We start from the raw sequence: 784,872 nt of genomic DNA on the forward strand, positions 1-784,872 counted from the left end.
CGATGGTAGTGTGGGGTTTCCCCATGTGAGAGTAGGTCATCGTCAAGATTCAATTCCGAAACCCCTATCTGCGTGAGCAGGTAGGGGTTTTGTCTTTTCCGGCGTGGTATTCCACGCCTGGCTGTCGGGTAGCCCTCGACTTAACGGGGACGATACCCCATGGCATGGGCAATGCCATTCCAGTACTGCTCGGTAAGGGTCATGAAGTCGTAGAAGCCATCTGCCAACGCAGCAAATTCATCGTCGTTGCGGCATTCGAGTGTGGCTGCGTGAATGGCCTGGATCTTGTGGTCCTTTTCGGCATTACCGATATGGACGTAAAAGTACTCGCAGTGTTCGTGGAACTCGTCGTTTGAAGCGTAGAGGTGCTGGTAGTGCCGCACGCCTTCGTACAAACGCGTGAGCATGGAGAACGCCAACCACTCCTGTGCCAACAGGGTACCCAGGATGCGCTGGCAGCCTCGTTCAGCAGGGTGACGGGTATACAGGGTTTGCTGTTCTTCGATGAATTGACGAGTACTGGGCAGGATCAACTCATCACTCAGCTTGGTCACTGGCTTGTAGACAACGGCCACTCGGCTGAGTAGATCGGTTAGAAAGTTCTCCAGCAAATGGATGTGTGCTTTCTGAGGCTGGCCGTAGCCATACTCCGAGTACAAGTTCTTGGCGATTTCGACGCGTGCGCACAGGTTGTCGGTGTGCAGCAGCGACAACGCGATCATCGTCGGCGTTTGCGAAGTTCTTACCAGATAATTCTTGGCAAACAGGGCCAGTTCGTCGAAGGACAGGGGTGCTGCCATCCAGCGCTCATAGAATGCATTGTTCAGAGCCCCATGCTGATGCACGGAGGTCGCAAGTTTAGTGATCTCTTCATAATAACCTGACATGCGCAGCTCCTTATTTGTAACCTAGTGCTTCGAAGTTGCCGTTTGGTTTTTGGTATCAGCTTGGCATTGGCAGTAGAATCCACGGGCAAGGGGACTCGCACAACCAACAAAAAATGAATCAGTGATTCACTCGAGGTGTATATGGATATTTCGCAATTGCGCATGCTCACCGCTATCTACAAAGCGGGAAGCATCGTCAAAGCCGCCAAGTCCGTACACTGCGTACCATCGAATGTCACTGCGCGCATGAAGGCTTTGGAAGCCGAAGTTGGATGTTGCCTGTTGAATAGAGGCGACAAGGGCGTGGAACTAAGTGCTGCGGGTAAACACCTGCTTATGCATGCAGAGAAAGTACTGCAGGCCTTTGGCGAGGCACAGTCTTGTTTCAACGACAGTAAAACATTTGGCGGGACTTTGAAGATAGGGGGTATAGATTCCTTCGTCAGTACGCGGCTTGCGGGCATCGCTGCAGCATTCGAGCGGGACTATCCGCAGGTTATTCTGGAGATCGTTACCGATACCTGGCCAGAACTCGTAGAACACGTTCTGGACGGGAAGCTGGATGTAGCAGTGGTGGCGATGGACACGGTCAACCCGAGACTTGTCAGCCGCAGATTACCCGGTGATCGACCGGTGCTGGTTTATCCGCAGACGTGGTTGCAACACGGACCCTTGAATCTGAACAATAGAAAAGTCCTGGCGTGGCCTGAAGGTTGTCCGTTTCACGCTGTTGCGCAGGCTTGGTGCGAGGAGTCATTGCAAGGGGTGGAATGGGTGGTATGTGGAAGTTGGGGGGGCATTCTGACGTGCGTTGCGCAAGGCATAGGCATGGCGGTGGTTCCCAGGGGCGTCTACTGCAACCACCGCGCCCTCGAAGGACTGGCTGTCTGTGACGCACTCGAGTTCGACAGCGTGGACAACTTTCTGCTGACCCACAAGCGCACTGATGGGCATCCGGTCAGGGAAGGGTTCGTACAGATGCTGTGCGCATCCGTACATTCGAATTGAATGCACGGACGTCCCGCTGGGCTGCGATCGAGTTATTTACCCAAGGCAGCAGACGTGCCCACAGTCAGCTGGCGAAATCGACCGCTGCGGTTTCCTGCGCCTGGATGCGTACACCGAAGCTTTTGATGCTCGGCAGCGTGGCGGTATGGTGAGCGATGATCTGCGCCGCATCGGCATGCGCCTTGGACTGGGTGGTATGGGCGTCGCTCACCAATGTGATTTCGTAACCCAAGCCTGCGCCACGACGGACCGTCGTGTCCACGCAGAACTCGGTCGCATAGCCGCACACTACCAGGTGTGAAATATCGGCTTGCTGCAATAGCGGCTGAAGATCGGTCCTGAGGAAAGAGTCCGGCGTGGTCTTGTTGACGTAGTGATCGGTGTCGGCTGTCACAAGCCGATGGTCGACTTTCCAGCTGTCACTGCCGCGCACCAAAAACTCGCCATTGGTAAGTTCGTGCTGAACGAAGATCACCGGAACGTTTTCAGCTCTGGCACATGCCGTCAGTGTGTTGATGCGCGCTATCACTTCAGCGGCGAAGGCGGGAGCTGGGTCTGCCTGGAACAGGCCTTGTTGTACATCGATGACGATTAGCGCTTTCACGGATTTCAAGTCCTTTGAATGAGATGAGAAGCATCGAACCTGGCCCGGCCAATGCACTGGGACGGGTACGAGTCAGCCTAAGCGGTTGTACCTGATGGGTCCATATGCAAATCGTTGACTGTGAAAAACTTCATCCATGCGCAACTTGATCCAAACGGTGCTAGGAACTCCGTAGCTCGATTACCACTTCCCCCTTTGCGCGGCCGCTTTGAACATGGGCGAGGGCATCTGCAGTGGCCTCGAAGGGATAGACCTTCTCGACCACGGGCGTGATGACACCGGCTTCAATGAGTGAAGCTATCTCCCCGAGCTGACCTCCGTCCGCACGCATGAACACGAAATCATAGGACATGCCCCGCTGCCTCACCTGGCTGCGAATGCGCGAACTCAACACGCGCAGGACTTGCGTCAAGGTCCAGCCGAGTCCCTGCCTGGTAGCGAATTCCGCAGTCGGTGGGCCTGAGATCGAGATCAGTCGGCCGCCCCGCTTCAAGACCTCCACTGACTTGCCCAGTACGTCTGGACCCAAGCTATTGAGCACAATGTCGTAATCGTGCAACTGCTCGACGAAGTGCTGAGTCGTGTAGTCGATCACCTGGTCAGCGCCGAGGGCCTTCACCCACTCGACATTGGCCGTACTGGTGGAAGCGGCGACATAAGCACCCAGGTGTTTGGCGAGCTGTATCGCCACAGTGCCCACACCGCCGGATCCTGCGTGAATCAGAACCTTCTGGCCGGGTGTGAGTTTTGCGGTTTCAACCAGTACTTGCCAGGCAGTCAATGCCACCAGGGGCAGCGATGCCGCCTGGACCATGGTCAGGTTGACGGGTTTGTTGGCCACACAGGATTGATCAATGGCAATGCGTTCGGCGAACGTGCCAATACGCGCTTGATGGACCCGGGCGAACACATCGTCGCCCGGTTTGAAGCGGGTGACGTTCTTACCCACTTCGAGCACCGTGCCTGCCATATCATTGCCCAGTATCAGCGGCAGGGTGTAGGGCAGGATGAGCCTGAACTCGCCGTTGCGAATCTTGACGTCCAGCGCATTGACGCTCGCCGCGTGTACCTGCACCAGGACATCGTCGGCCGCCAAGGTGGGCTCTGGCATGTCAGCTATCCGGCCGATGACACGTTTGCCGTAACGATCAATGAGAAAGGCTTTCATGGGTTACTGCCCGACAGGGGCAGAAGCCAGGTAGCGCTCGGCTGGACTTGCCTGGCGTAGATCCGAAAGCAGAAGGCGACGGGCACCTTCCAACGCTTCCCAACGCTCGGCCACGTGCAGCGGTGGGATGGTCACAAGCTCGCGACGGTCGTAGCCCACCAAGGCGGCGTTTACCAGATCATCCACCTCCATGATTTCCGGCAAGGTTGCAATATCGATCCCGGAGTGCTGCCAGATCTCGGTGCGGGTGGTTGCGGGCAGTACGGCTTGCACGTAGACGCCCTTGGGGCCCAGTTCCGCCTGCAGGCCCTGGGACAGGAACAATACGAAGGCTTTGGTGGCGCCGTAGACGGTCATTTGCATTTCCGGGGCGAGCCCTACGACCGAGCCGACGTTGACGATACTTCCAGCGCCCGCTTGAATCAGGCGCGGAGCGATGGCTGCCGCCAAGCGGGTCACTGCGGTGACGTTCAGTGCCAGCAGGCTGTCGAGAGCAGTGACGCGCTGTTGCAAAAAGCCGCCTGACTGGCCTACGCCGGCATTGTTGATCAAGACCCCAATGCTGGCATCTTCGGTCAAGCGTCGTTCTACTTGCGCAAGGTCTTCAGCGCGGGTGAGGTCAGCCTGGATGACATCGACGTTCACGCCGCTTTCTTCGCGTAACTGTGCAGCCAGGACGTCCAGGCGTTCGCGATTGCGCGCTACCAGCACCAGCGCGTGGCCACGACTGGCGAAGCGTCGTGCGTAGGTAGCGCCGATGCCGCTGGAGGCGCCGGTGATCAGTACTGTAGGGAGATTGCTCATGGGGATGCATTCCTGGGAGAGACGCGGGGCAAGGATGGGCAGTGACGGTTTTATGATGATGATCGAAATCTAAACGGTCAAGCATTTTGATGTTGATCAACATCAATGTATGCTTGTCCCTGGTTCTATTTCACAGGCACCGGCATGAAAGTCTCCAAGGCACAGGCGCAGGCCAACCGTGCGCACATCGTTGAAACCGCCTCCACCTTGTTTCGCGAACGGGGTTACGACGGCGTGAGCGTGGCTGATCTGATGGCAGCCGCTGGCTTTACCCACGGTGGTTTCTACAAGCATTTTCGCTCCAAGGCAGACCTCATGAGCGAGGCGGCGGCGTGTGGTTTCGCACAGATGGAAGCCAGTACCGGTGAGGCGGAACGTGCAACGCTGATCGAGCGCTACCTGTCGCGCGAGCACCGCGACGCGCCCGGTGATGGCTGCACCCTTGCCGCATTGTCGGCCGATGCCGCACGGCAGCCCGAAGAGATCAAAGCGGTATTCGCGCAGGGAATGGAACGGCTGTTGGCCAACGCGACGCCCGTTGACCCCGATGCAGACAAGCTCACGCAGCAGAGCGCCCGGGCCGAACGAATCAACGCACTGGCGCATCTGGTCGGTGCATTGATGCTTTCCAGAGCCTGTCCGGATGACTCCGCGCTGGCTGACGAGATCCTGGAAACCTGCCGGGCACAGGCGTTGGCGCGGGTGGAGAGTTGAGGGGACTGTCTTAACTTTGCGTCTGATGTTCCGTATGGGGAACCTGCTGAGAGGCTCCGTGCTACGCGTATGCCCGATGGCAACCCGAATCTACTTACGTGAGTGTTCACCATGACTTACCCAAACCCCACCACACTGTTCGTAGGCTGGGACGTAGGCGGGTGGAATTGCGATCGAAACCCGGCGAGCCGTGATGCCTTGGTGGTGTTGGACGCCGAGCGCCGACTCGTGGGCAAGCCGTGGCGGGGTAATCTGCGGCGGACGATCAACCAAGCAAGTTCGACCGAGCAATTCGTTGATGGGCTGTTGAGATTGTGTGAAATAGATCCAGCACTTCACCAGGCGCCGCGCATGCTCATGGGCATCGACACTCCGCTCGGCTTCTCCAGGCCTTTCATAGACCTCATTACCCGTGGCATCGCTGTGCCCACCGTTGGCGAATCATCCAGCAATCCCTACCTGCACCGCCGCACCGAGCATTTCCTGTTCGAACGCGGGCTTTATCCGCTGTCGCCGATCAAGGACATGATCGGAAGCCAGGCGACCAAGGGCATGCATGTACTGGGGCGATTCGCGCCCATTCGTGAAGCCTGTGGCGTATGGACGGACGGGCAGATGCTGCGGGCGATCGAAGCCTATCCCTCGGCATGCAAACGCTCGGCGTGTATCGAGGCCTTGCGGGTGCCTTTCCATGTCGAGGAGGCGAGTGTGCCGCGAAGTTTCGTGCCGGGGTTCGAACATGTCGATGCACAGGATGCGCTGACCTGCGCGCTGTTGGCGTGGGCGTTCGAGCACAGGCCGCAGTGGCTGGCTCAACCGATGGCGGATATCGATCCGGTGGAGGGGTGGATATTCGTGCCGGAGGATGGGTTGCGGGCGTAGGCGGTACCGAATCAGGGGTACGGGTCCGTCCGATAACACCGGCAGGCATCTTTGCCTATCGGGCCAATAGGCTCTTCCAATTTAGCCACGCTGTTGGCTGCCGTTACCCTCAAGGTTTCTTCATAACATAAGAAGCGTGAGGGATTCACTATGAAAATCAGAACCTTATCAGGGTGCGCGGTCACGGCATTGGCCATCGGCATATTTTCGTCATCCGCTTTTGCGGACACCTTGACCCGCGACAACGGTGCCGCGGTTGGTGACAATCAGAATTCCCAGACGGCCGGACCCAACGGGCCGGCGCTGCTTCAAGACGTTCAGCTGTTGCAGAAACTGCAGCGCTTCGACCGCGAACGCATTCCGGAGCGCGTAGTGCATGCCCGTGGCACCGGCGTATATGGCGAGTTCGTCGCGTCCAGCAACATCAGTGAGTTGACCAAGGCCAAGGTGTTCACGCCAGGAACCCACACACCGGTGTTCGTGCGCTTCTCGTCGGTCGTCCACGGCAACCACTCGCCGGAAACGCTGCGCGACCCACGTGGTTTCGCGACCAAGTTCTATACGGCGGACGGCAACTGGGATCTGGTCGGCAATAACTTCCCGACCTTCTTCATTCGTGACGCGATCAAGTTTCCAGACATGGTGCACGCGTTCAAACCCGATCCGCGCACCAACCTCGACGACGACTCCCGTCGTTTCGATTTCTTCTCCCATGTGCCGGAAGCGACGCGTACCCTCACGCTGCTGTATTCCAATGAAGGCACGCCTGCGGGTTATCGCTTCATGGACGGCAATGGCGTGCACGCCTACAAGTTCGTCAACGACAAGGGCGAAGTGCACTACGTGAAGTTTCACTGGAAGAGCCTGCAAGGTCTGAAGAATCTGGACCCGGATCAGGTTGTGCAAACCCAGGGCAAAGACTACGCGCACATGACCCATGACTTGGTCAGCGCAATCAACAAGGGCGATTTCCCCAAGTGGGACTTGTACATCCAGGTGCTCAAGCCTGAAGACCTGGCCAAGTTTGCGTTCGACCCGCTGGACGCGACCAAGATCTGGCCAGACGTGCCGGAGCAGAAGATCGGGCAGATGGTGCTGAACAAGAACGTCGACAACTTCTTCCAGGAAACCGAGCAGGTTGCCATGGCACCGTCCAACGTGGTGCCGGGTATCGAACCGTCGGAAGACCGTCTGCTGCAAGGCCGTGTGTTCTCGTATGCCGATACCCAGATGTACCGCCTGGGCGCCAACGGCATGAGCCTGCCGATCAACCGTCCTCGCGTGGCCGTCAACAACGGTAACCAGGATGGCGCCTTGAACAGCGGCCATACCACCGGCGGGGTGAACTACGAGCCGAGCCGCCTTGCGCCGCGCCCAAGTGACGACAGTGCGCGTTATAGCCAAACGGCTTTGAGCGGTACTACCCAACAGGCGAAGATTCAGCGCGAGCAGAATTTCAAACAAGCGGGCGACTTGTACCGCTCCTATTCGCCCAAGGAGCAGCAGGACCTGATCAACAGCTTCGGCGGTTCCCTGGCTGACACTGATACCGAGAGCAAGAACATCATGCTGTCGTATCTGTACAAAGCCGATCCGGCCTATGGCACAGGCGTGACCAAAGTTGCCAAAGGCGACTTGGAGAAGGTCAAGCAGTTGGCCGCCAAGCTGCAGGACTGATGTATCGATCACCGACCGTGCAACAACGGTCGGTGATCTTCAGGAGCAAAACCTAATGCGCTATTTCATTCCCTGGATCTGCTCGGCGATGATGGTTGCAACGGTCGCCTTGGCCGATGACACACCGCCTGCCGATACCCGGCAGCAACTTCGAGCACTGTACTTTGAAGCCGCACGCACGGGCAGTACCGACCGTTTGGGCGCGTTCATCGACGCTCATTATGATCTGGACACCCGCGATGAAAGCGGCTACACCGCACTGATTCTGGCGGCCTATCACGGCCATAAAGATGCCGTGGAACAGTTGCTCGCAGCGGGCGCCAACCCGTGTAGCCAGGATAAGCGCGGGAACACTGCGCTGATGGGGGCGATCTTCAAAGGCGAAGTCAGCATCGCCCATCGGCTACTCGGCGCAGACTGTGCGCCGGATGAGCGTAATAACTCAGGGCAGACGGCGGCGATGTATGCGGCGCTGTTTCAGCGCAAGGATATTCTCGAGGCGCTGGCGGCGAAGGGCGCGGATTTGGATGCGCGGGATGATAGGGGGAATGATGCGCGATCGTTGGGGGAGGGGCGGTTTAGTTCGGCGCCTCTGCGTTGAGCTGTGGCGCTGGAGTAAGTTGGGTATGTCATTAGCCCAGCGGGGACTGTCAGATTTTTTGTGTGCGGGGCGTTAACGGCCTGCCGCCAGGCAGGCCGTGCTTTTACCAGGTCGGCCTGATAAATCGATCTCCGTACAGAATCGCGAATTGATTCATCGCACTCTTCCAATCATGGGCCGCTGAGCCCCAGTTTGCCGTGATGTTGCGTAGCCCAAGCCAGATCAGTTTCGTCGCCGCATCATCGGTCGGGAAGTGGCCGCGGGTCTTGATGATCTTGCGCAGCTGAGCGTTGATGCTCTCGATGGCGTTGGTCGTGTAGATCACTTTTCGGATCGCTGGCGGGAAAACAAAGAACGGAATCACTCGATCCCAAGCCCGACGCCAAGCCGCCACACTGTTGGATACTGCTTGCCCCATGGCCCGTTTTCAAACGCATCGAGGGCTTGCTCAGCCGCTTCGGCGGTGACCGCCTGATAGATCGGTTTGAGCGCCTTCGCCAGTTCGCGACGTTTATCCCAAGCCGCGTAATCAAGGCTGTTGCGGATCAGATGAACGATACAGGTCTGCAATGTCGTATCCGGGAACACGGCTCCAAGGGCTTCTGGCATGCCTTTGAGGCCATCGGTGACGGCAATTAGTACGTCTTCGACGCCGCGTGTCTTGAGGTCGTTAAAAACCTTCATCCAGAACTTCGCGCCTTCGGTATTTTCTATCCAGATGCCGAGGATATCGCGCGTTCCGTCGGGCAAAACGCCTAAGGCCAAGTAGATCGCCTTGTTGCGAACTAGCCCTTCTTCACGGATCTTGACCCGCAGGGCATCGAAGAAAATCACCGGATACATCGGCTCTAGAGGCCGCTGCTGCCATGCGCCGATCTCGGCCATGACCTCGTCGGTTACCGAGCTAATGAAGTCGGGCGAAACGTCCGTACCGTACTGCTCGGAGAGGAATGCACGGATTTCTCTGACCGTCATTCCACGGGCATACATGGCGATGATCTTGTCGTCAAAACCGGTATAACGGCGCTCGTGTTTGGGGATCAGGATGGGCGCGAAACTGCCGTCCCGGTCGCGCGGAATATCCAGTCGGATGGGGCCATCTCCGGTCAGAACCGTCTTGCCACTTTTGCCATTGCGCTGGTTGGTCTCATCCTCGGGGCGCTGCGCGCCCGGCGGATAGCCCAGGTGATGGCCGAGTTCGGCACCCAGAGCTCGCTCGATCAAAGCCTTCTTGAACGCCGCAGAGGCGTCCTCGATGGCTTCCGCGGTCATCATCCCTTCGCTGAACTGCTCAAGCAGTTCTTTTGGGATTTTCGGTAGCTTCCGTAACTCGGGTTTCTTTTTGGTTGGCATACATGCACCTCTTACTCATGTTATGCCCGAACACAAAATTTCTGACACCCCCGCCCAGCGTACTGCCTCTCAAGCAAACTCATGCACCACCTCAATCAATGCCCGCAGCCCACCCGGCACATGTCGATGCCCTGGGTAATACAAAAACAACCCCGGCACCCGTGGGCTCCAATCCTCCAGCACCTGCACCAGCTGCCCATCCCGCAGATACCGCCCCGCCGTATGCTCGGGCAAATACGCAATCCCCAGCCCGCGTGCTGCCGCGTCCGCCATGATCTCCAAACTATCCAACGTAAGATTGCCCGACACCTCCAGCGTCATCGGCTGCCCATGCTGCTCGAACTCCCAGCGATATGGCGTGCCGCTGGGCATGCGAATGCAGATGCACTGATGCTCGCGCAGATCATCCGGCGTGACCGGCGCTGTGTGCCGAGCCAGATAGCCCGGCGATGCCACGGTCATGAAACAGGTATCCGGCGCCAGCCGCACCGCAATCATGTCCTGCGGCACCGACTCGCCAAGGCGAATGCCGGCATCGAAACCCTCGGCGACGATATCGATCAGCCGGCCATCGGTCTTCAGATCGATCGCCATGTTCGGGTAACGCTCCAGAAACGCTGGCACCACGCGCTCCATCAGCACCCTGGCCGCCGGCGCGCTAGCACTGATGCGCAGCACACCACTGGGCGAATCACGGAACTCGTTGACCTCCTCCAGCGCCAGCGCGAAGCCGCGCATCAACGGCGTGAGACGCGCCACCAGCCGCTCACCCACCGCCGTAGGCGCGACACTGCGCGTAGTGCGGTTAAGCAGCCGTACGCCCAGATTCGCCTCCAGCGTGCGCATCATGTGGCTCAAGGTCGACGCCGACAGCCCCAACTCACTCGCCGCCTTGCGAAAGCTGCGATGGGACACGATCAGCGCCAAAGCGTTGAGCTCGGCCAGAGACGGCGACGGTTTATTCATGGGGATATTTCACCAGCGCATCCGAGATTCACCGGATAGTAACAGCAGTGCTCGAAGGCTAGGGTGGACGTTCTGATAGCCAACATGAGAGGACACGAACATGAGCATCACATGGCTGATAACCGGCAGTTCATCAGGCATAGGCCGCGCGCTCGTCGAGCAGTTGCTCGCACGCGGTGATCGAGTTGCGGCCACCTTGCGGCGCCCGGACGTACTGAGCGAGCTGCAAACCCAATACGGCGAACAACTGTGGCTGGGCGCACTGGACGTCAACGACCCCGCCGCCATTCGCGACGTAGTCCAGCAAGCGTTCAACGACCTCGGCCATATCGACGTAGTAGTCAGCAGCGCTGGCTACGCCCTGTTTGGCGCCGCCGAGGAAGTCAGCGACGAACAGATCGAACAGCAACTGCAAACCAACCTGATCGGCTCCATCCAACTGATACGCGCCTGCCTGCCACACCTACGGGAGCAGGGCGGTGGACGGATCCTGCAAGTGTCATCCGAGGGCGGACAGTTGGCGTATCCGAACTTCAGCCTGTACCACGCGAGCAAATGGGGCATCGAAGGCTTCGTCGAAGCCGTTGCCCAGGAAGTCGCGCCATTCGGTATCCAGTTCACTCTGGTCGAGCCAGGCCCGACCCGCACCAACTTCGGCGCTGCACTGGTCAGGCCATCGCCCATGGCAGTGTATGAGCAGACTCCAGCCGGGGACGTCCGCCGAGCGGTAGCCAGTGGTGCATTTGCGCTGAAAGGCGACCCCGAGAAAATGGCGCGCGAGATGATCCTCGTAGCCGCCTCAACCCCAGCGCCTAAACGCCTGTTGCTCGGCAGCGACGCCTACGACCGTGTTCACAGCGCCCTCACCGAAAGGCTAACCACCTTGGAACAACAACAAACTCAAGCTCGCAGCACCGAACTCGACAGCTGACACACGAGGCTGCATGACGCTGAGTGGTACGCATGAATATGTGCCCTTTCGAGACGATGCGGGCATGTCATGTCGCTATTTTTGCATTTCAACGACATGATCATGGCGCCATGTGAGGGTTTCGTCGCAGGGCAGAGTTGGATCTCATCACTCTCCAACACCACCGACAAATCCCGCATCCAACTCTCGCTTTGCCAGTGCAACACACTCAACCGTAACCCCGGCCGCTGCATCACACTCAAACTCGTCACCGAATCACTCACTGGCAGCACTCCATCACGAGTCACCGCGATCACCTCATGGCTGAGCCAGCGTCGGAGGCTGCGGTTGTCCGGTTTGCTGTATTCTCCGCTCGCTGGAGCGCGTCGGTACTCACCGATTCATCTCAAAGCGCTTGAACTCTTCCGGTGATATTGGTTTGAGAGCGTTTTCACCTAGGCTCAATACCACTGTCCCGACAGCAGGTCGATACAGCGCTATCCACTGGTCCGACACCATAACCACGTAGCCAGCGTCTTGAATTACATTGTCATGCACTAGCGCTTTGCAGTAACGAGTGACGTCGGTTTCGTTTTCGCACCCTACGTACACCTGATTCTTCAGTTTCAATTCTGCTCCCCACTCCCCCAGCTTTTTCGGCACGCTGAGTATAGGAAAGGCGATAATCGGTACGAGTACAACCAGGGTTGTGAGACAAAAACTTACCAGAGCGATCATGCAGCCAACCACAATCCAAGGCTTCTTCAGTCGCCTGTTAAGCGCCGCGCTGATCTTTCCTTTCCTGTCAAATGCCACAAGGGTTGCGACTTCTAGTCCAAACAGCAGAAGCGCCCAGAAAACAACACCTATGACACTGGGCCTACTAATGAACGGCCACCAGTTGCCTGAAATGTCCAGGAGCGCCTGATAGGCATAAACGAATAAGTATGATGTGTCTTGGTCAAGCAGCCCCTGCGGAATGCCATAGTGCTTTAACAGAGCTTGATGGTATGCAAGCCCAGTCATATATGGGGCGTAGTAGCCAACGAAGCTGAAAATAGGTATTAAAAGCACAGTCAGGCTTGTTTTGGAGATCAGCTGAAACGGTTTCTCGATTGACGAACTATTTGATTCCACTTCCATGCGCTATGTTTCCAATCCAATGCAATGAGGGCTGGGGCTGACCCGTTGCGCTTAGTCTGCCGGCCTTTACCGATACTGGCAATCTGGATACTGTGGAGCGAATTTTCCTACAAGGACGTTCCACAATGCCTGCGCTCAACCAGATTTTCTTCGGACCACCCGGCACCGGAAAAACCTATGCGACCATTGCGGCGGCTTTGGAAATCCTAGACCCCACGTTCCTCAAAGGCAACGCCACGAACCGTCAAGCTCTGAAGCAGCGCTTCGACGCTTTCGTTACTGCTGGCGACGTGCGCTTCGTCACCTTCCACCAAAGCTTCAGCTATGAGGATTTTGTGGAGGGTTTACGCGCGGATACCGATGAAAACGGCCACCTGCAGTACACCGTCGTTCCCGGCGTCCTCAAAAGTCTATGTCGCCAGATAGCGGCAGGCTACAGGGCATTCAAGGTCGGTGACCAATTCGGCAAATATCGTGTTAGCTACGCCTCCTCAGACGTCGTTGAGATAGAGAAACCGAACGGCAAAAAAGTTGAGTTCGGCATGAATGTTCTCAATGGTCTCGCTGGTCACGTCGTGGCGGGTGATATTGCGATTCAGGACATTCGCGACAAATCATGGGACTCAAAACTTGAAGGTTCAGTGTTCGACCCGTTCACAGTCAATGGGTACCAGAACCTGATACCTGCGATGGTCGAGCATATGATCGGACAAACCCCTCTGAGCCTTTTCGCGGCTGATAAGCATGCGGCTCAAGACGCGCCTACCGTGTTGATCATTGATGAAATCAATCGAGGAAATATCTCTCGAATCTTTGGTGAGCTCATCACGCTCATCGAGCCCTCCAAGCGTGCAGGCGCAGCAGAGGCACTAGAAGTCATCCTGCCGTATTCCAAAGAAAGATTCAGCGTCCCCGCCACCGTACACATCATCGGAACGATGAACACCGCCGACCGCTCGCTTGCCTCGATGGATATTGCTTTACGCCGCCGCTTCACCTTTATCGAAGTGCCGCCTAACCCTCAGTTACTAGAAGAAGTAGAAGTCGAAGGTATAGCTATTGATGAATTACTTAGCGTGATGAATGAGCGGATTGCGCTTTTGCTGGATCGTGATCATTGCCTGGGACACGCGTACTTTATGCCGCTCCAGCATGACCGGTCATTGGAGCGGCTAGAGAGTATCTTCAAGCAGCAGATACTCCCCCTGTTGCAGGAGTACTTCTTCGATGATTGGCAGCGGATTCAATGGGTCTTGAATGATCAACGCAAGGCGCCTGGAAATCATTTTCTCTTCCAGCCGACGCAGGACTTCAACGCGCTATTCGGTGATGGGGTGAATGCCGGTCAGAGCAAAGAACGTTGGGAGTTGAATCCTGCAGCGTTCAAGCGTGTGGATGCATACCTCGGCATTATTGACCACTCGCAGTCGTCTCACGCTCCGAACAAATACGATGCGAAACAGGTGCAATGGGGCGACGTGACGTTTAGCCAGTCCCAATCAGGTACCATCGTCGCAATGCGCAATGGCGAATCGATCACACCTGTGAAGCCTTTACTACGCGAGGCAGCAACTGAATGCGGTGTAGCTCTGGTCACCGCTACGGGAAATGAGTTCAATACCCGACGCCTCGGTCGTAAAGTCATACAAGCGTTAGTCGAGCAGCAAGCGTGACAACCACGATTACGGTGCGTGAGTACGCTCGGCTGACCACCAGTAGGATCGAACAACCGACCCTCGATACAGCGCAGGTTTCGCCGTCTGCATTTGACTGGCTGTGCGACCTCAATTCCAGATTTACCCAAGCTGGCGCAGCCATCGTGCAGGTGCAGGACCGCCGTTGGCTTAAGCTTGATAACTACGTTGGAGTTGTGGAAACCCCCTGCGGTACGCGGATCGAAATACTGCCCAAGCATTTCGAGGATGGCGACTGCATTGCAGATAGCCGTGCGCTGCTCCAATGTATGATTCAAAAGTCGCTAAATCTCCCCACTCGTAAAGTCGGCTTCACTGGGCTTCAGCGTTTCGATACGCCGTTGACCGAATGGTTGATGAGCCGATTCCTCGACGCTCTGGATCATCTGATCAAGCTAGGCTTGCGATTCGACTACCAGCGCTTAGAGGAAGAGCAGCGGTTTCTCAAGGGCCAACTTAACGCGTCCAGCCAAATGCGTCAGCCTGCGAGCCGACAACATCGATTTCAAATTCGGCATGATGTGTTCCTGCCTGATCGTCCTGAGAACCGTTTGCTCAGGACTGCGCTGGATGTCGTTTGTAAGACGACCCAGGAGCCGACTAACTGGCGGCTAGCGCATAAGCTGCGGACAATGCTCCTTGAACTTCCTAGAAGCCGTGATACGGGTAGAGATTTTGAGCAGTGGCGAGAGGATCGGCTGATGGCTCATTACCAACCGATCAAGCCTTGGTGCAAGTTAATCATTCAGCACCTGACGCCGGTGGCGGTGGCAGGGGATTGGCGTGGGTTGAGTTTGTTGTTCCCGATGGAACGATTGTTTGAGAGCTATGTGGCGGGGTGTTTGCGCGATTCGCTCGCTCCAGAATCAGCGCTGCGTACTCAAATTACCGGTAAGTATCTCTGTACGCAGGGGGAGAGAGGGCTGTTTCGGCTGAGGCCTGATTTGATAATTGAGCTTGCTGGGAAGCAATGGATTTTAGATGCGAAGTGGAAGCACTTAGACAGCGAGACGACTGGTAAAAACTATGGTTTGGTTCAGTCAGATCTCTATCAGATGTTTGCTTACGGTCATAAATATCTGGAGGCCGCTGGGGATTTGGTGTTGATCTATCCCAAGACCTCAATATTCCTGAAGGCATTGGAAGTCTTCGAGTACGGCCCTGGATTGGCGCTGTGGGTGGTACCTTTCGACCTGGAGAAAGGCCGGCTGGTTACCGCAGACGGTGCCCCGTTCGGCCAGCCGTCTCCGCTCCTAAGTCAGCCCAATGAAATGGAGGCCAGCGAGCAAAATGTCCCGGCTGACATGTGAATCATAAACACCATGCAGTGGTCCATCGTAAGCGCGATATGACGTTATCCCTCGATGAACTGAAGAGCATCTTGCGCGGCCGATGGGTCAAAACCCCCTGAATTCCCGGCACAAAAAAAGGCCGCCCAAAGGCGGCCTCTTCCTAGTAGTGCTAAGCGGGATCCACCATCAATCCCAGCTCAAAGCCCCACCTGTCTGATATTCAATAACCCGAGTCTCAAAGAAGTTCTTCTCCTTCTTCAAGTCCATGATCTCGCTCATCCAAGGGAATGGATTAGTAGTCCCTGGATACTCTTCCTTCAACCCAATCTGCGACAACCGACGGTTAGCGATGAACTTCAGATAGTCCTCCATCATCGCCGCGTTCATGCCCAGCACGCCGCGGGGCATGGTGTCGCGGGCGTATTCGATTTCCAGCTGGGTGCCTTGCAGAATCATCTGCGAAGCTTCTTCCTTGAGTTCGGCGTCCCACAGGTGTGGGTTCTCGATCTTGATCTGGTTGATCACGTCGATGCCGAAGTTCAGGTGCATGGATTCGTCGCGCAGGATGTATTGGAACTGCTCGGCGACGCCGGTCATCTTGTTGCGGCGGCCCATGGAGAGGATCTGGGTGAAGCCGCAGTAGAAGAAGATGCCTTCGAGTACGCAGTAGTAGCCGATCAGGTTGCGCAGCAGTTCTTTGTCGGTTTCGACGGTGCCGGTGTTGAATTCCGGGTCGGAGATGGCGCGGGTGTACTTGAGGCCCCAGGCGGCTTTTTTCGCGACCGATGGGATCTCGTGGTACATGTTGAAGATTTCGCCTTCGTCCATGCCCAGGGATTCGATGCAGTACTGGTAGGCGTGGGTGTGGATCGCTTCTTCGAAGGCCTGGCGCAGGATGTACTGGCGGCACTCCGGGTTGGTGATCAGGCGGTACACGGCCAGGGCCAGGTTGTTGGCGACCAGGGAGTCGGCGGTGCTGAAGAAGCCCAGGTTGCGCATGACGATGCGGCGTTCGTCGTCGGTCAGGCCTTCCGGGTTTTTCCAGAGGGCGATGTCGGCGTTCATGTTGACTTCTTGCGGCATCCAGTGGTTTGCGCAACCGTCCAGGTACTTCTGCCAGGCCCAGTCGTACTTGAAGGGTACGAGTTGGTTGAGGTCGGCGCGGCAGTTGATCATGCGCTTTTCGTCGACGGCGACGCGGGCGGCGGAGCCTTCGAGCTCGGCCAGGCCTTCGGCGATGTCGAGTTTGTTCAAGGCGGCCTTGGCGCGGGCTACGGCAGCGGAGTCGCTGGCGCTGGCGGCGCGGGCTTCTTGGGCGGCGGCGCCGCCGGCGCTGTCGAGCTTGTCCATCGCAGCTTCGCTGGCGTGGCCGGCGTTGGCGCCTTTGGCGGGTTCGGCTGCGTCTTCTTTGTCGAATTCGTCCCAGCTCAGCATGGGGGAGGCTCCTGCTCGAGGCCGCTGTGGGCGGCTGATGAATTTAGAAATGTGGTTTTGCCGATGGTGCGCTGCACAGCATCAGGCGACGGTTCTGGTGAGGGAGCGAACCCTCGGATCTTGTGGAATTTTGGGGTGTTTCAGGTATTGCATGGGCTTGACTGACAACGGCCGGCCTTGATGTGGGCTTTGGCAATGGCGGCACAGGTCGTCATGGTGCGTGTCCTTCGTGGGCCGAGAATTATACGGAGTTTTGCTTGGCACGTATCAGTTCAAGGGAAAAACTGTTGCTGTATTTACGTTGGTTGGCAGAGTCAGGAAGCTACTGGGCAGCGGCTTTGTAGGTAAGCACGAAAATCATTGGAAATCGCCTATGTAGTGTCCTCTGTGCTCAGGAGGCACACGATATAGCTTTTGGAGAATCCTGTGAAGGCAAAAAACGGATACAGTTTTGCCATGGATCCTAGCTAGTAGGTTTGGTGGCGCAGGGACGGGGGCTGCAGGAATGGGGCGGGGGCGAGGGACTGACGAATGGTGGGTTTGAGGTGAGCCAGTTGGGGTTGTTGGGTCCCGACGCGGCTTGCGCCGCTGCTACAGGACCCTGTGTCGACGCTATTTTTTCGCGGTAATCACCGCGCGCATCGGCGCCGGCAAGCCTTCGACCGTTTTGCTGTGGTCGTCGGGGTCGAGGAAGTCGCTCAGTGACTGGAACTTCATCCATTCGGTGCCGCGTTGTTCGGCCACGGTGGTGATGCTCACGTCCACGCATTTCACGTCGGTGAAGCCGGCGCGGCGCACCCACTTTTCCAAGGCTGGGACGGAAGGCAGGAACCAGACGTTGCGCATCTGCGCGTAGCGGTCTTCGGGGACCAGCACTTGGTGCTCGTCGCCGGGCACTACCAGTGTTTCCAGGACCAGTTCGCCGCCTTTGACCAGGCAATCCTTGAGCGCCAACAAGTGCTCGATCGGAGAACGGCGGTGGTAGAACACGCCCATGGAGAACACGGTGTCGAAGCCTTCCAGCCCGGCGGGCAGGTCTTCCAGGGCGAAGGGCAGGTGCCAGGCGGGGAGGTCGGGCAGGTAGCGTTGCACGGCCTGGAACTGGCAGAAGAACAGCCAGTTGGGGTCGACGCCGATGACGCTGTCGGCACCGGCGCCGAGCATGCGCCACTGGTAGTAGCCGTTGCCGCAGCCGACGTCGAGCACGCGTTTGCCGCGCAGGTCGAGGTGGGGGGCGACGCGGTCCCATTTCCAGTCCGAGCGCCATTCGGTGTCGACGTGGACGCCGAACAGGTCGAAGGGTCCTTTGCGCCACGGGGACAGACCCATCAGAGCGGCGCGCATCTGGTCGTAGGTGGCGGGGTTGTCTTCGCAGTCCAGACGCAAGCCGTTGACCAAGTCTATGTTGCAGGCGGTTACCGGGGGCAGGGCGTCGAGGGAGCTCTGCCAGCGCTGGAGGTCGCCGTGGCCTTTTTCCATCTTGGTGTCGAGCTGGGCTTGCAGGCCGTTGGCCCAGTTGGCCAGCGGGGTATTGGCCAGGCGGCGGACGAGCGGGGACAGGTCAATCATGGCAGGGCGATCATCGAGGCGAAGTTGAGGCATTGGAACCAGGGCACGACCTTGCTGAAGCCGGCGGCGAGCAGGCGGTCGCGGTTTTCTTCGAGGCTGTCGGGCTTCATGACGTTTTCAATGGCGCTGCGTTTCTGCGCTATTTCCAGGTCGCTGTAGCCGTTGGCGCGTTTGAAGGCGATGTGCAGGTCGGTGAGCAGGTCGTGTTGTTGGTCGTCTTCGAAGCGCAATTTTTCTGAAAGGATCAATGCGCCGCCGGGGACCAGGGCCTGATGGATGCGGGTGAGCAGTTCCAGGCGCTGGGCGGGGGGGATGAACTGCAGGGTGAAGTTGAGCGCGATGACCGACGCGGGCTTGAAGTCCAGGGCCAGGATGTCGCCCTCGATGACGTCGACCGGTAGCAGTTCCTGAAACATGGAGTTCTGCGCGTTGAGGTATTCGCGGCAGCGCTCGACCATCGCCTGGGAGTTGTCGATGGCGATCACCTGGCAGCCTTCGGCGCGCACGTGGCGGCGCAAGGCTTGGGTGACGGCGCCCAGGGAGCTGCCCAGGTCGTAGAGTGTGGTGTTGGGCTGGGCGAATTGCGCCGCGAGCACGCCGATGTTTTCGACGATGGTGGGGTAGCCGGGGACCGAGCGTTTGATCATGTCCGGGAACACGCGCACCACGTCTTCGTTGAAGGCGAAGTCGGGGACCTGGCTCAGGGGCTGGGCGAATAGGCGGTCGGGCTCTTTGCTCACGGGGCGATCCAGGCGGGTTGCGGGAAATCGGGGCGGCATTTTAGCGGATGTAGGGCGGGGGTGCATTTTTTGTGGGATGTGCGGTGTGGTAGTGGAACCGCGGTGCCCGTTTCGCGGCCGATGACCGCTCCTACGGGGGGATGACGATTCCTGTAGGAGCGGTCTGTGGCCGCGAAGGGACCCCGCGGTGTAGCAGTTGAACCGCGGTGCCCGTTTCGCGGCCGATGACCGCTCCTACGGGGGATGACGATTGCTGTAGGAGCGGTCTGTGGCCGCGAAGGGTTTGTGCGGTGTGTCAGGTGAACCGCGGTGCCCATTTCGCGGCCGATGACCGCTCCTACGGATTATTTTACGGTGATGTCGCAGCTGAAGGTTTGGGCTGGGGGGATTTCCGGGGCCCAAGGTTGCTGCAGCACGAGCATCAGATGACCCTTGCCTGGGGTGCGCGCCTGGAAGCGCCAGGTGGATTGCCCGGCAGCCCCGACCACGCCGGCCTCTTCGGGATGGCTGTAGACCTCTGGCCCGAGGCTGCGCAAAACGCTCGCGCCCGGATTCTGCACCAGCCAGCGGTAGCCGGTGCTGGGGTTGGTCGGCAATTGCAGGGTGACGGTCTGGTCGACGTTGAGGAAAACCGGGCATTGGCTCTGACTTTCCAGCACGACGCTGTGAAGCGGTTGCTGGGCGCAGGCTGTAAGCGCGGCAAGGCTGGCGGGAAGGATCAGGCGGACGACGGACATGGTGGCTCCGAACGGACGAGGATCTGGAAAGCATAACCCAGTTCGTCGAATGTGCAGGAGTGAGGCGTATGAACCGCGTTTGGGAAGATTGTGGTGAGTCTGGTGGGGCGGTGGTGGGGCCGGACGCGGCTCGCGCCGCTGCTACAGGGGATCGTGTCGTTTCGGGGCGTTGTAGCCACCGCCCGAGCCACGTCAGGGCGCAAGGGGTATGGCGGCTGAGGCCGTTGTAGCAGCGGCGCGAGCCACGTCAGCGCGCAACGGTGTGGCGGATGGGGCCGTCGTAGCAGCGGCGCGAGCCGCGTCAGCGCGCAACGGTGTGGCGGATGGGGCCGTCGTAGCAGCGGCGCGAGCCGCGTCAGGGCGCAAGGGGTGTGGCGGATCAGGCCGTTGTAGCAGCGGCGCGAGCCGCGTCAGGGCGCAAGGGGTGTGGCGGATGGGGGCCGTTGTAGCAGCGGCGCGAGCCGCGTCGGCGGTACATGAGGTGTGTCCGACCGGACGCGGTGCCCCCTGACGCAATGCCCCCCTGACGCGGCTTGCGCCGCCGCTACAGGGGGTGGATGGGTCAGAAGAGGATCTTGGCGACGTCGGCGAAACGTTTGGCGAAGTGCACGGTGATGCCCTGCTTGAGGTAATCCGGCAGCTCTTCGAAATTGCCACGGTTTGGCTCGGGCAGGATCAATTCCATGATCTTCTGCCGCCGTGCGGCGATGACTTTTTCGCGCACGCCACCGATCGGCAGCACGTGCCCGGTCAGGGTCAGTTCGCCGGTCATGGCCACGCCTTTCTTCGGTGCCTGATCGCGGGCCAGGGACAGCAGCGCGCTGGCCATGGTCACACCCGCGCTCGGGCCGTCCTTGGGCGTAGCGCCTTCGGGTACGTGCAGGTGCACGAAGGCCTCGTCGAAGAACTTGGAGTCCGCGCCGAACTGCGCCAGATTGGAGCTGACGTAGCTGTAGGCAATTTCCGCCGACTCCTTCATCACCTCGCCCAATTGCCCGGTCAGCTTGAAGCCACGGTTCAGTGTATGGATACGTGTCGCTTCGATCGGCAAGGTGGCGCCGCCCATGCTGGTCCAGGCCAGGCCGGTGATCACGCCCTTGCCCGACAGCACCTGCTCGCTGCGGAACACCGGCATCCCCAGGGAAGCTTCGAGGTCCTTGGGCACTAGTTTGATCGGTACATCAGGCTTGTCGATCAACTGCACCACCGCTTTGCGCACCAGTTTGCCCAGCTGTTTTTCCAGCTGGCGCACGCCGGCCTCGCGGGCATAGCCTTCGATCACCGTGCGCAGCGCACTGTCGCTGATGGTCAGGCGATTCTTGTCGACACCGGCCTTGGCCAGTTGCTTGGGCCACAGATGGCGCTTGGCGATGGCCATTTTCTCTTCGGTGATGTACCCGGACAGGCGGATCACTTCCATGCGGTCGAGCAGCGGGCCGGGGATGGAGTCCAAGGTGTTGGCGGTGCACACGAACAGCACCTTGGACAGGTCCAGACGCAGATCCAGATAATGATCGAGGAAGTCGACGTTCTGTTCCGGGTCCAACGTCTCCAGCAGCGCCGACGCCGGGTCGCCCTGGAAGCTCTGGCCCATCTTGTCGATCTCGTCGAGCATGATCACCGGGTTCATCACCTCGACGTCCTTGAGCGCCTGCACCAGCTTGCCCGGCTGGGCACCGATGTAAGTGCGGCGATGGCCCTTGATCTCGGCTTCGTCACGCATGCCGCCGACGCTGAAGCGATAGAACGGACGACCCAGGGATTCGGCGATGGACTTGCCGACGCTGGTCTTGCCCACGCCCGGCGGGCCCACCAGCAGCACGATGGAGCCACTGATCTCGCCTTTGTAGGCGCCCACCGCGAGAAATTCGATGATGCGTGTCTTGATGTCGTCGAGGCCGGCGTGGTGCTGGTCGAGCACCTTGCGCGCATGCTTCAGATCGAGCTTGTCCTTGCCGTACACACCCCACGGCAGGGCCGTGGCCCAGTCCAGATAGTTGCGCGTGACAGCGTATTCCGGCGAGCCGGTTTCCAGGATCGACAGCTTCTGCATTTCCTCGTCGATGCGCTTCTGCGCGGCGGGCGGCAAGGTCTTGTCCTGCAGACGCTGCTGGAACTGCTCGACGTCGGCGCTGCGATCGTCCTTGGTCAGGCCCAGCTCCTGCTGGATGACCTTGAGCTGTTCCTTGAGGAAGAACTCACGCTGGTGCTCGCCGATCTTCTTGTTCACTTCGGCGGAAATTTCTTTCTGCAGCCGTGCGACTTCGACTTCCTTGCGCAGCATCGGCAGGACTTTTTCCATGCGCCGCAGCATCGGCACGCAGTCGAGCACGCCCTGCAGCTCGTTGCCCGTGGCCGAGGTGAGCGCGGCGGCGAAGTCGGTCAGTGGGGACGGGTCGTTGGGGCTGAAACGGTTGAGGTAATTCTTCAGCTCTTCGCTGTACAGCGGATTGAGCGGCAGCAGCTCCTTGATGGCGTTGATCAGCGCCATGCCGTAGGCCTTCACCTCGTCGGTGGGCTCGATGGGCTGCTGCGGGTATTCGACTTCTACCAGATACGGCGGGCGATGGTGCTTGAGCCAGGTGCGGATACGCACGCGCGACAGCCCCTGCGCGACGAATTGCAGCTTGCCGTTTTCGCGGCTGGCGTGGTGGATCTTCACCAGCGTGCCGTACAGCGGCAGGCTGGAAGTGTCGAAATGGCGATGATCGTCGGGCGGGGTGTCCATGAAGAACAGCGCCAGCGAGTGGTGCTCGGTGTTGGAGACCAGGTCCAGGGTTTCCGCCCAGGGCTCTTCGTTGACGATGACCGGCAGCACCTGCGCGGGGAAGAACGGGCGGTTGTGGATCGGGATGACGTAGACCTTGTCCGGCAGGTTCTGCCCAGGCAGGGCCAGCTCGGTGCTGGAGTGGGTCGAGTGCTCGATGTGCTCGTTGTCCAGATCTTCGGACGGATTCTCGTTGGATTCCTGCTGGTCGCTCATGGGGCACCTGCGTCAATGACTATGCTGCTTAGATGGGGCAGGGTGCGACTGGTTTCAATGGTTGCACTGAAGCTTTGCGGCCGGCTGCCGATAAGGTTGTAACCGGGCTTGTGGCCCAAGTGGGCCGCGGCAGGCGACACTTTCATCCGTCAGGTAAATTTTCATGATCAGGTTTGGCGCCTTGCTCGGCAGTCTCGTCCTCAGTACGTGGGTCAGCGCGGCCTCCTTCGAGGCACGTATCACCCAGGCCGACGGCAAGCCTCTGGCCGACGCAGTGTTCAGCCTGTCCGGAGGGCCGGCGGCCGCCGGATCCAGGCAGGCCACGGCGATCATGGACCAGCGCGCGCAGAAGTACCTGCCGCACGTGCTGGCCGTTGCCACCGGTACCTCGGTTTCATTTCCCAACAGCGATAATATCCGCCATCAGGTGTATTCCTTTTCGCCCGCCAAGCGCTTCGAGCTGCGGCTCTATGAGGGCACGCCGAGCAAGCCGGAGCTGTTCGACAAGCCTGGTGTGGTAGTCCTGGGTTGCAATATTCACGACTGGATGCTTGGCTATATCTATGTCACCGATGATCCCTGGTTCGCCGTCAGCGACGAGCAAGGGCGCGTGCGTTTCGATCAATTACCCGCAGGCCGCTACCACGTGAGCCTGTGGCATCCGCGCAGCGTGGATGCGCAAGTACAGCCAGGAGGCGAGATCGACATGACGGCGACGGCCATGACGCAGAACTACACCCTGAAGGTCGAGGCAACAGCAGACGACGCTGCCCAGGAGCCGGCGACCGGCGCGTTCAGCGATGCATTCAAAAAGGCTGCCGGTGAAGCTGCGCAATAGTTTCCAGGCGCGCATCGCCTGCGTACTCATTCTGCTGCTGTCGGTGGTAGTGGGGGCCTTGACCGTGGCCGTGAAAGTGGCCACCAACGATGCCGTGCGCGCCCAGGCCCGCGAGCAGCTGCAAGTGGGCACGCGAGTGTTCGAGCGTCTGCTGGATGTGCGCGGTCGGCGCCTGCGCGACGGCGTGCAGTTGCTGGCTGCCGACTTCGGTTTCCGCGATGCGGTGTCCAGCGGCGACTCGCCGACCATCCGTTCGGCGCTGCAGAACCAGGGCGCGCGCATCGGCGCCACCGACATGTTCGTGTTGGGCATGGACGGTCGTGTCCTGGCCAGTACCGTGGACCAGGTCCCCACCGGCAGCGTGTTTCCCTATGACACGGCGCTGCGCGAAGCCCGCCGAACCAGCCAGTCGATGCTGTTCGTGCCGCTGCAGGGGCTGCCGCACTTGCTGGTGGAAGCGCCAGTGCTGGCACCGCTGCCGATCGCGCGGGTGGTGATGGGTTTCAGCATGGATGTGACCCTTGCCCAGGAATTGCACTCGCTGACCAACTTGCAGGTGTCCTTCCTGACTACCGAGGCCGGCAAGGTCGGCACGCTGGTGAGCACCCAGCCGACCGAATTATCCGCCAGCATCAGTCAATGGATGCAGGTCAATGAATCGGCGGCGCAGCACATTTCCCTTTCCGAACACAACGATCGCACGTACCTCAGCCAGCCCTTGCTGCTGGCCAGCAGCAGTGGCCCGGAGGGCGGAAAGGTCATGGCACTGCTGCAGAGCCCGCTGGATGAAGCGATGCGCGCGTTCGTCGCCCTGGATCGCAATATCTTCGGCATTGCCTTTGCCGCATTGCTGGCCTCCCTGGTGGGTGCCTTGCTGCTGGCGCGCAGTGTCTCGCTGCCGGTGCAGAGCCTGGCGCGGGCCGCTGGGCGCATCGGCCATGGCGACTACCAGACCGACGTGCCGCTGGACCGCACCGACGAACTGGGCGTGCTGGCCAAGGCCATCAGTCGCATGCAGGCCGGGATCGCCGAGCGCGAGCTGCAGCTGGCTCACAATGCCTTGCACGACGCGTTGACTGGCTTGCCCAACCGCACGCTGGCGATGGAGCGCCTGGGCAGCGCCATTGCCGCCGACCGACCGATCGCACTGCTGTACATCGGTATCGATAACCTGCGCGAACTCAGTGAAAGCGGTGGACCGACCTTCGTCGACAAACTGCTCCAGCAAGTCGCGCAAACCCTGCTGGAGCTGGTGCGACCCGGCGACACGGTGGCGCACCTGATCACCGACGAATTCCTCCTGCTGCTGGAAAACCTCGACAGCGACAGCGCCGTGGCGGTGGCCGACAAACTGCAACAGGTGCTGCTGCAACCCCACCGTTTCGGTGGCCACGACGTTGCCATCGACTGCCGGATCGGCATCGCGGCCTTTCCCTCCGATGGCCTGAGCGCCGAGGAGTTGCTGGCGCGTTCGGCAATCGCGATGAAAGACGCCGCCGACATGCCGGGTCGCCTGCAGGTGTATCAGCACGGTCGCGACCTTGCGCACCAGCGTCAGGTGCGGCTGATCCGCGACCTGCGTCGGGCCGCCGCGAACAACGAGTTGTCCCTGCACTACCAGCCCAAGCTGGACCTGCGCGACAAGCAGGTACGCCAGGCCGAAGCCTTGCTGCGTTGGCAGCATCCACAGTTGGGCAATGTCTCGCCCGGTGAATTCATCGAGCTGGCCGAGCGCACCGGCAGTATCCAGACGCTGACCCGGTGGGTGATCGAGGAAGGCATTCGACAGTTGAGCGAATGGAGCACGCGCGGCCTGGTCGTGCAGTTGTCGCTGAACATCTCGGCGGATGACCTGCTGGGGTCCGACCTGCCTGAGCGGGTCGTGCGCCTGCTCGGCCTGCATCAGGTGCCGGCCGAGCAGTTGATTTTCGAGATCACCGAAAGCGCGATCATGCGCGAGCCCGAGAAGGCGCTGAAGGTGCTCAACAGCCTGCGCGACTGCGGTATCAGCTTGTCTGTCGACGACTTCGGCACCGGTTATTCGTCGCTGGCCCACCTCAAGCGCCTGCCGGTGCAGGAGCTCAAGATCGACCAGTCGTTCGTGCGCAACCTCGACGAAACCAGCGAGGATGCGGTGATCGTACGTTCCACCATCGAAATGAGCCACAACCTGGGCCTCAAAGTGGTGGCCGAGGGCGTCGAATACGAACACAGCCTGCGCTTGCTCGAACGCTGGAACTGCGACACCGCCCAGGGCTATCTGATCAGCCGGCCGCTGACCGCTGTCGCCTTCGAAGCCTGGATGCAGCAGTCCTCGCCCATTTCAATTGCTGTGGTTCACTGATGTCATGATGCGAAAAGCCATGTTGTTGTGCTCGCTGGCCTTGTGCTGGCAACCGTCGCTCCACGCCAACGAGGGCCGTTTGTTGGCCACCGGCGGTGCCAGCAGTATCGACGGCGCCGCCGGTGGGGGGATCACGCCCTGGGCCGTGCTTTCCGGCTATGGCGAGCAGGGCGAGTGGGGCGCCACGGCATTTGCCACCCGCGTGGACCTGCCGGACTACCGGCTCGACGTGGCAGGCATGGCCGCCAGCTACGACAATCGCATCGAATTCTCCTACGCCCGACAACGCTTCGACCTGGGGTCGCTGGTGCACAAGCTGGGACTGCCCGAAGACAGCCTCAGCCAGGACGTTTTCGGGGTGAAGGTGCGCCTGTTCGGTGACCTGATCTACGACCAACTGCCGCAGGTGGCGCTGGGCCTGGCTTACAAGCGGCAGAAGGATTTCCTCATTCCCAGCCTGGTCGGCGCCAAGCGTGACGAAGATGTCGAGGGTTACCTGACGGCCAGTCGCCTGTTCATGGGCGCAGCGTTTGGCTACAACCTGCTGGTCAATGGCGGAGTGCGCTACAGCCGCGCCAACGAACTGGGCCTGTTGGGCTTCGGCGGTGATTGCCGCGACAGCCGCAGCCTGCTCAAGGAGGGTTCGCTGGCCGTGCTGTTCAACCCGCGCTGGGCGTTGGGCGTGGAGTACCGAGAGAAGCCGGACAACCTGTCGTTCGCCGGCGAAAGCGACTGGGCGGATGTGTTCCTGGGGTATTTCCCCAACAAGCATCTGGCGATCGTGCTGGCCTACGCGAAACTGGGCGAGATCGCCACGCTGGACAACCAGAACGGCACCTACCTGTCCGTGCAAGGGAGTTTTTGACATGCGCATGTGTGTGCTGGGCATGGCCCTGCTGTTGGGTGCCTGCACGGGTCACCAGCAGCCGGCCAAGGACGACAGCCTGTACCAGGCGCTGGGTGGCAAACCGGGGATCAGCCGGATCGTGGAGGGGATGTTGCTGAACGTGGCTCGGGATGAGCGGATCGTGGCGCACTTTCGCAACGTCAACATCGAGTTGCTGCGTGTGCAGTTGATCGACAAGTTCTGTGTCGAGGCGGGCGGGCCGTGCGAGTACACCGGGGATGACATGGTCGAAGCGCACAAGGGCCAGCAGATCAGCCGCAGCGAGTTCAACGCGCTGGTGGAGGATCTGATCAAGGCCATGGAAGCCCAGGGTGTTCCGGTGCCGGCGCAGAATCGGCTGCTGGCCCGGTTGGCGGCGCAGCGGGGAGAGGTGATCGAGAAGTAGCGGGGTGAATGGTCGTCACTGACACACTCAAAAAAACGGCTCCCGAGGGAGCCGTTTTTCATTACATCGACATCACTTGTTTTCAGGCAGTGCAAACGCCATCACGTAGTCACCCTGCTTGGTACCCAGCGAGCCATGCCCGCCAGCGACCACCAGTACATACTGACGGCCATCCTTGCCGGTGTAGGTCATCGGCGTGGTCTGTGCGCCTGCAGGCAGGCGACCTTCCCACAGCTGCTTGCCGTTGCGGATATCGTAGGCACGCAGGTACTGGTCAAGCGTACCGCTGAGGAACGACACGCCGCTGGCCGTGGTGAAAGCGCCACCCAGGCTCGGCACGCCCATGCTCAACGGGATTGGCACAGGCGAGCTGTCGCGCACGGTACCGTTCTTGTGTTTCCAGATGGTCTGGTGAGTGGTCAAGTCGACCGCAGCCACGTAGCCCCAGGCAGGCGCCTGGCAAGGCAGGCCCATCGGCGACAGCAGCGCCTCCAGGATTACCCCGTACGGCGCGCCCTTGTTGGGCTGCACACCCTCGGTTTCGCTCTTGCGACCAGGGCCGCCGGCCACTTCTGCAGCAGGTACCAGCTTGGAGCGGAAAGCCATGTAGCTTGGGTTGACGAACGCCACCTGACGCACCGGGTCGACCGACAGGCCACCCCAGTCAAACACGCCGAAGTTGCCTGGGTACACCAAGGTGCCCTGCAGCGAAGGTGGCGTGAACGGACCTTCATAGCGCAGCGACTTGAAGTCGATCCGGCACAGCATCTGGTCGAATGGCGTCACACCCCACATGTCGCTCTCTTGCATGACCGGTGGCATGAAGTTGAGGTCGGATTTTGGTTGAGTGGGCGAGGTGTGGTCGCCTTCCACCGCGCCCTGGGGCACCGGCACTTCGTGGATCGGCACGATCGGCTCGCCGGTCAAGCGGTTCAGCACGTAGATGCTGCCCTGCTTGGTCGAGGCCAGCACGGCCGGCTTAACGCCATCGGCGGTCTTGAGGTCCATCAGGGTAGGCTGGCCGCCTACGTCCATGTCCCACAGGTCGTGATGGGTGAACTGGTAGGTCCACTTCACATGGCCGGTGTCGATGTCCAGCGCGGTCAGGCCAGCGCTGTACTTCTCCGACTCGGGAGTGCGGTTGCCGCCCCACTGGTCGGGCATCTGGTTGCCCATGGGCAGGTACAGCATGCCGTTCTTTTCATCGACGCTGAACATGGACCACATGTTCGGCGAGTTGCGGGTATAGGTCTGGCCCGCAGCGATCGGCGTAGTGTCGTCGGGGTTGCCGCTGTCCCAGTTCCATACCAGGTGACCGTCGTGCACGTCATAGGCGCGGATCACGCCCGAAGGCTCGTCCACCGAAACGTTGTCGGTCACGTGGCCGCCGATCACGACCAGGTTCTTGGTCACGGCCGGTGGCGAAGTGGAGTAGTAACCACCCGCAGCGAACTCGCCGATGTTGGCGCGCAGGTCGATCTGGCCCTTGTCGCCGAAGTCTTCGCACATCTTGCCAGTGTCGGCATTCAGAGCGATCAGACGGGTGTCGGCAGTCGGCACGAAGATGCGCTTCGGGCAGGCAGTCGGCGCAGCCACAGGTGCGGTGGCGTCGGTGGCCGGGCTGGCGGCGGCGTAGGCAGCGTCATCGTGATACGACACGCCACGGCAGGTCATGTGGGCCCAGCCCTTGAAGTTCGGCGCGTTCTGCGTGCTGATCTTCGGGTCGAAACGCCAGATTTCCTTGCCGGTGTCCGGGTCCAGGGCGATGACCTGGCTGTGTGGCGTGCATACGTAGAGCATGCCGTTGACCTTGAGCGGGGTGTTCTCCGCAGTAGTCTCGCCCGGATCGTTCGGGCCAGGGATGTCGCCGGTGCGGTAGGTCCAGGCCGGGGTCAGCTTGCTGACGTTTTCCGGGGTGATCTGCGCCAGTGGCGAGTAGCGATCGCCGTGGGCACTGCGACCGTAGGAGTTCCAGTCACCGTCGGGCATCGCCGGTGCGGTGTTGGGCATGTTGGCGGTTTCGCGGTCCAGCTCGCCTTTGATTTCACCAGGGTTGGTGAACTGGCTGGCCAGTGCGCAGAGGCCCGCCAGAACCACGGCGATGCTCAGCGCAGCCGTGGCCTTGGGTGCAGGCTGGCGCAGCAGTGGCTTGCGGAACCAGGGCAGCAGCAGGACCACGCCCAAGGCAAACCAGAGGGCCAGGCGCGGCACCAGTTGCCACCAGTCCAGACCCACTTCGTACAACGACCAGACGGTGCTGGCGAACAATACCGCTGCATACAGGCCGATGGCCGAGCGACGACCCTGCAGCAGCAGCACGCCGGTGAAGCCTACGCCGATACCGGCGATCAAGTAGTACAGCGAGCCACCCAGGGTGGCCAGTTTGATACCGCCGGCCAGCAAGGCCAGACCCATCAGCAGCATCACGATACCCAGAAGTTTGGGCAGCAGGCGCGACCGACGCAAAGCACCGTCAGTGCTCATAGTGAGTTTTCTCCGTCATGTTCAAATGGTTCAGCAGAGTTCAAGTTTTTCTGAGCTCGTGTGTGTAAGGGTATTTCAGCGCCGTTTAGTTTCAGAACGATGCTTGAATCTTCAAGCCGCCAATCAATGCGTCGTCGATGTGGCTGACGCCGCCCGGGTGGCGGATGTACTGCAGGTTCGGTCGCAGCACCAGCCAGTTGGCCATGTGAACCCCATAATAGAGCTCGGCGCTGTACTCGGTGTCCTGGATCGGCAGGTACGCGGCATCGTTGTAATCGCTGAGCGCGAGGGTACGGTTGTGCCACTCGGCGTTCTTGCGATACGCCGGGTTGACGTGGACCCTGGCCACGGCGAAACCGATGTCGTCGCGCGCACGCGCATCGAACAGACCCTTGTAGACGACGCCGGCCTGAACGTAGTTGTCGATGGCGTTGGTTTTCTTGTCATGCAAGGTGGCGTTGGCGAACACGCTCAGGCCCCGCGAGTTGTCGCTGGCGACACGGGTCAGCTGTTGCTGGGCACCCAGCCAGAAACCGTGGCGGCTGGAAGCACTGCGGTAGTCCTGGCCGGTGATGGCAGCAGGCTGACCGCTGCGGTCCTTGTAGACGTCGTCGGCGTCTGCGGTGCTGTAGTAGTAGCCGGCACGGTACTCGCCCGGCAGCCCGCCGAACGTCGGCTTCCAGAGCAGCTCGACCGGCAGCATGGCGCCTTCGGTACCGCTGCCGCTGAGCTTGAAGCCGTTGTCGTTCTCCAGGTTCGAGGGGTTCTGCTCGAAAATGCCGACCTGGGCATACAACTGCGGCGTGATGTTGTACTTGATGCGCAACGCCCACTGGCTCACCGGCCAGTTGTACCAGACGCTGCCGACCCAGTTGCCCACCTGTGAGCCACAGAACGCCAGGTTCTGGAAGTCGCACGGGAAGCTGTTGAATTCTTCGCCTTCACCGAAGCGACCGGCCTTGATGTCCAGGCGCTGGTCGAAGAACTTCTGCTGGTACCACAGCTGGGTGATCCGCGTGATGTTGCCGCGACCCCAGACTTCCTGCGCCGATGTAAAACCGCCGACACGCGGATCGTTGATCCGGTCGTTGCTGATGTTGTCGCCGTTACGGTCGGTCAGGGTGAGCTGGAACTCGGCGTCGTGCCAACCGAGGATCTTCTCCAGGTCCATGTGCACACCCAATGCAAACTGGTCGCTGTAGCGCGTGGCATGGTCGTGGTTGTAACCGCCGTGCAGGTTGCTGCCGACTTCGCCGGTGTAGTCGAGCTTGAAATCGTAACCCTTGGCGGAAAGATCGCCGCGGGTGCCGTTCCAGTCGCCGAACATGAACGGAGACTGCGAATCGAAAGCGGGCAGGGCAACAGCGCTTTGGCTGGTGCCCATGGCACTCAGCGCAAGTAGCGCGGTGAACGGCAAAAACGCCATGGGGCGTGAGGGGGCAGTAAGAGGCATTGGCAGAGAGTTCTTCTGGTGGGTCCGAAGCTGTTCGAGAGGCGCTTCGTTATTTTTCAAAAGTGAAACGTTTCAGTTTGTTGCGGCGAAAGGATATAGCTCGAGGCCATGCTTTTAAAGCCGGGTTTGAAAGAGGGTCAGTTGCTGAAACTGCAACAGTGCGGCGGCTTGCCGCAGGCGGCGCGCACACACGGCGCGGTCCGGCGCCTGCCCCAATGGGCATTGCGGCCGATGGTGGGCGCCCAATAAAAGCTTTGCGCCGCCGTGCCCGTTGGTTAAGGTGCGCACCTTCTGCCCCGCCGTTTCTGGAGCCTGGCATGCATGAGCCTACACACAACCCCCTGCACGGCGTAACGCTGGAGCAGATCCTTATTGCGCTCGTGGCGCATTACCAATGGGAAGGGCTGGCGCAGCGGATCGACATCCGCTGCTTCAAGAGTGACCCGAGCATCAAGTCGAGCCTGACCTTCCTGCGCAAGACGCCCTGGGCGCGGGAAAAAGTCGAACGGCTCTATGTGCAACTGCAGCGCGGCAAGCGTTGATCCCCGGTGAACGCCGGTTGGTTGCGCTGGCGGCGGCCGCCACCTGGTTTGCTCTGGCCCTGCAGCTGTACCTGGTGCTGTGGTCGCGCTGGCAGATCGAAGCGAGCCTGCTGGGTGGGCTGGTGCATTTCTTCAGCTTTTTCACCATTCTCACCAATACGGCAGTGGCTGGCGTGTTGACTGCTCACGTGTCGACGTGCGATTCGAAGTGGCGGCGTATCTGCCTGCGGCCCGCGGTGAGCAGTGGGGTCATGGTCAGTATCGTTGTGGTCGGCGTGGCCTACAGCCTGTTGCTGCGCAACCTGTGGCAGCCCCAGGGTTGGCAATGGCTGGCCAACGAGTTGCTGCACGATGTGCTGCCGATCGCTTTCGTGCTGTATTGGGCACTCTGCGTGCCCAAAGGTACGTTGCGCCTGTGGCACGTACTGGCGTGGGCGATCTATCCACTGGTGTATTTCGCCTACCTGTTGCTGCGTGGACAGAGCATCGGCGTCTACCCGTATCCGTTCCTGGACGTTTCGAAGCTGGGCATGGGGCAGGTCTGGTTGAATGCACTGGGCGTATTGATGGCCTTCCTTGGCTGCTCGGTGCTGGTGTTGGCCGTAGACCGCTGGTGGGGGCGTCGGGGCGCGCGCTAGGCGACCCCGTGCACCGACCAGGCGCCAGCATCACTCGCCGTCGTCCCCTTCGAGCCGCCAGTAGCCGGCGGCCTTGATCTGCTCTTCGCTCAGCCCATGCTGGTCGAGCAACACGCGCCGCAACTTGCGCGAGAGCCCCGCCTCGGTCGCGATCCAGCCATAGACCACGCCTTCGGGCAGGCGCAGGTCGCTGACCGTCTGCAGCAGGTCGCCCTGGTGCCGGTCGACCCAGATCACCTCGAATGCCGCAGCGCTGTCGAACGGCTGCTGCTCGTCGGCGTTCTCCACCTCGACCACCAGCAGCGCACGACGGTTGGCCGACAGTTCTTCCAGACGGCGCGCCATGGCCGGGATCGCCGTCTCGTCGCCGATCAGCAGGTAGGCGTCGAACACATCCGGTACATGCATCGAGCTGCGTGGGCCGCCGATGTGCAGGAATTGACCCGGCTCGGCCTGGGCCGCCCAGATTGCGGCGGGGCCGTCGCCGTGCAGGACGAAGTCGATGTCCAGCTCGCCGGCTGCAAGGTCGATGCGCCGTGGAGTGTAGTCGCGCATGTCGGGCTTGGCACCTTCGGGCGTCGGCGCCCCCAGCACCATGGTGTCGAGCGCCGCTTGCTGCTCCGGGGTGGTGGCGAGCATCAGCTTGATGTGGTCATCGCAGCCTTCGCTCACGAAACCGGCCAGCTCGGGGCCGCCGAGGGTGATGCGGCGCATGCGTGGGGTGAGCTGCACAACACGCAACACCTGCAGGCGGCGACGTTTGATCTCGTGCATGACACGATGAATACCGAATGGGTTGTCTGCCTTCATTGCGGGACTCCTGGTCCGATAGGGAGCTATCGATATAGCTTATTACGCGGCCCCACGCGAGTCGATGAATTCGCAGTCCCGTTCAACGCGCCGCCTGCAAGGGCGCATTGCACTGGGTATGCGCACCCGGCTGCAGGTAGGGAGTGAGAATCGGAGCCATGCCCTTGAGCACCTGAACCGGAAGCGCCGAAGTGAAGCGAAAGCCCTCCGCTGCCTTGCCCGGCACGAACGCGGTCAAGGTACCGAAGTGGTTTTCACCGATGAAGAACACGAACGTGGCGGTACGGTTGATGGCCTTCGAGCTGATGACCCGGCCACCGGCGCCGAAGCTGGAAATGCGGTTGTCACCGGTGCCGGTCTTGCCGCCCATCACCAGCGCCGTGCCGTCATCGGTCTTGAAGCTGCCCGATACCCGCCGCGCGGTGCCGGCGTCCACCACCTGCGACAGCGCCTCGCGCATGGCCGCCGCGACCTCGGCGGGCAGAACTCGCTTGCCGCGGTCCGGATCGCTGATCACCCGCGTGTCGTAGGGGGTGTCGGCAGCAAAATGCAGGGTGTCGATGCGCACGGTAGGCAGCTTGATGCCATCGTTCTGGATGATGCCGATCAGCTCGGCCAAGGCCGCAGGGCGGTCACCCGAGCTGCCGATGGCGGTCGCCAGCGACGGCACCAGGTGATCGAACGGATAACCCACGCGCTGCCAGCGCTGATGGATATCGGTAAACGCTTCGATCTCGAGCATGGTGCGAATACGGTTGTCGCGGGCGCGCTTGTGGCGACTGTTGAACAACCAGCTGTAAACCTCCTGCCGTTCGAACCGGCTGGCCGCGCCCGCCTCGCCGAACTTGGCGTCCGGATGATTGAGCAGGTAGCCCAGCAGCCACAGGTCCAGCGGGTGGACGCGCGCGATGTAGCCCTGATCCGGCAAGTTGTAGCGGCCCGGGCCATAGCCGGTGTACATCTCGTTCAGGCGCTTGTCGGTGACGTTGTCGCTTTTGCTGTGCTCGCGCACGAAACGATCGAATTGCGCCTGGGGCGCATTGGGGTACAGGTAGCGATGCACGGCCGCCAGCCGCTGCGGGGTAGGGCGCATGCCGTCGAGGAAGGTTTCCAGGCGCTGCTCGGTGGTCTTGCGCTGGTACTTCTTCCAGAAGCGCTGGAGGAACTCCGTGCCTTCGCGATCGGCGAAGCGTGCCAGGTATTCCTGGCGACGCGGATCGTCGTCGTCCCTGAGCAACTGCCCGCTGTTGCTTGGCGCGGAGTAGGTGCTGTAGCGCACCAGGTCGCGCATCAGGCGGATGAAGGGCAGGTTGATGGATTCCTGCAGCGCTTCCTTGAGCGTGGGAATGCGGCCGTTGTCCTCGCGGCGAAAGTTGCCGAAAGTGTGGATCCCGCCGCCGGTGAAGAAACTCTCGGCAGGGCTTGCCGAGTACTTGCGCTCCAGGGCGGCGCCGAGCAATGCCCGCGCATCCGCGCCGGGATTCTGGATCATGTAGTCGAGCACCCAGCGCGACAGCCGATCGGCTTCTTCGATCTTCACCTGGCGCAGTTGCGCGGGCGTCTGCCCGGCATAGCGCTCATGCAGTTCGTGAATGATCTCGAGGTAAGTGGTGAGCACGCGCATCTTGGCCGTCGACCCCAGCTCCAGCTTGCTGCCTTCGTTGATGTCGAAGGGCTGGTCGGTGTTGTCGGTCTGCACTCGTACCCGCGAGCCGTCGGCCGTCCGTTCGAACAGGGTGAAGCTGTAGCTGACCTCTCGGGTGCTGGCCGAGGTCAGCAGGCGCTCGCCGATCAGGCCGATCTGCTGGGCGAAGGCCGGGTCGGCGAGGTGGCGCAGGTAGTCGCTGGCCTGTTTCTGCAGATCGGCATGCAGGGTGGTGGTGGCCGAGAGGTCCAGCCGGTCCAGGTCGTACAACGGTCGGTCGAGCATGGACGAGAGGCGGTTGCGCGCCACGCTGATGCCCTTGTTCGACTCGTTGGGTTGCCAGGTAGGCTCCTGCACCCAGTCGCGGTACATGACCTGGCTGGCCAGGGCTGCGGTGGCCAGGGTCGGGTCAACGATACCGTTGGCGGCCAGCAGGCGAATATGGCTGTCGGTCAGCTCGGCGAGGTCGTCATGGCCCTTGTTGAGGAAGTACGAAGGACGGCGCTGGGCGATCATCAGCGACAGTACCTGGCGCAGGGCGAGCCCACGCGCGGCTTCGCTGGTGGGGTCGGTGGTGGTGCTGGCGAGGGCGCGGTTGACCTGCTCGAAATCGGCGCCATACCAGACCCGCAAGCCTTCGGCCATGCCGTGCACTTCACCATGGCCGGGCACGGCCGACAGCGGTACGCTGTTGAGGTAGTCGCGCACGACGCGCTGGCGTGCCTCCAGGGTCTGCGGACCGTCCTGATAGGCACGCACGCTGGCCGAGATCATCTGGCGAATCTTCTCCGGCCCGGAACCGGTCAGGCCGTCGGGCGAGTGTCGATACTTCTCCAATTGCGTGGCCAGGGTGCTGCCACCGGCCGACTGCCCGGGGAGGGCGAACATCTTGGCTACCTGCGACCAGGCCGCCTTGGCAAAACGCGGCCAATCCACGGCAGGGTTGAGCAGGGGTTCGGGGCTGTCGAGCAGGCCGCGGTTCTCGACGAACAGCAGGCTGTTGACCATGACTGGCGGAATCTGGGCGAACTCGGTGTAGAGCTGCTGGGGGTAGCGATACAGGTACAACGGGTCGCCCCGGCAATCGGTGATCACCAGCCCGGCCTGGGGTTTTTCCTGATAGGGCACGAACAGGTCGTGCCCGGCGTAACGCATCAGCGCCGGCGAGAAATGGGTCTGTCGTTCGACCACGTAATTGCGCTTGAGCAGGCGTGGAATGAAATCCCCCAAGGCGCTGTAGCCCAGGCGCTTGTCGAACGGGCCCTCGCCTGGATAGACGATAGCTTCGCTTGGCCCCGGCTGCAGCTCGTAGGTCAGCGACGCCGCCCAACGGCTGAATTCGCGCGCCTGCAGTCGCGACGTCCGCATTTCCGCGTACATCGCATACGCCAGCGCCGCGACAGTGATCACCACCAGCAACCAGAACAGACGCCACCACAGATGACGTTGACGTGGGCTATCTGGCAATGGAGACGGGTCAGGACTGACAGCGGGGGTTGCAGTCTTGTCAGGTTCGGTTTGCCACAAAACGCCCATAGATATTCACACCGGTCACGGAAAATTCATCGCACCTGGAGCAAGTCTAGACGCTAGAGCAGTTGCGTGAAAAAAATGTGAAAATCAATGTGTCTGTTACGTCGGTTCATTCCGATCGACCGTGCGGGTCCGATTCGGCCCGCCGCGGCCTCAGCGCAGCATTTCCTTGACCAGCCGATCCTGCTCGATCAACTCGCGTTGCCGTGCATCGATTCGCGAGGCGAGCTGGAAGTTGTCGGCGGCCCGGCGCTTGGCCAGATCGAGTTGCTGGATGGCCTGGTCGAACTCGCCGACCAGGGCGAAGAACTCGGCACGTGCCTGATGCAGCCCAACGATGTTGCCATTCTGTCCGCGCGTTTCGGCCACCAGGTACCACACGTCCGGGTCGTCCGAGCGGCTCTTGAGCAGGTTTTCCAGGCCTTTTTCGGCATCCGCCATGCGGTTCTGCTTGAGCAGCACGTCGACCCGCTTCTGGTTGATCGGGTAGTTGCCGGGATACTGCGTCACCAGCCGATCGATGCGCTGCTGGGCATCGGGAATGCGGTTGTTGGTGATGTCCAGATCGACCTGCGCCAGGTTGAAGGTGATGTCGTCCGGCTGTTTGCCGAGCAGCTGCTTGAGATTCTCCCGCGCTTCGTTGAGTTGGCCAGCCTTGACCTGAGCCAGCGCCAAGCCATAGCGCGCGGGGAGCGCATTGGGGTTTTCATCCAGTTGCGCGCGGAAGCGCTTGGCTGCCAGCCCTGGGGTTTCCTCGTAGTACAGCTGAACGCGCGCGCGCATCAGTTGGTACCACAGGCTGTCTTCCTTGCCCCCTTTGGCCGCTTGTTCGGCGCGGTTGCGCGTGTCGGCGATACGCGATTCGCTGACCGGGTGAGTCAGGAGGAATTCCGGCGGCCGTGCATCGAAACGGTACTGGCGCATCAGGCGTTCGAACATGGTCGGCATGTTGCGCGGGTCGTAGCCGGCCTTTTCCATGTTGATGATGCCGATGCGGTCCGCCTCCTGCTCGTTCTGCCGGGAGAAGCGTCGCTGTTCCTGGATCGCCGCAGCCTGGCTGCCGGCGATTGCCGCAATGCCGGCGTCACCGGCACCGGACGCGGCGATCACGATGCCGGCCAGCAGCGCCGCCATCATCGGCAGTTGCATGCGCTGCTGCGCCTCGACCCCGCGCGCGAAGTGGCGTTGCGACAAGTGCGCCAGTTCGTGGGCCAGCACACCGATGTACTCACCCTCGGTTTCGGCATTGAAGAACAACCCGCCATTGACCCCGACGATGCCCCCTGGCGCAGCGAAGGCATTGAGCTCTTTGCTGTCGATCAGGATGAACTCCAGGCGCCGGTCGTTCAACTGGCTGGTTTCAGAGAGCCGATACACGCTGGTTTCAACGAAATCCTTGAGCTGTGGGTCATTGAGCTGTTTGACCTGACCGCGCAGCAGGCTCAGCCAGGCACGACCCAACTGATGCTCCTGCTGGGGCGAGACGATCGCGGAACTGGCGTCGCCAAGTGACGGCAGATCGCTGGCGTGGCCCGGCAGCGCCAGCAGGCAGGCAAGTGTCAGCAGGGTAGGGCGCAGAAAGGGCATGCACTGAGCTCGGCAGATGAAAGGCCCTACTGTAGCCGCCCCATCCGACGACCACCAGAGGCGCCGGCCTTGGGTTATCCTGTCCCGTCGCTGGCTGCCGCGATCGAGGCAGCATCACGGCTTTCTTTGGTTGGAGAAGATATCGATGAGCGATGCGCCCGAATGTGACGCCGAGCTGGACACCAGCGGTCTTAATTGCCCGTTGCCACTGCTCAAGGCCAAGCTGGAACTGAACCGGATGGCCAGTGGCACGGTATTGAAGGTGATCGCCACGGACGCCGGCTCGCAGCGCGACTTCCGCTCGTTCGCCACGTTGGCAGGTCACGCGCTGTTACATGAACAGGCGCTGGACGGGGTCTACTCGTATTGGTTGCGCAAGGCTTGAGCCACCACCTTCGGTAGCTGGGCCATTCAAGGGAATTTCAATGTTCAAAGTGTTACGCAACTGGATCCAGCGGTACTTCTCCGACGAAGAGGCCGTCGTCCTGGCGGTGCTGCTGGTGCTGGCGTTCACCGCCGTACTGACCCTGGGCGGCATGCTGGCGCCGGTGCTGGCAGGGATGGTGCTGGCGTTTCTCATGCAGGGCCTGGTCAATTTCCTGGAACGCTTGCGGGTGCCTTCGGGCGTGGCCGTGGGAGCGGTGTTCGCGCTGTTCATGGGTGCGCTGGCGCTGTTCATGCTGGTGCTCGTGCCGCTGCTCTGGCACCAGTTGATCACGCTGTTCAACGAGTTGCCCGGGATGCTGGGCAAGTGGCAGTCACTGCTGTTGCTGCTGCCCGAGCGCTATCCGCACCTGGTCAGCGACGAACAGGTGCTGCAGGCCATCGAAGCGGCGCGCGGCGAGATCGGCAAGTTCGGCCAGTGGGCACTGACCTTTTCCCTGTCCAGCCTGCCACTGCTGGTGAACATCATGATCTATTTCGTGCTGGTGCCGATCCTGGTGTTCTTCTTTCTCAAGGACCGGGTGATGATCGGTCGCTGGGTCAGCGGTTACCTGCCGCGCGAGCGGGCGCTGCTGACCCGGGTGGCGCAGGAGATGAACCGGCAGATCGCCAATTACATCCGTGGCAAGGTCATCGAAATCTTCATCTGCGGTGTGGTGACCTACATCGCGTTCGTCGCGCTGGGCTTGAACTACGCGGCGCTGTTGGCCCTGCTGGTAGGTGTGTCGGTAGTGGTGCCCTATGTGGGCGCCGTGGTGGTGACCGTACCGGTGACTTTGATCGCGCTGTTCCAGTGGGGTTGGGGCGACCAGTTCATCTACCTGATGGTGGTGTACGGCATCATCCAGACCCTGGACGGCAACGTGCTGGTGCCGCTGCTGTTCTCCGAGGCGGTGAACCTGCACCCGGTGGCGATCATCTGCGCGGTGTTGCTGTTCGGCGGGCTGTGGGGGTTCTGGGGGATCTTCTTCGCCATCCCCCTGGCGACCTTGTTCAAGGCCGTGCTCGATGCCTGGCCGCGCCAGGAGCCCACCGTGGCGCCGATGCTCTGAAACCGCGGCGCGGCCTTCGCGGCCGCTGACCGCTCCTACACACGATCGTCGCAGGAGCGGTCAGTAGCCGCGAAAAATCCAACCCCCTCTCAACCCTTGCTCAACGCCTGTGCCGCCTCCAGCACGCTCTGCACATGCCCCGGCACCTTCACGCCACGCCATTCCTGGCGCAACACACCGTCCCGGTCGATCAGGAAGGTGCTGCGATCCACGCCCAGGTATTCCTTGCCATACAGCTTCTTCAACTTGATCACGTCGAACAGCTGGCACAACGCCTCGTCCTGATCGCTGATCAGCTCGAAGGTGAAGCCCTGCTTGGCCTTGAAATTCTCGTGGGACTTGAGCCCGTCGCGCGACACCCCGAACACCTCGGTGTCGGCGGCCTTGAACTGCTCGAGCAGGTCACGGAAATCCTGACCCTGGGTGGTGCAGCCCGGCGTGCTGTCCTTGGGATAGAAGTAGACCACCACCTGGCGGCCCTTGAGCTCGCTCAGGTGGACGGTCTGGCCGCCGGTGGCCTGGGCTTGGAAATCGGCTACAGGTTCGTTGAGAGCGACAGCCATCGGTCAGTCCTTACATGGGGTTCTGTGGGCGCCAGGGTTCGATCAGCGCATCCAGGTTCAAGGCATCGGCGAAGTCCAGGAACTGGTCGCGCAACCAGCTGATCTGCACGCCGGCGGGCAGTGTCACGGTAAACGTGGCATTGAGCATGGTGCCACCGGTCTGCGGCGCCTGATAGGTGTCGCAGGTCAGGTTCTCCAGCTCGACGTTGTGGTCGATGAAGAACTGGCACAGCTCGTTGATGATGTCCGAGCGGTACGCCGAACTGACGTAGGCCACGTACGGCAGCGCTTGCGGGCGGCTGTCGAGGGTGGCGCTGCGCACCAGGCTGACCGTGAAGTCGTGTTTCTTGGCCAGCGAAGCCAGGCTGGTTTCCAGGCGCGCCAGGGCGTCCCAGTTGCCTGCCACCTGCAGCACCAGGGCGCTGTATTCGCCGTGGCGGGTCAGGCGCGAGGTGGACACCGAGCAGCGGGCGTCGTGGGCCGCGCGGCACAGTACATTGGTCAGTTCCATGGGATTGCGGCCCAGGGCGCTGATGACGAGGAATTGTTCGCGAACTGTGGGGGTGGACATGCAGCATTCCTAAAGCGATGAGCGGTCGGCGGCGTCAAGGGGCCGGATGACTGGTTCAAGGCCTGCGCCGTACCTCGTGCGTACCCCTGCCAACCGCCCGGCAACGCCCGCAAATACGGGGCAAAGCCAGGTGGCAAGGCTCAGGGACGGGGTTCGAAGCGCCGTTACGGCAGGCGATGACCAGGCAAGAAAGGCAACCCCTGCCGATCAAAGTCTGAAAGGGTATAGAAAACCGGCGCCAAGGGGAATGCTCGCGGCGTGGTACTTCGCTTGTGCAAGGTGGATAGCGCCAGTACCATTACCGCTCTCTTTTTCCGGCAGGAGCGGTTGCATGATTGCGGGCAGTATGGTGGCACTGGTCACACCCATGGACGCCCAAGGGCGTCTGGACTGGGACAGCCTGAGCAAACTGGTGGACTTCCATCTGCAGGAGGGCACCCATGCCATCGTCGCGGTCGGCACCACCGGCGAATCGGCGACGCTCGACTACGAAGAGCACATCAAGGTCATCGAGCACGTGGTCAAGCAGGTGAACGGGCGTATCCCGGTCATCGCCGGCACCGGCGCCAATTCCACCCGCGAGGCCGTCGAGCTGACCCGCAATGCCAAGAAGGCCGGCGCCGATGCCTGCCTGCTGGTCACGCCGTACTACAACAAGCCGACCCAGGAAGGCCTGTACCAGCACTTCAAGCACATCGCCGAAGCCGTCGACATTCCGCAGATCCTCTACAACGTTCCCGGCCGCACTGCCTGCGACATGCTGGCCGACACCGTCGTGCGCCTTTCCAGCGTGCCGAACATCATCGGCATCAAGGAAGCCACCGGCGACCTGGCCCGTGCCAAGGACATCATCAGCCGTGTCGACAGCGACTTCCTCGTGCTGTCCGGCGATGATCCCACTGCCGTCGAGCTCATCCTGCTGGGTGGCAAGGGCAATATTTCGGTCACCGCCAACGTCGCCCCGCGCGCCATGGCCGACCTGTGCAATGCGGCGTTGAAGGGCGAGGCCGAACTGGCCCGCGCCATCAACGACAAGCTGATGCCGCTGCACAAGAACCTGTTCCTGGAAGCCAACCCGATTCCGGTCAAATGGGCGTTGCATGAAATGGGCTTGATGCCCGAAGGCATTCGCCTGCCGCTCACCTGGTTGAGCGCCACCTGTCATGAACCGCTGCGGCAGGCCCTGCGCCAGTCCGGCGTCCTGGTTTAATTGAGGAAGTAAGACGCATGAAGCGATTGGCTGGCCTTTCTGCCCTTGCCTTGGTCATTTCGAGCACCAGCGGTTGCGGGTGGCTCTGGGGCGAAAACGGTTACTTCCGCGATCGTGGCAATGATTACCTCGAGGCGACCCAAACCGCCCCGATGCAACTGCCGCCCGGCGTGCAAACCGACAAGCGTCTGGATCCGCTGCTGCCGATCCCGCGCAACGTCGCCGACGATAACGCCAAGGCTTCCGAATTCGAAGTGCCGCGCCCACTGCCCTTGCAGGTAGCTGCGCAGGCCAGTGATTTCTCGCTGCAGCGCAGCGGTGAAAACCGCTGGATCATGGCCCAGCGTGCGCCTGCCGAAGTCTGGCCGATTGCTCACCAGTTCTTCGAGGACAACGGTTTCCGCATCGCCGAAGACCGTCCGCAAACCGGTGAATTCACCACCACCTGGCAGCGCTTCGACGAGCTCTCCGCCTCTATGGCACAGCGCCTGAGCGGTGCTACCACCTCCAGTGCAAGCGAAACCCGTGTGCGCGTGCGCATCGAACCCGGCGTGCAGCGCAACAGCAGCGAAATCTACGTGGTCAGCGTCGAGCGCCCGGCCGGCAGCAGCACCGAGCCCGATTTCCCGGCGCGCTCGGTGAACACCGGCCTGGACTCGATCCTGGTCGACCAGATGCTCGCCAGCATGACCCGCGACTCGGAACGCGGTGGCTCGGTGTCCCTGGTAGCCGCACGTGATTTCGACGCGCCCAGCCGTGTGGCCATGAGCGAAGACGGCAGCGGCAACCCGGTGCTCAACGTCGGCGCCGACCTGGACCGTGCCTGGTCCAGCGTGGGCCGTGCCCTGGAGCAGGGCCAGTGGCGCATCGAAGACATCAACCGCAGCCTGGGCCTGTACTACATCAACGTTGCCGAATCCGCCCAGCGCGCCGACGACAAGCCGGGCTTCTTCAGCCGCGTGTTCGGCAATGCGCCGAGCAAGGAAGAACTCGAAGCCCGCGCCGAGCGTTACCAGGTGCGCCTGAGCAAGGTGGGCGACAGCGTCCAGGTCACCGTCGAGAAGAACATCAACACCGTGGCCCCGGCAGATGTTGCCCGCCGTGTGTTGGGTGTGATTCAAGACAACCTGGGTTAAGCGATGCGTTTTGCCGTTCTCGGCAGCGGTAGCCAAGGGAATGGCACGCTGATCAGCAGCGAAGACACCCATGTGCTGGTCGATTGCGGTTTCTCCCTGCGCGAAACCGAACGTCGGCTGGCCCGCCTGGGCCTGAGCGCCGCGCAATTAAGCGCCGTGCTGGTGACCCACGAACATGCCGACCACGTGCATGGCGTGGAGCTGCTGGCGCGCCGCCATGGCGTGCCTGTCTACATGAGCCTCGGCACCGAGCGCGGGCTGCGCAAGCCTGTACCGGTACGCACCCATGTGCGCTGCGGCGACGTGCTGGAAATCGGTGCGTTGCGTATCGAAGTGGTTGCCGTGGCCCATGACGCCCTGGAGCCTACCCAGTACGTGTTCAGCGACGGCAAGCGACGCTTCGGCCTGCTGACCGACCTGGGCTCCCACTGCGCCAGGGTGCGTGACCACTACCAGGGCCTGGATGCCCTGATGATCGAAAGCAACCACTGCCGCGACATGCTTGCCCGTGGGCACTACCCTTATTTTCTCAAGCAGCGCGTCGGCGGTGATTGGGGCCATTTGAACAATCATCAGGCTGCCGGCCTGGTGGCTCAGTTGGGCTGGCAGAACCTGCAACACCTGGTGCTGGCCCACCTGAGCAGCAAGAACAACCTGCCGCAGCTGGCCCGGCAATGCTTCGTCGACACCCTGGGGTGCGATGCGGACTGGCTGCAACTGGCCGACCAAGATTCAGGGCTCGACTGGCGCCACATCGCCTAGCGTCCCAAAGGGGCGCCTAGCCCATACTTTTAGCAAGCGGAGCCCATCATGGAAAAACGTGAAGAACTCTACCGCGGCAAAGCCAAGTCGGTGTACAAGACCGACGACGCCGACCGCTTGATCCTGCTGTTTCGCAACGACACCTCGGCGTTCGACGGCAAGCGCATCGAACAGCTCGACCGCAAGGGCATGGTGAACAACAAGTTCAACGCCTTCATCATGCAGAAACTGGAAGCCGCTGGCATCCCGACCCAATTCGACAAGCTGCTGGCCGACAACGAAGTGCTGGTCAAGAAGCTCGACATGATTCCGGTCGAATGCGTGGTGCGCAACTACGCTGCCGGTAGCCTGGTCAAGCGCCTGGGCGTCGAAGAAGGCATGAAGCTGAACCCGTACACCTTCGAGCTGTTCCTCAAGGACGACGCCAAGGGTGACCCCTTCATCAACGAATCCCACGTAGTGGCATTCGGCTGGGGCACCGCCGAGCAACTGGCGAAAATGAAAGAGCTGTCGCTCAAGGTCAACGACGTACTGACCAAGCTGTTCGACGACGCCGGCCTGCTGCTGGTGGACTTCAAGCTCGAGTTCGGCGTGTTCAGCGACGGCTCCATCGTCCTGGGCGACGAATTCAGCCCCGACGGCTGCCGCCTGTGGGACAAGGACACCCGCAAGAAAATGGACAAGGACCGCTTCCGTCAAGGCCTGGGCGACGTGATCGAAGCCTACGAAGAAGTGGCCAATCGTCTGGGCGTGCCGCTGTAACACCGCTGCAGACGCGCAAGCGCCTGAATTCGCAAATTATTTTGCATCAGGGGCTTCGCGTTTGGCGCAGACGCTGGTATGATTCGCGCCGTTGGAGAGATGCCAGAGTGGCCGAATGGGACGGATTCGAAATCCGTTGTACCTTCACCGGTACCTAGGGTTCGAATCCCTATCTCTCCGCCATTATTTGAAAAGCCCCGAGTGCTTATAGCCTCGGGGCTTTTTTGTGTCAGGGATTTAAGTAGTGGGTGCCTGTGCGTCTGCAGCCGGCCAGCCCTTGACGCTTCAGTCCATGGCTTTCAGCGCAATGCTGGCCTCTGCGAATCCTGTTTGGCGCCCACAATATCGACACAGCAGCTTTCAAAAAATCAGACGCGTTTCACATCGGACCGAGTAAAGTTCCAGCGGTCAAACGAAAACCCAACGGCAGGGTCGCCTACTATTCAAAGGAAGGAACAAATGTGCTCGTTCAGAATGATTGTAATAACTGCATGCTGTTTTTTTATGATGGGCTGCGAAAAACGGCAGATCGAACCATGCCCCCAGGCAGGGAGAGACTTTCTGGAGAGATCGGTGCGGGCCTACTTTGATAGGTTCAAGCCGAATCAAGGGGGTAGTTTCGTCCAGATATTTCATGATGAAGAATATAGCCCCTCGACCAAAGGCTGGATAGTTTCGGTAGACAGCCCTGGCAAAGAGTACTTCGCGCTTGTGTCGTGCGCGGGCAGTGTGGAGCTGTCGGTTAGGGAACTAGGTGGGGTGGCTCCGAAAAAATCCCTATAGGGGTTTTTTCCAGGGTTTCCAGCAGGGAATGATTTTGCCCATGTGATGCAGGCTTTATGGGATAAATAAAGAAGCTTTCAGTAAATCTAGATCGCTATAGATCAGTGCTGGATTACGTGCAGTACGATTATGTAACTGTTTGTTATGGGTGGCAAATCTACATACGCTGAATTGAGAAATATGTCGAAAGAACTTAGCAATTAATAGGGTTGTTATAATTTTCCGGTTCTTTGTAAGATTTGGTCGAGCCTCCGGAAGCACGCGTGTATGTCTTCTGCGTTAGATTTCGAGGGGTCAAACTAAAATTTCTTAAAAGGACTTTGTCATGGCAGCTCTAGTTTTGCCACCCAGCCACGTTGGCGCGAACTCTCCCTATTTTAACGACATGGGTATACACCTATCGGGCGCGGGCGACATGATTGCCTACTCATCTGCGTACTGGCTGTTTGCACAGCAGGCGGCAGACGAGCTATTCAGGGAGGATATGTATAAAAAGGGTGACTGGAAAAGCGCTTTGAACTCGGCACTTGTTTGGGGCAAGGATGAAGCGATGATGGCGTTTGAGAAAGCATCAGTAGCTGACTACTTGGTAGCCAAAGGCGCAAGTACTATCGATAACGCCATCAGTGTTAACTGGGGGTACGGCGTTTTTGCAGACGTTATGCGACATTATGATGGTGAGCTTTCAGGAAGCGTGTACTCCCCGGCGGCCGCACTGTTTCATTCGGTGGCGGCATCAGGAACGCCTATGTGGGCTAATATAAACAATCTTGGTTTGCACTTTGAAATTGGTGAGTTTGGTAAAGTGCATAGTGCAATGATGTCTGCCGATCAGGGCGTTAGTCATTTGTATATTGATAAGCTGGCGTATTCAACGTCTAATGACTCACTAGTGACTGGCGCGTTTCTGGGTGACATAACGCTGAAAATTGAGGGTGACATAAATAAGACTGGAGAAACTGTTTCTTTTTCAGGCTCGGTTAAGGCGTGGGACGATACGTATGATGCGAACCTCTCTAGCCACAGGTCCGAGTTTGGGGAGGCTTCTACCAAAGTTTTAAATTTCATTCAAACCTATAGCCCCGCGCAACCTTTCGAAATAAAACTAATTGGCGAGTTGCCCATTAGCTTTGAAATTAATGGGGAGTAACCTTTTTAGCTTTAGGCGTTCTTGAGTAACTCGGTCATATATTCTTTTTCAAATTTCTGATGGAGAGACGTTACGGTGCGATGGGTGATGAATGAGTGTAAGGCTACTCGTCCGGTCGCTAAGGGTTCATGGCCCATCGCAGCCCCGAATTTTGTCCTGATACATTTTAATAATCGGTGTGAGAGTTAGGTGTCGAGGGTTCCGTTAGCGGCAGATGACTGGGAAAACAAGATTGATCAATTTGCGATTATGCCGTGAGATATGAATCAAGTTAACTTGTTAAAAGTACGGTCCGTACACAAATGATCTAAGAGTCACGCATCAAGCCTCGTTTCGGTGTCTACATAGCCCTGATAATCTCCGGCGCCTACCACTTTTATCTGAACGCCCAGGCCGATAACGACCTTTCAGTCAAACCCCAACCATATGTCGTCACCCATCCAGTGGAACTTCCCCACCCCAATTCCCTTCAATACCCATGAACCTGTCGCGGCGTCTGTTCCTATCGGTACCTGAGCAGGTTTTTTTTCGGTTGATCCTGAAACCGGTTTCAGGATCAACCCTATACCAGTCCATCTCATCCCGAAGGAGCCTGGAACGGATGAACAGAAACCTATTGAAGCGAACCTCAATCCCCGTCCTGGCGGCCGCAACATTGGCGCTGGCAGTGAACGCAGCCCATGCCGAGACCATCGATCGCAGCCTGGTTCCCATCGGTTCGATCCAAGAGGTGGCGGCGTTCAACGGCCCAGGCCCGTCAGGTATCGTGGTGACCCCGGAAGGGCGCACGTTTGTTGGCTTTCCGCGTCATGCCGAGGATCACGCGGGCATGACGCTGGGCGAGTTGGTCAACGGCAAGCTGGTTCCCTATCCCTCCGCCGCCGTCAGCCTGCCGTCTGAACTATCCGACGCCAAGCGGATTGTTTCCCTGCATGGCATGACCCTGGACAAGCGTGGGCGCCTCTGGTTGATCGACGATGGCAAACGCGCAGGCAAGCAGGGCATTCCGGCGGGTGCAGCGAAGGTGGTGGGTATCGACCTGAGCAGCAACAGCATCGCGACCTCCATCGAGCTCAAGGATGCCTTGCGTCAAGACAGCCACATGAATGACCTGCGCATCGATCTCACCCACGGCAGCCAAGGCACCGCTTATGTCGCCGATTCATCCTTCGGCGACGACCCGGCCTTGGTGGTGGTGGATCTGGCCACCGGCAAGCAGCGTCGTGTGCTCGCCGGTCACCCCTCCATCGTTGCGCAAAAAGATTTCGTCACCCAGCTCGACGGTGTGCCCATGCGCTACGACGGCAAGAACAGCGCATTTCCTCATGGTGGCGTCGATGGTCTGGCGCTGACGCCCGACAGCTCGCGTTTGTTCTACTCGCCGCTCACCAGTCGACACCTGTGGAGCCTGCCGACCGCGGCTCTTGCTGACTTCAGTCTCGATGATCGACAACTGGCTGAGCAGATCAAGGATGAAGGGGAGAAAGTGATGGTCGACGGGATGGACATGGATGCTCAGGGCCGCTTGTACATGACCGATGCCGAGCATCATCAGGTGCTGCGTCGCTGGCCGGATGGCCGCCTCGACGTGGTCGTGCGTGACCCGCGACTGGTGTGGCCGGACGGGGTATTCGTGACCGCCGGTTCGGTGTACGTGACGCTGGGGCAGTGGAGCCGGATGGGCAAGGGATTCGACACCCGGCAGCCGCCTTATCTGTTGGTCAGGGCGCCTATCGAGGCAACCCCGCAGTTCGACGCTGCACAATGACTGGAGCGGGGGCACAATCGTGCTCCCGCTGACCGCGCAATCCCTCCGGACAGGTCCGAGTACCCAGACGACTTCAATCGTAGAAACCCCTTTGCTATCCATGCCCCCCCAGCCTCATCCGCCACCAGTAAAAACCACGGCACACATATTGCTCTGCTAACAATAAATTTATAGATAGCTAGCAAAGCCGGGGCCCCCAAATCATGATCGCTACCTCCTCTCGTGCGGTGATCTGCACGCCTCACGCCCAGGCCAGTGCCGCTGGGATGCAGATCCTTGAAGCCGGTGGCACTGCCATTGATGCCATGTTGGCAGCCAGCGCCATGCTCGCCGTGGTTTTCCCGCACATGACCGGCCTGGGCGGGGATGCCCTGTGGATGATCCACGACACTCAGGTGCGCACCATCGTGGGGATCGGGCAGGCTGGGCAGCGTTTGCCTGAGGGTGGAATCATCGGTTTGAGGGGGCCGTCGTCGGTCGCCACCACGGCGGGTGCGCTGGCGAGTTGGCAGACGGCGGCGACGATCAGCCGACATGAGTGGGGTTCCCATCTTGGGTGGGCCGACCTGTTGCAGGACGCCGCCAGTGTGGCGGAGGCGGGCACGCCGGTTTCACAGTCGCAGCTGTTTTGGCAGACATTGCGGCAGCCACTCATCGAGCAGTTGCCGGACCTGCACGGTGTCTGCAAAACCGATGGGCGTTGGCTACGCGCAGGCGATACGCTGCGCCAGCCGGCGCTGGCCAATACCTTGCGGCATCTGGCCAGGCACGGTGTCGAGGACTTCTATCAGGGCGAGTTGGCCCACGCCTTCGGTGCGGCGTTCGATCGGCTCGGTTGTGGCTTGACCCAGGCCGACCTGGCGGCTACGCGTGCACCGCTGGTGGCCCCGATCTCGGTACGTTACCGCCAGGGCCATCTCTATAACGTTGCACCGCCGTGCCAGGGGCTTTATACGTTGCAAGCCATGGCCGCGCTGCAGCATAAGCCACTCGCGCGGGTCGGCAACGGCGGCGCGCTTTACTACCACTACCTGGTCGAAGCCATCAAGCAAGGCCTGCTGCGCCGAAACGCGCAGTTGTGCGACCCCCTGAACACGCCTTGGGATTTTGCCGCCAGTCTCGATGAACGGCACATCCAAGGGTATGCCGATGCCATCGACGACCAGCGTGCAGCGCCGTGGAACGAGCCGGGACGTCCGGCCGATACGGTGTGGATGGCGGCGACCGATGCCCAGGGCCGCACGGCCTGCCTCATCCAGAGTTTGTTTCACGACTTCGGCTCTGGCTGTATTCTGGGTGACACCGGGGTGCTATGGCAGAACCGTGCTGCGGGTTTCAACGCCAACCCCGAGCACGTCAATGGCTGGGCTCCCGGCAAGCGTCCCGCGCACACGCTCAACCCGTCCTGTTACCTGGCGGACGATGGCCAGCGCTGGTTCTTCGGCACGCAGGGGGGCGATGGCCAACCGCAGACGCAGATGGTTCTGGCGACTCAGCTCATCGACTATCGGCAGCCCATCGATCAGGCGCTGGCGACTCCGCGCTTTCTGTTGGGCCGCAGTTTTTTCGACAGCACCGACAACCTCAAGCTCGAGGGCGATATGCCTGCCGCGACCATCGAAGGCCTGGCGGCGCTCGGCCATGAGGTGGAAATCATAGCTGCGCAGAGCCCGATGACGGGCCATGCCGGTATCATTGCCATTGATGCCCAGGGTCGGCGCAGCGCCATGCATGATCCGCGAGGTGAGGGTACGGCCCTTGGCCAGGTAGACTGAGGGCCGAACCGGGCATTTGCCGGATACGGGGCATCTCGTGTATAGGCATGAGGCCTTCCAGACAACAGAGGAAACGATGGGGTTGAGTACCGTCACTGCCAAACAGCTCGAGGTGCAGCGTATCGTCGATGCGTTGTTCAAGGCCATTGCCCAACATCGCCTGCCGCCCGGCACCCGGTTGGTCGAAGCCCACATCGTCGAAACCTTGCAGGCCAACCGCAATCATGTGCAGGTCGCGCTACAGCGCCTGGCGATGCAGAAAGTCGTGACCATCGAAGCCAATCGCGGCGCCATGGTTGCCCAGCCGACGGCGAAGGAAGCGCGGGACATCTTCAGCGCCCGTCGTGCCATCGAGCGGGCCATTGTCGAGGCCATTACCCCGGCCGTGATGCGCAAACAGCGGCAACGCATTGCCAGCCATATGAGTAACGAACGCAAAGCCACCAGCGATACCGATCGCCGCGCCATCGTTCGCGAGCTGAGCGAATTTCACCTGCTGCTCGGCGAGATCAGCGGCAATACCGTGCTCAGCGATATCCTGGGCAACCTGATGGTGCGCAGCTCGTTGATCGTGGCGCTGTACCAGCGTAACGACGTGCCGTCGTGCGCGTCGGATGAGCATCAGGAAATCATTACCGCGCTGGAGCAAGGCGATAATGCACGGGCCGTGGCGGTCATGCTCGAACACCTGGACGAACTGGAAGGGCAGCTGGCGCTGGAAGAGCGAGCGCTGGAGGAGTTCAACCTCAAGCAAGCGCTGCGTGGCTGATGCGCAGGCGTTGCCTGTTCGATCACGGCCTCAGCAACTTCCCCGCCGGTCTGCTGAAGGTTTGCCTGCCACCCTTGAAACCCATCACCGGGGCGCTGATCTCGGCGATCACCGCAGCGGGTGAGGGCGCGTCGAAGACGATGAAGTCGGCGCGGCAGCCTGGTAGCAGGCCGTAATTTTTCAGCCTGAGCAGGCGTGCCGACTCGCTGGAGACCCAAGCCAGGCATTGCAGCAGCTGCCCTACAGTACCCATCTGACAGACGTTGGCGAACAGATTGGCCTGACGCACCAGCGAGGCATCGCCATAGGGCGTAAACGGATTGCCGACATTGTTGGTAGACACCGAACACGTCACGCCACAGGCGTGCAGATACGCCAGCGGCGCCAGCCCCCGAGGTTTGTTGTGGAACACCTCGCGACCCATCAGGAACAGGTCGGTGCTGGGCAGGCAGGTCACCTGTACGCCCGCTTCGGCCAGCTCGAGGGCGATTACCGTCAATGATTCCCTGGGCAGGGCGGACAGCTTGGTCACATGGCCGATGGTCACGCGTCCGCCCCAGCCATGCAGCCGCGTACAGCGTGCGACTTCCATGACGGTCAGGCCTTCGGGGTTCAAATCGAAATCCAGATGCAGGTCAAGGTCGCAGTCGTAACGCGTAGCCAATTCGAACAAGCGCTGGATCTGTCCCAGCGGGTCGCTGTCCATGTACGGACACCCGCCCAGGACTGTTGCGCCACTTTCCAGTGCCTCGCACAACAGTGCTTCGGTGCCCGGGTTGTTCAGCAGCCCTTCCTGCGGGAACACACACAGCTCCAGGCTGATCGCCCAGGCATAGTCAGCCTGCAAGCGGCGAATGGCATGGAAGCCGGTCAAGCCGATCTGCGGGTCCAACTCGACATGGGTGCGCATGTGTGTCGTGCCTTGCACGATGGCTTTGTCCAGCACCTGAGCGCCGCGCCGATACACATCGTCTTCGGTAAACCCCGCTTTCGCCGCTCGGGTCTGGGCCACCGCTTCGGCCAGCGTGCCTTCCTGCAGGTGGCAGCGCTGCATGATGCAGGCCTTGTCCAGATGAATGTGGGTTTCGATCAGGCCGGGCATGATGAGCTGCCCCTGCAGATCAAGGGTGTCCCACTGGTGTGTGTCGGCACTCCAGGCGTCGACGAAATAGCCGTTCTCTACCTGCAGCTGGGTCAGGTGGTTACCGTCGCCAAGCCGCGCATTGATGATCTGCAAAGCGTTCATGCGCTGACTCCTTCGCCCAGGTAGGCCGCGGCCAGATCTTTGTCGTCGCGCAATTGCGCGGCGTTGCCAGACTTCACAATGGTTCCGGTTTCCAGCACATACGCGCGGTCAGCCACTTGCAGCGCGAGGTTGGCCATCTGGTCTACCAGCAGAATGGTCACACCCTCGTCGCGCAGCGCAGCCAGCGCGTCGTAAAGCTCGCCGATCATGGCAGGTGAAAGGCCCAGCGACGGTTCATCGAGCAGAAGGATTTTCGGCTTTGCCATCAGGCCGCGACCCACCGCGACCATCTGTTGCTCGCCACCGGACAGCAGACCGGCCGGGTTGTCGATGCGATCGCGCAGACGAGGGAAGCGCTTGAGGATGGCCTCGATTTCAGCGTCGGTATCGAAGGCTTCGCGACGTGAGTAACCACCCAGTAACAAATTGTCGCGCACGCTCAGGTAAGGAAAGACCTGACGACCTTCGGGTACCAACGCCAGGCCCTGCGCGGCGATCAGGCTGGCACTGGTTTGTTCGATATTTTCGTTGTCGAGCAGGATGCTGCCGCTGCTGGCGCGATGCAGGCCGGCCAGGCATTGCAGGATGCTGGATTTACCCGCGCCGTTCGCGCCGAGGATGGCCACCAGTTCGCCGGGATTCACCAGCAGATTGACCTTGTTGACCACGGCGGACGCGCCGTAATCAATGACCAGATCCTTGACGTACAAACGCGCGTCGCGGCTACCCGCCCAGGGTTGCGCGCGCGGGGTGGCTTGGTAGTCGGTGCCGCCCAGATACGCGGCGATCACTTGCGGGTTCTGGCGGATTTCGGAGGGTGGCCCCGACGCAATCGGCTTGCCCGCGTCGAGCACCAGTAAATGCTCGGACACCGACATCACCAGTGCCATGTCGTGCTCGACCAGAATCACTGTGAGGCCAAAATCCGCCAGCTTGCGCAGCAGTACCGCCAGGTCGTCGGTGTCGCGACGGCTGAGGCCTGCCGCTGGCTCGTCCAGCAATAGCACGGTCGGTGCAGTCGCCAGCGCCCGGGCTATTTCCACCAGGCGGCGGTCTACGTGGGGCAAATCCTCGGCGGCAATATTCACTTCGCCGCGATAGCCCACCAACGCCAGCAACTCCAGCGCCAGGCTGCGTTGCGTTTCCAGGGCACGGCTGAACGGCAGGCCCAGGCGCCCCTTCTGCATCGCCACGAGCAGGTTGTCGAGCACGGACAGTTCGCCGAACAACAAGGTGGTCTGGTACGTACGGGCAATGCCGGCCCGGGCCGTCTTCCAGGCAGGCAGCCCAGCCAGCGGTTGTTGCAATTCGATCTGGCCGCTGTCCGGTGCGTAAAACCCGCTGATCATGTTCAGAACCGTGGTTTTGCCCGCGCCGTTTGGGCCGATGATGCTGGTGATACTGCCGGCGGGTGCCTGCAGACTGACGTGTTGCGCAGCCTGTACGCCGCCGAAGCGGATGCCGATATCGGTAACCCGCAGCCCTGAGGACGGGCCGCGGCTGCGCAGATGAGCGGCGACGCGTGCGTGATCGATGCACGTCGGCGGCACCAGGCGAGCGGGTTTGATCACGCGCCGGGCGAGGGCACCGAGCAAGCCGTTGGGCGCGATCCACAGTACGATCAGCAGCAGTATGGAGAAGATCAGCAACCGGTATTCGGCGAAATCCGACAGCAGTTCCGGCACCAGCACGATCAACACGGCACCGATCAGCGGCCCGAACAGCATACCGCTGCCGCCCACGATCACGGCCAGAACGAACAGGATGGATTGGGAGAAGGGGAAGGACTCCGGGTTGATGAACATCAGCAAGGGCGCAAGCAAACCACCTGCCAGCCCGGTCAAGGCCGCCGACAATGCGAATGCCAGGGTTTTACTTATCACCGGGTTGAAGCCCAGCGAGCGCGCGGCGATTTCCGAGGTTTTCACCGCCAGCATGGCCTTGCCCCAGCCGCTCTTGCTCAGGCGCCGATAGAACAACAGCGCGCCGATCATCAGCGTGGCGGCGAGCAGCGCGAGCAGGATCGCCGGATCAAGGCCGGCGAACTCCGGCAACGGGATACCCATCAGGCCATTTGAGCCTCCTGTTACATCCCGCCATTCGATCAAGCCGTGGTGCACCACGAACGAGAAGGCGATGGTGATCATCGCCAGATACGGGCCGCTGACCCGAAGCGCGGGGATCGCCAACAGCGCGCCGATCAGACCCGCCACGGCACCGGCCATCGGCAGGGCCAGCCACAACGACCATCCCGCCATGCTCAGCAGGGCCGATACATAAGCGCCAATCGCGTAGAACGCGATATGTCCGAAGGAAATTTGCCCGCTCAGGCCAATCAGGATGTTCAGGCCCACACCGACCACTGCCGCCAGCGCACAGAGGGTGAAAACCAACAGCGAGTAGCTGTCGAGGGTGAATGCCAGGACGCCAGACAGCACAGCGAGCAAGGCGATGAACGCCGGAGCGACCAGGGTTTTGAGGTTGTTCATACTTTCACCAATGCCCGGCTGCCAAACAGACCGTTGGGACGAATCGCCAGCGCCAGAATGACCAGCGCGAAGGTAAATATCTGGGTGAATGCCGAGCCGAAGTACAAGGTGATCAATGCTTCGGTCAGGCCGAACAGCAATCCGGCGGCAAAGACCCCGCCGGCGCTGCCGATGCCGCCCAGAATCGCTACCGCAAAGGCTTTCAGGCCGAACAACATGCCCATTTCCGCGTTGACGCTGAACAGCGGCGCAATCAGCAGGCCCGCCACCCCCGCGAAGACGGTCGACAACGCAAAGGCGATGGCCACCACACGATTGACGTTGATGCCCATCAACATCGCGGCGCGCGGATTCTGCACGCAGGCTTCAAGTACCTTGCCCAACCGGGTGTAACGCCGCACCAGATGCAGCGCCAAGGCGACGGCAGCGCCCGCTAGCGGAATCAGCAATTGCAGGGCACTGATGTGGCTGCCGAACAGCTCGACATTCAGGTTCACCAAGGCGCTTTCGAACTGTCGAGGCTCCTTGCCGAAGGTGAACAGCGCAAGGTTGTCCACCAGGATTCCGCCCGCCACCGTTGCCATCAGCCAGGCCTGCGAGCCGCGGCTGTGGAAAGGTCGTACCAGGTAGCGCTCGATCGCCAGGCCATACAGCGCACAGAGGATCAGTGTCAGCGGCACGCCCAGCCACAGTGGCCAGCCCCAGTTGATGCAAAACGTGTAGCCGAGCACCGCACCGACCATCATGGCGCTGCCCTGGGCAAAGTTGACGGTGCGCGATACGACGTAGGTCAGGTGAAAACCCAACGCCAGCAACGCATACATGCTGCCCAGGCCAAGCCCGGTGATAATGGCGGCGGTGAACATCGCTTACTCCTGCGGCTTGAGCGGTACGATCTGGTCGTTGACGAAGTGGCTGAAGATATAGTCGTCAGGCCCCAGGGCGTCATGCTTGGGTGGGCTGAACGGCTGCTTGTAGTGCTTGATCAAGCCGTCATAGTCGGTGATGGCGTAGAAACCATCGCGCACGGCCGGGCCGTCCGTTTTGCCGGCCTTTTCGATGGCTTGAGCAGCGAGATGCAGCGCGTCGTACGCATTGGCAATCCCGACTGCCGGGGTCACGTCGGCCACGGTCTTGATCTGCGGGTAGGCTGTTTTCAATGCGGCCAGCAATGCATCGCCCTTGGCGCCGTTGTGTTCGGTGAACACGTAGGTCTGGATGAAATGCACCTTGGACGCATTGGGGCCTGCCAGTTCGCCGAAGCGACCACCGGCCGGCCCCCAGTGGGAAACCACCGGGACGTCCCAGCCCATGCGGTCCAGAGACTTCACGACCTGCGCCGATGGACCCACATTGCCGACCATCAGCAATGTGTCCGCACCGGCGTTTTTCAGGCGCGTCAACTGCGGAACTACATCCAGATCGCTGTCCTGGATGCGCTCGACACCGGCATTGGCCAGGCTGCGTTTTTCCAGGGCACGTTTGAAACCTGCCTCGTTGGATTCGCCCCATGGGTTATTGATAAGGATCATGCCCGGCTTTTTCATGCCGTTGGCGACGCCGTATTGCACCAGCGCCTCGTCCACCAGCTCGTCGACGGCAGAGACGCGGAACACATAGTTATCTGCCGCGCCGTTCTCGGTGATCTTCGTACCTGCCGCCCAGATGCCCATGAACGGCACTTTCAGTTGATTGGCCAGCGGTACGATTGCCAGAGAAACCGGCGTGTCCAAGCCGCCGAACAGCACAGTGACCTTCTCGCGCTGGACCAGTTCGCGGGCGGCGAGCATACCTTTGGACGGGTTGCTTTCGTCGTCACGGCGCACCAACTCCAACTGACGGCCAAGCACGCCGCCACGGGCGTTGACCTCATTGATGGCCATGCTCAGGCCGCGGGTCAAGGCTTCGCCCGACTTGGCCGACTGACCCGAGAGGGCGGCTACCAGACCGACTTTGATCGGCGGTTCGGCCGCGTGCGCGCCCAGAACCATTGCCAGGTTGAGAGTGGCTGCCGCAGCCACGGGGAACAGCAGACGTTGCAGGTTTGGAAGCCAGGTGGCCATGGTTTACTCTCCTGATTGCTAGCATTTGCATATTTATTGCTAGCAAGTAGGGTGCCAGTCGTTACATCCTTGAAAACGGCTTAACTAGCCATCCGAGCGCCTGTTTACGCGCCAAAATAAAGCGTTCCGCACCAGGCAGAGGCATCCTTGGTTGCCGGGTTTCCCTTGATTCAGGAGTTATGGCAATGATCGATATGAACGAAGACGTACAGATTGTTAGCAGTTTCCTCGAAGCTTCGATGGCGCCGGATCCGGTCCGCGCTGCGACGTTCATGAGTGAGGATGTGCAGATCACCTTTACCGGCGGGCGGGTGATGCCCGATCCCCAGGCAATCACTGCGTTCAACGGTTCACGTTACGCTTGGGTCAAAAAGGCCTTGGGTAACTTCGACTGGATGGATCGTGGCGATCACACCGTGGTGTATTCGAACGGCACGCTGTTCGGCGAGTGGGCTGATGGCCGCAGTTTCTCGGGTAATCGTTATCTGGATCGGTTCGAGGTACGCAATGGCAAGATAGTGCGCATGGACGTCTGGAATGACAGTGCCGAATGGCTGCTGGCGCCAGAGATTGCCAAGGCCTGAAAAGCGGTCTCGCGAAATTTTTTTCCATGGGGCCAGCAGCCCCTACCTGCGTCCAGGGTGAGCCGGTTACCGGCTCGCTCCCTGGTCTCTTGCATACATAGGCTGCGCTGAAGAAACCCTGTAGGACAAATCTGAAAATCCCCCCTTTGCCTATCGTCCCACCCCACCCCCTGCCAACCTTCGGCTTTCCCTTACCAAACGCTTGAGCCGGAGAGCTGCATGGACGTCGCCTTGTGCACCATCAACAACACCGTTTACGACATCGCCGGATTCGAGGCGCTGAGCCCCAATTGCGTGGCTGTCATGCGGCGCAATCTGTTGTGCCCGCGTTGCCTGGGGCCGGGGTTCTATCGCAAGGCGGCGCGCAGTGGCCAGGCGTCGTGTTTCGGTGCGCGGCCGCATGCCGACTTCTGCGACATGGGCGGCCCGCAAAGTGAGTCGTATCGGGGTGATACGCTGGAGCAGGATGATGTGGTCAATCGTGGCGAGCGCATCGAGGTGGACTTTGCCTTCGGTGCGCCGCTGCGTCACTACGGGGTAGAGGAGGGTACCGAGCCGGTCTACGGGGTGGGCCGGCACAGTGGCGGGCATGCCGCCCAGGGGGCGCAGACGCGTCAGCGTCGGTTGAGCACGCTGTTGAAGAACTTGATCCTGAGTGAGGACTTCCGTCGCTCCGAGCAGTTGATTTCGGTGGAAAGCGGGCTGTTCAAGGTGCGCGATTTCTTCGTGCCGTTCGCCCGCGCCGAGTTCGATGAGCTGGAACGCATGCGCGGTTACTGGGGCTTGGTGTCCGACGCGGCGCAGTCGGGCGATCAGCCGCCGAGCCTGTGGCTCAACACCGGCGGGCGGCAGGACTTGAGCGTGGTGGTCGACGGTTCGCTGGTCGACGATTTCACCCAGCGTTTCCCCATCCATGAGCTGGAAGACCTGGCCGGCGCCTACGTGCTGGTGTTTGGTTGCATGCGTGTGTCGAAGAATGCCAAGAAGTACATCGCGGTGAATGATATCTCGCGTATAACGCTCAACAAGACGCTTTGACGTTGCGCCGGGCTTTCATGCCTGGCGCCGCCTGTTCGATTTTGAAGGAGTGATGCATGTTGTTGGAATACGGTGCTATCACCGTGATGTTTCCAATTGCGCTGGTGATTGCCGGTTGGTTGTGGTTGGCCGGTTCACGCGCGGCTTGTACGGTGTGGTTGCTGACGGTGCTGTGCGCCTATGGCCTGGTGGGTGCCAGCAAAATTTTGTTCAAGGGATGGGGCATCGGCCTGCCGTCGTTGAACATTGCCGTGTTCAGCGGTCATGCGATGAATGCCTGCCTGATGGTGCCGGTGCTGGCGAGCGTTCTGGCGCGGCAGGTTCACCCATACCTGCGATGGCCAGCAGCCCTGGCGGGTATCGGCTTTGGAGTATGGTTTGCGGCGACACTGGTGGGCAATGTGATCCACCCGATGGCGGAGGCCATCATGGGCGCGCTGATTGGGGGGAGTGCCGCTTTTGGATTCTTGCTGGTACTGGAGCGTTGGAGCCTGCAGCGCCTGGGGCCGGCTACGTTGCTGCCTGGCCTGATGCTGATCACGCTCGCCGGGGCTGCGCCAAAATTCACTGCCGAGCACTGGCTCGATCAAGTGGCCACATCGCTGTCCGGGGCGACAAAGCCCTTTCGCCATGCAGACCTGAAGCGCGAATCGTCGACGTTGTGAAGCGTGCAGGATCGGTGCGGCGGGAGGCGGCGCGCATGCGCCGCTGCGATGGGTAGGGTCAGCCCAGATGCTGAACGATCTTGTCCTTGATCAGCAGGCGTTTTTCCTTGAGCTTCTTGACCTCGTCGTCCGGCGCGGCGCGGTCTTCGGCCTTGACCACGTCGGCATCGCTGACATGGTATTGGGTCAGTAGCTGGCTAAGCCGATCGTCGCTCTTGGCGCGGGTTTCGACTTCTTCCTTGCTCTGTTTCAGATCAGCGAACAGGTTGTGTTTTACCGGCATCTCGACACCTCTGGGTGGGGTGGACAGAATGGTGGGCCATGGAAAATGACCCGATGCCTAGGTTCGACCCCCCGTTGGGGGCAGATCGTTCAATGCATGTGCCCGCAACGGGCGCTCGCCGGATTAACGACCGCAGGCACGCATGGATGTCCCCGTGGAAGCAGGGCCGATATATACTGCGCGCCATTATTCGTGGGAGAGCCTTGTGGCCATCGATATTCACTGGATTCGCGACGATGCCAGCCTGGCTGAGCATTGCGCCCACTGGCAGAGCTTGCCGTACGTTGCCCTCGACACCGAATTCATGCGGGTCGACACCTTCTACCCCATCGCAGGGCTGTTGCAGATCGGCGATGGCGCCAGCGCCTTCCTCATCGATCCGTTGTCGATTACCCAGTGGCAGCCACTGACCCAACTGCTGGAAAATCCGGCGGTGATCAAGGTGCTGCACGCCTGCAGCGAAGACCTGGAAGTGCTGCTGCGCCTGACCGGCAGCCTGCCGGCGCCGCTGTTCGACACGCAGCTGGCCGCTGCCTACCTCAATCTTGGTTTCTCCATGGGCTATTCGCGCCTGGTCCAGGAAGTGCTGGGCATCGAGTTGCCCAAGGGCGAGACGCGTTCGGATTGGCTGCAGCGGCCGTTGTCCGACACCCAGGTCAGCTACGCTGCCGAGGATGCCGTGCACTTGGCCGAAGTGTTCGAGAAGCTGCGCCCGCAGCTGTCCGAGGACAAGTACGCCTGGGTCCTCGAAGACGGCGCCGAATTGGTGGCACAGCTGCGCCGCGAAGTGAACCCCGACGAGTTGTACCGTGACGCCAAGCTGGCCTGGAAACTGTCACGCGCGCAACTGGCGGTACTGCGCGAACTGTGCGCGTGGCGCGAACGGGAAGCCCGTGCGCGCGACCTGCCGCGCAACCGCATCGTGCGCGAGCAGTCGCTGTGGCCGCTGGCCAAGCTGCAACCGGATAACCTGCAGACGCTGGCCAAGATCGAAGACATGCATCCGCGCACCGTCCGCCAGGATGGCGAGCAGATTCTGGCGTTGATCAAGGCTGCGGCCAGCGTTGCGCCCGAGCAGTGGCCATCGGTGCTGCCCGAGCCGCTGCCGATCGAAGCGTCGGCCGTGCTCAAGCAGTTGCGTGCGATTGGCCAGCGTGAAGCCGAGCGTCTGAACATGGCGCCCGAGCTGATGCTGCGCAAGAAGACCCTCGAGGCGTTGCTCAAGACAGGCTACCCCGACGGCCCCTATCACTTGCCCGATTCGCTGCGTGGATGGCGACGCGAGCGCATGGGGCAGGCCCTGCTCGATAGCCTGGCCACCGCTGGAGACCAGCCATGAAACGTATCTGTTCGATCTACCGTAGCCCGTGCAAGAACGGAATGTACCTCTATGTGCTCAAGAGCGATGCGCTCGAGCGCGTTCCCGAAGGCCTGTTGAGCGTGTTCGGCAAACCGGTGCACGCCTTCGATCTGGTGCTCAGCCCGGAACGTGCCCTGGCGCGCGAAGACATCAACCTGGTGCTCGAACACTTGGAAACACAGGGTTACCACCTGCAGATGCCGCCTGCCGAAGACGAGTACATCGAGCATCTTCCCGAAGAGCTGCTGCGCCGCAACGACCCTATCTGACTCTCCTTATCTGATTAACCCTGCCTGCTGCCGCCCTGCCGATACGGGGTCGCGCAGCTGTCTTGACCAAGGCCTCGCAATGACCCGCGTTCTGATCGCCGAACACGATTATGCCGTTTACGCCAAGTTGCTCGGCGCAGCTGCTCCCCATTTGAATGTACACACCAGCGGCGACCCTGCCGAGCTGGCGCGGCTGGCGGCGGACTGCCCGGTCTGGCTCGGCCAGCCGGACCTGTTCGTCAACCTGCTGCGCACCGGCGCGACCCCGCAATGGGCGCAGTCGACGTGGGCGGGCATCACCCCGCTATTGGGCGAAGGCCTGCCGCGTGCCTATCGCCTGACCCGCGCCGTCGGCATCTTTGGCCAAGTGATGGCCGAGTACATGCTGACCTATATGCTAGGCCATGAGCGCGAAGTGCTGGCGCGGCTGGTCAGCCAGGTCGAGCGCAAGTGGGATCCACGTCCCGGTTGCAGCCTGGCCGGGCGTCGCGTGCTGATCGTCGGCATCGGCGAGATCGGCCAGGCCGTGGCGAAGTTCCTGCAACCCTTCGGCGTCACGCTGATAGGTGTGGCCAGCACTGCAAGGGAGTTGTCACCGTTCGTCGAGGTGGCGCCGCTCGCTGAGCTCGGGCGTCTGGTGGAAGAGGCCGACTACGTGATCAACTTGCTGCCCGACACCGTGCAGACCCACGATCTGTTCGACGCCGCGCTGTTCAAGCGCTTCAAGCCGCAGGCGCTGTTCATCAATGCCGGGCGCGGCGTGGCGGTGGTGGATGCCGATCTGGTGGAAGCGCTCAAGGAAGGGCACCTGGCTGGGGCTGTGATCGACGTTTGTCGTCAGGAGCCGCTGCCGGTCAAGCACCCGTTCTGGACGGCCTGGGGCTTGCTGCTCACCGGCCACAGCGCAGCGCCAACCTCGCCACCGGCCATGGTCGAGCTCTTCGTCGAGAACCTGCAGGCGTGGCAGGACGGCAAGGCGCTGCGCGGCGAAGTGGATTTCGCTCGCGGGTATTGAATGGGCCAGGGGCGGCGGCGCAGAGTCTGCCGCCCCATCGGTCTACGGGTTGGCTTACAGCGTGAAATCGCCTTCGGCCACCAGCTGGCTCAACGGCAGGCGTGGGCTGGGCAGTTCGCGACCTTGCAGGTACTCGGCCAGGGTGGCCTTGTCACCCAGCTTGCCGATGGCCACGGCCGCATGCACGGCATATTCAGCCGGGATCTTCAGCTCTTCACGGGTTTTATCCTGATCGAAGCCGGCCATGCCATGGGTGTGCCAGCCGCTGATGCTGGCTTGCAGCGCAAGGTGCGCCCAGGCCGAGCCGGTGTCGAAGGTGTGCCACAACGCCGGCGATTCTTCGGTGGCGCCGGGGGCGGTGAAGGTGGTCTTCGAGGCGATGATCACGATGGCGGAAGAGTGCTGCGCCCAGGAACGGTTGAATTCATTGAGCAGGCCCAGGTAGCGCTCCCAGTTCGGCGTACCGCGGCGCGCGTAGAGAAAGCGCCAGGGTTGCGAGTTGTAGGCCGAGGCGGCCCAGCGGGCGGCTTCGAAGAAGCTCAGCAGGGTGTCCTGTTCGATCTCGACCGGCTCGAACGCGCGCGGCGACCAGCGATTGATGAATTGCTCGTGGATGGCATAGTCGGCGATGCGGGGATTGGCGCTCATGGCATTCCTGATTGAAGGGTGATGGAGGGCAGGGGGTAAAAACTACTGCGAATCGATCGCGCCTGACAAGTGAAGCTTACCGGCAGTCGCCAGAGCTTGGCCCGCGCTGCAGGGCGCACTAGACTGGCGGCCCTTTCAGGTACCGCCCACGCCTGAGCCGTCAATTTCGTACAGGACACTCGGTCACATGGCTGCCATCGTCGAACCCTTCTGGATGCGCAAGACGCTCGAGCAACTCGACCCGCTCGAGTGGGAGTCCCTGTGCGACGGCTGTGGCCTGTGCTGTCTGCAGAAGCTCGAGGACGAAGACGACGAGAGCGTCTACTACACCCGTGTGGCCTGCAAGATGCTCGACCTCAAGACCTGTCAGTGCAGCGACTATCCGCGGCGCAAGTCTTTCGTGCCGGACTGCATCCAGCTGACGCCGGGCCAGGCCGACCAATTCAAATGGCTACCACCGACCTGCGGTTATCGCCTGGTCAGCCAGGGGCAGGACCTGCCGCTTTGGCATCATCTGGTCTGCGGTGACCGCGAACAGGTGCACAAACAGCGTATTTCGCAGTCCGGCAAAATGGTCAGCGAGAAGGATGTCGACGAAGACGATTGGGAAGACTATCTGATCTTTCGCGCGGGTTGATTCGTCGCGCTGGTCGCTCGGCAGATAAAGCTGCGCCCCGCTGCAGCATGACATGCAGAGGGGCGCGGTTGACGCTCGAGGCACTCAGATCTTTGGCGTCACAGCCGGGTCTTCGCCAGTCACGGTAGCGGTGTCGGTCGCCGAATCGGCATTTTTCTTCAGGTTCAGCAGATCTTCGCCAGCGCGTTCGATCTTGTTGCGGATCTCTTCCAGATCGCTGCGGCCTTTCTCGGCCAGCGACTTGGCTGCACAGTGACCGCTCCAGCCGCGGGCCAGGGCTGCGCCACCAATGGCCACCTGGATCAGACCGAAGATCCCGCCGCGGCGCAGACCCTTGCCGATCGAGACGACGCCTACCAGCAACGAGCCGGCGCGTTCCCAACCCTTGACGTTATGGTAGTCGGGCTGGGTAACGGATTTGATGACGTCCACGGTTTTGCTGTCGCTCATGGTGAATCTCCTGATAGGGCAGTGATAACAAGCTGACTGCCAAATCTTCACGCTGTTCCATTGGCTTATTTGAATTTGGGCCCGGAGCGCGTGTTGTTGCCTTTGGCCAAGCGGTCGTAAAGCACGACGTTGACCGTGGCGGCCAGGTTCATGCAGCCGGTGGTGGGGATGTAGATGGTGTCTTCGCACCAGTCGCGCACGCTTTGGTCGAGGCTGCCGTCCTCGGGGCCGAAGATGTAGATGGCGCGATCCGGATGGGTGTATTCGGGCAGCGGACGTGCGCCATCGACCAGCTCGACGGCCACGGGGGTGCAGCCCAGCGGAATGATTTTCTGCAAATCGTCGATGCCGATGAGCGGAATGTCGTAGTGAACCCGCTTGGTGTCGGTGACGAAATCACGTGCACGCTCGTAGCGCTTGCCCGTATAGAACACCGAGTTGACCCCGTAGCAACCGGCGGCGCGCATGACCGAGCCGACGTTTTCCGGGGATTTGGGGTTGAACAACCCGATGCAGCTGTACCGTTTGTTGGCCACGTGCTCGCTCAGTCTTTTTTCATCAATCCGGCCAGGGCCGCGAAGGGGTTGTGGGTCGCCTTGGCGATGGTCGGGCTGCTGGTGGAGCCTTCGGCGTAGTACTGCTGGTCGGTGTAGCGCGAGTGCTCGTTGTCGTGGCAGTACAGGCACAGCAGTTCCCAGTTGGAACCGTCCTGGGGGTTGTTGTCGTGGTTGTGGTCGCGGTGGTGCACGGTCAACTCGCTCAGGCGCTTGCCGGCGAACTCGCGGGCGCAGCGGCCGCACACGTGCGGGTACATGCGCAGGGCCTTGTCGCGGTAGCCGCTTTCGCGCTCGCGCTGGGCATCGGCGAGAATGCGATCGAGCTTGGCGGTATGGGGTGTGGACGAACTCATGGGGTTCACCTCGGATAATGACGGTCAGGCGCTATATTAACGTTTTCCCTCGCGTAGGAGCGGTCCGTGGCCGCGAAAAGGGCGCTGCGGTGCCTCAGGCAGACTGCGGCGCGCCTTTCGCGGCCGATGACCGCTCCTACGGTGGGAATGGTGCAGCGTTCGTCCGTAGGAGCGGTCCGTGGCCGCGAAAAGGCGCTGCGGTGTTTCAGGCAGACCGCGGTACGCCCTTCGCGGCCGATGACCGCTCCTACGGTGGGCATGGTGCAGCGTTCGTCCGTAGGAGTGGTCCGTGGCCGCGAAAAGGCGCTGCGGTGCTTCAGGCAGACCGAGGTGCGCCCTTCGCGGCCGATGACCGCTCCTACGGTGGGCATGGTGCAGCGTTCGTCCGTAGGAGCGGTCCGTGGCCGCGAAAAGGCGCTGCGGTGCTTCAGGCAGACCGCGGTGCGCCTTTCGCGGCCGATGACCGCTCCTACGGTGGGCATGGTGCAGCGTTCGTCCGTAGGAGCGGTCCGTGGCCGCGAAAAGGGCGGTGCGTGTATCAGGCGAACCGCGGGGCGCCCTTCGCGGCCGATGACCGCTCCTACATTGGGCGGTGGTGTATACTGCGCGCCGGTTTTTTGAGGTGCCGTGTGATGAGTACAGAAGATCCCCGTTTCGCCGGCATTGCCCGCCTTTATGGCCTGGAGGGCATGCAGCGCCTGCGTGATGCGCACGTCGCCATCGTCGGTGTGGGTGGCGTCGGCTCGTGGGCGGCGGAAGCGATCGCCCGCACCGGGGTGGGGGAGATTTCGCTGTTCGACCTGGACGACGTCTGCGTCAGCAATGCCAACCGGCAGTTGCATGCGCTGGACAGCACCGTGGGCAAGCCCAAGGTCGAGGTGATGGCCGAGCGGCTGCGCGGTATCAATCCCGACTGCACGGTGCACGCGGTGGCGGACTTCGTCACTCGCGACACCATGGCCGAATACATCACGCCAAACATCGACTGCGTGATCGACTGCATCGACAGCGTGAATGCCAAGGCCGCGCTGATCGCCTGGTGCAAGCGACGCAAGATCCAGATCATCACCACCGGGGGCGCCGGCGGACAGATCGACCCGACCTTGATCCAGGTCTGCGACCTGAACCGTACGTTCAACGATCCACTGGCCTCCAAGGTGCGTTCGACACTGCGTCGCGACTATGGGTTTTCACGCACGGTCACGCGCCATTACAGCGTGCCCTGCGTGTTCTCCACCGAACAGCTGCGGTACCCCAAGCCCGATGGCAGCATTTGCCTGCAGAAGAGTTTCGTCGGTGACGGGGTGAAGCTGGACTGCGCCGGGGGGTTCGGGGCGGTGATGATGGTGACGGCGACCTTTGGCATGGTGGCGGCGACCAAGGCGGTCGACAAGATCGTGGCCGGGGTGCGGCGTCCGGCGGATAGGGTCAAGGCGGAAGTCTGAGGGAGAGGTAGCCATAACGCCGCGGCGGCTTCTTCGCGGGCAGAGGGCTGCCCACCGGACCTACAAGGTTCACACCAGCTCGGCCATCCGCTTCAACACCGCGTTCAGCCCATTGCTGCGCGAAGGCGACAGCTGGCGGCCCAAGCCCAGTTGTTCGAACCAATCGCCCAGGTTCAGCTCGCGCAGCGCCTGCGAATCCAGGCCCTCGACCCGCACCAGCAGCAGCGCCAGCAAGCCACGGATCATCCGTGCATCACTGGCGGCCTTGAAGTGCCAGCGCTCATCCTGCCGCTCAGCCACCAACCACACCACGCTTTCACACCCGTGCACACGATTGGCGTCCACTTTCTGCCCTTCGCCCAGCGGCTCCAGGCGTTCGCCCCACTGCATCAACAGCCGCGCCCGTTGTTCCCAACCGGCGGCCTGCTTGAAAGCCTGAAGTGCGTCTTCAGCCTGTGGATTCAAGGTCATGTGAGTATCTCCAACGCCTTGTCCAGTGCCTCGAACAACCGTTGCAGGTCGGCTGAGTCGTTGTATAGGCCCAAGGACACACGAATGGCGCCGGACAGGCCAAGGTGCTTCATCAATGGCATGGCGCAGTGATGCCCGGCGCGTACGGCGATACCTTGATCGGTCAGCAAGTGCGCCAGATCGGCGTTGTGTACGCCGTCCACGACGAAACTGGCCAGCGCAATCTGCGGCGTGCCGAGCAAGCGCACGCCGCTGCGCGCGTGCAGCCCCGCCAGCAATTGCGCATGCAGGCACGCTTCGTGTGCGGCCACGGCCTGGGCGTCCAGACCGCTGAGGTAATCCAGGGTCGCGCCCAGTCCTATCACTCCGGCAATGGCCGGAGTGCCCGCTTCATGGCCCAAGGGCGCCGGGTGAAAGCTCGCACTCTGGTAATCGGCCTGGTGCACCATTTCGCCGCCGAACTGCCAGTGCGCAAGCTTCTGCAAGGCCTCGCGCCGGCCATACAGCACGCCGACACCGTCCGGGCCATACAGCTTGTGGCTGGAAAACACATAGAAATCGCACTGCAGGCGCTCGACATCATGGCGTCCGTGGACGACGCCCTGAGCGCCATCCACCACCGTGATCGCCCCTTGTGCACGCGCCAGCGCCAGCAGTTCCGGCAGCGGTTGCCACGCGCCGAAGACGTTGGACAGTTGGGTCACTGCCAGCAGCCGGGTGCGTGGCCCGATGATCTGCGCAGCCGCCTGCAGGTCGACCACGCCACTGGCATCCAGCGGCAGCACCCGCAGTGGCAGGCCACGACGTTTGGCCAGCTGTTGCCACGGCAGCAGGTTGGCATGGTGTTCGGCGGCGCTGATCACCAGTTCGTCCCCGGGCTGCAGTTGCTCGGCCAGGCCATAGGCGAGCAGATTCAGCGCACTGGTCGCGCCGTGGGTGAAGATGATCTGCTCGGAACTGCCTGCATTCAGCCATCGCGCGACCTTCTCGCGGCTGGCTTCGAATGCACGGGTCGCCAAGGATCCCGGCAGATGCTGGGCGCGATGTACGTTGGCCGCGCCGTGGCCATAGTAGTGGCCGATGGCGTCGATCAGGGCTTGCGGTTTCTGGGTGGTTGCAGCGCTGTCCAGGTAGGTCTGCTGCTGCTGGTGCAAGGCGGCGATGGCTGGAAAGTCAGAGCGCCAGGGGGAGGCGTGGAACATGGTCGAAGACCCCAGGCAAAAGGCCCGGCAGGGATGCCGGGCCCGATATCGCCACTTAGTTGTGAGCGTGCAGCGCTTCGTTGAGTTCGATGGCCGACTTGTGGCTCTTGCACTCCACGGCACCGGTGACCGAATTGCGACGGAACAGCAGGTCGGGCTGGCCAGCCAGGTCCCGTGCCTTCAAGGTCTTGACCAGTTGGTTCTGTTCATCGAGCAGCGCCACCTTGGTGCCTGCCGTGATGTACAGACCGGCTTCGACGGTGTTGCGGTCGCCCAATGGAATGCCGATACCGGCATTGGCGCCGATCAGGCAGCCTTCGCCTACCTTGATGACGATGTTGCCGCCACCGGACAGGGTGCCCATGGTCGAGCAGCCGCCGCCCAGGTCCGAGCCCTTGCCGACGAACACGCCCGCCGAGACACGGCCTTCGATCATGCCTGGGCCTTGGGTGCCGGCGTTGAAGTTGACGAAGCCCTCGTGCATGACGGTGGTGCCTTCGCCGATGTAGGCGCCCAGGCGCACGCGCGCGCTGTCGGCGATACGCACGCCGGCCGGTACCACGTAGTCGGTCATCTTGGGGAACTTGTCCACCGAGAACACTTCCAGCAGTTCGCCCTTCAGGCGTGCTTCCAGCTGACGCTCACCCAGTTCGGCCAGGTCGACCGCGCCCTGGCTGGTCCAGGCGACATTGGGCAGCAGCGGGAAGATGCCGGCCAGGTTCAGGCCGTGTGGCTGGGCCAGACGGTGCGACAGCAGATGCAGCTTCAGGTACGCCTCGGGCGTGGAGGTCAGCGCGGCGTCTTCGGCCAGCAGCGTCGCGACCAGCGGCTTGTGGCTTTCGGCCAGGCGGGTCAACAGGGCCGCTTGCGCCGGGTCGACGTGCTTGAGCGCCTCGGCCAGCTGCGAGGCCTGGGTGTTGCTGAAGGCAACGGCCTGGTTGCCACCGGTGTAACCCAGCAGCGGAGCGATGGCATCGACCAGTGCAGTGGACGGGTTGGTCAACGGCTGTGCATAGAACACTTCCAGCCAGGTGCCTTGACGGTTTTGCGTGCCGACACCGAAGGCCAGGCTGAACAGGGAATTGGACATGGAATTACCTCGTGCAGAATAAGTGCGGGCCCGCGTCAGGCAAGGGCCGCTGCGTAGATATCAGGCTTGAAGCCGATCACGGTCTTGTCGCCAAGCTGCAACACCGGGCGCTTGATCATCGACGGCTGGGCGAGCATCAGCTCGATGGCCCTGGCCTGGTCGATGTCGGCCTTCTGCTCGTCGCTAAGCTTGCGGAAGGTGGTACCGGCCTTGTTGAGCACCATTTGCCAGCCGTGCTCGTCGCACCAGCGGGACAGGTGCTCGCGGTCGATACCGGCGCTCTTGTAGTCATGAAAGGCGTACTCCACCTGGTGCTCGTCGAGCCAGGTACGGGCCTTTTTCATGGTGTCGCAGGCTTTGATGCCGTAGAGAATATGAGCCATTGATCTAGGAGGGGCTGCGAATGCGCCCCACTGCCTCCCGAAAACGAATCGGGGAATTATGCGGCATCGACTGTGACAGCGCCATGCTTGCGTGGCGAGGAGGGAAGGCGGTGCGCGTGATTCGGCCACGCGGTCGCTGTGCAGACAGGGCGCGGGGGTGCAAATGCCCCCCCGGCTTCGAACCTAGCCAACCGACTTCAAAGGGATCGGCCCCTGAAGGCGATCGAGCAGGGTATTGCAGTACCAGTCATCGAACTGGCAAACGCCGGTTTCAGCCGTTTCGGAAAACGGGCCCGGTTCGAACGACGGGGAAGTGACCCCACGCTGAGTGCCCTCTACCAGCGTCCTGTCCTGGTCGTTGGTGGCAATCCAGACTTTGGTGAGGCGATCCAGATCGTAGTCCACACCTTCCATGGCGGTGTTGTGCACCAGCCACTTGGTGGTCACCAGGGTTTCAGTGGCGCTGATGGGCAGCACGCGGAAGCTCAACGCGTGGTCGCCCAGAAAGTGGTTCCAGGTCGACGGATAGTTGAAGTACAGCAAGGCGCCGATGTCGGGCTCGCCGGACTTGTCCAGGCGACCGTTGACGGCAGGCTTGCCGTCCATGGTGTAGCTGACAGCGCCCGCCGACAGCGGTATCCGGGTCATGCGGAAACGGCCATGGATATCCATGACCAGGCGACTGGGCAGGCCGGCCTTTTCACACTTGTTCCAGTATGCCGCCAGTTCCGGATCGTCTTCCCCGCTGGTGCCACCCACTGAAAGATTATCCACGAACGAGTTCAAGAGTTCAGGGTGCGAGCCGTCGCAGTGGTAGCACTCGCGATTGTTCTCGAACACCAGTTTCCAGTTGCCTTTCTCGATGATGTTCGACTCGAAGGCAACTTTGCATTCTTCAAGGTTGTGCGGTGCCACGAACGGATCCACAGCCTTTCGGAACGATTCGAAGTCAGGTTTGACTACACCTACGCACACGTAGATGTAAGTGTTCACCACTTCGCAGTGCACCGGTTTGAGGTTGTATTGGCTCTTGTCGAAGTCCTGGCCCATGTTGCCGGCGAACAGCAGCTTGCCATCGAGCTCGAACGTCCACTTGTGGTACGGGCAGACCAGCTTGGCGACCTTGCCCTGCGCGGCTTCGCACACCTTGGCCCCACGGTGGCGGCAGGCGTTGTGGAACGCTCTGACTTCGCCGTCCTTGCTGCGCACGATGACCACGGGGTAATCGCCTACTTGAAGCGTCATGTACTGACCAGGTTTGGCGACTTCGAAAGTATGGCCTGCAAAGATCCAGTCCTTGTGCCAGATCTGCTCGAGGTCCTGGCGATAGACTTCATCACTGCTATAGAGCGCGCCCGGTAGCGAGTGGTTGGGCTTGCGTTGGGAAACCAGATCAAAAACGGTTTTCTTGAAATCCATATTTCCTCCAGGATGCAGACCTTGGGGGCCAGGTTAGATGCAGCTCGGCATTGCCGACTGGCTATTGATCGCAGCCTATACCCGCCAATCGAGGCGGATCAAACGACATTTAAGGCGTGCAATCAATGCGGGCAGGTTATGAATGGATCGCGTCCTCGTGCCCTTCTTCGAGCCGTCTGCAACGCACTTCAGGCGGGTTGGCCCAGGTGTTCGGGCGGCGGCTGAAAGATCCCCGAGAGTGCCTCCACCGCCGATGACGATGAAGCCAGATTCTTGACCGCTGCCTTGATCGCTTCACGGGTTTTTTCATCCAGCGATACCGAAGCGAACATGTCGTACTTGCTCTCGAGTTCCGCGATGGTCATCGCGGTTTCCGGGTCACCTTTGGCAGCGGTGGTCTGGCTACGCAGCACGTCACCGTTGTCCAGGGTAACGATGACCCGCGACAGGATCTCTTCGGGGAAGCGCGCCGAAAGATCCGGCGCTTCCACGATCTCGATCCTGGCGCTCATGGCGAGAATGTCCGGGGCGCAGATCGATGCGCCCGTGACTTCTTCGGGCCCGACCTTACCCCGGACGATAAGCGCGGCCAGAGGGAATGCAAGGGCGTATTGCGCCTCGTCGGCGTTGGCAGGGGTGTGCCCCTGCAGGCAGACCGATTCGAAGAACGTCTCGACGCGAATCTTCTCGATCCGATTGACCTCGATGCCGCCCGATACCTGCTGCAGTGCCACCATTGCCGTAAGCGCAGGCTGCGCCCAACGGCAGACGGGCCATGGCTTGAAGTATTGGCTGTCGATTTCCCAGCGATGGCCCAGATCCTGCCAGAACGCCGCGACGGATTCGTCCTCTATGGTTTCCGCCGGTGCCCCCGTCATGCCTTCGCGTGCCATCAGCAATGCGTTCAGCCCCGCGAATGCGCCGGCACCGTGACCGTCGCGCAGCATGGTCGGTGACTGCACCACGCGCATCATCGGGCAGCGTGCACTGAAGTATTCGGCGATGCCCAGCGCGTGCCGGAATGTCGATTCGTCGAAGCCCAGCATCCTCGCCCCGGCACACACCACACCAATGCCCGAGAAGCCGCCAGAGGCATGGTAGGTCGGCGAGGTGGCCATCAATGCGACGCCTGCGCGCAGGGCGGTTTCGTAGCCGATACACAGCGCCGTCAACAGTTCACGACCGCTCACTGGCTTGCCTTGGTGGGCCAGCGCATCTGCCAGGGCGAGCAGGGCGGGCACCACAGTGGCGCCTGCGTGGCCCTTGGAGGTGAAGTGACCCTCGTGAGCGTCGAGGCTGTCGGCAGTGAATCCACCCGCCCAGCCGGCACCGAGCACATTGACCCGCTGGCCGTCGAAGATCATGCGGCTGGTGAACTCGCCCCCAGGGTAATGCGCTCGGGCGTATCGCCGGACAGCTTTGCTGGTGTCGTTGCCCGTCGCTCCCGCCATGACCCCGAGAATATCGAGCAGGCTGTTCATGAGGATCTGTCGGGTCTTGGCAGGTGCCTGTTGAAAATCGAAATCTCGGCAGAACAGGAAAAGCGACATCCAGCGGCTCCTTCGAATGATCCTGCAGGTCAGTGCTGACCGACGTGATTCAACGATGAGCGCATCGCCGCCAAGGCGCGAGCAACTTTTTCGCAGGGCTATGCATAACGTCCAGTAATGCTGAACGGCGCTTGAATGTCACCGTCTGGGAAATTTGCCGAGCATCCATTCACGAAATCTGCGCAACGCATCTTCGTTGTCCGAGTTTTCCTTGCACGCCAGGTAGTGGCAGCTATTGCGCAACTGCACTTGATCCGCAATCGGCCTGACCAGCAGGCCTTTGCCGATGAGTCCACTGACCAGATGGTTCCAGCCCAATGCGATGCCCTGATGGGTGAGCACCATACTGATGATCAAGTTGTAGTCATTGGCATTGAAAATGGCCGGGCTGGCGGCGGGGCGATCGTCCAGGTCAATGGCCTGGAAGGCGAACCATACCCCCCAGTCGACATGCTCCGCGACCTGGGAACGGCCATAGGGACTCAGGTTGAGCAACGCCGAGTCGCGAATACCGTCCAGGGAGGTGATCTCCGGATGCTGCTGCAGATACGCCGGCGTGCACACCGGATAGATCAGGTCGTGGCACAGGTGGTAGTTCTTGTAGCCGTCGCGTATGCGCGCAATCTTGGTGATGAACGCGTCCGGCTGGACGCCGGGCTCCATGGTCAGGAAATTCTGCGTGGTAATCAGGTTGAGCTCGATGCCTTCGCTCTGGGCAAAGAATTCCGGCAGGTTGCTCGACAGCCATAGCGCGGAAAACGCCGGTGAGCAACAGATGGTCAGCACCCGCTTTTCGGATTGCGCGCTACGAATACGCTCGGCGGCCTGGGCAATATTGACGAACGACAGGTGGGCCGCGTCGAAAAACAGCGTCCCTGCCGGGGTCAGTTCCACCGCGCGACCTACACGGGTGAACAGTGCCGCGCCCAGGTGAACTTCGAGTTCCTTGATCTGGCGACTGATCGCTGCCTGGGATACACACAGCGCCTCTGCAGCCCGTGTGAAGCTTTCGTACTTGGCGGCGGCCACGAAGGCCTTGACTGCACGCAGCGAAGGCATCTTGAGCAGAATCGTATCCGGGTCAACGTGCTTCGACATGCTCAACCTCCTGTCAGTACCGCTGTGCTCGGTCGGCGGCGAGGGTATAGCACCCTGGCTTCGCCGTGTCGGTTCGGTGTCGTTTTCGATGCGCCTCGGTCGCTTGCTGGCATGCCCGAGGCCTGCTGCACAACCCATGCAGAACCTATAACCCAACGTTATCGAATAAGGGCTGTAAATGTTGTTGGATCTGAATACACATTGGGCATAGATTGAAAAAACACCCTAATTCCTGGGGGTAAGAATAAAAAACAAGGAAATCGTTGCGATGAACAATTACCCGTACCACTGCCCCTTACAACATGTTTCGCGTTGCCATGATTTGCCTACTGCAATGAGTGTTGCCGCGAAGGAGGCAAGGTATGAATAACGCCGACGATATAATATCCGTACACAATGTATACAAGGTCTTCGGGGCACAACCCAAAGTGGCCATGAATATGTTGCGCGAGGGCGCTTCCAAGGCCGAAGTGTTCGAAAAGACGGGCCAGGTCATCGGTGTGTTCGATGCGAACTTTTCCGTGAAGCGTGGCGAGATCTTCGTGATCATGGGGCTTTCCGGTTCGGGCAAATCCACCATGGTGCGCCTCTTCAACCGGCTGATAGAGCCCACTTCCGGCTCGATATTCCTCAATGGCAAGGAAATCACCGGCCTGGCCGACAAAGATCTGCTGCAAGTGCGCCGCAAGGACATGGGCATGGTCTTCCAGTCGTTTGCCCTAATGCCCCACATGAGCGTGATCGATAACGTCAGCTTCGGCCTCGAGATCAGCGGCGTCAGCGAAAAGGAACGCTACAGCCGTTCAGTGGTGGCCTTGCGGCAGGTGGGGCTGGCCGGGCAAGAACACAGCTACCCGCATCAATTGTCCGGCGGCATGCAGCAGCGCGTCGGGCTGGCACGGGCGCTGGCCAACGACCCGGCCATCCTGCTGATGGACGAAGCGTTCTCGGCACTCGACCCGATGATTCGCAGCGAAATGCAGGGCGAACTGCTCAAGCTACAGGCCGAGCAGAACCGCACCATCATCTTCATTTCCCACGACATTGAAGAAGCCGTTCGGATCGGGCATCGCATTGCGATCATGGAGGGCGGCCGGGTGGTACAGATCGGAACCCCGCGCGAACTGCTCTGCAATCCAGCCAACACGTACGTCAAGGACTTCTTCGAAGGGTTCGATACCAGCCGCATCCTGCGCGCGGGCGATATCGCCCAGCTGGACGCCCGCATCGTCTACGAGCCCGGTCGACACACGCCTATCGATGCGGATGCGCTGCTGCGCGAAATCGTTCCGCTCGTTGCCGCCTCGCACACGCCCATGCCTGTCGTGGACCGTGGGGGTTTGTACAAGGGGACCATCTCGCAAGGTCACCTGCTGAACTGCTTGAGCAGCCGATAAATCCACGATCAGCTTTCGGGTCGTCTCTGAGGTGGGCTATGTCCGACTTTAATCTTCTGGATCCTTTCAAAACCATAAACGTACCGCTCGGGACATGGGTCGAGGGCGTTCTCAAGTATCTCGTTCATAACTTCCGCGATGTATTCCGTTCGATTCGCTGGCCGGTGGATCAGGTACTCGATGGCATCCAGGCAGGCTTGCTTTCAGCGCCGCCTACCGTGTTCATCATCATTGCCGCGCTGATCAGCTGGCAGATCGGCGGCAAGCGAATCGCCTTGTTCACCCTGGCCACCCTCACCGCGCTGGGGCTGATCGGTGTGTGGGAGGACGCCATGGTCACCCTCGCGCTGGTGCTCACATCGCTGGTCTTCTGTGCCGTCATCGGCATTCCACTGGGGATATTGAGCGCGCGCAGCGATCGGCTCGAGATGATCATTCGCCCGGTACTGGACGCCATGCAGACGCTGCCGGCATTCGTCTACCTGGTGCCGGTGGTCATGCTGTTCGGCATCGGCAACGTGCCCGGAGTGATCGTCACCATCATCTTCTCGGTGGCGCCGTTGGTACGCCTGACCAATCTGGGCATCCGTCAGGTGCCCGAAGACAAGGTCGAGGCCGCCAGGGCGTTCGGTTGCACGGCGACGCAAATGCTCTTGAAGGTCCAACTGCCGCTGGCCGCGCCGACCATGATGGCCGGCCTCAATCAAACGCTCATGCTGTCGCTTTCGATGGTGGTGGTGGCGTCCATGATTTCCGTAGGTGGCCTGGGCCTGATGGTGCTCAGCGGTATCGGCAGGCTGGACATGGGCCTGGCCAGTGTCGGTGGCGCCGGGCTGGTGCTGCTTGCCGTGTTCCTCGATCGACTCACCCAGGCCATGGGCGAGCGCAGCAAGGATCTGGCAACGGGCCAGCGCTGGTACGAAACCGGCCCTGTAGGTCTGCTGATGAAGTTGAAAAAGAAGAAGCCAGTCGAAACTGCGATCACTCATTGACGTGCCTGCTCACCCTATCTAACCCTTGAACGTGGTGACTCATGAACCCTGCAACCCTCCAGAAATCCGCGCTTGCCAGCCTCGCTGCGGCAGTCCTAGGCACCGTTCTGAGCTTCGGGGCGTTCGCCGCCGATGCCAACAAGCCTGGGGACGGCAAGTCGATCACCCCCATCTTTCCATCCATCGCCGAAGAGCGCTTCAGGGGGGAGGTGGCCATAGCCGGCCTGAAAGACCTGGGCTACAACGTCAAGCCACCCAAGGAGGTCGATTACCCGGCGATGTTCCTGGCACTGTCGTACGGTGACGCAGACTTCACCGTGCATGAGTGGGGCGCCTTGCATGAAGGCTTCTACAACAAGGCTGGCGGCGATGAGTCGATGGTCAAGGTCGGCGAAGTGATGAAGGGAGTACTGCAGGGGTACATGATCGACAAGAAAACTGCAGACGCCTACAACATCAAGGACCTGTCGGATCTGAAGAAGCCGGAAATCGCCAAGCTGTTCGACAGCAATGGCGATGGCAAGGCCGACCTGACCGGATGCAACCCGGGGTGGGGGTGCGAAGTCATGGTCGAGTACCACATGAAAGCCTATGGTCTGGAGCCTACGGTGGTTGACAACCGCGGCTCGTACTTCGCCCTCATGGCCGACACCATTGCGCGCTTCGAACAAGGCAAGCCCATCCTGTTCTTCACCTGGGTGCCGCAGTGGATCGCCGGCGTACTGGTGGAGGGCCGCGACGTGGTCTGGCTGCCGGTGCCCTTCACCTCGCTGCCCGATGGCAAGGAATCCAAGGACACTTTCTATAACGGGAAAAACCTGGGCTTCCCGGTAGACACCGTCTACGCGGTGATGAACAAGGAATTCTCGGAAGAGAATCCGGTGGCCGCCAAGTTCCTGTCCGAAGTGCGTATTACCACGGCCGATGAAAGTGCGCAGAACTTGCGCATGCAGAAAGGTGAAAAGTCCTTGGCCGATATCAAGCGGCATGCCGCCGAATGGATCAAGGCGCACCAGGCCGAATACGACGGCTGGCTGGCGGACGCCCGCGCCGCGGCGAAGAAATAGACGCATGACACAGGGGCCGGCTGCCGCGCCGGGCCCTGTGCCTGCCCGCACCCGGCGGCGCCTGACGATGATTGCCGTCAGGGCCGCTACACCCTGTCACCGCACTGCCTTGCCGATACGTACGTATCAACGGACCGCGTCCGGCTGCGCGCGTACTTCTCATTGGCGCTGTTACCTGTCCGTGAACTCATGCTGGCGGCAGGCAAACTCAACTATCGATGGTCACGATCATGAAAGTTACTTCGCTGCCTGCGGACGACAAGACCTGTGGTTGGTTTCATCTGAGCTACCCACGCACGCCGATGCCCACTCATTCGGGGCACAGGACTGCGCGTTGGGTCGTGGTAGGCGCAGGATTCACCGGTCTGGCGGCTGCACGGCAGTTGGCGCTGCGCTTTCCCGACGAAGAGATCGTGTTGGTGGAGGCCCAGGAAGTCGGGCTCGGCCCCTCGGGCAGGAATGCCGGTTTCGCCATCGACCTGCCCCACGATATTGCCGCTGAAGATTACATCGGCGATATCGAACTGGCCAAGATCAGCCTCAGGTTGAACCTGGCTGGGCAATTGTCGTTGAAGGAGTTGGTCAGCCAGCACGCGATCGATTGCCAGCTCAAGGCCTGCGGCAAGTATCAGGCGGCAGTCGAGGAGCGCGGCATCGCCGTACTTGAAGCGTATCGCCGGGGACTGGACAAGCTCGACCAGCCCTACCAGATGATCGGCGCCGATGAACTGCCCGATCACCTCGGAACGCATTTCTACCGAAAGGCCCTGTACACCCCAGGCGCGGTGCTGATCCAACCGTCTGCCTTGGTCAAAGGCCTGGCTGACAGCCTGCCTGCGAACGTCACGCTCTACGAGCGCACGCCGATCACCGATGTCGAGTATGGCGCCAAGACGGTCCTCAGGCATGCCCATGGCAGCATCACCGCCGACAAGCTGGTGTTGGCCAACAACTCGTTCGGCATGCGTTTCGGTTTTCTTCAGGGGCGAATGTTGCCGATCTACACCTACGGCAGCATTACCCGTCAGCTGACCGAGGAAGAACAAGCGGCGCTGGGTGGCAAGCCGTTCTGGGGCGCCATTCCGGCGGATCCCTTCGGCACCACGGTCAGGCGTACCCCGGACAACCGGCTGCTCATTCGCAACAGCTTCAGCTTCAATCCCGATGGACGCAGCAATCAGAAATTCAACGACCGCTTCGTGCGTCGTCACAAGGCGTCATTCGATGTGCGCTTTCCCATGTTGCCGCACGTGAACTTCGAATACACCTGGGGCGGCGCCCTGGCGATGTCGCGCAACCACAATGGCTTCTTCGGTGAGCTGGCCCGCAACGTCTACGGTGCCCTGGGTTGCAATGGCCTGGGCGTCACGCGGGGCACCATCACCGGGAAGCTTCTCGCCGACTGGCTGGCCGGCGAACACGACCCCCTGATCGACTACCTGCTCAATGCGCCGCGGCCCAATACCAACCCGCCGCAACCGTTCCTGTCAGCGGGGGTGAACATGAATTTGAAGTGGGGACAGTACCGCGCCGGACGCGAGAGCTGACGTGTTTCGAAGTGTTCGAGATTCAGACATTCAACTACTGGAGGCTACACCATGAACTTTGACGGCATCTTCACGCCCGCCATCACGCCACTGAAGGCGGACGGCAGTATCGACCCTGTCGCGTTTGCCGAAGTGCTCGAATACCTGATCGATTCGAAAGTGCATGGCGTGATCATCGGCGGCTCTACCGGCGAGTACTACGCGCATTCGCCGCAAGAGCGCATCGAGTTGGCCAAAAAGGCCAGGGACGTCATCGGCTCGCGCTTGCCCCTGGTGATCGGCACCGGTGCGATCCGCACCGAAGACTCGGTGCAGTTCGCCGAACAGGCTCGGCACATCAAGGCCGATGCCATCCTGGTGGGGTCGCCGCCCTATGCACTGCCGACCCAGCATGAAATCGCCGCCCATGTGCTGGCCGTCGACCAGGCCGCCGGGCTGCCCATCATGCTCTACAACTATCCCGCACGGATGGGTGTGGCCATGGGCAACGAGTTCTTCGAGGCCGTGGCGCATTGCCCGAATATCGTTGCGATCAAGGAGAGCTCCGGGGAAATGGCGCGGCTGCACCGGCTGGCTACCGCTCACCCAGCCATCCAGATTTCCTGCGGGTGGGACGACCAGGCGCTCGAGTTCTTCGCCTGGGGCGCGCGCAGCTGGGTCTGCGCCGGTTCCAACTTCATTCCCCGCGAACACGTTGCGCTCTATGAAGCCTGTGTGATCGACAAGGACTTCGACAAGGGACGGCGCATCATGGCCGCGATGTTGCCGCTGATGGACTTTCTGGAAACCGGCAAGTTCGTCCAGTCCATCAAGTACGGCAGCGAGCTCAGTGGTCTTCGCGCAGGCGGTGTGCGCGCCCCCCTCAAGGGCTTGGAAGAAGCCGAAAAGGCCGAGCTTGCCGCCGTCGTGAGTACCCTCAAGCAGAACGTTGCCCACATCACTGGGGAGGCATGAAATGACCGAGTTGCTGAGCAAAGAAGGCTATCTGGGACTGGCCGGCCGGCTTGAATACCGTACCCAGGCGTTCGTGGATGGCACATTCCACCCCGCACGGTCGGGCAGGACATTCGCCACCCGCAACCCGGCAACCGGTGCGCATCTTGCCGATGTGGCTGCCTGCGATAGCCAGGATGTCGACCTGGCAGTCGCCAGCGCCAAGGCCGCCTTCGAAGATGGCCGCTGGAGCGCGCTGTCTCCCGCCGCGCGTAAGGCCGTACTGCTCGGCTTCGCCCAGTTGCTGGAAGACAACGCCCACGAATTGGCCGTTCTGGAAAGCCTGGACAGCGGCAAGCCTGTCCGTGAATGCCAAGGCATCGACATTCCCGAAACCATCAACACCATTCGCTGGCACGCCGAGCTGGCCGACAAGATCTACGACGCCACTGCGCCCGTCGGTTCCGGCGCCGTGACCATGGTCGTGCGCGAGCCCATAGGTGTCGTCGGCCTGGTCCTGCCGTGGAATTTCCCGCTGCTCATGCTGGCATGGAAAATCGGTCCTGCACTGGCTGCGGGCTGCTCGGTGGTGGTCAAGCCGGCCGAGGAAACCACGCTGAGCGCGCTGCGAGTGGCTGAGCTTGCGTATCGGGCCGGCATTCCTGCTGGCGTCTTCAACGTCGTTCCGGGCAGTGGCCAGGAGGCAGGCGAACCGATTGGCCGCCATCCGGACGTGGCCATGATCAGCTTCACCGGTTCGACGAATACGGGTCGTCGTTTCCTCAAGTACTCCAGCGAATCCAACCTGAAGCGGGTCGTGCTGGAATGCGGTGGCAAGAATCCAGCGGTGGTGATGGACGATGTGGAAGACGTGGATCAGGTCGCCCAGCACGTGGTCAACGGCGCCTTCTGGAACATGGGCGAAAACTGCTCGGCGTCTTCGCGGCTGATCGTGCACAAGGACATCAAGGAAGCACTCATCAAACGCGTGGTCGTGCACCTGCGCGACTGGCAGATGGGCGACCCACTCGACCCAGAGAACCGTTTGGGGTCGATGATCAGCAAGGCTCACTTCGACAAGGTACGCTCCTACATCGACCAGGCCTCTGACGAAAAACTCGAGTTTCTGGTCGGCGGAGGTGAAGGCGCGCCCATGTTCGTCGAGCCGACGATCATCGATGGCGTCGGGCGCGACAGTCGTCTTTTTCAGGAAGAAATCTTCGGCCCGGTGTTGACCGTGACCACCTTCGACACCGTCGAGCAGGCGATCGAGTTGGCCAACGACACCGCCTACGGCCTGGCCGCGTCGGCCTACACCGGTAATCTGCGCAATGCGCTGAAACTCTCCCGAGGCATCCGCGCCGGCATCGTCACCGTGAACTGCTTCGGCGAGGGTGATGCCTCGACGCCATTCGGCGGGTACAAGGAATCCGGTTTCGGCGGGCGTGATAAATCGATCTGGGCCCATGATCAGTACACCGAGATCAAGACCATCTGGATCGACGCGTCGTAACCCTGCCAGTGAGCGCCCTCTTGACCCTATCCCAGGGTCGGGGGTAGCCCGCACCGGGGTAGGCTACAGACGGCGTCACACTTCATAGCGCTGTTCCCTGGAAGGCGGATAGCCGAAGAAGCTTCGATAGCACTTGCTGAAGTGAGGGCCGGAAACGAAACCGCACGCGATCGCCACTTCGGTGATCGGCATGCTCGAGTTCTGAATGAGCCGGCGTGCTTCGGTGATGCGCAGGCGCAAGTAGTAGCGCTGCGGTGTGGTGGACAGTTGCTCGCGGAACAGGCGCTGCACCTGTCGCCTGGACAAGTGGACACAAGCGGCCAGCTGTTCCGGATCCAACGATTCTTCCAGGTTGGTCTGCATCAGCTGGATGATCTCGCGCAGTGGCCGGCTCAGATGCTGCTGCCGACCCAGATCGACCTTGCGTGAGCGGGGCTGGTCGTAGTTGAGCAGGTCGGCGATCGCCTCGGCCAATGCCTGCCCGCACTGTTTCTTGAGCCAGTTCACCATGACGTGATAGGCGCCAGTGGGGGTGGCGGCCGTGAGCCTGTCACGGTCGATGACGGCCACCTCCGTAGTCACGCTGGCGTAGGGCGAGCGTTCGGACAGCGCAGTGCGTTGCTCCGGGTGAATGGCGCAGCGATACCCATCCAGCAGGCCGGCTTTTCCCAGGTACCAGGCGCCGTTCCAGAGCCCGCCGAGCGCCACCGGTGTCCTCGCCAGTTTCTTCAACAACACCGTCAGCCAAGGAGGAGCGATTCGGGTGGTGCGCAGACCGCCACACACGATCAACACATCCAGTTCCGCCATTCGCACGTCGGTAAGGGGTGTGTCCGGTCGGATCGGTATGCCCAGGTCACTGACCACCTCGGTGCCGTTGCCCGAGAAGGTGCGCGTCTTCACCGCGCCTGGCCTGATCATGTTGGCGGTCGACAGAACCGCCAGTGCCTGGGTAAAGCAGGGCAGGGAGAAACCGTCGAGCAGCAGAAAGCCAATGACGCAGACCTTGTGATTCGCCCATTGCAGCACTGGCGCGGGCGGATCGGGAAACGTTGCCGTCGATGAGTGTGCGGTGTCTGGCAACATGGCTGCTTGATCCTGACGGGTGTGTCCAGTCTACGGACAAGCCCATGGCGCAAGAATCTACATTTTCGCCGGGCTTAGGATGATCCAGGGTTATCAGCGCCGGGCCACTCGACTGACATTGCCGACCCGCTCCACGGACGAGTCGCGTTGTGTCATGTCATGCGCCAACCGTGCGCAAGCCGGTACCATGGCCACTGTCTGTCGATTCAAAGGAAATCCTGCCCCATGCAAACCGCCTACACCGTGCTGATCCTGCTCATGCTGGTCGGCGTTTCGCGGTTGGTCGCCCGCGTCATTCCCTTGCCATTGCCACTTTTGCAGATCGCCGCCGGGGCGATTCTCGCCTGGCCGACCCTGGGCCTGCACGTGGCACTTGAGCCTGAACTGTTCCTGTTTCTGTTCCTGCCGCCGCTGCTGTTCTCCGATGGTTGGCGCATCCCCAAGCGTGACCTGTGGCATTACCGCGGCCCTGTGCTGATGCTGGCGGTGGGTCTGGTGCTGTTCACGGTGCTGGGCGCCGGGTACTTCATCCATTGGCTGCTGCCCGATATCCCCCTGCCGGTGGCCTTCGCCCTGGCCGCCGTGCTGTCACCCACCGATGCGGTGGCAGTATCGGCGATCGCCCAGGACCGTTTGCCGACGCCCCTGATGCGTATCCTGCAAGGCGAGGCATTGATGAACGATGCATCGGGCCTGGTGACCTTCAAGTTTGCCCTGGCCGCGGCGATCACCGGGGTGTTCTCCTTGGCGGATGCCAGCGTGACGTTCGTTCTGGTCGCGGTCGGTGGCCTGGCATTGGGCGTGCTGCTGAGCTGGGTGGTAGGGCGCCTGCGCGTGTGGATGATCGCCCGTGGCTGGGACGATCCGGCCACGCACGTGGTGTTCATGCTGCTGCTGCCGTTCGCCGCCTATGTGCTGGCCGAGCGCCTGGGAGCTTCGGGTATCCTCAGCGCAGTGGCCGCCGGCATGATGCAGAGCTGGCTCGATCTGCTGCCTCGGCAGACGCGCACGCGCATCCTCAACCGCAGCGTCTGGGCCTTGCTGGAGTTCGCCTTCAACGGTCTGATCTTCTTGCTGCTGGGTCTGCAGTTGCCGGACATCGTCAAGGCGGTGATCAGCCACGAACCCACGCTGTGGCCAGCCTTGTCGTGGCGCTGCCTGGAAGTGCTGGCGATCTTCGGCATCCTGCTGTTGCTGCGCTTCGTCTGGGTCCAGAGCACCTGGCGGGCGATATCGTGGGTACGTCGCCTGCGCGGCAAGACCACCATCACCCGCCTGCCCGACGCACGCTCCTGCGCCTTGCTGACCCTGGGCGGCGTGCGTGGCGCGGTGACCTTGGCCGGCGTCATGTCGGTGCCCTTGCTGATGGCGCCCGGCCAGGCCTTTCCCCAGCGTGACCTGCTGATCTTCATCGCCGCCGGTGTCATCCTGCTCTCGCTGGTAGTGGCCTGCATCGCTTTGCCGCTGTTGTTGCGCGGAGTCGCCGCCAGCGATGACCAGAGTGCGCGCCAGGAAGTGCGCGATGCCTGGCGCTACACCGCCGAATCGGCCATTCGTTCGCTGGAAGAGGAAGACCAGGCGCAGAAGGCTACCGAACAGGACGCCAGCCAGGCCGCACTGGCAACCGAACTTAAGGCGCGCATCATGTCCGAGTACCGGCAGCAGTTGGCGGTGTTCGAAGACTCCGCCGAAGCCCAGGCGCTGGCCCGGCAGATGGACCAACTGGAACGCCACCTGCGTATCAAGGCCCTGCGTGCGCAACGCCTGGCGTTGTATGAAATGCGTCGACAACGCAAGATCGGCGACGACGTCGTGCGCGAAGTGCTGGCCGAACTGGACATGAACGAGGCGAATCTGGGCCGTGGGCGCTGAGCGATGGCCGCAGGGTCGAGCCACTGCTGCGGTGTAACCTCGAAGCCCGGGCCTGGCCATCGACAGAACCCGGCGCGATGTCACCCAGCAGACAACTCAATCTCGCTGTATTGCAAGGAACCCGCCCGACCATGCTCAGTGCAGAACTCAAGGCTTTCTACACCGTCGCGCTTTTAGGGAGCGTCACCCAGGCCGCCAAGAAGCTTGGCTTGAGCCAGCCGACGGTCACCACGCAGATTCGGCAACTGGAAAGCCGCTACGCCGTGGAATTGTTCTATCGGGGAGGGCGTCGTTTGACTGTCAGCGACGAGGGTGCCCGGCTGTTGCCCAAGGTCAAGGCGCTGTTGCAGCATGAGGCAGATATCGAGTTTCATTTGCGAAACTGCGGCCAGGCCCTTGGCGCATTGAGGATCGGAGCGACGGCGCCTTACTATATCCTCGATCTCATCAAGTCATTTCGCGAGCGGCTGCCACACATCGATGTGTCGGTGCAGATCGGCAACTCCCAGGATGTACTCGAGGCGCTCGAAGACTACCGGGTCGACCTGGCGGCCTCCTCGCAATGGCTCGACGACCCTCGCTTGATGCACCTGGTGCTGGGCACCGATCCCTTGGTACTGGCCGTTCACAAGCAGCACCCGCTGGCTGTGCAAAAATGTGTACCGCCCAGCGCGTTGGCGGGCCAATGCCTGTTGATGCGCGAACATGGCTCGACCACCAGAACCTTGACCGAGCAGTTTTTGAACACCCATCAGGTTCGCCCAGGCATCGAGCTGGAAATCGGCAGCCGGGAATCCATCCGCGAAGCCGTTCTGCGCAATATCGGCGTGAGCCTGATCGCGCGCCAGGAAGTGCCCGTCAACCCGGATCTGCGGATCATTGCGATAGAAGGCGCGCCGCAGATCGCCGAGTATCTGTATTGCCTCAAGGACCGCAGGCAGGCCCGTTTGCCGGCGGCTTTTCTCGACGTCGCTCGCGACAGCATCGCGCGTCAGCTGTAGCCGTTCTGAAGACTGGGCAAATTCACCAATAGGACTATCGCCAGCTTTTGGCTATCTGCCACATCGTCGTCGCAATAACGCCCTAGCATTGCCTCATCGACACGCATGCCGCACTCCACAGGCGGTGCGTGCTCCACTTGATGAGGTGCCCCATGCTGCGTTCCAGCCCTAATGATGAAGCCTCTCCAGGCGTGACGATACGGATCGCCGGTCTGCGCAAGAACTTTGGCGCGTTCAAGGCGCTGGACGACGTATCCCTGGAGATCTCGCCGGGCGAACTGGTGTGCCTGCTCGGCCCGTCGGGGTGCGGCAAGACCACGTTGTTGCGCTGCATCGCAGGGCTGGAACAGCAGAATCGCGGGGCCATCTACATGGGGTCCAGGGATGTCTCCAACCTGCCGCCCCAGGCCAGGGACTATGGCATCGTGTTCCAGTCGTACGCGTTGTTCCCCAATCTCACCCTCGAGCAAAACATCGGCTACGGCCTCGCCGGCAGCGCGCGCGATATCGTTCGTCAGCGGGTCGCTGCCATGCTCGAGCTGGTAGGGCTGACCGGCAGCGAGAAAAAGTATCCGGGCCAGCTCTCCGGTGGTCAGCAACAGCGCGTCGCCTTGGCCCGTGCGCTGGCTCCCGCGCCGTCCTTGCTGTTGCTGGACGAACCGATGTCTGCGCTCGACGCCCAGGTGCGCGAACACCTGTGCACCGAGCTGCGCACGCTGCAGCAGCGGCTTGGCATTACCACCTTGATGGTTACGCATAACCAGGAAGAAGCCATGCTGATGGCTGATCGGATTGCGGTGATGAACCAGGGGCGCATCGAGCAATACGCCAGCCCGCAATCAATCTATGAAAGTCCCGAGACGCCGTTTGTGGCCAACTTCGTGGGGCAGGGCAACTGGTTGGCTTTCGAAGGCAATGGCAATGGTCATGCGCAAGTGGGCCCACTTCAGTTGCGACTGGCCGATGCCGTCGCCCCCCGCTGCGTCGGGCGCCTGTTCTGCCGTCCCGAGTCGATCTGCGTGAACCCTCGGCACTCGGAGGAAAACCTGTTCGCGGCGCAGATGCAGGACGTGACCTTCCTCGGCAACCGGTGCCGAATGAGCTTCGAATTCGACGAACTGCCGGGCCAGTTGCTGACCGCCGAAATCAGCGCGCGTCAGCTGCCCCCTTCGGGCACACGGCATATCCAGGTGGCATTGCCGCCACACAGCTTGCAGGTGTTTGCCTGAGATGCTTACCGCCAAGCTGTCAGTGAGCGGCAAAGGTCATGCACGCCGGGCTCAGCGCGCCGACCGGGACGACCAGGTATTCGTCGTCGGTGGCAAAGTGCTGTTCTTGCTGCTCCTGGTGATGGCGCTGCTGTTGCCGTTGCTGGCGATCTTCTGGCGCGGTTTCAGCGACGATGCAGGGCAGGGCGGTGGGCTGATCGCAGCGCGGGAGCTGCTGGGCAGCGACAACTTTCACTGGTTGCTGGGTAACAGCCTGCGCGTCTCGGTCAGCGTTGCGCTCATCGTCGTCCCCCTGGCCTACCTGTTTGCCTACGCGCTGCAACGCACCCTGATTCCTGCCAAGGGCCTGTGGCGCGGAATATCCCTGCTGCCACTACTGGCGCCATCGATGCTGCCCGCCATCGCGCTGATCTACCTTTTCGGTAACCAGGGACTGCTGCGCGGCCTGTTCACCGACAACATCTACGGGTTCTGGGGCATCGTCATCGGCGAGGTTATCTACACGTTTCCCCACGCCCTGATGATTCTGCTCTCTGCGCTCTCATTGAGCGATGCACGCCTGTTCGACGCGGCCTCAAGCATGGGCGCCAGCACCTGGCGGTCATTCCACAGCATCACCTGGCCCGCGACGCGACAAGCAGTGTTCGCCGCGTTCTGCCTGGTGTTCACCCTGACCATCACTGACTTCGGCGTGCCCGTGATCGTCGGCGGTGACTATCAGGTCCTGGCCATCGAAGCCTACAAGGCAGTGGTGGGTCAGCAACAGTTCGGCCGTGGGGCGCTGATCGGCATGGTGCTCCTGGTGCCCGCACTGATCAGCTTTTCGATGGATGCCTGGTTGCGCCGCCGCCAACGTTCCTCCATGAGTGGCCGGGCGCAGGTACTCACGCCCCAGCCCTCGCGAGGGCGGGACGGTTGCTACCTGTTGATCGTGGTGCTCATCTGCGGCTGCCTGCTGGCGGTGCTGGGCATGGCGGTGTTTTCTTCCCTGGTGAAGTTCTGGCCCTACAACCTTTCGTTGTCGTTCAAGCACTACCTGTTCAGTGAAACCGCAGGCGGGGGATGGCTGGCCTATCGCAACAGCCTGGTGCTGGCGAGCTGCAGCGCGGTGGTGGGGAGCGCGCTGATCTTCACCGGGGCCTATCTGATGGAGAAAACCCATGGGCAACCCGCCCTCAACCTGGCCCTGCGCATACTCACCTTCATACCCATGGCCGTGCCGGGCCTGGTGCTTGGCCTGGGCTACGTCTTCTTTTTCAACCTGCCGGACAACCCATTGCACAGCCTCTATGGAAGCATGGCGCTGCTGGTGATCTGCACCATCGCTCATTACCTGACCACCGCGCACATGACGGCAACTACCGCTCTGCGCCAATTGGACAGCGAATTCGAGGCGGCCGCGCGATCGCTCAAGGCTCCCCTGTATCGGCACTACCTGCGCGTCACATTGCCGATTTGCCTGCCCGCGCTGCTGGACATCATTCGCTACTTGTTCGTCTCGGCAATGACCACCGTTTCCGCTGCCATCTTTTTGTACTCGCCAGACAGCATCCTCGCGGCGGTGGCCGTACTGAACATGGACGACGCGGGCAATGTCGGCGGGGCCGCTGCCATGTCGACACTGATCCTGTTCACCTCGGCAGCCGTTTCCCTTTTGCTCGCCTGGGTTTCACGCGGCTTGCTGCGACGTTCACAAGCCTGGCGCCAGAGCACGCCTACCTGCTGATTTTTCGGAGAACACCATGCACTATCAAGCCCCTGCCCAACTGCAAGCGGCCATTCTCGACTGGGCCGGCACCGTCGTCGATTTCGGCTCTTTCGCGCCCACCCGAATCTTCGTCGAAGCCTTTGCCACGTTCGATATCGAACTGAGCCTGGATGAAGCTCGTGGCCCCATGGGCATGGGCAAGTGGGACCACATTCGCAGCCTGTGCGACCAGCCGCAGATCGCTGCGCGCTTCGAGCAGCGTTTTGCCAGGCCACCGAGCGACGCGGACGTGACGGCCATCTACGAGCGCTTCATGCCGCTGCAGATTGCCAATGTCGGCAAGCACAGCGCGCTCATCCCCGGTGCGCTGCCGGCCATCGAGCACATGCGTCAGGCCGGGCTCAAGATCGGCACCACCTCCGGATACCCTCGGCAGGTCATGGACCACGTCGTGGCACTGGCCGCAGTGGCGGGCTATCAGCCTGATCATGTGGTGGCTGCCGACGATCTGCCAACCGGCCGCCCCGGCCCCGCCCAGGCGTTGGCCAACGTCATCGCCCTGAGCATCGGTGACGTCGCTGCCTGCGTGAAGGTCGACGACACCTTGCCGGGCATTCTCGAAGGCCGCAGCGCAGGGATGTGGACGGTCGGGCTGCGCTTTTCCGGCAATTTTCTCGGCCTGGACCACCCGGCCTTCCAGGCGCTCACGCCCTCCGAGCTCGATCGGCACAGGCTGCGCATCGATGCCCTGTTCGCCCCGGTACAGCCCGATTACCTGGCCGACACCATTGCCGATCTGCCAGCGATCATCGATCGGATCAACGCACGCATGGCTCGTGGTGAAACCCCCGGCAGCCATTGATAGAACCTGTTCGGCCAACCGATACCGCCTTGTCCACTTCACTCAGGATCAAACCATGTTCAAGCCCCTTGCCTTCGCTGCAGTGTTCGCAGGCTTCAGCCTTCACGCCAGTGCCGCCACCGAGCTCACCGTGTACACCGCACTGGAAGCCGAGCAGCTGCAGACCTATGAAAAAGCGTTCGAGAAAGCCAACCCGGATATCGACATCAAATGGGTGAGGGATTCGACCGGCATCATCACGGCCAAACTGCTGGCCGAAAAAGCTCGCCCGCAAGCCGACGCAGTGTGGGGTCTGGCCGCCTCGAGCCTGGCAATCCTCGATCAGCAAGGCATGCTCGAAGCCTATGCCCCCAAGGATCTGCCCAAGATCGGCGCCAAGTACCGCGACCCGGCCAATCCGCCGGCCTGGGTTGGCATGGATGTCTGGGCCGCCACCATCTGCTTCAACACCATCGAAGCCGAGAAGCAGAACCTGCCGCGCCCGGTGAGCTGGCAAGATCTGACCAACCCGGTCTATCACGGCAAGATCGTGATGCCAAACCCTGCCTCGTCCGGTACGGGCTTCCTGGACGTCAGCGCCTGGCTGCAAACCTTTGGCGAGGCACAAGGCTGGACCTACATGGACGCGTTGCACCAGAACATCGGGCAGTACGTCCACTCCGGTTCGAAGCCCTGCAAGATGGCCGCAGCGGGTGAGTTCCCTATCGGCATTTCATTCGAATACCCGGCGGTACAGCTCAAACGCCAGGGTGCGCCACTGGACATCATCCTGCCAAAGGAAGGCCTTGGCTGGGAGATCGAGGCCACTGCCGTGATCAAGGGCACCGCCCATCCCGAGGCCGCCAAGCGCCTGGCTGATTTCTCCGCCAGCGCGGCGGGCATGGAACTGTACAAGCAAAACTTCGCGGTGCTGGCCCAGGAAGGCTTGGCCAAGCCTCCCACCGAGCTGCCTGCCGACTACGAGCAGCGCCTGATCAAGAATGACTTCGCCTGGGCCTCGAAAGAGCGCGACAACATTCTGGCCGAATGGCGCAAACGCTATGACGGCAAATCGGCCAAGCCGTAGGGAGTGGGTTGAAATGAATCGGTATGAAAGTGATTTGCTGGTGGTGGGTGCGGGTATTCTCGGGCTTTCCCACGCCTATGCGGCGGCCAGGCGTGGCTTGAAAGTGCGGGTGTTCGAGCGTTCGGCGAGTCCGATCGGCGCGTCGGTACGCAACTTCGGTCAAGCCCTGGTGACCGGTCAGCCACCGGGCATCATGCTCGACCTGGCCAAAGCCAGCCGCGGTATCTGGGCGAACTGGAGCGCTCGAGCGGGCTTCGAGCTCAAGCGTAACGGCTCGCTGTTGTTCGCCCGTACCGAAGCAGAGGAGAACATGTTAGCCGCCTTCAGTACAGGACGCGCCACGGAGCACGGCTACCGGGTCGAGCTGTTGCGCGGCAAGCCGCTGGACGACTTGTACGGCGGCCGATTCAGCCACCACCGAGCGGCCTTGCACGGCATCGACGACCAGCAGCTCTATTCGCGCGAAGCCGTACCCAAGCTGGTTGACTATCTGCAGCGCGAGCTGGGCGTGGAGTTTCACTTCTCGACGTTGGTCAATGGCGTCGAGCCCGGAAAGCTGCAGAGCACCGCCGGCCCCTTTCGCGGCCAGCAGGTCGTGGTGTGCTCCGGTCACGATTACCTCACGCTGCTCGCCGAACCCATGGCTGCGCTGAAGCCCCAGGTGTGCCGTCTGCAGATGCTCCGCGCTCGACCCGTGTCGAACCTGAACCTGCAGCACTCGGTACTTACCGGTTTGAGTTGCGTTCACTACGGGGCTTTCGCCGATCTGCCCGAAGCGGCTGCCATCCGTCGGGAGATCGAGCGCGACAGTCCGCACCTCGAAACGCACGGCATTCACTTGCTGATCAGTCCGACACCCTACGGTGACCTGATCATCGGCGATTCCCATGAATACGGTGTGGACGCTTCGCCGTTCAATGCCGAGCAGGTCGACCAGTGGATGCTGGAGCTGGCACAGGACACCCTGGGCTGCAACATTCAGGTAATGGAGCGCTGGCAAGGTGTCTATGGTGCCAAGGGGCCCCAGCCGTTTTCCCGCTTGAACATCGCGCCAGGCTTGAGTGCGACGCTGATGCACAGCGGAGTGGGCATGAGCGTCGGACCGGCCCTGGGCGAGCAGGCGGTGGCGGACATGTTTGGGGCGTTCGCCTGATCTGATGCAGGCGTTGGACGGGTTATCGATGCGCTTTCAGGGATTGAACACGCGGCCGGTTCTGTGTACTGTATATGCATACAGTAACTCATGCGAGGTCACATCCCATGCGCCGATTATCCAAACTGTGGACTGCCGTTGGTAGCGCTGTACCCGTGGTCGTTGGCTCGGTGCTGGGCGGGCTGGGCCTGGTTGACTTCAATACCCTGCTGGCTATCGCGCTGGTACCGCAGGTGGTTTTTCTGGTGATTGGCGAGTGGCCCGATTTCCAGCGCACCGGCCACCAGCAGGCGTGGGCGCAAGAGGAGTTCGCGCATCTACCGCGTTATACGGTGCGTCCGGTAGTGCGTCGACACCGGCTGATGGACAGTGCGGCCATGAATGAGGCGCTGGCCGAGTTCGACATCAACCAAGCCAGCCTCGGCCACGCACGCTAGGCCACGACCTTGGGGTAGACACGCCGAGCGAACATCCGGTCGCGGCGGCTCAAGGTATGGTTGATCCCCACTTCCCAGTCGCCCACCGTCTGCTCCTGCAGCACCGAGTAATGCATGATCGACGCGCGATCATAGGCCGTGCCCTTGGCCAGCGCCTTGTCGGTCTTGTCCAGCAGGTTGATGTCGACGGTCTGTTGATCAACGCCCTTGGCGGCGAAGTACGCATACAGCTTGGGGATGTCCCAAGGGATGTTTGCCTTGGGGTGCTGATGCTCGTGCAGCAGCCCCAGCACGTGGCCGAACTCGTGCAACACGGTACGCCCGAACAACGGATCGTCCGGTTTGACGCCCAGGGCCATGGTTGCATCCATTGGGCTGGCCAGCAGCGCATCGGTGCCGACCTGACTGTAGTTGTCGTCGCCGTCGGTATAGATGCGGATATCGGCAAACATGCCGTCGACGAAATCGAACTTCAGGTTGGCCGACCGCAGCCACTGCCGCGCCACTTTCTCGATGGCTGCCTTGTGCGCAATAGGGGTGTCGTTGAAGAAACCAATGGTCAGCGTGCGGCCGGGCGCCCAGAATTTCGAGAACTGGCCCAGGGCGCGCTTTGAGCGTCCGTTCGCCGAGGCACTCAGCGCATTGGTCGGGCGTTCGGCCATGGCGACGCGGCGTGATGCCTCGGCATCCAGTTCAGGAAGGGTCTTGCAGAACAGGGGATTGCACATCATCGATGACTCCTTGAAAAGAGCCACCGATGATGTCGTTCAAACGCCATGCAAAAGCGTAGCTATGTGTTATCGACGCTCGAGAAAGCGACGAATGCGCTGGGCGGCTTCGACACACTCACCCAGCGGTGCGACCAGCGCCATGCGCACGCGTCCGGCGCCTGGGTTGAGCCCATCGACGTCGCGCGACAGGTAGGAGCCGGGCACCACGGTGACGTGCTCCTGCTCGAACAGCTCGCGGCAGAACTGCGCGTCGTCCATGGGCACCTTGGCCCACAGGTAGAAGCTGCCGTCGGGGCGCTTGACGTCCATTACCGGGGTAAGGATATCCAGCACGGCATCGAATTTCTCCCGGTACAGGTCGCGGTTGGCCAGTACGTGGGCTTCGTCTTCCCAGGCGGCGATGCTGGCCAGTTGGGTCTGCACGGGCATCGCACAGCCGTGATAGGTGCGGTACAGCAGGAAGGCCTTGAGAATGTCGGCGTCGCCGGCCACGAAGCCCGAGCGCAAGCCCGGCAGGTTGGAGCGCTTGGACAGGCTGTGGAACACCACGCAACGCTTGAAATCGCTGCGCCCCAGCTCGGCACAGGCGGTCAGCAGGCCGGGCGGTGGCGCGTCTTCGTCGAAGTACAACTCGCTGTAGCACTCGTCCGCAGCGATCACGAAGTCATGCTCGTCGGCCAGGGCGATGAGTTTCTTCAAGGTCGGCATCGGCACCAGGGCACCGGTTGGATTGCCGGGCGAGCACAGGAACAGGATCTGGCAGCGCTGCCAGACCTCGGCCGGTACCGCGTCGAAATCCGGGTTGAAGCCGTTCTGGTCCAGGCAAGGCAGGTAGTGCGGTGTGGTACCGGCGAGCAGGGCGGCGCCTTCGTAGATCTGGTAGAACGGGTTGGGGCTGACCACCAGCCCGTCGACGTCACGCTGTGCAACGGTCTGGGTGAAGGCAAACAGCGCTTCGCGGGTGCCGTTGACCGGCAATACGTGGCGCGCCGGATCCAGCCAGCCCGCCGGGACCTGGAAGCGTCGTTCGCACCACGCGGCGATGGCTTCGCGCAGTGCTGGAATGCCCTGGGTGGTCGGGTAGACCGCCATCTGGTCGAGGTTGTCGGCCAGTGCCTGCTTCACGAAGGCTGGCGAGGCGTGCTTGGGTTCGCCAATGGACAGGGCGATCGGACGTTTGTCCGCAGCGGCCGTGACGCCCGCCAGCAAGGCGCGCAATTTCTCGAAAGGGTAGGGCTGCAGCTGGTTCAACGCGTGGTTCATATCAAATGCTCAAACGGGACAGCTCGACGCCGGGCGCCTGGCTGACACTGAGTTGGTCGATGATGGTGGCCTGCAGCCGACTGCACAGTTGCGGGTCGGACAGGGGCAGATTGTTCGCATCGGTAATGAAGAACACGTCTTCCACGCGTTCACCCAGCGTGGAAACCTTGGCGTTCTGCAACGACAGGTCGAACTCCAGGAAGATCTTGCCGATGCGTGCCAGCAGGCCGGGCCTGTCGGGCGCGCTCAGCTCCAGGATGGTGACCGGACGCTGGGCATCGTTCTGGATGGTGACCTGCGGGGGGAACGCGAAATGCTTGAGCTGACGCGGCACGCGGCGATGAATGATGTTGGGGTAGTCATCGGGGTTGCGCAGCGCATCGCTGAGGCCTTGGCGAATCTGCGCGATGCGGCGCGGGTCGTTGCCGATCGAGCCGCCGTCGTTGTCCAGCACGATGTAGGTATCGAGCGTGAACTGGCTGCTGGAGGTGATGATGCGGGCGTCGTGGATGTTCAGGTTGAGCTGGTCCATGGCCGCCACCGTCACCGCGAAGAAATCGTGCTGGTCGGGCGCGTAGATGAAGATCTGCGTGCCGCCCTCGAAGTCGCGCTGGGTGGTTTCCTTGATCAGCACCAGCGGATCGCCATTGGCGGGCTGCTGCAGGATGGCATCGGTATGCCAGGCCACGTCGCCGGCGTTGTGGCGCAGAAAATAGTCGTCGCCCAGCTGCGACCAGAGCTGCTCGATGTCGTCCTGATCGGTGCCGCCGCGTACCAGTATCTCCAGCGCCGCGCTCTGCGTGCGGCGGATCTGCTCTTCGCGATCCAGCGGGTTCTCCAGGCCGCGACGCAATGCGCGCTTGGTTTCGGTGTACAACTGGCGCAGCAAGCTGGCACGCCAGGAGTTCCACAGGCTGGGATTGGTCGCGTTGATGTCGGCCACGGTGAGCACGTAGAGGTAGTCCAGGTGCACCTCGTCGCCCACCTGCTGGGCGAAGTCATGGATGACCTGCGGGTCGGACAGGTCCTTGCGCTGCGCGGTGGTCGACATCACCAGATGGTTCTGCACCAGCCAGACGATCAGGCGGCTGTCCCAGGCGGGCAACTGGTGGCGCTGGCAGAACTGCGCGGCATCCACTGCGCCGAGCTCGGAATGGTCGCCGTTGCGGCCTTTGCCGATGTCATGGTACAGCCCGGCGAGGTAGATCAGCTCCGGCTTGGGCAGGCGCTCCATGACCTTGCTGGCCAGCGGGAATTTCTCCGAAACCTGGGTGTACTGCAGCTTGCGCAGGTGCTTGATCAGGTTGAGCGTGTGCGCATCCACTGTATAGATGTGGAACAGGTCGTGTTGCATCTGGCCGATGATATCGCCGAACTCGGGCAGGTAGCGGCCCAGGATGCCGTAGCGATTCATGCGGCGCAGGTTGCGGTGAATCCCGACTTCGCACTTGAACAGCTCGATGAACAGGCTGGTGTTGCGGATATCGTTGCGGAAGCTGTCGTCGATCAGGTGGCGATGCTCGCGCAGCAGGCGGATGGTGTCCGCGCGCACGCCCTTGATCTCCGGGTTCTGCGCCATCAGCACGAAGATTTCCAGCATGGCGAACGGTGTGCGCTTGAAGACCTGGGTGTGGGTGGCCTCGATGTAGCCATCGTGCAGCTGGAAGCGCGAATTGATCGGCACCGTGGAGCCGGCTTCGGGGTCGCCGAGAATCACTTCCTCGAAATGCTGGATGATCAGGTCGCTGAGTTCGGCGATGCTCATCACCACGCGGTAGTACTTCTGCATGAACCGCTCGATGGCCAGTTTCGCATCGCTGTCCTTGTAGCCCAGCAAGCCGGCGATGGAGCGTTGGTGATCGAACAGCAGGCGATCTTCCGCACGCCCGGCAAGCATGTGCAGGGCGTAGCGCACTTTCCAGAGGAATTCCTGGGAAGAGGCCAGCAGGTTGTTCTCGCTCTCTACCAGGAAGCCTTCCCCGGCCAGTGCGTGCAGGTTCAGCGTGCCGAACTGGCGGCGCGCCACCCACAGCAGGGTCTGGATGTCGCGCAGGCCACCGGGCGAGCCCTTGACGTTGGGTTCCAGGTTGTACTCGGTGTCGTTGTACTTGTGGTGGCGGGCGTTCTGCTCGGCGCGCTTGGCCAGGAAGAACTCGCGGCTGGGCCACATCCGCTCGGTGCTGGTGACCTCGAGCATGCGCTTGCGCAGCCGTTCCGGGCCGGCGATGGTGCGGCTTTCCATCAGGTTGGTGATGACCGTGATGTCGGCGCGCGCCTGCTCGGCGCATTCATCTATGGAGCGCACGCTCTGGCCCACTTCCAGGCCGATGTCCCACAGCAGCGTGAGAAAGCGCTCGATCGAATCGCGGAACACCTCGTAGTCGGCGCTCTCGAGCAGGATCATCAGGTCGATGTCGGAGTAGGGGTGCAGTTCGCCGCGACCGTAGCCGCCCACGGCGACCAGGGCGATGTCGGCATCCTCGTCCCAGTCGAACTGGCTCCACGCCCGCTCCAGGATATTGTCGACGAACCAGGCACGGTCTTCGATCAGCCGGCGAATGTCACGGCCGTTGCGAAAACGCTCGTCGAGCACATCGTGTGCCTGGCGAATCGCCTTCTTGAAGGCTGCGATAGGGCTGGCCTTGAGCGCCAGTTCGGCCTGGAACTGGCCGCGATCGAACAACTCCGGATCCACCTGCGGCATGTCGTATTCCTGAAGAGATTAGTGGCCTGAACGGGTTGCCCGCACGCGTGGCTTCACGCCGAGACGCGGGGAATGGTGTCGTCGCTGCGCAAGGTGAAGATTTCGTAGCCGCTGGCGGTCACCACCAGGGTGTGCTCCCACTGCGCGGACAGCTTGCGGTCCTTGGTAATGGCCGTCCAGCCATCGCCCAGCACCTTGGTGTCGGCCTTGCCCTGGTTGATCATCGGCTCGATGGTGAAGGTCATGCCTTCCTTGAGCTCCATGCCAGTGCCGGCACGCCCGTAGTGCAGCACCTGCGGTTCTTCGTGAAACACCTTGCCGATGCCGTGGCCGCAGAATTCGCGTACCACGGAAAAACCGTTCTTCTCGGCGTGCTTCTGGATGACTTCGCCGATGTCGCCCAGGCGGCATCCGGGCTTGACCAGCTCGATGGCCTTGTACAGGCATTCCTGGGTCACCTGCGACAGGCGCTCGGCCCACACCGGCACGCTGCCGACGTGGAACATGCGGCTGGTGTCGCCGTGGTAGCCGTCCTTGATCACGGTGACGTCGATGTTCAGCACGTCGCCATTCTTCAGCGGCTTGTCATTGGGAATGCCGTGGCAGACCACATGGTTGATCGAGGTGCAGATCGACTTGGGGTAACCCTTGTAGTTGAGCGGGGCAGGGATGGCCTGTTGCTCGTTGACGATGTAGTCATGGCACAGGCGGTCGAGCTCTTCGGTAGTGACACCGGGCTTGACGTGAGGCGCGATCATCTCCAGCACATCGGCCGCCAGGCGGCCGGCAATTCGCATCTTCTCGATGTCTTCGGGGGTCTTGATGGTAACGGTCATTCGGGGCTCTCTGAGCGCTTGCGCGCGTTCGCAGGCTGGAAATCGAGGCGATTCTACCAGAGCCGCCGCGGACTGCCGCGCGGCGCTGGCGGCGCCTCTATATAAGAGGTGATGGCGTGCATTGTCGCGCGAATCAGGCAGCGGCGCAAAAGCCGTTGTGCATCGACGCTATTTCAGGTTTCTATATCGGGGCGGCTATGGTATAAAATGCGCCGCTTTCCGGGGATGCCCTGGAAGCAACCAAACCCACACACGTGTCGACACGATGACCTGGGTGCCGGAGGTTATGCCGCCGGTTGGTCATTGGGATACGTGGAGGCTTAACCCGACTTATCAAGGAACTATCATGTCCCAAGTCAACATGCGCGATATGCTGAAGGCCGGTGTGCACTTCGGTCACCAAACCCGTTACTGGAATCCGAAAATGGGTAAGTACATTTTCGGCGCGCGTAACAAGATCCACATCATCAACCTCGAAAAAACCCTGCCGATGTTCAACGAAGCACTGACCTTCGTAGAGCGCCTGGCCCAGGGCAAGAACAAGATCCTGTTCGTCGGCACCAAGCGTTCCGCCGGCAAGATCGTGGCCGAGGAAGCAGCACGTTGCGGCTCGCCGTACGTCGACCATCGCTGGTTGGGCGGCATGCTGACCAACTTCAAGACCATCCGCGCTTCGATCAAGCGTCTGCGTGACCTGGAAACCCAGGCCGAAGATGGCACGTTCACCAAGCTGACCAAGAAAGAAGCGCTGATGCGCACCCGTGATCTGGAAAAACTGGATCGCAGCCTGGGTGGTATCAAGGACATGGGCGGCCTGCCTGACGCACTGTTCGTCATCGACGTCGACCACGAGCGCATCGCGATCACCGAAGCCAACAAGCTGGGTATCCCGGTCATCGGCGTCGTCGACACCAACAGCAGCCCTGAAGGCGTCGACTACATCATCCCAGGCAACGATGACGCCATTCGCGCCATCCAGCTGTACATGGGTTCGATGGCCGACGCGGTCATCCGTGGTCGCAACCACGTGGCTGGCGGTACTGAAGAATACGTTCAGGACGCACCTGCCGCAGCGGTAGAAGGCTGAGTCTAGACGCCCAGCGTTTACTCGGTACGCAAAAAGGGGGCTAGGCCCCCTTTTTGCCACCTCGAGAACCATTGCCGGCATCGTCATCGCTCCAATTGTAAAGAGCCGCTGGCAAGGTCAAGAATTGAGCGCCCGTTAACGGGTGGAATGGTTAGACACCTATCCAAGAGGAATTTGAAATGGCAGAGATTACTGCAGCGTTGGTCAAAGAACTGCGCGAGCGTACCGGCGAAGGCATGATGGATTGCAAAAAGGCCTTGACCAAGGCCGGCGGCGACATCGAAAAAGCCATCGACGACATGCGTGCTTCCGGCGCCATCAAGGCCGCCAAGAAAGCAGGCAACGTTGCTGCCGAAGGCGCCATCGCCGTCAAGGTTGCTGCCGACAACAAGTCCGCAGTCATCCTGGAAGTCAACTCGCAGACCGACTTCCTGGCTCTGCAGGACGACTTCAAGAACTTCGTCGCCGCCAGCGTGGAAAAGGCTTTCGCCGACCAGCTGACCGACGCCGCTCCACTGATCGCCGCTCAAGAGCCAGCGCGTGAAGCCCTGGTCGGCAAGGTTGGCGAAAACGTCAACATCCGCCGCCTGGTGCGTGTGGAAGGCGACGTTGTCGATGCCTACCTGCACGGCAACAAGATCGGTGTCATCGTTGCCCTGAACGGCGGCAACGCCGAACTGGCTCGCGACATCGCCATGCACGTTGCAGCCAGCAACCCGGAATTCCTGCTGCCATCGCAGGTTTCGGCCGAGGCCATCGAGCGCGAGAAGGGCGTCTTCATGAGCCTCAACGAAGACAAGATCAAGGGCAAGCCAGCCGAGATCGTCGAGAAGATGGTTGCCGGTCGCATCAGCAAGTTCCTTGCCGAAGCCAGCCTGGTCGAGCAGGCGTTCGTCAAGAACCCTGAAGTCAAGGTCGGTGACCTGGCCAAGAAAGCCGGTGCCGAAATCGTTTCGTTCACCTACTTCAAGGTAGGCGAAGGCATCGAGAAGCCTGTCGACAACTTCGCTGACGAAGTTGCCGCACAAGTGGCCGCTGCCAGCAAGCAATAAGACGGATTCGTCCTGTTGCCCCAAAGAGGCTGCCCGCTTACGCGCGCAGCCTCTTTTTCAAAGTTGGCACCCGGATTTAGCCGCTTACAAGGCGCAGGTCCGGTGGTACTGTCGCAGTGCCGCAAGCTAGAGTTAGGCGCGCCGTACACCGGCCCGTCCAGAATTTATTAAACGCCGCAGGAGAGACACGCAATGGCTCAGCAGGTGAGTGGTCGTCAACCTCGCTATAAACGCATTTTGCTCAAACTTAGCGGCGAGGCCCTGATGGGGTCCGAAGATTTCGGGATCGACCCGAAAGTGCTGGACCGCATGGCCCTCGAAGTGGGCCAGTTGGTAGGCATCGGCGTCCAGGTGGGTCTGGTCATCGGCGGTGGCAATCTGTTCCGCGGTGCCGCCCTGAGCGCAGCCGGCATGGACCGTGTCACCGGCGACCACATGGGCATGCTGGCGACCGTGATGAACGCCCTGGCCATGCGCGATGCGCTGGAACGCTCCAACATCGCCGCCATCGTCATGTCGGCCATCTCGATGGTCGGCGTGACCGATCATTACGATCGCCGCAAGGGTATTCGTCACCTCAATTCCGGCGATGTGGTAATTTTCGCCGCCGGCACCGGCAACCCGTTCTTCACCACCGACTCCGCAGCCTGCCTGCGCGCCATCGAGATCGATGCCGACGTGGTGCTCAAGGCGACCAAGGTCGACGGTGTCTACACGGCCGATCCGTTCAAGGATCCCCATGCTGAGAAATTCGACCGCCTGACGTACGATGAAGTACTGGATCGCAAGCTGGGCGTGATGGACCTGACCGCCATCTGCCTGTGCCGCGATCACAAGATGCCGTTGCGGGTATTCAACATGAACAAGCCTGGCGCTCTGCTGAACATCGTAGTGGGCGGCGCCGAAGGAACTCTGATCGAGGAAGGCGAAGTATGATCAACGAAATCAAGAAAGATGCGCAGGCGCGCATGCAGAAATCCCTGGAGTCGCTGCAGCACGCGTTCGGTCGTATCCGTACCGGCAAGGCGCACCCCAGCATTCTGGAAGGCGTTCAGGTCCCTTACTACGGTGCCGACACCCCTATCAACCAGGTCGCCAGCATCAGCGTGAAAGATTCGCGCACCCTGCAGGTTGTCGCGTTCGAGCGCAACATGCTCGGCGCGGTCGACAAGGCCATCGGTGCCGCCGGTCTCAACCTCAACCCGACCAACCTGGGCGAGCTGCTGCTGATCTCCATGCCTGCGCTGACCGAAGAAACCCGCAAGGGCTTCACCAAGCAGGCGCGTGACGCTGCCGAAGACGCCCGCGTGGCCGTGCGCAACATTCGCCGTGACGCACTGAGCCAGTACAAGGATCTGGTCAAGGAAAAGGAAATCAGCGAAGACGAAGAACGTCGCGCCGCCGATGACATCCAGAAGTTGACCGACAAGTTCGTCGCGGACATCGAAACGGCCGTGAAGCAGAAAGAAGCGGACCTGATGGCCGTTTAAGGAATTAGTCCGTCTCATGGAAAAGACCAAGTTGGCTGTACCTTCCACGGTACCGCGGCATGTTGCGATCATCATGGATGGCAACAATCGCTGGGCCAAGAAACGTTTGCTGCCCGGTGTCGCTGGGCACAAGGCCGGTGTGGATGCTGTGCGCGCGGTCATCGAGGTGTGTGCCGAGGCCAAGGTCGAGGTACTGACCTTGTTCGCCTTTTCCAGCGAGAACTGGCAGCGCCCGGCCGACGAGGTCGGGGCATTGATGGAGCTGTTCTTCAGTGCACTGCGCCGCGAGGCACGGCGGTTGAACGACAACCGCATCAGCCTGCGGATCATCGGTGATCGCTCGCGGTTCCACCCCGACCTGCAGGCCGCCATGCGCGAAGCCGAAGCGGCCACCGCCGGTAACGACCGCTTTGTGCTGCAAATCGCCGCCAACTACGGTGGCCAGTGGGACATTGCCCAGGCGGCGCAGCGTCTTGCCCGGGAAGTCCAGGCCGGTCACCTCAAGCCGGAGGAGATCACTCCCGATCTGCTGCAGACCTGCCTGGCCACCGGTGACCTGCCTTTGCCGGATCTGTGCATCCGAACCGGCGGCGAGCATCGCATCAGCAACTTCCTGCTGTGGCAACTGGCCTACGCCGAGCTGTATTTTTCCGACCTGTTCTGGCCGGATTTCAAACACGAGGCCATGCGCACGGCGCTGGCCGATTTCGCTTCGCGCCAGCGCAGGTTCGGTAAAACGAGCGAGCAGGTCGAAGCCGGAGCCCGTGCTTAATGCTTAAACAACGCATCATCACTGCGCTGATCCTCCTGCCGATTGCCCTGTGCGGCTTCTTCCTGCTCGAAGGCGCAGGGTTCGCCCTGTTCATCGGCCTGGTGGTTACCTTGGGCGCGTGGGAGTGGGCGCGGCTGGCCGGGTTCGAAAAACAGTCGGCGCGCATTGCCTTCGCCGCTGTGGTAGCGGGTCTGTTGTTCTTCCTCTACCTGACGCCGGGCCTGGCGCCGTTCGTGCTCGGCGCGGCGGTGCTGTGGTGGTGCCTGGCCACGTTCCTGGTGCTGACCTACCCGCGCACCAGCGAACATTGGGCCAGCCTTGCCTGCAAGCTGCTCATTGGCCTGCTGATCCTGCTGCCGGCCTGGCAAGGGCTGGTGCTGCTCAAGGGCTGGCCGCTGGGCAACTGGCTGATCATGACCGTCATGGTGCTGGTATGGGGTGCCGACATCGGCGCCTACTTCACCGGCAAGGCCCTGGGCAAGCGCAAGCTGGCGCCCCAGGTCAGCCCCGGTAAGAGCTGGGAAGGTTTCTACGGCGGGCTGGTGACCAGCCTGCTGATCACCCTGGCGATCGGCCTGGTGCGCGACTGGGGAATCGGCCAGATGCTCGCGGGCCTGATCGGCGCGGCGATCGTGGTGGCCCTCTCGGTCGTCGGTGACCTGACCGAAAGCATGTTCAAGCGTCGCTCCGGCATCAAGGACAGCAGCAATCTGTTGCCGGGCCATGGCGGTGTGCTCGATCGCATCGACAGTCTGACCGCGGCGGTACCGGTGTTTGCCGTGCTGCTGTGGGCTGCCGGCTGGGGCGTGATGTGAGCGGCGTGCAGCGCATTACCGTGCTGGGCGCGACCGGCTCCATCGGCCTGAGCACACTCGACGTCATCGCCCGGCATCCGGACCGCTACAGCGCATTTGCCCTGAGCGGCTTCTCGCGCATGGACGAGCTGTTGGCACTGTGCCTTGTGCATCGCCCGGTGTTTGCCGTGGTGCCCAGTCAGGAACGTGCCAGCGCCTTGCAGCAGGCATTGCGCCAGGCCGGCTCGCGCACCGAAGTGCTGGTGGGTGAAGAAGGGCTGTGCCAGGTGGCCGCTGCGCCGGAAGTGGATGCGGTGATGGCGGCCATCGTCGGCGCAGCCGGGCTGCGCCCGACCTTGGCCGCGGTCCATGCCGGCAAGAAAGTGCTGCTCGCCAACAAGGAAGCGCTGGTCATGTCCGGGGCACTGTTCATGCAGGCCGTACGCGACAGCGGGGCCGTGGTGCTGCCTATCGACAGCGAACACAACGCGATTTTCCAGTGCATGCCCGGTGATTTCGAGCGCGGCCTGGGCAATGTCGGCGTGCGGCGCATCTTGCTGACTGCATCGGGTGGTCCGTTTCGGCAGACACCGCTGGAAGAATTGGAACAGGTCACGCCGGAGCAGGCGTGCGCTCATCCCAACTGGTCGATGGGGCGCAAGATTTCCGTCGACTCGGCCAGCATGATGAACAAGGGCCTGGAGCTGATCGAGGCGTGCTGGCTGTTCGACGCGCGACCCGCGCAGATCGAAGTGGTCGTGCATCCGCAGAGCGTGATCCATTCCCTGGTCGACTATGTCGACGGCTCGGTGCTGGCTCAGCTGGGCAACCCTGATATGCGCACGCCGATCGCCCATGCCATGGCCTGGCCGCAGCGTGTCGATTCGGGTGTGGCACCCCTGGACCTGTTCGCCATTGCGCGGCTCGATTTCGAAGCGCCCGATGAACAACGCTTTCCTTGCCTGCGCCTGGCTCGGCAGGCCGCGGAGGCGGGCGACAGCGCCCCGGCCATGCTCAACGCGGCGAACGAAATCGCGGTAGCGGCGTTCCTCGAGCGTCGCATACGCTACCCGCAGATCCCGCGTATGATCGAGGACGTCCTCAATCGGGAACCGGTGGTGGCGCTGGATACGCTCGACACGGTCTTCGCCGCGGATGCTCGCGCGCGGGACCTGGCCCAGCAATGGTTGAACCAGCACGGGTGCTGACCCCTGCATGGCCGTAGTTCGGAGAGAGTTATGAGTGCGCTCTACATGATTATCGGCACCCTGGTGGCATTGGGTGTGCTGGTTACCTTTCACGAGTTCGGCCATTTCTGGGTCGCACGGCGTTGTGGCGTCAAGGTGCTGCGTTTTTCCGTGGGCTTCGGCACGCCCCTGTTGCGCTGGCATGACCGCCAGGGCACCGAGTTCGTGGTGGCGGCGATTCCGCTGGGTGGCTACGTCAAGATGCTCGACGAGCGCGAGGGCGACGTGCCGGCCGATCAGGTCGAGCAGTCGTTCAATCGCAAGAGTGTGCGTCAGCGCATCGCCATCGTCGCCGCCGGGCCTGCGGCCAACTTTCTGCTCGCCCTGGTGTTCTTCTGGCTGCTGGCGATGCTCGGCACCCAGCAGCTCAAGCCGGTGGTCGGTTCGGTCGAGCCGGGCAGCATCGCGGCAACCGCCGGTCTGATGGCAGGTGAGGAAATCGTTGCGGTGGATGGCGAAAGCACCGCCGGTTGGGCTGCGGTGAACCTGCAAATGGTACGGCGCCTGGGCGAAACCGGTGCCTTGCAGTTGACCGTGCGCGAACCTGGCTCCAGCAATGAAGCCACTCGCTCGCTGGCCCTTAACCAGTGGTTGCAAGGTTCCGACGAGCCTGATCCGATTCGCTCGCTGGGCATTCGGCCGTGGCGTCCGGCGCTGGCGCCGATACTCGCCGAGCTTGATCCCAACGGCCCGGCGCAGGCCGCCGGTTTGCGTACCGGGGACCGTCTGCTGGCGCTGGACGGCCAGCCCCTGGGCGATTGGCAGCAGGTCGTGGACCTGGTCCGCGAGCGTCCCGACAGCCGAATCGTGCTGCGCGTGGAGCGCGACAACGCGCCACTGGATGTCCCGGTCAACCTGGTTTCCAAAGGTGAAGGCAAGGCCGCCGGGTACCTCGGCGCCGGGGTGAAACCGGTCGAGTGGCCACCGCAGATGCTGCGCAAAGTCAGCTACGGACCGCTCGATGCCGTGGTCGAGGGCGCCAGGCGTACCTGGACCATGAGCGTGCTGACCCTTGATTCCCTGAAGAAAATGCTGTTCGGCGAGCTCTCGGTAAAAAACTTGAGTGGACCGATAACCATTGCTAAAGTGGCGGGCGCTTCGGCCCAGTCGGGTTTTGGGGATTTCCTGAATTTCCTCGCCTACCTGAGCATAAGCCTCGGAGTTCTCAATTTGCTGCCCATTCCAGTACTGGATGGGGGGCATCTGTTGTTCTACCTGATCGAGTGGGTGCGTGGTCGCCCAGTCTCCGATCGGGTACAGGGTTGGGGAATCCAGATCGGCATCAGTCTGGTGGTTGGGGTCATGCTGCTTGCCCTGATAAACGATCTGGGTCGACTGTAACGCTTCGCTCGTTTGCGAACCTGCCGCTTCTGCGGCAGTTTGTTTATTGCCAGTTGGAATAAGAAAGGACTTCATGAAACGTCTGCTGCTAACTGCGGTTCTTGCCGTACTGATGATCGCTGAAGTTCACGCCGCGTCCTTCACCATCTCCGATATCCGTGTCAACGGGCTGCAGCGGGTTTCCGCCGGCAGCGTGTTTGGCGCGTTGCCGTTGAACGTAGGTGACCAGGCCGACGACGGTCGCCTGGTGGAATCGACCCGTGCACTCTTTAAAACCGGGTTCTTCCAGGATATCCAGCTGGGCCGGGACGGTAACGTCCTGGTGATCACCGTGGTCGAACGACCCTCGGTGGCCAGTATCGACATCGAAGGCAACAAGGCCATCTCCACCGAAGACCTGATGAAGGGCCTCAAGCAGTCCGGCCTGGCCGAAGGCGAGATCTTCCAGCGTGCCACCCTCGAAGGCGTGCGCAACGAACTGCAGCGCCAGTACGTGGCTCAGGGTCGCTATTCGGCGTCGGTCGACACCGAAGTGGTCACCCAGCCGCGCAACCGCGTGGCCCTGAAGATCAACATCAACGAAGGTACGGTTGCGGCCATCCAGCACATCAACGTGGTGGGCAACTCGGTATTCCCCGAAGAAGACCTGACGGACCTGTTCGAACTCAAGACGTCCAACTGGCTGTCGTTCTTCCGCAACGATGACAAGTACGCACGGGAAAAGCTGTCCGGTGACCTGGAGCGTCTGCGTTCCTACTACCTGGACCGCGGTTACATCAACATGGACATCGCGTCCACCCAGGTGTCGATCACCCCGGACAAGAAGCACGTCTACATCACCGTCAACGTCAACGAAGGCGAAAAGTACACGGTTCGCGACGTCAAGCTCAGCGGCGACTTGAAGGTGCCCGAAGATCAGGTCCAGCAGCTGATGCTGGTGAAGAAGGGCCAGGTGTTCTCGCGCAAGGTCATGACCTCCACGTCCGAGCTGATCACCCGCCGCCTGGGTAACGACGGCTACACCTTTGCCAACGTCAACGGCGTGCCTCAGCCGCACGACGAGGACCACACGGTCGATATCACCTTCGTGGTCGATCCGGGCAAGCGTGCCTACGTCAACCGCATCAACTTCCGCGGCAACACCAAGTCGGAAGACGAAGTGCTGCGTCGCGAAATGCGCCAGATGGAAGGCGGCTGGGCGTCGACCTACCTGATCGATCAATCCAAGACCCGCCTCGAGCGCCTTGGCTTCTTCAAGGAAGTGAACGTCGAGACGCCGGCCGTGCCAGGCACCGACGACCAGGTCGACGTCAACTACGCCGTGGAAGAGCAAGCCTCCGGTTCGATCACCGCCAGCGTTGGCTTCGCCCAGAGCGCCGGCCTGATCCTCGGTGGTTCGATCAGCCAGAACAACTTCCTGGGTACCGGTAACCGTGTGTCCATCGGCCTGACCCGCAGTGAATACCAGAGCCGTTACAACTTCAGCTACACCGATCCGTACTACACGCCGGACGGCGTCAGCCTGGGCTACAACGCGTTCTACCGCACCACCGACTACGACGACCTCGACGTCGACGTGGCCAGCTACGCCGTGGACAGCCTCGGCGCCGGCATGAACTTCGGCTACCCGATCAGCGAGACCTCGCGCCTGACCTTCGGCTTGAGCGTTCAGCAGGACGAAATCAAGACGGGTAACTACACCGTCGAGGAGATCTTCGATTTCACCGAGAAGGAAGGCGACAAGTTCCTCAACTTCAAGGCATCGGCCGGCTGGTCGTCGTCCACTTTGAACAAGGGCGTACTGCCAACCCGCGGTGCTTCGCAAAGCTTGACCGGTGAAGTGACCATTCCTGGCAGCGACCTGTCGTTCTTCAAGATCGACTACCGCAACCAGGCGTTCGTGCCGATCACCGAAAACTACACCATGCGCTTCCACACCGAACTGGGCTACGGCGATGGCTACGGTTCCACCGACGGCCTGCCGTTCTACGAGAACTACTATGCCGGTGGCTTCAACTCGGTCCGTGGTTTCAAGGACAGCACGTTGGGCCCGCGCAGTACCCCGAGTCAGCGTAACGACGCGCGCGGCACGCTCGAAGACCCGGATCAGGACCCCCTGGCCTTCGGCGGCAACGTACAGATCACCGGTGGTGCCGAAATCCTCTTCCCGCTGCCGTTCGTCAAGGATCAGCGCTCGCTGCGAACCTCGCTGTTCGTCGACGTGGGTAACGTGTTCGACACCAACTGCAATGACAGCAAGACGTCGACAGGCGAAACGGTGCGTTGCAACGACATCGACATTGCCAACATGGCCGTCTCCGCCGGCTTGGGTGTGACCTGGATCACCGCCCTCGGCCCACTGAGCTTCAGCCTGGCGATGCCGGTCAAGAAGCCTGACAATGCCGAAACCCAGGTCTTCCAATTCTCTCTGGGCCAGACCTTCTAAGGTCTGCTCCTTGGCAACAACAACGGATTTTGTAGGAGTTTATTGTGCGCAAGTTGACTCAAATGGTTGTTCTGGCCGCGACCCTCGCCGCCTCGTTGGGTGCCACTCCGGCTTTCGCCGACATGAAAATCGCCGTTCTGAACTATCAGATGGCCTTGCTCGAGTCCGACGCCGCGAAGAAATACGCGGTCGACGCGGAGAAGAAATTCGGCCCGCAGCTGAGCAAGCTGAAAACCCTGGAAAGCAGCGCCAAGAGCATTCAGGACCGTCTGGTTGCCGGTGGCGACAAGATGGCCCAGCCCGAGCGCGAGCGTCTGGAGCTTGAATTCAAGCAGAAAGCCCGCGACTTCCAGTTCCAGTCCAAGGAACTGAACGAAGCCAAGGCCGTTGCCGACCGCGAAATGCTCAAGCAACTCAAGCCCAAGCTCGACGGCGCCGTTGAAGAAGTCATCAAGAAGGGCGCCTTCGACCTGGTTCTGGAGCGCGGTGCGGTGATTGATGTCAAGCCTCAGTTCGACATCACGCGCCAGGTCATCGAGCGCATGAATCAGTCGCGCTGATATGACAGCGACCATGAAGCTCGGCCAATTGGCCGAGTTCCTGGGGGCCACGGTCAGTGGCGACCCGGAGAAGATCATCACTGGGCTGGCCACCTTGCAGGAGGCCGGCCCAGCTCAGCTGAGCTTTCTGGCCAACCCGCAGTACCGCAAGTTCCTCCCCGACAGCCATGCCGGCGCCGTACTGCTCAAGGCCGCCGATGCCGAAGGCTTTCAAGGCGATGCATTGATCGTTCCCGATCCCTACCTTGCCTATGCGCGGATCTCCCACCTGTTCGATCCCAAGCCCCGCGCCAGCGCCGGTGTTCATCCGACGGCCGTCATTGCAGACGACGCACAGGTCGATGCCGCCGCCAGTGTCGGGCCGTTTGCCGTGATCGAAAGCGGTGCCAGGATCGCTGCCGGGGTGACCGTCGGCGCGCATTGCTTCATCGGTGCGCGCTGCGAGATCGGTGAAGGTGGCTGGTTGGCGCCGCGCGTGACCCTCTATCACGACGTGCGCATCGGCAAGCGCGTGGTCATACAGTCCGGTGCGGTGCTGGGTGGCGAGGGCTTTGGTTTCGCCAACGAGAAGGGCGTCTGGCAGAAGATCGCCCAGATCGGCGGGGTCAGCATCGGTGACGACTGCGAGATTGGCGTGAACACTGCCGTGGACCGCGGCGCGTTGGCCGATACCCTGATCGGCAACGGTGTGAAGCTTGACAACCAGATCCAGATTGCCCACAACGTGCAGATTGGCGACAACACCGCCATGGCCGCCTGTGTCGGCATTTCGGGAAGCAGCAAGATCGGCAAGAATTGCATGCTCGCAGGCGGTGTAGGCCTGGTCGGGCACATCGAGATCTGCGATGGGGTATTCATCACCGGCATGACCATGGTGACCCATTCGATCACCGAACCCGGTGCCTATTCCTCGGGTACGGCGATGCAGCCAGCGGCCGAGTGGCGCAAGAGCGCCGCGCGACTGCGGCAGTTGGACGACATGGCGCGCCGCCTCAAGCAGGTGGAAAAGCGTGTCGAGGCAGTGACCCAAGGCGGTAAAGCGTCATCTGATGGCTGATACCCTTTCCATATCAAGTGTGCCCAGCCGCTAGACTGCCCCTTGATTTGCAATAGGAGTGTCGCGCGTCAGCCGCGCGCTCCCTATCTTTACTACAGGCTTCCCCCCGAAATGATGGACATCAACGAGATTCGCGAATACCTGCCGCACCGCTATCCCTTTCTGCTGGTGGATCGCGTAGTGGAGCTGGACGTCGAAAGCCAGAGCATTCGCGCCTACAAGAATGTCAGCATCAACGAGCCGTTCTTCAATGGTCACTTTCCCGCGCACCCGATCATGCCGGGCGTGTTGATCATCGAAGCCATGGCCCAGGCCGCCGGCATCCTTGGTTTCAAGATGCTCGATGTCAAACCGGCCGACGGTACGCTCTACTACTTCGTGGGTTCGGACAAGCTGCGTTTCCGCCAGCCCGTGCTGCCCGGCGACCAACTGATCCTGGAAGCCAAGTTCATCAGCTGCAAGCGGCAGATCTGGAAGTTCGACTGCAAGGCTTCGGTCGACGGCAAGCCGGTCTGCTCGGCCGAGATCATCTGTGCGGAACGCAAGCTATGAGTTTGATTGACCCTCGCGCCATCATCGACCCGTCCGCCGTTCTGGCAGATGGCGTCGAAGTCGGCCCTTGGTCGATCGTTGGTGCGGGCGTGGAAATCGGCGAGGGCACCGTGATCGGTCCCCATGTCATCCTCAAGGGGCCGACCCGCATCGGCAGGCACAACCGCATCTACCAGTTTTCCTCCATCGGGGAAGACACGCCGGACCTCAAGTACAAGGGCGAAGAAACCCGTCTGGTCATCGGTGACCACAACGTCATCCGCGAAGGCGTGACCATTCACCGTGGCACCGTGCAGGACCGCGCCGAAACCACGCTGGGCGATCACAACCTGATCATGGCTTACGCCCACATCGGGCACGACAGCGTGATCGGCAACCACTGCATCCTGGTCAACAACACGGCACTGGCCGGCCATGTGCACGTGCACGATTGGGCGATCCTTTCCGGCTTTACCCTGGTGCACCAGTATTGCCACATCGGTGCCCACAGCTTTTCGGGCATGGGCACGGCCATCGGCAAGGACGTGCCGGCCTATGTCACGGTGTTCGGCAACCCGGCCGAAGCCCGCAGCATGAATTTCGAAGGCATGCGCCGCCGCGGCTTCAGCGACGACGCCATCCACGCCCTGCGCCGTGCCTACAAGACGGTCTATCGCCGAGGCTTGACCGTCGAGCAGGCATTGCTCGATCTGGCCGAGCCAGCGCGTCTGTACCCCGAGGTCGACGTCTTCCTCAAGTCGATCCAGTCCTCGACCCGCGGCATCACCCGTTGATGTCTCACCCCGCAGCGCTGACCGTGGCATTGGTGGCAGGTGAAGCCAGCGGCGATATCCTGGGTTCGGGGCTGATGCGCGCGCTCAAGGCACGCCATCCGCACATCCAGTTCATCGGCGTCGGGGGTCCGCTGATGGAAGCCCAAGGGCTGGTCAGTCGCTTCCCCATGGAGCGTCTGTCGGTCATGGGCCTGGTCGAGGTGCTGGGTCGCCTGCGCGAACTGCTGGCCCGGCGCAAGCAGCTGGTTGCCGAGCTGATCGCGTGCAAGCCGGACGTGTTCATCGGCATCGACGCTCCTGACTTTACCCTCAACATCGAGCTCAAGCTGCGCCAGGCCGGTATCAAGACCGTGCACTACGTCAGCCCTTCGGTGTGGGCGTGGCGGCAGAAGCGGGTGCTGAAGATTCGCCAGGGCTGCGACCTGATGCTGACGCTGCTGCCCTTCGAGGCCAGGTTCTACGAGGAGCAGGGCGTGCCGGTGCGCTTCGTTGGCCATCCCTTGGCCGACACCATTGCGCTGCACGCCGATCGCGGTCAGGCCCGCGCACAGCTGGGCCTGGCGGGTGATTTTCCGGTCGTGGCGCTGATGCCGGGCAGCCGCGGCGGCGAAGTCGGTCGCCTGGGCGAGTTGTTCCTCGACAGCGCCCAGTTGCTGTTGCAGGCGCACCCGCAGATGCGTTTCGTCATCCCATGCGCCAACCCACAGCGCCGCGCGCAACTGGAGCAGATGCTCGTCGGGCGGACGTTGCCGGTGACCTTGCTCGACGGTGACTCGCACACCGCGCTGGCCGCCTGTGATGCGGTGCTGATCGCCTCCGGCACGGCCACCCTCGAAGCCTTGTTGTACAAGCGCCCGATGGTGGTCGCCTACCGGCTGGCGCCCCTGACGTACTGGATTCTCAAGCGCATGGTCAAAAGCCCCTACGTGTCGTTGCCCAACCTGCTGGCCCAGCGCATGCTGGTACCCGAGCTGCTGCAGGATGAGGCCACGCCCCAGGCCCTGGCCGACCGGCTGCTGCTCCTGCTGGCGAGCGGCGAAGAACAGACCAGCGGCTTCGATGCGATTCACCGCACGCTGCGCCGTGATGCGTCCAACCAGGCGGCCGAAGCCGTGTTGCAACTGATAGGCAGGAACGATGGCTAAGCCTCCACAGACAAGCAGGCAACTGCAGATGGGGCTGGATTTCGATCTGGTCGAAGAACTGGTTGCCGGTGTCGACGAAGTCGGCCGCGGGCCGCTGTGCGGCGCGGTGGTGACTGCAGCGGTGATTCTCGATCCGCGGCGGCCGATCCTCGGGCTCAACGATTCGAAAAAGCTCACCGAAGCGCGTCGTGAACTGCTTTACGAAGAGATCTGCGAGAAAGCCCTGGCCTGGTGCATCGCTCGCGCCGAAGTCGAAGAGATCGACCGCCTGAACATTCTGCACGCAACCATGCTCGCCATGCAGCGGGCGGTGCAGGGCCTGAGCATCACGCCAAGGCTTGCACTGATCGACGGCAACCGCTGCCCGCAGCTGGACGTGCCCAGCGCTCCGGTGATCCAGGGTGATGCCAAGGTCCCGGCGATCGCCGCCGCTTCGATCCTGGCCAAGGTCAGCCGCGACCGGGAAATGTCTGCATTCGAATTGATCTACCCCGGCTATGGCATGGGCGGGCACAAGGGCTACCCTACACCGGTGCACCTGGAAGCCTTGGCCCGGCTGGGCCCGACGCCCATTCACCGGCGATCGTTCGCACCGGTTCGTGCCGCATGGCAGGCGCGCGAAAGCAGCGATCAAGCGCCCGCCTGGGTCTAGCAGGCTGATGTTTTGATCAAGGCCCGGTACAATCCGGGCCTTGTCGTTCTACCGCAACCCATAGGATCAACATGTCGGTTTCCTTCGTTCATCTTCGCCTGCACACCGAATACTCGCTGGTCGACGGCCTGGTGCGGATCAAGCCGCTGGTCAAGGCGCTGGCCGGCATGAACATGCCGGCGGTAGCGGTGACCGACCAGAACAACATGTGTTCGCTGGTGAAGTTCTACAAGGCAGCCATGGGCGCCGGCATCAAGCCGATCTGCGGTGCCGACCTGTGGCTGGCCAACCGCGACCCCGATGGCCAGTTGAGCCGCATCAGCCTGCTGGCGATGAACGCAGTCGGCTATCGCAACATTACCGAACTGATTTCCCGTGGCTTCATCGAGGGCCAGCGCAATGGCCAGGTGATCGTCGAACGGCAGTGGGTGGCCGAAGCCAGTGAAGGGGTGATCTGCCTGTCGGCGGGCAAGGAGGGCGAGATCGGCATGGCGCTGCTGGGCGGTTACCCGGGCGATGCCGACAACCTGTTGCGCGAATGGATGGCGATTTTCCCCGAGCGGTTCTATGTCGAGGTGCAGCGGACCAATCGCACCAACGACGAAGAATACCTGCACGCGGCCGTGGCCCTGGCCGACCGTCTGGGCGCGCCACTGGTGGCCACCAACGACGTGCGCTTCATCAAGCAGGAAGACTTCGAAGCCCACGAAACCCGCGTGTGCATCGGTGAAGGCCGGGCGCTCGACGACCCGCGCCGCAACAAGAACTACAGCGACCAGCAGTACCTCAAGAGCGCCGAGGAAATGGCCGAGCTGTTCAGCGACTTGCCCGAGGCGCTGGAAAACACGGTCGAGATCGCCAGGCGTTGCAACATCGACGTCAAGCTGGGCAAGCACTTCCTGCCCGACTATCCGATTCCCGATGGCATGACCATTGACGAATATTTCCGCAAGGTCTCGTTCGACGGCCTGGAAGAACGCCTTGCCGTGCTGTTGCCCAGGGACACCACCGAGGATTACGAGGCGCGCCGCCAGGTCTATGTCGACCGGCTGAATTTCGAGCTCGACATCATCATCCAGATGGGCTTTCCCGGCTACTTCCTGATCGTGATGGACTTCATCCAGTGGGCCAAGAGCAACGGCGTGCCGGTCGGTCCGGGCCGCGGTTCGGGCGCAGGTTCGCTGGTGGCCTACGTGCAGAAGATCACCGACCTCGATCCGCTGGAGTACGACCTTCTGTTCGAGCGCTTTCTCAACCCCGAGCGGGTCTCCATGCCCGACTTCGACGTCGACTTCTGCATGGATGGCCGCGACCGGGTCATCGACTACGTGGCCGACAAATATGGCCGCAATGCGGTGAGCCAGATCATCACCTTCGGTTCCATGGCGGCCAAGGCGGTGGTGCGCGACGTGGCGCGTGTGCAGGGCAAGTCCTATGGCCTGGCCGACCGGCTGTCCAAGATGATTCCGTTCGAAGTCGGCATGACCTTGGAAAAAGCCTACGAACAGGAAGAAAATCTCCGCGATTTCATCAAGGTCGACGAAGAAGCCGCGGAAATCTGGGACATGGCGCGCAAGCTCGAGGGCGTGGTGCGTAACGTCGGCAAGCACGCCGGTGGTGTGGTGATCGCGCCGACCAAACTGACCGACTTCGCGCCGATCTACTGCGACGAGGCCGGCGACGGCCTGGTGACCCAGTTCGACAAGGATGACGTGGAAGCCGCCGGCCTGGTCAAGTTCGACTTCCTCGGCCTGCGCACCCTGACCATCATCGACTGGGCGTTGAAGACCATCAACCGCGACCGTGCCAAGGTCAACGAAGCGCCGCTGGACATCGCGTTCATTCCGCTCGACGACAAACCGACCTACCAGCTGCTGCAGAAGGCCGAGACCACGGCGGTGTTCCAGCTCGAGTCGCGCGGCATGAAAGAGCTGATCAAGAAGCTCAAGCCCGACTGCCTGGAAGACCTCATCGCCCTGGTGGCCCTGTTTCGACCGGGGCCGCTGCAGTCGGGCATGGTGGACGACTTCATCAACCGCAAGCACGGCCGCGCCGAGCTGGCCTATCCGCATTCGGATTACCAGTACGAGGGCCTGAAGCCGGTGCTGGCGCCGACCTACGGCATCATCCTGTATCAAGAGCAGGTGATGCAGATCGCCCAGGTCATGGCGGGCTACACCCTCGGTGGCGCCGACATGCTGCGCCGCGCCATGGGCAAGAAGAAGCCCGAGGAGATGGCCAAGCAGCGCGGTGGCTTCATCGAAGGCTGCGCGAGCAACAATATCGACCCGGACCTGGCCGGGAACATTTTTGACCTGGTGGAAAAATTCGCCGGCTACGGTTTCAACAAGTCCCACTCTGCCGCCTATGGGTTGGTGTCCTACCAGACCGCCTGGCTCAAGACCCACTACCCGGCGCCGTTCATGGCTGCGGTGCTCTCGGCAGACATGCACAACACCGACAAGGTCGTGACCCTGATCGAAGAAGTGCGCACCATGAAGCTGCGCCTGGACGCGCCGGACGTGAACAATTCCGAGTTCAAGTTCACGGTCAACGACGACGGTCGCATCGTCTATGGGCTGGGCGCGATCAAGGGTGTCGGCGAAGGCCCGGTGGAGGCGATCATCGAGGCGCGTCAGGCCGGCCCGTTCAAGGACCTGTTCGATTTCTGCGAGCGCGTCGACCTCAAGCGCATCAACAAGCGCACCCTCGACGGCCTGATCCGCAGTGGCGCAATCGACCGGCTGGGCCCGCATTTCCATGATGAAACCAAGGCCTACCAGGCCAACATCGATCGCAACCGCGCAGTCTTGCTGTCAGCCATGGAAGGGGCGATCAAGGCGGCGGAACAGACTGCACGCACCCACGACAGCGGCCACGACGACCTGTTTGGCGGGGTGTTCGTCGAAGCCGACGCCGATGTCTATGCCAGCCACCGCAAGGCCAAGGAACTCACGCTCAAGGAGCGGCTGCGCGGCGAGAAGGAAACCCTGGGGCTGTACCTGACCGGGCACCCGATCGACGAATACGAAGGCGAGATCCGCCGCTTCGCACGCCAGCGCATCATCGACCTCAAGCCTTCGCGCGAAACCCAGACGGTGGCGGGCATGGTCATCGCCCTGCGGGTGATGAAGAACAAGAAGGGCGACAAGATGGGTTTCATTACCCTCGACGACCGTTCGGCACGTATCGAGGCGTCGTTGTTCGCCGATGCCTTCATGTCCGCTCAGTCGCTGCTGCAGACCGATGCGATGGTGGTGGTGGAAGGGGAGGTCAGCAACGACGATTTCTCCGGGGGGCTGCGCCTGCGCGTCAAGCGCGTGATGAGCATGGAGGATGCGCGCACCAACCTGGCCGAAAGCCTGCGCCTCAAGGTACACGCCGATGGGCTGGGCGGCGACCGGCTGGGCTGGCTCGGCGAATTGTGTCGCCAGCACCGTGGCGCTTGCCCGATCACCATGGAATACACCAGCAGCGATGCCAAGGCCACGCTGCAGTTTGGCGAAGGCTGGCGGATCGACCCGGCCGACAGCTTGATTCAAGCGCTGCGTGACCAGTTCGGCCGCGAGAACGTCTTTCTGCAATATCGTTGAACTGGCCCTGCGGGGCGGGTTCGACCACAATTAATAAACTCGACCTGAACGCGCCGTTTCCTTTAAGGTATGGCGCCAAACGGATCAACCGGCCGGCCGCTTGGCCGTCGACCCAAGACGGATGCCTATGAACCCGAATTTTCTTGATTTCGAACAGCCGATCGCTGACCTGCAAGCCAAGATCGAAGAGCTGCGCCTGGTAGGCAACGACAATTCGTTGAACATCGGCGACGAGATCTCTCGTCTGCAAGACAAAAGCCGCACGCTGACCGAAAGCATCTTCGGCAACCTGACCAGTTGGCAGATTGCCCGGCTCGCGCGTCACCCGCGCCGCCCGTACACCCTGGACTACATCCAGCACATCTTTACCGAATTCGATGAACTGCACGGTGATCGGCATTTCTCCGACGACGCCGCCATCGTCGGTGGTGTCGCCCGCCTCGACGACCAGCCGGTGATGATCATTGGCCACCAGAAAGGCCGTGAAGTGCGCGAGAAGGTCCGTCGCAACTTCGGCATGCCGCGCCCTGAAGGCTATCGCAAGGCCTGCCGCCTGATGGAAATGGCCGAGCGCTTCAAGATGCCGATCCTCACCTTCATCGACACACCGGGCGCCTATCCGGGCATCGATGCCGAAGAGCGCAACCAGAGCGAAGCGATCGCCTGGAACCTGCGGGTGATGGCGCGGCTGAAGACGCCGATCATCGCCACCGTCATCGGCGAAGGGGGTTCCGGTGGTGCGCTGGCCATCGGCGTCTGCGATCAGCTGAACATGTTGCAGTATTCGACCTATGCGGTGATCTCGCCCGAAGGTTGCGCGTCGATTCTGTGGAAGACTGCCGAGAAGGCGCCGGACGCTGCGGAAGCCATGGGCATCACCGCCGAACGCTTGAATCACCTGGGCATCGTCGACAAGGTGATCGATGAGCCCCTGGGTGGCGCCCATCGCGATCCGGCCGCTGCCTCGGCCCTTATTCGCGCCGAGCTGACCAGCCAGCTGGACATGCTCAAGGGTTTCGACACCGAGACCTTGCTCGGCCGCCGCTATGACCGGTTGATGAGCTACGGGTTGTAAGGGTTCAGACCGCAGCGCGCCCTTCGCGGGCTGAGCCCTCTGCCCGCGAAGAGCGCACCGCCGATCCCGAACCATGGACTGAAAAGGGGTCGCCCCATGCGTGAACCCTCCGCCCTGGCCCAGCGCCTGAGCAACAGGCTGCAGCCTTATCTGCAATCCCCCGCCTGGCACCTCGCCCTCTCCGGTGGCCTTGATTCCACCGTCCTGCTGCACCTGTTGGCCAGCGTGCCCAACCGTCCAGCGCTGGCCGCCATTCATATCCATCACGGCCTGCAAGCGGTTGCCGACACCTGGCCTGCCCACTGCCAGGCACTCTGCGATCAGCTCGATGTGCCCCTGCAAGTGATCAAGGTTCGAGTGCAGGACGGTGCCAGCCTGGAGCAAGCCGCACGCCAGGCGCGCTATCGCGCTTTCGATGCGCTGCTCGGCGCCGCTGATGTGCTGTTCGCAGCCCAGCATCAGGACGATCAGGCCGAAACCGTACTGTTTCGTCTGCTGCGCGGCGCCGGTGTGCGAGGGCTTGCGGCAATGCCCAGGCAGCGACCGCAAGGGCAGGGGATACTGGTGAGGCCGTTGCTCGACGAGCCTCGCGCCGAGTTGCTTGCCTACGCTCGCAACCATGGCCTGCAGTGGATCGAAGACCCCTCGAACGCCGACACGCGTTTCTCTCGCAACTATCTGCGTGGCGAGGTCCTGCCCGTGATCACGGCGCGCTGGCCCCAGGCTGCCGGCAGTATCGCCAGGGCCGCCGCGCACCTGAGCGAGGCGGCGCAGCTGCTGGATGAACTGGCCGCCGCGGACCTTGCGCCTGCGCACGCAGCTGGCGAACCTTCCTGGCTGGCATGGCCCAGCCTGACCCTGGCGCCGCTTCGTACCCTGTCCGAAAGCCGTCAGCGCAATGCCCTGCAATACTGGCTTGCGCCTCTGACGCGCTTGCCCGATACCCAGCACTGGGTTGGCTGGACGTCCCTGCGCGACGCGGATCCCGCCGCTACGCCCGTCTGGCGCCTGGCCGACGGCGAGCTGCACAGGGCCCACGGGCGGATCTGGTGGGTCAGTGGCCAATGGTCGCAGGCCCAGCCCCCGTCTCAGGATTGGCCAGACACCCGACAAGCCTTGCAGTTGGTCGGCAACGGCGAGGTGCATTGGCAGGGCGGCCCGTTGCCGGGGCACGCGCAGATCCGCTACCGCCAGGGCGGCGAGCGCCTGCGCCTGCCCGTTCGCGGCGAGCGTGACCTCAAGCGCTTGCTCAATGAAAGCCGGCTGCCAGGGTTCGTGCGCGATCGTTTGCCGCTGCTGTTCATCCACGACCGCTTGGTTGCCGTGGCCAACCTGCCGCTGTCTGCCATCGAAGGACGACTGCTCTGGTCGCCGACAACCGGCGAGCAGAGTTTGAGATGAAAGGGGGAATCCGGTAGACTACGCTCCCTTCTTGATACAACTTCTGTGAACCCACCGGATTCACGGACGTTGCCGATTGCCAAACCGTTTTTGGCCGTCGGGGGCTTCGGCCTTCCTTCGCTTTCCCCGGCGGCTTCTGCCGCTTTAACGCAGACTTCTAGGGTTTTTCATGACGCGCTACATCTTCGTCACGGGCGGTGTTGTTTCTTCATTGGGGAAAGGCATTGCCTCGGCTTCATTGGCGGCCATCCTGGAGGCGCGGGGGCTCAAAGTCACCATGCTCAAGCTGGACCCGTACATCAACGTCGACCCGGGCACCATGAGCCCGTTCCAGCACGGTGAAGTGTTCGTCACCCACGACGGCGCCGAGACCGACCTGGACCTGGGGCACTACGAGCGGTTCATCCGCACGACCATGACCCAGAACAATAACTTCACCACCGGCCGGGTGTACGAGCACGTGCTGCGCAAGGAGCGCCGTGGTGATTACCTGGGCGCGACCATCCAGGTCATCCCGCACATCACCGACGAGATCAAGCGGCGCATCATCAAGGGCGCCGGCGATGCCGACGTGGCCATGGTCGAAATCGGCGGCACCGTTGGCGACATCGAATCCCAGCCGTTCCTGGAAGCGATCCGCCAGCTGCGTTTCGAGGTCGGTGCCAAGCGCGCCATGCTGATGCACCTGACGCTGGTCCCCTACATCGCCACCGCGGGTGAGACCAAGACCAAGCCGACCCAGCATTCGGTCAAGGAACTGCGCTCCATCGGCTTGCAGCCTGACGTGCTGGTGTGCCGTTCCGATCACCCGATCGACACGTCGTCGCGCCGCAAGATCGCTCAGTTCACCAACGTCGAAGAGCGTGCGGTGATTGCCCTGGAAGACGCCGACACCATCTACAAGATCCCGGGCATCCTGCACTCCCAGGGGCTGGACGATTTCGTCGTCGAGCGCTTCGGTCTGCAGTGCGGCGGCGCCGACCTGTCCGAATGGGAAGCGGTGGTCGATGCCAAGCTGAACCCCGAACACGAAGTGACCATCGCCATGGTCGGCAAGTACATGGAGCTGCTCGATGCCTACAAGTCGCTGATCGAAGCGATGAGCCATGCCGGCATCAGCAACCGCACCAAGGTCAACCTGCGCTACATCGATTCCGAAGACATCGAGAACCAGGGCACCGCCCTGCTCGAAGGCGTCGACGCCATTCTGGTCCCCGGCGGCTTTGGCCTGCGTGGCGTGGAAGGCAAGATCACCGCCGTGCAGTACGCTCGCGAGAACAAGGTGCCGTACCTGGGTATCTGCCTGGGCATGCAGGTGGCGGTCATCGAGTTCGCCCGTAACGTCATGGGCTGGAAAGACGCCAACTCCACCGAATTCGATCGCGCCAGCGGCCATCCGGTCGTCGGTCTGATCACCGAGTGGGAAGACGCCACCGGCGCCGTGGAAACCCGCACCGAAGCCTCCGACCTGGGCGGCACCATGCGTCTTGGCGCGCAGGACTGCCAGCTGGTCGGCGGCTCCAAGGTCCACGACTGCTACGCCCGCGACGTGATCGTCGAGCGTCATCGTCATCGCTACGAAGTGAACAACAACCTGCTGCCGCAACTGGTCGAAGCCGGGCTGGTCGTCTCCGGGCGCTCGGGTGACGGCGCGCTGGTCGAAGTGGTCGAGTCCAAGGACCATCCATGGTTCGTGGCCTGCCAGTTCCACCCCGAGTTCACCTCGACGCCGCGTGACGGTCATCCGTTGTTCACCGGCTTCGTCAAGGCCGCATTGGCTCAACATCAGAAGAAGGCCTGATCACCATGGCGCAGAAGATCATCCGCGTTGGCGATATTGAGATCGCCAACGACAAGCCGTTCGTGTTGTTCGGTGGCATGAACGTGCTGGAATCACGCGACATGGCCCTCAAGGTCTGTGAAGAATACGTGCGTGTGACCGACAAGCTCGGCATCCCCTACGTGTTCAAGGCCAGCTTCGACAAGGCCAACCGTTCTTCGGTGACCTCCTACCGCGGCCCCGGCCTGGAGGAGGGCATGCGCATCTTCGAAGAGATCAAGAAGACCTTCAACGTGCCGCTGATCACCGACGTGCACGAGCCTGAACAGGCCGCCGTGGTTGCCAAAGTCTGCGACATCATTCAGCTGCCCGCCTTCCTGTCGCGCCAGACCGACCTGGTGGTGGCCATGGCCAAGACCGGCGCGGTCATCAACATCAAGAAAGCCCAGTTCCTCGCGCCGCAGGAAATGAAACACATCCTGACCAAGTGCGAGGAAGCCGGTAACGACCAGTTGATCCTCTGCGAGCGCGGTTCGAGCTTCGGCTACAACAACCTGGTGGTGGACATGCTTGGCTTCGGCATCATGAAGTCGTTCGAGTACCCGGTGTTCTTCGACGTGACCCACGCCCTGCAGATGCCGGGCGGTCGCAGCGACTCGGCCGGTGGCCGTCGCGCCCAGGTCACCGACCTGGCCAAGGCTGGCCTGAGCCAGGGCCTGGCCGGTCTGTTCCTGGAAGCCCACCCGGACCCGGACAACGCCAAGTGCGATGGCCCGTGCGCGCTGCGCCTGGACAAGCTGGAACCGTTTCTTGCCCAGCTCAAGGCGCTGGATGAATTGGTCAAAGGTTTCCCGGCGATCGAAACGGCCTGATTGCGGTAAAGTAGTGCCCGATTTGTTGCGGTGACCCTTTCGCGGGCAGAGACCCGCTCCCACATCGAGCCCGGTGGGAGCGGGTCTATGCCCGCGAGGGGATCGCTAAAGCCCAAGCTGCGTCGTCTCGTCTACTTTGGAGTGTTCATAACAATGGCAAAAATCGTCGACATCAAAGGTCGTGAAGTTCTCGACTCCCGTGGCAACCCTACCGTAGAAGCCGACGTGCTTCTGGAAAACGGCATCATCGGCAGCGCCTGTGCACCGTCGGGCGCTTCCACCGGCTCGCGCGAAGCGCTGGAGCTGCGTGACGGCGACAAGAGCCGCTATATGGGCAAGGGTGTTCTGAAGGCGGTGGCCAACATCAATGGCCCGATTCGCGATGCGCTGCTGGGCAAGGATCCGGTCGACCAGAAGGGTCTGGATCACGCCATGATTGCCCTGGACGGTACCGAGAACAAGGCTTCGCTGGGCGCCAACGCCATCCTCGCCGTGTCCCTGGCCGCTGCCAAGGCCGCCGCGCAGGATCAGGACCTGCCGCTGTACGCGCACATCGCCAACCTCAACGGCACGCCGGGCGTCTACTCCATGCCCGTGCCGATGATGAACATCATCAACGGTGGCGAGCACGCCGACAACAACGTCGACATTCAGGAATTCATGGTCCAGCCGGTTGGCGCCAAGACCTTTTCCGACGCCCTGCGCATGGGCACCGAGATCTTCCACCACCTCAAGGCGGTATTGAAGGCTCGCGGTCTGAGCACTGCCGTCGGTGACGAAGGTGGTTTCGCGCCGGACCTGGCGTCCAATGAAGACGCCTTGAGCGCCATTGCCGAAGCCGTCGAGAAAGCCGGCTACAAGCTGGGCACCGACGTGACCCTGGCGCTGGACTGCGCCGCCAGCGAATTCTTCGACAACGGCACCTATGATCTGGCCGGCGAAGGCCACAAGTTTGACGCCGAAGGTTTCGCCGAATACCTCAAGGGCCTGACCGAGCGCTATCCGATCATCTCGATCGAAGACGGCCTGGACGAATCCGACTGGGCTGGCTGGAAGATTCTCACCGACAAGATCGGCGAAAAAGTCCAGCTGGTGGGTGACGACCTGTTCGTGACCAATACCAAGATCCTCAAGGAAGGCATCGACAAGAAGATCGCCAACTCGATCCTGATCAAGTTCAACCAGATCGGTACCTTGACCGAAACCCTGGAAGCCATCCAGATGGCCAAGGCTGCCGGCTACACCGCGGTGATCTCGCACCGTTCCGGTGAAACCGAAGATTCGACCATTGCCGACCTGGCCGTGGGCACCGCTGCGGGCCAGATCAAGACCGGCTCGCTGTGCCGCTCGGACCGTGTTTCCAAGTACAACCAACTGCTGCGTATCGAAGAGCAGTTGGGTTCCAAGGCGATCTATCGTGGTCGCGACGAGTTTCGCGGCTAAGCAATAGATGGTAGAAAGACGACATGCGGAGCCTGGCGGATGCCAGGCTTCGTGCTATCTGGTCGCAGAGTTGAAGTTTTTTACCACTGGGTAACGTGATGCGCAGTCCTTATTGGTTGTTTCTTGTCTTGCTTCTGCTCCTGGGTGGTTTGCAGTATCGCCTGTGGGTCGGAAACGGAAGTCTCAAGCAGGTAGCCGAGCTGAAACAGCAGATCGCCGAACAGCATGCCGAGAACGAACGGCTGCTGGAGCGCAATCGCGTGATGGACGCCGAAGTACTCGAATTGAAAAAGGGCATGGAGACCGTCGAAGAACGCGCTCGCCATGAACTGGGCATGGTCAAGGAGGGTGAAACCCTCTACCAGTTGGCCCAATGAATACCTCGCTGCCAGCCTTCTGGGCAGTGATTCCCGCTGCGGGCGTAGGTGCGCGCATGGCAGCGGACCGCCCCAAGCAGTACCTGACCTTGGGCGGTCGCACGATCCTGGAACACAGCATCGACTGTTTCCTCGGCCATCCACAGCTCAAGGGCGTGCTCGTCAGCATCGCCGCCGATGACCCGTTCTGGCCAGACCTGCCCAGTGCCAGCAACGAGCTGATCCAGCGCGTTGCCGGTGGTCGCGAGCGTGCCGACTCGGTGCTCAACGCCTTGCTGCATTTACACGCCCAGGGCGCCGACGGCAGTGATTGGGTGCTGGTGCACGATGCGGCGCGGCCCAACCTTTCTCGCACCGACCTCGACAAACTGCTTGCCGAGCTGGCTGATGACAGCGTCGGCGGTCTGTTGGCCGTGCCCGCGCGCGACACGCTCAAGCGTGCCGATGCGACTGGGCGGGTTCAGCATACGGTGGATCGCAGCACGATCTGGCAAGCGTTCACGCCACAGATGTTTCGTCTGGGCGCCCTGCATCGGGCTCTGGCCGATAGCCTGGTGGCCGGAGTGGCGATTACCGACGAGGCCTCGGCCATCGAGTGGGCCGGTTTCGCGCCGAAGCTGGTGGAGGGCCGGGCGGACAACCTCAAGGTGACCCGGCCTGAAGATCTGGAGTGGCTGCGCCAGCGTTGGGCGATGCGTGGCTGAGGGGGGACGGTGGCGTCGTTCGCGGCCGATGACCGCTCCTACAGATACTCTGGCCTCTCGGCCAACCCTTCTCTGAGATAATCGACCAGCTTCCTGATCTTCGGCGACAAGTGCCGCTGTTGCGGATAAAGCCCCCACACCGCCGTGTTGGGTGGCTGGTGGGCCTCCAGCAGCGACACCAGTGCGCCGCTGCGCAAGTGTTCCAGCACGTAGTAATCAGGCAGCTGACACAGTCCGACGCCCTGCAACGCCGCGTCCAGGACCGCCTGGCCACTGTTGCAGCGCCAGTTGCCTTGCACGCGTTGCGCCTGTTCCTTGCCATCGACCTGCAGCGGCCAGATATCCGAACTGCCCACCAGGCAGTTGTGCCGCGTCAATTCCGACACACTGTGGGGCCGGCCATAGCGCGCCAGGTAGTGCGGTGAAGCGCACAGGAACATTCGCCGCGGCGCCAGCCTGGTTGCCACCAGTCGCGAGTCCTGCAGGCGTCCCAGGCGGATGGCCAGGTCCAGACCTTCGTGAAGCAGATCGAGGGTGCGGTTGCTCAGCTCGATCTCCACGCGCAGTTGCGGGTACAGCCCCATGAAGCGCGTGACCAGCGGCACGATGAAGCGCTCGCCATAGGCCACGGCGCAGGTCAGGCGCAGCAGTCCCTTGGGTTCACCGGTCAGGTCGCTCATGGCGCGCCAGGCTTCGTCGCGACCGTCCTGCAGGCGTTGGCAATGCTGGAGGAATGTCTGCCCTGCCTCGGTCAGCGCTACCCGTCGCGTGCTGCGATAGAGCAGGCGGGTCTGCAGGCGTTCTTCCAATCGAGCGATCTGGCGACTGACGTGGGACGACGACACGCCCAGCCGCTGCGCTGCGGCCGTGAAGTGCGCGCACTCGGCGACTGCGACGAACTCGTCGATACCCTCCCAGCGGTTTTCATTCACTCGATTATCCCTGTACGGCATCAATGTTTTGCGCAAGGGGCGATTATTCCGCATCCGCCCATGAATTACACTGTTGGCAGTCCCGTTCATTTCAGGAGCAAGCATTGATGATCAAGTCCCGCGCTGCGGTTGCATTCGAAGCCAACAAGCCATTGGAAATCGTCGAGATCGACGTGGCCATGCCCAAGGCAGGCGAAGTCCTGTTGCGCGTGGTCGCTTCCGGGGTCTGCCATACCGATGCCTACACCCTGTCGGGTGCGGACCCTGAAGGCATCTTCCCGTCGGTACTGGGCCACGAAGGTGGCGCCATCGTCGAAGCGGTAGGCGAAGGGGTCACTTCGGTTGCGGTGGGCGATCACGTCATTCCGCTGTACACGCCCGAGTGCCGCCAGTGCAAGTTCTGCAAATCGGGCAAGACCAACCTGTGCCAGGCCATTCGCGCCACTCAGGGCAAGGGCTTGATGCCGGACGGCACCACGCGGTTCTCTTACAACGGCAAGGAACTGTTCCATTACATGGGCACCTCGACGTTCTCCGAGTACACCGTGTTGCCGGAGATCTCGGTAGCGAAGATCGACAAGCAGGCGCCGCTGGAAAAGGTCTGCCTGTTGGGTTGTGGCGTCACCACCGGTATCGGCGCGGTGCTCAACACGGCCAAGGTCAAGCCGGGCGATACCGTGGCCGTGTTCGGCCTGGGCGGTATCGGTCTGTCGGCCATCATCGGTGCGGTCAAGGCCAAGGCCGGTCGCATCATCGCCGTCGACATCAACCCAAGCAAATTCGAGATCGCCCGCCAGCTGGGTGCAACCGACTGCATCAATCCCAAGGAATATGACCGGCCGATCCAGGAAGTCATCGTCGACCTTACCGATGGCGGCGTGGACTTCTCGTTCGAGTGCATCGGCAATGTGCAACTGATGCGTGCGGCGCTCGAATGCTGCCACAAGGGCTGGGGTGAGTCGGTGATCATCGGCGTGGCCGGCGCTGGCCAGGAAATCGCCACGCGCCCGTTCCAGCTGGTCACCGGACGGGTCTGGCGCGGTTCGGCATTCGGTGGCGTGCGCGGGCGTACCGAGTTGCCCAGCTACGTCGAAATGGCCGAGAGCGGGGAGATTCCGCTGGATACCTTCATCACCCACACCATGGGCCTGGAAGACATCAACAAAGCGTTCGACCTGATGCATGAAGGCAAGAGCATTCGTTCGGTCATCCACTTCTGAGGTCTGCCATGAGCCTGGAAAACCTGTCCTGCCAGAAGAGCTTCGGCGGCTGGCACAAACGCTACAAGCACCGCTCCAAGGAGCTGGGTTGCGACATGACCTTCGCCGTGTACCTGCCGCCGCAAGCGGAGCAGGGCGGCAAGTTGCCGGTGCTGTACTGGCTGTCGGGGCTGACCTGTACCGACGAGAACTTCATGCAGAAGGCCGGCGGCCTGGAGCTGGCCGCCGAGTTGGGCTTGATCATCGTTGCGCCCGACACCAGCCCACGCGGGGCGGGAGTGCCGGATGATCCGGACCAGGCATGGGATTTCGGTCTGGGTGCCGGGTTTTATCTGAACGCCACCGAGCAGCCGTGGGCGCAGCATTACCGCATGCATGACTATGTGGTGCATGAATTGCCAGCCATCGTGGAGGCGCATTTCCCCGCGTCGGACAAGCGCTCCATCAGCGGCCATTCCATGGGTGGCCACGGAGCGCTGGTCTGCGCGCTGCGCAATCCGGGGCGGTATCGGTCGATCTCGGCGTTCTCGCCCATCAGCAATCCGATGGATTGCCCCTGGGGCCAGAAAGCGTTTTCCCATTACCTGGGCGAGGAGCGCTCGCGTTGGCGCGAATGGGATGCCAGCGTGCTGATCGCCGATGCGGCGGAACATCTGCCGCTGCTGGTGGATCAAGGCGATCGCGATGATTTCCTCGAGAGCCAGCTCAAGCCCCAGGCTCTGAGTCAGGCGGCCAAGTCGGCCGGCTATGAACTGACGCTGCGCATGCAACCGGGCTATGACCACAGCTACTACTTCATCGCCAGCTTCATCGATGACCATTTGCGCCATCATGCAAAGGCCTTGAAGTGACTGCAGTGGGCTTTCGCGAGCCCTCTGCCCGCGAAAGGGCTAGCACCGTCATCCCCAGGTGTTTTGATCCGCCCAACCTGAGCCAAAGCAGGTAGAATCACGCCCTGACTCAATCGGGGCGTTTTTTTCTATGCGTATTGGCCACGGCTACGACGTGCACCGTTTCGCCGAGGGTGACTTCATTACCCTGGGCGGCGTGCGAATCCCTCACAAGTTCGGCCTGCTGGCTCATTCCGACGGCGATGTCGTGCTGCACGCCTTGAGCGATGCCTTGCTCGGCGCGGCTGCCTTGGGCGACATCGGCAAGCATTTTCCCGACACCGATCCGCAGTTCAAGGGCGCGGACAGCCGCGTACTGTTGCGTCACGTGCTCGCGGTAGTGGCGGGCAAAGGCTGGAAAGTCGGCAACGTCGACGCCACCATCGTCGCGCAGGCGCCGAAAATGGCCCCCCACATAGAAACCATGCGGGAACGGATCGCCGCCGATCTGGGCGTGGAACTCGATCAGGTCAACGTCAAGGCCACCACCACCGAAAAGCTCGGGTTCGCCGGGCGCGAGGAAGGTATCGCCGTGCATGCGGTCGCCTTGTTGCTGCGCGCATGACCGAATTCGAATTGCTGGGTCCGCGGGCCACGGGCGACAGCCTGGGCAGCGCCGTACTCAAAGCCAGCGCCGAAGACTTTCAGGTCGACGAAGTGCTGGACATCCCCTTGGCCGGCCAGGGCGAACACCTGTGGCTCTGGGTCGAGAAACGCAACCTCAATACCGAAGAAGCTGCCCGACGCCTGGCCAAGGCCGCTGGCGTGCCGTTGCGCACGGTCAGCTACGCGGGCCTCAAGGATCGCCAGGCGCTTACCCGGCAGTGGTTCAGTCTGCATCTGCCAGGCAAGGCTGATCCGGATCTGAGCGCAGCGCAAAGCGACACCCTGGCCATCCTCAAACAGGCTCGGCACTCGCGCAAACTGCAACGCGGTGCGCACTCGGCCAACGGCTTCACCGTGCGCCTGACCGCGCTCAAGGCCGACCGGGCCGCGCTCGATGCGCGCCTTGGAGAAATCCAGCAGACCGGCGTACCGAATTATTTCGGCACCCAGCGCTTCGGTTTCCAGGGCGGCAATGTGTTCGACGCTCAGCAGTATGCCGAACGCCAGGCGCTGCCCGAGCAGCGCAATGTGCGTTCGCGGCTGCTCTCCACGGCGCGCAGTTTCCTGTTCAACCAGATACTTGCCGCGCGCGTCGCCGACGGTACCTGGAACCGCGCCCGGATCGGTGATCTGCTGGCGTTCACCGACAGCCGCAGCTTCTTTCCCGCCGGTGAAGCCGAATGCAGTGATCCACGCCTGGACATCCTCGACCTGCACCCTACCGGAGCGCTGTGGGGCGAGGGCGCATCGGTCGCCGCCGGTCGCTGCGCCGAGCTGGAAAATGCCATCGGCGACCAGCACCCGGCGCTGTGTGCCTGGCTTGCAAAAGCGGGCCTGGCACAGGAGCGACGCATCCTGCGGCTGCCCATCGGCGAGCTGACGTGGCATTATCCCGAGCCTGACATCCTGCAGTTGCACTTCGTCCTGCCGGCCGGTTGCTTCGCCACTGTCGTGGTGCGCGAACTCGTCGATCTGGTGCCGACAGGGCAGACGGAAAGTCCATGCGTATTCTGATTTCCAACGATGATGGGGTCACCGCCCCCGGCCTGGCCGCGCTTCACGACGTGTTGCAGGACTATGCCCAGTGCACGGTGATCGCCCCCGATCAGGACCGTAGCGGCGCCAGCAGTTCGCTCACGCTGGACCGGCCGCTGCATCCGCAGACCTTGCCCAACGGCTTCATCAGCGTCAACGGCACACCCACCGACTGCGTGCACCTGGGCCTGAACGGCCTGCTGCCTTTCGAGCCCGACCTGGTGGTTTCAGGTATCAACCTGGGGGCCAACCTGGGCGACGACGTGCTGTATTCGGGCACGGTGGCTGCTGCCCTCGAGGGGCGTTTTCTGGGGCATACCTCGTTTGCGTTCTCGTTGTTGTCTCGCCAGCCTGAGCACCTGCCGACGGCAGCCTACTACGCGCGCAAGCTGATCGAGGCCCGAGACCGGTTGAACCTGCCGCCTCGTACCGTGCTCAACGTGAACATCCCCAACCTGCCGATCGAGCGTATCCGCGGCATGGTGCTGACTCGCCTGGGCCATCGGGCACGGGCTGCGGCGCCGATCCGCATGGTCGACCCGCGGGGCAAGCCGGGCTACTGGATCGCCGTGGCCGGCGACGCCGAAGATGGCGGCCCGGGCACCGATTTCCATGCCGTCATGCAGGGCTACGTGTCGGTCACGCCACTGCAACTGGATCGCACCTTCAACGAGGCCTTCGGCCACGTTCAAGGTTGGCTGGAGGAGCTTGGCTGATGCGCCAGAGAGACAATCAGCACCATGGCATCGGCATGACTTCGCAGCGCACGCGCGAACGCTTGATTCAGCGCCTGTGCGACGAAGGCCTGGCCAATACCCAGGTGCTCGAGGTACTGCGTCGCACACCGCGCCATCTGTTCGTCGACGAAGCACTGGCGCACCGCGCCTACGAAGACACCGCACTGCCGATCGGCCACAACCAGACCATTTCCCAACCCTACATGGTCGCGCGCATGAGCGAGCTGTTGCTGGCGGCGGGCCCATTGGACAAGGTCATGGAGATCGGCACCGGCTCGGGCTATCAGACCGCCGTGCTGTCGCAACTGGTCGAGCGGGTGTTCTCGGTCGAACGGATCAAGGTCCTGCAGGATCGCGCCAAGGAGCGCCTGCAGACGCTTGATCGACGCAACGTAGTCTTTCGCTGGGGCGATGGCTGGGAAGGCTGGCCGGCCCTGGCACCGTACAACGGCATCATCGTTACCGCAGTGGCGACCGATGTGCCCCAGGCCCTGCTCGATCAGCTCGCGCCCGGTGGCCGGCTGGTGATCCCGGTAGGCTCCGGCGACGTTCAGCAACTGATGTTGATCGTACGCGAAGAGCACGGGTTCTCCCGGCATGTTCTGGAAGCCGTGCGGTTCGTGCCGTTGCTCAATGGTCCGCTGGCGTGACCGGCCCGGGCTCCTGCAGTGAATTCTGCGCGGCGCCGTCTGTCTGACAGCGGGTCATGGCGCAGGCATGGCCACAGCTTGCACCCATGCGCCTTGTAGTCGAGTAGTGAAGTTGGATATTTTCTTGTCACCACAACAAAGGAGCGGCGGGTGAGCCTCACAATCATTGGGCAGCGTGCAGGTAGTTCGAGCGTCAAGCTCCTGATGCTCGGGGTTGCGGTCGCAGCCTTTCTGTCCGGCTGTTCCAGCACCTCCAGCCAGGTCAGCGTGGTCGATCGCAACAACGCGGCCAAAGCGGCGCAGCGACAGCCCGTGACCACAGGCCAATACGCAGTCAGGCGAGGCGATACGCTGTTTTCCATCGCCTTTCGCTACGGCTGGGACTACAAGGCCTTGGCTGCGCGCAATAACATTCCCGTGCCCTATACCATCCGCCCAGGCCAGGTGATCCGCTTCGACGGCAACTCGGGCGCGCCAGCCACCACCGTGGTGACTACCCAGAGCGGCGCGTCTGCGTCTTCCTCGAGCCGCACCACAGTCACCCGCCGTCCGCTCACCCCGGCACCGACCGCCACCAGCAGCGTCGCCATTCCCGTCCCTTCGCCTACCCCGGTACCCGCGGGCGAGCGCACCCAAGGCGGCTGGGCATGGCCGGCAAACGGTGTTTTGATCGGGAAATTCGCTTCAAACGGCAGTTTGAATAAAGGAATTGATATCGCCGGTGATTTGGGACAGCCTGTTTTTGCTGCGTCTGATGGTGCGGTGGTCTACGCCGGGAGTGGTTTGAGGGGCTACGGCGAATTGGTCATCATCAAACACAGCGATACCTACGTCAGTGCCTACGGTCATAACCGCAGGTTGTTGGTTCGGGAGGGTCAGCAGGTCAAGGTCGGTCAGACAATTGCCGAAATGGGTTCAACGGGGACGGACCGGGTGAAGCTGCACTTCGAGATTCGCCGTCAAGGCAAGCCCGTAGATCCGCTGCAATTCCTGCCACGTCGTTGATTTGCACTACCAGCCTGTTCCTCCACGTAGTGGGGACGGGCTCACGCGCTGCCATGGAGATTGGCGCCGCTGGAGCTTGAGGTCGAACTCAGCAAAGGACTATAACAATGGCTCTCAGCAAAGAAGCGCCGGAGTTTGACATCGACGATGAGGTGCTCCTTATGGAACCCGGCGTCGTATTGGATGTGATGTCGAACGAAGAACCTGCTGCACCTGCGGTTCGCACCAAGGCACGCAATTCCACATCGCTCAAACAGCACAAATACATCGACTACACGCGGGCGCTCGATGCGACCCAGCTGTATTTGAATGAAATCGGTTTTTCGCCTCTGCTTTCTCCCGAAGAAGAGGTGCACTTCGCACGACTTTCCCAGAGCGGCTGCCCGGCCGGTCGCAAACGCATGATCGAGAGCAACCTGCGCCTGGTGGTCAAGATCGCCCGCCGGTATGTCAATCGCGGCCTGTCTTTGCTCGACCTCATCGAGGAGGGCAACCTGGGGCTGATTCGTGCGGTCGAGAAATTCGATCCCGAGCGCGGTTTCCGGTTCTCAACCTATGCCACCTGGTGGATCCGACAGACCATCGAACGGGCGATCATGAATCAGACCCGGACCATTCGCCTGCCCATTCACGTGGTCAAGGAGCTCAACGTCTACCTGCGCGCCGCGCGCGAACTGACCCAAAAGCTCGATCACGAACCGTCCCCAGAAGAAATCGCCAATCTGCTCGAGAAGCCCGTGGGCGAGGTCAAGCGCATGCTTGGGCTCAACGAGCGGGTATCCTCGGTGGATGTCTCGCTCGGGCCGGATTCGGACAAGACCTTGCTCGACACTCTGACCGATGACCGGCCCACCGACCCCTTGCAGCTGCTGCAGGACGACGACCTCTCGCAGAGCATAGACCAGTGGCTGTCCGAGCTGACCGACAAGCAGCGCGAGGTGGTGGTACGCCGTTTTGGCCTGCGGGGCCACGAGAGCAGCACGCTGGAAGACGTTGGCCTGGAAATCGGCTTGACCCGCGAGCGCGTGCGACAGATCCAGGTGGAAGGCCTCAAGCGACTACGCGAGATACTCGAAAAGAATGGGCTGTCCAGCGAGTCATTGTTTCAATAGCCGCCGTTACCGCACGACTTGAACGCCCCTTTTTCAAGGGGCGTTTTTATTGTTGGCCTAGTCGCAGTGCGATGTTGTCAGTGTTCACTGTGACCTTGTGTAAGCCTTTGGCTACTTATCCAGTCAAAGTTTTGTAAGTTGGAACTCTTGTCTATCTAACTGCACGTTCTTGAACACATTATCGAATAAGCTGACACCCAAGTCAGATTATGATGGGGATTATTCACGGTTGTCCTACGCACCGGATGCGTTAATATCAAGGCGTGTTCAGGGACGACACAGGTGCTCAGGATCGAGCGCCCAAAAGGGATATCGCAGTGACGCGATTCATCAGGACGATGACAGGGATAAAAGGGACAGGGAAAGGTGGGCGGCTCATTACCGCCCCTTTTTTTGACTTTTTTTTGAGGTCGAGAGCGAGTGGCCAGCCGCGCCGTCCGGTGTCACGCACGCCTGCGCGGCAGGCGTGGCGGTCGCTATCAGCTGGCACGAGGCAACGAGCGTGCCCTAGCGCTCCAGGTCCTTGATCTTGCCTTTCACGCCGTCGAACGCTTCAGCCTCGGGCAGCGCATCCTTCTTCTCGGTAATGTTCGGCCAGACTTCGGCCAAGTCCACGTTCAGCTGGATGAATTCCTGCATGTCCTCGGGCACTTCATCTTCGGAGAAGATGGCTTGGGCCGGGCATTCAGGCTCGCACAGTGCGCAGTCGATGCACTCATCCGGGTGAATCACCAGGAAGTTCGGGCCTTCGTAGAAGCAGTCCACCGGACAGACTTCCACGCAGTCGGTGTATTTGCACTTGATGCAGTTGTCGGTGACGACGAAGGTCATTTCTATTTCTCTCCTCAGGCGGCGGCAGCGAAGCCCTTCACAGGGCCGCTTGGTTTGGGCAGGTCAGCCGCAGACCAGGCTAAAAGCCATTGGCATTCCCAAACCGCGCGGGATTCTATCAGCTTGTAGGAATAAGCGTTAGACCCGGTTCTTCAGTGCATAGAGCAATTCGATCGCTTGCCGCGGGGTCAGTCCATCGATGTCGGTCTTGGCAATCTGTTCCAGCACCGGGTGCGGCAGGCTGGCAAACAGGTCAGCCTGATGGGGCTTCGCTGTCTTGCCGGGCATGGACGTTGGGGTTTCATGGGGCAGGCTTGTGGTTTCCAGACGGCTCAGGTGTTCCTTGGCGCGCAGGATGACTGCGGCCGGTACCCCGGCCAATTGCGCGACCGCCAACCCGTAGCTCTGGCTGGCAGGGCCAGCCAGCACATGGTGTAGAAAAACGATGCGCTCGTTGTGTTCGGTGGCGCTCAGGTGCACGTTGGCCACCAGTGGCTGGCTTTCCGGCAGCACGGTCAGCTCGAAGTAGTGAGTGGCGAACAAGGTATAGGCGCGCAGTCCGGCCAGGCATTCGGCGGCAGCCCAGGCCAGCGACAAGCCATCGAACGTGCTGGTGCCGCGGCCCACTTCGTCCATCAGCACCAGGCTGCGCTCGGTGGCATTGTGCAGGATGTTCGCGGTTTCGCTCATCTCCACCATGAACGTCGAGCGGCCGCCAGCCAGGTCATCACTGGAGCCGATTCGGGTGAAAATACGGTCCACCAGCGACAACTCGCAACTGGCCGCTGGCACGAAACTGCCGATGTGCGCCAGCAACACGATCAAGGCAGTCTGGCGCATGTAGGTGGATTTACCGCCCATGTTCGGACCGGTGATCACCAGCATGCGGGTGCTGTCGTCCAGGCTCAGGTCGTTGGCCACGAAGGGTGTGGTGAGCACTTGTTCCACGACCGGGTGGCGACCCTGGTTGATACGCAGGCACGGCTCGTCGACGAAGCGGGGGCAATTGAGGTCCAGGTTCAGCGCTCGCTCGGCGAGGTTGCTCAGCACGTCCAGTTCAGCCAGCGCCGCGGCGGTGTCCTGCAGTGGCGGCAGATGGCCGATGAGGTTTTCCAGCAACGCTTCGTACAGCGATTTCTCACGGGCCAGGGCACGGCTCTTGGCCGACAGCGCCTTGTCTTCGAAGGCCTTGAGTTCAGGGGTGATGAAGCGCTCGGCACCTTTGAGCGTCTGCCGCCGGATGTAGTCCGCCGGGGCTTGTTCGGCCTGCTTGCTGGGCAGTTCGATGAAGTAGCCGTGGACGCGGTTGTAACCCACTTTCAAGTGGGACAGGCCCGTACGGGCTTTTTCCCGGGCTTCCAGGTCGATCAGGAACTGGCCGGCGTTCTCGCTCAGCGACAGCAATTCGTCCAGCTCGCTGTCGTAGCCGGTTTTCAGTACGCCGCCGTCGCGGATGACGGCGGGCGGATTGTCGACGATGGCCTTGGCCAGCAGATCGGCCAGTTCCGGGTAGGTCCCGGCAATGGCCGCCAGCTGCGCCAGGTGCGGCGCTTCGAGTTCGGCCATTGCCACCTGCAGTTCGGGCAGGGCGGCCAGCGCATCGCGCAGTCGCGCCAGGTCCCGCGGTCGGGCGTTGCGCAGGCCGATTCGCGCGAGAATTCGCTCGATGTCGCCGATTTCCTTGAGCTGCGGTTGCAGGCTTTCGAAGCGGTAGCCCTCGAGCAGGCAGCCGATGGAGCCCTGACGCGCCTGCAACACCTTGAGGTCACGCAGTGGTCGATTGAGCCAGCGGGTCAGCAGGCGGCTGCCCATGGCAGTCTGGCAGCGGTCGATGACCGATTGCAGGGTGTTGTCGCGTCCGCCGGCAAGGTTGGTGTCCAGCTCCAGGTTGCGGCGACTGGCGCCGTCCAGCACCACCGTGTCGTCCAGCCGTTCGTGACGCAGGCTGCGCAGATGGGGCAGGGCAGTGCGCTGGGTTTCCTTGGCGTAGCCGAGCAGGCAGCCGGCGGCGCCGATGGCCAGCGTCAGCTTCTCGCAGCCGAAGCCCTTGAGATCCTGGGTTGCGAACTGCTGGCACAGGCTCTTGTGCGCAGTGTCCCGTTCGAAGTCCCAGGGCGCCCGGCGGCGCGAGCCCTTGCGCTTTTCCGCCGGCAACCCTTGCGGCCAGTCATCGGGAATCAGCAGTTCGACCGGGTTGATCCGCTCGAGCTCCGCCAGCAGGTTTTCCCATCCCGCCAACTCCATGACCATGAAGCTGCCGCTGGTGATGTCCAGCACCGCCAGGCCAAACAGGCGCTCGTCGCCCAGCACGGCCGCGATCAGGTTGTCGCGGCGCTCGTCGAGCAGTGCTTCGTCACTGACCGTGCCGGGCGTGATGATCCGTACCACTTGCCGATCGACCGGCCCCTTGCTGGTGGCCGGGTCGCCGATCTGCTCGCAGATCACCACCGACTCGCCCAGCTTGACCAGTTTGGCCAGGTAGCCCTCGGCGGCATGGTAGGGAATACCGCACATGGGGATCGACTGCCCCGCCGACTGTCCACGGGCGGTCAGGGTGATGTCGAGCAATTTGGCAGCCTTCTTCGCATCCTCGTAGAAGATTTCGTAGAAGTCGCCCATGCGGTAGAACATCAACTGGTCGGGATGCTGATTCTTCAGCTTCCAGTACTGCTGCATCATCGGGGTGTGGTTAGAAAAATCGGACATTCAAGGACTTAGCTCGCGGGTGTCTTGGGGACGTAAGGCAGGCGCCAATAGTACAGGGATTTTTTTCACCATGTAGGACGTTGGCACCGGTTACGCGGTGGCACGATTGCCCTTCGGGCCGGTCATACGCAGGCACGTCATGGCGACTTTTGACCTGCATGGCAGGAGGGCGTAGCCTCATCGGCCGCCTGATCAAGGAGCTGTTATGGACGCCTCGACCTCACTCTCTGCCGAACTCGGCCAGCGCCTGCTTGCCCTGGGCGCCCAAGCCACCACGGCGGAGTCCTGCACGGGAGGCGGTATCGCCGAGGCGATCACTCGCATCGCCGGCAGTTCGGCCTGGTTCGAGGCCGGCTACGTCACTTATTCCAATGCGCAGAAAACCGCTCAGCTGCAGGTTCCGAGCGAGCTGTTCGAGCAGGTCGGGGCGGTCAGCCGCGAAGTGGTCGAAGCCATGGTGCGCGGTGCTCAGGGCCACAGCAAAGCGCGCTTTGCGGTGGCGGTCAGCGGCGTTGCCGGCCCCGGCGGCGGCTCCGCTGAAAAGCCTGTCGGCACGGTATGGCTGGCCTGGGCTGACGGTGCGCAGACGTTTTGTCGACGCGAGCAGTTTGCCGGCGACCGCGAGGCCGTGCGCCGGCAAACCGTCGTGGCAGCCCTGCAGGGTTTGTTACACCTTGCCACTGGAGAAAAACCATTTCAGGGGTAGGCGAGGGGCATGGTGTGTGGAATAATACTGGCTACTTATACAGGTGTTATGGCCGTCAGGCCTTATTGATTACGTGAGGACTTCAATGGACGACAACAAGAAGCGTGCCTTGGCTGCGGCCCTGGGTCAGATCGAACGTCAATTCGGTAAAGGCGCTGTCATGCGCATGGGTGACCACGAGCGCCAAGCGATCCCGGCCATCTCTACCGGTTCGCTCGGCCTGGATATCGCGCTGGGTATCGGTGGTCTGCCAAAAGGCCGGATCGTCGAGATCTATGGCCCGGAATCGTCGGGTAAAACCACGTTGACGCTGTCGGTCATCGCCCAGGCCCAGAAGGCCGGTGCAACCTGCGCCTTCGTCGACGCCGAGCACGCGCTGGATCCCGAGTACGCCGGCAAGTTGGGCGTCAATGTCGATGACCTGCTGGTATCCCAGCCGGACACCGGTGAGCAGGCGCTGGAAATCACCGACATGCTGGTGCGCTCCAATGCGGTTGACGTCATCATCGTCGACTCCGTCGCTGCACTGGTACCCAAGGCCGAGATCGAAGGCGAGATGGGCGACATGCACGTCGGTCTGCAGGCACGCCTGATGTCGCAGGCACTGCGCAAGATCACCGGTAACATCAAGAACGCCAACTGCCTGGTCATCTTCATCAACCAGATCCGCATGAAGATCGGTGTGATGTTCGGCAGCCCGGAAACCACCACCGGTGGTAACGCGCTGAAGTTCTACGCATCGGTTCGTCTGGACATTCGCCGGACCGGCGCGGTCAAGGAAGGCGACGAAGTGGTGGGCAGCGAAACCCGCGTCAAGGTCGTCAAGAACAAGGTGGCACCGCCATTCCGTCAGGCTGAATTCCAGATCCTGTACGGCAAGGGCATCTACCTCAACGGTGAAATCGTCGACCTGGGTGTGGCCAACGGCCTGTTGGAGAAATCGGGCGCCTGGTACAGCTATCAAGGTAGCAAGATCGGTCAGGGCAAGGCCAACTCGGCCAAGTTCCTGCAAGACAACCCCGAGATCAAGGCCACCCTGGAAAAGCAGATCCGCGACAAGCTGCTGACCGGCGGTACCGACAAGGCTGCAGCCGACAAGGCTTCCGCGACTGCACCGGCAGCCGATACGGCTGAAGCTGAAGCCGATTTCTGATCAGCCTCATGCCACCTGTCGTATTGGATACACCCATCGCCGTGCGACGGTCTGCCATGGACCTGCTCGCACGTCGCGAGCATGGTCGAGTCGAGCTGACGCGCAAATTGCGTCAGCGCGGCGCCCCTCCCGAAATGATCGATACCGAGCTTGATCGTCTGACCGACGAAGGCTTGTTGTCGGAAGCACGCTACCTGGAAAGCTTCATTCGCTATCGGGCCAACTCCGGCTACGGGCCCGCACGAATACGCGAAGACCTGACCCAGCGCGGTTTGCAGCGCGCCGATGTCGAGCAGGCACTTCGTCAAAGCGGATTCGATTGGGCGGTGCAGCTACGCGAGCTCTGGGAGCGCAAATTCGCTGCCAGGCTTCCCGTTGAACTCAAGGAGCGCGCCCAGCAGACGCGTTTTCTGGCCTATCGGGGCTACCCGATGGAGCTGATTTCTCGTCTGCTCAACGGCAAGGATCTGGACTGATCTCTTCTGCCGGTGAGGCAGCGGTGTTCGTCGAGTAGCACCGCTACATTTCCTGGAGTATTACTTGCCGCAGTCCTTGGCAGTGTAGGACTGGCTGCCGATGGCGCGATTGGTCTTGTATTCGGTGAAGTCATAGCGCATCACGGCGCCCTGTGCCATCAGATCACGAAAACCCTTGTTGCGACATACGCTTGCGCCCAGTTGCAGGTAAACGGTTTTGGGGTCGCGGCGCATCTCGTAGGCCTGGCTTTCGCGAACGCTCAGGTGATTGACCAGTTGGTTGCCTTCGACGGTGAAACCCTGATCGAGGATGTCTTCATTGATTGCGCGCGGTGTACCCACACTGCTTTGCTGAGCCACTTTCTGCAGGTTTTTCGACAGCTCCAGTTCCTTCAGCGATGCAGCGTGGGCGGCCAGCGGCAAGGCAAGCAGCAAGGCGAGGGACGGGGCGATAAAGCGCAGCATGAAACACTCCTGGGCAAAAAGCCGGGCAAGACAAGTGGGCGTAAGACCCGCCAATGGCGCAGGCGTTCACCCACCTCTGAGGGTAGCCGATTATACGGCGCGGCACGTCGGCTCACCATCGACATCGTTCCGGAGCCAGCTCTGTTAGAATCCGCGCCCCCAGACTCTACCGTGATCCGCAATGAGCCATGCCGTTTCCCGTCTGCGCGCCGAGCGCCTGGCGCGCAGTACCCAGCCATTTACCGCACGGGGTTCGCGCGCGCCTCGATGCCCGCGTTGCCGAGTCATTCCGCAGTACTGCCTGTGCGCGTGGCGTCCCAATGTCAACGCACGGTCGGCCATGTGCCTGCTGATGCATGACGTGGAACCCATGAAGCCGAGCAACACCGGCTGGCTGATTGCCGACGTGATCGCCGACACCCACGCCTTCATGTGGTCGCGCGTAGCCGTCGACCCGCGGTTGCTTGCACTTTTGGAGGATCCACAGTGGCAGCCCTATCTGGTCTTTCCCGGAGAGTTCGTCGAGTCGCAGCGGGTAACCAGCAGCGTGGCGCCGCAACTCGGTCGACGGCCTTTGTTCATACTGTTGGACGCTACCTGGACCGAAGCGCGAAAGATGTTCCGCAAGAGTCCGTACCTGGCCTCGCTGCCGGTGTTGAGCCTGGCGCCCGAACAACTGTCGCGCTACACCTTGCGCCGCTCCAAGCGCGACGATCACTTCTGCACCGCCGAGGTGGCGGCGCTGTGTCTGGAGCTGGCCGGCGACGAGCAGGCGGCGCGCGTACTGGATGCCTACCTCGATGTGTTCAGTGCGCATTACCTGGCAGCGAAATTCCAGGAGCCAGTGGACGAGACCGATGCGGCGCATCGGTTTCTGGCCGACTATCTATAATCCTGGCGGCGACGCGGGCTCTGGCCATGGAGTCGCTTGACCACCATGGCCGGGGTCGGCATTCTTGGCGCCGAATCGGGCGGATACTGTCCGAACGGCTTCATTTCCTGGAATCCTGTGATCGATGGCCACTTACGAAATCCTGATCGCCGACGACCATCCGCTGTTTCGCAGCGCGCTGCATCAAGCCTTGACCATGGGTCTGGGCGCAGAAGTGCGTCTGGTAGAGGTGGCGAGCATTGCCGAGCTCGAAGGGCGCCTGGACGAAAAGGCCGACTGGGACCTGGTGCTGCTGGACCTGAATATGCCCGGCGCCTACGGTTTTTCCGGGTTGGTATTGCTGCGCGGCCAGTATCCGCACATACCCGTGGTGATGGTTTCGGCTCAGGAAGACGCCTGGGTCATGGTGCGCTCGCGTGAATTCGGCGCCAGTGGCTTCATTCCCAAGTCCAGTTCGCTCGAAACCATTCAAGCGGCCGTACGCGAGGTGCTGGATGGGGAAGTCTGGTGGCCGCCGCAGGCATTCGAGGCGGTCAGCGTTTCGGCGGAAGCCAAGGCCGCCAGCGAGGGGCTTGCCAGCCTGACGCCCCAACAGTTCAGGGTACTGACCATGGTGTGCGAAGGTTTGTTGAACAAGCAGATCGCCTACGAGTTGAGCGTGTCGGAAGCCACCATCAAGGCCCATGTAACAGCGATCTTTCGCAAGCTCGGCGTGCGTACTCGCACCCAGGCTGCCCTGCTGTTGCAACAATTGGAGTCAACCTCCGCCAACTGAGCTGCACTGTCACGCCTTTTTCACGCCGAACGTTTCATCGTCGGCCGTCTTCCTTTCCTGGATCGTCGCGCATGTCACCTTTCAAGGGCCAGACCGGCCTCAAACGTATTCTCAATGCTACGGGTTACTCCTTCGATGGTCTGCGTGCAGCCTTCACTGGCGAAGCGGCGTTTCGCCAGTTGGTGTTGCTCAACGTCGTGCTGGTGCCGCTGAGCTTTTTGTTGCAGGTCAGCCGCGTGGAGCGCGCGGTGCTCATCGCGGTGTGCCTGCTGGCGTTGATCGTTGAATTGCTCAACTCGGCGATCGAGGCGGCTATCGATCGCATCTCGCTGGAGCGTCACCCATTGTCGAAGAATGCCAAGGACATGGGCAGCGCAGCTCAGTTCGTTGCCTTGAGCATGATCGTGCTGGTGTGGGCGGTGATTCTGCTTTGACCGATGCCTGGCTCAGGCGATGTCGGGCAGGACGATCTCGTCACTGCGCTGCGCGCCGGCGGTGAAGGCGCGGCACAGGTCGAGAAACTCGCGCATGGCCGAGGTCTGGTACTTGCGTTTGTGCCAAATGAAATAGAACTGCCGCGCCAGATCCAGCTCGGGCGTGTGCACCGGCACCAGGCTGCCGCGCCGAAAGGCATCACGCAGTGCCAGCCGGGAAATGCACCCGATGCCCAGCCCGGACTCCACGGCGCGCTTGATCGCTTCGGTGTGTTCCAGTTCCAGACGGATGTTGAGTGCCAGGCGATGGTGACGCATGGCCTGGTCGAATGTCAGGCGCGTGCCCGAGCCCTGTTCGCGCAGAATCCACGCCTCCTGGGTCAGCAAGGCCAGGCTGGCGCTGGGCACCGAAGCCAATGGATGCCGTGGCGCACAGAACACCACCAACTCGTCTTCGACCCAGGGTTGCACCTCGATGTCTGGATGGCTGCAGTCACCCTCGATCAGCCCCAGGTCGATTTCATAGTGCGCCACCTGCTGAACGATGTTCGCAGTGTTCTGGACATGCAGCTTGACCTGGCTTTCCGGGTGCACCTGCATGAAACGGCCGATCAGCAGAGTGGCCAGATAGTTGCCGATGGTCAAAGTCGCGCCCACCGCCAACGAACCGAATCCTGACTTGCCGTTGAGCAGGTCTTCGATTTCCTTGGCCTGGTCGAGCAGGGCCACGGCCTGGGGCAGCAGTTGATGACCCAAGGCGTTGAGACTCAGGCGCTTGCCGGCGCGGTCGAACAACTGACAGCTCGATTGCCGTTCGAGCTCGGTGATCGAGGTGCTGGTCGCCGACTGCGACAGCGACAGCAGGTTGGCGGCGCGTGACACGCTTTCCTGCTGGGCCACGGCGACGAATACCTGCAATTGACGAAGTGTGAATCGCATATCTATATAACCGATTACCCATATCTTAATAATCCATTTAACAGATATTGTTGAGCCCCGTAAACTATTGCGCAATCGCGCCCCTGTCAGGCGTACGCTTTTTCTAGGAGCCCCGTACATGAGCAACATGAACCACGAACGTGTACTCAGTGTTCATCACTGGAATGACACCCTGTTCAGCTTCAAGTGCACCCGCGATCCGGGCCTGCGCTTCGAGAACGGGCAGTTCGTGATGATCGGCCTGCAACAACCCACTGGCCGCCCGCTTATGCGCGCCTATTCGATCGCCAGCCCGAACTGGGAAGAGCATCTGGAGTTCTTCAGCATCAAGGTGCCCGATGGCCCGCTGACCTCGCAGCTGCAGCACCTGAAGGAAGGCGACGAGATCATCATCAGCAAGAAGCCCACCGGCACGCTGGTTCTCGATGACCTCAAGCCGGGCAAGCACCTGTATCTACTGAGCACCGGCACCGGCCTGGCGCCGTTCATGAGCGTCATCCAGGACCCGGAAACCTACGAGCGTTTCGAAAAGGTCATTCTTTGCCATGGCGTGCGCTACGTGAACGAGGTCGCCTACCGCGAGTTCATTACCGAGCACCTGCCGCAGAACGAATTCTTCGGCGAGGCACTGCGCGACAAGCTGATCTACTACCCCACCGTGACGCGCGAGCCGTTCGAGAACGAAGGCCGCCTGACCGATCTGATGCGCAGTGGCAAGCTGTTCAGCGACATCGGCCTGCCGCCGATCAACCCGCAGGACGACCGTGCCATGCTGTGCGGCAGCCCGAGCATGCTCGACGAAACCAGCGAAGTGCTCAACAGCTTCGGCCTGACCGTCTCGCCGCGCATGCGCGAGCCGGGTGACTACCTGATCGAGCGCGCCTTCGTCGAGAAGTAAGCGGCTGGCCAGCACCATGAAAAAACCGCCCTCGGGCGGTTTTTTTGTGGGCGATGCGCAGGCTCAGGAGAGCACCACTTCCAGCACGCAGATGCAGTCGGGGCGCGGGTAATGCCAGCGCACGTCCACATCCCAGAACCGGGCACCGTATTCGCGCTCGGGGGCAGGCTTCTGGTAGGCCGGGCGCGGATCCTGGGCCAAGCATTGCTCGATCAACGCCACCAACGGCTCACCCAGGCGCATGGCATGCGTCCTGGCTTGCGCCAGTCCCGCGTCCAGCCACTGCACGGCAATGGGCTCGGGCGCGGCGCTGGCGATGGCGTTGACGGCAGCAGGCACGTTGTCGGCATAGGGCACGTAGGGTTTGATGTCCAGCACCGGCGTGCCGTCGAGCAAATCGATGCCGGAGAGGTGCAGGCGCGCGCCTTCGACCTTGTCCAGGCGGACCACCGATTGACCGATGCCATTGGGCCGATGGGTGGCCCGCGTGGCGAAAACGCCGATCGACTTGTTGCCGCCCAGGCGCGGCGGACGGACCTTCAAACGCGGCTTGTCTTCCAGGGCCTCATGGAACAGGAACAGCAGCCATACATGGCTGACCTGTTCCAGGCCCTGCACGGCCTCACCCTGATCGAACGGTGGCAGCAGCTCCAGCACGCCGCGCGCGGCCGGCGCCAGTTGCGGCTGGCGCGGAATGGCGAATTTTTCCTTGAAGCAGGAGCGGATAAAACCGATGGGTTCGACGCTATAGGCCATGGGGCTCAGCCGCGGACTCGCAGAGTCAGGCCCTTGAGGAAGTTGCGCAGCAACTGGTCGCCGCACGCACGGTAGTTGTTGTGGCCGAACTTGCGAAACAAGGCGCTCAGTTCAGGTTTGGACACCGGAAAGTCGACCGACTTGAGCACGGCGTGCATGTCGTCTTCCTTGAGTTCGAAGGCCACGCGCAGTTTTTTCAAGACGATGTTGTTGGTGACCGGCAGCTCGACCGCCTGGGCGGGGCGGGTCTCGTCGCGACCGCGGCGATAGATCACCAGGCCATCGAGAAAATGCGCCAGGACAGCGTCCGGACAATGCACGAAGCCTTCTTCTTCGTCCTTCTTGGTGTAGCTGATGACGTCGGCCTTGCTGATTTCCAGTCCGCCCAAAGCGGTGATGTCGGCAACCTTGCCGTCGCTGATGTCGAGCATGTAGCGCACGCTGCGCAGTACATCGTTGTGGATCATGGTGTGTATCCTGGTTGAACGACGCTGCCCAGGCAGCGCCGGAAAAAGAGAGGGTTCAGAATTTTTCCTTGGTCGTCAGGTAGCGCCACTGGCCCAGGGGCAGCTTGCCCATCGACACACCGCCCACGCGAATGCGGCGGATCGAGACGATCGTCAGACCGACACTGGCGCACAGTTGCTGCAGCACCCCGGGTGCCGGGTTCTTCAAGGCGAAGCGCAGGCGTGTCTCGTTCTGCCAGCTGGCTTTCACCGCCGGCAGCGCCTTGCCCTTGTACATCGCGCCATGATTGAGGCGGTTGAGGCCGTGGGGGCTGATCTCGCCGGTGATTTCCACCACGTATTCCTGTTCGATCTTGGCCGCATCGGCGGTCAGCTTGCGCAGGGTCTTCCAGTCCTGGGTGAAGATCTGCAGGCCGCTGGCATTGGCAGGCAGCTCGGCCGCGCAGCTCAGGCGCAGGAAGTGCCCCTTGAGCGGACGCTTGCCGAAGCCGTGCTCGCTGGACAGGGTCTGGGCGTTGAGCGTAGCCAGCGCGTCTTCGGCACTCTGTCCCGGTGCCTGGTGCAGCAACAGGGTCACCGGCTCCGGTGCTTCGGCCTTGGCCTGAGGATCGAGCTCGACCTTCTGTGCGTCCACCTTGAACTGCGGTTCGTCGACCACCACGCCGTCAACGGACACCCAGCCGCCTTCGATGAAGAGTTCGGCCTCGCGGCGGGAACACCCGACCAGTTCGATGAGGCGTTTGGAAAGACGAGTGGGTTCAGACATGACTGCGGCCGTAGCAAGGAAAGGGCGCTAGTGTAACTGCCTGGAGGCGGTTAAGCCCGCGCAGATTGCCCGGCGTCTGGCGCCTGCGGCTGGCGTGGCGGCGAACCGGGCCGGTCGCCGCCGTCTTGCCTGTCGAGCCAGGGCAGCTCGAATCAGGCCAGTTCGGCCCACAGATCGTATTCGTCGGCATCGACGATGGTGCACCAGACCTTGTCGCCCGGTTTGAGGTGGGTGGCATCGTCGATGAACACGTTGCCGTCGATTTCCGGGGCGTCGAAGAAGCAACGGCCCACCGCACCCTGTTCCTCGACTTCATCGATCAGCACTTCCACGCGCTTGCCGATGCGCATCTGCAGGCGTGCGGCACTGATGGCCTGCTGGTGCGCCATGAAGCGGTCCCAACGGTCCTGCTTCACGTCGTCGGGGACGATGGCAGCGTCCAGCAGGTTGGCAGGCGCGCCCTCGACCGGCGAATACTGGAAGCAGCCAACGCGGTCCAGTTGCGCCTCGCTCAGCCAGTCCAGCAGGTACTGGAAGTCTTCTTCGGTCTCGCCGGGGAAGCCGACGATGAAGGTCGAACGGATGATCAGGTCCGGGCACTGCTCGCGCCACTTCTTGATCCGCGCCAGGGTCTTGTCTTCGAAGGCCGGGCGTTTCATGGCCTTGAGCACTTTCGGGCTGGCGTGCTGGAAGGGGATGTCCAGGTACGGCAGGATCTTGCCGGCGGCCATCAGCGGGATGATGTCGTCGACGTTGGGGTAGGGGTACACGTAGTGCAGGCGCACCCAGACGCCCAGGGTGCTCAGGGCTTCGCACAATTCGAGCATGCGTGTCTTGACCGGGCGACCGTTCCAGAAGTCGGTCTTGTACTTCACGTCCACCCCATAGGCACTGGTGTCCTGGGAGATGACCAGCACTTCCTTGACCCCGGCCTTGACCAGGCGCTCGGCCTCGCTCAGCACATCGCCCACCGGACGGCTGACCAGCTTGCCGCGCATCGAGGGGATGATGCAGAAGCTGCAGCTGTGGTTGCAGCCTTCTGAAATTTTCAGGTAGGCGTAGTGACGCGGCGTCAGCTTGATGCCCTGTGGCGGTACCAGGTCGATCAGCGGGTTGTGGTCATGCCGAGGCGGCACCACCTGGTGCACCGCGTTGACCACCTGCTCGTACTGCTGCGGGCCGGTGACCGACAGCACGCTGGGGTGCACCTTGCGAATGGCATTCTCTTCCACGCCCATGCAGCCGGTGACGATGACCTTGCCGTTCTCCTTGAGCGCTTCGCCGATCACTTCCAGGGACTCGGCCTTGGCGGTATCGATGAAACCACAGGTGTTGACGACCACCACGTCGGCGTCCTCGTAGGTGGACACCACCTGGTAACCTTCCATGCGCAACTGAGTCAGGATTCGCTCGGAATCGACCAGGGCCTTGGGGCAACCCAGCGAGACGAAGCCGACCTTTGGAGCGGCCGACGAAGGAGTGGTGGACATGGCTAACCTCGGTATCGATAGGGCCTCGTGGGCCACACAGGTGGGCGCTGGGTACGCCTCTGATCAAAAAGTGCGCAATTCTAGCGATGGCTGGGTCGCTTGACCAGCATTATGCGAGGAATTGCGACGAGTGCTGCGCTATGCTTCGCCGCATCTCGCCACATGGCGTTACAAATCACGGGTGCGGGAGTGGTCGATGGTTCAGGCAAGCAGTAACGGCAATGGCGGACATTCGGCGGCCCGACCGATCGGCATGCTGGTGGCAGCGGTCGGTGTCGTTTATGGCGACATCGGCACCAGCCCGTTGTACACGCTCAAGGAAGTCTTTTCCGGGGGCTATGGCGTGCCCATTTCCCACGACGGGGTGCTGGGCATCCTCTCGCTGATTTTCTGGTCGCTGATCTGGGTCGTCTCGATCAAGTACATGCTGTTCGTGTTGCGCGCCGACAACCAGGGCGAAGGCGGCATCATGGCCCTGACGGCGTTGGCGACGCGTGCCACCGCCTCGCTGCCCAGGCTGCGTGCCTTGATGGTGGTGTGCGGGCTGGCCGGTGCCGCGCTGTTCTACGGCGACAGCATGATCACCCCGGCGGTGTCGGTGCTTTCGGCCATCGAGGGCATGGAACTGGCGTTCGATGGCCTGGAGCGCTGGGTGGTGCCGATGGCGCTGGTGGTACTGGTGGCGCTGTTCTTGATCCAGAAGCACGGTACACAACGCATCGGCAAGCTGTTCGGGCCGGTGATGGTGGTGTGGTTCCTGGTGCTGGGGCTGCTGGGTGCCTACGGGGTATACCAGCACCCCGAAGTGCTCAAGGCGTTCAATCCGGTCTGGGCAGTGCGCTTCTTCATCGTTCACCCCGGCATGGGTGTGGCGATCCTCGGCGCCGTGGTGCTCGCGCTGACCGGCGCCGAGGCGTTGTATGCCGACATGGGGCATTTTGGCCGCAAACCGATTGCCCGTGCCTGGTTCATTCTGGTGCTGCCTGCCCTGGTGCTGAACTACTTCGGCCAGGGTGGCCTGCTGCTGGAAAACCCCGAAGCGGCGCGCAATCCGTTCTTCCTGCTGGCGCCAGGCTGGGCCCTGGTGCCGCTGGTGGCACTGTCCACCCTGGCCACCGTGATCGCATCGCAGGCGGTGATCTCCGGCGCGTTCTCCCTGACCCAGCAGGCCATCCAGCTGGGCTACATCCCGCGCATGCACATCCAGCACACGTCGAGCAGCGAGCAGGGGCAGATCTATATCGGCGCTGTGAACTGGGCGTTGATGGTTGGCGTGGTGCTGCTGGTGATCGGTTTCGAATCCTCCGGTGCGCTGGCCTCGGCCTATGGCGTCGCCGTCACCGGGACCATGTTGATGACCACCATCCTGGTGTCGGCCGTGATGCTGCTGCTGTGGAAGTGGCCACCGGTGCTGGCCGTCCCGGTTCTGCTGGGTTGCCTTCTGGTCGATGGCCTGTTCTTCGCCGCCAACGTGCCGAAGATCATTCAGGGCGGTGCGTTTCCAGTGCTGGCGGGAACCGTGTTGTTCATCCTCATGACCACCTGGAAGCGCGGCAAGCAACTGCTGGTCGAACGGATCGACGAAGGCGGGTTGCCGCTGCCGATCTTCATCGGCAGCATCAGCGTACAGCCGCCGCATCGCGTCCAGGGCACGGCGGTGTTCCTTACTGCACGTTCCGATGCCGTGCCCCACGCGTTGTTGCACAACCTGCTGCACAACCAGGTGTTGCATGAGCAGGTGGTGCTGTTGACGGTGGTCAACGAAGACACACCGAGGGTGCCCATTGCACGTCGGTTCGAGGTGCAGAGCTATGGCGAAGGGTTCTTCCGGGTCATTCTGCATTACGGCTTCATGGACGAACCGGACGTGCCCGGCGCCCTGGCCCTGTGCGATCTGCCGGAGCTGGACTTCAGCCCGATGCGCACCACCTATTTCCTCAGCCGCGAGACGGTGATCGCCTCCAAGTTGGCCGGCATGGCGCGCTGGCGCGAGCAGTTGTTCGCCTTCATGCTGAAGAATGCCAATGGCAACCTGCGCTTCTTCAAACTGCCGGTGAACCGGGTGATCGAACTCGGTACGCAGGTGGAGATGTAGGTTCGGTGTAGGCCGCACAAAAAAAAGCCCCGGTACCTGCGCAGGTCCGGGGCTTTGCTTTTACAGCCCGATCAGTTCGAGCCGGTACGCTTGTCGATCTGCAGCACCAGGCGCTTGGCCAGCGCCGGGTAATTCTCGTCGAAATGGTGGCCACCCGGCAGCTTGAGCTTCTCGCCTACTGCAGTCGGCTCGGTACAGCCGCTTTCGTCGGCCTCTTCTTCGCCATACACGCAAACAACCTTGGCGGCCGGCAGCTTGGCCATTTCCGGCCCGGTGGGGGCCTCCTTGCCAGCGTTGCCGAGCCAACCCTCGACTTCGATCTCGAAGCTGCCACTGCGGGCGAACGCCAACAGGATGATAGCGCTGACGCTGTCCTGTGCCTCGGCGGGCAGGCGGTTATAGATGGCCGGGAGCACGTCGGCACCGAACGAATAACCGGTCAGCACGAAGCGTTTTGCGCCCCACTTCTGCCGGTAGAAGTGCATCAGCTCGACCAGGTCGTCGGCACTCTGCTCGGGCGTCTTGTGTTCCCAGTAGTAGCGCAGGGTGTCGATACCCACGGTCGGGTAGCCCATCGTCGCCATGTCGCCGGCAACCGCCTTGTCGAGGTCGCGCCAGCCGCCGTCGCCCGACAGGAACAGGCTGACGGTCTCGTTGCTCTGCGCGGCGGGCACTTCGACTACCGGGATGGCCAGATGGGTGCCCTCGGTGCCGACCAGGATGGCGGTGATCTGGTTCTTCAGCACCTGCGGCAGCTTCACGTCGTAGTCGCTGATGACAGTCTGCGCATTGGGCTGGTCACGCACGAACGCTGCACTGGCATCGTCGGGGTTGTCATTCCAGGCAACCATCCACTGGCCATGCTCGGCCTTCTTCGGCAGTTCCGGCAGACAGCCGTCCGGTTTCTCCACGCTCAGGTCCACCGACACTGCCTGAGCCTTGTCATTGTCCTGGGTGGCCAACCAGCGCCAGGCCAGCGACGCACCCGGACCTATGCCAGCCACCAGGTCCGGTGCGCCGTCGAGACGCTTGATGGCAGCGTCCAGGGCGGCCTGCTGCAGGCCGCAGTCGGTTTCCGGCAGGATCACCTGGACGATGTGCGCCGAGGCATCCCGGCTCAGGTCCAGCAACTGCTTGTCGGTCAAGGCTTCGGCAGCAGGCAGTGCAATCGCCACTCGCGACTTGGTCCGAGTGCCGGGGACGACTTCGCGGGCATCGCTGCCGTTGTTCAGGCGTTGGGCGCTGAGCTGCGCCGCAGGGACAGGGCGGGTGGCCAACCAGTAATAACCGGCTACCGCCAGTAGCAGTACCACGATCAAGGCGAACAACTTGCGCCAGTTACGTCGAATCATCAGCGTTTCACCAATCCTGTCAGGCCACCTGCAATGAGGGCGGCGGTATCGGCCAGTGCGACCAGCGGGTCAAGGCCTGCCGGCACGGCCATGTAACGAGGCTCCCAGGTCGGCTGGAACTTGTCCTTGAAGCGACGCAAGCCCTGGAAGTTGTACAACTGCTCGCCACGGTTGAAGACCATCGAACCCAGGCGCTGGGTCAGGGGTGCGCCGCGCCGAGGCTGCAGGCCCGACAGCGGCACCATGCCCAGGCTGAAGCGAGCGTAACCGTGTTTCTTGTAGTGCTGGATCAAGCCTACCATCATGAATTCCATGGTCAATTTGGGCGCCTGGGGATGCGCGCGCATCAGGTCCAGGCTGGCCAGCTCCCTGCTGTCGGTTTCCAGCAGGTTGGCGAACGCCACCGGCTTGCCCTCGAAATGGACGATCGCGATACGAAAATGGTTCAGGTATTCCGGGCTGAAGCGGCCCAGCGAAAACCCCTTCTCGCGCACGTTCTTGCCACTGAGCCAGGCGTCGGAAATGACCTTGAGCTCGTCCAGCGGTGCCTGGCCGGGCTCGTAGATCTCCAGGGACAGGCCGTCGCGGCCGCCGCGGTTCCAGGTGTAGCGCAGATCCTTCATCTCCTTGCCCTTGGCTTCCAGATCGAAAGCGTGCAAGTCGACCCGAGCCTCTTCACCCAGCTTGATCGCGGTCAGGCCAATGTCCATGTAGAACGGCAGGTTCTCTGCCCTGACCTGATAGAACACCGGGCGGGCGTGGTGAAAGTCGCACAGGTCGCGAAACTGCCAGATCATTTCGGCACGCGGCTGGGTCGGGCCGATGGGGTCGTACAGGGCCACCAGGCTGCGCCCGCGGCGGGCGTACATCAGAAACGCCTCGTCCTTGGGGTGGAACAGCAACGCCTTGTCGCCGGTCAGGGCCAGGCCACCATCGGGCTGGTGCGACGCCTTGAGGATGGTTGCAGCGCGCTGCAGTTCATCGGGTGTGGGCAGGTGGATCACCGGGCGTGCGGTGCGCAGCAGCCAGGTCAGGGCGACCACGATCAACAGTACCGCGCTGCCCAGGGCCGAGCGAAGGCCGCGGGGGGCATCGGCATCCAGTGCGAACTGCCACCACAGCTTGGTGCTGTAGGGCACATCCTGGTAGGCGAAGAACAGCAACCAGATCGACGCGCCCACCACGCACACGCTGGCGATCAGGTACAGCGGCGAAAACGGCACCTCCAGCAGGCGACTGGGTCGGTAGAACGAGCGCTTGAACACCGCGAGCAGCAGTGCGGTCATGCACAGCAACGACGCTTCTTCCCAGTCGAAGCCCTTGAGCAGCGACAGCACGGCGCCCGCCAGCAGCAGCACCATGGTCAATACCCAGGCCGCCGACAGGCGTCGGCGCAACCCTTGGGCCAGCAGCAGGCACAGCACGCCCACCAGGCTTGCGCCCAGGTGCGAGGCGTCGATGAGGCGATGGGGAATGAGGAAGCCCAGGTCCTGCAGGCGGGTGTCGATCTCAGGCGTGGCACCGGAAAACAGCAGCACCACGCCGGAGAGGAACACCAGCACCGCCAATATCGGCGCGGCCAGCCCGGAAGCCACGCGAATCGCCTGCTGAGCGAAAAACAGGCGGCGTGCTTCGTTGGCCAGCAGCACCACGCACGCCACCAGCATCGGCAACACCACATAGATCAGGCGGTACAGCAGCAGGGCCGCGGCGAGCGGCGCGGCGCCCAGGGTATCGGCGAACGCCGCCAGCAGGATCGCTTCGAACACGCCGACTCCGCCAGGCACGTGGCTGAGTACGCCTGCGGCAAGCGCCAGCAGGTAGATCAGCACGAAAGCGCCGAACGGCGGCGCTTCGGGCAGCAACAGATACAGCACGGTGGCTGCGGCCACCACGTCCAGCGCGGTGATGACCAGTTGCAGCAGTGTCAGGCGTGCGCTGGGCAGTCGCAGCGTGCGACTTCCCGCTCGCACCAACAGATTGTGAGGCAGCGGCTGCTCGGCCAGGCGCCGTCGATAGACGCCCAGTACCAGCAGCGCGGTCAGTACCAGCACGACTGCGGCAATCATCCCCAGCAGCCCCTGTGACAGCCCCAGGGCCATGGAAGCGGCGGGCAGGCTGCTGAGGGTGGCCACCGCAGCGAGCGGCGGCAGGGCGCAACCCAGCGAAAGGCTGGCGAACAGGGTCATGCGCGCAACTTCGCCGGCGCCCACGCCCAATCGCGAGTACAGCCGATAACGCACCGAACCGCCGGACAGCATCGACAGGCCAATGGCATTGCCGATGGCGAACGAGGTGAACCCCCCCAGGGCCAGGGTGCGTGCGGGGAGGGTGACGTTGGCATAGCGGCTGGCCGACCATTCGTAGCCCAGCAGGATGATGAACCCGCAGACCATGGCCAGCAGCGCCCCGCCCAAAGCGGCAGGCGGAGTGGCCAGGACCGAGTCGTGCAAGGCGTAGATGTCCAGCTCGCTGAGCAGGTGCCGACAGGCCAATAGCGCGATGGCGAACAGCAACAAGGTAACGGCCAGCCCCACCGGTTGCCGGTAGCGGCTCAGCAGATCGAGCCAGCGGGCACGCGCAGGCTTGATCGGACTGGCAGCGGCAGCGGCGGGGGGGAGTTCCACAGCGGTTGAATCGGGCAAGTCAGAGCGCATCAATCACCTCTTGGATTGTGCGCAACAGGATGCCGGGATCCCGTCAAAGTACCAATCCCTGTGGAAAAAATAATTCGCGCCATTCTAGCGCCTGCGCACGACCGGTGACCGACGCGTGGCGAACTGTAAAGCAACTTTCACATTGCAGGTGTGCAGGGCGTGTTGCCGTGGCGGAGGGCTTTATCGAGCGCATACGAAAAAGGCCACCCGTTTATAGAGTGGCCCTTCCGATGTTTGGTTGCGGGAGCCGGATTTGAACCGACGACCTTCGGGTTATGAGCCCGACGAGCTACCAGACTGCTCCATCCCGCGTCTGTGGAGGCGCATTCTACAGATAGTTGAAAGGCTGTCAACGCTTAAAATGCGTTAAGGTTCGAATCAGGCCGAATTCCTGCACCAACGGCAAGAAAAAGCCCCCGGCGCTTGCACGACGGGGGCTGATTCACACGGGCTGATTACACCAGTGGCTTGGGCTCGTCCTGGGTATCTTGCGCGACAGCGGCGCTGGATACCTCAGTGTCGGGCTTCGAGGCAGCGACTTTCGCCGCTTCCTCGGCTTCGCGCTTGCGACGACGCACTTCACGTGGGTCGTTGGGTGCACGACCATTGCTTGGCAGGGCCGGCGCCGGTTCGACTTCCTGAGCAGGCTCGGGCTCCACGACTGTTGCAGGCTCGCTTGCCTGCACCGGCTCGACGACCGGCAGGACAGCAGCCGGTTCGACCACTACAGGCTCGGCGGCTACTGGTTCCGCGCCAGCCGGTTCGCTGATGTGGTGCAAGGCAGGCTCGGCAGGCAACCACGGTGCGTCTGCGGCAGGCTCGGCAGCGCGAGGCTGAGGCGTCGGCTCGCTGACCTGTGCAGGATCGACCACCACCGGTGCGTCCACTTCGACGTCGGCGCCAGGTTGGCTGACCGGCGTTGGCGTGGCGTCGAACGGAGGCGTTAGTTCCACCGGCTCAGCGACGTACTCCTGCGCAGGCTCGACGGCTTCGACGGCCTCGGCAGGCTTGGCTGCTTCGGTGACGGGCTGCTGCTCGACTACCGGTGCGGCGCTTTCGTTGGCAGGCGCAGCCCAGCTGTCGGGCGCCGAGACCGTGGCAGGCCGTTCGACTTCGGGCTCGCTGTGGGCCTGGGCCGGAGCAATTGCTGCAGTGTCTACCGGCACTTCAACAGCCGCTTCGGCGGTCGGCGCGGTGGCGACGATCTCCGGTGCAGCCAGGCTTTCGCTTTCGACGGCGGTGCCTTCGCCGGTGGCAGGCTGCACGCTGCGATTGGCCTGTTCGGCCTGCTCGTGGGCCTGGGCTTCGGCGGAAGCACTGATGGCGCTTTCCGCAACCGCTGCGGTGACGGCAACGCCGGCGGCCAGGGCTGCACCGTTCGACTCGCCTTCGATGGTCGATTCGTTCGACTCTTCCGAGCCCTCGATCACGTCGCCGTTGGCATCGCGTTGACGTTCGCGGCGGTTGCTGCGACGACGCTGACCACGGGAGCGGCGACGCGGACGATCGCCGTCGTTGCTGTCCTGGTTGTCGTCCTGCAGCAGTTCCTCGTTGGTCAGTGCCTCTTCGGCATTGTCGACTTCGGTCTCCGCCGGGTTTTCCGGATGATCGACACGCTCCTCGCGCGCAGCGCGGGGCTGGCGTTCTTCACGGGCCGGACGCTCTTCGCGCGGTGCACGTTCTTCGCGGGCCGGACGCTCTTCGCGGGGCGCACGTTCTTCGCGCGGAGCACGTTCCTCGCGGACGACACGTTCTTCACGTGGCGCGCGCTCTTCGCGGGCCGGGCGTTCTTCGCGTGCGGCTGGAGCGTCCAGCGGCTCACGCAGTTCACGGACGCGTGGAGCGTCGTCGCCACCATTGCGTGGGCGACGGTCTTCACGTGGTGCGCGCGGCTGGCGTTCCTCACGCGGTGCGCGGGCAGGGCGCTCTTCACGGGCGGCAGGTGCGTCTTCACGGGCAGCGCGATCTTCACGCGGTGCGCGATCCTCGCGTGGCTTGCGTTCTTCGTCGCGGCGACCGCTGCTGCGGTTGCGGCTCTGCTGGCGACCGTTGCGACGCTCTTCGCGCGCCGGGCGCTCGGTGGTGGTGGCAGCGGGTTTCTCGACGACCACAGGTGCAGCAGGCGCTTCCTTGGTGGCGAAGAGGCTTACCAGCGACTTGACCAAGCCCTTGAACAGGCTGGGTTCGGCGATCTGCGGAGCAGGAGTGGGGGCAGGCGCTGCCGCAGCCACGGGGGCAGCTTCTTCGGCTACGACCGGCGCGGCGGCGCGGGTCGGCGCGGTTTTCACTGCGGCTTCCTGGCGGACCAGGGTGCGCGTGGCGGCAACCGGCAGCACTTCTTCCACTTCGGCAGCGGCGATTTCGTAGCTGGATTGGCTGTTCTGCGCTTCCGGGCTGTCGTCACGCAGACGCTGAACTTCGAAGTGCGGCGTTTCCAGGTGATCGTTCGGCAGGATCACGATGCGCGCACGAGTGCGCAGTTCGATCTTGGTGATGGAGTTGCGTTTTTCGTTGAGCAGGAACGCTGCGACCGGAATCGGCACCTGGGCGCGGACTTCGGCAGTGCGGTCCTTCAGGGCTTCTTCTTCGATCAGGCGCAGGATGGCCAGCGATAGCGATTCGACGTCGCGAATGATGCCGGTGCCGCTGCAGCGCGGGCAGACGATGCCGCTGCTCTCGCCCAGCGAGGGACGCAGGCGCTGACGGGACATTTCCAGCAGGCCGAAGCGGGAAATGCGGCCCACTTGTACACGAGCGCGGTCAGCTTCCAGCGACTCGCGGACCTTGTCTTCCACGGCGCGCTGGTTCTTGGCCGGCGTCATGTCGATGAAGTCGATGACGATCAGGCCGCCGATGTCGCGCAGGCGCAACTGGCGAGCGATCTCTTCAGCGGCTTCGAGGTTGGTCTGCAGGGCCGTTTCTTCGATGTCGCTGCCTTTGGTGGCGCGCGCCGAGTTGATGTCGATGGACACCAGTGCCTCGGTCGGATCGATGACGATCGAACCGCCGGAAGGCAACTCGACCACACGCTGGAAAGCGGTTTCGATCTGGCTCTCGATCTGGAAACGGTTGAACAGCGGCACGCTGTCTTCGTACAGCTTGATCTTGCTGGCGTACTGCGGCATCACCTGGCGGATGAAGGTCAGGGCTTCGTCCTGGGCTTCGACGCTGTCGATCAGCACTTCGCCGATGTCCTGGCGCAGGTAGTCGCGGATCGCGCGGATGATGACGTTGCTTTCCTGGTAGATCAGGAAAGGTGCGGAGCGGTCCAGCGAGGCTTCCTTGATCGCGGTCCACAGCTGCAGCAGGTAGTCCAGGTCCCACTGCATCTCTTCGCTGCTGCGGCCAAGGCCGGCCGTGCGAACGATCAGGCCCATGTCGGCAGGAGCGACCAGGCCATTGAGTGCTTCGCGCAGTTCGTTGCGCTCTTCACCCTCGATGCGACGGGAAATGCCACCGGCGCGCGGATTGTTGGGCATCAGTACCAGGTAGCGACCGGCAAGGCTGATGAACGTGGTCAGGGCAGCGCCCTTGTTGCCGCGCTCTTCCTTCTCGACCTGGACGATGACTTCCTGGCCTTCGCTCAGGACTTCCTTGATGTTGACGCGGCCTTCGGGGTTTTTCTTGAAGTACTCGCGGGAGATTTCCTTGAGGGGCAGGAAGCCGTGGCGTTCCGAGCCGAAGTCGACGAAGGCGGCTTCAAGGCTGGGTTCGATGCGAGTGATGCGGCCTTTATAGATGTTGGCCTTCTTCTGCTCGCGGGCGCCTGACTCGATGTCCAGGTCGTAGAGGCGCTGGCCGTCTACAAGGGCAACACGCAACTCTTCGGGTTGAGTTGCGTTGATCAGCATTCTTTTCATGTAGTACCGTCGGTTTCCGGGCTGCCGGAAACGGCGTTCGGCACACACGACTTCTCACGGTCGGTGTCAGGTGCGTCAACAGGGCCTAGGCCACTGCAGTGTCCAGCGATTTCTGCCCAACAGGGGCGGAACCGCGACGACGCGTCCTGCTTGCTGTGGTGTCAAAAGCACTCAGTCAGGAGGAGGAATCAATCGTCTGGCGTGGACGCCCTTGAGCGTCTTGTTCAAGACCGGCATGGCAGAAGTGCCTGAGGCTGCTTCCTGCCGTGACGCGGTACTACACGGTCCGACGGTTGTGCATCTCCACCCTACACGTATCCCTGATAATTCGGGTGCTGCCGCGCGCTGAATCCGCAACGGGTTGGCAATATCGCGAACTTCAATTCGTAAAGTTCGCCCTGTATGACTAAGGCATTGGGTTTCCGAAGCTTGTACCTGAACTGGGTAAGGACGACTGCAAAGCGTAAGTGGCGTCGAACAAAAGGCAGGAAGGTGTCCGGTATGCCGGGGTTCCTGGGCTTTCATCGGTTTTCTCGCACCTGCGCGGCGTTGCCCTCAAACACTCCGTAACTGGCAAAAGCCCCGTAGGACGGCCTCGCGTCCTCGAGAATTGCGTTGGTCAGGGCCGGTTCATAACCGCTTGTCCGCTGCCCAGCCGCTTATGGCGGCGTTCGCGACTATAGCAGCAATCATTAAGTGCTTCAAATCCATAAAAAATTGTTATGATCGCGGCCATGACGACTACTACTCCCCCAACCTCCGGCGTTCAGCTGATCGAGGTTGCGCCGGAACTTGCCGGCCAACGCATAGACAACTTTCTCATCACGGCGCTCAAGGGCGTGCCGAAAACCTTGATCTATCGCATCCTGCGCAAGGGCGAAGTGCGGGTGAACAAGGGGCGCATCAAGCCGGAATACAAGCTGCAGGCCGGCGACATCGTACGCGTGCCGCCGGTGCGCCTGCCCGAGCGCGACGCGCCCGTGCCGGTTGCGCAAGGGCTGCTGCAGCGGCTCGAAGATGCCATAGTCTACGAAGACAAGGCCTTGATCGTGCTGAACAAGCCGGCGGGCATTGCCGTGCATGGCGGCAGCGGCCTGAGCTTCGGCGTGATCGAAGCGTTTCGCCAGTTGCGCCCTGACACCAAGGAGCTCGAACTGGTGCATCGCCTGGATCGCGACACGTCCGGGCTGCTGATGATCGCCAAGAAACGCTCCATGCTGCGCCACCTGCACGCGGCGCTGCGTGGCGACGGTGTCGACAAGCGCTACATGGCGTTGGTGCGTGGGCATTGGGCGACCGCCAAGAAGCAGGTCAATGCGCCCCTGCTCAAGAGCAACCTGCGTTCGGGCGAGCGCATGGTCGAGATCAACGAAGAAGGCAAGGAAGCGCTGACCCTGTTCAAGGTGCTGCGCCGCTTCGGCGACTTCGCGACCATCGTCGAGGCGCGCCCGATCACCGGGCGCACCCATCAGATCCGCGTACACGCCCTGCATGCCGGGCACGAGATTGCCGGCGACACCAAGTACGGCGACGAAAACTTCTCCAAAGAGATTCGCGAGCTGGGTGGCAAGCGTCTGTTCCTGCACGCCTATGCCTTGACGGTGCCGCTGCCAGATGGCGGTGAGTTGAAAGTCGAGGCGCCGGTCGACGAAGTCTGGGCCCGGACCGTGGAGCGCCTGAGTGCAAGCTGATTACTCGCTGTTGATCTTCGATTGGGACGGCACCCTGTGCGACTCCATAGGCCGGATCGTCGAGGCCATGCACGCCGCCGCAGCACTGTCCGGCTACCCGCCGTGCAGTGACGAAGCGGTCAAGGGCATCATCGGCCTGGCCCTGTCCGAAGCCATCGGCGTGCTGTATCCCCAGCTTGACGAGGCGCAGGTGTTGGCCATGCGCGCGCATTACGCCGATGCCTACATGGCCCTGGACGCCACGCCCTCTGCGCTGTTTCCCGGTGTGCGCGAAGCCTTGCTCGGGTTTCGCGAGCAGGGCTATCGCCTTGCCGTGGCAACCGGCAAGGCGCGCCGCGGGCTGGATAGAGTGCTCAAGGCGCACGGCTGGGAAGACTTTTTCGACATCACCCGTGCTGCCGATGAAACCCGTGGCAAGCCCCATCCTCTGATGCTCGAGCAGATCATGAGCCACTGCGAGGCGGTGCCTGAGCGCTCGCTGATGGTCGGCGATGCCTCGTTCGATCTATTGATGGCGCGCAATGCCGGCATGCACAGCGTGGCCGTCGGTTACGGCGCCCTGCCGCTGCATGTGCTGCGCCAATACGAACCGCAGGTGTGCATCGAATCGTTCGACCAATTGCCCGCGTGGCTCGACAGTCGTCGCGTATCAGCCTGAACAAGAGGTAGAGAATGTCCGATCAATGGAAAGCTCCACGCAGTGAAGAAGACAGCGCGCCCATAGGTGATGAAAAAAGCTGGCGACTGCTCGAAAAAACCCTGCTGGCCAGTGTGCAGGAACAGCGCCGCGCTCGCCGCTGGGGCATCTTCTTCAAGCTGCTGACGTTCATCTATCTGTTCGGCGCGATCTTTCTCTTCTCGCCGCTGCTGGATATGGAAAAGGCCACGAGCAGCAGTGCGTCCGGCTATACCGCGGTGATCGACGTGCGCGGTGTGATTGCCGACAAGGAAGCCGCGAGCGCAGACAATATCGTCGGCAGCCTGCGCAGTGCATTCGAAGACACCAAGGTCAAGGGCGTGATCTTGCGCATCAACAGCCCTGGCGGCAGTCCGGTGCAGTCCGGCTACGTCTTCGACGAGATCCGTCGCTTGCGCGGTGAGCACCCGGACATCAAGGTTTACGCTGTCATTGCCGACCTGGGCGCGTCCGGGGCCTATTACATCGCCAGCGCCGCGGATGAGATCTACGCCGACAAATCCAGCCTGGTCGGTTCCATTGGCGTGACGGCGGCCGGCTACGGCTTCGTCGGCACCATGGAAAAGCTGGGCGTCGAGCGCCGTGCCTATACCTCGGGCGAGCACAAGGCATTCCTGGATCCGTTCCAGCCGCAGCGTGCCGATGAGACCGAGTTCTGGAAGGGCGTGCTGGCGACCACCCACCGGCAGTTCATCGACAGCGTCAAGGCCGGCCGTGGTGACCGACTCAAAGACAAAGAGCATCCCGAATTGTTTTCCGGCCTGATCTGGTCGGGCGAACAGGCACTGCAACTGGGTTTGGTCGACGCGCTGGGCAGCAGCAGCATGGTTGCCCGCGACGTGATCGGCGCCAAGGACATGGTCGACTTCACCGTGAAGGAATCGCCGCTCGACCGCTTCTCGAAGAAGTTCGGTGCCAGCGTTGCCGATCAGATCGCGATGTGGATGGGATTCCAGGGGCCGAGCCTGCGCTGAGTCGTTGTAGCGCTGTCGATGGCCCTTTCGCGGGCAGAGCCCGCTCCCACAGAAGGCTGCTCCTGCGCTTGTGGGGGGCGGGCTCTGCCCGCGAAAGCGGCAGTAATCACCCCCGCAAGGCTCAAGGCAGTTGCACACCCTCTGCAAGCAGCATGTCCACCAGGCGAATCAGCGGCAGGCCCACCAGGCTGGTGGCATCCGCACCTTCGGTGCTCTGGAACAGGGTCACACCCAGCCCTTCGGCCTTGAAGCTGCCGGCGCAGTCATAAGGCTGCTCTGCCAACAGGTAGCGTTCGATGGCAGCGGCCGATAGCGGGCGCATGTGCACCGTGAACGGCACCACATCGACCTGGCACTCGCCGCTTACGACATTCAATAGCGCCAGCCCGGTCAGAAACGTGACGGACCGGCCGCTGGCAGCCAGCAATTGCTCGCGCGCCTGTGCGAAGCCGCCAGGCTTGCCCAGAACCCTGTCTGCGAGCACTGCAACCTGGTCCGAACCAATGATCAAATGCCCGGGATGCAGCGCGGCCAGCGCCCGGGCTTTCTGCTCGGCGAGGCGTTTGACCAGGGCGCAGGCCGGCTCGTCTGGCAGGTGACTTTCGTCGATGTCGGGCGATGCGCAGGTGAACGGCAGGCGAAGCCGCGCCAGCAGTTCGCGGCGGTAGGGGGAGCTGGAAGCGAGTAGCAAAGCAGGCATGGCAGGCTCCTGTGGATGAACGGCCACTCTATCATGCACTTGGGCCTGAATTTCCTTTGACAGGTGAGGGGGTCGTCCCTAGAATGCTGCGCCTATGTTGAATGACCCGATTCCACCTCACGTTGACCCGCGCAAATTGGCAGATCGTGGCGTAACCCTAGAAGGTTCGCTGCTCTTGGCCGATTTGGAGAGACTCTGCGACCCGCTTTCCGACACCGTCGGTACGGTGCAGGCCAAATTCATTTTCGAGCGAGACGAACGCAAGGCCGTGGTCATCCACAGCTGCCTGGACGTCGAAGTCAAGATGGTTTGCCAGCGTTGTCTTGAGCTGGTAACCCTGCCGATCCACAGCGAATGCAGTTATGCCGTGGTGAAGGAGGGTGCGAACACCCAGTCGTTACCGAAAGGTTATGACGTGCTGGAACTGGGCGAAGATCCATTGGATCTGCAGGCGCTGGTCGAGGAGGAGCTGTTGCTCGCCTTGCCTATCGTGCCTGCTCATCATCCGGAAGAATGCCAGCAGCCGGCGGGAGCAGATGATCCCGATCCGAGCGAGGACGAGGTAACGCGGTCCAACCCGTTCAGTGTATTGGCGCAGTTAAAGCGTGACCCAAACGTTTAGGAGTTAATCAATTATGGCTGTTCAGCAGAACAAAAAATCCCGCTCTGCCCGTGACATGCGCCGTTCGCACGACGCACTCGAGGCAAGCACCCTGTCGGTCGAAAAGACCACCGGTGAAGTGCACCTGCGTCACCACGTATCGCCAGAAGGCGTATACCGTGGCCGTAAAGTGATCGACAAGGGCGCTGACGAGTAAATCTTGTCCGCTCAGTCCATCGCGATTGATGCAATGGGCGGGGACTTCGGTCCCCGCAGCATTGTTCAGGCCAGCCTTGCCTGCCTGTCAGCTACGCCCTCGCTGCACCTGACCCTCGTCGGTCACCCTCAACTCCTCGAAGAACTGATTGCCAGCCAGCCGGCAATGGATCGCTCACGCCTGCACATCGCTGCCGCCGGTGAAGTGGTCGGCATGGACGAGCGCCCGTCCCAGGCGTTGCGCGGCAAGCCGGATTCGTCGATGCGTGTGGCGCTCGAGCTGCTGCGTGACGAGCAGGTTCAGGCGGTGGTCAGCGCCGGCAACACCGGGGCTCTGATGGCCTTGTCCAGGCACTTGCTGAAGACCCTGCCGGGCATCGACCGCCCGGCCATGATGGCCGCGATCCCGACACGGGGAGGGTACTGCCAGCTGCTGGACCTGGGCGCCAATGTCGACTGCAGTGCCGAGCACCTGTATCAGTTCGCCGTGATGGGCTCGGTCGCGGCCCAGGCACTGGGCGTCGAGCGGCCGCGGGTTGCGCTGCTCAACGTGGGCACCGAGGACATCAAGGGCAACCAGCAGGTCAAGCTTGCCGCCAGTCTGTTGCGCAAGGCGCAGGGCCTGAACTATACCGGCTACATCGAAGGCGACGGCGTGTTTCGAGGCGAGGCCGATGTGGTGGTGTGCGACGGCTTCGTCGGCAATATCCTGCTCAAATCCAACGAAGGCCTGGCCGGCATGTTCGCCGAGCGCGTGCAGGCGCTGTTTCGCAGCAGCCTGATGGCGCGCGCCGCGGGCGTGCTGGCCCTGCCGTTGCTCAAGCGACTGCAGGCCGACCTGGCGCCTGCGCGCTACAACGGCGCAAGTCTGCTCGGCCTGCAGGGCATCGTGGTCAAGAGCCATGGCGCCGCTGGCGTGGAAGGGCTGCAGTGTGCGATAGACCGGGCGCGCGACGAGATTCGCGAAAACCTGCCGCGACGCCTGCATGGGCAGCTGGCGCAGAGGCTGCTTTAGGCGTGCGCGGCCAGAGGTGCTTAAATGTGACCACTGGCAGGTGTACGTTATCCAACTGTCAGTTCAGTGCGCCGGACACGCTTCCGGCGTCGAATTTTCTGGCAACAAGATCATACAAGGGCTTGTTCAATGTCTGCATCCCTCGCATTCGTTTTCCCGGGGCAAGGCTCCCAGTCGCTCGGCATGCTGGCCGAGCTGGGTGCGCAGTACCCCTTGGTCATGGACACCTTCAAGGAGGCGTCCGACGCCTTGGGCTATGACCTCTGGGCGCTGGTTCAACAGGGCCCGGTCGAAAGCCTCAACCAGACCGACAAGACGCAACCCGCCATTCTTGCCGCTTCCATCGCGCTTTGGCGCCTGTGGTTGGCCGAGGGCGGCGAGCGTCCGGCCTATGTCGCCGGCCACAGCCTGGGCGAATACAGTGCGCTGGTGGCCGCAGGCTGCCTGTCACTGGCCGATGCGGTCAAGCTGGTGGAGCGTCGCGGCCAGTTGATGCAGGAAGCGGTTCCCGCCGGGCAGGGGGCCATGGCGGCCATTCTTGGCCTGGAAGACGCCGATGTGCTGGCAGCCTGCGCCGAAGCGGCCCAGGGCGACGTGGTCAGCGCGGTCAATTTCAACTCTCCGGGCCAGGTGGTGATTGCCGGTTCGGCGCAAGCCGTTGCCCGTGCCATCGAACTGTGCAAGGCCAAGGGCGCCAAGCGCGCCATGCCGTTGCCGGTCAGCGTGCCGTCGCACTGTGCCTTGATGAAACCGGCTGCCGAGCGTTTCGCCGAGTCGGTCAATGCCATCGACTGGCAGTCGCCGCAAATTCCGGTCGTGCAGAATGTCAGCGCCGCTGTGCCGGCCGATCTCGACACCCTCAAGCGCGACCTGCTCGAGCAGTTGTACAAGCCGGTGCGCTGGGTTGAAACCGTGCAATACCTGGCCGCCCAGGGCGCACCGCGTCTCGTGGAATGCGGACCGGGCAAGGTCCTGGCCGGCCTCAACAAGCGCTGCGCCGAGGGCGTGAGCACCGACAACCTGAACACCCCCGAAGCCTTCGCCGCCACCCGCGCGGCGCAAGCCTGATCAAGGAGAACTTGCATGAGCCTGCAAGGTAAAGTTGCACTGGTCACTGGCGCAAGCCGTGGCATTGGCCAGGCGATTGCCCTGGAACTGGGTCGCATGGGCGCCACCGTCATCGGCACCGCTACCTCCGAAAGCGGCGCCGCACGCATTGCTGCCACGCTCAAGGAGCACGGCATCGAAGGCACCGGCCTGGAGCTGAACGTGTGCAGTGACGAGTCGGTGGCTGCCACCCTGGCCAAGATCCAGGAGCAGTTCGGCGCCCCGGCGATTCTGGTCAACAACGCCGGCATCACCCGCGACAACCTGATGCTGCGCATGAAAGACGACGAATGGCACGATGTGGTCGATACCAACCTCAACAGCCTGTTCCGCCTGTCCAAGGCCGTATTGCGTGGCATGACCAAAGCGCGATGGGGCCGGATCATCAGCATTGGTTCGGTTGTAGGTGCAATGGGCAACGTCGGCCAAGTAAACTACGCCGCGGCCAAGGCCGGTCTCGAGGGTTTCAGTCGTGCCCTGGCACGTGAAGTCGGCTCGCGCGCAATCACCGTGAACTCGGTGGCGCCCGGTTTCATCGACACCGACATGACCCGCGAACTGCCCGAAGTACAGCGCGAAGCGCTGCAGGGCCAGATTCCGCTGGGTCGCCTGGGTCAGGCCGACGAAATCGCCAAAGTGGTCGGTTTTCTGGCTTCCGACGGTGCAGCCTACGTCACAGGGGCTACAATCCCGGTGAACGGCGGCATGTACATGTAAATGAAAATGTGACGGATTGCTTCAAAAAAATGTCTTACCCGGCATCCAAAATCCGTTATAAAGCTGCATCCGAATTCTAGGTGGCGGGCTTACGTGGGGTCGCAGTGACGCTTTCAGTTTGAAAAGCCGAGCTTCTTCTATAAACTTACGTACCGGCCAGCCGCCTGACATATGTCCATTAGGAGTGAAAACAAGGTATGAGCACCATCGAAGAACGCGTCAAGAAGATCGTCGCCGAGCAACTGGGCGTCAAAGCGGAGGAGGTCAACAACACTTCTTCCTTCGTTGAAGATCTGGGTGCCGATTCCCTGGACACCGTTGAGCTGGTGATGGCTCTGGAAGAGGAATTCGAAACCGAGATTCCTGACGAAGAAGCCGAGAAAATCACCACTGTTCAAGCTGCCATCGATTACGTCACCGCCCACCAGGCGTAACGTTTTGTAATCGCCGTTGCTTGTCATGGAAAACCGCACTGCCTTCGTTGGCGTGCGGTTTTTTCTTTAGACGGCCGCGCGGTGATGTTTCCAGAATAAGGAGAGTGCTGTGTCGCGTAGACGCGTCGTGGTCACAGGTATGGGCATGCTGTCACCGCTGGGCACCGACGTGCCGAGCAGCTGGCAGGGCATCCTGGCCGGCCGCAGTGGCATAGGTCCCATCGAACATACGGATCTGTCGGCCTATTCGACCCGTTTCGGCGGCTCGGTGAAGGGGTTCGATGTCGAGCAATACCTCTCGGTCAAGGAGGCACGCAAGCTCGACTTGTTCATTCAGTATGGGCTGGCCGCGGGTTTCCAGGCAGTACGCAACGCGGGCCTTGAAGTCACCGACGCCAATCGCGAGCGCATCGGCGTGGCCATGGGCTCGGGCATCGGTGGCCTGACCAATATCGAAGAAACCTGCCGCATCCTGCACGACAGCGGGCCACGGCGGATATCGCCGTTCTTCGTGCCTGGCTCCATCATCAACATGATTTCCGGTTTCCTGTCGATTCACCTCGGTGCGCAGGGGCCCAACTACGCAATCGCCACCGCCTGCACCACCGGCACCCATTGCATTGGCATGGCCGCGCGCAACATTGTCTATGGCGAGGCTGACGTGATGATCGCCGGTGGTGCGGAAATGGCCGCCTGCGGGCTGGGCATGGGCGGCTTCGGCGCGGCGCGTGCCTTGTCCACGCGCAATGACGAGCCGACCCGGGCCAGCCGTCCGTGGGACAAGGGCCGCGACGGTTTCGTCCTGTCCGATGGCGCAGGCGCGCTGGTGCTCGAAGAACTCGAGCACGCCCAGGCGCGTGGTGCGACCATCTATGCCGAGCTGATCGGTTTCGGCACCAGCGGCGATGCGTTCCACATGACTTCGCCGCCTGAAGATGGCGCCGGTGCGGCACGCTGCATGACCAATGCGCTGCGCGATGCCGGCATCACGCCCGACCAGGTGCAGTACATCAATGCCCATGGCACCTCGACCTCGGCGGGCGATCTGGCCGAAGTCAGCGCCATCAAGACCGTGTTCGGCGACCATGCTTACAAGCTGGCGGTAAGCTCGACCAAGTCGATGACCGGTCACCTGCTGGGTGCCGCCGGTGCCGTCGAAGCCATCTTCAGTGTGCTGGCCATCAACAGCCAGATGGCGCCGCCGACCATCAACCTGGACGAGCCGGACGAGGGCTGCGACCTGGACTTCGTGCCGCACACCGCGCGCAGCATGCCGATCGACGTGGTGCTGAGCAACTCGTTCGGTTTCGGTGGAACCAACGGTTCCCTGGTGTTCCGGCGCTTTCCCGGTTGATGCAGGCCTGGCTCGACGGGCAGCCAGGCGATGCGCTGGGCCTGAAGAGTCGGGGCCTGGCCTACGGTGATGGTGTGTTCGAAACCATTGCCGTACGCAATGGCCACGCGGTGCTGCTGGACCGTCACCTGACGCGCGTTGCGCTGGGCTGCCAGCGTCTGGCGATCGTGGCCGAACTGGCGGTGTTGCGCGACGAGGTCGTGCGCTATGCGGCGGCACTGGGTCAGGGCGTGCTCAAGTTGATCGTCACTCGCGGTGACAGTGCGCGCGGTTATGCCGCTGATCCGCAGGCCGCGGCGCGGCGCATTCTGCAAGGTTCTCCCAGCCCTGCCTATCCGCAGACGCACCGTGCGCAGGGTGTGGAACTCTACCCGTGCAGCACGCGGCTCGCCGAGCAACCTTTGCTGGCCGGACTCAAGCACCTCAATCGCCTGGAGCAGGTACTGGCCCGCGCCGAATGGAGCGACCCGACTTTTGCCGAAGGTTTGATGCTGGACGTGTCCGGGCGCCTCGTCGAAGGGGTCTACAGCAATCTGTTCCTGGTGGTCGACGGGGAGTTGCACACGCCCGCGCTGCATCGCTGCGGCGTGGCCGGAGTGATGCGCGCCGAACTGCTGGAGCAAGCCGCGACGCTGGGTCTGCAGGTGTCCGTGGGTGAGCTGTGGCCAGCCGACCTGGCACGGGCCGACGAAGTATTCGTCTGCAACAGTGTCTACGGCGTGTGGCCGGTGCGCGCTTTCACGTCGCTGAGGTGGTCGCCGGGACCGCTCACCCGTAAACTGCAAGGCATTGCCCACGCGCTATTGGATGCCTGATTTGTGAAGCGTAAATTTCTGCTGTTGCTGGAAACGCTCATCGTTGTTGCCGCACTGGCGACGGGCGTGGCGGCCTGGAAAGTCGACAGTGCCTTGAACCAGCCGCTGGCCGTGGCTCAAGAACAGCTGCTCGACGTGCCCAACCGCGCAACCCCCGGCGGCACGATCCTGCGCATGCAGGCGGCGGGCACCCTGCGCGATGCATTCTGGTTGCGCCTGTACTGGCGCTTCAACCGTGCCGGACAGCCTCTGCACACCGGCGAATACCGCATGACGCCCGGCATGACCGTCAACGACCTGTTCAACGTCTGGCAGCGCGGCGAGGTGGTGCAGTACAGCCTGACCCTGGTCGAAGGCTGGAATTTCCGTCAGGTGCGCGCGGCACTGGCGCGTCAGGACAAGCTCGAGCAGACCCTGGGCGGGCTCAGCGACAGTGAGGTCATGGCGCGCATCGGCCACCCCAAGGCGTTCCCCGAAGGTCGATTCTTCCCTGACACCTACAAGTACGTGCGTGGCATGAGCGATGTCGAGCTGCTGCAGCAGGCCTACGCCCGTCTTGAAGAAGTGCTGGCCAGCGAATGGAGCGAGCGCGCCGCCAGCGCGCCCTACAGCGAGCCTTACCAGGCGCTGATCATGGCCTCGCTGGTGGAAAAGGAAACCGGTGTGCCCCAGGAGCGCGGCGAGATCGCCGGGGTCTTCGTACGTCGTCTCAAGACGGGCATGTTGTTGCAGACCGACCCGACCGTCATCTATGGCATGGGCGAGCGCTACAACGGCAAGCTGACCCGCGCCGACCTGCGCGAGCCGACGGCCTACAACACCTACGTGATCGCCGGAATGCCGCCCACGCCCATTGCCATGGTGGGCCGCGAGGCGATTCATGCGGCGCTCAACCCGGTCCTCGGCAGCAGCCTGTATTTCGTCGCGCGCGGCGACGGCAGCCATGTCTTTTCCGACGATCTGGATGCCCACAACAACGCCGTGCGCGAGTACCAACTCAAACGCCGCGCCGATTATCGCTCGAGCCCCGCGCCTGCCGCGGCGCCGACAGAGACCGGTACGCGCGAGCCACAAGAGAAGCCGGACGCCGTCGAGGCACCTGCTCCATGACTTTGCAAGGACACCCTGTGACCGGTTTATTCATCACTCTGGAAGGGCCGGAAGGCGCGGGCAAGAGTACCAATCGCGAGTACCTGGCCGAGCGTCTGCGCGCCAGCGGACTGGACGTGGTGCTGACCCGCGAGCCGGGCGGCACGCCCCTGGCCGAACGTATCCGCGAACTGCTGCTGGCACCCAGCGATGAAACCATGTGCGTGGATACCGAACTGCTGCTGATGTTCGCCGCGCGCGCGCAACACCTGGCCCAGGTGATTCGCCCGGCGCTGGCGCGTGGCGCGGTGGTGTTGTGCGATCGGTTCACCAATAATTTGTTTTGGAAGGGGGAAGAACGTAAACCGACGGGACATTGCGCTTAGCTCGCCCCGTGTTCGCTAAACCCTAGGAAAAACAGGGCTTGTAGAGTGGGGCGAGTCGCTAGTGATTTTATCTTAGCACCAAAACGCTGCTTTACGTAAACCACCGCTCGTCAGCAAAAAATTTGGTGCGAATGTAAACACGTTTTCGCACACTACAGAGATTTGTGCTCCACTTGTGCTCTTTCACCCAATCCGTAAATCCACAAATCCAATAAACTCGGGCACTTAGCGGTTTACATTCCTATCTTAAGCCGTCTCGTCGTATCACCAAGCCTAGCTTTCTCGGTGCCATAGTCGGCGAAGCGTGCTCTCCGGTATCCCCAGCTCCTTCGCTGCCTGAGCTTGGGTAAATCCTCTCTTCTTCAAATCATGAACCGCTTCCAACTTCTTTCTGGCGCTATCCGTCCCATGGCGTGGCAATGCCTCTGGCTTCGTTGGCAGGCTCGCGTCAGCCAGTTCCAGGGCATCTAGCTCCGCAAGCGCAGCCAGCAGCATCTCCCGAGCTGTTACGTGTTTGTGGGAGGCAACGGTTAGCGCGAGGAGGGTGATCGGCTCCACATTTAGTGCGGCTGCTAGCTGATAGCTCGAGTCGAGGGTCACCGCACTTTTTCCGAGCTCTAGGTTGCTTACATGAGGTTGGGACACCGAACCGCCTACATTGGCGATGTCCTCTTGGAACAGCCCTTTACGAGTGCGTAGCAACTGAAGGGATGCTGCAAAGGAATAACGCAGCGACATCGCAAATTCCCCATAAACGAGTGGTATGCCGCGTTTGCCTGCCGCCAAGCAAAGAGATATAGTTATACGGATGGCGGTTTGGATCTGGATCGTCAATTTATGTGAAATTATTGGCGGGGACGCAGCAGATGGAAAGAGGGCTCGAAGATGGGCTGCTGGGCGAAAGTGGGGTTGCCTTGGTTGGCTCTGAACTGTCCCTTGAAGATGTGCTCCTCGCTGCTCGAGAACATTACAAACACCTGCCCCTATGCGCCGTTCAAGAATGGATCATTCTGGACGCCATCGTCACCGACGACGAGCGAGCCAACGTGATCGCTGCTGGTTGCCAACCCATGTTTCTGTTTGCCCACAAAGTCTTGCACGACGAGCAGAGAAGATTCGAGCCAGGTGATTGGGTGCGTTCAAGTATGGGCACCACGTTCAAAGAAGGCTTCATTTTCGCCACGCGGAACACGATTTACGTTTTGGTTGGGCCAGGTCAACGCAAACCTGCTTCTATCGAAGCGATATTTTCGATCTGCTAAGCATCACTCATTGGCTAAATGCTGGGCCAATTTATGGGCCTAGAGAATTGGGGCAACACATGTTCAGAACACAAGACGCTGACCTGATCGGGATACCCGGAATGTTCGGTGAAGGCGTTTCCCAATGGCACTCCGTGTCGCGACTGCTTAAAACGCACTGGTACCACCTCACCGTACGTGCCGTGGAAAATGGCCGTAGCACTGAGATCGCATTCATGGTCGAGGGGGAGCAAAAACTCCAGCGCATGCTGGTGGCCCAAGACGAGCAGGCCTTCATCACTGACATCCAGGTGGTTACGCCGTCACACATGAACGCCAAGGGTATTTGGAGCATGGAACCGCTGGCGAAGGTCACCGTTGGCATGGACAGTACCGGATGCGAAGCCTGCCTGCTCGAGGTCGAGAGTGGAACGGTTTATCACAACTCACACAACCCAGATTTCCGGCCTGATTTGCTAACAAACCTTCGTCGCATTTTCCAATCGAGCATGATCAAAGCTGCCTAGGGAATACCAAAAAATGCGCATGAAATCAGCAGACATGGTTGCGTGGCAGATTCCTGGTAAAAGCCTTTACGACGGACGCAGAACCCATGAAGACTCAGACGAACAACAATATTGACCTCATGTTTTACAGTAAGCGCCACACCTGCTTCGACCTCAGACGCCTAGTCAAGGCGAAGGAACAGGCATTCTCTGCTCCCGTCACGGCCTACCTCTGCGGGTTTTCATTACCTCGCGTACTGGCGTTGGCATTGTTTTCGATCACGTACGTCGAAAAGCGAACGGCTTATTCGAAGATGGCCACTTGATCCGGACATCCGACGTAGTGTCAGTGGAGAAAGAAGGGCGATTCTGGGTTATGACTACCGAGAACTCTCGCTATGTGATTGCTACATTTCAGCGCGAAAATGGCCTGTGCCAAGGACAGCGGGCTGGATACCAGTACGCCTATCGACAATACGGGCCACATAGAACGGGACACAGACAAACGCTTTGCAGAGCGCAAAGAAAATGGAGCAGGCATAGCACGCACTTCCTGATCATCAAGAAACTTCAAGGGCGTTCAGCAACCGTTGCAGATCGCTGAAAGAATTTAAAGCGAGCAACACCGCACGCAGTGGGCGGTGTCGTGATCAGGCAAAAGGGGAGGCGCGTGGACTCAGGCTGGGCCAGCGGATTCTTGGGTGCAGCGTTGGCAGTTCAGGATCTTCAAGGACAACGCCGGGTGTGTACTGCGGCAAGAAATGGCGGTAGTAATCCGAGGGCAGGGCTGCCAGCCCGGCATGGCCGCAACAGCAGTCCGCATGGTGCATGGCGTGTTCGGGTTCGGATTGAGGTATCTGAAGCGCCTCGATCGCCTGGCGAAACTCAGCTGAGACGACGCTCGAGTTTCCCCCGGAACAAAATCCGCCCCACAGCATGAGATTTACATCGGGCGCTTGCATCGCACGGCTGAGCGGCATGGCCAGAATGTTCAGCAAGATCGCCAGGCAGGCAATCCAGGGTCGGATACGTCTCAACGAACTCATGAATGAAATCGCTGCAAAGGGGAGGCTATTTAGCGCTCTTTAACACGCGATGTACATTTTACAAGGGTGCGCCATTTCGCCGCAGGTACATTGAGCAGGAGCAGAAGGGGTTTCATCCAAACACCACGCATGTCCAGACTGGTAAGCTCGCCCATCAATTCGATGGATGAATGGCTATGTCGCTACGCGCACTTCGAACACTGCTCGCTATTTCCCAGCACGGCTCTTTCGTCAGAGCAGCGGATGCCGTGCACCTCACCCAGTCAGCAGTCAGCCTTCATGTTCGGGCGTTGGAGGAGGATTTCAACGCACTTCTGTTTGATCGTTCAAGGCGGCTGGCGGTGCTCACGGATGCAGGTCATATCGCAGTAGAGCGCGCACGAGAAATCCTATCCCTATACGACGGCATCTCATCCGAGATTGGTGGCGACAGTGAGCTGCGCGGCAGGCTTAGAATCGGCGCCATTCAGACAGCGCTGGCCGGCGTCCTGCCCCATGCGCTATCAGCACTGCGTACCGATCATCCCCACCTGCGAATCACGGTTGCTTCGGGCATGTCCGCAGAGCTGGCTACGCGCGTTGAAGCGGGCGAGCTTGACGTTGCGATCACAACGGAGCCGGTCAAACCGCACCCATATGGTCTGACGAGCACGGCGCTTTACGAGGAGGGATTCTGGATTATCGCGCCGGTGTCACTTGCTCTTCAAGACCTGCAGTTGCTGCTCAAAAGCCAGCCGTTCATTAGGTTCGACCGCCGCGCCTGGGCAGGTCGAACCATTGAGCGCGAGCTACGCGCTATGAAGCTGCGCGTGCAGACTAGCATGGAGCTAGATAGTCAAGATGCAATAATAAAGATGGTTTCGAATGGACTTGGCATCTCCATTATTCCGCTTGCTCAGCATCAAGTCGAAAGCCTAACGACACTGACCATCGCGCCGTTCGGCACGCCGCAAAAAACCAGGCGCGTCGTGTTGCTGGAGCGTGAAGACCGTCCACTTGGACGGTTGGCTTCAGCACTGGCGAACGCCGTGAAGGCGCATCTGCCAAAAACTGACCTATGAGAAAAACTTGTTGATTTCTGAATTTTAAGTCGTTTTTATTTTAGAGTCGAACTTCTTATCGTGGTGCCTATCTTGATGATTCGCTGAGGGGCACCATGATCATTTCATCTACCGACACCACTTCGTTGCGGTCTCCTATCTTAATCATGGCTGAGCGCGCCGCGCTGATACGCGCTCAGGGCAGGGATGTCATCGACCTGACATTGGGAGAGCCGGATTTCAACGCGCCGCCCCACGTGCTTGAGGCTGCGCACGCCGCGCTTGAAGGTCGCCTTACTTACTCACCTTCGAACGGTATCGAACCGCTTCGTTACGCGATCCGTATGCGCATGAAAGCCATTCGAAACCTGGATTACTCAGACGATCAGGTGGCAGTCGGCTGTGGCGCGAAGCAGATCATTTACAACGCTTTCCAAGCGACATTAAAACAGGGGGATGAGGTCATCGTTCCTGCGCCCTATTGGGCAAGCTATCCCACCATGATCAAAATGTGTGGCGCGCGACCTTTGATGGTGCCTACTACCCTAGAAGCCGGTTATTGCCTCACCGCAGAGGCTTTGGATGCAGCGCTTCGTGTGGCAAGGTCGCCCAAATGGGTCATCTTGAACGCGCCCGGTAATCCTTCAGGATCGCTCTACTCAAGCCAGCAACTGTCAGACATCGCTGAAGTCCTGCGCCGATACCCAGGAGTGATGGTGCTTTCAGATGACATCTATTCAGAAATTCGTTACACGGATGATGTATATCAGACCTTGGCGGCGGTGGCACCTGATTTGACTCACCGTATTTTGATCGTAGATGGCGTGTCCAAAGTCTACGCAATGACCGGCTGGCGGGTAGGATGGGGATGTGGGCCAACGCCATTGATCACGGCCATCAATTCGGTTCAGTCACAGAACTGTACTCAGACCAGCACTCTGAGCCAAGTGGCGGCGGTGGCTGCGTTGACTGGGCCTCAGACACTGGTGAAAGAGCGAAATGCTATTTATCGCCAGCGGCGTGATGCTGCTCTGAATGTCTTCGAGGCCTGCGAAGCGATTGATGTCGCGTGTCCGGAGGGTGCGTTTTACCTGCTACCTCGGATCAGAACGATCAAAGATGATCAGGCTTTCGCACTAACCCTACTCGAAGTAGGCGTAGCTACCGTTCCAGGTAGCGCATTCGGTATGCCGGGGCATCTCAGGCTTTCATTCGCCCTTGATGAGTCAGTTCTGATTGAGGGCTGTGAACGGCTGGTTCAGAAAATCAAGGCAAGCGCATGACGCTCTCTTTGCTGACAGCTTTGTTGCCTATCGCATTATTGATCGTGTTAGGCGCATGGCTCAAACGTAGTCAATTCTTGGCAGATAACTTTTGGGCGCAGGCAGAGCGCTTGGCATATTACGTACTGCTTCCCTCTCTTTTTTTTCACGGGCTGGCTACAGCTAAGCTTGATGGGGTGCCCTTTCAAGGCATGGTCTCTGTGCTCATCGTATCGACTGTTGTGGTATCGCTGATGTTAGTAAGCGCGCGAGCGCTCATCACCACAAACGATGCGGCATTCACCTCCATATTCCAGGGTGGTATACGTTTCAACAATTACGTGGGCGTGTCGATAGCGGCGGGATTATTCGGTGTTCAGGGCATTGCCCTGGCAGCCGTTGCGAACGCGGCGATAGTGCCCACAGTGAATATCCTGTGCGTGTTGGTCTTTGCGAAGTACGGGGCGGGTGGCAGGATGCCATTGAGCAAAGTCCTTAAGCAATTGGCTCTGAATCCGCTGTTGCTGTCGTGCTTGGCTGGTGGGTTGATCCAAGTGACAGGTTTGGGACTGCCCATCGGTGTTGAGCCAGTGCTCAAAGCGTTGGGCCAAGCGTCACTCCCTCTAGGTTTACTCTGCGTGGGCGCCGCGCTGGAGTTCGGGAGCATGAGGCAGTGGCTGCGCCCAGTTGGCTATTCGTCACTGGTGAAGTTTTTAGTCATGCCACTGGTCACGCTTGGAGCTTGCCATTTGTTCGGGCTGGAAGGAAAAGCTGCCATCGCAGCACTGCTGTTTCAGGCGCTCCCCACTGCTTCATCGTCCTACATCATGGCGCGGCAGCTAGGTGGAGATGCACCGCTTATGGCCGGAATCATTGCTTGTCAGACCCTGCTGGCGGGAGTGGCCCTTCCCATCGTTATCCTTGCGGTGACCCAGTGGGTTTGAGCCTCATATTGTAGTGGTCAACAATTCCCGGACACTAAATTGAGTTTTTCCTCAGCGACCGCAGGCGCTAGCCCTTCGTTGAACTGATGCGGTCGCCGCCAGTTGTATCGCTCCATCAGGAACCGGCCGATGTCCTGTTGCGCTAGCGCAGCGCTCATGTAGCCCACCGTCGGTATCCATTCAGTTTTCAGGCTGCGAAATAGCCGCTCCATCGGCGCGTTATCGTGGCAGTTGCCGCGCCGACTCATGCTCTGTGTGAAGCGGTATCGCCATAGTCTTTGGCGGAAACTCCTGCTGCCATACTGGCTGCCCTGATCGCTATGAAACATTACGTTTTGCGGCCTGCCACGCTGCTCGTAAGCCATGTCCAACGCCTTGATCACCAAGTCGGCGTCGGGCTTGGATGAGAACGCCCAACCCACAACACGGCGGGCACAAAGGTCGATGACAGCCGCCAGGTAGTGCCATCGACCCTCAGCCCAAACGTACGTAATGTCACCGCACCAGACCTTGTTCGGGGATGTAACGTTGAAGCCCCGATCAAGCACGTTCGGAATATCAGGCCGCTCCACAGTAGCCTTTTTGTAGGCATGTGAGCCCGGCTGTTTGCTGATCAAGTTCATCTCGCGCATCAACCTACGTACCTTGAATCGCCCGATCTGCATGCCGTCCTCTTTCATCATCAGCATGATGCTTCGGCTGCCCGCAGCGCTTCGGCTTTGCGTGAACAGCTCGTTCACGCGACTACGCAAAACCACCCGTTCGGCATCCGGATACCGACGTTTTCGGCAGTACGCGTAGTAGTAAGATCGGGTTACTTCAAATACCGAGCACAACAGATCAATCGGCTCTTGAGCCCGCAGTTGATCGATTAACGCGAACGCTCGTGTTCCTCGGCCATCAAGAGCGCGGTGGCCTTTTTTAAGATCGATTTTTCCCGTTCTAGCCGATTGATACGGGCTTCGAGTTCCTGGATTTTTTGCTGCTCAGGCGTCAGGGCTTTGCTGGTCGGAGTAACACCGCCACGCTCCTGCTGGAGCTGGTTCACCCAACGACGCAGAGCCGACTCAACCAGCCCAAGCGAACGGGCTGCTTCGGTATGGCTGTAGCCTTGATCGAGCACCAGGCACGCCGCCTCGCGCTTGAACTCAGGGGTAAAGGTACGACGTTGCTTGGTCATCAGACACCTCTCTGTGGCGAGCATTCTCGCCTAAATGGGTGTCCGGTTTCATTAGACCACTACAAACATCGTCTTTCTCGAGTGATGCAGGCCCGCCTAGCGCGCCTGCGATTAACATAAGCCAAATATTGTCTTTAGCGAGGCCCTCATCTCGCGCCCTTCGCCTACCAGCACGTAAACGGTGTTCCGCGTCTCAAACAGGCAAACACCGTCGAAAGATTTGCACAGAGTTGAGCGCACCCATCCTCCTGGGGGAAATCGGCCTTGTTGGTCATGGATCACGCAATGTGCGTACATGAACATCGGTTGCAGGCCTGTGGCTCGTACCTTCGCGAGCGACTCGGGAGACTCGTCGACGTGAAAAATGAGCCAATCCTCGACGAGGCAATACGACTTGCGACCGAAGCGATCCTCCACCAACGCTTCGATTTCGGCCGTGGGTAGCTGAGTTCCGAAAGAGGAAATCTCCCCCTCCCGAAGCAGTCCAGGATCTGAAGAATTACCCATAAATTGCAGCTCCTAAAAACAGCGGAGAGAAATGGAGCTTCCACCGGGCGCTAATCAGCCAGCGATTACGGCTAAAAGACCATCGCCATGACTATATACATTTGTTTGGCCTCAATCAAACCCGGCATACCGTCCTCTTTTTGGGAGGGAATTGTCTGATGTCATTGCGCAAGGCTTACGCGGCGACGTTGCAGTGGCTGAGGGTGAGGCGTGGTTTATCGCAGGCTGATTTTCAGGATAAAGCTGATCAAGGTCACATCAGTCGGCTGGAAGCCTCGTCGGTCTCAGCCAGCGTCGATCTCAGTGCAGATCTAGCTCAGGCTCTTGATCTTCGGCCTTTGTCGTTTCTGACGCTTGTGGCTGCGGCGGATGAAGGTAAAACAGCGCGCTCCGCCCTGGAAGAAGTCCTGGCCGAATTGCACCAGCTCGGTGTATTGGACGAGTTTCTGCCACGTGAGCCTCAAACGCTTACCCCTCCTCAAACAGCGGCGGTGGAAGGAAAACTGAGACAGGTACAGGAACTGAAGCGCGCAGGGCTTTCGCAAACTGAAATCAGCGTGCAGCTAGGAATGCCCAGAACCACCGTTCGGCGACTGTGGCATGCTCAAAATTGATTGCTGCGAACTGATCGCATAGCTCCTATGGGGTCACTACTCCGACCATTACATTTGTCATGATCCCAGCACGGTATCAACGCCGCTGATTCTGTGGTGAGCTAATGATTTAGCCACGAGGCAGGCGGTAACTGCCGATTACCAGCCCCGCGTCGCGAGGCGGTGAGTTCCATCGAGTGACCTACATCGCCCGAAGGAACAGGTGGTCTCACAATAGTGAGTACCTGCTAGCGAAACCTCAGACCCCCGCGTTTCGCGGTGTAGTACGGCAGAGAATCTTCTCTCCGCGATTGCGATCCCGCCCCACGCAAAACTGATATTGGCTTCAGGCGCACCTGTCAAAACAGGGCGCGCGAATCAGCAAGACGTTTGACAGCTACCCCCCCCTGCACATTTTTTTCAAAACTTTCAGAAGTTCCTACTCCGCCCGGAGGAGACTGGAAATCTAGACGGACGCATTGATACCCTACCAACTGAATGGTAGCCTTTCAGCGGGCGGCCTATACTGACGGTCAAAGCCTTTTACGCCTCGGACGCATTAGTCATGCGGCGGTTCAGCCTGAGAGCGGAGGCCTACGTGCTAAGGAAGACTCCCTATGAAAAAGCAAAAGATCACGTTCCAAAACCCCCAAGGCATCAGTCTATCTGGCCTGCTTGAAGCCCCCGATGCGCCTAGCGCATACGCTTTGTTCGCCCATTGCTTTACGTGCGGAAAGGATATCAAAGCCGCAGCGAGGATTTCGAAAGCTCTGGTCGACAATAACGTGGCAGTGCTTCGCTTCGACTTTACTGGCCTAGGTGGTAGTGATGGTGACTTTTCGAATAGTAACTTTTCATCCAATGTAGCCGACCTAGTCGCGGCGGCTGATTTCTTGCGTACGACGTACCAGGCTCCCTCCATATTGATTGGTCATAGTCTGGGCGGTGCGGCGGTCATCTCTGCGGCTAAGCACATCCTGGAAGCAAAGGGAGTTGTCACCATTGGGGCACCCGCAGAAGCTGCCCATGTAATGAAACAATTCAGGAGAGACGTTGACGCGATTAGGGATATTGGTGAATTCAAAGTTACGCTCGCAGGACGAGAGTTCACGATAAAGAAGCAGTTCCTTGACGACATCGAATCGCAGCAGCAGGATCAAAACATCGCCAACCTGCAGCGCGCATTGCTTATTTTCCACTCACCAGTAGACAACGTTGTATCGATAGAGCAAGCGCAGAAGATCTATCTCAAAGCTAAGCATCCAAAAAGTTTCATCTCATTGGACTCAGCAGACCACCTGCTTACCAACAGCAAAGACGCAAGCTATGTAGCGTCATGCATTACAGCGTGGAGTTCGAGATACTTGTAGGACGCATTTTATTACCTTAAATCCTATAGAGGTTAATTCTATTCGGTATTGCTCAATACTGGCTCTGAAAGCAGCTAGAGAAAGAGAGAAAAAACAACCGTTTTGTTGTGACAGTGAGTTCGCGCACCGCCAACAGGGCAGTGATGACAGCAACCTTTGGCCGAATATTTTTCTGTCGATTGTAGTCGTCTCGCTTACTGCAGCGTTAATAGCCGATCTATGGAAGCAGTAGCGCGGTTTTAAAATTAATTTAGTTGACCTTTAAATCAGCCAGCACCACTTGTCATACAGACTGTGAAATGGTGCCAACCCATTCGGAGATTATCTATGTCTTACGACTTTGATCTATATGTAATCGGCGCAGGTTCTGGTGGCGTGCGTGCTGCTCGCTTTTCTGCCGGATTTGGCGCGAGGGTGGCAGTGGCCGAAAGTCGTTACTTAGGCGGTACGTGTGTGAACGTTGGTTGCGTGCCGAAAAAGCTACTGGTTTACGGCGCACATTTCGCCGAAGACTTCGAGCAGTCGCAGGGCTTTGGCTGGACTCCTGGTGACGCGAAATTTGATTGGGCGACGCTGATCGCCAACAAAGATCGTGAGATCAATCGTCTGAACAATATCTATCGCGATCTGCTGGTCAGCAGCGGCGTCACCCTCCATGAGGGACACGCGAAAATCGTTGATCCGCATACCGTCGAGGTCAATGGCGAGCGCTTCACGGCTAACAACATCCTGATTACTACCGGTGGCTGGCCAAAGATCCCCGAAATCCCCGGTCACGAGTACGCGATCAGCTCCAATCAAGCATTCTTTCTCAAAGGTCTGCCCAAGCGCGTTCTTGTAGTCGGTGGCGGCTACATTGCCGTTGAGTTTGCCGGGATCTTCCATGGCTTAGGTGCCAGCACCACGCTGATGTATCGCGGTGATCTGTTCCTGCGCGGCTTCGACGGTACGGTACGCAAGCATTTGCAGGAAGAGTTGACCAAGCGTGGGATGGATCTGCAATTCAATTCCGACATTGTGCGTATCGACAAGCAACCTGACGGCAGCCTGAAAGTAACCCTAAAGGATGGTCGGCAGCTTGAGACAGATTGTGTCCTCTTCGCTACGGGTAGACGCCCGATGCTCGACAACCTGGGCTTGGAAAATACGGGTGTAAAACTAGACGAAAGAGGTTTTGTTGAGGTTGATGAGCTATATCAAACTGCTGAGCCGTCAATCCTAGCTTTGGGAGACGTGATAGGGAGAGTCCAGCTTACGCCTGTCGCACTGGCCGAGGGTATGTCAGTGGCACGTCGCTTATTCAAGCCTGAGCAATACCGTCCGGTTGACTACCAGATGATCCCGACGGCAGTCTTCAGCCAGCCTAATATCGGAACTGTCGGGTTGACCGAAGAGGAGGCACGTGAGGCAGGGCACGAGGTAGTAATCTTTGAAACCCGCTTCCGCCCTATGAAACTGTCGTTGACCGAGTGCCAGGAGCGCACGTTGATGAAGCTCGTGGTGGATGCCAAGTCCGATAAGGTTTTGGGCTGTCATATGGTAGGCCCTGATGCCGGAGAGCTTGTGCAGGGGTTAGCGATTGCGCTGAAGTCGGGGGCGACCAAACGCATTTTCGACGAGACCATCGCTGTGCATCCGACATCCGCTGAAGAATTTGTCACCATGCGCACCCCGGTTGGAGGCTGATCGGTTTCAGGCAGTTTTTATGCACTCAGCTCTGTCGCAATGGCAGCAGCTGGGTGTAAACGTTTGCCGCGCCGTCTCGCCGTGGACGACACGCACCTGAGCATGGTTGTCCCCAGCTCCGTACAAAGAATCTCAACCTTGATACGGCAAGCTTTATCCCCCAAGCATTCGGCACATGCATCCATTCGAGCGGGCGCGCTGCTTTTTCCAACCAAATAAGATTCTCATCCTTAGAAAGGCTACCTATAGGTAGGCAGTTTTATTTGGAAGAATCTTCCAACCAATCCTAGAAAATCCCGTACCGAAATTGTCACCAATATCTTGTCGAGTGACATGATTTTCTAATGATCTGTTGAAAGCCTACCAACTAGATGGTAGCGTATATCCAGATTCAGAAATCACCCACGAACCTGCAGGGCGTTGAACGCCCACGTGAGAGCCCCCATGCAAGATTGGAAGCAAACCCGCAAAGACATCAACACTCGTCTGGTAGAGCTGAACGGCCTTTCCCCTGAAACCATGAAGGGCATGGCTGCTCTCGGTGCTGCCGGCAGCAAGACAAATCACCTGGATGCGAAAACTCGCGAACTGATCTCCCTCGCAGTAGCTGTGACAACCCGGTGTGATGGCTGTATTGCATTCCACGCAGCGGAAGCCAAAAAGCTCGGTGTTACCAGCGAAGAAGTGGCCGAAGCACTGGGCGTAGCCATCAACATGAACGCCGGTGCCGCTCTTGTCTACAGCACCCATGTACTCGACGCTTTCGATAAGTCCTAAGCATTACGCAGACTTTCCTCTTAGACGATTTCGAGAGCAATCATGAATGAGCTGTTCACCCCTTACGATTTGGCCGGTATCCCGCTAAAAAACCGCGTTGTCATGGCGCCCATGACCCGCACCCGAACGTTGAACAACATTCCAAATGAATCGAACGCGCTGTACTACGCGCAACGTGCTTCTGCTGGCTTGCTGATCACCGAAGGCCTGCCCATCTCCGATGAGGCTCGTGGCTATCTGTACACCCCTGGTATCTACGAGGATGTGCATCTGCCGGGTTGGCGGAACGTGACTGACGCGGTGCACGCCAAAGGCGGGAAGATTTTTGCACAGCTCTGGCACGTTGGCCGCATGTCCCACGTGTCTGTACATGGCATGGCGCCCGTGTCTTCGGGCACGGTGTCTGCGGTGGATACCACGGTGTATGCCTGGATCGAGCCCGGCAAATCTGGCCCTGTACAGCCTAGTGCGCCACGCGCCCTAGAAACCGAAGAAGTAAAACGCGTCATCGCGGACTTTGTTAAGTCTGCGCGTATGGCGATGGATGCCGGTTTTGACGGTATCGAAATCATGGCAGCCAACGGCTTCCTGTTCGACCAATTCCTGAGCAGCGCCTTGAACACTCGTACTGATCAGTACGGTGGCTCCATTGCGAACCGTCAGCGCTTCCTCCTGGAAACGATTGACGCGATTGCAGCTGAAATCGGTGGATCGAAAATTGGCGTGCGTTTCTCTCCGTTCGGTCGACTGTACGACTTCGGTGTGTACGAAGGCGAAGAAGAAACCTGGATGAGCATGGCGGCTGCCCTCAACGAACGAGAGCTGGCATTTGTTCACCTGAACTACCAGCCGACCATCCTGGCCGCGCAAACACCACCAGGTTTCGGCGCTGCGTTCCGTGAAGCTTACAAAGGCACCTTGATGGCTGCTGGCGGCTTCACCAAAGAGATCGCAGAGTCTGAGCTGGCCAAAGGCGAACTCGACCTGATCGCTTTCGGCACCGCCTACATCGCCAACCCGGATCTGGTAGAGCGCATGCAGAACGATTGGCCGCTGGCCGAGGGTGATCGCGAGACCTACTACGGGGTTAGCGATTCCATTGATAAGGGTTACACCGACTACCCGGAATACTCAGCTGCGAAAGCCTAATACTCCCGTTCAAGACCTTAGGAGAACACCATGCCACTCGTGACTATCAAAGGCATCGAAGGCGTTTTTACCGACGAGCAAAAAGCAGAGGTCATTCGCAAGGTAACCGACGCTATGGTGTCGGTGGAGGGCGAAAACATGCGTGCCCTGACCTGGGTCATTTTCGAAGAGGTTAAGAGCGGAGACTGGGGCATCGCTGGCAACCCCGTGACTGCACAGGATGTTTTGAAGCTGCAAGCAGGTCAATAAGGCTTCATCGCTTAACTACTAGCTCCCTGATTGCTGAGTGCATCTACGCTCAACGGTCAGGGGGCTTTTTCCGTTCTAAAAGAACGCCCAGCTTGTGGGGGATCACGCCGTGATTCTGATCATTTACGCCCATCCTTACCCTGAGAAATCCAACGTAAACGAGCTGATGCTCAGGTTCACAGCAACTAATCCTAATGTTGTAATCCGCTCCCTGTACGACCTTTACCCCGATTTCAATATCGACGTTGAAGCCGAGCAAAAGGCCGTGGAGCAAGCAGACCTGTTGGTTCTCCAACACCCTCTATATTGGTATAGCTACCCGCCACTTTTGAAGCTGTGGATCGATAAGGTCTTCACGCAGGGCTGGGCCTACGGTGCGGGCGCTACTGCGTTGAAAAACAAGAGTCTGCTGTGGGCCGTAACCACGGGCGGAGAGCACGATCATTTCAAGGCGGCGACCACCCAGGCTTCGCGGTGTTGTCCCAACCCCTTCAGGCGACCGCGAACTACTGCGCGATGAACTGGTTGAGTCCTGTAGCAATTCACGGCGCATACAGAGCAGATCAAACTGCACTACTCAAGCAAATTCGTCGTTACGGCGAGCGCCTGGCCTCATGGAAGGAAGACTGAATGGAAACCCACAGCCTGATTGAAATGCTCATCTACCTAGGCTCGGCTGCTTTGATAGTCCCGATTGCCGTCCGGTTGGGATTGGGGCCTGTTCTGGGCTACCTGATAGCCGGCTGCGTGATCGGCCCCTGGGGCTTGAAGCTCGTGACTGACGTCGAGTCCATCCTGCACTTCGCCGAAATTGGCGTGGTCTTGATGCTGTTCATCATTGGTCTGGAACTCGACCCCAAGCGTCTTTGGGCAATGCGCCGTATGGTCTTCGGGGGCGGCGCGTTACAGATGCTGGCGTGCGGTATTGCCATCGCAATATTTTGCGCAGCCCTAGGCTTGAACTGGACGGCTGCATAGCTGGTCGGCCTGACGCTGAGCCTGTCGTCGACTGCTATCGCCATGCAGGCCATGAGCGAGCGAAACATGAACTCCACCGCTGTAGGTCGTAGCAGCTTTGCGGTGTTGTTATTCCAGGACATCGCAGCGATTCCCTTGGTGGCAATGATTCCACTGCTGGCCGCAGATGGTGGTACGCCCTCAGGGGCAGCGCTGGCCCTGTCTATCGCCAAAATCGTCGGTGCAATTGTCGCAGTGGTTCTCTTGGGTCAGTACGTCTCTCGGCCCGTCCTTCGCTTCGTAGCGCGCTCTGGCCTGAGAGAAATCTTTAGCGCCGTCGCACTGTTCTTGGTGTTCGGGTTTGGCCTCTTGTTGGAAGAGGCGGGCTTATCCATGGCCATGGGCGCTTTCCTAGCCGGCGTCCTGTTGGCCAGCTCGGAGTATCGTCATGCACTGGAGAGCGATATCGAACCTTTCAAAGGGCTGTTGCTGGGTTTGTTCTTCATCGGCGTGGGTATGTCGATTGACTTCGGAACGCTGATCGACGCCCCTCTGAAAGTCATCACCCTGACGTTGGGCTTCATCCTGATCAAGCTACTCGTGATCAAGCTTTTGGGTCGATTCCTGAATGTCCCAAATGACCAGCGTTCATGGCAGGCGGTATTTCTCGGTCAAGGCAGTGAGTTTGCCTTTGTCGTATTTAGTGCCGCCACGGTCGCCGGAATCCTAGTCGACCCTTGGGGTAAAAGCTTGACGCTGGCGGTGGCGCTGTCCATGGGTGTAACGCCTTTATTGATCCTCTTGCTCAATCACCTGGAGTCAGCGAACAAACAGGGCAGCAAGGAAGCGGACACCATTGACCAAAGTAATCCTCGAGTGATCATCGCCGGCTTCGGAAGATTTGGTCAGATCGCGGGACGTCTGCTGATGTCCTGTGGTTTCGAGGTAGTGGTCTTGGATCACGACCCAGACCACATCGAGACACTTCGCAAGTTTGGGGTGAAGGTATTCTACGGGGATGCCACTCGTCTCGATTTACTGCACGCTGCGGGTGCCGCACAGGCCGTGGTGCTTATCAATGCCATCGACAATCAGGAAGATAACCTGGCACTGACCAAGCTGGCCCAAGAGCATTTTCCATCCTTGAAGCTGGTCGTGCGCGCTCGTGATATGGGACACATCATCACGCTGCGTCAGATGGGTATTGAAGACGTAGAGCGAGAGACCTTTGAAAGCGCACTTTCTCTCGGGCGCAGAGCTTTGGAGCAACTAGGGATAGGACGCTACGAGGCCCGTGAGCGTGCGGATCGGTTCCGCCGTCTGAACCTGGAAATGCTGGAGGAGATGGCCGCTCAACCCGATGAGGATACCGACTTCAGATACGACGCTTACAAGCGAGCGAACGCTTTACTAACTGAGATCTTCAATGAGGATCGCGCTCATCCAATTGACGCTGGCCCAGGTAAAAACGAGTCTTCGACATCACCAGGTGCATAGGCGACCAGACTGATGAGCATGGAGGACGCCCGATTAGCTGGCGTCTTCCAGCTCAGCGATGATCGCTTTCTTCAAGGCTGAGACCGATTTAGACCCTGCGAAGACTTTCAACAACCGGCCTTCGTTAAACACGGCCAAGGACGGCACAGAGCGGATGCCGTACATCTGCGCAATCGTCGGAGACACAGCGATATCAATCTTCCCAAAAGATGCTATCGAATGGAGTTTTGCTTCGAGCTCAAGAAAGACCGGCCTCATTTCTTTACAGGGTTTGCACCAAGAGGCGGAGAACATAACGACACTGCTGCCTTTGGCTACGAAGCGAGCAAATTGGGGAGCACTCAACTCAACGATACGGCTCATCTGGGTCTCTCGTTCTGTGTCAGGGAAAAGCGGCACCTTGAGAGTGCCGCCATCCAATGCCAGTCAAATTTCGCAGCCATCGATCCCGCAGACCTGGCCCATTGATGCGCTATCCAGGGATTTCGCCTCAGCTGCCATCTGATTCAACGCCTGAAGGAAGGAGGCGTCTGTCTGTGCGCCTGATACCGAGACCGCATTATTGAAGACGAACAGCGGTACGCCGGAACCCAATTGGGCGGCAAACTGTTCATCCGCTTTCATCTCAGCGCGCAGCTCTGCAGATGACCAAGCCAGTTGGATGGACTCATCCGACACACCTGCGCCTTTAGCAATCGCCGCCAAGCTGGCGCGATCAAAAAGGGACTTACCGTGGCTGGTACTCTGCTCGTACAGCGCTTCCACAAGACGCTTTTTTACCTCCGAGTCTTCAACAGCTTTTACCAGCACATGAGCATCCGCAGTATCGCCAAACATCATGGTGTCAAAGCGGTAATCCAGCCCGTCGGCCTCGCCATATTTACTGACAGTACTCATCATCGATAAAGCGGAGTTTGCGTTACCGAGCTTACGCTTCAAGGCCGGAATCATCGGCTCCGGAGCATGGTTGGCAGCCAGCCGATAGGCCCGAACGTTGACCTGTACCTCGTCCTTCTCTGGGAAGCATTCAAGTGCTTTCTCAAAGCGGCGCTTGGCAATCCAGCACCAAGGACACACATAATCAGACCAGATATCGACAACGTATTTTTTCGAAGGAGTTTTCATGATTTATCCTGCACGAAGAAATGAAGACTGAATTGCCACCATTTCAAGCAAATGGTTAAAACCAGCCAAAGGGTCGGTTGATCGACCGAGTGTCCAATCAATGAGGCTGGCTCCCTCCAACATGCTCAGCAGCATGAAGGCGAAGTTTTCAGCGGTTGTTCCCAGTGACCAGTTGTGCTGCCGGACGGCGTCCTCGAGGGTGCTTTGAAGCCAGGCGAGCTGCGAATTGAAGAAATCCCTGGTAAGCCCTTGGAGCGATAAAGGCAACGCAGCCATTTCCGCTGCCAAGGCGCCGCATAACGGCAGCAGCCCCTCATTCGCGCTGATCACGAAAAGTCGGGAAAAAGCCTGTAAGCGCTGCAGTGGCTCGGAATGCATGCTCTCGATTGAGAGCAACGTCTCATTGAATCGAGCGATGTAGTCGTTGATCAGCTCCGCGCCCAGGCACTCCTTGGTAGGAAAGTGATGGTGAATGCTGGCTTTTTTGATACCGATCTTCGCGGCGAGATCAGCGTAACTAAATGCTGAATAACCCTTGGAACGCATCTGGGTTTCCGCATAACTCATAAGCGCAGCTTTTGTCGTGATAGACATTCAGAACTCCTACAGCCAGCACCCTTTCCACCGAAGCAGTGCATTGGAAAAGCGCCTAGCTGGAAGGCGCTACACGCAGTGCTTGCTACGGTATTAGGCGCGTACCGCCATCACCCCTGCGTCCACATCCCAGATAGCGCCGGTCACCCAGGACGTTTTATCGGAGAGCAAAAAGAGGATGGTGTTGGCGACGTCTTCGGGAACACCCACTCGACCCAACGGGTGGAAATCATTCAGCGACTTCATCGCATCCGGGATTGCATCCTTGTCCATGAAGCCTTCATAGATCGAGGTGTGAACAATGCCAGGTGAAACGGCATTGACCCGGATACCTGAGTGAGCCAATTCAACTGCGAGGTTTCGGGTAACTGCATGCAGACCCGCCTTGGCCATCGAATAAGCAGTCGCAGGAGAGCCTGCCAGGGCGGCTTGGGCACCAATCGAACCAACGTTGACAATGGAACCTTCGCGTTTGGCGGCAAGCATGTTCTTGACCACAGCCTGAGTGATGAAGAATGTGGCGCGGTTCAGATCCAGGTACATGTCGTAGTCAGCCTCATCGTGCTCGATGAAAGGCTTGGGAATGAATATGCCTGCAGAGTTCACCATGAAACCAATGTCGCTATGGTTGGCATTGATCTCGTTGCGTACATGATTCATCCCTTCCTCCGTCATGAGGTTGGCAACGATCACGGATACGTTCCCCAGCGGACTCAGCTCGGCACGCACAGTCTCGGCTTTATCCTGTTTGCTGCCGGTGATAACCACGCTCCCGCCCGACTTCAAGAACTGGCGAGCTGTTTCCAAGCCCATGCCACTCGTGCCGCCGACGACCAACAGTTTTTTGCCTTTAAAAAAATCGTTCATTGCAGACTCCGTTTATCCAGATTTCATTGAGGGTGGCACCGGCAAGCAAACTGCCGGTGCACGCCTGGCTCGGATGTGACAAGGCTTGGGATCAGCCCTCACGCACTTCGAGGGTTGGCACCATGCGAATGGCTCTGGAGAAGTTTGCGTAGTTGACCGATGTCTTGAGCACCAAGTTGTGCAGCTCTTCCACACGCTCACGCGAGGCGTCGGTGTGCAGGCGAATGACAACACTGACTTCGTCGTAGCCTGGGTTAACGCTTTCGTCGATGCCCAGGAAGCCGCGCAGGTCGAGGGTGCCGTCAGTCTCGATCTCCAGGCTGTGAATTTTGATGCCCATCATCGCGGCATTGGCGGCATAGCCGACCGACATGCAGGCGTTGAGAGCAGCCATCAGCAGCTCCTGAGGGTTCGGCGCAGTGTTTTCACCCAGCAATTCATTTGGCTCGTCGGCAACGATTTCGAAATCACGCGAGTAGGTTTCACCGGCGAGGCTGTAGCGGCTTACTTTGGCCACGGAGCGGGTCTGGCCTTTCCACGCGGTCTTAACGTTGAAGCTGGCGTGGCGCTTGTTCGCATTCTCAGCAACACCTTGAGCAAACTGTTGCAGGGCAGCTACGTCAATACCGTTCAGGTTGTTAGTCATTTGGTAAATCCTTTAGGTTACGTAAGGTCGCTTGAATGAATCGCTGACCAAACAACCCTACCAACTAGATGGTTTGCTTGCAAGGAGTTTAGCCAAAATTCTTAAGCAGGTAGCTGTAGAGACCAGCATATTGGAGTGCGCATCGAGGCCTCTCCCCGCGAGTAAATCCAGGCTAATCAATGGGATAGGGCGATGACTGGTCAAGAATCAGAGAGATAGCGCGGGAGGAAATCAGCGGCTTCCACATCCGCTGAGCGGCTGTGTGAAAGGGAAATAACGATTAGAAAATGCTGACAGGGATGTGCTCTGTTCTTGCCCGAGCCGTGCAGTGCCAAGCCATACGCTGTCTTGGCACTGCACGATTTCAGTGGGTCTGCCCCGCGTGCAAATTTCTACCTACAGTAGCTTGAAAGTCTTTACGCGGTATCAGTGCTGCAGGAATGCCCTTCAACAAGAGAACAGCTCCGCATGCAAGTACAGCTGAGAAAATGCATAGGCCGTAGTTTATGGATCCGGTAGTGATCTTGATCCAACCGATCACAGCTGGACTGGTGAAACCGCCCAGCAAGCCAATGGAATTAATTGCGGCGATTCCACCTGCTGCCGCAGAACCGGACATGTAGGAGGTTGGAATTGTCCAGAAAACGGGCATCGCAGTGAGTATGCACGTAGCTGCTAGCGTGATCGCGCCCAAAGAAACCACCAAGCTTTGGCCGAACCACACAACCATTAAAAGCCCGATGCAACCACCGAACATACACACAGCCAAATGCCAACGGCGCTCCTGTTTCTTGTCAGAGTGTTTGCAAATCAAGATCATTCCAATTACGCCTACGATATAGGGTATTGCAGTCAGCAGGCCTATATTTACTGCGTCGGAAATTCCGTGCTCTCGAATCAGAGACGGCAACCAAAAGCTTATAATGTACAAGCTAGCCGAGATAGAGAAGTAAACAGCGCCGAGAATATAAAGTCGATAATCCTTCAGTGCTGCACCAAAATGATGAGTCTTCCCTTTATCACTTGAGTTCTCTTCCGCCAAGGCGTCAACAACAATGCTCTTCTCGCTGTTACTGAGCCAGCTGGCTTCGTTAGGACTATTCGAGAGCACAAAGAATACAGAGATACCCAATATAAGAGTGGGGATTGCCTCAATCACGAACATCCACTGCCAGCCCCGGTAGCCGAGCACACCATCCATGTGGGCTAGCAGCCAACCCGAAACGGGCCCGCCGATGATTCCTGCAACTGCGATTGCGGACATGAACATCGCAATGATTTTTCCCCTCATTGCAGACGGATACCAGAATGTCAGGTAAAGGACGATTCCTGGGAAGAACCCAGCCTCAAACGCACCTAGAAGAAATCGTGCAATATAGAATTGCATTGGTGTCTGGATAAACGCAAAGCTGCCCGAGATTAGTCCCCAAACAATCATGATGCGCATTAGCGTAAGCCGGGCGCCAATTTTCTCCAGAATCAGATTGCTAGGTATTTCGAACAGAAAATAGCCTAGGAAGAAAATTCCAGCACCCAACCCGTATACAGCGTCTGAAAAATTCAAATCCTGTTTTATATGAATGGCCGCAAATCCGATGTTCACACGATCAAGATAGGCGAAGACGTAACATATAAAAAGAAACGGAATTAGGCGGAGCGTGATTTTTCTGTAGATATCGGGCGCCTGCACGCAGCCATCCGCGTTACATTTCTCTTGGCCGCTCACAGCATTTGATTTATTCATGATGATGCCCACCTGAACCGAAAGGCATCAAAGAAGAGTGCGGTTTTGAGTTCGTAGGCTTGAAGATTCTTGTCGCTGTAAATTGAGAGGTTGTCATTTTTATTCTCCCGTTAGTTTGATTGCGAGGAGTGATCCCCCTCGCTTTAATTAGCTGTTACAAGCCTAGGTATCCTTTAAAAGCTCGAGCAGGGCGGGCTCGCATCATGTCTTCGATTGGATCACATCCCCAACCTGGAGTGTCAGGCACAACCATTGCGCCATTTTTGATCTCCGGTATATAACTAAAAAGATCCTTGTCCCACGCCAAGCGATCAATATCATGCTCCATGATCCTGAGGTTCGGAACCGCAGCCGCGAAGTGCACGTTCATCATTGTTGCTTGATGGCTATAAAAATTATGAGGCGCGACATTTACGTCTAGTGCATCGGCCACATGCGCAATCTTCATGGATTGCCACACTCCATTCCAAACTGCATCAATGATCGCAACGTCAACGGCTTGAGCTTGTAGATACGGTAGGAACTGACGTATGCCGAACAGCGTTTCGCAGGCTGCGACTGGTGCGTGGCTTTGCGAGCGTATGTATGCGAGGGCTTGGGGATTATAACTGTCCAGTTCTATCCAAAAAAAATCATAGTCACGCAGCGCTTTGATGATCTTCACGAACCCTTCAGTTTTGAAGTTGAAGTTTAAGTCGATCAAGAGCTCCGTGTCTGGGCCCGCACCTGCTATCAAGGCATCAAGGTGGGAGCGCACACTCGTGACCAGCTTCTTATCCAGGTTCAGGGAAGGCTCGTACGGGGCCGCGAATCCTGGCATCCACTGCCGAATACCGCGCTCGTCATGGACGAACAAATTTGTCTTAACCGCCGGGACTCCCAGCTCGCGTGCGTCCACGCCAGCCTGCGTAACCCCACTCAGATCGGTGATGACCGGACTGTAAAATTTTGGATGGTTGATGCGCCAGGTAGCGCAATGCGACCAGTACACAGGGATGCTATCTCTGTGCTTTCCGCCCAGAAGCTCGTAGCACGGTACTCCCAGCGCCTTCCCTTTGAGATCAAGAAGCGCATTCTCGAAAGCCCCGAGAGCTTCTGCCGCCAGTCCGTGGGGAGCTGGTCTCAAGGTCGCAGCAAGTGGGCCAATCACCGCTTCGTGACCCAAAACTGACTGCCCTATAAGTCTGGGCGCAATTTTTTCGATCACGCCAGTGAGGCCAGCGGGCCCGAATGCTTCATCGTACTCGGCCCACCCTACAGTCCCATCGTCAGCAACGATCTTGAGGTAATGGTAATTCCGCCAACCTGCGTCACAAGCAATAGTTTCGATCTGTTCAATACGCATTTTTATTGTTCTCCAAGGCCATATCGTCCAACAGTTAATTGTTAACAATCGACGAAATCGATCCTAGGCCCAAAGCTTTGGCTCGTCAACACCCTCTCGATGATCCCCATTCCCAGCGGGGACGGATGCTAGAAAAGCGAATTGTTAACTGTTGACAGCCACCACCTCGGTTGCCACTATCGTGGCATGAACCAGAAAAATGCCCTGTCCATTTCCGGCGAAAATATCGACCGCCGCAGCCTCGACCGTAAAGCAGCAGACTGCATCCGGGATGCCATAATTTCTGGACAGCTTCCCCTTGGGTCTCGTCTTACCGAGATCGGCTTGGCGACACAGGTCGGCCTATCCCGCTCGACGATACGAGCGGCTTTGCACCGGTTAAGCGGAGAAGGATTGGTGGTTCAGCACGCGTATACGGGGTGGGAGGTGTTTTCGCTCTCATCTCACGATGCGCGCGAACTGTACACCCTGCGGAGCTGCCTCGAAGGTCTGGCTGCCAGGCTTGCTGCGGAAACTATCGATGCGGTCGGTAAGACCACCTTGCTGGCAGCACTCAAGACTCTTGAGGTCGCAATTGAAGTCAAAGACTGGCGCGGGATTGCTGAGGCAGATCTGGCGGTGCACAAGCTGATCGTATCGATTGCCGGCCATCGTCGGCTTCTCGAACAGTACGCGCTGATCATTGATACAGTGTTACTCTATATCCTCCACACCAACAGGATGGTCGAGAGTGCAGAGTCGATCTACCCAGAACACAGGGCTTTAGTAGACGCAATTGTGTCTGGTGACAGCATTTTGGCTGAGCGCTTAGCGGCAGACCACGTCACTTCCCACGGACAAAGGCTTGCGAAATCCTTGGAGGCTACCGGGCATTGAGCTTGCCCTGCGTAGCTCTGAAGATCGAAATGTAACTGTGGCTTCTGGCCCTCTAACCGGTTTCATGCTGCGAGCGGAACTCACTGTCACCATAGACCGACCATCAGACTAAAAGCGCCAGCAGATCTCCGTTCAGGATTGCGTAACCAGCAACGCCTTATTGGATTGGCATCGAATCACGTGTAAAAGCTCACGGCCCCCTAGGCGAATCCTCGACTTCCTCTAGCCACCCCATCGTAATTTCAGATCGATCCTCCGCTCCCTCATTCCCTGACATCGAGTCAGGAATACCCGAGTTCATATCCAGTTCCGCCGTGTGGGCTACGTTCATCACGAACCAACCTGCCCAATCCGCCGAAGCATGCTCCACATCACCGCGTGCCCACCAACCCATCGCCGAAGCGCTGCCGAGGATGAACTTAGTCAAAAGGCGCTAAAAGACTACCTAATGGTAGACATTTAAAAAATGTAGATTAGTATGCGAAGGAAGCGATAGGAATCTCAGCCGACACTCACCCACAATCGTGGTCATCCGGAAGCTCGTATGAATACCTACAAGAATGCATCAACCCTTTTGGCCCACGCGTCAATTGACCCGGAGCAGCATCACGGTTTTGTGAATACACCTGTCTACCGAGGCTCCACCGTCGCGTTTCCCACATGTGAATCGATGCGTGAAGGGCGTCAGAAATACGCCTACGGACGCTGGAACAATCCCTCTACCGAGGCTCTCACCCAAGCCATCCAGCTTTTGGAAGGGGCAGAAGGCACTGTTCTATGCCCTTCAGGGCTCTCGGCTTGTACAACTGCCATACTTTCAGTAGTGGGAATGGGTGATCATATTTTGATCGCTGACAACGTGTATGCTCCTATCAGAGCCTTTTGTAAGCAGGTGGGTGAGCGTATGGGGATCGAAGTGTCGTTTTACGACCCCACGATAGGGTCAGGCATCAATGATCTCCTTCGATTCAATACCAGAGCCATCTACCTTGAATCGCCAGGCTCACTGACGTTAGAAATACAGGATATCCCAGCGATAGCCAAAGTTGCTCATGACAATGACATTCTCGTCATTGCAGATAATACATGGGGCACGCCGCTTTACTGCCAATCGTTAGAGCTTGGCGTAGACCTATCAATCATGGCAGCAACCAAATACATCGTTGGCCACTCAGACGCAGTTCTTGGCACCGTGTCCGCATCCAAACGTGCATGGGAGAGTCTTAAGCAATACCATTTCAGCATGGGTTTATTTGCTAGCCCTGACGATGTGACGCTAGCTCTTCGGGGAATGAGGACGCTTGATGTGCGACTGGAGCGACACTATATAAATGCAACAATAGTAGCCAAGTGGCTGGAGAGCCGAGAGGAAGTAACCGGGGTCTATTATCCTGCATTGGAGTCTCATCCCCAACACGAATTGTGGAAGCGAGATTTTAAAGGGGCATCTGGTTTGCTGTCGTTTACGACAACGCCTTCTTCGCAGTTAGCTGCTGACGCTATCCTGGACAGCCTATCGCTGTTTTCAATTGGTTACTCCTGGGGTGGCTTTGAAAGCTTGGCAATGATGGCAGATCCAAAGCCTGTCAGAAGCGCTACACGCTGGGAAATTGATGGTCATTTGATCCGACTCCACATTGGTCTTGAGGATCCATACGACCTTATCGCGGATCTTGAGAATGGCTTTGCGCAATTTAACAAGTTGCGTAATCAGTAGTAGCTGATATTTCTTGAAAAGTGCATCAGGCACAGTTTCAACCGGACTGCGCTCCAAGACAGGTAATACCGTATTCGTTCAGTTAGGAGCGTTTGGTGCCGCAGCAAACAATTAAGAAGTTTTCTTTCAATGGCACCAGAAAAGTAATTCCCCTTACGATTCTGGCCATGCTAGCCTTTGCAGCCAACTCGCTACTATGCCGACTTGCACTCCGTCACACTGAAATAGATCCTACATCTTTTACACTGATACGGTTATTAAGCGGGGCTGTTATGCTCTGGGTCATTGTAGCAATTAAAGGTGTTCGCGCCCGCCGCTCTGGAACTTGGCTTGGTGCCTTCACATTATTTGTCTACGCTTTCGCTTTTTCATACGCGTACGTACATTTGGAAACTGGAGCAGGCGCACTCCTGCTGTTCGGTGCAGTACAACTCACCATGCTAGGATACGGGTACTACAAAGGCGAAAGGATGCAAGCCGTAGCGATTCTGGGCCTCGTACTCGCCATAGGAGGGCTGGTTGCCTTACTGCTCCCAGGAGCGACATCGCCTGCACCGGCTAGTGCTGCACTAATGGCGCTTTCAGGTGTTGCATGGGCCATCTACTCCTTAATTGGCAGGCAATCGAATGACCCGCTCGCTTCAAGCGCATGGAACTTCCTGAGATCCATCCCCTTCATGCTTTTGGCCTCAACACCTTTCCTAGGTCACCTGTCCATCGATCTTACAGGTGTTCTTTGTGCGATTGGTTCAGGCGCGATTGCTTCGGGACTAGGTTATGCGATTTGGTACGCAGCCTTGCGTACGCTTTCCTCATTCCAGGCCGCCTCCATCCAGCTGAGCGTTCCTGTATTAGCATCGCTGGCGGGAGCTCTAGTTTTAAACGAAAGCCTCACCTCTCGTTTAGTGATCACATCACTTGCCGTACTGGGAGGCATCGGTCTAATACTGAGCGGTAAACGTTCAGCGGAATCACGCCGGTGAAGAGCCTGCCAATAAGGCTCTCAATGCTTAGATTGAGGAGCTAAAAGCCCGGCCAGAATCAAATCAAACCCAGAAGACTTCTGATAATCATCGTTCATGGCCCACGAGACAAAGCTTGCACCCTCAAGAGTGTTCAGCATGAACCTCGACACCTTCGTAACATCCAGATCGGCTTTGAACTCACCCAACGCTTGGCCATGAGCAAGGTTCCCTTGGAGCCAGGTGAGATGGATTTCAAAAAAATCCTTGGTCAATGTCCGTAGACTTTCCGGCAGGGCCAAAAGCTCTGCGGCCAAAGCACCACAGAGGGGAAGCATTCCATTCTCACTGCTATTCGAGAACATCAAGGCAAAGGCTTTAAGTCGGTCGACGACGCAGGTATTTTCGTCATTGATAGCGTCTAGCTGATTTTTGAAACGAAACAGGTAGCTTTCGACGATGGCAACCGCCATGCCTTCCTTGGTAGGAAAGTGGTGGTGAATACTTGCCTTCTTGATACCGATGTCTTCTGCCAGATCGGCATAGCTGAAGGCCGCATAGCCCTTTGTGCGCAACAGGATTTCAGCGCTGGTCAAAAGGTCTGAACGTGTACTCATGATGCGGCATCCGAATTTGTCATCCGGACATCATAAATTAGTCACTCCTCATAAGACAGCTTTCGCAATGAGCAGCACCGCGCTACCTGATGTGTGAAGCGCTCTGAAATGCCAGCCACAACAGGTTAGCGGCTGTGAGCGTTCATTGCTGGCCGAGATCATCAAGCGATGTCGGTCGCCCAAGCTCCGCTTTGAAGAGACTGCTCGCTGCCCCCAGCGTCCTCACATGACTTTTGCGTCTCCAGGCACACGCGTAAAAGCTTGGAGTGCTGGGTAAAAATCGCTGAAGTCTGCGCTCAGCAGCTCATAGTTACCTTCTAGATGTTCGAACAACCCCATCAAGGCCCTCTGGTCTGGAGAGGCGCTTCGAGATTACGCCCAGGCCATATCCAATCATTTCAATGTCTCTGTAGGCGCACAGCCAGTCCTCCGAGATCATCAAGGGCTCGACCTGCGCCAGTGACGAAGGAAGGTTAGGCTCTGCCTCCAAGATCCCGTAGATCTGCTGCGCGAAGTCATCCAGCGGGACGTTAGAGTATTGCTCCCAATCGCGCGCGAGGCAGTGGTCAAAAAACATATCGAGAGCGATCCCGGCATAGCGCCTTTTCTCGCTGGGAAATCGTGACAGCGCTCGCTTGACGACCCGGTGGGCGTCAGTGAATGCATCAATCGTGCGATGCAGCTGAATCGCCGCCTCAATTTTAGGAGAAAAGCGCCCTGCGAGTGGGCCTTTAACAAAGTCCCCGTAAAGGCTACCCAGGAGCTCGTCAGACGACTGCCCCCCAAGGTGCAGATGAGCCAAATAATTCATCCAATGCCCCTCCATGCAGGTAGCGGTCGACAGTCAAGATAGCAGACTCGCAAATGTCCTATCTACTAGATGGGTACGTCCCAGGGCTTTATCAACTTTGAACGTATTTTGAAGCTCATCCCCCTAAAGCTCTGCACATCGCCGCTAGCTCAGCTGAATCTGAGCTGCTCACTCACGAAGGTATTGAAATCATGAAAAGCGAACAGGTTGAAGGCGTTATAGAGAAGGTTGCCGGCAAAGCTCAAAGCGCAGTGGGAAAACTACTGGGTGATTCGAAGATTGAAGCCGAAGGTGCGGGACGCCAAGCTGCTGGCCAGCTGACTCAAACCTATGGCGATGCGCTTGATAGCGTGTCCAAATTCGCGAAAGAAAAACCAGTGGCTGCAATCGCGATTGGTGCAGTAGCCCTGCTGGTACTTAACCGGCTCCTGCGCCGCTGATCCAGGTTGATTCAGGCAGAAAGGACTCTCCAATAGAGAGCTGCCTCCTGCGCTCATCCTCCCGCCCGTTGATCCTGCCCATCGGTCGGCAACGGGGGCGGTTGTACCGATCCAAAGCCAATACCCCGTGATCGGCAGGGAAGTTTATCGTGACGTTACAGCATGATCTATTGGGCGCTCTGCCAACGGGTCTGCGAAATCACTGATCTTCGTGAAGACCGTCATCAGATAATGGCTCAAACGCCGTAGCGTTTGTTTCCTCCCGACGTTATGCAGTACCGACCACCGCGAGGCCCGATGCACACGTTGCCCGATGAACAAGGACAGGACGAGCCGTACGCGGGAATCTTTTGGCGAGAAGGCTGTACTGGCTGAGTCACTGGTTTGGGTTTCGAAACTACGTAGCAGCCCGACCCGCTGCAAAGGCTTTTCAACGAAAGCCATTGGGAAGACTGACTATCAGTGCTGATGCGCGCCCATTCATTCCGGGTCTCGAAGACCTGAACCTTTTCCCCACGCTTCAGCTTCGAGACGACCTTACCGCCTGGTTGATCCCGGACATTGAGATTATCAGCACTTACAAAGTGCTCAGTCGCAGAGGCAAGAGCCGGCGCAGAGGACTGAGCTGGCGAAATTGACGTTAGCGTATTTGGCGTGCTTGGGACGCTCGGTTGTACCGGCGCAGGAGGGGCGTCTTTCTTCCCCATTCCCCACAGAACCGCAAAAAGAATCAGAAGCGGGACAAACCATGGTTGGGACTTCTTGCGCATATCCATTGCTCTCATTCAGCACGTGTTACACAGCTGTCTTCCTGACCAACCTGACGTCATCAGCTATTGCGAGCTTAGCCAAGCTTCCACTTTTTGCAGCCTGTCCAGTTCCGAAAGCTTGGGCTTGCCAAGATCCAGTAATTCAAGTAGCCGACTTCTCGCCTCAAGGGATGGAAACCATTCGACGACCTCCACGTTGCAGTGCCTTGAATCACTGATCGCCCATTTCACTACCATGTCTGCTGCGGCTCTGTAGTGGTCAGCCATGAAGAGTCTTCTGTCCTCGACGAGCCAGCCACGCTCCTTCAGTTGTTCGGTCACGTCAGTGATGCCCGTGTCGCCAAAAAACGCATCGGTGTCTGGATAGTGAATCCCTGCAAGCGACACCTTTGCAACGCCCGAATCTCGGTCGAAGTAAGACAGGAAATGCCATCCACCAGTGGTGCACCCTGAGTGAGGGAAATTGATAGCGGCCTTACCAGTTATGTAGTGCAGGCGAGAAACGCGTCTGAAGCCAAAATCGAAGAGTGGCTGGGTCATGAGTAGGCTCGCTTCCTTCGTTTAGAGACCTACCGTAGGCCGCTACTCGCCAGCCGTAAAGAGGCGATAGGTACGTTCAGCATGATCTGGCTCTTCACTATCTCCGTGCTCAGGCCGGCAGCAGGGAGTATGCGATTCCAGGTCGTATAGTTCAGTAAATCGATTGCACGCTGAACAAGCAAGGGGCCTCCATAGGAATCATGTCGACCAGCTAGGAGCAGGCGATACTCTGATCGCTCTGTCCGTGATTGGGCGCTTCTACGGTATCCTCAAGACTTGATCCAAGACGGCTGTGTCACGCTCGGCAGGATGGACGAGCTGAAAGCACTGAGCTATGTTCGCTTGCAAGAGAAACGCGAGACCCCGCGATGACTCAGGAAAGGAATCGACGCGATGATTTATCAATGCAATGGATGCAGCAGGACTACTTTCGAGACGGCATGTCCATGGTGCATGGGCTCCCAGGTTTCTCCATCATCAGAGCTCACTCTGCGACACCTCACACCGCTGGATCCTTCGTTCTACCCTGATTTTCAGTACAGATCTAAAGGTTTGATTCAGGACTTCTTTGGTAAGAAGAAAGAGCAAGCCCAGCTCAACGACCTCTTGAACAATGTCTTGAGAAAATACGCGGAGCTGAAGCATCCATATTTCACAAACTTCATCCACACGACCCGCGAGAGTGCAGGTAGCGGTGATGACGCCGGCGTGCCTGGCCCACGCTTGGATGGTGTCTATAGCGAAAGAGAACTGTTCAGGGAGGTTTTAATTCGCAAAGGCTTTGATGAGCTCGAAGGCCTTCCATCTCTCATGGACAAGCTGTTGCAAACAACCGCCTTCAACTCAGTCTACCTGGGTTTTTCGAGAGAACTCACGCGCCACATCCGTGCAGACCTGGCCGACACCTTACGCTCTTGGATTGAAGAGGCTGGGACGACGTTTAGGTCTGATCTGGCTCTGTTCTATTACTACCTGTGGGAAAATGACATTACATTCCCAAATGTCCAATGCAATCCCCAAGCGGCTTCGACATCTGGTGTGCCACTTCTCCCGCTACAGGTATTTAGGACTGGCCTGAGCCTCTGCGAGGAGATCTATTTCGACATTCTCGTGGAGCGGCTAGGGTCTCGGCTGGAGCATTTCAACCCTAATCAGTTCATCACTATGTACCTGGTAGATGCCATGGATGGGTTTCAGTTTGAAGCCTTCCTGGTTGAGATCTTCCAGACCATTGGCTATGACGTTAAAGAGACGAAGAAAACTGCTGACCAGGGCGCCGATCTTTTCGTTACCCGGTTCGGTAAAAACATGGTGATCCAGGCAAAAAACTATTCGGGCTCTGTAAACAACGCAGCAGTGCAGCAAGCAATCTCTGCTAAAGCCTTCTACGGATGTGACGAAGCGATGGTCGTCACTAACTCCTATTACACGAAATCAGCGAAGGAGTTGGCCAGCACTGCGGGCGTGCGACTAATCGACCGCGATGGGCTCCAGAGCTATCTTGATGACTACAACCAGAAGCTTATTGAGGTCTTCCAGGCTGAAGAAGGAGCATAACCTCAACTTAATCCAATACATCAACCAAAAACAACGCAACGGAGATGCGCTATGACAGCAGATGCTTTTTGGAAGCCATTTGAAGTAGAGATAAAGGACTTCGACGGCCTGGTGCAGGTTATTAATCAGGTGATGGACAAAGCAGTAGAGAAAAACATAAATTTCGCTTGGCGCGGGCAAGTCGACGCTAGTTGGGCACTACATAGTTCTCTGTACCGCAGAATGAATATTACTCGAGATAGGGTTCTTCCAGAAGATGATATTGAAAGGGCTGAAGGGGAAATACTCGTTGAATTACATCGGTGGGGTCTCCATTCATCCAATCATGGTGGCAGGCTATCAGTGCTAAAGCAACTCGCTATGCTGCAGCACTATGGTGCGCCTACGAGGTTAATTGACATTACGTTCAATGCTTGGGTTGGTGTATGGTTTGCAGTAGAGGAAAAATGGAGTAACGGAGTTCTGAATGAAGACGTGGACTCCAGGCTTTTTGCATTCGATATTACAGACAGACTGATCAATGAGAAGGCAGAGTTTAGGCCTTGGGAAGACTCCTATCATCGACCATGGAAGAGTGGTGCCATCGACGATCTAGATAGAAAGGAGTGGACTACGTCAGTTTACGCCTGGAAGCCTTCGAGTTTGGATGCACGAATTGCAGCTCAAAATGGAGGCTTCCTTTTTGGAGGTGTTCCTGCAAGTAGTAAGCCGGATAATAAAAAGTTTCAGTTCCCCAAATCCCCCAATTGTAACGATGGATGGTGGTCGATTGAGGAGGGGCGAAAAGCCTGTTGTATTGCTGCCAGGCCTCATGTTTTTGAATCGATTAAAGGTAAACGTCCTGGGCCGGGTGCACTTTACACTTTTAGGATTAGGGCAGCTGCTAAGGCGGACATAAGGCAGCGACTGGAAAAACTATTTGGGTATAAGCACGCGACTATATATCCTGATTTTTCTGGTTTTGCCTCATTTGCTGCCCCCCACATAAAAAGCTATTAGTTTTTCAATCATAATGCGTCTGCTTTTAGTTTGTTGGGCTTGGTAAGTATGAAAAATTATAATTCGACTCACCCTAGCTTTAGCAGCCGGCGCGCAGGCCACTATGGTCAAACCCAAACCCAAACCCAAACCCAAACCCAAACACGGGCGACGTTGCCAAGTTCAGCATCCGAACAGGGCTTCAGTCAGTGCGATGCAATGTCACCACGCTGTTTAATAATGCTCCTTGGGGCTAATGATGTGATGCTTATGTCTCCATGCGGGTTTTATCGCTCAAGGTAAGGATGGGATATGTCAGGGATACGGCAGCACTTCATTCCAAAGTTTTTGCAGAAGGGGTTCAGATCTACATGTAATGGCAAGATAGTCCGGTGTTGGGTATACGAAAAGAATAAGCCCCCCAGATCCGCGAATATTCAGGACGTGGGACTTGAGAGGTATTTCTATGCCGTTGACGGTGAGCCAGATCTTGACGATAAGATTACAGACGCGGAACAGGACGTATACGCACCTTTGGTAGACCACCTACGTGCCGGCAACCTCAACGCTGCCGTGATCGAGAACATTCCAGGATTGTTGGCTCACTTAGAAATCAGAAGCCGCCACGTCCGCCTGAATATGCAAAACATGGTCGATGAGTGCGCCACCCGCGTCCTTGATCATCTCTCCGATCCTGTAAACATCGGCGCGTTGAGCAGAAAGCATTTCAGACCAGACTCAGCCATCTTTGACAAGGCTTTGGCCGAGCAAGGCATCAGTCAGCAGCAGATTCAGGCTTTGCTCGCCATGGATGAATCAGCGCTTGAACGGATATTCGAACCCCTCGTAGATAATTTTGCATCTCTGATTCCAGCCCATTTGAGTCGTATCAAGTCCGCGATTCCCAACATGATAAAAGGTAGCCATGTCCGCATGCTTAACGAGTCTATCTCGCCAGCCGCGCGCGCCTATCGCTTCAGCTCGCTTCACTATGCATTTCACAAATTTGAGCCTGGCGATCTTCCTTTGGGGGACTCTGTCCTTCTGTTTCATGTTAGCGGTGAACGATCCTTCAAGCCATTTTTGGACAAGGATGATGAGCTTGTTCACGTGGTGCTGCCACTTGCGTCAGACAGATACCTTCTGGGGGCAAAAGATGCGGCTCGTTCATTGCCTCCCCACAAATTGCCACTGGAAATAGCTAGGTGCTCAATGCGGTATTTCATCTGCGCACATCAGAACGATCAAGCTGCCGATCTTCAAGCGGAGATAGGGAGCAATGCCAGCTGGCTTTCACCGAGAGAGATGAGCACGTTACTGGGCGAAGTGCTCCTAGGGTTTACGGCTGCGCAAAGGACGCCAAACCGCTGACCTGTACAGGAAACGCTGCAGTTGGATTACCAGCCTCCCGCAACGCGCAAGAGAGTGGCAGAGTAAGTAGCTGGACGTGGGGTACAAATATTCTCTAAGGCATCAGGACGCCATAGCCTCCCGTCACCAAGCCCTAGCGACCGTGGATTTTGATAAGAAGAGCTCGGCGGCAGTTTCGCGCTGAGTGAGACCTCTAGCTTTGCATGCCTGAATGGCAGCAGTCCGGTCGTCCCTGGCGGCGTTCTTGGCTTGCTGTCCTCCCAGTTCAAGCTGTCGAGCCAATTCTGCATGCCCGCCGAGACGACCAAACTCGTTCAAATCAGATTTGATCCTTTCCAGGATGGAATCCGTCGACGCCTCTTGGTCAGCAGACTGCAGCAGAACCATGAGCGTGGACGGTTCCACCTTCAGCGTTTCAGCCAACAGGACGAGCATCTCTAGACTGATATTTGAAAAGCCGGCTTCGAGCTTGTAGAGGTGCTTTCGATCAGCGGGCAATTCCGCCTGGCTTACACCCTTCAGCGTTCTAAGAGCGCGGATCACAGCCGCGAGTGCGGAGCGGGGTAGCATAAGACAGCTCCAAGAAATGGAGCATGAAGTCAGATTGCCACGCCCCATTCGACGGTCTATAGTACCCATTGTGGGGCAGGCGCCGGTGCGCAGGACGTCTGGAACGATACTTCCAGCTTGGCTGATCAACCTAGTGCGGCTGCTTCAAATTTTACGAATGGCTAAATTCATAGGATATGTAGTGATTAAATTCGACTGCGCTAAAGTCTCTGGGAAGCTTGATTATGTCAAAGTGACTAATCGCATGAACAAAGGGATTAAAGCGACCGTGAGTCTTGATGGTCAGAAAATACCCAACATCCAGATGGAGACAGAGTTCTTCGAGGAATTGAATGAGGGTGACAACGTCACGCTGTACACCATCGTCAAAAACTCTAAAAGTAAAGAAAAGAATTTTGGCGTTTTATACGGCTTTGAGAACGGTAGCGGTGTGAAAAATTTCGCTACCAAGTATCGCTTGCAGGTACCATTTTTACTTCTTATCTATGCATTCATAGCTTTCGCAGTAGTGTTCGTTGTTGGATGGCCGATTTCACTTTACTTACTCCTGTTTCTACATTTGGCAGAGCCGGGCAGCGGTCTCACCCAAATCACGACTTGGGCTTTTGTAGAAGCCTGCTTGGCTGCAGCATTTTTCCTGCACGCTGCTTGGCGAATGCTTAATGCCACATCTGATCCTAAATCTTGGACGGCCATGGATCCTGCAACGCTGTCCAGTCGTTTTAGCAAACTCCATAAGTGAGGGAGTCGGGCGGATTTCATCAACGCCCTTAAGCACTTCCATTTGTTACTACCCATCGCAAGCGGAGCGCGCAGGCGTGCAGGATGAGCGCCCGGAGGGCCGAGACACGGCTTGCTATGGCTCGGTTCACGCCACCCATCCGCCGTTAGGCGGCACGCCGTTGTCGCTACTCGGCTTTGAACCACCTCAGAGGAGCCTGCAATGGCCAGTAAGGAGCTCAGCGAGCTTGAGAGAGCAAGACGAAGGACTCTCTGGGCACTTGCCAGCCTCCATCCAGGTGATTCAATGGCACTTGATGTCTTAGCCATCCTTGACGATGTCGACGGCCAGGAGCGAAGCAGCTCAGCCTGCACCCATTGGCCACTTAAGCTGAACGAGGTTCGTGACGTTGTCCGTATAAAAAGCCATCCCTCCGGCATCGATATTGTCTTGGAATTAGAAATCCCGCAGCCCTGGAGAGAGCGCTTTCTGCAGGCCAGCGTTGGATCAACGCGACTCCCCGAAGGCCCATATGCGCACGACTGGCAGAAATTTCTGGTTGAGTGTAACCGTCCGGCCAAGTCATCTACCCAGCCCTGCAAAGCGAAGACATGGTGTGCACTTAAATTAAGTGGACACCAGTTCTAGCCTTTCAAGCGGGTATTTCATGCAGCCAACACGCCGTTCCTATTCCAAATCCTTTAAAGCCCAGATCATTCAAGAGTGCGCCCAACCGGGCGCTTCGATTGCCAGCGTCGCGCTCGGTCATAGCCTCAACGCAAACCTCGTCCACAAATGGATTCGGCTGCAAGCGCAGAAAATCCCGGCGCCGCCACCTGCATTTATTCCGTTAGCCATGCCGCTGGCCGGGGCGAACTCCCATCCAGCATCATCGAATATCTGCGTTGAAATACAGCACCCACGCGGCATCATCAAAGTGAACTGGCCCACTGAAAGTGCTGCCGCCTGCGCGACTTTTCTTCGAGATATTCTGCGATGATTCGCATCGACTCTATCTGGCTCGCCACCGAACCGATGGACATGCGCGCAGGCACCGAAACGGCGCTAGCCAAGGTGATCGCGGTGTTCGGTGCGGCGCAGCCGCACTGCGCTTATCTGTTCGCCAACAGCCGCGCCAATCGCATGAAAGTGCTGGTGCATGACGGCTTCGGAATATGGCTGGCGGCGCGCCGGTTAAACCAAGGCAAGTTCCACTGGCCTGGCATTCGCCATGGTTCTGAGATGGAACTGGATGCCGAGCAACTTCAAGCATTGGTGCTGGGGCTGCCATGGCAACGCGCAGGTTCTGGAGGCTTGATCATACTGCTTTAACGGCTGCCATTAGCCTATCGGTCTATCGTCGCGAAAAGCCTGCTCTGGCAAAGTCCGGCGTATGACTTCTTCGCCCAATCTCGACCAACTATCTCCCACTCAACTGCGCGTCCTCGCAGCGCAGTTGCTCTCGCAAGTCGACACTATGGGCAAGAAAATCAACCGTGATCAAACAGTCATTGAGAAACTGACCCATGAGATCGCCCAGCTCAAGCGTTTGAAGTTTGCCAAGCGCAGCGAGCAGATGAATCCTGAACAGGCCAGCCTGCTAGATGACCTGATCGATACTGATATCGCGGCGATTGAGGCCGAGCTTCAGGCGTTGCAAATAGCACCAACGGCGACCGAGGAAAAGCAAAAGCCCAAGCGCACGGCATTGCCGGCAGAATTTCCGCGAACGTTGATCCATCACGAACCGGACAACACTCACTGCCCATGCGGCTGCGCCCTCAAGCGCATCGGTGAGGACGTTAGCGAGAAGCTGGACTACACGCCCGGCGTGTTCACCGTCGAGCGCCATGTCCGTGGCAAGTGGGTCTGCGATAACTGCGAAACGCTGATCCAGGCACCGGTTCCGGCGCAGGTCATTGATAAGGGCATCCCGACTTCGGGCCTGCTCGCACAGGTCATGATCGCCAAGTTTGCTGACCATCTGCCGCTTTACCGTCAGGAATCGATCTTCGGTCGAGCGGGCCTGGCGATTCCACGTTCAACCTTGGCTCAGTGGGTTGGCGTGACCGGAGTTCAGTTGCAGCCGCTGGTCGATGCGCTGCGCGAAGTAGTGCTTGGGCAACAAGTCATCCACGCAGATGAAACACCGGTGCAGATGCTCATGCCGGGAACAAAGAAAACCCATCGCTCCTATGTGTGGGCCTACGCTACCAGCCAGTTCTCGGATGTGGCAGCGGTGGTTTATGACTTCAGCTCCAGTCGCGCCGGAGAGCATGCTCGCAACTTCCTTCAGGACTGGAAGGGCAAGTTGGTCTGCGACGATTTTGGCGGCTACAAGGCCAGCTTTGAACTCGGCGTGACAGAGATCGGCTGCATGGCCCATACACGGCGCAAGTTCTTCGAACTGCACGCTACGAATAAAAGCACGCTCGCCGAGCAAGCCCTGCGCTATATCCAGTTGTTGTACGAAATCGAAAGAGAAGTCAGAGACCTGGAGCCGGATTTACGGCGCCGAATACGGCAAGAAAAAGCCGTACCGGTGATGGACAGGCTGCATGCCTGGATGATCGCGCAGCGTGATCTTGTGCCCGAAGGTTCGGCCATCAGCAGAGCACTCGATTACAGCTTTAAACGCTGGGCAGCGCTGTCGCGCTACCTCAATGACGGGGCGGTTCCCATTGATAATAATTGGGCGGAGAACCAGATCCGGCCATGGGCTCTTGGGCGCAAGAACTGGCTCTTCGCCGGGTCGCTGCGCAGCGGAAAACGGGCTGCGGCGATCATGAGCCTGATCCAGTCAGCGCGGCTGAATGGCCATGATCCGTACGCCTATCTAAAGGATGTTCTCATGCGCCTGCCGACGCAGCGCGCGAGTGAGATTAACAAGCTGCTGCCGCACATGTGGGCGCCTGTTTAATCGCGCAGGGTGTCTGCCCTGGCATCTACATTTTGCGCCACACCAAAGCAGGAATTGCTCGGATGTAAATTAGTTCGCTGACCAACTCAATCAGCGTTTGAGTAATGACTGCTGCCGCAGCGAGCCCTCTGATTTCCTCGGGCAAGGCCAATGCCAATGGCAGAACCACTAATGAGTTTCGTGTCGAGCTGCTGAAAGCGACTGATCTTGCCGTGCTGGCCGGTAACTTAAACGCCCGAGCCACCAGCGCACCTACCACTGGTGCCAAGAGCATGAAACCAATGTAGGCGGGAATAACAGGCAGCAGCTTGTCCATGTCTCTGACCACCGTTGAAATCTGAGAGCCGATCACTACGACCAATACAGCCGCCATAGCCGGTACAGGCATCCAGGCCCATGCGTTGTTCCAGCTTTCAACGATGCGTGATCTCTTTGCCCCGGCAGCTGTTGCTACCGCTAAGACCAAAGGCAAAGCGATCAGCATCACAAAGGCCTCAACAAATGGGCCTATAGAAATGACCACTGCTGAGTCGTTACCCAGCATGAAGGTCAGGTACACCGGCAGCAGCACAAGCTGCATCAAAAGAAGCAATGGGGTGGCCGCCAGAGTGAGTTTGGAGTCGCCTTTACCGATGTGGGTAAAAACCACCACATAGTCGATACAAGGCGTCAGCAAGACCAACAGGGCACCCACCAAAATCGCCGGGTGATTGGTTATCCCCATCGTCAATGCCCAAACCAGCAAGGGGATTGCCACGAAGTTGGCTGTGAGCAGCGCCGCCATGAAACGCTTATTTGCGAGGCCATTACGGAGATCCAAGAACGGGATCTGTAGAAACATGGCGTACATCAGCACTGCGATGGTGGGTGTCACCGTCAACCCTAATGCTTCAGACGCATTGGGGGCGAGCAGGCCTCCGAGGGCCGCGACAATGACCGCGATGAAGTAAATGGGAATCTGGTTCGTCTCTAGCTGTTCTCTGTCCACAAAATGCCCTTCAAGCGCGTGAAGTTATTTTCTGAAGACAGGTTAATATCTGTAGCTACTACAGGTTCAAGAAAATGCTTGGAGAATTTGCATGTCAGGAATCGGGGCGCTGTCGAAATCAACGGGTTGCCACATTGAAACGATTCGCTACTACGAGAAAATAGGCCTTCTACCTCCCGCCCTGCGGTCGGCTGGGCGGCATCGAATCTATACTGAAAAGCATCGATCAAGACTCGTCTTCATCCGGCAGAATCGTGAATTGGGTTTCCCGCTCGAAGATATCCGAGAACTCATCGCGCTCGCAGCAGATGCTGATCGTCCGTGCGCTGACGCGCTTTCTGTGGTCAAAAAGCACCTAGCGGAAGTAGAGTCGAAGGTAGCAAAGCTTCAGCAAATCCGGGTAGAGCTGCTCTCAATGGCAAGTATGTGTGAGTCAACATGCCTAGGTTCAAACACTCCAGACTGCACGATTGTTGAGTCACTTTTTGAACCTGCTGCTGGGGTTCGCTCTGGTTGCTGCTCCTAGACGAGTCAAGAGCATAGGGGGAGCAAGCTGCCATCGAAACTGAATAGCGCGATAGCCTCGACAGGGTGTTTCGAGCGTCTGTCTACACCAAACGGGCTGGTACGAGATGTGTTCGGCAGACGCTTACGTAGCTGCCATGACAACTCACCAGTGGAGCTGCTGGTTCGCAGCCTGAAGACTGAATGGATACCGACAGTGGGTTACATGAGCGCTGCGTTAGCGCAATAGGATATCGGCTAATTTCTGAAGGCGTGGTACAACTGGCGGCACCCGTATCAGTTCAACGAAGGCTTAGGGCCTGCCGTTGCTCAGGAAAAACTTAACGCAGTGTCCGGGATTAGTTGACCACTACAACCTCGATTCAAGCATCGGCAGAAGACGACGCAGAACCAGACACTACAGACATATCTAAGAATGTGGCGAAGATCGTGATGCGGGCCGCCTGATGCCCAATGAGGGGGGAGGGGGCAAGCAAAAGTCCCCGAAGGACACCTCATGGAATTGTCACGATGTCTGAGCGATATCCTCCTCCAACTCCCGCACCGCTTTGCTGACTTTGATTTCAAATCGGCGCTCCACCTCAGCTTCACTCAGCTTAAGAGCGTCATCGCCAAGCCACATGGCAAGCATCTCGCGCTTCTGGCTGACCTTGAGCGCATCGAGGTTCGGGATGTAGCCGTTGTTGGCTTTCATGCCTCTCCGCAGCTCGTAGAAGGTCTTGATCAGAGACTTTGGATGGATCTCACCGCTGGGGCAAAAGCGGTTTGTCAGCTTTCTCACCGTGTGATTGATGGCACGCAGTTGGGAAGTCGTGGTGATCTGGCAGAAGTAGGCAGCCCATCCGAGGCGTTTGCCTTTGAAGATGCACCCAGTGATCCTCAAATTGAGCTTCCACTGGCAGTAGGCCAGGGCGCGCTCCTTGTCGGCGGGACGTCGGGCCGTTACCAGTTTGTGCCGGTAAGCCGTGAAGATTTTGGCGATCGAAGACTCGAATCTGATAATGCTCTCGTGGCGGATCAACACCTGGCCGCCCTCGATCTGGTACCCCAGAAAACTAAAGGGGTCGGTCAAGCTCTCTACCTTGGACTTTGATCCTGGTTCAAAGTCATGCGGATTGAGCTTCAAAGCCTTCAATTCTGCGATGAGCTCCTGGGCCGTCGAGCGGGCCACGCCTTCCGGCCCTAAGATCAGGATGTCGTCAACGTAACGCTTGTACCAAATCCCCGTCCGAGCCTCGAAAAGGCTATCAATGCTCTGCAGCGAAATCTCGGCAAGCACATTCGAAATCGCGAGTCCTTGCGGTACGCCCACTGTAGGACGCTCGGCTCCTTTACTCCCCTTGGACTCTGAAACCGTGGGGGTTGTGAGCGCGTCGGTGATCAACTGTCTGAACTCGGGTTTCCGGATTTTCTTCTGTGTTGCTGCGGTTACCAGTTCATGGGGAATGGACGGGTAAAAGCTCTTAAGATCGATCTTGGCGTATTCGGCATACGCACCGGAATTCAGCGCAGTTTTCAGGGAGTCGATGACAGTCTGGGGAAGTGTGAGTTTGGCCGTGGGGAAAACGTCTGATAGGCAGTTGCACAACGCGCGCAGGACGATTCTGTCCCTGGCGGTGGGAATTGATAATTGCCGAGGCGGTGACGATGCGCCTTTTAGAATCAATTTTTCCTTGTAGGCCGTGAAACGATACTCCCCCCGGTGAACCTTCTCGACGATGTGATCAAGCTCAGCGGTCAAGTGCTTATCGAGGTTAGCCGGGCGCACTCGGTCGAGGCCAATGGCCCCGGAGTTTTTGATCCTGTCGGTGTAGATTTCTTGTAAACGCTTTTGGGTAAAGATTTTTTTGAAGCTTTTCGCCGCGCTCATGGCCGGTTCCAGAAAGCATAGAGGCCTGCCAACACGGGAAGAGCGTAAAGCAGCGTCGTGATCAGAAATCGCATGGTCAGCCAGAGCGCGGCAGAAAAATACTCAAAGCCTGTGAGGGGGCGAGTGGTGGCCCCGGTCGCAAAAACACGCGCGATTCGATCATCGATTTCCCGATGATTTTCCGATTCAGCCAGCAGTTCGTCATATCTGCTGATCTGTTCGGGCGTTGGTGGAGGGGGTGGGGAGGTCGGCGAGCCTTCGGGCAATCCCCGATGGAGCTTCTGCAGCGCAAGATAGTTGGTGCGCATCAGCATTGCGCGGCCCCGAAAGTCGCGGTTCGCAACCGCAAGCGAAATGCCGAGCAGCGCAACCGAAAGGATCGTCGCCATGACATCGGTATCTGGGCCAAGGATGGTGCTATGTCTGATGGTCAGCACCCCCAGCGCCGTGCTGAGGATCGCGTACCATACCAACAAGAGCTGCGAGTGAAAGTCCAGCCACTCCAGGCGCTTATGAGCCTGAATACGTGCCTTGTAAGTGAACCAGACGCTATCCTTTTTCACGCACATCTCTCCATAGAAATTGGTGAAGGAGCGGGGGGATTTGAGTACCGTTGAACATCCCGTAGGGATCAGTGGGCCGAAACCCAACAGCCGAAGCTGTTAATTATCAGAACCGCCCTCGTTCGCACGAGAGGAAATACCCACCCCTTCATGGCTGATTCTACAGTGCCATCATGAATCGTGGAAGCTACCTACATACTCGACCGCCCCCTTCCGCTGGCCTTTGAAGACCTGCTTCGCCCCCGAGGCTTCGCTGTGCCCATCCCGCGCAGCGTTGGGATTGAGTGCCTTGCCAACTATTGTTTTGCGAGCCCACCTAAACCCTACCGTTGGATGAGGGCTCACTCAGGTCGGCCTCGCTTACTTCGAATGATCCCAAAACGTATGATTCATGTCGTTTTCAATGTCCCGGATCTTTTTAACGAGCTCCTTGGCTTCATCCTTATCCACCAGTTTCTTACTAACCAGGCGCTGGATGTCGTTGACTTGCTCCCTGCGCTCCTCAAAGCGCTTTCGATTCAATTTGAGCCCTTCGATCATCAGCCGTGATGCGACCTTCATTAGTTGGGGATACTTCATGCAGAAGTCGACCGCTGGTCTCACCTGCTCAGTAACATCGTCCCATTCAAAGTGATTGTCGGCCAAAGCATCAAACCGCCCTGGGCTTAGAACACTGTCATTAGGAATTCCAATGCTCGTGATGCCCGTGTGCAGGTAAACCTTGCGTACGAGCTCGGAGCAATAGGCTGCCGCTTTCATCGGCTTTTTTGACAGGCGGATTTTGTAGGGTTGAGCCAGGTAGAACGCGCAGGCGCGGTAGACGGAATCGGTGTGCTCAGAAGCCAGCTTTTTACAGCGGATCACCCTCCAGTCTGCTTTCACATCATTCAAGACTTCGGATATCAACCGATTAGTTACACCGGCGCTTGGCATAGCATCAATGCAAACATAGTCCGCATGAACAAGCGCAACATGGCTTGAGCGGGCGCGTTCGTAAGAGTATTTTTGTCCTTTCGTGATGATTTTTGCGCCAAACGTGGCACCCGTACACAGGATAACGTCCCCCGCATGCAGGAGACCGTCGACGCTGGTTGCCTCTTGGATGAAGGAGTTGTCCTCACCTCGGATCATGGCACGATAGATGTGCATATGCTCGGCGGGTATGCCTTCGATGCGGGCGGTGAAATCAATCTGCGCATCGCTCTGCGCTCGAATTTGCGCGAGAACCTGCTCACTTTTTTCCTCCGACGACATGGTCGCAAAAATATCAGCGGCAGCAGCGTGCCGAGCATTCTGCTGCATTTTATCTAGATCTATCTTGAAGCCCATGTCGTCTTATACCTAATATCTTCATCCGCCCAGCGAGGGGGATTGGAGTTCTGGAGCCTGTTCTTGCAATCCACACGCATGACGTAGCCCCAACGTTTCTAGGCCGCAGGTTTCTTTGGCCAACAGATGCGATAAACGGGGGCAGGATTTCAAGTAATGGCGCGAGCGCCCAACATTGGCCGTTCGCCAAGCAGCAGATTTGAATCATCTACCCCGACTGAAGGGGAGCACTACACCACTGTCCTCAGACTTAACCAGCGAATCGCCGCTAACCATGGACTTAAGCTTCGCCAGATGGAAAACGGAAGCTTTCCCCGACAGATAACGCTCAGGCAAGCCCGCCAGTTTTTCCACATCGTTTGCAGCCAAACCGATATAGCTCGATACCGACTCAATCGGCATGACCCCAGAAGAGGACAACAACTCGATCGTACGCTTGAGAAGGCGAGGTTGTTCAGGGGCGCGCGCATCATCACCTGGCTCAGATTTAGCTCCCCACCTGGCTGACCTGCGTTTGAACAGAACCAGCTTCGCATCAGCGTCGATGATCTTGAGCGCTTCAAGACGCATGATCATGGCGGCGACCGAGACGCCCCAGCGCTGTTTCAGCAACAGGAGGCTGTCCAGTGTGACCGGAGTCCTGACATCAGCAGCAAACGTTTCTGCCGGCAGCAAGAAAGCTCCCGCGAACCGGTGAGCCTGCGATTCCATCAACTTGTAGCGCTCGGGGTCGGTGGAGCGGTCAATACCTTTGTGCAGAATGAGGTGACCGAGTTCATGCGCAAGGTCGAATCGACTGCGAAAGCCATTGCCCTTGTCGGCGGAAAGCAGGATCAGCGGCCTTTGAAGCTCGTGGCTCCAGGCTGAAAGTCCTTCGATCGGTGCGATACCGGTTTCTTCGCGAACCACGATAACGCCAGCTCCCTCCACAGCCAGTGCCAAATCAGGAATTGCGCGACGGCCGAGACTCCAGAGGTCTCTGCACTCGCTGGCCGCTTCCTCGATATCGGAATTGGCAATTTGCTGAGGATCCGTGAACGACCTTACGGGTAGGTTAACGTCCGGGAAATCGACAAATTCGGTCATCGCCAGGACGATGTCCTGCGTCCATTCAAGCCGAGCTTCCAGCATCGCTCTTGCGGAGACATGCGCGGACGCGTTGCTTCTGAAAAGAGGCAGCGATCCTTTCGTGGGAAGAGGGCGAGTGAACCATTCAGGGCTGACATTGATGACCTTTGAGAGGCTGTCCAGTGCCTCCGCTTCGGGTGACTGCTGACCCGATTTCCACTTGCTGATCGTGGCGGGCGACACGCCGACCATGGCAGCAAGCTGTACCTGAGAAAGAGCGCGGGCAGCCAACGCTTGAATCAATCGACCTGGCTGGAAATCTGGAATACCCCGGCTCATGTTTCTTCCTGTCCTCCGAGCTCGATGAGGCCCGATTTGAGTTTTACTTTTGCATTGTCGGCCTGTTTAGGAGCCGCTTCATAGCGATCTAGGAACTGGCTTAAAGGTTCACGAAACAGCCAGCCATCCATTTTCGGATTGGGCACCGCGATATAGACCTGCAGCGGCGTCTCGGGATGATGATGCAGTGAACCGCTGAAACGTGCGACGAAGAAGAACGCCCCGGAGTTCATAGCCTGAGGCCCAAAAAGGGATGGCTGCACCAGTTGGCTCATAGCCTCATTCGCTTCGGCCAGCTCACGTCGGACGATGCTACGAGTGGGTCGATTCCAGTTCGTCGTGCTCATGTTCAAGCGCGCGAATTTGAACACTCCTGCCTGGCCCACGATCACCCGGTTGCCTTGGGGGGGGATCAATTCAGCGTTAGATGCCTCCAGCAAGTCGCTGAAGCGCTCGTTCATCAGGATGTGCCGCATGTGCCCCAGAGCAGTTTTGCGCTGCTTACTCACCTCCTTTGTCACCCCGTAAGCCTGTAGCGCACCGGCAGCAAAGGCGTCTTCGACACCCATCACGAGGTCACGAGAGACATTGGCGATTAGCAAAGCGGCAATAGCTTCGGAGGTTAGGTTCATTAAGTCATGCTCTGGTTTCGTATATCGAGATTATATGGCGTTAAAATTTCGTGTAAAGAGGTAACGTAGGTGAATTCGCATCGCTGAGCCGCAAGTGTGAGGATGGATGCCTGGACGGCCGAGACGCAGGCAGCGCCAAGGCTCGGTTTACGACAGCCGGCTCCAGCAGGGCACACGTAAATGACAGCCATTTAGACTCTCAACGCATGAAAGCGGAGATTCGGACAGCTATTCGAGCCTGCCCCAATCAGATTTCGAACGCGGGATAAAGGCTCGTAGTACGCAAGTCACGGGAGTCTACGGTATGGGCCCCACAGATTGATCAGTGCAAAACTCGTCTATGAATTTCACATTCCCATCCTCGCTGAGCTGATATTCAAACGTCCAACGGCCAGCTCTCAACATGAGCTCGTAGCCCGCGCAATTCGCCAATGGCTGCTCCACATCAAGCTTGCGGAACCGACGCATTAGCTCAGGCTTTCCACCCGTCTCTCCATGCTTGATAAACCAGGCCACAGCTCTTATGAACTGGCCGTGGCTGAAAGCCAAAATCTGATTTGCTTCAGCCGCCGCTAGACGATCAAGCATGACCTTCGCGCGCTGTAGCAACTCTATGAAAGACCCCGCGCCAGGGCCATCGATAAGCTCCATGTCTCCGGTCTGCCAGTAACCATCAGCCAAAGGCTTTCGATCTGCCTGGGTCGTTCCAGCTAAACGCCCAGGGCTAAGGTATGTGAACTCCTCAACGGCCCAGATTTCGAAAGGGGTATCAGGAAACCGCTTAGCCGTAGGTAAAGCCGTATGGATGGCGCGCTCGAACGGAGAGGCGATTATCAGGTCGGGCTCGGACTTAATGCTGCCGGCGAGTGTGTGGGCCTGAGAATGGCCGAGTTCGGTCAGAGGGATCGAGTCTGGGGAGGTGGTGGCCAGGCCGGCGTTCGCAGCGCTCTGAGCATGCCTGACTAGCCGTACGACTTTGGTGGGGTCGGCCTGAGTGCTATTTGTCATCGCAGGATCACCCGCCGCTGCCAAGGGTAGAGCATTATGATCTACGCACTAGGTGCCTGTACTCTTCGCGTGCAGCGATGATCTGATCACGAATCTCTTCGGGGTCTATCGACATGCCGCCGCGTTCAGTAACCCTCAATGTTTTGAGCTGGTTAGCCGCGTGGATGAATTCCTTCTCACGCCGGATCTCCCATTCCGGCCTTGTGTCCCTAAAGAGCCGTTCAAGCAGTGCATTTAGCCAGCGCATGTTGCACCTCCGATGAGCCCGCTCAAAATCCGATTGATGCTTTCCGTTACCAGGAGCTTACTCGCTGGCACCGTTGAGAGAAATCCTCGGATCGCGTCATCGGCAGAAGATCTTGCACTGCTCTGTAACGCCTGAGCTGACACATGGGTTGGTCAGGCCGCGCCACTCGTGATCTCGGTGCAGTGGGCTGGGCAAGCGGAGCGCGCAGGCATGAGGATGGAAGCCCAGCGGGCCAAGACGATGCGATAGCAGAGGCTTGGTTCACGACAGCCGGCTCCGGAGGAGCATGCCAAAACAAGCATCAACGAAGAAAACAGCAGATGGCCCTGCAGCCTCTACCTTGTTGGAGCAAGAAAACCGTTTGCTACGAAAAACCTCACAATCACATCAAGATTGAATTTCCAATTTTGCCTTTGCTCGCTACGGAGTAGCCAGCCCATTCCATCTGCTGATCAGAGTGATGCTTGGCATCTGAAACGAATCGTTTACTTGCCTTGGCACCCAAGCGCAGTTCACTGAGTACAATCCGAGGATTTTGATGCACAAGTCCCTGGAGCAGTCCTTGGATTAGGCCAGCATCCACCGTTGCTTGATACGCGCTCAAGCCGCCGAAGTAGGTGACGAGTAGTGGCCTGAGGTGATCTTGAGATTGCTCACTCAAATCTAGGTGGATCGTGGCTAGGTTGAAATGCACTCCAACGCCAGGATCCGACGTCGCATACCATGATCGGTAGTGCTCCAGCGCTGCTGCAGATGGCTTACAGGCGCGGTAGCTCTCTTCGCACTGAGTCGTGGTGGCATTCATGATGCAGACCACGTCATCATCATCCAATGCGCCTATGTTCCTAAAAAAGCTGCAAGTAGCCCGCAGGGTGCTCGTTGCCTGCACTGAATCCTGCTGGAGCTCAATCGCTAAGAATCCTTTGAATGCCTGGAAAGCAGTGACGCTGCATGCATAGCCCTCAACCGCCCCAATGATCACCAAGAACGCGTCGTAGAGGGCCAGGCAGTCGAGGCTGTCATGACCTCCACACTGGCCCTTGGCGGCCCCAGGGGTGAGCATTTCCTCCAGGGCCGCACGGTCGAAGTAGCACATCCCCTTAAGCTTGATTTGTTCCACTGTCAGCATGTTGATGTCCGCATGTGATTCGGCTGACGTAGCTACGACAGTACGCCGAAATTAGTCGGAGACGTCCCTGGTAGGATCAGGTCTCGGGATCGATCTGAAATTTGAACGGGCCGCATGTGAGGTACCGACCTTGTGACTATTCGGACTTGGAGGAGGGGGCTGCGAGTCCGGAATGAACGCACACACCTAATGTAGGAAAGAACGGCCAGTCGTCATCGTTAGCCTCGATGCCATGATCAAACACAGGCGGTTCATAGTCGGCGATACCCAGCGAGTTCGACTCCAAAATTTCCTTCACAACCCCCCAATATGGATAGTCCGAACGGGCTGAATAAACGTCAGCCTCGCTGGAAAAACTGACGTGATAAAACCGAATAGGATCAATCGCCACGAACTTTTCCCACATCGCCTCAAGGGCAGGAATCGTGTCGCTCGTGGTGGCGCTGTCGAGAAAGACGCTGAGGCAGTCGTCGTGGAACGCAATCAGTTTCACCGGGGAGATGGCGCCGCGAATGTGCATGTGCTCCAGGGCTGTGAGGAGGCGCTCATCCAGATAGTCGCCATACAGCAAACAGAAAGTCTGCTTGGCGGCTTGCGGTAGCGCCTCGAGATTCGGGCCCTTCCACTGCAGACAGCTGCAGATGATGTGACTGGGAGCGTCATTGGGTGACGCAGGATCGCACTCGGGATGGAACAGAGCTGGCATAAGCATTTCTCCTCTATGATGGGGAAATGAAGCCGTCGGCAGGGGTTTGGTCAAGCTGATGAGCCGCGAAAAATAATTTTTCCGACGGAATATCAGTATCTTAGGAGCATACCGATAAGATCCTTGGCTAGATTTTGCCGCAGTACTTTGCGTGAAAAGTCGACCACGTTGTGAGTTGCATCAGAACAGGAATGTCGAGCGGCTGGGCTTCGATGAACGAAGCCCAGCGCTCAAGCAAGCATGTCAGGCCTTGGGCGTTCTATCGATCCCGCGAATGTATTGCGACAACAGCCCAGGCCAAGGATGGCCCATTGCAGCAGCCAGCGCGTCGCGGGTTGGGACTGAACGATGTGCGATGGCACACATGATGAACGCCTCTCGTAGTGCCCGAATGGACACGCTCTGAGGATCGATTTGAGCTTCCAGCCACCAGGCCCGCAAAATCCGTTTGAGCTCAAATTGAGTCATAGGATGATTCGGGTTCTTGTGGGAGGTAAACAGGTAGTCCCCGTCCGAAAGCCCACTTTCTTCTACGTACTGAGACAGCACTGCTGTACTCAATGCGGGCAGCCTGTACGTCATTCGCTTGGGTATGGAAATCGAAGCCTTAAAACCATCGAAAACCAAACCATCACCTTGAATGTATCCTGCTTTGAGATGTAAGAGTTCCACTTGCCGAATTCCTGACAGCGCGGCGACACACAATGCACGATCGCGAAGACTGGTAATACGATCTACTGCCTCTGCGAGGGCTTTGAGGTCTTCTTGGCTCAAGGGCGTGATCAGCAAGGAGCGGTTCGGGGCGCGCGAGACCTCGAAATCAAGGAGGTCTGGCTGGCTACGCGCGGGCGCTGAACTCGCACTTGATTCCTGCTTCATGCGAAAGCTCTTGAAGGCCAAAAGCTCGTGCAGTGGCAATGCCATCACCAACGAGTTTATTGCCCCATCATCAATCTCAGCAATTTCGTGAAGTTTCGCGTGCAGGTAGATCGCCGTACTGACGGAATCCCGCACCTCTGCCAATGAGGGAACGGGAGCATCGGGCAGGCAGGTTTTTGATGACTTCAATAGGTCGTGAAAGTCACGATACCCAAGCCCTGAAGCGAGGACTTCGTGGGCCACCATGAGGCTGAGACCATCAATGATAGGCCAGTTGGAACGTAGGGTATTGGCAATACGTTTGAAGCGGCGATTCCGCTCGAGATCGAACGGATAGATAGGAACGCGCACGGCATTTCTCCAGGGTCAGGATGTCGGCTGCTCTCTGACTCTTGTCGAAAGCCTGCGTGGTGAGGAATGACAACCTGAGGCCCATGGCCTTTTGCGAACCGACCGCTCGATCCAGTGAACCGATGGCTCTTAAATTAGCATACCTGCCGCTGTTGTCTAGTTGCCCTCATTCGTACTCTTGGACGTGGAGACACTTGCTGTCGGTGGCAATCCAAAGCGCGGCGCTGTACACCACAACTCACCACTACATCCGCCTACGATGATCTCGAGTCGGTTCCGAGAGCCGAGCGGAGTGCGCAGCCCGATTGGCTGACGGCTTGAGCATGAAAGCCCGCAGGTCAAGACGAAGGCTTAATTCACGACTGCCGTTCCGAGAGGTGATGCTTAGAAAACAATACTCCTAGCTGGATGCGATGATTGGTATGGATAGACGAGCTTCAGCCTAACTGCTCAACTAGATCGACCCGAAGCATAGGGTCGAGGTCGCTTGTAGTCGCACCTGGGGTGGCAGAAAGGTCTTGACCCGGCAGACCTCCGGTATATGACCTGCTTTGGATTAGTAAAGGAGGAGGATGTTGAATAAGCGGATGCAAGATCGAGCTTTTGAGAATTGGTGAAAAGGGCTCCCTCGATTCCAAGCTTCTTCCCAGGCGGAAGGTCTGTTGGGCTGATGAGGAGTTGTCTGAAAAAAAACTCTCATATGGACTGTCAGGAGTACTCAGCGATAGCGTCATATATATTGATGGTCTTCTCATGTATATGCTCATGAGTGATACCCTTTCTGGCCATAACGAGAAATCGTCCCAAAACAAGGTAGTGCTGATAGGTCGTTGTTGGATTTTCATGGCCAAGCTGATTTATGATTACCTCGGTGATCGCGAGATCCATGACCTCTGCGTTTTTCTCAAGAATACCGTCTCCGTTGTGATGCTGAATCATCATAAGGGTCGGCCACCATTTCCTAGTATGATAAAACTTATTGCTCATCTGGAAATCAGGATCTTTTTTGAATGCTAGCTTTTTTGCATAGTTGGTCGCTTGGGCTATCATAGTTTGAGTAACGGGAACGCCCTCCGATGTCAAGAAGAGTATTGACAGCGGGCATTTTTTTCCAAAGCGTTCCTTATAAAGCTTGGCGCGAGCTTGGTATTCAGTTTTGATGTATTCAGAATCAAGCATTTTCAAGGCGTATGCCGGAATGATGATCTTTCTGAATTTATTCCCCTTGCCAATGAGAGAGTATTTAAAAGTCTTATCAGCTTTGCTCATCTCGCTGTACGGAAGAATGTGGCGGTTTTTTCCATTTCCCATGTACGGAAATTTTACCAGCTCCATAGGGCGCATTGCTGTTGCAAGGGCAAATTTGAAAAGCGTTTTGTATACCATGTCGGGGTAGCAAGATAGAAGAGTATGAATATCATTATTGGATATTAGGCGAATAGCTCTTTTTTGTCTGGACTCTTTATCAAGCACGCGAATAGAGTCGGCGTCCAGTACCTGCTTTGCTTTCGTCTCAATGTAACTCAGAAGTCGTCTGTCTTTAAAATTGGCGATCCAGGTTTTGAGATGAATGGTTACGTTAATAGGGATGTGGCGTTCGTGTAGCCACTTAAAAAAATATAATACGACACAGGCATCATTGTAAATGGTTTCAGAGCTCGGATGAGCACTACCGTTTTTAACGCGGTTTATCTGCCGATATACTTGCCATTTTTTTAAATCAGCGTTTATGACGTGGAAATGATAGTCGCCGGGGCTTACAGAGTTAAATCTTGGAAGTTTCGATAAGAATTTATAAAATTTAGTGATTAAGGTAGCATACCTTTTTGATGTTTCTTTAGATGAGCGAGTTTTTTCATATAGGTATAAGTTTGGTATGCTCAGTAAGAGTTTCTTTTTTCTAAAACCTGCAATGATAACTTGATGTTTGACCTCTAGATTGAGGTCGATGCTATGGTAGCTAATTTCTTTGAATTCAAAATCTGGCATCATTCGCCCTGCCGAACTCTGAAAAATATAACTTGTTCAAAGCCCCATGTGATAGATGGAGGCTTCGCGTTATCCGCATCTTTCAACTCTTCTGGAGGGATATCGCGATTGCCAAACCTGCGATTTGCCGATGTTGTTGTTTCCGACGCGGTGAAAGGCACATGTATTGAGATGCTAGATATCTGCTGAAGATCTTTAAGTATAAATTGTAGCTCTTCTCGACTGTAAATTGGAAGACGTACAACAATGGTGGTGCGATTTTGATAGGGTGCAATCTTAGTGCAGAAAGCATCAAAGTCTGAAATATATTTATCCTGAAAGAGTACGATATCAATGTTTTCCGGATTGGGCAGTTTTATCAAATTCTTCGTGATATTCGTGATTGCTGCTTCTTTAGCGTCCTCATATGCATCGAAGTCGCTTGAGGTTGCATATGATTTTTTAGCTGACGAAAGATCCAGATCAAATATAATAAAGTTTTTGTCAGATTTCACCGCATAACTGGAGCTGGTGGCGTGGGCGGAAGTCACGGCCTCCATCGTAAGCTTCGCATTTTTTACTTCAAGCTCGGTTACCCGTTTATTAAGGTAGGCATTGTGATTGCTCTGGCCCGTGAGAGTTGCTGTAAGTTGTCCGGCCTCGAACGCCATAATATCGTTGTTCATCAGTGTTGAAATGTGATTCGAGATTGCAGCTTCAAGTTCGGCTTTATGTGCAGCTTTGGTTGCTGCAAGTTCCTGCTCCAGCCGCAGAATCATAGATTCTTTGTTCTCGATCATCTCGCCGAGTGATTCGTTGTCATTGGCAAATAACTTAGCAACGGATTCTTTGCCAATTGAGTAGTTCTTTAAATCACCATAATAGCGGTTGAAAGCCTGGCGGCTAATGCCCGCCAGGTCAGCAAGTTTAGCTATAGGAAGTTTAGATTGGCCGTGGTTGAGTTGGTGCTCTTTGATGATGCCAATTAGTTTGTCGCGTGTGGCTTGGCTACTCATACGCTGATACCCACTGAAGGAATAACTTTGTAAGCGTGATTATTATTCAATGCTTCGAGGTGCTTGGTGTTTTCCAATACCTTTAGTCGCAGCATCGCTTTCGAGGTCTCCGATAAAGTGTCGCTTGCCTTGTCCAGCATCTGTTGATAGAAGTTCGTGTTGTCCTTCAATGCCTGTGCCGCCTTACCGACGATCAATGCGTGTGGGCATGCCGTATCGCAATGGAGTGGTTCCGGAAGGGCATCCTTAACCGTAGTTCGGTGATGGGCCAGGCATGGCGGAAGATCGGGAGACGAGTACACTTCCGTACTTACGCAGTAAGTGCCTACGGCCGTACGGTGAATGAACAGAGGTTCGCCGGACGAAAGCAAATGGGTGACGTAGGTGAAAATTGTAACCTTGAGGCTTTGTCCAGAGAACGACTCTGGACGAGCAGCAATTTTTTCGACGAGACGTTGTGCATTGATGCCAGACGAGCTTGAGCTTTTTACCGATGTGATGATATCGGTGAACTCTTGGATATAGTTCTCCTCAATCGCCTTGGCAACACTCTGAACAATGTAAGGATTACGGCCAATGTACCTTAGAGTCATCGCATAGCTGGCATGACCAAACAACAGGCGGATGATGTCTACATTCCGTTCACTGCGGTTGATAAGAATTTCGGCAATGGTTTTCCTGAAGCGATGAGTATGGACGCGGTCGATACCTAGCTGTTGTTGAAGACGCTTCGTAATTTGCTCTGTCTTTATAGACGCTTCTCGCACGACTTTTTTCGTACCGAGCATAGATTGAAAAATATAGCCTTCCCTTTTTTGGTCAAGTTCGTATCTTAAGTGTTCGAAATCCTTTACCTTTCTTCCGATAAATTTTGGAAGTGGGATGAAAGACGTATCCCCTTTGTAATTGGGGTCTTGGCTAGTTTTATATCGGGTGACTTGTAGCTTGAATTTTCCGTTCTTTGTTTCAACGACGTGATCAAATTTAAGCGCTTCAAGTTCACTCACTCGCAGCCCTGTAACCAGTGCCAGCAATATGTAGAGTGCGTCCCGTATGTGGGTGAGCGAATGTTGAAAGCTGCGAGTCCATGAATACTGCCAGAAAGGGGCCTGGTTATTGTATTCACGCTTAGTCTTTTGAAGTTTTAGAATCTGCTTACTAGCAACTACTACATTCAGTTTTTTTTCTAAATCAAAATCTTCCGCACTTCGAGTGATCGTTTTCGACCAGGTGACTTCGAATTCTCGGGACTTGATATAATCAGAAGCTTCTTTAACACGCGGCATCGCCTTCTCAGTCCAGAATAAGGCGTGCTCAACGAGCTTTTTCAGATCGCTTTCGGTGTAGGGAGCCCAGCTTGCAATGGATCCCGTAAAATTCCGAATAACGTCTTTCCTGCGCTCAGGTGTGTCTACGGTAGTTGGCGATACTGATAAACGATTTTCCTCCGGAATCAATTTTTGTACGCTGAGAGAAATCCAGAAGCGGATGTGCAGAAACAGATAATGGTAATGAGTGAATTGAGGGGCTAGTTTTGACCTGTCAAGTGCGTCGTTCAGAAGCCTTGGCGTAATGAAAGATAATGAGTCAGCATCTTCTGTGAGATTATTATCTACGAGAACATAGTTGTAGACGCGCCGAAAGTTCTGAGCGTGGTTCAGTGTAGTTAAATACGACCGGATACCCGCAAATGGTGCGAAATCAGGAATTAAATGATATACGATTGATTTTTTGATGGATACGCCATGTTCTGACATGGCGTCAAAGTTGATGCGAGTAACTTCGCCATCTGGCCCTTTAAATATTATCCAGCTGTCATCGCAATACATCGAGTATTCGGATACGGGGAAATTTCCGGCAGGATACAACGCCAGCTTTTGTAAGAGGGTGCTTTGCGTTTGACGGTAGTCGCCGCCGGTCTCCTTCAGGAGATCTTCGATTTCTTTCTCTGCAGCGTCCAAGATGTCTTCAGAGAAGTCGATATCCAGCTGCTCAGCGAGATCATCTGGTAATTCCTCTACGATATCAGTAGTCTTATTTTTCATTTTGTCTGTCCTCTTCTTCAAGGATTACTTGGAGGAAATTCATGTCTCGTGGCAGCAAAGGCGTATTCCGCCGCTGGTAACGAGATGCCTCTCTGACTGCCTGCTCGTCTTCCCAGTTTTCAAGGATGGAGTCTATTTTGATCAACTCGACTTCCCAGTCGTTGCTATATTCAGAAGCAGACTCTGGCTGATCATCGATGATCTCAACCACATGGATGCGGCGCTCAATCAAGTAAGGAAGGGAGTCTTCAAAAATGATGCATTGAGAGCAGAACATGCATTTGCTCACCACGTAGCATCTCTGTCCCAATGGCACATTGCGGGCTGCGCCAATCCAAGTGGGCTTGCGCTGGTTAGCGCACCCCCAGAGCGGCCTTTCCATCCCAGGGATATGAAAAATCTTCAGTGGAAGCTGAATGGCCGCCTCTTTGGGAGGCGTGCCCAGCATTCCTTCGAATTTTCCTGACCGCATCAACCGGAGGACTGCTTCGAGTTCGGACTCGAGTCGGTCGTAACGCTCCTGTTGGGCCGGAGGTGAATTGTCGTAGTGCACGTCTGTGGTGACCGTACTCGCGTGCCCCAGAAGCATTGCCAGCATGCCGTGGGAACTGGAGCTGTCTGAGATTTGCTTTCGACGCTTCACCCACGTCGGGCGCAGCCGCCACGTTAGGTCTATACCGCTCATCAACCTTTCACCATCCTCATCGAAGATGGGAAATTCTTTGAGAAGCTGCTTAATGCCTTGCTGAAAAGCTTTTTCGTTGGAAGCAGAGGTATGACGTCCACCTTTCTTCGTCCAGTCCGCAAAGAAACGCAGGCACAAAAATGTTGTGTTGTAGTCTGCTGAAGTCATGCCATGGCGGACATAATCGAATTCGTACTTAGCAAGGGGCTCAGAAAGCTTTATCGCGAGCAAAATCAAATTCCGAGCCGAGTACATGTCGGTGGTTGTGCTCGCGGCGATTATTTCTTTCGGGGCATAGTAAGGTTTGGCGATCCCTTGGCTACGGTTTTTTTCCGTCTGAATCATCACATGCTTTTCATTCATTGCCCCAGTAAGCGCGTGCTCAAAATTATTAGGATCGAGCGCCAAGACCGCCTCTTTGTTCCAGTTAGTCTGAAGCATGATGAACTGTACGATGCAAGACATGTCCTGCATTGATGGATAGTACAGGTTGAGCAGGTCGTCCCACTTGATCGGATTACTGAAGCCAGGCGGCGTTACGGGCTTGCTCCATCTGTGCATAATCAGTTGGATTACATCACTGCACTTTTCAAATGCGTTGACTTTGATAGCCGAATATTTTTCGATGATTTCATCCAGTTCTACTTCGAACGGATAGCCGTTCTCGATGAACGTTCTGATCACTCGCGCGGGATCCGGATTAAAATTGAGAATCTTTCGGAACTGAAATGGGTTTTCTGGATTCTCAAATTGGAATTCTTCGCTTCTATTTTTGTAGGCCGAGTAAATCACTCCCCGCCAGTTGGGAAGTGAAGCGATTTCGCGTAATTCCGGATTGCTTGAAAGTTTCAGCTTAGCATGTAGTGCACTCCAATTGAGCTCAAAGCCACTATCAAACCTATGTTGAAGCCACTGGAAGATCGTTTCTTTCGAGTAAGTGACTTTTGAAATAATTTCTGTGAAGGTATAGGGTGTGGCTTGGGAAACTAACTTGCGAAACTCAAGGATTTCGTAGAGCCGATCAATACTCGAGGTGAAAGCATTTGCAAGCGAATTCTCAGTTTCATCGCTAAAGGGTACTCTAGCCTGAGTGCTTGCTCTTTTCGCAAATGGAAGTAACAAGTCTGGAATCGCATCTGTCATGGATGACGCATTTTTGAGTGCGGTCTTCAGTCGGGCAGCAAGAGCCAGGCTTTCATCACTTTTCAGGAGATGGTTTTCGAACTGCTTGTATACTTCCGCGCTCAGGTCGGTAATCTTCAGAATCCATAGCTGGGCTGGATTGCGGGCATTGTAGGCTTCAATGAAGTCAAAAAATATCCATATTGACCGTCTTAGTGAGCTGTTTGTAGCTCTGCTTCTCGTTGGGCAGTACTTGATAAAAGTTAAGTGAAGTGCCAGGCAGATAGCTTTTGCCTTGTCATAAAAAGAATGGCCTTGATAGTGGCATTCCATCTCATGATTGTCAGCGCTCATGACGACATCATGAACGGCGTCTTTCGGCTTATAGAGATGATCCATCTTACCCTCTATCGGCTGAATCTGAAATTAGGGATGCCCACGTCTCGTTTAAACGAGTGCCTAACTCTTCAAGTGATCCATTGTTATGGATGACGATATCTTCGTCTTCGACCGTAATTCCAAATTCCGATGAATGCATATTTACAGGTTGGGCATCCTCTCTCACAATATGCCAGATGCTACCCCCTATACTCCGAATGTACGCAGCCTCATTCTCGAAGCGAATGTCCTTGATGATAATTGTGTCTTTTCCGTTGCTGTCGAGATTCGGTTTTTGAATATAGGCGGTATTATTGACCTCCTGAGGAGGCATCGCGCTTCGCTTCTCTGTGAAGTCCGGGAAGTCTTGAAGCGCTCTCATTTTGACTAGATTAACCATTTCAACTGGTGCCATCTGCCAAAATGAATCAATCTTATTGAAGGCGGCAGCGCACCAACATTGGTCATCGCTTAGGTTGAAAAATGCTTTCGCAGCTAAGATAAAAGGGGTTTCTGGATGATTGGTCTGTTCAGAAGAGAGTGGGTGTATGGCAATGGGTTTATAGATCTCGCGATCAGCCCGCATCAACCAGTGATTGGCGTTGTGGCTCCTCATCCATTCAGTGCCTATGCGCTGAAAGAATGCACGCGGTGACAGTCCCCATGCCCCAACCTCAACCTCCTTTACGCTATCATCCCAGGCTTGGGCATCTGAGAGATTGAAGAGAATTTGGCATCCCCGTTTGAGTGGATCTGCGAGGGCGAACGCGGTTACACAGGCATGCTGAAGCAATATCGCTGCTGCTGTGTCCTTGCCTGATCTAGCCTTCGCTGCCAGCCCTATGATTCTCTTCATCCGTGCTAAGCCCCTGATTTTAAACAATTTTAAGTTTGTTTACATTTTTTCATAGCCTGAGTATATCTTCTTGTTTCCAATTCTGTCCATTCCAAAACAAGATGCCACTTACGCCTATCAGGGCGGCGGCCGTGGTTTATCCCAGGAACGCATCGCCCAGCTCGAAACCTTCGTCCAGGGCACGTTGCGCCCGGACCTGACGCTGGTGTTCGACCTGCCCGTGGAAGTCGGCTTGGCGCGGGCCAGCGCGCGGGGTCGCCTCGATCGTTTCGAACAGGAAGGCCGGGCGTTCTTCGAGGCCGTGCGTGGCGCCTACCTGGCGCGCGCCGCTGCAGCGCCTGCGCGCTATCGGGTGGTCGATGCCGGGCAGAGCCTGGCGCAGGTCCAGCAGGCGCTGGATGCGTTGCTGCCCGAGCTGCGAGGTTTGCCGCGTGGCTGACGCCTACCCCTGGCAGGATGACCTCTGGCAGAAGCTGGCCGGGCGCACCCAGCATGCTCACGCCTACCTGCTGCACGGGCCGCAGGGCATCGGCAAGCGTGCCCTGGCCGAGCGCCTGATGGCACTGTTGCTGTGCCAGCGTCCGGCCGCGCAGCACGCCTGTGGGGCCTGCAAGTCGTGTCTGTTGCTGCAGGCCGGCAGCCATCCGGACAATTTCATCCTCGAACCTGAGGAAGCGGACAAGGCGATCAAGGTCGACCAGGTGCGCGAGCTGGTCGCCTTCGTGGTGCAGACCGCGCAAATGGGCGGGCGCAAGGTCGTGCTGATCGAGCCTGCCGAAGCGATGAACGTCAATGCGGCCAACGCATTGTTGAAAAGTCTCGAGGAGCCTTCGGGCAATACCGTCTTGCTGTTGGTCAGTCATCAGCCCAGTCGACTGCTGCCCACGGTCAAGAGCCGTTGCGTGCAGCAGGCGTGCCCGTTGCCTACTCAGGCCGTCAGCCTGCAGTGGCTGGCCACGGCGCTGCCGGAAGTGGACGGGGCTGCGCGCACCGATCTGCTCGCGTTGGCCGCAGGCTCGCCGCTGGCAGCGGTGAGGTTGCAGGCTGCCGGTATCGTCGAGCAGCGGGCGCTGGTGGTCGAAGGGGTGAAGAAGCTGCTGAAAGGGCAGCAGACGCCCAGCCAGTTGGCCGAAGCCTGGAGCGCTGTGCCATTGCTGCTGCTGTTCGACTGGTTCTGTGAGTGGTCGAACCTGTTGCTGCGCTATCGCCTGACGACGGACGAGCAGGGACTGGGCTTGAGCGACATGCGCAAGGTGCTGCAATATCTGGCTGACAAGAGTACCCAGAGCAAGGTGCTGGCCATTCAGGATTGGGTGTTGATGCAGCGCCAGAAAGTGCTGGCCAAGGCCAACCTGAACCGGGTATTGCTCATCGAGGCGCTGCTGGTGTCCTGGATGGCCTTGCCGGGGCAGACGTGATGGGTGCATTGTGATCGAACGCTGCCGATGTTGGTTGCGGTTTGTCTGATGTACCGTGGTGATACCGGACGCGGCTCGCGCCGCTGCTACAGGGATGCGCCGGTTGTAGCAGCGGCGCAAGCCGCGTCGACGGCGGACGTGGTTTGGTCGGTGCGACGCGGTGACGCCGGATGCGGCGGACGCGGTTTGACTGCTGCGAAAATTCACTATCAGTAACGGAGCACGAATGAATCAACCCGTCAGTCCCGGACCGCGCAACGGTATTCTGTCCCTGACCATCAAGGACAAAGCCGTCCTGTACGCGGCTTACATGCCGTTCATCAAAAACGGCGGCTTGTTCATTCCGACCAGCAAGAGCTACAAGCTGGGCGATGAGCTGTTCATGCTGCTCAACCTGATGGATGAGCCGGAGAAGATTCCCGTGGCCGGTCGCGTCGCCTGGATCACCCCCAAGGGCGCCCAGGGTAACCGCGCTGCGGGCGTGGGCGTGCAGTTCAACGACGGCGACAATACTGCGCGCAACAAGATCGAAACCTATCTGGCCGGCGCCCTGAAGTCCGACCGTCCCACTCACACGATGTAGTCCCCATACCCCCATGCTCGTAGATTCCCACTGTCACCTCGACCGCCTCGACCTTGCCGAACACGACGGCTGCCTGGACACCGCCTTGGAGGCCGCGCGTGCCTGCGGTGTAGGGCATTTCCTGTGCATCGGCGTCAGCGCCGAGAACGCCGCCACGGTCAAGGCCCTGGCCGGCCGTTACGACGACGTCGATTGCTCGGTCGGCATTCATCCCCTCGACCTCGCTCCCGGCAAGCCGCCCGCGCTGGACTGGCTGATGGCCGAGCTCGACGCACCACGCGTGGTGGCGATCGGTGAAACCGGCCTGGACTACCACTACGAACCCGAGGCGGCGCAGCTGCAGCAGGAGTCGTTTCGACTGCACCTGCAGGCGGCCAATCTGACCGGTAAGCCGGTGATCGTGCATACCCGCGGCGCGCGCGCCGATACCCTGGATTTGTTGCGCGAGGCGCAATTGCCCCAGGCCGGCGTGCTGCATTGCTTCACCGAAGACTGGGCGATGGCCAAGGCCGCCCTCGACCTGGGGTTCTACATTTCGCTGTCGGGCATCGTGACCTTCCGCAATGCCGATGCCCTGCGTGAAGTCGCGCGGCAGGTGCCGGCCGATCGCTTGCTGGTCGAAACCGACTCGCCCTATCTGGCGCCCATTCCCTACCGTGGCAAGTCCAATCTGCCGCAGTACGTTCGCGAAGTGGCACAGTGCATCGCCACGGTCCGCGGCGAGACGTTCGACAGCCTGGCCGAGCGCACCACCGACAATTTCTGCCGGCTGTTCCCCCTGGCGCGTGTTCGTCGCCAGGCTTGAGCCTGCACGGGCAAAAAAAACCCGGGCTCTGGGGGGAGAATCCCGGGTCAAGACCATTAGGAGTCACAACAGGCGCGTGGTCCATCGACGCCTTGCCGCCGCATCACTTGGGGGAGTATGGCGCGACGACAGTTCAAGTATTGTCGAATGGGTCAGGGGCGCCAGTGCCTTGCAGGGTTTTCTTAAACGTATTTGGAATACGCCCGCTGCTGCTCAGTACAGATTGCAGGGGTGCGTGGCATATGCGCCATAAAGCCAGAGATTTGGGATGATCCGTGCATTTTGACCTCATACAGGCATAATGACTGCCTCCGCTTTCGATCCAGTCCTTCCTATGCAAAAAGAACCTCGTAAGGTCCGTGAATTTCGCCGCCGCGAGCAGGAAATCCTCGACACCGCACTGGCGCTGTTTCTCGAGCAAGGCGAAGACAGCGTTACAGTCGAGCTGATTGCCGACACCGTGGGTATCGGCAAAGGCACCATCTACAAACACTTCAAGTCCAAGGCCGAGATCTACCTGCGCCTGATGCTCGACTACGAGCGCGACCTGAACGCTCTGCTGCATTCGGCCGACATCGATCGAGACAAGGAAGCCCTGTCCCGCGCCTATTTCGAGTTCCGCATGCGCGATCCGCAGCGCTATCGGCTGTTCGACCGGCTTGAAGAGAAGGTGGTCAAAGGCAACCAGGTGCCCGAGCTCGTCGAGCAGCTGCACAAGATCCGCGCGTCGAATTTCGAACGCCTGACGTTCCTCATCGAGGGGCGAATCAGCGAGGGCAAGCTGGAAGACGTTCCGCCGTACTTCCACTATTGCGCTGCCTGGGCGCTGGTACACGGCGCGGTGGCGCTGTACCACTCGCCGTTCTGGAGCAACGTACTGGAAGATCAGGAAGGCTTTTTCCAGTTCCTCATGGACATCGGCGTGCGCATGGGCAACAAGCGCAAACGCGATCCGGAAATACCCGGCCCCAAAGAAGCCTGACCCCCGAGCCATCCCGAGCCCTGCAAACTGGCGCAGAAGCTGCATCATGTGGCTGATCGCCGGGATCTTGTCGCCGGCTCTGGAGGATGCATGCGTAACCTGGTCGTGCTGCTGGCGCTGTTGGCGTTGGGCGGTTGCATGAAGGTCAGTGATCTGGGCGAAGGCGCCCGCTATCACCTGAGCGATGCGGGTGTGTTGAATCACAGTGAAACTCGCCGGTTCAACAACTTGCGCGTGCAGCCTGACTCGTTCATCTATATTGGTCAGGGCGCGTTCGTGCCTCCCGGCGGCGCCTACCCGCGGCCCAACGTTGTGGCTGAACAGGCGTTCGAAGCGTTCGTCGAGTACTTTCCCCTGGTACGCCGCGCCCCGGCACCGCTGGGCCTGGAACAGGCCTTGGGCGAGGCGCGCAATGCCGGCGCGCATTACCTGCTCTACACCCGTTTTGCACGCGCCGACGACCGCATCGGCAATGCTGACGAATGGGCCGACCAGGAAGCTCTGGACCGGCTCGGCGTCGACAGCAGCGTGATTCAGATCATGCTCATCGAAACCAGCACCCGCTATCTCATCGACACCGCGACCATCCGCAGCCGTGGCGGGCTGTTGACGATGCGCGACAACAAACCGGAAGATTTGCTTGGCCCACCCCTTGAGGACTACGCTCGCAGCTTGTTGGGCGTAAGCCGCTGAGGAGACGAGCATGACGGGCAAGGCCGACGATTTGCTGGCGCACATTCCCACTGCCAAGAAGGGCTTGCCGCCCGTGCATCTGTGGAATCCCGATTTCTGCGGGCACATCGACATGCGTATTGCCCGCGACGGTGCCTGGTTCTACCAGGGCACGCCGATCGGCAGACCGGCGATGGTCAAGTTGTTCGCCGGGATCCTGCGCCGCGATGGCGACGAGTACGTATTGGTGACGCCGGTGGAAAAAGTCGGCATCGTCGTCGATGACGCGCCGTTCGTGGCCATCGACATGCAGGTGTCGGGGGAAGGCGAGCAGCAGTCGCTGCGCTTCACCAGCAATGTCGAGGACTGCGTCGACGCCGACGCGCAGCACCCGCTGCGGGTAGACATCGACCCCTGTACCCAGGAGCCTTCACCCTATGTGCTGGTGCGCAACAACCTGGAAGCACGCATTCACCGCAACGTGTTCTATCGGCTGGTCGAGCTGGCCGTGGTGCGTGACGGTTGGCTGGGGGTGTGGAGTGGCGGGGTGTTTTTCCCGATAGGGCAGGATCCAGCGCAGTGATCAAGCCCCCGTTTCGAGTAACGGGGGCTCTCTTGCGTTTTCAGCGGCGAATTCACACGGTCATTTCTGCGGCGTCAACGTCAGTCGCTTGGTCCCGTAGGCCTTGTCGAAATGCTGCGGCTGCATCGGGAAGCTGACGTATTGACCCTTGAGCCACGCGTCGATGCCGTCGGTGTAGTTGGCACTGGCTGGATTACCCGACTGCCCGCTGCTGCTAAGGCCGATCATCGGCTCGGCCTGGGCGAAGTCGACGACGATGCGCAGCGCCGGTATCGACGCGGTGTCGAAGCTGTCGCCCCAGCGGTAGGGCGCAGCGTTCAAGGTGGTGTGATCGCCACCGGTGGCAACCGGGCCGCGTAGCACGGGTGCGCCGGCACCGGGCCCGCCCGTGTCGGTCCAGGTGGTGCGATGCAGACGCCCCCACTGCCAAGTGCTTCGATCACTGCCCAGCTGCGCCTCGCCGGCGCTGACCGCGGCGGCCAGGCTGCGCGCCAGGATGGCCGGCTTGTCCTCCTTCTGCGCGGTGCTCAGATCGTCCCAGAACGGGCTGTCGTCACGCCCCAGCAGATGATCGGCCTGGGCCGAGTAGGAAGTCATGCCCTGGGCCACGAAGGCCTTCCAGCTGGCGCTGTCGAGCGGGCCCAGCTCGTCGAGGAAGGTCCGCTGCGCGCTTTGCTGCAGGAACAGCTCGTACAGCGCGGCATCGGCGGATTGCGCGGCAAGGCGGCCATCGAAGGCCATGAGGCGAGTGTAGGCTTCGCGGGCCTTGGTCCGCTCGCCCTCGGGCAGCGCATCGATGGCACTTTTCAGCGGTTGTGCCATGCCGGGCGCAAGAAACATCTTTTTCAGTTTGGCGGCGAAGGGGGTGATCTGATCGGACTGCATGGCAATCATGCTGCGTGTGTCGTGCTTGCCGGCACCGGCCAGCTCGGCCAGGCGCTCGCTGCGCTCCGGGTAGTACCAGGCGTTGGACAGCTGGATGCCATAGCCGGGCGGGACGATGCGCTGGTTGGCGGTACCCAGCCAACCCTGCGGCGGGTCCTGGTCGTAGGGGTGAAGCATGGGGTCGGCGAGGCCATCCCAGTCATGTCGACCGTCCCAGCCGGGCGAGGGCAGCATGCCTTTGCCTTCGAGACGGTTGGGAAAGCGGCCGGTGACCTGCCAGCCAATGCTGCTGGCATCGGCAAACAGCAGATTGGTCGCCACCGCGCGTATCTGCCGGCTGGCATCCGAAGCCTTCTCGACATTGCTGGCGCGCGACAGATCGAACAGCGCATCCAGGCTCTTGTCGTCGGTCAAGTCCGGCAGTTGCAGGGCCAGGCCGTAGCCGCCGCTTGCCGGCATGCCGCTGACGTCGTTGAGCAGCGGGCCGTGACCGGTTTCGTAGACGGCTTCGCGCAGCGGACGCTGCCCCTTGGCCAGGTAGGTCTCCTGACGCACGCGGGCCGGCTGCCATTTGCCGTTGGACTGATACACCACGCGGCCGCCTTCGCTGCGGACCTTCTCCAGAAAAACATCCTGATTGTCGCCCATCACTGCCGCCATGCCCCAGGCGACTTGACCATTGAAGCCGGCCAGCACGCCCGGCAAACCGGCCAGGGCGACACCTGCCGCCTGAAAGCGCGGCGCGCGCAGCTGCACGAAGCTCCACGCCGACGGAACGCTCGTCGATGCGTGGGTATCGTTGGCGAACAGGCTTTTTCCGGCCCGCGTGCGTTGCGGGGCGATGGCCCAGTTGCTGGAGCTTGGCGCGCCAAGCCGCTCGAGTTCGCGATTCATCGTGGCCAGGCCCGCCAGGCTGGTCAGCGAGTTGCCCAGCGACACGCCCTTGAGCTTGTCGGCCTCGGTGAAAGGCAGGCTCTCATCCGGATAGACCGGCAGCAGCCAGGCCAGTCTGTCGGTGCCCACTTTCTGCGCCAGTACCAGCGAACCCAACTCTTCCTGCAGGTTGAGCGATTGGCTGAACGACCACAACGCGAACATCAGCGCCGAGTCTTCGGCCTTCCAGTATTCGGGGGTGTAGCCTGCCAATTGCGCGGGCAGCTTGCCGCGGTAGCGAAACAGGTAGGCGTTGACGCCCCGTGCATAGACATCGAAGAAACGCTTCAATCGGGGTGAAGCGGCGGCATACAACTGGTCGGCGCTTTTCTTGAGGTTGACCCTGCGCAGCAGGCGGTCGCCGTCCAGCGCTTCGACGCCGTCCAGTTCGGCCAGGCGTCCCTGGGCCAGCAGCCGCAGACGGACCATCTGGGTGATGCGGTCGCTGGCGGCCACATAGCCTTGGGCAAACAGGGCATCGTGGAAGGTATTGCTTTCGATCAACGGCATGCCCAGCCCGTTACGCCTGACCGAGACGTTCTGCGCCAGGCCCTTGAGCGGCTGTACACCCACGCTTGGCGGCAGGTTTTGCTCGGCGGAGCCGCCCAGCCATTGTTGGCAGCCGGTCAGGGTGAGCATGCCGGTGACCACGGCGGCGCAGCCGAACGTGGGCGTGAAGAAAAAACGGGCGGGCGAGGCCATGGCGAAGCTCCTGCAGGGGCTGGCGTAAAAGGCGCTACGTTAGAGAGGGCGGGGGCGACGCGCAAGCGTCAGGCGGGGGATATTTTCTTCGTGCCCAAGCCGCTCGCGGACACAGCGCACAGCGGTGGGATTGGGGTCAAGGGAGGGGCTGCCAGCACGCAGCACCCTCGGGCATCGTTTCGGCTCAGGCGCCGTGGCACTTCTTGAATTTCTTGTCGCTGCCGCAGGGGCACGGATCGTTGCGGCCTACATCTTTGAGGGCGTTGCGCACCGGTTCCTGTGGGGCGTGGTTGCAGTGCGGGCCATGCACGTGACCGTGGTCGTGCTCATGAGGGTGATCGTGGTCATGGTCGTGATTGCAGTCGGGGCCGTGCACATGGGGTTGCTGGGACATCGAGAATACTCCGCAGGTGAAATTGGCCGGAATTATCTCACCCTGGGTTCGGAATAGCAGCGCTGCGGGAAAAATCTTTGCGACGTCTCAGCGATCGGACAAGCCGCGTGCGTCGATTACGCCGGTGTGGTTGAGCACCACGTCGTGGCCGAACAGCACCCCGGTGCGCAATTCGCCGCGCAGCTCGTAGCGGATCGCTCGCTCGGGGTGCTTGAGCAGGCGTGACAGCTCGCGCGCGTGTTGCCAGAGATTGGTGCGCACCGGCAGCTCATAGTATTCGCCACTGTTGGCGGCCACGCTGAACCAGTCGCTGGCGTCGCCTTCGGTCAGCAGCATGTCTTCCAGGCGCACGCTGTAGCTCATGCCGCGCACCGGCAGGCTGCGGCCGTTGGGGTTGTCGATGCGAAAACGCAGGATCAGGCGCTGTTGCAGCATGTTGGCCTTGACCACTTCGACCTTGACCAGATGCACCTGAGGATCCTGGTAGTTGCCGGTGAACCAGGTGGCGCAGCCCGTGAGTCCCAGCAGTGAAAGCAAGCCGATGCTGCGCAGAACGAGAGTGCAAGCGGACATGGCAGGGACCTCCGGATTTGTCTTGAGTCTAACAAGGCGCACGGGCATGACAAGGGCGTGCTTGTTGCGCCGAAACATCGTGGTCCATAATCACCGTCACGGTGCTGGCTTTTCGGCATCTGTGCGGACGCCCAGCGCCCGCAACGATGCCATGCCAGGAGAGTTGCCATGCGTTTCTACGAGATCGTCTTCAGCGGCCAATGCGTGCCCGGCGCGGCGCTGGACCAGGTCAAGAGCAACCTGGCAAAACTGTTCCAGGCCGACGCCCAGCGAATCGAGCTGCTGTTTTCCGGACGCCGATTGGTCCTCAAGAACAACCTCGACGCCCAAGCGGCGGAAAAATACCGCGCGGCGCTGGCACGCGCAGGGGCGGTGGCCAGCATCGACGAAATGGCTCAGGACATCGAAGAAATCATCATGACCGCGCCAGCGGCGGCAGGCGACTTCGGCCAGAAACCCATGGCAGTGGCCCGCCGCGCCGAGGTCGTGCCGCGTGATGCGTACATGGCAGCGTTCGTGGCTGTGGATGCGCCGGCCTTCGCCATCGCCGAGGTGGGCGCCGATCTGCAGGATGAAAGGCCCGCACAGCGCTCGGCGCAGCTGAACCTGCAGCAGTTCAGCCTGGCGCCTGCCGGCAGCGACATGGGCCAGTTGCGGCACGAGGAAACCGTTCAAGTGCCGGACATTTCCCATCTGAAAATCATTGGCTGATGTAGCCTGCGCAACACTTCTTGAATTTCTGCCCACTGGCACAGGGGCAGCTGTCGTTGCGGCTGGCCTTGAGCGGGACGGTCGGGTCGATGAAATACCAGCGGCCGTCGTGCTGCACGAACGCCGACCGCTCGCGGTGGCAGTGCTCGCCCGTGCTGTCGTGCCAGCGCGCAGTGAAGGTCACGAACGCGTGTTCCGGCTGGCCGCCGAAGACTTCCGCCGCGACCACCTCCAGGCCCAGCCAGGTGCTCTGCGAACTCCACTGGGCAATGGCCTGGCGGTCGAGGCCGGCCTGCTGGGCGTGCAGGGTGGTGTTCACCAGATAGTCCACCAGGCCCAGCACGTAGGCACTGTAGCGCGAGCGCATCAGGCTCTGCGCATCGGGCGCCGGCTGGCCCTCGTGATAGCGACCACAACAGGCCGGCAGCAGATTGCCACTTGCGCACGGACAGATCGAAACGCTCATATCACCACCAATACTTGCCGAAGTTTTCCGGGTTGGCCCAGAACCTGGAGTTGAGCCAGTCCGGGACTTGTTTGTATTCGCGCACATCATAGGTGTACAGCTTGAGCACCTGCTGGTCGCGGGCGAAGCGTTCGCTGGCCTGCAGGGCCAGGGCGTAGAAGTCGGTGTCGCTCCAGCCGCTGGCGACCGGGTCGGCCAGCACGGCGATGCAGCTCGCATTGAGGTTGCGGATACCGGCCAGCAGGCGCGTGCCTTCGGCCTTGTTCAGATGCTCCAGGCAATCCACCGCCAGCGCCAGGTCGAAACGCTGGCCGGCCAGGTCTGAGGGAAGGGGGCCGGGCGCGGCTCTGGATATAAGGGTTTCGGGGTGCGCTGCCTCGAACGCGGCCAGGGCGGGGAATGCACTCGCGCCGATCAGCAGCAGGCGCTGCGGCGCGTGACGTTCGAGCAAGGCCGCCAGAGCCTGTTGCGGGGTACGGGAAGATACTGCGTCGGTCATTGGAGCTCCTCGGTCGTGGCCCTCACATTATAGGGCCCCGACCCGATGGCCCAGCATTGATTGGATGGCGCGCCCTATGGCTTATTGCTGGCGCATATGCCAACCACGGTCTTTACTCCCAGAACGTCGGCCCCTGCTGCCGATTCCCTGAGGAGAAACTAGATGAGCATAGTTCGGACGGCACTACCCTTGATATTGGTCGGCAGCGTGTTGACGGGTTGCGCAGGCTTGCAGAAAACCGACTGGCCGATGTGCGCGGCCGTGGGCGGTGTGACCGGTGCGGCGCTGGGTGCAATCGAAAGCGGGTCGCTGGCAGCCGGTGTTGGCGCGGCGGCGGCCGGTGTCGGCGCGGCCTATTGCTGGGTGCATGGCGATGGCGACGAAGACGGTGATGGCGTACCGGACAGCCGCGACAAGTGCCCCGGCACTCCCAAGGGCACGCCGGTAGACGCCAATGGTTGCCCGCCGCCTGTCCCGGCGCCGATGCCAGTCGCTGCCGAGCCGGCACCGATGCCCAAGGAGGAGACGATCGTCATCCGCAACGTGCATTTCGAATTCGACAAGGCCACCCTCACCGCCGCCGACCGGGCGCAGCTCGATACCGTCGCCACCCGCCTGAAGACCGAAGCGACCACGGCGCGCTTGAGCGTCAGCGGTCATACCGACAGTGTCGGCAAGGACGCCTACAACCAACGGTTGTCCGAGCAGCGCGCCAAGGCAGTGACTGACTACCTGGTCAGTAGCGGCGTACCGCGGGCCAGCGTGGTATCGGTCAAGGGCGTGGGCGAGGCCCAGCCGGTTGCCGACAACAACACGGCCGACGGTCGCGCCATGAACCGTCGTACCGAGATTCTCATCCAGCGTTGAACCTTTAGCGCCAACCGCCAGTCCCCTTGTACAACGACCGGCGGCACGCTTTACTTCTCAGTTGCCGGCGCCCGCCGGCGACTCAGGAGCCTTGAATGAAGCTGAAAGATCTATCGCGGACCGTATTTCCCGCTCTGCTGGTCGCCGGTGTGCTGAGCGGCTGTACCACCTCCCCTGAAGGGGCGTCCCCACTCAACTCGCGTACCTGGCCTGTCTGCAGCGTGCTGGGCGGCCTCGCCGGTGGCGGGCTGGGTGCCATTGAAAGTGGTGCTTGGGCCGCTGGCGGTGGCTTGGCCGGTGCGGTGGTGAGCGGTCTGGTCTGCTATGCCCAGGATGGCGACAAGGACGAAGACGGCGTATTCGATCGACGCGATCGTTGCCCCGATACCCCGGCCAATACGCCAGTCAAGCACAACGGCTGCCCATTGCCGGTCTACCCCGCCGTGACCAAGGCGCCCGAGCCGCCAGTGGCCGATATCCCCGAAGTGGTCACCTTGAGCGATGCGGGCGACGTACCGTTCGAATTCGGCAGCGCCGAACTGACCTCAAGTGCCCGTACCGAACTGACATCGCTGGCAGCGCGGATGAAGACGGCCCAGGTGGCCACGGTCAAGATCGTCGGTCATACCGACAGCGTCGGCAGCGATGCCTTCAATCAGAAGCTGTCAGAGCAACGTGCCGCCAGTGTCGTCTCCTTCCTTCTGGGCCAAGACGTTGCGGCAGACAAGCTGAGCAGCGAGGGTCGCGGTGAGAGCGAGCCTGTCGACAGCAACGACACCGACGCCGGACGCGCCAAGAACCGTCGCGTGGAAATCCATCTGAGCCATTGATCGATGTGGGTCGGCAGGTTTTTCCTGCCGGCCTCTGGTCACCGTCACGTCTCAGCCGTTAATGTGCGCCTAGCCAATGCCGTGGGGGGCACATGAAAGGATTTCTGATTCTGGGTAAATGTCTGACCTTGCTGTTCTGGTGGGTGGTACTGCTCAACCTGTTCATGCCGATGGTCAAACCGTTTCATGCACTGATCAACCTGGCCGGCGGCACGTTGCTGTTCCTGCACCTGATCGAAGCGATCGCCTTCAACAAGCGCCTGCGCGGGCGCAGCCATCCGTGGCTTGACCGAGTCCAGATCCTGCTGGCCGGGATCTTTCACATCCAATCCATTCCCGCACCGTCCGATACCGAGGCTAGCCATGCGTAAGCTGGGTTTGTTGGCAGTACTGTTTGCGCCGCTGGCATTGGCCGAGTCGGTCAGTGTCGAACCTCATTCGCTGTTGCGCCTGCCGGCCAGCTCCAGCGTGCTGCAGTTGCAGCGCCTGGAGGTAGCGGATTACGGCACGTTGCTGATTCCCGCCAACCTGACCGAACTCAGTGTCGAGCAATTGCGCCTGGGGCATGAGGCGCGGATTGCGATAGTGCCGGGCGAGCAGGAGTTGCGCCTGCGCGCGCAGCATGCAGAGCTTGGCAGCGGCAGCCAGATCCTCGCCCGTGGCGCGCCCGGTACCCATCAGAAGGCGGCTCGCGCAGGGCGCAATCTTGACGTGCAGTTGCAATCGCTGGACGCCCTGGAGGTGAACATCGACGCGCGCGGCGGCGCGGGTGCCGATGGCTATGCGGGTCTGGACGGTGGCAATGGCCAGGCGCCTGGTTGTACCTGGGGCTCGGCGGGACGCGGTGGCAACGGTGACAATGGCGGCGACGGCCTGCCTGGTGCGCCTGGCGCCAATGTCCGCCTGCGCCTGCCGGCGACCTTCGCCAGCGAAGCGATCCAGGTGCGCACCGACGGCGGCCAGGGCGGCGCTGCCGGTGTTCCCGGACGTCCGGGCGCCGGAGGCAAATCCAGGGGCTGCGTGGTGTACCGCGCCGAAGGCGGCAAGTCGGGTCGCGAGGGCTTGCCGGGGAGAGCAGGCGAGGCGGGCACCGAAGGCACGTTGAGCATCCAGCGCTTCTGACCAGGTTGGTTCAGAACTGCCTGGCCATACCCAGCACCACGGTCGCCAGGCCCAGCAGCAGGCCACCCACCGCCAGGCGACGCAGCTGCTTCATGGCGATCGCGCCGTCCGTCCACGCCTGGGCCGCCACGGCCTTGCGCAGCGCGGGCAGTTGCAGGCCCTGCATGCGCAGGAACAAGGCCACCATGACCACGTACAGGCCCATCATGATCTGTACGTCGCGTGGCGCCGTCTCGAAGCCGGTGAAGCGCAGGCGCAGCAGGGCGACGCCGCTGATCGGAAGAATCAGCACGGCGGCCCAGACCCCGCCGAACAGCCGTGGGAAAATATCCACCAGACGCTGCAGGCGCTGAACCCGCGAAGGCACAGCCAGCCCGGCCGGGCGCAGGATCGTCCATGTCGCGAGCATGCCGCCCAGCCACATCAGCACAGCGAGCCCATGCAGGGTTTGAAAGACGCTGTCGGCGCTCATGGGTATCTCCAGCCAGCACATCGAAGTCGAGCAGGGTATGATAGCGACCCGATGAGAACCACTGAAAATATATCCAGCCTTTCGCCATGACCAGCCGATGATCAGTAACGAACTCAAAACCACGATCCAGGGCGCCTACACGCGTTTTCTCGAAGCCAAGAGCCTCAAGCCGCGCTATGGCCAGCGCCTGATGATCGCCGAAATCGCCAAGGTATTGGGCGACATCGCGTGCGATGACGAAGGCCGGCGTACGGGCGATCCGGCGGTGGTGGCGGTGGAAGCGGGCACCGGCACCGGCAAGACGGTTGCCTACAGCCTGGCCGCGATTCCGGTGGCCAAGGCGGCCGGCAAGCGCCTGGTGATTGCCACGGCCACGGTCGCGCTGCAGGAACAGATCGTGTTCAAGGATCTGCCCGACCTGATGCGCAACAGCGGGCTGAACTTCACCTTCTCGCTGGCCAAGGGCCGCGGACGCTACCTGTGCCTGTCCAAACTCGACGTGCTGCTGCAGGAAGGACACGCGCAGAGCGCGACCGCGCAGCTGTTCGAAGAGGAAGGTTTCAAGATCGAGGTCGACGAGGCGAGCCAGAAACTGTTCACCAGCATGATCGAGAAACTGGCCGGCAACAAATGGGACGGTGACCGCGACAGCTGGCCGGTGGCCCTGGAAGATCAGCAATGGTCGCGCCTGACCACCGACCACAGCCAGTGCACCGGCCGCCATTGCCCTAACTTTGCCCAGTGCACCTTCTACAAGGCACGCGAAGGCATGGGCAAGGTCGATGTGATCGTCACCAACCATGACATGGTACTGGCCGACCTGGCGTTGGGCGGCGGGGCAGTGCTGCCCGACCCGCGCGACACGTTGTACGTATTCGACGAAGGCCATCACCTGCCTGACAAGGCGATCGGCCATTTCGCTCACTACAGCCGATTGCGCTCCACAGCCGACTGGCTGGAAACCACGGCCAAGAACCTGACCAAGCTGCTCGCCCAGCACCCGCTGCCGGGTGACCTGGGGCGCTTGATCGAGCAGGTGCCGGAGCTGGCCCGTGAGATCAAGACCCAGCAGCAGTTCATGTTCAGCGCCTGCGAGCAACTGGCGGACTTCAAGCCCGGCGAAGACATGGAAGGCCGTGAGCGCCCACGCCATCGCTTCGTCGGCGGGGTGGTGCCCGAGCATATGCGGGAAATGGGCATCGAGCTGAAGAAGGGCTTTTCCAAACTGACCGACCTGTTCACTCGCTTGAGCGAGTTGCTCAAGGAAGGCATGGACGGCGAAAAGAACGTGGGCATTGCCAGCCATCAGGCCGAGGAATGGTACCCGCTGTTCGGCAGCCTGCTCGCTCGCGCTCAGGGCAGTTGGGAATTGTGGACGGCCTTCACCGCCGAAGACCCCGAAGACAGTCCGCCCATGGCGCGCTGGCTGACCCTGGCCGATGGCGGTGCGCTGTACGATATCGAAGTCAATGCCAGCCCGATCCTGGCGGCTGAGATGCTGCGCCGCAACCTGTGGAACGTCGCCTACGGTGCCTTGGTGACATCGGCTACCCTGACCGCATTGGGCAAGTTCGACCGTTTCCGCATGCGCGCCGGGATTCCCAAGGCCTCGGTGACCGCCATCGTGCCCAGCCCCTTTCACCATGAACAGGCCGGGGTGCTGCGCGTCCCCGACCTGCGAGCCGACCCCCGCGATGCGGCGGCGCATACCGCTGCGATCATCCGCGACCTGCCGGACCTGGTCGAAGGCTATCGTGGAACCCTGGTGCTGTTCTCCTCGCGCAAACAGATGCAGGACGTGTTCGACGGCCTGGACCGCGACTGGCGCAAGCAGGTGTTCATCCAGGGCAACCTGTCCAAGCAGGAAACCCTCAACAAGCACAAGGCGCGTGTCGATGGCGGGGACTCCAGCGTGCTGTTCGGTCTCGCCAGCTTCGCCGAAGGCGTCGACTTGCCCGGTGCCTATTGCGAGCATGTGATCATCGCCAAGATCCCCTTCGCAGTGCCTGACGATCCGGTGGAGGCGGCGCTGGCCGAATGGATCGAGGCGCGCGGTGGCAACCCGTTCATGGAAATCGCCGTGCCCGATGCCTCGCTGCGCCTGATCCAGGCCTGCGGGCGATTGCTGCGTACCGAGCAGGATCGCGGCACCATCACGCTACTCGATCGACGCCTGGTCACCCAGCGCTATGGGAAGGCCATTCTCAACGCTTTGCCACCGTTCCGTCGGGAGATTTCCTGACGGCCCGCACGGCCCTGGTGCGACGATAATCGAGGGCAGGGCGGTTCACAAAGCGCTGAATCGCTGAAACAATGCGCTTCATTTTTCGCGGCGTGGTCGATGGGAGTCAGGGTGCAGATACAAGGTCACTTCGAGTTGCAGTTCGAAGCCGTGCGTGAAGCGTTCGCGGCATTGTTCGACAACCCTCAGGAGCGCGGCGCCGCGCTGTGCATCCAGGTGGGTGGCGAGACGGTCGTCGATCTCTGGGCCGGTACTGCCGACAAGGATGGCGCCCAAGCCTGGCACAGCGACACCATCCTCAACCTGTTTTCCTGCACCAAGACCTTCACCGCGGTGACTGCCCTGCAGTTGGTGGCCGAGGGCAAGCTGGCGCTGGACGCTCCGGTGGCCCGCTACTGGCCGGAATTCGCCGCCGCCGGCAAACAGTCGATCACCTTGCGCCATCTGCTCTGCCATCAGGCCGGCCTGCCGGCCTTGCGTGACATGCTGCCGCCCGAGGCGCTCTACGACTGGCCACGGATGACTGCCGCGCTGGCGGCGGAAACGCCATGGTGGCAACCGGGTGCTGGGCATGGCTATGCGGCCATCACCTACGGCTGGCTGGTCGGCGAACTGCTGCGGCGGGCCGATAACCGCGGGCCGGGCGAATCTATCGTGGCGCGGGTGGCCAAACCCCTGGGGCTGGATTTCCACGTCGGGCTGGCGGATGAGGAGTTCCACCGCGTCGCGCACATCGCCCGCGGCAAGGGCAATGTCGGCGACGAAGCGGCCCAGCGTCTGTTGCAGGTGACCATGCGCGAACCCGCGGCCATGGCCACGCGCGCCTTCACCAATCCGCCATCGGTGCTGACCAGTACCAACAAGCCAGAGTGGCGACGCATGCAACAGCCTGCGGCGAACGGCCATGGCAATGCCCGCAGCCTGGCTGGTTTCTACGCTGGTTTGCTCGATGGCAGCCTGCTCGAATCCGACATGCTTGCCGAGCTTACCCGGGAGCACAGCCTGGGCATGGACAAGACGCTCATGACGCCCACGCGATTCGGCCTGGGCTGCATGCTCGACCAGCCACAAGTGGCCAACGCCACCTTCGGCCTGGGTGCGGGCGCCTTCGGTCACCCCGGGGCAGGGGGGTCGGTCGGCTTCGCCGATCCGGAACATGATGTTGCCTTTGGTTTTGCCGTGAACACCCTGGGCCCCTATATACTGATGGACCCGCGGGCACAGCACCTGGTGCGCGTTCTGCGCAGTTGTCTCTGAAGCGATTGATCACAAATCGACCAGCGGTCGCCCATTGGGCTATGACTGCTCTACTCTATCAATCAATAATTTAGGCCGGTTTGTTAAACCGGTTTGTATTTACCAACACCTTGTGGAATGCACCATGTCACCGAATAAATCCATCGCGTTTGCCTTGTGCCTGGCCGCTACCGGTTGTGCTCAAACTCCCCAGGATTCCTCGGCCCAGGGCGGGCATGCCTGGTGGCCATTTGGCCGTGACGCAGTCGCCAGCAAGGCGGCTGACAAGGAAGTCGAGCAGGCCATCACCGACAAGGTGGCCAAGGCCGATTCCAAGTCCGACAGCGAAAGCCGTTGGTGGTGGCCGTTCGGCGCCAGCAGCACCCCTGCCCAGGCCAAGGTTGCCGACGTGCCGAAGGTCGACCCCAAGGTCACCCAGGCCTGGCTCGACGCCTACGAGCCGAAGCTGCGCGAAGCCATCAAGGACAGCAAGTTCGAACTCGAGCGTCGCGAAGACCTGCTGGTGATCACCGCACCGGTCGACTCCTCGTTCAACCCGGACCGGCCTTCGATGCTGCTGCCGATCAGCCTCGGCCCGATCACCCGCGTGGCCAAGGCCATCGACGCCGATCACAAGACAGCTGTGCTGGTCCTGGGCCATGCCGACACCAGCGGCCCCGGGCCGTTGAACCAGAAACTGAGCCAGGAGCGTGCGCAGTCGATCGCCTCGATCTTCCGCCTCAGCGGTCTGCAGCGTGACCGCCTGATGCTGCGTGGCATGGGTTCGGTCATGCCCCGTGCCGCCAACGACAGTGTCGAAGGTCGTTCGCTCAATCGTCGCGTGGAAATTCTCCTGACCCCGCAGAACACCATGCTGGCCCTGCTGGCCAAGTACAACCAGCCGACCTTCACTGCCGCTGAAATGCTTGCCACCCAGGACGTCAAGGCCGTGCCTGCACCGGTTGCCAAACCTGCCGCCAAGGCGCCGGCCAAAGCTGCAACCGCGAAGAAAACCGCAGCCAAGCCAGCCGTGGCCAAGAAAGCCGCCCCGGCTGCCAAGAAAACCGAGGCCAAGAAAGCCGTCGCCAAGAAAGCCGTGAGCAACGACCAGGCCAAGGCGCACTGATGCAAGGATTGCTGCCATGACGCAAGCCCTGGCCGACATGCGCCGTAGTTACACCCGTGATGGGCTGGACGAGGCGCAGGCACCGTCCGAGCCCTTCGCGCTGTTTCGCCAGTGGTTCGGCGAGGCAGTCCAGACCGAGCAGGCGCCGGTGGAAGCCAACGCGATGACGCTGGCTACCGTCGATGCCGAAGGTCGTCCCCATTGTCGCGTGTTGCTGCTCAAGGGCCTGGATGATCAGGGTTTCACCTTCTTCAGCAACTACGACAGTGCCAAGGGCCAGCAGTTGGCAGATCGGCCGTTTGCGGCCATGACCTTCTTCTGGCCTACCCTCGAGCGACAAGTGCGAATAGAAGGGCGGGTGAGCAAGGTCAGCGCGGCCGAGTCCGATGCCTACTATCGGGTCCGTCCCCTTGGCAGTCGCCTGGGTGCCTGGGCCTCGCCGCAGAGCCAGGTCATTGCCGATCGCAGCGAGCTGCAAGCGCTGCTGCAGGCAACCGAGCAGCGCTTCAGCGCTGCCGAGCCCGAGTGCCCCGCGCACTGGGGTGGTTATCGCTTGGTGGCTGATCGAATCGAGTTCTGGCAGGGGCGTCCCAGTCGCCTGCACGACCGCCTCAACTATCGCTTGCAAGCCGGTTCGTGGGTTCGCGAACGTCTGGCTCCCTGACCCTGCCTTGACCTTTTGCCACTGCCCGTTGTCCAGACGTTCAGTGGCTCGTCGAGCATCCAGGCCCGCGTCCGCGCCCTTTGACGCACCTTTGACGTAAATTTTTATAGACCGTGTCGTGACAGCCGTTGGCCTGCGGCGTCTAATGCACACATGTCCCATGGAGTCCTGCCAAAATGCGCAAGTCAGTTCTGCTAGTTGCCTGCTTCACCACGATGTCCCTGCTGCTGGGCGGATGTGCCTCCAACCTGTCGGGCGACTCCTACTCGCGCGACGAGGCGCGCCGTGTGCAAACCGTGCGCATGGGCACCATCGAGTCGCTGCGTCCGGTCAAGATCGAAGGCACCAAGACACCGATCGGCGGTGGCGCGGGTGCCGTGGTCGGTGGTGTTGCCGGCAGTGCAGTCGGTGGCGGTCGCGGCAGCATCGTCGCTGCCGTGATCGGCGCCGTGGCTGGCGGTCTGCTGGGCTCGGCCACCGAAGAAGGATTCACCCGCACCCAGGGCGTGGAAATCACCGTGCGTGAGGACGACGGCAGCATGCGTGCCTACGTTCAGGCCGTACAGGAGAACGAAGTGTTCCGTGTCGGCGAGCGTGTACGCATCATGACGGTAGACGGCACCAGCCGCGTTTCGCACTAAGCGAACTCGTCGACGAAAAAACCGGCCTAGGCCGGTTTTTTTGCGCCCGCTTGAGGCGTGAGCGGCATGCGTTTTCCAGGCAATGGCAATACGCAGTGGCGAAGGGTCAGTGCAGACCCAGAATATCCCGCGCTACGGCTTCGGCGATACGTACGCCGTCCACGCCGGCGGAGAGGATCCCGCCCGCATAGCCAGCACCTTCACCGGCCGGGAACAGACCCTTGAGGTTCAGGCTCTGGTAGTCGGCACCACGGGTGATGCGCAGGGGCGAGGACGTGCGTGTCTCGATGCCGGTCAGCACGGCGTCATGCATCGAGAAGCCTTTGATCTGGCGTTCGAATGCCGGCAGGGCCTCGCGGATCGCTTCGATGGCGAAAGCCGGCAGCGACAGTGCCAGGTCGCCCAGCGTGACCCCCGGTTTGTACGAAGGCTCGACGCTGCCCAGTGCTGTGGAAGGCTTGCCGGCAACGAAGTCGCCCAGCAATTGCGCCGGCGCCTGATAGTTGCTGCCACCCAGCAGGTAAGCCGTGGACTCGAGCTGTTCCTGCAGTTCGATGCCGGCCAGCGGGCCGCCGGGATAGTCCTGTTCCGGGGTAATGCCGACGACGATGCCTGAGTTGGCATTGCGCTCGTTGCGCGAATACTGGCTCATGCCGTTGGTGACCACGCGACCCGGTTCGGACGTGGCCGCGACCACGGTACCGCCGGGGCACATGCAGAAGCTGTACACCGAGCGGCCATTCTTGGCGTGGTGGACCAGTTTGTAGTCAGCGGCACCCAGCTTCGGGTGGCCGGCGTACTTGCCCAGCCGGGCGCGGTCGATGATGCCCTGCGGGTGCTCCACGCGAAAACCGATGGAGAAGGGCTTGGCTTCCATGAACACATTGCGCGCGTGCAGCATGCGAAAGGTATCCCGGGCGCTGTGTCCCAGGGCCATGACCACATGGTTGGAGAGCAACTGCTCGCCGCTTTCCAGAACCACTCCCTGCAGCCGCTCGCCATCGACCAGCAGGTCGGTGACTTTCTGCTCGAAGCGGATCTCGCCGCCCAGCGCGATGATCTGCTGGCGCATGTTCTCGACCATGCCGGTCAGGCGGAACGTGCCGATGTGTGGCTTGCTGACGTAGAGGATTTCCTCGGGCGCTCCAGCCTTGACGAACTCGTGCAGAACCTTGCGCCCATGGTGCTGTGGGTCCTTGATCTGGCTGTAGAGCTTGCCATCGGAAAAGGTGCCGGCACCGCCCTCGCCGAATTGCACGTTGGACTCGGCGTTCAGCACGTTCTTGCGCCACAGGCCCCAGGTGTCCTTGGTGCGCTGGCGCACCTCCTTGCCACGCTCGAGCACGATGGGCTTGAAGCCCATCTGCGCCAGCAGCAGGGCGGCGAAGATCCCGCAGGGGCCGAAACCCACGACCAGAGGGCGCTGGGCATAGTCCCCTGGCGCATGCCCGACTACCTTGTAGCTGACATCCGGGGCCACGTTGACGTTGTGGTCATCGGCGAAACGCTCGAGCACCGCGGCTTCGTCGCGCACTTGCAGATCGACTGTGTAGATGAACTGCAGTTCGCTGTTCTTCTTGCGCGCATCGTAGCTGCGTTTGAATAGAGTGAAGTCGAGCAGGTCGGCGTCGGCGATGCCCAGGCGCTGCACGATGGCAGGTTGCAGGGCGTCGTCGGAGTGGTCCAGGGGCAACTTGAGTTCGGTGATTCGTAGCATGACAGGTCCAAAAATCCGGGCGCGCCCCGGGGGCATAACAGAACCCGGCATTATAAACGCGATGCGCTGCCCGTCGTCAGGTAAAAAACGCTGGACGGTGCAGCTTACTGATTGCGTGCGCCGCCGAAGGTCGCGCAGCCACGCTGCACGTCGCCGTTGACGCGCAGTTCGGCAGCGAGAAACTGCACGCCCTGATTGCGCGTATCGACGCAGCGTTGCGGTGCCACCCACAGCTCGATGCGCTGGCCGTTGGCCTCGGTGGACAGGTTGAAGCGGCCATCGCCGACCTGTTCCTCGACATAGGGCAAGGCCAAGGGAGCCTGACTTTCGCGATCCACGATCATGCCCTGGCCGGTCACCCTGACCTGCCAGCGCGGGGACTCGCCAGCGGCGCTCAGGCTGGACAGCTTGAAGTCCGGGTCCTTGCACGCGGCCAGCGAGCGATCGAGTCGATACAGCTGCTGCAGGCGCAGTTGGCCATCGGTGCTGCCGTTGGTGCTGGCGTCGAAACGTCCGCGCAGGTCGGCATACACCACAGGGCGATTGCCGGCCAGTTGCGAGGCCTCCTGCAACACCCCGGTGCCATTGCTGTCGGTTACCGCATAGCGGCGCGGGTCACCACAGGGCTGAAAGAACAGCCGGCCGTTGTCGCCCTGCAGGGCGCCTTGCATGCGGGTCAGGCCTGCAGTGGAAGGGGCATCCGCAGCGCGGTTGAAGATGGACTGGCAGCTGGCGAGCAGTGGCAGCAGGGCGAGCATGGCGAGGGAGCGGGGCAGGTGCATCGTGGGTCTCCTGAACGATGAGGAGCACGGTAGCACAGGGCCCGTGAAAAACGTGTTCGCAGGGACGACGGGACTACGTCGTCCGCTCCGCCTCACGGTCTGCCGTAGGAGCGGTCCGCGGCCGCGAAGGACTTACCGCGGTCTGTCAGTCGAGCCGCGGTGATGCCTTCGCGGCCGCGGACCGCTCCTACAGGTAGCGGGGCGCACAAGCCTGGCGGCGCACTCAACCGCCCAGGTAGGCCTCGCGCACCTTGGGGTCGGTGAGCAGGGTTTCGCCGCTGCCTTGCATGACCACCCGGCCGTTTTCCAGCACGTAGGCACGGTCGGCGATCTTCAGGGCCTGGTTGGCGTTCTGCTCGACCAGGAACACCGTGACCCCATCACGGCGCAACTGCTCGATGATGTCGAAGATCTGCTGGATGATGATCGGTGCCAGCCCCAGGGAGGGTTCATCGAGCAACAGCAGCGTGGGTTTGCTCATCAGCGCGCGGCCGATGGCGAGCATCTGCTGTTCACCGCCCGACATGGTGCCCCCGCGCTGGCTGAAGCGTTCCTTGAGCCGCGGGAACAAGGCCAGGACCTTGTCCATCTGCTCCTCGTAGTCGCCCTTGTCGGTGAAGAACCCGCCCATGGCCAGGTTTTCCTCGACAGTCAGGCGCGCGAACACGCGACGCCCTTCGGGCACCACGGCGATGCTCTTGCGCATGATCTCCGCTGACTCCTTGCCCACCAGCTCCTCGCCCATGTAGCGAATGCTCCCCGAGTGCGCCCGCGGCGCGCCGCACAGGGTCATCAGCAGGGTTGACTTGCCCGCGCCGTTGGCACCGATCAGGGTGACGATCTCGCCCTGGCGAACCTCCACATTGACCCCGTGCAGCGCCTGGATCTTGCCGTAGAAGGTAGAAACGTTTTCGAACTGCAGCATTTACGCTTCCCCCAGGTAGGCTTTGATGACGTCAGGATTGTCGCGGATCTGCTCCGGCGTACCATCGGCCAGGGGCGTGCCCTGGTTGATCACGACGATGTGGTCGGAAATGCTCATGACCAGTTTCATGTCGTGTTCGATCAGCAGCACGGTTGCGTTGTGCTCTTCACGCAGCACCCCGATCAGCGCCTTGAGGTCGTCGGTTTCACGCGGGTTGAGACCGGCTGCAGGCTCGTCGAGCATCAGCATGCGCGGGCGGGTCATCATGCAGCGGGCAATCTCCAGGCGGCGCTGCTGCCCGTAGGCGAGCGTCCCTGCGGTGCGGTTGGCGAACTCCTTGAGGTTGACCTTTTCCAGCCAGTACTCGGCGTACTCCATGGCATCCCTTTCGCTCTTGCGAAAGTTGGGCGTCTTGAACAGGCCGGCGAAAAAATTGGTGTTCAAGTGCCGATGCTGGGCGATCAGCAGGTTTTCCAGTGCGGTCATTTCCTTGAACAGCCGCACGTTCTGGAAGGTGCGCACCACGCCCTTGCGAGCGATCTGATGGCCGGGCAGTCCCTGGATCGGCTGGCCATCGAGCAGGATGGTCCCGCCGCTGGGCTTGTAGAAGCCGGTCAGGCAATTGAACACCGTGGTCTTGCCGGCGCCGTTGGGGCCGATGAGGGCGACCACCTGCTTTTCCTTCACGCTCAGGGCCACACCGTTGACCGCCAGCAGGCCGCCGAAGCGCATGCTCAGGTCGGTGACTTGCAGAATGTTCTGGCTCATTTGCGCAGCTCCAGGTGGGGACGCTGCATCGGAAGCAAGCCTTGCGGACGCCAGATCATCATCAGCACCATCAAGGCGCCGAACATCAACATGCGGTAGTCACTGAACTCACGCATCAATTCAGGCAGCAGGATCATCACGATGGCGGCAAGGATCACCCCCAGTTGCGAGCCCATGCCACCCAGCACGACGATGGCCAGAATGATCGCCGACTCGATGAAGGTGAACGACTCCGGTGTGACCAGGCCTTGCCGTGCTGCGAAGAAACTGCCGGCGAAGCCTGCGAATGCCGCGCCCAGGGTGAACGCGGAGAGCTTGATCACGGTCGGGTTGAGGCCCAGCGCGCGGCAGGCGATCTCGTCCTCGCGCAGCGCTTCCCAGGCTCGTCCGATGGGCATGCGCAGCAAGCGGTTGATGACGAACAGCGCCGCCAGGGCCATCAGCAGGGCAATCAGGTAGAGAAAGATGACCTTGCCGATCGGGCTGTATTCCAGGCCGAAGAATTGGTAGAAGGTCTGGCTGCCTTCGGCGGCGCGACGCTCGAACGACAGGCCGAAAAAAGTCGGCTTCTCGATGTTGCTGATGCCGTTCGGGCCGCCGGTGATGTCGGTAAGGTTGCGCAGGAATATCCGGATGATTTCCCCGAAGCCCAAGGTCACGATGGCCAGGTAATCACCCCGCAGGCGCAGCACCGGGAAGCCCAGGAGGAAACCGAACGTGGCCGCCAGCAGACCGGCCAGTGGCAGGCATTCCCAGAAGCTCAGGCCGAAATAATGCGAGAGCAGGGCATAGCCGTAGGCCCCGACCGCATAGAAACCCACGTAACCCAGGTCGAGCAGGCCAGCCAGGCCGACCACGATGTTCAGGCCCAGGCCGAGCATGACGTAGATCAGGATCAGGGTTGCGATGTCGACCGCGCCACGCGAACCGAAGAACGGCCAGATGAACGCCAGCACCACCAGGGCCAGGATGAACCAGCGCTGAGTGCTGGGCAGGGTCAGGAAGTTCGAGGCCTTGGCCGGTATCAGCGGCCTGCTCGAATCGCGGCGCAGGCCACCGATGCGCTCGGCGAACAGCACCCGCAGGAACATCAGCAGCGAACAGCCGGCAATGGTCAGCAGGGTGCCGGTGCTGGCGTTCTGCACCACCAGGGTAACGCCGGAGAAGGCCAGTTTCAGGCCCAGTACCGGATAGGCCACGGCCCACACCAGTGCCGCGCTGAACAGCGCGGATCTAAGAGACTTGCTCATACTTTCTCAACCTCCGGACGGCCCAGGATGCCGGTCGGACGGAACAATAGAACCAGGACCAGCAGGCCGAACGACACAACGTCCTTGTACTGGTCACCAAAGATATCCGCGCCGAACGCTTCGGCTACGCCCAGCACCAGGCCGCCCAGCATGGCGCCTGGAATGCTGCCGATACCGCCCAGCACCGCTGCGGTGAAGGCCTTGAGCCCGACCAGGAAGCCGGCGCTGGGGTTGATCACGCCATATTGCATGCTCAACAGCACGGCCGCGACTGCGGCCAGTGCCGCGCCGATCACGAAGGTGAGGGCGATGATCGCGTTGGTGTTGATGCCCAGCAGGTTGGCCATTTTCATGTCCTCGGCGCAGGCGCGGCAGGCGCGACCCATGCGTGAGCGGGAAATGAACAGCGTCAGGCCGTACATCGCTCCCAGCGTGACCAGGAATACCAGAATCTGCATGTAGGAAATCTGTACTTCCTCGGCACCACCGGGGCCGAAGGTCAGGCTGCCGGGGAGCAGATTGGGAATGGCGAAGTTGCCGGAACCCTGGGACAGCTGCACCGAATTCTGCAGGAAGATCGACATGCCGATCGCCGAGATCAACGGGATCAACCGGTTGCTGTTGCGCAGCGGTCGATAGGCGACACGTTCGATGCTGTAGCCATAGGCACTGGTGACCAGGATGGCGGCGGCGAAGCCGGCGATCATCAGTACCGGAAGACTGTGGATGCCCAGCATGGCCAGGCCAGCCAGAACGATGAAGGTGACATACGAACCGATCATGTACACCTCGCCATGGGCGAAGTTGATCATGCCGATGATGCCGTACACCATCGTGTAGCCGATGGCGATCAATGCATAGGTGCTGCCGATGGTCAGGCCATTCACCAACTGCTGCATGTAATGGAATAATTCAGGCATTTACCGCGCTCCTAAAAACCTGTTCGCATTTCTCCGGCCATGTCCCGAGCGCTCTCCTTGGCGCAGTGTTGCCGGGCAGGGCAGGTGAACCGCTGGTCACGGTTTCAAGATTTTCAGGGGGCCGGCCGGTGGTTCGCACCGGCCGTACCCGTCACTCGTAAAACAAAGCCCACTGCAATGCAGTGGGCTTTGTGGGGGTGTCGCCGGGCTTACTGGGCGGCTTCGGTCTTGGGTTTGCCGAAATGCCATTCGTAGACCACGAACTGGAAGTTCTTCAGGTCGCCCTTGGCGTCATAGCTCAGATCGCCCATGGGCGTCTTGAAGGTACCGGCGTGGATGGCCTCGGCCACTTTGTCGGTGTCTTCGCTCTTGGCGGCGGTGATGCCGTCGGCAATCACTTGCACGGCCGAGTACGACGGGTAAACGAACGGACCGCTCGGGTCTTGCTTCTTGTCCTGGAATGCCTTGGTCAGCGCGATGTTTTCAGGATCCTTGTCGAAAGACTTGGGCAAGGTCACCAGCAGGCCTTCGGAGGCTTCGCCTGCGATCTGCGAGATGGAATCGTTGCCCACGCCTTCAGGGCCCATGAACTTGGCGTTCAGGCCTTTCTCCTTGGACTGGCGCAGGATCTGGCCCAGCTCGGGGTGGTAGCCGCCGTAGTAGACGAAGTCGACGTTGGCCTGCTTGAGCTTGGCAATCAGCGATGAAAAATCCTTGTCGCCGGCGTTGATGCCTTCGAACACGGCGACTTTCACGCCCTTGCCTTCAAGCGTGGTCTTGACCGCCGTGGCAATGCCTTCGCCGTACTGCTGCTTGTCATGGACGACGGCAACGATCTTGGGTTTGACCACATCGGCGATGTAGTTGCCGGCGGCAGGGCCCTGGGCGCTGTCCAGGCCGATAGTACGGAATACCAGCTTTTTGCCCTTGGCGGTGATATCGGGGCTGGTGGCCGCCGGGGTCACCATGATGATGCCTTCGTCTTCGTAGACATCGGATGCCGGCTGGGCGGAACTGGAGCACAGGTGACCAACGACGAACTTGACGCCGTCATTGACCACCTTGTTGGCCACCGCAACGGCCTGCTTGGGATCGCAGGCGTCGTCGTATTCGACGGCTACGAGCTGCTTGCCGTCAACGCCGCCCTTGGCGTTGATCTGCTCGATAGCCATCTTCGCGCCGTTGAACTGCATGACGCCGTATTCGGCAACCGGGCCGGTCTTGGGCCCGGCAATGCCGATCTTGATGGTGTCGGCTGCCATCGAATGGCTGGCGACGCCGGCCAGAACCAGAGCGGCAAACAGTTTGGAAATCTGCTTATTCATTAGTGCTCCATTTTTGCGTTGTAGTTTTTATAGTCCTGGCCGAACAGGCGGCGGACCGAATCTTGGCCACACTCACCGCTTTACCCCCTCGGCGAGCCATGGCAGACGACATCCGAATCTGCACCCGACAACTGTACCGGTACAGTGTAGAGCGCCGGTTTGCCGGTTGGAAAGCTGGCGTTTGCAGCGAAAGCGATCGGTTGTCGCTAAATCGACATAAAGTTATAGATTCAAGTACATGCTGGCGTCCGGCCAGACAAATAAAGCCGGTTTGTCGGGGCAAAACTCGAACCTATATATTGCAACCGGGTTTTTCCAGACAACTCGGACCGCTATCATGGCGCCGATTTTTTCCTGACGATGAAACCCATGACTGAAGACGCTAGCACCCTCTATGCCAAATTGCTTGGCGAGACCGCAATTATCGAATGGCAGGCATTGCAGCCCTTCTTTGCCAAGGGTGCCCTGTTGTGGGTCGAGCCTGGCCTGGATTTGATCACCGTAGGGCAGGCGCTGGCCGAAGACAAGCACGCTGAGGTCGCCCAATGGCTGGCCGATGGAAAGGTCGAGAAGCTGTCTGCGCCGCGGGCCTTGGATTTTTGCGAACGCGATCCGGTGCTCTGGGCGGTGGTGGTGTCACCGTGGGTGGTGATCCAGGAAGGGGCAGGGGAATAATACATGCACCACAGCGGTGCGTGGTCGAGGTCAAACGCGCCGGTCTTCGCAACTGCTGATCGTGGTCATCGGCAACCACCAGCGTGCCAGCGAGCGCCGGCGACACGGCCAGTAACAGTCAGGGTGATTCCGTAACGCCCTCCCGCGCAGGCTCAGGCCCGCGCGGGAGAGCAGCGGTCAGCCTGCTACCAGCACGCGTATGGCTTCCAGGCGCAGGGCAGCCTTGTCGAGCATGGCCAGGCCGTCTTCACGCTGTTTGCGCAGGGCAACCAGTTCGCTGTCCCGCACGGTCGGATTGACCGCCTGCAACGCCGTCAAGCGTGCCAGTTCCTCTTCCGTTTCGGCAGCCAGGCGGTGCTGCGCCTGTGCGACGCGTTCGGCATGCCGCGGCGCGATCTTGCTTTCGCCGGCGGTGATGCGCGGTGCGAGCACATCGCGCTGCGCCTGGATGAACTTGTTGGCGCTGGCCTTGGGGACACTTTCGAGCTGATCGTTGAGGGTTTCGAACGACACTCGCGATGCCAGGTCGTTGCCATTGGTGTCGAGCAGGCAGCGCAGCGCCGCAGGCGGCAAGTAGCGGCCCAGCTGCAGCGAACGCGGCGCGACCACTTCGCTGACGTAGAGCAGCTCCAGCAGCACGGTGCCGGGCTTGAGCGCCTTGTTCTTGATCAGCGCCACGGCGGTGTTGCCCATCGAGCCCGCCAGTACCAGATCCATGCCGCCCTGCACCATGGGGTGCTCCCAGGTAATGAACTGCATGTCCTCGCGTGACAAGGCCTGCTCGCGGTCATAGGTAATGGTCACGCCTTCGTCGTCGCCGAGCGGAAAGCTGGCATCGAGCATCTTTTCGCTGGGGCGCAGGATCAGCGCATTGTCGGAATGGTCTTCGCTGTCGATGCCGAAGGCGTCGAAGAGGGTTTCCATGTAGATCGGCAGGGCGAATTGATCGTCCTGCTCTTCGATGGCAGCCACCAGAGCCTGGCCTTCGCCGTCGCCGCCGGAGTTGAGCTCCAGCAGCCGGTCACGCCCGGTATGCAGCTCGCTTTCCAGTGACTCGCGGCGGCTGCGTGCCTCATCGATCAGCGCTTGCCACTCGCCGTCGTCGGCGTTTTCCAGCATCGGCAGCAGGCGCGGACCGAACTGGTGCTGCAGCGCGTTACCCGTAGGACAGGTGTTGAGAAAGGCGTTGAGCGCGCTGTGGTACCACTGGAACAGGCGTTCCTGCGGGCTGTTTTCCAGGTACGGCACATGCAGCTCGATGATGTGTTTCTGGCCGATTCGGTCGAGACGGCCGATGCGCTGCTCGAGCAGGTCGGGGTGCGCAGGCAGGTCGAACAGCACCAGATGGTGGGCGAACTGGAAGTTGCGGCCCTCGCTGCCGATTTCCGAACAGATCAGCACCTGCGCGCCAAATTCTTCATCGGCGAAGTAGGCCGCGGCGCGGTCCCGCTCCAGAATGCTCATGCCTTCGTGGAACACCGTGGCCAGGGTGCCGGAGCGCACGCGCAGGGCGTCTTCCAGGTCCATCGCGGTTTCGGCGTGGGCGCAGATGACCAGCACCTTGGTGCGCTTGAGCATCTTGAGCGTGTCGATCAGCCATTCCACCCGCGGATCGAAGCGCCACCAGCGTTCGGCGTCGCTGTCCTCGGCCTGGGCCTGGAAGCCGACTTCCGGGTACAGCTCGGCGTGTTCGCCCAGCGGCAGCTCCAGGTAGGCGTCCGGGCACGGCAGTGGGTAGGGGTGCAGCTTGCGTTCGGGGAAGCCCTGCACGGCGGCGCGGGTGTTGCGGAACAATACGCGCCCGGTGCCGTGGCGATCGAGCAGTTCGCGGATCAGCCGTGGGCCGGCTTCCTCGTCGCCCGCATTGACCGCGGCGACCAGTGTGTCGCCCTGGGCGCCAAGCAGCCCATGGATGGTCTGTTGCGCGGTGCTCGACAAGCTGCCCTTGTCGAGCAGTTCCTGCACGGCTTCGGCGACCGGACGATAGTTTTCGCTTTCGGCACGAAAGGCCGCCAGGTCATGGAAGCGGTTCGGATCGAGCAGGCGCAGGCGTGCGAAGTGGCTGTCCTGGCCCAGTTGCTCCGGGGTGGCGGTGAGCAGCAGAACGCCGGGGATGACTTCGGCCAGTTGCTCGACCAGCGAGTACTGCGGGCTGGCCTTTTCCTCGTGCCAGACCAGGTGATGGGCCTCGTCGACCACCAGCAGGTCCCAGCCGGCGGCGAACAACGCATCCTGGGCCTTTTCATCTTCGGTCAGCCATTCCAGCGAGACCAGCGCCAGTTGCGCGTCCTCGAAGGGGTTGCTGGCATCGCTTTCGATGAAGCGCTCGGCATCGAACAGGGCCACCTGCAGGTTGAAGCGCCGGCGCATTTCCACCAGCCATTGGTGCTGCAGGTTTTCCGGGACCAGGATCAGCACGCGGCTGGCTCGCCCAGACAGCAGCTGGCGATGGATCACCAGGCCGGCTTCGATGGTCTTGCCCAGGCCCACTTCGTCGGCCAGCAATACGCGCGGGGCGATGCGGTCGGCGACTTCGCGGGCAATGTGCAGCTGGTGCGCGATGGGTTGCGCACGCACGCCGCCCAGGCCCCAGAGCGAGGACTGCAACTGCTTGCTGGTGTGTTCCAGGGTGTTGTAGCGCAGCGAAAACCACGGCAGCGGGTCGATCTGGCCGGCGAACAGGCGGTCGCTGGCCAGGCGGAACTGAATGAAATTGGACAGCTGGGTTTCAGGCAGTGTGCGTTGCTCGTTCTGCGCATTGAGGCCGTGGTAGACCAGCAGGCCGTCGGCATCGTCGACCTCGCGGACGGTCAGTTTCCAGCCTTCGAAGTGGGTGATCACATCGCCTGGAGAAAAGCGCACGCGCGTCAACGGAGCATTGCGCAATGCGTACTGGCGGGTTTCGCCGGTGGCCGGGTAGAGCACGGTGAGCAAGCGACCGTCCTGGGCCAGGACGGTGCCCAGGCCGAGTTCCGCTTCGCTGTCGCTGATCCAGCGTTGCCCCGGTTGATACTGCTGCGCCATGCTGCCTGTCTCCCGCTTTTGAAAAGGCGCTGATTCTAACGGATTGGGGGGCGCAGGGCCAAAGGTATGCTGAATAATCTGGGCGCCGCGCGCCGATGCAGCAGACTGGCTCCGGCGGGCGCGCAAATCCAATCTGCCGGTGTCCGGGCAGACGCGTTAGGATAGCCGCCTGTTTTGCTCAGTCTTTGATCGGGAGTAGCCATGAGCACCGTGAATCGCGCAGCGGTGGAAGCCGTCCTTCGCCAGTACACCGACCCCTATATGAACCAGGACCCGGTCAGTGCCGGGTGCGTGCAGGCCATCGATATCGATGGCGCGCAGGTGCAGGTGCGCTTGCAGCTGGGGTATGCCGCCGGCCTGTTCAAGAATGGCTGGGCCCAGGTACTGCAGACGGCCATCGAAAACCTGGACGGGGTCGACCGCGCTCGCGTGCAGATCGATTGCGTGGTGCAGGCGCACAAGGCGCAGGCGCAGATTCCCGGGCTGGCCAACGTCAAGAACGTGGTGGCCGTGGCATCGGGCAAGGGTGGAGTCGGCAAGTCGACCACGGCCGCCAACCTGGCCCTGGCCCTGGCCCGCGAAGGCGCCCGGGTGGGCATTCTCGATGCCGACATCTATGGCCCCAGCCAAGGCGTGATGTTCGGCATCGCCGAGGGCACTCGGCCCAAGGTCAAGGACCAGAAATGGTTCGTGCCCATCCAGGCGCATGGCGTGGAGGTGATGTCGATGGCCTTCCTCACCGACGACAACACCCCGATGGTCTGGCGTGGTCCGATGGTGTCGGGCGCGCTGTTGCAATTGGTCACCCAGACTGCCTGGGACGACCTCGATTACCTGGTCATCGACATGCCGCCGGGTACTGGTGACATTCAGCTGACCCTGGCGCAGAAGGTGCCGGTGGCGGGTGCGGTGATCGTCACCACGCCTCAGGACCTGGCGCTGCTGGACGCCCGCAAGGGTGTCGAGATGTTCCGCAAGGTGCACATTCCCGTGCTCGGTGTGGTCGAGAACATGGCCGTGCACATCTGCTCCAACTGCGGTCATGCCGAACATCTCTTCGGCGAAGGCGGCGGCGAGAAGCTGGCATTGCAGTATGGCGTGGAGCTGCTGGCGTCGCTGCCGTTGTCGATGCTGATCCGCGAACAGGCCGATGGTGGCAAGCCAACGGCGGCGGCCGAGCCAGAGAGCCAGATTGCCATGGTCTACCAGGAACTGGCGCGGCATGTCGGTGCGCGGATCGTGTTGCAGGAAGCCAGTGCGCAGGCGATGCCCAGCATTATTATCAGCGACGACTGAACGGTCTGGGAAGGCGAGAGGCGGTGCGCATGGCGCCCGCCGTTACCTGCACCTGAAAAGGTCAAACGGCAGGCATAAAAAAACCCCGCCGGTGAGGGCGGGGTTCTTCAGAAGCTGTTCAGCTCAAGTTATACGACTTGAACTTCTTCAGCTTGCATGCCTTTCTGACCGCGGGTAGCGATGAAAGAGACCTGCTGGCCTTCTTTCAGGCTTTTGAAGCCGTCAGCCTGGATGGCTTTGAAGTGTACGAACAGGTCGTCACCGGATTGTGGAGTGATGAAGCCGAAGCCTTTTTCATCGTTGAACCACTTGACGGTACCGGTTTGGCGATTGGACATGGTGTATCTCCTTGAACAAAGTTAACTGCGGTTCGGGAAAAGCCCTGGCCGAGACTGAGTGCAAAGAGCAGGAAAATTCATGAAGATGTTGGACATCGGGTAGAGATTCTCAGTGACACAAGCAACACAGTGGCGCCACCTTAACCCTTTTTCAGGAACGTGCCAATGGTCTTTGCAGGGTTTCTTGTAAATAGTGCCCGGCGGCCATGCGCAGCCTGGTGGCAGGTTCGCCGCGCCATGGGCGAGGCAGTCTTTGAACCGCAGCGCGAGGCCCGGTAAGATGCGCTTCGGACTTTATTCACCTCGTTATTCAGGACACCCGCCATGAGCATCAAATCGGACAAGTGGATTCGCCGCATGGCGCAGGAACACGGCATGATCGAACCCTACGTCGAGCGTCAGGTGCGCGGCGAAGGCGCCCAGCGGGTGATTTCCTTCGGGGTGTCCAGCTACGGCTACGACGTGCGCTGCGCCGACGAATTCAAGGTGTTCACCAACATCAACTCGGCTACGGTAGATCCGAAGAACTTCGACGAAAAGAGCTTCGTCGACATCAAGAGCGACGTCTGCATCATCCCACCCAACTCCTTTGCCCTGGCGCGCACGGTCGAGTACTTCCGCATTCCACGCAACGTGCTGACCATCTGCCTGGGCAAGAGCACCTACGCGCGCTGCGGCATCATCGTCAACGTCACGCCGCTGGAACCGGAATGGGAAGGGCATGTGACCCTGGAGTTCTCCAATACCACCACGCTGCCGGCCAAGATCTATGCGAACGAAGGGGTGGCGCAGATGCTGTTCCTGGAGTCCGACGAAGAATGCGAGGTGTCCTACAAGGATCGTGGCGGGAAATATCAGGGCCAGCGCGGCGTGACCCTGCCACGCACCTGATTCCGGCAGACAGGTGGGCAGACAGGTGAAAGCCATCGAGGCGAACTAGTTATCGTTTTACCACTCCATATGAGTGACTTGCCCGGTTTACCCACCGTATTCCGGGCCATTGCTCAGGAGTGTCTATGAAAATCGACCCGACTATCAGTGCTCAACTGGCTCAGCTGCAGCCCAACCAGATTGGCCTACTCGCCTGGTCGCTTCTGGCCGATTCCTACGGCCATATGGCTGGCGGCGTACCTGGCCAACCCGATTCTGATACCCCGCAACCACCGGAGCCAGGCAGCCCGACCATTCCGGACGAGCCGCCCCCCGCACCGGTGGTCTGACGTTCAAGCGACCCGCCAGACGCCGCCGTCGCCGACCACGTACACACGCTGGTCGGCGGCGCTGTCCATGTTGTAGCCACCGGTGAAAGCGCCAAATGCCGGCAGCAGGCTGACCTTGCCTCTGAGCAGGTAGCACGGCAGGCGCAGGCTTTGGCGGCCACGTCCGTGCAGCCGATAGACCGGGTGAATGTGTCCAGCCAGGACATGCAGCTCTGGATGTGGATCGGGTTCGTGCTGCAATGCGAACGGGCCCATTTCCAGAGGCTCGGTGACCACTTCGAAACGCAGTTCCGCCGGCGGGTCGCCCGCGCGCTTGTCATGGTTGCCTCGAATCAGGGTGATGCGCAAATCTGCGACATCCGTTCGCCACGCTGCCAAGGCATCCAGCGTTCCGGCCGAATGCGATCCCGGTGCATGTAGAAAGTCGCCGAGGAATATCAGGTGTTCGGTGGGATACTTCTCCAGGATTCGGTCAATCACTTGAAGGTTGCTGGCCGTGGTGCCATGAGGCACGGGCTGGCCCAGCTTGCGGTAGGCCGCTGCCTTGCCGAAGTGGGCATCGGCTATCAACAGGGCCTTGTGCTCGGGCCAGTAGACCGCTTTCTCGGCCAGCAGCCATAGCTCGGCGCCTGCCAGTTGTACGTTGCAATACTCACTCATCCTGCGGCTTTCTCCAGGTCGCCGACCATGCGACGTATGCGGTCGGCGAGCTTCTCCGAACTCAGGCTTTCACGGAAACGCTCGACCAGCAGCGGAAAGCCCAGCGGCGTCGGACGCTTGACCGCGTGCATATCCAGACGCCGACTGGCGATCTGTTGCAGTACATGCTCCAGCCGCTGCACTTCCAGCTCCTGCTTCAAGACTTCTTGCTGCGCCTGGGTCAGCAGCAGGTTGCCGGAGTCGTATTGCTTGAATACCTGAAAGAACAGGCCGCTGGAAGCCTGAACCTGGCGGGTGCTTTTCTGCGAGCCGGGGTAACCGCCGAACACCAGGCCGGAGATCCGCGCAATCTCGCGAAAGCGCCGCAGCGCCAGTTCGCCAGCGTTCAGGCTGGCCAGTACATCGCTCAACAGGTTGTGCGCGCTGAGCAGTGCGGGGTCCAGTTGGGCGGCCCAGTCCACCTCGGTGGCACTGAGCAGTTCCAGCCCATAGTCGTTCACCGCGATGGAGAATGTCAGGGGCTGGCGCTGCGCCAGGCGCCAGGCCAGCAGGCTGCCCAGTCCCAGATGCACCTGGCGACCGCCGAAGGGGTAGATGAACAGGTGCCAGCCTTCGCGCGACTTCAGCGTTTCCGCCAGTAACGTGGTTTCGCTGGGTAGCGCCGACCACTGTTGCTGTACTTCCAGCAGCGGGCGCACGGCACGCATCTCGGGGCTGTCGTACTCACCGCGGGCGGCGGCGCCCAGCTTCGCCACCAGGGCGTCGGCCAGCTCGCCGGACAGCGGCATGCGCCCGCCATTCCAGCGCGGCACGGCGGCTTTCTTGGCGGTGCTGCGCTTGACGTAGGCGGTCATGTCCTCGACCCGCACCAGCTCCAGCTGGCGCCCGGCGAACAGAAAGCCGTCACCCGGTTTGAGACGGGCGATGAACCCCTCTTCGACACTGCCCAGCGAGCGACCGCCACCGCCCTTGCTCCAGTACTTCAACTGCAGGCTGGCATCGCTGACAATGGTGCCGATGCCCATGCGATGACGACGCGCCAGGCGTGCGTCGGGGACGCGCCACAGGCCATGCTCGTCAGGCTCGACTCGACGGTAATCGGGGTAGGCAGTGAGGGAGTGGCCGCCATAGCGCACGAACGCCAGGGCCCACTGCCATTCATCCTCGGTCAGGTTGCGGTAAGCCCAGGTGGTACGCACTTCAGCCAGCAATGCGTCGGGCAGGAAACCGCCGCCCAGCGCCATGCTCACCAGGTGCTGGACCAACACATCCAATGGCTTGTCGGGTGACTCGCGTGGCTCGATGCGTCGCTGCGCGACGGCATCGTGGGCCGCCGCCGCTTCGACCAGTTCCATGCTGTGGGTCGGTACCAGGGTGACCCGCGATGCCCGACCCGGTGCATGGCCGGAGCGACCGGCACGCTGCATCAAGCGCGCGATACCCTTCGCCGAGCCGATTTGCAGCACCCGTTCCACCGGCAGGAAGTCCACCCCCAAATCCAGGCTCGACGTACACACCACCGCCTTGAGCTGGCCTTGCTTGAGGGCCCGTTCGACCCACTCGCGCACCTCCCGCGACAGCGAGCTGTGATGCAGGGCGATGATGCCCGCCCAGTCCGGGCGCGCATCGAGGATGGCCTGGAACCAGATTTCGGACTGTGCACGGGTGTTGGTGAATATCAGGCAACTGTTGCTGCTTTCGACCTCGGCGACCACCTGGTCGAGCATGCGCAGGCCCATGTGCCCACCCCAGGGAAACCGTTCGATGGCCGCCGGCAACAGCGTGTCGACCTCGATCGTCTTGGCCTGCGCGCCTTGCACGCTGACACTCGGCTGGCCGGGTAGCAGCACTTCCTGTGCATGCGCCTGGTTACCCAGGGTGGCGGAGATGCCCCAGACGATGAGCTGCGGGTTCCACTGCCGCAATCGCGCCAATGCCAGCTGCAACTGCACGCCGCGTTTGTTGCCGATCAGCTCGTGCCACTCATCGACGACGACCATGGCGACGCTGCTCAACTCCTCGCAAGCCTTGTCGCGGGCCAGCAGCAGCGTCAGGCTTTCCGGGGTGGTTACCAGCGCCGAGGGCAGGCGGCGCGTTTGCTTGGCGCGATCACTGCTGCTGGTGTCGCCAGTGCGCAGGCCCAGGCTCCAGCCGATCTGCAACTCATCCACCGGTACCTGCAGGGCGCGCAGGGTATCGGCGGCCAGCGCGCGCATGGGCGTGATCCATAGCACGGTCAGCGGCGCCATGACCGGCTTGCGCTTGCCCTTGGGAATGACGGGCGCGGCCTTGGCGAAGCGTTGCAGGGCGGCGAACCAGACGGCGTAGGTCTTGCCCGCGCCAGTGCTCGCGTGGAGCATGCCCGATTCGCCGCGTTTGACGGCGGCCCAGACATCCTTCTGGAACGCGAAGGGCTTCCATTGACGGCTGGCGAACCAGTGTTTGGCAAAAGCGCTGGAGGTCGGCATGCCGTGACGGAGCGTCCTTGGGTATTTCTAAAAGGACCGCGACGACCCAGGTTGGTTTGATATTTGTACAAAAACGCGTGCGTGTATCAGTATCCGGTCATTTCCAGATAGCCCTCGCCAGCGTGGCTGCCCGCCACGGTCACCGGGCCTTCCCAGTAGGGCGTGCCCACCGCCATCCAGGCGTTCGGGTTCAACGCGGTGGTTTGCACATGCAGGCCGTGGCTGGGGATGTCGATGGCCCAGCGCGTGGGTACCTGCCGACCGGCCACGCGGGTGTCCTGCAACGGGCGCAGGGTGATGCTGCCCGGGGCCAGCGGTGTGCTGCGCCCCTGGGCGTCGATCCAGTTACCGCTGAGAAAGTCTTGCCCGCCGGCGCCGCGCAGGCGAAACACCATCAACTGCTGGCCGTCGTCCAGGTGCAGCGAAAACCAGTCCCAGCCGGCCTGATCGGCTGCCAGTGGCTGGCTGCTCCATTCCCGGTCAAGCCACGCGCGGCCCTTGACCTTATAGCGCTTGCCGTCGATCTGCAGCTGGCCGGCTGCGCTGAAGAACGGCTGGCTGTAATAATACGAGGCCTGTCCCGCATCGGACTTGCGGCTATAGCCTTGCTCGCCCTGCAGTACCAGAGGGCGCTCGCTGGTCAGGGCCAGTTGGTAGGCAAACCGTTCGCCAGTGGCCTGTACGTCCATTGCGGCGAGCGTGTGCTCGACGCCAGGCTGGCTGCGCAGGTGCCAGTCATCGATCCAGGCGTTGAACGGCATGATGCTCACACCGGCCTGGCCGATGCCTCCGCGGGCCAGGGTCTGTGCGCTGTAGTGGTCCGTTGCGGAAGTGAGTCCGGCGTGGCCGATCCACAGGTTGCGGTTACCCCAGCCCGGTTCGGTGCTGCCTGGTGCCAGGGCGCTGCGGAACAGGGTCCACTGCACGCCGAAGCGTTGCCCCTGGTCGTCTTCGAGGTTGGCGGTCAGGTACCACCACTCGATGCGGAAGTCGGGGTGAGCGCCATGGTCGGCGGGAAACTGGAAGACCTTGCCGGGGGTGACCTGGGCGAAGTCACCGGCCTGGCCGCCAAGCCCGGCAAAACCGGCAGGGGGTGGGGTTGGCTCGCAGCCGCTGGCTGCCAGCAGCAGGGCCAGCACCAGGATTCGGATCAACTTAACGCTCACTGGCCATCACTCGCAGCAGGTCGGTGGGTTGGCTGCGTTGCAGGCGCAGCATGGGCCAGGCCGAGGCCAGCATCGCCGCAATCAGCGCCAGGCCGCACAGCTGCAGGATCTGCCATGGGAACACCTGCAGGGGCAGGCGCCAGCCGAACGCCTGCACGTTGATCACCGCCACCAGGCACCACGCCAGCAGAATCCCCAGCGGGACCGCCAGCACCAGGGTCAGCAGAGCCAGGATCAAGGTCTGCGCCACACTGAGCAGGATCAGTTGGCGCCGTTGCACGCCCATTGCCCACAGCGGCGCGAGCTGACCCAGGCGACTCTGGCTCTGGGTCAGCAGGCCGATGAACAGGGCCACGCCGGCCACCCCCAGGGTCAGTGCATTCAGGGCAGCCGTGGCACTGAACGTGCGTTCGAAAACCTGCGAGGCCCAGCGCTTGAGTTGCCGTTGTTCCACCACATGGCTGTCGTCCAGGCCAAACGCTTGCTGCACTCGGCTTTTCAGGGCAGCGGTGTCGGCCTCGGCCATGCGCAGGGCAAAGCGGGCAGGTGGGGTGCCGGGCCAGTGTTGCTGGAACTGCGCGGCGCTGACCAGAATATGGCCCTTGGGGTTGCCGTAGTCGGCATAGATGCCCACCACGGTCGGGTTCCAGCGCCCTTGGGCGGCGGGCAATGCAAGGCGCGCCCCGATGCCTACGCCCAGGCGCCGCGCCAGTTGCTCGCTGAGCATCAGGCTGTCACTGGAAAACAAGGTGTCCCATGGATTGCCGGCGGCCTGTTCGAGCAGCGGCCAATGCTCGCGGTACAGCGGCGCGTCGATCACGGCAGTCAGTTCGGTTGGCCAGCCCTGTTGACGAATCTGCATCTCCCAGCCGGGCAGCACCTGCTCGATCCCGTTCTGGCCTTGCAACCATCGTTGCAGCGCCTGGGCCTGCTCGGCGTGCTGCGGTCGCAGGTACAGCTCGGCGCTCAAGCGCTGCTCGAGCCAGCCACTGAAGGTCTGTCGAAAACCCTCGGTCATGCTCGCAGCGCCGATGTTGGCGGCCAATGCCAGCAGCAACGCCATGAGGGCCAGGCTCAGTCCCGGCAATTGCTGGCGGCAGTCGGCCAGGAACCACTGGCCCAGCACGCCCCAGCGGCGCCGGGCGAGCAGGGCGAGGACACTGCTGAGCAGCACCGGCAAGGCCAACGCTGCCGCCAGCAACAGGCTGCCCATCAGCGCAAAGCCCGTGGCCAGGCCGTTGCCCCATACTGCCAACAGCACGGCCAGCGCGGCTGCACAGGCCGCCACCACGCCTTGTCGCCGCAGCCATTGGCGGTGGGCCTGATGCCAGGCTTCGCCACCGGACAATGCCAGCAGTGGCAGGCGTGCAGCACGCCATAGACTGTCGCCGCCGGCCAGCAACACGCCGCCCAGGCTCAGTGCCAGGCCGCCCAGCCACCAGGCCGGGCTCAGGTTCAGCTGCCCGGCGACTTCTGCGCCGTACAGGCCACGCAGGCTGGCCGCCACATCGGGCAGCAGCAGACTGGCCAGCCAGTAGCCGCTGACGATACCGGCCAGGCCGCCGAGCAGCGCCAGCAGGCCCAGCTCCAAGGCCAGGGCCAGCACCAGCAGGGCGGCACTCACGCCGCAGGCACGCAAGGTGCGCAGCAAGGCACGTCGCTGCTCCAGTGCCAGGCCAATGGCAGCGTGGACGATGAACAGGCCGACCACGAACGCCAGCAGGCCCAGCGCGGTCAGGTTCAGGTGAAAGCTGTCGGTCAGCCGCGCGAGGTCGCCGTCGGCATCGCTGCGGTTGATTTGCAGACGATCGGTGTATGCGTCGGGCAGAACGCCTTCGAACGTTCGTGGCAGCAGCAGGCGGGTCAGTCGTTCAGGCGTCTGCAGCACCGTCTGGGCCGCGCCGATATCCATCAGCAGCACACCGGGTGCCATCTGTGCCCGGGCCTGCAGGGGAGGAAGGGTTGCGCCAGTGCCGGCGGGCAACCGCGCACCTTCCTCCACGCCAAGCTCGCGCAAGGTCTGGGGCGCCACCCAGGTACGGCCGGGTGCGCCGATGAACGTGCTCAGGTCATCGCTGCTCGGCACCTCGCCGGCCACGGGGCTGCCTGCCGGCAGAGTCAACGGCTCGATACCCATCACTTGCAGGCGCAGTTGCGGATGCGAGGGGAGGGTGATCCGGCCCTCGAGCACCGGAGAGACTGGCCAGCCCTGCAGGCGCAGTGCGATGAAGGTCGACTGCGCAAGGTCGGCGCCGTCACGGGCAACGATGCTGGCCTGGGCCTGACCACCGACCATCTGGCTGGCCAGGGCATAGCTCTGTCGTGCCTGGCTGTTCAAGGCGAGTACGCCGGTGAACAACGCGGTGGCCAGCCACAGGCCAGTGATCAGCGCCACGCCCTGTACCGGATGCCGGCGCCAATGGCTGAGCAGGCTGCGCAGGGTCCAGTACAGCACCGCCACGTCAGCGATCCGTCCCGGCAACGATGCGACCGGCCTGCAGCACCACGCGTCGCTCCAGGCGGGCTGCCACCAGCGGGCTGTGAGTGACCATCAGTAGCGTGCTGCCACTGGCCCGCAGCAACTCGAGCATCAGGTCCAGCGCATGCTCGCTGGTGGCTTCGTCGAGGTTGCCGGTAGGTTCGTCTGCCAGCAGCAGGGGCGGCCGCGAGGCCAATGCACGGCCCAGGGCCACGCGCTGTTGTTGCCCGCCGGACAGTTGCTCCGGATACCGCTGCAGGAGTGCCGACAAGCCCAGGCGTTCAGCCAGTTCGCGCTGCCAGGCTGGGTCCAGGCGGCCGGCCAGGCGGGCCTGAAAGGCCAGGTTGTCGGCCACGCTGAGACTGCTGATCAGGTTGAACTGCTGGAAGATCAAGCCGATGTCGCAGCGCCGCCAGCGCGCCAGCTGGCGCTCGTTCATCTGTGTGAGCACCTGCCCGGCCGCTTCGATACGACCGCTGTCGGCCATGTCCAGCCCCGCGACCAGATGCAGCAGGGTGCTCTTGCCACTGCCCGATTCACCCATCAGCGCCAGGCTGGCTCCACGCTCCAGTTGCAGGTCGATGCCCTGCAGCACCGGCAGTGGGCCTTGCGGTGTGGCGTAGGTCTTGTGCAGACCCTGGATATGCAACATGGGCAGGTTCTTCATGACGGTGATGCTGCGGCCCTCGGGCCGCGGCAACGGCGAGGGGCTGTGACTGTGAGTCCGGCCCCCCATGCAGGTTCAAGCTTTGTTGCGTATCAGCCGCCGCAGCGCGAAGCGATTCGGATGGCAGGCCCAGGCCACTTCCCGAGGCAGCGGCAGCGGTTCATCGTCCAGCCAGGCGGCAATCAGTTCACCCGACAGCGGCGCGGTGATCAGCCCGCGCGAGCCATGGCCGCTGTTGACGTACAGCCCCGGCAGCCAGGGGCAGGGCTGTTCAGGCACCTGGCGGGCATCTTTGGCCAGGATCGCAAAGCGCTCGGCGAATGCCTGCGCGTCGGCGACCGGCCCGATGATCGGCAGGTAGTCCGGGCTGGTGCAGCGAAATCCGGCCCGGCCCTGCAAGTGTTCGGCGGGCAGCAGTGCGGCGCCCAGACGCACGGCAAGGTCAGGGGAAATCGCTTCGAGCAGGGCCAGGTTGTCGAGGTTGTCCGCCTGGCTGGGCGTGAGGTCTTCACTGTGGAAGTCGAAACTGGCGCCCAACGTGTGTTCGCCCGAGCGGGCGGGGGCGATGTAGCCCTCGGCGCAGACCACCGTCGACAGCGCAGCACTGCGCGGTGTCTCCGACAGGCGAGTGATTTGCCCGCGGATGCGCTTGAGTGGCAGGGCGCAGGTCTGGGCGAAGGCATTGGCCTGGGCGGCGCACGCCAGCACGGCTACTGGGGCGCAGGCCAGAAGGGTGTCGTCGGCGAACGCGTGCCATTGGCCGTCGAGGTGGCGCAGGTCTGCCACGTGGTGATGGCGCAGCAGGGTGATGCGTGGGTGACGCGCCAGGTGCTGGCACAGGGCAGGCGGGTGGACCCAGCCACCGTCGGGGTAGAACAGGCCGCCGCTGGGCAAGTCGACGCTTGCCTGCGCCTGGGCCGCTGAACGGTCCAGCAGGTGCAGCAGTTCGGGTTGGAATGCGTCGGCCAGTTGCCCCTGGCGCTGCGCTTCCTTGTCATCGAAGGCGAGTTGCAGAACGCCACAGGCGTCCCAGTCGCGACCGCGCTGCAGCTGCGCAAGCAGCCTGCGCGTGTGGCCGAAGCCCGCCAGAATCAACTGCGAAAGGGCCGTACCGTGGGCCGAAAGTTTCAGGTACAGCACGCCCTGCGGATTTCCCGAGGCTTCCCGAGCCACTTCGGCATGACGCTCGAGCAGCGACACCCGCCAACCGCGCGCGGCCAGGCTGGCAGCGGTGGCGCATCCTGCCAGGCCGGCACCGATGACCAGCGCGTGGCGTTCGCCGGTTACCGGCTCGGGGCGGGCGAACCAGGGCCTGACGGCGGGTGTTGCCACGGCGGCGTCGGCCACGAACACGCCTCTGGATACATGCCATTTGTTGCCGATGCCCGGCACTCGTTTCATCTTGAAGCCGACGGCCGCCAGGCCACGACGAACCCAGCCGGTGCTGGTGAACGTGGCCAGCGTTGCGCCGGGCGCCGCCAGCCGCGCCAGTTCGGCGAACAGCTGGGGTGTCCACATGGCCGGGTTGCACGCCGGAGCGAACCCGTCGAGGAACCAGGCATCGACCTTCCCGTCCAGGCACGGCAGCTGTTCCAGCGCATCGCCTATGAGCAACGTCAAGGTCACCCGGCCGCCGTCGAACACCAGGCGCTGGAAGCCTTCATGCACCGCCACGTACTGCGCCAGCAGCGCCTCGCTGCAGGCCGAAAGCTCTGGCCACAGCGCCAGGGCTCGGGTCAGGTCCGCAGCGCTCAGCGGGTACTTTTCCACGCTGATGAAGTGCAGGCGCGCAGTCGGTGCAGCCGAGGCGGCGAAGCACTGCCACGCACAGAGAAAATTCAGCCCGGTGCCGAAGCCGGTTTCGCCGATCACCAGGCGTTCGCCGTCGGCGAGGGCGGCGAAGCGTTCTGCCAAGCGATTCTGCTCGATGAACACATGGCGGCTTTCGGCCAGGCCGTCGGCGGCGAAATAGACGTCGCCGAAGGCGCGCGATCGAGGATGACCGGTGTCGGTCCAGTCCAGCTGGGCGAGGATGCTCGGGGTTTTCATGACGGCTTCGGCAATAGGCGAGCAGGCATTGTAGCGCGCAGGCTCTGCTTCGCCAGCGCCAGGCCGCTGCGACGGCTGCGACGGCTGCGCAGCGGCGGCCACTGCGGTCTGCAGGTGGTTATTAATGCAGCCTCTGGCGGCTGTGGCGCGGGCTACCGTGCGCGCTCCCCTTTCGGCAAGGAGCCGATCATGCACGCGATCTACCCCCCAATGAGCCAGGGCGGCACCGCCCGGGACCGCCGCCATGCGCGCATCGTCGCGCAGCGGTTGCCGACCTGGCTGAGCCAGGCCAGCCCGGCGATGCGCCAGGCGTTGAGCGCCAGTCAGAATGAAAGCCACGCCGCCAAGCGCGCCCTCGCCCCTGTACTGGCCGGGCTGCGCGACGTCACCGAGTTCTGTGCCGACCTGGTCGGGCAGGAGATCCGCAGGCAGTTCCAGCTCGACATCGATCCGCGGAGCTATGTGCTGGTGCGCGCCATGCACAACGTCGGCATGGGCTTCAGTCATCGCTGGGCGATTGAACAGAACCTGCTGGTTGCCGCCATGCAGAATTTCGAAGCGAACCTGAGCTTTGCGCCGGGTTCGATGGTGCTGCCAAGCGGCGGTGTCGAATACTTCACTGCCGGCAAAGACATCGACTTTCGCGCCCGCCAGGAAAAACCGGCAATCGCCCTCGACCCCCAGCGATTCGCCACTGCCTGCCGGCGCCTGGACCTGGGCCAGCGCTACCAGGCTCACCTGGACACAGTGTTCAAGCCCGACGGCCAACCCGAGCGGGTGGCGGCGCTGTTCAAACGCAATGACCAGGCCCATCTCGCAGTGCTGGCCCATATTGCCCGCTTGCGCGGCGATGTCGAGGAAGACGGCTATCGTCTGTTGCTGCAGGTTGCCCAAGCGGCTCCCCCGACCTGGGCGGGCAGCGCGGTGCGCTATCACTGGCTGCGCCTGCTGGGCAGCGCCGATTTCGCTGCCGTGGCGTTGTATGGCGTGCAACTGATCGAATCGACCGTCGACGGTCGCTGTATGGTGCTGATGCCCGGCGAACCCGACCACCCGATCAAGCAATACCCTTCGTTCCAGGCCTTCGCCGAACGCCTGGGAGAAAAACTCCAGCGGCCCGATTTCCAGCGATATGTCTGCTCGATGGTGGGCGAGAAGTTCGCTGCGCCGTTCGACCAGCGTCTGCAGCAGCGGATTGCCGGCTCCGGTGGCGCTTGGCTGAAGCGATTGAACCTGGAAAAGCGTGCGGTGGTCGGTGACCTGTTCGACCTGCAACATAATGATCGCGTGCTCAAGACCTACCAGGATGCTCGAGTGATGGCGGTGCCGACCGCCGACGAAGACGCCATCATCCGGGAGCGTGAACGCCGGCGTTATCTGGACGCCGGAACGACCCTGCTCAATATCGCCGGCCTGCTGGTCCCGGCGTTGGGTGCGGCCATGCTGACCTGCGCTGCGGCCCAGCTGTTGCAGGAAGTGTTCAGTGGCGTCGACGATTGGCGCCAGGGCGATGATCATGCCGCCTTCGGCCATGCCATGAGCGTGGTCGAAAATCTGGCGACCATGGCGGTGTTCGCCGGCGCGGTGCAGGCGGGCCGCAGCTGGGTCGCGCCCAGAGTGCCTGCCGTTGCCGCCGATACCCAGCTGGCGGAACTGCTCCCGGTGACGCTCGCCGATGGCCGCGAGCACCTGTGGCGTCCCAACCTCGACGACTACGTTGCTGCCCAGGGCCTGCCTGCCGACCTGCTGCCCGATACCGATCGGCTCTATCACGACGAAGCACGTGACAGCGTGGTCATCGACGGGCGCGTGCATGACCTTCGCTTCGACGATCGGTACCAGCGGTGGCGCATTACCCATCCGCGCGACGCGAATGCCTACCTGCCACTGATCGAGGAAACGGGTGCCGGTTGGCGGCTGGCCGCCGAGCAGCAACCCGAGGTGTCCGGCACCACCCTGCGTGACCGCCTGGGCTGGCGGCTGTCGGGCATGGAGTCACAGGATATCCATCGGGCGCTGGCCAGCACCGGGTTGCCGCCCACCTTTCTGGACGCGGTCTATGCCCAGGCCGACAAACCCACTGCCTTGCTGGTCGATGCCCTGCAACGTTTTGCCCTGCACCGCCAGGTGCAACGCGCCGGGCTTGCGGACACTGCCGCGCAGGTACGTTTCGAACAGCTCTACGACGCCACGCATTTTGGCAGCGGTCCGGCCACCCAGCTCATTTGCAGGGATTTTCCCGCCTTGAGCGTCGCCGCAGCCGAGGAGGTATTGCTCGGCGTGGCGCCTGGCGAACAGGCGCGAATGCTGGTCAATCGACGCATTCCCCTGAAGTCGAGTGAGCGCGCGCGTGCCTATCAGCAGTGCCAACGGCTCAATCGCGCCTTCGAAGGCCTGTGCTTCGGCACCGCGCAGTCGCTGGACAGCCTCGAGCTGGAACGGGCCATCAAGCAGGTGCTGGGCGACACCGCGTCGGCCGATGCGGTGCGTGACTACGCCTTCGCTCACCGCGATGCCTGTGCACGCTGGCTGGGCCAGACCCCTTTGCCGGAAAGCTTCAGGGCACCGATGCGCGACGGCTACGGGCGCGTGGGTTACCCCATGAGCGGAAGGCGAGAGGTGGTCCTGTCGCGACGGGTGCTGGTGGCACGCATTCGCGGCCTCTATCCGGGCACCAGCGAGCCCGCTGCCCGCGAACTGCTGGGACTGTACGAACAAGCCGGCATGAGCCGCGCCGACATCATGCTGGGGCTGGACAACCTGGCCTCCGAGCGTTCGCAGATGCACGCTCAGCTGCAAGCGTGGGCGCACCGACCGGCCCCGGCCAACCTGCCGGCCCGCTACAACGCCAGCAGAGGCGACCTGATGCATTACCGTGCCGACGTCACGGCGCGTCTGGACATCGCCTGGCGCCGTCAGCTGCCTTCCGAACGTGCGGCCAACGGACACCACTATCATCTGAACCTGACCTACGCGCCGCTGCTGGATTTTCCCGGCCTGAACGCCGATCTGCGCTTCGTCACGCACCTGAACCTGACCGGCAGCACGGTGGACGCGCCGGCACTGACCAACTTGCTGGCCAGCTTTTCGCAGCTGCGCAGCCTGACCCTGCGTGAGTGCAACCTGGGCCAGTTGCCCGAAGCGGTCGATCGTCTGACACAGCTGACCGAACTGGACCTGACGCTCTGCAACCTGACCCTGGACCAGGCGCTGCTCGACCGCCTGGGACGTCTGCCGGACCTGACCCTGTTGAGCCTGAGCGGCAATCTTCCAGGGCCGATAGCCACTTCCAGCGGTTTCTCCAGGCTGCAGCAACTCAATCTCGCCGGTCTGGTGCTGCCCAGCTGGCCACAGTGGGCTTCGCGGCTGCCCGCGCTGCGGACCCTGAACCTGTACCGCACCCGGCTGCGCCATATTCCCGACTCGGTGTTCACCGAGATGAGCCAAGGGCAGGGTGTGGACGTTTTCATGGATCGCAACAGGCTGGATGACTTCAGCTTGAGGCAGCTGGATAGCCCCAGGCCGCACCGGCGTTTTCAGTTCTTCGCCCATCGGACCAACGATGTGCACCCGGCAAGGGCCGGCCGCCCGCTGGTCGATGTGTGGCTGCAGGGTGCCAGCGAGGTGGAGCGACGCCATCGCGCACAGTTGTGGCAGGGGCTGGTCGATGAAGACGGCTCCGAGGCCTTCACCCGCTTGATCGACAATCTGCGTCACACACCGGATTACACCCGCAGTCCAACCGAACTGACCCGGCGCGTCTGGAATGTCGTTGCCGGTGCATCGGCCAATCGCCAGTTGCGTCAACGCCTGTACACCATGGCCCACGGGTTGGACACCTGCGTGGATGGAGAGCGGTTGATGTTCAGTGATATGGAAGTGCATGTGCTCCAGCATTACGCCTTGCAGGGCGCAACCTGGGCCCAGCGTGGCGAACGCCTGTACGAGCTGGCCCGTGGACTGTTCCGGCTCGACCGGCTGGAGGTCATTGCCCGGCGCATCATTGCCGAGCGTCGGCGCCTGGGTGTGAGCGTCGACGAGGCAGAAGTGCGCATGGCGCTGCGGACCTATCTGGCCCGTCGCCTGGCCTTGCCCGGCCAGCCGCAGAGCATGGCCTATGCCGCCACGGCCGGTATCGGCGTCGACATCTACGACGCCGCACAGGCCGAGGTGCTGCAGGCCGAAGCCGCACCGGACTTCGCCGCGTTCATGATCCGCCAGGCATTCTGGACCGACTACCTGCGTGAACGCCATGCGAGCACACTGGAACGAGGTCTGGCGTCGTTCGCCGAGGAATTGAGCGTCCTCGACGAACGCCAGGAACCCGGCAGCAGCGGCGATTACCTGCGGCGCGCCAATGACATCGCCCGACGTCGCCAGGGTGCCGAGAACGCCTTGCTGGCCGAACTAACCCTGCTCGAGCGGGTCGGCTTCAGTAGCGATACGCAAAGCACCACCTCGCCCAGCGAGGCTCGCTCAAGCTAACCGAAGAGGAATGCCTGCCCCATGTTCGAATCCGCCGAAATTGGTCACGCCATCGACAAGGACACTTACGAGGCGCGTCTGCCTGCCCTGCGCGAAGCGCTGCTGGAAGCCCAGTACGAGCTCAAGGAGCAAGCGCGTTTTCCGGTGATCGTGTTGATCAACGGCGTCGAAGGGGCGGGCAAGGGCGAGACGGTCAAGTTGCTCAACGAGTGGATGGACCCGCGCCTGATCGAGGTGCGCACCTTCGATGAAAAGACCGACGAGGAACTGGCGCGACCACCAGCCTGGCGCTACTGGCGCCAATTGCCGGCCAAGGGCCGCATGGGGGTGTTCTTCGGCAACTGGTACAGCCAGATGATTCAGGATCGGGTGCATGGCGACATCAAGGATGGCCGTCTGGAGCAGGCCATCAACGGCGCGCAGCGTTTGGAGCGCATGCTCTGCGACGAAGGTGCGCTGATCTTCAAGTTCTGGTTTCACCTGTCCAAGCAGCAGATGAAGGCGCGGCTCAAGTCATTGCGTGACGATCCGTTGCACAGCTGGCGGATCAGCCCGCTGGACTGGCAGCAGTCCAGGACCTATGACCGCTTCGTGCGCTTCGGCGAACGCGTGGTGCGGCGCACCAGTCGCGACTACGCGCCGTGGCACGTGATCGAAGGTGTGGATGCCAACTACCGCAGCCTGGCGGTCGGGCAGATTCTGCTCGAAGGGTTGCAGGCAGCGCTGAAGGCGCCCACCGAGCCAGTGCGCAAAGTCGTGGCGAGCATCAGTGAAAGCATCGACAAACGCAGCCTGATCGGCAGCCTGGATTTGAGCCGGCATCTGGAAAAGGACGATTACGAACGCCAGTTGATTGCCGAGCAGGCTCGCCTGGCAGGCCTGATGCGCGACAAGCGCATGCGCCGCCACGCCCTGGTGGCGGTGTTCGAAGGCAACGATGCGGCGGGCAAGGGAGGAGCGATCAAGCGTGTCGCCGCTGCGCTCGACCCGCGTCAATACCACATCGTGCCGATTGCCGCGCCGACCCAGGACGAACTCGCCCAGCCCTATCTGTGGCGCTTTTGGCGGCAATTGCCGGCGCGGGGCAAGTTCACCGTGTTCGACCGCTCCTGGTACGGTCGCGTGTTGGTCGAGCGGATCGAAGGCTTTTGCAGTCCGGCCGACTGGATGCGCGCCTATGGCGAGATCAACGACTTCGAAGAGCAACTGACCGATGCCGGTGTGGTGCTGGTCAAGTTCTGGCTGGCGATCAATGAGCAGACCCAGTTGAAACGGTTCAAAGAGCGCGAGCAGATTCCGTTCAAGCGTTTCAAGATCACCGAAGACGACTGGCGCAACCGCGAAAAGTGGGGTGCCTATCGCGACGCCGTGGGCGACATGGTCGATCGCACCAGCAGCGAAGTGGCACCGTGGACCTTGGTCGAGGCCAACGACAAGCGCTGGGCGCGAGTCAAGGTACTGCGCACCATCAACGATGCGCTGGAAGCCGCCTTCAAGAAGGACAAGAAGGACTGAGCCATCGCGGCCGCTTCCTTCGCGGCCGATGACCGCTCCTACGCAGGTTACGAGGTTGTCCGTAGGAGCGGTCTGTGGCCGCGAAGGGCGCGCCGCGGTGGGTCAGGGGCACCGCGGCGCCTGTTTCGCGGCCGATGACCGCTCCTACGCAGGTTACGAGGTTGTCCGTAGGAGCGGTCCGTGGCCGCGAAGGGCGCACGGCGGTGGGTCAGGGGCACCGCGGCGCCTGTTTCGCGGCCGATGACCGCTCCTGCGCAGGTTACGAGGTTGTCCGTAGGAGCGGTCCGTGGCCGCGAAGGGCGCACCGCGGTGGGTCAGGGGCACCGCGGCGCCTGTTTCGCGGCCGATGACCGCTCCTGCGCAGGTTGCGAGGTTGTCCGTAGGAGCGGTCCGTGGCCGCGAAGGGCGCACGGCGGTGGGTCAGGGGCACCGCGGCGCCTGTCTGCTGCGAGGACAGCGCGGCCGATAACCGATAAAGTGCGCGCCTTGTTCATTTCCCAAGGACCCTGCCCATGCCCAAGACTTTCGACATCGCCGTGATCGGCGCCACCGGGACGGTTGGCGAAACCCTCGTGCAGGTTCTCGAAGAGCGCGATTTCCCGGTGGGTGCGCTGCACCTGTTGGCAAGCAGCGAATCGGCCGGTGCGTCGGTGGCCTTTCGCGGCAAGAACGTGCGGGTGCGTGAAGTCGATCAGTTCGATTTCAGTCTGGTCAAGCTGGTGTTCTTCGCCGCCGGCCCTGCGGTGACGCGCAGCTTGGCGCCGCGTGCTACGGCGGCCGGTTGCACGGTCATCGATCTGTCGGCCGGCCTGCCGGCGTCCCAGGCTCCCAATGTGGTCCCGGAAGCCAATGCCGCCGTGCTGAGCGATCTGCCGCTGCCCGTGCAAGTCGCCAGCCCCAGCGCTGCCGCCACTGCGCTGGCCGTGATCCTGGCACCCTTGCGCGCCGTGCTGGATCTGCAGCAGGTGCACGTGACCGCCTGCCTGGCCGTGTCGGCCCTGGGCCGCGAGGCTGTCAGCGAACTGGCCCGGCAAACGGCCGAGCTGCTCAATGTGCGTCCGCTGGAACCGCAGTTCTTCGACCGCCAGATCGCCTTCAACCTGCTGGCGCAGGTCGGTACGCCCGATGCGCAGGGCCATGTGCCGCTGGAGCGGCGGCTGGTCGACGAACTGCGCGAGCTGCTTGGCATGCCTGCGCTGAAAATTTCGGTGACCTGCGTGCAGGCGCCGGTGTTCTTCGGCGACAGCTACAGCATCGCGCTGCAGACCGGCTCGACGCTGGACCTTGCGGCCATCAACCAGGCCCTGGCCATGGCGCCCGGGATCGAAACGGTGGAAGACGACTACCCTACAGCAGTGGGCGATGCGGTAGGCCAGGACGTGGTGTACGTGGGTCGTGTACGCACCGGTATCGACGATCCCCAGGCGCTGAGCCTGTGGGCCACGGTGGACAACGTGCGCAAGGGCGCCGCCTTGAATGCGGTACAAGTGGCCGAGTTGTTGATTAAAGGTCATGGCTAAAAGATACTTGCCGACAATTTGCAGACAGTTCGCCCGTTTTGCCCAGCTGTTCGCATGCGACAGCGCAAGCTTCTTCTCGCTTGCCGAGGAATGTTCAGACAAGGATTAGGCCATGGTTCAAGTTCGCAAACTGGTGTTAGCAATGGCTGCCGCTTCGGCGCTGTCCTCCGGTATCGCCAACGCCCTGGAGCTGGGTGAGTTGACCCTCAGGTCCGCGGTGAACCAGCCCCTGCTCGCCGAGATAGAACTGCTCGATGTGCGCGGCCTCACTGCCGCCGAGGTGCAGCCAGTGCTGGCCCCGGCCGAGGAATTCAGCAAGGCGGGCGTCGAGCGCCAGGCTTTCCTCGACAGCCTGCGCTTCACGCCGGTGATCAACGCCAGTGGCCGCAGCGTCATCCGCGTGACCTCGACGCAACCCTTGTCGGCGCCCTTGGTGAAATTCCTGGTCCAGGTCAATTTCCCCAGCGGCCGTCTGCTGCGCGACTACAGCATGCTGCTCGATCCCGCGCAGTTTGCCCCGCAGGCGGCCCAGGCGGCGCAGAATGCACCGCAGCCGGCGCTGAGCGCTCCCGCCGCCAGTGCCAACCAGGCGTCCTACACCACGGGTTCGCGTGACACCCTGTGGGAGATCGCTGCGCGCAATCGTCAGGGCAGCTCGGTCCAGCAAGCCATGCTGGCCATCCAGGCGCTCAACCCCGACGCGTTTCTCGACGGCAACATCAACCGTCTCAAGACCGGCCAGGTCCTGCGCATGCCGGACGCCCAGCAGACCGCGGCCACCGCGCCGGGCCCAGCCGTGGCTGAAGTCGCGCGGCAGAATGCTGCCTGGCGCGAAGGCCGTCGCCTCGGTCCGCGGGCGCAGCAGGTCGATGCCACGCGCCGCGGCAACGGTGCTCCGGCGCCGGCCGCCGCGCCGCCGCAAGATAACCTCAGCCTGGTGTCAGGCGCCAGCGAGGCCAACGGCCCGGCGGGCGATGCCAGGGCCCTCGACCAGAAACTCGCGGTGACTCAGGAAGCCCTGGACTCCACGCGCCGTGACAACGAAGAATTGCGCAGCCGTAACGCCGACCTGCAGAGCCAGCTCGACAAGTTGCAGAAACTGATTCAGCTCAAGAACGACCAACTGGCCAAGATGCAGGCAGCGGGCGCCGATGTACCGGTGCCGGCCGAAGCGTTGGCGCCGGCGCAGGCGCTGGCCCCTGCGGAAGCCGACGGCGAGCCTGCCGAGGGCGATTCCGACGCCCCGGTCAACGCCGCGCTGGTTCCGGCACCGGCGGTACCCGGTGCCACCGAGCAGGTCAATCCCGACGCTGCCGCCAGTACGCCGGCCTTGCCTCAGGGCGAGCCGCTGGATGCGACCACCGACCCCGCCGACGACGCGGTTGCCGAGCAGCCCAGCGACAATTCGACCCTGCTGATGGTGGTGGGTGCCAGTGCCCTTGCAGCGCTTCTCTTGCTGCTGTTGCTGCTGGCCCGCCGCCGCAAGGCGCAGCAGGAGGCCGAGAAGCACATGCGCATGGCCCGCGCGCTGGCCGAAGAGCCCGATCACGGCCCGGATCTCGACTTACCGCCCAACAGCTTCGAAGGACTGGAGCGCCCGGCGGCGACCGTGCACCTGACCCCGGCCATGGTGGCCGCCTCGGTAGCGGGCGCCAGGGCCAGTGCCGCACCGGCTACCTTCGCCGAGGCGCCCGCGCCGACCGTGCTGCCCACGCCGCCGCTGCGCCCCAGCATCGACACCGATGAAGGGCTGTTCGCCGAAGTGGAGCAGAGCATTGCTCGCGGCCGCCTCAATCATGCTGCCGAACTGCTGGAAGCGGCAACCGAGCGCGAGCCCAAGCGCAGCGATCTGCGCCTGAAATTGATGGAAGTGTATGGCCTGCAAGGTGATCGTGATGGCTTCGTCGGCCAGGAGCGGCAGTTGATTGCCACCGGCCAGAACCATGCCGACGTCGAGCGTCTGAAAGCGCGCTTCCCTGCCATGCTGGGCGTTGCCGCCGCCGCTGCCGGTGCAGCCGCCGCGGCAGCGCAGATGGACGCCGAGTACGTCAAGCAGTTGCTGCACGACGAGCCGGGGTCCGCCGACTCGCTGGACGGCACCTTCGATACCGATTTCGACCTCAACCTGGACGACACCCCGGACCCCGCGCCGACGGCAGGCGCGGACATCGACTTCGACACCTTGCTGGCCGAGCAGAAAGCTGCGGCGGGCAATTCGACCGACGAACCCGAGACGACGTTGCCGGAAGATTTCGATCTGTCGTTGGCCGATGACGCCGAGGAGCCACAGGCACCCGAATCGCGCCTGAACGAGATCAATGCCGAACTGGAAAAACTCTCCGACGGTTTTGCCCGCACACCCATGGCCGAGCCGTTCGCCGTGCCCCCCAAGCCTGAAGACCTCCCGCCGATCGAAGGCGAAGACGATTTCGACTACCTCGACGGGGGGGACGAGGCTGGCACCAAGCTTGACCTGGCCCGTGCCTACATCGAGATGGGTGACAACGACGGCGCCCGCGACATTCTCGGTGAAGTGCTCAAGGAAGGCAGCACCGGGCAGCAGGATGAGGCGCGCGAGATGCTTGGGCGCATCAGTCGGTAACGCGGTGCAGCGGTCGCCGTCCGACCCCCAAACCTGCTCCCACATCTGTACATCGAGGCCCTTTTTGTGGGAGCGGGCTCTGCCCGCGAAGGCAGCGCCGCAATTCCATGATCCGGTATAATCGCCGCCATCGCTCAACCAACAGGCTGCAACTTCGTGCAAAACATCGACAACGCGGTCGCCGAATCGGCGGCCGACGGCTTCTATCGCATTGCCTTGGGCGTTGAATACAAAGGTTCGCGCTACCGCGGCTGGCAACGCCAGGCCTCCGGCGTGCGCACCGTACAGGAAACCCTCGAAGACGCCCTGGGCAAGGTTGCCGCTTCGCCCGTCTCGCTGATGTGCGCCGGTCGTACGGACGCGGGTGTCCACGCCTGCGGCCAGGTGGTGCATTTCGATACCCAGGCCGAGCGCAGCATGAAAGCCTGGGTCATGGGTGCCAACATCAATCTGCCCCATGATGTCAGTGTCACCTGGGCGAAGATCATGCCGCCCACCTTTCATGCGCGTTTCAAGGCCATCGCCCGCCGCTACCGCTACGTCATCTACAACGACCAGATCCGACCCGCCCATCTGGGCGAGGAAATCACCTGGAATCACCGTCCGCTGGATGTCACCCGCATGGCCGCCGCCGCCCAGGCGCTGGTCGGTACCCATGACTTCAGTGCCTTCCGCGCCGGCCAGTGCCAGGCCAAGTCGCCGATCAAGCAACTGCATCACCTGCGGGTCACCCAGCACGGCAAGATGATCGTCATCGACGTGCGCGCCAATGCCTTCCTGCACCACATGGTGCGCAACATCGCCGGTGTGCTGATGACCATCGGCACGGGCGAGCGCCCTGTGGAATGGGCCGCCGAAGTGTTGCAAAGCCGGGTACGCCGAACCGGCGGGGTCACGGCCCATCCTTTCGGGCTGTACCTGGTGCAAGTCGAGTACCGCGATGAGTTCCCACTGCCCGAGCGCTATATCGGTCCGCACTTCCTGACCGGGTTCGACACACTGGCTGACGTCGCCGACAGCATTTGCTAACATCCGCCGTTCCCCAGCCAAGTCGAGGTACTCGCCGACATGTCAGCCGTTCGCAGCAAAATCTGCGGTATTACCCGCATAGAGGATGCTCTGGCCGCTGCGCACGCGGGTGCCGATGCGATTGGGTTGGTGTTCTATGCCAAAAGCCCCCGGGCGGTGAACGTGCAACAGGCACGCGCGATCATCGCCGCGCTGCCGCCGTTCGTGACCACCACCGGCCTGTTCGTCAATGCCAGTCGGTGCGAACTGGGTGAAATCCTCGACGCCGTGCCGCTGGACCTGCTGCAATTCCATGGCGACGAAACGCCGGAAGAATGCGAGGGCTACCACCGTCCCTACATCAAGGCATTGCGCGTGCGCGCCGGCGATGATCTGCAGGCGGCCTGCCGGGCCTATCGCAACGCCAGCGGCATTCTGCTCGACACCTACGTGGCCGGCGTGCCGGGCGGCACCGGTGAAGCCTTCGACTGGTCGCTGGTGCCCGCGGACCTGGACAAGCCCATCGTGCTGGCAGGTGGGCTTCACGCCGGCAACGTCGCCCAGGCCGTCGCTCAGGTCAAACCCTGGGCGGTGGATGTGAGTGGCGGGGTGGAGTCGAGCAAGGGCATCAAGGACCATCGCAAAATCGACGCTTTCCTCAAAGCGGTGCGTGGGAGCAGCATGTGACGGCAGGCAGCTCGGCACCGTCCATACGTTTCGCGAAACGCGCGGCACGCAGGTGTGCAGCCTGCGCCACGCTCGCCCACGTATTCGTTTCATATCTGAACACGCTCAAGAGCATGCACGGGACCTGGCCAGGCCAGCAGTCCCCGGTACTGGAGAAATAAAGCATGAGCAACTGGTTGGTAGACAAGCTGATCCCTTCGATCATGCGATCGGAAGTGAAGAAAAGCTCGGTGCCCGAAGGCCTGTGGCACAAGTGTCCGTCCTGCGAAGCAGTGCTGTACCGTCCGGAGCTGGAGAAGACCCTCGACGTCTGTCCCAAGTGCAACCACCACATGCGCATCGGTGCACGTGCGCGTCTGAACATCTTCCTCGACGAAGATGGCCGCGCCGAGCTGGGTGCCGATCTGGAACCGGTCGATCGCCTGAAGTTTCGTGATGGCAAGAAGTACAAGGATCGCCTGACTGCAGCGCAGAAGCAGACGGGCGAAAAGGATGCGCTGATCTCCATGAGCGGCACCTTGCTGGGCATGCCCGTGGTGGCCAGCGCCTTCGAATTCTCGTTCATGGGTGGCTCCATGGGTGCCATCGTCGGCGAGCGCTTCGTGCGTGCCGCCAACTACGCCCTGGAAAACCGTTGCCCGATGATCTGCTTTGCCGCCTCCGGTGGTGCGCGCATGCAGGAAGCGCTGATTTCGCTGATGCAGATGGCCAAGACCTCAGCAGTCCTGGCGCGTTTGCGCGAAGAAGGCATTCCGTTCATCTCGGTGCTGACCGATCCGGTCTACGGCGGCGTTTCCGCCAGCCTGGCGATGCTCGGTGACGTGATCGTCGCCGAGCCCAAGGCGCTGATCGGTTTTGCCGGCCCGCGGGTGATCGAGCAGACCGTGCGCGAAAAACTTCCGGAAGGCTTCCAGCGCAGCGAATTCCTCATCGAGCACGGTGCGATCGACATGATCATTTCGCGCCAGGAACTGCGCCCGCGCCTGGGCAGCCTGCTGGCCCAGTTCATGGGCCTGCCGACGCCCACCTACGTGGCCGCCCCGATCGAGCCCATTGTGGTTCCACCGGCGCCCGCCAACGTATGACCGAGCGCAGCCTGAGCCAGTGGCTCGCCTATCTGGAGCAGCTGCACCCTTCGGGCATCGACATGGGCCTGGACCGTTGCCGCGAAGTCGCGCAGCGCCTGGGCCTGGGCAAGCCAGCCGAGCGTGTGGTCACGGTGACCGGGACCAACGGCAAGGGGTCGACCTGCGCGTTCATCGCGGCGCTGATGCAGGATCGCGATCTGAAAGTGGGGGTCTACGCCTCGCCGCATCTGCTGCGCTACAACGAACGAGTGCTGATCGACGGCCAGCAGGCCACCGATGCCCAGTTGTGCCAGGCGTTCACCGCCGTGGAAGCGGCGCGCGGCGCCACTACCCTGACCTATTTCGAGATGGGCACTCTGGCCGCGCTCTGGCTGTTCCAGCGCGCCGAGCTCGATGCCGTGGTGCTGGAAGTGGGCCTGGGCGGTCGGCTCGATGCGGTCAACCTGGTGGATGCCGATGTGGCCGTGGTCACCAGCATCGGTCTGGACCATGCCGAGTACCTGGGGGATACCCGCGAGTCGGTGGCGTTCGAAAAGGCCGGCATCCTGCGCGCTGGCGTGCCGGCACTGTGTGGCGATATCGACCCTCCGCAGCCATTGCTCGAGCAGGTTGCCACGTTGGGTTGCCCGTTCTATCTGCGCGGCCGCGACTACGACTTCACCGCGCAAGGCGATCACTGGTCGTGGCGCGGGGTGGATGTCGAAGGCTACCCGGTCGAGCTGCTGTCGTTGCCATTGCCCAGCCTGCCGCTGGAAAACGCCGCGCTGGCCCTGCAGGCCTACGTGGCACTCGATCTGCCGCGTGACGCTGCACGTATGGGTTGGGCGCTGGCGCACACCCGCGTGGCCGGCCGCCTGGACCGTCACCGGGTGAGTTACGCCGGCAAGCCGGTCGAAATTCTTCTCGACGTGGGCCACAACCCGCACGCCGCTCGCTTTCTGGCCGAGCGTCTGGCGCGTCAGCCTCTTGCGGGCCGGCGTCTGGCCGTGTTCGGCCTGCTCGCCGACAAGGATCTGGTCGGGGTGATCGAGCCGCTGACAGCGGTCATCGCGCACTGGGCAGTCGCACCACTGAAAACACCGCGCAGTCGTCCGGCCGCCGAACTCGACGCCGCGCTCCTGAACCTTGGCGCTGCCACGACGTCTCATGGCAGCCTCGCCGATGCGCTCGAAGCGCAGTGCGAAGCCGCAGGCGAGGGTGACGAGATTCTGGTGTTCGGCTCGTTCCACTGTGTCGCCCAGGCCCTGAAATGGATGTATGGCAACGTAGAACGGGAGAACGTGGATGGCATTGCCCAATAAGGTGTTCAAGCAGCGCATGATCGGCGCCCTGGTGCTGATCGCGCTGGCGGTGATTTTCCTGCCGATGCTGTTTTCGCGCGAGGATCAAACCGTGCGCCAGGTTCAGGTGCAAGCCCCGGCAGCGCCGCAGGCCCCGGCCGCGCCTCAGGTGCAGGTCGAGCCGGTTGCCGTGCCTGAGCCACAGATCATCGAGACGGAGCCGGTTCCAGCGCAGGCCGCGACGCAGGCTGCCCCGCCTAGCCAGCCGATCCAGTCGGTGCCTGCCGCGCCTGCCACACCTGCCAAGAAGCCGGTGGAATCGGTGCAGCCTTCCGCGCCCATCGCTGCGGCCAAGGTGCCACCGGTCGCCAAGACGGACACCGGCAGCAAGATCGACCCCAATGGGCTGCCGGTCAGCTGGTCGGTGCAATTGGCCAGCCTGTCCAACCGCGCCGGTGCCGACACCTTGCAGAAGAGCCTGCGTGCGCAGGGTTACAACGCCTACGTGCGTACGGCCGATGGCAAGAACCGGGTGTTCGTCGGTCCACTGGTCGAGCGCGCCGAGGCCGAGCGCCTGCGTGACGTGATCAACCGCCAGCAGAAGCTGCAGGGGTTCGTGGTCCGTTTCGAGCCCGAGCGCGGCTGAGTCTTCGTCAGGCGTGGAACCGTGGCGCTCCCTTCGCGGCCGCTGACCGCTCCTACGGGAAGCTGTAGGAGCGGTCAGCGGCCGCGAAGGGGCGCGCTGCGGTGCAGGCGACAATCGCCGCTTACTCCCGCGCCCGCGCTCTGCTAAAATGCGCCGCCTTATCCGTATGCAGGCCGCACCGTGGCATTTACCTGGGTCGACTGGGCGATCATCGCGATCATCGCCATCTCCGCACTGATCAGCTTGACACGCGGCTTCGTCAAGGAAGCCCTGTCGCTGGTCACGTGGATAGTCGCAGGTGGCGTGGCCTGGCTGTTCGGTGGTTCCCTCGCCGGTTATTTCGAAAACTACATCCAGACCCCATCCGCGCGTGTCATTGCCGGGTGTGCCGTACTGTTCGTGGCCACCCTGCTGGTCGGCGCCATGGTCAACTACCTGATCGGCGAACTCATTCGCGTCACCGGGCTGTCGGGCACCGACCGCTTCCTGGGCATGGTCTTCGGCGCCGCGCGCGGTGGCCTGCTGGTGGTGGTGGCCGCCGGGCTGATGAGCCTGGGGCCCGTTCAACAGGATTCGTGGTGGCAGGAATCACGGCTCCTGCCGCAATTTCTTTTGGTTGCTGACTGGTCGAAAAACCTCATTCTGGGGATGTCCAGCCAGTGGCTCGCCAGCGGAATCAGCGCACCGGCTGACATTCCGTTCAAGGAACACCTCTTGCCGGCCAACAAGGCGCAGTGAGTGGTGCTCAGTTCAGATTCATTAAGTAGGGGTTGCGTCGCATGTGTGGCATCGTCGGTATCGTCGGTAAGTCGAACGTCAATCAAGCGCTGTATGACGCGCTAACGGTCCTCCAACACCGCGGCCAGGATGCTGCCGGTATCGTTACCAGTAGCGATGGCAAGTTGTTCCTGCGCAAGGACAACGGGCTGGTACGGGACGTTTTCCAGCAGCGCCATATGCAGCGGCTGGTCGGGCACATGGGCATTGGCCATGTGCGCTATCCCACGGCGGGCAGCTCGACCTCGGCCGAGGCCCAGCCGTTCTACGTCAACTCGCCCTATGGCATCACCCTGGCGCACAACGGCAACCTGACCAACGTCGAGCAGCTGGCCAAGGAAATCTACGAATCGGACCTGCGTCACGTCAACACCAGCTCGGACTCCGAGGTGCTGCTCAACGTGTTCGCCCACGAACTGGCCGTGCGCGGCAAGCTGCAGCCTACCGAGGAAGACGTGTTCGCCGCCGTCACCGACGTGCACAAGCGCTGCACCGGTGGCTACGCAGTGGTGGCCATGATCACCGGCTACGGCATCGTCGGTTTCCGTGACCCGCACGCGATCCGTCCGATCGTGTTCGGCCAGCGCCACACCGACGAAGGCGTGGAATACATGATCGCCTCCGAAAGCGTGTCCCTGGACGTGCTCGGCTTCACCCTGATCCGCGACCTGGCGCCGGGCGAGGCGGTGTACATCACCGAAGACGGCAAACTGCACACTCGCCAGTGCGCACCCAACCCCCAGTACGCACCTTGCATCTTCGAGCACGTGTACCTGGCCCGCCCTGACTCGATCATCGACGGTATCTCGGTGTACAAGGCACGCCTGCGCATGGGCGAGAAGCTGGCCGACAAGATTTTGCGCGAACGCCCGGAACACGACATCGACGTGGTCATCCCGATTCCGGACACCAGCCGCACCGCGGCCCTGGAGCTGGCCAACCACCTGGGCGTGAAGTTTCGCGAAGGCTTCGTCAAGAATCGCTACATCGGTCGTACCTTCATCATGCCCGGCCAGGCCGCGCGCAAGAAATCGGTACGTCAGAAGCTCAATGCCATCGAGCTGGAGTTCCGCGGCAAGAACGTGATGCTGGTGGACGATTCGATCGTGCGCGGCACGACGTGCAAGCAGATCATCCAGATGGCCCGCGAAGCCGGCGCCAAGAACGTCTATTTCTGCTCGGCTGCTCCAGCCGTGCGCTACCCGAACGTCTACGGCATCGACATGCCGAGTGCGCATGAGTTGATCGCGCACAACCGCAGCACCCAGGAAGTGGCCGATCTGATTGGTGCCGACTGGCTGATCTACCAGGACCTGCCCGACCTGATCGATGCGGTCGGTGGTGGCAAGGTCAAGATCGAGAACTTCGACTGCGCGGTGTTCGACGGCAAGTACGTCACCGGCGATATCGACGCGTTCTATCTGAACAAGATCGAGCAGGCGCGCAACGACTCCAACAAGAGCAAGTCGCATGCGGTCAGCGCGATCATAGACCTCTACAACAACTGAATGGGAGCAACGGCATGACACAGGAATGGGATGCCGGGCGACTGGATAGCGATCTCGAAGGGGTGTCGTTCGACACCCTGGCGGTTCGCGCCGGCCAGCACCGCACGCCGGAAGGCGAACACAGTGATCCGCTGTTCTTCACTTCCAGCTATGTTTTCCGTACTGCGGCCGATGCCGCGGCGCGTTTTGCCGGCGAAGTGCCGGGCAATGTCTACTCGCGCTACACCAACCCCACCGTGCGCTCCTTCGAAGAGCGCCTGGCCGCCCTGGAAGGCGCCGAACAGGCGGTCGGCTTCGCCACGGGCATGGCGGCGATCACTGCCGTGGTCATGAGCCTGTGCAGCGCGGGCGACCACGTGCTGGTGTCGCAGAGCGTGTTCGGCTCGACCATCAGCCTGTTCGAGAAGTACTTCAAGCGCTTCGGCATCGAAGTGGACTACGTGCCGTTGGCCGACGTCAGCGGCTGGGAACGGGCCATCAAGGCCAATACCAGGCTGCTGTTCGTCGAGTCGCCATCCAACCCGTTGGCCGAGTTGGTCGACATCACGGCCTTGAGCGCCGTGGCCCAGGCCAAGGGCGCCATGCTGGTGGTCGACAACTGCTTCAGCACGCCGGCGCTGCAGCAGCCGCTGGCGTTGGGTGCCGACATCGTCGTGCACTCGGCGACCAAGTTCATCGACGGTCAGGGTCGTTGCATGGGCGGCGCCGTGTGCGGTAGCAGCAAGGAAATGAACGAGGTGCTGGGTTACCTGCGCACCGCTGGCTCTACCTTGAGCCCGTTCAACGCCTGGATATTTCTCAAGGGTCTGGAAACCCTGAACCTGCGCATGCGTGCCCATTGCGCGAGCGCGCAGGTGCTGGCCGAGTGGCTGGAAGCGCAGGAGGGCATCGAGAAGGTGCATTACTCGGGCCTGCCGAGCCACCCCCAGCATGAACTGGCCAAGCGTCAGACCAAAGGCTTCGGCGCCGTGGTCAGTTTCGAGGTCAAGGGAGGCAAGGAGGGCGCCTGGCGCTTCATCGATGCAACCCGCCTGATCTCGATCACCGCCAACCTGGGTGACAGCAAGACCACCATCACCCACCCGGCGACCACGTCGCACGGGCGCCTGTCGCCCGCCGAACGCGAAGCGGCAGGGATTCGCGACAGCTTGATCCGGGTGGCGGTAGGCCTGGAAGACGTTGGCGACCTGCAGGCCGATCTGGCGCGCGGGCTGGCTGCGTTGTAAGCGCTGAAGGCCTCTTCGCGGGCAGAGGGCTCGCCGCCCGCCTCGCTCCCACACAAACCCAGTTCATCTGAGGATCCTGTGGGAGCGGGCTCTGCCCGCGAAGAGGCCCGCAAGGTTTCACAAGCTCTGACATCTAACACCTTTTTCAAAAAAACTTCATACAGGGTATTGACTTAGGTTCGCTACCTGCGTAAATTTCGCGGCCTCAGCGAAGCAAAGGGTGATTAGCTCAGCCGGGAGAGCATCTGCCTTACAAGCAGAGGGTCGGCGGTTCGATCCCGTCATCACCCACCATTTCGTTAGAATGCAGCTGAGAACGCAACGAAGAGCAACACGTGCTGAAACAAGAGAGCACACACTGCGCAGCGGTAGTTCAGTCGGTTAGAATACCGGCCTGTCACGCCGGGGGTCGCGGGTTCGAGTCCCGTCCGCTGCGCCATTTTATACACTGATTCGGTTCACCGGGTCAGCGATCGAGAACCTCGAAGTTCTGGGTCAACAGGTTTCAAACGGACGCAAGTCCGAGCGATACGCAGCGGTAGTTCAGTCGGTTAGAATACCGGCCTGTCACGCCGGGGGTCGCGGGTTCGAGTCCCGTCCGCTGCGCCATACAAAGCTTCGAGGCCCTTGAACTCCTTGAGGCAAACAAAGGAAGCGACCTTCGGGTCGCTTTTTTTGTGGGCGCGATTTGGCTGGGCTGTTGTCCAAACGTTTCGGCCATCCTCGAGTACCGTTATTCATGAGCAGCAAGAACCCCTGTATCAGCGTCTGCAAGTTCACTGACGAGACGTGTATTGCCTGTGGCCGCACCAAGCCTGAGTGCAAGGCCTGGAAGAAGATGGACAAGGACGAGCGGCGCGACGTGAACGCGCAGGCAGTGCAGCGTCTGAAAGACATGAAAGGCACCGCCAAGCGGAAAAAGAAGAAAGCCTGAAAAAATCGGCTAGCCTTTGATGCGCAGGCGCCGTGTTGCGCGTATCATTCGCGGCCCTCCGGCGCGCCTGCGCCGAGCAGCATTCAATTCGACCCACCGGGAGGTGCTTACGATGAAAGATCTCGATCAGCAAGACGGCAGCCAGGAAATCGGCCCTGCCGGCGAAAAACTGCAGAAAGTATTGGCCCGTATCGGCGTGGGTTCGCGCCGAGACGTCGAGGCGTGGATCAGCGAAGGCCGAATCAAGGTCAACGCCAAGGTCGCGACCCTCGGCCAGCGCGTCGACCTGCACGACGCCATCACCGTCGATGGCAAGGTGATCAAGCGCGAGGAAGCCTCGGAAACCGTGCGCCGCGTGATCATCTACAACAAGCCCGACGGCGAAATCTGCACCCGCGACGACCCCGAAGGCCGCCCGACCGTATTCGACCGCCTGCCGCGCCCGCGCGAAGGCCGCTGGATCAACGTCGGCCGCCTGGACATCAACACCACCGGGCTGCTGATGTTCACCACCGACGGCGAGTTGGCCAACCGCCTGATGCATCCCTCGTTCGAAATGGACCGTGAGTACGCGGTGCGCGTACGCGGCGAAGTCGACGACGACATGCTGCTGCGCCTCAAGAACGGCGTCATCCTGGAAGACGGGCCCGCTCGCTTCACCGATATCCAGCAGGCACCGGGTGGCGAAGGCTTCAACCACTGGTACCACTGCGTGGTGATGGAAGGCCGCAACCGCGAAGTGCGTCGCCTGTGGGAATCCCAGGGGTTGGTGGTCAGCCGCCTGAAGCGCGTGCGCTTCGGTCCGGTATTCCTCAACTCCGACCTGCCGATGGGTCGTTGGCGCGAGCTGACCCAGGGTGAAGTCGATACCCTGAGCGCCGAAGTCGGCCTGACCGCCGTGGCCATGCCGTCGATGACCACCAAGACCAAGGACAAGCTGGAGCGCATGCAGCGCAAATCCTCGCGCCCGATGGGCCGCGGCGAGCGCGTGCGCACCTTGCGTCCTGCCCAGGACGGCGCGCCGTCCACCGACCAACGCCCGGCTCGCCAGCCGCGCGGCGATTCGGCGCCGTCCGGCGAGCAGCGTCCAGCCCGTCAGCCCCGCGGTGATTCGGCTCCGGCTGCGCGCAAGGACAGCGGTCGTGGCAGTGCCGTGGCCGAGCGTCCGGCGGACATGAACAAGCGTCCAGCCAGGCCTGCCGGCAAGCCGGGCGCCAAGCCCGCTGCAAAGCGTCCGGGCATCAAGCTGGTGGACGACGCGCCGTCGGGCAACCGTCGCGGCCCGGCCGCTGGCACCGGTCAGCGCCCAGGCTTTGGCCGTCGCAAGCCCAAGCCTGAGTAAGGACAACTGATGTCCACGTGCGCCAACCTTCCAGGGTTGGCGTTTTTTTATGGGGTGTCGGTGGGGGCCTCTTCGCGGGCAGAGACCCGCTCCCACAAGGTTTGCCTGCGGCGGACCATTGCACTCTTGATACCTCGAACGTCGAAGAAGTGACTGCTCCCTGATGACTGAACAAAACCAGCTCAAGCGTGGGCTGAAGAATCGCCACATCCAACTGATCGCTCTGGGCGGTGCCATCGGTACCGGGCTGTTCCTGGGTTCGGCAGGCGTGCTCAAGTCCGCCGGCCCGTCGATGATCCTGGGCTATGCCATCTGCGGCTTCATTGCCTTCCTGATCATGCGTCAGCTGGGCGAAATGATCGTCGAGGAACCGGTTGCCGGTTCTTTCAGTCACTTCGCCCACAGCTACTGGGGCCGGTTTCCCGGTTTTCTGTCCGGCTGGAACTGCTGGGTGCTGTACATCCTGGTAGGCATGTCCGAACTCACTGCCGTCGGTAAGTACGTGCACTACTGGTGGCCGGAAATACCTACTTGGGTGTCCGCCGCAGTGTTCTTCCTGATGATCAATGCCATCAACCTGACCAACGTCAAGGTGTTCGGCGAAACCGAGTTCTGGTTCGCCATCATCAAGGTCGCGGCGATCGTCGGCATGATTGCCCTGGGCAGCTATCTGCTGGTCAGCGGTGACGGCGGTCCTCAGGCCAGTGTCAGCAACCTCTGGGCCCACGGTGGTTTCTTTCCCAACGGTGTAGGCGGGTTGGTCATGGCCCTGGCGATCATCATGTTCTCCTTCGGTGGCCTGGAAATGCTCGGCTTTACGGCGGCCGAGGCCGACAGCCCGAAGACGGTGATTCCCAAGGCCATCAATCAGGTGATCTACCGCATTCTGATCTTCTACATCGGCGCGCTGGTGGTGCTGTTGTCGCTGACGCCGTGGGACGGTCTGCTGGCCAGCCTGAATGCCTCGGGCGATGCCTACAGCGGCAGCCCGTTCGTGCAGGTGTTCTCGATGCTGGGCAGCGACACGGCTGCCCACGTGCTCAACTTCGTGGTACTGACCGCAGCCTTGTCGGTGTACAACAGCGGCACCTACTGCAACAGCCGCATGCTGCTGGGCATGGCCGAGCAGGGCGACGCGCCGCGTGCACTGGCCAAGGTGGATGGCCGTGGCGTGCCGGTTCGGGCGCTGCTGGTGTCGGCGGCGATCACGCTGGTGGCCGTGGCATTGAACTACTTCGTGCCGCAGCAGGCGCTCGAGCTGTTGATGTCGTTGGTGGTGGCGACCCTGGTGATCAACTGGGCGATGATCAGCTACTCGCACCTCAAGTTTCGCCAGCACTTGCAGCGCCAGGGCCAGGTGCCGCTGTTCAAGGCGTTGTGGTATCCGTACGGCAACTACCTGTGCCTGGCGTTCGTGGCGTTCATCCTGATCATCATGCTGATGATTCCCGGCATCCGCGTGTCGGTGTATGCCATTCCTCTGTGGATCGGCGGGATGTACCTGTGTTATCGCCTCAAGTCGAACCCCTCGTCCTGACCGGAGCGCTGCATGCTGGAAATCTCCAACGCCGTCCATCTGCCCGACGCTGAAATCGAACTCAGCGCCATCCGCGCGCAAGGCGCGGGTGGGCAGAACGTCAACAAGGTTTCCAGCGCGGTGCACCTGCGCTTCGACATCGGCGCTTCGTCGCTGCCGCCGTTCTACAAGGAGCGCCTGTTGGCGCTGCGCGACAGCCGGATCACCGGCGATGGCGTGATCGTCATCAAGGCGCAGCAGTTTCGCACCCAGGAGCAAAACCGCGCCGACGCCCTGCAGCGCCTGCGCGAGCTGATTCTGCTGGCCACCAAGGTGGAGAAGAAGCGCCGGCCGACCAAGCCCACGCTGGGCTCCAAGACTCGCCGCCTGGAAGGCAAGACCAAGCGCGGGGCGATCAAGGCCGGGCGTGGCAGGATCGATTTCTAGATCATGCCGTTCTAGACCAGCTTGTCTTGCGCTGGTGGCAGGCTTGCCGCTCGCCTGTATAGATAGAAGGTCAGGCCCAGGCCGGCGCACGCAGCCACGGCGGCGAACAGGAAGATCGCGCTGAAGCCGTAGCCTGCGGCGATGGCGCCTGCCACCGGTCCGGTGATGCCCAGCGACATGTCGATGAACAGCGAGTAGGCCCCCACGGCCGCACCGCGGCTGGACGCCGGCACCAGATTGACCGCTTCGACGCCGAGCGCTGGAAATACCAGGGAAAATCCGAACCCGGTCAACGCCGCGCCAGCCATGGCCAGCTCCTGGCTGGGCGCAAGCCACAGCAGCAACAAGCCCAGGGTTTCCACGCTGAGGCATACGATCGCCACCCGAAAACCGCCGATGCGGTTGATCAGGTTGCCGAACAGCAGCCGGGCGAGGATAAAGCTGGCACCGAACAGGCTCAGGCACAGTGCCGCGTTGTCCCAGGCATTGCTGGCGTAGTACAGGGTGATGAAGGTGGCGATGGTGCCGAAGCCGATACCGCCCAGGGCCAGCCCGGTGCCATGGGGCAGCACGCGGCCCAGCACGTGCAGGAACGGTAGCCGCTCGCCGGCCACCACGGGTGCGGGAAGCTTGTTCCAGGCCAGGGCGATGCCCACGCCAGCCAGCACGATGATGCTCGCACCCATGCTCCACAGGCCCAGATGCTTGACCATCAGCACGCCCAGCGGCGCACCGATGGCCAGGGCGCCGTAGCTGGCAATGCCGTTCCAGGAGATGACCTTGGCGGTGTTGGCTGCGCCGACGCGGCCAATCCCCCAGCCAATGGACCCCGAGCCCACCAGGCTCTCCGCCGACCCCAGCAGTATCCGACCCGCCAGCAGGCTGGTCAGGCTCAGCGCCGGCCAGCTTTGCAACCAGCCGGCCAGCAGCATGAACAGCCCGCTGATGCCGCAGCCGACCAGGCCGTAGATGACTGCTTTCTTGCTGCCCAGGTTGTCGATGATCTTGCTCGCCTGCGGGCGGCTGAGCAGGGTGGCCAGGTACTGCACGCTGATCACCAGCCCGGCAATGACCGCGCCGTAGCCCAGGTCGCTGTGGACGAAGCCTGGCAATACCGCCAGCGGGATGCCGATGCTCAGGTAGCCGATGAAGGTGAACAGGACGATGGAGACGACTTGCAGCGTGACCGTCATGGGGCGCTGTGAGTGGGGCATAGGTAGATCCGTCGCGGAAGCAGGTGATGGGCGCAGGTGCGGGCAGGCTGGCTGGGTGTCCGGCGCACACGAGAAATGAAGACAGGCTTACGTGACGCTCATGATAGAGGCACGAGGCACAAAAAGAGAGACGGCGATGGGTGGCGCTTCATGCAGATGCTGCTGGCGGGGTTGCTCTGGTGCAGGCCAGCAGCGGGGCCGCAGCCCCGACGCTGGGAGGTGTTCAGCTGTTCGAACAGCCGTTGCCCATGACCTGATATTCCATGATGTGGCGCTTGCCCTGCGAATCTTCGTAAGTCAGGCGTGCCGGGACCACGGCGCAGACGTTGGGAATCGCTGAAGTCGAGATGACGTGAGCAATATCGGGGTGCTGCGAATACTCATAAGGTTCCACCGTGGTTTTTTCGGTGGCAGCCGTGGTGGTTTCATCGGCCAGGGCCATGCCGCTCGCGCCAATCAGCGCCAGAATCAAAAAAGCTTTCATGTCGATTTTCCTGTTTTGCAGTCGTCAGGGTGCACGCAGCCCTTGTGAGGTCACGTGTGAAACTTGAGAGTGGGAAAGTTGCGATCGACAGGCCTTCGTGGGGAGATGCAGTCTTCGTCGATCGCGGTGCCGTTGCTGGCGAAATCGATTCTAGGCGTGCACGGTGGAGGTAAACAGAGCCGGTTCGGATAAACAGTTTTATTCGAATCTGCACTAATCCCGCGGGTCTGGGCGTGCATCGGTGCAAGCAGCGGTACTACCATCGTCGAATGGCTGCACGGGCCAGATACCCTTAAAACAGGTGTATAAAACAACAACTACTCAACCGAGGTATGAAAGATGAGTGCGGCTTCCCTGTATCCCGTTCGTCCAGAGGTGGCGGCGTCCACGCTGACCGATGAGGCGACCTACAAGGCCATGTACCAGCAGTCCGTGGTCAACCCGGACGGTTTCTGGCGCGAACAGGCGCAGCGCCTCGATTGGATAAAGCCCTTCACCAAGGTCAAGCAGACCTCGTTCGACGATCACCATGTCGACATCAAATGGTTCGCCGACGGCACCCTCAACGTCTCCTACAACTGCCTGGACCGCCACCTGGCCGAACGCGGCGATCAGGTCGCGATCATCTGGGAAGGCGACGACCCTTCCGAAAGCCGTCACATCACCTACCGGGAGCTGCACGCCGAGGTGTGCAAGTTCGCCAACGCCCTGCGCGGCCAGGATGTGCACCGCGGCGACGTGGTGACCCTGTACATGCCGATGATTCCCGAGGCGGTGGTGGCGATGCTCGCCTGTACCCGCATCGGCGCGGTGCATTCGGTGGTGTTCGGTGGCTTCTCGCCCGAGGCGCTCGCGGGGCGCATCATCGACTGCCAGTCCAAGGTGGTGATCACCGCCGACGAAGGCCTGCGGGGCGGCAGGAAAACGGCGCTCAAGGCCAACGTCGACCGCGCCCTGACCAACCCCGAAACCAGCAGCGTGCAGAAGGTCATCGTGTGCAAGCGCACCGGTGGCGAGATCGAGTGGAACCGTCATCGCGACATCTGGTACCACTCGCTGCTGGAGGTGGCATCGAGCACCTGCGCGCCGAAGGAAATGGGCGCCGAGGAAGCGCTGTTCATCCTCTATACCTCCGGCTCGACCGGCAAGCCCAAGGGCGTGCTGCACACCACCGGCGGTTACCTGGTGTACGCCGCGCTGACCCATGAGCGAGTGTTCGACTACAAGCCGGGCGATGTCTACTGGTGCACGGCGGACGTCGGCTGGATCACCGGCCACAGCTACATCGTCTATGGTCCGCTGGCCAACGGTGCCACCACCTTGCTGTTCGAAGGTGTGCCCAACTACCCGGACATTACCCGCGTCTCGAAAATTATCGACAAGCACAAGGTCAATATCCTCTACACCGCGCCCACCGCTATCCGCGCGATGATGGCCGAGGGCACCAAGGCAGTCGAGGGCGCCGATGGCTCGAGCCTGCGCTTGCTGGGTTCGGTGGGCGAACCGATCAACCCCGAGGCCTGGAACTGGTACTACAACACGGTCGGCAAGCAGAACTGCCCGATCGTCGACACCTGGTGGCAGACCGAAACCGGCGGCATCCTGATCAGCCCGCTGCCGGGTGCGATCGGCCTCAAGCCCGGTTCGGCGACCAAACCGTTCTTCGGCGTGGTGCCGGCGCTGGTGGACAACCTGGGCAACCTGATCGACGGCGCTGCCGAGGGCAACCTGGTGATTCTCGATTCGTGGCCGGGCCAGTCGCGTACCCTCTACGGCGACCATGATCGTTTCGTCGATACCTATTTCAAGACCTTTCGCGGCATGTACTTCACCGGCGACGGCGCGCGTCGCGACGAAGATGGCTACTACTGGATCACCGGCCGAGTCGATGACGTGCTCAACGTTTCCGGGCACCGCATGGGCACGGCCGAGATCGAAAGCGCGATGGTGGCCCATCCCAAGGTGGCCGAGGCCGCTGTGGTGGGCGTTCCCCATGAGCTGAAAGGGCAGGGCATCTATGTCTATGTCACGCTCAATGGTGGCGAGCAGACCAGCGAGGAACTGCGCCTGGAGCTCAAGAACTGGGTGCGCAAGGAGATCGGCCCCATCGCCTCGCCGGATGTGATCCAGTGGGCGCCGGGGCTGCCCAAGACGCGCTCGGGCAAGATCATGCGGCGCATCCTGCGCAAGATCGCCACGGCCGAGTACGACTCGCTGGGTGACATCTCTACCTTGGCCGATCCGGGGGTGGTGCAACAGCTCATCGACACCCACAAGGAAATGCATCGCGCTTCGGCGTGAGTTGACGCGACCTCGGGGGCCTCTGCCCGCGAAGGGGCCCGCAAGGCTGTTCAGGCAGCGCTGGCGTTACTGCGGTAACGCCATTGCCGCGCCGGGTGCCACCCAAGGCCCCATCGCCTGTCACATGCAACATCTCCCACAACCCCAAGCTTGCCGTCTGCCAAGGCTTTGCCAATAATGGGCGCGCTAATTGCTTGATGGACAGGTTGCGCGTCTTTTTGCTCAGCCACAATCGGCATGGGCTGTCAATCCCTTGGTCTGGGTGTCTCGGTGCTTCTGTAACTACTTGTCGCATTGAAGAAATATCGACTGGCACAGTGCCGTTAAAATGCGCTCACTCGCCGGACCTCGTGGCGTCGCCCGTTCAGCCTCATTTTTCGCATTCTGGGCCTGCGCTCACTTTGCCCATACTGCCCATTTTCGCTGGAGCTCACCCAATGAAGAAACTTGCACTGTTTGGCGCATTGGCACTGTCCGTGCTGTCGGCGACAGCGTTCGCCGATGAAAAGCCGCTGAAGATCGGTATCGAAGCCGCTTACCCACCGTTCGCGTCCAAGGCGCCGGATGGCAGCATCGTCGGTTTCGACTACGACATCGGCAACGCGCTGTGCGCTGAGATGAAGGTCAAGTGCACCTGGGTCGAGCAGGAATTCGACGGTCTCATTCCCGCCCTCAAGGTCCGCAAGATCGACGCCATTCTGTCGTCGATGTCGATTACCGACGACCGCAAGAAGTCCGTTGATTTCACCAACAAGTACTACGCCACTCCGGCGCGTCTGGTCATGAAGTCCGGCACCCAGGTGAGCGACTCCATGGCCGAGCTCAAAGGCAAGAAGATCGGCGTGCAGCGCGGCACCATCCATGACCGGTATGCCACCGAGGTGCTCAAGCCGCTGGGCGTCGAAGTGATGCCGTACGGCTCGCAGAACGAGATCTACCTGGACGTGGCCGCCGGTCGACTGGACGGCACGCTGGCCGATGCCACCCTGTTGCAGGACGGTTTCCTCAACACCGACGCCGGCAAGGGCTACGCATTCGTCGGTCCGTCGGTCAACGACCCGAAATACTTCGGTGACGGCATCGGTATCGCCGTGCGCAAGGGCGACAAGGCCAACGTGGATCGCATCAACGCGGCCATCGAAGGCATTCGCGCCAACGGCGAGTACAAGAAGATCCAGGACAAGTACTTCGATTTCGACATCTACGGCAAATAAGCCGGCAGGCGTCACCTGACTGATGGTGCAAACGGCGGGAAACCGCGGTCTGCACCATTTTTCATTCTTCGGGCGAGGATCTCTACATGTTGAAAGGCTACGGGGCCGTCATTCTCGATGGCGCTTGGCTGACGCTGCAGCTCGCCTTGTCGTCCATGGCACTGGCCATCGTGCTGGGTCTGTTCGGCGTGGCCCTGCGCCTGTCGCCGGTACGCTGGCTGGCCTGGCTGGGTGACCTGTACGCCACGGTGATTCGTGGCATACCCGATCTGGTGTTGATCCTGCTGATCTTCTACGGTGGCCAGGACATCCTCAATCGCGTGGCGCCGTTGGTGGGTTACGACGACTACATCGACCTCAATCCGCTGCTGGCCGGTATCTTCACCCTGGGTTTCATCTTCGGTGCCTACCTGTCGGAAACCTTTCGCGGGGCCTTCATGGCCATTCCCAAGGGCCAGGCCGAAGCCGGCATGGCCTATGGCATGAGCAGCCTGCAGGTGTTCTTCCGGGTGCTGGTGCCGCAGATGATTCGCCTGGCGATTCCCGGCGTCACCAACAACTGGCTGGTGTTGACCAAGGCCACGGCATTGATTTCGGTGGTCGGCCTGCAGGACATGATGTTCAAGGCCAAGCAGGCGGCGGATGCCACCCGCGAACCGTTCACCTTCTTCCTCGCGGTGGCGGCGATGTACCTGGTCATCACCAGTGTGTCGCTGCTGTTGCTGCGCGCCATCGAAAAACGCTACTCGGTGGGCATCAAGGCGGCTGAGCTATGATCTTCGATTACAACGTCGTCTGGGACAGCCTGCCGCTGTACATGAGCGGTATGCTGGAAACCTTGAAGCTGCTGGCGATTTCGCTGTTCTTCGGTCTGCTGGTGGCGCTGCCGCTGGGTTTGATGCGGGTGTCCCGGCAGCCGCTGGTCAACGGCATCGCGTGGCTCTACACCTACGTGATCCGTGGCACGCCCATGCTGGTGCAGCTGTTTCTGATCTATTACGGTCTGGCCCAGTTCGAGGCCGTGCGCAACAGCGTGCTCTGGCCCTGGTTGTCGAGCGCCACGTTCTGCGCCTGCCTGGCCTTCGCCATCAATACCAGTGCCTACACCGCCGAAATCATCGCCGGCAGCCTGCGGGCCACGCCACCGGGCGAGATCGAAGCGGCCAAGGCCATGGGCATGTCCAGGGCCGGGATGTACCGGCGTATCCTGCTGCCCTCGGCACTGCGCCGAGCGCTGCCACAGTACAGCAACGAAGTGATCATGATGCTGCAGACCACGAGCCTGGCCTCGATCGTTACCCTGATCGACATCACCGGCGCAGCGCGTACGGTGAACGCCCAGTATTACCTGCCGTTCGAAGCCTACATCACGGCGGGTGTGTGCTACCTGTGCCTGACGTTCATTCTGGTGCGCCTGTTCAAGCTGGCCGAGCGCCGCTGGCTGGCCTACCTGGCACCGCGCAGGCACTGAACGCGTGCAGCAAAAACCTTTTCGCCACGGGCCGCTGGCCCGTGACTGACCGATTTGCGAGACCCCCGATCATGTACAAACTCCAAGTTCAGGACCTGCACAAGCGCTATGGCTCGCACGAGGTGCTCAAGGGTGTCTCGCTGGCGGCGAAGGCGGGCGATGTGATCAGCATCATCGGCTCCAGCGGATCGGGCAAGAGCACGTTCCTGCGTTGCATCAACCTGCTCGAACAGCCCCACGCGGGCAAGATCCTGCTCAACGACGAAGAACTCAAACTGGTTGCCGGCAAGGATGGGGCGCTCAGGGCGGCCGACCCCAGGCAGCTGCAACGCTTGCGTTCGCGCCTGTCGATGGTGTTCCAGCATTTCAACCTGTGGTCGCACATGACCGCGCTGGAAAACGTCATCGAAGCGCCCGTGCATGTGTTGGGCGTATCGAAAAAGCAAGCGCTGGAAAAAGCCGAGTATTATCTGGCCAAGGTAGGGGTTTCGCACCGCAAGGATGCCTATCCGGGGCACATGTCCGGTGGCGAGCAGCAGCGTGTCGCCATTGCCCGTGCATTGGCGGTGGAACCCGAGGTGATGTTGTTCGACGAACCGACTTCGGCGCTCGACCCGGAACTGGTGGGTGACGTGCTCAAGGTGATGCAGGCCCTGGCTCAGGAAGGGCGGACGATGGTCGTCGTGACCCACGAGATGGGTTTCGCCCGTGAGGTGTCGAACCAACTGGTGTTTCTGCACAAGGGCCTGGTCGAAGAAACCGGCGACCCGCGCGAGGTGCTGGCCAATCCGCGTTCCGAGCGGTTGCAGCAGTTCTTGTCCGGCAGCCTCAAGTGATCGCCGCTTGAAACATCTGCCGGGTGTTTTCCTGCGAGCAGGTCGAGCATGCCTGGCGCAGTGCCATTTCCCATTCGGTTTTTGATACTTAAGGTTTCGGTCCGCATCAGATGACAGCCCAACGAATCGGTTTCCTCTATTGGCCCAGCACGCGAGCCCTGACCCTGGCGCTGGCCGAAGAGGCCCTGCGAGTGGCGCAGAAGGTGCACCCGGAAGTGACCTACGAGTTGCTTTTCCTGCAGGCCGAACCACCTGTTCCAGGCGGCTGGCAGCTGCCCGGTGAGGCGTGGAACGGTCGCCTGGAGGGTTGCCAGAAGCTTTTTCTGCTGGCTGACGAGCCACCGTCGGCGCTGGCGCCGGCACTGGCCACTGCGCTCAAGCAGACGGTCCGGGCCGGATGCCTGGTGGGCGGGCTGTCGGCGGGGGTCTACCCGCTGGCGCAGCTGGGGCTGCTCGATGGCTACCGCGCGGCCGTGCACTGGCGCTGGCAGGATGATTTCGCCGAGCGCTTTCCCAAGGTCATCGCCACCAGCCACCTGTTCGATTGGGACCGCGACCGCATGACGGCTTGCGGGGGCTTGTCGGTGCTCGACCTGCTGCTGGCGGTACTGGCCCGCGATCACGGCGCCGAACTGGCCGGGGCGGTGTCCGAAGAGCTGGTGGTGGAGCGTATCCGCGAGGGCGGCGAGCGCCAGCGCATTCCGTTGCAGAATCGTCTGGGGTCCAGCCATCCGAAGCTGACCCAGGCGGTGTTGTTGATGGAAGCCAATATCGAAGAGCCGCTGACCACCGACGAGATCGCCCAGCATGTGTGTGTTTCGCGGCGCCAGCTGGAGCGCATCTTCAAGCAGTACCTGAACCGCGTGCCCAGCCAGTACTACCTCGAGTTGCGCCTGAACAAGGCGCGGCAGATGTTGATGCAGACCAGCAAGTCGATCATCCAGATCGGCCTGTCGTGCGGGTTTTCCTCGGGCCCGCATTTTTCCAGCGCCTACCGCAATTTTTTCGGCGCCACCCCCCGCGAGGATCGCAACCAGCGTCGCAGCAGCAGCCCGTTCGAATTGTCTTCGGTCCCCGCCGAGCGAGGTTGACCCTCGCTCCGGGATGCGCTGTGCCAGGTGAAGCGCGGTGTGACTTTCGCGGCCACGGACCGCTCCTACGGGAGTGCGCGCAGAACCCTTGTAGGAGCGGTCATCGGCCGCGAATGGGTGGTGCGGTCGATCTGACACAACACGCTAGTCAGCGCCTTTCTATCCCTATATGTCGCATTCGCGACAACCCCCGTAGAATGGCGGTTTGGCGCTGTAACAAGTTGTCGCATGGCGGCAATGCCGCGCGTGCACCAGTCCTTACAATCCCCTATCGCTCGCCCATTCTGCGCTGAGCGTTCCTTGACAGGAGACTCCGATGTCCGTTGAGCAAGCCCCCGTGCAACGTGCCGATTTCGACCAGGTAATGGTGCCCAACTATGCACCGGCCGCTTTCATTCCCGTGCGCGGTGCAGGTTCCCGGGTGTGGGATCAGGCTGGTCGCGAGCTCATCGATTTCTCCGGTGGCATCGCCGTCAACGTGCTGGGGCATGCGCACCCGGCATTGGTAGGCGCGCTGACCGAACAGGCCAACAAGCTGTGGCACGTGTCCAACGTCTTCACCAACGAGCCCACCCTGCGCCTGGCCCGGAAGCTGGTCGATGCCACCTTTGCCGACCGGGTGTTCTTCTGCAACTCCGGCGCGGAAGCCAACGAGGCCGCCTTCAAGCTGGCCCGGCGTGTGGCGCACGACAACTTCGGTCCCGAGAAATACGAGATCGTTTCGGCCCTCAACAGCTTCCACGGCCGCACGCTATTCACCGTCAGCGTGGGTGGCCAGCCGAAGTACTCCGACGGTTTCGGCCCGAAGATCACCGGCATTCGTCACGTCCCCTACAACGACCTCGAAGCGCTGAAAGCGGCGGTGTCCGACAAGACCTGCGCCGTGGTGCTGGAGCCGGTCCAGGGCGAAGGCGGCGTGGTGCCGGCCGATCCGGCCTACCTGCAAGGCGCTCGCGCGCTGTGCGACCAGTTCAATGCCCTGCTGGTGTTCGACGAGGTGCAAAGCGGCATGGGGCGCAGTGGTGAGCTGTTCAGCTACATGAACTACGGCGTCACCCCGGACATCCTCTCCAGCGCCAAGAGCCTGGGGGGCGGCTTTCCGATCGGTGCGATGCTGACCACCGATGCCCTGGCCAAACACTTCGCGGTCGGCGTGCACGGCACCACCTATGGCGGCAACCCTCTGGCCTGCGCCGTGGCCGAGGCGGTGCTCGATGTGGTCAACACGCCCGAAGTGCGAGCCGGGGTCAAGGCACGGCACCAGCACTTCAAGACGCGCCTGGAGCAGATCGGCCAGCGCTACGGCGTGTTCAGCGAAGTCCGTGGCCTGGGCCTGCTGATCGGTTGCGCCTTGAGCGACGCCTGGAAAGGCCGCGCCAAGGACTTCTTCAATGCGGCCGAACGGCACGACCTGATGATTCTGCAGGCCGGCCCGGACGTGGTGCGTTTCGCCCCGAGCCTGGTCATCGACGAGGCCGACATCGACGAAGGCCTGGACCGCTTCGAACGCGCCGTGGCGCACCTGACCCAGGCCTGATCGGCCCGTTCGTGGCGTTGGCTCAAAACCAGCGCCACCTCTGCAATCGACCCGCTGCAATCGACAAGGAGTGGCACCATGCTGGTAATGCGCCCTGCGCAAATGGCTGACCTGGCCGAGGTTCAGCGCCTGGCTGCCGACAGCCCCATCGGTGTCACTTCGCTGCCCGACGACGCAGGCCGGTTAAGTGACAAGATCGCCAAGTCCGAGGCGTCCTTTGCCGCCGAAGTCAGCTTCAACGGTGAGGAGAGCTATTTCTTCGTTCTTGAAGACCTGGGCACCCAGCGCCTGGTCGGCTGTTCGGCGATCGTCGCCTCCGCCGGCTACTCCGAACCCTTCTACAGCTTTCGCAACGAGACCTTCGTGCACGCCTCGCGCGAGCTGAAGATCCACAACAAGATTCACGTGCTTTCGCAGTGTCATGACCTGACCGGCAACAGCCTGTTGACCAGCTTCTACGTGGTGCCCGAACTGGTCGGCAGTATCTGGGCCGAGCTCAACTCGCGGGCACGCCTGCTGTTCATGGCCAACCACCCGGAGCGCTTTGCCGATTCGGTGGTGACCGAGATCGTTGGCTACAGCGACGAACACGGCGACTCACCTTTCTGGGACGCGATCGGACGCAATTTCTTCGATCTCAACTATGCCGAGGCCGAACGCCTGTGCGGCATCAAGAGCCGCACGTTTCTCGCCGAACTGATGCCGCACTACCCGATCTACGTGCCCTTGCTGCCCGACCAGGCGCAAGAGGCCATGGGCCAGGTACACCCGCGTGCGCAGGTGACGTTCGACATTCTGATGCGCGAAGGCTTCGAAACCGATCACTACATCGACATCTTCGACGGAGGGCCCACCCTGCATGCACGGGTATCGGGCATTCGCTCGATCGCCCACAGCCGCGTGGTGCCGGTCAAGCTTGTCGCGGCGTCGGACGAGCGCGGCGGCCCTGGCCGTCCCTACCTGGTTTCCAACGGTCTGCTGCAGGATTACCGCGCGGTGCTGCTGGAGCTCGACTGGGTGCCCGGCAAGCCGGTCGGGCTGGACCTGGCCACCGCCGAGGCGCTGGGTGTGGGCGAGGGCGCCAGCGTGCGTCTGGTTGCAGTTTGATACCTGGTTGAACAGGCCGAGTTCTGCAGGTACCACGCGGTGCCTGCTCGAGGAGAAAGCATGATCGTTCGTCCCGTACGCAGCAGTGACCTGCCGGCGCTGATCGAGTTGGCCCGCAGCACCGGCCCCGGCCTGACCACCTTGCCAGCCAACGAAGAACGGTTGGCGCACCGGGTCGGCTGGGCCGAGAAGACCTTTCGCGGCGAAGCCGGGCGCGGCGATGCCGATTACCTGTTCGTGCTCGAAGACGATGACGGCACGGTCGTGGGCATTTCAGCCATTGCCGGTGCCGTGGGCCAGCGCGAGCCCTGGTACAACTACCGGGTGGGCCTGACCGTGAGCGCCTCGCAGGAGCTGAACATCTATCGCGAGATTCCCACGCTGTTCCTCGCCAACGACCTGACCGGCAATTCGGAACTGTGCTCGCTGTTCCTGCGCGAAGGTCACCGCAAGGGCCTGAACGGGCGCTTGCTGGCCAAGGCGCGGCTGCTGTTCATCGCTCAGTTTCCGCACCTGTTCGGGCGCAAGGTGATCGCCGAGATGCGCGGCATTTCCGATGCCGACGGCCGCTCGCCATTCTGGGAAAGCCTGGGCCGGCATTTCTTCAAGATGGAATTCAGCCAGGCCGATTACCTGACCGGCGTCGGCAACCGCGCCTTCATCGCTGAATTGATGCCCAAGTTCCCGCTCTACAGCTGCTTCCTGTCCCCGGCTGCGCGCGAGGTCATCGGCAAGGTCCACCCCGACACCGAGCCCGCCCTGGCCATGCTCAAGGCCGAAGGCTTCAGCTACCAGGGCTACGTCGACATCTTCGACGCCGGGCCGGCGGTGGAATGCGAGACCAGCAAGATTCGCGCGGTCCACGACAGCAAGAGTCTGGTTCTGGCAATCGGCACCCCCGGCGACGATGCCCCACCGTTTCTGATCTACAACCGCGAACGCGAAGAGTGCCGCATCACGGCGGCGCCGGCGCGCTTCGCTTCCGGCACGCTGGTGGTCGATCCCCTGACCGCACGCCGCCTGCAGCTGAGCGCGGGTGACCAGGTGCGCGCGGTACCCATGACTCCGCCCGTTCGGGAGGTGCTTTGATGAATACTTTGTTTATCGACGGCCAATGGCTGCCTGGTGAAGGCGAGTTGCTGACGTCGCTCAATCCAGTGGGCCAGGCTGTGGTCTGGCAGGGGCGCAGTGCCAGTGCCGACCAGGTGGCCCTGGCCGTTCAGGCCGCGCGGCATGCCTTCGTCGGCTGGGCGAGCCAGCCGTTGTCGGCGCGCATTGCCGTATTGCAGGCGTTCGCCGAGCGACTGAAGGCCTGTACCGATGAGCTGGCGCAGTGCATCGGCGAGGAAACCGGAAAGCCCTTGTGGGAAGCGGCCACGGAAGTGACCAGCATGGTCAACAAGGTGGCGATTTCGATCCAGAGCCATGCCGAACGCACCGGCGAGAAGAGCGCGCCGCTGGCCGACGCCACGGCGGCCCTGCGGCACAAACCCCATGGCGTGGTAGCGGTGTTCGGTCCCTACAACTTTCCCGGGCACCTACCCAACGGCCATATCGTGCCAGCATTGCTGGCAGGCAACTGCGTGCTGTTCAAGCCCAGCGAGCTGACGCCCAAGGTGGCTGAACTGACCACGCGCTGCTGGGCCGAAGCCGGGTTGCCGGCCGGCGTGCTCAACCTGCTGCAGGGCGGCCGCGACACTGGCATGGCGCTGGCCGCCAATGCCGGGCTCGACGGGTTGTTCTTCACCGGTTCCAGCGCTACTGGCAACCTGCTGCACCAGCAATACGGCGGCCAGCCGGGCAAGATCCTGGCGCTGGAGATGGGCGGCAACAACCCCCTGGTGGTCGAGCAGGTGCAGGACCTGGATGCTGCGGTCTATACCATCATTCAGTCAGCGTTCATTTCTGCCGGTCAACGCTGCACCTGCGCGCGGCGCCTGCTGGTACCCGTCGGCGAGTGGGGGGACCGGCTGCTCGAGCGTCTGGTGCAGGTATGTGCCACCCTCGAGGTCGGCGAATACGACCGCACCCCAGCGCCTTTCATGGGCTCGGTGATCTCCCTGCCTGCGGCGCAGGCGCTGCTCCAGGCCCAGCAACAGCTGCTGGACAACGGTGCCGTCAGCCTGTTGAGCATGACCCAGCCCAGGGCGGATGCTGCCTTGCTCACGCCGGGCATTCTCGACGTCACCGGCGCCCACGGGCGTCGCGACGAGGAGCTGTTCGGCCCATTGCTGCAAGTGGTGCGCTACGTCGACTTCGACGCGGCCATCGCCGAGGCCAATGCCACTCAGTACGGCCTGGCTGCCGGACTGCTGTCGGACTCGGAGGCGCGTTACCGCGAATTCTGGTTGCGCAGCCGAGCCGGCATCGTCAACTGGAACAAGCAACTGACCGGCGCTGCCAGCAGTGCACCGTTCGGCGGCGTCGGCGCGTCCGGCAACCACCGCGCCAGTGCCTACTACGCCGCCGACTATTGCGCCTACCCGGTGGCCTCGCTGGAAACCCCCACACTCGGTTTGCCCTCGACCCTGAGTCCGGGCATCACGCTGTAGGCGGTCGTTGCACCCTTGCGTACAAGAACAGATCCACGGAGCCGAACCGATGAAACCCTGTGAAGTGAATTTCGATGGCCTGGTGGGGCCTACCCACAACTACGGTGGGTTGTCCTACGGCAACGTGGCGTCGCAGAGCAACAGTCAGCAAGGCTCGAATCCGCGCGAAGCGGCGCGTCAGGGCCTGGCCAAGATGAAAGCGCTGATGGAACTGGGCTTCACCCAGGGCGTTCTGGCGCCGCAGGAGCGCCCGGACGTGGCAGCATTGCGCCGCCTGGGCTTCGCCGGCAGCGATGCCGAGGTGATCGCCCAGGCCGCGCGTGATGCCATGCCGTTGCTGGTGGCCAGCTGTTCGGCCTCGAGCATGTGGGTGGCCAACGCTGCCACTGTCAGCCCCAGCGCCGACACGGCCGATGGGCGGGTGCATTTCACCGCGGCGAACCTCAACTGCAAGTTCCACCGCAGCATCGAACACCCCACCACCAGCCGGGTGCTGCAGGCGATGTTTGCCGACCCCTCGCACTTCGCCCACCATGAAGCGCTGCCTGCCGTCGCCCAGTTCGGCGACGAGGGCGCCGCCAACCATACCCGGCTGTGCCGGGACTATGGCGAGGCTGGCGTGGAGTTTTTCGTCTACGGCCGCAGCGCCTTCGACGCACGAGTGCCCGCGCCGCAGAAATATCCGGCGCGTCAGACCCTGGAAGCGTCCCAGGCCGTGGCTCGGCTGCATGGGTTGAGCGAGCAGGGCGTGGTGTTCGCCCAGCAGAATCCGGCGGTCATCGACCAGGGGGTGTTCCATAACGACGTGATCGCGGTCGGCAACGGCGAGCTGTTGTTCCATCATCAGGACGCCTTCCTCGACAGCGACCGCGTGCTGGCCGAACTGCAAACCAAGCTCGCCGCGCGCGGTGGTCGGCTGCAGGCGATCAGCGTGCCGCGCGCCGACGTTTGCGTGGACGACGCCGTGCGCACCTACCTGTTCAACAGCCAGTTGCTCACCCGCGCCGATGGCAGCATGCTGCTGGTGGTCCCGGAAGAGTGCCGCGCCAACCCGCGGGTCTGGAGCTACCTGGAGCAGCTGACCGGGCAGGGCACAGGCATTGCCGAGGTCAAGGTATTCGACCTCAAGCAAAGCATGCGCAACGGCGGCGGCCCGGCATGTCTGCGCCTGCGCGTGGCGCTCAAGCCCGAGGAGCTGGCGGCGGTCAACCCAGGCGTGATCCTCACACCCGCGCTGCACGACACCCTGAACGACTGGGTCGAACGTCACTATCGCGACCGTCTGGTCGAAGCCGATATGGCCGACCCGCAACTGCTGATCGAATGCCGCGAGGCATTGGACGAGCTGACCCGGATCCTTCGGTTGGGTTCGGTCTATCCTTTCCAGCTCTGATTCAACGAGCTTTGATTTTTTCCAACTCTAAACAGCATCGAGGTACACCTATGTCCGACGCCCTGCGCTTGATTCTCGAAGACACCGACGGCACCCAGCTGGAAACCTCCTGCACGCGCTTCTGCGTGGTCTGGCAGGGCAAGGAAGTCTGGATCCAGCATGACGGCCGCGGCCAGTTGCTGATCGGTGTGGACGTCGAGGAAGGCGACGCCGAATACGCCAACCTGTTGCTGCGCCCGCTGGCGACCAACCTGGTCAGCCTGCAGCTGGAAATGGAGCCGGCCGACGCCGGTGCCGAGGACGAAGACGGCCACGTTCACGGTCCCGACTGCAACCACTAAAATCTCATCCTTCAGGGACGCCGCCCCATGCTCGCTCTTGGCAAACTGCTCGAACTGACCTTGGCCGGCCACGAGCCGACGCAGAAGATCCAGCTGACCACCGGCGGCGTCTGCCTGCGCTGGCTGGGAGAAGGCGCCCTGGAGGTGCGGCCACCTGCCGCCACCGACAGCGGCCTGGACCTGCTGCTGTCGGCCGGTGTGCACGGCAATGAAACCGCGCCCATCGAGCTGCTCGACAGCCTGCTGCAGGCCATCGCCCGGGGCCAGCTGATTCCTCGCGCGCGCATTCTGTTCCTGTTCGGCAACCCCGAAGCCATGCGCCGGGGTGCGCGCTACATCGAGCGCGACGTCAACCGGCTGTTCAACGGCCGGCATGCCGCTGCCAGTGGCAATGAAGCCTTGCGCGCCTGCGAACTGGAACGCCTGGCCACGACCTTCTTCAGCCTGCCGCAACGCACGCGCCTGCATTACGACCTGCACACGGCCATTCGTGGCTCACGGATCGAGCAGTTCGCGCTGTACCCCTGGAAGCAGGGGCGCGAGCACTCCCGCAAAGAGCTGGTACGCCTGCAGGCGGCAGGCATGCGCGCGGTGTTGCTGCAGAACAAGTCCTCCATTACGTTCAGCGCATTCACCTACGAGCAGCTGGACGCCGAGGCGTTCACCCTGGAACTGGGCAAGGCGAGGCCGTTCGGGCAGAACGCCGAGGTCGATCTGACGCGTCTGGACGCCAGCCTGCGCGAGCTGATCGAAGGCCGCGAGGCGGACCTCGATCAACCGCTGGTGCAGCTGGAGCTGTTTTCAGTGTCGCGCGAGGTCATCAAGCACACGGACGCCTTCCGCCTGCACCTGGATGACGACATCGAGAATTTCACCGAGCTGGCGCCAGGCTATCTGCTGGCCGAGGACGGCGCCGGTCAGCGCTGGGTGGTAGAAGAGCAGGGCGCACGGATTATTTTCCCCAACCCCAAGGTTGCCACTGGCCTGCGCGCCGGCATTCTCATCGTGCCGACTCCGCAGGCCTGAGGCTCAGGCGCTTTTCTGCTGCTGCTGCAGGCGACGCAGGGCGCGTACTTTCTGCACGGTATCGGCCACGGTGCGTGCAGCTTCCGCGCCTTTGTGCAGGAAGTGATTGAAGAAGTAGGTGTGGTGCTGTTCGCCGTCATGGAAGTGATGCGGGGTCAGTACCACCGAGAATACCGGCACTTCGGTTTCCAGCTGAACCTGCATCAGCGCGCTGACCACCGTCTGGGCGACGAATTCGTGACGGTAGATACCGCCGTCTACCACCAGGGCAGCGCCGACCACGGCGGCATAGCGCCCGCTCTTGGCCAGCAGTTTGGCGTGCAGCGGAATTTCGAAGGCGCCGCCGACCTCGTAGAAATCGATGTCGGCTTCCTGATAGCCCAGCACGCGCATTTCCTCGACGAAGCCTTTGCGGCTCTGATCGACAATATCCTTGTGCCAGCAAGCCTGGACGAAAGCGATCCGTTCGTGGGTGTGGCTTTTGCTGTCAATTGCAGTGGGTTGCATCGGTTCACTCCTGTTCAAGAAAAAAACAGGGCATGTGGATCGAAGGGGATCTATGGGTACATGCGCATGGCACGGCCCTGCGTTGGCCTTTTGAAGGTGTCGCAATCCCGTTCTCTCTTCATCCGGACTATGACCGTCGGCCCCGGGATCACACCGGGTCTGCTGACCTTGCACGCCGTTGCCGGCTTGCAAGCGCTCGCGGGCTCGGCGCATTGCGCGCCATTACCGCCGGTGGGGAGTTGCACCCCGCCCTGAGAACGTTTGCCACCCCAGTGGGTGGCGCAACTTTTGTAACATATTTGCGGGCGAGCTGAACAGCGCGTGAGCAAATGTTTCGACAAGGCTTGATTCATGGCCCTGCAATCCGCAGTAATAGAAGCTGACACGAACCCGAGGCCATCATGTCCATCATCGACCTGCGCAGCGATACCGTTACCCAGCCTACTCCCGCCATGCTGGCGGCCATGCACGCGGCGCCCACCGGCGATGATGTCTATGGCGAAGACCCGACCGTCAACCGCCTCGAAGCCGAACTGGCAAAACGCCTGGGGTTCGCTGCGGGGCTGTTCGTGCCCAGTGGCACCATGAGCAACCTGCTCGGCCTGATGGCGCACTGCGAGCGTGGCGAGGAATACATCGTCGGCCAGCAGGCCCATACCTACAAGTACGAGGGCGGCGGTGCCGCCGTGCTGGGTTCGATCCAGCCACAACCGCTGGAGTTCCAGGCCGACGGCACGCTGGACCTGGATCAGGTCAGGGCGGCGATCAAGCCCGATGATTTCCACTTTGCCCGCACCCGACTGCTGGCGTTGGAAAACACCATGCAAGGCAAGGTGCTGCCGTTGAGTTACCTGGCCCAGGCCCGCGACTTCACTCGCGAGCATGGGCTGCAACTGCACCTCGATGGCGCCCGGCTGTACAACGCGGCGGTCAAGCTTGGAGTCGAGGCCGAGCAGATCACCCGCTATTTCGATTCGGTTTCGGTCTGCCTGTCCAAGGGGCTCGGCGCGCCGGTCGGTTCGGTGCTGTGCGGCAGCCTGGACTTCATCGCCAAGGCACGACGATTGCGCAAGATGGTCGGCGGCGGCATGCGCCAGGCCGGAATCCTCGCCGCCGCCGGCCTGTATGCGCTGGATCATCAGGTGCAGCGCCTGGCCGAGGATCACGCCCACGCCGCGCGTCTGGCCGAGGGCCTGCTGGCGCTGGGTTACACCGTCGAGGCAGTGCAGACCAACATGGTCTATGTACACCTGGATGGCCGCGCCGGCGCGTTCAAGGACTTCGCGGCCACCCGCGGTGTCACCGTGAGTGCCGCGCCACGCCTGCGCATGGTCACCCATCTGGACGTGGATGCGGCGCAGATCGAGCAGGTCATCGACGTATTCGCCGATTTCGCCCGCACCTGAGCGTCCTGCTGTCCAATTGAGTGGGCCAATCGTATAAACACGCTGTACCCCGGCCGCAGGGCCTATATAATGCGGCCCTTTGCCGTCGCACCGCCTGCCGGGCGTGCGCACTGGCCTCTGGCCGCAGCCTGTCGTGGAAGAACCTATGAAAAGCGCAGAAATCCGTGAAGCCTTCCTTCGCTTCTTCGAGGAGCAAGGCCATACCCGAGTCGCCTCCAGCTCCCTGATCCCGGGCAACGACCCGACCCTGCTGTTCACCAACGCGGGGATGAACCAGTTCAAGGACTGCTTCCTGGGCCAGGAAAAGCGGCTCTACACCCGTGCCGTAAGCAGCCAGAAGTGCGTGCGTGCCGGTGGCAAGCACAACGACCTGGAAAACGTCGGCTACACCGCCCGCCACCACACCTTTTTCGAGATGCTCGGCAACTTCAGCTTCGGCGACTATTTCAAGCGCGACGCGATCACCTACGCCTGGACCTTCCTGACCTCCGAGCTGTGGCTGAACCTGCCCAAGGAAAAACTCTGGGTCACGGTCTACGCCAGCGATGACGAAGCCTACGATATCTGGACCAAAGAGATCGGCGTGCCGGCCGAGCGCATGGTCCGCATCGGCGACAACAAGGGCGCGCCCTATGCGTCCGACAACTTCTGGACCATGGGCGACACCGGCCCGTGCGGCCCCTGCACCGAGATCTTCTACGATCACGGTGCCGATATCTGGGGTGGCCCACCCGGCTCGCCCGAGGAAGACGGCGACCGCTACATCGAGATCTGGAACAACGTGTTCATGCAGTTCAACCGCACCGCCGATGGGGTATTGCATCCCTTGCCGGCGCCGTCGGTGGACACCGGCATGGGCCTGGAACGGGTCAGCGCGGTGCTGCAGCATGTCAATTCCAACTATGAAATCGACCTGTTCCAGAGCCTGCTCGACGCATCGGCCAGCGCCATCGGTTGTGCCAACCGGGGCCAGGCCTCGCTCAAGGTCGTGGCCGACCACATCCGTTCCTGCGGCTTCCTGATCGCCGACGGCGTACTGCCGTCCAACGAAGGCCGTGGCTACGTGCTGCGCCGCATCATTCGCCGCGCCTGCCGTCACGGCAACAAGCTGGGTGCCCAGGGCAGCTTCTTCTACCAGATCGTCGCTGCACTGGTCGCCGAGATGGGCGATGCCTTCCCCGAACTCAAGGGCCAGCAGGCGCACATCGAACGCGTGCTCAAGGCCGAGGAAGAGCAGTTCGCCAAGACGTTGGAGCAGGGCCTGAAGATTCTCGAGCAGGATCTGGCCGAGCTCAAGGGCAGCGTCGTTCCAGGTGATGTGGTGTTCAAGCTGTACGACACCTACGGCTTCCCGATGGACCTGACCGGCGATATCGCCCGCGAGCGCGAGCTCACCCTGGACGAGGCCGGCTTCGAGCGCGAGATGAACGCCCAGCGCGAACGCGCCCGTTCCGCCAGCTCGTTCGGCATGGACTACAACAGCCTGATCAAGGTCGACGTTCCGACCGTGTTCCTGGGTTACGACGCCACCCACGGCAACGGCAAGGTGGTTGCGCTGTACAAGGACGGTGTCGCCGTCGACGTGCTCAAGGAAGGCGAGGAGGGCGTGGTGATCCTCGACCAGACGCCGTTCTACGGCGAGTCCGGTGGCCAGGTCGGTGACCGTGGCTACCTGCTGGCCGGCGGTTCGCGCTTCGATGTGCGCGATACCACCAAGACCAGCGGCGCCTTCCTGCACCATGGCGTGGCCGTATTGAGCGATCTGGCGGTCGGTGCCGAGGTCAGTGCCGTGGTCGACCAGACCCTGCAACAGGCCACCGGCCTGAACCACTCCGCCACCCACTTGCTGCACGCCGCCCTGCGCCAGGTGCTGGGCGATCACGTGCAGCAGAAAGGCTCGCTGGTCGACAGTCAACGCCTGCGCTTCGATTTCAGCCACTTCGAGTCGATCAAGCCCGAACAGATCAAGGCCCTGGAAGACATCGTCAACGCCGAGATTCGCAAGAACACCCCGGTGCAGACCGAAGAGATGCCGATCGACGAGGCGCGCAAGAAGGGCGCCATGGCCCTGTTCGGCGAGAAGTACGGCGACACCGTGCGCGTGCTGACCATGGGTGGCGACTTCTCGGTGGAGCTGTGCGGGGGCATCCATGCCAAGCGCACCGGTGACATCGGCCTGCTGAAAATCACCAGCGAAGGTGGCGTCGCCTCGGGCGTGCGCCGCATCGAAGCGGTGACCGGCGCGACCGCCTTGAACTACCTGAACCAGGCCGAAGAGCAGCTCAAGGAAGCCGCGCAACTGGTCAAGGGCAGCCGCGACAACCTGATCGACAAGCTGGCGGCCGTGATCGAACGCAACCGCGCCCTGGAAAAGCAGCTGGAGCAGTTGCAGGCCAAGGCCGCCAGCGCCGCTGGCGACGACCTTTCTTCCTCGGCGGTCGAGGTCAAGGGCGTGAAGGTGCTGGCCGCGCGCATCGACGGTCAGGACGGCAAGGCGCTGCTGGCGCTGGTCGACCAGTTGAAGAACAAGCTGGGCCAGGCCGTCATCCTGCTTGGCGGCGTGCACGACGACAAGGTCGTGCTGGTGTCCGGGGTGACCAAGGAGCTGACGGCCCGGCTCAAGGCCGGCGACCTGATGAAACAGGCCGCGACGGCCGTCGGTGGCAAGGGCGGTGGTCGCCCGGACATGGCTCAGGGTGGCGGCGTCGATGCCAGTGCCCTGGACGCTGCGCTGGCCCTGGCCGTGCCTTTCGTCGAACACGCGATCTGATTCAACCCTCGCAGGGCTCGTGCTGTGCACGGCGAGCCCGGTGTTGTATTTAATGGGCGCCCTTCACGGGCTGAGGCGGCTTTGAAATGGCTTTGATCGTACAGAAATTTGGCGGCACCTCGGTTGGCACTGTCGAACGTATCGAACAGGTTGCCGACAAGGTGAAGAAATTCCACGATGCCGGCGATGACCTGGTGGTCGTGCTTTCGGCCATGAGTGGCGAGACCAATCGCCTGATTTCGCTGGCCAAGCAGATCAGCGACCAGCCGGTACCTCGCGAACTGGACGTGATCGTCTCGACCGGCGAGCAGGTGACCATCGCGCTGTTGGCCATGGCGCTGATCAAGCGCGGCGTGGATGCAGTGTCGTACACCGGCAACCAGGTGCGCATTCTGACCGACAGCGCGCACAACAAGGCGCGCATCCTGCAGATCGACGACCAGAAGATCCGCGCCGACCTCAAGGCCGGCCGGGTGGTGGTGGTGGCAGGTTTTCAGGGGGTCGACGAAAGCGGCAACATCACCACCCTGGGTCGTGGTGGTTCGGACACCACCGGCGTCGCCCTGGCGGCCGCGCTGAAGGCCGACGAGTGCCAGATCTACACCGACGTCGATGGTGTCTACACCACCGACCCTCGCGTGGTTGCCCAGGCCCGGCGCCTGGACAAGATCACCTTCGAGGAAATGCTCGAAATGGCCAGTCTCGGTTCCAAGGTGCTGCAGATCCGTGCGGTGGAATTCGCCGGCAAGTACAACGTCCCGCTGCGCGTCCTGCACAGCTTCCAGGAGGGTCCGGGTACCCTCATTACCATTGATGAAGAGGAATCCATGGAACAGCCGATCATTTCCGGCATCGCCTTCAACCGCGATGAGGCCAAGCTGACCATCCGTGGCGTGCCAGACACCCCCGGCGTGGCCTTCAAGATCCTCGGCCCGATCAGCGCGGCCAACATCGAAGTCGACATGATCGTGCAGAATGTTTCTCACGATAACACCACCGACTTCACCTTCACCGTGCACCGCAACGACTATCAGGCGGCCCTGGCCGTGCTGGAACAGACCGCCAGCGAGATCGGTGCGCGGCAGGTGGTCGGCGATGCCAAGATCGCCAAGGTGTCGATCGTCGGTGTCGGCATGCGCTCGCACGCCGGCGTCGCCAGCCGCATGTTCGAAGCCCTGGCCAAGGAAAGCATCAACATCCAGATGATCTCCACTTCCGAGATCAAGGTCTCTGTGGTCATCGAGGAAAAGTACCTGGAGCTGGCCGTGCGCGCGCTGCACACGGCCTTCGAACTCGATGCCGCCCGACAGGGTGAGTAACAGGCAGTGAGAGAAGGGCGCGGCTAACCGCGCCCTTCTTTGTTTTCGGGCTATGTCCATGGCTTTCCCACCATGGGTTCGTGCCCTTGTTTGCAGACTGTGTTGTCCCTGAAATGAAAGCGTAAGGAGAAAGGTATGCTGATTCTGACTCGCCGGTGCGCGGAAAGCCTGATCATTGGCGACGGCGAAATCACCATCACGGTGCTTGGAGTGAAAGGTGGCCAGGTACGAATCGGGGTGAATGCACCCAAGGAAGTGGCCGTGCACCGTGAGGAAATCTACCTGCGGATCAAGAAAGAGAAGGACGACGAACCAAGCCATTAATTTTTATCGTTTTTTATGTTTGCAAACGGGGAAGAAGGTGGTTAATATACGCCCCGTGTTGCGGAGAGCTGGCCGAGTGGCCGAAGGCGCTCCCCTGCTAAGGGAGTACACCTCAAAAGGGTGTCGGGGGTTCGAATCCCCCGTTCTCCGCCATTATTTGCGTAGTACGTTGAACCTGGCTTTTTTCGTAAGTTGTTGAAATTACTGAAAAAAGTGCTTTACAAAAGAATTCGACGGCCTATAATGCGCGGCAACAAATGCACTCGTAGCTCAGCTGGATAGAGTACTCGGCTACGAACCGAGCGGTCACAGGTTCGAATCCTGTCGAGTGCACCAATCAAGAAGTTGTTTTCAGCAATGTCTGCAGCTTCTGTTTCAACCAGTGGTAGCCTGGTCCAACAAAATACCACCTGCACTCGTAGCTCAGCTGGATAGAGTACTCGGCTACGAACCGAGCGGTCACAGGTTCGAATCCTGTCGAGTGCACCATACAAGTGAAAAGCCCGCATTTATTGCGGGCTTTTTGCTTTCCGCGTTTTGCGTTTTTTGGACGGTGGCGTCTGCTCCCCGGCCAGATACCTGGGCTTTCGCTTTTTCTTCGAACGGCTGGCTTTTTTCGTTGCCGACTCCGGCGCTGCGGCTGGCGCAGCCAGGGGCGTGCGCGTTCCGTCTTCGACGATGGTCACCGACAGAGGGCGGGGCGCAGCCTTGCGCGCCATGGGTTTTCTTCCGGACGAGGGATTCAGCGCGCGCTGATAGGCCCAGGGCTGGGTTTCGGGGCAGTTCGAGTGGGTGAACGTGATGTGGCCCTGAGGGCCTTCGCAGCGTTGCACCACGGCAGCGTTGGCCGAGTGATGGGCCGCCAAGACCAGCAGCAGAAGAATGGAGGAGGGTATGCGCACCGGTGTTCGTCCTTGGTTGCGGTTCATGTCGTCCTGCAGCCTAGCCACGACTGTCGTTGCACGCATTGTGCTTTGTTTACCGAATGCGTCGTCCCACCCCCGTACTGCGCGAACATCGAGCGCCGCACGCAAGCAGTTGTTTCACCCAGTTTTTTTCACTATGAATCCGTACAAGTTGTGTATGATTGCGCCCGTCAGCCCCGCCGGGGCTTTGGAAAATTTCCATGGACTTACCCAGTAGTTACTCGCTGAAGCTGTATACCAATCAAGAATCGACTGATTGATTCTCCCGGCGTGCCCACTGCTGGGAGTGGAGTTCGCCTATGTCTGAAGTAGAAGCAAAGAAAACGCAAGAAAGCCTGCAGGATCGCCTGGCCCAGGTCGTCGACCTGTTGCAGCGCCAGCGTATCGTCGAAAGTCTGGCTCACCGCCAGGAAGGCCAGCACAACGAGCTGGTCGAGAATCTGGTTCACCGGCAGAACCTGGTCGAGTTGCAGCGCAAGCTCGATGATCTTCACTCCGCCGACGTCGCCTACATACTCGAAGCCTTGCCCCTGGAAGAACGTCTGACGGTCTGGCAGTTGGTCAAGGCCGAGCGTGATGGCGATATTCTTCTGGAAGTGTCCGACTCGGTGCGCGAGACGCTGCTCGCGGACATGGATGACCATGAGATTCTCGCTGCGGCCAAGGAAATGGACGCCGACGAGCTCGCCGACCTGGCCTCCGAACTGCCGCGCGACGTGGTTCACGAGCTCATGGAAACCCTCGACGCACAGCAGCGCGAGCGCGTTCGTTCGGCCCTCAGCTACGAGGACGAGCAGGTCGGTGCGCTGATGGACTTCGAGATGGTCACCATCCGCGAAGACGTCAGCCTGGAAGTGGTGCTGCGCTACCTGCGCCGTCTCAAGGAGCTGCCGGGCCACACCGACAAACTGTTCGTGGTCGACTCCGACGGCATTCTCAAGGGCGTACTGCCGATCAAGCGCCTGCTGGTCAACGACCCGGACAAGCAAGTGGCCGATATCATGGCCAGCGACACCGTGAGTTTCCATCCCGATGAAGACGGCTACGAAGCGGCGCAGGCGTTCGAGCGTTACGACCTGATCTCTGCGCCGGTGGTGGACAAGCACGGCAAGCTCATCGGCCGCTTGACCATCGACGTGATGGTCGACCTGATTCGTGAAGAAAGCGAAAGCGAAGCGCTGCGCACCGCCGGTCTGCGCGAGGAAGAGGATATCTTTGCCTCGGTATGGCGTTCGCTGCGCAACCGCTGGTCATGGCTGGCGATCAACCTGATCACGGCGTTCATGGCGTCGCGGGTGATCGGCCTGTTCGAGGGCTCGATCGAGAAGCTGGTGGCCCTGGCCGCGCTGATGCCGATCGTGGCCGGTATCGGCGGCAACTCTGGCAACCAGACCATTACCATGATCGTGCGGGCCATGGCCCTCGACCAGGTCAGCCATGGCAACGGCAACACCAAGCGGCTGATGCGCAAGGAGCTGGGCGTGGCGCTGGTCAACGGCGTGGTCTGGGGCGGTGTGATCGGGGTGGTGGCGTATCTGCTGTATGGCAGCTGGTCGCTGGGCGTGGTGATGACCGCGGCGATGACCCTGAACCTGCTGCTTGCCGCGTTCATGGGGGTGTCTATTCCGATGGCCCTGGCCAGGTTCGGGCGCGATCCGGCGATGGGCGCCAGCGTGATGATCACCGCTGTCACCGACAGCGGCGGGTTCTTCATCTTCCTTGGCCTGGCCACTGTGTTCCTGATGTAGCGAGCTGCAGCGACGTGCCTCGACAGCCGGTTTTCATTCGCCGGCGAGGGCGTCGCGCAGCGGTTCATGGCAGGCGGTTCACGCCTGCAATCCCCCGAAGAGTTTCACCGCCAGCGGCTTGCCGATGGGCCCGCGCCAGATGCGCTGTGCATCGCTGCCGTGGGCCTCTTGCCAGCGCAAGCCGAGCGTGCGTTGCTCGGCGCGCTTGATGTGCGCCTTGTCGAAGTGCTCGAAGGCAGCCCGTTCCCGACGATAGTGAAAGTGCGCGTACCACAGGGGCACGGGCGGCTGGACGCCGATGTCGCGGATGACGTACTCCTGCAGGAAATCAGCCTCATCCCTCGCGCTCGCGATGTCGCGGCGCGTCCCCACCTGCACGATATCGACCTGGCGCTGTTCGACCAGATAGTCCAGATAACCCTCGGTCGGCGTTTGGCTGTTCATGGCCTGACGAATCCGCAATGCCCGGCCCTTGGCTCGGAGCTCTCTGGCGCGGGCGCGCAGGCGTTGAGCAAGTTCGTGCGCCGGCGCCTGCTGTTCGATCGCGTGGGCACGCAGTTCCAGCTGCCGGCCCTGATTGACCATGAGGTCTTCCAGATTCGCGGGCGCCTCCCCTGGCAGCGCATAACGCTGCACCCGCCGTTCATGGGCGGGGGTGGCGTCGAGCCAGGCCTGGCCCTCGGCGATCAGCGCGGGCAGGGGGCGCGATGGAGTATGCGCCGAACCGTCTGACGGGGCATCTTGCAGGCGCCACTGGCCCGCCACGCGCCGATAGGTTTCGAGCCTGCCGCCCGCACCGGTCAGGGTGAAAATCTGCTCGCCGTCTGCCGCCTGGCCAGCGTCACCGATGAAGAAATCATGTTCGTGGGTTTCGAACACTCGTCGCGTGGCGCGACTCGCGGGTTTCGCCCGCTGCGCCCCACTGCTCAGTTGCGGCATCGTCCGGTCGGCATGTTCGATCAAGCGATTCAGGGACTGGATCATGCCTTCGAACGGAGCAAGCTCGAAGCGATCCGGACGGTTGCGTACCCACGTGTTCAGCTGGTTGCGGTACTCGACGTAGATCTGCCGTGAACTGCGCAGCACGTTCTGCCTATCCCGCAGCCCGGCGGCGGTTTCCAGCAACTGGAAATGGCTTTCCAAGCCATGGTGGAAGCGGTTTCTCATGGCGTGGGTGTCGAGCAGGTGGAACATCTGCGCAATATCACTGGCGTTGGCGGTCTTGTGCGCCAGTTGGGTCAGGTTGGAGGCCCGGGCAATCTCCAGGTCGACTTCGGCCGTGCCCTCGAGCACCTCACGCAGGGGCGCGCGTTGGCTGCGCTGGGTCACGCGTTCGGCCCAGCTGCGCGCCTGCTGCAGGCGCTGCTCCATGAGGCCGAATTGCTCGTCCAGGGCCAGGCGGCTGCGGCGCTGTTCGAGCATCTGCCGTTGTGGTAGATCGAACAGTTCGCCGGCAGGACGGGTTTGATTGAGGGTGTCGGTCAGTTCGGTGATCCAGCGCCTGGCCAGGTTCGCATGGTTGATCCTGCGCCCGGCAACGATATAGGCCACCTCGCTCTGGAACTGCCGGTTGCGCTTGAGAAAGTCGCGCGACACGTAGCCTTCATGCTCCTGCAGCAGTCGGTACAGCGCCTCGCCCCGGACGATGTCACTGGCGCAGGCGGCTTCGGCACTGGCCCGTTGGCGCGGGTCGGCCGCGTGTTCCATGATCAGCGCTTCGTTGCGGTTCAGTTGCTCGCGCAGCAGCTTGTTGTGGTGATCGATGCTGCTGGACAGTTCGAAGTGGCGACGGTACTGGCGATCCACCAGCCAGCGTGGCAGGCGTTCGCGGATGGCGGCGGGCCAGAGCGGTTGCAGGCCATCCGCCGCGCGGTGGCCCAGGTAGCCGAGCACGCCACCGCCGCCGGCCAGACCGTTCTCCACCAGTGTGCCGTACAGCGCTCCGTGGGTTTGCCAGTGCCCGGTCGGGTCCAGTGCAATGGGCTGTCGGTAGGTCTTGCCCGTGGTGCCGTGCAGCCGCCAGGTCTGGGGGCTGACGTGCAGCGTGACCTGGTAGGGCAGGCCGTCGCGCAGGATGAAATCGCCTTTGGCGTGGCGATAGATGCCCCGGTAGAGGCCATGGCTGGCGGGCTGCAAGCCACTGAGGTCAAGCGGGAGGGTGTACTGATAGCCGGCGAATGGATTGGGCAGGCCGGTCGGGGCGTGCTGGGTCGGGCCGGGTGCGCCTGCACTCCGCGCCAGCATCGACCAGTGGCGATTGCGCGCGAGCATGCGGCCGCCACCAGGTACCGAAACGGCGCCCGGCAGGACGTCCATGGCCGCGTCGATCAGGGCGCAGAGCAAGGCCTCCAGCTGGTTGAGCGCTTCGCCGAACTCGCCGCCACGCAGCGCACCGACCGCTGCATTGGCGGCCGTCCAGGCGTCGAACAAGGCCACGGCAGTGCCTACGAACGGCAGCACGCCGATGGCCATTTTCATGTAGTTGAAGACATTGCCATCGGCCAGCGCCGCTTGCTGCAAATACAAGGCGTCGTTGCTGCGCCCACGTCGGCGCTGGGCTTCGACCAGCCGGCCCATGTGCGCGTCGAGCAGATGGCTGGCGAGCGAAGTCGTTGCCGGCCAGGGGCGACCGATGCCGATCAAGCGGTCGAAGCCGCGCAGGCCTGCCTGTTCGATCCGCGCCTTGTGGCTGGCGGCGTTGCCGACGATGGCCCGATCGGCCAGATAGTCGGCCATCTTGCCGTCGAACGTCAGGGCGAACAGGCGCAGACGCGCTTCTTCCAGGCTTGCGAACTCGCGCAGGCAGCGCTGGTCGGGGGCGTCGGGCAAGTACAGCAGGGTTTGGCCACCCTTGCGATCATGAATGAAAATGACCCCGGACAACGTGGTGGGGGAATCGTCGGTATCGCTGCCGCCGGCCATCAGCCGAGCCGGCAGCAGTTGCACGTCACGGCCACCTGCCTGATAGGCCAGGGCGCTGCCGGCGTCGGTGGCAAGCAATGCCAGGGCACTGCCGCTGCGGCTGATACTGCCTTGATGGCGCGCGTACTCGCTTTGCATGTGCAGCATCAGCCGCACCGGTTCGAGCAGGCACTCACGTTGATGGGCCAAGGCGTACGGGGCCTGGTCCGTGCGGCCGAGAAACGCTTGGCGGATCTTGTCTTCGCACGCTTGCGCCACATTCAGGTCGGTGATCGTTCGTCGCAGGTAGTTCAGGTCGATACCTGCCGCCACTCGCACGCATTGTTCGTTATCGGCACCGGTCACCTGCACGCGCATGAAGCCCAGGCGCTGCAACATGTCGGCATCGATATTGTGCTGCGCCAGACGGCCGAGCGGCCACGGTGTGCGCTTGGCATCGGGTGTGGGCACGCTGTGCTGGGGTGTGCCGGGCGCCCCGGAGCCGGCCACCGGGTGCCTGCGATGGACTACCCGGTCAGGGATATAGATCACCACCGCGACGTTCTCGGTCAGGTTGAAATCGCTGCGCAGTCGCTGCTGCAGCAGCGCGTCGGCGTACTGGTCCAGGTCCGGCAGATCACGTTCCAATTGACGATTCGACGCGCGTGCGGCGCCGATGTAATCGCTGATCAGCGACTTGAGGCGCAGCCGATCATCGGCCTCCAGGGTTTTCAGCCAAGTGGGCAGGCCGCTTTCCAGGCGGTCACTGAAACCCTCCTGGGTCAGTTGAACATAGGCCCGGTCCCGCGCGGCGTGAGTGGGTACCAGCAGTTGCTCGCCGGTGTGTGTGGTGAGTCGTTGCAAGGCTTCCAGGCGCTGCGCCGAGTGGGTCGCGGCGGGCAGCTTTTCGATGAACTCGCTGGCCTGCGCCTCGCAGGCGTGCAATTGACCTTGCAGGCCGTAGTCGAAGATATCGCCCGCGACCGGGGACAGCTCCAAGGTGATGGCGTCTGCGCTGCTGTCCAGGCGCAACAGCGAACGCTTGAGCTGGGCCAGCGATTGGAAGGCCTGCAGCCCGCCGCCCAGCCCCGGCCAGTACAGCATTACAAAGCCTGTGCCTTCCAGGGCCTGCGGGTGCATGAATGCCGCCACGCCGTGCAGTTCATGGACATGGGTGGTGGTGCCGCTGCCCGTCACGTTCGACATGGACAGGGTCAGGGCGCAGGCAATACCGGCCTCGGCGCCGCGCTTGCTGGCTTGCGGATGCGACACCACGGCGCGCATCAGTTGTACCTGAGCCGTGGTCAACAGACCCAGCGCCTGTTGCACGGCCACTTCGGCGCGCAGACCGTCCAGACGGGCCTGGTAAAGCGCCGAATAGTGAACGTTGGGCAAGTAGCGCAGACGATAGAGGTCCTCCAGCCTTGCAGACTCGAGCAACCCTGCAGCGGCCTGGGCTGCGCGCTGCTGGGTGCCGGTCAGGCTCGTCAGCAATGCTTTCAAGCGCACCCACCCGGGACTGTCTGCGCCCGCGCGAAGCTCATCGCCGAGCAGGTCCAGCATTGCCTGGTGCTGGCGCTTGACCTCGGCCCATCGCTGGCTCTGGGGAATGTCCGGACTCAGGCTGCCGAAGGCTGCAAAATCGTCGCTCGGCTGCGCCGGTTCGGGTGCGTCGAACGAGGCCAGGCGGGCGAATGGCGGTTCGCTGGCCGACAGCATCGCGGCTTCGCCGGGGCTTGCGCTCGAGTTCCGTTCACGGGCGGCGAGGAAGGTGCGCGCTTCTTCCACATAGCGCCTACCGCAGTCGTCCAGCCATTGCTCGCAGGCGCTGGCCAATTGTGCTGGCGGATAGCTCAGCTCGATCGCGGCATCGGTCTGCTCCGTTGCCCGAGTCCATATCTGCGAGCGGTGTTTCAGCAGATAGGTGTGCAACGCGGGCCGATCAGCGAATGCGATCAGCGCCGGATCGCCGCAGGGCAGATAGAGCAGCTGCGCCGCAGGCCCGTCGCCGACCTGGGTCAGCAGCAGTGCGCCAGGCGCTTGCAGTCTTGCGCCCTCGGCCCTGTGCAGTGCAAGGGTGTGCACATGGATCGACGCTGTTGCGGCGGTGTTGGCGCCTTCCAGCAAGGTCAGCAGTGGCAGCAGTTGCGCGTGGCTCAACTGTCCGTGGTAGTAGGCCAGGCGTGCGGCTGCCTGCAGATGGTCGAGGAAGGCCTGCTCGGCTGCAGCGCGGCGCGAGATGGCAGTATGCGCAGCGCGGCCGTTCCAGTAGTCGCGCCAGCGCTGCTGCAGTGCCTGCTCCCGCGCAGGCGCCGCGTTAGGCATCGAGCGGGCATCGCGGGCGCGCGGGGCGCTGCGCAAGAGTGCTTGCAAGCGTGCGCGCGCGCGTTCCCAAAGCAGGGAGCCTTCCTGCAACAGGTGGTCGTGGCGCATCGGATAGGTGCGGTATGCGAGCGGGCGAGTAGTGAAGGTGTGATTGGCATCGCGCATGTAACCCGGTTCCTGAGGTCGAGGTGATGACCGGTGCGGTCATCGCGCTCGACATTACGAACCTTGCGCGCCAGGCCAGGGCGCTACTTAGATAGTCCATTGAGGGGATAGTCCACTGAGGGAATGGCCCGCTGAGGGCGTTTCCAGCAGCAGGCGATCAGCGTACCGCGCTGACGCCGTCCAGGGTCGAGAACGAGGTGTCCTTGGCGGTCAGGAGAAAGTCGCGCATGTACGGAGCGTCGAGCATATCGGTACGCACGGCGGCGTACAGCGTGGCGAACAGGCCTTTGTCGCCCAGGCGCTTGGCCTTCACATAGCCCCGTGAACTGTATTCGTGCAACGCCCAGTGCGGCATGCCACACACGCCTCGGCCGCTGGCTACCAACTGCATCATCATCACCGTCAGTTCCGAGGTGCGCACTTGCGCCGGCTCGATATCGGCCGGCTCCAGGAAGCGGGTGAAGATGTCCAGTCGATCGCGCTCCACCGGGTAGGTGATGAGTGTTTCACTGGCCAGGTCTTCCGGCACGATGAAGGGCTTGCCCGCCAGCGCGTGCTGGTTGGCCACCGCCAGCATGGCTTCGTAGGTGAACAGCGGCACATAGGTAATGCCGGGCAGTTCCAGCGGGTCCGAGGTGACCACCAGGTCGAGGTCGCCGCGGGCCAGGGCTGGCAGTGGCGCGAAGGCGAAGCCGGAGGCCAGGTCCAGTTCCACTTCCGGCCAGGCATCGCGGAACTGGTCGATGGTCGGCATCAGCCATTGGAAGCAGCTGTGGCATTCGATGGCCATGTGCAGCCGACCCGCCGTGCCACCGGCCAGCCGGGCGATGTCGCGCTCGGCACCCCGTAGCAGTGGCAGCGTGGCATCGGCCAATTGCAGAAGGCGCAGCCCGGCGCTGGTGAAGCGGATCGGCTTGGTCTTGCGCACGAAGAGCTGCAGGCCCAGGCGCTCTTCCAGTTCCTTGAATTGATGGGAGAGTGCCGATTGGGTCAGGTGCAGACGCTCGGCGGCTTCCACCAGGCTATCGGCCTCGCGCAGGGCATGCAGGGTTTTCAGGTGACGGATTTCGAGCACCGGGGTCTCCATGAGCAGAACTTGTGAGCAACACGAAAAGATTGAGTTTGTCTCATGTTGCCCAGGTTGTCGACAATGGCGCCATCATTTACAAGGAGCTGCACCCATGGCACTAGCCCACACCCTCGGCTTTCCTCGCATCGGCGCCGACCGCGAACTGAAGAAGGCGCTCGAAGCGTATTGGAAAGGCGACATCGACCAGGCTGGGCTGCGCTTTGCAGGGCGCGAGCTGCGTGCCCGTCACTGGCAGCTGCAGGCGCAGGCCGGTGTCGAGTTGCTGCCGGTGGGCGACTTTGCCTGGTATGACCAGATGCTCGCCCATTCGCTGGCCTTCGGCGCGGTGCCCAGTCGATTCGCCAAGGCCCTGGGCAGCGACGGCCGGCCCACGCTCGATACCCTGTTCGCCATGGCCCGCGGTGCCCACACCTGCTGCAACGGCGAAGCAGGCCAGGCGCAGCACGCACTGGAGCTGACCAAGTGGTTCGATACCAACTATCACTACTTGGTGCCCGAGTTCAGCGCCGACCAGCGCTTCCTGCTCAGCTGGGAGCAATTGTTCGAGGAAGTCGACGAGGCCATCGCCCTGGGGCACAAGGTCAAGCCGGTGCTGATCGGGCCGCTCACCTACCTGTGGCTGGGCAAGACCAAGGGCCAGCCCTTCGACAAGCTCGATCTGCTCGAACGACTGCTGCCGGTGTACGGTGAAATCCTCTCGCGCCTGGCCAGGCAGGGCGTCGAGTGGGTGCAGATCGACGAACCGATCTTGTGTCTGGATCTGCCCCAGGAATGGAAGAACGCGTTCGAGCGCGCTTATCACATCCTTCAGTATTCGCCGCTCAAGAAGCTGCTGGCGACCTACTTTGGCGGCCTCGACGATAACCTTGGCCTGGCGGTGGGCCTGCCGGTGGACGGCCTGCACGTCGACCTGGTGCGTGCACCCGAACAGCTGCCTGCCGTGCTCGACCGTCTGCCGTCCTACAAGGTGCTGTCGCTCGGAGTGGTCAACGGTCGCAACGTCTGGCGCTGCGATCTGGCGCAGGCACTGGTGTCGCTGCACCAGGCCCGCGAGCGCTTTGGTGCCAACCTGTGGGTCGCAAGCTCGTGCTCGCTGCTGCACAGCCCAGTCGATGTGCGCCGCGAGGACCGGCTCGATGCCGAACTCAAGGGCTGGCTGGCCTTCGCCGTGCAGAAGTGCGAGGAGATCGCCGTACTTGGCCAGGCGCTGAACACGCCCGATGCTGCGCAGGTACGCCAGGCCCTGGCACAGAGCCAGGCGGTTCAGGCCAGCCGGCTGCAGTCGCCGCGCATTCACAAGCCTGCCGTGCAAGCGCGTCTGGCTGCGGTCACGGCCGCCGACTGTCGGCGGCCGTCGGCCTTCGCCGCGCGCATCGAAGTCCAGCGCGCGCAATTGCGCCTGCCGACGTTTCCCACCACCACCATCGGTTCCTTCCCGCAAACCGCGTCGATTCGTCTGGCCCGCCAGGCCTACAGGGCCGGCAAGCTCTCGGCCAACGACTACACCGATGCCATGCATTGCGAGATTCGTCATGCGATCCAGGTCCAGGAGCGCCTGGGCCTGGATGTGCTGGTGCACGGCGAGGCCGAGCGCAACGACATGGTGGAATACTTCGCCGAGCAACTGGACGGCTATCTGCTGACGCGGTTCGGCTGGGTGCAGAGCTATGGCTCGCGCTGCGTCAAGCCTGCGGTCATCTACGGCGACATCAGCCGCGACCACGCCATGACCGTGGACTGGATCACTTACGCCCAGCGGCAGACGGCCAAGTGGGTCAAGGGCATGCTGACCGGCCCGGTGACCTTGCTGGCATGGTCGTTCGCGCGCGAAGACCTGCCCCGGGAAGTCCAGGCGCGGCAGTTGGCCCTCGCGGTTCGCGACGAAGTGCAGGACCTGGAGCGCGCGGGGGTACGCATCATCCAGATCGACGAAGCGGCATTTCGCGAGGGCCTGCCGCTGCGCCGAGCGCAGTGGCCTGTCTATCTGGAGTGGGCCGTGCAGGCGTTCCGCCTGTGCTCCAGTGGCGTGGCCGATGCCACGCAGATTCATACGCACATGTGCTACAGCGAGTTCAACGAAGTGATCCAGGCCATCGCGGCCATGGATGCCGATGTGATTACCATCGAGACATCGCGCTCGGACATGGAGCTGCTGGAGGCGTTCGAGGCCTTCGACTATCCCAACGACATGGGTCCGGGGGTATACGACATCCATTCACCGCACGTGCCTGACACCGAGCAGATGCTGCGCCTGTTGACCCGGGCCGCGGCGCGGATCCCGGCCGAACGGCTGTGGGTCAACCCTGATTGCGGGTTGAAGACCCGTGCCTGGCCCGAAACCGAAGCGGCGCTGATCAACATGGTGGCGGCGGCGCGCCAGGCCCGTCAGCGGCTGGCCTGAGATCGGACGGAAGACCGTATGGCGGAGTTCATCAAACGGTCACAGAACTGTGGCAGCGCGCTGCATGAAAAGTCATCAGACTTGCGCCTCAATGGGGTTCTGCGTTCTGGTGTAAGTCATGCGTCTATTGGTGTTCCTGGCCGCGCTGCTGTGCGGGCAGTGGGTTTTTGCAGCTGCGCGCTGCGATGTCGATGTTCCGCTTCAACACGCTCCGCTGGCTCAGGTCAGCCTGGCCTATCAAAGTATCGGACGTGCGCAGGACCCTGCGCTGTTGCTGGTAATGGGGCTGGGTGGACAGTTGATCGATTGGCCCGACGAGGTGGTCAGCGCCCTCTGTGAGCAGGGCTTTCGAGTGATTCGCTTCGATAATCGCGATGTCGGCCTGTCCACCTGGTCACAGGCGCCGCCGTCGGCCAACCTCACATTCGAGGTGCTGCGCTACAAGCTGGGCTTGGCGGTGTCGGCCCCGTACAGCCTGACCGACATGGCCGACGACGCACTGGGGCTGATGGACGCCCTGCAGGTGCAGCGTTTCCACGTGCTGGGCGCCAGCATGGGTGGAATGATCGCTCAGCGTCTGGCCGATCGTGCGCCGCAGCGGGTGCAGAGCCTGACCTTGATCATGTCCAGCTCGGGTGCGCCGGGCCTGCCCGAGCCGCGCCCGGCGTTGCTGCAATTGCTGGCCAAGCGCAGCGCGCCGAACCGTGAACTGGCACTGGAGCAGCAGGCCGATTTGCTCGCGGCGCTGGGCAGCCCGCAGGTCGCCGACGACCGCGCCGAATTGCTGCATCAGGCACAGCTGTCATACGATCGGGCGTTCAATCCGCAAGGGGTGCAGCGGCAGATCCTGGCAATCCTTGCCGAGCCCAGCCGCGTGGCGCTGCTCAATCGCCTGCGGGTGCCGACACTGGTGGTGCACGGCACGGCCGATCCGTTGTTGCCGGTCATGCACGGGGTGCATCTGGCGGCGCATATCCAAGGCAGTCAGTTACGGCTCATACCGGGGTTGGCGCATCGTTTCCAGGAAGCCTTCAAGGCGCCGCTGCTGGGTGCGGTGCTGCCTTACCTGGCGCAGCAGCGCCAGCGCGAGGGGGTGTTGGCGGGGTTGTAGCTGACTGGGTGTCGGGGAGGGCCTCTTCGCGGGCAGAGCCCGCTCCCACAGGGGCTCCGTTTAGCCCAAACTCTTGTGGGAGAGTGCAGCGCCCGCGAAGAGGCCCGCAAGCCAATCACCCATCTCAGTTCAACCCGTACTTCTTGACCTTATCGAACAGGGTGGTCTTGGCCATGCCCAGCTCCAGGCTGGCCTGGCTCAGATTGCCTGCCGTGCGCTGCAGAGCCTCGGTCAGCAGGTTGCGCTCGAACGCTTCCACCGCTTCGGAAAAGCCCAGGCTGACCACGGTGGCTGCACCGTTTTTCTTGAAGGCCGGCAAACCCAGTGCGTAGCGCTCGGCCACGTTGCGCAGTTCACGGACGTTGCCGGGCCAGTCATGGCTCATCAGGCGCGACAAGGTTGGTGCATCGAGCTCGGGCGGCTCGCGGTCGAAGCGCAGGGCGGCCATTTGCAGGAAATGCTCGAACAGCTCGAGAATGTCTTCACGGCGTTCGCGCAGCGGCGGCAGTTCTAGCGTCACCACGTTGAGGCGGTAATACAGGTCGCTGCGGAACTGGTTCTGTCGGCTCAACGCGTCCAGGTCGGCCTTGGTGGCGGCGATCAGGCGACAGTCGACGGCAATGCTCTGGTTCGACCCCAGGCGTTCCAGTGTGCGCTCCTGCAGTACCCGCAGCAGCTTGATCTGCAGCGGTATCGGCATGCTTTCCACTTCGTCGAGAAACAGCGTGCCCTGGTCGGCATGCTCGATCTTGCCGATGCGGCGCTTGCCGGCGCCGGTGAAGGCATTGGCCTCATGGCCGAATATCTCGCTTTCGAACAGCTGTTCCGGCAGGCCGCCGCAATTGAGCGCCACGAATGGCTGTGGCTGGCGCCGGCTGAAATCGTGCAGGCAGCGGGCGACCAGTTCCTTGCCGGTCCCGGTTTCACCCTCGATCAACACGTTGGCCGAGGTGTCGGCGACGTTGGCGATCAGCTCGCGCAGATTGTGCATGGCGGGCGAGCGGCCAATGATGCGGCCTTCCAGCGAACTGCGTTCGGCCAATTGCCGGCGCAGCGAACTGACCTCGCGCGCCAGCCCGCGTCGCTCCAGCGCGCGGCGCACCACGTCCACCAGACGCTCGGGCGAGAAGGGCTTCTCCATGAAGTCATAGGCGCCGCTGCGCATGGCCCCCACGGCCATGGAAATATCGCCGTGGCCGGTGATCAGCACCACGGGCAGGCTGGGGTCACGCGCCTTCAGCTGGCTCAGCAGTTCCAGGCCGTCCATGCCGGGCAGGCGGATATCGCTGACCACGATGCCGGCAAAGTCGTCGCCGATGCAGGCCAGCGCGGCCTCGGCGCTGGCCACGCCCTGGCTGGGAATGTCTTCCAGCGCCAGGGCCTGCTGGCAGCCGAGCAGTACGTGGGGGTCGTCTTCGACGATCAGGACGGTCAGGGCGTTCATGGCGACTCGCTGGGCGACGCTGCCGCAAGCGGCAGGCTGAGAATGAAGGTGGTGCCACCGTCGGCGGGGTGCTCGACGGCCAGGTTGCCACCGGCGGCCGCCGCCAGGCTGGCCGACAGGGTCAGCCCCAGCCCCAGCCCGTGCTCGCCGGGCTTGGTGGTGAAAAAGGGCTCGAACAGATGCTTGCGTGTCTCGACGTCGATGCCGTGGCCGTTGTCGCGCACCTGCACGGCGTAGCGCTCACCCTCCATGCGGCCGTCCAGCCAGAGCGTGGGCTGCGGCTGGCCGGCAGTGGCATCCAGGGCGTTGCCGATCAGGTTGACCAGAATCTGTTCCAGGCGGGTCTGGTCGATAGCCAGCTGCATTTCGCTGCAGTTGCGCTGCACGTTCAGGCCACTGGCCTCGATGCGACTGGCGAGCACCTGCAGCGCACCGTCCAGCGCCTTGCCCAGGCTGGCCTGGCCCTTGTCGTCGCCCCGGCGGGCGAAAGAGCGCAGGCTGGCGGTGATGCGCCCCATGCGGTCGATCAGTTCATTCATGGTGCTCAGGTTGGTGCTGGCCGTGTCCAGCGCACCGCGTTCCAGAAAGCGCACGGTATTGCCCGACAGCGTGCGCAAGGCTGCCAGCGGTTGATTGAGTTCGTGGGCGATACTGGTGGACATCTGGCCGATGGCGGCCAGCTTGCCTGCCTGCACCAGCTCGTCCTGGGCCTTGCGCAGGGTTTCCTCGGCCTGGCGGCGTTCGCGAATCTGGCCCTTGAGGCGTTCGTTGCTGGCGCGCAGGTCCTGGGTACGTTCGGCGATGCGCCGCTCCAGATGGCTGTTGGCCTGTTCCAGCGCTTCACGGGCGGCAAGGCGGGTGGCCAGCACCTTGCGTCGCTCGTTCCAGGCAATCAGCAAGAACGCTAGCAGGGCAAAGGCCACGGCCACGAGCACGCCCTGCACAATGGCTTCGTGCCGCAGGTCCTGCATGGAGGTCAGCAGAGTGAACCGCCAGGGCGTGTCGGCCAGGCGCCGCGACTGCGACAGGTAGGTGACGTCGATGTCCTTGCCTGGCTTGTCGGTGTGGGTGGTGAAGGTGAGCAACTCCACCCCATCGGCCAGACGCTGGCGAGCGAGCGGTTCGAGCTCGTTGAGCGGCCACCAGTAGTACTGCAGGCTGCGCGCCAGGCGTTCCTTGATTTCCGGAGTCAACGGACGCACCGACTTCAGGCGCCGCGCCGGATCGCTGGAAAGAATGATGATGCCGTTCTCGTCGCTGACGAAGGCCTCCAGGCGAGCCTTCTGCCAGCGCTCTTCCAGTGCTTCCAGGCGCACCTTGATCACGGCCACGCCGATCAGCTTGCCGTGCTCCTCCAGGCCGTGGGCGAGGAAGTAGCCGGGCTCGCCGGTGGTGCTGCCGATGCCGTAGAAACGCCCGGGCTGGCCGCGAATGGCGGCCTGGAAATAACCGCGGAATGACAGGTCCTCACCGAGAAAACTGTCGGCATCGCGCCAGTTGCTGGTGGCCTGCACACGGCCGGTGGTGTCGAGCACGTAGATGGCGCGGCTGCGGCTGCGCCGATTGAGGCCTTCGAGGTAATCGTTGACCGCCTGGCGGTGCTCGCCGTCGGGCTCGTTGAGCAGGGTCGAGACACTGTCTTCGAGTTCCAGCAGGCTGGGCAGGTAGGTGTACTTGGTGATTTCGCTTTCGACGGCGCGCGCGTGCAGTTCAAGCTGCCGTTCGCCGTTTTCGCTCAGGGCGCGAATGCTGTTGTGCTCGCTGACCAGAAAACCCACGTAGCCCAGGCCCAGCGTCAACAGCAGGATCAGCGGCGGCAGGAACAATTGTCGAATCAGGCGGGGCTTCACGATCAGGTCAGGCTTTGTGGCGGGCAGGCATTTCATCACAGTCGCCTTCAAGCAGCCAGCGTCCTGCGCCCGGCAGAGCGGGCGCAGGACGGCCGGTCATCAGTGCTGCAAGATCTTGGCGAGGAACTGCTGGGCGCGATCGGACCGCGCGCTGACATCGCCGAAGAATTCTTCCTTGGGGCAGTCTTCGACGATCTGTCCCTGGTCCATGAAGATCACCCGGTTGGCCACCTTGCGGGCAAAGCCCATTTCATGGGTCACGCACATCATGGTCATGCCTTCGTGGGCCAGTTGCACCATCACGTCGAGCACTTCGTTGACCATTTCCGGGTCGAGCGCCGAAGTCGGTTCGTCGAACAGCATGACTACCGGGTCCATGGCCAGGGCGCGGGCAATCGCCACGCGCTGCTGCTGGCCGCCGGACAGCTGGCCGGGGTGCTTGTGGGCGTGGGCGGAGAGGCCGACGCGTTCGAGCAGCTGCAGGCCCTTTTTGGTGGCTTCTTCCTTGCTGCGGCCCAGCACCTTGATCTGCGCGATGGTCAGGTTTTCGGTGATGGTCAGGTGCGGAAACAGCTCGAAGTGCTGGAACACCATGCCCACGCGCGAACGCAGCTTGGGCAGATTGGTCTTGGGATCGGCGATGGACGTGCCGTCGACCACGATGTCGCCTTTCTGGAAAGGCTCCAGCGCATTCACGCACTTGATCAGGGTCGACTTGCCCGAACCCGAAGGCCCGCACACCACGACCACTTCACCTTTCTTGACGTCGGTGCTGCAATCGGTGAGCACCTGGAAGTCGCCATACCACTTGTTGATATTCTTGATGGAGATCATACGGCTAACCTTTTTTGCAGACGCTTGACCAGAAGGGAGGCGCTGAAGCTGATGAGGAAATACACCACGCCGGCGAAGATCAGGAATTCATTGGCCCGGCCAATGATGTCGCCGCTGGCGCGCGCCGAGTTGAGAAAGTCCACCAGGCCCACGGTGTAAACCAGCGAAGTGTCCTGGAACAGGATGATGCTCTGCTGCAGCAGCAGCGGGGTCATCTTGCGGAACGCCTGGGGCAGGATGATCAGGCGCATGGTCTGACCGTAGTTCATGCCCAGCGCTTGCGCGGCACCCATCTGGCCCTTGGAGATGGACTGCACGCCGGCGCGCACGATTTCACAGAAGTACGCGGCCTCGAACATCATGAACGCCACGAGGCACGAGGTGAAGGCACCGACCGGGGTGTCTTCGCCAGTGATCCAGCGCAGCACGAAAGGCACCGCCAGGTAGAACCAGGTGATGACCAGCAGCAACGGAATGGAGCGGAAGTAGTTGACGTAGGCACCGGCGAAGCGCGACAGCAGCTTGTTCGATGACAGGCGCATCAAGGCCAGTACCGTGCCCAGGGCAATGCCGCCGATGACGCCCAGCACCATCAGCTGCAAGGTCATGACCATGCCGTTCCACATGCCCGGCAGCGCCGGAATGATTCCACTGAAGTCCATCATTTACCTCCCAGGGAGATCAGCCCAGGCACGGCGAGTCTGCGCTCGAATACGCGCATCAACAGCATCAGGCTCATGTTCAGGGTGAAGTAGATCAGCGTGGCCAGGGTGAAGGCCTCGAACAGGTTGGCCGAGAACTCCGCGGTCTGCTTGGTTTGCGCCAGCAATTCCATCAGGCCGATCAACGATGCCACCGACGAGTTCTTGAACACGTTGAGGAATTCGGAGGTAAGCGGTGGAATGATGATGCGGTAGGCCTGCGGCAGCAGCACGTTCCAATAGATCTGCGGCAGGCGGAAGCCCATTGCCCTGGCGGCCGATTCCTGACCGTGGGGCAGCGCCTGAATACCGGTACGCACCTGCTCGCAGACACGCGCCGCGGTGAACAGGCCCAGGCACACCACTACGCTGAGGAATGCCGAGGTGGTCGGGTTGAGGTCCTGCTTGTACCACTCCTGCATGCCTTCGGGCAGCAGGTCGGGGACCAGGAAATACCAGATGAACAGCTGCACCAGCAACGGCACGTTGCGGAACAGTTCGACGTAGCAGGTCGCGATGCCCGAGACCCAGCGGCTCGGTACGGTGCGCATGACACCCAGCACGGAGCCCAGCAGCAGGGCGATGATCCAGGCGACCACGGCAATGGCGATGGTCCAGCCCAGGCCGGAGATGTACCAATCCAGGTAGATCTCGCTGCCGACGCCAGTGGACTTGAAGAAGACGCTCCAGTCCCAGTTGTAATTCATGGGGAATACCCCTCGGAAATTGATTCACGGGCACAGGCGTTCACTCGAACGCCGGGCGGCGCTCGAGTGAAGGCAGGGTGGTGCTTACGACTTCTTGTCGGGAGCCGGCTTGTCGTTGGGGTTGGCGATCAGCGCCTTGAGCTCGTCGCTCATGGGGAAGCCCAGGTTCAGGCCCTTTGGCGGGATCGGCTGGCTGAACCACTTGTCGTAGATGCCGTTGATGTCGCCGGAAGCGAAGGTGGCCTTGATCGCGTCGTCGACCGCTTTCTTGAACGGCTCGTCACCCTTGCGCACCATGCAGCCGTAGATCTCATAGGACTGCGGCGTGCCGGTGACTTCCCAGTCGGTGGGCTTCTTGGCCTTGGCCATTTCGCCGGCGAGCAGGGCGTCGTCCATCATGAAGGCGACGGCGCGGCCCGATTCGAGCATCTGGAAGGACTCGCCATGGTCTTTTGCCGAGACGATGTTCATGCCCATCTGCTTGTCGGCGTTCATGGACTTGAGGATGCGCTCGGAGGTGGTGCCGGCGGTGGTGACGACGTTCTTGCCTTTCAGATCGTCGAAATCCTTGTAGGAGGAATCTTTCTTGCTCAGCAGACGGGTGCCGATCTCGAAAATGCCTACGGAGAAATCGACCTGCTGGGCGCGTTCGGCGTTGTTGGTGGTGGAACCGCATTCCAGGTCGATGGTGCCGTTCTGGACCAGCGGGATACGGGTCTGCGACGTCACCAGGTTGTACTTGACCTTCAGGTCGGGCATGTCGAGGTCCTTTTTCAGGGCCTCGACTACCTTGAGCTGGATGTCGTGCGAGTAGCCGACCGGCTTGCCGGACGCATCGGCGATGTACGAGAAGGGGATGGATGCGTCGCGGTGACCGAGGGTGATGGTGCCCGAATCCTTGATTTTCTTCAGAGTGCCGGTGAGTTCGGCAGCCAATGCTGGAGTACTGATCAGCGCGGCGGCAATGGCGGCGCTCAGGAGTTTTGGAACGATACGCATCAATGAATCCTCGACTTTGTTTTTTTTATCGAGCCCGCAGGCCCTCGGGGTACGGCGAAATCCGGCGGCTGGGTAGTTACCGGCTTCGTTGAAGAGTGTAGAGCATGAGTCGTGCCAAAGGCGGGGATGTGGCTCGCAGCCAAGCCGGCTGGGGAGGTTGGGCATGTAGCAGGGGATGAGGAGCGAAAGCTTCGTTCGGAAAACCGAATATCCTTGGGTGCCATGGACGGATTTCCGAGTCGCTGCAGGCATTGGCGGGCGGCGAGCCATCTGCCCGCGAAGAGGCCTCTAGATCAAACCGGGACCCATCAAAACCGTGGCTTCACCGCTTTCCAGTCTGGCTTGTACCTGGCCATCTGCCGCACGTCGTCGCGAGAACGAATCCCGCAGCGCAGAAACTGCTCATGCAGCATGCCCAGCTGGTCGCGATCCAGTTCCAGCCCCAGCCCCGGTGTCTTGTTGATCTTCACGCACCCGTCGACGATGGGCAGCTTGCCGCCCTTGATCACTTCTTCATCCGGCTCCTGCCACGGATAGTGCGTGTCACAGGCGTAATCCAGGTTCGGCACCGACGCCGCCACATGGGCCATGGCCATCAAGCTGATGCCCAGGTGAGAGTTCGAGTGCATGGACACGCCCAGGCCCCAGGTGTGACACATGCTCGCCAGCACTTGGGTATCGCGCAAGCCACCCCAGTAGTGATGGTCGGCGAGCACGATCTGCACACTGTTGCGCTCGACGCTGCGGCGGAACTCGGCGAAGTCGGTCACCACCATGTTGGTCGCCAGGGGCAGCCCGGTACGCTTGTGCAACTCGGCCATGTCGTCCAGCCCGGGGCAGGGGTCCTCATAGTATTGCAGGCTGTCGCCAAGCAGCTCGGCCATGCGGATCGAGGTCTCCAGTGACCAGTTGCCGTTGGGGTCGATGCGCAGCGGGTGGTCGGGGAAGGCTTTCTTCAGGGCCAGAATGCACGCCACTTCACGCTCGGGTTCAAGGGTGCCGGCCTTGAGCTTGATGCTCTTGAAACCATACTGCTCGATCATGCGCCTGGCCTGGGCGACGATCTGCTCCTCGTTCAAGGCCTCGCCCCAATTGTCCGCAGGGTAGGGCGAGTCGACGTGCTCGGCATACTTGAAAAACAGGTAGGCACTGAACGGCACTTCGTCACGCACCGCGCCACCGAGCAGATCCACCAGCGGGCGGTTCAGCGAACGCGCCTGCAGGTCAAGCAACGCCACCTCGAATGCCGAATAGGCATTGGTGACCGCCTTGCTGGCATGGGAGCCCGGTGCCAACTCGGCGCCGCTCACGCTGGCCGGCTTGTGCCGGGCCACCGTGCTGGCGACGATCTGGCGCAGACCGTTGAGGTTGAACGGGTCCAGGCCCGGCAGTTGGTCCTTGATGGCCATCTGAATGGCCAGCGCCGGTGCGTCGCCGTAGCTTTCGCCCAGCCCCACATAGCCATTGTCGCTCTCCACCTCGATGATCGAGCGCAAGGCATAAGGTTCGTGGATGCCGCTGGCATTGAGCAGCGGCGGGTCGCGGAAAGCGATCGGGGTAACGGTTACGCGTTTGATCTTCACAGGCATTCTCCTCGGGATGCAGGCCCCGCCTGGCGGGGCGTTCCTTGTCAGTGCGCAGCGGCAGGTTGCAGCGGCTTGTCATCGGGCTTCTGCCCGCGGGGTCGGGTGCGGGCGAAAAACACCACGATCGCGGCCAGCACGGAGGTGGCGGCCAAACCATACAAGCCGCCCTGGATCGACCCGGTCTTCTCTTCCAGAAAACCGAACACGGTCGGGGCGACGAAGCCGCCCAGGTTGCCCACCGAGTTGATCAGGGCCAGCACGGCGGCAGCGATGCGTGCGTCCAGATAGGCTTGCGGGATCGGCCAGAACAACGCCGAGGCGGCCTTGAAACCTACCGCTGCAAAACAGATGGCAACGAAGGCGAACACCGGGCCGCCGTAGGTCGACATGAACATGCCTGCGGCTGCGATCAGCAAGGTCGTTGCCACCCACGCCTGCTGATGCTTGAAGCGCGCAGCCAGGGCCGCGAAGCCGTACATGGCGGCAATCGAAATGATCCAGGGAATGGAGTTGAACAGGCCCACTTCGAAGTCGGACACGTTACCCATCTTCTTGATCATGCTGGGCAGCCAGAACGTGGCGCCGTAGATGGTCAGGGCCACCGAAAAGAAGATGAAGCAGAACACCAGGATCTGGGTGTCGGCGAGCAACTTGAAGATCGAGGGCTTGACCACGTGCTCGGCTTCACGGGCACGTTGCTCGTCGCCAATGACGCGGCTCAGGGTCGTCTGCTCGGTGGCGGTGAGCCACTTGGCTTCGTGGATGTGCGACTGCAACCAGTAGTAGACGAACCCGCACAGCGCCACCGAAGCGCCGCCCTCGATCAGAAACATCCACTGCCAGCCATGCAGGCCCAGCCCGGTCACGCTCAACAGGGCGCCGGTGATGGGTCCGGAGATGATCGAGGCGATGGCCGAACCACTGAGGAAGATCGCCATGGCCTTGCCGCGCTCGCTGGCCGGCAGCCATTGGGTGAAGTAGTAGAGCACGCCGGGATAGAAGCCCGCTTCGGTGACGCCGAGCAAAAAGCGCATGACGTAGAAGCTGGTTTCGCCCTGGACGAAGGCCATGCCCATGGCCACCAGGCCCCAGGTGAACATGATCCGCGTAAGCCAGGCGCGGGCACCGAAGCGTTGCAGGAGCATGTTGGAGGGCACTTCGAACAGTGCGTAGCCAACGAAGAACAGACCTGCACCCAGGCCATAGGCGGCGGCACCGATACCCAGATCGGTTTCCATGTGGGTGCGGACGAAACCGATGTTCACCCGGTCAATGTAATTGACGATGAACATTACGACGAACAGTGGCAGCACATGCCGCTTGACCTTGGCCACCGCGCTGGCGAGCACGCTGGGGTCGATGGCACCGGATTGAACGTTCAAGGGCGACTCCGATGGTTATTTTTTTTGGAGGGCTCGATCATGAACTTGGGGTATTGTTTCAGTCCAATTCAAGTTGGCACTTGATTGATACCGAGGTTGAATCAATGTTCGAACTCAGCCAGCTCCGTTGCTTCACCACGGTGGCCACGGAACTCAATTTCCGCCGCGCCGCCGAACGTCTCAACATGACCCAACCGCCCTTGAGTCGGCAGATCCAACTGCTGGAGCATCACCTGGGCGTGGAACTGTTCACCCGCAGCACGCGCAGCGTGGCACTCACCGCGGCCGGCCGGGCTTTTTTCGTCGAGGCGCAAAACCTGCTGGAGCGAGCGCAGCAAGCGGCGGTGTCGGCCAGGCGTTTTGCCGAAGGCGATATCGGCTCGGTGAATATCGCCTTCGTCGGCAGCGCAGTGTACGAATTCCTGCCCAAGGTCATCGCCGAGGCGCGGCTCAAGCAGCCGCAAGTGAAGATCGACCTGTCGGAAATGAACACCTACCAGCAACACGAAGCCTTGCGTGCCCGGCGTATCGATCTGGGCATCGCGCGCGCACCGTTGCTCGACAGCGGCTACCTGACCGAATGCCTGGTGCGTGAGCCGTTCGTCCTGGCAACCCCGGCCGGGCATCCGCTGGCCGACGCCGGCGTGGTGCGCGTGCAGGATCTGGATGGCCAGCCGTTCCTGATGTACTCGCACTCGGCCTATCCGCCGTTCAACGAGCTGCTCACCGGAATGCTGCGTTCGGCTCAGGTGACCCCGCAATACGTGCAGTGGCTGGGTTCATCGCTGACCATTCTGGCGCTGGTCAATGCCGGCATGGGCGTTGCGCTGGTGCCGCGTTGCGCCACCAGCGTGGTGTTCAAGAACGTGGTGTTTCGCGATATCGATCTGGGCGAGGGCGTGCAGAGCGAGCTGCACCTGATCTGGCGCGAGAACAACGACAATCCGGCGTTCGCCATGCTGCTCGAGGCCATCAGGAGTGCGGCGCGTAATGGGTGGGGCGGCGATATTCACTGATCATAAATTGATCAAGGCCGGCAAAGCCTTGCGGTACGTGGCCTGCGGCCTGTTCTCCCAAGCTTATCCACAGGCAGGTGCACGACGAATGTGCATAAACCCTTGAAACAGCTCGCTTTTTGAGCAAGCCGTGAAGACGCTTGCGGGCCGTGGCCTGCAGGGCATTGCACCCAGGTTATGCACAGGCTCATGCATGTTTTCAGGGGATAAGCTTCGGCCTGCCGACAGAGCGTCCCAAGTGCCGGCGCACTCGGGACTTCACGCGTCTGTCAGCGGTTGCGTGCGTCCTTCGCATCCATTTCGGCGTTGCGTTCGTGCACTTTCTTGAGCTGCTCATCGGTCAATGGCAGCTTCTGGGCACTTTGCTTGAGCACCATCAAGCCACCGACGATCGAGCCGATGGCCACCAACAATATCAACCAGGCATACCAGGGCATGGGACACTCCTTGCGCGGTGCGCCGAGAATGCGCGGCGCTTGTGAAGGTTGGAGCGACAGTGGGTCGCAGTGGTTCCATCATAGCCCTTGGCGATCGCGCCGGGGCGTTGCTTCGAGCCGGTGGTGGTGGCTGTGCAGGGCGCCCGCGACCGGGCAAAATCCGCTACAATGCGCGCCGATTTCGACCTGCCTCCGAGAACCCGCCATGTCCGTCTGCCAGACTCCCATCATCGTCGCCCTGGATTACCCGACCCGCGAAGCGGCCCTGAAGCTGGCCGATCAACTGGATCCCAAGCTGTGCAGGGTCAAGGTGGGCAAGGAGCTGTTCACCAGCAGCGCCTCGGGCATCGTCGAAACCTTGAACGCCAAGGGCTTCGAGGTGTTCCTGGACTTGAAATTCCACGATATCCCGAACACCACCGCCATGGCCGTCAAGGCTGCTGCTGAAATGGGCGTGTGGATGGTCAACGTACACTGTTCCGGTGGCCTGCGCATGATGACGGCTTGCCGCGAGGTGCTGGAACAGCGCTCTGGCGCCAAGCCATTGCTGATCGGCGTCACCGTGTTGACCAGCATGGAGCGCGAAGACCTTGCCGCCATTGGCCTGGACATCGAGCCGCAGGAGCAGGTATTGCGCCTGGCGGCGCTGGCGCAAAAAGCCGGCATGGATGGTCTGGTCTGTTCGGCGCTGGAAGCCCAGGCCTTGAAGGCAGCCCACCCGACCCTGCAGCTGGTAACCCCAGGCATTCGCCCGGCCGGCAGTGCCCAGGATGACCAGCGGCGCATCCTCACACCTCGCCAGGCGCTGGATGCGGGTTCCGATTACCTGGTGATCGGGCGTCCGATCAGCCAGGCTGTCGATCCAGCACAGGCGTTGGCCGATGTGGTTGCGCAGATCAACGGCTGAGCTTGCCCGCGTTGAGAATCAGCAACGTCAGTACGCCGGCAATGATCCCCCAGAACGCCGAGCCTACCGAAAACAGCGTCAGGCCCGAGGCGGTGACCATGAATGTCACCAAAGCGGCCTCGCGCTCCTTCGGCTCGCTCATGGCCTGAGTCAGGCCATTGATGATGGAGCCGAACAACGCCAGTGCGGCGATCGACAGCACCAGCTCTTTGGGCAGGGCGGCGAACAGCGCTGCCAGGGTGGCGCCGAACGTGCCGGCAATTGCATAGAACACGCCGCACCAGACCGCCGCGGTATAGCGTTTGGCAGGGTCTTCGTGGGCATGCGGGCCCGTGCAGATGGCCGCGCTGATGGCCGCCAGGTTGACCCCATGGGAGCCGAACGGCGCCATCAGCAACGAGGCGATACCCGTCACCGAGATCAATGGCGAGGCCGCTACCTGATAGCCATCGGCGCGCAGTACGGCAATACCCGGCATGTTCTGCGAGGTCATGGCCACCACGAACAGGGGGATGCCGATGCTGATGGTCGCGGCCAGGGAAAAGGACGGCGTGGTCCACTGCGGCACGGCGACCTGCAGGCTGAAATGGCTGAAATCGAGCAGGCCGAGCGCGCCGGAAACCAGCGTGCCGATGACCAGCGCCGCCAGCACCGCATAGCGCGGCGACAGCCGTTTCACCATCAGGTAGGTGAAGAACATGCACAGCACCAGGGCTGTGCGATGCTGCGCGGCGACGAATATCTCGCTGCCGATCTTGAACAGGATACCGGCCAGCAGCGCTGCGGCCAGCGAAGCTGGCAGGCGCTTGAGCAGGCGGTCGAAACTGCCGGTCAGGCCGCAGATCGTGACCAGCGCCGCGCAGGTGATGAACGCGCCGATGGCTTCGGGGTAACTCACGCCGCCCAGGCTGGTGATCAGCAGGGCCGCGCCCGGTGTCGACCAGGCGACCGTGATGGGGGTACGGTAGCGCAGCGACAGACCGATGCTGCACACCGCCATGCCGATCGACAGTGCCCAGATCCACGAGGATATCTGCGCGGTGGTCAGGCCGGCGGCCTGGCCGGCCTGGAACATCAGGACCAGCGAGCTGGTGTAGCCGGTCATCATGGCGATGAAACCGGCCACCACGGCAGATGGCGCCGTATCGGCCAGCGGACGCAGCGGGGCGACGGTGGTGGGGTTGGGCATGGCGGTCCGATCCTTGTCCTGAGCAGCGTCGGTCAAGGGTAAGCCAAGGTGTACAGGCGCATGCGGTACAGCGGCGCGATCAATCGGCGATACAGCTGGGCGACAGCACTCAGGCTGCCGCGAAGCGGGTGTTCAGGTAATCGATGATCACTTTGGAATCGTACATCCAGGTGACCTTGCCGGCCTCCTCGATACGCAGGCAGGGCACCTTGATCTTGCCACCCTCGGCCAGCAGGGTATCGCGCGCAACCGGGTCGTTCTTCGCGTCGCGCAGGGGTACCGGCACATTGAGCTTGTGCAGGGTGCGGCGGGTCTTCACGCAGAACGGGCAGGCGTGGAACTGATAGAGCGTCAGCCCGCTGGCGGCGCGGTCGACCTCGGCCTGCGCTTCGGGGCTGCGCTTGCGACGCGGTGGGCGGGTGAGCAGGTCGCCCGCCACGATCACCTGGCCCAGTCCGATACGCAACGCTTTCATCAACATGTGGCAGCCCTCGAGGTTGGGGTACGGCTTACTTGATCAGGCTGAGAAATTCGCTGCGGGTCGCCGCGTTGTCGCGGAACTCGCCCAGCATCACCGACGTGATCATCGAAGAATTCTGCTTCTCGACGCCACGCATCATCATGCACATGTGCTTGGCTTCGATGACCACGGCGACACCCAGTGCACCAGTGACCTGCTGCACCGCATCGGCGATCTGCCGGCCCAGGTTTTCCTGGATCTGCAGGCGGCGAGCGTACATGTCGACGATACGCGCCACCTTGGACAGCCCGAGCACCTTGCCGCTGGGAATGTAGGCAACGTGAGCACGGCCAATGAACGGCAGCAGATGATGCTCGCACAACGAATAGAGTTCGATATCCCTGACCAGGACCATTTCGCTCGCGTCGGAGCTGAACAGCGCACCGTTGGTGACTTCATCGAGAGTCTGCTCGTAGCCGCGGCACAAGTACTTCATGGCTTTGGCGGCGCGTTTGGGCGTGTCGAGCAGGCCTTCGCGGTTAACGTCCTCGCCGAGTTGGCCAAGGATCTCGGTGTAGTTCTGTTCCAGGGACATGATCAAACCTGTGGGGAATATTTCGCAGACGCGAAGGGTACGGCTCCGCTCGCACGGGTGCAAGCGAAGCGTTATTCGTCGCGGCCTTCGAGCATGGTGCGCTTGAGCATCACGTACACCGCGCCGGCGCCGCCATGGCGTGGCTGGCAGGAGGTGAAACCCAGCACCTGCGTGTGCTGACGCAGCCAGGTGTTGACGTGGCTCTTGATCATCGGCCGCTTGCCGTCCAGGCGCACCGCCTTGCCATGGGTCACGCGCACGCAGCGGATTTCGAAACGGGTGGCTTCGGCGAGGAATGCCCAGAGCGTTTCGCGGGCTTTCTCCACCGTCATGCCGTGCAGGTCGAGGCTGCCTTCGAAGGGAATCTGGCCGACCTTGAGCTTGCGCATCTGGCTTTCCTGGACGCCGTCGCGCGCCCAGTGCAGGTCGTCCTCGGGGCCGACGTCGATGACGAACTGATCGGACAGCCCGTCGACCGTCGTGCCCTGGGTGCCCACCGTGGCTGCCTGGCGCAGTGCCTGCAGCTTGAGCTTGTCGGCTTTCGGCCTGCCGGTGTCGGCGCGATCGTGCTGGATGCGCCGCACGCCGCGCATCTGGTCCTTGAACAGGGAAAATTCGTCGTCTTGCATGAAGGTCTCCACCACGGGAGCGCTAGTCTACGCGACTCAATCGTGCTTTTTCATCAGGTGCGGGGCCAGGCCGAGTTCACGGCTGCGGCGCATTCCACGGCGGCTGCGGCGCCAAAGCCACAGGCCAAGATAAAGCACCAGCAGCCCCATGCCAGCGAGTGTGGCCGCGCCGCTGGTGGTGGTGTCCAGCCCGATTATCTGCGGCGGATGCCCCAGCAGGGTGGCGACGCCGGCCATCGCCAACAACAAGCCAAGGGTCAGCAGCACGGCGCCCAGCCCCGCGCCCAGCCGATAACGCCAGCCACCGGGAGCACGTTTCCTGAGTCTGCGCGCATTGAAACCATGGGATGACTTCATTGATTCCTCGGTGGCGATCGGGCCGGCTGGGGGTCAGAGCAAGTCGCCGGTCATGGCAACCGCGGCGAAGTTGTCACGCATGATGGCCATTTCAGCTTCCTGCACCTTGGCCGCGGCAAGCACGCCATCGCCCTGGGGCAGGTCGCGGGTCGCGCAGGCGTCGGCCACCAGGGTGCAGCGATAACCGTAGTCCTTGGATGCACGCACGGTGGTGCTGACGCTGGAGTGGCTCATGAATCCGCAGACGATCAGGTCCAGGTGGCCATAGCTCTGCAGCAGCTCGTGCAGCCCGGTGTTGTTGAAGGCATTGGGCATGCGCTTCTCGACCACGGCTTCGTCGCCCTGCGGTTCGAAACCCTCGATGAACTCGCCGCGCCGGCCCTGGGGGTCAAACAGCCCGCCAACGGTGCCCAGATGGCGGATGTGCACCACCGGCCGCTTGGCCGCACGCGCCGCAGCTACCAGGCTGGCGATGTTGGCCAGCGCATCGTCCATGCCCGACAGGGCCAGGTCGCCACTGAGGTATTCCTTCTGCGCATCGATGATGATCAGGCTGGCGTTGGCGATCCGGGTGGGCGGGAAACCGCGGCCACTGAGTTGGAACATCGTCTTTGGAACGGACATCTGGGGCTCCTTTGGCTAGGGCTTTTGCCGCATTGTCCTCTGCTCGAGCCGTTCTGTGAATCGGATTGAGCGAACATCGCGAAAATCACCCACGGGCCTCTGTTAATATTCCGGCTTGATTCGACCGAGGAGCTTTTGTGATCACTTCCCGCTTGCGCACCGTGCGCGACCACATCCGTTGGGCCGTCAGCCGTTTTCATGGCGAAGAGCTGTTCTTCGGCCACGGTACCGACAACGCCTGGGACGAAGCCCGTCTGTTGGTGCTGGGGGCGTTGAACCTGCCCTATGAAATCGCCGACAGCTACCTGGATTGCCGCCTGGAAGACGACGAGATCGTGCGTGTGCAGCACCTGCTCAAGCGGCGCATGGAAGAGCGCGTGCCGGCCGCCTACCTGATCGGTGAGGCCTGGTTCTGCGGCATGTCTTTCATTGTCGATGCGCAGGTGCTGGTGCCACGTTCACCGATCGGCGAGCTGATCGAGAACAGCTTCGAGCCTTGGCTGAGCCAGCCGCCGGCGCGCATCCTCGACCTGTGTACCGGTTCGGGCTGCATCGGCATCGCCTGCGCCGACGTTTTTCAGGACGCCGAAGTAGTGCTGGCCGACCTGTCGTTCGAGGCGCTCGAGGTGGCCAACCAGAACATCGAACGGCATGGCCAGGAAGAGCGTGTCTATACGGTGCAGGGCGATGGTTTCGAAGGCCTGCCGGGGCAGTGTTTCGACTTGATCGTGTGCAACCCGCCCTATGTCGATGCCGAGGACTTCGCCGACATGCCCGCCGAGTACCAGCACGAACCCGAACTGGGCCTGGCCTGTGGCGACGACGGCCTGAACCTGGTGCGGCGCATGCTGGCCGAGGCGGCTGATCACCTCAACGACAAAGGCCTGTTGATCATTGAGGTCGGCAACAGCCAGGTGCACGTCGAGGCGCTCTATCCGGAAGTGGACTTCAACTGGCTGGAGTTCCAGCGCGGCGGGCATGGCGTGTTCATGCTCAGCGCGGCCCAGTGCCGTGAGCATCAGGCGTTGTTCGCTTCGCGTATCTGAGAACGCATGACATGAACTGTAGAGCGGGTTGCGCTCGCGAACGTCTGCAGCGGTTTGGCTCGATACCGCAGTGACGCCTTCGCGGGCAGAGCCCGCTCCCACACAGTTTTTGCGAGTGCCGCTGTCAGCGGTGGGTGGCGATCCAGATCAGCAGCGCGGCCTGGAACACGGCGAAGGCAATCAGGCAGGCGATGGTGAAGCGCAGGCCGCTTTCCTCGCGCGCGAATTTCCCGATACGTTCCTGCTGCCCATGCAGCTTGAGTTCCATCTCCTGCAACTGCTGCTCGGCCATCTGCAGCATCTCGCTGGCCGCCAGCACCTCGACCACCTGCACTTTCTCCGCGTTCCAGGTGCTCAGCAACTGGCTGACGGCAATCGGGTGATACTGGCCCTTGAGGCGTTGCACGTCTGCGTATTCGACGTTCAAGCCTTGGGTGCGCAGTGCGTGATCACGACGATCCAGGCCCGCCGGTTGCAGCGCCTCCTTGCTCGACAGCGCCGCGCCTTGCAGCGTGTAGTGCGGCCAATGACGCTGCAGCCAGGCGGCAGCGTGGGCCATGACGAAGCGACCCAGGCCGCGGTTGACCGGTTCCAGTTGCAGGCCTGCGTCACTGCCCAGGCTGACTTGCCGTAGCTGATGATCGACCCAGACATCCAACCGGTTCTGCTCGCTGCGGACGCGCTGGCCGGGCAACTGGATGTCCAGGCGCAACAGGCTCAGGGCAGGGTCGTGGCGCTCGGCCATGCCGAACTGCACGAAACGCAGGGGGCGCGGCCCACTGGCCCGGTCGGCGGGCAGGGGCGCCAGGCGCAGCATCCTGAACTGCTCGGGGGTCACCTCGGCCCACGGCCGCGGCGGCGCTGCAGGTTCTTCGACGATGGCTTCTGGCGGGGCTTGTTCGGTCATGGCGCGATCCTCTTCACGGACCTTGTATCGGCCATGCCTGCCCACTCTTGAACGCTGCCATGGGTCCCCTGGCGCGTTGGGTCAAAGTCCGTCGATGAATTTCACCACTGCCTGACCCAGTCCCGCCGCCAGCGGACGTTTGTGGTCACGATACGACTTGAGTTGCGAAGGCAGGTCCATCGGTACGATACGCAGCACGTGGTTCATGCCGGGAATCAGCGCCAGCTGCGCATCGGGCTTGGCGCGTTGCAGTGCCTGCGCATCGCCAATCCCGACCTGGATGTCGTTGCTGCCCTGCACGATGAGGGCGGGGATCTTCAAGGCGGCGAAGGCCTGCGCAGGGTCCTGGCGCAACAGCGAAATCAGGTAAGGCTGCACGCTGGGGCGAAACAATACCTGCAGGGCCTTGGGCACGTCCGGGTCATACTGCCCGGCTTCCAGCCGCTCGATCAGTTGGTAGCTGCGCGGTTGCAGTTCGGCTGGCAGGCGTTCGCCGATCTGCTCGCGCAACACTTCGCCCAGGGGACGACCGCTGCCCGACAGCGAAATCACCGCATCGGCATTGGCGCGCGGCGCTGCCAGGGTGGCGATCAGCGCACCTTCGCTGTGGCCCAGGATGATCAGCGGGCCGAAACGCGGGTCGCGCTTGAGCTGCGCGCTCCAGGCCACGGCATCGTCGACGTAGCCTGCCACGCTCAGATCACGCTCGTCGGGGGTGGCCTTGCGCCCGGTGGCCACGCCGCGTTTGTCATAGCGCACGCTGGCAATGTTGTTCTGCGCCAGTAGCAAGGCGAGCTTCTTCAGGCTGTCGTTGCGACCTGCCTCGGGATTGTTGCCGTCCCGGTCGGTCGGACCGGAGCCGGAAATCATCAGCACCACCGGCACCGGCCGATCCGCGCGGGGCACCAGCTGCGAGCCGTACAGCTTGCCCTGAGCGGTCTGCAGCTCGACCGGGCGCCTGGCAATATCAGGGGTGGCGGCCAGCGCAGCGGTGCTGCTGACGAACAGTATCAAGGCCACCAATCGGAACGTCATCTGCAACATCATCGAGCCACTATCGAGGGAAGTGCGCTTTGGACTGGGGCGTCCGGCTAAGGTTCAGGGATGAACTGGCCGTCGACCCTGCGTATACTGGCGCTCTGTCTGATTCGGTTGATTTCGCGGAGCGCCCTGCATGTCCGGCAATACCTTCGGCAAGCTGTTCACTGTCACCACCGCTGGCGAAAGCCATGGCCCGGCGCTGGTCGCCATCGTCGACGGCTGTCCGCCAGGGCTCGCAATTTCCGTGGACGACCTGCAGCGCGACCTCGATCGACGCAAGCCGGGCACCAGCCGGCACACGACCCAGCGTCAGGAGCCCGATGAAGTCGAGATTCTTTCCGGGGTGTTCGAAGGGCGTACCACCGGTACCTCCATCGGCCTGCTGATTCGCAATACCGATCAGAAATCCAAGGACTACTCGGCGATCAAGGATCTGTTTCGCCCGGCCCACGCGGACTACACCTACCATCACAAGTACGGCGAGCGTGACTACCGTGGCGGTGGCCGCAGCTCGGCGCGCGAAACGGCCATGCGCGTGGCCGCAGGCGCGATCGCCAAGAAGTACCTGGCCACCCAGGGTATCCAGGTCCGCGGCTACATGAGCCAGCTGGGCCCGATCCCGATTGCTTTCAAAAGCTGGGACGGCGTGGAAGACAACGCCTTCTTCAGCCCCGATCCGGACAAGGTCCCGGAGCTGGAGGCCTACATGGACCAGCTGCGCCGCGACCAGGATTCGGTCGGCGCCAAGATCACCGTAGTGGCCGAAGGCGTCATGCCGGGGCTGGGCGAGCCGATCTTCGATCGCCTGGACGCCGAGCTGGCCCATGCCTTGATGAGCATCAACGCCGTCAAGGGCGTGGAAATCGGCGCCGGTTTTGCCTGCGTCGCCCAGCGCGGCACCGAGCACCGCGACGAGATGACGCCCGAAGGGTTCCTCAGCAACCATGCGGGGGGTGTGCTGGGTGGTATCTCCTCGGGCCAGCCGATCGTTGCCCACCTGGCCCTCAAGCCAACGTCCAGCATCACCACGCCGGGTCGCTCGATCGACGTCCACGGCCAGCCGGCGGACGTCATCACCAAGGGCCGCCATGACCCGTGCGTGGGCATCCGCGCCACGCCCATCGCCGAAGCCATGATGGCCATCGTGTTGATGGACCACCTGCTGCGCCATCGCGGGCAGAATGCCGAGGTCAAGGTCGACACTCCGGTACTGGGCCAGCTTTGAGCGCGGTGCCGCCGCCGGCGGGGCATTCGGTCCCGTATTGGCGGCTGTCCACTTTCTACCTGTTCTACTTCGCCCTGCTCGGGTCGACGGCGCCGTTCCTGGCGCTGTACTTCCACCATCTGGGCTTCGACAGCGCGCGCATCGGCGAGCTGGTGGCGATTCCCATGCTCATGCGCTGCGTGGCGCCCAACCTGTGGGGCTGGCTGGGCGACCGCACCGGTCGACGCCTGGCCATCGTGCGCATCGGTGCGGTCTGCACGCTGGCCAGTTTTTCCCTGATCCTGGTGGACACCGGCTACGCCTGGCTGGCAATGGTCATGGCCCTGCATGCCTTTTTCTGGCACGCGGTACTGCCACAATTCGAAACCCTGACGCTGGCGCACCTGCAGGGGCAAACCGCACGTTACAGCCAGGTCCGCCTGTGGGGCTCGATCGGCTTCATTCTGGCGGTGGTGGGCCTGGGCCGGGTATTCGAGAGCCTGAGCCTGGACACCTATCCCTATGCGTTGCTGTTGATCATGGCCGGTATCGTCGCGGCCAGTGCGTGGGTGCCGGATGTGCCTGCCGGCGAGGGCCCGCGCCGCACGACGGGGGAGGGCTTCATGAAACAGCTGGTGCGCCCCGGCGTATTGGCGTTCTATGGGTGTGTGGGCCTGATGCAGCTCAGCCACGGCCCGTACTACACGTTTCTCACCCTGCACCTGGAGCAGTTAGGCTACAGCCGTGCAGTGATCGGCATGCTGTGGGCCGTCGGAGTCGTGGCCGAGGTCTTGATGTTCCTGGCCATGAGCCGGATTCTGGCGCGCTTTTCCCTGCGTCATGTGCTCATCGCCAGCTTCCTTCTGGCGGCCGTGCGCTGGCTGCTGCTGGGCAGTTTCGCCGAACACCTGTGGCTGCTGGTGCTGGCGCAGCTGATGCACGCCGCCACCTTCGGCAGCTTCCACGCGGCGGCGATCCATTTCGTGCAGCGCAGTTTCGGCGCCCATCAGCAGGGTCAGGGGCAGGCCCTGTATGCCGCACTGGCTGGCGTCGGTGGCGCCTTGGGTGCGCTGTACTCCGGCTACCTGTGGCAATCACTGGGCGCCACCGGCACCTTTGCCCTGGCCAGCCTCGCCGCGTTCGCTGCCGCGTTGATCATGCTCAGACGCACACCCCATGATCTGCCACCTGTGGCCAGTCACTGAAACCATTCGAGGAATTTGCATGAGCCGCCTGAGCGTCTATCACCACAGCACTGCGGACATCCCCAACAAGGTGCTGAGCCATGCCGAAGACATTGCGGCCACTTTGGCGGAGCTTGGTGTGCGCTTCGAGCGCGCCGGGTCGACGCTGCCCGTGTCGTTCGAGGCGGAGCCCGAAGAGGTTGTCGCAACCTGTCGCGCCGAGGTCGACACCTGGATGGCCCAGGGTGGCTACATGAGCGTGGACGTGCTCAGGCTCGACGAGAACGACGCGCAGCACACCCCGACGCAGGCCGAACTGCTGCGCGAGCATCGTCTGGCAGGGGAGTGGGTGCTGTGCGTGCTGGCCGGCCGCGCGCTGTTGAACCTGCACGTCGGGGGATACCTGTACGCACTGTTGTGCGAGCGTGATGATCGCGTCGTGGTTCCAGCGGGCATGGCCCACTGGCTGGACATGGGCGAGCGGGGGCGATTGATTGCGTTGCGTGTGTTCACCGATTCACACGGCTGGTGCCCAGATTACGTGGTGCAGCCAGCGAACGATCTGTTTCCGAGGCTGGACGACTGATCCGGCTTTTATCGAGGCGAAAAAAAACCCGATACCAGGATGCGCCAGGTATCGGGCTTTAGAAGAAACAGAGGTCAAGCAACAGCGTTCAATCAAACAGCAGGAGTCAAACGAACAGCGGTTCAGCGAATACGTGCCAAGCAACGCTTGCCAGGCAGATCAGCTCGCGCTGATCAGGCCGAGTGGTAGGTCGGCAGGGCGAAGCGGTTCTGGCTTTGCAGCATGTTGATCGCTGGCAGCTGGCTGGCTTCGCCGGCCAGGTCGCGACGAATCGCGCTGATGACCCAAGTCAGTTGCTCAGGAGTGTGCAACTGAGCGTAGGAAATCGAGCGTTTGATCTGTTTGCCATCGGTATCACGCAGGGTCAGCAGGACAGCACCATCCGGACGCGGCTGGGTGGTCACTTCGTACTCGGAGAAAACGGAAACGAATTTTTCGTGGAGGAAGTTCATGTGCAGCTCCTAGCAAGTTGGCAGGCATGTCTAGGTAGTTGCAGCGAGTGTGCCAAGTTTCGTTAAATATAAAATCCCTGTAAATCAACAGCTTGTGAATATCGCAAAATTCGGGCTCCGTGCAATTTGCATGAATGGTCGTCGGGCATGCTGCATTTTGCGCGGCGTGGTGGGTCTGACGGTAAGTCGCCCGGAGGGAATGGCAGGCGCAGCACGGATTTTTTCCCGCGTCACTACTGTCTATGACCACAAATCGCCAATAAATTCCCGCTTCCAGGGGCGATAGCCAGGCTCTGTTGCAGGCTTGAAGCCCAGCGGGAACACTGCCTACCGTGAACCATTTGCCAGGAGGTTTTGCCATGACCCAACCCGACGCTCGCCAGATGAACGACGAAGAAGCGGCCGAGTTCGCTGAACAAGTGTTCGACGTCGCTCGCAACGGTGATGCACAGATGCTCGAGCGCCTGCTGGAGAAGGGCCTGCCGCCCAATCTGCGCAACCACAATGGCGATACCTTGTTGATGCTGGCGACCTATCACGGCCACCTCGATGCGGCACGCGCGCTGCTGCAATACAAGGCCGACCCGCTGATTGCCAACGACAAGAACCAACTGCCCATGGCTGGCGCCGCCTTCAAGGGCAACCTGCCAATGGTGCAGTTGCTGATCGAGCAGGGGGCCCCGGTCGATGGTGCATCGGCCGATGGCCGGACCGCGCTGATGATGGCCGCGATGTTCAATCGCACGGAAATGGTCGAATACCTGCTGGCGCAAGGCGCCAACCCGAACGCGGTGGACGCCCAAGGCATCGATGCGCTGGGCGCCGCGCGTGCCATGGGGGCCACGCTGACCATCGAACAGCTGCAGAAGCTGGCGGCCTGATACCCGCCTGGCTGAATTGCGGCTATCCTTGCGGCCTTTTTCCAGCGCCGCAGGGGTTGCCTCATGAAACAGTCACTTGTCGAACTCATCGGTAAAATCGGTTCGGGCTGCATGCGCGATGAAGACATCGAACGCATTGCCGATGAGGCCGCCCAGGCCTACGCCGATCCCCAGGCCTTCCTGGCCGCCAACCCCGACATCAACTACGACGACAGCTTTGCCATCCCGCTGGGCGAATGGGTCGTGGTGGGCAGCCTGCCCGACACGGTCATTTTCCAGGCCGACACCTACCCCGAGCTGCTGCAGCAGATCATCGACTCGTTCGGGCCCGACGTGACCTTCAATATCAAGCCCAAGCAGCTGAGCAAGGTCGAGGCGCTGACCGCACTCAATCGTATCCAGGTGCAACTGGGAGCCATGAGCAAGGAAGAGGGCGGCTATGTGCTGTTCAACTTCAGCCAGCCACTGGACGATGAACTGCAGATGGTGCTGGTGTACGGCAAGGACGTGGATCGGGTGGTGGCGCTGGGCGCCGAATTGCACATCGTGGCGGTACCTGCCCTGGAGGCATTGCGCGTCGCACTGCACGTCTGAACGCCAGTTCCAGCTTTCGCTCGGTTGCCACGGAACCCCTGCGACACGCCGCTATCCTAGTTGATGCATGCCATCCACAAGGAGTATCACATGGGTTCCACTTTCAATAGCCTGATCGGCCTGATCATCCTCGCGCTGGACATCTGGGCGGTCATCAACGTCATCAAGAGTGGTGCCTCGACCGGGGCCAAGGTCCTGTGGGTACTGCTGATCATCCTGCTGCCGGTATTGGGCCTGATCATCTGGGCCATCGCTGGTCCACGCGGCAACGTACGGGTCTGAATACAACAGGTCGAACCTGCAACGGGTTCGACCTGCCAGCCCTGCCGACGTATCATCCTCGGCCCGACCGCCGTTTCGCGGCCGCAGCAAAGAATCTGAACGGAATTTTCACCTGTCTTCACGGACAATCCGCGCCCAGATTTCACCTTCGCGTCACCCATAGACCCTAACCGACAGACCTCAACGGACCTTTCCCACACATGGCTACTCCGGACGCCTTGAGTCAAAAGCAGGCCGCGCGCGGCACCCTGCAACCGACCGTCAAATCGCACCTGGCTTATACCCTGCTCAGCGGCCTGGCAATCATGCTGATGCTCAGCGGATTGCGCCTGGCCTTGCTGATGTACAACCGCGAGATGATCGGTGATACGCCTGCCAGCACCTTCGTCGAAGCTTTCCTCAATGGCTTGCGCTTCGACCTGCGCCTGGTGGTGTACCTGCTGATTCCACTGCTGCTGGCGGTACTCAGCGCTCGCGCCATGCGCTGGCGCGGGCTGTTCCGCGCCTGGCTGACGGTAGTGTCCAGCGTGGTGCTGCTGTGCGGCCTGATGGAGATGGACTTCTACCGCGAGTTTCACCAGCGCCTCAACGGGCTGGTGTTCCAGTACGTGAAGGAAGACCCCAAGACCGTGCTGAGCATGATCTGGTATGGCTATCCCGTGGTGCGCTATCTGCTGGCGTGGGTCTTCGTGACCTGGCTGCTGAGCCTGGTGTTCAAGGGCTTCGACCGCCTGACCCGTCCGCGTATCGCCACGGCGGCCAGCGTCGGCAAGCCGGTGGCGCCGTGGTATGCACGCGTCGGTGTGTTCGTGGTCATCCTGCTGATTGCCGTGGTGGCCGCACGCGGCACCTTGCGCCAGGGTCCGCCGCTGCGCTGGGGCGACGCCTACACCACCGATTCGAACTTCGCCAACCAGCTGGGCCTCAACGGCTCGCTGACGCTGATCGCCGCAGCGAAAAGCCGCATGTCCGAAGACCGCGACAATATCTGGAAGGCGACCCTGCCGCAGGACGAAGCGCAGAGCGCCGTCCGTGAAATGCTGTTGACGCCCCACGACACCCTGGTGGACAGCGACACCGCCGCGGTGCGCCGCAACTTCCAGCCGCCTCAGGCCAACACCCTGCCGATCAAGAACGTGGTGGTGATCCTGATGGAGAGCTTTGCCGGTCATTCGGTGGGAGCGTTGGGCGCCGAGGGTGGCATCACGCCGTACTTCGACAAGCTGGCCCAGGAAGGCCTGCTGTTCGATCGCTTCTTCTCCAGCGGTACCCATACCCATCAGGGCATGTTCGCTACCATGGGCTGTTTCCCCAACCTGCCGGGCTTCGAATACCTGATGCAGACTCCCGAGGGCAGCCACAAGCTCTCCGGCCTGCCGGAGATGCTCAGCGCCGCGCGTGGTTACGACGACGTGTATGTCTATAACGGCGACTTCGCCTGGGACAACCAGTCCGGGTTCTTCAGCAACCAGGGCATGACCACGTTCATCGGCCGCAACGACTTCGTCAATCCAGTGTTCTCCGATCCGACCTGGGGCGTGTCCGACCAGGACATGTTCGACCGCGGCAACGAAGAACTGGCCAAGCGCGGCGCCGCCGGCAAGCCGTTCTACGCACTGCTGCAGACCCTGTCCAACCACGTGCCCTACGCTCTGCCGGCGAATCTGCCAGTGGACAAGGTCACCGGGCGCGGCAGCCTGGACCTGCACTTGACCGCCATGCGCTACTCGGACTGGGCCCTGGGCCAGTTCTTCGAGAAGGCGCGCAAGGAGCCGTACTTCAAGGAAACCCTGTTCATCGTGCTGGGCGACCATGGCTTCGGTAACCAGAAGCAGATCACCGAGATGGATCTGGGCCGCTTCAACGTACCGCTGCTGCTGGTCGGGCCGGGCATCCAGGACAAATTCGGCAAGGTCAACCACACCGTCGGCTCGCAGCCCGATGTGGTACCGACCATCATGGGCCGCCTGGGCGGCGCCAGCCAGCACCAGTGCTGGGGACGCGACCTGCTCAACCTGCCTGCCGGCGACCCCGGCTTCGCCGTGATCAAGCCTTCGGGCAGCGAGCAGACCGTGGCGATCATCAAGGGCGACCGCATTCTGGTCGAGCCCCGTGACATGGACACGCGGCTGTATCGCTATCAGCTGGGCCGTGAATTCGACGCCCAGCTGATCCCTGATGCCGACGATGTGCCGCAATTGCGGGCCAAGCTGGACTCGTTCATCCAGACCGCGACCAAGAGCCTGCTGGACAACACCGCAGGTGCGGTGGAAAGCAAGCAGGAGTAAGCACCTGGTGTACTGTAAAAGGCCCTTCGGGGCCTTTTTTCATGGGCGTGTCGGCGCTGGATTGGCACACGTCCGGCAATCCACCGTCTGGAACGAATCCCCGCCGCTGCGAGTCAACGTTGTGTGAGCGTATCAAGCAGATTCCTGCCTGAATTCCGTCGAGGAGATGTACACCGATGAAAGAGTGGAAAATCAGCTTCGTCAACAAGGATGGCGTGCTGGACAGCATGGCTATCCGTGCTGACACCTGCCCGTCGATCGAAGAGGCGGCAACGCTCGTTCGCTCCAAGCTGTACCCCGTCGCAGCCGGACTGGATGAAGTCAATCTTCCCGACAACGTTGCCTCGCCGGTTGCCAAGACCCTCAAGTCGCAGCACAGCGTGGAAATCACGGCCATCACCGAAGTCGCTTGAATTTCATCTGATCCGGGCCATTGGCACGGGCCCGGCCTTCGCGCTACTCTGCTGGCAGGGTCCCCACGGATCCTGCTGCTCGTTTTCGTACCATGCTTCTTGCAACAGGCTCGATTCCAGGCGCCGCGTCCTCGACGCTGCACCGCACCCATTCCTTGTTCCGAGGAGGTTCTGGAAGTACTGAAAGTCTATCCGTCGTTATTGCTGAGGGAGACGATTCATGAGCACAACCTATCAAGAAGACATCAGCAGCAATGTATTGCGCCGCATGAAAGAGGGCGGTTTCGATTTCGCACGCATTCATCCTATCGAGTTCTATGCGGTCTTTCCCGATGAAGACCGGGCGCGGACGGCTGCCGGCAAGTTTCGCGGCGAGTCGCTCAATGCCCAGATAAGCGAGCGCGACGACGGTGCCTGGCACCTGGAGTTGAGCAAGCTGATGTACGCGACCTACGGCGGCATCGGTGAATTCGAGCAGGATTTCGAAGCCGTGGTCGAGCCTCTGGGAGGCGAAATCGAGGGGTGGGGCGTGAAGCACGAGGTCCAACGCCCGCAGGCCTGAAACCAGGTGGACCACGGCAGCGCCGTGGTTCACCCGCTCAGCGAATTGCAGGCAAAAAAAAGCCGCTCACAAGGTGGCGGCGAAAGGGAATTCGGTGACTCGCAATGGGGCGCCAAGCTTTTGCCGGTGCCGATGAATTAAATATGCACTAACGCTGCAAGCTATTGAATTCAACTCTGTCTATGCTGGTCATAGCCTCAAGCCGCTTGAAATATCCGCTTCGCAATGAAGCGTATGTCAGCGGCGTTCGGACGTTGCCGCACAATAACGGTGCACGGTTCCCGGCTGGGAATTCCAAGCGCTTGATTTAATGGCACATATGCCGATGGCACGGGCCTTGCGAAGGCTCTTGGGTCCGGGTGACAAGGAGTACGGCATGAGCCGCACCTATTATGATGAGATGTACGATGCCGATGGCCAAGTTCGCCCGCATTACCGGGAGTTCGCCCGTTGGTTGGCCGATACGCCGCAGGAACTGCTTGCCCAGCGTCGACGCGAGGCCGATTTATTGTTTCATCGAGCCGGCATCACCTTCACCTTGTATGGCGACGAGCAGGGTACCGAACGGCTGATTCCCTTCGACACCATTCCACGCAGTATTCCTGCCAGCGAATGGCGCATCGTGGAGCGTGGCTGTATCCAGCGCGTCAAGGCGCTGAACATGTTCCTCGCCGACCTGTATCACGACCAGCGCATCATCAAGGCCGGGATCATCCCTGCCGAACAGGTGCTGGCCAACGAGCAGTATCAACTGGCGATGCAAGGACTGGACTTGCACCGCGATATCTATTCGCACATTTCCGGGGTCGACCTGGTGCGCGACGGTGACGGTTCCTACTACGTGCTGGAAGACAACCTGCGCACGCCCAGTGGCGTGAGCTATATGCTCGAAGACCGCAAGATGATGATGCGGCTGTTTCCCGAGCTGTTCGCCGCGCAGCGCATCGCTCCCGTGGATCACTACCCCAATCTGCTGCTCGATACCTTGAAAAGCTCCAGCGCGATCGACAATCCCAGCGTCGTGGTACTGACGCCGGGCCGGTTCAACAGTGCGTTCTTCGAACACGCCTTCCTGGCGCGCGAAATGGGCGTTGAGCTAGTGGAAGGGGCGGACCTGTTCGTGCGTGACGATAAAGTGTTCATGCGCACCACCGACGGACCCAAGCCGGTGGACGTGATCTATCGACGCCTGGACGACGCATTTCTCGATCCATTGGCCTTCAACCCCGACTCCATGCTCGGCGTTCCCGGCCTGCTGGCCGCGTATCGCTCCGGAAACGTGGTATTGGCCAATGCCATCGGCACCGGCGTGGCCGACGACAAGTCGGTCTACCCCTTCGTCACCGACATGATCCGCTTCTACCTGGATGAAGAACCCATCCTCAAGAACGTGCCGACCTGGCAGTGCCGCAAGCCTTCGGAGCTGTCCCATGTGCTGGCCAACCTGCCCGATCTGGTGGTCAAGGAAACCCAGGGCTCGGGTGGCTACGGCATGCTGGTAGGCCCTTGCGCGAGTGCCGCCGAGATCGAAAACTTCCGGGCGCGCCTCAAGGCCCGACCCCATGCCTACATCGCCCAACCCACGTTGTCGCTGTCGACCTGCCCGACGTTCGTCGAGAACGGCATCGCACCGCGCCACATCGACCTTCGCCCCTTCGTTCTGGCCGGCCGTGAAACCCGCGTGGTGCCAGGCGGCCTGACCCGTGTGGCGTTGCGTGAAGGCTCGCTGGTGGTGAATTCGTCGCAGGGCGGCGGGACCAAAGACACCTGGGTGGTCGAGGATTAAGGATGCCTGCCAATGCTAAGTAGAACTGCCTCTGATCTGTATTGGATGTCGCGCTATCTGGAGCGCGTCGAAAACCTCGCGCGCATGCTCGATGTCAGCTATTCGCTGTCGTTGATGCCGCAGGATGGCCGCGGTGACGGCCTCGACGAAATCGCCATGCCGCTGTTGATCACCGGCACCCTGGAAGACTACCTGGAACGTCACGGCCAGCTACATGCCGAGCGCCTGCTGCATTTTTTCGCCCTGGATCCGGCCAATCCGGCCAGCATCTACAGCTGCCTGGGTGCGGCACGGGCCAGCGCCCATGCGGTACGCGGGCGGATCACCGCCGACATGTGGGAGAACATCAACTCCACCTGGCTGGAGATCCGCGGGATTGCCGAGCAGGGCGTGGGTCGCTATGGCATGAGTCGGTTCTGCGACTGGGTCAAGGAGCGCGCCCACCTGTTTCGTGGAGCGACCTATGGCACGCTGATGCGCAACGATGCGTTCCGCTTCATTCGCCTGGGCACCTTCATCGAGCGCGCCGACAATACCCTGCGCCTGCTCGACGCGCGTTACGAGATGCTCGGCGACGATGCCTATTCGGTCGACGACAGCTCGGCCCGTGGTTACTACCAGTGGAGTGCGCTGCTGCGCGCGCTGTCGAGCTTCGAGGCTTACACCGAAATCTATCGCGATGCACCGGCCGCCAAGCCGGTGGCCGAACTGTTGCTGCTGCGCGCCGACGTGCCCCGTTCGCTGCGCGCGTGTACCGAGGAGATCAACCAGATTCTCGCCGACCTGCCCGGCGCCAATGGTCGCCCGGCGCAGCGCCTGGCCGCCGAACTGGATGCACGCCTGCGCTACACCGGTATCGACGAGATCCTCGACGAAGGCCTGCACGAGTGGTTGAACGAACAGATCCCGCTGGTGCGCCAGTTGGGCAATGCGATCCACAGTGCCTATCTGGAGGCTGTATGAGGCTTAACATCAGTCACGAAACCGCCTATCACTACGATGACGAGGTGCGCGCCAGCATCCAGTACCTGCGCCTTACGCCGCATGACAGCGAGCGCCAGCGCATTCTCAGCTGGCAGCTTGACCTGCCGCGCCCGGTGCGCGCTCAGCTCGATCCGTTTGGCAACATTCTGCATGTGCTGACCCTGGACGACCCGCACGACGCGATCATCATCGGCGCGCGCGGCCAGGTCGAGATCGACGAGACCCGCGAGGCCGAACACGAGACACAGTCACCGTTGCCGTTCCTGCGCTTTACCCGGCTGACCGAGGCCGACGACGCCTTGCGTGCCTTTGCCGCCGAACAGTGCCACACGCGGCGCGACCGCAATGGCCTGATCGACCTGATGCAGGGCCTGCACCAGCACATCACCTATACCAGCGGTGCGACGGCCGTGGATACCTGTGCCGCGCAAGCTTTCGCCAGCGGCGCCGGGGTCTGTCAGGACCACACCCATGCCTTTCTTGCCTGTGCCCGCAGCCTGGGCGTCCCGGCACGCTATGTCTCTGGCTACCTGTTCACCGAGGACACCGAGCACATGGCCAGCCATGCCTGGGCCGAAGCCTGGCTCGACGATGCCTGGTACAGCTTCGATGTGACCAACCAATTGGCGCGTCCGGAACGCCACTTGAAACTGGCGATAGGCCTGGACTACCTGGATGCCTGCCCGGTGCGCGGCATGCGTCGCGGTGGCGGTTTCGAGCAGATGCACGCCAAGGTACTGGTCGCGCCGAGCGCACCTGTGGTCAGCGTGGCCACTGCGCCGCAGTCCCAGAGTCAGACTCAAGGCTAGATTTCGGACGTGCGCCTGCACAGGCGCCGGTGCGGCGGGAGCGCCCTGAGGTTTGACCGCGAAACGTCAGCTGAACAGCCTGCCCAGATTGGGCAGGATCAGCACCAGCGTCATGGTGAACACGATGAGTCCGGCCTGGCGGATCTTTGGATGTTTGAACATGGCAGACTGCCTATGAGTTATGTTCTTCCTGGCGCCAACCCATGCTGCAACCTTGGTTGAGCTTGGCGAAAAGGTGCACCCCCCACGACTCGATGTGCCCATACGGCCGCATCAATAGTCACGCTTTTACCTTAGAACCCTTGATTGACGGGGCTTAGAACGCTTTGCCACGGTAGGCAGGGTCGTTTCGATCAAACTCGACTAAGGAACTCTTTTGCCGATTTTGAACATGCCGTGCTAGACGCCCAAGAAGGCGAATGCAAGCTCGGGGGTGTGAATTACCGTTCATCGGGCAAATCCGGCGCAGCTTCACTTGCCAGCCAGCGCCGATAACGGGCAGGCTTGCTACCTGCGTTCCCTCTCCATCGAGTGACCTATGACCCTCAACATCTGCATCCTGGAAACCGACGTGCTGCGGCCCGAACTGGTCGAGCAATACCATGGCTACGGCCGCATGTTCGAAACGTTGTTCGCCAGCCAGCCCATTCCTGCCAAGTTCACCGTGTTCAACGTAATGAACGGCGAATACCCACCGGCCGATGCCCACTACGATGCGTATCTGGTCACCGGTAGCAAGGCTGACTCCTTTGCCACCGACCCGTGGATCGAAACGCTCAAGACGTTTCTGCTGGAGCGCTACCAGCGCGGCGACAAGCTGCTCGGCATCTGCTTTGGCCATCAGTTGCTGGCGCTGCTGCTGGGCGGCAAGGCAGAGCGCGCGACCCAAGGCTGGGGCGTGGGCACCCATGAATACAGCCTGGCCAACCGTGCGTCCTGGATGAGTCCGGAAGTCGAAACGTTGACCCTGCTGATCAGCCATCAAGACCAGGTGACGTCGCTGCCGCAGAACGCATCGGTCGTGGCGTCGAGCGAATTCTGCCCATTCGCGGCCTATCAGATCGGTGATCAGGTCCTGTGTTTCCAGGGGCATCCGGAATTCATCCATGACTATTCCAGAGCGCTGCTCGACATTCGTCAGCAGCATCTGGGCGAGCCGGTGTATCAGAAAGCCATTGCCAGCCTGGACCGTGATCACCACGGCATCACCGTGGCTGAATGGATGATGCGTTTCGTCGCGCAGGGCACCCCGCCCGCGGCGTGACGCTCGTGCCCTGGCAGGGTCGGACAGCGCGCGGCTACAGCCAGCCAGCGCGCTTGAAGCCGGCGAACAGGCCGGTGCAGCCGGACGCGATGACCCCTAGCACGATGTAGTAGCCGTAGTGCCAGGTCAGCTCCGGCATGTTTTCGAAGTTCATCCCGTAGATACCGGCGACGGCCGTGGGAAAGGCCAGGATCGCTGCCCACGCGGCAAACTTGCGCTGGGTCAGGCTTTGCCGCGACGACTCCAGCAGCAGGCCGATCTCGATGGTCTGCGTGGCGATGTCACTCATGGTCGCCAGGTCCTCCATCTGCCGGTTCACATGAATCTGCACGTCGCGGAAATAGGGGCGCATGTTCTTGTCGATGAACGGGAAGTCCAGCCGCTGCAGCTCTTCACTGATCTCGACCATGGGCGCTACGTAGCGGCGCATGCGCAGCAGCTCGCGGCGCAGCCCGTGCAGGTGCTGGATATCGGCTTCGTTGAGCGAGCCACCGAGCACGCGGCGCTCCAGCGATTCGATTTCGCAGTGAATGGTCTCGCTTACCGGCTGGTAATTCTCGGTGACGAAATCGAGCAGAGCGTAGAGCACGAAATCTTCGCCGTGATCGAGCAGCAATGGTCGCGCTTCGCAACGCTTGCGCACCGAGGCGTAGGAGGCCGAGTGGCCGTTGCGGCAAGTGATGATGTAGCCGCGTCCGGCGAAGATATGGGTCTCGACGAACTCGACTTTGCGGTCTCGACGGATCGGCGAATAGGTCACGATGAACAGCGCATCGCCGAAGGTTTCGAGCTTGGGTCGACTGTGCACTTCGAGGGCGTCTTCGATGGCCAGCTCATGCAGGTCGAACTGTTTCTGCAGTTGACTCATCTGTTCGGCGTCGGGCTGTTCCAGGCCGATCCATACGAAATGCCCCGGACGCCGCGCCCACTGCGCGCCGTCGTCGAGGCTGATGTCGGTAATCTTCTTGCCCGCGCTGTATACCGCGGCGGCGACCACTCGGCCCATGATGCTCACTTCTTCGATTGGCAGGGCGACCCGGTATGGGCCTGCTGTGGATAGGAGTGTTCCGGCGCGGCGCAGTTCGCGGTTCAGTTCATGGATCGCGCATTGCACTGCGCAGCGGCCTGCTCACGCCCGCCACAGTGAAGACCTAACGTGTAGGCAGTATTCCCTACCGCTCGTACTGGCGCGCCTTAGAAGCCTTGCTCTTGGTCAATCCGGATGGCTTCGTCCAAGGTCTCCAGGAACGCTTTACGTGCCTTGAGTTTGGTCCTGGCGTGGGCCTTCATGTTGAGCTTCTGCAAGCGTTGCGCCGCAGCGAGGGCGGCGGCCTGCAGCTGCTCGGGCGGCACCACCTCATCGAGAAAACCGGCCTGCAGCGCCCCGGCAGGATCGAACATTTCCGCACCGATCACCGAGCGCTGGAAGGCTGAACGGCGCAGGCGATCCCTGGCCAGTTCGATGCCGGCGTGGTGCATGGTCATGCCGATCTGCACCTCGTTCAAACCGATATGGAACGGGCCTTCCACGCCGATCCGGTAATCGGCCGACAGCAGCAGGAACGCACCCTTGGCCACGGCGTGTCCTGGGCAGGCCACGATGACCGGGAACGGATGGCTCAACAGCCGACGGGCGAGGGTAGAGCCCTGGGTGACCAGACTGATCGCATTCTCCGGGCTCGAGGTCATGACCTTGAGGTCGTAGCCTGCCGAAAGGATGCCGGGTTGACCGGTGATGACTACCACGGCGCGCGCCTCTACGGCCTGATCCAGAGCCTCGTTGAACGCCGCGATGACGGCAGGCGAGATGGCGTTCACCTTGCCGTTGTTCAGGGTCAGGGTGACGATGCCGCCCTCGAGTTGGTAATCGATCAGCTCACTCATACCGGTATTCCTTGTCGTGTTGTGGCGCCGACGTTACCCAGCCTTGCCGGCCGGGTAAAGCGCCGTGACTGACTGGCCGGTCACGCTGACAGGCCCGAGGGAATTTGGCGCTGGGCTTAAGCGCATGAAAAACTTGCAGAAAAGCTTTGCCATCACGAACGCTATCGACTACATTAGCGCGCCTCGACACACCGAACAGGTGCGCCGAGAAACGGTGAAGTGTCCGAGTGGCTGAAGGAGCACGCCTGGAAAGTGTGTATACAGGAAACTGTATCAAGGGTTCGAATCCCTTCTTCACCGCCATATTGTACCTAGAGAGCCCCGCTATGCGGGGCTTTCTGCATTCTGAGGTTCGTTGTTCCCCCATCCGGTCCCCCACTTCAATGTCGCGTCTCCCCGAACCTCTATCCGCCTACAGCGCTGCAGACGAGCGAAGGTCCTCACAGGTTTCAGGTGGCGTGGACAGAGCGTTGATAAAGCTGCAGAGCAACGCGATCAGCATTGCGCAGCACATCACTGCGAGTGCTAGGTTGATCTTCACCGCTACGACTAGGGTCGCCGAGTACAGTGCGACTGCAAGCGTGAGCAGTGCGCATACGATTTTGAGTTTGTGCATTCTGGTTCTCACGTAATTGAGCTGATGTTCAGTTGCAGCAGCCACATAAAGCCCGCCACATGGCGAGCAGGTATCGGTTGGTGGTCTGCTCTTGCTACGCCGCTAAGCTTAATGCGCTGTGAAGGGCTCTTTGCTTGAGGGCAGCGCCCTGGCCGAACCAGGCGGAGTCCATCCGGTAGTCGGCGGATCGAGCTCGTTTTTCGTGATCAACGAACTCGGTCACCGCATTCAGCAGCCCCCATGCGGTGCCTTTGGCTGATGTCAGGTCTGAGCCTTTGCCTTTACCCTCGAATAAACTGTTTGCTTTCGCAATGGCGTGGCGGTTGTTGTGTTGGCCCTGTGGAGAAGCGCTGGTGCCGGCGACGCTGAGTACCTGATTGAAGAACGCGTCGGCTTCCTTGCGCGAGACTTTTCGCTCACTGAGGATCCGCATCTCGTACATGAATTGCTCCCAGCGTGATACTGCAATACCTAACTGCTTCTTGACGAGGTCAGGGTTGAAACTTGTGCTGTGGGGGACTTTGATAGCGGTCGTACTGCCATTGAGCGATAATGCCAAAGTATTATTGCACACCACGCGGACAGTCGTAGGCGTTGCCGTAGTGGCAAGGGTGCCGTCACAGGAGGTAGCAAGCAACAGATAACCTCCGACATGGTCACCTCCCTTGAGCGCTACCGACTGGCCCGTTCGTGCTAGCGCCCAGAACTTCCGGCCGCCTTTCAATACGCCTGCTGTCTCCAGCTCATACCCCGAGACCTCTGTGAGGTCTCGGTAGAACTCGAGCACTTCGTTTGGCTGAACGACCTGGTAGCGTTGCGACACTACCGAGAGCGGCTCTTGTGTGTCGGAGCGGTACAGAACCTTCTGATCAGGGAAGGTATGGATCGGAGCCAGTAGCCCTGATCCAGTGGATTTGAAATGAACGGCGCTGGATTCAATCCGCCAGTCCATGCCTGCCTCACGCTGCCAGATCTCAAGCGATTGATTCGGCGAGAGACGATTCCCTAAGCCATGCCAAGGTGTTTCGCCGATATACGCCATTTGGTGTACTTCATGAGCCATGATTAATTTCCTTGGGCAGGGTTTGATTGGTTGTGGTTATCGGGACGCTGGGCGGACTGGCTGACTGGATCGAACATGCATCCGCAGCCTAGGCAAACATGCGTATGGAGATCACCGTCTGGTATGTTTCGCAGCTTGAGTTGCACTGATCTAGCGAGTGCTTCAACCAAGTTCTGAGAAAGTTTCTCCAGTGTGTGATAGGCAGCGGACTGTGGTATGGCGGGATAGCACGCTTTCAAACGGCTGAGGATGAGTACATTCACCGCTTCAGCACACAGTGCGAGACGTTGTGTGGCTTTGATTGAAGCAGTCTTTCTTGATTGGCATTGCGGGCATATAGCGGGCATGGCGATTCCAGGATGGTTGGTCGCCTTGGTGATATAGGTTTCAAAAATCATGCAATCGCCAGTTCTTAGTTAAATGGTAGGCGACGGGCCTCTCTATGGTAAGAGAACTGATCTTCTCACGCTGTGAGAAAAGGGAGGTGATCCAGTGGGTTCAATTCGAGAGGAGCGCTAGTTCTCGTCGGGAACATATTGAAAACCTGCTAATCGGACACGAATTAGCAGGTTTACAGCTAAGCGCCGACATCGCGACGAGCGTGAAATATTCGATCTCATACTTGGGCTATTTTCGGCAAAAAAATGCTGCAGGCCAGACGTGGCATGGCTTAGGGAGTTTCTACTGGAAGCAGAAGCGAGCCTGGGTTCGCGGGTACAGGTAGCTTAAGACTCGTTCTGACCCAGCCCTTGAGGTGATTTATGAATGATAGTCGAGTGAAGTCAGTGCTGTCGCTTCAGCAACTGGTGAAAATTTTGCAGATTAGCCGATCCACGGTATACGGTCGGCTTGATAAAAAATCTTGTCAGTATGACTCCACATTTCCAAGACCGATAAAGCTATATTCTTCCGTTACGAGTAACGGTCGTATTGGGTTTATAGAGGAGGAGGTGATGCACTGGGTGTTCCAGAAAGCGCAGCAGAGGGATGAAACTGTATGAGTATTCAGGGTGCCCTTGGGGGTAATTATCCTAAGTTAGATTTTCCTTACTTGCAATCTCTAGAACTCTTAGAGTTTAGAGATCTAATAAGCGAACTGCATATATCAACTCAAGCTCCTGTTGGAATTGTAGCCGCGTCGCTCATTTCCGCGCTTTCAACAGTTTTTCAAGGGTTGGTGGATGTAAGAAAGCCACCAGGGCAGGTAAGTCCTGTTTCAATATTAACGCTGACTATTGCCAATGCAGGGGAGAGAAAAGGGACTGTGGAAAAACTTTGCTTTGAACCAGTTATAAAATTTCAGGAAAAACTGCGGAAAGAATATCGAGAAAAAATCTCTGACTGGGAAATCTCTCTCGAATTATGGAAAGGAAAAATAAAAAAAGCCCAACAGAGTAATTTTAAATCAAAATTGAAAATGGAGGATGAATTCGATGAACAGATTGCACACTTAATGAGCGTGAAGCCTATCCAGCCCCGAGAGCCCCAGATAGTCTACAACGAGTCGACTCCTATTGCGCTATTTGAGGGAATGAGCAAAAAGACGGAAAATGCCGTACTTCTGTCTAGCGAAGGTAGCAGTATGTTGAATGGACGGGCATTTTCGGATATGACGAAATTCAACAGCGCATGGGATGGTGATGAGATTCCTATAAACAGGATCAGGGGGAGCTTTATTTGGAAAGGAAGGTTATCCGTCGCAATCCAAGTCCAACCAGGACCTTTTATTCGGTTTCTTGAAAAGCGGGGCGTTGAAGCGAGAGACTCGGGTCTGCTAGCTCGATTTCTGGTGTCATATCCGAGAACTACCCAAGGATCGCGTTTTACCACAAATACTGGTTCATTAGGGGATAACTATCAACGGTATCTGTTAGCTATGGCATCGCACTTGGAGTTAGTTAAAGAAAAAGCTGAAGTTTTTAGCGGGCGTGACATAATTGGGTTCGATGCCAAAGCTGTTGAGCTGTGGAATCAGACCTTCAATAACGTTGAGTCTTTAATGCAGGTTGGGGGGTTATTATACGAATCTAAGGATATCGCTAATAGATTGATGGATAATACCAGTAGGTTGGCCGCACTATTCCACTGCTACAGCAGCGGCATTGACGGAAGCATTTCGGTAGAGGTGTTGCGCGATGCAATTAGTGTTGTTAATTGGTATTTGGCCGAAACTATGGATATATTACATCAGCCATCGCAGCAGCAGATTGATGCAGTTGCGTTAGATGGCAAGCTGAATGAGTATCGTCACGCTAATCACCGTTATGTTCGTAAATCAGTTGTAATGCGAGTGGCTCCAGGGGCTGAACTGAGGCGGAAAGACAGATTCAATCGAGCATTGGACGCGCTCATTGACGACAATCGAATTAGAGTTGTTCCTTATCTAGACCATCTGGTGATAGACCTAATTCCATGGTATCCCGATGATCAGGCTGCTTTGAACAATGTAATACTACAATTTAGAAATAGAAATAATTAGTAGAAAATCACTGCTTTAGTGTTTTTCCCGGATTGACAATATTTCTCAACTTTTCATTTGAATTGATCATTTCTGAAAGCTGGTCATAGCATTTCATGGCGCTAGATGAAAGATTTAAACTTTTACTTATTTTACGAGATACGACTACCTCAGCAATCATTGAGGCTGCTTGTGCTTCGCTCGACCATCCGGCAGGAGGTGATTCTTCTTCTAAAAGGCTTGCGATGGCTTCAATTCGTGCTGTGTATTTATCCGATTTGGTTTTGCCTCCTTTGCTGGCGCGAGAAAGCTTAACCGTTGTCATAGGGCCTGAAGTAGAATACTCCATCCCCTCAACTAAGCCAGCGTGATACCAGAAATGTTGCAGTGCCTGGTGGGCTTTGTCAGAATCGAGTTCATTAAAATATATGGCATACGAAAGATGCCATATACCCCTTAGGATTTCGTCCCTAATTGCATTTTGCTTGGTGTTTTTTTTGGGTGTCTCAGCTTTGAGGTATCCTAATTCGTTGAGGAGTTGATCGATTTCAGGTAGCTCTGCCGGGTTGGTTTCGATAAATTTTTCCAATTGTTTTATCGCGGAATCTTTCAACTGGACATGAACTAGGGTACCAAGTTGTTCTATAGCAACCAGTAAAGACCAAGTGACCGATTTTGAGGCGCGATATTTGATGTATAATTCCAGATGAGTCAGGTCTTCATCGCCGGAATAAAATTCTCTTCCTTGTTTGTCTTTCATACGGAAACTCCTTGGTTGTGCGCACCTTGTCAAGGTTAGGGTATGATTTTCGCCCCGTATGTGCAAGCAGTATGCATTCCAGCACGCCGCTAGCGTCAAATTTTTAATCGCTGCATGCCTGGAAGTCGTTATAGCGCAAAGTACTTTGCAGGGTTCTAGAACCGTGATTATGAAGGCGTTAACTACTGTTGGCGCCTGCTGCTGCGTGGGTTTCAGTAGTTTATAAATATGGATCTTTTCATATACCGTCTTAATGCCGCCTAGATTTATTTGTTGAGGTGTAAAAGTTTAGTGTGTGGGGCGTGGATGTGTTCAATTCTTTTTCATGTATTCCGGGGTATTGTTTATGTCTACTGTCAGTGTTAGCTGCGTGCGTCCTGATCCGCTCGCATCTTCAATTAAAGTGCTAAGTGATGCTGCATTATTGTTCGTGAAGCAAAGCATGCCTGAGGTAAAACCTGGAGTAGTGGAGCTCGATGAGGAATATGATGCGAGAAGCTGGTTGGCTTTTAGGTTGTTGCCTTTGTTGCAAGATCTAGTTGCGACCAAGCATCAGTTGTATTCAGTCGGCCATGCTAAAAATGGTGAAGCTAGAATCACCTTTCATTCGTTGGGGCGTAGGTTTATTAACTGCATCAAAAGAGATATTCGAATCTCATTTGAGATGTTTCCAAGTGCTCAATTCAATCCTTACTTTGAAGTATTCTACAACGCGGTATTAAAGCATCACTTGGTGCCATCGGAAACTTCGTTCTCTGGAACCAAAGGGGAACACGTGAATGAAGCAGTCCATAGGTTGAATGCCTGCATCTCTGAATTTCGTGCTGAGGTCAGTACCGTAGAGTTTCGAAGTAGGCTTAAAGCTTTTAGGAGGCCCATTAAAAGGCAATACGATACGCTCATGAGATACACGGCTGAGCTCTTTGCAAGACATTCGAGAATGTTGATCTTGAGGGTTGATTTATCCTACTTACAAAAATACCGATTGGCCAAACATATCACTGGCACAGATGCGTGTAGACATCGAGATATGCTACTGAAAGATCTGCAAAATGGCGCATTTGGGCCAATGCTAGGTTACGCATGCAAGCTAGAGTTGGGGCGATACAAAGGCTATCACATTCATGGCTTGTTCTTCTTTGATAGCTCAGCAATGTGTAAGGATGTAATTTTGGGGAAGCGTATTGGCCAGCATTGGGATAAAGTTATTACTGGAGGGATGGGCAGTCATTATAATTGCAACGCGCGCAAGGAGCGCTATAAAAAATGCTTTCTGGGCTTGGCACATTGCACAGACCCAATAGCGCGAGAGGGCTTTGAACTATATGCAGCCTATGCGACAAAGCCTGATGAACTATTGCGGCTTGCGTTACCAGGTATACAGGCGTTCATCAGAGGTCGGCTGGCTCCTCGGAAGGAAGGCCCGAGGAGGGGGAGGCCTCGGGCAGCCGAGAAGGGTAGGGATCAATGGCCTGAGTCACTTAGATAACTGCTGTCCAGGTAGCTAATAGGCTTCGTCGAACACGTTGGGCCGGGCCGGGTTTGGTAAGCAAATTCTCAGTACTGGCAGCTCGACCGGTAAGCTCGGGGCAAATAGCGCCAAGGTTGGTCCATTGAGATCAGATCTCTTTTGCTCCGGGAGCGACTGTCTGCGCTCTTCAGGGGAGGTCCTTTAGCGCAACGGGACATCGGTCGGTATCTGATGCAGCAGTACAACTGTCGGCGACCGCATCAGTTCAATGGCGGGTTCGCGCCTGCGGTCGCTGAGGAAAAACTTAATTCAGTGTCCGGAATCAGTTGACCACTACAGGCATGCTCAGCGGTGACACCAACGCAGTAGCCAATGCAGCACGCAATGCTGAAAAGCTTAACGATGCCTATGCGACTCTTGCTGCGCAGGACGCAAAATTTAGCACCCAACTGGCAACGACAGACCGAGTTCAGACGTTGCGTACCGCTAGTGTGCAGCTGGTTGAACGCGCCAAAGCAGGCGAAGCACCTTTGGTGATCTTTTCCGCGTGGAACGACCAGTTAACCGACCTAATGAATTTCGTTTACTACATTACGGCCACTTCCGGCATGATTTTGGACGAAGATGCAGGTTCGTTGTACCTCATCGATCTAAGCTCTATACGTCTGCCTCGGCAAATAAATCTGGTCGGACAGATTCGCGGTCTGGCCAGCGGTTTTAGCGCTGACCGTCCTCTGGACGACACCACTCGTATTTTTGCCCAGACTTTGTTGAAACAGGAGCTGCTAATGCGTCAAGAGTTGCAGCAGAGCCTTTCCCTGCTTCGCCGAGAAGAGCCGAAATTATCTGGTGTAGTTCAGCCGTCTGTAACAACAGCCATTACCGACCTGGAAAATCTGCGTAAAGACCTGGTGGACTACCTTGATCCGAGCAAGCGCTCAAACGTGAATGCCAACACCTTGGGCGAGCGTGGAAACGCCGTCGTTGCTCAGTTTTACAAAGCTCAGGATCAGATGCAGGAATCGCTGCGAATTCGAATTGATGAGCGTCTGAATACACTGAGTAATGAGCGTACTTTCGGCACTGAGCTATTTATCGCCATTGCGATACTGCTGCTCTATGCGTTCGTCGGCATCTACAAGGCTCTGCGGATTGGGGTTGATGAGCTCCTAGCTGTGACGGCACGTATTGCTCAAGGCGATCTGAGCGCGCGCGTCCGAATCAACAGCCACGATGAAATCGGTGATGTAGGCGAGGGACTTAACCGCATGGTAACGGCCTTCTCTGGCTCACTGAGCCAGGTGGAGCGTAGCTCGCATTCAGTCTCAGATGCGGCAAAGCGACTAGAAATCTCCATAGGCCAAGCCAAAGCCTCAATGAACTCACAACAGGCTGAAACCGAGCAGGTTGCTACTGCCATCAACGAAATGACCGCGAGCGTTGCCGACGTGGCCCAGAATACCGAGGGCGCAGCACGTGCCGCTGAATCTGCAAGCAGTGCGTCTAACGACGGCTTGAAAGTTATGATTGAAACAAGTGCCGCTATTGAGGCGTTGGCCAACGAAGTGGAGCTCAGTGCAAGCAAAGTCGAAGCGTTAGCGACACACAGCAAAGAAATCGGTGGTGTCATCGAGGTCATCAGTACCATCGCGGATCAGACTAACCTGCTGGCCCTTAACGCGGCCATCGAGGCGGCGCGAGCTGGCGAGCAAGGCCGTGGTTTCGCGGTCGTGGCTGACGAAGTGCGGACTCTGGCCTCGCGCACACAAAACTCCACAGAAGAAATTCGACGGATCATCCAACAGTTGCAAGGCGCTACTGATGCCGCTGTTCAACAGATGAAAGCTGGGCAAACCCGAGCTAGGGAATGCATTCAGGCAGCGAGCCAAGCGTCTGGCAGCCTGAACCAGATCAATGAAGCGGTAGACGGAATTGTGGGCATGAACACTCAGATTGCAAGTGCGGCGGTGCAGCAACATTCGGTCTCAGAGGATATCAATCGCAACGTCATCGGCATTCGAAACAGCAGCTTAATCGTCATGGAAGGCGTAGAGGATAATGCCGTAACGGCTGACGAGCTTTCATTGCTCGCTAAGGAACTTCGCAGCGTAGTCGGCAAGTTTAAGTTATCCAGCAACGCTTGAAAGGAATCTCAAGCGTTTCAATTGTTGATAGCACGAGAAAGTGCTTTGATCGGGTCTGACTGGGGTGATGATGCCCGGCAGTCCCTGATCGACATTGAGGGCTGAGCTTCATCGTTGCGCAATCTCGTAAAACAATAGAGCCAGCTACGCTAGATGACTTGCCCGGACGGTTACCTTGGATCTCCGGGATGGGCTGGCCAATAAGCGCTTCATGGCGGCGCTGCTGACCGCGAATTTCCTAGCCATTCCCTTGTTGGTCTGGGCGTTGACTACGGGACTAAGCAATCATCCCGCGATTTTGGTAGGTGCTTTGCTGGTTCTGCTGACGCCTTGTATCGATTATGTGGTGGTGTTTACCCATATCGGGAAGGGCGATTCCAAACTGATCCTTGCAGCCACTCCATTGCTACTTTTGCTCCAGCTTGTGCTACTGCCGCTGTACCTTGCCTTCATGCTGGGCGACGACTCTGCAGTAGTCATATCCATCGGACCATTCATTGAGGCCTTTGTGGTGCTGATCGCCCTGCCTTTGGTTTTGGCGATAGCAACGGCTGCCGGGGCGAAGCGGTCGCGCTTTGTTGACGGCTGGAATAGCGCATGGGCTTGGATGCCTGTGCCGGCTATGGCTGCTGTGCTAGTGGTAGTGATTGGCTCGCAGATTTCGGCAGTGGTCAGAGATATAGATAAGCTGCTACCTGTGATTCCTGTCTACATCGGCTTCATGCTCCTGGCTCCACTGGTGGGTGCGCTGGTTGCGCGAGCATTCAAATTGCCAGCTATCACTGCCAGATCAGTTGCATTCAGTAGCTCGACACGCAATTCATTAGTCGTTTTACCTCTAGCGTTGGCTTTACCCGAAGAAATCAGAGGGCTAGCTGCAGCTGCGGTCATTACTCAAACGTTGATTGAGTTGATAAGCGAGCTGATCTATATCCGAGCCATTCCTGCGTTGGTGTGGCGCAAAATTTAGGAGCCGATGACTCATCCTCCCACGCCGTAGCTGCTCGTTGGCCCTGTTAGCGCAATGCGCTAACAGGCTTGTAAGCTCAAGGTTAACTAAATAGACCGCTGGTTCACCCGTTTGGAAAGGGCCTCGGCGTCCTCCTTGCGCTCCGAATAGCGGTCTACCAGGTAACTCTCTCGACCTCGTACCAACAACGTGAATTTCACCAGTTCCTCCATCACGTCCACTACCCGATCGTAGTAGGCAGACGGCTTCATGCGCCCGGCTTCGTCAAATTCAAGGAAGGCTTTGGGTACCGAGGATTGATTCGGGATCGTGACCATGCGCATCCAGCGGCCCAGGATACGAAGCTGATTGACCGTATTGAATGACTGGGATCCGCCGCATACCTGCATCACGGCCAACGTCTTGCCTTGCGAGGGCCGTACCGCGCCCATGGCCAAGGGTATCCAATCGATCTGCGCCTTGAACACGGCCGACATCGACCCATGCCGTTCCGGCGCACACCACACCTGACCCTCAGACCACAGCACCAGGTCGCGCAGTTCCTGGACTTTTGGATGTTCCACGGGTGCATCATCAGGTAACGGCAGACCTGAAGGGTCGAAGATGGCCGTCTCTGCGCCCATGAGATTCAGGAGTTGCGCTGCCTCTTGAGTCAGCAACCGACTGAACGAGCGCTCACGGGTGGATCCATAGAGCAACAGGATGCGAGGCTTGTGATCGGGCTGCATACCCTGGCCAAGCTTCTCAGGCGTAGGCACATCGAGCAGGGTTAGGTCCAGGCTGGGGAAGTCTTCCGGATATTCGGATGTAGGCTCGATCATTACAGCGCTCCAATCCTGTCCAACGCATGCTTAAGCTCTGTTGAACTGAGCGCATCCAAATCCAAAGCAAAGAAGGCCGTAAATCGGTTCTGGATAGTTGCCACGGTACCCTCAAAGGCTGCCTGCTTTTCCTCATCGCTACCAACGACATCCGAGGGATCAGACAACCCCCAATGACTCTTGATAGCAGGGCCAAAATAGACGGGGCAGGGCTCGCCTCCAGCCTTGTCACAGACGGTGATCACAACGTCAGGCGGATTGCCCTGGAAGCTCTCCGAGCCCTTGCTATGTAGCCCTGACGTATCGATGCCGAGCGCTTGGAGGGTACTGACCGCCTGTGCATTGAGTCGTCCGCTCGGAAAGCTGCCGGAGCTCACTGCTGTGACGCCTTCAGGGGCCAAGTGGTTGAACAGCGCTTCAGAAAGCACACTCCGACAGCTATTGGCGGTACACATGAAAAGGATTTTCATCGGTGGCTCCTAGGCTTGGATGCTGAGCCGCAGGGCGAGTGCGGCCAGGGTAATAAGCAGCACAGGGATGGTCAGCAGGCTGCCGACCTTGAAGTAGTACCCCCACGTGATGCGGATGTTTTTTTGAGCCAGTACATGGAGCCACAGCAACGTGGCCAGGCTACCGATCGGGGTGATCTTGGGCCCCAAGTCGCAGCCGATGATATTGGCGTACACCATGGCCTGATGGACCACGCCTGTGGCCTGACTGGCCTGTATCGAAAGCGCACCGATAAGCACGCTGGGCATGTTGTTCATCACTGAGGACAGCAATGCAGCCACCACGCCGGTACCCATAGTTGCGGTCCACAGGCCCTGTTCAGCGAAGACATTAAGCAGAGACGTGAGAGCGTCCGTGAGCCCTGCGTTGCGCAGCCCATAGACCACCAGGTACATCCCTAGCGAAAACACCACAACCTGCCACGGTGCATTTTTGATAACCGTACGGGTAGAAATAACGCAGCCTTTGCCGGCGATCACCAGAAGGATGAGTGCGCAGCTGGCTGCTACTGCACTGATAGGACCCCCCAACGGCTCTAGTGCAAACAGACCGACAAGCAGCAGCGCCAAGACCCACCAGCCTGCGACAAAGGTAGCCTTGTCACGGATGACAGTCCCAGGCGCATGAAGCTGCTGTGGATCATAGGTAGTGGGTATGTCGCGCCGATAGCACAGCCATAGCATGAACAAGGTCGCCACTACGCTGATCACGTTCACAGGCCACATGACCGCGGCATATTCAGCAAAGCCAATCTGGAAGAAATCAGCCGACACGATATTGACCAGGTTGGACACCACCATGGGCAGGCTTGCGGTATCGGCGATGAAGCCTGCAGCCATGACAAAGGCCAGAGTAGACGCCGGGCTAAAGCGCAAGGCTGTGAGCATGGCAATGACGATGGGGGTCAGGATCAACGCAGCGCCATCGTTTGCAAACAGGGCCGAAACAGCGGCGCCCAGCAGGATCATCAGGATGAACAACCGGATGCCTTTGCCTTGGCCCAACCGGGCCATGTGCAAGGCAGCCCACTCAAAGAATCCGGCCTCATCCAGTAACAAGCTAATGATGATGACGGCGATAAAGGTGGCCGTTGCATTCCACACGATGGCCCATACCGTGGGTACGTCGCCTAAACCAACCACACCCGTAAGCAAAGCCAGTACTGCGCCGCCGGCGGCGCTCCAGCCTACGCCTAAGCCCTTCGGCTGCCAGATGACCAACATAAGTGTCAAAGCGAATATTGTGATTGCAGCAACCATATGGAGACGCTCCAGCGAAATCAGCAGCACGCGGCCTGACGGACCGGACGACCTTCCATTGATGCAAGACGGCTTACGTCTTGATCAATCCAGGACTGATTAGCACTGCGTGTTATCTGGAGCACTTGCATAACCCATTCGGGCAACTGTGGATGCAAGCGGTAATAAATCCACTGTCCCTGACGGCGGTCCGCTAATAACCCGCAATTACGAAGTTGGGCTAAATGCCGAGAGATTTTCGGCTGGCTATCATCCAGCGCCCAAATCAGCTCGCAAACACAGAGCTCGTCTTGGTCAGCGAGCATGAGCATGATGCGTGTGCGCGTTTCGTCGCCAAGACATTTGAAGACGGTCGCCGGTAGCAGATCCATGAGCACTCCTAGTGGATATGTATATTCACATATACAAATATACACATTCTTTAAGGATTCTGCATGATTCAGGAACGACTCTTTTTTTGCCTGCTTGTCAATACTGAAACAGCAAATCAGGTTGACTTATGACTTTTGAGGCATGCGAAGGCTTTCGGTCAATTACTGGTGATAAAATAGGTTATCACCAATTATTGCCGCTTATCCGTTTCAGATACACCAGAAGCATATCCAGTTGCTTTTGTGACTGAACCGGTCGTCGGTGATCTCCTACGAGCCTATGAAGAGAACCATATGCAGGAACTGACGAAAGGCCATCAGAACGATCAGCGTCGGCTCACATCGGTCGAATTTCAGACGCTGGCCCAAGTTCCGGCCGCGGTCGAGTGGTTTGCCAACCTGGACAACCCTCGAACACGCCGTGCCTACCAAAATGACCTGGAAGACTTCTGTGGTTTTGTTGGATTGGCTTCGGCCGATGAGTTTCGCGTGGTGACCCGATCACATGTTTTGGCCTGGCGTGCCCAGCTCGAGCATCGCGGTTTAGCGGGCGCCACGATCCGGCGCAAGTTGGCGGCACTGGCCAGCCTGTTTGATCACCTACTGGAGAGCAATGCAATTGCCGGGGGCAATCCTGTGCACGGTGTAAAACGACCGAAGATAGAAAGCAACGAAGGCAAGACGCCGGCATTGGGCGATCACCAGGCCAAAGCGCTGCTCGAAGCCCCGGATGAAACAACCCTCAAAGGGCTGCGCGACCGGGCGCTATTGGCTGTTCTGCTTTATCACGGGCTGCGCCGCGAAGAAGCGGCGCTGCTGCAGGTGAGCGACATCCAGGATCGCCGCGGAATTCAGCACCTCAAAGTGCACGGCAAAGGCGGCAAGGTACGGTACCTGCCACTGCACCCAGTAGCGGCCGGGCGTATTCACCAGTACCTGGAAAGCTCAGAGCATCATTTGACGGACAGGAAGGTGCCCCTATTCATACCATTGCGCGGCAAGCTGACCGGTGCCGGCATTACGGCCAACGGCATCTACACCGTGGTGGCGGCCTACGCAAAGATGGCTGGGATTGAGGTTGCCGGTTTGGGGGTGCATGGACTCAGGGCTACTGCGGCGACCAATGCCCTGGAGTATGAGGCCGATATCGCCAAGGTTCAGGCCTGGCTAGGACATGCCAATATCAGTACCACCAAGATCTACGACCGGCGAGAGAACCGGCCGGAGGATTCACCGACCTATAAGGTGAAGTATTAACCACCATTTGGCGGCTTAGTTAATGCTCAACCTGACTTTTTTGTAACCCTCAACTCAGCCAACTGAAAGCCTCTACTCGTTACCTTGGGCCCAGCGGCATGTGCCGCCTTCCCTATACAAGGTGACTCGTTATGAACCTTTCCAAAGCCGTACTCCTTACCCTCGCATTCAGTATTTCCTCGGTCGCCTTTGCTGAAGGTGGTGCCGACCGTGTGTTCGCTCGGATGATGGATGCGCAACAGACAACCCTAAGCAAAAAAGCTGAGGCGCAACTGGCTTCTGCAGATACTAAAAAAACTCAAAGCTCTAAGGCATGTTGCTAACCAACGCGGGTTTTCAAGCTTACAGAAATGTAATCGCGCCGCTTACGATGCTGTGACATCGTCCACTCCAGTACCTTAAACCCAGTACACGGCTTAAATGCCGTCCTTGCCTACCTGGACCCGCGCGTATGGAATCAAGAACTTCTCGACGTATTTTCGTCAAAGGCCTCGCGGCTGCCGGCGTGCTAGGTGGGCTAGGCTTGTGGCGTTCGCCCAGCTGGGCGGCGTCCGGCTCGCCGGCGCTCAGCGTGTTGAGCGGTACGGAGTTCGACCTGTCTATTGGCGAGATGCCGGTAAACATCACCGGCAGGCGTCGCACAGCGATGGCGATCAATGGCGGGCTGCCGGGCCCCCTGCTGCGCTGGAAAGAGGGTGACACTGTCACGCTCCGGGTACGCAACCGGCTCGACGCTGCAACCTCCATACACTGGCACGGCATTATCCTGCCGCCGAACATGGACGGCGTTCCAGGACTGAGCTTCGCGGGCATCGAGCCGGGTGGCGTGTACGTCTACCAGTTCAAGGTCCAACAGAACGGGACGTACTGGTACCACAGCCACTCCGGATTTCAGGAGCAGGTGGGGGTGTATGGCCCGCTCGTCATCGAGGCGAAAGAGCCCGAGCCTTTCAAGTACGACAGTGAACATGTGGTGATGCTGACCGACTGGACGGATGAAGATCCCGTCTCGCTGATGCGTACCCTCAAAAAGCAGTCCGATTACTACAACTTCCACAAGCGCACAGTCGGTGACTTCGTCAACGATGTGGCTGATAAGGGCTGGGCCGCAACCGTCGCGGATCGCAAGATGTGGGCCGAGATGAAGATGAACCCCACGGACCTTGCGGACGTGAGCGGGGCCACCTACACGTACCTGCTCAATGGTCAGGCCCCCAATATGAACTGGACCGGCTTGTTCCGTCCTGGCGAAAAGCTGCGCCTGCGGTTCATCAACGGCTCGGCTATGACGTACTTCGACATCCGTATTCCAGGCCTGAAAATGACCGTGGTAGCTTCGGATGGCCAGTTCGTGAACCCGGTTGAGGTCGATGAATTACGCATTGCCGTGGCCGAAACCTTCGATGTGATCGTTGAGCCCACTGCCGAGGCGTACACGGTCTTTGCTCAATCCATGGATCGCACGGGCTACGCCCGCGGCACCCTAGCCGTGCGGGAAGGCTTGGTAGCCCAGGTCCCCCCCCTTGATCCTCGTCCGCTGGTCACGATGGACGATATGGGCATGGGTGGTATGGACCATGGCAGCATGGATGGCATGAGCGGCATGGATTCGGGTGCCGACGACGGCATGCAGACCATGAGCAGCATGGGGGGCGACTCCATGCCCGCCATGGACCATAGCAAAATGTCTACCATGCAGGGTATGGAACATGGCGCTATGTCGGGCATGGACCATGGTGCGATGGGCGGCATGGGCGGCATGGTGATGCAGAGCCACCCTGCCAGCGAGAACGACAACCCGCTGGTGGACATGCAGGCCATGAGCCCTACCGCCAAGCTGAACGATCCTGGCTTGGGCCTGCGTAATAACGGGCGCAAGGTGCTCACCTATGCCGACCTTAAAAGCACCTTCGAAGACCCTGACGGGCGTGAGCCGAGCCGGACCATTGAGCTGCACCTGACCGGGCACATGGAAAAATTTGCATGGTCGTTTGACGGCATCAAATTCGCGGACGCCCAACCTCTGATACTCAAATACGGCGAACGGGTAAGAATCGTGCTGGTGAATGACACGATGATGACTCACCCGATCCATCTGCATGGGATGTGGAGTGACTTGGAGGACGAGGACGGAAACTTCAGGGTGCGCAAGCACACCATTGATATGCCGCCAGGCTCCAAGCGCAGCTACCGTGTCACCGCTGATGCCCTGGGGCGCTGGGCCTATCACTGTCACCTGCTCTACCACATGGAGATGGGTATGTTCCGCGAAGTTCGGGTAGAGGAGTGAGGCCAATGACTGTTTTGAATAGACTCCACGTTTGTTCACTGCTCGCGGTCAGCAGCCTGGGAATGCTCCCAGTGGGCGTGTTTGCGGCAGAGGCCGCTATGCCGGGCGTGGACCACAGCCAGATGCAAGGCATGGATCATTCCAAAATGCAGGGTATGGACCACAGCCAGATGCAGGGCATGGATCATTCCAAAATGCAGGGTATGGACCATAGCCAGATGCAGGGCATGGACTCGGACATGACGACCATGGCCCCCAGCAAGCCTGCGGCACCGACACAAAGCCGCACGCCTATTGCGCCTGTCACCGATGCCAATCGGGCTGCGGTCTACCGAAGTGCCAAAGGCCACACTGTCCATGACGAAGCAGCTAATTATTTCCTGCTCTTCGATCAACTCGAATGGCAGGACGCCGACAACGGCAGCGTCCTTAATTGGGACGTTAACGGCTGGGTGGGTGGTGACATCGACCGGCTCTGGATTCGCTCCGAGGGCGAACGTACCAACGGCAAGACCGAATCGGCCGAGCTGCAAGCGCTGTGGGGCCATGCGATCAGTCCTTGGTGGGACCTGGTCGGCGGCGTCCGGCAGGACTTCAAGCCAGGCTCGCCGCAAACCTGGGCTGCATTTGGCCTCCAGGGCCTCGCTTTATACAACTTCGAAGCCGAAGCGACTGCGTTTCTTGGTGAAGGCGGCCAAACCGGGTTAAGGCTGGAAGGCGACTACGACATTTTGCTGACTAACCGGCTGATTTTACAGCCCACGGCTGAGGTTAATTTCTACGGTCAGAGCGATCCTCAGCGCGGCATCGGCTCTGGCCTGTCTGAAACCGAAGTCGGCGTACGACTGCGCTACGAAATCCGCCGCGAGTTTGCCCCGTACATTGGCGTCACCTGGAACCGCTCCTACGGCAATACAGCCGACTTTGCCCGCGAGGAAGGCGAGGACCGCAGCGAGGCCCGCTTAGTCCTGGGCGTGCGCATGTGGTTCTGAGCCGTTCTAGTCTGAAAATCTGATCCCCCACGAACGGCCTTTTTGGGCTGTAAGGAGTTCGCATGTTGTTGAACCGCACAAGTTTCGTCACGCTCTTTGCCGCTGGGATGCTGGTCAGCGCATTGGCCCAAGCCCACCCCAAGCTGGTGTCTTCGACTCCGGCTGAAGGTAGTGAAGGCGCGGCCCCTGCCAAGATCGAGCTGCATTTCTCCGAAAACCTGGTTACCCAATTTTCCGGCGCGAAGCTGGTCATGACGGCGATGCCAGGCATGGAACACTCACCGATGGCAGTCAAAGCCGCGGTATCGGGCGGGGGTGACCCCAAGACCATGGTGATTACCCCGGCCTCACCTCTGACGGCAGGCACCTACAAGGTCGATTGGCGGGCAGTGTCTTCCGATACCCACCCGATTACCGGTAGCGTGACGTTTAAGGTCAAGTAAACATGGAAGATCCGCTCAGCATCGCAGTTCGTTTCGCGCTGTATACCGATTTGATGATGCTGTTCGGGCTGGCCCTCTTTGGCCTTTACAGCCTACGCGGCGCAGAACGCCGTTCGGGCGCTGTATTGCCTTTCAGGCCCCTTCTGAGCGCGACCGCTTTGATCGGCCTGTTGTTGTCGGTTGTCTCCATTGTGCTCATGGCCAAAGCCATGAGCGGTGCGTCTGAATGGCTAGAGGCTGTGCCTCACGCCGAGATGATGGTGACGCAGACGGAGCTTGGCACTGCCTGGCTCATCCGCATGGCCGCACTGGTGGGGGCTGCTGTGACCATCGCCTTCAACCTTCGGGTGCCCATGGCAAGCCTGCTGATGGTTTCGCTGCTGGGAGGCGTGGCCCTGGCGACCTTGGCCTGGACGGGCCACGGGGCCATGGACGAAGGCTCCCGGCGCTTTTGGCACTTCAGCGCGGACATCCTTCATCTGTGGTCCTCGGGCGGCTGGTTCGGCGCGCTGGTGGCGTTTGCACTGATGCTGCGGCCCAACAAGGTCGAAACCCTACAGTCAGTCCAGGTGCTGTCGCGCACGCTCAGCGGTTTCGAACGGGCCGGCGCGGTGATCGTGGCGTTGATCGTCCTCTCGGGCGTGGTGAACTATCTGTTCATCGTCGGCCCCCAGGTCAGTGGTGTGGTGGAAAGCACCTACGGGGTGTTGCTGCTGGGCAAGCTGGCACTGTTTGGCCTTATGGTCGGATTGGCCTCAGCTAACCGCTTTGTCCTGAGCCCGGCGTTTGAACGGGCGGTCCACCGGGGCGAGTACGCGCGAGCGGCCCGCTCGATCCGCTACAGCATGGCCCTGGAACTGGGCGCCGCCGTCTTGGTGTTGGGCCTGATTGCCTGGCTTGGCACACTGTCCCCTGAGATGGAAGCGGGGATGTGAGTGTGCCTGACCCTGTTTTACCGTCACACTGGGCCGGTGCCGTGGAGGGTCGAACATGAAACTGCTGGTAGCCGAAGACGAACCTAAAACTGGAATCTATCTGCAGCAAGGCCTGCGGGAGGCCGGCTTCAACGTGGACCGCGTGGTCACAGGCACAGATGCCGTTGACCAGGCGCTCAATGAAGCCTATGACCTGTTGATTCTCGACGTGATGATGCCAGGCCTTGATGGCTGGGAAGTCATCAGATGCCTTCGCACCGCTGGCCAGTCCGTACCGGTGCTGTTTCTGACCGCACGGGACGGGGTAGACGACCGGGTCAAGGGCCTGGAGCTGGGCGCCGATGATTATCTGGTCAAGCCGTTTGCCTTTTCAGAACTGCTGGCACGGGTGCGAACGCTGTTACGGCGCGGCAGCAGCAGCCTGCAGGTTCAAACGAGCCTGCAAATCGGAGACCTTCAGGTGGATTTGCTCAAGCGTCGGGCGACTCGGGGCGGCAAGCGAATCGAGCTTACGGCCAAAGAGTTTGCACTGCTGGAACTGCTGATGCGCCGGCAGGGTGAAGTGCTGTCCAAATCGCTGATCGCCTCCCAGGTCTGGGACATGAATTTTGATAGCGACACAAATGTTATCGAGGTGGCGATACGACGGTTGAGGGCCAAGATTGACGATGACTTCGAGGTAAAACTGCTGCATACCTGCCGGGGAATGGGTTACATGCTAGAGGCGCAGGACGAAGGATGAAGCCTGGCTCACTCACCCTGCGCTTGAGCCTTCTGTTTGTGGTCGCGGTCGCCGCCGTCCTAATCATTGTAGGGGTTGCCTTCAACGAGCTGAGCCGTCACCACTTTCGCGCCCTGGATGCGCAGGCGCTGGGAGAAAAGCTGGAAGCGATTACCCAGATTGCCAAGGAATCAGGCGCAAACCCGGAACTGCTCAAGGCGCGCTGGCACACCCTCCTGGGGGCACATCCCGATCTCAGTGCTGTATTTCTGAAGACCGATGGAACGCCTTTTTTTGCAGAACCTCCCCAATCAGCGGTGCCGTCGCTCGCGCAGGCCACCCAGCGCGATGGCGTCTGGGAGTGGGAAAAAGAAGGCCGCATGTTCAGGGCCCTGACCGCCTCGGTATCGTTGCCCACTGCCAGCCCGCCGCTGACCGCGTGGCTTGTCCTGGACGTCACCACGCATATGCACTTCTTTGCCATGCTTGAACGCTGGTTCTGGGGCGTCCTATTGGCTAGTACCGTGTTAAGCGCGGCCCTGGGGTGGCTGGTCGCCAAGAACGGGCTACGCCCGGTAGCCAGGGTGACCCAGACCGCCGCCTCGATGTCCGCGGGCTCGCTAAAGGAACGCATACCCTTGGAGCCAGTGCCGGATGAGTTGCGCGCGCTCATCACCGCGTTCAATTCCATGCTCGGTCGCCTGGATGATTCCTTCATGCGCCTATCGAATTTCTCCGCTGACATCGCGCATGAGCTTCGCACCCCGATCAGCAACCTGCGCACCCACACCGAGGTGATCCTGGCCAAAAAGCGTGCGCCCGAGGTGTACGAAGAGAACTTGAGCTCCAACCTGGAAGAGCTCAACCGTCTTTCGGGAATCATCGACGGCATGCTGTTCCTGGCCAAGTCCGACAACGGGCTAATTGTGCCTGAGGCTGTTGAACTGGATCTGAGAACAGTCATCAGCAAGCTGTTCGGCTATTACGAATTTCTGGCCGAGGACAAGGGGATTCAGCTACAAGCATCAGGCAACGCCTCGATCTTCGCGGACAGCGTGATGATCGACCGTGTCGTGTCGAACCTGCTGTCCAATGCCCTGCGCTATACGTCGTCCGGAGAGACGATCAAGGTCAGCATCCACGATCACGGAGGAAGGGTAGAGCTTCGATTGGAAAATCCTGGCCCTGAAATAGTACCGCAGCACCTAGACCGCATCTTTGACCGGTTCTACCGGGTGGATCCGGCGCGGCGCGAAGGCGCCGGGAATGCGGGGCTGGGGCTAGCGATTGCCCGGTCCTTGATGCAAGCGCATGGCGGCACTATCTCGTGTACATCCCACGAGGGCCGAACGACCTTCATCCTCACCTTCATGCGATCGCCTGCCCCACGAACCTGACATGCCGGCCTGACAGCCTGGGCACCGCTAAGCCAGGCCATACCAGGCTTGGCGAACATGAAACCGGTTGTCACTGCGCCGGGTAGTCAGCCACCACCTCCTGCTCGCCGGTCTTTTTCAGTCCGATGACCTGATAGGCGCTTTTATGCCCTGTTTCCATGCCCGGTGAGCCCATTGGCATGCCAGGTGCCGCCACGCCGATCAGGTCGGTCCGGCGTTCAAGCTCAGCGATCTGTTGGACCGGGACATGCCCCTCGATGAACTTGCCGTTCACCACACCGGTGTGACACGACATCAATTTCTCAGGCACACCCAGCTTGGCCTTCACCGGGCTCATGTTTTCTTCCAGATGGTCATTAACCGTGAAGCCATTGTCCCGCAGGTAAGCAATCCACTTGGAACAGCATCCGCAATTGGGGTCCCGGTACACGTCGATCACATGCGCAGGAGCGGCTTGCGCCACTGACGCTACAGCTAGTGCCATGGCCGCGACAGTGCGCCGTCCAGCGTCAGTAAGGCTTATGAATTTCATGTGCGGCCATCCTATAAACTGAGTGATTTGCAGCTTACCTTGCATCAATGAGATTTTGGACTGCTCAAGCGTTTGCACCAGTACCCCAACGTCATCCCACATGGTATTTGGACAGGGTTGAATCAACGCACTATGCATCGCTCGCTGCTTAATCAGTGTAAGAAATACGTTATCACCACTTATTGCCGTTTATCGGTTTTAGCAACGGCGGACTGATATAGCGATGATTTTGTGACCGAAAGCTTTGAGAGCGATTGCAGGATAGCCAATGATGAGAACGATATGCAGGAACTGACGAAAAACCATACGAATGATCAGCGTCGGCTCACGGCGGTCGAATTTCAGACGCTGGCCAAGGTTCCAGCCGCGGTCGAGTGGTTTGCCAACCTGGACAACCCTCGAACACGACGTGCTTACCAAAACGACCTGGAAGACTTCTGTAGTTTTATCGGCTTGGCTTCGGCCGATGAATTTCGGGTCGTGACCCGATCGCATGTTTTAGCCTGGCGAGCCCACCTCGAGCATCGCGGTTTGGCCGGAGCCACGATCCGGCGCAAATTGGCCGCGCTGGCCAGCCTCTTTGATCACCTCCTGGAGAACAATGCGATCGCCGGCGGCAATCCAGTGCATGGGGTAAAACGTCCCAGGATAGAAAGCAATGAAGGCAAGACGCCGGCGTTGGGTGACCACCAGGCGAAGGCGCTGCTCGAGGCGCCGGATGAAACAACACTTAAAGGGCAGCGCGACCGGGCGCTATTGGCTGTTCTTCTCTATCACGGACTGCGCCGTGAAGAAGCGGCGCTGCTGCAGGTGAGCGACATTCAGGAGCGCCGCGGTATTCAGCATCTGAAGGTTCACGGCAAGGGCGGCAAGGTGCGATACCTCCCGTTGCACCCGATCGCAGCCGGGCGTATTCATCAGTACCTGGAAAACTCAGAGCATCATCTGGCCGAACGGAAGGTGCCACTGTTCATGCCGCTGCGAGGTAAATTGACCGGCGCCGGTATCACGGCAAACGGCATCTATGCCGTCGTCACGGCCTACGCGAAAAAGGCCGGGATTGAGGTCGACGGCCTTGGGGTTCATGGACTCCGAGCAACGGCAGCCACCAACGCCTTGGAGCATGAAGCCGATATCGCCAAGGTCCAGGCCTGGCTGGGTCATGCCAACATCAGCACGACCAAGATCTACGATCGGCGGGAGAACCGGCCGGAGGATTCACCCACCTATAAAGTGAAGTATTAATTGAAGTGATCGAGGCCTAAGCGGCAGCTCACCCACGCGCACTGCCAAGGATGTGGTGCAACGCTGCCCATGGATGATGACCTTCCACATCGCTGGCTGGACAGGTGTCGGCATGTAGAAAGGGGCTTTCGCAGTCTTCCAGCGCTTGGCTTTCCATGCAGCCAGTGCATACAGCACGTCCGGCAACGATCGACCATCGACCGTTCCGTTCCTCAACACCTCGTTCAGTCTCCACTGTTTCGACTCCTCAGCGTACGTTTGTTAGATGCTGAAGGTAGCGCTGTGCGGGCCGATTTGATACGCCCAAAACCATACCCTTGTTTGAGTTGTAAGCCATGCGCACCAACCAACAAAGCGACGCCTGTTGGTCGGCTTATTAACGGCAGCTTTCGGCCATAAGCAGACCTTCGCCCGCATATTTACGATGCCCTACCGTTCTAATTGGCGTTGCCTCAGAATATCGGTCCACTAGCGGCTGGATGGAACCACCATGCGCATCGTCACAGACTCCCGGCCAAACGAAATCCTCAGGCTGGCGTTACGGGAATACGTCCAAGGTGTACCGTACCTCGGCCCCATTTTTCGTTGAAATGATCCATCAAAGATTTATGAGGCGCGGCGGCTGTATGTTGGCGAAAATATCAGGTGTGTATTCTTCTGGTTTGCGCCACTGACAAAGCCAGTGGCGTAAGCCAGCCTATTAATTATTTGACGTTACGGCTTGGCAACGTGCCAGACTTGGTTGACGCCGTCACCGGTTGTATCCCCTGGCTTGGTATCTTTGACCCAGCTGTAAAGTGGCATGCCTTTGTATGCCCATTGTTTTGTGCCATCGTCTCGAGTGATGACAGAGTAATCATGACCCGCTTTCGCGTCTGCGGATACCGGTAGAGGTGGCCAGTTTGAAGCGCATGGCCCATTGCAGACCGACTTGCCCGAGGTGTCCTTACCGAAGGTATAAAGAGTCATACCTTTTGCGTCTACGAGTACTTTTCCCTTGTCCGTTTCAGCAAGCTTGACTGGCGCATCGGCGAGCGCCAAACCCGACATGCAGCTGGCGGCAACAGCGACGGTGAGAATCATCTTTTTGAACATATGTATTTCCTTTGGTCATTTTTAATTTTTAGAAGACCCACCTGCCTCTGAAACGGCAAGCGATCAGACAATAGACGAGCCACAAACAGGTTAATTCGACTCCATAGAAAAAACGTCCCGATATCATTTTTTGCTGGAATGCTGGGCTCTCCCCCCCCCCGGACCCTGTGCCTTCCTCAATTGAGCAAAGCGACGCTCACGGTCAAGCATCATTGGCTCATCTCAATGAGCGACGGCGATCCATCATCCAGGACTCATCATTTTCACTCATTATTATTCACTTGGTCGTGGAGTATCAGCAGGCCCCCATGAAGGCCTGCGCTGTTCAATCAGTCGGCCTTGAGCGTCGACACCACCTTGTTGCTGGCGAGATCGACTGTGGAGATACTCAAGTCCTCATTGAGGACATACGCCTTCGACTTGTCTTTGGTGAAGACAATGGCCTGGCGGGGTGCCTTCAAACCGGTCACAGTGGTGGTCACTTTCAGCGTTTTGGTGTCGATCACTGAAAGGCTGTTGTCACCGAGGTTACCCGAGTAGACGTGCAGCCCGTCTGGAGTGAGGGCTGCGCCGTAGGGGTCTTTGCCAACAATGACGGTGGTTGTGATGGCGCGTTTTTGAGTGTCGACAACTGCGATGCTGTTACTGCCGCTGTTAGCCGCGTACAGCGTATTGCCGTCCGCCGATATGGAGATGGCGCGCAACTTGTTGAAGCCAGTGATCTCACCTTCAATCGTATTGGTCTTGCTGTCGACCAAGGTAATTTTGTCCCCAAGAAAGTTGGTGACATAGACGGTTTTGCCGTCAGGACTTACTCGGATGCCCTGGCGCGGTTGGGAGAAGCCAGGTACCACAGCTACTGGCCGCTGGTGATCAAGGTCAATGACCGACAGCGTGCTGGCCGCTTCATTGTTGACGTAGAGCAGGCTTCCGTCCTTGCTGAGTGTGGTACCAAAAGCACCTGCGCCCAACGGAATATCTGCGATCACTTTTAAAGTCTTGGTGTCAATCTTGCGCACGACCCCCAAACTGCTGTCGGAGAGGTAGAACACATCGCCATTTGGCGAAAACACAATATTTCGCGGCGTGACGTAGCCGGTGAGAACCTGGCGAACCTTACCGGTTTTCAAATCATAAACCACTACATCTGGACGCTGACTGTAAGAGACCACCGCCGTCGTTTCATCAGGGCTGACGGCCAGCGAGTTGTTGTGAATATCGCCGTCAAACGTCCAGCGATCTTGCGCGGCCCACGCGCTCATCGATGCGGCCAACGCAACACCCAACGTCAGGGCTGTGACGGTTTTCTTTATCACATTCATCAGAATTTCCTCATAGGGTAAGCAAGGCACCCAGTCGCGCCTTGGCATATACAACTCGTTCATCGCTGCAGGGCAATGAGTTGACTTTATGCGTCGTTGATAAATTCCGGAAACAACTTGTTTTGGTAGCTCTTACCTGTTTTATAAATAGGTCTAGCTACTCCTGGCTCACGAATTGACTGCATTTTTCCCAGAATCGCTCAAGCCCAGGCGAGATGTATTTGTCCCGGTGACGGATCAGAAAAAAACGTCGGGTCAGTGCAGGCAACGCGTGCGGCAGTTCAACCAAGACTTCAGAGGCCAGTAGATCCCGAACGACCCAGCGGGACAGGCAACTGATGCCGATGCCTTGTGCGAGGGTATGCTTGATGGCCTCTGAACTGCCGATCTGGCGCGTTTCGGCGAGATCGTGCAAATGACGCAGCAGCAATTGTTCGACTTCTTCACGGGTACCAGAACCTGGCTCGCGCAGTAGCCATTCAGCGGTACGAAGATCATCAAGTGTGACCTGCTGCTTTAGTGCCAAGGGGTGCCGTTGGCCTGCGGCAATAAGCAACTCATCAATTAGCCAAGGCTCGGCACTGAGTTCGGGCAGGTGGCAAGGCCCCTCGATCAGGCCCATATCAATCTCGAAATCAGCGACTCTTCTTGCGATAGCCATGCTGTTGGCCATGTCGACATCGACCCTCAAATGTGGTGTTGATTGACGTAGCTCACCGAGAATCAATGGCAGAACATAATTGCCTATCGTGGTACTGCATCCTACCCGCAAGCGTGTCTTCAGCCCGGCATGGCCGGGTAAGAAACTGGCCTCTATCTGTTGTGCATTCTCAAGCATCCTTCTGGCTTGAGGCAGTAAGGCATGGCCGTTATCGTTCAGCACTAAACGCTTGCCTACACGGTCGAACAGCCTGGTATCCAAGGCGCTTTCCAACTCGTTCAGTGCGGCGCTGGTTGCAGATTGGGACAGTGACACCGAAATGGCGGCGCTGGTGGTGCTACCGTGCTGCGCGACGGCGCAGAAAATTTGTAGCTGGCGTAGGCTTAGCTTCATGTAATCTACCTTCTTTATAGGTCATATAAACCTATACTATCCGTTTTTACCGCTATTCCCATCAAGCTATACTTCAACCATGTCATATCGAAGGCACACTGAAGCGGGAGCGCGAAAATGAGTGAGACACGACTCGCAGCTATAATGGGCGGCAGCCATCCACTGGCGGCTTTGTCCAATCCACGAGAAGCGATCCGGCAGTTCACACCCAACTGGTTCGCCGCCACGATGGGCACCGGGATTCTGGCGCTGGCTCTGGGCCAACTGCCCTTTGTTGCGCAGTGGCCCAAAGCGTTAGGGGAAGCCTTGTGGTTTTTTAATATCGTGCTGTTTTGCCTGTTTACGCTGATGTACGCGAGCCGTTGGGTATTGTTCTTCGATGAGGCCAAACAGATCTTCGGCCACTCCACTGTATCGATGTTTTTTGGAACTATCCCCATGGGATTGGCGACCATCATCAACGGTTTTCTCCTTTATGGTTTGCCACGCTGGGGGGGTGGGGTAGTCGCTTTAGCCGAAGTGTTGTGGTGGATCGATGTCACCATGGCATTGGCCTGCGGGGTGCTGATCCCGTATATGATGTTTACTCGCCAGCAGCACAGCATTGATCAGATGACAGCGGTATGGCTGCTGCCAGTAGTTGCGGCTGAGGTGGCTGCCGCCAGTGGCGGTCTATTGGCTCCGCACCTCGCTGATGCGAGCGCACAGTTCACCATGCTCATCACCAGCTACGTGCTGTGGGCCTACTCGGTGCCCGTCGCCTTGAGCATACTGGTGATCCTGTTACTGCGCATGGCTCTGCACAAACTACCTCATGAAAGCATGGCAGCATCGAGCTGGCTGTCTTTAGGGCCGATCGGTACCGGGGCTTTGGGGATGTTGCTGCTGGGCAACGATGCTCCAGCAATCTTTGCTGCCCATGGAATGGCAAGCATCGGCGGCGTAGCCGAGGGCATTGGCTTGATCGGTGGTGTGCTGTTCTGGGGGCTGGGATTGTGGTGGATGGTATTGGCGCTGCTAATTACCGGGCGCTACTTCAGGGAGGGCATTCCCTTCAACCTCGGCTGGTGGGGCTTCACCTTTCCGCTGGGAGTGTACGCCGTAACAACCCTCAAATTGGGCTCTATGCTGCACCTCACGTTCTTTAGCTTCTTTGGCGTGGTGCTGGTGTTGATGCTGACTGTCATGTGGATGATCGTCGCGGCTAAAACCCTGGCTGGTGCCTATCGCGGCAACTTGTTCGTCTCGCCGTGTATCCACTCGCTGAGCAAGGCGAGCAAAACCTGAGCCTTTGGCTACTTGATCGACTGTTTGGCGTGACGCAGTGTGGACAAAATGCGCTGCCTAACATTCGGGTGAGTGCAAACGGAAAGGGGGCTTGGGTGTGGCATTTCCAGCAATGAAAAATTAGGGAAGGCGAGCCGAACACGCGGTATGGCTTTCTGGGCAACACGTCCGGCAAACACGATAGTGACGAGATCAGGGAAAAGCGTCAGTAGCGTGATCAGCATCTCGATACCTTCCTCAATTTGCGCTCTGCGGAGCGGACCCTTGGGCTTATCGAGATCTGGTAACCAAGGGTACAAATTCCAAAGGACGGTTTTGTGACGTGCCAGTCCAACCTGCTCAATGAAACCTTTCAGGTTGCGTTGTGCAGGCCCCGGATTGTCTCTTGAGACATACCGTGGAAGACTGACCGTTCGAGCGGGCGATTCCAACAAGATCAATACCCTTGCGAAGACGCCGCCATCCAGTGGATCGAAATACGGTAATGTTCTTTCGCCCGTGGACTGGGCCATTACCCAGCGCGTCAATTCAGCAGTTTTCGGCAGCAGCAAAAAGTCTTCTCTTACCTTAAGAGAAATTTCCTGCTCTGCGCTTTTCTGATTGAGTAACACTACTTGGAAGCGTCCTTCTTCAGGTTATAGGCCGCTACCGATTTACGAATATCTTCCCGCGCTTCGTCTGCGCTCCCCCAGCGGCCCATTTTCACCCACTTACCCGGCTCTAACGCTTTGTAGTTTTCGAAGAAGTGCTGAATCTGTGCGAGGAGTAACGCAGGGAGGTCAGAGCATTCCTTTACATTGCTGTACATAGAGCTGAGTTTTTCATGAGGCACTGCGATTACCTTGGCATCCGCACCAGCTTCGTCCGTCATGTACATCACACCTACTGGGCGACTGCGGATGACAACGCCAGGTGATACCGGGTAAGGGCAAATCACGAGGACGTCCAAAGGATCGCCGTCATCGCTCAAGGTATTTGGAATGAACCCGTAGTTAGCCGGGTAGAACATCGGCGTGCTGAGGAAGCGATCAACGAAGATCTGTCCACTTGGCTTGTCCACCTCGTACTTGATCGGCGAGTGGTTTGCAGGAATCTCGATAACGGTGAAGAAGTCATCGGGGATCGCGTTACCAGCTGGAATATCCGTGTAGCTCATGCTCATATCTCCAAGCGTCTAGGAAAGGCCAATGCCACTGACGTTTTTGCCAACAGCTATACGTGGTTCGTTTTTTTACGGTAACCAGTCCAACAGGTTTACCGGCGATAGGCCGTCAGCGCACGAATGCATCATGTCCTGCATAAAACGCACGGCTGCCAAGATCCTCTTCTATTCGCAGAAACTGATTGTATTTCTCGACCCGCTCCCCCCGGCATGGAGCTCCTGTCTTGAGATGGCCAGTCCCCATCGCGACAGTCAGATCAGCGATGGAGCTGTCCACCGTCTCCCCGCTACGATGAGAAACCATCGCCCCCCAATTTGCCCCATAGGCCATTTCGATGGCGGCTTTGGTCTCAGTCAGCGTTCCGATTTGATTAGGTTTGATCAATACGGCATTGGCGACGTTTTCTGTGATGCCTCGCTGAATCCGTTCGACATTGGTGACAAATAGGTCATCTCCAACCAACTCGATCCGGTCACCCAGAGCTGCATTCAATAGCTTCCAGCCTGACCAATCGTCTTCCGCGAGTCCATCTTCCAGTACCGCAATCGGATACTTGTCGACCCAGGAGGAATAGAGATTAATCAGCTCTTGAGCATCGACCTTACGACCCTCAGAGCGCAGATGGTAAAGGCCGTTTTCATAGAAGCCGCTGGATGCTGGATCGATAGCGATCTCGATCTGAGATCCAGGGGTGTAACCAGCCCTCTCGATTGCCTTGATGATCAGCTCAATGGCGTCTGAGTTTTTCTTGAGTGCCGGCGCAAAGCCGCCCTCATCTCCGACCGCTGTTGAATAGCCGGCGTCCTTAAGCACCGCTTTCAGCTCGTGGTACACCTCGGAGCCCCATCGCAAGGCTTCCTTGAAACTGCCAGCCCCTGTAGGTGCAATCATGAATTCCTGAAAGTCAGGGCCTTGCCAGTTGGCGTGAACACCGCCATTGAGAATATTGAACATCGGGACGGGCATTCTTGCTGCTTGCTCGCCGCCCAGATATTGGAACAAGGGCAAGTTCAGCGCAGAAGCCGCCGCTCTGGCAACGGCGAGGCTCACGCCCAAGATCGCGTTTCCTCCAAGCCTGGATTTATCAGAGGTTCCATCCAGCTTAATCATCAAATGATCAATTTGTTCCTGGTCAATCGCATTCATGCCCCTCAGAGACTCAAGTATTTCGGTATTCACATTGCTAACGGCCTTTAACACTCCCTTGCCGGAGTACCGCTGTGTATCTTTGTCACGCAACTCAACTGCTTCGTGAGCGCCTGTAGAGGCACCGGACGGTACTGAAGCCCGGCCCATGGCGCCGCACTCCAAGGTGACGTCGACTTCAACGGTAGGGTTACCGCGTGAATCGAGAATTTCACGTGCATGAATGGCCTGGATTTGCGTTTTCATTGATCTTCTCCAAGTAACGATTCGGGAGCGTCATTAACCATTTGAATCCGTTGAGAGGCCTCTATGTCGGACGTCAGCTCTCCATGAGTATCCTGAACAGCTGCACTGCCGACACCGCAATTGCGGGAACCAAGAAGCCTCCAATAATTAGTTCAGGAATCTCTCCCACCAAGGGCATGAACTGCCCTCTTTTTGCCATCTGGAAAAGCTCCATCATTTGGTTTGAAGCAACCATTACAGAGCAGCAATACGCCGTCTGGGCTTGTAGCCTGACGCGCCTTTGATTTAGCAGATGAAAGGTCAGCAAGGACACTCCAACGCTTACGATGAAAAGCGCGGCGAACTCATAGACGGATCCTGTGAAAAACCTGCCCATCACAAGCCCGAATACGATGCTCAGCGTCACTGCGCTCATGTGGTCTCCCAATTCTCTAAAATGATTTTGATGAGCCGACGTCGGTGAGCTCCATTTCGCGATCTCATCTTTGGATTGCCAACCGCCATCGCGCTCAATGTTGCTGTGCTCTCAGCTCGTAGCCCGGTACGCAGGTCTGGGCTACGTCGGCCTTGCAGGACTTTTCACTGGGCATACGCATCGTGACTAATGCGCCTTCGAGCGGGGTGACGACGTACCACCCCTCGCTCGAAATCTTTTGATTGTCTGCGATGCCCGCCAGAAAAAGCGACCAAAAAACCAGTCCTACGAGGAGCTGCCTGTTGTCATGAGCCCAGTTAGCGGGGGCTGGCTGTGGACGTAGGTTATAAACTCGGTACATGGCGTTTATCCTTTTTATCGGTTGTCCAACAAGGTGCGTTTTTTAGTTTTTCGCCTGGCCCACTCGACCGTATTCGATGGGCAATTTGATATAGCTCAGTGAAAACGACTCCTTGGCCAATGCCTCCAGCAACCTGTCGCACCCAATTTCATCAGTGGATATAGTCACCGTGACGGGATGGTCGGCACCGCCGAGGAAATGCGCCGTATGCAAATGCCCCAAATGATCTAGCCCCTCTGTACCGCTCACCAACGTCGCACCCAACGCGCCCTCTCGCTTGGCGAACTCGACCAACCACTCTCCCAGTGGAAGGTGCTGGTAGTTGGTACTCTGTTCGGTGAAAAACGTCAGTTGAAAGCCGTTCATAGCTACATCCTCTAATGTCGCGAGTGACCGACGCTTCGGTCGGCCTTACCTCTTCATTTCCGAGCTGTTTTCAAACTGAATTACGACGCGTCAGTGAGCGGTAACTCACATAAGAGAAGAACTGCTCGCACCTTGCGTAACTCGTCAGCGTGGTCGCGCAGGTATGCGCGCAGCTTGTCCTCTGTATCTAGCAATTCCAGACACTGGGATGACGCATATCGCCAAGCTCCGGGTGATGATGGGAGATGCGATGGCCTGGCAAATAACCTGCAGAAATCGTCTTGAGCATGACCTGCTCAATTCTTGCTTTTTGAGCAACTTTAAGGAGGTGCTGGGCTAGTGCAGGTGCGCTTAGGTGGTGCCAGAAGCTGGTCACGCGAGCCCGGCTAGCGCCAGGAAAATAGAGTTGCAAAGCTGTCAGGCGATCTTGGTGATGTTCAATCATTTCTCTTCCCCCGCAAGAGTCACTTTCCGCTCGCTGGCGGATTCACTTTGAGCATGAAATTGCTTGATATCAGAGAGCCGGATTTCCTCCGGAAGAGGACGGTGATGCTTGCTGTGGCCGACGCGCTGGGCGTGATAGATCCCGGTGTGTCCGGATACGAGGTAACTTGCGATACAGGCAATGGCTGCAAGCGGAGCAATTTCGGGCCCGAAGAGCTCCATGGCCATAACGATGGTTGCCAGTGGCGTATTAGCTGCACCGGCAAAGACGGCGACAAAGCCGATACCAGCCAGCATGCCGAAGGGAAGGTGCAAGAGGGGAGCCAGCGCATTCCCCAAGGTGGCACCGATGTAAAACAGCGGTGTGACTTCGCCGCCCTTGAATCCAGTCCCCAGGGAGACAACGGTGAACACCATCTTTCCAAGCCAGTCCCAAGGGGCCATTGGCATTTGAAAGGATTGGACGATGCTCGGAATGCCTAGCCCGATGTACTTATCAACGTCGATGTAATGGTTACTACCGAGCGCCCACACTGCGACTGCGATCAGCAGGCCGCCGGCGAAGGGTCTTAATGGTGAATAGGTGATAAGCCGCTTAACGAAGGCTCCGAGCTTGTGGGTCGCAGTCGCGAATAGCAGGCCGGTAAGGCCAAAGACAATCCCAGCTGCCACCACAGCCATGACGCTCCACAGCTGCACCGGAACCACTTCGCCAATGACGTAATGCGTGTGAACCACGCCCCAGGCTTGCCCCACCTGGTCAGCAACGATTGCCGCAACCACGCAAGGGAAAAGCGCGTCGTAACGCATACGTCCAATGGCCAATACTTCAAGTCCGAATAAAGCCCCGGCAAGAGGGGTGCCGAAGACGGACGCAAAGCCAGCACTGATACCGGCCATGAGAATCACCCGACGGTCTTCGCGGCGCAGACGGAAGACATGCGTCAGTTGATCGGCAAGGGCACCGCCCATTTGCACCGCCGTCCCCTCACGTCCCACAGATGCACCAAAAAGGTGGGAAACCACGGTTCCGATCAGCACCATCGGCACCATGCGCAAAGGCACGATCTTCTTAGGATCATGGATCTCATCGATGATCAGGTTGTTTCCGGCATCAACGGGTTTGCCTATCAAGTGATATGCAAGTCCCACAGCAAAGCCGGCCACTGGCAGGAGCCAGATTACCCAGGGATGGGTTTCTCGCCACTGGGTGGCATGATCCAAAGAAAGCAGGAATAACGCAGAAGCAGAGCCTGCCAAAAGAGCTACAAGACCAGCAAGCGCAAGCCATTTCGCTATATAGGGCAGTAAGTCGAGTTGTTCAGGTCGTCGAAATTTAGACATTTGGCCAGCCACAAAAAATAAGTGGGCCTGACCAAAGAAGGGATTCTAAGCGCGAACGCCTACAGACCTGGTTTGATCAGGTTTCTGTAGGCATCATCAGCTGCTACGGGCGCAGCGGTTTGTTAATGGAGGAATGCCATCTCCAATGCGCCGATCTTAGCTAGGTCTGTCCAAAATGTAAAATCGTGTTTCGGAGTACGAGGCAAGCGAAGGCGTCTTCGAGTCACCGCTTACGAAAGAGGGCCAAACTAGGTGACCTCTGTTCCGACGAAGCCCAGCTCAACTGGGGTTTTTATGTAAAACAACGAGATATCTTCAAGCTCCAATCGCTTGAATAACTGTTCAGATTCGTCCTCGGTAATGGCCATACGAATTTCGGTAGGCTGATCCGCTAGTTCAAAAAAATGCGAGGAATGCAGCCGGCCGGTATGCCCAAAGCCTTCGATACCTGTGGACAGAGTCGCACCCCGCAGTCCCATTTCTTTCGCCAAATCAACGACCCAGTCGCCGAGCATCTTTCCCTGATAGCGACGATTCTGTTGAGTAAAGAAGGTCACCAGAAAAGCTTTCATGTTCCTCTCCTCAGCGCGTGTTGATTATTTGATAGGACAGAAGCCCGGCAGCCGTCATTACCAGCGAGCCCACGACGTGTAGTGAAACTGAGCCTAGCGCCCAGGGCAGCCTACCCATCACGACCAATACAGCCGCCATAGCCGGTACAGGCATCCAGGCCCATGCGTTGTTCCAGCTTTCAACGATGCGTGATCTCTTTGCCCCGGCAGCTGTTGCTACCGCTAAGACCAAAGGCAAAGCGATCAGCATCACAAAGGCCTCAACAAATGGGCCTATAGAAATGACCACTGTTGAGTCGTTACCCAGCATGAAGGTCAGGTACACCGGCAGCAGTACAAGCTGCATCAAAAGAAGCAATGGGGTGGCCGCCAGAGTGAGTTTGGAGTCGCCTTTACCGATATGGGTAAAAACCACCACATAGTCGATACAAGGCGTCAGCAAGACCAACAGGGCACCCACCAAAATCGCCGGGTGATTGGTTATCCCCATCGTCAATGCCCAAACCAGCAAGGGGATTGCCACGAAGTTGGCTGTGAGCAGCGCCGCCATGAAACGCTTATTTGCGAGGCCATTACGGAGATCCAAGAACGGGATCTGTAGAAACATGGCGTACATCAGCACTGCGATGGTGGGTGTCACCGTCGACCCTAATGCTTCAGACGCATTGGGGGCGAGCAGGCCTCCGAGGGCCGCGACAATGACCGCGACGAAGTAAATGGGAATCTGGTTAGTCTCTAGCTGTTCTCTGTCCACAAAATGCCCTTCAAGCGCGTGAAATTATTTTCTGAAGACAGGTTAATATCTGTAGCTGCTACAGGTTCAAGAAAATGCTTGGGGAGTTTGCATGTCAGGAATCGGGGCGCTGTCGAAATCAACGGGTTGCCACATTGAAACGATTCGCTACTACGAGAAAATAGGCCTTTTACCTCCCGCCCTGCGGTCGACTGGGCGTCATCGAATCTATACTGAAAAGCATCGATCAAGACTCGTCTTCATCCGGCAGAATCGTGAATTGGGTTTCCCGCTCGAAGATATCCGAGAACTCATCGCGCTCGCAGCAGATGCTGATCGTCCGTGCGCTGACGCGCTTTCGGTGGTCAAGAAGCACCTAGCGGAAGTAGAGTCGAAGGTAGCAAAGCTTCAGCAAATCCGGGTAGAGCTGCTCTCAATGGCAGGTATGTGTGAGTCAACATGCTTAGGTTCGAACACTCCAGACTGCACGATTGTTGAGTCACTTTTTGAACCTGCTGCTGGGGTTCGCTCTGGTTGCTGCTCCTAGACGAGTCAAGAGCATAGGGGGAGCAAGCTGCCATCGAAACCGAATAGCGCGATAGCCTCGACAGGGTGTTTCGAGCGTCCGTCTACACCAAACGGGCTGGTACAAGATGTGTTCGGCAGACGCTTACGACCTGATCAATTCCTGGTGGAATGAAAGGCGTGACGCTGGCCCGGGAAGCCAAGCGCTTTTACCCCACTCCAAAGGTGTCGCTGAAAACTGGTTATTCCGAAAACTCGCTAGAGCCTACGGATGCGGGGGGATTTTGATGTTATCCAAATCTTACGTGCCCATCGATCTGGCTAAGAAGGTGAGGCAAGTGCTGGAGGGGCCCAACGGGGTCAGATGACTATTCGTTCTTGTTCAGTGCAGCCGTCAAAGCCCGCCAGCTTGCTCTAATGGTGCATTGATACACCATGCGAGACTGAGCTGACTACTAAGCGTGCGACCACTGCACCTGGACAATACCGTGCCGCTTGGCGAGTGGCTTGCTAACGATCTGGACCCTGTCTCGGCGATATTTCGGGATCTGCGCTACCCCCGAATCCACTGCAGCCCAGTGCCAGGCCTCAGCATTGCTCATGATTTCCGCGCTGACGTAAAAGCTCTTGTCGGCACCATTGTGCACGTACTCGATTCGATAATGAGCGGAGTGTGGCATGGGCAATTCCTTTCCCGGAATGTGACGAAGTTCCCTTATTCGGAAAATCCCCAAGTTCCTAAGTTCCGTCTCTTTGAATCACCTCACCAGCTCCGGCAATGGCGGCATAGTGTTTAGTCCACACTGAGGCCTAAAGGCAAGTGGCGAATCCCCGATCTGTTATCAACCAATCTTCAGGCCATGAAGCTCAATTGCTGTGGAGTCACTCAGATTGCTGACCGGGTGGAGCGACTGGCTCATACCCATGGCAAGACGTGGCACACCTGGCACACCGATCAAGACAAAACACTTCCCCTAGGTGTTCCACAACTGATGATGGGGTTCACAGCTGACGGCCAGGCTGATCCCGCAATGCAGCAACAACGCAACCAACGCTTGGGAATCGTCAAGTCGGCAATCAAAGCTCAACGAGCCGATATTCAGATCCCCAAAGCAGATCCAGGTGCGGATGGATGGCAGCATGGGAAGACAATTCAGATCAACGATCCTACGGGACATCTTCACGGGCCCGCAACGTCACCCACCCCACAAAACACAAACAGCCGATCAACCCAATAGCCAATAGACTGTGCAATCCCTGCAGGCTCACGCTCAGGGAGGACGGTATATCGCCAAGGCACAGTCGACAGTCTAGGTCCGATATCCAAGGACATCGGACGAGTCCGCTGACGTACGTGAATACCTTAAACCTTGAAACGATTGACCAGCTGATTCAGACTAACCGCAAGCTTCGACATCTCGTTGCAAGCGCTTGCAGTCTGGCTTGCACCTGCAGAACTTTGGGAGGCCAGCTCGCGAATGCTAACCAGATTGCGATCGACTTCCCGGGCGACGTGCGCCTGTTCTTCCGAAGCGGTGGCGATGAGAATGTTACGCTCGTTGATGCCCGTAATAGCTGTCGCGATCTGGTCAAGCGAACTGCTGGCATCGCCTGCGACGCTTAGGGATTCTGCAGCCAGTTCTCTGCTGGTGGCCATCGCCTTCACGGCCTGGTCAGAATCGTTCTGAATGGCCTGAATCATCTGCTCAATTTCTTGCGTAGACACTTGCGTGCGGTGAGCGAGGGCTCGAACTTCGTCAGCAACGACTGCGAAGCCTCGGCCTTGTTCACCCGCCCTAGCGGCCTCGATCGCGGCATTGAGCGCAAGCAGATTGGTCTGCTCAGCAATGGCTCTGATCACCTCAACCACTTTGGAAATGTTCTGTGCACGATTGGACAAGCCAGTGATCTGCTCGCTGGTGTCGCGCACGTTGCTCGACAGCTTTTCGATGGACTTAAGCGTCTGCGATACACGCTCCAAACCAACCTCCGTATAGCCCTGACCTTTCCTGGACTCTTCGGAAGCTGATTCGGCATTGCGTGCTACCTCGTCCACTGCAGCGCTCATCTCGGTGACAGCAGTTGCAGCCTGATTTACTTCATCATTCTGCGACACCAGGCCAAGGCTGGATTGCTCAGTCACCGCGGTCATTTCTTCCGAGGCGGCAGCCAGTTGGGATGAGGAGTCAGCGATCTGCATGATCGTGCTTCGAAGGTTCTGCTGCATCGTGGCCAACGCGCTCAAAAGCCTGCCTGCCTCGTCGGTACCGCTTACCTCAACCTCCTTCGTCAGATCGCTTGAGGCAATGCGTTCGGCGACGCTAAGGGCGCTCCCGATGGGCGACGTAATCGTTTTGGTTAGAAGAGTTGCCAAACAAAGAGTCAGGAGCGCGACGAAGATAATCAGGCCGATGACGATGTAAAGACCTGAATCATAAACTTGCGTCGCTTGAACACCGGCAAGCGCAGCGCCTTTGTTATTGAATTGTGTTAATTCCTCGACCTGAGTTTCCATTTGGTTCGTGAGGGGACGTATACCGGTAGCGACGAGTTTGACAATCGAAGCGGTGTCGCCTGCCTTCAACAAAGGTTCCAGCAGATCCAGTTGGCTTGCGTAATCGTCGTAGGACTTTTTCACGGCCAAGAACAACTGTCGCTCCTGGTCACTCGCAATGAGGGTCTCATAGTTATAGACCGCATCCTTCATGGCTTTCCGGTAGGCAGGAAATTTGACGATGGTCTGCTGAACGGTTTGAGGATCGGCAACGGCCCGCTGGGTCTCCAACCGGACGCGAAGGACGGTGGAGTTCATCATCGCGGTTTGCCGAATACTGGGTAGCCAATTCAGTTCGACATCCTTTTCCGTATCGCGAAGCTTGCCCATCTGCAGTATGGCGATGACGCCCAAGACCACGACCAGCAAAATGATGGCCGAAAAAAACAAGGTGGCGCGTGGAGCGAGGTTTATATTTCTGAGCCGCATAGGACTTCCCACTGCAAGATGGCCAGAGGCCTGGTCTTGAAGCTATCGGCTAGAAATCGTGAAGGATTATGGCTGTTCGTCAGCTCGTTGACACCACGTCCCCCGGCGGCGCATGCGTACCATTGTCGGTTATGGCCGTTACTTACCAATGTAAGAAATACGTTATCACCAATTATTACCGTTTGTCGGTTTCGGAAACAGCGGGAGCATCTGGCGTTGCTTTCGTGACTGAAAGCACGGCAGATGATCGAAGGCGATCCAACAATGAGAAGCTCATGCAGGAACTGACAAAATCCCAGCAGAATGATCAACTCCGACTCACGTCGGTCGAATTCCAGACGCTGGCGCAAGTTCCGGCCGCGGTCGAGTGGTTTGCCAACCTCGACAACCCTCGCACACGGCGCGCTTAAGCGTCTGCTTTTGGCCGATAGAAGCTTGTCGCTAATGACTGCACTGATTCGGCCGCTTGTCGGGCAGCCTATACCTCTCGAAAGGGCTTGGATCAAGACAAAAAAAGAAAGCAGATCTCTAGGCCTATGGCCCGGAGGTCTGCGTCTTGTCTGCCTTTATCGAACATCCGTATTCCGCCCATTCCTCCATCATTGCACGACGCTTCTCAAAAAGATCGGTTCTGAAGTACGCCGCTTCCGCCTTGTCCTGCCGATTATGCGCCAATGCCTGCTCACAGACCTCGCGAGGATAACTCGTCGCCTCCGCTGACCAGTCCCTGAACGTCGAGCGGAATCCATGGATAGTGAGGTCTCCACGTTCCAGATACCGTAGCCCCATCAGCATAGCCATATTCGAGAGATGCTTCCCTTTCTGGGTACTGGGGAATACGTAAGGGTTGTCTTTGATCTTTATCAAGCTGCGCAACACGTCACATGCCGCCTGACTCAAGGGAATCCGGTGCTCCTTGCCAGCCTTCATGCGATGAGCTGGAATTTTCCAAACCGCATTCTTCAGATCAATTTCATCCCACGTTGCTGCTAAGCACTCATTTGTTCGGCAAGCCGTCAAAATGGTCAGCAACATCGCTCTGTAGCTGGGCTCGTTCCTATCCTTGATGCGGCTGATGAAGCCTGGCAGTTCGCGCCATGGCAAAGCAGGATGATGTACTACCGCTTTCACCTTTGAACGAGGCGGAAGAAGCTTGTCCAAATGCCCGCGCCAGCGTGCTGGATTTTCGCCGTCTCGGAGTCGTCTTGCCTTCGCTGCATCAAGCACCATCTCCATTCGGTTACGAACCCTTGACGCAGTTTCAGGCTTGGTGTGCCAGATAGGGGTAAGGATCCTCAAGATTTGCTCAGTTGTGACCTCTTCCGTTGGCGTATCCCCGATCACCGGAAAGGCATAGGTGGTCAGCGTATTCAGCCATTGCTGAATGTGCTTTGCATTCTTCCATCCCGCTTTATGTGCCGCTATATAGTCTTCCGCTACCGTTCTGAAGCTGATAGCGCGTGCCTGCCGAGCTTCCTCGGCAAGTCGCGATGCTTTGCGTTCTGCATCCCTGCTGACCAGCGGATCGATCTCTTGGCTAAGCATTTTCCGATGTTCGGCCGCAGCTTCTCGCGCTTTCTTCAGCGTGATCGTAGGAAAACCGCCTAGGCCCATTTCCCGTCGTTTACCAGCGAGTTGGTACCTCAGGACCCAGTATTTCTTCCCGGTCGGTTTGACGACCATTCTGAGACCTTCGCCATCTTCGTAGGTCCCCGAGGTCGTCAGGTTTTCGATTTGCTTCGGGTTGAGTTTACCCATGACGTTGTACCCACACTCCTACAGGCCGGGGGATCGTTCCCCCATTTGTTCCCACATTTCTAGATGGATGCAGCAATATCTTACGGGACGTCTTCGGACGGTATGATAGGCTGAGAGGCCCGATTTACCTAGCCTCCTCGGACGTTTTGGGACGAAATAGGATGAGCCGATGGCGGACTTCTTCACCGCCATATTCGATACGTCAAAACCCCCGGAGCGTCCAGCGCTTCGGGGGTTTTTGGTTTCTGGACAAGTAGTCATCCGTTGGGCTGTACACTGCTTTCAATCAAATTCAGGATTCGTTGGTTGGCAACGGTACGTCGTTGTCCGCTCATCCAACACCTCTAGGTAGCGATCATTTTCGCTGAAAAGGTGGCCGGTCTGGTAGACCACTACATAGAGTCCGATACCGTCATCGCGAGCTCATAGCGGCGCGCCGTCTGTAGGATGGTTTCCACCTAGTCCGTGGTCGCCGTAGCGCGGTCGCGGATTTCTGGTGGGATGAGGCCGGCATCCATCTGCTGCTCGATTCGCGCGCAGACTGCTATGCCTTCAGCCCCGGTGTCGGATGATATGGAAAATGGGCGGTCGAGCATCTTTTTGCGCTCGATGGTGAATTTCCATCGGTCATCGCGTATGCGCTTGTTAACAATGCTGAATGCATTGGGTGATTGATATCTTTTTATACCCTAGCAGCCCTCAGCGACCTAAAACAGCCTTTTGGTGAAGTGATCGGCCGGGATGCTCGTGGCGCGGCTGGCGAGGAGTATTGCAGTGTGCTGAGCGTCACTCAGCGGGCCGTCGTCCATGTCGTACTTGTGCAAATACCGGTCGGCCATCTGTCGCAGGGCCAGGTGAATAACTCCTGTCCTGCTAAGGCCGGTAAGCTTGGAGAGCAGATCCAGCGTGTAGCCACTCACGCCTGCTCGTGTGTCCTGCTTGAGTAGCGGCACCGCGATACTGTCCACGCTTTTTGGCTGTTCGGTCATGGGATTACTCCGCTCGGGCGATGGGCTTGAATCAAGGGGCATGCTGCACGTTATTAACGCATAAAAAGAATCAGATTCTTTGATTCTCAGAAGCTGGCTGCACTGGCGAATACACCAAAGGTGGTACTTCATATTCGGTGTATTCGATCTTGAACTCGTCTTTACTAATTCGAGCTTCATAAAAAGTTGCATTAGGGTTGTGTTGTATAGTTGCGGCTATTATTAATACCCTTCGATACTTAGGCATCTTTTCGCCGAACGTAACACACTTAATTGAATCTGGCATTATCCGCACCTTACCTTGACTGCCGGTCCTGATTCTCACTTCACGCTCATTTGCCCATAATGTAGCTTTGGTATTGAACATAGTCAGGCTTTGTATATGATTCCATCTCTCCTTCCAGTAGCCTTTTCGTCTGCGAACTTCATAGATTGCATCGATTGGCTCCGGATGGTCCTGATATGTAACAAGTGCAGTACTGATATTTTGCATTTGCTTTAGTTTTAGTGGGTCGTAGGTTATCCTGATACCTCGCAAGCCATCCCCATAATGACTCCAAAGGCTTATGTCCTCTTGGTTCCTACGAACCTGATTAAGCCTTTGTTGGTCAGTATTAATAGTAATGTCATTAGCCACTTCATCGATCTTAGGAGCACTTAGAGCGCAGAAATAACCGTAGTTCTTTGTGTTATCTACAACTGAGCGCTCAAAACTTTTTTTGTGTTCTTCTCTTTTTCTGTCTATATAATCAGTGGGGTTTTTCTGATATTCCTTGAGTTCTGCTTGTATCGCTGTATGCTCACAATCTATATTTGTATCATCAGTACAAAAAGCAAACTCCGAATACAATATTTGATCTAGGGTTAGCCCTGGATCATACTTATAACTTAAACCCCCTTCGAACGGATCATTCAGGCTACGAAGCGATGCAAACCACAAATAGCTTTCTGCAATCATTTCCAGAGTGCTATCACTGTAAGGCTTGAATTTGTGTATTAGATCCAAATTATCTAGCACAGAGTTATCTGCGTCATGAAATCCTATATTTGTATCCATCTAAACCTCTATGGTTTTAATCAATTGGCTCAATGTCATTTTGTAGCGGATCAACTGATCCCGGACACTGCGTTAAGTTTTTTCTCGACAACGGCAGATGCCAAGCCCTCATTGAACTGATGCGGTCGTCGCCAGTTGTACCGTTTCATCAGGAAACGACAGATATCTTGTTTAGCCAACGCAGCGCTCATGTAGCCCACCGTCGATATCCATTCGCTTTTTAGACTGTGAAATACCCGCTCCATCGGCGCATTATCATGGCAGTTGCCGCGCCGACTCACGCTCTGTGTCCAGCGGTATCACCCTATGGGCCGGCCCAGCAGGCGCACCATCCCCGCACTCAATGCTGCAAGATCTTCGACAGAAAGCTGCGAGCACGATCGGAGCGGGGCGCGCTGAAGAACTCTTCGGATTTCACGTCCTCGATGATTTCGCCGCCGTCCATGAACACGATGCGGTCGGCGACCTTGCGGGCGAACCCCATCTCGTGGGTAACGCACATCATGGTCATGCCTTCGCCTGCCAGCTCCACCATCACATCCAGCACTTCGTTGACCATTTCCGGGTCCAGCGCCGAGGTGGGTTCATCGAACAACATGGCGATGGGGTCCATGGCCAGGGCGCGGGCAATGGCGACTCGTTGCTGTTGGCCACCGGACAGCTGAATGGGGTACTTGTGCGCATGGGCCTTGAGGCCCACGCGCTCCAGAAGTGCCGTGCTCTTGCTGGTGGCGGTGGTGACATCGCGCTTGAGCACCTTGATCTGCGCCAGGTTGAGGTTCTCCACGATAGTCAGGTGCGGGAATAGCTCGAAATGCTGGAAGACCATGCCCACTCGGGCACGCAGTTTCGGCAGGTCGACACCGCGGCCGGTGACCGGTTGGCCGTCAATCGAGATCTGTCCTTCCTGCACCGGCTCCAAACCGTTCACGCACTTGATCAGGGTGCTCTTGCCCGAGCCGGACGGCCCGCACACCACCATCACCTCGCCGCGCGACAGCTGGGTCGTGCAGTCTTTCAGGACCTGAAAGTCGCCGTACCACTTGCTCAGGTTTTTCATCTGGATCATGCGGTTCTCTCCGTGCTTCTTTTCAGGCGTTTACTGAGCCGCGACAGCAGGTAGCAGATCACCAGGTACACCAGGGCCACGAACAGGTACAACTCCACCAGGCGTCCGTCGCGCTGGGCGAATTTGCTGGCGGCGCCGGTGAAGTCCGCGATGGACAGCACGTACACCAGCGAGGTGTCCTGAAACAGGATGATGGTCTGGGTCAGCAGCAACGGCAGCATGCGCCGCAGTGCTTGCGGCAGGATCACGTAAAGCATCGCTTGCGACGGGCGCAGGCCCAGGGCCTGGGCTGCTTGCTTCTGGCCGCCGGAGATACTCTGGATGCCGCCGCGGATGATTTCGCTGTAGTAGGCCGCCTCGAACATGCAGAACGTCACGAAGGCAGTCACCACCGGGCCTATCTGCACGGGGCGTTCGGTGTGGAAGGTCATCTGCAGCAGCAGCGGCATCAGAAAGTAGAACCAGAAGATCACCAGCACCAGCGGAATGCTGCGCATGACCGTGACGTAGCCCAGGGCGAAGCCGCGCATCACGCGGTTGCCGGATAAGCGCATCAGTGCCAGCAGGGTGCCGACCACGATGCCCACCGACATCGCCACAAGCGTCAGCAACAAGGTGAACTTCAGGCCGTTCCACAGTGCGGGCATGGCTCGCACGATGACACTGGGGTCTAGATCGAACATGACTTACCTCGTCGCGCCGCGAACGGCCAGGGAGCTTTCGATACGACCCATGACGAACGTCATCAGCAGTGAAATGGCCACGTAGATCACCGTTGCCGCGGTAAAGGCTTCAAAGGTATTGAACGAGTATTCGCTGACGTTACGCGCCTGCGCGGTCAGCTCCATCAAGCCGATGGTCAGCGCTACCGAAGAGTTTTTCAGGGTGTTGAGTGCCTCGGACGTCAGCGGCGGGAACACCACGCGGATCGCCTGCGGCAGCAGTACGTTCAGGTACATCTGGGTGGGCCGCAAGCCGAGGGCCAGGGCTGCGCCGCGCTGGCCGTAGGCAACCGACTCGATGCCCGCCTTGAACAGCTCGGAAAGCTTGGCCGAGGTGAACAGGGTCAGGGCCACGACGGCACTGAAGAAAGACGGGTAGGGCAGGTCTTGCTTGAGGTAGTCGCCCCAGGAGAGGGGTAGCAGTTCGGGGACCACGAAGAAGCAGATGAACATCTGCACCAGCAGCGGGATGTTGCGAAACACCTCGGTATACAGGTTGCCCAGCCATACCAGCGGGCGCACCGTACTGGTACGCAGGGTACCGACCGTGCCGCCAATCAGAAACGCCAGGGTGAACGCGAGGAGGGTGGTCGCCAGGGTCCAGCTCGTGCCGGTGACCAACCAATGCAAATACGAGGCGGATTCTCCGGGAGCAAAATCCCAGAACACGCTCCAGTTCCAGTTGTAATCCATGCCAACACCAACGTTCAGGGAGAAGCACTGCATGCAGCCAGGCGCGCAGCGGCGCGGCGTATGTGCGCCGCGTCACTGCCTGGCGTGAAGGGGGCGGGTCAGACGCCGGTGTCGTTCGGGTTGGCGATGGCTTGCTTCAATGCATCGCTCATTGGCAGGTTGATCGTGGCGTTTTTCGGCGGGATCGGCTGCTGGAACCAGGTCGGGTACAGCGTATCGATCACACCGGTGCTGTACAGGTTGCGCAGCACATCGTCGGCGAAGGTCTTGAATTGAGGGTCGTTCTTGCGGATGCCGATGGCGTAGGGTTCGGCCGACATCGGCTCAGGCAGCAAGGCGTAGGCGTCCGGACTGCGGCTTTGCGCGATGGTTGCCATCAGTTGCACGTCGTCGTTGATATAGGCCACGGCGCGGCCGGTTTCCAGCATCAGGAAGGCTTCGCCGCCGTCCTTGGCGTTGAGGATTTTCAAGCCCAGCTGTTTTTCGCGGTCCAGGTTCTTCGTGATCCACTCGCCGCTGCCACCGGTGATCACGACCACCGACTTACCTTTCAGATCGGCCACGCTGTTGATGCCAGCGGTTTTCTTCACGGCGTATTTGGCGCTGGCGATGTAGCTGGTCAGCAGGAAACCGATCTGCTTCTGACGCTCGACGGTGTTGGTGGTAACGCCGCACTCCATGTCGATGGTGCCATTGATCAGCAGCGGGGTACGGGTGGCCGCAACGACCGATACGTACTCGGTCTTGAGGTTGGGCTCACCAACCTTGACCTTGATCTGGTCGACGATTTTCTTGCACAGCTCGATGCTGTAGCCGATAGGCTGCTGGGCGTCGTTGAGATAGGAGAAAGGCAGCGACGCATCGCGGTAGCCCAGCGTGACAGTGCCCACTTCCTTGATTTTTTTCAGTGTACCGGTCAGTTCTTCAGCCTGCGCAGCGCTGGCGCCCAGGCAAACCGCGATAACCAAGGCAAGCAGCTGTTTCTTTTGATCGAGCATGTAGATCTCCGATGTTGTTATGGCAGCTTTGGCACAACGAAAAGCGATAGCGTCAGCGCAGGGCTGAAAGCGCTTCGCGAATGGCAACGACAGCTTTGGTTATCTGTTCGCGTGAAGTGGCAAATGACAGTCGGAAGTACCCTGGCATGCCAAACGCCGCGCCCGGCACGACCGCGACACCGGCGTGATCGAGCAGGTAGGCCGACAGTGCTACGTCGTCCTCGAGCACCTGGCCTTGCGCCGTGGTGCGGCCGAACAACTGGCTGCATTCCGGAAAAGCGTAGAACGCACCGGCCGGCGCGCTCAGGCGCAGGCCCGGGCATTGGCTCAGGCCGTCTACCAGCAGCTTGCCGCGCTGGGCGTATTCCCTGGCGCAACTGCTGACGAAATCCTGCGGGCCTTCGAGCGCTGCGCGGGACGCTTCCTGACTGATGGCGCTCGCGCCAGACGTGCTTTGTGACTGGATCTTGCTGATGGCGGCGATCAGACCTTTGGGCCCTGCGCCGTAGCCGATACGCCAGCCCGTCATGGCGTAGGCCTTGGCCACGCCGTTGATCAGCAGGGTGCGTTCGCGCAGGTGCGGGCAGGCGCTGGCGAATGACACGAAAGGCTGGTCGGCGAGCAGCACGTGCTCGTAGATTTCATCGGACATCACCAGCACATTGGGGAAGTCCTCCAGCACCTTGCCCAGTGCCTGCAACTCGGCTTCAGAGTAGATCGCCCCGCAGGGGTTGGACGGCGAGTTGAGAATCAGCCAGCGACTCTTGTCGTTCAACGCACTTTGCAGGGCCTGCGGCGTGAGCTTGAAGCCCGCATCGATGCCACAGGGAATGACCCGCACCACGCCGCCGTTCAAGGTGACGATGTCTGAGTACGACACCCAATAGGGCGCGGGTATGACCACTTCGTCGCCGGGTTCCAGGGTTGCAACGAAGGTGTTGTAGATCACCTGCTTGGCGCCGTTGCCGACGGTGATTTCGTCAACGCTATAAGCCAGGCCGTTGTCGCGCTGAAACTTGGCGACGATGGCCTTGCGCAAGGGCAGGGTGCCCTGCGGTGCGGTATAGCGAGTGTGCCCGTCGAGCATCGCCTGATGCGCGGCCTCGATGATATGCGCAGGGGTGTCGAAGTCGGGTTCGCCCAGGCTCATGTCGACGATGTCGCGACCTTCGCTGGACAACTGCTTGGCACGCATGGAGATGACCATGCTGGGGGACGAGGAGATTTGGCGGACGCGTTCGCTTTCAAAATTCATGAAAAACAGCCTTCCTTTGGTCGTGCGCCAGGGCCTTAAAGACATCCTGTCGTTCTAGTTGTAGGACGTAGTATGACACGGGCGGCGCCCTCTGCAATCGCTCAAATACCTAAAAGTTCAGTGCGTTGAAAAGGGCGTTGCGAACGTCACGCGAAGCTCTCGAACGTTTAACTTGCGCGGTCTATTCATCAGTGTGCTTGATTCTTCTCGCCGCTCATTTGACCAACGCGTGCTCCGCGCGCACCGAGTTCATGAACGCCTGCATCGCTGACGATTGGATGCGATGGCGTCGGGTGATGAGCCCGAACGGTGGCAGGCGTGCTTCGAACTTGATTGGCAACACCGCCAGCAGATGTCGTCCGGGATAGTCCTCGACCACCGACACCGGGGTGACGCCGAGCATGTCGGTCTGCTGTACCAAGGACAGCAAGGTCATGATCGAGGTGGTTTCGACGATGCTGCTGGGGATGTCCACGCGCGCGTTGTGAAACACCTGATTGATGATCGAGCGCATCGGGCTGGGGTGTTGTTGCAACACCCAGGTCATGTTCTGCAACTCGGCCCAACTCAGCTGTTTCTCCTTGGACAAAGGATGTTGTGCGCCGGCGATCACGCACAGGGCTTCCTCACCCAGGCTGTCGAACAACAGTTCTTCGGCCCTGGCGCCGGCCGGAATCCGCCCCAGCACGATGTCCAGTTGATCCTGCAACAGCGCCTGCACCAGCACGTCGCTGGTGTCGACCTGAATGCTCATCGACAGGCGAGGGTGGCTTTGTTTCAAGGTGGCGATGGTGCGGGTCAACAAGCCCGAGGCCAGTGCCGGAATCGCACCCACGGCAACCCGGCCGAGGTTGCCGGATTCCAGCGCCACCAGTTCCTCGCGCATGCCGCTCAATTCAGCGAAGACCATGCGCGCGTAGTAAGTGACGGTTTCGCCGAACGGCGTAGGGCGCATGCCGCGTGGCAGGCGCTCGAAGAGTTCGACACCGAGCAGATCCTCGGCCTCGTGCAGCATCTTGGTCGCGGCGGGTTGGGTCATGCCGATATGATCGGCGGCGCGGCGCAATGAACCGAATTCCTGCAGCGTCAGCATCAACCGCAGTTGGCGCAGGCGCAGGCGGCCGTGGATCACGTTGGCATCAGGAATTCGGGTCATGGGCCGGGCTCGCGAAAATGAACTGCGGCAAGCCTGACAACAAATGCCAGGCGTTGCCAGCATGGCGTGTCACAGCACTGATTTTGCCTTCGGCAATTGGGATTTGCGCAGGCCCAGCACGGTTTGCAGCGCTTTGGAGATCAGCGGCCAGAACAGCATCAGCAGAGCCGCCGTGGTCAAGCCGCCCACCAACGGGTTGGACCAGAAGATGCCGATGTGACCGTCCGAGAACAGCATCGACTGCCGGAACGCATCTTCCGCCTTGTCGCCCAACACCGCTGCCAGCACCAGCGGCGCAATCGGGTAGCCCAGCTTCTTGAACAGGTAACCCAGGGCGCCGAAGCCCAGCATCAACACCACGTCGAAGAACGAGTTGTGCACCGAGTACGCGCCGATGGCGCAGACCATGATGATGATCGGCGCGATGATCGAGAACGGAATGCGCAGGATCGAAGCGAACAGCGGCACGGTGGCCAGCACCACGATCAGACTCACCACGTTGCCCAGGTACATGCTCGCAATCAGCCCCCAGACAAAGTCATGCTGCTCGACGAACAATGTCGGCCCGGGGTGCAGGCCCCAGATCATCAGGCCACCGAGCATCACTGCCGCGGTTGCCGAGCCGGGAATGCCCAGGGTCAGCATCGGCAGCAGCGCGCTGGTGCCTGCCGCGTGGTCGGCGGTTTCCGGGGCGATCACGCCTTCGAGTTCACCCTTGCCGAAGTTCTCGCGGTTTTTCGAGAAGCGCCGCGCCAGGCTGTAGCTCATGAACGAGGCCGCCGTCGGCCCGCCCGGGGTGATGCCCATCCAGCAACCTACCAGGGTGCTGCGCACGATCGTCCACCAGTACCGCGGCAGCTTGGCCCAGGTGCGCAGGATGACCATCGGTGTGATACGCGCATGCTCACCGCGAAACACCAGGCCTTCCTCGACGGTGCAGAGAATCTCGCCGATGCCGAACAGGCCGATCACCGCCACTTCGAAACTGATCCCGGTCATCAGGATCGGTTGGTCGAACGTCAGGCGCAGGTTGCCGGACACCGTGTCCATGCCGACGGCTGCCATGGCGAAGCCGATCATCATGGCGACCACGGTTTTCAGGGGTGGATTCTTGCTCATGCCGATGAACGTGCAGAACGCCAGCAGATACACCGCAAAGAACTCCGGCGAACTGAAGGACATGGCGAACTCGGCGATGCGTGTCGACAGGAACGTCAGCAGCAGGACACCGGCAAGGGCACCGATCAGCGCCGAGCTGAAGGCGGCGGTCAATGCTTCTGCCGCACGGCCTTCGCGGGCCATCGGGTAGCCGTCGAAGGTGGTCGCCACCGATGACGGCTCGCCGGGTATGTTGAACAGAATCGAGGTGATCGAGCCGCCGAACAGCGCACCCCAGTACATGCACGACAGCAGAATGATCGCCGACACCGGCGACATGGTGAATGTCAGCGGCAACAACAACGCCACGCCGTTGGGCGCGCCGAGACCGGGCAACACCCCCACCAGAATACCCAGCAGCACGCCGATCACCATCAGGCCGATGTGGCCCGGGGTCAGGATCAGGTTCATGCCCTGCAACAAGGAATCGAATTCGCTCATTTGAAATATCTCACGGTCTGGGCAATCCATTCGCCCAATGGACCGCCATCCAGCGGGACCTTGAACCACAGCGCAAAGATCAGGTAGCTGGCAAGCACTGCGCCGAGGGAGATGCCTGCGATCTTCCATTTGCTGTAGGGCGTGGCGCGTGCCTTGTCACTCCACATGAACCAGGCAATGAAGCAGGCCGATGACACATAGATGCCCACCAGCGGCATCGCGCCGACGAACAGGGCAATCGGGATGAACACCGACAACACCTGGCCAAAGGCGCTGCGGCTGACGAACGCAATGCTCAGCGCTTTCCAGCGCACCAGGGTCAACACGCCGTTGCCCAGGCTGGCGGCGCTGAGCAGCAGGCCAATGTAGAAAGGGAAGTAACCCGGCTCGGGGCCGGAGTCGCCCCAGCCGATACCCTGTTCGACGCTGCCGAACATCACCACCACGCCTATCAGCGTGGTGAAGAGAGTCAGGCCAAGTTCGACCCAGCGGGTGCCGACCAGCGCAGGTGAATCCGAAGAATGGGACATGAAACACCTCCAGCAGATGACGGCCGTCCTTAGGCGGACGGCCGCAGGCGACTCAGTTTTTCAGCCAGCCGGCTTCCTTGAACACCGGTGTCACGCGGGCGGTGTCTTTTTCGATGTAGGCGGTCAGCGGCTCGCCTTCGAGGAAGGTCGGTACCAATGCGTTCTGCTTGACGTAGGCCTTGAACTCCGGCGTCTCGGTGACCTTGCGCATCAGTTCGACATAGAACGCGCGCTGTTCGGCAGTGACGTCGCCTGGCATGAACACGGTGCGCGGGAAGCGATATTGATCGATGCCCAGGCCTTGTTCGTAACAGGTCGGCACGTCGGCCCAGGATTTGTCGCCGGCCACTTTGTCGGTGTAGGTCATGCGCTCTTTACTGAACACGCACAGCGGCTCGATCTGGTCGCCGCGCCATTGGCTGATGCTTTCGCTGGGGTTGTTGACGTTGGCGGCGATATGCTTGCCGGCCAGTTGGGTCGCGGCTTCGCTGCCACTCTTGAAAGGGATGTAGACCAGCTTGCTGTTGTTGGTCTGGTTGAGCAGCAAGGTCAATGTCTGGTCGACATCCTTGGATTGACTGCCGCCCATGCGCATTTTCGCAGGGTCGGCCTGGGCCGCCTGGTAGAAGCCTTTCGCGTCTTTCCATGGCGCGTCCTTGTAGCTCCACAGAATGAAGTCATCCTCGGCGACGGCCGCCACGGGCGTCAGTTCCTGCCATTGGTAACCGAGCTTGGCCACCAGCGGCAGCAGGTAGATGTTGTTGGTGCCGATCACCAGTTTTTCCGGATCGCCCTTGTTCATCTTCAGGTCGAGAAACGCTTCGGCGCCATTGCCGCCACCCTTGTTGAGGACGATGGTGTTGACGTCGAGCAGCTTGTGCGTGGAGATGATCGACTGAATCAGGCGGCCCAACTGGTCGGTGCCGCCCCCGGGCCCACCCGCGACGACGATTTCGACATTCTTGTCCGGTTGCCAGGCCGCCGTGGCGAGCGCCGGAAGAGCGCCGGCAGCAACCAGGGAGCAGCCGAGAATGAGAAGGGATGTACGACGGACGAATGCATTTCGCATGGAAAGAGCCTCGTTTTCTTGTAGTTGTTATAAGTGACTTGTCTGAGCGGTCGAACCGCAAGCCTGGAGTGAGTGTGGGAAGGTGCAAGCTCCGCGTCTAGTCAAAACAATACATACACCGATAACCAGGGGTTATAGCTAGCTTGGTTCAAAGCCGCACAGCAGGGTGTAAATGCCGGTCCAGAGCCATTTCATAAGAAAGTCCAGTTCGCTGCAACTCATCCGCAGACACGCGAAAACCCCGTTGAGATAACTCCAGGCTATCGCTCTATTCCAAGTTTTGATTGGACGGTTATCGGGGAGCCTTCGATAGTGCTCGCCAATGCCGTGTTTTGCGGTGGGCTGCACCCAGAAGAACGATCAATCAGAAGAACAATAAATCACCAATGAGGTGCGCCATGGCCGAGCTGTGGAACGGTCCGATCATCGATGCCCATCATCATTTCTGGGATCCTTCGATCAATCCCCATCCGTGGCTGGCAGCCGATGCCAGTGTCGCGTTCCGCTATGGCGATTACAGCGCGATCAAACGCAGCTACCTGCCCGACGATTACCTCGCCGATACCGGTACTCACCAGGTCGTGCAGACGGTGTACATCGAATCGGAATGGGACCCGCAGGACCCGGTGGGCGAAACCCGCTTCGTCGAACAACTCGCCCGCCGCTACGGTTTGCCCAATGCAATCGTCGCGCAAGCCTGGCTGGATCATCCCGAGGCCGCCGCCGTACTGGCCGAGCAAGCCTCCTACAAATGCGTGCGCAGCGTGCGCCACAAGCCTGGAGGCCCGACCACAAGGGCGCAGGTCGGGCACGTCCGCAGCCTGATGAGCGACGAGCGCTGGCGGCGCAGTTATGCCGTGCTGCAAGGGCTGGGCTTGCATTTCGACCTGCAGACACCGTGGTGGAATCTGCATGAGGCGGAATGGCTGGCGCGGGATTTTCCGGGCACCACGCTGATTCTCAACCATGCCGGCTTGCCCAATGATCGCAGCGCCGAAGGCCTCGCCGCCTGGCGGCTGGCCATGGCGCGGCTGGCCGAGTGGCCGAACGTGCAGGTGAAGGTGTCAGGCCTCGGCCAGCTGCGCCAGGCATGGCGGGCCAAGGACAACGCCTGGATCGTGCGCGAGGTGATCGCGATGTTCGGCACCCACCGCGTGATGTTCGCCAGCAATTTTCCGGTGGACAGCCTCTGTGGCTCGTTCGATGTCATCTACAACGGATTCAAATCCATCGTTGCCGATCTGCCATTGGCCGATCAGGAACGTTTGTTCTACAGCAATGCGCAGCGCGTCTATCGCTGCGAGCCGGGCACCCTAGACCGGACACGGCCTGAACCCTTGAGGAGTGAAGCATGAACAAGACATCCATCGCCATGGTCCTTGGCGACCCGGCGGGCATCGGCCCGGAACTGATCGCACGGCTGCTCGCCGAGCCCTCGGTGCGCAGCCAGGCCAACGTGATCCTGATCGCCGACGAAGCGGAAATGCAGCGCGGCATGCGCATCGCCGGAATGGAGTTTCCCTACCGCCGCGTGGAGTCGCTGGAGCAGTTGTCGTTCGCCGATGACACGCCGCTGTTGTATGACTTTCGCGGCGACACCGTGGGCGAATTTGCCCGCAGTGAAGCCAGTGTCATCGGCGGTCGCTACAGCCTCGACACCCTTGAACAGGCGTTGCGCTTGACCGAAGCCGGCACTACCAATGCCGTGCTGTTCGGCCCGTTGAACAAGACCTCGCTGCACATGGCCGGCATGGCCCACAGCGATGAGCTGCATTGGTTCGCCGAGTTGCTGGGCTTCGATGGGCCGTTCTGCGAATTCAACGTGCTCGACAACCTGTGGACCTCGCGCGTGACCTCGCACGTTGCCCTGGCCGACGTGCCGGGCCTGCTCTCGCAGACCAGGGTGATCGAAGCGATTCAGCTGATCGACACCGCGCTCAAGCGCAGTGGCCTGGCAAAACCGCGCATCGGCGTCTGTGGGCTGAACCCACACAACGGCGACAACGGCTCGTTTGGCCGCGAGGAGCTGGACATCATCGGCCCGGCAGTGCGTTCGGCGCAGGCCATGGGTATTGCCGCGGAAGGCCCGTATCCGGGCGATACGATTTTCCTCAAGGTCCAGGGCGATGCCAGTGCCTTCGACGCAGTGGTCACGATGTACCACGACCAAGGGCAGATCGCGATCAAGCTGATGGGCTTCTCCCGCGGCGTAACGGTGCAGGGCGGCTTGCCGATCCCGATCACCACCCCGGCCCACGGCACCGCGTTCGATATTGCCGGGCAGGGCAAAGCCAATGTCGGCGCCATTCGCCAAGCGTTCGAAATTGCCTGCCGGATGGGCGGGCAACAGCTACTGAACACGACTCGACAATTACAAGAAACCGGCAGCGCAAGGAACCTGAATCCATGAAAATCAAAGCCATCCGTACCCGCGTTTTCGAGTGGAAAGGCAAAGTCGTTCCGCCCCAGGCGCACTTCTGCACCAACGCCAGTGACATTCTGTTCGAGCGCGGCGACGCCATGGGCTCGTTCCGTTTCCACGGCTGGCTGGTGGTGGAAGTGGAGACCGACACCGGTCTGGTCGGCATCGGTAACTGCGCCCTGGCGCCACGTGTGGCCAAGGAAATCATCGACACCTATCTGGCGCCGATCGCCATAGGTGAAGACCCGTTCGACAACGAGTACATCTGGCAGAAAATGTACCGCCAGAGCCACGCCTGGGGCCGCAAGGGCATCGGCATGGCGGCGATCTCGGCAATCGACATCGCGATCTGGGACATCATGGGCAAGGCGGTCAACAAACCGGTGTTCAAACTGCTGGGTGGCCGTACCAAGGAAAAGATCTGGACCTACGCCTCCAAGCTCTACGCCAATGACAACCTCGACCTGTTTCTCGAAGAGGCTCAGGGCTATTTGAACCAGGGCTTCACCGCGCTGAAAATGCGTTTCGGCTATGGCCCGAAAGACGGCCCGGCCGGCATGCGCAAGAACATCGAACAAGTGCGCGCCCTGCGTGAGCTGGCCGGCCCCGACGTCGACATCATGCTCGAGTGCTACATGGGCTGGACCCTGGAATACGCCCGTCGCATGCTGCCCAAGCTCGCCGAGTTCGAACCGCGCTGGCTCGAAGAGCCGGTCATTGCCGACGACATCGAAGGCTACATCGAGCTGAAGAAGATGGGCATCATGCCGATCTCCGGCGGTGAGCACGAATTCACTTCCTACGGTTTCAAGGACTTGCTCGAACGCCGTGCGATCGACGTGATCCAGTACGACACCAACCGTGTCGGTGGCATCACCGCTGCCCGCAAGATCAACGCCATGGCCGAAGCCTGGTCGGTGCCCGTCATCCCGCACGCCGGGCAAATGCACAACTATCACCTGACCATGTCGACCACGGCGTCGCCGATGGCCGAGTTCTTCCCGGTGTTCGATGTCGAGGTCGGCAATGAACTCTTCTATTACGTGTTCAAGGGCGAGCCACAACCGGTCAACGGCTACATTCAGCTCGACGACAATACCCCGGGTCTGGGCCTGGAAATCTCCGATGAATACCTGAGCGACTTCAACATCATCGAGTGACCCTTTGGCGCCGCTTGCGGGCGGCGCCAACCATGACGTTCCGGAGGCCACACATGCGTCTGATTCAATTCGAAAACACCGACGGGGGACGCCAGGTTGGCGTTGTCGAGGGCGCCCACGTCCAGGTGGTCAATGATACCCGCACGACCCGCGAGCTCGCTCTTGCGGCCATTCGCGGTCACCACGGCCTGGCCGATGAAGTGGCCGCCCGTGGCACGCGACCGGGTCCGGACTATGCGCAGTTGTTGCAAGAGCGCCGCTTATTGCCGCCGCTCGATCACGAAGACCCTGCGCATTGCCTGATCAGCGGCACCGGCCTGACTCACCTGGGCAGCGCTTCGGCGCGCGACAAGATGCACCAGCACGAGGGCGCCGTCGAAGCCGGCATGACCGACACCATGCGCATCTTCAAATGGGGCCTGGAAGGCGGCAAACCGGCACAGGGCCAAGCCGGCGCGCAACCGGAATGGTTCTACAAGGGTGACGGCAGCATCGTCGTGCGGCCGGGGGCCGATTTCCCTGTTCCACCCTTCGCCGAAGATGCCGGCGAAGAACCGGAACTTACCGGGCTGTATTTGATTGGTGAGGATGGCCAGCCGTACCGCGTCGGCTATGCCCTGGGCAACGAGTTCTCCGACCATGTCATGGAGCGGCGCAACTACCTCTACCTTGCCCATTCCAAATTACGCTTCTGCGCCTACGGTCCGGAACTGCGCGTCGGTGCGTTGCCACTGCATCTGGCCGGTACCAGCCGCATCATTCGCAATGGCGAAACGCTCTGGGAAAAGGAGTTTCTCAGCGGCGAAGACAACATGTGCCACAGTCTCGCCAACCTTGAATTCCATCACTTCAAATACGCGCAGTTCCTGCGCCCGGGCGATGTCCACGTGCATTACTTCGGCACCGCGACACTGTCATTCGCCGACGGCGTGAAAACCCAGCCGGGTGATCGCTTCCAGATCAGCCTCGATGCGTTTGGCGCACCCCTGGAAAACGGCATCGGCGAAAGCGCCGAGCCACTGGCGATCGGTCAGGTGAACGCGCTCTGATCGCACTGTATAAGCATGCCGTGCACGCCCCTGATTAACCGAGATTTTCGCGTTTTATCAGGGCTTGCACTCATGCGACAAAGTTCCGCGCCGATAAGGTTATACAAGATCAATAACTCCACACCTTGCGGATGCGCCCCTCATGCTGCACACCATTCAAACTCGCTATACCGCTACTTTCGTAGGCTTCGTTCTGCTCGTCGCGGTGCTGACGGCGATAGGGGTCAATTACTTCATCACGCCCAGCCTCACAAGCACCGATGAACGCAAGTTGGTCACTGAGGCAGGGGAGATCAGTGCCGTCATCAAGCGCGAGTTGGCACGGGTGCAGGCGCAGCAGCGGGTGATTACCGAGACGGTTGCGCAACTGGACAGCGACAGTATCGACCGCCTGCTGCCCAGCATGGTCAACCAGTACGGCGAGTCGAAGGTATTCGGCGGAGGTATCTGGCCGCTTCCCGACAAACGTACCGTGGGCCGGGCCAAGCACAGTACGTTCTATCACCGCGATGCCAGCGGCAAGTTGATAGTCAACACGCACTGGAACTCGCCTGAATCGAAAAACTACTTCGAGCAGTCCTGGTACCTCGGTGGGCTCAAGGCCCCTGCGGGGCAGTGCAACTGGGCCTCGGCCTACCAGGACGATGCCAGCCCGGAGCCGCGCACCAACTGCGCGATGGCCATTACCAAGGACGGCGCGGCCTATGGCGTCGCGACCATCGATGTGACATTGGGCTTCTTCAATGAGCTGATCGCGCAGAAAGAGCGCGAGATCAACGCGCAACTGATGATCGTCGAAAGCGACGGCAAAGTCCTGAGCAACCAGCCGGAGATTCCAGGCAACAACGTACTGAAGAATCTCGGCGACCTGGCTGGCCAATACCCCTTTGCGGCAGCACTGCAGGGTTTGCTGAAAAGCCCCGGTGCCACGCGTTCGACGTTTGTCGGCAGCGATGGCAAGGAATACACCTTGTTCCTGATGCCCGTCGAAGGCACGCCGTGGCAGATGGCGGTAGCCCAACCCACTGAAGTACTGACGGCGCAAAGCAGCCATGTGCTCAAGACCCTGGCGATGCTGCAGATCCCGATGGTGGTCATCATGCTGCTGGTCATCGTGTTCGCCCTCAGGCAACTGATGAACCGTCTGGCGGTGCTCAAGACCAACATCGATACGTTGTCGGCCGGTGATGCCGACCTGACCAAGCGCATCGTCATTCGTGCCGAGGACGAAGTCGGCGCAGTGGGTCACTCGATCAACCGCTTCATCGTCTATCTGCAGAAAATGATCAGTGAAGTGTCCGACTCGTCTTCTTTGATTGCCGAGGGTATCGAGCAGCTACGCGGACAGTCGCGGGGCACCAACAGCATTCTGACTCGCCACGCCAATGAAACCGATCAAGCGGTGACGGCCATCACCGAAATGAGCTCTACCGCCGATGACGTCGCCCGCAATGCCGCTCAAACGGCGAGCATGACCCAGGTGGCGAGCGAGAAGGCCCGGCATTCCAAAGTGGTGGTCGAAGATGCCTCGAGCAGTGTCCGCGAACTGATCTCGGAAGTGGAAGACGCCACTACCAAGGTCAGGGCTATGGAACACGATGCCCAGCGTATCAATTCTGTACTGGGGGTGATTGGTGACATTGCCGGGCAGACCAATCTGCTCGCGCTCAACGCTGCGATCGAGGCCGCGCGCGCAGGCGAACAAGGCCGCGGTTTTGCAGTGGTTGCAGATGAAGTGAGGGCCTTGGCAGGGCGTACCCAATCCAGCACCTCGGAAATCAATGAAATGCTCACCCGTCTGCAGCAGGGTGTCAGTGCTGCCGTGGTGGCGATGGAGAGCACCAAGGCGCGCTGTCAGGCCACGGTCGACAAGACATCCAGGGTCAACGAAGGCTTGGATGCGATGACCGAATCGGTTGTGTGCATCAACGACCTCAGCACGCAGATAGCCACCGCAGCTGAAGAGCAGAGCGCCGTCAGTGAAGAGGTCAACCGCAACATGGTAGCGGTGCGGCAGATAGTCGAGGACCTGGTGGCAGGAGGCGCGCAGACCGAGAAGAGCACGTCTGCGCTCGCCGCATCCAATGCCAATCTGATCGCTGTGGTACGACGCTTCAAGGTGTGAGGACGGGCTGGGGCTGCGGTGACGGACGGCAGCCCTCGCTCGGGATAATCCAGGGCAGCTGCCCTAAGTCACCAGGCTGCTAACGTATGAACCGGTTGCTTGCGCACCAGGCAGCTCGTTCGCCTCGACACGGTTTCGGCCTCGGTTTTTGGCGCGATACAGAAGCCTGTCCGCCTCCTTCAGGGCCGCGGTATAGGCGTCGTGTTTGGGTGCGTTGATTGCCACCACGCCCAAGCTGACAGTGACGTTACCCAACGCACTGGCTGAATGCTCGATGCCGGCATTGAAAATGGACAGCCTGACCTTTTCGGCAACGCTGAGCGCGCCGGCAAGATCCGTTTCCGGTAGCAGAATCACGAACTCCTCGCCACCATAACGCGCCGCCAGATCCCCGGCTCGGTGCACCGCACTGCCTATGAGGCTGGCGACTTCCATGAGGCAGTCATCGCCTCGGACATGCCCGTACTGGTCGTTGTATTGCTTGAACCAATCGATGTCCAACAGGATGATCGCCAGGGTCGAGCGATTGCGGCTGGCTCGTGCCCATTCCTGGCGCACGGCAAAGTCGAAGCGACGTCGGTTGGGCAACTGCGTCAGGCTGTCGGTTTGCGCGATGGTTTCCAGTTCGTTCTGGGCGCCTTGCAGCTCGCTTTCCGCCGTTATCAGTTGCTGGATTTGCTTGTACAGCAAGACGCTCAGCCCTATCAAGGCAAGGCAGATCAGGGCAATCAGCCCGGCCGACCGATAGGCATACGCCCACCAGGAGGCGAATACGTGTTGGGAGGAGACACCCGCGGCCGCGACAATCGGCAGGCCGGTGACCCGGCGGTAGGCATAGATCCTTTCCACGCCGTCCACCAAAGACCTGGTCACGGCAATACCGCTGTCGCTCTCGGGCAGATAGCGCGAGAAAATATCGCCCTTGGCAAGGTTGGTGGTCATCAGCGCGGTCAAGGTGGGGCGCCGGGCCAGCAGGTCACCGTTGTTCAGGGCCAGGAAAATAACGCCCTGGTCGTCTACATCCATTCGTTCGAAGAACGTCTGGAAATAGGCAACGGGCACCGTGGCCAATGCCACACCGGCAAAAGTGCCATCAGCGCCATTGATACGTCGGCTGATCGGGATGACCATATCCCCGGTGATGCGACTTTTCACGATGGAGCCGATTCGCGTGGCGGTATCACTGTGATCACGGTGATAGATGAAATAAGGACGATCACCGTTATCGTGGGTTTGAATCTCGGAGAACGAGTTGACGATCCAGTTGCCCTGGGCGTCGAAGATGAAGAGCCCCTGGACAGCCTCGACGTTCGACACGTTTGCCGCCATCAGCTTCGCCAACCGCGCTCGCGCGTCGATCGCAAGCCCGTCGTGCTCTACGCGTTCCACAAGATCACGCAAGGTATTGTCAGCTTGTCGCACCGTATCTTGAGCTTGCTGTTCGGCGGCACGGACGATATTGGAAACTGCAACTTTGGCGGCCGCCAGACGTTCTTCCCGGGACAAACTCATTTGCCACGCAGTTGCCAGACCCAAGGATAGACACACCAATGCAATGAAGCCTATCAGGGCTTTGCTCAGCAACGACGGCGATAGTCTGGCTGGGGTAAAGTCGCTTGGTTTCATAAAAGGCGTCATTGGCTTGGCGGCAAAGCGAGATCAATGCAGTTTCCGTACCGCACTGGAAGCTCGTATTCATTCTATGTCTTCATACGGCAACCCGACGTAGTTCTCGGCGATGGTCTGGCGGCCGGCAGGCGAACCCACGAAGTAGTCCAGTTCGGTCTGCTGCATACGCTGTCCGAAGGCATCGGTATCGGGGAAACGGTGCAACATCGAGGTCATCCACCAAGAGAACCGTTCGGCTTTCCAGACGCGGCGCAGGCAGATGTGCGAGTACTTCTGCAGCAGGTCGGTACGCCCTTCGCGATAGACCTTGAGCAGGATGCGATACAGGGTGCTGACATCGCTGGCCGCCAGGTTCAGGCCTTTGGCTCCCGTGGGCGGGACGATGTGGGCGGCATCGCCGAGTAGAAACAGACGGCCGTATTGCATCGGCTCCACCACGAAACTGCGTAACGGCGCGATACTCTTTTCAATGGACGGGCCGGTCACCAGCCGCTCTGCGACAGGCGCGGGCAGGCGCAGTTTGAGTTCGTCCCAGAAGCGCTGATCGGACCAGTCCTCGACCTTTTCCTCTGCTCCTACCTGCAGGTAGTAACGGGTGCGCGTTGCCGAACGCATGCTGCACAAGGCGAAGCCACGCTCATGGTTGGCGTAGATCAATTCGTGGTTGACCGGCGGTGTGTCGGCCAGGATACCCAGCCATCCGAAGGGGTAGGTGCGTTCGAAGAAGCTCAGGGCCTCTGCCGGGATCGCTTGCCGCGACACGCCATGAAAGCCATCGCAGCCGGCGATGTACTCGCAGTCCAGGCGAACCGTCTCGCCGTTGTGCTGGAAGGTCAGGTACGGGCTGTCGCTGTTCATGTCATGGGGCTGAACCTGGTCGGCCTCGTAGACCGTCAGCGCGCCGGCGGCGGCCCGGGCCTGCATCAGGTCGCGGGTGACTTCGGTCTGGCCGTAGACCATCACCGTTTTGCCGCCGGTCAGTGCGCTGAGGTCGATGCGTTCACTGCGTCCATCGAACGCCAGTTCGAACCCATCGTGCACCAGACCCTCGGCGTCCATACGCGCGCTGACCGAGGCTTCGCGCAGCAGGTCGACGGTGCCTTGCTCGAGCACACCGGCACGAATCCGCGAGAGGATGTAGTCGGGGTCCTTGCGTTCGACGATGACGTTGTCGATACCCGCACGATGCAACAGTTGGCCGAGCAGAAGGCCGGACGGACCGGCACCGATAATAGCGACTTGAGTTTTCATGTGAGCAGCCTTGTGAGGTGCGACTGCGGGCGTGACCCCTTGCAGTGCATTTTTATTGTTGTCCCCTGTATTTTTGATGAGCAGACTTGAGATAAGAAGGCAATATCCGGCATATTTCATGGACTTTCGGCGGATCGTTGCAGTGGGGAAGACACAATGTCGAAATCGCTCGCCGCGCCCGTTCCGGTGTTCAAGCTGTACGGCGAAACCGGGGCCTGGCCGACGCCAGACCTGATCCATTGCGAGTCGATTCCCGAGCGGAGCAAGCTGCATGGCTGGGAAATAAAACCCCATCGGCACAGCGATCTGGTGCAACTGTTGTACGTGCAGGCAGGGCAGGCCACGTTGAAGGTCGAGGACGAGATCAATCTCGTCGATTCTGCTTCGCTGCAGGTCGTGCCAGCGCTGAGCGTGCATACGTTCAAGTTTTCCGCCGATACCCAGGGCCACGTGCTCAGCCTGGCGCTGCCCTTGGCCCATCAGCTCGGCGCCTTGCTCGGCAGCCCGGTGCTGACCACGGCTGTGTGTTATCCGGTCGGTGCCGAGCGTGCATATCTGGACACGCTGTTTTCAGCCCTTGCCCAGGAGTACAACCAACAGCGATCGGGCCGCGATGCAATGCTGCAATCCTTGATCACGATACTGTCGATCTGGCTCAGTCGGCGCAAACAGGCACTGTCCTCATCGGACACCTTGCAAGTGGATCGTGGGCGCGACTATCTGCAGGTCTTCATCAAGACACTGGAACTGCGGTTTCGTGAACACCTGCCTATCGATCACTATGCCGCGACGCTCGGCATCAGCAATGCCCATCTCAACGCGCTGTGTCGGCGCCTCGCGGGGCAGTCTGCATTGCAGATGATCAACCAGCGATTGCTGCTGGAGGCCAAGCGCGACCTGGTCTACACCAGCATGACCATCGCCGAAGTGTCCGACAACCTCGGGTTCTCCGACCCGGCCTACTTCTCGCGCTTTTTCAAACGCTGCACGGGGCAATCACCGAAACAGTTTCGCGTGCAGCGATAATGGATGTGGGCCCTGAAGGCTACTGACGGGGGGGCAGGGGCCCGTAAGCCTGATAGGCCTCGATCAGCGTATCGAACAGCGAGATGTCCGAGCGGCTTCTGGCAACCAGTTGAGCGCCGGCCACTGCCGAAAAGATAGCCCGCGCACGTACCTCGCTTGCAGCCGGTTCGCACACGTGCGCCTCGACCAGCAGCCGGCTCAACCAGGCAATGTTCACCTGCGCGAAAGCCTGGATTTCCTCGGCCATGGCCGGGGGAAGGTTATCGGTTTCAGCGCCCACGAAGCTGCCCAGGCAAAGCCGGTTGTCAGCCTCCAGCGAGCGCCGAAAGATCTCGGGGAAGCGCTGCAGCGCTTCGACAGGGTTGGGGGTCTGCTCGGAAATGGTTTCCAGCGCAGCCGCACCGTCTTCCCAATAGCGCCGTGCAACGGCAACGCCGAGGTTGGCCTTGCTCGGAAAGTGGTAGTAGATACTGGCCGGCTTGATCCCGACTTCATTCGCCAGGTCACGAAAATTCAGCCCGTTGTAGCCTTGTGACTGGGCGATGTTTCGGGCAGCCAGGAGTATGGCCTCGCGGGCGTTGCTGCTCATTGGGGTGCCTTTCGTACGTCGGACGAGTTCTCGGGGAAGCGCGGCATCTTAAAGCAAAAGGGCTCGGCATGACGCGTACCGAGGCCGCCAGGGGATGGCGGCCTCGGCCATTGCTACCCGTTGCGACCAATCACGCGGTAGGCGAATCCAGCTCTGGTATGCCGCTGCTGCGGTCAGCGTAGGCCGCCTGAAAGGCTGGCCGTTGCTGCCAGCGCTGCCAGTAGCTGTCCAGATGCTCGAAACGCTCGTCCAGCGGCGTGGCGTTGACCGGGAACTTGGAGAAGGCGATGGCGGTTGCCAAAGTAATGTCGGCGAACGTCGGCTCGGCACCGCCCAGCAGCCATTCACGGCCGTCAGCCAGATGGCGATTGACCAGGGCGGCATGCATCAGCGCCTCCTTGCGGCAGTGCTCACCCCACGCTTCGTTCTTGGTCAGTTCAAGCTTGAAGCCCAGGCCGGTGTGCAGCACGTGGAACGCGGTGACGATGCGATAGAGGATATGCACCCAGATGCGGTTGTCCCACATGGTATCCAGGCCCTGTTCCAGCGCGCTTTCGCCCATGATCTTGCGGCCCGGATAGGACTGGTCGAGGTAACGCGCGATGGCCGCCGTTTCCGCCAGGTAGCTGCCATCGGCCAACTGCAAGGTCGGCGTTTCACCCCACGGATTCATGTTCAGATGGCGCCAACCGCGCTGCTGCCCACCCGGCGCCATGTCGTAGATGGTTTCATCGAACTGATCGGCAATGCCCTTTTCGTGCATGAACAACCGCAGGCGCTGCGGGTTGGGGAAAGCCGAGGGGGAGGTGAAGAGTTGCAGTTTGGAAGTCATGGGTGGGTCCTGGAGAGTTGAGCAGTCCGGCCTAACGCTTGTTAGGTAGACAGACCATAGGCGCCTCTTGGGAGCGCGTCAATAGGCTACCTAACGTTTGTTAGGTATAACGGTTCGCCTTTTTACGAGTGATGCGCCACGGTTTCAAGGTGCTCCCGCATTCTGCTGACGGCCAGGCGGTTACCTGCATCGCCCCGACGTCGCTCAACGATGGAATAGGCGATCTCCGGCAGTGGCGGCAGCGCTGTGCCCGCCATCGCCGGTCGGCAGAAGCCCGCTTCGGTGCGGCAGGTAATCCCCAGTCCTGCTTCGACCGCCGCACGTACGCCATCGAGGCTCGGCGTGGTCAGCACCATGCGCCACGGACGCCCGGCGGCGTCCAGCACCCGCTGCGCGGCCAGCAGAAACGGGCAGGGCAGGATAATGCCCACCAGCGGGACCACGTCACCGAGCAGCAGATCCGGGTTGCCGAACCACTCCATGGGAAGCCGGGTGACCACGCTGCCGCCAAACGGCTCACCCGCACACAAGGCGGCGTCGATGCGGTCCTCGCCTATGGCCTGCAGCAGTTCTGCCGTGCTGGCCACGACAATTGAAAAAGCGGCATCAGGGGTCGCGGCGAGGACGTCCGCAAGCGTGGGGCGCAATACCCCTGCCACGAAATCCTGCACGACACCGAGTCGAACCGGCGCCGCGGTGTCCGGCGCAAGCTCCGCACGTGCGGCGTCTATACGACCCAGGATCGAGCGCGCATGGCCCAGCAAAAGCCCCCCGGCCGTGTTGAGCCGCAAGGCCCGGCCATCCCTGTCGAACAGCGGCTGGCGCACGATGCCTTCAAGACGGGCGATCTGCAGGCTGAGTGCCGACTCACTGCGCGCGATGCGCGTGGCCGCCGCGGCCAGCGAGCCACCATCGACCACCGCCACGAAGGTACGAAGCAAAGGGGAGGGAATGTCCGCAATCATGAGGAAAACTCAAACCTGGGGTCTGGAAAGTCTCGAGTATAGTTTCGTTTTCCTCAAATAGACTTCGATCTCCATCACCGCCAGGAGAACGAAAATGCCTTTTGCCAGACTTACGCTGTCGCACGAGCCGTCTCTCGACCAGGGCCGCCAGCTGTGCACCGAATTGACTGACCTGATCGCCAACGCCCTGGGCAAACGCCGGGACCTCACTTCGGTGCTGATCGAAGTGCCGGGGGCACATCGCTGGACAGTCGGCGCTGATGAACAGCCGGCGGCGGCGCATCTTGAGGTCAGCGTGACCGCCGGGACGAACTCGGAAGAGGAAAAAACCGCGTTTATCGCAAGTGCCATGTCGTTGCTCCGACGGGCCCTGCCGGACCTTCACCCGGCGACCTACATCGTTGTAAAGGAGCATCCGGCAACCGATTGGGGGTATGACGGGCGGACACAGGCCGATCGGGCGAAGGGCCGCGGGTAGGCTGGTTTTTGAGTGCTGGCGTGCAGTGTTTGCGGTTAATCTCCAAGCATTGAAAGCCAGGCAGAGAAGGCATCGAATGAAGGCCGCGATCCACTATATAAGGGCACTGCTCGTCGCCGCGCTGGCGACGGGTGCCATTGCCAGTATCGTGCAGACTCAGCTCAACCTTGCCGAACTGATTCGCCTCGGTGCACCGGTGACCTTGTCGGTTCGACTCTGGACCACGCTCGAAGACCTTGCGCGGTTTGCTCCAGTCATGGCCGGCATAGCCTTTTTGGCGCTGTCTTTCGCGGTGTTGGCAGGCCATTGGGTGCTGCGTTTCACCCCAGCTTCCTGGCGCAGGCTCGTTTTCATCACGGCCAGCGTGTGTGGGCTGGGTTTCGTCTTTTGGCTGATGCGCTCGGTGATTCCGATGCCGGCATTGCCGGGCACCCGCACGGCCCTTGGCCATGTGCTGATGTCGCTGACGGGAATCGTCGGCGGGTGGCTTTATGCGCGTCTGAACGCGCCTTCCGTCGTGACTGCTCATTCGTCGAGCCGAGGAGGGCAGTGGCGTGAGGTGGGTGTGGTGGCGGTTCTCATCGCTGCGCCCGCCATGTTGTTTTTCGCCATGGCCCCTGGTACCGGCGATACGCCAGCGAGGGTAGATTCCGCCAGCTACAAGGTTCAGACCGTCGCGACAGGCCTGAACCGCCCATGGTCGGTGGCGTTTCTTCCGGACGGCCGCGTCCTGGTCACAGAGATGCAAGGGCGACTCCTGGCCATCGCTGCCGATGGCGCGTCTTCGCAGATCAAGCTCGACGGGCTGCCGCCCATCTTCCAGCAGGGCGGTACCGCGGGATTGATGGAGGTCGCGCTGGATCCGCAGTTCGAACACAACGGTTGGCTTTACCTGACCATGGCTTATGGCGAAGCCGGTGCGAACGGCACGCGCCTTGTGCGTGCCACGTTGGCGAATGATCGGATCGACGACGTCCGCGTACTGTTCAGCTCCACGCTCAAACCTCGCGCCGGCAACAACGGCGGGCGCATTGCCTTTCTTGGCGACCAGACCCTGGTGCTCGCGCTAGGCGACGGCAGCGAGCGGCGAGAAGAAGCGCAGAATCCTGCGAACGATCTGGGCACCTTGGTCAGAATCGACCGCGAGGGCCGCCCGCCGGCGGATAACCCTTTCATCGGCCAAGCTGGCGTCGCCCCGGAAATCTACAGCCTTGGCCACCGCAATGTGCAGGGCATCGCCGTCGATCCCACCACAGGCGATTTGCTGATCACCGAGCATGGCGCGCGCGGCGGCGACGAGGTCAACCGCATCGTGCCGGGAGGCAACTACGGCTGGCCCATCGTCACGGGCGGTATCGACTATCCGTTCGCGAAAATAACGCCATTCACCCGGTTGCCTGGCTACCAGAACGCAATCCTGGAGTGGACGCCGTCGATTGCACCCGCTGGCTTGGCCATCTACGACGGTCCGCTGTTTCCCCAATGGCAAGGCGACTTGCTGGTCCCGGCACTCAAGGAGCGTGCCGTGCGCCGCGTTGTGCGTAACGGCCAGCAGATCGTCGGTCAGCAACTGCTGCTGGGCGAACTGGACGAGCGCATGCGCGACGTTAAGGTAGCTCCCGATGGGTCGATCTATGTGCTGACCGATGGAGTCGACGGCAAGCTGTTGCGGGTGACGCCATAGCGAGACTTTCGTCTACCGCGCACCAAGACCAGAACCCTCAGGGCTTGCCTGCGTTTGAACCGCTTGTGGATTGTGTGTCGGCAGCAGTTGCGCGATGGCAAAAGCCACTTCGAAAACCGTGAAGCCCAGAATCAGAAAACTGGCGCCGTGAGCTACTGCAAACAGCTGCCAGGCAGCGAACAGCACTCTCGCCAGTGCGTCATACAAACCAACGCTGCGGCTCGGTTGCACCAGCCGCCATATCGACCAGATCACCACGATGCTGCCCAGCAGGTTGGCGAACAGCATTGCGGTAGTGTCCAGCGTGGGGACCGCTCGGTCCAATGCCAGCACAGCGGACAGCGCTGCGAATCCTTCAAAAACCAGCAATGCCGTCCAAGGCGTCATGAAGCCTGCAGTGACCACAAGATCGTAAACAGCACTGGCCCGAACGATCTGTAGATTTCTATTTACGCTGATCATATTCACCCCTCACAGTTGGAGCCCGCAGGCTAAAGCCTGGAGTTAGGTCCAGAGTCAAACGGAGAATTGACGGGTGAAGATCGGAGAAGTGGCAGCGAAGGCAGGCGTGTCAGTCGATACCCTGAGGTTCTATGAAGAGAAAGGCTTGATCAAGCCGGGTCGTGCTACCAACGGCTATCGGTTTTATGCCGAGCAGACGCTGCAACTGGTTGGGTATATCAAGCTGGCGCAGCAGCTGGGATTTTCACTGCGGGAGATCGGTGAAAATCTACCGTTGCTATGGACTGGCGAAGAAGCTTCCACCGATCTGCTGGCGAAATTATTTGCTGAGAAAATCGCTTTGTTGGACGAGCGCATTGGACAAATGCACGCTCTACGCAACCTATTGGCCGAGCGAGCCGTGCAGGTATGTCCGCTGATGGGGGCTGGTCAGATTGCTGTGTCTTGAATGACGTTTTGCTGGTGCCGGGGTTCAAGGAGGGTGGCGTGGGCGGGGTTTCACAACGCCAGGTTGCCAAGGCGACATCCATACCCGCCACCGCGCCTAGGCTCTGCTCCGAATCGAAGTTGTCCGGATGGCTGAAGTCGCTGTGCTCATCGATATGCACAAGTGGGACAGGGCCTGCTTCACGAGCGCCCGCCAATGCGCGGAGAAGGATCGAAGAGTGCCCTTCGATGGGCGGATACTCGAAATGAGAGGTTTCTGAGGGGAGCAGCTGTCGTTTGGAACAAGGCTGCGGATGGTGTAAATCACTTTCGGTCGATGACTGCGTACTGAAAGGGGCGCTATCGGCTAGAAGTCGCCTGTTGAGAATGGCAGGTAACGACCCCGAACAGCCGTTCGCCGAGGGCAGAGGTTGGCTTCGAGCGGACCTTTGATGGCCGATATCGCGGTCAGTGGCTTTGCTAACGCGCCTGGCGGGTTCTGATGCACGCTGTCTTGTAATTTGAAAGCAGAGTTCGGCCTTCCCCTATCGGTGGAAGGCTCAGAAAGGCTATGCTAATACTAATCAGGACTTGCATGGAGCAGGAAGTGCACGAAAATACGTATACTACATTAGCGACGCCGACGCTTGAAGCAGGCACGATAATAAGCTCACAAAAAAGAAGCAAGTCTTACTGGGATTCTGTTTTTATTGGTCATACTCTGAAGTTGACGCCGCATGGCTGGGACTTCACCAACAACAAAGGACCTAGCCAGCTTTATTTCAACTCTTCAGACTTGCTTGGTTATATAAAGGAAAATTTGTTACGTAGATTTAACTGCAAAGCAATTAGTTTTGATGAGTGCGATTTTAATGGCGAGTTCACGAGTGAGATCTCTAAGCATGAAATTTCATTTGGAAAATGTAAATTTACCAAGTGTGATTTCGGCGGGAGCGTTTGGAAAGGGGTGAAGTTTAGCGAGTGCAAATTTGAACGATGCTCATTTACAATGGCTGAGTTCCAAGATTGTATTTTCTATGAGTGTAAATGGAGCGATATTACGCTGTCAGGCACTGAAACAAAAATGCCGAACACTCTGGTCTCCAATCCGGCCAAATTCATAGGCGCCGCTTACACTAATCTCGATAAAAGCCTTCTGCAACGTAATAGTACTACGCCACGTTATCAAAAAATGAGGTTGGAGGGAACCAAAGCAAAATTTTCTAGAATTTTGTTGAAGAATGCCGAAAGCCACGGTGACGATGATGCTTATTATGGAGCTGTTCAAACATACTTAAATCAGTCACTAAAAAGCAAAATTCAAAAATCCATATACGAGTTTATCCATGGAAAAGGGTTCTTCGGACATGGTATGAATTTTTTTGCTGCATACTTCGAGTTATTGCTACTAAATATCTCTGGATTTGTTAACTGCTGGGGAAAAAGCATAGCTAGGCCAGCGATAATTGGAATTTTAATGACTTTTGTCTTTGGTATAGTATACGGGTTTATATCTAAGGACTATCAAAGAGGACTAGTGCAAGGATTTGATATCACCTTTCTGGTAGGTTACACAAAATATGCGGGCACGTTAAATCAAAATCCAATTCACATTGAATTGCTATACGGAATCAACGCTTTTTTTGGGCTTTGGTGGTACGCAGTGTTAGTTCCTACGTTGATCAATAGAATCAGTAGGATCAATTAATGGCTATTCTTTCACTAGTCGTATATGGAAGTCGTGCTCGCGAAGATCACTCTGTCGATTCAGATACAGATTTGTTTGCGATTACTGATGATCAGCGATATGAAATGATAGTTGAAGGGACTACCAATATTGCCTGCTATCCTTTGGGTCAAGCCATCTCAAGGGCTGAAGGCGGAGACTTGTTTTTTATGCACATCGCTTTAGAGGCTAAAGCGATATACGATCCAAGTGGAGTTTTCGACCAAGTTAGAAGGAGCTTTTTAAAAAAGGAAAACTACTCTTCAGAAATTTCAAATGCAAGCGAGCTAGGGTTTGCACTTGTAAAGCACATTGAGAATATTCAAGATTATTACCTTCTAAACAAAAGGCTTGCTTGGTGTCTGAGGACAATTTTGATCGCTAGATCTGCGGAGCGAGGGCGCCCAACTTTTTCTAAAAAAGGGCTTGCAGAGGTTTTCAAAGATCGTGATCTAGCTGACCTTATCGCTTTAAAAGACTGTGAGGTCTTTAGCGCCAAAGCCTATCCTAGATTTTATTCTGCCTTCATTAAGTACGGTTGCAGTCCGAACGCCCAAATGCCTTCGGATCTTAACGATTTGACGGATTATTTCCTAGAGCATGACAATATGATGGGATTGAAGACTGCTCGCCTTCTAAATGCTGGAATGGAGTTTGAGGGATACAGCTGGGGCTGACTGTTAAATAGTCCAGGCCTAACGAAATTACGCGGTGGCATTCGTTCGGCTCATACTTGTGAATGACTCCTTTTACGGAGGTAGCTGGCTTTCGCGAAGGCTGCTATGGATCGAAAACGTTCGGTCGAGAACGACCGCTTTCGCCCCAAAGAAACCCTTCGCGCAGGGCTGCAACCGGAGACTTCAAGTAAAATGGCGGTTCGCAATTCAACGAGCAACTAGCTTATGTGTTATGGTGGCCTATAGCTTTTTTTATTTTGGTGTAAGCGTTATGATGCTCTCTCATAGATTTATTTTTTAATTGCGACAAGTAACGACGAAAAGGATGGATGAAAATGGACTTTCAGGTATTGCGGCCTAGAACCTCGCCCAATTATGATTCCACAGCGCTGTTTGCGCTAATTCAACACACCTGGAATGACTACAGTTTCGAAACCCAATATAGTTTGGTTTATTTGGGCCCCGAGGAGCAGCGTTCACATAACTTGATCGGCACTGTTAAGATCTTAAAGCGAGGGCAGCGTGCTGTCGATGGGTTGCAAATTGTTAACGATTTTGATGTTTTGGGGGAGGATTATATTTCTGTGGGTCAGTCGCTGGACTATTATCAGCGCTTATCCGCATTAGAAGACACCCTAAGGAAAAAGCTACTAATAGCGCTTAAAGATTTTATATATAGTCCTGGACGAGCGGAGTCGTTTCGACTTGAAGACGGTTGGAATACGTCATTATTTAGATATTTCGGCGAAAATGATGCTTTTCTTCAAACGGCTAGGTCTTTACTTGTAAAAAATTTTGATAGCTTACTAGCTCAGGATTTAAAGTTTTCTTTCGCTGTGCCTGGCTGGCAAAAGATAGTCACGTTCGATTACTCTCTTCCAGAATATGCTGAAATAGTCGGCAATAGAAAAGCTCCGCTTCCAAATCGGATATTTTCGGTCATCGGGAGAAATGGTTCGGGCAAAAGTACACTTTTAGCACGCATTGCTCGTGTGGCTTATGGCAGCCTAAAGGATCGTCACGATGAAAGCCTATCATCGCTAGGAAAGATTTTGCCTGATGAAGTTAGCTTTCCTAGAATAATCACGGTGTCTTATAGCGCGTTCGACAGCTTTCGCTTGCCCGCGCTTAGACCAACCGCAGAGGGTGAAGCGGATGAACGTGTGCAAGTGGTTAAAGATATTCGGATGGGTGTCGGACGATTCGTATTTTGCGGCCTGCGTGACGTTGCGGCAGAGTTAGAAGCTGACATTGAAGGTGAAGGCTTCTTTGGGCCATTCGCTGCCCATTCCGATAAATTAGGAAAAACATTGCTTAAGTCCATTGAGCAGTTGGCGAGGGAGTTTGAGGAGACATTACAGCTGGTCCAAGAAACAGAAGCGCAAGCCTTACTGGATCAGTCGTTAGCCTATCTTTCGACAGATTCATCTTTCTCTACCGACTCAAAAAACCTCAACAGTGATTTTCTTCTTCGTAATGGGCCGCGCGAGATATTTTTGCAATGGAGTACTGGGCATAAAATCGTGATGCATATCATATGCAAGCTCGCGGCCCACACCACTCAGTCATCCCTGATATTAATAGATGAACCTGAAACACATTTGCATCCACCTCTCTTAGCTGCGTTGATGCACGCCATTAGAAATATATTGAATGTAAGGAAAGCGTTTGCAATCGTCGCTACGCATTCACCTGTGGTTTTACAGGAAACGATTGCCAAGCACACCTTAATTATTAGGCGAGAAGATAATATTACAGTTACGAAGAGCCCGTCAAAAGAGACATTTGGAGAGAATGTCGGGACGTTAACTGGTGATATTTTCGGACTCAGTACGCGCGAAACCGACTACCACAAAGTTTTAAATGATCTCATCGAAAAACACCAAAATCTCGATGTTATAGAATACTTCTTTCAGCCTCACGGGCTTAGCATGCAGGCACGAGCATATGTCATTGCGGAGCTTGCGAAGAGAGGACTGATTTAATGTGGCGCTTAGCAGTCCCTGACTTTGAAAATGTAAGAGAAAATCTGCTAGCCGCATTAACCTTCGTGGACGGCACGGTAGTTCATCTACTGAGCGAGATAGATCACTCTGCAATTCTCGACATCTATGCGGCATATGATGATAACTTTGGACAGCCTACCGTTCACTTAGAAGGCGATCATCTGAGCGAGGAGTTGCGGCAGGCGCTTTATAATGCCTACAGTCAGGTTCAGATCGGTGGGCGACTTGCGAATTATAGGAATCAATTGAAGTTGTTGGCAGAATTATGCCCGTATTGTGGATATGGTTCGGTCACAGACTTAGATCATCATCTGCCTCGCTCAAAATACAGAGCGCACGCACTATATGCCAAGAACCTTATCCCTAGTTGCCATCCTTGCAATAATCTAAAAAGGGCAAAAGGTGGTGATTCTGCCAGTGCTCAGTTTTCCCATGTATATTTAGGTGCCTACCCGACAGAGCAATTTCTGTTTGCATCTATTACGATTTTGCAGAAGGGGATCGGTGTAGTGTATAGTGTTGAGCCTGTGGCAAGTCTTAGTGCCGATGAGTACGAAAGGCTAAAGTTTCAATTTGAGACGCTCCAACTGAATGATAGGTATGGGCCACAAATCAATATTTTCCTCGGTGGACTTCGCACTAGTGTTGAAGAGTGCGGCGCTTTCGGCGCGCCACCTTTGAAGACCTATCTAGCGAAAGCCCATAGCAGCCATTGTGAGAGCTTTGGGGCGAATCATTGGCAAAGTGTTCTTCTTATGGCTCTTTCAAAATCGGATGAATTTTGTTCCGGTGGTTACAAAACCAGCTTCGGCCAACACCGAGTGGTGGTTTAAGTTGTTGCCCGAAAAGGCTCGTCTTCAACTACGAACGATGTCAAAGATTAATCAAGTGTAAAGAGGCGATAGGTCACTACTGGTTTTATCGAGAGCGAGTGACTACTTTTGACCGGAAGTAGTCATTCAACCATCCTTCGTCCATCCCACTCAATCAGTAACTCCCCCCCAACCTTGCCATCCCCCACCACCTCCGCTAACCTCTCACCCGTCGCTGCCAATTCAGCGACCGGGTTTAGCAGCTCGAACAATTCGTCAGGCGCGCAGCGCCTCCATACCCATTGTCGGCGTTTTTTTTCGCCTACAGTGTCGATCTATGGCGGCTGTGCGTGGGGCACCTTCGGGTGCGCCGGGTGCCTGACGGTCCGGTCTGCTAACCCGCGTACAGCTGCCACCCTTTTCGTTTAGCAGCGGAAGGTGGCGGTTCAATCGAGCCGTCAGGAGTTGCATCATGGTCAAGCCGACCCCCGATTCACCCGTTGTCGATCTTCCTTCCGATCACCCGTTGTTTCATTTCGCAACAGACTTTTCTGAGACCGATGGCCGTGTGCTGGCCGAGCGTTTCCAGCGGCAGCGTGCGTTGATGGAGCAAGCGCGGAGAAATGCGCAGCGCGAGAGTCAGCCGCCGCGGCGCTTTTGGCAGTTCTGGCGGACATAGACCGCGGCGCGGCATTCGCGGGCAGAGCCCGCTCCCACAGGTGACTGCCTATGGGCAGGGCCTGCTCCCACAGGTGACTGCCTATGGGCAGGGCCTGCTCCCACAGGTGACTGCCTATGGGCAGGGCCTGCTCCCATAGGTGCCTGCCCTTGGGTAGGACTGTTGGCGTGTTCATCGTAGATAAGGAGATTGACCATGATCGAAATCACGGAAACCAACGTCTTGCCGTTCGGCCGCCATGGCTCGGACCAGCAGCCGATATTCAGCGTCAACTCGGGTGTTGCCTTGGAAGATGCCTTGACGCAATTGTCCCATCTGCTGACATGCGCCCATGCTTCGGCATCTGAAATGTGCGATGCCCGGGTGGTGGATCCAGGACTGGTTGGCGCCACGGTGCATTGCATCGAGGGGGCGAAGGCATTGGTAGATGCGTTGTTGATTCGCGGTGAGTGACTTGGAAGGAGATTGGCGCGATTCATTCTGTTGATCGCGCCAAACACAAGTCTCGCAACGCAGCCAAAGCAGCCACACGGCATGCCCACCGTAGGGATATTCTGGCATCAAGTGATGGCTCATCTCGGTATGTTGGAAAGGTCTACCTGGAGGCGGAATGCAATCTGTCTCAGCAACGATACAATGCCCGCTTCACAGGGCGCTTGGACTGCTACTGAACATGCAATGGAATCATCTGGTCATCAACGGTGTTACCAAGAGTATGGCGCATTTGCAGCCGTTCGAGATGACCTTCGAGGTGGCTGGTAACCAGCTGACCGTCCGTTTCGAATTCGGCTTTCATTGCTTCACGGACGATAAAGGCAACGGTGAGCCGCTGCGGCACAAGCATGAACATAGATATTTCTGCCCTTCGCGGTACCACTGCAGCACCCAGCTGCGTGACTACATAGAGCGCCGCTTCTATACCGGAATGGTAGTGCCGCATAACAGCAAGAACAGTGGCCAGAGGTACTTTTGTCTGGATCTACATGATTGCGCGATTTTCTTTTCCATCACCAACCCCGCCGAAACGACGAATCTACTGCGAATGCACGTCATCAGCGCTTATGAGGTTGATACCTGGGGTCGCCACTCGCTGCCCAAAGGGAAAGCATTCAACACGCGTTACGTACTGGAGATGCGCAATAAAGGAAAGTCGGTGTGACAGGAAGCAAAAAGCCCCTGTGCTTGCGCACAGGGGCTTTTTGCGTGTCTCAATATCGGCCTGTTCTTTCGGCTTGCGCCTTATCCCGCACACTGGCTGGGAGAGCTTTCACTCCGAAATCAACACCCCTTCAAGCGAAGGTTCCGGTCTGTGCTGACGAGGCTATGATATCAAACAAGCTGTCACTTGTGCCAACCTTTAAACGCCTGGTCTGGAATCGCGTAGCCACTGGGACGCTTGATTCGTACCTCGAGACTGCCATGGTCCGCACCGAGCCGGTACTCGCCTGAGCCGATAAACGCGTGGGCTGGGTACTATCGACCCAGACCCTAGCCTATCCAGACCAACACCCCAACACAGCCCATTCCTGTAAAGAATACCCCCATGAAAATCATTGATTTCCCTCTCTCCGCCTAATCTCGTAGCGTGGAGTCTTCTGTATAAGGAGATCAGTCCATGAGCCGTTTGCACTTGTACGTCGATTCGCAGTTCACCAGCCCCTATGCCCTGTCGGTGTTTGTTGCACTGCGCGAGAAAGGCATCGATTTTGCGATGAGCGCAGTCGACCTGCAGAAACTTGAACACCAGGCAGATGCCTACGCTGTTCTCTCGCAAACCCAGAGGGTCCCCACGCTGGTGGATGGAGATTTTGCCTTGTCGGAGTCTTCAGCGATCACGGAGTATCTCGAAAGCGTTTACCCCGAAGTGCCGATTTATCCAAAAGACGTTCGGCTGCTGGCAAAAGCTCGGCAGGTTCAGGCCTGGATCCGCAGCGATCTGCTGCCCATCAGGCAGGAGCGCTCCACCGCTGGGGTGTTCTATGGTCAGCAGTATGACCCTTTGTCGTCGACGGCTCGTGAGTCAGCGGACAAGTTGTTCTATACAGCGCAAGCGCTGCTTAAAGACGGCGCAGAAAATCTTTTCGGTCAATGGTCGATAGTGGATGTCGATCTGGCGCTCATGCTCAACCGGCTGATACTCAATGGCGATACTGTGCCTTCAGCGTTGGTGGACTACGCGCAACGTCAATGGCAGCGTCCTAGCGTGCAGGCCTGGGTCGCCCTTGAGCGTCCGCCGCTTTAGATCATAGGCTGGCCGGTGATGGGGCATCAGTAGTCCTTCAAACCGGCTGGCTTCAGTGCCCGTCTTTGCACGGCGGTGACTGAGCGAGGTACAGCGCCAGGCTGTCATGGCCATCCACGACCAGCCGGGTGATCAGCGCTTCAAAGTGGGCAGTCATTTCTGCATCGCGGACGTCGAAGCTCGCACGCCATTCAATGACACACTGAAGCTCTCCACTGACCTTGATCACCCTGACGTCTGCTCGATAGTTGTCGAGCGGTAGAGGTGATTCTTCGAATTTGTATGTTAAGCGCATCTGGGGGTCATCCAGTACGAGAAGGCGTTCGCGAAGAACGCCTCCGTCTGCCAGATCAAGCCGTCTGACTGCGCCAATCGTGCTTTCTGATTGCCCATCTTCGAGACTGCTTTCATTGATTGCCGGGTGCCATTGGGCTATTTCCGCAAAGTTTCTTAGCACTTTCCAGGCGTGTTCTGCGGTGGTTGCCATAACGGCGCTGTATTCAACAGTTGCCATACATCAAACTCCAAAAACCTTCAAAGTCATGTCTTTTAAAATTATCGTTGGCTGAGCGTGCTTGCAGCCAAATCAATCGACGCGCTGCCGATGCAGTGGGGCTACGTCGTGACCGTTACTGACAAGGCGTTTGCCGACTTTACCGGCGGCGCCAATGACAAAATTCTGGACATGGGTTGCTCCTGCTGTGGGGAAACGCCGGCGCGGCTCGCGCCGGCACAGAACTGCGCAGTCAGCCTTCGAATTGGTGGTAAACCTTGGCAATGACTTTCCAGGCACCATCGATTTTGATCAACGTCAGGTAGTCGTTGTAGTCAGCGCCGATCGCGTCTTTTTCCATATCGACGCGTACGACAGCGGTGGTCGGAGTGATAGCCAGCACGTCCAGACGAGTGCTGATGTCTGGCGCCGTGCCGTTGGTTTCGACGAACGTATACAGGTTGCTGATCGGCCCGCCCAACAGTTGACCGTTGGTGAAGCCGTACATCACGGCGTCTTTATGAAACGCTTCCGCGATGATGGCAACGCTGCCTGCACGCAAGCCTTCGACATAGTTGCTGGCGGTTTCGATGACGGCGTTGTAATCGCTGGTTGGCACGGCTTTGATGTTGTTGCTCATGGGGTGTTTCTCCTGAAGATGGATTCGACGGATCACGGGGTTACATCGACGTGCATAATCCGATCACCAGTCCTGACGCGTCGGCGAAATGATCAGATCGTTCACAGTTACGTTGGCTGGTTGATTGAGTGCGTAGATCACCGCGCGACTGATGTCCTCGGGCGCGATAGCGATTTCATTCAGCGCCTTGGCGGCTTTGCGACCTTCGGGATCGGTCACTTTGTCGGCCCAGCCGGTATTGATCACGCCTGGACTTACGGTGTTGACGCGGATGCCGTGGTGCACACCCAACTCCTTGCGCATGGATTCGGTCACAGCCTGAACGAAGAATTTGGTAGCGCTGTAGACACCGGCCGCTGGGCCGACCTGATGCCCTGCCACTGAGTCCATGTTCAAGATCTGGCCGGACTTCTGCTGAATCATGAATGGGAGAACGGCCGCGATGGCGTTCAGGTAGCCCTTGATATTCACATCAATCATGGCGTTCCAATCGCGGGTGGCGAGGTCGACCCAGTTGGAAAACAGCATCAGGCCGGCGTTGTTCACCAAGATATCCACTGAGCCGTAGGTGTCCTTGGCGAACTGGGCCATCGCCAGTGTTTGCTCTGGGCAGGTAACGTCCGTTACGTAGCTCACCGCTTCATAACCGGCGGCACGTAGCTCGCTGACCAGAACGACGAGGCCCGCTTCTTCGTGGGCCGCGGCGATGACGTTGGCGCCATGGGCCGCCAGCGCTCTAGCCGTGGCGGCTCCAATGCCAGAAGAGGCGCCAGTGACGATGGCGGTTTTCTTGTCCAGGTAATTCATGTCGTGTTCCTTTGTGGCGGTGTTCCCGCTTAGGTGGCGCGTACTAACCGTTGGGGAGTGCCAGATGAACCGGGCAGGGGAGTAGGTAAGTGCTGGTCTTAGTAATTACCCAATGGCCAGTCGGTGTAGCCCTTGGCGCCGCCGCCGTAGTACGACTCACGAGGCGCAATGGTCAGCTCGGCACCGTGGCGCAGGCGCGCGACCAGGTCTGGGTTGGAAATGAACAGGCGGCCGAATGCCACAGCGTCGATCTTGCCCGCTGCGCGCCGCTCGACCGCCATCTCCAGGTCGTAGTTGTTGTTGCCAATGAACCGACCATTGAACTGGGCACTCAATGCGTCCATGTCGACACCTTCCGGCACTTCTCGGGAGGTGGCCGTGGCCCCTTCGACAAAATGCAGGTAGGCCAGATCCAGCGCGTTGAGCTGTTGGATAAGGTAGCCGTGAAGGCCCATGACATTGCTGTCCGGTGGCGTGTTTCCCGCATCCGGTGTCACCGGTGACAGGCGAATGCCTACGCGGTCATTGCCCCAGACATCGACGATTGCTCGGGTCACTTCAAGGGTCAGACGCGCGCGATTCTCGATGGATCCGCCGTACTGGTCTGTACGCTGGTTGGTGGAATCGCGGAGGAATTGGTCCAGCAGGTAGCTGTTGGCCGAATGCACTTCTACCCCGTCGAAACCCGCTCGCTTGGCATTCTTGGCCGCGTGTTGGTACTGCTCGATGATGCCGGGAATCTCGTCGGTTTCGAGCGCTCGCGGCATGGACACAGGCACAAAACCATCGGCTGTGTAGGTATTACCCTCTGCCTGGATAGCGGAAGGTGCTACCGGCGCCTCGCCATTGGGTTGCAGGTCGACGCTTGAAAAGCGCCCTACATGCCAGAGCTGACTGACAATCTTGCCACCTGCAGCGTGCACCGCATCGGTGACCTTTTTCCATCCCGCTACCTGCTCCTCGCTCCAGATGCCAGGGGTCGCCGCGTAGCCGCGGCCTTGAGCCGAGATGTTGGTCGCCTCAGCCACGATCAATCCAGCGGTGGCCCGCTGAGCGTAATAAGTGGCGTGCAACTCAGTGGGGATACCTGCTTCGCCGTAACGACTACGGGTGACGGGGGCCATGACAATGCGGTTAGCCAGTTCGATGGCACCCATGCGTACGGGAGAAAACAGGTCAGTGGTGCTGCTGATGTCTTTCATGTTCTAAGCCTTTGTAGTGGACCGGTCGTCTACTAAATTGGGTAAATAAAAAGCGCGTACTAGTGCAGCAAGCGCTTGGTCATGATCAAAGCTTTGGAAAAGGACGCCGTGGATCTGTTCACCTTGACCAGCAGGGAGGCGCCCAACCATAGCTGGTAGAGTGATTCAGCAAAGGCTGCAGGGTCACCTTCTGGATGAATGCTGCCGTCGGCTACGCCCATGTCCACGCATGCTGTGATGCGCTGAATGATCTTCGCCGTACCGACTTCGAGCACAGCGCGCATGTCTTCAGACAAATCGCAGACCTCTGCGCCTAACTTGACCACCAGGCATTTGCCCTCGGGCAGGTCAGTGCCTTGGGTTTCAGTCCAGTAGTTGAAATAGGCCAGCAAGCGTTCGGCGCCGCTTCCAGGCTTTGCCATGAGCGCGTCCACGCGGCCCAGGTACTCGGAGAAATATTCTTCCAGCAAAGCCTGGCCGAATTCTTCCTTCGACTTGAAGTAGTAATAGAACGACCCTTTGGGCACACCCGCCGTGCTCAGCACTTCGGCCAAGCCAACGGCCGTATAGCCTTTGTTGGTCATCAGCGAACGAGCCACATCGATGATGTGCTGCCGCATGTCTTGAGCTGGTTTCTTCATGATGGGCGGCATGGTAAACACATACCGACCGGTCGTCTACAGAATTTTTCTGTGCATTGGTATGGCCGTGCTTGCGCGCAGGTAATCCGCAATGGCCTTTGTCGCGACATCAAGTGTGGGGTTTTACACCAGGCTAAAAATACCCGCTTCGCCAGTCTCCATGTCATACGCAATCAATGCTTCCTGATCTGTACCAGCACTGCAGAGGCTTTCACCTCGACTGTTCCAGATCGAAGAACCACCCGCCGCCACGAAGTCGTCGGCGGTGCCTACGTCCGATGTTCATTCAGTCAGGCGGCGATACTGCTGAACAACGAACGTCGCTACTACCATGAGGCAGGCGATCCAGGCGCAAACTACCTGCCAGTGTCCTATGGCCGTCACGTCGCCCATGAAGAAACCAGCGGAGACGAGAAAAAGCAGCAGTGACAGGCCCGCCAGCAGCACTCGCGGAATGGCCATTGCGAGGCGCCACCAGACGCCCGGCGCGAACCGTCGGGCGACCCAGCGATTGAGTGCTGTCATTCCTGCAAGGACCATGGCGAATATCGTCAGCAGCAGCGGTATCAGAATAAGCGCCATGGCAGGCTCAGCTTCACCACCATCTTCGCCTGGCGGGTAATGGGCTGCATGCCACATATCTGCGCAGAGAGCCGAAAGCGCGAAAATCACCACGATGGGAGCAATGGGGAATATCAACGTGCTCACTAGCGCATGGTTGTCGTGATTCTTCATCTCGCATTTCCTTATCGAGGATATTGGCCATCGAAGCATCTCCGATGCCTCATCACCCGATACTGTAGGGATCAATGCCGAGCAGAGGGGCCAGCAGCCTGCCGCTATTCAACCGCTGCAAAAAAGCCGCAGTTTTCCGGACACCCAAGAGATCATCATTGCAGGAATGGAAAGGAGAGCGACATAGATGACCCCCGCAGCCAGCAAGGGCGAAACGCCGGTAGACACTACGACCACCGGGAGTTGGGCAAACATGACTATCGCGCCTGCTATCAGGCTGAGGCGTAGAAACATTGCCCCCACAACGGCTGACAGCACCAGCGCCGCTGGATAGACAGTGGTCCAGTAACCCGCTGCGTCCCACGGCTCCGCATTGCCTGAGAGCCATGACACGGCGGTCCAGAAGATGATGCACACAATGCTGATCAGAATCACGCTCACGGCTCGGGATCCATACCTGAATAGTGTGCACAGTCTAACTGCATACTGTCGCGATAGAGGGCTTGGCACCACGGTGCGTGACGTGCAGCCGAGTAAACGTCTCGCCAGGACCAAAGCCAGCGGGGCGCACTGGCTTCAGCGACACTGGTTACGAGGGGTCACTTGTTGTTCGACGCGAAACCGGCAAAACGCTTGTTGAACCCGGCAATACGGCCTTCCGCCTGAGTCTTGCGGACCTGGCCGGTGTAGACAGGGTGTGAAGCACTCGAGACGTCGAGGGCGACATACGGGTACACGTTGCCATCCGTATGGGTCTGGCTTCGATCCGTTTCCACCGTCGAACCGATCAGGAAATAGACGTCCGCAGCCGTGTCGTGGAACAGAACAGTGCGGTAGTCAGGGTGGATTCCAGGTTTCATAGTCATCGCCTCATGTGAGCAGTAATATGTTATACCATAACATATCGGTGGCTGGTTTTTCCAGTACCCACTTGTTGATCTCTTTTAGGGTAGCGCCAAGGGCGTGCTTGTAACGCCGCAGCAATGAGTGCGCCGGCTTAGCATCGCTACTCCTTCATTGCCCTCACGACGGCAGTTGGCCGAGAGCGGACCCTCGGTATAAGCTCAGGATCAAGCACAATCGTACCCAACGGCAACGCTGCCCCTTTCTGCATGCGAGCCCCTCGGGATGGAAGTACCTATGTCTCACTACTGGCGTCATCCTGCGCTCGCACACCTGGAAATCCGCAACGTCGAGGACGGTCGCACGTTCAGCCACGCGCGCCACTCTCATTCGACGTTCTCCATTGGCGCGATCATGCAGGGGCAGAGCACTTGTTTGAACGGCGACAGTAGCCGCCTGATCAGTGCCGGCAGCGTGGTGCTCATGAACCCTGGTGTGGTGCATGCGTGCAACCCCATACATGAACAGCCTTGGGCGTACCGCATGTTCTACGTGGATGCCCAGTGGCTCGCGACGCTGCAACAGCCGGGTTCCGGTACGCAAAAAGACTTCGTGCCTTTTGCGCAGACCTATAGCGCCGACGTCAGTCTGTTTGACGAGCTGGACGATCTGTACCGCACGCTCACGGCCAGCGACTGCCCGCCAAATATCATGCAGGGTGCAACGCTGGGGTTCTTCCAGCGATTGGTCAAGCGGTTGCAGCCGGTCAGCAATGACGCCAAAAGTGAACCGCACAAGATGGCCCAGGCAGCGGAATTCATCCGTGAGCATTGCGCTGATGCACTGCGGCTGGAGGATATAGCGTCGGCCGTACAGCTTTCACCTTCCTATCTGATCCGCGCGTTTAAAGCGTGCCATGGGCTTACGCCTCATGGGTACTTGATTGATTGCCGCCTCAAGTTGGCCCGCGATGGCCTGCGCCAGGGGGAGGACATCGCCCAGGTCGCGGCGCGCGTTGGTTTTGCGGATCAAGCGCACTTGCAGCGGCTGTTCAAGCGCGCCTTGGCGACGACGCCAGGGCACTATCGCGGTGTGCCTACTCAAGCAATAGATACACCGCGCAGCCCCCGAGCAGCGCGGCCATGACGCGATTGAACCCGCGCAGTCTGGCAGTGTTGTTCAGGTAGTCGCGCAACGAGGCACCGGCCCAGGCCCAACTGGCCAGTGATAGCCAGCACACCACCAGATAGATCAGTGCGAACATCCACACCATTCGCACATTGCCGTCGGCGACGAAAGCGCCCATGCCCGCAAGGCACGCGAGCCACGCTTTCGGATTGAGCCATTGCATCAGCGCGCCGGTGAAGGCGGAGGGTCGGGTCTGCACGTGCGCCGTGTTCACTCGTCCGTCACTGCTTGCCAGCCTGTAGGCCAGGTACAGCAGGAATATCACGCCGGCCATGCGAATCAGCTGGGTCAACCACGGCCAGCGGTTCAGCACTTCATGCAGTCCCAGACCCATTAGCACGAGCAGTAGGATGAACCCCAGAGTCGCCCCCGTGACGTGGGGCAGGGCGGCCCGCAGTCCGTGGTGTGCACCGCAACTCAAAGAGACCAGGTTGACCGGGCCGGGGCTTATGGAAGAGGCCAACGCAAACACGGCCATGGAAACGACGATACTCATCAGGCACCTTCAATACGGGTGAGGGAGCACTGACGGTAGAGATCATGGGAGGGGCTGTATTGAAGGAAATTGCTCCCGGACACTGTCGTTGCCGGTGTTGGTTTCCTGCAACGTCCAAGACAGTTGGCGCGATTCTGCAGATCGCGCCATAAATCGCGCCAGAAATTGGCGCGATTCTCGAAATCGCGCCACAATTGCGCCACTGGCAGAAAACCTGCTGCCCAACCCTGCCGATGAAGGGCGGATTCGTCAGCATGCGGTAGATATCAGCAAAAGCGTGTACCGGCCGCTGTCTGCGCCCGGGCTCATTGAGCCGTTACTGGACGAAGTGCTGAGCAAGGCCAATCGGATTACCGATCCGTTGCTTAAGTCAGCTTTATCAGAGTGCCGAGCATCGGGAGTGCGTCCGTCTCAATGAAGACAGCAGATTGCTGCATACAGGACGTTTGTTTCTGGCCGAATCGATGGGTGCTTACTCAGTGAATCCGTTCTTTTCATGCCCTCGTCAGTCAAGCGATTCAATTGTTTCGAGCAGAAGCGAACGTATCCACTCATGGCCTGCATCGCGGTGCGTCCTTTCATGCCAGACCAGCGTCTTGCTGAAGCCGGGAATCTCGACCGGGGGTTTCATTAGACACAGGCCATTTTGATGCAGCACCAAGCGCCGGGGGACCACGGCAATCAGGTCGCTCTGCATCAGCAGTTCCGGGAGAATCAAGAAGCTGGTCACCGATGAGATGACTCGACGTGTCCGGCCAATGCGTTCGAGGGCAATGTCTGTCACGCCTCGAAATCCTCCACCGGAGGGCGAAACCAATACGTGATTCACGGCGCAAAAACGATCCAGTGAGATCGTGCCGTTCAGCGCATCAGGGTGGTCAGTTCTCATGACGCAGACGTATTGCTCATCGAACAACGGGGCAGCATGTAGCCCTGCGGGTGTTGTGTCGTGTGTGACCAGCGCCACGTCGATATCACCCTGGTCCATCTGGGAGGCAAGCTGCTGATCATCAGCGGGTTGAACCGCAACCCGGATGTTCGGAGCCCGTTCCCTCAGCGCACGCAAGAACGGCACGACGACTGCGCGCAACGCATAGTCAGTCGACGCCAGACGAAGGGTCAGGTTGGCATTGAGCGGATCGAACCCCTGGGGTTGTAGCAAGGCTTCGACATCAGCCAGCAGTTGCTTGACCGGTGCCGCCAATTGCTCGGCTCGCAACGTCGGTACGATGCCACGCTGGGCGCGCACGAAAAGCGGATCGTCGAAGCTTTCCCGCAGTCGGTTGAGCATGCCACTGACGGCGGGTTGGGTCAGTGCCAGCCTTTCGGCTGCACGGGTGACGCTGCGCTCATCTAGCAGCGCATCGAGGGCCTTGAGCAGGTTCAGGTCCAGGTTTCTGATATCAGTATTCATGATGTGCTGGATAAAAAATCGCGATTGGCGTTATTCCAAGCTTACACCGATCATGGCGCTATTCCATCCATCACCTACCGAGTCGTCCATGAACGAAATCATTTGGCCCGAGGGCTTTTTGCCCGGTTTCACTGAAAACTTCGTTTCCAACGAAGTGATCGTTGCGGGTTTGAGCCCTGCACAAGTGTGGCCGCTATTGAGTCAGGCCCAGCGGTGGCCTTCGTACTACGCGAACTCTGCAAACGTGCGCTTTCACGATCCCGTTGGGCCGGATCTGGCCAAGGGCGTGCGCTTCTATTTCGAGACTTTCGGGTTTCCCGTCGAGGCGCTGTGCACCGAGCATGTGCCGCCCACCTCGACCGAACCTGGCCGGATTGCCTGGCATGGCTGGGCGGGTGAAGGCGAGACACGTCTGGATGTTCATCATGCCTGGCTGATCGAGGATCTGCCCCATGGACGGGTGCGCATCCTTACCCAGGAGACCCAGAAGGGCAAACCTGCGCAGGATCTAGCCAAAGCCAAACCAAATCCGATGATCAATGGCCATCAGGACTGGCTGGATGGCTTGGTCAACGCTGCGAAGTCCATCGGTCAGTGATTGAATTCGCTTGGCCGTCAGTTCGGCAGATCAGCACATCCGTTGCCCATGTTCACGAGCGGGTTTGATCAGCTTGCAAGTGTAGGAGGAGCACGATGACAATTCAGACACCAGACAACCCCGGCGACCAGCAACGCAATGGCCGCTATCTCGTACGTATCGGGTAACCGATGCTCCCATAGAAATCCAAAAGCCAACGCTGCCAGCGTCTCGATCACCAGCACTTGCCCGCTAAGTGCCAACGGCAGAAGCCGACTTGCCTGATTCCAGCACGCGCCCCCAATAACCGAAGAAAGAAGGGCTACACCACAGGCCACCAGAAAAAAATGCAGCCATTCTGAACTGCCATGGGCATCTGCCTGAAAAACCAGCACAGGCACCGCCAGGAGCAACGACTGAGCGCCCGTCATGATGCCGGTCAGCAGTGCCCAGTCATTGGAGGAAATGCTGGTGAGCTGAATCAGCCGCCGAGCATTGCGGACGGCGAACCAAGTCCACGCAACCAACGCACCTGTGGCGCAGAGAATACCCGCAATGGCTGTCGATGTTTCAGGCGTGTCGCCATTGATCAGTGCATGCCAACTGATAAGTACAACGCCGGCCATTGCGCAGCACAGCGAGGGGGCGAGTCTGCGCAGGGAGACGGCATTGGTGTCGTGCCTACCTGCCAAGGTCAGCAACACGGGGATGAGCCCGACAATCAGTGACGTCGTCGCAATTCCCACCAGTTGCACCCCGGTACCTACCAGCGCGTAGTAAACGAGATTCCCGATCAGGCTGAGCCAGAAGAGTGACTTCCAATCGGCTCGAGTAAGGTTTGCGCACAACTGCCGCCACCGGGACATAAGCAGAACAGCTGAAATCGCACCGTAAAAAAGAAATCGAAGCACTGCGAATTGCAGGCCGCTCAAGCCTTGCGTGAGCTGTGGCCCAAGAAAAATCACTCCCCAGCACAGTCCCGCGCAAACACCATAAACAATACCCTTCAACAGCGACTGATCAGTAAACATTCCACCCGTGCTCCGTAGCTTGAACGGGGAAAGTCTGAAGCGCCGAACCAGGAGAGTATTGTCGGTAACTACGGGATTTTTATCCCAGAATGCTTTTGCGCTTTGCGATAGACCGCCGGAGTGACGGCGCTTACACGTTGCATGGTTCGAGTCAGCGATGCCTGATCGGAAAACCCTGTACGCAAGGCAATCTCGGCGATCGGCAAGGAAGTGCCACGCAGCCATCTCTGAGCTTCCTGGATGCGTAACCCCGTCAACCAGGCCTGAGGACTCATTCCAAACATTTGCCGAAATCGCTGGTGCATTTGACTCATGCTCATGTTTGCAGCCTGGGCCATGACCTCGTTGCTCCAGTTTGCCCCCGGGTTAGCCCGCAAGCGAGCGACCAGTTGCTCGATGGCGGATGGGGAACTGTAGGTGTCAGGGCCGAGAGATGAGAGAAGCAGCGAGCTCAACTGTGGAGCGTCCAAGGCTAGTCGCTTGTTGCCGATGAGCTCGGCGAACTCGATGAGCCGTCGTGTCGCAGGGGAGATAGGTACGTACGTCTTTCGAGCCAGATGCTCCATCTGAAGTGTCTCCAGCAGAGCCGGCGCGCAGTCCAGCACCAGAAAACAGCTGTCTGCGCGGCTGAGCTGAGAGTGCACCGAGCCTGGCCTCACCACGGCGGCCAATGACTGATCGATGCTCCCGCCGCGACCGTCTACATCGATTTCCATCTGGCCACGAACCGGCAGGACCAATTGAGCATGATCGTGGGAGTGATGAGGGTTTTCACACTCATAGCTGCGGATTTCGAGATTCAGGAGCATGAGTGCATCACTCGGGCGGAGTCCAGGGACGAGGGATTTTAGCACCCGAGCCGGGCGATAGATCGCGCGAGAAGGGGGCGTTGACACCACTGCCGCATCATATTCCGATGGCGGGTACCGGTGTTAGTATTGAGGTCGTGGGAGCCACAGCCTGATCGGGAAATGGTAGATCGGTGTTCTGCCCAGTTTTGCTAATGCGGGGCTTCATATGATCCTTGTTCTTATTATTGGGATGCTTGCTTTTTGCTCCGGCTATTTGGTTTCCCTCGAAGATAGATTACAGAGGGACCGTACATTTCATCCTTTCGATGTATTCAACAATTTTCGGGCGTCGCCAAGGTGCCGAAAAAAAATGGCTTATGTGGGCATGTTGATTTTTGTCTTGGCAGGCGTGGTTTACCTTCTTGAGCCAGAGGTCATCTACTCATCCAGAGACAAGATCAAAGCATTGGGCGCGGTCATGCTTCTCTGGTCGTTCATGTTTTATGGCTACTGCCGCGAACTGGAGTTCAAGAAGTCAGGAAGCTCGCCTGCGTCGCTGCAGTGCATGGACTGTGTTGAAGGAACAGAGTGGTATTCTTTGGCCCTTAAAGGGTTTTTGGCAACTTTCAAGATCCTGGCTGTTTTTGCTTTTATGTACGCAATCAAACGTGTTTGATGGCCACATGTCCAAACTCACCTCATATCGCATTCGGCGGTCGAGTAGACGACGTGGTGTCTCGTTTTCTTACCTGGGTGAACTGGGATCAGATATACGCCCCCACCACCCGCTTTACGGTGCCCAGCGCCTCACCCAGGGCGTCCATGCTCACCGACCCAAGCGCCAGCCGTAGTGCATGAGGGACATGAACCGAGATCGAAAACGGCTCGGCCGTCGAGACCGACACATGCTCGCGCATCAGTTCCAGAGCGATTTGATCCGCCCTTGCATCCTCCGCCAACGGCAGCCATAGAAAGTACGAAGAGGGATGACGCACCACCGGCAACCCTGACAACAACGTGTCAGCCAACGCCTGCCGGGCCTGCGCGTCCGCGCTCTTTTGCGTCTCCAGCGCGTCGACCGTGCCATCGTCGAGCCAGGCGCAGGTGATGGCGGTCATGACGCCGGGTGTGTTCCAGGTTGTGGCCTTGACCGTGCGCTTCAACGCGTCCACTCGATGCACAGGGGCTGCGACGAAGCCGACGCGCAAGCCGGTGGCGATGTTCTTGGAAAACCCTGACACGTAAAACGTTCTTTCAGGCGCCAACTCAATAATCGGTAGCGGCGGATCTTGCGCCAGAAACGCGTAGGCTGCGTCTTCAATGATCGTCAGGTCATGCTCGCGAGCGATCGCCACCAAGCGCTCGCGCTGATCGGCGGGCAGCACCCAACCCAACGGATTGTGCAGCGTAGGCATCGTGTAGACGGCGCGCACCGAACGACGGCGGCAGAGCGAGGCGAGGGCATCGAGATCCGGCCCTTGTGCGGTGGCGGGAATGGGCACCACTTCAAGGTGCAATGTCTTGGCCAGCAACTTGAAGCCAGGATAGGTCAACGCATCTGCCGCGATCACGTCCCCAGGTTTCAGCAATGCCATCAGGCTTATCGCCAAACCATGTTGGGCGCCGCTGACGATCAGAATCTGCTCGGGATCCACCGTGACGCCACGGTGGATCAGATGACGGGCGATTGAAGCCCGTTCATGCAGGCGACCCGCATGTGGCTGATAGCGTAAATGCGCTTCCAAGTCGCCGGACAAGGCCAGTTGGCGTAAGGCACTGCGCAACAGGTCGGCCTGACCTGGCATGGCCGGATAGTTGAAGTTGAGGTCGATCACACCCGCAGCAACGTCCGGCTGATCGATACCTTGGCCGGGCGGCAGTGAGGTTTCCCGCACGAACGTCCCGCGCCCGGTCTCGCCGCTGACCAGTCCCATGGCTTCTAACTCCGCATACACCCGGCTGGCGGTGACCAAGGCCAATCCATGGGTAGCCGCAAGTTGGCGGTGTGTCGGCAAGCGCGCGCCGGGAGGCAGACGCCCGGCGCGGATGTCGGCTGCAAAGGTATCTACCAGTGACTTGTACCGGGAGCGAGCCATCTTGAAGTGTATCCATGACAATTTTTTGATTGTCACGATAGTCGGTCATACGATGCGCTACATGCAACCCGACATGGAGTGGACACTCAATGGAACGCGCCTCTGACGTGCACAGCCAGGCCACAGTGAAACCTGCGAGCGGGGTGGTCAATGGCCTCATCGGTGTCGTGATCTTCAGCGGTTCACTGCCCGCCACTCGCATCGCTGTGCTGGAATTCGACCCGGTATTTCTGACCGTCGCACGGGCAGCCATCGCCGGCGTGCTCGCGCTGTGCCTGCTCTTGCTGTTCAAGGAACGGCGACCGGCACGTCAGCAGTTATTGCCTTTGATCATCGTAGCAATGGGCGTTGTGATCGGTTTTCCGCTGCTGACTGCACTGGCGTTGCAGCACGTGACGTCGGCCCATTCCATTGTGTTCGTTGGCCTGTTGCCACTGGCGACTGCTGCCTTCGGCGTGGTGCGGGGTGGCGAGCGCCCTGGGGCGGTGTTCTGGGTTTTCTCGGTGCTGGGCAGTCTGATAGTCGTCGGGTTTGCCGTCACCCAAGGGCTGACCGCCTCACCGACCGGCGACATTCTGATGCTCTTGGCCATTCTTGCCTGCGGCTTCGGCTACGCCGAAGGGGCAAAAATTTCCAAAACGTTGGGTGGTTGGCAGGTGATCTGCTGGGCGCTGGTGTTGGCGCTGCCGGTCGTGATGCCACTGACAGCATGGTTGGCGCCCGCTTCGTTTTCCGGGATCAGCACGCCGGCGTGGTTGAGCTTGGCTTACGTGTCGCTGTTCAGCATGCTGATCGGCTTCGTGTTCTGGTACCGCGGCCTGGTGCAGGGCGGCACCGCTGCTGTCGGCCAGCTACAACTGCTTCAACCATTTTTTGGTTTGGCACTGGCCGCGGTACTGCTGCACGAACAGGTCAGCCTTGGCATGTTCGGCGTCACCGTGGCGGTGATCCTCTGTGTCGCCGGGGCGCGGCGTTACGGCAGGATCAATCCTCTTCCTTCACGGTAGCCACTTCGTCTGCCTTGACCCTTACCTGCTTGCCCGAAACATCTTCGAACTCATAGAAGCCGTCTTTCGTTTTGGCGTCAGGTACATCCTTGGTGATGTACTGCGTCCCGTCCTGCAACGTAACGACCGTGTTGGTGGAGCAACCAGCCAACGTAGCCGCGCACAGGAAAGCAGTGCAATAGTAAAAAGCTTTCAGTTTCATGAGGTGACCTTCTTCGATCGATTCGCTGGGTTGCGGATGCTCTTCTTAGGTGAGCTGCGGTGTTGTGAGTCGAGCGTTTTATCCGCGTTGTGAGCATACCATCGACCTATTCACTCCGACTCTTCTGCTTGCACAACTGCATGGCGAGGCTGTCGAACTCTCGGTCGAAACTGGCTTTTTCCGCTGCGCTCAAGAAGCCCTGCTGATGTACGAATTGGTCGGTTTGATGACGGACGACTTCGACACGTTCGATCATACGGTCGGCTTGAGCTTGGCTGATCTTGCGGGCTTTTCGCGTGGTGCCGATGTCCGCGCTGAGAATGTTGGCTCGTACCGAGATGTGGGCCTGTCGAGGGTCGGTGATCTTGCCACCTATTTCGCCCACCAGCTCGCGCTGGGCTTTGATGTCGCAACTAGGTAGATCAAGACTCTGTTGAGCGGCCGATGCGTTCAGGCTCAAAGCCAATAGCGAAGCCAGGATGCTGTATTTCATGGGTCTTTCCAGTGTGGGCCGGTGGGTGTCGCTGCCGATAGTGCAGCGTATTTTCCAATGGATTCTTCCGCGAGGGCCGGCGCTGGTATTGTTTTCCTTACTCGATCAACACCTGAATGCGGGCCAGTACGTCGTCCATCACCACCTCGGGGACCGTCTCTACGCGTTTGCCTCCACGAGCCTCAAGGTCAACGGTGCGCAGTTGATTGCACAACACCACGCCTTGCGTCTCCGTGCCGGAACCGCTTAGTGGCACGGCAAAACCGGCATGGCGGGCAAAATCCCCGCCTTGGGTGATGGGTGCGATCAGCACCAAGCCCGATACGTTGAAGGCCGCAGGCGAAATGATCAGCGCTGGACGAAAATCGCCTTGCTGCTCACGGCCGGCGGTGGGGTTCAGGTTCAGGCGCACAATGTCGCCACGGTTGAATTTGGCCCGTCTCACGCTTCACGCCCAACGGCTGACATGGCATCCCACGCTGCCATGTCGGCAGGTTCCGGCGCGCTCAAGTCACACTGCGCCATCAGCTCGGCCAGCGAGTAACGCGGCTTGGCCTTCGCAGGCTTGAGGGTCATAACCTCGGCGGACACATCGAGTTTCAGCACATCGCCACTGACCAGATTCATCATCTTGAGCACAGTTGCTGGCAGGCGAATCGCCGCGCTATTGCCCCACTGCTGCACTTTGACTTCCATAGCAACCTCCTGAAAAGTGTACACATTGTAGATACATGGCGAGCCAGTTACAAGCGTTTTGTATAAACATAGTATCTACAATGCTAGCTCAAAAGCGCGTTGTAAAACCGTCGCCTACATTGCATATCCCAAGACTGGGCCATCAGGGAATAGCCCAATACATCGCCTGAACGCTAATACGCGGATGACTTTCCAACACCTCACACCGGCGCCGGGCTCTGCAGCAACGGATACAACGACAGCACCAGCAACCCCGCCATGCCCCAGTTGAACAAGCGCAACCAGCGCGGCACGCGCAGCACGTTGCGCAACACACTGCCGAAACCTGCCCAGACGCACACGCTCGGCAGGTTGACCAGTGCAAACACTGCAGCGATGACCATCACGTTATAGACGTAACCCTGCGCCGGCACATAGGTGGTGATGGCGCCAACCGCCATTACCCAGGCTTTAGGGTTGACCCATTGAAAGGCGGCGGCGCCGAGGAAGGTCATGGGTGTGCTGTTCTGTTCTCCCGCCTCGCTCATGCTCCCAGAGGTGGCGATGCACCATGCCAGGTAAAGCAGGTAGGCCGCGCCTATCCAGCGCAGGGCGGTGTAGGTCCAGGGCACGGCAGTGAATATTTCACCCAGGCCCAATCCTACCGCCAGCACCAATAGCATGAACCCCAGGCTGATGCCCAAGGCATGGGGAATGGTGCGCAGGAAACCGAAGTTCACCCCCGAGGCCAGCAGCATGGTGTTGTTCGGGCCTGGGGTGATGGACGACACCAGAGCGAAGAGGGCGAAGGCAGGCAGGAGGTCGATGAGCATGTCCGTATGGTCTCTGGGTTGTTGTAGCAGTGAAACTACCTGACGAATTGGCAAGTAATACCGTACAGCCAGTGGTGATTTAACCAGTACACACCAGGCTTTTCAGCAGCCCGATATTCGAAAGCAGCAGCTGACTTCCGGATCAGTCACGACAGGGATTGCTCAAGCAGCTTCCAATCGGTAGTGTGTACGTTGCGCGTAAACGTATACATCGTAAACAAACGTCCCAGGAGTACTGCCATGGGTTCGCCCGTTCTTTCTTTCCGTGTGGAAGCCGAGCTGATCAATCAGCTTGATCAGCTCGCCGAAGCCACCGATCGAGATCGTCAATACCATTTGAAACGTGCTTTGGCTCGCTATGTGGAATCCGAGTCGTGGCATTTCCGTGCTGTAGCCGAAGGCATCGCAGATGCAGAGGCAGGCAATCTGGTCGATTTGGATGCCGTAAAGGCTAAGTGGGTGGCGCGTGCCGAAAGTCGCATTAACCAGCAAGGCGGCGAGTGATCTCGACGGTATTCATGAGCACTACGAAGCGCTCAGAGGACCTGAAAAAGCAGAAGAAACCATTTTTCAGATGTTGGATGGTTTGAGCCAGCTGGAGGCGTTTCCTCAACTGGGCAAGGCGTCGGGCATCCCCGATTGCCGTGAGTTGATCTTTGCGAAGTATCCCTACCGTGCGATCTACACCCTGAAAGGCAATGCCATTCTGGTGTATCGAATCTTGCACCAACACGCAGAGCGCAGTGAGGATTGGTAGCGGAACGTTCCACTTCGGCAGGGCTGGCCATTCCAGTGGCCGCCCGTGTAGCTCACGCTTGCTGCTTTACGTGAACAAATAACTGTCCATCGCCAACACCCCATACTCCACGCCGCCCTCGATCACCCGCGTTTCATACTGCTCACCCGCCGCGCCGAGTGCGATGAACAACGGCATGAAGTGCTCGTCCGTGGGGTGCGCGCGTTCTGCCGAGGGGGCGTATTGCCGGTAGTCCAGCAGCGCGTGCAGATCACCCGAGGCCAGGCTCTTCGCCGTCCAGGCGGCGAAATCCTTGACGTATTGCGCGCCGTGGGGCGTGGCGCCACGGAATTCGTAGAGGTTGTGCGTCAGGCTGCCGGACGCCACGATCAGTACGTTCATGTCGCGCAGTGGTTTGAGCGCCTGGCCGAGCTTCCAGGCCTGATGAGTATCGAGCGCAGCGGGCATGGAAACCTGGATGACCGGTATGTCCGCGTCCGGCGCCAGATACAGCAGCGGTACCCAGGCCCCGTGGTCCAGGCCCCGCTCGGCATCCAGGCGGGATTGCCAGCCGCCGGCCTGCAGCATGTCGACGATCCGCGCGGCCAGGGCCGGTGCGCCCGGTGCTGGGTATTGAATCCGATACAGGGCGTCGGGGAAGCCGCCGAAATCGTGAATCGTCGGCGGGGCTGCATTGGCGGTCACGCGGATGTCACTGCGGGTCATCCAATGCGGGGAAAGAATGACGATGGCTTCGGGCCGCGTCAGCTCACGACCCAGCTCGGCCAGGTGCTTGCCAGCCAGGCCGGGCTCGACCGCGAACATGGGGGAACCATGTGACACGAACAGTACGGGCGATCGAATAGTCATCAGCGGACTCCACATCAAGACGTTGCGGTTTGAGGACTCCAGCTTTCGCCAAGCCGGCATTTGACCCAATACTCGAAGCTGGCGCACAGCCAGATGCCATATGCCAGCAACTCCACACCTTCTTCGGCCGTGGTTTTCGCCAGGCGCTGGTAGCCGTCACCCATGACCTGGTGCCAGAACGCACCCATGCCGAAGATCCTGGAAAAGATCAGCACCGCGAAGCCCGTGGCCAGCGCGGCGAACGTTGGCGTGCGCAGGAAAGCGCCCAGGGACTGCAGGGTTTGCAGTCTGTGCCTGGCACTTGCCGCCTTGCCTATGGCGACTGCAGCGATAGCCAGGAAAGGCCACAGCCACGCACTGTGGCTGATGGGGTCGAACAGACCGTCCAGCTCTCGGGTCAGCAGGCAGGCGAAAAATCCTGCGGCGAGGTATTCGAAGCCGCCTTTGCGGGCCGGTCCCGGTGCGCTCCAGAACAACAGGGCGCACAGCGCGAGCATGAGCTCCTGGGTGATCTAGGTAAACGATATTTCAAGGATATCGGTATGAAAGATTGCGATGTCCAACCACACCATGGCAAACGACAAGCCAGCAATCGAACATTTGGCCAAAGCGAACAGAAGCGAGTATTTCAAATCAGGGCGGGCGTACACGTGAAGCTCCAAAGCGAGACAGTTGCTATAAGTCGCGCATATAAACGTCTGGCACAGCGAAAAGAAAGCGGACTTTCACGATAGTAAACATTGATGGAGTTGATGCGATGGGTTGCTCGCAGGCAGACAGCCCCTTGGTATGGGGCTGTCTGCCGTGCAGCACGGGAGGCGCGGTGTTCGGCCGCGACCTAGAACGCCGCGGTATAGATCGCCAGTGCATCGGCCTCGCTGACTTCGCGCGGGTTGTTGACCAGCAGGCGCTGTTGCAGCATTGCGCTGCGAGCCAGTTCCGGCAGGCTCTCGCGGGTCACTCCGGCATCACCCAGGCGCAGCGGCAGGCCGGTGGCCATATGAAGCCTGAGCAGTTCGTCGATGAACTGCTGCGCCGCATCGCCCGGTTGCAGGCGATCGCCCAGCACCAAGGGCGCCAGCTGGGCGTACAGGTCTTGGGCGGCCGGCAGGTTGAAGCGCAGCACTTGCTGCAGTACCAGCGCATTGGACAGGCCGTGGGGCAGGTGGAAGCTGACGCCCAGTGGGTAGGCCAGGGCGTGCACGGCCGCGACGGGTGCGTTGGCGAAGGCCTGGCCGGCCAGGCAGGCACCCAGCAACATCGCCTGGCGGGCTTCCAGGTCCTGCGGTTTATTGACCGCGCGTTCCAGGTTCGCCGCCAACAGGCGCAAGGCTTCGCGCGCCAGCAGGTCGGAGAGCGGGTTCTTGCGGTGCTTGCTGGTGTAGGCCTCGATGGCATGCACCATGGCGTCGATGCCGGTGGCAGCGGTGACCGGGGCGGGCAGGCCGATGGTCAATTGCGCGTCGAGAATTGCCAGGTCCGGCAACAGCTGGTTCGCCACCACGCCGGACTTGCCGGTGGCCGTGGTGACGATGGAGATGGGCGTGACTTCCGAACCCGTGCCCGCGGTGGTGGGTACCTGAATCAATGGCAAACGCGGGCCGGTGGCCTGGTTCACGCCGTAGATGTCGCTCAGGCTCTGCCGCTGCCCAGGGTGTGCCAGGTAGGCGACCAGTTTGGCGGTGTCCATGGAGCTGCCGCCGCCGAAGCCGACGATCAGGTCGGCGTTCATGCCCCGGGCCTGCTCGGTGGCTGCCAGCACCAACGCTTCCGCCGGGTCGGCGAGCACGTCGCTGTACACCGCCAGTTCGATGCCCGCAGTGGCGAAGCCCGGCAGCACGCTGTCGAGCAGGCCGTGCTTGAGGATACCGGCGTCGGTGACCAGCAATACTCGGCGGGCGCCACGATTGGCGCACTGTTCGGCCAGGGCGGCGGCGCTGCCGGTGGCGCAGATGAGGTGGGCAGTGCTGCTGAAGGTGAATCCTTGCATGGGGTGACCTCGTATTCTTGTGGTTGGGGGCGCTGTTTCAGCGCAGGGCTAGGGCAGCGGCTGTTCGGGTTCGGCAGGTTGATCGGCATCGATGATCTGCTGGGCGATGGCCTCCATGCTGGTGCGGCGGGTCATGGCTTCGCGTTGCAGGCGCCGATGGGCATCGTTCTCGCCCAGGCGATGGCGCGCCATCAACAGCGCCTTGGCCATGGAGATTTTCGACACGGCCGGTTGCCGGCTTTGCAGCTTGCGCAACTCGGCGAGCATGTCGATGCGCGCCCGCCAGGCGGCCCGCGCCATCAGCAACTGGGTCAGCAGGCCGAAGGGCCGCAGGGGCCGCTCGATGACCGCCGCCGGTTGCGTCTCCAGCACCAGTTGCAGCATCGACGGGTTCTCGTAACCGACCACGGCGATGATTGGCGGCGCCTGCTCGCTCAGGCCTTCCACCAAAGTTTGCGTGTTCAACCGCTGGCTCAGTTCCACGGCCAGCAGCACCACGTCGACCGCTTCGGGCAGTGTGGTGGGCACCGGCCAGCGTTGTTCGACGATGCAGCCGATGCGCTGCAGTTGGTCGAGCACGATGCGTGCCTCACCGTCCTGTGGGTGAATCACCAGTACGCGCAGGCCCTTGAGTTCGCGCAGCAGGGACGGCGCGCTGGTCATCTCGGCCTCCGGCAGGTCATGGCTGCACGTCCATCTGGTAGTCGACCATATAGGGGCTCGGCTGCACGGCTTCGGCGCTCTCCAGCACCAGCTGGAATCGCCGTCGCTGGTCGAGCCGGGCGATGCGCGGCCACAGCCAGGTGTGCTGGGTCTGGGCGTCGATCTGCACGGTGCCTTGAGGCGCCTCGAAGCGTGCCCCGGCCAGTGCTTCGCGCAGGGCCTGCACTGAGTCGTCGCACGCGCGGCGCGCGGCTTGCGCGAACAGGTGAACCTGAAAGTAGGCCGCTTCGGCACCCGAGGTAATCGCGGCGTGTTCGCCGAAGCGCGCACGGTAGCCTGCCACGAAGGCCTGGCTGGCCGGCGTCTGCAAGGTCGAGAACCAGGGCGCGGCGGAGATGTGGCCTTCGGCTTCCTCGTCGCTCATGGCTTGCACGTCGACCTCGTTGGTGGCCAGGCTGACGATGGGCACGACCGCAGGATCGAACCCCGCCTGGCGATAGGCGCGGTGCAGCGACGGAATGTCGCTGCCGACGATGGTCGAGTAGATGGCGTCGGGAGCGGTTTCGCGCACCCGCTGCATGACCCGGTCGAAATCTTCGGCGGTGGCGTGGAAAGGCAGGTAGATCTCGTCGACGACCTCGCCGCCGGCCTGTTCGAACAGCTCGCGCATGATGCGGTTCGATTCGTAGGGGTAGACATACGAGCCCCCGACGAACAGCACCCGCCCGCCATGGGTTTCCAGCACGTAGCGGGCCAGCTGCAGCGAGTTCTGGTTGGGTGCCGAGCCGGTATAGAAGCAGTACGGCGAGTATTCGAAACCTTCGTACAGGGTTGGGTAGAACAGCAATCGACGACGGCTTTCGACCACCGGCAGAACGACCTTGCGCGTGCTCGACATGTGCGTGCCGAACAGCACCTGCACCTGATGCTGGTCGCACAGCTGCAGCGCACTGTCGCGGTAGTCGTTCGGATCGGCGCCGGGGTCGCCGTCGATGGCCAGCAGGCGCCGGCCGTCGAGGCCGCCGCTGTCATTGATTTCGGCGATGGCCAAGTGCGTGGCGTTGGCCTGGGCGGTTTCCGACGCCGCCGTCAGGCTGGCCCGGGAAAACAGCAGGCCTACCTTGTAGTCTTCGCCGCTCATGAGGTCAGGCTTTCCCAATCGATATGCTGTTCGAAGTGATGCGCAGCCTGGTAAAGGGTCGCCTCATGGTAATCGCGGGCGATCAGCATCAAACCCACCGGCAACCCTTGCGCCAGCCCGCAGGGAATCGACATGGCCGGATGGCCGGTCACATCGAACGGTGCGGTGTTGGCGTTCATTTCCAGGGCACGGGTAACCCAGGTTGCGGGCGTGGCATCGGCTGCGGGAAGCTTGGGCGCCTTGAGCGGCACGGTCGGCATCAGCAGCAGATCGTAGCGGGCCAACTGCTCGTCGTAGGCGGCGCGCAGCTGGCGTGCGGCGTTCTGCGCCTTGGCATAGTACTGGCCGGCGAATCGCTGATGGGCATAGTGGCCTGCCAGCAGGCAGGTTTTCAGATCGTGAGGGAAGGCGTCGGCCTGCTGTTGCCAGTCTTGTTGCGCGCGCATCAGGCTCTCCACGTACAAGCCCTTCCAATTGGAACCGTAATTGTAGCCGCGCAGCAGCTGCGTGGTGCCCTCCACGGCAATCGGTGTCCAGATGGCATGGCCCACTGCATGCAGGGGGATGGAAACCTCTTCCACCAGGGCGCCCCATTCGGCGAACAGACCGGCGGCGCGGCGCACGGCGGCGTCGACATCGGCTTCGGAATTGGCGTGGCCGAAGCCCTCGCTGACTACGCCGATGCGCAGGCCCGCAACACCTGCTCCCAAGGCCTGGGTATAGGCCTGTACTGGCATCTGCCGATCCTGGCGCGGATCCAGGCCGTCGGCGCCGGCCAGCACCTCGAGCATCAGTGCGTTGTCGGCCACCGTGGCGCTCATGACGCCAGCGTGGTCCAGGGTCATTTCGATGGGCATGATGCCGGTGTAGGGCACCAATCCGTGGGTCGGCTTCATGCCGTAGATGCCCGAGTAGGCTGCTGGAATGCGCACCGAGCCGCCTTGATCGGTGCCGATGGCCAGGTCCACTTCACCGGCGACGATCAGCGCGGCGCACCCCGACGACGACCCCCCGGTCGAATGCCCTGGGTTGCGCGGGTTGTGCACTGCGCCGGTGGCGTTGGTGTGGCTGCTGCCCGAGACGCAGAAAAACTCGCAATGGGCCTTGCCCAGAATGCTGCCGCCGGCGTCCAGCACGCGCGTGGCCACGGTGGCGTCGACATCGGGCACGTAACCCTGCAGGGTCGACGAACCATTCATCATGGGCACACCGGCCAGGCAGATGTTGTCCTTGAGGGCAATGCGCTTGCCGCTCAGGGTGCCTTCGGCAGCGCCGTGCAGGTCGGTACGCACGTACCAGGCGTTGTAGGGGTTCTGCGCCGGCGCGGGAATCTGCCCGGCATTCCTGGGATACCGCTGCGGCAGGCTGACCGGTTGCAGCTGATCCAGACGGTCATAGTCCTGCCAGACCGCTTCGAGAATGTCGGCATACTGCGCCAGTAACGGCGCTGGCAGATGCAGGCCCAGTTGGTTGCCGGTTTCGGCAAGCTCGACCTGGGTTGGACGTTGAATGGACATGACGATGAATCCTTAAGAATGAAAGCCCATGAAACGCTCGGCAAGCGCTTCGGTGGTGGTGCTGGCAGGGTCGACTTCATCGACCAGTCGACCGTTCTCGATGATCAGGATGCGGTCGGCCAGCGCCGTCAGGAAGTCGATGTCCTGCTCCACCAGAATGATCCCCAGGCCCTGTTCGCGACGCAGGCGCTGCAGGGTTTCGATGATCTCGTCGCAGATGGAGGGCTGGATGCCCTCGGTCGGTTCATCGAGCAGAATCAACTTCGGGTTGCCGCACAGGCAGCGAGCCAGGGCCAGCAGCTGTTGTTCGCCGCCGGACAACGCGCCACCCGGCTGCTCCAGCAGCCGTTGCAGACGCGGAAAATACGCCAGGATCCGTTCGATGGTGGCGCTGGCCTCGGTGAAATTCTTCACGCAGCCCATGCGCAGGTTTTCGCCAACAGTAAGAAAGGGGAAAATCTGCCGGCCCTGGGGCACGTAGCCGATACCGGCCCGTGCCCGCTGGCTGGCGTCGGCGCGGCTCAGGTCCTGGCCGGCGAACCGCACGCTGCCTGACAGCGCCGGCAATTCGCCGATCAGCGCGCGCAGCAGGGTGGTCTTGCCCATGCCGTTGCGGCCGAGCACGCCGATGCAGCTGTCGGTGGCGCTGCGCAGACCGATGTCGCGCAACACAGGCACGCGCCCGTAGCCGGAACACAATCCGTTGACTTCAAGCATGTTTGATCTCCTGTTTGCCCAGATAGGCTTCGCGCACCAACGGGTCTTGGGTCACCTTGGCAAAGCTGCCCTGGGCGAGAATTGCCCCCTGGTTGAACACGGTGACCGTGCCGGCGATCAGGCGAATGAACTCCATGTCGTGCTCGACCACCACCACGGTGCTGTGCGCATTGATCTCCTTGATCAGCTCGGCGGTCTTGCGCACTTCCTGATAGGTCATGCCGGCGGCCGGCTCGTCCAGCAGCACCAACGTCGGCCGCGAGGCCAGAATCATGCCCAGCTCGACCCATTGACGCTGACCGTGGGCCAGGTCGCCGACCAGACGATGACGGTGCTCGGCCAGGTCGATGCGCTGCAGGGTGTGTTCGGCGCTTTGCCGGGCCTGATCGGCGCTCTGCGTACGGCTGGCGGCCAGCCGCAGGTTCTCGAATACATCCAGACCGTCGAACACGCTGGGCGTCTGGGTCTTGATGCCGATACCCATGCGGGCGATGCGGTGCGGGGGCAGGCCACTGATGCGCCTGGCCTGAAAGTGGCAGGTGCCGTGGGTCGGCTTCAACTGCCCACTGAGCAGTTTGAAAAAGGTGCTTTTACCCGCACCGTTGGGGCCGATGAGGCAGCGCAGCTCACCGCTGTGAAGGGTGAAATCCACTGCCTTGACGGCGTGAACACCCCCGAAACTGACCCCCAGGCCCTGGGTTTGCAGTAGCACGCTCATACGACGCTCTCCGGTGGCACGACAGGGCTGGGCGCCGGGCGGCGCTTGAAGAGGCGCGAGGCCAAAGCCCCCAGGCTTGGCAGCAGGCCGCGCGGCAGCAGCATGACGAAGGTCAGCAGAATCGCGCCCAGCACCAGGCCGCTGTCGACCGTTTGCTGTTCACCCAGTCGCGCCATCAGTGCCTGCAGGCCGATGCACGCCAGGATCGGCCCGAACAAGGTGCCGCGGCCGCCGACGATGACCCAGATGATGATCTGCGCCGACTGTGCCAGGCCAAACACGCCCGGGCTGACGAACGCACCCCAGTTGGCGAACAGGCATCCCGCCAGCCCGGCAATGCCGCCGCCCAGGCTGAACACGATCAGCTTGTGCAGGCGCGTGTCGTAGCCCAGCAGCCCGGCACGCTGCTCGTTTTCACGGATGGCCACTACCACCTTGCCGAAGCGGCTGGCGAGCAGCCCGCGCAGGCCCAGGTAGCAGAGAATCAAGGCGCCGCCGATCACCTGGAACAGGGTTTCAGGTTCCAGCACGCGCTCTGGATCGAACGGCACGTTGAGCGTCGGGATCGCCGGAATGCCATTGAAACCACCCAGCAGCGCACTGCCGATGTGGTATTCGCTGCCCGAGGTGGAGTTCATCACGTTGAACAGAATCAACGTCACCGCCAAGGTGATCACGCCCAGGTACACATCACTGATGCCGCCATAGAACATGAAATAGCCCATGGCCGCGGCGAACAGTGCGGGTACGGCAATGGCCAGCAGCACCGGCCAGGTGCTGTCGCCGATGTTCAGCACGCCGATGGCATAGGCATAGGCACCCAGGCCGAAGAACGCAGCCTGGCCGAAACACAGGATGCCGCCAAAGCCCCAGATGAACGCCAGGCTCAGCGCCAGCAAGGCCATGACCAGGTAGATGGTCAGCGAGAGCAGGGTGAACAGGTCCAGCCACTGCGGTAGAACGCCGACCAGCACGGCCGCGAGCACACAGCCCAGCACCGGCAGCAGATCACGAAATGCGACAGGCATCAGAACGCCCTCCGAAAGAAACGACCGGTGATGCCTTGGGGCAATACGCGGATCAGCACGATGGCGGCCAGCAGCAGGGCCACTTCACCGAACACCGGGGTACTGAAGAAGGTCACCACTTGGCTGATGACGCCGAACGCGCCGGCCGCACTCAGCGTGCCGGTGATGACCGCGCTGCCGCCGCCGATCACGGTGATGAAGGCCTTGGCGATGTAGCTGGCGCCCAGCGTCGGGATCACCCCGGTGAGTGGCGTGAGGACCGCGCCGCCGAGCCCGGCCAAGGCCGCACCCAGGCCAAAGGTAAGGCTGTAGATGCGCCCGGGGTTGGCGCCCAGGGCGGCGGCCATCTTGGCGTTCTGCATGGTCGCCCGCGCGCACAGGCCAAACTGGGTGAAGCGCAGCAGCGCCCACAGGCCCAGCAGGACCGCCACGGCCACGGCAATCACGAACAGTCCGTAGCCACTGGTTTGATAGGCGCCCAGGGTAATGCCCGGCAACGGTGAGCTGATGCCCACCGTGGTGTTGCCGAACAGCATGGTCGCCGCACCGGTCAGCCCCAGGCTCAGGCCCCAGGTGGCCAGCATGGTGTCGATCATGCGGCCGTAGAGGTGGCGTATCAGCAGGCGCTCGACCAGCATGCCGAACAGGCCCACGGTGAGCGGCGCCAGCACCAGGATCGAGATCCAGATCGGCACGTGCCAGTGGTGGGTGGCCAGGACGGCCACGTAACCGCCGAGCATCATGAACTCGCCGTGCGCCAGGTTGATGATCTTCATCATGCCGAACACCACCGCCAGGCCGATGCTGAGCAGCACCAGCGTGGCGATGGCGCCGACTATCTGCAGGGAAAAAATCGCAGCCCAATCCATGTCCGTCTCCTTACAGCGCGATGCTGTATTGCTTGGCATCACGGGGGTTCTTGATCAGGTCGCAAACCGCGGCGGTGTCCGAAGGGGCCTGCTGGGCGAAGCTTTCAACCACCTCGAGGCGGCGATCGCGCACCTCGGCGATGTGCACGTCCAGAATGCAGTGGTGGGTGGCCGGGTCGATGCTGACCTTGCCGCTGGGCAGGTCCAGGCTGATGCCTTTCTCCAGCGCTTCGATGACCGCCATGCGTTCGATCGAACCGGCCTGGCGCACGCCCTCGGCCCACAGCATCATGCCCTGGTAGGCGCCCATGGCCAGTTCGGTGATGTACGGGTAGTCGGCGCCGAAGCGCTTGTGGAAGCGTTCGACGAACGCCGTGTTGAGCGGGGTCTGCAGTTCCTGCACGTAGTTCTGGCAGATCAGGATGCCGTTGCACTCTTCGGGCGAGAGCACGATGTGCTCGTTGCCACCGGCGAAGGTGGTCGAGGCGATCGGCAGCTTGCCGGTCATGCCGGCGGCCTTCCACTGGCGGTAGAACGACATGTGCGCGCCGCCGACCAGGGCCGACCAGACGAAGTCCGGCTTGGCTTCCTGGATCTTCGAAATGGTCGCGCCGAAGTTGGTCACGTCGAGCGGGAAGAACTCGATACCCACGCTCGAACCGCCGGCCTGCTCGACGTACTTCTTCACCCAGGCGGTGACGATTTGCCCGTAGTTGTAGTCCGCCGCGACGATGTAGACCTTCTTGCCCCACTTCTGGGTCACGTGGGACACCAGCTTCTCCACGGTCTGCCCCGGCGTCACGCCGGTGCCGAAGAAGTTGCGATCGCACACGCCGCCTTCGTACTGGTTGTCGTAGAAGTACAGCGTCTTGTAGCGGTCCAGTACCGGCCGTACCACTTCGCGTGACGCCGAAGTGATGCCCGCGTGCACCACGGCAGCGCGATCCTTGAGCGCCGCCTGCTGGGCGTACTGCGCGTACAGCTGCATGTTGGACTGGGTGTCGTACTTGATCAGGTTCAACGGCCGACCGAGCAGGCCGCCCTGGGCATTGAGTTCCTCGGTGGCGAATGTCAGCGCGTCCACGATCGGCTTGCCATAGATGTCCAGGCCACCCGAGCTGTCGTACAGCGAGGCGATCTTGATGGCGTCGTCGGCGGCGAAGGCCGACAGGCTCTTGAAGCTCAGCGCCGACAGTGCGGCAGCGGAAATGGCGGACGAACGCAGAAAGGTACGACGATTGATAGCCATGCTCAGTGCTCCTGGAACCAGCCCTGCGTGCCATCGCCTGCCGGTTTGCGCACAGCCGAAGGGGCTGCCCGTGCAAGCACCGGGAAACAGCAATGGAGTGGGGGCTGGATGAGATGCAGGCGAGGGGGGTAGGGCCTGATCTCACGTACCGACGACGCTGTCGGCTGAACGGGTGTCGAGCGTTTCGCTTGTGACCGCAGCCGCATCGTTGGGGCCGGGTCGCCCAGGGCGAAGGCGCCGCTGGAGGAAACAGATGCCGCGTGGGGCGCGACGTTTGCAACAAAGCAATAATCAGGCCGCTGTTATTAACTAAATGTTTTCATTAGTGATTTTTCTGCGGTGCGTTTTTGAGAGCGCAATAGTGTGCTCCAGAATGGGAATCCTGCACTCAAACCGGGCAGGGTCCATCCGATGGGTAACATCAGTGGCAGTGCTCAGCAGAGATTGAACACTGCCCCTATGCAGCGAATGGACCTGCGCAAACGGCTTCACCCTCCGGACGCAAGCCTCGAGATGGCAGCCTTGCTACCTGCACGCTCGCGCAGCACGAATTTCTGGATTTTGCCGGTGGCCGTCTTCGGCAGCTCCGTGAAGATGACCTGTCGCGGGCATTTGAACCTGGCCAGTCGCGTTTGGCAGAACGCGATCAGCTCGGCACCGGTGGGCGCCGCGACACCGGCCTTGAGTTCGATGAAGGCGCACGGTACCTCACCCCATTTGTCGTCGGGCTGGGCCACGACAGCCGCGTGCAGGACGCTGGGATGGCAGTGGATGACATCCTCGACTTCGATCGAGGAGATGTTCTCGCCGCCTGAGATGATGACATCCTTGGAACGATCGGTGATTTGCACGTAGCCACCTTCATGCACCACCGCGATGTCCCCGGTATGAAACCATCCACCTGCGAAGGCCTTGCCGGTGGCCGACGCGTTCTTCAGGTATCCCATCATCACGGTATTGCCGCGCAGCAACAGTTCGCCGGTGGTGACACCATCGTGCGGCACCGCGATCAAGGTGTCCGGATCCGCCACCATCATCCCTTCGAACGTTGCCGCTCGCGTGCCTTGGCGAACCCGGAAGGCGCGCTGCTCGCTGTCCGTCAGCGCGTCCCAGCCGTCTTGCCACACGCAGCTCACCGGGGTGCCGGATACCTCGGTGATGCCATAGACGTGATCCACGTCGAAGCCCAGTGCAACCACGGCGCTGAGCACCGAAGCCGGTGGGGGGGAGCCGGCCGTGAGCACGCGCACAGGTGACCGCAACACCTCGCGATCACGCGCATCGGCAATCATCGCCATGACCACGGGTGCGGCGCAGAAATGGTCCACTCCGTGGGTATCGATGGCATCGAACACGGCCTCGGCACTGACCTTGCGCATGCACACATGAGTGCCCGCCGCTGCGGTGATCGCCCAGGTAAAACACCAACCGTTGGCGTGGAACATCGGCAGCGTCCACAGGTAGCGCGGCGCACGCGGCAGCGGCCAGTTGGTCATCTGCAGCAGGCTCATCAGATAGGTCGCGCGGTGGCTGGTGACGACCCCCTTGGGATCGCCCGTGGTACCGGAGGTGTAGTTCAGGGCGATAGGGTGCCATTCATCGACAGGCCAGACGCCGGCGAAGTCCGGATCGCCGTTGGCGAGCAGCTCTTCATAACCCACCACGCCGATCGATGGCCCCAACGGCGCGAAGGGGTCGTCGATATCGATCACGATCAGCGCCTGATCCAGCCGCTCGAGCGCCGCCGCAACCAGGCTTGCGTATTCGCGATCCACCAGAATGGCCTTGGACTCGGCATGCCTGAGAATGAACGCCACGCCTTCGGCATCGAGCCGGCAGTTGATGGTGTTGAGCACTGCGCCTGATAACGGGATGCCAAAATGCGCTTCGAGCATGGCCGGCGTATTCGGGCACAGAATGGAGACGGTATCGCCAGCGCCCAATCCTCGAGCGACCAGAGCACTGGCCAGTCGCAGGCAGCGCTCGCGCGTCTGCGCCCAAGTCCGCGTGATGGGTCCATACACCACCGCAGCCCGTGTTGGATGGGCCAACGCAGCCCTTTCCAGAAACCCCAACGGGGTCAGGGGGAGGTGATTGGCCGGGGTCTTGTCGAGGCACTCGTTGAGGGCTGCAGGCTTCATGGGCGAGTCTCTTTGTTATTGTGATGAAAGGTGGTGAATGCACTGACCGGTTCGCGCTCCGTGACCAGCTCGTTCTCGACGCTGGAAGCGTCCGCATAGCCCAGGCTCATGCCGCAGACCAGCATTTGCTCGTCGGGAATGCCAAGGACTTCGGCGATGACGTGGTGATACTTCAGAAAGGCGGCCTGAGGGCACGTGTGCAACCCGCGAGCCCTGGCAGCCACCATCACGCTCTGCAGGAACATGCCGTAGTCCAGCAGGCTTCCTTGCTGGAGCACGCGGTCGATGGTGAACAGCAGGCCTACCGGCGCATCGAAGAACCGGTAGTTGCGGCCGTGCTGCTCATGCATGCGTTGCTTGTCGCCCTTGGCGATGCCCAGCAGTCCGTACAGCTCCCAGCCGACTTTCTTTTTCCTGTCCGCATAGGGCGTCACCCACTCTCTGGGGTAGTACTCGTAGGGGTCGAGCAGCTGGTTGGCATGGGCGGGATCGTTGTCTATATCCGCTATGGCGTTGGACAGCTGCCGTTTGGCGTCGCCGGTGACCGCGTGCACACGCCAAGGCTGCATGTTCACGCCCGTCGCGCAGAACCGGGCGACATCGAGGATGCTTTCCACGTCTTCCTGGGCCACGGGGTCGGGAAGAAAAGCCCTGATGCTGCGCCGAGACCTGATCGCCCAGTCCACGGCCTCCACAACCAGGGCGGGGCTTGACGGCGGTTGAGACAGTCGATTCATAAGTGCCCCCAGTCAGGTGGATTTGGAGGTTGCAGGATTCAAGGCCGCACTGTCGGTGGCCGATGGCGCGCGGCGGGGCGAGCGTGCCTGGGAAGAATCGGCGAGGGACTGATTGATCAGCGAAACCGCCGCCGCACCGATCAGCCCGGCAAGGGCGATGGCCATGAAGTTCTGCTCCAGCGGCAAGTGCATCGAGATCAACCAACCGATCAGTACCGGGGCCACGATGGCGCCTATGCGGCCCACGCCCGATGCAAAGCCGACGCCGGTGGCCCTGATGGTCGAAGGGTAGAAATCGCCGGCGTAGGCGTAGGCCAGCAGTTGCGTACCCAAGGTCGATGCGCCGACCGTGAACACCACGGCGTAGAGCAGGCCCGGCGAGCGGGTGTAGGCAAGCATGACCAGCGCCAGGGCGCCGACGATGTAGAAGCACACCAGCACACGCTTGATGTTGAACCTGTCGCCCAGCCAGCCACCGCCCAGCGCGCCGACAATGGCACCGACGTTGAACACGATCACGAAATTCAGTGCCGAACCCAGGCTGAAACCCGCCATCGCCATCAGCTTGGTCAGCCAGGAGTTCAGCGCGTAGACCATGAACAACCCGGTCATGAATGCCGCCCAGATCATGACCGTGCTGAAACCGCGGCCATCGGCGAACAGGTTGCGCACGGGGGAATCCTGTTTGTCGAGGATCTCCGGGTTGCCGGCCATCACCGCATCGTCGGGAATCATGTTGCCGGGATCGAGCTTTCGCGCCACCTCCCTGAGTGCGTCCTGCTGGCCCTGTTTGAGCATGTAGCCGATGGAGTCAGGCATGCTCTTGAGAATGAACGGGATCAGGATCACGGGCAGGCCCGCGACGTAGAACACCCATTGCCAGCCGTGACTTTCGATCAGCTGTTTTGCGGTAAGGGCGACCAGGATGCCACCCACGGAATAACCGGCGAATACCAGCGTTACCAGGCGGGTGCGCAGTTTAAACGGCGAAAACTCGCCCATTTGCGCGGTGCAGATCGGCAGCACACCGCCAATGCCCAGCCCTGCGATGAAGCGCATGACGCTGAAGCTGATGGGGTCGTTGGTCAGCCCGGCACCCGCAGTGAACAGACTGAACAGCGCAACGCAGATGGCCGTCATCTTCGGCCGACCGATGCGATCGGCCAGCGTGCCGAGAAAAATTGCCCCGAGCATGGTGCCGAACAGCGCCGAGCCGGCCATGATGCCGGCACTGGTCGCCTCGATGTTCATGTCCTTCATGATGGCCGGCAGTGCCGCACCCACAACGGCGAGGTCATAGCCGTCGATGATCAGGATGAGCACGCACCAGAACAGGATCAGGCCATGGAAGCGGTTGAACCTTGAATCCTTTGCCAGCGCGAAAACGTTCACGGGTTGCATAGCGTGTCTCCTTCGGTTTTATTTTTGTTTTGAAGTGCACAGGTGTTCTGCCGACCAGGCCATGGCTGGGGTTCGGCTATCGTAGGCGCCGGCATGGAATAGGCCCATGTCCAAAGTCGTCGTTCTGATTGGGGTGTTTGGACAGTCCGGGGTGGGGACAGGAAAGGGACGGATCGTGAATCTTTCAGAAGGGGGAGCAGTGAGGCCTACGTTTCATCGGCTTCGTTGCGGCGATAGCAGCCGGGACTTACGCCCGTCCACTTCTTGAACGCGCGATGGAAGGCACTGGCATCCTGAAAACCGGTTTGCAGTGCGACTTCCACGACCGTCAGCTCTTCACGGCCCAGCAGATGGATGGCCATGTCCCGACGAAGATCATCTTTCAGGCGCTGGTAGCTCAAGCCTTCGATGTGCAACCGTCGTTGCAGCGTCGAACTCGACGTGCCCAGCGATTTTGCCAACTTGTCGAACTCGGGCCAGTCCTCCGGATCCACACCGCGCAGCTTCTGACGAACCTTTGCTCCCGTGCTTTCATCGTTCCGATACTTGACCAGCAAATTGCCGGGCGACTCTTCCAGGAAGGGTGTGAGGGTTGCGGGTGTCTGCACGACCTTGAGGGCGAGGAGGCTGCGATCGAACCGGACGGTGGTCTGGGCGACACCGAACACCAGCGACTCGCAAAAGCGCAGGCGGTAGTCGCTGTCGTCCAAAGGTTGCGCCGGCCGGAAGCCTATGCTTTGGATAGGCAAGCGCCGCCCGCCCAGCCAGCAGAGCAGTCCGTGCACCAGGATCAGCCAGGTGCCATAGCTGAACAGGCGTCTTTCCACGCCGTGGTCGTGAATGACCAGCACCGCCGAGTTGTCTTCGTACGTCAGCTCGCCGTAGACATCGTCCAGGGCGCTGCGCAGAAACATCAGGATCCGCCGCAGCGCCTGCTCCAGCGAGTGGCAGCTCAAGGCCACGTGGCACATGAGGCGAAAGCTGCCTCTGCGCAGCGGGTGGCTGTCGATGGCGAAAAACTCGTCGTCCAGCGCATTGGCCAGCGCAATCCAGAGTCGAGAAAACGCGACTGCGGAGACTCTGGCCTGGGGCGCATCGAGCAACCCTGGGTCGATGCCCGCGTCTCGCAGCACCGGCTGGATGTCGAATCCGCGCTGCACTGCACCGTGCAGGGCTTCGTGCACCAGGCCTATGGAAGTCGTGCCTTTGTCTGCAACTACAGCCATGACGTGTCCCTGTGAGCGATGCACCGAGTGTCGACCCGCGGCCTGAACGGTAAACAAACCTGCAACGACAGGCAATCGGTCCGAGCACAACACATCAATCGTCATCTGATCATTGCTGCACCCAGTGCAGGTATATACTGCAGATTCACCGTCTTGTGTAACGCCGGGCGCGTTTCCATACTCGTCGGCACTATTAACCGACTGGAGAACGACATGGCCGCAGTGATCCGTTTCAATCAACCCGGTGATTCCTCCGTGCTGTGGGAAGACACCGTGGTCGAGCAGGCGCCGGGCGAAGGGCAGGCGTGGCTGCAGCAGGCGGCCGTGGGCGTGAACTACCTGGATGTCACCCAGCGCAATGGTGCGGTCAAGGTACCGCTGCCGTCCGGCTTGGGCCTGGAAGGCGCGGGCACCGTGATCTCGGTGGGGCCAGGGGTGACCAACGTGCAGCCAGGCGACCGCGTCGCCTATGCCACCGGGCCCTTGGGCGGCTACGCGGCGCAAAGGCTCTATCCAGCCGAACGGCTGGTGAAGCTGCCGGCCGGGGTCAGCTTCGAGCAGGCCGCGGCCGTGTTGTTCAAAGGCATCACTGCACAGTACCTGTTGAAATCCACCTACCCGGTAGGCCCCGGTACGACGATGCTGCTGTACGGCGTCGCCGGCGGCCTGGGGCAGATCATGGGGCAGTGGGCCAAGCACCTGGGGGCGTACGTCATCGGTGTGGTGTCCAAACCCGAGAGCATCGAGCGGGCAAAGGCGGTGGGCTGCGACGAGGTGCTGGTATTCGATGCGGCCACGCTCGCCGCGGACGTGGCCAAGCTCACCCAGGGGCGCAAGGTCGATGTGGTCTACGACCCGATTGGTCGTATCTCCTTCGAAGCGTCGCTGGATAGCCTGCGTCCGCGCGGCCTGATGGTGTCGTTCGGCGCATCGTCGGGTGCGCCCGGCGCGGTCGAGCTGTCGACCCTCAACGGCAAGGGCTCGCTGTTCCTGACCCGGCCTTCCATCGTCGCGCACACGGCTTCCACAGCCGAATACCAGGAGCGCGCAGCCGACGTGCTGGCGGCGGTCGAGGCGGGCATCATCACCCCGCGGATCTGGAAGACCTACCCCTTGACCGAAGCGGCTCGCGCCCATGAGGCGCTCGAATCGGGTCAGTCCGCCGGGGCGATCATTCTCGCCCCATGACCCCGGACCTGCTCGACAGTCAGCACAGCGACGAGATCGCCGCCTTCCTGGCCGTGGCCAGCCAAGGCTCGTTCGTTGCTGCCGGTCGCTTGCTCCAGCGTCACCCTACGGTGATCTCCAAGCGTCTGGCCGCCATGGAAAAGCGGCTGGGCGTGCGCCTCATGGAGCGCTCCACTCGCCAGGTCCGGATTACCGAAGTCGGCGCCAAGCTGGAACAACGCCTGCGCGCAGCCCTGAGCCAAATCGTCGAAGCCGAGCAGCAGGCCACGTCAGGCGTTTCCCAGGTGCGCGGGGTCCTGCGCCTGGCGCTGCCAGCGGCCATGGGGCGCCTGTGGGTGGCCCCGTTGCTGCCCGAGTTCTTGAGCGCACACCCCGGTGTGTCGATCGTTGCCGACTACAGCGAGCACGTCGTCGACATCATCGAGCAAGGCTATGACCTGGCCCTGCGCATCGGCGAGTTGGAAGACAGCCGACTGATTGCCAACAAGCTCTGCGACCATCGCCGCATTCTCTGTGCGTCTCCTGCGTACGTGGAACGCTGCGGCATGCCGCTGACGCCCGCAGATCTGATCCAGCACAACTGCCTGCGCTTCAGCGGGCTGGCCTCGTTTCCGGAATGGAAACTGCACCGCGCAGGCTGTCAGGAAAGCGTGACGACGCAAGGCACACTGACATCCAACGACAGCGAAACCCTGCTCAGCGCCGCAATGGCCGGCACGGGCATTCTGGGGGCCGGCGAATGGCTGATGAGCCGCCAACTGGCATCGGGTGAGCTGGTTCAGGTACTGCCCGAATGGCGACTGGACTCGGTGGGCGGAATCTACCTGATACGACCCTCTGCGAAGTTCCCTGCGGCGACCGTCCTGGCATTCAAGGCCTGGATCGAATCGCGCTTCGTCGATGTGCCCCCTTGGGGGTAGGTGTGCGGCGCAAGAGCCATGCTGGCGTCTGACAGCGATATCGGAACCACGTCACAGTAGTAGCATAGTGACATTAAAGACTTCCTCGACCCGTCCGATACCCCTCTCACTGTGCAAGCAAAAGAAATGGCCATGTGCCATTATTTCGGTTGCCGGTGAAAGATGGGTGATGTCATAATGGCATCATCGGCCACTACGTCCTGAATTTTGGAGCGTTGTGGTTTTGGTTGGCCGGACGTGTCGTTCGAAGGCTCGCAATGCTTCGCGATCATGCCCACCAACACCCGATCACGCTGTCAGTCACGATCCGACAGGATCGCCAGGGAACAATGGCGGCCTGGAACACCGCGTAGCGCACCCATTAACGCGCCGGTTTCCAGGGTCTTTACAAACGCTCGCGCAAGCGAATCCATTCTCATCCAGAGGGATGAGAACCACGCAAGCAAGGTTGCTTTTATAGTCCCAGAAATGGGATTGCTACACTGGAACACGATGAATCGATCTATCTGCCTGATGTTCGGCCTGCTTCTTTCCGGCTGCAATGGCATGCCAACTCCCTTTGTCAGCGATGCCGCCTACAAAGACGCTTTCATGGTCACCTCGAGTCTTCCCGCCCCTCTTCTGTATCAGGCCTCGGCCGTGCAATGGAACGAGGACTACGCCGTTTCTGCCAAGCACACCCCTTACCTCAGTGACGTTGCGCACCGTGGTCGTGGCGATGTGGTCTTTATCAAGCGCAAGGCTCCGACGGCTCCTCACTGGCGTCAGGCGTCGGTCGGTGAAAACGTCACCGCCGTCGGCTTCAGTCCACTGTTGATGCCCGTCAAAGGCAGCGGCAAGGTGAAGGAAGGCAAGTTGCTGCTCAGCAACCTCAACGATGGCGTGCTCTATTCCATTCACGATGGTCCGAGCGCCATGGGCATGTCGGGTGGTCCGGTGTATGCGGATGACGGCTCGGTAGTCGGCATTACGGTGGCATTCGTGCCGACGCGCTACACCCAGTCCATGACCAATACCGACCTGGCCGACGCCAAGCGAGTGAGTGTGTTCATGAGCTACAAGGAAATCGACAAGGAATGGCATCGCTTTCAGGGCGACGTCAAGGTACCGGCCCCAGTCATGGGCTATGTGACACGTTGAGTGGATCGGGTGGAGGCGGGGGTGTTGTCAAGGCGGGGGACGTTGCGGAAGAAGCACGGCTCGGGCGGCCTTGGCAGCCGCCCAAGCCCCTCACTCATTTCTGAGCGCGAGCTGCGTCACGCAGTGCCTTGATCTTGTCATGATTGCGCATGACGCCATCGAACTGCTTCTGGATCACGGCGCGTACCTCAGGGGTCACGTCATGGTTTTCCAGCGCTTTGGTGTAGCTCTTCTTGGCAACATCTTCGCCACGCTCTGCTTCGTTGAGCAGTGCGACGTCGTCCTTGCCGGTGATGGCCGACTTCAGGTCAACCCAGCGACGGTGCAGATCGCCTGCAACGCTGGTGGTGGTTTCGGGTTCGCCACCCAGCTTGCGTACTTCGTTCTGCAGTTCTGCAGCACCGCTGGCGGTGTCGGAAGCGGCGGCTGCGAAGACTGCCTTCAGCTCAGGGTTGTTGGTGTTTTCGGCGAGATCCTTGAAACCAGCCTCACCATCTTTCGATGTTTCGATGAGGTCGTTGAGTACCTTGATCGTTTCTTTATGAGCGTCGGTCATTTCAAAATCTCCTTGGTGGACGGTCTGGCTCAGACCCAAGAGGCAGCCATGGCGTAGGCATGGTACGTACGCTGTGTTTAGGTCGCCCTGTTTGGCGGAAGGTTCCGATTTTTTTGAAATGGGCGGCTTGCCAGTCTTTTCAGGCACGTTGTCGTGGATCGCAAATCGGCCAAATGTCCGTCGCCGTCAGGCGTCCGAACCAGGCGCGCCGGCCAACTCCCTGACCAGTCGGTCCAGCTCGTCGAGTTCGAACGGCTTGCGCAGCACCACGGCGCCGGCGATGGCATCCAGTGCAAGGGTGTCGGCATAGCCACTGATGAAGATGATCGGTAACTGGGGCACGAGCTGGCGTGCCTTGCGCGCCAGTTCGGCGCCGTTCATCTCGGGCATCAGGAAATCGATGACCGCCGCGGCGCAGCGCGTGTTGCCCAGTATCGCCAGGGCCTTGCCGCCACGATCGGCTTCGAGCACCTGATAGCCCCGCACCCGCAGATCGTCGACCAGCACCGTGCGCACTGCATCGTCATCGTCGACCACCAGCACCGGTTGGGCGAGAGGGGCTAGCGCCACCGTGACGCTGGTCGGCTGCAGGTTGATGGAATTCGCGCGTGGACGCTCGGCCATGGGCAGTACCAGTTCGAAGGTCGAGCCTTGGCCCGGTTCACTGGTGATCTTCAGGTCGCCGCCACATTGACGGCACAGGCCGTAGACCTGCGCCAGGCCCAGCCCGGTGCCACGGCCCGATTCCTTGGTGGTGAAGAACGGCTCGCACGCCTTGGCCAGCACTTCCGCGGACATGCCGGTACCACTGTCACTGACCCGGATCGATACGCTGGGCGGTGTACCCGGCGGAGCGGTCGGCGAGCATTTGACGGTGAACCAGCCGCCGTCGGGCATCGCGTCCCTGGCGTTCAGGGCGAGGTTGAGTATGGCCATTTCCAATTGCAGGGGGTCGGTGCTGACGAACAGGCTGCGGTCAGGCGTCTGCATGTCGATATTGATGTCGGGGCCCAGCGCGTTGCCAACCAGTTCGAAGGCCGCAGTGACGGTGTCGGCAAGGCTGACTGCCGATACGTTCAGCCGTTGCGTGCGCGAGAACGCCAGCAGTTGCCCGGTCAGGCGAATGCCCTTTTCCGTGGACAGGGTGGCCCGTGTCACGTACTTCGAGGCCTTGGGATCGCTCTCGACGTGGCGATGCAGCAGCTCGAGGTTGCCTGAAATACCCATCAGCAGGTTGTTGAAATCGTGGGCGATACCGCCCGTCAGTTGTCCGATTGCATCCAGGCGTTGGGCGCGGTTCATCACCTGTTCGGCGACGATGCGTTGCGCCGACTCCTGTTCCAGTTCGGCGCGCTTCTGATCCAGCTCCAGTTCCAGACGCTGCCTGATGGTGGTTTCCAGGCGACGCTGCTTCTGCCGTTGCAGGTCCAGGCGCGCCGTGACCCGGCCGTCCTTGATGATCAGGATGACCAGCGGCAGAAACACCGTCGCCACCACCAGGGCCAGGGCGGCGGGCGCACCGATGGCGCGGGCGTTGATGGCCGACAGCAACAGCCAGCCGATCACTGGCAGGATGGCGGTGAGCAGCAATTGCCGACGGGTGACTGCGCCTGCACGGTTGCTCAGCGTGACCACGTTAAGCCAACCCTGATCGGCCTGAAAAAGCATCGTTGAAACAGCCAGGCAGGCCAGCGCTGCAGCGGTGTGGACCGCCATGGCATTGAACAGCAGCACCGAGTACAAATCCTTGACGCCGTAGGCATAGCCCAGCAGGCCGATGCCGGCCAGGCCGAAGGCGAGCAGGGCAAGCACATCGCAGGCTTTGTGGCGGCCAGCCAACTGGGCCATGCGGGCCACGCCCAGCAAAGCCAGGCAGCTCGCCGTGGCTGGCGAAACGCTACCGACCAAGAGCGCCGAAGGCGGAAACAGCCAGGCGTTCAGCGCCGGGCTCAAGACGTCTGCACCGAACAACAGGTGTGTGCCCAGCAGAGCGAATGCGCTGCTCGAAGCCAGGCCCGCAAGCAACCAGCTGGGTCGCGCGCGACGTCCCAGAAGGCTGGAAAGCGCCAGAGCGCAAAGCGCCATGGCGGTCAACGGCGACATGCCCATCAGGCCCGGCACCAGATAGCCCAGCAATGGCTGGCCCAGCAGGTATTCGCAGAGCGCGGTGGCACCGGTGAGCAGGGCCACCCACGACAACAGCTTGGCCACCCACCTGACCGATGTTGCGGCATGCAGACGGCTCAGTCCCCAGCCGGAGGTGTGGGCACCGGTATCCAGGTCGTCGTCGGGTGCGTGCATCGGCAATGGAACTCCGTGATGGGATGGTCGATTGAGGGCAGGTCGGCGCGGGGCGACGGACCGGGCATGGCGATGACATTTGTAGAGCCAATGCCGCCAATTCTCAAGCCTTTGGCATCGACCCTCGCCACGGGAAACTGCAGCCACGACTTGGCAGGCGGGGAATCGCTACCGGCTGGCAAACCCTCGCGGAGCCCAGCAATCTGGCCACGCAGGCAAGGCAATCGGGACTGCCACGACGCTTCGCCCAGCCTTGTCGCCTTGGCCATTCATATGCAGAGATCACCATGACACACATTCAGCAGGTACACGACGTCGTTGCGCGAACGCTATGGGGGGAGGCCCGTGGCGAGGGCATCGCCGGGCAGATAGCGGTGGCGTGGGTCATCCGCAACCGTGTGCATGATGCCAACCGCCGATCCTGGTGGGGCGAGGGCTACATCGGCGTGTGCCATAAACCCTGGCAGTTCAGCTGCTGGAACCCTGATGATCCCAATTACCCCTGTGTCAGCGGCGCTCGGCCCATTGCGCAGGCGCAATGGGCCCAGGCACTGATGGTGGCCGAACAGGTCATCGCCGGCGGTACGGCGGACCCCACCGACGGGGCCACGCATTACCATGCGTTGCGCTTGCCCAGGCCACCGGCCTGGGCAGCCGGAGCGACCTGTACGCTGGTGCTGGGCGGTCATGCGTTCTTCAAGGATGTGCCTTGATCGCGGGTGCCGTGGGGCAAACCCGAGGCAGCGTTACAACCTGCGCAACAGTGTTTCACCGGCCAGCGCTAGGGCGATTTGTCGCAGCTGCCGGTTTTTTTTGATATCGTTGTGTAACTAACTAATTAGTTAATGCTGTGGCGGCATCCGGCAGTCCTTTGTGGAACACGGCCGGGAGGCCGTGCAGGTCGTGGAAGTATTCACCGAGATCGTCCCGACAAGCATGTCGCACAGGCTTGCCTACACTTTGCTCAACCTTCCAGAAACGTTCATGCGTCAACAGGATCATGCAACATGACTAAGCCTCAACCTTCACCAGCGGTGCGCCGCTGGCCCATCTGGGTCGCTGCCTTGGGCGTACTCGTATTCGGACTGCTCTACCTGGCTGGCGGTGGCTACCTGGCCACCCTGGGCGGCAGCTGGTATTTCCTGCTGGCTGGCCTGGGCATGACCGTCGCCGCCATTGCCCTGTTCAAGTCGCGCCTGCTCGGCGCATGGCTGTTCGCAGCGGTCATGGTGCTGTCGGTGATCTGGGCGCTGGTCGACGCCGGGCTCAACTTCTGGCCGCAGATTTCCCGTCTGTTCGCGCTTGGGGTGCTGAGCCTGGTGGTGGCACTGGCCTATCCGACCTTGCGTCGCGCCAACGGGCTGAACGGCGGTCGCGCCGGCTATGCGCTCGGCGCGCTGCTGGCCGTGGCCGTCATGGCGGGCGCCGCCGGCATGTTCGTGCCGCATGCCTCGGTCGCCCCGACCGGCGAAGGCCCAGGCCTGACCCAGGTCACGCCGGCCAACGCGCAGAAGGACTGGGCCCATTACGGCAACGATGAAGGCGGCAACCGCTTCGCCGCTCTCGACCAGATCAATCGCGACAACGTCGCCGATCTGGTTCCAGCCTGGACCTACCACACCGGTGACGTCGCCATCAGCAATGGCAACGGCGCTGAAGACCAGGCCACGCCGCTGCAGGTGGGTGACAAGGTGTTCATCTGCACTCCGCACAACAACATCATTGCGCTGAACGCCGACACCGGCAAAGAGCTGTGGAAAAACCAGATCAATGCTCAGGCTGCGGTCTGGCAGCGTTGCCGTGGCCTGGCCTACTTCGACGCCAGCAGTGCGGTGGTGGAGTCGAGCGAAGGCAATACGCCGGTCAAGGCCGTTGCGGTCGCGCCGGGTGCCAATTGCCAGCGTCGCTTGTTGACCAACACCATCGATGCTCGCCTGATTGCCGTGGATGCCGACACGGGCGAGTTCTGTGAAGGTTTTGGCAACAAGGGTCAGGTGGACCTGAAAGCGGGCCTGGGGAATGTCCCGGATTCCTACTATCAGTTGTCCTCCGCGCCGTTGATGGCCGGTACCACGGTAGTGGTCGGTGGTCGTGTCGCCGACAACGTCCAGGCGGACATGCCGGGCGGTGTAATCCGCGGTTTCGATGTGGTCACTGGCGAAATGCGCTGGGCGTTCGATCCGGGCAACCCCGAGGACAAGCAGGCGCCGACCGGCGACAACACCTATGTGCGCAGCACGCCCAACAGCTGGGCACCGATGTCGTACGATCCGAAGATGAACACCGTGTTCCTGCCCATGGGCAGTTCGTCGACCGATATCTACGGTGTCGAGCGCACGCCGCTGAATCACCGCTATGGTGCTTCGATCCTGGCGTTGAACGCGACCACCGGTGAAGAGAAGTGGGTCTACCAGACCGTGCGCAACGACCTCTGGGACTTCGACCTGCCCATGCAGCCAACCCTGATGGACTTCCCCAAGCCTGACGGCAGCAGTGTGCCGGCAGTGGTGATCGGCACCAAGGCGGGGCAGATCTATGTGCTGGACCGCGCGACCGGTCAACCGCTGACGGCCGTGCAGGACATTCCAGTCAAGGGCTCGGACATTCCTGGCGAACCCTATGCCAAGACCCAGCCGTTGTCGGTGGGCATGCCGCAGATCGGCGCGCAACACCTGACCGAGTCGGACATGTGGGGTGCGACTCCGTTCGACCAGATGCTGTGCCGGATCTCGTTCAAGAAAATGCGCTATGAGGGTCTGTACACCGCGCCGGGTACCGATGTGTCGCTCAGCTTCCCAGGGTCTCTGGGTGGGATGAACTGGGGCAGCCTGTCGACCGATCCGGTGCATGGCTTCATCTTCGTGAATGACATGCGTCTGGGCCTGTGGGTACAGATGGTGCCTCAGCAGAAGGATGCCAAGGCGTCTTCGGGTGGCGAAGCGCTCAACACCGGCATGGGCGCGGTACCGCTCAAGGGCACGCCGTATGCGGTGAACAAGAACCGCTTCCTATCCATCGCCGGCATTCCGTGCCAGGCGCCGCCGTTCGGTACCTTGACCGCAATCGACATGAAGACCCAGAAAGTTGCCTGGCAGGTGCCAGTGGGGACCGTGGAAGATACCGGGCCGATGGGGGTGAAAATGCACCTGCCGCTTCCAATCGGCATGCCGACACTGGGCGGCACGCTGTCGACCCAGGGCGGCCTGGTGTTCATTGCCGGTACCCAGGATTACTACCTGCGTGCGTTCAACTCGGCGACGGGTGAAGAGGCGTGGAAAGCCCGTCTGCCGGTTGGCAGCCAGGGCGGCCCGATGACCTTTGTTTCGCCCAAGACCGGCAAGCAATATGTGGTCATCACCGCCGGTGGTGCGCGCCAGTCGCCGGATCGCGGTGACTACGTGATCGCCTACGCCCTGCCCGACAAGAAGTAACCCCCATGCCGTGTACCCGGCGAACCGCGTCGAGGCCGGACGCGGCTTGCGCCGCTGCTACAGGGGATCGCAGCGTCAATGTTGCACGCGGTGTACCAGGCAAACCGCGTCAACGGTTCACGCGGTGTGTCTACTTGCGCCGGGCGTCAAATCACCTGGGCAATGACCTGAACATTGCCCGCCATGCTGACCTCATCATCCACGCTCTTGCCCAACAGGCTTTGCCCCAAGGGCGAGCGCGGGGTGATGACCATGACCGGGCAGCCTTCGAAATCCAGCTTCAACCCCGCCGCATCGGGCCCCAGGAAAAACCACTGGCGCACACCGCTTTCCGAATCCAGCGCCACCAGTGCGCCCAGTTCGATCCCTGCCTGAAGATCACGCAACTGCAGTGCACGGAATTTCGCCAGCCCGTGGCGAATCTCTTCCATGCGCCGCGCTTGCCCGGTGGCCAGGTAGGACGCCTCCAACCCGAGCGTGTCGTACTTGTTCTCGGCCACGTTCTCTTCATGGGTGGCGGTTTCATAGGCCGTCTGCGCGGCACGCTGAGCCACGTCCAGATCAACGGTCAGGCGTTCGATGATGGCTTGCAACAGGGCAGGTTTGTTCATGGTTGGACTGACGGTGGGAACGAGCGGGCAATTGTCGCACGAACCGCCTTTAGTGCTTCTGTGCGCGGACGTTTATGCGGACAATAGCCGGCTTTGTGTAAACGTTTGCGTTGGAGTCAGCCATGAAGGCCACCTGGGACATTTTCTGCACGGTCGTGGACAACTACGGCGACATCGGCATCACCTGGCGCCTGGCCCGCCAACTGCAGGTCGAACACGGTATGCAGGTGCGCCTGTGGGTCGACGACTTGGTGCCATTCGCCCGTCTGTGGCCTGCCGCCAGCGCCGAACAGCCGCAGCAGTGGCACGACGGCGTGGAAGTCCGCCATTGGCGCGGCGAATGGCAGGCCACCGAGGTTGCCGATGTGGTGGTAGGTGCCTTCGCCTGCAAGCTGCCTCCTGAATACGTCGACGCCATGGCAGCGCGCCGCCGGTCCCCGTTGTGGTTGAACCTTGATTACCTCAGCGCCGAAACCTGGGTCGATGGCTGCCATGGCCTGCCGTCGCCGCAGCCGGGTGGGCTGCGCAAGTTCTTCTTCTTTCCCGGCTTCACCACCGGTACCGGCGGTTTGCTGCGCGAAGCCTGCCTGGTCGAGCACCGCAAGGCCTTCGAAGCCGATCCCGCAGCACGGCAGACGTTTCTGGCCGGGCTGGGCGTCGAGCCCCAGCCCGATGCCCGCCTGTTGTCGTTGTTCGCCTATGAGCACAGCGGGCTGGGGTCGTGGCTGGATGCCCTGGCCGATGACACGCGCAGCAACCACCTGCTGGTCCCCGAAGGCCGAGTGCTGGCCGACGTGCGCCAATGGTTGGGCGAGGCATCGCTGGACGTCGGCAGCCAGGTACAACGGGGCAGCCTGAAGGTGCAGGTGCTGCCGTTCGTCCGTCAGAGCGAGTACGACCGGCTGCTGTGGTGCTGCGATTTCAATGCCGTGCGCGGTGAGGACTCGTTCGTTCGCGCCCAGTGGGCGGCCGCACCGATGGTCTGGCATATCTATGTCCAGGAGGAATACGCGCACTGGGAAAAACTCGAGGCGTTTCTCGATCGCTACGGCCAGGGCCTCTCGCCCGCAGCCTATGCCGCGTTGCGCGGGCTGTGGCGGGCCTGGAACCAGAGCGTGGAGGGCGCCGACATCGGCCCGGCATGGCGCGAGGCCGTTCGGCACTGGCCGGAACTGGTCGCGCACGCGCGGCAATGGTGCGCCACACAGGCCGCTCAGCCTGATCTTGCAACGACGCTGGTGCAGTTTTACCGAAATTGGCTATGATACGCGGCCTAGATTTTTGTAAATCACCATCCAAATTCGGATATTCGTAATGAAAACTGGTAAAGAACTGAAACCCGGTACCGTGATCCGTATCGACAACGACCCTTGGTTGGTTCAGAAAGCTGAATTCACCAAGTCGGGCCGTAACAGCGCGATCATGAAGACCAAGCTGAAGAACCTGCTGACCGGCTACAAGACCGAAACCGTCTACAGTGCCGACGACAAGCTGGACGACGTGATCCTGGACCGCAAGGAAGCGACCCTGTCGTTCATCAGCGGTGACAGCTACACGTTCATGGATACCACCGACTACACCATGTACGAACTGAACGCCGAAGACATCGAGGCCGTTCTGCCATTCGTGGAAGAAGGCATGACCGACGTCTGCGAAGCCGTGTTCTTCGAAGAGCGTCTAGTCAGCGTCGAGCTGCCGACCACCATCGTGCGCCAGGTCGACTACACCGAAGGTTCCGCTCGCGGCGACACTTCGGGCAAGGTGATGAAGCCTGCCAAACTGAAGAACGGTACCGAGCTGAGCGTTGCGGACTTCATCGAGATCGGCGACATGATCGAGATCGACACCCGTGAAGGCGGTTCGTACAAAGGTCGCGCCAAGTAAGCTTCCGGCCTGCTTGACTGCGATGCAAAAACCCGACCTGGAGTCGGGTTTTTTTATGCCCAATCACCGCCTATTCCGTAGGAGCGGTCATCGGCCGCGAAAAATTCACCACGGTATACCTGTCACACCGCGGTGCTCTTTTCGCGGCCACTGGCCGCTCCTACAGGCCGGCGGGGCGGGGGGGTCAATGCGAATGCCGCGGCACCTCGGACCCCCTGCAGCCGACCAGGAAATCGAAATCACAGCCCTGGTCTGCCTGCATCACGTGGTCGATGTACAGCTGCCGATAGCCGCCCACCAGCAACGATTGCGCCGGTGCCTGCCAGTCGGCCAGGCGGGCCTGCAGCTCGCTGTCGGAGATGTCCAGGTGCAACCGTCCGCTGGCGCAGTCCAGCTCGATGAAATCACCCTCGCGAACCACTGCCAGCGGGCCCCCGGCGGCCGCTTCCGGCGCCACGTGCAGCACCACCGTGCCGTAGGCCGTGCCGCTCATGCGCGCATCCGAAATGCGCACCATATCGGTCACTCCCTGTGCCAGCAGCTTGGCCGGCAGGCCCATGTTGCCGACCTCGGCCATGCCTGGATAACCCTTGGGTCCACAGTTCTTCATGACCAGGATGGAGCTGGCGTCCACGTCCAGGTCCGGATCGTTGATGCGTGCCTTGTACATGTCGAAGTTTTCGAACACCACTGCGCGGCCGCGATGGGTCATCAGCGCCGGGGTCGCGGCCGAAGGCTTGAGCACTGCCCCCAGCGGCGCCAGGTTACCGCGTAACACGCAGATTCCGCCGTCGGCCACCAATGGGTTGTCGATAGCGCGGATCACCTCGTCCTCGCCATAGATCGGCGAATGCTGCACGTTCTGCCACAGCGACTGACCGTTGACCGTCAAGGCATCCGGATGAGGAATCAGGCTGTTTTCACCCAGACGTCGCAACACCGCTGGCAGGCCGCCGGCATAGTAGAACTCCTCCATCAGGAAGCGTCCGGAAGGCTGCAGGTCCACCAGGGTGGGTGTGCCACGGCCGATACGGGTCCAGTCATCGAGTTCCAGCTCGACGCCGATACGCCCGGCAATCGCCTTGAGATGGATCACCGCATTGGTCGATCCGCCAATGGCCGCATTGACCCGGATGGCGTTTTCGAACGCCTCTTTAGTCAGGATCTTCGACAGGCGCAAGTCTTCGCGGACCATCTCCACCGCCCGCATGCCGGACATGTGCGCCAGCACGTAGCGGCGCGAATCCACCGCCGGAATGGCCGCATTGTGCGGCAGCGAGGTGCCCAGTGCCTCGGCCATGCAGGCCATGGTGGAGGCCGTGCCCATGGTGTTGCAGGTACCGGCCGAGCGCGACATGCCGGCTTCGGCCGACAGAAACTCGTCCAGGCTGATCTGGCCGGCCTTGTACGACTCATGCATCTGCCAGACGATGGTGCCGGCACCGATGTCCTTGCCCTTGTGCTTGCCGTTGAGCATCGGCCCGCCCGTGACCACGATGGCCGGCACGTCGCAGCTCGCCGCGCCCATCAGCAGGGCAGGGGTGGTCTTGTCGCAGCCGGTGAGCAGCACCACGCCGTCGATCGGGTTGCCGCGGATGGCTTCCTCTACATCCATGCTGGCCAGGTTGCGGGTCAGCATCGCCGTGGGCCGCAGGTTGGACTCGCCGTTGGAGAACACCGGGAATTCCACCGGAAAACCACCGGCTTCGATCACGCCCCGCTTGACGTGTTCGGCGATGGTACGGAAGTGGGCGTTGCACGGCGTCAGCTCGGACCAGGTGTTGCAGATGCCGATGATCGGCTTGCCGTTGAACTGGTGGTCGGCGATGCCTTGGTTTTTCATCCAGCTGCGGTACATGAAGCCGTTCTTGTCTGCCGTACCGAACCATTGGGCCGAGCGCAGGGGCGTTTTGTTATCAGGCATGGTGGCTCTCTTATTGTAAGACTTGTTTTTGTGTATGCCCTAAAAATAGGCCATTGAAACGACGATTGGAAGAGCTTGTGCAGTAAATAGTAATACTATAAAGTCGATTTCAATGAGGGCTGCAGGTTTCAGCGAGACACCGGCGAGTGTCCGTACAGCCGTCGCACGTCAACGACCATAAGAACAAGAAAGTGGAGATCGATCCCATGAGCCAGGAATTGGGGCTTATACGCCGCATCACCTTCAAATTGATTCCGTTCCTGATTCTGCTGTACCTGATCGCCTACGTGGATCGCTCCGCAGTGGGCTTCGCCAAGCTGCACATGGGCGCAGACGTGGGCATCGGCGATGCGGCCTACGGCCTGGGTGCCGGCTTGTTCTTCATCGGCTACTTCCTCCTGGAAATTCCCAGCAACCTGATGCTCGAACGCTTCGGCGCACGCCGCTGGTTCGCGCGCATCATGATCACCTGGGGCGCCATCACCATCGGCATGGCCTTCGTGCAGGGGCCGCACAGCTTCTATGTCATGCGCTTTCTGCTGGGCGCTGCCGAAGCGGGCTTCTTCCCCGGCGTGCTGTACTACATCACGCAGTGGTTTCCGGTCCGTCATCGCGGCAAGATCCTCGGCCTGTTTATCCTGTCCCAGCCCATCGCCATGATGATCACCGGGCCAGTGTCCGGTGCGCTGCTGGGCATGGACGGCGTACTGGGCCTGCATGGCTGGCAATGGCTGTTCATCGTCATCGGCACCCCGGCCATCCTCCTCACCTGGCCGGTGCTGCGCTGGCTGCCCGACGGCCCGCAGCAGGTCAAATGGATGAACCAGGAGGAAAAGAACTGGCTGGCCAGCGAACTCGAGAAGGACCTGCAGGCCTATGGGCAGACCCGGCATGGCAACCCGCTGCACGCGCTCAAGGATTTTCGCGTGTTGCTGCTGGCGCTGTTCTACCTGCCGGTCACCTTGAGCATCTATGGCCTGGGCCTGTGGTTGCCGACCCTGATCAAACAGTTCGGCGGCAGTGACCTGACCACCGGTTTCGTGTCGTCGGTGCCTTATGTATTCGGCATCGTCGGTCTGTTGCTCATCCCGCGCAGTTCCGATCGCCTCAACGACCGCTACGGGCACCTGGCCGTGCTGTACGTGCTGGGCGCAGTCGGCCTGTTCCTCAGCGCCTGGCTGAGTGTGCCGGCGGCGCAGCTGGCGGCTTTGTGCCTGGTAGCGTTCAGCCTGTTCTCCTGCACGGCGGTGTTCTGGACCCTGCCGGGCCGCTTCTTCGCCGGCGCCAGTGCGGCGGCAGGTATTGCCCTGATCAACTCGGTAGGCAACCTGGGCGGCTACATCGGGCCGTTCGTGATCGGCGCGCTCAAGGAGTACACCGGCAACCTGGCCAGCGGCCTGTATTTTCTCAGCGGCGTGATGGTGTTCGGGCTGCTGCTGACCGCAGTGGTCTACCAGCTCCTGGAGCGCCGCCACGTGCTGCCGGCCGATGCGTTCGCCGCCAGCGCCCGTTCCTGAACCCAGCAAGAGGAAGCAACCATGCATCTGGTGCAATTTGAATTGAACGACGGTCAACGTCGGGTGGGTCTGGTCGATGGCGACCGCGTGCACGAAGTGCGCGGCGCTGACAGCGTTCGCGAGTTGGCCATGACAGCCATCGCTGCGGGCCACGACCTGGCTCAGGCGGTAGATGGGTGTGGCCTGGGTGAGCACCATGACTACGCGCATCTGCTCGAGCAGGGCCGTATCCTTGCGCCCCTGGACCACCCCGACCCAGCCCATATGCTGGTGACCGGCACCGGCCTGACCCACCTGGGCAGCGCCGCCACCCGCGACAAGATGCACCAGCAAAGCGGTGACGCCGCCGTTACCGACAGCATGAAGGTATTCCAGTGGGGCGTGGAGGGCGGCAAGCCTCGTGCGGGCCAGCCCGGCGTGCAGCCGGAGTGGTTCTACAAAGGCGATGGCAGCATTGTCGTACGGCCTGGCCAGGCGTTCCCGGTGCCGCCGTTCGCCGAAGACGCTGGCGAAGAGCCCGAACTGGGTGGGTTGTACGTGATCGGCCCGGATCGACGGCCGTATCGCGTGGGGTTCGCCCTGGGCAATGAGTTCTCCGACCACGTGATGGAGCGCAAGAACTACCTTTACCTCGCCCATTCCAAGCTGCGCAGCTGCAGCTATGGCCCCGAGCTGCGCGTGGGCGAGCTGCCCGAGCACCTGTCCGGCACCAGCCGTATCCGCCGGGCTGGCGAGGTGATCTGGGAGAAGGAATTTCTCAGTGGCGAAGCGAACATGTGCCACAGCTTCGACAACCTCGAGTACCACCATTTCAAGTACGCGCAGTTTCTCAACCCTGGCGATGTGCATGTGCACTTCTTCGGCACCGCCACGCTGTCGTTCGCCGACGGCGTCGTCACCCAGCTGGGTGACCAGTTCGAGATCAGCCTGCCCGCCTTCGGCGCGCCGCTGGTGAACAGCGTCGGCCAGGCCGAGGCCGCCTTCACGCCGGGCAGCGTGGGCATCCTGTAGCGCGTGCGGGCGAGCAGGCCAGAGGCGCACATCGCGGTTATCATGGTCGGACATCACCCCGGAGATCCGACCATGAGTCTGCCTATCGCGCTGCAAACCTGCGACATGCTGCTGATCGACACCCTGCACGCCTTCGATTTTTCCTTCGACGAGGAGCACACCCTGCACATCCAGTGCATGGACGGCCGCGAACTCAAGCGCTGGCAGTTCACCCTGCAAGAACAGCAGGCCGCCCAGCCCGGCGCCGAACCGAACAGCTTCGTCATCAGCCAGGCCGGCGTGTCTCACCAACTGACGTGCCTCAGCGCGTTTTCGGCCCGCGACGAAGAAGATGAAACCCAGGCTTGAACGCGGCGGTCTCTAGAGTCCGATCCACGTTCGCTCCTGCTGCCGCTACAACACTCGGTGCCACGAAAAATCGGCCACTCACAACAGGCTCGGAGAGACCTTCATGAAGCGAGTTCTGCTATCTATGCTTGTCAACGGTTTGGTCCTGACCTCACTGCACGCCGGCGCAGCCGAAAAATACGACCTGCTGGTGGGCACCTATACCCAGGGCGCCAGCGAAGGCATCTACCGCTATGCCTTCGACAGTGCTACCGGCCAGATCGAGGCGCAGCCACGGCAGACATTCAAGAGTTCCAACCCGTCCTGGCTGACCTTGTCCCAGGACCAGCGGCGCCTGTTCGTGGTCAACGAAAACGGCCCCGGGCAGAAAGAGGTGGTCGGCAAGGTCAGCAGTTTCACAGTGGACGGCAACACCCACGAACTCAACCAGGTCAGCCAAGTCGCGACCCGTGGCGATGAGCCAACCCATTCCAGCCTGAGCCAGGACGGGCGCTACCTGTTCGTTTCCAACTATGCCGTGAACGCCAACCCAGGTGGCAGCCTGAGCGTGTTCAAGGTGGCCGAGAACGGCACGCTCAGCGAGGTGGTGCAACAGCTCAAGCACGTTGCCAGCCAGGTGAATCCCGAGCGTCAAGCCGGGCCGCATGTGCATTCGGTGGTATCGCTGCCCTCCGGCAACTACGTCTATGCCAGCGACCTGGGCGCCGACCGGGTCTACGTGTACCGCTACCAGCCCGAGTCTGCCGAGCGCCCACTGGTGCCGGCGCAACCTGCCTCGGTCCAGCTGCCGGACGGCAGTGGCCCGCGTCATCTGCTGTTCAGTCGCGATGGCAAGCACGCCTACCTGACCCTGGAAATGAGCGGTCAACTGGCCATGTTCGACGTCAGGGACGGCAACCTGGTACGCCAGCAACTGCTCGAACTGGGCACGGCCGGCAAGCAAAGCGCCAGCGGCGCGTTGCACCTGTCGGCCGATGGCCGCTTTCTCTATGTGAGCAACCGCGGCACGGCGAATCAGATGTTGGTGTTCAGCGTTGCAGCCGGCAATGGCCAGCTCGAGGAAATCCAGCGTCGTGACGTGGACGGCGATCATCCGCGTGAATTCACCCTCGACCCTACCGGCCACTTCCTGTTGATCGCCAACCAGAAAAGCAACCAGATCACCGTGCTCAAGCGCGATGCGAGCACCGGCATGCTGGGTGAGACGGTGCAGCGCTTCGCGCAGGATGCCCCCTCGGACGTGAAATTCCTGACCCGGTGATGGTCGGCTGTTGACCCCCGGCTGCGCGGCAGTGCGCGCAACCGGGGGAACGCCGCCTCAGCCTGTGACCTGCACGCTGCTCAAGCCGTTGCCCAGGCGCCGCACCTGAATCTGCACCGGAATGCGCTCGTGCATCTCCTGCACGTGGGAAATCACTGCCACTTTGCGGCCCTGCGCCTGCAGGCCGTCGAGGGCGTCCATGGCCAGCTGCAGCGACTCGGGGTCGAGGCTGCCGAAGCCTTCGTCGATGAACAGCGACTCGATGCGCAGTGTGCTCGAGGCCATCGACGCCAGGCCCAAAGCCAATGCCAGTGAAACCAGAAACGTTTCCCCGCCCGACAACGAATGCACCGAGCGCAGTTCGTCGCCCATTTCCGTGTCCAGCACCAGCAACCCGAGCATGCTGCCGCCGCGCTTGAGCCGGTAGCGCCGCACCAGTTGGCGCAGTTGCACGTTGGCGTGGTGCACCAGCAAATCGAGGTTGTAGGCCTGGGCAATCTTGCGGAAGCGATCGCCCTCGGCCGAGCCGATCAGCGCCGCCAGTCGCGCGCAGCGCTGGTAGAGCGCATCGGCCTCGGCAATCTGCGTCTGCAGGGCCTGGTTGGCACCGTGCCGGCGCTGGTCTTCGGTCTGCCGGGCGCGCAGTTCGGCGCAGTGATGTTCCTGCCGTTCGGCGTCCAGCAGCAGGGCGGCGTGTTGTGCGTCCAGTGCTTCGGCGCTGGCGATCGCGTCGAGCTCTGCGCGATGGGCCTGCTGTCGCTGTTCGCGTTCGTGCAAGCGGATGCGCGCCTGTTCCAAGGCCCTTTCCGTGGTTTGCAGGCGGCTGCGCAGCGCATCGACCTGGGGTTCATTGATGGCGAGCAGTGCCCGCAACCCATCGTCGTCCAGTTGCGGACGCTGCTCGCGCCAGGCGTGCAGGGCTTGCTGCACGTCGGCCAGGACTCGCTGCAGTTGGGCCTGCTGCTGAGTGTCGGCCTCCAGGGCGCTGGCGGTCTGCACTGTCTGGGTTCGTAGATCCTGTTGCTGGCGGTCGACTTGCCGTTCCTGCTCGCGCGCCGTCTCGACCTGATCGTGCAAGGCCGTCTGCCAAGCGGAAGCCTGGGCATGCTCGCCCAGCAATTCGCGCAGCCGTGCTTCGCAGGTCTGCAGGTGCGTGGACAGTGCCGCGACCCGCTGGCGTTGCTGCTCGCAGTCGGTTTGGTGCCGCGCATGCTCGCTGCGGGCCTGCTCGATGCGGCGCGCGCGGGTGTCGAACTCGGCCTGTTCCTCGTCCCGCTGCTCGATCTGTGCCAGACGCTCGCCGATGCTCTGCTCCAGCGCCATGAACGTCTGTGCCGGTTGCTCGCGCAGGGCCTGCAGGCGAGCGGCGGGCAACTGGCTGGCCAACGCCTGCAGCTCTTCGTCGAGCCGTTGCCGGTCGGCGTCAACGTGGGCCTGATGCGCCTGCAGCGTCTGCCGCGCCTGCTGGCTGGTTTCCCCGGCTTGCGCCACGGCACGCTGCAAGGTGGTTGCCTGCTGGTGCAAGGCCAGCAGGCTGTTCTGCTGCCGTTCATCCTCATCGATCAGGCGCGTGTGGCTGGCCACGGTGTCGCGCAGCCAGTCATCCGCCGGCTCGGCGTCGGCAAGGGCAGGGTAGAGCGGATGCCGGGCCAACTCGGCGCCATCCGGCTGGTCGAGCAATTGTTGCTCCTGCGCCTTGAGCTGCTTGTGCTGCTCGATCAGCGCGCCGACTTCGGTACGCAGCTCGATCAGGCGTTCGGACAGCGGCTTCAGCGCAGCGCGCGCGCGTTGCTCTTCATCGTCATCGTGGGCCGATAGCGCCTGCAACAGCGCCTCGGGAGCGTGATAGGGGTGCTCGACACTGCCACAGACCGGGCAGGGCTGTTCGGGCTGCAACCGTTCGCGCAACTGTTCGACGCTTTCGCTGCGCGCCAGTCGCTGGCGTTCGAGCAGTTGCAGGGTCAACGTCAGGGCTTGCTCGGCCTGTTCGTGGGCCGCGCGGACCTCCAGCCCCTGCGCGGTCAGTTGCTCGCGCCGGGCCAGCAAGGTGGCCTGCTGCTGGCGTCCTTGTTCAAGACGTTCCTGGACAGCGTTGCGCCGCTGCCACAGCCGTTCCAGTTCCTGTACACCGCGCAGCGCCAGGCGTTGCTGTTGCAGACGTTGGGTCAGTTGCTGCAAGCGCTCAGGCAGCTCCTCGACGCCGCACGGGGCATGCTGAAAGACGCGGGCAAGGTCCGTTTGATGCGCTTCCAGGCTCGTCTGTGTGGCGTGTGCCTGCGCCTGCAAGTCTGGCAGCTCGGTCTGACCCTGGCGCAGGCGACTGCTCAGCGTCACCACGTGCTGCAGGCGTGGCAGGTAGGCGTTCCAGGTGGTGGCCAGCGGTGCCAGCTCGGCGCTGCGTTCGAGCGCGTCGGCGACCTGCTGCAGGCGTTTGCCAGTCTCGGCCTGTTGCTGCTCCATGCCCAGCAACGCCTGCGCCCCGGACGAAAGCTGCCGCTCGGCTTCGGCCAGCGCTGGGCTCAGGGGTTCTAGCTCGGCCTGCAATCGGCTCCGGTTCGACTGCTCGTCGAAGGCCTGCTGCAACCGGGGCTGCGCTTCGGCCTGTTGCGCCAACGCCTGTTGCAGCGTGCGCTCGGCCTGTTCGCGTTGCTCGTCCAGTTGCTGGCGCTGCAGCGCTTGCTGTTGCTGCCGCGAACGCGACAGCTCGATGCGTTCGGCCAGGGGCTGGAGTTGGGTGTGCACTTCCTGCTCGCGGCCGAACAAGTAGCGTTGCGGTGCCAGTTGTTCGAGCATGTGCAGTTGCAAACGCTGCTCGGCGCCTGCGTCCCACGCCTGGGACGCGTCTTCCACCTGCTGCCGTGCCGCCTGGCAGTCGTCGGTCAGGCGCTGGTCTTCGCGGTGCCACTGCTGCTGCCGTTCCACGTCCTTGAGGCGCGCTTGCTGCTGGCGCAGTTGCTCGCTGGCGCTCTGGAACTCCAGGTCCAGGGCCGTACGGGCCTCGACCGCCAGTGGCGCGATGCCGGTGGCCTGGTCTTGCCAGTGCTTGAGCTGCTCGCGGGCGTCGCGGCTCTTTTCGAAGGCGCGCTTGCCCAGGCGCGTGTACAGCGCCGTGTCGGTAAGCTTTTCCAGCAGCTCGCTGCGCTCGTTGTCATCGGCCTTGAGAAAGGCACTGAACTCGCTCTGCGCCAACATCACCGCACGGGTGAACTGTTCGAAGTTGAGCCCCAGGCGAGCCTCGAGCAGTTGCTTGTATTCACCTTTCTGGCTGGCCAGTAGCTGGTCGTTGTCCAGGTCGCGCAGCGACTGCCGGCTGTTCTGCAACTTGCCGCCGGGTTTGTCCCGTGCGCGGTTGGCTTCCCAGCGCGCGCGATAGCGACGAGCGTCGACGCCGAGGAAATCCACTTCCGCGTAGCCTGCCCCGGTACCACGACGCAACAAGGTGCGCGGGTCGTAACTGCCGATCTCGCCATCGGCGTCCGGCACCTTGGCGCTCTGCGACGCGTTGCCCAGGCGCGGCACGGCGCCGAACAAGGCCAGGCACAGGGCATCGAGCAAAGTGCTCTTGCCCGCGCCGGTGGGGCCAGTAATGGCGAACAGACCAGCACTGGCCAGTGGTTCGGCAGTGAAATCCAATTCGAACGGGCCGGCCAGCGAGGCCAGGTTCTTCAGGCGAATGGCCAGGATCTTCATGGGGTTTCGCCCTCCAACTGCACTTCCTGCAACAACCGAGCAAAGTCATCCAGGGTCTGTTCGTCCACCTCGCTGCCATAACTGTCCAGCCACGCGCGGCTGAACAGTTCGTGGGGGCTGAGCTGATCCAGTTCGATCAAGGCACCGACGTCTTCGTTGTCGGCGTTGGCGCGCCCGGCGTACTCGGCGGCGATCCGCACCAGACGCACGGCCTTGCCTTGCAGGGCGGTTTCGATGTGCTGGCGCAGGTCCGGTTGTGGCTCGTCGAGTACCACTCGCACTTCCAGCCAGGGATAGCCCAGGAGGTCGGCCAACAGGTCCACGTCCGGCAGTTGCTGTAACTGTTCGCGCACCTGCGGCAAGGGCGCCGGGCCGATGCGCAGCAGGTCGACGGCGCGTGGGATGAGGATCGGTTCCACACTCACCAGTTGCTCGCCAGCGCATTCGATCTCGAGGATCTGATGCGGGTATTCGATTTCGGAAAATGACAGCGGGATGGGTGAACCGCTGTAGCGAATGCGCGATTCGCCGTTGACCTTCTGCGGCTTGTGCAGATGGCCCAAGGCAACGTAGCTGATGCTGGCATCGAACAGGCTGGCCGGCAGGGCCTCGGCGCTGCCGATCACCAGGCTGCGCTCGGACTCCATCGACACCGAACCGCCGGCCATGTGCGCATGGCTGATGGCAATCAGCGCCTGCCCCGACGAGCGTCGGGCATTGGCGGCGGCAATCAGCATTTCGTGCACACGGGCGATGCCCTGCAGGTAATCCTCGCCCAGGGCTGCGCCGGTCACCTCGGCAGGGCGCAGGAAGGGCAGGGCCAGGCACCAGGCTTGCACTTCGCCCTTGGCATCGGGCAGCGGCAGCAACAGCCGTTCGCTGTCGAGGCGGCCATCCTCGAGCCACATCACCCGGCCCAGCGCATGGGTGCGCAGGCGGCGCATCAACGGCCCAGGCAGTTCAATGCGCGAACCCGAGTCATGGTTGCCGGCGATCATCACGATGGTCAGCTGCGGCTGCTGCTCGTGGGCGCTGACGATGAAGTTGTACAAGCGCTCCTGGGCGCGCACGGGCGGGTTGACTGTGTCGAAGATATCGCCTGCCACCAGCAGCACGTCGGGTTGGCGCTCGGCGAGCTGGCGCAGCAACCAGCGCAGGAAGCTTGCGTGTTCGAAGTCGCGCTCCTGACCGTGCAGGCTTTGGCCGAGGTGCCAGTCGGAGGTGTGGAACAGGCGCATGAAGGCTCCAGGGGGCAGGGAAGGCCGCCATGATAGCCGTTCGGCCCCGACGTTCCCATGCGCCGCGCTTGGCAGGATGTGACCCACCGATCTTTACGCGTTCTTTACGGCGCCGCCTGGGTATCGATCTCGCGCCTTTACGCCCAGGCCTCGGAGAATGTCGACAAGCGGCGCCCGCCGTGCCTGGAGATATTGCTCATGTCTGTTCTGGACGGCCTGTTCCTGCTGCTGGCCATCGGCTTGTTCGTGTACCTGCTCGTCGCCCTCTTGCGCGCCAGTGGAGGCTAGTCGGTCATGCACAGTCACGATTTCGCACTGATAGCGGCCTTCCTCGCCCTGGTGTTGCTGCCCGCGCCCTGGCTCGGACGTTTCTACTACAAAGTCATGGAAGGCCAGCGCACCTGGCTCAGCGTACCGCTGCAGCCAGTGGAAAGGCTTTGCTACCGGTTCGCCGGTATCGACCCGCAACAGCAGCAGAGTTGGCAGCGCTACGCCCTGGCTCTGCTCGCCTTCAATCTGGCCGGGTTCGGCGTGTTGTTCGCCCTGCTCATGCTGCAAGGCTACCTGCCGCTCAATCCCCAGCACCTGCCTGGCCAGGAGTGGACCCTGGCGTTCAACACCGCCGTCAGCTTCATGGCCAACACCAACTGGCAGGCCTACAGCGGCGAAACCTCGCTCAGCTACCTCAGCCAGATGGCCGGGCTGGGTGTGCAGAATTTCCTCAGCGCCGCAACCGGCCTGGCCGTGCTGGTAGCGCTGTGTCGCGGCATCAGCCGGCGCTCGGCCAGTACTCTTGGCAACTTCTGGGTCGATGTGACCCGCGCCACATTGTATGGCCTGCTGCCGCTGGCGCTGCTGCTGGCCGTGTTCCTTCTATGGCAGGGCGTGCCGCAGACGTTCGCCCCGTACGTGGACGCGCTGACCCTGCAAGGCAACGCGCAGACCATCCCGCTCGGCCCGGCTGCAAGCCAGATCGCCATCAAGCAGTTGGGCACCAACGGCGGCGGATTCTTCGGGGTCAACTCGGCGCATCCGTTCGAGAATCCCACGGCGTGGAGCAATCTGTTCGAATTGGCAGCCATTCTGACCATCCCGGCCGCCTTGGTCTTCACCTTCGGCCATTACGTCAAGGACCTGCGCCAGAGCCGGGCGATTCTGGCCTGCATGATGACCCTGTTGCTGCTCGGCATCGGCTTGTCGCTGTATGCCGAGCAGCAACCCAACCCGCTGCTGGCCAGCGCCATGGTCGAGCAGGCCGCTCCGCTGGAAGGCAAGGAAAGCCGCTTCGGCACCACGGCCAGTGTGCTCTGGTCGGTGACCACCACGGCCGCCTCGAACGGTTCGGTCAACGCCATGCACGACAGCCTCAATCCGCTCTCCGGGATGGTCGCTCTGGTCAACATGATGCTCGGCGAGGTGATTTTCGGCGGGGTTGGCGCCGGTCTCTACGGCATGCTGCTCAACGTGCTGCTGACCGTGTTCCTGGCCGGACTGATGATCGGTCGAACCCCCGAGTACCTGGGCAAGAAGCTGCAGGCACGCGAGGTCCGCTGGCTGGTGGCGAGCCTGCTGGTGATGCCGGTCGGCGTGCTGGTGCTCAGCGCCATCGCCGTCAGCCTGCCGGGGCCGGCGAGCGCCGTGAGCAATCCGGGGCCCCATGGCTTCACGCAGTTGCTGTATGCCTACACCTCGGCCAGCGCCAACAACGGTTCGGCCTTCGCCGGCCTGTCCGCCAACACCGCCTTTCACAACCTGATGCTGGGCCTGGGCATGCTGATCGGGCGCTTCGGCTACATCCTGCCGGTACTTGCCCTGGCCGGGGCGCTGGCCAGCAAGAACGCCAGTGCGCCCAGCGCCGACAGCTTCGCCACCCATGGCCTGCTGTTCATCACCCTGCTGACCGTGACCCTGCTGATAGTGGGCGGCCTGACTTTCCTGCCGGTGCTGGCCCTGGGGCCGATCGCCGAGCACTTGAACCTGCATTTCTGAGGCCTGGACAATGAACCGATCGACCGTTGCCGCTGCCACGCAACCATCACCGCCCGCCGGGGCCACCCTGAGTGCCTTGTGGCGACCGGCGCTGCTGCAGGCCTTCGTCAAGCTCGACCCGCGGCGACTGCTGCGCAGCCCTGTGCTGTTGGTGGTGGAGTTGTGCGCCGTACTGACCACTGGCCTGTGCCTGCTGCCCGACCCGGCGGTGCCGGCCGCGGTCGCCGTACAGATCGCCGTGTGGCTGTGGTTCACCCTGCTGTTTGCCAATTTTGCCGAAGCCTTGGCCGAGGGCCGCGGCAGGGCGCGCGCCGACAGCCTGAAAGCGGGCAGCCAGGGCTTGCAGGCACGCCGACAGTGCGCCGACGGCAGTTTCGAAACCGTCGCCGCCACTGTGCTGCGCAAGGGCGATGTGGTGCGCGTCGAAGCCGGGCAGATGATTCCCGGCGACGGCGAGGTGCGCGAGGGCATCGCTGCGGTCAACGAGGCCGCCATCACGGGCGAATCGGCACCGGTGATCCGCGAGTCGGGCGGCGATCGCTCGGCGGTCACCGGCAACACCCTGGTGGTGTCCGACTGGCTGGTTATCGAGATCAGCACCGACCCCGGTGAATCGACCCTGGACCGGATGATCGCGCTGGTGGAAGGTGCGAAGCGCCAGAAGACCCCCAACGAAGTGGCGCTGGACATCCTGCTCATCGGCCTGACCATGGTCTTCCTGCTGGTGGTGGTGACCCTGCAGCCCTTCGCCCGCTTCTCCGGGCACAGCTTGCCCCTGGTGTTCCTCTTGGCGCTGCTGGTGACGCTGATTCCGACCACCATCGCCGGCCTGCTGTCGGCCATCGGCATCGCCGGCATGGACCGCCTGGTGAGGCTCAACGTCGTGGCCAAGTCCGGGCGCGCGGTGGAAGCGGCCGGCGACGTCCATGTGCTGCTGCTCGACAAGACCGGCACCATCACCTTCGGCAACCGCCGGTGCAGCGCTTTGTACGCCGCCCCCGGCGTCAGCGATGCGCAGATGGCCGAAGGTGCGCTGTTGGCTTCGCTGGGCGATGAAACGGCGGAAGGGCGTTCGGTGGTCGAGTTCATCCGTCCGTTGTTCAGCGTCGACGAGCCGCCCGCCGAGCGCTGGCAGTCGGTGCCGTTCAGCGCGCAGACGCGCCTGTCCGGCGTCGACCTCGACCAGCAGTGCTACCGCAAGGGCGCAGTCGACTCGCTGCTGGCCTACATCGGCCAGTCCAGGGCGCAGCTTCCGGCCGCACTGGCCGACCATATCGAGCGCATCGCGCAAAGTGGCGGCACGCCCCTGCTGGTGTGCCGCGACCGGCAATTGCTGGGCGCAATCCACCTCAAGGACGTGGTCAAGCCGGGCATTCGCGAGCGCTTCGAGCAGTTGCGCAAGCTGGGCATCCGCACCGTCATGGTGACCGGCGACAACCCACTGACCGCGGCGGCCATCGCCGCCGAAGCCGGCGTCGACGATGTGCTGGCCGAGGCCACGCCGCAGAAGAAGCTGGCGCGCATTCGCCAGGAACAGGCCGATGGGCGGCTGGTGGCGATGTGCGGCGATGGCGCCAACGACGCACCGGCGCTGGCCCAGGCCGACGTCGGCGTGGCAATGAATGACGGTACCCAGGCTGCACGCGAGGCGGCCAACATGGTCGACCTGGACAGCGACCCGACCAAGTTGCTGGACATCGTGCGCATCGGCAAGGAACTGTTGGTCACCCGCGGCGCGCTGACCACCTTTTCCATCGCCAACGACGTCGCCAAGTATTTCGCCATCCTGCCGGCACTCTTTGCCGCGGTGTATCCGCCCCTGGGCGTGCTCAACGTGATGAACCTGGCCAGCCCGCAAAGCGCGATCCTTTCGGCCATCGTCTTCAACGCCTTGATCATCATCGTGTTGATTCCCCTGGCCCTGCGCGGTGTGCGGGTGCAGGCCAACAGCGCTGCGCAGTTGTTGCGGCGCAACGTGCTGATCTATGGCCTGGGTGGCCTGGTGGTGCCCTTCATCGGCATCAAGGCGATTGACCTCGTCCTCACTGCATTGCATCTGGTCTGACCCTGGAGCTTGAACGATGAACAGTTTGTTGCGTCCGGCCTTGAGCCTGATTCTGTCGATGACCCTGCTCACTGGCGCGGCCTATCCGCTGTTGGTATGGGCCGTGGGCCAGTGGGTGTTTTCCGCTCAGGCCAACGGTAGCCTGGTGCGCGATGCGCAGGGCGAGGTGCGCGGTTCCGCTTTGCTCGCCCAGGCCTTTACCGATGAGCGTTGGTTTCATTCACGGCCTTCGGCGGCGGACTACGCCACACTGGCCAGCGGTGCGAGCAACCTGGCGCCGAGCAATCCCGCACTGAACACTCGCGTGCTGGCGCAGGCCGATGAACAGTTCGATGCGCAGCAAGGTCCGGTTCCGCTGGCGCTGTTGACCACCTCGGCCAGCGGCCTGGACCCTCATCTGCCACCGGCGGCGGTGAACTACCAGGTGCCACGGGTGGCGCGCGAGCGCGGCCTGCCCGAGTCGACCCTGCGCGCGCTGGTGCAGGCACATACCGAATCTCCCCTCATCGGCCCGGCCGTGGTCAACGTACTGGCTTTGAACCAGGCGCTGGATCGGCTACCGTCGCAGTCCCGATGATGACGAGCCTGCGCCATGAGTGATTCCGGCCGCGCCGATGCCTTGCTGGCCGCCTTGCCCAGCGCTGGGCGTGGGCGTTTGAAAGTGTTCCTGGGGGCCGCCCCCGGCGTCGGCAAAACCTACGCCATGCTGCAGGCCGCCCATGCCCGTCAGCGTCAGGGCATCACCGTACTGGCCGCGGTGGTACAGACCCACGGTCGTGCAGAAACCGAAGCGCTGCTGGTCGGCCTGCCGCAGCAGGCGCTGCTGCGTTGCCAGTACCGCGACGTGATGCTGGAGGAAATGGACCTGGACGCGGTGCTCGCTGCCCGCCCGGCCCTGGTGCTGGTCGACGAACTGGCGCACAGCAATGCCCCCGGCAGCCGCCACGCCAAGCGCTGGCAGGACGTGCAGGAGCTGCTCGCCGCCGGTATCGACGTCTACACCACGGTCAACGTGCAACACCTGGAAAGCCTGAACGACCAGGTCCAGACCATCACCGGCGTGCAGGTGCGCGAAACCCTGCCCGATTGGGTGGTGCAGGAAGCCGACGATCTGCTGCTGATCGACCTGCCGCCGCGCGAGCTGCTCGAACGCCTGCGCGAGGGCAAGGTGTACGTGCCCGAGCAGGCGCGGGCGGCCATCGACGCGTTCTTCACCCAGACCAATCTCAGCGCCCTGCGCGAGCTGGCCATGCAAACCGCGGCGGCCCAGGTCGACGACGATCTGCACGAAGGTTATCGCAGCCTCGGCCAGCAGGCTCCCAGCGTCCGGGGACGGCTGCTGGTGGGCATTGCCGGCGACGAGCAGGCCGAGCGCCTGGTGCGCCACGCCAGCCGCGTCGCGCGTCGCCGCCATCTGCCTTGGTCGGTGGTCCATGTGGATAACGGCGCGCTGCTCGACGAAGCGGCGCGCCAGCGCCTGCAGCTGGCCCAGCAGATGGCCGAACGCCTGGGCGGCGAGGTGGTGGAGCTGCGCGATGCGGAAGTGGCCAGGACCTTGCTGCAGCATGCCGCCGACCGTCGCGCCAATCTGGTGCTGGTCGGCCAGTCGCGTCGACGCCGCTTCGGCGCGGGCCTGGCCGAGCGCTTGCTGCGCCAGCCCAGCGGCATCGAGATCAACGTACTGGCGCGGACTCAAGAACATGCGCCGCAACCACGGCGTGCACGGCCCGTTGGACGCTGGCGCGAATATGCCTTGGCGCTGACCGCCACGCTGCTGGCCAGCGGGCTGGCCTGGGCGGTGGCGCAGGTGCTGGACCTGCCCAATATCTCTCTGGTATTTCTCGCCGCAGTGCTGCTGGTGGCGGTACGCAGCAGCCCGGGGCCGGCGCTGAGCTGCGCGGCGCTGTCGTTCCTGGCGTACGACTTTCTGTTCATTCCGCCCAACTTCTCCCTGAGCATCCAGCGTCAGGAAGACGTCTTGACCCTACTGTTCTTTCTGTTGATGGCGGCGCTCACGGGCAATCTGGCGGCACGCCAGCGTCAGCAGCTCAGTGCCCTGCGCGAAACCCAGGCACACACCGCGCAACTGCTGGAGCTGTCCCGGCTGCTGGCGGCGGCGACCGACCGCCAGGCGGTGTTCAGCGCGGCCGCGCAGCACCTGCACGGTTGGCCTGGGCTGGACATCTGTCTACTCGAGCGCGGCGAGCAGGGCTGGAAGGTGGCCCACAGCAACACAGCGCAGTTCTCGACCACCGAACTGGCCGCCGCGCAGTGGGCCGGCAACCATGCCCAGCCGGCCGGGCTGGGCACGGCGACGTTGCCCGCCGGGCGCTGGTGGTGGTTGCCGCTGACCCTGGAAGGGCAGGTGCTGGCGCTGCTGGCGGTGAGCGAACGACAGCCTGGGCGGCTCGACGGCCATGGTCGACGCTTGCTCGAGGCGTTGGTGCAGCCGGTGGCCCAAGCCCTGGCGCGGGCCAACCTGGCCCAGGATCTGGAGGCGGCGCGCCTGCACGGTGAAACCGAACAGTTGCGCAGTGCCTTGCTGGCCTCGGTGTCCCATGACCTGCGCACACCGCTGACGGCCATGCGCGGCAGTATCGACAGCCTGCTGGCCCTGGGCACGGCGCTGGCGCCGGACGATCGCCAGGCCTTGCTCGAAGTCACCCGTGACGAAGCCGAGCGCCTGGACCGCTACATTCAGAACCTGCTGGACATGACGCGCCTGGGCCACGGCGCCCTCAAGCTGGCTCGGGACTGGGTGGCAGCCGGCGATATCGTCGCCAGCGCCGTGGCTCGGCTGCGCGCACCCCTGGCGCCGTTGCAGGTCCAGGTGCAGGTGCCTGCGCAACTGCCCTTGCTGCATGTGCATGCGGCGCTGATCGAGCAGGCCTTGGTCAATGTGCTGGAGAATGCCGCTCGGTTCTCGCCGCTCGGCGGGCGCCTGCAGGTGTCGGCCAGCGTGCGCGACGACAGCCTGGTGCTGGCGGTCAGCGACGAGGGCCCCGGCATTCCCGAAGCCGAGCGGGCGAAGATATTCGACATGTTCTACACCGCTGCTCGGGGTGATCGGGGCGGGCAGGGCACGGGGCTGGGCCTGGCGATCTGTCAGGGCATGGTTGGCGCCCATGGCGGTCGTGTCGAAGTGACCAGCGGCATTGATGGCCAAGGCACCTGCATCGCCTTATGCTTGCCACTGCGCGCTCAACCGGGCGCAGACCCGGACACCTGAGCATGAACCTTTCCAGCACCTCTGGGGCCAGCAACGCCCTGGCCAACACGCTTCTGGTCATCGACGACGAGCCGCAGATTCGCAAGTTCCTGCGCATCAGCCTGGCATCACAGGGCTACAAGGTGATCGAAGCGGGCACTGGCGCCGAGGGCCTGAGCCAGGCCGCGCTGATGCGCCCCGACCTGGTGGTGCTGGACCTCGGTCTGCCGGACATGGACGGCCAGCAGGTGCTCGAGCAATTGCGCCAGTGGAGTGCCGTGCCGGTACTGGTGCTTTCGGTCCGCGCCAGCGAGGCGCAGAAGGTCCAGGCCCTGGACGGTGGCGCCAACGACTACGTGACCAAGCCCTTCGGCATTCAGGAGTTCCTCGCCAGAGTCCGTGCGCTGTTGCGTCAGTCCAGCGGCAGCGAAACCTTGGAGTCTGCTTTGCAATTGGGGCCTCTGCAGGTCGACCTGGCGTTGCGCCGAGTCATCCTCAACGACGCGCCGGTGGCCCTGACCCGCAAGGAATATGCAGTGCTGGCACAACTGGCGCGCCATCCAGGGCGCGTCATCACCCAGCAGCAGCTGCTCAAGGATATCTGGGGCCCCACCCATGTCGACGACACCCACTACCTGCGCATCGTCGTCGGCCACCTGCGCCAGAAGCTGGACGACGACCCAGCCGCGCCGCGCTTCATCGTCACCGAGCCTGGCGTAGGCTACCGACTGGCAAGCCCCGACTGACGCGCCACTTCCTGATAGACACTCATCCCTCTGTGGGAGCGGGTTCTACCCGCGAAGACGCCAGCTCTCACAACATCAATCCCGGATTTACATTCGAATCCGGCAGTGCCAGTACCGACGCCTTCGCGGGTAGAACCCGCTCCCACATGGACGCGCATCACTGGAGGCCACTCAACGGACCCACACAACGGCACTTTTTAGATGGCATACCGTCTGACCCAGCATTACCCTGATGTTTTTCCCGAGGTGTCATCGATGAAAGCCTGGATCTGTGTGCCACTGGTGGCACTGGCCTTGAGTGGTTGTGCTGGCAAGACCGCCTACCGCGACAGCTGCGCCACCCAGCTCGATGGTGCGTGGCATGAACTCGATCTGGCCAAAGCCGAGGGCCTGGCCGGAACCGTCAGCTATTCCAAGGCCCTGTCCCTGCTCACCGGGGCCAAGACCCAGCAACAGTTCGAAGCCTTCGAAGGCTGCACCAGCAAGGCCGAGAAGGCGCGGTTCTACATTCGCGAGTCACGCGCCGGACGTTGAAGCACGGTAGTCGCCCAAGGTCGCCGCAAGGCGCCGGGCGCGTTCTGCAGACGTAGTATCGACAAGGAGTGTCTGCCATGCGCAGTCGACTGGATGAGTGCCTGCAAGCGGTCAACGAAGTCCTGCTGGGCAAGGAAACCCAGGTGCGTCTGGCGATGACCTGTCTGATCGCCGACGGTCATCTGCTCATCGAGGACCTGCCCGGCATGGGCAAGACTACCCTGAGCCACACCCTGGCCAAGGTGCTGGGCCTGAGTTTCCAGCGCATCCAGTTCACTTCCGATCTGTTGCCCAGCGACATCCTCGGCACTTCGGTGTTCGACAAGGACAGCGGCCGCTTCGTGTTCCACCCCGGGCCGATCTTCGCCGAACTGGTGCTGGCGGACGAAATCAACCGGGCCACCCCGAAAAGCCAGAGTGCCTTGCTCGAAGCGATGGAAGAAGGCCAGGTCACCATCGAAGGCGCTACCCGGCCACTGCCCCAGCCCTTTTTCGTGATCGCCACGCAGAACCCCACGACCCAGGGCGGCACGTTCGCGCTGCCCGAATCGCAGCTGGACCGCTTTCTCATGCGCCTGTCGCTCGGCTACCCGGCCAAGGCCGCAGAGAAAGCCCTGCTGATGGGCGAAGCGCGACGCGATCTGCTGCCGCGCATGAACGCGGTGCTCGATCATGCGCAGTTGGCCGCGCTGCAAGCCCAGGCGCGTGCGGTACGCGCCAGCGACGCCTTGGTGGATTACGTGCTGCGCCTGGTGGAAGCTACCCGCAGCCAACCCCAGTTTGCCTACGGGCTGTCGCCGCGTGGCAGTCTGGCGCTGCTTGCTGCCGCCAAGGCCTGGGCGTTGCTGATCGGCCGCGACTACGTGATTCCCGAGGACGTGCAAGCCGTGCTGCCGTCGGTGGCCAGTCATCGCTTGCGCGAGCGCGCCGACCCCGCCGGACAAGGGGGCGGGGCGCTGGTGCAGTGGCTGCTGCGGGAGGTGCCTGCGCTGTGAAGCGTCTGCTGGGCGAGCGCTGGCGGCGCTGGCAGGTGCGCCGGCTGCCAGCGGCGCCGCGCATCGAGCTGGATCAGCGCCGAATCTTCATCGTCCCCAGCCGCAGCGGAACGGGCTTCATCGTCGTCTTGCTGCTGATATTCCTCGCCGCGATCAACTACCAGAACAGCCTGGCCTACGCCTTGGTGTTCCTGCTGGGTTCGGTGTTCGTCGTGGCCATCCTGCACACCTATCGCAACCTCAGTGGGTTGCTCGTCAGTGGCAACGGCGCCACTTCGGTGTTCGTCGGCGAGCAGGCACGCTTTGGCTTGCGCCTGGAAAGCGGCGGCAAGGAGCACCAGGCCATCGGCGTTGGCTGGGATGCCCGGCAATTGCAACGCAGCGACGTTGCCCCCGATCATGTACAGGCGCTGGAATTGAGCCTGCCTACCGAGCGCCGCGGCTGGCTGGTAGCACCGCGCATGCGCGTGGAAACCAGCTTTCCGTTGGGGGTGCTGATGGCCTGGACCTGGGTCGATCTGGGCCAGCGCGTGCTGGTGTATCCCCAGCCCCTGCAAGGCGAAGTGCCAACGCTGCACAGCGAATCGGCCGACATCGAAGACCAGGCGCAGCGTCTGCACGGCCAGGGCGTGGATGATTTCCAGGGCCTCAAGCCATACCAGCCCGGTGATTCCTGGCGGCGCATGCACTGGAAGGCCTGGTCGCGCGGTGAAGGACTGCTGGTCAAGGACTTCGCCGACCTTCGCGGCCAGGAGCTGTGCCTGGATTTCGTGGCCCTGGGCGGCGATGTCGAACAGCGCTTGTCGCGGCTCTGCTACTGGGTACTGACCCTGTCCCGCGAGCAGCGACCGTTCGCCTTGCAGCTGCCCGGCAATCGCCTCGACACCGACAGCGGCGATGCTCATCGCGAAGCGTGCCTGCGGGCGTTGGCGCTGTTTGGAGAGCAGCCATGAGTACGCCCGTCGCCATTCCGCGCGTCAGCCTGACCTGGCTGCTGCTGGCACAATCGCTGGTACTGGTACCGCTGTGGTGGCACGTGCCGTTGTGGCTGCTGGGCTTGTGGTTGGGTTGCACGCTGTGGCGCGTGCAGGTGTTTCGCATGCGTGCGCGCTATCCGGGGCGGCTGATCAAGGTGGCGCTGATGCTCGCGGTGGCCGCCGGCGTCTATCTGTCCAGCGGCACCTGGGTGGGCCTGGAGGCCACCGCCGCGCTGCTGGTGGCCGCGTTCCTGCTCAAGCTGCTGGAGATGCAGACCGCCCGCGACGCCCGCGTGGTGATTTTCCTCGGCCTGTTCTGTCTGGCAGTGGCCTATCTGTTCGATGCCAGCCTGGGCTGGGCGCTCTACAGCGTATTGCCGCTGCTGGCCTTAATGGCGGCCCTGATCGGTCTGCAGCAGACCCAGCTGATTGCCCGGCCCATGGCGACGTTGAAACTGGCGGGCAGCCTGGTGTTGCAGGCACTGCCGCTGATGCTGCTGTTGTTCGTGTTCTTCCCACGCCTGGAACCGCTCTGGTCGCTGCCGCTGCCCAAGCCGGGCCAGGGCGTGACCGGCCTGTCGGAAAGCATGAGCCCGGCCGACGTCGCCAGTCTCAGCCAGTCCGGCGAAGTAGCCTTTCGTGCCAGCTTCGACGGCGCCATACCGGCCAAGCGCGACCTCTATTGGCGTGCCCTGAGCCTGGATGTCTACGACGGCCGGACCTGGAGCCAGTCGCCGTGGATCCAGACCCAACTGGCAGCGGATTGGCAGCCGACGGGTCCGTCCCTGGATTATCAGATCATCCAGCAGCCCAGCGGCAAGCCCTGGTTGTTCGCGCTGGACGTGGCACGTACCGCGCTGCCCGGCGTGCGCCAGTTGAGCGATGGCCGCCTGCAGCGCCGTCGTCCGGTCGACCAGCCATTGATGTACGCGGTGACGTCGTGGCCGCAGGTGATTCGCGAGCCGCAGTTGGCCGCCCCGGCGCTGCGCACCGCGCTGCAACTGCCGGCCCAGGGCGATCCGCGCACGCGCCAGTGGGCACAGGGTCTGCGTGCCCGTTTCGACACGCCTCAGGCACTGGTGGATGAAATGCTGCGGCAGTTTCGCGAACTGCCTTTTCACTACACGCTCAATCCGCCAGTACTGGGCCGCGACAGTATCGACGAATTCATGTTCGACAGCCGGCGCGGCTTCTGCGCCCACTACGCCGGGGCCATGGTCTATGCCTTGCGTGTGGCAGGGGTGCCCGCGCGGGTGGTGGCCGGCTACCAGGGCGGCGAACTCAACCCGGCGGGCAATTACCTGACCGTGCGCCAGTTCGAAGCCCATGCCTGGGTCGAATACTGGCAGGCAGGCACGGGCTGGCAACGGGCCGATCCCACTGCGGCGGTGGCCCCGGCGCGGGTCGAGCAGGGCCTGCAGCAGGCGCTGTCGGCCGACGAGGAATTCCTTGCCGGCTCACCCTTTTCGCCGCTGCGCTACCCTCATTTGACCTGGCTCAACGACCTGCGCCTGCAATGGGACAACCTCAACTACGGATGGCAGCGCTGGGTGCTGGAGTATCAGGGCGAGCGCCAGATCGAATTTCTCGCCCGCTGGTTCCAGGGCCTGCAACGCTGGGCGCTGCCGATCGGCGGGCTGTCGTTCATGCTGCTGGCCAGTGTCTGGCTGCTCAAGCCCTGGCGCCGGCGGGTCGATCCGCAGCTCAAGGAGTTCGCAGCGTTCGAGCGCCTGTTGCGCCGTCGTGGCCTGGTGCGCCATGCCGGCGAGGGCGCCATGGCCTTCGCCGAGCGCGCAGCCGTTCGTTTGCCCGCGCAAAGCGAGGCCATCCTGGCCTTCGCCTACGCCTTCATGGCCCAGCGCTATGGCGGTCGACCGGTTTCGCGCGAGCAATTGCGTGCTGCGCTGACCCGCTTGCGCCGGCAACTGGGCCGTACGGCTGGGCGCGTGACTTCGTAGCGCAGCATGCCTCGACGACCGCTTGAACTGGAAATTGGCCGATATGAAAGCTGCGCGCTGACGCCGAGCTGTCTACCATAAAGCCCATCGACAACCACCCCAAGGCCGGCCCATGAACCTTCGCGACTTGCTGGCAAGCGCACGACGTCCACCCCACAGCGTTACCGTACCTCGCGAATGGAGCCAGGGTCGCGCCTGCTACGGCGGGCTCATGGCCGCTTTGCTGCACGAGGCCATGGCGGCGCAGGTCCCTGGCCGGCCGGTGCGTTCGATGGCAATCACGTTCGTGGGGCCAGCCGAACTGGAAGTCCCCATGGATCTACAGGTGGAAATATTGCGCGAGGGCAGTGCGGTGACCTCGGTGCTGGCGCGGGCAGTGCAGAACGGACGCACCATGACCGTGGTCCAGGCCAGCTTCGGTCTACCGCGCGAATCGGCGATCACCCTCAGCGCGATGCCGGTGCCGGCCATGAAAACGCTGGAACAGTCCACCGCGCTGCCATATCTGCCTGGGGTCACGCCGGAGTACATTCGCCATCTGGACATGCGCTGGGGAATCGGCGCGCTGCCATTCAGCAATACGCCGGTCGCCGGTATCGGCGGATGGATGCAGCTGCGTGAGCATGATCGCGATGAGCCGATCACCGAAGCGTTGTTACTGGTATTGGGCGACGCCTGGCCGCCTGCATTGCTGCCCTATCTGAGCAAGCCTGCGCCCGGCAGCAGCCTGACCTGGACTATCGAGTTCATTCAACCGATGCCTGCAATGCGCAGCGGCGACTGGTGCCGCTACCAGGCCCTGATCGAGCATGCCCGCGATGGCTACGGGCACACCTCTGCGGCCATGTGGAACCCCGAGGGAGAGCTGCTGGCTATCAGCCGGCAGACGGTGACAGTTTTTGGCTGAGCTCGGCCTGGCTGGGTTCACGCTGGCCGCGGCCCAGGGCGAACGCGGCGACCAGGCCAATGACACCGATGGCCGCTTCGCCAATGCTGGCACAGGCGGCGGCATCGAGCAGCATCAAGGCTGAAAGAGCCAGCAATGGCAGGGCAATGGCGCGCGACACACGCAGGCCGTTGTTCGGGTCGTTGACGATCTTCAATGCGGTGGTGTCGTTCATGGCTCAATGCTCCCTGGGCGCGGTGCAACGGGACCTGGATCAACAAGACGATGTCGCTTGAGCCATTTCTGGATGGCATGACCTGTAGAGTCCTGCCACCGGCGAATTGTTCAGCTCTATCCTGGTCCGGATCAGTTGAGAACGATAATAGTCAGCCCTGGCATTGGCCGCGAATCAAGCTTCGCTATCGGCGCCATAGAGGCCAGCTGCGGCGCTGGGGATTTCAGGCAGGGCGAAAAACGTCCGCGCGCAGGCCGTCGTGCTCAGCGCCAGTTCGGCCACGCTTTCACCGCGATGCAGGGCCACTTCACGCAGGACCTCAGTGAGGAAGGCCGGCTCGTTGCGGCCGCTCTTGGGCTTGGGGCGCAAGGTGCGCGGCAGCAGGTACGGCGCATCGCTCTCGAGCATCAACCGCGCGGCAGGAATGCTGCCCACCAGCGGATGCAGATGGGTGCCGCGACGCTCGTCGCAGATCCAGCCGGTGATGCCGATATGCAGGTCCAGGTCCAGATAACCGAACAGCGCCTGGCGCTCGCCGGTAAAGCAGTGCACTACGGCGGCCGGCAGGTGGTCACGGTAATCCTTGAGAATGTCCAGCAGGCGCTGGTGGGCGTCGCGCTCGTGGAGGAATACCGGCAGCTGCAACTCCACGGCCAGGGCCAGATGTTCCTGCAGCACCTTTTCCTGCTGCGGACGCGGCGAGAAATCCCGATTGAAATCCAGGCCGCATTCACCCACGGCCTTCACCTGCGGCAGGCGCAGCAGGTCGCGCAGGCGTGCGGCGCTGTCGCCGTTCCACTCGCTGGCGCTGTGTGGATGAATGCCCGCAGTGCTGAACAGCCGCTCGCCCGACTCATCCCACCGCTGGCACAGTTGCAGCGCCTGTTCGCTGCCTTCGACGCTGGTCCCGGTGAGCACCAGCTGACAGACGCCCGCCTCGTAGGCCCTCTGCAGGACCGCCTCGTGCTTCTGCGCGAAGCTGTTGTTGGTAAGGTTGACGCCGATATCGATGAGTTGCATGGTGCTACCTCGAAGCAGGAGGCGAAAAGCATACCAGAGCTTGGCGATTGGCAAGAAAGCCAAGAACTTCAAAAGGTTGTGGCGGTCCGTGAGGGGCTGCTCAGGACATTGCCGGGGAACCATGGGCCTTAGATCACTGATTGTCATGCTCTGTCTGGCCCTCGGGCTGCCCTCGGCTGCCGCCGCTCGTCCGGCGGGGCCTCCCCTGGCGGCGCACCCGGCCAAGGTCCGCGACCTGGCGCAGATCCAGTCGAGCAAGGTATTGCGCGTGCTGGTCAACCAGAGCCGCAACAGCTCTGGTCAGGTTCGCGGTCAGGCCATTGGCGTCGAATACCACCGCCTGCAGGCTTTTCAAGGTTATCTCAATGCTCACGCCGGCAAAGGCCAGGCGCTGCAGCTCAAGATCATCCCGCGCGCCAAGGAGCAACTGCTCGGCGCCCTGCAGCGCGGCGAAGGCGACCTGGTCGCGCCGGGCGAGTTGATGGAGCTGCATCCTTCCAGCAAGGTCGCGGCCAGCGATGCGGTGGTCGCCAATGTGCCTTTCGTGCTGGTGGGCGGCAAAGGCGGACGGCGTTACGTACGGGTCGAACAATTGGCCGGCAAGACCCTGGCCCTGTCCAACGGCAGCGCCGCAGGCGCTGCAATCGAACGCTTGAACCAGAAACTGGCGTTGCGCAAGCTGGCGCCCATCGACATCGAATGGGTCGACCCAAGCCTGGCCGCAGAAGACGTACTGGAGATGGTTCAAGCCGGGATCTACCCGTTGACCGTAGTCGAACTGCCCATCGCCGAGCGTTGGGCCAAGGTCATGCCGCGACTGCGGGTAGACCGTCGCGTGGTGCTCAGCGCACCGGGCTCGGTCAGCTGGTACGTGCGCCGCGACGCACCGCAGCTGGGCGCCAGCGTCGATCGCTTCCTGGCCTCTTACAAGGCGCCGAGCGACCAGGATGCCGCCTTCGTCAAGGTCTACCGCGGCTTGTACAAGGTTCACTATCCACTGGCCCGCAGCGACCGCCAGCGCCTCGAAAAGCTGCGCCCGGTGCTCCAGCGGCACGCCCGCGAGCAGCACATGGACTGGCTCAACCTCGCGGCGCTGGCCTTCAAGGAATCCAAGCTCGATCCGGCCGCCCGCGGTGGTGGCGGCGCCACCGGCCTGCTGCAGATCACCCCCTCGGCGGCGCGGCGGGTGGGCGTGGGCAACATCCAGAACCTCGACAACAACGTGCAGGCCGGGGCCAAATACCTGGCGATGATTCGCCGCAAGTTCTTTTCCAGCAACAAACTCAACGAACGTGAACGCATGGCCTTCACCCTGGCCGCCTACAACATGGGCCCTGAGCGGGTGCAGGCAATGCGCAAGGAGGCCCGCCGCCGCGGCCTCAACCCCGATCAATGGTTTTTCCAGACCGAACGCATCGCCATGGAGCAGATGGGCATGGCCTCGGTGAGCTATGTCAACAGTGTGAACAAGTACTACCTGGCATTCGCCCGCGAACGCGACTCACTGGAGCCCGGCGCCCGCAAGCTGGCGTCTGCTCGCTGAACGCCAGGCGTACTGGCAGGGCAGGGCGTTTGCTGTAGGCTACGGCTTTGAGCCTGGCTGGAGACCGTGTTGGCAACGAACATCATTACCCGTGAAGGGCACGAGGCATTGAGGGCCGAACTCGATCATCTGTGGCGCGTCTATCGTCCGGAGATTACGCAGAAGGTCGCCTGGGCAGCATCGCTGGGCGATCGCAGTGAGAACGCCGACTACCAGTACAACAAGAAACTGCTGCGCGAGATCGATCGCCGAGTGCGCTACCTGCGCAAGCGCCTGGAAGACGTCAAGGTCGTCGATTATTCGCCCGAACAGGAAGGGCGGGTATTCTTCGGTGCCTGGGTCGAGATCGAGAACGATGAGGGCGCGCGCAAGACATTCCGCATCGTTGGCTATGACGAGATCTATGGCCGCAATGACTATATCTCCATCGACTCACCCATGGCCCGTGCCCTGCTGAAGAAGCAGGAGGGCGACGACATTGTCGTGCAGATCCCCGATGGCGAAGCGCTCTGGTACGTAAACCAGATTTCCTACAAACCTGCCTGAATCCGGTGCGCATCCGTCGCAAGCCCTGCGAGTCAGGCGGTTGACTCGTGCCTGCCCGTTCACTAGGATTACCGCTCATGCGCCGATTTAGACAGCTACTTGCGGGGCGCCTGGGGGTTTTCACGAGCCCTCGAAATACCGCTAAAGCGCTGGTTCGGTGATGCCTCCCACCGCTGCCCAGCTCTCCCACATGAAGCGGTCGAGGCTGAGAACACCATCATGAACTGTCCCCGTCCCATCGTTTGCCTTGCGCCGATCCCGGCCAGCCCGTCCCTGCGCAATCCCCGTATCCTGCTGGTTGGCCAGCATCAGCCGAACCTGCTGCGCAGCCTCGATGGCTGGCCGCGTCGCCGTGGCAAGCCCGGTGCGTTCGTGGCGCGTTTCATCGACCAGCACAGCGCCTTGAAGAGCCTGCCCGACAACAGCTTCGAGCTGGCCGTGATCCAGGCACCGTCGGCCCGAGACGCCCACGAAGTGATTGCCCATGCCGTGCGCATCGCCCGGCAGGGGCTCATCACGCTGCGCTGAATCGCCCGCGGCGTTTCAGCCTTCCCTGAGCACCTGCAACGGGCTTGCGTTGAGGGCTCGACGGGTGCCGAACACCCCGGCGCCACCCACCAGCAGCGCGCCGATCAATGGCAAGCAGAGCAGCCAAGGGTGCGGCGTCCAGACCAGATCGAAGGCGTAGCGATACAGCACGAAGCTGATCAACTCGCTGCCCAGTGCTGCCAGCACACCACTGGCGGCGCCCAGCAGTCCGAACTCGATGCGCCGCGCCTTGACCAGCAGCTTGCGCTCGGCACCCAGCGCACGGAGTAGCGCGCCTTGGCGGATGCGTTCGTCCAGCGTGGCCTGCAGCCCGGAAAACAACACCGCCATGCCCGCTGCCAGCACGAACAGCAGCACGTACTCCACCGCCAGGGTGACCTGGGCGAGGATGCTGCGCAGCTGTTCCAGCAGCGCCTCGACCCCCAGAATGGTGGCCGCCGGGAATGCCCTGGACAGTTCGACCACCTGTGAATCATGACCAGGCGCAATATAGAAGCTGGTCAGGTAGGTGGTCGGCAGGTCGTCGAACGTGCCAGGCTGGAAGATCATGAAGAAGTTGGGCTGGAAGTTGTTCCAGTCCACCGTGCGCAGGCTGGTTACCACGGCATCGCGGTTGGAGCCGCCGATATTGAACGTCAGACGGTCGCCAAGCTTGAGATGCAGACTCTGCGCCACCCCTTCTTCGACCGATACACCGGGGACGTCGGCGCGCTCGGTAGCATTCCACCATTGCCCGGCGGTTATCCGATTGCCGTTGGGCAGGTGCTCGGCCCAGGTCAGGCTCAGGTCCCGCTGCACCGCGCGTTCACCGCGCGAGTCTTTTTCGACCAGCTCCTGCACTGGTGCATCGTTGATGTCGACCAGACGCCCCGGCATGACCGGGTACAGCGGCGCCGAGCGGGCGCCGGCCTGCTGCAGGTGGCCGGCAAAGGCATCGCGCTCGTCCGGCAGGATGTTCAGGGCGAAATAGTTCGGCGCGTCTTCGGGTAGCTGGTTCTGCCAGTTGTCCAGCAGCTCGCCGCGCAGCAGTGCGATCAGTGTCATTGTCAGCAGGATCAGGCCGAAGGCCAACGCCTGCCCGGCAGCCGCCAGGGGATGGCGCAGCAGTTGCCCGAGCCCCAGGCGCCATGGCAGGGGTGAACGCGCCAGCAAGCGGCGCAGGCTTTTCAAAGCCAGCAACAACAGACCACCCAGGATCAGCGCCGCCAACAGGCCGCCGGCGAGCAAAGCGAACGTCAGCACCAGGTCCAGGCTCAACCGCCACATGATCAAGCCCAGCGCCAGCAGCGCGGTGCCATACACCAGCCAGGTGCTTGGCGGCACTGGCAGCAAATCACGACGCAGCACGCGCAAGGGCGGCACCGCGCCCAAGGCCGCCAGGGGCGGAAGGGCGAAACCGGCCAGCGCCACCAGCCCGGTGCCGATGCCGGCCAGCGCAGGAAACAGCCCTCCGGCCGGTACCACGGCTGGCAGCAGTCCGTGCAGCATCTGGAACAGCACCAGCTGCGCCAGCCAGCCGATCAGCGCGCCGCTCAGGCACGCCAGCAGCCCCAGCAGGGCCAGCTGCACGCAGAACATCAGCATCACCTCGCGCCGCGACAGGCCGAGGCAGCGCAGCAGGGCGCTGGCATCGAAACGTCGCGCGGCGAAGCGGCTGGCCGACATGGCCACTGCCACACCGGCCAACAGCACTGCCACCAGGCTCGCCATGTTCAGGTAGCGCTCGGCCTTGCCCAGGGCGCCGCCGATCTGCTGGTTGCTGTCCCTGGCATCACGCAGGCGCTGGTTGGGTTCGAGTCCCGGCTCCAGCTGCTTCTGATAACCGGCCAACCGTTCGGGAGCGCCGCGCCACAGTTCACGGTAGGTCACCCGGCTGCCCGGTTGCACTACATTGGTCGCAGCCAGGTCCTGCAGGTTGATCATCACCCGGGGCGTGAGGCTGTAGAAATTGCCGGCACGGTCCGGCTCGTAAGTCAGCACCCGTGCCAGGCGCAAGGTCTTGCTGCCTACATCCAGGGTATCGCCCACTTTCAGGTTCAGCGCGGCCAGCAGCCGTGACTCGGCCCACGCCTCGCCGGGCTTGGGCCCGTCCCCGGCGGTTTCCTCGCCATACGGCTGCGCTGCGCTCTTGAGCTCGCCGCGCAAGGGGTAAGCCTCATCGACCGCCTTGACGCTGGACAGCTGGATACCACTGTCGGCGGCAATCACGCTGGCGAATTCCACCACCCGCGCATGATCCAGGCCAGCGTTGATGCCTGCATCGATCTGCTCCTGACGCGCCGGGCTGCTGCCCTGCAGGATCAGGTCTGCGCCGAGAAACTCGGTGGCGCGCAACTGCATCGCGCCGTTGAGGCGTGCTCCGAAGTAGCCGATTGCGGTACTGGCAGCAACCGCCACCAGCAAGGCGAAGAACAGCACGCGCAGCTCGCCGGAACGCGCATCACGCAACAGCTGACGGGCGGCAAGGGCCACCAGTCGCAACATCGGCAGGCCGGCCATCAGGGCTCCAGGGGCGCGACGAGGCGCCCGGCATCGAGGCGGATCAGGCGGTGGCAGCGATGCGCCAGGCGTTCGTCGTGGGTTACCAGCACCAAGGTGGTACCGCGTTCCTTGTTGAGCTCGAACAGCAGGTCGCTGATGCGCTCGCCGGTATGGCTGTCGAGATTGCCGGTGGGCTCGTCGGCGAACAGCACGTCCGGTTCGGCCGCGAATGCGCGGGCGATGGCGACACGCTGTTGTTCGCCGCCCGAGAGCTGGCGGGGCGAGTGGGTCAGACGCTGGCCCAGGCCGACCCGTTCGAGCAACGTGCGCGCATGTTCGCGGGCATCCTTGCGGCCGTCGAGCTCCAGCGGCAGCATCACGTTCTCCAGGGCATTGAGGCTGTCGAGCAGTTGGAACGACTGAAACACGAAACCGACGTGTTCGGCTCGTACCCGCGCGCGCTGGTCTTCGTCGAGGGTGCCCAGGTCCTGGCCGGCCAGGGTCACGCTGCCCGCACTGGGCAGGTCGAGGCCGGCCAGCAGGCCGAGCAGGGTAGACTTGCCCGAACCCGATGCGCCGACGATGGCCAGGCTGTCGCCTTTGGCCAATTCCAGCGAGAGTTCGTGCAGAATGGTCAGTTCACCTTCCGCGCTGGTGACCACTTTGCTAAGGTTCCGCGCTGTAAGAATGCTTGCGCCCATGGAGAGTCCCGATGCGAATGTGGTTGATGAGTGCTGGCCTGGGCCTGATGTTGGCCGCCCAGAGTGCAGCGGCAGGTACGGTACTGATCGTTGGCGATAGTATCAGCGCGGCTTTCGGCCTGGATACCCGTGCCGGCTGGGTCGCGCTGCTCGAGCAGCGCCTGGAACAGCAGGGTTTCAGCGACAAGGTGGTCAACGCTTCGATCACTGGCGACACCTCGGCCAATGGCTCGGCGCGGCTGCCTGCGCTGCTTGCAGCGCACAAGCCGGACCTGGTCGTGCTCGAGCTGGGTGGCAACGATGGCCTGCGCGGGATGCCCGTAACGCAATTGCAACAGAATCTTGCGTCGATGATCGAGGTCTCCCGCAAGGCTGGCGCCGAGGTCCTGTTGCTGGGCATGCAGTTGCCGCCCAACTACGGCGCGCGTTACACCCAGTCGTTCGCCCAGGTCTATCACACGCTGGCAGAAGAGAAAAAAGTGGCCTTGGTGCCATTTCTGCTCGAAGGGGTCGGCGGGGTGCCGACACTGATGCAGGCCGACGGCGTGCATCCCACGGCTGGCGCCCAGGGCAAACTGCTGGAAAACGTCTGGCCGACGCTCAAACCCTTGCTTTGACGCTTTTCTGCGCGCGGGCTTTCGGCTAATGTGGCGCCCCCTGTTTGGAGCCCCCGATGCCGCGTCCCGCCTGGTCCCTGTTTGCCTATCAATTGATCGAGCCCGACGATCAGCTGGACCTGTTCGCCTGCCAGGAAAGTCGCGTGCACCTGGCTGCGCGTCAGCTGGAACTGGGCGGTTCGGTGGACCGCACCCTGTGTGGAACCTTGCTCCCGGCCCAGCCGCGCTGGCTGGAAGTGCACAAGCTGATCTTTCGTGACCAACGGCTGTGCAAATTGTGCCGGGCCATCCTGTTCGCCCAGCGCAAGGGCACACGACCGGTATGGCCCGAGCTGCAGTCGATCCCCTGATCGGCGTCCTGACGGCCCCCGTCTACACGCGCCCGGCAACTGCGCGTACAATCGGGGCATTGTCCCGTTCAGTTCGACCAAGGATTTCCTGGATGCCGCCGAGCCTTTCCGTCCTCACCCGCAGCCTGTTGCTGGCCGCCGCATTCGCAGCGACGCCGGCCATGGCGCTGGAATTCCCGTTGCCACCTGCGGGTGAAGACATCATCGGCCAGGTGCAGACCATCACCGCCAAGTACGAGGACACCTTCGCCGACATCGCGACGGCCAATGACCTCGGCTATCTGGAAATGGTCGCCGCCAATCCTGGCGTCGACCCTTGGCTGCCAGGTGCCGGTACACAGATTGTTTTGCCGACTCGCTTCATTTTGCCGCCGGGTCCGCGCGAGGGCATCGTCATCAACCTGGCCGAGTACCGCCTCTACTATTACCCCAAGGGCGAGGACGTCGTGCGTACCTACCCGCTGGGGATTGGCCGGGAAGGGTGGGGCTCGCCCATCGCGCACACCAAGATCATCGCCAAGACCCCGAATCCGACCTGGACGCCGCCGGCCTCGATCAAGGCCGAGCATGCTGCAGACGGTGATCCGCTGCCCAATGTGGTGCCTGCCGGCCCGGACAACCCGCTGGGGCCTTTCAAATTCACCCTCGGCTTGCCGGGCTACCTAATTCACGGCTCGAACAAGCAGTTCGGCATCGGCATGCGCACCAGTCATGGCTGCTTCCGCATGTACAACGACAACGTGCTGGAGCTGGCCAGCATGGTGCCGGTTGGAACTGGCGTGCGCATCATGAACGAGTCCTACAAGTTCGGCATGAGCGGCGGCAAGGTGTACCTGGAAGCCCACGCGCAACTGACCGACAAGGGTGATCCGGTGACCCTGGACAGGCACACCGCCGTCATCAATGCGTTGCTCAACCGTCGCGACTTCGCCCCGGACATCAAGATGAACTGGGACGTGGTCCGTGATGTGGTCGCCGCCGAAGACGGCCTGCCGGTCGAAATTGCCGGGGCGGGTGTCCCGATGATCAGCAGCGCGCCCGGCAGCCCGCCCGCACCCTAGTCGGCTGTTGCTGCGCCCATAAAAAAACCGACCCAGTGGGTCGGTTTTTTTACAGCCTCGGACAAGGCTGTTACTTGCGGCTGGCCTTGTCGAGCATCCGCAGAGCGCGCTCGTTGGCTTCGTCGGCAGTCTGCTGGGCTTTCTGAGCGGCGGTCAGCGCTTCGTCAGCCTTGCGGTAGGCTTCGTCGGCACGGGCTTGCGAGCGCGCAGCGGCGTCTTCGGTAGCGGTCAGGCGAGCTTCGGTTTCTTTGGTTGCGCTGCTGCAACCGGTAGCCAGAACGGCGGCCAGGGCCAGTGCAGAGAATTTCAGAGCATTGTTCATTGTGTTCCCCTTCGAAGGACATTCTTTTAAGTAGCCATTTCTCATGAATGAGAAACTAGCCGCCGTACATACTACTCATTACTTGTAGTAAGTAAACGGACGCAGCGCAAGAGATGAAAAAAAATCCACCCATGCCCCGAGGTGCGGAACGTAAGCCGCAAACCACGGTCTAGCGCTGGTTGGGCGCAACCCAGGGGCGTGCGCAAGTGCATCGCGTAATTGCCTGATGCATGAACTAAGGCAGGGTTTAAATGTCTTCGGCCGCACGCAGTTGAGGGGTGGTCGGGAAGTCGAAAATGAGTTGCGGCGAAGACAATCAACTCGCCTGTACGCTGATGTTGTTTGCTGCCGCTGCAGGCATCACGATTGCGTTTGATGACAAAATCGGCAAAGGCCTGCGCAACTGTTTCTTCGTTGTACAAAGAGCGGTAAGGTAGAGGTCTAAATCCAAGACCCGCGAGGAAACGCGATGAGCGAGGCGCTTTCGATCCACCACGACCAGGCCGGTCACCAGTTCGAAATCAATATCGACGGCCACCGTGCGTACCTCACCTACATGGACCTTGGCAAACAGACCCTGGACATCTATCGCACCTTCGTACCCAATGCCTTGCGCGGCCGGGGCATCGCTGCGGCACTTACCGAGCAGGCTCTGGACTACGCCGAGAGCCATGGCTACACGGTGATCCCGTCGTGCTCCTATGTCGAGCGCTACATGGAACGCCACCAGCGCCGTGCGGCCAAGCTGTAGAAAGCCAGGCTGCATCTGCATGCCGCAAGGCCGGGTCAGTGGAAGCTATTGACCCGGCCCTTGGCTTCAGCGGCTACGCTTGGGCAACACATCCTTGAGTTTGGCGTGCATGCTGCGCAGTGTCTTTTCAGTGCTGGCCCAGTCGATGCACGCATCGGTAACCGATACGCCGTACTGCAGGTCGCCCAAGTCCTTGGGAATCGACTGACTGCCCCAATTCAAATGGCTTTCCACCATCAGACCGATGATCGACTGGTTGCCTTCCAGGATCTGATTGGCCACGTTCTCCATGACCAGCGGTTGCAGGGCCGGGTCCTTGTTGGAGTTGGCGTGGCTGCAGTCGACCATGATGTTGGCCTTGATGCCTGCTTTTTCCAGCGCCTGCTCGCACACCGCCACGCTGACCGAGTCGTAGTTGGGCTTGCCGTTGCCGCCGCGCAATACCACGTGGCCGTAGGCATTGCCCTTGGTGGTGACGATGGACACGCCACCTTCCTGATTGATGCCCAGGAACCGATGCGCACTGGACACCGACTGCAACGCATTGATGGCAACGGTCAGGCCGCCGTCGGTACCGTTTTTGAAGCCCACGGCCGAGGACAGGCCCGAGGCCATTTCGCGGTGGGTTTGCGATTCGGTGGTGCGTGCGCCGATGGCCGACCAGCTGATCAGGTCCTGCAGGTATTGCGGCGAAATCGGGTCCAGCGCCTCGGTCGCGGTGGGCAGGCCCATCTCGGCCAGGTCCAGCAGCAGTTTCCGGCCGATGTGCAGACCGTCCTGAATCTTGAAAGAGTCGTCCAGGTACGGGTCGTTGATCAGGCCTTTCCAGCCGACCGTGGTGCGCGGTTTTTCGAAGTACACGCGCATGACCAGGTACAGGGTGTCCGAGACTTCGGCGGCCAGCGCCTTGAGCCGGCGCGCATATTCGTGCGCCGCGTCGATGTCGTGGATCGAGCACGGGCCAATGACCACGAACAGGCGATGGTCACGACCGTCGAGAATGTCGCGCACCACTTCCCGGCCAGCGGCCACGGTGGTATGCGCGGCGGCACTGAGCGGGATTTCCCGTTTCAGCTGCGCAGGGGTGATGAGGGTTTCGTTGGAAGCGACGTTAAGGTCGTCGATCGGTAGGTCAGCCATCGTGTTACTCGTCAGGTCACGGGTGCCGGCCGCCAGCGAACCCCGCACGGCGAGGCACAGCATGATTATGAGCGGCGGGGGAGTCGAACCTTAGCGCGTTAGAGCGCATGCAGACAATGGATTTGTGCCATTGCCGTGCGCCGACGACCGGTGCGCGGCGGGCGGCACTGCTACGCTCAAGTATGCCTGTCGCATTGGCCACTTCGGAGGTCGCATGATCCGCTCCATGCTGTACGCCACTGACCTGGGGGTATATGCCCCGTTCGTCATGCAGCACGCCGTAGCCCTGGCGCGCAGTTTCAACGCGCAGCTGTATGTCATCCATGCCGTGGAGCCGATGGGTTTGATTGCCGAATCGGTGCTGCAAAGCTACCTCGACGAGTCCGCGCTCGACCGCCTGCACAGCCAGGGGCTCAATACCGTCATGGCCGGGATCGAGGAGAAGGTCCTGCAGAGCCTGCGCAGCGACCTGGGCGACGACGAGCCGGGCCTTGCCTTGATCCGCGCCGTGCGTGTGCGGCAAGGCGATCCAGCCGAAGTCATCCTCGACCAGGCCCAGCGGCTGGCCGTGGACTTGCTGGTATTCGGCAGCCACAGCCACGGTGCCAGCGTCGACGTTCCCCTGGGACGCACTGCGGCCCGCGTGCTGCAGCTGTCCCCGGTGCCGGTCTACATGGTGCCCCTGACCGAGCACCGCAGCCGACCCAGAGGGTGAGCACAAGGTTGGTTATTTTTCCTACAAGTTTAATAAAAAGTTCTAGATTTATTGTTACAACCTTTAATATAGTTATAACCCGTCGCCGATGACTGGCGGTTTTTCCTGTGTGAGGGATTCATATGAAGCTTCAGCAACTGCGCTACATCTGGGAGGTAGCGCATCATGACCTCAACGTCTCCGCCACGGCGCAAAGCCTGTATACCTCGCAGCCAGGTATCAGCAAGCAGATCCGCCTGCTGGAAGACGAATTGGGTGTTGAAGTCTTCGCACGCAGTGGCAAACACCTGACTCGCGTCACCCCGGCCGGTGAACGCATCATCACCACGGCAGGCGAGATCCTGCGCAAGGTGGAAAGCATCAAGCAGATCGCCCAGGAATTCTCCAACGAGAAAAAGGGCACGCTCTCCATCGCCACCACCCACACCCAGGCCCGTTATGCACTGCCGACGGTGATCAGCAGCTTCATCAAGCAGTACCCGGACGTAGCCCTGCACATGCATCAGGGTTCACCGATGCAGATTGCCGAAATGGCCGCCGACGGTACCGTCGACTTCGCCATTGCCACCGAGGGGCTGGATTCGTTCGGCGATCTGATCATGATGCCGTGCTACCGCTGGAACCGCTGCATTGCAGTGCCCCAGGGGCATCCGCTGACCAAGGTACCGAAACTGACGCTCGAGGCACTGGCCGAGTACCCGATCGTCACCTACGTGTTCGGTTTCACCGGTCGCTCCAAGCTCGACGAAGCGTTCTCGCGGCGCGGCCTGGCGCCGAAGGTGGTGTTCACCGCGGCCGATGCCGACGTCATCAAGACCTATGTGCGCCTGGGGTTGGGAGTGGGGATCGTGGCCAAGATGGCGGTTGATACCAAGCTCGACAACGACCTGGTGGTACTCGACGCCGATCACCTGTTCGAATCCAGCGTGACCCGCATCGGCTTCCGCCGCGGCACCTTCCTGCGCGGCTTCATGTGCGACTTCATCGAGAAGTTCGCGCCGCACCTCACCCGCGAGGTCATGGCCAAGGCCATCCAGTGCCACAACAAGCAGGAACTGGAAGCCTTGTTCGAAGGTGTCGAGTTGCCCGAGCATTGATCGCGCCGCTGTCTCCAGGCCTGCCATGCCCGGGCGGCGCTGCGCAGCTCAGGTCTTGGCGATCAGATTGCCCGCATGCAGCCCGCATTCCTTCTGCGTGGCTTCCTCCCACCACCAGCGCCCCTCGCGCTCGTGCTGGTTGGGCAGTACCGGCCGCGTGCAGGGCTCGCAGCCGATACTGATGAAGCCGCGCTCGTGCAGGCTGTTATAGGGCAGCTCGAGCATGCGGATGTAACCCCACACCTCCTCGCTGCTCATCTGCGCCAAGGGGTTGAACTTGTACAGCGTACGCTCGGCCGTCGAGAACGCGCCGTCCACTTCCACTGCTGCTACCTGACTACGGGTGCCAGGGCTCTGGTCGCGGCGCTGGCCGGTGGCCCAGGCGCTGACGGTCGACAGCTTGCGTCGCAGCGGTTCGATCTTGCGGATACCACAGCACTCGCCATGACCATCGCGATAGAAGCTGAACAGCCCCTTTTGCTTGACGAAAGGGTCCAGCAGCGCGTTGTCCGGTGAGACCAGTTCAATGGTGATCTGGTAGTGATCGCGGACCTGCTCGATGAACCGATAGGTTTCCGGATGCAGGCGGCCGGTGTCCAGGCTGAACACCTTGACGTTCTTGTTCAGCTTCCAGGCCATGTCCACCAGCACCACGTCTTCGGCACCGCTGAAGGAAATCCAGAGATCGTCGCCGAAGTGCGCGAAGGCGAGCTTGAGAATGTCCTGCGGGGACTTGTTCGCGTAGGTCGTCGCCATGTCGGCGACATCGAAGGGTTGGCTCATCAGGCGGCTTCCTGGTCAAAGTGGCGCTTGGCGCTCTATGTGGCGCAATGGTAACAAAAAAACACCGGGCAACATGACCCGGTTCAGAGCCCCGCCAGGGTGTCCAGCAGCACGCTGACCTTGAAGATCGACTCCTGGTATTCGGCCTGCCACTGCGAGTCGGCCACGATTGCGCCACCGCCCCAGCAGCAGACCTGGCCGTCCTTGACCAGCAGGGTACGGATGGCGATGGAGCTGTCCATCTCACCGCGCACATCCAGGTACAGCAACGAGCCACAGTAGATGGCGCGTTGGGTCGGTTCCACTTCGTCGATGATCTGCATGGCGCGGATCTTCGGTGCGCCGGTGATCGACCCACCGGGAAAGCTGCATGCGATCAGGTCCAGGCAGTCCTTGTCCGCTGCCAGCTCACCGGTGACGGCGCTGACCAGATGATGCACGTTCGGATAGCTCTCCAGGGCGAACAGCTGCGGCACCCGAACCGAGCCGATCCGGCAGCTTCGGCCCAGGTCATTGCGCAGCAGGTCGACGATCATCAGGTTCTCCGAACGGTCCTTGGCACTGGCCAGCAGCTCGCGGCCCTGGCGCGCGTCTTCTTCGCGGTCGAGGCTGCGTGGGCGGGTGCCCTTGATCGGCCGGGTTTCGACATGACCGGCCGTGACCTTGATGAAGCGCTCCGGGGAAAAGCTCAACAAGGCTGCGCCGCCCGCCAGCTGCAGGTAGCCGGAAAACGGTGTGGAGCAGGCGGCGCGTACAGCTTTATAAGCGGTCCACGGGTCGCCCGAGCAGGCGGCACGAAAACGCTGGGTCAGATTGACCTGATAGCAGTCTCCGGCCTGGATATAGGCCTGCACTGTTTCGAATGCCCGCCGGTACTGCTCCGGCGTTCGGTCCGGCGTCATCGAGGTGTGCAACCGGAAGGCCGGTGCTTCGAGGGTGGCCGGTTGCGCGAACAGGTCGATCAGGCGTTGCCGTTCGCGCGCATCCAGCGCGGGGTGGAACATCAATTCGCTGGTCTGTCGGCGATGGTCGCTGATCAACGCCCAGGCGTAGAGGCCCAGGTTGGCGTGCGGCAGGTCGAGGTCATCCTGGTTGGGCGCTGGCAAGTTCTCCAGCCTGCGGCCGAAATCGTAGCTCAGGTAGCCGATCAGCCCTCCGGCGAAGGGCAACTCGCAGCCGTCGGGTAATTGCGCCTGGCCCAAGCCGGCCAGCGCGACACGGGCGCGTTGCAGGTACTGCTGGCCCGACTCACCGGCCTGGACGCCGAGGGTCTGCACCGGCCAGGCGCTGATCAGGTCGAAGCGGCCGCGCTGGGCGATCGGCTGCGCGCTGTCGAGCAGTACGGCGCCAGGGGCGTGGCGAACCGCAGCGAAATAGGGCGCCGGGTCGGCCAGGTAGGGCAGGGCGTGAAGCGAGCAGGTTGGCATGATAGGTCGGTGGCCAGTGACGGGGCTGGGATTGTAATGCACCCGGGCGGCGCGTGTGCGGGTGGCGTGGCGTCCGCGCTCAGGTCACTACGGCGGGCACGTGACCGAACAGTGCCTGGACGAAACGCGTGCGCTCTTCGACGGTTTCCACGACGCCTTCGGCCGCCAGCGCTTCCAGGTGTTTTTCCACGGCCTGGGTGCGCAGGGTCAGGCCGCAGTCGTTGGCAATCTGGATGTTCAGCCCGGGACGGGCGTTGAGCTCCAGGATCAGCGGGCCTTTTTCCTGGTCCAGGACCATGTCGACGCCGATGTAGCCCAGCCCGCACAACTCGAAACAGCCGGCGGCCAGGCGCATGAAGCCGTCCCAGTTGGGCAGCTGCACGCCGTCCACGGCGTTGGTGGTATCGGGATGCTTGCTGATGATGTTGTTCAGCCAGGTGCCGCGCAAGGTCACACCCGTGGCCAGGTCGACGCCGACGCCGATGGCGCCCTGATGCAGGTTGGCCTTGCCGCCCGACTGCCGGGTCGGCAAGCGCAGCATGGCCATTACCGGGTAGCCCATCAGCACGATGATGCGGATGTCCGGTACGCCTTCGTAGCTGATGCTCTTGAAGATCTGGTCGGGGATCACCCGGTATTCGATCAGCGCGCGGTCACGGTGCCCACCCAGCGAATACAGGCCGGTGAGGATGCTGGAAATCTGGTGCTCGATGTCTTCGCGGCTGATGATCTTGCCCGACACGGTGCGAAAGCGCTCCTCGAAGCGGTCGGCGACCACCAGAATGCCGTCACCGCCAGCGCCCTGGGCCGGCTTGACCACGAAATCGCTGCGCCCGCCGATGATCTCGTCGAGGCGGTCGATCTGCTTTTCCGTGGAAATCACCCCGAACATCTCGGGCACATGGATACCCGCCGCAATGGCGCGCTCCTTGGTGATGATCTTGTCATCGACGATCGGGTACAGGCTGCGCCGGTTGTACTTGAGCACATAGTCGGCGTTGCGCCGGTTGATGCCCATGATGCCGCGGGCCTCCAGCGCTTTCCAGGTTTTCCACAGGCCGAACATCAGGAGTCGGCCTGCTTGAGAAAGGCCTTGAAACGCACCAGTTCGGTCAGCCGGTAGCCGCGGTAGCGCCCCATGGCAAGCATGAAACCCACCAGGATCAGCAGGATTGCCGGGAAGGTGAACACGAAGTACACCAGTTCCGGCACGCTCATCAGGATATGTGCCAGGGAGGCGGCGAACAGCGTGCCCACCGCGACCTTCAGGGCATGCCCGCTGCCGCGCTCTTCCCAGGTGATCGACAAACGCTCGATGGTCATGGTCAGGATCACCATCGGGAACAGCGCCACCGACAACCCGCGCTCCAGGCCCAGCTTGTGGCTGAACAGGCTGATCGCGGCGATCAGCACCACGACGAAGGTCAGCACCACCGACAGCCTGGGCAGCATCTGCAGCTTCAGGTGTTCCAGGTAGGAGCGCAGCGACAGCCCCAACGCGGTGATCACCGTGAACAGGATGATGCCGAAGCCCAGCTGGGTTTCGCGAAAGGCCAGGGCGATCAGTACCGGAGTGAAGGTGCCCAGGGTCTGGATGCCGATCAGGTTGCGCAGGATCAGAATCACCAGCACGCCGATCGGGATCATCACCATGATCATGAAGGTCTGCTGGGTCTGCAGCGGCAGGCCGTACAGGCTGTACTCGAGGAAATCGGCGTCGGTGTTCTCGTCGGTCAGCTTGGCCAGGCGAATGGCGTTCATCTCGCTGTTGTTCATGGTGAAGGTGACGGTTGCCTTGCGTCCGCCCTCGACGCTGACCAGGTTCTCGTCACCTGTCCACCACAGCAGGCGATCCTCGGGCAGGCCCTGCTCGCCGGTATCGGGGTTGAAGTACAGCCAGTCGTTGCCGTTGAAGCTGCGCAGCCACAGTTCCGGTGTCTGCGCCTGGTCGGCGAGCAGGCGCACGGTGTGGACCTTTTCCATCGGGACATGGGCGATGGACAGCAGCAGGTCGATGATCCGTGCCTTGTGCAAGGTCGAGGTGTCGCCGGCCAGCAGCAGCTTGACGTTGTCGTCGGCCAGATTGTTGACCCGCTTGATGGTTTCGCCGACAAAGGTTTCGACATCGGCCGAATGCTGGCGGATGGGCGCCAGCAACGCTTCGGCGGCGATCTTTTCCGGGCCTTCCACGGCCAGGCTGTCGCGGAAGATCGGGCCCTTGACCTTGAGTTTTTCGCCGCTGTAGCGCTTGGTCAGCACCAGGCGGTAGTACAACGTCTGGTTGCCCGAAGCGCGCCGGGCCGACCAGGTCACCTTGCGATTGCCATCCAGCCGATTGACGCTGACCCCGTAGTTGTTGGAGATGAAGCTCTCGTTGAGGCTCACATACTCACGACTCAGTGGCGGCACGAACATCTGCACCTTCACCGGGTCCTTGGCGCTGGCGACGAATTCGACCTTGGCGTCGATGTTCCACAGATCGTCGGTTTCGTCTTCGGTCACCGGGATGCCGAGTACGAGGATCTGATAGGCGGTGATGGCGATGCCCAGCCCCACCAGCGCGGTGATCAGGATCTTCAGGTGCAGGGTTAGAGCGCGCATTGAAATTACTCTGCGATGGTGGCGACAGTGGCGCAGGCGGGTTTGCCGGCAGCGTGTTTGCGGCTGGGGTCGACCAGCGCATCGAAGCGGGTGAGCGCGTCGGAGCCGATCAGCAGCGGGTAGTCGAATGCGGTGCGGTCGGTGAGGTTGACTTCGATGCGGCGCTGGGTATGGCCCATGCACACGTCGAGTTCGATCACCGGCCGCTGGGTGTGGGTCTTGCGTTCGCGGGCACTGCATTCACAATCGTCGGCGCGTCGCTTGATGGAGCTCACGCGCACCAGCGGCCGCTCGATGGGGTGGGAATGGGCATTGTCGATCGCCAGGTAGAAGCGCACCCAGGGTTGGCCATTGCGCTTGAAACGCTTGATGTCACGGGCACTGAGCGAGGCGGTCAATGCGCCCGTATCGAGTTTGGCTGCGACCCGCAGGTCGATGTCGGTCAACTGCGCGTACTCGTTCAAGCCGTAGGTGGTCTTTTCGGCAGCCAGGCCCAGGCCCGGAATGAACGGAATGAATAAAAGGCTGAACAGGCGGGAGAGGGGCTTGAGAGTCATGAATTGAAATTATGAATACCGAATCGGGCACCGCAAAAACGTTTCGCGGGTAACAGGAAGAGAGCACCGCATTCTAGCACGGTGCTTTCGTGCCGCCAGCGCAGGCACGGTCGGGCGAGGCCTTGGAGTGCGAATCGACCGTGAAGTTCGAGGGTCGACCGCTCGGCAGGGGTGGGCGCCACGGGTGCCGGCGCCTATTTGAAGCGCCGTTCGACGCCTTTCTCGACGAGGATCTTGGCGGAGATTTCTTCCACCGAAAAATGGGTCGAGTCGATGTTCGGAATGTTCTCGCGGCGAAACAGACCTTCCACCTCGCGCACCTCGAACTCGCACTGGGCGAAGCTGGCGTAACGACTGTTGGGCTTGCGTTCGTGGCGGATCGCGGTGAGTCGATCGGGGTCGATGGTCAGGCCGAACAGCTTGTGCTGGTGGGCCCTGAGCGCAGGTGGCAACTGCAGGCGCTCCATGTCGTCTTCGGTCAGGGGGTAGTTGGCGGCGCGGATGCCGAATTGCATGGCCATGTACAGGCAGGTCGGGGTCTTGCCACAGCGCGACACGCCCACCAGGATCAGGTCGGCCTTGTCGTAGTAGTGAGTTCTGGCGCCGTCGTCGTTGTCCAGCGCGAAGTTGACCGCTTCGATGCGTTCCATGTAGTTGGCATTGTGCGCAATGGAGTGGGACTTGCCCACCGAGTACGAGGAATGTGCGCTGAGCTCCATTTCCAGCGGGGCGAGGAAGGTCGAGAAGATGTCGATCATGAAGCCGTTGGAGGTGGCGAGGATCTCGCGGATGTCCTGATTGACGATGGTGTCGAAGATGATCGGTCGCACACCGTCCTTTTCGGCGCAGTTATTGATTTGCTGTACCATGGCCCGAGCCTTGTCCACGCTGTCGATATAGGGCCGCGTGAACTTGCTGAAGGTAATGTTTTCGAACTGCGCCAGTAGACTTTGCCCCAGCGTTTCGGCGGTAATGCCGGTACCGTCGGAGATGAAGAATGCAGATCGTTTCATTGTGCGCCCCGGCCCTTAGGCAACTGACGATTCTTGGATATGATAGGCCCGATTGACGGCCAGCATTGCCAGGCATTCTCGTTCATTTCCGAGGCTGCGGCCACAGCCCCCCCGCGTGCGACGATTCGCGCCGGGCATCCCGAGCTTTTCCAACCCAGTCAGTGGAGAGATCACCTTGGTAGAGTACGTAGTTTCCCTCGATAAGCTTGGCAACAATGATGTGGAACACGTGGGGGGCAAGAATGCGTCCCTGGGCGAGATGATCAGCAATCTGGCTGGTGCCGGCGTGTCGGTGCCTGGCGGCTTTGCCACCACCGCCCAGGCCTATCGCGACTTCCTCGACCTGAGCGGGCTCAACGAGCAGATCCACGCGGCGCTCGATGCGCTCGACGTGGACGACGTCAATGCCCTGGCTCGCACCGGCGCGCAGATCCGCCAGTGGGTCATGGAGGCCGAGTTCCCCGAGCGTCTCAACGAAGAGATCCGCATCGCCTTCGCCGAGCTGTCCAAGGGCAACCCGGACATCGCCGTTGCCGTGCGTTCCTCGGCCACCGCCGAAGACCTGCCCGATGCCTCCTTTGCCGGCCAGCAGGAAACCTTCCTCAATATCCGCGGTGTCGAGAACGTCATTCGCGCGGCCAAGGAAGTCTTTGCCTCGCTGTTCAACGACCGCGCCATCGCCTACCGCGTGCACCAGGGCTTCGACCACAAGCTGGTTGCCCTGTCGGCCGGCGTGCAGCGCATGGTCCGTTCGGAAACCGGCACTGCCGGGGTGATGTTCACTTTGGACACCGAGTCCGGGTTCCGTGACGTGGTGTTCATCACCGGCGCGTACGGCCTGGGCGAGACCGTGGTGCAAGGCGCGGTGAACCCCGACGAATTCTATGTGCACAAGCACACCCTGGAGGCCGGTCGTCCGGCGATCCTGCGGCGCAACCTGGGCAGCAAGGCGATCAAGATGGTCTACGGCGACGAAGCGCGCGCCGGACGCTCGGTCAAGGTGGTGGACGTCGACAAGGCCGAACGTGCGCGTTTCTGCCTGACCGATGCGCAGGTCAGCGAGCTGGCCAAGCAGGCGATGATCATCGAGAAGCACTACGGCCGGCCGATGGACATCGAGTGGGCCCAGGACGGCGACGACGGCCAGCTGTACATCGTCCAGGCGCGCCCGGAAACAGTGAAGAGCCGCTCCAGCGCCAACGTGATGGAACGCTACCTGCTCAAGGAAAAGGGCACCGTGCTGGTCGAGGGCCGCGCCATCGGCCAGCGCATCGGCGCCGGCAAGGTACGCATCATTCACGACGTCTCCGAGATGGACAAGGTCCAGGCCGGTGACGTGCTGGTTTCGGACATGACCGACCCGGACTGGGAACCGGTGATGAAACGCGCCAGTGCCATCGTCACCAATCGCGGCGGGCGAACCTGCCACGCCGCGATCATCGCCCGCGAGCTGGGCATTCCGGCAGTGGTGGGCTGCGGCAACGCCACGCAACTGCTCCAGGACGGCCAGGGCGTGACGGTGTCCTGCGCCGAGGGCGACACCGGCTACATCTTCGAGGGCGAACTGGGCTTCGACATCAAGCAGAACTCGGTCGACGCCATGCCCGAGCTGCCATTCAAGATCATGATGAACGTCGGCAACCCGGATCGCGCCTTCGATTTCGCCCAGTTGCCCAATGCCGGTGTCGGCCTGGCGCGCCTGGAGTTCATCATCAACCGGATGATCGGCGTGCACCCCAAGGCGCTGCTCAACTACGACACCCTGACCCCGGAAATCAAGGACAGCGTCGACAAGCGTGTGGCCGGCTACAGCGACCAGGTGAATTTCTACGTCGACAAGCTGGTCGAGGGCATCAGCACCCTGGCTGCGGCCTTCTGGCCGAAGAAAGTCATCGTCCGGCTGTCGGACTTCAAGTCCAACGAATACGCCAACCTGATCGGCGGCAAGCTCTACGAGCCGGAAGAAGAGAACCCGATGCTGGGCTTCCGCGGGGCGTCGCGCTACATCAGCGAGTCGTTCCGCGACTGCTTCGAACTCGAATGCCGGGCGATGAAGCGGGTGCGCAACGAAATGGGCCTGACCAACGTCGAGATCATGGTGCCGTTCGTGCGCACCCTGGGCGAAGCGTCGCAGGTGATCGACCTGCTCGCCGAGAATGGCCTGGCCCGCGGCGACAACGGTCTGCGCATCATCATGATGTGCGAGCTGCCGTCCAACGCCATCCTGGCCGACGAGTTCCTGGAGTTCTTCGACGGCTTCTCGATCGGTTCCAACGACCTCACCCAGCTCACCCTCGGCCTGGACCGCGACTCGGGGATCATCGCCCACCTGTTCGACGAGCGTAACCCGGCGGTCAAGAAGCTGCTGGCCAATGCCATCCAGGCCTGCAACAAGGCCGGCAAGTACATCGGCATCTGCGGCCAGGGCCCGTCCGATCACCCTGACCTGGCCAAATGGCTGATGGAGCAGGGCATCGAAAGCGTGTCGCTGAACCCGGACTCGGTCCTGGAAACCTGGTTCTTCCTGGCAGAAAAGGAAAGCGCCGTTTAAGCCGTCCCACCCCAGACCGGTGTGTCCTTTCCGGCACCCCGGTCCCCTGTATCACCCCAGACCGGTGTGTCCTTTCAAACACCCCGGTCGCCTGTAGCAGCGGCGCAAGCCGCGTTGCCCTTGATCCTGCCGTTCATGCACAGATCAACACAGACGCGGCTTGCGCCCCGGTTACAGCCCCATTCATTCAGACGCAAGTGCCTTATGCAAAGCAGCAGTACCCTCTTTCCCGTCGCGCTGCTCAGTGCCGAGCGTCGCGGCGACCTCAGCGAAGACATCTACCGCATCAAGGCCGCCAACAGCCCCGACCCCAGTGTCGAGCTGGCGTTGACGCGCCTGGGCCTGGCCGATCAACCTGGTGCTCGCGGGGTGCCGGTGATCCTTCTGCATGGCAGCTTTTCCAACCGGCGCTTCTGGTACTCGCCCAAGGGCATAGGCCTGGGGCCTTGGCTGGCACGTCGCGGGTTCGACGTATGGATAGCCGAAATGCGCGGCCACGGGCTGTCGCCGCGCAACCAGCACTACGCCAGCAATACCGTGGCCGACTACGCCCGCTACGATCTTCCGGTCATCGGTGCATTCGTCGCCGAGGTCAGTGCTCAGACGCCGCATTGGATCGGGCATTCGCTCGGCGGCATCACCCTGGCCGCCGCCTTGGGTGGCGGCTATCTGCAAGGCGATCTGGCAGCGTCTGCGGCGCTGTTCGGTGCCCAGGTCAGTCGACGTCACTGGCAGTTGCGGATTCCTCCGCTGAACTGGGCTGCGCGCCGCCTGCTCAAGCGCTATCCACACATTTCCGGGGCCCGCCTCAAACGCGGCCCGGAAGACGAGCCGGTGGGCGTTGGCCTGGAATGGATGCGCTGGAAAGGCCTGTTCGGCCGTTTCGGCGATGCCGAGCGGGACTGGTGGCAGGGGCTGGGCGAAGTGAAACTGCCCATCCTCGCCGTTGCGGCGGTCGGTGACCTGCAGGATCCAAGCTGGGACTGCCGCCAGCTGTTCGAGCAATTTGCCGGGAGCCACAACCAGTTCGTCAACCTGGGCCGCGCCCAGGGCTTCGGCGACGACTTCGACCACGTGCGCATGCTGGTCAGCGCGCAAGCCCAGGCCGAGGTCTGGCCGCTGGTCGGGACCTGGCTGAGCGACCCCTACCGGCCGCTGCTGCCCGGCGCGACACCGTTGGCGACGACCTGAGCATGGTCTAGGCTGTGAGGGCCGCGCCGCGTCCGGTGCAGGCTACTGGCTCTTGCAGCCGCCATTCGCCCCAGGAGCAATGCCATGCACTATCTGACCCCCGACCTGTGTGATGCCTACCCCGACGTCGAGGTGCTCGAGCCGATGTTCAGCAATTTCGGTGGCCGCGACTCCTTCGGCGGCCAGATCGTCACCATCAAGACCTTCGAAGACAACTCGCGAGTACGCGAGCAGGTGGCTCTGGATGGCACCGGCAAGGTGCTGGTGGTCGACGGTGGAGGCTCGCTGCGCAAGGCGCTGCTGGGCGACATGCTCGCCCAGAAAGCCGCGGAGAACGGTTGGGAAGGCCTGGTCATCTATGGGTGCGTGCGTGACGTCGACATGCTCGCGCAAACCGATGTCGGTGTGCAGGCCCTGGCCAGCCATCCGATGCCGACCGTCAAGCGGGGTCTGGGTGATCTCGATGTGAAGGTCAGCTTCGCCGGTGTCACATTCGTTCCCGGCCACTATCTGTATGCCGACAACAACGGCATCATCGTCTCGCCAGAGGCGTTGAGCATGCCCGAATGACAATTTTCCATCAGTAACGGGGACACGATGTACGAGGAAGAAAATGCGCAATGGGGGCTGGTGCATGCCCTGTTGCTGGACGGCAAGGGAGGTGCGCGGTCGGTTGCCCGGACCGATATCGACGGGCTGCAGCTGCAACCTCACCAGAGCCTGTGGCTGCACTGGGACCGCAGCCATCCCCAGACCCGTGACTGGTTGCGCCGCAATAGTGGCCTGAGCGAATTCAGCTGCGACCTGCTGCTGGAGGAAAACACCCGCCCGCGCCTGGTCCCGTTGCCCGACGATGAACTGCTGCTGTTCCTGCGTGGGGTCAATCTCAATCCAGGAGCCGAGCCCGAGGACATGGTCTCGGTGCGGATCTTCGCCCAGGCCCAGCGCATCATTTCCCTGCGACTGCGGCCATTGCGCGCGACCGACGACATGCTCGAACAGTTCGCCGCCTGCAAGGGCCCGAAAACCGCTTCGGAGTTGATTCTGTACCTGGCTCAGCACTTGACCGAAAAGGTCCAGGCACTGGTCGAAGACCTCTCCGACATCGTCGATATGGAGGAAGACAAACTCGACGCCGACGAACGGTACACGCCCGAGCACGGCAGCATTTTGCAGCTGCGTCGAAGGGCGGCCGGACTGCGGCGCTTCCTCGCGCCGCAACGCGATATCTTTGGCCAGTTGGCGCGCAACAAGGTGCCCTGGTTCGTCGACGACGACGCCGACTACTGGAACGAACTCAACAACAGCCTGACCCGTTATCTGGAAGAGCTGGAACTGGCGCGCGAGCGCGTGGGGCTGGTGCTCGAGGCCGAAGACCGGCGTCAGAGCGAGCGCATGAACCGCACCATGTATCGCTTCGGCATCATCACCGGGATCTTTCTGCCGATGAGCTTTCTGACCGGTCTGCTGGGCATCAACGTCGGCGGCATTCCCGGTTCCGACAGCCCCTATGGTTTCACCATTGCCTGCGCATTGATGGTGGCCGTAGCGTTGGGCCAGTGGTTGTTGTTTCGACGCTTGCGCTGGGTCTGACACGGAATTTACCCTGTGCTCGCCGAGACCTTTGTGACTCACCGCCGCAGGGTCTCGTCTTTGAATGAAATTCGCGAGGTATGCATGCCTGATCCGTTCGAAGAATCCCTGCGAGACATGCTCAACGCTCACGCGCCGGGTCGCGACGACCGCGCCGCGCTGGGGCGAGTGCTCAAGACCGCCAATCGCCAGGTTGGCGCGGGCGATCTCTTCAGCCTGATAGGGCGCTGGGGTCAGGCATTCATGATCGCGGTGAACAGTGGTTCGGCGAATATCGCGCCGGTGTCTCGTCGTACGGATTCCGCCGCTGCGGATAAGGCTGATTGATCAATGGAACTGGACCCCTGGACTCAAAGCCTGGTGGCGGCGATGACTGCCCTGTGGACCAAGGTCGCCAATTTCATCCCCAACCTGTTCGGGGCGTTGGTGGTGGTACTGCTGGGCTTCCTGGTCGCCAAGCTGCTCGACACGTTGTTGTCCAAGCTGCTGGCCAAGTTCGGGCTCGACCGCCTGATGGCGGGGACCGGCCTGACCAAACTGCTGGGCCGTGGCGGCCTCAGGGTGCCGATCTCGACCCTCATCGGCAAGATCGTCTATTGGTTCGTGCTGCTGATTTTCCTGGTGTCGGCCGCCGAGTCGCTGGGGCTGCAGCGGGTTTCGGCGACCCTGGACATGCTGGCGCTGTACCTGCCCAAGGTGTTCGGTGCAGCCCTGGTGTTGCTGGTCGGTGTACTGCTGGCGCAACTGGTCAATGGCGTGGTCCGCGGCGCTGCCGAAGGGGTAGGGCTCGATTACGCAGGTGGCCTGGGACGTGTGGCGCAGTGGTTGGTGATCATCATCAGCATTTCGGTGGCCATCAGCCAGCTGGAGGTCAAGACCGACCTGCTGAACCACGTGATCGTCATCGCTTTGATTACCGTTGGTCTGGCCGCAGCACTGGCCATGGGGTTGGGCAGCCGTGAAATCGCCAGTCAGATACTGGCCGGGATCTACGTGCGGGAACTGTTTCAAGTGGGCCAGCAGGTGCAGGTTGGAGGGGTCGAAGGGCAGATCGAGGAAATCGGCACCGTCAAGACGACAGTGATGACCGACGACGGCGAGCTGGTTTCGATGTCCAACCGCGAGCTGCTGGAACAGCGGGTGAGTAGCCGATAGGTCAACGTTTTGCTAATGTATGCCGCCGCAAAAAGGCTGAGCGATCATGCCTTGGCGGACAATGACCTGACCTTCGGGGACCTGACCTTCGGGCCGACCTGTTTTGAATAAAGTACATACGCTGCCCGTGCGCTACGACCCCCGCGAGCTCTCTGACGAGGAGTTGGTGGCGCGTTCGCACGAGGAGCTGTTCCATGTCACGCGGGCCTATGAAGAGCTGATGCGTCGCTACCAGCGAACCCTCTTCAACGTCTGTGCAAGATATTTAGGGAACGATCGTGACGCTGACGATGTCTGTCAGGAAGTGATGTTGAAGGTGCTGTACGGGCTAAAGAATTTCGAGGGTAAGTCGAAATTCAAGACGTGGCTTTACAGCATCACCTATAACGAATGCATCACGCAGTACCGGAAGGAAAGGCGCAAGCGCCGCTTGATGGATGCCCTGAGTCTCGATCCGCTCGAGGAGGCATCCGAAGAGAAGGCGCCCAAGTCGGAGGAGCGCGGTGGTCTCGACCGATGGCTGGTGTTCGTGAACCCGATAGACCGGGAGATTCTTGTGCTGCGATTCGTCGCGGAGCTGGAATTCCAGGAAATCGCCGACATCATGCACATGGGCTTGAGCGCCACCAAAATGCGGTACAAGCGGGCCTTAGATAAGCTCCGCGATAAATTTGCAGACCTGTCCGAAACTTAGTTCGGCGCAAAGGTCTCTAACCTACCGGCAAGGTCTGCTAGACTTGCCGTCAAGCTGCCCCGGATGAGGGGCGCTTAACAATCACCAGATGGGGATTTAACGGATGAAACTGAAAAACACCTTGGGCCTTGCCATTGGTTCTCTCGTTGCCGCAACTTCATTCGGCGTATTGGCACAAGGCCAAGGCGCAGTTGAAATCGAAGGCTTCGCCAAGAAAGAATACTACGACAGCGCTCGCGACTTCAAAAACGACGGCAACCTGTTCGGTGGCTCGGTTGGTTACTTCCTGACCGACGACGTTGAATTGCGTCTGGGTTACGACGAAGTCCACAACGTTCGCAGCGACAGCGGCAAGAACATCAAGGGCTCCAACACAGCTCTGGACGCTCTGTACCACTTCAACAAGCCAGGCGACATGCTGCGTCCGTACGTTTCGGCTGGTTTCTCTGACCAAAGCATCGGTCAGAACGATCGCAACGGCCGTAACGGTTCCACCTTCGCCAACCTGGGCGGCGGTGCCAAGCTGTATTTCACTGACAACTTCTACGCCCGTGCCGGTGTTGAAGCTCAGTACAACATCGACCAAGGCGACACCGAGTGGGCGCCAAGCGTCGGTATCGGCGTGAACTTCGGTGGCGGCTCCAAGCCTGCTCCAGCCGCTGCTCCAGCTCCAGTAGCTGAAGTCTGCGCTGACTCCGACAACGACGGCGTCTGCGACAACGTCGACAAGTGCCCTGACACCCCTGCCAACGTTACCGTTGACGCTGATGGCTGCCCAGCCGTCGCCGAAACCGTTCGCGTTGAGCTGGACGTCAAGTTCGACTTCGACAAGTCGGTCGTGAAGACCAACAGCTATGGCGATATCAAGAACCTGGCTGACTTCATGAAGCAGTACCCACAGACCACCACCACTGTCGAAGGTCACACTGACTCCGTCGGTCCTGATGCCTACAACCAGAAGCTGTCCGAGCGTCGCGCTGCTGCTGTCAAGCAAGTGCTGACCGGTCAGTACGGTGTTGAATCCAACCGCGTAAACTCGGTTGGTTACGGCGAAACCCGCCCAGTGGCTGACAACGCCACCGACGCTGGCCGCGCTGTAAACCGTCGCGTAGAAGCTGAAGTAGAAGCTCAAGCTAAGTAATTAGCTACCGCTTCAACGAAAAGCCCGGCCCATGCCGGGCTTTTCTTTGCCTGCGATTTGGCCCGTGCCACCCGCTACCATACCTAACCGGCCGCGGATCTGGCACAATCGCACCCCTCTATCGCTTCCTCGGAGCCAAGCCCGCCTATGTACAATCTGGCCCGCCAGCTGCTGTTCAAATTGTCCGCTGAAACCTCCCATGACTTGTCGCTGGACCTTATCGGCGCCGGTGGCCGCCTGGGCCTCAACGGCCTGCTCGCCAAGCCGCCGGCGCGCCTGCCGGTCACGGTCATGGGTCTGCAGTTCGACAATCCGGTGGGGCTGGCAGCGGGGCTGGACAAGAACGGTGCGGCCATCGACGGCTTCTCCCAGCTCGGTTTCGGCTCGGTGGAGATCGGCACGGTGACCCCACGTCCACAGCCGGGCAATCCAAAGCCGCGTTTGTTTCGGCTGCCTGAAGCCTGTGCAATCATCAACCGCATGGGCTTCAACAACCTGGGTGTCGACAATCTGGTCGAGCGCGTCAAGGCGGCCAAGTATCGGGGCGTGCTGGGTATCAATATCGGCAAGAACCTCACCACCCCGGTCGAGCGCGCCGTGGACGACTACCTGATCTGTCTGGACAAGGTCTACGACCACGCCAGCTACATCACCGTCAACATCAGCTCGCCCAATACCGCCGGCCTGCGCAGCCTGCAGTTCGGTGACTCGCTCAAGCAGTTGCTAGACACGCTGGCAGCACGGCGCGTGGTGCTGGCCGGGCAAAGTGGGCGGCATGTGCCGTTGGCAATCAAGATCGCCCCGGACATGAGCGATGATGAAACCGCACTGGTGGCGCAGGCGCTGGTCGACGCCGGTATGGACGCAGTGATCGCCACCAATACCACCCTCAGCCGGGTCGGTGTCGAGGGGCTGGTTCACGCAGACGAAGCCGGTGGGTTGTCGGGAGCGCCGGTGCGGGAGCAAAGCACTCACATCGTCGAGGTGCTGGCGCAGACCTTGAACGGCAGATTGCCGATCATTGCAGCAGGCGGGATTACCGAGGGGGGGCATGCGGCCGAGAAGATCGCCGCGGGTGCCAGTCTGGTGCAGATTTATTCGGGCTTCATCTACAAGGGGCCTGCACTGATCCGCGAGTCGGTCGACGCCATCGCGGCGCTGCGCGCCAGGCAATGATTCGAGGCGCGAGAGGGGCCTCGCAGAGGCCCCTGGGCGCTAGCCCGCCGCCCTGGTTGGGCGTGCATGGTGAAAAGGAAAAAGAGTGTCAGCCGACGGCGTGAAGTTCGTTGAGCCTATGGATCCCCGCAGTGCCGGTCATACCGTCCCAGTTGTCGCCGCGTCCTTCGCGCCAGCCGTTGATCCAGGCTTGGCGTACCGACGGTAGAGTAAAAGGGCAAAGCTCGCGGGATTTGCCATGGATGCCATACTGGTATCCGCGTAGAAATGCTCGTTCCAACGGATCACGCTTAAGTCTTCTCATAGGGTGTTGCCCTCTGTCTATTGACTGTAATGTCCCGTTGGCCTCGTGTGAGGCCTGGCAGATGATCTGCCGGTATCGCGCTCGCTGCCGGCGTGGCGAGCAGTGATGTCTTCGCCATTGCGGCGACGACCTGAGGTGATTTCTAAACGTTGAACTGCGCGATGTGAATGATCGTTTTGTCATAAGCACGTAACTATTTCGCGGTATGGGCAATAAGTAAGCAGGTACTTCAAGCTTCACTCGACTGCTAGCCCGTCCAAGACAAGGCTTGCAGTATGCAATGAGGTCAATATGCCATTGCGAATCATCTCTATTCCAGAGACGTGAAAAATCGACGAAGGGTCGCGCAGGCGATGCCTTTTTCAGCAGAATCAGGTTCTGCCCCGGCTTCTCGCTTATCAAGGCGGCAGGTGGGGTGGATTGACACCACGGTGGTGTCGCTCGGGCGCTCCATTGCGTAAGGCGCCTGGTTGAACCTCGAGACGGCAATGCGCTTGCCGTCTCATCAATGCCCAAATGGGCCAGGAAGTACCATGTCGGACCGTTTTGAACTGTTTCTCACATGCCCCAAGGGCCTCGAAGGCTTGCTTGCCGAAGAAGCCACCGCCCTGGGCCTGGAAGAAACCCGCGAGCACACCTCCGCAGTGCGCGGCATGGCCGACATGGAAACCGCCTACCGGCTGTGCCTGTGGTCGCGGCTGGGCAACCGCGTGCTGCTGGTGCTCAAGCGCTTTGCCATGAAAGATGCCGAAGACCTCTATCACGGCGTTCTGGATGTCGAGTGGCAGGACCACCTGCTGCCCGACGGCACCCTGGCCGTGGAGTTCAGCGGGCATGGTTCGGGCATCGACAACACTCACTTCGGTGCGCTGAAGGTCAAGGATGCCATCGTCGACAAGCTGCGCACGCCCAGTGGCGAGCGTCCCAGCGTCGACAAGCTCAACCCGGACCTGCGCGTGCATCTGCGCCTGGACCGCGGCGAGGCGATTCTCTCGCTCGATCTGTCCGGACACAGCCTGCACCAGCGTGGCTACCGCCTGCAGCAAGGCGCTGCGCCGCTCAAGGAAAACCTTGCAGCCGCCATTCTGATTCGTGCGGGCTGGCCGCGCATCGCCGCCGAGGGCGGCGCACTGGCCGACCCGATGTGTGGTGTGGGGACCTTTCTGGTAGAGGCGGCCATGATTGCCGCCGACATCGCACCCAACCTCAAGCGTACGCGCTGGGGCTTCAGCGCCTGGCTCGGTCATGTTCCGGCTACCTGGCGCAAGCTGCACGACGAGGCGCTGGCAAGGGCCGAAGCCGGGTTGGCCAAGCCAGCCTCGTGGATTCGCGGCTACGAAGCCGACCCGCGGTTGATCCAGCCAGGCCGCAACAACGTGGAACGCGCCGGCCTCAGCGACTGGATCAAGATCTACCAGGGCGAGGTGGCGACGTTCGAGCCGCGCCCCGATCACAACCAGAAAGGCCTGGTCATCTGCAACCCGCCGTACGGCGAGCGGCTGGGCGATGAGGCCAGCTTGCTGTACCTGTACCAGAACCTGGGCGAACGCCTGCGCCAGGCCTGCCTGAACTGGGAAGCGGCGGTGTTCACCGGTGCCCCCGACCTGGGCAAGCGCATGGGTATCCGCAGCCACAAGCAGTATTCGTTCTGGAACGGCCCGTTGCCGTGCAAGCTGCTATTGATCAAGGTGCTGCCAGACCAGTTCGTCACCGGTGAGCGACGTACGCCCGAGCAGCGCCAGGCCGCGCGTGAGCAAGCCGAGCAGGTGGATACCGCGCCAGCGCTGGCCGATCCGTATGCACGAGTGAACAAGAACGGCAACCCAGTCAAGCCGGCCCCGGCGCCCGCGCCCGTGGTTGAACAGGCGCGGCTCAGCGAAGGCGGGCAGATGTTCGCCAACCGCTTGCAGAAGAACCTCAAGACCCTGGGCAAATGGGCACGTCGCGAGGGTATCGATTGCTACCGTGTGTACGATGCGGACATGCCTGAATATGCCATGGCCATCGATCTGTACCACGATTGGGTGCACGTGCAGGAATACGCCGCGCCCAAGTCGATCGACCCTGAGAAGGCTTCGGCACGCCTGTACGACGCCCTGGCGGCGATTCCGCAGGCACTGAACATCGACAAGAGCCGGGTCATCATCAAGCGCCGCGAGCGCCAGAGCGGGACGCGCCAATACGAGCGCCAGAGCGCTCAGGGCCAGTTCACCCAGGTGCAGGAGGGCGGCGTGCAGTTGTTGGTGAACCTGACGGACTACCTGGATACCGGGCTGTTTCTCGATCATCGGCCAATGCGCCTGCGCATTCAGAAAGAGGCAGCGGGCAAGCGCTTCCTCAACCTGTTCTGCTACACCGCCACGGCGAGCGTGCATGCGGCCAAGGGCGGTGCGCGCAGCACGACTAGCGTCGACCTGTCCAAGACCTATCTGGATTGGGCACGGCGCAACCTGTCGCTCAATGGTTTCTCGGACAAGAACCGCCTGGAGCAGGGCGATGTGATGGCCTGGCTACAGGCCAATCGTGACGAATACGACATGATTTTCATCGACCCGCCGACCTTCTCCAATTCCAAGCGCATGGAAGGGGTGTTCGATGTGCAGCGCGACCACGTCGAGTTGCTGGACCTGGCGGTCGCAAGGTTGGCACCGGGGGGCGTGGTGTATTTCTCCAACAACTTCCGCAAGTTCCAGCTGGACGCCAATTTGGCCGAGCGCTATGCGGTCGAGGACATCACGGCGCAGACAGTGGATCAGGATTTCGCGCGCAACGGCAAGATCCACCGGGCCTGGAAGATTCAGGCGCGGTGATTCCCGAGGGGGCGCTGCCTTTGCGAGCAGCGCGCCCCCCTTCCAGGGGGGTTGGGTGGATTACTGGATGTTGGGCGAAGTAGAAGCGGCTTTTGGCTGCGAATACAGATCCAGCAGTGCCTGATCCAGTACCGACGAGGCGCCCCACGGGCGTGGGTCGTTGAGAATGGCGACCACCGCCCAGGTGTTGCCATTGCTGTCGCGGCTGTAGCCGGCGATGGCGCGAACGGTGTTCAGGGTGCCGGTCTTGATGTGGCCTTCACCTTGCAGCGCCGTGCGCTTGAGGCGCTTGCGCATGGTGCCGTCCATGCCGACGATCGGCATCGACGCCATGAACTCGGCAGCGTACGGACTTTTCCAGGCCGCCTGCAGCAAGGTGGCCATCTCCCGCGCGCTGACGCGCTCGTCACGCGACAGCCCCGAGCCGTTCTCCATCACCAGATGCGATGCGGTGATGCCCTTTTTCGCCAACCACCCACGAATCACCCGCTGCGCGGCCTTGGCGTCGTCGCCGTCGGCCTCGTTGCGATAGCGCTCGCCCAGGCTGAGGAACAGCTGCTGAGCCATGGTGTTGTTGCTGTACTTGTTGATGTCGCGAATGATTTCCACCAGATCCGGCGAAAACGCCCGCGCCAGTACTCGCGCGCTCTTCGGCACGGCCCCTAGACGGTCGCCGCCCTGGATGCTGCCGCCCAGTTCGTTCCAGATGGCCCGCACCGCGCCGGCTGCATAGCTCTGGTGGTCGAGCAGCGACAGGTAGGTTTGCGAGCTGCAGCCCTCGGCCAACTGGCCGCTGACCACCACGGTCATGCCGTCGGCCTGGGTGATCGGGTTGTAGCGCACGTCGCCCGTGCACTTGGTGCCGGGCAGGGCCTTGACCTGGTTGTCGATGCGGATGGTCGCGATCGGCGGTTCGACCGACACCAGCACCTTGCCGGTGTCGTTGCGGGTGACGAAGCGCAGCGCCTTGAGGTTGACCAGCAGCGAATCCGGACGCACCAGGAACGGTGCGTTTTCGTCGCCGCCGTCGTCGTTGAACGCTGGCAGTTGCGGCTGCACGAAATGGCTGCGGTCCAGCACCAGGTCACCCGTCACCTGGCGCACGCCGTTGGCGCGCAGGTCCCGCATGAGCAGCCAGAGCTTTTCCATGTTCAGCTTGGGGTCGCCGCCGCCCTTGAGGTAGAGGTTGCCGTTGAGCACGCCGTTGCTCAGGGTGCCGTCGGTGAAGAATTCGGTCTTCCACTGGTAGGTCGGCCCCAGCAACTCGAGTGCTGCATAGGTGGTGACCAGCTTCATGGTCGAGGCCGGGTTGACCGACACGTCGGCGTTGAACACGGTCGGGCTGCCGGGGCCGTTGAGCGGCAGCATGACCAGTGACAGTGCATCGTTCTGCAGCTTGCTGGCCTTGATGGCTTGCTGAACCTTGGGCGGCAGGGTGGTGTTCAGGGGGGCGGCAGCGATGGGAATTGCCAGTGGCAACATCAGGCCGGCGAGCAGTATTGGACGAAGAGATTTGATCATGTGCGTGAAAACCCTGCAGGCGAGGGGTGACGAAAACGAGGGCCATATAAGGAAATGAAGACCCCCACTACGGGTGAAACGCCAGCATTATGCCCCAAGCGTTGCGTGCTTTGGCCAGCCACGATCGGGATCGGGTGAATTTTTCCGGTGAAAGCGACCGACAGATCTATCTGTTAGCAAGCTAACCATTGCCTTGACATTGTCTGCCTAAGCAGTAACATTATGTTTCGAAGATGTGTTCACACTGTCGGGACAGCTTGCCAGCCCATGAATCACTACACCCCCGAGACCTTCCATACCTGCAATCTGGGCCTGCTGCTGGGCCGGGGATCGGCGTTGAAGGACCGTTTGCTGGACGCGCACCTGGTGCCTTACGGGGTAACCGCGGCGCAATTCAAGGTGCTGATCATCAATGCGCGGTTCGGTATCGACACACCGGCGGAAATGTCCCGCTACCTGTCGCTGGACAGCGGTTCGATGACACGCATGCTCGACCGCCTGGAACACAAGCAGCTGATCAGGCGCCAGCGCAGCGCCGCCGATCGACGCCAGGTGCAGTTGGTGCTGACCGAAGAGGGGCAGGCACTGGCGGCACGCTTGCCGGTCATCGGTGCCAATGCCATGAACGAGCTGGTGGGCATGCTCGAACGCGAAGAAATCGTCGAATTGGAACGGATCCTCACGAAGCTGCTGCAGGCTTCCGGGGACCCCCTGTTGGCGCTGGGCACCGCCGCTGGGTGAACCCGCCGCCGTGAGATCCCGGACCGACCTGCTCGATGCAACACCGACCGAATCCTTTCAGGTGAACTGCCATGGCCAATGCCACTGCCACTGATTCCAATGCCACTCAGCAACCGCCCGCAGCGCCGTCGGCCAACGACAAGGCGCCGGGCAACCGTCGCAAGCGCAAGCTTTGGCTGTTCATCCTGCTCGCCCTGGTGGTGCTCGGCGGTCTGGGCGTCTGGGCCTGGTACACGCTGTACGGTCGCTGGAGCGAAAGCACCGATGATGCCTACGTGAATGGCAACGTGGTGGAAATCACCCCGTTGACCACGGGCACGGTGATCAGCATCGGCGCCGACGACGGCGACCTGGTCCACGAGGGCCAGCCGCTGGTGCAGTTCGACCCGAACGATTCGCAGATCGACCTGCAGAATGCCCAGGCCAACCTGGCCAAGGCGGTACGCCAGGTGCGTGGCTTGTACAGCAACGTTGACGGCATGAAAGCCCAGGTCGCTGCACGCAAGGCAGAAGTGCAACGCGCGCAGGACAACTATGGCCGACGCAAGAACCTGGCGTCCGACGGGGCGATCTCGCAGGAAGAGCTGTCCCACGCCCATGACGATCTGATTTCCGCGCAAAGCGCCTTGAGCAACACCCAGCAGCAACTGGCAACTTCGACCGCGCTGGTGGATGCCACGCAGGTGTCCAGTCATCCCGACGTACGCGCTGCGGCAGCGCAGTTGCGCCAGGCCTATCTTGCCCATGCCCGCACCACCTTGATCGCCCCGGTGACCGGCTATGTGGCCAAGCGCACCGTGCAATTGGGGCAGCGCATCGAGCCGGGCACCGCGACCATGGCGGTGATCCCGCTCGACCAGCTGTGGATCGACGCCAATTTCAAGGAAACCCAGCTGCGCCACATGCGCATCGGCCAGCCGGTGGACATCACCAGCGACCTGTACGGCGACGAGGTGAAGTACAGCGGCACCATCGACAGCCTGGGCGCCGGTACCGGCAGTGCGTTCGCCCTGCTGCCGGCGCAGAACGCCACGGGCAACTGGATCAAGATCGTGCAACGGGTGCCGGTGCGGGTGCACATCAATCCCGCGCAGTTGCGCGAGCACCCGCTGCGCATCGGCCTGTCGACGGTGGTCGATGTGAATCTGCACGACCAGAGCGGGCCGGTATTGGCCCAGCAACCCCCGCAGCAGGCGTCCTTCACCACCAATGTCTACGACAAGCAGTTGGGTGAGGCGGACGCCATGATCGCCCAGTTGATCCACGACAACAGCGCAGCGCCCGGTACCACGGCCACGCGCTGATTCGCCTGCGCCACCCCTTGAAGGGCGGGCGCGGTATCGCATTGCAAAGGGTGGATCATGGATTCCAAAGCCTCGTTCACGCCGCCAAGCCTGTTGCTCTGCACCATCGGCCTGTCGCTGGCGACCTTCATGCAGGTGCTCGACACCACCATCGCCAACGTCGCTCTGCCGACCATTTCCGGCAACCTGGGGGTCAGCTCCGAGCAGGGCACCTGGGTCATCACCTCGTTCGCGGTGAGCAACGCCATCGCCTTGCCACTGACCGGCTGGCTGAGTCGACGCTTCGGTGAAGTGAAGCTGTTTCTCTGGGCCACACTGTTGTTCGTGCTGGCCTCGTTCCTGTGCGGCATCTCCACCTCGATGCCCGAGCTGGTCGGCTTTCGCGTGGTACAGGGGTTGGTCGCAGGGCCGTTGTACCCGATGACGCAAACCCTGCTGATTGCCGTGTATCCACCGGCCAAGCGCGGCATGGCCCTGGCGCTGTTGGCGATGGTAACGGTGGTGGCGCCGATCGCCGGGCCGATCCTGGGTGGCTGGATCACCGACAGCTATAGCTGGCCGTGGATCTTCTTCATCAATATTCCCATCGGCTTGTTCGCCTGTGCTGTGGTGCGTCAGCAGATGGCCAAGCGGCCGGTGCACCTGAGCAGGCAGCCCATGGACTATGTCGGCCTGATCACGTTGATCATCGGCGTCGGTGCATTGCAGGTGGTGCTGGACAAGGGTAACGATCTGGACTGGTTCGAGTCCGGGTTCATCATCGTCGGCTCGGTCATATCGGCCGTAGCCTTGACGGCGTTCGTCATCTGGGAGCTGACCGATGAGCATCCAGTGGTGAACCTGCGACTGTTCGCGTTCCGCAACTTCCGCATCGGTACCTTGGTGCTGGTGTTCGGCTATGCCGGGTTTTTCGGCATCAACCTGATCCTGCCGCAGTGGCTGCAGACCCAGATGGGCTATACCGCCACCTGGGCCGGCCTGGCCGTGGCACCGATCGGCATCCTGCCGGTGCTGATGTCGCCCTTTGTCGGCAAGTACGCGCACAAGTTCGATTTGCGTCTGCTCGCCGGTCTTGCGTTCGTCGCCATCGGTACCAGTTGCTTCATGCGTGCCGGTTTCAACAGTCAGGTGGACTTCCAGCATGTGGCGCTGGTGCAACTGTTCATGGGCGCTGGCGTTGCGCTGTTCTTCATGCCCACGTTGAGCATTCTGCTGTCGGACCTGCCACCGCAGCAGATTGCCGACGGGTCGGGCCTGGCGACGTTCCTGCGTACGCTGGGCGGCAGTTTCGCCGCATCGTTGACGACCTGGATCTGGATTCGCCGCGCCGATCAGCATCATGCCTACCTGACCGAGAGCATCAGCACCTACGATCCGGTGACCCGCCATGCACTGGAGCAGATGGGCGGCCACACGCCTCAGGCGTATGCGCGGATGGAGCAGATGGTCAACAGCCAGGCCTACATGTTGAGTACGGTGGACTATTTCACCCTGATGGGATGGATCTTCGCCGGGCTGGTGCTGTTGGTCTGGCTGGCCAAGCCACCATTCACCGCCAAGGCCGGGCCGGCTGCCGGTGGTGGGCATTGAACACCGTGGCGCCTGTTCGCGGCCACTGACCGCTCCTACGGAGGCACCGCGATCTACCTGTAGGAGCGGTCAGTGGCCGCGAACAGGACAGCGCGGTGTATCAGACCGCCGGCGCCGGGAAATCGAACGGCGCCAGGTTGAAGCCCCGGTCATCCACCTGCAGCACCCACCCTTGACGATCCCAGTCCCCCAGCACGATACGCTGTGCCGGCAGATCACCGATCTGCAGCTCATGCACTGCCGGACGATGGGTATGCCCGTGAATCAGGGTGGCTACACCGTGTTGGCGCATCACCCGCGGCACCTCTTCAGGGGTGACATCGACGATGTCATGGGCTTTCATCTGGGTCTGCGCCCGGCTTTCACTGCGCAGCTTGCGGGCAAGCGTGTGGCGCGTGCCCAGCGGCAGGTTGCGCAGGATGAACAGCGTCAGCGGGTTGCGCAGCACGCGGCGCAGGCGCATGTAGCCCTCGTCGCGCGTGCACAGGCTGTCGCCGTGCATCAACAGCACCGGCTGGCCGTTCAAGCGCACCAGGCTCGGATCGGCCAGCAGGGTGCAGCCGGCCTTCCTGCAGAAGCTCGAGCCGATCAGGAAATCACGGTTGCCGTGCATCAGGAAAATCTTCGTGCCACCGTCGCTGAGCGCACGCAGCGCTGCGCAGATGGACGATTGGAAAGGGGTCATGGCGTCGTCGCCGATCCAGGCTTCGAAGAAGTCGCCCAGAATGTACAGCGCCTCGGCTGAGCGCGCACGCCCGCCGAGGAAATCCAGAAACGCCCGGGTAATGTCCGGGCGTTCTTCCTGCAAGTGCAGATCGGAGATCAGCAGTATCACTCAGCGATCTCGGCTTTCTCGATGATCACGTCTTCAGCGGGTACGTCCTGGTGACCGGCCTTGGAGGTGGTGGACACGCCCTTGATCTTGTCGACCACGTCCTGGCCTTCGACCACTTCACCGAACACTGCGTAGCCCCAACCCTGGGTGGTTTTCGCGGTATGGTTGAGGAAGCTGTTGTCGCCCACGTTGATGAAGAACTGCGCCGAAGCCGAATGCGGCTCCATGGTGCGGGCCATGGCCACCGAGTACTTCTTGTTCGGCAAGCCGTTGTCGGCTTCGTTCTGGATGCTCGGGCGCTTGTCCTTCTTCTCTTTCATGCCAGGCTCGAAACCGCCGCCCTGGATCATGAAGTTGCCGATCACGCGGTGGAATACGGTGTTTTCGTAGTGGCCGGCCTGCACGTACTCGAGGAAGTTGGCCACGGTCAGCGGGGCCTTTTCGGCGTTCAGTTGCAGGACGATGACGCCGTGGTTGGTGGTCAGTTTGACTTTGGACATGGGTCTCTCTCTGTTCTGTGGAGAATGTTCTGTGGAAATTCGCTAGCGACGGCGCCCAGTTTACAGGCGACGATGCCTATTCAAAGGCTGTTTTTTGCCGCGCTGCAGGATTTACCCGATAGTTTGTCGGGGCTGGCCTGTCAGCCGGTTGACCGCTTCGGCTATGATAAGCGCTTTGATTTGGTCGGCCTACCCTGGCTGCCGCCGCATCGTTCGTTCAAGGATTCCAATGAGCAAGCCCACCGCCGACAACGCTCCCAACTCCAAAGGCAATGGCCCTGCCGTGCCCGCCAACTTCCTGCGCCCGATCGTCCAGGCCGACCTGGACGCCGGCAAGCACAGCCAGATCGTTACCCGCTTTCCGCCCGAGCCCAACGGTTATCTGCACATCGGCCATGCCAAGTCGATCTGCGTGAACTTCGGCCTGGCGCAGGAATTCGGCGGTGTCTGCAACCTGCGTTTCGACGACACCAATCCGGCCAAGGAAGATCAGGAATACATCGACGCCATCAAGCGCGACATCAAGTGGCTGGGCTTCGAGTGGGCCGGTGAAGAGCGTTACGCCTCGCAATACTTCGACCAGCTGCACGATTGGGCCGTGGAGCTGATCAAGCAGGGCGACGCCTACGTCTGCGACCTGACCCCCGAGCAGGCGCGCGAGTACCGCGGCAACCTGACCGAGCCTGGCCGCAACAGCCCGTTCCGCGAGCGCAGCGTCGAGGAAAACCTCGACCTGTTCGCGCGCATGAAGGCTGGCGAGTTCAAGGACGGCGAGCGCGTGCTGCGTGCGCGGATCGACATGGCCTCGCCGAACATGAACCTGCGCGACCCGATTCTCTACCGCATCCGCCACGCCCATCACCACCAGACCGGCGATGCGTGGTGCATCTACCCCAACTACGACTTCACCCACGGTCAGTCCGACGCCATCGAAGGCATCACGCACTCCATCTGCACCCTGGAATTCGAAGGGCATCGTCCGCTGTACGAATGGTTCCTCGACCATCTGTCGGTGCCGGCGCACCCGCGCCAGTACGAGTTCAGCCGCCTGAACCTCAATTACACGCTGACTTCCAAGCGCAAGCTCAAGCAGCTGGTCGACGAACAGCACGTGCAAGGCTGGGACGATCCGCGCATGTCGACCCTCTCCGGTTTCCGCCGTCGCGGCTACACCCCGGCGTCGATCCGCAACTTCTGCGACATGATCGGCACCAACCGTTCCGATGGCGTGGTCGACATGTCGATGCTCGAATTCAGCATCCGTGACGACCTCGACCGCAACGCACCGCGCGCCATGTGCGTGCTGCGCCCGCTCAAGGTAGTGATCACCAACTATCCCGAAGGCCAGGTCGAGCACCTCGAGCTGCCGCGCCACCCCAAGGAAGACATGGGCGTGCGCGCCTTGCCGTTCGAGCGCGAGCTGTACATCGACCGCGACGACTTCATGGAAGAACCGCCCAAGGGCTACAAGCGCCTGGAGCCCAACGGCGAAGTGCGCCTGCGTGGCAGCTACGTGATCCGTGCCGACGAAGCGATCAAGGACGCTGATGGCAACATCGTCGAACTGCGTTGCTCGTACGACCCGGACACCCTGGGCAAGAATCCGGAAGGGCGCAAGGTCAAGGGCGTGATCCATTGGGTTCCGGCCGCGGCCAGCGTCGAGTGTGAAGTACGCCTGTACGATCGCCTGTTCCGCTCGGCCAACCCGGAGAAGGCCGAAGACGGCGCGACGTTCCTCGACAATATCAATCCCGACTCCCTGCAGGTACTGCGTGGCTGCCGCGCCGAACCGTCGCTGGCCAACGCGGCGCCGGAAGACCGTTTCCAGTTCGAACGCGAAGGCTATTTCTGCGCCGACCTGGTCGACACGCAACCGGGTCGTCCGGTGTTCAACCGTACCGTCACCCTGCGTGACTCGTGGGGCTGAGCCTCGCCAGGCCAAGTTGAGGAATCGTTGTGCTGAACATCTACAACACGCTGAGCAAGAGCAAAGAGGTCTTCACGCCGCTGGATGGCAACAAGGTGCGCATGTACGTATGCGGCATGACCGTGTACGACTACTGCCACCTGGGCCACGGTCGCAGCATGGTCGCGTTCGACCTGGTCACGCGCTGGCTGCGCTACAGCGGCTATGAGCTGACCTACGTGCGGAACATCACCGACATCGACGACAAGATCATCAACCGTGCGCGGGACAACGGCGAAAGCTTCGATGCCCTGACCGCGCGCATGATCGATGCGATGCACGAGGATGAGGCGCGCCTCAACATCCTCAAGCCGGATCAGGAGCCGCGCGCCACCGAGCACATCCCGGGCATGCTGGCGATGATCCAGACCTTGATCGACAAGGGCTATGCCTATGCGCCGGGCAACGGCGACGTGTACTACCGAGTCGGCAAGTTCCAGGGCTACGGCAAGCTGTCGCGCAAGAAGATCGAAGACCTGCGCATCGGGGCGCGCATCGAAGTGGAAGAGGCCAAGCAGGACCCCCTCGATTTCGTCCTGTGGAAGGGCGTCAAGCCAGGCGAGCCGAGCTGGGAGTCGCCCTGGGGCCCTGGCCGTCCTGGCTGGCATATCGAGTGCTCGGTGATGTCGACCTGCTGCCTGGGCGACACCTTCGATATTCATGGTGGCGGCAACGACCTGGAATTCCCGCACCACGAGAACGAGATCGCCCAGAGCGAGGCGGCCACCGGCAAGCCGTACGCCAACGCCTGGCTGCACTGCGGGATGATCCGCATCAACGGCGAGAAGATGTCCAAGTCGCTGAACAACTTCTTCACCATTCGCGATGTGCTGGAGAAGTATCAGCCCGAGGTGGTGCGCTACCTGCTGGTGTCCAGCCACTACCGCAGTTCGATCAACTATTCCGAAGACAGCCTGAAGGAAGCCAAGGGCGCGCTGGAGCGGTTCTACCATGCGCTCAAGGGCTTGCCGAAAGTGGCGGCAGCGGGGGGCGAGCTGTTCGTCGAGCGCTTTGCCAATGCCATGAACGATGACTTCGGTACGCCGGAAGCCTGCGCCGTATTGTTCGATCTGGTGCGCGAGATCAACCGTTTGCGTGACAGTGATGTCGACGGAGCTGCGGGCTTGGCCGGTCGCCTGCGCGAATTGGGTGGATTACTCGGCGTATTGCAGCTGGACTCCGACGAATTCCTGCAAGCCGGCGCTGCCGGTCGCGTCGATGCGGCCCAGGTGGACACCCTCATCGCCGCACGTCTGGCGGCACGAGCGGGCAAGGACTGGGCCGAATCCGACCGCATCCGCGACCAGCTCACCGCGTTGGGCGTTGTGCTGGAAGACGGCAAGGGCGGCACCACCTGGCGCCTGGCGGACTGATACAGCAACATTCCCCGTAGGAGCGGTCCTCGACCGCGAACCGGGCACTGCGGTGTACCAGTTGGACCGCGTCACGCTTTTCGCGGCCACGGACCGCTCCTACGGATTTTGCGTAGGAGCGGTCATCGGCCGCGAAACGGGCGACTCGGTGCGTGGCCTAGCGCTCGATCGAGCGGCTCCAGCGGGCGTTCCAGGTAGGGCGCAGCTGGTTGACCTGATCCCAGTCGATGGCCACTGCCGTTTCCAGGTATTTCTCCATCGCCTGCACCTGCCCACGGGTCTTGTCGGTTGTTGGGGTATTGGGGTTGGACGGTATCTGATCGCCTTCCTCCAGTGCCGGTGCCTGGGCCTCGGGGCTCAGCAGGTAGGCCGCCAGCTTCTGGGCCAGCTCGGGCTGGTCGTTCTTGGCGATCACGCACTCCGCCACGTTGAGCACCACTGCGCCCTCCTTGGGTTGCGCGTACTCAACCGGTACACCGCGCAGTTTCAAGGCGGTCACCTGAGTCGGTGTGAGCGGAAACAACGCGGCCTCGTCGGTCTGCACCATCTCGGAGATCTTCGCCGAACTGGCGATGTACTCCAGCACATTGGGGCCTACCGTCTTGGGCCATGCCTTGAACCCCGGTTCGACATCAGTGTCGCTGCCACCCTTCAGGCGGTTGAACATCAAGAAACCATGCAGGCCGAAGGTCGAGGAGGCGAGTGACTGGAACACCAGTTTGTCTTTGAAACGGCTGTCGGCCATGTCCATCCACGAGGTGGGGGCGGCCCAGCCATTCTTCTTGAACAGGCGCGTGTTGTAGGCCAGCCCAGTCACCCCCAGGCTGACCGCAGCCGCCTGATCCTTGATCCGCGCCTTGGCCGGGATGGCCGCCAGGCCGTCGCTGTCCTGCAGGGTGTCGCACAGGCCCATGGAGATGGCGCGGTACATGATGCCGTCGTCGAGAAACATCACATGGATCTGCGGGTTGTCCTTGCTCGCCTGGACCTTGGCGAGAATGTCCGAAGAAGTGCCCGGAACGATAACCACCTTCACATCATTGGCCTCCTCGAACGCCGGCAGCACTTTGTCGGCGTACAGGCGTTCCATGGTGCCGCCGTTCATGCCCAGGTAGAGCGTGGGCCCGGCCTGTGCGCCAGTGGCAGCCAGCAGGGCGGCTAGGGAGAGTGCGTGAACCGTAGGTTTGACTGGCTTCATGAAAGCGACCTTCCTGTATGCAGTTCAAGGGGAGAAAAGCGTTGGATGGAAAACGCGTCGATCGGCGCTCGACTGCTGCCCTCGACGATCAGTTGCGACAAGGCTTCACCGACTGCCGGGCCGATCTGGAAACCGGCTCCGGCAAAGCCGAAGGCGTGGATCAGGCCCGGCTGCGCCAGGCTGTGGCCGATCACCGGCTCGCGGTCGGGCAGGTAGCCTTCGGTTCCGCTCCAGGTACGGATCGCCTGCGCGCCGTGCAGGAACGGGTACAACTCGACGGCGTTGCGCAGGATATCCAGGGTGGCTAGCTGACCGGGGCGTGCCCGCACCGTGTCCACGGCGAAACCCTGCCCGCCGCCGAGCATGCAATTGCCCCGTGCCACCTGGCGCGCGTAGATGCCACCGCCCTCGACCCCGGTGCTGACGTCCATGACCACAGGCAGCGGTTCGGTCACCAGCATTGCCGGGTGGCCACTGGTCATCGGTACCTGCTCGCCGAACTGTTCGGCGATGTGGTTCGCCCAGGCCCCGGCACAGTTGAGCAGCCAGGGCGCGCGCAGCCGTTCGCCGTTGCTGCAGGCCAGCACGAACGCCTGGCCGTCATGGTCGAAGGCCAACGGCTGCACCTGCTCGACGATCCGTGCACCGGCACGCCTGGCCGCTGCCGCGAAGGCGGGCGATACCAGGCGTGGGTTGGCATGCCCATCGGCGCTGCACAGCGACGCACCCACGGCCACGTCGCCCACCCAGGCAAAACGCCGGCGCAACTGACCACGATCGAGCAGCTCCACCCCCAGATCGAAATCCGCGGCGGCGTCGGCCCAGGCTTGCAGACGGGCCATGTCGGCGTCGCTGCGGGCCAGCTTGAGATGACCGGAACGCACGTACTCGCCGTCGATGCCGATCAGCCCGGGCAGGTCGCTCCACAGTTCATGGGCGCGCTGCGACAGCGGCAATTGCACCAGCGAACGGCCCTGACGGCGCACGCCACCGTAGTTCACGCCGCTGGACCGCGAGCCGCAGAAGTCGCGCTCCAGCAATACCACCCGCTGACCGCGCAGCGCCAGCATCAAGGCTGCCGAAGCACCGACGATTCCGCCGCCGACGATGATCACATCGGTTTCGCAGACCTGGCTCAAGGCTGCACCTCCACACCGAAGGGCAGCGGCTTGATGGGCGCCTGCGCGCGCAGGCGACCCACTTCCTGCGGCGGGCACGCGGCGGCCTGGGCAATGATTTCCACGGTGGCGCTGCTACACATGCGCCCCTGGCACCTGCCCATGCCGACCCGGCAATGGGCTTTGACTCGGTTGATATCGGTATGGCCCTGGGCGACCACCCCGCGTACCTCGCCGACGCTGACTTCCTCGCATCGGCACAGCATCAGTTCATCGGGCGCCTGGCGAGCCCAGTCCTCGGGGAACGGGAATGCGTCTTCCAGGCCGGCACGAAACCCTTGGATGCGCGCCAGTTGCCTTTGCAGGTGCGCGCCACGCCTGGCGTCGATGGCCACACCCAGGTCTTCGAGCAGGGCCAGGGCGGCGCGCTCGCCCGCCATTTCTGCCGCATCGGCGCCCATGATCCCAGCGCCATCACCGGCCAGGTAGACCCCCGGCACGCTGCTGCGTCCGGCCTGGTCGCGGCTCGGCAGCCAGGCCCGGTTGAGCGCGCTCCAGGTAAACGCGCAACCGAGCAGGTCGGCCAGTTGCGTTTCGCTGCGCAGCGCGTGAGCGAAGGCCAACCCGTCACAGGCCAGGGTGTGTCGTTTGCCACCTTGCTGCCAGGTGACGGCTTCGACCCTGCGCTGGCCCTCGACCGTGACCAGGTTCGCGCCCTGATGCACGGCGATCCCGTGGGCGGTCAACCAGCCCCGATAGTACAAGCCCTTGGCCAGGGTCAAGGGCTGACGCAGCAGCCGGGGCAGGGCTGCGACCTGAGCAGCGAACGGCGAGCTGTCCAGTACCGCCAGCACCCGCGCGCCGGCCTTGGCGTATTGGTAGGCCACCAGATACAGCAACGGCCCACTGCCGGCGAACACCACCTGCTCGCCAATGGCGCACCCCTGGGCCTTCAAGGCAATCTGCGCAGCGCCGAGGCTGTAGGCACCGGGCAAGGTCCAACCCGGCACCGGCAGGATGCGGTCGGTAGCGCCGGTGGCGATCAACAGGCGGTCATACTTGACGGTGCCGACGCGCTGCTGGTTGAGCGTGTGCAGGTAGCCATCCTCGGCGTTCCACACCAATGTGTCGGGTCGGTAGTCGATCTGCCCACGCAGCGCGTCCAGCGCCTGATGCACCGCACCTGCCTTGCGCGCTTCGAAGCCATAGAGCTGGCTGGCAGGACGTTGAAAGTTGCCCGGTGCCCGGCGATAGACCTGGCCGCCGCCCTGCAAGGCTTCGTCCACCAGGCACGGGCGCAGGCCATGGGCGGCCAGGGTCTGCGCGGCACGGATGCCGGCCGGTCCGGCGCCGACGATCACCACCGCGTTCACGAGCGCCGCCCCGGTTCGCGGTCGACCTGCATGCCGGCTTCCAGTGGCGTGGCACAGGCGCGCACGCGGCGGCCGTCGCCCAAGCGCACCCAGCAATCCTGGCAGGCGCCCATCAGGCAGAAACCGGCACGGGCCTGGGCACTGAAGTCGCTGCCGCGCAGGTGCTCGACGCAGGTCAGTACTGCGACCAGCAGGGTATCCCCAGCCAGACCGGTCACCGCTTGTCCATCGAGGGTGAAGGGTACCGACGCGCGATCGAGTTCGGCCAGCCGCTTGAACAAAGCCATCAGTTTTTCCCCACCAGTACGCGGTCCAGGCCATACACCCGGTCGAGCAGAATCATGGTCGCCGCGGTCAAGGCGATCACCAGCGCCGACACCGCCGCCATCATCGGGTCGATGGACTCGGTGGCGTACACGTACATGCGCACTGGCAGGGTCTGGGTGGCGGGCGAAGTAACGAAGATCGACAGGGTCACCTCGTCGAAGCTGTTGATGAACGCCAGCAGCCAGCCCCCGGCCACCCCCGGCAGGATCATCGGCAGGGTGATCTGACGAAACAGGGTGAAACGGCTGGCGCCCAGCGATTCCGCCGCCTGCTCCGCGCTGCGGTCGATACCGATGGCGGCGGCGATCACCAGACGCAGCACATAAGGCGTGATCACCACCACATGGGCCAGCATCAGCCAGACGAAGCTGCCATTGACCCCCATCAGAGCGAACAGGCGCAGCATCGCCACGCCCAGCACCAGGTGCGGAATGATGATCGGCGACAGAAACAGCGCATTGAGAAAGTCGCGTCCCGGAAAGTGATAGCGGGTGATCGCCAGCGCCGCCGGTACGGCGATCAGGGTCGCCAGGGTTGCAGCCACCACGGCCAGGACCAGGCTGTTATAGAACGCATCGATGAAATCGGCGCGCTCGAAAACGGCGCGGAACCAGCGCAGGGAAAACCCGGAGGTGGGCAGGGTAAGGGTGTTCTCCGGGGTGAACGCCACCAGGCACACCACCACCAGCGGGGCCAGCATGAACACCACCACCAAGGCATGAAACGACAGGGCCAACGGACCGTTCTTGGACATCGATCATTCCCCCAGGGCTTTCTTGTAGCGACCTTCGACCAGTCGGTTCCAGGACAGCATGATCAGCAGATTGGCCAGCAACAGCGCCACGGCAATGGTTGCGCCCATGGGCCAGTTGAGTTCCGACAGGTACTGGTCGTAGACCACCGTGGCGACCATCTTCAAGCGGCGCCCGCCGAGCAGCCCGGGAATGGCGAACGAGCTGGCCGCCAGGCCGAAGACGATCAGCGTGCCCGACAGCACGCCGGGCATGATCTGCGGCAGCACCACCATGCGCATCACCTTGGCCTGGCTTGCGCCCAGCGATTGCGCCGCCTGCTCGGCAGCCGGGTCGAGCTTCTGCAGCGAGGTCCAGACCGGGATGATCATGAACGGCAACATCACATGCACCAGCGCCAGAATCACCGCGAAGGGTGTATAGAGCATTTTCAGCGGCCGCCCGCCCAGCGCTGCGATAGCCTGATTGATCAGGCCATCGGCGCCCAACAAGAGGCTCCAGCCAAAGGCGCGCACCACCACCGAAATCAGCAGCGGAGTCAGGATCAGAATCAGGAAGATCGAGCGCCACGGCGTGCCCATGCGGCTGAGGATGTAAGCCTCCGGCACGCCGATCACCACGCACAGCAGGGTCACCAGAGCGCTGATCCAGAAGGTCCGCCAGAAAATCTCGTAGAAATAGCCGTCGCTGAGCAGGGCGGCGTAGTTGGCCAGCGTGTAGCTGTCGCTCTTGACCCCCACTTCGTAGTCGAACAGGTTGAACGACAGCACCAGGGTCAGCCCCAGCGGGACGATCAGCAGACCGACGAACAGCGCCAGCGCCGGCGCCGACAGCAGGTATCCGCGGCTCATGCGCAGGCCTCGCTAGCGAGCACGCGAAGCAGCTCGCCCGGCCAGTCCAGGCCGACAGTGACGCCGGTGGCCAGCGGTGCGCTGCCATCGTTGCGACGCACCACGGTGATCTCGCCGAGCACCGTTTCCAAGCGGTACAGCCACTGGCTGCCGAGAAAATAGCGGGTCACGATAAGGCCCTGGATGCGCCCATCACCGGCGTTGCAGAAATCGATCTTCTCCGGGCGCAGGCTCAACATCAGTTCGCCTTCCCCGGCCTGTGCCAAGACCTGGGGCTGGCCCAGCGCGTCGTACTCGCCGGGCAGCAGGTTGGCCTTGCCGACGAAACCGGAAATGAACGGCGTGCGCGGGTGCTCGTAGAGCTTGTAGGGCTCGTCGATCTGAGTGACCTGACCGGCTTGCATCACCACCACCCGGTCGCTGATCGATAAGGCTTCGGCCTGGTCGTGGGTCACCATCAGGGTGGTGATGCCGACTTCACACTGGATGCGGCGACTCTCGAACTGCATTTCCTCGCGCAGGCTCGCGTCGAGGTTGGACAATGGCTCGTCGAGCAGCAGCACCGGCGGCTGGATCACCAAGGCCCGAGCCAGGGCCACCCGCTGGCGCTGGCCCCCGGACAGCTCGCGTGGGTAACGGTCGGCATGGACGGTCAGGCGCACCAGCGCCAGCACCTGGTCGACACGGGTGCGGATGTCGCTGCTGCCAACCTTGCGCATCTTCAGGCCGAAGGCCACGTTGTCGCGCACGCTCATGTGCGGGAACAGCGCGTAGCTCTGGAACACCACGCCAAGGCCACGGCTGCTGGGTTTGGCATGGGTGATATCGCGGCCGTCGAGCACGATCCGGCCGCTGGTGACATCGACGAAGCCGGCGATCATCTGCAGCGTGGTGGTCTTGCCGCAACCCGAAGGGCCGAGCAGCGAGACGAACTCGCCCTGGCTGACGCTCAGGTCGGTCGCTACCACGGCCTGCACGGGTCCGTAGCGTTTGCACAGTGCTTGAAGTTCGAGAAAGGCCATGGCTGCGTTCCACCTGTCGTTGTCGGCCGCATGTGCGGTGCGTTGATCGAGGGCAGAGGCGAAAGGGGTCCTGCAATGGGGTGGCGCTCGTTCTGAGTCGGCTGCCGGCTATTGTTGGTCTCGCCCCGTGGACGCAGAGTAGGACGAAGACTAGGATGGCGAAAGCGCTTATTTCACTGAGCGGATGGTTATTTTCAGATTAATCCTTTCAATGAAATCGGATGAATAAAACATGAGTAACGATTCCACTGAGCGGAATTCTGAGCCAGGCACAGGCGGTGTCTCCCGGTTGTTTGCCGTATTGCGTGGATTGTCGGCAGCGCCCGCCGAGGGCGAGCGCGTCATCCAGCTCGCCGAGCGCATCGGTCTGTCGCAACCCACTACGCACCGCTTGTTGCGCGGGCTGGTAGAGGAGGGCATGGTCGAGCAGGATGTACGCAGCAAGCGCTATCGGCTGAGCCTGGAGTTCTTCGCCCTGGCCGCCCGCGCCGGCAATGGCAGCAACCTGCGCGAACTGGCGCGCCCCAGCCTGCTGCGGCTGTCGGCGTCTTTGGGTGACTCGCTGTTCCTGCTGGCGCGCAGTGGCTTCGATGCCATCTGCCTGGACCGCAGCGAAGGGCCCTACCCGATACGCACCTTCACCGGCGACATCGGTGGCCGCGTTGCGCTGGGGGTAGGGCAAGGCAGCCTGGCGATCCTCGCGTTCCTGCCCGAAGACGAGCGCGAAACCGTGATCCACTACAACCTGCCCCGGCTCAGGGACCTGCACCTGTACGACGAGGTGCTGTTGCGTTCGGAAGTCGACAGCGTGCGCAAGCTCGGCTATGCCGCGCGCAACACCGGCGTGCTGCCCGGCATGGCGGGCCTGGCGGTGCCGATACTCGACCGCAACGGCCACGCGGTGGCGGCCCTCAGTGTTGCCACCATCAGCGATCGACTTGGCCCCGACCGTCTACCCACCGTGGTCGAACTGCTCAAGCGCGAAGCTGCTGCCATCGGCCCACGTCTGAACCCCTTCGACCCGACCCTGCGCAGGCCCTCGCAGACCTTCGGCAAGGTCTGAAGGGCCGCCGTGCCCGGCGTGCCCCTGTTCGCGCAGACGCTTGTAAAGCGTATTGCGGCTGACTCCCAGGCGCCTGGCCAGGCGCGAGATGTTGCCGTCGTTGGCCTGCAACAGTTCGCCCAGGTCACTGACCTTGGCCAGGGTCAGCAGCGGGCGCGGCAAGGCCTGTTCCTGCGTCGGCAGTTGGCCCGCCTCGCGAAGAAAATCCTCGGGCAGATGGTCCAGGCCTATCACCTCCTCATCGGCCAGGACCAGGGCGACCTTGACCACCGCAGACAACTGACGCACGTTGCCAGGCCATGGGTGGGCCATGAATGCGGCCCACACCTCGGCGCTGAAACCGGCGCTCTGCTGGGGTTCGCGGTGCGACTCCCACACCTGTTCGATGAGCTCGCGCTTGTCGCTGCGCGCGTGCAGGGTCGGCAGGTGCAGGGTCATGCCAGCCAGGCGGTAGTAGAGGTCTTCGCGGAACAAACCGGCCTGCACCCGCTGGCGCAGATCCTCATGGGTCGCGGAAATCAGACGAATGTCGACCGGTATCGGGTCGCCACAGCCCAGCGGCTGGATGCAGCGCTCCTGCAATACGCGCAGCAGCCGCGCCTGGGTCGGCAACGGCATGTCGCCGATCTCGTCGAGGAACAGAATGCCCTTGTCGGCTTTGCGCACCAGGCCAGGGCTGCCCTTCTGGCTGGCACCGGTGAAGGCACCACGCTCGTAGCCAAACAGTTCCGACTCCACAAGCTCGGCGGGAATCGCCGCACAGTTGACCGCAATCAGCGGGCACGCCGCGCGGCTGCTGGCCCGGTGCAGAGCCTTGACCAGCACTTCCTTGCCGGTACCGGTGTCGCCGCGCAGCAGCAACGGCACGTCCTTTTCCAACAGGCGCAGACCCTGCTGCATGGCTTTGTCCAGGCGCGGGTCGGTGCCACGTTGCGCTGCAGCCGGCGCCGGGCACGGTAAAATCGGCTTCTTGAGCAGACACTGCAACCGGTTGCGCCCTGGCGGTTGCAGGGCGAACGTGCGCTCCGGCGGGTGGTCGAGCAGTGCCTGCGGCGTCAGTCGGAACACCTGCTGCACGGTCAACCCCGGAAGCTCGACACCCAGCAGGCTGTCGGCACGACGATTGGCCGCCAGCACGCAACCGCTGTCGTCGAACACCAGCAGTCCGGCCCACTGGCTGTCGAGGTTGTTGACTCCGGTATTGAAGATCAATTGGTGATGCCGGTCGGCGAACGCCTCGAGAATCAGGCGATTCTCCACCGTCTGGCTCATCATCTTCACCAACCCGAGCGTGTGCGAAGGCGGCAGGTGACTGTCGCTGGAAACGTCCAACACCGCGACCATTTGCCGTTGCGCGTCGAAGATCGGTGACGCCGAGCCGTTCATCAAGCGGTTGGCAAGCAGAAAGTGCTCGTCGGGCTCGACGTGCACGGCCTGGCGGCAGGCCAGCGCAGTGCCGATCGGATTGGTCCCGGCCGACGTTTCCAGCCAGGACGCGCCGGGGACGAAACCTGCATGGCTGTGGGTAGCGCCCGGCTGCTCTCCCCACGACCTGAGCACGCGCGCCTGCGGGTCGGCCAGCCGAATCAGGCAGCGCGAATTGCCCAGGATGTGTTCGTAGTAGGGCAACACCTCGCGATGGGTGGTGTGCAGCAGCGCCTGGTGGCGTTCGAGGATTTGTTGCAGCGCGGCCCGTGGCAGCGGCTCGAAGCGCGGCGCGTGATGGTGCTCAAGCCCCGCTTCGCGACAGCGTGCCCAGGAGTCGTGGATGAGCCGGTCATGGGCAAGCATTGGATTGGATACGGACATGGTTCGAGTATCCCGGCACACGGCCTTGTTGTTTTTGTTCATGCAGTGTTGTTCACGGTTGTTCATTGTCAATGCGCCAGGCGTTCATTTTTGTTCAGTGATGAACCCCGCTTGCCTGTGACACATACCCTCGAACCGTTTGGCTGGCGCTTTCAGCCTTGACTGGCGGCAATTGGCACGCTTATCGCTCTGGGTTTGCCAGCAGTCGTACCGATGCGAAGCCGCAACCGCTTCCGATAATAAAAAAGGCGCCGCCATGTCCCTTGTGCTCGAGCAGGTCACTCGTCGTGTGGAAAATCAGCTGTACATCGACAATGCATCGCTGGTGCTGGAACCCGGTTCGTTCAATGTCCTCCTGGGGCGCACGTTGTCCGGCAAGACCAGCTTGATGCGCCTGATGGCCGGCCTGGACAAACCCGACCAGGGCCGGGTGTTGATGAACGGTGTGGACGTGACCGGCAAGCCGGTGCGCCAGCGCAACGTCTCCATGGTCTATCAGCAGTTCATCAACTACCCGACCATGACGGTTTTCGACAACATTGCCTCGCCGTTGCGCCAGGCAGGCATGGCCCGCGAGCAGATCGAGGAGCGTGTGCTGCAGACCGCACGCATGTTGCGTATCGAGCCGTTCCTCAAGCGCCACCCGCTGGAATTGTCCGGTGGCCAGCAGCAGCGTACGGCCATGGCCCGCGCGCTGGTCAAGGATGCCGAGCTGATCCTGTTCGACGAACCGCTGGTGAACCTGGACTACAAGCTGCGCGAAGAACTTCGTTTCGAAATGCGCGAACTGTTCCTGACCCGCCATACCATTGCCGTGTACGCCACCACCGAGCCCAACGAAGCCCTGGCGTTGGGCGGCACCACCACCATTCTTCACGAGGGGCGGGTGATCCAGAGTGGCAGAACGCCGGAGGTCTACCACCGGCCAGCCACGGTGCTGGCGGCCGAGCTGTTTTCCGAACCGCCGATCAACCTGATCGAAGGTCGCATCGGTGGCCAGGAGGTCAGCTTCGCCAACTTCGTGCACTTCGCCCGCAATCTCGACTTGTCCGGGGTCCCCGATGGCGATTACCGCTTCGGCGTACGACCCAGCCACATCGGCCTGACACCCAGCAACGACGATGACCTGGAGCTGGCGGTCACCGTGGAACTTGCGGAAATCAGCGGCTCGGAAACCTTCCTGCACGTACGCAACGAGTACTTTTCGCTGGTGCTGCACCTGCCGGGCGTTCACGACTATGCAGTGGACGCAGCCATCCCGGTGTACATCCCGACCCACAAGCTGTTCGTGTTCCATCTCGACGGGCAACTGGTCCAGGCCCCCGGCCTGCGTGTAGCGAGGGCTGCCTGATGGCCGAGATACGTCTGCAGCACCTGGCCCACAGCTACAGCGCCCACCCGGCGGGGCCCGAAGACTATGCCATCCGCGAGATGGATCACATCTGGGAGCAGGGCGGCGCCTATGCCTTGCTCGGCCCGTCCGGGTGCGGCAAATCCACCTTGCTCAATATCATTTCCGGGTTGCTCAGCCCGTCCCACGGGCAGGTGCTGTTCGACGGCAAAGTGGTCAACGAACTGCCGCCCGAGCAGCGCAACATCGCCCAGGTGTTCCAGTTCCCGGTGGTGTACGACACCATGACGGTATTCGACAACCTGGCATTCCCCTTGCGTAACCAGGGCAAGTCCGAGGAACAGGTTCACGCTCGGGTACAGGAAGTGGCCGAAGTGCTCGATCTGCAGCGCCTGCTGCAGCGCAAGGCGCGCAACCTCAGCGCCGACGAGAAGCAAAAGGTGTCGATGGGCCGTGGCCTGGTGCGGGACGACGTCTCGGCGATCCTCTTCGATGAACCGCTGACGGTCATCGACCCGCACCTGAAATGGAAACTGCGGCGCAAGCTCAAGCAGATCCACGAGCAGTTCAACATCACCATGGTCTACGTCACCCACGACCAGCTCGAGGCATCCACCTTCGCCGACAAGATCGCGGTCATGTACGGCGGTCAGATCGTCCAGTTCGGCACCCCGCGCGAGCTGTTCGAGCGACCGGCGCACACCTTCGTCGGCTACTTCATCGGCAGCCCCGGCATGAACCTCGTCGATGTCCAGCCCGAGCGTGGCGGGGTCGGTTTCGGCGGCATTCATGTGCCCTTGTCGGAGGCCTTGCAGGCGCGCGTTGCCCAGGGCGGCTGGCAACGCCTGCAGATCGGCATCCGTCCGGAGTTCATCCGGGTCTGGGACGAAGGCTTCGAGGCGGCCCTGCACAGCGAACGGGTCCATCTGGAAGACCTGGGCACCTACAAGATTCTCACCCTGCTGCTCGGCGGCCAGACCTTCAAGGTGCGTTTGCCCGAGGACCGCACCGTGCCCGAGGGCACGGTGTTCATCAGCTTTCCCGCGCAGTGGCTGATGGTCTATGCCGATGACCGCCTGCTGGAGGTGAAGCCATGAACAAGGTTCAGAACAACAAGGCCTGGTGGCTGGTGCTGCCGGTGTTCCTGCTGGTGGCGTTCAGCGCCGTGATTCCGATGATGACCGTGGTCAACTATTCGGTGCAGGACATCTTCGACCAGTCCAGCCGCTACTTCGTTGGCGCCGACTGGTACCGTCAGGTCCTGCAGGACCCGCGCCTGCACGATTCGCTGCTGCGCCAGTTCATCTATTCGGGCTGCGTACTGCTGATCGAGATACCCCTGGGCATCGCCATCGCCCTCACCATGCCGGCCAAGGGCCGCTGGTCGTCGCTGTGCCTGATCGTCATGGCCATTCCGCTGCTGATTCCGTGGAACGTGGTAGGCACCATCTGGCAGATCTTCGGCCGCGCCGACATCGGCTTGCTGGGCTACACGCTCAACGCCATGGGCATCAGCTACAACTATGCGTCCAACACCGTGGACGCCTGGGTCACGGTGCTGGTCATGGATGTGTGGCACTGGACTTCGCTGGTGGCGCTGCTGTGCTATTCGGGCCTGCGCGCCATCCCCGACGTCTACTACCAGGCTGCGCGTATCGACCGCGCCTCGAACTGGGCGGTGTTCCGCCACATCCAGTTGCCGAAGATGAAAAGCGTGCTGCTGATCGCGGTCATGCTGCGCTTCATGGACAGTTTCATGATCTACACCGAACCCTTCGTGCTGACCGGTGGCGGCCCGGGCAACGCCACCACGTTCCTCAGCCAGACCCTGACGCAGATGGCCGTGGGTCAGTTCGACCTCGGCCCGGCCGCGGCCTTCTCGCTGGTGTACTTCCTGATCATCCTGCTGGTGTCATGGCTGTTCTATACAGCCATGACCCACAACGACAAGCAAGGTTGAGGCAGCCATGAGCAAGCGCAAACTGATCCCCCTGCTGCTGTACATCCTGTTTTTGCTGGTGCCCATCTACTGGTTGCTGAACATGTCGTTCAAGAGCAACGGTGAGATCCTCGGTGGGCTGACCCTGTTTCCCCACGAATTCACCCTGGCCAACTATCGGGTGATCTTCACCGACCCCAGCTGGTACACCGGCTACATCAATTCGCTGTACTACGTGAGCCTCAACACGCTGATCTCGCTCAGCGTCGCGCTGCCGGCGGCCTATGCGTTTTCGCGTTACCGCTTTCTAGGCGACAAGCACCTGTTCTTCTGGCTGCTGACCAACCGCATGGCGCCGCCTGCGGTGTTCCTGCTGCCGTTTTTCCAGCTGTACTCATCCATCGGCCTGTTCGACACGCACATCGCCGTCGCGCTCGCGCACTGCCTGTTCAACGTACCGCTGGCGGTGTGGATTCTCGAAGGCTTCATGTCCGGCGTGCCGAAGGAGATCGACGAAACCGCCTACATCGATGGCTACAGCTTTCCGAAATTCTTCGTGAAGATCTTCATGCCGCTGATTGGCTCGGGTATCGGTGTAACGGCCTTCTTCTGCTTCATGTTCTCGTGGGTGGAATTGCTCCTGGCGCGCACCCTGACTTCGGTCAATGCCAAGCCGATCGCGGCGGTGATGACCCGTACCGTTTCAGCCTCGGGCATCGACTGGGGTGTGCTGGCCGCGGCCGGCGTGCTGACCATCGTGCCCGGCATGCTGGTGATCTGGTTCGTTCGCAACCATGTGGCCAAGGGCTTCGCCCTGGGCCGCGTATGAGGAGCCTGTGATGGAGTGGATGGCCTGGACTCTACCGACTGCCCTGTTCTTCGGCGCCATCGCGCTGTTGCTCGCCGGCATGACGTTCTACGAATTGCGCTCGCCCTGCACCGAGCGGCGCGGGTTCCTGCCGATCGCGACCACTCGCGGCGATCGGTTGTTCATCGGTCTTCTCGGTAGCGCCTACCTGCACCTGCTGGTGATCGGCGTTACCGACTGGAGCATCTGGGTCGCCTCGGCGCTGTCCCTGGTGTGGTTGCTGGCGGTAATGCGTTGGGGCTGAGCCACACGGGTCTGCGCGACGCAAAAATTCCAAACAGGAGGTCACTATGTACAAGAACAACAACAAACTGCGACATAGCATTGCCCTGGCGACCGCGCTGGCGTGCGCCGGGCTGAGCGCCGCGGCTTGGGCGGATGCCTATGAAGACGCCGCGAAGAAATGGGTAGGCGCCGAATTCAAGCCATCCACCCTCACGCCCGAGCAGCAGATGGCGGAGATGCAATGGTTCATCGAGGCCGCCAAGCCGTTCCGAGGCATGAGCATCAACGTGGTGTCCGAAACCCTCACCACCCATGAATACGAAGCCAAGACCCTGGCCAAGGCGTTCAGCGAGATCACCGGGATCAAGCTCACCCACGACCTGTTGCAGGAAGGCGATGTGGTCGAGAAGCTGCAGACGCAGATGCAGTCGGACAAGAACATCTACGATGGCTGGGTCAACGATTCGGATTTGATCGGTACCCACTTTCGCTACGGCAAGAGCGAATCGATCACCGACATGATGGCCAGTCCCGAGGGCAAGAAGGCTACCTCGCCGACGCTCGATCTCAAGGATTTCATCGGCATCTCGTTCACCACCGCGCCCGACGGCAAGGTCTATCAACTGCCCGACCAGCAATTCGCCAACCTGTACTGGTTCCGTGCCGACTGGTTCGAGCGCCCGGAACTGAAGAAGAAGTTCAAGGAAATCTACGGCTACGAGCTCGGTGTCCCGGTCAACTGGTCGGCTTACGAGGACATCGCCAAGTTCTTCTCCGAGGACGTCAAGGAGATCGACGGCAAACGCATCTACGGGCACATGGACTACGGCAAGAAAGACCCCTCGCTGGGCTGGCGCTTCACCGATGCCTGGTTCTCCATGGCCGGCGGTGGCGACAAGGGCCTGCCCAACGGCTTGCCGGTGGACGAGTGGGGCATTCGCGTGGAGGACTGCCATCCGGTGGGTTCCAGCGTGACCCGTGGCGGCGACACCAACGGCCCGGCAGCCGTCTATGCGACGCAGAAATACGTCGACTGGATGCGTGCCTACGCACCGCCCGAAGCTCAGGGCATGACCTTCTCCGAATCCGGCCCGGTACCGGCCCAGGGCAACATCGCCCAGCAGATCTTCTGGTACACCGCTTTCACTGCAGACATGACCAAGCCTGGCCTGCCGGTGATGAATGGCGATGGCACACCGAAATGGCGCATGGCACCTTCGCCCAAGGGCCCGTACTGGGAAGAGGGCATGAAGCTGGGGTATCAGGACACCGGCGCCTGGACCTTCCTCAAGTCGACGCCCGAGAAACAGCGCCTGGCGGCATGGCTGTATGCGCAATTCGTGACGTCGAAGACGGTGTCGCTGAAAAAGACCATCGTCGGCCTGACGCCGATTCGCGAATCGGACATCAATTCCCAGGCCATGACCGATCTGGCACCGAAGCTGGGTGGCCTGGTGGAGTTCTACCGCAGCCCGGCTCGCGTGCAATGGACCCCGACCGGCACCAACGTGCCTGACTATCCGCGTCTGGCGCAGTTGTGGTGGAGCCACATTTCCGAGGCAGCCAGCGGCGAGAAGACCCCACAGCAGGCGCTCGATGGCCTGGCCAAGGATCAGGATGCGATCATGACGCGCCTGGAACGCAGCAAGGTGCAACCCGTGTGCGGGCCGAAGATGAACCCCGAGCGCGACGCCCAGTACTGGTTCGACCAGCCCGGCGCACCCAAGCCCAAACTGGCCAACGAAAAACCTCAGGGTCAAACCGTGGGCTACGCCGAACTGGTCAAGTCGTGGGAGGATGCAAGAAAGTAGCCGCAGGCGCGGTCAGCGGCCAGGAAAGCCGCGCTCCGATTGGCCTGCCACACCGCGCCGTTCTTTTCGCGGCCACAGGCCGCTCCTACGGAAGATGGATACCCCCGTAGGAGCGCTCAGCGGCCGCGAAAGCCGCGCTGTGATTGGCCTGCCACACCGCGCTGTCCTTTTCGCGGCCACAGGCCGCTCCTACGGAAGATGGATGCCCCCGTAGGAGCGGTCAGCGGCCGCGAAAGCCGCGCTGCGATTGGCCTGCCACACCGCGCCGTTCTTTTCGCGGCCACAGGCCGCTCCCACGGAAGATTGATGCCCCGCAGGCGCGGTCAGCGGCCGCGAAAGCCGCGCTGCGATTGGCCTGCCACACCGCGCCGTTCTTTTCGCGGCCACAGGCCGCTCCTACGGAAGATGGATGCCCCCGTAGGAGCGGTCAGCGGCCGCGAAAGCCGCGCTGCGATTGGCCTGCCACACCGCGCCGTTCTTTTCGCGGCCACAGGCCGCTCCTACGGAAGATGGATGCCCCCGTAGGAGCGGTCAGCGGCCGCGAAAGCCGCGCTGCGGTGCATCGGATGCAGCGCGCATCGTTTACGTCACTGGTGCAGCGTTTCTGCTGCATACAGGGTGTTTTCCAGCAGGCAGGCGCGGGTCATCGGACCTACGCCGCCTGGGACTGGAGTGATCCAGCCGGCACGGGGCAGGGCAGTGTCATACACCACGTCGCCCACCAGCTTGCCATCGGCCTGACGGTTGATGCCCACGTCGATCACGATCGCACCTTCCTTGATCCATTCGCCCTTCACCAGCCCTGGCTTGCCCGCGGCAACCACCACCAGATCGGCGCGGCCCACGTGGCCCGCCAGGTCCCTGGTGAACCGATGGGTCACGGTCACGGTGCAGCCTGCCAGCAGCAACTCCATGGCCATGGGTCGTCCAACGATGTTGGAGGCACCCACCACTACCGCGTCCATGCCATACAGATCCTGGCCAGTGCTTTCCAGCAGGGCCATGATGCCCTTGGGCGTGCACGGACGCAGCAACGGAATGCGCTGGGCCAGGCGGCCGACGTTATAGGGATGGAAACCATCGACGTCCTTGTCCGGACGGATGCGCTCGAGCAGCAGCGAGGCGTCCAGATGCTCGGGCAGCGGCAACTGCAACAGAATGCCGTCGATCTCGGTGTCGGCGTTAAGCGTGTCGATCAGCGTCTCGAGCTCAATCTGCGAGGTGGTGCTCGGCAGGTCGAAGGCCCGGGAAACGAAACCGACTTCCTCGCAGTCCTTGCGCTTGTGCGAAACATAGACCTGGGACGCGGGGTCGGTACCCACCAGAATCACCGCAAGGCCCGGCGTGCGCAGGCCTTGCCGACGACGCTCGGCAACCTGATGAGCGATCTGCCGACGCAGGTTGGCGGCGATCGTCTTGCCGTCGATAAGTTGTGCAGTCATGACGCGTGATTAACCATCGAAAAGGAATGAAAATGTGCGCGCATTCTCGCATGTCGCACGCCCAGGGCAAAGGCGCTTGCTTCGCGAAACCTCCTAAGCCCTTTAATTAAATGAATTTTTTTCAAAAAAGAGTTGACGACCCCAAGGCTCGCCTATAACATTCGTCGCACTTGTCGGGCAGGGCCTAGCACTGGTGAAGAAGGTAGAGCAAAACAGGCGGTTTCAAGGCTTGTTTGTCATCACCGACTGAAGCTCTGGATTTGTAATCTGCAAGGACTACAGACTCAAAAGCGCCCGTAGCTCAGCTGGATAGAGCATCCGCCTTCTAAGCGGATGGTCGCAGGTTCGAGTCCTGCCGGGTGCGCCATTAGGCAGCTTTGGCACAAGTAACGCAGTAAACGCAATATGGTGGGCGTAGCTCAGTTGGTAGAGCACAGGATTGTGACTCCTGTTGTCGTGGGTTCGATCCCCATCGTCCACCCCATATTCCGAAAGGCGCCCGATTCTTACCGATCCGGCGCCTTTGCTTTAAAAGCTACACGCGGACGTGGTGGAATTGGTAGACACACTGGATTTAGGTTCCAGCGCCGCAAGGTGTAAGAGTTCGAGTCTCTTCGTCCGCACCATCTTCTAAATCAAGGGGTTACGAGCTTCAGCAGTGCTCCCCCTTGATGCGCTGGATTTTCAGCGTGTCCAAAACGTGAACAACCCTGTTCACGCAAACCATCCAGTACCCTTACTGCATCGCGCACTCGCGCTGGCGCCAAATGCGCGTAGCGTTCGGTCATCATGACCGTCGAGTGACCGAGCAGATCCCTGACTTCCGCCAGCGCAACGCCGGCACTGATCAGATGCGCCGCGCAGGTGTGTCGAAGATCGTGAATATTGAAGTCCTTGATCCCCGCCGTTTCACATGCTTTCTCGAAACCGTTCCTGATCGACACCATCCGTTCCCCGTTACCCCGAATGAAGACCCAGGGTGACGCAGGTGCCACTTCTGCCCGGAACGCCATCAGCGTCTTGATCGCCGCCAGTGCACCCTCGTTCAGCGGAATGCTGCGCCGCTTGTTCGACTTGGTGTGCTGGCCTTCCAGGTACAGCAGGCCATTGACCAAGTCGACCCGACGCCATTCCAGGCCTAGCATCTCTTCTTTCCGGCATCCGGTGTTCACCGCCAGGCGGATGAAGCACTCAAGCGCCTGGCCGTACCTCTGCACTCTGGCCGCGCGGCACAGCGACTCCACTTCGGCTCGAGTCAGCCAGCGAACCCGGCCTTCGGGCTCGCGCATCATCCGACCCTTCACAGGGTTGGGCAGGCCCCATTCGTATTCCACATTGCACCAGTTGATCGCTGCGGACAAAGCCGCAAGCTCCCGGTTGACCGTGGCCGCCGACACCCCTGCATCCATCCGCTTGCTGGTGTATTCTCGTACCTGTTGACCGGATAGGTCATTCATCACCACGCCTGTAAAATGGGCACGCAAAGCTTTTACCCTGTGAGTTGTTGTTTCGTAGCTGCGCTGGTGCTGGCTGGCGTGGCGCAGATACGGAAGCATCACCTCGTTGAACGATCGGGGCGGATTCACGCCCCATTCTTTTTCCTTCCAAGCATTCGCCCGGGCCTGCTGCTCTACGGCTTTCGCCGCCGCGTAGTCGGCAGTGCCAGAAGAGCGTCGAGCTCTTTTTCCATCTGGTTGGGTGATGCAGATCCACCAAAAGGGCGAATCCTCTCGTTTGTAGGGCATTCAGCTTCCTCCTGAACGCCGCCCGCGCTGGGGATACTAGCAGCGGCTGCGGCGTCGATCATCTCTTGCAGTTTCTCGGCGTGAATCCTGACCCCGCGCTTGAGCATGCGCACGGTGGGTATCAGGCGGTCGCGGGCCATGCGGTACGCGGTCGCACGGCTTACGCCAAGCACCGTCGCCGCTTGCTCTACGGAAATCAGGGACATGTGGTGCTCCGTGCCACGCTTGGCGGCAGAGGGGGTTATTCGGTGGCTTTCTTGAGTGCGGCTCGCGCGTCAAACATGGCGTAGTACAGGCGGTGGAAGATCGCGCAGCTCGGGTCTTCGTGATCGTCACCGCCGTGTTCGAAGATTCCATTGATGCAGCCACTGTAATTGCTGGCGATCTGTTCGCATTCGCCCGCTACCTGAGTGAGCGCCGTCAGTGCTTTCAGCAGTTGCTCGCTGCTGGCGCGCTCCTCCCGGCCGATATCCCAGAAGCGCTGCCCCCAGTGATCCTGTGACGGCGGGTTCGTGTTCTGGGCACCCATGGCCAAGGCCCCGACAATTACGTCACACAAGTCGCGCTTGTAGGCATTGTCGCCGTCGATGCTCAGGCCGCGCCGGCGCATGGCGCTGACCAACTCATTTCTATCCAAGGCCTGGTCTTCCAGAATGATGTCTCGCTCCGGCTCGCCCGGGGTGACAATGATCAAGGCCAGCTTGGCGCCCGGCAGGCAATACTCGCTGAGTTTGACCAGGGCGTCGTTGGCTGCTTCGTGGAATCGCTGAACTGCTGACATAGGGATACCTCGCTCGCCGATCACCGGCAGGCTGCATAGATGAGAGGGAAGGGGTTGTTTTGCGCCATTCGAGCTTTGAAAATGGCGGCTCGGATCTTTGATCAAGGATGAGGCGTGTGAAGACTATTGTCTGGCTATTGGTTGTAGCCGCTGTTGCATGGAAATTCTTCCCACAGATCGAGGAGTGGCTTACGCCAAAAGCTCCTATAGAGGTTTCAAACAACGTTGTGTCGCCAACACCGTTACGGCCTGCTGCGAGCCGCCCGTCCTTCAACTGTGATGGCCGGCAGTACTGCTCTCAAATGACTTCCTGTGCTGAAGCAAAGGCCTTTCTGAAAAACTGTCCAGGCATGAAGATGGATGGAAATTACGATGGCATTCCTTGCGAAACCCAGTGGTGCAAGTAATCGGTCAACGTCTACGGACACAGCTCCGCCACACCGCTACAGCGGCTGACTTTGAGAGAGTGAGTAGAGTTTGTCGTACTGAGTCGGGTACGCTCGGGCAATTGACCTTGCAAGGAAAAGCAGATGCTTAATGGAACGGATACCGTTGGACATACATTCAAACGGGCTTTTTACCGAGTCGACGGTGTGACGATGTACGCCTTCTGGGTGATATGGATCGCGATCTCGATCTGGACCGTATTTGATGTTGAAGCACCTAAAATAGATGTGTTGGCCACCTTGATAATTGGTTTAATCGGTCCGTTTTTCTATTTGATGTTGGGCTTGATGCGCTTCCCTGGCTTGGTCACTGCGATCGCTATTGCGGTGACAAACATAAGATTTCTCTTGGCTTGGTTCTGAGCGGCTGGGGCTTATCGAACTTGAGCGTTGGCGTTCTTGATAAAGCGGCCGATGATCATGCCGAGGGGAAGTTGCAGGCAGAGCCACACGATGACGCATTGGGCAATGATGATGGTCATGCTGCTACCGCCTCCCGCGCTGCGGCGCGCCATGGATCGTTTGCTAGGGCAAGTGCGGCCATTGGCGGTGGGCTGACGCTGTTGCCGCACATGTGCACCTGCTCAGTCTTCGTGAACTTCCGGCCGTCGGCGCCCTTGTCGATGATGTAGTCAGCGGGGAAGCCCTGGGCGCGGTACAGCTCATGTGGCTGCAGCATGCGAAGGCAGATGTCGACGATCACATAGGGGGTGCCTTTGACCATGACGGTTACCAGCGCCAGTCGATCCTTGGTCGTGATCGTCGGCGCAGGGCTGCTGCAGCCGCTGACGTTCTCCGTGCCGTAGTAGCTGATCAGGAACGCCGCAACGCGCAGCGCGCCTTCTTCATGCTCGGGCGACAGCTTCAGCTCCACCAGTGAGCTCTTGCCGCCACCGCCGGCCGTGATCGTTGGTGCGGGTTCGTTGATAGCCTGGCCGACACTGGCGCCGAACTGGCGCTCCATGAAAGCGGTGACCAGGCTGTGGTGGGTTCCGCCGGCGCTGATCGTGTGCAGTGGGTCGGCGGTGTCCCGCGCATCGCAGTTGCCGCGCAGGTGCACCAGGTTGGCGGTGACCAGCTGCTGTTGGCTGCCGGTATTGGTGACTGTGGTCATGGGCTCGTCCATAGGCTTGGCATCGGTGGCGTTGAATCCGCCGTTCATTTGGGCCATGACTGCCGTGCACACGCCCATGGCATGCGCGGCGCCGGCCGGGCGCTGGTAGTTGCCGCCACTGGTGATGGTTGGCAGAGGCTCATCGAGCGCTTTGCCGGCATCGTCGAAGCGGAACTTCACCAAGTGCGCTGCGGCGAGTGCGCGATGACTCTGCGTCATCAGGGTTCCAACTGGCTGATCAGCGCCCACTGGCTTCCCGGCGTATTCCGGCCCGCCTGCGCCGACAAGCACGGCGCTCGACAGCGCATGCTTCACGCCGCCTGCAACGACGGTCCCCAGCGGGGTGTCGAGCCCTGGCACCCGCGGCTGCTGTCCCTCACGCTCTCCATAACCGGTCTGCACCAGCGTAGGGCTGATCAAGGTCAGCTCTCCGCGGTTGGCGCATGTCACGGTAGGCAGCGGCAGGCCTGGATCGTTGACCCGGTCGCTGCCCTGATGGGTGGCTGGCGCGATGATCGGGCTGGCCATGGCGAATGATCCGCCGCGTGGCCACGAAGTCACCGTGCGCAGGGGTTCATGAGCAGACTGAGCCAGCTCACCGGACCAGTTCGCGATCGGCACGATGAAAGGGCTGGGGCTGTCGATAACGAACTTCTTCATGCCCTTGGCGACTCGGCGAAGCGTGGCCGGGGCCAGGTCCTTCTTGCGGCCGAAGATGCTTTTGCTCGGTACAGACCAGTCGATGCAGTCGGCTGCGGTACGCCACTTCAACTGGCCCTTGGCGGGCTTGCGAGCGTGCGTTGGCTCTGGCCACACAATGGGCTGGCCGTCGCACCGGGCAATCATGAACAGCCGTTCGCGGCTGGTAGGTGCGCCAAAGTCGCAGGCCTTGATGACCCGCCACTCGACGGCGTAGCCCATGCCTTCCAGCAGTGCGACGAACCGGCGCCACGTAGTGCCGCGGCGTTTGGGGTCGGGCACCAGAAACTGCTGGTGTACCGGCACAACCTCGCCCGGAGCGGCGACTTGGCCGCCCAACTTCATCACCCGGCCGGTGACCTTGTCGCGCTTTGCGATCAGCGGGCCCCACTGCAGGATCTGCTTCACGTTTTCCAGGCTGATGACGCGTGGGCGCTTCTTGCCGGCCCACTTCAAACCGATCCACGAAAGGTTGCGGATCTCGCGCTTGCGCGGCTGGCCACCGGCCGCCTGGCTGTGATGGGTGCAGTCGGGGCTCATGTGGAACCAGCCCACGGCGCGGCCGCCGCATTCCTCGTCCGGGTCGCCTTCGAACACATCGGTGGTGTAGTGCCGGGCCGCTGGGTGGTTGGCGGTGTGCATGCTGATCGCCGCGGGGTTATGGTTCTTGGCCACGGTTACCGCACGCCCCAGGCCCATTTCCAGCCCGGTACCGGCGCCGCCACCACCGCAGAAGAAGTCCACCACGATCTCATCATCTTGCGGATTGAAGCCAAGGCCGTACTGGGTTTTGAAATCGAGAGCGTGTTTCTTCTGGTAAGCGGACATAGGGCATCCTCGCTGGGTAGCGTGATTTGCTGAAGTGGGGTATTTATCGTTCTATGGAATCTGTGGGAGTGGAGTAGCTGATGAACCTAGCGCAACAAGCCCTTGTGGACCGCACCCTCAGAGCGATTGGATGGATATCGCTTGTCATAGGGGCGTTGATATTGGTCGTTGGCCTCGCTAACAATCTCGATTTAGAGGATCTGTTCGATACTGAAGAGGCAGCTTTGATTGTCTGGCCCCCATTTGTAATAGGCATCGTCGCTTTATGGGCGCGAGCCTATATGCGGGCTGGTCGCATATCGATATGAGTCGGTTCTCTGAGTTGGAACTATTCATCGTGATAGGTGAAGGTAGGGGGAGGGTTAGGCGAACAAGGTGAGCTGCTGTTCGGCCTTGGTTCTTTCTTGCTGACGCAGCTCTTGGGCCGCCAGCTCGTGTTCAATGCGCGCTCTGGCGATCGCCATGTAGGCCGGGTCCTGCTCGCATCCGATGAAATTGAAGCCTTCGCGCATCGCGGCCTTGCCAGTGCTGCCGCTGCCCATAAACGGATCCAGGGCAATGCCGCCGACCGGGGTCACCAGGCGCAGCAGGTAGGCCATCAGATCGGTCGGCTTGACCGTGGGGTGGTTGTTCCCGGTGGTGGTCGTGTTCTCGACATTGCGCAGGGTGGTGCCCTTCTTGAACTGGGCGCCGGGGTTGACCAGGCCTTCGTGCCGATCGGCTCGGCTGGCCTTGGCCGCGTAGAAGAACCTGGCCGCACTGCCCGAACTGGCGCTCACGTCGGCGGCGGTGATGTTGCCTCCGAAGGTGCCGTAGCAAACGCTCCCCGGCTCATCCTGTGCAGCGCGCTGCGTGCCTGCCCTCATCGAGCCGCTTGTGCTGTGAGGGAACAGCGCCACCACCTCGTCGCTGCCGTCATGGATCAGGTTGGCAGGCCAGCGGCCGAGCTGGGTGGCTTTGTCGACGTTCGCCGTCACCTTCGCGTTGTGCATCGCGACGTGGTCCGGATCATCCATCCACGGCCTGGCCCAGCCTTCGGGCTTGGCCGACTTGCCGCTTTCGTCGCCACCGCCCAGACGCTCACCCGTGGGAGTGACCCGGCACACGTCGATGTTCAAACCGCCAGTGCCATGGGCCAGGACATTCGCCGCGATGGTGCAGGCGAACGGCTTGCGGGCCATGGTGATCGGTTCCAGGCTGGGTTTGAGGGCTGTGCCCCAGCCATCCATGCCCTCAACATCGTTCCCGATGTTCCGGGATTTGGGAAATCCAGACCCGTAGACCCAAGCGATCATATCGCGGATCTCGAACCCGGCATCCTCGATGCGGCAGGCCATGCGGTGCTGGGTGCGGGTACCAGCGAACGCCAGCAGATGGCCGCCAGGCTTGAGCACGCGCAGGCACTCAGACCAAATCTCCACGCTGGGCACGTCATAGTCCCAGCGCTTGCCCATAAAGCTCAAGCCGTAGGGCGGGTCGGTCACGATGCTGTCGACCGAATTGTCGGCCATGGCGCGCATGGCTTCGAGGCAATCGCCAAGGTGCAGCTCGTAGCTCATGGCAATCTCCATTGCAGGCGCCGCCCTCCGATATCTCGGTGAGTGGCAAATAGGGGTGGGGTAGGCTATAGATGGGTATGGGATAAAACGTTGCGAGGTTCAAAGTGGATCTGTTTTTGTACTTGAAGGAACGCAGTTGGGCAGAACCGTGGATCAACGGCGGTGCGGTCCCAATTAACCCCGCTCGGTTTTATCGAAGCGAAACCAGAGCTGGTGTCCTTACTCCAGACGAAAATTTCACGATAGATTCAAACTTCGATATTGCGGCAATTCCTGCAATTGACATGTCTGTCAGCGGCGGCGCGGTGATATCGAACTTGAGCTTTGTAAACTGCACGTACGGCAAAAAGTCACTTCCCAATTTGTATTTGCGCGAGTACAGCCACTGGGATGGGTGGATCATGTGTTTCTGCTCGGTGCAGAGCAAGCAGATCGCTAAACGCTTTGGTGGCAAGAAAGCGTGCGTTCAAATCGTCGATTTCGGGAAATTGAAAGAGAGTCTCGACACGCAGCTCGGTGACATTTCCCAGGGTAAGTACTGTAAGTACACTTCAGATCATCAACGAGGCCCATTTCTGAAGTCTCGCCAAGATGAGTGGCAGTCCGAGTACCGGTTGTTTTGGAATGGTTTGCATGCCGAGAAGAGATGCGTCCAAATTCCTTCAGGAGTTGGAAAGTTAGTAGGACTGTACTGAGTGGCGTCGGGGCGACATCTTTCCTTAAATGCTATGCCTGTGTGACAGGGCGGATACTTCGCGCGATGCCTGGCGACTTGGTGATCAGCTTGAACTTGACCAAGGCGCCCAGGCGCTCGGCAATGCAGTTCTGACGCACATCTGCGGTCTTCGCCAGTTCTGCCATTGTCGGGGAATAGCCGTTAGCCTCGATGTACTTGCGTATGTGATCGAGCGTTTCGAGCTGCTGCTTGGTAGGTTTTTTACTTGCGGGCATTGGTACCTCCGTAGCCTGCAGGAGGGCGGGCCTGTCTCCAGGCCCCCGTCCCGTTAACGTGGGTCGAACGAACCCAAGGCGAGGGTTGCCGCTTCGCCGATCTTTTCCTCGAGGACTGCTTTGAATTCCTGGGCGATGTCTTCGCGCTGGACCTCTTCACCGATCCAACGCAGCTTCAGCACTGGCTGTTGGCCGCTGGTGATGACCGAAAGGCGGAATTTGATCTGCTGCTCCGTCAGGCCCTCGAACGGGATGACGTTGAACAGCAGTGCCACCGGCAAGGTTTCCTTGCTGCGCGCCTCGATCTGGTCCATGGCGCTGCGGCTGGCGCTGGTATCCCCGACCGTTGTTTCCGATTCACTGGTGGCCTTCACCGTGATGGTGCGCACCGCGGCGATAGCCTTGGCGATCGCGATGGCAGTCTCGTTCTCGTCGACCGGCGTCAGGTACTGGTGCCAGTCCTCGATCCAGTCGCTCATATCCTTCTGGGTCATCGCTTTGCCGTTGACAGCCTGGGCGGCCTTGTAGCCGGCAGATGGCTTCAGCTTGAGCAAAGCACGGTCATCGGCGTGACCCGGCTCGGTCTCGTTGCCAATGTTGAAGAACAGTGAGCAGGACATCTCGTCCTGGTCGATGAAGCCCTTGGCGCCAGGCATGTTGCGCTTGATCACATGGCCAACGAAGTCAGCCAGCGAGTGGGTAGAGAAGGTGCCGCGAAAGCGGCTCCGTCCGGCCATGTAGCGCTCAAGGTCGGCTACGCTCACGGCGTCTGGTATCAGCGCGACTGGCGTGTTGGTGGGCAGCAGCTTGCCGGCGGCCGACAGTGCGGTCTCGGTAATCTGCTGGATTGCATCTTTGGTCAGGGACATTCTTCTATTCCTGGTGGTGGGGTTCGAGATCAGGTGCGGGGTTTGATCGGGGCGTCTTCACGACTGAACAACTGGTCGTGCTTCTCTTGGAAGAGGCTGATGCGCCCGCCGGAGCCAACGTGCATCGGCGTATCCAAGCTGGTGTTCTCACTGCGCGTGCCGCGCTTGGTGGGCACTTTGTAATCCAGCTTGTGCTTGATCTTCACCTGGTGAGATTCGCCGATCTGGCTGAAGTCCAAGGTAATGACCAGTTTCCCGGCCTTGCCATGGTCAACGACGCCGGATGCGACTTCGGACAGGGCGTGGCCTATCTGGCTGGCGAAAGCGCCGCCGTTCAACTCTTCGAGGAACTCGGCAGTATCTGTTGGTGTAGGCATCACGTATCTCCAAGCAATGTTGTTCAGCTAGCCCAGCGGGTGCGGTACTTCACGATGTCCCGAGCAGTGGAAACACCGCAGCCGTACTTGGCCGCCAGATATTCGTAACCGACAACGCCCGCTTCGTACTCGGCGCGCATGGCGGCTACCTGTTCAGTGGTAAGTTTTGCCCGCTGGTGGCTGGCGCCGCAGCGATGGTTCGTATGGTTTCGAGTGATCTTTTGCATACAGTCCGCCCGTGGGTGAATCCAGCCAGACCAGGCGCGGCCGCTGGCTTAGTTGCCTTAGCGAAACACTTCAGGATTCGAACCCGGAGCCATTGATCAGCGCTTTGGCGTCAGCGCGCGATTCCATCTCCTGAGCGAAGTTGCTCGCTTCCTTCCAAGTGTCCCGCTCGCCAACTACCTGGCCGGTCGAGCGCTCGGTGACTTGGAAGGCGCCTGGGCCCTTGCCCACGATCTGATAGCGAATCTGCTGCACTGGTGAGCGTCTCCCGATGCGTGTGAAGAGGTCGACGGTGGCGGTGTTCATTCGAGCGCGCACGGCCTCAAGGACGGTTACGCGCTGATGCATCAAAGGGTGCATGTCTTTCTCCTTGTCTGAAGGCATTGGTCAGGACCCTGGGGCAGGGTGCTGGCTCATATCGACGGCCAAAGTAAAGCCCGGACATGCCGGGCTTTGTGCTCAAGTGGTACCACCCTACGAGAGCGGTGCGTGCTGCCCTGGGCGGGCGCTGGTTTATGGCTTCATGGCTCAACCCTCCATCCGTACGCCGCTATGGATAGGCAGCGGCACCTCTCAAGCGCAGTATTCGAAAGCCTCGGCCTTGCGCATTACACGCACTTCGGCTGTACGGCGGTCCGGGGCGCGGCGGTCGCGGCGCATTGAATGATCATCAGCCACCGCGTGCATGGTGATGAGCGCGGCGAGCAGGATGCACACCGGCGAGATGATCTGACGCTTCATGGCTTCGGCTACCAGCGCGGCCCGGCGGTGCACGCCGAGCTTGAACATGGCCACGTCCAGGCGCTTCTTCACGGTGCCCGGCGAGATGCCGAACACCTTGGCGATTTCCTTGGCCGTCATACCAGCAGCGACGGACATGCAGTACTGCAGCTCTTTGGGCGCCAGGCCTCGTCCGAGGTGGCCTTTCCATTCGCCGCTGATGATGGTTTCCATGATGATTCCTCAGACCTGATAACTCGTTCGTTTTCCTGTCTGGCCCTGTTGCCAAGGCCAGCCAGTGAAATCTTTAATCGCTGCTTGAGCTGCTGCTGTCGCTCGATGAGCTGCAGCTATCGCTGGAGGAATAGCTGGAGCTTGAGTCGCTTCCGTAACTCGAGCTCGAACAGTGGCTAGAGAAGCGTGCCGGCTCGCTGTCATGCGTGTTGTGCAGGGGGCTGAGCGGGCTGATGGGGTTCAGCGGGTTGGTCAGGTCCATGCTGTCGTCGGGGCGTGACGCACGGAGCTGCTCTCTTGCCCGAGACAATCCTTTCGCTGTGCCTTGTGACAATGCTTTAGCGCCGGCAGACGTAAGCCGAATCTTGCCGGACACGTCGACAAGGACCAGGCCCTCGGTCAGCAGCTGATCCCAGATTGCCGGACCAACAGGCTCGTGGTCTTCGTGAAAGTGAGCCAGCGTTGCGTTACCGCCGGTGGCGCGCACGTATTCCAGTGCGCTCAGGTGAACTGCGTTCTTCATGTGGATGCTCCGGGGTGATTTCCCGTCTGGCCCTCTGTAGGAAGGCCAGCCAGTGAAATCAGGTGCCGGTCTTTTCCCGGCTGTCATCCAGTTATCGACACTGGCGGCGCTTCGTGCCCGCTGCTGATTGCAGGCCGTAAGTCTTAGTTGGGTTGGGCGGTGAGCTTCCTCCCCAGGGCGTCAATCAGCATCTGTTCGCCCTGGATCGCAGGTCTATACAACATGCACGCTGCAGCTCGTTTGCCCGGTTGGATGGGGCAGGGTGCATAAGGTCCGGCGCCCCTCAATGCCGAAGCTCAGGGCGCTAATTCGAATCGTTTAAATGTCTGTCCGTCTCTCTTAAAGAACTTTGTCCAGTCGATCCCTCGCGGGGCTGGGAAGCCAATTCGCTGGCCCCGTGCTAACTGGCGGCTTCACCAGTCGTGTCCCGAGTCGCTGTGGCGTCTCGATGGGCTGACATTACTAGCGATAATAAAGCTAGTCAAGACCGCAGGTAATAAAAAATCCGATGGGTAATAAAAAGCCCGCACGTGGCGGGCTTATCTCAGGCTTCGCAATACTCTCGCCAGCCTATCCGGACTTCCTCTCCTTCGGCCTCTTCGACCTTGATGCCTGCGGTTTCTGATATCTCGTTCAGGAGCCGACGCCAGTCTGCAGGAGGCTCGTTCGGCAACCGTGACACCACAACGAACTGGCGCTTCTGGACCTTTGGATCATTGATGATCCTCTGCACGCGATGGCCGATCTGCTCGTAGGTACGCGGCTTAGTCTGGGTGAAGTCTGGCTGGTGAAGCATTGTGAACCTCCTTTTCTACTGCTGTATATGCATACAGTATTCAAGAGTAGGAGAAATGGCAAGTCTGCGGTAGGAGGCTTCCGACGGCATGGAGGTTCCTACAGAGCCAGACCTACAGGCATGAAAAAGCCCGCGGGTGTGCGGGCTTGGTAACACCTTGTCTGCGTGGCTATGCAGCCATACCCCTAATGTCCTCGATCAACTGGTGCGGCGTCTGAAAGACCAGAACCGTGGCACTTTCGGCCAGGGCCGATGCGGCCTTACTCAAATCAGCAGGGTTGGCAGACTCCAAGATAACCAGCCGGCGAGCTTGCGGTACCGCGTTCTTTAGATCGACCATCTTCCCAAGAGTGCTGTAAACGGATAGCCAGTGAGGCCTATCATCCTGAGCACTGACGGTTTGGATGATCTGTGGATTACCAGATTCGACATCCAGCGCGAACTGAAATTTCAAATCATGACCGCTGGCACCCTGGATCTCGTAATCGCGCTTCACCCGCTTGGGAAATCCAGATCTCAGAGCCTTAGAAACGATTTTCTCGAACTTGGATATGGGGGCCGGCCGCCAAGCGTCACAAGCTTGGCTGATCTGGCTGGCCGCCTCGATAAACCTTGCCATGTAGTAGGGCACGTCGGATTCGTTACAGGAAGCGTGCAGCTCACCGCTCTCAGATAGAGAAATGTGGCACTCGGCGGCTATTGAGCTCAGTTTGGCAGCCTTGTTCGCGTTAGGGCTGACTCCCATGGTCATAGCATGGAACAGAGTATCCGCGTTATCCGTGATCCTGACCCGACCCTGCCCCAGATCCTGGACGTAAGCTCCGATCAAAGTGCCGTCGAAAGATAGAGATATGGGAGACTCAAGGTAGACGAGGCCGCTATTGATATGCGTACACGCCAAGCCGAAGGCATCGCTCATCTGTGTGCAATTCATATCAACCTCATCTGTTGTGGATTCTGCTCTACCTTTGGATGATTCAGTAGTGGTGGCGCACCAAGAATATTGGCACGACTAAGGAAGAGCTGCCACAAGCTTGAGACGGGCTGCTCGTCAATCGGCTCGATGTAACCGTACGACGCCTCGGGCACCGGCAGGTGAATGTGCGGATGGGATACCCGCCTCATGAAGAACGGCTTGCCAACACCGACCTTGTTGATGTGTCCAGCGAACCCGTTGACATCTACCCCGAAGACCCTGGAATTGTTCACCAAGAGTGTCATGTAGAGCTTGTCAGGCACATCTTCAATCAAACTCATCTTGTAATCGAGCTGCAGAAAAAGGCCCTCAGGCCTCACGCTTCCAACCCGGAGCGCCGTTCTAAATTTGAAGCTTGCTGGCCACTGCTTGGCCGTGGTCATAACCCATTCGATGGAACCTGCACCCTCCCAATGCTTTTCAGCCGTGAGGCCTGCAATCGCCTCGTCATAGGAAATTTTCGACGGTTTCCCCATTCACTTTCCGCTCCGCATAAGCATTCCTTTGACGCCCATGCAGGCGTGTGAGCCGTCATCTTTCTATAGACGGTTACAGCTTCATCAGTGCCCGTACAACCACGCCCACTATGCGGCAGCCGTCCGTGCACATCTCAGTAGGGTAGGCCGGGTTCAGCGGCCTCAGGAAGCGGCGGCCTCCGTCCTCGACCAGCTTCTTGAACGTTGCCTCATTGCTATCGGCCAGCTTGGCGATCACCAGCTTGCCAGTCTGCACATCGGCTTCGGTGTCCACCAGGATGAACGTCCCTTCTGGAACACTCTGTCCGTTGATGGAGGTCATGGAGTCGCCTTTCACCTCAAGCCAGAACGCCGGACCCTTGGAGTCGTACTCCGACATCTCATACCGATCGGAGTAGCCAGGTGGGAAAGGCTCGACAGCCTCAGACCACGCGCCGGCCGCTACCCAAGAGATGACCGGGTATCGGAACATCATGTTGGGCTGCTCGATCATCGAGACATTGGCGTGACCGCTATTGGACATTTGCGCGATCTGCTTTGCGAGCCGCGGACTGAACGACGAGACAGGCTCTTGAAGGTACCGAGCAAATACCGATGCGGCTTCAACGTTTAAAGCATTTCTACCTGTCAGGTAGTGGCTGGCGGCGCTTTGGCTGTTTGCCTTAAGGCCTTCGATAGCGATTTTTTCTTGGCTGAGGCCAAGCTCCTTCTTTTTTGCCTTGTACAGGGCATTCAAGGCCGCGCATTCGCGCGATTCCTCTTCCGTAAGGTTTCGTTTTTTGGCTGGTTTATTCATTAGGCAACTGTATTACGTCCGGTAATTCCATTCTAAGACCGCCGATATTGACTTGTTAAAGACCGCAGGTAATACTTGGACATGCATAACGAAGGAGACTGCATATGCGAGGCATCCCGCTAACCGAGTTCGTCGCGAGCATCGGCCAAATCAAGGCTGCGGCTGCTTTGCGTATGTCGCAGGGCGGAATCAGTAAGGCACTGAAGGCTGAGCGTGACGTTTATGTCACTCAGCTGGATGACGGCAGCTACGCGGCTCACGAGATGAAGCCATTCCCAGCCCATCAGGTCCTGAGAAAGGCGTCCTGATCGAGATTGGAATAATTATCCGGTCTCGACGGGCTTAACGGTAGTTACCGAGCAGGGCTGTTGATTTAACCAGTAACAAAAACGCAGACGAAAAAAAACCGCCTGGCAGGGCGGCTTCTTAAACAACATCGAAACTGAGGTTGATTATGCACAACCAGATCACCCCCCGCAATACCCGCGATGATTCGTCATTGGTAGTGCAGAACCAAGCCATGACGCGTCATGTCATGTCTTCGCGCGAGATTGCTGAGCTTCTCGGCTCGCGACACGACAAGGTCAAACAGTCGATAGACCGCCTGATCGCGCGCGGCACAATTGTCCAACCCCCAGTGGGGGATGAACAGGAGTCAGACAGCCTCGGCCGTCCTCGCTCGATCAAGGTGTACCTGATCAACAAGCGTGACACCTATGTGATCGTCGCCCAGCTCAGCCCCGAGTTCACCGCGCGTCTCGTCGACCGCTGGCAGGAACTGGAAGAGCATGGCCAGTATCCACGACTGCCCACCAACTTCGCCGAAGCACTACAAGTCGCCGCCGACCAGGCGCGCGAGAACCAGCACCTGCACCTGGTGATCGAACAGCAAGCACCCAAGGTGGCCGCACTGGAGCAGCTTGCCGGCACTCGCGGCTCGATATGCATCACCGAGGCCGCTAAGCACTTGGGCATGGGCCCTTTGAAGCTTTTCGCCTGGATGGCCACCAATCGCTGGATCTACCGGCGCACAAGTTTCGCTAATTGGTCGGCTTTCCAGCCTCGCCTTTCTGCTGGCCTGCTTGAGCACAAGCTGGTCCGTATCCCCAATAACGAATCCGAAGAGCTGAAGACCGTCGAGCAGGTGATGGTTACCCGCCGCGGTCTCGTTGTGCTCGCTGAAAAAGTCACCGGCCTGTCGCCGGCCGGGAAGGTCTGAAATGCAGTTCACCATCACCATCAACCAGGTGAAGGCGCTCGAGTGGGGGTTGAACTCCCAGCAAGCCCTGCTGTTTGCCTTCATCTACGGATGCCCGAGTTGGACCAAGCCGATCACCACCGACGCTGGCGTTTTCTACGCGCTCAGCAAGGCCAAAATCACAGAAGAGCTGCCCCTGCTGACCGACAAGCCAGACACGGCCTACCGCATGTTGAAGGCCCTGGACGAGGCCGGTTTGATTGAGCTCTCGAGTACGTCGAACATCACCCTGTTCCGCCTGACCGAGAAATCCAAGACCTGGAACCAGAAGCTGGACGGGTCGGAAAAATATCCGACCCCACCCAAGAGCGAAGGTCGGAAAAAAATCCGATCTACCTCGGATAAATCTCCGAGCAAGGTCGGAAATAAATCCGAACAAGGGTCGGAAAAATCTCCGACAAATCAGGATACCAATCATCAGGATACCAATCAGGGTACCAGTCAGGACTTGCCGGAGGGCTCGGCGATGCCGAACCAAACCGGCGCCCTGGTGCTGGTCAGCGACATCGAACCGCCGAAGGTCGCCATCCCCGAAGACATGCCCGGCCCGAAAGATCAGTGCTGCAAAACCTTCAAGACCTGGGCGAACTACGCCATGTCCTACCGCAAGCGGTACAAGGCCTGGCCGGTGTGGAACAGCAAGGTTGGCGGCCAGCTTGGTTTGCTGATCGGCCGCCTGGGCGTAGAGGTGGCTCACAGCGTGGCGGCGTACTACGTCAGCATCAACGATGCGGTGTTGATCCGGAAATGCCATCCGCTGGGTGAGCTGCTGGCCAACGCTGAGTCCTACCACACGCAATGGGCTACCCAGACCCAGATGACCGGTGCCAGTGCACGTCAGACCGAAAATACCCAGGCCAACCTGTCGGCGATGGAACAGGCCCTGGCCGCGCAGCGCGAGCGGAGGGCAGCCAGTGCTCAGTGATCACCAACAGGACGGTCTGCTGATCTCCCTGTTCGCCACCGCGGAGGCGATGGGTCAGCAGCTCACCCAGGGCGCTGCGCTGATCATGGTCGACGACCTGGTCGGTTACACCGAGCCGGTATTGGCGCAGGCGCTGAAGGCTTGTCGCCGCGAAGGCGGGCGATTGACCGTAGCCTCGATCATCAAACACGCCGACGGCGCCGATGGACGCCCGGGCAAGGACGAGGGCTGGTCAATTGCATTGGCAGGGAGTGATGAGGCAGAGACTGTGGTGATGACCGCCGAAATTCAGCAGGCCATGACCGCCTCCGCGCCGATCCTCGCGATGGGCGACAAGGTCGGTGCCCGGATGGCGTTCATCAGCGCCTACGAGCGGCTTGTTGGTCAGGCACGCGCTCAAGCCACGCCCGTGCGGTGGTCCGTGTCCCTTGGCTTTGATCCCAACCGCCGCCTGCGTGCCGTAGAGACCGCGCAGCGCATGAACCTGATTACCCAAGACCAGGCAGCCGGCTATATCGCCGATCTCCGGATAGCGCCCACTACCAAGGATGGCCTGGCCATAGCGGGCTTGCTCTCCGGCGTGGTCCGGCCAGCGTCCCCAGATGTGGCAAAAAACCTGGAGAAGGTGCGGGGAATCATCGACGCGGACAAGGCCAAGCGTCGCCGCGCCGCATTCAAGCAAGGCCAGGCCGAGCGTGTGCGCATCTATCTGCGAAAGCGTCAGGCGCGGGCTGCTATTGCAGCGGCGATGTCGCGAGTAGGCGCCTGTGGTCAAGCGTAGTTGGCAGGTCGTTGTTCCAGGCTACAACCCATTCCGCATGGGCGGTGAACCCATGGATTACGCCGAGGCTTTGGCCACGGCTCGTTCGATTTGGCCGTTGGCCGAGGTGTACTGATGAATATTCGACAGAACCAGTTGACCAAGGCCGCCCGCGGCCGCGATTGCCAAGTGCGCGTGCCCGGCGTGTGCAACGGCAACCCTGAAACCACAGTGCTGGCGCATTACCGACTGGCCGGCACCAACGGCATGGGCTGCAAGCCAAACGACTTCCAGGGCGCCTGGGCGTGCTCGGCCTGCCACGACTACGTTGACGGGCGCGGCTCAAGCCGCCGCGGTGCCGATCGCGAGGAATCGCGCTTACTCCACGCCGAGGGTGTTATGCGCACTCAGCACATCCTGATTCGTGAAGGGAAGGTGGCATCGTGATGATCAGCGACAAGACGAGAGAGCAATTCGAAGCCTGGGCGGCAACCAAGGGCATGGCTCTGCACCTGGACCGGGGCGAGTCGGGCCTGTATGTAAGCCGGGTCACGCAGAACTACATGGACTGCTGGGCGGATTCGCGGGTTGATCAAGAGGCTGAAATTGAAGCGCTCCGCGAGTTCAAGCAGCACATGACAGAAATGTGTGAGGCTCAAGGTTTCGAATCTTGGGCTGAGGTCTTGGTAGCGGTGGATAAGCTCACGATGGAAAGCGCGCCGCTGCGCAAGGATGCTGAGCGGTATCGGTGGTTCCGGGATCACTCTCTTCAGATCGTCTCGACCGCCCGCCGCTGGGTCCATGATCTGGATACTGAAGTGGATGTAGCGATGGCCGAGCAGGCCGCCCGCTGGAGCCGTCTGTAATGAAGCCATTCGCTCCGAAAGTCATCAAGCCGCGAGCGGCGCGTGCACCGTCTGTTGACCGTGAAGGCCTCGAGCAGGCTGCTCTTCTGCGCGAAGTTGCCTTCCGCCACCCGGCTGCCGCGAAGCTGATCTACCACGTCCCCAATGGCGGCCACCGGCACAAGGCCGTGGCGGTCAAACTGAAAGAGCAGGGCGTCAAGGCAGGTATTCCAGACCTCGTTCTGCCGATGGCCCGTGGTGGGTACTTCGGCTTGTACATCGAATTCAAGGCCACGCCGCCTTTTGATGCCGCTGTATCGCCCAGCCAGGATGCCTACATCCATGCGCTGACCGAACAGGGCTATCTCGCCATTGTGTGCCGAGGGCACTTCGATGCGCTCGAGCAGCTGCGCGCCTACCTGCTGCTCCCGCCGACGAGAGCTGCAGCATGAGCAAGACCCGCGCCGTGAAATTTTCCGACGCCGAGATCCGCCGGCAGGCCGCCGACCCGGATGTGCATGACTTGCGTGACCCGCGTCACCCCGGCCTATACCTGCGCTTTGGACAGGACCGTCAGCGCGGCTCCTGGTACCTGGTCAAGGGCAAGTCTTGGAGCCGTATATCCGGCTATCCGGATCTTGGCGCCGCGGCAGTGTTGGCCGAACTGCCAGCCTTGCGTCAGCGTCTGCTGCGCGACCCGGCAGCAGCGATTGCCCTGGGGGGCCTGGCCACGGTCGGTCAGCTGCTCGACTGGTACGGCGACCGCATGAGCCGCGATCGCTCGCTGTCAGACAAACGCAAGGCCGGTGCCAAGTCGGCCATCGCCTGCCACCTCAAGCCGCGGCTGGAAGATGTGCCCGTGCGCGAGGTGACAGCGCCGGTGCTGGACAAGCGCCTCATGTGGCCCGCTCAGGAAGACCTGTCCCTGTCCTACGTCCATCAAATGTTCACTCTCCTGGCGCTCGCGTTCCGCCAGGCGCACAAGCTGGGCATGATCGAAGCAAACCCTGTGGCGGGCCTCAAGTTCGTCGACTTCACCAAGGCACGCATCGTGCCCAAGGCAGCACGGCTGCGCGGCGTGCACGTGGCGATCGTTGTCCCGATGTTGGCAGAGCTGTTCGATACCGAGCCGGCCGAGGCTATGTTGGCGCTCATGATGCTGTGCCACGGTACCCGCGTGGGCGAGACGCGGTTGGCACGCTGGCCCGACATCAGCCTGGCCGACGGCGAATGGTTCATCCCTGCACAGAATACGAAGACCCGCACCGAGCATCGCCTGCCTCTCACCGCCCAGGCTAAGGCGCTGCTGACGCGCTACCGAGCGATCCAGATAGCCCAAGGCTACGACGGCACCTACCTGTTCCCATCGCGTCGTGGCCGCGCACTGAGCGAAGGCCAGGCCAGCGCCATATTCACTCGGATGGGGAAGGGTGAGTGGACCAGCCACGACCTGCGCAAGGTGGCGCGCACCGCGTGGACCGACCTGGGCATCGACGGGCACATCGGCGAGATGCTGCTCAACCACTCGCTGGGCAAGATCGCCTCCACCTACATCAACACCCAGGCCCGGGCGCAGCGCTTGCTGGCCTTGGAGAAGTGGCATGGTTGGTTAGATGAGCGCGGCTTTCGGGCGATTCACAACCTGACAGACGCCCAATACGAAGAATCGGATAAACCGCTGCAAGCCACGAACGACGTGGGCTGTGAGGCACTTTCGAAAATTGTGAATGGCGAGGTTTCAAAAGCATGAAAAAGAGCCATGGCCCCGCATTTCGCACTGCCCACATCGACCTCGCCAAGTGCCCGGCCTGCCGTGGCCGCGCTGTGACGCAGGGTGTTTTTCATGATTTGCCATGCGGGCAGTGCAATGCGTCCGGTTGGGTCTCGGCTGATACCGGCGAGGCGCTGCCGCTGGAGGTGCTGGTAACCCAGCTCAACCTCCGTCTGAGGGCTGCTGAACAGCAGATCGAAAAGTTGAAGCGGCCGGTGCTGATGAAAGGCCCGGCTGCCCAGTACCAGCAGAACAACGGCCGCGGCGCCGGAAAAACGAATTTCACAGGGGATTGAACATGGCTACCTATCGCAACGTATTGTCAGCTGTCGTGCGGGCCCTAGCAGCCGAAACCATCAATAGCGCCGGCGGGTGCAGCGTAGAGCCGCGCGTGCAGGCCAGCAAACTCAAGGGCGAGATATCCGGTAAGGATGCTGCGATGTTGGCCGACTGCATCGTGCACAAACTGCTGCATGCCCAGCTTAGCCCGCGGCACTGGAATGCGCTGGTGGCGAAGTACAGCACGCACAAGGGCCGCAAGATTGATTCGATTGGGCGCCTAGTTGCGGTAGTGCCAACCTCGGCGCCGCAGCGATTCACGCAGCAGGCCGTTCTGGTCTGGGCGGTTCCGCAGCAGTGCAAGGGCATCCAGCGAACCGCAGTACTGGCCAAGCCGGAAAAGGCGCGAGTAGGTGACAGAGAAGGGCAGTGGGACTGGCGAAACGAAGCCGCAGCAAAGGCGACTGAGCGCGCCAACCGGTATGCTCGGCAGGTGGCAGAGGTACGGCCGGGGGACATGATCGTATTGGCTGAATCGAACTACGACATGACGACCTGGGATAGCCAGGGGCTAACTGAGCGCACCTATCAACGCTGGAACAAAGCAATCAAAGACGCACTGGAGTCGCTGGTCAATGAGGCGCTGGTTGAGGCTCAGCACATGCTTGAAGCAGTGGGAGTGCTTGAAAGCCAAGCGGCGTAAGAAAGCCCTTGCACTATCATGTCGCCATGTCGTATATTTCCCACATCCTGTCATTCCTGCGTGTGTAGGGGATTGACCAAATAAGCCCAGCCTAGCGCTGGGTTTTTTTATGCCTATCAGAAAGCAAAAAGCCCCGCACTTGTCGGGGCTTTCGCGTTTCTGTGCGCAAGAAAAATGAGGGCTGCTCCAGAGGGTGCTGTAACACCCAAAGGAGCCGCCGGATCGCAGATCTAGCCTGCAAGCCAGCCAAGGCCCCCACTGCTCGCGCGAGCGGGGCGGAGCCTAGCAGAAATCAAAAGGCTTTGCAGATGTTGAAGGATTGCCGATGCGGTAAATGCAACCGACTTCTTGCCCGTATGGGTGAGTTCACAGAGCTCCAGATCAAATGTTCCCGATGCGGGACGTTGAATCATGTGAAGGCCTCGAGCCTCGAGCGATCGCCTTTGAGCGACATGGATGCGGCATTTGCCGCTACACCAAACCATTCGACTCAATAGGTAAACAAATGGCCGCTTACTACCCGAAAAACACCGTGCATTTTGCCAACGTAGGTGCACCGTACCTGCCGCCACGCAATGTAATGGTTCCAGGGCAATACCTTCTTTCTCAAGACAAGAGATACAGTTTGGTCCTGCAAGAAGATGCCAATTTGGCAATCTACGACCAGACAAATGGTGCGACTGTCTGGATTGCTGATGGCACTCAGGCATACAGCAGTACCGTGCCTTTGAAGGACATGCCATTGCACGTGCTGATGTATGGTGGTCTCTATCTGTATGACCCGATCCGCCGTCGGACTTGGCATACTCGTGATTCAACTTCCGTTGCGCAGTCTGAACGTTATCACCTATGCATGCAGAATGACGGCAATCTCGTTATCGTGGACATTCAGGCGGTATGGTCGAGCGACACCAGCGCGACCTTCACGCCTGCTGCCGTGAACTCGACAGTTTTGAACCCTGACATCCAGATGGAAGTTGGTACGCCTTATCCGGCGGGTGAGTACAAGCTGTATTTCCAAGGTGACGGTAACCTTGTCGTCTACAATCGAAATGGACAATCCGTCTGGAACTCGGAAACTGACGGCAAGGGCGCGACGAAAGCTATCATGCAGGGTGACGGCAACTTTGTGCTTTACACTAATGATGGCAAAGCAGTTTGGAGCACGAAAACCCAAGGCAACCCTGGTGCTTATGCTCAAATCCAGGAAAACGGTGCGTTTGTGATTGTGAAGAACATACCTATGTGGGCTCGTTTTGGGTGGCAACCGGCGCCAGTGAAGCCTCCGCGCAAGGTATTTTATCCTGACCACAGCAAAGGCCCACTGCCGCTCTTCGGCGGTATTGGTTGGGACTTTTGACAGCCCAATCCTGATGTCAGTGACTGGCAGGTCTAAGCGCTAGTTTAGGCCTGCTCATCTCAAGCTCTCGTAAAGCAAGTGCTTCAAAAAAACATACAGGTTTCGGAGCAGTGATTGGCCCAACCGACCTAGGCCCAGGCACAGTTACCTAGCTGGGCGGCACGGGTACCGTATTGCTGGGCGGATTGCTGTAGTTGCGTATCCGATAACAGCTATTCCAGGCCTCGCCAGATGCGGGCTTTTTGTTTTGTTGTGCGTCCACAGCCAGGGTGGCCTTCGGGGGAGCCTGGACACGGTATCGCCGGTCGTCACGTGTTACATAAGAACCCCGGCATTCGAGCATTCATGACCTGTGCTACTCACTGGAAGGGCTCGATGGGCAGCGTGGGAAGACACGCACGTTATGCAGATGAATGCGCAGGCTGATGCGTAGAGCCGTGCACGGTCTATGAGCCTGCACAACCCGGCCAATCAGCACCGGGCATTTGCACCTATTTCGAGCCCTGGCAATCGCCGGGGCTTTTCGTATCTCGCTCCCCAGCGCGGGGAGGCATTCGGATTTCAATCATGCCAGAGAAAGACCCCGACCTCTGGGCCCAGGTATGGCTGCACCTGCGCCTGTATCTGGCCAACCCTCTCTGGCAAGGAGCGATCATGGCAACGGTAATTTCTGGGCTTCGTGTGTTGTACGAGGCCAAAGAGACCAGCAAGCGCCGCATCCTGCTGGAGTCACTGATTTGTGGCGGGCTGAGCCTGTCCGCTAGCAGCGTCATCGAGTGGATGGAGTGGCCTTCGAGCCTGTCCGTTGCCGCCGGCGGTGCGATCGGCTTTGTCGGTGTGACCGTCATCCGCGAAATGATCGTGAAGTTCCTCGGACGCAAGGCAGACAGCGTATGAGCATGCTCAAAAACATTGCCGCTGCACTGATCATCGCTTTGGTGGCTGCACTGCTCATCGGCATCCAGCAGTACCGCGTGATCGCGCTGGAAGGTCAGGTGACTGCGCAGGCACGGGCGGCCAAGGATGCAACCGAAGCCAACACCGAAAGCCTGAAGACCATCACCACGCTTCAGGCCGAGGCCAAGCGCAACGCCAACTACCTGGCCGATCTGCAGCAGCGCCTCAAGGCCAGCGAAGACAAGGCCCGCCAAGCGAGGAAGGACTTTGAAGACCTCAAGCGTAAGAGCCCGGCTGTTCGTAAGTGGGCTGATCAGCCTTTGCCTGACGGCCTGCGCGGCAAGCCCGCAGCCGGCGGTGGTAAAGACATCAGCGGTAAGGCTGGAAGCGCCGGTGATGGTGCCGTGCGAACGGGTCAGCGATAGCGATGACAACCTGGCACTGAACGGTGACCTTTGGGCGCTGAAGGATCGGGCCATCAACCTGCTCGATACCTGCGCTGACCAGGTCGATGCGCAGATCAAGCGCAGCCAGAGCAAGTAGGCCGCGCCACAAATTCATAACCGCCATTTTGGGGCGCTCAATCGAGGAAGAATCATGGACAACCAGCACAAGAAGATCACTGGCTACCGCGACCTGACACAGTCCGAGATCGATGGCATGAACTCGATCAAAGCACTGGAAGCCGACGCCGGTGAACTATTCAAGCAGATCAGCCAGATCGAAGGCGTTGACCAGCGCCTGCTCGTACTGGCCAAGACCAACCTTCAGCAGGGATTCATGTGGTTCGTGCGCTCTATCGCCAAGCCAGAAGATCCATTCAGCTGATGGGCAGGGCGCCTTACACGCCTTGCAAGCTTTACGTTGACGGCGCGGAGGAAATCTCGGTTGGTGACTTCATCACTACGGCCGCCGGTTCGGCGTACTTGGTGCAGACGCTGCGGGTGAGCCGCGCTCGGCCTGATCGCAAGCACATGGAATGCCTGCGCTGGCCCATTGCCGAGGTGCCGCCTGATGCGCGGTGCTACCTACTGACCTGGTACAAACGCTAAGAGGTGCGAGATGGCCTGTAGCGGCTGTACCCTCCGGCGTCGGCACATGACCAAGGCCGCCAAGTTGGCCTACCGCCGATTGAAGGGGCTCATATCGCGAGGGCTACCTACCGAGGATGTGAAGCATGCCACCCCGAACGATGAAACCGTGCGCCGCCTCGGGCTGCCAGGTGTTGAGCCGTAACCCGAAGTACTGTGACGAGCATGCACATTTGGCCAAGCCATGGGGAACGCGCCAAGGCTCAGGCCGCGGTGGCCGACCGTGGCGCAGGCTCCGAGAGCAGGTGCTGAAGCGTGACAAGTACCTGTGCCGCTGCGCTGAGTGCACCCGCCTTGGTCGTATCAGGCCTGCTGACGAGGTGGACCATATTATCGCCCTGGCCCATGGCGGCACGGACTGCATGAGCAACCTGCGGGCCATCAACCATGTCTGCCACTTGGCGAAGACGCAGGCTGAGAGTCGAGCAGCCCGGCTGGATCGTTGAAGCACGCCAGTGCCCCAGAACGGAGGTGCCGCCTGCCCATGAGGCACGTCATTGCCCCGACCGCTCGTCGGATCTGCACGGTCATGGTGCGGGGGGGGGATCGAAACCCCAGGACCTACGCATGCGGACACCGCCTGCCCGTCGTTTTTTTACACTCGCGAAATTAAAAATTCAGGAGTTGCGCAATGGGAGGCACCGCCACGGTCGCCGGCCGTGGTCGCAAACCCAAGCCGACGGCCAAAAAAGAGCTGGCTGGAAACCCTGGCAAGCGCGCGCTGAACAAGGCTGAGCCTCAGTTCTCGCAGATCACCAATGTCGATCCTCCGGACTGGCTCAGCGATCGTGCGGCGACCATGTGGAAAATGATTGTGCCCGAGCTGCTACGCGAGAACGTTGTGGCGCTCACCGATCTGCACAACGTAGAAGCGTTCTGCGTGGCTTATGACAACTGGCGCATGGCACAAGAGTCGATCCAGTCATCTGGCATCGTTGTTACAGGCGCCACCGGCGGACCTATGAAGAACCCGGCTTTGACCGCTGCCAACGAGACGATGCGGCAGATGGTGACGTTCGGATCGATGCTGGGCCTTGACCCCGCCAGCCGAACCCGCCTCATCGGTGGCAACAAGGAGAAAGAAACCAACGCATTCGCTGACCTATTGAGATCCTGAATGGCCAAGTCCGCCCACCCCAACGTCGATAAAGCGATGGTGTGGGCCAGGTCTCTATTGCGCGGCAAGGTGCCAGCCTGCCGGTTCATTCACCTCGCGGTACAGCGTCACTTCGACGACCTGGCGGCGAGCAGAAAGCGGTCCTTCAAGTACAAGTTCGACCCGGCCAAAGCAGAAAAGAAGCTGAAGCTGATCCAGCTCTTGCCGCACACCAAGGGCGAATGGGCGTTCAAGCGTCAGCTGATCACCCTCGAGCCTTGGCAGATGTTCGGCATGGCCGTGACCTTCGGGTGGGTCAAGAAAAAGGGCGGTCATCGCAGGTTTCGTGAGAGCTACTGGGAAGTGCCCAGGAAAAACGGCAAGTCGGTGATTGCCGCCGGCGTGGGCATTAGCATGTTTGTCGCTGATGGCGAATTTGGCGCCGAGGTCTATTCAGGGGCGACTACCGAGAAGCAGGCGTGGGAGGTGTTCAGGCCAGCGAAGCTGATGGTGAGCAAGTCACCCATGCTGATCAAAGCAGCAGGCATCGAGGTCAACGCCTCGAACATGAACATTCCATCGGACTTCAGCCGCTTCGAGCCTTTGATCGGCGACCCAGGTGACGGTGCTTCGCCCAGTTGCGCGATCGTCGACGAGTACCACGAGCACCGCACCGCTGCCCAGTACGACACCATGCTCACTGGTATGGGCGCCCGGCGGCAGCCGCTGATGTTCATCATCACAACGTCCGGCGCCGATATCGAAGGCCCATGCTACGACAAGCGCCGTCAGGTCATCGAAATGCTCGAGGGAACGGTCCCTGACGATGAGCTGTTCGGCTACATCTGGACACTGGACGAAGGTGACGATTGGACCGACCCCAAGATGCTGGCGAAGGCCAATCCCAATCATGGGGTTTCGGTGTTCCAGGAGTACTTGGAAAGCCAGCAGGCAAGGGCAATTCGCTCTGCTCGGTTCACCAACACCTTCAAGACGAAGCACCTCAATCTGTGGGTAAGCGCCAAATCCGGCTTTTACAACATGGCCAAGTGGAAGGCGTGTGAAGACACATCGCTGACCCTGGACCAGTTCGAAGGACAGGAGTGGATTGGCGCGTTCGACCTGGCGCGCAAGCTTGATATGAACTCAAGGGCGCGTCTGTTCTGGCGTGTCATCGATGGTCGGATCCACTACTACAGCATCGCCCCCAAGTTTTGGGTGCCCGAAGACACCGTTTTCAACAGCGACAACAAGCGCATGTCCGAACGCTTTCAGGCCTGGATCAATTCTCAGCATTTGGACGTCACGCCGGGGGCCGAGATCGATTACCGCGAAATCCTGGAAGACACCAAGGATGCCAATCATCAGGCGCCGTTGCGGGAATCGCCCATTGACCCGCATGGCGCTACAGGGCTGAGCCACGATCTGGATGACGAGGGGTTCTGCCCCATCACCATCATCCAGAATTACACCAACATGTCAGACCCCATGAAGGAACTCGAGGCCGCCATTGAGGCCGGCCGGTTCCACCATGACGGCAATCCGATCATGACCTGGTGTATCGGCAATGTGATCGGCAAGCACCTGCCGGGCAACGACGACGTGGTCCGGCCCATCAAGCAAGGCGATGACAACAAAATCGATGGCGCGGTTGCGCTGATCATGGCTGTCGGTCGAGCAATGACGCAGGTCGTGGTGAGCGATGGCGGCATTGACCGATTCATGGATTCAATCCGGGACCCTATATTCGAATGAACACAGCATCGATCATTTACCTGCTGACCGCAGTACTGGGCTTCGGCTTCGCGGTGACAGGCGTCTACGTCCTGTTGGGGGTGGGGTGGGCATTTCTTGCCGCTGCTGTCTCGTGCTTCGTGGCAGCAGCGTTCATTCGCAAGGGGCTGACCAGTGGCTAAATCCCTGAAGTCTGTCCTAAGCAGCGCTGTCATGGCGCCCCGGTCTTCGATTATTGATTGGGTAGGCCGCTCGATTTCCGGAGGGGCTTCCGGTATCTGGTCGCAGACCGTGGGCAGTACATCGGCCAACGGCAAGACCGTGACGATCAACAAGGCCATGCGTCTTGCCGCCTGCTGGTCGTGTGTGCGCCTGATTTCCGAAACAATAGCGACCCTGCCACTTGGCCTGTACCGGCGGATGCCTGATGGTGGCCGAGAGGTAGCCAGTGACAACGACTTACACTGGATCCTGAACACCAACCCCAACAGCCGCATGACCGCCGTGCAGTTCTGGGAAGCGGTAGTGGCCTCAATGCTGCTGAAGGGAAACGCGTTCGTCGAGATCATCCGCATCAACGGTCGAATCGTCGCGCTTGAGTTCTTGCTGCCCAACCGCGTGGAGATGGATGTAGCCGATAACGGCGAGCTCATTTACCGGTACCGGGAAAAGACCGGTCGGCCGCGTGACATTGCCGGCAGCGACATGATGCACATCCCGGCATTCTCCCTGGATGGGCAGGTTGGGCTTTCACCCATCGCCTATGGCGCCGATGTGTTTGGTGCGGCAATGTCGGCCGAGGACGTGGCCAGCGCCACTTTCAAGAACGGCATGCATCAGACCGTAGCCTTCGAAGTGGATCAGGTGCTCAACAAACAACAACGCGATGACTTCCGGGATTATGTCCGGCGCATCAGTGGCGCAATGAATGCTGGCAAGTCACCGGTTCTGGAGAAGGGCGTCAGTGCCAAGGTAATTGGCATCAACCCCATTGATGCTCAGCTGCTGGAATCGCGAGAGTACAGCGCCGAGGAAATCTGTCGTTTCTACATGGTGGATCCGACCTTGGTCGGCTACAGCGACAAAGCATCGAACTGGGGTACCGGTCTTGAGCAAAAGCTGCTTCGTTTTTTGACCTTCACGCTGCGCAGTTACATGCGCCGCATCGAGGAGGCGATCAGCCGCAAGCTACTTACGCCTGCGCAGCGCCGGCAGATCTACCCGGAGTTTTCCATCGAAGGCTTGATGCGCGCTGACAGCGCGGCACGGGCCACGCTGTACTCAGGCATGGTCCAGAACGGCATTTATACGCGTGACGAATGCCGGATGAAGGAGAACCTGCCCAGGATGGGTGGCAATGCAGGGGTGCTCACCGTGCAAACCAACCTTTCCCCGATCGATCAACTCGGCCGGGGCGATGACGGGCAGGCCGCAAGGGCTGCTCTGCAGAACTGGCTCGACCAGCCGGCCAACTCGAAGGAATAAAACATGCAACCCAAATCCAAGGCTGGCAGTTTCAACTGCGAGTTGAGCCCGCGCGCGCTCGACAAATGGAACCCGGCCATCAAGGCGGCCGTGGAATCCACCGGCGACACCATCACCATCTACGGCGTGATCGGCGAGGACTGGTATGGCGACGGCGTGACTGTCTCCCGCATCGATGCTGCCCTGCGCTCCATCGGCGACAAGGCGGTCACCGTCTACATCAACTCGCCCGGCGGCGACATGTTCGAAGGCCTGGCCATCTACAACCGCCTGCGCGAGCACAGCCAGGAAGTCACCACCAAGGTGCTCGGCTTGGCCGCCTCAGCGGCCTCGGTCATCTACATGGCCGGCGCCAAGCGTGAAGTCGCGATGAGTGCCTTCCTGATGATCCACAACTGCTGGACGTTGGCTGTAGGCAACCGGCATGGCCTGCGCGACATCGCCGATACCATGGAAGAGTTCGACGCCGCCATGGCCGACCTCTACGCAGAAGGTAGCGGCCAGGCGGTCATCGACGTCGCCGAGATGATGGACGACGAGACTTTCATCCGCGGCAAGCGCGCCCTGGAGCTGGGTTTCGCCACCGGCCTCTTGTCTTCCGACGAAATCACCGAACGCCAGGACGATCAGACCCAGCAGAGCAACGCGCTTAAGGCCATGGATGTGGCCCTGGCCAAGGCGGGCATGACCCGCAGCGAACGGCGCGAGCTTTTCGCCACTTTCAAGTCCAGCACGCCACGCGCTGCTGGCGAGGGCAAGCGTAACGCTGCCCTGACCGATAAGCCTCGCGCTGTCGAGCTGGACCTGGCACCCCTGCCAAAACTCTCTTTCTCCGTCCCTGCATGAGGCTTCACACCATGATGAAATTTCGCTTGTCCCCGGCATTCTTGATGGCTGTGTTGTCCATCGCTGCCATGATCCCGCTGACCTTCGGCGCTACACCCGAGGCCTTCTTGGGCTCGTTGTTCCTGGTGGGCCTATCCACTGTGCTCGTCAAACGCGGCACCTCTCACTACCGTGGTTGGAATGCCCAGATGGGTAAAATCGGTGAAGATGACATCGAGGCCCAGTACAAGCAGACCCAAGCCAACCTCAAGGACATCGGCGACCAGCTCAAGGCGCATGCCGAGCAGGCACAGAAGAATGTCGATCGCCATGAAGGCTTGAGCCGCGAAACCTCGGCGAAGGTCGACGAGTTACTGATGAAGCAAGGCGAGCTGCAGGCGCGTGTGCTGGAGGCCGAGCAAAAGCTGGTCAATGCCAGCCGCGACACCCAGCACAACGAAGCGCCCAAGTCTGCGGGCGAGCTGTTCGTTGCCAGTGAGCAGATGGAAGGTGTCAATTCCTCGTTCCGCGGCTCACGTCGTGTGTCGGTGCCCCGCGCCGCGATCACCACCACCTCGGCCGGCGGCCTGGCTCCTTCCGAGCGCAGCGACGTCGTCGCTCTGCCGGGTCTGCGCCGCGCCACCATCCGTGATCTGGTCGCCCCCGGTCAGACTGAGGCGGGCTCCTACGAGTACGTCCGCGAGACCGGCTTCACCAACAGCGCAGCAATTGTTGCCGAAGGCGGCGCCAAACCGTACTCCGACATCACCACTGCTCTGATCACCGCACCGGTGCGCACCATCGCCCACTTGTTCAAGGCCTCGCGCCAGATCCTGGACGATGCCAAGGCGCTGCAGAGCTACATCGATGCTCGAGCCCGCTACGGTCTGCTCCTGGCCGAAGAGTCGCAGCTTCTGTACGGCAGCGGTGCAGGTGCAAGCCTGCAAGGCTTGGTGCCGGTAGCTTCCCAGTATGCTGCGCCCGGTGGCGTAGTCGTGACCGGTGAGCAACGCATCGATCGACTGCGCTTGGCGCTGCTGCAGGCCGAGTTGGCCGAGTTCCCCTCGGACGGCATCGTGCTCAACCCGATCGACTGGGCCTTGATCGAGATGATCAAGGACAACGTGGGCCGCTACATCATCGGTCAGCCACAGGAAGGCACTGCTGCACGCCTTTGGAACCGCCCGGTGGTTGGTACCCAGGCGATGAAGCAGAACGACTTCCTGGTAGGCGCCTTCAAGCTGGGCGCGCAGATCCTGGACCGCATGGAAATTGAAGTGCTGATTTCCACCGAGAACGACAAGGACTTCGAGAACAACATGGTGACCCTGCGCGCTGAAGAGCGCCTGGCCTTCGCCATCTACCGTACCGAAGCCTTCGTGACCGGTAAGCTCGCTGCTGCGGCTTAAACTTTCCACCCCCGACCGAAGGGCAGCACCGCTGCCCTTCAGAGGTGAGCCATGTCTGACTTACTGATCAAACCGCTGCGTGCCTATGAGGACCGCGGCATCATTCGTGACGCCGACAATAAGCCGTATGCGGCCCCTGTCTGGCTGGCCAAGGAACTTCAGCAGTTGAAACTGTGCGAGATCGTTGGCGAAGTGGGCGTCGAGAAAGGCAAAGCTGCAGGTGATGGCAAGGAGCTTGGCTTCAAACTCCAGAAGAAAGGCCAGAAGTGGATCATCGTGGATGCAGAAGCTGCACAGGTCGGTGAGTTCATCGGCAGGCGCGAAGAAGCTGAAGTCGAATTGGCGAAGCTGCTGGCTGCTACTCCGCCTGCAACTGCTGTCACAAGTGCTGCTGACAGCCCTCCGCCTGAAGCGGAACCGCCGGCCGATCAGCCACCGGTTGCCGAGCCGCCTGTAACGCCGCCCAAGGAGTAAGCAATGTCCGTGATCAACATCGAGACGGCCGTTGAGCATCTGCGGGCCGAGGATGACGATCGCGCCTTGATACAGGGACTGCTGGATGCTTCCGAGGGTGTGGCCAGTGCCTATATGGCACGGCCGATTTACATCAGCCAAGATGCACTGAATGCCGCTCGAGTGTTGGCACCCACGCTGAGAGGCCAGGCGCGTGCAAGCCACGCAGTGGCCATTGGTTCAGTGGAGCTGGTTCAGGACTTCGAGACCCGCGAATCAATCCTTTCGGACGCCGATCACGTGCTAAACGAGTCGCTGAACATGGCAGACGCTATGGTCCGCGGCGTAGTGCTGAACAAAACCATCGAAGCGGCCTGCCTGCTGATACTGGGGCACCTCTACACAAACCGCGAGGATGTCATCGCCGGTTCGGCCACAGGCAGTGCCATGGAACTGCCGATGGGCTCCAAGTACTTGCTAGCGCCCTATCGCGTACAAATGGGGGTCTGATGGCACTTAAAGAGCCTGGCGCCGGAGAATTGAACCGGCGCATTACCCTACGGCGCCGTGACGACTTGCCGGCGCCGGATGGCGGTCTTTCGTCGCTATTTTCGGACGAAAGAAAGCGCTGGGCGCGCATTGAGCCTGTCGGTACCGCGATCTACAGCGGCAGTGTTCAGGCCGATAACAAGATCACTCATCGGATCACCGTGCGCTACTTGGGGGTTGTCCCCATTGATTTCGAGGTGCTGCATGCCGGCGTAGCTTACCGGGTGAAGCGCGCTACAGACCTCAATGGCCGGCATCGCTTTACTGTGCTGGAAGTGGAAGAGTTAGGGCTGCAACAGGCCGGGGGAGGGTTGTATGGCTAGACCTGCCGCGTACATGCACTTTGGCGATTTCGACAGCTACGGCAAGCTCGATTTCGACAAGAAGGAAATCCGCAAGGCCATGCGCAAGGCTGGCGTGCTGGTGCGGGCGAAGGGCCGCAAGCTGGTCAGCAAGCGGTCCGTGTCGGAGAAGGGCCAGTACCCGGGCATGCGCAGGGGCACGCTGCGCCGGTCGATCACCTACCGGGTCAGCCGCGCTGGCTTCCTGGTGAAGATCGAGCCGCAAAAGACCGCCGACATGAAAGGCTTCTACCCGGCCTATCTCTGGTATGGCGTGCGGCGCAACGCCAAACGCGGCAAGTCCCATCGCAAGCAGGAAGCGACCGGCCCTTGGCGGATTGAGCCGCGCGAGAACTACATGGTCGACGCGCTCAACAGCAGCAAGGATGCCGTGCGTTCCATCCTCAAGCAGGCCTTTGCTGACGCACTGCGCTGATCAACGAGACAACCGATGAAAATCACCCCTGTGGTTCTGCACCTGCGGCAGCGCTGCCCGATCTTCGTTGGGCGCATTGCGGGCGGCATCGACTTTGATGCGGTAAAGGCCAGTCAGCAGGTCGACCGCCCGGGCGCATTTGTCATTGCCACCGGTGATGACGCGACCGAGAACGACCTGGAGAACGCCATCCGCCAGGAAATCACCGATGCCTTCGATGTGGTAGTCATCCTCGACACCCGCGACAGCCGTGGCCAGTTGGCGGTGGACGTGCTGCACGACATTCGAGCCGAACTGTGGCGGGCCCTGGTGGGCTGGAAGCCGGGCGCGGAGTACGAGCCCATCACCTACGACGGCGGCGAGTTGGTGCAGATCGATCGGGCGCTGGTGATCTACCGCTACTCGTTCGTGACCGCTTTCCAGCTGGGGCGTAACGCTGAAACAGATCCGGCCGAAACCTGGCATGAGCTGGAGCTCGACGGTCTGCCCTTGCTGCAGGGCATGGACATCAACGTGGACTGCATCGACCCGGCAGACCGCAACCTGAAGTACCCCGGCCCGGATGGGCGCATCGAAATTCAACTCAAAGAGGAACTGCCATGAACCGCATCACTGTGGTGCCGGCCAAGGGGCGCGCGGTGCCCGATCCGGAAACCGGGGAACTGCTACTGGCCGAGGGCCGGGAAGTGCCCGATGACGCTTACTGGCGCCGCCGTCTTGCCGATGGCGACGTTGTAGTACCCACTCCGCCCGTCAAAGAGGCCTCGACCAAATGAGCGCAGGATTCCAACAGATACCCGCGGACATCCGCGTGCCGCTCTTCTATGCGGAAATGGACAACTCGAACGCCAACAGCGCCTCCAGTGCCCTGCGCCGCCTGATCGTGGGCCAGGTCAATGACCTGTCTACGGCCGAGGAAATCGGCAAGCTGGTGCTGGTTTCCAGTCTGGCCCAGGCCAGGACCATCGGCGGCCAAGGCTCGATGCTGGCGGCCATGTACGACACCTGGCGCCAGAACGATCTGGTGGGTGAAATTTGGTGCCTGCCGGTCAAGGCCACTGCCGGCGCTGCGGCCACGGGCAAGGTGACCATCACCGGTACTGCCACCGAGACCGGCCTGATCAACCTGTATGTGGCCGGAGTGCGTATCCAGGCAACGGTGGCCTCTGGTGCCACTGTTGCGGTTGCGGCGGCAGCGCTGGCCACCAAAATCAACGCCACCGCTGATCTACCTGTCACGGCCGTGGCGGCGGCTGGCGTGGTGACGCTGACCTGCAAATGGCTGGGCGACTCCGGTAATGACATCAGCCTGAGCCTGAACCGGCTGGGCAAGAGCAACGGCGAGTTCACCCCTGCAGGCCTGACGGTCGTGGCTGCGGCCATGTCCGGTGGCGCAGGCACACCTGATGCCACTGCCGCACTGGCGGCGCTCGGTGATGCGCCCTTCGAGTTCATCTGCGCGCCGTGGGCGGACACCACCACCTTGGATGCCTGGAAGATCGCGATGGGGGACGCCAGTGGTCGCTGGTCGTGGGCCAAGCAGCTGTACGGGCACGTCTACAGTGCGTTGCGCGGTACGCTCGGCACGCTGGTCGCGGCTGGCCAGCCTCGCAACGATCAGCACATGACCATTTTCGGTTTCGAAGCCGGTGTGCCGCAGCCGTTCTGGCGCGTGGCGGCCGCAGGTGCTGCCCGCCAGGCGGTGTTCATCTCGGCCGATGCCAGTCGCCCCACCCAGACTGGTGTGCTGGTGGGTATCGATCCGGCTCCGGAGGGTGCGCGCTTCACGCTGACCGAGTTCAATTCGCTGCTGCAGTACGGCATTGCGACCTTGTTCTACGAAGGCGGCTATGTGCGCATTCAGCGCGCGATCACCACCTACCAGAAGAACGCCTACGGCCAAGCCGATGATTCGTACCTGGACAGCGAGACGATGCACCAGAGCGCGTATATCGTGCGCCGCCTCAAAGGCATCATCACCAGCAAGTACGGTCGCCACAAGCTGGCCAGCGATGGCACCCAGTTTGGCGATGGCCAGCCGATCGTCACGCCCAACGTGATCCGCGGCGAGCTGATCAGCGAATACGGCAACCTTGAGCGCGATGGCCACGTCGAGAATTCGGCGCTGTTTGCCCAGTACCTGATCGTGGAGCGCGACAGCAGGAGCTCGACGAGGATCAACGTGCTGTACCCGCCGGACTACGTAAATGGCCTGCGCATCTTCGCGCTGCTCAACCAGTTCCGACTGCAGTACACCGCCGAACCGGCGTAACGCTGTCCCATCATCCAGGCCCGCCGCGTGCGGGCTTTTTCATTTGGAGGCCCACCCATGGGGCAGAAAGTTGCTGGTACCTGCTACGTCAAGGTTGACGGCACGCAGTTAACGCTCAAGGGCGGTGTGGAAGCGCCGCTGATGGACAAGACCCGGGAGACCGTGGTGCCGGGCTATTTCAAGGAAGAGGACAAGGCCCCCTGGCTCAAGTTCTCGGCGGTGCACACCGCAAACTTCCCGCTCAAGGCTCTGACCGAGGGCATCAACATGACCATCACTGCCGAACTCAAGAATGGCAAGGTCTACACGCTTTCCGGCGCCTACCTAGTTGATCAGCCGAGCTCGAACGGCGAGGAAGGCACCATTGAACTGCAATTCGACGGCATCAAAGGGGTATGGCTGTGAGCGACCCGATCAAGCTGAACTCGCCGATTCAGGCGCATGGCGAAGAAATCACCGAACTCACCCTGCGTCGTCCCACGACCCAGGAAGCGCGGGCTATCAAGGCGCTGCCCTACAAGATCGACGCGGACGAGGCCGTGAGCCTCGACCTGGACGTTGCGGCGAAGTACATCGCCGTGTGCGCCGCGGTACCACCGTCTTCCGTCAACCAGTTGGACTTGGCCGACCTCAATAGCCTGGCGTGGGTGGTGGCTGGTTTTTTCATGACGCCGGCATCGAAGCCCTCGACCACCTGATCGCGCTTGTCTACGACCTGGCCTATTTCTGGAAGGTTGACCCCGAACAGATGATGGCCAGGCCGCTGGATGTCTTTCTCGAATCGCTGGCTCACGCCCAGCGGATCAACCGAACCCAGCAGGTGGAATAATGGCAGACAACTTTCAGCTCAAGGCGCTGATCACCGGCGTCGACAAGCTGTCGCCAACGCTGGCCGGTATCCGCAAGAACGTCTCCAGCTTTCGCAAAGGACTGCAGCGCACTGGCCTGGGAAACCTGAGCTTCAGGGATGTGATCACCGGTGGCGCGCTCGCAGCGCCGTTTGTGATGGGTACCCGCGCGGCGATCCAGTTTGAATCCGCCATGGCCGACGTACGCAAGGTGGTCAATTTCGACGCGCCCAGTCAGTTCAAGGAGATGGGCGACGACATCACAAAGATGTCGGAAAGGCTACCGATGGCTGCCAACGATATCGCCAAGATCGTAGCAGCGGGCGGCCAGTCTGGCATCGCTCGCGGTGAGCTTCTCGGATTCGCGGAAGACGCCGTGAAGATGGGTATCGCCTTCGACCAGACAGCCGAGCAAAGCGGCGACATGATGGCCAAGTGGCGAACGTCGTTCAAAATGACGCAGGCCGAAGTGGTCGGCCTCGCGGACAAGATCAACTATCTGGGCAACACGGGGCCGGCAAACACCAAACAGATTTCCGATATCGTCACCCGGGTAGGCCCTCTGGGCGAAGTGGCCGGCGTTGCGTCGGGCCAGATTGCGGCAATGGGCGCAACGATGGCCGGCGTGGGTGTCGAGCAGGAAGTCGCTGCGACTGGCATCAAGAACTTCATGCTGGCGCTGACCAAGGGCAGTGCTGCGACAAAGTCTCAGGCCACGGCCTTCCAGGCGCTTCGCCTGGATTCGAAGGCGGTAGCCGCCGGCATGCAGAAGGACGCCCAGGGCACAATGGTCGGTGTGCTCAAACGCATTGCCGCTGTGGACGCCACCAAGCGCCCGGCGCTGCTCAGCAACCTCTTCGGTACAGAGTCCATCGGTGCGATTGCGCCACTGCTGACGAATCTCGGATTGCTTGAAAGCAACCTGAGGAAGACCGGCGATGCCGAGCAATATGCGGGGTCGATGGAAGCAGAGTACGCATCGCGGTCGGCGACCACTGAAAACACGCTGACGCTTATGCGTAACGCGGTAAACCGCGCAGGTATTGCCCTGGGCAACGCGTTCCTTCCAGCGCTCAACGCCGTAGTGACCGCCGTACAACCCCTCATCAGCCGCGTTTCAGATTTTATTCAGGCCAATCCTGCGTTGGTCCGAGGGCTGGCCGTGGCCGGCATTGCCTTCACGGCAGTGCGCGTGGCCGTGTTGGGCGCCATGGTGGCCACCCGTCTGCTCGGGCTCGCTTTTGCTGCCACTCCGATTGGTATTGCAGCGGTTGCCATTGCCGCAGCGGCCGGACTGATCGTCGCGAACTGGGACAGGCTGGCGCCTTACTTCGAGCAGTTGTGGCGAAGGATTCAGGGCCCGGCCATGGTGGTATGGGGCTGGATGAGAGAGGCTTTCAGCTGGACCCCGCTGGGGTTGATCATAGATAACTGGCAGCCGATCGGCACGTTCTTCTCGGCGCTGTGGGAGCTGATCAAGGCGTACTCGGTGCCGTTCTCCGACTTCTTGAAAACCATGTTCGACTGGTCGCCCGTTGGCCTAATCATCAAACACTGGGAGCCCATCGTCGGGGTGTTCAAAGGGATCTGGGATCGGGTCAAGCCGTTCCTTGAACCCATCATGAAGTTCCTGAACCTGGGCAATGCGCCGGATATAGGTGTGAGCCTGACCGCGAAGGTCGGCGAGTTTGCGGCAGCGCAGAACCAGCGCAACGCCGGCGCCGGTGGCGGCACTGGGGCGTTCCTGCGGTCCGACGCCGTTCGCACGGCCGCCATCCAGCAGGAGCAAATGAAGCGAGCTGCAGGTGTGAGTTCCAACGAGTGGCTGCTGAAGACCCACCCTAACGCCGGATCGGTACCTGGTGCGTTTGTGAGACGAGACTCAGCCAACGACGCCATTGCAGGGTCTACAGGGTCAGCGCAGGAGGCGCGCCGTCGGGCTGCAGCGGTAAGCCAAGCTGCTACACCTCTTGCGGCGCCTCGGGGGTTGGCGCCTGCCTCATCACTTACTGTGCCATCGGCATCGGCGTCGAGCGGTGTTTTGCCTGCGCCGGGAAGCCTGCTCACGAGGGGCGGGGGTGCCACAAAACTCAACGGCGAATTGGTCATCCGCCTGGAAGGCGATACCCGCGGCGTACGTCCGCAACCTGCCACAACCGACCAACCGGGTCTCAAGGTCAGCACCAACGTCGGCTACCGATCACTTTCAGGAGCACAATAGATGGCCGATACGTGGCGCGAGCAGTTGCTGCCAGCGTCGTTTCGAGGTGAGACGTTCCTCATCGAGGACACGTCTGTGCCCGTGGGGCGCAAGGTTCAGCTGCACGAATACCCCAAGCGTGACGAGGCCTACGCCGAGCAAATGGGCAAGGTCGCCCGTGTGCATAAGGTCAGGGCCTACATCATCGGCGCCGACTGTTTCCAGCGGCGCGACAAGCTGCTGAAGGCACTGGAAACCGAGGGGGAGGGCACGCTAGTCCATCCCTGGCTGGGGCAGTTGTCAGTGGTGCCGGGCGCATGCGAAATGGCCCACAGCCGCCGCGAAGGCGGCATGGTCACCTTCGATCTGACGTTCTATCCCGGCAACGCACAGAGCAAGCCGTCGGTGCGTGCCAACACTGCACGTATGGCGGCGCAGACATCGGCCACTCACTGGAGCGCAGCGGTGGGTCGGTACAAGGCGGCCATGGCCAAGGTGGACTCCTCTCGGATCAACCTGATCGGCTTGCAGAATCGACTCACCGGGGTATTCGGTGTCATCGCCGGGCAGTTTTCCCCTTTGGGCAACACCGTGGGAACTGCAAGGTCCTTGGCCCAGATGCTGACCAACTCACCCGGCGCGCTGTCGAGTCTGTTCAGTGGGTATTTCAGTGACCTGGGTCAGTCCTCGACGAAGCGCTCGAGCGTTACCTCTTCGAGCAGCACCGGTTCGTCGTCGGGCAGCAGTGGTAGCGATTCGGCCAGTCCGGCGTCAGTAGCCAGCGCCACAAGCACGACCAGCGCTGGCGCCTCGATGTTCAATAGCTACACCGATGCGGTGGCCACTGTGTCCAGGCAGGCAGAAGCCGCAGCGAGCATCGATACGGTGGCGGTCGGTAGTGGCGCGGACACCACGGCGGCAGCGCAGGCGCTGGCCAACCTGGTGCAAGACGCGGTGCTGGTCCAGGCCACCGCGACGGCCGCGCAGATGCCGGTAGTGACGCCGCCGGCGGCAGATCAGACAACAGCCTCTCTACAGCAGCAGGTCGTGGAGACTGTCGAGCGCGCTGAGGTGCCAGTGGCTGATGAGGTGATCGCGGCGCGCGATGCACTGGATGCTGTCTTCTGGCAAGCTGCGCTGAAGGCCGATGCCACTTACTACCCGGCAATCAATGCCTCGCGACAGCAGGTGGTTCGACACCTGACGCAGGTAGCTGCTTCCGGTGTGAAGCTCGTCAATGTCACCCCAACCGAAACCACGCCCGCTGTGGTGCTGGCCTACCGGCGATTCGGCGATGCCACCCGCGAGGGCGAGATCGTCCAGCGCAACAAGATCAATCACCCAGGCTTCGTGCCAGCCGTACCCATTCAGGTAGCCAGGGAGTAACCGCATGTCCGACCCGAAGACGGCCGTGACCCTGACCGTCGACGGGCTGGATTATTCCGGCTGGACCTCGGTCGAGATCAGCGCGGGCCTTGAGCGTCAGGCGCGCAGTTTCAATATCGGCATCACCTGGAAGTGGCCAGGCCAGAACGTATTGCGCCCGGTCAAGCAGGGCGCCCGCTGTGAAGTGCGCATCGGCAGTGACCTGGTCGTGACTGGCTGGGTCGATGCGACGCCGATCAGCTACGACCATGAGACGGTCACCACATCCATTGCCGGCCGCTCGTCAACAGGTGACCTGATCGACTGTGGTGCGATCAACCAGCCCGGCCAGTGGAAGGGTCAGAGCGTGCAAGCAATCGTTCAGGCGCTAGCCAGCCCCTACGGGCTGACAGTCAAGAGTGAGATCGCGGCAACCAGCGGATTGACCGACCACACCATCGAGCCGGGCGAGACGGCGTTCGAATCCATAGACCGGCTGCTCACGCTCTACCGGGTGTTCAGCACTGACAACGCCCAAGGCAATGTTGTGCTCGCCCAAGTCGGTAGCGCGGGCCGCTCAGCTGAATCTTTAGAACTGGGCCGCAACATACTCAGAGCTGATGCGGCTCTGGACTTCACGCAGGTGTTTTCCGAATACCGCGTGGTCGGACAGCGATCGGTGAGTGATGACGAAACTGCCCAGACGGCGACCGAGGTGAACAGCTCCGTCACCGATCCGCGCATGACCCGTAAGCGGGTGAAGGTCATTCACGAAAGCGGACAGCTGAACGAGAAGCTGGCGGCCGACCGGGCGAATTGGGAGCGCGGTACGGCAGTGGGCAAGGCGCTTGAGACGACATACGAAGTGCAGGGTTGGCGTCAGAGCAACGGTGCGCTGTGGTTGCCGAACACCATCGTGCGCGTAGTGGATCCAGTGATCGGCTACGACCGGGACATGCTCATAGCCGAGGTGACCTACACGCTCAACGATCAAGGGACGATATGCCGTCTTCGTGTCGGCCCGCCCGAGGGTTATCTGCAAGAGCCCGACGACCCGCACAAGAAGCGCAAGGCCAAGAAAACCGACGCCGTTGAATACCTCCTACCTGCGGACTACCAAGACAAATGAGCCGACTAATGAACATGCTGACGCGCGGCGTTGTGGCCTTGGCCAACTCCGCTGGGAAGATACAGCGCCTGCAGATGCGCCTGACGCACGGTGAGCTCAAGGACGGCATGGAGCACCTGGAGCCTTACGGCTTCACCAGTTGCCCACATGCGGGAGCCGAGGGTCTGGCCGCTTTTTTGGGCGGCGACCGCTCCCACGGGGTAGTCGTCGTGGTGACAGATCGTCGTCATCGGTTTCAGAACTTAAAGCCGGGCGAAGTGGCCATCTTCACCGACGAGGGGGACTTCATCCACCTGAAGCGGGGCAGGGTGATTGATATCGATACCCACACCCTCAACATCCGCGCTACCACTGCGATCAATCTCGATACCCCTCTGATCACTCAAACCGGGAAGATCGTCAGCCAGGGCGACCAGATCGCTGGCGGCGTGAGCCAGATCAACCATCTCCACACAAACGTTCAGTTTGGTAACTCGCAGAGTGGCCCGCCTGCGCCTGGCGGTGCGGCATGACTGTGCTCATCGCTGACGACGTGGAGGTCAGCCTGCGCCGCGCGGTGGAGATCAGCCTGTTCACCTGGCGCCGGGCCAATGCCTCGGACCAGTTGGAGGACGATGAGCGCTACGGCTGGTGGGGCGACAGCTTCCCACTGGTCGCCAATGACCGCATCGGTTCACGCCTTTGGCTTCTTCGCCGCCGCAAACTGACCACTGAAACCATCGCCTCCGCCGTGACCTATGCACAAGAGGCGTTGAAGTGGTTGCTGGATGACGGCCACATCACCGGTGTTCAGGTGATCACAAAACGCTCCGGTCACTATCGGCTGAACCTGGGCGTTTCCCTCACGCTGCCTGCTGGCGAAACCCTCGACATTTATCCTAACGAACATTGGCAGGTGCTCTATGCCGTTTGAAACTCCGACTTTGCCGGTGCTGATCAGTCGCACTACCGCCGACCTGGCCAGCGATGCGCTGCGCCAATCGGACGCGCAAGTGCTGGCCCGCGCCGTTAGCGGTGCAGCCTACGGCCTGTATGGATACCTTGACTGGATCGCAAAGCAGATCCTGCCTGACACCGCCGACGCGGCCACGCTTGAGCGCCAGGCCCTGCTCCGACTTGAGACGCCTCGTATTGCTGCCAAGAGCGCTACCGGTACGGCGAGCTTCCAGGCGTCGGCAGGCTCTATCCTGGACGCCAACCTGGTAGTCCAGGCAAGTGACGGGCGCCAGTATCGGGTGGTGACGGCGGTCAATCCGGTGCCGGGCGCGAACACCGCAGAGCTCGAGGCGGTGGAGGGCGGGGCGCTAGGCAATGCAGTCGCCGGAGTGGCCCTGAAACTGGTACAGCCGGTAGCGGGCATCGATGAGACGTTCACGGTGCTGGCCCCTGGTATCACTGGCGGCAGCGACCAAGAATCGATCGAGTCCCTGCGCAGCCGCGTCATTCGCAGCTATCGAGTGATCCCGCACGGTGGTAATGCTGAAGATTATGTGACGTGGGCGCTGGAATGCGCAGGCGTGACGCGTGCTTGGGCCGTCAGAAACTACATGGGGCCCGGCACAGTAGGCGTGTTCTTTGTACGCGACGGTGACGCCTCGATCATCCCCGATGCCAACGAGGTGGCGACGGTCAAGGCCTACATCAGCACCAAAGCGCCCGTCACGGCCGAGGTGTATGTGCTTGCACCAGTGCTCAAGGCCATCAACTACACGCTCAAGATCCCACCTGATACCACAGTTGTACGGTCCGCTGTCGCGGCTGAGCTGGCCGATCTCCATGAGCGTGAGGCCGGTCTGGGCGAAACCTTGCTGATCAGTCATATCCGCGAAGCCATCAGCAGCGCCGAGGGGGAGATGGATAACCTGGTCTCCAGTCCGGTATCTGACGTCACCGCCAAGGCGAACGAGTTGCTCACTGTGGGGACGTTCACATGGCTTTGAGGACGGCTGACCAATACCTTTCCCAACTTTCTGCGCTGCTGCCCCAAGGCCCTGCCTGGGATATAGAGCGCATGCCTGAGCTTGCTCTGGTGCTGCGCGGGATCGCCCAAGAGATGGCGCGCATCGACGCGCGCGCTGAGGCGCTGACAAGCGAGATGGATCCCGCGCTGGTCTCAGAGCTGGTTCCCGATTGGGAGCTGGTGATGAACCTGCCGGACGAATGTCTGGGCGAATCGCCCAGCTTTGGTGATCGCCAGTTGTCCGTGCGGCAGCGCCTCACCGCGATCGGTGCGCAGACTCCGGACTATTTCATCTCCATCGCGAAGGGGCAGGGGTATCCGAACGCCACAGTCAGCCAAAACCGCGCCCCGCGCTTCGGTCGCGCACGCTTCGGCAAAGCCCACTTCGGCACATGGAGCGTCCAGTTCATGTGGACGCTCAACACCGGCGGCCGGCAGAGGGTAGGGCGGCGCTTTGGAGTCAGCTACTGGGGCGAGCGGTTCGGGGTGAATCCTGGCAGCGCTCTCGAATGCCTTATCCGCCGCTACGAGCCGGCGCACACCATCGTGCACATCAATTACAACTGAGGAAACAACGTGGATTATCCGAAAAGCGTGCCCAACGTGGGCCTGGTAAACGGCAAGTTTGTGGATGAAGACACGGCTACGGGTGTCGTCGGATCGCTGATCCCTTCAGGCTGGGGTAATGCGGTCACGGACGAGCTTATTAACGTGATCAAGGCCGCTCAGCTTGCACCTGATGAAGCTATTAAAACGCAGCTTGCTGATGCTATTCGCACGATTGCAGGCGCGCTGGTGGGCGACGCGCGCGGTGTGAGGATGTCGGTGAGTGCAGCGTCGGCCACTGCCAGCCTCACTGCCGATGAGGTTACTGTCAAATCAGCACTCGGCGGGCAGGCCTGGCTGCTGGCCAACTTCAACAAAGCAGTGGATCTGAGCAAGGTTGGCGCCGGCGGCATGGACACGGGCGTTGCGCCCGCCAACGGTTTCGTGGCGCTGTACGCAATCTACAATCCAACGACCGGCGTCTCTGCACTGCTCGCCGTAAACGCCACGTCTGTTAAAGCTACTGAGGTGTACGGCGGAGTGAACATGCCGGCAGGCTTCACTGCATCGGCACTTGTCAGCGTATGGGGGACTGCCGCCTCTCAATTTAAAATTGGTTCCCAGGTCGACCGTCGTGTTGATACGGCCAACGCAAATGCCCTGAATTCCGCGACCCCAAACACTACTACTACTGCCTTGTCCATCGCGTCTTTCGTACCGCTGAATGCTAAGCTTGCGAGGATTTCGTGGAGCGTAGCCCAAGGCGCCTCTGCGAGTGGTGTGTCTTTAGTTGTAGGCTCATCCGCCACTGGCCTGGGCGCTATCGGGACAGCAGCGGCCTCCACATCTGGCACTTCTCAAAGCAGCATATCCGCCGAGATTCAAATGGTCACTGCGCAAACCGTGTATTACAACAACTCCAGTGCTGCCGCCGTAACGAATACGATCGCTGTCATGGGTTATTACTTCTGAGGATTAGCGCATGTTTGTTCAATTTACTAACGATAAAAATACCGAAATTCAGTCTGCGTTTGGTGGGCCCCAAGACCCCGATGCGTACCCCAATCAGGGCGAAATTGAAGATTCGGACCCGCGCTATATAACGTTCATTGAATCAATGACGCCTAGCGTGACTGAGCTTGCAAAAGCAGAGCGTGATCATCTTCTTCAGTTGGCCGCCATCCGTATCGCCCCACTCCAAGACGCGGCAGATCTTGAGGAGGCAACCACGGTAGAAGCCACCCTGCTGAAGAAATGGAAGCAATACAGAATTGCTTTAAATCGTCTGAGGTTAGAGGTCCACCCGGTGCTCTGGCCAGATCCGCCAGCCTGAGTCCTCAAATAACAGCGTTCCTGGACGTTTTATTTTTGCTGGATGTCGTTAGTCTTCTCGAAAGCGATATAGATTTGAGATCGACGAACCTGTCGAATAGTGTAGCCATCCCGAATGTAACAGCCAGTCCGCATACAGAAGAGACTCCCACGGACGGAAGATACCCAAGCCGATTAACACTATGGTTGAATAGGAAGGCTGTGATTGTAAAAAGTATTGGGAAATGAATTAGGTATATGCTGAAGGAAAGCCGGCCCGCGACTTGCGCTAGAGGCGCTTCCATGAGGCGTTTGATTGGCGACGACAACATAATCCCGGTGAAGATTAACAGCGCAGTAATCTCCGTTTTTAGCTCTGCTGACGTATCTTGGTTAGTGAAAGTGATTGTTTTGAACGCTGACAGAGCCATGTCGGCTAAAAAAGTACTTGTTGAGGCTGATGCGGCTATCCCGCAAGCAATAAATGCTAGGCCAAGCAAGTTCCGCAATTTTGAGCTTGATATAAGAAATACGTTTCTATGAAGATAAAAAATAAATCCCACTAGGAACAGGTTGTATCTGCTGCTACCTAAAAACAGTACCACCGCCAAAAATAATGGCCAAAATATAATTGACTTGAAGTGCTTATGCATTAGGGCAGTCGCAAGTATTAGCATCGAACCCCATAACTCAATGTGAAGAGTCCACATGGGGCTGTTTGGAGACTTGATCACTGACGTCAGGTGTTCGTTGATGCCGGGGATAACGGAAAGAAAGGAAACAGACTGATAGCCTACAAGCATAGAATTCAGGAAAATCTCTCTAGCCATCTGAGGTAATGATGGCGTAAGCGCTATGAGGGCGCTGCCCCATCCCGACCCGGTAACCGCAGCCGCCGAAGTATGCTCACCTCCAAGCAACGCTATCAATGCCATTGCGAGAATTACGGAAGCGACAACTGGAACGAAAAGTCTGATAAATCGTTTTGAAATACTGTTTTGTATTGACGACTTTGCATTCGCAAAGGCAGGAGTTAGCACAAATCCACTCATAATAAAAAATAAAGATACAGCGTTTTGTCCATCTATGAGAAAATACAATGGCGTATTAGTTAATTTTTCTTCCCATGGAAAATGACCTTTCGGCTGGACTCTGGCTAGCGCTGGCAAGAAGAAAGCACAATAATGCAATAGCACCACCTGTATAGCGGCTATCCCTCTTATCCCATTTATAAAGTCGAATTTTTCCGGCTTTAACTCAGCTTCTGTGCTTGATTGCATCATCTGTCTCTGATTCAGGTGTTTGCTACTACGCTGGCAAGTCTAGCAGCAGTGGACTGGCCTATAAACAACTCATCCATTGATGCCGTGCATGCCCGCCGACGAGCGGGCTTTCTCACATCTGGAGAAAATTTATGACTAGCGGCAACCGAGGCATCCGCAACAACAACCCCGGCAACATCGATTACAACCCGCGCAACGACTGGCAGGGCCAGCTTGGCTATGAGCAGGGCGTGACCAAGCCGCGCTTTGCCCGCTTCGACTCTCCGGAGAACGGCATCCGCGCGCTGGCGAAGCTGCTGATCAACTACCGTGGCAAGGATGGTATGCCTGGCGTGGGCGGCAAGGGAATCGACACCGTGCGCGAAACCATTAAAAGGCAAGGAGTGGCAGGCGTATTACCGTGCAGTTAGCGAGGTGGACGTGATGGTCCGTAACCCAGAATGGCCTGACCTGCCGAGCTGACTACCGCCAGAAGAACTCTTACGCCCACACGGTATCTTCTATCATTCTTCAGCCTAAAGGCCCGGGCGAGTTCGCGGTCTCGGATTGAAATCTTGAGGCGTTGAGCGAATGCTGTATGATCGCGAAAAATTTGCGATTATCAAACAGGGAGGTGCCTATGCATGAGAGTCGTTACATCGAATCTTTGGATAAAAAAGTTCTGCTGGCTGTGTTTGCGGTAACAATGATTTTTCTCTTGCTGCGTAATAGTGGTCTTTATCCAATAGTTTTTGCTGACGAGTTTACTTATAGTAAATTTTCAAGGCTTGTCCCTTTGGCTGATTCGGCTCTGCCCAATTATATTTATTTTTGGATATATAGGATTACCAATATTTGTGGCGACGGATTCTTAAGCTGTGCAAGGATGCTTAATACAATTTTTCTTTTTTCAACAATGCCTTTGTTGTTTGCTGTTTCGAGAAAATTTGTTGGGTCGCGATATTCCTCTCTATTCTGTATTGTTGTTGCTCTTGGGCAAGTAAATACATATACAGCTTATTTCATGCCTGAATGCATGTACTTCATGGGGTTCTGGGCTTGCACACTGCTAATGTTGTCTGCGGATAAAGATACTAAAATTCCGACATGGGCTTTGATAGGATCAGCATGGGGCGTGTCCGCTCTAATTAAGCCCCATACACTATTCCTCGCTCCCGCAGCGTTTATCTATGCGCTTTATGTGAGCGAATTCTGGGTTAAAGATAGGGTTAAGCTGGCGTTCGCCAAATCGTTATCCATCCCGGTTTTCATGATTTTAACTAAGATGGCTATCGGATATCTCGCTGCTGGTAAATCTGGCCTTACTTTGTTTGGCACTTTTTACGCGCCTTACGCTGGATCAGCGCTGCACAAAGATTCGCATTACTATACTGAGCTGCTACAGAACTCGATAAATAGCGCGTTTGGTCATATGTTGGCGCTGTGCTTTTTATACGCGGTACCTGTAGCTATGGTTGTGGAGTTCTGGTTTGTTTCGTGCTCTAGGAAGTATGCAGGCTCGGTCGGTTACAGCAAATTGGTAGTCTATCTAACTATCGTATTGCTTTGTCTAGTCGGTGTTACATCTATCTTTACAGCGTCCATTGCAAATGTTGAGCCTGCCAATCACCTACATATTCGATATTACATATTCGCATTACCGCTCCTTGTTCTGCTGCCAATAATTAATTTTAATGTGACAAACTCTGGAGCTAGCAGGGTTGCAAGGCTTATTATTGCTATGCCTATTATCTGTATGGTCGCTTACGGTGCCGTGTCAGGTATGAAGCCTTACGAAGTCCACAGCTCGACGGCTCCAGAGCTATACAGCGTATTGGGGGCTGGCTGGCTATTTTATGCAGTTGCCTGTATGTCCTTGGTAAGTCTAATAGCATGGGCGATCTGTGGGCGGGTTGGATCTATCATGTATGTATTTCTGCTTACACCGCTGTTGCTCGGTGTAGTTGGCTACAAGATGAACGAAAGTCTTAGGAAAAGCGTGGTTCCGGATGTCTATGATAGAGCTGCTGCGTTCGCAAATGCGTACCTTGAAAAAGCAGATAGGCAGAGCGTGATCGTCATAGGATCATCCGCATCCGTGGGAGGTCTATTTAGAACTCTTTATCATTTAGACCTTCCGGTAACGGAGTTCGGAATTCAAACAGCCGAGAAAGAATACGATCTCAGTAAACTTCCAGAGGGTAAGAATTGGGTGCTTGTTATTGGAGATCACCCGCTGGAAGGCGACCAAATCTTAACGGTTCCAGGTAACGGATTCTCCCTAACACAAGCACGTTAATCCAGCCAATCAACCAGCCCGCCATTGTGCGGGCTTTTTTTCGCCTGCAGGAAAGTGCATTTATGAACATCCCAATTGAAACCATCCAAAAGGGCCTGGCTCTTCTACCCGCGAAGATGGCTGGCTGCCGCGCCATGACCATGATCACCGCCATCGGCCTGCAAGAGTCCGGATTCCTTGCGCGCCGCCAGTACGGCAACGGCCCGGCTCGGGGATTCTGGCAGTTCGAGCGGGACGGCGGCGTGAAGGGTGTGATGGAGCATCCGGCGACCACCTCCTATGCGGCGGCGATCTGCCTGCAGCGAGGCGTGCCATTCGAGCGAGCCAAGGTGTGGGCAGCGCTGGAGACTGATGACGTTCTGGCGGTGGTGTTCGCCCGGCTGCTGCTGTGGAGTGATCCCAGGCCTTTGCCCGCAGTGACTGAACCGTCGGTGGCCTGGAGCCTATACGCCCGCACCTGGCGCCCTGGAAAGCCGCACCCGGACAAGTGGCCACAATGTCACGCCGATGCGCTCTGGGCGCTGGCCTGACTCCCTGCCTTCTCACTGAAATCGAACAACGCCCAATCATGTCGCCAGGCGCGGCTTTCTAAAGGTAACCATCATGGCTGCATACACCGTTCAAAAAACCTTCCCTTGGCGTTGGTCCAATGCGCCTGTCGTGATAGCTGCTGTAGTCAAGACAGGCACGGTTCTCGTCGAGAAGCCGGCCGGAGATACGTGGGTTCCGGCCTTCACATTCACGGAAACCGGATGTCAGGCCTTATGGCTTGGGCGCGGCCTGTTCCGCATTACTCCCACTGGAAACGCCGTCTATGAGACCGACGAGCAATGACGGTCACGGCGGGCAATGGAGTAATCGCGGGGGTTGGTCTCAAGGCCTCGATTCGAGGTGTAATTGCCAGCAGCGAAGAGCACCGCAGGCTGCAGCTGATCCAGAACTATAAGTTCGCGGCTGACCTTGCTGGATGGTCGGCTGACCCCGGCTACACGCGAAAGACAGAGGCAGATTTCAACGGGGGCAACCCATTTGTCGAGTACTCCGGCGTATCAGGCAATTTCGACAATTTCACCACGTCGAACGACGCGGCCTCAGGCCTGGCTGTGGAGCCGTTGACAACATACGTTGTCAGCGGTACCAGAACCGCCAGCTTCACCGGGAACTACCCTCAGGTGCAGATCAACACCGGTGCGGACGATGGTGCAGGGCACGCTTTCCCGGGTACCACGCTCGGCTCCATGCGATTCACGGCGGCCGCTGCGGAAACTCGCTGGTCACTCCAGTTCACTACCGGCGCTGATACAAAAAAGGTCTGGATCCGCTTCCAGGGTTTGGGTGGCGTCGGAAAGTTGAGGCTCATGAACCTCAACCTGACCAAGGATGCAACCGTCCAGGCGTACCGGGACTACTTCAACAGAGGGAAGTGATGTCCAATTCTGCGCAGGCTTGCCAGTGGCCGATCAGCACAACCTCATGATGCATGCCACAACTGCTATCCATGCCAGGCCTGCAACAGCGAGGAAGACGGCGAACGGGAAGAGCGGCCCGCTTGGGCCTTTTCCATTCATGCGGGAGCTTGATCCACGTTGCCGACGATCCACAGCAGGTCGCGCCAAGGGAATCTGCTCTGACCACCCATCAGCTTGCAACTCGGGCTGTGCACGAAAGGTTTGCTTGAGTCGCGAAGCTGCTGGTACCCGTCGCAGGTCCTGCATCGGATGTGAGGGAAGGGGTCATCGTGCACCGACCAGAGCTTGGCCCAGGTGTCGATGTCACTCAGCTTGGGTGTGAGGTTCAGCCATTCCAGCGTGTCCATATGCGCCTCCATTGTCCTGGTCCAAGCATAGTGAGCGCTGCTGCCCTGCGCTAGTGGGCTCGGCTGGTGACGGATCTGGCGCTGCAGACGTTTCAGGGAACGGATATGGCATCTCAGCTGCTTGCCGGGCGGCCATCTGCATCCCGCGCATCTTGTTGCCGATGGCTGACAGCTCGACGTGAGCAGTGGAAAGGTCACGTTTATACGACGCCAGCAGGTGCAACGCCTGATCGCGCTCGCGCGCGGTGATGGCGTGAATGTCCACCAGCTTCAGGATGTTCGCGCGTGCCTGGTGCAGGTCGGCGGCCACCTGCTCATACTCTGCTTGGACCAAGGCAGCCTGCTGCTTCCATATCTGTGCTTCGGTGGGTATGCCAAGGCATCCGAACTCTTCGTCTTCGATTTCCATATTGCTGCTCGCAAATACTGTATGCGCGTACAGTATTCGAGGTCAGTCGGATTGCTCAAGGGTGGGTCGATGGGTGGTGCGTGGGGGGTGTTCGGTTGGCAGAACGCCAGGGGAGGGAAATAGGCAGCGTGACCAAAACGTGAGTCACGCCAGTTCACAGCGTGAACAGGCTGAGCGTTTGTGAGACAGCGTGACCGATTGCGGGCGGCGTAAACGCTTGATTTAAAAGGGCTCCCCCAAGGAGCATATGATTTAGGTTCCAGCGCCGCAAGGTGTAAGAGTTCGAGTCTCTTCGTCCGCACCAACCCGTACAGCCAGGCCTAGGCCTGCTGCGCAACGTGAAAGCCGCCTTCGGGCGGCTTTTTCGTGTCTGCGTTTCAGTCGACGAGTCACGCCTCTACGGGCTGGACCATGCTGAAGGTGATGACATTGCCGTTCTGCTCGACGCTCAGGTTGCCACTGTGCGCAACCGCGATGGCCTGAGAAATGTACAGCCCGATCCCCAGGCCGTTCTTGTTGCGCAGGTTTTCACTGCTGTGCGGCTTGAACGGCTGGAACAGCGTCGACAGGCGCTCGGGGGCCACCGGGGTGGTCTGGTTGAGGACCGACAGCCGCGTGTTGTTTTGCTCCGTGCTCAAGCTGATCAGTACCGGCGTATCCGGCGTGCCATGGTAGCGGGCGTTGCCCAGCAGGTTGGTGATGACCTGCGCGTAGCGGTCCGGATCGACCATGGCGCGCACATCCGGTTGGATGCGTGCCTCGATGGTCAGGCCAGGGAAAGCCACCGCTGTCTCATCGACGATGCTTTCGACCAGCGCCGACAGATCGGTTTCAACCCGATTGACCATGATGCCGAGGCCGGACTGCAGGCGGCTCATCTCAAGGATCTGGCTGATCAGCCGTTCCATGCGACCACTGGAGTGGCTGATGTGCTTGCGCAGTTCGGTGTCGCGCGTCTCGCTCGAGGACAACATGGCCGCAGCCATGGAAATCGACTGCAGCGGATTGCGCAGGTCATGGCCGAGCATGGCGATCAGGCGCTGACGCATGCCATCGATCTCGCTGGCACGGCTCAGGCACAATTCGACCAGGTCGCGTCGCAGCTTCTCGGCAATGGTGATATCGGTATCGCCCCAGTTGGCCGAACGCCCACGCACCACTTCTTCCCAAGCCTCGAAGGAGCCCCGTGGCGTCAGGCGTGGCCCGGACGGCCCGACCTTGATGATTTTCTCCGGCTTGCCGCCCCAGCGCACATTGTTGATTTCTTCCTTGCGCAGCCACATCACCCAGCCCGATTCCTGGCGATGGAAACGGACCGCCAGAATGCCGCAGTAGCCGCTGGTATTGCGTTCACTCTCTGAACCCTGCCAATTGTCGGTGTGGAAGACCTCGAGGTTCGGGTCCTGCTCGACGTGCTCCAGCACCTGGCGACACAGTGGGTCGAAGTGCCCGCCGATGCTTTGGGTGCGACCTGACATGACCACTGCGGCGCCATCGCAGGGTATCAGCGCGGCAATGTTGTCCGGCTCGCCCGCCAATGCACTGACCAGGTCCTCGGAGTCGCGCGCCAGGGTCATGAGTTTTTGTTGCTGGTCGCTCGCCTGCTTCAAGGTCTGGGTGGCCAGGTTGTGCTCCAGCCGCTCGACCAGCGCGCTGCACACCTGCGAGATGACCTGAAAAGACATGCGCAATGGATGCGCCATCGTCTTGGGTGCCATGTGATGGCAGGAGAACAGCCCCCACAGCTTGCCGCCGACGACGATCGACACGCTCATCGAGGCGCGCACGCCCATGTTGGTCAGGTATTCGCAGTGAATCGGCGAAACGCTGCGCAGGGTGCTGAAGCTGAGGTCGAACGGCTGGCCGGTCCGTGGGTCGAGAGACGGCGTCAACGGCGCTGGCGCATAGGCCACGTCGGCGATCAGGCGAATCGGGTTGAGTATATAAAGCAGGCGTGCCTGGGCAGGGATGTCCGATGCCGGGTAGCGCTGGCCCAGGTAGCTCTCGAGGTCTTCGCGGTGGGCCTCGGCGATGACTTCGCCAGACAGGTCGGGGCGAAAACGGTAGGCCATGACCCGGTCGAAACCTGTCATGTTGCGGATTTCGGCAGTCACGCGGCTCAGCAGTGCGTCGATGTCGTGGCGGTTCTGCATCTGGCTGATGATGCGCTGCGCGTACAGGGCGAACTGGCTGAACGAGCCGCTGGCGGTCCGACGCGGCTCGAACTCCAGATACAGGACCTGCAGATGGCGATGGGCAACCACGTCGAACAGGCGGCCAAGCAGGACACTCTCGACGCTGTTCGCCCAGTGATCGCTGCTGGCAAGGCCCTCGGCGATCAAGGCCAGGGCATCGGCGCCCAGCAGTTCGCTGTTCGGGGTAGTGCCCGGCAATACATCCAATCCGGTGATGGCCATCAGGTTGGCGCTGCGAGTCAGCACGCGACCTTCGCCGTCCAGTGCGATCAGCGCGCCGTGAGGCTGAATGGCCCCGGGCCGATGAATGGGCTCGTCCTCGCAATTGGCGAGGGAGACCGGCGTGTCAGGGCTTATGGCCATGAGGGTCCTGCAAGAATAGAGGTTGCTACGGGAAGCGACAGAATGGCCGAGATCTCCACGTGGAAGTGCAAGGTAATGGCTTTATCCTTTGCATAGGATACCAGCGAGCCTGAGATTATCTTGCAAAACTTGTCCGTCAGGGCATTTGCAGGCCTGGGCCAGCCTTCTTTTGCTGCCGTTTGACGGTTTCTGCAGCGACTTTGTGCGCATCCATGTGCATAGGGTGACTTCTTGAGTTCGAGCCTCTAGAATGCTTGCCCTTGATCTGGGGTCGGAAATGGCCGGCTAACGTCTGTGCAACGAGGAAAATCCATGCAAGTTTCTGTTGAAAACACTTCCGCTCTCGAGCGCCGCATGACCATCGGCGTTCCCGCCGAGCGCATCGAGGCCGAAGTCAACAAGCGTCTGCAACAGACCGCCCGTAACGCCAAGATCCCGGGCTTCCGTCCAGGCAAGGTGCCTATGAGCGTCATCCGTCAGCGCTACGAGGCTGACGCGCGCCAGGAAGCCCTGGGCAACGTCATCCAGGCTTCCTTCTATGAAGCCGTGGTCGAGCAGAAGCTCAACCCAGCCGGCGCACCCGCCGTCGAGCCGAAAGTGTTCGAGAAGGGCAAGGACCTGGAATACATCGCCACCTTCGAAGTGTTCCCCGAGTTCGAAGTCGGCGCGTTCGACAGCATCGAAGTCGAGCGTCTGAGCGCCGACGTCGCCGACAGCGACCTGGACAACATGCTCGAAGTGCTGCGCAAGCAGAACGTACGCTACGAGCAGACCGATCGCGCCGCGCAGACCGAAGACCAGCTGAACATCGACTTCGTCGGCAAGATCGAAGGCGAAGAGTTCTCCGGTGGTTCCGCCAAAGGTACCCAGCTGGTTCTGGGTTCGGGCCGCATGATTCCTGGTTTCGAAGACGGCCTGGTCGGCGCCAAGGCCGGTGAAGAGAAGGTTCTGAGCCTGAGCTTCCCCGAGGACTACCAGAACCTCGAGCTGGCCGGCAAGGCCGCCGAGTTCACCGTCACCGTCAACAGCGTTTCCGAAGCCAAACTGCCAGAGCTGAACGAAGAGTTCTTCGGCCAGTTCGGCATCAAGGAAACCGGTCTCGACGGCTTCCGCGCCGAAGTTCGCAAGAACATGGAGCGCGAGCTGCGTCAGGCAATCAAGGCCAAGATCAAGAATCAGGTCATGGACGGTCTGGTATCGACCAACCCGATCGAAGTGCCCAAGGCGCTGCTCGACAACGAAGTCGACCGTCTGCGCGTTCAAGCCGTGCAGCAGTTTGGCGGCAACATCAAGCCTGACCAATTGCCGGCCGAGCTGTTCACCGAGCAAGCCAAGCGTCGCGTCGTGCTGGGCCTGATCGTTGCCGAAGTGGTCAAGCAGAACGAACTCAAGCCGGACGAAGCACGCGTGCGCGAACTGATCCAGGAAATGGCCTCGGCCTACCAGGAGCCTGAGCAAGTTGTATCGTGGTACTACAAAAATGATGAGCAGCTGAACGAAGTCCGTTCGGTTGTGCTGGAAGAACAAGTTGTGGATACTGTTCTGCAGAAAGCCAAGGTGACCGACAAGTCGGTCTCTTACGAAGAAGCGGTCAAGCCGGCGGAAGCAGCACAAGCCGAGTGATCGTTCTCTGAGGTTCGAAAACACCATAAGCCAGCCTTCGCGCTGGCTTATGCGTATTCAAGACATGACTATTTGGGAGTGAGTGCGAGACATGTCCCGCAATTCTTATATTCAGCAGAGCTCTGACATCCAGGCCGCAGGCGGCCTGGTCCCGATGGTTATCGAGCAATCGGCTCGTGGCGAACGTGCGTACGACATCTACTCGCGCCTGCTCAAGGAACGAGTGATCTTCCTGATCGGCCCTGTGGAAGACTACATGGCCAACCTGGTCGCCGCGCAGTTGCTGTTCCTTGAGGCGGAAAACCCGGACAAGGACATCCATCTCTACATCAACTCACCAGGCGGGTCGGTGACGGCGGGGATGTCGATCTACGACACCATGCAGTTCATCAAGCCGGACGTGTCCACCACCTGCATCGGCCAAGCCTGCAGCATGGGCGCGTTCCTGCTTGCCGGTGGCGCCGCGGGCAAGCGTCATTGCCTGCCCAACTCGCGCATGATGATTCACCAGCCGCTGGGCGGTTTCCAGGGCCAGGCCTCGGACATCGAGATCCATGCCAAGGAAATCCTGTTCATTCGCGAGCGTCTCAATTCGCTGCTGGCGCACCACACCGGCCAGAGCATCGAGACCATCGAGAAGGACACCAACCGCGACAATTTCATGAGCGCCGAGCGTGCGGTCGATTACGGTCTGATCGACTCTGTGATGTCCAAGCGCAACTTGCCCGCCTAAGCAGCCAGATGGGGGTGGTGGCCATGTCAGCCACCTGTGGGCTTGAAAAAGCCCGCAATAGCCTTCATCTTGTGTTGCAAGCCTATCGGATTTGGATCGATCGAATGACTGACACCCGCAACGGCGAGGACAACGGCAACAAGCTGCTCTATTGCTCCTTCTGTGGCAAAAGCCAGCATGAAGTGCGCAAATTGATTGCCGGCCCCTCGGTCTTTATCTGCGACGAGTGCGTCGACCTGTGCAACGACATCATCCGCGAGGAGGTGCAGGAAGCCCAGGCCGAGAGCAGCGCGCATAAATTGCCCTCGCCCAAAGAAATAAGCGGCATCCTGGATCAGTACGTGATTGGCCAGGAGCGCGCGAAGAAGGTTTTAGCGGTAGCGGTGTACAACCACTACAAGCGCCTGAACCAGCGTGACAAGAAGACCGACGACGTCGAGCTTGGCAAGAGCAACATCCTGCTGATCGGCCCGACCGGTTCGGGCAAGACCTTGCTGGCTGAAACTCTGGCTCGCCTGCTCAACGTGCCGTTCACCATCGCCGACGCCACCACCCTGACCGAAGCCGGTTACGTGGGTGAGGACGTCGAGAACATCATCCAGAAGCTGCTGCAGAAGTGCGACTACGACGTAGAGAAAGCCCAGATGGGCATCGTCTACATCGACGAAATCGACAAGATTTCGCGCAAGTCGGACAACCCGTCCATCACCCGTGACGTTTCGGGCGAAGGCGTGCAGCAGGCGCTGTTGAAGCTGATCGAGGGCACCGTGGCCTCGGTACCGCCGCAAGGCGGTCGCAAGCATCCTCAGCAGGAGTTTCTGCAGGTCGACACGCGCAACATTCTGTTCATCTGCGGTGGTGCATTTTCCGGCCTGGAAAAAGTCATCCAGAATCGCTCCACCCAGGGCGGTATCGGTTTCGGTGCCCAGGTGCGCAGCAAGCAGGAAGGCAAGAAGGTCGGCGAGTCGCTGCGTGAAGTGGAGCCGGACGATCTGGTCAAGTTCGGGCTGATCCCCGAGTTCGTCGGTCGTCTGCCGGTTCTGGCAACGCTGGACGAACTGGACGAGGCGGCACTGATCCAGATCCTTACCGAACCGAAGAACGCGCTGACCAAGCAGTACGGCAAGTTGTTCGAAATGGAAGGCGTGGATCTCGAGTTCCGCAGCGATGCCTTGAAGTCCGTTGCCCGTCGCGCGCTTGAGCGCAAGACTGGTGCGCGAGGCCTGCGTTCGATTCTCGAAGGCGTTCTGCTCGACACCATGTATGAAATTCCTTCGCAGACCGATGTAAGCAAAGTGGTCATCGATGAGAGCGTGATCGAAGGGACGTCCAAGCCGCTGTTGATCTACGAAAACAGCGAGCCGCCGGCGAAGGCTGCACCCGACGCCTGATCGACAATCTGAGCTGGAACAAGGAAGGGGCCTACGGGCCCCTTTCGTTTTTCAGACAGTGAACTTGTTTTTTGCGGGGCGAGCCCCCACATTGAAGGCATGCTCAATTCCATCTGTTTACGGCCTTCGGGGCCGCTGTAGAGGCGAAATCATGAAGACAACCATCGAATTGCCTCTCCTGCCATTGCGTGATGTCGTCGTCTATCCGCATATGGTTATCCCGCTGTTTGTGGGTCGTGAGAAGTCCATCGAAGCCCTCGAGGCGGCGATGTCTGGCGAAAAGCAGATCCTTTTGCTCGCGCAGAAGAATCCCGCCGATGATGATCCAGGTGAGGACGCCCTGTACCGTGTCGGTACCGTTGCCACCGTTCTGCAGCTACTCAAGCTGCCTGACGGCACCGTCAAGGTGCTGGTCGAAGGCGAGCAGCGCGGCAGCGTCGAGCAGTTCCTGGAGATCAACGGCCACGTTCGCGCCGAAGTGCAATTGATCGACGAAGTCGATGCGCCGGATCGCGAGTCTGAAGTGTTCGTGCGCACGCTGCTGGGTCAGTTCGAGCAGTACGTGCAGTTGGGCAAGAAGGTCCCTGCCGAGGTGCTGTCCTCGCTGAACAGCATCGATGAGCCTGGCCGCCTGGTCGACACCATGGCCGCGCACATGGCGCTGAAAATCGAACAGAAGCAGGAGATCCTCGAGATCATCGAGTTGCCGGCGCGTGTCGAACACGTTCTGGCACTGCTGGATGCCGAGATCGACCTGCTGCAGGTCGAGAAGCGCATTCGCGGGCGGGTCAAGAAGCAGATGGAGCGCAGCCAGCGCGAGTACTATCTGAACGAGCAGATGAAGGCCATTCAGAAAGAGCTGGGCGATGGCGAGGAAGGGCACAACGAAGTCGAAGAGCTGAAAAAGCGCATCGACGCGGCGGGCCTGCCCAAGGACGCCCTGGCCAAGGCCACGGCCGAGTTGAACAAGCTCAAGCAGATGTCGCCGATGTCTGCTGAAGCAACGGTGGTGCGGACTTACATCGACTGGCTGGTGCAGGTGCCTTGGCAGGCGCAGAGCAAGGTGCGCCTCGACCTGGCACGTGCCGAAAGCATTCTCGATGCCGATCACTACGGGCTCGAAGAGGTCAAGGAACGCATCCTCGAATACCTCGCCGTGCAAAAGCGCGTGAAGAAAATCCGTGGCCCGGTGTTGTGCCTGGTCGGGCCGCCCGGTGTGGGCAAGACCTCCCTGGCCGAATCCATCGCCCATGCCACCAACCGCAAGTTCGTGCGCATGGCCTTGGGCGGTGTTCGCGACGAAGCCGAGATTCGCGGTCACCGTCGTACCTACATCGGTTCGATGCCTGGTCGTCTGATTCAGAAGATGACCAAGGTGGGGGTCCGCAATCCGCTGTTCCTGCTCGACGAGATCGACAAGATGGGCAGCGACATGCGCGGCGATCCGGCCTCGGCGCTGCTGGAAGTGCTCGATCCAGAGCAGAACCATAATTTCAACGATCACTACCTGGAAGTCGACTACGACCTTTCCGACGTGATGTTCCTGTGCACCTCGAACTCGATGAACATTCCGCCGGCGTTGCTCGACCGGATGGAAGTGATCCGTCTGCCCGGCTACACCGAAGACGAGAAGATCAACATCGCGATCAAGTACCTGTCGCCCAAGCAGATCGAAGCCAACGGCTTGAAAAAGACCGAAGTCGAGATCGACGTCGAGGCGATCCGCGACATCATTCGCTACTACACCCGCGAAGCGGGCGTGCGAGGCCTGGAGCGTCAGATCGCCAAGATCTGCCGCAAGGTGGTGAAGGAACATGCACACCTGAAGAAATTCACCGTCAAGGTCACCGCCGATTCGCTGGAGCACTTGCTGGGCGTGCGCAAGTTCCGCTATGGCCTGGCCGAGCAGCAGGACCAGGTGGGTCAGGTCACCGGCCTTGCCTGGACTCAGGTGGGCGGCGAGTTGCTGACCATCGAGGCTGCCGTGGTTCCCGGCAAGGGCCAGCTGATCAAGACCGGTTCGCTGGGTGACGTGATGGTCGAGTCCATCACGGCGGCGCAGACGGTGGTACGCAGCCGCGCCAAGAGCCTGGGTATCGCGCCGGACTTCCATGAGAAGCACGACACGCATATCCACATGCCCGAAGGCGCCACGCCCAAGGACGGTCCGAGTGCCGGTGTCGGCATGTGCACTGCGCTGGTTTCGGCACTGACCAGGATTCCGGTGCGTGCCGATGTCGCCATGACCGGCGAGATCACCCTGCGCGGCCAGGTATTGGCCATTGGTGGCCTCAAAGAGAAGTTGCTGGCGGCCCATCGTGGTGGAATCAAGACTGTAATCATCCCTGAAGAAAACGTGCGCGATCTCAAGGAAATTCCCGACAATATCAAACAGGATCTGCAGATTAAACCTGTTAAATGGATTGACGAAGTCCTGCAAATTGCGCTGCAATACGCGCCTGAGCCCTTGCCCGATGTGGCTCCCGAGATTGTCGCCAAGGATGAGAAACGCGATACGGATTCCAAGGAACGAATCAGCACGCATTGAGCCTTGATTTGACTGGGTGGCTTTCTTGACAGTTTTTTAGAGCCCTTGTTATAAAGCGGCACTTGCTGTCTCGACAGCCACCCGGCGCACGTTTCACCACATACTTAGAAACAACTCAAAATATCGATATAAGGGGACTTATAGTGAACAAGTCGGAACTGATTGACGCAATCGCCGCATCTGCTGATATCTCCAAGGCTACAGCTGGCAAGGCGCTGGACGCCGTGATCGAATCCGTGACGGGCGCCTTGAAATCCGGTGATTCGGTTGTGTTGGTAGGTTTCGGTACGTTCTCCGTGACTGATCGCCCGGCGCGTACCGGTCGCAACCCGCAAACCGGCAAGGCCCTGGAAATCGCGGCTGCCAAGAAGCCCAGCTTCAAAGCCGGTAAAGCCCTGAAAGAAGCTGTCAACTAAGCTTCGGCCACGCCTTTGCTACCTGCTGCCAGGCCATGCCGGCAACAGGAGTGGAGCTGAGCAAGCTCCGCGAGTTACGAGAAGGCGCATCCTCGGATGCGCCTTTCTTCTATCCGGATTCCTATTACTCTCCGCGGTCGCTCTATCTGTACGACCGTTTTCGGGGGATGCATGCTGCAGAACATCAGGGATAACTCCCAGGGCTGGATTGCCAAGACCATCATCGGTTTGATCATCGTGTTGATGGCGCTTACCGGTTTCGACGCGATCTTCCAGGCCGCCAGCCATAGCCAGGACGCTGCCAAGGTCAACGGTGACGAGATCACCTTGAACGAGCTCAGCCAGGCCACCGAGATGCAACGTCGCCAGCTGATGCAACAGCTGGGCAAGGATTTCGATCCGGCCCTGCTCGACGACAAGATGCTGCGCGAAGCGGCCCTCAAGGGCCTGATCGACCGCAAGTTGCTGCTGCAAGGCGCACATGACGCCAAGTTCGCCTTCTCCGAAGGCGCGCTCGACCAGATCATGCTGCAGACACCGGAATTCCAGGTTGACGGCAAGTTCAGCGCCGAACGTTTCGACCAGGTCATCCGCCAGATGGGTTATGGCCGCTTGCAGTTCCGCCAGATGCTCTCCGAAGAGATGCTCATCAGCCAGCTGCGCGCCGGCCTGGCAGGCAGCAGCTTCGTGACCGACGAGCAGGTTGCTGCTTTCGCCCGTCTCGAGAAGCAGACCCGTGATTTCGCTTCGTTGACCTTCAAGGCTGACCCGTCGGCGACCAAGGTGACCGACGAGGAGATCAAGGCGCACTACGACGAGCACGCCAAGGAGTTCATGAGTCCCGATCAGGTGGTCATCGACTATGTCGAATTGAAGAAGTCTTCGTTCTTCGACCAGATCACCGTGAAGGACGAGGACCTCCAGGACGCCTACCAGAAAGAGATCGCCAACCTGTTCGAGCAGCGCCGTGCCGCGCACATCCTGATCGAAGTCAACGACAAGCTCGATGATGCGCAGGCCAAGGCCAGGATCGAGGAAGTCCAGGCGCGCCTGGACAAGGGCGAGGATTTTGCCAAGCTGGCCAAGGAAGTCTCACAGGACCCAGGCTCGGCCAACAATGGCGGCGATCTCGGCTTCGCCGGCAATGGCGTGTACGACTCGGCGTTCGAAACGGCGCTCAATGCCTTGAGCAAGGGCCAGGTGTCGGCGCCGGTGCGCACCGATTTCGGCTGGCACCTGATCAAGCTCGAAGACGTGCAGGCGCCGGACGTACCGACCTTTGCCAGCCTCAAGGCCAAGCTCACCAGCGACCTCAAGACCCAGGAAGTGGAACAGCGCTTCGTCACCGCCACCAAGCAGTTGGAAGACTCGGCGTTCGAAGCCTCCGACCTCGGTCAGCCGGCCCAGGAGCTGGGCCTCAAGGTGCAGACCTCCGAGCCATTCGGCAGGGACGGCGGCAGCCAGGGCGTCACGGCGAGTCGCGCGGTGGTCCAGGCTGCGTTCAGCCCCGAGGTGCTGGAAGAGGGTTCCAACAGCGCCGCGCTCGAGCTGGATCCGGAAACCATGGTCGTGGTGCGTGTGAAGGAGCATCGCAAGCCTGCTCAGCTGCCGCTGGAAGCCGTCTCCGGGCCGATCCGTACCGAGTTGGCCAAGCAGCACGCTGCAGCCCAGGTGAAGGCCAAGGGCGAAGCGTTGCTGGCCGGTCTGCGTGACGGCAAGGTGCCGTTGGCGGCCCGTCAGGACGGGCAGTCGTGGAAAGTGCTGGAGGCGGTCACTCGCGGTCAGGATGGCATCGAGCCGGCCGAGCTGCAGGCGCTGTTCCGCATGCCCAAGCCGCAAGCCAAGGAGAAGCCCGAGTTCACCAGTGTGTCGCTCAAGGACGGCAGCTTCGTGATTCTGCGCCTGGACGGCGTGAACGAGGCTGCTGCGCCCAGCGATGAAGAGAAGACCCAGTATCGCCGGTTCCTGGCGTCGCGCATGGGGCAGCAGGATTTTGCCGCGTATCGCAAGTTGCTGGAAACCAAGGCGGACATCACCAAGTATTGAGGTGATGGATGTTTGAGCAAAAGGCCGCGTATGCGGCCTTTTGTTTGTCCAGGCATCGGCGGCGCCCTTTCGCGGCCGATGACCGCTCCTACGGAGATTTCTGAATCTCAGGTAAAAAAAACGCCGCTCGAGGTGAGCGGCGTTTTCTTCGATCGAGTGCAGCCTGACGACTTACTCTTCGATATCACCCATGGCGGTGGTGTTGAAGCCGCCGTCCACGTACATGATTTCGCCACTGATGCCCGACGCCAGGTCCGAGCACAGGAACGCGCCGGCGTTGCCGACTTCGTCGATGGTGACGTTGCGGCGCAGCGGGGTCTGCGCCTGGTTGGCGGAGAGCATCTTGCGGAAGTTCTTGATGCCCGAGGCTGCCAGGGTACGGATCGGACCCGCCGATACGGCGTTGACGCGCGTGCCTTCCGGGCCCAGGGAACCGGCCAGGTAACGCACGCCGGCTTCCAGCGAAGCCTTGGCCATGCCCATGACGTTGTAGTTGGGCATGGTGCGCTCGGCGCCCAGGTACGACAGGGTCAGCAGGCTGCCATTGCGGCCTTTCATCATGTCGCGACCGGCCTTGGCCAGTGCCACGAAGCTGTAGGCGCTGATGTCGTGGGCGATGCGGAAGCCTTCGCGGGTGGTGGCTTGAGTGAAGTCGCCATCGAGCTGGTCGCCGGGGGCGAAACCGACGGAGTGAACGATGACGTCCAGGCCGTCCCACTTCTTGCTCAGGGCTTCGAAGACCGAGGCGATCTCAGCATCGCTGGCGACGTCGCAAGGGAAGCACAGATCGGCGCTCGAGCCCCAGCCAGCGGCGAATTCTTCGACGCGGCCCTTGAGCTTTTCGTTCTGGTAGGTGAAGGCAAGTTCAGCACCCTCGCGATGCATGGCGGCAGCGATGCCGGATGCGATGGACAGTTTGCTGGCGACACCGACGATCAGGACGCGCTTACCGGCGAGAAAACCCATGTGTTGTTCCTCTTCAGGTTAATCGACAGCCGTTGGGGCCAAGAAGGCTGCTTCCAACAGCTGCTGTGTATAAGGGTGCTGCGGCGCGGCAAAGATAGCCCGCGCCGCCCCTTGTTCGACGACCTGACCGTGCCGGATCACCATCAGTTGGTGACTCAAGGCTTTGACTACCGCCAGGTCGTGGCTGATAAACAAATAGGTCAGGTTGTATTTCAGTTGCAGTGAACGCAACAGCTCCACTACCTGGCGTTGAACGGTACGGTCGAGCGCCGATGTGGGCTCGTCCAGCAGGATCAACGCCGGTTTCAAAACCAAGGCCCGGGCAATGGCGATACGTTGCCGTTGCCCGCCGGAGAACTCGTGAGGGTAACGATGGCGGGTCTGCGGGTCCAGCCCAACCTCCTCGAGCGCGGCAATGATAGCCTGTTCCTGCTCGGCTTCGTTGCCGATCTTGTGTATTCGCAGGCCTTCGCCGACGATCTGGCTCACGCTCATGCGTGGGCTGAGGCTGCCGAACGGGTCCTGGAAGACCACCTGCATCTGCTTGCGCAGCGGTCGTACCTGCTGCTGGGCCAAGCCGTTCAGCGCGGTGCCCTGGAACTGGATCGAGCCACGGCTGGCGATCAAGCGCATGATCGCCAGGCCCAGCGTGGACTTGCCCGAGCCGCTTTCGCCAACGATACCCAGGGTCTGCCCACGGGGCAGGGTGAACTGGATGCCATCGACGGCCTTGACGTGATCCACGGTACGGCCCAGCAATCCCTTCTTGATCGGGAACCACACGCGCAAGGCGTCGACCGCCAGTATCGGCTCGCCGACCGCAGTGGCCGCCGGCTCGCCACTGGGTTCGGCACCCAGCAGAACCTGGGTGTACGGATGCTGCGGCGCTCGAAACAATTCTTCGCACGTAGCCTGTTCGACGATGCGACCGCGCTGCATGACACATACCCGGTGCGCAATTCGCTTCACCAGGTTGAGGTCATGGCTGATCAGCAGCAAGGCCATGCCCAGCCGCGCCTGCAGCTCCTTGAGCAGTTCGAGAATCTTCAGCTGCACGGTCACGTCGAGTGCGGTAGTGGGCTCGTCGGCAATCAGCAGTTCAGGCTCGTTGGCCAGGGCCATGGCGATCATCACCCGCTGACGCTGGCCGCCGGACAATTCGTGCGGCAACGCCTTGAGGCGCTTGTGCGGTTCGCCGATGCCGACCAGCTCGAGCAATTCCAGGGTGCGCCGGGCAGCGGCAGCCCCGGTGAGCCCTTTGTGCAGGGCCAGCACTTCACCGATCTGTTTGCCGATGTTGTGCAGCGGATTGAGCGAACTCATCGGCTCCTGGAAGATCATCGCGATGCGGTTGCCACGGATGTGCCTGAGCTGCTTTTCCGGGAGCGTGAGCAGGTCGCGGCCGTTGTAGACGATGGTGCCGCTGGGGTGCTGGGCGAGCGGGTAGGGCAGCAGGCGCAGGATGGAGTGCGCAGTCACCGACTTGCCCGAGCCGCTTTCACCCACCAGCGCGAGGGTTTCGCCACGGCGAATATCGAAGCTGATGTGTTCGACCACCCGTTGCCGACTTTCGCCGGCGACGAACTCGACGGCCAGGTCGCGGACCTCGATCAGATTGTCCTGGCTCATGTCATTTCCTCGGGTCGAAGGCGTCACGGGCCGATTCGCCAATGAACACCAGCAGGCTGAGCATCAGCGCCAGCACGGTGAAAGCACTGATGCCCAGCCAGGGCGCCTGCAGGTTGGACTTGCCTTGGGCGACCAGCTCACCCAGCGATGGCGAACCGGCAGGCAGGCCGAAGCCAAGAAAATCCAGGGCGGTCAGGGTGCCGATCGCGCCCGTCAGGATGAACGGCATGAAGGTCATGGTCGAGACCATGGCGTTGGGCAGGATGTGGCGGAACATGATCGCGCCGTTCTGCATGCCCAGCGCGCGGGCTGCACGCACGTATTCCAGGTTGCGGCCACGCAGGAATTCGGCGCGCACCACGTCCACCAGGCTCATCCAGGAAAACAGCAGCATGATGCCCAGCAGCCACCAGAAATTGGGTTGCACGAAGCTGGCCAGGATGATCAGCAGGTACAGCACCGGCAGGCCGGACCAGATCTCCAGGAAACGCTGGCCTGCCAGGTCCACCCAGCCGCCATAGAAGCCCTGCAGCGCACCGGCGATGACCCCGATGATCGAACTGGCTATGGTCAGCGTCAGGGCGAACAGGACCGAGATGCGGAAGCCATAGATGACCCGCGCCAGCACGTCGCGCCCCTGGTCGTCGGTGCCCAGCCAGTTCTGCGCGGAAGGCGGCGCCGGTGCCGGCACCCTGAGGTCGTAGTTGATGCTCTGGTAGCTGAACGGGATCGGCGCCCAGAGCGTCCAGCTGTCCTTGGCCGCCAGCAGTTCGCGCAGGTAGGGACTTTTGTAGTTGGCTTCGAGGGGAAATTCGCCGCCGAACGTCGTTTCCGGGTAGCGTTTGAAGGCAGGGAAATACCACTCGCCGTCGTAGCGCACCGCCAGCGGTTTGTCGTTGGCGATCAGTTCGGCGCCCAGGCTCAGGCCGAACAGTACCAGGAACAGCCACAGCGACCACCAGCCGCGCTTGTTGGCCTTGAACCGTTCGAAGCGCCGCCGATTGAGGGGAGACAGGTTCATCTCAGTGCTCCCGATGGCCGAAGTCGATGCGTGGATCGACCAGGGTGTAGGTAAGGTCGCCGATCAATTTCACCACCAGCCCCAGCAAGGTAAAGATGAACAGGGTGCCGAACACCACCGGGTAATCGCGATTGATCGCCGCCTCGAAGCTCATCAGCCCCAGGCCGTCGAGGGAGAAGATCACTTCGACCAGCAGGGACCCGGTGAAGAAGATGCCGATGAAGGCCGAGGGGAAGCCGGCGATCACCAGCAGCATGGCATTGCGGAACACGTGGCCGTACAGCACGCGACGATTGCTCAGCCCCTTGGCCTTGGCGGTGACCACGTATTGCTTGCCGATTTCGTCGAGGAAACTGTTCTTGGTCAGCAGCGTCATGGTGGCGAAGTGGCCGATCACCAGTGCGCCGACGGGCAGCACCAGGTGCCAGAAGTAGTCCAGCACCTTGCCGCCCCAGCTCAGCTCCTCGAAATTGTTGGACGTCAGGCCGCGCAGCGGAAACCAGTCCAGGTAGCTGCCGCCGGCGAACACCACGATCAGCAGGATGGCGAACAGGAAGGCCGGAATGGCGTAGCCGATGATGATCGCCGAGCTGGTCCAGACGTCGAAATGGCTGCCGTGGCGGGTGGCCTTGGCGATGCCCAGGGGAATCGACACCAGGTACATGATCAGGGTGCTCCACAGGCCCAGCGAGATCGACACCGGCATCTTTTCCACGATCAGGTCGATGACCTTGGCATCGCGGAAGAAGCTGGTACCGAAATCCAGCTGCGCATAGTTCTTGATCATGATCCACAGGCGCTCGGGGGCTGGCTTGTCGAAGCCGTACATCTTCTCGATTTCCTTCACCAGCGCCGGGTCCAGGCCCTGCGCGCCGCGGTAGCTCGAACCGGCGACCGCCACTTCGGCACCACCGCCGGCGATGCGGCTGGTGGCGCCGTCGAAGCCTTCGAGCTTGGCGATCATCTGTTCCACCGGCCCGCCAGGCGCGGCCTGGATGATGGCGAAGTTGATGATCAGGATGCCCAGCAGGGTAGGAATGATGAGCAGCAGTCGGCGCAGGGTATAGGCCAGCATGTCAGGGCGTCTCGGAAGGCGTGGGGGTTACCGCCGGCGTGGCGTGGGGCTTGCTCCACCAGGTCTGCAGGCCCACGTCGTAGCGTGGCGTGATGGCCGGGTGGCCGATGTGGTTCCAGTACGCCACGCGCCAGGTCTTGATGTGCCAGTTGGGGACCACGTAGTGGCCCCAGAGCAGGACTCGGTCCAGGGCCCGGGCGTGATCGACCAGGTCCTGGCGCGAGGTGGCATTGATCAGGCTCTCCACCAGGCTGTCGATGGCCGGGTCCCTGAGCCCGATGTAGTTGCGGCTGCCAGGCTTGTCGGCGCTGGAGCTGGCCCAGAACTCGCGCTGCTCGTTGCCGGGCGAGGTGGACTGGGAAAAACTGCCGACCATCATGTCGAAGTCGCGCGAACGAATGCGGGTGATGTACTGGGAGACGTCGACGCGGCGGATCACCAGTTCGATACCCAGGTCGGCGAGGTTGCGCTTGTACGGCAGCAGCACCCGGTCGAAATCGGCCTGGGTCAGCAGGAACTCGATCTTCACCGGTGTGCCCCGGGCATCGACCATCTTGTCGTCGACGATGCGCCAACCCGCTTCCTGAAGCAGTTTGTAGGCGCGACGCTGCTGCTCGCGCAGCATGCCGCTGGCGTCGGTGACCGGGTTGTTGAACGGTGTATCGAAGACTCGTTCGGGAATCTGCCCGCGCAGCGGTTCGAGGATCTTCAGTTCGGCGGGGCTTGGCAGGCCCGAGGCAGCCATGTCGGAGTTCTCGAAAAAGCTGTCGGTGCGCGTGTAGGCGCCGTTGAACAGCTGCTTGTTGGTCCACTCGAAATCGAACACCAGGGCCAGGGCTTCGCGCACGCGCACGTCCTGGAACAGCGGCTTGCGTAGGTTGAACACGAAACCCTGCATGCCGGTCGGGTTGCCGTTGGGTATTTCTTCGCGGATCAGGCGCTTTTCGCGGACTGCAGGAATGTCGTAGGCGGTGGCCCAGTTCTTCGCGCTGCTTTCGAGCCAGTAGTCGAACTGTCCGGCCTTCATGGCTTCCAGGGCCACGGTGCTGTCGCGGTAGTACTGGATGTCGAGCACGTCGAAGTTGAACATGCCGCGGTTCATCGGCAGGTCGCGTGCCCAATAGTCCTTGACCCGCTCGTAACGTATCGAGCGACCGGCCTTGACCTCTGCCACCCTGTAGGGCCCGCTGCCCAGCGGAATGTCCAGGCTGCCCTTGGTGAAATCGCGGCCTTCCCAGAAGTGCTTGGGCAGTACCGGTAGTTGACCGAGGATCAGTGGCAGCTCGCGATTGTTGCTGTGCTTGAACTTGAACAGCACTCGTTGCGGGTCTTCGGCGACCACTTCGGCGACGTCGGCGTAGTAGCTGCGATACAGCGGCGAGCCGCTCTGGATCAGGGTCTGGAAACTGAACACGACGTCTTCGGCGTGCATCTGCCGGCCATCGTGGAAACGCGCTTCGGGGCGCAGGTAGAAGCGCACCCAACTGTTGTCCGGGGCTTTCTCGATGCGCCCGGCGACCAGGCCATACTCGGTAAACGGCTCGTCCAGGCTTTGCCGCGCCAGGGTATCGTAGTTGAGGTCCATGTCGTCGGCAGGCACGCCCTTGCTGATGAAGGGATTGAGGCTGTCGAAGCTGCCCACGCCTTTCTGGCGAAAGGTGCCGCCCTTGGGCGCGTCGGGGTTGACGTAGTCGTAGTGCTGGAAGTCGGCCGGGTATTTCGGTGCTTCGTCGTACAAGGTGAGGGCATGCTGGGGCGCGGCCTGTGCCAGGCCGACCGCAAGGCTCAGCGCGGCCACGCCCAGGGCGCGGGCCAAGGCAGGTAATGACATCATCGAGGGGTCTCCGTAGGCTTGACCCACCAGGCGCTCAGGCCCAGGGTATACGGCGGTGTGGTGACGAACGCCAACCGGCTGCGGTACGCCAGGCGGTGGTAGTCCAGGTACCAGTTGGCAACCATGTAGTGTTGCGACAACAGCACGCGGTCCAGTGCCCTGGCGGCAGCCACCTGGTCGTCACGGCTCTGGGCACCGAGCAGCTGCTCCAGCAGGCGATCGACCACCGGGTTGGCAATGCCCGCATAGTTCTTGCTGCCGCGCACGGTGGCCTGGCTGGAGTGAAAGTACTGCCATTGCTCCAGGCCCGGGCTCAGGGTCTGCGGCAGGGTCAGCGAGATCATGTCGAAATCGAACTGGTCCAGGCGCTGTTTGTATTGCGCGCGATCGACGCTGCGCAGGTTGGCCTGCACGCCGATACTGGCCAGGTTGGCGACATAGGGCCCCAGGATGCGCTCCAGATTGGAATTGACCAGCAGGATTTCCAGGCGCAACGGCTGGCCTGCGGCATTGCGCAGACGGTCGCCCTGCAGCGTCCAGCCCGCATCCCCAAGCAGCTTCAGGGCCTGGCGCAAGGTGGCTCGAGGAATGCCGTTGCCGTCGGTACCGGGCATGCTCGGCGCTTCCAGAAAGAGGGCCGGGCTCAGTGCGTTTTTGTACGCCGACAGCAGCAGGCGTTCCTTGCCGCCGGGCAGGCCGGTGGCGGCGAATTCGCTGTTGGGGTAATAGCTCTCGGAGCGCCGATAGGCGCCGCTGAACAGCGCGCGGTTGGTCCATTCGAAATCCAGCAACAGCCCCAGTGCTTGGCGCACGCGGGGGTCGCTGTAGGCCGGACGGCGAGTATTGAAGAACAGGCCCTGGGTCTGCGTCGGGATCTTGTGGGGGATCTGCGCCTTGATCACATCGCCGCGACGCACTGCAGGAAAGTCATAGCCGTTGGTCCAGTTCTTCGCCTGGTGCTCGATGTAGATGTCGAACTCGCCGGCCTTGAACGCTTCGAAGGCCACGTCGCTGTCCCGGTAGAACTCGACCTCCATGCGATCGAAATTGTATTTGCCGCGATTCACCGGCAGATCCTTGCCCCACCAGTTTCGATCCCGTTCCAGCACCAGCCTTCTGCCCGGTACCACCTGCTTGATTCGATAGGGGCCGCTGGTCACCGGCGCCTCGAAAGTGGTCGCCTGGAAGTCCCGACCTTGCCAGTAATGCTTGGGCAGGATCGGCAGTTCGCCCAGGCGCAGGATCAGCAGCGGATTGCCCGAGCGCTTGAACACGAAGCGGATGCGAGTCGGGCTCAGCACATCGACCCGCAGCACTTCCTGCAGGTTGGTGCGGTACATCGGATGGCCCTGGGTCAGCAAGGTACGGTATGAGAACGCCACATCGGCGCTGGTGATCGGGTGGCCGTCGTTGAACCGCGCCTGCGGCCTGAGATTGAACACCACCCAGCTGCGGCTTTCGTTGTATTCCACCGACTGGGCGATGAGACCATAGCTGGAGCTGGGCTCGTCCCCCGAAGGCGCGTACTGGCCGGTACCCACCATCAACGGCTCGTTCAGCTCGTTGATGCCGTACTGCAGGAAGTTCGCGGTCTGGACCGGGCTGGTGCCCTTGAAGGTATAGGGGTTGAGCGTGTCGAACGTACCGAAGGCCATCGTCCGCAACGTGCCACCCTTGGGCGCATCGGCGTTGACCCAATCGAAGTGGCTGAAGCGTGCCGGGTATTTGAGCGTTCCGAATTGCGCATAGCCGTGGCTTTGGATGATCGTCGCGTTGGCGCAGGCGCTCAACGCAAGGCCCAGCAGGCAGGCCAGCAGGCGGAAGGGAAGGGGACGCATCAATTCATGAATCCGAACCGGTCGGCAATGACTTTGTTGCGCTTACAGTAACAGTTTGTCTCAGCAGGAAGAAGAGTGGTGATGGCGTTAAGCTGGCGCTGGAACGCTCCTCAGGGGGAGCGTTCTAAGGCCAGCACGCACTCAGCGGCGGTTGAGGTAGACCGTCAGGGTCTGGCCGGGCTTGAGCGCGTGGCCGCTGCGCGGATTCCAGCGCTTGAGATGCTGCATCTCGACGTTGAAGCGCTTGGCGACCAGGTACAGCGAGTCGCCCTTGCGCACCTTGTAGGTGGTGGTCTTCTGCGCATCGCTGGCAGCCGAGCCAGCCTTGGCCACCAGGCGGCCCTTGGCCGGGGTTTCGGCCTGCATGACCAAGGTCTGGCCAGCCTTGAGGTTCTTGCCGGTCAGGCGGTTCCAGCGCTGCAGGTCGCGGGTATCGACCTTGTTGGCCTTGGCGATGGACGCCAGGTTGTCGCCGCGGCGCACGGTGTACGACTTGGGCCGGCTGGGCTGCACCACCGCCACTTCGTCGAAGACGCGCTGGGCGGGTGCCAGGGTCAGCAGTTCTTCGGGCTTCATGTTCGACAGGCTGGCGGTCAGCAACTGTGCCTTGGCCGTAGGCACCAGCAGGTGCTGGGTCGGCTCCATGGTGACGCGCTTCTTGAACGCCGGATTGAGCTGGAACATCTCGTCTTCGTCGATGCCGGCCAGCGCCGCGACGCGGGACAGGTCGACGCGCTGGTTGACCTCCACCACGTCGAAGTACGGTTGGTTGGCGATCGGGTTGAGATTGACGCCGTAGGCCTGGGGCGATTGCACCAGTTCGGCCAGGGCGAGCAGCTTGGGCACGTAGTCACGGGTCTCCTGCGGCAATGGCAGGTTCCAGTAGTCAGTCGGCAGGCCGAGCTTTTCGTTGCGCTCCATGGCGCGGCTGACCGTGCCTTCGCCGGCGTTGTAGGCCGCCAGGGCCAGCAGCCAGTCGCCGTTGAACATTTCGTGCAGCTTGCTCAGGTAGTCCAGCGCCGCACCGGTGGAGGCGGTGACATCGCGACGACCGTCGTAGAAGTTGGTCTGGCGCAGATTGAAGTAGCGGCCGGTGGACGGAATGAACTGCCACAGCCCGGAGGCATCGGAGCGCGAATAGGCCATCGGGTTGAAGGCGCTTTCGATGACCGGCAGCAGCGCCAGTTCCAGCGGCATGTCGCGTTCTTCCAGGCGCTCGACGATGTAGTGCATGTACAGGCTGCCACGGCCGCTGGCACTTTCCAGGAACGATGGGTTGCTGACGAACCACAGGCGCTGCTGTTCGACGCGCGGGTTCATGGCAATGCTGTCTTGCAGCTGGAAACCGTCGCGAATCCGCTCCCACACGTCCTGTGGGGCTTTCTTCGGCTGGCTCTGGTTGACGAAAATCGGCTTGGGCCGCACGTGTGCGGTCAGGGCGTGAGGGCGGGCGTCCGGGGCGGCGCCCGAGGACACGCTGGCGGTGCTCTGGCAGCCGGCCAGGCCGGCGCACAGCGTGACCGCGATCGCCTGGGCCAGTCGCGTCAATGCGTCGGACTTGATGGTTTTACGTATGGATGACGACATTGGCTGGAGAATAGTTCCGCGCGAAAATGTCGGGCGATTCTAGAAAGTGACCGAAGGTCGGTCAACCTTTGAGAAATTTCCGACACAAATCAGTGCCCTTCAGAACTTATCTTTCCAACTACGCAAGGTTGCGAACACCGCCTGCGCCGTGCTGTGAGAGGTTCCGGCCCGTTCGTCTGCTTTTTGTTTAACGGATGTTTCAGCAGCCCGCAGAAACGGGTTCGTGCGCTTTTCCAGGCCGATCGAGGTGGGCAGGGTGATCGCATTGCGCTGGCGCAGCGCAGTGACCTCTTCCAGACGCTCGGCGATGTCCGGATTGCCGGGTTCTACCGCGCTGGCGAATTTCAGGTTGCTCAGGGTGTATTCATGGGCGCTGTAGACCAGGGTGTCATCGGGCAGCCCGGCCAGGCGCGACAGCGACGCGTGCATCTGCTGCGCAGTGCCTTCGAACAACCGCCCGCATCCGGCGGCGAACAGGGTGTCGCCGGGGAACAGCAGCGGCTGCGTGTCGCTCAGGTGGTAGAAAGCGATGTGCCCCGCGGTATGCCCCGGCACGTCATGGACCTGCAGGTGCAGGCCGAGTACGTCCAGGCTGTCACCCTCGCGCAGGGCGCGGTCGCGCGCCGGGATCGATTCCTGTGCCGGCCCGCTGACCTGCGCGCCGGTGCGCCGCTTGAGCGCCTGAACGCCGCCGACGTGATCGTTGTGGTGATGGGTGACGAGGATATCGGTCAGGCGCATGTCGGGATGGGCGTCGAGCCACCGCTCGACCGGCTCGGCATCGCCCGGATCGACGACCGCGCACTGGCGCGCCGCAGTGTCTTGTAACAACCAGATGTAGTTGTCGGAGAAAGCGTTCAGCGCGTGAATCTGTATCATGGCTCGGTTCGCTTGATTTCGATTAATGGTCCATCTTAGTGCCCCGTCGGCATTAGGTGAACCTCAGTGTGGGAGATCGTCATGACCGATACCGCCTTTGCCCAGGCCGACCCACAGTGGCTGGCCCTGATCGGCCAGGCCCGCGAATGGTTCGCCGGGCCGCACGGCCAGTTGCTGCTGCGCGAAGAACAGCGCTTGCTCGAAGAAGAGCTGGCGCGCTTCTTCGGCGGCTATCTGGTGCATTACGGACCCAGCGCCGAGCCACCGCCGGTGGCCGGGCAAATCCACCGCAACGTGCGCATGGGTGCGCCCTTTCCAGGCGTCGAGATCGTGTGCGAAGAGCAGGCCTGGCCGCTGGGCGAACATGCCGCGGACGTCGTGGTGCTGCAGCACGGGCTGGATTTCAGCCTTTCGCCCCACGGCCTGCTGCGCGAAGCGGCCAGCGCGGTGCGGCCGGGTGGGCACCTGCTGATCGTCGGCATCAACCCGTGGAGCGCCTGGGGCGCGCGCCGGGTGTTCGCCAAGGACGGGCTGCACAAGGCGCGCTGCTTCTCCGCTTCGCGGGTGGCCGACTGGCTGAACCTGCTGGGCTTCGGGCTGGAGAAACGCCGGTTCGGGTGTTATCGTCCGCCGCTTGCCTCGCCCCGCTGGCAGGCGCGCCTGGCCGGCCTCGAACGCGTCGCCGGCAAGTGGCAGAGTGGCGGTGGGGGCTTCTATATATTGGTTGCGCGCAAGATGGTGGTAGGTCTGCGGCCATTGGTGCAGCAACGCCGCGAGCCAATGGGCAAGTTGCTGCCGCTGCCGATGGCCAAGGTCAACCGAGACAATTCGAACATCGATGGAAAAGCCTGATGAGTGACACTGTGGAAATCTTCACCGACGGCGCCTGCAAGGGCAATCCTGGCCCCGGCGGCTGGGGGGCATTGCTGGTGTGCAAGGGCGTGGAGAAGGAGTTGTGGGGCGGCGAAAGCACCACCACCAACAACCGCATGGAGCTGACCGCAGCCATTCGCGGGCTGCAGGAACTCAAGCGCGGCTGCGACGTGCTGCTGGTGACCGACTCCGAGTACGTGATGAAAGGCATCAACGAGTGGATGGTCAACTGGAAAAAGCGCGGCTGGAAAACCGCCGCCAAGCAGCCGGTGAAGAATGCCGACCTCTGGCAGCAGCTCGACGAGCAGGTCAATCGCCATCAGGTCAAATGGCAGTGGGTACGCGGCCACAACGGCCATGCGGGCAACGAGCGCGCCGACGACCTGGCCAACCGTGGGGTCGATGAAGTGCGTGGCATGCGTCAGGCGTAGGCGGCCCGGTCGTCAGGCAACCGGATAGGAGCCCCTGCTGCGCTGTGCTAGAGTTTCACCGGTTGCCGTTCATGCCCTTCGGGCCTGCAGCCCATCGCTCCACCTTGATCTTCGCTCACCCTGCTCGAGAGTTTTCTGCCCATGGCCGTTCGTTCCGTAGTATTCGACACCGAAACCACCGGTATGCCGGTCACCGATGGCCATAGGGTGATCGAGATCGGCTGCGTCGAACTGATGGGGCGGCGTTTGACCGGGCGCAATTTTCACGTCTATGTACAGCCGGACCGGCCCAGTGACGAGGGCGCCATTGGTGTCCACGGCATCACCGACGAGTTTCTGGTGGGCAAGCCGCGTTTCGCCGAGGTCGCCGACGAACTCTACGAGTTCATCCAGGGCGCGCAGATCATCGCGCACAACGCGACCTTCGACGTGGGCTTCCTGAACAACGAATTCAAGATCGCCGGCATGCCCGAGCGGGCCAACATTGCCGAGTACTGCACGGTGATCGACAGCCTGGCGATGGCCCGCGAGCGCCATCCGGGGCAACGCAACAGCCTCGATGCGCTGTGCAAGCGCTATGGCATCGACAACTCTGGGCGTGAGCTGCACGGCGCGTTGCTCGACTCCGAGATTCTTGCGGACGTCTACCTGGCCATGACCGGTGGCCAGACCAGCCTCTCGCTGGCAGGCAACGCCAGCGATGGCGATGGCGGCGGCAAGCAGGGCAGCGAGATCCGCCGACTGCCGGCGGATCGCCGGCCCACGGCGATCATCCGCGCCAGCCAGGCCGAGCTCGACGAGCACCTGGCACGTCTGCAGGTCATCGCCAAAGCTGCCGGGGCCGATGCGCTCTGGACGCAGTTGGGCGCGTAGCCCGCAGTGTCGCCTGCGAACGGCCCGGCCAGTGGCTTGACCGATAGCCAGCCGTGCATCCGCCTGGCCGATGAGCGTTTCGACGACTACGTGCTGGGCGCCGATTTCAGTGCCCAGGTCTGTGGCTATGTATCCCCCGTGTTCAACCAGCCAGTCGCCCAATGGCCGCTCAGGACGGTGCGTGTCTATCGCAAGGACTACGGCATAGACCCTGCCGAGTTCGCCCGCTATCGCCAACCCGGGGCTGCTGGTGCCATCTTCATGGCCTGGCTTGGCGAGCGGGCAGTCGGTCACGTGGTGGTCAGCCGGCACTGGAACAACCTTGCCTATGTCGACGAGCTGGCGGTCGATGCGGTGGCGCGCGGGCAGGGCGTGGCCAAGGCGCTGCTCGATGTGGTGCGTTTCTGGGCAATCAAGCAGGGTTTGCCAGGCATCATGCTGGAAACCCAGAACAACAACCTGCCAGCGTGCCGGCTGTACGAACGCTGTGGTTTCAGGCTGGGTGGGATCGACTACTTGCGCTACCAAGCCATCGATGCGGCCAGCCACGAAACGGCGCTGTTCTGGTACACGTTATTCGCGGACGGGTGAGAGCAACGCCTGCGCGTTGTGCGCGATGATTTCGAGCAGGGTCTTTTCCGCCGCGCAAACCGATGCCTCACTGCGCGTGAGGGCGTAGAGGGTGACCGGCACGGCGGGTGACAGCGGGCACGTATCCAGCCCCTGGGCACGCGCACCCGCTGCGGTAAAAGGATCGACGATGGCCAGCCCTTCGCCAGCCTCGACCATGCTGCGCATCATCTGGTAGGTCTGCACGCGAGTCTGGATGCGTGGGGGCGGATTCAGCGCTTGAAGCTTGTGTTCCAGCACCAGGCTTAGCGGGTCTTCCCCCTCCAGACCGATCATTGCCTGTCCCGCCAGTTCATGCAGTGCGATGTAGCGGTGCTTGGGGGAGAGCCAGCCTTGAGGGGCGAGCAACTGCAGTTTGCCTTCGGCCAGCACCTGGCTGGTAATGGACGCGTGCTTGGGACTGTGCAGGCTCAGGCCGACGTCGGTCTGCTGCAGCAACAGGCTGCGCACCATGGCATCGGTATTCTGCACACCCAGCGTGCACGGGGTTTCACGAAAGCGTCGGCGCAGGGCAGCGATGCTCTGCGGCAGCAACTGGTGGGCCAGGGACGCTGTGCACACCACGTGCAGTCCGGGATCCTGATGCTCGCGCAGGCTGTCGGCCAGGCGTTGCAGGCGGTCCGCCTGAGTTTGCACGTTGGCGATGGCAGCCTGCATGCGCAGGGTTTCCGGGGTCGGCTGGAACCTCCCACGGGCCCGCGCAAACAGCAGGAAGCCCAGCTTTCGCTCGGCGTCCTGCAAGTTCTGTTCGAGGGTCTGCACGGGAAGGTCGAGCATTTGCGCAGCGCTCTTGAGTTCGCCGGTCTGGCAGAGCGCCTGGATGATTTCGATATGGCGCAGTCTCATGCGCGTTCCCTGCCGGCTAACAACGCGGGGGGCATGTCAGCGTGAATGGGTGCACGGACTGTCAAGGGATTCGGATGATTTCCACGCCGCTCTGTACCAGTTGGAAACGGTCGTCGCCCAAGTGGTTGACTCGATCGCCGATGGCCAGCTTGTAGGTACGGGTCGGCGCACTGCCTTCGACCGCCGGGGTCGACTCCTGAAACTCATGCACCGGATAGATACGACCTTCCGCATCGCGTGCATGAAATTGCCCAACCAGGACTACCGCCATTTTAGTTCCAACCTCTGAAGAATTTTGCGTGTATCTCGCTGGCACTGTAGACCCCTGTTTATTCAGGTAGTTTTGCCAGCGAGAAAAAATAGTGCGAGCGCCTGACCGATGGCGGACAAACCGGGCCAAGTCATCTATAACTAGCCCTCGGTCCATTCATCACAGGGGTACAGGCATGAGCAAGGTCTATTCGGTTGCGGTACTGGTCGGCAGCCTGAGAAAAGAGTCGATCAACCGCAAGGTGGCACTGGCGCTGCAGGCCATGGCACCTGACAACCTGACGTTGAAAATCGTGGAAATCGGCGATCTGCCGCTTTATAACGAAGACATCGATGTCACCCCACCCGCTGCTTATACCACCTTTCGCCAGGCGCTGGGCGAAGCCGATGCGTTGCTGTTCGTCACGCCCGAGTACAACCGCTCGGTACCGGCACCTTTGAAGAACGCGATCGACGTGGGCTCGCGGCCCTATGGTCAGAGCCACTTCACCGGCAAGCCGGGCGCGGTCATCAGCGTCTCGCCCGGTGCGGTAGGCGGCTTTGGCGCCAACCAGCACCTGCGCCAATGCATGGTGTTCCTCAACGTGGCAATGATGCAGCAGCCCGAAGCGTACCTGGGCCACGCCGGTGGGCTGTTCGACGAGAACGGTCAGGTGGTGGAGAAGAGCCGGCCGTTCCTGCAGGGTTTCATCGACGGCTTCGGCAAGTGGGTGGCCCGCGTGGGTTGATGTTGCGCCCGGAGAATTTTGGTCGATGCGCTTGCGATGGGCAGGTAAACTGCGCCGCAACGCGCGGGCTGCAGTTGCCTGCGCATGGGTCGAGCGAACAAGAGAGCGGGTAAATGGGCGCACAGTGGAAAGCTAAACATCGCGAAGCAGCAGCCAACGCCAAGGGGCGGATCTTCGGCAAGCTGTCCAAGGAAATTTCGATCGCGGCGCGTTCCGGTACCGATCCGGACACCAACGCCCGCCTGCGGTTGGTGATCGAACAGGCCAAGAAGGCCTCGATGACCCGCGAGACGCTGGAGCGTGCCATCAAGAAGGGCGCCGGCGTAGGCGACGACGCGGTCAACTACACATTGGTCAAGTACGAAGGCTTTGCGCCGCATCAGGTGCCGGTCATCGTCGAGTGCCTGACCGACAACGTCAACCGCACCGTTTCGCAGATTCGCGTGCTGTTTCGCAAGGGCACCCTGGGCGCTGAAGGCTCCGTATCCTGGGATTTCCATCACTACGGCATGATCGAAGCGACGCCTGATTCAGCCGACGTCGATGCCGAGGAAGCGGCCATCGAGGCCGGTGCGCAGGAGGTCGAGGAGGGCGACGAGGGCGCGTTCCTGTTCCTGACCGAAACCACCGATCTGGACGCGGTGTGCAAGGCGCTGCCGGGGCAGGGTTTCACCGTTGTGTCGGCGAAGATCGGCTACGTGCCGAAAAACCCGGTGACTCTGGATGACGCCGCGCAGTTGGCCGAAGTGGAAGACTTCCTCGACGCCATCGACGGCAACGACGACGTGCAAAACGTCTACGTCGGCCTCGCCGGCTGATCGGTAACCGCGTCCGGGTACATCGCGCTGTGACAGCTGGATTGTAGAAACCGCCGACGCGGCTTGCGCCGCTGCTACAGGGGTTGTGTGTGCGCGTTGTTCCGGGTTGGCGCCGCCCGTGTAGCAGCGGCGCGAGCCGCGTCCGGGGTCACCGGGGCGCGTCGGGGATACCTCAGGTACCCAGGCGCTGGGTGACTTGCGCGAAGCTGGGGCGGGCCAGCACCTGGGGCTGGACGCACTCGCGTTGCAAGGCCCACAAGCCGTCGTCGGCTTCAGTGCAACGGGTCAGCAGCTCCTCGAACAGCAAGCCGAAGGCGCGAACTTCGATCCGCTCCAGTGCTTGCGATACCTCGCCCCCGTCGCCGGGGTAGAACGAGGCCCCCCCGAAATCGCCGAACAGGCATTCGCCACTGTCGCGCCACAGCACGTTGTGGGCGTAGAAGTCACCGTGGTTGATCCCGCGCGCATGCAGATGGGCGCCGACTCCGGCCATACCCCGCAGCAGGCGCAACAGGGCATCGCGATCAATGGCGAAATCGGCCGAGTAGATGTCGCGCGTGCAAGAAGCCAGGCTGGGCGGACCCGCCAGGTTGGCGAACGACTGATCGATCAGCGCCATGACCAGCCCCGCAGTGCCGTCGGGATGCCCGCTCAAGCGTCCCAGCACCTCGATCAACTGCGGATGTTCGCCCGCAGCCATGCACGCGTTCATCTCGTTGACCGGCGAGCCATCGCTGGTCATCGCGCCCTTGTACAGCTTTACCGCCACCGGCTGCCCGCTTTCCAGGTGTGCACGATAGATGATGCCCGAAGCCCCTTCGCCCAGACGCTCGTCCAGGCGCAGGTCGCTCCAGGCGATGTGCCCGCGTGTGCCCTCGCTGTGGGGTGTGGTGAAGGCTTCGCTCATGGGGTTCCCGGCGTACGCCAGCCAGGCCAGCCGTGGCAGGCGCAGCAGCCAGTCGGGCAAGGTCGGCAGGCGGTTTGCCGACAGGCGCAGCAGCTCGAGGTTTTCCAGCTGTGCCAGGCGCTCGGGCAAGGCTTGCAGACGGTTGCCCGAGAGCATCAGTTTCTGCAGGTGCAGGCAGTCACCCAGCGCGTCGGGCAAACGCTCGATGCGGTTGTCGGTGAGAATCAGCCAGCGCAGCTGTGGCGGCAACGCCTGCGCAGGTACGTGTTCGATGCGGTTGGCCTTGAAGCCGACCATGCTCAACTGCGGGCAGCGGCCGATGCAGGCAGGCAACTCGGTGAATGGATTGTCCGAGCAGAACAGCACCTTGAGCTTGTGCAGCCGGTGCAGGTCATCGGGCAGCCGGGTCAGAGCGTTGCCGCTGAGGTTGAGCACCTCCAGGCTGTCGGCCAGGGTGAAGATGGCCTGGGGGAATTCGGTCAGGCCGCAGGCCAGGTCCAGGCGGGTGGCGCCAGCCAAATGGCCGGCTTCGAGCAGCTCGAGGGTATTCATGGGACAACCGTCATCAAGGAAATCGCGGTGGCCATCATAGCGGTTCGTGCGCGCCACGCCACGTTCGACGTTCGACCTTGGTCGGCTGGCAGCTCGGCCAACCCCAGCCATACTCAACGCTCGCCCTTCAATAACAACAATCCAGGGTTGGCTACCGATGAACTATGAGCAAGCGTACGAACGCTCCATTTCCGACCCTGCCGGTTTCTGGGCAGAACAGGCCCGCGCAGTCGCCTGGTCGCACCCGCCGCAGCAGGTGCTCGACGTACAGCCCGACGGCACCCATCGCTGGTTTGCCGATGGCCGTCTCAATACCAGCTACCTGTGCCTGGACCAGCAAGTGGCGCTGGGTCGCGGCGCACAGACTGCGCTGATCTACGACTCGCCGGTGACCGGCGTACAGCAACGCTTCACCTATCAGCAGCTGCTCGACCAGGTGGCGCGGCTGGCAGGCGTGCTCACCCGCCTGGGGGTGGCCAAGGGCGATGGCGTAGTGATCTACATGCCGATGGTGCCCGAGGCCGCCATGGCGATGCTGGCCTGCGCGCGGATCGGCGCAGTGCACTCGGTGGTGTTCGGCGGCTTCGCTGCCAATGAACTGGCGCTGCGCATCGACGACTGCCGGCCCAAATTGCTGCTCACCGCCTCGTGCGGTGTGGAATTCGACCGGGTGATTGCCTACAAGCCGCTGGTGGACAAGGCCATGGGCCTGGCTCGCCATGCTCCCGAACAAGTGCTGGTGCTGCAACGTCCGCAGGCTTTGGCGACACTGCAGGAGGGCCGCGACCTGGACTGGCAGGCACAGTTGGCCGATGCTGCGCCCGCAGCGGCCGTGGACATGGCCAGCGGCGATCCGCTGTACGTGATGTACACCTCCGGCACCACCGGCAAACCCAAGGGCATCGTGCGCGAAACCGGTGGTAACGCGGTGGCCTTGACCTTCGCCATGGGCGCCATCTACGGCATGCGCGCAGGCGATGTCTGGTGGGGAATTTCCGATGTCGGTTGGGTGGTTGGCCACTCGCTGATCGTCTACGGGCCGCTGATGTGCGGCTGTACCAGCGTGCTCTACGAGGGCAAGCCCATTCGTACGCCGGATGCCGGCAGCTATTGGCGCGTAGTCGAGCAGTATGGCGTCAACGCGCTGTTCTGCGCGCCCACTGCAATGCGTGCCATCCGCAAGGAAGACCCCGAGGGGTTGCTGCTGCGCGGTTACGACCTGAGTTCGCTGCGGCAGCTGTTCCTGGCCGGCGAGAAGCTCGACTCCAGCACTCATCGCTGGCTCGAGGCGCAGACCGGCAAGCCGGTTCACGATCACTGGTGGCAGACCGAGACCGGGTGGCCGGTGACCGCGCCCTGCATGGGCCTGGAAGGCTCGGCCGTGCGGGTGGGCTCGAGCAACCGAGCGGTGCCGGGCTATCACGTTCAGGTACTGGATGAACAAGGCGAGCTGATGGCGCCCGGCGAGCAAGGCGCCATCGTCATCGCGCTGCCGTTGCCTCCCGGTTGCAGCCAGACCTTGTGGGGCGATCACCCGCGCTACCTGCAAAGCTATCTGGAGCGCTACCCCGGCTATTACCACACCGGCGACGGTGGCTATCTGGATGCCGACGGCTATGTCCACATCATGGGGCGCACCGACGATGTCATCAACGTCTCGGGCCATCGGCTGTCGACCGGTGAAATGGAAGACGTGGTGGCCCGGCATGCCGACGTGGCGGAATGCGCCGTCATCGGCGTCAGCGATGAGATCAAGGGCGAGGTGCCGCTGGCGCTGGTGGTGCTCAAGGACGGCAGCGCGGTGAGTCCGTCCGTGCTGCAGGCACAGTTGGTCGCGCAGGTACGCGAATCCATCGGGGCGCTGGCATGCCTGCAACGGGTGCTGGTGGTCAAGCGCCTGCCCAAGACGCGTTCGGGCAAGATCCTGCGGGCGGTGCTGCGCAAGATCGCTGCGCAGGAGGTGTTCGTCGCACCTTCCACCATCGATGACCCGGCGATACTGGAGGAAATCGCTCAGGTGCTCGCGGCGCGCTAGGTGAGGACGAGCTACCGGCGCGGTGGCTCGCCCAGCATGGTCAGCTGCCCCAATCGGCTGCGTGTGCGCATCAGGTCGATGACCGACCCTGCCAGGCTCTCGGCCAGGGGCCGCTCGCTGACCAGTATCAGCGTCTTGTCCTGGTCGTACAGCACGTCGATGAGGTTGATGAAGCGCTGCTGAACCGCGGTCGAACAGTCGTCCAGAAGCGGCAGATGGTCGATGCTCCAGTAGTCGAAACGCCTGCACAGAGCCAGGTAATCGATGACGGCCGTCGGCTCCTCGCAGAGGTCGGCGAAGTTGAAATGGATGCACTCGCCTGAGATATGGCGGGCACGCAGCTCGCGGTGGCCCACGGTGAACGCCAGCGGTGCCAGGTCGGCGGGCGGCAGTTGCAGCAGCGCACGCTGTGCCGGCGTGCCCGGCCATACATAGTGACCGCGGGTGAAACACTGCTGTGCACCTGACTGGGCCAGGCTGCGGTAGTCGGTGGCGCCGCCGACTTCGAGCACCTGCATGCGCGCATTGATCAGTTCGATGACGGGCAAAAAGCGCTGGTGATAGAGCGGATTGGGCAGCAGGCCTTCCGGCGGGTAATTGGAGGTCACTACCAGGAGGATGCCGCGGTCGAACAGCGCCTTGAACAAGCGCGTGATCAGCATGGCGTCGCCGATGTCGTGCACGTGGAATTCGTCGAAACACAGCAGGCGGCAGTTATCGAGCAGTTCATCCAGGGTGCTGGCCAGCGGATCATCGGCCTGGCCGTGATGGAACATGCCCTGATGCAGCTTGGCGAAGAAATCATGGAAATGCAGGCGGCGTTTCTCATCCACAGGGGCGGCGCGGAACAGGCCGTCGAGCAGCCAGCTCTTGCCGCGCCCCACGGCCCCATGCAGGTACAGACCCTTCGCCGACGTGCCCTGCAGCAACGCGGGCATGCGCTCGGCCATGCTGTCGATGACCCGCGCCTGATCGGCGCCCAGCGTATAGCCCGCCTGCCGGGCGCGCTCGTCGAACCAGGCGCGCAGTGCGCCACCGGCGTGGCCAGTGTTGGCGCAGGGCTGGGCGTTACGTTCAGGTTTGAACAGACGCCTGTACAAGGCGAGCAGCGACGGCGGTGCGGTCAATCGGGGCGCTCCTTGAGCAACGTGGGGGTCAACGCAAGTTAGGCGCCATCTGCGCCAGCACGCTCAGCACATCGCCGCCCAGTCGCGCCGAGCGCTGGCCGTTCCAGCCGGTAAGCGCATCGGGAGCCGCATCGTGATCCTTGAACGGCATTTCAAGGGTCAGCGACAGGCAGTCGAATCGTTCGCCGACGCTGTTGCAGGCGAGGGTCATGTTGGCCTCGCCCGGCTTGTCGCGGGTGTAGCCGTGTACTGCCTGGAAATCCGCCGTACGATCACACAGCAGGTCGCGAAAGGTCTGCTCCAGCTGGGCGATGCGCGGTGTATAGCCGGGATTGCCCTCGCAGGCCGCGGTGAACACGTACGGGATTTCCTCATCGCCATGGGCGTCGATGAACAGGTCGACGCCGTGTTTCTCCATCTGCTGCTGGACGAAGAACACCTCGGGGGTGTACTCGGCGCTGGAGTCCTGCCATGCACGGTTGAGGTCGCGGCCGCGGGCATTGGTGCGCAGGTGGCCGTGGAAGGCGCCGTCGGGATTCATGTTCGGCACCAGGTACAGATCGGCCACCGCCAGCAGGGCCTGAATCTGCGGATCATTCGCCTGCAGACGATCGATCACGCCCTCCATGAACCACTGCGCCATGTGTTCGCCAGGATGCTGCTGGGCGATCAGCCACAGCCGACGCTTGCCGGGCGCACCGTCGCCCTTGCGCAGCAACGGTATTTCCCGCCCCTCGCAGCTTTGCCCGACAGCCAGCAGTTGCAGGCCCGCCTGGGTGATCGCGCGATTGATCAGGGCGTCGTGCCGCTGCCGGCTGTAGGGCTCGAAATAGGCAAACCACATCTCGCTGCCCTGAGCGTCCAGACCGAACCGCAGTCCCTGGCCATCGAACGTACTGGGCACGCGGAACCAGGTCTGTTGGTCGCAGGACGCCACCGCGTGGTAGCCGTGCCAGGCATTGTTATAGGAAGACTGCGCAGCGTTCTGCAGCGTGAACTCGTAGCGTTGCCCGACCTGCAGCTCGGCAGCCTTGAAGTGAAACCACTGAAAGTGTGGGCTCTGCCGGTCGGGACGAATCGCCAGCTGGATGTCGAGAGGGTCGCGTAGGTCGATGGCTTCGATGTTGCCGCTATCGAAGTCGGCGCTGATCAGCGGGGCTGGGCGGGTCACGGTAGGGTCCTGTGGGTGAGTTCTTGTACCGCCCACTGTACACCGAGCGCTGGGCCACTTCGCAACTAGCGCGCTGACTTCTGTCGTTGGTTTCATCAGCTCGGGCAAGGTTCATGACGAAGACTTCACTTGCGCACCCGCCATGTCCGCGTCGCCTCAATGCGTTGATGAGGGATGAATCGATTATCTATGCTTAGTTGTTGCGCAAACTAATATCGCACCACGGATTTTGTCCATCTCTTGTTCAATGATAGCAATGTGATATTCGAAAATTGTTATAAATCGTCAGCTCTTGAGTGCCATCACGTACTAGCCTAACCCATAGATGGCGCAGCGCCATAAAGCCTCAGTCAAGTTGAATGGATTTTAAAAGTCAATCTAAAACAAGCAGTTATAAGTTTAAGGTGGGCTCGTCATGGAAAGATGTCAATTGTTTATCGTTCAGCCGGGCTGTTACGGGTGAACCGACCCAGTGTGCAGTGCCCCGTCCGGGGCAAACATTAGAAGAGACCTTGAATCACTGGCCTCGGTTAGCGCCGAGTACGCGTGAAGTTGTTTGTGCAGTGCCCCGTAGTGCACTGCAAGAATCTGCTAGGAGTAGGTATGGACAGTATCGTTGTTGCTGCGAAGTCGGCGCAAAGCACCTCGGAAATCGCCTGGGGCAATATAAAGCTGTTGGATACCAGCCTGGTCAAACTGCCAGTGGATCCCAGCGATGTCGCTTCGGCCACGCGTTCCGGCAACAACCTGACCATCACCCTCAAATCCGGCGAGCAGATAACGCTGGGAGACTTCTTCAAGGTCGATGCGGCCGGGCAGCAGAGCGAATTGGTATTCGAAGGCCAGGACGGTTTTCTCTGGCAGGCCAACTACGGCGAACCCTTCACCGGCTTTACCTTTTCCGAAGCCTCGACCGTGGACGAATTGCTGCTGGCCGGTGCGGCCGCCAGCGGTGCCACGCCTGGCTGGTTGCTCGCTGCGTTCGGCCTGGTGGGCGTAGGCGCTACCACGGCTGCAGTGGGCGGCGGAGGCGGTGGCGGCGGTGGTGGCGGCGGCGCGCCCGTACCGCCCGTGGAACCGGTACCGCCCGTTGACACGACGGCACCGGGCGCCCCGACCGGGCTAGGTTTCGCCGCCGATGGCAGCAGCGTTTCGGGCAGCGCCGAAAGCAATGCCTCGGTGATCATTCGCGATGCCCAAGGCAACGTGGTCGGCAGCGGAACCGTGGGTGCCGATGGCAATTTCCAAGTACTGTTCCCCGCGCCCCAGGCCAACGGTGAGTCGCTGGAAGTGATCATCACCGACGGCTCGGGCAACAGTTCGGACCCGGTGGTCATCACCGCACCCGATATCACTGCGCCCGCAGCGCCTGGTGCGCTGGCGCTCAGTCCCGATGGCAGCACCTTGACCGGCACCGGCGAGCCCGGCGCTACCGTCACCGTGACCACGGCCACCGGCGTGGTCCTGGGCTCGGTCGTGGTAGCGGCCGACGGCACGTTCAACCTGACCCTGACCCCGCCGCAGATCAACGGCGAAGCCTTGAGCGCCACGCAAACCGATGCAGCGGGCAACCAATCGCCCGCCGCAGGCCTGATCGCGCCTGACCTGACCCCTGGCCCTACGCCTGACCCAACCCCCGACACCACCGCTCCAAACGCGCCGACCGGCCTGGCTGTCAGCGCCAATGGCAGCGTGCTGACCGGTCGCGGTGAGGCCGGCACGGTGGTCAATGTCACCGATGCGGCCGGTAACCTGATTGCCACCGGAACCGTGGATGCCAGCGGCAATTTCCGCGTCGATCTCAGTCCTGCACAGGCCAACGGGCAGGGCCTGGGCGTTACCCTGACCGACGCCTCAGGCAATGTTTCGTTGCCCGCCAACGTGCTGGCCCCGGACATCGAAGCCCCGTCTGCGCCGAGCAATTTGAGCATTGACGGCAGCGGTCTGGTGCTCAGCGGACGCGCCGAAGCAGGCGCTACCGTGGCGGTGCGCGACGCTGCCGGCAATCTGCTCGGCACTGGTACGGCCAACGCCAGCGGCATCTTCCAGATCACCTTGAGCGCTGCCCAGATCGACGGTGAAACCCTCAGCGTGGTGGCCACCGATGCGGCGGGCAATGCGTCGCTGCCTGGCCAGTTGCAGGTGCCGGACCTCAGCGTGTCCGAACCGATCACCGATTTCGTCGTCAGCGCCGATGGTTTCTCCTGCGGCGGCCGTGGTCAGGCGGGCGACACCGTGACCATCACCAACGCCGCTGGCGACGCCATCGGCAGCGCGGTGGTGAATGCGTTCGGCCGCTTTTTCATCCGTTTTGCACTGCGCCTCACCCCCAATGAGCCTATCACTGCCACGCAGACCGACGAGAACGGTAACGTCACCTCCACGTTCAGCATGTTGGTGCCTGATGACATCGGCCCCGGCACCCCGGACAACCTCAACCTGAGCCAGGACGGGCTGACCCTGACAGGTACCGGCAATGCCGGCGATACCGTGCGTGTCTTCACCAGCCAGGGCGTGTTGCTGGGCAGCGCCATCGTCAACGTCGATGGCACCTTTTCGATCACCCTCGGCCAGGCCCAGACCAATGGCGAGACGCTGACGCTGATAGCCACCGATTTCGATAACGAAACCTCGGTGCCGGTGCCCTTCGTTGCGCCCGACAGCACAGCGCCAGCCGCCGTCGGCAACCTTGGTTTCAGTGCCGATGGCACGACCCTGACCGGTACCGGCGAGCCTGGCGCCACCGTGACCGTGCGCAATGCCCAGGGCAACGTGGTAGGCACTGCTACGGTCAATGCCGCTGGCAATTTCGTTGTCAGCCTCTCCCCGGCCCAGGCCGATGGGCAAGTGCTCAGCGTCAGCCAGACCGATGCCGCCGGCAATCCTTCGGTTGCGGTACCGGCGACGGCGCCGGACATCACCGCCGGCGTGGACCTCAGCGAAGTGGCTATCAGTGCTGACGGCAGCCTGGTGAGCGGTCGTGGCCAGCCGGGCGATACCGTCACCGTCACGGCTGCGAACGGGGCAGTGCTGGCCACCGGCGTGGTCGCGGCCGATGGCAGCTTCAACCTTTCCCTGGCTGCGCCACAGACCAATGGCCAGGCGCTGCTCGTCGGTCAACAGGACGCCGCCGGCAATGCCTCGGCCAATGTCGGCCTGACCGCACCTGATCTGGAAGCGCCAGTGGCACCGAGCAACCTGGCGCTGAATGCGGGCGGTACCGTGCTCTCGGGCGTGGGCGAGGCCGGCACCACGGTGTCGGTGAAAAACGCGGCCGGCACGGTGCTGGGCACAGCCCTGGTCGCGGCCGACGGCACTTTCCAAATCACCCTGTCGAGTGCCCAGGCCAACGGCCAGGCATTGACGTTGAGCACCGTGGATGCGGCCGGCAACAGCTCGCCATCGGTTCCCTTTACGGCACCAGATACCACCGCGCCGAATGCGGTCACCAACCTGCTGATCAGCGCCGACGGCCTGACCCTGACCGGGCGCGGCGAGCCGGGTGCCACGGTGACCATCAGCAATGCTGCAGGCGTGGTGATCGGCATCGCCACCGTCGGTGCCAATGGCAATTTCAGCACGGCGCTGGCACCGGCCGCCATCGAAGGCGACCTGCTGAGCGCGGTGCAAGCCGATGCCGCCGCAAACGTTTCGACTCCGGTCTTCATCACCGCACCCGACGCGATTGGCCCGGGCACGCCTGGCAATCTGGCATTGAGCAGCGATGGCCTGCAGTTGACCGGCACCGGCAGCGCCGGCAACACCGTCAACGTCTTCGGCCCGCAGGGCAACCTGCTGGGCACAGCCACCGTAGCCGCCAACGGCACGTTCGTCATTACCCTGACCCAACCCCAGACCAACGGTGAAGTCCTGTCGGTGGTCGCCACCGATGCGCTGGGCGAAGCCTCGGTGCCGGTCGAAATCACCGCCCTCGATTCGACCGCGCCTGACCCGGTGAGCGGCGTCGCCATCAGTGCCAATGGCAGCACCGTGACCGGTAGCGGTGAAGCGGGTGCCAGCGTCACCGTGCGGGGCGCCAACGGTGCGCTGATCGGTACCGGCACCGTCGCCACCGACGGTACCTTCAGCGTCGCCTTGAACCCACCGCAACTGAATGCCCAGCAGCTTCAGGTCAGCCAGACCGATGTATCGGGCAACAGCGCCACCCCCGTCGACCTGACCGCGCCCGACCTGACCGCACCGGCCGCGCTCTCGCAATTGGCCGTGAGCAACGACGGCCTGACCCTGACCGGACGCGGCGAAGTCGGCGCCACCGTGACGGTGCTCGCGCCGAACGGCGTCGCGCTGGGCACGGCAACGGTGGGCAGCGACGGCTTGTTCAGCGTCACCCTGAACGCCGCCCAGACCAACGGCCAGAACCTCAGCGTCAGCCAGAGCGACGCTGCCGGCAACCGCTCGCCCATCGCCCTTGCGCAAGCACCCGACACCGATGCGCCTGGCGCACCCGGTGCCTTGCAGCTCAACGGCAGCGGAACCGTATTGACCGGCCTGGGCGAGGCGGGTGCCACGGTGCGCGTGGTCGGTGCCAATGGCGTCGAGCTGGGCAATGCCGTGGTCACGGCTAACGGTACGTTCCAGGTCAGCCTCTCTCCGGCCCAGGCCAACGGCCAGTTGCTGGAGGTCACCCAGACCGACGGCGCCGGCCAGACCTCGGTGCCGGTAGCGATCACCGCTGCCGATAGCACCGCTCCCGGTGCCTTGGCCAATGTGCTCCTGAGCCGTGATGGGCTGAGCGTGACCGGCACCGGTGAGAGCGGGGCCACGGTCACCGTTCGCGCGGCCAACGGCGCCGTCCTTGGCAGCGCCGTGGTGGGCAGCGATGGCACCTTCAGCGTTGGCCTGGCCAGCGCTCAGGTCAACGGCGAACGCCTGGGCGCCGCCCAGACCGACCCAAGCGGCAACGTCTCGCCGACCACCTTCGTCACCGCTGCCGATGTGACTGCGCCCGGCGCCCCGGCGGCCCTGGCGCTGGACGCCAGCGGGCTGGTGCTGACCGGTACCGGCGAGGCGGGCGCCACCGTGCGCATCACCAATGCACAAGGCACGCTGCTGGGCAACGGCACAGTGGCAGCCAATGGCACCTTCAGCATTACCTTGAGCGCGGCCCAGACCAATGGCCAGAGCCTCAAGGCCGTGGCCACCGATGCGGCCAGCAACAGCTCGGCGGCCAGCACCCTGGTCGCCGCCGACACCACCGCGCCGATTGCGGTCGGCAACCTGGCGATCAGCGCAAATGGCCTGACGCTGTCGGGCACCGGTGAAGTGGGCGCCAGTGTCGCCGTGCGGGCCGCCAACGGCGACCTGATCGGCACCGGCACCGTGGGTGCCAATGGTATTTTCGTCATTGCACTGAATCGTGCGGCGCTGCAGAGCGACGTCCTCAACGTGATCGAGACCGATGCGGCCGGCAATGCGTCGCCACCCGTCACTGTCAACGGGCCGGACGGCAACGAGCCGGCGGCCCCCGGCAACCTGGTGATCAGCCTCGATGGCGTGACGCTCACCGGTACTGCTCTGGCCGGCAACACCGTGACCGTCGTCGACGCGCAAGGCGCAGTACTCGGCTCGGCCGTGGTCAATGCCTCCGGCCAGTTCAGCCTGACCCTGTCGCCGGCGCAGAACAACGGCGAGCTGCTCAGCGTGCAGGCCAGCGACGGCGTGCGCGTGTCGGTGCCAACCCTGCTCACGGCGCTGGACGCCACGCCACCCGATGCCCTCGACAACGTCCAGCTCAGCGCCAATGGCAGCACCTTGAACGGTACGGGTGAGGCCGGAGCCACGGTCAACGTGCGCGGCGCCCAGGGCCAATTGCTCGGCACCGGCACGGTCGGCAGCGATGGCACCTTCAGCATCGCTTTCACCCCGGCACTGATCGACCGTCAGGTACTCACCGCCACCCAGACCGATCCGGGTGGCAATGTCTCGGCCGCGGTCAGCGTGACTGCTCCGGACTTCACCGCTCCGCTGGCTGCGTCGGGCTTGAGCCTGAACGCTTTGGGCACGGTGCTCAACGGTGTCGGCGAGGCGGGCACCACAGTCGCCGTGCGCGATGCGGCAGGCGTGATCATCGGCAACGGTAGCGTGGCCGCCAACGGCACGTTCCAGATCACCCTGACCACGGCGCAGCTGACCGGCACCACTTTGCAAGTGACCTTGACGGACACTGCAGGCAACGTTTCGCCCTCGGCGGCGTTGCCCGTCGCCGATGTTACCGCGCCAGGCGTGGTCACTGGTCTGCAGCTCAATGTGGCGGGCACGCTGCTGACCGGCAAGGGTGAAGTGGGCGCGACGGTCAGCGTGACCGCAGCCAATGGCGCGGTGCTTGGCAGCGCCGTCGTCGGTGCAACCGGCAGCTTCGTTGTCAATCTGGTACCTGCGCAAGCCAATGGCGAGGTGCTCGATGTGCAGCAGGTGGACGCTGCGGGCAACCTGTCGCTGCCGGTGGCGCTGGTCGCCGCCGACGTGACCGCGCCCATCGCTTTGAACACCGTTGCCATCAGCGCCAACGGCGCGGTCGTCACCGGTGTGGGTGAAGCGGGGGCGACCGTGCGGGTATTGACCAGTGCCGGTGGCGAACTGGGCACTGCGACGGTCGGCGCCGATGGGCGCTTCTCGGTCACCCTGAGCACGCCGCAGATCAATCTGCAGTCGCTCACCGTGACCCAGGCCGATGCCGCCGGCAACCTGTCGGCCAACGTCAACCTGACTGCGCCTGACCTGCAGGCGCCGAGCGCGCCCACCAACGTCGTGCTGACCGCGCAAGGCTCGGCCGTCACCGGCCAGGCCGAGCCGGGCACAGTGGTGTCGGTGGTGGTCAGTGACGCCCAGGGCAATGTGCTGGGCACTGCGACCGTCGCCGCCAACGGCACTTTCCAGGTCAACCTGAACACGCCGCAGACCAATGGCCAGACGCTGCTGGTGACCTCCACCGATGCCGCCGGCAACGTGTCCACCTCGATCACCGTCATTGCCGCCGACTTGACTGCGCCCAACCAGGCCACCGATCTTGCGGTCAATCCCGCGGGTACCCTGCTGGCCGGCAAAGGCGAAGTCGGTGCCACGGTTACCGTGTTCGATGCCCAAGGCACGCAGATCGGCACCGGCACCGTCGGCCCGACTGGCAGCTTCATCGTGACCCTGACACCCGTCGCCCAGAACGCCGTGCTGAGCGTGACGCTCACCGACCGTTTCGACAATGTTTCGCTGCCCGCCAGCGTGACGGTGCCCGACGCCAACGGGCCCGATCAACCTACCGCGCTGGTGCTCAGCGCCGACGGCCTGCGCCTGAGCGGGATTGCCGACGCGGGCAATACCATCACCGTGCGCGGCCCCACTGGCGTGCTGGGCACCACCACGGTCAATGCCGATGGTACGTTCCAGCTGACCTTGAGCGCGGCGCAGACCAATGGCGAACAACTGGATGTCGTGGCCAGCAGCGGTGGCTTCAATTCGCTGCCCGGCCAGCTTACCGCCATCGACAGCACAGCTCCGGCGCTGACCAATGTCGTCATCAGCAATGACGGCAGCCTGATCACCGGGCGCGGCGAAGCAGGCGCCACGGTCACCGTACTCAACCCGGCCGGCGTGGCGATTGCCACGGCCATCGTCGGTATCAGCGGGCAGTTCAGTGTGACGCTGACGCCGCCGCAGATAGATGCGCAACGCTTGCAGGTCAACCAGGTCGACGGGGCGGGCAACAGTTCGGTGCCGGCCACTGTGACCGCACCTGACCTGACCCTGCCCGGCAGCGTGCTGCAGCCGCTGGTAAGCGCCGATGGCCTGGTGGTCAGCGGGCGTGGCGAAGCAGGTGCCACGGTTACCGTGTTCGCCAGCAATGGCTTGGTGCTGGGCACCGGCGTGGTCGATGCAAATGGTCTGTTCAGCGTCAACCTGAATCAAGCCCAGAACAATGGCCAGACCCTTACCCTGTCGCAACGCGACCTAGCCGGCAACGAGTCGGCAGTGGTCAGCGTGCAGGCAGGCGATACCCTGGCTCCGTTGGCGCCCGCTGCGCTGGTACTCGACAGCACCGGGTCGTCGCTCAGTGGTACCGGCGAGATCGGTGCAACCGTTCAAATCAGAAATGCCAACGGCGACCTCGTCGGCAGTGGCGTGGTAGGCGCCAATGGCCGCTTCCAGATCAGCCTGGACACGCCGCAGGTAGCCGGGCAACTGTTGGCCGTCACGCAGAGCGATGCGGCGGGCAACACCTCGCCAGCCACACCGCTGAGCGCCCCGGACACCACCGCGCCGACCGCGCTGCTCAACGTCGTGCTCAGCAACGACGGACGGCTGGTCAGCGGTACGGGTGAGGCGGGAGCCAATGTGACCGTGCGCAGTGCCGCCGGTGTGTCGTTGGGCAGCACTGTAGTGGCCGCGGACGGCAGCTTCACTGTCATTTTGAGCAGTCCGCAACTCAATGGTCAGACGTTGTCGCTCGTGCAGGTCGACGCCGCCAGCAACGTCTCGCCCACCTTCAGCCTGCAGGCAGCCGACATCACCGCTCCGGCAGTGCCTACCGGGCTGTCGCTGAGCCTGGCGGGTACGCTGCTTTCGGGTGTCACCGAGGCAGGTGCTACCGTTAGCATCACCGGAGCCCAGGGCCAAGTCATCGGCAGCGGCGTTGCCGGCAGCGATGGCACCTTCGCCATTACCCTGGCGTCTGCCCAGGCCAATGGCCAGGCCCTGCGCGTCACGGCCACCGATGCCGCAGGCAATACCTCGGCGTCGGCCACCCTGCTGGCAGCCGACATCACCCCACCGGTCGCGGTCAGCAATCTGGTGGTCAGCGCCGACGGCACCTTGCTCAGCGGCTCGGGCGAGGCCAATGCCACCGTGCGCATCACCGCCGCCAACGGCGATCTGCTCGGCACCGGCACGGTGAATGCGAACGGTACTTTCCTGATTACTTTGAACCGGCCTGCCATCCTCAGCGACGTGCTGACCGTGATCGAAACCGATGCCGCCGGCAACCCCTCGCTGCCGGCGCAGGTCAACGGCCCGGACGGCGGTGCGCCGATCGCTCCGGCCAATCTGCTGCTGACCCTGGAAGGCGCCATCCTGACCGGCACCGGTTCGGCGGGGGCGCTCATTCGTGTCACCAGTACCACGGGTGTGCTGCTGGGCAGCGGTACGGTCAATGCGTTGGGTACGTTCAGCATCCTGCTCGATGCCCCGCAACGCAACGGCGAAGTGCTGAGCGTGCAGGCCAGTGACGCGATTGGTCGTGTCTCGATTCCGGTGTCGCTGACTGCCGGAGACACCACTGCGCCCGACCTGCTTGCCAACGTCCAGCTCAGCGCCAACGGCGCGCTGGTTACCGGCAACGGCGAGGCAGGCGCGCAAGTCACCGTGCGCAACGCGTTGAACCAGTCTGTCGGCACCGCCACGGTGGCCACGGACGGCACCTTCACGATCAACCTGGTGCCGGCCCAGACCAACCTGCAGGTGCTCACCGTGACCCAGGCCGATGCGGCCGGCAACCTGTCGCTGGGCGTGACCCTGATCGCGCCTGACCTGACCGCGCCCGCAGCGCCGGTCGCGCTGGTGCTCAACGATGTCGGCACAGTGTTGACCGGCGCCGGCGAGGCAGGTGCCAACGTGGTGGTGCGCAACGCCCTGGGCGTCCAGGTCGGCACCGGCACCGTGAACGCCAACGGCACGTTCCAGATCACCCTGGACGCGCCGCAGATCGACGGCGGTACCCTGAGGGTCACCCTCGGCGACAGCGCGGGCAACCTGTCCGTGGTGGGCAGTGTGGTTGGCCGCGACACCCTTGCACCGGTGGCGGTAGTGGCGCCTGTCATCAACGCCGACGGCAGCCTGATCACCGGGCGCGGCGAAGCGGGTGCGACCGTCACCGTCACCAGCGTCGCCGGCACTGTGCTCGGCTCGGCCGTGGTCGCCGCCAATGGCACGTTCAGCCTGGTGCTCGATCCGCCCCAGGCCAACGGCCAGCTTCTGGACGTGCTGCAGACCGACGCGGCCGGCAACGGCTCGGTGCCGGTTGCGCTGCAGGCGCCGGACATTACCCCGCCCACCGCGCTCAGCGAAGTGCTCATCAGCGCCGATGGTTTGGTTGTGACCGGTCGCGGCGAAGCCGGTGCTTCGGTTCGCGTACTGCTCGGCAACACCGAGCTGGGCCGCGCCGACGTCAACGCCAGCGGGCAGTTCACCATCACGCTGAACAATCCTCAAGTGAACCTGCAGCAGCTCACCGTCAGCCAGGTCGATGCCGCCGGCAACTTCTCTGCCAACGTCACGCTGAGCGCACCGGACCTGCAGGCGCCGGCAGCGCCGACCGATGTAGTGCTCACGCCGCAGGGCGGGGCGGTGATCGGCAAGGCAGAACCCGGCAGCGTGGTCTCGGTGGTGGTCAGCGATGCCCAGGGCAATGTGCTGGGCACCGCCACGGTCGCGGCCAACGGCACCTTCCAGGTCGACCTGGCGTTCCCGCAAACCAACGGCCAGACGCTTCTGGTCACGTCGACCGATGCCGCCGGCAACACCTCGACCAGCATCACCGTGATCGCCGCCGACCTCACCGCGCCGGATGCGCCCATTGCCTTGGGCGTCAGCCTCGATGGTTTGACCGTGGTTGGCCAGGGCGAAATCGGCAGCACTGCCACCGTGCTCGCCGTCAACGGCGACGTGCTCGGCACCGCAGCGGTCGGTCCGAACGGTATTTTCACTGTCCTGCTGCTGCGCGCCGCCAGCGAAAACGAGGTGCTCAATGTCACCTTGACCGATGCGGCCCGCAACGTGTCGACGGCAACCGTCGTGGTCGCCCCGGATGTCAACGGTCCCGATCAACCCACGGCGCTGCTGCTGGGCGGCAACGGCCTGACCCTCAGCGGGCAGGGCGATGTCGGCAACACCATTACCGTGCGCAGCGTGACGGGCGTGGTACTGGGCACGGCAGTGGTGGACGCCACGGGCAATTTCCAGGTCGCACTGAACGCGGCCCAGACCAATGGCGAAACGCTCGAAGTCATTGCCACCAGCGGTGCACTGGTATCGCTGCCTGCGCTGATCACGGTAGCCGACACCACGCCGCCCGGCCTGATCAGCAATCTGCTGGTCAGCCTTGACGGTACGCAGGTCACGGGGCGCGGCGAGGCCGGCTCGATCGTCACCATTCGCGGCCCCGACAACGCCGTGCTGGGCACGGCGACGGTCGGCGTCACGGGTGCCTTTACCGTGTCGCTGAACGTCGCGCAGACCAATGGTCAGGTGCTCAGTGCCGTGCAGGTGGACGGCGGCAACAACCCATCCACAGCTGTGACCGTGGTTGCTCGCGACAGCACGCTGCCCGACGCTCCCGCAGCGGTGCTCAATCCTGCCGGCACCCTGGTGACCGGCACCGCCGAACCCGGCACGCGGGTCACGGTCATCGTCAGCGACGCTCAAGGCAATGTGCTGGGCACTACCACGGTGGCAGCCGATGGCAGCTACGAGGTCGACCTGGGCACCGCGCAGGCCAACGGCCAGACCTTGCTGGTAACTACCACCGATGCCGCCGGCAACGTGTCCGCCAGCACCACGCTGTTCGCGCTGGACACGACCCCACCTGCGCCGGTCACCGGCCTGGTGATCAGCCCGAACGGCGATCTGCTGGCTGGCCGCGGCGAGCCGGCTGCCGAGGTGACCGTGCGCGACGCGGGCGGCACCGTCATCGGTATCGGCGTGGTCGGTGCCACGGGCAGCTTCCTCATCACCCTCAGTGCCACCGTCGCCCCAGGGGACGTGCTCACCGTCGTACAGGAAGATGCGGCGGGTAACGCGTCGGACGACGTGGACGTAACCGCACCCGATGGCACCGGCCCGGACCAACCCAGCGCGCTGCTGCTCAGTGGCAACGGCCTGCAGCTGAGCGGTCTGGCCGATGCTGGCAATACCGTGACCGTACGCAGTGCCACCGGCGTGGTGCTGGGCACCGCAGTGGCCGATGGCAACGGTGCTTTCACGGTCGCGCTGTCGAGCCCGCAGCTCAACGGCGAACAGCTGGAAGTGGTTGCCAACCTCGGTGCGCTGGTCTCGGTGCCTGCGCAAGTGCAGGCCCTCGACCTGACCGCGCCGGGCGCATTGACCGATCTGCTGGCCAGTGCCGATGGCACTCAGCTGACCGGTCGCGGCGAAGTGGGCGCCACCGTTACCGTGCTCGCGCCCGACGGTACTGCGCTGGGCAGCGTCGTCATCGGCGTTACCGGCACCTTCACCGTACCGTTCGCGGTCGCGCAGTTGGGCGGCGGCAACCTTGCGGTGTCGCAGACTGATGTGGCCGGCAACCTTTCGCCAACGGCGCTGGTGCCGGCGGTGGACAGCGCGCCGCCTGTGGCACCTACCGCTGCCGTCGACCTCAACGGCGGGGCAGTGGTGGGGGTTGCGGAAGCGGGCACCGTGGTCACGGTGATCGTCAGCGATGCCCAGGGCAATGTGCTGGGCACCGCCACGGTCGCCCCCAACGGCAGCTACGAAGTGGTCCTGGGGGCGGCGCAGACCAACGGCCAGACTTTGCTGGTCACCTCCACCGATGCGGCGGGCAACGTCTCGTCGACCACTCTGGTGGTCGCGCCCGACACCACGGTGCCGAACCCGGTCACCGACCTTGTGGTCAGCGCCGACGGCGCGCTGCTGACCGGCAAGGGCGAAATCGGCGCGCAGGTCACCGTACTCGGCGTGGGTGGTGTCGCGGTCGGCACGGCCACGGTCGATGGCAACGGCAATTTCACCGTGACGCTCGATCCGATCTCCGGCGACCGCACCTTGCTCAGCGTCACTCAGGCCGACCCGGCCGGCAACGTTTCGACCGTCGCCACCGTCACCACACCGGACACCAATGGCCCGGATGTACCGACCGCACTGGTGCTCAGCACCGATGGCCTGCAGTTGGTGGGCCAAGGTGATGTCGGCAACCTGATCACCGTGCGCAACCTGCAAGGGACCGTCCTGGGTACCGCGACCGTCGATGGCAGCGGCGTCTTCCAGGTGCAGCTTTCTGCTGCCCAGCTCAATGGCGAAATCCTCCAGGTCACGGCCGCCGACGGCGCGCTGACCTCGCTGCCGGCGCAACTGACAGCGCCGGATGTGACCGCTCCCAGCAACCTTGGCGCACTGTCGGTCAGCCTCGACGGCACGGTGCTGACCGGGCGCGGCGAAGCTGGTGCAACCGTGGTGATCACTGGCCCTGGCAACGTAGTGCTGGGCACCGCCGTGGTCGCAGTGACAGGGGTGTTCGTCGCCAACCTGGCCACGCCACAACTCAACGGCCAGGCCTTGAGCGTGGTGCAGACCGACCTGGCCGGCAACGCTTCGCTGCCCCTCGTCACGCTTGCCGGCGACCGTACGCCACCCGCAGCGCCGGCCGATCTGGCGGTCATCAACCAGGGCCTGGTGCTGACCGGCACGGGTGAGCCCGGTGCACTGGTTACCGTCACCAATGCCCAGAACGTCGTCCTGGGCACCGCCACGGTCCTGCTCGATGGCAGCTTCCAGGTGGTGTTGAGCCAGGCGCAGGTCAACGGCCAGGCCCTGGGCGTGACCCTGACCGATGCCGCGGGCAACGTGTCGGTGCCGAGCGCCGTTCTGGCGGGCGACACCACCGCACCGGTGCCTTTGACCAATATCGCCATCAGCAATGACGGCGCACTCACCAGCCTGTTGACCGGCAAGGGCGAGCCCGGTGCCGTGGTCAGCGTGACCCGACTGGACGGTACCGTACTGGGCAGCGGCGCGGTCTCGGCGGCGGGCAATTTCAGCGTCACTCTGACGCCAGCGGTGATCACCGGCGAGCTCCTGAACCTGGTGCAGACCGATGCCGCAGGCAATGTCTCGCCAATCGCGACGATCAATTCGCCGGACACCACTGCGCCCGAATTGCTGACCCAGGTCGCAATCAACCTCACCACCGGGGCCACTGTCACCGGCCGGGGAGAGCCCGGCGCCACGGTGACCGTGCGCGACGCCGCCGGTGTAGTCTTGGGCAGCGCCCAGGTGGCAGCCGACAACAGCTTCGTTGTGACCCTGTCGCCGGCGCAGATCAACAATCAGCCGCTGACCGTGGCCCAGACGGATGTGTCCGGCAACGTGGGTGCGAACACCCCGATCTTCGCTCCGGACCTGACCCCACCGGCTGCGCCGACGCAACTGCTGCTCAATGCCAGCGGTACCGTGCTCAGTGGCGTGGGCGAAGCCAATGCCACCGTGCTGGTGAAGAACGCGGCAGGCGTGACCCTGGGCACGGCGACCACCGTAGCGGCCGATGGCACCTTCCTGGTGACGTTGCCGGCGCAGCTCAACGGTCAGTCGCTGGTGGTGACGCTGACCGACGCGGCTGGCAATGTCTCGGGCCCCGGCAGCCTGCTGGCCGGCGACACCACGCCGCCGGCGGCGCCGACCATTCTGGCGCTGAACGCGACCGGCACGCTGCTCACCGGTACCGGCGAGCCCGGCGCGCAGTTGATCATCCGCAACAACCTCAATGTGTCGGTGGGCACCGGCACGGTCAACGCCGATGGCACCTACAGCGTCACGCTCGGCGTGGCGCAGATCAACGGTGAAGTGCTCAGCGTCCGCCAGGTCGATGCCGCCGGCAACGCCTCCGCTGCGGTCACCATTACTGCCAGCGATCTCCAGGCTCCGACCGCACTGGTCAACCTGGCGGTATCGACCAGCGGCCTGCAACTGACCGGCAGCGGCGAAGCGCTCGCGCGCATCGTGGTCAAGAACGTGCTGGGTGTGCAGATTGGCGCGGCGACTGCCGATGTCGACGGTAATTTCACCGTCAACCTGGCCACTGCTCAGCTCAACGGCCAGGTGCTTGTCGTGACCCAGGCCGACGTGGCTGGCAACGTCTCGCTGCCGTTCAACTTTGCCGTACCGGATGTCACCGCGCCACTGGCATTGACCCTGACGGCGGTCAGCGCCGACGGTCGTATCGTCACCGGGCGTGGCGAAGCCGGCGCGACGGTGACCGTCACCGGTCCGCTGAACGCGACACTGGGCACCGCCGTGGTCGCCGCGGACGGCACCTTCAACGTGACCCTGAGCACCCCGCAGACCAACTTCGAAGCCTTGCTGCTGGTCCAGCGTGACGCTGCGGGGAACACGTCCGCCGGGGTTACCGTCAACGCCCCTGACCTGACTCCACCGGCGCTGCCGGCGGGGCTGGGCCTGAGCGCCAACGGTCTGCTGTTCAACGGCACGGCCGAGGCGGGCGCAAGAGTGTTCGTGAGCAACGCTCAGGGCGCTGCGCTGGGCAACGTTCTGGTCGGCGCCAATGGCACCTTCAGCGTGCCGCTGAGCCTGGCACAACTTAATGGCGGGACGCTGGAGGTGTACGCGCAGGATGCCGCTGGCAACAAATCCGCGCTGGCACGTTTGACCGTTCCCGATATCACCCCACCGAGCCTGGCCACGCAACTGGTGGTGAATGCCGCTGGCACCGTGCTCACCGGCAAAGGCGAGGCCGGGGCGACCGTCAGTGTCGGGCTGCTGGTCGGGCAGACCCCTGTGGTGCTTGGCACGGCGGTGGTCGACGTCAATGGCAACTTCCAGGTGCCGCTGCTGCCGGCTGCCCTCGGTGGTCAGCTGTTGACCGTGATCCAGACCGATGCGGCGGGCAATCCTTCGGCTATCGCCTCGTTGAACATTCCTGTGGAGCTGCCACCGGCCGCGCCGCAGGTCAGCACCATCACCAGCAACGGCGTGACCCTGACCGGCACCACCGAGGCGGGCACTACCGTGGTGGTGCGCAACGCCGCCGGGACCGTGCTCGGCACCGGTGTCACCACCGGTACCACCTTTACCGTGACGCTCAATCCACCCCAGGCCAACGGCCAGGTGCTCGAACTGCACGCCACCAAAGGCGCGCTCACGTCGATCGCGACCTTCTACACCTCGGTCGACAGCACCGCGCCAGTGCCCATCACCGCACTGGACGTCAACGGTACCGGAACGCTGGTCACCGGCCGAGGCGAGGTAGGCGCCACCGTGCGGGTCACCAATGCCGCCGGCGTGGTGGTAGGCACTGGTGTGGTCGGTTTGAACGGCAGCTTCGCCGTGGTACTGCCAGTGGCCCAGGCCAACGGCGGTACCCTGACGGCGGTGCAGGTGGATGCCGCGCAGAACGTGTCCACGGCGGTCAGCATCGCCGCGCCCGATATCGTCGCACCCGTGGCACCGGTGATCACCGGCCTGAGCAATGCCGGGCAGACCCTCAGCGGTACCGGTGAAGCCGGTGCCATCGCCACCGTCTACAACGCTGCAGGGGTTGCCATCGGCACGGCCACCGTGCTGCCCAACGGCACCTTCGCGGTCACGTTGAGCAGCCCGCAACTCAATGGCCAACTGCTCAGCGTCAAGCTGGCCGATGCCGCCGGCAATGTGTCGGTGGGCACGCCGTTCCTGGCACTCGACACCACCCCACCGACGGCGCTGGTCAACGTCGCGCTGGCCACCAATGGCAGCACCGTGACCGGGCAGGGCGAGGCCGGCGCGCGGGTGACCGTCAGCGTCGGCGGCGTGGCATTGGGCAATGCCGTGGTCGATGCCAGCGGCAACTTCAGCGTCGGCCTCAGCGCCGCGCAGCTCAATGGTCAGCAACTGACCGTGGTGCAGACCGATGCCGCCGAGCTGACGTCGCCGATCACCACACTCACGGCCCGTGATGCCACCGCGCCGAACGCACCGACCGCACTGTTGCTGGTCGGCGGCGTGAGCCTGAGCGGCGTCGGCGAAGCCAACAGCACCGTCAAGGTCTACGGTGCCAACAACGCTCTGCTGGCCGAGGGGCCGGTGAACGCGCTGGGTCTGTTCACGGTGACACTGGCTGCGCCGCAGCTCAACGGAGGCGCCCTGCGCGTGACCCTCACCGATGCGGCCGGCAACGTGTCCGCAGCGGGTCAACTGGGTGTGGCCGACACCACGCCGCCGGCTGCGCCAACCGCCACTATCAGTGCCAGCGGCACAGTGGTGTCGGGCACCGGCGAGGCGGGGGCCACGGTCACCGTGCGCAGTGGCGCCAGCGTGCTGGGCACGGCGCTGGTCGCCGCCAACGGCACCTACAGCGTTACCCTCAATGCCGCGCAGATCAACAGCCAGGTGCTGACCGTCAGCCAGGCCGATGCCGCCGCCAACGTTTCGCCGACGGCCACCACCACCGCGCCGGACCTGACCCCACCGAGCCTGGCCACCGGGCTGGTAGTGGCGGGCGATGGCCTGACCCTGCGCGGTACCGGCGAGCCGGGCGCCACGGTCAGCGTCAAGGCAGCCAACGGCGTCGTGCTCAACGTGGCGTCGGTCACCGTGGGGGCTGATGGCACCTTCACCGTGGCCTTGAACGCCGCGCAGATCAACGGCGAGCGCCTGAGTGTCACGCTCACCGACGAGCGCGGCAACGTCAGCGCCGGCGCGGCTGTGGTGGCACCGGACATCGACGTCAACGAGCCGGTGATCGCCTCCAACAACCTGGCAACCGCTACGGTCAACATCACGCCGGTCACGGTGGCCAGCGAGTACACCAACACCAGCGTCAGCCTGCTGCTGGGCCAGGTGAAGGCGTTCGGTTTCACGGTGGCTGCCGGTACCGTGACCGATCCGTTGATCACGGTGACCAACAACGCCTTGCTCGGTGTGCTGCCAGCGTCGGCCTTCGCTCTGGAGGTGCAGAACGCCGCCGGTAACTGGGTAACCCTGGCCAACAGCACGACCAATCCGCAGTTGCTCAATCTGATCGGGCTGGGGACTAACCAGGTGCAGGCCGACATAGGCTTGCTGCAAGCCGGCAACTATCGCCTGACGGTCGCCAGCAGTCTGGTTTCGCTGCTCGACAGCCTGACCACGCAGATCCAGTTCGTGACCACCAGCCTGACCCAGTTCACCGGCACCCCGGCACCGTTGGACGGTAACGTCATCACCGATCCCGGTGTGAACGGCCTGGCCGACCGCACCGGGCCGGACAACGGTGCGGTGCTGCAGGTACTCAAGAACGGCACCTACGTGACGGCCGGTGCGGGCACCATGGTGCAGGGCCTGTATGGCCAACTGACCATCGACAGTACCGGCAAGTACACCTACAACCCGAGCGGGGCAGTCGCCAGCGTGGGCAAGGTCGAAGACTTCCAGTACCAGTTGGTGCACCCCAATGGCTTGAGCTCGACGGCCCATCTGTACGTGCGCATCGACAGCGCCAACGTCAACGAGGTGTGGAACCCCAACAACCTGGCCGCCAACGCCACGCTGGTGGATGCCGTCAACGACGCGGCGGCGAGTGCCTTGAGCCTGGTCGGCCAGTTCACCGACACCACGGCCACGATCGGTCGCTATGACAGCAGCTTGCTCGGCGGTCGCGGCGAGTTCACGTTCACCGTGGCGCCGAACACCTTGAGCGACCTGACCTTGTCGGTCACCGGCAGCGGCCTGTCGCTGCTGTCGCCGGTCAACTTCGTGCTGTCCAAGCTGCAGGCCAACGGCACCTATGTTCAGGTAGGGTCCTATTCGGGTGCCAACCTGATCGCGATCGGCAGCGCTGGCCTGGGTGTGCGCGTCGAGGACCAGACTGCCGGCACCTACCGCCTGGTCGTCACCAACGGTGGCCTGGGAGTGGCATCGAGCTACACCGCCGCAGTACGTCAGGAGGCGACGTCCACCAGCACCTTCGTGGTCGGCAGCGCCACCACGGCGGTGGGCAACCTGCTGACCGGGGCTGGCGCCGATGTACTGGGTTCCTCGTACACCTCGCTCAGCGTGCTGAGTGCCGGCGCCTTCGTTCTGCCTGGGGTCAACGGCGTCACCATTGCCGGTGCCCATGGCGCGCTGCTGGTCAATGCCGATGGCAGCTATGCCTATACACCGACCTTGAACCAGGGCAGCGGCGTGATTGGCCAGACCGACGTGTTCACCTATCAACTCAACCACCCAACCGGAGCCAGTGATACCGCCACCCTGACCATCAACCTCAACAACGCTGCCGCGCCGGCCACTTTCGCGCGCCTGGCGTCGTTCGCCAGTGACGACACCAGCGCCGATCACGCTGCCGTTGCCGGCAGTGACCGGCACGACCCGCAAGGCACTTCGGGCGATGATCTGCTCGATGGCGCCCAGGGCGGGCCGCTGACCTTGCACGGTCACGACGGCAACGACACCATCGTCATCTACGACCAGACGTTCGCCTCGGTCGACGGCGGTGCCGGGACCGATACGCTGAAGTGGAGCGGCGGCGATGCCGACATCGACCTGAGCAACCTGGCAGCACGCATCAACAACATCGAGGTCATCGACCTGAACCAGTCCAGCAAGGTCAATCTGACCTTGAGCTTGAGCGACCTGCTGTCGGTCACCGACGCCAGCACCGACAAGCTACTGATCCTGGGCGACAGCCACGACACCGTGCACATGACCGGCGCAACCTGGGCGCCGGGCGCCACACAGACGGACAACGGCGTGCAGTACAACGTCTACACTCCCCAGGAGGACCCCTCGCACCATCTGTGGGTCCAGAGCGGTATCAGTGTCGTCTGATACCCGCTACCAGCGTCGGGCCTGCGGGCCCGGCGTCGCGGCAGGAAGTCGCACGCCGCCTGAATCGGGCGTGCCATCAAGAACAGGAAGTGGGGGATTGGCTTGAAGTGCACCTCTTTGGCGACACATATTTCAGTGGCCGTTCTGGCACTGGGCATCACACCGCTCTACAGCCTGCCGGCACATGCCGCAGACACCCTCGAACCCGGGCTCAAGGTCATCAGCCCGAGCCGCTTGGAAACCCGCCCCGAGCAGACCGCTCGGCCGCATCCACGCAATGTCGCCAGGCCTGCGATTGCGTCCGCTGCAACGGCGGCGGGGGCCAGGCTCGACGATTCCGATCTGGCCGCGCCGGTCTCCGGCACTCAGCTGGGCCTGGTCCAGGCCGTCCGCCTGGCGGTGGAATGGCATCCGAGCATCGGCGAGGCGATCGGCACCCTGTACCAGCAGGGTGAAGGCATCAACGTGGCGCGTGCCGGCTACTATCCACGCATCACCGGCGGGCTGCGTGGTGGTCTCGACAGTTCCTACGGTGGCAATGGCACCAGCCAGGCGGTGAACATCTCGCTCAAGCAGATGCTCTACGACTTCGGCAAGGTCGACAGTGCGGTCGACGTCGCCAAGGCCCGCGTCGCCCGCAGTCAGGCACAGGTACTGCTGAGCATCGATCAGGTGGCACGCGACACCTCCCAGGCCTACATCGAGGTGCAGCGCTATCAACGCCTGCTGCAGGTCGCTCGCGAGCAGATCAAGGGCATCGCCGGCATTGCCGAGCTGGCACGTCAGCGCAGCGACATGGGCGCCGCCACGCGTTCGGACGTGGTCCAGGCCAGGTCCCGTGAAGACGGCGCACGTGCCACCCTGCTGCAATACCAGGCGCTGTACAACCGCTGGCGAGCCAACCTGATCAACCTGGTCGGTCGCGCCGCGCCGTTCGACGTCAACGACGACTTTCCGCCGTCGCTGCTGGCCTCCTGCAACGCTGCAGAGCCGGACATGAACGCCTTGCCCGGCATTCTGGTAGCCAACGCGCAACGGGTCGAGGCCCAGGCGGCCATTCGCCAGGCCCGCGCCGATGGGCTGCCGACGCTGTCGGTCGACCCCACGCTGAACCACTACCTGGACAGCAACTACAACAGCAACAATTCCAATATCGACCGTACCCAGGCAGGCATCTTCATCAACCTCGACGTGCCGTTCTACCAGGGCGGTGCCACCACCGCGCGTACCGCCGCAGCTACCTATGCCCTGACTGCCGCCGACTCGGCCGAAGATGCCGCCCGCCTGCAGGCCCGCCAGGGCTTGTTCGAAGCGAAGGCGCAAACTGCCAGCCTGGACCGCCGGCTCGGCTCGCTGCAGTCGCGCCAAGGCAGCATCTCCGAAGCCCGCGAGCTGTACGGCCAGCAATACCTGGAGTTGGGCACGCGGCCACTGCTCGACCTGCTCAACGCCGAGCAGGAGATCCACCAGTCGCGCTTCGACCTGGCCAATACCGAAGCTGATCTGCGCCGCCTGCAGGTCGACTGTCTGTACAGCACTGGCGCCCTGCGCAGTGCCTACCGGATCGATCAAAGCACCATCCAAGGCGTGGAGATATTGCCATGAACGATGCCGTGAACCTGCCCCTGGACGCGGAATCGGTACAACCCGCGCAAACCTTCTCGCGCCAGGACTACCGGGTCTGGCTCGACGCGATCCTCGGTGTGGCGCGTCACTACCGCCTGGAGTGCTCGGCGGAAAACGTGCGTATCGCATCGCTGCGTGCCGACGATTCCAGCGTCGAGGACGTCCTGCGGCAGATGGCCCGGCAGGCCGGCCTGACGATCAAGTTCGCCCGCTACGACCCCACCACCCTGACCCAGTGGCGCACGCCGCTGGTGGTGCAGCTCAAGGACGGTCAGGTCGGCATCGTCCAGGTGCTCGGCGACGACGAGCAGATCGGCATCGCCTATAGCGGCGACCAAGGGCTGCAGAGCAGCATCGACCGCCAGACCCTGCTCGACAACGCCCTGCGCACGGTGATACTGCGTCCGGCGCGGCCGGTCAGCGACGTGCGCACCAACGACTACATCAAACCCTACGACGAGCACTGGTTCCGCAAGATCGTGCTGCGCGACCTCAGGCCCTACGGGCACGTCATGCTGGCCTCGCTGGTGGCCAACATCCTTGGTCTGGGCGGGGTGTTGTTCTCCATGCAGGTATACGACCGGGTGATCCCGGCCGAATCGCTGCCCACCCTGTACGTGCTGTTCGGCGGCGTGCTGCTGGCGATCACCTTCGACTTCATCATGCGCATCATGCGCATGAAGATCACCGACCTGCTGGGCAAGCGCGCGGACCTGCGTGTCAGCGACCTGGTCTTCGGCCACGCGATGCGCCTGCGCAACTCGGCACGGCCCAAGTCCACCGGTTCGTTCATCTCGCAGCTGCGCGAACTCGAGTCGCTGCGTGACCTGATCACCTCCAGCACTGCCACGGCCCTGGCCGACCTGCCGTTCTTCCTGATTTTCCTGGTGGTGTTCTACCTGATCGGCGGGCCACTGGTGCTGATTCCCCTGTGCGCACTGGTGGCGATGGTGGTGCCTGGGCTGATGGCCCAGCGCAAGCTGGCGCGGTTGGCCAACGAATCCATGCGCGAATCAGCGCTGCGCAACGCCATGCTGGTAGAAACCGTGCAGGGAATGGACGACATCAAGAGCCTGCAGGCCGAGCAGCGCTTCCAGCAGCAATGGAACCACTACAACGCCGTGGCAGCCGACAGCAGCCTGCGCCTGCGTACCTTGACCAACGGCCTGGTGGCCTGGACGCAGAACGTGCAGAGCGCGGTGTTCGCTATCGTCATCGTGTTCGGCGCGCCCATGGTGATTGCCGGCGACCTCACCACCGGTAGCCTGGTGGCCGCCTCGATTCTGGCCTCGCGGATGATGGCGCCGGTGTCGCAGCTGACCCATGTGCTGACCCGCTGGCAGCAGGCCAAGGTTGCCCTGGAAGGGCTCAACCGCCTGATGCTGTTGCCGGTCGATCACCCCGAAGGTGCCCAACGCGTGCACCTGCCGGTGATCGGCGGCCGCTACGAGCTCAAGCGCGCCAGCTTCAAGTACAGCGAGGAGTCGCGCACTCCGGCACTGACCGTCAACGAGTTGAGCATCGCGCCGGGCGAGCGCATCGCCGTGCTTGGCCGCAACGGTGCCGGCAAGTCGACCTTGCTCCAGGCACTGGCCGGCGGCCTGGACCTGAGCGGCGGCAGCATCAGCCTCGACGGCGTCGCCCTGGGCCATATCGACCCTGCCGACGTGCGCCGCGACATCGGCCTGCTCACGCAGAACTCGCGGCTGTTCCACGGCAGCCTGCGTGAGAACCTGATCATGGGCGCCGGGCAGGCGTCGGACCAGGAGATCATCGCGGCACTGGAAATCACTGGCGCGCTGGATTTCGTGCGCCAGTGCCCGACTGGCATGGATCACTTGATTCTCGAAGGCGGCCTCGGCCTGTCGGGTGGTCAGCGCCAGTCGCTGTTGCTGTCGCGCCTGCTGATCCGCCAGCCGCACATCCTGTTGCTCGACGAACCCACTGCATCGCTGGACGAAACCACCGAACGCCGGCTGATCCAGAACCTGGCGACCTGGGGCCAGGGCCGCACGATCATCGTGGCCACCCACCGCACCAGCGTGCTGGCCCTGGTCGACCGGATCATCGTGGTCGACAACGGTCAGGTGGTGATCGACGACACCAAGGAAAACGCCATCGCCAGACTGTCGCGTCCCAAGGGCGCGGCTCAATGAAGGAGGGCAGGGCAATGGATACAGGCAAGTCTTTCAAGGTGCTGGGCTCCGGTGAATTCAAGCGCATCCCGCTGCTCAGCGAAGACGGTGCGCCGGGCCAGTCGTATTACCAGGACGGTGTCGACGACTCCACCGTGGTGCGCGCGACCCGCGTGGTGTGGGTCGCGGTGGCGATGCTGCTGGCGTTCTTCGTCTGGGCATTCTTCTTCGAGGTCGTGGAAGTCTCCACCGGCACCGGCAAAGTCATTCCCAGCTCGCGGGAACAGCTGATCCAGTCGCTCGAAGGCGGCATCGTGGCCGAGATGAACGTCACCGAAGGGGCAATCGTCGAACGCGGTCAGGTGCTGGCCCAGCTGGACCCGACCAAGACCGAATCCAACTTCGGCGAGAGCGCGGCGAAATACCGCGCGACCTTGGCCAGTGTTGCCCGCCTGCAGGCCGAAGTCGGGCTCAAGCCCCTGAAGTTCCCGGCCGAGCTCGACGCCTATCCGGCCTTGCTCAAGGCCGAAACCGAGCTGTACAACGTCCGCCGTCGTGGTCTGGACGACTCGCTGGCCGGCATCAACGAATCCCTGCGGCTGGTGCGCAGCGAATTGCAGATCACCGAAAACCTGGCCAGAACCGGTGCTGCCAGCCGGGTGGAAGTACTGCGCCTGAATCGGCAGCGCTCAGAGCTCGAGCTCAAGCTCACCGAAGCCCGCTCCGACTACATGGTGCGTGCCCGCGAGGAGCTGGCCAAGGCCAATGCCGATGTGGAAACCCTGACCGCGGTGCTCAAGGGCCGCTCCGATTCGGTGTCGCGCCTGACCCTGCGCTCGCCCGTGCGTGGCATCGTCAAGGACATCGAAGTCACCACCATCGGCGGCGTGGTGCCGCCCAATGGCCAATTGATGCAGATCGTGCCGCTGGACGAGCGCTTGCTGATCGAAGCGAGAATTTCACCCCGCGATATCGCTTTCATTCATCCCGATCAGCAAGCCAAGGTAAAGATCACCGCCTATGACTATTCGATCTACGGCGGGCTCGACGGCCGGGTGGTGACCATCTCGCCCGATACCATCCAGGATGAAGTGAAACCCGAGGTGTTCTATTACCGAGTGTTCATCCGCACCGATTCCGACTCGCTGGAGAACAAGGCCGGGAAGAAGTTTGCCATCGTCCCCGGCATGATCGCCACGGTCGACATCACCACAGGCCACAAGACAGTGCTGGATTATTTGATAAAGCCGCTGAACAGGGCCAAGGAAGCCCTGCGCGAACGCTAGGAAGAGCAGGGGGGCTCGGCAGCCTGGCCCCCCGGCGATTTCCAGCTCGGGCAATACGCCGAACGCACCACCTGGGCCAGGCAATAGCCGCGGTTGCGTACCGAGCGGATCAGGCGTTCGCCACCGCTGCATTGGCCAAACTTGCTTTGCAGGCGGCTCAGGGACATTTCCAGACCGTTGTACTGGCTGGGGTTCTTGCCCAGTCCGGCGATCAGCGCTTCCTTGCTGACCACCCGCTCGCTGCTGAAGGCGAGCAGGCTCAGCAGCGAGCACTCGGTACGCGTCAAGGCCACGCTGATGCCATTCTGGGTCAGGGTTCGGTCGATGTCGTTGAACCACCAGCGGCCGTGTGCGAGCTGCGCATCATCCGCTGTTTGATGGGCCGTATAGAGCTGCGTATAGACGGAAGAATATTTGTTGCCAAGGTCCGTAGGCATGGGGTCGTTCCTTCAAAACGTGGTGCTGGATCCAATTTCTCTATCAATTCAAGGCTAGTACGCTTTGAAAAAATCGCCAATGGCCATCGGTCAGTCGAAAAACGCTTTTCAGCGAAAGGCGATGGGCGGGGGCGAGATGCAGCCGCGAATCAGGCGGTAGCCGGTGCCGCGTACGCTCTGGATGACATGGGTGCCGAAGGCTCGGCGAATGCTGCTGCGCAGGCGACTGACGAATTTCTCCACCACCCGCACGTCGTAGGTGCGCATATTAAGCCCCAGCAGTTGCGCCAGATCGTCGAAGCTCAGCTGGTGATGAGGGGCGTAGAGCAGCGCCAGGACCACCTGAACCTGCACAAAGGTCAGGTCCAGGCGTCGCGTCGCGTCTTCCAGGCACAGACGTACGGGATCCAGCACCGGTGGGGCCAGATTCCAGTAGTCGGGGTTCTGGAACAGCGCGAGATAGAAGGCTTCGCGCTCCTGCTCCGGGCCCGGCAATCGCAGCACGTGGTCGGCCCCTGCGTGTTGGTAGGCTTGGCGAATGGCGGGGTCGGCGCCGGTCAGGGCGACCAGCACCGACGCCCAGCTGTTGCCTCGACGGATGTCGTCGACCCAGCGGACGCCCTGTTGTCGTTCGCCACGGGCAGGCTCGACGAGAATGGCCTTGTGCCGGCTCTTTTCGTAGTCGAATGTCGGCTGCAAGTCCGGCTGCAGGCCCTCGACGGGCAGGGAAAGGTGGTGAAGGCAGCGCTCGAGCGAGTCGCTCCGTGAGGTATCGCTGCAAAGCATGAGAAGACGCGGTTCAAGCGGGTGAAACAGTGCAGCCAAAACATCCATGTGTATCATTCCTGCTGTTCGCCGAGCCGACGAACAAGGCGCAGCATCGAGCTGCTTGGATCCAAGTCACTACACTGTGTACTGGCGCTACGCTATCGGCAAGCGACTTGTTCGCAACGCTTCCTGCAGGTGGCTTGTCACCCGCCCGCTGCGTTGCGTATTTTGTGTACATCGCCGAGTACGGCATTGAGCGTCAAGGGCAGAGAAATGAGTAGCGAAGGACTGCGTACGGTCGCCGAGCGTTTGAGCGGTGTCGATGAAATCGAATGCGTCACACCTGATCTCAATGGCGTACCGCGAGGCAAGGTCATGACGGCAGAAGGGTTCCTGGAGGGTCGTCGTCTGCAACTGGCCAGCGGCGTGCTGCTGCAATGCATCATGGGCGGTTATCCGCCCAGCCGCTACTACGGCGCCGACGACGGCGACGTCGCACTGGTGGCCGACCTGACTCGGTTGCAGCGCCTGCCCTGGAGCGAGCCGGCCCGTGCCTGGGTGGTCTGCGATGCCGAGGAGTTGAGCGGCGGGTTTTCTGCGCTGTCGACCCGCGGCCTGCTCAAGACAGTGGTTGCACGCTATGAGCGCCTGGGCTTGGCCCCGGTGGTAGCGACCGAGCTGGAATTCTTCGTCTTCGCCGCCAATCCCGACCCGTTACTGCCGTTCCAGGCGCCGATCGGGCTGGATGGCCGACGCGAGGATGGCAGCAGTGCGTTCAGCGTGGGGTCCAACAATGGCTTGCGGCCGTTTTTCAACGAGGTCTATCGCAGCATGGCAGCGCTGGGGCTGCCGCGCGACACGGTGATGCACGAAATGGGCGTCAGCCAGTTCGAGATCAACCTGCTGCATGGTGATCCGCTGCTGCTCGCCGACCAGACTTTCCTGTTCAAGCACCTGCTCAAGGAAGTCGGGCTCAAGCATGGGTTGAGCGTGGTATGCATGGCCAAGCCGCTGGCACGGGTGGCTGGCAGTTCAATGCACATCCACCAGAGCGTCGTGGCACTGGACACCGGCCTGAACGTGTTCAACGATGCCCATGACCAGCCCACCGACACCTTCCGTCATTTCATCGGCGGGCAACAGGCGGCCATGGCCGATTTCACGGCGCTGCTGGCGCCCAACGTGAATTCCTACCAGCGCCTGTGTCAGCCCTATGCGTCGCCCAACAATGCCTGCTGGTCCCATGACAACCGCGCCGCCGGGCTGCGCATACCGGCCAGCGCTGCCTGCGCCCGCAGGGTCGAGAACCGTCTGCCCGGCGCCGATGCCAATCCCTACCTGGCCATCGCCGCCAGCCTCGCCGCCGGCCTGCACGGCATCGAACACCGGCTCGAGCCCTCGCAGCCCATGCAGGGCGACCTTGCCGTGCCGGAAGAATTGTCGTTGCCATGTACCTTGCATGCGGCCCTGGAGCGTCTCAAGCGCAGCCCGTTGGCCAGGGAACTGTTCGGCAATGTGTTCATCGAAGGCTACATTGCGACCAAGACCCTGGAGCTGGCGAGTTTCTTCGACGAAATCACTCCTTGGGAACGCCGGGTGCTGGCGGCCCAAGCTTGATCCTGCAACAGCTTGTATGCAGGTGACGATTTTCCCCGCCGCGCTCAGCCGAGGTGGCGGAAAAGGGCGTTGCCTGTGAACCGATCGTTCCGACACCCTTTACCGCGGACCTGCAATGCGCCAAATCTGGAAAAACTTTCGAGCCCTGTACTTCGCCTCACTGATGATGCTGATCGGCTCTGGCTTGTTGAGTACCTACCTGGCCCTGCGCCTGTCGGCCGAGCAGGTCGACAGCCTGTGGGTGGGTGCGCTGATGGCCGCCAACTATTTCGGCCTGGCCCTGGGCGGCAAGATCGGCCACAGGTTGATCGCCCGCGTGGGCCATATCCGTGCCTATGCCACCTGCGCCGGTATCGTCGGCGCCGCCGTGCTGGGCCATGGCCTGGTGAACTACCTGCCAGCCTGGCTGTTCCTGCGGGTCATCGTCGGTCTGGGCATGATGTGCCAGTACATGGTGATCGAAAGCTGGCTCAACGAGCAGGCCGACAGCAAGCAGCGCGGAGCGGTGTTCAGCGGCTACATGATCGCTTCCTACCTGGGCCTGGTCCTGGGCCAGCTGATTCTGGTGGTGCATCCGCAACTGGGGCTGGAACTGCTCATGCTGGTCGCGCTGTGCTTCGCCCTGTGCCTGGTGCCGGTGGCCCTGACGCGGCGGATTCACCCGGCGCCCATGCACCCGGCGCCCATGGAGCCACGCTTCTTCATCAGTCGCGTGCCGCAGTCACTGAGCACCGTGCTTGGCTCAGGCCTGATCGTCGGTTCGTTCTACGGTCTGGCGCCGCTATACGCCTCGGCGCAAGGCCTGAGCACGGAGCAGGTCGGCCTGTTCATGGGTTCGTGCATTTTCGCCGGGTTGCTGGTGCAGTGGCCGCTGGGCTGGCTGTCGGACCGTTATGACCGTGCGCTGCTGATCCGCTGCGTGGCCGTCGGTATCGCCGTCGCCGCATTGCCCTTGGCGCTGATTCCAGCTGTGCCGCTGGAGGTGCTGTTCGCAGCCGGCTTCCTGGTGTCGCTGCTGCAGTTCTCGCTGTACCCACTGGCCGTGGCGTTTTCCAACGACCACGTCGAGGCCGATCGACGAGTCTCGCTGACCGCCATGCTGTTGGTAACCTACGGTGTGGGCGCCTGTATCGGCCCATTGGTGGCAGGGGTGCTGATGAAGCAGTTCGGCAGCCAGATGCTGTATGCCTTCTTCAGCTTTTTCGCCGTGGTGCTGGTATGGCGGATCAGGCCGAAGGCAGTGACCAACCTGCACGTCGTGGACGACGCACCGTTGCATCACGTGGCCATGCCGGCCGCCAACTCGCCGTTGGCCGCAGCGTTGGACCCGCGGGTGGATGAGCACATGGTGCAGGAACAGATGCAGAACACCGAACCTGCCGAAGAAGAGCCGGTCAAGGCTGGCTAGGGTGCCGCCGGGCCGCGCTCGGGGCGCGGCCCGGGTTTAGAAATCGTCCCGGTCGAAGCGCTGTGCGTCGCGCTGCAACTGATGCACGAAGCGCTCGAGCTGCCGCTGCATCAGCCCCGGGATATTGTGGAAGCGCACGCCCACGAAAGTGGTGTCGATGCGCTCCTCGAAATGCAGGTGGCGCAGCTCGACCGCCGTATTCATGGCGCCGAAGGGAAGGCCGGCGCTGAAGCGCTCGTAGATCTGCCCCAGCTGTAACCGCTCGGCGATGTCGCCCTCGAAGCGCAGCTTGCAGCCATGGGCCGAGATGTCGAGCAGCTTGCCCACCAGCGTGCTCTTCAGCCGACTGCCGGCGATTTCCACATCGACCAGTTGCGACAACTTGAGTGCGGCACGAAAGGCATTGCGGCGCTGGTGGTAGACCACCTGGCCAGGCAGCGCGCCGACATAGCAGCGGCTGCCCTGCTTCTGGGTGATGGTCCAGTGGCCATGGCTTTCCCAGGCAACGCGCACGCCGTCATGAAAGCCTTCGACCTTGAACCCTTCACCTGCTTCCAGGTATTTCTCGCCTTCGCGGGGAATCATTTCATCAAGGACGATGCGCAGGTTGTCCCGGTCCACTTCCACCAGAAAGCTCTGGCAGCGCAGGGTGCGCTCGTGAAAAGTGATGATCAGGGGGTCGTGGCTTTCCTGGAGCATGCGCAGGTTGGCGGCGACTTCCAGGGGTGTGGCAAGCACCTTGGGCGGTTGCGGTGCGTCTTCCACGTTCGATGCGTTTGACACGTTCTGGTCTACTCCGGGGAACGCACAGGTCAGGCCTGGCTGAGGGCGCGGTAGGTGGCCATTCGCGCGGTCGAGCCACGGCTGTTGTAGAGCGACGGTGGCTCGGCGCCAGTAAGTATGCGGATCTGGTTGGCGGTCGCCACCTGCTGGCGCACGATGCCTTGGCCCACCTGTGCATTGATGGCCTGGCACTGTGCGAGCAACTGACTCAACGCATCGCCCCGGGCCAGCAACGCATCGCCCAGGTGCGACTGGCGCGCCAGCGCCTGCAGCCCGTCGCGATCGGCGGACAGGCCGAGCTGCATGAGCAGGTGGCTGCGCCGGCGTCCGTTCTGCTCGAGCAACACGATCAACGACTGCTTCTGCGCCAGAATCGTTTCCAGAAGCTCCATGTCGCGGCTTTGCAACGCCAGCGACTCGTCGCGCAGCAGCTCGAGCAGCTGCCCTGCGTACGGGAGGTCTTCTTCAATCAGCTGCAACAGCGTTTGATCGTGCATGGTGAGCCCTGGCGTTGACGCGTCCAGAAACCCCGGCGCCTAGACTGGGCTAGCGCTGGGCTTCGAAATTGAGCATTTTGCTGGCAACGCGCTCGCTGTCGACTTTATAGCTGCCCTCGGCGATAGCCTGCTTGAGCTCGGCGACGCGGGCGCTGTTGACAGTGGGCTGATCGCTCAGCTTGTCGGTGATTTTCTGCATTTGCTGGGCCTGATCGCTCAAGGTGACCGGTTCCCCGCTCTTCACGGCGGGCGTGCTTGGCACGGCCGTGTCGGCGGCCACTTCCTTGGCAGCGCTGGTACGCGAAGTACCCTGCACTGACGGCGAGTTGCCCACTCGGTTGAAGTCGATAACCATTGTTCTGAACCTCTGGGTATTTGGACGCTTGCCTTGTTTTCGGCCAAATCCCGATTAACTTTAGGCGCTGTTTCGCAAATGCCCGATGCCGCGGCTACGGGCCCGTGTAGGCCCCTAGTGTAGGAAAACTCCGGTTCGCCGGCCAGCTTTTACATCGCCACTTCCACTTGTCCAGGCCCGGTGACGCGCGCCTTGACCACCCGTTTGGAGTTCAGGTTGCGTACGCGTATCTGCTCGCTCATGCCGCCCTGCGCCAGCGCTTCGCCCGGCATGCGGACCGCCAGGGTGCCGCTGCGGGCAATGATCACCACCTGATCACCCTTGAGCACCAGCGCCTGTTGTTCGAGGAATACCGGCGTGAGCACCTGGTCGATCACCGTCGGTCGGATCAGCTTCATGCCCACGGCCTCGTCCAGCGAGACCAGGAAGCCTTGACCCATCGCGCCGACGTCGCGTTCGCGCAACGCCACGTCGGCCTCCGTCAACACGCTGTCGCGCTTCAAGGGTCGGGTGGTGGTCACCACCTCGCGAAACAGCCGGACCTGCGCCGGAACGAATACCGTCCACGGCGCAGCGCCTTCGCAGCGCACTCGTACGGTCACTCGGCCCATCGGTTGCGCCGGGCTTTCCAGGGTGGCCGACAGCTGCCGATCGCAACCGGGCATGCGCAGACGCGGGTCGAGGTTGTTCACTTCGATCTCGTAGCGGCCCTGGATTTGCGAGGTCGCCAGATAATCTTCAACAGTGAACTCAAGAAAACCCTGGGTGACACCGATAAGCTGTTCGGGCAATGTGACATTGTCGGCGCGCGCCGCACTGCCGAGCACCGCGCCACCCACCGTGGCAACGGCCCAGAATAAATACGCGGCGATGTGTCGAGAAACTGTCGTTTTTGCGTTCATGCAGTGCTAATAGCAAGGCCCGTGCCGATATCGAGCGGGTCGCAAGAGGAGTTTGGGCATGGCGGGTGTAATGGATTCGGTGAACCAGCGCACGCAGCTGGTTGGGCAGAATCGCCTGGAGCTGTTGTTGTTTCGCCTCAATGGCAAGCAGCTCTACGGGATCAACGTCTTCAAGGTCAGGGAGGTGCTGCAATGCCCCAAACTGACGGTATTGCCGAAGTCCAACCCGGTGGTTCGCGGCGTGGCCAACATCCGTGGCGCGACCATCCCGATCCTCGATCTGGACATGGCCACGGGTGCTGCGGGCCTTGTGGCATCGACCGATACCTTCGTCATCATCACCGAGTACAACACCAAGATTCAGGGCTTTCTGGTGCATTCGGTGGAACGCATCGTCAACATGAACTGGGAAGAGATCCATCCACCACCCCGGGGTACCGGCCGCGATCACTACCTGACGGCCGTCACCCGCGTGGATAACCAGTTGGTGGAGATCATCGACGTCGAGAAAATCCTCGCCGAAGTAGCGCCGACCTCCGAAGCGATCTCGGTTGGCGTGGTCGACGAGGAGACGCACAGCAAGGCCGTTTCCCTGCGCGTGTTGACCGTCGACGATTCATCGGTGGCACGCAAGCAGGTGACCCGTTGCCTGCAGACCGTGGGGGTAGAAGTGGTGGCCTTGAACGACGGCCGTCAGGCGCTGGAGTATCTGCGCAAGATGGTCGACGAGGGCAAGCGTCCGGAGGAGGAATTCCTCATGCTGATCTCCGACATCGAGATGCCGGAGATGGACGGCTACACGCTGACCGCCGAGATCCGCAGCGACCCACGCATGCAGAAGCTGCACATCATTCTGCATACGTCGTTGTCAGGGGTGTTCAACCAGGCCATGGTCAAGAAGGTCGGCGCCGACGATTTCCTTGCCAAGTTCCGCCCCGACGACCTGGCGGCACGGGTCGTCGATCGCATCAAGGCAGCAGTATGAATGCCGGGCGCCAGCGCCCGGCCTACCGAACCAGCAAGAGGCGGCACCGTGTCTACGGGTAATTTGGATTTTGATCAGTTCCGGGTCTTCCTGGAAAAAGCCTGTGGCATTCTCTTGGGCGAGAACAAGCAGTACCTCGTTGCCAGCCGCCTGAACAAGCTGATGGAGCAGCAGGGCATCAAGTCCCTGGGCGAACTGGTGCAGCGTATCCAGACCCAGCCGCGCAGCGGTCTGCGCGAGCAGGTGGTGGACGCCATGACCACCAACGAAACCCTGTGGTTTCGCGACACCTATCCCTTCGAAGTGATGAAGAACAAGGTTTTGCCCGAAAGCATCAAGGCCAGCCCAGGCGCACGCCTGCGTATCTGGTCGGCGGCGTGCTCGTCCGGTCAGGAACCCTATTCGCTGTCGATGACCATCGACGAATTCGAGCGCAGCAACCTGGGGCAGTTGAAGTCTGGCGTGCAGATCGTTGCCACCGACCTGTCCGGCAGCATGCTGACCAACTGCAAGAGTGGTGAGTACGACAGCCTGGCGATCGGCCGCGGCCTCTCCCAGGAGCGGCTGCAGCGCTACTTCGATCCCAAGACGCCGGGGCGCTGGGCGGTCAAGGCGCCCATCCGCAGTCGCGTCGAGTTTCGTGCGTTCAACCTGCTCGACAGCTATGCGGCGTTGGGCAAGTTCGACATCGTGTTCTGCCGCAACGTGCTGATCTACTTTTCCGCACAGGTCAAGAAAGACATCCTCACCCGTATTCATGGCACCCTCAAGCCGGGCGGCTACCTGTTCCTGGGTGCGTCCGAAGCCTTGAACGGCTTGCCCGAGCTGTATCAGATGGTGCAGTGCAGCCCCGGCATCATCTACCAGGCCAAGTGATCTTGCGCCTGGCGCGCCCCCTTCACCCAGGCGTGCGACCAAGGCGCACGGGCGGCAATTTTTCTGGCGCCAGCGTTGCCGCTTTTCCCCTCCAGCGGAAATTTCTTGCCGCTTTTCTGGCATCACCCAACGCCTGATAGGCCCGCAACCCGCATGGGACGGGCTTTTTGAGACTTGGCACACTGATTGCTATCTATCCTGCACGAACCATCTGGTCTGCCGCATAGGTACCAACATGAGCATCAGTTTCGACAAAGCGCTGGGCATTCACGAGCAGGCCTTGGGCTTTCGCGCCAAGCGCGCCGAAGTGCTGGCCAACAACATCGCCAACGCCGACACCCCCAACTACAAGGCTCGGGACCTGGACTTCGCCTCGGTGCTGGCAGCCCAGAACGAGCAGAACGGCAAAGGTGCGTTCGGCCTGCAGACCACCAGCAGCAAGCACATCGCCGCCCAGGGCTTCAGCTCCGGCGACGAGACCTTGCAGTACCGCATTTCCACGCAGCCTTCACTGGACCAGAACACCGTCGATGCGCAGATCGAGCAGTCGAACTACGCCGAGAACTCGGTCAACTTCCAGGCCAGTTTCACCCTGCTCAACAGCAAGTTCAAAGGGCTGGTATCGGCCCTTCGCGGAGATTAAGCCATGTCCCTTGCCAGCGTCTTCAACATTGCCGGTAGCGGCATGAGCGCGCAGACCACGCGCCTGAACACCGTGGCGAGCAACATCGCCAACGCCGAAACCGTGTCGTCCAGCATCGACCAGACCTACCGCGCACGGCATCCGGTGTTCGCCACCATGCTTCAGGGCCAGCAGGCCGGCGACAGCGGTTCGCTGTTCCAGGACCAGGATACGGCGGGGCAGGGTGTGCAGGTCACCGGCGTGGTCGAGGACCAGAGCGATCTGGAAGCGCGCTACGAGCCCAATCACCCGGCGGCGAACAAGGATGGCTACGTCTACTACCCGAACGTCAACGTGGTCGAGGAAATGGCCGACATGATCTCGGCCAGTCGTTCCTTCCAGACCAACGCCGAACTGATGAATACCGCAAAGACCATGATGCAGAAGGTGCTGACCCTGGGTCAGTGATAGAGGCGAGCGCAGATGACGACTACCAGCATTAACAATGGCGTGAGCGCCTCGGTCCTGGACTCATTGCAGAAGACCACCAGCAGCACCGACAGCTCGACCGGCACCGCCGGCAGTGCGTTGGGCAAGGACGCGTTCCTGCAGCTGCTGGTGACCCAGATGCAGAACCAGAACCCCCTCGATCCCCAGGACAACGGCGAGTTCGTCGCCCAGCTGGCGCAATTCAGCAGCCTGGAAAGCATGCAGAGCCTGAATGCGTCGGTGGGCACCATCGTCAACAACTACCAATCGTCCCAGGCGCTGCAGGCCTCGTCGCTGGTCGGCCGCTCGGTCATCGCCCAGACCGATACCGCCGTGGTCGACCCCACCAAGGGCCTCACCGGCTCGGTGGCGCTGACCTCGTCGAGCAGCAACACCACGGTGGGCGTCTACGACGCCAAAGGTGACCTGGTGCGCAATATCGATCTGGGCAGCCAGTCCGCCGGCAACGCCGCCTTCACCTGGGATGGCAAGGACAGCAACGGCGCTGTTGCCGCTGCCGGCACCTACACCTTCAAGGCTGCAGCCACCGTCGACGGTACCGCCACGGCCATGAGCACCTACCTTCCAGCCACGGTGAACAGCGTCACCATGGGCACCAACGGCGGTGAATTGACCCTCAACCTCGCTGGACTGGGTAGCGTTGCGCTGTCGAAAGTCCAAACCATCGGAATTTGAGCCGCTTCGTCCGGCGCAGGAGTACAGCATGACTTTCAATATCGGCCTCAGCGGTCTTTCGGCAGCCAACAAGGCGCTCAACGTCACCGGCAACAACATTGCCAACGTCGCGACCACCGGCTTCAAATCCTCGCGCGCGGAATTCGCCGACCAGTACGCCGCGTCCATTCGCGCCACGGCCGGCAAGACCAGCGTGGGCAGCGGTGTGACCACCGCGGCCGTGTCGCAGCAGTTCACCCAGGGCAACATCGCCTCGACCGGGCAGAGCCTCGACCTGGCGATCAACGGCAACGGCTTCTTCGTGCTCAACGATGGTGGCCAGAAGCTCTACACCCGTGCCGGTGCCTTCTACAGCGACAAGGACGGCAACGTCGTCGACGTGAGCGGCAACAACCTGCAGGGCTACAACGCCCAGGACGGCGTAGTGCAGACGGGCGTCTTGACCAACCTGAAAATCGACTCCGCGAACCTGCAGCCCAAAGCGACCTCGAAAATCGCCGAAACGGTCAACCTCAACTCCAGCGCGCCGCAGGCGACCATTACCCCGTTCGACCCGAGCAACGTCAAAAGCTACAACTACACCTTCAACACCGATGTGTACGACAGCTTGGGCAACGCCCACCAGATGAACCAGTACTTCGTCAAGGATGCCACGGCCAACAGCTGGACCATGCACACCACCATCGACGGTCGCAATCCGTCCGATCCGACCGCCACCACGCCGTTGGTCAATACCTTGAGCTTCAAGTCCGACGGCAGCCTCATCGTGCCCGCTCAGGGTAACGTGCCCGGTGGCCTGGGCATCAACGCCGACAAGAGCTTCAACCTTGCCGGCTGGGTGCCTTCCACCCGTGGCGCCGATGGCACCTGGACACCCAACGGCGCGACGGCCAATGCCGGTGGCGTGGCGTTGGACATGCTGGCGACCACGCAATACAACTCGGCATCGGCCACCTCGGCCAAGACCCAGGACGGCTACGCCACAGGTGAGCTGACCGGTCTGTCGGTGGACGGCACGGGCAACATGTTCGCCAACTTCACCAACGGCCAGAACAAAGTCATCGGTCAGGTGGCCATGGCCAGCTTCGCCAACATGCAAGGCCTGGCGCCCAATGGCGGCACCAACTGGAAGGAGTCGTTCGCTTCCGGTACCGCCGTGATCGGTACGCCCGATACCGGTGTCATGGGCAACCTGCAGTCCCAGGCGCTGGAAGACTCCAACGTCGACCTGACGGCCGAGCTGGTGAACCTGATCAAAGCGCAAAGCAACTACCAGGCGAACGCCAAGACCATTTCCACCGAAAGCACCGTGATGCAGACCATCATCCAGATGACCTGATGAGGGCAGGGCAGTGATCCGGTGTCTGTGTGCAGCCCTGGCCATCGCCGCAACCTGCGCGATGGCCGTGGCGGCGCCCGCGCCCTGGTACACCTACCAGAGCCTGGCGAGCGGCCGCTACCTGTGCAGTCAGGTCGACCCTGGCCCGCATTACCGTCGCTTCGCCGGGCCGTTCACCAACGCCGGCTGCCGTCGTTGAAGACGGCGCCGTCGAGCCTCGCCCTGATGTCGCGACGTAAATCCATTCTCCCGTTGCCGCTAGCGGCAATCCGGCGCCGACTTTTCGGCGTCAAGCTTTCAGTCCGCTTCGGCCGCACCGCTGCAACCCCCGTCCTAGAGGGGCTGTAGCCGTATTGGCAAAGTTGGCCCGCATATTGCTCTACCTCTTTCAGTACAGCAGTAGACGGCATTCGCCCGTCGAGGGAGACAACTGTGGACAAGATGCTCTATGTGGCAATGACCGGTGCCAGCCAGAACGCGCTGGCGCAGAAGGCGCATGCCAACAACCTGGCCAACATTTCCACCACCGGCTTCAAGCGTGACCTGGAACAGGCGCGTTCCATGCCGGTGTTCGGCGACACCTTTCCTTCGCGGGCCTATGCCCTGACCGAACGTCCGGCCACCGATTTCAGTGGCGGCGCGCTGCAGGAAACCGGCCGGGATCTGGACGTCGCGGTAGGTGGCAACGGCTTCATCGCCGTACAGACACCCGACGGCGGCGAAGCCTACGTCCGCACCGCCAGCATGAACGTCGACGCGCTCGGTGTGCTGCGCGCCGGCAATGGTTTGCCGGTCATGGGCAACGGCGGCCCGATCGCCGTGCCGCCCGACGAGAAAATCGAAATCGGCATGGACGGCACCATCAGTATTCGTGGTCTGGGGCAGGCTCCCAACGTCATGGCCCAGGTCGACCGCATCAAGCTGGTCAATCCGGACGTGAAAACCCTGACCAAGGGCCTGGACGGTCTGATCCACACCTCCAGCGGCCAACCGGCACCTGCCGACGCTGCGGTCCGCGTCGAGTCCGGCTTCCTGGAAGCGAGCAACGTCAATGCGGTCGAGGAAATGACCTCCGTGCTGGCGCTCTCCAAGCAGTTCGAACTGCACATCAAGATGATGAGCACCGCCAAAGAAGGCGACGAGGCCATGGCCCGGGTCTTGCAAATCTAATTCCAGCGTAGCGATCGCGCCGTAAACCAGGCGCTCCAGGAGAAGACACATGCTTCCAGCACTATGGGTCAGCAAGACCGGCCTCCAGGCTCAGGACACCAACCTGACCACGATTTCCAACAACCTGGCGAACGTGTCGACCACGGGTTTCAAGCGCGATCGCGCCGAATTCCAGGACCTCCTCTACCAGATCAAACGTCAGCCCGGTGCCCAGTCGACCCAGGACAGCGAACTGCCGTCGGGCCTGCAGGTTGGTACCGGTGTGCGCATTGTCGGCACCCAGAAGAACTTCACCGCCGGCAGCCTGCAGACCACCGACCAGCCGCTGGACATGGCCATCAACGGTCGCGGCTTCTTTCAGGTGATGCAGCCTGACGGCACCGTTTCCTATACGCGTGACGGTACCTTCCACCTGAACTCCGACGGCCAAATCGTCACCGCCCAGGGCCTGGCGCTGGAACCTGCCATCGTCGTTCCCAACGAAGCGCAGACTTTCACCGTAGGCACCGACGGCACCGTGTCCATCACCACCGCCGGCAACGCCGCTTCGCAGGTGATCGGCAACCTGCAGACCGCCGACTTCATCAACCCGGCCGGCCTGCAGGCCATCGGTGGCAACCTGTTCCTGGAAACCGCCTCCAGCGGCGCGCCGCAAGTGGCAACGCCCGGCCTGAACGGCGCCGGTACGGTACTGCAGAACACTCTGGAAAACTCCAACGTGAGCACTGTGGAAGAGCTGGTCAACATGATCACCACCCAGCGTGCCTACGAGATGAACTCCAAGGTCATCTCCACTGCCGACCAGATGCTGCAGAACCTGACCCAGAACCTGTAATTCGGGTCCATCCGTAATCCCCAAGCTACCTGGGCGCCGCGTGCGCCGGCTACACCGTGAGGTCTGTGTCATGCGTCGTGTCTCGATTGTTCTTGCCCTGAGTGGAATGGCCTTGCTGACCGGTTGCGTCGCGCCGCCGGCCAAGCCCAACGACCCGTACTACGCCCCGGTGCTGCCGCGCACTCCGATGCCTGCCGCCGCCAACAACGGCTCGATCTACCAGGCCGGCTTCGAGCAGAACCTGTACAGCGACCGCAAGGCGTTCCGCGTGGGCGATATCATCACCATCACCCTCAACGAGCGGACCAGTGCCAGCAAGAGCGCCAACTCCAAGGTCGGCAAGGACAGCAACAACAGCCTGGGCCTGACCTCGCTGTTCGGAGCGGGTGTGAACACCAACAACCCGCTGGGCAGTGGCGACCTGAGCCTCAATGCAGGCTACAGCGGCACTCGCGCCACCAACGGCACCGCGGCGGCAGCGCAGAACAACAGCCTGACCGGTTCGGTCACGGTCACGGTGGCCGACGTGCTGCCCAACGGCATCATCTCGGTTCGCGGCGAGAAGTGGATGACGCTCAACACCGGCGAAGAGCTGGTGCGCATTTCCGGTCTGGTCCGCGCCGATGACATCGCCACCGACAACACCGTGTCCTCGACGCGGGTAGCCGATGCGCGCATCACCTATTCGGGCACCGGTTCGTTTGCCGAGGCGAGTCAGCCGGGTTGGTTCGACCGGTTCTTTGCCAGTCCACTGTTTCCTTTCTGAGTGCGCCCGTCCATGCTCAACTTCAAACACCTGATCGCCGCTGCCCTGCTGTTGTCCGCCGCGTTCGGCGTTCAGGCCGAGCGCCTCAAGGACATCGCCAGCATTTCCGGCGTGCGCACCAACCAGCTGATCGGCTATGGCCTGGTCGTGGGCCTCAATGGCACCGGCGACCAGACCACGCAGACGCCATTCACCCTGCAGACCTTCAACAACATGCTCTCGCAGTTCGGCATCAAGGTGCCGCCGGGCTCGGGCAACGTGCAGCTCAAGAACGTCGCCGCCGTGTCGATCCATGCCGACCTGCCAGCGTTCGCCAAGCCGGGACAGGTGGTCGACATCACCGTGTCGTCCATCGGCAACTCGAAAAGCCTGCGTGGCGGCAGCCTGCTGATGACCCCGCTCAAGGGTATCGACGGCAACGTCTACGCCATCGCCCAAGGCAACCTGGTCGTCGGTGGTTTTGACGCCGAAGGCCGCGACGGGTCGAAAATCACCGTCAATGTGCCGTCGGCAGGACGGATTCCTGGCGGTGCCAGCGTCGAGCGTGCCGTGCCCAGTGGCTTCAATCAGGGCAACAGCCTGACGCTGAACCTCAACCGCTCGGACTTCACGACCGCCAAACACATCGTCGACAAGATCAACGAGCTTCTTGGCCCGGGAGTTGCACAGGCTATTGACGGGGGCTCGGTGCGCGTCACTGCTCCGGTCGACCCCAGCCAGCGCGTGGACTACCTGTCGATCCTCGAGAACCTCGACGTCGACGTAGGGCAGGCGGTGGCCAAGGTGATCATCAATTCGCGCACCGGCACCATCGTGATTGGCCAGAACGTCAAGGTATCGCCTGCGGCAGTGACCCACGGCAGCCTGACGGTGACCATTACCGAAGACCCGATCGTCAGCCAGCCAGGGCCTTTGTCCGGTGGCGAAACGGCGGTGGTGCCACGTTCGCGGGTCAGCGCCCAGCAGGAAGCCAAACCGATGTTCAAGTTTGGCCCTGGCACCACGCTCGACGAGATCGTCCGCGCGGTCAACCAGGTGGGGGCAGCGCCCGGTGACTTGATGGCCATTCTCGAAGCCCTGAAACAGGCCGGCGCATTGCAGGCCGACCTGATCGTGATTTGAGGTAACAACTGATGGAAATGCCGAATGGTGGAGTATCGGGAACACGGGATTCGGGGGCTTACACAGACCTCAATCGCCTGAGCTCGTTGAAAGTCGGGGATCGCGACAGCGAGGCCAACCTGCGCAAGGTGGCCCAGGAATTCGAGTCGCTGTTCCTCGGTGAAATGCTCAAGTCCATGCGTTCGGCAAATGACGTGTTGGCCAAGGACAACCCGCTGAACACCGAAACCACCAAGCAGTACCAGTCGATGTACGACCAGCAGCTGTCCGTGACCCTCTCCAAGGAAGGTGGCGGTATCGGCCTGCAGGACGTGCTCATGCGCCAGTTGTCCAAGACCAAGGGCGTGGCCCGTGCCGGCGCGAATCCGTTCGCCCATGCCGACAACAGCCTGAACAAGCCACTGGGCGCCACTCGCGACGCCTCGGCCGATGCCAAGGCCGCCGGCAGCGTCGGCCACAACGACATCGCCTTGCTCAACCAGCGTCGTCTTTCGTTGCCCAGCAAGCTTGCCGACCGTCTGGTAGCCGGCATCGTGCCGTCGGCGGCCACCGAAGCAGGGGCTGCCAGCGGCAGCAAGAACCTCATCAACGTTGCGGCCGATGCACCGCTCAACAGCCTTGCCAAGACCGTGCGCAGCGGCGCTGCGGTCGAGGGCAGCAGCCTGGCGAAGAGCGTCGCCCAGCCGCCCCTGGCCCCGGCCAAGCGCGCGTTCGGCTCGTCCGACGAGTTCATCGCGACCATGCTGCCGATGGCCGAAAAAGCCGCTGCGCGCATCGGTGTCGACCCCAAGGTGCTGGTCGCCCAGGCGGCGCTGGAAACCGGCTGGGGCAAATCGATCATGCGCGCCGACGACGGCAGCAGCAGCCACAACCTGTTTGGCATCAAGGCCACCGGCAACTGGAAAGGCGAGAACGCCCGCGCGATCACCAGCGAATTCCGCGACGGCCAGATGGTCAAGGAAACCGCCGATTTCCGCTCATACACCTCGTACGAAGACAGCTTCCACGACCTGGTCAGCCTGTTGCAGAACAACGATCGCTACCAAGGCGTGGTCAAGTCCGCGGACAACCCCGAACAATTCGTCAAGGAACTGCAGAAGGCCGGCTACGCCACCGACCCGAACTACGCCAGCAAGATCTCTTCCATCGCCAAGCAGATGCAAGGCTATGAGAACTACGCTCGCAGCAGCACCAGCGCTACCACGAATCTATAAGGTTTGAACCCATGTCGAATCTGATCTCCATTGGGCTGTCCGGTCTGGCGTCCAGCCAGGCATCCCTGGCGACCACCGGTAACAACATCGCCAACGTCGCGACTGCGGGCTATTCCCGGCAGTCGGTGGTGAACACTGCCAGTGGCTTGCAGAACATCGGCGTGGGCTATCTGGGCACCGGCACCACGATCTCCGACGTGCGCCGTATCTACAGTAGCTATATGGATACCCAACTGCAGACCAGCACTGCGTTGAGCAACGACGCGAGCGCGTACAGCACTCAGATCAACAGCATCGACAAACTGCTGTCCGATGGCAGCACGGGTATCAGCGCCGTGCTCAGCAGCTTCTTTTCCGCCGTGCAGACCGCAGCGGCGAACCCGAGCGATACCTCGTCGCGGCAACTGCTGCTGACCCAGGCGCAAACCCTGAGCAATCGCTTCAATTCGATTTCGTCGCAGTTCAGCCAGCAGAACGACAGCATCAATGCGTCGTTGACCACCCTGACCGGCCAGGTCAACAAGCTGAGCGGCAACATCGCCGAACTCAACCGGCAGATCACCGAGATGTCGGGCACCGGTTCCACGCCCAACAGCCTGCTCGATGCGCGCAACGAAAACGTTCGCCAGCTCAATGAGCTGGTCGGTGTCAGCGTGCAGCAGCGTGACGGCAACTACGACGTCTACCTGGGCTCGGGGCAGTCGCTGGTCACCGGCAGTTCGGCCAATTCGCTGGTGGCCACACCCGGTGTGGCCGACAAGAGCCAGTATGGCCTGACCATCCAATATCAGGGGTACAGCACCGACGTGACCTCGGTCACCACCGGCGGCGAGATCGGCGGCCTGCTGCGCTTTCGCAGCGATGCACTGAACCCGGCAATCAACGAGCTGGGGCGCACTGCCATTGTTGTGAGCGACACCTTGAACGGCCAGTTGGGCAAGGGTATCGACCTCAACGGGGACTTCGGTTCGTCGGTATTCGCCAGCATCAACAGCGCCACCGCCACGGCCAACCGCAGCCTGGCTGCGTCCACCAACAGCGCAGGTTCGGGCAACCTGAGCGTTACCGTTGCCGACTCCAGCAAGCTGAGCATCTACGACTACAACGTCAAGTTCAGCAGCACCACTGCCTACAGCGTGACCCGTTCGGACGGCACGTCGATGGGCAGCTTCGACCTGGGCAGCAATCCTGCACCCGTAATCGACGGTGTCACCCTGGGCCTGAACGGCAAGGTTGCCAGCGGCGACAGCTTCGTCGTCACACCGACGCGCAGCGGCGCGAGCGCTATCGCCACCACACTCACCGATTCGAACAAGCTGGCTTTTGCCGCGCCGCTCACCGGCACGGCGACCGTTGGCAACTCGGGCACCGGCACCTTCACCCAGCCGGTGCTGGGCAGCAAGCTGGACATCTACAGCGGCACGGCCCTGAGCCAGTTGCAGAGCGGCATCGAAACCTCGTCGCCGGTCAAGCTGGTGTTCGGCAAGACCACCGACGGTGCGCAGAGCTACAGCCTGTTCAACGCGTCAGGCACCAGTATTGGCAGCGGTACCATCGTGCCTGGCCAGAGCAACAACCTGAGCCTGACCGTGCCGGTGGTAGGTGCCGACGGCAAGCCCGTCAACGGCGCCGACGGCAAGCAGCTCACCTTCAGTTTCGACACCACCGTGGGCGGCACGCCTGCGGTCAACGACAGCTACACCGTGTCGTTCAACGCCGATGGCAAGTCCGACAACCGCAATGCCACGCAATTGCTGGCGTTGCAGACCAAGGCCACGGTTGGCGCCACGGCGGGCAACCCCGGCATGAGCTTCACCAGTGCCTACGCATCGCTTGTGGAGCGGGTTGGCGCCAAGGCCAGCCAGGCCACCGTCGACACCAAGGCCACCGGTGCGGTGCTGACCCAGGCCAAGACCAACCGCGACTCGGTATCGGGTGTCAATCTGGACGACGAAGCCGCCTCCCTGGTGAAGTTCCAGCAGTACTACACGGCGTCCTCGCAGATCATCAAGGCTGCGCAGGAAACATTCAGCGTCCTGATCAACGCCCTCTAAGGAATAGTCGACCATGCGAATTTCCACTTCTCAGTATTTCGAGACCAGCGCGACCGGCTATTCCAAGAATTTCTCGGACACCGCCAAGACCCAGGCGCAGATCAGCTCGGGCAATCGCATCCAGAGTGCCGGAGACGACCCGGTCGGTGCCGCCAAACTGTTGCAACTGCAGCAGCAGAGCAGCTTGCTGACCCAGTACAGCGGCAACATGACCAGCGTTACCAACTCGCTGACCCAGGAAGAGAGTGTGCTCGACAGCATCACTACGGCCTTGCAGCGGGCCCAGGAATTGACGATTCAGGCCGGTAACGGCGGCCTGAGCGATGCCGACCGCACCTCGATTGCCAGCGAAATCGGCGAGATCGAGAAAAACGTCCTTGGCCTGCTCAACACCAAGGATGCCAACGGCCAGTACATGTTCTCCGGATCCAAGACCAGCACGCCGCCTTATGTGCAGAACAGCGACGGCAGCTACACCTACCAAGGCGACCAGACCCAGCTCAGCCTGCAGGTGTCCGATACCCTGCAACTGGCGACCAACGACACCGGTTACGGCATCCTGGAAACAGCGGTGAACACCAGCCGTACGCAAACCACCATGACCGCACCGGTGGTGGACGACGGCCTGGTGACCGTGTCCGATGGCCGCCTCGAATCGCTGACCACCTACAACAAGGCGTTCACCGACGGCCAGCCGTACAAGCTGACGTTCACCAGCAGCACCCAGTTCACCCTCACCAACAGCAAGAACCAGGATGTGACCTCGCAGGTCACTGGCAACGGCACCTTTGACCCGAAGGCCGACGGTGGTACCACTATCAGCCTGTACGGTGTGGAGTTCGACATCGACGTGGCGGCCAAGCAGAGCGCGCTGGGCACCGTTGCCGATGCCGACATGGCAGGGCGCACGTTCAGCCTGGGCAGCAAGCCGGACAGCATCAGTTCGACGCGCAACGCGGCCAACACCTCCACGGCGCAGCTGACCAGCGCGAACGTGACCGATGCCGATCGCTATTCCGCAGCTTTCCCGGCTGGCGGGGCGGTGATCAAGTTCACCAGCGACAGCGAGTACGAAGTCTACGCCCAACCACTGACCGATTCCAGCCAAGCCATCGGCAAGGGTGCAGTGGTTGTCGGTGCCGCTGGCAGCTCGATCACGGCGGCGGGGGTGACCTTCAATGTTTCGGGCCAGGCTGGCGCGGGCGACAGCTTCAGTGTCAACGCGAACAGCCACAAGACCCAGAACGTGCTGGATACGCTGCATCAGCTCAAGTCAGCCCTTGAGCTACCGGTGACCGATGCCAGATCCGGGCTGGCATTGAAGAACGCCACCGACTCGGCGTTGGGCAACCTGGCCAGCGCCAACGAGAACATCGACATCTCTCGTGGGCAGATCGGTGCGCGGCTCAACTCGCTGGCTATCCAGAACGACGAGAACGTCAGCCTGGCGTTGGCCAACAAGAGCACGCAGTCGGCGATTTCCGACACCGACTTTGCCACCGCATCGGTGACCTTGAGTCTGCAACAGACCATGCTGCAGGCTTCGCAGCTGGCCTTCGCGAAGATCTCCCAGCTGAGTCTGTTCAACAAACTCTGATCGGCGGGGCGCAGGCCCCGTCTCGCACGACCCCGCCGCGCGCCATTTCCTACCGCCTATGGCACAATACCTGTGTGACCAATGGGTCGAATCGTGCATCTTCACACTTATGTATTGCCGGGCCGCTGAATCAGCGGCCTGCAGCTGCTTCGTTTCTGGCAGCAGTGGCGCCGTCTTACCTGGGCCGACGCCGCCTGACACCCTTTTCGATGGCATTGCGCAAACGCTCCGCGTAATGGCCTCCAGCTACCTTTGTATTGGGAAGCCACAATGATTGGCATAAAAAGCATCGCGAGTTACGTGCCTGCCGAAGGCCTGGACAACTACGCCCAAGGTGCCAAATTCGCCAAGGATGAAGATTTCATCATCGGCAAGATCGGTTCGGCCTTCCTGCCGCGCAAGTCCGACGACCAGGAAACCTCCGACCTCTGCGTGGAAGCGGCCAACGCCTTGTTCGCCAGCAATCCGCAGCTGTCCCGCGAGTCCATCGACGCCTTGATCGTCGTCACCCAGAACGGGGACGAGGAGGGCCTGCCACACACCGCAGCTATCGTTCAGGACAAGCTCGGCCTGTCGACCAACGTTGCGGCGTTCGACATCAGCCTGGGTTGCTCGGGCTATGTGTACGGCATCTATGCGCTCAAGGGCTTCATGGAAGCGGCTGGCTTGAAGAACGGCCTGCTGATCACCGCCGACCCGTACTCCAAGATCGTCGACCCCGAGGATCGCAACACCACCATGCTGTTCGGCGACGCGGCCACCGCCACCTGGATGGGTGAGGACGCGCCCTGGCAGCTGGGCAAGGCCAAGTTCGGTACCGATGGTTCCGGCGCCCCGCACCTGAAGGTCACCGATGGGGTGTTTTTCATGAACGGTCGGCAGGTGTTCAACTTCGCTCTGCTGAAGGTCCCGGCGCATCTGCACGAATTGCTCGATGAGTCGGGCCTGACCAGCGCCGACGTCGACGCCTACTGCATCCACCAGGGCAGTGCGGCGATCGTCGATGCCGTGGCCCGGCGTTTCGAGGAAGAGCCGGAGAAGTTCATCAAGGACATGGTCGAAACCGGCAACACGGTGTCCAGCAGTATCCCGCTGCTGCTGGAAAAGCACATTCTCGACTCCGCCTGGAAGCGCGTTGCCCTGAGCGGCTTCGGTGTCGGCCTGTCCTGGGGCTCGGCGCTCATCTACCGCCCCTGATCCATAGGATGCCGAATTCCCCTGTAGGAGCGGTCTTCGGCCGCGAAGGGGGCACCGCGGTGCAACAGCCAATCCGCGTAGCCCTTTTCGCGGCCACTGACCGCTCCTACGGTATACGGCAACCTTTGTAGGAGCGGTCTTCGGCCGCGAAGCAGGCAACGCGGTGCATCAGCCAATCCGCGTAACCCTTTTCGCGGCCGCTGACCGCTCCTACGACATATGAGAATCTCCGTGGGAGCGGTCTTCGGCCGCGAAGCAGACACCGCGGTGCATCCGCCAATCCGCGTCGCCCTTTTCGCGGCCGCTGACCGCTCCTGCAGGACCACGCTGAAGAACCACCGCGACCGTTGATCCGTTGACGCCAGAAATTCGCGCTATCGCTGTCCATTCCCCTCAAGTTCCCCCTTCCTCGGACGAAACAGTTATCAAGAGAGATCAAGCCAACGCTTGCTTTTTCCGGCTACAGCGGCTTGAAGGCGAAAAAACATTGCAATCGCCCTCAAGCAAAGCGCTGAACCGACGATAACCACTACGAAGGTTCTCTAGGCCACACCCGGCGCTCGCCAGGGCCGGAAGCCACAGCTAACAACCCCGAGGAATTTGTCATGGCCTTATCCGTAAACACCAACACCGCTTCCTTGACCGTTCAGAAAAACCTGAACAAGGCTTCCGAGTCGCTGAGCAACGCGATGACCCGTCTTTCCTCGGGCCTGAAAATCAACAGCGCCAAGGACGACGCCGCCGGCCTGCAGATCTCCAACCGTCTGACCAGCCAGATCAACGGCCTGTCGGTCGCAGTGAAGAACGCCAACGACGGCATCTCCATCGCCCAGACCGCTGAAGGCGCAATGCAGGAATCCACCAACATCCTGCAACGTATGCGTGAACTGGCCCTGCAGTCGGCGAACGGTTCGAACAGCGGCGATGACCGGACTTCGCTGCAGTCCGAGTACACCCAGCTGACTTCCGAGCTGACCCGTATCGCCAACACCACCACCTTTGGTGGTCGCAACCTGGTCGACGGCTCGTTCGGTTCCACCGCCTTCCAGATCGGTGCCAACGCCAACGAAACCATCAACGTGACCTTGGGCGATGTGTCTGCCAACTCTATCGGTTCGCAGCAGGTCAAGAGTATCGGTGTAGCCGTGTCGGCTGCCGGGGTTGCAGGTGGTGCAGTCAAGGTTACCGGCGGGGGTGAGACCAAAGATGTGACCATCGACGCCAAAGCGTCAGCCAAGACTATCGCCAGCCAGCTTAACGGTGCAGTACCAGGTCTGACCGCCAAGGCAAGCACCGAGGCATCTTTCGTCGTAGGCGCAGGTGCCGCAGCCGCTCCGGCAACCTTCACTATGAAGGTCGGCAGCAGTGACACCGTCAGCATGGTTGGCGTGACCGATACCGCCTCGCTTGCCGATCAGTTGAACTCGAACGCGGCGAAACTGGGTATCAGTGTCAACTACGACAGCAAGGCAGGTACGCTGTCGGTCAAATCCGACACCGGTGAAAATATCGTGTTCGGCGTTGATACCACCGTCACCGGTGCCGCCGCCGCCGCTGCGAACGTGACAGTAGCTACCAAAGACGCTAGCGGTACTCCAGGCACTGCGGTAGGCGTTGCAGACACCTTCATCGCCACCGGTGCTGTCTCGCTTGATTCGGCCAAAGGCTACTCGGTCGCTGGTGTAGGTGTTACCGGCCTGTTCGCCACCGGTACTGCCGGTGCTTCGTCGAGCAAGGCCTCCGAGCTCACCTCGGTCAGCGAAACCGACATCACCACCGCCTTCAACGCTCAGAACGCAATCGCTGCACTGGACAAAGCCATCTCCAACATCGACGCCCAGCGCGCCGACTTGGGTGCGGTGCAAAACCGTTTCGACAGCACTGTGTCGAACCTGCAGAGCATCTCCGAGAACTCCTCGGCCGCTCGTAGCCGTATCCAGGACGCCGACTTCGCTTCGGAAACCGCCGAGCTGACCAAGCAGCAAACTCTGCAGCAGGCATCCACCGCGATCCTGTCCCAGGCCAACCAGCTGCCATCGTCCGTACTGAAGCTGCTTCAGTAATACGGCCCCTGGCTGACTGACGGAAGGGTGCCCGCGCGCCCTTCCGTTTTTTGATTTTCGGGGTGATCAACATGGACATGAGCGTTACTGCAAGATTGCCTCTTGCCGCCACGTCAGCGCCAGCGAGCGCCGCCTCCCTGCCTGCCAGGCAGGTCAAGCAGGATGAACCCGCGGTCGAGTCGGTGACTCCCGAGCGGGCCGAATTGGAACAAGCGGTGAAGGACCTCCAGGCGCACGTGAATACCGCACAGCGCAATCTGGAATTCTCCATCGACGACTCGACGCATGCCGTCGTGGTCAAGGTCATCGCTACGGACAGCGGTGAAATCATTCGTCAGTTGCCAACCGAGGCCGCGCTCAAGTTGGCGCAGAGCCTGGCAGAGGGTCGCAGCGGTCTGCTCGACGCGACCATCTGAGCTGGCACGAAAAATGTAGCTGGGTGTGCTTGGGGCGGTATCCGTCAAAAACACGCCTGACTCGATTCTAGGAGATACCGATGGCTACTGTTTCCTCCACTACCGGCACCACCGCCGCCGCCACGACTGCCAGTACTTCAGGCACCACCACCTCAAGCACCAGCGGCGCGATCAAGTCCAGCGGCGTGGGCACGGGTATCGACACCGATGCCATCGTCAAGGCCTTGGTGAATGCCGAGAAAGCGCCCAAGCAAAAGCAGATCGATACCCAGACGCTGACCACCACCACCACCTTGACCGCCGTTGGCACCGTCAAGAGCTCGCTGGAAACCTATCGGGCCGCCGTCGCGGCAATGAACAAGGCCTCGGCGTTCAGCGGCTTGACCGGTGCCTCGTCCAACGACAAGGCGGCTTCGGTGACCGTGACCGATTCCGCCTCCGACGGTACCTACTCGCTTGAAGTAACGACCCTGGCGACTTCCTCGAAGATTTCTTCCGGGGTCTATGCCGACAAGAGCGCAGCCGTGGTCAATGCTACGTCTTCCGCCCAGACCTTGACGATCACTCAGTCACTCAAAGACAGCAAGATCAGCATTCCGGCGGGTGCGACGTTGGCGCAGACCCGCGATCTCATCAACACCCAGCTGGTCGGTCGCGGTATCAGTGCCAACATCCTGACCGACGCCAGTGGCTCGCGCCTGGTCCTCAGCTCCTCGACCACCGGCAAGGGTACCGAGATTTCCATGACCGCCGAGGCGGGCAGTGGCCTCGACAAGCTGACTGCCTCCACCACTGTGAACGAGCCCACCAATGCGACGTACAAGATCGACGGCATCGAGATGGAGTCGTCGACCAATACGGTCGCCGCGGCCATCAGCGGCGTGTCAATCAAACTGTTGGAAGCAGGGGCCGCCAAGACGACCATCTCGGTCAGCACCAACACTGACACCCTGAAAAAAGCCACCACTGGCTTCGTCGATGCCTACAACGCGCTGATGACCCAGCTCAACACCCTGACCAAGGTCAGCACCGGGGCCGACGGCACGACCAGTGGGGGAGGGCTGACCGGCGACTCCACCGTGCGCCACCTGATCCAGTCGATGCGCAACGAGCTGGTCACCTCCTCGGGCTCGAGCAAGCTGACCCTGTCGCAGTTCGGGATCAACACCGACCAGAAGACCGGTCTGCTGGCAATGGATGACGCCAAGTGGAACACGGCCATGGGCGATCCCGCCAACGTGGCAGCCATCCAGGACATGTTCACCGGCAAGGACGGTCTGCTTTCGCGGATGACCACCGCGACCGACTCCTATGCGGTGAAAGGCGGCATTCTCGCCTCGCGCTCGGATTCGCTCTCCGGCACGCTGACCAAATTGACCGAGCAACAGCAGGCCCTGGACCGCCGGATCAAGAACCTGACGGACACCTTGAATGCCAAGTACACCGCCATGGACACCCTCGTCGCGCAGCTCAACGCCACCAGCAAGAGCATCATGACCACGCTGAACGCGCTGAACAAAGCCGACAGCGATTGACGAAAAGTGCCACTCACGGGGCCCGGTCTATGCCGGGCCTTTGCATATCCGTCATTTGCACGAACGCCTCCATATCGACGGCGTTCATTGCCTGATACCACGTTACTTCGCATATTCCATCAGGCTCACTAAAGTTTTCCCCAACCGCGACGACATAGTAACCAAGCGATACAACATCAAATCATGTGTTACGAGGTCCGCCGCAATGAACGCCATGAGAGCGCTGAGCCAATACCAGAAGGTCGATTCCCATGCCCAGACATCCGAAGCCACGCCGCATCGGCTGGTGCAGATGCTGATGCAGGGCAGTCTCGATCGCATGGCCCAGGCCAAGGGTGCGCTGAGCCGTGGTCAGGTGTCGCAGAAGGGCGAGATGCTCGGCAAGGCCGTGGCTATCATTGGTGGCCTGCGCCAGGGGCTGGATCCAAGCAAGGCCGGCGAGTCGCAATCCATCAAGGACCTCGACGACCTTTACGCCTACATGTCCGGCCGTCTGACCGAAGCCAACATCAAGAATGATCCGCAGTTGATCGACGAAGTCGCCCGGCTGATGATCACCGTCAAGAGCGGTTGGGACGCCATCGCCAGCCACGAATCGGCACAGCCGGCCTGAGGAGTTTGCCATGAGTGCACTACAGCGGATTCAGCAGACTCGCCACGCCTTGGTAGACGCCATGCAGGCAGGCGATTGGGACGCGATCGGCGTTCTGGACATCGAATGCCGGGCTTGTGTCGACAGCGTATTGCAGGAAGTCCCGGAAGACCCAGTGCAATTGCGCAGTCACCTCGAGGATCTGCTCGAGGTCTACCGTCAATTACTCAACGTCACTCGATTAGCGCGTCAGTCAGTTGTCGACGAAATGTCACAGTTCACCCAAGCGAAGAACGCTGCAAAGGTTTACCATCTGTTCCGCTGACAGCCATTGCGCCATAAATTTGACTAAGTCGATTTTTTTGCCTTTACTAGTGGCTGTTACGATTCGTCTGGCGTCTGTTAGCTGAAACCATGGCCAAAAACGTCGAAAGCGCCCTTTCGGGCTTCGAGTTGACTAGGGAAGTTGCTATTGCATGTGGCGTGAAACCAAAATTCTGCTGATCGATGACGATAGCGTTCGCCGCCGGGATCTGGCGGTCATCCTGAACTTTCTTGGCGAAGAGAACCTGGCCTGTGGCAGCGCTGACTGGCAGATGTCGGTCGACGCGCTGTCGTCCAGCCGCGAGGTGCTCTGCGTCCTGGTGGGGGAGGTGTCTTCGGGCAACCTTGCCGGCCTGCTGAAGACGCTCGCCAACTGGGACGAGTTCCTGCCGGTGCTGCTGCTGGGCGAGCCAGGTGCTGTCGAGCTGCCCGACGACCTGCGTCGTCGCGTGCTGTCGCACCTGGAGATGCCGCCCAGCTACAGCAAGCTGCTCGATTCCCTGCACCGTGCCCAGGTCTATCGCGAGATGTACGACCAGGCCCGCGAGCGCGGCCGTCAGCGCGAACCCAACCTGTTCCGCAGCCTGGTGGGCACCAGCCGCGCCATCCAGCATGTGCGCCAGATGATGCAGCAAGTGGCCGATACCGATGCCAGCGTGCTCATCCTCGGCGAGTCGGGTACCGGCAAGGAAGTGGTCGCGCGCAACCTGCACTACCATTCCAAGCGTCGCGATGCGCCGTTCGTGCCGGTGAACTGTGGCGCGATTCCGGCCGAGTTGCTCGAAAGCGAGCTGTTCGGTCACGAGAAGGGCGCCTTCACCGGCGCGATCACCAGCCGCGCCGGCCGCTTCGAGTTGGCCAACGGCGGTACCCTGTTCCTCGACGAAATCGGCGACATGCCATTGCCGATGCAGGTCAAACTGCTGCGAGTGTTACAGGAACGGACATTCGAGCGCGTGGGCAGCAACAAGACCCAGAGCATCGATGTGCGCATCATTGCGGCCACGCACAAGAATCTGGAAAGCATGATCGAGGTCGGCACGTTCCGTGAAGACCTGTATTACCGCCTCAACGTGTTCCCCATCGAGATGGCCCCGCTGCGCGAGCGCGTGGAAGACATCCCGCTGCTGATGAACGAGCTGATCTCGCGCATGGAGCACGAAAAGCGTGGGTCGATCCGCTTCAACTCGGCAGCTATCATGTCGCTCTGCCGCCATGGCTGGCCGGGCAACGTGCGTGAATTGGCCAACCTAGTCGAGCGGATGGCGATCATGCATCCGTATGGTGTGATTGGCGTGGTCGAGTTGCCGAAGAAATTTCGCTACGTCGACGACGAAGACGAGCAATTGGTCGACAGCCTGCGCAGCGACCTGGAAGAGCGTGTGGCAATCAACGGCCATACGCCCGACTTCGCTTCCAGCGCCATGCTGCCGCCCGAGGGGCTCGACCTCAAGGACTACCTGGGCGGATTGGAACAGGGTTTGATCCAGCAGGCGCTGGACGATGCCAATGGTATCGTCGCGCGCGCCGCGGAACGTCTGCGCATCCGCCGTACCACCCTGGTGGAGAAGATGCGCAAGTACGGCATGAGCCGACGCGAAGGCGAGGGCGAAGAGCAACAGGCAGACGATTGACGCCTGCGGCTCGACCGGCCGCTGCCTTTCAGGCAGTGGCCATGCTTCATACAACATCTGCCGTTTCCGGCAAAGCGCGCCAAGCGCTTGAACTCCCAGACTTTCCCTGTGCCATCCGACTGTTCCTTGCGGCGCTCGCAGCCCGCAGGGTTTCATTCGGCACGGCTATTGCTTTTATCCCTTTCACGATACCGTTTTTGACGGTGAGCCAAGTGAGAGAGACCCATGCCACAGGCCGCTATCCAGCCCTCCGCGCCCATGCCCCGCAGCGACGCTTCCGCGTCCGTAGCGCCATCCGACAGCCGCCAGGGGCTGGACCAGGCGGTCGTCCTGTTCGACCAGATGTCCGACCGCTTGAGCGACTCCTACAGCCTGCTCGAGGCGCGCGTGGCATCGCTCAAGGGCGAGCTGGAAGTGGTCAGCGCCCAGCGCCTGGCCGAACTGGCGGAAAAGGAACGGCTTGCCAATCGCCTGCAGAACCTGCTCGATCTGTTGCCCGGCGGCGTCATCGTCATCGATGGGCATGGTCGTGTGCGCGAAGCCAACCCGGCAGCCGCGAATATGCTGGGTGCGCCTCTGGAAGGCGAACTGTGGCGCGAGGTGATCGTCCGCAGTTTCGCGCCACGCCGCGACGACGGTCATGAAATTTCTTTGATCGATGGGCGGCGTCTGTCGATTTCCACCCGCTCGCTGGACGCCGAGCCTGGTCAATTGGTGTTGCTTACCGATCTGACCGAGACCCGCCGTCTGCAGAGCGAAGTGGCGCGCAGTGAGCGCCTGTCGTCACTGGGCCGGATGATGGCCTCGCTGGCCCATCAGATACGCACGCCGCTGTCGGCAGCGCTGTTGTACGCCAGTCACCTGACCGAAAAACCACTGCCGGTGCAGACCCAGCAGCGCTTCGCTGGACGCCTCAAGGAGCGTCTGCATGAATTGGAAAATCAGGTTCGCGACATGCTGGTGTTCGCCCGCGGCGAGCTGCCGCTGCCCGATCGCCTCACGCCCCGCCAGTTGCTGCAGGCCCTGCAGGCCGCCGCCCAGCCCCATGTGCACAATGTTGCCGTGCGCTGGCAGTGCGACAGCCATGCCGGCGAGTTGCTGTGCAACAAGGACACCTTGGTGGGCGCGGTACTCAACCTGATCGACAACGCCATCCAGGCCAGCGCCGGCGAGGCGCGGCTGAAGGTCCATCTGTACGCGCGCGACGACACCCTGCGCCTGTGCGTCAGTGACGATGGGCCTGGCATGGCCCCGGCAACGCTGGCGCGGCTGGGCGAGCCGTTCTTCACCACCAAGCCCACCGGTACCGGGCTCGGCCTGTCGGTGGTCAAGGCCGTGGCAAGGGCGCATCAAGGCGAGTTGATACTGCGCTCCACCCTTGGCCGCGGCAGCTGCGCCACTTTGACCCTGCCATTGGTGGCCCTGCAGGAGCGTGCTCCATGAGCATCAAGGTGCTGCTGGTCGAGGACGACCGAGCCCTGCGCGAGGCGCTGGGCGATACGCTGGAGCTGGGTGGCTTCGAATTCGAGGCGGTGAGCTGTGCCGAGGAAGCATTGCTGGCAGTGGCGCGCGAGCCCTTCGGGATCGTGGTCAGCGACGTCAACATGCCCGGTATCGATGGGCACCAGTTGCTTGCCAGGCTACGCGCCCGGCAGCCGCAACTGCCGGTGTTGCTGATGACGGCCCATGGCGCCGTCGAGCGTGCGGTGGATGCCATGCGCCAGGGTGCGGCGGACTACCTGGTCAAGCCATTCGAGCCGCGCGCGCTGCTCGACCTGGTGACCCGGCATGGCCGCGGCCTGGTCCCGGCCGGTACCGATCACGGCCCAGTCGCATTGGAGCCGGCCAGCCTGGCCTTGCTCGAGCTGGCGGCACGGGTTGCACGCAGTGATTCCACGGTGCTGATATCCGGTGAATCAGGCACCGGCAAGGAGGTGCTGGCACGCTACATTCACCAGCAGTCGCGGCGCGCAGAACAGGCGTTCGTCGCCATCAATTGCGCGGCGATTCCCGACAACATGCTCGAAGCCACGCTGTTTGGCCACGAGAAGGGCGCGTTCACCGGCGCTGTCGCGGCGCAGGCGGGCAAGTTCGAGCAGGCCGATGGCGGCACCTTGCTGCTCGATGAAATTTCCGAGATGCCGCTGGGCCTGCAGGCCAAGCTGTTGCGTGTGTTGCAGGAGCGTGAGGTCGAGCGCGTCGGCGCGCGCAAACCCATTGCTCTGGACATACGCGTCATCGCCACCACCAACCGCAACCTGGCGGCCGACGTGGCGGCGGGGCGCTTTCGCGAAGACCTTTTCTACCGTCTTTCGGTCTTCCCGCTGGCGTGGACACCTCTGCGCGAGCGCCGCGCCGATATCCTGCCGCTGGCGCGACGCTTGTTGGCCCGCCATGTCGACAAGATGAAGCACGCGCCTGTGCGTTTCTCGCCACCGGCCGAACAGTGCCTGCTCGATCATCTGTGGCCAGGCAACGTTCGCGAACTGGACAACGCCATTCAGCGCGCCTTGATCCTTCAGCACGGCGGCTTGATCCAGGCAGCCGACTTCTGCCTCGCCGGGCCTGCAGGCGCGGCACCGTTGCCGCCGTTGAGCGTGGTGGTGCAAGCCCGTGCCCCGGCACTGCCGTTGGAAACCCAGGCCCCGGTCGGGCTGCCGGCCGGCGCGTTGGAGGACGATCTGCGCCGACGGGAATTCGAAATGATCATTGACACCCTGCGCAGCGAGCGCGGCCGCCGCAAGGAAGCCGCTGAGCGCCTGGGCATCAGTCCACGGACGCTGCGCTACAAGCTGGCGCAGATGCGCGATGCCGGAATGGACGTGGAGGCCAGTCTGTTCGCCTCGTGACGGACGCCCGCTGACCGGCAGCGGCTGCGGCGATTCGTCGCCATCGATCTGTTTCGCAAGCCTGCGACTGCAACTGGCACCCTCCTTGCTACTACCTCTGTAGTGAATGCAGCAGTGTCAAAAAAACGCAGGTTGTCGCAGAGGGTCACCCATGAGCCAAGGTATTGAATTCAACCGCTTGATGCTGGACATGCGCGCCATGCAGGCGGACGCCATGGCCAGGCCTGCGGCGGTTGCGGCGCCGGAAGTCGGCGCCAGCAGCTTTGCCGACATGCTCGGCGGCGCCATCAACAAGGTCGCGGACGTGCAGGGTGCTTCCAGCCAACTGGCCACTGCTTTCGAGATCGGCAAGAGCGGCGTCGACCTCACCGATGTGATGGTCGCCTCGCAGAAAGCCAGTGTCTCGTTCCAGGCCTTGACCCAAGTGCGCAACAAGCTGGTCCAGGCATATCAAGACATCATGCAGATGCCGGTCTGAGGACGAATTGAGTCATGGCTGAAGCGACCACCGATAACCTCCCTGCCAAGAGCGGCAACAAATCGCCGCTCATGGGCTTGTCTGTCCTGCAGAATCTGTCGCAGATGACCATGCTGCGTCAGGTCGGCCTGTTGGTCGGCCTGGCTGCGAGCGTCGCGATCGGCTTCGCCGTGGTGCTCTGGTCGCAGCAGCCCGACTACCGGCCGCTGTACGGCAGCCTGGCGGGCATGGACACCAAGCAGGTGATCGACACCCTGACCACGGCCAACATTCCCTATACCGTGGAACCCAACTCCGGCGCCTTGCTGGTCAAGGCCGACGACCAGTCGCGTGCGCGCATCGCCCTGGCCTCGGCCGGCGTTGCACCCAGCGACGGCAACGTCGGCTACGAGTCGCTCGACAAGGAACAAGGCCTGGGCACCAGCCAGTTCATGGAAACGGCGCGCTACCGCCGCAGCCTGGAAGGCGAGCTGGCCCGTACCATCGGCAGCCTGAACAATATCCGGGCTGCGCGCGTGCATCTGGCCATCCCGAAGAGTTCGGTGTTCGTCCGTGACGAACGCAAGCCAACCGCCTCGGTGCTGGTGGAAATGTACCCCAACCGGACCCTGGACGCCGGCCAGGTCGCGGCCATCGTCAATCTGGTGGCGACCAGCGTCCCGGAACTGAACAAGTCCAACGTGTCGGTCGTCGACCAGAAGGGCACCCTGCTGTCGGCACAGCTGGAAGACAACGCGTTGACCATGGCCGGCAAGCAGTACGACTACAGTCGCCGCATGGAAAGCATGCTGACCCAGCGTGTCCACAACATACTGCAACCGGTGGTGGGCAGTGATCGGTTCAAGGCCGAGGTCTCGGCGGACCTGGATTTCAGCGCGGTCGAGTCGACCTCCGAGCAGTTCAACCCGGACCAGCCGGCACTGCGCAGCGAGCAGTCCACCAGCGAGCAACGTTCCAGCGGTTCGGGCCCATCGGGTGTGCCCGGCGCCTTGAGCAACCAGCCACCGGGCCCGGCCACCGCACCGCAGAATGCCGCCCAGGGGCAGGCAGCCGCTGGCGCGATCCAGCCAGGCCAGCCGCTGCTCGACGCCAATGGCCAGCAGATCATGGACCCGGCCACTGGCCAGCCGATGCTGGCGCCGTATCCGGCCGACAAGCGTCAGCAGTCGACCAAGAATTTCGAGCTCGACCGCTCCATCAGCCACACCAAGCAGCAGCAGGGTCGCCTGACCCGGTTGTCGGTCGCCGTGGTGGTCGATGACCAGGCCAAGGTCAACCCGGCCGACGGCACCGTGACCCTGGCGCCCTGGAATGCCCAGGAGCTGGCCCGTTTCACCCGTCTTGTACAGGATGCCGTGGGCTTCGATGCGAGCCGTGGCGACAGCGTGACCGTGATCAACGTACCGTTCGCGCCCAACTCGGCGGAAGTCATCACCGAGCCTGCGTTCTACAAGGAACCCTGGTTCTGGGACATCATGAAACAGGCGCTGGGCGTGCTGTTCATCCTGGTCCTGGTGTTCGGCGTGTTGCGCCCGGTGCTGACCAACATCACCGGTGGTGGCAAATCCAGGCCGGGCGATGGCGAACTTGGTGCCGCCGGCGGGCTGGGCGGTGTGGCCGCCCTGGGCATGGACAGCGAGCTGGCCAACGATCGGGTCAGCCTGGGTGGGCCGCAGAGCATTCTGCTGCCCAGCCCGACCGAGGGCTATGACGCCCAACTGAATGCAATCAAGAGTCTTGTGGCCGAAGACCCGGGCCGAGTGGCCCAGGTCGTGAAAGAGTGGATCAATGCCGATGAGTAGTTCACAAGCCGTTACCCCGAAGCTGACCAAGGTCGACAAGGCCGCCATTCTTCTGCTGTCGCTGGGTGAAACCGACGCGGCGCAGGTGCTTCGCCACATGGGTCCCAAGGAGGTCCAGCGCGTGGGCGTGGCCATGGCGCAGATGCGCAATGTGCACCGAGAGCAGGTCGAGCAGGTGATGAGCGAATTCGTCACCGTGGTCGGCGACCAGACCGGCCTGGGCGTGGGTTCCGACAACTACATCCGCAAGATGCTCACCTCGGCCCTTGGCGAAGACAAGGCCAACGGCCTGATCGACCGAATTCTGCTGGGCGGCAACACCAGCGGCCTGGACAGCCTGAAATGGATGGAACCCCGCGCCGTGGCCGATGTGATTCGCTACGAACACCCGCAGATCCAGTCGATCGTCGTGGCCTACCTCGACCCCGACCAGGCCGGCGAAGTGCTGGCGCATTTCGAGCACAAGGCGCGCCTGGACATCATCCTGCGCGTGTCTTCGCTGAACACCGTACAGCCTGCGGCGCTCAAAGAGCTCAATACCATTCTGGAGAAACAGTTCTCCGGCAACTCCAACGCCACGCGAACCACGCTGGGTGGGGTCAAGCGCGCCGCCGACATCATGAACTTCCTCGACAGCTCGTCCGAGGGCCAGTTGATGGACTCCATACGCGAGGTCGATGAAGAGCTGTCCGGGCAGATCGAAGACCTGATGTTCGTTTTCAACAATCTCAAGGATGTCGACGATCGCGGCATTCAGGCGCTGTTGCGCGAAGTCTCTTCCGACGTACTGGTGGTCGCGCTCAAGGGCGCCGACGAAGGCGTGCGCGAGAAGATCTTCAAGAACATGTCCAAGCGCGCGGCCGAACTGCTGCGCGACGACCTCGAGGCCAAGGGGCCAGTGCGGGTCAGCGATGTCGAGTCGGCGCAGAAGGAAGTGCTCACCATTGCCCGGCGCATGGCCGAGGCCGGTGAAATCGTGTTGGGTGGCAAGGGTGGGGAAGAGATGATCTAATCGTCCCTCTCCCGGACCTCTGTCGTGGAGGCTGGCCACCCTGGGGTGGTCGGCTCCGAGCGACCCCACTTCGCACCCAGGCGCCAGGAATCGCAAGCCATGTCCCGCCCCCCGCAAGAACCCGTCAGTGAACTGATCCGCGCCGTCGACGCGCGCAGCGCCGACCTGTGGGCGTTGCCCAGTTTCGATCCCGAACGGCCCGCCGTCGAGGTGGTGCTGGCGCCGGTGTCGGTCGAGGAGATCGAAGAGGTTCCCCTCGACGAGGTCCAGCCCATCACCCTGGAAGAACTCGAAGCCATTCGCCAGGAAGCCTACAACGAGGGTTTCGCCACCGGCGAAAAAGAAGGCTTTCACAGTACCCAGCTCAAAGTGCGTCAGGAAGCCGAGGACGCACTGGCCAGCAAGCTCGTCCAGTTCGACCGGCTGTTGGGGCACCTGCTGACGCCCATCGCCGATCAGGACACCCAGATCGAAAAATCCCTGGTCGAGCTGGTAGGGCACATCGCCCGACAGGTCATTCGCCGCGAATTGGTCACCGATTCCAGCCAGATCGAGAAAGTACTGCGTGAGGCGCTCAAGTTGTTGCCCATGGGCGCCAACAACATCCGCATCTTCATCAATCCCCAGGATTTCGAGCAGATCAAGTCATTGCGGGAGAAGCACGAGGAAAACTGGCGCATCCAGGAAGACGACGCGCTGCAGCCCGGTGGCTGCCGTATCGAAACCGAGCACAGTCGCATCGATGCCAGCATGGAGACGCGCATCACCCAGGCCATTGCCCAGCTGTTCGACCAACTGCACGAGCAGAACATGCACCCGGCCCCTGCCGACATCACCATCGAGCTGGGTGAGCCCGATGAAGCTTGATCGCACCAGCTTCGGCAAGCGCCTGGGCACCTACGAGGCGGCCATCGACCTGCCGCGCCAGCCAATCGTCGAAGGCCGCCTGCTGCGCATGGTCGGGCTCACCCTGGAGGCCGAAGGGTTGCGTGCCGCCATGGGCAGTCGCTGTGTGGTCATCAACGACGACAGCGACCAGCCGGTGCAGGTCGAAGCGGAAGTCATGGGCTTTTCCGGCAGCAAGATCTACCTGATGCCGGTGGGCAGCGTGAGCGGCATCGCGCCTGGCGCGCGGGTGGTCCCGGTTGCCGATACCGGGCGCCTGCCCATGGGCATGAGCATGCTCGGACGCATTCTCGACGGCGCCGGCCGTGCGCTGGACGGCAAGGGCGGCATGAAGGCCGAGGACTGGATCCCCATGGACGGGCCCACCATCAACCCGCTCAAGCGTGATCCCATCAGCCAGCCACTGGATGTCGGCATTCGCAGCATCAATGGCTTGTTGACCGTGGGCCGTGGCCAGCGCCTGGGTCTGTTCGCCGGTACCGGCGTGGGCAAGAGTGTGCTGCTGGGCATGATGACGCGCTTCACCGAGGCCGACATCATCGTCGTCGGGCTGATCGGCGAGCGCGGCCGCGAGGTCAAGGAGTTCATCGAACACACCTTGGGCGAGGAGGGCCTGCGCCGTTCGGTGGTGGTGGCATCGCCGGCCGACGAAGCCCCGCTGATGCGTCTGCGCGCGGCCATGTACTGCACCCGCATTGCCGAATATTTCCGCGACAAGGGCAAGAACGTCCTCCTGCTGATGGACTCGCTGACCCGTTTTGCCCAGGCCCAGCGGGAAATCGCCCTGGCTATCGGCGAGCCACCTGCCACCAAGGGCTATCCGCCCTCTGTTTTCGCCAAGCTGCCCAAGCTGGTCGAGCGGGCCGGCAATGCCGAGGCCGGGGGCGGCTCGATCACCGCGTTCTATACGGTGTTGTCCGAAGGCGACGACCAGCAGGACCCGATCGCCGACTCGGCACGGGGTGTACTCGATGGCCATATCGTGCTGTCGCGGCGCCTGGCCGAAGAAGGGCATTACCCGGCCATCGATATCGAAGCGTCGATCAGCCGGGTGATGCCCAGCGTGGTCAGCCCCCAGCATCTGGCCCAGGCCCAGCAGTTCAAGCAGCTGTGGTCGCGCTACCAGCAGAGCCGTGACTTGATCAGCGTCGGTGCCTACGTGGCCGGCGGCGATCGCGAGACCGACCTGGCCATTGCCCTTCAGCCGCAACTGGTGCGCTACCTGCGCCAGGGTCTGAACGACAATGAAAGCCTGCAGGCCAGCGCCGAGCGCCTGGCGGCAGTGTTCACGCCCGTGGCACCGGGGTAAGCGACCATGGCGATGAGTCGTGCGGCGCGCCTGGCGCCCGTGGTGGAAATGGCCGAAAGCACCGAGCGCAAGGCTGCCCAGCGGCTGGGGCATTTCCAGGGTCAGGTGAGCCTGGCCGAAGCCAAGCTGGCCGAGCTCGAACGCTTCCGCAACGACTACCAGCAACAGTGGATCAGCAACGGCAGTCGTGGCGTGTCCGGGCAATGGTTGTTGAACTATCAGCGCTTTCTCAACCAGTTGGAAACGGCCGTCGGCCAGCAGAAACAGAGCCTTGCGTGGCATCAGAACAACTTGAACAATGCGCGCGCCACCTGGCAACAGGCCTATGCTCGAGTGGAAGGGCTGCGCAAGCTGGTGCAGCGCTATATCCTCGAGGCCAGGCAGTTGGAGGACAAGCGGGAACAGCGGCTGCTCGACGAGTTGTCGCAACGCCTGCCCAGGCACGAGAACTTTTAGCCGGAATTTGTCAGTACCCCGTTGAACGCTCTGCAGAGCGGTGCTACATCTGGCCTGCAAGGCACACCCAAGGAGCATTAATACATGGCTGTAACCCAGAGTTCTGTCACCCAGACCTTCGACCCTGAAAGCAATACGTCATCGGTGGCCATTTCGGGCCGGTTCGATTTCAGCCTGCACCAGCAGTTTCGCGAAGCCTACGAAGACGAGCGTGCCGGCAAGCCCAGCCGTTATGTCATCGACCTGAAGAACACTACCTACATGGATAGCTCGGCCCTGGGCATGCTGCTGTTGTTGCGCGACCACGCCGGGGGCGACAACGCCGACATCGCACTGATGAACATTTCTCCCGACGTGCGCAAGATCCTGGCGATCTCCAATTTCGACAAGTTGTTCAAGATCTCCTGATGCAGCCAGCCAACGAGGAAGCACTGACGGTCCTGATCGCCGACGACAACATGACCGACCGCATGCTGCTGTCCAGCATCGTGCGACGTCAGGGGCATGCGGTGATCACGGCCAGCAACGGCCAGGAGGCGGTCGAAGTGTTCCGCCACCAGCGTCCGCAGTTGGTGCTGCTCGATGCCATGATGCCGGTCATGGACGGCTTCGAGGCTGCGCGTGCCATCAAGCAGCTGGCCGGTGAGGCCCTGGTGCCGGTGATCTTCCTGACCTCGCTGACCGAAGAACAGGCGCTGGTGCGTTGTCTGGACGCCGGTGGCGACGATTTTCTGGCCAAGCCCTACAACCAGGTGATCCTGGCCGCCAAGATCAAGGCAATGGATCGCCTGCGCCGCTTGCAGGCCACGGTGCTCGAGCAGCGAGACCTGATCACCCGCCACCATGACTACCTGCTCAACGAGCAGCGCGTGGCCAAGGCGGTGTTCGACCAGATTGCCCATTCCGGATGCCTCGACGCCCCCAACGTGCGTTACCTGCAGTCGCCCTATGCGCTGTTCAATGGCGACCTGCTGCTGGCTGCCTACACGCCTTCGGGCGACATGCATGTGCTGCTCGGTGATTTCACCGGGCACGGGCTGCCGGCGGCGGTGGGCGCGATGCCCTTGGCCGAGGTGTTCTATGGCATGACGGCGAAGGGCTACGGGCTCAACGAGATTCTTCGCGAGATGAACGCCAAGCTCAAGCGGATCCTGCCGGTGGACATGTTCTGCTGCGCCACCATGTTGCGCCTGAGCTTTCAGCGTTGCACGGTTGAGGTCTGGAACGGCGGCATGCCCGACGGCTACCTGCACCGCCAGGATGGCTCGGCGCGTGTCGCGCTGGTGTCGCGTCATCTGCCGCTGGGCGTATTGCCGGCCACCCGTTTCGAGGACCAGACCGAGGTCTGGCCGCTGGCGCCGGGCGATCGAGTTCTGCTGCTGTCCGACGGCGTCATCGAAACCAGCAATGCGCAAGAGCAGTCTTTCGGTGTGGAGAGACTCGAACGCGTCTTCGACACGCACAAGGACCCTGAGTCGCTGTTCGAAGGCATCCTGCAGGCTTTGCATGATTTCCGCGGTGAATCGCGCGACGATGTGAGCATGGTGCAGCTGGCATTGATCGACGCCGAGCGCCAGCCCCCGGCCAGCCTGATCTATTCCGACAGCGGCCAGTCGAGCCCGCTCGACTGGTCGGCCATGTTCGAGTTTCGTGCCGACACCTTGCGCCGCTTCAATCCCTTGCCGTACATCCTCCAATTGCTGCAGGAAATTCACGGCCTGCGTCCGCAGAGTGGAGAGCTGTACAGCGTGTTTGCCGAGTTATACTCCAACGCGCTGGAGCATGGCGTACTCGGCCTCGATTCCGCGCTCAAGTGCGATGCCACCGGATTCGCCCAGTACTACGCGTTGCGCAACGATCGCCTGGCGGCTTTGGAAGAGGGCTATATACGCATACACTTGCAGATACGCCCGCACGGGGTTGGCGGAGTCCTGAGAATCGTGGTCGAAGACAGCGGCAAGGGATTCGATCCGAAACAGGTCCTGGCGAAGCCGCCGAGCGTGCACGGACTGTCTGGGCGTGGTGTCAATCTGGTCCGCCAACTGAGCCACAGCGCGGGCTGGTCGGAAGACGGGCGCAGCGCGCACGTAGAATTTACCTGGGAGTCTCAAGCGTAATCGGCTTGATCAAGGAGTGAACAAGTGCCCATCGAACAATTGGCTGAAGAACACCTGGCTGAAGCACTGCAAAAGCCCCATGTAGACCCCACGGCCCTCGAGGCCCTGCAGGAGGTCATGGAGGATGAATACCCTCTGTTGCTCGACACCTTCCTGAGCGACTCGCAACTGCGCTTGAACGAACTGCACCGGTCCCGCGATCTGGTCGAACTGGGCCATGCCGCCCACAGCTTCAAGGGCAGCAGCAGCAACATGGGCGCCCTGCGCCTGGCGCAGTTGTGCAGCGAGCTCGAGCAGTACTGCCGACAAGGCGCGCTGGAGGGTGTGGATGCTTATGTACAGCGGATCGACCGCGAGTTCGTCCTGGTCCTACAACTGTACTCGCAGGAGCGCGCGCGCTTTGCAGGTTGAGCGTCGTTGACGTTGCTGGTTCCTCGCTGGCCCGATACTTGCTTTCTCCATGGCAATCAGCGTTAACGCCACCGTACCGGGGAGATCTTCATGGCTGTCGCTTCAAACCCTTTGTTGCTGCAACTGGGCGCCGCTGCTCGCGCCACATCGGTCACCGGCGCGGCCAGGCCCAGTGCAGCGGAGAACGATTCGGCGCCACGTTTCGCCGATCTCTATGCCCGTCAAAACCACGAAGTCGCGGTCAAGCCGCGGACCGAGCCTGCGCCGAGTGCCCCACGGGAAACCGCCACGCCACCGGCCTCGAAGGCGGCCGGCGCCAACCCGGCGGTTGCCGATAGCGGCAAGAAGTTGCCAGTTGCCAAGGCCGACAAGCCTGAAAAGCCTGAAAAGCTCGACAAGACCGACAAAACCTACAAGCTTGCCGCCAAGGACGACGACAAGGTCAGCGATACCGCCGCCAAGGACGATCCCAGCGTTAGCGCTGCTGCGGCACCGGTCGATCCTGCCGCGGTACCCATCCCGGCCGATCCCGCTGCCAATCCGGCACTGGCCCAGGTGCCGCCACCGGCAGTGGCCGCTGTCAGCCTGGTGGACAGCGATAGCGTCGGCGCTGGCGAGGATTTCGATCCAGCTCAAGACGTGCTTGCCGATTTGCCGGCGCTGCGCCTGGCCCTGGAGCAGACGGCCAAAAATAATGGCACTACCTCTGCACATGCCAGCCAAACGTCATCGGGCGATCCCTCGAAGGCAGGCGAGCAGGGTATAGAAGGCAATTTCGTCAATGGTCTGGCGGCCATGGTGAGCAAGGAGTCGGCAGGCGAAGCGGGTGAGGGCGGCGATGACGGTTTTGCTGGTTTGATCGGCGGGGGCTTGAAGGATGCCGACGCAACGGCCAGCGACAGCCGCCTCGATAACTTCGCCGACCGCCTGCAGGCCTTGACCCAGTCGACCACGGCCAAGACCGGCACTGCGGCGCCGCTGGCCAGCCCGCTGGGCCAGCCGTTGGCCATGCAGCAGTCAGGATGGACCGAAGGCCTGGTCAACCGGGTCATGTACCTGTCCAGCCAGAACTTGAAATCAGCCGACATCCAACTGACACCGGCGGAACTGGGGCGCCTGGACATTCGCGTCGACATCACCCCGGACCAGCAGACCCAAGTGACCTTCACCAGCGCCCATATCGGCGTGCGTGAGGCATTGGAGAGCCAGCAGCATCGGCTCAAGGACATGTTCAACCAGCAGGGCATGGGGCAGCTGGACGTCAACGTTTCCGACCAGTCCCGTCAGTCCCAAGGCGAGCAGCAGGCGCAACAGAGCCGCCGCACGGGTGGCGCACGCTCTGGTGCGGACGCGCTCGATTCCGCCGAGCCCGCCGTCGCGGCTGCGCAGCCCCTGACCTCCGGCACGGTGCTGGGGACCAGCGCTGTGGATTACTACGCCTGACAGTGCCTGAAGGGGTCGGTTGCCAGGCTCGAAATCGAGCCCACAGGATTGTTGGCATAACCCTTGCTCCATCGTCGCCATGGGTACGCTTACCCCTCAATGGTGACGGATTATTGGCATGGCAAAGACCGAAGAAGCAAAGGAACCCGCAGCCAAGGAAGGCAAGGGCAAACTCAAGCTGATCATCCTGCTGGTCGTGGGCTTGCTGCTGGCCGTCGGCCTGTCGGTCGGGGCCACCTGGTTCCTCATGCACAAACCCGCCGAGGCGCCCGCGGACAAGGCCACGGCAGATGCTGCCCACACCAAACCTGCGGCGATCTACGAGCCCCTCACACCCGCCTTCGTGGTCAACTTCAAGCAGAACGGTCGTGATCGCTACATGCAGGTCAGCATCGTCTTGCAGGCGCGGGACAAGGCCGACATGGATGCTCTGAAGGTGCACACGCCGGTCATCCGCAATAATCTGGTCATGCTGTTTTCCGGGCAGCCGTTCGAAACTTTGACCACGCCCATCGGCCAGGAAATGCTGCGCCAGAAAGCTACCGCGAGCGTTCAGGAAGTGGCGCAGAAAGAAGTGGGCAAGCCCGTGATCGACCAGGTGCTCTTCACTAACTTCGTATTGCAGTAGGAACAACTCATGGCCGTACAGGACCTGCTGTCCCAGGACGAGATCGATGCGCTGCTGCATGGCGTCGACGATGGCCTGGTGCAAACCGAAGGCAATGGCGAACCCGGGGGGATCAGAAGCTACGACCTGACCACTCAGGATCGCATCGTGCGTGGGCGCATGCCGACGCTGGAAATGATCAACGAGCGCTTCGCCCGCTACACCCGCATCAGCATGTTCAATCTGTTGCGTCGTTCTGCCGATGTGGCGGTAGGCGGCGTGCAGGTGATGAAGTTCGGCGAGTACGTGCATTCGCTGTACGTACCGACCAGCCTCAACCTGGTGAAGATCAAGCCGCTGCGCGGCACTGGCCTGTTCATTCTGGATGCCAAGCTGGTGTTCAAGCTGGTCGACAATTTCTTCGGCGGTGACGGCCGCCACGCCAAGATCGAGGGGCGCGAGTTCACCCCTACCGAGCTGCGCGTGGTACGCATGGTGCTGGACCAGGCTTTTCTCGACATGAAGGAAGCCTGGCAGGCCATCATGGAAGTCAACTTCGAGTACATCAACTCGGAGGTCAACCCGGCCATGGCCAACATCGTCGGGCCCAGCGAGGCGGTCGTGGTCTCCACCTTCCACATCGAACTCGATGGCGGCGGTGGCGACCTGCACGTGACCATGCCGTACTCGATGATCGAGCCGGTGCGCGAGATGCTCGATGCCGGCTTCCAGTCCGACCTGGACGACCAGGACGAGCGCTGGAGCAAGGCCCTGCGCGAAGATGTCCTGGATGTCAGCGTTCCCCTGAGCGCCACCGTGGCGCGGCGTCAGCTCAAGCTGCGCGATATTCTCCACATGCAGCCCGGCGACGTGATCCCGGTGGAACTGCCGGAAGAGTTGATCCTGCGTGCCAATGGCGTGCCTTCGTTCAAAGCCAAGCTTGGCTCGCACAAAGGCAACCTGGCTTTACAAGTTATCGAACCGATCGAGCGTCGCTGATCGGTTTGACCTGATGATTTAGATGCCCGTCGAGGACCACTGATGGCTGATCAAGATGAGACAATTTCTGCCGAAGACCAGGCGCTCGCCGATGAATGGGCGGCGGCTCTGGATGAGTCCGGGGATGCCGGGCAGGACGATATCGACGCGCTGTTGGCCGCCGATACGCGCGGCAGTTCGAGTTCCTCCCGCCTGCCGATGGAAGAGTTCGGCAGTTCGCCCAAATCGGGTAACGGCCCGGTCACGCTCGAGGGCCCGAACCTCGATGTGATCCTGGATATCCCGGTGACCATTTCCATGGAGGTTGGGGCGACCGATATCAGCATCCGCAATTTGCTGCAGCTCAACCAGGGCTCGGTGATCGAGCTCGACCGTCTGGCCGGCGAAGCGTTGGACGTGCTGGTCAACGGCACCTTGATCGCCCACGGCGAAGTGGTGGTGGTCAACGAGAAGTTCGGCATTCGCCTGACCGACGTGATCAGTCCCAGCGAACGCATCAAGAAGCTGCGGTGATGGGCCGGTTCCTGTGGGCCTTGCTGCTCTTGCCCGTGGTCGCCCTGGCAGCGCCGGAAGTGGCCCCTGCTGCGGCGCCGGGAGGCACTGGCCTGGCCGGTCAGTTGACCCAGACCGTGCTGGGGCTGCTGGCGGTGGTGGCCTTGATCTTCGCCCTGGCGTGGCTGATGCGGCGCGTGCAGCAGGCAGCGCCGCGCCAGGGCCAGGTCATCGACGTGATTGGCGCCAAGGCGCTGGGGCCACGTGATCGGCTGGTGCTGGTGCAGGTGGGCGAGGAGCAGATCCTGCTGGGTGTCAGCCCGGGGCGCATCAGCGCGCTGCACGTGATGAGCACGCCGGTGCAGCCACCCGACCGAACCACCCAGGCCCCACCCGAATTCGCCCAGCGCCTGATGGAACTGCTGGGCAAGGACCAGAAGGATAAGAAGTGATGGGTGTGTTGCGCACTGTCCTGCCGCTGGGCCTGCTGTTGGTGGCGCCCCTGGCCATGGCCGCCGATCCGCTGCAGATTCCGGCATTGACCATGACCAGCGGTGCCAACGGCCAGCAGGAGTATTCGGTCAATCTGCAGATCCTGTTGATAATGACGGCGCTGAGTTTCATTCCGGCGTTCGTCATGTTGATGACCAGCTTCACACGTATCATCATCGTGTTTTCCATCCTGCGCCAGGCACTGGGTCTGCAACAGACGCCGTCCAACCAGCTGTTGACCGGCATGGCGCTGTTTCTGACCATGTTCATCATGGCGCCGGTGTTCGACAAGGTGAACCAGCAGGCCCTGCAACCCTATCTGAGTGAACAGCTCAGCGCCCAGGATGCCGTGGCACGTGCCGAGGGCCCGATCAAGGACTTCATGCTGGCTCAGACCCGGCAGAGCGACCTGGAGCTGTTCATGCGGCTGTCCAAGCGCACCGACATCGCCAGCGCCGACCAGGCGCCGCTGACCATCCTGGTGCCGGCGTTCGTCACCTCCGAGCTGAAAACGGCGTTCCAGATCGGCTTCATGATCTTCATTCCGTTCCTGATCATCGACCTGGTGGTCGCCAGTGTGCTGATGGCCATGGGTATGATGATGCTGTCGCCGCTGATCATCTCGCTGCCGTTCAAGATCATGCTGTTCGTGCTGGTCGATGGCTGGGCGCTGATCATCGGAACCCTGGCCGGGAGTTTCGGTGGTGTATGACTTTGCCTTTCACAGGAGCGTGAATCCATGACCCCGGAAGTCGCCGTCGACCTGTTCCGCGAAGCGCTGTGGCTGACCACCGTGATGGTCGCGATCCTGGTTTTGCCGAGCCTGATCGTCGGCCTGATCATCGCCATGTTCCAGGCCGCCACGCAGATCAACGAACAGACCCTGAGCTTCCTCCCGCGCCTGCTGGTCATGCTGGTGACGCTGATCGTCATCGGGCCATGGATGGTGCGCACCTTCATGGAGTACATCACTACCCTGTACTCCAATATTCCGCAGGTGATCGGCTGATGCAGCCGCTGCTGCAATTGACCGATGCGCAGATCGGCGGCTGGGTGGCCAGCTTCATCCTGCCGCTGTTCCGCGTGGCCTCGATGCTGATGACCATGCCGATCTTCGGCACCCAGGTACTGCCGCAGCGCGTGCGCCTGTACGTGGCCGTGGCCATTACCGTGGTCATCGTGCCGGGATTGCCGCCGGCGCCCACGGTGGATGCGATCAGCGGCCAGGCGCTGCTGCTGGTGGCCGAACAGATCATCATCGGCGCGCTGTTCGGTTTTTCACTGCAGTTCCTGTTCCAGGCCTTTACCGTTGCCGGGCAGATTCTCGCGATCCAGATGGGCATGGCCTTCGCGTCCATGGTCGACCCCACCAACGGCGTGTCCGTGGCCGTGATCGGCCAGTTCTTCAGCATGCTGGTGACCCTGGTGTTCCTGTCGATGAACGGCCATCTGGTGGTGTTCGAGGTGCTCACCGAGAGCTTCACCACGCTGCCCATCGGCGGCGGCCTGCTGACCGCGCACTACTGGGACGTGGTGCTGCGCATGGGCTGGGTGCTGGGCGCCGGGGTGTTGCTGGTGCTGCCTGCCATCACAGCCTTGCTGGTGGTCAACATTGCCTTCGGCGTGATGACCCGCGCGGCGCCTCAACTGAACATCTTTTCCATCGGTTTCCCGCTGACCCTGGTGCTGGGGATGTTCATCCTGTGGGTCAGCCTGGGCGACATTCTCAACCAGTATCAGCCGCTGGCGGCCAACGCCTTGCAGTGGCTGCGCGAATTGGCGCGAGCGGAGTAGGCAATGGCCGAAAGCGAAAGCGGTGCGGACAAGACAGAAGACCCCACGGACAAGCGCAAGAAGGATTCGCGCGAGAAGGGCGAGATCGCCCGTTCCAAGGAGCTCAACACGCTGGCAGTGATGGTCGCCGGGTGCGGCGCGCTGCTGGCGTTCGGCGGCCATCTGGCGCAAAGCCTGCTGGAACTGATGCGCAGCAACTTCACCTTGAGCCGCGAGGTGTTGCTCGATGAGCGCTACATGGGCATTTTTCTGCTGCAGTCGGGCAAGGTGGCGATTCTGGCGACCCAGCCGATTCTGCTGACCTTGCTGCTGGCGGCGCTGATCGGCCCGGTCGCACTGGGCGGCTGGTTGTTCGCGGCCAGCTCCATGGCGCCCAAGTTCAGCCGCATGAACCCGGCCGCCGGCCTCAAGCGCATGTTCTCCATGCATGCATTGACCGAATTGCTGAAGGCGCTGGCCAAGTTCGCCATCACCCTGATCGTTGCCATGATGGTGCTGGCCAAAGACCGTACCGACCTGCTTGCGATTGCCAACGAGCCGCTGGAAATGGCGATCATCCACAGCGTGCAGCTGGTCGGCTGGAGCGCCTTGTGGATGTCCTGCGGACTGGCGTTGATTGCCGCCGTGGACGTGCCGTTCCAGCTCTACAGCAGCAAACAGAAGCTGATGATGACCAAGCAGGAGGTCAAGGACGAGCACAAGGACTCCGAAGGCCGGCCCGAGGTGAAGGGGCGGGTACGCCAGTTGCAGCGCGAGATGTCGCAGCGCCGGATGATGACGGCGATTCCCGAAGCGGACGTGATCATCACCAACCCGACTCACTACGCGGTGGCGTTGAAATACGATCCGGAGAAGGGCAATGCGCCGGTATTGCTGGCCAAGGGCTCGGACTTCATTGCCCTGAAGATTCGCGAGATCGGCAACGAGCATCGGATCCAGGTGCTGGAGTCACCGGCCCTGGCGCGTTCGATCTTCTATTCCACCGAGATCGAACAGCAGATTCCTGCGGGGTTGTACCTGGCGGTGGCGCAGGTGCTTGCCTATGTCTACCAGATCCGCCAGTACCAGGCCGGGCGAGGCAAGCGTCCCGACCCGTTGCAGGACCTGCCGATCCCGCCGGATCTACAGCGGGACAGTTAGACCGCGGCGAGCCCCCTGTGGGAGCGGGCTCTGCCCGCGAAGGCCGCGCCCCCGATAGATCGATTTCACTCCATCTCGGCAGCCCTTCAATAATCTTTAACCCCCTCCGGCAAAAGTTGGACCCCTTCTTGCACTACCCCTTGGCAAGACGCCTGGCGCGTCAAAAGTTCGCTTGGGGAAGTGGGGAATGTCGGTGGATCGCTCTCAATTAATCAACACCGCTCGCAGCAATATCGTCGGCCTTGGCCGCGGCAACCTTGGCGTGCCGCTGCTGTTGCTGGTGATGCTGGCGATGATGATGCTGCCGATCCCGGCACTGCTGCTGGACGTGTTCTTCACCTTCAACATCGCCTTGTCCATCGTCGTGCTGCTGGTGTGCGTGTACGCGCTGCGTCCGCTGGACTTCGCCGTGTTCCCGACCATCCTGCTGGTGGCCACGCTGCTGCGCCTTGCGCTCAACGTGGCGTCGACGCGGGTGATCATGCTGCACGGCCAGGAAGGCCATGCCGCCGCAGGTAAAGTGGTCCAGGCATTCGGTGAGGTGGTGATCGGCGGTAACTACATCGTCGGTATCGTGGTGTTCGCCATCCTCATGATCATCAACTTCGTGGTGGTCACCAAGGGTGCCGGGCGCATCTCCGAAGTGAGCGCGCGGTTCACCCTGGATGCCATGCCCGGCAAGCAGATGGCCATCGACGCCGACCTCAACGCCGGCCTCATCGATCAGAACCAGGCCAAGGCGCGTCGTACCGAAGTGGCCGCCGAAGCCGAGTTCTACGGCTCGATGGACGGTGCCAGCAAATTCGTCCGTGGCGACGCCATCGCCGGTCTGCTGATCCTGTTCATCAACCTGATCGGCGGCATGCTGGTGGGCATGCTGCAACACAACATGCCATTCGCCGAGGCAGGCAAGGTGTACGCCCTGTTGACCATCGGTGACGGCCTGGTCGCTCAGTTGCCATCGCTGTTGCTGTCCACCGCGGCAGCCATCATGGTGACCCGTGCTTCGGGCTCCGAGGAGATGGGCAAGCAGATCCAGCGGCAGATGTTCGCTTCGCCCAAGGCACTGGCCGTCTCCGGCGCGCTGATGGTGATCATGGGCATGGTGCCCGGAATGCCGCACATGGCCTTTATCACCCTAGGTGCCATCGCCGGTGGTGGTGCCTACCTTTTGTGGAAAAAACAGAACGACGTCAAGGTCCAGGCCCAGGCCGAAGTGCAGCGTCAACAGGAGCTGCTGCCATCACCGACGCGTACCCAGGAAACCAAGGAACTGGGCTGGGATGACGTGACGCCCATCGACATGATCGGCCTGGAAGTTGGCTACCGTTTGATCCCGCTGGTGGACCGCAACCAGGGCGGCCAGCTGCTGGCGCGGATCAAGGGCGTACGCAAGAAGCTGTCCCAGGACCTGGGCTTCCTGATGCCTACCGTGCATATTCGCGACAACCTCGACCTGGCGCCCAGCGCCTATCGTTTGACGCTCATGGGGGTGATCCTCGCCGAAGCCGAGATCTACCCGGATCGCGAGCTGGCAATCAACCCCGGTCAGGTGTTCGGCTCGTTGAACGGCATCACCGCCAAGGATCCGGCGTTTGGTCTGGACGCGGTCTGGATCGACGTCAACCTGCGCAGCCAGGCGCAGTCGCTGGGCTACACGGTGGTCGATGCCAGTACGGTAGTGGCCACGCACTTGAACCAGATTCTGCAGAAGCATGCCCATGAGCTGATCGGCCACGAAGAAGTGCAACAATTGCTGCAAGTTCTGGCAAAAGGCTCGCCCAAGCTGGCCGAAGAGCTGGTTCCGGGCATCCTTTCGCTGTCTTCGCTGCTCAAGGTCCTGCAGGCCCTGCTGGCAGAGCAGGTACCCGTACGCGACATCCGCAGCATCGCAGAAGCCATCGCCAACAACGGGCATCGGAGTCAAGATACCGCCGCGCTGGTTCAGGCCGTCAGGGTCGGTTTGTCCCGCGCCATCGTGCAAAGCATTGTAGGCATTGAGTCGGAGCTGCCTGTCATCACGCTGGAACCAAGGTTGGAACAGATATTGCTAAATAGTCTTCAGAAGGCTGGTCAGGGTCAGGAAGAAGGCGTTTTGCTGGAACCGAGCATGGCGGAGAAACTGCAGAGATCCCTGATCGATGCGGCGCAACGGCAGGAGATGCAGGGCCAACCGGTGATACTGCTGGTGGCCGGTCCGGTCCGCGCGATGCTGTCACGCTTCGGTCGCCTGGCGATCCCCAACCTTCATGTACTGGCCTATCAGGAAATCCCTGATAACAAGCAAGTCACCATCGTTGCGACAGTAGGGCCCAACGGCTGAGGTAGTGGGTTATGCAAGTGAAGCGATTTTTCGCCGCCGACATGCGTCAGGCCATGAAATTGGTCCGCGATGAGCTGGGCGCCGACGCTGCCATCATTGGCAACCGTCGCATCGCCGGCGGCGTCGAGCTGACCGCAGCGCTGGACTACAAGCTGTCGGCCCTGGCGCCGCGCGTGCCCAACCTCGAGTTGGAAGAAGAGCTGCGCAAGACCCAATCGCGCATCGTTTCGGCCCAGGCCGAGCTGAGCACACGTGGCGAGAGCGATGCGGCCACCAACCGCCAGCTGGTTGCCGGCCTGCCGTTGACCGCCGCCGAGCCGCTGGTCGAGCCGCGTCGCGAAGAGCCACCGCGTGTGCAGGCGGCCCCGGCGCCACAGCCTGCCGTCGACCAACGTCTTTTCGATTCCATGCGTTCCGAACTCAACGGTTTGCGCCAACTGCTGGAAGTGCAGCTGGGCTCCCTGGCCTGGACCCAGCTGCAAGGCAGCAAGCCGGCGCAGGCGAATCTGTGGCGTCGTTTGCAGCGCATCGGCTTGTCCGGCCCGATCGCTCGCGAGCTGCTCAGCCTGACCAGTGAAATCAACGAACCTCGGCAGGCATGGCGGATGCTGCTGGCGCACTTGGCGCGTATGATCCGTACACCGGAAGTGGAACCGCTCGAAGAAGGTGGCGTGATCGCCATGGTCGGCCCGGCTGGCATGGGCAAGACCACCACTCTGGCCAAGCTGGCGGCCCGCTATGTGCTCAAGTACGGTTCCCAGAGCGTGGCGCTGGTGAGCATGGACAGCTTTCGCATCGGTGCCCAGGAACAACTCAAGACCCTGGGCCGCATTCTCAATGTATCGGTGACTCAGGTCGATCCGGGCCAGTCATTGGTACAGGCCCTGGAACCCCTGCTGCGCAAGCGCGTGGTATTGATCGACACTGCTGGCCTGCAAGCCAGCGATCCGGCCCTGCGCATGCAGCTCGAAAGCCTGGCCGGACGCGGGATCAATGCGCGCAACTACCTCGTGCTGGCTACTACCAGCCAGAAGCAGGTGCTCAGCGCGGCGTACCATAGCTACAAGCGTTGCGGTCTGGCCGGGTGCATCCTGACCAAACTGGATGAAACGGCCTGTCTCGGCGAAGTGCTGAGCCTGGCCATCACTCAGGAACTGCCGATTGCCTATCTTACCGATGGGCCGCGCATTCCCGATGACTTGCATTTGCCGCGCCGGCACCAGTTGGTCAGCCGCGCAGTGAGCGTGCAAATGCAAGAAGAGCCCAGCGAAGAGGCCATGGCCGATATGTTCGCGGGTCTCTACCACAGCCCCGACAAGCGAGTTGGCTGAGGTGAAGAACGTTATGCAAGCACACTCTTCCTGCATCGTAGGGTTGCCAGGAAACACTCGAGCAATCGAACTGGCAGCCACTCGTGTGGCCTCGGTCTAGACAAGGTAAAGAACGAACATGGGCAGCATGCATCCCGTACAGGTGATCGCGGTGACCGGCGGCAAAGGTGGCGTCGGCAAGACTAATGTGTCAGTGAACTTGTCCCTGGCGTTGGCCGAGCTCGGCCGCCGGGTCATGTTGCTGGACGCCGACCTTGGCCTGGCCAACGTCGACGTGTTGCTGGGCCTGACCCCCAAGCGCACCCTGGCCGATGTGATCGAAGGTCGCTGCGAACTGCGCGACGTGATGTTGCAGGGCCCCGGCGGCATCCGTGTCGTGCCGGCAGCCTCGGGTACCCAGAGCATGGTGCAGTTGAGCCCGGCCCAGCATGCCGGCCTGATCCAGGCCTTCAGCGATGTGGGCGACAACCTCGACGTACTGATCATCGACACCGCCGCCGGTATCGGCGAATCGGTAGTGAGCTTTGTCCGCGCCGCCCAGGAAGTCCTGCTGGTGGTATGCGACGAGCCCACCTCGATCACCGATGCCTACGCCTTGATCAAGCTGCTCAACCGCGATTACGGCATGAACCGCTTCCGGGTCCTGGCCAACATGGCGCAGAGCCCCCAGGAAGGGCGCAATCTGTTCGCCAAGCTGACCAAGGTGACCGATCGCTTCCTCGACGTTGCCCTGCAGTACGTCGGCGCCGTGCCCTACGATGAGTCGGTGCGCAAGGCCGTGCAGAAGCAGCGCGCCGTGTACGAGGCGTTCCCCCGTTCCAAATGCTCGCTGGCCTTCAAGGCGATCGCGCAGAAAGTAGACACCTGGCCTTTGCCGGCCAACCCCCGTGGCCACCTGGAGTTCTTCGTCGAACGCCTGGTCCAGCAAACCAGCGCAGGGCCCGTATCATGAGTGCCAGCGGATACCGTATGTACAGCAAGGCGTCGCGCGACTCGCAGCAGCATCAGCTGATCGAGCAATACGCGCCGCTGGTCAAGCGTATCGCCTATCACCTGCTGGCGCGTCTGCCAGCCAGCGTGCAGGTGGAAGACCTGATCCAGGCCGGCATGATCGGTCTGCTGGAGGTCTCGACCAAGTACGACTCGAGCAAAGGGGCCAGTTTCGAGACCTACGCCGGTATTCGTATCCGCGGCGCCATGCTCGACGAAGTGCGCAAGGGCGACTGGGCGCCGCGTTCGGTGCACCGCAATACCCGCATGGTCAGTGATGCCATTCGCCGAATCGAGTCGAAAACCGGTCGCGACGCTAAAGATCACGAGATCGCTGCCGAACTTAGTCTGAGTCTGGATGATTACTACGGGATCCTGAACGATACCCTGGGCAGCCGCTTGTTCAGTTTCGACGATCTGCTGCAGGACGGTGAGCACGAGGGCCTGCACGAAGACGGCGCCAGCGGTTCGCTGGAGCCCTCGCGGGATCTCGAGGACGAACGCTTTCAAGGCGCGCTGGCCGAGGCCATCGCCAACCTGCCCGAGCGCGAGAAGCTGGTCCTGTCGTTGTATTACGACGAAGAGCTGAACCTCAAGGAAATCGGCGAGGTACTGGGTGTCAGCGAATCGCGGGTAAGCCAGTTGCACAGCCAGTGCGCGGCGCGACTTCGCGGGCGCCTGGGGGAATGGCGGGCACGCTGAAGGAACGGCAAGACCGGTGCGGGCTTTGTCGCGGGCAGAGCCCGCTCCCACACAGGTCGAGACCGCCGTGAAGAGGCCCGCTGACATAGCGCGGGTAGGGGATCTGCAGCGGCAAGTGGCTCAGGCGAATTCGATTGTTATGCACGTCCAGGGGCTGGGCGTGTTCAAGACTGCTGGAGGTCTAATTGGACAAGAACATGAAAATCCTCATCGTCGACGATTTCTCGACGATGCGGCGCATCATCAAGAACCTGCTGCGTGACCTGGGCTTCACCAACACCGCCGAGGCCGATGATGGCAACACCGCCTTGCCGATGTTGCACAGCGGCAACTTCGATTTTCTCGTCACCGACTGGAACATGCCTGGCATGTCCGGCATCGACCTGCTGCGCCAGGTGCGCGCCGACGATCGCCTCAAGCACCTGCCGGTGCTGATGGTCACCGCCGAGGCCAAGCGCGAGCAGATCATCGAAGCCGCCCAGGCCGGGGTCAACGGGTATGTGGTCAAGCCTTTCACTGCGCAAGTGCTGAAAGAAAAAATCGAAAAGATTTTCGAGCGCGTCAATAGCTGAAGTCTGCAATGGGGGCGCAATGGACCACAAACAAAGCACGTTGGGGGACTTCGAGTCGACCCTGAAAAAACACGCCGTGGAGCTGGTCGACAGCCTTGAAAAAGGCCGTTTCGGCGACGCGGTGCAATTGATCCACGAACTGAACCAGACCCGCGATCGCGGCCTGTATCAGGAAGTGGGCAAGCTTACGCGCGAGCTGCACAGCGCAATCGTCAGTTTCCAGATCGATCCGAACATCCCCCAGGCCGAAGAGGTTTCGCAGATCACCGATGCGACCGAACGTCTGTCGTATGTGGTACGCCTGACCGAAAACGCGGCCAACCGCACCATGGATCTGGTCGAGCAGAGCACCCCGGTGCTCAATACGCTGAGTGCCGAAGCCAGTGCCTTGAGCGCCGACTGGCAGCGCTTCATGCGCCGCGAAGTGGCCGCCGACGAGTTCCGCGAACTGGCGCGCCGGGTCGACAGCTTCCTGACCCGCAGCGAGCAGGGCAATCGCGAAGTCGCCAGCCACCTCAACGACATCGTGCTGGCCCAGGATTATCAGGACCTCACCGGCCAGGTCATCAAGCGTGTCACCGCGCTGGTCACCGAAGTGGAGAGCAACCTGCTCAAACTGGTCCTGATGGCCAGCCAGGTCGATCGCTTCGCCGGCATCCAGCATGATCACGAACAGCTCCGCGCCGAAAAAGATCAAGAAAAACATCCCGCCAAGGGTGAAGGTCCGCAGATCCATGCCGATAAACGTGAAGACGTCGTATCCGGTCAGGACGATGTCGACGATCTGCTGTCCAGTCTGGGCTTCTAGGCCACCGCCTGCGCCTGACTGTGTTGACCGTTAATCACGTATTCCAGGGAGCATCCACATGAGCTTCGGCGCCGACGAAGAAATCCTTCAGGATTTCCTGGTAGAGGCCGGCGAAATTCTCGAGCAACTGTCCGAACAACTGGTCGAGCTGGAAAGCCGTCCCGATGATGCCGACTTGCTCAATGCAATTTTTCGCGGTTTTCACACTGTAAAAGGCGGCGCCGGCTTCCTCCAGCTCAACGAGCTGGTGGAGTGCTGCCATATCGCCGAGAACGTCTTCGACATCTTGCGCAAAGGTGAGCGCCGGGTCGACGCCGAACTCATGGATGTCGTTCTCGAAGCGCTGGACGCGGTCAACGGCATGTTCACCGAGGTGCGTGAACGCTCCCCGGTCACGCCGGCCAGCCCCCAGTTGCTCGATGCCCTGGCGCGCCTGGCCGAACCGGCTGCGGCGGTCGTTGCGCCGTCCGTGGCGGTGCCCGTTGCGGCGCCCGCCTCGACGCCGGGCGAAGACATCACCGACAGCGAGTTCGAGCAATTGCTCGATTCCTTAAGCGCGGCCAAAGCGCAGGCCGCCGCGCCCACCGCGTCCGCTGCTGCACAGCACGGCGCGGCCAGCGACGATATCACCGACGACGAATTCGAGTCGCTGCTCGACCAACTGCACGGCAAGGGTCAGTTCGCGGTCGATGCGCTGGCGCCGGCTGCGGCATCGCCAGCCGCTTCGGCGCAGGCTGCCGTGGGTGCGTCTGGCGACGAGATCACCGACGACGAGTTCGAGGCGCTGCTCGACCAGTTGCATGGCAAGGGTACGTTCACTGCCGATGCGGTCACGCCACCGCCTGCGCAGGCTCAGGCTCAGGCTCCCACGAGCGACCAGATCACCGACGACGAGTTCGAATCACTGCTCGACCAACTGCATGGCAAGGGCAAGTTCAGCGATGTCGCCAGCCTGCCCGAGACGCAGCCTGCTCCGGCCGCGCCCGCGCCGGTGGCGGCACCGCGCAAGGTCGAGCCAGCCCCTGCACGTGCACCGGTGGCCGAGAAACCGGTCGCCAGCGAAGCCGAGACGACCGTACGGGTCGATACCGCGCGCCTGGACGAAATCATGAACATGGTCGGCGAGCTGGTGCTGGTGCGTAACCGCCTGGTGCGCCTGGGCGCCAACAGCAGCGACGAAGCCATGTCCAAGGCAGTCTCGAACCTCGACGTGGTGACGGCCGACCTGCAGACGGCCGTCATGAAGACGCGCATGCAGCCGATCAAGAAGGTCTTCGGGCGTTTCCCGCGGCTGGTCCGCGACCTGGCCCGGCAGTTGAAGAAGGAAATCAACCTGGAACTGGTCGGTGAAGAAACCGACCTGGACAAGAATCTCGTCGAGGCCCTGGCCGACCCGTTGGTGCACTTGGTGCGCAACGCCGTCGACCACGGCATCGAGACGCCGGAAGAGCGCGAACGCAATGGCAAGGCGCGCGGTGGGCGCGTGGTGTTGTCGGCGGAGCAGGAAGGCGACCATATCCTGTTGTCGATCAGCGATGACGGCAAGGGCATGGACCCTGCGGTCCTGCGCGCCAAGGCCGTGGAAAAGGGCCTGATGGACCGCGACGCCGCCGACCGCCTCAGCGAGTCCGACTGCTACAACCTGATTTTCGCACCGGGTTTTTCCACCAAGACGGAAATCTCCGACGTGTCGGGCCGCGGCGTCGGCATGGACGTGGTCAAGACCAAGATCAGCCAGCTGAATGGCTCGATCAACATCTACTCGGCCAAGGACCAGGGCTCGAAGATCGTCATCAAGGTGCCGCTGACCCTGGCAATCATGCCGACGCTGATGGTGATGCTGGGCAACCAGGCGTTCGCCTTCCCGCTGGTCAACGTCAACGAGATCTTCCACCTGGACCTCTCGCGTACCAACGTCGTCGATGGCCAGGAAGTGGTCATCGTGCGCGACAAGGCGCTGCCGTTGTTCTACCTCAAGCGCTGGCTGGTCAAGTCGGCGGCCCACGAGGAGCAGGGCGAGGGCCACGTGGTCATCCTGTCGGTCGGCACCCAACGCATCGGTTTCGTGGTCGACCAGTTGGTCGGGCAGGAAGAAGTGGTGATCAAGCCGCTGGGCAAGATGCTGCAGGGCACGCCCGGCATGTCCGGCGCGACCATCACCGGTGACGGCCGAATCGCCTTGATCCTCGATGTACCGAGCATGCTCAAGCGCTACGCCGCACGGCGTATCTGATCGTAGTGGAGTGTTTATGGCAGTCAAGGTCCTGGTGGTGGATGATTCCGGTTTTTTCCGCCGCCGCGTCTCGGAAATTCTTTCGTCGGACCCCACCATCCAGGTGGTCGGGACCGCTACCAATGGCCGCGAAGCGATTGACCAGGCTCTGGCGCTCAAACCCGATGTGATCACCATGGACTACGAGATGCCGATGATGGACGGCATCACTGCCGTGCGTCATATCATGCAGCGCTGTCCCACCCCGGTCCTGATGTTTTCCTCCCTCACCCACGAGGGCGCGCGGGTAACCCTCGACGCCCTCGACGCGGGGGCGGTGGATTACCTGCCGAAGAATTTCGAAGACATTTCTCGCAACCCCGAGAAGGTCAAGCAGATGCTCTGCGAGAAGATCCACACACTCTCGCGCAGCAACCGCCGGCTGGGTGCGCACATGGCCACGCCCGCTCCGGCGCTCGCGGCCGCTGCCTCTCCAGCCGCCCTGACACCGTCGCGGCCCGTGCCGACGCGTACGCCAGCACCGGTGACGCCGGTGCGGGCGCCGGCGCCGACCGCCAGCAGTGCGACGCCGCGGCGCAAGCCTTACAAACTGGTGGCCATCGGTACTTCCACCGGAGGGCCGGTGGCGCTTCAGCGTGTACTGACCCAGCTGCCGGCCCATTTTCCAACGCCGATTGTGTTGGTCCAGCACATGCCTGCGGCCTTCACTCGCGCCTTCGCCGAGCGTCTCGACAAGCTCTGCCGGATCACCGTCAAGGAAGCCGAGGATGGCGACGTGCTGCGTCCCGGGCTGGCGTTACTGGCACCCGGCGGCAAGCAGATGATGATCGACGGCCGCGGCGCGGTGAAGATTCTGCCCGGTGACGAGCGCCTGAACTACAAGCCCTGCGTGGACATCACCTTCGGTTCGGCGGCCAAGTCCTACGGCGACAAGGTGCTGGCGGTGGTACTCACTGGTATGGGCGCCGACGGTCGAGAGGGCGCGCGCCTGCTCAAGCAGGGCGGCAGTCACATCTGGGCCCAGGACGAAGCAAGCTGCGTGATCTACGGCATGCCCATGGCCATTGTCAAGGCTGGCCTGGCCGACGCCATCTACAGCCTCGACGACATTGGCCGGCACCTGGTCGAGGCGTGCGGCTGATGGATGTACTCAGCCTGATCGGGATCATCCTCGCGTTCGTTGCCATCATCGGTGGCAATTTTCTCGAGGGTGGCCACCTGTCGGCGCTGCTCAATGGTCCTGCCGCGCTGATCGTGGTCGGTGGCACGCTGGCGGCGGCGCTGATCCAGTCACCCATGAGCGCTTTCAAGCGCGCACTGCACAATGTGCGCTGGATTCTCTTTCCGCCCAGGATCGACATGGCCGGCGGTATCGATCGTGTGGTGAACTGGAGCCTGGTCTCGCGCAAGGAAGGCTTGCTCGGGCTGGAAGCCAGTGCCGAAGCCGAGCCCGACGACTACGCGCGAAAGGGGCTGCAACTGCTGGTCGATGGCGCCGAGGCCGCGGCCATCCGCAGCGTGCTCGAAGTCGATCTGTACAACCGTGAAACCCGTGATTTGCAGGCAGCCAAGGTGTTCGAAAGCATGGGTGGCTATGCGCCCACCATCGGCATCATCGGTGCGGTGATGGGCTTGATCCACGTCATGGGCAACCTGGCCGACCCCAGCCAGCTGGGCAACGGCATCGCGGTGGCGTTCGTGGCGACCATCTACGGTGTAGCCAGCGCCAACCTGCTTTTGCTGCCGGTGGCGTACAAGCTCAAGGCGCTCGCTCAGCGTCAGGCGGCCTATCGGGAAATGCTGCTCGAAGGGCTGCTGTCCATCGCCGAAGGTGAGAACCCACGCTCGATCGAAATGAAGCTGCAAGGCTACCTCGACTAGGAGAGCATGGCATGGCCCGTCGTCGTCGCCTCGAAGAGCCGGAAAACCATGAGCGCTGGCTGGTGTCCTACGCCGATTTCATCACCTTGCTGTTCGCTTTCTTCGTGGTGATGTATTCGATCTCGTCGGTCAACGAAGGCAAGTACAAGGTCTTGTCGCAGGCGCTGGTGGGGGTGTTCAGCGACCCGGACCGCAGCGTCAGGCCCATCCCGATCGGCGAGGAGCGACCCTTGACCACCCGTCCTGTGCAGCCGCTGGTCACCGACAGCGAGCAATCGGAAGCGGCCATCGGCGAGGCGGTCGACCCATTGCAGACCATTGCCGACAATGTCCGTCAGGCGTTCGGCGACCTGATTGCCTCGGATCAACTGACCGTGCGCGGCAACGAGCTGTGGATCGAGATCGAACTCAAGTCCAGCCTGCTGTTCGGCAGTGGCGATGCCATGCCCAGCGACATGGCGTTCGCCATCGTCGACAAGGTGGCGGGCATTCTCAAGCCCTTCGACAATCCGGTTCATGTCGAGGGTTTCACCGACAACCTGCCCATCAGCACTGCGCAGTTCCCGACCAACTGGGAGCTGTCGACCGCTCGGGCAGCGAGCATTGTGCGCATGATGGCCATGGAAGGCATCGACCCGCGGCGCATGGCGGCGGTCGGTTATGGTGAGTTCCAGCCGGTGGCCGACAACGCCAGCGCCGATGGAAGAGGGCGCAACCGTCGGGTGGTGCTGGTCATTTCGCGCAACCTTGACGTGCGTCGCAGCATCACCAGTTCTGGCAGCGCCAACGCCCAGCCGGATGCAGCATTGCGCCGGGCTGGCACACAAACTGCAAAGACGCCCTTAACCGTGCCGTCCGCGCCTGGGTCTGTCAAAAGTCCGCCGCCCGGCCCATAACCCGAAAGCTTCACTATCTCGGTAGTGCGCCGTTTACCGAGGGGAAATTATCACCATGAGAGTCTGGGCAGTAGCCAATCAAAAAGGCGGGGTAGGCAAGACCACGACTTCGATCGCCTTGGCCGGTTTGCTCGCCGAGGCGGGCAAGCGCGTGGTCATGGTCGATCTCGATCCGCATGGCTCGATGACCAGTTATTTCGGGCACAACCCCGATGAACTGGCGCACAGCTGTTACGACCTGTTCCTGCACAAGGGCGCCGTGCCGCCAGGCCTGGCTCATCAACTGCTGCTGCCGACCGGCGAGGTCAACGTCTCGTTGCTGCCTTCGAGCACCACACTGGCGACGCTGGAGCGCCAGCAACCTGGGCAGAGCGGCCTGGGCCTGGTGATTGCCAAGACCCTGGCGCAACTGTGGCAGGATTTCGACTACGCCGTGATCGACAGCCCGCCGCTGCTGGGCGTGCTCATGGTCAATGCATTGGCGGCGAGCCAGCAACTGGTGATCCCGGTACAGACCGAGCACCTGGCAGTCAAAGGCCTGGAGCGCATGGTCAGCACCCTGACCATGATCAACCGTTCGCGCCGCCAGGCCCTGCCATACAGCATCGTTCCGACGTTGTTCGACCGTCGTACCCAGGCGTCGCTGAGCACCCTGCGCACCTTGCGCGACGATTACCCGCAGCACATATGGCCGGGTTACATCCCGGTCGACACGCGTCTGCGCGACGCCAGCCGGGCCGGACAGACACCCTCGCGCTTCGACGGCAAGAGCCGGGCCGTGGTCGCCTACCGGGCCTTGCTCAAGCATTTGCTGGCCCAACAACTCGTCGCGCAGGTAGCCTGATGAACCGTCCCGTCGATATTGCCCAACGGCCCCAGGTGGCCTTGCAGTCCTACCTGGACGGCCTGTTGCATGAAGCCACCGAGGCGTTCGAAGCGCTGGATCTCGACGCCGGCCTGGACAGACTCGACGAGTTCCAGGCAGCCGTGCTCGAGGAACAGGTGCGCGATGCTGCAAGCCTGCAGCCGGTACCAGTGCCAGTGCCGGTGCCAGTGCTTTCGCCGCCGGTGCAGGGGCAGGTGCCCACGCCCATTGCCGACTTAATCCCGTCGGCCGAGTCGGCGCTGGTCGCACCGGTGGTCGATGTCCATCTGCCGTCGGCAAGTCTGCAGCCGCTCTCGGTAACCGTAGATGGCCGCCCCAGCTGGGCCGCCGAGCCGTTCGAGTGCCTACTGTTCGACGTTGCCGGGCTGACCCTGGCCGTGCCGCTGGTGTGCCTGGGTTCGATCTATGCATTGGCTGGCCAGACCCTGACGCCATTGTTCGGCCAGCCCGACTGGTTTCTCGGCATCCTGCCCAGCAACAGTGGCAACCTGAAAGTGCTCGACACCGCGCGCTGGGTGATGCCCGATCGCTACCGCGACGATTTCCGCCAGGGGTTGCAGTACGTGATTTCGGTGCAGGGCTACGAGTGGGGTCTGGCCGTGCACCAGGTCAGCCGCTCGCTGCGCCTGGACCCCAACGAGATCAAGTGGCGCAGTCAGCGCGGCCAGCGGCCATGGCTGGCGGGAACCGTCATCGAACACATGTGCGCGCTGCTGGACGTCGCCGAACTGGCCGAGCTGATCGCCAGTGGCGGCGCACGCCATCTGCGTCCAGTCGCCTCGGCGCCAGGCAAGCCTGCCGCCACCACCGCTATCGTCAAGAATTGAATGAACACGCCGCCGTCATGGCATTTGAGGGGTTAGTAGCATGAAGAAGTCGTCCGCCCAAGGTTCCGAAGATCCGATCCTGCAGTGGGTCACCTTCCGTCTGGACAATGAAACCTACGGCATCAATGTGATGCAGGTGCAGGAAGTGTTGCGCTACACCGAAATCGCACCGGTGCCGGGTGCGCCCAGCTACGTGCTGGGTATCATCAACCTGCGCGGTAACGTGGTCACGGTGATCGATACGCGTCAGCGCTTCGGTCTGGATTCCAGCGATGTCAGCGACAATACGCGCATCGTCATCATCGAGGCCGACAAGCAGGTGGTAGGGATTCTGGTCGACAGCGTGGCCGAGGTGGTCTACCTGCGCCAGTCCGAAGTCGAAACGGCGCCCAACGTCGGTAACGACGAGTCGGCCAAGTTCATTCAGGGCGTGTGCAACAAGAATGGCGAACTGCTGATTCTTGTCGAGCTGGACAAGATGATGTCCGAAGAAGAGTGGTCCGAGCTGGAGAATATCTGATTGATCTTCGAGGTTGCAGTCGTCCTGCTGGCGGTGCTGTGGGTTGGAACGGTCTCGCTGTTCCTGTCCTACCAGAAAAGCCAGCGCCTGCTGGCTGCTGAACAGGCGGCAGGCGATGCGCTGCGCGATCAGCGGCTGCGCGAGCTGACCAAGCGCCTGGACGATTACCAGAATCTCAACGTGCGCCTGGGCGAAGCACTGCACGAGTTGCGCGCGGTGGTTGGGCCATTGCCGGAGAAGCTGGCCCAGCTCGAGCAACGCGACCCCGGCAGCCTGTCGTTTGCCCAGGCGGGCAAGCTGGTGGCCATGGGCGCGTCGGTGGATGAGCTGACCCAGGCCTGCGGCCTCACCCAGGCCGAGGCCGAGCTGATGAGCAAACTGCACCGCGGCTGATCGCCTAGTGTCTGTTGCTCGTCAGCATCCGGCGGTGTCACTCAGGTGTGGGTCCAGCTCAGGCTGCTGCCTACCCGCGAAAAGCGGTTGAGTGGCGTGAGTGTCCGATACGCATCGTTGAACCCCGACCAGTCGAGGACGCCGTTGATGTCGCGGATCGGCAACGCCGCCAGGTTCCACGCTTCGCGGTACTGCGCCAGCTCAAGCAACCGCTGGCTGATGGTGTGGTTGAGTGCACCGGGCCCGCTGATGTGGTTCAAGGTAATGGCATAACGCTGGAAGCCTTCGGGATCGGTCGCCCGATCCGGACGGCTATCGTAGAACCGTGGCTGCGCCTCGAAGCGCTCCAGCATCGTTTGCGACACTGCATCCAGGGTCGGATTGCCCGCGTGGCTGCCGATCATGCTGTTGCCGAACTGGATGTTCATGCCCAGGGTTTCATTGGACAGGGGCACCGAAAGGATCAGGCCTCGGTCCGACGTGCGCAGCGGTACGCTGTCGATGGGCTCGGCCAGCTGCCCCATGGGGGTTTTCTCTCCGGGTGCGAGGATGCTGTCGTCCATATCCATGTACAGGCCGCCTTCGCTTTTCAGAATTCGATAGCGCAGCACGTCGGATGCCGAAGCGTAGTTGGTGGCGATGCCGCCGTTGCCTTCGATGGCCGCCTGGTATTGCCGAAAATAGCGACTGCGTTTGAACGCCGTGTACAGCGGATGCGGTTCGAGCGGGATGACTCGCAGCGAGGGCGCATGCTGGGCCAACAGCTCGACGTTGCGCGCATAGGCTTGCGGTGAGGTCGTGGAAAGGAACAGGCGGTATTGGTAACTGCTGTCGCGCAGCAGGGCGGCATTGCGTCCTACGTTTTCCAGCAAGGCAGCGCTGATGACCTTGTCGCCGACCCAGAGGCAGGAGATTTTCTTCGCAATGGCTTTCATGACCGGTGGGCGCAGTTCGCCAAGGCTCAGCGGCAGTGTCAGATCGACCCCCAGCGCCCGCAGGGTTTGCGCGCGCTGGGCGTCGGTGACGGGCCGCGCGACGTTCGGCAACCGCGACAGCGAGCGCCCGCCAGGCTGCGGCGCCACGTAGCACGGCGGATCGATCTCGTTGAGGTCGGTGCTCTGGACGAAGGCGTCGTGCTCCACATCGTAGTGAACGGCAGCGACGTATCCGTCTATTTCACATTCCAGAAGGTCGTGCCTGCCACTGTAGCTGGGCACGCGAATGATGGCATCGCCAAGCGCCTGGTCCGCCCCGGCCACGGGTTGTACCGATTGCGGCAGGCTGAAGGCGGTCTCCAGAACCGGCTCCAGGGCCGCAAGGTGCGGAGCCTGCACCGGGCTCAGCGGATAGCCGAGCTGGCCGTTGATGCGTGCCGGGATGACGAACTCGGCACGCTTGAAGCGGAAGATTGCCGGTCTTTGGGGAATCTGCAGGTGCAGCAGTGGTGTTGCATTGAGCATCCCCCAGACCGCATCGTCGGCGCCGGCGGCGCGCTGCTCCAGGTTTTTCCCGTTGATTGCCCGATCCAGCCCAAGGCCTAGTTGAGCGAGGCCGCCCAGGGCAAAGATTGGCGCCAGTTCCGGCACCACCATCGCGATCGGGGCCAGGGTGTTGATGGCCGAAGTGAAGTAGCCGCGCCACTTTTCCTGGGTTACCGAGCTGTCGGTGTCGATGATGAACGCGGCGTCCTGCTCGCTGCGTTTCTTCTGTTGGCGGGCCATGGCCATGAACAGGTCGCCTTCGATGGGCGGGCTGTAGTGGCTCGTCCGGTAGTTGACCGTATCCTCGGGTACCCACAAACCGCTGGTGGCGAAACCGGGATGTCTGTCGGGATCGAAATGGTGGTAGGCGGGGTACAGGCCCAGACCCGTAAGCGCGGTGGCGAGGCCACTGAAACCCAGCGTGTCGGCTTCGTCGCCGGGTGGAAAGTGTGCTTCGAGCGCTCGACGCGTGTGTGGATGCTTGCAGTGCTTGGCCACCCACCGCTTCATCGACGATTCGTCGGTGAATTCGTGGAACGGCGAGCTGTTGCCGGGTATGTACAGCACCGTCAGCCCGGTCGCAGTGTTTTTCAGGCACAGCAGATTGGTCGCTGCATAGCCGTAGATATTCAGGCAGGCGACGTGTACGGCATGGGGCCGCGGCAGCAGGCCTGCAATCTGCCAGGCCAGAATCCGACCGGCATCGCTCAGGCTCGCGTGGCTCGTCTGCCTGTTGCAGGCCGCGATGAAATTGACTTTGGCCGCGTCGCGGTAGGCTTGCAGTCCGTTTTTCCAGTAGCCCTTGAGCATGTGCTTGTAGGGCGTCTGGAAGTCCATGTGCCAGATGAAGCGTTGAAACTCTTCGGCAGGAAGGCGTACGTGGTTGGCCGGGTCGTAGCCCGCCGACGATGTCTGCCGGTACAGGCCGTTGTACACCAGGTACTCGCTGCCATAGTCGAACAAACCCTTTTCATCCAGATGGTCGACCAGGGTGATCGAGTAGGGCGGCGGGGTGCCGGCCCAAGCAGCATGCAGGGCGGCGCCGATCAGATCATTGTTCGATTCGCCCTGCCAGTTCGACAGCAGCGCCTGGGTCATGGTCAGCTTGCGCACGACCTTGGCGATGCAGCGCTGGCCTTTGAATTGATAGTGCAGGGTAACGGCGTCGACCTTGTCCGGATTCAGCTCCAGGCCCTGTTTCGACGCCCACTTGCGTACCGCATCGGCAGCGGCGCGATCAGGCCTGGGGTAATCCTGGAGGGCGTCGCGGACGGCTTGCACACCCTGCGGGCTGATGAATCGGGAAGTCATGGCGGTATTCCTTTCAGAGCACGGAAAGTCGTGCCAGGCCATGATTCGTTCGGCGCATCGGGTGGACGTGGTAACTATTTAGGGCGGTTTAGGGCGGCCGCCGCCGGTGCCGATAGCAAACCGGCCCGGTAAAGTCTATCGACGCGATCGCCGTAGACTCGATTCGAGGGGTGGGAAATAGCCTTCTGGTCCAGGAGCTACAAGGCTTTGGGCGTGATGTCTCGCTCGGCCGGCGCAGGCGCCAGTTCGAAGCCGGAAGGGGTCTTGCCTTGCAGGTGCCAGGCAAAGGCGATGATCTCTGCGATGGTCAGGTACAACTCGTGGGGGATGCTGTCGCCCAGTTCCATGCGTGCCAGCATCTTCACCAGCTCGGCATTTTCATACACCGGTACTTCGTATTCGCGCGCCATGGCCAGAATCGCTTCAGCCAGCTCATCGTCGCCCTTGGCAGTGAGGGTAGGTGCCTTCTGGCCGTCGTAGCGCAGGGCGATGGCTTGGCGTGGGGCTCGTTCGTTCATGCGGTTTCATCCACCCAGCGTTGTTCCAGTCGCGTACGAGCGCCTTGGGGGGCGGTGCCTTGATGGCACTGCAGATCGGCCACGTTCAAACCGCTGGCCTGCAGGCGCTGCCGCAGATTGTCCAACTGGTTCTCGATGAGCAGGGCGGTGGCAGGCCGTTGTGCCCACAACTGGCTGGAGAGGCTGCCGTGAGCCAGTTGCGCCTGCACCTGCAGCGGGCCCAGTGCATCCAGATCGAAGGCCAGGTCCAGGCGCCAGATCTTTTCCTGGGCGGGCCTGGGCTCGTTCTTGTCGTGGGGCTGTTGGTCCGGTGGTGGGTCTTCGCGTTGCACCTTGACCTGCAGCGGGATGAAATCGTGCAGGTGGCGCATGGGGATCTCCAGTTGCCAGGTGGTCTGCGTGGCGCCATCTGGGGTACGCCCGGTCTGTTCCAGGCCAGCGAGCTGATGACTCTGCAGGCGCGCCACCGCCGCACCGGCCAGGCGCAGCAGGTGTTCGAGATCGTCTTCGCCTTCGCTTTTCTGCGCCGTGCGGGCGGGCAGGGGAAAGCTTGCCGGGACGATTTTTTCGCTGACCTGCCCCCAGGCATTCAGGGCATTGCGCACGCGCCCCGGCAGCACCTGAGCGAGCACATTGGCCGCCACCGCCGGTTGCGCCGCCGGATTGGGCACCGCAGCAGGCGCGATCTGCGCCATCAGGCGCAGCAGCGCCGACTTGAGATCGGGTGCCGGTTGGCCGTTGAGCAGATTGGCTTCCAGGAATGCGCCGCTGGCGACCACGGCCTGTGCAACGGTTTTCGGGTCGACCATTTGCTGCATGTCCGGCAAGCTGGCCAACAGGCGCTCCAGGCCCGCCCGCGTCGGTGGCGCGAGTTCCGGGTTCTGCCGCAGGCTCTGCACAGCGCTCAGGAGGCTGTCCAAGGAACCCTGCCGAGCTTGCTGGGCGCCCAATTGCTGGGCCACGGCCAGTTGGTCCATGCGCCCGCTCAAGGGCACGAAATTCAGGCTGCGGTCGCTCATCACCTGGGCGCTGAGCAGGCTGCCCAGGCGCAGCGGCTGAGGGCTCTCGATGGCCAGGATATTGCCCGCCTGAGCGGTGTTGAGCAGGGTCACCATGGCCCGATACACCGCCGGCTGCCCGGCGATCTGCGGCAGCATCTGGCTGCTGCTAACCTTGCCCTGCAACAGCGTGCCCACCGGCAATGCCTGGGTGTCGATGCGGGTCAGGGTCAGCGGGGCGCCGTTGCCGCGCTCCTGGGTGGCGACCAGGGCCGCGCCGCCGGCCAGGTGCGAAACCAGCAATGCAGTGCCCTGGGGCAGCGGTTGCAGGCTGCTGGCGGTGATCGTCGCCACCCCGCCACCGGCCAGGCTCAGGCGCAGCAGCAGTTGAAAGTCCTGGGCGCCGGCCTTGACCGACACCACCTCGGCGTCGACTGTCTCGCCCAGGGCCAGCAGGTTGTCCAGTGGCTGGGTGATCTTCACCATCTCGGTGTTCGAGGCACTGGCGCGCGCGGCTCCGCTGGCAGACGGCAGCGCGGCTAGGTTGCTGATCAGGTCAGGCATGGATGAAACCTGTGTCGGTTGCGCCCTTGGGCGTGAGCTGCGCATGTATAATGCGCGGCCACTGCGGCCGGCTCTGCTATACAGTGCCATGGAAGTATAGCGGCCATGCCCTGCAGAACTTGAACACGGCTCGACGCCGTGACGTGCGATCCGATTTCATAAGGCCGAGTCTTGACCCCATACCTGCACGCCATCGATCTATCCTGCGAGCGCGATGGGCGGCTGCTGTTCGAGCGTCTGCAGGTACAGGTGGCAGCCGGCGACATGCTTCAGGTGTGCGGCCCCAACGGCTGTGGCAAGACCAGCCTGCTGCGCCTGCTGGCCGGGTTGATGCAGCCCGCTGAAGGGCAGGTCGCGCTGACGGCGCAGACGCAGACCGCACACCGGGGCGAACGTGGCTGCCCGCTGGTATGGATCGGTCACGCGCCCGGCATCAACGAGACACTCAGCGCTGAGGAAAACCTGGCCTGGCTCTGCGCGCTGCACACTCCGGCCAGTCGCGAGCGCATCTGGGCGGCATTGGCGGCGATCGGCCTGCGCGGTTTCGAAGACGTGCCGTGTCACCGGCTTTCAGCCGGCCAGCGGCGCCGCGTGGCGCTTGCTCGTCTGCATCTGCCCGGCCCGCCGCTGTGGATTCTCGACGAGCCGTTCACTGCACTCGATGCACAGGCAGTGGAGCAGTTGGAACGGCACCTGGTCGGACACTGCGAGCGAGGCGGCATGGTCGTGCTGACCACCCACCATCTGCTGGCGCAGACCCCCGGCAGCTACCGGCGGCTGGAACTGGACGCGCAGGCGGCATGAGTGTTTTCGTCCTGTTGCTCAAGCGCGAAGCACGGCTGCTGTGTCGACGGCCCGCCGAGCTGGCCAACCCGCTGGTGTTTTTCGCCCTCGTCATCGCGCTGTTCCCGCTGGCCGTGGGTCCGCAGATGCAAGTGCTGCAAGGTCTTTCCCCCGGCCTGGTATGGGTAGCGGCACTGCTGGCCGTGCTGCTGTCACTCGACGGCCTGTTTCGCAGCGATCTGGAGGACGGTTCGCTGGAACAATGGATATTGTCCGAACATCCACTGCCCTTGCTGGTGCTGGCCAAGGTGCTGGTGCACTGGCTGTTTTCCGGGCTGGCGCTGGTGCTCGTCTCCCCGCTGCTGGCGCTGATGCTCGGGCTGCCCGAGCGCTGCCTGCCGGTGCTGTTGCTGTCGTTGCTGCTCGGCACCCCGGTGCTCAGCCTGCTCGGCGCAGTGGGGGCGGCGTTGACGGTCGGGCTCAAGCGCGGCGGCCTGCTGTTGGCGCTGCTGACGCTGCCGTTGTACATCCCGGTGCTGATTCTGGGCAGTGGCGCCCTGCAGGCGTCGTTGCAGCAGCTGCCAGCCACGGGTTACCTGTTGTGGCTGGGCAGCCTGACAGCGTTGTCGGTGACCTTGGCGCCTTTCGCCATCGCGGCGGGGCTGAAGATCAGTGTCGGCGAATGAACGGGCCAGGCCGCGTGTGCGTCTGGCTCATGCTTTTGGATACGGGGTCATGAAAAACAAGGTGATGAACTGGACGTGGTTTCACAAGCTCGGCTCGCCCAAGGCATTCCATGCCCTGAGCGGACGCCTGCTGCCGTGGTTGAGCGCGGCGGCGGCACTGCTGATCGGCACGGGCGTTGTCTGGGGGCTGGCTTTCGCGCCGCCGGATTACCAGCAGGGCAACAGTTTTCGCATCATCTACATTCACGTGCCAGCAGCCATGCTTGCCCAGTCCTGCTACGTGATGATGGCGCTGGCCGGCGTGGTCGGGCTGGTGTGGAAGATGAAGATCGCCGACATCGCGCTGCAATGCGCCGCACCGGTGGGCGCCTGGATGACCGTGTTGGCGCTGGCCACGGGCGCCATCTGGGGCAAACCGACGTGGGGCAGTTGGTGGGTCTGGGATGCGCGCCTGACCTCCATGCTCATCCTGCTGTTTCTCTACCTGGGGCTGCTTGCCCTGGGGCAGGCCATCGGCAACCGCGAGAACGCGGCCAAGGCCTGTGCGGTACTGGCCATCGTCGGCGTGGTCAACATTCCGATCATCAAGTATTCGGTGCAGTGGTGGAACACCCTGCATCAGGGCGCCACGTTCAGCCTGACCGAAAAACCGGCGATGCCCGCGCAGATGTGGTTGCCGCTGCTGCTCACGGTGCTCGGCTTCTACTGTTTCTTCGGCGCCGTGCTGTTGTTGCGCATGCGCCTGGAAGTGCTCAGACGTGAAGCTCGCAGCCGCTGGGTCCGGGAGTACCTGGCCGGTGCCTTGAAAACGAAGGCCGCGCCATGAGCTTCGATTCGTTCGGCGAGTTTCTGAGCATGGGGCGCCACGGCGTCTACGTCTGGTCGGCCTATGGCCTGTGCCTGCTGGTGCTGGTGGTCAACGTGGCCGGACCGCTGCTGGCTCGGCGACGTCACCTGCAACAGGAAGCGCGACGTCTGCGCCGGGAGGGTCGACCGTGAATCCGCTACGCAAAAAACGCCTGACGCTCATCCTCGCCCTGGTGGCAGGTGTCGCGCTTGCCGTGGGCCTGGCCCTGGGTGCATTGCAGCAGAACATCAACCTGTTCTACACGCCGACCCAGATCGCCAATGGCGAGGCGCCGGTGGGCACGCGCATTCGCGCCGGCGGCATGGTCGAGCGGGGCTCGCTGCAGCGTTCCGGCGACTCGCTGGATGTCCGCTTCGTGGTTACCGACTTCCAGCGCAGCGTCACCATCACCTACCGCGGCATCCTCCCCGACCTGTTTCGCGAGGGGCAGGGCATCGTCGCCCTCGGCACCCTGAACGCTGCCGGCGTGGTGCAGGCGGACGAGGTACTGGCCAAGCACGACGAGAAATACATGCCCCCGGAAGTCACCAAAGCCTTGAAAGACTCCGGCCGAATGGAAGCTTCGCCATGATCGCTGCGCTGCTGGTGCCCGAACTGGGCCAATTGTCGATGATCCTGGCGCTGTGTCTGGCCCTGGTGCAGGCCAGTGTGCCGTTGGTTGGTGCCTGGCGCGGCGACCTGCTGTGGATGGGCCTGGCGCGGCCGGCTGCGTGGGGCCAGTTCACGTTCTTGGTGCTGGCGTTCGCCTGCCTGGCCGCAAGCTTCCTCAACGACGACTTTTCCGTGCGCTACGTGGCCGAAAACTCCAACAGCGCCTTGCCCTGGTACTACAAGTTCAGCGCGGTATGGGGTGCCCACGAGGGCTCGTTGCTGCTGTGGGCGCTGATCCTGGGCGGCTGGACCTTCGCCGTGTCGATCGGCTCGCGGCAGTTGCCGCAGGTGATGCTGGCACGGGTGCTGGCAGTGATGGGCATGATCAGCGTCGGCTTCCTGCTGTTCCTGATCCTGACGTCCAATCCCTTCGCTCGGGTGCTGCCGCAGATTCCCGCCAACGGCCGCGACCTCAACCCCTTGCTGCAGGACATCGGCCTGATCGTTCACCCGCCCATGCTGTACATGGGCTACGTCGGTTTTTCGGTGGCCTTTGCCTTCGCCATTGCCGCGCTGCTGGGCGGCAAGCTGGACGCGGCCTGGGCACGCTGGTCACGTCCATGGACGATGGTGGCGTGGAGCTTTCTGGGTATCGGCATCACCCTGGGCTCATGGTGGGCGTACTACGAACTGGGCTGGGGCGGGTGGTGGTTCTGGGACCCGGTGGAGAACGCCTCGTTCATGCCCTGGCTGGTGGGTACCGCGCTGATCCATTCGCTGGCGGTCACCGAGAAGCGCGGCGTGTTCAAGAGCTGGACGGTGCTGCTGGCCATCGCCGCGTTTTCCCTGAGCCTGCTGGGAACCTTCCTGGTGCGCTCGGGCGTGCTGACCTCGGTGCACGCGTTCGCGTCCGACCCAACGCGCGGGGTGTTCATCCTGATCTTCCTGTTGTTCGTGGTAGGTGGTTCGCTGACCCTGTTTGCGCTGCGCGCGCCGGTGGTCAAGAGTCATGTGGGCTTCGGCCTGTGGTCGCGCGAAACCCTGCTGCTGGGCAACAACCTGATTCTGCTGGTGGCCGCCTCCATGATTCTGCTGGGTACGTTGTATCCGCTGGCCCTGGATGCCCTGACCGGCGCCAAGCTGTCGGTCGGCCCACCCTATTTCAATGCGCTGTTCGTGCCCTTGATGGCGCTGCTGATGCTGACCATGGCGGTCGGTGTGCTGGTGCGCTGGAAACACACGCCAACGGCCTGGTTGCGGGGCATGCTGGTGCCTGTGTTGATCGGCAGTGCCTTGCTGGCGCCGCTGGCAGCGTGGTGCCTGGGGGATTTTGCCTGGCCGGTATTGACCATCTTTGCGCTGGCTGCCTGGGTGCTGCTGGCCGGTGCCCGCGACCTGCACGACAAGACCCGTCACACGGGCTTTCGCCGAGGCCTGGCTGGCTTGCCGCGCAGCTACTGGGGCATGCAACTGGCCCACTTGGGCATCGCCGTCTGTGCCTTGGGCGTGGTGCTGTCTAGCCACGACAGTGCCCAGCGCGACCTGCGCATGGCACCGGGCGATGCAGTGGAACTGGGTGGCTATCAATTCATCTTCAACGGTGCCGAGTCTCATCGCGGGCCGAATTTCACCGCTCAGCGTGGCAGCATCCAGGTCCTGCTCGAGGGTATACAGGTCAGCTTGCTGCATCCCGAAAAGCGTTTGTACACCGTTCAGCAATCGGTGATGACCGAGGCAGGCATCGACGCCGGTTTTACCCGCGACCTCTACGTTGCCCTGGGTGAACCGCTGGAAAACGGTGCGTGGGCCGTACGCATCCACGTCAAGCCGTTCGTGCGCTGGATCTGGCTGGGCGGGTTGCTGACGGGGCTGGGGGGATTGCTCGCCGCGCTGGACAAGCGCTATCGGCTCAAGGTCAAAGCGCGCGTGCGTGACGTACTCGGCAAAGGAGCCCCGGCATGAAGCGTTGGCTGCTGGCGCTGCCCTTGGGCGCATTCCTGATAGTGGCGGTGCTGCTTTACCGCGGCCTCCACCTGGACCCGGCACAGCTGCCGTCGGCGCTGATCGGCAAGCCGTTTCCCGCGTTCAGCCTGGCCGATACCCCGGGCGAACGGACATTGACCCGCGCCGACCTGCTGGGCAAGCCCGCACTGGTCAATGTCTGGGGCACCTGGTGCGTGGCCTGTCGGGTCGAGCATCCGCTGCTCAACACGCTGGCCCGGCAGGGCGTGTTGATCTACGGCATCAACTACAAGGATGACAACGCAGCCGCGCGCCGCTGGTTGGCGGACTATCACAACCCCTACGCGCTGGACATCAATGACAAGGACGGCACTCTGGGCCTTGATCTGGGCGTTTATGGCGCGCCGGAGACCTTTCTCATCGACGCCCGCGGGGTGATTCGCCACAAGTGGGTAGGTGTCATCGACCAGACCGTATGGCGCGAGCAGTTGGCGCCGCTGTACCAGGCGCTGCTCGACGAGGCCCGACCATGAACCTGAAACGCTGGCTGCTGACCTGCGTGCTGCTGTCGAGCCTGGCCGGAGCGGCGCACGCCGCCATCGACACCTATAGGTTCGCCAATGACGACTTGCGCGAGCGCTTTCACCAGTTGACTCAGCAGTTGCGTTGTCCGAAGTGCCAGAACCAGGACATCGCCGATTCCAATGCGCCCATTGCCGGCGACCTGCGCCGGGAGATCCATCGGCTGTTGACCGAAGGCAAGAGCGACGAGCAGATCATCGAGTTCATGGTCGACCGCTATGGCGAATTCGTCCGCTACAGACCGGCGCTGACCGCGCGCACCGCGCTGCTCTGGTTCGGCCCGGCGGCGTTGCTCGTGGCCGGCGTGGGGGTGATCGCGGTGACGGTGCGCCGCCGACGTCGGCAACCGGCCACCAGCCCGCGCGATCTCGACCCGGGCGAGCGGGCTCGCCTGGCTGACTTGCTTGCCCAAAAACCGCTGGATGAAGACCACCCATGATCGATTTCTGGCTCGCTGCCGGGCTGTTGCTGCTGGTTGCACTGAGTTTCGTGCTGGTGCCGTTGCTGCGGGCTCGTCGCGAGCAGCCCGAGCAAGACCGTACGGCACTCAACGTGGCGCTGTACCAAGAGCGACTGGCCGAGCTGAACACCCAGCAAAGGGCGGGTGTACTGACTCCCGCACAGCTGGAAAGCGGCCAGGCGGAAGCGGCCCGTGAGCTGCTCACCGATACCGACGGCAGCCAGACGGCGTCGGATGTCCGCCTGGGCCGCGCGGTACCGCTGGCCGCGGCGCTGCTGGTGCCGGTCGTGGGGCTGGTGCTGTACCTGCATTACGGCGCCAGCGACCAGGTCGAGTTGAGCCGCGAGTTCGCCGTGCCGCCCACGTCCGTGGCGCAGATGAAGGCGCGCCTGGAGCAGGCGGTGCAGATGCAGCCAGAGGCCGTAGAGGGCATTTACATCCTGGGACGAACCTACATGGCGCAGAATCGCCCAGCGCAAGCAGCCGCGCTGTTCGAGCGTGCGGCGTCCCTGGCCGGGCGGCAGCCCGAGGTTTTGGGGCAGTGGGCGCAGGCGCTGTATTTTGCTGCGGGCAAGCAGTGGTCCGAACCCATCCAGGCGTTGACCGACGAAGCACTGCTGGGCGATCCGAAGGAGCCAACCAGCCTTGGCTTGCTCGGCATCGCCGCCTTCGAGAGCCAGCGCTTCGAACAAGCCATCGGCTACTGGGAGCGGCTGCTGGCAACGTTGCCGGATGCGGACCCGGCACGCACGGCATTGCAGGGTGGAATCGCGCGCGCTCGTAGCCAACTGGCGTCCGCCGACACACCGCCAGCCTCGCGGCCCACGCCAGCGCGCGCCGGGTTGAAGGTGCGGGTGACGCTGGCGCCCGCGCTGGTCGCCAAGGTGCAGCCGGGTGACAGCGTGTTCGTCTTTGCTCGCGCGGTGTCCGGGCCACCAATGCCGCTGGCGGTCAAGCGCCTGACGGTCGCTGACCTCCCGGCGCAGGTCGAGCTGGCGGACAGCGACGCGATGATGCCACAGCTGAAACTGTCGAACTTTGCCGAAGTCCAACTCATCGCCCGGATATCCAGGGCCGGCCAGCCCACTCAGGGCGAATGGCTGGCACGCGGTGCGCCGATTGCCAGTGACAGCGCCGCCGTGCAGCAATTGATGATCGACAGTCCCGACCTTTAGAGAGATGCCATGAACCGTTTAGCTCGAATGGCCGTGATCGGCCTGGCCCTGGGCATGAGTGCCTGCGCCGTGCAGCGCCCGTCCGAACCGGAGCCCCGGCCGCCGGTGCAGACCCTGCCACCAGTCGGACCGAACACGGCGCCGACCCCGCCTGCGCCGCCCGCACCGCCTGCACCCAAGCCCCTGCCGCGCACCTCGGCCAGCTTCGCGCCGCCGCCCGGTGGTGCCAGTCACTGGGACCCGAGCCTGGGCGTCTATGTGCTTGAGGATCAGCCCGACACCTACTACCGGCAGCGTACCTACTACCGGTGGAATGATGGCTGGAGCTGGGCCACCAGTCCCAAGGGGCCTTGGGAAGCCACCGACACCACCGGCGTGCCGGCCGGATTGGGCCGCAAGCATCCCTGAACCCTAGCCGCCGTGAAGCAGGCCAGCCAGCGTTGACCGCCGTTACTGGCCGGTATAGATCTGGTCGAACACGCCACCGTCGTTGAAGTGGGTCTTCTGCACGCTGCGCCAGTCGCCGAAGGTCTTCTCCACCGAGAGGAATTCAACCTTTGGGAAGCGGTCGGTGTACTTGGCCAACACCGCAGGGTCGCGGGGGCGCAGGTAGTTGTTGGCGGCGATCTCCTGGCCTTCGGGCGACCACAGGTACTTCAGGTATTCATCGGCTGCGGCGCGCGTGCCTTTGCGGTCGACCACCTTGTCGACCACGCTGACCGGCGGCTCGGCCTCGGCGGACACGCTGGGGTAGACCACTTCGAACTGATCGCGGCCAAACTCGCGGGCGATCATTTCCGCTTCGTTCTCGAAGGTGATCAGCACATCGCCGATCTGGTTGGTCATGAACGTGGTGGTTGCACCGCGGCCGCCGGTGTCGAGTACCGGCGCCTGCTTGAACAGCTTGCCGACGAAGTCGCGGGCCTTGTTTTCGTCGCCGCCGTTCTTCAGCACATAGCCCCACGCCGACAGGTAGGTGTAGCGGCCGTTGCCGGACGTCTTGGGGTTGGGGACGATGACCTGCACGCCGTCCTTGAGCAGGTCGGGCCAGTCCTTGAGCGCCTTGGGGTTGCCCTTGCGGACGATGAACACGGTCGCCGAGGTGAATGGTGCGCTGTTGTTCGGCAGGCGCGTGACCCAGTTGTCAGGCACCAGCTTGCCATTGTCGGCCAAGGCATTGATGTCGGTGGCCATGTTCATGGTGATGACATCGGCCGGCAGGCCGTCGATCACCGAGCGCGCCTGCTTGCTCGAACCGCCGAAGGACATCTGCACGGTGATCGCTTCGTTGTGTTCAGCCTGCCAGTGTTTCTGGAAGGCGCTGTTGTAGTCCTTGTAGAAGTCGCGCATCACGTCGTACGAGACGTTGAGCAGGCTGGGCGCGGCCTGGGCCAGGCCGGTCAGGGTCAAGCCTGCCGCCAACAGCGAGGCACCGATCAATTTCTTCACTGCAGTTCCCTCTTCGAGCGTTCTTGGAAATAGGCGGCATTATGCCTGCGCCGCTGCCTCGACAGGCTGGGCACGGTTAGATCAAAAACTGCTGTGCTTATAGCGCTTTTTTGAACAAGGCATTGCCGCATTGCGAGCAGAAGGACGCTGCCTGCTCATGGCTGCCTTTGTGACACACCGCGCACTCGTGCTGCAGGCCCTCGCCACGCATGGCGTTGGCCAGTTCGGCGGTAAAGATGCCGGTGGGCACCGCGATGATCGAATAACCGGTGATCATCACCATGGCCGAGAGCACCTGGCCGATCGGCGTGGTAGGCACGATGTCGCCGTAGCCGACGGTGGTCAGGGTGACGATGGCCCAGTAGATGCCGGTGGGAATGTTGGCGAAGCCATTCTGCGGCCCTTCGACCACATACATCAAAGTGCCGAATACCGTGACCAGGGTGCTGACGCTGACCAGAAACACGATGATCTTCTGCTTGCTGCCGCGCAGGGCTGCCAGCAGGTAGTTGGCCTGCTTCAGATAAGGGCTGAGCTTGAGTACGCGGAAGATCCGCAGCATGCGCACCACGCGTACGATCATCAGGTACTGGGCGTCGCTGTAGTAGATGGCCAGGATGCCGGGCACGATCGCCAGCAGGTCGATCAGGCCGTAGAAGCTGAACGCGTAGCGCAGAGGCTTGGGCGAACAGTACAGGCGCAGCAGGTATTCGACGGCGAAGATGAAAGTGAAGCCCCATTCGATCCAGGCGAACAGGTCGGCATACTGGCTGTGGACGGTCTCGACGCTGTCGATGATCACCACCAGCAGGCTGGCGAGAATGATCAGCAACAAGGTCTTGTCGAAGCGCCGTCCGGCAGGGGTGTCGCTTTGAAAAACGACGACGTACAGGCGATCACGCAGAGTGGTCATAGAAAGGTGCTTCCCGAAGAGGCGCACAGCGTAGGAGCTTTGCCGCGCAGGTGCAAGGCCGTGCGCCAAGCCTTGCCCAGGCTGGGCTAATCCGGCGTACAGCCTTTGAGCACCAGGCGCGTGATGGTGTCGATGGCGGCTTCGTAATCGGCGTCGTCCAGTTTCGCCTTGCCGGTGATCGAAGCGATCTGCCAATCGAAGTCGGCGTAGGTCTGGGTTGCGGCCCAGATGCTGAACATCAGGTGATGGGGGTCGACCGGGGCGATCTGGCCGCGATCGATCCAGCTCTGCAGGCACTGGATGTTGTGCCGGGCCTGGGCATTGAGCAGCTCCACCTGATCGGCGCTCAGGTGCGGCGCGCCGTGCATGATTTCACTGGCGAACACTTTCGAGGCGAAGGGCAGGGCGCGGGAGATATGGATCTTGGAGCGGATATAGGCACGCAGCACCTCCTGCGGCTCGCCTGCCGTATCGAACGGCGTGGACGCCTGCAGGATCGGCTCGATGATGCTTTCCAGCACCTCGCGGTAGAGGTTTTCCTTGGACTTGAAGTAGTAGTAGACGTTGGGCTTGGGCACGCCGGCCTTGCTGGCGATGTCGTGGGTCTTGGCGGCGGCGAAACCCTTGTCGGCGAATTCCTCACTGGCCGCGCGCAGAATCAGTGCCTTGTTGCGCTCGCGAATACTGCTCATGGTGGGCAAAAGTCCTTGTTTCTGCGCAGTGGACCCCGGCTGTGCTGCAGGGTCCGCGATGGTAGCACCGGCGTTGCCGGGCCCTCAACAATGGCCCGGCAGGGAACTTAGCCGACCCCCGTGCGTCAGCCACCTAACTTACTCATGAGGATGCTCCCCGTGGCCGCAGGCAATTTGCTGACGCTTCTCGACGATATCGCGACTCTGCTCGACGACGTTTCCCTGGCCGCGAAGAAAACCGCCGGGGTGCTGGGCGACGATCTGGCGCTCAATGCCCAACAGGTCACCGGGGTCAAGGCGGATCGTGAACTGCCGGTGGTCTGGGCGGTGGCCAAGGGTTCCCTGCTGAACAAGGCGATCCTGGTACCTGCAGCGCTGTTGATCAGCGCATTCGCGCCCTGGCTGATCACGCCGCTGTTGATGATCGGCGGCGCGTACCTGTGCTTCGAAGGCTTCGAGAAGGTCGTGCACAAGTTCCTGCACAAGGATTCGGCAGCCGACCTCGAGCAGCGCAAGGCCGCCATGGCCGATGCCAAGGTCGACATGGTGGCGTTCGAGAAGGACAAGATCAAAGGTGCGGTGCGCACCGACTTCATTCTTTCGGCGGAGATAATCGTGCTGGCATTGGGCGTGGTGTCCACCAGGCCATTCCTGGACCAGGTCGGCGTGCTGGTGATCACTGCTGTGCTGATCACCGTAGGTGTATATGGGCTGGTGGCCGGCATCGTCAAACTCGACGACGTTGGCCTCTACCTCAAGCAGAAGACCGGCGCGGCCAGTCAGGCGCTGGGCAACGGGCTACTGTGGTTGGCGCCCGTGCTGATGAAGCTACTGTCGATACTGGGCACCATTGCCATGTTTCTGGTGGGCGGCGGAATCATCGCGCATGGCCTGCCGTTCGTGCATCACCTCAGTGAGGCGGCGGTGGCGCTGGCTGGCGGTGGTCTGATGGGCACGGTGGCGAGCACTCTGGTCGACGCGCTGACCGGCATTCTTACCGGCGCCGCGGTATTGGCAGTGGTAAGCCTGGGCAAGAAACTCTTCGGGACATCCCACTGACTGATCGAATGTCATCGTGGCGGCGGGGCATGCTGAGTCTGGGCGCGACAGTGTGCTCCCGGCTCACCGTGTGGGCCGCTGACGCGGCTTGCGCCGCTGCTACAGGGTCGGTATTGGTGCGTGGTATAGGTGTAAGTTTTAAACTATTTAATATATATCGCACGCAAACTATGAGTGCTGTTGTTCAAATCAATAGGCCAGTAGTTATTCTTTGCCCATACAACCATTGATCCGGTAGCGACAATTAAATGGGATTAACCGGGTGTTGTTGTTTCCTACCTATGATGGTGCTGTTCCGAAGTCTCCTCTCCATCGGAAGCGAGCGTGTGCCGGTTCATAATTAGATCAGCCTGAGGAAACCACAATGTTCTTGCACAACAAGCGTTTGCAATACACCGTGCGTGTCGCGGCACCCAATCCAGGTTTGGCCAACCTGTTGCTGGAGCAATTCGGCGGTGCCCAGGGTGAACTGGCCGCGGCGGCACGTTACTTTACCTAGGCCCTGGCCGAGGATGATCCGGGCCGCAAGGATCTGCTGATGTCCATCGCCACCGAGGAACTCAGCCATCTGGAGATCGTCGGTTCGATCATCGTCATGCTCAACAAGGGCGCAAAAGGCCAGTTGGCAGAAGGTGTTCAGGAAGAAGGCGAGTTGTACCGTGCAATCAATGGTGCGGGCAATGATTCCCATATCACCAGCCCGCTGTATGGCGCCGGTGCTCCCCTGACGAACTCCGCAGGCGTTCCTTGGACCGCTGCTTATATAGATACCATCGGCGAACCGACTGCCGATATGCGCTCCAATATTGCCGCTGAATCACGGGCAAAGATTGTTTACGAGCGCTTGATGAATGTCACCGACGATCCAGGCGTGAAAGAAGCATTGGGATTCTTGATGACTCGGGAAATCGCCCACCAGTTGTCATTCGAAAACGCATTGCATGCCATTCAACCCAACTTTCCCCAAGGCAAGTTGCCAGGCATGCCGGAGTTCACCAACAAGTACTTCAATATGTCCGGCGAACCCAATGTACGCGGCCCGTGGAACCAGGGTGAAGAGTGGGAGTTCGTGGCCGAGCCGGAACCGGCCGTGGACGGCGGTGACGGCAGTGCGTCGGTGGTATTGAGCGCCAAGGATGCCAAGGTGCTGGAAGCGTTGAAGTTGCGTACCGAGTCCGATCCGGACGCCAACCCGGTTACCGGCGCGGACCTGGGTTCTGGCAAGGCGCAAAACGATTTGGCCTGATTGCCGCTCGGCTATCGCGCCGCAAGAAAAAACCTCCCTGCAGTACGCCTGCCGGGAGGTTTTTTCATCACAGGTTTCAGTTCTGCACGGCTGTCACCGAGCCACCGTCGACGCGCACATTGCTGCCATTGACGAATGACGCTCGCTCCGACACCAGCAGCGCGATCACCGCAGCGACTTCCTCGGCCTTGCCCCGACGTTTTTGCACGATGCCAGGGCGTTCCTCTTCGAGAAAACTCTCGATCGCCTCCTCGAATGAGGTGCCCATCTGCTGCGCGCGCTGCTCCATCATGCCATCGGTCATGGGCGTCTCGATGAAGGCAGGCGCGACGGTGTTGCACAGCACGCCGAATCCCGCTTCCTTGTAGGACAGGTTCTTGACGAACGCCGCCAGCGCAGCCTTGGCCACGTTGTACACCGCTTCCTCCCAGTACGGTTGCACCGCATTCTCCGAGGTAATGCAGACAAAACGTCCCCACTCTCGCTCACGCATTTTCGGAATGGTGGCCCGCGCCACGCGGACGGCGGAAAAGAAGTCAGTGCTCCAGGCTTCCTGGTAATCGGCGTCGGACAAAGCCAGTGGGTCGCCCTTGGCCCCGGTGACGCCAGCGGTGTGGACGACAATGTCGATCTGGCCAAAGCGTGCTTCGGCTTGAGCCACGAGATGGTCGACCTGCTGCTGGTCGGTCACATCGGCTACCACGCTCAGCACTGTCTCGGGCAACAGGGCGGCTACTTGCTCGAGCTTGTCTGCATCGTTGTCGCTCAACACGACAAAAACGCCTTCCTCGCCCAGCAGCCTCGCAGTTGCCAGGCCCAGGCCGCCGCTGCCGCCAGTGATGAGCGCCACACGCCCCTTGATTCCCAGGTCCATACCGGCCTCTCGTTCGCGCAATGAATGTGCAGTTGAGACAGGCACGTCACAGCCGGGATTCAATCATTCTTCATGGATGAGAGCCGGCAGCTGCCGCAGGTCAGAGCGTTTCGATGCGCCATGTTGCGCTGTGCAGCTTGATCCTGCGCGGCTTCAGGCTGGCTGGAGGCGTGTCGGCCAGCGTCTCGAGCAGCGCCTGGGGCTGTTCCATGGGCAGTTCCGCCAACGCCTCAGGCGGCAGCTCCCACCATTGGCTGGCGAGCAGCCGCTCGATGGTTTCGGGGTCGAAGCGGTAGCGAATAACCCGTGCCGGCGTGCCGGCGACGATGGCGTAAGGCGGTACGTCCTTGTTCACAAGCGACTGAGCCCCAACCACGGCACCCGTGCCGATGCTGATGCCGTCCATGAGCATGGCGTCGCGCCCGATCCACACGTCATGGCCCAAGGTGGTCGGGGTACTGACGTAGTAGCCGGCCACTTCGGGAGTACGGGCCGCCCGCAGGGAAAAGAGTTTGCTATGGGTAGACAGCCAGCCCAGCGGGTGGGACTGGCGGCTGTGACCGATGACCGTGCCGGCCGCAATCGAGCAGTAGCGCCCGATCTCGGACACCTCGTGCAACTCGGCACCGCTCATGATGGCGGTGTGTGCACCAATGCTCAGGCGCTGCCCGAACAGCTTGACGTCATGCAGCTTGACGCCTTCTTCCAGGGTCAGCTCGATACCATTGCGCAGGCCCCGGCTGCCGCAGTCAAGGCGACACTTGAGTGCCGCCAGGGCCTTCTTCAGCTTGCGGTCGAGCAGGGCGCGTTTGAGAACGTTCATTGCGTGGGTCCGAATCAGTGAGGCAGACCGCCAGCATATCTCATACGTCGCCTCAGGGAATCAGACGCTCGCTGCGCAGCTTCTCGAACACATCGAAGAACGCCTGGTCACTCGCCTGGAACTCCTTGAAGCCCAAGCGGCGGCTCTTGGAAACGTCGGTCACCACTTCGATGGGCCGGCCCAGGTCGGCGTCGGTGTGCCAAGGTGAAACCAGGCGGTCGATATCGGCTTCCAGCAGGCCATGCTCCTGAGCCAGCTGCTGCCACACCGCCGCATCGTCGGCCATCTGCTCGGCCAGGGGCGTGACCTGCTGCGGAAAGGGCGAAGCCTGCACACCGAACCAGTCGGCGATCTGCTGCCACATCCAGCTCCAGCGAAACACGTCGCCGTTGGTCACGTTGAACGCCTGATTGGCCGCGGCAGGCGTCGTGCTGGCCCACAGCAGTTGTTTGGCCAGTAGGCGAGCATCGGTCATGTCCGTCAGGCTGTCCCACTGCACGCGCGAACCGGGGAACACGAACGGCCGCCCGGTGGCCTTGCAGATCGACGCGTACACCGCCAGGGTGGTTGCCATGTTCATGGCGTTGCCCACCGCGACACCGGTGATGGTGTGGGGGCGATGCACGCTCCAGGTGAAGCCATCGCGCTCGGCGGCGGCGAACACTTCGTCTTCCTGGGCGTAATAGAAGTTCTCGACGTCCAGGCGGCCTTGTTCTTCACGGAAGGGCGTCTGTGGCAGGCTGCCCTTGCCGTAGTTTTCAAACGGGCCCAAGTAGTGCTTGAGGCCGGTCACCAAGGCTACATGCTTGACGCTGCCCGCCGCGCGCAGCGCATCGAGCACGTTGCGCACCATGGCGGCGTTGACACGGATATTCTCCGCTTCGGTATCCTGGCGAGCCCAAGTGGTCAAGAACACGTGGCTGGGCTTCAGCTCGGCCAGTGCCGTGGCCAGGGAGGCTGGGTCCATCAGGTCGGCCTGCACAGGGGTAACCCCTTCGGCCACGTTGGGCTTGCGCGCCAGTCCGGCAACCTGCCAACCCTGATCCAGCAGCAGTCGCGAAGTCGCGCTGCCGACGATACCGCTTGCGCCTACTACCAATGCAGAATGAGTCATGTCGTCTCCAGGTGTGAGTGGATGCTGTGGATGTGGACCGCAACATCCCGCCGGGGACTGCATCGGATGGCCTGTGGTGCGACGTCGCAGTGGTGCTGCAACGAGCGCTAGCGGTCGTCGAGCGCGAAGCGGGTCAGGCAGAAGGTGCCCACGCCGGCGTCCTGCAGACGCTGCGAGCCTTGCAACTCGGGCAGGTCGATGATCGCGGCGGCCTCGAACACCTCGGCCCCCATGCGCCGAACCAGATTGGCCGCGGCGATCAGGGTGCCGCCGGTGGCGATCAAGTCGTCGAACAGCACCAGCGAGTCGCCTTCGCACAGGCTGTCGGCATGCACTTCCAGAAACGCTTCGCCGTATTCGGTCTGGTAACCCTCGCTGAGCACATGGGCGGGCAGCTTGCCTTGCTTGCGGAACAGAATCAGCGGCTTGTTCAGCTGGTGGGCAACGATGGAACCGATCAGAAAACCGCGCGCATCCATGGCGCCGATATGGCTGAACGGGGCGTCGATGTAGCGGTGCACGAAACTGTCGATCACCAGGCGCAGAGCCTTGGGCGACTGGAACAGCGGGGTGATGTCACGAAACACCACGCCGGGCTTGGGGAAATCCGGCACAGGGCGGATCAGGGATTTGAAGCTGTGTTCGTCGAAAACCATCGGTCGTAGCTCTGGCAGGGCAGGGGTCGTGCAGTATAACCCTCAGTGGTGGCCAGTACTGCCCCACCTGCCGTGCTCATTCGAGCACCGTGCCACCGGCCACGGCGCACAGGCGTTGCGCATCGAGGATGCGTACTTCCTTGCCGTGCGCTTCGAGCAGCCCACCGTGCTGGAACCGAGTGAACACCCGCGACACCGTTTCCATCGCCATGCCCAGGAAGTTGCCGATCTCGTTGCGCGACATGCTCAGACGAAACTGCACCGCCGAGTAGCCGCGTGCAGTGTGCCGGGCCGACAGATTGGCCAGGAAGGTCGCGAGACGCTCCTCGGCGGTCTTTTTCGACAGCAGCAGCATCATTTGTTGATCGTCGCGGATCTCGCGACTCATCACCCGCATCAGCTGGCGACGCAGCTGCGGCAGTTGCACCGACAGCTCGTCGAGGCGTTCGAAAGGAATCTCGCACACCGACGTGGTTTCCTGTGCCTGCGCGGTCACTGGATACACCAGGCGGTCCACCCCGGACAACCCCAGCAGTTCGCTGGGTAAATGAAATCCGGTGATCTGCTCTTCACCCCTGTCGCTCAGGCTGAACGTCTTCAAGGCACCGGAACGCACGGCATATACGGCTGCGAAGGCTTCCCCCTGGCGAAACAGGAACTCACCCTTCTTCAGCGGGCGGCCGCGCTTGATGATGTCGTCCAGCGCATCCATGTCGGCCAGTTCCAGTGACAGCGGCAGGCACAGCGGCGCCAGGCTGCAGTCCTTGCAGTGGGCCTGATGAGGGGCGCGGTTTTTCGCCGGCTCGGACATTGCTTCGATCCTTGTTGAAACGTATTGATAAGTGCAAGTTCATCCCTGCAAGGGTAACCCAGCCGCGCGCCTGCAAGCCAACAACCGCCTGCACGCTCGGCGCACCCAGGGAACTACAGGTGGCCAACGGGCTCAGCTACAACAGGAAACCCATCACGTCATTGCCCGAGGTAGACATCCATGAAAGCGCTCTTGCATGCCCTGAAGTACACCGGCCTGGTTGGAATGCTCTTCGCTGCCTCGTGCGGTGTGGGGGCTGCGCCGGGCGTCAGTGCCTCGAGCCCGGCGCCGGGTTCCGCTGCCAGCCCCGCAAGCACCACGGCCCCGGCACCTGGCACCGCCTCGACACCCGGCACTGCGCAGCCCCAGGCCAACACCACGCGCAAACCCTCCAGCGGCATGAATCGCGCGCCGGCCACTCGAAGTTCGAGTACGATCCCAAGGCCTGCGCCCTCGGCATCGCCTGAAGGCGGCGATATGCTCCAGCAGCAGCGCCAGCAAAGCGGTGAGCAGATGATCCAGGAACGCAAGGGGCGCGCAGCGGACAGCAACTGATCCCGAAACCGGAGAGACAAGTATGTCGAAGAAGATAGCGTTGGTGACAGGTGCCGGCAGCGGCATTGGCCAGGCAACGGCCCTCGGTTTGGCAGCCGACGGCTTCTGCGTGGTGCTGGCAGGCAGACGTCTGGAGACCGTGCAGGCCGTGGCTCGGAAGATCGCCGAGCAGGGCGGTGAAGCCCTGGCCGTGGCGGCCGATGTGCGTGACAGTGCCAGCGTGGACGCGTTGTTCTCCAGGGTCGAAGAGACTTACGGGCGCCTTGACGTCATCTTCAACAATGCCGGTATCGGCGCGCCCGCAGTGCCCATCGACGAGCTGGACGTGGCCAAATGGGCCGACGTACTGCAGACCAACGTCACCGGGGTTTTTCTGTGTTGTCGCGCGGCGTTCGGGTTGATGCGCCGACAGCAGCCGCAAGGTGGCCGGATCATCAACAACGGGTCGATCTCGGCGCACACGCCACGCAGTTTCAGCATGCCCTATACCGCCAGCAAGCACGCCGTGCTGGGCATTACCAAAAGCCTTGCGCTCGATGGTCGCGAGTTCAACATCGCCTGCAGCCAGATCGACATTGGCAACGCCCTCACCGATTTGTCGGCGCGCATGACCAAGGGTGTTCGCCAGGCCAATGGCGACATCGCCGTCGAACCCATGGTCGATATGGTTCACGTTGTCGACGCGGTTCGCTATATCGCCAAGCTGCCTCTATCGGCCAACGTACTCAACATGACCGTCATGGCTACCAACATGCCGTTCGTTGGCCGCGGCTGAAGTGCGCTCTACCAGCCCGTCGCCTGGCTGGCGGGCACGTGCCACTGTCGATCCAGGCAAGGTACGGTTTATCATTCGTGCACTTTCACCTGTGTACGTCCTGCCGGAGCCTTGCTACCGATGTCACTGATCCATCACTCCACCTGCGCGCCGTCCGAAGACGTCAAGAGCCAATTGCTGCAGATGGTGGTCGACTACCTTACCGACATCAGCAGCCTGGGCATCACCCCGAGCAACCCTTTGTACCAGCTGTACCAGTACGGCGTCGGCTATGAAGTGCATCTGTACCTGGAAGCGATGGCCGGAGGGCGTGAGGTAATACCGGAGCTGGTGCTGGCGTTCGACCCTGCGCAACCGGAAACGCTCGACGGCTTCGCCTTGTTCCTGCGAGCCGCCCATGACCCCGCAGTGTGCACGGTGGCCTACATGGCAGTGCGCATGGCGCGGCGCAGGCAGGGAGTGGCGCGGCCGTTAGTCGAGGCCATCCGGGTGCGTCATGCCCACGTCGAACTGGCGTGCGTACTGGGCAAGGTGCCCTGGTTCGAGAATCTGGGCTTTCAGGTGATCGGCGCGCAGGGCCCGCAGGTCAAGCTGAGCAGCGATGGCGGGGCAACCGACCAACCCATTGCCGTGCTGGATGTCGCACCTGTCTACGCTTCGCTGGAGGTCCGCCAGATTCATGCCTATCTGCTCAATCAGCATGGGCGTAAAGCCATGCTCGAGGCCGAACGAAAACGTGACCGCCAGCTCGACCAAATGACGCGCCAGGCAGCGACATTCGCCAGGGATGCCCTGCAAGGCAAGCCATGTTGAGGTGCTTTACCCATCAATGCATGTGCAGTGAGGTCGTCACCTTGCTCAACAGCCGTTCGTTGGTCCACGGCTTTGGCAGAAACTGAACATTCGGCCCCAGATCCAGGTCGCGACCCGAGTAACCGGAGGTCAACAGAATCGGCAGGGTAGGCCAGCGCTCGGCGGCCATCTTGCTCAAGTCGTAGCCGTCCATATGCCCCGGCATACGGATATCGCTGACGACCATGTTGACTTCTCCCGGATGCGTCTCGAGAAAGTCGTAGCCTTGGTCGGCGGTTGCGAATGCCGTCACCTCGAAACCTGCATCTTCGAGCACCGTCGTCAGCAGGAGGCGGATAAGGTCCTCATCTTCAAGGACTAGAATAGAGGCGGTAGTCATGGGGGCGTCCCTTCAATGATGCGTAAGCGTCTGAACAGTCGACTGACGCAACGCGCAAGGGTTCTGTGCCTTAAAAAAAAGACTGACGAAAGGGCATAAACTGTTGCGCACAAGTTACGGATATGCAAAGAAAACGGCGCGTTTCCGCGGCCGCGACCAAAGTCATCATCGGTAGCAATTTGCCGTCGGACGAGCCACTGCCTGGCTGGCCGGTGACTAAGCGCAGGTGCTAACCTGCGGCCCGGCGCTGCGCCGTGGCCGTTTTGCTAGCGCCCTGGGCGGCAGTGCTGCGGGTGCAGCGGTATTCTTTCGAATGAGTCCGATCATGAACAAAGCAACAGGCATCATCGCCGGCATCGTCGTCATGGCTGCGGCCGCCACCCTGGGTGGCGCCTGGTATACTGGCACCCAGTTGGAGCCGGTCCTCGGCAATGCCATCGAGCAGGCCAATCGCGAATTGGCTGCCTCCTTCAGCGTCGACGGCCAGCCGGGCATGCAGATCGAATTGCTGTCCCTGGAGCGGTATTTCTTCACCAGCACCGCGCACTACCGACTCAGACTTCACGGCATGCAGGCCGAGGGTGGGCCCGAAAACCGCGAGTTGTTGCTGATCGATCATATCGAGCACGGGCCGCTGCCCTGGTCACACCTGAAAACGTTCAGGTTGATGCCGGTGATGGCCGCGAGCAACTTCGCCCTCGAGCGCAACGCCGACACCCAAGCCTGGTTTGCCATGAGTCAGGAGCAGCCGCCGTTGCGCGGTCAGGCCAGCATCGGTTACGACGGTGCCAGTGACACGCGCCTGCAACTGTTGCCGCTCGACGCCCGCGAGGGCAACGACACCGTGAAATTTTCCGGCTTGAACGCCCGCCTGGTGTTGAGCGCCGACGCCAGCCATTACAGCCTGACCGGCCGCAGCGAAGAACTGCTGGCCGACATCGAAGGCCAGGCAGGTCGCCTGCAGGCGCAATTCAAAGGCTTGAGCTTCGATACCGGCGGCACCCTGGGTACCTCTGGCCTGTACCTGGGGCACTCGGAACTCAAACTGGCCCAGGCCAGTCTGCAGGGCGCCGAGATCGCACCCGTCCAGGTGGAAAACCTTGCCGCTTCCGGCCTGATGCAGGAAGTGGAGGGCAAGCTTGACGTCCAGGCCAGCTACAGTATCGGCGCCGTGAACTATGCCAGCCGACCAGTCGGCGCGCTGCAGATGAGCATCAAGCTGGCCAACCTCGATATCGTTGCCAGTCGGGAATTCGGTGATTTCTATCGAACGGTCATCGCGCCGCAGTGGCAGACACCTTTGCCAGATGGAACATTGCCACCCTTGCGCTTGAGCATTGCCCAGCGGCAACAATTGGAAACGCTCATCGGCAGGCTGCTGGATGCCAAGCCCCAGTTGCAATTGGAACGCTTGAGCCTGGCCACCGACCACGGCGAAAGTCATTTGAGTATGACGGCTCGCCTGGCCAATCCCGCGCCGGCCAAACCTGGCTCGCCAGCCTATTGGCCCGCACTCATCGCCAATGTGCAGGCGGATCTGCAACTGTCCAAGCCGATGCTGGCAGACGTCGGCAGCCTGCAGGCCAGGCTCCAGGGGCAGACGGACCCGGCCCGTGTGGAACAGGCCGGACGGGATCTGAGCGCTACCGTCGCCGGGCTGGGGCAGATGCTCGGGCTGGTCAAGGACGAAGGCGAGCATTTACGTGCCAGCCTGCGTTACAGCGATGCCGTGGTGGATTTCAACGGCCAGAAGATGCCCCTGTCGCAGTTCGCGCAGATGCTCGGACAGTTCAGCAGCATCGGTCAGCGCTGACGGCAGGCGGCCGCCGTACGCGTCAGTCGCGTTGCGGCGGCAGCATCCGCTCGAGCATGCCGTCCCGGCGCACCGCCACGTGCCATACCGTGGCGGCGACATGCATGATGATCAATCCGTACAGCGCGAATTGCCCCCACACATGTACGGTGTTGGCGAATTTACCCAGCGCCTCGTTCTGGACGAACCCAGGCAGCGACACCAGCCCGAAAAACGGCACGTCCTGGCCATTGCCGGCCATCAGGTAGCCGGTCACTGGCATGGTCAGTAACACGGCGTACAGCAAGCCATGATTCAGATGGGCCAATACCCGCGTACCGGCACCGATCTCCGCTCGATAGGCTGGCGCCCGGTGGCGCCAGCGCCAGGTCAGCCGGATCAGCACCAGAAGGGCGACACTGATGCCCATGGATTCATGTGCCAGGTACCAGAGCACCCGTACCGGACCGGGCGGAAAATTCTCCGCTACCCACACGCACGGCAGCACCAGGCACAGCGCAGCGACCGTCAGCCAATGCAGGGCCTGGGCAAAGCCGTTATAGCGTTCGATAGCCATGCACTTACTCCTCAATACGTGACAGTCACCTGCAGTGCCCGGTTGGACCGATCGACCCGGGCGGTGTCACTGTTTGTCAAAGCCCAACCGTCAGTCAATCCGACACATCGTGTTATGGAAATAACTACCGACAGTCGGAAATGACTAGTGGCATCAGGCTATTATTGGATCCACGCTAAATACTGTCACATATTTGCCGATAGCCCGTGCAACATCACAGCGGACCTACCGGCCATGCAAAAAACCCTGAAATTCAGCCACAAGATTCTCCTGGCCGCTTCGCTCATCGTGACCGCAGCCTTCGCGTTGTTCACGTTCTATAACGATTACCTGCAGCGCAATGCCATTCGTGCCGACCTTGAAAGCTATCTGCACGAAATGGGCAGTGGCACTGCCACGAACATCCAGCACTGGCTCTCGGGACGCATCCTGCTGGCCGAAACCCTGGCCGAGAGCGTTGCCCTCAACCCCAGTCCCGAGGCCATAGGCGCGTTGCTCAAGCAGAAGACCTTGCTGGCCAACTTCGAGTTTGCCTATCTGGGCAATGTCTCGGGAGGTTATTTCCTCGAGCCGCCCGATACCATGCCCGAAGGCTACGATGCGCGCACCCGTCCCTGGTACACCGACGCCATGAACGCGCGCCGGACCATCCTCACCGAACCTTACGTCGATGCCGCGAACGGCAAGACCATCCTCACTATCGCCACCCCATCGCTGAGCGCCAATGGTCAGCCGGTCGGTGTAGTGGGCGGGGATCTGAGCCTCGAGACGCTGGTCAAGACCATCAACTCGCTGGACTTCGACGGCAGTGGCTACGCCTTTCTGGTCAGCGCCGACGGCAAGATCCTGGTCCACCCCGACAACCAGTTGGTGATGAAGTCACTCAAGGACGTGTACCCTCAGCACACACCGCGCATCGGCAGCGACGTCACCGAGGTCGAACGCGATGGCCGTCCGTCCATCGTGACCTTCGCCAAGGTCGAGGGGCTGCCTTCGGTCGACTGGTACATCGGTTTGAGCATGGACAAGGCCAAGGCCTACTCGATGCTCAGCCAGTTTCGCAGCTCGGCGGTGATCGCTACGGTCATTGCCGTGGTCCTTACCATCGCCTTGCTTGGCATGCTCATTCGCCTGCTGATGCAGCCTTTGCACGCAATGGGCCGGGCCATGCACGACATCGCCGAAGGCGAGGGCGACCTGACCCGTCGGCTCACCCTGCACAGCGCCGATGAGTTCGGCGCCCTGGCGCTTTCGTTCAACCGTTTCGTCGAACGCATCCATGACTCGATCCGCGAGGTAGCCTCGGCCACTGGCCAGGTCAACGAAGTGGCGTTGCGCGTGGTCAGTGCCTCGAACTCCTCGATGCTCAACTCCGATCAGCAGGTCAACCGCACCAGCAGCGTGGCCGCCGCCATCAACGAACTGGGCGCCGCCGCGCAGGAAATTGCCCAGAACGCCGCCCTGGCTTCGCAGCACTCCAGTGCCGCGCGCAACCTGGCCGCCGATGGCCAGGCGGTGGTCGGCCAGACCATCAGCGCCATGAACGTGCTGTCGCAGAAGATCAGCGGCTCGTGCAGCAACATCGAAAGCCTGAACGCCAGCACCGTCAACATCGGTCAGATCCTGGAAGTGATCACCAGCATTTCACAGCAGACCAACCTGCTTGCGCTCAATGCGGCGATCGAAGCGGCGCGCGCCGGCGAAGCCGGGCGGGGCTTTGCCGTGGTCGCCGACGAAGTCCGTAACCTCGCGCACCGCACCCAGGAATCGGCCCAGCAGGTCCAGGGCATGATCGAGCAGTTGCAGGTGGGCGCACGCCAGGCGGTCATCCTGATGAACGAAAGCCAAGGCCAGAGCGAGTCCAGCGTCACCATCGCCAATCAGGCCGGTGAGCGTCTGGTCAGCGTGACCCAGCGCATCGGCGAAATCGATGGCATGAACCAGTCGGTGGCCACCGCTACCGAGGAGCAGACTGCCGTGGTGGAATCGATCAACGTCGATATCACCGAGATCAACACGCTCAATCAGGAAGGTGTGGAAAACCTGCAGTCCACCCTGCGTGCATGCGCCGACCTCGAACAGCAGGCGCTGCGCCTCAAGCAATTGGTTGGCAGTTTCCGTATCTGACGCCTGAGCATGCGCCGGTAGGGCGGCCTTGAGAGATAAGGCCGTCGTCCTGGCAAGCGCTGTCTACAGATCCACCGCCACGCTCAAGGTCAGGTTGCGCGGCTCGCCGGGCATCGCCCAGTAGTTGCTGTAGGATCGCTCGAAGTACTTCTCGTCGAACAGGTTGTTCAGGTTGACCCCCAGGGTGACCTTGTCGCTGGCCTTGTAATGCGCGAGCAAATCGACCGTGTGATAGGCGGGCAACTCGAAACGACCCCCCGACTCGCCGGACCGATCCCCTACATAGGTGAACGCGGCGCCGATATCGGAACCGCGCAACGGCCCGTCCTGAAACTCATGGACGCCCAGCAGGCTGGCGCTGTTGCGTGCCACGCCAAGCAGGCGGCTGCCCTTGGGCACGCTGGCGTCGCCCTCGGTGACCTCGGCATCGATCCAGGCGTAGGCGCCGATCACGCGTAGTGAGTCGGTCAGCTGGCCACTGAACTGCAAGTCGACGCCCTGGCTGCGTGCCTTGCCGATGGCGCGATTGAGGTTGCTCGCCGGGTCCAGCGCCAGCACGTTCTCTTTGTCGATGTGAAACGCCGCCAGGGTCGCGCTCAGGCGCTCGTCGAACAACTCGGCCTTGAGCCCCGCCTCGTAGCCCATGCCTTCTTCAGGGTCGAACGACTTGCCGCCGGCATCCAGCCCGCTGTTGGGCTTGAACGACGTCGAGGCATTGGCGAACAGCCCCCATTGCGGCGTGAGTTGGTAGAGCAGCCCGGCGCGCTGGGTGAAAGCATCCTGGCGCTGCAGGTTGCGATTGCCGGTGGTGTAGTCGGCGATGCGCTGTTCGAAATGTTCATAGCGCATGCCCAGCATGCCGCGCAGTTTGTCGCTGAACACCAGTTGATCCTGCAGGTTCAGCGCGTGGCTGCGCACATGCTCGCGAAAATCCGAGCCCGACCGCGCGCCTGTGGGTTTGGGCTGGCCGTACACCGGGTCGAAGATGTCGATTCGGTAGGCACCTGCGGTGGCGGTCACCCGTTCGTTCTTGCGGTAATCCTCATATTCGCTGCCAATCAACAGTTCATGCTGCACGCTGGCCGTGTCGAGGAAACCGCGCAGCTCGACCTGGCTGATGCTGTCGTGCCAATCCATGTCGCGCTCTCGAAAGCGCCGATTGACCGTATGGCCGTCAGCGTTGAGCGCGCGTGCCTCACTGGCATCGCCGCTCAGCTCGCCCTGTTTGTAGTGGCTGGCCACGCGCAGTTGCCAGTCGTCGCTGAGCCGGTGTTCCAGCGCGGCCTGGATGCGGTTGTTGTCGTTGTCGATGAAACCGTCGTTCGGCTCGCCGAGAAAGGTCCGGCGCGAGCCTCCACCCCAGCCATTGCCTGGCGCTACCACCCCGCGGTCGAACACCGATTGGTGGCGCACCAGCTCGGCCTCCACCAGCAAGGAGGTGTCCGGATCCAGCTGCCAGCTCAGCGAAGGCGCCACGTACACCCGCTTGCTCTGCACATGGTCACGGAAGCTATGGTTGTCTTCCACCGCCAGGTTGACCCGGCTCAGCACCTGGCCCTCGGCATCGAGCGGGGTGTTCAGGTCCAGGCTGGTGCGATAGCGGTCCCAGGAGCCGGCGCTGCCGTACAGGCGCGCGAAGGATTCGGCCTGTGGTTTCTTGCTGACGATGTTGACCGTGCCGCCGGGATCGCCACGTCCGTACAGGCTGGCAGCCGGGCCCTTGAGCACCTCGATGCGTTCGATGCTGGAAACGTCCGGGGTCGCAGGGTAGCCGCGGTTGGCGCTGAAGCCGTCGCGGTAGAATTCCGAGGTGCTGAAGCCGCGCACGCTGTATTCGTAAAGCGTCAGGCCGCCGAAGTTGTTCTGCTGGGACACACCCCCGGCGTATTGCAGGGCACGTTCCACATTGCTGCTGCCCAGGTCCTGAAGCACCTGGACCGGGATCACGCTGACCGCTTGGGGAACGTCCTTGATCGCGGTATCGGTCTTGGTCGCGCTGCCCGAACGGGTCGCGCGGTAGCCGGTGACCGGACCGGTCGCGGTTTCCATATCGCCACCCGCCGTAACGCTGATGGCTTCCAGTTCGAGGGTTTCGGGCGAGGTTTCAGCGTAGGAGGGCATCCCCAGTACGCTGAAGGCGAGGCCGGCCATGGGGGCAAAACGAGGTGAGCGCATGTGCAACGATCCATTATGTTATAGTTATAATATAACGTAATGATTCGCGACGTGCATCTCCCATCTGCGCGTTTGCGCTGCTCAGGCCACCCGGCGCAGCGAAATGAACATGGCGTCGTCAGCCAGGATGGCGGCGATCATCGCGCCGGTTTCGGCCAGGCGCCGTGCCAGGTCTTCATCCGGGACGTGCAGGTCCCAGCGCGTCAACAAGTTATTCGTCAGCATCGGCATGGTGTCGACCTCGCGCAGCGCCGCGAGGAAAGCGGCAGGCGGCGGCAGGTAAGTGGTGAAGCCATCGCCCTTGAGCGCAGCAGTGTGGATGCCCAGCTGCGCGCACACCTGCGCCTTGGCAGCGATGTCGTCACGGTCGGCCTGGCGCGACTGCTCGATCAACGCCGCCAGCGGCGCGTCGACCAAATGCCCACCGGCAATCAACGCAGAGCCAGTGGCCCAGGCTTCGGTCGGGCAATCCTTCATGTCCGGACGCAGTGGAATGTGCGGGTTGATCTCCATCGGATAGATCCGGCACACCAGCGGCCGCTCGGCATAGATGCCGCAGCGATTGTCGGCATTCAGGTTGCGGCAAGGTCCGACGTTGTAGGCGGCGAAGGTGATCGAGACGTAGGCGGGCGCGCTGCCGCACAGCACGGGCAGCGAACGCCGTCTGGCATGTTCCTGTTGCGCGTGGCTGAGGTTCAGGCTGTGCAGCCCGGGGCCGTTTTCCAGGAAGGCTTCGAGCAACACGATCAACTGGCCGCCGTCTTCCGCCCAATGGCGCGCCTCGGACAGCGTCAGCGGTACGTGATGGTCACTGCAGCATTTGCCACAACCGGTGCAAGAAAAACGTGTGTCCATGCCAACCCCGTCTGTTCGGAAAGAGTGACGAAAACATGGCGTTTCGACACTGATGAACTGGACCGGAGCAGATTCCGTGCCAGCTCCCTTCAGCCGCCCAGCAGGTCGTGGGCGTCGAGCAGCCGGTAGGCCACCTGGGGGTTCTTTTCCAGGCCGCGACGGATAGCGGCCGGGATCGCTTGCCGCGTCTTGCGGCACAGTCCCGGCAGCGCGTCGAGGTGGATAGCGATGCCACGCATGCTGCGCACCGTGCTCGAGCCAGGCGTGACTTCGACACGCAGGCCGAGCTGGTCGAAGATACGCTGCTGCAAGCGCCGCAGGTCATCCAGGCTGTCCACGTTCTCCAGCCGTTCGAGCAGGCGCTTTTCTTCATCGCGGGTCAGGCGCAGGATGCGCAGGTCGGCATCGGGAACCGCGTGCAGGCGTTCGCGCTCGCAGATGCAAGCGCCGGGTGGGCAGGGTTGGCGAGTGGCAGGGGCCATGGTCATGAGCGCAAGCATAGCCAGACTGCGGGGTATTTGCACTGGGGCTGTCGACATGCCGGGGCCTCGTCCATACTGGCGCAAATCCATCCGTTCCCAAGGCCTTACATGTCCAGAAGCCGGCTCGCCGTGCGCCATGGCGCACTGAGCATCCTCCTTGTATTGCTCGCCGCCTGTTCCAGTCAACGCAGCAACCAACCCCCGGCACCTTCGCCCGAACAGGTGCGTGCCAAGCTCGTGCAGCTGCTGCCCGCCAAGGTCACCGACCGCGAGGGCTGGGCTGCCGATATCGAAACGGCCCTGAACGTGCAGGGCATCCCGGGCAGCGATGAAAACCTGTGCGCGGTGCTGGCCGTGGCCGAGCAGGAGTCCACCTTCCAGGTCGACCCCAGCGTGCCGGGGCTGGGCAAGATCGCCCGCCAGGAAATCGACCGCCGCGCCGGTCGGGTGCATGTACCGGGCTTTCTCGTCGACGCTGCGCTGGGCATTCGCTCGGTCGACGGCAAGTCCTATGCGCAACGGCTGGAGGCTGCGCGCTCGGAGAAACAGCTCAGCGAAATCTTCGACGACTTCACCGGCATGGTGCCCTTGGGCAGGCAGCTGTTCGGCACGTTCAACCCAGTCCGCACCGGCGGACCGATGCAGGTCAGCATCGACTTCGCCGAGAAGCACCGCGCGCGCTACCCCTACACCGTAGACGGTTCGATTCGCCGCGAAGTGTTCACCCGGCGCGGCGGCATGTATTTCGGCATTGCCCATCTGCTTGGCTATCCGGCCAGCTACGAACGTCCGTTGTACCGCTTCGCCGATTTCAACGCCGGCTGGTACGCAAGCCGCAACGCGGCGTTCCAGAATGCCGTGAACCAGTTGTCCGGCGGCCGTCTGGCGCTCGACGGCGACCTGATCCGCTACGACTCCAGCGCCGCCAGCAACACCGAGCTGGCGGTACGCAATCTTGGCAACCGCTTGAACATGAACGACCGCGACATTCGCCGTGCCCTCGAGGAAGGTGAAACCCTGGATTTCGAAAAGACCACGCTCTTCGAGCGTACCTTCGCCCTGGCCGACAAGGCTGCCGGCAAGCCTGTTCCGCGGGCGATTCTTCCGGGTATCAAACTGCAGAGCCCGAAGATCACCCGCAACCTGACCACGGCCTGGTTTGCCCAACGGGTGGACGAGCGCTACGCCCGCTGCATGCTGCGCGCCCGCTGAGGGCCCCGGGTTTGCTTAGTCGGCGCGCAGCAGCAGCGGCTCGGCCAGGCTGTAGCCAAAGCCGCGCAGGGTCTGCAGGGCTTCGGGGCAATCGAGCTGGGCCAGCTTGCGACGAAGGTTGCACACGTGTCGCTCGATCAGCGCCGTCTTCGGCGCCTGGCCTGCGCCCCACAATTGCTGCTCGATGAACTGCCGGCTGACCGCGCCAGGGTTGCTTGCCAGCATCGCCAGCAAGCGATGCTCGCTGACGGTCAGGCTCTGCTGGCGCTTGCCGCGTCCGACCATCAGCCGCGATGGCGACAACCACAGGCGTGAAGGCGGCAGGGCAGGGGCGCGCGGCCGCGCACGGGACAGTGCCTGCAGACGCGCCAGCACCTCGGCTGTGGCGACCGGCTGCGCCAGGCACGCATCGGCCCCGGCGCGCAGGGCGGCGATACGGGCCTGACGGTCGTCGCCGGCCAGCAGCACCATCAGTGCAGCGCTGCCCCGGTGTGCCAGGCAGTGCTCCAGCGCGCCCTGGCCAGAGCGTTCCAGTGCCAGCACGATGAACCCATATTGGCCTGGCACAAGCGCCTGCGCTGCTGTGGCCGTATCGACCGTGTGCAGCGTTGTGGCGTGTTCCGCCAATGCGCCTTGCAGGGCGTTGTCGGGCGTGTCGCTGATATAGAGCAGGTTCATGTTCACACCAATGCCTTGCTTTGTCGGCACCACAGGGTCATCCGCGTGCCACCTTGTTCGCTGCTGCCCACTTCGAGGGTAAACCCATGCAGCTTGACCACCGCAGCAACGATCGACAGCCCCAGGCCGAAGCCGCTGTGCTGGCCGTCGGCTTCGCAACGATAAAAGCGTTGAAAGATCGCTTCGCGCTCCTCTGGTGCGATACCCGGTCCGCTGTCGCTGATTTCCAAACGTGTGGCGCCGTTTTCCGCCGTGGCGCCAAGCACCACCAGACCGTGCGCCGGAGTGAACTTGATGGCATTGCTGAGCAGGTTGCCCACGGCTTCGAACAGCAGCGCGCGATCGCCATGCAGCATCGGCAGCGTGTCGGGCACGTCCAGACGCAGATTGATGCCCTCGTCCTCGGCTAAAGGCAGATAGAAGTCGTGCAGTTCGTGCAGCAGCGGTTGCGGGTCGAAGGAAATGAAGCCGGAACGTCGGCGGTGGTCTTCGATTTCCGAGATGCGCAACAGCCCACGAAAACGCGCCATCAGCGTGTCGGCTTCAGCGATCACGTCGTCCAGCTGCAACGCCTGGCGTGAATCGGCAGGCGCCTCCTGCTGGATGCGATACAACTGGGCGCGCAGGCGGGTCAGGGGAGTACGCAAGTCATGCGCAATGTTGTCGCAGACGCCCTTGACCTCGATCATCAGTTGCTCGATGCGTTCGAGCATCGCATTGACGATCGCCGCCAGCATGTCCAATTCGTCCCGGCGGTCCGAGAGCGGCAGGCGAGTGGTCAGATCACCGGCAACGATCGCATCGGCACGGGCCTCGATGGCGCGGATGCGCCGCAATGGCCTGCGTCGCAGCAGGTGCCAGCCGGCGATCCCGGGAATGATCGTCAGCGAAATCCCCCACAGCAGTGCGCGCAGAATGATGTGGGTCACCGCGAACAACGAACCGTTGTCGCGTACCAGCACTAGCCAGCGACCATCGAGTGTACGCATGGCCACCGCGTCGCAGCTGTTCTGCGGCATCTGCGGGTTGGCGCTGTCCAGGCAGCTGTCCAGGTCGTGGATGCGACCGTCCAGCGGCAGGCCCCGCGGCACTTGCAGCAGCTGGCCGGACAACGGCCGCAGTTGCAGGTCGAACAGGCCATAGGCATCGAAGGTGCGATCATCGAATGCTTCGCTGGCAGCCAGCGCCTCGTTCAGCGCTTCACCGTGGAACCGCGAGAACAGATGTTGACGCTGCATCAGGGAGTGCCGCGCCAGGTCGGCGAGGTAGGTCGAGACCTCGTAGTACAACACCCCCATGAGGATGCTGCTCCAGGCCACGAACAGAAAGCTGTAGAGCGCCAGCAGCCGACTGCTGGAAGAACGCCAGCCTTTAGACAGGTTCGGCAATGACATAGCCGGAGCCTCGCACGGTCTTGATCAACGGTGCGGTGCCCGGTGGGTCGATCTTCTTGCGCAAGCGGCCAATGTGTACGTCGATCAGGTTGGTGCCCGGATCGAAGTGATAACCCCAGACTTCTTCGAAGATCATCATGCGCGTCAGGATCTGCCCGGCATTGCGCATCAGAAATTCCAGCAGCTTGTATTCGGTGGGCAGCAGGTTCAGCGCCTGTTCGCCACGGCGTGCTTCGCGTGTCATCAAATCCAGGGTCAGGTCGGCGACGCGCAGCGTGTTGTCGGCGGCGGCCACGGGGTTGTTGCGGCGCAGCAGCACCTCGACCCGAGCCGCCATCTCGTCCGAGGCGAACGGCTTGGTCAGGTAGTCATCGCCACCGGCACGCAGTCCGCGTACGCGCTCGTCGACATCCGACAACGCGCTGATCATCAGAATGGGCGTGCTCACGCCGATGGTGCGCAGGGTCGTCACGATGGCCAGGCCGTCCAGCTCGGGCAGCATGCGATCCAGGGTGATCACGTCGTAGTTGCCGCTCACCGCCTTGACCAGCCCTTCGCGGCCGTTGTCCACCCAGTCGACCTGCAGACCATGGCTGCTCAGTTCCGCCACGATCTCCCTGGCGGTCACGGCATCGTCTTCGATGGTCAGTACGCGCGTCATGTTGGTCTCTACCCGATGATGTCTGCTGAGGATGGCGGCATTGTGACAACAATCCGCGCACGGCTCGTTGAAGTTTTTTTCATCTTGCGCCACCTCCTCCTTTCTGGGTAACCCCAAGGCAGTTCCGAGGCCGCAGGCCGACGGATAGCACGTTCGCTATGCAGGTTGCTAAAGCCTGGTTGTTTCCGGCCGATGCAACGGTCACAGCCTATAGGGACGCACTCGTCATGAACGCCTTGAACAACATCGCCAGCACCTTGAGCATTCGCCCGTCTGCCCCGAGCAACACTGCCGCGCCGGCGCCCACGGCGGTCGCCGACAGCGAGGCGACGCAGACCGCTGCCGCGCCTGCCGATACCGAGAAAGGCGCGCCGGCCGGTGGCGCTGGCGGCGCGGGCGCAGCCCAGGGCAGCAGTGGTACATCGGACACGATCAAGGCGCTGCAAAAGCAGATTGCCGAGTTGCAGAAGCAGCTTCAGGAACAGCAGCAGGAGATGGCCCGCATCCAGGCCAGCCAGCAAAGCGAAGAAAGCAAGGCAGCCTCCGTGGCCGCCATCCAGGCGCAGGTGGTCGCCACCTCTGCGGCGTTGCAGACCGCCACCGCTGGGCTGCTTCAGGCCATGCAGCAATCCGGCAGCAGCACCGCCGGTTCCATGGTCAGTACCACGGCTTGACGTCCACCCCAGGCTACTTATAAACCCTTGGTCCATGAGCTAGGCTAGGGGCAGACATCACCGAGGAGCTCCCCAATGCTGGCGCCTGCCAAGCCTGTGCATGAAGAAGAGCGCGTACACGCCCTGCATGCGCTGAACATTCTCGACACTCGGCCCGAGGAGCGTTTCGACCGTCTTACCCGCCTGGCCAGGCGGCTGTTCGACGTGCCCATTGCCCTGGTCAGCCTGGTGGACAGCGACCGCCAGTGGTTCAAGTCGTGCCAGGGCATGGCCGCCACTGAAACGCCGCGAGATGTCTCGTTCTGCGCCCATGCCATCCTCAGCGACCAGATCCTCATGATCCCCGATGCCGGCAGCGACGAGCGTTTCCACGACAACCCGTTGGTGACCGGTGAACCCAGGATCCGCTTCTATGCCGGCTGCCCGCTGAAAGTGGGCAATGGCAGCAACGTCGGAACGTTATGTCTGCTCGATACCCGGCCGAGGGTCCTCGACGCCGAGGAACGCGGCCTGCTGCTGGACCTGGCGAGCATGGCCGAGCGCGAGATCGCCGCCTTGCAGTTGGCCAGCATCGACGACCTCACCCAGCTGTCCAACCGGCGCGGGTTCGAAGCCCTGGCCGAGCATGCCTTGAGCATGTGCAGGCGCATGGGCACGCCAGCGTCGCTGCTGTTCTTCGACCTCGATCGCTTCAAGGTCATCAACGACACCTTTGGCCACGCCGAAGGCGACCGCGCCCTGGTCACGTTCGCCCAGGTATTGCGCAGAGTGCTCAGGGAAATGGACATCGTCGGAAGAATGGGCGGGGACGAATTCGTCGCGCTGCTGCTGGGCTCCAATGCCGCCGCAGGCGATGCGGTCATCGAGCGCCTGGGCCGAGCCCTGGCAGACGCCAACGCCGAGCTGCAAGGGCGCTACTCGATCACCTACAGCGTGGGTCGCATCGAGTACGACCCCGGGCGTCACGACAGCGTAAAGCGTCTGCTGGCCGATGCCGACGGCGCCATGTATGCCCGCAAGCAGGCCGCTCGGCGTTCGTGATCGGCGCGGTCAGTCCGCGGCCTGACGCATTTGCTTCTTCTGCGCCTTGTAGTCCATCGCCACCGCCGGCGGTGCACTGCTCTTGCCGGTTTCCACCCATTTGCGCAGGCGGCTGGCGTCGGCAAAGTGGGTGTACTTGCCGAAAGCATCGAGGATCACCATGGCCACCGGTCGACCTCCCATTCGCGTCACCAGCACCAGGCAGTGGCCGGCCATGTTGGTGAAGCCGGTCTTGGTGATCTTGATGTCCCAGTCGTCCTTGTTGATCAAGTGATCGGTGTTATGGAAGCCCAATGTATAGCTGGGTTTCTTGAACGCCACGGTCTTTTCCCGCGTGGTGCTCAGCTCGCTCAGCAGCGGATACTGCTGCGCCGCCACCAGCAGCTTGGTCAGATCGCGTGCGGTCGAGACGTTGCTGGTAGACAGCCCGGTGGGCTCGACATAGCGGGTATGGGTCATGCCCAACGAGCGAGCCTTGGCATTCATCGCCGCAATGAACGCACCGTAGCCACCCGGATAGTGATGCGCGAGGCTCGACGCCGCACGGTTCTCGGAAGACATCAAAGTAATGAGCAGCATGTCCCGGCGATTCAGCTCGCTGCCGAGCTTGACCCGCGAAAACACACCCTTCATTTCCTTGTTCTGGCTGATGTCCACCGAAATCACTTCGCTCATGGACTGTTTGGCATCCAGCACCACCATGCCCGTCATCAATTTGGTCACCGACGCGATGGGCACCACATGGTCGGCGTTGTTCTCGTAGACCACTTTGTTGGTCTGCAGATCGATCAGCAGGGCACTGCCCGAGGCCAGGTGCAACTGCGATGGGTCACGCGGGATGGCGGCTTTTTCCGCCGCTTGCAGGTTCGGGGCGACGACAAAGGTGGTCAAGGCCAGCCACAGGCTGAAAAAAGATAGCGGGGTCTTCACGCGGAGCGCTCACTGAAAAAGAGGTAGATCGGGCTGATGATCGAGGCGGGGTCGAGAGTGTCGAATGTCACACGTCGGAAGTATGGCAAAGCGCCTGCCGATTGTCGCGCTTGTCGGGATGCACCGCGTGAAGAAAAGCTCATCCAGCTCGATGTCCGATGAAAAGCCCCGCAAGGCGGGGCTTTGTCGCAAGCGCAATGACTCAGGCCAACTGAGGGTGCTGCGCCGCAGTGAGTGTGGCGTACGCTTGCTTGGCGTGGGGCAGGGAGGGCAGGGGGCCGCTGATTGCCTCGCCGTCGCGCACTACGTACCAGCACGCCAGCAGGCCCAGATCGCGCAACTTTTCCGGGACTGCACTGCCGACTACCGACATGATTCTTAATACAGGCATGAGAGACCTCCGTGGTTCCTGCCGACCACCTTACGAAATCGACCCGCACCTTAGAAATCACCTTGCTCGATAGTCACCATCGACAATCCCTATCGCGCTCACACCGCGCGACTCACCAGCGCGGCGGGCCGTAGTAGACCGGCGGAGGCCCATAGTAGCCGCGCGGTGGCCCGTAGTAACCACGCGGCGGCGGTGGTGCTGCATACACGGGGTAGGGCTGTGCATACACCGGCTGCGACTGGACATACACCGGCTGCTGTACATAGACAGGTTGCTGAACATACACCGGTGGCGGGCTTTGCACATACACCGGTTGCTGCTCCACATAGACCCGCTGCGGTGCATTGGAGGTGACCACCGCGCCGACCACGGCCGCACCCAATACCGCGCCCAGTATTCCCGGCCCGGCACCCTGCCAGCCGCCGCCGTGCGCCGAGGCCTGGCTGGCCATCGCCAGCGAGCCGATCAACAGAGCGATCTTGGGAAGTTGACGCATCATGATAGATTCCTCGTGTTTCGCACCCCTGGCGTTCGAACCTGCGATAGGTCCAAAGCATTTCGCCGGGAACACGACTATGACAAAAAATCAGTCGAAAGCGTCCCTGTCCATGGGTAAATTTTGTGTAAGGGCATGGCGTCGTCAGCCCGCTTTCATACGTCACACGCCGCCCGGAGGCCACCGATGTCCATTTCTCCCAACCGCGATACCACCCTGTGCATGTCCCTCGCCGCGCGTCCCGGAACGTTCGGGGTGCGCTTCCACAATCACCTGTACGACCAGTTGGGTCTCGACTACTACTACAAGGCCATGACCACGCGCGACCTGCCAGCCGCCATCGGCGGCATGCGCGCCCTGGGCATCCGTGGCTGCGGCGTGTCGATGCCATTCAAGGAAGCCTGCATACCCCTGGTGGACGAGCTGGATGCGTCGGCAGCGGCCATCGAGTCGATCAATACCATCGTCAACGACAACGGCCATCTCAAGGCCTACAACACGGACTACCTGGCCATCCGCCAACTGCTCGACACGCACGGCGTCGATTCCGAAACCACCTTTGCCCTGCGTGGCAGCGGCGGGATGGCCAAGGCCGTGGCTTCGGCATTTCGCGACGCTGGTCTGCGCAATGGCTTGATCATCGCTCGCAACTACGAAACCGGCCGCGCGTTGGCCGACGCCTGCGGTTATCCCTGGCAGGCCGAGCTGGGCGATTCGCGCCCGCAATTGCTGGTCAACGTCACACCGATCGGCATGGCCGGTGGCGAGCAGGCCGACGAGCTGTCGTTTGAAACCGCCGCCATAGAAGCGGCGCAGCGGGTATTCGATGTCGTCGCGTTGCCTTGGCAGACACCATTGATCAAGGCCGCGGGCGAACTGGGCAAACCGGTGATCACAGGCTTGGAAGTCATTGCCATCCAAGCCCTTGAACAGTTCGTGCTCTACACCGGCGTGCGTCCAACGGCCGAGCAACTGCGTCTGGCCACCGAGTACGCCCGCAGCTGATCAGCGCGTCATTCCAGCCGCGACAAGCGCTCTTCCAGTACGGCGATGCGTGCCTCCAGCTCGTCGAGGCGGGTATCGTCAGGCCGCGAACCGCCGCGTTCGGGTGTCGCAGCACGGGCGTTCATGATTGCGTCAATGGCAGCCGGATCGCCCAGGGCGTGGGAGTAACGATCTTCGCGCTGGCCTGCCTGGCGCGGCACATGCACCGCGAAACCGCGGCTGATCAATCGCTCGAGTTGATGCAAGATCTGCTCGCTGTCCTCGAAGTCGTGCAGGCGGGCACTGCGCGACAGCAGCTCGCCAACGGTCTGCGGTCCCCGCAGGAACATCAGGCCCATCAGGATGACCTGGGCGGGCACCAGCTCGAGTGCCTTGTCCAGCCGGTGTTCCCAGCGATCGGCACGGCTGCCCATCACCAGTCGGGTCATCTGCCGGCCTTCCAGAGCGCGCAGGCTCTGCCCGATCTGCCCCTGGGTGTACTGGCTCACTGGCTCGCGACTGGTCTTCTGGTTGCAGGCCAGTACCAGCGCATTGAGCGTCAGCGGATAGGTTTCCGGATTGCTGGCCTGCTTCTCGATCAGTGCGCCCAGCACGCGGATCTCGACGGCATCGAGCTGCAGTGGTTCGGAAGCGTTTGTTTCAACGTCGGTCATGGCGAAACCCCAAGCAATCATCGCAGGCAATCATAGACGGCCAGTATGCTATAAAAGCCGCGCGAAAAGACGTCTGCCCGGCTGCCCGCCGCCGCCCGTGGCGCGGCTATGCGCGCGACGGCACGTCATCACCCGGGCGGGCGCCAAATTTGGGGTTGCTGCGCGTCAAAACCGGCCTTAGACTGCCGCCCCTCTTGACCATGTGCCCTGTGGTGCTTGAAGAATTCTGCCTGCGTCGCTTCCGGCGTCGCGAGCTTCCTGTTTTGCCCTAGCGCATTATTCGTTTGCAGAGAAATCAATGACAAAGGAAAAGTTGCTGGCCATGCCGGCTGATGACTACATGAACGCCGAGCAACTGGCCTACTTCACCGAGCTGTTGCAGGCCATGAAGATCGAGACCCAAGAGCGTATCGAGCAAAGCCGTGTAGCCATTGAAAGCCTGGATACGCCGGCTGATCCCGCCGATGCCGCTTCCGTGGAAGAGGAGCGCCACTGGCTGGTCAATGTCATCGATCGCGACCAGCGCCTGCTGCCGCAATTGGAAATGGCCCTGGGCCGGATCAACGACGACAGCTTCGGCTGGTGCGACGACAGTGGCGAGCCGATCGGTCTCAAGCGTCTGCTGATCAGCCCCACCACTAAATACTGCATCGAGGCGCAAGAGCGCCACGAGCAGATCGACAAGCATCAGCGTCAGGCATGATCACGCCCGCGCAGGCACCTCTTACGCCTGCGGATGCAATGCCACGTTGAGCTCATCGACGATGGGCGCCCATTCTGCGTCGCTGTGCAGCTCTTCTTTCAAGAAGTTGCGTTGCTGTTCACTCCAGAAGGGCGCATCTATCAGCTTGGTGTCTTGATCCAGCTGATGCTCGGCAATGAATTTCTGAATATCGGCCTCGTCGCTGGCCAGGCCCAGTTGATCGAAAAGGCCAGTAAGGCTTGGGTTCGGCAGATCCATGATGACTCCTCTGCGGCCGTTTCCGGCCATGATTGAAAGGTTACCCAGTATCTGAGGCGAGGCCCTCGCCAGAGTTCGCATGCGATGCCGGATTTGTCTGCAGTACTGACGGACAGAAGCACTGGCCTGTGCACCGTTTTCCGCCCAGGCCGCAGCCATGCAACAAACTTCTTGACCGCGGCGGGGTTCGATTCGGTACTATTCGCGGCAGATCACCGTCATGCGCATCATCGCTCGGATCATGTTGGTCGCCGGCTGCTCGATGCAGCTCCGGCGCCGCTCAGCCACACATGGCCAGGCCTGCCTTTTTCCTTCGCGGTCATCGGCAATTTTCCCTGCAGCAGGGTCGACGCTGCGCATCCCGGATCAAGGTTCGATCCTTTAGTCTTTCGTTAGCAGGTCGGTGGCAGTCATTGCACGTGCCGCCGACCGTTCGGCGCTCCCCGCGTCTTCAGGTTATTACCACGCGAACAGCGTTCGGTAGTCTGTGTTTCGATTTGAGGATTCTTCATTGGCAGTAAGTAATCTGGATATGCACGCACTGTTTGTGCTCGGCGACTTGCGTGCGAAGTTGGTCAAACTCTTTCAGTCGCGTTTCGTCTATGTCACCGAACAAAGCGCTGAAGGCATCTATATGGCCGAACTCGATACCGAGTCCGCACTGGTCGTCGATGACAAGCCCAGGCTCGAACTCAAAGTAGGCGACCATTTTCGCGCCGCGGTCTTGCCCAGTCGCGAAGGTGGCAAGTTCGAACTCAAGTTTCGCGACATCAAGCTTACCGTTTACGGGCTCGGCGAGTATGCCTTCGTCAGCATGGCGCAGGGCGAGGGCATCGTGTTCAAGGAAGGCCAGACGGTGATGCTGGTATTCGCCGCCCACGAGCGCATCGAGGAAAACCTCGGCAAGACCTTGAAGGCGGCAACCGCCAAGGCGGCGAAGTGGCGCAAGGGTGAGTTGGCCTTCAAGGCCAGCGAGTAACGCCTCGGGGAACCTGCGCTACAGTAAGTTGACTTACCCAAGTCATCGACTGTTTACCGAGGAACCCCGCATGAAAGGACTACGTGCCTGGCTGGCCGCTTGTGGCGCCGGCTTCTGGCTATCGACTGCAGCCATCCCGGCTCACGCGCAGCCGGCGCCCATACACTTCGCCGATCTGAACTGGGAAAGCGGCAGCTTCATCACCGAACTGCTGCGCTACATCGTCGAGAAGGGCTACGAGCTGCCCACCGACACCCAGCCCGGCACGACTATCACCCTGGAAACGGCCCTGGCCAAGAACGACATCCAGGTCATTGCCGAAGAGTGGGCGGGGCGCAGCCCGGTATGGGTCAAGGCCGAAGCCGAGGGCAAGGTCATCGGTGTGGGCGATACCGTCAAGGGTGCCACCGAGGGCTGGTTCGTTCCCGAATACGTGGTCAAGGGTGACGCCGCCAAGGGCATCAAACCGCTCGCGCCAGAGCTGCGCAGCGTCGCCGACCTGGCGCGCTACAAGGACGTCTTCAAGGACCCGGAAAGTCCCGACAAGGGCCGCTTTCTCAATAGCCCGATCGGCTGGACGTCCGAAGTCGTCAACGCGCAGAAACTCAAGGCTTACAAGCTGACTGACGATTATGTCAATTTCCGTTCGGGCTCCGGCGCTGCCTTGGATGCCGAAATCGCGTCGTCGATCCGTCGCGGCAAACCGGTGCTCTTCTACTACTGGTCGCCGACGCCGCTGCTGGGGCGTTACAAGCTTATCCAGCTCGAAGAACCGCCGTTCGATGCCAAGGCCTGGAGCACTCTGACCGATGCCGACAACCCTGCGCCGCTGCCGAGCCGCTCTCTACCTTCCAAGTTGTCCATAGGGGTGTCGAAGGCGTTCCAGCAAGAGTATCCGCAGCTGGTCGATTTCTTCGCCAAGGTCGATCTTCCCATCGATCCCCTGAACAAGGCCCTGGCCGACATGAGCGAAGCCCGCACATCGCCTCGCCAGGCCAGCGAGGCGTTCATGAAAGATCATCCAGACGTGTGGAAGGCATGGCTACCCGAAGAGGTCGCCAGCAAGGTCAGCGCCAGCCTCAAGTAGTCAGTGACCACTGTCGCTGCGGTGGCTGCTGACTTCGGCAGGCACCGCTTCCCCCGCGGTACGCTTGCGGAACAGCGCGGCCCGAGCCAGCAGCAGCGTGGTCACTGGCACGGTGATCGACAGCAGAATCGGGATGAGCCAGGCATGCACCACTGGCCCGTGCTTGAGCCAGGAAAAGTACAGGATCGAAGCCAGCGCCACGCACCAGGCGCCCAATGTCGACGCCAGCGCGGGCGGGTGCATGCGTTGGAAGTAGTCCTTGAAGCGCAGCAGCCCCAAGGCGCCGGTGAAGGCGAACACGCTGCTGGCCAGCAGCAATACCGCTGTGGCCACCTCCACCCAGAACGGCAGTATCTGTACCGAATTCATTCGATGACCTCTCCGCGCAGCAGGAATTTGGCCAGCGCAAACGAGCCCACGAAACCGAACAGGGCGATCAGCAGCGCTGCCTCGAAATAGGTGTCACTGGCGTAGCGTATACCCAGCACCAGCATGACCAGCATGGCCAGGATATACAGGTAATCCAGGGCCAGTACCCGATCCTGGGCCGACGGCCCCCGGAACAGTCTCACCAGGGTCAGCAACATGGCCAGGGCAAAGATGAACAGGCTCGCGACAATGGCATTGGACAGCAATGCGCTCATTGGAAAATCTCCATCAGCGGGCGTTCGTAGGTGTCTTTGAATTCCTTGATGAACTGCGCCTCGTCATCCAGATCCAGCACATGCATCAACAGGACGCTGCGATCCAGCGCCAGTTCGGACCACACGGTGCCGGGAATGACGGTGGCGACGGCCGCGAGGGCGGCCAGGCCGTTGGCATTGTGCAACTGCAGCGGAATCTCGATGAAGGCCGAGCGGGGCGCGCGAACGTCCATTGTCCACACCCGCCAGAATACCTGCAGGTTGGAAACCAGCACGCCGCCACCTACGCGCAGCAGCAGTTTCAGCACCACCATGGGCCGACGGATCCGTACCGCCTGAGGCCGCAGGGGCGACATCAGCAACGGCGCCAGCCACCCAAGCAGCGCGGCCAGCAACAGGTTCCCGGCGCTCAGGGACACATTGAGCAGCAGCCATAGTGCGGCAAGGGCAATGGACAAAAGAGGGGCGGGGAACAGGCGGCTCATGGTTCACCCTCCAGGCTGGCAGCAGTCGGGCTGGGTATTGGCTGAGCGCCCAGCACGGTCATCACGTATTGCTTGGGATCGTCGAGCATCGCCGCCGTGTCCGCCGTGTACCGCAACAGTGGCTCGGCGCGCATCGCCAACACGACGCAAAGCCCCAGCAAGACCATGATCGGCACGCATTCGTTGAGCCGCAGCAACGGCGAAGGCCGCTCGTGGGGCGTCCAGAAGCGCTGCATGCCGACCCGTGCCAGCGCGATCAATGACGCCAGCCCGGAGAGAATCAGCAACGCCAGGTAGGCCCATGCGGTTGCACTCAGGGTCTGCTCGCTGGCAACACCCAGACCCTGCGGGTTGAACAGTGCGGAAATCAGGTTCAGCTTGCCAATGAAGCCGGAGAGCGGCGGCATGCCGATGATCAGCAGTGCGCAGGCAATGAAGCTCAAACCCAGGAAGGCCATGGTCCATGGGATCACCTGACCCACCACGGCTTTCTGCTCGTCATCCAGGTTGATGCCCTTGGGTGGATGCAAGGCCTCGACTGCTGCTGGCAGCGGGTCGGCATCGTACTCCAGCGGGATTTCGTTGGCCGAGCGCGAGCGCTCGATCAACTCGGCCAGCAGGAACAGGGCGCTGAGCGCCAATGTCGAGCTGACCAGATAGAACAGCGCAGCGCCGATCAGTCCACTCTGCCCGAAACCGATGGCCGCCAGCAGGATACCGGCCGACACCATGATGCTCAGGCTGGCCATGCGCTCTAGGCGCTGCGCGGCAACGATGCACACTGCGGCCACGGCGATGGTCGCCAGCCCACCGTAGATCAACCACTGGCCACCGAAGTGCGCCGAGGCCCCGGCCTGTCCGGAGAACAACAGTGTCCACAGCCGCAGCAGGGTGTAGAAACCCACTTTGGTCATGATCGCAAAGAGGGCCGCAACCGGGGCACTGGCGGCGGAATAGGCCGGCACCAGCCAGAAATTCAACGGCCACATGCCGGCCTTGGCCAGGAAGGCCGTCGCCAGAATGGCCGCACCGGCATGCAGCAAGCCGCGATCCGCCTCGGGCACCAGCGGAATCTTCAACGCCAGGTCAGCCATGTTCAGGGTGCCGGTGACGCCGTAGATCATCGCCGCGCCGATCAGGAACAGCGACGAGGCAAGCAGGTTGATGGCGATGTAGTGCAGCCCTGCCGATACTCGGGCCCTGCCGGAGCCGTGCAGCATCAGGCCGTAGGACGCGGCCAGGAGCACTTCGAAGAACACGAACAGATTGAACAGGTCAGCCGTCAGGAACGCTCCGTAGAGCCCCATCAGCTGAATCTGGAACAACGCATGGAAGCTGGCGCCGGCCCGATCCCAGCGCGCCATGGCGAACAGCAGGGCGCAGACCCCGACGATGCCCGTCAGCACCAGCATCAATGCCGAGAGCCTGTCCACCACCAACACGATACCGAATGGCACCTGCCAGTTGCCGGGCAGGTACACGCCAATCGAGCTGGCCTGGCCTTGATCCTGTACCCACCACATCAGGTAACAGGCGATTGCCAGTCCCAGCATGCTGGAAATGACGTTGATCCGCGCTTTCAGCGGACGGTGTTTTTCTCCGAGCAGCATCATCAGTGCTGCCGTGAACAACGGCAGCACGATGGGCGCGACGATCAGATGGGGCATCCAGCTCATTCCTTGGGCTCCCGGCCGTCTACGTGGTCAGTGCCGGTGAGGCCCCGCGATGCCAGCAACACCACCAGGAACAACGCAGTCATCGCAAAACTGATGACGATGGCCGTCAGCACCAGTGCCTGGGGCAGGGGGTCGGTGTAGTTGAGCAGGTCCTGCGGCACACCTTCCTTGATGATCGGCTCCTTGCCGATGAACAGGCTGCCCATGCTGAAGATGAATAGGTTCACCCCGTAGGACAACAGGCAAAGGCCCATGACCACCTGGAACGTCCGCGGACGCAGGATCAACCAGACACCTGACGCAGCCAGGACGCCGATCGCGATTGCAATCACTTCTTCCATCAGACGGCTCCTTTGGGGGCGATGCCCTTGGGCAGGCTCGACGGGCGATGACCACGCACCGACTGGTGGCCCAGGGCGGTCAGGATCAGCAGGGTCGAACCCACTACCACGGTGAATACACCAATGTCGAAAAACAGCGCGCTGGCCACGTGCAAGTCACCCAGCAGCGGCAAGTGCAGGTGCGCGGTGTGCGTCGTCAGGAATGGATAGCCCAGTGCAATCGCACCCAATCCGGTGACGGTTGCGAACAGCAGTCCGGTACCCATCCAGCGCAAGGGACGCAGTCGCATCTGGGCCTCGACCCACTGCGTGCCTGCCACCATGTACTGCAGGATGAACGCCACCGACAGCACCAGGCCGGCGACGAAGCCCCCACCCGGTTGATTGTGTCCGCGCATGAACAGGTACATCGACACGATCACGGCCACCGGCAGCAACAGGCGGACCAGAACCGCTGGAACCATCATGAAACCCAGGGCCGTATCGTCCGCGCCACGTGGGTTGATGAGGTCGGTGACCACGTCGGGTGCCAACGAGCGCTGCTGCGCAGGCAACTGCATGCTCTCCTTGGGTGGGCGGAAGCGTCGCAGCAGGGCGAACACGGTCAGTGCCACGGCGGCAAGGACCGTGATCTCGCCCAGGGTGTCGAAACCGCGGAAATCCACCAGCATGACGTTGACCACGTTGGTCCCGCCGCCCTGGGGCAGGGCACGGCTCAGGTAGAACTCGGAAATGAAGTTGGGTGTTGCACGGGTGAGCATCGAATAGGACAACAGCGCCATGCCGCCGCCCACGACCAGGGCCAGCACCAGATCGCGCAGGCGCCGCAGCTTGGCGCGGTCGAGAGTGGCTCGTGACGGTGCGACTTCCTCGATCCGCCGAGGCAGCCAGCGCAGGCCCAGCAATATCAATACCGTGGTGACCACTTCCACCACCAGCTGAGTGAGCGCCAGATCAGGCGCCGAGAACCAGACGAAGGTGACGCAGGTCATCAGCCCGCACACGCTGACCATGGTCAGCGCAGCCAACCGGTGGTATTTCGCCTGCCAGGCGGCGCCCAGCGCACAGGCAATGGCAATCATCCAGAGAATCACGAACACGCCCGAACCTGGAATTTTCGGTCGATCACCCCAGCTCAGGCCGCTGTAGAGCATCGGCGCCATCCCCGCCAGTACGGCGACCAGCACCAGCATGAACAACTGCGCCTGCAGGCGTCGGGTAGTCAACAGCAGCTCCGCCCTTCGCGCCAGCCGCATCATCACCACCTGCGAACGCTCGAACAGGCGCTTGCCATTGAAGCGTTCGATCACCGGTGGATAACGCAGGCGACCGTGACGGAACTGATTGCGCAACAGTACGTAGAGCAGCACCCCCGCGCCCATTGCGATCAGGCTCATGACCATCGGCGCGTTCCAGCCATGCCAGATAGCCAGGCTGTATTCGGGCAGCTCGCCGCCCACTACCGGCAATGCTGCAGCAGCAAGGAACGGCGCCACCGATTGCGCGGGAAAGATGCCGACCACCAGGCAGGTCAGCACGAGCAACTCAACCGGCGCACGCATCCAGCGCGGTGGTTCGTGGGGCACATGGGGTAGATCGGTCGCTTTCGGACCGAAGAATACGTCCACCGTGAAGCGCAATGAATAGGCGACGCTGAAGATACCGGCCAGCGTCGCCACCACGGGCAGAGCGATCTCGACCCAGGCGGTGGAGCTTATGAACACCGTTTCGGCGAAGAACATTTCCTTGGACAGGAAGCCGTTCATCAACGGCACACCGGCCATGGACGCGCTTGCGACCATGGCCAGCGTGGCCGTGAACGGAATCAGACGGAAAAGCCCGCTCAAGCGGCGTATGTCCCGCGTGCCGCTCTCGTGGTCAATGATGCCCGCTGCCATGAACAGCGACGCCTTGAACGTCGCATGATTGAGAATGTGGAACACCGCCGCCACGGCTGCCAGCGGGCTGTTGAGCCCCAGCAGCAGGGTGATCAGGCCCAGGTGGCTGATCGTCGAGTAGGCAAGCAGGCCTTTAAGGTCGTTCTGGAACATCGCCGCATAGGCACCCAGCACGAGGGTACATGCTCCCGCCCCACTCACTATCCAGAACCATTGCTCGCTGCCCGAAAGCGATGGCCACAACCGCGCCAGCAGAAACACCCCGGCCTTGACCATGGTTGCCGAGTGCAGATAAGCGGAAACCGGTGTAGGCGCGGCCATCGCATGGGGTAGCCAGAAATGGAACGGAAACTGTGCGCTCTTGGTAAGCGCACCCAGCAGGACCAGAGTCAGCATGACCGGATACAGGCCGTGCGCGCGGATGACGTTGCCCGCCACGAGCACCTTGTCCAGGTCGTAGCTGCCGACGATATGACCCAGCAGCAGCACCCCGGCCAGCAGGCACAGGCCACCTGCGCCGGTCACCATGAGCGCCATGTAGGCGCCGCGGCGTGCATCGGCGCGATGATGCCAGTAACCGATCAGAAGAAAGGAGAACAGGCTGGTCAATTCCCAGAAGAACACCATCTGGATCAGGTTGCCGGAGATCACTAGGCCTAGCATGGCGCCCATGAAGGCCAGGAAGAAGGCGAAGAAACGTGGTACTGGATCTTGCGGCGACATGTAGTAGCGCGCATAGAGCGCGACCAGCGTGCCGATGCCCAGCACCAGCAGGGAAAAGAGCCAGGCAAACCCGTCCAGGCGCAGCACCAGGTTGAGCCCGAGACTGGGCAGCCAGAGGAATTCCTCGCGTATCACACCGCCGTTGGCGATTTGCGGATACAGCATGGCTACCTGTACCGTGCCGACCAAGGCTACCAGTCCAGCCAGAAGCGATTCGGCGTTGCGCGCGTTGTGCGGCAGAATGGCTGCCACGCAACTGCCTACGAAGGGCAGAAGCAATAGTACTATCAAGGACATAGGCTTCTAATCTGCAGGAATATTGAAAACGATCATACGGGGTCACTGGGTGATCACCAACCCGCAAGCTGTGGCAGAATCGTACAGGCATGCTGTAACGACTTGTTTTTTTATGACAAATTTTTACCACCGTTAGCTCCGCCAGGATTGCGTCGATCAGCGGGACTACTCACAGCGAGCGCGAAACCCTTTGGTCAAAGACCCCAGTTCCAAAGCTTCGGTGCTTCAGCATGTCAGCCATAACGTGCGGCGCTTGCGTCAGGCCGCCGGACTTTCCCAAGCGGCTCTCGCGGAACAGTCCGGTGTCAGTCGCCGCATGCTGGTGGCCATCGAAGCCGGCGACAACAACGTCAGCCTGACCACTCTGGATCGCGTCGCGCAAGCGCTGGAGGTTGCCTTCAGCGACCTCATCCAGCCTGGCGAGAACCGCGACCCCAGCCGTATCAACGAGCTGGCGTGGGTCGGCACCTTGCCGGGCAGCAGGGCTGTACTCCTGGCCAGTACGGTGGCCAGCAAGGAGGTAGAACTCTGGGAATGGCTGCTGCAGCCCGGCGAATCCTATGCATCGGAGGCGGACGCCGAAGGGTGGAGCGAGCAGATCTACGTCTGCGAGGGACGCCTCACCATCATATTGGCGGGCCGCACCCGCGAACTCGCGGCCGGCGAGTTTTTCGTCTACCCGAGCAATCAGCCCTACGCGTACCGCAACGACAGCGAAACGGCTGTCCGCTTCGTACGTAACGTCGTCATCTGAACTCCTCCAGGCTGCAAGGTGACCGCAACGCCGTCGAGCAGGTGCGAAGCGTCCTTTCTCGAGGTTGCCCCGCGCTGCTGCCTTCGCCATTATCCGTCCACACGATCTGCCTCCAACATCTGCCTAAAAGATCCAGCACCCGAACCGGAGCCCGAATGAGCCTGACACCTTCCGCCCGCTTTCCCGTTGCCGAGCGCTTGCGCGACATGCGCGCGCTCATGCTCCGCGAGGGCATAGATGCCTTGCTGATACCTTCGGCGGACCCGCATCTATCCGAATATCTGCCGGAGCACTGGCAGGCCCGCCAATGGTTGTCCGGGTTCCAGGGCTCGGTCGGAACCCTGATCGTGACCGCCGAGTTCGCCGGTCTCTGGGCCGACAGCCGCTACTGGGAGCAGGCACGGGTCGAACTCGCCGACAGCGGCATCGAATTGGTCAAGCTGATCGCCGGGCAACCGGGCCCACTGGATTGGCTGGGTACTCAGGTGCGCGCAGGCGGCACGGTTGCAGTCGACGGCGCGGTCATGGCAATCGCCGCCGCACGGCAGTTGCGAGAAAAGCTCCAGCAGACAGGTGCGTCACTGCGTACCGATACCGACCTTTTCGCTCAGGTCTGGCTCGATCGCCCGGCATTGCCTGCGCAATCGATCTACGCACATGCCGCACCCTACGCTGTGCGCGAGCGCGGCGAAAAACTGAAGACGCTGCGCGAGCAGATCCAGGCGCATGGCGCCCATTGGCACTTGTTGGCAACCCTTGACGACATCGCCTGGCTGTTTGACCTGCGCGGGTCGGACGTACCCTATAACCCGGTATTCGTCGCATTCGCCTTGATCGGCGAGCGCTCGGCCACGCTGTTCACTGCGCTGTCCAGGGTCGATAGCAGCGTGCGCGACAGCCTGGAGCAGGACGGCATCGAGGTTCGCGACTACACCGACATCGCATCGGCGCTGGCCGCTGTGCCGGTAGACGAAAAGCTGTTGCTCGACCCGGCCCGCGTCACCGTTGGCATCATCGAAAACCTCGGGACGGGTGTGGCCCTGGTAGAAGCACTCAATCCAACCACCCTGAGCAAATCGCGCAAGACCGAACCCGAAGCGGAACATATCCGCCATGCCATGGAGCAGGACGGGGCGGCACTGTGCGAGTTCTTCGCATGGCTGGAAGGTGCCTGGGGCCGCGAACGTATAACCGAATTGACCATCGACGAGCGGCTGACGGCTGCGCGCGCGCGTCGACCCAACTTCGTCTCGCTCAGCTTCTCGACCATCGCGGCGTTCAACGCCAACGGTGCAATGCCGCATTACCGCGCCACCGAACAGGCCCATGCCGTGATCGAGGGTGACGGTCTGCTGTTGATCGACTCCGGTGGCCAGTATCTAGGTGGCACTACCGACATAACCCGGATGATTCCGGTCGGTGCGCCCACGGCGCAACAGCGAGCGGATTGCACCAGGGTGCTGCAAGGCATGATCGCCCTGTCACGCGCCACTTTTCCCAAGGGGATCCTTTCACCCTTGCTCGATGCCATCGCACGCGCGCCGATCTGGGCCGATCAGGTCGACTATGGGCACGGCACTGGCCATGGGGTGGGTTATTTCATGAATGTTCACGAAGGGCCGCAAGTCATCGCCTATCAAGCCGCGACGACACCGCAGACGGCCATGCTGCCGGGGATGATCACATCGATCGAACCGGGCACCTATCGTCCTGGGTCTTGGGGTGTGCGTATCGAGAACCTGGTCCTCACCCGCGAAGCCGGCAAAAGCGACTTTGGCCAGTTCCTCGACTTCGAAACCTTGACCCTATGCCCCATCGATACGCGCTGCATAGATGTTCACGAGTTGTCGACAGCTGAGTGCCGATGGCTCAACGACTACCATGCCGAAGTGGCCCGGCGAGTGGCGCCCTTGCTGGCAGGCGCCTCATTGGAGTGGCTGCGCGAGCGCACTCTACCCGTGTGAAGAGCCAGATCAGTCGGCGGCCACGGCAGGGGCGTGTTCGGCACGAATCGTCAGAGTGGCTCCGACTGAGGCCATGATGATCGCGCCTATGGCCAGCCATTGGGTAGTGCTCAGCACTTCATGCAGGAACAACAGCCCCGACAGCGCTCCGATGGCCGGCTCCATGCTCATCAACGTACCGAAGGTTCGCGCAGGCAAGCGCGTCAGTGCGACCATTTCGAGGCTGTAGGGTAGCGCCGTGGACAGGATTGCCACGGCGATGGCAGTTGGTATCAATGCCATGTCGAGCAAGGCGCTGCCCGCATGCGCAATACCGATCGGCGCGATGAACACCGCAGCGATCATCACACCCAGTGCGGCGGTCTGCACGCCATTGTCGGCACCGGCCTTCTGCCCGTACAGAATGTACAGCGCCCAGCACACGCCAGCCCCCAGCGCATAGCAGACGCCGACCGGATCGAGCCCTGCCTGCGCCTCTCCCATGGGTATCAATAGCAGCAGTCCGACGACTGCCAGGGCAACCCAGGCAAAATCCACAGCCTTGCGCGAAGCCAGAATGGCTACCGCCAACGGCCCGGTGAATTCCAGGGCCACGGCGATCCCCAGCGGTACGGTGCGCAGCGACATATAGAAGAGCAGGTTCATGCAGCCCAGAGCGATACCGTAGATCATCACCGTCTGCAGCGTTGTCCAGGTCAGCTTGGCGCGCCATGGGCGCAGCAGTACCAGCATGAACAGGCTGGCGAAGATCAGACGCAAGGCGGTCGTACCTTGTGCACCTATCAACGGAAACATGCCCTTGGCCAGCGAGGCACCAGTCTGGATGGACGCCATGGCTATAAGAAGTAGAGCGATAGGGTAGAGCTTGGTAGTCAGCGAAGGCGGAGTCATGTGTCGGCTACTTGGCAGGTGTGAAAGGCATGCGTGCGGCGTATCATGGCCAAGGCGGATGAAATGAGCAATATATTGCCCATTTTTATATTTGCTGAACTTTCTCCGTATTGGCTATTGACGCCCGCCGGAATCACTCTATAATTCGCCCCACTTCCGGCGCAGCCGAAACGATAAACCTCTTGTTAATCAATGAGTTGGCCGTTTTAGAAGGTTCGGAAGGGTTTCGATCGTCAAGGTCGGAAGCGGTGAAAAAGGCAGTTGACAGCGGTTTGAAATGCTGTAGAATTCGCCTCCCGCTGACGAGTGATCGAAGCGAGTCAAGTGTTTGAAGTTGTTCAGGTTTCTGGCCA

General features: G+C 61.2%; 738 protein-coding genes, 12 tRNA genes, 21 pseudogenes and 2 riboswitches. Of the genes and pseudogenes, 460 read left to right on the plus strand and 311 right to left on the minus strand.

The window, feature by feature from the left end; genetic code table 11:
* Positions 1–140: 140 nt before the first annotated feature.
* Complete coding sequence (locus IFT75_RS00005; RefSeq protein ID WP_192052696.1) at positions 141–887, minus strand: iron-containing redox enzyme family protein; 747 nt, start codon at positions 885–887, stop codon at positions 141–143.
* Between the two features lie 141 nt (positions 888–1,028).
* Here IFT75_RS00005 and IFT75_RS00010 point away from each other — a divergent pair, with 141 nt between their 5' ends.
* On the plus strand, positions 1,029–1,895 hold the full coding sequence (locus tag IFT75_RS00010; RefSeq protein WP_192052698.1) for a LysR family transcriptional regulator: 867 nt from the start codon (positions 1,029–1,031) through the stop codon (positions 1,893–1,895).
* Positions 1,896–1,959: 64 nt separating this feature from the next.
* Here IFT75_RS00010 and IFT75_RS00015 read toward each other — a convergent pair whose 3' ends face one another.
* The 3 genes from IFT75_RS00015 to IFT75_RS00025 all read right to left on the minus strand — a co-directional run bounded on the left by IFT75_RS00015 (position 1,960) and on the right by IFT75_RS00025 (position 4,471).
* The gene (locus IFT75_RS00015; protein WP_342214358.1) at positions 1,960–2,499 is read right to left on the minus strand and encodes a cysteine hydrolase family protein; all 540 of its coding nucleotides are present in this window, start codon (positions 2,497–2,499) and stop codon (positions 1,960–1,962) included.
* 160 nt (positions 2,500–2,659) lie between these two features.
* Positions 2,660–3,667: an NADP-dependent oxidoreductase gene (locus IFT75_RS00020; RefSeq protein ID WP_192052700.1), complete on the minus strand. Its 1,008-nt coding sequence runs from the start codon at positions 3,665–3,667 to the stop codon at positions 2,660–2,662.
* 3 nt (positions 3,668–3,670) lie between these two features.
* Positions 3,671–4,471 carry an SDR family NAD(P)-dependent oxidoreductase gene (locus IFT75_RS00025; protein ID WP_192052702.1) on the minus strand — a complete coding sequence of 267 codons (801 nt, stop codon included), beginning with the start codon at positions 4,469–4,471 and terminating at the stop codon, positions 3,671–3,673.
* Between the two features lie 144 nt (positions 4,472–4,615).
* Between IFT75_RS00025 and IFT75_RS00030 the strand changes: the two genes are divergently transcribed.
* The 4 genes from IFT75_RS00030 (at position 4,616) to IFT75_RS00045 (ending at position 8,345) form a co-directional block, all read left to right on the plus strand.
* Complete coding sequence (locus IFT75_RS00030) at positions 4,616–5,185, plus strand: TetR family transcriptional regulator (protein ID WP_192052704.1); 570 nt, start codon at positions 4,616–4,618, stop codon at positions 5,183–5,185.
* Between the two features lie 111 nt (positions 5,186–5,296).
* Complete coding sequence (locus tag IFT75_RS00035) at positions 5,297–6,067, plus strand: hypothetical protein (protein WP_192052706.1); 771 nt, start codon at positions 5,297–5,299, stop codon at positions 6,065–6,067.
* A gap of 150 nt (positions 6,068–6,217) precedes the next feature.
* Positions 6,218–7,744, plus strand: coding sequence for a catalase KatB (gene katB / locus IFT75_RS00040; RefSeq protein ID WP_192052708.1), 1,527 nt, complete (start codon positions 6,218–6,220; stop codon positions 7,742–7,744).
* A 55-nt stretch (positions 7,745–7,799) separates the two neighbouring features.
* The gene (locus tag IFT75_RS00045) at positions 7,800–8,345 is read left to right on the plus strand and encodes an ankyrin repeat domain-containing protein (RefSeq protein WP_192052710.1); all 546 of its coding nucleotides are present in this window, start codon (positions 7,800–7,802) and stop codon (positions 8,343–8,345) included.
* Positions 8,346–8,448: 103 nt separating this feature from the next.
* Here the strand turns inward: IFT75_RS00045 and IFT75_RS00050 are convergent.
* A pseudogene (locus tag IFT75_RS00050) lies at positions 8,449–9,698 on the minus strand (IS256 family transposase).
* Positions 9,699–9,767: 69 nt separating this feature from the next.
* A complete protein-coding gene (locus IFT75_RS00055; RefSeq protein WP_192052712.1) occupies positions 9,768–10,664 on the minus strand; it encodes a LysR family transcriptional regulator in 897 nt (298 codons plus the stop codon).
* A gap of 100 nt (positions 10,665–10,764) precedes the next feature.
* Here IFT75_RS00055 and IFT75_RS00060 point away from each other — a divergent pair, with 100 nt between their 5' ends.
* On the plus strand, positions 10,765–11,595 hold the full coding sequence (locus IFT75_RS00060; RefSeq protein WP_192052714.1) for an SDR family oxidoreductase: 831 nt from the start codon (positions 10,765–10,767) through the stop codon (positions 11,593–11,595).
* A gap of 372 nt (positions 11,596–11,967) precedes the next feature.
* Here IFT75_RS00060 and IFT75_RS00065 read toward each other — a convergent pair whose 3' ends face one another.
* On the minus strand, positions 11,968–12,717 hold the full coding sequence (locus IFT75_RS00065) for a hypothetical protein (RefSeq protein WP_192052716.1): 750 nt from the start codon (positions 12,715–12,717) through the stop codon (positions 11,968–11,970).
* A gap of 125 nt (positions 12,718–12,842) precedes the next feature.
* Here IFT75_RS00065 and IFT75_RS00070 point away from each other — a divergent pair, with 125 nt between their 5' ends.
* The 3 genes and pseudogenes from IFT75_RS00070 to IFT75_RS00080 all read left to right on the plus strand — a co-directional run.
* The gene (locus IFT75_RS00070) at positions 12,843–14,390 is read left to right on the plus strand and encodes an McrB family protein (RefSeq protein WP_192052718.1); all 1,548 of its coding nucleotides are present in this window, start codon (positions 12,843–12,845) and stop codon (positions 14,388–14,390) included.
* The gene (locus IFT75_RS00075) at positions 14,387–15,721 is read left to right on the plus strand and encodes an McrC family protein (protein WP_192052720.1); all 1,335 of its coding nucleotides are present in this window, start codon (positions 14,387–14,389) and stop codon (positions 15,719–15,721) included. The genes IFT75_RS00070 and IFT75_RS00075 overlap by 4 nt, the downstream gene beginning before the upstream one ends.
* An 11-nt stretch (positions 15,722–15,732) precedes the next feature.
* Positions 15,733–15,822, plus strand: a pseudogene (locus IFT75_RS00080) (restriction endonuclease); the annotation flags it as partial.
* A 67-nt stretch (positions 15,823–15,889) separates the two neighbouring features.
* On the opposite strand, the gene IFT75_RS00085 reads toward IFT75_RS00080, so the two are convergent.
* The 5 genes from IFT75_RS00085 to lon (IFT75_RS00105) all read right to left on the minus strand — a co-directional run bounded on the left by IFT75_RS00085 (position 15,890) and on the right by lon (IFT75_RS00105) (position 23,166).
* Positions 15,890–17,137 (minus strand): ribonucleotide-diphosphate reductase subunit beta, encoded by a 1,248-nt coding sequence (locus IFT75_RS00085; protein WP_122476712.1) that lies wholly within the window; start codon positions 17,135–17,137, stop codon positions 15,890–15,892.
* Positions 17,138–17,749: 612 nt separating this feature from the next.
* Complete coding sequence (gene cmoB / locus IFT75_RS00090) at positions 17,750–18,706, minus strand: tRNA 5-methoxyuridine(34)/uridine 5-oxyacetic acid(34) synthase CmoB (RefSeq protein ID WP_192052722.1); 957 nt, start codon at positions 18,704–18,706, stop codon at positions 17,750–17,752.
* On the minus strand, positions 18,703–19,485 hold the full coding sequence (gene cmoA / locus IFT75_RS00095; protein ID WP_185794223.1) for a carboxy-S-adenosyl-L-methionine synthase CmoA: 783 nt from the start codon (positions 19,483–19,485) through the stop codon (positions 18,703–18,705). Before cmoA ends, cmoB begins: the two co-directional genes overlap by 4 nt.
* Positions 19,486–19,790: 305 nt before the next feature.
* Positions 19,791–20,183: a protease inhibitor I42 family protein gene (locus IFT75_RS00100; RefSeq protein WP_185794224.1), complete on the minus strand. Its 393-nt coding sequence runs from the start codon at positions 20,181–20,183 to the stop codon at positions 19,791–19,793.
* Positions 20,184–20,745: 562 nt separating this feature from the next.
* A complete protein-coding gene (gene lon, locus IFT75_RS00105; RefSeq protein WP_122476705.1) occupies positions 20,746–23,166 on the minus strand; it encodes an endopeptidase La in 2,421 nt (806 codons plus the stop codon).
* Positions 23,167–23,329: 163 nt separating this feature from the next.
* Here lon (IFT75_RS00105) and IFT75_RS00110 point away from each other — a divergent pair, with 163 nt between their 5' ends.
* Genes IFT75_RS00110 through IFT75_RS00125 form a run of 4 tightly spaced genes read left to right on the plus strand, consistent with a single transcriptional unit; the run spans position 23,330 to position 27,640 of the window.
* Positions 23,330–24,004, plus strand: a complete 675-nt coding sequence (locus IFT75_RS00110) for a methylamine utilization protein (protein ID WP_192052725.1) — start codon at positions 23,330–23,332, stop codon at positions 24,002–24,004.
* A complete protein-coding gene (locus IFT75_RS00115) occupies positions 23,988–26,348 on the plus strand; it encodes an EAL domain-containing protein (RefSeq protein WP_192052727.1) in 2,361 nt (786 codons plus the stop codon). The genes IFT75_RS00110 and IFT75_RS00115 overlap by 17 nt, the downstream gene beginning before the upstream one ends.
* Before the next feature lie 19 nt (positions 26,349–26,367).
* Complete coding sequence (locus tag IFT75_RS00120) at positions 26,368–27,213, plus strand: DUF3034 family protein (protein WP_244652209.1); 846 nt, start codon at positions 26,368–26,370, stop codon at positions 27,211–27,213.
* Between the two features lies 1 nt (position 27,214).
* A complete protein-coding gene (locus IFT75_RS00125; RefSeq protein ID WP_192052729.1) occupies positions 27,215–27,640 on the plus strand; it encodes a group I truncated hemoglobin in 426 nt (141 codons plus the stop codon).
* Between the two features lie 72 nt (positions 27,641–27,712).
* Here IFT75_RS00125 and IFT75_RS00130 read toward each other — a convergent pair whose 3' ends face one another.
* Together IFT75_RS00130 and IFT75_RS00135 are read right to left on the minus strand one after the other, a co-directional pair.
* Complete coding sequence (locus IFT75_RS00130; RefSeq protein ID WP_192052731.1) at positions 27,713–30,124, minus strand: glucose/quinate/shikimate family membrane-bound PQQ-dependent dehydrogenase; 2,412 nt, start codon at positions 30,122–30,124, stop codon at positions 27,713–27,715.
* 91 nt (positions 30,125–30,215) lie between these two features.
* Positions 30,216–31,508, minus strand: coding sequence for a carbohydrate porin (locus IFT75_RS00135; RefSeq protein ID WP_244652683.1), 1,293 nt, complete (start codon positions 31,506–31,508; stop codon positions 30,216–30,218).
* A gap of 386 nt (positions 31,509–31,894) precedes the next feature.
* On the opposite strand from IFT75_RS00135, the gene IFT75_RS00140 reads away from it, so the two are divergent.
* Complete coding sequence (locus IFT75_RS00140; RefSeq protein WP_122476696.1) at positions 31,895–32,119, plus strand: VF530 family protein; 225 nt, start codon at positions 31,895–31,897, stop codon at positions 32,117–32,119.
* Between the two features lie 17 nt (positions 32,120–32,136).
* Positions 32,137–32,757 carry a Pr6Pr family membrane protein gene (locus IFT75_RS00145; protein WP_244652667.1) on the plus strand — a complete coding sequence of 207 codons (621 nt, stop codon included), beginning with the start codon at positions 32,137–32,139 and terminating at the stop codon, positions 32,755–32,757.
* Positions 32,758–32,787: 30 nt separating this feature from the next.
* Here the strand turns inward: IFT75_RS00145 and IFT75_RS00150 are convergent, their stop codons facing one another.
* From IFT75_RS00150 to IFT75_RS00160, 3 genes are all read right to left on the minus strand, one after another.
* A complete protein-coding gene (locus tag IFT75_RS00150; protein WP_192052735.1) occupies positions 32,788–33,567 on the minus strand; it encodes a siderophore-interacting protein in 780 nt (259 codons plus the stop codon).
* A gap of 82 nt (positions 33,568–33,649) precedes the next feature.
* Positions 33,650–36,748: a transglycosylase domain-containing protein gene (locus IFT75_RS00155; protein ID WP_192052737.1), complete on the minus strand. Its 3,099-nt coding sequence runs from the start codon at positions 36,746–36,748 to the stop codon at positions 33,650–33,652.
* A gap of 150 nt (positions 36,749–36,898) precedes the next feature.
* The gene (locus tag IFT75_RS00160; RefSeq protein WP_122476690.1) at positions 36,899–38,332 is read right to left on the minus strand and encodes a M48 family metalloprotease; all 1,434 of its coding nucleotides are present in this window, start codon (positions 38,330–38,332) and stop codon (positions 36,899–36,901) included.
* A gap of 145 nt (positions 38,333–38,477) precedes the next feature.
* Here IFT75_RS00160 and IFT75_RS00165 point away from each other — a divergent pair, with 145 nt between their 5' ends.
* A complete protein-coding gene (locus IFT75_RS00165; protein WP_122476689.1) occupies positions 38,478–38,717 on the plus strand; it encodes a sulfurtransferase TusA family protein in 240 nt (79 codons plus the stop codon).
* Between the two features lie 40 nt (positions 38,718–38,757).
* On the plus strand, positions 38,758–39,828 hold the full coding sequence (locus tag IFT75_RS00170) for an AI-2E family transporter (RefSeq protein WP_122476688.1): 1,071 nt from the start codon (positions 38,758–38,760) through the stop codon (positions 39,826–39,828).
* Positions 39,829–39,917: 89 nt separating this feature from the next.
* On the opposite strand, the gene IFT75_RS00175 is transcribed toward IFT75_RS00170, so the two are convergent.
* Together IFT75_RS00175 and IFT75_RS00180 are read right to left on the minus strand one after the other, a co-directional pair.
* Positions 39,918–40,391, minus strand: a complete 474-nt coding sequence (locus IFT75_RS00175) for a peroxiredoxin (RefSeq protein WP_192052739.1) — start codon at positions 40,389–40,391, stop codon at positions 39,918–39,920.
* A gap of 10 nt (positions 40,392–40,401) precedes the next feature.
* The gene (locus IFT75_RS00180) at positions 40,402–40,962 is read right to left on the minus strand and encodes a glycine cleavage system protein R (protein ID WP_122476686.1); all 561 of its coding nucleotides are present in this window, start codon (positions 40,960–40,962) and stop codon (positions 40,402–40,404) included.
* Between the two features lie 331 nt (positions 40,963–41,293).
* Here IFT75_RS00180 and dapA point away from each other — a divergent pair, with 331 nt between their 5' ends.
* The 9 genes from dapA (at position 41,294) to IFT75_RS00225 (ending at position 51,077) form a co-directional block, all read left to right on the plus strand.
* A complete protein-coding gene (dapA, locus tag IFT75_RS00185) occupies positions 41,294–42,172 on the plus strand; it encodes a 4-hydroxy-tetrahydrodipicolinate synthase (RefSeq protein ID WP_122476685.1) in 879 nt (292 codons plus the stop codon).
* Between the two features lie 17 nt (positions 42,173–42,189).
* Positions 42,190–43,308 carry an outer membrane protein assembly factor BamC gene (gene bamC, locus IFT75_RS00190; protein WP_192052741.1) on the plus strand — a complete coding sequence of 373 codons (1,119 nt, stop codon included), beginning with the start codon at positions 42,190–42,192 and terminating at the stop codon, positions 43,306–43,308.
* Between the two features lie 3 nt (positions 43,309–43,311).
* Entirely contained in the window at positions 43,312–44,070 is a 759-nt protein-coding gene (locus tag IFT75_RS00195; RefSeq protein ID WP_122714075.1) for an MBL fold metallo-hydrolase, read from the plus strand.
* Positions 44,071–44,118: 48 nt separating this feature from the next.
* On the plus strand, positions 44,119–44,832 hold the full coding sequence (gene purC, locus IFT75_RS00200) for a phosphoribosylaminoimidazolesuccinocarboxamide synthase (RefSeq protein ID WP_056843894.1): 714 nt from the start codon (positions 44,119–44,121) through the stop codon (positions 44,830–44,832).
* Between the two features lie 93 nt (positions 44,833–44,925).
* Positions 44,926–45,015, plus strand: a tRNA-Ser gene (locus tag IFT75_RS00205).
* A 925-nt stretch (positions 45,016–45,940) separates the two neighbouring features.
* Positions 45,941–46,765 carry a lipid II-degrading bacteriocin gene (locus tag IFT75_RS00210; protein ID WP_122801033.1) on the plus strand — a complete coding sequence of 275 codons (825 nt, stop codon included), beginning with the start codon at positions 45,941–45,943 and terminating at the stop codon, positions 46,763–46,765.
* 601 nt (positions 46,766–47,366) lie between these two features.
* Entirely contained in the window at positions 47,367–48,533 is a 1,167-nt protein-coding gene (locus IFT75_RS00215) for an SMP-30/gluconolactonase/LRE family protein (RefSeq protein WP_192052743.1), read from the plus strand.
* A 203-nt stretch (positions 48,534–48,736) separates the two neighbouring features.
* Positions 48,737–50,308 carry a gamma-glutamyltransferase family protein gene (locus IFT75_RS00220; RefSeq protein WP_192052745.1) on the plus strand — a complete coding sequence of 524 codons (1,572 nt, stop codon included), beginning with the start codon at positions 48,737–48,739 and terminating at the stop codon, positions 50,306–50,308.
* A 76-nt stretch (positions 50,309–50,384) separates the two neighbouring features.
* A complete protein-coding gene (locus IFT75_RS00225; RefSeq protein ID WP_122476658.1) occupies positions 50,385–51,077 on the plus strand; it encodes a GntR family transcriptional regulator in 693 nt (230 codons plus the stop codon).
* Between the two features lie 22 nt (positions 51,078–51,099).
* On the opposite strand, the gene IFT75_RS00230 is transcribed toward IFT75_RS00225, so the two are convergent.
* From IFT75_RS00230 to IFT75_RS00245, 4 genes are read right to left on the minus strand one after another with little or no spacing between them, the layout of a single operon-like run.
* Positions 51,100–52,323 carry an amidohydrolase family protein gene (locus tag IFT75_RS00230; protein ID WP_192052747.1) on the minus strand — a complete coding sequence of 408 codons (1,224 nt, stop codon included), beginning with the start codon at positions 52,321–52,323 and terminating at the stop codon, positions 51,100–51,102.
* Positions 52,320–54,812, minus strand: a complete 2,493-nt coding sequence (locus IFT75_RS00235) for a branched-chain amino acid ABC transporter ATP-binding protein/permease (protein WP_192052749.1) — start codon at positions 54,810–54,812, stop codon at positions 52,320–52,322. The genes IFT75_RS00230 and IFT75_RS00235 overlap by 4 nt, the downstream gene beginning before the upstream one ends.
* The gene (locus tag IFT75_RS00240; protein ID WP_122476652.1) at positions 54,809–55,678 is read right to left on the minus strand and encodes a branched-chain amino acid ABC transporter permease; all 870 of its coding nucleotides are present in this window, start codon (positions 55,676–55,678) and stop codon (positions 54,809–54,811) included. The genes IFT75_RS00235 and IFT75_RS00240 overlap by 4 nt, the downstream gene beginning before the upstream one ends.
* A 3-nt stretch (positions 55,679–55,681) precedes the next feature.
* A complete protein-coding gene (locus IFT75_RS00245; protein WP_192052751.1) occupies positions 55,682–56,875 on the minus strand; it encodes an ABC transporter substrate-binding protein in 1,194 nt (397 codons plus the stop codon).
* Positions 56,876–57,060: 185 nt separating this feature from the next.
* Between IFT75_RS00245 and IFT75_RS00250 the strand changes: the two genes are divergently transcribed.
* The 3 genes from IFT75_RS00250 to IFT75_RS00260 all read left to right on the plus strand — a co-directional run bounded on the left by IFT75_RS00250 (position 57,061) and on the right by IFT75_RS00260 (position 59,162).
* Positions 57,061–57,459 (plus strand): nuclear transport factor 2 family protein, encoded by a 399-nt coding sequence (locus tag IFT75_RS00250; protein WP_192052753.1) that lies wholly within the window; start codon positions 57,061–57,063, stop codon positions 57,457–57,459.
* 219 nt (positions 57,460–57,678) lie between these two features.
* Positions 57,679–58,497, plus strand: coding sequence for a hypothetical protein (locus IFT75_RS00255; RefSeq protein ID WP_122476646.1), 819 nt, complete (start codon positions 57,679–57,681; stop codon positions 58,495–58,497).
* A gap of 152 nt (positions 58,498–58,649) precedes the next feature.
* Entirely contained in the window at positions 58,650–59,162 is a 513-nt protein-coding gene (locus IFT75_RS00260; RefSeq protein WP_342214359.1) for a hypothetical protein, read from the plus strand.
* A gap of 58 nt (positions 59,163–59,220) precedes the next feature.
* Here the strand turns inward: IFT75_RS00260 and IFT75_RS00265 are convergent, their stop codons facing one another.
* Positions 59,221–59,445, minus strand: coding sequence for a hypothetical protein (locus IFT75_RS00265; protein WP_122476645.1), 225 nt, complete (start codon positions 59,443–59,445; stop codon positions 59,221–59,223).
* A gap of 205 nt (positions 59,446–59,650) precedes the next feature.
* Here IFT75_RS00265 and rnd point away from each other — a divergent pair, with 205 nt between their 5' ends.
* The 3 genes from rnd to IFT75_RS00280 all read left to right on the plus strand — a co-directional run bounded on the left by rnd (position 59,651) and on the right by IFT75_RS00280 (position 62,089).
* Positions 59,651–60,784: a ribonuclease D gene (gene rnd, locus IFT75_RS00270; protein WP_192052755.1), complete on the plus strand. Its 1,134-nt coding sequence runs from the start codon at positions 59,651–59,653 to the stop codon at positions 60,782–60,784.
* Positions 60,781–61,074, plus strand: coding sequence for a YcgL domain-containing protein (locus IFT75_RS00275; RefSeq protein ID WP_122476641.1), 294 nt, complete (start codon positions 60,781–60,783; stop codon positions 61,072–61,074). The genes rnd and IFT75_RS00275 overlap by 4 nt, the downstream gene beginning before the upstream one ends.
* Before the next feature lie 79 nt (positions 61,075–61,153).
* Complete coding sequence (locus IFT75_RS00280) at positions 61,154–62,089, plus strand: D-2-hydroxyacid dehydrogenase (RefSeq protein ID WP_192052757.1); 936 nt, start codon at positions 61,154–61,156, stop codon at positions 62,087–62,089.
* 54 nt (positions 62,090–62,143) lie between these two features.
* On the opposite strand, the gene IFT75_RS00285 is transcribed toward IFT75_RS00280, so the two are convergent.
* Positions 62,144–62,737, minus strand: a complete 594-nt coding sequence (locus IFT75_RS00285) for a nitroreductase family protein (RefSeq protein ID WP_122476637.1) — start codon at positions 62,735–62,737, stop codon at positions 62,144–62,146.
* A gap of 187 nt (positions 62,738–62,924) precedes the next feature.
* On the opposite strand from IFT75_RS00285, the gene IFT75_RS00290 reads away from it, so the two are divergent.
* Positions 62,925–63,374, plus strand: coding sequence for a YcgN family cysteine cluster protein (locus IFT75_RS00290; protein ID WP_122476635.1), 450 nt, complete (start codon positions 62,925–62,927; stop codon positions 63,372–63,374).
* 84 nt (positions 63,375–63,458) lie between these two features.
* On the opposite strand, the gene IFT75_RS00295 is transcribed toward IFT75_RS00290, so the two are convergent.
* The 3 genes from IFT75_RS00295 to IFT75_RS00305 all read right to left on the minus strand — a co-directional run bounded on the left by IFT75_RS00295 (position 63,459) and on the right by IFT75_RS00305 (position 64,734).
* Positions 63,459–63,824: a YgaP family membrane protein gene (locus IFT75_RS00295; protein ID WP_122476633.1), complete on the minus strand. Its 366-nt coding sequence runs from the start codon at positions 63,822–63,824 to the stop codon at positions 63,459–63,461.
* A gap of 65 nt (positions 63,825–63,889) precedes the next feature.
* Entirely contained in the window at positions 63,890–64,360 is a 471-nt protein-coding gene (locus IFT75_RS00300; protein ID WP_049862310.1) for an RNA methyltransferase, read from the minus strand.
* An 8-nt stretch (positions 64,361–64,368) separates the two neighbouring features.
* Positions 64,369–64,734, minus strand: a complete 366-nt coding sequence (locus IFT75_RS00305) for a YajD family HNH nuclease (protein ID WP_043185061.1) — start codon at positions 64,732–64,734, stop codon at positions 64,369–64,371.
* 632 nt (positions 64,735–65,366) lie between these two features.
* On the opposite strand from IFT75_RS00305, the gene tcdA reads away from it, so the two are divergent.
* Positions 65,367–66,179, plus strand: a complete 813-nt coding sequence (gene tcdA, locus IFT75_RS00310) for a tRNA cyclic N6-threonylcarbamoyladenosine(37) synthase TcdA (protein WP_122714058.1) — start codon at positions 65,367–65,369, stop codon at positions 66,177–66,179.
* Between the two features lie 69 nt (positions 66,180–66,248).
* Here the strand turns inward: tcdA and IFT75_RS00315 are convergent, their stop codons facing one another.
* The 7 genes from IFT75_RS00315 to IFT75_RS00345 all read right to left on the minus strand — a co-directional run bounded on the left by IFT75_RS00315 (position 66,249) and on the right by IFT75_RS00345 (position 73,392).
* The gene (locus IFT75_RS00315) at positions 66,249–66,650 is read right to left on the minus strand and encodes a SufE family protein (protein ID WP_192052759.1); all 402 of its coding nucleotides are present in this window, start codon (positions 66,648–66,650) and stop codon (positions 66,249–66,251) included.
* Positions 66,647–67,852, minus strand: coding sequence for an aminotransferase class V-fold PLP-dependent enzyme (locus IFT75_RS00320; protein ID WP_192052761.1), 1,206 nt, complete (start codon positions 67,850–67,852; stop codon positions 66,647–66,649). Before IFT75_RS00320 ends, IFT75_RS00315 begins: the two co-directional genes overlap by 4 nt.
* Before the next feature lie 55 nt (positions 67,853–67,907).
* Positions 67,908–68,942, minus strand: coding sequence for a 2,3,4,5-tetrahydropyridine-2,6-dicarboxylate N-succinyltransferase (gene dapD / locus IFT75_RS00325; protein ID WP_122476625.1), 1,035 nt, complete (start codon positions 68,940–68,942; stop codon positions 67,908–67,910).
* Between the two features lie 35 nt (positions 68,943–68,977).
* The gene (locus IFT75_RS00330) at positions 68,978–69,325 is read right to left on the minus strand and encodes an ArsC family reductase (RefSeq protein ID WP_192052762.1); all 348 of its coding nucleotides are present in this window, start codon (positions 69,323–69,325) and stop codon (positions 68,978–68,980) included.
* Between the two features lie 183 nt (positions 69,326–69,508).
* Complete coding sequence (locus IFT75_RS00335) at positions 69,509–70,744, minus strand: aromatic ring-hydroxylating oxygenase subunit alpha (protein WP_192052764.1); 1,236 nt, start codon at positions 70,742–70,744, stop codon at positions 69,509–69,511.
* A gap of 188 nt (positions 70,745–70,932) precedes the next feature.
* On the minus strand, positions 70,933–72,294 hold the full coding sequence (locus IFT75_RS00340) for an MmgE/PrpD family protein (protein WP_192052766.1): 1,362 nt from the start codon (positions 72,292–72,294) through the stop codon (positions 70,933–70,935).
* A gap of 138 nt (positions 72,295–72,432) precedes the next feature.
* On the minus strand, positions 72,433–73,392 hold the full coding sequence (locus IFT75_RS00345) for a LysR family transcriptional regulator (RefSeq protein WP_192052768.1): 960 nt from the start codon (positions 73,390–73,392) through the stop codon (positions 72,433–72,435).
* Positions 73,393–73,754: 362 nt separating this feature from the next.
* On the opposite strand from IFT75_RS00345, the gene IFT75_RS00350 reads away from it, so the two are divergent.
* From IFT75_RS00350 to IFT75_RS00375, 6 genes are all read left to right on the plus strand, one after another.
* Complete coding sequence (locus IFT75_RS00350) at positions 73,755–74,789, plus strand: quaternary amine ABC transporter ATP-binding protein (RefSeq protein ID WP_122476617.1); 1,035 nt, start codon at positions 73,755–73,757, stop codon at positions 74,787–74,789.
* A 38-nt stretch (positions 74,790–74,827) separates the two neighbouring features.
* Positions 74,828–75,781, plus strand: coding sequence for a glycine betaine/L-proline ABC transporter permease ProW (gene proW / locus IFT75_RS00355; protein WP_122476616.1), 954 nt, complete (start codon positions 74,828–74,830; stop codon positions 75,779–75,781).
* Between the two features lie 41 nt (positions 75,782–75,822).
* Positions 75,823–76,848, plus strand: coding sequence for a glycine betaine/L-proline ABC transporter substrate-binding protein ProX (gene proX / locus IFT75_RS00360; protein ID WP_192052770.1), 1,026 nt, complete (start codon positions 75,823–75,825; stop codon positions 76,846–76,848).
* Between the two features lie 227 nt (positions 76,849–77,075).
* Positions 77,076–78,395 (plus strand): FAD-dependent oxidoreductase, encoded by a 1,320-nt coding sequence (locus IFT75_RS00365; protein ID WP_192053403.1) that lies wholly within the window; start codon positions 77,076–77,078, stop codon positions 78,393–78,395.
* A 51-nt stretch (positions 78,396–78,446) separates the two neighbouring features.
* On the plus strand, positions 78,447–79,349 hold the full coding sequence (locus IFT75_RS00370) for a dihydrodipicolinate synthase family protein (RefSeq protein ID WP_192052772.1): 903 nt from the start codon (positions 78,447–78,449) through the stop codon (positions 79,347–79,349).
* A gap of 1 nt (position 79,350) precedes the next feature.
* A complete protein-coding gene (locus IFT75_RS00375; RefSeq protein ID WP_192052774.1) occupies positions 79,351–80,841 on the plus strand; it encodes an aldehyde dehydrogenase in 1,491 nt (496 codons plus the stop codon).
* Between the two features lie 75 nt (positions 80,842–80,916).
* On the opposite strand, the gene IFT75_RS00380 is transcribed toward IFT75_RS00375, so the two are convergent.
* The gene (locus IFT75_RS00380) at positions 80,917–81,927 is read right to left on the minus strand and encodes a GlxA family transcriptional regulator (RefSeq protein WP_192052776.1); all 1,011 of its coding nucleotides are present in this window, start codon (positions 81,925–81,927) and stop codon (positions 80,917–80,919) included.
* A 225-nt stretch (positions 81,928–82,152) separates the two neighbouring features.
* On the opposite strand from IFT75_RS00380, the gene IFT75_RS00385 reads away from it, so the two are divergent.
* The 8 genes from IFT75_RS00385 to IFT75_RS00420 all read left to right on the plus strand — a co-directional run bounded on the left by IFT75_RS00385 (position 82,153) and on the right by IFT75_RS00420 (position 91,255).
* A complete protein-coding gene (locus tag IFT75_RS00385; protein WP_122795121.1) occupies positions 82,153–83,799 on the plus strand; it encodes a Na+/H+ antiporter in 1,647 nt (548 codons plus the stop codon).
* A 131-nt stretch (positions 83,800–83,930) separates the two neighbouring features.
* The gene (locus tag IFT75_RS00390; RefSeq protein WP_192052778.1) at positions 83,931–84,800 is read left to right on the plus strand and encodes a LysR substrate-binding domain-containing protein; all 870 of its coding nucleotides are present in this window, start codon (positions 83,931–83,933) and stop codon (positions 84,798–84,800) included.
* 152 nt (positions 84,801–84,952) lie between these two features.
* A complete protein-coding gene (locus IFT75_RS00395) occupies positions 84,953–86,029 on the plus strand; it encodes a putative 2-aminoethylphosphonate ABC transporter ATP-binding protein (RefSeq protein WP_192052780.1) in 1,077 nt (358 codons plus the stop codon).
* Position 86,030: 1 nt separating this feature from the next.
* A complete protein-coding gene (locus tag IFT75_RS00400; RefSeq protein WP_192052782.1) occupies positions 86,031–87,755 on the plus strand; it encodes a putative 2-aminoethylphosphonate ABC transporter permease subunit in 1,725 nt (574 codons plus the stop codon).
* A gap of 16 nt (positions 87,756–87,771) precedes the next feature.
* Positions 87,772–88,599 (plus strand): phosphonoacetaldehyde hydrolase, encoded by an 828-nt coding sequence (gene phnX, locus IFT75_RS00405; RefSeq protein WP_192052784.1) that lies wholly within the window; start codon positions 87,772–87,774, stop codon positions 88,597–88,599.
* A gap of 55 nt (positions 88,600–88,654) precedes the next feature.
* The gene (locus tag IFT75_RS00410) at positions 88,655–89,665 is read left to right on the plus strand and encodes a putative 2-aminoethylphosphonate ABC transporter substrate-binding protein (protein WP_192052786.1); all 1,011 of its coding nucleotides are present in this window, start codon (positions 88,655–88,657) and stop codon (positions 89,663–89,665) included.
* A gap of 13 nt (positions 89,666–89,678) precedes the next feature.
* Positions 89,679–90,818, plus strand: coding sequence for a TIGR03364 family FAD-dependent oxidoreductase (locus tag IFT75_RS00415; protein WP_192052788.1), 1,140 nt, complete (start codon positions 89,679–89,681; stop codon positions 90,816–90,818).
* Between the two features lie 107 nt (positions 90,819–90,925).
* Complete coding sequence (locus IFT75_RS00420; RefSeq protein ID WP_192052790.1) at positions 90,926–91,255, plus strand: hypothetical protein; 330 nt, start codon at positions 90,926–90,928, stop codon at positions 91,253–91,255.
* Here the strand turns inward: IFT75_RS00420 and IFT75_RS00425 are convergent.
* The 4 genes from IFT75_RS00425 to map form a co-directional block, all read right to left on the minus strand.
* Complete coding sequence (locus tag IFT75_RS00425; protein ID WP_192052792.1) at positions 91,252–91,986, minus strand: M12 family metallopeptidase; 735 nt, start codon at positions 91,984–91,986, stop codon at positions 91,252–91,254. The two genes, IFT75_RS00420 and IFT75_RS00425, sit on opposite strands and share 4 nt — an antisense overlap.
* Before the next feature lie 66 nt (positions 91,987–92,052).
* Positions 92,053–93,249, minus strand: a complete 1,197-nt coding sequence (gene dapC / locus IFT75_RS00430; RefSeq protein WP_185794261.1) for a succinyldiaminopimelate transaminase — start codon at positions 93,247–93,249, stop codon at positions 92,053–92,055.
* A gap of 1 nt (position 93,250) precedes the next feature.
* The gene (locus tag IFT75_RS00435; protein WP_122476591.1) at positions 93,251–95,953 is read right to left on the minus strand and encodes a [protein-PII] uridylyltransferase; all 2,703 of its coding nucleotides are present in this window, start codon (positions 95,951–95,953) and stop codon (positions 93,251–93,253) included.
* A 53-nt stretch (positions 95,954–96,006) separates the two neighbouring features.
* On the minus strand, positions 96,007–96,789 hold the full coding sequence (gene map / locus IFT75_RS00440) for a type I methionyl aminopeptidase (protein ID WP_122476589.1): 783 nt from the start codon (positions 96,787–96,789) through the stop codon (positions 96,007–96,009).
* A 346-nt stretch (positions 96,790–97,135) separates the two neighbouring features.
* Between map and rpsB the strand changes: the two genes are divergently transcribed.
* The 23 genes from rpsB to ispD all read left to right on the plus strand — a co-directional run bounded on the left by rpsB (position 97,136) and on the right by ispD (position 123,002).
* Positions 97,136–97,876, plus strand: a complete 741-nt coding sequence (rpsB, locus tag IFT75_RS00445; protein ID WP_049862289.1) for a 30S ribosomal protein S2 — start codon at positions 97,136–97,138, stop codon at positions 97,874–97,876.
* Between the two features lie 179 nt (positions 97,877–98,055).
* A complete protein-coding gene (tsf, locus tag IFT75_RS00450; RefSeq protein ID WP_122476588.1) occupies positions 98,056–98,928 on the plus strand; it encodes a translation elongation factor Ts in 873 nt (290 codons plus the stop codon).
* Positions 98,929–99,120: 192 nt separating this feature from the next.
* Positions 99,121–99,864, plus strand: coding sequence for a UMP kinase (gene pyrH / locus IFT75_RS00455; RefSeq protein ID WP_049862287.1), 744 nt, complete (start codon positions 99,121–99,123; stop codon positions 99,862–99,864).
* Positions 99,861–100,418 carry a ribosome recycling factor gene (frr, locus tag IFT75_RS00460; RefSeq protein ID WP_122476572.1) on the plus strand — a complete coding sequence of 186 codons (558 nt, stop codon included), beginning with the start codon at positions 99,861–99,863 and terminating at the stop codon, positions 100,416–100,418. The genes pyrH and frr overlap by 4 nt, the downstream gene beginning before the upstream one ends.
* 16 nt (positions 100,419–100,434) lie before the next feature.
* Complete coding sequence (gene uppS, locus IFT75_RS00465; protein ID WP_122476571.1) at positions 100,435–101,190, plus strand: polyprenyl diphosphate synthase; 756 nt, start codon at positions 100,435–100,437, stop codon at positions 101,188–101,190.
* On the plus strand, positions 101,190–102,005 hold the full coding sequence (locus tag IFT75_RS00470; protein ID WP_192052794.1) for a phosphatidate cytidylyltransferase: 816 nt from the start codon (positions 101,190–101,192) through the stop codon (positions 102,003–102,005). Before uppS ends, IFT75_RS00470 begins: the two co-directional genes overlap by 1 nt.
* The gene (ispC, locus tag IFT75_RS00475; RefSeq protein ID WP_185794263.1) at positions 102,002–103,192 is read left to right on the plus strand and encodes a 1-deoxy-D-xylulose-5-phosphate reductoisomerase; all 1,191 of its coding nucleotides are present in this window, start codon (positions 102,002–102,004) and stop codon (positions 103,190–103,192) included. The genes IFT75_RS00470 and ispC overlap by 4 nt, the downstream gene beginning before the upstream one ends.
* Before the next feature lie 30 nt (positions 103,193–103,222).
* Positions 103,223–104,572: a sigma E protease regulator RseP gene (gene rseP, locus IFT75_RS00480; protein WP_192052796.1), complete on the plus strand. Its 1,350-nt coding sequence runs from the start codon at positions 103,223–103,225 to the stop codon at positions 104,570–104,572.
* 73 nt (positions 104,573–104,645) lie between these two features.
* Positions 104,646–107,018, plus strand: coding sequence for an outer membrane protein assembly factor BamA (gene bamA, locus IFT75_RS00485; protein WP_185794264.1), 2,373 nt, complete (start codon positions 104,646–104,648; stop codon positions 107,016–107,018).
* Between the two features lie 44 nt (positions 107,019–107,062).
* Positions 107,063–107,578: an OmpH family outer membrane protein gene (locus tag IFT75_RS00490; RefSeq protein ID WP_049862282.1), complete on the plus strand. Its 516-nt coding sequence runs from the start codon at positions 107,063–107,065 to the stop codon at positions 107,576–107,578.
* Position 107,579: 1 nt separating this feature from the next.
* Complete coding sequence (gene lpxD, locus IFT75_RS00495; RefSeq protein WP_122476563.1) at positions 107,580–108,635, plus strand: UDP-3-O-(3-hydroxymyristoyl)glucosamine N-acyltransferase; 1,056 nt, start codon at positions 107,580–107,582, stop codon at positions 108,633–108,635.
* A gap of 111 nt (positions 108,636–108,746) precedes the next feature.
* Entirely contained in the window at positions 108,747–109,187 is a 441-nt protein-coding gene (fabZ, locus tag IFT75_RS00500; RefSeq protein WP_043185101.1) for a 3-hydroxyacyl-ACP dehydratase FabZ, read from the plus strand.
* The gene (gene lpxA / locus IFT75_RS00505) at positions 109,184–109,960 is read left to right on the plus strand and encodes an acyl-ACP--UDP-N-acetylglucosamine O-acyltransferase (protein WP_122476561.1); all 777 of its coding nucleotides are present in this window, start codon (positions 109,184–109,186) and stop codon (positions 109,958–109,960) included. Before fabZ ends, lpxA begins: the two co-directional genes overlap by 4 nt.
* Positions 109,960–111,105, plus strand: coding sequence for a lipid-A-disaccharide synthase (lpxB, locus tag IFT75_RS00510; protein ID WP_192052798.1), 1,146 nt, complete (start codon positions 109,960–109,962; stop codon positions 111,103–111,105). Before lpxA ends, lpxB begins: the two co-directional genes overlap by 1 nt.
* Before the next feature lie 22 nt (positions 111,106–111,127).
* On the plus strand, positions 111,128–111,757 hold the full coding sequence (gene rnhB, locus IFT75_RS00515) for a ribonuclease HII (RefSeq protein ID WP_163007437.1): 630 nt from the start codon (positions 111,128–111,130) through the stop codon (positions 111,755–111,757).
* A 71-nt stretch (positions 111,758–111,828) separates the two neighbouring features.
* The gene (gene dnaE, locus IFT75_RS00520) at positions 111,829–115,350 is read left to right on the plus strand and encodes a DNA polymerase III subunit alpha (RefSeq protein WP_192052800.1); all 3,522 of its coding nucleotides are present in this window, start codon (positions 111,829–111,831) and stop codon (positions 115,348–115,350) included.
* Between the two features lie 127 nt (positions 115,351–115,477).
* Entirely contained in the window at positions 115,478–116,425 is a 948-nt protein-coding gene (locus IFT75_RS00525) for an acetyl-CoA carboxylase carboxyltransferase subunit alpha (protein WP_122476555.1), read from the plus strand.
* 96 nt (positions 116,426–116,521) lie between these two features.
* The gene (gene tilS / locus IFT75_RS00530) at positions 116,522–117,826 is read left to right on the plus strand and encodes a tRNA lysidine(34) synthetase TilS (RefSeq protein ID WP_192052802.1); all 1,305 of its coding nucleotides are present in this window, start codon (positions 116,522–116,524) and stop codon (positions 117,824–117,826) included.
* 169 nt (positions 117,827–117,995) lie between these two features.
* A complete protein-coding gene (locus tag IFT75_RS00535; RefSeq protein ID WP_122476552.1) occupies positions 117,996–119,627 on the plus strand; it encodes a CTP synthase in 1,632 nt (543 codons plus the stop codon).
* A gap of 5 nt (positions 119,628–119,632) precedes the next feature.
* Positions 119,633–120,478: a 3-deoxy-8-phosphooctulonate synthase gene (gene kdsA, locus IFT75_RS00540; protein WP_192052804.1), complete on the plus strand. Its 846-nt coding sequence runs from the start codon at positions 119,633–119,635 to the stop codon at positions 120,476–120,478.
* 153 nt (positions 120,479–120,631) lie between these two features.
* On the plus strand, positions 120,632–121,921 hold the full coding sequence (gene eno, locus IFT75_RS00545; protein WP_122476549.1) for a phosphopyruvate hydratase: 1,290 nt from the start codon (positions 120,632–120,634) through the stop codon (positions 121,919–121,921).
* 98 nt (positions 121,922–122,019) lie between these two features.
* A complete protein-coding gene (gene ftsB / locus IFT75_RS00550; protein WP_043185120.1) occupies positions 122,020–122,298 on the plus strand; it encodes a cell division protein FtsB in 279 nt (92 codons plus the stop codon).
* On the plus strand, positions 122,295–123,002 hold the full coding sequence (gene ispD, locus IFT75_RS00555; RefSeq protein WP_185794271.1) for a 2-C-methyl-D-erythritol 4-phosphate cytidylyltransferase: 708 nt from the start codon (positions 122,295–122,297) through the stop codon (positions 123,000–123,002). The genes ftsB and ispD overlap by 4 nt, the downstream gene beginning before the upstream one ends.
* 38 nt (positions 123,003–123,040) lie before the next feature.
* On the opposite strand, the gene IFT75_RS00560 is transcribed toward ispD, so the two are convergent.
* Entirely contained in the window at positions 123,041–123,934 is an 894-nt protein-coding gene (locus IFT75_RS00560) for a LysR family transcriptional regulator (RefSeq protein ID WP_122476546.1), read from the minus strand.
* A 107-nt stretch (positions 123,935–124,041) separates the two neighbouring features.
* Here IFT75_RS00560 and IFT75_RS00565 point away from each other — a divergent pair, with 107 nt between their 5' ends.
* The 8 genes from IFT75_RS00565 (at position 124,042) to rpoS (ending at position 131,189) form a co-directional block, all read left to right on the plus strand.
* Complete coding sequence (locus IFT75_RS00565) at positions 124,042–125,154, plus strand: S-(hydroxymethyl)glutathione dehydrogenase/class III alcohol dehydrogenase (RefSeq protein WP_122476544.1); 1,113 nt, start codon at positions 124,042–124,044, stop codon at positions 125,152–125,154.
* Between the two features lie 8 nt (positions 125,155–125,162).
* The gene (fghA, locus tag IFT75_RS00570) at positions 125,163–126,005 is read left to right on the plus strand and encodes an S-formylglutathione hydrolase (RefSeq protein ID WP_122476543.1); all 843 of its coding nucleotides are present in this window, start codon (positions 125,163–125,165) and stop codon (positions 126,003–126,005) included.
* Between the two features lie 130 nt (positions 126,006–126,135).
* Complete coding sequence (gene ispF / locus IFT75_RS00575) at positions 126,136–126,609, plus strand: 2-C-methyl-D-erythritol 2,4-cyclodiphosphate synthase (RefSeq protein WP_122795096.1); 474 nt, start codon at positions 126,136–126,138, stop codon at positions 126,607–126,609.
* Complete coding sequence (gene truD / locus IFT75_RS00580; protein WP_192052806.1) at positions 126,606–127,664, plus strand: tRNA pseudouridine(13) synthase TruD; 1,059 nt, start codon at positions 126,606–126,608, stop codon at positions 127,662–127,664. The genes ispF and truD overlap by 4 nt, the downstream gene beginning before the upstream one ends.
* The gene (surE, locus tag IFT75_RS00585) at positions 127,652–128,401 is read left to right on the plus strand and encodes a 5'/3'-nucleotidase SurE (RefSeq protein WP_122476538.1); all 750 of its coding nucleotides are present in this window, start codon (positions 127,652–127,654) and stop codon (positions 128,399–128,401) included. The genes truD and surE overlap by 13 nt, the downstream gene beginning before the upstream one ends.
* Positions 128,402–128,436: 35 nt before the next feature.
* Positions 128,437–129,072: a protein-L-isoaspartate(D-aspartate) O-methyltransferase gene (locus IFT75_RS00590; RefSeq protein ID WP_192053405.1), complete on the plus strand. Its 636-nt coding sequence runs from the start codon at positions 128,437–128,439 to the stop codon at positions 129,070–129,072.
* A gap of 150 nt (positions 129,073–129,222) precedes the next feature.
* Positions 129,223–130,077, plus strand: coding sequence for a peptidoglycan DD-metalloendopeptidase family protein (locus IFT75_RS00595; protein ID WP_122714020.1), 855 nt, complete (start codon positions 129,223–129,225; stop codon positions 130,075–130,077).
* A gap of 107 nt (positions 130,078–130,184) precedes the next feature.
* Complete coding sequence (rpoS, locus tag IFT75_RS00600; protein ID WP_122476535.1) at positions 130,185–131,189, plus strand: RNA polymerase sigma factor RpoS; 1,005 nt, start codon at positions 130,185–130,187, stop codon at positions 131,187–131,189.
* A 507-nt stretch (positions 131,190–131,696) separates the two neighbouring features.
* Here rpoS and fdxA read toward each other — a convergent pair.
* Positions 131,697–132,020: a ferredoxin FdxA gene (fdxA, locus tag IFT75_RS00605; RefSeq protein ID WP_122476533.1), complete on the minus strand. Its 324-nt coding sequence runs from the start codon at positions 132,018–132,020 to the stop codon at positions 131,697–131,699.
* 138 nt (positions 132,021–132,158) lie between these two features.
* On the minus strand, positions 132,159–134,726 hold the full coding sequence (gene mutS, locus IFT75_RS00610) for a DNA mismatch repair protein MutS (RefSeq protein WP_192052808.1): 2,568 nt from the start codon (positions 134,724–134,726) through the stop codon (positions 132,159–132,161).
* A gap of 205 nt (positions 134,727–134,931) precedes the next feature.
* Between mutS and IFT75_RS00615 the strand changes: the two genes are divergently transcribed.
* From IFT75_RS00615 to recX, 3 genes are all read left to right on the plus strand, one after another.
* Positions 134,932–135,432, plus strand: coding sequence for a CinA family protein (locus tag IFT75_RS00615; RefSeq protein WP_122476529.1), 501 nt, complete (start codon positions 134,932–134,934; stop codon positions 135,430–135,432).
* An 85-nt stretch (positions 135,433–135,517) separates the two neighbouring features.
* Positions 135,518–136,585, plus strand: a complete 1,068-nt coding sequence (gene recA, locus IFT75_RS00620) for a recombinase RecA (RefSeq protein ID WP_122476527.1) — start codon at positions 135,518–135,520, stop codon at positions 136,583–136,585.
* A gap of 8 nt (positions 136,586–136,593) precedes the next feature.
* Positions 136,594–137,061 (plus strand): recombination regulator RecX, encoded by a 468-nt coding sequence (gene recX / locus IFT75_RS00625; protein WP_192052810.1) that lies wholly within the window; start codon positions 136,594–136,596, stop codon positions 137,059–137,061.
* Between the two features lie 60 nt (positions 137,062–137,121).
* Here recX and IFT75_RS00630 read toward each other — a convergent pair whose 3' ends face one another.
* Positions 137,122–137,526: a PA3611 family quorum-sensing-regulated virulence factor gene (locus IFT75_RS00630; protein WP_122476523.1), complete on the minus strand. Its 405-nt coding sequence runs from the start codon at positions 137,524–137,526 to the stop codon at positions 137,122–137,124.
* 181 nt (positions 137,527–137,707) lie between these two features.
* Between IFT75_RS00630 and IFT75_RS00635 the strand changes: the two genes are divergently transcribed.
* The 3 genes from IFT75_RS00635 (at position 137,708) to IFT75_RS00645 (ending at position 139,627) form a co-directional block, all read left to right on the plus strand.
* Complete coding sequence (locus IFT75_RS00635; RefSeq protein WP_192052812.1) at positions 137,708–138,418, plus strand: tRNA-uridine aminocarboxypropyltransferase; 711 nt, start codon at positions 137,708–137,710, stop codon at positions 138,416–138,418.
* Between the two features lie 124 nt (positions 138,419–138,542).
* A complete protein-coding gene (gene erdR / locus IFT75_RS00640; RefSeq protein ID WP_122476520.1) occupies positions 138,543–139,193 on the plus strand; it encodes a response regulator transcription factor ErdR in 651 nt (216 codons plus the stop codon).
* Between the two features lie 71 nt (positions 139,194–139,264).
* Positions 139,265–139,627: a diacylglycerol kinase gene (locus IFT75_RS00645; RefSeq protein WP_122476519.1), complete on the plus strand. Its 363-nt coding sequence runs from the start codon at positions 139,265–139,267 to the stop codon at positions 139,625–139,627.
* Positions 139,628–139,639: 12 nt separating this feature from the next.
* Here IFT75_RS00645 and IFT75_RS00650 read toward each other — a convergent pair whose 3' ends face one another.
* A complete protein-coding gene (locus IFT75_RS00650) occupies positions 139,640–140,566 on the minus strand; it encodes a LysR family transcriptional regulator (protein WP_122476517.1) in 927 nt (308 codons plus the stop codon).
* Between the two features lie 118 nt (positions 140,567–140,684).
* Here IFT75_RS00650 and fpr point away from each other — a divergent pair, with 118 nt between their 5' ends.
* The gene (gene fpr, locus IFT75_RS00655) at positions 140,685–141,464 is read left to right on the plus strand and encodes a ferredoxin-NADP reductase (protein ID WP_122476516.1); all 780 of its coding nucleotides are present in this window, start codon (positions 140,685–140,687) and stop codon (positions 141,462–141,464) included.
* Between the two features lie 63 nt (positions 141,465–141,527).
* On the opposite strand, the gene tsaA is transcribed toward fpr, so the two are convergent.
* From tsaA to rimO, 4 genes are all read right to left on the minus strand, one after another.
* Entirely contained in the window at positions 141,528–142,220 is a 693-nt protein-coding gene (gene tsaA / locus IFT75_RS00660) for a tRNA (N6-threonylcarbamoyladenosine(37)-N6)-methyltransferase TrmO (RefSeq protein ID WP_192052814.1), read from the minus strand.
* Between the two features lie 5 nt (positions 142,221–142,225).
* Positions 142,226–142,687 (minus strand): DUF1456 family protein, encoded by a 462-nt coding sequence (locus IFT75_RS00665; RefSeq protein ID WP_192052816.1) that lies wholly within the window; start codon positions 142,685–142,687, stop codon positions 142,226–142,228.
* 55 nt (positions 142,688–142,742) lie between these two features.
* Entirely contained in the window at positions 142,743–143,453 is a 711-nt protein-coding gene (locus IFT75_RS00670) for an rRNA pseudouridine synthase (protein ID WP_185794280.1), read from the minus strand.
* A gap of 152 nt (positions 143,454–143,605) precedes the next feature.
* Entirely contained in the window at positions 143,606–144,943 is a 1,338-nt protein-coding gene (gene rimO, locus IFT75_RS00675) for a 30S ribosomal protein S12 methylthiotransferase RimO (protein ID WP_122476509.1), read from the minus strand.
* A gap of 196 nt (positions 144,944–145,139) precedes the next feature.
* Here rimO and IFT75_RS00680 point away from each other — a divergent pair, with 196 nt between their 5' ends.
* Positions 145,140–147,038, plus strand: coding sequence for a potassium transporter Kup (locus IFT75_RS00680; RefSeq protein WP_122476508.1), 1,899 nt, complete (start codon positions 145,140–145,142; stop codon positions 147,036–147,038).
* A 71-nt stretch (positions 147,039–147,109) separates the two neighbouring features.
* Here IFT75_RS00680 and IFT75_RS00685 read toward each other — a convergent pair whose 3' ends face one another.
* The 4 genes from IFT75_RS00685 to rne form a co-directional block, all read right to left on the minus strand.
* Complete coding sequence (locus IFT75_RS00685; RefSeq protein ID WP_192052818.1) at positions 147,110–148,390, minus strand: virulence factor family protein; 1,281 nt, start codon at positions 148,388–148,390, stop codon at positions 147,110–147,112.
* Complete coding sequence (gene mprF, locus IFT75_RS00690; RefSeq protein WP_192052820.1) at positions 148,390–151,047, minus strand: bifunctional lysylphosphatidylglycerol flippase/synthetase MprF; 2,658 nt, start codon at positions 151,045–151,047, stop codon at positions 148,390–148,392. The genes IFT75_RS00685 and mprF overlap by 1 nt, the downstream gene beginning before the upstream one ends.
* Positions 151,048–151,282: 235 nt before the next feature.
* Positions 151,283–151,359, minus strand: a tRNA-Met gene (locus tag IFT75_RS00695).
* A gap of 143 nt (positions 151,360–151,502) precedes the next feature.
* Positions 151,503–154,907: a ribonuclease E gene (rne, locus tag IFT75_RS00700; protein ID WP_446730965.1), complete on the minus strand. Its 3,405-nt coding sequence runs from the start codon at positions 154,905–154,907 to the stop codon at positions 151,503–151,505.
* A gap of 734 nt (positions 154,908–155,641) precedes the next feature.
* Between rne and rluC the strand changes: the two genes are divergently transcribed.
* The 3 genes from rluC to IFT75_RS00715 are packed head-to-tail and all read left to right on the plus strand — an operon-like array spanning position 155,642 to position 158,269.
* The gene (rluC, locus tag IFT75_RS00705) at positions 155,642–156,598 is read left to right on the plus strand and encodes a 23S rRNA pseudouridine(955/2504/2580) synthase RluC (protein ID WP_122476782.1); all 957 of its coding nucleotides are present in this window, start codon (positions 155,642–155,644) and stop codon (positions 156,596–156,598) included.
* Positions 156,588–157,256, plus strand: coding sequence for an HAD-IIIA family hydrolase (locus tag IFT75_RS00710; RefSeq protein ID WP_192052822.1), 669 nt, complete (start codon positions 156,588–156,590; stop codon positions 157,254–157,256). The genes rluC and IFT75_RS00710 overlap by 11 nt, the downstream gene beginning before the upstream one ends.
* Positions 157,257–157,270: 14 nt before the next feature.
* Positions 157,271–158,269, plus strand: a complete 999-nt coding sequence (locus IFT75_RS00715) for a S49 family peptidase (RefSeq protein WP_122476500.1) — start codon at positions 157,271–157,273, stop codon at positions 158,267–158,269.
* 121 nt (positions 158,270–158,390) lie between these two features.
* Here the strand turns inward: IFT75_RS00715 and IFT75_RS00720 are convergent, their stop codons facing one another.
* Positions 158,391–158,969 (minus strand): Maf family protein, encoded by a 579-nt coding sequence (locus IFT75_RS00720; protein WP_122476498.1) that lies wholly within the window; start codon positions 158,967–158,969, stop codon positions 158,391–158,393.
* A gap of 94 nt (positions 158,970–159,063) precedes the next feature.
* Between IFT75_RS00720 and IFT75_RS00725 the strand changes: the two genes are divergently transcribed.
* From IFT75_RS00725 to tmk, 10 genes and pseudogenes are all read left to right on the plus strand, one after another.
* Positions 159,064–159,591, plus strand: a complete 528-nt coding sequence (locus IFT75_RS00725) for a YceD family protein (RefSeq protein WP_122476496.1) — start codon at positions 159,064–159,066, stop codon at positions 159,589–159,591.
* 13 nt (positions 159,592–159,604) lie between these two features.
* Entirely contained in the window at positions 159,605–159,787 is a 183-nt protein-coding gene (gene rpmF, locus IFT75_RS00730; protein ID WP_003179396.1) for a 50S ribosomal protein L32, read from the plus strand.
* Positions 159,788–159,790: 3 nt separating this feature from the next.
* On the plus strand, positions 159,791–160,801 hold the full coding sequence (plsX, locus tag IFT75_RS00735) for a phosphate acyltransferase PlsX (RefSeq protein ID WP_185794285.1): 1,011 nt from the start codon (positions 159,791–159,793) through the stop codon (positions 160,799–160,801).
* A 129-nt stretch (positions 160,802–160,930) separates the two neighbouring features.
* Entirely contained in the window at positions 160,931–161,869 is a 939-nt protein-coding gene (fabD, locus tag IFT75_RS00740; protein ID WP_192052824.1) for an ACP S-malonyltransferase, read from the plus strand.
* 15 nt (positions 161,870–161,884) lie between these two features.
* Positions 161,885–162,625: a 3-oxoacyl-ACP reductase FabG gene (gene fabG / locus IFT75_RS00745; RefSeq protein ID WP_192052826.1), complete on the plus strand. Its 741-nt coding sequence runs from the start codon at positions 161,885–161,887 to the stop codon at positions 162,623–162,625.
* 197 nt (positions 162,626–162,822) lie between these two features.
* Complete coding sequence (gene acpP / locus IFT75_RS00750; protein ID WP_043185221.1) at positions 162,823–163,059, plus strand: acyl carrier protein; 237 nt, start codon at positions 162,823–162,825, stop codon at positions 163,057–163,059.
* 109 nt (positions 163,060–163,168) lie between these two features.
* The gene (gene fabF / locus IFT75_RS00755) at positions 163,169–164,413 is read left to right on the plus strand and encodes a beta-ketoacyl-ACP synthase II (protein WP_122476489.1); all 1,245 of its coding nucleotides are present in this window, start codon (positions 163,169–163,171) and stop codon (positions 164,411–164,413) included.
* Positions 164,413–165,228: an aminodeoxychorismate lyase gene (gene pabC, locus IFT75_RS00760; protein ID WP_192053409.1), complete on the plus strand. Its 816-nt coding sequence runs from the start codon at positions 164,413–164,415 to the stop codon at positions 165,226–165,228. Before fabF ends, pabC begins: the two co-directional genes overlap by 1 nt.
* A gap of 3 nt (positions 165,229–165,231) precedes the next feature.
* Entirely contained in the window at positions 165,232–166,338 is a 1,107-nt protein-coding gene (gene mltG / locus IFT75_RS00765) for an endolytic transglycosylase MltG (RefSeq protein WP_192052828.1), read from the plus strand.
* 17 nt (positions 166,339–166,355) lie between these two features.
* Positions 166,356–166,652, plus strand: a pseudogene (tmk, locus tag IFT75_RS00770) (dTMP kinase); the annotation flags it as partial.
* 324 nt (positions 166,653–166,976) lie between these two features.
* On the opposite strand, the gene IFT75_RS00775 reads toward tmk, so the two are convergent.
* A complete protein-coding gene (locus IFT75_RS00775; RefSeq protein WP_192051191.1) occupies positions 166,977–167,441 on the minus strand; it encodes a helix-turn-helix domain-containing protein in 465 nt (154 codons plus the stop codon).
* A 101-nt stretch (positions 167,442–167,542) separates the two neighbouring features.
* Here IFT75_RS00775 and IFT75_RS00780 point away from each other — a divergent pair, with 101 nt between their 5' ends.
* Positions 167,543–167,965: a DUF6957 family protein gene (locus tag IFT75_RS00780; protein ID WP_342214298.1), complete on the plus strand. Its 423-nt coding sequence runs from the start codon at positions 167,543–167,545 to the stop codon at positions 167,963–167,965.
* Between the two features lie 59 nt (positions 167,966–168,024).
* A complete protein-coding gene (locus IFT75_RS00785) occupies positions 168,025–168,471 on the plus strand; it encodes a hypothetical protein (protein ID WP_192051193.1) in 447 nt (148 codons plus the stop codon).
* Between the two features lie 629 nt (positions 168,472–169,100).
* On the opposite strand, the gene IFT75_RS00790 is transcribed toward IFT75_RS00785, so the two are convergent.
* Positions 169,101–169,496, minus strand: a complete 396-nt coding sequence (locus IFT75_RS00790; RefSeq protein ID WP_122797568.1) for a DUF2946 domain-containing protein — start codon at positions 169,494–169,496, stop codon at positions 169,101–169,103.
* A 176-nt stretch (positions 169,497–169,672) separates the two neighbouring features.
* On the opposite strand from IFT75_RS00790, the gene IFT75_RS00795 reads away from it, so the two are divergent.
* The 3 genes from IFT75_RS00795 to IFT75_RS00805 all read left to right on the plus strand — a co-directional run bounded on the left by IFT75_RS00795 (position 169,673) and on the right by IFT75_RS00805 (position 172,742).
* A complete protein-coding gene (locus IFT75_RS00795; protein WP_192052832.1) occupies positions 169,673–170,557 on the plus strand; it encodes a LysR substrate-binding domain-containing protein in 885 nt (294 codons plus the stop codon).
* 95 nt (positions 170,558–170,652) lie between these two features.
* Positions 170,653–171,819, plus strand: coding sequence for a pyridoxal phosphate-dependent aminotransferase (locus tag IFT75_RS00800; RefSeq protein ID WP_122797569.1), 1,167 nt, complete (start codon positions 170,653–170,655; stop codon positions 171,817–171,819).
* Positions 171,816–172,742 carry an AEC family transporter gene (locus IFT75_RS00805; protein WP_122797570.1) on the plus strand — a complete coding sequence of 309 codons (927 nt, stop codon included), beginning with the start codon at positions 171,816–171,818 and terminating at the stop codon, positions 172,740–172,742. Before IFT75_RS00800 ends, IFT75_RS00805 begins: the two co-directional genes overlap by 4 nt.
* 17 nt (positions 172,743–172,759) lie before the next feature.
* Here the strand turns inward: IFT75_RS00805 and IFT75_RS00810 are convergent.
* A protein-coding gene (locus tag IFT75_RS00810; protein ID WP_192052834.1) for an IS3 family transposase occupies positions 172,760–173,922 on the minus strand; the annotation gives its coding sequence in 2 pieces (ribosomal slippage) (positions 172,760–173,670 and positions 173,670–173,922; 1,164 coding nt in all).
* Between the two features lie 111 nt (positions 173,923–174,033).
* On the minus strand, positions 174,034–174,429 hold the full coding sequence (locus IFT75_RS21520; RefSeq protein WP_342214300.1) for a DUF6957 family protein: 396 nt from the start codon (positions 174,427–174,429) through the stop codon (positions 174,034–174,036).
* Positions 174,430–174,587: 158 nt separating this feature from the next.
* On the opposite strand from IFT75_RS21520, the gene IFT75_RS00815 reads away from it, so the two are divergent.
* The 8 genes and pseudogenes from IFT75_RS00815 (at position 174,588) to kefC (ending at position 182,707) form a co-directional block, all read left to right on the plus strand.
* Complete coding sequence (locus IFT75_RS00815; protein WP_192051330.1) at positions 174,588–175,043, plus strand: helix-turn-helix domain-containing protein; 456 nt, start codon at positions 174,588–174,590, stop codon at positions 175,041–175,043.
* Between the two features lie 596 nt (positions 175,044–175,639).
* Entirely contained in the window at positions 175,640–176,392 is a 753-nt protein-coding gene (locus IFT75_RS00820; RefSeq protein WP_192051332.1) for an alpha/beta hydrolase family protein, read from the plus strand.
* Positions 176,393–176,719: 327 nt separating this feature from the next.
* Positions 176,720–178,078: a glutathione-disulfide reductase gene (gorA, locus tag IFT75_RS00825; protein WP_192052836.1), complete on the plus strand. Its 1,359-nt coding sequence runs from the start codon at positions 176,720–176,722 to the stop codon at positions 178,076–178,078.
* 444 nt (positions 178,079–178,522) lie between these two features.
* Positions 178,523–178,855, plus strand: coding sequence for a carboxymuconolactone decarboxylase family protein (locus IFT75_RS00830; RefSeq protein ID WP_007252395.1), 333 nt, complete (start codon positions 178,523–178,525; stop codon positions 178,853–178,855).
* Between the two features lie 42 nt (positions 178,856–178,897).
* Positions 178,898–180,004 (plus strand): alkene reductase, encoded by a 1,107-nt coding sequence (locus tag IFT75_RS00835; protein ID WP_192052838.1) that lies wholly within the window; start codon positions 178,898–178,900, stop codon positions 180,002–180,004.
* Between the two features lie 30 nt (positions 180,005–180,034).
* A complete protein-coding gene (locus tag IFT75_RS00840) occupies positions 180,035–180,253 on the plus strand; it encodes a tautomerase family protein (RefSeq protein WP_122797573.1) in 219 nt (72 codons plus the stop codon).
* Positions 180,254–180,362: 109 nt separating this feature from the next.
* A pseudogene (gene kefF, locus IFT75_RS00845) lies at positions 180,363–180,883 on the plus strand (glutathione-regulated potassium-efflux system oxidoreductase KefF).
* Positions 180,884–182,707: pseudogene (gene kefC / locus IFT75_RS00850) on the plus strand (glutathione-regulated potassium-efflux system protein KefC). It abuts the pseudogene before it with no gap.
* A 33-nt stretch (positions 182,708–182,740) separates the two neighbouring features.
* Here kefC and IFT75_RS00855 read toward each other — a convergent pair.
* The 7 genes from IFT75_RS00855 to IFT75_RS00885 all read right to left on the minus strand — a co-directional run bounded on the left by IFT75_RS00855 (position 182,741) and on the right by IFT75_RS00885 (position 189,028).
* Complete coding sequence (locus IFT75_RS00855; RefSeq protein ID WP_192051340.1) at positions 182,741–183,070, minus strand: thioredoxin family protein; 330 nt, start codon at positions 183,068–183,070, stop codon at positions 182,741–182,743.
* A 63-nt stretch (positions 183,071–183,133) separates the two neighbouring features.
* Positions 183,134–183,832, minus strand: coding sequence for a DsbA family oxidoreductase (locus IFT75_RS00860; RefSeq protein WP_122797575.1), 699 nt, complete (start codon positions 183,830–183,832; stop codon positions 183,134–183,136).
* Positions 183,833–183,835: 3 nt separating this feature from the next.
* Complete coding sequence (locus tag IFT75_RS00865; protein WP_122797576.1) at positions 183,836–184,426, minus strand: TetR/AcrR family transcriptional regulator; 591 nt, start codon at positions 184,424–184,426, stop codon at positions 183,836–183,838.
* Between the two features lie 93 nt (positions 184,427–184,519).
* Positions 184,520–185,293 carry an SDR family NAD(P)-dependent oxidoreductase gene (locus IFT75_RS00870; protein WP_192051342.1) on the minus strand — a complete coding sequence of 258 codons (774 nt, stop codon included), beginning with the start codon at positions 185,291–185,293 and terminating at the stop codon, positions 184,520–184,522.
* Between the two features lie 91 nt (positions 185,294–185,384).
* Positions 185,385–185,939, minus strand: coding sequence for an OsmC family protein (locus tag IFT75_RS00875; RefSeq protein ID WP_192052840.1), 555 nt, complete (start codon positions 185,937–185,939; stop codon positions 185,385–185,387).
* A gap of 364 nt (positions 185,940–186,303) precedes the next feature.
* Positions 186,304–187,683 (minus strand): MFS transporter, encoded by a 1,380-nt coding sequence (locus tag IFT75_RS00880; RefSeq protein WP_122797578.1) that lies wholly within the window; start codon positions 187,681–187,683, stop codon positions 186,304–186,306.
* Between the two features lie 154 nt (positions 187,684–187,837).
* On the minus strand, positions 187,838–189,028 hold the full coding sequence (locus tag IFT75_RS00885) for a mandelate racemase/muconate lactonizing enzyme family protein (protein ID WP_192051345.1): 1,191 nt from the start codon (positions 189,026–189,028) through the stop codon (positions 187,838–187,840).
* Positions 189,029–189,214: 186 nt separating this feature from the next.
* Here IFT75_RS00885 and IFT75_RS00890 point away from each other — a divergent pair, with 186 nt between their 5' ends.
* From IFT75_RS00890 to IFT75_RS00900, 3 genes are all read left to right on the plus strand, one after another.
* Positions 189,215–189,904, plus strand: coding sequence for a GntR family transcriptional regulator (locus IFT75_RS00890; protein WP_192051347.1), 690 nt, complete (start codon positions 189,215–189,217; stop codon positions 189,902–189,904).
* Between the two features lie 544 nt (positions 189,905–190,448).
* Positions 190,449–191,621 carry a cystathionine beta-lyase gene (gene metC, locus IFT75_RS00895; protein WP_122797581.1) on the plus strand — a complete coding sequence of 391 codons (1,173 nt, stop codon included), beginning with the start codon at positions 190,449–190,451 and terminating at the stop codon, positions 191,619–191,621.
* Between the two features lie 95 nt (positions 191,622–191,716).
* Complete coding sequence (locus IFT75_RS00900) at positions 191,717–192,604, plus strand: EamA family transporter (RefSeq protein ID WP_192052842.1); 888 nt, start codon at positions 191,717–191,719, stop codon at positions 192,602–192,604.
* Positions 192,605–192,624: 20 nt separating this feature from the next.
* On the opposite strand, the gene IFT75_RS00905 is transcribed toward IFT75_RS00900, so the two are convergent.
* Positions 192,625–193,200, minus strand: coding sequence for a TetR/AcrR family transcriptional regulator (locus tag IFT75_RS00905; RefSeq protein ID WP_192051353.1), 576 nt, complete (start codon positions 193,198–193,200; stop codon positions 192,625–192,627).
* A gap of 222 nt (positions 193,201–193,422) precedes the next feature.
* Positions 193,423–194,011, minus strand: a pseudogene (locus tag IFT75_RS00910) (acyl carrier protein phosphodiesterase).
* Positions 194,012–194,202: 191 nt separating this feature from the next.
* Between IFT75_RS00910 and IFT75_RS00915 the strand changes: the two are divergent.
* Positions 194,203–194,451 carry a CsbD family protein gene (locus tag IFT75_RS00915; protein WP_192051357.1) on the plus strand — a complete coding sequence of 83 codons (249 nt, stop codon included), beginning with the start codon at positions 194,203–194,205 and terminating at the stop codon, positions 194,449–194,451.
* A gap of 236 nt (positions 194,452–194,687) precedes the next feature.
* Here the strand turns inward: IFT75_RS00915 and IFT75_RS00920 are convergent, their stop codons facing one another.
* Positions 194,688–195,236 carry an SH3 domain-containing protein gene (locus tag IFT75_RS00920; RefSeq protein ID WP_342030343.1) on the minus strand — a complete coding sequence of 183 codons (549 nt, stop codon included), beginning with the start codon at positions 195,234–195,236 and terminating at the stop codon, positions 194,688–194,690.
* 48 nt (positions 195,237–195,284) lie between these two features.
* A complete protein-coding gene (locus IFT75_RS00925) occupies positions 195,285–195,761 on the minus strand; it encodes a hypothetical protein (RefSeq protein WP_192052844.1) in 477 nt (158 codons plus the stop codon).
* Positions 195,762–196,154: 393 nt separating this feature from the next.
* On the opposite strand from IFT75_RS00925, the gene IFT75_RS00930 reads away from it, so the two are divergent.
* The 3 genes from IFT75_RS00930 to IFT75_RS00940 all read left to right on the plus strand — a co-directional run bounded on the left by IFT75_RS00930 (position 196,155) and on the right by IFT75_RS00940 (position 199,667).
* Complete coding sequence (locus tag IFT75_RS00930; protein WP_192052846.1) at positions 196,155–197,318, plus strand: restriction endonuclease; 1,164 nt, start codon at positions 196,155–196,157, stop codon at positions 197,316–197,318.
* A gap of 51 nt (positions 197,319–197,369) precedes the next feature.
* The gene (locus tag IFT75_RS00935; protein ID WP_192052847.1) at positions 197,370–198,317 is read left to right on the plus strand and encodes an FRG domain-containing protein; all 948 of its coding nucleotides are present in this window, start codon (positions 197,370–197,372) and stop codon (positions 198,315–198,317) included.
* Positions 198,318–198,608: 291 nt separating this feature from the next.
* Positions 198,609–199,667, plus strand: coding sequence for a DUF4238 domain-containing protein (locus tag IFT75_RS00940; protein WP_192052849.1), 1,059 nt, complete (start codon positions 198,609–198,611; stop codon positions 199,665–199,667).
* A 123-nt stretch (positions 199,668–199,790) separates the two neighbouring features.
* On the opposite strand, the gene IFT75_RS00945 is transcribed toward IFT75_RS00940, so the two are convergent.
* Entirely contained in the window at positions 199,791–200,237 is a 447-nt protein-coding gene (locus tag IFT75_RS00945; protein WP_192052851.1) for a helix-turn-helix domain-containing protein, read from the minus strand.
* A gap of 181 nt (positions 200,238–200,418) precedes the next feature.
* On the opposite strand from IFT75_RS00945, the gene IFT75_RS00950 reads away from it, so the two are divergent.
* The 5 genes from IFT75_RS00950 (at position 200,419) to tnpC (ending at position 203,878) form a co-directional block, all read left to right on the plus strand.
* Complete coding sequence (locus tag IFT75_RS00950; RefSeq protein WP_192052852.1) at positions 200,419–200,979, plus strand: hypothetical protein; 561 nt, start codon at positions 200,419–200,421, stop codon at positions 200,977–200,979.
* Positions 200,980–201,180: 201 nt separating this feature from the next.
* Complete coding sequence (locus IFT75_RS00955; protein ID WP_244652195.1) at positions 201,181–201,606, plus strand: hypothetical protein; 426 nt, start codon at positions 201,181–201,183, stop codon at positions 201,604–201,606.
* A 19-nt stretch (positions 201,607–201,625) separates the two neighbouring features.
* Entirely contained in the window at positions 201,626–201,958 is a 333-nt protein-coding gene (gene tnpA / locus IFT75_RS00960) for an IS66-like element accessory protein TnpA (protein ID WP_054096639.1), read from the plus strand.
* Positions 201,955–202,290 (plus strand): IS66 family insertion sequence element accessory protein TnpB, encoded by a 336-nt coding sequence (gene tnpB / locus IFT75_RS00965; RefSeq protein WP_122797586.1) that lies wholly within the window; start codon positions 201,955–201,957, stop codon positions 202,288–202,290. The genes tnpA and tnpB overlap by 4 nt, the downstream gene beginning before the upstream one ends.
* A 61-nt stretch (positions 202,291–202,351) precedes the next feature.
* The gene (gene tnpC / locus IFT75_RS00970; protein ID WP_122797585.1) at positions 202,352–203,878 is read left to right on the plus strand and encodes an IS66 family transposase; all 1,527 of its coding nucleotides are present in this window, start codon (positions 202,352–202,354) and stop codon (positions 203,876–203,878) included.
* Between the two features lie 25 nt (positions 203,879–203,903).
* Here tnpC and IFT75_RS00975 read toward each other — a convergent pair whose 3' ends face one another.
* The gene (locus IFT75_RS00975; RefSeq protein ID WP_122797584.1) at positions 203,904–204,866 is read right to left on the minus strand and encodes an arsenic resistance protein; all 963 of its coding nucleotides are present in this window, start codon (positions 204,864–204,866) and stop codon (positions 203,904–203,906) included.
* Between the two features lie 91 nt (positions 204,867–204,957).
* Here IFT75_RS00975 and IFT75_RS21540 point away from each other — a divergent pair, with 91 nt between their 5' ends.
* Positions 204,958–205,392 (plus strand): MerR family transcriptional regulator, encoded by a 435-nt coding sequence (locus IFT75_RS21540; RefSeq protein WP_080898798.1) that lies wholly within the window; start codon positions 204,958–204,960, stop codon positions 205,390–205,392.
* A 504-nt stretch (positions 205,393–205,896) separates the two neighbouring features.
* Here IFT75_RS21540 and IFT75_RS00985 read toward each other — a convergent pair.
* From IFT75_RS00985 to IFT75_RS01050, 14 genes are all read right to left on the minus strand, one after another.
* The gene (locus IFT75_RS00985) at positions 205,897–207,261 is read right to left on the minus strand and encodes a reverse transcriptase domain-containing protein (RefSeq protein ID WP_192052855.1); all 1,365 of its coding nucleotides are present in this window, start codon (positions 207,259–207,261) and stop codon (positions 205,897–205,899) included.
* The gene (locus tag IFT75_RS00990; RefSeq protein ID WP_192052857.1) at positions 207,258–207,824 is read right to left on the minus strand and encodes an SLATT domain-containing protein; all 567 of its coding nucleotides are present in this window, start codon (positions 207,822–207,824) and stop codon (positions 207,258–207,260) included. Before IFT75_RS00990 ends, IFT75_RS00985 begins: the two co-directional genes overlap by 4 nt.
* 360 nt (positions 207,825–208,184) lie before the next feature.
* Positions 208,185–209,153: a YiiX/YebB-like N1pC/P60 family cysteine hydrolase gene (locus IFT75_RS00995; protein ID WP_192052859.1), complete on the minus strand. Its 969-nt coding sequence runs from the start codon at positions 209,151–209,153 to the stop codon at positions 208,185–208,187.
* A 204-nt stretch (positions 209,154–209,357) separates the two neighbouring features.
* Entirely contained in the window at positions 209,358–210,560 is a 1,203-nt protein-coding gene (locus IFT75_RS01000) for an XRE family transcriptional regulator (RefSeq protein WP_192052860.1), read from the minus strand.
* Complete coding sequence (locus tag IFT75_RS01005) at positions 210,557–211,192, minus strand: hypothetical protein (protein WP_192052862.1); 636 nt, start codon at positions 211,190–211,192, stop codon at positions 210,557–210,559. Before IFT75_RS01005 ends, IFT75_RS01000 begins: the two co-directional genes overlap by 4 nt.
* 297 nt (positions 211,193–211,489) lie before the next feature.
* Positions 211,490–212,200 carry a histidine phosphatase family protein gene (locus IFT75_RS01010; protein ID WP_192052864.1) on the minus strand — a complete coding sequence of 237 codons (711 nt, stop codon included), beginning with the start codon at positions 212,198–212,200 and terminating at the stop codon, positions 211,490–211,492.
* Between the two features lie 629 nt (positions 212,201–212,829).
* Complete coding sequence (locus IFT75_RS01015; RefSeq protein WP_192052865.1) at positions 212,830–213,576, minus strand: hypothetical protein; 747 nt, start codon at positions 213,574–213,576, stop codon at positions 212,830–212,832.
* 136 nt (positions 213,577–213,712) lie between these two features.
* Positions 213,713–214,282: a hypothetical protein gene (locus IFT75_RS01020; protein WP_192052867.1), complete on the minus strand. Its 570-nt coding sequence runs from the start codon at positions 214,280–214,282 to the stop codon at positions 213,713–213,715.
* A 243-nt stretch (positions 214,283–214,525) separates the two neighbouring features.
* Positions 214,526–215,512, minus strand: coding sequence for a hypothetical protein (locus tag IFT75_RS01025; protein ID WP_192052869.1), 987 nt, complete (start codon positions 215,510–215,512; stop codon positions 214,526–214,528).
* Between the two features lie 708 nt (positions 215,513–216,220).
* Positions 216,221–217,501 (minus strand): hypothetical protein, encoded by a 1,281-nt coding sequence (locus tag IFT75_RS01030; RefSeq protein ID WP_192052871.1) that lies wholly within the window; start codon positions 217,499–217,501, stop codon positions 216,221–216,223.
* On the minus strand, positions 217,501–218,496 hold the full coding sequence (locus IFT75_RS01035; protein WP_192052873.1) for a TetR/AcrR family transcriptional regulator: 996 nt from the start codon (positions 218,494–218,496) through the stop codon (positions 217,501–217,503). Before IFT75_RS01035 ends, IFT75_RS01030 begins: the two co-directional genes overlap by 1 nt.
* Positions 218,493–220,541 (minus strand): tyrosine-type recombinase/integrase, encoded by a 2,049-nt coding sequence (locus tag IFT75_RS01040; protein WP_192052875.1) that lies wholly within the window; start codon positions 220,539–220,541, stop codon positions 218,493–218,495. The genes IFT75_RS01035 and IFT75_RS01040 overlap by 4 nt, the downstream gene beginning before the upstream one ends.
* A complete protein-coding gene (locus IFT75_RS01045) occupies positions 220,531–222,747 on the minus strand; it encodes a hypothetical protein (RefSeq protein ID WP_192052877.1) in 2,217 nt (738 codons plus the stop codon). The genes IFT75_RS01040 and IFT75_RS01045 overlap by 11 nt, the downstream gene beginning before the upstream one ends.
* A 1-nt stretch (position 222,748) precedes the next feature.
* Positions 222,749–223,582 (minus strand): deoxynucleotide monophosphate kinase family protein, encoded by an 834-nt coding sequence (locus IFT75_RS01050; protein ID WP_192047633.1) that lies wholly within the window; start codon positions 223,580–223,582, stop codon positions 222,749–222,751.
* 100 nt (positions 223,583–223,682) lie between these two features.
* On the opposite strand from IFT75_RS01050, the pseudogene IFT75_RS01055 reads away from it, so the two are divergent.
* The 7 genes and pseudogenes from IFT75_RS01055 to IFT75_RS01085 form a co-directional block, all read left to right on the plus strand.
* Positions 223,683–224,021: pseudogene (locus tag IFT75_RS01055) on the plus strand (dTMP kinase); the annotation flags it as partial.
* A complete protein-coding gene (locus IFT75_RS01060; RefSeq protein WP_185794290.1) occupies positions 224,014–225,000 on the plus strand; it encodes a DNA polymerase III subunit delta' in 987 nt (328 codons plus the stop codon). The pseudogene IFT75_RS01055 and the gene IFT75_RS01060, both read left to right, overlap by 8 nt.
* A 226-nt stretch (positions 225,001–225,226) precedes the next feature.
* A complete protein-coding gene (locus IFT75_RS01065; protein WP_043185228.1) occupies positions 225,227–225,583 on the plus strand; it encodes a PilZ domain-containing protein in 357 nt (118 codons plus the stop codon).
* Between the two features lie 13 nt (positions 225,584–225,596).
* Positions 225,597–226,388, plus strand: coding sequence for a TatD family hydrolase (locus IFT75_RS01070; RefSeq protein WP_122476482.1), 792 nt, complete (start codon positions 225,597–225,599; stop codon positions 226,386–226,388).
* Between the two features lie 334 nt (positions 226,389–226,722).
* Positions 226,723–227,370, plus strand: coding sequence for a TetR/AcrR family transcriptional regulator (locus IFT75_RS01075; protein WP_122476480.1), 648 nt, complete (start codon positions 226,723–226,725; stop codon positions 227,368–227,370).
* Between the two features lie 90 nt (positions 227,371–227,460).
* A complete protein-coding gene (locus IFT75_RS01080) occupies positions 227,461–228,063 on the plus strand; it encodes a DUF4823 domain-containing protein (RefSeq protein WP_122476479.1) in 603 nt (200 codons plus the stop codon).
* A gap of 10 nt (positions 228,064–228,073) precedes the next feature.
* On the plus strand, positions 228,074–228,625 hold the full coding sequence (locus tag IFT75_RS01085; RefSeq protein WP_122476477.1) for a DUF1285 domain-containing protein: 552 nt from the start codon (positions 228,074–228,076) through the stop codon (positions 228,623–228,625).
* A gap of 60 nt (positions 228,626–228,685) precedes the next feature.
* Here the strand turns inward: IFT75_RS01085 and IFT75_RS01090 are convergent, their stop codons facing one another.
* The 3 genes from IFT75_RS01090 to IFT75_RS01100 form a co-directional block, all read right to left on the minus strand.
* Positions 228,686–231,145: a penicillin acylase family protein gene (locus tag IFT75_RS01090; protein ID WP_192052879.1), complete on the minus strand. Its 2,460-nt coding sequence runs from the start codon at positions 231,143–231,145 to the stop codon at positions 228,686–228,688.
* A gap of 184 nt (positions 231,146–231,329) precedes the next feature.
* Positions 231,330–231,539 carry an SEC-C metal-binding domain-containing protein gene (locus tag IFT75_RS01095; RefSeq protein ID WP_192052881.1) on the minus strand — a complete coding sequence of 70 codons (210 nt, stop codon included), beginning with the start codon at positions 231,537–231,539 and terminating at the stop codon, positions 231,330–231,332.
* An 87-nt stretch (positions 231,540–231,626) separates the two neighbouring features.
* On the minus strand, positions 231,627–232,112 hold the full coding sequence (locus IFT75_RS01100; protein ID WP_192052883.1) for an LEA type 2 family protein: 486 nt from the start codon (positions 232,110–232,112) through the stop codon (positions 231,627–231,629).
* Positions 232,113–232,280: 168 nt separating this feature from the next.
* On the opposite strand from IFT75_RS01100, the gene IFT75_RS01105 reads away from it, so the two are divergent.
* Positions 232,281–232,823 carry a hypothetical protein gene (locus tag IFT75_RS01105; RefSeq protein WP_192052885.1) on the plus strand — a complete coding sequence of 181 codons (543 nt, stop codon included), beginning with the start codon at positions 232,281–232,283 and terminating at the stop codon, positions 232,821–232,823.
* On the opposite strand, the gene IFT75_RS01110 is transcribed toward IFT75_RS01105, so the two are convergent.
* On the minus strand, positions 232,813–233,289 hold the full coding sequence (locus IFT75_RS01110; RefSeq protein ID WP_122713984.1) for a YchJ family protein: 477 nt from the start codon (positions 233,287–233,289) through the stop codon (positions 232,813–232,815). The genes IFT75_RS01105 and IFT75_RS01110 overlap by 11 nt on opposite strands.
* Position 233,290: 1 nt before the next feature.
* A complete protein-coding gene (locus tag IFT75_RS01115; protein ID WP_192052887.1) occupies positions 233,291–233,788 on the minus strand; it encodes a DUF6231 family protein in 498 nt (165 codons plus the stop codon).
* A 162-nt stretch (positions 233,789–233,950) separates the two neighbouring features.
* On the opposite strand from IFT75_RS01115, the gene IFT75_RS01120 reads away from it, so the two are divergent.
* From IFT75_RS01120 to IFT75_RS01135, 4 genes are all read left to right on the plus strand, one after another.
* Positions 233,951–234,655: an OmpA family protein gene (locus IFT75_RS01120; RefSeq protein ID WP_192052889.1), complete on the plus strand. Its 705-nt coding sequence runs from the start codon at positions 233,951–233,953 to the stop codon at positions 234,653–234,655.
* A 101-nt stretch (positions 234,656–234,756) separates the two neighbouring features.
* Positions 234,757–235,485 carry an OmpA family protein gene (locus IFT75_RS01125; RefSeq protein ID WP_192053415.1) on the plus strand — a complete coding sequence of 243 codons (729 nt, stop codon included), beginning with the start codon at positions 234,757–234,759 and terminating at the stop codon, positions 235,483–235,485.
* Positions 235,486–235,577: 92 nt separating this feature from the next.
* A complete protein-coding gene (locus IFT75_RS01130; protein WP_122476462.1) occupies positions 235,578–235,856 on the plus strand; it encodes a DUF1145 domain-containing protein in 279 nt (92 codons plus the stop codon).
* Positions 235,849–236,607, plus strand: a complete 759-nt coding sequence (locus IFT75_RS01135) for a collagen-like protein (RefSeq protein WP_192052890.1) — start codon at positions 235,849–235,851, stop codon at positions 236,605–236,607. Before IFT75_RS01130 ends, IFT75_RS01135 begins: the two co-directional genes overlap by 8 nt.
* Positions 236,608–236,617: 10 nt before the next feature.
* On the opposite strand, the gene IFT75_RS01140 is transcribed toward IFT75_RS01135, so the two are convergent.
* Positions 236,618–237,079, minus strand: coding sequence for a DUF2269 family protein (locus IFT75_RS01140; RefSeq protein WP_192052892.1), 462 nt, complete (start codon positions 237,077–237,079; stop codon positions 236,618–236,620).
* Between the two features lie 97 nt (positions 237,080–237,176).
* Between IFT75_RS01140 and dinG the strand changes: the two genes are divergently transcribed.
* The 5 genes from dinG to IFT75_RS01165 all read left to right on the plus strand — a co-directional run bounded on the left by dinG (position 237,177) and on the right by IFT75_RS01165 (position 242,988).
* Complete coding sequence (gene dinG / locus IFT75_RS01145) at positions 237,177–239,321, plus strand: ATP-dependent DNA helicase DinG (RefSeq protein ID WP_122476457.1); 2,145 nt, start codon at positions 237,177–237,179, stop codon at positions 239,319–239,321.
* A gap of 111 nt (positions 239,322–239,432) precedes the next feature.
* Positions 239,433–240,578, plus strand: a complete 1,146-nt coding sequence (locus tag IFT75_RS01150) for a serine hydrolase (protein WP_192052894.1) — start codon at positions 239,433–239,435, stop codon at positions 240,576–240,578.
* 124 nt (positions 240,579–240,702) lie between these two features.
* Positions 240,703–241,683 carry an OmpA family protein gene (locus tag IFT75_RS01155; protein WP_185794304.1) on the plus strand — a complete coding sequence of 327 codons (981 nt, stop codon included), beginning with the start codon at positions 240,703–240,705 and terminating at the stop codon, positions 241,681–241,683.
* A 16-nt stretch (positions 241,684–241,699) separates the two neighbouring features.
* Positions 241,700–242,347 (plus strand): pyridoxamine 5'-phosphate oxidase, encoded by a 648-nt coding sequence (gene pdxH, locus IFT75_RS01160; protein ID WP_192052896.1) that lies wholly within the window; start codon positions 241,700–241,702, stop codon positions 242,345–242,347.
* 176 nt (positions 242,348–242,523) lie between these two features.
* Entirely contained in the window at positions 242,524–242,988 is a 465-nt protein-coding gene (locus IFT75_RS01165) for a glycine zipper 2TM domain-containing protein (protein ID WP_043185261.1), read from the plus strand.
* Positions 242,989–243,094: 106 nt separating this feature from the next.
* Here the strand turns inward: IFT75_RS01165 and IFT75_RS01170 are convergent, their stop codons facing one another.
* The 7 genes from IFT75_RS01170 to IFT75_RS01200 all read right to left on the minus strand — a co-directional run bounded on the left by IFT75_RS01170 (position 243,095) and on the right by IFT75_RS01200 (position 250,675).
* Positions 243,095–244,705, minus strand: a complete 1,611-nt coding sequence (locus IFT75_RS01170; protein ID WP_192052898.1) for an NAD(P)/FAD-dependent oxidoreductase — start codon at positions 244,703–244,705, stop codon at positions 243,095–243,097.
* Positions 244,706–244,809: 104 nt separating this feature from the next.
* The gene (locus IFT75_RS01175; protein WP_192052900.1) at positions 244,810–245,487 is read right to left on the minus strand and encodes a hypothetical protein; all 678 of its coding nucleotides are present in this window, start codon (positions 245,485–245,487) and stop codon (positions 244,810–244,812) included.
* A 223-nt stretch (positions 245,488–245,710) separates the two neighbouring features.
* Positions 245,711–246,412 carry an ABC transporter ATP-binding protein gene (locus tag IFT75_RS01180; RefSeq protein WP_192052902.1) on the minus strand — a complete coding sequence of 234 codons (702 nt, stop codon included), beginning with the start codon at positions 246,410–246,412 and terminating at the stop codon, positions 245,711–245,713.
* Positions 246,413–247,180 carry a high-affinity branched-chain amino acid ABC transporter ATP-binding protein LivG gene (gene livG / locus IFT75_RS01185; RefSeq protein ID WP_049862198.1) on the minus strand — a complete coding sequence of 256 codons (768 nt, stop codon included), beginning with the start codon at positions 247,178–247,180 and terminating at the stop codon, positions 246,413–246,415.
* Positions 247,177–248,430, minus strand: a complete 1,254-nt coding sequence (locus tag IFT75_RS01190) for a high-affinity branched-chain amino acid ABC transporter permease LivM (protein ID WP_122476445.1) — start codon at positions 248,428–248,430, stop codon at positions 247,177–247,179. The genes livG and IFT75_RS01190 overlap by 4 nt, the downstream gene beginning before the upstream one ends.
* Complete coding sequence (gene livH / locus IFT75_RS01195; protein WP_122476443.1) at positions 248,427–249,350, minus strand: high-affinity branched-chain amino acid ABC transporter permease LivH; 924 nt, start codon at positions 249,348–249,350, stop codon at positions 248,427–248,429. Before livH ends, IFT75_RS01190 begins: the two co-directional genes overlap by 4 nt.
* A gap of 209 nt (positions 249,351–249,559) precedes the next feature.
* Positions 249,560–250,675: a branched-chain amino acid ABC transporter substrate-binding protein gene (locus IFT75_RS01200; protein ID WP_122476442.1), complete on the minus strand. Its 1,116-nt coding sequence runs from the start codon at positions 250,673–250,675 to the stop codon at positions 249,560–249,562.
* Between the two features lie 369 nt (positions 250,676–251,044).
* Here IFT75_RS01200 and IFT75_RS01205 point away from each other — a divergent pair, with 369 nt between their 5' ends.
* Positions 251,045–251,350 (plus strand): DUF2288 domain-containing protein, encoded by a 306-nt coding sequence (locus IFT75_RS01205; RefSeq protein WP_192052904.1) that lies wholly within the window; start codon positions 251,045–251,047, stop codon positions 251,348–251,350.
* Between the two features lie 177 nt (positions 251,351–251,527).
* Here IFT75_RS01205 and rapA read toward each other — a convergent pair whose 3' ends face one another.
* Positions 251,528–254,374 carry an RNA polymerase-associated protein RapA gene (gene rapA, locus IFT75_RS01210; protein WP_122476438.1) on the minus strand — a complete coding sequence of 949 codons (2,847 nt, stop codon included), beginning with the start codon at positions 254,372–254,374 and terminating at the stop codon, positions 251,528–251,530.
* A gap of 201 nt (positions 254,375–254,575) precedes the next feature.
* On the opposite strand from rapA, the gene apbC reads away from it, so the two are divergent.
* On the plus strand, positions 254,576–255,670 hold the full coding sequence (gene apbC, locus IFT75_RS01215) for an iron-sulfur cluster carrier protein ApbC (RefSeq protein WP_192052906.1): 1,095 nt from the start codon (positions 254,576–254,578) through the stop codon (positions 255,668–255,670).
* A 128-nt stretch (positions 255,671–255,798) separates the two neighbouring features.
* Here the strand turns inward: apbC and IFT75_RS01220 are convergent, their stop codons facing one another.
* Positions 255,799–256,008: a cold-shock protein gene (locus tag IFT75_RS01220; protein WP_049862192.1), complete on the minus strand. Its 210-nt coding sequence runs from the start codon at positions 256,006–256,008 to the stop codon at positions 255,799–255,801.
* A gap of 324 nt (positions 256,009–256,332) precedes the next feature.
* On the opposite strand from IFT75_RS01220, the gene dcd reads away from it, so the two are divergent.
* Both dcd and IFT75_RS01230 read left to right on the plus strand, forming a co-directional pair.
* Positions 256,333–256,899, plus strand: coding sequence for a dCTP deaminase (gene dcd, locus IFT75_RS01225; protein ID WP_122476435.1), 567 nt, complete (start codon positions 256,333–256,335; stop codon positions 256,897–256,899).
* A 125-nt stretch (positions 256,900–257,024) separates the two neighbouring features.
* Positions 257,025–257,228: a hypothetical protein gene (locus IFT75_RS01230; protein ID WP_192052908.1), complete on the plus strand. Its 204-nt coding sequence runs from the start codon at positions 257,025–257,027 to the stop codon at positions 257,226–257,228.
* Positions 257,229–257,231: 3 nt separating this feature from the next.
* On the opposite strand, the gene pdeM is transcribed toward IFT75_RS01230, so the two are convergent.
* The 6 genes from pdeM to mnmC form a co-directional block, all read right to left on the minus strand.
* Positions 257,232–257,888, minus strand: coding sequence for a ligase-associated DNA damage response endonuclease PdeM (pdeM, locus tag IFT75_RS01235; RefSeq protein WP_122476431.1), 657 nt, complete (start codon positions 257,886–257,888; stop codon positions 257,232–257,234).
* Positions 257,885–260,356: a ligase-associated DNA damage response DEXH box helicase gene (locus IFT75_RS01240; protein WP_192052910.1), complete on the minus strand. Its 2,472-nt coding sequence runs from the start codon at positions 260,354–260,356 to the stop codon at positions 257,885–257,887. Before IFT75_RS01240 ends, pdeM begins: the two co-directional genes overlap by 4 nt.
* An 86-nt stretch (positions 260,357–260,442) precedes the next feature.
* Positions 260,443–261,507 (minus strand): lipocalin-like domain-containing protein, encoded by a 1,065-nt coding sequence (locus IFT75_RS01245; RefSeq protein ID WP_342214364.1) that lies wholly within the window; start codon positions 261,505–261,507, stop codon positions 260,443–260,445.
* Positions 261,508–261,511: 4 nt separating this feature from the next.
* Complete coding sequence (locus IFT75_RS01250) at positions 261,512–263,983, minus strand: FtsX-like permease family protein (protein WP_192052914.1); 2,472 nt, start codon at positions 263,981–263,983, stop codon at positions 261,512–261,514.
* A 1-nt stretch (position 263,984) separates the two neighbouring features.
* Entirely contained in the window at positions 263,985–264,653 is a 669-nt protein-coding gene (locus IFT75_RS01255; protein ID WP_185794559.1) for an ABC transporter ATP-binding protein, read from the minus strand.
* Positions 264,654–264,743: 90 nt separating this feature from the next.
* The gene (gene mnmC / locus IFT75_RS01260; protein WP_192052916.1) at positions 264,744–266,717 is read right to left on the minus strand and encodes a bifunctional tRNA (5-methylaminomethyl-2-thiouridine)(34)-methyltransferase MnmD/FAD-dependent 5-carboxymethylaminomethyl-2-thiouridine(34) oxidoreductase MnmC; all 1,974 of its coding nucleotides are present in this window, start codon (positions 266,715–266,717) and stop codon (positions 264,744–264,746) included.
* Positions 266,718–266,906: 189 nt separating this feature from the next.
* Between mnmC and IFT75_RS01265 the strand changes: the two genes are divergently transcribed.
* From IFT75_RS01265 to arfB, 19 genes are all read left to right on the plus strand, one after another.
* Entirely contained in the window at positions 266,907–271,202 is a 4,296-nt protein-coding gene (locus IFT75_RS01265) for an NEL-type E3 ubiquitin ligase domain-containing protein (protein ID WP_192052918.1), read from the plus strand.
* 21 nt (positions 271,203–271,223) lie between these two features.
* Positions 271,224–272,717, plus strand: coding sequence for a polyphosphate:AMP phosphotransferase (gene pap / locus IFT75_RS01270; protein ID WP_192052920.1), 1,494 nt, complete (start codon positions 271,224–271,226; stop codon positions 272,715–272,717).
* A gap of 512 nt (positions 272,718–273,229) precedes the next feature.
* Positions 273,230–274,237: an aspartate-semialdehyde dehydrogenase gene (locus tag IFT75_RS01275; protein WP_192052922.1), complete on the plus strand. Its 1,008-nt coding sequence runs from the start codon at positions 273,230–273,232 to the stop codon at positions 274,235–274,237.
* Positions 274,238–274,349: 112 nt separating this feature from the next.
* Positions 274,350–276,839 (plus strand): FimV family protein, encoded by a 2,490-nt coding sequence (locus IFT75_RS01280; protein WP_192052924.1) that lies wholly within the window; start codon positions 274,350–274,352, stop codon positions 276,837–276,839.
* A gap of 156 nt (positions 276,840–276,995) precedes the next feature.
* Positions 276,996–277,868, plus strand: coding sequence for a tRNA pseudouridine(38-40) synthase TruA (gene truA / locus IFT75_RS01285; protein WP_192052926.1), 873 nt, complete (start codon positions 276,996–276,998; stop codon positions 277,866–277,868).
* Positions 277,869–277,907: 39 nt separating this feature from the next.
* Positions 277,908–278,534: a phosphoribosylanthranilate isomerase gene (locus IFT75_RS01290; RefSeq protein ID WP_192052928.1), complete on the plus strand. Its 627-nt coding sequence runs from the start codon at positions 277,908–277,910 to the stop codon at positions 278,532–278,534.
* Between the two features lie 164 nt (positions 278,535–278,698).
* The gene (accD, locus tag IFT75_RS01295) at positions 278,699–279,619 is read left to right on the plus strand and encodes an acetyl-CoA carboxylase, carboxyltransferase subunit beta (protein ID WP_122476414.1); all 921 of its coding nucleotides are present in this window, start codon (positions 278,699–278,701) and stop codon (positions 279,617–279,619) included.
* Complete coding sequence (gene folC / locus IFT75_RS01300; protein WP_192052930.1) at positions 279,616–280,923, plus strand: bifunctional tetrahydrofolate synthase/dihydrofolate synthase; 1,308 nt, start codon at positions 279,616–279,618, stop codon at positions 280,921–280,923. Before accD ends, folC begins: the two co-directional genes overlap by 4 nt.
* Positions 280,907–281,548, plus strand: a complete 642-nt coding sequence (locus IFT75_RS01305; RefSeq protein ID WP_185794319.1) for an SPOR domain-containing protein — start codon at positions 280,907–280,909, stop codon at positions 281,546–281,548. The genes folC and IFT75_RS01305 overlap by 17 nt, the downstream gene beginning before the upstream one ends.
* Before the next feature lie 180 nt (positions 281,549–281,728).
* The gene (locus IFT75_RS01310) at positions 281,729–282,286 is read left to right on the plus strand and encodes a CvpA family protein (protein WP_122476408.1); all 558 of its coding nucleotides are present in this window, start codon (positions 281,729–281,731) and stop codon (positions 282,284–282,286) included.
* Positions 282,287–282,327: 41 nt separating this feature from the next.
* Positions 282,328–283,833, plus strand: a complete 1,506-nt coding sequence (gene purF, locus IFT75_RS01315; RefSeq protein ID WP_122476407.1) for an amidophosphoribosyltransferase — start codon at positions 282,328–282,330, stop codon at positions 283,831–283,833.
* A 14-nt stretch (positions 283,834–283,847) separates the two neighbouring features.
* Positions 283,848–285,059: an O-succinylhomoserine sulfhydrylase gene (locus IFT75_RS01320; RefSeq protein ID WP_192052932.1), complete on the plus strand. Its 1,212-nt coding sequence runs from the start codon at positions 283,848–283,850 to the stop codon at positions 285,057–285,059.
* Between the two features lie 218 nt (positions 285,060–285,277).
* Positions 285,278–285,353, plus strand: a tRNA-Val gene (locus IFT75_RS01325).
* A gap of 68 nt (positions 285,354–285,421) precedes the next feature.
* A tRNA-Asp gene (locus IFT75_RS01330) sits at positions 285,422–285,498 on the plus strand.
* A gap of 93 nt (positions 285,499–285,591) precedes the next feature.
* A tRNA-Asp gene (locus IFT75_RS01335) sits at positions 285,592–285,668 on the plus strand.
* Positions 285,669–285,798: 130 nt separating this feature from the next.
* Positions 285,799–285,993, plus strand: coding sequence for a DUF1289 domain-containing protein (locus IFT75_RS01340; RefSeq protein WP_122476402.1), 195 nt, complete (start codon positions 285,799–285,801; stop codon positions 285,991–285,993).
* Between the two features lie 112 nt (positions 285,994–286,105).
* Entirely contained in the window at positions 286,106–287,335 is a 1,230-nt protein-coding gene (gene rluB, locus IFT75_RS01345; RefSeq protein WP_122476400.1) for a 23S rRNA pseudouridine(2605) synthase RluB, read from the plus strand.
* A 163-nt stretch (positions 287,336–287,498) separates the two neighbouring features.
* Positions 287,499–288,872, plus strand: coding sequence for an amino acid permease (locus tag IFT75_RS01350; protein WP_185794323.1), 1,374 nt, complete (start codon positions 287,499–287,501; stop codon positions 288,870–288,872).
* Between the two features lie 12 nt (positions 288,873–288,884).
* Positions 288,885–289,298, plus strand: a complete 414-nt coding sequence (arfB, locus tag IFT75_RS01355) for an alternative ribosome rescue aminoacyl-tRNA hydrolase ArfB (RefSeq protein WP_122476397.1) — start codon at positions 288,885–288,887, stop codon at positions 289,296–289,298.
* A gap of 11 nt (positions 289,299–289,309) precedes the next feature.
* Here the strand turns inward: arfB and IFT75_RS01360 are convergent, their stop codons facing one another.
* Both IFT75_RS01360 and IFT75_RS01365 read right to left on the minus strand, forming a co-directional pair.
* A complete protein-coding gene (locus IFT75_RS01360; protein WP_192052934.1) occupies positions 289,310–290,512 on the minus strand; it encodes an MFS transporter in 1,203 nt (400 codons plus the stop codon).
* Between the two features lie 223 nt (positions 290,513–290,735).
* Positions 290,736–290,996, minus strand: coding sequence for a DUF2790 domain-containing protein (locus IFT75_RS01365; RefSeq protein WP_122476393.1), 261 nt, complete (start codon positions 290,994–290,996; stop codon positions 290,736–290,738).
* A gap of 339 nt (positions 290,997–291,335) precedes the next feature.
* Between IFT75_RS01365 and acs the strand changes: the two genes are divergently transcribed.
* The 13 genes from acs (at position 291,336) to astE (ending at position 305,865) form a co-directional block, all read left to right on the plus strand.
* The gene (gene acs, locus IFT75_RS01370; RefSeq protein ID WP_122476391.1) at positions 291,336–293,297 is read left to right on the plus strand and encodes an acetate--CoA ligase; all 1,962 of its coding nucleotides are present in this window, start codon (positions 291,336–291,338) and stop codon (positions 293,295–293,297) included.
* Positions 293,298–293,734: 437 nt separating this feature from the next.
* The gene (locus IFT75_RS01375; protein ID WP_122476389.1) at positions 293,735–294,511 is read left to right on the plus strand and encodes an ABC transporter substrate-binding protein; all 777 of its coding nucleotides are present in this window, start codon (positions 293,735–293,737) and stop codon (positions 294,509–294,511) included.
* Positions 294,512–294,597: 86 nt separating this feature from the next.
* Positions 294,598–295,287 carry an ABC transporter permease gene (locus IFT75_RS01380; RefSeq protein WP_122476387.1) on the plus strand — a complete coding sequence of 230 codons (690 nt, stop codon included), beginning with the start codon at positions 294,598–294,600 and terminating at the stop codon, positions 295,285–295,287.
* Positions 295,284–295,982, plus strand: a complete 699-nt coding sequence (locus tag IFT75_RS01385) for an ABC transporter permease (protein ID WP_122476385.1) — start codon at positions 295,284–295,286, stop codon at positions 295,980–295,982. The genes IFT75_RS01380 and IFT75_RS01385 overlap by 4 nt, the downstream gene beginning before the upstream one ends.
* A 71-nt stretch (positions 295,983–296,053) precedes the next feature.
* A complete protein-coding gene (locus IFT75_RS01390; RefSeq protein WP_192052936.1) occupies positions 296,054–296,818 on the plus strand; it encodes an ABC transporter ATP-binding protein in 765 nt (254 codons plus the stop codon).
* Positions 296,819–296,928: 110 nt separating this feature from the next.
* On the plus strand, positions 296,929–297,909 hold the full coding sequence (gene argR, locus IFT75_RS01395) for a transcriptional regulator ArgR (RefSeq protein WP_122476381.1): 981 nt from the start codon (positions 296,929–296,931) through the stop codon (positions 297,907–297,909).
* Between the two features lie 316 nt (positions 297,910–298,225).
* Positions 298,226–299,446 carry an aspartate aminotransferase family protein gene (locus tag IFT75_RS01400; protein WP_122476379.1) on the plus strand — a complete coding sequence of 407 codons (1,221 nt, stop codon included), beginning with the start codon at positions 298,226–298,228 and terminating at the stop codon, positions 299,444–299,446.
* Positions 299,447–299,524: 78 nt separating this feature from the next.
* Entirely contained in the window at positions 299,525–300,553 is a 1,029-nt protein-coding gene (gene aruF, locus IFT75_RS01405) for an arginine/ornithine succinyltransferase subunit alpha (protein ID WP_122476377.1), read from the plus strand.
* Between the two features lie 60 nt (positions 300,554–300,613).
* Complete coding sequence (astA, locus tag IFT75_RS01410) at positions 300,614–301,642, plus strand: arginine N-succinyltransferase (RefSeq protein ID WP_122476375.1); 1,029 nt, start codon at positions 300,614–300,616, stop codon at positions 301,640–301,642.
* On the plus strand, positions 301,639–303,105 hold the full coding sequence (gene astD, locus IFT75_RS01415) for a succinylglutamate-semialdehyde dehydrogenase (protein ID WP_192052938.1): 1,467 nt from the start codon (positions 301,639–301,641) through the stop codon (positions 303,103–303,105). Before astA ends, astD begins: the two co-directional genes overlap by 4 nt.
* 49 nt (positions 303,106–303,154) lie before the next feature.
* The gene (astB, locus tag IFT75_RS01420) at positions 303,155–304,498 is read left to right on the plus strand and encodes an N-succinylarginine dihydrolase (RefSeq protein WP_122476371.1); all 1,344 of its coding nucleotides are present in this window, start codon (positions 303,155–303,157) and stop codon (positions 304,496–304,498) included.
* Between the two features lie 50 nt (positions 304,499–304,548).
* Entirely contained in the window at positions 304,549–304,839 is a 291-nt protein-coding gene (locus tag IFT75_RS01425; RefSeq protein ID WP_122476369.1) for a topoisomerase II, read from the plus strand.
* A 27-nt stretch (positions 304,840–304,866) separates the two neighbouring features.
* Positions 304,867–305,865, plus strand: a complete 999-nt coding sequence (gene astE / locus IFT75_RS01430) for a succinylglutamate desuccinylase (RefSeq protein ID WP_192052939.1) — start codon at positions 304,867–304,869, stop codon at positions 305,863–305,865.
* Between the two features lie 3 nt (positions 305,866–305,868).
* Here the strand turns inward: astE and IFT75_RS01435 are convergent, their stop codons facing one another.
* On the minus strand, positions 305,869–306,372 hold the full coding sequence (locus tag IFT75_RS01435) for a 6,7-dimethyl-8-ribityllumazine synthase (RefSeq protein ID WP_122476365.1): 504 nt from the start codon (positions 306,370–306,372) through the stop codon (positions 305,869–305,871).
* 105 nt (positions 306,373–306,477) lie between these two features.
* A riboswitch (FMN riboswitch) is annotated at positions 306,478–306,635 on the minus strand.
* 138 nt (positions 306,636–306,773) lie between these two features.
* Between IFT75_RS01435 and ltaE the strand changes: the two genes are divergently transcribed.
* The 7 genes from ltaE (at position 306,774) to IFT75_RS01470 (ending at position 312,680) form a co-directional block, all read left to right on the plus strand.
* The gene (ltaE, locus tag IFT75_RS01440; protein ID WP_192052941.1) at positions 306,774–307,778 is read left to right on the plus strand and encodes a low-specificity L-threonine aldolase; all 1,005 of its coding nucleotides are present in this window, start codon (positions 306,774–306,776) and stop codon (positions 307,776–307,778) included.
* Positions 307,779–307,923: 145 nt separating this feature from the next.
* Positions 307,924–310,548, plus strand: coding sequence for an alanine--tRNA ligase (alaS, locus tag IFT75_RS01445; RefSeq protein ID WP_192052943.1), 2,625 nt, complete (start codon positions 307,924–307,926; stop codon positions 310,546–310,548).
* An 86-nt stretch (positions 310,549–310,634) separates the two neighbouring features.
* Positions 310,635–311,867 (plus strand): aspartate kinase, encoded by a 1,233-nt coding sequence (locus IFT75_RS01450; protein ID WP_122476359.1) that lies wholly within the window; start codon positions 310,635–310,637, stop codon positions 311,865–311,867.
* Positions 311,868–312,002: 135 nt separating this feature from the next.
* Positions 312,003–312,191 (plus strand): carbon storage regulator CsrA, encoded by a 189-nt coding sequence (csrA, locus tag IFT75_RS01455; RefSeq protein ID WP_122476357.1) that lies wholly within the window; start codon positions 312,003–312,005, stop codon positions 312,189–312,191.
* A 62-nt stretch (positions 312,192–312,253) separates the two neighbouring features.
* Positions 312,254–312,344, plus strand: a tRNA-Ser gene (locus IFT75_RS01460).
* A gap of 106 nt (positions 312,345–312,450) precedes the next feature.
* Positions 312,451–312,527, plus strand: a tRNA-Arg gene (locus tag IFT75_RS01465).
* Between the two features lie 76 nt (positions 312,528–312,603).
* Positions 312,604–312,680: transfer RNA gene (locus IFT75_RS01470), tRNA-Arg, on the plus strand.
* Positions 312,681–312,700: 20 nt separating this feature from the next.
* Here the strand turns inward: IFT75_RS01470 and IFT75_RS01475 are convergent.
* Positions 312,701–313,120: a hypothetical protein gene (locus IFT75_RS01475; protein ID WP_192052945.1), complete on the minus strand. Its 420-nt coding sequence runs from the start codon at positions 313,118–313,120 to the stop codon at positions 312,701–312,703.
* A 296-nt stretch (positions 313,121–313,416) separates the two neighbouring features.
* Here IFT75_RS01475 and mgtE point away from each other — a divergent pair, with 296 nt between their 5' ends.
* Complete coding sequence (mgtE, locus tag IFT75_RS01480) at positions 313,417–314,865, plus strand: magnesium transporter (protein WP_122476355.1); 1,449 nt, start codon at positions 313,417–313,419, stop codon at positions 314,863–314,865.
* 78 nt (positions 314,866–314,943) lie between these two features.
* Here the strand turns inward: mgtE and IFT75_RS01485 are convergent, their stop codons facing one another.
* Complete coding sequence (locus IFT75_RS01485) at positions 314,944–320,256, minus strand: dermonecrotic toxin domain-containing protein (RefSeq protein WP_192052947.1); 5,313 nt, start codon at positions 320,254–320,256, stop codon at positions 314,944–314,946.
* Between the two features lie 157 nt (positions 320,257–320,413).
* Positions 320,414–321,331 carry a transcriptional regulator MetR gene (gene metR / locus IFT75_RS01490; RefSeq protein WP_043193202.1) on the minus strand — a complete coding sequence of 306 codons (918 nt, stop codon included), beginning with the start codon at positions 321,329–321,331 and terminating at the stop codon, positions 320,414–320,416.
* A gap of 106 nt (positions 321,332–321,437) precedes the next feature.
* Here metR and metE point away from each other — a divergent pair, with 106 nt between their 5' ends.
* Together metE and IFT75_RS01500 are read left to right on the plus strand one after the other, a co-directional pair.
* A complete protein-coding gene (metE, locus tag IFT75_RS01495; protein WP_192052949.1) occupies positions 321,438–323,747 on the plus strand; it encodes a 5-methyltetrahydropteroyltriglutamate--homocysteine S-methyltransferase in 2,310 nt (769 codons plus the stop codon).
* Between the two features lie 118 nt (positions 323,748–323,865).
* Positions 323,866–324,858, plus strand: coding sequence for an alpha/beta fold hydrolase (locus IFT75_RS01500; protein ID WP_122476350.1), 993 nt, complete (start codon positions 323,866–323,868; stop codon positions 324,856–324,858).
* A 124-nt stretch (positions 324,859–324,982) separates the two neighbouring features.
* On the opposite strand, the gene IFT75_RS01505 is transcribed toward IFT75_RS01500, so the two are convergent.
* From IFT75_RS01505 to IFT75_RS01540, 8 genes are all read right to left on the minus strand, one after another.
* Positions 324,983–326,257, minus strand: coding sequence for a sigma-54-dependent transcriptional regulator (locus tag IFT75_RS01505; RefSeq protein ID WP_240998698.1), 1,275 nt, complete (start codon positions 326,255–326,257; stop codon positions 324,983–324,985).
* Positions 326,258–326,298: 41 nt separating this feature from the next.
* Complete coding sequence (locus tag IFT75_RS01510; protein ID WP_185794338.1) at positions 326,299–328,188, minus strand: sensor histidine kinase; 1,890 nt, start codon at positions 328,186–328,188, stop codon at positions 326,299–326,301.
* A 63-nt stretch (positions 328,189–328,251) separates the two neighbouring features.
* Entirely contained in the window at positions 328,252–328,986 is a 735-nt protein-coding gene (locus tag IFT75_RS01515) for an amino acid ABC transporter ATP-binding protein (protein WP_122476344.1), read from the minus strand.
* The gene (locus IFT75_RS01520; protein ID WP_163007425.1) at positions 328,983–329,651 is read right to left on the minus strand and encodes an amino acid ABC transporter permease; all 669 of its coding nucleotides are present in this window, start codon (positions 329,649–329,651) and stop codon (positions 328,983–328,985) included. The genes IFT75_RS01515 and IFT75_RS01520 overlap by 4 nt, the downstream gene beginning before the upstream one ends.
* Positions 329,648–330,394, minus strand: coding sequence for an amino acid ABC transporter permease (locus IFT75_RS01525; protein ID WP_122476340.1), 747 nt, complete (start codon positions 330,392–330,394; stop codon positions 329,648–329,650). Before IFT75_RS01525 ends, IFT75_RS01520 begins: the two co-directional genes overlap by 4 nt.
* 84 nt (positions 330,395–330,478) lie before the next feature.
* Complete coding sequence (locus IFT75_RS01530; RefSeq protein WP_122476338.1) at positions 330,479–331,393, minus strand: glutamate/aspartate ABC transporter substrate-binding protein; 915 nt, start codon at positions 331,391–331,393, stop codon at positions 330,479–330,481.
* Positions 331,394–331,701: 308 nt separating this feature from the next.
* A complete protein-coding gene (locus tag IFT75_RS01535) occupies positions 331,702–332,976 on the minus strand; it encodes a glucarate dehydratase family protein (RefSeq protein WP_192052951.1) in 1,275 nt (424 codons plus the stop codon).
* 47 nt (positions 332,977–333,023) lie between these two features.
* Positions 333,024–334,328 (minus strand): MFS transporter, encoded by a 1,305-nt coding sequence (locus IFT75_RS01540; protein WP_185794560.1) that lies wholly within the window; start codon positions 334,326–334,328, stop codon positions 333,024–333,026.
* A 137-nt stretch (positions 334,329–334,465) separates the two neighbouring features.
* Here IFT75_RS01540 and IFT75_RS01545 point away from each other — a divergent pair, with 137 nt between their 5' ends.
* A complete protein-coding gene (locus tag IFT75_RS01545; RefSeq protein WP_122476336.1) occupies positions 334,466–335,377 on the plus strand; it encodes a LysR substrate-binding domain-containing protein in 912 nt (303 codons plus the stop codon).
* 269 nt (positions 335,378–335,646) lie between these two features.
* On the opposite strand, the gene IFT75_RS01550 is transcribed toward IFT75_RS01545, so the two are convergent.
* Positions 335,647–335,814 carry a DUF2897 family protein gene (locus IFT75_RS01550; RefSeq protein WP_084139696.1) on the minus strand — a complete coding sequence of 56 codons (168 nt, stop codon included), beginning with the start codon at positions 335,812–335,814 and terminating at the stop codon, positions 335,647–335,649.
* Positions 335,815–336,019: 205 nt separating this feature from the next.
* Here IFT75_RS01550 and pyrF point away from each other — a divergent pair, with 205 nt between their 5' ends.
* Positions 336,020–336,721: an orotidine-5'-phosphate decarboxylase gene (pyrF, locus tag IFT75_RS01555; RefSeq protein ID WP_192052953.1), complete on the plus strand. Its 702-nt coding sequence runs from the start codon at positions 336,020–336,022 to the stop codon at positions 336,719–336,721.
* Here pyrF and IFT75_RS01560 read toward each other — a convergent pair.
* The 6 genes from IFT75_RS01560 to IFT75_RS01585 all read right to left on the minus strand — a co-directional run bounded on the left by IFT75_RS01560 (position 336,711) and on the right by IFT75_RS01585 (position 340,575).
* Positions 336,711–337,910: a benzoate/H(+) symporter BenE family transporter gene (locus IFT75_RS01560; RefSeq protein WP_192052955.1), complete on the minus strand. Its 1,200-nt coding sequence runs from the start codon at positions 337,908–337,910 to the stop codon at positions 336,711–336,713. The genes pyrF and IFT75_RS01560 overlap by 11 nt on opposite strands.
* Positions 337,911–338,019: 109 nt before the next feature.
* Entirely contained in the window at positions 338,020–338,391 is a 372-nt protein-coding gene (locus IFT75_RS01565; RefSeq protein ID WP_122476330.1) for a glutaredoxin family protein, read from the minus strand.
* Positions 338,392–338,419: 28 nt separating this feature from the next.
* The gene (gene folE, locus IFT75_RS01570; RefSeq protein ID WP_122476328.1) at positions 338,420–338,965 is read right to left on the minus strand and encodes a GTP cyclohydrolase I FolE; all 546 of its coding nucleotides are present in this window, start codon (positions 338,963–338,965) and stop codon (positions 338,420–338,422) included.
* A 71-nt stretch (positions 338,966–339,036) separates the two neighbouring features.
* Complete coding sequence (locus tag IFT75_RS01575) at positions 339,037–339,594, minus strand: Smr/MutS family protein (RefSeq protein WP_122476326.1); 558 nt, start codon at positions 339,592–339,594, stop codon at positions 339,037–339,039.
* A 36-nt stretch (positions 339,595–339,630) separates the two neighbouring features.
* On the minus strand, positions 339,631–339,951 hold the full coding sequence (locus tag IFT75_RS01580) for a hypothetical protein (RefSeq protein ID WP_192052957.1): 321 nt from the start codon (positions 339,949–339,951) through the stop codon (positions 339,631–339,633).
* Positions 339,952–339,984: 33 nt separating this feature from the next.
* A complete protein-coding gene (locus IFT75_RS01585) occupies positions 339,985–340,575 on the minus strand; it encodes a cysteine hydrolase family protein (protein ID WP_122476322.1) in 591 nt (196 codons plus the stop codon).
* A gap of 137 nt (positions 340,576–340,712) precedes the next feature.
* Here IFT75_RS01585 and prmB point away from each other — a divergent pair, with 137 nt between their 5' ends.
* Positions 340,713–341,621: a 50S ribosomal protein L3 N(5)-glutamine methyltransferase gene (gene prmB, locus IFT75_RS01590; RefSeq protein ID WP_192052959.1), complete on the plus strand. Its 909-nt coding sequence runs from the start codon at positions 340,713–340,715 to the stop codon at positions 341,619–341,621.
* Between the two features lie 124 nt (positions 341,622–341,745).
* Here the strand turns inward: prmB and IFT75_RS01595 are convergent, their stop codons facing one another.
* Both IFT75_RS01595 and IFT75_RS01600 read right to left on the minus strand, forming a co-directional pair.
* The gene (locus tag IFT75_RS01595; RefSeq protein ID WP_192052961.1) at positions 341,746–342,528 is read right to left on the minus strand and encodes a hypothetical protein; all 783 of its coding nucleotides are present in this window, start codon (positions 342,526–342,528) and stop codon (positions 341,746–341,748) included.
* Positions 342,529–342,609: 81 nt separating this feature from the next.
* Entirely contained in the window at positions 342,610–343,563 is a 954-nt protein-coding gene (locus tag IFT75_RS01600) for an alpha/beta hydrolase (protein WP_446731047.1), read from the minus strand.
* Between the two features lie 139 nt (positions 343,564–343,702).
* Between IFT75_RS01600 and aroC the strand changes: the two genes are divergently transcribed.
* The 3 genes from aroC to IFT75_RS01615 are packed head-to-tail and all read left to right on the plus strand — an operon-like array spanning position 343,703 to position 346,543.
* A complete protein-coding gene (gene aroC / locus IFT75_RS01605) occupies positions 343,703–344,794 on the plus strand; it encodes a chorismate synthase (RefSeq protein ID WP_192052965.1) in 1,092 nt (363 codons plus the stop codon).
* A 5-nt stretch (positions 344,795–344,799) separates the two neighbouring features.
* On the plus strand, positions 344,800–345,978 hold the full coding sequence (locus IFT75_RS01610) for an MFS transporter (RefSeq protein WP_192053417.1): 1,179 nt from the start codon (positions 344,800–344,802) through the stop codon (positions 345,976–345,978).
* A gap of 19 nt (positions 345,979–345,997) precedes the next feature.
* On the plus strand, positions 345,998–346,543 hold the full coding sequence (locus IFT75_RS01615; RefSeq protein ID WP_192052967.1) for an acireductone dioxygenase: 546 nt from the start codon (positions 345,998–346,000) through the stop codon (positions 346,541–346,543).
* A 173-nt stretch (positions 346,544–346,716) separates the two neighbouring features.
* On the opposite strand, the gene IFT75_RS01620 is transcribed toward IFT75_RS01615, so the two are convergent.
* Entirely contained in the window at positions 346,717–346,995 is a 279-nt protein-coding gene (locus IFT75_RS01620; RefSeq protein ID WP_043185483.1) for a DUF3509 domain-containing protein, read from the minus strand.
* 359 nt (positions 346,996–347,354) lie between these two features.
* Between IFT75_RS01620 and IFT75_RS01625 the strand changes: the two genes are divergently transcribed.
* The 10 genes from IFT75_RS01625 (at position 347,355) to IFT75_RS01670 (ending at position 356,858) form a co-directional block, all read left to right on the plus strand.
* A complete protein-coding gene (locus IFT75_RS01625; protein ID WP_122476308.1) occupies positions 347,355–347,876 on the plus strand; it encodes an ankyrin repeat domain-containing protein in 522 nt (173 codons plus the stop codon).
* A gap of 63 nt (positions 347,877–347,939) precedes the next feature.
* Entirely contained in the window at positions 347,940–348,470 is a 531-nt protein-coding gene (locus tag IFT75_RS01630; protein WP_122794999.1) for a hypothetical protein, read from the plus strand.
* Positions 348,471–348,560: 90 nt separating this feature from the next.
* Complete coding sequence (locus IFT75_RS01635) at positions 348,561–348,752, plus strand: PLDc N-terminal domain-containing protein (RefSeq protein WP_043185491.1); 192 nt, start codon at positions 348,561–348,563, stop codon at positions 348,750–348,752.
* A gap of 200 nt (positions 348,753–348,952) precedes the next feature.
* A complete protein-coding gene (locus IFT75_RS01640; RefSeq protein WP_192052969.1) occupies positions 348,953–351,040 on the plus strand; it encodes an LTA synthase family protein in 2,088 nt (695 codons plus the stop codon).
* A 176-nt stretch (positions 351,041–351,216) separates the two neighbouring features.
* Positions 351,217–351,453 carry a hypothetical protein gene (locus IFT75_RS01645; RefSeq protein ID WP_122476302.1) on the plus strand — a complete coding sequence of 79 codons (237 nt, stop codon included), beginning with the start codon at positions 351,217–351,219 and terminating at the stop codon, positions 351,451–351,453.
* 220 nt (positions 351,454–351,673) lie between these two features.
* A complete protein-coding gene (locus IFT75_RS01650; RefSeq protein WP_122476300.1) occupies positions 351,674–352,015 on the plus strand; it encodes a ribonuclease E inhibitor RraB in 342 nt (113 codons plus the stop codon).
* Positions 352,016–352,391: 376 nt separating this feature from the next.
* Positions 352,392–353,801, plus strand: a complete 1,410-nt coding sequence (locus IFT75_RS01655; RefSeq protein WP_122476298.1) for a circularly permuted type 2 ATP-grasp protein — start codon at positions 352,392–352,394, stop codon at positions 353,799–353,801.
* Positions 353,802–353,813: 12 nt separating this feature from the next.
* A complete protein-coding gene (locus IFT75_RS01660; RefSeq protein ID WP_122476296.1) occupies positions 353,814–354,764 on the plus strand; it encodes an alpha-E domain-containing protein in 951 nt (316 codons plus the stop codon).
* Entirely contained in the window at positions 354,761–355,594 is an 834-nt protein-coding gene (locus IFT75_RS01665; protein ID WP_122713900.1) for a transglutaminase family protein, read from the plus strand. Before IFT75_RS01660 ends, IFT75_RS01665 begins: the two co-directional genes overlap by 4 nt.
* A gap of 538 nt (positions 355,595–356,132) precedes the next feature.
* Positions 356,133–356,858: an amidotransferase gene (locus tag IFT75_RS01670; protein ID WP_192052970.1), complete on the plus strand. Its 726-nt coding sequence runs from the start codon at positions 356,133–356,135 to the stop codon at positions 356,856–356,858.
* Between the two features lie 34 nt (positions 356,859–356,892).
* Here the strand turns inward: IFT75_RS01670 and IFT75_RS01675 are convergent, their stop codons facing one another.
* Both IFT75_RS01675 and IFT75_RS01680 read right to left on the minus strand, forming a co-directional pair.
* Complete coding sequence (locus IFT75_RS01675; protein WP_192052972.1) at positions 356,893–357,864, minus strand: magnesium and cobalt transport protein CorA; 972 nt, start codon at positions 357,862–357,864, stop codon at positions 356,893–356,895.
* 188 nt (positions 357,865–358,052) lie between these two features.
* The gene (locus IFT75_RS01680; RefSeq protein ID WP_192052974.1) at positions 358,053–358,742 is read right to left on the minus strand and encodes a crotonase/enoyl-CoA hydratase family protein; all 690 of its coding nucleotides are present in this window, start codon (positions 358,740–358,742) and stop codon (positions 358,053–358,055) included.
* Positions 358,743–358,955: 213 nt separating this feature from the next.
* Between IFT75_RS01680 and IFT75_RS01685 the strand changes: the two genes are divergently transcribed.
* Positions 358,956–359,045 (plus strand) — tRNA-Ser (locus tag IFT75_RS01685).
* Between the two features lie 407 nt (positions 359,046–359,452).
* Here the strand turns inward: IFT75_RS01685 and IFT75_RS01690 are convergent.
* On the minus strand, positions 359,453–360,421 hold the full coding sequence (locus IFT75_RS01690) for a DUF932 domain-containing protein (RefSeq protein WP_122743646.1): 969 nt from the start codon (positions 360,419–360,421) through the stop codon (positions 359,453–359,455).
* 2 nt (positions 360,422–360,423) lie between these two features.
* Entirely contained in the window at positions 360,424–360,819 is a 396-nt protein-coding gene (locus IFT75_RS01695; protein ID WP_192052977.1) for a hypothetical protein, read from the minus strand.
* A gap of 363 nt (positions 360,820–361,182) precedes the next feature.
* Between IFT75_RS01695 and IFT75_RS21545 the strand changes: the two genes are divergently transcribed.
* Both IFT75_RS21545 and IFT75_RS01705 read left to right on the plus strand, forming a co-directional pair.
* A complete protein-coding gene (locus tag IFT75_RS21545) occupies positions 361,183–361,422 on the plus strand; it encodes an AlpA family phage regulatory protein (protein ID WP_122794995.1) in 240 nt (79 codons plus the stop codon).
* Positions 361,419–362,900, plus strand: a complete 1,482-nt coding sequence (locus IFT75_RS01705; RefSeq protein ID WP_122801090.1) for a YfjI family protein — start codon at positions 361,419–361,421, stop codon at positions 362,898–362,900. The genes IFT75_RS21545 and IFT75_RS01705 overlap by 4 nt, the downstream gene beginning before the upstream one ends.
* A gap of 7 nt (positions 362,901–362,907) precedes the next feature.
* On the opposite strand, the gene IFT75_RS01710 is transcribed toward IFT75_RS01705, so the two are convergent.
* Entirely contained in the window at positions 362,908–363,639 is a 732-nt protein-coding gene (locus IFT75_RS01710) for a hypothetical protein (RefSeq protein WP_122743643.1), read from the minus strand.
* A gap of 346 nt (positions 363,640–363,985) precedes the next feature.
* Between IFT75_RS01710 and IFT75_RS01715 the strand changes: the two genes are divergently transcribed.
* From IFT75_RS01715 to IFT75_RS01730, 5 genes and pseudogenes are all read left to right on the plus strand, one after another.
* The gene (locus tag IFT75_RS01715; protein ID WP_192052981.1) at positions 363,986–365,128 is read left to right on the plus strand and encodes an inovirus-type Gp2 protein; all 1,143 of its coding nucleotides are present in this window, start codon (positions 363,986–363,988) and stop codon (positions 365,126–365,128) included.
* A 186-nt stretch (positions 365,129–365,314) separates the two neighbouring features.
* A pseudogene (locus IFT75_RS01720) lies at positions 365,315–365,440 on the plus strand (IS3 family transposase); the annotation flags it as partial.
* 683 nt (positions 365,441–366,123) lie between these two features.
* Positions 366,124–366,378, plus strand: a pseudogene (locus tag IFT75_RS21550) (HAMP domain-containing protein); the annotation flags it as partial.
* A 159-nt stretch (positions 366,379–366,537) separates the two neighbouring features.
* Positions 366,538–367,254 (plus strand): methyl-accepting chemotaxis protein, encoded by a 717-nt coding sequence (locus tag IFT75_RS21555; protein WP_407316739.1) that lies wholly within the window; start codon positions 366,538–366,540, stop codon positions 367,252–367,254.
* Between the two features lie 175 nt (positions 367,255–367,429).
* Positions 367,430–368,224: pseudogene (locus IFT75_RS01730) on the plus strand (arsenic resistance protein); the annotation flags it as partial.
* A gap of 86 nt (positions 368,225–368,310) precedes the next feature.
* On the opposite strand, the gene arsH reads toward IFT75_RS01730, so the two are convergent.
* The 4 genes from arsH to IFT75_RS01750 are packed head-to-tail and all read right to left on the minus strand — an operon-like array spanning position 368,311 to position 371,185.
* Positions 368,311–369,045 carry an arsenical resistance protein ArsH gene (arsH, locus tag IFT75_RS01735; protein ID WP_122743641.1) on the minus strand — a complete coding sequence of 245 codons (735 nt, stop codon included), beginning with the start codon at positions 369,043–369,045 and terminating at the stop codon, positions 368,311–368,313.
* Entirely contained in the window at positions 369,045–369,515 is a 471-nt protein-coding gene (locus IFT75_RS01740) for an arsenate reductase ArsC (protein ID WP_122743640.1), read from the minus strand. Before IFT75_RS01740 ends, arsH begins: the two co-directional genes overlap by 1 nt.
* A 9-nt stretch (positions 369,516–369,524) precedes the next feature.
* Positions 369,525–370,814 (minus strand): arsenic transporter, encoded by a 1,290-nt coding sequence (locus tag IFT75_RS01745; protein WP_122794991.1) that lies wholly within the window; start codon positions 370,812–370,814, stop codon positions 369,525–369,527.
* A 20-nt stretch (positions 370,815–370,834) separates the two neighbouring features.
* Complete coding sequence (locus IFT75_RS01750) at positions 370,835–371,185, minus strand: metalloregulator ArsR/SmtB family transcription factor (protein ID WP_109514200.1); 351 nt, start codon at positions 371,183–371,185, stop codon at positions 370,835–370,837.
* Positions 371,186–371,479: 294 nt separating this feature from the next.
* Between IFT75_RS01750 and IFT75_RS01755 the strand changes: the two genes are divergently transcribed.
* From IFT75_RS01755 to IFT75_RS01790, 8 genes are all read left to right on the plus strand, one after another.
* A complete protein-coding gene (locus IFT75_RS01755; protein ID WP_122794990.1) occupies positions 371,480–372,442 on the plus strand; it encodes a tyrosine-type recombinase/integrase in 963 nt (320 codons plus the stop codon).
* Between the two features lie 131 nt (positions 372,443–372,573).
* Positions 372,574–372,765, plus strand: a complete 192-nt coding sequence (locus IFT75_RS01760) for a co-regulatory protein PtrA N-terminal domain-containing protein (RefSeq protein ID WP_003317552.1) — start codon at positions 372,574–372,576, stop codon at positions 372,763–372,765.
* A 128-nt stretch (positions 372,766–372,893) separates the two neighbouring features.
* Positions 372,894–374,732: a copper resistance system multicopper oxidase gene (locus tag IFT75_RS01765; RefSeq protein ID WP_122776212.1), complete on the plus strand. Its 1,839-nt coding sequence runs from the start codon at positions 372,894–372,896 to the stop codon at positions 374,730–374,732.
* Positions 374,733–374,737: 5 nt separating this feature from the next.
* Complete coding sequence (locus tag IFT75_RS01770) at positions 374,738–375,724, plus strand: copper-binding protein CopB (RefSeq protein ID WP_015062130.1); 987 nt, start codon at positions 374,738–374,740, stop codon at positions 375,722–375,724.
* A gap of 62 nt (positions 375,725–375,786) precedes the next feature.
* A complete protein-coding gene (gene copC, locus IFT75_RS01775) occupies positions 375,787–376,167 on the plus strand; it encodes a copper resistance system chaperone CopC (RefSeq protein WP_003317555.1) in 381 nt (126 codons plus the stop codon).
* Positions 376,168–376,169: 2 nt separating this feature from the next.
* Positions 376,170–377,102, plus strand: coding sequence for a copper homeostasis membrane protein CopD (gene copD / locus IFT75_RS01780; protein ID WP_003317556.1), 933 nt, complete (start codon positions 376,170–376,172; stop codon positions 377,100–377,102).
* 55 nt (positions 377,103–377,157) lie between these two features.
* Positions 377,158–377,844 carry a heavy metal response regulator transcription factor gene (locus IFT75_RS01785; protein ID WP_122455167.1) on the plus strand — a complete coding sequence of 229 codons (687 nt, stop codon included), beginning with the start codon at positions 377,158–377,160 and terminating at the stop codon, positions 377,842–377,844.
* Positions 377,841–379,220 carry a heavy metal sensor histidine kinase gene (locus tag IFT75_RS01790; protein ID WP_017709556.1) on the plus strand — a complete coding sequence of 460 codons (1,380 nt, stop codon included), beginning with the start codon at positions 377,841–377,843 and terminating at the stop codon, positions 379,218–379,220. The genes IFT75_RS01785 and IFT75_RS01790 overlap by 4 nt, the downstream gene beginning before the upstream one ends.
* Positions 379,221–379,290: 70 nt before the next feature.
* Here the strand turns inward: IFT75_RS01790 and IFT75_RS01795 are convergent, their stop codons facing one another.
* Complete coding sequence (locus tag IFT75_RS01795) at positions 379,291–379,752, minus strand: DUF411 domain-containing protein (protein ID WP_029240727.1); 462 nt, start codon at positions 379,750–379,752, stop codon at positions 379,291–379,293.
* A 282-nt stretch (positions 379,753–380,034) separates the two neighbouring features.
* Between IFT75_RS01795 and IFT75_RS01800 the strand changes: the two genes are divergently transcribed.
* The gene (locus tag IFT75_RS01800; RefSeq protein WP_003425065.1) at positions 380,035–380,997 is read left to right on the plus strand and encodes a tyrosine-type recombinase/integrase; all 963 of its coding nucleotides are present in this window, start codon (positions 380,035–380,037) and stop codon (positions 380,995–380,997) included.
* Positions 380,998–381,711: 714 nt separating this feature from the next.
* Here the strand turns inward: IFT75_RS01800 and IFT75_RS01805 are convergent.
* From IFT75_RS01805 to IFT75_RS01815, 3 genes are all read right to left on the minus strand, one after another.
* Positions 381,712–382,092, minus strand: coding sequence for a COG4315 family predicted lipoprotein (locus IFT75_RS01805; RefSeq protein WP_003317528.1), 381 nt, complete (start codon positions 382,090–382,092; stop codon positions 381,712–381,714).
* 329 nt (positions 382,093–382,421) lie between these two features.
* A complete protein-coding gene (locus IFT75_RS01810; protein WP_192052983.1) occupies positions 382,422–383,414 on the minus strand; it encodes a beta-propeller fold lactonase family protein in 993 nt (330 codons plus the stop codon).
* 157 nt (positions 383,415–383,571) lie between these two features.
* Positions 383,572–384,468: a LysR family transcriptional regulator gene (locus IFT75_RS01815; protein WP_003317531.1), complete on the minus strand. Its 897-nt coding sequence runs from the start codon at positions 384,466–384,468 to the stop codon at positions 383,572–383,574.
* Between the two features lie 117 nt (positions 384,469–384,585).
* Between IFT75_RS01815 and IFT75_RS01820 the strand changes: the two genes are divergently transcribed.
* Positions 384,586–385,755 (plus strand): TDT family transporter, encoded by a 1,170-nt coding sequence (locus IFT75_RS01820; RefSeq protein ID WP_010428856.1) that lies wholly within the window; start codon positions 384,586–384,588, stop codon positions 385,753–385,755.
* Positions 385,756–385,763: 8 nt separating this feature from the next.
* Here IFT75_RS01820 and IFT75_RS01825 read toward each other — a convergent pair whose 3' ends face one another.
* From IFT75_RS01825 to IFT75_RS01870, 10 genes and pseudogenes are all read right to left on the minus strand, one after another.
* Positions 385,764–386,366, minus strand: a complete 603-nt coding sequence (locus tag IFT75_RS01825; RefSeq protein WP_003317532.1) for a uracil-DNA glycosylase — start codon at positions 386,364–386,366, stop codon at positions 385,764–385,766.
* On the minus strand, positions 386,366–386,911 hold the full coding sequence (gene ppa / locus IFT75_RS01830) for an inorganic diphosphatase (RefSeq protein WP_192052985.1): 546 nt from the start codon (positions 386,909–386,911) through the stop codon (positions 386,366–386,368). The genes IFT75_RS01825 and ppa overlap by 1 nt, the downstream gene beginning before the upstream one ends.
* Before the next feature lie 115 nt (positions 386,912–387,026).
* Positions 387,027–388,310, minus strand: a complete 1,284-nt coding sequence (gene eno / locus IFT75_RS01835; RefSeq protein WP_003317534.1) for a phosphopyruvate hydratase — start codon at positions 388,308–388,310, stop codon at positions 387,027–387,029.
* 73 nt (positions 388,311–388,383) lie between these two features.
* On the minus strand, positions 388,384–388,725 hold the full coding sequence (locus IFT75_RS01840) for a hypothetical protein (RefSeq protein WP_003317535.1): 342 nt from the start codon (positions 388,723–388,725) through the stop codon (positions 388,384–388,386).
* Positions 388,726–388,819: 94 nt separating this feature from the next.
* A complete protein-coding gene (locus IFT75_RS01845) occupies positions 388,820–389,086 on the minus strand; it encodes a hypothetical protein (RefSeq protein ID WP_003317536.1) in 267 nt (88 codons plus the stop codon).
* A 42-nt stretch (positions 389,087–389,128) separates the two neighbouring features.
* On the minus strand, positions 389,129–389,452 hold the full coding sequence (locus tag IFT75_RS01850; RefSeq protein WP_003425060.1) for a DUF190 domain-containing protein: 324 nt from the start codon (positions 389,450–389,452) through the stop codon (positions 389,129–389,131).
* A gap of 80 nt (positions 389,453–389,532) precedes the next feature.
* Positions 389,533–389,897: pseudogene (locus IFT75_RS01855) on the minus strand (hypothetical protein).
* Positions 389,894–391,240 (minus strand): voltage-gated chloride channel family protein, encoded by a 1,347-nt coding sequence (locus tag IFT75_RS01860; protein ID WP_011267047.1) that lies wholly within the window; start codon positions 391,238–391,240, stop codon positions 389,894–389,896. The pseudogene IFT75_RS01855 and the gene IFT75_RS01860 overlap by 4 nt, the downstream one beginning before the upstream one ends.
* An 80-nt stretch (positions 391,241–391,320) precedes the next feature.
* Positions 391,321–391,393, minus strand: a riboswitch (Fluoride riboswitch).
* Between the two features lie 95 nt (positions 391,394–391,488).
* Entirely contained in the window at positions 391,489–391,812 is a 324-nt protein-coding gene (locus IFT75_RS01865; RefSeq protein WP_003425054.1) for a DUF190 domain-containing protein, read from the minus strand.
* A 115-nt stretch (positions 391,813–391,927) separates the two neighbouring features.
* Positions 391,928–392,566 (minus strand): annotated as a pseudogene (locus IFT75_RS01870) (arsenic resistance protein); the annotation flags it as partial.
* 91 nt (positions 392,567–392,657) lie between these two features.
* On the opposite strand from IFT75_RS01870, the gene IFT75_RS01875 reads away from it, so the two are divergent.
* Both IFT75_RS01875 and IFT75_RS21365 read left to right on the plus strand, forming a co-directional pair.
* Complete coding sequence (locus IFT75_RS01875; protein WP_003425026.1) at positions 392,658–393,092, plus strand: MerR family transcriptional regulator; 435 nt, start codon at positions 392,658–392,660, stop codon at positions 393,090–393,092.
* 137 nt (positions 393,093–393,229) lie between these two features.
* Positions 393,230–393,438 (plus strand): annotated as a pseudogene (locus tag IFT75_RS21365) (hybrid sensor histidine kinase/response regulator); the annotation flags it as partial.
* An 87-nt stretch (positions 393,439–393,525) separates the two neighbouring features.
* Here IFT75_RS21365 and IFT75_RS01880 read toward each other — a convergent pair.
* Positions 393,526–393,750 carry a DUF6555 family protein gene (locus IFT75_RS01880; RefSeq protein WP_003425025.1) on the minus strand — a complete coding sequence of 75 codons (225 nt, stop codon included), beginning with the start codon at positions 393,748–393,750 and terminating at the stop codon, positions 393,526–393,528.
* A 222-nt stretch (positions 393,751–393,972) separates the two neighbouring features.
* Here IFT75_RS01880 and IFT75_RS01885 point away from each other — a divergent pair.
* Positions 393,973–394,308 (plus strand): annotated as a pseudogene (locus tag IFT75_RS01885) (DUF1264 domain-containing protein); the annotation flags it as partial.
* A gap of 125 nt (positions 394,309–394,433) precedes the next feature.
* Here IFT75_RS01885 and IFT75_RS21560 read toward each other — a convergent pair.
* Complete coding sequence (locus IFT75_RS21560; RefSeq protein ID WP_407316741.1) at positions 394,434–395,297, minus strand: methyl-accepting chemotaxis protein; 864 nt, start codon at positions 395,295–395,297, stop codon at positions 394,434–394,436.
* Positions 395,292–396,053: pseudogene (locus IFT75_RS21565) on the minus strand (MCP four helix bundle domain-containing protein); the annotation flags it as partial. The gene IFT75_RS21560 and the pseudogene IFT75_RS21565, both read right to left, overlap by 6 nt.
* 275 nt (positions 396,054–396,328) lie before the next feature.
* Here IFT75_RS21565 and IFT75_RS01895 point away from each other — a divergent pair.
* Positions 396,329–396,460: pseudogene (locus tag IFT75_RS01895) on the plus strand (tyrosine-type recombinase/integrase); the annotation flags it as partial.
* A gap of 127 nt (positions 396,461–396,587) precedes the next feature.
* Here IFT75_RS01895 and IFT75_RS01900 read toward each other — a convergent pair.
* From IFT75_RS01900 to IFT75_RS01960, 13 genes and pseudogenes are all read right to left on the minus strand, one after another.
* Positions 396,588–397,811, minus strand: a complete 1,224-nt coding sequence (locus IFT75_RS01900; RefSeq protein WP_122743636.1) for a tyrosine-type recombinase/integrase — start codon at positions 397,809–397,811, stop codon at positions 396,588–396,590.
* Positions 397,812–398,518: 707 nt separating this feature from the next.
* The gene (locus IFT75_RS01905) at positions 398,519–398,800 is read right to left on the minus strand and encodes a hypothetical protein (RefSeq protein ID WP_122476287.1); all 282 of its coding nucleotides are present in this window, start codon (positions 398,798–398,800) and stop codon (positions 398,519–398,521) included.
* Between the two features lie 70 nt (positions 398,801–398,870).
* Positions 398,871–399,857, minus strand: coding sequence for a DUF2971 domain-containing protein (locus IFT75_RS01910; protein ID WP_192052987.1), 987 nt, complete (start codon positions 399,855–399,857; stop codon positions 398,871–398,873).
* Between the two features lie 50 nt (positions 399,858–399,907).
* Positions 399,908–400,156 (minus strand): annotated as a pseudogene (locus IFT75_RS01915) (integrase core domain-containing protein); the annotation flags it as partial.
* A 41-nt stretch (positions 400,157–400,197) separates the two neighbouring features.
* Positions 400,198–400,926 (minus strand): amino acid ABC transporter ATP-binding protein, encoded by a 729-nt coding sequence (locus IFT75_RS01920; RefSeq protein ID WP_122476282.1) that lies wholly within the window; start codon positions 400,924–400,926, stop codon positions 400,198–400,200.
* Entirely contained in the window at positions 400,923–401,609 is a 687-nt protein-coding gene (locus IFT75_RS01925) for an amino acid ABC transporter permease (RefSeq protein WP_122476280.1), read from the minus strand. The genes IFT75_RS01920 and IFT75_RS01925 overlap by 4 nt, the downstream gene beginning before the upstream one ends.
* Positions 401,610–401,612: 3 nt before the next feature.
* Positions 401,613–402,341 carry an amino acid ABC transporter permease gene (locus IFT75_RS01930; RefSeq protein WP_192052989.1) on the minus strand — a complete coding sequence of 243 codons (729 nt, stop codon included), beginning with the start codon at positions 402,339–402,341 and terminating at the stop codon, positions 401,613–401,615.
* 98 nt (positions 402,342–402,439) lie between these two features.
* Positions 402,440–403,339 carry a transporter substrate-binding domain-containing protein gene (locus IFT75_RS01935; protein WP_192052991.1) on the minus strand — a complete coding sequence of 300 codons (900 nt, stop codon included), beginning with the start codon at positions 403,337–403,339 and terminating at the stop codon, positions 402,440–402,442.
* 52 nt (positions 403,340–403,391) lie between these two features.
* Positions 403,392–404,594, minus strand: coding sequence for a pyridoxal phosphate-dependent aminotransferase (locus IFT75_RS01940; protein WP_192052994.1), 1,203 nt, complete (start codon positions 404,592–404,594; stop codon positions 403,392–403,394).
* A 214-nt stretch (positions 404,595–404,808) separates the two neighbouring features.
* On the minus strand, positions 404,809–405,750 hold the full coding sequence (locus IFT75_RS01945; protein ID WP_122476272.1) for a LysR family transcriptional regulator: 942 nt from the start codon (positions 405,748–405,750) through the stop codon (positions 404,809–404,811).
* 69 nt (positions 405,751–405,819) lie between these two features.
* The gene (locus IFT75_RS01950; RefSeq protein ID WP_122476270.1) at positions 405,820–407,349 is read right to left on the minus strand and encodes a tripartite tricarboxylate transporter permease; all 1,530 of its coding nucleotides are present in this window, start codon (positions 407,347–407,349) and stop codon (positions 405,820–405,822) included.
* Positions 407,346–407,879: a tripartite tricarboxylate transporter TctB family protein gene (locus tag IFT75_RS01955; RefSeq protein WP_122476268.1), complete on the minus strand. Its 534-nt coding sequence runs from the start codon at positions 407,877–407,879 to the stop codon at positions 407,346–407,348. The genes IFT75_RS01950 and IFT75_RS01955 overlap by 4 nt, the downstream gene beginning before the upstream one ends.
* 52 nt (positions 407,880–407,931) lie before the next feature.
* Positions 407,932–408,948 carry a Bug family tripartite tricarboxylate transporter substrate binding protein gene (locus tag IFT75_RS01960; protein WP_192052996.1) on the minus strand — a complete coding sequence of 339 codons (1,017 nt, stop codon included), beginning with the start codon at positions 408,946–408,948 and terminating at the stop codon, positions 407,932–407,934.
* A 398-nt stretch (positions 408,949–409,346) separates the two neighbouring features.
* On the opposite strand from IFT75_RS01960, the gene IFT75_RS01965 reads away from it, so the two are divergent.
* The 6 genes and pseudogenes from IFT75_RS01965 (at position 409,347) to IFT75_RS21575 (ending at position 415,704) form a co-directional block, all read left to right on the plus strand.
* Positions 409,347–410,303 carry an amidohydrolase family protein gene (locus tag IFT75_RS01965; protein WP_192052998.1) on the plus strand — a complete coding sequence of 319 codons (957 nt, stop codon included), beginning with the start codon at positions 409,347–409,349 and terminating at the stop codon, positions 410,301–410,303.
* Positions 410,300–411,358, plus strand: coding sequence for a 4-hydroxythreonine-4-phosphate dehydrogenase PdxA (locus tag IFT75_RS01970; protein ID WP_185794376.1), 1,059 nt, complete (start codon positions 410,300–410,302; stop codon positions 411,356–411,358). The genes IFT75_RS01965 and IFT75_RS01970 overlap by 4 nt, the downstream gene beginning before the upstream one ends.
* Positions 411,355–412,530: an L-rhamnonate dehydratase gene (locus IFT75_RS01975; RefSeq protein WP_122476260.1), complete on the plus strand. Its 1,176-nt coding sequence runs from the start codon at positions 411,355–411,357 to the stop codon at positions 412,528–412,530. Before IFT75_RS01970 ends, IFT75_RS01975 begins: the two co-directional genes overlap by 4 nt.
* Before the next feature lie 53 nt (positions 412,531–412,583).
* Positions 412,584–413,579: an AraD1 family protein gene (gene araD1, locus IFT75_RS01980; RefSeq protein ID WP_192053000.1), complete on the plus strand. Its 996-nt coding sequence runs from the start codon at positions 412,584–412,586 to the stop codon at positions 413,577–413,579.
* 142 nt (positions 413,580–413,721) lie between these two features.
* Positions 413,722–414,846: pseudogene (locus IFT75_RS21570) on the plus strand (cache domain-containing protein); the annotation flags it as partial.
* 15 nt (positions 414,847–414,861) lie between these two features.
* A complete protein-coding gene (locus IFT75_RS21575; RefSeq protein ID WP_446730962.1) occupies positions 414,862–415,704 on the plus strand; it encodes a methyl-accepting chemotaxis protein in 843 nt (280 codons plus the stop codon).
* Between the two features lie 63 nt (positions 415,705–415,767).
* On the opposite strand, the gene IFT75_RS01990 is transcribed toward IFT75_RS21575, so the two are convergent.
* On the minus strand, positions 415,768–417,330 hold the full coding sequence (locus tag IFT75_RS01990) for a sensor domain-containing diguanylate cyclase (protein WP_244652670.1): 1,563 nt from the start codon (positions 417,328–417,330) through the stop codon (positions 415,768–415,770).
* Positions 417,331–417,399: 69 nt separating this feature from the next.
* Positions 417,400–418,584, minus strand: a complete 1,185-nt coding sequence (gene pobA, locus IFT75_RS01995) for a 4-hydroxybenzoate 3-monooxygenase (protein ID WP_192053006.1) — start codon at positions 418,582–418,584, stop codon at positions 417,400–417,402.
* 156 nt (positions 418,585–418,740) lie between these two features.
* Here pobA and IFT75_RS02000 point away from each other — a divergent pair, with 156 nt between their 5' ends.
* Entirely contained in the window at positions 418,741–419,610 is an 870-nt protein-coding gene (locus tag IFT75_RS02000) for a helix-turn-helix domain-containing protein (RefSeq protein ID WP_192053008.1), read from the plus strand.
* Between the two features lie 19 nt (positions 419,611–419,629).
* On the opposite strand, the gene IFT75_RS02005 is transcribed toward IFT75_RS02000, so the two are convergent.
* From IFT75_RS02005 to IFT75_RS02015, 3 genes are all read right to left on the minus strand, one after another.
* Entirely contained in the window at positions 419,630–420,199 is a 570-nt protein-coding gene (locus IFT75_RS02005; protein ID WP_192053010.1) for a TetR/AcrR family transcriptional regulator, read from the minus strand.
* A gap of 130 nt (positions 420,200–420,329) precedes the next feature.
* Positions 420,330–421,031: a glutathione S-transferase family protein gene (locus IFT75_RS02010; RefSeq protein ID WP_192053013.1), complete on the minus strand. Its 702-nt coding sequence runs from the start codon at positions 421,029–421,031 to the stop codon at positions 420,330–420,332.
* A gap of 122 nt (positions 421,032–421,153) precedes the next feature.
* The gene (locus tag IFT75_RS02015) at positions 421,154–421,996 is read right to left on the minus strand and encodes a LysR family transcriptional regulator (protein WP_192053016.1); all 843 of its coding nucleotides are present in this window, start codon (positions 421,994–421,996) and stop codon (positions 421,154–421,156) included.
* Positions 421,997–422,090: 94 nt separating this feature from the next.
* Here IFT75_RS02015 and IFT75_RS02020 point away from each other — a divergent pair, with 94 nt between their 5' ends.
* The gene (locus IFT75_RS02020; RefSeq protein WP_192053018.1) at positions 422,091–422,474 is read left to right on the plus strand and encodes a tautomerase family protein; all 384 of its coding nucleotides are present in this window, start codon (positions 422,091–422,093) and stop codon (positions 422,472–422,474) included.
* The gene (locus IFT75_RS21370; RefSeq protein ID WP_244652671.1) at positions 422,431–424,158 is read left to right on the plus strand and encodes a PQQ-dependent sugar dehydrogenase; all 1,728 of its coding nucleotides are present in this window, start codon (positions 422,431–422,433) and stop codon (positions 424,156–424,158) included. The genes IFT75_RS02020 and IFT75_RS21370 overlap by 44 nt, the downstream gene beginning before the upstream one ends.
* Positions 424,159–424,170: 12 nt before the next feature.
* On the opposite strand, the gene IFT75_RS02030 is transcribed toward IFT75_RS21370, so the two are convergent.
* Positions 424,171–424,620 carry a hypothetical protein gene (locus IFT75_RS02030; protein WP_192053020.1) on the minus strand — a complete coding sequence of 150 codons (450 nt, stop codon included), beginning with the start codon at positions 424,618–424,620 and terminating at the stop codon, positions 424,171–424,173.
* Positions 424,621–424,693: 73 nt separating this feature from the next.
* Here IFT75_RS02030 and IFT75_RS02035 point away from each other — a divergent pair, with 73 nt between their 5' ends.
* The 9 genes from IFT75_RS02035 (at position 424,694) to yfcF (ending at position 433,188) form a co-directional block, all read left to right on the plus strand.
* Positions 424,694–425,068, plus strand: a complete 375-nt coding sequence (locus IFT75_RS02035) for a MerR family transcriptional regulator (RefSeq protein ID WP_192053022.1) — start codon at positions 424,694–424,696, stop codon at positions 425,066–425,068.
* A 573-nt stretch (positions 425,069–425,641) separates the two neighbouring features.
* Positions 425,642–426,754 carry an anti-phage Hailong system effector protein HalA gene (gene halA / locus IFT75_RS02040; RefSeq protein ID WP_192053024.1) on the plus strand — a complete coding sequence of 371 codons (1,113 nt, stop codon included), beginning with the start codon at positions 425,642–425,644 and terminating at the stop codon, positions 426,752–426,754.
* A complete protein-coding gene (halB, locus tag IFT75_RS02045) occupies positions 426,754–427,449 on the plus strand; it encodes an anti-phage Hailong system nucleotidyltransferase HalB (protein ID WP_192053026.1) in 696 nt (231 codons plus the stop codon). The genes halA and halB overlap by 1 nt, the downstream gene beginning before the upstream one ends.
* A gap of 335 nt (positions 427,450–427,784) precedes the next feature.
* Positions 427,785–429,434, plus strand: a complete 1,650-nt coding sequence (locus IFT75_RS02050) for an AAA family ATPase (RefSeq protein WP_192053028.1) — start codon at positions 427,785–427,787, stop codon at positions 429,432–429,434.
* Positions 429,434–430,288, plus strand: coding sequence for an HNH endonuclease (locus tag IFT75_RS02055; protein ID WP_192053030.1), 855 nt, complete (start codon positions 429,434–429,436; stop codon positions 430,286–430,288). The genes IFT75_RS02050 and IFT75_RS02055 overlap by 1 nt, the downstream gene beginning before the upstream one ends.
* A 451-nt stretch (positions 430,289–430,739) precedes the next feature.
* Positions 430,740–430,946: a hypothetical protein gene (locus IFT75_RS02060; protein ID WP_192053032.1), complete on the plus strand. Its 207-nt coding sequence runs from the start codon at positions 430,740–430,742 to the stop codon at positions 430,944–430,946.
* A 195-nt stretch (positions 430,947–431,141) separates the two neighbouring features.
* Entirely contained in the window at positions 431,142–431,399 is a 258-nt protein-coding gene (locus IFT75_RS02065) for a DUF3077 domain-containing protein (RefSeq protein WP_192053035.1), read from the plus strand.
* Positions 431,400–431,619: 220 nt separating this feature from the next.
* Complete coding sequence (locus tag IFT75_RS02070; protein ID WP_244652672.1) at positions 431,620–432,105, plus strand: hypothetical protein; 486 nt, start codon at positions 431,620–431,622, stop codon at positions 432,103–432,105.
* Positions 432,106–432,561: 456 nt separating this feature from the next.
* Positions 432,562–433,188: a glutathione transferase gene (gene yfcF, locus IFT75_RS02075; protein WP_192053037.1), complete on the plus strand. Its 627-nt coding sequence runs from the start codon at positions 432,562–432,564 to the stop codon at positions 433,186–433,188.
* A gap of 52 nt (positions 433,189–433,240) precedes the next feature.
* Here the strand turns inward: yfcF and IFT75_RS02080 are convergent, their stop codons facing one another.
* The 8 genes from IFT75_RS02080 to IFT75_RS02115 all read right to left on the minus strand — a co-directional run bounded on the left by IFT75_RS02080 (position 433,241) and on the right by IFT75_RS02115 (position 438,566).
* Positions 433,241–433,702, minus strand: coding sequence for an SRPBCC family protein (locus tag IFT75_RS02080; protein WP_192053039.1), 462 nt, complete (start codon positions 433,700–433,702; stop codon positions 433,241–433,243).
* Positions 433,703–433,934: 232 nt separating this feature from the next.
* A complete protein-coding gene (locus tag IFT75_RS02085) occupies positions 433,935–434,321 on the minus strand; it encodes a nuclear transport factor 2 family protein (protein ID WP_192053041.1) in 387 nt (128 codons plus the stop codon).
* Between the two features lie 63 nt (positions 434,322–434,384).
* Positions 434,385–435,128: an SDR family oxidoreductase gene (locus tag IFT75_RS02090; RefSeq protein ID WP_192053043.1), complete on the minus strand. Its 744-nt coding sequence runs from the start codon at positions 435,126–435,128 to the stop codon at positions 434,385–434,387.
* Positions 435,129–435,226: 98 nt separating this feature from the next.
* Positions 435,227–436,330, minus strand: coding sequence for an alkene reductase (locus IFT75_RS02095; protein WP_122476210.1), 1,104 nt, complete (start codon positions 436,328–436,330; stop codon positions 435,227–435,229).
* Between the two features lie 59 nt (positions 436,331–436,389).
* Complete coding sequence (locus tag IFT75_RS02100; protein ID WP_192053045.1) at positions 436,390–436,971, minus strand: TetR/AcrR family transcriptional regulator; 582 nt, start codon at positions 436,969–436,971, stop codon at positions 436,390–436,392.
* Positions 436,972–437,253: 282 nt separating this feature from the next.
* Positions 437,254–437,706, minus strand: a complete 453-nt coding sequence (locus tag IFT75_RS02105) for a hypothetical protein (RefSeq protein WP_192053047.1) — start codon at positions 437,704–437,706, stop codon at positions 437,254–437,256.
* Between the two features lie 108 nt (positions 437,707–437,814).
* On the minus strand, positions 437,815–438,147 hold the full coding sequence (locus IFT75_RS02110; protein WP_192053049.1) for a hypothetical protein: 333 nt from the start codon (positions 438,145–438,147) through the stop codon (positions 437,815–437,817).
* A gap of 158 nt (positions 438,148–438,305) precedes the next feature.
* A complete protein-coding gene (locus IFT75_RS02115) occupies positions 438,306–438,566 on the minus strand; it encodes a type B 50S ribosomal protein L31 (RefSeq protein ID WP_192053051.1) in 261 nt (86 codons plus the stop codon).
* Positions 438,567–438,846: 280 nt separating this feature from the next.
* Here IFT75_RS02115 and IFT75_RS02120 point away from each other — a divergent pair, with 280 nt between their 5' ends.
* Positions 438,847–439,695 carry an AraC family transcriptional regulator gene (locus IFT75_RS02120; protein WP_244652673.1) on the plus strand — a complete coding sequence of 283 codons (849 nt, stop codon included), beginning with the start codon at positions 438,847–438,849 and terminating at the stop codon, positions 439,693–439,695.
* Here IFT75_RS02120 and IFT75_RS02125 read toward each other — a convergent pair.
* Positions 439,646–440,233 (minus strand): LysE family translocator, encoded by a 588-nt coding sequence (locus tag IFT75_RS02125; RefSeq protein ID WP_192053055.1) that lies wholly within the window; start codon positions 440,231–440,233, stop codon positions 439,646–439,648. The two genes, IFT75_RS02120 and IFT75_RS02125, sit on opposite strands and share 50 nt — an antisense overlap.
* An 88-nt stretch (positions 440,234–440,321) precedes the next feature.
* Here IFT75_RS02125 and IFT75_RS21305 point away from each other — a divergent pair, with 88 nt between their 5' ends.
* Positions 440,322–440,651, plus strand: a complete 330-nt coding sequence (locus tag IFT75_RS21305) for a hypothetical protein (RefSeq protein ID WP_199864019.1) — start codon at positions 440,322–440,324, stop codon at positions 440,649–440,651.
* 87 nt (positions 440,652–440,738) lie between these two features.
* Here the strand turns inward: IFT75_RS21305 and IFT75_RS02135 are convergent, their stop codons facing one another.
* Positions 440,739–441,647, minus strand: coding sequence for a LysR family transcriptional regulator (locus IFT75_RS02135; protein ID WP_192053057.1), 909 nt, complete (start codon positions 441,645–441,647; stop codon positions 440,739–440,741).
* Between the two features lie 88 nt (positions 441,648–441,735).
* Between IFT75_RS02135 and IFT75_RS02140 the strand changes: the two genes are divergently transcribed.
* A complete protein-coding gene (locus IFT75_RS02140) occupies positions 441,736–442,245 on the plus strand; it encodes an SRPBCC domain-containing protein (protein ID WP_185794403.1) in 510 nt (169 codons plus the stop codon).
* A 68-nt stretch (positions 442,246–442,313) separates the two neighbouring features.
* Here the strand turns inward: IFT75_RS02140 and IFT75_RS02145 are convergent, their stop codons facing one another.
* Together IFT75_RS02145 and IFT75_RS02150 are read right to left on the minus strand one after the other, a co-directional pair.
* The gene (locus IFT75_RS02145; RefSeq protein ID WP_122476192.1) at positions 442,314–443,255 is read right to left on the minus strand and encodes a DMT family transporter; all 942 of its coding nucleotides are present in this window, start codon (positions 443,253–443,255) and stop codon (positions 442,314–442,316) included.
* A gap of 68 nt (positions 443,256–443,323) precedes the next feature.
* Positions 443,324–444,064: an AraC family transcriptional regulator gene (locus IFT75_RS02150; protein WP_185794405.1), complete on the minus strand. Its 741-nt coding sequence runs from the start codon at positions 444,062–444,064 to the stop codon at positions 443,324–443,326.
* Between the two features lie 208 nt (positions 444,065–444,272).
* Here IFT75_RS02150 and IFT75_RS02155 point away from each other — a divergent pair, with 208 nt between their 5' ends.
* Positions 444,273–444,722: a hypothetical protein gene (locus tag IFT75_RS02155; protein ID WP_192053059.1), complete on the plus strand. Its 450-nt coding sequence runs from the start codon at positions 444,273–444,275 to the stop codon at positions 444,720–444,722.
* 88 nt (positions 444,723–444,810) lie between these two features.
* Here IFT75_RS02155 and IFT75_RS02160 read toward each other — a convergent pair whose 3' ends face one another.
* Positions 444,811–446,142 carry an aminotransferase-like domain-containing protein gene (locus tag IFT75_RS02160; RefSeq protein WP_192053425.1) on the minus strand — a complete coding sequence of 444 codons (1,332 nt, stop codon included), beginning with the start codon at positions 446,140–446,142 and terminating at the stop codon, positions 444,811–444,813.
* A gap of 89 nt (positions 446,143–446,231) precedes the next feature.
* Between IFT75_RS02160 and IFT75_RS02165 the strand changes: the two genes are divergently transcribed.
* On the plus strand, positions 446,232–447,149 hold the full coding sequence (locus IFT75_RS02165; protein ID WP_192053061.1) for a DMT family transporter: 918 nt from the start codon (positions 446,232–446,234) through the stop codon (positions 447,147–447,149).
* Here IFT75_RS02165 and IFT75_RS02170 read toward each other — a convergent pair.
* The 5 genes from IFT75_RS02170 to IFT75_RS02190 form a co-directional block, all read right to left on the minus strand.
* Complete coding sequence (locus IFT75_RS02170) at positions 447,127–447,351, minus strand: YgdI/YgdR family lipoprotein (RefSeq protein ID WP_185794409.1); 225 nt, start codon at positions 447,349–447,351, stop codon at positions 447,127–447,129. The two genes, IFT75_RS02165 and IFT75_RS02170, sit on opposite strands and share 23 nt — an antisense overlap.
* Before the next feature lie 106 nt (positions 447,352–447,457).
* On the minus strand, positions 447,458–447,844 hold the full coding sequence (locus IFT75_RS02175; RefSeq protein ID WP_185794410.1) for a hypothetical protein: 387 nt from the start codon (positions 447,842–447,844) through the stop codon (positions 447,458–447,460).
* A 97-nt stretch (positions 447,845–447,941) separates the two neighbouring features.
* Entirely contained in the window at positions 447,942–448,289 is a 348-nt protein-coding gene (locus IFT75_RS02180) for a type II toxin-antitoxin system ChpB family toxin (protein WP_185794411.1), read from the minus strand.
* Positions 448,286–448,540 (minus strand): AbrB/MazE/SpoVT family DNA-binding domain-containing protein, encoded by a 255-nt coding sequence (locus IFT75_RS02185; RefSeq protein ID WP_122476176.1) that lies wholly within the window; start codon positions 448,538–448,540, stop codon positions 448,286–448,288. The genes IFT75_RS02180 and IFT75_RS02185 overlap by 4 nt, the downstream gene beginning before the upstream one ends.
* Before the next feature lie 200 nt (positions 448,541–448,740).
* Positions 448,741–449,352, minus strand: a complete 612-nt coding sequence (locus IFT75_RS02190; protein ID WP_192053062.1) for a LysE family translocator — start codon at positions 449,350–449,352, stop codon at positions 448,741–448,743.
* Between the two features lie 240 nt (positions 449,353–449,592).
* Here IFT75_RS02190 and IFT75_RS02195 point away from each other — a divergent pair, with 240 nt between their 5' ends.
* Together IFT75_RS02195 and IFT75_RS02200 are read left to right on the plus strand one after the other, a co-directional pair.
* The gene (locus IFT75_RS02195) at positions 449,593–449,856 is read left to right on the plus strand and encodes a CopG family ribbon-helix-helix protein (protein ID WP_192053064.1); all 264 of its coding nucleotides are present in this window, start codon (positions 449,593–449,595) and stop codon (positions 449,854–449,856) included.
* On the plus strand, positions 449,819–450,109 hold the full coding sequence (locus IFT75_RS02200) for a type II toxin-antitoxin system RelE/ParE family toxin (protein ID WP_185794413.1): 291 nt from the start codon (positions 449,819–449,821) through the stop codon (positions 450,107–450,109). Before IFT75_RS02195 ends, IFT75_RS02200 begins: the two co-directional genes overlap by 38 nt.
* A 66-nt stretch (positions 450,110–450,175) precedes the next feature.
* Here IFT75_RS02200 and IFT75_RS02205 read toward each other — a convergent pair whose 3' ends face one another.
* The 15 genes from IFT75_RS02205 to IFT75_RS02275 all read right to left on the minus strand — a co-directional run bounded on the left by IFT75_RS02205 (position 450,176) and on the right by IFT75_RS02275 (position 466,355).
* On the minus strand, positions 450,176–450,958 hold the full coding sequence (locus IFT75_RS02205; RefSeq protein WP_192053066.1) for a DODA-type extradiol aromatic ring-opening family dioxygenase: 783 nt from the start codon (positions 450,956–450,958) through the stop codon (positions 450,176–450,178).
* Between the two features lie 14 nt (positions 450,959–450,972).
* On the minus strand, positions 450,973–451,455 hold the full coding sequence (locus IFT75_RS02210) for a hypothetical protein (protein ID WP_192053068.1): 483 nt from the start codon (positions 451,453–451,455) through the stop codon (positions 450,973–450,975).
* A 341-nt stretch (positions 451,456–451,796) separates the two neighbouring features.
* Positions 451,797–452,948, minus strand: coding sequence for an iron-containing alcohol dehydrogenase (locus IFT75_RS02215; RefSeq protein WP_192053070.1), 1,152 nt, complete (start codon positions 452,946–452,948; stop codon positions 451,797–451,799).
* A 48-nt stretch (positions 452,949–452,996) separates the two neighbouring features.
* Positions 452,997–453,611 carry an ANTAR domain-containing response regulator gene (locus IFT75_RS02220; protein WP_122476163.1) on the minus strand — a complete coding sequence of 205 codons (615 nt, stop codon included), beginning with the start codon at positions 453,609–453,611 and terminating at the stop codon, positions 452,997–452,999.
* Positions 453,612–453,627: 16 nt separating this feature from the next.
* Complete coding sequence (locus tag IFT75_RS02225) at positions 453,628–454,752, minus strand: transporter substrate-binding domain-containing protein (protein WP_192053072.1); 1,125 nt, start codon at positions 454,750–454,752, stop codon at positions 453,628–453,630.
* Positions 454,749–456,269, minus strand: a complete 1,521-nt coding sequence (locus IFT75_RS02230) for an amidase (RefSeq protein WP_192053074.1) — start codon at positions 456,267–456,269, stop codon at positions 454,749–454,751. The genes IFT75_RS02225 and IFT75_RS02230 overlap by 4 nt, the downstream gene beginning before the upstream one ends.
* Positions 456,270–456,281: 12 nt before the next feature.
* Positions 456,282–456,986: an ABC transporter ATP-binding protein gene (locus IFT75_RS02235; RefSeq protein ID WP_192053076.1), complete on the minus strand. Its 705-nt coding sequence runs from the start codon at positions 456,984–456,986 to the stop codon at positions 456,282–456,284.
* Positions 456,979–457,704, minus strand: coding sequence for an ATP-binding cassette domain-containing protein (locus IFT75_RS02240; RefSeq protein ID WP_192053078.1), 726 nt, complete (start codon positions 457,702–457,704; stop codon positions 456,979–456,981). Before IFT75_RS02240 ends, IFT75_RS02235 begins: the two co-directional genes overlap by 8 nt.
* Complete coding sequence (locus IFT75_RS02245) at positions 457,701–458,732, minus strand: ABC transporter permease subunit (protein ID WP_192053081.1); 1,032 nt, start codon at positions 458,730–458,732, stop codon at positions 457,701–457,703. The genes IFT75_RS02240 and IFT75_RS02245 overlap by 4 nt, the downstream gene beginning before the upstream one ends.
* Entirely contained in the window at positions 458,732–459,601 is an 870-nt protein-coding gene (locus tag IFT75_RS02250; protein ID WP_192053083.1) for an ABC transporter permease subunit, read from the minus strand. Before IFT75_RS02250 ends, IFT75_RS02245 begins: the two co-directional genes overlap by 1 nt.
* A 10-nt stretch (positions 459,602–459,611) precedes the next feature.
* A complete protein-coding gene (locus tag IFT75_RS02255; RefSeq protein WP_122476150.1) occupies positions 459,612–460,850 on the minus strand; it encodes an urea ABC transporter substrate-binding protein in 1,239 nt (412 codons plus the stop codon).
* A gap of 488 nt (positions 460,851–461,338) precedes the next feature.
* Positions 461,339–462,991: an AMP-binding protein gene (locus tag IFT75_RS02260; RefSeq protein WP_185794424.1), complete on the minus strand. Its 1,653-nt coding sequence runs from the start codon at positions 462,989–462,991 to the stop codon at positions 461,339–461,341.
* Positions 462,988–463,728 (minus strand): nitroreductase, encoded by a 741-nt coding sequence (locus tag IFT75_RS02265; protein WP_192053085.1) that lies wholly within the window; start codon positions 463,726–463,728, stop codon positions 462,988–462,990. Before IFT75_RS02265 ends, IFT75_RS02260 begins: the two co-directional genes overlap by 4 nt.
* A 12-nt stretch (positions 463,729–463,740) precedes the next feature.
* On the minus strand, positions 463,741–465,129 hold the full coding sequence (locus IFT75_RS02270) for an MFS transporter (protein WP_192053087.1): 1,389 nt from the start codon (positions 465,127–465,129) through the stop codon (positions 463,741–463,743).
* A 206-nt stretch (positions 465,130–465,335) separates the two neighbouring features.
* Positions 465,336–466,355 (minus strand): AraC family transcriptional regulator, encoded by a 1,020-nt coding sequence (locus tag IFT75_RS02275; protein ID WP_185794426.1) that lies wholly within the window; start codon positions 466,353–466,355, stop codon positions 465,336–465,338.
* Between the two features lie 213 nt (positions 466,356–466,568).
* Here IFT75_RS02275 and IFT75_RS02280 point away from each other — a divergent pair, with 213 nt between their 5' ends.
* The 3 genes from IFT75_RS02280 to IFT75_RS02290 all read left to right on the plus strand — a co-directional run bounded on the left by IFT75_RS02280 (position 466,569) and on the right by IFT75_RS02290 (position 469,603).
* Complete coding sequence (locus IFT75_RS02280) at positions 466,569–467,543, plus strand: quinone oxidoreductase family protein (RefSeq protein WP_192053089.1); 975 nt, start codon at positions 466,569–466,571, stop codon at positions 467,541–467,543.
* Entirely contained in the window at positions 467,540–468,463 is a 924-nt protein-coding gene (locus IFT75_RS02285) for a LysR family transcriptional regulator (protein ID WP_192053091.1), read from the plus strand. Before IFT75_RS02280 ends, IFT75_RS02285 begins: the two co-directional genes overlap by 4 nt.
* A 492-nt stretch (positions 468,464–468,955) precedes the next feature.
* Positions 468,956–469,603, plus strand: a complete 648-nt coding sequence (locus tag IFT75_RS02290) for a serine protease (protein ID WP_192053093.1) — start codon at positions 468,956–468,958, stop codon at positions 469,601–469,603.
* Positions 469,604–469,697: 94 nt separating this feature from the next.
* On the opposite strand, the gene IFT75_RS02295 is transcribed toward IFT75_RS02290, so the two are convergent.
* Positions 469,698–470,159 (minus strand): PA2169 family four-helix-bundle protein, encoded by a 462-nt coding sequence (locus IFT75_RS02295; RefSeq protein ID WP_122476136.1) that lies wholly within the window; start codon positions 470,157–470,159, stop codon positions 469,698–469,700.
* Between the two features lie 186 nt (positions 470,160–470,345).
* Positions 470,346–472,460, minus strand: a complete 2,115-nt coding sequence (locus IFT75_RS02300; RefSeq protein WP_192053095.1) for an ATP-binding protein — start codon at positions 472,458–472,460, stop codon at positions 470,346–470,348.
* Positions 472,461–472,747: 287 nt separating this feature from the next.
* Here IFT75_RS02300 and IFT75_RS02305 point away from each other — a divergent pair, with 287 nt between their 5' ends.
* Together IFT75_RS02305 and IFT75_RS02310 are read left to right on the plus strand one after the other, a co-directional pair.
* On the plus strand, positions 472,748–473,173 hold the full coding sequence (locus IFT75_RS02305) for a cell wall hydrolase (protein WP_122476132.1): 426 nt from the start codon (positions 472,748–472,750) through the stop codon (positions 473,171–473,173).
* 294 nt (positions 473,174–473,467) lie between these two features.
* Positions 473,468–475,891, plus strand: a complete 2,424-nt coding sequence (locus tag IFT75_RS02310) for a glucose/quinate/shikimate family membrane-bound PQQ-dependent dehydrogenase (RefSeq protein WP_192053097.1) — start codon at positions 473,468–473,470, stop codon at positions 475,889–475,891.
* Between the two features lie 146 nt (positions 475,892–476,037).
* On the opposite strand, the gene IFT75_RS02315 is transcribed toward IFT75_RS02310, so the two are convergent.
* A complete protein-coding gene (locus tag IFT75_RS02315; RefSeq protein ID WP_122476129.1) occupies positions 476,038–476,502 on the minus strand; it encodes a GreA/GreB family elongation factor in 465 nt (154 codons plus the stop codon).
* 122 nt (positions 476,503–476,624) lie between these two features.
* On the opposite strand from IFT75_RS02315, the gene earP reads away from it, so the two are divergent.
* Together earP and IFT75_RS02325 are read left to right on the plus strand one after the other, a co-directional pair.
* Complete coding sequence (gene earP / locus IFT75_RS02320; RefSeq protein ID WP_192053099.1) at positions 476,625–477,767, plus strand: elongation factor P maturation arginine rhamnosyltransferase EarP; 1,143 nt, start codon at positions 476,625–476,627, stop codon at positions 477,765–477,767.
* 49 nt (positions 477,768–477,816) lie between these two features.
* Positions 477,817–478,386 (plus strand): elongation factor P, encoded by a 570-nt coding sequence (locus tag IFT75_RS02325; RefSeq protein WP_049858924.1) that lies wholly within the window; start codon positions 477,817–477,819, stop codon positions 478,384–478,386.
* Positions 478,387–478,570: 184 nt separating this feature from the next.
* On the opposite strand, the gene IFT75_RS02330 is transcribed toward IFT75_RS02325, so the two are convergent.
* Positions 478,571–480,310: an IlvD/Edd family dehydratase gene (locus IFT75_RS02330; RefSeq protein ID WP_192053101.1), complete on the minus strand. Its 1,740-nt coding sequence runs from the start codon at positions 480,308–480,310 to the stop codon at positions 478,571–478,573.
* 206 nt (positions 480,311–480,516) lie between these two features.
* Between IFT75_RS02330 and IFT75_RS02335 the strand changes: the two genes are divergently transcribed.
* The 4 genes from IFT75_RS02335 (at position 480,517) to IFT75_RS02350 (ending at position 484,447) form a co-directional block, all read left to right on the plus strand.
* Positions 480,517–481,827 (plus strand): MFS transporter, encoded by a 1,311-nt coding sequence (locus IFT75_RS02335; RefSeq protein WP_192053103.1) that lies wholly within the window; start codon positions 480,517–480,519, stop codon positions 481,825–481,827.
* Between the two features lie 21 nt (positions 481,828–481,848).
* A complete protein-coding gene (araD1, locus tag IFT75_RS02340; RefSeq protein ID WP_192053105.1) occupies positions 481,849–482,838 on the plus strand; it encodes an AraD1 family protein in 990 nt (329 codons plus the stop codon).
* 72 nt (positions 482,839–482,910) lie between these two features.
* Positions 482,911–483,186, plus strand: coding sequence for a DUF5629 family protein (locus IFT75_RS02345; RefSeq protein WP_122476122.1), 276 nt, complete (start codon positions 482,911–482,913; stop codon positions 483,184–483,186).
* Positions 483,187–483,310: 124 nt separating this feature from the next.
* Positions 483,311–484,447 (plus strand): lactonase family protein, encoded by a 1,137-nt coding sequence (locus tag IFT75_RS02350; RefSeq protein ID WP_274605302.1) that lies wholly within the window; start codon positions 483,311–483,313, stop codon positions 484,445–484,447.
* Positions 484,448–484,504: 57 nt separating this feature from the next.
* Here IFT75_RS02350 and IFT75_RS02355 read toward each other — a convergent pair whose 3' ends face one another.
* Together IFT75_RS02355 and IFT75_RS02360 are read right to left on the minus strand one after the other, a co-directional pair.
* Positions 484,505–488,137, minus strand: coding sequence for an AAA family ATPase (locus IFT75_RS02355; RefSeq protein ID WP_192053111.1), 3,633 nt, complete (start codon positions 488,135–488,137; stop codon positions 484,505–484,507).
* The gene (locus IFT75_RS02360; RefSeq protein WP_192053113.1) at positions 488,134–489,375 is read right to left on the minus strand and encodes an exonuclease SbcCD subunit D C-terminal domain-containing protein; all 1,242 of its coding nucleotides are present in this window, start codon (positions 489,373–489,375) and stop codon (positions 488,134–488,136) included. The genes IFT75_RS02355 and IFT75_RS02360 overlap by 4 nt, the downstream gene beginning before the upstream one ends.
* Before the next feature lie 198 nt (positions 489,376–489,573).
* Here IFT75_RS02360 and IFT75_RS02365 point away from each other — a divergent pair, with 198 nt between their 5' ends.
* From IFT75_RS02365 to IFT75_RS02415, 11 genes are all read left to right on the plus strand, one after another.
* The gene (locus tag IFT75_RS02365; protein WP_082223535.1) at positions 489,574–489,663 is read left to right on the plus strand and encodes a potassium-transporting ATPase subunit F; all 90 of its coding nucleotides are present in this window, start codon (positions 489,574–489,576) and stop codon (positions 489,661–489,663) included.
* 6 nt (positions 489,664–489,669) lie between these two features.
* Complete coding sequence (kdpA, locus tag IFT75_RS02370; protein WP_192053116.1) at positions 489,670–491,364, plus strand: potassium-transporting ATPase subunit KdpA; 1,695 nt, start codon at positions 489,670–489,672, stop codon at positions 491,362–491,364.
* Positions 491,365–491,374: 10 nt separating this feature from the next.
* On the plus strand, positions 491,375–493,429 hold the full coding sequence (gene kdpB / locus IFT75_RS02375) for a potassium-transporting ATPase subunit KdpB (protein WP_192053118.1): 2,055 nt from the start codon (positions 491,375–491,377) through the stop codon (positions 493,427–493,429).
* A 16-nt stretch (positions 493,430–493,445) separates the two neighbouring features.
* Positions 493,446–494,006 (plus strand): potassium-transporting ATPase subunit KdpC, encoded by a 561-nt coding sequence (kdpC, locus tag IFT75_RS02380; protein ID WP_192053120.1) that lies wholly within the window; start codon positions 493,446–493,448, stop codon positions 494,004–494,006.
* A 15-nt stretch (positions 494,007–494,021) separates the two neighbouring features.
* Entirely contained in the window at positions 494,022–496,658 is a 2,637-nt protein-coding gene (locus IFT75_RS02385; RefSeq protein WP_192053122.1) for a sensor histidine kinase, read from the plus strand.
* Positions 496,659–496,660: 2 nt separating this feature from the next.
* Positions 496,661–497,383: a response regulator gene (locus IFT75_RS02390; RefSeq protein WP_192053124.1), complete on the plus strand. Its 723-nt coding sequence runs from the start codon at positions 496,661–496,663 to the stop codon at positions 497,381–497,383.
* A 255-nt stretch (positions 497,384–497,638) separates the two neighbouring features.
* Positions 497,639–497,917, plus strand: coding sequence for a hypothetical protein (locus tag IFT75_RS02395; RefSeq protein WP_122476107.1), 279 nt, complete (start codon positions 497,639–497,641; stop codon positions 497,915–497,917).
* A 77-nt stretch (positions 497,918–497,994) separates the two neighbouring features.
* Positions 497,995–498,912: an AAA family ATPase gene (locus IFT75_RS02400; protein WP_122476106.1), complete on the plus strand. Its 918-nt coding sequence runs from the start codon at positions 497,995–497,997 to the stop codon at positions 498,910–498,912.
* Complete coding sequence (locus IFT75_RS02405; protein WP_446731048.1) at positions 498,882–499,865, plus strand: DUF58 domain-containing protein; 984 nt, start codon at positions 498,882–498,884, stop codon at positions 499,863–499,865. Before IFT75_RS02400 ends, IFT75_RS02405 begins: the two co-directional genes overlap by 31 nt.
* Positions 499,862–501,847, plus strand: coding sequence for a transglutaminase TgpA family protein (locus IFT75_RS02410; RefSeq protein ID WP_192053128.1), 1,986 nt, complete (start codon positions 499,862–499,864; stop codon positions 501,845–501,847). Before IFT75_RS02405 ends, IFT75_RS02410 begins: the two co-directional genes overlap by 4 nt.
* A gap of 112 nt (positions 501,848–501,959) precedes the next feature.
* Positions 501,960–502,754: an acyl-CoA thioesterase gene (locus IFT75_RS02415; RefSeq protein ID WP_122476101.1), complete on the plus strand. Its 795-nt coding sequence runs from the start codon at positions 501,960–501,962 to the stop codon at positions 502,752–502,754.
* Here IFT75_RS02415 and IFT75_RS02420 read toward each other — a convergent pair.
* Positions 502,723–502,968: a hypothetical protein gene (locus tag IFT75_RS02420; RefSeq protein ID WP_192053130.1), complete on the minus strand. Its 246-nt coding sequence runs from the start codon at positions 502,966–502,968 to the stop codon at positions 502,723–502,725. The genes IFT75_RS02415 and IFT75_RS02420 overlap by 32 nt on opposite strands.
* Before the next feature lie 174 nt (positions 502,969–503,142).
* The gene (locus IFT75_RS02425; protein ID WP_192053132.1) at positions 503,143–503,988 is read right to left on the minus strand and encodes a TatD family hydrolase; all 846 of its coding nucleotides are present in this window, start codon (positions 503,986–503,988) and stop codon (positions 503,143–503,145) included.
* 121 nt (positions 503,989–504,109) lie between these two features.
* On the opposite strand from IFT75_RS02425, the gene IFT75_RS02430 reads away from it, so the two are divergent.
* The 3 genes from IFT75_RS02430 to IFT75_RS02440 all read left to right on the plus strand — a co-directional run bounded on the left by IFT75_RS02430 (position 504,110) and on the right by IFT75_RS02440 (position 506,605).
* Entirely contained in the window at positions 504,110–505,531 is a 1,422-nt protein-coding gene (locus IFT75_RS02430; RefSeq protein ID WP_122476097.1) for a transglycosylase SLT domain-containing protein, read from the plus strand.
* Between the two features lie 69 nt (positions 505,532–505,600).
* Positions 505,601–506,077, plus strand: coding sequence for a transcription elongation factor GreB (greB, locus tag IFT75_RS02435; protein ID WP_192053135.1), 477 nt, complete (start codon positions 505,601–505,603; stop codon positions 506,075–506,077).
* A gap of 219 nt (positions 506,078–506,296) precedes the next feature.
* Entirely contained in the window at positions 506,297–506,605 is a 309-nt protein-coding gene (locus IFT75_RS02440; protein ID WP_122713797.1) for a class I SAM-dependent methyltransferase, read from the plus strand.
* Between the two features lie 15 nt (positions 506,606–506,620).
* Here the strand turns inward: IFT75_RS02440 and IFT75_RS02445 are convergent, their stop codons facing one another.
* On the minus strand, positions 506,621–509,125 hold the full coding sequence (locus tag IFT75_RS02445; protein WP_192053137.1) for an ABC transporter permease: 2,505 nt from the start codon (positions 509,123–509,125) through the stop codon (positions 506,621–506,623).
* A complete protein-coding gene (locus IFT75_RS02450; RefSeq protein ID WP_192053139.1) occupies positions 509,125–509,808 on the minus strand; it encodes an ABC transporter ATP-binding protein in 684 nt (227 codons plus the stop codon). Before IFT75_RS02450 ends, IFT75_RS02445 begins: the two co-directional genes overlap by 1 nt.
* A gap of 11 nt (positions 509,809–509,819) precedes the next feature.
* Here IFT75_RS02450 and IFT75_RS02455 point away from each other — a divergent pair, with 11 nt between their 5' ends.
* The 3 genes from IFT75_RS02455 to IFT75_RS02465 all read left to right on the plus strand — a co-directional run bounded on the left by IFT75_RS02455 (position 509,820) and on the right by IFT75_RS02465 (position 511,836).
* Positions 509,820–510,425 carry an arylesterase gene (locus IFT75_RS02455; RefSeq protein WP_122476089.1) on the plus strand — a complete coding sequence of 202 codons (606 nt, stop codon included), beginning with the start codon at positions 509,820–509,822 and terminating at the stop codon, positions 510,423–510,425.
* Positions 510,426–510,481: 56 nt separating this feature from the next.
* The gene (locus tag IFT75_RS02460; protein ID WP_122476088.1) at positions 510,482–510,775 is read left to right on the plus strand and encodes a hypothetical protein; all 294 of its coding nucleotides are present in this window, start codon (positions 510,482–510,484) and stop codon (positions 510,773–510,775) included.
* A gap of 92 nt (positions 510,776–510,867) precedes the next feature.
* Complete coding sequence (locus IFT75_RS02465; RefSeq protein WP_122476086.1) at positions 510,868–511,836, plus strand: L,D-transpeptidase family protein; 969 nt, start codon at positions 510,868–510,870, stop codon at positions 511,834–511,836.
* A gap of 70 nt (positions 511,837–511,906) precedes the next feature.
* Here the strand turns inward: IFT75_RS02465 and IFT75_RS02470 are convergent, their stop codons facing one another.
* Positions 511,907–512,158 (minus strand): Lpp/OprI family alanine-zipper lipoprotein, encoded by a 252-nt coding sequence (locus IFT75_RS02470; protein WP_122476084.1) that lies wholly within the window; start codon positions 512,156–512,158, stop codon positions 511,907–511,909.
* 296 nt (positions 512,159–512,454) lie between these two features.
* On the opposite strand from IFT75_RS02470, the gene IFT75_RS02475 reads away from it, so the two are divergent.
* Both IFT75_RS02475 and IFT75_RS02480 read left to right on the plus strand, forming a co-directional pair.
* Entirely contained in the window at positions 512,455–512,595 is a 141-nt protein-coding gene (locus tag IFT75_RS02475) for a hypothetical protein (protein WP_192053141.1), read from the plus strand.
* Positions 512,596–512,627: 32 nt separating this feature from the next.
* Positions 512,628–512,909, plus strand: coding sequence for a GNAT family N-acetyltransferase (locus IFT75_RS02480; protein WP_122476082.1), 282 nt, complete (start codon positions 512,628–512,630; stop codon positions 512,907–512,909).
* A 66-nt stretch (positions 512,910–512,975) separates the two neighbouring features.
* Here the strand turns inward: IFT75_RS02480 and IFT75_RS02485 are convergent, their stop codons facing one another.
* Positions 512,976–514,049 carry a 3-deoxy-7-phosphoheptulonate synthase gene (locus IFT75_RS02485; RefSeq protein WP_122476765.1) on the minus strand — a complete coding sequence of 358 codons (1,074 nt, stop codon included), beginning with the start codon at positions 514,047–514,049 and terminating at the stop codon, positions 512,976–512,978.
* A gap of 214 nt (positions 514,050–514,263) precedes the next feature.
* Between IFT75_RS02485 and IFT75_RS02490 the strand changes: the two genes are divergently transcribed.
* On the plus strand, positions 514,264–514,764 hold the full coding sequence (locus IFT75_RS02490) for a universal stress protein (RefSeq protein ID WP_192053143.1): 501 nt from the start codon (positions 514,264–514,266) through the stop codon (positions 514,762–514,764).
* Positions 514,765–514,886: 122 nt separating this feature from the next.
* Entirely contained in the window at positions 514,887–515,861 is a 975-nt protein-coding gene (gene cysB / locus IFT75_RS02495) for an HTH-type transcriptional regulator CysB (protein ID WP_043185743.1), read from the plus strand.
* Positions 515,862–515,909: 48 nt separating this feature from the next.
* Here the strand turns inward: cysB and IFT75_RS02500 are convergent, their stop codons facing one another.
* The 6 genes from IFT75_RS02500 to ppsR all read right to left on the minus strand — a co-directional run bounded on the left by IFT75_RS02500 (position 515,910) and on the right by ppsR (position 522,242).
* Positions 515,910–516,644, minus strand: a complete 735-nt coding sequence (locus IFT75_RS02500) for a phosphoadenylyl-sulfate reductase (RefSeq protein ID WP_122713790.1) — start codon at positions 516,642–516,644, stop codon at positions 515,910–515,912.
* 83 nt (positions 516,645–516,727) lie between these two features.
* On the minus strand, positions 516,728–518,071 hold the full coding sequence (pabB, locus tag IFT75_RS02505; protein WP_192053145.1) for an aminodeoxychorismate synthase component I: 1,344 nt from the start codon (positions 518,069–518,071) through the stop codon (positions 516,728–516,730).
* A 79-nt stretch (positions 518,072–518,150) separates the two neighbouring features.
* Entirely contained in the window at positions 518,151–519,137 is a 987-nt protein-coding gene (locus IFT75_RS02510; protein ID WP_192053147.1) for an alpha-L-glutamate ligase-like protein, read from the minus strand.
* The gene (gene rloB, locus IFT75_RS02515; protein ID WP_192053149.1) at positions 519,137–520,672 is read right to left on the minus strand and encodes an osmotic stress tolerance membrane protein RloB; all 1,536 of its coding nucleotides are present in this window, start codon (positions 520,670–520,672) and stop codon (positions 519,137–519,139) included. The genes IFT75_RS02510 and rloB overlap by 1 nt, the downstream gene beginning before the upstream one ends.
* A gap of 5 nt (positions 520,673–520,677) precedes the next feature.
* A complete protein-coding gene (rloA, locus tag IFT75_RS02520; RefSeq protein ID WP_122476073.1) occupies positions 520,678–521,229 on the minus strand; it encodes a retropepsin-like aspartic peptidase RloA in 552 nt (183 codons plus the stop codon).
* 194 nt (positions 521,230–521,423) lie between these two features.
* The gene (gene ppsR, locus IFT75_RS02525; protein WP_122476071.1) at positions 521,424–522,242 is read right to left on the minus strand and encodes a posphoenolpyruvate synthetase regulatory kinase/phosphorylase PpsR; all 819 of its coding nucleotides are present in this window, start codon (positions 522,240–522,242) and stop codon (positions 521,424–521,426) included.
* A gap of 175 nt (positions 522,243–522,417) precedes the next feature.
* On the opposite strand from ppsR, the gene ppsA reads away from it, so the two are divergent.
* The 9 genes from ppsA to IFT75_RS02570 all read left to right on the plus strand — a co-directional run bounded on the left by ppsA (position 522,418) and on the right by IFT75_RS02570 (position 531,743).
* Positions 522,418–524,793 (plus strand): phosphoenolpyruvate synthase, encoded by a 2,376-nt coding sequence (gene ppsA / locus IFT75_RS02530; RefSeq protein ID WP_192053151.1) that lies wholly within the window; start codon positions 522,418–522,420, stop codon positions 524,791–524,793.
* 204 nt (positions 524,794–524,997) lie between these two features.
* Positions 524,998–525,984 (plus strand): alpha/beta fold hydrolase, encoded by a 987-nt coding sequence (locus IFT75_RS02535; RefSeq protein ID WP_122476068.1) that lies wholly within the window; start codon positions 524,998–525,000, stop codon positions 525,982–525,984.
* Between the two features lie 84 nt (positions 525,985–526,068).
* Entirely contained in the window at positions 526,069–526,554 is a 486-nt protein-coding gene (gene rraA / locus IFT75_RS02540; protein WP_122476067.1) for a ribonuclease E activity regulator RraA, read from the plus strand.
* 27 nt (positions 526,555–526,581) lie between these two features.
* Positions 526,582–527,577 (plus strand): zinc transporter ZntB, encoded by a 996-nt coding sequence (locus IFT75_RS02545; RefSeq protein ID WP_185794459.1) that lies wholly within the window; start codon positions 526,582–526,584, stop codon positions 527,575–527,577.
* Between the two features lie 84 nt (positions 527,578–527,661).
* The gene (locus IFT75_RS02550; RefSeq protein WP_122476063.1) at positions 527,662–527,904 is read left to right on the plus strand and encodes a CrfX protein; all 243 of its coding nucleotides are present in this window, start codon (positions 527,662–527,664) and stop codon (positions 527,902–527,904) included.
* A gap of 3 nt (positions 527,905–527,907) precedes the next feature.
* Positions 527,908–528,732, plus strand: a complete 825-nt coding sequence (locus IFT75_RS02555; protein WP_185794460.1) for a mechanosensitive ion channel family protein — start codon at positions 527,908–527,910, stop codon at positions 528,730–528,732.
* A gap of 103 nt (positions 528,733–528,835) precedes the next feature.
* Complete coding sequence (sigX, locus tag IFT75_RS02560; RefSeq protein WP_122476059.1) at positions 528,836–529,426, plus strand: RNA polymerase sigma factor SigX; 591 nt, start codon at positions 528,836–528,838, stop codon at positions 529,424–529,426.
* Between the two features lie 103 nt (positions 529,427–529,529).
* Positions 529,530–530,567, plus strand: coding sequence for an OmpA family protein (locus IFT75_RS02565; RefSeq protein WP_192053153.1), 1,038 nt, complete (start codon positions 529,530–529,532; stop codon positions 530,565–530,567).
* 147 nt (positions 530,568–530,714) lie between these two features.
* A complete protein-coding gene (locus IFT75_RS02570) occupies positions 530,715–531,743 on the plus strand; it encodes a quinone-dependent dihydroorotate dehydrogenase (RefSeq protein WP_192053155.1) in 1,029 nt (342 codons plus the stop codon).
* A gap of 88 nt (positions 531,744–531,831) precedes the next feature.
* Here the strand turns inward: IFT75_RS02570 and rmf are convergent, their stop codons facing one another.
* The gene (rmf, locus tag IFT75_RS02575; protein ID WP_008368461.1) at positions 531,832–532,047 is read right to left on the minus strand and encodes a ribosome modulation factor; all 216 of its coding nucleotides are present in this window, start codon (positions 532,045–532,047) and stop codon (positions 531,832–531,834) included.
* Positions 532,048–532,580: 533 nt separating this feature from the next.
* Between rmf and rlmKL the strand changes: the two genes are divergently transcribed.
* Positions 532,581–534,857, plus strand: coding sequence for a bifunctional 23S rRNA (guanine(2069)-N(7))-methyltransferase RlmK/23S rRNA (guanine(2445)-N(2))-methyltransferase RlmL (gene rlmKL, locus IFT75_RS02580; RefSeq protein WP_192053157.1), 2,277 nt, complete (start codon positions 532,581–532,583; stop codon positions 534,855–534,857).
* 60 nt (positions 534,858–534,917) lie between these two features.
* On the opposite strand, the gene dacB is transcribed toward rlmKL, so the two are convergent.
* Positions 534,918–536,378, minus strand: a complete 1,461-nt coding sequence (dacB, locus tag IFT75_RS02585) for a D-alanyl-D-alanine carboxypeptidase/D-alanyl-D-alanine endopeptidase (RefSeq protein ID WP_192053159.1) — start codon at positions 536,376–536,378, stop codon at positions 534,918–534,920.
* A 267-nt stretch (positions 536,379–536,645) separates the two neighbouring features.
* Between dacB and IFT75_RS02590 the strand changes: the two genes are divergently transcribed.
* The 3 genes from IFT75_RS02590 to IFT75_RS02600 all read left to right on the plus strand — a co-directional run bounded on the left by IFT75_RS02590 (position 536,646) and on the right by IFT75_RS02600 (position 540,013).
* The gene (locus IFT75_RS02590; protein ID WP_192053161.1) at positions 536,646–537,119 is read left to right on the plus strand and encodes a MarR family winged helix-turn-helix transcriptional regulator; all 474 of its coding nucleotides are present in this window, start codon (positions 536,646–536,648) and stop codon (positions 537,117–537,119) included.
* A 71-nt stretch (positions 537,120–537,190) separates the two neighbouring features.
* On the plus strand, positions 537,191–538,423 hold the full coding sequence (locus tag IFT75_RS02595; RefSeq protein WP_192053163.1) for an HlyD family secretion protein: 1,233 nt from the start codon (positions 537,191–537,193) through the stop codon (positions 538,421–538,423).
* Between the two features lie 57 nt (positions 538,424–538,480).
* The gene (locus IFT75_RS02600) at positions 538,481–540,013 is read left to right on the plus strand and encodes a DHA2 family efflux MFS transporter permease subunit (protein ID WP_192053165.1); all 1,533 of its coding nucleotides are present in this window, start codon (positions 538,481–538,483) and stop codon (positions 540,011–540,013) included.
* 100 nt (positions 540,014–540,113) lie between these two features.
* Here the strand turns inward: IFT75_RS02600 and lpxH are convergent, their stop codons facing one another.
* Together lpxH and IFT75_RS02610 are read right to left on the minus strand one after the other, a co-directional pair.
* Positions 540,114–540,848 carry a UDP-2,3-diacylglucosamine diphosphatase gene (gene lpxH, locus IFT75_RS02605; RefSeq protein WP_192053167.1) on the minus strand — a complete coding sequence of 245 codons (735 nt, stop codon included), beginning with the start codon at positions 540,846–540,848 and terminating at the stop codon, positions 540,114–540,116.
* Positions 540,845–541,348, minus strand: coding sequence for a peptidylprolyl isomerase (locus IFT75_RS02610; RefSeq protein ID WP_122476043.1), 504 nt, complete (start codon positions 541,346–541,348; stop codon positions 540,845–540,847). The genes lpxH and IFT75_RS02610 overlap by 4 nt, the downstream gene beginning before the upstream one ends.
* Positions 541,349–541,577: 229 nt before the next feature.
* Here IFT75_RS02610 and IFT75_RS02615 point away from each other — a divergent pair, with 229 nt between their 5' ends.
* On the plus strand, positions 541,578–543,275 hold the full coding sequence (locus tag IFT75_RS02615) for a glutamine--tRNA ligase/YqeY domain fusion protein (RefSeq protein ID WP_192053169.1): 1,698 nt from the start codon (positions 541,578–541,580) through the stop codon (positions 543,273–543,275).
* Between the two features lie 29 nt (positions 543,276–543,304).
* A complete protein-coding gene (gene cysS, locus IFT75_RS02620; RefSeq protein ID WP_192053171.1) occupies positions 543,305–544,687 on the plus strand; it encodes a cysteine--tRNA ligase in 1,383 nt (460 codons plus the stop codon).
* Between the two features lie 157 nt (positions 544,688–544,844).
* On the opposite strand, the gene IFT75_RS02625 is transcribed toward cysS, so the two are convergent.
* From IFT75_RS02625 to IFT75_RS02655, 7 genes are read right to left on the minus strand one after another with little or no spacing between them, the layout of a single operon-like run.
* On the minus strand, positions 544,845–545,885 hold the full coding sequence (locus IFT75_RS02625) for an ABC transporter substrate-binding protein (RefSeq protein ID WP_192053173.1): 1,041 nt from the start codon (positions 545,883–545,885) through the stop codon (positions 544,845–544,847).
* On the minus strand, positions 545,882–547,024 hold the full coding sequence (locus IFT75_RS02630; protein WP_192053175.1) for an NAD(P)/FAD-dependent oxidoreductase: 1,143 nt from the start codon (positions 547,022–547,024) through the stop codon (positions 545,882–545,884). The genes IFT75_RS02625 and IFT75_RS02630 overlap by 4 nt, the downstream gene beginning before the upstream one ends.
* On the minus strand, positions 547,021–548,376 hold the full coding sequence (locus tag IFT75_RS02635) for an FAD-dependent oxidoreductase (protein ID WP_192053177.1): 1,356 nt from the start codon (positions 548,374–548,376) through the stop codon (positions 547,021–547,023). Before IFT75_RS02635 ends, IFT75_RS02630 begins: the two co-directional genes overlap by 4 nt.
* Positions 548,373–548,663, minus strand: coding sequence for a (2Fe-2S)-binding protein (locus IFT75_RS02640; protein ID WP_192053179.1), 291 nt, complete (start codon positions 548,661–548,663; stop codon positions 548,373–548,375). Before IFT75_RS02640 ends, IFT75_RS02635 begins: the two co-directional genes overlap by 4 nt.
* The gene (locus IFT75_RS02645; protein ID WP_192053181.1) at positions 548,663–549,457 is read right to left on the minus strand and encodes an ABC transporter permease; all 795 of its coding nucleotides are present in this window, start codon (positions 549,455–549,457) and stop codon (positions 548,663–548,665) included. Before IFT75_RS02645 ends, IFT75_RS02640 begins: the two co-directional genes overlap by 1 nt.
* A gap of 3 nt (positions 549,458–549,460) precedes the next feature.
* On the minus strand, positions 549,461–550,306 hold the full coding sequence (locus IFT75_RS02650) for an ABC transporter permease (protein WP_122713762.1): 846 nt from the start codon (positions 550,304–550,306) through the stop codon (positions 549,461–549,463).
* Entirely contained in the window at positions 550,303–551,328 is a 1,026-nt protein-coding gene (locus IFT75_RS02655) for an ABC transporter ATP-binding protein (RefSeq protein ID WP_192053183.1), read from the minus strand. Before IFT75_RS02655 ends, IFT75_RS02650 begins: the two co-directional genes overlap by 4 nt.
* A 232-nt stretch (positions 551,329–551,560) precedes the next feature.
* On the opposite strand from IFT75_RS02655, the gene IFT75_RS02660 reads away from it, so the two are divergent.
* A complete protein-coding gene (locus tag IFT75_RS02660; RefSeq protein ID WP_192053185.1) occupies positions 551,561–552,391 on the plus strand; it encodes an IclR family transcriptional regulator in 831 nt (276 codons plus the stop codon).
* Positions 552,392–552,415: 24 nt separating this feature from the next.
* Here the strand turns inward: IFT75_RS02660 and IFT75_RS02665 are convergent.
* A pseudogene (locus IFT75_RS02665) lies at positions 552,416–554,200 on the minus strand (sigma-54-dependent Fis family transcriptional regulator); the annotation flags it as partial.
* Positions 554,201–554,456: 256 nt separating this feature from the next.
* On the opposite strand from IFT75_RS02665, the gene IFT75_RS02670 reads away from it, so the two are divergent.
* Genes IFT75_RS02670 through IFT75_RS02695 form a run of 6 tightly spaced genes read left to right on the plus strand, consistent with a single transcriptional unit; the run spans position 554,457 to position 560,394 of the window.
* On the plus strand, positions 554,457–555,551 hold the full coding sequence (locus IFT75_RS02670; RefSeq protein WP_192053189.1) for an ABC transporter ATP-binding protein: 1,095 nt from the start codon (positions 554,457–554,459) through the stop codon (positions 555,549–555,551).
* On the plus strand, positions 555,551–556,648 hold the full coding sequence (locus IFT75_RS02675; protein WP_122476023.1) for an ABC transporter ATP-binding protein: 1,098 nt from the start codon (positions 555,551–555,553) through the stop codon (positions 556,646–556,648). Before IFT75_RS02670 ends, IFT75_RS02675 begins: the two co-directional genes overlap by 1 nt.
* The gene (locus tag IFT75_RS02680) at positions 556,645–557,511 is read left to right on the plus strand and encodes a carbohydrate ABC transporter permease (protein WP_122476022.1); all 867 of its coding nucleotides are present in this window, start codon (positions 556,645–556,647) and stop codon (positions 557,509–557,511) included. Before IFT75_RS02675 ends, IFT75_RS02680 begins: the two co-directional genes overlap by 4 nt.
* A gap of 7 nt (positions 557,512–557,518) precedes the next feature.
* Positions 557,519–558,319 carry a carbohydrate ABC transporter permease gene (locus tag IFT75_RS02685; protein WP_122476020.1) on the plus strand — a complete coding sequence of 267 codons (801 nt, stop codon included), beginning with the start codon at positions 557,519–557,521 and terminating at the stop codon, positions 558,317–558,319.
* Positions 558,320–558,329: 10 nt separating this feature from the next.
* Positions 558,330–558,602, plus strand: coding sequence for a DUF2160 domain-containing protein (locus IFT75_RS02690; RefSeq protein WP_122476019.1), 273 nt, complete (start codon positions 558,330–558,332; stop codon positions 558,600–558,602).
* Between the two features lie 46 nt (positions 558,603–558,648).
* A complete protein-coding gene (locus IFT75_RS02695) occupies positions 558,649–560,394 on the plus strand; it encodes an ABC transporter substrate-binding protein (protein WP_122713755.1) in 1,746 nt (581 codons plus the stop codon).
* Between the two features lie 587 nt (positions 560,395–560,981).
* Here the strand turns inward: IFT75_RS02695 and folD are convergent.
* Entirely contained in the window at positions 560,982–561,836 is an 855-nt protein-coding gene (gene folD, locus IFT75_RS02700) for a bifunctional methylenetetrahydrofolate dehydrogenase/methenyltetrahydrofolate cyclohydrolase FolD (RefSeq protein ID WP_192053191.1), read from the minus strand.
* Between the two features lie 290 nt (positions 561,837–562,126).
* Between folD and IFT75_RS02705 the strand changes: the two genes are divergently transcribed.
* The 3 genes from IFT75_RS02705 to IFT75_RS02715 all read left to right on the plus strand — a co-directional run bounded on the left by IFT75_RS02705 (position 562,127) and on the right by IFT75_RS02715 (position 562,462).
* Positions 562,127–562,203 (plus strand) — tRNA-Arg (locus IFT75_RS02705).
* 41 nt (positions 562,204–562,244) lie between these two features.
* A tRNA-His gene (locus IFT75_RS02710) sits at positions 562,245–562,320 on the plus strand.
* A 57-nt stretch (positions 562,321–562,377) separates the two neighbouring features.
* Positions 562,378–562,462, plus strand: a tRNA-Leu gene (locus IFT75_RS02715).
* Between the two features lie 9 nt (positions 562,463–562,471).
* On the opposite strand, the gene IFT75_RS02720 is transcribed toward IFT75_RS02715, so the two are convergent.
* From IFT75_RS02720 to IFT75_RS21375, 3 genes are read right to left on the minus strand one after another with little or no spacing between them, the layout of a single operon-like run.
* Positions 562,472–563,581: a tyrosine-type recombinase/integrase gene (locus IFT75_RS02720; protein WP_192053193.1), complete on the minus strand. Its 1,110-nt coding sequence runs from the start codon at positions 563,579–563,581 to the stop codon at positions 562,472–562,474.
* Positions 563,467–563,787, minus strand: coding sequence for a helix-turn-helix domain-containing protein (locus IFT75_RS02725; protein ID WP_192053195.1), 321 nt, complete (start codon positions 563,785–563,787; stop codon positions 563,467–563,469). Before IFT75_RS02725 ends, IFT75_RS02720 begins: the two co-directional genes overlap by 115 nt.
* A 35-nt stretch (positions 563,788–563,822) precedes the next feature.
* The gene (locus tag IFT75_RS21375; RefSeq protein ID WP_244652674.1) at positions 563,823–564,467 is read right to left on the minus strand and encodes a hypothetical protein; all 645 of its coding nucleotides are present in this window, start codon (positions 564,465–564,467) and stop codon (positions 563,823–563,825) included.
* Positions 564,468–564,478: 11 nt separating this feature from the next.
* On the opposite strand from IFT75_RS21375, the gene IFT75_RS02735 reads away from it, so the two are divergent.
* On the plus strand, positions 564,479–564,769 hold the full coding sequence (locus IFT75_RS02735) for an excalibur calcium-binding domain-containing protein (protein ID WP_342214360.1): 291 nt from the start codon (positions 564,479–564,481) through the stop codon (positions 564,767–564,769).
* Positions 564,770–564,892: 123 nt separating this feature from the next.
* Positions 564,893–565,171 (plus strand): hypothetical protein, encoded by a 279-nt coding sequence (locus tag IFT75_RS02740; protein ID WP_192053199.1) that lies wholly within the window; start codon positions 564,893–564,895, stop codon positions 565,169–565,171.
* Between the two features lie 115 nt (positions 565,172–565,286).
* On the opposite strand, the gene IFT75_RS02745 is transcribed toward IFT75_RS02740, so the two are convergent.
* Positions 565,287–567,449: a DNA cytosine methyltransferase gene (locus tag IFT75_RS02745; protein WP_192053201.1), complete on the minus strand. Its 2,163-nt coding sequence runs from the start codon at positions 567,447–567,449 to the stop codon at positions 565,287–565,289.
* Positions 567,450–567,529: 80 nt separating this feature from the next.
* Here IFT75_RS02745 and IFT75_RS02750 point away from each other — a divergent pair, with 80 nt between their 5' ends.
* On the plus strand, positions 567,530–567,757 hold the full coding sequence (locus tag IFT75_RS02750; protein ID WP_122715710.1) for a hypothetical protein: 228 nt from the start codon (positions 567,530–567,532) through the stop codon (positions 567,755–567,757).
* 54 nt (positions 567,758–567,811) lie between these two features.
* On the opposite strand, the gene IFT75_RS02755 is transcribed toward IFT75_RS02750, so the two are convergent.
* Positions 567,812–569,008, minus strand: coding sequence for a DNA-methyltransferase (locus IFT75_RS02755; RefSeq protein WP_192053203.1), 1,197 nt, complete (start codon positions 569,006–569,008; stop codon positions 567,812–567,814).
* 104 nt (positions 569,009–569,112) lie between these two features.
* On the opposite strand from IFT75_RS02755, the gene IFT75_RS02760 reads away from it, so the two are divergent.
* Positions 569,113–569,703 (plus strand): hypothetical protein, encoded by a 591-nt coding sequence (locus IFT75_RS02760; protein WP_192053205.1) that lies wholly within the window; start codon positions 569,113–569,115, stop codon positions 569,701–569,703.
* A 31-nt stretch (positions 569,704–569,734) separates the two neighbouring features.
* On the opposite strand, the gene IFT75_RS02765 is transcribed toward IFT75_RS02760, so the two are convergent.
* The 11 genes from IFT75_RS02765 to IFT75_RS02815 all read right to left on the minus strand — a co-directional run bounded on the left by IFT75_RS02765 (position 569,735) and on the right by IFT75_RS02815 (position 575,951).
* Positions 569,735–569,959, minus strand: coding sequence for a LexA family protein (locus IFT75_RS02765; RefSeq protein ID WP_192053207.1), 225 nt, complete (start codon positions 569,957–569,959; stop codon positions 569,735–569,737).
* A 53-nt stretch (positions 569,960–570,012) separates the two neighbouring features.
* Entirely contained in the window at positions 570,013–570,828 is an 816-nt protein-coding gene (locus IFT75_RS02770; RefSeq protein ID WP_192053209.1) for a DUF2303 family protein, read from the minus strand.
* 29 nt (positions 570,829–570,857) lie between these two features.
* Positions 570,858–571,205 (minus strand): hypothetical protein, encoded by a 348-nt coding sequence (locus IFT75_RS02775; RefSeq protein WP_122715706.1) that lies wholly within the window; start codon positions 571,203–571,205, stop codon positions 570,858–570,860.
* A gap of 23 nt (positions 571,206–571,228) precedes the next feature.
* Positions 571,229–571,432 (minus strand): hypothetical protein, encoded by a 204-nt coding sequence (locus IFT75_RS02780; RefSeq protein WP_192053211.1) that lies wholly within the window; start codon positions 571,430–571,432, stop codon positions 571,229–571,231.
* A 70-nt stretch (positions 571,433–571,502) separates the two neighbouring features.
* Positions 571,503–571,790, minus strand: coding sequence for a hypothetical protein (locus IFT75_RS02785; RefSeq protein ID WP_192053213.1), 288 nt, complete (start codon positions 571,788–571,790; stop codon positions 571,503–571,505).
* Between the two features lie 213 nt (positions 571,791–572,003).
* Positions 572,004–572,384 (minus strand): helix-turn-helix transcriptional regulator, encoded by a 381-nt coding sequence (locus IFT75_RS02790; RefSeq protein ID WP_192053215.1) that lies wholly within the window; start codon positions 572,382–572,384, stop codon positions 572,004–572,006.
* Between the two features lie 73 nt (positions 572,385–572,457).
* On the minus strand, positions 572,458–572,907 hold the full coding sequence (locus tag IFT75_RS02795; RefSeq protein ID WP_192053217.1) for a hypothetical protein: 450 nt from the start codon (positions 572,905–572,907) through the stop codon (positions 572,458–572,460).
* Positions 572,908–573,451: 544 nt separating this feature from the next.
* Positions 573,452–573,703 (minus strand): DUF1654 domain-containing protein, encoded by a 252-nt coding sequence (locus IFT75_RS02800; RefSeq protein ID WP_192053219.1) that lies wholly within the window; start codon positions 573,701–573,703, stop codon positions 573,452–573,454.
* 169 nt (positions 573,704–573,872) lie between these two features.
* Positions 573,873–574,622 (minus strand): DUF1828 domain-containing protein, encoded by a 750-nt coding sequence (locus IFT75_RS02805; protein ID WP_192053221.1) that lies wholly within the window; start codon positions 574,620–574,622, stop codon positions 573,873–573,875.
* An 11-nt stretch (positions 574,623–574,633) separates the two neighbouring features.
* Positions 574,634–575,155, minus strand: a complete 522-nt coding sequence (locus tag IFT75_RS02810) for a hypothetical protein (protein ID WP_192053223.1) — start codon at positions 575,153–575,155, stop codon at positions 574,634–574,636.
* Between the two features lie 73 nt (positions 575,156–575,228).
* Positions 575,229–575,951: a LexA family transcriptional regulator gene (locus IFT75_RS02815; protein WP_192053225.1), complete on the minus strand. Its 723-nt coding sequence runs from the start codon at positions 575,949–575,951 to the stop codon at positions 575,229–575,231.
* Between the two features lie 104 nt (positions 575,952–576,055).
* On the opposite strand from IFT75_RS02815, the gene IFT75_RS02820 reads away from it, so the two are divergent.
* The 42 genes from IFT75_RS02820 (at position 576,056) to IFT75_RS21385 (ending at position 605,821) form a co-directional block, all read left to right on the plus strand.
* Entirely contained in the window at positions 576,056–576,259 is a 204-nt protein-coding gene (locus IFT75_RS02820; RefSeq protein WP_192053227.1) for a Cro/CI family transcriptional regulator, read from the plus strand.
* A 146-nt stretch (positions 576,260–576,405) separates the two neighbouring features.
* Positions 576,406–577,170: a phage antirepressor KilAC domain-containing protein gene (locus tag IFT75_RS02825; RefSeq protein ID WP_244652675.1), complete on the plus strand. Its 765-nt coding sequence runs from the start codon at positions 576,406–576,408 to the stop codon at positions 577,168–577,170.
* A gap of 1 nt (position 577,171) precedes the next feature.
* The gene (locus IFT75_RS02830; protein ID WP_192053229.1) at positions 577,172–578,134 is read left to right on the plus strand and encodes a phage replication protein; all 963 of its coding nucleotides are present in this window, start codon (positions 577,172–577,174) and stop codon (positions 578,132–578,134) included.
* Complete coding sequence (locus IFT75_RS02835) at positions 578,124–578,915, plus strand: hypothetical protein (protein ID WP_342214361.1); 792 nt, start codon at positions 578,124–578,126, stop codon at positions 578,913–578,915. Before IFT75_RS02830 ends, IFT75_RS02835 begins: the two co-directional genes overlap by 11 nt.
* 120 nt (positions 578,916–579,035) lie before the next feature.
* Complete coding sequence (locus tag IFT75_RS02840; protein ID WP_192053430.1) at positions 579,036–579,341, plus strand: nuclease domain-containing protein; 306 nt, start codon at positions 579,036–579,038, stop codon at positions 579,339–579,341.
* Positions 579,341–579,760, plus strand: a complete 420-nt coding sequence (locus IFT75_RS02845) for a hypothetical protein (protein WP_192053231.1) — start codon at positions 579,341–579,343, stop codon at positions 579,758–579,760. The genes IFT75_RS02840 and IFT75_RS02845 overlap by 1 nt, the downstream gene beginning before the upstream one ends.
* Positions 579,760–580,191, plus strand: coding sequence for a VRR-NUC domain-containing protein (locus IFT75_RS02850; RefSeq protein ID WP_192053233.1), 432 nt, complete (start codon positions 579,760–579,762; stop codon positions 580,189–580,191). Before IFT75_RS02845 ends, IFT75_RS02850 begins: the two co-directional genes overlap by 1 nt.
* Positions 580,188–581,489 (plus strand): tyrosine-type recombinase/integrase, encoded by a 1,302-nt coding sequence (locus tag IFT75_RS02855; protein WP_192053235.1) that lies wholly within the window; start codon positions 580,188–580,190, stop codon positions 581,487–581,489. Before IFT75_RS02850 ends, IFT75_RS02855 begins: the two co-directional genes overlap by 4 nt.
* Positions 581,486–581,806 carry a hypothetical protein gene (locus IFT75_RS02860; protein WP_192053237.1) on the plus strand — a complete coding sequence of 107 codons (321 nt, stop codon included), beginning with the start codon at positions 581,486–581,488 and terminating at the stop codon, positions 581,804–581,806. The genes IFT75_RS02855 and IFT75_RS02860 overlap by 4 nt, the downstream gene beginning before the upstream one ends.
* A gap of 2 nt (positions 581,807–581,808) precedes the next feature.
* Positions 581,809–582,492: a hypothetical protein gene (locus IFT75_RS02865; RefSeq protein WP_192053238.1), complete on the plus strand. Its 684-nt coding sequence runs from the start codon at positions 581,809–581,811 to the stop codon at positions 582,490–582,492.
* Between the two features lie 308 nt (positions 582,493–582,800).
* Positions 582,801–582,989, plus strand: coding sequence for a Com family DNA-binding transcriptional regulator (locus tag IFT75_RS02870; RefSeq protein WP_134721315.1), 189 nt, complete (start codon positions 582,801–582,803; stop codon positions 582,987–582,989).
* Between the two features lie 8 nt (positions 582,990–582,997).
* A complete protein-coding gene (locus IFT75_RS02875) occupies positions 582,998–583,852 on the plus strand; it encodes a putidacin L1 family lectin-like bacteriocin (RefSeq protein ID WP_192053243.1) in 855 nt (284 codons plus the stop codon).
* A gap of 567 nt (positions 583,853–584,419) precedes the next feature.
* Positions 584,420–584,749 (plus strand): phage holin, lambda family, encoded by a 330-nt coding sequence (locus IFT75_RS02880; RefSeq protein WP_192053245.1) that lies wholly within the window; start codon positions 584,420–584,422, stop codon positions 584,747–584,749.
* Positions 584,746–585,174: a hypothetical protein gene (locus tag IFT75_RS02885; protein WP_244652676.1), complete on the plus strand. Its 429-nt coding sequence runs from the start codon at positions 584,746–584,748 to the stop codon at positions 585,172–585,174. The genes IFT75_RS02880 and IFT75_RS02885 overlap by 4 nt, the downstream gene beginning before the upstream one ends.
* Entirely contained in the window at positions 585,107–585,292 is a 186-nt protein-coding gene (locus IFT75_RS21345) for a hypothetical protein (protein ID WP_342214362.1), read from the plus strand. The genes IFT75_RS02885 and IFT75_RS21345 overlap by 68 nt, the downstream gene beginning before the upstream one ends.
* Before the next feature lie 54 nt (positions 585,293–585,346).
* Positions 585,347–585,577 (plus strand): Acb2/Tad1 domain-containing protein, encoded by a 231-nt coding sequence (locus tag IFT75_RS02895; RefSeq protein WP_192053247.1) that lies wholly within the window; start codon positions 585,347–585,349, stop codon positions 585,575–585,577.
* Positions 585,577–585,801: a hypothetical protein gene (locus IFT75_RS21380; RefSeq protein ID WP_244652678.1), complete on the plus strand. Its 225-nt coding sequence runs from the start codon at positions 585,577–585,579 to the stop codon at positions 585,799–585,801. Before IFT75_RS02895 ends, IFT75_RS21380 begins: the two co-directional genes overlap by 1 nt.
* 125 nt (positions 585,802–585,926) lie before the next feature.
* Entirely contained in the window at positions 585,927–586,286 is a 360-nt protein-coding gene (locus IFT75_RS02900) for an HNH endonuclease (protein ID WP_192053249.1), read from the plus strand.
* A 185-nt stretch (positions 586,287–586,471) separates the two neighbouring features.
* The gene (locus IFT75_RS02905) at positions 586,472–586,957 is read left to right on the plus strand and encodes a phage terminase small subunit P27 family (protein ID WP_122715688.1); all 486 of its coding nucleotides are present in this window, start codon (positions 586,472–586,474) and stop codon (positions 586,955–586,957) included.
* Positions 586,958–588,691: a terminase large subunit gene (locus tag IFT75_RS02910; RefSeq protein ID WP_192053250.1), complete on the plus strand. Its 1,734-nt coding sequence runs from the start codon at positions 586,958–586,960 to the stop codon at positions 588,689–588,691.
* Entirely contained in the window at positions 588,688–588,852 is a 165-nt protein-coding gene (locus tag IFT75_RS02915; protein WP_192053252.1) for a hypothetical protein, read from the plus strand. Before IFT75_RS02910 ends, IFT75_RS02915 begins: the two co-directional genes overlap by 4 nt.
* Entirely contained in the window at positions 588,845–590,155 is a 1,311-nt protein-coding gene (locus IFT75_RS02920; protein WP_192053253.1) for a phage portal protein, read from the plus strand. Before IFT75_RS02915 ends, IFT75_RS02920 begins: the two co-directional genes overlap by 8 nt.
* 3 nt (positions 590,156–590,158) lie before the next feature.
* Positions 590,159–591,001: a head maturation protease, ClpP-related gene (locus IFT75_RS02925; RefSeq protein ID WP_192053255.1), complete on the plus strand. Its 843-nt coding sequence runs from the start codon at positions 590,159–590,161 to the stop codon at positions 590,999–591,001.
* An 11-nt stretch (positions 591,002–591,012) separates the two neighbouring features.
* Complete coding sequence (locus IFT75_RS02930) at positions 591,013–592,389, plus strand: phage major capsid protein (protein WP_446731049.1); 1,377 nt, start codon at positions 591,013–591,015, stop codon at positions 592,387–592,389.
* A gap of 51 nt (positions 592,390–592,440) precedes the next feature.
* On the plus strand, positions 592,441–592,863 hold the full coding sequence (locus IFT75_RS02935; RefSeq protein WP_192053257.1) for a hypothetical protein: 423 nt from the start codon (positions 592,441–592,443) through the stop codon (positions 592,861–592,863).
* Between the two features lie 3 nt (positions 592,864–592,866).
* Positions 592,867–593,352, plus strand: a complete 486-nt coding sequence (locus IFT75_RS02940) for a head-tail connector protein (RefSeq protein WP_192053258.1) — start codon at positions 592,867–592,869, stop codon at positions 593,350–593,352.
* The gene (locus IFT75_RS02945) at positions 593,352–593,714 is read left to right on the plus strand and encodes a phage head closure protein (protein ID WP_192053260.1); all 363 of its coding nucleotides are present in this window, start codon (positions 593,352–593,354) and stop codon (positions 593,712–593,714) included. The genes IFT75_RS02940 and IFT75_RS02945 overlap by 1 nt, the downstream gene beginning before the upstream one ends.
* Positions 593,707–594,168 carry a hypothetical protein gene (locus tag IFT75_RS02950; RefSeq protein ID WP_192053261.1) on the plus strand — a complete coding sequence of 154 codons (462 nt, stop codon included), beginning with the start codon at positions 593,707–593,709 and terminating at the stop codon, positions 594,166–594,168. Before IFT75_RS02945 ends, IFT75_RS02950 begins: the two co-directional genes overlap by 8 nt.
* A gap of 15 nt (positions 594,169–594,183) precedes the next feature.
* Positions 594,184–594,771 (plus strand): phage tail terminator protein, encoded by a 588-nt coding sequence (locus IFT75_RS02955; RefSeq protein WP_192053262.1) that lies wholly within the window; start codon positions 594,184–594,186, stop codon positions 594,769–594,771.
* Entirely contained in the window at positions 594,768–594,944 is a 177-nt protein-coding gene (locus tag IFT75_RS02960; protein ID WP_192053263.1) for a DUF2635 domain-containing protein, read from the plus strand. The genes IFT75_RS02955 and IFT75_RS02960 overlap by 4 nt, the downstream gene beginning before the upstream one ends.
* Positions 594,941–596,440 (plus strand): phage tail sheath subtilisin-like domain-containing protein, encoded by a 1,500-nt coding sequence (locus IFT75_RS02965; RefSeq protein ID WP_192053265.1) that lies wholly within the window; start codon positions 594,941–594,943, stop codon positions 596,438–596,440. Before IFT75_RS02960 ends, IFT75_RS02965 begins: the two co-directional genes overlap by 4 nt.
* A gap of 57 nt (positions 596,441–596,497) precedes the next feature.
* Positions 596,498–596,845, plus strand: a complete 348-nt coding sequence (locus IFT75_RS02970; RefSeq protein ID WP_192053266.1) for a phage tail tube protein — start codon at positions 596,498–596,500, stop codon at positions 596,843–596,845.
* A complete protein-coding gene (locus IFT75_RS02975; protein WP_199864021.1) occupies positions 596,836–597,138 on the plus strand; it encodes a phage tail assembly protein in 303 nt (100 codons plus the stop codon). The genes IFT75_RS02970 and IFT75_RS02975 overlap by 10 nt, the downstream gene beginning before the upstream one ends.
* Before the next feature lie 130 nt (positions 597,139–597,268).
* The gene (locus tag IFT75_RS02980; RefSeq protein WP_192053268.1) at positions 597,269–599,509 is read left to right on the plus strand and encodes a phage tail tape measure protein; all 2,241 of its coding nucleotides are present in this window, start codon (positions 597,269–597,271) and stop codon (positions 599,507–599,509) included.
* Positions 599,510–600,874 carry a DNA circularization protein gene (locus IFT75_RS02985; protein ID WP_192053269.1) on the plus strand — a complete coding sequence of 455 codons (1,365 nt, stop codon included), beginning with the start codon at positions 599,510–599,512 and terminating at the stop codon, positions 600,872–600,874. It abuts the gene before it with no gap.
* Between the two features lie 4 nt (positions 600,875–600,878).
* Entirely contained in the window at positions 600,879–601,982 is a 1,104-nt protein-coding gene (locus IFT75_RS02990; protein WP_192053270.1) for a phage baseplate assembly protein, read from the plus strand.
* Positions 601,979–602,494: a phage baseplate assembly protein V gene (locus IFT75_RS02995; protein ID WP_192053271.1), complete on the plus strand. Its 516-nt coding sequence runs from the start codon at positions 601,979–601,981 to the stop codon at positions 602,492–602,494. The genes IFT75_RS02990 and IFT75_RS02995 overlap by 4 nt, the downstream gene beginning before the upstream one ends.
* Positions 602,495–602,496: 2 nt before the next feature.
* Positions 602,497–602,895 carry a phage GP46 family protein gene (locus tag IFT75_RS03000; RefSeq protein WP_192053436.1) on the plus strand — a complete coding sequence of 133 codons (399 nt, stop codon included), beginning with the start codon at positions 602,497–602,499 and terminating at the stop codon, positions 602,893–602,895.
* On the plus strand, positions 602,885–603,922 hold the full coding sequence (locus IFT75_RS03005; protein WP_192053272.1) for a baseplate J/gp47 family protein: 1,038 nt from the start codon (positions 602,885–602,887) through the stop codon (positions 603,920–603,922). Before IFT75_RS03000 ends, IFT75_RS03005 begins: the two co-directional genes overlap by 11 nt.
* Positions 603,913–604,509, plus strand: a complete 597-nt coding sequence (locus IFT75_RS03010) for a YmfQ family protein (RefSeq protein WP_192053273.1) — start codon at positions 603,913–603,915, stop codon at positions 604,507–604,509. Before IFT75_RS03005 ends, IFT75_RS03010 begins: the two co-directional genes overlap by 10 nt.
* Positions 604,510–604,518: 9 nt before the next feature.
* Positions 604,519–605,460: a hypothetical protein gene (locus IFT75_RS03015; protein ID WP_199864023.1), complete on the plus strand. Its 942-nt coding sequence runs from the start codon at positions 604,519–604,521 to the stop codon at positions 605,458–605,460.
* A gap of 10 nt (positions 605,461–605,470) precedes the next feature.
* Positions 605,471–605,821 carry a tail fiber assembly protein gene (locus IFT75_RS21385; RefSeq protein ID WP_192053274.1) on the plus strand — a complete coding sequence of 117 codons (351 nt, stop codon included), beginning with the start codon at positions 605,471–605,473 and terminating at the stop codon, positions 605,819–605,821.
* A gap of 4 nt (positions 605,822–605,825) precedes the next feature.
* On the opposite strand, the gene IFT75_RS03025 is transcribed toward IFT75_RS21385, so the two are convergent.
* Entirely contained in the window at positions 605,826–607,079 is a 1,254-nt protein-coding gene (locus tag IFT75_RS03025; protein ID WP_192053275.1) for an acyltransferase family protein, read from the minus strand.
* 134 nt (positions 607,080–607,213) lie between these two features.
* Between IFT75_RS03025 and IFT75_RS03030 the strand changes: the two are divergent.
* The 5 genes and pseudogenes from IFT75_RS03030 to IFT75_RS03050 all read left to right on the plus strand — a co-directional run.
* A pseudogene (locus tag IFT75_RS03030) lies at positions 607,214–607,459 on the plus strand (structural protein P5); the annotation flags it as partial.
* 242 nt (positions 607,460–607,701) lie between these two features.
* A complete protein-coding gene (locus IFT75_RS03035) occupies positions 607,702–609,360 on the plus strand; it encodes a glycosyltransferase family 39 protein (RefSeq protein ID WP_192053277.1) in 1,659 nt (552 codons plus the stop codon).
* A gap of 62 nt (positions 609,361–609,422) precedes the next feature.
* The gene (locus tag IFT75_RS03040; protein ID WP_192053279.1) at positions 609,423–609,890 is read left to right on the plus strand and encodes a hypothetical protein; all 468 of its coding nucleotides are present in this window, start codon (positions 609,423–609,425) and stop codon (positions 609,888–609,890) included.
* A 73-nt stretch (positions 609,891–609,963) separates the two neighbouring features.
* Positions 609,964–610,194 (plus strand): hypothetical protein, encoded by a 231-nt coding sequence (locus tag IFT75_RS03045; RefSeq protein ID WP_192053450.1) that lies wholly within the window; start codon positions 609,964–609,966, stop codon positions 610,192–610,194.
* Positions 610,191–610,787, plus strand: a complete 597-nt coding sequence (locus IFT75_RS03050; RefSeq protein ID WP_192053280.1) for a hypothetical protein — start codon at positions 610,191–610,193, stop codon at positions 610,785–610,787. Before IFT75_RS03045 ends, IFT75_RS03050 begins: the two co-directional genes overlap by 4 nt.
* Before the next feature lie 137 nt (positions 610,788–610,924).
* Here the strand turns inward: IFT75_RS03050 and IFT75_RS21315 are convergent, their stop codons facing one another.
* From IFT75_RS21315 to IFT75_RS03060, 3 genes are all read right to left on the minus strand, one after another.
* Entirely contained in the window at positions 610,925–611,176 is a 252-nt protein-coding gene (locus IFT75_RS21315; protein WP_207186124.1) for a hypothetical protein, read from the minus strand.
* Positions 611,133–611,585: a hypothetical protein gene (locus IFT75_RS03055; protein ID WP_192053281.1), complete on the minus strand. Its 453-nt coding sequence runs from the start codon at positions 611,583–611,585 to the stop codon at positions 611,133–611,135. Before IFT75_RS03055 ends, IFT75_RS21315 begins: the two co-directional genes overlap by 44 nt.
* Positions 611,586–611,974: 389 nt before the next feature.
* Positions 611,975–614,143 (minus strand): GAF domain-containing protein, encoded by a 2,169-nt coding sequence (locus IFT75_RS03060; RefSeq protein ID WP_192053282.1) that lies wholly within the window; start codon positions 614,141–614,143, stop codon positions 611,975–611,977.
* A 312-nt stretch (positions 614,144–614,455) separates the two neighbouring features.
* On the opposite strand from IFT75_RS03060, the gene tig reads away from it, so the two are divergent.
* From tig to IFT75_RS03090, 6 genes are all read left to right on the plus strand, one after another.
* On the plus strand, positions 614,456–615,766 hold the full coding sequence (gene tig, locus IFT75_RS03065; protein WP_185794479.1) for a trigger factor: 1,311 nt from the start codon (positions 614,456–614,458) through the stop codon (positions 615,764–615,766).
* 91 nt (positions 615,767–615,857) lie between these two features.
* The gene (clpP, locus tag IFT75_RS03070; protein WP_122476013.1) at positions 615,858–616,499 is read left to right on the plus strand and encodes an ATP-dependent Clp endopeptidase proteolytic subunit ClpP; all 642 of its coding nucleotides are present in this window, start codon (positions 615,858–615,860) and stop codon (positions 616,497–616,499) included.
* 104 nt (positions 616,500–616,603) lie between these two features.
* Positions 616,604–617,890: an ATP-dependent Clp protease ATP-binding subunit ClpX gene (clpX, locus tag IFT75_RS03075; RefSeq protein WP_192053283.1), complete on the plus strand. Its 1,287-nt coding sequence runs from the start codon at positions 616,604–616,606 to the stop codon at positions 617,888–617,890.
* 151 nt (positions 617,891–618,041) lie between these two features.
* Positions 618,042–620,438, plus strand: coding sequence for an endopeptidase La (lon, locus tag IFT75_RS03080; protein WP_192053284.1), 2,397 nt, complete (start codon positions 618,042–618,044; stop codon positions 620,436–620,438).
* A gap of 143 nt (positions 620,439–620,581) precedes the next feature.
* Entirely contained in the window at positions 620,582–620,854 is a 273-nt protein-coding gene (locus tag IFT75_RS03085; RefSeq protein ID WP_049858847.1) for an HU family DNA-binding protein, read from the plus strand.
* A gap of 171 nt (positions 620,855–621,025) precedes the next feature.
* Positions 621,026–622,900 (plus strand): SurA N-terminal domain-containing protein, encoded by a 1,875-nt coding sequence (locus IFT75_RS03090; protein WP_192053286.1) that lies wholly within the window; start codon positions 621,026–621,028, stop codon positions 622,898–622,900.
* 171 nt (positions 622,901–623,071) lie between these two features.
* Here the strand turns inward: IFT75_RS03090 and fabI are convergent, their stop codons facing one another.
* The 8 genes from fabI to gloB form a co-directional block, all read right to left on the minus strand.
* Positions 623,072–623,866, minus strand: coding sequence for an enoyl-ACP reductase FabI (fabI, locus tag IFT75_RS03095; RefSeq protein ID WP_122476006.1), 795 nt, complete (start codon positions 623,864–623,866; stop codon positions 623,072–623,074).
* 18 nt (positions 623,867–623,884) lie between these two features.
* Positions 623,885–625,495 (minus strand): ABC transporter ATP-binding protein, encoded by a 1,611-nt coding sequence (locus tag IFT75_RS03100; protein WP_192053288.1) that lies wholly within the window; start codon positions 625,493–625,495, stop codon positions 623,885–623,887.
* 1 nt (position 625,496) lies between these two features.
* The gene (locus tag IFT75_RS03105; protein WP_122476003.1) at positions 625,497–626,516 is read right to left on the minus strand and encodes an ABC transporter permease; all 1,020 of its coding nucleotides are present in this window, start codon (positions 626,514–626,516) and stop codon (positions 625,497–625,499) included.
* Position 626,517: 1 nt separating this feature from the next.
* Complete coding sequence (locus tag IFT75_RS03110) at positions 626,518–627,591, minus strand: microcin C ABC transporter permease YejB (RefSeq protein WP_122713748.1); 1,074 nt, start codon at positions 627,589–627,591, stop codon at positions 626,518–626,520.
* A gap of 1 nt (position 627,592) precedes the next feature.
* Entirely contained in the window at positions 627,593–629,425 is a 1,833-nt protein-coding gene (locus tag IFT75_RS03115) for an extracellular solute-binding protein (protein WP_192053290.1), read from the minus strand.
* Complete coding sequence (locus tag IFT75_RS03120; protein ID WP_192053291.1) at positions 629,422–631,263, minus strand: extracellular solute-binding protein; 1,842 nt, start codon at positions 631,261–631,263, stop codon at positions 629,422–629,424. Before IFT75_RS03120 ends, IFT75_RS03115 begins: the two co-directional genes overlap by 4 nt.
* A 141-nt stretch (positions 631,264–631,404) precedes the next feature.
* Complete coding sequence (locus IFT75_RS03125) at positions 631,405–632,850, minus strand: lytic transglycosylase domain-containing protein (protein WP_192053295.1); 1,446 nt, start codon at positions 632,848–632,850, stop codon at positions 631,405–631,407.
* A 99-nt stretch (positions 632,851–632,949) separates the two neighbouring features.
* Complete coding sequence (gene gloB, locus IFT75_RS03130; protein WP_192053297.1) at positions 632,950–633,729, minus strand: hydroxyacylglutathione hydrolase; 780 nt, start codon at positions 633,727–633,729, stop codon at positions 632,950–632,952.
* Positions 633,730–633,810: 81 nt separating this feature from the next.
* On the opposite strand from gloB, the gene IFT75_RS03135 reads away from it, so the two are divergent.
* The 4 genes from IFT75_RS03135 (at position 633,811) to IFT75_RS03150 (ending at position 636,497) form a co-directional block, all read left to right on the plus strand.
* Positions 633,811–634,581, plus strand: a complete 771-nt coding sequence (locus IFT75_RS03135) for a class I SAM-dependent methyltransferase (RefSeq protein ID WP_122475993.1) — start codon at positions 633,811–633,813, stop codon at positions 634,579–634,581.
* Positions 634,581–635,033 carry a ribonuclease HI gene (rnhA, locus tag IFT75_RS03140; protein WP_122713742.1) on the plus strand — a complete coding sequence of 151 codons (453 nt, stop codon included), beginning with the start codon at positions 634,581–634,583 and terminating at the stop codon, positions 635,031–635,033. The genes IFT75_RS03135 and rnhA overlap by 1 nt, the downstream gene beginning before the upstream one ends.
* 141 nt (positions 635,034–635,174) lie before the next feature.
* Complete coding sequence (gene dnaQ / locus IFT75_RS03145; protein WP_122713741.1) at positions 635,175–635,906, plus strand: DNA polymerase III subunit epsilon; 732 nt, start codon at positions 635,175–635,177, stop codon at positions 635,904–635,906.
* Between the two features lie 6 nt (positions 635,907–635,912).
* Positions 635,913–636,497 carry a GNAT family N-acetyltransferase gene (locus IFT75_RS03150; RefSeq protein ID WP_240998678.1) on the plus strand — a complete coding sequence of 195 codons (585 nt, stop codon included), beginning with the start codon at positions 635,913–635,915 and terminating at the stop codon, positions 636,495–636,497.
* On the opposite strand, the gene IFT75_RS03155 is transcribed toward IFT75_RS03150, so the two are convergent.
* Complete coding sequence (locus IFT75_RS03155; RefSeq protein ID WP_192053299.1) at positions 636,480–637,382, minus strand: LysR family transcriptional regulator; 903 nt, start codon at positions 637,380–637,382, stop codon at positions 636,480–636,482. The genes IFT75_RS03150 and IFT75_RS03155 overlap by 18 nt on opposite strands.
* Before the next feature lie 61 nt (positions 637,383–637,443).
* Positions 637,444–637,653 (minus strand): hypothetical protein, encoded by a 210-nt coding sequence (locus tag IFT75_RS03160; RefSeq protein ID WP_122713739.1) that lies wholly within the window; start codon positions 637,651–637,653, stop codon positions 637,444–637,446.
* Positions 637,654–637,828: 175 nt separating this feature from the next.
* Here IFT75_RS03160 and IFT75_RS03165 point away from each other — a divergent pair, with 175 nt between their 5' ends.
* Both IFT75_RS03165 and IFT75_RS03170 read left to right on the plus strand, forming a co-directional pair.
* On the plus strand, positions 637,829–638,380 hold the full coding sequence (locus IFT75_RS03165; protein WP_192053301.1) for an NADPH-dependent FMN reductase: 552 nt from the start codon (positions 637,829–637,831) through the stop codon (positions 638,378–638,380).
* Positions 638,381–638,493: 113 nt separating this feature from the next.
* The gene (locus IFT75_RS03170) at positions 638,494–639,198 is read left to right on the plus strand and encodes a YebC/PmpR family DNA-binding transcriptional regulator (RefSeq protein ID WP_122475984.1); all 705 of its coding nucleotides are present in this window, start codon (positions 638,494–638,496) and stop codon (positions 639,196–639,198) included.
* Between the two features lie 172 nt (positions 639,199–639,370).
* Here IFT75_RS03170 and IFT75_RS03175 read toward each other — a convergent pair whose 3' ends face one another.
* Entirely contained in the window at positions 639,371–640,657 is a 1,287-nt protein-coding gene (locus IFT75_RS03175) for a leucine-rich repeat-containing protein kinase family protein (RefSeq protein WP_192053303.1), read from the minus strand.
* A gap of 157 nt (positions 640,658–640,814) precedes the next feature.
* Here IFT75_RS03175 and IFT75_RS03180 point away from each other — a divergent pair, with 157 nt between their 5' ends.
* Complete coding sequence (locus IFT75_RS03180; RefSeq protein WP_192053305.1) at positions 640,815–642,692, plus strand: propionyl-CoA synthetase; 1,878 nt, start codon at positions 640,815–640,817, stop codon at positions 642,690–642,692.
* A gap of 11 nt (positions 642,693–642,703) precedes the next feature.
* Here the strand turns inward: IFT75_RS03180 and zapE are convergent, their stop codons facing one another.
* Together zapE and IFT75_RS03190 are read right to left on the minus strand one after the other, a co-directional pair.
* Positions 642,704–643,819 carry a cell division protein ZapE gene (gene zapE / locus IFT75_RS03185; protein ID WP_446731050.1) on the minus strand — a complete coding sequence of 372 codons (1,116 nt, stop codon included), beginning with the start codon at positions 643,817–643,819 and terminating at the stop codon, positions 642,704–642,706.
* Between the two features lie 28 nt (positions 643,820–643,847).
* A complete protein-coding gene (locus IFT75_RS03190) occupies positions 643,848–644,990 on the minus strand; it encodes a M14 family metallopeptidase (protein ID WP_342214363.1) in 1,143 nt (380 codons plus the stop codon).
* 603 nt (positions 644,991–645,593) lie between these two features.
* Between IFT75_RS03190 and IFT75_RS03195 the strand changes: the two genes are divergently transcribed.
* The 4 genes from IFT75_RS03195 (at position 645,594) to IFT75_RS03210 (ending at position 669,576) form a co-directional block, all read left to right on the plus strand.
* Positions 645,594–664,529 (plus strand): BapA/Bap/LapF family large adhesin, encoded by an 18,936-nt coding sequence (locus tag IFT75_RS03195; RefSeq protein WP_192053309.1) that lies wholly within the window; start codon positions 645,594–645,596, stop codon positions 664,527–664,529.
* A 117-nt stretch (positions 664,530–664,646) separates the two neighbouring features.
* Positions 664,647–666,134 (plus strand): TolC family outer membrane protein, encoded by a 1,488-nt coding sequence (locus IFT75_RS03200; protein ID WP_446731051.1) that lies wholly within the window; start codon positions 664,647–664,649, stop codon positions 666,132–666,134.
* Positions 666,131–668,311, plus strand: coding sequence for a type I secretion system permease/ATPase (locus IFT75_RS03205; protein WP_192053313.1), 2,181 nt, complete (start codon positions 666,131–666,133; stop codon positions 668,309–668,311). The genes IFT75_RS03200 and IFT75_RS03205 overlap by 4 nt, the downstream gene beginning before the upstream one ends.
* A 14-nt stretch (positions 668,312–668,325) precedes the next feature.
* Positions 668,326–669,576 carry an HlyD family type I secretion periplasmic adaptor subunit gene (locus tag IFT75_RS03210; RefSeq protein WP_122713729.1) on the plus strand — a complete coding sequence of 417 codons (1,251 nt, stop codon included), beginning with the start codon at positions 668,326–668,328 and terminating at the stop codon, positions 669,574–669,576.
* On the opposite strand, the gene IFT75_RS03215 is transcribed toward IFT75_RS03210, so the two are convergent.
* Both IFT75_RS03215 and IFT75_RS03220 read right to left on the minus strand, forming a co-directional pair.
* Positions 669,573–670,013 carry a winged helix-turn-helix domain-containing protein gene (locus IFT75_RS03215; RefSeq protein WP_185794495.1) on the minus strand — a complete coding sequence of 147 codons (441 nt, stop codon included), beginning with the start codon at positions 670,011–670,013 and terminating at the stop codon, positions 669,573–669,575. The genes IFT75_RS03210 and IFT75_RS03215 overlap by 4 nt on opposite strands.
* Before the next feature lie 108 nt (positions 670,014–670,121).
* The gene (locus IFT75_RS03220; protein WP_163007416.1) at positions 670,122–670,847 is read right to left on the minus strand and encodes a helix-turn-helix domain-containing protein; all 726 of its coding nucleotides are present in this window, start codon (positions 670,845–670,847) and stop codon (positions 670,122–670,124) included.
* Positions 670,848–671,156: 309 nt separating this feature from the next.
* On the opposite strand from IFT75_RS03220, the gene IFT75_RS03225 reads away from it, so the two are divergent.
* Together IFT75_RS03225 and IFT75_RS03230 are read left to right on the plus strand one after the other, a co-directional pair.
* Positions 671,157–672,398: a glutamine synthetase family protein gene (locus tag IFT75_RS03225; RefSeq protein ID WP_192053442.1), complete on the plus strand. Its 1,242-nt coding sequence runs from the start codon at positions 671,157–671,159 to the stop codon at positions 672,396–672,398.
* A gap of 115 nt (positions 672,399–672,513) precedes the next feature.
* On the plus strand, positions 672,514–673,806 hold the full coding sequence (locus tag IFT75_RS03230) for an MFS transporter (RefSeq protein WP_122475958.1): 1,293 nt from the start codon (positions 672,514–672,516) through the stop codon (positions 673,804–673,806).
* Positions 673,807–673,842: 36 nt separating this feature from the next.
* On the opposite strand, the gene IFT75_RS03235 is transcribed toward IFT75_RS03230, so the two are convergent.
* The 4 genes from IFT75_RS03235 to flgA form a co-directional block, all read right to left on the minus strand.
* Positions 673,843–674,589 carry a flagellar brake protein gene (locus tag IFT75_RS03235; RefSeq protein ID WP_122475956.1) on the minus strand — a complete coding sequence of 249 codons (747 nt, stop codon included), beginning with the start codon at positions 674,587–674,589 and terminating at the stop codon, positions 673,843–673,845.
* 29 nt (positions 674,590–674,618) lie between these two features.
* A complete protein-coding gene (locus tag IFT75_RS03240; RefSeq protein ID WP_122475954.1) occupies positions 674,619–675,086 on the minus strand; it encodes a flagella synthesis protein FlgN in 468 nt (155 codons plus the stop codon).
* 49 nt (positions 675,087–675,135) lie between these two features.
* On the minus strand, positions 675,136–675,441 hold the full coding sequence (flgM, locus tag IFT75_RS03245) for a flagellar biosynthesis anti-sigma factor FlgM (protein WP_122713722.1): 306 nt from the start codon (positions 675,439–675,441) through the stop codon (positions 675,136–675,138).
* 149 nt (positions 675,442–675,590) lie between these two features.
* Positions 675,591–676,343, minus strand: a complete 753-nt coding sequence (flgA, locus tag IFT75_RS03250) for a flagellar basal body P-ring formation chaperone FlgA (RefSeq protein ID WP_122713721.1) — start codon at positions 676,341–676,343, stop codon at positions 675,591–675,593.
* A 58-nt stretch (positions 676,344–676,401) separates the two neighbouring features.
* Here flgA and IFT75_RS03255 point away from each other — a divergent pair, with 58 nt between their 5' ends.
* The 55 genes from IFT75_RS03255 to IFT75_RS03525 all read left to right on the plus strand — a co-directional run bounded on the left by IFT75_RS03255 (position 676,402) and on the right by IFT75_RS03525 (position 730,538).
* A complete protein-coding gene (locus IFT75_RS03255) occupies positions 676,402–677,328 on the plus strand; it encodes a chemotaxis protein CheV (protein ID WP_122475949.1) in 927 nt (308 codons plus the stop codon).
* 48 nt (positions 677,329–677,376) lie between these two features.
* Positions 677,377–678,204: a protein-glutamate O-methyltransferase CheR gene (gene cheR / locus IFT75_RS03260; RefSeq protein WP_122476757.1), complete on the plus strand. Its 828-nt coding sequence runs from the start codon at positions 677,377–677,379 to the stop codon at positions 678,202–678,204.
* A 235-nt stretch (positions 678,205–678,439) separates the two neighbouring features.
* Positions 678,440–678,847: a flagellar basal body rod protein FlgB gene (flgB, locus tag IFT75_RS03265; RefSeq protein WP_122475947.1), complete on the plus strand. Its 408-nt coding sequence runs from the start codon at positions 678,440–678,442 to the stop codon at positions 678,845–678,847.
* Between the two features lie 3 nt (positions 678,848–678,850).
* Positions 678,851–679,294: a flagellar basal body rod protein FlgC gene (flgC, locus tag IFT75_RS03270; RefSeq protein WP_192053315.1), complete on the plus strand. Its 444-nt coding sequence runs from the start codon at positions 678,851–678,853 to the stop codon at positions 679,292–679,294.
* 15 nt (positions 679,295–679,309) lie between these two features.
* Complete coding sequence (gene flgD / locus IFT75_RS03275) at positions 679,310–680,011, plus strand: flagellar hook assembly protein FlgD (protein ID WP_122475944.1); 702 nt, start codon at positions 679,310–679,312, stop codon at positions 680,009–680,011.
* Between the two features lie 28 nt (positions 680,012–680,039).
* The gene (flgE, locus tag IFT75_RS03280) at positions 680,040–681,350 is read left to right on the plus strand and encodes a flagellar hook protein FlgE (RefSeq protein ID WP_122475942.1); all 1,311 of its coding nucleotides are present in this window, start codon (positions 680,040–680,042) and stop codon (positions 681,348–681,350) included.
* 13 nt (positions 681,351–681,363) lie between these two features.
* A complete protein-coding gene (locus IFT75_RS03285) occupies positions 681,364–681,549 on the plus strand; it encodes a hypothetical protein (RefSeq protein WP_185794569.1) in 186 nt (61 codons plus the stop codon).
* 233 nt (positions 681,550–681,782) lie between these two features.
* Positions 681,783–682,520, plus strand: a complete 738-nt coding sequence (locus tag IFT75_RS03290) for a flagellar basal body rod protein FlgF (RefSeq protein ID WP_122475939.1) — start codon at positions 681,783–681,785, stop codon at positions 682,518–682,520.
* Between the two features lie 49 nt (positions 682,521–682,569).
* Positions 682,570–683,355 carry a flagellar basal-body rod protein FlgG gene (gene flgG, locus IFT75_RS03295; protein WP_043186004.1) on the plus strand — a complete coding sequence of 262 codons (786 nt, stop codon included), beginning with the start codon at positions 682,570–682,572 and terminating at the stop codon, positions 683,353–683,355.
* Between the two features lie 70 nt (positions 683,356–683,425).
* Positions 683,426–684,121 carry a flagellar basal body L-ring protein FlgH gene (gene flgH / locus IFT75_RS03300; protein WP_043186005.1) on the plus strand — a complete coding sequence of 232 codons (696 nt, stop codon included), beginning with the start codon at positions 683,426–683,428 and terminating at the stop codon, positions 684,119–684,121.
* A gap of 12 nt (positions 684,122–684,133) precedes the next feature.
* Positions 684,134–685,243, plus strand: a complete 1,110-nt coding sequence (locus tag IFT75_RS03305) for a flagellar basal body P-ring protein FlgI (protein WP_122475937.1) — start codon at positions 684,134–684,136, stop codon at positions 685,241–685,243.
* 17 nt (positions 685,244–685,260) lie between these two features.
* A complete protein-coding gene (gene flgJ, locus IFT75_RS03310; RefSeq protein ID WP_446731052.1) occupies positions 685,261–686,457 on the plus strand; it encodes a flagellar assembly peptidoglycan hydrolase FlgJ in 1,197 nt (398 codons plus the stop codon).
* 11 nt (positions 686,458–686,468) lie between these two features.
* Positions 686,469–688,511: a flagellar hook-associated protein FlgK gene (gene flgK / locus IFT75_RS03315; RefSeq protein ID WP_192053318.1), complete on the plus strand. Its 2,043-nt coding sequence runs from the start codon at positions 686,469–686,471 to the stop codon at positions 688,509–688,511.
* A gap of 13 nt (positions 688,512–688,524) precedes the next feature.
* Positions 688,525–690,108: a flagellar hook-associated protein 3 gene (locus IFT75_RS03320; RefSeq protein WP_192053320.1), complete on the plus strand. Its 1,584-nt coding sequence runs from the start codon at positions 688,525–688,527 to the stop codon at positions 690,106–690,108.
* Between the two features lie 270 nt (positions 690,109–690,378).
* A complete protein-coding gene (locus tag IFT75_RS03325) occupies positions 690,379–691,305 on the plus strand; it encodes a ketoacyl-ACP synthase III (RefSeq protein WP_122475930.1) in 927 nt (308 codons plus the stop codon).
* A 605-nt stretch (positions 691,306–691,910) separates the two neighbouring features.
* Positions 691,911–693,368, plus strand: coding sequence for a flagellin (locus IFT75_RS03330; RefSeq protein ID WP_192053322.1), 1,458 nt, complete (start codon positions 691,911–691,913; stop codon positions 693,366–693,368).
* Between the two features lie 71 nt (positions 693,369–693,439).
* A complete protein-coding gene (locus IFT75_RS03335) occupies positions 693,440–693,784 on the plus strand; it encodes a flagellar protein FlaG (protein ID WP_192053324.1) in 345 nt (114 codons plus the stop codon).
* An 80-nt stretch (positions 693,785–693,864) separates the two neighbouring features.
* On the plus strand, positions 693,865–695,319 hold the full coding sequence (gene fliD / locus IFT75_RS03340; protein ID WP_192053326.1) for a flagellar filament capping protein FliD: 1,455 nt from the start codon (positions 693,865–693,867) through the stop codon (positions 695,317–695,319).
* A 205-nt stretch (positions 695,320–695,524) separates the two neighbouring features.
* Entirely contained in the window at positions 695,525–695,932 is a 408-nt protein-coding gene (fliS, locus tag IFT75_RS03345) for a flagellar export chaperone FliS (RefSeq protein ID WP_122475924.1), read from the plus strand.
* A gap of 10 nt (positions 695,933–695,942) precedes the next feature.
* Positions 695,943–696,236: a flagellar protein FliT gene (locus IFT75_RS03350; RefSeq protein WP_122475922.1), complete on the plus strand. Its 294-nt coding sequence runs from the start codon at positions 695,943–695,945 to the stop codon at positions 696,234–696,236.
* 151 nt (positions 696,237–696,387) lie between these two features.
* Complete coding sequence (locus IFT75_RS03355) at positions 696,388–697,869, plus strand: sigma-54 dependent transcriptional regulator (protein ID WP_122475920.1); 1,482 nt, start codon at positions 696,388–696,390, stop codon at positions 697,867–697,869.
* Positions 697,870–698,094: 225 nt separating this feature from the next.
* Positions 698,095–699,312: a sensor histidine kinase gene (locus tag IFT75_RS03360; RefSeq protein ID WP_192053328.1), complete on the plus strand. Its 1,218-nt coding sequence runs from the start codon at positions 698,095–698,097 to the stop codon at positions 699,310–699,312.
* The gene (locus tag IFT75_RS03365; protein ID WP_192053330.1) at positions 699,309–700,718 is read left to right on the plus strand and encodes a sigma-54-dependent transcriptional regulator; all 1,410 of its coding nucleotides are present in this window, start codon (positions 699,309–699,311) and stop codon (positions 700,716–700,718) included. The genes IFT75_RS03360 and IFT75_RS03365 overlap by 4 nt, the downstream gene beginning before the upstream one ends.
* Positions 700,719–700,869: 151 nt before the next feature.
* Positions 700,870–701,196, plus strand: a complete 327-nt coding sequence (fliE, locus tag IFT75_RS03370; RefSeq protein ID WP_122475915.1) for a flagellar hook-basal body complex protein FliE — start codon at positions 700,870–700,872, stop codon at positions 701,194–701,196.
* 14 nt (positions 701,197–701,210) lie between these two features.
* Positions 701,211–702,998 (plus strand): flagellar basal-body MS-ring/collar protein FliF, encoded by a 1,788-nt coding sequence (gene fliF / locus IFT75_RS03375; protein WP_192053332.1) that lies wholly within the window; start codon positions 701,211–701,213, stop codon positions 702,996–702,998.
* Positions 702,991–704,010, plus strand: coding sequence for a flagellar motor switch protein FliG (gene fliG / locus IFT75_RS03380; protein WP_043193255.1), 1,020 nt, complete (start codon positions 702,991–702,993; stop codon positions 704,008–704,010). The genes fliF and fliG overlap by 8 nt, the downstream gene beginning before the upstream one ends.
* 99 nt (positions 704,011–704,109) lie before the next feature.
* Positions 704,110–704,877 carry a flagellar assembly protein FliH gene (gene fliH / locus IFT75_RS03385; protein WP_192053334.1) on the plus strand — a complete coding sequence of 256 codons (768 nt, stop codon included), beginning with the start codon at positions 704,110–704,112 and terminating at the stop codon, positions 704,875–704,877.
* On the plus strand, positions 704,867–706,225 hold the full coding sequence (gene fliI / locus IFT75_RS03390) for a flagellar protein export ATPase FliI (RefSeq protein WP_122475911.1): 1,359 nt from the start codon (positions 704,867–704,869) through the stop codon (positions 706,223–706,225). The genes fliH and fliI overlap by 11 nt, the downstream gene beginning before the upstream one ends.
* Before the next feature lie 6 nt (positions 706,226–706,231).
* Complete coding sequence (fliJ, locus tag IFT75_RS03395; protein ID WP_122475909.1) at positions 706,232–706,681, plus strand: flagellar export protein FliJ; 450 nt, start codon at positions 706,232–706,234, stop codon at positions 706,679–706,681.
* Positions 706,682–706,765: 84 nt separating this feature from the next.
* Positions 706,766–707,089, plus strand: coding sequence for an STAS domain-containing protein (locus IFT75_RS03400; protein ID WP_122475908.1), 324 nt, complete (start codon positions 706,766–706,768; stop codon positions 707,087–707,089).
* Entirely contained in the window at positions 707,089–708,798 is a 1,710-nt protein-coding gene (locus IFT75_RS03405; protein ID WP_192053336.1) for an ATP-binding SpoIIE family protein phosphatase, read from the plus strand. The genes IFT75_RS03400 and IFT75_RS03405 overlap by 1 nt, the downstream gene beginning before the upstream one ends.
* Before the next feature lie 66 nt (positions 708,799–708,864).
* On the plus strand, positions 708,865–709,209 hold the full coding sequence (locus IFT75_RS03410) for an Hpt domain-containing protein (RefSeq protein WP_122476755.1): 345 nt from the start codon (positions 708,865–708,867) through the stop codon (positions 709,207–709,209).
* A gap of 90 nt (positions 709,210–709,299) precedes the next feature.
* Positions 709,300–710,652 (plus strand): flagellar hook-length control protein FliK, encoded by a 1,353-nt coding sequence (locus IFT75_RS03415; protein WP_192053338.1) that lies wholly within the window; start codon positions 709,300–709,302, stop codon positions 710,650–710,652.
* A 118-nt stretch (positions 710,653–710,770) separates the two neighbouring features.
* A complete protein-coding gene (gene fliL / locus IFT75_RS03420) occupies positions 710,771–711,280 on the plus strand; it encodes a flagellar basal body-associated protein FliL (RefSeq protein WP_122475903.1) in 510 nt (169 codons plus the stop codon).
* Positions 711,281–711,289: 9 nt separating this feature from the next.
* Entirely contained in the window at positions 711,290–712,258 is a 969-nt protein-coding gene (fliM, locus tag IFT75_RS03425) for a flagellar motor switch protein FliM (RefSeq protein WP_043186057.1), read from the plus strand.
* Positions 712,259–712,300: 42 nt separating this feature from the next.
* Positions 712,301–712,771 carry a flagellar motor switch protein FliN gene (gene fliN / locus IFT75_RS03430; RefSeq protein WP_122475901.1) on the plus strand — a complete coding sequence of 157 codons (471 nt, stop codon included), beginning with the start codon at positions 712,301–712,303 and terminating at the stop codon, positions 712,769–712,771.
* On the plus strand, positions 712,771–713,202 hold the full coding sequence (gene fliO, locus IFT75_RS03435; protein WP_192053340.1) for a flagellar biosynthetic protein FliO: 432 nt from the start codon (positions 712,771–712,773) through the stop codon (positions 713,200–713,202). Before fliN ends, fliO begins: the two co-directional genes overlap by 1 nt.
* Positions 713,202–713,954, plus strand: a complete 753-nt coding sequence (gene fliP / locus IFT75_RS03440) for a flagellar type III secretion system pore protein FliP (protein WP_122475897.1) — start codon at positions 713,202–713,204, stop codon at positions 713,952–713,954. The genes fliO and fliP overlap by 1 nt, the downstream gene beginning before the upstream one ends.
* 27 nt (positions 713,955–713,981) lie before the next feature.
* Positions 713,982–714,251, plus strand: a complete 270-nt coding sequence (gene fliQ, locus IFT75_RS03445) for a flagellar biosynthesis protein FliQ (protein WP_043186065.1) — start codon at positions 713,982–713,984, stop codon at positions 714,249–714,251.
* A complete protein-coding gene (gene fliR / locus IFT75_RS03450; RefSeq protein WP_122475893.1) occupies positions 714,251–715,036 on the plus strand; it encodes a flagellar biosynthetic protein FliR in 786 nt (261 codons plus the stop codon). Before fliQ ends, fliR begins: the two co-directional genes overlap by 1 nt.
* A 3-nt stretch (positions 715,037–715,039) precedes the next feature.
* Positions 715,040–716,176 carry a flagellar biosynthesis protein FlhB gene (gene flhB / locus IFT75_RS03455; RefSeq protein WP_122713695.1) on the plus strand — a complete coding sequence of 379 codons (1,137 nt, stop codon included), beginning with the start codon at positions 715,040–715,042 and terminating at the stop codon, positions 716,174–716,176.
* A 193-nt stretch (positions 716,177–716,369) separates the two neighbouring features.
* On the plus strand, positions 716,370–718,499 hold the full coding sequence (gene flhA, locus IFT75_RS03460; RefSeq protein ID WP_122476754.1) for a flagellar biosynthesis protein FlhA: 2,130 nt from the start codon (positions 716,370–716,372) through the stop codon (positions 718,497–718,499).
* 11 nt (positions 718,500–718,510) lie between these two features.
* A complete protein-coding gene (gene flhF, locus IFT75_RS03465; protein WP_192053342.1) occupies positions 718,511–719,830 on the plus strand; it encodes a flagellar biosynthesis protein FlhF in 1,320 nt (439 codons plus the stop codon).
* A gap of 118 nt (positions 719,831–719,948) precedes the next feature.
* Positions 719,949–720,782: a flagellar synthesis regulator FleN gene (gene fleN, locus IFT75_RS03470; protein ID WP_122475888.1), complete on the plus strand. Its 834-nt coding sequence runs from the start codon at positions 719,949–719,951 to the stop codon at positions 720,780–720,782.
* Positions 720,776–721,522 carry an RNA polymerase sigma factor FliA gene (fliA, locus tag IFT75_RS03475; protein WP_240998692.1) on the plus strand — a complete coding sequence of 249 codons (747 nt, stop codon included), beginning with the start codon at positions 720,776–720,778 and terminating at the stop codon, positions 721,520–721,522. Before fleN ends, fliA begins: the two co-directional genes overlap by 7 nt.
* A 197-nt stretch (positions 721,523–721,719) precedes the next feature.
* Entirely contained in the window at positions 721,720–722,094 is a 375-nt protein-coding gene (locus IFT75_RS03480; protein WP_090362272.1) for a chemotaxis response regulator CheY, read from the plus strand.
* Positions 722,095–722,113: 19 nt separating this feature from the next.
* Entirely contained in the window at positions 722,114–722,902 is a 789-nt protein-coding gene (locus tag IFT75_RS03485; RefSeq protein ID WP_185794514.1) for a protein phosphatase CheZ, read from the plus strand.
* A 58-nt stretch (positions 722,903–722,960) separates the two neighbouring features.
* A complete protein-coding gene (locus IFT75_RS03490; RefSeq protein WP_192053344.1) occupies positions 722,961–725,135 on the plus strand; it encodes a chemotaxis protein CheA in 2,175 nt (724 codons plus the stop codon).
* Between the two features lie 16 nt (positions 725,136–725,151).
* The gene (locus IFT75_RS03495) at positions 725,152–726,276 is read left to right on the plus strand and encodes a protein-glutamate methylesterase/protein-glutamine glutaminase (RefSeq protein WP_192053346.1); all 1,125 of its coding nucleotides are present in this window, start codon (positions 725,152–725,154) and stop codon (positions 726,274–726,276) included.
* The gene (locus tag IFT75_RS03500; RefSeq protein ID WP_192053348.1) at positions 726,276–727,016 is read left to right on the plus strand and encodes a flagellar motor protein; all 741 of its coding nucleotides are present in this window, start codon (positions 726,276–726,278) and stop codon (positions 727,014–727,016) included. The genes IFT75_RS03495 and IFT75_RS03500 overlap by 1 nt, the downstream gene beginning before the upstream one ends.
* Before the next feature lie 11 nt (positions 727,017–727,027).
* Complete coding sequence (gene motD, locus IFT75_RS03505) at positions 727,028–727,912, plus strand: flagellar motor protein MotD (protein ID WP_185794517.1); 885 nt, start codon at positions 727,028–727,030, stop codon at positions 727,910–727,912.
* 55 nt (positions 727,913–727,967) lie between these two features.
* Positions 727,968–728,756 carry a ParA family protein gene (locus tag IFT75_RS03510; RefSeq protein ID WP_192053350.1) on the plus strand — a complete coding sequence of 263 codons (789 nt, stop codon included), beginning with the start codon at positions 727,968–727,970 and terminating at the stop codon, positions 728,754–728,756.
* Positions 728,756–729,625: a CheW domain-containing protein gene (locus IFT75_RS03515; protein ID WP_192053352.1), complete on the plus strand. Its 870-nt coding sequence runs from the start codon at positions 728,756–728,758 to the stop codon at positions 729,623–729,625. Before IFT75_RS03510 ends, IFT75_RS03515 begins: the two co-directional genes overlap by 1 nt.
* Positions 729,626–729,665: 40 nt before the next feature.
* On the plus strand, positions 729,666–730,145 hold the full coding sequence (locus tag IFT75_RS03520; protein ID WP_043186096.1) for a chemotaxis protein CheW: 480 nt from the start codon (positions 729,666–729,668) through the stop codon (positions 730,143–730,145).
* Positions 730,146–730,538 (plus strand): DUF2802 domain-containing protein, encoded by a 393-nt coding sequence (locus IFT75_RS03525; protein ID WP_049858773.1) that lies wholly within the window; start codon positions 730,146–730,148, stop codon positions 730,536–730,538.
* Between the two features lie 41 nt (positions 730,539–730,579).
* Here the strand turns inward: IFT75_RS03525 and IFT75_RS03530 are convergent, their stop codons facing one another.
* From IFT75_RS03530 to fliK, 3 genes are all read right to left on the minus strand, one after another.
* A complete protein-coding gene (locus IFT75_RS03530; RefSeq protein WP_192053354.1) occupies positions 730,580–733,330 on the minus strand; it encodes a dermonecrotic toxin domain-containing protein in 2,751 nt (916 codons plus the stop codon).
* A 197-nt stretch (positions 733,331–733,527) separates the two neighbouring features.
* Positions 733,528–733,848 (minus strand): EscU/YscU/HrcU family type III secretion system export apparatus switch protein, encoded by a 321-nt coding sequence (locus tag IFT75_RS03535; protein ID WP_192053356.1) that lies wholly within the window; start codon positions 733,846–733,848, stop codon positions 733,528–733,530.
* On the minus strand, positions 733,845–735,410 hold the full coding sequence (gene fliK, locus IFT75_RS03540; RefSeq protein ID WP_192053358.1) for a flagellar hook-length control protein FliK: 1,566 nt from the start codon (positions 735,408–735,410) through the stop codon (positions 733,845–733,847). Before fliK ends, IFT75_RS03535 begins: the two co-directional genes overlap by 4 nt.
* 171 nt (positions 735,411–735,581) lie before the next feature.
* Between fliK and ccmA the strand changes: the two genes are divergently transcribed.
* The 10 genes from ccmA (at position 735,582) to IFT75_RS03590 (ending at position 742,925) form a co-directional block, all read left to right on the plus strand.
* Positions 735,582–736,214 carry a cytochrome c biogenesis heme-transporting ATPase CcmA gene (gene ccmA, locus IFT75_RS03545; RefSeq protein WP_192053360.1) on the plus strand — a complete coding sequence of 211 codons (633 nt, stop codon included), beginning with the start codon at positions 735,582–735,584 and terminating at the stop codon, positions 736,212–736,214.
* The gene (gene ccmB, locus IFT75_RS03550; RefSeq protein ID WP_122475867.1) at positions 736,211–736,879 is read left to right on the plus strand and encodes a heme exporter protein CcmB; all 669 of its coding nucleotides are present in this window, start codon (positions 736,211–736,213) and stop codon (positions 736,877–736,879) included. The genes ccmA and ccmB overlap by 4 nt, the downstream gene beginning before the upstream one ends.
* Positions 736,880–736,940: 61 nt before the next feature.
* A complete protein-coding gene (locus IFT75_RS03555; RefSeq protein ID WP_185794566.1) occupies positions 736,941–737,705 on the plus strand; it encodes a heme ABC transporter permease in 765 nt (254 codons plus the stop codon).
* Positions 737,702–737,878, plus strand: a complete 177-nt coding sequence (gene ccmD / locus IFT75_RS03560) for a heme exporter protein CcmD (RefSeq protein ID WP_122475865.1) — start codon at positions 737,702–737,704, stop codon at positions 737,876–737,878. Before IFT75_RS03555 ends, ccmD begins: the two co-directional genes overlap by 4 nt.
* Entirely contained in the window at positions 737,875–738,318 is a 444-nt protein-coding gene (gene ccmE, locus IFT75_RS03565; protein WP_122475863.1) for a cytochrome c maturation protein CcmE, read from the plus strand. The genes ccmD and ccmE overlap by 4 nt, the downstream gene beginning before the upstream one ends.
* Positions 738,319–738,329: 11 nt before the next feature.
* Positions 738,330–740,300 (plus strand): heme lyase CcmF/NrfE family subunit, encoded by a 1,971-nt coding sequence (locus tag IFT75_RS03570; protein ID WP_192053444.1) that lies wholly within the window; start codon positions 738,330–738,332, stop codon positions 740,298–740,300.
* A complete protein-coding gene (locus IFT75_RS03575; RefSeq protein WP_192053362.1) occupies positions 740,297–740,833 on the plus strand; it encodes a DsbE family thiol:disulfide interchange protein in 537 nt (178 codons plus the stop codon). The genes IFT75_RS03570 and IFT75_RS03575 overlap by 4 nt, the downstream gene beginning before the upstream one ends.
* A gap of 2 nt (positions 740,834–740,835) precedes the next feature.
* Positions 740,836–741,321: a cytochrome c-type biogenesis protein gene (locus IFT75_RS03580; RefSeq protein ID WP_192053446.1), complete on the plus strand. Its 486-nt coding sequence runs from the start codon at positions 740,836–740,838 to the stop codon at positions 741,319–741,321.
* Positions 741,318–742,517 carry a c-type cytochrome biogenesis protein CcmI gene (ccmI, locus tag IFT75_RS03585; protein ID WP_192053364.1) on the plus strand — a complete coding sequence of 400 codons (1,200 nt, stop codon included), beginning with the start codon at positions 741,318–741,320 and terminating at the stop codon, positions 742,515–742,517. The genes IFT75_RS03580 and ccmI overlap by 4 nt, the downstream gene beginning before the upstream one ends.
* A gap of 9 nt (positions 742,518–742,526) precedes the next feature.
* Positions 742,527–742,925 (plus strand): hypothetical protein, encoded by a 399-nt coding sequence (locus IFT75_RS03590; protein WP_192053366.1) that lies wholly within the window; start codon positions 742,527–742,529, stop codon positions 742,923–742,925.
* A gap of 42 nt (positions 742,926–742,967) precedes the next feature.
* Here the strand turns inward: IFT75_RS03590 and IFT75_RS03595 are convergent, their stop codons facing one another.
* The 3 genes from IFT75_RS03595 to IFT75_RS03605 form a co-directional block, all read right to left on the minus strand.
* On the minus strand, positions 742,968–743,966 hold the full coding sequence (locus tag IFT75_RS03595; protein ID WP_122475851.1) for a sulfate ABC transporter substrate-binding protein: 999 nt from the start codon (positions 743,964–743,966) through the stop codon (positions 742,968–742,970).
* 97 nt (positions 743,967–744,063) lie between these two features.
* Complete coding sequence (locus tag IFT75_RS03600; protein WP_122475850.1) at positions 744,064–744,879, minus strand: ion transporter; 816 nt, start codon at positions 744,877–744,879, stop codon at positions 744,064–744,066.
* An 86-nt stretch (positions 744,880–744,965) separates the two neighbouring features.
* Positions 744,966–745,571, minus strand: a complete 606-nt coding sequence (locus IFT75_RS03605) for a TetR/AcrR family transcriptional regulator (protein WP_122475848.1) — start codon at positions 745,569–745,571, stop codon at positions 744,966–744,968.
* 159 nt (positions 745,572–745,730) lie between these two features.
* Here IFT75_RS03605 and IFT75_RS03610 point away from each other — a divergent pair, with 159 nt between their 5' ends.
* Together IFT75_RS03610 and IFT75_RS03615 are read left to right on the plus strand one after the other, a co-directional pair.
* Positions 745,731–746,630 (plus strand): DUF808 family protein, encoded by a 900-nt coding sequence (locus tag IFT75_RS03610; RefSeq protein WP_192053368.1) that lies wholly within the window; start codon positions 745,731–745,733, stop codon positions 746,628–746,630.
* Between the two features lie 364 nt (positions 746,631–746,994).
* Positions 746,995–747,876 (plus strand): annotated as a pseudogene (locus tag IFT75_RS03615) (manganese catalase family protein).
* A gap of 76 nt (positions 747,877–747,952) precedes the next feature.
* Here the strand turns inward: IFT75_RS03615 and IFT75_RS03620 are convergent.
* The 5 genes from IFT75_RS03620 to fnr all read right to left on the minus strand — a co-directional run bounded on the left by IFT75_RS03620 (position 747,953) and on the right by fnr (position 752,154).
* On the minus strand, positions 747,953–748,750 hold the full coding sequence (locus IFT75_RS03620; RefSeq protein ID WP_122475843.1) for an SDR family NAD(P)-dependent oxidoreductase: 798 nt from the start codon (positions 748,748–748,750) through the stop codon (positions 747,953–747,955).
* 100 nt (positions 748,751–748,850) lie between these two features.
* Positions 748,851–749,573: a CatB-related O-acetyltransferase gene (locus tag IFT75_RS03625; protein ID WP_122475841.1), complete on the minus strand. Its 723-nt coding sequence runs from the start codon at positions 749,571–749,573 to the stop codon at positions 748,851–748,853.
* A 52-nt stretch (positions 749,574–749,625) separates the two neighbouring features.
* Complete coding sequence (locus IFT75_RS03630; protein ID WP_185794531.1) at positions 749,626–750,687, minus strand: SDR family oxidoreductase; 1,062 nt, start codon at positions 750,685–750,687, stop codon at positions 749,626–749,628.
* Between the two features lie 107 nt (positions 750,688–750,794).
* Positions 750,795–751,343: an adenine phosphoribosyltransferase gene (locus IFT75_RS03635; protein ID WP_192053370.1), complete on the minus strand. Its 549-nt coding sequence runs from the start codon at positions 751,341–751,343 to the stop codon at positions 750,795–750,797.
* Positions 751,344–751,419: 76 nt separating this feature from the next.
* A complete protein-coding gene (gene fnr / locus IFT75_RS03640) occupies positions 751,420–752,154 on the minus strand; it encodes a fumarate/nitrate reduction transcriptional regulator Fnr (protein ID WP_192053372.1) in 735 nt (244 codons plus the stop codon).
* 180 nt (positions 752,155–752,334) lie between these two features.
* On the opposite strand from fnr, the gene IFT75_RS03645 reads away from it, so the two are divergent.
* The 3 genes from IFT75_RS03645 to IFT75_RS03655 all read left to right on the plus strand — a co-directional run bounded on the left by IFT75_RS03645 (position 752,335) and on the right by IFT75_RS03655 (position 754,297).
* A complete protein-coding gene (locus IFT75_RS03645) occupies positions 752,335–752,709 on the plus strand; it encodes a hypothetical protein (RefSeq protein WP_192053374.1) in 375 nt (124 codons plus the stop codon).
* A gap of 22 nt (positions 752,710–752,731) precedes the next feature.
* The gene (locus tag IFT75_RS03650; RefSeq protein WP_192053376.1) at positions 752,732–753,484 is read left to right on the plus strand and encodes an SDR family oxidoreductase; all 753 of its coding nucleotides are present in this window, start codon (positions 752,732–752,734) and stop codon (positions 753,482–753,484) included.
* A gap of 120 nt (positions 753,485–753,604) precedes the next feature.
* Positions 753,605–754,297 carry a GNAT family N-acetyltransferase gene (locus IFT75_RS03655; RefSeq protein ID WP_192053377.1) on the plus strand — a complete coding sequence of 231 codons (693 nt, stop codon included), beginning with the start codon at positions 753,605–753,607 and terminating at the stop codon, positions 754,295–754,297.
* A 13-nt stretch (positions 754,298–754,310) separates the two neighbouring features.
* On the opposite strand, the gene IFT75_RS03660 is transcribed toward IFT75_RS03655, so the two are convergent.
* Entirely contained in the window at positions 754,311–754,676 is a 366-nt protein-coding gene (locus IFT75_RS03660; RefSeq protein WP_122475828.1) for a response regulator, read from the minus strand.
* A gap of 325 nt (positions 754,677–755,001) precedes the next feature.
* Between IFT75_RS03660 and IFT75_RS03665 the strand changes: the two genes are divergently transcribed.
* Positions 755,002–756,489 (plus strand): YdgA family protein, encoded by a 1,488-nt coding sequence (locus IFT75_RS03665; protein WP_185794536.1) that lies wholly within the window; start codon positions 755,002–755,004, stop codon positions 756,487–756,489.
* A 22-nt stretch (positions 756,490–756,511) separates the two neighbouring features.
* Here IFT75_RS03665 and IFT75_RS03670 read toward each other — a convergent pair whose 3' ends face one another.
* The gene (locus IFT75_RS03670) at positions 756,512–757,045 is read right to left on the minus strand and encodes a cytochrome b (RefSeq protein WP_122475824.1); all 534 of its coding nucleotides are present in this window, start codon (positions 757,043–757,045) and stop codon (positions 756,512–756,514) included.
* Between the two features lie 234 nt (positions 757,046–757,279).
* Between IFT75_RS03670 and IFT75_RS03675 the strand changes: the two genes are divergently transcribed.
* Positions 757,280–759,172 (plus strand): methyl-accepting chemotaxis protein, encoded by a 1,893-nt coding sequence (locus IFT75_RS03675; protein ID WP_192053379.1) that lies wholly within the window; start codon positions 757,280–757,282, stop codon positions 759,170–759,172.
* A 63-nt stretch (positions 759,173–759,235) separates the two neighbouring features.
* Here the strand turns inward: IFT75_RS03675 and IFT75_RS03680 are convergent, their stop codons facing one another.
* From IFT75_RS03680 to IFT75_RS03690, 3 genes are all read right to left on the minus strand, one after another.
* Positions 759,236–761,347: a TonB-dependent siderophore receptor gene (locus IFT75_RS03680; RefSeq protein ID WP_192053381.1), complete on the minus strand. Its 2,112-nt coding sequence runs from the start codon at positions 761,345–761,347 to the stop codon at positions 759,236–759,238.
* An 81-nt stretch (positions 761,348–761,428) separates the two neighbouring features.
* On the minus strand, positions 761,429–762,202 hold the full coding sequence (locus IFT75_RS03685) for a YkgJ family cysteine cluster protein (RefSeq protein ID WP_185794540.1): 774 nt from the start codon (positions 762,200–762,202) through the stop codon (positions 761,429–761,431).
* Between the two features lie 89 nt (positions 762,203–762,291).
* Positions 762,292–762,690: a hypothetical protein gene (locus IFT75_RS03690; protein WP_185794541.1), complete on the minus strand. Its 399-nt coding sequence runs from the start codon at positions 762,688–762,690 to the stop codon at positions 762,292–762,294.
* Between the two features lie 102 nt (positions 762,691–762,792).
* Between IFT75_RS03690 and IFT75_RS03695 the strand changes: the two genes are divergently transcribed.
* On the plus strand, positions 762,793–763,896 hold the full coding sequence (locus IFT75_RS03695; protein ID WP_122475816.1) for a DUF1615 domain-containing protein: 1,104 nt from the start codon (positions 762,793–762,795) through the stop codon (positions 763,894–763,896).
* 15 nt (positions 763,897–763,911) lie between these two features.
* On the opposite strand, the gene IFT75_RS03700 is transcribed toward IFT75_RS03695, so the two are convergent.
* From IFT75_RS03700 to IFT75_RS03710, 3 genes are read right to left on the minus strand one after another with little or no spacing between them, the layout of a single operon-like run.
* A complete protein-coding gene (locus IFT75_RS03700) occupies positions 763,912–764,574 on the minus strand; it encodes a response regulator transcription factor (RefSeq protein WP_185794542.1) in 663 nt (220 codons plus the stop codon).
* 2 nt (positions 764,575–764,576) lie between these two features.
* A complete protein-coding gene (locus IFT75_RS03705) occupies positions 764,577–765,968 on the minus strand; it encodes a sensor histidine kinase (RefSeq protein WP_192053383.1) in 1,392 nt (463 codons plus the stop codon).
* Complete coding sequence (locus IFT75_RS03710; RefSeq protein WP_122475810.1) at positions 765,946–766,629, minus strand: response regulator transcription factor; 684 nt, start codon at positions 766,627–766,629, stop codon at positions 765,946–765,948. Before IFT75_RS03710 ends, IFT75_RS03705 begins: the two co-directional genes overlap by 23 nt.
* Positions 766,630–766,856: 227 nt before the next feature.
* Here IFT75_RS03710 and IFT75_RS03715 point away from each other — a divergent pair, with 227 nt between their 5' ends.
* Both IFT75_RS03715 and IFT75_RS03720 read left to right on the plus strand, forming a co-directional pair.
* Entirely contained in the window at positions 766,857–767,303 is a 447-nt protein-coding gene (locus tag IFT75_RS03715; RefSeq protein ID WP_192053385.1) for a hypothetical protein, read from the plus strand.
* Positions 767,304–767,378: 75 nt separating this feature from the next.
* The gene (locus IFT75_RS03720; RefSeq protein ID WP_185794544.1) at positions 767,379–768,344 is read left to right on the plus strand and encodes a sensor domain-containing diguanylate cyclase; all 966 of its coding nucleotides are present in this window, start codon (positions 767,379–767,381) and stop codon (positions 768,342–768,344) included.
* Positions 768,345–768,353: 9 nt separating this feature from the next.
* Here IFT75_RS03720 and pbpG read toward each other — a convergent pair whose 3' ends face one another.
* The 3 genes from pbpG to IFT75_RS03735 form a co-directional block, all read right to left on the minus strand.
* A complete protein-coding gene (gene pbpG / locus IFT75_RS03725; protein ID WP_192053387.1) occupies positions 768,354–769,274 on the minus strand; it encodes a D-alanyl-D-alanine endopeptidase in 921 nt (306 codons plus the stop codon).
* A gap of 202 nt (positions 769,275–769,476) precedes the next feature.
* Positions 769,477–769,665 (minus strand): hypothetical protein, encoded by a 189-nt coding sequence (locus IFT75_RS03730; protein WP_122475803.1) that lies wholly within the window; start codon positions 769,663–769,665, stop codon positions 769,477–769,479.
* Between the two features lie 112 nt (positions 769,666–769,777).
* Positions 769,778–770,164: a hypothetical protein gene (locus tag IFT75_RS03735; protein WP_185794545.1), complete on the minus strand. Its 387-nt coding sequence runs from the start codon at positions 770,162–770,164 to the stop codon at positions 769,778–769,780.
* A 183-nt stretch (positions 770,165–770,347) separates the two neighbouring features.
* Between IFT75_RS03735 and IFT75_RS03740 the strand changes: the two genes are divergently transcribed.
* Positions 770,348–771,166, plus strand: coding sequence for a shikimate 5-dehydrogenase (locus IFT75_RS03740; protein WP_192053389.1), 819 nt, complete (start codon positions 770,348–770,350; stop codon positions 771,164–771,166).
* Positions 771,167–771,174: 8 nt separating this feature from the next.
* Here the strand turns inward: IFT75_RS03740 and IFT75_RS03745 are convergent, their stop codons facing one another.
* Positions 771,175–771,819 (minus strand): YceH family protein, encoded by a 645-nt coding sequence (locus IFT75_RS03745; RefSeq protein WP_192053391.1) that lies wholly within the window; start codon positions 771,817–771,819, stop codon positions 771,175–771,177.
* Between the two features lie 298 nt (positions 771,820–772,117).
* Here IFT75_RS03745 and IFT75_RS03750 point away from each other — a divergent pair, with 298 nt between their 5' ends.
* Positions 772,118–772,522, plus strand: coding sequence for a TraR/DksA family transcriptional regulator (locus tag IFT75_RS03750; RefSeq protein WP_122475798.1), 405 nt, complete (start codon positions 772,118–772,120; stop codon positions 772,520–772,522).
* A 21-nt stretch (positions 772,523–772,543) separates the two neighbouring features.
* Here IFT75_RS03750 and IFT75_RS03755 read toward each other — a convergent pair whose 3' ends face one another.
* Positions 772,544–772,780: a DUF2789 domain-containing protein gene (locus IFT75_RS03755; RefSeq protein ID WP_122475796.1), complete on the minus strand. Its 237-nt coding sequence runs from the start codon at positions 772,778–772,780 to the stop codon at positions 772,544–772,546.
* Positions 772,781–772,978: 198 nt separating this feature from the next.
* Positions 772,979–773,140, minus strand: a complete 162-nt coding sequence (locus IFT75_RS03760) for a hypothetical protein (RefSeq protein WP_163007413.1) — start codon at positions 773,138–773,140, stop codon at positions 772,979–772,981.
* Between the two features lie 151 nt (positions 773,141–773,291).
* Between IFT75_RS03760 and IFT75_RS03765 the strand changes: the two genes are divergently transcribed.
* Entirely contained in the window at positions 773,292–773,759 is a 468-nt protein-coding gene (locus IFT75_RS03765) for a hypothetical protein (protein WP_122475794.1), read from the plus strand.
* A gap of 70 nt (positions 773,760–773,829) precedes the next feature.
* Positions 773,830–774,846: an ABC transporter substrate-binding protein gene (locus IFT75_RS03770; protein WP_192053393.1), complete on the plus strand. Its 1,017-nt coding sequence runs from the start codon at positions 773,830–773,832 to the stop codon at positions 774,844–774,846.
* On the opposite strand, the gene IFT75_RS03775 is transcribed toward IFT75_RS03770, so the two are convergent.
* From IFT75_RS03775 to IFT75_RS03800, 6 genes are read right to left on the minus strand one after another with little or no spacing between them, the layout of a single operon-like run.
* Positions 774,847–775,215, minus strand: coding sequence for a Na+/H+ antiporter subunit G (locus IFT75_RS03775; protein ID WP_122475791.1), 369 nt, complete (start codon positions 775,213–775,215; stop codon positions 774,847–774,849).
* Complete coding sequence (locus IFT75_RS03780) at positions 775,212–775,490, minus strand: K+/H+ antiporter subunit F (RefSeq protein ID WP_122475789.1); 279 nt, start codon at positions 775,488–775,490, stop codon at positions 775,212–775,214. Before IFT75_RS03780 ends, IFT75_RS03775 begins: the two co-directional genes overlap by 4 nt.
* Positions 775,487–775,975, minus strand: coding sequence for a Na+/H+ antiporter subunit E (locus IFT75_RS03785; RefSeq protein WP_185794549.1), 489 nt, complete (start codon positions 775,973–775,975; stop codon positions 775,487–775,489). The genes IFT75_RS03780 and IFT75_RS03785 overlap by 4 nt, the downstream gene beginning before the upstream one ends.
* On the minus strand, positions 775,972–777,651 hold the full coding sequence (locus IFT75_RS03790) for a monovalent cation/H+ antiporter subunit D (protein ID WP_122475785.1): 1,680 nt from the start codon (positions 777,649–777,651) through the stop codon (positions 775,972–775,974). The genes IFT75_RS03785 and IFT75_RS03790 overlap by 4 nt, the downstream gene beginning before the upstream one ends.
* Positions 777,648–777,992 (minus strand): Na+/H+ antiporter subunit C, encoded by a 345-nt coding sequence (locus IFT75_RS03795; RefSeq protein ID WP_043186251.1) that lies wholly within the window; start codon positions 777,990–777,992, stop codon positions 777,648–777,650. Before IFT75_RS03795 ends, IFT75_RS03790 begins: the two co-directional genes overlap by 4 nt.
* Positions 777,992–780,910, minus strand: coding sequence for a monovalent cation/H+ antiporter subunit A (locus tag IFT75_RS03800; protein ID WP_185794551.1), 2,919 nt, complete (start codon positions 780,908–780,910; stop codon positions 777,992–777,994). The genes IFT75_RS03795 and IFT75_RS03800 overlap by 1 nt, the downstream gene beginning before the upstream one ends.
* 190 nt (positions 780,911–781,100) lie before the next feature.
* Between IFT75_RS03800 and IFT75_RS03805 the strand changes: the two genes are divergently transcribed.
* Both IFT75_RS03805 and IFT75_RS03810 read left to right on the plus strand, forming a co-directional pair.
* Positions 781,101–781,664, plus strand: a complete 564-nt coding sequence (locus tag IFT75_RS03805) for a helix-turn-helix domain-containing protein (RefSeq protein ID WP_122475781.1) — start codon at positions 781,101–781,103, stop codon at positions 781,662–781,664.
* A gap of 155 nt (positions 781,665–781,819) precedes the next feature.
* On the plus strand, positions 781,820–783,628 hold the full coding sequence (locus IFT75_RS03810; protein ID WP_192053395.1) for an aminopeptidase P family protein: 1,809 nt from the start codon (positions 781,820–781,822) through the stop codon (positions 783,626–783,628).
* Positions 783,629–783,637: 9 nt separating this feature from the next.
* On the opposite strand, the gene rhtA is transcribed toward IFT75_RS03810, so the two are convergent.
* Positions 783,638–784,519 carry a threonine/homoserine exporter RhtA gene (gene rhtA / locus IFT75_RS03815; protein ID WP_122475777.1) on the minus strand — a complete coding sequence of 294 codons (882 nt, stop codon included), beginning with the start codon at positions 784,517–784,519 and terminating at the stop codon, positions 783,638–783,640.
* 133 nt (positions 784,520–784,652) lie between these two features.
* Positions 784,653–784,872, minus strand: a 220-nt coding sequence (locus IFT75_RS21320) for a hypothetical protein (protein ID WP_207186125.1), incomplete at its 5' end; no start/stop codon positions are given.

Source organism: Pseudomonas sp. CFBP 8758, from assembly GCF_014841725.1.
Classification (GTDB): Bacteria; Pseudomonadota; Gammaproteobacteria; order Pseudomonadales; family Pseudomonadaceae; genus Aquipseudomonas; species Aquipseudomonas baltica.

Bases quoted from the DNA above. Each gene is read 5' to 3' on its own strand.
- ispD (WP_185794271.1), top strand. From the start codon at position 122,295: ATGAATACCTCGCTGCCAGCCTTCTGGGCAGTGATTCCCGCTGCGGGC.
- pabC (WP_192053409.1), top strand. From the start codon at position 164,413: ATGCAGGCCTGGCTCGACGGGCAGCCAGGCGATGCGCTGGGCCTGAAG.
- IFT75_RS02280 (WP_192053089.1), top strand. From the start codon at position 466,569: ATGGCCGCAGTGATCCGTTTCAATCAACCCGGTGATTCCTCCGTGCTG.
- IFT75_RS00180 (WP_122476686.1), bottom strand. From the start codon at position 40,962: ATGTCCACCCCCACAGTTCGCGAACAATTCCTCGTCATCAGCGCCCTG.
- IFT75_RS02795 (WP_192053217.1), bottom strand. From the start codon at position 572,907: ATGAAGAACGCAGTTCACCTGAGCGCACTGGAATACGTGCGCGCCACC.
- pyrH (WP_049862287.1), top strand. From the start codon at position 99,121: ATGGCTCAGCAGGTGAGTGGTCGTCAACCTCGCTATAAACGCATTTTG.
- fabI (WP_122476006.1), bottom strand. From the start codon at position 623,866: ATGGGTTTTCTCGCCGGTAAGCGCGTCCTGATCGTCGGTGTCGCCAGC.
- IFT75_RS03115 (WP_192053290.1), bottom strand. From the start codon at position 629,425: ATGATGTCATTACCTGCCTTGGCCCGCGCCCTGGGCGTGGCCGCGCTG.
- IFT75_RS02965 (WP_192053265.1), top strand. From the start codon at position 594,941: ATGAGCGCAGGATTCCAACAGATACCCGCGGACATCCGCGTGCCGCTC.
- IFT75_RS00130 (WP_192052731.1), bottom strand. From the start codon at position 30,124: ATGAGCACTGACGGTGCTTTGCGTCGGTCGCGCCTGCTGCCCAAACTT.
- IFT75_RS02020 (WP_192053018.1), top strand. From the start codon at position 422,091: ATGCCTTTTGCCAGACTTACGCTGTCGCACGAGCCGTCTCTCGACCAG.
- IFT75_RS02030 (WP_192053020.1), bottom strand. From the start codon at position 424,620: ATGATCAGCGTAAATAGAAATCTACAGATCGTTCGGGCCAGTGCTGTT.
- uppS (WP_122476571.1), top strand. From the start codon at position 100,435: ATGGAAAAGACCAAGTTGGCTGTACCTTCCACGGTACCGCGGCATGTT.
- IFT75_RS00800 (WP_122797569.1), top strand. From the start codon at position 170,653: ATGATCATTTCATCTACCGACACCACTTCGTTGCGGTCTCCTATCTTA.
- IFT75_RS02245 (WP_192053081.1), bottom strand. From the start codon at position 458,732: ATGCCTGTCGCATTTCGTGATCTGCTGCCGGTGCTGGGCTGTGTGCTC.
- ccmB (WP_122475867.1), top strand. From the start codon at position 736,211: ATGAGTGTTTTCGTCCTGTTGCTCAAGCGCGAAGCACGGCTGCTGTGT.
- IFT75_RS00030 (WP_192052704.1), top strand. From the start codon at position 4,616: ATGAAAGTCTCCAAGGCACAGGCGCAGGCCAACCGTGCGCACATCGTT.
- ispF (WP_122795096.1), top strand. From the start codon at position 126,136: ATGCGTATTGGCCACGGCTACGACGTGCACCGTTTCGCCGAGGGTGAC.
- IFT75_RS02285 (WP_192053091.1), top strand. From the start codon at position 467,540: ATGACCCCGGACCTGCTCGACAGTCAGCACAGCGACGAGATCGCCGCC.
- IFT75_RS01565 (WP_122476330.1), bottom strand. From the start codon at position 338,391: ATGTTGATGAAAGCGTTGCGTATCGGACTGGGCCAGGTGATCGTGGCG.
- IFT75_RS02625 (WP_192053173.1), bottom strand. From the start codon at position 545,885: ATGAAGCCAGTCAAACCTACGGTTCACGCACTCTCCCTAGCCGCCCTG.
- IFT75_RS02335 (WP_192053103.1), top strand. From the start codon at position 480,517: ATGAGCCAGGAATTGGGGCTTATACGCCGCATCACCTTCAAATTGATT.
- IFT75_RS01365 (WP_122476393.1), bottom strand. From the start codon at position 290,996: ATGAAAGCTTTTTTGATTCTGGCGCTGATTGGCGCGAGCGGCATGGCC.
- IFT75_RS00020 (WP_192052700.1), bottom strand. From the start codon at position 3,667: ATGAAAGCCTTTCTCATTGATCGTTACGGCAAACGTGTCATCGGCCGG.
- ccmD (WP_122475865.1), top strand. From the start codon at position 737,702: ATGAGCTTCGATTCGTTCGGCGAGTTTCTGAGCATGGGGCGCCACGGC.
- IFT75_RS03680 (WP_192053381.1), bottom strand. From the start codon at position 761,347: ATGCGCTCACCTCGTTTTGCCCCCATGGCCGGCCTCGCCTTCAGCGTA.
- IFT75_RS02365 (WP_082223535.1), top strand. From the start codon at position 489,574: ATGTCTGTTCTGGACGGCCTGTTCCTGCTGCTGGCCATCGGCTTGTTC.
- IFT75_RS00840 (WP_122797573.1), top strand. From the start codon at position 180,035: ATGCCACTCGTGACTATCAAAGGCATCGAAGGCGTTTTTACCGACGAG.
- IFT75_RS00350 (WP_122476617.1), top strand. From the start codon at position 73,755: ATGAATAACGCCGACGATATAATATCCGTACACAATGTATACAAGGTC.
- IFT75_RS01515 (WP_122476344.1), bottom strand. From the start codon at position 328,986: ATGATCTCCATCAAGAATATCAACAAGTGGTATGGCGACTTCCAGGTG.
- IFT75_RS02955 (WP_192053262.1), top strand. From the start codon at position 594,184: ATGAAAATCACCCCTGTGGTTCTGCACCTGCGGCAGCGCTGCCCGATC.
- astA (WP_122476375.1), top strand. From the start codon at position 300,614: ATGATCGTTCGTCCCGTACGCAGCAGTGACCTGCCGGCGCTGATCGAG.
- IFT75_RS03500 (WP_192053348.1), top strand. From the start codon at position 726,276: ATGGATGTACTCAGCCTGATCGGGATCATCCTCGCGTTCGTTGCCATC.
- IFT75_RS01135 (WP_192052890.1), top strand. From the start codon at position 235,849: ATGCGTAAGCTGGGTTTGTTGGCAGTACTGTTTGCGCCGCTGGCATTG.
- IFT75_RS00320 (WP_192052761.1), bottom strand. From the start codon at position 67,852: ATGTTCCACGCCTCCCCCTGGCGCTCTGACTTTCCAGCCATCGCCGCC.
- IFT75_RS00035 (WP_192052706.1), top strand. From the start codon at position 5,297: ATGACTTACCCAAACCCCACCACACTGTTCGTAGGCTGGGACGTAGGC.
- ccmI (WP_192053364.1), top strand. From the start codon at position 741,318: ATGATCGATTTCTGGCTCGCTGCCGGGCTGTTGCTGCTGGTTGCACTG.
- IFT75_RS01180 (WP_192052902.1), bottom strand. From the start codon at position 246,412: ATGCTGCAGTTCGAAAACGTTTCTACCTTCTACGGCAAGATCCAGGCG.
- IFT75_RS03240 (WP_122475954.1), bottom strand. From the start codon at position 675,086: ATGCACGATCAAACGCTGTTGCAGCTGATTGAAGAAGACCTCCCGTAC.
- bamC (WP_192052741.1), top strand. From the start codon at position 42,190: ATGAAGCGATTGGCTGGCCTTTCTGCCCTTGCCTTGGTCATTTCGAGC.
- rlmKL (WP_192053157.1), top strand. From the start codon at position 532,581: ATGTCGGACCGTTTTGAACTGTTTCTCACATGCCCCAAGGGCCTCGAA.
- flgB (WP_122475947.1), top strand. From the start codon at position 678,440: ATGAGCATCAGTTTCGACAAAGCGCTGGGCATTCACGAGCAGGCCTTG.
- IFT75_RS02360 (WP_192053113.1), bottom strand. From the start codon at position 489,375: ATGCGCCTGTTCCACACCTCCGACTGGCACCTCGGCCAAAGCCTGCAC.
- dnaQ (WP_122713741.1), top strand. From the start codon at position 635,175: ATGGCCGTTCGTTCCGTAGTATTCGACACCGAAACCACCGGTATGCCG.
- flhF (WP_192053342.1), top strand. From the start codon at position 718,511: ATGCAAGTGAAGCGATTTTTCGCCGCCGACATGCGTCAGGCCATGAAA.
- IFT75_RS00135 (WP_244652683.1), bottom strand. From the start codon at position 31,508: ATGGGCACCAGCCAAAGCGCTGTTGCCCTGCCCGCTTTCGATTCGCAG.
- IFT75_RS02545 (WP_185794459.1), top strand. From the start codon at position 526,582: ATGTACGAGGAAGAAAATGCGCAATGGGGGCTGGTGCATGCCCTGTTG.
- kdpB (WP_192053118.1), top strand. From the start codon at position 491,375: ATGAACCGATCGACCGTTGCCGCTGCCACGCAACCATCACCGCCCGCC.
- astE (WP_192052939.1), top strand. From the start codon at position 304,867: ATGCTCGCTCTTGGCAAACTGCTCGAACTGACCTTGGCCGGCCACGAG.
- dnaE (WP_192052800.1), top strand. From the start codon at position 111,829: ATGTCGGTTTCCTTCGTTCATCTTCGCCTGCACACCGAATACTCGCTG.
- IFT75_RS01765 (WP_122776212.1), top strand. From the start codon at position 372,894: ATGGAATCAAGAACTTCTCGACGTATTTTCGTCAAAGGCCTCGCGGCT.
- fghA (WP_122476543.1), top strand. From the start codon at position 125,163: ATGAGCCTGGAAAACCTGTCCTGCCAGAAGAGCTTCGGCGGCTGGCAC.
- clpX (WP_192053283.1), top strand. From the start codon at position 616,604: ATGACTGACACCCGCAACGGCGAGGACAACGGCAACAAGCTGCTCTAT.
- mprF (WP_192052820.1), bottom strand. From the start codon at position 151,047: ATGCGCTCTGACTTGCCCGATTCAACCGCTGTGGAACTCCCCCCCGCC.
- IFT75_RS00860 (WP_122797575.1), bottom strand. From the start codon at position 183,832: ATGAAAACTCCTTCGAAAAAATACGTTGTCGATATCTGGTCTGATTAT.
- IFT75_RS03635 (WP_192053370.1), bottom strand. From the start codon at position 751,343: ATGGTTTTCGACGAACACAGCTTCAAATCCCTGATCCGCCCTGTGCCG.
- rluC (WP_122476782.1), top strand. From the start codon at position 155,642: ATGACGACTACTACTCCCCCAACCTCCGGCGTTCAGCTGATCGAGGTT.
- IFT75_RS00420 (WP_192052790.1), top strand. From the start codon at position 90,926: ATGCGCCGATTATCCAAACTGTGGACTGCCGTTGGTAGCGCTGTACCC.
- IFT75_RS02455 (WP_122476089.1), top strand. From the start codon at position 509,820: ATGCGAATGTGGTTGATGAGTGCTGGCCTGGGCCTGATGTTGGCCGCC.
- IFT75_RS02480 (WP_122476082.1), top strand. From the start codon at position 512,628: ATGAGCGAGGCGCTTTCGATCCACCACGACCAGGCCGGTCACCAGTTC.
- IFT75_RS00195 (WP_122714075.1), top strand. From the start codon at position 43,312: ATGCGTTTTGCCGTTCTCGGCAGCGGTAGCCAAGGGAATGGCACGCTG.
- IFT75_RS01975 (WP_122476260.1), top strand. From the start codon at position 411,355: ATGAAAATCAAAGCCATCCGTACCCGCGTTTTCGAGTGGAAAGGCAAA.
- IFT75_RS00650 (WP_122476517.1), bottom strand. From the start codon at position 140,566: ATGCGATTCACACTTCGTCAATTGCAGGTATTCGTCGCCGTGGCCCAG.
- fleN (WP_122475888.1), top strand. From the start codon at position 719,949: ATGGGCAGCATGCATCCCGTACAGGTGATCGCGGTGACCGGCGGCAAA.
- fliG (WP_043193255.1), top strand. From the start codon at position 702,991: ATGAGTAGTTCACAAGCCGTTACCCCGAAGCTGACCAAGGTCGACAAG.
- fliE (WP_122475915.1), top strand. From the start codon at position 700,870: ATGAGCCAAGGTATTGAATTCAACCGCTTGATGCTGGACATGCGCGCC.
- gorA (WP_192052836.1), top strand. From the start codon at position 176,720: ATGTCTTACGACTTTGATCTATATGTAATCGGCGCAGGTTCTGGTGGC.
- IFT75_RS00905 (WP_192051353.1), bottom strand. From the start codon at position 193,200: ATGAGTACACGTTCAGACCTTTTGACCAGCGCTGAAATCCTGTTGCGC.
- IFT75_RS00370 (WP_192052772.1), top strand. From the start codon at position 78,447: ATGAACTTTGACGGCATCTTCACGCCCGCCATCACGCCACTGAAGGCG.
- IFT75_RS00065 (WP_192052716.1), bottom strand. From the start codon at position 12,717: ATGGAAGTGGAATCAAATAGTTCGTCAATCGAGAAACCGTTTCAGCTG.
- IFT75_RS03645 (WP_192053374.1), top strand. From the start codon at position 752,335: ATGAAAGCGCTCTTGCATGCCCTGAAGTACACCGGCCTGGTTGGAATG.
- pdeM (WP_122476431.1), bottom strand. From the start codon at position 257,888: ATGAGTGAGTATTGCAACGTACAACTGGCAGGCGCCGAGCTATGGCTG.
- IFT75_RS03160 (WP_122713739.1), bottom strand. From the start codon at position 637,653: ATGGCGGTAGTCCTGGTTGGGCAATTTCATGCACGCGATGCGGAAGGT.
- IFT75_RS03040 (WP_192053279.1), top strand. From the start codon at position 609,423: ATGAACATCCCAATTGAAACCATCCAAAAGGGCCTGGCTCTTCTACCC.
- araD1 (WP_192053000.1), top strand. From the start codon at position 412,584: ATGCGTCTGATTCAATTCGAAAACACCGACGGGGGACGCCAGGTTGGC.
- IFT75_RS01950 (WP_122476270.1), bottom strand. From the start codon at position 407,349: ATGAGCGAATTCGATTCCTTGTTGCAGGGCATGAACCTGATCCTGACC.
- IFT75_RS01845 (WP_003317536.1), bottom strand. From the start codon at position 389,086: ATGTACCGAGTTTATAACCTACGTCCACAGCCAGCCCCCGCTAACTGG.
- folE (WP_122476328.1), bottom strand. From the start codon at position 338,965: ATGTCCCTGGAACAGAACTACACCGAGATCCTTGGCCAACTCGGCGAG.
- IFT75_RS02385 (WP_192053122.1), top strand. From the start codon at position 494,022: ATGAGTGATTCCGGCCGCGCCGATGCCTTGCTGGCCGCCTTGCCCAGC.
- IFT75_RS00265 (WP_122476645.1), bottom strand. From the start codon at position 59,445: ATGCCGGTAAAACACAACCTGTTCGCTGATCTGAAACAGAGCAAGGAA.
- IFT75_RS02240 (WP_192053078.1), bottom strand. From the start codon at position 457,704: ATGAGCGTGCTACTGCAAACCCAGGGCCTGGGGGTCAGTTTCGGGGGT.
- IFT75_RS01120 (WP_192052889.1), top strand. From the start codon at position 233,951: ATGAGCATAGTTCGGACGGCACTACCCTTGATATTGGTCGGCAGCGTG.
- IFT75_RS02390 (WP_192053124.1), top strand. From the start codon at position 496,661: ATGAACCTTTCCAGCACCTCTGGGGCCAGCAACGCCCTGGCCAACACG.
- IFT75_RS00880 (WP_122797578.1), bottom strand. From the start codon at position 187,683: ATGAATAAATCAAATGCTGTGAGCGGCCAAGAGAAATGTAACGCGGAT.
- IFT75_RS02510 (WP_192053147.1), bottom strand. From the start codon at position 519,137: ATGTTCGGCCTGTGGAAAACCTGGAAAGCGCTGGAGGCCCGCGGCATC.
- IFT75_RS00795 (WP_192052832.1), top strand. From the start codon at position 169,673: ATGTCGCTACGCGCACTTCGAACACTGCTCGCTATTTCCCAGCACGGC.
- IFT75_RS00045 (WP_192052710.1), top strand. From the start codon at position 7,800: ATGCGCTATTTCATTCCCTGGATCTGCTCGGCGATGATGGTTGCAACG.
- IFT75_RS02870 (WP_134721315.1), top strand. From the start codon at position 582,801: ATGTTGAAGGATTGCCGATGCGGTAAATGCAACCGACTTCTTGCCCGT.
- ppsR (WP_122476071.1), bottom strand. From the start codon at position 522,242: ATGAAACGATCTGCATTCTTCATCTCCGACGGTACCGGCATTACCGCC.
- IFT75_RS01785 (WP_122455167.1), top strand. From the start codon at position 377,158: ATGAAACTGCTGGTAGCCGAAGACGAACCTAAAACTGGAATCTATCTG.
- IFT75_RS03480 (WP_090362272.1), top strand. From the start codon at position 721,720: ATGAAAATCCTCATCGTCGACGATTTCTCGACGATGCGGCGCATCATC.
- IFT75_RS02880 (WP_192053245.1), top strand. From the start codon at position 584,420: ATGCCAGAGAAAGACCCCGACCTCTGGGCCCAGGTATGGCTGCACCTG.
- IFT75_RS01090 (WP_192052879.1), bottom strand. From the start codon at position 231,145: ATGGCCTCGCCCGCCCGTTTTTTCTTCACGCCCACGTTCGGCTGCGCC.
- IFT75_RS01280 (WP_192052924.1), top strand. From the start codon at position 274,350: ATGGTTCAAGTTCGCAAACTGGTGTTAGCAATGGCTGCCGCTTCGGCG.
- IFT75_RS01905 (WP_122476287.1), bottom strand. From the start codon at position 398,800: ATGACCGAACAGCCAAAAAGCGTGGACAGTATCGCGGTGCCGCTACTC.
- IFT75_RS02450 (WP_192053139.1), bottom strand. From the start codon at position 509,808: ATGGGCGCAAGCATTCTTACAGCGCGGAACCTTAGCAAAGTGGTCACC.
- IFT75_RS03105 (WP_122476003.1), bottom strand. From the start codon at position 626,516: ATGAACCTGTCTCCCCTCAATCGGCGGCGCTTCGAACGGTTCAAGGCC.
- IFT75_RS01050 (WP_192047633.1), bottom strand. From the start codon at position 223,582: ATGAAGAGAATCATAGGGCTGGCAGCGAAGGCTAGATCAGGCAAGGAC.
- IFT75_RS02330 (WP_192053101.1), bottom strand. From the start codon at position 480,310: ATGCCTGATAACAAAACGCCCCTGCGCTCGGCCCAATGGTTCGGTACG.
- IFT75_RS03605 (WP_122475848.1), bottom strand. From the start codon at position 745,571: ATGAGCAGTATTCGCGAGCGCAACAAGGCACTGATTCTGCGCGCGGCC.
- IFT75_RS02000 (WP_192053008.1), top strand. From the start codon at position 418,741: ATGTCGAAATCGCTCGCCGCGCCCGTTCCGGTGTTCAAGCTGTACGGC.
- IFT75_RS01655 (WP_122476298.1), top strand. From the start codon at position 352,392: ATGAGCCGCACCTATTATGATGAGATGTACGATGCCGATGGCCAAGTT.
- IFT75_RS01560 (WP_192052955.1), bottom strand. From the start codon at position 337,910: ATGCCCAACCCCACCACCGTCGCCCCGCTGCGTCCGCTGGCCGATACG.
- IFT75_RS02165 (WP_192053061.1), top strand. From the start codon at position 446,232: ATGGAACGCGCCTCTGACGTGCACAGCCAGGCCACAGTGAAACCTGCG.
- IFT75_RS00140 (WP_122476696.1), top strand. From the start codon at position 31,895: ATGCATGAGCCTACACACAACCCCCTGCACGGCGTAACGCTGGAGCAG.
- IFT75_RS03730 (WP_122475803.1), bottom strand. From the start codon at position 769,665: ATGCCTGTATTAAGAATCATGTCGGTAGTCGGCAGTGCAGTCCCGGAA.
- IFT75_RS00630 (WP_122476523.1), bottom strand. From the start codon at position 137,526: ATGCTGCGCTTTATCGCCCCGTCCCTCGCCTTGCTGCTTGCCTTGCCG.
- purC (WP_056843894.1), top strand. From the start codon at position 44,119: ATGGAAAAACGTGAAGAACTCTACCGCGGCAAAGCCAAGTCGGTGTAC.
- IFT75_RS02465 (WP_122476086.1), top strand. From the start codon at position 510,868: ATGCCGCCGAGCCTTTCCGTCCTCACCCGCAGCCTGTTGCTGGCCGCC.
- proX (WP_192052770.1), top strand. From the start codon at position 75,823: ATGAACCCTGCAACCCTCCAGAAATCCGCGCTTGCCAGCCTCGCTGCG.
- IFT75_RS00315 (WP_192052759.1), bottom strand. From the start codon at position 66,650: ATGACCTTGAATCCACAGGCTGAAGACGCACTTCAGGCTTTCAAGCAG.
- IFT75_RS02355 (WP_192053111.1), bottom strand. From the start codon at position 488,137: ATGAAGATCCTGGCCATTCGCCTGAAGAACCTGGCCTCGCTGGCCGGC.
- IFT75_RS01910 (WP_192052987.1), bottom strand. From the start codon at position 399,857: ATGGATACAAATATAGGATTTCATGACGCAGATAACTCTGTGCTAGAT.
- IFT75_RS03665 (WP_185794536.1), top strand. From the start codon at position 755,002: ATGAACAAAGCAACAGGCATCATCGCCGGCATCGTCGTCATGGCTGCG.
- IFT75_RS02445 (WP_192053137.1), bottom strand. From the start codon at position 509,125: ATGGCCGGCCTGCCGATGTTGCGACTGGTGGCCCTTGCCGCCCGTCAG.
- IFT75_RS00220 (WP_192052745.1), top strand. From the start codon at position 48,737: ATGATCGCTACCTCCTCTCGTGCGGTGATCTGCACGCCTCACGCCCAG.
- fnr (WP_192053372.1), bottom strand. From the start codon at position 752,154: ATGTCCGAGCCGGCGAAAAACCGCGCCCCTCATCAGGCCCACTGCAAG.
- IFT75_RS01350 (WP_185794323.1), top strand. From the start codon at position 287,499: ATGACTGAACAAAACCAGCTCAAGCGTGGGCTGAAGAATCGCCACATC.
- IFT75_RS02750 (WP_122715710.1), top strand. From the start codon at position 567,530: ATGAACCTAGCGCAACAAGCCCTTGTGGACCGCACCCTCAGAGCGATT.
- dacB (WP_192053159.1), bottom strand. From the start codon at position 536,378: ATGATCAAATCTCTTCGTCCAATACTGCTCGCCGGCCTGATGTTGCCA.
- IFT75_RS02275 (WP_185794426.1), bottom strand. From the start codon at position 466,355: ATGGCTGTAGTTGCAGACAAAGGCACGACTTCCATAGGCCTGGTGCAC.
- IFT75_RS01965 (WP_192052998.1), top strand. From the start codon at position 409,347: ATGGCCGAGCTGTGGAACGGTCCGATCATCGATGCCCATCATCATTTC.
- IFT75_RS02555 (WP_185794460.1), top strand. From the start codon at position 527,908: ATGGAACTGGACCCCTGGACTCAAAGCCTGGTGGCGGCGATGACTGCC.
- IFT75_RS01360 (WP_192052934.1), bottom strand. From the start codon at position 290,512: ATGCCCCACTCACAGCGCCCCATGACGGTCACGCTGCAAGTCGTCTCC.
- IFT75_RS02400 (WP_122476106.1), top strand. From the start codon at position 497,995: ATGCGCAGTCGACTGGATGAGTGCCTGCAAGCGGTCAACGAAGTCCTG.
- IFT75_RS00155 (WP_192052737.1), bottom strand. From the start codon at position 36,748: ATGGGCGTTTTGTGGCAAACCGAACCTGACAAGACTGCAACCCCCGCT.
- IFT75_RS01170 (WP_192052898.1), bottom strand. From the start codon at position 244,705: ATGCTACGAATCACCGAACTCAAGTTGCCCCTGGACCACTCCGACGAC.
- IFT75_RS00830 (WP_007252395.1), top strand. From the start codon at position 178,523: ATGCAAGATTGGAAGCAAACCCGCAAAGACATCAACACTCGTCTGGTA.
- surE (WP_122476538.1), top strand. From the start codon at position 127,652: ATGCGTATTCTGATTTCCAACGATGATGGGGTCACCGCCCCCGGCCTG.
- pdxH (WP_192052896.1), top strand. From the start codon at position 241,700: ATGACGCAAGCCCTGGCCGACATGCGCCGTAGTTACACCCGTGATGGG.
- IFT75_RS03325 (WP_122475930.1), top strand. From the start codon at position 690,379: ATGATTGGCATAAAAAGCATCGCGAGTTACGTGCCTGCCGAAGGCCTG.
- IFT75_RS02660 (WP_192053185.1), top strand. From the start codon at position 551,561: ATGAGTAACGATTCCACTGAGCGGAATTCTGAGCCAGGCACAGGCGGT.
- IFT75_RS02055 (WP_192053030.1), top strand. From the start codon at position 429,434: ATGTGGCGCTTAGCAGTCCCTGACTTTGAAAATGTAAGAGAAAATCTG.
- IFT75_RS03755 (WP_122475796.1), bottom strand. From the start codon at position 772,780: ATGGATCTGCCGAACCCAAGCCTTACTGGCCTTTTCGATCAACTGGGC.
- IFT75_RS02615 (WP_192053169.1), top strand. From the start codon at position 541,578: ATGAGCAAGCCCACCGCCGACAACGCTCCCAACTCCAAAGGCAATGGC.
- IFT75_RS01865 (WP_003425054.1), bottom strand. From the start codon at position 391,812: ATGAAAGCTTTTCTGGTGACCTTCTTTACTCAACAGAATCGTCGCTAT.
- IFT75_RS02500 (WP_122713790.1), bottom strand. From the start codon at position 516,644: ATGAGCCAACCCTTCGATGTCGCCGACATGGCGACGACCTACGCGAAC.
- tilS (WP_192052802.1), top strand. From the start codon at position 116,522: ATGCGTGAACCCTCCGCCCTGGCCCAGCGCCTGAGCAACAGGCTGCAG.
- tig (WP_185794479.1), top strand. From the start codon at position 614,456: ATGCAAGTTTCTGTTGAAAACACTTCCGCTCTCGAGCGCCGCATGACC.
- IFT75_RS00085 (WP_122476712.1), bottom strand. From the start codon at position 17,137: ATGCTGAGCTGGGACGAATTCGACAAAGAAGACGCAGCCGAACCCGCC.
- IFT75_RS00590 (WP_192053405.1), top strand. From the start codon at position 128,437: ATGACTTCGCAGCGCACGCGCGAACGCTTGATTCAGCGCCTGTGCGAC.
- IFT75_RS02100 (WP_192053045.1), bottom strand. From the start codon at position 436,971: ATGAAGAAACCAGCTCAAGACATGCGGCAGCACATCATCGATGTGGCT.
- kdsA (WP_192052804.1), top strand. From the start codon at position 119,633: ATGGCGCAGAAGATCATCCGCGTTGGCGATATTGAGATCGCCAACGAC.
- IFT75_RS02060 (WP_192053032.1), top strand. From the start codon at position 430,740: ATGGTCAAGCCGACCCCCGATTCACCCGTTGTCGATCTTCCTTCCGAT.
- rloB (WP_192053149.1), bottom strand. From the start codon at position 520,672: ATGCGCGCTCTAACCCTGCACCTGAAGATCCTGATCACCGCGCTGGTG.
- flgH (WP_043186005.1), top strand. From the start codon at position 683,426: ATGCGTCGTGTCTCGATTGTTCTTGCCCTGAGTGGAATGGCCTTGCTG.
- IFT75_RS01810 (WP_192052983.1), bottom strand. From the start codon at position 383,414: ATGAATGTGATAAAGAAAACCGTCACAGCCCTGACGTTGGGTGTTGCG.
- IFT75_RS00985 (WP_192052855.1), bottom strand. From the start codon at position 207,261: ATGAGCGCGGCGAAAAGCTTCAAAAAAATCTTTACCCAAAAGCGTTTA.
- IFT75_RS03715 (WP_192053385.1), top strand. From the start codon at position 766,857: ATGAACGCCTTGAACAACATCGCCAGCACCTTGAGCATTCGCCCGTCT.
- rluB (WP_122476400.1), top strand. From the start codon at position 286,106: ATGAAAGATCTCGATCAGCAAGACGGCAGCCAGGAAATCGGCCCTGCC.
- IFT75_RS02145 (WP_122476192.1), bottom strand. From the start codon at position 443,255: ATGTTTACTGATCAGTCGCTGTTGAAGGGTATTGTTTATGGTGTTTGC.
- IFT75_RS01520 (WP_163007425.1), bottom strand. From the start codon at position 329,651: ATGATGGACTTCAGTGGAATCATTCCGGCGCTGCCGGGCATGTGGAAC.
- rne (WP_446730965.1), bottom strand. From the start codon at position 154,907: ATGAAAAGAATGCTGATCAACGCAACTCAACCCGAAGAGTTGCGTGTT.
- flgE (WP_122475942.1), top strand. From the start codon at position 680,040: ATGACTTTCAATATCGGCCTCAGCGGTCTTTCGGCAGCCAACAAGGCG.
- IFT75_RS01600 (WP_446731047.1), bottom strand. From the start codon at position 343,563: ATGACGTTCCGATTGGTGGCCTTGATACTGTTCGTCAGCAGCACCGCT.
- IFT75_RS02155 (WP_192053059.1), top strand. From the start codon at position 444,273: ATGATCCTTGTTCTTATTATTGGGATGCTTGCTTTTTGCTCCGGCTAT.
- kdpC (WP_192053120.1), top strand. From the start codon at position 493,446: ATGAACAGTTTGTTGCGTCCGGCCTTGAGCCTGATTCTGTCGATGACC.
- IFT75_RS02185 (WP_122476176.1), bottom strand. From the start codon at position 448,540: ATGGAAGTCAAAGTGCAGCAGTGGGGCAATAGCGCGGCGATTCGCCTG.
- recA (WP_122476527.1), top strand. From the start codon at position 135,518: ATGGACGACAACAAGAAGCGTGCCTTGGCTGCGGCCCTGGGTCAGATC.
- purF (WP_122476407.1), top strand. From the start codon at position 282,328: ATGTGTGGCATCGTCGGTATCGTCGGTAAGTCGAACGTCAATCAAGCG.
- IFT75_RS01760 (WP_003317552.1), top strand. From the start codon at position 372,574: ATGAACCTTTCCAAAGCCGTACTCCTTACCCTCGCATTCAGTATTTCC.
- IFT75_RS00380 (WP_192052776.1), bottom strand. From the start codon at position 81,927: ATGTTGCCAGACACCGCACACTCATCGACGGCAACGTTTCCCGATCCG.
- katB (WP_192052708.1), top strand. From the start codon at position 6,218: ATGAAAATCAGAACCTTATCAGGGTGCGCGGTCACGGCATTGGCCATC.
- IFT75_RS03170 (WP_122475984.1), top strand. From the start codon at position 638,494: ATGGGCGCACAGTGGAAAGCTAAACATCGCGAAGCAGCAGCCAACGCC.
- IFT75_RS02065 (WP_192053035.1), top strand. From the start codon at position 431,142: ATGATCGAAATCACGGAAACCAACGTCTTGCCGTTCGGCCGCCATGGC.
- IFT75_RS01595 (WP_192052961.1), bottom strand. From the start codon at position 342,528: ATGACCGAACAAGCCCCGCCAGAAGCCATCGTCGAAGAACCTGCAGCG.
- lon (WP_192053284.1), top strand. From the start codon at position 618,042: ATGAAGACAACCATCGAATTGCCTCTCCTGCCATTGCGTGATGTCGTC.
- IFT75_RS01030 (WP_192052871.1), bottom strand. From the start codon at position 217,501: ATGCCAGATTTTGAATTCAAAGAAATTAGCTACCATAGCATCGACCTC.
- IFT75_RS03495 (WP_192053346.1), top strand. From the start codon at position 725,152: ATGGCAGTCAAGGTCCTGGTGGTGGATGATTCCGGTTTTTTCCGCCGC.
- IFT75_RS02775 (WP_122715706.1), bottom strand. From the start codon at position 571,205: ATGCCTACACCAACAGATACTGCCGAGTTCCTCGAAGAGTTGAACGGC.
- IFT75_RS02645 (WP_192053181.1), bottom strand. From the start codon at position 549,457: ATGTCCAAGAACGGTCCGTTGGCCCTGTCGTTTCATGCCTTGGTGGTG.
- IFT75_RS03330 (WP_192053322.1), top strand. From the start codon at position 691,911: ATGGCCTTATCCGTAAACACCAACACCGCTTCCTTGACCGTTCAGAAA.
- flhB (WP_122713695.1), top strand. From the start codon at position 715,040: ATGGCCGAAAGCGAAAGCGGTGCGGACAAGACAGAAGACCCCACGGAC.
- argR (WP_122476381.1), top strand. From the start codon at position 296,929: ATGACAGCCCAACGAATCGGTTTCCTCTATTGGCCCAGCACGCGAGCC.
- IFT75_RS21575 (WP_446730962.1), top strand. From the start codon at position 414,862: ATGATCAGTGAAGTGTCCGACTCGTCTTCTTTGATTGCCGAGGGTATC.
- IFT75_RS01035 (WP_192052873.1), bottom strand. From the start codon at position 218,496: ATGAGTAGCCAAGCCACACGCGACAAACTAATTGGCATCATCAAAGAG.
- IFT75_RS03210 (WP_122713729.1), top strand. From the start codon at position 668,326: ATGGATACAGGCAAGTCTTTCAAGGTGCTGGGCTCCGGTGAATTCAAG.
- IFT75_RS03035 (WP_192053277.1), top strand. From the start codon at position 607,702: ATGCATGAGAGTCGTTACATCGAATCTTTGGATAAAAAAGTTCTGCTG.
- IFT75_RS02475 (WP_192053141.1), top strand. From the start codon at position 512,455: ATGAGTTGCGGCGAAGACAATCAACTCGCCTGTACGCTGATGTTGTTT.
- IFT75_RS00805 (WP_122797570.1), top strand. From the start codon at position 171,816: ATGACGCTCTCTTTGCTGACAGCTTTGTTGCCTATCGCATTATTGATC.
- IFT75_RS01790 (WP_017709556.1), top strand. From the start codon at position 377,841: ATGAAGCCTGGCTCACTCACCCTGCGCTTGAGCCTTCTGTTTGTGGTC.
- IFT75_RS00645 (WP_122476519.1), top strand. From the start codon at position 139,265: ATGTCACCTTTCAAGGGCCAGACCGGCCTCAAACGTATTCTCAATGCT.
- IFT75_RS02550 (WP_122476063.1), top strand. From the start codon at position 527,662: ATGCCTGATCCGTTCGAAGAATCCCTGCGAGACATGCTCAACGCTCAC.
- IFT75_RS02565 (WP_192053153.1), top strand. From the start codon at position 529,530: ATGAAACTGAAAAACACCTTGGGCCTTGCCATTGGTTCTCTCGTTGCC.
- IFT75_RS01200 (WP_122476442.1), bottom strand. From the start codon at position 250,675: ATGAATAAGCAGATTTCCAAACTGTTTGCCGCTCTGGTTCTGGCCGGC.
- fliM (WP_043186057.1), top strand. From the start codon at position 711,290: ATGGCCGTACAGGACCTGCTGTCCCAGGACGAGATCGATGCGCTGCTG.
- IFT75_RS02675 (WP_122476023.1), top strand. From the start codon at position 555,551: ATGGCCGAGATACGTCTGCAGCACCTGGCCCACAGCTACAGCGCCCAC.
- IFT75_RS00005 (WP_192052696.1), bottom strand. From the start codon at position 887: ATGTCAGGTTATTATGAAGAGATCACTAAACTTGCGACCTCCGTGCAT.
- IFT75_RS00615 (WP_122476529.1), top strand. From the start codon at position 134,932: ATGGACGCCTCGACCTCACTCTCTGCCGAACTCGGCCAGCGCCTGCTT.
- IFT75_RS00915 (WP_192051357.1), top strand. From the start codon at position 194,203: ATGAAAAGCGAACAGGTTGAAGGCGTTATAGAGAAGGTTGCCGGCAAA.
- IFT75_RS01290 (WP_192052928.1), top strand. From the start codon at position 277,908: ATGTCAGCCGTTCGCAGCAAAATCTGCGGTATTACCCGCATAGAGGAT.
- IFT75_RS01585 (WP_122476322.1), bottom strand. From the start codon at position 340,575: ATGTCCGTTCCAAAGACGATGTTCCAACTCAGTGGCCGCGGTTTCCCG.
- IFT75_RS02745 (WP_192053201.1), bottom strand. From the start codon at position 567,449: ATGTCCGCTTACCAGAAGAAACACGCTCTCGATTTCAAAACCCAGTAC.
- IFT75_RS01020 (WP_192052867.1), bottom strand. From the start codon at position 214,282: ATGCCAGCTCTGTTCCATCCCGAGTGCGATCCTGCGTCACCCAATGAC.
- halB (WP_192053026.1), top strand. From the start codon at position 426,754: ATGGCTATTCTTTCACTAGTCGTATATGGAAGTCGTGCTCGCGAAGAT.
- IFT75_RS00010 (WP_192052698.1), top strand. From the start codon at position 1,029: ATGGATATTTCGCAATTGCGCATGCTCACCGCTATCTACAAAGCGGGA.
- IFT75_RS02395 (WP_122476107.1), top strand. From the start codon at position 497,639: ATGAAAGCCTGGATCTGTGTGCCACTGGTGGCACTGGCCTTGAGTGGT.
- IFT75_RS01005 (WP_192052862.1), bottom strand. From the start codon at position 211,192: ATGAACCTAACCTCCGAAGCTATTGCCGCTTTGCTAATCGCCAATGTC.
- IFT75_RS00280 (WP_192052757.1), top strand. From the start codon at position 61,154: ATGACCCGCGTTCTGATCGCCGAACACGATTATGCCGTTTACGCCAAG.
- IFT75_RS03735 (WP_185794545.1), bottom strand. From the start codon at position 770,164: ATGATGCGTCAACTTCCCAAGATCGCTCTGTTGATCGGCTCGCTGGCG.
- IFT75_RS02820 (WP_192053227.1), top strand. From the start codon at position 576,056: ATGCGAGGCATCCCGCTAACCGAGTTCGTCGCGAGCATCGGCCAAATC.
- lpxB (WP_192052798.1), top strand. From the start codon at position 109,960: ATGTCTCACCCCGCAGCGCTGACCGTGGCATTGGTGGCAGGTGAAGCC.
- IFT75_RS03125 (WP_192053295.1), bottom strand. From the start codon at position 632,850: ATGTCGTCATCCATACGTAAAACCATCAAGTCCGACGCATTGACGCGA.
- IFT75_RS03175 (WP_192053303.1), bottom strand. From the start codon at position 640,657: ATGAATACCCTCGAGCTGCTCGAAGCCGGCCATTTGGCTGGCGCCACC.
- IFT75_RS00375 (WP_192052774.1), top strand. From the start codon at position 79,351: ATGACCGAGTTGCTGAGCAAAGAAGGCTATCTGGGACTGGCCGGCCGG.
- IFT75_RS00925 (WP_192052844.1), bottom strand. From the start codon at position 195,761: ATGACCCAGCCACTCTTCGATTTTGGCTTCAGACGCGTTTCTCGCCTG.
- proW (WP_122476616.1), top strand. From the start codon at position 74,828: ATGTCCGACTTTAATCTTCTGGATCCTTTCAAAACCATAAACGTACCG.
- IFT75_RS01400 (WP_122476379.1), top strand. From the start codon at position 298,226: ATGTCCGTTGAGCAAGCCCCCGTGCAACGTGCCGATTTCGACCAGGTA.
- IFT75_RS03120 (WP_192053291.1), bottom strand. From the start codon at position 631,263: ATGCGTCCCCTTCCCTTCCGCCTGCTGGCCTGCCTGCTGGGCCTTGCG.
- rmf (WP_008368461.1), bottom strand. From the start codon at position 532,047: ATGAGAAGACTTAAGCGTGATCCGTTGGAACGAGCATTTCTACGCGGA.
- IFT75_RS01525 (WP_122476340.1), bottom strand. From the start codon at position 330,394: ATGAATTACAACTGGGACTGGAGCGTCTTCTTCAAGTCCACTGGCGTC.
- cmoB (WP_192052722.1), bottom strand. From the start codon at position 18,706: ATGATTGACCTGTCCCCGCTCGTCCGCCGCCTGGCCAATACCCCGCTG.
- IFT75_RS01530 (WP_122476338.1), bottom strand. From the start codon at position 331,393: ATGCGTATCGTTCCAAAACTCCTGAGCGCCGCCATTGCCGCCGCGCTG.
- IFT75_RS02210 (WP_192053068.1), bottom strand. From the start codon at position 451,455: ATGCTCGCGCTGTGCGCCCTGTTGTTCTGGAGCGCACCGGGACCGGCC.
- IFT75_RS00855 (WP_192051340.1), bottom strand. From the start codon at position 183,070: ATGAGCCGTATCGTTGAGTTGAGTGCTCCCCAATTTGCTCGCTTCGTA.
- IFT75_RS02935 (WP_192053257.1), top strand. From the start codon at position 592,441: ATGTCTGACTTACTGATCAAACCGCTGCGTGCCTATGAGGACCGCGGC.
- araD1 (WP_192053105.1), top strand. From the start codon at position 481,849: ATGCATCTGGTGCAATTTGAATTGAACGACGGTCAACGTCGGGTGGGT.
- IFT75_RS01065 (WP_043185228.1), top strand. From the start codon at position 225,227: ATGAATCAACCCGTCAGTCCCGGACCGCGCAACGGTATTCTGTCCCTG.
- IFT75_RS21315 (WP_207186124.1), bottom strand. From the start codon at position 611,176: ATGGACACGCTGGAATGGCTGAACCTCACACCCAAGCTGAGTGACATC.
- IFT75_RS00285 (WP_122476637.1), bottom strand. From the start codon at position 62,737: ATGAGCGCCAATCCCCGCATCGCCGACTATGCCATCCACGAGCAATTC.
- IFT75_RS01230 (WP_192052908.1), top strand. From the start codon at position 257,025: ATGAAAATCGACCCGACTATCAGTGCTCAACTGGCTCAGCTGCAGCCC.
- flgJ (WP_446731052.1), top strand. From the start codon at position 685,261: ATGCCGAATGGTGGAGTATCGGGAACACGGGATTCGGGGGCTTACACA.
- IFT75_RS02290 (WP_192053093.1), top strand. From the start codon at position 468,956: ATGAATCGATCTATCTGCCTGATGTTCGGCCTGCTTCTTTCCGGCTGC.
- IFT75_RS00275 (WP_122476641.1), top strand. From the start codon at position 60,781: ATGAAACGTATCTGTTCGATCTACCGTAGCCCGTGCAAGAACGGAATG.
- IFT75_RS00955 (WP_244652195.1), top strand. From the start codon at position 201,181: ATGGCCAGTAAGGAGCTCAGCGAGCTTGAGAGAGCAAGACGAAGGACT.
- IFT75_RS02960 (WP_192053263.1), top strand. From the start codon at position 594,768: ATGAACCGCATCACTGTGGTGCCGGCCAAGGGGCGCGCGGTGCCCGAT.
- IFT75_RS02800 (WP_192053219.1), bottom strand. From the start codon at position 573,703: ATGCTTCACCAGCCAGACTTCACCCAGACTAAGCCGCGTACCTACGAG.
- IFT75_RS01635 (WP_043185491.1), top strand. From the start codon at position 348,561: ATGGGTTCCACTTTCAATAGCCTGATCGGCCTGATCATCCTCGCGCTG.
- rpoS (WP_122476535.1), top strand. From the start codon at position 130,185: ATGGCTCTCAGCAAAGAAGCGCCGGAGTTTGACATCGACGATGAGGTG.
- apbC (WP_192052906.1), top strand. From the start codon at position 254,576: ATGAGCACCGTGAATCGCGCAGCGGTGGAAGCCGTCCTTCGCCAGTAC.
- IFT75_RS01000 (WP_192052860.1), bottom strand. From the start codon at position 210,560: ATGAGCCGGGGTATTCCAGATTTCCAGCCAGGTCGATTGATTCAAGCG.
- IFT75_RS00945 (WP_192052851.1), bottom strand. From the start codon at position 200,237: ATGCTACCCCGCTCCGCACTCGCGGCTGTGATCCGCGCTCTTAGAACG.
- IFT75_RS02995 (WP_192053271.1), top strand. From the start codon at position 601,979: ATGAGCCGACTAATGAACATGCTGACGCGCGGCGTTGTGGCCTTGGCC.
- mutS (WP_192052808.1), bottom strand. From the start codon at position 134,726: ATGTCCGATTTTTCTAACCACACCCCGATGATGCAGCAGTACTGGAAG.
- IFT75_RS01690 (WP_122743646.1), bottom strand. From the start codon at position 360,421: ATGGCTCATGAAGTACACCAAATGGCGTATATCGGCGAAACACCTTGG.
- IFT75_RS03790 (WP_122475785.1), bottom strand. From the start codon at position 777,651: ATGAGCTGGATGCCCCATCTGATCGTCGCGCCCATCGTGCTGCCGTTG.
- metC (WP_122797581.1), top strand. From the start codon at position 190,449: ATGAATACCTACAAGAATGCATCAACCCTTTTGGCCCACGCGTCAATT.
- IFT75_RS01500 (WP_122476350.1), top strand. From the start codon at position 323,866: ATGCGTCTATTGGTGTTCCTGGCCGCGCTGCTGTGCGGGCAGTGGGTT.
- IFT75_RS01045 (WP_192052877.1), bottom strand. From the start codon at position 222,747: ATGGATCATCTCTATAAGCCGAAAGACGCCGTTCATGATGTCGTCATG.
- IFT75_RS03220 (WP_163007416.1), bottom strand. From the start codon at position 670,847: ATGGATGTTTTGGCTGCACTGTTTCACCCGCTTGAACCGCGTCTTCTC.
- IFT75_RS01010 (WP_192052864.1), bottom strand. From the start codon at position 212,200: ATGACAAATAGCACTCAGGCCGACCCCACCAAAGTCGTACGGCTAGTC.
- IFT75_RS02930 (WP_446731049.1), top strand. From the start codon at position 591,013: ATGATGAAATTTCGCTTGTCCCCGGCATTCTTGATGGCTGTGTTGTCC.
- IFT75_RS00345 (WP_192052768.1), bottom strand. From the start codon at position 73,392: ATGTCGAAGCACGTTGACCCGGATACGATTCTGCTCAAGATGCCTTCG.
- IFT75_RS01770 (WP_015062130.1), top strand. From the start codon at position 374,738: ATGACTGTTTTGAATAGACTCCACGTTTGTTCACTGCTCGCGGTCAGC.
- IFT75_RS02270 (WP_192053087.1), bottom strand. From the start codon at position 465,129: ATGCAACCCGTGAACGTTTTCGCGCTGGCAAAGGATTCAAGGTTCAAC.
- aruF (WP_122476377.1), top strand. From the start codon at position 299,525: ATGCTGGTAATGCGCCCTGCGCAAATGGCTGACCTGGCCGAGGTTCAG.
- IFT75_RS02310 (WP_192053097.1), top strand. From the start codon at position 473,468: ATGACTAAGCCTCAACCTTCACCAGCGGTGCGCCGCTGGCCCATCTGG.
- ftsB (WP_043185120.1), top strand. From the start codon at position 122,020: ATGCGCAGTCCTTATTGGTTGTTTCTTGTCTTGCTTCTGCTCCTGGGT.
- IFT75_RS02125 (WP_192053055.1), bottom strand. From the start codon at position 440,233: ATGAGTATCGTCGTTTCCATGGCCGTGTTTGCGTTGGCCTCTTCCATA.
- tnpB (WP_122797586.1), top strand. From the start codon at position 201,955: ATGATTCGCATCGACTCTATCTGGCTCGCCACCGAACCGATGGACATG.
- IFT75_RS00305 (WP_043185061.1), bottom strand. From the start codon at position 64,734: ATGAGTTCGTCCACACCCCATACCGCCAAGCTCGATCGCATTCTCGCC.
- IFT75_RS00935 (WP_192052847.1), top strand. From the start codon at position 197,370: ATGACAGCAGATGCTTTTTGGAAGCCATTTGAAGTAGAGATAAAGGAC.
- IFT75_RS02425 (WP_192053132.1), bottom strand. From the start codon at position 503,988: ATGCAACTCATCGATATCGGCGTCAACCTTACCAACAACAGCTTCGCG.
- IFT75_RS03230 (WP_122475958.1), top strand. From the start codon at position 672,514: ATGCGCCAAATCTGGAAAAACTTTCGAGCCCTGTACTTCGCCTCACTG.
- IFT75_RS01860 (WP_011267047.1), bottom strand. From the start codon at position 391,240: ATGTCTAAATTTCGACGACCTGAACAACTCGACTTACTGCCCTATATA.
- IFT75_RS03690 (WP_185794541.1), bottom strand. From the start codon at position 762,690: ATGACCATGGCCCCTGCCACTCGCCAACCCTGCCCACCCGGCGCTTGC.
- fliN (WP_122475901.1), top strand. From the start codon at position 712,301: ATGGCTGATCAAGATGAGACAATTTCTGCCGAAGACCAGGCGCTCGCC.
- IFT75_RS00215 (WP_192052743.1), top strand. From the start codon at position 47,367: ATGAACAGAAACCTATTGAAGCGAACCTCAATCCCCGTCCTGGCGGCC.
- IFT75_RS02150 (WP_185794405.1), bottom strand. From the start codon at position 444,064: ATGCTCCTGAATCTCGAAATCCGCAGCTATGAGTGTGAAAACCCTCAT.
- IFT75_RS00930 (WP_192052846.1), top strand. From the start codon at position 196,155: ATGATTTATCAATGCAATGGATGCAGCAGGACTACTTTCGAGACGGCA.
- motD (WP_185794517.1), top strand. From the start codon at position 727,028: ATGGCCCGTCGTCGTCGCCTCGAAGAGCCGGAAAACCATGAGCGCTGG.
- IFT75_RS02985 (WP_192053269.1), top strand. From the start codon at position 599,510: ATGGCCGATACGTGGCGCGAGCAGTTGCTGCCAGCGTCGTTTCGAGGT.
- IFT75_RS02825 (WP_244652675.1), top strand. From the start codon at position 576,406: ATGCACAACCAGATCACCCCCCGCAATACCCGCGATGATTCGTCATTG.
- IFT75_RS02420 (WP_192053130.1), bottom strand. From the start codon at position 502,968: ATGAACGACACCACCGCATTGAAGATCGTCAACGACCCGAACAACGGC.
- IFT75_RS02770 (WP_192053209.1), bottom strand. From the start codon at position 570,828: ATGTCCCTGACCAAAGATGCAATCCAGCAGATTACCGAGACCGCACTG.
- IFT75_RS03045 (WP_192053450.1), top strand. From the start codon at position 609,964: ATGGCTGCATACACCGTTCAAAAAACCTTCCCTTGGCGTTGGTCCAAT.
- IFT75_RS03720 (WP_185794544.1), top strand. From the start codon at position 767,379: ATGCTGGCGCCTGCCAAGCCTGTGCATGAAGAAGAGCGCGTACACGCC.
- IFT75_RS02900 (WP_192053249.1), top strand. From the start codon at position 585,927: ATGCCACCCCGAACGATGAAACCGTGCGCCGCCTCGGGCTGCCAGGTG.
- IFT75_RS02010 (WP_192053013.1), bottom strand. From the start codon at position 421,031: ATGACTTCCAAACTGCAACTCTTCACCTCCCCCTCGGCTTTCCCCAAC.
- IFT75_RS00435 (WP_122476591.1), bottom strand. From the start codon at position 95,953: ATGCCGCAGGTGGATCCGGAGTTGTTCGATCGCGGCCAGTTCCAGGCC.
- copC (WP_003317555.1), top strand. From the start codon at position 375,787: ATGTTGTTGAACCGCACAAGTTTCGTCACGCTCTTTGCCGCTGGGATG.
- IFT75_RS01165 (WP_043185261.1), top strand. From the start codon at position 242,524: ATGCGCAAGTCAGTTCTGCTAGTTGCCTGCTTCACCACGATGTCCCTG.
- frr (WP_122476572.1), top strand. From the start codon at position 99,861: ATGATCAACGAAATCAAGAAAGATGCGCAGGCGCGCATGCAGAAATCC.
- dapA (WP_122476685.1), top strand. From the start codon at position 41,294: ATGATTGCGGGCAGTATGGTGGCACTGGTCACACCCATGGACGCCCAA.
- IFT75_RS01705 (WP_122801090.1), top strand. From the start codon at position 361,419: ATGAGTATTCAGGGTGCCCTTGGGGGTAATTATCCTAAGTTAGATTTT.
- IFT75_RS02755 (WP_192053203.1), bottom strand. From the start codon at position 569,008: ATGAGCTACGAGCTGCACCTTGGCGATTGCCTCGAAGCCATGCGCGCC.
- flgG (WP_043186004.1), top strand. From the start codon at position 682,570: ATGCTTCCAGCACTATGGGTCAGCAAGACCGGCCTCCAGGCTCAGGAC.
- IFT75_RS02460 (WP_122476088.1), top strand. From the start codon at position 510,482: ATGCCGCGTCCCGCCTGGTCCCTGTTTGCCTATCAATTGATCGAGCCC.
- IFT75_RS03360 (WP_192053328.1), top strand. From the start codon at position 698,095: ATGCCACAGGCCGCTATCCAGCCCTCCGCGCCCATGCCCCGCAGCGAC.
- rloA (WP_122476073.1), bottom strand. From the start codon at position 521,229: ATGACTCTCAAGCCCCTCTCCCGCCTGTTCAGCCTTTTATTCATTCCG.
- IFT75_RS02535 (WP_122476068.1), top strand. From the start codon at position 524,998: ATGCAAAGCAGCAGTACCCTCTTTCCCGTCGCGCTGCTCAGTGCCGAG.
- IFT75_RS01240 (WP_192052910.1), bottom strand. From the start codon at position 260,356: ATGCCGACCTCCAGCGCTTTTGCCAAACACTGGTTCGCCAGCCGTCAA.
- IFT75_RS01085 (WP_122476477.1), top strand. From the start codon at position 228,074: ATGACGGGCAAGGCCGACGATTTGCTGGCGCACATTCCCACTGCCAAG.
- rimO (WP_122476509.1), bottom strand. From the start codon at position 144,943: ATGTCCACCACTCCTTCGTCGGCCGCTCCAAAGGTCGGCTTCGTCTCG.
- arsH (WP_122743641.1), bottom strand. From the start codon at position 369,045: ATGATCGAGCCTACATCCGAATATCCGGAAGACTTCCCCAGCCTGGAC.
- IFT75_RS00835 (WP_192052838.1), top strand. From the start codon at position 178,898: ATGAATGAGCTGTTCACCCCTTACGATTTGGCCGGTATCCCGCTAAAA.
- IFT75_RS01670 (WP_192052970.1), top strand. From the start codon at position 356,133: ATGACCCTCAACATCTGCATCCTGGAAACCGACGTGCTGCGGCCCGAA.
- IFT75_RS01550 (WP_084139696.1), bottom strand. From the start codon at position 335,814: ATGCCCTGGTATGCCTGGTTGATATTGTTGGTGGCCATCGGCTCGATC.
- phnX (WP_192052784.1), top strand. From the start codon at position 87,772: ATGCACTATCAAGCCCCTGCCCAACTGCAAGCGGCCATTCTCGACTGG.
- acs (WP_122476391.1), top strand. From the start codon at position 291,336: ATGAGTGCGGCTTCCCTGTATCCCGTTCGTCCAGAGGTGGCGGCGTCC.
- IFT75_RS02005 (WP_192053010.1), bottom strand. From the start codon at position 420,199: ATGAGCAGCAACGCCCGCGAGGCCATACTCCTGGCTGCCCGAAACATC.
- fliO (WP_192053340.1), top strand. From the start codon at position 712,771: ATGGGCCGGTTCCTGTGGGCCTTGCTGCTCTTGCCCGTGGTCGCCCTG.
- metE (WP_192052949.1), top strand. From the start codon at position 321,438: ATGGCACTAGCCCACACCCTCGGCTTTCCTCGCATCGGCGCCGACCGC.
- IFT75_RS00875 (WP_192052840.1), bottom strand. From the start codon at position 185,939: ATGACTAACAACCTGAACGGTATTGACGTAGCTGCCCTGCAACAGTTT.
- IFT75_RS01275 (WP_192052922.1), top strand. From the start codon at position 273,230: ATGCCCAAGACTTTCGACATCGCCGTGATCGGCGCCACCGGGACGGTT.
- IFT75_RS03695 (WP_122475816.1), top strand. From the start codon at position 762,793: ATGTCCAGAAGCCGGCTCGCCGTGCGCCATGGCGCACTGAGCATCCTC.
- IFT75_RS01960 (WP_192052996.1), bottom strand. From the start codon at position 408,948: ATGCGAAATGCATTCGTCCGTCGTACATCCCTTCTCATTCTCGGCTGC.
- mgtE (WP_122476355.1), top strand. From the start codon at position 313,417: ATGTCTGAAGTAGAAGCAAAGAAAACGCAAGAAAGCCTGCAGGATCGC.
- IFT75_RS01110 (WP_122713984.1), bottom strand. From the start codon at position 233,289: ATGAGCGTTTCGATCTGTCCGTGCGCAAGTGGCAATCTGCTGCCGGCC.
- IFT75_RS03530 (WP_192053354.1), bottom strand. From the start codon at position 733,330: ATGACTTCCCGATTCATCAGCCCGCAGGGTGTGCAAGCCGTCCGCGAC.
- IFT75_RS01450 (WP_122476359.1), top strand. From the start codon at position 310,635: ATGGCTTTGATCGTACAGAAATTTGGCGGCACCTCGGTTGGCACTGTC.
- IFT75_RS02970 (WP_192053266.1), top strand. From the start codon at position 596,498: ATGGGGCAGAAAGTTGCTGGTACCTGCTACGTCAAGGTTGACGGCACG.
- IFT75_RS03620 (WP_122475843.1), bottom strand. From the start codon at position 748,750: ATGGACCTGGGAATCAAGGGGCGTGTGGCGCTCATCACTGGCGGCAGC.
- flgK (WP_192053318.1), top strand. From the start codon at position 686,469: ATGTCGAATCTGATCTCCATTGGGCTGTCCGGTCTGGCGTCCAGCCAG.
- astB (WP_122476371.1), top strand. From the start codon at position 303,155: ATGAAACCCTGTGAAGTGAATTTCGATGGCCTGGTGGGGCCTACCCAC.
- IFT75_RS02905 (WP_122715688.1), top strand. From the start codon at position 586,472: ATGGGAGGCACCGCCACGGTCGCCGGCCGTGGTCGCAAACCCAAGCCG.
- IFT75_RS02765 (WP_192053207.1), bottom strand. From the start codon at position 569,959: ATGCCCGCAAGTAAAAAACCTACCAAGCAGCAGCTCGAAACGCTCGAT.
- IFT75_RS02195 (WP_192053064.1), top strand. From the start codon at position 449,593: ATGGGTTCGCCCGTTCTTTCTTTCCGTGTGGAAGCCGAGCTGATCAAT.
- IFT75_RS00250 (WP_192052753.1), top strand. From the start codon at position 57,061: ATGATCGATATGAACGAAGACGTACAGATTGTTAGCAGTTTCCTCGAA.
- livG (WP_049862198.1), bottom strand. From the start codon at position 247,180: ATGAGCCAGAACATTCTGCAAGTCACCGACCTGAGCATGCGCTTCGGC.
- IFT75_RS02805 (WP_192053221.1), bottom strand. From the start codon at position 574,622: ATGAGCGATGCCTTCGGCTTGGCGTGTACGCATATCAATAGCGGCCTC.
- IFT75_RS03510 (WP_192053350.1), top strand. From the start codon at position 727,968: ATGAGAGTCTGGGCAGTAGCCAATCAAAAAGGCGGGGTAGGCAAGACC.
- livH (WP_122476443.1), bottom strand. From the start codon at position 249,350: ATGCCTGAATTATTCCATTACATGCAGCAGTTGGTGAATGGCCTGACC.
- IFT75_RS02080 (WP_192053039.1), bottom strand. From the start codon at position 433,702: ATGGCAACTGTTGAATACAGCGCCGTTATGGCAACCACCGCAGAACAC.
- IFT75_RS02295 (WP_122476136.1), bottom strand. From the start codon at position 470,159: ATGACCGACGCTCATAAAGAAACGATCAAGGTACTCAACGACCTCATC.
- flgA (WP_122713721.1), bottom strand. From the start codon at position 676,343: ATGAACGCAAAAACGACAGTTTCTCGACACATCGCCGCGTATTTATTC.
- IFT75_RS03740 (WP_192053389.1), top strand. From the start codon at position 770,348: ATGTCCATTTCTCCCAACCGCGATACCACCCTGTGCATGTCCCTCGCC.
- ppa (WP_192052985.1), bottom strand. From the start codon at position 386,911: ATGAGCTACACGGATATTCCAGCTGGTAACGCGATCCCCGATGACTTC.
- IFT75_RS03350 (WP_122475922.1), top strand. From the start codon at position 695,943: ATGAGTGCACTACAGCGGATTCAGCAGACTCGCCACGCCTTGGTAGAC.
- IFT75_RS03110 (WP_122713748.1), bottom strand. From the start codon at position 627,591: ATGCTGGCCTATACCCTGCGCCGACTGCTGCTCATCATTCCTACCCTG.
- fliJ (WP_122475909.1), top strand. From the start codon at position 706,232: ATGGCGATGAGTCGTGCGGCGCGCCTGGCGCCCGTGGTGGAAATGGCC.
- IFT75_RS02315 (WP_122476129.1), bottom strand. From the start codon at position 476,502: ATGAACAAACCTGCCCTGTTGCAAGCCATCATCGAACGCCTGACCGTT.
- IFT75_RS02160 (WP_192053425.1), bottom strand. From the start codon at position 446,142: ATGGCTCGCTCCCGGTACAAGTCACTGGTAGATACCTTTGCAGCCGAC.
- fabG (WP_192052826.1), top strand. From the start codon at position 161,885: ATGAGCCTGCAAGGTAAAGTTGCACTGGTCACTGGCGCAAGCCGTGGC.
- fliI (WP_122475911.1), top strand. From the start codon at position 704,867: ATGAAGCTTGATCGCACCAGCTTCGGCAAGCGCCTGGGCACCTACGAG.
- IFT75_RS03670 (WP_122475824.1), bottom strand. From the start codon at position 757,045: ATGGCTATCGAACGCTATAACGGCTTTGCCCAGGCCCTGCATTGGCTG.
- IFT75_RS02860 (WP_192053237.1), top strand. From the start codon at position 581,486: ATGAAAAAGAGCCATGGCCCCGCATTTCGCACTGCCCACATCGACCTC.
- IFT75_RS00385 (WP_122795121.1), top strand. From the start codon at position 82,153: ATGCAAACCGCCTACACCGTGCTGATCCTGCTCATGCTGGTCGGCGTT.
- IFT75_RS00685 (WP_192052818.1), bottom strand. From the start codon at position 148,390: ATGATTCGACGTAACTGGCGCAAGTTGTTCGCCTTGATCGTGGTACTG.
- IFT75_RS01190 (WP_122476445.1), bottom strand. From the start codon at position 248,430: ATGAGCAAGTCTCTTAGATCCGCGCTGTTCAGCGCGGCACTGGTGTGG.
- IFT75_RS00165 (WP_122476689.1), top strand. From the start codon at position 38,478: ATGAGCGATGCGCCCGAATGTGACGCCGAGCTGGACACCAGCGGTCTT.
- IFT75_RS02490 (WP_192053143.1), top strand. From the start codon at position 514,264: ATGATCCGCTCCATGCTGTACGCCACTGACCTGGGGGTATATGCCCCG.
- IFT75_RS01425 (WP_122476369.1), top strand. From the start codon at position 304,549: ATGTCCGACGCCCTGCGCTTGATTCTCGAAGACACCGACGGCACCCAG.
- fliS (WP_122475924.1), top strand. From the start codon at position 695,525: ATGAACGCCATGAGAGCGCTGAGCCAATACCAGAAGGTCGATTCCCAT.
- IFT75_RS00290 (WP_122476635.1), top strand. From the start codon at position 62,925: ATGGCTGCCATCGTCGAACCCTTCTGGATGCGCAAGACGCTCGAGCAA.
- IFT75_RS01265 (WP_192052918.1), top strand. From the start codon at position 266,907: ATGCACGCGATCTACCCCCCAATGAGCCAGGGCGGCACCGCCCGGGAC.
- fdxA (WP_122476533.1), bottom strand. From the start codon at position 132,020: ATGACCTTCGTCGTCACCGACAACTGCATCAAGTGCAAATACACCGAC.
- IFT75_RS03135 (WP_122475993.1), top strand. From the start codon at position 633,811: ATGACCGATACCGCCTTTGCCCAGGCCGACCCACAGTGGCTGGCCCTG.
- IFT75_RS01660 (WP_122476296.1), top strand. From the start codon at position 353,814: ATGCTAAGTAGAACTGCCTCTGATCTGTATTGGATGTCGCGCTATCTG.
- IFT75_RS00400 (WP_192052782.1), top strand. From the start codon at position 86,031: ATGCTTACCGCCAAGCTGTCAGTGAGCGGCAAAGGTCATGCACGCCGG.
- IFT75_RS03800 (WP_185794551.1), bottom strand. From the start codon at position 780,910: ATGTCCTTGATAGTACTATTGCTTCTGCCCTTCGTAGGCAGTTGCGTG.
- IFT75_RS00240 (WP_122476652.1), bottom strand. From the start codon at position 55,678: ATGTTCACCGCCGCCATTATCACCGGGCTTGGCCTGGGCAGCATGTAT.
- IFT75_RS02255 (WP_122476150.1), bottom strand. From the start codon at position 460,850: ATGGCTATCAATCGTCGTACCTTTCTGCGTTCGTCCGCCATTTCCGCT.
- IFT75_RS01070 (WP_122476482.1), top strand. From the start codon at position 225,597: ATGCTCGTAGATTCCCACTGTCACCTCGACCGCCTCGACCTTGCCGAA.
- IFT75_RS03810 (WP_192053395.1), top strand. From the start codon at position 781,820: ATGAGCCTGACACCTTCCGCCCGCTTTCCCGTTGCCGAGCGCTTGCGC.
- IFT75_RS00125 (WP_192052729.1), top strand. From the start codon at position 27,215: ATGCGCATGTGTGTGCTGGGCATGGCCCTGCTGTTGGGTGCCTGCACG.
- IFT75_RS01305 (WP_185794319.1), top strand. From the start codon at position 280,907: ATGGCATTGCCCAATAAGGTGTTCAAGCAGCGCATGATCGGCGCCCTG.
- IFT75_RS02850 (WP_192053233.1), top strand. From the start codon at position 579,760: ATGAAGCCATTCGCTCCGAAAGTCATCAAGCCGCGAGCGGCGCGTGCA.
- IFT75_RS02845 (WP_192053231.1), top strand. From the start codon at position 579,341: ATGATCAGCGACAAGACGAGAGAGCAATTCGAAGCCTGGGCGGCAACC.
- erdR (WP_122476520.1), top strand. From the start codon at position 138,543: ATGGCCACTTACGAAATCCTGATCGCCGACGACCATCCGCTGTTTCGC.
- IFT75_RS03165 (WP_192053301.1), top strand. From the start codon at position 637,829: ATGAGCAAGGTCTATTCGGTTGCGGTACTGGTCGGCAGCCTGAGAAAA.
- IFT75_RS21545 (WP_122794995.1), top strand. From the start codon at position 361,183: ATGAATGATAGTCGAGTGAAGTCAGTGCTGTCGCTTCAGCAACTGGTG.
- IFT75_RS01650 (WP_122476300.1), top strand. From the start codon at position 351,674: ATGAGCACAACCTATCAAGAAGACATCAGCAGCAATGTATTGCGCCGC.
- IFT75_RS00725 (WP_122476496.1), top strand. From the start codon at position 159,064: ATGTTGAATGACCCGATTCCACCTCACGTTGACCCGCGCAAATTGGCA.
- IFT75_RS00680 (WP_122476508.1), top strand. From the start codon at position 145,140: ATGGTTCAGGCAAGCAGTAACGGCAATGGCGGACATTCGGCGGCCCGA.
- IFT75_RS01920 (WP_122476282.1), bottom strand. From the start codon at position 400,926: ATGATCCAGATGAAAAACCTGAGCAAGTGGTACGGCGACTTTCAGGTC.
- IFT75_RS01105 (WP_192052885.1), top strand. From the start codon at position 232,281: ATGCGTTTCTACGAGATCGTCTTCAGCGGCCAATGCGTGCCCGGCGCG.
- IFT75_RS00785 (WP_192051193.1), top strand. From the start codon at position 168,025: ATGTTCAGAACACAAGACGCTGACCTGATCGGGATACCCGGAATGTTC.
- IFT75_RS03535 (WP_192053356.1), bottom strand. From the start codon at position 733,848: ATGAACGAACGAGCCCCACGCCAAGCCATCGCCCTGCGCTACGACGGC.
- IFT75_RS03630 (WP_185794531.1), bottom strand. From the start codon at position 750,687: ATGACTCATTCTGCATTGGTAGTAGGCGCAAGCGGTATCGTCGGCAGC.
- IFT75_RS01255 (WP_185794559.1), bottom strand. From the start codon at position 264,653: ATGTTGCATATCCAGGGTCTGCACAAGACCTACGCCACACCGCAAGGC.
- fliR (WP_122475893.1), top strand. From the start codon at position 714,251: ATGCAGCCGCTGCTGCAATTGACCGATGCGCAGATCGGCGGCTGGGTG.
- IFT75_RS01625 (WP_122476308.1), top strand. From the start codon at position 347,355: ATGACCCAACCCGACGCTCGCCAGATGAACGACGAAGAAGCGGCCGAG.
- IFT75_RS02135 (WP_192053057.1), bottom strand. From the start codon at position 441,647: ATGAATACTGATATCAGAAACCTGGACCTGAACCTGCTCAAGGCCCTC.
- IFT75_RS03010 (WP_192053273.1), top strand. From the start codon at position 603,913: ATGGCTTTGAGGACGGCTGACCAATACCTTTCCCAACTTTCTGCGCTG.
- IFT75_RS03760 (WP_163007413.1), bottom strand. From the start codon at position 773,140: ATGCGCAGCGTCGACCCTGCTGCAGGGAAAATTGCCGATGACCGCGAA.
- IFT75_RS03590 (WP_192053366.1), top strand. From the start codon at position 742,527: ATGAACCGTTTAGCTCGAATGGCCGTGATCGGCCTGGCCCTGGGCATG.
- IFT75_RS00245 (WP_192052751.1), bottom strand. From the start codon at position 56,875: ATGGCCACCTGGCTTCCAAACCTGCAACGTCTGCTGTTCCCCGTGGCT.
- IFT75_RS00110 (WP_192052725.1), top strand. From the start codon at position 23,330: ATGATCAGGTTTGGCGCCTTGCTCGGCAGTCTCGTCCTCAGTACGTGG.
- IFT75_RS03025 (WP_192053275.1), bottom strand. From the start codon at position 607,079: ATGCAATCAAGCACAGAAGCTGAGTTAAAGCCGGAAAAATTCGACTTT.
- IFT75_RS01575 (WP_122476326.1), bottom strand. From the start codon at position 339,594: ATGCAAGACGACGAATTTTCCCTGTTCAAGGACCAGATGCGCGGCGTG.
- IFT75_RS03625 (WP_122475841.1), bottom strand. From the start codon at position 749,573: ATGAACGTTCTCAAACGCGCCCTGCTCGACCGCAAGCTGAAGAAGGCC.
- IFT75_RS02410 (WP_192053128.1), top strand. From the start codon at position 499,862: ATGAGTACGCCCGTCGCCATTCCGCGCGTCAGCCTGACCTGGCTGCTG.
- IFT75_RS02725 (WP_192053195.1), bottom strand. From the start codon at position 563,787: ATGTCCCTGATTTCCGTAGAGCAAGCGGCGACGGTGCTTGGCGTAAGC.
- IFT75_RS03675 (WP_192053379.1), top strand. From the start codon at position 757,280: ATGCAAAAAACCCTGAAATTCAGCCACAAGATTCTCCTGGCCGCTTCG.
- pap (WP_192052920.1), top strand. From the start codon at position 271,224: ATGTTCGAATCCGCCGAAATTGGTCACGCCATCGACAAGGACACTTAC.
- IFT75_RS01320 (WP_192052932.1), top strand. From the start codon at position 283,848: ATGACACAGGAATGGGATGCCGGGCGACTGGATAGCGATCTCGAAGGG.
- IFT75_RS00865 (WP_122797576.1), bottom strand. From the start codon at position 184,426: ATGTCTATCACGACAAAAGCTGCGCTTATGAGTTATGCGGAAACCCAG.
- tnpC (WP_122797585.1), top strand. From the start codon at position 202,352: ATGACTTCTTCGCCCAATCTCGACCAACTATCTCCCACTCAACTGCGC.
- IFT75_RS02440 (WP_122713797.1), top strand. From the start codon at position 506,297: ATGAACTGTCCCCGTCCCATCGTTTGCCTTGCGCCGATCCCGGCCAGC.
- IFT75_RS01340 (WP_122476402.1), top strand. From the start codon at position 285,799: ATGAGCAGCAAGAACCCCTGTATCAGCGTCTGCAAGTTCACTGACGAG.
- IFT75_RS02950 (WP_192053261.1), top strand. From the start codon at position 593,707: ATGGCTAGACCTGCCGCGTACATGCACTTTGGCGATTTCGACAGCTAC.
- IFT75_RS03745 (WP_192053391.1), bottom strand. From the start codon at position 771,819: ATGACCGACGTTGAAACAAACGCTTCCGAACCACTGCAGCTCGATGCC.
- rnhA (WP_122713742.1), top strand. From the start codon at position 634,581: ATGAGTGACACTGTGGAAATCTTCACCGACGGCGCCTGCAAGGGCAAT.
- IFT75_RS01375 (WP_122476389.1), top strand. From the start codon at position 293,735: ATGAAGAAACTTGCACTGTTTGGCGCATTGGCACTGTCCGTGCTGTCG.
- IFT75_RS03180 (WP_192053305.1), top strand. From the start codon at position 640,815: ATGAACTATGAGCAAGCGTACGAACGCTCCATTTCCGACCCTGCCGGT.
- IFT75_RS02105 (WP_192053047.1), bottom strand. From the start codon at position 437,706: ATGAAGAATCACGACAACCATGCGCTAGTGAGCACGTTGATATTCCCC.
- IFT75_RS01840 (WP_003317535.1), bottom strand. From the start codon at position 388,725: ATGAGCGCAGTGACGCTGAGCATCGTATTCGGGCTTGTGATGGGCAGG.
- IFT75_RS01945 (WP_122476272.1), bottom strand. From the start codon at position 405,750: ATGACCCGAATTCCTGATGCCAACGTGATCCACGGCCGCCTGCGCCTG.
- recX (WP_192052810.1), top strand. From the start codon at position 136,594: ATGCCACCTGTCGTATTGGATACACCCATCGCCGTGCGACGGTCTGCC.
- IFT75_RS00295 (WP_122476633.1), bottom strand. From the start codon at position 63,824: ATGAGCGACAGCAAAACCGTGGACGTCATCAAATCCGTTACCCAGCCC.
- IFT75_RS01095 (WP_192052881.1), bottom strand. From the start codon at position 231,539: ATGTCCCAGCAACCCCATGTGCACGGCCCCGACTGCAATCACGACCAT.
- IFT75_RS01675 (WP_192052972.1), bottom strand. From the start codon at position 357,864: ATGGGCCGAGTGGTCGCCGCCGCGGTATACAGCGCGGGCAAGAAGATT.
- gloB (WP_192053297.1), bottom strand. From the start codon at position 633,729: ATGATACAGATTCACGCGCTGAACGCTTTCTCCGACAACTACATCTGG.
- IFT75_RS21380 (WP_244652678.1), top strand. From the start codon at position 585,577: ATGGGCAGGGCGCCTTACACGCCTTGCAAGCTTTACGTTGACGGCGCG.
- pyrF (WP_192052953.1), top strand. From the start codon at position 336,020: ATGTCCGTCTGCCAGACTCCCATCATCGTCGCCCTGGATTACCCGACC.
- eno (WP_122476549.1), top strand. From the start codon at position 120,632: ATGGCAAAAATCGTCGACATCAAAGGTCGTGAAGTTCTCGACTCCCGT.
- IFT75_RS02980 (WP_192053268.1), top strand. From the start codon at position 597,269: ATGGCAGACAACTTTCAGCTCAAGGCGCTGATCACCGGCGTCGACAAG.
- tnpA (WP_054096639.1), top strand. From the start codon at position 201,626: ATGCAGCCAACACGCCGTTCCTATTCCAAATCCTTTAAAGCCCAGATC.
- IFT75_RS00635 (WP_192052812.1), top strand. From the start codon at position 137,708: ATGAGCCATGCCGTTTCCCGTCTGCGCGCCGAGCGCCTGGCGCGCAGT.
- IFT75_RS01795 (WP_029240727.1), bottom strand. From the start codon at position 379,752: ATGAAATTCATAAGCCTTACTGACGCTGGACGGCGCACTGTCGCGGCC.
- IFT75_RS03215 (WP_185794495.1), bottom strand. From the start codon at position 670,013: ATGCCTACGGACCTTGGCAACAAATATTCTTCCGTCTATACGCAGCTC.
- IFT75_RS01970 (WP_185794376.1), top strand. From the start codon at position 410,300: ATGAACAAGACATCCATCGCCATGGTCCTTGGCGACCCGGCGGGCATC.
- IFT75_RS00525 (WP_122476555.1), top strand. From the start codon at position 115,478: ATGAACCCGAATTTTCTTGATTTCGAACAGCCGATCGCTGACCTGCAA.
- kdpA (WP_192053116.1), top strand. From the start codon at position 489,670: ATGCACAGTCACGATTTCGCACTGATAGCGGCCTTCCTCGCCCTGGTG.
- IFT75_RS02720 (WP_192053193.1), bottom strand. From the start codon at position 563,581: ATGCCCTACAAACGAGAGGATTCGCCCTTTTGGTGGATCTGCATCACC.
- clpP (WP_122476013.1), top strand. From the start codon at position 615,858: ATGTCCCGCAATTCTTATATTCAGCAGAGCTCTGACATCCAGGCCGCA.
- IFT75_RS02600 (WP_192053165.1), top strand. From the start codon at position 538,481: ATGGATTCCAAAGCCTCGTTCACGCCGCCAAGCCTGTTGCTCTGCACC.
- IFT75_RS02300 (WP_192053095.1), bottom strand. From the start codon at position 472,460: ATGCACGCACCCGACGACGACCTGGATACCGGTGCCCACACCTCCGGC.
- IFT75_RS01820 (WP_010428856.1), top strand. From the start codon at position 384,586: ATGAGTGAGACACGACTCGCAGCTATAATGGGCGGCAGCCATCCACTG.
- IFT75_RS02415 (WP_122476101.1), top strand. From the start codon at position 501,960: ATGAACCTTCGCGACTTGCTGGCAAGCGCACGACGTCCACCCCACAGC.
- IFT75_RS00715 (WP_122476500.1), top strand. From the start codon at position 157,271: ATGTCCGATCAATGGAAAGCTCCACGCAGTGAAGAAGACAGCGCGCCC.
- flgD (WP_122475944.1), top strand. From the start codon at position 679,310: ATGACGACTACCAGCATTAACAATGGCGTGAGCGCCTCGGTCCTGGAC.
- IFT75_RS02430 (WP_122476097.1), top strand. From the start codon at position 504,110: ATGGGCCTTAGATCACTGATTGTCATGCTCTGTCTGGCCCTCGGGCTG.
- IFT75_RS03205 (WP_192053313.1), top strand. From the start codon at position 666,131: ATGAACGATGCCGTGAACCTGCCCCTGGACGCGGAATCGGTACAACCC.
- alaS (WP_192052943.1), top strand. From the start codon at position 307,924: ATGAAAAGCGCAGAAATCCGTGAAGCCTTCCTTCGCTTCTTCGAGGAG.
- IFT75_RS02115 (WP_192053051.1), bottom strand. From the start codon at position 438,566: ATGAAACCTGGAATCCACCCTGACTACCGCACTGTTCTGTTCCACGAC.
- IFT75_RS01900 (WP_122743636.1), bottom strand. From the start codon at position 397,811: ATGGGTAAACTCAACCCGAAGCAAATCGAAAACCTGACGACCTCGGGG.
- IFT75_RS02595 (WP_192053163.1), top strand. From the start codon at position 537,191: ATGGCCAATGCCACTGCCACTGATTCCAATGCCACTCAGCAACCGCCC.
- arfB (WP_122476397.1), top strand. From the start codon at position 288,885: ATGCTGGAAATCTCCAACGCCGTCCATCTGCCCGACGCTGAAATCGAA.
- IFT75_RS01115 (WP_192052887.1), bottom strand. From the start codon at position 233,788: ATGACCGACGCAGTATCTTCCCGTACCCCGCAACAGGCTCTGGCGGCC.
- IFT75_RS03055 (WP_192053281.1), bottom strand. From the start codon at position 611,585: ATGGAAATCGAAGACGAAGAGTTCGGATGCCTTGGCATACCCACCGAA.
- IFT75_RS01925 (WP_122476280.1), bottom strand. From the start codon at position 401,609: ATGTTCGATCTAGACCCCAGTGTCATCGTGCGAGCCATGCCCGCACTG.
- IFT75_RS03685 (WP_185794540.1), bottom strand. From the start codon at position 762,202: ATGGACACACGTTTTTCTTGCACCGGTTGTGGCAAATGCTGCAGTGAC.
- IFT75_RS01630 (WP_122794999.1), top strand. From the start codon at position 347,940: ATGAAACAGTCACTTGTCGAACTCATCGGTAAAATCGGTTCGGGCTGC.
- IFT75_RS02170 (WP_185794409.1), bottom strand. From the start codon at position 447,351: ATGAAACTGAAAGCTTTTTACTATTGCACTGCTTTCCTGTGCGCGGCT.
- IFT75_RS02695 (WP_122713755.1), top strand. From the start codon at position 558,649: ATGTACAAGAACAACAACAAACTGCGACATAGCATTGCCCTGGCGACC.
- IFT75_RS03060 (WP_192053282.1), bottom strand. From the start codon at position 614,143: ATGGCCATAAGCCCTGACACGCCGGTCTCCCTCGCCAATTGCGAGGAC.
- IFT75_RS01075 (WP_122476480.1), top strand. From the start codon at position 226,723: ATGCAAAAAGAACCTCGTAAGGTCCGTGAATTTCGCCGCCGCGAGCAG.
- IFT75_RS03575 (WP_192053362.1), top strand. From the start codon at position 740,297: ATGAAGCGTTGGCTGCTGGCGCTGCCCTTGGGCGCATTCCTGATAGTG.
- IFT75_RS01750 (WP_109514200.1), bottom strand. From the start codon at position 371,185: ATGGATCTGCTACCGGCGACCGTCTTCAAATGTCTTGGCGACGAAACG.
- IFT75_RS03490 (WP_192053344.1), top strand. From the start codon at position 722,961: ATGAGCTTCGGCGCCGACGAAGAAATCCTTCAGGATTTCCTGGTAGAG.
- acpP (WP_043185221.1), top strand. From the start codon at position 162,823: ATGAGCACCATCGAAGAACGCGTCAAGAAGATCGTCGCCGAGCAACTG.
- fliP (WP_122475897.1), top strand. From the start codon at position 713,202: ATGGGTGTGTTGCGCACTGTCCTGCCGCTGGGCCTGCTGTTGGTGGCG.
- rpmF (WP_003179396.1), top strand. From the start codon at position 159,605: ATGGCTGTTCAGCAGAACAAAAAATCCCGCTCTGCCCGTGACATGCGC.
- IFT75_RS00425 (WP_192052792.1), bottom strand. From the start codon at position 91,986: ATGATGTGCAATCCCCTGTTCTGCAAGACCCTTCCTGAACTGGATGCC.
- IFT75_RS00775 (WP_192051191.1), bottom strand. From the start codon at position 167,441: ATGTCGCTGCGTTATTCCTTTGCAGCATCCCTTCAGTTGCTACGCACT.
- IFT75_RS00820 (WP_192051332.1), top strand. From the start codon at position 175,640: ATGAAAAAGCAAAAGATCACGTTCCAAAACCCCCAAGGCATCAGTCTA.
- IFT75_RS03750 (WP_122475798.1), top strand. From the start codon at position 772,118: ATGACAAAGGAAAAGTTGCTGGCCATGCCGGCTGATGACTACATGAAC.
- IFT75_RS02780 (WP_192053211.1), bottom strand. From the start codon at position 571,432: ATGCAAAAGATCACTCGAAACCATACGAACCATCGCTGCGGCGCCAGC.
- IFT75_RS02175 (WP_185794410.1), bottom strand. From the start codon at position 447,844: ATGAAATACAGCATCCTGGCTTCGCTATTGGCTTTGAGCCTGAACGCA.
- earP (WP_192053099.1), top strand. From the start codon at position 476,625: ATGAAGGCCACCTGGGACATTTTCTGCACGGTCGTGGACAACTACGGC.
- IFT75_RS02095 (WP_122476210.1), bottom strand. From the start codon at position 436,330: ATGAAAGACATCAGCAGCACCACTGACCTGTTTTCTCCCGTACGCATG.
- IFT75_RS01935 (WP_192052991.1), bottom strand. From the start codon at position 403,339: ATGCTCGATCAAAAGAAACAGCTGCTTGCCTTGGTTATCGCGGTTTGC.
- IFT75_RS02810 (WP_192053223.1), bottom strand. From the start codon at position 575,155: ATGGGGAAACCGTCGAAAATTTCCTATGACGAGGCGATTGCAGGCCTC.
- tsf (WP_122476588.1), top strand. From the start codon at position 98,056: ATGGCAGAGATTACTGCAGCGTTGGTCAAAGAACTGCGCGAGCGTACC.
- IFT75_RS00565 (WP_122476544.1), top strand. From the start codon at position 124,042: ATGATCAAGTCCCGCGCTGCGGTTGCATTCGAAGCCAACAAGCCATTG.
- lpxA (WP_122476561.1), top strand. From the start codon at position 109,184: ATGAGTTTGATTGACCCTCGCGCCATCATCGACCCGTCCGCCGTTCTG.
- IFT75_RS01880 (WP_003425025.1), bottom strand. From the start codon at position 393,750: ATGCCACACTCCGCTCATTATCGAATCGAGTACGTGCACAATGGTGCC.
- IFT75_RS02855 (WP_192053235.1), top strand. From the start codon at position 580,188: ATGAGCAAGACCCGCGCCGTGAAATTTTCCGACGCCGAGATCCGCCGG.
- IFT75_RS02975 (WP_199864021.1), top strand. From the start codon at position 596,836: ATGGCTGTGAGCGACCCGATCAAGCTGAACTCGCCGATTCAGGCGCAT.
- IFT75_RS02925 (WP_192053255.1), top strand. From the start codon at position 590,159: ATGCAACCCAAATCCAAGGCTGGCAGTTTCAACTGCGAGTTGAGCCCG.
- fabZ (WP_043185101.1), top strand. From the start codon at position 108,747: ATGATGGACATCAACGAGATTCGCGAATACCTGCCGCACCGCTATCCC.
- IFT75_RS02225 (WP_192053072.1), bottom strand. From the start codon at position 454,752: ATGAGCGGCGAAGACTACAAGGTAGGCCTGCTGTTTTCCCGGGCCAGC.
- fabD (WP_192052824.1), top strand. From the start codon at position 160,931: ATGTCTGCATCCCTCGCATTCGTTTTCCCGGGGCAAGGCTCCCAGTCG.
- IFT75_RS02990 (WP_192053270.1), top strand. From the start codon at position 600,879: ATGTCCGACCCGAAGACGGCCGTGACCCTGACCGTCGACGGGCTGGAT.
- flgM (WP_122713722.1), bottom strand. From the start codon at position 675,441: ATGGTTATCGACTTCAACCGAGTGGGCAACTCGCCGTCAGTGCAGGGT.
- IFT75_RS00340 (WP_192052766.1), bottom strand. From the start codon at position 72,294: ATGTCGCTTTTCCTGTTCTGCCGAGATTTCGATTTTCAACAGGCACCT.
- IFT75_RS03600 (WP_122475850.1), bottom strand. From the start codon at position 744,879: ATGACCACTCTGCGTGATCGCCTGTACGTCGTCGTTTTTCAAAGCGAC.
- IFT75_RS02740 (WP_192053199.1), top strand. From the start codon at position 564,893: ATGCTTAATGGAACGGATACCGTTGGACATACATTCAAACGGGCTTTT.
- IFT75_RS02830 (WP_192053229.1), top strand. From the start codon at position 577,172: ATGCAGTTCACCATCACCATCAACCAGGTGAAGGCGCTCGAGTGGGGG.
- IFT75_RS02190 (WP_192053062.1), bottom strand. From the start codon at position 449,352: ATGCTCATCGACCTCCTGCCTGCCTTCGCCCTCTTCGCTCTGGTGTCG.
- cmoA (WP_185794223.1), bottom strand. From the start codon at position 19,485: ATGCCGCCCCGATTTCCCGCAACCCGCCTGGATCGCCCCGTGAGCAAA.
- IFT75_RS02570 (WP_192053155.1), top strand. From the start codon at position 530,715: ATGTACAATCTGGCCCGCCAGCTGCTGTTCAAATTGTCCGCTGAAACC.
- IFT75_RS00535 (WP_122476552.1), top strand. From the start codon at position 117,996: ATGACGCGCTACATCTTCGTCACGGGCGGTGTTGTTTCTTCATTGGGG.
- IFT75_RS03710 (WP_122475810.1), bottom strand. From the start codon at position 766,629: ATGACGCGCGTACTGACCATCGAAGACGATGCCGTGACCGCCAGGGAG.
- IFT75_RS00230 (WP_192052747.1), bottom strand. From the start codon at position 52,323: ATGAACGCTTTGCAGATCATCAATGCGCGGCTTGGCGACGGTAACCAC.
- IFT75_RS00055 (WP_192052712.1), bottom strand. From the start codon at position 10,664: ATGAATAAACCGTCGCCGTCTCTGGCCGAGCTCAACGCTTTGGCGCTG.
- IFT75_RS00470 (WP_192052794.1), top strand. From the start codon at position 101,190: ATGCTTAAACAACGCATCATCACTGCGCTGATCCTCCTGCCGATTGCC.
- IFT75_RS01645 (WP_122476302.1), top strand. From the start codon at position 351,217: ATGAAAGAGTGGAAAATCAGCTTCGTCAACAAGGATGGCGTGCTGGAC.
- fliQ (WP_043186065.1), top strand. From the start codon at position 713,982: ATGACCCCGGAAGTCGCCGTCGACCTGTTCCGCGAAGCGCTGTGGCTG.
- IFT75_RS01990 (WP_244652670.1), bottom strand. From the start codon at position 417,330: ATGAAACCAAGCGACTTTACCCCAGCCAGACTATCGCCGTCGTTGCTG.
- IFT75_RS01040 (WP_192052875.1), bottom strand. From the start codon at position 220,541: ATGAAAAATAAGACTACTGATATCGTAGAGGAATTACCAGATGATCTC.
- IFT75_RS02650 (WP_122713762.1), bottom strand. From the start codon at position 550,306: ATGAGCCGCGGATACCTGCTGTCGGCGCCGGCGCTGGCGCTGTTCGTC.
- IFT75_RS01140 (WP_192052892.1), bottom strand. From the start codon at position 237,079: ATGAGCGCCGACAGCGTCTTTCAAACCCTGCATGGGCTCGCTGTGCTG.
- lpxD (WP_122476563.1), top strand. From the start codon at position 107,580: ATGACAGCGACCATGAAGCTCGGCCAATTGGCCGAGTTCCTGGGGGCC.
- IFT75_RS02590 (WP_192053161.1), top strand. From the start codon at position 536,646: ATGAATCACTACACCCCCGAGACCTTCCATACCTGCAATCTGGGCCTG.
- IFT75_RS03400 (WP_122475908.1), top strand. From the start codon at position 706,766: ATGGCTGTAACCCAGAGTTCTGTCACCCAGACCTTCGACCCTGAAAGC.
- IFT75_RS00670 (WP_185794280.1), bottom strand. From the start codon at position 143,453: ATGTCTGAACCCACTCGTCTTTCCAAACGCCTCATCGAACTGGTCGGG.
- IFT75_RS00070 (WP_192052718.1), top strand. From the start codon at position 12,843: ATGCCTGCGCTCAACCAGATTTTCTTCGGACCACCCGGCACCGGAAAA.
- IFT75_RS02215 (WP_192053070.1), bottom strand. From the start codon at position 452,948: ATGCAAGGATTCACCTTCAGCAGCACTGCCCACCTCATCTGCGCCACC.
- IFT75_RS01710 (WP_122743643.1), bottom strand. From the start codon at position 363,639: ATGAAAGACAAACAAGGAAGAGAATTTTATTCCGGCGATGAAGACCTG.
- IFT75_RS03775 (WP_122475791.1), bottom strand. From the start codon at position 775,215: ATGAATTCGGTACAGATACTGCCGTTCTGGGTGGAGGTGGCCACAGCG.
- IFT75_RS02885 (WP_244652676.1), top strand. From the start codon at position 584,746: ATGAGCATGCTCAAAAACATTGCCGCTGCACTGATCATCGCTTTGGTG.
- IFT75_RS01435 (WP_122476365.1), bottom strand. From the start codon at position 306,372: ATGCAACCCACTGCAATTGACAGCAAAAGCCACACCCACGAACGGATC.
- IFT75_RS00940 (WP_192052849.1), top strand. From the start codon at position 198,609: ATGTCAGGGATACGGCAGCACTTCATTCCAAAGTTTTTGCAGAAGGGG.
- IFT75_RS01615 (WP_192052967.1), top strand. From the start codon at position 345,998: ATGAGCCGCCTGAGCGTCTATCACCACAGCACTGCGGACATCCCCAAC.
- IFT75_RS21555 (WP_407316739.1), top strand. From the start codon at position 366,538: ATGACCGCGAGCGTTGCCGACGTGGCCCAGAATACCGAGGGCGCAGCA.
- IFT75_RS02915 (WP_192053252.1), top strand. From the start codon at position 588,688: ATGAACACAGCATCGATCATTTACCTGCTGACCGCAGTACTGGGCTTC.
- IFT75_RS02485 (WP_122476765.1), bottom strand. From the start codon at position 514,049: ATGGCTGACCTACCGATCGACGACCTTAACGTCGCTTCCAACGAAACC.
- IFT75_RS02120 (WP_244652673.1), top strand. From the start codon at position 438,847: ATGTCTCACTACTGGCGTCATCCTGCGCTCGCACACCTGGAAATCCGC.
- IFT75_RS02685 (WP_122476020.1), top strand. From the start codon at position 557,519: ATGAGCAAGCGCAAACTGATCCCCCTGCTGCTGTACATCCTGTTTTTG.
- IFT75_RS00335 (WP_192052764.1), bottom strand. From the start codon at position 70,744: ATGGATTTCAAGAAAACCGTTTTTGATCTGGTTTCCCAACGCAAGCCC.
- IFT75_RS02085 (WP_192053041.1), bottom strand. From the start codon at position 434,321: ATGAGCAACAACATCAAAGCCGTGCCAACCAGCGATTACAACGCCGTC.
- IFT75_RS00060 (WP_192052714.1), top strand. From the start codon at position 10,765: ATGAGCATCACATGGCTGATAACCGGCAGTTCATCAGGCATAGGCCGC.
- IFT75_RS01800 (WP_003425065.1), top strand. From the start codon at position 380,035: ATGCAGGAACTGACGAAAAACCATACGAATGATCAGCGTCGGCTCACG.
- IFT75_RS01955 (WP_122476268.1), bottom strand. From the start codon at position 407,879: ATGTCCCATTCTTCGGATTCACCTGCGCTGGTCGGCACCCGCTGGGTC.
- dapD (WP_122476625.1), bottom strand. From the start codon at position 68,942: ATGTCCAATTCCCTGTTCAGCCTGGCCTTCGGTGTCGGCACGCAAAAC.
- fpr (WP_122476516.1), top strand. From the start codon at position 140,685: ATGAGCAACATGAACCACGAACGTGTACTCAGTGTTCATCACTGGAAT.
- csrA (WP_122476357.1), top strand. From the start codon at position 312,003: ATGCTGATTCTGACTCGCCGGTGCGCGGAAAGCCTGATCATTGGCGAC.
- IFT75_RS01175 (WP_192052900.1), bottom strand. From the start codon at position 245,487: ATGCACCTGCCCCGCTCCCTCGCCATGCTCGCCCTGCTGCCACTGCTC.
- IFT75_RS03355 (WP_122475920.1), top strand. From the start codon at position 696,388: ATGTGGCGTGAAACCAAAATTCTGCTGATCGATGACGATAGCGTTCGC.
- IFT75_RS02230 (WP_192053074.1), bottom strand. From the start codon at position 456,269: ATGTCCATTCAACGTCCAACCCAGGTCGAGCTTGCCGAAACCGGCAAC.
- IFT75_RS02220 (WP_122476163.1), bottom strand. From the start codon at position 453,611: ATGACCAGCGCGCCGTCCCTGCTGCGCGAACTCAAGGGCCTGCGCGTA.
- IFT75_RS00175 (WP_192052739.1), bottom strand. From the start codon at position 40,391: ATGGCTGTCGCTCTCAACGAACCTGTAGCCGATTTCCAAGCCCAGGCC.
- IFT75_RS02260 (WP_185794424.1), bottom strand. From the start codon at position 462,991: ATGAAGCCTGCAGCCCTCAACGAGTGCCTCGACAAGACCCCGGCCAAT.
- IFT75_RS00920 (WP_342030343.1), bottom strand. From the start codon at position 195,236: ATGAGAGCAATGGATATGCGCAAGAAGTCCCAACCATGGTTTGTCCCG.
- IFT75_RS02895 (WP_192053247.1), top strand. From the start codon at position 585,347: ATGGACAACCAGCACAAGAAGATCACTGGCTACCGCGACCTGACACAG.
- IFT75_RS01620 (WP_043185483.1), bottom strand. From the start codon at position 346,995: ATGAACTTCCTCCACGAAAAATTCGTTTCCGTTTTCTCCGAGTACGAA.
- IFT75_RS03780 (WP_122475789.1), bottom strand. From the start codon at position 775,490: ATGAGCGCATTGCTGTCCAATGCCATTGTCGCGAGCCTGTTCATCTTT.
- IFT75_RS01155 (WP_185794304.1), top strand. From the start codon at position 240,703: ATGTCACCGAATAAATCCATCGCGTTTGCCTTGTGCCTGGCCGCTACC.
- fliK (WP_192053358.1), bottom strand. From the start codon at position 735,410: ATGCCTGACCTGATCAGCAACCTAGCCGCGCTGCCGTCTGCCAGCGGA.
- fliL (WP_122475903.1), top strand. From the start codon at position 710,771: ATGGCAAAGACCGAAGAAGCAAAGGAACCCGCAGCCAAGGAAGGCAAG.
- IFT75_RS03770 (WP_192053393.1), top strand. From the start codon at position 773,830: ATGAAAGGACTACGTGCCTGGCTGGCCGCTTGTGGCGCCGGCTTCTGG.
- IFT75_RS01695 (WP_192052977.1), bottom strand. From the start codon at position 360,819: ATGATTTTTGAAACCTATATCACCAAGGCGACCAACCATCCTGGAATC.
- IFT75_RS01755 (WP_122794990.1), top strand. From the start codon at position 371,480: ATGCAGGAACTGACGAAAGGCCATCAGAACGATCAGCGTCGGCTCACA.
- IFT75_RS02785 (WP_192053213.1), bottom strand. From the start codon at position 571,790: ATGCACCCTTTGATGCATCAGCGCGTAACCGTCCTTGAGGCCGTGCGC.
- IFT75_RS01805 (WP_003317528.1), bottom strand. From the start codon at position 382,092: ATGTTCAAAAAGATGATTCTCACCGTCGCTGTTGCCGCCAGCTGCATG.
- IFT75_RS01015 (WP_192052865.1), bottom strand. From the start codon at position 213,576: ATGCTGACAGTGGAACAAATCAAGCTTAAGGGGATGTGCTACTTCGAC.
- IFT75_RS03225 (WP_192053442.1), top strand. From the start codon at position 671,157: ATGACGGCAGAAGGGTTCCTGGAGGGTCGTCGTCTGCAACTGGCCAGC.
- IFT75_RS02680 (WP_122476022.1), top strand. From the start codon at position 556,645: ATGAACAAGGTTCAGAACAACAAGGCCTGGTGGCTGGTGCTGCCGGTG.
- cysB (WP_043185743.1), top strand. From the start codon at position 514,887: ATGAAGCTTCAGCAACTGCGCTACATCTGGGAGGTAGCGCATCATGAC.
- IFT75_RS03320 (WP_192053320.1), top strand. From the start codon at position 688,525: ATGCGAATTTCCACTTCTCAGTATTTCGAGACCAGCGCGACCGGCTAT.
- IFT75_RS01080 (WP_122476479.1), top strand. From the start codon at position 227,461: ATGCGTAACCTGGTCGTGCTGCTGGCGCTGTTGGCGTTGGGCGGTTGC.
- IFT75_RS03365 (WP_192053330.1), top strand. From the start codon at position 699,309: ATGAGCATCAAGGTGCTGCTGGTCGAGGACGACCGAGCCCTGCGCGAG.
- IFT75_RS21385 (WP_192053274.1), top strand. From the start codon at position 605,471: ATGTTTGTTCAATTTACTAACGATAAAAATACCGAAATTCAGTCTGCG.
- IFT75_RS03485 (WP_185794514.1), top strand. From the start codon at position 722,114: ATGGACCACAAACAAAGCACGTTGGGGGACTTCGAGTCGACCCTGAAA.
- IFT75_RS00120 (WP_244652209.1), top strand. From the start codon at position 26,368: ATGTTGTTGTGCTCGCTGGCCTTGTGCTGGCAACCGTCGCTCCACGCC.
- IFT75_RS03090 (WP_192053286.1), top strand. From the start codon at position 621,026: ATGCTGCAGAACATCAGGGATAACTCCCAGGGCTGGATTGCCAAGACC.
- IFT75_RS01510 (WP_185794338.1), bottom strand. From the start codon at position 328,188: ATGAAATGCCTGCCCGCCACAAAGCCTGACCTGATCGTGAAGCCCCGC.
- aroC (WP_192052965.1), top strand. From the start codon at position 343,703: ATGTCCGGCAATACCTTCGGCAAGCTGTTCACTGTCACCACCGCTGGC.
- dinG (WP_122476457.1), top strand. From the start codon at position 237,177: ATGATCAGTAACGAACTCAAAACCACGATCCAGGGCGCCTACACGCGT.
- IFT75_RS00025 (WP_192052702.1), bottom strand. From the start codon at position 4,471: ATGAGCAATCTCCCTACAGTACTGATCACCGGCGCCTCCAGCGGCATC.
- IFT75_RS00235 (WP_192052749.1), bottom strand. From the start codon at position 54,812: ATGAACAACCTCAAAACCCTGGTCGCTCCGGCGTTCATCGCCTTGCTC.
- IFT75_RS02610 (WP_122476043.1), bottom strand. From the start codon at position 541,348: ATGTCCAAAGTCAAACTGACCACCAACCACGGCGTCATCGTCCTGCAA.
- IFT75_RS03700 (WP_185794542.1), bottom strand. From the start codon at position 764,574: ATGAACCTGCTCTATATCAGCGACACGCCCGACAACGCCCTGCAAGGC.
- copD (WP_003317556.1), top strand. From the start codon at position 376,170: ATGGAAGATCCGCTCAGCATCGCAGTTCGTTTCGCGCTGTATACCGAT.
- IFT75_RS01940 (WP_192052994.1), bottom strand. From the start codon at position 404,594: ATGAATTTTGAAAGCGAACGCGTCCGCCAAATCTCCTCGTCCCCCAGC.
- IFT75_RS03155 (WP_192053299.1), bottom strand. From the start codon at position 637,382: ATGAGACTGCGCCATATCGAAATCATCCAGGCGCTCTGCCAGACCGGC.
- IFT75_RS00225 (WP_122476658.1), top strand. From the start codon at position 50,385: ATGGGGTTGAGTACCGTCACTGCCAAACAGCTCGAGGTGCAGCGTATC.
- folD (WP_192053191.1), bottom strand. From the start codon at position 561,836: ATGACTGCACAACTTATCGACGGCAAGACGATCGCCGCCAACCTGCGT.
- IFT75_RS03650 (WP_192053376.1), top strand. From the start codon at position 752,732: ATGTCGAAGAAGATAGCGTTGGTGACAGGTGCCGGCAGCGGCATTGGC.
- accD (WP_122476414.1), top strand. From the start codon at position 278,699: ATGAGCAACTGGTTGGTAGACAAGCTGATCCCTTCGATCATGCGATCG.
- tcdA (WP_122714058.1), top strand. From the start codon at position 65,367: ATGAGTACAGAAGATCCCCGTTTCGCCGGCATTGCCCGCCTTTATGGC.
- dcd (WP_122476435.1), top strand. From the start codon at position 256,333: ATGAGCATCAAATCGGACAAGTGGATTCGCCGCATGGCGCAGGAACAC.
- dapC (WP_185794261.1), bottom strand. From the start codon at position 93,249: ATGAACCACGCGTTGAACCAGCTGCAGCCCTACCCTTTCGAGAAATTG.
- IFT75_RS00100 (WP_185794224.1), bottom strand. From the start codon at position 20,183: ATGTCCGTCGTCCGCCTGATCCTTCCCGCCAGCCTTGCCGCGCTTACA.
- IFT75_RS03050 (WP_192053280.1), top strand. From the start codon at position 610,191: ATGACGGTCACGGCGGGCAATGGAGTAATCGCGGGGGTTGGTCTCAAG.
- IFT75_RS02655 (WP_192053183.1), bottom strand. From the start codon at position 551,328: ATGGCCTTTCTCGAACTTCAAGCACTGTGCAAACGCTACGGACCCGTG.
- fliD (WP_192053326.1), top strand. From the start codon at position 693,865: ATGGCTACTGTTTCCTCCACTACCGGCACCACCGCCGCCGCCACGACT.
- IFT75_RS00255 (WP_122476646.1), top strand. From the start codon at position 57,679: ATGGACGTCGCCTTGTGCACCATCAACAACACCGTTTACGACATCGCC.
- IFT75_RS00885 (WP_192051345.1), bottom strand. From the start codon at position 189,028: ATGCGTATTGAACAGATCGAAACTATTGCTTGTGACGCAGGTTGGCGG.
- IFT75_RS01665 (WP_122713900.1), top strand. From the start codon at position 354,761: ATGAGGCTTAACATCAGTCACGAAACCGCCTATCACTACGATGACGAG.
- IFT75_RS01715 (WP_192052981.1), top strand. From the start codon at position 363,986: ATGTCTACTGTCAGTGTTAGCTGCGTGCGTCCTGATCCGCTCGCATCT.
- fliF (WP_192053332.1), top strand. From the start codon at position 701,211: ATGGCTGAAGCGACCACCGATAACCTCCCTGCCAAGAGCGGCAACAAA.
- IFT75_RS00720 (WP_122476498.1), bottom strand. From the start codon at position 158,969: ATGCCTGCTTTGCTACTCGCTTCCAGCTCCCCCTACCGCCGCGAACTG.
- IFT75_RS02350 (WP_274605302.1), top strand. From the start codon at position 483,311: ATGCTTGTCAACGGTTTGGTCCTGACCTCACTGCACGCCGGCGCAGCC.
- IFT75_RS02205 (WP_192053066.1), bottom strand. From the start codon at position 450,958: ATGACTATTCGATCGCCCGTACTGTTCGTGTCACATGGTTCCCCCATG.
- IFT75_RS00790 (WP_122797568.1), bottom strand. From the start codon at position 169,496: ATGAGTTCGTTGAGACGTATCCGACCCTGGATTGCCTGCCTGGCGATC.
- IFT75_RS21520 (WP_342214300.1), bottom strand. From the start codon at position 174,429: ATGGGTAATTCTTCAGATCCTGGACTGCTTCGGGAGGGGGAGATTTCC.
- IFT75_RS01680 (WP_192052974.1), bottom strand. From the start codon at position 358,742: ATGAGTGAGCTGATCGATTACCAACTCGAGGGCGGCATCGTCACCCTG.
- IFT75_RS02265 (WP_192053085.1), bottom strand. From the start codon at position 463,728: ATGAATCGACTGTCTCAACCGCCGTCAAGCCCCGCCCTGGTTGTGGAG.
- IFT75_RS02815 (WP_192053225.1), bottom strand. From the start codon at position 575,951: ATGAATAAACCAGCCAAAAAACGAAACCTTACGGAAGAGGAATCGCGC.
- IFT75_RS00415 (WP_192052788.1), top strand. From the start codon at position 89,679: ATGAATCGGTATGAAAGTGATTTGCTGGTGGTGGGTGCGGGTATTCTC.
- IFT75_RS03655 (WP_192053377.1), top strand. From the start codon at position 753,605: ATGTCACTGATCCATCACTCCACCTGCGCGCCGTCCGAAGACGTCAAG.
- IFT75_RS01130 (WP_122476462.1), top strand. From the start codon at position 235,578: ATGAAAGGATTTCTGATTCTGGGTAAATGTCTGACCTTGCTGTTCTGG.
- IFT75_RS01740 (WP_122743640.1), bottom strand. From the start codon at position 369,515: ATGAAAATCCTTTTCATGTGTACCGCCAATAGCTGTCGGAGTGTGCTT.
- ltaE (WP_192052941.1), top strand. From the start codon at position 306,774: ATGTCCATCATCGACCTGCGCAGCGATACCGTTACCCAGCCTACTCCC.
- truD (WP_192052806.1), top strand. From the start codon at position 126,606: ATGACCGAATTCGAATTGCTGGGTCCGCGGGCCACGGGCGACAGCCTG.
- IFT75_RS02250 (WP_192053083.1), bottom strand. From the start codon at position 459,601: ATGGATTGGGCTGCGATTTTTTCCCTGCAGATAGTCGGCGCCATCGCC.
- IFT75_RS01850 (WP_003425060.1), bottom strand. From the start codon at position 389,452: ATGAACGGCTTTCAACTGACGTTTTTCACCGAACAGAGTACCAACTAC.
- tsaA (WP_192052814.1), bottom strand. From the start codon at position 142,220: ATGGCCTATAGCGTCGAACCCATCGGTTTTATCCGCTCCTGCTTCAAG.
- IFT75_RS02690 (WP_122476019.1), top strand. From the start codon at position 558,330: ATGGAGTGGATGGCCTGGACTCTACCGACTGCCCTGTTCTTCGGCGCC.
- yfcF (WP_192053037.1), top strand. From the start codon at position 432,562: ATGAGCCGTTTGCACTTGTACGTCGATTCGCAGTTCACCAGCCCCTAT.
- IFT75_RS03100 (WP_192053288.1), bottom strand. From the start codon at position 625,495: ATGAGCCAGGACAATCTGATCGAGGTCCGCGACCTGGCCGTCGAGTTC.
- IFT75_RS01475 (WP_192052945.1), bottom strand. From the start codon at position 313,120: ATGAACCGCAACCAAGGACGAACACCGGTGCGCATACCCTCCTCCATT.
- IFT75_RS03195 (WP_192053309.1), top strand. From the start codon at position 645,594: ATGGACAGTATCGTTGTTGCTGCGAAGTCGGCGCAAAGCACCTCGGAA.
- IFT75_RS02050 (WP_192053028.1), top strand. From the start codon at position 427,785: ATGGACTTTCAGGTATTGCGGCCTAGAACCTCGCCCAATTATGATTCC.
- IFT75_RS00160 (WP_122476690.1), bottom strand. From the start codon at position 38,332: ATGCCCTTTCTGCGCCCTACCCTGCTGACACTTGCCTGCCTGCTGGCG.
- IFT75_RS03005 (WP_192053272.1), top strand. From the start codon at position 602,885: ATGCCGTTTGAAACTCCGACTTTGCCGGTGCTGATCAGTCGCACTACC.
- IFT75_RS01545 (WP_122476336.1), top strand. From the start codon at position 334,466: ATGTTCGAACTCAGCCAGCTCCGTTGCTTCACCACGGTGGCCACGGAA.
- rpsB (WP_049862289.1), top strand. From the start codon at position 97,136: ATGTCCCAAGTCAACATGCGCGATATGCTGAAGGCCGGTGTGCACTTC.
- IFT75_RS02875 (WP_192053243.1), top strand. From the start codon at position 582,998: ATGGCCGCTTACTACCCGAAAAACACCGTGCATTTTGCCAACGTAGGT.
- IFT75_RS02325 (WP_049858924.1), top strand. From the start codon at position 477,817: ATGAAAACTGGTAAAGAACTGAAACCCGGTACCGTGATCCGTATCGAC.
- IFT75_RS01580 (WP_192052957.1), bottom strand. From the start codon at position 339,951: ATGAAGTCATCCCATGGTTTCAATGCGCGCAGACTCAGGAAACGTGCT.
- IFT75_RS02470 (WP_122476084.1), bottom strand. From the start codon at position 512,158: ATGAACAATGCTCTGAAATTCTCTGCACTGGCCCTGGCCGCCGTTCTG.
- IFT75_RS02790 (WP_192053215.1), bottom strand. From the start codon at position 572,384: ATGGAAACCATCATCAGCGGCGAATGGAAAGGCCACCTCGGACGAGGC.
- eno (WP_003317534.1), bottom strand. From the start codon at position 388,310: ATGAAAACGCAAATCCAGGCCATTCATGCACGTGAAATTCTCGATTCA.
- IFT75_RS00815 (WP_192051330.1), top strand. From the start codon at position 174,588: ATGTCATTGCGCAAGGCTTACGCGGCGACGTTGCAGTGGCTGAGGGTG.
- pobA (WP_192053006.1), bottom strand. From the start codon at position 418,584: ATGAAAACTCAAGTCGCTATTATCGGTGCCGGTCCGTCCGGCCTTCTG.
- IFT75_RS00395 (WP_192052780.1), top strand. From the start codon at position 84,953: ATGCTGCGTTCCAGCCCTAATGATGAAGCCTCTCCAGGCGTGACGATA.
- IFT75_RS03305 (WP_122475937.1), top strand. From the start codon at position 684,134: ATGCTCAACTTCAAACACCTGATCGCCGCTGCCCTGCTGTTGTCCGCC.
- IFT75_RS03795 (WP_043186251.1), bottom strand. From the start codon at position 777,992: ATGGAAGAAGTGATTGCAATCGCGATCGGCGTCCTGGCTGCGTCAGGT.
- fliH (WP_192053334.1), top strand. From the start codon at position 704,110: ATGTCCCGCCCCCCGCAAGAACCCGTCAGTGAACTGATCCGCGCCGTC.
- IFT75_RS00390 (WP_192052778.1), top strand. From the start codon at position 83,931: ATGCTCAGTGCAGAACTCAAGGCTTTCTACACCGTCGCGCTTTTAGGG.
- IFT75_RS02305 (WP_122476132.1), top strand. From the start codon at position 472,748: ATGACACACATTCAGCAGGTACACGACGTCGTTGCGCGAACGCTATGG.
- IFT75_RS02640 (WP_192053179.1), bottom strand. From the start codon at position 548,663: ATGGCTTTGTTCAAGCGGCTGGCCGAACTCGATCGCGCGTCGGTACCC.
- IFT75_RS03405 (WP_192053336.1), top strand. From the start codon at position 707,089: ATGCAGCCAGCCAACGAGGAAGCACTGACGGTCCTGATCGCCGACGAC.
- IFT75_RS01815 (WP_003317531.1), bottom strand. From the start codon at position 384,468: ATGAAGCTAAGCCTACGCCAGCTACAAATTTTCTGCGCCGTCGCGCAG.
- folC (WP_192052930.1), top strand. From the start codon at position 279,616: ATGACCGAGCGCAGCCTGAGCCAGTGGCTCGCCTATCTGGAGCAGCTG.
- IFT75_RS02345 (WP_122476122.1), top strand. From the start codon at position 482,911: ATGAGTCTGCCTATCGCGCTGCAAACCTGCGACATGCTGCTGATCGAC.
- IFT75_RS03660 (WP_122475828.1), bottom strand. From the start codon at position 754,676: ATGACTACCGCCTCTATTCTAGTCCTTGAAGATGAGGACCTTATCCGC.
- IFT75_RS03705 (WP_192053383.1), bottom strand. From the start codon at position 765,968: ATGTCATTGCCGAACCTGTCTAAAGGCTGGCGTTCTTCCAGCAGTCGG.
- IFT75_RS00330 (WP_192052762.1), bottom strand. From the start codon at position 69,325: ATGGCTCATATTCTCTACGGCATCAAAGCCTGCGACACCATGAAAAAG.
- map (WP_122476589.1), bottom strand. From the start codon at position 96,789: ATGACCGTTACCATCAAGACCCCCGAAGACATCGAGAAGATGCGAATT.
- IFT75_RS01385 (WP_122476385.1), top strand. From the start codon at position 295,284: ATGATCTTCGATTACAACGTCGTCTGGGACAGCCTGCCGCTGTACATG.
- IFT75_RS01100 (WP_192052883.1), bottom strand. From the start codon at position 232,112: ATGTCCGCTTGCACTCTCGTTCTGCGCAGCATCGGCTTGCTTTCACTG.
- rapA (WP_122476438.1), bottom strand. From the start codon at position 254,374: ATGGCGCAGCAGTATCAACCGGGGCAACGCTGGATCAGCGACAGCGAA.
- pabB (WP_192053145.1), bottom strand. From the start codon at position 518,071: ATGCCAACCTGCTCGCTTCACGCCCTGCCCTACCTGGCCGACCCGGCG.
- IFT75_RS02670 (WP_192053189.1), top strand. From the start codon at position 554,457: ATGTCCCTTGTGCTCGAGCAGGTCACTCGTCGTGTGGAAAATCAGCTG.
- IFT75_RS02865 (WP_192053238.1), top strand. From the start codon at position 581,809: ATGGCTACCTATCGCAACGTATTGTCAGCTGTCGTGCGGGCCCTAGCA.
- IFT75_RS01745 (WP_122794991.1), bottom strand. From the start codon at position 370,814: ATGGTTGCTGCAATCACAATATTCGCTTTGACACTTATGTTGGTCATC.
- IFT75_RS02235 (WP_192053076.1), bottom strand. From the start codon at position 456,986: ATGCTTGAAGTCAACGGATTGTGTTCCGGCTACGGGCGCGTGCCTGTG.
- IFT75_RS00870 (WP_192051342.1), bottom strand. From the start codon at position 185,293: ATGAACGATTTTTTTAAAGGCAAAAAACTGTTGGTCGTCGGCGGCACG.
- IFT75_RS00665 (WP_192052816.1), bottom strand. From the start codon at position 142,687: ATGATCCACAACGATGTACTGCGCAGCGTGCGCTACATGCTCGACATC.
- IFT75_RS01640 (WP_192052969.1), top strand. From the start codon at position 348,953: ATGGCTACTCCGGACGCCTTGAGTCAAAAGCAGGCCGCGCGCGGCACC.
- lon (WP_122476705.1), bottom strand. From the start codon at position 23,166: ATGAGCGACCAGCAGGAATCCAACGAGAATCCGTCCGAAGATCTGGAC.
- IFT75_RS03335 (WP_192053324.1), top strand. From the start codon at position 693,440: ATGGACATGAGCGTTACTGCAAGATTGCCTCTTGCCGCCACGTCAGCG.
- IFT75_RS02140 (WP_185794403.1), top strand. From the start codon at position 441,736: ATGAACGAAATCATTTGGCCCGAGGGCTTTTTGCCCGGTTTCACTGAA.
- IFT75_RS01220 (WP_049862192.1), bottom strand. From the start codon at position 256,008: ATGTCCAATCGCCAAACCGGTACCGTCAAGTGGTTCAACGATGAAAAA.
- IFT75_RS02910 (WP_192053250.1), top strand. From the start codon at position 586,958: ATGGCCAAGTCCGCCCACCCCAACGTCGATAAAGCGATGGTGTGGGCC.
- IFT75_RS01205 (WP_192052904.1), top strand. From the start codon at position 251,045: ATGACTGAAGACGCTAGCACCCTCTATGCCAAATTGCTTGGCGAGACC.
- IFT75_RS01875 (WP_003425026.1), top strand. From the start codon at position 392,658: ATGTCAGGAATCGGGGCGCTGTCGAAATCAACGGGTTGCCACATTGAA.
- IFT75_RS00890 (WP_192051347.1), top strand. From the start codon at position 189,215: ATGAACCAGAAAAATGCCCTGTCCATTTCCGGCGAAAATATCGACCGC.
- IFT75_RS01930 (WP_192052989.1), bottom strand. From the start codon at position 402,341: ATGGATTACAACTGGAACTGGAGCGTGTTCTGGGATTTTGCTCCCGGA.
- IFT75_RS00995 (WP_192052859.1), bottom strand. From the start codon at position 209,153: ATGGGCTTCAAGATAGATCTAGATAAAATGCAGCAGAATGCTCGGCAC.
- IFT75_RS02015 (WP_192053016.1), bottom strand. From the start codon at position 421,996: ATGATTGCGGACATTCCCTCCCCTTTGCTTCGTACCTTCGTGGCGGTG.
- IFT75_RS00410 (WP_192052786.1), top strand. From the start codon at position 88,655: ATGTTCAAGCCCCTTGCCTTCGCTGCAGTGTTCGCAGGCTTCAGCCTT.
- IFT75_RS21560 (WP_407316741.1), bottom strand. From the start codon at position 395,297: ATGCAGCAGAACCTTCGAAGCACGATCATGCAGATCGCTGACTCCTCA.
- IFT75_RS02090 (WP_192053043.1), bottom strand. From the start codon at position 435,128: ATGAATTACCTGGACAAGAAAACCGCCATCGTCACTGGCGCCTCTTCT.
- IFT75_RS02945 (WP_192053260.1), top strand. From the start codon at position 593,352: ATGGCACTTAAAGAGCCTGGCGCCGGAGAATTGAACCGGCGCATTACC.
- flgC (WP_192053315.1), top strand. From the start codon at position 678,851: ATGTCCCTTGCCAGCGTCTTCAACATTGCCGGTAGCGGCATGAGCGCG.
- IFT75_RS01485 (WP_192052947.1), bottom strand. From the start codon at position 320,256: ATGCGCGATGCCAATCACACCTTCACTACTCGCCCGCTCGCATACCGC.
- IFT75_RS03785 (WP_185794549.1), bottom strand. From the start codon at position 775,975: ATGAGCCGCCTGTTCCCCGCCCCTCTTTTGTCCATTGCCCTTGCCGCA.
- IFT75_RS21540 (WP_080898798.1), top strand. From the start codon at position 204,958: ATGTCAGGAATCGGGGCGCTGTCGAAATCAACGGGTTGCCACATTGAA.
- IFT75_RS03255 (WP_122475949.1), top strand. From the start codon at position 676,402: ATGGCGGGTGTAATGGATTCGGTGAACCAGCGCACGCAGCTGGTTGGG.
- IFT75_RS03515 (WP_192053352.1), top strand. From the start codon at position 728,756: ATGAACCGTCCCGTCGATATTGCCCAACGGCCCCAGGTGGCCTTGCAG.
- IFT75_RS00150 (WP_192052735.1), bottom strand. From the start codon at position 33,567: ATGAAGGCAGACAACCCATTCGGTATTCATCGTGTCATGCACGAGATC.
- bamA (WP_185794264.1), top strand. From the start codon at position 104,646: ATGAAACGTCTGCTGCTAACTGCGGTTCTTGCCGTACTGATGATCGCT.
- IFT75_RS03520 (WP_043186096.1), top strand. From the start codon at position 729,666: ATGAAGAAGTCGTCCGCCCAAGGTTCCGAAGATCCGATCCTGCAGTGG.
- IFT75_RS00210 (WP_122801033.1), top strand. From the start codon at position 45,941: ATGGCAGCTCTAGTTTTGCCACCCAGCCACGTTGGCGCGAACTCTCCC.
- IFT75_RS00170 (WP_122476688.1), top strand. From the start codon at position 38,758: ATGTTCAAAGTGTTACGCAACTGGATCCAGCGGTACTTCTCCGACGAA.
- IFT75_RS03415 (WP_192053338.1), top strand. From the start codon at position 709,300: ATGGCTGTCGCTTCAAACCCTTTGTTGCTGCAACTGGGCGCCGCTGCT.
- mnmC (WP_192052916.1), bottom strand. From the start codon at position 266,717: ATGAAAACCCCGAGCATCCTCGCCCAGCTGGACTGGACCGACACCGGT.
- IFT75_RS02070 (WP_244652672.1), top strand. From the start codon at position 431,620: ATGCAATGGAATCATCTGGTCATCAACGGTGTTACCAAGAGTATGGCG.
- IFT75_RS01390 (WP_192052936.1), top strand. From the start codon at position 296,054: ATGTACAAACTCCAAGTTCAGGACCTGCACAAGCGCTATGGCTCGCAC.
- rseP (WP_192052796.1), top strand. From the start codon at position 103,223: ATGAGTGCGCTCTACATGATTATCGGCACCCTGGTGGCATTGGGTGTG.
- halA (WP_192053024.1), top strand. From the start codon at position 425,642: ATGGAGCAGGAAGTGCACGAAAATACGTATACTACATTAGCGACGCCG.
- rraA (WP_122476067.1), top strand. From the start codon at position 526,069: ATGCACTATCTGACCCCCGACCTGTGTGATGCCTACCCCGACGTCGAG.
- rhtA (WP_122475777.1), bottom strand. From the start codon at position 784,519: ATGACTCCGCCTTCGCTGACTACCAAGCTCTACCCTATCGCTCTACTT.
- IFT75_RS21370 (WP_244652671.1), top strand. From the start codon at position 422,431: ATGACGGGCGGACACAGGCCGATCGGGCGAAGGGCCGCGGGTAGGCTG.
- IFT75_RS01380 (WP_122476387.1), top strand. From the start codon at position 294,598: ATGTTGAAAGGCTACGGGGCCGTCATTCTCGATGGCGCTTGGCTGACG.
- IFT75_RS02940 (WP_192053258.1), top strand. From the start codon at position 592,867: ATGTCCGTGATCAACATCGAGACGGCCGTTGAGCATCTGCGGGCCGAG.